This is a genomic window from Microbacterium sp. 10M-3C3 (genome assembly GCF_003931875.1).
In the GTDB taxonomy this organism is placed as follows: domain Bacteria; phylum Actinomycetota; class Actinomycetes; order Actinomycetales; family Microbacteriaceae; genus Microbacterium.
Map to the genome: position 1 here is coordinate 345,625 of NZ_CP034245.1, position 901,730 is coordinate 1,247,354.

Sequence of the window (901,730 nt, forward strand, 5' to 3'; positions counted from 1 at the left end):
CTCAACCGCGTCGACGACATCATCGTGTTCCCGCAGCTGAGCAAGGACGAGCTCGTGCAGATCGTGGATCTGTTCACCAAGCGCCTGTCCGAGCGTCTGCTCGACCGCGACATGACGATCGAGCTGTCGCAGGCGGCGAAGGAGCGTCTCATCGAGATCGGATTCGACCCGGCTCTCGGCGCCCGGCCGCTGCGTCGCGCGATGCAGCACGAGGTCGAGGACCGTCTCAGCGAGAAGATCCTGCACGGCGAGCTGGAGTCCGGCGACCACGTGAAGGTCGACGCCCAGAACGGCGAGTTCGTCTTCGAGCACGGTCCGCGCGGCGAGAAGGTCGCGATCGGCGTCGGCACCGGCGGGGAGATCTCCGCCACGCCCGACATCGTCGCGGGCAGCTGACACACCGCCACCGAGTTGCGCGAATCGGCGCCTATCCCACCCGGGGTAGGCGCCGATTCACGCAAGGGGGCGGTGGCCGGCGGCCTACGCTGGAGGGATGAGCACGTACACGGTCCGCCACGCACGCACGGCGGATGTCCGCGGCATCCACGAGCTCCTCGAGCCCTACGTACGCCGGCGGATCCTCCTGGGGAAGGATCTCGTGCTGCTGTACGAATCCGTGCAGGAGTTCGTCGTCGCGGAGGAGGACGCGACCGGGCGGCTCATCGGATGCGGCGCGCTCCACGTCATCTGGGAGGACCTGGCCGAAGTGCGCACGCTCATCGTCTCCGACGACTGGCTGCACCGCGGCGTCGGGCGGCGACTCGTCGAGGCGCTCGAGGAGCGCGCGCGGCGGATCGGCGTGAGTCGCCTGTTCTGCCTCACGTTCGAGGTCGAGTTCTTCACGCGGCGCGGTTTCGCGCCGATCGGGGAGCAGGTCGTCGATCCCGACGTCTACTCGCAGCTGGTGCGCAGCCCCGACGAGGGCGTCGCGGAGTTCCTCGACCTCGCTCACGTGAAGCCGAACACGCTCGGCAACACGCGCATGCTCAAGACGCTCTGACGCCCCCCAGGCGTGCCGCGCGGGGGAGCCGCCGGCCCGCGCCTACCCTGGTGGCATGAGCGGCAGCACCCCCCGTCGCCGGCATTCGCCGGCGGTCTACCGACGGCGGCGCCTCGCGGTGCTCCTGCTCGCCGTCCTCGTCATCGGCGCGCTCGTGTGGCTCTTCGTCGCCCAGCCGTGGCGCTCGGTCGCCGCGGTCGGCGACGGGCCGGCCTCGCCGTCGCCCTCGGCCTCCGCGACGGACCCGGCGCCCATACCGACGGACACGGCGGATGCGGCGGATGCGCCGCCGTCCGCGGAGCAGACACCGCCCCCGGACGACACCGCGGCCTCGCCCGAGATGACGCCGACGGCCGAGGGGTGCCTGCCGGCGGACATCGCCGTGGAGGCGCTCACCGACCACCAGGCGTACGCGAGCGGCCAGAATCCGCAGCTGTCGATCCGCCTGACGAACAAGGCCGACGCCGACTGCACGCTCAACGTCGGGACGAGCGCGCAGGCGTTCACGATCTCCAGCGGCTCGGACATCTGGTGGCGCTCGACCGACTGCCAGACCGAGCCGAGCGACATGATCGTGCTGGTGAAGGCGGGGCAGCAGGTCACGAGCGCGGCGCCGCTGACGTGGGATCGGACTCGTTCGTCGACCAGCACGTGCCAGGGCGACCGCCCGGCGGCCCCCGGCGGCGGCGCGACCTACCACCTGAGCGTGTCGATCGCCGGCATCCCGTCATCGACGACCGCCGCGTTCCAGCTCTACTGACCGCGTCTGTCCCCCGAATGGCCGACAGACGAATCGCCGACGAATCGTTATCGTGGGAGAGCTCCTGGTCCACCGGGTGGCAGAGGCTGTCCCCAGCAGCCGGTCTCGTGTTCCCCAAGCGCGAGACGCGCCGCCCGCAGGATGCCGAGGCCCTCTCGAATCCGTCAGCCCCCAACTGGGGGATTCGAGAGGGCCTCCCCCTTCCCGGGGAGCCCCGAACACACGGATGCCGCGATCGCCGAAGCGACCGCGGCATCCGTTTCGTCCGGACCGGTCAGGGTCTGCGCTCGGTCTCGCCGAACACCTCGCCCTCCATCGCGTCGTAGCCCTCCGCCTGCGGGTCGCCGTGCGTGCCGCCGGAGAGCGCGTACTCCTCCTCGGGCGAGAGCACGAGGCGGTGCCGGAAGTACACGCCGAACCCGACCAGCAGGATCGCGTACACGATCGCGATCGCGATGATCGCCGGGAGGAACGTCGGGTTGAGAAGGAAGCCGAGGAAGATGAGCGCCGCGATGACGATCGCGATCACCGCTCCGGGCACGCCCCACGGGCTGCGATAGGGGCGCGCGGCGTCGGGGAACTTCCGCCGAAGCAGGATGAAGGCGATCATCTGCAGCAGGTAGGCCACGACCGCGCCCCACACCGCGATGTTCAGCACGATCGCCCCGGCGAGCGCGCCGGCGCCCTCGTTGAGCGACGCGAGCAGATCGAGCACGACGAGGGCGACGAAGCCGATCACCGCGCCGACGACCAGCGCCACCCACGGCGTCTGACGCTTGCCGGTGAGCGAGAGGAAGCGCGGGTAGTAGCCGGCGCGCGAGAGCGAGTACATGTTCCGGCCGTAGGCGAACATGATGCCCTGCAGCGACGCGAGCAGGCCGATGAGCGCGAAGAGCGCGAGCACGGCGGCGGCCTGATCGCCCACCATGGCGCGGAAGCCGTTGAGCAGCGGCTCGCCCTGGTCGGCGGCTCCGGTGTCCTCCGCGCCGAGGAGGGCGGTGTTGAAGAACAGCACGAGCAGGCCCGTGACGATGAGGGTGCCGCGCGCCCAGAACCCGGCGCGCGGGATGTCGCGGACGGGGTTGTGCGACTCCTCCGCCGCGAGCGGCAGCTCCTCGATGCCGAGGAAGAACCACATCGCGAACGGGAGGGCGAACAGGATCGGCAGAACGCCGTGGGGGAGGAAGGCGTTCCAGCCCGGGTCGGGCGCGATGTTCCACAGCGACCCCCAGTCCAGCGCCGGGGAGAAGAGCGCCATGACCGTGAAGACGACGAGGATGCCGATCGAGATGATGGACACCACGATCGCGAAGCGGAACGAGATGTTCGCGCCGGCGGCGTTCAGGGCGATGAAGACGGCGTACAGGATGATGTACAGCAGCCAGCCGGGGAGGGTGATCCCCAGCAGCGGCTCGAGGATGCCGTTGACGTAGCTGGCGGAGAAGAACACGATGACGGCGGTGGTCGCGACGTACTCGATCGTCTCGGCGGCGCCGGTGACAAGGCCCCCCCACGGGCCCATCGCAGACCGCGCGAACGAGTACGCCCCGCCGGTGTGCGGCATCGCGGCGGCCATCTCGCCGATCGAGAAGATCATGCCGTAGTACATCGCCACGAGGATCGCGAAGGCGATGAGCATGCCGCCGAACCCGGCGAAGCCGATGCCGAAGTTCCAGCCGGAGAAGTCGCCCGAGATGACGGCCGCGACGGCGAGACCCCACAGGCCCCAGACGCCCGCCGACCGCTTGAGCGTGCGCTTCTCGAAGTAGCCCGCGCCGGCGCGGGTATAGGTGGCGCCGGCGACCTTTTGCGCGGCACTCTGTGACTCGGACATGCGACCTCCGCAGATTCGGGTAGCGCGCTCTCGCGCCTTGCGGATGATTGTGGCGGCGTAAAGGTCGACCTGTCTACCTTTGCGTGTAAGTTCCGTGTTACGAATGGAGGGGCCGCGCGCGCGGCGCCGCGAGGGAGGGACGACGGATGGCCGGCAATCTCACGGCGGGCGAACTGGATGCCGCGATCGAGGCGGGCGAGATCGACACCGTCATCGTCGGCTTCCCCGATGCGCAGGGGCGCCTCGTCGGCAAGCGCGTGTCGGCGCGCTTCTGGCGCGACGAAGTGCTGCCGCACGGCGCCGAGGCGTGCAACTACCTGCTATCGGTCGACGTGGACCTGAACACGGTCGACGGGTATGCGATGTCGAGCTGGGAGACCGGCTACGGCGACATGCTGCTGCGTCCCGATCTCTCGACGCTGCGGCGCCTGCCGTGGCAGCCGGGGACCGCGCTCGTGTTCGCCGACCTCGCGTGGGGACACGAGGGCGACGCCGTCGCGCCCTCGCCTCGCAGCATCCTGAACGCGCAGCGCGAGCGGCTGGCCACCGAGGGCCTGATCGCGTACGCCGGGACCGAGCTCGAGTTCATCGTGTTCGACGACTCCTACCGCGACGCGTGGGCCAAGCGCTACCAAGGGCTGACACCCTCGACCGACTACAACGTGGACTACAACCTCCTCGCCACGACGCGGCTCGAACCGCTGCTGCGCGACATCCGCGTCGGCATGGAGGGGGCGGGGCTGTACTGCGAGGGCGTGAAGGGCGAGTGCAACTTCGGGCAGCAGGAGATCGCGTTCCGCTACGCCGAGGTGCTCGAGACGGCCGACAACCACACGCTGTACAAGAACGGCGCGAAGGAGATCGCCGACCGGCACGGCAAGGCGCTCACGTTCATGGCGAAGTTCAACGAGCGCGAGGGCAACAGCTGCCACATCCACCTGTCGGTGCGGGGGCAGGACGGCGCCGCCGTCATGGCCGGCGACGGTCCGCACGGCTTCAGCCCGCTCATGGAGCACTGGATCGCCGGCGTGCTGGTGACCCTGCGCGAGTTCACGCTGCTGTACGCGCCCACGATCAACTCTTACAAGCGCTACGCGAAGGGCTCCTTCGCCCCGACCGGCGTCGCGTGGGGCATCGACAACCGCACGTGCGCGCTGCGGGTCGTCGGGCAAGGGTCGTCGCTGCGCGTGGAGAACCGCGTGCCCGGCGGCGACGTCAACCCCTACCTCGCGCTGTCGGCGATCATCGCCGGCGGACTGCACGGCGTGCGCAACGAGCTGCCGCTGCCGGCGCCCCTGACCGGCAACGCATACGACAACGACGTCGAGCACCTCCCGACCACCCTGCGCGAAGCGGCGGAGCTCTTCGCCGGCTCGACCGTCGCCCGTGAGGCGTTCGGAGACGAGGTCGTCGCGCACTATCTGAACCAGGCGCGCATCGAGGTCGAGGCCTTCGACGCCGCCGTGACCGACTGGGAGCGGATCCGTGGCTTCGAGCGGCTCTGACGCGACCGGGGTGCGCACGCCGGTCATCGGGCTCACGACCTACCTCGAGCGCGCGAAGCAGGGCGTGTGGGACGTGCGCGCGTCGTTCCTGCCCGAGCAGTACCTCGACGGCGTCACCTCGTCGGGCGGCGCCGCGGTGCTCCTGCCGCCGCAGGCGCGGCCGGATGCAGCCGCCCAGGTCGTGCTCGACGGTCTCGACGGGCTCGTGCTGACGGGCGGCCTTGACGTGCAGCCCGAGCTGTACGGCGCCGAGCGCCACCCGCTGACCGATCCGGCGCGCCCCGACCGCGACGCGTGGGAGCTGGCCCTCCTGCGCGGTGCGCGCGAGCGCGGGATGCCGGTCTTCGGCATCTGCCGCGGGCTGCAGCTCATCAACGTCGCCCTCGGCGGCACGCTGCACCAGCACCTTCCCGAAGCGCTCGGCACCGAGCGGTACCGCATCGGCGGCGGCGTCTTCGCCGAGAACACCGTGCGCGTCGAGGACGGCACGCGCCTGGCCGGGCTGGTGGGCGCGGGCGAGCTCGCCGTGCACAGCTACCACCACCAGGGCGTCGACCGCGTAGGTGACGGGCTCGTCGTCACGGCACGCACCGACGACGGACTCGTGCAGGCTTTCGAGACGCCCGACGCGTCGTACCTCGTCGCGGTGCAGTGGCACCCCGAGGAGAACTCCGCCGATCGCCGGCTGTTCGCGGGGCTCGTCGCCGCCGCATCCGCTTTCGCCGAGAGCCGTCAGGGGGTGCCGGCGTGAGCGCCTTCACGGTCGTGAACCCCGCCACCGGGCGGCCCATCCGCGACGTCGAGCTCGCGACCGAGGCGCAGGTCGACGACGCCGTGCGGCGTGCGCTCGCCGCGCAGCGCGCGTGGGCGGCCCTCGCCCCGGTCGCCCGCGCCGACGCGCTCCGCGCCTTCGCGGGGGTCGTCGAGGCGCACGTCGACGAGCTGGCCGCGCTCGAGGTCGCCAACTCCGGCCACCCGATCGGCTCGGCGCGCTGGGAGGCCGGTCACGTCGCGCAGGTGCTCAACTACTACGCCGGCGCGCCCGAGCGGCTGCTCGGCAGCCAGATCCCCGTCGCCGGCGGCATCGACGTCACCTTCCACGAGCCGTACGGGGTCGTGGGGATCATCGTGCCGTGGAACTTCCCCATGACGATCGCCGCATGGGGCTTCGCGCCGGCGCTCGCCGCGGGCAACGCGGTCGTGCTCAAGCCCGCCGAGCTGACGCCCCTCACCGCGCTGCGGCTCGGCGAGCTGGCCCGCGAAGCCGGCCTCCCCGACGACCTGTTCCAGGTGATCCCGGGCGCCGGGCCCGTCGTCGGCCGGCGCTTCACCACCCACCCCGACGTGCACATGGTCGTCTTCACGGGATCGACCGCGGTCGGCACGGAGGTCGCGGCCGAGTGCGCACGGATGCTGAAGCCGGTCACGCTCGAGCTCGGCGGCAAGAGCGCCAACATCGTCTTCGCCGACGCCGACCTCGAGGGCGCCGCCGCGAGCGCGCCCGCCGCGGTGTTCGACAACGCCGGGCAGGACTGTTGCGCGCGCAGCCGCATCCTCGTGCAGCGCAGCGTGTACGACCGGTTCCTCGAGCTCCTCGAGCCCGCCGTGCACGCGTGGCGCGTCGGCGATCCGGCGCTCGAGACGACCGAGATGGGCCCGCTCATCTCCGCCGGCCAGCGCGACCGCGTCGCCGGCTTCCTCGACGGCGTCGACGTCGCCTTCCGCGGCGCTGCGCCCGAGGGCGACGGCTTCTGGCTCGCCCCGACGGTCGTGCACGCGTCGCCGGGCGACCGCATCGCGCAGGAGGAGGTGTTCGGGCCGGTCGTCGCGGTCATGCCCTTCGAGGACGAGGCCGACGCCGTGCGCCTCGCGAACGACACGCGCTACGGGCTGGCCGGCTCCATCTGGACCGAGAACCTCGGGCGGGCCGTGCGCGTGTCGCGGGGCGTCCGCAGCGGCGTGCTGTCGGTGAACTCGCACTCTTCGGTGCGCTACGCCACGCCCTTCGGCGGCATGAAGGCCTCGGGACTCGGCCGGGAGCTCGGCCCCGACGCCGCCGAGCACTTCACTGAGACCAAGAACGTCTTCTACGCCACCGAAGGACAGGACACCGCATGACCATCGACCTCACTCAGCGCCTCGGCGGCCGCGTCGCCATCATCACCGGCGGGGCGAGCGGGATCGGGCTCGCCACGGCTCGCCGTTTCGCGGCCGAGGGTGCGCGCGTGGTGATCGCCGACCTCGACCCGGTCGCGGGCGAGCGTGCCGCCGCCGAGGTGGACGGCGTCTTCCGTCGCGTCGACGTCGCCGACGAGGCATCCGTGGATGCGCTGTTCGACGGCGTGGCCGCCGATCTCGGGTCCGTTGACATCGCGTTCAACAACGCCGGCATCTCCCCGGCCGACGACGACTCGATCGAGACGACCGAGCTGCCCGCGTGGGATCGCGTGCAGGACGTCAACCTCAAGAGCGTCTACCTGTGCTCCCGCGCGGCACTGCGCCACATGGTGCCCGTCGGCCGCGGGTCGATCATCAACACGGCGTCGTTCGTCGCGCTCCTGGGCTCGGCCACCTCGCAGATCAGCTACACCGCGTCGAAGGGCGGCGTGCTGGCGATGACCCGCGAGCTCGGCGTGCAGTTCGCCCGCCAGGGCATTCGCGTCAACGCGCTGTGCCCCGGGCCGGTCAACACCCCCCTGCTGCAAGAGCTGTTCGCGAAGGACCCCGAGCGCGCACAGCGCCGGCTCGTGCACGTGCCGATGGGGCGCTTCGCCGAGCCGGAGGAGCTCGCCGCGGCCGTCGCGTTCCTCGCCTCCGACGACGCGTCGTTCATCACGGCGACGGCGTTCGTCGTCGACGGCGGCATCACCAACGCGTACGTGACCCCGCTGTGAGCGGCGCGACGCGATGACCGAGGCGCCCCTCACCGACCTCCGCCGGGCCGTGTACCGGCCGGTGCGGCAGGGCAACGCGCTCGAGGACACCGTCGCGCGGCTGATCCAGACCGTGCGGCTCGGCGTCGTCGCGCCGGGGGAGTCGCTGCCCTCCGAGCGCGAGCTCGCCGCGCTGTACGGCGTCAGCCGCGATACCGTGCGCGAGGCGATCCGCGAGCTCGCCGACGCCGGCTACCTCGAGTCGCGCCGCGGCCGGTACGGCGGCACGTTCATCGCCGATCCGCCGCCCCGGCCCGCCGCGCCGCCGCGTGTGCCCGCCGCCGAGCTCGACGATGTGCTCGGGATGCGCCGGGTCATCGAGACCGGCGCAGCGCGCTTCGCCGCGGCGCGGACGCTGTCGCGCGCCGACCGCGACGCGCTCCGCGCGCGGTACGAGGCCGCCGCATCCGCCCCAGCCGACGACTATCGGCGCGCCGACACCCTCCTGCACCTCGCGATCGCCGAGCTCGCCGGCGTCCCGTCGCTCGTGCCGCTGGCGGTCGAGAACCGCGCGCGCATCAACGCGTGGCTCGACACGTTCCCGCTCCTGCCGCGCAACATCGAGCACTCCGACGCGCAGCACGAGCGGATCGTCGCGGCGATCCTGTCGGGTCGCGAGGATGCGGCGGCCGCGGCGGTCGCCGAGCACCTCGCCGGGTCGGAGGCGCTCCTGCGCGGGTTCCTCGGCTGAGGCGCGGGCGCGCACCGCGTTAGGGTCGAGGGATGGCCGGGAAGAAGGGGCGCAACGCGCCGGAGCTGGAGTTCCGCAACACCGCGCTGACGGATGCGCTGCAGACGCAGGACATGGCCGCCGTCGCGTTCGCCCTCCGCCACGGGCCCACCGTCGCGCCGCTCATGCGTCCGGCCGACCGCGACAATCCGCTCGACAAGGGCGAGATCTGGACGTACCGCGACCCGAACACCGGGGACGTGGCGCTGCTGCTGTTCAGCGACGCGGCCTTCAAGCCCGAGACGCTGCCGCCGCATGTCGCACTGCAGTCGCCGGCGTGGCTGCGCACGTTCGTGTCGGCGCACCGAGACGACATCACGACCGTGTTCTTCGACATCGCCGGACCGCACCCGATGCAGGCGTCGCCCGCCGATGTCCTCGCCGCACTCGAGGCCTGAGCCCCGGCGCGTGCGTTTGGCACGGGCGAAGCGCGGTGGCAGACTCGGCCGAATGGAGTACGCCATCACCGCGGCCGTGTGCGCCGCCGGACTGGTCCTTCCCGTCGTCCTCGGCCTCGCCGACTCGCGTCGCCGTCGCGCCGGAGCGCCTCGCCGCTGACCCGTCGCGTCCGCCCGGGGGCCGGTCAGAACTCGGGGATGTCGTCGCCGCGGCGCCGGCCCGCGCCGTGCACCTGCAGGTCGTCGAGCGCGTTGCGCAGCTTCTTCGACCGCGCGTCGAGCACAGTGTCGTAGCCGAGTCGCGTGGCCTCCGACAGTCGCTGCGCGGCCTGCGTCACGGGCCGGATCTCGCCCGTGAGCGTCAGCTCGCCGACGGCGGCCGTGCGGTGCGAGATCGTGCGGTGGTTCACGGCGTTGGCGACCGCGATCGCGATCGCGAGGTCGGCCGCGGGCTCGACCAGGCGCACGCCGCCGACGGTCGAGACGTAGACGTCCATCTCCGAGACCTTCACGCGCGCGCGCCGCTCCAGGATCGCCAGCACCATCGCGACGCGCGCGGCGTCGACGCCGTTGACCACGCGACGGGGGTTGGGCGCCTTCGTCTCGATCGTGAGCGCCTGCACCTCGACCGGGATCGCACGTCGGCCCTCGAGGGCGATCGTCACGCACGTGCCCGGCTCGGGGTCGCCGTGCCCGAGGAACAGGGCGCTCGGGTCGGGCACCTCGGCGATGCCCGACCCCGTCATGTCGAAGCATCCGACCTCGTCGGTGGGGCCGAACCGGTTCTTCAGCGCCCGCACGAACCGCAGCGACGTCTGCCGGTCGCCCTCGAAGTGGCACACGACGTCGACGAGGTGCTCGAGGATGCGGGGCCCCGCGATCGAGCCGTCCTTCGTGACGTGCCCCACGATGACGACGGGCAGGTCCCGCTCCTTCGCGACGCGGATGAGGGTCGAGGCGACCTCGCGCACCTGACTTGGATGACCCGCCACGCCGTCGCTGAGCGCGGAGGAGACCGTCTGCACCGAGTCGACGATGAGCAGCTCCGGCTGCACCTCGTCGATGTGCCCGAGGATCGTGGCGAGGTCGGTCTCGGCCGCGAGATACAGCTCGTCGTGCAGCGCCCCGGTGCGCTCGGCGCGCAGCCGCACCTGTGCGGTCGACTCCTCGCCGCTCGCGTACAGCACGCGTCGCCCGGCTCGCGCGCTCTGGGCGGCGACCTCGAGGAGCAGCGTCGACTTGCCGACGCCGGGTTCGCCGCTGAGGAGGATCGCCGCGCCGGGCACGATGCCGCCGCCGAGCACGCGGTCGAACTCGCCGACGCCGCTCGTGCGGCGCGGAGCATCCGCCGTGTCGATCTGCGTGATCGGGCGTGCCGAGCGTGACGCGGCGGGCGCGACCGGCGTGACGGTGCGCGTGATGCCGGTCTGCTCGCCGGCGTCGACGACCGTGCCCCACTGCTGGCACTCGCCGCAGCGGCCCACCCACTTCAGGGTCGTCCAGCCGCACTCGGTGCACCGGTAGGAGGTCGTGGCGGTGCGGCGGGCGGGCATGGTTCTCAGGCTACGCGCCGCCCCCGACATCGCCGCCGAGCGCGCCCGCTCAGCCGTCGATCGTGAGAATCGGGACGCCGCGGGAGTCCGGATGCGGAGCCCGCCCGAGCGCCGGCGCGAGCACCTCGTCGATCACGACCTCGACCACGTAGTGCGTCTCGCCGGCCAGCAGGTGACCGGCGACCGACGCGGCGCCGCGCGCCTTGTCTCCGAGCGCGACGTGCACGTGGGGGACGACCGTGCCGTCGGGGGAGGTCGTGACCGTGCCCGAGCCGATCCCCTCGGCGTAGGTCACCTCCACGGCGTCGACGAGCGGCGCTTCGGGATCGGCGACGGGACCCTCCGCGGCGATGAGGCGGGCGCGGCGGAACGCGCCGCTGAACGTTCCGATCACCGCCTGGACCACGCCGTGGTGGGCGCATGCCGTCGCGAGTGCGGCGAGCACGTCGTCGCCCGGCTCCAGCACGACGAGGAGCCGCCGACCCGTGGTGATCTCTGCGGTCCGCACGTTATACCTCCTACATGTTGACAAGATTCCGCATCCGGGCATGAGCGGCGATCCATCTTCGCCGGAGCTGCCCGGAAAAACGCCACCGTCGTGTTTCGATCCCGTAAAACGTGGCGACCGAAACCGTAACTTGTCGATATCCGCCCTCCCCGTCGCCGTAACGTGAAGAGGGGGCGAACCCGACGCCCCCTCTTCCCCCCTTTCACGAGGAGTCCCTGTGTCCGCGCGCCCCGCGTCCCTGTCCGGTCTCCCGCTGTGGGATGGCGACGCCGATCGCGGCCCGTCGACCATCGCGTGGCAGGCCGGACGGATCACAGACGTCGCGCCCGCGGCCGCCGCGTCCGCCGAGTACTCGATCGTGCCGGGGCTCATCGACACCCACGTGCACCTCGACTCGTCGGCCTCGTCGCGGCCCGGCGACTGGATGACGTGGCCGCTCATCACGCCCGCGTCTGAGCGCTCGCTGCACGTCGTCGCGCACGCCCGGCACGCGGCGGCGGCCGGCATCACGACCCTCCGCGACCTGTCGGGCAGCGACGTCCAGCTCTCCGCCGCCCGCGCGCTCGACGAGGGTCTCATCCCGGGCCCTCGCCTGCTGGTGCACGGCGCGGTGGGCATGACCGCGGGACACGGCGACCTGTTCGTGCCGCCGCACTACCCGCATCGCGCGCCGCTCGCGGACTCGCCCGACGAGTGCCGCAAGCTCGTCCGGCAGTGGGCGCGCTCGGGCGCCGACGGCATCAAGATCTTCACGAGCGGCGGCGTGCTCTCGATCGGCGACAAGGTCGGCTGGCGCAACCAGACGCCGCAGGAGATCGCCGCGACCGTCGACGAGGCGCACGCGCTCGGGATGCTCGTGGCGGCGCACACGCACACCGCCGAGGGCGTCGACATCGCTCTCGAGTTCGGGGTCGACTCGATCGAGCACGGCACGGGCATCGAGGAGCGCCACTGGGAGACGCTGCTGGAGCGCAACCTCCCCGTCGCGCCGACGCTCCTCATCAACGACGCAATCGCCGACCGCCGCATCCCGGTCAGCGACGACGCGGCCGAGAAGGCGCGCGCGGTCGTCGCCGAGCGCGACGCGAACTTCGCCGGCGCGGGTGCCGCCGGCATCCGCTTCGTCCTCGGCACCGACGCGAACGGCATCATGGTGCGCTTCGGCGACCAGCTCGAGGAGCTGCGCCTCATGAAGCGCGCGTTCGAGTGGACGAGCGAGCGCGCGATGCGCGCGGGCACCTCGGATGCGGCGGACGCGATCCGCCTCAGCGGCACCACCGGGCGGCTGCGTCCGGGCCTGGGTGCGGACTTCCTGGTCGTGCGCGGCCGGCCGTGGGAGGACATCGACGTCCTCGTTCCGGAGAACATCGTCGCCGTCGTGGCTCGTGGCGAGCTCATGGCCGGTGCCTTCCCCGACGACGTCACCCCCACAGCAGCCCACCCGGGCACGTAAGGAGATCCCGTGATCCACACCCGCTCCCGCGCCGCGCGCCGGGCCGCGGTGCCGGCCGTCGCCGGCGTCGCGCTGCTCGCGCTCGCCGGATGTGCCGCCGGCACCGCCGAGCAGTCGTCCACCCCTGCCGCCGACCAGCCGCAGGACATCGTCTTCGCGCTCAAGGAGGACCCGGCCTGCATCGACCCGCAGCAGACGTCGGTCACGACGTCGCTCATCGTCGGCCGGCAGCTCACCGACTCGCTCCTGGATCAGAACCCCGACACCGGTGAGATCGTGCCGTGGCTCGCGAGCGAGTGGGAGGTGAGCGACGACCTCACGTCGTACACCTTCACGCTGCGCGACGGCGTGACCTTCAGCGACGGCACGCCGCTGACCTCTGAGGTCGTCGCCGCGAACTTCGACGCCATCAAGGGGCTCGGCGCGGCCGCGTCGCTGGCCAACGGCTACCTCGCGGGCTACGCCGGCACCGAGGTGACCGACGACGCGCACTTCACCGTGAACTTCTCCGCGCCGAACGTGCAGTTCCAGCAGGGCGCCACGACCATGTCGCTGGGCATCCTGTCGGCCGACACCGTCGCGCAGCCCGCGGAGGCGCGCTGCGCCTCGATCGTGGGCACCGGTCCTTTCACACTCGACTCCTACACGCCCAACGACTCCGTCGAGATCGTGCGCCGCGACGGCTACGACTGGGCGTCCGAGCTCCGCGAGCACGAGGGCGAGGCCTACCTCGAGAAGGTGAGCTTCCCGATCATCACCGAGCCGAGCGTGCGCACCGGCGGCCTCGAGTCGGGCGAGTACGACGTCATCCAGGACCTGCCCTACGTCGACGAGCCGCGCTTCAGCACCCCCGACTACCGCCTGTACGCCAAGGCCAACCCGGGCGTTCCCAACTCGTTCGTCGTGAACACGAGCCGCGGCGTGCTCGCCGACGAGAAGGTGCGCCAGGCCGTGACCCAGGGCCTGGACCGCGACAAGATCAACGTGCTCGCCGGCTCGCAGAGCGGGAAGGCCCCCACGAGCGTGCTCACCTCGTCGACGCCCGGCTACACCGACCTCGGCGACGTGCTCGCGTACGACCCGGACGGCGCGAAGGACCTGCTCGAGGACGACGGCTGGACGCTCGGCTCCGACGGCATCTACGCCAAGGACGGGCAGCGGCTGAGCTTCACGGTCACCGCGTTCTACGCGCAGGACGTGCTCGAGGCCGCGCAGATCCAGCTGAAGGACGTCGGCATCGACCTGCAGCTGAAGATGGTCTCTTCGGGCGACTTCTTCGGTGCGATCGCCTCGGGCGACTACGACGCGCTCGGCGCGGGCCTCACGCGCACCGACCCCGACGCCCTCCGCACGCTCCTGTCGACGGCGTCGCCGTCGCGCTGGGGCATCGTCGACGACCCCGAGCTGGAGTCGCTCCTGCAGGAGCAGTCGCAGACGGCGGATGCGGCGGCGCGTCAGAAGCTCGTCGACGAGATCCAGAGCATCGTGGCCGAGAAGGCGTACGTCATCCCGACGCTCGAGACCGTACAGCTGCACGCCTCGCGCGTCGGCGTCGACGGCGTCACGTTCGATTCCGCCTCGCGTCTGCACCTCTACGACGCGCGGGTGGTCTCGGACTGATGGCCCAGCCGGAGCAGCGCGCGGCATCCGCGCGAACGGGAGGGGCGGCCGCGGTCGCCCGCTTCCTCCTCCCGAAGATCGCTCAGTGCGTCTTCGTGGTGTGGGCGACGTACACCGTCGCGTTCGTGCTGATCCACGCGCTGCCCGGCGACCCCGTCCTCGCCGCGCTGTCGCTGCGCGGTGGGGACGCCACCTCCACCGACCCGGCCGAGCTGCAGGCGCTGCGCGAGCGCTACGGCCTGGACGGCCCGCCGTGGCAGCAGTACCTGACTGGGCTCGTGGCCCTCGTGCGCGGCGACCTCGGCATCTCCATCGCGACCGGCCAGCCCGTCGTGGACATGGTCGGTCGCGCGTTCCCCAACACCGCCGCCGTCGCCGTCTTCGCCCTCATCCTCGGCTTCGTGGGCGCGCTGGCCTTCACGGTGTGGGCGTACGTCGCCCGCTTGGCATGGCTGCGCGGCGTCGTCACGCAGATTCCGCCGCTCGGCATCGCGACCCCCGCCTTCCTCACCGGGCTCGTGCTGATCAGCGTGTTCTCGTTCGGACTCGGCTGGTTCCCCGCATCCGGCAGCACCGGCTTCGCGAGCATCGTGCTGCCGGGCATCACGCTCGCCCTCCCGACCGGTGCGATCTTCTTCCAGGTGTTCTCCGCGGCCGTGTTCGACGCCGGCGCGAGCCCGTTCGTCTTCACCGCGAATGCGAAGGGCCTCGCGCAGCGCACGGTCGTCGTGCGGCACGTGCTGCGCAACGCCCTGCTCCCCTCGATCACGATCATCGGCCTGCAGATCGGCTACCTCGCTGGAGGCACCGCGGTCGTGGAGACCGTCTTCTCGCGCGACGGCATCGGCCGCCTCACGGTGGACGCCGTTCTCGCGCGCGACATCAACGTCGTCATGGGCGTCGTGGTCGTCGTCTCGGTCGTCTACGCCGTCGTCACGCTCGTGGTCGACGGCCTGTACGGCGTCATCGACCCGCGCACGCGCACACGCCTGACCGACGGCCGCCGCCGCCCGCGCGCGGCCGTCGCGGAGGTCGCCGGATGAGCCTCCTCCGCAAGCCCGGGCTCATCGTCTCGGCGCTGTTCCTCGCGCTCGTCGTCGCGGCGATCCTCGCGCCGCCGCTGCTGGCGCCGTACGACCCCTACGACTCGGTCGGCTCGGCGCGTCTCGCACCGCCGAGCGCCGAGCACCTCTTCGGCACCGACCACCTCGCCCGCGACGTCTTCTCGCGCGTCGTCTACGGCGCGCAGCTGTCGGTCTCGGCCGCCGTCCTCGCGGTCGTCGCCGGCGCGCTCATCGGCTCGATCGTGGGACTGGTCACGGGCTACGTCGGCGGCCCGGTCGACTTCGTCGTCATGCGCTTCGTCGATGTGCTCATCGCGATCCCCGGCATCCTGCTCGCCCTCATCGTCGTCGCCTCGCTCGGGTTCGGGCCGCTGTCGATCGCGCTCGGTGTGGGTCTCGGGGCCGCGGGGTCGTTCGCCCGCGTCATGCGTGCGCAGGTGCTGCGCGTGCGCGGCGAGGAGTACGTCGAAGCCGCGCGCACCCTGGGAGCGCGGGGGCCGGCCGTGCTGGTCCGACATGTCCTGCCCAACGCGGCGCGCCCGGTCGTCGCGATGGCCTCGCTCGAGCTGGCCCTCGCGATCCTGTCGGTGTCGGCGCTGAGCTTCCTCGGCTTCGGCGCGCAGCCGCCCGCGCCGGAGTGGGGTGCCCTCGTGTCGGCGGGCCGCGACTACGTCGCGATCGCGCCATGGCTGAGCATCCTTCCCGGCGCCGTGATCCTCGCGGTCGTGCTCGCCGTCAACCGCGTCGCCCGATCGGTGGGAGGGGAGCGATGAGCGCTCTGCTGGAGGTGCGCGGCCTGCGCGTCGACTACGGCCGCGGCGCGCGCGCCCACCCTGCCCTCCGCGGCGTCGACCTCGACGTCGCCCCCGGCGAGATCGTCGCGATCGTCGGCGAGTCCGGCTCGGGCAAGAGCACCCTCGCGCACGCGATCGTGCGGCTGCTGCCGGATGCGGCACGCCTGCGCGGCGGGGAGATCCGCTTCGGCGGCAGCGACCTGGTGCGCACCGCCACGGTCGCGCTCCGCCGCATCCGAGGCAAGCGGATCGGCTTCGTGCCGCAGGATCCCTCGCACAGCCTCAACCCGCTCATGCGGGTGGGCGAGCAGATCGCCGAGACCCTCCAGCGGCATCGGGGGCTCACGCGCGCCGACGCGCACGCGCGCGCGGTCGAGATCATCGACGAGGTCGGGGTGCCCGACGCCGCCGTGCGTGCCCGGCAGTACCCGCACGAGCTGTCGGGGGGTCTGCGTCAGCGCATCCTCATCGGCATCGCGTGGTCGTGCGAACCCGAGCTCGTGATCGCGGACGAGCCCACAAGCGCCCTCGACGCCACCGTCCAGCGTCACGTGCTCGACCGGATGCAGGCGCTCGCCGCCTCCCACGGCACGGCCGTGCTGCTGGTCACACACGACCTCGCGGTCGCGTCGGACCGCGCCGACCGCATCGTCGTGGTGAACCGCGGCGAGATCGTCGAGACCGGACGCGCCGCCGACGTGCTGGCCGCGCCGCAGCATCCGTACACGCAGCGCCTCGTCGCCGCCGCGCCCGGCCTGCACAGCGAGCGATTGCGCCCCCGTGCCGACGTCGTGGCGCGCGAGATCCCGGCGACCGACGCGCCGCTCCTCGAGGTGACCGGCCTGTCGAAGACATACCGCTCCGGCGGCGCGGAGATCGCCGCCGTCGACGCGGTCGAGTTCGCCGTGCCGCGCGGGTCGACGTTCTCCCTGGTCGGCGAGTCCGGGTCGGGCAAGAGCACCACCGCGCGAATGATCGCGCGCATCGTCGAGGCCGACGCGGGATCCGTCGTGTTCGACGGCCGCGACATCCTGCCCGTGCGCGGGGGAGCGCTGCGCGAGCTGCGCCGCCGCATCCAGGTCGTCTACCAGAATCCGTTCGGCTCGCTCGACCCGCGCATGAGCGTCGAGCGCATCATCGCCGAGCCGCTGCAGGCGTTCGGCGTGCCGCGGGCGCAGCGTCGCGCGAGCGCGCGCGAGCTGCTCGCGGACGTCGGGCTCGCCCCCGAGCTGCTGCGCCGCCGGCCGGCAGAGCTGTCGGGCGGTCAGCGGCAGCGCGTCGCGATCGCGCGGGCGATCGCCCTGCGACCCGAGCTCATCGTGCTGGACGAGCCGGTGTCGGCGCTCGACGTGTCTGTGCAGGAGCAGGTGCTCCAGCTGCTCGTCGACCTGCAGGCCGAGCACGGGCTGACGTACCTCTTCATCTCGCACGACCTCGGCGTCATCCGCCAGATCTCCGACCACGTCGCCGTCATGCGGCGCGGCCGGATCGTCGAGCAGGGCCCGGTCGCGCAGATCTTCGGCAGCCCCGCCCACGCCTACACGCAGGAGCTCCTGGGCGCGATCCCCGGCACGCGCGCCCGCTGACCCGGCGCACGAGACCGGGCTAGATCCGGGCTCCATCCGGGCTCGATCCAGGCTCGATCCAGGCTCGATCCAGGCTCCATCCGCGCTCGAGAGCGGGCGAATCGGCCGGAATCAGTACGAATCAGCGCCGAACGTACTGCATTCGGCCGATTCGCCTGTTTCTGCGCGCGGACCCGCGCGTCAGCGGAGGGCGGACAGGATGCGGCGGACGATCGCCGCGCTCTCGGCGGCGACGTGCGCCAGGATCCGCTCGCCCTTGTCCGCGGTCGCCGGCCGCGGGTCGCCGAACACGCCGCTGCGCGACAGCGGGGCGAGCGCCATCTGCCGCAGCCCGAAGTCGGCGGGCATCTCGGGATACTCGGGTGCCAGCCGGTCGCCGCGCACGAGGCCCGGCGCGATTGCGAGCACCATCGACGTCTCGATCTCGTCGGCGTGGCAGAGGCCCGGCGCCGCCCACGGCGTCTCCTTGACCTCGTCACCGATCTCGACGAGGCCCGGATAGTCGAGCACGACGACCGGCATGCCGCCCCGCGCCGCACTCGCCTCCGCCGCCCGCTGCAGGGGCACGCGATTGCCGAAGTCGCCGTTGACGACCACGAGCAGCGCGAAGCCCATGCGCTCGACGGATGCCGCCGCATCCGCGCACACGGACGCCACCGTGTCGGCGGCCAGCGACACCGTGCCGGGCAGCGCCTCGTTGCTCCACGTGTTGCCGAGTGGGATCGCCGGGAGCAGCGCGGCGTCGAGGTCGGCGGCGAGGCGTCGCGCGAGCTCGCCGGCCTGCAGGGTATCCGTCGACAGCGGCAGGTGCGGGCCGTGCTGCTCGAGCGCGCCGAACGGAAGCACCGCGACACGGGGGCCGGCCTCAAGGAACGCGGCGACGTCTGTCCAGGTCGCGTGGGCGAGTTCCAGCATCCCGGATCAGCCCCGCAGGCTCGCGGCGACCGTGCTCAGCGCGTCGGCGGAGCGGCGCAGCAGCATGAGCTCGTCGTCGGAGAACGTCGTGCCGCGGATCGGCACCGCCCCCGACGCGCTCACGAGCGACGGCACCGACAGCGCGACCCCCTCGATGCCGTGGAAGTCGTGGAGCACGGTCGACACCGGCATGACGGCGTGCTCGTCGCGCAGGATCGCCTCCACGATCCGGGCGCTCGACAGGCCGATCGCGTAGTTCGTGGCGCCCTTCCCGCGGATGACGCGGTACGCCGCGTTCCGCACCTCGACGGCGATCGCATCCAGCTCCTCGCGGGTCATCCGCGGGTGCCCAGGTGCCTCCCATTCCAGGATCGGGACGGTGCCGATCGTCGCGCGCGACCACAGCGGGAACTCGGTGTCACCGTGCTCGCCGACGATGTGCGCGTGCACGCTCGCCGTGGCGACGCCCGCCCGCCGGGCCAGCTGCCAGCGCAGCCGGGACGTGTCGAGGACCGTGCCGGAGGCGAAGATGCGCTCGACGGGCAGGTTCGTCGCCTCCTGCGCGAGCACCGTCAGCACGTCGCACGGGTTCGTCACGATGACGTAGATCGCGTCGGGGGCGACTTCGAGCAGTTCGGGCATCATCGTGCGGATGATGCGGGCATTGGTCTCGGCGAGCTCGATGCGCGTCTGGCCGGGGTTCTGCTTCGCGCCCGCCGTGATGACGACGACGTGCGACCCGGCGGCGACGGCGATGTCGCTCCCGCCGACGATATCGCTCGTGCCCGTGAACTGCGTGCCGTGCGCGAGGTCGAGCACTTCGGCCTCGACCTTCTCCGTCGCGATGTCGTACAGCGCGACGTGGCGCGCGGACCCGCGGATGAGTGCGGCGTAGGCCGTGCTCGATCCGACGCTCCCCGCACCCACGACGGTCACCTTCGAGTTCTCGATCACGCTCATGCCGTCATCCTCCCGCGTCGGCCCGTGCGTGCGCACCGCGGTGTCTCGACGCCGAAGCATCGCGGGCTGCGGTCGCCGGTTCGCGCGTGCGCGCGGCGTGTCGTAAACTGGTCGGCGGTGACGTGTCCGAGCGGCCGAAGGTGCAACTCTCGAAAAGTTGTGTAGGGTAACCCCCTACCGTGGGTTCAAATCCCACCGTCACCGCCAGCTGAGAAGCCCCGCGACCCCCTGGAAACACTGGGATCGCGGGGCTTCTGTTTTGGGTCGCGAAGAGCGCAGGCTGAACGTGGACAAGGCGCGCCTGCGCTCGGAGCGTCCGAGTTCCACTCGCGGTCGTCCGGCGCGTGCGAGAACAGGGACGGGACGGAGCGCCCTCGACGTGTCCCCCGAATGGGCGACAGCGGAGCCACGCGTCGCGGGTCCATAGTTGTCCACGTAAAGGTCGCGACCACCGGTAGCGCAGGGGGTGAGCATCGTGCGTTCGGGATCACGAGCCCTCGCGCGAGCCGGCGAGGACGCGGGGATCGAACGAGATCGATCGCTGCGTCGCGCACGTCCGCACCGGGGGCTGCGGGGTGACTCTCTCCCGCCCGGGGAGCAGGAGTGAGGATGCCCCATGCTCGCGGTGGAGACGACCTCGATAGGGATCCATCCGGCCCCGCACGTGTCGCTGCTGGACGGTCCGAGCGTCACGCAGGGCGGCCTGCGCATCGCCGTGCCCGAGGGGAGCAAGCGCCTCGTCGCGTTCCTCGCGCTGCATTCCGGGCCGGTCGATCGCATGTTCGTCGCCTGCAGCCTGTGGCCGGACGGTTCGGATGAGCGTGCGTCCGGCAATCTCCGCACGGCGCTGTGGCGGCTGCGCGGAGCCGGCATCACGGTGGTCGAATCCGAAGCGCACAGCGTCCGGCTGAGCGAGGATGCGGTGGTGGACGTCGCGGTGCTCTGTGCATGGGCCGACCGCGTGATCCTCGGGTCCTCGAGCCCGCCCGACCTCGCCGTGCCGCCGCAGCTCGTGACCGCGGTGGACCTGCTCCCGGGGTGGTACGAGGATTGGGTCGCGTTCGAGCGCGAGGCGATCCGTCAGCGCATGCTGCACGCCCTCGAGTCCCTCGCGGCGGGTCTCGCCGGCTACGGCCGGCCGGCCGATGCGATCGAGGCGGCCATGGCCGCGGTCCGCATCGAGCCGCTCCGCGAGAGTGCGCACCGGACGCTCGCTTCCGTACACCTGGAGGAGGGGAACGTGTTCGAGGCGGTCCGGGTGTTCCGCGACTACCGCGGCAGAGTGCGCCGCGAGCTCGGTGCCGAGCCGTCCGCTCGATTCGCCGACCTGCTGCGGCCGCACGTCGCGGGACGGGTGCTCGCCGCGAACTGACGGCGCGTCGTGCTCGCGCGCGCGGCCGGTGACGCCGCAGTGGCGTTTCGGTGACGCGGCCGGGTGCACGCTTCGCTCATGACGGGGGCCGTCGCATGAGATTCGTCGATCGCGCTGTGCTGCGCCTGCTCGGGGCCGAAGAGCTCGACGCGCTGCTCACCGACGCCGTCGGTCGCGCGCTGCTGGATGCCGCCTACGTCTTCGACAATCTCGCGGTGGGCGATGTCTCCGACGTCCAGGCCCGAGTGTCGATAGTGACGCCGGAGGTCGTCGGGGCGCGCCAGGTGTCGATCGTCGCGCGTGAGGCGACGAGCGCTCGGGAGTGGCAGTGGACGGGTGAGCTCGGCGAACGGACGGATGCCGGCGTCCACGCGCTGCTCGATGTCACGGTGACGGCGGCGTCACGCGGGGTGGTCACGGAGGTGACCGACGTCGAGGTCGAGGACCTCGCAGGACTTCGGTCGGCGCTCGCCGCGGCGGCCGACTTCGACGCCGCGCTCGCGGCCGTGAGCGCGCGCATGCCGCAGTCGGAATCCGCTGGACTGGCCGAAGCGCTGCGGCGCCGCGGAGTCACCGACCTCGACTCGCTGCGCGCGAGCTTCGCCTCGCCGCGCGAGCCCTCCCGGCTGGTCGTGACGCTCGTGAGCGACGCCACGACGGCCCCGAGTCCTCGCGCGTTCCGCATGACCGTGCTCGCCCGCGCCATCGACGAGCTCGCGACGGGACTCGTCGACGCCGTGGCCGCCTTCGCGCACGGTCGGCGCGGCGTCGGGCACCTCCTCGACCCGCCTCTGGAGCCCCGCGGCGCCCGGCTGCGCGTCGACTTCCCCGCGCTCTTGCTCTTCCCGGTCGCCGCCCTCGACGACGTCGACCTCCCGCTCGTCGCCGGGCAGAACCCAGCGAACGACACCCAGCGGCGCGCGAGCCGGCTCGCCGAGCTCACCACGCGCCTCCGCGCCGCCGGGATCGTCCCGCTGGCCGTCTGACTCGAGAGGAGTCCCATGTCCATCCCCGTGGCGGAGTACCCGTATATCAGGGTGACCATCGACACGCGCGGCCTCACGCCCGTGGCCACACGCGCGTTCGGCAACGTCGCGATCGTCGGAGACGCCGGCGGCTTCGGCACCGCGACCGCCGGCGAGCCGGAGATGATCGGCAGCGAGGCGGACGCGCGGCGTCTGTTCGCCGACGTCGACGCCTCCGGGGCGATCTCCAACGACGGCGCCGACGCCGGACCGCTCTACCACTCGCTGCGCGACATCCTCGCCCAGTCGCCCGGACCCTCGCGCATCTACGCGGTCGCCACCGGCGACACTGCGGGCGGCGACCCCGACTACGCCGGCGGCCTCGCCGCCGTCGCGGCCGCACCGGTGCAGTTCGTCTCGCTCGCTCGCGTCACCGCGCCCGACGCACTGGCGGCCCTCGCCACGCACGTCGCCGACGCCAGCTCGGCCGGCAACAAGCGCATGGGCGTCGCCATGGTCAACCCCGATCTCGCGGTGGCCGCGGGCGACACCTTCGCCGAGGCCGCGGACGACGCGTACGGCGACCTCGCCGACGACGAGGGGCGCATGATCCTCGTCGCGGCGCGTGTCGCCACGACCGCCGGGGATCCTTCCTCCGACCTCGCCGCGGCGACCATGGCGGCGATCGCGGGCTATCCGCCGCACGTGAGCGTGCTGCTCAAGCAGGTGCGCGGGGTGCGCGTGCCGCTCGCGCGGCAGTTCACCGGGTCGGAGGTCACGCAACTCGCGGAGGCGGCCATCATCCCGCTCATCGACCCCGAGCTGGTCGCCGGCGACGGCATCTTCATCGGGTCGGGCCGCAGCTACAACACTGCGGACCCCGGGCGTCTGTACGTCGACGTCGTGCGGGTTCTCGACGACATCGAGTACCGGCTGAAGGCCGGCTTGATCGGCGTCATCGGCAACGTCCGCATCGACCGGCTCGGCCTGCAGGGCCTCGTCGGGCGGATCGATGCGATCCTCGGTCCTCTCGTCGCCTCCCGCGTGCTCGACGGCTACACGGTGGACGTGCCGCTCCTCCCGATCCTGGAGACCGAAGAGGCCGACCGGTCGCCCGGGTCGGCTCAGACGCTCACGAACGCACGGACGAGCCGCATCGTCGAGATTCTGCTGACCGTGACCTACGCCGGCGCCATCCATTTCCTCGACATCAACCTGGCCCTGCGGGCCTGAGCCACGAAAGGCACAAGATGGCCACCTGGACCTCCACGAGGCTCGCGGTCGTGGTGAACAGCAACACCGCGAATCCGCTGACCCCCGTCGACTCGTTCTCACCGAACTTCGCGCTCAACACCGAGGTGATCCACTCGATCGAGGCGACCCACATCGGCTACATCGCGAACCCCTCGAGCTTCACCTTCTCGATCTCCGTCAAGGCGATCGGGGGCGCGGCCGCACAGCTCACGCGACTCGCGCTGGAGGGCACCGAGTTCGAGATCGCGCTGTACGAGCAGTCCGGCAGCACCGGCGAGTGGGACTTCGTCAACGTCGTGCTGCGCAAGTGCATCATCACCTCCGCCGCGCCGTCCAATGCGAGCCCGACGGGGGCGCCCGTGGCGACGTTCTCGGGCGTCAGCCGGGAGGCGCAGGCACAAGACGACCTCGGCGCCCTCGTGCGTCCGACCTTCACCACGTGACCGGGCGACGGTCATGGTGGAGTTCGGGCGGACCGATCCCGACGCCCTCGCGCGCGATGACGCCGCTGCCCGTCCGCTCGGCGGGCGTGTCGAGCGCACCGGTCTCGGGCTCGTGCGGCGCGGCGAGGTCGTGGTACCCGCCGGCGATGGCGGGGCGGACATCCGTCCGACTCCTGCGCAGGGCGCCGCGCTCACGCTCGAGTTCGCTGTGACGATCGAGGTGGGGCCCTCGACCGACGAGATCGCCGAGGCGGCGGCCGACGTGGCGCTGCGCCGGCTCCGCGAGGCACTGTCGGCGCGGGCGCTGGGGTGATCGCGGTGGCAGGGGAACGCGTCGGGATCGACCGCGTGCGGGTGCCGCTCCGGGTGCGCGTCACGCCTTCGGCCGGCGGACGCCTCCCCATCTCGACGGTGCGGAGATCGGTGGCGGATGCGGTGGAGCGCACGTGCCGCGCGCTGCCGTGGGATACGTGGGGAATGGATGCCGCGTCCCTCGCGTCGGCGACGTTCAACGACGGGGCGCGGATGACCCATCCCTCCGCGCTCGAGGAGGCGGCGCTGGCCGGCGTGCGCGAGGGCGCCGAGCGCGCGGGCATCCGGCCGGCTCCTGCTCCGCCGGCTGCGCAACCCCGGGGCGAGCCCGTCGAGGCGTTCGACCCGGGGCGTGTGCGCTGGCACCCGACGGGCATGACCTACGTGGTGCCGTTCTTCGACGGCGGCACGACCGAGGTGCCGCTGCGGGACGAGACGGTCCGCGTGCACCCCCGCATCCCCGGCCCCGACGAGGTGCTCACGGTGCAGGAGGCGCTGGATCTGGCCTGGCAATGGCATCTTCACCGGCGCCGCGGGCCCGACATCGACCGCGAGAAGCCCGGGTACTGGGGCTTCATCCGCACGACCGATCGCGTGCTCTGGGGGTACGTCGTGATCCTCGATGTGCGCGCGCTCGGCGGGAACGGTGAGCTCGTCCGGGGCGCCTTCACCTACCTGCTGGACGAGTATCTGGACACAGGCGACGACGCCATGACCATCGGCACGATCTACGCCCGCACCCCGACCTCCCCGGGGGCTGGGTGGGCTACGCCTACGGCTCGTGGGGCCATCCCGACGCCCAGGTCGGCATTGCGTTCGTCGTCCAGGCCGCCCCGTCTCGGGCGGGCGGCCACGGCGCCGGCGGACGCTCGGTCGCCGGACGCGGCGGGTCGATCGTCCCCCCGACTCCGCGGGGCGACGGCTCGGCGGGGCCCGCCGGCACGGGCGGCACCGGGGTCGCCGATCCGGTCTCGGAGGGAGCGGAGCGGGCTGCGGAGCGCCGCACCGAGGGCGCGCTGCCGCACGCGCGGTGGCCGTCCGCCCCGGGCGCCACGACCGCGCCCCTCGTGTGCGAGCCCTTCCTCATGGAGCCGACGTCCGATCGCCTTATCAACGGCCGCGGTTTGGAGTCGCGCATGCGCCACCTCGCGGCCGACCTCGACATCCCGGAGTGCGCGTATCTCGCCACCTTCGCACTGCACTGCGCGCGGGCCATCGCGGGGAGGGCGCGCGGACTCGCGGCGGTCGCGATCGCGTCCGACGAGCGCTCGCGGGTCACTGTCACTCCGGAGTGCTCCGGAAACCACGGGTATGTGGACGTGCAGCCGGGCGCCAGCCGTGCCATGGACGACCTGCTCCACCTCGCACGCCTCGCCGTCCAGGTGGGCGGGTTCGTGGACGACGTGGTGAGCGAATACGACCGACCCGGCAATCGCGCTCTCGTCGGCACGAGCGAGGACAGCGGGCCCAACTACGGGTTCTGGCTCATGTACTTCTCGCGCCAGTTCGAGCCGGCACTGCGCTACGGCTTCGAGACGGTCTTCTCCGAGGCCTGCCGCTGTCTGCTCTTGCAGCAGCTGCGGAGCTCGAGAGCCGCCATCGAAGCGCGTCAGAGTGCTCAGCACTTCGCAGCCACGGTCGACGACCTGCGCGACAAGCTCGAGACGATCGGGCGCGTCGTCCTGTGGCCGACGGTCCTCCTGCAGGCGATCGAGCACAGCGCGAGCGTCTTCGTCACCGGGACCGTCCGCGACGTGCTCTCGGAGCCCGAGAGCATCTCCGACCTGGAGGGTCACGTCACGACGTTCCCGCCGCCTCTCGGGTCCGTGCCCGAGCCGATCCTCGCGATCGTCGGCGACTCCCGCATCGAGCGACGCGACGGCAGACGTGTCGCGGTGCACAACGGCCGGGAGTGGACGGAGGAGCAGTTGAGGTCGACGATCAACGACCGGCGCCGGCTGCTCAACATGACCGATCCGCTGTTCCTGCAGATCGAGAACCTGTCCGCGGTCGCCGCCAACTCGGCGCGCGACCCCGGCTACCTGGAGAGATTCGTGCGCGACCTGCTCGCGGACATGCACTCGGCGAACCGGCGGATGCTCGAGGACACGGCGGACCTCGACGACGGCGCGCAGTTCGCGGTCGAGGCATCCCAGTACATCCGGCGCGAGGGCGGTCGCGACTGGCGCGGTCTGCGCTACGAGCTCCAGGGCATCCACGCGCTCGCCGATCGCGAGCTCTCTTCCGCGGTCGGGTCGGTGTGGCGCTACGCCAACGGCGTGAACGACGCGCTCGCACATCGGGAGAGCCGGGATGTGCTCCTCACCATCGCGTCGACGGCGGGGATCATCGTGCTGGGGCTCCTGTGCGCGCCGCTGGGCGCGGTGGCGGCCGCGGCGATCACCGGCGCCGCGGGTCTGGCCTTCACGATCCACGATGTTCTGGACGCGCGCACCCGCACGGACCTGTACCGCGCGCTCGATGACCCCGAGCTGCTGCAGAGCTGGCAGGACGTGCAGCTGGCCCAGCTCATGGCCGGCATCGGGATCGCCTTCTCGATCTTCGACGTGCTCGCTGTCGGCAGAGGGGCGCGCCTGATCGCGCGCGAGGCCGCCGCCGCGCTGCGCGTGGCGGAGCGCACCGGCCTTCGCGAGGCCGCCCGGCTGGCCGCCGCCGAGACGCGCGCCGCGGTGGCACGTCGGATGACGGAGGAGTTCCTGGCGAATGCGGCGAGACACGCGATGACCGAGGCCGTCGTCATGGCCGCGATCACCGCGGTGCTGCCGCGCGTCGTCGCGCCGGCGCTCGTGCCGTGGATCCGGCGGCAGGCGCAGGAGCACGGGACGCTGCCGCAGACGGATGCCGCTCTCGGCGCGCTGGCGACGGGTGCGGCGCGATGACGATGACGGTGACGTCGGAAGGGCTGCGGTCGGCTCTGCGGGCGGCGGCGCACGACGAGCCCGCCCAGATGCAATCGTTGCGGCGCGCGATCGAGCAGGCGGGCGGACTCCGTCTCGGGACAGACTCGCTCGACGACATCCTGGTGCGTGTGCTGATGACGGCCGCACGGGGTCATGGGCGCGAGATGGAGCGTGTGACCGACTCCCTTCGCGAGGCACTGATGCGCATCCTCGACGACCTCGAGCTCGCTCGCGGCAATCGACCCGGTGTCGCCCCGCGCGCGGAGGCGCTGCGGCACGCCGATCTCGAACGCATCGCGCAGACGATCGAGATGCTCGAGACGTTCGATGATTACGTTCGCCGGCAGGCGCAGAACGCCGATTCCGATCTCGCCCACGCCCTCGACGACCTCCTTCCGCCCGACCCGATCTCGGCGCGCAACCGCGCGCTCAGCCGAGGGGCCGACGCGCTCGAGCGCGCGGAGGCGATCGCACGGGCGTACGCCGAGGGCCGAACAGTCGAGGCAGCAGGTCTCGGCCTCCCGCTCACGAACCCGCGCGATCCGGCACTTACGCGCACGATGCAGCGACTCCGGGCGGCCATCGATCGCTATCGTGCGAATCCTGGGACGGATGCCGCCGCCGCCGAAGCCGCGGCATCCGAGCTCGCCCGCATGACGAACTACGCCGGCGAGCATCTGCGCGCCAACGCCAGCGGCTTCGAGGTCTCGTCACTCGACGATGTCCTCCCTCCTTCTCGCCCACCGCGTGCCGACGCGCCCGGCGCCGTGCACGAAGCGCACGAGGCGGCACAGGCCGCTCGCGAGACGCTCCGGGCCCGACCCGATCTCGTCACGTCGGCGCCCGCTGCCGAGCTGTTCGACGCGCTCCAGTCCGGGAGCCCCGAGTTCCGCGCGGAGGGGACGATGCGCGAGGGCCTCGCCCGCGGCGAGGTACCGGGGGTGGGCCTCGAGGGCTACATGATCAGCGCCGGGGAGGTCGGCCGGCTGCGCACCGAGCCCCCGGGCCTCGCCGCGCGGCTCGCGTCCTTCCTCTTCGGGTGGCAGCGCGCGCACCTGGTCGGCCCGGGCTTCGGATCGGAGCTCTTCGCGGGGCTCGCACTCGCCCCGGAGGGCGTCAACCAGATCGCGCAGCGTCAGGGCATCGAGCTTCTCATCCGGCATCTGCGTGACACGGGGGCGGACCCGCACGCCACGATCACCGCAAAGGTGCGCCGGCTCGCCGTACCGCTGGCCAGCGGCAGTCCCGAGGCCGTCGACGTCCTGTCGTCGATCCGCTACGAGGTGACGACGTCCGGCCGCCCCGCAAAGGTCACGTTCGAGATCACCGTGCACCCGGACGGATCGTGGAGCGTCACCCATGACATCCCTCCGGGGCTCCCCGGCGCCGACGTCGCTCTGGCAGGTGCGCGATGAGCGAGCGGTCGCACCTCGAGGAGTTCCTCCACCTCCCGTCCGCGGTGCTCGTGGATCTTCCGCTCGCGATCCCGCTCTTCGCGGTGAGCCGCATGACGGTGACCGAATCGTTCCCGCTGCCGCCCGTCGGCGCATCGGCCTTCCGCACTGCGGCGTCGCCGTCCGGGGAGTCAGTGTCGCTGTCCGCGCTCCTCGTCGGTCCTCAGCGGCTGCTCTGGAAGAAGGATCTCGAGCTCATCGCCGCCTCCAGCCGATCCGGCGGCTCGCTCGGCGCGTGGACGAGCGGCTACGTCAACGGCGTCACGCTCGTCAGCACGCTGATCACCCGCATCAACATGCAGATCAGCGAGCTCACGTTCGCCGCGTCCGCACAGCGACTCGACACGATCGAGGTGGGGATCACGATGCGCCACGTCCCGCGCCCGGGGCCCGTCGATGCGCTCGTGGATCTCGGGTCGACGGCGGCCCTGTCGACCCTGGAGTTCCTGACATGACCCTCCCGGACGGGTTCGCACCGGTCGCGCTCGACGCCGCCGCCGGCATCCCGCAGACGGCGACGCTCGGCCCGGGCCGCTCGGCGCCCCTGCGCCTGTCGGTCGTCGCGGCCGCGTCCGACCTCGCCGCGCTCCTGTCCAGCGAGCGCGATCGACGGCTGTGGGCCTCGGCGACAGCGCGTGAGCGCAGAACGGGCGTCCGGGCACCCGCGGACCCGTGGCGCGCCGCCGATGCGGCAGCGCGCGCGGCGCTCGCGGCGAACCCCGGCGACACGCTCGATCCCGAGCGCATCCTCGTGTCGCTCATCGTGCACGAGAGCCGCCGCGTGATCACCGTGTGGCCCGCGATCCCCGGGCGCCCGCTTCCGGTGCGGGATGCGGCGGGCCTGCGCGGGACCCTGTGGGTCGAGGACGTCGTCATCAGCGCCGGCTCGCTGGTCGCGACCGGCGCGACGGGTGCCCGGCTCGCGATCGCGTGGCAGTCGGGTTCCCCCGTCGTCGCCACTCCGCCCGCGCGTGAGGAGGATCCGTATGTCAGCCTCACCTAGCGTCGGGTTCGACGCGGGCTGGGCGGTCGAGTTCCGTACCGCTGCCCCGGGTGCGCTCGAGGCGCCGGCGGACTTCACGGCCGACCGTTCGGGGTACGACGCCGACATCCGCATCGAGTTCGACGCGGCGTTCCGCGCGCCCACCTTCAGCGTGACGATCGACGGCCTGCGCGACGCCGACGTGGCGAGGATCACGACCGGTCCGCTTCCCATCATGACCATCCGCCTGGGATGGCGCGATCATCCAGGCTCGTTCGGCGGCGGCTTCCTTCCCGCGCTGAACGCCGTGGGGCTCGGTCAGGTCGGAGGATCAGCGCTCGTCCCGGTCCTCACCGGGAGGGTACGCGGATACGAGCGGACGGTCGGCGACGACCGGTACCGCACGACGTTCACGGGTGTGGACCTCACGTGGGCGAAGCTCGCCGGCGCCGTCGTCGGCGAGACAACGCTCCCTGCGCGCGGCTCGGTGACCGACATGATCGCCGCCCTGTGCCGTGCCGCGGACCCCGGCATCCGCACCGAGCAGGAGGGCGACCCCGTCACCCTGTCGGCGACACCGGAGCCGTCGCGAACCTCGCACGTGATCGATGCGATCGACATGGTCGCACGCGCGGGTTACCCCGAGGCGACCGCTCGCTCACCGCTCCTCGTGCGCGACGGCGCGGTGCACGTGGGGACATGGGAGCGGGCGGTGCGCGGCGGAACGACGCATCGACTCACCGAGGCGACCGGGCTCGTCGAAGCGACGCCCGCCCCCTTCCACCACGAGACCACGCAGGCCGACAACCCGTACGCGCCGGCGCTCGCCGACTCGTACCGCCTCACGCTCATCGGTCGCGCCGACATCAAACCGGGCGACCTCGTGCAGGCATCTCTGCCTGCAACGGCGCCGGCGGCGGCCGACACCGCGGCATCGGTCCTCGGCGGCTTCGGGGCGCTCGGGGTCATGGCGGCTCCCATCGTGAGCGCCGTCATCGGAGCGACGACGACCCCGACCGACTTCCGGGTCACCGGAGTCGCGCATCAGCTCGCCCCCGCGACGGGCTTCATCACGCGGCTCACAGTGGTCGCGGTCGGGTCGGGCCCCGCGCGTCCCGGGTCCACGGGGGAGGCGCACCGCACCGCCCAGGAGATCGACGAGCGCATCCACGCGCTCGCCCGCAACCGCCGGGTGATCGATGTGGGGCGGGTATCCGGGCAGAGCGTGGATTCCGGCGGGTCGCGGCATGCGCAGCGCCTCGAGGTGCGCAGCGGACTGGCTCGCACCGAGCCGCCGAACCTCCCCGTGCGCGCCGCCGTCGGGCGCGACGCGACGATCCTGTCGGACAAGCCGTATCTGACTCCGTTCGCGTTCGGCGGCACGGGCCTGGTCATCCCGCACTATCCCGGAACCCGTGTCCTGCACCTCAACCACGAGGGGGACGTGCACAACGCCGTCGTGGCGGGGGCCCTGTGGTCGGAAGGGGAGGAGCCGCGCAGTCAGGCAGGAGACTGGTGGCTCACCCTCCCCATCGGCGTGTCGCCGACCGGCGAGGGCCGGGTCGATACGCCCCGCCCGAGCGGGAAGGTGACGAGCGACCTCACCGATGCGCAAGGCCACCGATCGATCCGCGTGCGCGGATTCGAGATCACGGTCGGGCAGTCGAACCTGCCCAACGTCGGCGAACGGCTCACGGGCGCCTCCGACGACGAGCTCACGATCCGCGGCGCCGGGGGCAACGCCGCCATCACGATCGCCGCCAACGGTGCGATCACGATCCGCACCGACCAGGATCTGCGCATCGAAGCGAAGAAGATCACCATGCAGACACAGCAGGGGGTGGATGTCACATGACCGACGGCGACACGGTCGCGGCTTCCGAGCGCGCGGCTCTGGGGTGGGGACTGGGCCTCGTGCCCGTCACCGAGTCGGGGCTCGGGTGGGATCTGTCGTGGGATGCCGCGGCCGGCGGCGCTCGCCGGCTCGCACTCGTCGAGGGCGTGAGCAACCTCGCCCAGGACCTCGCCGTGGCGCTCCTCACGCCGCTCGGGGCCGACCCGTTCGACACCGGCTTCGGGTTCGCCGGTCTCAGCGTTTTGACCCTCGATGTGCCCCCGGCCCTGGCGGAAGAGCTTCTCAGGTTGTCGATCCAGGCGACCCTCGTCGCCGACGCCCGCGTGCGAGAGGTCACGGATGTCGCGCTCGAGCGCGTGAAGGCTGACGACCCCTCGGATCGCCGACGCGTGGTCCGCGCCGGCGTCCGCACCGTGATCTCGCGGGACGCGAGCGTGTCCGTAGAAGGGATGTCGCTGACATGACCGATCGGGATCTCACCGCGCTGAGCCGCACGACCGCGTCGGGCGCCGAGTTCGGCGTCACCGCCGGGGGGTTCGTGCCGAAGCCGGTCGCGCGCCTGCTGTCCGAGAAGATCGCCCTCGCGCGCGAGCTGTTCGGCGCGGACGTCGACCTCACGAGCGGCAGCGTCTTGCGGACCCTTCTCGAGCTGCAATCCGTCGAGGATGCGCGGGTCTGGTCGCACCTCGGATTGCTCTACGAATCGAGCCATGTGGCGACCGCGCGCGGCGAGGCGCTGTCGCGGCTCGGGGCAGAGCTCGGCATCCCGCGTCCATTCCACCGCGCGACCGGCGCCGTGACGTTCACGCTCGCGGGCGACCTTCCTGCCTCGATGCCGCAGGTGCGGCTGTGGCGCGGCACACGGCTGCGGGCTCGTGGAGGCGTCGGGGTCTTCCTGCGAGACGGGGCTGTCGTTGACGCGGACCGCACGGAGGCGCAGGCCGCCGTGGTCGCCTTCGAGCCCGGGCCGGCCGGAGACCTCGACCCCACCGCGGAGGTGGCGGGCGACCGTCCGGGACTCATCGACGCGGTCGACCCGGACGACACGGCCGTCGCCGCGGAGGCGGAGCTCGTCGCCTCCGGCGTCGTCACCATCACCCACACCGCGCCGCTCACGGGGGGAACGCTGGCATGGTCGGACGAGGACTACCGCGATCTGCTCCTGTCGTACCCGCGCAACGTGTGGACGCCGGATGCTCTTCGCGTCGCGGTGTCGCTGGTGCCCGGCGTGCGGCAGGTGATCGTGAAGGACCTCTACGGCGGTCTCGACATCAACCACGCGATCTTCGGCAACTTCGCCTTCGCGGAGCGGCTGTTCACCGAGCAGCGGAGCATCGCGAACCCCTACTTCGTGACCGTGCTCGTCGCTGGCGAGGAAGCCGCCATCTGGGACGGTCCGGGGCAGCTCGCCGAACGAGTCCGCGCGGCGGTCGACCAGGTGCGACCCGTCGGCATCGCCCCTGCGATCGAACAGGCCGACCAGGTGGGGGTCGGGTACCGCGGCCGGATCGTCGTCGATGGGCTGCCGGTGACGCCCGACGGGCCGTCGCCCGGCGCTGTCGCGGCGCTCGTCGGTCGCATCGAGGATCGTGTTCGACGCTACGTCGGGCGCCTCCGCATCGGTGAACCGGTGCTGTTCAGCGAGATCATGTGGTCCGTCATGAACGAGCCCGGCATCGTCGACGTGAAGGACCTGCGCCTCGTCCGCTACCCGCCTCGGCTCGGCCGCGGGCACGTCGGCGGTAACGAGCAGTGGGTTGCGGAGGTCGTCGATCCCGGCGCCGACATCAGGATCGGCGCATCCGAAGTGCCGGTGCTGGTGGCCTCCACGACGGATCTGCGGGTGGTGTGATGCGCCGCGTCGAAGAGAGACCCGCGGGCGCCTCGGGGCTGACCGCCATGCTCGACCTGCTCAGCGGGCCCCTCGAGCCCACCTCGACGACCACCCCCCTGCCGCTCCTGGACGGCACGATCGACACGCTCCGGCCGACGCGGGCGCCGGCGATCTTCGTGCGCGTGCGGCGCGGGCTCGCTCGGGAGGCCGTGGTCGTGCGCGCCGCCGTGGGAGCCGTCGACCTGCGTCCGACGGTGTTCACCGCGTGGACCGAAGGCGGGTCGCTGCTGCCCCTGTATGTGCCGACGCCCGATCCCGCCGCTCCCGGGTTCGGGCGCATCCGGGTGACCGTGCGCGCGTGGCGCGTGAGCGATCGGGATGCGGCGAGCGACCCCGCGGTCGCGATCGCGCGCGCAACGGGGGCACCCCTCTCGGCGGTCGCGGCATCCGATCTCCTCGAAGGCGTGCTCGTCGACGGCGACCTGGCGAGGCTCGCGTACCTCCTGTCGTTCGAGGGGCAGCGCACCATGACGATGCTCCGCGAGATCGCGGTGAGCCGCCACGTCGGGCTCGCGCGCATGGCCGGCCTCGACGCGATCGGCGCCGATCACGGCGTGCCACGACTCGACGGCGAAGACGACGAGACGTACCGTTCTCGGCTCCGCATCTTCACGCAGTGGGCGCTCGCCACGCCGTCCGGCCTTGCGGCCGCGCTCAACGGCGCGCCCGAGAGCGCGGCGGACCCCGGCCGCAACGCCGGCCTGCCGTCCACCGCGGGCATCCGATCCCGCTTCCGGATCGTCGACGCCACGCCCGAGCTGGCCGTCGCCGCCCGGATCGTGCAGGTCGGCGGAGCCGCGGGGGAGTGGCGAGCGCGGTTCGCCGGACTCGCCGCGGGCGGGCTCCTCTTCGACCTCGATGCCGACCCTTCCGCGCGGCTTCCGCGCGCTGTGCGCGCACGGCGCATCGAGCTGCGCAAACGCCTCGACGAGGCGGTCGCGCGTGCCGAACCGCACGATGACCGGCGGTACTTGTCGATCCTCGCCGCCGTATCGCTCGACCGCGCGGTGCGCCTGCTCTCCGCGCTGACCGGATCGGGCGAGCTCACCCTCCTCTCCGCCATGACGGTGACGGCCGACCCGCGCCTGGACCTCGGCCTCGGCTTCACTCTCAAGCCGCTCACCGCCGCGAGGATCGATCGCGCGATCGCGCGGGCTCGCGACCTGCAGGACGACCCGGGCGGCGGAGCCGACCTCGACCCCGAGGTGCGAGCGGCGATCGCGGCGGCGCCCGTGCGCGACCGAGCATCCGACCCGATGGGGGCGTGGCTGTTCGAGTCGGCCGGTCTTCATGTCGCGCGGCTCTCGGGCGGCGAGCTGCACCTGACCCCGCTCTCCGCTGAGGGACTCGTGATCGAAGGGCCGGGCGAGAGCCCCGCAGCCGCCGACGTCCGCTTCGACGCGAAGCTGCGCGGCGCGCAGACCGGCGGCCGGCACATCCTCGTCGACGAGGCGTGGACGGCCGCCGGCGAACGCTTTCAGGCGGCCGGCGCCGCCGTTCCCGACCCCGTCTCGCCGGCGCAGCTGCGTACGACCCTCACCGCGCTGGGCGCCCGTCCGCCCGTGCCGCTCGACCCGGCGGTCGCGCCGCTCGCCGGCATCGGGCTCGCCCCCGCCGCTCCCGAGGAGTTCGCCGCGCGCGTCGCGTCGGAGTACGACCTCGACCTCCTGCTGCTCTACCGCTTCGATCCCGGCCTCGTCGGTCTCGCACCCGACAGCGCGGAGGCGCGCGACAGGCGCGACGCCGTCGTCGACCGCCTCGCCGACCTGACCGCCGCCGGCTTCCACTCGGTCCGGCTCCTGCCGGACCCGCAGGGGAGCGGGATGCTGGTGCTCGCCGCCGTCTCTTCTCTCCCCGGAGGCAGCAACCGCCCCGGGCAGCCGGCGCCGGCGATGTACAGGTGGGCGGTCATCGATCTGACCGAAGACCCGGAGCCCGTCGAGCTCGGAGCCACGGCACCCAATGTGACGGTCACGCGGGGGATCGGCGGTCAGCTGTCCTTCCGCACGCGTCGCCCCGGCATCCTGCTCGTCGTGTGCGTGGCGTACGTGCGACGCGGCGGCGCCGACCCGTACGAGGTGCGCATCGAGCTGCCCGGGGACGAGGTGCTCGACGTGGAGCAGTACGGGTACCTCATGAACCTCCTCGAGCAGCTGTGCCCGCTCGGCGTGGAGATCAACACGTTCGACATCCGGCGCGACCACGTGTCGGTCGACGGCGCCGCGCCGGGACTCCTCTCCGGGCGCGTCTCGCGCAGCTACACCCGCTACCGGCGCCGCCGGCCGCTCACCCGGGATGCCCGGGACGACGTGGCGGACCTCTCGTGACAAGGAGCACATCATGGGCATCTCGATGAGCGACGACGACATCCTCATCAACGGCACGTCGACGAAGCAGGTCGCGGGCGTGCTGAAGGGCTCGGGGCTGACCGAGGCCAAGATCGGCGAGATCCTCGGCTGGTGGTACGTCGGCGCGGTCGGCAACTCGCGACCGCTTCCGTTCGACATCGCCACCGACGTGCAGGCCACACGAACCGACGACGTCGTGACGTATCAGCGCGCGTTCGCGCATCAGGACTGGGTCGACGGGGAGGATCGGGTGCAGGCATCCGCGACTCCCGAAGAGCTGGGGTTCAATGCGCGCTTCCACGCGATCGAGAACGAGTTCGACGCCATCCGGGCGCAGTTCCTCCGCCTCGCCGCGGGTCTCGTCGATGTGCGCGCCGACCTCTTCGGTGTGGTGCGCGAGCTCGAGAGCAAGATCACCGCGATGCAGAACGACCTCTTCGACATCAAGGAGCAGCTGAAGCCGGCGACGTCGTCCCCCGGCAACCTGGGCGTGCTCGGCACGGTCAAGGTGGGCGAGAAGAACGCGTGGGTCGCGAAGCTCGGGGACGACTTCCAGCTGATCGAGTTCGCCGGCGCGACCATCGGCGGGTCTGGAATCGGACCCAAGGTCAACCCGTCCGGTCTCGCCTATCGCGCCGAGAACGTCCGTCCTGAGGAGGTCATCGAGGTCGTGCGCGACCTGGAGGACTTGGTGGCCATTCCCGAGGTCCGTACCGTTATCGAGCAGCCGGGAGCGACGGTGGCGGACTTGCGCACCGTCGTCGCGGGAGCGACGCTGTCGTCGGGCGTGAGCGCGGCGTCGGTCTTGGCGACCCTGCCCGCCGACGTCGAGCTCAAGGGGGCGGAAGGGACGATCGACGTGATCGCAAAGCATCTGGTGTCGGAGCTCCCCGACGCGACCGCCGCCGCGATGAAGGAGACCGTCATCGTCGACGACGCAGCGCGAGGAGCGACCGCGGTGAAGCTCGGCAGGTCGTCGGCGGAAGTGCTCGGCCTCAATCCCGCGATCCGCGGTGCGCTCGAGGGCGCGGGCATCGACGCGACGGTGGGCGGCCTCGCCAAGACGACGACCGCGCAGCTGGCCGTCGCGCTCGGCAGCGTCGGGGCCGACGTGAGCAACGACATTCTGCGCGACGTCGTCGCCAAGAGCCGGGTCGCCGGACTCCTCGTGGGTCGCTGATGGCGTCGGTCGCGCGTGCCGGCGACGTGTCTGCGACACCCGGCACCACCCCGGTGACCGGTTCCACGGGCGCCTGGTCGGCGGGCACGATCAGCGAGACGACGACATCGGTCTTCACGAGCGACAGGCGCGCCATCGTCGTCGAGGCCCGCTGCACGTTCTCCTACTCCGGGAACACGACAAGCACGCCGTCATCACCTGTCTCGCAGACATCGACCGTGACGCTGCGTCCGCAGACGCGCGCGCTGAAGGTGGGCGGATCGCCCCCGCTCGTCGACGGAGACCGCGAGCAGGACTCGTATGGGAACGCTCTGTCGGTGGGATCGGACGCCACGTGGTCGACGGCGTGAGCTCAGCGGCGGCGACTCAGCTCGGAGTCCAGATGTCGCGGTGGTCGAGGGCGAACTGATGGAAGGTGGTCGCGGGGCGACCGGTCAGGCGCCGAACCGTGCGGTTGGGAAGGGCCGACACGTTGGCGCGCACGATGCGATAGATCATCCGTTGCACGTCGATATAGTCCTGCGGCGCACCTTCTGCGCGAATCCGGTCGAGATAGGCCCCCTCCGACGGCCGGTTGTAGCGGATGGGGCGGCCGAGCACGTCGCTCAACGTCTCCGCGACCGCGCGGTAGGTGAGCGGCTGTTCGCCCGAGAGCGTGTACGCCTTGCCCACATGACCCGGTTCCGTGAAGACCCGAGCGGCGACTCGGCCGATGTCGCGGGCGTCGATGAGGGCCGTCAAGGAACGCCCCGCGGGTACGAAGACCTCATCACGATCGCGGATGTCCGCGGCGTGGACGCCGGTCAGGTTCTGCATGAAGAAGTTCGGGCGGAGCATCGTCGACGGTGCGCCGACAGCGCGGAGATACGCCTCGACCGCGTGGTGGGGCGTCCCGCGGTTGACCTGGACCCCCTGCAGGGACAGGAAGACCACCTGACGGACGCCCGCGTCGCGACACGCGTCGATGACGGGGAAGAGGAAGGCCGAGACATCCGCGATCTGCGGCGGTCGCAGGAGGAAGACCCGATCGACGTCCGCGAGCGTGGCCCGCGCGGTGGCGATCGAGCCGTCGAAGGAGAACTCCCGGAGCGGCACGCCGAGCGCTTCCGCGGCGGGGTCGTCGCGATCGCGGACCGCGGCGATCACTGGCGCTCCGCGGCCGCGCAGTTCAGCGACCACGGACCTGCCGACTGTGCCGGTCGCACCGGTGACCAGGACTGCGCCGATGGACTCACTCATCTTCCGCTCCCACCTTTGAGAGGAGCCGTCCGAGCTGGTCGAGCTCGTCGTCGGTCAGTCGTGAGACGTGTCGTCGCATGTCGGCCACGACCTCGGCCTCGAAGGCATCGACCTCTCGCCGGGCGGAATCACTCAAGCGGATGACCCTCGAGCGAGCGTCGTCGGGGTGTGGAGTCTGCTCGACGAGCCCAGCGCGCTTCAGCCCGTCGACGAGCTGTGTGATGGCACCCGCGGTCAGCCCGAGGCGGGAGGCGAGTGCCCCCGGGGTGACGGGCGCCGTCGCGTGCGAGACGACGAAGAGGGCCTCGAGCTGTGACGATGTGAGCGCCGCTGCCGCGAAGGGGCGGCGGCGGGCCTCGCCGAGAAGACGCCCGGCGGCGATCACGCCCTCGAGCACGCGCCGGAGCGCCTCGTCGCGCGCGGGCGCGGTCATGCGCTCACGAAGGGCATCGCGTGGAGGAATCGCCGATCGTCGACCTGCGTGAGGATGAAATCGGCGAGATCGTCGCGGCTGATCTGCGTGCTCGCGTTGACTCCCACCCATCCCACTCGATAGCCGCCGACTCCCGGCTTCTCGGTGAGACGAGGTCCACGCACGACGGTCCAGTCGGTGTGGGAGGAGCGGAGTACCTCGAGATGACCTTCGGCGTCTGCGAGAACCTGGCCGGACAGGGTTCTCAGAAGGAAACGGATGATCCGGTCCGCGGCCTTCGGGCGGTCGTGGGCGTCGTCTCGGAGCCCCCCGCCCGAGAGGGTGACGATCCGCCGGACACCGGCCGTGCGCATGGCGTCGACGATGACACGCGTGCCGTCGGTCTGGAGCGTCGGCGGTGATCCTTTCACCTGGCCGAAGAGGCTCAAGACGGCGTCCGTCCCCGCGACAGTGGCGGCGACGGTAGCGGGGTCCTGCACATCGCCGGTGATCACCGTGAGGTGATCGGACGAGACTCCGAGGCCGGCGGGATCGCGCACGAGCGCGCGGACGTGGTAGCCGGCGGCGAGGGCGCGATCCAGGACGCGGCGACCCGTCCTGCCGGTCGCGCCGAAGAGTGCGAGAGTCATGCCCTCACTTTAGCCGCTAAAGTTTATGACGTGGCAGGCGGACGTCGCACGGCGGGTGTGCGTCCGGCTGCGCCGCCGCGACGTCACATCCCACCTCGCCGCCAGCTGGCTCGGGCCCCAGTAGGCGCTGGAAGAGCATGTGGTCCTGTCGTCGCCCGGCGATCTCGAGGTACGGGCGCGCGACACCGATCTCCTCGAAGCCCAGCCGTCGGAGCAGCCGCTGAGAGGGCTCATTCTCGAGCAATGTCGCCGCTTCCATTCGTCGCAGCCTGTGGGTGTCACGGCCCTCGATGACGACCGCGCCGACTGCCCGAGTCGCCAACCCTCGACCCCGTTCGCCTTCGTCGATCCAATAGCCGAGCCGGCCGTTCTGGAAGGCTCCTCGTTCGACGGCGCCGATATTGATCAGGCCGGCGACGACGCCCGCACGGTCGATGAGATAGGGATACGCGGCATCCCGCTCGCGCGCTTGCAGCCGACGCACGAGCGCCTCCTGCGGCGCCGCGTCGGCGAAAAACTCCTCCGACCGCTCCGGTTCCCAGCGCGCGAGCGCGGTCCTATTGCGCCGACGGATCTGGGCGCAGCGGCCCCGTCCCACCGGGAGTTGAGCCGGCGAGCGAGAGCGCGACGCCCGATCACGAATCGACGGAGTTGGCGTTGCGGCGCCGGGAGAGATCGAGCATGGCCTCCATCGCTCCGGGCAGGTCGGCCTCGTGCCCACTGGTCTGTGTCGCTGCTAAGGGGATGGCCGCGCCGATGAGGATGCGGCACATCGCGGGGCGGCCCTCGTGGATGACGGGCACCGTCACGACGTCGACGCGATTGAGTCCGGCCAGTTGTGCGGCATATCCGAGCAGCGCATCAGCCACGGCATCGGTCGTCGTGATCGATGACGATGCGTACATCAGGTCGTGCATGCCACACGCCTGCACGCGCATGCGACACGCCCGGGCGCGCATCGGGGAGGGTCGGGAACGTGCTTCCCCCTTGCGGGCAGGCGGGAGGGGGAGGAGCGTCGGAGGTCACCAGCACGCGCGGTCCCCCCGGAGCCCTCGCCTTCCGACCCTTCGGACATTCCGGTGGCCCGCGCGCGCACGGGAGGAGCCCATCATGGGCAAGTTCACCTTCGAGAACACGATCAAAGCCGAGTTCGAGGATCGTCTGCTCGCGCACCTGCAGCAGGTCATCACGTCCAAGCTCCGGCGCGACGAGTGCTTCCTGTTCACGTGGAAGGAGGACATCAGCGTCGGCGGCAAGCGCACGTCGGTGTGGGTCCACCGTGGCGCGAACCTGGTGTTCAAGTTCCACGGCGGCCGCACGCCGGCGATCAGTCCGGCGTGGTTGCAGGCGTTGACCTACACCGCCAACGGCCCGCACGGCCTCTACGTCGTCCCTGAGCCCGACGCCCGCCAGGTGGAGCGCCTCCACGCCCCCCAGGAATCGATGAAGTTCGCCATCGCGGACGCCGACGGATGAGCGACACCCGACGAGCGGGTCGCACCGACGACGCGGCGCAGCTCAGTGGGTGTGGGCGCCGGCGAGCTTGAAGCCGAGGCGGCCGTGCGCGTAAGCTCCGCCCGCCTTCAACGCGGTCGTGACCCATGCCGCTTCCGCCAGTTCGGCCTCGGTCGCGCCGGCGGCGACCGCCTTCTGCGAATGCGTGTCGATGCAGTAGACGCACTGCGTCGAGATCGCCACGGCGAGCGCGATCAGCTCGCGGTACTTCAGCGGGATGGTGCGCCCCTCCGCGGCGAAGACCGCGCCGTCGAACGCCGCGAACGCGGCCAGCACATCCGCCGTGTGCTCCTTGTAGACACGGGTGTAGGCGCGGTCGGCGGGGTCGTAGAAGTGCTCGCTCATGTGTTCCTCTCCGGATGCAGCGGCGCGGTCCCGCGGCGCGAGCGAGCCTAACCGCGCGCCCGCACGCGTTACGCCGCGTGACGAGACCCGTCGGCGGATGACGCGCGCCCGACCCGCCCGGAGGGGGCTGCAGTACCGTGTGCAGGTATGCGCACTCCGCCGGCGACAGGAGAGGGATGAGCTCGATGCCCAGCGCGCACGGCGCCGTGTCGGCGCATCCGTTCGACCTCCGTGAGCGCGCGCGCCTCGACCGCCCCGAGAGCCGCAAGTGGAGTCTGCATCCCGGTGCGATCGGAGCCTGGGTGGCGGAGATGGACTTCGGCATCGCGCCGCCCGTGGCGGACGCGCTCCATCGCGCGATCGACGAGGAGACCCTCGGCTATCTCTCCCCGGCGCTGGCGGCCCGGCTCGGGGAGGCGACCGCGGAGTGGATGCGCGACGCGTACGGCTGGGGGATCGACCCCGAGCGGGTGCATCCCGTGTCGGACGTCATGGCGGCGCTCGGCGTCGCCGTCACCGAATACGCGCCGCCCGGCTCGCCCGTCATCGTCCCCACCCCGGCGTACATGCCGTTCCTGACCTACTTGCCGACGCTCGGCCACCCGGTCGTCGAAGTGCCGGGCATCGAGACGGACGGTCGCTGGCACCACGACCTCGAGCGCATCGACGACGCGTTCGCGGCCGGCGCGCGCGCGCTCGTGCTGTGCAATCCGCACAATCCGACCGGCACCGTGTTCGAGCGCGAGGAGCTCCTCGCCATCGCCGCCGTCGTGGAGCGCCACAGCGGGCGCGTGTTCGCCGACGAGATCCACGCGCCGCTGCGCTACGACGGGCGACCGCACGTGCCGTACGCGTCGCTCTCCGACGCGACGGCGGCGCACACCATCACGGGGACGAGCGCCTCGAAGGCGTGGAACCTTCCGGGACTGAAGACCGCGCAGCTCATCACCTCCAACGACGCCGACCAGCGCGTCTACCGCCGGTTCGGCTTCGCAGTGCAGCACGGTGCGTCGACCCTTGGCGTGGTCGCATCCACCGCCGCCTACCGCGAGGGCGGACCGTGGCTGGAGGAGGTGCTGCGCTACCTCGACGGGGAGCGCCACGATGTGGGCCGCCTCCTCGCCGAACACCTGCCGGCGGCCGGGTACCGGGTCCCGGACGCGACGTACATCGCGTGGATCGACACGTCGGCGCTCGGCATCCCCGGGTCGCCGGCGGAGTTCTTCCGCGAACGGGCGGGGGTCGTGCTGACCGACGGGCGCCTCCTCGGGCGGGGCTACGACCGCCACGTGCGGCTCGTGTTCGCCACGCCGCGGCCGATCCTGCGCGCCGCGATCGAGCGCCTCGGGGATGCCGTGCGTCAGAGGGGGACGTCATGAGCGACCAGCCGGACGAGCGCCACGGCTTCGAGACCCGGCAGATCCACGCCGGGGCATTCGTCGACGCCGAGGCGTTCGCACGGGTCACCCCGATCTATCAGACGGCCGGCTACGTCTTCGAGGACTTCGACGACGGCGTGGAGCGATTCGCGGGCCGCAGCGGCCGCCGGGCCTACTCGCGCAACGACAACCCGACGAACATCGTCGCCGGTCGACGTCTCGCCGACCTGGAGGGCGGCGTCGACGGCATCCTCGTCGCGAGCGGCCAGGCCGCGATCGCCGCGGCGCTCTTCGCCCTCGCGTCGGCGGGCGACCACATCCTCACGACGCGCAGCCTCTACGAGGGCACGCGGGAGATGTTCCGCGGCGCCCTGCGCCGGCAAGGGCTGGAGTTCGAGGCGGTCGACGCGGCCGCGCCGATCGCGGACTGGCTCGCGCGCGTGCGTCCGAACACGAAGGCCATCTACACCGAGTCGATCCCGAATCCGCTCGGCGACGTCGTCGACCTCGAGAAGCTCGGGCAGGTCGCCGACCGCGCCGGGATCCCGCTGGTCGTGGACAACACCGTCGCCACGCCCTACCTGTGCCGACCGTTCGAATGGGGCGCGCACGTCGTCATCCACTCGACCTCGAAGTGGCTGGCCGGCCACGGTGCCGTGATCGGCGGCGCCATCGTGGACGGCGGGCGATTCGACTGGACCGCCGCGGCCGCCCGGTACCCCCAGCTCACCGACCCGGGTGCGAACGGGCAGCCCTCGTTCGTCGAGCGCTTCGGCGCCCAGGCGTTCGGCGCGTACGTGCGGTCGGTGATCGTGCTGGAGTACGGTCCGACGGTGCCGCCCACGAGCACCTTCCTGCTGCTTCATGGCATGGAGACGCTCTCGCTGCGGATGGAGCGCCACGTCGCCAATGCGCAGCGCGTCGCCGAGGCGCTGCGCGCGCATCCGGCCGTCGCGGCCGTGCACTATCCGGGGCTGGCGGACAGCCCCTACCGCTCCCTCGCGCAGAAGTACCTGCCCGACGGCGCCGGATCGATCGTCGCGATCGATCTCGTCAGCGGGCGCGAGGCCGCACGCACCTTCCTCGACGGCCTGCGCCTGGTCAGCCAGATGACGCACATCGGCGACGTGCGCTCGCTCGCGATCCACACCGGCAGCACAATCCACGGCAAGCTGTCGGAGACCGAGCGACTGTCCCTCGGCATCACACCGGGCCTGGTCCGGCTCTCCATCGGACTCGAGCGCGCGGACGACATCGTGCGCGACCTGCGCCGGGCGCTCGACGCCGTCGCGCCCGCCCGCTGAGAGGGTCCGCGCGCCCGCGCCCTGCGGCATCCGCGTTCACATTTCGACGCATTCCGACGCTTCCCGCCATGCGAGCGAAGCGCGCCGGTGTCCTGCCGCATCGCGGGAAAACACCCGGCCGCGTCCCGATTTCGGCGCGTTGGCGAGCCCCTCTCGCTACGTGTGCGGAAGCCCGGATGCAACGTGCCGTCACATTCGGCCGCCACCGTCGTGGCGCCCTCCGGCGCGTCCCTACTGTGGGGGCCACCCCTCGCCCCGACCTCTGGGAGAACGATGCCCGGCCCCCTGATCTCCGCCGACGAGCTCGCCGAGCTCATCGCATCCGGCGCGCCCGTCCGGCTGCTGGACGTGCGCTGGCGCCTGGACCGCCCCGACGGGCTGCCCGCCTACCTCGACGGCCACATCCCCGGCGCCGTCTACGTCGACCTCGATCACGAGCTCGCCGACGACGGCGCCTCGCCGCTCGAGGGGCGCCACCCGCTGCCGGCCGGCGAGGCGCTGCAGCGCGCCGCGCGCCGGTGGGGCATCCATGACGGCGACACCGTCGTGGTCTACGACGACCTCAAGTCGCTCTCGGCGGCCCGGGCGTGGTGGCTGCTCACCGACGCCGGACTCGCCGACGTGCGCATCCTGGACGGCTCGCTGCGCGCGTGGACGGCGAGTGGACGGGAGCTCGCACAGGGCGAGGAGCACGTCGAGCCCGGGTCGGTGTCGCTGCATCCGGGCCATCTGCCCGTGCTCGACATCGACGACGCCGCTGAGCTCGCCGGGTCGGGCATCCTCCTGGACGTGCGCGCCGAGGAGCGCTACCGCGGCGACGCGGAGCCGATCGACCCGCGCGCGGGTCACATCCCCGGAGCCGTCAACCTGCCCACGACCGGCAACGTCGACGCCGACGGCCGCTTCCTCGATCCCGACGCCCTGCGCGCCCGCTTCGCCGCGGCGGGCGTGCAGCCCGACGCGACCGTGGGCGTCTACTGCGGGTCGGGTGTGACCGCGTCGCACGCTGCGCTCGCGCTCGTCCTCGCCGGCTACCGCCCGCACCTGTACCCCGGCTCGTGGAGCCAGTGGTCGAACCACCCCGACCGCCCCGTGGCGGTCGGATCGGAGCCCGGCGCGCCCGCCGCTCGAAAGGAGCACGCATCATGACCGTCGAATTCATCAGCGCCATCAACACCCGCCCGGGAGACGAACTCAACCCGGTCCGCGGCGGCCGGCCGCTCGATCCTGCCTACCTGCGACGCTACGCACGCGTGCTCGAGGACGCGGGTTTCGACTACACCCTCGTTCCCTACGGCAGTGCCGGCGCCGACTCGTTCGTCGTGGCTACGGCCGTCGCCACGCAGACCGAGCGCCTCACCCCGATCGTCGCGGTGCGACCGAACACGGTCTACCCGACGGTGGCGGCGCAGCAGCTGGCCACGCTCAGCCAGGTCTCCGACGGGCGCGCGGTCGTGCACATCATCTCGGGCGGCAGCGACGCCGAGCAGGCGCGGCAGGGCGACCACCTCTCGAAGGACGAGCGATACGACCGCTCGGAGGAGTGGATCCGCATCGTGCGCCGCGCATGGACGGAGCCCGAGCCCTTCAGCCACGCGGGTCGCTACTACCGCTTCGAGGACTTCGGGCCGGGGTTCCGGCCGTACGCCCCCATCCCCATCTCGGTGGGCGGATCGTCGGCCGCGGCCTATCGCGTCGGCGGTGCCGTCGGCGACATCTTCGGGCTGTGGGGCGAGCCCCTCGCCGACACGCGCGAGCAGATCGAGCGGGTGTACGCCGAGGCCCGCGCTGCGGGCCGCAGCGACCGACCGCGCATCTGGGTCACCTTCCGCCCCATCGTCGCCGAGACCGACGAGCTCGCATGGGAGAAGGCGCACCGGCACGTCGGGCGTGTCGCCGAGACGTACGCGAACGGCGGGCTGGTCCCGTTCCGGCACGACCGCGCACAGCCGCAGAACGTCGGCTCGCAGCGTCTGCTGGATGCGGCCGCCCGCGGCGAGGTGCACGATCGCGCGCTGTGGACCAAGCCCGCCGCGGTCACGAACGCCGCGGGCGCCTCGACCGCGCTCGTCGGCAGCTACGAGACCGTCGCGGCGGCGATCCTCGACTACGTCGACCTGGGCGCCGACCTCATCTCCATCCGGGGCTACGACAACCTCAACGACGCGATCGACTACGGCCGCTACATCCTGCCGCTCGTGCGCCAGGAGCTCGCCCACCGTGAGGCCACCGGCCAGCGCGGCCAGATCGTCGCCCAGCCTCCCATCGCGGAGGGCGTGCGCGCATGACCGGCCGAGCGTCGGCACTGGCCTTCCCCGGACGGCTCACCGCCGCGGAACTGACCGAGGTGACGGCCGCCCTCGCCGCGCACGCGGCTGAGCACGATCAGGACGGGTCCTTCCCGTGGCCGGGCGTGCGGGCGGCGCACGACGCGGGCCTGCTCACCGCGTCGGTCGGGCGCCGCTTCGGGGGCCGCGGCGTCACCGCGGAGGAGACCGTCGCGGTCTTCCTCGCCCTCGGCGAGGGCGACCCCTCGGTCGCGCTCCTGGTGGCCATGACCCAGCTCCAGCACGCCCTGCAGGATGCGGCGGACACCTGGCCGACCGAGCTCTACGAGCGGGTGCTGGCCGAGTCGCAGGAGCGTCCGGTGCTGCTGAACGCGGTGCGCGCCGAGCCGGAGCTGGGCGCTCCCGCGCGCGGCGGGCTGCCCGCCACGACGGCGCATCGCGTCGCGGACGGCTGGCACGTGGTGGGACGCAAGGCGTTCGCGACGGGCTCGGAAGGGCTCGCGTACCACCTCGTGTGGGTCGTCACCGACGAGCCGGAGCCGCGCGTCGGCCACGTCATCGTGCCCGGCGACGCGGACGGCGTCGAGGTGGTGCGCACGTGGGACCACCTCGGCATGCGGGCGAGCTCCACCCACGACGTCATCTACGACGTCGTCGTGCCGCTCGAGAACTTCGCCGGCGCGCCGATCGGCAGCGTGCGCAACAACCCGCCGCTGACCGGTCCGCTGTCCCTCGCGGTGCCGTCGCTGTACGTCGGGGTCGCGCGCGCCGCTGCGGCCGCGTTCGTCGCGTTCGCTCGCGAGCGCGTGCCGAGCTCGCTCGGCCGCCCGATCGCGACCCTCGAGCGCATCCAGACCGTCGCCGGTGAGGCGCACGCCCAGGTCCGCTCGGCCGAGCTGACCCTCGCGGCGCTCGCCGCCGACATCGACCACGGCCGGGTGCGCGCCGACGACCTCGCCGTGGCCAAGCTGCTCACCTCGCGCGCCGCGATCGCCGCGGTGCAGGGCATCGTCGCCGCGATCGGCAACCCCGGACTCACGCGCGCGCGTCCGTTCGAGCGGCACCTGCGCGACGTCCTGTGCGCGCGTCCGCATCCGCCCCAGGACGACGCGGCGCTCCTCGCCGCCGGCCGCGCCCTCCTTCTTCCCGCTCCTGCTTCCGCACAGCTCTCGAAAGGCCCCACACCGTGACCACCCTGCACCGACGAAAGCCCGCGATCGCGATCGCCGGCGCCCTGGCCCTCCTCGCCCTGAGCGGATGCGCCGGCACGGCGACCGGCGCGTCGCCGACCGGCGCGGCCGGAGATCCCGTCGCCGGCGGCGAGCTGACCGTGGAGTTCTGGCCCGACAACGCCGCGTTCGCGTGCGTCGACCCGTTCCAGACGTACTGGATCGAGAGCCGCCAGGTCATCCGCAACGTCGCCGACTCGCTCACCGATCAGGACCCCGAGACGGGCGAGATCGTGCCGTGGCTCGCGACGTCGTGGACGGTGAGCGACGACCAGCTCACCTATACGTTCGAGCTGCGCGACGACGTGACCTTCAGCGACGGCACGCCGCTGGACGCGGCCGCGGTCGTGCGCACGTTCGACAGCGCCCAGGAGACCCTCGCCGCAGTGCCCGGCGCGTACGGCGGCGTCTACATCGCCGGTCTGGACACCGCCACAGCGCTGGACGAGCACACCGTCCAGGTGCAGTTCGCCACGCCCAACTCGGCGTTCCTGCAGGGCACCTCCACGACCAACCTCGCCATCCTCTCCCCGGCCTCCTACGACGCCACGCCGGCCGACCGGTGCCTGGGGAAGTTCGTCGGGTCCGGCCCGTTCGTGCTCGACGACTACACGCCCGGCGAGGGCATCGACCTGTCGCGCCGCGACGGCTACGACTGGGCGAGCTCGCTCAACGCCCACGAGGGCGAGGCGTACCTCGACGCCGTGCACATCAACTACGTCGCCGAGGACAGCGTCCGGGTAGGCAACCTGACCAGCGGGGCGAGCGACGTGGCCTGGCCGCGGAACCCCTTCACGCCCGAGGACCAGGCGCTGCTCACCTCCAGCGGGGCCCAGCTGCACTCGCGGCCGCTGCCGGGCGTCTCCTACTCGCTCTTCCCGAACGTCGCGGACGGCAAGGTGCTCTCCGACCCGCTGGTGCGTCAGGCGCTGCAGAAGGCCATCGACCGGGAGACCTACGCCACGACCATCTACGGCGACGACTACCCCGTGGTCGCGGGGGCCTACGACTCCACGACCCCGTTCTTCGGCGCGCAGGACGACGCGCTCGCGTACGACCCGGAAGGCGCCGCAGAGCTCCTCGACGAGGCGGGCTGGACCCTCGCGGACGGCGCGACGTACCGCACGAAGAACGGGCAGCAGCTGACGATCGTGCAGCCGATCACCGCCGAGACGCCGGGCGACGTGCTGCTCCAGGACCAGCTCAAGCAGGTCGGCATCGACTTCGAGCTGAAGGTCTACCAGGCCTCAGATCGCGCCTCGATCATCTCCGGCGGCGACTACGACGTGCTCGCGACCTACTACACGCGTGCCGACCCGTCGGTGCTGCAGTGGATCATCGACGACCGCTACGCCTCGTCGAAGGCGTTCGCGCAGAACGCCGCCGACCCCGAGACGGCCGCGCAGATCCAGTCCCTGTTCGACGCCGGGATCACCGACATCGACCAGGAGGCCCGGACCGACGCCTATGCGCGCCTGCAGGCCCTGCTCGTCGACGACGGAGTGACGTTCCCCGTGTTCGAGCGCGTGCAGTACGCCGCCACCGCGCCGTCGGTGCAGGGCTTCCGCTTCACGAGCGAGTCGTTCCTGTCGTACTACGACATCTGGAAGACCGAGGGCTGAGCATGGCCTGGTACGTGCTGCGCCGAGTCGGCCAGGCCGCGGTCGTCCTCTGGGCGGCCTACACCGCGACCTTCGTGATCCTGCACGTGCTGCCGAGCGACCCCGTCGCGCTGCAGCTGGCGGCCAACAACGTCGAGATCGACTCGCTGACACCCGAGCAGCGCGAGGTCGCGGAGGCACGGCTGGGACTGGATCGACCCGTGTGGCAGCAGTACCTGGGCATGCTCGCGGGCGTGCTGCGCGGCGACTTCGGCACCTCGTACGCGAAGCAGGTGCCGGTCGCTCAGCTGCTCGGGGAGCGGCTGCCGGCGACGGCGACGCTGAGCGGCGTCGCGGTGCTCATCGCGCTCGTCGCCGGCGTGGGCCTGGCCCTCCTCGCCGTCCGCGTCCCGCGGGGGCCGCTGGCCGCCCTGCTGCGACGGCTCCCCGCGGTGGGGGTCAGCGTCCCGAACTTCTGGATCGGCCTGCTGCTGATCCAGGTGTTCGCGTTCACGCTCGGCTGGTTGCCGGCGATGGGCTCGATCGGTCCGCAGAGCTACGTGCTGCCCGCGATCACGATGGCCGTCCCGACCTCCGCGGTGCTCGCCCAGGTGCTCATCCGCAGTCTCGACGACACGCTCGGCGAGCCGTACATCGCCACCGCGCGTGCCAAAGGGCTCAGCCGCGGAGCGGTGCAGCTGCGGCACGCCTTCCGCAACGCCGCCCTTCCGACCCTCACGATCCTCGGGCTCCTCGTCGGCGCGACGGTGACCGGATCGATCGTCGTGGAGACGGTCTTCTCGCGGCAAGGGCTCGGCCGCTTGGCCCAGGAGAGCGTGCTCGCGCAGGACGTGCCGGTCGTGCAGGCGATCGTCGTGCTCGCGGCGAGCGCCTTCGTCCTGGTCAACCTCGTCGTCGATCTGCTGTATCCCCTGCTCGATCCCCGCATCGCCCGCACCCCGAGAGTGAGCCGCGCATGACCGAACTGCTCCTGGAGGCTCCCGCCCCGGCACGCGATCGCGTCGCCGTCGAACGGATCGCGCGCGGACGCCGGCCGTGGCACGCCGTCGTGCGCCCCGGCGTGGCGCTCACGCTCGCCGTCGTCGCGTTCGCGGTGCTCTCGGCGATCGCTCCACAGCTGTTCGCGGTGTACGACCCGACCGCGACCGCGCCCCTGGACCGCCTGCAGCCGCCGAGCCTCGCGCACCTGTTCGGCACCGACGAGCTCGGCCGCGACCTGTTCTCGCGCGTCGTGCACGGCTCGGGGCTCACGATCGCCGCGACCGCGCTCGCCGTCGGGCTCGCCCTCGTGGCGGGGCTCGCCCTGGGCGTCGTGTCGGGCTTCGTCGGCGGCGTCGTGGACGCCGTGATCATGCGGATCGTCGACGTCTTCCTCGCGATCCCGGGTCTCCTGCTCGCCCTCGCGATCGTGACCGCGCTCGGGTTCGGCACGATCCCGGTGGCCGTCGCCGTCGGCATCGGGATCATCCCCGGCTTCGCCCGCACCACGCGCGCCGAGGTGCTGCGCGTGCGTACCTTGCCGTACGTCGAGGCGGCGCGCGTCGGCGGCGCATCGTGGGGCCGGATCCTCCTCACCCACATCCTCCCCAACTCCTGGGGCCCGGTCGTCGTGCTCGCGGTCCTGGACGTCGGGGCCGCGATCCTCGCGGTCGCCTCGCTCAGCTTCCTCGGCTTCGGCGCGGCTCCGCCCGCCGCAGAATGGGGGACGCTCATCGCGGATGGCCGGGACTATCTGGTGACCGCGCCGTGGGTGTCGCTCATCCCCGGCCTGTTCGTCGCCGTCGTCGTGCTGTCCCTGAACCACCTCGCCAAGACGCTCGAGGAGGCGCAGCGATGACCGAGCCCGTGATCGACGTCGCCGACCTCGTCGTCGAGTACCGCCGCGGTGCGCGGACGACCCGCGCCCTCGACGGCGTCTCGTTCTCCGTCGCGCCGGGGGAGCGGCTCGCCATCGTCGGCGAGTCCGGATCGGGCAAGACCACCGCCGCCCTGACGCTGCTCGGGCTTCTTCCGCCGCAGGCGCGGGTCGTCGCCGGCCGCGCACGGGTGGGCGAGGCGGACCTCGCCACCGCGCCCGAGCGCGTGGCGCGTCGAATCCGCGGGCGGACCGTGGGGCTCGTGCCGCAGGACCCGACCGTGTCTCTGAACCCGACCCAGCGTGTCGGCCAGCAGGTGGCCGAGGCGGTGCGCCTGCGCGGCGTGCGCGGACCGCTCGTCGACGTCGCCGTGCTCGACGCGCTCTCCCAGGCGGGCATCGACGATCCGGCGGTGCGCGCGCGGCAGTACCCGCACGAGCTGTCGGGCGGCCTGCGTCAGCGCGTGCTCATCGCCATCGCGCTCGCGGGCGACCCGGAGATCCTCGTCGCCGACGAACCCACGAGCGCCCTCGACGTCACGGTGCAGAAGCGCATCCTCGACCACCTCGACCGCCTCGTGCGCGAGCGCGGCATCGCGCTCGTGATCATCACGCACGACCTCGGGGTCGCCGCCGACCGGGCCGATCGCATCGTCGTGATGTCGCAGGGCGAGGTCGTCGAGACCGGTCCGGCGCGCGACGTGCTCACCGCGCCGCGGCACCCGTACACGCGGCGTCTGCTGGCCGCGGCTCCAGCATGGCGATCGGCGCCGCCGCGTGCGGCACGCGCGCCGGCGCGTCCGGTGGTGGAGTGGATCGGAGCGACGAAGGACTTCGCCCTGCCCCGCGGCGGGAGCGCGCCCTCGATCCGCGCCGTGGACGACGTCACCCTGACCGCCCATGCCGGGCGCACGCTCGCCGTCGTGGGCGAGTCGGGCTCGGGGAAGACCACCCTGCTGCGGCTCGCCCTGGGCGTCGAGACGCCCTCGCGTGGCGAGGTCCGCTTCGACGGCACCTCGCTGACGGGCCTCGGCTGGCGTGAGGCCCGCCCGCTGCGCCGGCGGTTCCAGCTCGTGCAGCAGAACCCGTTCTCCTCGCTCGACCCGCGATTCACGGTCGGACGCAGCATCGCCGAGCCCCTCGTCGCGTTCGGGATCGGCGATGGTCGCACGCGTCGTGCGCGCGTGGCCGAGCTCGTCGATCTCGTCGGCCTGCCCTCGGACGCGGCCCGTCGCCGGCCCGCCGAGCTCTCGGGTGGGCAGCGTCAGCGCGTGGCCATCGCCCGGGCGCTCGCGATCGAGCCGGAGGTGATCTATCTGGATGAACCGGTGTCGGCGCTGGATGTGTCGGTGCAGGACCAGATCCTGCGCCTGCTCACGCGCCTGCAAGACGACCTCGGGGTGTCGTACGTCTTCGTGTCGCACGACCTGAGCGTCGTCGCCGAGATCGCGCACGAGGTCGCCGTCGTGCACCGAGGGCGCGTGGTCGAGCACGGGCCGGCCGCCGAGGTGCTCCAGCGGCCGCAGCATCCGCACACGGCCGCGCTGCTCGAGGCGGTTCCCGGCAGAGCGCTGGGGGAGGCCGCATGAGCCGGTACATCGTCATCGGGGCAGGCGCCGTCGGCGGCGTCCTCGCCGCGCAGTGGTCGCTCGCGGGCGTGCCGGTCGTCCTCGTCGCCCGTGGCGCGGCCTACGACGCGATCCGCGCGCGCGGACTGCGTGTGCGTCGTCCGACCGGCGACGACATCGTCCGGGTCCCCGTCGTGCCCGGCATCGCCCACGCGCAGCCGACGCCCGCCGACACGGTCGTACTGGCGGTCAAGGCGCAGGACGCGGAGGCCGCGATCGCGGCCTCCGCGTGGGTGCCGCTCGCCGACGGTCGCGGTGTCGTGGCCGATCTGCCCATCCTGACGCTGCAGAACGGGCTCTCGACGGAGGAGACGGCGCTCCGCCGCTTCCCGACGGTCGTCGGCGTGTCGATCGGGATCCCCGCGAGCCACCTCGAACCCGGCGTGGTCGTCTCGCCGGCGCATCCCGTCGTGGGAGCCGCGTGGCTCGGCGGCTACCCCGCGCCGCTTCCCGCGGAGGAGGAGCGGTATCGCGCCGCATTCGCGCAAGCCGGCTTCGCCGCCACGGTGGAGCCCGACATCGCTGCCGCCAAGCGCCGGAAGCTCCTCGCGAACCTCCGCAACGTGGTGGACGTGTTCGACGCCGACGCGGCGACGGCGGCCGTGATCGAGCGAGCACTGGCGGAGGAAGCGCGTGACATCTTCGACACCGCCGGCCTCCCTGTCGCACCGCCGTCGGACGGCGGGATTCGCCTGCAGATCGGAGACGTGGCGGGACATCAGCCGGGGCACCTGTCCACGTGGCAGAGCTTCGCTCGCGGCACGACGCACGAGGTGGATTTCCTCAGCGGCGAGATCGTCCTCATCGCGCGGAGCATCGGCGTCCCCGCGCCGCTCAACTCCGCCGTCGCACGCGCCCTCGGCGCGTGGGCCGCACGACAGGGTGCACCCGGCCGTGCGCCCCTCCCGCCCGAGCTGCGCAGAGTCGACGCCGACGCGCGGCGGCGGACCGTCGCATGAGCGGCACCATCGCGCACCCCCTCGTGCGTGCCGAACAGGAGCGGCTGCGCACGGCGGCCGCTGATCGTTCCGGGTGGCCGGGCGCCGTTCCTCCTGCGGGCGTCGCGGCCCCCACCTCCGTGGAGGAGGTCGTCTCGCTGATGCGGTGGGCGCACCGCACGGGCACCGCGGTGATCGCGCGGGGTGCGGGAACGGGGCTTGCCGGCGGCGCGTCGGGGATCGACGGCGCGCTCGTCCTGGACCTCTCCAGGATGAAGCGCATCCTCGAGATCGACGTCGAAGAGCAGCTCGCGCGGGTCGAGCCCGGCGTCATCACGGCGGACCTGGACGCCGCCGCATCCGCTCACGGCCTGCGCTACGCCCCCGACCCGGGCAGCGTCGGGATCTCCACGATCGGCGGCAACATCGCCACGAACGCCGGGGGCCTGCGCGGGGCGAAGTACGGCGTCACGCGCGACCACGTGCTGGCGCTCGACGTCGTCCTCGCCGACGGCACCCTCGTGCACGTGGGCCGGGACACGATCAAGGGCGTCGCCGGCTACGACCTCGTCGCCCTCGTCACGGGTTCGGAGGGCACGCTCGGCGTCGTCGTCGGTGCGACGCTCCGCCTCCTGCCGCGGCCCGTGCGCACGGCGACGATCTCGGCGACCTTCGTCGACATCGGCGCGGCGGCCGCCGCGGTGTCCGCCATCACCCGATCGGGCGCGCGGCCGGCGGTGCTCGAGATCATCGACCACGCGACGCTGGCAGCCATCGACGCCCTCGAGGGCACGGTGCTGAGCGCGCAGGGCGGTGCCCTGCTCGTCGCACAGACGGACGGGTTCGGCGCCGAGGAAGAGGCGCGCGTGGTCGTGGCGGCCATCTCCTCCCTCGCGGCGGCCGTGGAGTGGTCGATGGACGAGGCCGACGCCGACCGTCTGCTCTTCGCGCGACGTCGTGCCCTTCCGGCGCTCGAAGCCCTCGGTCGCCCGCTCATCGAGGACATCGCCGTGCCGCGCGGCCGCCTCGCCACGGCCGTGCAGGCGATCGAGCGCATCGCGTCGGAAGAGCAGGTGCGCATCTTCGTCTTCGGTCACGCCGGCGACGGCAACCTCCATCCGATCATCGTGACCGACACCGCCGCGCCGGATGCGCCGGTCCCCCCGGCGGCGCAGCGCGCCGCCGACCGCATCTTCGCGCTCGCGCTCGAACTGGGCGGGACGATCACCGCCGAGCACGGCGTCGGTCGGGCCAAGCGCCTGTGGGCCGAGCGCGAGCTCGGCGCGGAGGTCGTGGCGCTCCAGCGGCGCATCCGGGCCGCATTCGATCCGGTGGGAATCCTCAACCCCGGCTCGACGACCTGACCGGCACCCGGGAGGCACCGCGCGTGTGGGCGTCGCCCCCTGCCGTGTCCAGGATATCGGGGCACCGGGGGCTTGCGGCAAGGGCCCCTCGACGGGGCAGACTGGGCGGCCGTCCGGGCGTCGGCCCGGCGAGGGGAGACGCATGCACGACGTGATCATCAGCGGTGGCGGGCCGACGGGGATGATGCTGGCCGCGGAGCTGAGGCTGCACGGGGTGGACGTCCTCGTGCTCGAACGCGATCTCGAGCCGAGCCCCGTGGTCCGCTCGCTCGGCCTGCATCCCCGCAGCATCGAGATCCTGGATCAGCGGGGGATCCTCGATCGCTTCCTCGCAGAGGGGACGCCCTATCCGGGGGCGGGGCGATTCGCGGGGATCGAGGGTCCGCGCATCGATCTCGGCATCCCGCACGGCTACCTCCTCGGTATCGCGCAGCCGGTCACCGACCGCCTGCTGGCGGAGCGCGCGTCGGAGCTCGGTGCGGAGATCCGGCGCGGCGCCGAGCTCGCCGGATTCACGCAGGACGACGCCGGCGTGACCGTCGAGCTGACGCACGGCGATGCGCTCCGCGCCGCGTGGCTGGTCGGCGCGGACGGCGGCCGCAGCCTCGTGCGCAAGCTGCTGGGCGTCGCCTTTCCCGGCGAGCCGGCGCGCACGGAATGGCTGCTCGCGGAGGTGCGGATCACGGCCGACCCGACGGAGGTCGCCGCGGTCTCCGAGCGGGTACGGGCGACCCAGAAGGGCTTCGGGATCGGGCCCGCGGGCAACGGCTGGCACCGCGCCGTCGTTCCGGCGGCGACGGTCAGCGAGGATCGGAGCACGCCGCCCGACGTCGACGAGTTCCGCGCGCGCCTCCGGGCCGTGGGCGGCACCGACTTCGGCGCCCACTCCCCACGCTGGATCTCGCGTTTCACTGACGCCACCCGGCTCGCCGAGCGCTACCGTGTCGGCCGAGTGCTGCTGGCGGGCGACGCGGCGCACGTGCATCCGCCGCTGGGGGGCCAGGGTCTGAACCTCGGCATCCAGGACGCCGTCAACCTCGGGTTCAAGCTCGCAGCGGAGGCGGCCGGGTGGGCGCCCGAAGGGCTCCTCGACAGCTACGAGAGCGAACGCCGCCCCGTCGCCGACGATGTGCTGAACCTCACGCGCGCCCAGTCGGAGCTCATCGTCGACGAACCCGGTCCCCGCGCCGTGCGCCGACTTCTCACGGAGCTCCTCGACCTCGACGACGCCGCGCTGCATCTGGCGGAGAAGGTCGCCGGGCTCGACATCCGCTATGACGTCGGCGACGGCCCCGATCCGGTGGGCCGGCGGATGCCCGACCTCCCGCTCGCGTCGGGCACCCTCTACGCGCGCATGCACACGGGACGCGGCATCCTTCTCGACCGGACGGGCGCCCTCGCCATCACCGGGTGGAGCGACCGGGTCGACCGGCTCGCCGAGCCCGGCGCACCCTTCCCGCACCCGGCCGCGCTCATCCGCCCCGACGGGTACGTGGCGTGGGCGGGGGAGGACCAGGCGGACCTCGACGCGGCGCTGCACCGCTGGTTCGGAGCAGCGGCGCGCTGATCGACGTGACCGGATCACAGCCGCGCCGGGCGTCGGGCCCCCACGTGGGGCATGATGCAGGGGTGACCTCCTTCACGGAGCGGCTCGATGCGGAGCTGCCACGGCTGCGTTCCCTGTGGCGACGGATCTACGGCGACGCCGTGGCCGACGGGCCCGAGTTCGACGGGCTGGTCGACGATCTCGAGCGATCGTGGGGCGAGCGCTCGCGCGAGTTGCGCGCCCTCGACGACGCGCGCGAGGCCGACCCCGACTGGTTCACGGGCAACGACATGCTCGGCGGCGTCTGCTACGTCGACCTGTACGCGGGCGACCTGGCCGGCATCCGCGCGCGGATCCCGTACTTCCAGGAGCTCGGGCTCACCTACCTGCATCTCATGCCGCTGTTCCTCGCGCCGGAGGAGAACTCCGACGGCGGATACGCCGTGTCGAGCTATCGCGACATCGCGCCCGCGCTCGGCACGATGGCCGACTTCGAGCAGCTCGCCGGCGAGCTGCGCGAGGCGGGCATCGTGCTGGTCGTGGACTTCGTCTTCAACCACACCTCGAACGAGCACGCCTGGGCGCGGCGTGCGCTCGCCGGCGACCCGCAGTACGAGGACTTCTACCTGATCTTCCCCGACCGTGAGATGCCGGACGCGTACGAGCGGACGACGCGCGAGATCTTCCCCGACGACCATCCGGGCTCGTTCGTGCCGCTGCCCGACGGCCGCTGGGTGTGGGCGACCTTCCACTCGTTTCAGTGGGACCTCAACTACCGCAATCCCCGTGTCTTCCGCGCCATGGCGGGGGAGATGCTGCAGCTGGCCAATCGCGGCGTCGGCATTCTGCGCATGGACGCGGTCGCGTTCATCTGGAAGCAGCTCGGCACGTCGAGCGAGAACCTGCCCGAAGCGCACCTGCTGCTGCAGGCGTTCAACGCCGTGTGCCGTATCGCGGCGCCGTCGCTGCTGTTCAAGTCGGAGGCCATCGTCCACCCCGACGACGTCGTCGCCTACATCCGGCCCGACGAATGTCAGATCAGCTACAACCCGCTGCAGATGGCGCTGATCTGGAACTCCCTCGCGACGCGCGAGGTGAATCTGCTGTCGCAGGCGCTCGAGCGTCGGCACGCGCTGCCGCCGCACACGGCGTGGGTGAACTACGTGCGCAGTCACGACGACATCGGGTGGACGTTCTCGGACGAGGATGCGGCGGGGTGGGGCATCGACGGGTTCGACCACCGGCGGTTCCTCAACGCCTTCTTCGTCGACCGCTTCCCCGGGAGCTTCGCGCGCGGCGTGCCGTTCCAGGACAATCCGCGCACGGGCGACTGCCGCATCTCGGGCACGACGGCGTCGCTCGCCGGCCTTGAGGCGGATGACCCCGGCGCGGTGGACCGCATCGTGCTCGCCCACTCGATCGTGCTGAGCACCGGCGGCATCCCGCTGATCTACCTCGGCGACGAGGTCGGCCAGCTCAACGACTACGCGCAGCTGGACGTGCCCGGCCAGGGCGACGACACCCGATGGGTCGGGCGCCCGCGCTACCCCGCCGCGCTCTACGCCCGGCGCGACGACCTCGACACCGTGCCGGGGCAGCTGTACAGCCGGATGCAGCGGCTCATCCGGCTGCGGAAGGCGATGCCGGAACTCGGTGGAAATGCGCTGTCGATCTTCCACACGCACAACCCGCACGTCCTGGGCTATGCGCGCGGTTCCGTGCTCGCCCTCGCGAACTTCTCGGACTTCCCGCAGACGGTCGCCGCCGAGCGCTTCGCCGGGATGCCGGAGCTCGCGGTCGACGCCGTCACCGAACGGCACGTGGGCCTGACGCAGCCCGTCGTCCTTCCGCCGCACGGATTCGTGTGGCTCTCCCCGGCGCCCCGCTAGAAGGGTGGGTCGCCCGGTGGGGGGTCGGGGTCTTCGCGGAAGATGACGTACCGCTCGGGTGGGTCGGTGGACACTCTTCCGAGGGGGCTAGTCCAGCGGATGCTGCCGTCGCGGAGCTGCACCGGTTTCCATGGTTTCTCGGTCTTGAGCGTGTGGTGGCGTTTGCACAAGCACGCGAGGTTGCACGCGTCGGTCGTCCCGCCGAGCGCCCAGTCGCGGTTGTGGTCGCGGTCGCACTGCCGGGCGGGGCGACGGCACCCGGGGAATCGGCAGTGCACGTCTCTCGCGGCGAGGTAGCGGTCGAGGTTCGCGGGTCGCCGGTAGGTGTCGGTGGCGAGGACGTGCCCGTGGATGGGGTGGGTGAGGATCCGCTCCCACGACGGTGCCCCGGCGAGCAGGGATCGGGCGGTGTCGGCGTCGATCGGAACGGCGCCGTCGAGGGTGGCGCCGCGGTCGGCGAGCCCGGCTGCGGTCAGGGCGGGGATCACGATCGACGCGCGCGCCTGGATGGCGGCGAGCCCGCCGGCCGGTCCGGCGACCGCGCCGGTGGTGGGGTCGATGCTCGGTCCGCCCGTGAGGAGCAGGTCGATGGCGATGTCCGCGCGGATCTGGTCCAGGTTCCGCTGGTCGTAGACCGCGTCGTCATCCTCGGTGTCACCCTCGGGCGCGGCGACCTGCACGGTCTTGGTCTCGTGGGCTTGCTGGGTGAGCCGGTCCCAGATGCCTTCGGCGAGGACGGTGGGCGCGATCATGCCCAGTTCGGACATGCCCTCGCCCCGGCGCTGCATCCACACCGTCCGCCCCTTCACCGCCTCCCGGTGCCGTTCCGTGATCGACCGGGGATGCAGCTCTTCCACGACCTGTTCGGCGAACGCCCTCGTCCGCGGCGCGCGGTATCGCGCAGCGTCCGCTCCAACACCGTCGCCTCGTACAGCGCGCGGGCGTCCGGGTCCTGCAGCGCCCGTCCGGTCTCGACGATGACGGCGGCGTGGCGGGACGAGATGCGGCCGTCGGCGAGGGCGGAGTGGGCGGCGGGGTAGTTCCGGATGAGTTCGAGCGCGTCGTGCATCCGGTTCTGCACCGCCCGGTCGTTCACCCGGGTCGCCAGGCCGATCTCCGCGGCGATCGATCGTTCTTCGAGTTCCCGCATCTGGGAGGGGAGGGGCTGACGTGCGGTGCGCTCGTATGCGATCTGCTGGGTGGCCGCCATGCGCGTGGCGAGTTCGGCTTCGAGCGATGCGATCGCCGCATGGATGTCGACGATCTCGTCGATCAGGCACGCGAGAGCCGCATCATCGTCGTCACGATGACCGACACTCGCGGAGCTTTCCATGCGCTTACTCTCGCACCAACCTCCGACATCGCCCGGGCCCGACGCATGCCCTCGTCTCGGTCGCCGCGCTCCGTCGCTCGCGCCATAGGCCGCGGGTATCGCTGATGGGAGGACGCTAGCTGCCGGCAGTACGAACGCCGTACAAGTCGTCGGGATCGACGTCGACCGCGTAGGACGTGATCGTCGTCAGGCGATCGCCCTCGAACTCGTAGATGTCGCAGGACGACACCGTCGACACGCCCTCAGGGCCTTCATACCGTCCGATGGCGTCGACAGCGACCACGGGCCCGTCCTCGGTCGAGACGAACCGCAGCCAGTTCATCGCGACACCCTCGTTTTCTGTGGTGGAGGACTCGCACGCGTCGATCACCGCCTCGCGCCCCTCGAGGCGGAACCCGCCGACGTAGTTCCAGACGATGTCGTCCGCGAATGCGTCGTAGGTCTCGGCGATCCGATGACCGGAGAACGCCCGTGCGATGTCGGAGTTGGTCACGTCCGCTTCCCTCCAGAGCGCCGGCGGCGCCGCGCCACGCCGCTCACGGTACTCCCGGCGTGCTCTGCGTCAGGCGGAGTCGCGCACCACGATTCGCGACGGGAGCTCGACCTCGCGCGGCGCCGCGTCGCGCAGCAGCTGGTCGAGCACGAGCTGCGCTGCGACCTCGCCGAGTTCGCGAGCCGGCTGGTGCACGGTCGTGAGCGAGGGCAGCGCGCGCGTGGCCCACGTCGAGTCGTCGAAGCCCGCGACGGCGACGTCTTCGGGCACGCGCCGTCCGGCGAGGCGGAGAGCCTCGATCGCGCCGGCGGCGACCGCATCCGATGCCGCGAAGATCGCATCGACGTCGGGTCGACGCCGGAGCAGCGATGCCGCGGCGTCGCGCCCGCCCGCGTACGAGTAGAGCGTGATGCCCTCGACGAGATCGGGATCGAACAGGTCGCCGAGGGCTTCCGTGTAGCCGGCCAGTCGATCGGCGCCCGAGTCGCGGTCGAGGGCGGCGGCGATCATCGCGATCCGCGACCGGCCGGAGGAGCGCAGGTGCCCGGTGATGTCGGCCGCCGCGCGGTGGTTGTCGATGACCACGAACGATGCGGTGCGGGCGGCGCCGGGCGGATGGCCGACGTATGCCGAGGGCAGCTCGAGCCGCTCGATCGCGCGCGAGATCGGGTCGCGTGACCGCGCCGAGACGACGACAGCACCTTCGACGAAGCCACCCGCGAGGTAGCGCGCGACACGGTCGGTGTCGCGCTCGGAGTCGACGACCAGCACGGCCATCTGGTGGTCGGCGTCGGAGAGGACGGCATTCGCGCCGAGCAGGATCTCGCCGATGTTGGGATCGCCCACGAACAGGGCGCTCGGCTCATGGACGATGAAGCCGACCGACTGGCTGCGCTGCATCTTGAGGTTGCGTGCGGCGGTGTTCGGGACGTAGCCCACCGCCTCGATCGCTTCCTCGATAGCCTGCCGGGCCGCCGCTGACACGTAGCCCTCACCGTTGACGAAGCGGCTGACGGTCCCTCGCGACACACCGCTGCGCACGGCGACGTCGTGCACGGTGGCGCGCTTCTTGCGCGCGGGCGACGGGGACACGCCCCCACTGTAGCGGCGCCGAAGTTGACACCGTCGCGGGAGACGTGTCATTGTGTGTACGTTCACACATTTCCCGCGCGTGCTGCCTGCGGCGAATGTGTGAACGTGCACACAGCCCACTCCGCGGGTCACTGCAGACTTGCGCCATCAACGCCGATACGGAGAGCCTCCGCGCCATGACCCTGCCCTTCATGGACACTGCGCCCCATCCCCGCGGGGCACGCATCGCGCCCCGGTTCGCGCACGAGGGCATCGCGTTCGGGTGCGACTACAACCCCGAGCAGTGGTCGCGCGAGACCTGGCGCGAAGACATGGCACTCATGCGCGAGGCGGGCGTCGACCTCGTCGCGATCAACATCTTCGGCTGGGCCGAGATCCAGCGGCCGGATGGCTCGTTCGACTTCACGCGACTCGACGAGGTCGTGGCGCTACTGCACGAGTCGGGGATCCGCATCAACCTCGGCACGGGGACGTCGTCGCCGCCGCCCTGGCTCACGACGCGGCATCCCGAGATCCTCCCCGTCGTCGCCGACGGCACGACCCGCTACCCGGGTGGCCGCCAGGCCTGGTGCCCCAGCTCACCGGTCTTCCGAGCCGCCGCGCTCGAGGTCGTCGAGGCGGTCGCCCAGCGCTACGGTGACCACGACGCCGTCGAGCTGTGGCACGTGTCGAACGAGCTCGGGTGCCACAACGTGCACTGCCATTGCGATGTGTCGGCGGCCGCCTTCCGCGTCTGGCTGGAGCGTCGCTACGGCACGATCGACGGTCTGAACGCCGCGTGGGGCACCGCCTTCTGGAGCCAGCGCTACACGGACTGGAACGAGATCCTCACGCCGCGGCTCACGCTGTCGACGCGCAACCCCTCGCAGCTGCTGGACTACCGGCGGTTCTCGTCGGATGCGTTGCTGGAGTACTACCGCGCCGAGGCGGCCATCATCCGCCGCCACTCGGCCAAGCCCATCACCACCAATTTCATGGTGACGGCGCACATCGACGGCATGGACTACGCGACGTGGGCGTCCGACATGGACGTCATCGCGAACGATCACTACCTCGATCACCGTCTGCCCGACCCCCACGGCGAACTGTCGTTCGCGGCCGACCTCGTGCGCGGTCTCGCCGGCGGCGCTCCATGGCTGCTGATGGAGCACTCGACGGGCGCCGTCAACTGGCAACCCGTCAATCCCGCCAAGGCCCCCGGCCAGATGATGCGCGACACGCTCGTGCACGTCGCCCGCGGCGCCGACGCCGCGTGCTTCTTCCAGTGGCGAGCATCGCTCCAGGGCTCCGAGAAGTACCACTCCGCCCTCCTGCCGCACGCGGGCACCGACACGGCGCAGTGGCGCGAGGTGCGCGAGCTCGGCACGGTCATCGGCGCGCTCGGCGAAGTGCAGGGCAGCCGTGTCGTCGCTGATGCAGCCGTTCTGTTCAGCTGGCCATCCTGGTGGGCCACCGACGCCGAGAACTCGCCGTCGTCGGCGGTCGGCTATCTCGACCAGGTCCACGCCGCCCACCGTGCGCTCCGCGACGCCGGCATCACCGCCGACGTGGTCGATCCCGAGCGTGACCTCCGCGGATATCGCCTCATCGTCGTCCCGGGGCTGCACGTCGTCACGGATGCGGCGGCCGAGCGCCTGCGCGAGGCCGTGGCATCCGGCGCCCACACCCTCGTCACCTTCTTCAGCGGCATCGTGGACGAGCACGACCGCGTGCGCCCGGGCGGGTATCCCGCGCCCTGGCGCGAACTGCTGGGCGTCCGCGTCGTGGAGTTCACCCCCACGTTGCCCGACGCGGCACTCACCCTCGCCTCGGGTGCGGGCGCGCGACTGTGGGCCGAGCGCGTGGTCGCCGTCGACGCCGAGATCGTCGACCGCTTCGCCGACGGCCCCGCGCGCGGACTGCCCGCTCTCACGCGGCGCGCGGGTGAGGGCGGAGCCGGCGACGCGTGGTACCTCGCGACGCTGCTCGACGGCGGCGACTACACCCGGCTCGTCTCCCGCATCGCCGAGGCCGCCGGTCTCGCGCCCGAAGCGGGCGCCGGGCGCGACGTGGAGGTCGTGCGTCGCAAGGCCGACGACGGCACGACATGGCGCTTCGTCATCAACCACGGCACCGAGGGCGTCGACATCGTCGTGCGCGGCACCGACCTGGTCGCAGGCGTCTCGGTCGATGGCGCCACCACCATCCCCGGCGGCACGGTCGGGATCTTCCGGGAGGAGCGAGCATGACCGCGACCACGCCGGTCGACCCCGGCCGCCGTCACCGCGCGCGGGTGCACCACAAGGGCGCGATCGCGATCTTCGTCGCGCCGTTCGCCGTGCTGTTCATCGCCTTCTACCTCGTGCCGATCGGCTACGCGGTGTGGAAGTCGCTCCTCGTCGTGCAGCGCGACGGCACGTTCGGGCAGGCGCGCGAGGTGTTCGGCGGCGTCGCGCAGTACCTCCGCGTGTTCGAGAACGAGGCCTTCTGGTCGTCGGTCGGACGAGTGCTGCTGTTCGGGGTCGTCCAGGTGCCCGTCATGCTCGGCTTGGCCCTCCTGTTCGCGCTCCTGCTGGATTCGCCGCTGCTGCGCGGCAAGCGGTTCTTCCGCCTCGCGTTCTTCGTGCCGTATGCGGTGCCGGGCGTCATTGCGGCGATCATGTGGGGCTTCCTGTATTCCCCGCGGCTCTCGCCGTTCGAGGCGCTCACGTCGCAGGTCGACCTCCTGTCGGGCGACTTCGTGCTGTGGTCGATCGCGAATGTCGTCACGTGGGTGTTCGTCGGCTACAACATGCTCATCATCTACTCGACGCTGCTGTCGATTCCCGGCGACATCTACGAGGCGGCGCGTCTGGACGGCGCGGGGCAGTTCCGCATCGCGTGGTCGGTCAAGATCCCGCTGGTGCGGCCGTCGCTCGTGCTCACCGCCGTGCTCTCGATCATCGGCACGCTCCAGCTGCTCGCCGAGCCGCAGACCTTCCGGGCCTTCAGCTCGGCGGTGACGAGCACCTACACACCGAACATGACCATCTACGCAACGAGCTCGATCCCCAACGTGAACCTCGCGGCGGCGATGTCGGTCGTGCTGGCCCTGGCGACCTTCGTGCTGTCCTTCACGTTCCTGCGGCTGACGCGACGGAAGGCGGCGGCATGACCACCTCGACTCTCGACACGCGCGCCGTCACGACCGGCACGCCCGCCGGTGGCCGCGGAGAGCGTGCGCGCGGACCTCGTGAAGGCGTGCTCCCCCGCGCCGGCGCGTTCCTGGTCATGACGGTGTTCACGCTCTACTTCCTGACGCCGATCTGGTGGCTGGTGGTGGCATCGACGAAGTCGCGCGGAGATCTGTTCTCGACGAACCCGCTGTGGTTCGCCGACATGAGCTTCGGTGAGAACCTCGTCGGGCTTCTCACCTACCGCGACGGCGTCTACCTGCGCTGGCTGCTCAACAGCGCTGGGTACGCCGGCCTCGGCGCCCTCGTGGCGACCGTGCTCGCGGGGATGTGCGGCTACGCGCTCGCGAAGTACCGCTTCCCCGGCCGCGAGACGATCTTCAACGTCGTCCTGGGCGGCGTACTCGTGCCCGCGACCGCGCTCGCGCTGCCGCTCTTCCTCCTCTTCAGCCAGGTGCAGCTGACCGACACCTTCTGGGCGGTGTTCCTTCCGAGCGTCGTGAGCCCCTTCGGCGTCTACCTCACGCGCGTGTTCGCCGAGGCGTCCGTGCCCGAAGAGCTCCTGGAAGCCAGCCGCCTCGACGGCGCGGGCGAGGTCCGGACGTTCTTCACGGTGTCGATCCGCTTGATGTTCCCGGCCCTCGTGACGGTGTTCCTCTTCCAGTTCGTCTCCATCTGGAACAACTTCTTCCTCCCGCTGATCATGCTGCGCAGTGAGGAGCTCTTCCCCGTCACGTACGGCCTGTACGCGTGGAACTCCACGATCAACCAGTTCCCGGAGCTGCGCACGTACGTGCTCATCGGATCGCTCATCTCGATCGTTCCGCTAATCATCACGTTCCTGCTCCTGCAGCGGTACTGGCGCAACGGCCTCGGAGCCGGCGCGCTCAAATGACCCCGTCCAGGTCCATCGGACGGTCCACCCCCACCCATCACCAGAGGAACAACATGCGAAACAGCAAACGAGCGGTCACCGCAGCCCTGCTCGCGACCGCGGCACTGGCCATCGCCGGCTGTGCCGCGGGCTCGACCGGAGGCGACTCCGCGAGCGGTTCGTGCGAGCCGTCGGGCGAGAAGGTCACGCTCACCTTCACGTCGTGGATCCCCGGCATCGAAGACGCCGTCGACCTGTGGAACCAGGAGAATCCCGACATCCAGGTCGAGGTGCAGACCGGCCCCTCGGGCAACGCCGGCACCTACCAGAACTTCTTCAACCAGCTCGCGGCCGGCAACGCTCCCGACCTCGGCCAGATCGAGTACGACGCGCTGCCGAACTTCCGCGTGCAGGACGGCCTCGAAGACCTCGCCGCGTGCGAGGACGTCGTCGCCGCCAAGGACCAGTTCCTCGACTGGACGTGGAACCAGGTGTCGCTCGGCACGAGCGACCAGGTCTACGGCATCCCGCAGGACCAGGGCCCGATGGGTCTCTTCTACCGCTCGGACCTGTTCGCGCAGAACGGCATCGCCGTGCCGACGACATGGGAGGAGTACAAGGAGGCCGCCGTCAAGATCCGCGCTCTCGGCGGCTACATCACGAACTTCTCGCAGACCGACATCAACCAGTTCGCGGGCTTCGTGTGGCAAGCCGGCGGAGAGTGGTTCGCCAACGACGGCGACTCGTGGAAGGTCGAGCTGACCAGCGACGCGTCGGAGAAGGTCGCCGCCTACTGGCAGGACCTCATCGCGAACGACCTCGTGTCGACCTATCCCGCGTGGACCGACGAGTGGAACAACGCATACAACTCGGGTGAGGTCTGGACGTGGAACTCCGCCGTGTGGGGTGCCAACTCGATCCTGTCCGGCGCCCCGGACACGTCGGGCAAGTGGTCGGTCGCGCTCGCGCCCCAGTGGAACGCCGGCGACGATGTCGCGGGCAACTGGGGCGGATCGTCGGTCGCCGTCTTCAAGGGGACGGATCACCTGTACGAGGCGGCGAAGTTCGCGCTGTGGCTGAACACCTCCGAGGAGGCGCTGACGTCGCTGAACAAGACCGCGCAGATCTACCCGGCGACCACGGCAGGCCTCGAGCTGCCCGTGCTCAAGGAGGGCGTGGAGTTCTACGGCGGCCAGCCGATCTACGACGTGTTCGCACAGGCCGCGCAGCAGGTGAGCCCGAACTTCGTGTGGGGTCCGACCATGACGCAGACCTACGCCGACGTCTCGGACGGCTTCAAGGCCGCCGTGTCGGGCTCGGGGACCCTGGGCGACGCGCTGCAGAGCGGTCAGGATGCGACGATCAAGGCGATGGAGGCGGCCTCCATCCCCGTCGCCGAGTGACGATCGGAAAGGCATTCACCGCATGATCCACCACCTCCGGGCCGCAGGCGTGAGCCTCGTCGTCGACGCCCGCGGCCCGGGGGAACCCGCGATCCTGCACTGGGGCCGCGAGCTCGGCGACCTCGACGCCGCCGAACTCGACGCCCTCGCGCAGGCCCTCGCGCCGGCCGTCCCGCCCTCCTCGATCGACACGCCTTTCCGACTGTCCCTCGCCGCAGGGCTCGGAACCGGGTGGTCGGGGCGACCGGCGCTTCAGCTCGCTCGGCCCGGGGTCTCCGCCGTGGCGCAGGCCGCCCGCTCCCCGCGGTTCGCGCTCGTCGACGTCATGCGCACGGATGATGCCGAGGCTGCGCGCCTCGTGGTGGCCTTGCGCGACGACGATGCCGGGATCGGCCTCGACATCGAGCTCGAGCTCATACGCCAGGGCGTCCTCCGCTCCCGCGTGCACGTCGGCAACGGCGGCGACGACGCGCTGCTCGTGGCCGCCGCCGGCATCCTGCTCCCGATCCCCGCGCGGGCGAGCGAGCTCCTCGACTTCACCGGACTGTGGGCGCGTGAGCGCCGCCCGCTGCGCCGGCCGTTCCTGCACGGCGTGCACACGCGCGAATCGCGCCACGGACGCGGCGGTCACGACAACGCCTTCCTCCTGGCAGCCGGCACGCCGGGCTTCGCCTTCGAGTCGGGGGAGCTGTGGGCCGTGCACGCGGCCTGGAGCGGAGACACCGCCGTGTGGGCGGAGCGGTCGACCCTCGGCGTCGCCACGCTCGCGGCGGGCGAGCTCCTCGCCCCGGGCGAGGTCGCCCTTGCGCCGGGCGAGCGGCACACCGGCGCGTGGACGGTGGCCGTGTATTCGGACGCCGGACTGAACGGCGTGAGCGATCGTGTGCACCCGTGGGTGCGCTCGTGGGCATCCGCGCCGCCCCGGCCCCGGCCGCTCACGCTCAACACGTGGGAGGCGGTGTACTTCGACCACTCGCTCGACGCCCTCGTGCCGCTCGTCGAGGCCGCCGCCGAGACGGGCATGGAGCGCTTCGTGCTCGACGACGGCTGGTTCCACGGCCGTCGCGACGACCGCCGTGCGCTCGGCGACTGGATCGTGGACGAAAGCGTGTGGCCCGAGGGCCTCGGCCCGATCATCGAGCGCGTCCACGCCGCCGGCATGCAGTTCGGTCTGTGGGTCGAGCCCGAGATGATCAGTGTCGACTCGGATCTCGCCCGCGCGCACCCCGACTGGGTCCTGGGCCGCGCGGATGCGCCGGAGTGGCGGTTCCAGCGGGTGCTCGACCTGTCGGCACCCGGCGCCGCCGACCACGTCTTCGATCGCCTGGACGCGCTGCTGCGCGCCTACGACATCGCGTACCTCAAGTGGGATCACAACCGCGATCTCCTCGTCGCGGGGTCGCACGCCCAGACGAGGGCGTTCTACGCCTTGCTCGACCGGCTGCGCGCAGCGCACCCGGGCGTCGAGATCGAGTCGTGCGCGTCGGGCGGCGCGCGCCTGGACCTCGGGGTGCTCGAGCGCGTCGCGCGCGTGTGGCCGAGCGACACGAACGACCCGCTCGAGCGCCAGCGCATCCACGCGTACACGTCGCTGCTGCTGCCGCCGGAGTATCTCGGTGCGCACGTCGGCGCGGCTCGCGCCCACACGACCGGCCGCCACGCCGACGCCGGGTTCCGCCTCGGCACGGCGCTGTTCGGCAGCGCCGGCGTCGAGTGGAACATCGCGGCCGCGACAGCCGACGACCGCGCGGTCGTGCGGGCGTGGGCGGACGTGTACCGGCAGTGGCGGGGGCTCCTGCACAGCGGTCGCGTGGTGCGGATCGACACCGCCGACGCCGCGATCGCCGCCCACGGTGTCGTCGCGGCGTCCGGCGACCGGGCGCTCTACTCGATCGCGACGGTCGGCACGCCCGCCGATGCGCTGCCGCCGGCGCTGCGCCTCCCCGGACTCGACGCCGAGCGGCGCTACGCCGTGAGACCCGTGTCGCTCGGCCCCGCGCCCGTGACGATCGCCGACGCCCCGCCCGCGTGGTACCACGCGGGGGTGGCAGAGCAGCGCGGTCGGACGCTCGAGACGGTGGGGCTCGCCGTCCCGCTGATGGCGCCCGAACAGCTTCTCCTCCTCGAGGCCGTCGCGCTCTGAGACGTCGCGAGCCGACGCGTCATGTCTGCCGCTCGCGGCGGAACGCGAGCGGCGTCGTGCCGGTCGCCGCCGTGAAGGCGGCGTGGAAGGTCGAGCTGGATCCGAAGCCCGAGCGTTGTCCGACGGCGTCGACAGCGAGGTCGGTCTGCATGAGGAGGCGTTGCGCCTCGGCGATCCGGCACTGGCGCAGGTAGTCGGGGATCGACACGCCGACCGACTCACGGAACACCCGCGCCGCGGTCTGCGGATGCAGATGCACGACGTGCGCGACGTCGGCGACGCGCAGCGGCTCGCGGAACCGATCGGCGACGACGCGGGCCATCGTTCCCGCGCGGTCGGATGCGGCGCGCGCATCGGCGGGGGCGACCGCGTTCGACGGCTCCCGAGCGCCGAGAAGGCGGGTCACCAGCGCTTCCACCTCGAGCATCGCGGGACGCCGCACCGCCGCATCCGGATCGCGCAGTTCGCGCGCCCACGTGTGCCCACGGTGGCGCGTGACGGCGATGTCGGCGGCGCCGAGCACGACGTCGCCCGAGACGAGGTCGGCGACCGCGGCGCGGACGACCGGCCAGGCCATGGCCGTCTTCATCGGCACCGTGATCCACGTCGTCGTGACGCCTTCGCCCCCGACGAGCTGGTGCGGACGACCCGCCCAGAAGAGCGCGACCCGGTGGGCCGGGATCGTGACGGACCGGCCGCCCGTCACGTACGCGAGGTCGGCGTCGGCGAGGTTCAGCTCGAGGTCGTCGTGGCGATGGGCCGCGCTCATCGTGCGGGAACCGCCCGTCCAGCATGCGAATCCGAAGCTATCGGCGTCCGATTTCCGGACTTTCGCGTCATGATCCCGCACGAATGACGATCCTCCCACTTCTATCGTCGATCCGTCGAAAGGAACTCCATGATCCAGACCACCACCGCCGACGCGCTGCTCACGGACGAGCAGGTCGCAGCGTTCGATCGCGACGGCTATGTCGTGCTGCGCGACCGCGTGCCCGCCGATCTCGTCGAGCGGCTGCGCGCCGCGTCCGGCCGCTGGATCGCCGACGGTCGTTCGGGCACTGCGCTCGCCGACGGCGATCCCGACTACAACTTCGCCCGCCGCGGCGGCCACGACGTGCTCTTCCGCGTCAACTACCTGCACAGCAAGGGCGAGGAGGCGTCGCTCGAGCTGCTGGGGAGCCCCGCGATCCTCGGCATCGCCGAGAGTCTCGCCGGACCGAGCTTCGTACCCACGTACGAGTCGCTCGTCTTCAAGGCCGCGGGCGACGGCGCCCCGATCGAGTGGCATCAGGACGCCGTGCATCCGCGCACCCGCCGCATCTTCAACGTCGATGTCTATCTCGACGACTCGCGCATCGGCAACGGCGCGCTGCGCGTCGCGCCGGGCTCCCAGCGCCGGCCCGTCGACATCTGCGCGCTGCGCGACGAGTACGGCTGGGACGCTCCCGGAGTCGTGCAGGTCGAGATGTCGCCGGGCGACGTGCTCGTGCACGACGTCATGATCGTGCACGGCTCCGAGCCCACGAGCGGCGGTGACCTGCGGCGGACGATCTACTACGAGTTCCGCGCCGCGGAACAGATCATGGCCGAGGGTCCATGGGATGCGGAGTGGATCGATCGGCGGCTGCGCCTGCTGCCGGTGGCGCTGCGCGCGTGGCAGCGGGCGCACCCCGATGAGCAGCCGTACCCGTGGCGGCCGGACGCGCGCTTCGCACCGGTCGTCGGCCCCGACGACGCGGAAGAGCTGCGCATCGCCCACGGCGTGCACTCGCCCGGCTCGTACTGCTCGGCGGGCGACGTGCGGCCCGCCTGACCGGCGGGTAGCGCACGCCGGTCGGGGACGAACCGATCCGGCGCGATTGTCGAAACGGGGCCTCGACGCAGGTCTTCCTTGTGACGCCGACGTGGCGTCGGGAATGATCCGAACGGGAGGACACCATCATGCAGTACGCCATTCTGGCCCAGGAATCGCTCGAGGACTTCGCTGCGCGCCAAGACCCGGAGTTCGCGGAGCAGTACTGGGCGTCGTGGGCCGGTTATGTCGCGGCGCTGACGGACAGCGGCATCATGTCGGCGGCGGCGGGACTCCAGCCACCCCAGACCGCGACGACGCTCCGGCTCCGCGGGGGCTCGACGGAGGTGCAGGACGGGCCGTTCGCCGACGCCAAGGAATCGCTGGGCGGGATCTTCCTCATCGAGGTGCCCGATCTCGACGCGGCCCTGGCGTGGGCGGCGCGCTGCCCCGCCGCCGAGCATGGCAGCGTCGAGGTCCGGCCGCTGCTCCCACCCATGCGATGAGCTCCCCGTCCGCCGATCAGGTGCTCGCAGACGCGCATCGCGCGTTCTTCGGCCGCCTGGTGGGGTGGGTGTTCCGGATGTCGGGAGACCTGCAGCTCGCCGAGGACGCGGTCGCGGCGGCGTTCGCCGCGGCCGTGACCGCGTGGCGCGAGCGGGGGATCCCGGATGCGCCGGAGGCCTGGTTGCGTGTGGCTGCGCGCAACCAGGCCCGCACCCTGGTGTCGCGGCGAGCGAGGACGGTCAGCGTCCCGCTCGACGTGCTCGTCGACGAGCCGTCGGACCGGATGGCCGATGCGCCGTTCGACGACCGACTGGCGCTCATGTTCGTGTGCGCGCATCCCGCGATCGACCCGCGTCTTCACGCGCCTCTCATGCTGCAAGCGGTGCTCGGCGTCGATGCGGCGCGCATCGCCGGCGTCTACCTCGTGCCCCCGGCCACGATGGCACAGCGCCTCAGTCGTGCGAAGACCAAGATCCGCGACGCGGGAATCGGCTTCCGTCTGCCCGAGGTCGACGAGTTCGCGTTCCGGCTCGCGCCGGTGCTGCAGGCGGTGTACGCGGCGTACGGCGTCGGCGCGCCGGCGGCGGATGTCGCCGACGAGCGGGGAACCGCCCTCCGCGCCGAAGCCCTGCGGCTGAGCGCCGTCCTCACCGAGACCCTGCCCGGTCACGGCGAAGTATGGGGCCTGCGCGCCTTGCTCCTGCACGCGGAGAGCCGTCGTCCAGGGCGGGTCGTCGCGGGAGAGTTCGTTCCGCTGCCGCTGCAGGACACGGCGCTGTGGTCCGCGGCGCTGCGCGCCGAAGCGGACGACTGCCTGCGGTGGGCACGGCGGCGCGGATCGATCGGGCGCTTCCAGCTGGAGGCCGCCATCAGCGCGATCCACTCCGCCCGTGCGGACGGCGTGGCGGTCGACCCGCAGGATCTCCTCACGCTGTACGAGGGTCTCCTGCGCATCGCGCCGTCGGTCGGCGCCCTCGTGGCAGCCGCGGCGGCGCACGTCGCGGTCGGCGACCTCGACCGCGCCGACCAGCTGCTCGCGTCGGTCGCACCGGAAGCGGCCCGTGACCATCAGCCGTACTGGGTGTGCCGCAGCGAGCTGGCGGCGGCGCGCGGCGACGTCGACGACGCTCTCCGCTCGCTGGATCGGGCGATCGGCCTGACACAGGACCCGGCTGTGCGTCGTCATCTGATCGGGCGTCGGCGGCCGCATCCCGGATGAGGAATCGGGCCCTGCCCGGGGTCGTGCCCCCGGCAGCCGACGGGCTCAGCGGCCGGGCGTGGGCGGCGCAGCGCCGCCGAGGTGACGGCGACGAGAGTGCCCGCGGCAACGCCGATGATCGTCTCGAGCACGCGGTCACGCAGGAGGAGGTCCACGGGCGACGGTGCGGCGAGGGCGACCATCACGAGCGCGAGCGGTGTCACGAAGACCATCGCGATGCCGTAGTTGCGCCCGATGAACAGCTCCGCGGCCGCCTGGAGGACCACCGCGACGGCGATGATCGCGAGCGGTGGCAGGTGGAGGGCGAGGATGCCGGCGGCCACGAGCACACCGAGGAGGGTGCCGAGGAGGCGCTGCAGACCGCGGATGACGCGCGCGTTCATGTGCGCGCCGCCGGTTGCGGCGACCGCGCCCACCATCGCCCAGTACCAGTGCGATCCGATGAGGAGCGCCCCGAGGACACCCGCGAGCGCCGCGGCGACGCCGACCGTCACCGCCATCTCGCCCGCCAGCGCGCCGACCGGCTGCAGGGAGCGCCGTGGCGACGGCGCCGGCCGGCCCCGCGCGCCCACGAGCCCGGCGACCGCGGTCACGACGAGCGCGAAGACGGTGCTCGCGCCCCCGACGGCGACGACGAGCGGCACCGTCGCGAGCGACGCGGGGATCGTCGCGGTCGCGCCCGCGGCGAAGACGGCGAACAGGGCTCCGGGCGGATGCCAGCGCATGGCGTACGCGAGCAGCGTGATGCCGGCCGCCAGGAGCGCGACGACGGCGACGGCGGCCAGGGGGGCCACGGCCGCCACCGACATCGCCGTGCCCACGAGCATGCAGGCGAGGAGCACGGCGCCGGCGGACAGCTGCATCCTCAGGCGATCGCCGAACGCGTCGGCCCGGCCGTAGAGCGCGGCGAAGGCGCCGAAGCTCGCATAGATGCTGAGATCGAGCCGCCCGATCACCCACAGCACCACGAGGGGCACGCCGACGGCGATCGCGGCGCGGATCGCCACGCGGTGGTCTCCGGCACCGGGGCCGACGCGGACGACGCCGGTCCACACCCGGCCCTGAGACTCCCGCACCGATCCAGCCTAGGCGGGGGGTGAGGCGCGCAGCGCCGGCAGGATGACGCCGTCGATCAGGGCGTCGATCGCCTCGGGGTCGAGCGTGCGGCGCCGCAGCGAGACGCTGCCGAACGCGGCCGTCGGGATGATGCCGGCGATGACGTCTACGGGTGCGTCGCGGGAGACCTCGCCGCGCTCGATCCAGCGGCGGATCACCGCGACGAGCGCCGCGACGGGCGGCTCGCCGATCGCACGATAGGCCGCTTCCCGGAGGTCGGCGTCCTTGCCGAGCTCGCTGAGCAGGCTCGCGAGCACGCCCGCGCCGCGCGGGTCGGATGCGGCGTAGTGGCGGGCGGTCGCGCGCAGATCCTCGCGCAGCGACCCCGTGTCGGGGACGGGCGCGGTGCTGTGCAGCGCGCGCACGGCCGCCACGACGAGAGCGGTCTTGGTGTCCCAGCGGCGGTAGATGGCCGCCTTGCTGCAGTGGGCGCGGGCCGCGACCGCGGCGATCGTGGTCTCGGCGTACCCGCGCTCGACGAGAAGGTCCTGCGTCGCGGCGAGGATGGCGCGCTCGACCTCCGGGTCGCGCGGGCGCCCGCGGTTCATCCCCGGCACGACCGTGCCGGCGGTGATCGCGCTCATGGCGATGCACGTCGTCGTGGTCGCCGTCGCCGTTCCGTCGTACGTGCTCGCATCCCGCGGGCGCGACGCCCGCCGCGATGACGCCGCATGACCGCCCGCCTACCGGGCGCGGATGCGGCGCGCTAGCCTCGCACGGGTGTCCACACCGCCGTTCCGCGCCGACATCGTCGGCAGCTTCCTCCGACCCGCCGCCCTCGCCGACGCCCGCCGCCGCCATGCCGACGGGCTGATCGACGACGAGGCGCTCCGCGTCGCGGAGGACACCACGATCGCCGAGCTCGTCGTGCAGGAGGCCGACGCCGGGCTGCGCCTCGCGACCGACGGCGAGTTCCGCCGGTCGTGGTGGCACTTCGACTTCTTCGGCGAGCTCGACGGCGTCGACATCGTCGAGCTCGACCACGGCATCCAGTTCCAGGGCGTGCAGACCCGCCCGCGCGGCATCGAGATCTCCGGCCCGATCGGCTTCTCGCCGGCGCATCCGTTCCTCGAGCACTTCCGGTCGCTCAAGAGCATCGTGGAGCGCTCCACCGGCGCGGTCCCCAAGTTCACGATCCCCGCCCCCACGGTGCTCGACTTCCGACTCGAGCCCGGCCACATCGCCGGCCCGTACGCGGGGCGCGACGACATCGTCGACGACCTCGTCACGGCGTACCGCGACGCGCTCGCGGCGTTCTACGAGGCCGGCGCGCGCTACGTGCAGTTCGACGACACCGCGTGGGCGTACCTGTGCTCGGACGTCGAGCTCGAGAAGGCACGTGCCCGCGGCATCGAGACCGACGGCATCGCGGAGCGCTATGCGGCCCTGCTGAACCGCATCCTCGACGGCAAACCCGACGACCTGACCGTCACGACCCACGTGTGTCGCGGCAACTTCCGGTCGACGTGGATCTCGTCCGGCGGCTACGAGCCGGTGGCCGAGCAGCTGCTGGGTGCGACCGCGTACGACGGCTACTTCCTCGAGTACGACAACGAGCGCTCGGGCGGCTTCGAGCCGCTGCGCCACCTGCCGGCGGGTGACAAGACCGTCGTCCTGGGCCTGATCACGACGAAGACCGGCGACCTCGAGGACCCCGACGCCGTCAAGCGCCGCATCGACGAAGCCGCCGGCTTCGCGCCGCTCGAGCAGCTCGCGCTGAGCCCCCAGTGCGGCTTCGCCTCGACCGAGGAGGGCAACGTCCTCACCGAGGACGAGCAGTGGGCGAAGGTGCGCGAAGTGGTCGCGATCGCCGCCGACGTCTGGCGCTGACGCGCGTCACACCAGCGGCGTGCCGTGGGTGTGGAAGGTCTCGATCGTCTTCATGCCCCACGCCTGACCCTTCTTGCGCTCCGTCTCGCTCCACTCCACGACCGGCTGGTCGGGGTCCAGAATCAGGCGGGCGCCGGCCTGCGCGAACTCGATGCGGTTGCCGCCCGGCTCCCATACGTACAGGAAGAACGTCTGGTTGATGGCGTGCTTGTGCGGGCCCGACTCGATGTGGATGCCGTTCTCGAGGAAGATGTCGGCGGCCTTGAGGATGTCCTCGCGCGTGTCGGGCGCGAACGCGATGTGGTGCAGGCGGTTGCCGTGCTTCGTCCAGTCGTCGGAGTAGACGACGTCGTACGACTTCAGCGAGAAGTGGAACCACCACGCGGCGAAGCGGCCGTTGTCCAGCCGGATGCGCTCGGACTCCCGCATGCCCAGCGCCGTGGCCAGGAACTCGCCGTTGGCCTCGACGTCCTTCGCGAGGTAGTTGATGTGGTCGAGCCGCCGCGCGTTCACGCCGCGGCCCGGGAAGCGCGACGCCTGGTTCTTCAGCGCCGGCTTATCGTCGGTCGCGACGTAGCGCTCGGTGTCGTAGTAGATGCCCATCTCGTGGCCGTCGGGATCGTGGAAGACGAACGTACGGCCCGTTCCCACCTCGCCGTCGACCCACCCGTGGCCGAGCCCCGTGGCCTCGATCGCGGCCACCCGTCGCTCGAGCGCCTCCTCGGACGAGGCGCGGAACGACGTGCGGCCGACGCCCGCGGCATCCGAGGCGGTGAGCTTGATCGTGTAGAGCTCGTACTCGTCCCACGTGCGCAGGTAGACCGAGTCGCCGCCCTCGGCGACGACGCGCATCGCGAGCAGCTCCTCGAAGAACCATCGGCTCTCGGCGGGCTTCGCGGTGAGCAGCTCGACGTTGGCGAGGTGGGCGACGTCGAACGACGTGTACGCGGTCATGGGAGCGTCCTTCCTGACGGGGCGGGGGAGGCGGATGCGGCGGCCCGCGGGAACACGGTGCCGTCGAAGAGCTTGCGGGCCGTTCTGACGGACAGCGACGCGGCGTGCCACGCATCGGCGTCACGGCGCACGCGCACGCGCGAGATCAGGGAGCCGGTCGGGTGCTCGATCACGATCGGCTCTTCCGACTCGGGGTCGGCGGAGCCGTCGCGCGCGACACCCGCGGCCACTGTGCCGGGGATCCGGAGGGCCGCGGCGACCGACGCGGCCATGAGCACGCCGAGCGACGTGTGCACCCGGTGCGGGATGAAGGCGCGCGTGGCCACGTCGCCGCCGTCCGTGGGCGGGGCGAGGAGGATCACTTTTGGCACCGTCTGGTCGGACACGTCGCCGAGGCCCATGAGGGGCCCGGCGGCCAGGCGCAGCTCCTCGACCGCCCGGGCGACGGCCGCATCGGCCTCGAGCGCGGGCGGCGCCTCGGCGCCTGTCGCGCCCACGTCCTCAGCCCGCACGAGCACGACCGGCATGCCGTTGTCGATGAGGGTCACGGCGCGCCCGGCGACCTCGTCCCGCGCGCGCCCCGTCGGGAGCAGGGCCTTGCCCGCACCCGCCGAGACCTCCAGCTCGATCGGCGAGCCCGCGCCGGGCACGCCGTCGATCGCGGTGTCGCCGTCGTACCGCGGGCGTCCCTCCTCGACCGCGAAGGTCGCCGTGGCGATGTCGCCGGTGTTGACGAGCCGGATGCGCACGCGCGCGCTCGTGCCGCCCGCGGAGAGGAGGCCGCGCTCGAGCGCGAACGGGCCGATCCCGGCCAGGAGGTTCCCGCACGTCTGCGTGCGGGACACCCTCGGCTCGTCGATGCCGACCTGGAGGAAGAGGTAGTCGATGTCGACGCCCTCGGCCGTCGAGGGGCGGACGATCGCGACCTTGCTCGTGAGGGGGTGCGCCCCGCCGATGCCGTCGATCTGCCGCGGATCGGGGGAGCCCATGATGCGCAGGACGAGGTCGTCGACAGCGTCGTCCTCCGCGGGCAGGTCGTCGGCGAGGAAGTACGCGCCCTTCGAGGTGCCGCCGCGCAGGAGCATGCACGGCACGCCGTCGCGGTCGGGGTCACGCGGTGCCGGCATCGTATTCCGCCTGCGTCATGTATCGGATGCCGAGCTCGTCGACGAGCGGTCTGAGTCCCTTGCGGTCGAGGCTCAGCGCGCCGTCCGCGTAGGCGGTGCGGTCGGCCTCCTCCTTCGCGACGCGGGCGTCGGCGGCCGCGACGACCTCGGCCGCGCGCTGCCGGGGGACGACGACAACGCCGTCGTCATCGGCGACGACGACGTCGCCGGGTCGCACCAGGGCGCCGGCCACGACGACGGGCACGTTCACCGAGCCGGGCGTGGCCTTCACCGTGCCCTGCGCGAACACGGCTCCCGACCACGCCGCGAACCCGAGCGCGCGCAGCTCGGCGGTGTCGCGGATGCCGGTCGTCGTGACGATGCCGCGCACGCCACGCGCGTGCAGCGCCGTGGCGAAGAGCTCGCCGAACGCGCCGTCGACCGACGGGGATGTCGTCGTCACGACGAGCAGGTCGCCGGACCGGCACTGCTCCACCGCGACGTGGATCATGAGGTTGTCGCCCGGCGCGCACAGCACCGTGACCGCGGTCCCCGCCACGCGGCGGTCGGTCTGGATGGACCGGACGGCGGGGCCGACGAGACCCGTCCGTCCCATCGCCTCGTGAACCGTCGCGACGCCGTGTCGCCCCAGCGCCTCGACGTCCGCCGCATCCGCCCGTGCGATGTCGGTGACGACGACGGGACCGGCGGTCATGACAGGACGCTCGTGACCTGCGGCAGATGCCGCATGTACGCCTCGCCCATCGTCTCGTGCGGGAGACCCAGGTTCGGCCCGGCGTTGCGCTTGACCTGCACGCCCCGGCGGACGGCGAGGTCGGTGTAGTACGACCACATGTGCTTCTGCGCGGGCAGGCACTCCATCGCGGCGCGCTTGCGGGGGAAGGCCTCGGTGATGTCGAGCAGCACGTTCGGTGTGAAGTCGCACTGCTCCGGCTGGTGCGGCTCGAAGAAGAACACCGGCGGCGCGCCGATGATCTCGTCCTTCGTCGGGAAGCTCCCGTCCGAGTTCGCGACACCGATCGCCTGCGCGAGGATGCGCGCCTGCAGCGCCATTCTGGCGGCGGCCGGATGGTCGCCGTTGTACGGGTCGCGCAGCGTGTGGGTGAGGACGACGGCGGGCTGCACGCGCCGGTACAGGTCGACCAGGCGCGCGACCGCCTCGGGCGACTCGACGAGCGGGTAGTCGCCCAGGTCGAGGAACTCGATCTCCGCGCCGAGGGCGGATGCTGCGGCCTCGGCCTCCTCGCGACGAATGCCCTTGATCTCGTCGAGCGACTTGCCCGCGAGCCACTGGCTGGCCGACTCGCCCCGCTCGCCGTACGACAGGCAGGCGACGACGGCGCGCTCGCCGCGCATCGCGGTCGCCGCGATCGCACCGCCCGCTCGCCACACGAAGTCGCCCGCGTGCGCGCTGATGACCAGGAGCGTCTCTGCCATGCGGCCAGGCAATCACACCCCTGGTGGAATGGTCAACAAATTGTCTACAATCGTGGCGACGAATCCCTCTCCCCGTAGGGATCCCGTGCGCGGTCGGCGCTGACAAGGAAGTCGAGAGAGCCCATGGCGAAGAGCCTGCAGGACGTGATGGACGAGCGCGGAGACGTCGTGGAGATGCTGCGCAACTCGCAGCTCGGCACGTACATCTACCCCGTCGTCCCCGCCGAGTTCACCAACTGGCGCCGTGAGCAGAAGGCGTGGCGGGAGACCGCGGTCCTGTACGACCAGACGCACCACATGGTCAACTTCTTCATGACCGGGTCCGGCGCCCTCAAGCTCCTCTCCGACACCGGCATCAACTCGTTCGCGAACTTCCGCGTCGACACCGCCAAGCAGTTCGTGCCCACGTCCTCCACCGGCGGGGTCATCGGGGACGGCATCCTCTTTCGCCTGTCGGAGCTCGAGTTCGTATACGTCGGCCGTGCGCCGGGCGCGAACTGGCTGCAGTTCCACGCCGAGACGGGCGGCTACGACGTCGAGACGCGCTACGACGACCGGTCGCCCTCGCGGCCGTACGGGCAGGCCGTCACGCGCGAGTACTACCGCTTCCAGATCCAGGGCCCGGCCGCGTGGCAGATCATCGAGCGCCTCGCCGGGCACGAGGTCGAGCAGGTGCGCTTCTTCCACATGGGAGAGCTCGAGATCGCCGGGCAGCACGTGCGCACGCTCCGCCACGGCATGGCCGGGGCGCCGGGGCTCGAGCTGTGGGGACCGTACGAGGAGCACGGGCGCATCCGCGACGCGATCCTCAGCGCCGGAGCCGAGTTCGGCATCGAGCCCTGCGGGTCGCGCGCCTACTCCTCCAACACGCTCGAGTCGGGGTGGATCCCCTCGCCGCTGCCCGCGGTCTACACCGGTGGCGAGCTCGAGCGCCGGTACCGCGAGTGGCTTCCCGCCGACAGCTACGAGGCGATCAACGCGCTCGCGGGCTCGTTCGTGTCGAGCGACATCGAGGACTACTACCTCAACCCGTGGGAGCTCGGCTATGGCTCGTTCGTGAAGTTCGACCACGACTTCATCGGGCGCGACGCCCTCGAGAGGATCGACCCGGCCGCGCAGCGCAAGAAGGTCACCCTCGCATGGAACGACGAGGACCTCGCGAAGATCCTGACGTCGGTCATCGACCGCGAAGGACCCGGCTACCAGTTCTTCGATCTGCCCAACGCCAACTACGGCTCGAGCAACTACGACGCCGTCCTCGACGCCGACGGCACGACGGTCGGGCTGTCGCTGTTCACGGGGGTGACCGCGAACGAGAAGCGCGGGCTGTCGCTCGCGACCGTCGACGCCGACGTGCCGATCGGCGCCGAGGTGCGGGTCGTGTGGGGCGAGCCGGACGGCGGAACGCGCAAGACGACGGTCGAGCCGCACGAGCAGATCGCGGTGCGCGCCGTCGTCAGCCCCGTGCCCTACGCGGTCACGGCGCGCACCGAGTACCACGGGGGCTGGCGCACCGCGGGCGCGTCGGCAGGGGGCGGACGGTGACCGAATCGCTCGCCGACGCCATCGCCCGCGCGGGCGGCGCGCTGCCGCTGCTGCGCAACGCCCAGGCGCGGCCGACGATCTTCCCGGTGACCGCCGAGTTCAGCAACTGGCGGTCGGAGCAGCAGTCGTGGCGCGAGAGCGTCGCGCTGCTGGACCAGTCGCACCACATGACCGATCTGTTCGTGTCGGGTTCCGATGCGCTGCGGCTGCTGCGCGACGTGGGCGTCAACAGCTTCGCGAGCTTCCCCGTCGACCGTGCCAAGCAGTTCATCGCGGTGAACCACGAGGGATACCTGATCGGCGACGCGATCCTCTTCCACCTCGACGACGACGTGTTCGACCTCGTCGGGCATCAGATGGTCATCGACTGGCTGCAGTTCCACGGCGAGACCGGCGGCTTCGACGTGACGTTCGAGCGCGACGGCAACTCGATCGTGCGCGCCGGCGACCCGAAGCTGTACCGCTACGAGCTCCAGGGGCCGAACGCCCTCGCCCTCATGGAGAAGGTGACCGGCGCGCCGGTGCCCGACACGAAGTTCTTCCACATGGCGACGTTCGATCTCGACGGCGTCGTGGTCCGCTCGCTGCGGCACGGGATGGCGGGTCAGCCCGGCTTCGAACTGTTCGGGCCCTGGTCCGAGGGCGACCGCGTGCGCGACGCGCTGCTGCGCGCGGGGGAGGATTTCGACCTCGTGCGCGTGGGCGCGAAGGCGTACTCGTCGGCGAACCTGGAGTCGGCCTGGGTGCCCTCGCCGATGCCCGCGATCTTCAGCGGGCGCGACACCGAGCGCTACCGCGCGTGGCTGCCCGCGACGAGCGCCGGCTCCCTCGCCGGTTCGCTGGCATCCGATCGCCTCGAGGACTACTACGTCACGCCCTACGACCTCGGCTACGGGCGCAGTGTCGCCTTCGACCACGACTTCATCGGCCGCGCAGCTCTCGAGGAGCTCGCCGCCGATCCGCCGCGACAGAAGGTGACCCTCGTGTGGAACGCCGACGACGTCGCCGCGGCCCAGCGCTCGCTCCTCGAGCCCGGACTGCCGGCGAAGTACATCGACTTCCCGAAGGCGAGGTACGGGCTGTACCAGGTCGACCGCGTCCTCGTGGACGGCCGCGACGTGGGCATCTCGCACGACGCGGGCTACATCACGAACGAGCACGTCTTCGCGTCGCTCGCGAGCGTGGAGAGCGCGTCCGCGGCGCCGGGCACCGAGGTGGTCGTGGTGTGGGGCGAGGCGCCGAATTCGCGCAAGCCCGCCGTCGAGCCGCACCGGCAGGTCGAGATCCGCGCCACCGTCGAGCCCGCGCCCTACTCGCGGTTCGCGCGGGAGTCCTACCGGCGCTGACCCTCCGAGCCCGCGCGATGGGTGCGCTCCAGCCGCGCGAGCGTCGCGCGGGCCATGTCGGCGGGGGTTCCCGCCGCCTCGAGAGCGTCCACGACGGCCGCCATCTCGTCCGCGCGCCTTGCGGCGTGCCGGGCGGTCCCCGTGACGAGGCGGTCGAGGAGGGCCTCGCCGTCGGGGCCGAGCTCGCGCGCCATCTGCGTCCGCAGCCACGCCTCCGCTCCCGCGGGACGCGCCGCGTCGAGTCCTTCCATCACGAGCGCTGCGAGGCCCTTCATGAACGCGCTGCGCAGCAGCCGCAGCCGCGCCGCCTCGCCCGCAGGCGCGTCGAGCACGTCGACGGGCACCCCGAAGGGCGCGAGGCGCGCGGCGAAGGCGGCGGCACCCGTGCCGCTGGCGATCAGCGGCGTGCGGTGTCCCGCGCGAGGCACGGGTGCGAGCACACCCACGTCGGCCATCGCCACCCCGCGCCGCGCCGCGACGTCCGCCACCGCCGCCTTGACCTCGGCCGCGGCGGTGTTCAGATCGGCGTAGACGACACCGTTGTGCATGTGCGGCAAGGCGGCGGCGGCGACGTCGATCGCCACGCGCGCATGCACGAGGCTCAGGACGACGTCCGCGTCCGCCACCGCATCCGCGAGCGTCGCGCGCTCCGCGACCCCCGGGTGCTCGAGGCGGTGGGCCGGGTCGAACCCCCGCACCTCGGCGCCGGCCGCGGCGAGCCCGGTGGCGTAGCGCGATCCGGCTTCGCCGAGGCCGATGACCGCCACGCGCGTCACGGCCGCGACCCCGCCTCGGGGAGGCCCTCGAGGTACTCGAGCGACCGCCGCGACCTGGTGAGCAGCGCGCGCAGCGCGTGCTCGTGCGCATCGGGGCGATAGGCCTTGCGCAGGTCGCGGGCGATGCCCGCGGCCGCGCGCCGGAGCACCTCGACGTACGGCGCGGGCGGGCTGTCGTCGTTCGCGACCACGACGCCGATCGCCGCGTAGACCGTCGCATCCGGGCCTTCGACGGGCACCGCGACGCCGCGCGACTCGGGGTGGATGAAGCCGTCGGCCACGGCGTAGCCGTCGCGGCGCACGTGCGCGAGCGCCGTGTGCAGCTGCGCGGGGGTGCGGAGGCCGCGGTCGGTGACCGGCTCGAATCCTCCCGCGACGACGTCGTCGATGACCGCGGGCTCGGCCCACGCCAGGAGGACGAGCCCGCTCGAGGACAGCGGGAGCGGGATGCGGCCACCCAGCAGCGTCGCGTTCACGACCGCGTCGCGGGCCGAGAGCCGCTCGACGAACAGCACGTCGCGGGCGCTGCGCACGCCCAGCTGCACGTGCTGGCGCACCCGTTCGTGCACGGCTCCGAGCCACGGGCGGGCGACCTCGCGCAACCCGATCGCGCCGGGAGTGCGGCTCGCGAACTCCCACAGCCGCACGCCCAGCCGGTACGACCGGTCGGGGAGGCGCTCGATCAGGCCCTCGCGCTCGAGGTCGCGCAGCAGCCGGTGCGCGCTCGAGCGCGGCAGTCCGGTCGCGAGGGCGATCTCGGTGAGCGTGCGGTACGGATGCCACGCGTCGAAGCTCTCCAGGATGCGGATGTGGCGGCGCAGCACCGACTCCGGCTCGGCATGCGGCTGCGTCTGCGCGGGCATCGCGTCCTCCTCGACCCCGCCATGGTAGTCGCCGCGGTCAGCGGTCCGAGCGGTACACCGTCCGGGCGAAGTCGTGGAAGGGCGCGGGCGCGACGGTCGCGCGGATCGGCACCTGACGGTGCACGGCGTCGACCGACGCCTTGCGGGTGACGGGCTCCTCGCCCCACACGATCTGGACCTCGGTGCCGTCGGGCACGTCGACGTCGATCGTCGCGAGGGACATGTACAGCTGATCGAACGCGACGTAGCCCGCGTCGGTGGAGATGCCGACGAGGCGGTCGCCGAGGCGCACCTCGTCCATCTGATAGAAGCCGTAGCGGGCTTTCGGGAAGTCGAGGTACTTCGCCGGGATCCCGGGCTCCACCTGCGAGCGCACGACCGCGGCGACGTCCTCGGCGTGCCACAGGAGGGTGGCCTTCCGTCGGCGCGGGGCGGCGGCGTGGCGCTCGAGGGCGGCGCGTCCGTGGAAGTCGTGATCGAAGCGCACCGAGCGGCCGAGCCCGATGTCGAACGGCGTCATGTAGTACGCGTGGATGTCGGCGGGCGCGTAGGAGCCCGCGAGCGAGCCTGCGCGCGCGGCGGGGAGCCAGGCGCGGTACGCGTCGGCGTCCGCGTCGAAGATCGCCGGGAACGGCGTCGGCACCCAGCCGGATTCGAGCGGCGTCGACGAGTACGCCTTGGCGCCCACCCGTCGGATGCCGTGTTCGGCGCCCGCCGCCATGATGGCCTCGAGCACGGCCTCGTTGTCCTCCCACGCTCCGTAGAACTCGAAGCCCGGCTGCCCGGCCATGCCGTGACGCAGCGCGCGCAGACGCCGCCCCGCGATCTCGACCTCGCCGATGTGGAAGAACTTCAGCTCGGGCGGCGGGCCGCCGAAGAGGATCGTCATGACGACGTCCGCCTGAGGCCCCTGCAGCTCGTACCGGAAGAACGTCGGCGGTCCCTGGCGCATGTGCGAGTTGCCCTCGAGGCGCGCATGCACGTCGTGTCCGTCGGTCGCCGCGCGCTCGACGTGGAAGCGCACCCAGTCGATCAGCAGGTGGTGCCCGACGAGGACGAGCCCCTCGGGTCCCCGGGCGTTGTAGAAGAGGATCCCGTCGCCGATGAGGAAGCCGTCGTCGTTGACCGCGATGAGTTGCTTCGCGACGCCCGGGCGGAAGGTCGCGAACGTGTTCGGCGAGATCGAGGCCAGCAGCGGCAGCAGATCGTCCCCATGGAGGAACAGCTGCGTCATGTGGTGCGACTGGTCCATCAGGGCGACGCTGGTCATCCATGAGCGCTGCTCGTCGCGCCAGTTGGTGAATTCCGGCGCCACCGGGAAGGTGAAGGCCGGCCAGTCCTGGTTGCGCAGCAGCTCGACAGGGCCGCCCACTCGTGTGATCGCGTCCGCCAGTGTCTCGGTCATCGTCGACCCTCCTCGTCCGGCGCCAGCGTACGAGCGCGTTCGACCGGGTCGATGCGCCCGCTTCCGCTGAGCGGAAGTCACGATCGCACGACGACTCGGATGCTGACGCCAAAATCGTTGACAATCTCGGAGCGAATCCGTACCGTCCCAGCAGGACCACACGCGACGACGCGAAGGGAGCCGGCATGGGAGCACGTCTCGCGGTTCGCGACGTGAGCCTGCACTTCGGCGGGGTGAAAGTGCTCGAGGACGTCGGCTTCACCGTCGACGACGGACAGATCCTCGGCCTCGTGGGCCCCAACGGCGCCGGCAAGACGTCGCTGTTCAACTGCGTGAGCGGGCACTACCGGCCGAGCGCGGGCTCCATCACGATCGACGACGTCGAGATCATCGGATCCTCTCCCGCGCGCCTCGCGCGACACGGCCTGGCGCGCACGTTCCAGCATCCCGCGCTCCAGCTGCACGACACGGTGCTCGAGAACGTGCTCCTCGGCGCGCACGGCCGCCTGCCGGGCGGCCCGGTCGAGTGGGCGCTGCGCCTGCCGCGCACGACGCGCACCGAGAAGCAGCTGCGGGCCGAGGCCCTGGATCTGCTCGAGCGCAACGGCCTCGGCTGGGCCGCCCGCACCCGCGCCGACGAGCTCTCGCACGGCCTGCACAAGGGCATCGAGCTGTGCCGCGCGCTGCTCATGCGCCCGCGCCTGTTGCTTCTGGACGAACCCGCCGCGGGGCTTCCGCACGGCGAGGTCGAGCAGCTCATCGCCTCCGTCCGCCGCGTGCGCGACGAGGGCATCACCGTCGTGATCGTCGAGCACAACATGGGACTCATCTCGGCGGTCACCGACCGCGTCGTCGTCCTCGACCACGGCCGCAAGCTCATGGAGGGGACGGCCGCCGAGGCGCAGGCCGACCCGCGCGTCATCGAGGCCTACATCGGGAAGGACGCCGCCGATGACGCTGCTTGAGCTCGTCGACGTCCGGGCGTTCTACGGGCGCGTGCAGGTGCTCGACGGTGTGTCGCTGAGCGTCCCCGAGGGCGGCGCCGTCGGCATCCTCGGGGCGAACGGGGCCGGGAAGACCACGACGCTGCGCGCGGTGTCGGGCACCGTGCGCTCGGCCGGCACGATCCGCTTCGAGGGTCGCGAGCTGCGGGGGCTCCGGCCGGACCAGGTCGCAGGCCTGGGCATTGCGCACGTGCCGGAAGGGCGCGGCACGCTCGCCGACCTCACCGTGCGCGAGAACCTCCGCGTGGGCGCCTACAAGCGCAAGGACGGCAAGGCGGTGGCGCGCGACATCGACTACTGCCTCGACCTCTTCCCGCAGCTGAAGGACCGCATCCGCTCCGCCGGCTCCGCCCTCTCCGGCGGGGAGCAGCAGATGCTCGCCATCGCGCGCGCCATCATGTCGGCGCCACGCCTGCTGCTGCTGGACGAAGCCTCCCTCGGGCTCGCTCCGGGCACCGCGAAGACCGTCTACCAGGCCATCGGGCGCCTGCGGAAGGAGTCCGGCATCGCCATGGTCGTGGTCGAGCAGAACGCCAACCTCGCCTTCACCCTCGTCGACAGCGCGACCGTGCTCGAGACCGGCCGGAGCGTCCTGACGGGGAGCACCGCCGAGCTGCGCGGCATGGACGAGATCCGCCGCGCCTACCTGGGGGGCTGAGGATGGGGACGTTCATCCAGCTGATCGTCGACGGGCTGTCGACCGGCTCGGTCTACGCGGCGCTGGCCCTCGCCATCGTCCTGGTCAACCAGGCGACAGGGCTCATCAACTTCGCGCAGGGCGGCATGGCGGTGCTCTCGGCATACATCGCGTGGGCCCTGAACGGCGTCGGCCTGCCCCTCATCGTCGCGATCGTGGCCGCCGTCGCGATCTCCTTCGTCCTGGGGGCGGTGATAGAGCGCTTCCTCGTGCGGCGGTTCGAGCGCGGCGACCCCGACACCGCCGTCGTCGTGACCGTGGGCCTGCTGACCCTCATCACGGGCGTCTGCGCGTGGATCTGGACCTACAACAACCGGCAGTTCCCGTCGCTGTTCCCCCTCGACACCGTCTCGATCGCGGGGGCGGTCGTGAGCCTTCGCTCGCTCGGCACCATCGTGGTCATCGTCGTCATCATGCTGGTGCTTCAGGCGCTGTTCCTCGGCACGAAGCTCGGGCTCGCGCTACGCGCGGTCGCCGTGAACCCCGCATCCGCGGCGTTCTCGGGCATCCCGGTCGGCCGCCACCTCATGATCGGCTGGGGCCTGGCGGCGTCGCTGGGCGCCGTCGCCGGCGTGCTCGTCGCGCCGCAGCTCACGCTCACCCCCGGGATGATGGACTCGGCGCTCGTGTACGCGCTCGCGGCCGTCATCCTCGGGGGGCTCACGAGCCCGCTCGGCGTGGTCGTGGCCGCGTGGCTCATCGGGGTGCTCGAGAACCTCGCCGCGGTCTACGTGCCCTTCATCGGCCACGACCTGAAGATCGCGGTGCCCTTCATCCTCATCTTCGTCGTGCTCATCATCCGGCCGCAGGGCCTGTTCGGTCGCCGATCGGTGGTGCGCGTATGACCGCTCCCGCCGCCCCGGCCACGCCGCTCATGCAGCGGCGGTGGGTCGTGTGGGCCGTCGCCGCCATCGTCGTGGTGGTCCTCGCCGTGCTGCCCCTGGTCCTCCCCGAGTTCGCGAACCAGACCCTCGCGCGTGTCGGCGTGTTCGCCGTGGCGGTGCTGGGGCTCAACGTCGTCATGGGCTACACCGGCCAGGTCTCGCTCGGGCAGATCTTCTTCGTCGGGCTGGGCGCCTACGTCACCGCCTTCGGCGTCAACGCCGACTGGAACATCGTGCTCGTCTTCGCGCTCGCGTGCCTAATCCCGGCCGTGGCGGGTCTGCTCGTCGCGCTCGCCGCCGCGCGCCTCGGCGGTCTCGCGATCGCGATGGTGACGATCGCGCTGCCGATCGTGGGCGTGCCGCTGGCCAAGCGCCTCTCCGACCTCACCGGCGGCTCGCAGGGCACCTCGGCGCGCTTCTCGGATGCGCCGGAATGGTCGGGCCTGTACGACGACCAGTGGCAGCTGTACCTCGTGATCCTCATCGGCGGCATCACGTTCCTCCTCACGCGCAACCTCGTGCGCGGCAAGTACGGGCGCGCGTTCGCGATCGTCAAGGGCAACCAGGCCGTCGCCGCCTCGATGGGCGTCTCGCCCTACCGGTACAAGGTGCTCGCCTTCACGATCGCCTCGCTCATCGGCGGCGTGAGCGGATTCCTCTACATGGTCGTGATCCAGTACACCTCGCCCGAGACGCTCTCCTTCGGCCACTCGATCGAGCTGCTGGCGGCCATGGTCATCGGCGGCGCCGGCAGCATCGTCGGCTCGATCCTCGGCGGTGCGTGGTACGTGCTCGTGCCGCAGATCACCAACATCATCGACCCCAACATCACGGCGGTGCTGCAGGGCGCGATCCTCCTGATCGTGCTGTTCATCCTGCCGGGCGGCCTCGTGTCGCTGCCGCGGCTGTTCCGTCGTCGCCGAGCGGCCGCGCCGCGGGCGGGCGCCGCATCCGACGCGCCGGACGTTCCCATCGAGACACCGAGAGAGAGGCACCAATCATGAGCACGAATCGCAGGATGCGGCGCGCCGCGGCGGTCGTGGCCGGGATCGGCATCGTCGCCGTCCTCGCCGCCGGGTGTGCACGCGGAGGCGGCGGCGGAGACCGCAGCGACGACGGGGGAGCCGCCGCGAGCCCGGGCATCGACGACACATCGATCACGCTGGGCATCACGACGCCGCTGAGCGGTGCGACCGCCGGCCCCGGCACGTGCACGGTGGCGGGCATCACGGCCTACTTCGGCGCGAAGAACGCCGCGGGCGGGGTCGAGTTCGGCGACGGGAAGACCCGCGAGGTCAAGATCGAGGCGCTCGACGACGAGTACGACCCGCAGAAGGCCAAGTCCAACTACGACCAGCTCAAGAGCAGCGTCTTCGCCATGACGGCGGGCCTCGGCACCCCGACCAACCGCGCGTGGCGGGAGGCGGCGACCGCCGACGAGGTGCCGCAGGCACTCATCATGACCGGCGACCCGATCTTCTCGTCCGTCGAGGAGAGCCCGTGGTCGCTCGGCTTCGTGCCGATCTACCAGAACGAGGGTCAGGCGTTCGGCGAGCTGCTGGCATCGTCGGGCGATGAGCACAAGGTCGCGATCCTGTCGCAGAACGACGACTACGGCGAGGGCTACGTCGAGGGCTTCAAGAAGGGCATCGAGGGCGCCGACAACATCCAGATCGTCAAGGAGCTCACGTACGAGTCGACCGACACGTCCGTCGACGCCCAGCTGACCGAGCTCGCCGGCTCCGGCGCCGACGTGTTCTTCGACGCGATGTCGATCACGCCCCTCGTGATCTCGTCGCTGCAGAAGGCGCAGGAGCTCGGCTGGCTGCCGTCGTGGTTCCTGCCGTCCAACACGTCGAGCCCCACGGCGATCCTCGAGCCCGGCGGCGCCGCGGCCTTCCCCGGCGTCTACACGGTCGCCTTCGCGCAGTCCGCGTCGGCGCCGACCTTCGCCGAGAGCGAGGCCGGCTCGACCTTCCTGTCCGACCTCAAGCAGTACGGGAACTACCCCGACACCCCGGCCTTCCCGCACTGCGTGTGGTCGTACCAGGTCGGCGCGACGCTGGACCAGGTGTTCCAGAAGATGACCGAGCCCACGCGCGAGGACTTCATGAAGCAGCTGCGATCGGTCTCCGGCTACACCGCGCCGCTCATGCTCGACGGCTCGAGCGTCGACACGACGCAGGACGGGCAGCCGGCGGTCTCGACCGTGCAGGTGCAGAAGTACAACGGCAAGGGCTACGCGCCGGCCGAGAGCTGGGGCTGATCCCGCGCGGAATGGGGTGGCGCCCGCGGGGCGTCACCCCATTCCGCGCAGCACCTCGACGATGCCCGATAGGTGGTCGCGCGTCGCCCGCTCCGCCGCATCCGGATCTTGTGCGAGAACCGCGTCGATGATCGCGACGTGCTCGGGGGCCGACTGCGCAGCCCGCCCCGGCGCGAAGGCGAGGCGGAACTGGTGCCGCGCCGACTGGGCGTGGAGGCGCTCGAGGAGCGTCGACGCGGTGCCGTGCCCGCTGTACGCGCGCAGCAGCCGGTCGAGCTCCTGGTTGGCGCGCGAGTACGACACGAGGTCGCCGGCCGCCGCGGTCCGCTCGATCTCCGCCCGCAGGGCGGCGAGCGTCGCGGCGCCCTCGGGCGTGAGGTTCTCGGCGGCCTTCCGCGCCACGAGGGTCTCCAGTCCGATGCGCACCTCGACGATCTCCACGGCCTCCTCGACCGTGATGGCCCGCACACGCGCGCCGCGGTTGGGGAGTCGCTCGACGAGCCCCTCTCCGGCGAGGTTCATGAGGGCCGTCCGCACCGCCGCACGCGACGCGTCGTAGCGCTCGCTGAGGTCGGCCTCGATGAGGCGCTGATGCGGCGCGAACTCCGCCGCGAGGATCGCCTCCCGGATGCGCTGGGTGAGATCCGGTCGCGCGGTGTCGTCGATGTCGGCCACCGCCGTCGCATCCGTCATGGCTCGCTCCTCGCCGTCGTCGGTCCGACGATAGCGCCCGCCGGACATCTCCGCCGAAATCCGCGCGCAAATCGTCGACAATCTTGGCTCGCGATCTTGATCCGGGGACGACGGGGGAGGACCCTGGAGGCACTGTTCACAGAGAGGTGACCACATGACCGACACGATGCCCGGCGTCGCCGTGCGCACGGGACTGTTCATCGGGGGCGAGGAGCGCTTCACCGACCGCGTTCTGACGGTGGCCGACCCCGCTCGCCCCGGAGCCGTCGTAGGAGAGGCCGCATCCGCGTCGCCGGAGGATGTCGCGGACGCCGTCGCCGCCGCGAAGGCCGCCTACCCGGCCTGGGCCGCGCTGAGCGCGCAGGAGCGCGCGGCCCGAATGGCCGAGGCGATCGCGGGAATCGCCGACGAGCGCGACACGGATGCCGCGGTGCTCTCGCAGGAGAACGGCAAGGTGCGCTTCGAGGCGTGGGTCGACGCCCTCGTCTTCGAGCTGCGTTGGAACCTCGCGCTCATGCTCGCCGACCAGGTCGACGCCACCGCCACGCTGCCGCCGGTGCCCGGTGCGATCCCCGTGACGACGGAGGTGGCGTATCAGCCGCTCGGCGTCGTGACCGTCATCGTGCCCTTCAACTGGCCGATCGCGATCCTGGGCGCCGCCCTCCCGCACGCGCTGCTGGCGGGCAACACCGCGATCGTCAAGCCGCCGCCCTCGGCGCCCCTGGCGACCACCCGCGTCGTGCAGCGCGTCGCGGCGAAGCTGCCGCCGGGGGTCCTCAACGTCGTGACGGGCAAGGACGCGAACATGGCGGGCCTCATCCAGAACCCCGACGTGGCCAAGGTGTGCTTCACCGGCAGCGTCAACGGCGGCAAGCGCATCGCCGAGATGGCGGCGAAGACCCTCACGCGGGTGACGCTCGAGCTGGGCGGCAACGACGCGGCGGTGTTCCTCGAGGACGCCATGCTCGACGACGAGCACCTCGACCGCCTGTTCGCGGCGATCTACGACACGACCGGCCAGATCTGCATGAACGCCAAGCGCATCTTCGTGCACCGCTCGCGTCTGGACGAGCTCGTCGCGGGCCTCGCCGCCCGCCTCGAGCGGGCCAAGCTCGGCTACGGGCTCGACGAGGGGACGACGATGGGGCCGCTGCACCAGCCGCCGCAGAAGGCGTTCGTCGAGGAGATCATCCAGGAGGCCAAGGATGCCGGCGCCGACGTGCGTGAGTTCGGCGAGCTGCCCGGCGGTGAGCTGGCCGGCGGCAACTTCGTGCGCCCCGCGATCGTCGTGGACCCCGACCCGGGCCTGCGCGTCGTCACCCAGGAGCAGTTCGGTCCCGTGATCCCCGTCCTCCCGTTCGACACCGAGGAGGAGGCGGTGCGGCTCGCCAACGACACGTGGGGCGGACTCTGCGGCTCGGTGTGGACCGCCGACCCCGCCGCCGCCCAGCGCGTCGGATCTCAGCTCGTGTGCGGCTACGTGTGGGTCAACGACCACGGCGCCACGCGTCTGGACCTGCGCGCGCCCTTCGGCGGCATGAAGCAGTCGGGCTACGGCCGCGAGCAGGGCATCGAGGGGGTGCGCGCGTTCCAGGACACGCGTTCGATCGCGACGATCGATCCCGAGGCCCTGGCCGCGATGGCGCACTGACCCGCGCCGCAGCGGCGGCGCTGCGGGCTCAGCCCTCGAGCAGGTCGACGAGCTCGAGCCCGCGGCGCGCCCACGCGATCTCACCGCGCGCGCGTTCCACGAGGCCCTCGTACGCGAAGCGCTTGTAGGCGATCGTGCGCTCGCGGTCGGCGTCGGCGGTGTGCGCGAGGCGCCGCAGCAGCATCGGGTTGGCGACCGCGTCGATGCGCGCGATCTCGCCCTCCCACTGCGCGAGCTCCTCCTGCCACTGCGCGATGTGGCGTTCGAGGAAGTCGCGCGCGGCGTCCGGCGTCGTCGTCTCGAGATAGGCCGCGCGCAGGTGCGCGGGGTCGCGCACGCGCTGGTAGTCCAGCGGCGTCTGCATCCAGGCGAGATAGTCGGCCTCGCCCGCCTCGGTGACGTGGTAGATCCGACGGGTGCCGCGCTCACCGCGCTGCTGCTCCTCGCCGACGATGAGGCCGAGGCCCTCCATCTTGCGCAGCTCGGGATAGATCTGGGAGTCGGGCGCGTGCCACACGTGGCCGACCGACTGCGAGAACTGCTTCTGCAGGTCGTAGCCCGACAGCGGGCCGACGCGCAGCAGCGCGAGCAGCGCGTATCGCAGGCTCATGGCTCTCCTTCCTCTCCCGAGGGTACCGATGGCCGGATGCGGCGGAGGGGCTCGCCCGCGCGGTGCGGACGAGCCCCTCCGGGCGGCGTCACTCCGACTTCTGGTACCCGGTGCGCCAGCCGCCGTGGTAGGTCTGCCGCGCCACCGTGGAGTAGGGCACGGGGCTGACGACGACGCGGACCTCGGTCTGCTCGTGCGGCTCCACCGACGCCTTGCCGGTGCCGCCGTTCGGCTCGCCCCAGACGACTCGCAGCTCGGTGCCCTCGGGGACGTTCGGGTCCACGGTCGCCAGCGACAGCCCGCGGCGCTCGTTGGCGCTGTAGCCGGTGAACATCGAGAAGCCCACCACTGTGCCGTCGGCGTCGACGACGGAGTCGTAGTTCGCCGAGCCGTAGTTCGCCAGCGGCAGGTCGAAGAACTTGTAGTTCGGGCCGTCGACGTTCAGCAGCGACGTCCAGACCTTGCCGAGGTCCTCGGCGTTCCACGCGAGGGTGACCTTCTTGCGCTGCGTCGCGGGGTCGATCTTCTCGAGCGCGTCGCGGCCGATGAAGTCGTGGTCGAACTTGACGAAGTTGCCGTAGCCGAGCTCCCACGGCGTCAGGTAGTAGTCCTCGATGTCGTCGCTCACGAACGAGCCGGCGAGCGTGCCGGTCGCCTCGTAGCTGTCGACGCCGAGCCACTCGCGGTACGCGCGCTCGGCCCCGCCGGTGTAGATCGCCGGCAGCGGCGAGGGGATCCAGCCCGACTCGAGCGTGTTCGACGGGTAGGCGCGCGAGCCGACGGGCACGAGACCGAACTCGGCGCCCGCCTCGACGATCGCGTCGCGGATGGTGTCGTGGTCGGCGTACGGGCCCCAGATCTCCAGGCCCGGCGCGCCGGCCATGCCGTGACGGAGCGTGCGCACCTCGCGGCCGGCGATCGTCATCGTCGACATGTTGAAGAAGCCGAGCTTCTCGAGCGGCCCGCCGTTGAGCTTCTCGATGACGGCCCACGCCTGCGGGCCCTGGATCTGGAAGCGGTAGTACTGGCGCTGCACCGCGTGGCCGTACGGGCGCGAGGGCGAGCGGCGGTCGACGGAGATGTCGAGGTTCGAGTATCCGCCGGTCTCGCCGTGGAAGAGCAGCCAGTTCGACGCGGGCGCGCGGCCCACGTACACGTACTCGTCCTCCGCCTCCCGGAAGAGGATGCCGTCGCCGATCACGTGGCCGGCGGCCGTCGTGGGCACGTACTGCTTGGCCTTGTTGACGGGGAAGGTCGCCACGGAGTTGATCGCCGTGTCGGAGATCAGGCGGATCGCGTCGGAGCCCTTCAGGAACACGTTGTCCATGTGGTGCGACTGGTCGTACAGCACCGCGGTCTCCCGCCACGCGCGCTGCTCCTTGATCCAGTTCTGGAAGTCGGCCGGGACGACCGGGTAGATGTACGAGCCGATCTGCGAGTTGCGCAGGATGTCGACGGGGTTCTGCTGGTCGATGAGCTCCTGCAGATTCTTCGCTGCCATGGGGGAACCTCTCTGTTCGGGGTGTGGACGGTCAGGGGAAGACGATGGTGTGGTTGCCGTGCCGGATGACGCGGTCCTGGGCGTGCCACTGGACGGCGCGCGAGAGCACCGCCCGCTCGACGTAGGCTCCGCGGGCCTGCAGATCGGGGGCGGTCATCGCGTGGTCGACGCGGGCGACGTCCTGCTCGATGATGGGCCCCTCGTCGAGGTCCTTCGTGACGTAATGGCTCGTCGCGCCGATCAGCTTGACGCCCCGCTCCTTGGCCTTGCGGTACGGAGCCGCGCCGATGAAGGCGGGGAGGAACGAGTGGTGGATGTTGATGACGGGCACGCCGACGTCGGTGAGGAAGTCGTCGGAGAGGATCTGCATGTAGCGCGCGAGCACGACGAAGTCGACGTTGCCGGCCACCAGCTTCACGATCTCCGCCTCGGCGGCCGACTTGTCCGGGCCCTGCGAGGGCACGTGGAAGAAGGGGATGCCGAACGAGCGGACGTCCTCCGCCGTGTTCGTGTGGTTGGAGATCACCATCGGGATCGTCACCGGCAGCTCTCCCCGGCGGTGACGCCACAGGAGCTCGAGCAGGCAGTGGTCGCTCGTGGAGACGAGGATCGCCATGCGCTTGGGGATCGACAGGTCGGTCAGTCGCCAGTGCAGCTTCAGGGGGGTGAGCGTCGCCGCGAGATCCGCTTCGATGTCGGGCATCGCCGCCTGCAGGTCGGCGCGGTGGAACTCGACGCGCTGGAAGAACTCGCCGCCCTCCGGGTCGCTCGTGTACTGGTCGAGCGCCACGATGTTGCCGTCGTTGCGCGTGACGAGGGCGGCGACGGCCGCGACGATCCCGGGCTGGTCGGGGCCGTTGACGATGAGGCACGCGCGGTCGCGCAGGCTCTCCAGGTGCGTGGTCACGAGCGGGCCTCGCCGGCGGACGCCACGAAGTCGCGCGCCCACTCGGATGTCGCCTTCAGTCCGCCGAACGTGTAGAAGTGCAGCTTCACGTCGCCCGAGACGGGGTCGGCGGCGAGCAGCTCGGCGAGGTCGCTGACGAAGCGGTCGGGGCCGGCCGTGCCCATGAGGTTGGTGAGGGAGAACCCGTACTTCTTCACGATCATGGCGTTGGCGCCGATGCCGAAGCGGCGCGCGAAGTTCAGCAGCCGCTTGATGCCGGCAGGCCCCGGAGTGCCGATCCGGATCTGCGCGTCGATGCCGCGCGCACGCACGGCGTCGATCCACGTCACCACGGGGTCGGTGTCGAACGCGAACTGGGTGAGCACGACCGTCGCGAGACCCTGCTCCTTCAGCGCGTCCGCCTTGTCCTGCAGGTGCTGCCACAGCACGTCGCCCGGGATGTCGGGGTGTCCCTCGGGGTAGCCGGCGATCGACACCTCGCGCACGCCGTGTTTTTGGAGCACGCCCGAGCGGATGAGCGTGAGCGCGTCCGGGAAGGGGCCCTCCGGCTCCGCGGGGTCGCCTCCCACCGCGAACACGCTCTCGGCCGCGCCGACGTCCTGGAGGCGCGCGAGGAACTCGGCGAGCTGCTCCCGCGAGGCGAGGCGCCGCGCCGACAGGTGCGGGACGGGCACGAAGCCGGCTTCGACGACGGCCTTGGCCGCGGCGACGCGCATCTCGAGGTCTTCGTTGCCGAGGAACGTGACGTTGATCTTGGTGCCCGCCGGGATCGTGTCGCGGGCCTCTTGGAGTCCGGGGATGTCCTTGCCGGTCATCTCGAGTGAGAAGCCCTCGACGAGGGAGGCGGCGGCGGGGGTGGAGGCTTTCGCGTGGGCCACGGTGGATCCTTTCCGCATCGGTGCGGGTGCGTCGCGGCCGACATTACCTATGCGCGTAGGTAATGTCTATAGGCATCCGCTGAGATCCTCACCGATCCCCGACGGAGCGGTCGCGTCCGACGGCGACACCCGTCCCGGCGAGCAGCAGGACCGTCGCCAGGAGCAGCACGAGCGAGGCCGACCAGCCCCGAGTCGCCGCGTGCAACGAGCCGAAGGCCGCGGGGCCGGTCGCCGCCAGCAGGTATCCGACCGACTGGGCCATGCCCGACAGGGCCGTGGCCGATCCGGCGTCGCGCGCCCGCACCGCCACGAGCGTGAGCGCCATCCCGAGCGACGCGCCCGACGTGAGGCCGATCGCGCCTGCCCACAGCGGGATCGCGGCGCCGGGTGACACGAGCAGCCCCACGACGCCGACCACCGCGAACACGGGGATGACCGCGGGCACGACGCGCGCGAGACGCCCGCGGAAGACGAGCGGCACGAGCGGCGCGCCGACGAGGGCGCACAGCTGGAACAGCATCACGTCGTACCCCGCGACGACGGCGCCGCGCCCCGCCGACACCGAGATCGCCGCGAGCCACGTCAGCGTCATGTAGAACACCGCCGACTGCAACCCCATGTAGGCCGCGACCTGCCACGCGACCGCGTCGCGCCACATGCCGCGCCGCGCGCCGCCGCGGGGCGCCGGCGGCGCGGAGCCGGTAGGTCGCTGTGCGAGGACCCACACCCCGACGGCGACCGGCAGCAGGGCGAGCCCCGTCACGGCGAGGGACACGCGCCAGCCCGCTTCGCCGCCGGCGAGCTCGAGGTGCGACAGGGGGACGGCGACGCCCGACGCCACGGCGCCGACGCCGCCGAGCAGCGACGTGTAGACCGCCATCACGAGGGGCGTGCGGTGCGGGAAGTCGCGTTTGACGACGGCCGGCATGAGCACGTTCGCGACGGCGAGGGCGACGCCGATGATCGCCGTGCCGAGCCACAGACCGACGGTGGGGCCGGGCAGGGAGCGCACGATCGTGCCCAGCGCGAGCACGAGGAGCGACCACAGCACGACACGCGACAGGCCGAACCGAGCGCTCAGGCGGTGCGCGAACGGCGAGACCGCGGCCCACGTGAGCAGCGGCACCGCCGCGAGCACGCCGAGGGTCGCGGTGGCGAGTCCGGTGTCGGCCTGCACCTCGTCGAGCAGCGGGCCGAGCGCCGTGATGGTGGGGCGCATGTTGGCGGCCACGAGACATACGGCCGCGACGAGGAGCACAGTGGCGGGTGCCCGTCCGGGCAGCGGTGCGGAGGCGGACATGGCCCCCGGACTCTACCTCACGGGTAGCCTGGCCCGATGCCCCCGTCGCCCCGCCCGCCCCGCTCGCGGGCGACGCTGATCGGCGTCACGGCGACGATCCTCCTCACCGCGGCGGCGCTGCGCTCGCCGATCGTCGCCGTCGCGCCGGTGGCCCGCGACGCCGGAGCCGACCTCGGCGCGAGCGCGGCCGTCGTCGGGCTGCTCACGACCATCCCGGTGCTGGCGTTCGCCGTGTGCGCCCCGATCGCCGTGGTCGTCATCCGCCGATTCGGCGCGGATGCGGCGCTCTCGGTCGCGCTCGCCGGCTCGGTGCTCGGCTGCGTCGTGCGCTCGCTCGGCGGGCTGCCCGCCGCGATGGTCGGGACGGCGCTCATCGGCTTCTTCCTGACGATCGGCAATGTGGTCGTGCCGCTCATCATCCGCCGGGAGTACCCGCCCGAGCGCGTCGCGACGATGACCGGCGTCTACACGTCGGCGATCAACGTCGGCACGATGCTCGTGACCCTCGCGACCGCGCCGCTCGCGTCGTTCACCGACTGGCGGTTCGCTGTTGCGGTGTGGGGTGCCTTCGCGCTCGCGGGCCTGGCGACGTGGTTCGGCACCCACGGCCTCGCGGCCCTGCGCCCCTCGCCGGAGCCGGCGCCCGCCGCGGACGAGCCGCCCCGGCGCGGGGTCGCGCGCTCGCCGTGCACCTGGCTGCTCGCGGTCGCGTTCGCCGGCCAGTCGTTCTCGTTCTACGCCACCACCGCGTGGCTGCCGACGCTGCTCGTGGACGGCGGCATGCCGACGGCACAGGCCGGCGCCGTCGCGGCGATCTTCCAGGTCGCGGGCATCGCGGGGGCGCTGACCCTGCCCGTGATCGCGACGCGCACGTCCTTCGGCGTCGGCGCCGTGGTCACCGGCGTCGGCTGGCTCGCCATCCCGGTCGGGTTCCTCCTCGCGCCGTCGCTGTGGCTGGTGTGGTGCCTCATCGGCGGCGTCGCCCAGGGCGCGGGCATCACGTGGGTGTTCGTGATGTTCAACGCGCTCGGCGACGACGGCCGCGACGTCGCGACGCGCTCGGGCATCGTGCAGGGCGTCGGTTACGCCGTCGGCGCGACGGGCCCGCTCGCCCTCGGCGCCGTGCACGAGGCATCCGGATCCTGGTCGCCGCCGCTGCTGGTGCTGCTGGCGGCGATCCTCGTGCTGCTCGTGGCCGGGTGGGCGGCCGCGCGCGGAACACGGATTCGCGCTCGCGCGTGACGAATCGCCCGCTCGGTGCGTCTAGGTCTTGGTGGCGGCGGAGATCCCGCCGGCCCTGACGTGAAGGGACACACCATGAGCTTTCTCGGATTCCTCCTGCTCGGGCTCATCGCCGGCGCCCTCGCCAAGCTCATCCTGCCCGGCAAGCAGGGCGGCGGCTGGTTCGTGACGCTGCTGCTCGGCGTCGTCGGCGCGCTCCTGGGCGGCTGGCTCGGCGGCCTGCTGCTGGGCGCACCGCTGCAGGACTTCTTCTCGCTGCAGACGTGGCTGCTCGCGATCGGCGGATCGATCGTGGTGCTGCTGATCTGGGGGCTCATCACCGGGCGCCGCGCCCGCCGCTGACGGGCACCCGCACGCGTCTGCGCGCGACCGCGACGTTGGGGGGCGGTCGCGCGCAGACGACATCCGCGACGTGCGCCCTACGGGTACAGCACGGCGACCGCGGCGGCGTGCAGCCCGTCGTCGTGGAGGATGCGGCGGACATCGTCCGAGCCCGCCCGCTCGACGGCCGTCGCCACGGCGACGCGCACGTCGCTCCCGTCGGCGACCGCGAGCGCGCGCGGATGCACGTACGACGCCCGTGCGACGGCGGGGGTGTCGCCGAGGAGGAAAGCCGCGCCGTGGATCGGGCGAAGGTCGGGCCGGATGCGGCGACCCGCGAGCGCGGGCAGATCGGCGCCGGCGGCCAGGGCCATCGCGACGATCGTCGCACCCCATGTGCGGAACGCCTTCGCGGTCGCGCCCACGCCGGCGTGGGCGTGCAGGTAGGCGTTGACCGTCGCGCTGTCGACCCGGTGCACGTGGGGCGGGTCGGCGGCGACGAAGAGCGGGTCTTCGGGCGCTCCGGGCTCACCGAGCCGGCGACGCAGCACCCGCGCGACGACGGGGTCGGTGACGGTGATGCGGTGGCGGATGTGCTCCTTCCCGACGAAGTCGAACGCGACGTCGGCGCCGGCGACGGCGACGTGGGCGCGCGTGAGCGTCGTGAGCCCGAACGTGTGGTTGTCGCGCGCGTAGCGGTCGTTGCCCACGCGGAACAGGCCCCGCTCGAGCAGGCGTACCGCGGTCGCGGTGAGGACGCCCACGCGCGGCGCGCGGGTGCGCAGGTCGGCGTCGGCCTGCGCGCGGACGCGCGGGAGCGCCCGGGCGAAGTCGCCGAGGTGGGCGAACTTGTCGGCCGCCGCACGGGCGACGGCCTCCGCCGAGTACCGGTACTGCGTGCGGCCGCGCGCGTCGATGCCGGTCGCCTGCAGCGGCGCCTCGGCATCCGGGCTCGACCACACGTGCGTCCACGCCGGCGGGATGCGCAGCGCCGACAGCCGGGCCAGGTCGGCGCGGGAGCTCACGGGCGTGCCGTCGTCGGCGACCCAGCCGCCGCCGGCGAGCCGGTGCAGCCCCGGCGGGCGCGGCACGTGGCGCAGCGGCACGGGATCACTCACGCGTCCCACTCTGCCCCTTCGCCATCACCTCCGCGCGCTCGAGTCGGATCACGGCCACGTCGTCGACGACGACGGTGCCCCCCGAGGGCGAGTACCCGCGGCCTGAACTGGCCGGCCCGCGTCAGAAGGGTGGTGGGTCGGTGTCGGGGACGAACATCACGCGGGGTGGTGGGGGTTCTCGGTGGGTGCGGCCGAGGGGGCTGGTGAACTCGAGGATCCCGTCCGCGCGTTGGGTGACGGTCCATTCCGTCTCGGTTTTGAGGGTGTGGTGTCGGATGCAGAGGTGGGAGAGGTTGCCGATGTGGGTTCTGCCGCCGTGTTGGTGTTCGTGGTTGTGGTCGATGTGACACCGTACGGCGGGTTGCCGGCATCCGGGCATGCGGCAGTGCTGGTCGCGGGCGCGGAGGAACCGGACTTGTTCGGTGGTGGGGGTGTAGCGGTCGGTGGCGAGGACGGTGCCGGTGACGGGGTGGCACATGATGCGGTCCCATCCGGGGGCGTCGCCGGCGAGTTTCCTTGCGGTGGCGGGGTCGATGGGGGTGTGTCCGTTGAGCATGGCTCCGGCATCGGTGGTGTCGGTGAGGGTGGTGACGGGCACGACGATCTGGACGACGGCGCGGATCGCGCCGAGCCCGCCGGGGGATCGGTCGGTGGTGGGGTCGATGGTGGGGGTTGCGGTGAGGAGGAGGTCGGCGGCGATGTCGGCTTCGATCTGCCGCACCGTCCGCGCATCCTCCACGCCGCCGTTGCGAGCGTGGTCGTTCGCGGCGTTCTTCGTCTGTGTGGCCATGCGGCGGAGTCGGTCTTTGGCGCCGTGGGCGAGGGTCGCGGGCAGCAGCATCTGCAGCAGCGCCATGCCGTCGGCGAGGTCCTCCACGCTCACTTCCCGGTCGCCGTTCGCGGTGTCGAAGCGTTCGGTCATGCCGGTGGGGTCGAGTTTCTCCGCGAGCTGTCCGGCGTACGCTTTCGTGCGTCCCGGGGTGGTGGTGGCGGCGTAGTCGAGCACGACCGACTCCCACGCCCCCCGCACCTCGTCGGGCAGCCGGTGACCGGCATCGCGGATGACGCTCACGTGCCGCATCGAGATCGTGCCGTGCGCGAGCGCGTTCACGGTCGCGGCGAACCGGTGGACGAGGTCGTACGCGTCGGAGAGTTCCTTCTGCACGGTCATGTCGTGCTGGTGCGCGGCCGCGCCCAGTTCGGCCGCGACGGATCGCATCGGCATGTCCCGTTCCCGCGACGACCGTGACACGATCTGCGCGGTCTGCGCATACGCGAGTTCCGCGACCCGGGCGTGGTGACGGATCAGTTCCGCTTGCGCGCGTGCGAGCGCGACCCTGGCCGCGACCGCGGCATCGACCTCCTGCCGCATCCGGCCGTGCTCATCGCCCACGAAAACCACGCGCGCACCACCATCCGAAACTCGGGAGAGTGGGCACATCTCTCGCTGACAAGATCAGGCTAAACCCCACCTCCGACATCGACCGGGACGGCCCTCAGCGCGCGGTGCGGGTGGAGCCGCGCTCGACGAGCTCGGTCGGCATGACGATCGCGGTGGGGGCGACGTCCTCACCGGCGGCCGCTCGGGCGAGGAGGCTCACCGCGGTCGCGGCCATCTCGCGGATCGGCTGGCGAATCGTCGTGAGCGACGGATGCAGCCACCGCGCCCCGCGCACGTCGTCGAAGCCCACGACCAGGACGTCGCGTGGGATCGACAGCCCCGCGTCGGCGACGGCCCGGTAGGCGCCGGCCGCCATCTCGTCGGAGCACGCGAACACGCCGACGGGTCCGTCGCCGCCGAGCTCGGACAGCGCCCTCGTGCACGCGCGGCGGGCGTCCCACGCCGACCAGTCCGCGCTCGTGCGCACGAGCGGCGCATCCGGGACCGCCGTGGCGAGCACCGACGCGAAGCCCTCGACGCGCGCCCGCCCGTACCGGTACGACGGCGCGCCGCCGATGACGACGAAGCGGCGCGCGCCGCGCGCGATGAGGTGCTCGGCGGCGGCCGTGCCGCCGTCGCGGTCGGTGGTGCGGATGCTGGGGAGCGGCCGAGACGCCTCCGACGGCGGCTCCATCAGCACGAGCGGGATGCCCGCGCGCTGCATCGCGGCGATCTGCGTGCTCGTGGGCGTGATGAGCCCCGTCAGCACCCCGGCCGAGCCGCGGGAGCGGATGCGCTCGGGCCAGTCGTCGTCGGGGTCGTCGCGCTCGGCGGTGAGCACGAGGTCGTACCCGAGCGCCGACGCGGTGGTGCGGGCGCCGGCGGTGATCTCCTCGGTGTACGGGTCGTGGAAGTGACCGAGGACGAGGTCGAACATGAGCGCGGTGCCGCGCCGCGGCCGGCCGCGCGAGGAGCCGATCGGCGGGTAGCCGAGCTCGGTCGCGGCGCGCAGCACGCGGGCCCGCGTCTCGGCGGCCATCTCGCCGCGGCCGCGCAGCGCCCGCGACGCCGTCGCGACGCTCACCCCGGCCCGGGCTGCCACCGCGGTCAGCGTCGCCCTCGTCGCATCCGTCACCGCCCCAGTTTTGCGCAAAATCCATCCGGTTCGCGCGGGCGCGGTGGCACAGTGACGGCAGCACCCGTCGATGCGGAGGGATGAAGTCGATGACGACGACACCGGCGAGACGCCGCGCCCTGGTGGTGCGGGGCGGATGGGATGGGCACAAGCCCGTCGAGGCGACCGACATGTTCGTGCCGTTCCTCGAGGACAGCGGGTTCGACGTGCGCATCGAGGACAGCAATGCGGTCTACGCCGACCGCGAGGAGATGGACCGCACCGACCTCATCGTGCAGTGCGTGACGATGTCGGAGATCTCCCCCGAGGCGCTCGCCGGCCTCATCGGCGCCGTCGAGCGCGGCACCGGCCTCGCCGGCTGGCACGGCGGCATCGCCGATTCCTACCGCAACAGCTCCGACTACCTGCAGCTCATCGGCGGTCAGTTCGTCACGCACCCCGCGCGCCACCCCGACCAGCGCGAGGGCGGCGAGGCCGACAACTTCCTCTGCTACACGGTCGACGTCACCGACCTCGGCCGCACGCACGAGATCATGTCCGGCGTCGAGGACTTCACGCTGCGCACCGAGCAGTACTGGGTGCTCACCGACGACCTCAACGACGTCCTGGCCACCACGACGCATCCTGTGCAGCCGTACCACCCGTGGCACCGGCCCGTCACGACCCCCGCCGTGTGGACGCGCGCGTGGGGCAAGGGCCGCGTGTTCGTCGCGACGCCCGGCCACAGCCTGCCGGTGCTGCGCGACACGAGCGTCCGCACGATCATCGAGAGGGGCATGTTGTGGGCCAGCCGCACGGCATCGGAATAGTCGGACTCGGCGTCATCTCGGCGCAGTACCTGGAGACCCTCGGGGATCACCCGGCCGTGCGGATCGCCGCCGCGGCCGACCTCGACCCGGCCCGCGCGCGGGCGGTCGCCGACCGGTTCCCCGGATGCCGCGCCGTCACGGTCGACGAGCTCCTCGCCGATCCCGGCGTCGACACCGTGCTGAACCTCACGATCCCCGCCGCGCACGCCGAGATCGCGCTGGCCGCGCTCGCCGCGGGCCGCGACGTGTTCGGCGAGAAGCCGCTCGCCGCGACGTTCGCCGACGCGCGCGGGATCCTCGACGCGGCGGATGCGGCGTGGGTCGGCTGCGCGCCCGACACCGTGCTCGGCACCGGCGTGCAGACGGCGCGCGCGGCCGTGGACGGCGGGCTCATCGGGCGTCCGGTGGCAGCGGTGGCGACGTGGGTCTCGCCCGGCCACGAGGCGTGGCATTCGCACCCCGACTTCTACTACCGCGAGGGCGGCGGTCCGCTGCTGGACATGGGGCCGTACTACCTCACGACGCTGTTCCACCTGCTCGGACCCGTCGCGCGGGTGAGCGGCGCGTCGTCACGTCCGCGCGACACCCGCACCATCGCGTCGGGCTCCCGGGCGGGCGAAGTGATCCCTGTCGAGATCGACACCCACGTGACGGGCGTACTCGAGCACGTCGGCGGAGCGGTGTCGACCGTGACCTTCAGCTTCGACGGCGCGGCGACCGATGCGGCACCGATCGAGGTGCACGGTGAGACCGGCACACTCTCCGTGCCCGACCCGAACCTCTTCGAGGGCGACGTGCGCGTGCGCCGCCCCGGAGAGACCGAGTGGAGCGCCGTCACGGAGCGCGCCGGCTACCAGAACGCCGGCCGTGGCATCGGAATCCTCGACCGCGTCGCCACCGGCTCCGACCGTGTCGACGCCGGCATCGCGCTGCACATCCTCGAGGTCATGACCGCGCTGCAGGAGTCGGCCCGCACCGGCGCGCGCCTCGAGCTCACCACCCGTCCCGAGCGCCCCGCGGTCGTCCCGTTCGCCCCCGAGCACACCTGGAGGAGCCGGTGACCACGACCGCGCGCGCCGTCATCGACCTCGACCTCCCCGGAGCCCGCATCAGCCGGCACCTGTACGGTCACTTCGCCGAGCACCTCGGCCGCTGCATCTACGACGGGTTCTGGGTCGGCGAGGACTCGCCCATCCCCAACGTCCGCGGCATCCGCAGCGACATCGTCGAGGCGCTCCGGGCGCTCGACATCCCGAATCTGCGGTGGCCGGGCGGATGCTTCGCCGACACCTACCACTGGCGCGACGGCATCGGGCCGCGCGAGCAGCGTCCCCGCATCGCCAACACGAACTGGGGCGACGTCGTGGAGAACAACCACTTCGGCACGCACGAGTTCATGGACCTGTGCGACCTCCTCGGCGCCGACGCGTACGTCAACGGCAACATCGGCAGCGGCACGGTGCAGGAGATGGCTGAGTGGGTCGAGTACCTCACGCGCGGCGACGACAGCCCGATGGCGCGACTGCGGCGCGAGAACGGGCGCGACGAGCCGTGGCGCGTGCCGTTCTGGGGCCTCGGCAACGAGGCGTGGGGATGCGGCGGCAACATGTCGGCCGCGTACTACGCCGAGGAGGCCCGCCGCTACGCGACGTTCGCGCACGACCACGGGGGCAACCGCCTCACGCGCATCGCCGCCGGCGCGAACGAGGACGACCTCGAGTGGACGCGCGTGCTGATGAAGACGCTCATGGAGTGCCACGGCTGCACGCTCTACGGCAACCTGCCGTACCAGGCGATCTCGTTCCACTACTACACGCACTCCGGATCGGGCATCAACACTGAGGCCGCGACGGCGTTCGACGACCGGCAGTACTACGAGACGATGGCGCACGCCGCCGGCATCGAGAGGGTGATCCGCGGGCACATCGCGGTCATGGACTCGTACGACCCCGACGGGCGCGTCGACCTCGTGTGCGACGAATGGGGCACGTGGTGGAACGTCGAGGCGGGCACGAACCCGGGCTTCCTGTTCCAGCAGAACACGGTGCGCGACGCGCTCGTGGCGGGCATCCACTTCGACGTGTTCCACCGTCACGCGCGGCGCCTCACGATGGCGAACATCGCGCAGACGGTCAACGTGCTGCAGGCGATGGTGCTCACCGACGGCGACCGGCTCGTCCTCACCCCGACGTACCACGTGTTCGAGATGAACACGGGGCACCAAGACGCCGACTCCCTCGCGACGCACGTGCGCGACGTGCCGACCCGCACCGTCCGCGGCCAGGAGCTCGCGATGCTGTCGATGTCGGCCTCGGTGCGGTCCACGGACGCGGGCGACACCGCGCTCGTGTCGCTGTCGCACCTCGACGCCGACGAGGAGTGCACGGTGCGCGTCGACCTCCGCGGCCGCGCCGCGCGCGTGACGCGCGCCCGTGTGCTCACGGGAGACACCGCGGCCGCGTTCAACGACGCCGACGCCCCCGACCGGGTGGCGCCGCGCGCGCTGGACGCGCGCGTGGAGGACGGTGTGCTCGCACTGACGGTGCCGCCGCACGCGTTCGCGACGGTCGAGCTGCAGCTCGCGTGAGGGGTGCCAGACTGGGGCGGTGACCTCGGACACGGATGCGGCGACCGCCGCCCCGTCGTACCCCGCGCGGCGCGGCCGCCCCGGCTACGACCGCGCCGGGGTGCTCTCGGTGGCCGTGCAGCTGTTCAACGAGCAGGGCTATGACGCGACCTCCGTCTCCGACCTCGCGCAGCGCCTCGGCCTGACGAAGTCGGCCCTGTACCACCACTTCTCCTCGAAGGAGGAGCTCCTCGCGATCGCGCTGGATCAGGCGCTCGGGGGCCTGGAGGCCGTGCTCGACGAGCCGGCCGCGACGCAGGGCCGCGCATACGATCGGCTCCGCCACGTCATCCGGGGCGCCGCAGACGTTCTCGTCGCGGAGCTCCCGGCGGTGACGCTCCTCCTGCGCGTGCGCGGCAACAGCGCGGTCGAGCAGAACGCGCTCGAGCGCCGGCGCCTGTTCGACCAGCGCGTGACGCGGCTCGTCGCCGAGGCCCAGCGCGAGGGCGACCTGCGCACCGACGTCGACGCCGGCGTGGTCGCGCGCCTCATCTTCGGCATGATCAACTCCGTCGTGGAGTGGTACCGGCCCGGGGGCACGGTCGACGGCGGCCGCCTCGCGCACGACATCTTGACCGTCGCGCTCGAGGGGCTCGCCGCCGCCCGTCCGTGAGCCTCACGCGTGCAGGTCGACGCCCTTCGGATCCTTGATGAGCGACACCGCGCCGAGCGACACGAGCGCCGCGACGGCGATGTAGACGCCGATCGTCCACGACATCCCCGTGCCGCGCATGAGCGCCTCGGCGATCATCGGCGCGAACGCGCCGCCGAGGATCGCGCCGAGCGCGTAGCCGATCGAGACTCCCGAGTACCGCACGTTCGCGGGGAACAGCTCGGCGTACAGCGCCGCCTGCGGTCCGTACGACAGGCCGAGGCCGATCGTCATCACGAACAGCGCGACGAAGTACCAGAGGATGTTGGCGGTGTCGATGAGGAACCACATCGGCACGGCCCACAGTGCCAGCAGCACGTAGCCGAGCTGGAAGGTGCGGACGCGTCCGAGGCGATCCGACAGCCGCCCGCCGTAGAGGGTGAACGCGAGCCATCCGAACGAGGCCAGCGTCGTCGCGAGGAGCACCGTCGGCCGGTCCATGCCGAGGGCGGTCACGGCGTACGTCGCGAAGAACGCGATGAGGAGGTACCCGGCGGCGTTGTTGCCGATGAAGACGAGCGCCGTGAGCACGACCTCGCGCCAGTTCTTGCGGAACAGCGGCTTCAGCGGTGCGGAGGACTCCTTGCGGCGGCGCAGCAGGTCTTCGAAGACGGGGCTCTCCTCGACCGCGCGGCGGATGATGTACCCGACGACGATCAGCACGATCGACAGCAGGAACGGCACGCGCCAGCCCCAGGCGAGGAACGCCTCGGGCGACATCGTCGACGTGAGGATCCACAGGGTCGCCGTGGCCAGGATCATGCCGATCGGCACGCCGATCTGCGGGAACGCGCCGAAGAACCCGCGGCGGCCGATCGGGGCGTGCTCGACGGACATCAGGGCCGCCCCGCCCCACTCGCCGCCGGCCGAGAAGCCCTGCAGGATGCGGAGGAGGATCAGCAGGACGGGCGCGAGCACGCCGACCGTCTCGAAGGTGGGCAGCACGCCGATGAGCGACGTCGATGCGCCCATGAGGATGAGCGTGAGGACGAGCATGCGCTTGCGGCCGAGGCGGTCGCCGAGCCATCCGGCCACGACGGCGCCGAGCGGGCGGAAGAGGAACGAGATGCCGATCGTCGCGAAGGAGAGCACCTGCGCGAGCCCGGGGTTGGACTGGGCGAGCGGCGCGAGGAACAGCGGCGCGAGGACGAGGCCCGCCGCTTGCGCGTAGATGAAGAAGTCGTACCACTCGATCGAGGTGCCGACGAGGGTGCCGGCGAGGACCTTGCGCTCTTCGCGCGACATGGTCGCGGCGCGCGTGCGCTCCTGGGTGCTGGATGCCATGTGAACTCCGTCGTTCGGGGCGGGATCGGGCTGCCTAATTACTGACCGATCGGTGAGTAAACCACACCCTAGCGTCGATGCGCGCTCACGTCGAGCGGCCGCGGCGCCGAGGGGCCGCCGAGCGCGGGGGAAGTGCGCGCATGTGGTCACGCACGCGCCCGAGGATCGCGCCCAGCGTGCGCACGTCGGCATCGCTGAGCGGTGCGAGGAAGAGGTCGTGGACGACGGCGATGTGGCCGGGGAAGACGCGCGCGAGAATGTCGCGCCCCGCCTCGGTGAGCGTCACGGTGACGCTGCGCTCGTCGTCGGGTGACGGCGAGCGCGTGACGAGCCTCCGCTGCTCCAGCAGCTGCGCCTGATAGGTCAGGCCGCTGCGGCTGTAGACGACGCCATCGGCCAGGTCGGTCATGCGGCTGCTGCCCTCGGGGCGGTCACCGAGGGTCGCGAGCAGCTGGAACTGCACGTAGCTGAGGTCGCCGGCCTCTTTCAGCTGCTGTTCGACCGTGTGTCGCAGCAGGCTGCTCACTTCGATGAGCGCGAAGTACGCGCCGAGCTGGGCGGGGTCGAGGACGCGGGTGTCGGACATGCCACGAGCTTAGCAGTTGCTACGAACTCGAAGCAGTGCTACGGTCGGTACATCGCTTCGAATTCGAAGCACTAGTCCGAAGGAGACTGAAATGAAGAGCATCCGCTTCCACGAGACCGGTGACCCGAGCGTGCTGCACTGGGAGGACGTCGCTCTCCCCGAGCCTGGCCCGGGGCAGGTGCGCCTGGCCGTCGCAGGCGCCGCCGTCAACCCCGCCGACAATGGCCTGCGAGCCGGGACATTGCCCATCCCCGTCGCGCTCCCTCACGTCCCGGGATACGACGTGTCCGGCACGATCGACGCGATCGGCGAGGGAGTGACGGACTGGCGTGTGGGGGATGCCGTGATCGCCTTCCTGCCGATGGGTGAGGACGGCGGTGCAGCCGAGTTCGCGCTCGCGCCGGCCGCCGCGCTCGCGGCAGCACCGACGGGCGTTGCGCTCGTGGATGCCGCCGGCATGCCGTCGGTGGCGCTCACGGCGTGGCAGGCGCTTTTCGAGCACGCCGGGCTCCGCGCCGGACAGCGCATCCTCGTCGTTGGGGCGGGCGGGGTCGTCGGCAGCTACGCCGTGCAGCTCGCTCACCGGGCCGGCGCGCAGGTCGTCGCGACGGCGAGTCCGCGCAGCGCTGAGCGCGTGGGCGCCGACGGTGCCGACGAGGTGATCGACCACACGGTCGGCGACCTGGCCGACGCCGCGATCGCGCCCGTCGACGTGCTGCTGAACCTCGCACCGCTCGACCCCGCGGAGTTCACCGCGCTCGTCGGCCTCGTCCGCGACGGCGGCGTTGTCGTCAGCACGACGGCGTGGCTCGAGACGCCGGGCGACGCCGATCGCAATGTACGGGCGGAGACCGTCTTCGTCCGCAGCGACGCGGCGCAGCTTGCTCGGCTCGTCGACCTCGTCGACCGGAGCGAGCTGCGCGTCGACGCCGCTGAGCGCGTGACGCTGCGCGAGCTCCCCGCCGTGCACGAGCGCATCGCCGCCGGCGCTCTGCGCGGCAAGGTCGTGGTCGTCCCGGCGGCGTGAGGCGCACGCGTGCTCAGTCGCGGTCGACGAGGAGATTCGTGATGCGGGCGGTCGCCACCAGGCGACCGCCCGCATCGTCGATTCGGATGTCGTAGGTCGCCGTGCGGCGCCCGCGATGCAGCGCGGTCGCGGTCGCGGTGAGGACGCCGTCGCGCGCACCGCGGTGGTGGGTGATGTTCAGGTCGACGCCGACACACACCTTGCCGAGCGTGCTCGCGTGCACCATCGCCGCCCACGACCCCACGGCCTCCGCGAGCGCTGCGCTCGCCCCGCCGTGCAGGCGACCGAGCGACTGCGTGTTGCCGGCGACGGGCATGGTCGCGACGACCCGGTCGGGGGACTGCTCCCGGACCTCGATGCCGAGTTTGTCGTCGAGGGCTCCCGGGCTGATCCGCCACCATCCGTCGCTCATGCGCTCCTCCGTCGCTTGCCGTCTCCCGCGCCCTTTGACATTATTACTGAACGATCGTTCTGCAAAGATCGAGCTGCGACGCTGCAGGGAAGGATGCCGATGTCCGACGTGCTCCGGCTCGACCGCGCCGACGACCGTGTGGTCGCGACGCTCGACCGCCCCGAGGTGCGCAACGCGATCGATCAGGCGACGGTCGACGCGCTCCACGCGCTGTGCGGCGAGCTCGAGACGCGCCCGCGGATCCTCATCCTGCGTGGCGCCGGCGGCGTCTTCGCGTCGGGCGCCGACATCGCGCAGCTGCGGGAGCGCCGCGCCGTCGACGCCCGCCGCGGCATCAACTCCGAGGCCTTCCGCCGCATCCGGCGCCTGCCGATGCCCGTCATCGCCGCGATCGACGGCTATGCGCTGGGCGGCGGGGCGGAGCTCGCGTACGCCGCCGACATCCGCATCGGCACGCCGGGGATGCGCATCGGCAACCCTGAGACCGGTCTCGGCATCATCGCGGCGGCCGGCGCGACATGGCGGCTGCCGGCGATCGTGGGCGAGGCGCGCGCGAGCGAGCTGCTGCTCACCGGGCGCATCCTCGACGGCGCCGAAGCGCTCGCGTGGGGGCTCGTGTCGTCGCTGCACGAACCCGACGAGCTGGTCGGCGCCGCGCACGCCGTCGCCGACCGCATCGCACGGCACGACCCGCTCGCTACCCGGCACACCAAGTCGGCCCTGCTCGCCCCCGCCGACGCGCATCCCGCGATCGAGGCGGACCTGCAGGCCGAGCTGTTCGAGAGCCCCGAGAAGGAGCGCCGCATGACCGCCTTCCTCGAGAGGAAGCACCGATGAGCGCGCCGGCGCGCGTGGGCGTGCTCGGTGGCGGCCGCATGGGCGCCGGCATCGCGCACGCGTTCGCGCTCGCGGCGTCTCGCGTGACGATCGTCGAGCGTGACGACGCGTCGGCGGATGCGGCGAGCGCCCGCGTGTGGGAGAGCCTGCGTCGCTCGGTCGAGCGCGGAGCGACCGACCGCCCCCTCGACGCGCTCGCGGCGGCGGTGTCGGCGGGGACGGACGCGGCGGTCTTCGCCGACGCCGACCTCGTCGTCGAGGCGGTGCCCGAGGATCGCGACCTCAAGCTCGACGGCCTCCGCCGCGTCGAGGCGGTGCTGCCCGCGACCGCCGTGCTGGCCTCCAACACCTCCTCGATCTCCATCGATGCGCTCGCCGCGGCGCTCGAGCGTCCCGACCGCTTCCTCGGGCTGCACTTCTTCAACCCCGTGCCCGCATCGGCGCTCGTCGAGGTCGTGGTGGGGTCGGCCACCGCCCCCGACGTGCGGGCGGCGGCCGAGGGCTGGGTGGCGGCGCTCGGCAAGCGCGCGGTCGTCGTGCGCGATGCTCCGGGTTTCGCGTCGAGCCGCCTCGGCGTCGCGCTCGCGCTCGAGGCGATCCGCATGGTCGAGGAGGGTGTCGCCGAGCCGGCCGACATCGACGCCGCGATGGAGCTCGGGTACCGGCATCCGGTCGGCCCCCTGCACACGACCGACATCGTCGGGCTCGACGTGCGGCTCGGCATCGCCGAAGAGCTCGCCGCAACGCTCGGCGAGCGGTTCGCACCGCCGCAGCTGCTGCGCGACCTCGTCGCGGCGGGCCGCCTCGGACGCAAGAGCGGACGCGGCTTCTACGAATGGAGTGATCGATGACCGAGATCCTGCCCAGCTACGTCCGGGGCGCGTGGTGGACCCCGGACGGCGATGACCCCGATGCGACGCTCGTGCGCGACGCGTCGACGGGCGAGCCGGTGACGCGGGTCAGCACGCGCGGCCTCGACGTCGCGCGTGTGCTGGACTTCGCGCGCACCGTCGGGCAGCGGAGCCTCGGCGAGCTGACGTTCCATCAGCGCGCAGTGCTGCTCAAGCGCTTCGCGGTCGAGCTGAACGCGCACAAGGAGGAGCTGTACGCGCTGTCGCAGCGCAGCGGCTCCACCGTCCGCGACTCGCTCAGCGACATCGACGGCGGCATCGGCGTGCTCTTCACGTACTCGTCGAAGGGGCGGCGCGAGCTGCCCAACGCCCGCGTGTACGTCGATGGGCCGGTCGAGCCACTGTCGAAGGACGGCTCGTTCCTCGGCCGGCACGTCTACACGCGGCTCCCGGGCGTCGCCGTCCAGATCAACGCGTTCAACTTCCCGATGTGGGGGGCCCTGGAGAAGTTCGCCCCGGCTTTCCTCGCGGGCGTCCCCACGGTGGTCAAACCCGCCACCCCGACCGCATACATCGCCGAGGCGTGGGTGCGCATCCTCGTCGACTCCGGGCTCCTCCCCGACGGGTCGCTGCAGCTGGTCAGCGGCAGCGTGCCGGGGCTCTTCGACGCCTTGCAGCTCGGCGACCTCGTCGGCTTCACCGGGAGCGCCGTGACCGCCGACCGCCTCCGCCGGCACGAGAGCGTGCAGACCGGCGGCGTGCGCTTCACGAGCGAGACCGATTCGATCAACGCGTCGGTGCTCGGTCCCGACGCGCAGCCGGGCACCCCGGAGTTCGACGCCTACGTGAAGCAGCTGCTCGTCGAGCTGACGACGAAGGCCGGACAGAAGTGCACGGCGATCCGCCGGGCGATCGTGCCGGAGGCCGCGGTCGACGCCGTCGTGGAGGCGCTGCGCGCCAAGGTCGCCGAGCGCGTCGTGCTCGGCGACCCCCGTGCGGACGGCGTCACGATGGGTCCGGTCGTCTCGCTCGCGCAGCGTGACGAGGTGGTGCGGCAGGTGCGGCGCCTCCTCGACGCGGGCGGCGAGCTGGTGCTCGGCGACCTCGACGCGCCGGTCGTCCGCCGGGCGGACGGCAGCGACGGCACGCTCGCCGACGGCGCGTTCCTCGCACCGATGATCGTGCGGTTCGTGGATGCGGCGACCCCGGCCGTGCACGAGATCGAGGCGTTCGGCCCGGTCGCGAGCATCCTGCCCTACACCTCGGTCGCCGAGGCGGCCGACCTCGTCGCGCGCGGCGGCGGATCGCTCGTCACGAGCGTCGCGACCCACGACCCCGACGTCGCGGTCGAGCTCATGGGCCGCATCGGCGCCTACAACGGCCGTGTGCTCTTCCTCGACCGCGACGACGCGCGCACGTCGACGGGCCACGGCGCGCCCGTGCCGCATCTCGTGCATGGCGGACCCGGCCGCGCCGGCGGCGGCGAGGAGCTCGGCGGCATCCGCGCGGTGCTGCACCACATGCAGCGCACCGCCGTGCAGGGGACGCCCGCGTTCCTCACCGCGCTCACGGGTGTGTGGCACGAGGGCGCCGCGGCGTCGCCGGGCGGCCGCCACCCGTTCCGCAAGTCGCTCGCCGAGCTGCGGATAGGGGACCAGGTCGTGTCGCCCTCGCGCGAGGTCACACTCGCCGACATCGAGACGTTCGCGCACTTCACGGGCGACACCTTCTACGCGCACATGGACGAGCGCTCCGCCGCCGCGAACCCGTTCTTCCCGGGCCGTGTCGCGCACGGCTACCTCCTCGTCTCGTGGGCGGCGGGGCTCTTCGTCGACCCCGACCCGGGCCCCGTGCTCGCCAACTACGGCCTCGAGAACCTGCGGTTCGTCACCCCGGTCTCGCCCGGCGACGAGATCCGCGTCGTCCTCACGGCGAAGCAGATCACACCGCGCGAGACCGACGAATACGGCGAGGTGCGCTGGGACGCCGTCATCCGCAACCAGCGCGACGAGATCGTCGCGTCCTACGACGTGCTCACCCTCGTCGCGAAGGAGCAGGGCGCGGATGCGGCGACCGCCGCGGTCGAGGCCGAGCCGGCGGTGGCGTCGTGAGCACGCCCACCCTGCGCCCCATGATGCAGCGCGACCGCGCCTCGGCGGCGCTCGGCATGCGCGTCGAGCGGGACGAGCCGGGCCACGCCGTCGTGTCGATGACGGTGCGCGAGGACATGCTGAACGGCTTCGCGATCACTCACGGCGGGCTCGTGTTCGCCCTCGCCGACACCGCGTTCGCGATCGCGTGCAACGAGGACGAGCGCGTGACCGTCGCCGCCGGCGCCGACATCACGTTCCTGAAGTCCACGACGTCGGGGCAGACGCTGACCGCGACGGCTCTGCGACGCGTCCGGCGCGGTCGCAGCGGCCTGTACGACGTCACCGTCACCGACGACGCCGGCGATGTCGTCGCGGAGTTCCGCGGCCGCTCGCGCACGACCGATCGCCCCGCCTGACCCCGCCTCATCCTGACCCCGACCCAGAGCCCGACGAACGAGGGATGCCATGTCGAAGACGACCGCCCCGACCCGCCCCGCCCACGATGCGCCCGAGACGCTGACGCGCCCCGAGCTGGAGGCGCTGCAGCTCGAGCGGCTGCAGTGGACCGTGCGTCACGCGTATGAGAACGTTCCGCTGTATCGGCGCACCTTCGACGAGGCCGGTGTCGCGCCCGCCGACATCCGCTCGCTCGCCGATGTCGTGCGCCTGCCCTTCACCACGAAGGCCGACCTGCGCGAGACGTACCCGTTCGGCATGTTCGCCGTGCCGCAGGCCGAGGTGCGCCGCATCCACGCGTCGTCCGGCACGACCGGGCGTCCGACGGTCGTCGGCTACACCGCCGGCGACCTCGACCGCTGGGCAGACCTCGTCGCGCGGTCGCTGCGCGCGGCAGGCGTGCGGGCGGGCATGCGGGTGCACAACGCGTACGGCTACGGCCTGTTCACGGGCGGCCTCGGCGCTCACGCGGGCATCGAGCGGCTCGGCGCGACCGTCATCCCGATGTCGGGCGGGCAGACCGCGCGCCAGGTGCAGCTCATCCGCGACTTCGAGCCCGACGCCATCATGTGCACGCCCAGCTACCTGCTGACGATCGCCGATGCGATCGAGGAGGCGGGCATCGACCCGCGCTCGACGTCGCTGAAGGTGGGTATCCTCGGCGCCGAGCCGTGGACGAACCGGCTGCGCGCCGAGATCGAGCGGCGCCTCGGGATCGACGCCGTCGACATCTACGGGCTGAGCGAGGTCATGGGCCCGGGTGTAGCGAGCGAGAGCGCGCTGACGAAGGACGGCCCGCACGTGTGGGAGGATCACTTCCTCCCCGAGACGATCCACGGCGACACCGGTGCGCCCGTCGCCGACGGCGAGGTCGGCGAGCTCGTGTTCACCTCCCTCACGAAGGAGGCATTCCCCGTCATCCGGTATCGCACGCGCGACCTGACGCGTCTGCTGCCGGGCACCGCCTACCCCGCGATGCGGCGCATCGAGAAGATCACCGGCCGCAACGACGACATGATCATCCTGCGCGGCGTGAACCTCTTCCCGACGCAGATCGAGGAGCTCGTGCTCGGCATCGAGACGCTCACGCCGCACTTCATCCTCGAGCTCCGCCGCGAGGGGCGGCTGGACTGCATGGCCGTGCGCATCGAGCGGCACCCCGACCTCGAGCGCTCGGTGTGCGAAGCGGCGGCCGAGGTGCTGCAGCAGCGCATCAAGACGCACATCGGCACGTCGGTCGATGTGATCGTCGCCGAGCCGGGGGAGCTGCCCCGCAGCGAAGGCAAGTACAAGCGCGTCTACGACTACCGCTGAGCCTGCAGCCGCGCGTCGCTCGGGTGCACGACGCGCGCCCCCACCGCGTCGTGCCCCTCGTCGTCGGCGCCGCGCCCCTCCTCGTCTTCGGGCTCGCGCTCGTGGCGCTGGCCCCGTCCGCAGCGACCGTGTTCGTCAGCGCCGCGGCGATCGGCCTCGGCGTCGGCGTCCTCACGCCGCTCGGCTTCGCCCGCCTCGCCGCGACCGTCGCGCTCGCGGCGATGGCGATCGCGACGGCGGTCGTCGCCGGGCTGGGGGTGACCCTCGCGGCGCGCTCCGGCGCGGCGCCGAGCGAGCCGATCGAGCGCTGACGACTACCGTGGAGCCCGGTCCGCAGCATCCGCGGATCGGGAGGAGCGGCATGATCGAGGCGGACACGCGCATCTCGTACCCCGACGGAGACGTCACGAGCGAGAGCGCGATCGTGCACGTGCAGCCCGGTGGCGCGGCGACGAGCCTCGTCGTGCTCGCGGCGACCGCGGCGCATCCGGTCGACCCGACGTGGCCCGACCAGGGCCCCGACCGCGGCACCCTCACGGTCGGCGGCTCCGACCTGCCGCTCCAGGACGTTCGGATCGGCGCGTGGGACGGCACCGAGCTGCACGTCGGCGATCGGCTGCCGGCACGGCTGGGCACCGAGGGGTGGCGCTTCGTCGTCGTGCACGAGGTGCCCGCGGATGCGGCGCTCGAGGTCGGCGCGACGGCCGTCGTGCACGTGGACGAGCGGCACCGCCGCAGCCTGTCGCTCGGCCACACCGCGTGCCACGTCGCATCGCTCGCCCTGAACGCCGCGCTCGCCGACCGGTGGACGAAGGACGCGCGCCGCGACGCGCTCGGTGCGCCCGACTTCGACGGCATCGCGATCCAGCGGTCGGTCATCCGGCCGTGGGGGTCGACCGACACCTACCGGCTCGGCAAGTCGCTGCGCCGGAGCGGCTTCCGTACCGAGGGGCTGGGCGAGGAGCTCGACGAGATCGCGCGGCGGATCGATGAGCGTCTGGCCGGGTGGGTCGCCTCGGACGCCGCAGTGTGGATCGAACGGCCGTCGGATGCCCTGACGGCGCGCCGGTCCTGGCACTGCGCGTTGCCGGAGCAGACGGCGGTGATCCCGTGCGGCGGCACCCACGCCCGTCATCTTGGCGAGCTGGGGGCTGTGACTGTGCGGCTCGCCCTCGACGACAGCGGCACCGAGCTGACGATGGAGACCGACGCGCGGCCGGCGGGTACACCGTGAAGGCGGCCGTGCGTCTGATCCGCTCGGACGATCTCGCACCCGCACCATACGCCCACGGCGCGGCGGGTGCACGCCTCGCGGATGTCGTCAGCACGCGCAGCGCGCTGATCGGAGTCACCGTTTTCGGCTACGAGGATCAGTTGGTCGAGATTGAAGCGGTCGCGGCGCTCAGACCGGCGGGGAGCCTCCGGGAATGAGCATCTCGTTCGTCGATGTCGGGATGACCGCGTGATGTTCGCGCAGGACCTGCGCGGCTGACTCGCCTCAGAAGGGTGGGTCGCTGGGTGGTGGGTCGGGTTCGTCGCGGAAGATGACGTACCTCTCAGGAGGGTCGGTGGACACGCGCCCGAGGGGGCTGGTCCATCGGATGCTGCCGTCACGGAGTTGGACGGGTTTCCAGGGTTTCTCGGTCTTGAGCGTGTGGTGTCTCTTGCACAGGCAGGCGAGATTGCACGCGTCGGTGGTGCCGCCGAGGGCCCAGTCGTGGTTGTGGTCGCGGTCGCACACGCGGGCGGGCCTGCGGCATCCGGGGAACCGGCAGTGGATGTCGCGGGCGGCGAGGTACCGGTCGAGGTTGGCCGGTCGCCGGTAGGTGTCGGTGGCGAGGACGTGTCCGTGGATGGGGTGGGTGAAGATCCGCTCCCATGAGGGCGCGCCGGCGAGCAGGGCACGGGCGGTCTCGGCGTCGACGGGGGTGGCGCCGTCGAGCGTCGCGCCGCGGTCGGCGAACCCGGCGGCGGTGACGGCGGGGATCACGATCGATGCGCGGGCGTGGATGGCGGCGAGCCCGCCGGCCGGTCCGGTGATCGCGCCGGTGGTGGGGTCGACGCTCGGACCGCCGGTCAGGAGCAGGTCGATGGCGATGTCCGCGCGGATCTGGTCCAGGCTCCGCTCGTCGTACACGGCGTCGTCATCCGCGTCCGGCTCGTCGGCCGGCGGCGCGACCTGCACGGTCTTGGTCTCGTGGGCTTGCTGGGTGAGCCGGTCCCAGATGCCTTCGGCGAGGACGGTGGGCGTGATGATCCCGAGTTCGGACATGCTGTCGCCCCGATGCTGCATCCACACCGTCCGCGTCTTCACCGCCTCCCGGTGCCGTTCCGTGATCGACCGGGGATGCAGCTCTTCCACGACCTGCTCGGCGAACGCCTTCGTCCGCGGGGCCGTATCCCGCAGCGCCCGCTCCAACACCGTCGCCTCGTACAGCGCGCGGGCGTCCGGGTCCTGCAGCGCCCGTCCGGTCTCGACGATGACGGCGGCGTGGCGGGACGAGATGCGGCCGTCGGCGAGGGCGGCGTGGGCGGTGGGGTAGTCCCGGACGAGTTCGTGTGCGTCGTGCATCCGGTTCTGCACCGCCCGGTCATTCACCCGGGTAGCCAGCCCGATCTCCGCGGCGATCGAGCGCTCCTCGATCTCCCGCATCCGCGTCTCGGCCGACTGGTGAGCGGCACGCTGGTTCGCGATCTGCTGGGTGGCTGCCATGCGCGTGGCGAGTTCGGCTTCGAGCGATGCGATCGCCGCATGGATGTCGACGATCTCCTCGACCAGGCACGCGAGAGCCGCATCATCGTCGTCACGATGACCGAGACTCGCGGTGCCTTCCATACGCATACTCTCGCACCAACCTCCGACATCGCCGCGACCGTCGTCGTGCCCCTCGCCTGGCTCGCTGCGCTCCCTGGTTCCGGGTCCGGAAGATGACACTGACCGGCTCTTCCGCGGCCCAGCGCGAAACGCGGCGGTTGCGCGCACCGCCCCGCGCTCCTAGACTTACTGAACGAGCGTTCTGTAAAGGAGTCGAGGATGACGACGACAGCGACGCCGGCCGCATCCGCACCGGACATCGCCGCCGAGCAGGACGCGTTCGACGCGCTGATCGCCGCGGAGCAGCGCATCGAGCCGCGCGACTGGATGCCCGACGGCTACCGGCGCACGCTCATCCGGCAGATCTCGCAGCACGCGCACTCGGAGATCATCGGCATGCAGCCCGAGGGCGGCTGGATCACGCGCGCGCCGAGCCTCAAGCGCAAGGCGATCCTGCTCGCCAAGGTGCAGGACGAGGCCGGGCACGGCCTCTACCTCTACTCCGCCGCGCAGACCCTCGGCATCACGCGCGAGGAGATGACGCAGCAGCTCATCGACGGCACGGCGAAGTACTCCTCGATCTTCAACTACCCGGCGCCGACGTGGGCCGACATGGGCGCGATCGGCTGGCTCGTCGACGGCGCCGCGATCTGCAACCAGGTGCCGCTGTGCCGCGCGTCGTACGGACCGTACGGCCGCGCGATGGTGCGCATCTGCAAGGAGGAGTCGTTCCACCAGCGTCAGGGGTTCGAGATCCTCCTCACCCTCATGCGGGGCACCGACGCGCAGCGGAAGATGGCGCAGGATGCGGTGGACCGCTGGTACTGGCCGAGTCTCATGATGTTCGGTCCGCCCGATGACGCTTCGCCGAACTCGGCGCAGTCGACCGCCTGGAAGATCAAGCGCTTCTCCAACGACGACCTCCGGCAGCGCTTCATCGGCATGCTCGTGCCGCAGGCCGAGGTGCTCGGGGTGACCCTGCCCGACCCCGAGCTGCGCTGGGACGAGGATGCGCAGCGCTGGCACACCAGCCCCATCGACTGGACGGAGTTCCACGAGGTCATCGCCGGGCGCGGACCCCTCAACGCCGCGCGCCTGCAGCACCGCCGCGACGCGCACGAGGACGGCGCGTGGGTGCGAGAGGCGGCCGCCGAGTACGCGCGGAAGCAGCGCGAGCGCCGAACGAAGGTGGCGGCGTGACCAGTCCGGGAGCGTCCGCCGAGCAGTGGCCGCTCTGGGAGGTCTTCGTCCGGGCCAAGCGCGGCCTCAGTCACGTCCACGTCGGGTCGCTCCACGCGCCCGACGCCGAGCTTGCCGTGCGCAACGCGCGCGACCTCTACACGCGGCGCGGCGAAGGCGTGTCGCTGTGGGTCGTGCCCGCCGACGCCATCACCGCGAGCGACCCCGACGCCAAGGGCGCGTGGTTCGAGAGCCCCGCCGGCAAGAACTTCCGCCACGCGGTGTACTACACCGCGTCCGAGGGGGTGCCGCACCTGTGACCCTTCGACAGGCTCAGGGACCGGCCGACATCCATGGTGAGGTGACCGTCGACGAGGTCGAGCTGTCGGCGGAGCTCGCGGGCGAGGGCGGGGCCGTCGCATCCGCCGACGTCGCCGAATACACGCTGTGGCTCGGCGACGACGCCCTCGTGCTGTCGCAGCGGCTCATGGAATGGCTCGCCCGCGCGCCCGAGCTCGAGGAGGACGTCGCCCTCGCGAACATCGCGCTCGACCTCCTCGGCCACGCCCGGTCGCTGCTGCGCTACGCCGGCACCGCCGACGGCCGCAGCGAGGACGACCTCGCGTATTTCCGCGACGAGCCGGAGTTCCGCAGCGCGTGGCTGTTCGAGCAGCCGAACGGCGACTTCGCCCGCACGATCGCGCGCCAGCTCGTGGCCTCGACGTACCTGTTCGAGCTGTGGACGGCGCTGTCGGCGTCGACCGACACGACACTCGCCGCGATCGCCGCGAAAGCGGTCAAGGAGGTCGACTACCACCGCGACCACGCCGTGCAGTGGACGCTGCGCCTGGCCGGCGGCACCGACGAGTCGCGCCGGCGGATGCGGCGCGGGCTCGCCGACACGTGGCCCTACGTCGACGAGCTGTTCCGCGACACCGCGCTCACCGACCGCCTCGACGGCGTCGCCGCGCGGCCGTCGTCGCTGCGCGCGGGCTTCGACGGCGTGATCGCGGCCGTCCTCGCCGAGGCCGAGCTCGACATGCCGGATGCGGCCCCCTCGCGCGCCGGCGGACGTGCGGGCGTGCACAGCCCGGAGCTGGGCTTCCTCCTCGCCGAGATGCAGGTGCTCGCGCGGCAGCACCCGGGGGCGACGTGGTGACCGCGTGGGACGTCGCCGCGGCGGTCGTCGACCCCGAGGTGCCGGTGCTCACGATCGCCGACCTCGGCGTGCTCCGCGACGTGCGGGAGGACGGCGACGCGGTCGTCGTGACGATCACCCCGACCTACTCCGGATGCCCCGCGATGGACGTCATCCGCGACGACCTCGAGCTCGCCCTCGGCGCCGCCGGTTACCGGGACGTGCGCGTGAACCTCGTGCTGTCGCCCGCGTGGACCACCGACTGGATGAGCGCCGAGGGCAAGCGCAAGCTCGCGGAGTTCGGGATCGCTCCGCCGAGCGGCCGTGCCGCCGCATCCGGGCCGATCCGGCTGCAGCTGGGCGTCAAGTGCCCGCGCTGCGGCTCGCTCGACACGCGCGAGGTGACGCGCTTCGGCTCCACGTCGTGCAAGGCGCTCTACGAGTGCCGCGCGTGCCTCGAGCCCTTCGACTTCTTCAAGGTGCACTGATGGCCGCCCAGAACATCGCGACGCGACGCCGCGGCCGGTTCCACGCGCTCGAGGTCGCCGCCGTCCGCCCGCTCACCGCCGACGCGGTCGAGGTGACCTTCGCCGTGCCCGACGACCTCGCCGGCGAGTACGACTACGCACCCGGGCAGTACGTGGCGCTGCGGACGACGCTCGACGGGCACGAGGTGCGCCGCTCGTACTCGCTATGCCGCCCCCCGGCACGCGGATCGCTCAGCGTCGCGGTCAAGCGCGCCGAGGGCGGCCGGTTCTCCGAATGGGCGCAGACCCAGCTGCATCCGGGCGACCGTCTCGACGTCATGAGCCCGCAGGGCACGTTCACGAGCGGCCTCGCCGCCCTCGACGGTGCGCACGTCGCGGCCATCGCGGCGGGCTCGGGCATCACGCCCGTCATGGCGCTCGCGACGACCGTGCTCGCCGGATCGGACACGGCGCGGTTCACGCTCGTCTACACGAACCGCTCGAGCCTGGACGTCATGTTCCTCGACGAGCTCGCCGACCTGAAGGACCGCTACCCGACGCGCTTCGCGCTGCACCACGTGCTCTCACGGGAGCAGCGGGCGGCGCCCGTCCTGTCGGGCCGCATCGACGAGGAGCGGCTGCGGGTGCTGCTGCACGGGCTCATCCGCCCCGAGACGGTGGACGAGTGGTTCCTGTGCGGGCCGATCGAGCTCGTGCAGCTGTGCCGCACGACGCTCGCAGACGTCGGCGTCGACCCCGCGCACGTGCGGTTCGAGCTCTTCACGACCGGCGAGGACGACCGCGGCCCGCGCCCACCGGTCACCGTCCGCACCGACGAGCCGGTGACGACGATCGCCTTCACGCTCGACGGGCAGTCGTCGCAAGTGGAGTCGCCCGTCAGCGCGCGCGAGTCGATCCTCGACGCGGCGCTCCGGGTGCGCCCCGACACGCCCTTCGCGTGCGCGGGCGGCGTGTGCGGCACGTGCCGCGCGCGGCTGATCTCCGGCTCCGTCAGCATGACGGAGAACTACGCGCTCGAGCCCGACGAGATCGAGCGCGGCTACGTGCTCACGTGCCAGTCGCATCCGACCACCGACCGCGTGACGGTCGACTACGACAGCTGAGGACCGCATGATCCGCCTCGACCTCGCCGACGACGTCGCGACCGTGACCCTCGACGCGCCCCAGCGCCTCAACGCACTCGGCCCCGACGACCTGCGGGCGCTCGACGCGACGTACGTCGAGGCCGAGGCGGCGGGGGTGCGCGCCCTCGTGCTGCGGGGCGACGGGCGCGCGTTCTGCGCCGGCCGCGACATCGCGGGCGTGGATGCGGCGACCGACGACGTCGCCGGCTACCTCGACGGACTGCTGCTGCCGCTGCTGCAGCGCATGGCGGGATTTCCCGCCCCGACGTTCGCCGCCGCGCACGGCGCGTGCCTGGGTGTCGGGCTCGGGCTGCTCATCGCAACCGACGTCGTGTACGTCGCCGACGACGCGACGATCGGGTCGCCCTTCGCGCGCCTGGGCGCGACGCTCGACTCGGGCGGCCACGCCCTGTTCGTCGAGCGGCTGGGGGCACATCGCACGCTCGACCTCATCTACTCGGGCGGCCTGATGACGGGCGAGGAGGCCGTGCGGCTCGGGCTCTTCTCGCGCGCGATGCCGGCGGCCGAAGTACATGGCGCCGTCGATGCCGCGGCGCGGGCCGCTGCATCCGGTCCGACGCAGGCGTTCCTCGCGAGCAAGCGCCTCGTCGCACGGCTCCGCGACGAGCGTCTCGGTCTGTGGGACGCGGTCGTGGCCGAGAACGCCGCACAGGCCGCGCTGCGCGACACCGCCGACTACCGCGAGGGCTTCGCGGCGTTCCAGGCCAAGCGCGCTCCGGAGTTCCACGGCCGCTGAGCCTGCCCGGCGCGGGCGGCGGCGGGGCGGCGCGGCGGCGGCAGCGGCGGCGGGCCCGCCGGAGCGCGGCGGGGGCGGAATTCAGGCTGACACGCGTGTCGGCGGGCCCGCGGGTTCGTTCTCGCCGCTCCAGCCTGAATTCCGCGCAAGGTCGAGGGCGAACGCGCCGGCGCGGCGAGGGCGAACGCGCCGGCGCGGCGAGGGCGAACGCGCCGGCGCGTCAGGCGAGGGCGAGCTCGAGAGCGGCGCGGCAGTGCAGAGTCGTCGTGGGGAAGATCGGCGCTGCGACCTCAGCGGCGCCGATCGAGAGCTCGAGCTCCGTGCAGCCGAGGACGATGCCCTGCGCGCCGTGCGCGAGCAGGTCGGCGGCGATGCGCGCGAGCGTCGCGCGCGACGCATCCGTCACCTCGCCGATGCACAGCTCCTCGAAGATGATGCGCTGCACCTCGCGTCGATCCGACGCGTCGGGGACCATCGCCTCGACGCCGTGCGCGGCCAGGCGGTCGCGGTAGAAGTCCTGCTCCATCGTGTACGCCGTCGCCAGCAGCCCCACCCGCGACAGCCCTGCGGCGCGCACGGCGTCGGCCGTGACGTCAGCGAGGTGGAGCACGGGGATGCCGACGGCATCCTGGACGCGGTCGTAGACCTTGTGCATCGTGTTCGTCGCGATGAGGACGCTCTCCGCCCCCGCCGCCTCGAGTGCCGCCGCCTCCGTCGCGAGCACCGCACCCGCCGCGTCCCAGTCGCCCGCGCGCTGCAGCGACACGATGTCGTCGAAGTCGACCGTCGCGACGCGCAGCCGCGCCGAGTGCAGGCCGCCGAGCCGGGCGCGCACGCCTTCGTTGAGGAGGCGCAGGTACACCGCCGTCGATTCCCAGCTCATGCCGCCGAGGATGCCGATCGTTCGCATGCTCTCAGCGTCGCCGCATCCGGATGTAAGCGGAAGTGCACATTCGTTCGGTCATCCTGTAAGAACGGTTACATGTCCCATCCGCTCGACCTCGACCCGCGCAGCCTCGTCGTGCTGCATCACATCGCGCGGGCGGGGTCGCTCTCGGGCGCGGCGCGGGCGCTCGGCTGGAGTCATCCGGCCGTCGCGCAGCACGTGCGCCGCCTCGAGGCGCACATCGGGGCGCCGCTCGTCATCCGCGCGGGCCGCGGCGTGGAGCTGACCGAGGCGGGCCTCGTCGCGGCGGCCGCCGGCGCCGACATCGCGGCGACCCTCGCCCATGCGCGCGCCGGGTTCGCCGACGTCGCGGCGGCGGCTCCCCGCGTGCGCGTCGTCGCGTTCCCGACCGCGTGCGCGACACTCCTCGTCGACGCGCACGCGTCGCTCGCCGCACGCGGCGACGCCGTGCGGCTCGACATCGCCGAAGCCGAACCCGACGAGGCGCTCGCCGCGCTCGATGCAGGCGATGCCGACCTCGCGGTGACCTTCCACGACGAGTCGCCGCGCGACCCGCGCGCGACGGTGCTCGGCATCGACGCGATGGTCGTCGTGGTCGCCGGCTCCGACCGGCGGGCGGATGCGGCGGCCGTTGACGTGCGCGACCTCGAGGGCGACGCGGTGATCGCCGGATGCCCCGCGTGCCAGCGGCGCTTCACACGCCACGCCGACGCGCACGGGGTGCGGCCTGCGCTGCATCCGCAGGTCACCGACGACTACGTGCTGATGCAGGCGATGGCCGCCGTCGGGCAGGGCCCGGCGGTGCTGCCGCGCCTGTCGATGGCGGCGCACCGCCGTGCCGACGTCGCGGTGCGCGAGCTCACGCCGCGCCTCGTGCGGCACGTCGCGGTGTGGCGGACCGCCGGCCGGCGCACCGCCGGGGCCGACGCGCTCACGGCCGCACTCGCCGAGGCCGCCTCGCGCGCGTTCGAGCCGGCCTGAGTCCGCCCGAGCCCGCCCCGCCGCCGCGCAGAATTCAGGTGGACCGGGGCCCCGCGACGCTGCGAAGCGGCGGATTGTCGGTGCAGCCTGAAATTTGCGCCGCTTCCGCGCGTGGCGCGCCGTCGCCCGGGGAGGCATCGCCGCGGCAGCGGCCGGCAACTCCGCGCCCGGCCGCGCGCAGAATTCAGGTGGAAACGGGGTGTAGGCGCCGCCGGGCGGGGGGCAAGGGCCTCTCAGCCTGAATTCCGCGCCCGGCGGGGGCGGATGCACCGCCAAGCCGCCGCCGGCGCGGGCGTCAGAGCGGCCAGCCGGTGTACGCCTCGGCGAGGTAGGTCTGGCCGGCCTCGGACTCCACGACGCTGCGCAGCTCGCCGAGCTGGCGTCGACGGTCGAAGTCCGACGCATCCCGCGCGACGTGCAGCATGCTCGTCATCCACCACGAGAAGTGCTGCGCCTTCCAGATGCGCGACAGCGCGGTCGCGGGGAAGGCGTCGAGCAGGCGCTCGTCGCCGTCGAGCAGCAGCGCCCGCAGCGCCTTCTCGAGCACGATCACGTCGGCGACGGCGAGGTTCATGCCCTTCGCGCCGGTCGGCGGCACGGTGTGCGCCGCGTCGCCGATGAGCACGACGCGGCCGCGGCGCAGCTCGTGCGCGACGAAGCTGCGGAATCGCAGCACGTCGCGCTGGAAGATCGGGCCCTCCTTGAGCGTCGTGCCCGGCACGCGCTTCTGCAGCGCGTCCCACAGCTCGGCCTCGCTGTAGGCGGCGGTGTCGGTGTCGGGATCGCACTGGAAGTACATGCGCTGCACGGTCGCCGATCGCTGGCTGATGAGCGCGAAGCCCTCGGGGGAGTTGCTGTAGATGAGCTCGTCGGAGCTCGGCGGTGCCTCGCACAGGATGCCGAACCACGCGAACGGGTACTCGCGGAAGTACCCGCCGGTCGACGACCCGGTCACGGCCGCGCGGGCGACGCTGCGGGAGCCGTCGGCGCCGACGACGACGTCGGCCTCGATGACGAGCTCGGTGCCGTCCGCTTCGCGCGCGATGATCCGCGGATGCGCCGACTCGGCGTCATCGACGCGCTCGGCCGTCACGCCGAAGCGCAGGTCCTGCCCGCCGGCGAGGCGCGCGGCGACGAGGTCTTTCAGCACCTCGTGCTGCGGGTAGAGCCATACCGACCGGCCGACGAGGGACGGGAAGTCGATGCGGTGCCCTTCGCCCGCGAAACGCAGCTCGATGCCGTCGTGCCGGTGCCCGACGGTGAGCACGCGATCGGATGCGCCGGACGCGGTGAGGATCTCGACCGTGCCCTGCTCGAGGATGCCGGCGCGGATCGTCGTCTCGATCTCCTCGCGCGTGCGGGAGTCGATGACGATCGACTCGATGCCGGACGCGGCGAGCAGGTGCGACAGCAGGAGGCCGGCGGGGCCGGCGCCCACGATCGCGACGCGGGTGCGGGTGGTGGTCATGGCGTCTCCTTCGACGGAACGCTCCGAGCGTGCCCGCTCGAGGCCCACCCACGCCGACGGATTCCCGTTGATCGGGACCGATCAGCGCTGATAGCCCAGCGCGCGCTCGGTGTCGCGCGCGGCGCGGTGCAGCTCGACGAGGGCGAACTGCGTCTCGGCGTCGCGCGGCAGCACGACCGACAGGGCCGCGATCACCGCGCCGGTCTCGTCGCGCACCGGCACGGCGACGCCGGTCGACACCTCGTCGACGTATCCGGGGGCGATCGCGTGGCCGAGCGTGCGGATCTCGGCGAGCTTGCGCCGCAGGGCCGCGGGTTCGACGAGCGTCGCGGGCGTCACGCGCGGGAGGGCGCGCGCGAGCACGCGCTCCTGCAGGTCGCGCGGTCCGAACGCCAGCAGCACGAGTCCCGATGACGACGCGTGCACGGGCAGGCGACCCGCGACCCGCGTGACATTCGCGCCCGATTCGGGAGCGCTGAGGCGCTCGAGGAACAGTGCCTCGTCCTGCTCGAGGATCGCGAGCTGGGTGTGCTCGCGCACGCGCACCTGCACGCGCTCCATGTACGGCAGCGCGGCCTGCCGCAGCCGGAGGGCGTGCGACGAGCGGGTCGCGAGCTCCCACAGCCGCATCCCGATCCGCACGCGTCGTTCGTCGTCGCGCTCGAGCAGCCCCGCGTCGACGAGCTCGTTGACGATGCGGTGCGCGGTCGAGCGCGGCAGTCCCGCGCGCCGGCCGATGTCGGCGGTCGTCTGTGCGGTGCGCGTCGGTGTGAACGTCTCGAGGATGCGCACCAGCCGGTCGGTCACCGAGTCGCCGGTGGGGGAGTTGGCCACGCGCCCAGCTTGCCACGCGCGCGAGAGGAATCCCATTCAGCGGGACAAGCGGCGGAGAGGGCCGGATGCGGGCGCACGATGGTGTCACGTCCGGCGCGCCCGGGCGTCGTCCCGTGTCGAAGGAGACCCATGTCCGAGCCTCACGTCGCCCCCGAGGCGCTGCTGGCAGCGCCCGACCAGGCGTCGCAGAACGAGATCACCGCCGAGATCCGGGCCCGCCATGCCGAGCTCGAGGCCGAGGAGGCGGCGGGCGCATCCCTCCGCGCGTCGGTCTACGACTTCGCGCCGTACCGCTCGAGCATCCTGCGCCACCCGACGAAGAACCCCAAGCTCGTCGACCCCGAGACGATCGAGCTGCTCTCGCCGGCGTTCGGCCAGCGCGACGTCGCGGCGATCGAGTCCGATCTCACCCTCCAGCACGCCGGCGAGCCGCTCGGCGAGCGCATGACGGTGCGCGGGCGCCTCCTCGACTCATGGGGGCGGCCGGTCGCGAACCAGCTCATCGAGATCTGGCAGGCCAATGCCGCGGGGCGCTACATCCACCAGCGCGACCAGCACCCGGCTCCGCTGGACCCGAACTTCACCGGCGCCGGGCGCACGGTGACGAACGCGAACGGCGAGTACCTGTTCACGACGATCAAGCCGGGCCCGTACCCGTGGAAGAACCACGTCAACGCGTGGCGGCCCGCGCACATCCACTTCTCGATCTTCGGCTCGTCGTTCACACACCGGCTCGTCACGCAGATGTACTTCCCGGGCGACCCGCTGTTCGCGCTCGACCCGATCTACAACACGATCTGGCGGCAGAAGGACCGCGACAGCCTCGTCGGCGTGTACGACCACGACCTGACGTCGCCGGAATGGTCCACCGGCTACCGCTTCGACATCGTCGTCGACGGTCCCGACGCCACCTACTTCGAGCCCGAGGAGGCCTGATGGCTGCGAACGAGACCCCCGCGAAGACGCACGCCGCGACGCCCGGCCAGACGGTCGGACCGTTCTTCGCGTTCGGCCTGGCCTACCCGAAGATGCACGAGGTCGTCTTCCCCCACTCGCCCGGCGCGATCGTGCTCGGCGGCACCGTGTACGACGGCGCGGGAGCGCCGGTGCCGGACGCGGTCGTGGAGATCTTCGGCGCCGACGCCGACGGCACCGTGTCGCGCGCGCGGGGCGCGCGGCGCCGCGACGACCACACGTTCACGGGCTTCGGCCGCGCCTTCACCGACGACGACGGCCACTTCGAGTTCTGGACCCGCGAACCCGGCTCCGCCGGCGGCGCGGCGTTCTTCGCCGCGGTCGTCTTCGCCCGCGGCCTGCCCGACAAGCTGCACACGCGCATCTACGTGCCGGCCGCCGACGACGTGCTCGACGCCGACCCGCTGCTGTCCTCGCTCGATGCGGGGGAACGCGCTACTCTCGTCGCGACCCGCACGCCCGACGGTCACCTCCGTCACGACATCCACCTGCAGGGCGAGAAGGAGACCGTCTTCCTTGCCTTCTGAGCCGTTCGACGTCGGGGTCCTCTCGCCGGGATCGCGCGGCCACGACGCGACGGTCTCGGATGCGGCGGTCGTCGACGCGCTCGTGGCGGCCGAGGTCGCCCTCGTGCGCGCCTACGCCGCGGTCGGCGTCGCGCCCCGCGGTGTCGCGGAGGCCGTGTCGGACGCGCTCGGGTGGCAGGGACCGCGCGCGGGCTGCCGCGGCCACGGCATCGACGCCGACGCGCTCGCCGCGGCCGGGGTGGCCGGCGGCAACCCCGTCATCCCCCTCGTCGCACCCGTCCGCGACCGCGTGCCCGCCGACGCCCGGGCGTGGGTGCACCGTGGCGCGACGAGCCAGGACATCTCCGACACCGCGCTCGTGCTCGTCCTCGCGCGCGCGGCGGACGCCATCGTCGTCGACCTCGACGGCGCCGTCGACGGGCTGACCGCTTTCGCGCGCGCCCACCGCGACGTGCCGGCCGCCGCACGCACCCTCACGCAGCACGCCGTGCCGACGACGGTCGGCGCTCGCGCAGCAGGGTGGGTCCGCGGCATCCGGCGAGCAGCCTCCCGCGTCCGCGCCGCGCGCGACGCCCTGCCTGCGCAGCTGGGCGGCGCCGCCGGTACGCTCTCGGCGGTCGTCGCCGACGTCGGCGACGACACCGCCGCGGCGCTGCCCGGCGCGTACGCCGCGGAGCTGGGACTGCAGACCCCGGATGCGCCGTGGCACACGCAGCGCTGGCCGCTGACCGAGCTCGCCGACGCCTTCGTGCAGGCCCTCGATGCGCTCGGCGTCGTCGCCGCCGACGTCGCGACGCTCGGCCGCACCGAGATCGGCGAGCTCTCCGAGCCGTCCGCCGGCGGCTCGTCGGCGATGCCGCAGAAGGCCAACCCCGTCGCCTCCGTCGTCATCCGGGCGGCGGCGCTGCGCGCACCGTTCCTCGGCGCCACCGTCCACGCCGCCGCGGCGAACGCCGTCGACGAGCGCCCCGACGGCGCGTGGCACGCGGAGTGGCCCGCGCTGCGCGAGCTCGCCCGCCTGCTCCTGGGAGCCGCGCACGCGGCCGGCGATGTCGCGCGCGGACTGACGCTGCATCCCGACGCCGTCGCGCGCAACCTCGCGCTCACCGGCGGTCGCATCGTGAGCGAGCGGCTGCGGGGCGTGCTCGTGCCGCTCATCGGGGCGAGCCGCTTCACCGAGCTCGTCGCCGCCGACGGCGACCTCGCCGCGCACGTGCGCGCGCTCCCCGAGGCCGCCGGCCTCGACGTCGACGCACTCCTGGACCCGGCCGGCTACCTCGGCCTCGCGCCGCGGTTCGCCGACCTCGAGGAGGACCCCGCATGACCGTCCCGGCCCTCGCCCTGACCGCGCCCGTCGGGCCGGCCGACGCGCCGCTCGTGGTCCTCGGCCCGTCGCTGGGCACCTCGACGATCCTGTGGGACGACGTCGTCCCGCTCCTGGCCGACCGCTTCCGCGTCACCGCGTGGGACCTCCCCGGGCACGGCGCGTCGGCACCCGCCGAGGACGCGTTCACAGTGGGTGAGCTCGCCGACGCCGTCGCCGACGCCGCGCCCGACGCGGCCTTCCTCTATTCCGGGGTGTCGCTCGGGGGAGCGACCGGCCTCGAGCTCGCGCTCCGTCACGGCTCGCGGGTGCGGGCCGCCGCGATCCTCGCCTCGGGCGCGCAGCTCGGCGACCCCGCCGCGTGGGCCGACCGGGCCGCGCAGGCGCGCACGCAGAGCACGTCGAGCCTCATCATCGGGTCGGCGCAGCGCTGGTTCGCGCCCGACTCGATGGCGCGGCGGCCCGAGATCAGCGGGCGGCTCCTGCACGCGCTGCAGGACGCCGACGACGACAGCTACGCCCGCTGCTGCGAGGCGCTCGCCGCGTACGACGTGCGCGACCGCCTCGGCGAGATCGCGGTGCCGATCCTCGCGGTGTGGGGCGCGGCCGACGCCGTCGCCCCCGAGGCGAAGGCGGAGAAGATCGCGCGCGGCGTGCAGCACGGCGCATCCGCCCGCATCGACGACGCCGGGCACCTGCCCCCGGCCGAGCAGCCCGAGGAGACGGCCCGGATGCTGCGCGCGTTCTTCGACCGCGTCATCGAGGAGGAGGCGGCATGACCCGACCCGACGGACAGGGGCTCACCGACGAGGAGCGCTACGACCAGGGGATGGCGGTGCGTCGCGAGGTGCTCTCCGACGCGCACGTCGACCGCGCGACGGCTGCGGCGACGCCGCTCACCGCGGACTGGCAGGACTTCATCACGCGCGTCGCGTGGGGTGACGTGTGGTCTCGGCCGGGGCTCGACCGCCGCTCGCGGTCGGTCGCCGTGCTGAGCTCGCTCATCGCGCACGGGCACCACGAGGAGTTCGCGATGCACGTGCGCGCCGCGCGGCGCAACGGCCTGACGGTCGACGAGATCCGCGAGGTCATCCTCCAGTCCGCGATCTACTCCGGCGTCCCCGCCGCCAACACCGCGTACCGCATCGCGAACGACGTCCTCGCCGACGAGCTCTGACCCCCGCCGATAGGGTGAGCCGGTGAGCGAAGGCGAGAACGGTGCGGGCGAGTTCGTCCAGTCGCTCGCCCGCGGGCTCGCCGTCATCCGCGCCTTCGACGCCGAGAACCCCGCGCTGACCCTCAGCGACGTCGCCCGCCGCACGGGCCTTACCCGCGCCGCGGCCCGCCGGTTCCTCCACACGCTCGAGTCACTCGGCTACGTCCGCGCCGACGGACGCGCCTTCGCGCTCACCCCGCGCGTGCTCGAGCTCGGCTTCAGCTACCTGTCCGCGCTATCGCTCCCGGCGATCGTGCAGCCCCACCTCGAGCGGCTGTCGCGAGAGGTCGACGAGAGCGTGTCATCGGCCGTGCTCGACGGCGCCGACATCGTCTACATCGCACGCGTGCCGACGCGCCGCATCATGAGCGTCGGCATCACGATCGGCACGCGCTTCCCCGCGTATGCCACGAGCATGGGCCGCGTGCTCCTCGCGGCGCTGCCGCCCCAGGACTCCCGCGCGGTCATCGAGGCGTCGCATCCGGAGGCCCTGACCCCGCGCACACGCACCGACCTCGACGTGCTCGCGGCCGAGCTCGACGCCGTGCGCGCGCAGGGCTGGGCGCTCGTCGACGGCGAGCTCGAGCAGGGCCTGCGCTCCCTCGCCGCGCCGCTGCACGGCCGCGACGGGTCGGTCGTCGCCGCCCTGAACGTCTCGGCGAGCGCGCGCGGCGATGCCGCGGCGTGGCGCGACGCGTGCCTGCCCGCGCTCCGCGACGCGGCCGCGGCGGTCGACGCCGATATCCGCCTCGTCTGACGCACGCCCGCCGAGGGGTGGCGCGACGAACCCAGCGGACGTAGAATGTGCGTAAAGCGTACGAGCGTTCGCATAGCGAACATCGGACATAGCCTGCACGTGAAGGAGCGGCGGATGATCGACAAGACCGTGCCCGACGTCGCGACCGCGGTCGCGGGCATCGAGGACGGCGCGACCGTGCTCATCGGGGGCTTCGGCCGGGCCGGACAGCCGGTCGAGCTCATCGACGCCCTCATCGCGCACGGCGCACGCGACCTCACGGTGGTGAACAACAACGCGGGCAACGGCGACACCGGACTTGCCGCGCTCCTCGCCGCCGGGCAGGTGCGCAAGATGATCTGCTCGTTCCCGCGCCAGCACGACTCGTGGGTCTTCGACCGGCTCTACCGTGCCGGCGAGGTCGAGCTCGAGCTCGTGCCGCAGGGCAACCTCGCCGAGCGCATCCGCGCCGCCGGTGCCGGCATCGGTGCGTTCTTCACGCCCACCGGCTACGGCACGCAGCTGGCCGAGGGCAAGGAGACGCGGCGCATCGACGGGCGCGACTACGTCCTGGAGTACCCGATCCACGCGGATGCGGCGCTCATCAGCGCGTACCGCGCCGATCGGTGGGGCAACCTCGTCTTCCGCGAGACCGCACGCAACTTCGGCCCGATCATGGCGGCGGCCGCGCGCACGACGATCGCGCAGGTCGATGAGATCGTGCCGCTCGGCACCCTCGATCCCGAGGCCGTCGTCACCCCCGGACTGTACGTCGACCGCGTCGTCGCGGTGGGGGAGCGCGCGTGGCTGCACGACGGGGCGTTCGTCGGCGGCGTCGACATCGAGGGCCGGCCGCAGGCCGAGGACGGAGCATCCGCATGACCACCCGCGTGTCCCGCCGCGACCTCGCGGCCCGCGTCGCCGCCGACATCCCCGAGGGAGCCGTCGTGAACCTCGGCATCGGGGCGCCGACCCTCGTCGCCGACTACCTGCCCGAGGGGCTCGAGATCATCCTGCACACCGAGAACGGGATGCTCGGGATGGGGCCGGCGCCGGACGCCGACCGCATCGACCCCGACCTCATCAACGCGGGCAAGCAGCCCGTCACGGCCCTCGCCGGCGCCGCGTTCTTCCACCACGCCGACTCGTTCGCGATGATGCGCGGCGGCCACCTCGACGTGTGCGTGCTCGGCGCGTTCCAGGTGTCGAGCACGGGCGACCTCGCCAACTGGTCGACGGGCGAGCCGGGCGCGATCCCCGCCGTCGGCGGGGCGATGGATCTCGCGATCGGCGCGAAGGACGTGTACGTCATGACCGACCTGCTCACGAAGGACGGCTCGCCCAAGCTCGTCGCGACGTGCACGTACCCGCTCACGGGCGTCGGCTGCGTCTCCCGGGTCTACACCGACCACGGCGTCTTCGACGTCACGCCCGATGGCTTCCGCATCCGGGAGCTGTTCGGCGACAATTCGCGCGAGGAGATCGAGGCCCTGCTCGGCCTCGCGCTCCCGCCCGCTCCGGAAGGGAACTGACATGGTCGCCAGCTTCGTCTACGACGCCGTCCGCACGCCGTTCGCGCGGCACGGCAAGGCCTACGCCGACGTCCGGCCCGACGATCTCGCCGCCGTCGTGATGGCCGCCGCCGTCGAGCGCGCGGGCCTGGACCCCGCCCGCATCGACGACGTGATCTTCGGCGACGCCAACCAGGCCGGCGAGGACAACCGCGACGTGGCGCGCATGGCGCTGCTGCTCGCGGGCTTCCCGACGTCGGTGCCGGGCGTCACGGTCAACCGCCTGTGCGGCTCGTCGCTCGAGGCCGTCATCCAGGGCTCGCGCGCGATCGAGGCGGGCGACGCCGACATCGTCCTGGCGGGCGGCGTCGAGTCGATGACCCGTGCGCCCTTCGTGATCGAGAAGAGCCCGCGTCCCTTCCCGGCCGCGAACCAGACGATGTGGAACACGTCGATCGGCTGGCGCATGGTCAACCCGCGCCTGCCGAAGGAATGGACGATCTCCAACGGCGAGAGCGCGGAGAAGCTCGCCGACATCTACGGCATCACGCGCGAGGAGCAGGACGCATTCGCTGCCCGCAGCCACCGGCTCGCCGCGGCGGCGTGGGCCGACGGCCGCTTCGACGGCGAGATCGTGCAGGTCGAAGGGCACGAGCTCGCGCGCGACGAGGGCATCCGCGACGACACGAGCGTCGAGGTGCTCGCCGGGCTCAAGCCCGCGTTCCGCCGCGAGGGCGGCACGGTGACGGCGGGCAACTCCTCCCCGATCAACGACGGCGCCTCTGCGGTGCTCCTCGCGGGCGAGGGCGTGCTCGAGGGCGAGCCGCTCGCGCGGATCGCCGGGCGCGCGGCGTTCGGGAACGATCCGGATGTCTTCGGCGTCGCGCCGGTCGAAGCGGCCAACCGGGCTCTCGCCCGCGCCGGGCGCACGTGGGCCGACGTCGACTTCGTCGAGCTCAACGAGGCGTTCGCGGCGCAGTCGCTCGCATGCCAGAAGCTGTGGACCGAGCTCGACCCCGCGCACCTCAACGAGAACGGCGGTGCGATCGCGATCGGGCACCCGCTCGGTGCGTCGGGCGGCCGGGTCATCGGCCGCGCGGCGCACGAGCTCGCCCGGCGCGGCTCGGGCGTCGCGGTCGTCGCGATCTGCATCGGCGTCGGGCAGGGGCTCGCGGTCGTCCTCGAGCGCTGAACGCGTCGCGCATCGACCCCGTCGATGCGCGGATCAGCGATCCCGGCTTCCCCCGCCTCGCCGCGGAGAGTCCAATGGAGGCGTTCTCGCGATGGCGCGAGGCAGACCTGAGGGGGCCTGACGATGACGTCCGCATCCACCACCACCCACCGCACCCACGGCGCCGGCACGCTCCAGGGGATCCTGCTGCTCGCCGGCAGCTGCATGCCCGTGCTCGGCTCCGTGCTGATCACCCCCGTGCTGCCCCAGCTGTCCGAGCACTTCGCCGGCACCCCCGGAGCAGAGGTGCTCGTCCCGATGATCGTCGCGATCCCCGCGCTGTTCATCGCGCTCATGGCGCCGTTCGCGGGCCAGATCGTCGACCGCGTCGGGCGCAAGACGCTGGTGATCGTCGCGATGTTCGCGTACGCGCTGGTGGGCACCGCTCCCGCCTGGATGGAGGGGCTCACCGAGATCCTCGTGAGCCGTGTGCTGGTGGGCATCTGCGAGGCGGCCATCATGACGGTGTGCACGGCGCTGATCGTCGACTACTTCCAGGGACAGCGGCGCAACCGCTACCTCGCGGCGCAGACGGTGACGACGACGCTCGCGGCCACCGTGTTCATCGCCCTGGGCGGTGCGCTGGGTGCGGGTGGATGGCACACGCCGTTCTGGGTCTACGCGATCAGCGTGCTCATCGCGATCCCCATGATCTTCGTGCTGTGGGAGCCGCGGTCGGCGGCGGGGGCGCGCGCGGCCGAGTCGGCCGAACGCACTCCGATCCCGTGGCGTCGCATCGGCGTGCGCCTGCTCGTCGGCGTCTTCGCGGGCTTCACGTTCTACGTCATCATCATCGAGGTCAGCTATCTCGTGGTGGGCGCCGGCGTGGCCGCGACCGACACCGCCGTGATCGGGGCGGTCGCCGCGGTGGCGTCCCTGGCGACCGCGATCGGCGGCATCCTCTTCGCCCGTCTCGTGCGCCGCATCGACCTGCGCCTGATCCCCGTCGCCTTCGCCCTCCAGGCGGTCGGCATGATCGTCATCTGGATCGTCCCGGCGGTGCCGGGGGTCGTCGCCGGCGCGATCATCGCGTCCTTCGGCTCCGGTCTGCTCCTTCCCTCCATGTTGCGCTGGATCGTGGCGACGACCGTGTTCGCCGAGCGCGGGCGGGTCACGGGGCTGTGGACCGCGGCGTTCTTCCTCGGGCAGTTCCTCACCCCGATCCTCGTCGGCGCGGTCGCGGCCGCCGTGGGCGCCCTGCCCGCGGCGGTGGGCGTCATCGGGATCGCGGCCGCGATCGTCGCCGTGGCGACCGGCTTCGCGCTGGGCGGGGCCCGGGCGGATGCGGCGGCGCAGACGCCGGCGGACGTCGACGTCGTCCCGTCCTGAGCCGGGCTTGGCTGCCCATCCGCCGGAATGCGACGAGCTTCTGTCGCATTCCGGCGGATACGCTAGACTCGGGCGCGACGCGGCTCTCCGCCGCGCACCGCACCAGAGAGCGAGCGACGATGCTTCTCGAAAGAGACCTCATCCAGTCCGTCGGATTCCGCAACGTCCGCGAGGGCGGTGAGATCACCGGCTTCCAGTTCCGCGTGCGGATGCCGTCGTACCGCGGCATGGCAGCGTCCCTCATCGACGGCATCGGCGTGCGCATCCCGGGCCTCGTCGACGTCGCGCCCGACGTCCCGCGGTGGACGCTGCAGGGCGCGCAGTACACCCTGCAGCAGCTGTGGGACTCCGACGGCGTGCGCTGGCCGCTCGAGGACGCCGCGATCATCACCGTGCCGCTGCCCGGGGGCCTTCCCGACGGCATCCACGAGCTGTCCATCGACCTGCGGCTGCGGATGTCGTACATCCCGCAGGAGCACCAGCCGAGCCGCTACGAGGTCACCAAGCTCGTGACCCTCGCGCCCGAGGCCGAGGGCGCGCCCTTCCGCTACGGCGTGTCGCTCTACAGCTACATGACCGACTACGGCACCGTCATGGACCTCGAGACGGCGCTGCGCTCGATCGCCGACCTCGGCGCCACGGGTGTCGAGATCCTCGGCGAGGGCCACGTGCCCAACTACCCGAACCCGCCGCAGGAGTGGGTCGACGAGTGGTTCGCGCTGCTGGAGAAGTACGGTCTCGAGCCGACCAACTTCGGCTCATGGATCGACACCCGCCTGCACTCCAGCGGCGAGAACGCGCGCGACATGACCGTCGAGGAGGGCGCCGCGGCGCTCCAGCGCGACCTGCGTCTGGCCAAGCGCCTGGGCTTCCGCTTCGTGCGTCCGAAGATCGGCGTCGTCTCGAGCGACCTCATCCCGCACCCGATCTGGACCGAGGTCGTCGAGGCGTCCCTGCCGCTCGCTGAGGAGCTCGACGTCGTCATCTGCCCCGAGATCCACTCGCCCACGCCGATCAAGCACGAGGTCGTCGACGACTACATCGCGCTGATCACGCGCACCGGCACGAAGCACTTCGGGCTGCTGCTGGACACCGGCATCTTCCAGGACCGGCCCATCCCGCTCAAGCCCGGCGAGCTGCCCGGCCGTCGACCCGCCTTCCTCGACGGCATCCACGTCGACCCCGCCGACGTCTTCGACGTGATCGATCACGTCGTGTTCATCCAGGCGAAGTTCCACGACATCGACGACGAGCTGGTCGACCAGCAGATCCCGTGGGAGCCGGTGCTGAAGGCGCTCAAGGAGGCCGGCTACACCGGATACCTGTCGAGCGAATACGAGGGGGAGCGCATCCCGTGGCGCTCGATCGAGCAGGTGCGCCGCCAGCACTCGCTCATGAGGCAGATCGCCGACCGGATCTGAGGAGAGACGCGCATGTCCAACGGACTCCTCCACGACGACAGCCTCCGGCCCCACCCGGACGGGCTCGCGCTGCGGCTGACGATCCCGTGGTACCGCAGCCTGTGGCTGTCGTCGGTCACGAGCCTCGAGCTCACCCTCGACGGCGCCCCCGTGCCCGCCGACGACATCCGCTTCGAGCACCGCGGCAGCAGGTACCGCCTCGACGAGCTGCCCGCGCAGAGCGAGACGCTGTGGTTCCTGCAGGAGCATCCGCTGCTGATCGTCCGCCGTCCGGCCCCCGCGGTCCTCGGCGAGACGCACGACGTGGTGCTTCACGGCGTGCTGCGCCTGCCGTACATGCAGATCGCGCCCGGCGCCGACGGCGGCCCCGGGATGTACGTCCCGAACGTCGTGCACGACGTCCGCTCGCTGACGGTCGTCGACGCGGATGCGCCGGCGCCGGTGCTCGTCCGCGATGTGCCGCCGCCGCCCGCCGCCTCCGACGAGGATCCGTTCCGCCTCGGCCTGACGCTGTACTCGGCGAGCGCCGAGTTCCGCGCCGGCTGGTTCGACTTCGACGGCCTCCTCGACCGCGTCGCCGAGCTCGGCATCGGCCCCGGCATCGAGATCGTCGCCTCGCAGATGGTGCCCACCTACCCCGTGGTCACCGACGACTTCGTCCGCCTGTGGCGCGAGGCGTTCGACCGGCACGGCTTCGTCGCGAGCTCGTTCGGGGCGAACCTCGACATGGGTCGCCGCCGCGACCGCGACATGACGCCCGACGAGGAGTTCGCCTTCAGCGAGCTGATGTTCCGCGGCGCGAAGCAGCTCGGATTCCCGCTCGTGCGCATCCAGAGCGCCAAGCCCGACCTGCTGCGGCGGCTGCTGCCGATCGCCGAGGAGCTCGAGCTGAAGCTGGCGTACGAGATCCACGCCCCGCTCGGCCCCAACGCCGAGCCGATCCTGAAGGTGCGCGAGACCTACGCGGAGCTGGACTCGCCGCTCCTCGGCTTCGTTGCCGACTTCTCCTCGACGATGCACGCCATGTCGCCGACGCTGCTGCGCGCCGTGCGACGCGCGGGACTCGACGACGAGGCCGTCGACACGTTGCAGCGCATCTGGGCGACCGACGCGACGATGCAGGAGCGCCAGCAGGAGTTCCTCGGCTACCTGCGCGGCCGCGACTTCGACCCCGGCCGCCTGGGCGCGTTCGCGCACCTGTCCTTCAACATGCACGGCCACGTCGATTCGCGCGAGTGGGCCGACATCATGCCCCAGATCCTCCACGTGCACGCGAAGTTCTACGACATCGACGAGAACGGGCGGGAGCCGGCGATCGACTACCCCGAACTGGTGCGGGTGTTCGTCGACGGCGGCTACCGCGGATTCTGGTCGAGCGAGTGGGAGGGGCACGCCTTCGCCGAGCTCGGCGAGGTCGACCCGCTCCTGCTCGTGCGCCGGCAGCACGACCTCATCCGCGCCGCGATGCGCGGAATGCGCCGGCCCGCCTGACTCAGTCGGCGTGGAGCCCCTCGTCGACGATGCGCCCGGCCTCGGCGAAGAGGTCGCGCATCCACGCGTGCTCGGGATCCTGGCTGTGGACCGGATGCCACCACAGCGCATTGACGAGCGGTGTCGCCGCGAATGGGAGCGACACCGCTCGGATACCGCCGATCCTCAGCGCGGTGGGGAGCATCGCGCTCTGGATGAGCCCGATCCGGTCGGTGCCGGTGATGAAGTGCGGCATCGACAGGAAGCTCTCGACGACCACGTCGACGTGCGGTTCGATGCCGAGCTGCTGGATCTGCCGGCTCACCGAGGTGAACGCCGTCCGCGAGGCGTAGTTGGTCACGAACGGCAGGCGACCGAGGTCCTCCATCGTGAGCGTGTCGCCCACGGTCGCGTTGTCCTCGGCGACGAGCGCCACCCATTCGTCGGTCCACAGGTCCTGGTACGGCAGATCGGCGAGGAAGCCGTGGGGGATGATCATGCCGTCCACCGCCCGCAGGCGGTTCGCCGCGTCGTCGACGACGAGGGGGTTGTGCAGGAGGAAGCGGAACCGCACGCCCTCGGCGCGCTCTGCGGCCAGCTGCGCGACCACCTTGCCGACGGTCGCGAACCCGTAGTCGGAGCCGTAGACGGAGAACTCGCGCGTGGACTGCGTCGGCGTCCACGTCGCCTGACTCTCGAACACGCGGCGTGCGGCCTCCAGCGCCGTCGTGGTGTGCTCGGTCAGGCGGATGGCGAAGGGCGTGAGCTCGTACGTGTTGCCGCGACGCGCCAGGATCTGATCGCCGAAGTGCACGCGCAGACGCGCGAGCGACGCGCTCAGGGCCGGCTGGCTGAGGTGGAGGCGCTCGGCGGCGCGCGTGACGCTGCGCTCGGTGAGCAGGGCGTCAAGCGACACGAGGAGGTTCAGATCCAGCCGGGAGAGCAGGAGATGATCGGTCACGTCGGTGTGATCCTCCGGGAGCAGGCGTTCGGGTCGTGCCAGTTTATCGCTCCCGTGGATGCGGCGCCCAGGCAGCATCGCTGACGTCGATGCGCAGACCCCGCTGCCGAAGGCGCACCATCCGGGCTTATGTCGACTATCGCGAAAACTAATGTGTGATTTCGACACATCTCGGTCAGGATGTGTACACAGCACATCGCCACGAAGGCGATAGCGACGACGAAGTCAGAAAGGCTGGACATGGCACAGCACCGACACACGGCGCTCCGCCGGAGCGCGATCATCGCGCTGCCGCTCGCGGGCGCGATGATCTTCGCCGGATGCAGCGGCTCCGGGGGCGACTCCGGCGGCTCCGGCGACGGCGGCTCGAGCGAACTCACCTTCACGTTCGCGACCTCCAACAACCTCGAGAGCCCGTACCAGACGCTCGCCGACGAGTACATGAAGGCGAACCCCGACGTCAAGATCACGACCAACCCGACCCCGAACGACAAGTACGGCGAGACGATCCGCACGCAGCTGCAGGCCGGCAACGCCTCGGACGTCATCCAGACCACGCCCGGCTCGGGCGACGCGCGCGGCATCATCCCGCTCGCCGAGGCCGGCTTCCTCGAGCCGCTCGGCGACACCGCCACCGGCCTCATCATCCCCGGCAGCGAGTCGGTCTACACCGTCGACGACAAGGTCTACGGCCAGCCGCTGGACTTCACGATCGGCGCGATCGTCGCGAGCCTCGGCACCGCGAAGATGAACGGCATCGACACGTTCCCGACCACGATGGACGAGATGTACGACATCTGCGGCCAGCTCAAGGACCAGGGCAAGTCGCTGCTCGCGCTCGCCGGTGCCGCCGGGCCCAACGTGGGGCTGACGATCCAGGGCATCGCCGCGACGCGCGTCTACGCCGAGGACCCCGACTGGAACAAGAAGCGCGCCGACGGCGACACGACCTTCGCCGACAGCGACGGCTGGAAGGACGCGCTGCAGACGTTCAAGGACCTCAACGACAACGGCTGCTTCCAGGCCGGCGCCGAGGGCGGCGGGTTCGACGCCATCACGAACGGCCTCGCCCAGGGAACGTCCGTGGGCAGCTTCATCCCGTCGGGTGCCGCGGTGGAGATCTCCAAGGCCGCGCCGCCGGAGGCCGACTTCGCCGTCGAGCCGTTCCCGTCCGAGTCGGGCGACGAGGTCATCCTCGGCAGCTCGAACTACACCCTCTCGATCAACGCCAAGGCGAAGAACAAGGACGCAGCGAACGCGTTCCTGGAGTGGATGGCCGAGCCCGAGACGCAGCAGCGGTACTACGAGCTCTCCGGTGAGCTGCCCGTGTCGGCCTTCGAGACGCTCGATCTGACCGACACGATCTACGAGCCGGTCGCCGACCTGCTCAAGGAGAAGAAGTACACCCCGCTGCCGAACAACCTGTGGCCGAACCCCTCGGTGTACGAGGCGCTGCAGACCGGCGGTCAGGGCCTGCTGACGGGTCAGACCACGATCGACCAGGTGCTCCAGAGCATGGACGCGGCCTGGGATCAGTGATCCGCGCCGCCGCCCGGGGGCTCGCGCTCCCGGGCGGCGGTCTCCACCGACTCTCCGACGATGACGTGACGAGGACGACATGAGCACCACCTTCCGCGCCGGCTCCGTGGCCGCAACCGAGACCGAACGCGTCGTCCTGCCGGGGAGGAACGGCCGGCGCCGCGTGCCGAGCCCGCGGCGTCCCGGTCTGATGAAGTTCGGCTACTGGTGGTGGGCGCTGCCGGGCATCGTCTTCGTCATCGGCATCCACTACGTCGCGACCTCGATCGGCGGCTTTTTCGCCTTCACGAACTGGACTGGCATCGGCGCCTTCGAGATCATCGGTCTCGACAACTTCGTCCGCATCTTCCAGGACCCCACCAAGCTCGGCGCCCTCTACAACACCCTCTTCCTGGCCTTCGGCTCGGTCATCCTCAGCAACATCGCGGGTCTCGCGATCGCACTCGGCCTGAACCGCGGGCTCAAGACCCGCTACGCGCTGCGCGTCCTGTTCTTCATGCCGGTCGTGCTGAGCCCGCTGGCCACGTCGTACATCTGGAAGTTCATCTTCGACTTCAACGGCCCCCTGAACCTCGTTCTGCGCGCGGTCGGTCTCGGCGAGTTCGCCAAGCCCTGGGTCGCCGACCCGACGTGGGCGATCTGGACGGTCCTGGTCGTGCTCGTGTGGCAGAACACCGGCTTCGCGATGGTCATCTACATGGCCGGCCTCGCCGCGGTGCCCGTCGAGATCGAGGAGGCCGCCGCGATCGACGGCGCGAACCTGTGGCAGCGCTTCTGGCACGTGACCCTGCCGTCGATCCGCCCCGCCGTGGCGATCGCCACCACCCTCGGCCTCGTCAACGGCCTCCGCGTCTTCGACCAGATCATGGCCCTCACCGGCGGAGGACCCGCCGGGGCGACGGAGAACCTCGCCACGCAGGTGTACAAGCAGTCCTTCGCGCTCGGCAACTTCGGCTACGGCGCCGCTCTCGCGCTGCTGCTGACCGTCATCATCCTCGTCTTCGCCGTCATCCAGCAGCGCGTCTCCGGCGGCCGCGCACAGGAGTCCTGACATGTTCCGCTACACGAAGCTCACCGGGCTGCGCGAGTTCGGCTTCTGGCTCCTCGCACTCGTCTTCCTGCTGCCGTTCTACTTCCTCATCACGACGGCGCTGAAGTCCGATCGCGAGGTCATCACGTCATCGACGCTCGCGCCGCCCACGGCGCCCGACTTCAGCAACTTCCTGAAGGTGCTGACGGCGACGGGCAACTCGAACGTCGTGATGGGCCTGGTCAACAGCGTGCTGATCACGGCCGGCAGCATCCTGCTCATGGTGCTGCTCGGCTCCCTCACCGGATACGTCATCGCCCGCAGCACGCGCCGGTGGAGCCGCGCGGTGTACTACCTGTTCCTCATCGCGATCATCCTCCCCACGCAGCTGGGCACCGTGCCGCTGTACATCGGCTGGCGCTCGCTGGGGCTCACCGGGTCGGTGTGGGGCATGATCATCCTCTACACCGGGATGCTGCTGCCGCTGTCGATCTTCCTGTACGCCGGGTTCTTCCGGGGCCTGGGCACCGAGTACGAGGAGGCGGCGACGATCGACGGCGCGAGCCGCACGCAGATCTTCTTCCGCGTCGTGCTCCCGCTCATGTCTCCGGCCACCGGCACCGTGGCGATCCTCGCGGGACTGATCGTGTGGAACGACTTCTTCACGTCGCTGATCTTCCTCGGCGGCTCGGCCAACCAGACCCTTCCGGTCGCGATGTACTACTACATCGGCTCCCTGGTCTCGGCGTGGAACCAGATCTTCGCGATCGTCATCGTGTCGATGATCCCGATCCTCGCGTTCTACCTCTTCGCGCAGAAGCGCTTCATCCAGGGTTTCGCCGGCGGCCTGAAGGGCTGACGACTCCCGCTCCCCGACGCATCGCCACCGATGCGCCGACCGACGTGCCCCGAAAGGACACCATGTACCAGCTCGCTCCCAACATCGAACTGCTCTTCACCGAGGCCGGCGAGTACCACGACCGTGTGCGCGCGGCCGCCGCGGCGGGCTTCACAGCCGTCGAGATGTGGGGCCCGACGGGTGTCGACGCGCCCGCCCAGCCCAAGGACCTGCCGGCGCTCAAGGCCGCGCTGCAGGAGACCGGCACGCAGCTCACGGCGCAGCTGAGTGAGCCGCGGACGCAGTTCATGATCCCGCCGTGGGACCACTCGGAGTTCTTCCGTAAGCTCGACGAGGGCGTCGCGATCGCGCAGGACCTCGGCTGCCCGCGCATCGTCGTCGGCAGCGGCACGGGCTTCGGCGGCTGGAAGCGGCAGGTGCAGCTCGACAAGCTCGTCGAGATCTACCAGAAAGCCATCGCGCAGATCGACGGGTCGGGCATCACGCTCGTGCTCGAGCCCGTGAACGTCCGCGTCGACCACCCCGGGTCGCTGCTGGACCGCACGTCCGAGGCGGTCTACATCGCACGCGGCGTCGACTCGCCGTTCTTCGGCGTGCTCTACGACATCTACCACTCGGCCGTCGAGGGCGAGGACATGCGGGCCGAGCTCGAGAACGCCGGTGACCTGGTCAAGTACGTGCAGCTGGCCGACGCGCCCGGCCGTGGTGAGCCTGGAACGGGCGATCTCGACTGGAGCGAGCGCTTCGCGATCCTGCGCGCAAGCGGGTACGACGGCCCGATCGGCCTCGAGTACTACCCGACGACCGAGACGGTCGCCTCGGTGGCGCGCATCGTCGAGTTGGCGGCATCGGCATGACCGAGGTGCGCGAGTACTCCGCCGCGGTCGATGTCGCGATCGTCGGCAGCGGTCCCACCGGTGCGGCGTATGCGCGCATCCTCAGTGAGCGCGCGCCGGAGGCGACCGTCGCGATGTTCGAGGTGGGTCCGACCATCTCCGACCCGCCCGGAGCGCACGTCAAGAACATCGCCGACCCGGATGCCCGCGCACGCGCACAGGCGGCATCGGAGGGCCCGGGGGAGCGCGGCGCGAAGGTCGCCAACCCCGGCGCCGCGAAGGCGGGCGTGCGGGCCGCGCGTCCGGGCACGTTCCTCCTCGACGACGGCTTCGCCTTCCCCGGCGAGGACGGCCTGCCCGTCGCGGCGATGTCGAGCAACGTCGGCGGCATGTCGGCGCACTGGACGGGCGCGTGCCCGCGCCCCGGCGGCAGCGAGCGCATCGCCTTCCTCCCCGACCTCGACGAGCTGCTCGACGAGGGCGATCGGCTGCTGGGTGTGACGACGGACGCGTTCGACGCGGCGCCGTTCGGCGCCATCGTTCGCGAGCGGCTCGCCGCCGTCGTCGACGAGGGGCGGCCCCCCGCGGCCCGCGTGCAGCGGATGCCCCTGGCCGCGCATCGCCGCGAGGACGGCCGGCTGGTGTGGTCGGGATCGGATGTCGTGCTCGGCGACGTCACCCGCGCGAACCCGAACTTCGAGCTGCACGACGAGTCGCTGGTCACCTCGGTCCTCCTCGAGGGCGGCCGTGTCGCTGGCCTCGCCGTGCGCGACCTGCGCACCGGCGAGACGCACGAGGTGCGCGCGCGGTACGTCGTCGTCGCCGCCGACGCGCTGCGCACGCCGCAGCTGCTGTGGGCGTCGGGCATCCGCCCGGCCGCCCTCGGTCGCTACCTCAACGACCAGGCGCAGGTCGTCTTCGCCGCGCGGCTGCGCGACGTGGAGCCGCTCGGGGCGGATGCACCGACGACCGGTCTCGCGGAGCACAGCGGCGTGAGCTGGGTGCCCTTCACCGACGACATGCCGTTCCACGGCCAGGTGATGCAGCTCGACGCGTCGCCGATCCCACTCGCCGAGGACGACCCCGTCGTGCCGGGCTCGATCGTGGGCCTGGGCCTGTTCTGCGCAAAGGATCTGCAGGCCGACGACCGCGTCGTCTTCGACGACGAGCACGTCGACGGCTACGGGATGCCCGCGCCGCGCATCCATTACCGGCTCACCGACCACGACCACGCCCTGATCGAGCGCGCCCGCGCCGAGATCGTCCGCCTCGGTGAGGCCGTCGGCGATCTGCTCGACTCGCGCCCGTTCACGCTGCCGCTGGGGTCGTCCCTGCACTACCAGGGCTCGACGCGCATGGGCGTCGTCGACGACGGCACGAGCGTGTGCGACCCCGACAGCCGCGTGTGGGGCGTCGACGGCCTCTACGTCGCCGGCAACGGGGTCATCCCGACGGCGACCGCGTGCAACCCGACCGTGACGTCCGTCGCGCTCGCGGTGCGGGGAGCCCGACGGATCGCGCGCGATCTGACGCGCTGATCTTGCTTATGTAGTAATTCGACATTAGTGTGGAGAAATCATGACAAAGATGTCCGCGGCGGAAGCCGCCCCCTCGAGGAGGACCTCGTGATCCCGGATCGCATCATCGAGCAGGGAACGCTGACGACCGATGGCCGCCGCGCGAGCGTCGAGGTGCGGCTGCCCTGGTACCGCGCCCTCCCCGGCTCGTGCATCGGCGGCGCCACGCTGACGGTCGACGGCGTCGAGGCGCCGAAGGAGTCCCTCCGCTGGCGTATGAACGGCCGCGACTTCACGTTCGACGAGCTCGCCACCACCACCGACGAGTGGTGGTTCCCGGTCGACTCCGCGGTGCTCTCCGGCGATCTCGCCGTCGGCGCGGAGGCCGAGCACGAGGTCACCGTCGAGCTCGTCCTCTACATCCCCTACATCATCATCTCGGACAGCGAGGTGCTCCACATCGAGGAGCGCGACACCAAGACGATGACCGCGCGCACCCACGAGGAGGTCGGCGCATGACCGTTCAGCAGGCTGAGGGATCGGGCACGCCGATCCAGGGCGTCACGCTGTACAGCTTCACACGCGCCTTCCACGGCCGCGAGTACGACCTGGAGCAGCTGATCCGCAAGGTCGCCGACGAGGGCTACGGGCCGGGCCTCGAGATCATCGGGTTCTCGAGCTTCCGCGGCTTCCCCGACATCGACGACGCGTTCGCCGGCCGCTTCTCCGACCTCATCGACGAGGTCGGCCTCGTGCGCACGTCGCTCGCGGTCAACGCCGACATCGGCATCCACCGCGACCGCCTGCTGAACCAGGACGAGCTCATCGAGTACATGCGCCGGCAGATCGCCGCCGCCGCGAAGCTCGGATTCCCGATCGCGCGCGTGCAGATCTCGCTCACGCCCGACTCGATGGCGCAGCTCGCCCCGATCGCCGAGGACTACGGCGTGACCCTCGCTCTCGAGGTGCACGCCGACCAGTACGCCTCGCACCCGCGCATCCTCGCGCTGCGCGACCGGTACGAGGAGGTCGGCTCGCCCTTCCTCGGCTTCACGATGGACTGGGGGGCGACCGTCTCGGGCTTCGCGCCGTCGCTCATCGAGGCGTACCGCCGTCGCGGCGCCTCGGAGGAGCTGCTGGCAGCGGTCGTGCAGCTGTGGAACGACTTCTACGAGCAGGGCCCGCCGGCCGACCAGGCCGAGCACGGACAGCGCTTCGGCCGCTTCATCGGACTCGCCCACCAGCACGGGCGCCCCGACCTCGGCATCGACATGGGCATCAACGGCACGGGGCTGTTCGGACCGGCGCGCGTGGACGACTGGCTCGAGATCATGCCGTGGATCCGTCACGTGCACGGGAAGTTCTTCGGCATCGACGAGAACCACCAGGAGCCCTCCGTGCCGGTCGCCGACCTCGTCACGCTGCTCGTGGAGAACGGGTACAGCGGCGCGATCTCGAGTGAGTACGAGGGCTGGCACTGGAACCACTGGCAGAACCCCTTCGAGATCATCCGCGACGAGCAGGCGGTCCAGCGCGCGGCGGCCGAGGCCGCCGGGTCCCGCATGATCACGGATGCCGCGGAAGCGCGCCGCATCCTCGACACCCACCTCGCGCACGCCGTGCGCACCGGAAAGGACGCATGATGAGCGACGGCATCGCCGGCACCGGCATCAAGCTCGGTACGACCCTCTACTCCATGACGAGCGAATTCGCGGCAGGGCTCTACACGCCCGAGACCCTCATCAAGGCCGTCGCCGACGAGGGCATCGGCCCGGGCGTCGAGTTCAACATCGCGCAGCTGCTGCGCACGTACCCCGACGTCGACGACGCGTTCGTGAAGCTGTGGTTCGACTCGCTCGAGAAGTACGGCCTCGAGGCCAGCGCCGTGGGCACGAACCTCGACATGGGGCGTCGCAAGGATCGCGACATGACTCCCGACGAGGAGCACGACTTCTTCGCGCGCCAGCTGAAGACCGCGCACACGCTCGGTTTCACGAAAGTCGTCATCCGCTCGGCGGGCAAGGAGCTGCTGCGCAGCCTCTTGCCGCTCGCCGAGAAATACGACCAGTACCTGGGCTACGAGATCCACGCGCCGGTCGGCCCGAACGACCCGAAGATCGTCGAGATCCGCGAGGTCTACGACGAGCTGCAGAGCGAGCGGCTCGGCTTCACCGCCGACTTCTCCTCCACGATGCACAGCCTCTCGCCGACGCTGCTGCGCACGCTCGCGCAGATGGGCATGGACGAGAAGCACTTCCCCGTCATGGAGGAGATCTGGCACGAGCCGACGCCGATGCACGTGCGGAACCAGAAGTTCGAGGACTACCTCTCCGGCGAGGGCGTCGACTTCCTGCGGTTCGGGCCGTTCACGCGGCTCGCGTTCAACATGCATGGGCTCGTGCCGCCGGAGGAGTGGCTCGACATCATGCCGCAGATCTTCCACGTTCACGCCAAGTTCTACGACATCGACGCCGACGGTCAGGAGCCGGCGATGGACATCCCCCGCATCGTGCGCCAGTTCGTCGAGGGCGGCTATCAGGGCTACCTGTCGAGCGAGTGGGAGGGCCACGCGTTCGCCGACCTCGGCGAGGCCGACCCGATCGATCTCGTCAAGAAGCAGCACGCGCTCATGCGCAAGACCATCGAGGACGTCGTCGCCGAGCGTCAGCCGGCCTGACACCACCGAGAAGACAGGAAGAGAACGCATGTCCGACACCGTCGCCGAGACGTCGCTGGCCGAGATCACCGCGGAGCTCGCCCGCCTGCGCGAGGAGGTCGCCGATGCGCGACGCCTCGCCCAGCGTGCCGAGGACCGCGGCGAGGTGGAGAACCTGTTCAACCGCTACATGTACCTGCACAACGCCTTCGAGGACGAGCAGATCATCCCGCTGTGGGTGAAGGAAGGCACGGAGGGCATCCGCGCCCGCTACACCAACGCCGGCCAGTACACGACGTGGGAGAGCGTCACGCGCTACCACCGCGACCGGCCGCACCCCGTCGGCAAGCTCATCCTGCACGCGACGACGACCCCGGTCATCGAGGTCGCCGGCGACGGGCAGACCGCCAAGGGCGTGTGGATGATGGCCGGCACGGAGTCCGGCCTCACCGACCCGAAGGTCGCCGAGGCGTTCCCCGACATGTACTCGCCGCAGGAGGTGCTCGGCAAGAAGGTCTGGGCGCACTGGGTGTGGTGCAAGTACGCCATCGACTTCCTCAAGCAGGACGGCGAATGGAAGTTCTGGAAGTTCCGCTGCTACGAGCTCGCCCGCGCGCCGTTCGAGGAGAACTGGGTGAGCTTCGGCCTGAAGAACCAGGGCGCGTTCGACCTGGACCTCATGTACTTCGGCGACGACGGCAAGCCCGTGTTCATGCCGCCGGCCGACGAGCCCGTGCCCGACACCAACCACCCGTACAGCCCCGAGACCGTGCAGAAGCTCGAGCCGGTTCCGCCGGTCAAGCACGACCACTTCACCGACACGTTCGCCTAGGAGACGCCATGGCAACCCACAACTCCCTCTTCGCCGAGAAGGACGTCCGCCGCACCGACGACGGTCTCGCCGTCTCGCTGCAGCTGCCCTGGTACCGGAGCCTGTGGCTCTCGGCCGTCGACGACGTCGCGGCCACGGTCAACGGCGTGCCCGTGCCGAAGGCGGATCTCCGCTTCGCGCTCGAGGGCCGCGAGTACCGCATCGAGGAGCTGCCGGAGCAGTACGACACCCTGTGGTTCGTCGCCGATCGTCCCGACGTGCTCATCCACCTCGACGAGGTGCCCGCCGCCGGCGAGACCGTCACGGTCGAGATCGTCCTGACGATGCGCCTTCTCTACATGCAGATCATGCCCGGCGTCGACGGCGGCCCCGGCCGCTACGTCACCAACCGCGTGCCGGTCGAGCGCGAACTGGTCCTGGCATGACCGTCGCATCCGCCTCGACCGGCCGGCCGCTGCGCGTCGCCATGATCGGCTACGGCTTCATGGGCGCCGCCCACTCGGTGGGCTGGCGTCAGGCGCCCCACGTGTTCGATCTGCCGCGTGCGGTGGAGATGGCGGTGGTGGTCGGGCGCAATGCGCAGGCGGTGGCGGATGCGGCGGCGAAGTGGGGGTGGGCGGAGTCGGCGACGGATTGGCGTGCGGTGATCGCGCGGGACGACATCGATGTCGTGGACATCGTGACGCCGGGTGATTCGCACGCCGAGGTCGCGATCGCGGCGCTTCAGGCGGGCAAGCACGTGCTGTGCGAGAAGCCGCTGGCCAACACGGTCGCGGAGGCCGAGGCGATGGCCGAGGCCGCCGAGCGTGCCGCGGAGCGCGGCATCCGGAGCATGGTCGGCTTCACCTACCGCCGCGTTCCCGCGGTGACGCTCCTGCGCGATCTGATCGCGGAGGGCGTGATCGGCCGCGTGCAGCAGGTGCGCGCCGCCTACCGCCAGGACTGGCTCGTGGACCCCGAGATGCCGCTCGCGTGGCGCCTCCAGAAGGAGCACGCGGGCTCGGGCGCGCTCGGCGACATCGGCGCGCACATCATCGACATGGCGCAGTTCGTCACCGGCCAGACGGTCGATCGGGTGACGGGCGTCCTCGAGACGATCGTGAAGCAGCGTCCGCTGCAGGAGGCGGGCTCGGGCCTGTCCGGGACGGCCGGCGCCGGCGTCGGCGACGTCACGGTCGACGACCTCGCGATCTTCACGGGGCGCCTGTCGGGCGGTGCGCTCGCGTCGTTCGAGGCCACCCGCTTCGCGACCGGTCGCAAGAACGCCCTGACGATCGAGGTGTCCGGCGATCGCGGCGCGCTCGCGTTCGACCTCGAAGACCTCAACTCGCTGCGCTTCTACGACCGCACCGCTCCCGCCGATCGGCAGGGCTTCACGCAGATCCTCGTGACCGAGCCGGTGCATCCGTACGTCGCGGCATGGTGGCCGGCGGGCCACATGCTCGGGTACGAGCACGGCTTCACACACCAGGTCGTCGACCTGGTGACGGCGATCGCCGACGGCACGCAGCCGCATCCGTCGTTCGCCGAGGGCCTGTCGGTCCAGCGCGTGCTCGACGCCGTCGAGCGCAGCAGCGAGCACGACGGCGCGTGGACGCCGGTCGGTGCGCCCGTCCTCGTTTCCTGATTCCGCACGCATCCCTCGTCTCGAAGGAGAACCATGTCTCGTCCGATCACGTTGTTCACCGGTCAGTGGGCTGATCTGCCGTTCGAGGAGGTGGCTCGTCTTGCTGGTGAGTGGGGGTATGACGGGTTGGAGATCGCGTGCTGGGGGGATCATCTGGATGTGTCGCGGTGGGATGACGCGGCGTATGTGCAGTCCCGCAAGGACGTCCTGGAGCGCAACGGGTTGGGAGTGTTCGCGATCGCGAACCATCTGACGGGGCAGGCGGTGTGCGATGACCCGATCGATCAGCGTCACCGCGACATCCTCTCGGACCGGGTGTGGGGCGACGGCGACCCGGAGGGGGTGCGGGCGCGGGCGGCGGAGGATCTGAAGGACACCGCCCGGATGGCCGCAGCCTTGGGCGTGTCCACGGTGACCGGGTTCAGCGGGTCGAGCATCTGGAAGTACGTGGCGATGTTCCCGCCCGCTTCGCAGGAGATGATCGACGCCGGGTACGCGGACTTCGCGGAGCGGTGGAATCCGATCCTGGACGTGTTCGAACAGGTCGGGGTGCGGTTCGCGCTCGAGGTGCACCCCTCGGAGATCGCGTACGACTACTGGACCGCCAAGCGCACCCTGGAAGCGATCGGGCACCGGGGCAGTTTCGGGTTCAACTTCGACCCGTCGCACTTCGTGTGGCAGCAGCTGGACTCGGTGGCGTTCGTGCTGGATTTCGCGGAGCACATCTTCCACGTGCACTGCAAGGAGTCCGTCACCAACCTCGACGGCCGCAACGGTGTCCTCGGCTCGCACCTGTCCTGGGACAACCCGCGGCGGGGGTGGACGTTCGTGTCCACCGGGCACGGCGCGGTGCCGTGGGAGCCGATCTTCCGCGCCCTCAACGCGATCGGATACGACGGCCCCACCTCCGTCGAATGGGAGGACGCCGGCATGGACCGCCTTGTCGGCGGCCCCGAAGCCCTCGCCTTCGTCCGCACACTCGCCCAGATCACCCCACCCCACCAACTCTTCGACGCCGCCTTCAGCTCCAAGTGACGCGCGCACGCGCTCAGAAAGGTCCCACCGACGTGGCCGATGTCCTGAACGTCCTCATCCTCTCCGGTCACATGACCATCGAGCATGACAACGCCTTCCGCAGCTTCCGAAAGCACAACGAGTGGATCACCACGCTGCTCGAAGACACCGGGCGCTTCAAGGTCCGCGTGGTCGAAGACCCGCGCGGCCTCCCCGCGGCGGTCATCGACAAGTACGACGTGCTCATCGTCGTCTTCGAGGGGCGTGACGGCTTCTTCGAGAAGGCCGTCGGCTTCGGCGCCGAGACCGACGCCGCGATCCTGAAGTTCGTCCACGACGACGGCAAGGGAATCGTGTGGTTCCACGGGTCGGCCGCCCAGGAGGACCGCTGGGGCTACCCGGAGGAGTACAACGTCATGCGCGGCGCGAAGCTCAGCGCCTATGAGACGGGACTGCGGCCCCGGCCGTGGGGAGAGGCGCTGCTGCGCACCACCGAGCCGCGGCATCCGATCACCGAGGGGATCAGCGAGACCTGGACGGTCACCGGCGACGACATCCTCACGGGTGTCGATCTGTACGACGGCGCGCAGGTGCTCCTGACGACCTTCGACGACCTCGAGTCGTACGAGAAGGCGCCCGTGTGGCCCATGTCGCACTACCCGGTCGTCATCCCCGAGGGCGGGATCGCCGAGCTGAACGGCATGAACACCGACCAGCCGATCGCGTGGATCAACGAGTACGGCGCGGGCCGGTCGTTCACCATCACGATCGGGCACGACATCGACACCTTCCGGCGCATCGAGTTCATCCGGATGTTCCCGCGGGGGGTCGAGTGGGCCGCGACCGGCGAGGTGTCGCTCACCGGACCCGACCGGCGCGGCGAGCGGCGCTTCAACCCGTGGCCGTACTACAACGGCGAGGGGTGAGTACGGCGGTGCGCGTCGGCATCCTCGGCGCGGGCGGCATCGCCGAGCGCGCCATGGTGGAGCCGGCCCACGCGGTCGACGGCGTCGAGGTGCGCGCGATCGGCGCGCGCGATCCCGAGCGTGCGGCGGCGCTCGCGGCGCGTCTGTCCGTCCCCGTGTCCGGCGACTACGACACCGTGCTGTCCGATCCGGATGTCGACCTCGTCTACCTCGCACTGCCGCCGATCGTCCACGCGCGGTGGGCGGAGGCGGCGCTGCGCGCGGGCAAGCACGTCCTGTGCGAGAAGCCGCTGTCCGCGAACGGCGCGACGGCCGCGCGCATCGCCGCCGTCGCCGCCGAGACCGGCCGGCGCGCCTTCGTCGGCTTCCACTACCGGCTGCATCCGTTCACGCAGCGGCTGCTCGAGGTGATCGATTCGGGCGTGCTCGGAGAGATCCAGGCGGCCGAGATCGACTTCAGCATCCCGCACTTCGTCGTGAAGCCGGGGAACATCCGCTTGGACGGCGACCTCGCCGGCGGCGCCGTGATGGATGTCGGATGCTACGCGGTCGACCTGCTGCGCGCCGCCTTCGGCGAGCCGGTCGTCGAGTCGGCGTCCGCGGTGACGTACGACGCCGACCCCCGCATCGACCTGCAGACCGACGCCGTCCTGCGTCTGCCCGACGGTGCGACCGCGCGCGTGCGGTCGTCGTTCCTCGGCGACGACACGGGTGCGATGCGCCTGCACGTCTCGGGATCGGCGGCCGAGCTCGAGGCGACGAGCGTCATCGTGCCGCAGTGGGGAGCGACCCTCCGTGTCGCCTCGGGCGCGGACGAGCTCCTCTCGGAGGCCGTGGATCCGACCGAGAACAGCTACATCCGCCAGCTGGAGCACCTGCGCGACGCCCTGCGGGAGGGCGTCCCCAGCATCCTCGACGCCGACCGGGGCGTCGGCACGATGCGCGTCGTCGACGACATCTACCGCGCGGCCGGCCTGCAGCCCCGCTGACCGCCGGTCAGGCGGGGACGGCGGCACCCTCGAGGATCGGCCGCAGCACCTTCTGCACGTACCATCCGCTGACCATCGTGCTCTCGGCAGGATGGGGGCTCTGGTCGGACTCGACGACGATCCAGCCGCGGTAGCCGTGCTCGGCGAGCGCGCCCACGAAACCCTCGAAGTCCACGAGCGCACGCTCGTCGCTCGGCTCGTAGAACCAGCGGAGGATGCGGCGGGCCCCGCCCTCGGTCTTGATGAACTGCTCGGCGTGCGGGGTACTGGCCTCCGCGTCGTCGACCGTTTCGCGCGCGTCCTTCAGCTGTACGTGCACGACCCGGTCCGCGTGGGCACGGTAGAACGCCACGGGGTCGATGCCCGCGATCGCGTACTCGGCGGTGTCGATCGCGAGGCCCACCGTCGCGGCATCCGTCGCGGCGAGGAGACGCTCGATGCCGTCACCGAGACGCAGCGCCGAGAGGAAGTCGACATGCAGGCCGAGCTTCACGCCGTCGGCGGCGATCGCCGCGCCGACGGCGTTCCACAGGGTCGCGAGCACGCCGATCTGCTCGTCCGACAGCACACCCGTCTGCCACGCCGAGGGTGCGGCCCGCACGACCAGCACGTCACCGCCGAGACGGTGGACGGCGTCGGCGAACCAGCGGGCCGTGCGGACGATCTGGTCCACCGATGCCGCATCGAGCGGGTCGGGGCCGCGCCCCATCTCGACCTCGAACCCGACGGCGGGATCGTAGACATAGCTGCTGACGGCCTCGATGGCGCACGCGGCGAGCACGTCCCTGAACTCCTCCACCGAGCCGTAGAGGTCGGCGAGCTCCTTGGGGGAGCCGAGCGGCTCCCATGCGCCGAAGCTCACGGCGGTGAGTTCGATCCCCGCGAACCCGCTGATCGACGCCGTCTTGAACGCCCTCTCGTGCTCACGCTTGCGCACGAACGAGTCGATGTTGGTGTCCCACTGATTGATGGCGTAGGCCCAGCGCACGTCGCTCATCGAGCCGCCCCTTCGTTGTAGATGCCGTCGAGAACGTTCTTCGCGTACCAGCGGGCGATCGCGGTGCTCTCCGCATAATCGCCGCCGAGCTTGTCGGCCTTGTCGTGCTCGACGCTGATCCAGCCCGTGTAGCCGTGGTCGCGCACGGAGCGCACCATCGCCTCGAAGTCGACGAGGCCCTCGTCGGTGCCCATCTCGTAGAACCACTTCTCCGTGGTCTTGGCCGACACTTCGGCGTCGGGGAACATCCGGTAGTCCTCGTTCGTGTCCTTATACCGCGTGTCCTTGAAGTGGAACCCGGTGACCCGCTCGTGGTGCGCCTCGTACACGCCGACGGGGTCGACGTCGGCGATGCAGTGCTGCGCGGTGTCGACGAAGAACTTCACGTAGCGCGGATCGGCGTAGGAGTAGAACCGATCGATCTGATCGCGCGTGCGGATGCCGGCGTAGAACTCGTGATGGCACGTGAGGTTGACGCCGTACTGCTGGGTCAGCTCGCCCACCTTCCCCCAGATGTCGGCGGCGTGCTTCAGGCCGTCGTCGGGCACCCCCGCCTCGTCGAAGTACCGCGACCCCGGCATGACGATGATGTTGTCAAGCTGGATGCCCGACCACATGTCCATCGTGCGCTGGAAGTCCTCGAGGATCGTCGCGTGCGTCGCCGGCACCTCGGGGGCGTAGCGGTCGGGGGTGTAGTACACGCCGTGGAACGTGTTCACGATGCGCTCGAGGCCCTGCTCCTGCACGAACTCCTGGTAGTTCGCGACCGAGCCGTACTGCTCGAAAATCTGCCAGATGCGGAAGTCGAACGTGTCGATCGCGTCGAAGCCGACCGCGGCCACCTGCTGGAGGAAGCGCTTCATGGCCACGCGCGACTGCCACTGGTCGTAGGGGCCGGCCGGTCCCTGTGCGCGCCAGTGGTCCATGTAGCTCCACTTGATGGGGGGTCGTGCGACGTCCGTGGTCATCGTGCTCTCGCTTCGTCGGGATGGGGATGTGTGCTGAGGCCGTCTGCGAGGGCGTCGACCGCGAGCGCCAGGTGACGGCGCGTCATATCCCACGGGTCTTCCTCGAGCCACTCGTGCCCGCCCCACTCGCTGCACAGCGTGCCGGCGAACCCGGAGGCCCGCAGCGCGGGAGCGAGCTCGCGGATCGGGGCCGAGACGCGGTCGTCCGCGTCGTCGAGGTCCCAGAACTTCAGATGCACCGCGCCCACCCACGGCAGGACGTCGGCGATCTCCGCGACACGGGAGCGCCCGAAGCGCACCACGAGATCCATGAAGAGCGTGTGCACCGCCGGCGGCACGCGCCCCGCGCCGAGCTCGGCGAACACGGCACCCTGCGTGGCCGGGTCGGCCCAGTCGGTGCGCAGTCGACCGACGAGGTCCGCCGAGACGCCGCCGCGCTCGAGTTCGGCGAGATAGGTCTCGGGAAGCGCCGGCATGAGCATGCTGATATCCAGCAGCAGGCGGAGCCGCGGGTGATCGCGACGGATGATGTCGTCGTACGCCGCCGCGTGCGCCGCATCCGCCGGCGTCTGCCGACCCTGAACCTCCTCGAAGAGGATCAGGTCGAGTTCGTCGAGGACGGGAAGCAGCCGATCGACGAGCTCGGCGCCGGGCTGGCCGATCGGCACGCGGATGCCTGCGGCGCCGACCGCCGCGGCCGCGTGCAGCTGGGGGAGGAGGAACGCGTAGCGCTCCTCCTCGGTGCGACGGCGCGGGCCCGACGTCCATTCGTCGATGCTGCCGCCGACGATGCTGACGCGCCCTGCCCGCTTCTCGAGCGCGGCGCGGAAGTCGCCCGTCTCCGAGGGCGACGGCGCGGGGAAGCCGCGCCACATCTGGCCCGGCTCGATCTCGATCGTGTCGCTCACGCCGCGGTCGATGAGGGAGAGGGCCAGCTCGGGGGCCGCTCGCGCGGCCCGGATCACCTCCGGCGTGACGTTGAACGCGCTCGCGGCGAGCGTCCAGCCGGCGGGAAGGGTCGCGGTCATCGGGATCTCCCGGGGTCAGGCGACGTCGCGCGAGACCGAGGGCACCGCGGCATCGGGGACGAGGTCGGCGTCGGCGGAGAACGGCAGGCGCAGCGGCCCGGCGCCCCCGGCGTCGAGGTAGGGGATGAGCAGGGAGAACGACACCGAGATCCGGTGCGCGCCGCGTCCGAGCGGCGTGCGACCGCGTATGACGAGACGGTCCTGGAGGAACCACCAGCCCCGCTCGAACGCCAGCGCAGACGGCGTCAGCGTGCGGTCGCCGACGGCGACGAGGAGGGAGGACGGCGCAGCCCCGTCGATCGCGACGGCGAGATCGACGAGGCTCGCCAGCGGGAGGGAGCGGATCCACGGCAGCGACAGCCGCAGCGCGAATCCCTCGGGTGTCGTGCGCAGCGCATCCTCGCGCAGTGCGGTCAGGGTCATGGCGGCACACTTCCTCGTGGCGGAGCGGCCCGCGCCGCTTCTGCGGACAATCTAACGAGAAAGGTCGAAAAAAAGCAAAAGTGCGTCAGGCAACCAGATCGACCGCGGGAACGGACAGCGCGCGCGGGCGACCGTCGGCGAACCAGCGCGGGAAGGTGATGTCGAAGAGCTGCTCGCGCGCGAGGTCCGCGCCGCCGCGCAGGGGCTCGCGCTGGTCGTTCACCGACTGGACGATCGCGAGGTCGCGCGTCGCGAGCGGGAGCGAGAGCTCGTACACGCGCTGACGGACCTCGGCGAGGAAGAGCTCGCCCGCCGACGCGACCGCGCCGCCGACGACGATGACGCCCGGGTTGAACATGTTCACCAGCGCCGCGACCGACTCCCCGACCACGCGTGCGGCGCGCTGCATCAGCGAGATCGACAGCGGATCGCCGTTCTCGGCGGCCTTCGCGATCGCCTCCGGGTCGATCGTCGTGCCGCGCTCGCGCATGGCCGCGAGCGCGCCGGTCGCGCCTTCGTCCAGCGCGGCCTCGGCGTCGCGGACGAGCGCCCACCCGCCCGCCACCGCCTCGAGGCAGCCGATCTTGCCGCAGCGACAGGCCGCCTCGGAGCCCGGCACGCGCACGTGGCCGATGTCGCCCGCGGCGCCGTTCGCGCCGCGGTGCAGGCGTCCGCGCGAGAGGAGGCCCGCGCCGATGCCGGTGCCGACCTTGCAGTAGATGAGATCCGGATGCTCCGCGCCACGGCGCGCCCGCTCACTGCACGCGAGGAGGTTCACGTCGTTGTCGACCCAGACCGGGGCGCCGTATCGCTCCTCGAAGGCGCCGCGCACGTCGTAGCCGTTCCAGCCGGGCATGATCGGCGGGGCGACGGGGCGCCCGGTCTCGAAGTCGACCGGGCCGGGGAGGCCGATCACGACGGCCCACACCGGGGCGTCGTCGAGCCCGGCGAGAAGGCCGTCGACGAGCTCGGCCGCCGTGGCGAGCGTCTCCTGCGGACCGCGCGCGATGTCCCACCCCACGTGCTCGGCCGCCAGGATCGTCCCGTCGAGGTCGGTGACGCCGGCGTGGATGTGCAGCGCGCCCAGCGCGCACACGACGATGCGGCCGCGCTCCGAGCGGAAGCGCAGCGTCCGCGGCGCGCGTCCGCCCGAGGACGGACCGAGTTCGGCGTCTTCGAGGAAGCCCATCTCGACGGCGAGATCGACGCGCTGCGACACGACGCCGCGGCCGAGGCCCGTGACCCTGCCGATCTCCGGGCGCGTGGTCGCCTCTCCGAGGCGCACCAGGTTCACGATGCGCAGCAGGCTCGTGACCTCGTCGGTTTGCGCACCGAAGCGCAGGGTGGATCCGCTAGCCATGGTCGATTTTGACATGACATCCGTGCCCAAGTGGCGAAACGGCGCGATCTATGGTTGATTTCTACGAAACTTCAGCCGTTTTCGTGCTGAAGTGGATGAGCAACCGCGAGGAGGCGGCATGGCCTGGGGAGTCGGCCTCATCGGCGCGGGACCCGGAGTCGCCGCTCTGCACGCCCCCACGCTTGCACGGGTCGCCGATGACTTCCGGCTCGTCCACGTCGCCGACAGCGGCAGCGGGCGCGCGGCCGCCATCGCCGCCGCGCACGGCGCCCGCGCGTCGAGCGACGTCCAGACGCTGCTCGACGACGAGGACGTCGACGTCGTCGGCATCTGCAGTCCGCCCGAACTGCACGCCGCCCACATCCGGGCAGCCCTGCGCGCCGGTCGTCGCATCATCCTGTGCGAGAAGCCGATCGCCACCACCGCCGACGAGGCCTGGGACGTGCTGCGCGAATGCGCCGACGCGGGCGCGCTCGTCGTGGTGGGCACGAACCACCTCTTCGACCCGCTGTGGGCGCGGGTCAAGCGTCACATCGACGCGGCCGAGGAGCGCGTGCGGACCGTGTCCGTGACCATGGCCCTCGCCCCGAACGCCCGCTACCACGCTCTCGTCACGGGCGAGGAGTCCACGCCGACCACGGCCGCGCGCCCGCCGCTGGACTTCTCCGACCCCCAGCTGTGCGCGCGCGTGGTCCGCCAGCTCGTCGTCGGCCTCGCCGTCCACGATCTGCCGCTCGTCCGCGACCTCCTGCCCGGGTTCGAGGAGATCGTCCACGCGCGCGCGATCCCGCCGATCGGTCTCGACATCGGGCTGCGCACCGGCGGCGGGCTCGTGCGACTGAGCGCCGTCATGCTGCCCGACGGCGCCGACACGCTGTGGCGGGTCTCCGTGGGGATGGGGCGCGACCGCGTCGACCTCGACTTCCCGCCCCCGTTCGTCCACGCCGGCAGTGCGCGCGCGACGGTGCGCGACGGCTCCGGCCGGATCACGACCTTCCCGGTCGAAGACATCGACGGGTACGAGGCCGAGTGGCGCGCGCTCGCCGCCCTTGCGCGCGGCGACACCACGATGGAGTACGCCGAGCTGCTCGCCGATGCCGAGGAGGCGATCGCGATCGCGGATGCGGCGGCCGAGGCCGTGCGCGCGGGGATGACGTCGTGACGTCCCCGAGCGCCGTCCCCGTCGTCACGGGCCTTCCCCGCTACGCGGCGGCGGTCGCCGAGCTCGCCCCCCGGGTACGCCTCGTCCGCGAGCGGCGAGGCGCCGTGGTCGTGGTCGATGGCACGCGGCGCTGGTGGCTGGACGCCGCGGAAGCCGCATCCGCCGGCGCGGTCGGCGTCGTCGTGGCCCAGCCGCGCCTCGCGCCGCCCGCCGACGCCCTCGAGGATGTGCGGATCCCGCTCGTGATCGCGCGGCGGCTGCTGCGCGCCGATGTGGGCGCGGATGCCGGGCCCGACCGGGCGCCGCGACTGATCGTCGCCGATGCCGACGGGCCCGCCCACGGCCTCGCGACGTGGCTGCGCGACGTCGTCGGATGGTGCCGCGTCCTCGCCGGCGGCCCGGCGCGCATCGACCGCGCGGCGCGCTCGGCCGGTGCCCTCCTGGCCGCCGGGTCCACGCCCGCGGGGGTGCCGGTGTCGATCACCGTCACGACGCGGGACGTCGGCGCCGCAGCGGCGTGCGCGCTCGTCGGCATCGGCGCGGAGCGCACCGAGGTCTCGTGGGACGAGGCGGCCGGCAGCGTCGACGTCGCCCGCATCGACGTCGACGGTCGGCACACCGCCGTGCCGTCCCGCGAGGGCGCCGAGCGCCTCGCGCTGCGGCGCGCGCTCGGGGCCGTGGTGGCCGGATCGGCGCCGGACGACCTCCGCGACCTGCGCGACGACGCCCGCACGGTCGAGGACATGCTGCGCATCGCCGGTTCATAACCGACGTCGATGCTCGGCATCGACACATCCGGCTTCCTCGCCTCGGCACTTCCGTCGGATAGTGGAAGAAGAGTCGGAACGAGCCGTCTCACGGAAAGGATCGAAGATGATCAAGCTTCTCTCTCATCTCTCGTTCGTCGCGATCACGACTCCCGACGTCGAAGCGTCGGTGGACTTCTACGTCAACCGCGTGGGTCTGACGGTGGTCGCGCGCGAGGACGACCGCGTCTACCTCCGCTGCTGGGGCGACTACTACAGCTACTCGCTGGTCGTTGCGGAGGGCCCGGAGCCCGCGCTGGAGACCATGGCGTGGCGCACGTCGTCGGCCGAGGCCCTCGAGGAGGCGGCCGGCCGCATCGAGGCCGCCGGCATCCAGGGCGAGTGGTTCGAGGGCCGCGGCATCGGCCGCGCGTACCGCTTCGTCGGCCCTCAGGGGCACCCCATGACGCTGCACTGGGACGTCGAGCGCCACCGCGCCGAGCCGCACACCGCGTCGATCTTCCCCGACCGTCCCGAGAAGCGCAGCTCCGTCGCCGGCGCTCCCCGCCAGCTCGACCACGTCACGATCGCCGCGAGCGACGTCGACGCGTTCGTGAAGTGGTATGTCGACGTGCTCGGCTTCCGCTTCATGGCCCGCACGGTACTCGACGAGGCTCCGATCTCGGTGTTCTCGGTGCTCACGACCAACGAGAAGTCGCACGACCTCGGGGTCGTGCTCGACGGCTCCACGCGTGCCGGCCGCATCAACCACTACGCGTTCTGGGTCGACACGCGCGAAGAGCTCCTCATCGCCGCCGACACCCTGATGGAGAACGGCGTCCCGATCGAGTACGGCCCGAACATCCACGGCATCGGCGAGCAGACGTTCCTGTACTACCGTGAGCCCTCGAGCCTGCGCATCGAGCTCAACACCGGTGGCTACCGCAACTACGTCCCCGACTGGGAGGCGAACACGTGGAAGCCGTCGCTGGGCTCGAACAACATGTACCGCAACGGCGCGATGCCGATGTCCATGACCGAGTCGTTCCCGCCCGCCGACGGCCCGAGCGCCACGGAAGAGGGCGTCCCGGACGAGATCAAGGAAGCACTGTTCAACCCCTACGCCAAGCAGGGCCGGGGCTGACGCCGTGCGGGCGGCCCGCGAGGGCCGCCCGCACCGCCCGACCCCTGACACCGACTCGACGACGAGCCACGGAGACCCCGACGACATGACCATCGACCGCTTCACCGGCGACTTCGCGCTGGCCCGCTACCGCGACGGAGACGGGGTGCGCCTGGGCCTCGTCCGAGGCGAGCGCATCCGCCCGCTCGATGCGACGTCGCTCGGCGCCGCCTCGCTGAACGACTTCCTCGCGGCGCCCGACTGGGACCGCCTGGCCGCCCTCCCCGTCGACGGCGCGGACTCCCTCGCCCTGAGCGACGTCGTCCTGACCGCGCCCGTCGAGCCGCGCCAGGTGCTGCAGACGGGCGCCAACTACCGCCAGCACGTCATCGAGCTCGTCGCCGCGGGCCTCACGCAGAACTCCGAACGAACACCGGAGGAGGCGCGCGCCTTCGCCGCCGACCTCATGGACAAGCGCGCCCGCGACGGTGAGCCGTACTTCTTCATCGGCCTTCCCGCGTGCGTCGTCGGCGACGACGTGCCGCTCGTGCTGCCCGCGTACAGCGAGGTGCACGACTGGGAGCTCGAGCTCGCCGTCGTCATCGGCCGCGAGGCGTTCCGCGTCTCCCGCGAGGACGCGCTCGACCATGTCGCCGGTTACACGATCGTCAACGACATCACGACGCGCGACCTCGTGTTCCGCAAGGACATGAAGGAGATCGGCACCGACTGGTACCGGAGCAAGAACGCGCCGGGGTTCCTGCCCACCGGCCCGTTCCTCGTGCCCGCGGCCGCGGTCGATCCCGCCGACACCGCGGTGCGGCTCGAGCTCAACGGCGACGTGATGCAGGATGCATCGACGTCCGACCTCCTCTTCGACGTGCCGTCGCTCGTGTCGGGCGCGTCGCAGACCATGCCGCTGCTGCCCGGCGACCTGCTGCTCACCGGCAGTCCGGCCGGCAACGGCCAGCATTGGCGGCGGTTCCTGCGCGACGGCGACGTCATGACCGGCACGATCGCGGGCCTGGGCACGCAGGTCGTCCGCTGCGTCGCCGAGCCCGGCGCGAACGGCGCCGCATGAGCGGGCTCGCCGAAGACCCGGGCGCCCTCGACCGCACCAACCCCGAGGGCGAGATCGGTGCGCGCGCCGACGCCTACCGCAACTGGGGGCGCTGGGGCGAGGACGACGTCCTGGGCACCCTCAACTTCATCGAGCCCGCCATGCGGGCCGCGGCCGCAGCGCTCGTGCGCGACGGCCGCGCGATCTCCCTCGCGCAGGCGTTCGACACCGACGGGCCGCAGCGCGGCTGGCGCCGGCGCACGAACCCCGTGCACACGATGACCGACACCGGAACCGACGCCGAGCGCGGCAACCAGGGCTTCCCGCACGGCATCGGCGGGGCGGACGACGTCATCGCGATGCCGCTGCAGTGCTCCACCCAGTGGGACGGCCTCGGCCACATCTTCGATCACGGCAACGCGTGGAACGGCCGGCGGGCCGGCGACGTCGTCACGAGCGACGGCGATCTGGTGACCGGCATCGAGCACGCCGCCGCGGCGATCGTCGGGCGCGGCGTGCTGCTGGACGTCGGGCGGGCGCTCCGCCCCGACACCGGGGAGCTCGAGGACGGGCACGCGATCACCGTCGCCGACCTCGAGGCGACGATCGCCGCGCAGGGCGCGACCAGCCAGGTCGGCCGCGGCGACGTCGTGCTCGTGCGCACCGGCCAGTACACGCGCACGCGGCGCGAGGGCTGGGGCGAGTACGCCGGCGGCCCGGCCCCCGGCCTGTCGCTCACGACGGCCGGATGGCTGCACCGCACCGAGATCGCCGCGATCGCGACCGACACGTGGGGCTTCGAAGTGCGGCCGAACGAGTTCGACGTGCCGGCGTTCCAGCCGCTGCATCAGGTCGTCATCCCGAACATGGGCCTGATGATCGGCGAGATGTGGAACCTCGACGAGCTCGCCGAGACGTGCGCCGCCGCGGGACGCTGGGAGTTCCTGCTCTCGGCGGCGCCGCTGCCGATCACGGGGGCCGTGGGCTCGCCCATCAACCCGATCGCCCTCCTCTGACCTTCCCATCCACCCTCCCCGAACCGGAACAGTGAGGTTTCGTCCATGACCGCAGTGAACACCGTCGCGATCGTCGGAAGCGGAGTCGCGGGACTCGCGACCGGCATCCAGCTGGCCAAGGCCGGCGTCCAGGTCGACCTCTTCGAGGCCAAGCCCGAACTGGGCACGGGTGGCTCGGGCATCTCCCTGCAGGGCAACGCCCTGCGCGTGTTCGACCAGCTCGGCGCGTGGGACGACATCCGCGCGGCCGGCTACGCCTTCGAGGGGCTGAACCTGCGCGCTCCCGGCCCCGGCGCGCCGATCGTCGCGTCACTGCCCGACGTCAAGACCGGCGGCCCCGACTACCCCTCCGCGATGGGGATGCCGCGCGCCGAGCTCGCCCGCATCCTCTTCGAGCACGCGCAGCGCGCCGGCGTGCGCTTCCACTTCGGAAGCCGCGTCACCGCGATCACGCAGACCGACGAGGCCGTCGAGCTCGTCGTCGACGGAACACCGGCCGGCACGTTCGACCTCGTCGTGGGCGCCGACGGCATCAACAGCACGGTGCGCGAGCTCATCGGCATCACGACCAAGCCCGAGCCGACCGGCATGGGCATCTGGCGCACCTTCGTGTCCCGGCCCGCCGAGGTCGAGCGCAGCGAGCTCTACTACGGCGGCCCGGTCTACATCGCGGGCTACACCCCGACCGGCGCGAACAGCATGTACGCCTTCCTCGTCGAGAAGGCGCAGGATCGCACCGCGGTCGACGCCGACGAGGCGACGCGCATCATGGTGGAGGAGTCGCGCGCGTACGACGGGCCCTGGAACAGCATCCGGGCCGACCTCGAAGGCGGCGCCGCAGCGAACTACACGTGGTTCACGAAGCACATCGTGGATGCGCCGTGGAACCGTGGCCGGGTGGTCGTGATCGGCGACGCGGCGCACTCGTGCCCTCCCACGATCGCGCAGGGCGCTCCGCAGGGGCTCGAAGACGCCGCGGTGCTGAGCGAGCTCCTGGTCGAGCGGGACGCGCTCGACCAGGAGCTGTGGGACACCTTCCACGCGCGGCGGATCCCGCGCGCCACCGCGGTCGTGCAGGCGTCCGTGCAGCTCGGGCAGTGGCAGATCGACGGCGACCGCGACGCGGACGCGGGCGGACTCATCTTCGGCATCGCACAGCAGATGGCGGTGCCGGCATGAGCGTCACCGACGTGCACGCCCACGTGCTGCTTCCCGGCATGCACGCCGAGGTGGAGCGGCGCGCCCCCGAGCTCGTCGCCGAGGCCGCCGATCTGGAGCGTCGCCGCAACGGCGTCGCGAGTCTCCAGGCCTCGGGCGCGATGGTCGGCGCCCGGATCCCGCAGCTCACCGACGTCTCGGTGCGTCTGGCGGCGATGGACGCGCGGGGCGTCGACCGCCAGTGGGTGAGCGTGTCGCCCAACCACTTCTACCCGTGGGCGCCGGAGGGGCTCGCGGTGTGGGTGGCGAGCGAGACGAACCGGCTCGTCGCCGAGCACGTCGCGCAGGCGCCCGACCGGCTCACCGGCCTCGGCGTCGTGCCGCTGCAGCACCCCGACCGGATCGTGGAGTACCTCGACGACGCCGTGCTCGGCCGCGGCCTCGCGGGGGTGGAGATCTCCTCCTTCGCGGGCGACGTCGAGTTGTCCGACCCGCGGCTCGAGCCGTTCTGGGCGCGCGCCGCGGAGCTGAAGGCGGTCGTGTTCCTGCACCCCTTCGGATGCAGCCTCGACGAGCGGCTCGATCGCTTCTACCTGTCCAACACGGTCGGGCAGCCGGTCGAGAACGCCGTCGCGCTGTCGCACCTGATCTTCGCCGGCGTCCTCGACCGGCACCCCGAGCTGCGCCTCGTCGCGGCCCACGGCGGCGGCTACCTCCCCACCGCGATCGGGCGCAGCGACCGCGCATGGCACGTGCGCCCCGAGGCGCACGGGTGCGCGCACGCGCCGTCGACGTACCTGCGGCGGCTGTGGTTCGACACCGTCGTGCACGACGCCGGTGCGCTGCGCGCCCTCGTGGAGATCGCGGGTGCGTCGCAGGTCGTGCTCGGCAGCGACTTCCCCTTCGACATGGGACTGGACGACCCGGCGGCCTTCGTGCGCGATGCGGGCCTCGACGCCGACGTGGTCGCGGCGATCCTCGGTGGCAACGCCGACGCGCTGCTCGAGGCGAAGGTGCACGCATGAGGATCGCGCGCTGGCGCGACGGCGCCGACATCGGCGAGGGCTTCGTCATCGGCAACCGCGTCGTGCCGTTCCCCGACGGGCTGACCGTCGCGCACGTCCTGTCGCAGGGCCTGCCGGCCGTCGCGGGACTCGCCGCGCGCGTCGAGGGCGAGCCGGGCACCGCCCTCGCGGACGTCGAGCTGCTCGCGCCGGTCGTCCCCGCGGCCATCCGCGACTTCGTCGCGTTCGAGGAGCATGTCGAGGGCATCAGCGCCTCCGTCGACGGGCGCGGCGAAGTCGTGCCGGAGTGGTACCAGGCGCCGACGTTCTACTTCACGAACCCCCACACGGTCCTCGGCCCCGGGCAGAGCGTGACCCCTCCCGAGACGGAGCGGCTCGACTTCGAGCTCGAGGTGGCGGTCGTCCTCGGCGCGGTCGAGGGATCGGACGGCGTGAACCTCGCGCCCGAGGAGGCCGCCGGCCACATCTTCGGCTACACGATCATGAACGACTGGTCGGCGCGGGATCTGCAGGCGCGGGAGATGAAGGTGCGCCTCGGACCCGCGAAGGGCAAGGACTTCGGCACCGCGCTGGGCCCGTGGATCGTCACGGCCGACGAGATGGCGGAGTACCTCGACGCCGAGGGCTTCCTCGAAGTGCGCGCCGAGGCGCGGATCAACGGCGAGCTCGTCGGCGACGACCTCGTGTCGAACATGGGCTGGCCCTTCCCCGAGCTCGTCGCGTACGCGTCGCGCAACGCGCGCGTCGTACCCGGCGACGTGCTCGGCTCGGGCACCGTCGGAAACGGCGGGTGCCTCGGCGAACTGTGGGGACGCCGCGGCGCCCTCACACCCCCGCCGCTGCAGCCGGGTGACGTCGTCTCGTTCACGGTCGAAGGGCTCGGCGAGCTCTCCGGCACGGTCGGCGAGCCGGCGCCCGCGCCCCCGGTGCACGCGGCCCGGCCCCGCCCGCGCCGGCGACACCGCGACGACGCCGGAGCATGAGCGAGGGCCTGCGCGACCGCACGGTGGTGGTCACCGGGGGCGCGCGCGGCCAGGGTCTCGCCGTGGTGCAGCGCCTGACCGCGGCGGGAGCGCGCGTGGTCGCCGTCGACCTCGACGACGCGCCGGAGCTCGGCGTGCCCGGAGTGCGGTACCGCGCGCTCGACGTCGCCGACGAGGCCGCGTGGCGCGCGCTCGCCGACGAGCTGCGCGCCGACGGGCACGGCCCGGTGCGGGGCCTCGTGAACAACGCGGGCATCACGCATCGGGCGCGCGTCGGCGAGGTGGAGCGGGCGGCGTGGGAGCGGGTGCTCGCGGTGAACCTCACCGGGCCGCTGCTGGCGATCCAGGCGCTCGCGCCGCTCATGGCGGCGGGGTCGTCGATCGTCAACATCGGATCGGTCGCGGCGCTGAGCGGCCACTACCCCGTGGCGTACACGGCGTCGAAATGGGGTCTGCGCGGGCTCACCCACGCCGCCGCGGGCGAGCTCGGACCCCGTGGCATCCGGGTGTCCATCGTGCACCCCGGCTTCATCGAGACGGACATGACGGCGTCGGCGCCCGACGCGATGCGCACGGCGCAGCGGCTCATCACACCGCTCGAGCGGACGGGCGAGCCGGACGACGTCGCGGCGGCGGTGGAGTTCCTGCTCTCGGATGCCGCGCGCTTCGTCAGCGGCGCCGAGCTCACCGTCGACGGTGGTCAGGCCTCGTCGGCCGGAGCGAAGGTGCTGTCGGATCGCCTGCGGGATTCTTCCGACTGATTCCGACAGAAGTGATACGATGACACTGACGTCGGGGCCCGCTCAGGGTCCGATCGCCGGGGCGCAGGGGCCGCGGCGGCACACTCCGTCGCGTCGACGGCCCGATCGATCGGGCACCCTTCGCATGACTCTGTCACCGGTGCGCTTGCGCCTTCTCGTCGTCTCCCTCCTCACGGTGTCGTTCCTCGGCGCCCTCGACCACACCGTCGTCTCGACGTCACTCGCCACGATCGCGGGCGAACTCGGCGCCCTCGAGCACATGAGCTGGATCATGGTCGGCTACACGCTGTCGGCCACCGTGATGCTGCCCGTCCTCGGCAAGCTCGGCGACGTGCTGGGGCCCCGGCGCGTCTTCCTCGCGTCGCTCGCGCTGTTCCTGGCCGCCTCCCTCGTGTGCGGGCTCGCGCCCTCGCTCGGGTGGCTCATCGCCGCCCGCGTCGTGCAGGGCCTCAGCTCCGCCGGGCTGCAGCTGATGTCGCAGACGATCATCGCGCGCGTGACGAGCCCGCGGCAGCGCCCGCGCTACATGGCGATCATCGGCGCGGCGTTCCCCATCGCGATCGTGCTCGGACCCGTGCTGGGCGGTCTCATCACGGACTTCTGGGGCTGGCCGTGGGTGTTCTGGATCAACCTGCCGGTCGGCGTCGCCGCCCTCGCCCTGGCCCTCGTCGCCGTGCCGCATCTGCCCGGCGGCGCGCATCCGCGCTTCGACGTCGCCGGCGCCGTGCTGTTCAGCGGCGCCCTCCTCGCCCTCGTGCTGGGGGTCACCGCCGTCGGCGAGGGGCTCCTCGTCGCGTCGCTGCTGTGCTTCGCCGCAGCCGCGGCGTGCCTCGTGGCCTTCGCCTTCGTCGAGCGCCGTACGACCGCGCCGATCATCCCGCTGCCGCTCCTGGGCAACCGCACGATCGCGGCATGCCTCGCACTGTCGACGATCATCGGCACCGGGCTGTTCGCGATCACGAGCTTCCTGCCCACCTACTTCCAGATGGCCTACCGCACGAGCGCCACGGTCTCGGGCATCGTGCCGATTGCGACGGTGCTCGGCATGCTCGTGAGCAACCTCGTGACGGGGTCGCTCGTCTCGCGCACCGGTCGCTACCGGCCGTACCCCATCGCCGGCACCGCGCTGGCCGCCGGCGGTCTCCTCGTCATGGCGGTGCTTCCGGTCGGGCTGCCGCTGTGGGTGCCGGCCGCCGTCATGGCCGTCGTCGGCATCGGCACGGGCGCCTTCATGAACCTCATCTTCGCGCTGGTGCAGTCGTCGGCTCCCCGCGAAGACCTCGGCATCGTCACCGCGACCGCGAACCTCGTGCGCCAGGTCGGCTCGACGCTCGGCACCGCCGTCATCGGGGGCGTCGTCGGCTTCGGCGTGGCGCTGGCGCTGCCGGCGGGCCTGGATGCGGCGACCCTGACGCCGCAGAGCGTCCACACCGCCTCCGGCGCCGTGCAGGACGCGGTGGCCGGCGTCTACCACGACGTGTTCGCACCGATCTTCCTGGCCCTCGCGGTCGTGTACGCGCTGGGGATCGTCGCGGCCGTGCTGCTCCCTGGCGGCCGGCTCTCCGACGAGATGCCCGCCGCAGCTCCTGCCGACCCGCAGACCGCCACCGAACCCCAGACCCCCACCGAACCCCAGACCGCTGACGCGGCCCCCGTATCGAGGAGAAACCCATGACCGACACCCCGACCGTCGTCGTCGTCGGAAGCGGCCCGATCGGCGCCGCCTACGCGCGCGAGGTGCTGGAGAACCATCCGACGGCGCGCGTCGTCATGTTCGAGGCGGGGCCGCAGCTCACGCCCGTCCCCGGCCAGAGCGTGCGCAACATCGCCGACCCGGAGGAGAAGGAGCGCGCCCGCGAGATGTCGCAGGGCCCGCAGGCCGGCGCGCATCGCGAATCGCTGGGCCTGCCGGCCGGCGTCGTCGTGGAGGGCATGTTCACCGCCCGCGGCGGCACGCACCTGATCGACTTCGGCGGGGAGGGCAGCGGCCACGCTCCGAGCTTCCCCGCCGCTGCCGCATCCACCAACGTCGGCGGCATGGGCGCGCACTGGACGTGCGCGATCCCGCGCCCGCACCAGTCCGAGAAGATCTCGTTCATCCCGGACGACGAGTGGGAGACGCTCATCGGGCGGGCGGAGACCCTGCTGCACGCGCAGTCGGCCGCGTTCGCAGACTCCCCGATCGGCGGCGCGATCCGTGCGCTGCTCGACGAGGAGTTCGGCGCCGAGCTCCCCGAGGGCCGCGGCGTCGGCACGCTTCCGGTCGCCGGAGACCCGCAGCCCGACGGCTCGATGGTGTGGGCCGGCGCCGACGCCGTGTTCGGCCCGCTGCTGGACGCCGACTCGCCGCTGTCGCGTCGGTTCCAGCTGCACGACCTCTCGCTCGTGCGCGAGGTCGTGCGCGACGGCGACCGCGTGACGGGCGTCGTCGTGGAGGACCTGCGCACGCGCGAGACGCGCACCGTGGCGGCCGACGCGGTCGTCGTGGCCGCCGACGCCTTCCGCACGCCGCAGCTGCTGTGGGCCTCGGGCATCCGCCCCGCCGCCCTCGGCCGCTACCTCACCGAGCACCCGGTCGTCATCGGCACCGTCGCCCTCGACGCCGACCGCATGTCGCGCCACGCGACCGAGGAGCAGCTGGCCGAGGAGCTGGAGCGGCGCGCGCAGAACGCCGCCGACCCGGTGGCGGCGGTCAACCGCATCCCCTTCTCCGAGCCCGGCCACCCGTACTCGCTGCAGGTGATGTACGCCGAGCGCCCGCCGTTCGAGCTCGACCCGTCGAACCCGCACGCGGGCAACAAGTGGGGCTACGTCAACATGGGCTACGGCATGCGCAAGCGGCCGCGCGTGGAGGACGGCGTCACGTTCGACGACGACGAGCGGGACTACCGCGGCTTCCCGAACATGACGATCGAGTACGCGCTCACCGACGCCGAGCAGGCCGAGATCGACGAGGCGACCGAGCGGCTGCGCCGGGCCGGTGCGGCCCTGGGCGCGTTCGTCGCGGGCCCGCGCCTGCTCCCGGCGGGCTCGAGCCTGCACTACCAGGGCACGACGCGCATCGGGCAGGCCGACGACGGCACGTCGGTCGCCGACGCGTACTCGCGCGTGTGGGGCGTGGAGAACCTGTGGGTGGGCGGCAACGGCACGATCCCCACCGCCACGACCGTGAACCCGACGCTCATGAGCGTGGCGATCGCCGTCCGCGGCGCGCGCGCCCTCGCCGCGTCGCTCGCCTGACCCAGTTGCGTGAATCGGCGGCTACCCCTGCCCGGGTAGCCGCCGATTCACGCCAGATGCGGGGCTGCGCTCAGTCCTCGGGGCGGATGATCGGGATCGTCCGGGTCACCGGATGCGCGTCCGACTCGGGGTCGGGCGGCGTGAGCAGGAGGAACCGGCCCTCGTAGGGCGCGAGGTGCAGCGGGAAGCTCTGCAGGTCGTCGACGCGGCCGACGGCCTCGCCCGTCTCGCCGTCGACGACCTCGCTGCGCGGCTCGAGGCACTCCGACCGCACGGTGCCGTCGATCTCCTCGGGCGAGAAGTTCAGCACCGTGATCTGGATGGGCGCGTCCTCCTGCCGGCGGTCGCCGCCGTCGAGGCGGTGGACGAGCACGAGCATGCTCGGATGCGCCACGGGTGGCACGTCGACCTGCGACGCGACCGCGATGCCGTGCTCGCGCCGCACGTCCAGGAGCCCGCGCAGTCGGCGCGCGAACGAGCCGGGGTCGTCGAGCTGCGCGGGCAGCGAGCCGTACAGCGAACGCGCCCGGGGCATGCCCGCGACGGAGCGCGTCGCATCCGGGGCGACGTCGAGCAGATCGTGCGCACCGCGTTCGATCCACCGCGTGTCGCCCGACGCGATGAGCGAGCGCACGTCGTCGGCGGGCAGGGTCAGCGTGCCGGTGAGGTCCCACCCCGACAGCGCGAACACGCCCGGCTGCCACGCGTTGTACTTCGCCAGCAGCAGGTGCGCCTCGCGGATGCCGGCCACATCCGCGTCGACGATGTCCTCGAGCGTCGGGCGGCCCTGCGCGGCCGCGATGAGCGACGTCGTCGTGCACGCGATGCCGTTCTGCGTGAACGGCAGGTTGTAGTCCGCGTCGACGGTGAGCACCTGCGTGAGCTCGGCGCGGATGAGACGCGCGAGGTCGCCGCCGGTGATCTCGCCGTGCCGGAACGGGAAGACGTCGTCGCGGTGCGTGGTGGCCCAGTGCACGAGCTCGTACGTCAGCTCGTCGTGGTTCTGCAGCCCGTGGACGAGCTGCGCGGGCTCCACGCCGAGCTCGAGGGACGTGTTGAGCGTCAGCCGCAGGAACTCGGTGTCGCCGGTGGCGAGGGCGTGGTGGTAGGCCGGGCGCGTCACGAAGTCGTACGACAGGTCGGCGCCTACGGCGCCGGTGTCGCGGATGTCCTCCATCGTGAGGTTCAGCTCCTGGAACGTGAAGCCGCCGACCTTGCGCACCATTCCCGCGATGATGTGGTTCGCCGCCTGCGAGAGCGGGTGCCCCTCCGACCATGCCGGCAGGCCCTCCGCGCTCTTCTCGACGCCGAGGAAGCCGTTCGCGTCGAGCCGCAGCGCGCTCGATCCGAGGTCGCCGAGCGAATGCAGGGCGTCGCCGATCACGAGCCTCATGCCCGAGAAGGTCGGGTCGAGCCAGTTGATCGAGGGCTGACCCTCCTTGAAGTAGTGCAGGTACACCCAGCGCCGCTCCACGCCATCGGTGCCCGTCACGGGCGCCGTCGCGCTCCAGTTCGTCTCCTTCACGCCCGGCGTGTAGAAGATGACGCGCTGCAGCTCCCCGATGATGTAGCCGCGCTCGCTCAGCTCGCGCTCGCGCTCGGCGTCGAGGTTGACGGAGTCCCGGCCCTCGGGCACCTCGGGGAGCAGCCCCCAGTCCTCGGGCGGGATCTCGATCATGTGGTAGATGCCGGGGTAGTCCTTGTAGGCCATCTCGGCCAGGCGGAAGTCGGCGCCCTTGCCGGTGTGGCCGGGCACGATGTCGTCGATGACGCTGCCGCCGTGCGCATCGGCCACGTCCGCGAGGCGCCGGAAGGCGGCCTCGTCGCCGAACTCGGGGTCGATCTGCGTGCTGATGCGGTCGAAGTGGCCGTCGACGCTCGGGGTCTGCTGCCATCCGGTGATGCCGCCGGCGCGTTTGACGGGCCCGGTGTGGATGCCGGTGATGCCGATCGCCTCGAACGCCTCCCATAGCGCCTCGTCGCCGAGCGCGTCGAGGAAGGGGACGCCGGGCCGCGTGATGAGCGAGATCGGATAGGCCGTGAACCACACGTCGCTCGTCTCGATCGCGCGCCGGGCGTCGGGTCGGGCGTAGGGGTTCCGCCACATCGAGGGCTGGCCGGAGAGCTGGCGGCCGAGCACGTCGGCGTCCTTGAGCATCGACTGGCGCACGAGCCATTCGACGTACGCGGGGTTCGATCCGTTCGCGGTGCGCGGATCGGTCGCGAAGCGGCGGAGCGCCCCGCTGCGCAGCTGATCGCGGGGGCGCAGGCGGCGCGGACGCGCGGGGTAGCGCTGCTCGTCGTAGCTGATCTCGGGAGCGGCGCTCTCCTCGACCGCCTCGCCCGCGGTCTCCTCGGCCACGCCGCGTTCCACCACCTCGTGCTCGACCGGCTCCTCCACCGCGGTCCTCCCGTCCTCGTCCGACCCGGTGTGCCCGACGATACCGCCGCCGATCCGATGCCGGGCGATGCTTGACACCGACCGTCGCCGACGGGCGATGATGCCGCGCGGCCGGCGCAACCCCCGGCGCCCGGGTCGCGCGACGCGGCTAGCGTGAGCGTCCATGGAACCCGAGCTGCGCGACGTGCCCGTCGGCGATCTCGTCGTGCGTGTGCACTCGTCGGCGGGGCGCGACGGGCGTCGCCCGTGGGTGCTCGTGCACGGCATCGGCATGTCGCACCGCTACTTCCGGCGGCTGCACCGCACGCTCGCCGCGCGCGGCGAGACCGTCCACGCCGTCGACCTGCCCGGGTTCGGCGGGCTGCCGCGCCCGCGGCGCGACCTCGGCATCCCGGCGATGTCGGACGCACTGGCCGAGGCCCTGCGGACGCTCGGCGTGCCGCGCGCGCTCGTCGTCGGGCAGTCCATGGGCACCCAGTGGGTGACGGCGCTCGCGGCGCGTCACCCGCAGCTGGTCGCCGGTGCGGCGCTGATCGGACCGGTCGCCGACGAGCGTCACCGCACCGCCCGCGCCCAGGCCGCCGCGCTGTTCGTCGACACGCTGCGCGAAACCCCGGGGGCGAACCTCCTCGTCCTGACCGACTACGCACGGTGCGGCACGGGCTGGTACGCCGCCCAGCTCCGGCACATGCTCGCGTACGACGCCGCGGGCGCCATCGCCGAGGTGGCCGCGCCCATCCTCGTCGTGCGCGGGGGGCGGGACCCGATCGCCGGAGCGCGGTGGGCCCGGCGGATGCGGGATGCCGCCGCATCCGCGCGTCTGGTCGAAGTGCCCGGGCACGCGCACAACGTGCAGCACAGCGCGCCGCGCACCCTCGCCGCGGCGCTGTCGGCGTGGGCCGCGACGATCGCTCCCGACGCGGGGGAGCGGGGGTGAGCCGCCTCGCGCAGCGCGCGGCGTGGTGGGTGCGCGACTACGCCTACGCCGCCGTCTGGCAGCTGCGCGCGGCTGTCGACCGCACCGACCCCGTGCCGCTCGAGGCCGGCGCGGGCACGCCGATCGTGATCCTGCCGGGCGTCTACGAGACGTGGCGCTTCCTGCAGCCGCTCATCGTCGCCCTGCACGCGCGCGGGCATCCCGTGCACGTGGTCGCCCTCGCGCGACGCAACGGCGCCCCCGTCGCCGAGCTCGCGGGCCTCGTCGCCGAGGAGCTGCGCGAGCGCGACCTGCACGACGTCGTCCTCGTCGCCCACAGCAAGGGCGGACTCGTCGGGAAGGCCGCCATGCTGCGGCGCGACGCCGCCGGGCGCATCCGCGGCATGGTGGCGGTCGCGGCGCCGTTCGGCGGCTCGCGCTACGCGCGGCTCATGTGGGGCCGGACGCTGCGGAGCCTGTCGCCGACGGATGCGACGATCCGCGCCCTCTCGCACGAAACGGCCGTCAACGCGCGCATCGTGTCGGTCTACGGGCGCTTCGACCCGCACATCCCCGAGGGCAGCATGCTCCCCGGCGCCAAGAACGTCGAGCTCGACACCGGCGGGCACTTCCGCATCCTCGCGCACCCGCGCGTCATGGCGGAGGTCGCCGCGCTCGCGGAGTGAGCCGGGGTCACTCGGGCGCGATCGTCATGCGCGAGATCAGCCCGTCGCGCACCGCGAACGTGATGGGGCTCGTGCCGTTGTAGCCGTCGCCGCGCACCGTGACGGTGACCACGTACGTGTCGGGCTCGGGGCCGGGGTGCCAGTCGACGACGTCGAAGTGCGAGCGCCGGCCGATGTTGTCGCTCGCGTTCCACGCCGCCGCGCCGCCCCGCCCGTGGAACGTGCGGCCCCAGTCCTCGAGCACCGCGTCGTCGGTGAACGCGGCGACGAACCCCTCCGAGTCGCCGGCGTTGGTCGCGTCGATGAAGGCCGCGATGGGCGCCGGCAGCGGGGCGTTCGTCATCCGTCCATTCCAGACGGTGCCGCACGGGGGTGTCAATGCGGCGCGGACGGGCCACACTGGTGGACATGTCGAACGTCACGGCATACGGACACGATCTGCGGCACGACCCCGCGGCGCTGAACGCGTCGTTCGCCGACGCGCGCCCGGTGTCGTTCTGGCTCGACAGCCCGGACCGCCCGCAGGCTCGCCCCGCGCTCGCGCACGACCTCGACACCGATCTGCTCGTCGTCGGGGGTGGCTATTGCGGGCTGTGGACCGCGCTGATCGCGAAGGAGCGCGACCCCGGCCGCCGGGTCGTGCTCGTGGACGGCCACCGCATCGGCTGGGCGGCGTCGGGCCGCAACGGCGGATTCGTCGAGGCGAGCCTCACCCACGGCGCCGACAACGGGCGCCGCCACTTCGCCGACGAGCTGCCGATCCTCGACCGACTGGCCGAGGAGAACTTCGAGGCGCTCGCCGCGACGATCGAGCGCTACGGCATCGACGCCGAGTTCGAGCGCGCGGGAGAGCTCACCGTGGCGACAGAGCCGCATCAGGTGCCGTGGCTGCGCGAGGCCGCCGACGCCGGCGAGGGCGTCTTCCTCGAGGGCGAGGCGCTGCGTGCCGTGGGCGGCTCGCCGCTGTACCGCGCCGGGCTCATGGCCGAGCACGGCACCGCGTACGTGCACCCCGCGAAGCTCGCGTGGGGGCTCGCGCGGGTTGCCGAGGAGCTCGGTGTCGTCGTGCACGAGGGCACGCCGGCGCTGCGCCTGCGGCGGGACGGCGACCGCGTCGAGGTCGACACGCCCCGCGGCCGCATCCTCGCCGCCCGTGTGGCGCTGGCCACGAACGGCTTCCCGTCGCTGCTGCCGAGCCGCCGGCTGTTCACCGTGCCGATCTACGACTACGTGCTCATGACCGAGCCGCTGTCGGCGGCGCAGCTGCACGCGATCGGCTGGACGGGCCGCCACGGCATCACCGACTCCGGGCGCGAGTTCCACTACTACCGCAAGAGCGCCGACGACCGGATCCTGTTCGGCGGCTACGACGCGATCTACCACCGCGGCCGCCGCATCCGTCCGTCGCAGGACGAGCGCGCGGCATCGTTCGAGCGCCTCGCCGACCACTTCCTCTCGACCTTCCCGCAGCTCGACGGCATCCGCTTCACGCACCGCTGGGGCGGGATGATCGACATGTCCACGCAGCTCGTCGCTTTCCACGGCGCCGCGCACGGCGGGCGCGTCGCCTACAGCGCCGGCTACACGGGGCTCGGCGTCGCCGCCACGCGCTTCGGCGCCGAGACGATGCTCGACCTCCTGGAGGGTCGCGACACCGCGCGCACGCGACTGCGGATGGCGCGCCGGCTGCCGATCCCGATCCCGCCGGAGCCCGTGGCGTACCCGCTCATCCAGGCGATGCGGCGCGCGGTCGCCGCATCCGACCGAAACGGCGGCAAGGACGGACTGCTGCTGCGCGCCGCCGGGTGGCTCGGGGTCGGCTTCGACTCCTGACGCGGCTACGGCGCGGGCAGGGTGAACGTCACTCCGGCGCTGCTGCCCTCGGGGCCTTGGAACACGAGGGACGACGGCGGGCCCGCCGTCGAGGCGACGACCGCGCAGCCGCGCTGCTCGTATCCGAGTCCCGCCCCGTAGTCGTGAGCGGCGGGCGGATCGCACAGGGCGAGCTCCCGGGGCACCGATAGCGTCGTGGCGTCGGCAGGGGAGCCGGCGACCAGATCCTGCGCCGGGCTGAAGTCGGCGTCACCGCTGAGGGGGGCCCACACGTAGCTGACGTAGTAGGGCGTGGCCCTGTCGAGGTCGTGGACTCCGGGCGCCATGACATCGCCGAGCGCACCCGGCTCGCCCGCCGCGACCCCGGTCGGCTTCACGGCCACGATCGTGGCGTCGCCCTCGGTGGACGTGTAGCGCACGACTCCCCACTCGCCGGCGTCCACGACCGTCTCATCCGGCACCACGGCGTCGGCCGCCGGTGCGTCGGAGGCGCGAGGTGCGACTACGCGATCGACGTCACCGCTGTACTCCTCGACCTCCCCGTCGGTCAAGACGGCCCGTCCGGCGCTGTGCGAGGAGTAGAACGTTTCCCGGTGCGAGCGACGTATGCCCGCGCGGGAGGGAGCCTCGATGTCGTCGTCCGGGTTGCAGGTGAAGGAAGTGCGCTCGCTGGTGCCGGCGCGGATGGATCGGCTGCCGTGGGCCCGGTTCCACTGGATGATCGTCGTGGGCCTCGGCTTCTCGTGGATCCTCGACGGGCTCGAGGTCCAGATCGTCGCGGCCAACGGCTACGCGAAGACCCTGGGCATGGGCTCGTTCGAGGTCGGCCTCGCCGGCACCGCGTACCTGCTGGGCCAAGTGTGCGGTGCGCTCGTGTTCGGGCGTCTCACCGATCGGCTCGGACGCAAGAAGCTCTTCATCATCTCCCTCGCGGTCTACCTCATCGGCAGCGCCGTGGCGGGTCTCGCGTTCGCGCCGTGGTTCTTCTACATCTTCCGCTTCATCGCCGGCGCCGGCATCGGCGGCGAGTACGCCGCGATCAACTCCGCGATCGACGAGATCATCCCCTCGAAATACCGCGGGCGCGTCGACATCGCGATCAACGGGACCTACTGGGGTGGCGCGGCGCTCGGCGCCGTCGCGAACGTGTTCTTCCTGAACACCGACATCCTCCCGCAGGACCTCGGCTGGCGCCTCAGCTTCTTCCTCGGCCCGATCCTGGGTCTGCTGATCATCTGGCTGCGCCGGCACATCCCCGAGAGCCCGCGATGGCAGATGACCCACGGGCAGGAGGACGCCGCCGAGCGCAACGTCGACGAGATCGAGGAGCGGCTGCGGCGCGAGGGCAAGACGATCGAGCCCGTCGACGAGTCCAAGGCGATCACCGTGAAGGAGTACGGCCGGGTGCCGTTCCTCGTGATCGCGAAGGTGCTGTTCCAGAAGTACCCGCGGCGCACGCTCGTGGGCGTGACGATGATGGTGACGCAGTCGTTCCTGTACAACGCGATCTTCTTCACGTACGCACTCGTCCTGGAGAACTTCTACGACACCCCGCCGGCGTCGGCGTCGCAGTACTTCATCATCTTCGCGATCGGCAACCTCGCCGGGGCGCTCGTGCTCGGGCACTTCTTCGACACGTGGGGGCGCCGGCGGATGCTGTTCGGCACCTACGTGCTCGCGGGGCTCATCCTGCTCGTGAGCGCGTTCCTCTTCCAGGCGGGCGTGCTCAACGCGGCCACGCACACGGCCTTCTGGTGCGCGTCGTTCTTCTTCGCGTCGGCCGGCGCCTCGGCGGCGTACCTGACGGTGAGCGAGATCTTCCCGCTCGAGCTGCGCAGCCAGGTGATCTCGTACGTCTTCTCGATCGGTCAGCTCGTCGGCGCCGTCGCGCCGGCGCTGTACGGCGCCCTGATCGGCGACGGCACAGATCGCGAGCCGCTGTTCTGGGGGTACGTGCTCGGCTCGGTCGTCATGATCGTCGGCGGCGTGATCTCGGGCGTCTTCGGCGTGAGCGCCGCGGGCAAGTCGCTCGAGGACATCGCCGATCCGCTGTCGCTCGTGGACGGCCCGAAGACCGCGGTCACCCCCGACCGCTGAGCCCCACCCCTCGCGCACGAATTCAGGCTGCGCGTCGCCGGTCGGCTTCGCCGGGCCGGAATTCCGCGCCCGGTCGGTTGCCGCGACCGTGGCCAGCCTGAATTCGTGTTCGACCGGGGGAGTCGCCTCGGTCCGGAGCCACTTCTGGCCCGACGGCGGCCGCCGCCCGCCGCCCCTCCGCACGTATTCAGGCTGCGCCGTCGCCGGCGGGCTCGCCCGGGCCGGAATTCCGCGCCCGGTCAGTCGGTGCGACCGTGGCCAGCCTGAATTCGTGTCGGGGTGGGGTGGCTAGGCTCGGAGGATGCCCGCAGCGCTGCCGCCGATCGTCGTGATGGGGGTCTCGGCCGCCGGGAAGTCGAGCGTGTCGGCGGCGCTCGCGCTGCTGCTCGGGGTGCCGTGGCACGACGCCGACGACCTGCATCCGCCCGTCAACGTCGAGAAGATGGCGGCCGGCATCCCGCTCACCGACGACGACCGGTGGCCGTGGCTCGACGCGGTCGGCGCCGAGCTCGCCGCGGGGGAGGCGGACGGCGGCGTGATCGTCGCGTGCTCGGCGCTGCGCCGGGCGTACCGCGACCGCCTCCGCGCGGCCGCGCCGGGCACTGTGTTCGTGCACCTGACCGGCGCCGACGCGCTGCTCACGCAGCGGGCGGCGGCGCGGGTCGGTCACTTCATGCCCGCGACGCTGCTCGCATCGCAGCTCGCGACCCTCGAGCCGCTGCAGCCCGATGAGGCGGGTGCCGCGCTCGACGTGATCGCGCCGGTCGCCGACCTCGCCGACGCGGCCGCGCGGTGGATACGGGGCCGCGCGGCATGACCACACGGCTGCTCGTCGTCGCCGACACGCACGTGCCGGTGCGGGCGAAGGCGCTCCCCGAGGCGGTGCTGCGGGCGGCGGATGCGGCGGATCTCATCGTGCACGCGGGCGACTGGGTCACCGCGGCGGTCCTCGACGAGCTCGAGCGGCACGGCCAGGTGCTGGGGGTGTGGGGCAACAACGACGGCGCCGACCTGCACGCACGGCTGCCGGAGGTCGCCCGCCGCGACATCGAGGGCGTGCGGTTCGCGGTCGTGCACGAGACCGGAGCGGCCGCCGGGCGCGAGGCGCGCATGGATGCAGCGTTCCCCGACACGGATGTGCTCGTCTTCGGGCACAGCCACATCCCGTGGGACACCACGACCCCGCGGGGCCTCCGTCTCCTCAACCCCGGCTCGCCCACCGACCGCCGCCGCCAGCCGTACAAGACGTACCTGACCGCGACCGTCGAGGACGGCGCCCTCCGCGACGTCGACCTCGTGCGCCTCTGAGGTCAGCGGGTCAGGATGAGCGCGTCGCCCTGACCGCCGCCGCCGCACAGCGCCACCGCGGCCGTGCCCGAGCCGCGGCGCACGAGCTCGTGCACGGCGTGCACGACGAGCCGGTTGCCGGACGCGCCGATCGGATGGCCGATCGCGATGCCGCCGCCGTGGATGTTCACGACGTCGTCCGACAGCCCGAGTTCGGCCTGCGACCGGGCGACGACGGCGCCGAACGCTTCGTTGATCTCCACGAGGTCGAGGTCGGCGGTGGCGATGCCCTGCCGCTCGACGGCCTGCGCGATCGCGCGCGCGGGCTGCTCGTGCAGCGAGTTGTCGGGGCCGGCGACCTGGCCGACGGCGCCAAGGGTCGCGAGCACGTCCCAGCCGCGCTCCTCGGCCACGGCGCGCGTGGTGAGCACGACCGCGGATGCGCCGTCGGAGATCTGCGACGAGTTGCCGGCCGTGATCGACCCGCCCTCGGCGAACGCCGGGCGCAGGCCCGCGAGGGTCTCGACGGTCGTGTCGGGACGGATGCCCTCGTCGGCGGTGACGACGATCGGCGCGCCCTTGCGCTGCGGGATCTCGACCGGCACGATCTCGGCGTCGAAGACGCCCGCCTGCTGCGCCGCGGCGGCGCGCTGGTGCGAGCGGGCCGCGACGGCGTCCTGCGCCTCGCGTGTCACCTCGAAGCGCGCGTTCGCGCGCTCGGTGGATGCGCCCATGCTCTCGCGGTCGAACGCGTCGGTGAGGCCGTCGTACGCCATGTGGTCGAGCGCCTCGATCGAGCCGTAGTTCCAGCCGGTGCGCGAGTTCATGAGCAGGTGCGGGGCGCGGGTCATCGACTCCATGCCGGCCGCGACGACGACCGTCGCATCGCCGGAGCGCAGCATCCGGGCGCCGTCGATGACGGCCGTGAGGCCCGACAGGCACACCTTGTTGACCGCCGAGGCGTGCACGTTCCAGCCGAGTCCGCCCGCGATCGCGGCCTGGCGCGCGGGGTTCTGGCCGGCGCCGGCCTGCAGCACCTGGCCGACGAGCACGGCGTCGATCGCGTCGGCAGGGATACCGCCGCGCTCGAGCGCGCCGCGGATCGCGATGCCGCCGAGCTCGGTGGCGGTGAGGGCGGCCAGCTGCCCCTTCAGCCGGCCCTGCGGCGTGCGGGCGGCGGCCACGATGACGACGTCGTCGGTGCTCATGCGTTCTGCTCCTCGGGGATGCGGACGGTCAGGGACGGCTCGGTGGCCGCCATGACATCCTCCACCGACACGCCGGGGGCGGTCTCGACGAGGACGAGTCCGTCGGGGGTGACGTCGATGACGGCGAGGTCGGTGATGATGCGGTCGACGACGCCCTTGCCGGTCAGCGGCAGCGAGCAGGCGTGCACGATCTTGGGGGAGCCGTCCTTCGCGACGTGCTCCATGAGCACGATGACGCGAGCGGCGCCGTGGACGAGGTCCATCGCGCCGCCCGGGCCCTTCACCATCTTCCCCGGGATCATCCAGTTCGCGAGATCGCCGGATGCGGAGACCTGCATCGCGCCCAGGATCGCGGCGTCGATCTTGCCGCCGCGGATCATGCCGAAGCTCAGCGCCGAGTCGAAGAACGCCGCGCCGGGAAGGGTCGTGACGGTCTCCTTGCCGGCGTTGATGAGGTCGGGGTCGACGGCGTCCTCGGTCGGGTACGGACCGACGCCGAGGATGCCGTTCTCCGACTGCAGCACGACCGTCACGTCGTCGGGGACGTAGTTCGGGACGAGGGTCGGCAGGCCGATCCCCAGGTTCACGTACGCGCCGTCGGCGAGCTCGCGGGCCGCGCGCGCGGCCATCTCCTGTCGGGTGAGCGCCATGTCAGTTCCCCTCTGCGGCGGCGGCGCGCACGGTGCGTCGCTCGATGCGCTTCTCGATGCCGGTGCCCACCTCGACGATGCGGTGCACGTAGACGCCGGGGAGGTGGACCGTGTCGGGGTCGAGGTCGCCGGGCTCGACCAGCTCCTCCACCTCGGCGATGCACACACGCCCGGCCATCGCGGCGAGCGGGTTGAAGTTGCGGGCCGCCTTGTTGAAGACGAGGTTGCCGTGGCGGTCGCCGCGCAGGGCGTGGACGAGCGCGAAGTCGGTGACGATCGCCTCCTCGAGCACGTAGTCGCGCTCGCCCGCACCGAGGTCGAACGTGCGCACGTCCTTCTTCGGCGAGGCGACGGCGACGCCGCCCGAACCGTCGTAACGGCGAGGGAGACCGCCCTCGGCGACCTGCGTGCCGACGCCGGTCTGCGTGAAGAACGCGGCGATGCCGGCGCCCCCGGCGCGCAGCTTCTCGGCGAGCGTGCCCTGCGGCGTGAGCTCGAGCTCGAGCTCGCCGGAGAGGAACTGCCGCTCGAACTCCTTGTTCTCGCCGACGTACGACGATGTCATCTTGCGGATGCGGTGGGCGTTCAGCAGCACGCCGAGCCCCCAGTCGTCGACGCCGCAGTTGTTGGACACGGCCGACAGATCGGTCGTGCCCTGCGCGAGGAGCGCGTCGATGAGGGCGATGGGGTTGCCGGAGAGGCCGAAGCCGCCGACGGCGAGCGAGGCGCCGTCCGGGATGTCGGCGACGGCCTCGGCCGCCGAGGGCCAGGTCTTGTCGATCACGCGTACTCCTTCGTCGTGAGAGGCCGCGTCGGTGCGGCGGGCGCTCTCCCCATCGTGCGCGCGTGGCGGGCGCGTCGCCGCATCCGCGCTTGCCATATGGATACCCGCCGACGTAGCGTCCATATCGTGGACACGGATGCAGCGACGCGTACGGTGCCCGGCGCGCAGGCGATCGCGCGGGCAGCGCGGCTGCTGCGCCTCGTGACCGCCGCGGGAGCGGAGGGTGCCGCGGTGTCGGCGCTCGCCGAGCGCGCCGACCTCACGCGGCCGACCGCACACCGGCTGCTCGCCGCGCTCCAGCGCGAGGGCCTCGTCGACCGCGATGACGCCACCGGCCGCTGGGCGCCGGGACCCGAGCTGTACCTCATGGGCACCGTGGCCGCGGCGCGCTACGACATCACCGCGATCGCGCGCGACATCGTGCGCTCGCTCGCGGTGCGCACCGAGGAGAGCGCGTTCCTCTCCGTGCGACGGGGAGATGAGACCGTCTGCCTCGTGCGCGAGGAGGGGAGCTTCCCGATCCGTTCGTTCGTGCTCGCCGAAGGCGTGCGGTTCCCGCTCGGCGTCGCGTCCGCGGGGCTTGCGATCCTCGCGTTCCTCCCGTCCCACGATGTGGACGCGTACTTCGAGCGGCACCCCGACCTCGCGCGGCGGTGGGGCGCCGCCCACGGCGAGAAGCGACTGCGCGCGCGCCTGCGCGAGACGCACGAGCGCGGCTACGCGGTGAACCCCGGGCTGATCGTCGAGGGCAGCTGGGGGATGGGAGCCGCGGTGTTCACGCGCGAGGGGCATCCGCAGTGGGCGCTGAGCCTCACGGGCGTGGAGTTCCGCTTCGGCCCCGAGCGCATCGCCGAGCTCGGACGGGTGCTGCTCTCGCACGCGCACCAGCTGACGACCCGCATCGCCGCGCGCTGACCCCGCGCGGCTCAGTCGCCGGGAGCGGTGAGCACGAGCCGGCTGACGCGCACGCGCACGACCGGTGCGGCCGAGGTGTGCGCGGCGAGCACCGTCCGCACGCGCGCGGCGACCGCCTCGGCGACGCGGGCCGAGTCGCGGCCGAGCTCGACGCCGATGCTCACGGTCGCCTCGGCGGACGACGGCGACACCTGCACCGACGACAGGGCCGCCGTGCCGCGTGCGAGATGGTCTACCGCGCGGGCGACGATCGGGCGCGCGGCGTACACGGCGGCCACGCCGGGCACCGCTCGTGCCGCGGTGTCGACGTCGACCCCGATGCTGTCGGTCGTCGGTGCGGCGGCGGTCCCTCCGCCGGCCGCGGGCACGGTCTGCTCGCTCATCGCTCCCCCTCGTCCTCGTCCATGTGCACGTTGTCGACCGTCACGTCGACGCGCCCCACACGCAGCTCCCCCTGGCTCTGGATGGCCGCGGCCACCGCCGCGCGCGCGGCGGTGGCCACCTCTTCCACGCGCTCGCCGAAGCGCACGCTCACGGTGATCGTCACGTCGAACGCGCCCGTCTCGTCGTCACGGCGCAGCTTCGTGCGGCCGACGAGGATGCCGGGCACCTCGTCGCCTGCCGCGCGGACGAGCTCGTACAGCGCGCCCTCCGTGACGAACAGGCCCGCATCAGGGTCGTGCGGCAGGAGCGGGATGTCCGACCCCGCCCGGAACTCCCGCATCACCTCCTGCATGATGCCGTCGTACCACTTCTCGTCGAGCGGGCGCGTGCTCTCGTGCGCGACGAGGGCGCGCGAGAGCGCCCCCATCCGCTCCATCGAGGCGAGCACCGACTGGCACTCCGCATTCGTGTCGATCGCCGCGATGGCCGGGCGCCGACCGCGGTCGAGATAGGCCGACAGGTCTTCGAGCGTGTAGCCCGACCCGCCCACGCCGCGCGCGTCGGCGTCGTCCACGTCGTCCGTCATCCCCGTCACCTCCATTCCTGCATCCGCTCGATCACGGTCTTGCGGGCCCGCGCGAGGCGCCCCCGCACGGTGGCGGCGGAGACGCCCACCTGCTCCGCGATCTCGTCATAGCTGTATCCGCTCACTTCCTTGAGCACCCACACCACCCGCTGGTCTTCCGGCAGCTCGCCGAGCACGCGCGAGAGCGCCTCCATCTGCGAGGATCGCACGGCGCTGCGCTCGGGGTCGTCGAGCGCGATCACGGCGTCGTCCACGATCTGCTCCGTGGGCTTGCGGCGGCGCAGCCGGTCGGTCGCCTTCCGCGACACGATCGTCGTGAGCCAGCTGCGCACCTTGTCGGGCTCGGCGAGCTCGGGCAGGCGCTGCCACGCCGTGATCAGCGCCTCCTGCACGCAGTCGTCGGCGTCGGCGCGCGAGCCGGTGAGCCGCGTCGCGAACGCCACGAGGAACGGCGCGTGCCGGCGCACCAGCACGCCGAAGGCGAGCTGATCGCCGTCGGCGGCACGGGCGGCCAGGAGGCCGTCGGGTGCGGCCGTCAGAGCGGTCATGCGGGTGGCTCTCTGTCAGGTGACTCTCAGCATCCGCATCGTGACGATTCCCGATCCGGCGGCGTCTACGTAGCGAAACACTCACAGCGGTCCGAAGGCACCGCTTGACGAAAGGACGCAGACATGGCACAGCCCACCACGAACGCCCCCCTCGCCACGACCGAGGCGGGCAAGACCACGATCGTCGACCCGGTCGTCGCCAAGATCGCCGGCATCGCCGCGCGTGAGGTGCCCGGCGTCCACGCGCTCGGCGGCGGCGCCGCCCGCGTGCTCGGCAACATCCGCGAGGCCGTGGGCGCGAAGGACTTCGCCCAGGGCGTGCGCGTCGAGGTGGGCGAGAAGGAGGTCGCGGTCGACCTGCAGATCCAGGTGGACTACCCGGAGCCGCTGCAGCGCGTCGCCGCCGAGGTGCGCTCGGCCGTGGCCGAGGCGATCACCGAGCTCGTCGGCCTGAAGGTCGCCGAGATCAACGTGACCGTCGTCGACGTGTACATCCCGGGCGATGACGACGACGCCGAGGAGTCGCGAGTCCAGTGAACGGCATCCTCTACGGCACCCTCGCCGGGGTCGCGCTGGCGTTCGCCGCACTGGCGTTCGGATTCTGGGGTTTCCTCCTCGTCGCCCTCTTCGGCGGCATCGGGGCCCTCATCGGAGCGTCCGTGACCGGCCGGCTGGACCTGCGGGCGGCGCTGGACGCCGCCCGCGGGCGCCGGGTCGGATGAGCGCCGTCGAGGTCGTCGCCCCCACCAGCGGGGGCGCGACCGTCGCCCCCGCCCGCCCCGTGATCCCCGGTCACGTCACGATCGCCCCCCGCGCCTACGAGCGGCTGCTGGCCGCCGTCAGCGCGCGGTCGATGGGGGTGCGCCCGCGCGATGTCACCGTGCGCGCGGCCGACGAGGGCGGGCGCCTGATCGTCCACGTCACCGGAGCAGTCTCCGGCGACGGCGCCCCGGTGCTCGAACGCATCGAGCGCGTCCGCACCGACGTGACCGAAGGCGCGCAGCGCCTCACGGGAGCGGCGGTCACCCGGGTCACCGTCCATGTGACCCGCATCCACTTCGACGACAGGAGGGCATCATGAGCACGCAGAACGCCGACGGCGTGCTGCGCCGCAGCAGCCGTCGCCTGCGGTACCGCTCGCGGAGCGCGGCCGTGTCGACCGCGCTCGTGCTGGCGGCGCTCATCGGGCTCTACCTGGCCGTCGAGGCGGGGCTCGCGCTCGCCGGTCGCCCGGCGCTCGTGGCCACCCCCGCCCAGCTGTGGGACACGGCCCAGGCCCAGCCCGCGATCGCGTGGGTGGCGGCGGTCGTCCTCGCCGTCATCGGCGTCGTCTTCGTGCTGCTCGCGGTCCTGCCCGGGCGCCTCGCGCGCCGCGAGGTCTCGGAGGAGCGCTTCACCGTCGTCCTGGACGACGACGTGCTCGCCAGCGGCCTGTCGCGCAGCGCCGCGACCGCGGCCGGCGTCGGCCGCAGCCAGGTACGCACGGCCGTCGGACACCGGCGCGCCCGCGTGCAGCTGACCCCCACGACGGGCTTCCCGCCCGCCCGCGACGCGGCCCAGCAGGCGTCCGTCGCGACCGTCACCGCCCTGGGCCTGCGCCCGGGACTGACCCCGCGCGTCACCGTCGAACGAGAGGGCGTGATCGCATGACGCAGTCCAACCGGTTCCTCAACCGCGTGCTGCTGCTGCTCGTCGGACTCGGCTTCCTCGCCGTCGCCGCCGTGATCGCGTGGCCCCAGGTCACCGGCGCCCCGCTGCCGCTGGTCGTGGCCGCCGACGACCCGATCGTGTCGTGGGGCATCATCGCCGCCGCCGCCGTCGCGCTCGTCATCGCGGTGGCCTGGGTCGCCTCGCGCGGCCGCGGCCGGACCCGCTTCGCGATCGCGACCGACGACGTGCGCGTGGACGCCGCCGCCCTCGCCGACATCGTGCGCGACGCGCTCTCGTCGGCACCGGATGTGGCCGGCGTCAAGGTCGCCGGCTACACGGTGCGCCGCCGCCGGGTGCTCGCCGTGACCGTGCTCACGCGCCGTCACCCCGACCTCCCCGCGCTGATGCGCGACCTCCGTGCCGCGATGGACCGCATGGACGCCGTGCTCGGCACGCCGCTGCCGGCCGTGGTCCACATCACGACCGGTCTGCGCACCGCCCTCGCGGGCGAGCGCGCGACCCGCTGACCCGCACCACCACAACCCCGCGCCCACCCGGGCGCACCGAACAGAGAAAGGAGCCGATCATGGGACTCGGCGACGACATCAAGAACACCGCGCAGGACCTCGCCGGCAAGGCGAAGGAGGCCATCGGCAAGGCCACCGACAACGACAAGCTCGTTGCGGAGGGCAAGGCCGATCAGGTCAAGGCCGACGCGAAGAAGGCGGCCGGCGACGTGAAGGACGCCTTCACGAAGGACTGAGCCGCCCAGACGAACGCCCCGCCCGACTCACCCCCGGGCGGGGCGTTCCGTCGTGTCGGCGCACTAGCGTCGGTGTCATGACGGATGACCTCGGCGCCGCGCTGCGCGAGCGCGTCGTCGTGCTGGACGGCGGCCTCGGCACCCACCTCGAGGCGCGCGGCGCCGACGTCTCGGGTGAGCTGTGGTCGGCGCGCGTGCTCCGCGACGACCCCGAGCTCGTGCGCGCCGCGCACGCCGACTTCGTCGCCGCCGGCGCCGAGGTCGTCATCTCGGCCTCGTATCAGCTCGGCTACGGCGCCGCCCTCCCCGACGGCGAGGTCGACCGGCTCATCCGACTGTCGGTCGCCGTCGCGCGCGACAGCGGCGCGCGATGGGTCGCCGCATCCGTCGGTCCCTACGGTGCCGTGCGCGCCGACGGCAGCGAGTACACGGGCGACTACGGGCGGGATGCGGCGGAGCTGCGCGCGTGGCACCGCCGCCGCCTCGCGGCGCTCGCCGATGCCGGCGCCGACGTGCTCGCGGTCGAGACGGTGGCGTCGCCCCTCGAGGCGGAGGTGCTGGCCGCGGAGCTCGACGCTCTGGGCGTGCCGTCGTTCGTCAGCATGTCGGGCGACAGCACCGCGCTCGACGCGCGGGGGCTGCGCGCGGCGCTGCGGACCGCGGCCGGAGCGCGCGGCGTGCTCGCGGTGGGCGTCAACTGCTGCCGACCGGCCCGCACCGCGGCGCTGCTGGCGGCGGCGCCCGCCGGGGCTGCGCTCGTGGCCTACCCGAACGCCGGACGCACGTGGGACGCGTCGACGCGCACGTGGCGGGGCGAGGCGAGCGGGGTGGCCGACCTCGCGCCGGGCTGGGCGGCGGCGGGCGCGCGCCTCATCGGCGGATGCTGCGGCACGACGCCGGCGGACGTCGCCGCGATCGCCGCGCGCGTCAGCGCGACCACGCGTACGTGATCTCCGGACGGCCGGGCCCGCCGTAGCGCGGGACCCGTGACGCGCGTCCCGTCTCCACGAGGTGCTCGAGGTAGCGTCGCGCGGTCACGCGCGACATGCCCTCCCCCTCTGCGACCTCGGTGGACGACAGCGCGCCGTCGGCGGCGCGCAGCCGCGCCGCGACCGCCGCGAGGGTCTCCTCGCCGAGGCCCTTCGGCAGCGGCGGGGGCGCCGCGCGCAGCGCGCCGAGCAGCGCGTCCACCTCCGACTGGGTGGTCGCCTCGTCCGTGCGCGCGATGCCCTCGTGGTACGAGCGGTACGACTCGAGGCGCTCGCGGAACGCGGCGAAGGTGAACGGCTTGATGAGGTAGTGCATCATGCCGCGCGACACCGCGGCGCGCACGGTCGCGGCGTCGCGCACCGCCGTGACGGCGATGATGTCGACCGTCGACCCCTGCGCGCGCACGACCCGCGCGACGTCGAGCCCGCCGCCGTCGGGGAGGGTGAGATCGAGCAGGACGAGGTCGATCGCGCGCGTCGCGTCGGTGAGGGCCGTGAGGGCGGCGCGCGCGGAGGAGGCGAGCCCCGCGACCTCGAAGCCGTCGACCCGGCCGACGTACGCGGCGTGAAGCTCGAGTGCGAGCGGGTCGTCGTCGACGATGAGGACGCGGATCACGGCAGCGTCACCGTCACGGTGGTGGGGGCCGCCGCGACCGCCACTGATCCGTGGTGCGCGGCGACGATGTCGCGCACCAGGGCGAGCCCGACACCCCGCCCGCCCGCCGCGTCGGCGGGCTTCGTGGTCGCCCCGAACGCGAACGGGTCGGCGAGGTCGCGGTCGAAGCCCGGGCCGCTGTCGCTGACGGCGAGCACGACGCCGTCGCCGTCGGCGCGCACCCGCACGCGCACCCAGCGCGGCTCCTGGCCGGCCGCGGCGGCGTCGAGGGCGTTGTCGACGAGGTTGCCGAGGATCGTCACGGCGTCGGTGGCGGGGATCGGGAGCGCCGGTGCGTCGTCGGGCACGTCGAGCTCGAGCGAGACGCCGCGCTCGCCCGCGTCGTCGAGCTTGCCGAGCAGCAGCGCCGCGACCGCCGCATCCGACGCGCCGCCGACAAGTCGGTCGGTGAGCGGCTGGCGGTGCTCGGCGGTCTCGACGAGGAGCTCGCGCGCATCGTCGACGCGGTCGAGCTCGAGCAGCGCGAGCACCGTGTGGAGGCGGTTGCCGTGCTCGTGCGTCTGCGACCGCAGGGTCTCGGTGAGGCTGCGGACGCTCTCGAGCTCGCCGAGGAGGCTCTGCAGCTCGGACCGATCGCGCAGGGTCATGACGTGCCCGCGCTGCGGCGAGCGGCGGCCGGTGAGGTCGCGGGCCTCCTCCTGGTTGATCAGCAGCACGCGGTCTCCCGCGACGACGGTCTCCTCGACCATGCGGCGCCCCTCGCGCAGGGCGTCGCGCAGCGCCTCGCCGACCTCCAGCTCCGACGGGTCGATCGAGACGAGGCCGCTGCGGGCGGGCGGAAGCCCCAGCAGATCGGCGGCCTCGTCGTTGTAGAGGCGGATGCGACCGGATCCGTCGGTGACCACGAGCCCCTCGCGGATCGAGTGCAGCACCGTCTCGTAGTTCGCGACCATGCGGCTCAACTCGTCGGGCGTGAGTGCGCCGGCGACGCGCCGCGCCGAGCGTCGGACGAGCAGCGCGCCGAGGAGTCCGAGCCCCACCATGCCCGCCGTCGCCCCCACGATGAGCGGCACGCGCGGGGCGAGCTGCTCCTGCACGGAGTCGAGCGTCTCGCCGACCGACACCATGCCGACCATCGCGCCGTCCCCGCCGCCGCCGGCGTAGATGGGTGCGATCGTGCGCACCGACGGGCCGAGCGTGCCCTCGTAGACCTCGGTGAAGGTCGCGCCGGCGAGGGCGGGGGCGGTCGACCCGAGGTAGGGGCGCCCGATCTCGGCGGGGTCGCGATGGGTGAGGCGGATGCCGTCGAGGGTCATGACCGTCACGAACGACACGTCGGCGTCCGCCATCACGTCCTGCGCGATGGGCTGGAGCTCACCGCTGTCGCCCTGGGCCACGAGGCGGGCGATCGCCGGCTCGTGCGCGAGCGTCTCGGCGACCGAGCGGGTGACCGACTCGGCCTCGCGACGGCCGGAGTCGGCGAGCTGCACGGCGAGCACGATCGAGAGCACGGCGCCGGTCACGAGCGCCGTGGCCACGGCCACGAGCGCGAGGCGGGCTCCGACGCTGAGTCTCACCCGTTCATCCTGCACCGCCGCGGACGCCGGCGGCGTGAACACTACGACCACAACTGGCCGGGCGGCCGCGAGCGGGCCAGCATCGTCGCATCCCGGCACCGACGCCGGACCCCGTCGTTATCCAGAGAGGAATGACGCACATGGCACTCTCCCTTCGCACCACCCGGGACGGACGGCCGCGCAAGCGCATCGACCGCAACCACTGGCTCTACATCGCGGTGATCGCCGCCGTCGGGCTGGGCATCCTCGTGGGCCTGCTCTTCCCGACCGTCGGGCAGGCGCTCGAACCGATCGGCAAGGGCTTCGTCAACCTCATCAAGATGATGATCGCGCCGGTGATCTTCTGCACGATCGTGGTCGGCATCGGCTCGATCGCCAAGGCCGCGACGGTCGGCAAGATCGGCGGCCTCGCGCTCATCTACTTCCTCGTGATGTCGACCTTCGCGCTGGCGATCGGCCTCGTGGTGGGCAACATCATCCACCCCGGCGAGGGCCTGAACATCGCGGGTGCCACCTACCAGGTGGAGGGCGAGGCGTCCACGACCACCGAGTTCGTGATGGGCATCATCCCCACCACGTTCTTCTCCGCGTTCACCGGCGGCAGCATCCTGCAGGTGCTCTTCATCGCCCTGCTCGTCGGCTTCGCCCTGCAGCGCATGGGCGAGCGCGGCCAGCGCATGGTCGAGGCGGTGCGCAGCTTCCAGGTGCTCGTCTTCCGCATCCTCGGCATGATCCTGTGGCTCGCCCCGCTCGGTGCGTTCGGCGCGATCGCGGCGGTCGTCGGCAAGACCGGGTTCCAGGCCGTGATCAGCCTCGGCATCCTCATGGGCGCGTTCTACCTGACGTGCTTCCTGTTCATCGCGGTCGTGCTCGGCACGCTGCTGTACGCCGTCACCCGGGTCAACATCTTCTCGCTCATGAAGTACCTCGGCCGCGAGTACCTGCTGATCGTCGGCACCTCCTCCTCGGAGGCCGCCCTGCCCCGCCTCATCGCGAAGATGGAGCACCTCGGCGTCTCGAAGCCCGTCGTCGGCATCACGGTGCCCACCGGCTACTCCTTCAACCTCGACGGCACTGCGATCTACCTCACGATGGCCTCGCTGTTCATCGCCACGGCGCTGGGCAACCCGATGTCGATCGGCGAGCAGATCGGCCTCATGATCTTCATGATCATCGCCTCGAAGGGCGCCGCCGGTGTCACGGGTGCGGGCCTGGCGACCCTCGCCGGCGGCCTGCAGGCCTACCGCCCCGACCTCGTCGACGGCGTCGGCGTGATCGTCGGCATCGACCGGTTCATGTCGGAGGCCCGCGCGGTGACGAACTTCACCGGCAACGCCGTGGCGACGCTCCTCATCGGCTCGTGGACCAAGCAGTACGACGGCGCCCGCGTCCGTGAGGTGCTCGCCGGCCGGCTGCCCTTCGACGAGTCGATGCTCACCGGCGACCCGCACGGCGCCGCGGCCCGCGAGCAGGACCGCGTGGGCGGCGACGAGACCGGCGAGCCCGTCGCCACGGTCGACACCGCGTCGCTCGACAGCTTCCGCGCCCGCGCCGAGGCGGAGGCCGCCGCGCGGAGCCGCTCGTGAGCGCACATCCCACGGCGGCGGGGACGGCTTCGGCCGCCCCCGCCGCCGCGCGCGTACGTCATGCCCGCACGTGGCTCCTGCGCTCTCCGCTGGCGGGTGAGATCGCCCCGGACGCGCCGCGCGCCGACGTCGTCGTGCTCGACCTCGAAGACGGCCTGCCCGCGAGCCGGAAGGACGAGGGGCGGTCGCGCGCGCTGCGCGCGGCGGAGCTCGCGCCGGTGTGGCTGCGGATCAGCGCCGCCGGCACCGCCGACGGCGACGCCGACCTGGCCCTGGCCGCCGCCCTCGGCGACCGCCTCGGCGGCGTCGTGCTCGCGATGTGCGCATCGCCGGCCGACCTCGACCTCGTCGACCGGCGCCTGAACGCCTCGGTCCCCGTCGTCGCGATGATCGAGACGGCGACGGCGCTGCTGGCCGCCGCCGCCATCGCGGCGCACCCGCGCACGTCGCGTCTGGCCTTCGGCATCGGCGACTTCCGTCGCGACACCGGGATGTCGGCCGACCCGGTCGCGCTCGCGTGGCCGCGCGCCCAGCTCACCGTGGCCAGCGCGGCCGCGGGCATCGCGGGGCCGATCGACGGGCCGTGCGGACCGGTGTCGCACGCCCGGACGGCCGCTGCGCACGCCGCATCCGTCGGATTCACGGGCACGCTCGTGCTCGACGCCGCGGCGGTGTCGGGGGCGCATGCCGGCTTCACGCCCGCGCCCGCCGAGGTGACCGAGGCCCGCGCGCTGCTCGCCGCATCGCCGCCGGGGGACGTCGACGGGTCGTACGCGCCCGCCCTCGCGCGTGCTCGTGCCCTCGTGGCCCGGGCCGAGGCCCTGGCGAGCCTCTAGCTCGCGGCGGCCACGGCCGGCCCGAGCAGGAGCCCGCTCGCGGCCGTCGCGACACCGGTGCTCGACCCGGGTGAGCGCAGGAAGGTCTTCTCGGCGATCATCGACGACCTCAACCAGCCGCTGCACCGCGCGTACATCTCGCAGCCGGTGCAGCCGCTCGAGGAATGGATGACCGGCAGCCCGCCCATGCACGTCACCTTCGACGAGGACTGAACACCCCGGTCGGCGCGAGAGCCACCGACTCCGGTCAGACGCCCTTGAGCGCGCGCAGTCGCGCCAGGAGCGCGGGCGCGCGCGTGTCGAACGCGCGGCCGCCGACGGTGATGCCGAGCGCCGCGACGGCGGGGCCGATCACGACGCCGAGGGCGAGGGCGAGCCACGCGGCACCCGCCGATCCGGTCACGACCGACACGATCGCCGCGACGAGGGCCGGAGAGGACAGCGCCACGGCCGCGACCCAGCACGCCAGGAACGCCAGGAACATCCCGAACGTCGCCCCGGGCACGCGCTTGAACGGGTTGTCGCCGGAAGCGGGCGTCGGCACGATGAGCATCGCCGAGCTGACCGCGCTGACGCCGTAACCGGCGAGCAGCAGCGCGATGCCCGCGCCGAGTGCGGCGGGAAGGAGCGCCCAGCGCCCCGACAGCGCGACCGTGACGAGCGTCGCGACCACGAGCAGCGGAAGCCCCACGGATGCGGCGGCGAGCGAGCGCCCGGCTCGGTCGGCGCGCCCGCTGATCCCGGTCTGCACGACGGTCGCGAACGCCGTGCCGTCGAACGACACGTCGGTGTAGGGGAGGACGCCGAGGAAGAAGCCGACGAACACACCGGAGAGCGCGAACACGGGGGTCGTGAGGTCGAACCCGGTGTACAGCAGCACCGCGATCGGGAGGAACGGGACGATCAGCAGCTGCCGGGTGTAGCGCAGATCCTTCAGCCAGTACGTCAGCGAGCGCCCCCACGTCGCGCCGACGGGGCCGGTGGGGACGACGCCGAACCACCCGAGCGCCCCCGCCTTCCCGCCGCGGGCGGACGAGCGCGCGGGCGGCGCCACGAGCGACGACGCGAGGCTGCGGTGCCACAGCAGCCACAGCACGGCGAGCGTCGCCGCCGCGATGAGGAGCTTCAGGACGCCGGGCACGACGGCGCCGGCGGCGAGGTCGCCCGGCACGGCCCATGCCGCCCCGATCGGCGTCCACGACAGCGCCTCGACGATGCCGTCCAGCTGCACGCCCGAGCGGGCGGCGAGGCGCACGAGACTCAGGATGCCGAGGATCAACGGACTCGCGAAGATCACCACGACGAACGCGAGGAGGGCGATCAGCTCGCGCGTGCGGCGGCGGCCGCCCAGGCCCGCCGCGAACGACGCGACCGCGCGCGACGCGACGACGCACACGGCGACGCCGACCGGCACGCACACGATCGCGGCGAGGGCGGCGACCGGCCACCGCCACCACAAGGCGAACGTCGCGAGGGCGCCGAGGGTCGTCGCGATGCCGGGGATGCCGGTCGCCCCGCCCGCGGTGATCGCGACCATCATGCGCGTCGTGCTGAGCGGGAACGGGGCGAGCTTGGCCGGGTCCAGCGTGGTGTCCACGCCCGCCGCGAACACCGGCCCCACGACCCACCCGAGGGTCAGCACGGCCCCCGCGACCGTCACCGTCGCGCGCGCCGCATCCAGTCCGAGGTTGCCGAGGAAGAACAGGCCGACGCCCGCGAGCAGCAGCAGCCACAGCGCCGAGAGCGACCCGACGATGAACCCGACGAGCTGCCATGGGTTGCGGGCGAGCGTGTTTCCGAGGATCCGGAAGCGGATCCTCAGGACTGTCGCAACCACTCCGGCCCCTCCGATCGGTGACGGCCGCCGACGAGCTCGACGAAGCGGTCCTGCAGCGTCTGGTCGCCGCGCACCTCGTCGACGGTGCCCGCCGCGAGCAGGCGTCCTCGCGCGATGACGGCGACGTGGTCGCACATGCGCTGAACGAGGTCCATGGAATGGCTCGAGACGATGACCGTGCCCCCGCCGGCGGTGTAGTCGCGCAGGATGTCCTCGATGTTCGCGGCCGAGACCGGGTCGACCGACTCGAAGGGCTCGTCGAGCACCAGCAGGCGCGGCGCGTGCACGAGCGCGCACGCGAGCGCGATCTTCTTCGTCATGCCGGCGGAGTAGTCCACGACCGGCATCGCGGCGGCCTCGGCGAGGTCCATGAGACGCAGCAGGTCGGCGGTGCGGGCGGCGACCTCGTCGCGCGCGAGGCCGAACATCATGCCGGTGTACACGACGAGCTGCTCACCGGTCAGGCGGTCGAACAGCCGCACGCCGTCGGCGAGGTTGCCGATCATGCGCTTGGCTTCGACGGGCTGCCGCCACACGTCGACGCCGTGGATCTCGGCGGTGCCCGCGTCCGGGCGCAGGAGTCCGGTCGCCATCGACAGGGTCGTGGTCTTGCCCGCGCCGTTGGGTCCGACGAGCCCGTAGAAGGAACCCGCGGGCACCTCGAGATCGAGTCCGTCGACGGCGGTCTTCTCGCCGAAGCGTTTGACGAGGCCGCGCAGGGTCATCGCTGAGTCGGTCACGCTCCGAACCTAGCGGCGTCGTCGCCGCCACCGTCGGCGCGGCGGCGGCGGGGCGGATGCGGCGGGCGCCCGCTCGCGCTCGGCGCGGCGCTCGCGCCACGCGGCGACATCGGCCTCGACGTCGTGGAGGGGCGTCACGACCGGAGGTCCGCCGAGGAGCTGGCGCCGGGCCTCCACGACGCGGCGGTTGAAGTCCTCGACCGCGGCGCGCACGTCGTCCTCGCGCGCGAACGCGGCGAGGCGCTCGGCCATCTCCGCGTGCTCGACGCGCAGTGTGAGCGCCGGCGGGCCGAGCCCCGTGAGCTGCTCGGCCTGGATCTTGCGACGGATCCACCAGTCCGGATCGTGCGCCGCGCCGAGGTCGAGCGGCTTGCCGGCGCCGGGCAGGTCGTCGAAGTCGCCCCGACGGATCGCCTGCTGGATCGCCGTCTCGACGTACGCCGCGCGCTCGGCGGCCGTCGATCCGCGCGGCGGCTGCTCCGCAGCATCCGGCGTGGCCTCCCCGTCGCGCGCCAAACGGTAGCGGGCCGCGGCCTGCCGGGGATCCTCCGCGCTCATCGCGTGCCCTCCGCCGCCGCTTCACGCTCGAGGCGGCGCAGCCGTAGCCGTGCCATATCCTGCGCGCGCGGACCCGAGCCGAGCGCACGTGCGGAGATCCGCAGGATCACCCGCGTGGCGGTCACGACGGGGAGCGGGCTGCGGCGCAGGCCCAGCATCCGGCGGAACTCCCGCGGGAGGGTCGCGACGGCCGCCGCGAACAGCACGCGGTACGCCACGCCCATGGCGCCGGGGAACGGCGGGCGGCGCAGGAACCGGACGACCTCGCGCGTGCGGGCGTCGCCGCGCAGCTCGCCGTGGTCGAGGTAGCCGCGGATCCGTGCGCGCAGCTCGGCGGCCGTGGTCGGGGGAGCGGCCACACGCATGAGGCGGCCGGCCGTCGCCCACTCGGCGACGTACGCGTCGGGGCCGCCCGGAATCGGATCGCCCCACTGCTCATGACACGTGAGGAATGCGTCGGCGAACGCCGCATGCACCCAATCCGACAGACCGGGGTCGGCGGCGTCGTACGGCGCGCGCTCGCCGCCGCCCGCCGTGTACTCGCCGGTGACCCGCCGATGGAAGCGCGCGACGCGGGCGGTCTCGCGCTCGACCTGGGCCCTCGAGCCGTACGTGGTGCAGATGATCCACCGCACCGTGCCGGTCAGGCGGCCGATCGGGTCCTCGCGGTAGCGCGACCAGTCGTGCACGCCCGCGAGGGCGCCCGGATGCAGCGCCTGCACGAGGAGCGCGCGGATCCCCGCCACGAACGTGCCCGTTCCGGCATGGACGACCCACGCCGGACCGTCCTCGGCGAAGTACCCGGCGTCGTCCCCGTCGGCGAGGGCGCGCACCCACGGCGGCATGCCGTCGGGGTCGCCCGCGAGCGCGATGAGCAGTCGCGCCCGCAGCGGCTCGCGTCGCGTCGGGGAAGAGCTCACCCCTCCAGGGTGCCACCGTCGCGGCGGGCCGGGGCCGTGCGTGCCCTAGGGTGAGCGATCGGAGGACGCTATGGCGCCGGATGCAGCGGCGACGCCCCCGCGCGTGGGCGTGCGGGACGTCGCGCGCGCCGCCGGGGTCTCGCCGCAGACCGTGTCGCGGGTGCTCAACGGGTACGCCGGCATCCGCGACGACACACGCGCCCGCGTGCTCGAGGCCGTGGCGGCGCTCGGGTACCGCATGAACAACGCCGCGCGCGCCCTGGGCACGCGCACGACGCGCACGCTCGGCGTCGTCGCGACGAACGCCGCCCTGTACGGACCCTCCGCGGGCATCGCGGCGCTCGAGACCGCCGCGCGCGAGCGCGGACGGTGGATCGCGACGGCCTACGCCGACGCCGACGACACCGGCTCGGTGCAGGCGGCCGTGGAGCACGTCCTGTCGCAGGGGGTCGACGGCATCGTGCTCGTCGCCGCCCACACCCGCACGCGCGACGTCGTCGCCGCCGCGGCGTCGACGGTGCCGGTCGTCGTGCTGCACGAGGGGGTCGGGGCCGAACGGCAGGCCCAGGGAGCGGCGCTCGCCGTCCGGCACGTGCGCGCGCTCGGGCACGTCCGCATCGCGGAGCTCGCGGGGCCCGCCGACTGGACCGAGGCCGCCGCGCGCTCGCGCGGCGTCGCCGCGGCACTGTCCGAGGCGGGACTCGCACCCGCGGCGCGCTGGCACGGCGACTGGAGCGCCGCATCCGGGGCCGCCGTGGCGACGACCGCCGCCGCCGCACTCGCGACGGCCGGCGGCCCGACGGCGATCGTCGCGGCCAACGACCAGATGGCGCTCGGGTTGATCGCGGGCCTGCGGGGCGCGGGCGTCGACGTGCCGCGCGACGTCGGCATCACGGGCTTCGACGACAATCCGGACGCCGCGTACTACCGTCCCGCGCTCACGACCGTGCGGCTCGATCTCGTCGGCGAGGCCCGCCGCGCGGTCGCCGCGGTCGTCGGCGAGGACGCCCCCGACCCGGGCGCTCCGGAGCTCGTGGTGCGCGCCTCGACGATCTCCTCCTGAACTCCCTCGGGCCGGGGGTCGCGCCGTCGCGGTGTTACCGGTAACATTCCCACGATCCCGAGACCGATGGAGACCCCGTGACGACTTCCGCGCCGACGAGCGAGCCCTCTTCCGCCGACGGCGCCGCGGCGCTCCGCGCCGGCCGCACCGCCCTCGGCATCGAGCTCGGCTCGACGCGCATCAAGGCGTGCGTGATCGACCTCGACACCGCCGCGGTGCTCGGCACCGGCTCCTCCGACTGGGAGAACGCGTTCGTCGACCGCCTGTGGACGTACGCGCTCGACGACGTCGAGAGCGGGCTGCGCGCCGCGTACGCCGACCTCGTCGCCGACCTCGAGCGCCGATACGGCGTGACCCCCGACACCTTCGGCGCGCTCGGGGTGTCGGCGATGATGCACGGCTACCTCGCATTCGACGCCGACGGCGAGCTGCTCGTCCCCTTCCGCACGTGGCGCAACACCAACACCGGCGCCGCGGCGGCGGAGCTCACCGACCTGTTCGACGTGAACATCCCGCTGCGGTGGTCGATCGCCCACCTGCACCAGGCCGTGCGCGACGACGAGCCGCACGTGGCCCGCATCCGCTCGTTCACGACCCTCGCCGGCTACGTGCACCGCCGCCTCACCGGCCGGGACGTGCTCGGTGTCGGAGACGCCTCGGGCATGTTCCCGATCGACGCGGCGACGGGCGACTACGACGCCGACCTCATCGAGGCCTACGACGATGCGGTGCAGGGCACGGCGTTGTCTGTGCCGCTCGCCGGCCTCCTCCCCGAGGTCCTGCCCGCCGGCGCTGCCGCGGGCACGCTGACCGCCGAGGGGGCGGCGTGGCTCGACCCCACCGGCACGCTGCGCGCCGGCATTCCCGTCGCACCGCCCGAGGGCGACGCCGGCACGGGCATGGTCGCCACCAACTCCGTCGCGCCGCGCACGGGCAACGTCAGCGCCGGCACGAGCATCTTCGCGATGGTCGTGCTGGAGCGCCCGCTCGCGCGCGTCCACGAGGAGATCGACCTCGTCACGACGCCCGCCGGGGCCCCGGTCGCGATGGTGCACTGCAACAACGGCGCGAGCGAGCTCGGCGCGTGGGCGGGCGTCTTCGGCCGCTTCGCCGAGGCGGCCGGCAGCCCCCTCGACGCCGACGCGGTGTTCGCGACGCTGCTGCGCGAAGCGCTCGCGGGCGACCCCGACGCCGGCGGGATCGTAGCCTACAACCACCTCGCGGGCGAGCCCATCGCGGGCCTCAGCGAGGGACGCCCGATGATCGTGCGCACCCCCGGCAGCCGCCTGACCCTCGCCAATGTCATGCGCGCGCAGCTCTACGGCGTGTTCGGCACGCTGAGCCTGGGCATGAGCATCCTCGACGAGGAGGGCGTGGCGCTGGACCGGATGTACGCGCACGGCGGCGTCTTCCGCACCGCGGGCGTCGCGCAGCGCTTCCTCGCCGGCGCGCTGAACGCCCCCGTCACCGTCGCCGAGACGGCGTCGGAGGGCGGCGCGTGGGGCATGGCCGTGCTCGCCGCCTACGTCGTGCGCGGCGGCGGCGCCGACCTCGCCTCCTACCTCTCGGACGTCGTCTTCGCCGACGCCCCCGCCGAGACCGTCGCGCCCGATGAGGCCGACCTCGCCGGCTACGCCGAATTCCTCGACCGCTACCGCGCCGGTCTCGCCGCCGAGGCGGCGGCCGCCGACGCCCTCTGAAACCCCGACGAAGGACCCTCCCCATGACCCGCACGTCCCTGACCACGTCCCTCGCGCCCTACGAGGTGTGGTTCGTCACCGGAAGCCAGAACCTCTATGGCGAGGAGACGCTCCGCCAGGTCGCCGAGCAGTCGCAGGCCGTCGTGGCCGGCCTCGAGGGCCTCCCGGTGAAGGTCGTCTGGAAGCCCGTGCTGAAGGATTCGGACAGCATCCGCCGCCTCGCCCTCGAGGTGAACGGCCGTGACGACGTCATCGGCGTCATCGCGTGGATGCACACCTTCAGCCCCGCGAAGATGTGGATCTCCGGGCTGGACGCACTGCAGAAGCCGCTGCTGCACCTGCACACGCAGGCCAACGTCGAGCTGCCGTGGAACGACATCGACTTCGACTTCATGAACCTCAACCAGGCGGCGCACGGCGACCGCGAGTTCGGCTACATCCAGACCCGCCTGGGCGTCGCGCGCAAGACCGTGGTCGGGCACGTCTCCCACCCGGCCGTACTCGCCCAGATCGAGGACTGGCAGCGCGCCGCCGCCGGCTGGACCGCGGCCCGCACGCTCAAGCTGGCCCGCTTCGGCGACAACATGCGCTACGTCGCCGTCACCGAGGGCGACAAGACCGAGGCCGAGCTGCGCTTCGGCGTGCAGGTGAACACGTGGGGCGTGAACGAGCTCGCCGACGCGGTGGCCGCCGCATCCGAGCCCGACATCGACGCGCTCGTGCAGGTGTACCTCGACTCCTACGACGTCGTGCCCGAGCTGCTCCCCGGCGCCGAGCGTCACCAGTCGCTGCGCGACGGCGCCGCGATCGAGCTGGGGCTGCGCGCCTTCCTCGAAGAGGGCGGATTCGGCGCCTTCACGACGTCGTTCGAAGACCTCGGCGCTCTGAAGCAGCTGCCCGGTCTCGCGGTGCAGCGCCTCATGGCCGAGGGCTACGGCTTCGGCGCCGAGGGCGACTGGAAGACCGCGATCCTCGTGCGCGTCGCGAACGTCATGGGCGCGGGCCTTCCCGGGGGCGCGAGCCTCATGGAGGACTACACGTACGACCTCGTCGCCGGCGACGAGAAGATCCTCGGCGCCCACATGCTCGAGGTGTCGCCGTCGCTCACGACGCAGAAGCCGCGCCTGGAGCTGCACCCCCTCGGCATCGGCGGCAAGGACGACCCCGTGCGCCTGGTCTTCACGGCCGACCCGGGGCCGGCGCTCGTCGTCGCGATGAGCGACATGCGTGACCGCTTCCGTCTCGTCGCGAACGTCGTCGAGAACGTCGAGGCGCCCGACCTGCCGAACCTGCCCGTGGGACGTGCGGTGTGGAAGCCGCAGCCGGACTTCGCCACGTCGGCCGCCTGCTGGCTGGCCGCCGGCGCCGCACACCACACGGTGATGACGACGGCCGTGGGCATCGAGGTGTTCCGCGACTTCGCGGAGATCGCGAAGACCGAGCTCGTCGTCATCGACGAGGACACCACCGTGCGCGGGTTCCAGAAGGAGCTGCGCTGGAACCAGGCCTACTACCGGCTCGCGCAGGGGCTCTGATGGCGCGCACACCGCTGTCGGGCACGCAGCATCTGCTGCGCGCCGGTGACGCCGAGGCGGTCATCGCCGGCGTCGGCGCCTCGCTGCGCACCTACACGCACCGCGGACGCGACCTCGTCGTGCCGTTCGACGCCGACGAGGTGCGCCCGGGCTACCGGGGCGCCACCCTCGCGCCGTGGCCGAACCGCGTCGTCGACGGCGTCTACGTCTTCGACGGCGTCGAGCACGACCTCGCGCTGACCGAGCCGAAGCGCGGACACGCCCTCCACGGGCTGCTGCCGTGGACGGAGTACGCGGCGATCGACAAGGGCCCGAGCCACGTGACGCTCTCCGCGGTCGTCGAGCCGCAGACCGGCTACCCGTGGCGCGTCGCCGTCGAGACGACGTACGCGCTCACGGCCGAGGGCCTGCACCAGACCGTGACGGCGCGGAACGAATCCGAGACCGCCGCTCCGTGGGGAACCGGCCCGCACCCCTATCTGCGGGCGGGCGCGGGGCACGTCGACGACTGGACTCTCCACCTGCCGGCGGCGACCGTGCTCGAGGTCACGCCCGACCGGCTCGCACCGACCGGCCTCGCGTCGGTCGAGGTCGACGCCGCGCGGTTCGACTACCGCGCCGCGCGCCCGATCGGCTCGGCGGAGATCGACCACGCGTACACCGACCTCGCCCGCGACGCCGGCGGGCTCGTCACGGTGACGGTGACGGGTGCAGCGGGGCTCGGCGCGGCGATCTCGTGGGACGCGACGTGCGCATGGGTGCAGGTGCACACCGCCGATCGGCCCGACGGCGCGGCATCCCCCGCGCACCGGATCGGTCTGGCGGTCGAGCCGATGACGTGCGCGCCCGACGCGTTCAACGACGCCCGCTACCCGTTCGACACGGGTCTGCTCGTGCTCGAGCCGGGCGCCGCGCACACCGCGGGGTGGACGATCTCGCCGATCGGCTGACGTGGATCAGTGGCCCTCGTGGGTGACCACGGGGACGGTGCCGTCGTCGCGGATGAGGATCGCGTCCTGGGTCGCACCCAGCGCGGGGGTCACGACGACCGACATGACGGCCGCCGCGAGGATCAGCCCCCACACGCTGACCGCGCGGGGAGGGCTGGCCGGGCGGCGCGCGGCGGATGCGGCGAAGCACGCGAGAACGACGAGCAGGCCGATCGCGATCGCGACCGCGTAGACGCTCGTGTGCGCGGGCGCGGCCGCGAGGAGCGCGGCGAGGAGGACGACCCCCGCGACGGCCGCCGCGAGGACGGCGCGCGGGAGGAGCATGCGGGCGCGCACGAGCGCGACCGTTCCCCACGCGAGGATCGCGAGGGCGAGCGAGAAGACGAGGATGCCGGCCGCGCGCGCGGCGACCGCGCCGCCGGGCGCCGTCACGCCGCCCGCGCCGAGGGCGGCGAGGACGAGGCCCGCCGACCACGCCGTGAGCGCGGGCCACGAACCCGTGAAGGCCACGCGGGGCGCCCCCGCACGCGCGGGGCGTGCGGGGGCGGCCGGTGCGGTGACGCTCACGCGGTGCTCAGACCGCCGCGGTGCGACGGACGTTCTTGTCGGCGGCGAGGCCGACCCCCAGAAGCACGACCGCGCTGGCGAGGTGAAGGAAGTGGTCGGCGGCGTTCAGGGCGAGGAAGTTCGCCGGGCCGGCGAGGAAGAAGCCCACGATGCCGAGCAGCAGGTACACCGCGCCGACGAGGACGTTGACGCTCTTGGCCGCACGGACGCCCGCGATGCCGGCGATCAGCAGTGCCGCGCCGATCAGGAGGTGCGCGATGTTGTGGAGCGGGTTCACCTGGAAGATGCCCAGGAGGAGGCCGCCCTGTTCGCCGGCGAAGGCGACGCCGCCGGTGACGGTGAAGCCGAGGAGGCCGACGAGGAGGTAGACGGCGCCGAAGATGACGGCGACGATGCGGTTCGGTGACGAGCCCATGGCAGGACCTTTCTGTCGAGACGCGGCGGTACCGCGTCAGGGGGTCGTTCGATTCGGTGCGCGTTTCGGATTGGAATTCGCTGTGAGACCGACGGTAGGTTCGCTGAGCCGCGGGGGGGCACGGGCTTGCGCGTTCGCGCGCGAGCGCGGTATGCGCAGGCGTGCCACACTGGGCGCGTGGAGTACACGACCGTCCTGCGTCAGTTCGGCAACAACACCGGCATCGAGGTGCCCGCGGAGGTGCTGGAATCCCTCGGCGCCGGCAAGCGCCCGCCCGTCGTCGTCACGGTCGGCGACTTCACCTACCGGTCGACGGTCGGGGTCATGAACGGACTGTCGCTCATTCCGTTCAGCTCCGACAAGCGCGCCGCGACCGGGCTGCGCGGCGGCGAGGAGATCGTCGTGTCCGTCGAGCTCGACAGCGCGCCGCGCACCGTCGAGGTGCCCGCCGACCTCGCGGAGGCGCTCGCCGCCGCCGACGCTCGCGCCGCGTTCGACGCGCTGTCGCCGAGCGCCGCGAAGGCCCACGTCACGAACGTCGAGGGCGCGAAGACCCCTGAGACCCGCGAGCGCCGGATCGCGGCCGTCGTCGCCAAGCTGGCCGGCTGAGTCCCCGGGCGCGGCGCGGCCGCCGCATCCGAAACGCTAGCCTCGGAGGCGAGGAGGTGCGGCGTGGGACGGACGGCGGACGCGATCGCGGAGGGCGTGTCGATCGCCGCCGCGGCGGCGCGTCTCGCGGTGCGCAACCGCATCCTGGTGGAGACGATCGCCGAGGGGGCCGACTTCGACCGCGCCGCGGTCAGCCGATTCGCCCGCGAGACGATCCTCGACCTCGCCGACGAGCAGGAGCGCGCGGCGGCGCGCATGAAGGCGCTGCGGCGCCGCGCCTTCGGCAAGTACTCGACCTCGAGCGGCACGCATGACTACCGCGACCGCGACACGCGGAACCTCCGCCGCCGCGGCAAGCAGTACGCGGGGGTCGCGAAGGAGCTGCGCGCGTGGGCCGACGATCCCGACCGCATCGCCGACCTCGTGGATGCGGCGCGCAACGCCGCGTGGGGCGATGTGGAGGCGAACCTGCAGCGCCGACTGGCGGTCGAAGGCGCCAACTACGACGCCGATCCCGACTACGAGCGCATGCGCAAAGCCCGTATGGACGCGCTGCGCATGGTCGACCTCGCGCGCCTGGCGTCGCACGCCAAGCGCCGGCGCGAGGCTGCCGTGAACGACGACTGACGCGCGGGCCGCTAGCGTGGACGTGCCCGCGGCTGCGCGGGCATCCGCTGCATCCGAGGGGGATCGCACATGTCGGTCGGGCTGCTCGCCGTCGTCGATGACATCCTGACCGCCGCGGTGAAGGCGAGCGCGAAGACAGCCGGTGTCGTCATCGACGACGCCGCCGTGACCCCGCAGTACGTGCAGGGGATCACCCCGGCGCGCGAGCTGCCCGTGGTGTGGAAGATCGCGCTCGGCAGCCTCGTGAACAAGTTCGTGATCATCATTCCGATCGCGCTGCTTCTCACCGCGTTCGCGCCGTGGGTCCTGCCCTACCTCCTCATCATCGGCGGCTCGTTCCTCTGCTACGAGGGCGCCGAGAAGGTGCTCGAGTGGTTCGGCGTCTCCCACGAGCACGGCGAGGAGGAGGCGCGCGACGAGAAGCGGCTGGTGTGGGGCGCGGTGCGCACCGACCTGATCCTCAGCACCGAGATCATGCTCATCGCCCTCTCGAGCCTGGACCCCGGTCTGTCGATCTGGATGACGCTCGCCGTGCTCCTCGTCATCGGTCTCGTCATGACGGGACTCGTGTACGGCGCCGTCGCACTGTTGGTGAAGCTCGACGACGTCGGGCTGCGGCTCATGAAGAGCGAGTCCCGAGGCGTGCGCCGATTCGGGGCGCGCGTCGTCGCGGCGATGCCGGCGGTCTTCCGCGTCATCAGTGTCGTCGGCACCGTCGCGATGCTGTGGGTCGGCGGCCACCTCGTGATCGCGAACCTCGCCGAGACGTTCTGGCACGGCCCGGAAGACGTCGTGCACGTCGTGACGCACGCCATCGAGGCGGCGGGCCCGGTCGTCGTGTGGCTCGCCGACACCGCGATGTCGGCCGTCGGCGGGCTCGTCTACGGCCTGCTCATCGTCGCGGTCGTCGTGGGTGTGACGCGCGTCTTCCGCCGCACGCCGTCGGATGCGGCCCACTGACGTCCCTGCGCCACGGGCCCCGCCGACACAGAAAAGGCCCCGCCGAAGCGGAGCCTTCTCTTCACTGTCTCAACACAGTGCGCGCCTGCTGGGACGCTACTTGAACTTTGCTCCAGAGGTAGCAACGCTGCGCGACCTCTGTAGCCGTGCGGCTGGGGAACGGGTCGAGCGAACCTACTCGCCGCCAGACCGTGCTGTTCCGCGCCTGACGATGAGCCAGAACGAGGAGATCGTCAAGCTCTACGAGGGTGGGATGCGTGTGGCCGACATCGCCCGGGAGATCGGGACGACCGAATGGACGATCCATCACCGGTTAAAACGTCTGGGTGTCGAGCGGCGGCCGCGAGGTATGTCCGCGTGCGAGGTCGATGAGGCCAGACAGCTGTACGAATCAGGTGAATCACTTCGGAAGCTTTCACTGAAGTTCGGCTTCAACGACAAGACGATCAAGAAGGCGTTGCTCGCTGCCCAGGTCCAACTCCGAAAGCGATGACTTTGGCGACACCGCGGCCATTGCAAACTCAGTAGCCCCCGAACTGGAACGGGTAGCTGGCCAGCGGATGCGGCCGACGCGGAGCATGCCAATCGCCTCCAATACGATGACCACATGGTGAACTTTGACGCGACGACAGTTCCGCTCGAGAGCCTCCTGCTGGACCCGAACAACTTTCGGTTCACCGCGCCCGGGACCGTCGCTCTTGTAGCCGAGGCCCGCATCGCCGAAGAGAAGGTGCAGGCGGCTGCCCTGGAACGTGTCAAAGCGGATGGCGTTTCAGAGCTCAAGCTGTCGATTGCCGAGAACGGGTTTGTCCCGGTCGAGCGCATCGTCGTCCGCGCACTCGACGGCGATGAGGGCGGCTACGTCGTTGTTGAGGGCAACCGACGTACTGCCGCACTGAAGCTTCTCGAGCGCGACCACGCAGGCGGCGTCGACCTCGATGAGCGTGTAAAGGAGGTCTTCGAAGGCGTGCCTGTGCTCCTCGCAACGGAAGCTTCCGAAGACGATCTTCTTGCGATCATGGGTATTCGACATGTCGGCGGACCCAAGGAGTGGGGCGGGTACCAAAGCGCGCTTCTGGTGCATCGATTGATGAGCAAGCCCGATCTGACAGCGCGGGAGGTTGCCTCTCGACTCGGGCTCACCGTCAATGAGGTGAATCGGAGGAACCGAGCCTTCTCAGCGCTCACGCAGATGATGGAGGACGAAGAACACGGCGAGTTCGTTACGCCGGAGATGTATCCGATCTTCCACGAGACAGTCGGCCAGCCGCTCGTCCGCGAGTGGCTCGGGTGGTCACAGACAGACCGAAAGTTCAACAACGATGACACCAGGGAGTTGTTCTACGGCTGGCTCACTAGAGGCGATGACGGACCAAAGATCCGCAGCTACAGCGAGATCCGTGAGCTGAAGCTCATCCTGGAGAACGAAGACGCTCTCATCGCGCTCAAGGACGACGACCAAAGCTTTAGTGATGCGCTCGCGATCGTCCGGGCAGACGCTCGTTCCGCTCGGTGGCTGCCTAACGCGAAGTCTGCACTGTCCTCGCTGAACGAAATGGGCTCTGACACTATCGAGTCCCTGGATTCCGACTCCTTGGCTGTCCTCGAGAGCCTCCGGCGCAGAGCCGCATGGATCATCAAGGCTCACGCGGTCTCACAGGACGATGAAGCTAGTGACGAGGCCTAGTGCCCAGCGAGTCTTTGCGCTCATCACACAATCGGCGACACCAAACGACGCCCCTCGACTGCTCCATGACCTAATTGCAACAGAGTTGCTGCAAGCTGGACATGCTCCTGATCTGGACGGGGCTGCTGAGCTCGCCGAGACGCTCGTCGAACAAGTCCGCGTTCTGATCATCGACGCGCAGACGCTCGCTTCCAACGCGGGTGAGGCGTGGACGCTCGAGATCTACGGCAGCGAAGATGAGTATGTGCGCGGCTCGTCTGCAGTAGATCTCACTTTGTCCGCGGAAGAGCGGAGGATCCGATCAAATCGACTGCACATCTCCGCAATCCACTCGGCGCTGCGGGTGCTATCCCCAACGCAATTCGAGCATGCCTGCACAGCGATACTTCAGCTCATGGGATGTGTCGAGCCCCAGACATCGCCGAGGCGCGACGATGGCGGCATCGACTTCTACGGACGGCTTGAGCTGAAGGGTCGGCTCGACAATAGCTCGCCGTATGGCGGCATCGACAGCAGGGTCGGACTGTGGCTGGTCGGCCAAGCCAAGCACTATCCAGACCGTCCCATCCAGACGGCTCACATCCGCGAACTCGTTGGTTCCGTCGAACTCGCGCGAACGGGCGGCGCCATCCACATATGGCAGGGACTTCATCTACGCCCATTCGACGCGACGATCCAGCTGCTTTTCACGACTGGCACCTTCTCGAGTGGCGCCCTTCTGTTGCTCGACAAGACCGGGATCGTCGCTATGAATGGTCTGCAACTTGCCACGTTCTTGGCGGATGCCGGCGTGGGGATCGATCAGATTGCCTCCACGTTCGCCGAGGACGCGTTCCGCGCGGCTCTAAGCATCCCTGGCTGAGGGCTCAGGAAGCTTCCTACTACGCCGCTAGATTCCGTAGAGCTTGAGCGCTACGTGGTTCACGATCAACCGTCGTCCGTCCTTATCGAACGCGAAGTGGATTCGCCCGACCTCGTTCGGCTTGACTGCGTCGCGCACCTTGACGTGGGGCACCTGGTCGCGTCGCTTTCCGTCAAAGTCAAAGTAGCGCAGCGACTTGTTCTTCTCGATCGTGTCGTCGGCCGTCGAGACGTTGAGGCCGAAGTTCTGCTTGAACCAGTCGTCGATGTGTCCGATTGAGCCTGGATCATCGCTATAGAGCTTCTGCGCCGCCCGCGCCAAGGTGGTCAGCGCCTCAGTCATGTCGGTGGGATCGGGGTACGCGATCTTCTTCCAGGAGCGTTCTGCAGTCTCGGTGAACACGATGCAGGAGCCGCTTGCGTCGGTGAGCCCCAAGAACGTGTCGGTGGGGTCAGACGACTCCACCAAAGGAGGAATCTTTTCCCAGGGGTCTGTCTCGGCTTCCTCCACAGGCTCGTACTGCGCGAGGTACTGCCCCTTCCAGTAGTCCACCTGCGCCTGCAGGTCTTCAGCTATATCGGCTCGCGCTTTTAGGGTTTCGACGTCGTGAGCGTATGACTCCGCCAGCTCCTGGGCTTCGTTGAGATCGGCGTCCAAGACCGCCACCTGCGCGAGCAACGCATCTCGCTCAGCGCCAATATCGGCTGCTTCCTGAGCAAGACGAACGCGCGCATCCGCATCAGCACGCGCGGCTCGCTGGACCTTTTGACGAGCACGGCGCCAGCCCTCGTCAACGCCGCGGGTGAGCGCCGCGATGGGAGCGAGTCTCGGCATCAGACGGTTACGGAGCACCTCACGGTCCGCGGCAGCCTCTACCTGCGCCGCCGTCACGTCGATGCCGGGCGCCGCAAGATCGGACCATACGAGTCGGGCGCCACCGAAGGGAATCTGAAGTCCGGCGATGGCGGCTTGGAGTGTCTCGCGAGCCGAGTAGGTGAGCGTGACGACCCTTGCGAGGCCGATGAGCTTGCTGGCCGCAACGAAGGCGGCGTCTCGGATCTCGGTCGACCTACTGTGCACCAACAGGATCGGCAGGCGTGACGGCGACTTCAGCGCGGCCACCAGCGCTCCGACCTCGTCCGCATCCCGCACCATGTGGAAGCGTTCATCGACATGCTGCCCACCGATACTGAGACGTAGCGTCTCGTCCCGTGCAACTGACCCCACGATGCCCGGCTGGAAGACGCTCGTGCTTCGAACCGGTGTCAGCGCTCCACCGAGATACTCTCTGCTGATACCGACACGGAAGCTCACGCCACCAGAAACTTCGCTAGCGGTGACGCGGGTAGTGAGTTCGACTCCGGACTCGAGCGTCTGCTGTACCGACACCCTCAGCGCGCGATCTGCACCGACGGCGATCGACTCCCATACCGCGACGCGGTCCGATACGACCAAATCTCTCAACTCGATCGGGGGTAGCGTCGCCCTCCCCGACTCGAGCAGATCAGACGGGAGGACGACAACATCCGACCCTCGGTTCAGCCATTCCGCGACATGCTCAAGTAGCAGCTCGAAGGCGGACTCGCCCTCGCGTACTGATTCGACGTCGAAGTCGACAACGTAGAGGAGGTGCATCGGCGCTGCCTTTCACATACCCACAGACCAACGAGTGGAACCGCCCCGACCGCCAGCCGTTCTCCGCCTGAGCCTATCGAGCACGCTCGCGTCCGACAGGTTCCTACAGACGATCGATCCAGGTGTCTTCTTCGCGGTCGGCCCAGGCGTTGCCAGTGTTGACATGGCCCGACCGCGCCGCCCGACCGCGAAGCATCTGGATCAACACGTTTGCCTGACCGACTTCAAGCTGCGCGACGGAGGTGATGCGGACACCGGTCAGCTCAGCGACAATGTCGAACTGCGCGTGGGCATCAACGACGCCGACCTGCGCGAACAGCTCGCGGATCGTCTGCCGTTGAAGCGCGGTCATCGGCGTCGGTGCCGCTTGCTCTTCCGTGGGCACCACGTCATCGAGATCAAACAGTCCGCCATCCATGGCTTCCATACTGCCGGATCGACCGGTCGGCTCAGTCTGGGCGATGCGCACCAGCAGTCGTGGCTACTGCGCCGCGGACGCCTCCTTGGCTTCTGCGGCCCGACCAGTGACGGCCTGGAACCCCTCTGCGGTTGCGCACTGCTTGATGAGGTACTTCACCCAAGCCTCGGTGTACCCGTAGCCGCGACCCAGTGCGTCGTACATGCAGTACTTCTCATCCGTGCGCTCGGGCTTGTCGCTGCCGTTCACAGGGCGAATCTCCTTGATCTGCCAGGCACGGAGGAAGTGGTGGCTCGTAAAGCGGTACGGAATCGCAGCCGCGACCTTGAGTTCCGCCTCACGAGGACGAAGCAGCCCGTGCCCTACAACGGGACGGCTCTGCTCCCGGACGATGGTTTGTCCACGGCGACCCATCTCGGCTACGGCCGAACGCTCCTCTTCGGTCATGTCATCCCAGCGGGTGAACTGCATCGACATGGCATCGTCATCGCGAGAAGCCATTTCCAGGACGACTCGCAGACGAAGCTCGAATCGAGAATCCGCTGCCGTCGCTTCGGGTAGGCCGGAGTGGTACTGAGCGATGAATCTCTTCAGATCCGCGGGCAGGCGATTACGCAGCTTCAGCAACGCTTGCTCACCCTCGGTAGTGAACGTGCCGACGAACACCGGAAATCGCAGAATCTCCGCCAGCGAGTACTTGGCGCCGAAGGTGCTGACAAGCTCGTCCTCAAAGTTCAGCAAGAAGGCTTGGGCGTGACCGCTGACAGTGAGACCCAGGTCGCGATCCGTCGAGGCATGTCGATGCTCCACTCGATTGCGGAGCGCGATGAAGAACTCGAGATTTCGACGGACGGGATCGTCGGCGTTCGTCCACCGCTCCGCGACGCACTTGGCAAGCTCCCAACGCTTGTGCTCACCATCGATCACAACGAATCGACGCGGGTCGTCCTGCCGCCTGTAGCGATAGTCAATGCCGTCACGAGCGAAGCGCGCCTGCAGCAAGTACAGCCACGCAAGGTGCATGTGGACGACGAATCCCTCGAACGCTCTGCTCTGACCGGAGTCGTTGTAAAGACGCACCGCCAGCGTGGCTTCGTCGATCGATGCGCGAAGCGTGCCGATCCAGCGAGCGGGGCGAGGCATGTTGTTCGCGCTCAGGTGAGGAGCGACGCCTCCTGTTCTCGTCGCTCGATGGCAGAAGCTAGGGCCGCCAGCACATCCTCTACTGCGCTCTTCATGTCTGCTTCTCCAGCAGTGGGCGTAGCGTGGACGAAGCTAATCTTGGCGTCAGCCGCAGATGGGAGCTGGGGACGTGCCGCGCAGCTCACGATGTGCACGGAAGTGATAGCCGGCACTCGGTCGCTTCCCACTCGCCGGATCCCGTAGAGATACTTGGCGCTCTCGGAAAGCACGTCTTCTGGGAGCATCTTCGCCCACGCCTTGGCATCGAGCACGGCTACTTCCGTGAAGTCTCCGCGAGTGGCCGTGAGGACAACATCTGGAAGCAATGTGCTGGCGACCAGCGCTCGGAACGTGTCCTGGGCGATGTCTGTCGAACGCCCCACGGCAGGCTTTACACGAAGGTCGATCGTCATTGCGTCGGTCTCCCATGACGCGATCGCCCCCTCACTAACCGACGTCGCCAACTCCAGGCGCTCACTCACACGATCCCGCACGGTAACGGCGAGCCATGCCTCAAACAATTCGTCCGTGTCCAATAGCGGCACCGCCTGGTCACCGCGCTGCCGCGCGAGGAGCTCGGTGAGCACCCGCATGCACGCCGCCGCAAATCGCGTGAACGCAGGGGGCCAGGATGAAGGATCCGGATCCGCCTGATGCGGAGGGGCGGCCGCGAGTAGACCGACGTGATTGATCGGTCCCGTAATCCGGCTCAGTGCCTGCCGATCTGCGTCGCCCAGCGTGGTCTGCACGAGGTTCGTAACCTCAAGGGCCAACGAAGATACCGCCGAAAGCGTGATGCGCTCACCCCGACCAAACCAGCGGGCGGAGCGCGTCACCGCAGTGTTCCCCTCGTGCTGGGACAGGTAGCCAACGCGAGCGACCTCACGCTCTGTGTATCCCAGGTCTTCGAAACCGCCACCGATTCCTACGGGCACCCAGCGAAGCTCACGCCCGATTCTCATCGGCCAACTATTCAGCAGCCGCTTCGCCTCGAACGCGCACAACTCAAGCGCATGCCAATCGGCGAGGACCCGGGCGCGCCCGATCGCCTCTGGTTCTGCGTACGCGTCCTCAAGGCTTGTGAGCGCGAGGCGAGACCGCCAGCTCGCAAGGTCGCGGCCCGCCTCCCACAGCTTCTCGAGATCCAGCACGGTGAAGTTGCCGCTCGACGGCACATCGAGGTCGAACATTCGCAGTTCCCGTCCGGCGAGGAAAGGGAGAACCAAACGCCCCGCGAAAGATCGATCCGCCGGCTCAACGATCTGCAGGTCGTCGCCATATGCCTCAATTGCCAGCCCATAGGGAAGCGCGGGTGTCAGTGGGCGACCTTCGACCCGCGCACTGACGATCACGCGCCCATTTCGGAGGTAGTCGAGACGAGTCAGCTCAGCGCTCCCCAGAAATCAGGAGACGGGCCGAAAGTCTGCCCCTGTAGCGCAGTCTTCAGACGATCCACGCGACTCGCGAGGACGCTTGTCGGCGCGATGTCAGGGAGACCTTCGATAGCAGCGGCGAACTGGTGTGCTGACAATGTCGGAAGCACGAAGTGGAGGATCGCGTTGTCAACCGCCGTGGCCACGACGACGCTATCGGGCTGCGTCTCGTCCTCACCGGCGAGTTCCACGTACCAGGCGATGTAGAAGAGCGCCTTTTGATAGGAGCGGAAGTTCACCGCCTCAGTTCCGATGACCTCACTGAGCTGCCTGCCCCTACGAAGAAGCGCTTCTTCGTAGACGTCGGAGCCCGATTCGTTGTAGCGAGCGAATGCCGACGACGGTCTCCCGAGGATCGTGCTCGCCGGTCCGTCCGCTTCTTCGATTGACGGCTGCGACAAGATGTCTGCTGACACACGTGCCTCCTCGATGGAAGGTGTGTCGGTGAGGATCACACATGCACGACTCGCGACCTTGCGTGCGGGCGACGGCGAGTCGGCGTCCACATTGATCGTCGCAAAGAAGCGCGGATACGGTGCGAGCGTCAGCCTTGAGGGGACGGTGACGCCGTTGTCCATCGTTGATACGTCGTCGCTCCGCGAGTGCAGTCGGAAATCGAGAGTGCCGGCTTCCGTGCCACCCAGGCCATGCACGAGGGCAGACAGATAGCCCTCGATGGGAGACAGGTTCGCTTCCTCGATGATCACGACGGGCGCATCCTTGCGCTCATCGGTTGACCCGAGCGGAAGCAGATCCAGAAGGGGTGACTGCGCAATGAACTGCTGTCCAGCGAGATGCGAGTAGTAGCCGAGGAACTCTTCCTGCCGCGCCAGGAATCGACTGCCTTCAAGGCGTGTGCGCCGGTCCTTCTTCGCGAAGAAGGCGGCGAGCGCCGAGGCGATCAGCGACTTGCCACTCCCGCTTGGGCCGGCCATGAGCACGAACTGGCTGCCGAGCGTGGACGCCAGGAGGTCATGAATGTCAGCGTCACTCGCGGTGATCCCGTATGCCGTTGCGAACTTCTTGAACTCGTCGATCAACGATGTGATCTGCTCGATCGGAGCTTCCTCGTAGCCGTGCCCCTGGACGGCCGCAGTGCCCGGCTGTACGTCAGCAGGGGGTCCAAAGGAGGACCTCTCGAGGAGCGTGGACGACCACTCGGGAGCGCCGAGGATCGGGACTCCAAGCGGTGTCGGGGTGGTGAAGCGCTCGTACTCATCGAGCGACAGTCCGAGTTTCTCAGCTGCGGAGGTCTGGAGCTCAACGGTCGACGGCTCGGCTGTCCACTCGACATCGCGTGTGAGTAGCACGGCAAGCGCCGGTCCCGCCGGCCCAGTGACACCGAGGGCCTGGTACTGATCGAGCAGCACATCGATCGCGTCAGCGCGGATCCCGTTGCCGATGTGGCGGTCGCCGCCGGCCCCGTCGTCATTGAAGAGCAGCGTCTGTGTGTAGCCACGCGTCGCCTTGTTCCAGACCGTCGAGCGACCCGCCTGTTCGTTCTTGAGCCAACGCTGCGTTGAGTTCAGATTGATGAATGGGTTGAGCGTGCCCGTTCGTACGTTCGGAACGAGCGTGAACAGGTCGGCCACCGCTCGGTCGGCACCTCGCGTCGAAGAGTCATAGGGAGCGGCGGCGATGCGACGCCCGGCGAGGAACGCCTGAGTCCAGTTCGAGTCGGCCGTTCGACGGACATGCTCACTGAGCTGGTGCAGCGCGGTTTCGAGCGCCTCCTCGGAGACCCGTGTCATCGCGACGCCCACCTCTTCTTTCGCCCCTGACTCATGACACCAGATCCTATCGGCGCCCCTCGACATGGCCTGGAGGCCCGTGCTTCTAGGGTTGAGATGCGAGTGTCGGCGGCCCCAGGTTCAATAGGCCCGGCCCTGATTCCCGCCACACGGCGCCGGGTCCGTATCCCGGCAACAAGTAATGGCAAGGTGGACACCATGGCACCAGACCGACCTCGCGTTGTAGCGCTGAAGCAGGGGGTTCAACTCCCCGATATCAAGCCCCAGACCCCGGTCGCCGCCCTCGATCGTTCGGCGTGGTTGTCCAGCGCGGAGACGTTCAGCATCGCGGAGGTCGCACCGCTCGTCGGTATGGCCCCCACCTTCATCGCGAAGGTCCTCGGTCGTCGCGCTCACCTCACCGTCCAGGATGTGCTCACTCTGCTCGACCAGGATGCGTTCAGTGAGACCTTCCTGCCGCGTAGCAAGGTGCTCGACTTCCTCACGGCCGAGCGCGAAGAGCCGGGCAACGACTACCAACGCACAGACACGCATCTTCTGATCGAAGGCAACGTCACTGAGGCGCTGGACCTACTCGAGCCCGGCTCGGTGAACTGCGTCGTGACCTCCACGCCGTACTGGGGGCTTCGGATCTACAAGGACTCCAAACTCGTGCGCTGGGCCGACGGAGAGGAATGCGCCTACGGCCACGAGCAGACTCCTGAAGGTTTCATTCGGCACTCCGTCCAGATCCTGTTCCAGCTGCGCAACGTCCTCGCTGACGACGGTTCCATCTGGTGGAACATCATGGACTCGTACAACACCCGCACGCAGATCCGAGGAAATGCGGCCGAGGCGCTCCGCGCGATGCAGGGTAAGGACTCCAAGTCCTGGGCAGACCATGCCGCCCGCCGCTACAGCGCTGGACACTCCTACCTCAAGGATGGCGAGCTAAGCATGATCCCCGTTCAGATCGCGCAGCGGGCAAGCCGAATCGGACTCTTCGTGAAGAGTCTTATCACCTGGGCGAAGACGAGCAGCATGCCTGAGCCGCAGAACTCCCGTGTGAGTCGCGGCTCTGAATTCGTGATTCACATGACTAAGACCCGCACGCCAAAGTTCGATCGCGAGGCGTATCGCCGTATCGCTCCCGCACTCGGTGGTCGCAACGTCGGGTTCGAGTCGGACAAGCTCGCGGACGTGTGGGTGCTGCCGACTTCGAGCGGTAAGAATGGGCACGGCGCCCAGTTTCCAACAGCGCTCCCGGGTCGGTGTATAGCCCTCAGTACTGACACGGAAGACGTGGTGCTCGATCCGTTTGTCGGGAGCGGCAACTCAGGCGTTGCTGCCCGCGCACTAGGGCGTCGTTTCATCGGGATCGACGTCTCGCCGCAGTACATCGGTATCGCTGAGGCCGCGATCAGCAGTGTGCCTCGCAGCGGCTTCGCGGCCGCAACGGATGCGACCGCTCACCAGGACCTGCCGATGACCGGAGAGCTCTAGCTCAGCGCGACTGGGGGTGCGCTCTGCGACACGGCGACGACCGTGACTGTCGCCAGCATTATGAGCGCGGATATGCGGAAGCCAACTTTGGCCCCGCGCACGACAGCAGTGTCACCTACGGCCGGATTCATCAATGACGCGACGCGACGCATCGTCGCGATCGCCTCGTTGAAGTCGATATCTTGCATCTTCCAACTCCTCTCTAAAGTTGCCTCTTGTTGGAACCTACGCGGCAAGCATAGATCGTCGAGTACCTACCTGCAACATTAGACAACTATTCGAGTTGTTGGTACGATTTCACCATGAGCGACAGTGGCGCCATGAGCGACGATCGGCCCGAGCACGAGGATCCGCAATATGTTGATCTGGTCGTCGGGCCCAACCGCGAGCAGGACAACAAGAGCTTCGGCAGAATGCTCGCGGAGTTTCGCGAACTCGCCGGTCTATCTCGGAGCGAGGCAGCGGCAAGGCTAGACATCTCGGCCGAGTACCTGCGTCTTATCGAACTGGGACGCCGTAGTCCAGCCCTGGGCCAGATGCGCGCGTTCATTGACACCTACTCGATCCAAGGCGATGTGGGGCGCCTTCAGCCGGGGGGCGACCGTCCCGACCTAATCCTCATGCCACCACATGGTGACGAACCTATGAACGTGGAGTTTGTGAGCAGAGTCCGCGAAGCGCGCCGCCGAGGCATTGACTTGTCCCCCGAGGCCGAGAAGCGGCGCGAGACCGTACGCCGACGGGAAGCAGAGCTGCCCTCTGAGAGCCGCGCTGTCGAGCTTGGCTACATCGTCGCACTTCTCGCCAAGGCAGACGACCGAACGCTGGCGAAGATCTATGACATCTTGGAGACCGACTCCACTGCTTGACTTCGACGCCGGACATCGATCGACATGCCCGCCATGCGGCCCATTCCGTCATCACTGAAAATCGAGCACGCGTTCCTGGAGAAGGAGGTGGTCGTGTCGCGAACCGCATTGCCAACAGACTGGGCCGCTGGCGTCGCTGCGCAGGGGCTCGACGTCGAGGTGATCGACGACATAGTCGACCGCGCATACGTGGCGCCAGTCACAACCTGGCCCACAGAGACGGCTGTGTTCAGAGCCTTCGAGCTGACACCGCTCGACCGCGTCCGGGTCGTAGTCGTTGGCCAGGATCCATATCCCAGCGCAGCCGACGCGACCGGCGTTGCCTTCTCCACAGGACCGCGCGGCGCCGTTAGAGATGCGTTGAAGGCCGTTTACGCCAACCTGTCCTCTGACCCTGCCTTTGCTGCACCCAGCCACGGCGACCTCACGGAGTGGGCCGAGCGCGGAGCGCTGTTGCTCAACGCGGCGCTCACGCTCGGCGCCACGAGCTTGGATATGCGGTGCAGCCTTTGGCGGCCCCTGCTTCGCGCAGCGCTCGCGGCCGTGAGCGCGACGGGTAAGCCGATTCCGGTCGTGCTCCTCGGGGGACGGGCCGTTGCCCTTCGCGCTGCCGTCAAGGATCCTGCGGCGGTACAGGCAGCGGGGCACCCCACGCCGCGCAATAAGCGCGCGAATCAGTTCCCGCTCTTCGAGTATGCGCGTCCCTTCCGCGACGCCAACGCGTTCCTGATGAGCCGCGGTGAAGCTCCATTCGACTGGTCGCTCGCGCCGTAGCTGGTCAATTCCACGCTGGAGGCTGAATAGTCCCGGTCGTCAGCGCCGCTGCACTGCCCCGGCGTACACCCACGCGTGGTGCTCTTGTCTGTCGTCCTCGATCCATCGCACCAACACCGCGGCGTCCGTCCAGGCAATCGCCGCCACCTCGATGGCTCTCGGCTCGACATTTGCGACTTGGAATTGGAGCCGCGCTGTCACGGGGATGGGTTCGCGCGCATCACGGCGTCGGCCGGTAGCGCGCACCTCGTCGATCGAGAGCCCAAGCGGGGTGCCGCGTTCCGCGCGGGCACGGTCCGCGCGCTCGATGTCCCGCCCGACGAGGTCTTAGCGCCGGTTCTGCCCCACCGGCCGTTAGTCCCAGGCAGCAACGAGCAGCCAGCGTTCTCCCTCGCGCTCAACGTCGACGACGACGGTGCGATGATCTCGATCTGACCTTGCCGTGAAGCGCCACGCATCCCACAGGTCCCCGTCTGCTTGGAGACTGGGGGCGTCGATCACACGCCAGCGTTCCTGGCGCCAGACGAGCCGGCGGGGTACACCAGCCTCACACCAGAGTTGGACGTCCTCGCGTACCGGAACTCGCATCATCATCCCCATCGTCGTAGAGATGTTCGATGCTATCTCCCGTGTCAGACACCGCGGGGCTCACCTCGGGAGCGGTCGCCTCCCTGCAGGAAGGACACCACCAGCCGAAGGAGCGCGCCTCCAGCGGCGACAGGCAGCTGGGGCAGTTCCTGGTGGCGAACTCGAGCGGGTCGCCGGGGAACTGGATGAGCACGACATCACCGTACGCCGACTGGCATGTGGCGAAGGAGTTTATCCAGAGCGTCTTGGCGACACTCGTCCGTATGGACCTCGCAGAGAGTTCGATACCGACGATTGACCCCTCAATGCCAGGGTGCTGCGCGCCGATTACCTGCGGCGCGCGGCGGCACGACCACCAGGCACGTCAGTGAGCCGCATGGTGGTCTGGAAGGTGCAAAGGTGGCCCAATCACGGAGCCGCCCCGTGCCTACTTATGCCAAACGTGAAGCGATTGGTCATGGTTGCGTGCGCCGCCGCTCCTGCTTCAAATTGGCGAATGGGAGTCTGCCGTAGTGCGCGGTGAACTCGCGAGTCAGCTCGGCCTCGACTGCCCCGGGATCCTCCGCTTCGACGCGCCATGCCACGAGCAGCTCGTCCCTGTCCGCGAGGCACCAGATGTAGCGACCGCCCCAATGTCCGATCGGCTCCCCCGCGCCGTGGCGACGAAACTCGTCGAGGCGTTTGGCGATCCCACGTCGGCCGTTGGTGCCAGGCGTGGCCACGCCGATGTAGATGACCTCGGCACCGCGCACCCACTTGCTTTGCAGCTTCTCGAGCGGCACGGATGGGTCGCGGCGCTGGAACCACCCAGCGGGACTGATCTCCTGAAACTCCGGTGGCACGTCAGCTCGGGAACGCACGACGAGGTACACGCCACCTGCCTTGGGAACATCTGTTGCTGGCAGGTCAGCGAAGCGGACAAAGCCCTTAAAGCCGTCAGCGCGCAGTCCATCGATCGTCCAGCGGCTGAAGTCGGCAATCCACTGCCGCATGCGTCCCGTGAGTTCTGCGGTGGCGGCCTGACGCTGGGCGAAGAAGATGTTGACGAGCTGGTTGTCGGCCATCCAGTGCACATCGCTCGACTGATCGGGCACCGCGACGAGAAGCTCGGCGACGAACTCGTCGTAGTTCAGCGCACAATCGAAGGAGTCGAGGTGGTCGGCCGCTGCGGTGAGATCGAGAACGAGCTGCCTGTTGGAGGTCACTTCCGCACTGTAGCGGCCCGGACGGACACCGCGTTCGCGCGGCTGTGGCCTGTTTTGTCAATGGGACAGTGCGCCGTGGTGGCGGCGCACCGGACGTGAAAGAGGCGGCGACCGCGCCGGACCGAGTACTCGTGGTGCTCAAGGTCCGGGCAGTCGCCGCCGCGTGGTGGTTGCGCCTGAGTCCGTCAGGGGGCGGGCGGGTGTTCCAGGTCGGCCGGGTCGGTGGCGCGGACCGGCTGGATGGTGATGCCGCTGCCCACAGGAACGACGCGTACGTCTTCTGCGTGCCTCCATCGTTCAAGCGTGACCATTGCCCAGACGAGCGCTTCGAAGTAGTCGGTATAGGTGGCCGGGATCTGCATCCAGTCCGCCTCGCCCTTGACCTTCGCTTCGACGCGCCATCTGCCCGGTTCGGTGAGGAGCGGAGCGACGTCGGTCGGAATGCTCGTGCTATCGCCGTTTCCGTCGGGCAGCCCGACGATCAGCGCCGGGCCGACCAGCATCGCCTTCTGGCGGGTTTCGGGCACGAAGTACCACCAGAGGAAGGTGGTACGGGGGTTGAACGGCAACCCAAGCACCAAGCCTTCCTCGTGGACGTAGATCGTGATCCCGAGCTCTGGGATGTCCACCGGCTCGATCCAGCCGCCCACCGCGGCCTGGTAGTCCTCCAATTGGTGGACCTCGAGCCCAGAGATGGGCTCGTCCTGGTCGGCGGGGATGCGCAGCGCCCTCACCACAGCCGCTCACCTCCCGAAGCACTGAGGCTCGCGAGCAGGTCGGTGCCCGAGGCTTCTCCGACAATGCGGAAGCGGGATGCCGCGCCCATGGTCGCCCGAAACAGCGAGCACCAGACGGCGGCATCGAACACGTTGTCGAAGCGCGCCATGGTGTCGAGCCAGGTTCGCTGGTCGCCTCGTCTTGTGGCCTGCACGAGGATGCTGGTCGCGCCGAGGAACTGTTCCACGAACACCGGGACGTCACCGCCGTCTTCGTCGAAGTGCTGACCGTTGCCGGACAGCACGACGTCGCCGAGGATGAGCGGGTACTCGGTGGGCACTGCGCTGCAGTACCACCAGAGCGCCGACGCGCGGACGTTCAGCGGCTGGTGCTCCCGACGGGCGCCCTCATTCATGTAGACGGTGACGTCGAGGCTAGGAATCTCGAGCGGTTCCAGATTGCCGTCAACGGCGGTCTGGAACGCCCCTAGATCGGGCAGCTCGCACACGCGAGAGGGTCGCCGTATGTCATGCGGGATGACGATGCTTCGCACCACCTCCCACCTCCTTACTGTTGTCGCGACCGAGAACCCTCATGAGTTCCCTGACAAGTCGCGGGGCAGCAACGAGGTGGGATGCTTCGGGCGACCGGCCCGGAGGGAGCGCGCCTGCGCTCGACCTCCGGGACAGCCGCCCCTCTCCCGACCCCCAGTGGCGGGGAGGGAGTGCTGGCCGCTCAACCGAGCGCAGACGAATCTCGTCCTACGCGGGAGCGGCCTTGCCGCGACTCGGCGGAGCCTTTGCTCCGGAATCGGCGGCGCCGAAGATGGCCTCGATGGCGCTCTGCTTGGTTTTCGCTTCGCGCTCGATCTCGGCTCGCACCGTCTCGGCGCGCTGGAGCACCTTCGGATCGGACTTGGAAGCCTCGATCCAGGACTCCAGGGCAAGACGGATCTCTTCGGTGACGGTGCGGTCGTTGAGCTGGGCGATCACGTCCAGCTGGGCCCGCAAGCCGTCGGTGATGCGAACGGCGAGCGTCCGCAGTGGCCCGAGAGCCGTCGCCGGCACCTCGGGCAGTTCGTTCTCAGCCATGCTGAGCCTCCTCATCGGAAGCGACGGACGACCCCCGGATGGGGTCCTCTTGGACGTCGCAGCCCGACGAGGCGGATGAGCGATTATGAACGAACGGTCTCAAAAGTCAATGCCCGTTGTCCATTCCACAACGCGCGACCTCTGGTGAGCACGATGATGTCTTGACGGAACGGCGGCAGGCGCTCATAGTACGGAGCACATGAAGAAGAAGATCCTCAGTGTCGCACTTGGAATCGTCACGCTTGCGGCCGCGGCTCTGACTATCGTGTGCTTCGCGAATGGCGACACCGTCAATGGGGTGGCCATGGCCGGCGCTTCGATTTTCCTCGCGATCGCGACGCTCGCAGCAGCACGCGGCGGGATTGCCGCCGTGGTGAGATCAGTGCACGACGGGACACCTCCTGGCCTTCGCTGATTCCGAGCGGTTCCACGCCTTCGCCATCGGGGCTTCTTGCGACTGCCTTCTCGCCCGACGCTTCTACAAGGGGCCGATGTCCGGAGTCTGCGGCAGTCTTGGCGCATGACCGAACTCGCCTACATGGTGCGCGAAGACTGGGCGCAGCATGGCACCACGATGATCCCCCAGAGCGCTGTGATCCGCGGCTGGCTCGGCGATGCTCCGTATGTCTTCGCCACGTGGGATATGAAGAAGTACCAGTCGTCCAACAGTGCCGACCGCGAGTTCGTGCAGTACCTCACGCCGGCGAGTGCTGATCGGCGCATAGTCAACCTCAGCGAGCTGCGGGCGCTGACGGATGGGGACCGCCGCCTCACGGCGCCGCTCGTCGTGCTGCACCCGTACAAGGACGCGGACTGCGATCTCGTCCGAGTGGCCTTCGAAGCGAACGCCGTCGACCGCATGTTCGTGATCGTCTGGTCGCCCCGCGACACCATCCGCACCTGGCTCGACGGCGTTGGCGCGAGCAACCTGCACCCCACCGCGGCGGCCATCGCGCCGGATGCCGCGCAGGTCGAAGCGGCGCGCTGCTGGGTCTCAGAACAGTACAACGGGCTCGGGTCAGGCAACGGCAAGGCATCAGTCGTGCAGCTCCTGCGCGTCTTCACCGAAGCGGGGTATCCGCTTGACGTTGACACCTGGCTTGCGGCGTACTTTGCCGCGGGCGGAGAGTTCCGCCACGCCGAGGCCATTGAGAAGTTCATCAAGGAGATGCAGCGAGGCGTCCAACACCGCATCCAGGAGCGCTATCGCCCCGAAATCTTGAGCGTCCTGCGGGAGCGGGCAGTCGAGCGCGAATCGGCAGAGGATGAATAGCCGCACCTGGGAGCGAGCATCTCTGAACCTCGGCAAACCACGATGATGAACACATGGCACTGACGCTCGGCCCGCTCCTGATCGACGCAGGCATAGACCCCGCACAGGCACTTGTGATTCGTCACGCGTTCGCACAGGAATCCCAAGAGAGCGGCCTCATAGGTCTGCACGCCGACTCAACGCACGCGGAGATTCTGGAGTACACAGCGCGCCAGTCCACAGACACCCGCCGCTTTCCCGCCACGCCCCCAGCCACATGGGTCGTGTTCATCCGGGAGGGTGGCGACCAAGCCCGCCTGTGGGCGGTGGTAGAGAATCGCGGCGAGGTCGTCAACAACGGCATCATCCGCACGTTTGACATCGTCGAGAGCGAGCACATGGCCGACCTGCGCGGGCGTCTGGTCGTGGGCTGGCGGTCACCGCGCACGTGGAAAATGAACGCCACGACTGCGGCGAGCTACTCGGTGGTAGGGATCGCGGACGCCGAACCGATTCCGTTCCCCGGGTTCGACCGACTCGTGCTGAACTACCCCCAGCTCCAAGCCGTCATGCGCGAGCACCGCTACGCCTCATGGCGCACGGCGCTGTCCTCGGTCTTCGGGATCTACCTCATCACCGATACCCGAGACGGTCGGCACTACGTCGGGAAGGCAGACGGCGAGGAGAGCATCCGGCAGCGCTGGCACGCCTACGCGACCAACGGGCACGGCGGCAACGTGGAGCTGAAGACGGTTGATCCCCGCAGCTTCCGCTTCTCGCTACTTCGAGTCTTTGACCCCTCGACCCCCAAGGCAGATATCAACGCGGCGGAGGGGCACTTCAAGGTTGCGCTCGACTCGGTTCGACACGGGCTGAACCGGAACTGAACGCCGCCGCGCGATCAGTGCCTGCCGGAACTGCGCGGATGAATATCAGTTCAGAAGGGAAAAGTGCCCCTGGAGAGATTCGAACTCCCGACCCGCTCCTTAGGACGGAGTGGCTCTTCCACTGAGCTACAGAGGCACGCGCTACAAGCGTAGCGTGCCGGGCGGATGGCGCTCCGGGGCAGAGAAGCAGGACTCGAATCAACTCGGCGAGTAGCCGCGGTGCGTGTTCGTCGCGATGAAGCTCATCAGAGATTCGCGCTGGATGTACTTCCTCGAGCCCATCTTCGTGTACTCGATGTCGCCCCGGTTGGTCAGCTCATAGAGCGCTGAGTAGGGAATGCCCAGCGCCGCTGCCGCGTCCTTCAAGCTGAGCAGCATCGGGCCGGATTCGGAGAGCTTGCTGGGGTGGATCACCGTCGTCTGTTCCGCCTCGATGATCTCCACCTCCGATGCCTTCGTCTCCCAATTGCCGAAGTAGCTGTAGGGCTTGGCGAACTCCTCCTGGACTTTGCGGGCGGCGTCTTCCTCGTCGGTGGCGCGCACCCACTTCTCAGCGACCTGGACGCGCGTGACCACGACCTTGTATCTCATGTGCGTCTCCTGCTTGTTGACCTGCCTGACGGGGAACTTCTTGGGCGTCGGCTTCGGACGCGGCATTCGTTTGAGCGCTCGACCCAGCGCGCCCGCTTCCACGTTCGCGGAGCCTTGCTCGACGAGCACCTGCTGCGTGGGACGTGCCAGGCGCTCACGCTCCCGGCGGTCTTCGTCGGTGGCCTCGGGCCACACGCGGCCGCGCTCCGTCGGGACGGCACGCCACGACTTCCCGTGGCCGCTGATCTCGACCAGCCCGCGGTTCTTCAGGGCGCGGGCCGAGACGCGGTGACTGAACTCATCGTCCGGGTAGACACCAGGCGGACAGCCGTCGACGATCCACTGCAGGATTACCTGTTGACCGGGGTTGAGCTGGATGCGGCTGCGGTCCTGTGCGTCCGTCATTCCCGCGGCTCCATGAGTCCAGTGTCTCCTTGTTTGAACGACCCGCCCCGAGATCTCACGGAGTGTTCACTGGCCCCATACGCAGTGTTCGCGCACCGTGGAGAGATGAGCGCAAAGATGACCGACGACACCCCGCAGATCTTCGAACACGAAGGACTGCGCTGGAAGCGACTCCCGGGCGGCACCTCCACTTTCGAGGAGTTCGTCGCCGCAGGCGCCCAGTGGATGGAGATCTTCCACGAGACGCAGTGGAACCCGTGGCGAAAGAAGGAGCTCCAGCCCGCTGCCGACCGCGCCCGTACGGTGCGTGATGAGTGGACACGTGCCGAGCCCGGCCACCGGATGATGACGGAGGAAGAGGTCTCCGCCTGGATGGTGGAGATGGACCGCGAGCGAGACGCCCGACGCGCCGCCGACGAAACCCGCTGGGAGCGCGACAGGGCGCACTACTCGGAGCAGCGCGAGCATGCTCGCTACGCACTGCTCGAGCGGGAAGCGGCCCGCGCCCATCTCGAAGGTGAGCTTGAAGGGCTCCGCTCGGGCGCGGTCTTCCCGGGCATGCCGGCGGACGTGCGCGCCAAGCGCGTCGCTGGGCTCGAGACGGAGCGTGGTCGCAATGAAGCGGAGGTATCGAAGCTGGCGGAGGCAGTGGGCGACCCGGAGATGGTCGTTGACGTGCATGGCAGGCTCCCCCGCGACCGACGACCACTAAAGCTGGTCGGCTACGACTGCGACCGTCGATTCCGCGTCGAAGAGCTGCAGGCGTCCGTCGCCGAAGCACGCGACAGCCTCGCTGCCGAGAACGACCGCACGAAGAAGTCAGCGCTGCAGGCATCGCTGGCTGGCATGGAGCGCGAGCTCAAGGCGCTGCTCGCCGTACCACGGCTCACTGCCGACGACATGTGCGCGGACTGCGACACCCCACTGGCCCAACACCTCGGAAGCGGGAGTGAGGCGCGAGGGTGCCCGAACTGGCCGATGCGGGCCGCGCGGATGAAACAGGCTTGGGAGAATGTCCGGCGCATCCTCGAGCACGCGAAGCCCGCGGAGTCCACGCCACCGAAGCCCGAGCCGCTGGCGACGCTCCCGGGCAGCCTCGGGATCGGGGAGGTCATCGAGCGGCTCAAGGAGTTGCAGGAGAAGCACCCGGACGCGGTGGTGAAGCGGGGCCGCGCGAACCGATGGGAGCTTTGGCCTGCGGAGAAGGAGCAGGGCGGATCGGCTGAGCAGCCGTCGCCGTGACCGTTACGCGATGAGCTTGCTGAGACGTTCGCCGATCCGACTGCCGTCGCGGCGCTCTGGCGGACAGGCGGCGAACCAGCGCTCGAGCACGGCGATCTCTTTATCGCGTTGCCCGAGCTTGCGGTGGATGATCGCGGCCTGCTCGGTATACCAAGGAGCAGGTTCACGCCCCTCGCGGTTGGCTTCCGCGCCTTCGATCGCGGCGTAGCAGAGCACCAGTGCGTCATCCAAGCGTCCCTCGCGCTTGAGCTGCTTGATCGGCTCGACGAGCTGGAGGTAGTGGACGCCGTTCACCATGCCCTGCACGAACGAGTCTGCACGCGCACCGCCGCCGGCCAGCGCGTCTGCGACCATCTGGTCGATGCTCTGCTGGTGCGCGGCAACCTTTGCGCCCGAAGACAGCGGTGGCCGGTTTGTCTCGGACCACTGCCACTGCGCCGGTCCGTCCGCAAGCCAGGCCCACGCCTCGGCGCGCAGACCCTTCGGCAGCACCTCGGTGAAGATCTGCACCTGCACAGCGCGTGCGCCGCTCGTCGAGAGGTCGACGAGCATCGCGAGGTAGCCGGGGAGGTACCCGATCTTCTCCCCCTCGACGTGCACGGCAACCGCGTGTGGATCCGCTTGATTGTCGGGCTCGCGCTGCAAGGTGCCGGACGTCTCGATATAGCCACCCGCTCCAGCTCCGCTGCGCTCGGCGAGACGGGTGATGGCGTCCTTCGCAAAGGTCGTTGTGCCGGTGAGTTTCACCAGATCCTGCGCGCCGCCGAGTGAATAGGTCACCTCGACGCGCAGCTTTGGGCGAGCGGGCGCGCCTCGCTCTGATGGTTGTGTCGTGGCGACCGTGGTTGTCGTGACGTCCGGCTTGCCGAACAATCTGCTGAGGAACCCCATGGGCTGAATCTATCCAGCCCGGCAGCTGCGGCAGTGTCCGCGCCGCTGCGCACCAGCAGATTGTCGTCTGACTCCTCGCGGACGCTCCGCTGGCGCAGTGGCAAACGCCTCGCTTCATCTCGCTCACGAGCTTGGCGATGGCGACAAAGCGTTGTGATTTCTACTGCTTGTCAGGACGGGCGGGAGCGCGCATAGTGCGGGGTATATGGATGACACCGCCAGCCCCTCCCGCACTGCGCGCGACACCTCAGAGCCCACTCCCGAACCGCGCTTCGAAGCAACCATGAAGACTGAGATCCTCGGATTCAGTGAGCCTGTCGGTCCGGAAGTAGAGCCCGACACCCATGGCGGTACGGCGGAGGCGCGGCCCCGATCCACGCGCAGCATTGAGATCATTGGCTATCTGCTGGTGGCACTCGGCGTCTTCATCGCGGGAGCCGCGGGAATCTGGTTCGTCGCCGTGCAACCCTAGCGCTCCGTGCCGCTCGTCGCGTCCCCCGGCAAGCGGCCATCCCGAAGTTTTCCCCAGCCCGTGATGCGTTTTCTACAACGCCCTACGACTTGTCAGGATCGCGCTCGTGCTTCATAGTCAGGCGCGTAAACAGGAAACAAACACCATGAGCACGAGTTTTAGGGAGAGCATCGACCGACTTCTGAACACCGAGATGGACCGGATGGAGTTCCTCAAGGTCTGCGGCGTAGGTATCCTCGCCGCGATAGGCGTTAGCGGAGTACTCAAAGCACTCGCGGGCGCACAACCAAAGAAGCCGACGGCGCCCACGCAGGGGCCGGGCGCGTACGGGGGTAAACCCTTCGGTGGGTAACCTCCGGGGTACCGTCACCGCGTTCATCGCGGTCCTGACCGTCGCGGCTGCGACGCTGCTGGGGCCCCCTCCAGTCAGCGCGCAGTCCAGTTACGGCGGCGACTCGTACGGCGCCCAGACGTACAGCGCCGAAGACGACAGTCAGGGCGAACAGGTCTTGCCTCCCAACACCGGCTTCCAGCTCGTGGTGCAAGCCGCATCCACCCAGCCGTGGCTCTTCTGGGGTTCGACTGCCGCGGTTGTCGCCGCCTCGGGCGGAGTTGCCTGGATGATCATCAAGAAACGTAAGCAGGAGAACTAATGAATGGCACGACTACCTAAAGTCGGCGATGACAAGGGCACCTGGGGAGGGATCCTTAACGAGTACCTCAGCCAGTCCCTCAACGACGATGGAACGCTGAAGACCGACAGTGTTGGCGCACCGCAACTGAAACCGAACTCCGTCACGGGAGCCGCCATTGCGAACGGCTCGATCTCGAACGCGAAGATCGCCGACGGCGCCGTCGGCAACGCCCAGATCTCGGATGGCGCGATCGATGAGGACCACCTGACAAGTGTCGTCAAGGACAAGCTGAACGCTGGCATGGCGGACGGCTCGATCACCACGGCAAAGCTGGCAGACGACGCGGTTACCAACGCGAAGATCGCGGACGGCGCAGTCACGACTGCCGCACTCGCTACAGGTGCAGTCTCCGTCGCCAAGCTCCAGAACGCCGCTGCAGCCAACGGACCCGCCATCCTTGATGGAAGCGGAAAGCTTCCCCCGTCCACTATCCCGATGCAGGCCGCGGCCGACTCGGAGGAGGTGAAAGCGGCGATTGAGTCGGCGGAGGGTGTTGTCTCTCGTGTGCCAGACGAGTCGTGGACCCTTGGGTGGGAACAATCCGCCTTCATGCGGCCGGGACGAACTGACGACCCGACTATTGCGATTGCCCAGACAATGACGACCGGCCTTAGCTCCCCGGCCACAATCGCGCCCGCAATAGTGAACATCGGCTCCAACACGCAGAACTGGGACGGATCGTCTGACACCAAGTTCCGCTACTGGCCTGGCGTCTTCTCTACCGGCAATGGGGGATCAGGCGACCTCGCGTTGTACGGGAGTGAAAAGCCAGGCGGTGCGGCTCAGGCCGCTCGTTGGCCGCTCGTAGTCGAGTTCGTCACCGATACAGGAAATGCAGTGCTTGAACTCTTCGGATATGCACTCGGTGGTGGCGCCGCCATGAAACTTGAGGTGAACGGGCGTCTGACGGACGACGTATATTTTCGGGTTCGGTCAGGCGGCGGCCCGTGGATGGTGACCGTAACGTTCCCCGTAGCCGCGGCTCGACGCATCCGGGTTATGATGCCCGGAGACGGCGGATTCTCGGGCGTGCGAGTACCAACGGGCCAAACCATCACCAAAGCACCCGCTCCCACCCAGACAATCGCGTTTCTGGGAGATTCATGGGTGAATGGTTCGGGATCGGCCTACGGCTACCCCAACGGAGCGGGAGACCTCGACACCTTCGCGTGGCGCTACGCGCGACTGCTGGGCGGACCCTACGCAGCCATGATGCTCGCAGGGATCGGAGGCACAGGATGGACCGCCGGTACTAGTGGCGGACAGCCAGCGAACTACTCCGTTCGGGTGCCGGCGATCCTCTCCAGAAATCCTGACACGCTGGTCATCTACGGCTCGCAGAACGACTCCGACACGGACATAAGCGCTGCCGTCAGCTCGCTTCTCGCGTCGGTCACGTCGATACCGCGCGTCATCGTACTTTCAACCGCGCTCAGCGGCTACCAGAACCAGATTGCGTCGGTGCGCGCGGCGACACTCGCGGCCGGCAGACTGTTCGTCGATCTGAAGGACTACATGTACGGCACGGGTGGTGCCAACAGTGCGAAGTACGACGGCAACAAGGATGTTCTGCTCATGAATACAGGCGATCTTCACCCGACGCTCGACGGTCACCGGGCGCTGGCCAGTAGTGCATACCGCCGAACGATACGCCAACTGACGGGGAGGTTCTAAGTCCCCCCGGTCGTGCTTGGTAGCCTCAGTCAACGCGCGACGCAACCAGCACCCATGAAAATCGAAGAGCCCGCCGAGCGACGAAGTCGCCCGGCGGGCTCTTCGATTTCGCTCGAGGCGGGCTCGAGTGGTCGTGATCAGTTGACCGTCATGCCGCCGGAGAGGACTCCGCGGCTGATGTGGGCGAAGTGCTGCAGGAGCACTCCGCCGTTGACACGTGCGTCACCGTCAACGCGGGCGTGATGCGCCAGTGTGACCTGACCTCGAACGATGGCGTCGCCACCGACCGAGGCATCGTCACGCAGCGTACCCATGTCGGCCACGACGGCGGCTCCCTCGATAACGCTGCGGTCGAACAGCCGGACGGATCCGACGACGATCGCACGGTCCCTGACCATCGCGTGCGGCCCGACGTAAACGTTCGGTGCGACCGTTGCGCTTACGGCGACAAGTCCTCCACCATTCGGATGCTCTCGGTACTTCTCGCCGGCGACCTCGACGAATGTCTCGTCAAAGACGGGTTTTCGTAGTGAGCGATCCTGCGCCATCTCCGACAGCGAATCGTGCTCGGCGAGAAGACGTGCTTGATGCGTGCTTGGTGCTACACAGGTGTGCGACATGCTCTATTCCCCCAGATGTTCGGGTCCCCAGTTCCTGCGGTTGCAGGAGCGACAGCATCAGTTCCCATTGCGCCTGGCGGCGCAGCTGATGCCATCGCTCCCGCACCCGAGAGACGGGCGGGAGAGCTATCCCAAACGCATCAGCCGAGTGTCCGGCGAGCGTTCTGTTGAAGTATCGCGTATCAGATGCGTGCTTCAACTGAAATGCAGTATCGCATATTTGTTCGAATCTGTCAATAGAGAATAGTGGGTGAACGATCCGTCAACACGCTATGGATAGCGCTCATGGCAATAGCTCTGTGGCCGGGACGTCCTTCTCCCCCGCCTCCGCTCGAGAGGCGAGCGCAATGAGTCGGTCGCGCCAGAGAGGCAGTTCCCCGGCTTCACTCAGTGATCGCGCGACCGCACGCTCAAGATCGGGGGCGCTTGGGAGGAAGCTGCCGATGCGGTTTACCATCGCGACCGCATCGTCGTAGTCGAGCCCAAATAGTAGGTCACCGAAGTCGTCGAGTCGAAGCGGCTCCTGTTCGGCGAGCCATGCCAGCGTTTCAGCGGCAAGTTCGGAGTCACCCGGCCTCACGTGCCAGGGCTCCGGTATCGCCCACCAGTTCGTGACGTGACCGGCGGCTCGCAGTCGAAGGGCGGTTTGGGCGAGTTCGTTCTGGTCCTCGATCCCCGCCACCACCGCGCCAACCGCGGCCCGAACGAAGGCCCCGAGGTCGCGCGCGGAAAGTGCGTAGCGCGCACCCCACTCCCAGCCGATCGCGGGTCCGAGCCAATCGCGCAGGAGTACTAGTGCCTCGAACGCTGCCGGATCCTCTGTGCCGGAAAGCACGCGTATCGCTTCCACGAGCTGCTCGACGACGTCAACCTTCTCGAGGTCCGACCTAGAGAAGCCCCGCACCTGGGCGGTTGCCTCGGCGACGGTCATGGTGAGCGGTCGCGAGCGCGCCGGGCTCTCAACGTCCAGCCACGGCTCACCAAAGGCGGTGAAGAGGAACCCGAGCCGCGCTTGGGTACTGAGCTCGTCGAGGTGACGTGCCGCGAGATGAGGCTCCAGATGTGCGACCGTGAAGGCAGCCCACTCGCCCCACTCGCCGTTGAGCGCTTCGCGCAGGAGCTTCTTGCCGGCCCGTAGTCGCTTCGGCGCGGGGCGCAAGACGCCGGAGTTCAAGAGAGAATGCGCCCAGATGGCTAGACGCGTCTCGTCATCTTGCTCCTCTTGGTCGAGCAGGTAGTTGCCGAGCGCGAGTCCATACGGCAAGCAGTCCGGGAAGGACTGCTCCAGATACCCTCGCCAAAACTCTTCGAGACCTGGATCGTCCGCGGGTACCTCGGGATCCCACACGGACACGATCCGCAGGCCGCCCTCGGGCCGGTCGGCGAGTCGTTCGGCGAGAGCTACGGCGTACGCAGTCGCTGCCTCGTCGCGAATCGTTCGAAGTTCGTATCCGATCGTTTCCGCTGGCGCGTAGGCGAGATACGCACGCACTGCCGCGAGCCGATCCTCGTCGCTTCGAATGAACTCCAGGTCACTCGGGATGTTTACAGGATGAAGAAGCGCGTCACTTAGCGTCACTTCGGGATAGTCACTATCGTCACTGTTCTCGCCGAATAGGTCATCAGGGTTGTACTCGGCGAACGCTTCCGCGGCGCTCCAGCCCACAATGCCACCGGGGTCCCCCTCGCTGATAAACGAATCGACGCGAGACCTCACCTCCGAGAGTTCAGCGTCCCCAAGCTGGCTGGCAAAAAGACGCAGCGCGCCTAGCCACACGTCCGGGGTCTGGAGTGCGCGCTGGATCAGGTTCTCCAGTCGCGGATCGCCCGCCCGCCACATTCGCGCCAGACGGATCGAAACGAAGTAGTCCGCGAACGATCGGTGTAGCCAGAGCCACGGTGCGTCAATGCGCGCCTCGGTGCCGGTCGCGCCGTACTCGATGAGGACTTCGCCTGCACGAAGGGCCTCGACATCAATGCCCAGTTCGTGGAGTTCGCGGTAGCTCGTGACCGCGTCCCACACCACAGGACCTTCGACGTCTGCGCCACCCGATAACCCCCATGCGGCCTCCTCGTAGGCCTCAAGGAGCGTCATCACCTCGCGATCTGCGCGGGGCGGGTGATGCGGGTTCTTCCACTCGCGCTCGCAGAGGGTCGTGACGGCCCAGTCGTACAGACGCTTCAGATCTGAAATCTCGGACGCCCGCGGGTCCGCCGCTCGCGCCGCGATCAGGCCCGCGAGCACGGGACTCTTTGCGAGCTCCTTGAGGTCATCGTTGGCCTCAATGGTCGCGCGCCCGCGTTCCAAGGCCTCCTGGTCGCGACCGGCGTACCACCGCTCCAGCATCGAGTCGAAGTCTTCATCAAGCGGCAGGGTCCGCATCGTTGTCCAGCCAGGTCGGCGTCGATACCCCACCATCCGAGCGGTCATCAGCGCGCGCACGCGCAGACCTGTCAGCCCGTCGATAACCTCGTCGAGCATGCGACGGGCGTGGGGATCGAAGACCTCGTCGATGCCATCGAGCACGATCAGAGAGCTGGCGCTTCCCCTCAGTAGCCCAGCCAGCTCCATGACTTCGCCCTCGGCCGCCGGGCTCATCGGCGTCGAAAGCCCAGCCCGCGCAAGCACCTCAAGCCAGTCCTGTCCGCCCCGGAGGAGTTCGCGAACCAGCACCGGCGCCGAGACGAGTACGGCGACAGCCCGCTCCGAGGACGCCAGCGCCCTGAGTACGGCGGCCCGGGCGATTGTGCTCTTCCCGGAGCCTGGGTCGCCCAGGATGACCAGTCGGCGTTCGCGCTCCAAGACTGGCCAGACCGCTTCACGGACGCGGCGATTGCTGTAAGCGTAGTCATCGAAGTAGCCGATACCCGTGACGTAGTAGGCGCCCTCAGCATTGCCATGCCCTTCGGGCGAGTAGGGCGCGAGTTGACGACCTTCTGTGAGGTCGAGGATCGTCAGATGTGCCGGGTAATACGGAGGCACCCGGCCGAGCGTCTCGGCCGCGACCCGAAGGCGACGGCGCAGGGGTTCGGATACGAACGAGCCCGCGCGAAAACGCGCCTGCTGAAGTTCGAGCGGTACAACGTCGGTCACAAACTGCTCGACCGCTGCCTCGTCAGCAAAGAAGGCAGCGAGATCCGCCGTGAGACGGTCCGCATACTTCGGTCGATTGGCTAACCCATACTTGCGCAGGGTACTTCGCTTGTACTCCTTACCGAGGACGCGCCCCATCCTGAGCGCAGCCCAGCGCTGCCGCTGCATCACCTCATGCCGATCGACGCTGGACAAGCCATCGGCGACCACAACCACGTCGTCCGGATTGTCAGGCTCCCCGTCGAGCGCCAGATCACCATCCGGTTCTTCAGGTAACCACAGGTAGCCCCGCACTCCCTCGCGAAGTCCGCGCTCCGCCCTCGCTTGGGCCACCGGAGTCCGCACCTGTCCGTGCGCGAGCGCCGCGAGGAGGACCCGGTTACGCAGGTCCGCGGTGACACTCGCGCCCGCGTCGAGCATCACGTCGCGGATGAGGGCGGCGAAAGGACGCTTCATCGTCCAGTCGCGCTTGGGGTCGAGGATCAGCGCCGCCGCATCCTTTGCCCACGACTCCGGAGCGCCCGAAGGTTGCGGCTCGAGAGTCATTTGCCAACTGTATCGAGCTTCCCGAATCCATCCGATTCCAACCTTCCTTCCACTTCTCAAACCACATTCCATCGTTCGGTTTATCCCCGGTTAGACACGATTTTCGGCGCGCGGCATTCTCGACTTCACCACCGACAGGACGCCCGAAAGGACACCACATGTTTATGTGCCCCGACTGCCTGAAGCGCTTCGAGACGAAGCGCGCCTGGCTCGACCACATGTACCGCTGCACCGCGCAGAAGCGCTGACGCGCACCCTCACCCACATCAAGAAGGACACCCGTATGGCCGCCACTATCCCCAGTCCGCATCTCCAGGCGATCACGCGCCTCGAGCTCGGCGCGATCGCACTCGACAATGCGCTTCGCGCCGTGCAGCACCCGGACCTCGAGTTCGGGGGCAGCGTCCTCATCGCTCCATCCGGCCTCAAGTACCTGGACGCGATTCGTCAGACCCTGAACGCTCTCGAGTCAGCCATCCGCCGCTCTGGATCCGCCACGGCCGATGCAACGGTGACGGCTCCCCCGACGCCCGCGTCGGAGGTGGAGGCGAGCACGGTGCGCTCGTCGCTGAGCCCGCTCGGACGCCGAGTCGCCGACAGTGTCGACCTCGGGCTGGCGACCGATCTCCACGAGGCGCTGTCCCGTGCCCGTCAGCAGCTCGACCGCGTGCCGGAACTGCAGGCAGACCCCGAGCTGCGTGCCCGAGTACTCGGCTCAGCGCTCCGGGAGGGCAGCCGCCTCGGCCTCCGCATCCACCGTGCCCTGCAGGACGACCCCCAGATTCACCCGGCCGCCCACTAGAGCTGGGCGATCCAGCGCCAACTGGATCGCCCCCGTCACGAAGTACCCACCCCATCACCTCTGAAAGCTCAAGGAAGCAGGACATCCAATGACCCCTCAAGTCTCGCGCCACACTCGTCGCGCCGCCACACTCGCCACCGCCGTCGTGGCCGCCTCGGTCGCCCTGGCGGGCTGCGCAGGCCAGGCGCCAGGTGACCTCGGCCGTCTGCAGGCTGAGCTCGCGAGCTGCCCCGATCGCCCGGTCAACGTCTACGACGCGGTCGACGGCAGCGGTACGACGCAGAGCGACACCATCGCCCGCGAGTACGTCGCGGCCATCGAAGCCGACGTCGAGAAGACCGCCGTGTGCGGAGGCCATATCTCGATCGTCGCCTTCGGCACCAACTCCGTTACGGCACCCATCTTCGAGGGCGACCTCGAGGCCCCGGGGAGCACCGACATCGCGAAGCTCAGAAGGGTGCCGGGAATCGTCGACGAGGTCATGGCCGAAGTCACGAAGAACTACAAGCCGGCCATCGCGCTTCTTCCTTCGGGCGGCACCGACGTGACGGGACTGCTTCGGCTGCTCGATGAGGCGCAGGAACTTCGGCCGGACATGGCGCTGCAGGCGACGATCTACACCGACGGCCTCACCAACCAGGGCATCGTCATCGACCACACCCTCACGGAGGCCGAGGCGACTGCCCTGGCGGACACCGTGGCCGTCCCGGATCTCTCGGGAGCGAGCGTCTCCGTCATGGGGATCGGCCGGACGACCGGTGACCCGCTGCCGAGCGACTTCATCGCGGGCCTGAAGGCCTTCTACACGCGCCTTTGCACGAACACCGGCGCCGCGAAGTGCCTCGTCGTGACGGATGGTCGGTGACCCGATGAGCGCTCCCAACAAAGCGCCAACTGCGCCGACCAGTGACGTCGACCTCGAAGCCGAAAGTATCATGCTGCCGGTGGTCGACACCGTCAGCGCCACTTCGGCACCGACCACCCTCGCGCAGTTCTGGCACGAGCCGGAATATGTCAAGAAGCGCGAGGAGCAAGAGGCGCTGTGGGACGCCGAAGGCGAGCTCGCAGCCCGCGAAGCGCTCGTGTCGACCGCAGGCGGCGCCCTTGTTGCCGACACCGACGCATCCCTTGTGAAGAGCCACGCGGCTCTCCTGGCTGTCACGCTCACGCTCCTCACGAGCACCATGGAGTCGCTGGCTCCGTACCGTCGCCGTCCGGCGAAAGCAAAGCTCTGGCATCACCTGGCGAAGGCCGCCTTCCTTCTCGGTGACCTCGCGGGAATCGCGACCGCGGCGATCTGGATGGGTGAGATCCCAGCCATCGCGGTGGTGATGGCGATCTCGGCTGCCACCGCTACCGTCGCGGCTGGGTTGTCCGGCGGTGAGGTGCGCGACGTTCGGGATCGGATCCGTCGTTCTCGTCCGACCGAGGAGCTTCCCGAGACGCTGGTGCCGTTCGCGCATCACTTCGCGGCGCCGGACAAAGGCTGGCCTTTCGTGAAAGCGCTCGTCTACGTGTCGATCGGGATCGGGGCGGTCATCGCCTGCGCGATCTTCGGCCTGCGCACCAGCATCGAGGGCGCGTTGTCAGGGATCGTCTACGGCGGGATCGCGCTGGCCATCGCAGCGGCGAGCTGGCTCGAGCAGTACTGCTACACAGATGCCATCGCGGACCAGATCGACGCCGCTCGGGCGGACTACGTGCGCGAGCGCGACGAGCTTCGTGCGCTTGCGGCGTCGAGCCCATGGGAAGCACACGCGAAGTACGAGACGGAGGCGGAGTCGATCGCGCGTGAGCACGCGCTTCGTGGCGCTGCCGCCGCCCACCATCTCGACGCATTGTCGAGTGCGATCAAACGTCGCAACCCGGCCGTGGCTGGGCACGGGCCAGCTGCGGAGCCGACCGTGATCGGGCAGACCACGCGTCGCAGCGGGGGTGCGAAGTGACTCCTTTGATGCAGCCCAGCGGCATGCTGCCTGACGGCGTGATCAATCTGCGGAATGAGCGATTCGAGACTGAGCCATGGGTCGAGCTCGGCTTCGTCGGGTTCGACCCGCCCCGGCCCTTCCTGCTGATCGCCGTCTGCGATGACTCGTACTCGGTGAAGGCCTCGGGCGGCGCTGACCCGCTCGGGAACCGGTACGCGGAGATGGCCCACGCGATCCGGATGGTCGGGCAGTGGAGCTTCACGGATCGCTCGAAGGTCGCGGTCGTTCACTTCGACCATCCGCACGGGTACAGCGGGGTAGTGCCGCTCAACGACCGCGATCTCGAGCAGCGCCTGGCGCCATCGCTCCGGCCGCCCGTTGGCGGGAGGGGTACGAGTGATCTCGGCCCGAGCCTCGACCACGTCGAAGACCTCGCGCAGACGCATCCCGACCACGATCTCGTGCTCGGCGTGGCGTCGGACTTCGAGCTGACCGACGCCGATCCGCAGGCGGTGATGTCGAAGCTGATCGGTTTCCCGGGACGTGTGCACGCGCTCCTACTCGGAGGGAACACTCCGCTCGATCTTCACCAGGAGCACATCACGGTGACGAGGATCACGTCGAGCGATGCACCGGGCACCTTCGGCGCCGCCATCCACAGGAGCCTGACGGCAACGCGTCGAGGCGCCCGCTACTCGGTGCTTCACACGCCGCGTGGGCGGGAGGTGCTCTCGTGAACGAGTTCGCCGAGGTGGAGCTCGCCGGGGCGCGCACGACCCTGACGGAGTTCGTGTGGGAGCGGGCAGAGGCGACGCGGGCGCGCACCGGGGTCGCGTGGAGCTTCACGCCCGAAGCGCCGAACACCTACCCGGCGCTTTGTCGGGCGTGGTCGGAGTCACTGACGACGGGAGTCCCGCTGCCGATCTCCAATGCGGACTGCGAGTCGGTGATCTTCACCGAGCCGGAGGCCAATGCGGCGTACCGGTACTGGCACGACGTCACGCACCTCGAGCGGGAGCGGAACTTCTCGAACCCGCACGAGTTGGATATGGCGCACTTCCATCTCTGGGAGGCGGAGCAGCACGGGCTGACGCGCGGATCGCTTCCGTGGCAGCTCCTGCGGGCGGATGCCATCGGGAACGTCCTGCACTGGTCGGTCTACCGCGAATACGTGCTCAACCAGGAGGTGTTCATCCTGAACGCCGTGCAATACGGCCTCGATGCCGCGCTTGTCGCGGAGGCCGCGAGGCGGGGCATGTTCTCGCCGCAGGTGCTGCCGGCGGGGCTGGACTACCAGACCGGCTCCATCTGTCCGGCGCATCCGTCCCACGTCACACCGAGCCCGTAGGTGGGAGGCCTGGCCATGGGTGTCGTCGATTCCACAACACGCTCATCCACGGCCAGGCAGCTCGCAGCACGCGCTCAAGTCGGGACCGTCCACTCGGGCGTCTCGTCACTCCATAGCGGGAGCGATCGGACGGTTGACGTCCGCATCTGAATCCTTCACAACTATCCGTCCCTCCGGCCTGGGCCACGAAGCGCCTGGCGGACGGGAGGAAGGACCACCACATCATGACCACCACCACGAAAACCTCCCCCGGGGAGGTGAAGCCCCACGGCGAGGCCGCGTTCCGAAAGCAATGGGACGCCTGCCTGGCAGACCCACCGTGGCCCAAGCAGGGCGGCGAGAAGCACTACGACACCATGTCACTCGCCGACATCCAGGCGATGACTCCGGCCATCCAGTCGCTCATGAAGCCGGACTCCTGGATGTTCCTCTGGACAACCGTCGGGCTCGAGGAGATCGCCAAGCAGATCCTCGGCTCCTGGGGCTACCGGTACGAGAACCGCATTATTTGGTGCAAGCCCAACCGGTTCGGCTTCGGCGACCCTCGCATCGGCATCCGCCGCTCCACCGAAGTGCTGCTCGTCGGCACCCGCGGCAACGTCCGCAGCCACTTCCGGTCGCAACAGGACTGGTTCAGCTCGCCGGCCGGGCTGCACTCCGAGAAGCCGCTGGAGCAGTGGGCGATTCTGCGCCGGATGATCGGCCCGGACGCGACCGTGCTGGAAATGTTCGCACGTGAAAAGTTCGCGGATGCCCGCCACGGCTTCTGGGGAAACGAGCTGGAGACCTGTGATGTCTCGCTTCTGCCGTGGGGCTACCCCGTCCCTGCGGACTTCACCACCGCACTCACCCCGGGCGACCTGCCTACGACGACCGCCACCAAGGAGTGAGCCATGCCCACGAAAGACGACGACAAGGAACCGGTATCGATCATGACGCGCTTCTTCCGCGCCTGCGTGCTGATGCTGGCGGGAGTGTTCGTGCTCTGGCTGGCGCTGCACCTGCTTGCCCAGATCTGGGGCTGGCTGCTGCTGCTCGCGGCGATCGCGGGCCTGATCTACGGCGTCATCTGGTTCGTCCGGTGGCGTCGGGATCGGCGGTGGTGAGCATGAGCACGTTCACCCCTGACCGTTCGTTGTGGAATGAACAACGAGTATTGACTTCGAACCTATGTTCGAGCATAATCCGCCGTCCCCTCCGCGATCACAAGCGCTTTGAGAGTCCGTCGGCGGGAGCACATCAACAACTGAACAGAGAGGAGGTTTCGCCTTGAACACCCCCACCAATCGCGAAGGCCGCCGTCGCTACAAGAAGGCTCACGGCCGGAGCGTCTGGGTCTTCTCCGAACTGAACCGAGACCTCCGTCCGGAACAGATCGCGAAGATCATCACCAGCGCCGGCCTGGAGCAGGCCCGCCGAGAAGCCGAGGGCCGCGCCGAAGAAGAAGCTCGCCTCGCTCCCCGCGACGACGAGGAGGACGGCAATGCCTGAGCCCTTCGTCTTCACCCGTCTCTATCTGCGCCGCCCTATTGAACCGCGGACGGTCTCGAACCTGATCGCTCGGCTGGCTGGCTCCGACATCCCTCGGCCGCTCGCGCTGGAGGTGCGGATCGACGACACCGGCATCCAGTACCTGCTGGGCTGCACGCCGACCAGCGTCCGCAAGCTCCAGAACTTGCTGCGCGGATTCGTACCGGGGCTCAGCTTCGACAGAGCCACCCGAGCACCGCTCGTAAGCGCAGCCCGAGTCGAGGCCACGCGAAACGGGATGCCGCCGAGCACCGTCGCCCCGGAAGATCTCGTCGCCGCGCTCTACAGCGAACTCGTGACGAGGCGTAACGGCGAGACGATTGCGCTGCAGGTCGTCCTGGGTAAGGCCCACGGCCCGATGTCGATCCGCCCCGACGCCCCAGACCCGCTCCAGCCCATCGGGTCTCGGCTCTGGCACGGCGTCAAGAAGGCGGCACTCGACACCCGGCGCAAGCTTCAAGACCACGCGGCCGAACCCCGCCTGCAAGTAGCGGTGCGGATCGGGGTCGACGCGCCGACGCCGCAGCGGCGCGAGGCACTGGCCAGGGGCATCTTCGGCAGCCTGCAAGGGCTGGATGCCGTCGGCGTGCGGCTGAAGCTGATCCGCGAACCCGCAACGCGGCTTCACAAGGCATCTCCCACGCACCTGCGCCTTGAGCTGACCCCTACCGAGTTGACGCCCCTTCTGGGCTGGCCGCTCGGTGAGCGCGACCTCCCGGGCATCGACCCTCTGCACCCGAAGCGACTGCCCGTGCCGAAGGAGATCTCCGAGACGGAGAGCATCTTCGCCACCAGTGCCGGCCCCGGCCCCGAACGCCTCGTAGGATTCGAGACCTCCGGGCGACTGCAACACAGCGTCTGCATCGGCCCGACAGGATCGGGGAAGAGCGTGCTCCTGGAGCACCTCATCCTGAGCGACATCGCAGCTGGGCGGGCCTGCGCCGTGATCGAGCCGAAGCGCCAGCTGATCGACTCGATCCTCGACCGCGTGCCCGCTACGGCCGCAGGCAAGATCGTCGTCCTCGACGCAGCCGATCCCTTCCCGGTTGGGTTCAACCCACTGGAGCTCGGCCCTGGCGACGACCCGTATGTCGTCGCGGACAACCTGCTCGCCGCCTTCGCCGCTCTCTTCGAAGACGGGTGGGGCCCCCGCTCGGCCTACCTGCTCCAGGGTGCACTCGTGACGTTGCTCCTCGCGGGACACAGGCGAGGGATCCCGTACACGATCATCGATCTGCCGAACCTCCTGACCGACGCTCCGCTCCGTCTAGAAGCCGTCAAGGAGGTGCAGGACGATCCGGCGCTCGCCACCTTCTGGCGCGAGTACGAAGAAATGCCGGTGCGCCAGCGCGTCAACCAGATCGCCGCTCCACTCAACAAGCTCCGCAAGATCGTGATGCGGAAGAACCTCGTCGCGGTGCTCGGCCAGCCCTCCCCACGCTTCAAGCTCCGCAAGCTCTTCGAGGAAGGTCAGACCGTTCTGGTGCCGCTCAATGAGGCACTCATCGGGAAGGGTGCAGCGAACTTCCTCGGCAGTCTCGTGCTCGCCGAACTCTGGACCGCGACGCTCAAGCGCGCGACCGAGAAGGAGCCGTGGAAGCGTCCCGGGATGATCTTCGTCGACGAGGTGCAGAACTACCTCCACCTCCCTACCGACATCGGGGACGCGATGGCCACCAGCCGCTCCTACGGGGTCGCCTGGCACGTCGCCCACCAGTTCCGCGCCCAGCTGCCTCCCGCCATGCGCGAGGGCTTGGACACCAACGGCCGCTCGAAGTTCGCGTTCTCACTGGGCCCGAAGGACGCTGCCGATCTCGCCAAGCACGCACCAGACCTCACGACCGAAGACTTCCAGAGGCTCGGCAAGTACGAGATCTACTGCCGCCTCATCTCGGACGGCGCCCCCACCGACTGGTTCTCCGCCCGCACGTTGCCACCGGCACCCGCGACCGGGGCGCGCACGGAGATTCTGAAAGCCAGCCGCGACCAGTTCGGCCTCGTGGCGCCCCGTCCACTCACCGAACCACCCCCGCTAGTGCAGGCGACTCCAATCGCTTCGACCCCTGTGACGTCGAAGCTCCCCAGGGGTCAGAAGGCGAGGCGCGCATGATCCTCGTTTCGCTTCCCACCTACCTCTGGAGGAGAACGTCCGTTCGCGCGTCCGCTCGGCAGTCCACTCGCCTCCGGCTGGCGGCCTCGCACCCCGCCCAATTCAGGCCCTTGAGGCCCCTTTCGGGCGGGGACTCACCCTGCTTCGCAGGGCGTCTTCTGAAGGCTTCTAGTGCCCGGAGGCAGCCATGACGGACACCCCTGCCACCTGGAAGCCCAGCCGCATCCGCGAGCTCGAGCTGCACCTCACCACCCGCGACGAGCGGATCCTCGAAGACCTCGAGCGATTCCGTCTCCTCACGAGCGGACAGCTGCAGCGCCTGCACTTCGGCGTCGACCCCCTCGGACCCCACGCGTCGCAGCTCGGCGCAGTACGAGCCACCAACCGAGTACTCACCCGCGTCGAGAAGCTCGGCGTCATCGCCAGAGTGTCCCGGCGCATCGGCGGACCTCACCACGGCTCCAGCGCCACCATCTGGCAGCTGGCACCCGCTGGCGAGAGATTCCTACGCGCCCGGCGCGGCGACCCTGACCGACGCAAGTTCGGGAACCCTGGCGCGGTCTTCATCTCGCACACCCTTGCCATCGCCGAGGTCGCCGTCGGGGCACTCGAACAGAGCCGCCTCGGCGGCTACGAGGTGCTGGAACTCGAGACCGAACCGACCTGCTGGCGCACCTTACAGTCCGGCGGCGCTGCGCTGACGCTCAAGCCCGACCTCCTGCTGGTCACGGCAGACGCAGACACGGAGACGCACTCGTTCTGCGAGATCGACCTCGGAACCGAGCACCTCCCCGCCATCCGACGCAAGTGCGACGTCTACCAGCGCGCCTTCCGCGACGGCAGCGAGGAACGCGCTCGCGGGCTGTTCCCGGCCGTCGTCTGGATCGTGCCGGACGAGAAGCGCGCCGCAGCCCTTCACGCCGGCATCACCGCCGACAAGGGCCTCGACCCGGACCTGTTCACCGTCGTCACCCGCGACGCGGCGCTCGCCACCCTGGCTCCCTACGAGCCGTCCACCACAACAACTTCACCTCAGTAAGGAGGACACCACACCATGACTTCATCAACACAACTCGCTCTCGACATCGACAAGATCGTGCCGGCAAGCCTGGACCAAGCGGAGACCGCGCTGCGGATCCTCGAGGACTGGGCCGACGGCGACACCACCGACATCGACGAAGGCATCGCCCGACTCCTCGCCGCCACCATGCACGGCGGACCTGAAACCGCCCTGCACCAGTTCGCTGCGACGGGCGAGCTCATCGCCGACCAGGCACTCGAAGAACTCGGTGCCGTCGAAGTGCCGCTCGAACGCGAAGCCTGGGTCGACGCGCTCGGCAGATACATCATCAACGGAGGGCGCCGCTCATGAGCGAACGCGAACCGCACCATACCCCTGAAACGCGCGAGGCACGCACCTCTGAGGATCTCGACTTCCGGCGCCTCGAGGTCGCCTACCGCCGCTTCAACCAGATGATCACCGACGGCATCGCCCAAGCGTTCGCCGAACACACCGAGATCGACTTCGACACGGCCCGGTGCATCGCGCACGTGCTGGGACGCGCCCACGGGCGCGACAGCAGTCTCGCGTGCTACGCCCGCAGCGGTGAAGGCAACTACCTGTCGCTGCGCGACGAGTACCTCGCCATCTACACCGACGTGCGGGCCGACGCCGTGACCAAAGAACTCGTGGACTGGTTCGCCACCTATCTCGTCCAGGAGGAGAACACGGGCTCAGGAAGGCGTTTCATGAACGAGCACCAGCCGCCGAAGCTCGAGCAGCTCCTCGTCCGAACGAGCGTCCCCGTGAACCGCGAACGGTTCACTGTCAACGTCCCGGCCAGCTGGGACAGCGGCGAGGAAGACGCCCTGATCGAACTCCTCACTGACCTGCAACTCGACTCTGACGAAGCGCTCCAAGCGTTCCTCATGCTCCCCGACGTCAGCGTCGGTACCCCGGACATCATGGAGAGCTTCCACGAAGCATTCGCCGGGACGTACGGCAGCGAGGAAGCGGCCCTGCGCGCGCTCAGCCCGCTCGAGGACTGGGAGAACAGCCTCGCCGACTGGTGCATCGACAACGGCCTCGACCCGGACGCCCTCGAGTGGAACTACGCACCACTCATGGAGCGCCTACGCGACGTCTACGACGTGATCGAGAAGAACGGGGTGCTCCATGCATTCATCAAGTAGCGAACCCCCGGGCGCGACGCGCAGGAAGGGCAAGTTCGCCCACAGCAGACAGCCACCGTTGCCGATTCCACAACGGAAAAGTGCCGATAAGAAGGTAAAATTAGAGGGTAAACGGAGCACAACCCGCATGATCAGACAGCTGACAGCAGGCCCGCGCCCCGGCCCGAGAAACTCGGGGGCGCACACTCCACCACATCTCTCTCGAAAGCTGGCCGCAATCGCGGTCGCGGCCCTCACCCACACGGAAGGAGGGCAGCGATGAGCATGCCCGAACTCGATACCCCCTCCGCATTTCTGACCGCCCCGCCTCCGCTGCGGACGGCGCGCATCGAGATGACCGAGGATGAGGCCACCGCCAGCGTCGCGGCCGACCACCCTTTGACACCGGCCAACCTGCCGGTGGGCACGCGGGCGGTGCTCTATCTCCGGGTGTCGAGTAAGGGGCAGGTCGAGACTGATTACGACCCTGAAGGAATCTCTCTGCCTGCCCAGCGCCTCTCCTGCACCCGCAAAGCGGAGCAGCTGGGGCTCACCGTTGTTGGGGAGTACGTGGAACCGGGACGTACTGGCACCGAGATGACCAAGCGCGTCGAGTTCCAGCGGATGCTGGAACGCATCTCGCGGCAACGCGATGTCGACTATGTCATCGTCCACGACCTCTCGCGCTTCGCGCGCAACCGCATCGACGACGCCATCGTTATGGCTGACCTCAAGAAGCGTGGCGTCACCCTGATCTCGGCGACTGAGTCGATCGACGCCACGCCTGTCGGCCAGTTGATGCACGGCCTTCTCGCTGCGTTCAACGAATACCGGAGCGCAAAGGACGGCGCCGAGGTGGCAATGAAAATGGGCCAGAAGGCGAAGAGTGGCGGCACACTCGGACGCGCACCGATCGGCTACCTGAACGTCACCGACAACATCGAAGGACGCAAGGTCAACACCATCGCCATCGACCCGGAACGCGCACCATTCGTGAAGCTCGCCTTCGAGCTCTATGCCAAGGGCCAGATGAGCTTCCAGGACATCGCGGATGAACTCACCGACCGCGGACTGCTGACACGCGCGACAGCTCGGTGGCCCGCAGGACCTATCTCCGACTCAAAGATCCACAGCCTGCTGCGTGACCGCTACTACCTGGGCGAGGTTCGCTACAAGGGCGAATACTTCGAGGGGCGCCACGAGGCGATCGTCGATACGAAGCTCTTCGACCGCGTGCAGGAGCTGCTGGATACTCGCGGCTACGCCAACGAGCGACGCCGAAAGCACGACCACTACCTCAAGGGCACCATCTGGTGCGGACGCTGCTTCCTCGAGTCAGAGACGAACCGCCGCATGATCCTGATGCACGTCAACAAGGGCACGAGTACCTACTCGTACTTCTTCTGCCGCGGCACCCAGGACCACACCTGCGACACCCCGTACTCCAACATCGACCGCGTCGAGGAAGCGATCGAGCGGCACTACAAGTCGATCGCCTTCCGACCGGAGTTCATCCAGGCCGTCCGCGCACTGATGGAAGCCGCCGTCAACGACCAGATCGGCGCGCAGAAGATGCTCCAGGAGCAGACGAGGGCGCAACTGAAGCGACTCGCCACGCAGGAAGACAACCTGATCGACCTCGCGGCCGACGGAGGCATCGATACCTCACGCGTGCGCGCGAAGCTTCGTGACATCACGCGGCAAAGGAAGGAGCTGGAGGACGAGCTCGAAGCCATCACGGACGACATCGCCCCTGGCATGGACTACATCGATGCGCACCTCGAACTGCTCACGCAACCTCACGAGTTGTACCGCTACGCGAGCGACGCAACGCGGCGACTGCTCAATCAGGCGATCTTCACGCGCATCTACGTCGTGAATGAGGAAGTCGTCGGAGACGAACTCCACACGCCGATGCACGAGCTACTCGCCGCGCAACGCGGATGGAACGCCTTCCAGGACTCCGGCGACGAGACACTCGCGAGGGAGATTGCGGTCCGCGAGGCAGCTCGCCACTCGGGCATAGACAAAGAAAAGCAGGCCACCGTTGCCGGTGGCCTGCTTGATGATTTCATCTCGGCTCTGCTTTCCAACCGTGCGGAAACGGTGGGAAGTTGCAGTAAGCCTTACATGGTGCGCCCGAAGGGACTCGAACCCCTAACCTTCTGATCCGTAGTCAGATGCTCTATCCATTGAGCTACGGGCGCACGGTCTTCGCGCGAAACGGCGCGAAGACCGGAGATCAGCCTACCTCACGGATCGGCGCCCCGCGAATCGGCGCCGGCCGGGGGCACAATGGGGGGGCGACGAGGAGGTGCCATGCGGCTCGTACAGGTGGCGCAGCGCGCCGAGGATCTCGACCGGGCGACGGACTTCTACACCGTCCTTCTCGACAGCGAGCCGACGGCACGCTTCCCCGACGCCGGCCTGGTGTTCTTCGACCTGGACGGCACCCGACTGCTGCTGGAGGCCGGGGCGCCCGCGGCGCTGCTGTACCTGCACGTCGAGAACGTGCACGAGACCCTCGAGCGTCTCGACGGCCTCGTCGATGTCGTGACGGCGCCGCACGTGATCTTCTCCCACGACGACGACACGCTCGGGCCCGCCGGGCACGAGGAGTGGCACGCGTTCGTGCGCGACAGCGAGGGCAACCTCGTGGGTCTGGTCTCTTTCCAGCGGCCCTGAGCACACCGCTCCCGCGGCTCGGAGACACCGCCGCGTAGGCTGGGGGGATGAGCGCCTACGTCTCGGCGTTCGAGCTGTTCTCCATCGGTGTAGGACCCTCGAGCTCCCATACGGTCGGTCCGATGCGCGCCGCGCGGGACTTCGTGCAGCGACTGGATGCGGCGGCCGACCTCACCCGCGTCTCCCATGTCTCATGCGCGCTGTACGGCTCGCTCGGCGCCACGGGCCTCGGCCACGGCACCCCGGATGCGGTGGTCGCAGGGCTCGCGGGCCTCGCGCCCGAGACGGTCGACCCGGCCGAGGTCCGGGGGGCGTGGACCGCGTGGCCGGACGGACGCCCGCTGCTGCTCGCCGGGCGCCGCGCCGTCGTCTTCGCGAAGGACGACGTCGTCTTCGCGCCGCGGACGCGGCTGCCGGGGCATCCGAACGCCCTCACGCTCGTCGCACGCGACGCCGCCGGCGCCGTGGTCGCCGAGGAGACGTACTACTCGGTCGGCGGCGGCTTCATCCGCCGCGAGGGCGAGCCGTCGCGCGTGGCCGCGCAGCGGTTCCCGTTCGACTACGACGACGCGGCGGGCCTGCTCGCCCTGTGCGACGAGCACGGCATCACGATCGCGGAGGCGGCGCGGCGCAACGAGGAGGCGCTGCGCAGCGACGCCGACATCGCCGCGGGGCTCGACCGCCTGTGGGACACGATGGCCGCGTGCGTCGAAGAGGGCCTCCGCGCCGACGGCGTGCTGCCGGGGATGCTCCGGGTCACGCGGCGCGCGTCGCGGATCCGCGCCCAGCTGGAGGAGGCGGAGGCCGATGGCCGCCGCGAGCTGCCGGGGGAGTGGCTCGGCGCCTTCGCGCTCGCCGTCAACGAGCAGAACGCGGCCGGCGGGCGCGTCGTCACCGCGCCCACGAACGGCGCCGCCGGTATCCTGCCGGCCGTCGGCATGTACTGGTGGCGCTTCCTCGCCGACTCCGGGCTGGGGTCGGGCAACGCCGTGACGCCGTACGGCGAGCTCGTGGGAAGCGCGCTCCTCGGGTACGACGGCTCGACGGCCACGCGCGACGAGACGGCGCACTGGGACGACGAGCGGGTCGCCGAAGCCAACCGGCGGCGCGGCATCCGGCGATTCCTCCTGACGGCGACGGCGCTCGGCTCGCTCTTCAAGGCGAACGCGTCGATCTCGGGCGCCGAGGGCGGCTGCCAGGCGGAGGTCGGATCGGCGTGCGCGATGGCGGCGGGCGGACTGACGGCGGTCATGGGCGGCACCAACCGGCAGATCGAGAACGCCGCCGAGATCGCGATGGAACACCACCTCGGCCTCACGTGCGACCCGGTCGGCGGGCTGGTGCAGATCCCGTGCATCGAGCGCAACGCGATCGCCGCGTCCACCGCGGTGACGGCGGCTCGACTCGCGCTGCGCGGAGACGGCTCGCATTTCGTGTCGCTCGACACCGTGGTGGAGACGATGCGCCAGACGGGCATCGACATGTCCACGAAGTACAAGGAGACGAGCGAGGGCGGACTCGCCGTGAACGTCATCGAGTGCTGAGCGCGTGTCGCGGCGACGCTAGACGCCGTCGACGGCGCGGCCGCGCAGCTTCGCGGTGAGGTCGCGCAGTGCGACGAGCTCGTCGTGGGTGAGCGGCGACATCCGTTCGGCGATGGATGCGGCGTGCACGGCCGCGATGCGGCGGAACGCGGTGGCACCGGCCTCGGTGGCGCGCACGAGCGCGCCGCGACCGTCGTCGGGGTCGGGGCACTTCTCGATGAGGCCGCGAGCGACCATCCGATCGACCAGGCGCGACACGCTCGGCTGGCTGATGAGCATGTTCGCGGTGACCTCCCGCAGGCGCGCGGTCATGCCGGGCGCGCGCGTGACGGTGAGCAGGACGTCGTACTCGCCCTGGGCGAGATCGGTGCCGCTGAAGTCGCCGGCGATGTGCTCGAACACCTCGTGCTGGGCGCGGAAGAGGCTCTCCCACGCCTCCACGGCGAGGCGGCGATCGGTCATGGCATCCAGATTAGAGCCCCTCATAGGCTGAGGGCATGACGCTCGCGCGACGGATCCTCACGGCGGCGACCGGGATTCTCGTGCTGGGGCTCTCGGTGCTCGGCGGGGTGCCCGCCGCATCCGCCGACGTGGACGACTTCTCGTTCTCGAGCTTGACCGCCGACTACACGATCGCGCGCGCCGCCGACGGCACGAGCGAGCTGCGCGTCGTCGAGACCTTCGTCGCGGAGTTCCCCGAGGTCGACCAGAACCACGGGATGCGCCGGCGCGTGCCCGACGAGGCGTTCGGTCAGCCGCTCGATCCGCAGTTCGTCTCGGTGACCGACGAGGACGGCGCCCCGCGCGCGGCCGAGGTCGAGGACGAGGACGGCGAGGTCGTGATCACGTCGCGCGCCGACGACTTCGTGCACGGCTCGCAGACCTACGTCTTCACGTATACGCTGCGCAACGTCACGCCGATCTTCTCCCAGTCGGGCACGCAGGAGTTGTACTGGAACGTCAACGGCGTGGACTGGGCGCAGCCCTTCGGGCGCGTCACGGCGAGGCTGCACATACCCGCCGAGCTCGCCGGCACGCTCACGGACGATGTCGCGTGCTACCAGGGCGGCGCGGGCGAGACGACGCCGTGCGCATCCGTCGCGACCACTCCCGACGGCGACGGGGTCACGGTGACGGCGGAGGCGACCGATCTCGGGCCCGGGCAGACGCTGACCTTCGCGACCGGGTTCACGCCCGGCACGTTCGTGACGTTCGATCCGTCCTATGCGGCGTCGCCGTGGGGCTGGGCGCAGGCGGTGGCGAGCGCCGGGATCGTTGTGGCGCTGGTGTGGGGGATCGCGGTGCGGCGTCGGCATCTGCGGGACGGGCGGGGTCGCCCGACGATCATCGCCGAGTACACGCCGCCGGCCGACGTCGATGCGCTCGAGGCGGCGGTGCTCCTCGGCAGGCCGGCGAAGGCGATCCCCGCCGAGGTGCTCGAGCAGGCGGTGGCCGGGAGCATCCGCATCGTCGAAGGGGAGCGCGGCTGGTTCGGTCGCTCGCCGTTCGAGGCCCATCTGCAGGACCGGTCGCGCGCGGACGGCGACGGGCGGATGCTGCTCGACGGCCTGTTCGGCGAGGACGCCGCGCCGGGCGCCGTCTTCGTCTTCGGCCGGCAGGACACGCGCTTCTCGAAGGCGGCGCAGGCGATCCTCAAGGAAGCGGGTGCCGACCTCGTCGCCAAGGGCCTGCGTCGCACGGTGCCGGCGCGCTCCCGCGTCGGCCCGATCGTCCTGTCGGCGCTCGCCGCCGCTGGGGTGGCGGTGTTCGGGGCGCTCGCGCTCGATGCGAACGTGATCCCGTGGGTGCCGATCGTCGTCATCATCGCCGCCGCCCTCGTCTGTGTTCTCACCGTCGGTCTCGTCGCGCGTACACCCTTGAGCGATCGCGGCGCCGAGACGCGCGACCACCTCGCGGGCCTCCGGGAGTTCATCGCGTGGGCGGAGGAGGACCGCATCCGGATGCTGCAGTCGCCCACGACCGCGGAGCGCGAGCCGATCGACACGGGCGACCCCCGGCAGGTGCTGCGGATCTACGAGCGGCTGCTGCCGTACGCCGTCGTGTTCGGGCAGGAGAAGCAGTGGGCCGAGCGGCTGGCCGTGCTGTACGGCGACGGCGGTTCGCCGAGCTGGTACTCCGGGACGACGGCGTTCAGCGCGGCGTCGTTCGCGTCGAGCGTGGGGTCGCTGTCGGTGAGCGCGACGTCGTCGTCGGGGTCGGGCGGTTCGACGGGCGGCGGGTCCGCCGGCGGCGGCGGTGGCGGTGGCGGTGGCGGCGGCGTGTGAGCCCGTCATCGCGACGCACGCGGTGCGTCAGTCCCGCCCGGGCAGGAACGCATGCCGAACCGCCGTCCGCAGCGCACGGCGCCGGCGATCGTGTGCACTCCGGGCGTCATCGGGAGTGGCCGCGGAGGTGACGCTCGTCGGCGCCCACGCCAAAGAGAGCGCGACGACGAGGTCATGGACCTCCGCCGGCGAATAGTCGGCGCGGATATCGCCCCGCTCCTGCGCGGTGCGGATCGCGGCGCGCTTCGGTGCGTCCAGTTCCACCTGAAGCACGCCATCCACGCCGACCTGCGCGCCGTCGCGCGACCGGTGACCGACCGGCAGCGGCGGCAAGCGATCTTCGAGTACATCGTCGACGACTTCAATCAGCCCCACAATCCGGCGATCGTGCGACAGCCGCAGCGTGTCGAAGACTGGCTCGCCGGCAGTCCTCTCCTCGAGATCGTCTTTCCGGATCTGCCGGCTGATGCGACGGTCGAGGGGATGCGACGATGAGCCCTGACCCGCGCGTCGCGATCGTCACGGGCGCGTCCAGCGGCATCGGCCGTGCCGTGGCCCTCGCGCTCGCGCGCGACGGCCACCACGTGCTGGCGGTCGCTCGGCGGCAGGACCGGCTCGACGAGCTCGTGCGCGCGGGGGGTGCTGACGCGGCCGGCGGCGGCTCGATCTCGCCGTTCGTCGCGGACGTGACCGCCGAGGGCGCGGGCGGCGAGATGGTTGCACGAGCGCTCGAGCGCCACGGGCGGCTCGACGTCCTGGTCAACGCCGCCGGATACGGAGTCAACGCCGCGTCCGAGAGCGCGGGCTGATGGAGTCGTGGCGGAAGGAGTTCGCCGCGCGGGACGTGCGGTTCACGACCGTGCACCCGGGCGCGGTCGCGACGGAGTTCGGCGGCGATCAGGCGTTCATCCGCGACTGGTACGAGGACATGGAGCGGCGCGGCGCCGTCATCCGACCGGAGGACGTCGCCCGGGTCATCGCGCTCGCGCTCGACCTCCCGCGGGAGGCGTCGTTGTCCGAGATCACGGTCCGTCCGACGCGACAGGCCTGATCGCCGAGTCCGGTCGGCGGCGCGCGGCCGACGCCGGGGCGACGGGCGTTCAGAAGGGTGGGTCGCCGGGTGGGGGGTCGGGTTCGTCTCGGAAGATGACGTATCGCTCGGGTGGGTCGGTGGAGACTTTGCCGAGGGGGCTGGTCCAGCGGATGCTGCCGTCGCGGAGCTGCACCGGTTTCCAGGGTTTCTCGGTCTTGAGGGTGTGGTGCCTCTTGCACAAGCACGCGAGGTTGCACGCGTCGGTCGTCCCGCCGAGGGCCCAGTCGCGGTTGTGGTCGCGGTCGCAGTGCCGGGCGGGGCGTCGGCATCCGGGGAATCGGCAGTGGATGTCGCGGGCGGCGAGGTAGCGGTCGAGGTTCGCGGGTCGCCGGTAGGTGTCGGTGGCGAGCACGTGTCCGTGGATGGGGTGGGTGAGGATCCGCTCCCACGACGGCGCCTGAGCCAAGAGACAGCGGGCGGTGTCCGCATCCACCGGTGTCGCGCCGTCGAGGGCGGCACCGCGGTCAGCGAGCCCGGCCGCGGTCAGCGCGGGGATGACGATCGACGCGCGCGCCTGGATGGCGGCGAGCCCGCCGTGCGGGCCGCTGATCGCGCCGGTGGTGGGGTCGATGCTCGGTCCGCCGGTCAGGAGCAGGTCGATGGCGATGTCCGCGCGGATCTGGTCCAGGTTCCGCTGGTCGTAGACCGCGTCGTCATCCTCGGTGTCACCCTCGGGCGCGGCGACCTGCGCGGTCTTGGTCTCGTGGGCTTGCTGGGTGAGCCGGTCCCAGATGCCTTCGGCGAGGACGGTGGGCGCGATCATGCCCAGTTCGGACATGCCCTCGCCCCGGCGCTGCATCCACACCGTCCGCCCCTTCACCGCCTCCCGGTGCCGTTCCGTGATCGACCGGGGGTGGAGTTCCTGGGCGACCTGTTCGGCGAACGCCCTCGTCCGCGGCGCGGTATCCCGCAGCGCCCGCTCCAGCACGACCGTCTCGTACAGCGCGCGGGTATCGGGGTCGGTCAGCGCCCGTCCGGTCTCGACGATGACCATCGCGTGCCGCGCCGAGATTCGGCTTTCCGCGAGGGCATCGAGGGTCGCCGGATAGCCGTCCACCAACTCCAGGGCCGCGTGCATCCGGTTCTGCACCGCCCGGTCGTTGACCCGGGTCGCGAGTCCGATCTCAGTGGCGATCGATCGTTCTTCGAGTTCGCGCATCCGCCTCTCGGCCGACTGGTGAGCGGCACGCTTGTTCGCGATCCGCAGAGCGGCGGCGAGGTCGCAGATTTTCGCCGCTTCGATCTCGGCGATCGCTTCGTCGGCCGCGACGAGCCGGTCCACGATGCCCGCGAGCGCGGCGTCATCCTCGTCAGGATGAGCGATGCTCGCAGTGTCGATCATGTGCCTACTGTTGCACCAACCTCCGACATCGCTCCGGCCGTTGAGCCGGCCCTTCGACAAGCTCAGGGACCACCCTTCGACAAGCTCAGGGACCACCCTTCGACAAGCTCAGGGACCACCCTTCGACAAGCTCAGGGACCACCCTTCGACAGGCTCAGGGACCACCCTTCGACAAGCTCAGGGACCGCCCTTCGACAGGCTCAGGGACCACCCTTCGACAAGCTCGGGAGCGCCCTTCGACAGGCTCAGGGACCACCCTTCGACAGGCTCAGGGACCACCCTTCGACAAGCTCAGGGACCGCCCTTCGACAGGCTCAGGGACCACCCTTCGACAAGCTCAGGGACCACCCTTCGACAAGCTCAGGGTCCGGAGCTCTTCGTCTCGGTCGACCCACTCCTCGTTCAGGCTGCGAGCCCGCTACCCGGACCTGAGCGAGGGGAGCGAGACGAAGCGTCACCCCGCCGATCGCGAGCACGAGCCGGCGGGCTGCTGCGCGCTCCGCGGCTGACCCGCCCGTCATCCTCGCGACGGGTGCGGATGCATCGCCCGACGGACGCGGCGCCCCAGCGCGTCTTCGTACCGTCGGAGCATGAACACACGACGCACGGTCGGCGCCTCGGGCGCAGCGGTCGCGGGCCTCGGCATGATCCTCCTCACCGTCACGGGCTGCGCGCTCGTCAACGACGTCGCCTACGGGCGCGCCGAGAGCTCGTCGGCGAATCCGACCGAGCTCGCGCAGGTCCGCGGCGGCGAGCTCTCGTGGCTGCCCGCGGACGCGACCGACATCCAGAGGGTGGCGTCGACGCGCTCCGACGCCGAGTCGCTCGTGTTCGCGAGCGCCTCCGGACCCACGGGGTGCGAAGACGTCGAGCGCCGGTCCGCCCCGACCATGGTGGTGGCGGATGCGCCGGACGTCTACACGTTCTCGCGCGTGCAGCTGTGCGGCGCGTGGGCGGTCGTGTCGGCGGACGGTGTCTCCTACGCGTGGACCCCCGCGACCGAGGCCGACCCCGAAGGGTGACGCTCGAGAAAGACCGGGGCGGTCACGCCAGAGCGTCGTCGATGAGCGCGAAGACGTCGGGATCCCACGTGAGCGCGCGCTTACACGGGAGCCCGAACAGGTCGGCGAAGAAGATGCTGTGCACGTCGGGCACGCGGTGTACGCGCCGGCGCGGTGCGACGGCGATCTCGACCTCCTCGCCGAGGGCGCTGCGCAGCGCGACGAGACCGTCGTGCGGCCAGAGTCGTGCGGGCTCTGCCCGGGCGGCGAAGTGGTCGCCGCCGACGAGCGTCACCTCGACGTCGTCGGGAAGCCCGCGCTGCCGCGCGTTCCAGCCGTCCGCACCCGCGAGGAAGCGGTGGCTCACCTCGTCGGCCGCCCCTTGGGATACGCGGTCGGCGTAGTCGAGCGACTGCTGCAGGATCGCCGTGGTGGGCTCGTCGCCCTGGGCATCTTCCAGCGCGATCTCGCCCGCCCGGATGTCGCCCAGGAGCGACCCGGTTCACGGCGTGCCGAGGGTGATGAGCCGCGACACGGCCGGGCTCGCCGCATCCGCCCGCGCCAGCGCGGCACGGGAGAACAGTCCGCCCATCGAGTGCGCGACGACGTCGACGGTCTCGATCCCGTGCGTGGCGGCCACGTGCCGGAGGAACGACGCCAGGGCGATGCCGGCGTCCTCGATCGTGCCCGCGGCGTTGATCGTGAGCTCCGCGGGCAGCACCTCGGAGACGTCGGCGAAACCCTGCCAGCCGGCGTCCTCCGTGACCCTGCCGGGCCCGATGCGGGCCGGCGCGGTGAACACGGCACGGCCCCGGCTGAGCAGGTGCGCCCGGATCGCCGACATCGTGTTGCCCGCGGGCAGCCCCGTGCGGGCGGCGGCGTCCGGCGTCGTGAACGGCGTGACGGCAGCACCGCCGGAGACCAGGACGATCGCTCTCACGGCACCATCCTGCCCTGCCGTCCGACGAGCTTTCGACCGGCGCTCAGAGCGGGTACTGCCCGGGCTCGCGGCGCATCGTGATCCAGCGGGTCTCGGTGAACGCGTCGATGTTCGCCTGCGCCCCGCCGTGACGCGACCCCGTGCCCGAGGCGCCGACGCCGCCGAAGGGCGCATTCGCCTCGTCGTTGACGGTCTGGTCGTTCACGTGCACGATGCCCGACGGGATGCGCTGCGCCATCTCCCACCCCGCGAGCGCGTCGGCCGTGACGATGCCGAGCGAGAGCCCGTACTCGGTGTCGGCGGCGAGGGCGATCGCCTCCTCATCGGTGGCGAAGGACACGACCGAGGCGACGGGGCCGAACACCTCGTCGCCGTAGGCGGCGGCGTCGCGCGGCGGGTTCGCCAGCACCGTCGGGCGGTAGAAGAGGCCGTCGTACGTGCCGCCCGCGGCGAGCCTGGCGCCCTGCGCGACGGCGTCCTGCACGAGCGTGTGCACGCGGTCGCGCTGCACCTCGTCGATGAGCGGGCCGAGGTGCACCTGACCGGCTGCGGGGTCGCCGACCGCCATCGAGTCGGCTTTGGCGGCGAGCTTGTCGACGTACGCGTGGAAGAGCGACTCGTGCACGATGTGCCGGCCGACCGTCATGCAGATCTGTCCCTGGTGCAGGAACGCGCCCCAGGTGGCGAGGTTGACGGCCTTGTCGACGTCGGCGTCGTGGCGCACGACGAAGGCGGAATTGCCGCCGAGCTCGAGGTGCGCACGCGTGAGGTGCCGCCCGGCGAGCTCGCCGACCGCGCGCCCGGCGCGCGTCGATCCCGTGAACGCGACGACGCGCACGCGCGGGTCTGCGACCATCGCCTCACCGACGTCCGCCCCGCCCGGCACGAGCTGGAGGAGCCCCGCGGGAAGCCCCGCCTCCTCGAAGATCCGCACCATGCTGACGCCGCCCGTGACGACCGTGCGGGGGTCGGGCTTGAGCAGCACGGCGTTGCCGAGGGCGAGCGCCGGCGCCACGGCGCGGATGCCGAGGATGAGGGGCACGTTGAACGGGGAGATGACCCCGACCACGCCCACGGGCACCTGCTGCGCGAGCGAGAGACGCGGCTCCTCGCTCGCCAGGATGGACCCGAGCGGTGCCGAGGGAAGCGCGGCGGCCTCGTAGCACTCGGCGGCCGTGACGTGCAGCGCGAAGCCCGCGAGCGGCGGGATCGCCCCGACTTCGCGTACGTTCCAGCCCATGATCTCCTCGGCGTGCGCCTCCCACAGCTGGGCCGCCCGACGCAGAACGCCTGCGCGCACCGGATGCGGCGTGGCCGCCCACGCACGCTGCGCTCGCGCGGCGCCCTCCGCGGCGCGTGCGACGTCGTCGGACCCGGCGATCCCGACCATCGCGAGCGTCTCACCGGTGGCCGGTTCGACCGACGCGATCTCGCCGCCGGAGCCGGTCACCCACTCCCCGTCGATGTGGATGCGCCCGGCGAAGACGGCCGGGTCGAGGAGGGGAGCGGTGGTCGCGGGAGCGTCGGTGACGGTCGACATCGTGGTTCCTTCATCGTCGAGAGGAGTGTGATGGATGCGCGTGAATGCGTCTGCCGGAAGCGTACGTCTCCGCTGCCGCGAGCGCGAGGTTTTCCTGAGCGCCTCGCGGGCGCGCGCGTCAAGCCCCGGCCGCCCGCGGGCACGGGACTCCTAGAGTGCGCGGACCGCGGCATCCGCCGCCCGGCACCCGAGGAGCGCCATGAAGCAGCACGAGCGACGGCGCGCGAGCGCCGGTGTCGTGTGGGCGCGGGTCGAGGACGGCTTCCACGTGGGGAGCCGCTACGGCACGTACCTCGGTTCCATCGAGCGGTCCACGGACGGCTGGTACGACGCGTGCGACATGCGCTCGCGCCTCGTCGGTCGCTTCCCCACGCTCGTGTCGGCGATGTCGGCGCTGTCGGCGGAGCCCGCGATCCAGGCGCCGCGACGCTGACCCGCCGCGGCCCCCGCGCGGCCCAGCGCCCGCGGCGCTCGGCAGGGGTGGATCGGCGAGTCCTGGCGAGCGTGCACCGCGCGCGGTAGGAACAGAGGATGCGGAGCGCAGCGTGATCGATCGGGAGGCCCTCGCCGACTTCCTCCGGCGCCGTCGCGAGGCGCTCCAGCCCGAGGACGTCGGGCTGCCCCGCGGCCCTCGCCGCCGCACCGGAGGGCTCCGGAGAGAGGAGGTCGCCGCGCTCAGCCACATGTCGACGGACTACTACGCGCGGCTCGAGCGCGGCACCGGTCCGACCCCCTCCGAGCAGATGATGGCCGCGATCGCCCTCGGCCTGCATCTGAGCCTCGCGGAACGCGACCACGTCTTCCGGCTGGCCGGTCACCGGCCGCCGGAGCGCGGGACGGCGACGGATCACGTGAGCCCGGGGATGCTGCGGATCCTCGACCGTTTGGACGACACGCCCGCCGAGATCGTCACCGAGCTGGGCGAGACGCTGCGCCAGACCCGGCTCGCCGTCGCTCTCCTGGGCGACGCAGCACGGCGCACCGGCCCGGACCGCAGCATCGGGTACCGATGGTTCACCGATCCCGACGCGCGAGCCCCGTACCCCCACGACGAGCGCGTGGAGATGTCGCGCGTGTACGCCGCGGGGCTGCGCGAGCTGGTCGCCGCGCACGGCGCCGGCTCGCGCGCCGCGGCGCTCGCGGAGGGCCTGCGGGCGCGCAGCGACGAGTTCGCCCAGCTGTGGGAGCGCCACGAGGTGGGCGCGCGGCCGCCCGAGCTCAAGCACTTCCACCACCCCGACGTCGGCGACCTCGCACTGTCGTGCCAGACGCTGCTCGACCCCGAGCAGTCGCACCGGCTCCTCGTCTACACGGCCGCACCCGGCACCGACAGCGCCGAGAAGCTGCGGCTGCTCGCCGTGCTCGCCCCCGCCGCGCTGCGCTGAAGGGTGGATCGGCGATCAGCGGCTGAGCGGGCACTGGTCGCCGTCGCGGATGCGCGCGAGCATCGGTGCACGCTCCCGAAAGGACACCCATGACCCGCTCCAGCAGCACCCTCCGCCTCCCCGACCTCCGCCTTCCCGACCTGACCGATCGGCTCGCCGTCGTGACCGGCGCCAGCGACGGCATCGGGGTCGTCATCGCGGCATCCCTCGCCGCCGCCGGCGCCGAGGTCATCCTGCCGGTGCGCTCGGTCGACAAAGGCGCGGCCGCCGTCGCCCGCATCCGCGCCACGGTGCCGGATGCGGCGGTGTCCACGCGCCCGCTCGACCTCGCGTCGCTCGACTCGGTGGCGCGATTCGTCGCGTCGGTGCAGGGCGACGCGCGTCCCCTCCACCTCCTCGTGAACAACGCGGGCGTGATGACGCCGCCGCATCGCCAGGAGACGGCGGACGGTCATGAGCTGCAGTGGGGCACCAACCACCTCGGGCACGCGGCGCTCACGCTCGGACTCCTGCCGCTGCTGCGCGCGGGCGCCGCCCGCGTCGTGCATCAGACGAGCATCGCCGCGCGCGGCGGCAGGATCGTGTGGGACGACCTCGACGGCGAGCGCGACTACGGCGCGATGACCTCCTACGTGCAGTCCAAGCTCGCCGTGGCTCTTTTCGGCCGCGCCCTGGAGCAGCGCAGCCGCGCGGAGGGCTGGGGCATCAGCAGCGCCGTGTCGCATCCGGGTGTGTCCCCGACGAACCTGCTCGCCGCGCAGCCGGGGCTCGGGCGCCCGCGGGAGACCGGGGCGCGCGGCGTCATCCGCGTGCTCTCGCGCCTGGGCGTGGTCGGCACGGTCGCCTCGGCCGCCGAGCCGGCGCTCCTCGCGGCGACGGAGCCCGACGCGGGCGACGCGTTCTTCGGCCCATCGCGCACGGTCGCTGGTCACGCGCGCCGTATCGAACCGTGGGCGCCGCTTCGCGACACCGCCGAGGTGCGCCGCGTGTGGGAGGAGACCGCGCAGCTCGTCGGCCCGCGCTTCGCCGTCGCCTGACCCCGTCGAGTGCCACGATACGCCGCATCCGCCCGCGCACAACGGCGTGCCGCGGACACTCGACGCCCGGCTAGCATCGGGCGGGTGACGCACACACGATGGGCCATCCTCGGACCCGGGGCGATCAGCCGCGACTTCCTCGCCGGCCTGCAGGCGAGCCGCTTCGGCGTGCTCCAGGCGGTGGGCAGCTCCGACCCCGACCGGGCGGCGGCGTTCGCCGATGCGGCCGGTGCGCCGGCATCCGGCGACTACGCCGCGGTGCTCGCACGCGACGACGTCGACGCGGTGTACATCGGCACCGTCCACACGGGGCACGCCGACCTCGCCGTGCAGGCCCTGGAGGCCGGCAAGGCGGTGCTGTGCGAGAAGCCCGCGGGCGTCGGCGTCGCGGAGGTGGAGCGGATGCTGGATGCCGCGGCGCGCACGGGGCGTCCCTTCGTCGAGGCGTTCAAGAACCGGTTCGGGCCGTGGGCCGACGCGCTGCGCGACCTCCTCGCCGACGACGCGCTCGGACGCCCGCTGCACGTCGAGGCCGCGTTCGGATTCGACGCCCCGACGCGCGAGGGAAGGCTGTTCGACCCCGCGCTCGCGGGCGGCGCGATCCTCGACGTCGGCTGCTACACGGTCTCCCTCGCGGTGCAAGCCGGTGCGGCCGCCGGCGGGGCGCTGTCCGTCGACGTCGTGGATGCCGGCGGCACGCGCGTCGCGGGGGTGGACGGCGACGCGTGGGCGCGGGTGCGCCTCGGCGCCGTGGACGCTCTGCTGCGCACGGCCGTGGTCCGCGACCTGCCCTCGTCCGCGCGCATCGTGTGCGAGCGCGGCGTCATCGAGCTGCCCGACGCGTGGGGCGAGCGCGCCGAGAGCGCGAGCCGGATCGTCGTGGTCGCCGACGGCCAGGACGCCGATCTGCGCGAGCTGCCGACCGTCCAGCCCATGGCGGCCGAGGCCGATGCGGTCTCCCTCGCGCTGCGTGACGGCCGCCAGGAGGCGCCGGAGATGCCGTGGGAGCACTCGCGGCTCATCGCGCGTGTGCTGGAGGAGTGGCGGGCCCGCATCTGACGGCCACGGATGCGGCGTAGCACCGTCGTGCCGTTCGCGCCACCCTTCCGGCCGACTCAGGACCGCGGCCTACCGTGTGTGCTCCGGGATCTTCCCGGGATCATGACGGAGGGAGCGATCATGGGACTCGACGACAAGATCAAGAACGCCGCTGAGGAACTCGGCGGCAAGGCCAAGGAGGCCTTCGGCAAGGCCACCGACAACGAGCGCGTGGAGCGCGAGGGTCAGGCCGACCAGACGAAGGCCAACGTGAAGCAGGCCGGCGAGAACGTCAAGGACGCCTTCAAGTAAGCGGCCGCTTCTCGAACGCCCCGTGCTCGCGCGCGGGGCGTTCGTCTGTGTGCGGGGATCGCGCCGTCAGGCCGCGGCCGCGGCGCGATGCCGCGCGAGGAAATCGTCGAGCGCGTCCCGCGTGGCGGTGAGTTCGGCGATCCGCGCGGAGAGCTCGTCGCGCACCGGCGCGAGCGCCGCGGCGACATCGGCGTGCACCGCGGGCGCGACCTCGCCCGCGCACGACAGCACCGTGCGAACGGTGTCGCGCGCGAACCCCATGCCGAAGAGCGCCTGGATCGCCGACGCGCGCGCGACCGCGCCCTCGTCGTACGTGCGGTAGCCGTTGTCCTCGCGCCGCGCCGTGAGCAGGCCCGTCTTCTCGTAGTGGCGCAGCGACCGCTGGCTGACGCCGCTGCGCGCGCTGAGCTCACCGATGAGCATCCGCTCGCTCCTCCTTGACCTTGACATGATGTCAGAGCTTAGCGTCGTCCCCGACGAGAGGACGCACCCGTGAGCGACGACATCAGCACCCAGGAGATCGAGGTGGGAGACCGCATCCGTACCTTCCACGTGGTGGACCGCCGACCCGAGCGCGAGCCGCGCCCGCTCTTCCTGGTCTTCCACGGCTCGCGGCAGGACGGCAGGGCCCACCGCCGCTTCACGGGGGCCGCCCTGGACGCCCTCGCCGAGGACGATGGCGCGATCGTGGCGTACCTGGACGGCTTCCGCGGCAATTGGAACGACGCGCGTGCCGAGAGCGCGTTCCCGGCTCGCCGGGAGGGCGTCGACGACGTCGGTCTCGCCCGCGCCGTCGTGGACGAGCTCGTGCGCACCCGCGGCGCCGACCCGCGGCGCGTGGTCGGGATCGGATACTCCAACGGGGGCCAGATGGTGATGCGCCTGCTCCACGAGGCGCCGGACCTCCTTGCGGCGGCGATCATCGTCGCCGCGACGATGCCGGTACCGGGCAGCTTCCGTCTCCCCGGCCCGACGCCGTCCGCGCGTCCCGTGCCGGTCACGCTCGTGCACGGAACGGCCGATCCGATCGCCCCCTACGCCGGCGGCCGCATGAACGCGCTCGCGCGCGCGCTGTTCCGTGTGGACGGCACCGTCCTCTCGGCGCCCGAGACCGCCGCGTACTTCGCCGAGCGCAACGGCATCCGCGCGGCACCGGCTGTGACGGCGGCGACACGAGTGCCGCGGGAGCGCCGGGGTGTCGCGATCGTCCGCACGCGCTACCGCGACGGCGCCCGCCCGCCGGTCGACCTCGTCACGATCGACGGCGGGGGTCATACGGTGCCCGGACCGCACGCCGGACCCCGGGTCGTCGGACGCACCGCGCGCGGCGTCTCGATCGCCGACCTCGCGCGCGACGCGCTCGCCGCGATCCCGGCGCCACGTTAGTCGCGTCGGGAGCGGATCAGGGTCGAGGCCGCACCGAAGCCCGTCGGCGCAACGGCATCGGGATCCGGTGGACCGCCGCGTCGGTGCCGTCGCCGTCGGCGGCGAGCACGAGCTCGATGGCGCGCTCGCCGAGCTCGTAGTGCGGCAGCGCGAACGTCGTCAGGCCCGGACGCAGCCACGTCGCCAGCTGATGATCGTCGAAGGAAACGATCGACATGTCCTCCGGCACGCTCAGACCCGCTTCCTGCAGCGCTTGGTACGCGCCGAAGGCGAGCCGGTCGTTGAAGGCGATGATCGCTTCGCCGCGCGCTCCGGATGCGAGCAGCTCACGCGTCGCGCTCCAGCCGTCCTGCGGCAGCCAGTCGTGGGCGATGCGGCCGGATGCGGGGGACACGCCCGCGTCCGCGAGGGTGGCGAGGATTCCGGCGAGGCGCTCGCGGCCGGCGACCGTCTCGTTCGGCAGGTCGTCGGCCTCGGGCCCGGCGCCGATGAGGTGGATGCGGTCGTGCCCGGCGTCCAGGAGCAGCCGCGCGGCGTTCTCGCCCGCCGCGTACTCGTCGGGCACGACCGAGACGACCGGCGCCCCTGTCGCGGGCAGGGCGTTCAGCATCACGGTGGCCGCGCCGTCGAGTAGAGCGGGAACCGCCCGCTCGCGTGTGAACATCGACGCGATGACGAACCCGTCGACCTGGCGGTCGAGCATGGCCTCGATGAGGCGCTCCTCCTCGGCCGGGTCGCCCTCGGTCTCGCCGATGAACAGCATGTAGCCGTTGCGGTGGGCGTGGGTGAGCGCGCCCTTGATCATGTCGCCGGCCAGCTGCGAGGTCGCGACCGTGTCGGAGATGAAGGCCAGCGTGCGGCTCGAACCGCTGCGCAGGCCCGTCGACACGGCGTTGGGGCGATAGCCGAGCTCGGCGGCGACCTCGCGGACGCGCGCCTGCTTGGCGGGGGAGATGCGCAGCTCGTCGCCGCGCTCGGAGAGCACGAGCGACGCCGTCGTCCGTGACACGCCCGCGGCCGCGGCCACGTCGGCCAGCGTGACTCTCCTGCGCCCCACGACGCCTCCTGTCCTGTGCGCGGCGCCGTCGCCGCATCCGCCGTTGACATGCTCGCATCCACCAGCGATGATGATCGGGCTAACTCGATTTAGCATCGCACTAACTCGATTTAGCCCAGACTACGCATCCAGTCCTGTTTCACCAATGGAGGGAGACACCGGTGTCTCGTATTCAGGATGTCCGCGTCCGTGCCCTGGCCGCGAGCGGCCTGCTCGTCGTGGCCGCATTCGCGGTGACCGCGTGCGCGCCGCCCGGCGGCGGCGGCCAGGCCGCGCCCACCGGATCGTCGGGGCCGGTCTACGGCGGCGGCGAGCCCACGTGCGGCACCGAGGACGTGACGCTCAGCATGTACGCCGAGACCGGCTTCCCCCTGCCGACGAAGCTCGCCGACGAATTCACGAAGCAGTACCCGAACGTGACCTTCGACATCCGCGAAGACCAGTTCGCCGTGATCACCCAGAACGCGCCGCGCGTGCTGCGCGACTCGCCGCCCGACCTCATGCGCCTGCCGCAGATGTCCGAGCTCGCGAAGGGTGGCCTGCTGAAGGACCTCGATCCCTATGCGGAAGTGTTCGGCTGGAACGACTGGCCCGCCTCGCAGCTGCAGCAGCTGCGGGTCGGCGAGGACGGCATCCGCGGAGACGGCCCGCTGTACGCGCAGGGCCTGAACTTCTCGATGACCGGCGTCTTCTACAACAAGGACCTCGCGGCGCAGATCGGGATGACCGAGGCGCCGCAGACCCTCGACGAGTTCGACGGCTACCTGCAGAAGGCCAAGGACGCCGGCATCGTGCCGATCGCGCAGTTCAACGGCGGCGCGACCGGCGGGCTGCTGTTCCCGCTCCAGGGCCTCATGGCCTCGTACGGCGAGACGGCACCGATCAACGACTGGATCTTCAACAAGCCCGGTGCCACGATCGACACGCCCGACAATCTCAAGGCCGCCGAGCACCTGCAGAAGTGGATCGAGGCCGGCTACTTCGCCCCCGACATCAACTCGATGGACTACTCGCAGATGATGAGCCGGTTCATCGACGGGCAGAGCCTGTTCATCTTCAGCGGCGATTGGGAGTCGGGCAACCTCGACACCCAGATGCCGGGCAAGGTCGGCTTCTTCCTGACTCCGCCGCTCGAGGAGGGCGGCCCTCAGGGCGCGATGTCGGCGCCGCTGACGTACGGCATCTCGGCGTACGCCGAGCAACCCGACTGCGCGGCCTTCTTCCTCAACTGGGTCGCCACGGACGAGACGGCGCGGACGATCACGGTCGAAGTCGGCGGCTCGCACCCGATGGGGCCGGCGGACGCCTTCATGCCCGAGGTCGCGGCCGACTCGGTGACGGCGGCCACGCTCGCGGCGGGCACGACGGTGAACGAGAAGAACGGCGCGATGGACTTCATCGCCAACGCCACGGGCGCCATCTACGCGCAGAGCTGGACGCCCAACGTGCAGAAGATGGCCGCGGGCGACCAGGATGCCGCGGGCCTGCTGAAGGCCGTGCAGGCCGACTACGAGAAGGAACTCGCCGGCTGACGATGAGCTCCTCCCTTCGTGCTGCGGCGCCGGTGCCCGAGCCCGGCGTCGCAGCCGCCACCCCTGCCCGTCCCCGCCGGCGCGCAGCGGCGCGCCGGCGGGCGACACGGCGCAGCCTCGGCGCGTATCTCCTCGTGCTCCCCGCCGCGGCGTTCTACATCGCGTTCGTCTTGCGTCCGATCGTCCTCACCGGTCAGTACTCGCTCTACGACTGGGACGGCATCAACTCGGCGACCTGGGTGGGGCTCGCCAACTACGCCGAGGTGTTCGCCGACCCGACGCTCGTGGGGGCGATCCTCAACTCGTTCGAGCTGATCATCTACTTCAGCTTCATCCCCGTGCTGCTCGGCCTGTTCGCGGCGAACGTGATCCGCTCGATCGCCGCCAGCCGCCTCGCCGTCGTCGCACGCACGGTGCTGTTCCTGCCGCAGATCATCCCGCTCGTGGCGGCGGGCATCATGTGGACGTGGCAGCTGTCCACCAACGGGCTCGTGAACCAGATCCTCGGGCTCCTCGGGCTCGGCGGCGTCACGCGCGCGTGGCTCGGCGACACCGACACTGCCCTCCCCGCGGTCGGCGTGATCGGCGCGTGGGTGCAGCTGGGGCTGTGCCTGCTGCTGCTCCTGGCCGGCATGACGAAGATCGATCCGAGCCTGTACGAGGCCGCGCGCATCGATGGCGCCGGTCCGGTGCGGGAGTTCTTCTCCATCACGCTCCCGAGCCTCCGCCAGGAGATCGCGGTGTGCGTCACGATCACGGTCATCTCGGCGCTCGCGAGCTTCGACATCATCTACATCTCGACCCAGGGCGGCCCGGCCAGCAGCACACTCGTGCCCGGCCTGCAGATCTACTACCTCGCCTTCTTCGAGCGGCACATCGGCGTCGCCTCGGCGCTCGGCATCGTCCTGATGCTCCTCGTCCTGATCGTCGTGCTGCCCCTGCAGCGCATCCTGAGAGGGCGCGACGCGTGATCGTCTCCGCCCGCGAGACGTGGCTCGGCCGCGCGCTCCTCGTGCTCCTCATGCTCATCACGGTGCTGCCGTTCCTCAGCCTGTTCGTCACGGCGCTGCATCCGCAGGGCACCTACCCCGGCGGCCTGAGCTGGCCGGACGAGCCGCACTGGGAGAACTTCGCCCTCGCGTTCCAGTCGGCCGACATGCTCGCGCTGCTGTGGTCGAGCGTGCTCATCGAGCTCGGCGTCGTGCCGCTGGCGGTCCTCATCGCGACGCTCGCCGGGTTCGCCCTCGGCCACCTCCGCCCCGCGGGCGGCCGGGGTGTGTTCATCGCGTTCCTGCTGGGCCTCACGCTGCCCTTCGAGGGCATCATCGTGCCGCTGTACTACCAGATGCGCGAGATCGGGCTCCTCAACACCCGGTGGGCCATCATCCTGCCGCTGGTCGGGCTGTTCATGCCCTTCGCGGTGACGTGGATGCGGGCGCACTTCGTCAACATGCCGAGCGACCTGTCGGAGGCGGCGCGGATGGACGGCGCCACGACGTGGCAGCTGTTCTGGCGAATCCACGTTCCGCTGTCGCTGCCCGCCCTCTCGTCGCTGGCGATCCTGCTCTTCCTGTGGACGTGGAACCAGTTCCTGCTCGCGGTCGTGCTCGTCGACGATCCCGCGCAGCGGACCATGGCGGGCGCCCTGGGCGCGTTCCAGGGTCAGTGGGGCACCGACATCCCGCTGCTGTGCGCAGGCTCGCTCCTGATCCTCACCCCCACCCTCGTGGTGTTCCTCGTGTTCCAGCGCCAGTTCGTGTCCGCCCTGCTGCAGGGCTCGCTGAAGGGCTGACGTGACCGCGCGCCCGCCCCTGGACCCCGAGATCGCGGCGGCCCTCGCCCGCACGCCCGGCGTCGTCACGGCGCTGCACCCGGGCGAGATCGCGGGGCTCCGCGCCCGCGCGCAGCCGCCGACGGAGGCCGATGTGACCGCCCACGGCCGCCGCACCCTCGAGCGTCTGCGGATCGACGGCGCGGACGGCCACGGCATCGACGTCGCCGTCGCCCGCCCGGCCGACGCGCGCGGCGCGCTGCCCGTGCTCGTCCACGTGCACGGCGGCGGCCTCGTCGCCGGAACGCTCCTCGACGACCTCCCGGCCGCAGCGGAGCTCGCGGGCGACCTCGGCATGGCCGTCGTGTCGACGGACTACCGTCTCGCCCCCGAGCATCCGTTCCCCGCCGCGATCGACGACGTCGTGGCCACCGTCCGATGGGTCGCGGCGGACGGGCCGGCGCACGGGCTCGACCCCGATCGCGTCGTCATCGGCGGCGTGAGCGCGGGCGGCGGTCTCGCGGCGGCGGCGGCGCTGCGCCTGCGCGACGAAGACGGTCCGGCGGTCCTCGGCCAGCTCCTGGTGTGCCCGATGCTCGACGAGCACAACGACTCCTCCTCGGCCGCGCAGATGGCCGGCGCCGGCGCGTGGGACCGCACCGCCAACGAGACCGGATGGTCGGCGTACCTCGGCCGCGAGCGCCGCGACGTGAGCCCGTGGGCGTCCGCCGCCCGCGCGACCGACCTCTCGGGGCTGCCGCCGGCGTTCCTCGACGTCGGCTCGGCCGAGACGTTCCGCGACGAGGTGCAGCGGTACGCCGCGGGCCTGTGGGCCGCCGGCGGCGACGCGGAGCTGCACGTGTGGGCGGGCGGCGTGCACGGCTTCGACGCGCTCGCACCCGACGCGGCGGTCAGCCGCGCGGCGCGCGCCGCGCGAGCGTCGTGGCTGCGCCGCATCCTGGCCCGCGCCGAGGGCCTCGCCCTTCCGTCGGGCGAGGGCCGACGCCGCAGCGCTCCGGCCCCGATACGCTGACAGGGCGGCCGCCCCCCCCGGGTCGCGAGAGGAACTCCATGGCCGATCTCGCCCACCGGCGCACTCGCGCGCGCGTCCGGGTCACGGATGCGGCGGGACGGCCCCTCGCCGGCGTGCCGGTGACCGCCGAGCACGTGAGCCACGCCTTCGCCTTCGGCAACATCGGATTCGACCTCGTGCCGTGGATCGGCGGCCCGTCGCCGTTCGCCGGAAGCGCCGAGGAGCCGATCGATGCGGCAGCCGCCGAGACGATCGCCGCGCGCTTCCTCGACGTCTTCAACGCCGTGACGCTGCCGTTCTACTGGCGCTGGTACGAACCCGAGCCCGGCCGCGCCGACGACGCGCGCCTGCGGGCCACGGCCGAGTGGTTCGCCGCACGCGGCGTCACCGTCAAAGGACACCCGCTCGTGTGGCACACGCTCACCCCGCCGTGGCTGAGCGCGCTCGAGGACGCGGCGGGCGATGCCGCCGTCGAAGACGCGATCCGCGCGCGGATCCGCGCGGTGGCAGGCGGCTTCGCGGGCGTCGTGGACCAGTGGGACGCCATCAACGAGGTCGTGATCCTCCCGGTCTTCACGGCGGAGGACAACGCCGTGACCCACCTCGCGCGGAGCAGGGGGCGCGTGAAGATGGTGCGCATGGCCTTCGAGGAGGCGCGCGCCGCCGATCCGGCCGCTCGGCTCGTGCTCAACGACTTCGACCTGTCGCCCACGTACGAGCAGCTCATCGCCGAGTGCCTCGACGCCGGCATCGCGATCGACGCGATCGGACTTCAGACGCACATGCACCAGGGGTACCGGGGCGAGGAGCAGATCACCCGCATCCTCGACCGCTTCGCCCGGTTCGGACTGCCCCTGCAGCTCACCGAGACCACGCTGGTCTCGGGTGACCTCATGCCGCCCGACATCGTCGACCTCAACGACCACATCGTCGACGAGTGGCCCTCAACCCCCGAGGGGGAGGCGCGCCAGGCTGACGAGATCGCCCGCCACTACCGCACCGTCTTCGCCCACCCCGCGACCGAGTCCCTCACTTACTGGGGTATGACGGACGCGGGCGCGTGGCTCGGCGCCCCCGCCGGCCTGCTGCGCGCCGACGGCTCGCCGAAGCCCGCGTATGACGCGGTGCGTACGCTCGTGCGCGGCGAATGGGCGACGCCGCCGCAGCATGCCGTCACCGACGCCGACGGCATGCTCGTCGTCGAGGGCTTCGCGGGGCGGTACCGCCTCGTGACGCCGCGCGCGTCCGTCGAAATCGACCTGCCCGCGGGCCAGGTCGACGCCGCCATCCGAGAGGAGAACCCCGCATGATCGGCACGAACTGGTCCGGCAACATCGCGTACCGCGCCGCCGAGCTGCAGAGCCCGCGCTCGGTCGCCGAGGTCGTCGACCTCGTGCGCGCCGCCCCCGCCGTCAAGGCGCTCGGCAGCCGCCACTGCTTCAACGACATCGCGGATACCGCGGGCGTCGCGGTGTCGGTCGCCGAGCTGCCGCGGGAGATCCGGGTCGACGAGGAGCGCCGCGTCGTGCGTGCTCCGGCGGGCCTGCGTTACGGCGACATCAGCCCGGAGCTGGATGCGGCGGGGTGGGCGCTGCCGAACCTCGCGTCGCTCCCGCACATCTCCCTGGCGGGCGCCATCGCGACCGGCACGCACGGCTCGGGCGACGCGGTGCCCTCGCTCGCGGCGTCGGTCGCGGGAGTGGAGATCGTCACCGCGGACGGCGACGTGCGGATGCAGCGCCGCGGCGACGCGGACTTCGCCGGCACGGTGGTGTCCCTCGGCGCGCTCGGCGTCGTGACGGCGGTCGAGATCGACATCGTGCCGCGGTACGAGATCGCGCAGACGGTGTTCGACGGGCTGCCGCTGGCCTCGGCGCTCGAGCACTACGACGAGATCACCGCCGTCGGCTACAGCGTGTCGATGTTCACGACGTGGCGGGATCCCGACGTCATCGACCAGGTGTGGGTCAAGCGGCGCGCCGACGAGCCGGGCGCGCTGCCCGGCGACCTCTTCGGGGCGCGACCGGCGGCTGGGAAGCGGCATCCGCTGCCCGGCGTGGATCCGCTGTTCTGCACGGAGCAGGGCGGTGCGCGCGGCCCGTGGTACGCGCGCCTTCCCCACTTCAAGCTCGAGTTCACGCCGTCCAACGGCGACGAGCTGCAGTCCGAGTACCTGCTGCCGCGCGCGCACGCGGTCGCCGCGATCGAGCGCGTCCGCGCCCTCGCGCCCGACCTCGCGCCGCTCGTGCAGGTATGCGAGCTGCGCACGGTCGCCGCCGACGACCTGTGGCTCTCGCCCGCGGCCGGCGCGGCGACCACGGGCATCCACTTCACGTGGGTGCCCGACCAGCCCGCGGTCGAGGCGTTCCTGCCGCGGCTGGAAGCGGCGCTCGAGCCGTTCGGCGCGCGCCCGCACTGGGGCAAGCTGTTCGACGTGGCCGCGGCGCGCGAGCGCGTCCCCGACCTCTACCCGCGGTGGCGCGACTTCGCGGCACTCCGCGAGCGGTGGGACCCGCGTGGCGTCTTCCGCAACGATTTCCTCGCGCGCCTGGGGCTGTGACCGACGGCGCGGTCGACACCGCCGCGCTGACGAGCGACCTCGTCGCGCGGCTGGTGGCCGAGCAGTTCCCGGCGTGGGCGGAGCTGCCGGTGCGGCCGGTCGCGCTCTCGGGCAACGATCACCGCATGTTCCGTGTCGGCGACGCGCTGACCGCGCGGCTCCCGAGTCACTCCGGCTACATCCCGCAGGTGCCGAAGGAGCAGGACGCCCTCTCGCGCCTGGCCCCCCACGTGCCGCTGCCGATCCCGGTCCTGCACGGCCGCGGGCGCCCGAGCGCGCTGTTCCCAGCCCCGTGGTCGGTGCTCGGCTGGATCGACGGGACGCCCCTGAGCGCCGCATCCGTCGACGACGACGACGCCCTCGCCGGCGCGCTCGCCGACTTCCTGCGCGACCTGCGGGCGGCTCCGGCCGCCGGCGGACCCGCGCCCGGCCCGCACTCGGCGTTCCGCGGCGGGTCGGTGGCGCGCTGGGACGACGAGGTGCAGGCGCTCCTTCCGCAGCTGTCCGGGCGCGAGCTCGACGCCGCGGCGGGGATGTGGCGCGACGCGGTCGCCGCGCCGTACTCCGGCCCCGCGGTGTGGGTGCACGGCGACGTGGCGGCCGGCAACCTGCTCGTGCGCGAGGGCCGGCTCGCCGCGGTGCTGGACTTCGGATGCGCCGCGGTCGGCGATCCCGCGTGCGACGCCGTGCCCCGCTGGACGTTCCTGGCGGGCGGCGCGGCCCTCCGCTTCACGCGCGAGCTCGGCGTCGACGACGCCACGTGGGCGCGAGGCCGCGGGTGGGCGCTGTGGAAGGCGCTCATCATGCTCTCGCACACGGTGCCGGGCCAGGCGGAGTTCGCCCGCCGGGTGCTCGACGCGCTCATCGCCGACCGCTGAGCGCGCACCGCGCACCGGCGGATTGTTGCCGTCTGTGACGCCCCGGCCCGCCCGTGCGCGCCCTGTTCGCCACCACCGCCGCGCTCGCCCTGCTGCTCACCGGCTGCGCCGGCGCCGCCCCCGCCGCCCCGGCCGACGCCGCGGACAAGACCGAGATCACGATCGGCTTCAACCCCGGGCCGTACCTGCAGATGTTCCAGGAGGGGATCCAGCCGATCCTCGAGGAGGAGGGCTACTCGGTGAAGACCGTCGACTTCACCGACGGCATCGTCGTGAACGTCGCGGTGGACTCCGGCGAGATCGACGCCAACATCATGCAGCACCCCGTCTACCTCGAGTTCGTCAACGCGCAGGAGGGGCTCGACAACGCGCCGCTCGTGCAGATCCCGACGCCGCGCATGGGCCTGTTCGGCGGCAAGAAGTCCGACCTCGACGACGTCGCGGACGGTTCCACCGTGACGGTGCCGAACTCGCCGTCCAACCTGTACCGCGCGCTGCTGATCCTGCGCGACGTCGGCTGGGTGGACTTCGACGACATCGACGACCCCAACACCGCTGACCTGTCGATCATCACCGACAACCCGCACAACCTGAACATCACCGCGATCGAGAACGCGCAGCAGGTGCCGGCGCTGCAGGACGTGGACTACGCCGTCATCCAGGGGAACTTCATCATCGCGGGAGGACTCGACTACGGCGACGCGCTGGCCGTCGAGGACCAGCCGACGCAGTTCTCCAACGTGGTCACCGTGCGCGGCGCCGACGTCGACGCGGACTGGGCGCAGGCGATCAAGGCGGCGTACGAGTCGCCGGAGTTCGTCGACTACATCCGCTCGAACCCGCAGTACGACGGCTACAACCTCCCCGCCTGGTTCGAGTGACCGCCGACGCGACGGGCGCGATCGTCTTCGACGCCGTCTCCAAGCGGTTCCCGGGCCGCGGCGGCGGCACCGCCGCCCTCGAGGACGTGTCGCTCGAGATCGCGCCCGGGTCGGTGTTCGGCGTCATCGGCTACAGCGGCGCGGGCAAGTCGACCCTCATCCGGCTCGTCAACGGCCTCGAGCAGCCCACGACCGGTCGCGTGATCGTCGACGGGGTGGACATCGGGCGACTCCGCGGACGCGCCCTGCGTGCCGCCCAGAAGCACACCGGCATGATCTTCCAGCAGTTCAATCTGCTCGAGACCGTGCGCGTCCGCGACAACGTCGCCCTGCCGCTGCGCCTCGACGGCGTCGCGGCGGGAGCCGCGCGCGCCCGCGCCGAGGAGATGCTCGAGTTCGTCGGGCTCGCCGACAAGGCCGACTCCTACGCGGCGGAGCTCTCCGGCGGGCAGAAGCAGCGGGTCGGCATCGCCCGCGCACTCGTGCGCAATCCCCGCATCCTGCTCGCCGACGAGGCGACGAGCGCGCTCGACCCCACGACGACCGCGCAGATCATCGATCTGCTCCGCCGAGTGAACGCGCAGTACGGCACGACGATCCTCGTGGTCACGCACGAGATGGACGTGATCAAGGACCTCGCGCACGACGTCGCCGTCATGGCCGGCGGGCGCGTCGTCGAGCGGGGCAGCGTGCTCGAGACGTTCCTGCATCCGCGCGCCGACATCACCCGTGACTTCGTGACCACAGTGGTCCCGCAGGGCGTGCCGCGGCGCGTCGTCGAGCACCTCGGCGGCGGCGGCCTGTGGCGCCTGCTGCTGCTCGACGAGGAGGTCACCCAGCCGCTGGTCTCCACGCTCATCCGCGACCTCGACGTGTCGGTGAACATGCTCCACGCCGACATGACCGAGATCCAGGAGCACACGATCGGACAGATGATCGTGCACGTGACCGGCGACCCCGACAGGGTGAGCGCGGCGCGCCGGTACCTGTCCGAGCGCGTGGTGGACGTGCAGGACGTGGTCGCATGAGCGGCGACCGCTGGACCCTCATCACGCCCGACATCTACCTCCGGGCGCTGGGCGAGACGCTCCAGATGCTCGGGGTGTCGCTCGTCCTCGGATCGATCCTGGGCGTGATCATCGGCGCGGTCCTCGCCGTCACACGTCCGGGCGGGGTGCTGCCGAACCGCGGCGTCAACCTCATCCTCGGCGTCGTCGTGAACGTCGTGCGCTCGCTGCCCTTCATCATCCTGCTCGTCGCGATCCTTCCCTTCACGCGCTTCCTCGTCGGCACGAGCATCGGCGTCTGGGCGGCGATCGTGCCCCTGACGGTCATGGTGGCGCCCTACATCGGGCGGCTCGTGGAGAACTCGCTGCTGGAGGTGCCGCGCGGCGTCGTCGAGGCGGCGCGCTCGATGGGGGCGACCCCGCTGCAGGTCTTCGTGCGGTTCCTGCTGCCCGAGGCGCGCGGGTCGCTCATCCTCGCCGTGACGATCGCGACGGTGGGCCTGATCGACGCGACGGCCATGGCGGGCACGGTGGGGGCCGGCGGCATCGGCGACCTCGCGCTGTCGTACGGCTATCAGCGGTACGACGGCTTCGCGATGGTCATCACCGTGATCACGCTCATCGCGCTCGTGCAGGGGATCCAGATCGCCGGCTCCGCCATCGCGCGGCGGTTCCGACGGCGATGACGGCGGAAGTGCGCGCGGCTGCGCGGGTGGCGGGCCTTCCGGCGAACTTCTGGGGCGCGATGGACCGCGAGATCGTCCGACTCGCCGCGGAGCCCGGCCCGGCGATGATCGACGTGTCCAAGGGGAACCCCGACCTGCCGACGCCCGAGCACATCGTGGCAGCCATGCAGGCCGCCGTCGCCGACCCGCGCAACCACGGCTACCCCTCGTACGCGCCGCGTCCGGCGCTGCGTCGCGCGGTGGCGCTGCGCTACCGCGAGGACCACGGCGTCGACCTCGACCCCGACACCGAGGTGGCCGTCGCCCACGGCTCGCACGAGGCGATCCTCGGTGCGGTCATGGCGTTCGCCGACCCCGGCACCGCCGTGGTAGCCCCCGATCCCGGGTATCCGCTCTACACGTCGGCCGCGCACCTCGCCGGAGCGCACGTCGTCCCCCTGCCCCTCGCGCCACCCGCGTATCAGCCCGACCTCACGGCGACGCTGCCCGCGGCGGCCTCCGTCGTGCTCCTGAACTACCCGCACAACCCCACCGGCGCCCTGGCCACGGCGCAGACGTTCGCGGATGCCGCCGACTACGCCACCCGGGCCGGTGCCGTGATCGTGCACGACTTCGCCTACGCGTCGCTCGGGTTCGACGGCCGGCGGCCGCTGTCGGCGCTCGCCGTCCCCGCGGCGCGCGAGTGCACGATCGAGGCGCAGACCCTGTCGAAGACGTACAGCATGGCCGGCTGGCGCATCGGGTTCGCCGCGGGCCGCGCCGAGCTCGTCTCGGCGGTCTCGCGCTACCAGGCGCACGCGTTCAGCACCGTCGCGGGTGCGACGCAGGACGCGGCGGCCGCGGCGCTCTCGGGCGACCAGACCGCGGCCCGTGATCTCGTCGCGCTCTACCAGCGCCGCCGCGATGTCGTCGTCGCGGGACTGCGGCGCGCGGGATGGGACGTCACGGTGCCCGAGGGCTCGTTCTTCGTGTGGGCGCGCGTGCCCGGCGACGTCGATGCGTCCGAGACGGCCCGGCGCCTCCGCGAAGAGGCGCGCGTCGCCGTCGCCCCCGGCGACGGGTTCGGGCCGGGAGGGCGCGGTCACATCCGGATCGGGCTCGTCCGCGACGAGCGCGTGCTCGCCGAGCTCGTCGAACGACTCGTCGCGTTCACGCGGCACTGACGGCGGACGCCGACGTCAGCCGAGCGCGTCGCGCAGACTTCTCGCGTTCTGCACGGCGTGGCCGCCGATGTCGTTGTTGAAGTAGGCGTACACGTCGCGTCCCTGGGCGAGCCACTCGCGGATGCGGGCGGCCCACCACGTGATCGCCGCGTCGTCGTACGAGCCCTGGTACAGCGCGTCCGTCGGCCCGTGCAGGCGCACGTACACGAAGTCGGCGGTGGCGCGCAGCTCGCACGGCAGACCCGCGCCGCTCATGACGCAGTAGGCGGCGCCGTGCGCGGCGAGCGTCGCGAAGACCTCCTCGGCGACCCACGACGGATGCCGCAGCTCCACGACCGGACGCGCGCCGAGGGGGAGGTCCGCGAGGAACGCGGCCAGCCGGGCGTCGTCGCGGACGTCGCCCGGCGGGAGCTGGGCCAGCAGGGGCCCGCGCCGAAGCCCCAGGGCGTCCAGGCCGGCGGCGATCCGCTCGCGCCACTCCGGCGTCAGCACGAAGTGACGTGCGTGCGTGACTCCACGGGGGGCTTTGACGCTCATCTCGAACCCGTCGGGCAGGCGGTCCCGCCACGCAGCGAAGCGCTCGGGGCGCGGCCAGCGGTAGAAGCTCGCGTTGAGCTCCACGGTGTCGAACTCGGCGGTGTAGCGCGCGAGCCGGTCGCGCGTGCCCGGCTCGTAGAGGACCCCGCGCCAGTGGTCGTAGCTCCAGCCCGAGGTGCCGACCCGGGCGCGGGCGGTCATGCCGTGGGCGGAGCGGGGGCGGATGCCGTGGCGGTGGCCTCGGCCAGGTAGTGCTCCTCGGCGCGGTGCAGCTCCTCGAGGAAGTCGACGACCGTGCGGCGCTCGTGGGCGTTCAGGCGCGCCGCGGCGAAGGCGACGGCCACGCGCCGGACGGCGAGCAGGCGCCTCGCCGGCGATCCCGGAGGCACCGTCGCGCGCACGATGATGCTGCGCCGGTCCTGCGGGTGCGGCTCGCGTGCGACGAGCCCCGCCTCCGCGAGGCGGTCGATGAGCGCCGTGGTGGCGGCGGAGGAGATGCCCAGCAGCTCAGCGAGCTCGCGCGGGGTCACGTCGCGCGCCTCGAGATCCAGCAGGTGCCGCAGGACCGTGGCGTCCTTCGGTCCGATGCCCAGGGCCGACACGGTGGCGCGGTCGACCTGCGCCTCGACGCCCGTCAGGTCGTCGAGCGCTTTGACGACGTCATCCGCCGATGCGGTGTGCCTCACGCTCGTCTCGCGATCTTCCCTAGGCATCCGAGATAGTCCGATGCCGATCTTCTAGCCTACCGATCAATGCATCGTACTCCTGCACGCCGTGCGCCGCGGAGGGGGTTGCGCACGCGTGCCGCGGTCGGACGCGCGCCGGCGGGCCTGACATAGGATGCGGTCGTGGAAGAAACGCGGACCGACTCCTCGCGCTACTGGTACGGCGCGAGCGAGGAAGACCGTCGACGCCGCGCCGTGGAGGTGCTCGAGGCGTTCCGCCTGTACCGCGCCGCCGAGGTCGCGATGCGTCGGCGCACGCGCGAATCGATGTCGATGGGGGAGAACGAGCTTCTCGTCCTGCGGTATCTGCTGAAGGCCGACCGCGCGGGCCGTTCGGTGTCGCCGAGCGAGATCACGCGGTACCTGGGCGTCTCGACGGCCTCGACGACGGCGATCATCGACCGGCTCGAGAAGTCCGGCCACGTGACGCGGGTGCCGCATCCGTCCGACCGCCGCAGCATCCACATCGTCGCGACGGCCGCGTCCGACGCGGAGGTGCGCGCGACGCTGGGCAGGATGCACGAGCGGATGATGTCGGCGGTCCTGGACATGACGCCGGAGGAGAGCGCGATCGTCATCGCGTGCCTCACGCGGCTGCAGGAAGCCGTCGACGAGGTCGACCCGCACGCCGAGGCCGCCGCCCCCGCACGCGAGACCGTCGACGTCGAGATCTGAGCGACCGCGGTCGCTCGCTCGCCGTACTACCTGCGTCGTGAACATTCGCTTTACCGAAGCGCGCGTGAAACGATTGCGGCATGGCTGACGACGGGACCGGTGCGGGCAGTGCGCCGAGTGCGCACGACGCGTCGCTGTCGATCGACGACGTCGAGGTCGTGACCTTCTCCGCCGTCGTGGCCCGCCTCGTGGCCGCGTACCCGTCGCTCTCGGCCGCCCGCATCGAAGGGGTCCTGCTGCGCGAGTGGGAGGCCTTCAGTGCCGGCCGGCCGATCGTGGTGCCGGTGGCGGTCGAAGCGGGCGTCCGCGAGGTCCTCGACGCCGGCTGACTCAGTCGGCGCCCTCGCGCGGCTCGCCCACGAGCAGCAGTCCGCCCGACGAGTTCGCCGAGTTCGCGAGCTCCTCGATCCAGCGCCTGCTGAGCATCGCCGGCTCGGGGTCGTCGAAGACGAACCGCAGCGGGATCGACGGATGCAGCCACACGGTGCTGCGCCCGGGTTCCTGACCCTCGCCGTGCGTCCAGGACAGCGTGAAGCTCTCGCCGCGGCGCAGCTTGGTCGCGATGACGACCTTCAAGTGGGCCAGGGCCCGATCCTCGATCTCGATGGGGGTCGCCGAGTCGCCGTAGAAGATCGTTCCCACGTGCCCACGCTACGTCGCGCGATCACGGGTGCCCCGGGGGCTTGCACTCGCGCGGCCCGGTGGCGTACAGACGGCGGGAGGAATCGTCGGCGTGCGGATAGGCTCAGCGCATGGGCAGATTCATCTACGACACCATGGCGAACTCGGTCGACATCGACGACCGCACGCTCGCGCATCTCCGGATCGTCGTGATGAACAAGCTGCGCCGCTCCGAGTCGTTCATGTTCGACGTGGAGGTGGGTGACGGAAGCGGCCGGCGCAGCTACTGGATGCACCCCTCGGTGCCGATCCAGTTCCACTTCTTCGGCAGCCGCAGCCCGCGCATCAATCGCGTGTGGGTCGAGGAGCTCATGCTCGTCGCGAGCGGTCCGAATGGACTGATGATCACGCCCGAGCCCTCCGACGAAGGTCACGTCGAAGAGGGCTGACCCTCTTCCCGCGCGGGCGCGCCGCCGGTCTGCTCGGGCACGAGCATGATGCCGCCGGACGAGTTCGCCGAGGTCGCCAGGTCTTCGATCCACGCGCGGCTGAGCAGCGTGGGCTCCTCGTCGTCGAAGACGAAGCGGAGCGGGATCGACGGGTGCAGCCACAGCGTGCTGCGTCCGGCGGCCTCGCCCTCGCCGTGACGCCACGAGAGCGTGAAGCTCTCGCCGCGACGGAGCTTCGTCGCGATGACGACCTTGAGGTGGGCGAGGGCCCGGTCCTCGATCTGCACCGGAGTTCCGGAGCCGCCGTAGTAGATGGTGCCCATGTCCGCGAGCCTACCCGCGCCGCCGCATCGACCGTCACGACCCCCGGCTACGCCCACGGTCGGGGGCTGTCAAGGGGATGCGCCGGGGCCGCGCGACTGCGAACCTGAACAGGACCGGAAGGAGCACTCGTGAGCGTACGGCCGGAACAGCCCGCAGCCGGTGAGGGCGACCCCACCGAGGCCGCCGCCGATCCCGCCGACGCCTTCGCGGGCCTCACCGGCATCGAGGTCGTCGACGGCGAGCTGCTCCCGAGTCAGCGTCCGCGCCAGCGCGACTCCTGAGACGGCTCACGCGGCGGGTGACTCGCCGCGCGCGAGGGCCGCAGGATCCTCGAGCAGTGGTTCGAACGCGGCCTCCGCAGCGCCGATGAGCAGGCGATCGGCACCGAGCGAGGCGACGCGGATGTCGAGGCCCTCGGCGTTGGCGGGCATCGACTGCCGCGCGACCGCATTGTGCAGGGCGGGCATCTCCAGCTCGGCGAGGGTCGCGAGGAATCCGCCGAGCACGATCACCGACGGGTTGAGGACGTTCACGGCGTTGGCGAGGGCCGTCGCGAGGATGCGGCGCTGACGGTCCACCTCGGCCGCCACCGCCGTGTCGTCGGCCCGCGCCCGCAGCGCCGCGTCGAGGCCCGCCTCGTCGGCGCCGGGGAGCCCGACCGCCGCGAGCAGCCGCGCACGGCTCACCTCGTCCTCGAGCACGCCCCCGGGTGCGCGGCGGTCGGCGTCGGCGACGATGCCCGGGCGGTTCTGGCCGAACTCGCCCGCGTAGCCGCCCGCGCCCGAGACCGCGATCCCGCCGACGACGAGCCCGCCGCCGATGCCGCTCGCGCCACCGTTGAGGTAGACGACGTCGTCGATGCCCTGGGCGGCGCCGAACCGGTGCTCCGCGAGGATGCCGAGGCTCGCGTCGTTCGCCACGGTCGTGGCGATGCCGGTGGCGTCGGCGAGCAGGGTCCGCAGCGGCACGTCGGTCCACTCCAGGTGCGGCGCCGTGCGCACGACGCCGTCGGCGCCGCGCACGAGCCCGGGCACGGCGGCGCCCAGTCCGCAGATCGCCGCATCCGCCAGTTCCGCCTCGCGCCAGCTCTCGATCTGGCCGCGGACGAGCTCGGCGATCTCGGCGGGCGACACGAGGTGGTCGAGCTCATGTCGGGCGCGCGCGACGATGCGGCGATCCAGGCGCACCGCCGCGATCTCCCACGCGTCCACCTCGGGGTTGACCGCGATCGCGACGACCTCGGGGCGCGTCTCGACGGTGGGCGAGGGGCGTCCGACGCGCCGCTCGGGCGTGGGCGCGCCCTCGCGCACGAGGCCGAGGTCGACGAGCTCGGCGACCAGGTCGGCGATCGTCGAGCGGTTCAGGCCCAGCTCGGTGGTGAGGGTCGCGCGGGAGGCGGGGCCGCCGACGTGGACGCGTCGGAGCAGTCGGCCGAGATTGTGCGCGCGCACCTGCTCGACCCCGGTGCGGGGCAGGCTCATCGCCCCAGGGTAGCGAGTTGACCCCGATCCGTCCGCGCTATAGGTTGTCTCTGGCAACAATTTTCGACGAGGAAAGCGCGCACCCATGCCCACTCCCACTCCCGCGGACAAGTTCTCCTTCGGTCTCTGGACCGTCGGCTACAACGGCACCGACCCCTTCGGCGGCCCGACCCGGCCCGCTCTCGACGTCGTCCACGTCGTCGAGAAGCTCGCCGAGCTCGGCGCCTACGGCCTCACCTTCCACGACGACGACCTGTTCGCGTTCGGCTCGAGCGACGCCGAGCGGCAGACGCAGATCGACCGCCTGAAGGGCGCGCTCGAAGCGACCGGCCTCATCGTGCCGATGGTCACGACCAACCTGTTCTCCGCCCCCGTGTTCAAGGACGGCGGCTTCACCAACAACGACCGCGACGTGCGCCGCTTCGCGCTGCGGAAGGTCTTCCGCCAGCTCGACCTCGGCGCCCAGCTCGGCGCGAAGACGTTCGTCATGTGGGGCGGTCGCGAGGGCGCCGAGTACGACTCGGCCAAGGACATCCGCGCCGCGCTCGAGCGCTACCGCGAGGCCGTCAACATCCTCGGCCAGTACGTCGTCGACAAGGGCTACGACATCCGCTTCGCGATCGAGCCGAAGCCGAACGAGCCGCGCGGCGACATCCTGCTGCCCACGCTCGGACACGCGATCGCGTTCATCGACTCGCTCGAGCGTCCCGAGCTCGTGGGCCTGAACCCCGAGGTCGGCCACGAGCAGATGGCGGGCCTGAACTTCGCCGCCGGCATCGCGCAGGCGCTGTACCACGGCAAGCTCTTCCACATCGACCTCAACGGCCAGCGCGGCATCAAGTACGACCAGGACCTCGTGTTCGGCCACGGCGACCTGCACAACGCCTTCGCCCTCGTCGACCTGCTCGAGAACGGCGGCCCCGGCGGCGTGCCCGCGTACGACGGCCCCCGTCACTTCGACTACAAGCCGAGCCGCACCGAGGACGAGACCGGCGTGTGGGAGTCGGCCGCGGCCAACATGCGCACCTACCTGCTGCTCAAGGAGCGTGCGGCCGCGTTCCGCGCCGACCCCGAGGTGCAGGAGGCGCTCGCCGCCGCGAAGGTCGACGAGCTGTCGGTTCCGACGCTGAACGAGGGCGAGACGTACGAGGACTTCCTCGCCGACCGCTCGGCGTACGAGGACTTCGACGCGTCCGTGTACCTCGGCGGCAAGGGCGGCGGCTTCGTGCGGCTCCAGCAGCTCGCGACGGAGCACCTGCTCGGCGCTCGCTGACACCTGACCTCTCGAGTGTCCGCGACACGCCCTGTTCCTCCGGATGCAGCGGCGTGTCGTGGACACTCGACGTGACACCCGCAGAAAGGGGCGCACCGCGATGACGCTGGTGGCCGGAGTCGACTCGTCGACGCAATCGTGCAAGGTCGTGATCCTCGACGCCGACACGGGGCTGCTCGTGCGCGAGGGGCGCGCGTCACATCCCGACGGCACCGAGGTCGACCCCGAAGCGTGGTGGCACGCCCTCCAGGCGGCGATCGCCGACGCGGGCGGCCTCGACGACGTCGCGGCCGTCGCGATCGCCGGCCAGCAGCACGGCATGGTCGCGCTCGACGCGCAGGGTCGCGTCATCCGCCCGGCTCTCCTGTGGAACGACACGCGCTCGGCGCAGGCCGCCGCCGACCTCGTGCGCGAGGTGGGCGCCGAGGCGTACGCCGCACGCACGGGCGTCGTGCCGGTCGCGTCCTTCACCGCGAGCAAGCTGCGCTGGCTCCGCGACGCCGAACCTGAGAACGCCGCGCGTGTGGCCGCGGTCGCGCTGCCGCACGACTGGCTCACGTGGAGGCTGCGGGGCTTCGGGCCCGACCGGCCCGACCTCGACGAGCTCACGACCGACCGCTCCGACGCGTCGGGCACCGCGTACTGGGGCGCGGACGGCTACGACCGCGACCTGCTCGCCCGCGCCCTCGGGCACGACGCGATCCTGCCGCGCGTCATCGGGCCAGGGCAGAGCGCGGGCACGACCCCCGGCGGCGCGGTCGTCGGCGCCGGCGCGGGCGACAACGCGGGAGCGGCGCTCGGGCTGGATGCGGCGCCGGGCGACGTGGGCGTGTCGATCGGCACGTCCGGCACGGTCTTCGCGGTGACCGAGGCGCCCGTGGCCGACCCCACCGGGACGGTCGCCGGGTTCGCGGATGCGGCGGGCGCCTGGCTGCCGCTCGTGGCCACGCTCAACGCCGCACGGGTGCTCGACGCGACCGCGCGCCTGCTGGGCGTCTCGCACGACCAGTTCGCCGCGCTCGCGCTCGAGGCCGAGCCCGGCGCGGGCGGCGTCGTGCTGGTGCCGTGGTTCGAGGGCGAGCGCACCCCCAACCTGCCGACCGCGCGGGCCTCGCTCGCCGGCCTGTCGCTGGGCAACACGACGCGCGAGAATCTCGCGCGCGCCGCCGTCGAGGGCATGCTCGCGGGACTCGCGACCGGCATGGACGCGATCCGCACGCTCGGCGTGACGGCCGAGCGCGTGCTCCTCGTGGGGGGCGCGGCCCGCAGCGCCGCGGTATCGACCATCGCGGCGCAGGTCTTCGACGTGCCCGTCGCCGTCCCGGCGCCGGGGGAGTACGTCGCGCTCGGCGCCGCCCGGCAGGCGGCCTGGACGCTGCGCGGCGAACGGCCGGCATGGGGCATCGCGTGGGAGCGGGACGCCGCATCCGACCCGCGCCCGGAGATCCGCGAGGCGTACGACCGCGTGGCCGCGCAGCGCGCCGCCGAGCTGGCCTGACGCCCGCGACGACCCGGAGCTCCCTTCGCGGTCGGCGCTCATCCGCTCCACACCACGGCCACGTACATGTCCGTCCTCGACGGAGACACCGGGGCCCTCCTTCGCTCCGGCGGGGGAGGGCCCCGGCGCGTCCGGGTGCCGGCTACAGCGGAGCGGGCACGGCCGCCGCGACGGACGAGGTCGCGATGCGGGCGTCGGCGGGGGAGATCGGATGCACCGCCCCGACGAGCTCCACCGTCGCCGTCGCCTCGCGGTCGGCGCACGAGGGACCGACCCACAGCTCGATGCGGCCAGGCTCCACGATGCGGCGGCCGTCGCGCCCGGCGAACGCGAGCCGCGATGCCGGCACCGTGAACGTCACGCGCGCGGCCTCGCCCGCGGCGAGCTCGACCCGTCGATACGCGACGAGCTGCGCGACGGGGCGCGTCATGCTCCCCACGACGTCGTGCGCGTAGAGCTGCACGACGTCGGCGCCCGCGCGGTCGCCCGTATTGCGCACCGTCACGGCCGCCTCGAACGACTCGCCGGCGGTGACGCGGTCGGCGACGACGAGATCCTCGTGGGCGAACGTCGTGTAGCTCAGGCCGAAGCCGAACGGCGCGGCGGGCGTCGGGTCGGCGCTCGTGATCTCGCTCGGTCCGCCCAGCCGCGGATGCAGGTACGTGTACGGCTGCGCGCCGGCCGACCGGGGGAGCGAGACGGGCAGGCGCCCCGAGGGGACGATGCGCCCCGACACGACGCCCGCGATCGCGTCGGCACCCTCCTCGCCGGGGAAGAAGGTCTGCACGATCGCGGCGGGTGCCGCCGCTCCCGACAGCGCCCAGCCGATGGCGTAGGGCCGACCGGAGACGACGACGAGCGCGACGGGCGTGCCGGCGGCGACGACCTCCTCGACGAGGCGGCGCTGTGCGCCCGGCAGCTCGAGGTCGTCGACGTCGTTGCCCTCGCCCACGGTGCCGCGACCGAACAGCCCCGCGCGGTCGCCCACCACGACGACCGCGAGGTCGGCGCCGCGCGCCGCGGCGACCGCCTCGGCGATGCCGGCGGGGTCGTCGCCCTCGACCTCGCACCCGCGGGCGGTCGTGACCGCCGCATCCGGGAACTCGGCGCGCAGCGCGTCGAGCACCGTGGGGATGCGGATGCCCAGCTCCACCTCGGGGTGGTGCGCGAGCACGTGGTTGGCGAACGAGTAGCACCCCATGATCGACTCGGAGGAGTCCGCGTTCGGGCCGATCACGGCGAGCCGGCGGATCGTGGCGGGCGCGGCGGGGAGCGCGCCGTCGTTGCGCACGAGCACGACCGACTCGGCCGCCAGCCGGCGCGCGATCTCGCGGTGATGCGGCGCGTCGAGGTCGACGGCCGTGGGCGGCTCGGCGAACGTCTCGTCGAGCAGTCCGAGCTCCTCCTTCTGCGTCAGCACCCGCAGCACCGCGGCATCCAGCGCGCCCTCGTCGAGGCGACCGTCGCGGATGCGGTTGAGCAGCGGCTCCGCGAACGCGTCGCCGGTGGGCAGCTCGACGTCGATGCCCGCGGCGAGCGCCAGTTCGGCGGCCTCCCCGAGGTCGGCGGCCACGCCGTGCGTGGACTGCAGGAACGCCACCGAGAAGTAGTCCGACACGACCGGGCCGTCGAAGCCGAGCTGCTCGCGCAGCACGTCGCCGAGGTAGTGCGGGCTCGCCGCGACCGGCTCGCCGTCGATCTCGGCGTACGAGTTCATGACCGATCGCGCGCCGCCGTCGCGCAGCGCCATCTCGAAGGGCGGCAGCAGCACGTCGGCGAGCTCCCGTGGGCCGGCGTGCACCGGGGCGTGGTTGCGCGCCGCCTGCGACGCGGAGTATCCGACGAAGTGCTTGAGCGTCGCGTGCACGCCCGCCGACTGCAGCCCGCGCACGTACGCGGTGCCGATGGTGCCGACCACGTACGGATCCTCCGCGATGCACTCGTCGACCCGGCCCCACCGGGGGTCGCGGATGACGTCGAGGACCGGTGCAAGGCCCTGGTGGATGCCGAGCTCGCGCATCGAGGCCCCGATGGCCGCGGCCATCTCCTCGACGAGCTCCGGGTCGAACGACGCGCCCCACGCGAGCGGGGTCGGGAAGGTCGCCGCGCGCCACGCCGCGAGCCCCGTGAGGCACTCCTCGTGGACGATGGCGGGGATGCCCAGCCGCGTCTGCTCGCGCAGGCGCCGCTGCTCCGCCCACAGCCATGCCGCCCGCTCCGCCGGGTCGACGGGCCGCGTGCCGTACACGCGCGTGAGGTGGCCGAGACCGTGGGACGTGGCATCCGCGTACCGCGTCGTCGTCACCATCTCGTTCGCGAGGGGGGCGACGACCTCGCCGCCCTGATCGACCCAGTAGCCGACGAGCTGCGCGGCCTTCTCCTCGAGCGTCATGCTCTCGAACAGGGCGCGCACGCGCGCGGATGCAGCGGTCCGGGGGTCGTTCACGGTCAGCCCTTCACGGCGCCGGTCAGACCGCCGACGATGCGACGCTCGAACAGGCTGAAAAAGATCAACGCGGGCAGCATCGACAGCGACGTGAACGCGAGGACGCGCGCGGTGTCGACCGAGTACTGCGACGAGAAGGCCTGCACCCCCAGGGGGAGGGTGAAGGTCGCCTCGTTGTTGAGGATGAACAGGGGGAGGAGGTACGCGTTCCAGCTGCCGATGAAGGCCAGGATGCCCACGGTGATGACGCCGGGCACCGCCAGGCGCAGCACCATCCGGAAGAAGAACCCGAGCCGGCCGCAGCCGTCGATGTAGGCCGCCTCCTGGATTTCGTCGGGGATCGCCCGCAGGAACGGCACGAGGATGATGACGGTGGTCGGCAGCGCGAACGCGATCTGCGGGAGGATGACGCCCGGCAGCGAGTTCATGAGGCCGAGCGTGCGCACCACGATGTACAGCGGCGTGATCGCGACGGTGATCGGGAACATGAGCCCTGCGGCGAACAGCGCGTAGAGCACGCCGCGGCCGCGGAAGCTGTAGCGCGCGATCACGTAGCTGGCCATGAGGCCGAGGGCGACCGCGCCGACGGTCGTGGCGAGGGCGGCGATCGTGGAGTTGCCCACCTGTGTCCAGAACTGCCCGCTCGTGATGACGCTGGCGTAGTTCTCGAAGTTCCACGGGTCGGGGAAGCCCGCCGGGTCGACGGTGATCGCCGAGTTGGAGCGGAACCCGCCGATGATGATGTAGATCACCGGACCGAGCATGAGGGCGATGACGACGAGGGCGACGAAGTACACCAGCGGGGAGCCCCACGGCAGCTGGGCGCGGGCCGCTCGGCGCCCGCGCGACGCCGGCGCGGTCGTCGTGAGGGTCATGGTGCTCATTGCGCACCCTTCTCTGTGATGGCTCCGGCCGTGTCGCGGCGGAGCACGAAGCGCTGGTAGATCAGCGCGACGACGAGGGAGATGACGAAGATGACGACGGCGACGGCGTTGCCGTAGCCGAAGTTCCCGGCGTTGCGGCCGGTCGCGACCATGTAGATGGCCATCGTGTTCGTGCCCGCCACCGACGAGACGTACTGGCCCCAGACGATGTAGACGAGGTCGAACAGCTGCAGCGCGCCGATGATCGACAGGAACGCCCAGATGCGCAGCGTCGGGGCCAGCAGCGGCAGCGCGATGCGGCGCTGGATCTGCCAGTACGACGCGCCGTCGATGGCCGCGGCCTCGTACAGCTCCTCGGGGATGCCCTGCAGGCCCGCGAGGAAGAGGATGACGGCGAAGCCGACGTACTTCCACGTGAGGATCGCCATGAGGGTCCAGATCGCGATGCCGGGGTTGGAGAGCCAGTCCTGCTGCAGGCCGCCGAGCCCGATCTTCTCGAGGAGGCCGTTGGCGGCGCCGTTGGTCGACAGCAGCAGGCTGAAGCCCGTGCCGACGACGACCTCGGCGATGACGTAGGGCACGAAGATGAGGACGCGGATCAGCGACTGCCCGCGCATCTTGCGGTTCAGCAGCAGCGCCAGCAGGATCGCGATCGGGCCCTGCAGCACGAGCGACGTGACGACGATGAAGCCGTTGTGCAGCAGCGCCTGCTGGAAGTTCGGATCGCTGAAGATGACGAGGTAGTTCTTCAGCCCGACGAATTCGGTGGCCGGCCCGAAGCCCGACCAGCGGAAGAAGCCGTAGTAGGCGGCCATCGCCACCGGCAGGATCACGAAGCCGAGGAACATCAGGGTGGCGGGCCCCGCGAGCAGGAGCACCTCGAAGCGTCCCGCCCACGTCAGGCCGCGCCGCCGGCGCCCCGCCCGCGGCACCGACGGGGGCGGCGTGGTGCCGCCCCCGTCGTGGTGCGCGAGATCCGGAGCGTCCGTGGCGGACATCTCGCGTACGGTCATGATCAGCCCTGCGCGCCCGCCGCGTTGACGGTCTTGATGAGCTCGTCAGGCGAGCTGTTGCCGGCGAGGAGATCCACGACGGCCACGTTGAGCGCGTTGCCGACGTTCTGGCCGAGCACCGTGTCCAGCCACTGCGAGACGAACGGGGCGCTGTTGTAGGCCTCGAGGATCTGCTTGAGATACGGCTCGGTGACCGCCTCCTGGGCGACGGAGTTCACGGGCGGCGACTGGAAGGCGGCGTAGTACGCCTTCTGCTGGTCGGCGCTCGCGACGAAGTTCAGGAAGTCGGCGCACTCCTGGGGTGCCTGCGCGGCGCACGAGTAGCCGTCGACGCCGCCCATCATCGAGCCTGGCTCGCCCTGACCGCCGGAGACCTCCGGGAAGGGGAACCACGCCAGGTCGGGGAGGGGCTTCTCATCGGGGGTGAGGGAGGCGATCACGCCCGGGTCCCACGCGCCCATGAGCTCCATCGCGGCCTGACGGTTCGCGACGAGGCCGGCCGAGCTGCCTGCGCCCTGCTGGGCGGTCGTGGTCAGGAAGCCGTCGTTGAACGGCTCGATGGCGGCGAAGTCCTCGAGGTCTTCGGCGGCCTTGAGCCAGCAGTCGTCGCTGAAGTCCTTCGAGTCGCCGGTCTTCTCCAGCACCTCGGGGCTGCACTCGCGCAGCGCGAAGAAGTAGTACCAGTGGGCGGCGGGCCACGCGTCCTTGGCGCCGAGGGCGATGGGGGCGATGCCCGTGGTCTTGAGCTGCTCGACCGCGGTCTTCAGCTCGTCCACCGTGGTCGGGTTGGTCGTGATGCCCGCGTTGGTGAACGCGTCCTGGCTGTAGAAGAACCCGCCGGGCAGGACCGAGAGGGGCATGGCCCACACCTTGTCCTGATAGGTCTCGGCGGCGAACGAGCCTTCGGAGATCTGGTCGCGGATGTCATCGGAGATCTTGTCGCTCAGGTCCATGAGCTGGCCCGCGTTGGCCATCGCCGCGAGCTTGCCGCCGCCGCGCTGCAGGAAGATGTCCGGCGGGTCGCCGGCGTTCAGCGCCGTCTGCAGCTTGCCGTCGAGATCCTCGTTCTGCACCGACTGCATCGTGATCTTGACGTTGGGGTTCTCCTCCTGGAACGCCGCGATCGCGTCCTTCCAGAACTGCTGGCCGGGGCCCGTGGTCGAGTTCTGCCAGAGCGTCATCTCGACCGTGCCGTCGGCCGACCCCGAGCCGCCGCCCGAGCACGCGCTCAGCGCGAGCGCGCCGGCCGCGAGGGCCATCGCCCCCGCCGCGAACCGTGTGGTCCTCATGTGATCACCTATCTCCTCGTTGAGAGCCGCCTCGATCATCGAGGGGCCGATGTTGTCGCGGGCGTGTGCGGTGCCCGGCTCAGCCAGTGTGCAAACGGTCGCGTCTTTCGTCAAACGTTTTCGAAAATGTTTTCCGTGCCGCTACGATCCGTCCTATGCATCGTCGCGCCACCATCCACGACGTCGCGGCTGCGGCGGGTGTCTCGGTCGCGACCGTCTCCAAGGCCGTCAACGGGCGCTACGGCGTGTCCGCCGAGACCGTGCAGCGCGTGCTGGCCGCCGTGTCCCAGCTCGGGTACGAGTCGAGCCTCGTCGCCAGCAGCATGCGCGCGCGGCGGACGGGCGTGATCGGCGTCCTCGTCGCCGGTTTCGAGCCGTTCTCCGCCGAAGTGCTGAAGGGCGTGGGCGGTGCGCTCCGCGACTCGCGGCTCGACCTGCTCGCGTACAGCGGCTCGCAGGTCATGACCAACGAGGGGTGGGAGCGCCGCTCGCTCAGCCGTCTGAGCGGCACGCTCGTGGACGGCGTCATCATGGTCACGCCCTCTGTCGTCAACGTCAGCGCCGACGTGCCCGTCGTCGCGATCGACCCGCACACGGGCCCTGCCGACCTGCCGACGGTCGAATCCGACAGCTTCGCCGGTGCGCGCCAGGCCGTGTCGTACCTCATCTCCCTCGGCCACCGGCGCATCGGCTTCGTCGCCGGCCGGCCCGACCTGCGCTCCTCGATCGCGCGCGAGGCGGGCTACCGCCGTGCGCTGGAGGACGCCCGCATCCCGTTCGACCGCACGCTCGTGGGGGTCGGCCGCTACAACGAGGACATCGCCCGCGAGGCGGCGACGCGGCTGCTCGCACGCCACGATCGCCCGACGGCCGTGTTCGCCGCGAACGACGTGTCGGCGCTCACGGTCGTGCGCGTCGCGGGGGAGCGGGGCCTGTCCGTGCCGGATGACCTCTCCGTCATCGGCTTCGACGACATCCCGGATGCGTCGCAGTCGACGCCGGCGCTGTCCACCGTGCGGCAGCCGATGCAGCGCCTCGGCGCCGAGGCGCTGACGATGCTCCTCGAGCTCATGGGGGGCGGCGCGCCCGCGCAGACGCACCTGCGGCTGCCGACGCAGCTCGTCCCGCGCGCGACGACCGCACCGCCGCCGGTCTGACCGCCACCTGACCGCGCCCGCCCCGCCGCCCAGAACAGGCGAATCGGCCGGATGCAGTACGAATTCACGTGACACGTACTGATCTCGGCCGATTCGCCCGCTCCTCGGGTGCGGGAGATGTGGGTTTTCAGGGGGCTCCTAGCCCGGATGCGTAGCGTGCGGGGCATGCCCGACCCGCTCGCCGCGCCCGTGCCCATCTCGCCCGAGGACGAGGAGATCACCGTCTCGGGCGCCGCGCTGCGGGCGATGCGCGACGAGTTCCAGCGGTTCCTCATGGAGTACCGCTTCGGCCTCGCGGAGGTCGAGACGAAGATCTCGATCCTGCGCGAGGAGTTCCAGGAGATGCACGCCTACAACCCGATCGAGCACGTCTCCAGCCGCGTCAAGTCGCCCGACAGCCTCGTCGAGAAGGTGCGGCGCAAGGGCATCGACGCCGACTTCGCATCGGTGCGCGACGGGATCACCGACATCGCGGGCATCCGCATCACGTGCAGCTTCGTCGCCGACGCCTACCGCCTGTTCGACCTGCTCACGCAGCAGGACGACATCACGGTGCGCGAGGTGAAGGACTACATCGCGCACCCGAAGCCCAACGGCTACAAGAGCCTGCACGCGATCGTGGAGGTGCCTGTTTTCCTGTCGACGGGGCGGGTGGCGGTGCCCGTCGAGGTGCAGTTCCGCACGATCGCGATGGACTTCTGGGCGAGCCTCGAGCACAAGATCTACTACAAGTACGACCGTCAGGTGCCCGACGAGCTGCTCGCCGACCTGAAGTCGGCGGCCGACACCGCCGCCGAGCTCGACGCGCGGATGGAGCGCCTCCACCGCGAGATCCGCGGCGTCGGCGTCCTCCCCCTCTGACCCGCCGGGCCGCCCGCCCCCGGCAGCACGAATTCAGGCTGGACGCCGCCGGGCGGCCGGGATCGGCGGCGTGTCGGACCGATCGGCCATGCGCAGCCTGAGTTCGTGTACCGCCGAGGACGAGCCGTGCGGCAGGATGACGGCATGGCGGACGACCCGGATGCGGTGGCCGCGGCGCTGTACGCGCTGCCCCCCGCCGAGTTCACCGCCGCGCGCAACGCCCGCGCCGCGCTGCTGACCGGTGCCGCCGCGAAGGCCGTGCGCGAGCTGCGCAAGCCGTCGGTGGCCGCATGGGCGGTGAATCTGCTCGTGGCGGACGGCCAGCTGGCTGAGGCGGTCGAGCTGTCCCGCGCGCTCCACGAGGCGCAGGACGACCTCGACGCCGCCGAGCTCGCTCGGCTCGGGCGCGACCGCCGTGCGCTCGTCGCCGGCCTCGCCCGCCGGGCGACGGCACTCGCGAAGGACGCCGGCACGACGCTGAGCGCGACGGTCGTCGACGAGGTCTCCCGCACGATCAACGCCGCGATCGTCGACGAGACCGCGGCCGCCGCGGTGCTGACCGGGCGCCTCGTGCGCACGATCGGGCCCGACACCGACCCCGCCGACCTGCCCGCCGCCGTCGGCGGCACGCTGCCCGGTGTCACCCCGCGGCCCGCGCCCGCGCGCGACGACCTCGCGGCCCGTCGGGCCCGCAAGGCGGCCGAGGCCGCCGCCCGTCAGGCCGAACGCGCCGCATCCGAAGCGGAGCGCGAGCGCGTCCGCCTCGAAGCGCGCGCCCAGAAGGCCCGTGAACGCGCCGACCTGCTGCACGAGCGCGCCGACGAGCTGCGCGCAGAGCTCGCCAGGATCGAGCGCGACGCCGAGGCCGCCGACGCCGAGCGGGATGCGCGCGAGGCCGAGGCCTCGGCCGCCGCCGACCGGGCACGCGCCGCCACGCGCGATGCCGAGCGCGCGCGGAAGGCCGCCGAGGAGGCCTGACGACCGCGAGTCAGGACTCGACCAGCGACTGCGTGCCGAGCACGATCGCCAGCTGCAGCCTCTCCGCGTCGGCCGTGCCGGGCTCGGCGGTGTAGAGCATGATCCGCAGCCCGTCCTGGGCGACGACGAGGGTGTCGCAGTCCACCTGGATCGGTCCGACGAGCGGATGGTCGATGATCTTCCGCCGCCCTCCGCCCGAGCTCGGCGCATCCGCCACGGTGTCCCATAGCTCGGCGAACCGCTCGCTCGCGGCGCGCAGATCCGCGACGAGGTCGCGCAGCCGCGCGTCGGCGGGATGGCGGGCGGCGGTCGCCCGCAGATCGGCCACGAGGCTCGCCACCTGCGCGTCGTGCTCGTCGGCGCTCCGGCGGGCGCGAGAGGCGGGACCGAGGATGTTCCGCCACACGGCGTTGCGCTCCCGGCCGCGGAGCATCGAGGTCGCACCCATGAGGGCGTCGTACGGCGCGTTGGCGACGACGAGGTTCCACGCGGCGTCGTACACGACCATCGGGATGCCCTCGAACCGGTCGAGGAGCCGCTGCACGCTCGGTGGCACGTGTCCCGACACGACGCCGGCGCCCGGGTCGCGCCCGGCCAGCGCGAACAGATGGGCCCGCTCGTCGGCGTTCAGGCGCAGCGCCCGCGCGAGCGCCTCCACGACCTGTTCGGAGGGCGCCGTCGCGCGGCCCTGCTCGAGACGCGTGAGGTAGTCCACGGAGATCCCGGCGAGCGCGGCCAGCTCCTCGCGCCGCAGCCCCGGCGCACGCCGCCGCGGCCCGGTCGCGACCCCCGCTGCATCCGGGTCGACGCGGTCGCGCCACCGCCGGATCGCGCGTCCGAACTCCCCTGTCTGCACCCCACCAGTGTGCGCCCGGATGCGGCGGGCTGTCCTGGTACCGCCAGTCCTACGACGACCGGACGACTGCCTGACGGCGGCGGCGCGGCGCAGGGTGGGACGCATGACGACGACACTCATCACCGGGGCGAACAAGGGCCTCGGCAAGGAAACCGCCCGCCTCCTCGTGCACGCCGGCCACACCGTGTGGGTCGGCTCCCGCGACCCCGAGCGCGGGGAGGCGGCCGCCGCGGAGGTCGGCGGCCGCTTCGTGCAGCTCGACGTCACCGACGACGCCTCCGTCGCCGCGGCTTTCGCCACGATCGCGGCGGCGGGCGACGGGCTGGACGTGCTCGTGAACAACGCCGGCATCGCCAAGCGCCTGGGCGGCACGGCGGAGGCGCTGGACGGACCGAGCGTGCTCGAGGTGTACGACACCAACGTCGTGGGGATCGTGCGCGTCACCGAGGCGGCGCTGCCGCTGCTCGCTGCATCCGCGGATCCCGTCATCGTGAACGTCTCGAGCGCGCTCGGGTCGTTCTGGGCGACGCACGAGCCGAGCCGGCCGGCCTCGCGGTTCGTCTCGCTGGTCTACGGCTCGAGCAAGGCCGCGGTCTCGATGCTCACCGTGCAGTACGCCAAGGCGCACCCCGGGATCCGGGTCAACGCGGTCGAGCCCGGCATCACCGCCACCGAGCTCGGCGGCGGCGATCCCGGCAGCCACCCCGGTCGGCCCGCGATCGAGAGCGCCGCGGTCGTGGCGCGCTGGGCCTCGATCGGCCCCGACGGACCGACGGGGACGTTCCAGGAGGACGCCGGCGAGCTCGGCTGGTGAGGAGCGGGACGGCGCGCCCGCGCGAGCGGATGACGCCGCCCCGCCCCCGTGGCAGGATCGGAAGCCCGAGCGGAGGTGCGAATGGCGGATGCGGCGGCCGTCCATGACCTGCTCCAGCGGGCGCGCCACCGCCTCCGCGGGCATCCGACCGAAGCGCTCGGCGAGCTGCAGGTGCGGCCGCGGATCCTCGGCATCCCGCGGGCGCCGCGCATCGTGCCGGTGACCGAGGCGTGGCACCTCGGGATCCTGCTGCTCACGGAGGACGACGTCCGCGAGACCGGGCACGTCGTGCGCGCGCGGACCGAGGCGCGGCGGGGCTATGCCGCGCAGTCGCAGCGCGAGCGCGCGGCGCTCGCCGCGGCCGCGCGCCGCGGCGGGTTCGCCGAGGGACAGCCCGTGCACATCGACTGGGTCACGCTCGATCTCGACGAGCTCACTGCGCGCACGTCGCCGCTCGCGGTCCGTGACGGCGTGCCGCACATCCGGTGGAGCGCAGCCGGCGGCTACGTGCCCCTCGCGGCCTATCTCGACGAGCGCATCGACCTGCTGCTGCATCCGCCCGCGGGCGCATAACGTGCGCACCGGCGGCGGTCAACGGGCCACCGTGGATTCCCCGCTCGAATAGTGTGGCGGCGTGCAGACTTGGCCAGGATCCAGCTATCCCCTCGGGGCCACCTTCGACGGAAACGGCACCAACTTCGCCCTCTTCAGCGAGGGCGCCGAGCGCGTCGAGCTGTGCCTGTTCGGTGAGCGCGGTCGCGAGACGCGTGTCGAGATGCGCGACGTCGACGCCTACGTGTGGCACGCGTACCTCCCGAACATCCAGCCGGGGCAGCGCTACGGCTACCGGGTGCACGGGCCCTACGACCCCGCCAACGGGCAGCGCTTCAACCCGAACAAGCTCCTCCTCGACCCGTACGCGAAGGCGGTCGAGGGCCAGGTGAAGTGGGGCCAGTCGGTGTTCTCGTACACCTTCGGCGACCCGGACTCCCGCAACGACGACGACTCCGCCGCCGCCATGATGAAGGGCGTCGTCGTGAACCCCTTCTTCGACTGGACCGGCGACCGCCAGCCCAAGATCCCGTACTCGGAGACCTTCATCTACGAGGCGCACGTGAAGGGCCTCACGCAGCTGAACCCCCACGTGCCCGAGGAGCTGCGCGGCACGTACGCGGGCATCGCGCACCCCGCCGTCATCGACCACCTGCAGCGCCTGGGCGTCACCGCGATCGAGCTCATGCCCGTGCACCAGTTCGTGAACGACTCGACGCTCCAGGAGAAGGGGCTGTCGAACTACTGGGGCTACAACACGATCGCGTTCCTCGCGCCGCAGAACACCTACTCCTCGACCGGCCAGCACGGCCAGCAGGTGCAGGAGTTCAAGGCGATGGTCAAGGCGCTGCACGCCGCCGGCATCGAGGTCATCCTCGACGTCGTCTACAACCACACCGCCGAGGGCAACCACATGGGCCCGACGCTGTCGATGCGCGGCATCGACAACGAGGCGTACTACCGCCTCGAAGACGAGGACAAGCGGTACTACACCGACTACACCGGCACCGGCAACAGCCTGAACGTCGGCAACCCGCACGCGCTGCAGCTCATCATGGACTCGCTGCGGTACTGGGTGAACGACATGCACGTCGACGGCTTCCGCTTCGACCTCGCGTCGACCCTCGCGCGGGAGTTCTACGACGTCGACCGCCTCGCCACCTTCTTCGAGCTCGTGCAGCAGGACCCGGTGGTCTCGCAGGTCAAGCTCATCGCCGAGCCGTGGGACGTCGGGCCCGGCGGCTACCAGGTGGGCAACTTCCCGCCGCAGTGGACCGAATGGAACGGGAAGTACCGCGACACCGTGCGGGACTTCTGGCGGGGCGAGCCGCAGGCCCTCGGCGAGTTCGCGTCGCGCCTGACCGGATCGGCCGACCTGTACGAGCACTCGGGCCGTCGCCCCGTGGCCTCGATCAACTTCGTGACGGCGCACGACGGATTCACGCTTCGCGACCTCGTGTCGTACAACGAGAAGCACAATGACGCCAACGGCGAGGACAACAACGACGGCGAATCGCACAACCGCTCCGACAACATGGGCGTCGAGGGTCCGACCGATGACGCGGCGGTGCTCGCGGCGCGGGCGCGCCAGCAGCGGAACTTCATCGCGACGCTGCTGCTGAGCCAGGGCGTCCCGATGCTGCTGCACGGCGACGAGCTCGGTCGCACGCAGGGCGGCAACAACAACGGCTACGCGCAGGACAACGAGATCACGTGGGTCGACTGGGAGCACGCCGACCAGCCCCTCATCGAATTCACCGCGGCGCTGTCGCGCCTGCGCAAGGAGCACCCGAGCTTCCGTCGCAGCCGCTTCTTCAACGGCCGTCCTGTGAAGATGGAGGAGGGCGCGCCGGTCCCGGACGTGGTGTGGCTGCGACCCGACGGCTCGCTCATGCAGCCGGAGGACTGGGACTCGGGCTTCGGTCGCGCAATCGGGGTCTTCCTCAACGGCCAGGGCATCCGCGAGCGCGACCGCCGCGGCGAGCCGATCACCGACAAGCACTTCATCGTGCTCTTCAACGCCGGTGACGACGCGGTCGACTTCGTCATCCCCGACGTGAAGTACAGCCCCGAGTGGGACGTGCTCGTCGACACCGCCGGCGTGCTCGCCAACAGCGACCCCGTGCAGCCGGGCGCGACGCTGTCGCTCGAGGGCAAGTCGCTCGTCGTGCTGTGCGAGCATGCACTGCCCGAGCCGGAGATCGACCACTCGGTCGCGGCGTCGCTGACCTTCCAGGCCGGCACGATCTCGCCCGACGACGTCCCCGCGCCCGCCCCCAAGCCGGAGCTGTGACGTGACCGGTCGCCCCCTCTCGACCTACCGGCTGCAGATCCGGGAGTCGTTCGACCTCGGCGCCGCGGCATCCGTCGCCGACTACCTGCGCGACCTGGGCGTGTCATGGGCGTACCTCTCGCCGCTGCTGAAGGCGACGCCCGGCTCCGACCACGGCTACGACGTGGTCGATTCGTCGCTCGTCGACCCCGCGCGCGGCGGCGCCGCAGGGCTCGACCGCTTCGTCGCGGCGGTTCGCGCCGCCGGCCTCGGCGTGCTCGTGGACATCGTCCCCAACCACATGGGCGTGTCGATCCCGCGGGAGAACCCGTGGTGGTGGGACGTGCTGCGCCTCGGACGGGAGTCGGTGTACGCGGACGCGTTCGACATCGACTGGGAGGTCGGCGGCGGCCGCGTGCTCGTGCCGGTGCTCGGCGCCTCGCTCGAGGAGATCATCGCGGCCGGCGACATCGTCATCGACCCCGAGCCGGCGGATGACGCGCCCTCGGGGGTGCTGCGCTACTTCGACCACGCGCTGCCCCTCGCGCCCGGGTCGCTCGACGACGCCGGCCCGTCGGCGGGCGCCGCGACGTGGGCCGAGCCCGACACCGTGCGGGCGATCCTGGAACGGCAGCACTACGAGCTGCGATTCTGGCGCGACGAAGCGGCCCACCTGAACTACCGCCGCTTCTTCGCCGTGACCACCCTCGCGGGCCTCCGCGTCGAGCGGCCGGACGTGTTCGCCGCCTCTCACGCCGAGATCTTGCGGTGGGTGCGGGAGGGGCTCGCGGACGGGCTGCGCATCGACCACCCCGACGGACTCCTCGACCCCGGCGGCTACCTCGAGCAGCTCGCGGCGGCGATGCGCGAGGCCGGCGACGCCGAGCCGTACGTGCTCGTGGAGAAGATCCTCGAGCACGGCGAGGCGCTGCCGTCGTGGTGGGAGACCGCCGGCACGACCGGGTACGACGCGATGGCCGAGGTCGCGCGCGTGCTCGTCGACCCGGCGGGCGAGGCTCCGCTCGACGCCCTCGACGCGCGCCTGCGGACCGAGACGGGCCTGGATCCCTCGACGGGCTGGCACGACCTCATCCACGACACCAAGCGCATGATCGCCGACACGATCCAGGTCGCCGAGATCCGCCGGCTCGTGCGCGCCCTTCGACGAGCTCAGGGACCGGGTGCCGGGGCGGCTTCCGGAACGGGCGCGGGAGCGGCGGATGCGGCCACCCTGCAGGACGCGCTGGCCGAGTTGCTGACGTGCTTCCCGGTGTACCGCTCGTACCTGCCGGCCGGCGCCGAGCACCTCGTTGCCGCGGCGGCCGAGGCATCCGCGCGTCGTCCCGACCTCGCCGACACGATCGCCGCGCTCGTCCCGGTGCTCTCGGACCCCTCGCTCGAGGTCGCGCGCCGGTTCCAGCAGACGACGGGGCCGGTCATGGCCAAGGGCGTCGAAGACACCGCCTTCTATCGCTACTCGCGGCTCGGCCCGCTCACCGAGGTCGGCGGCGACCCGTCGGAGTTCGCGCTTCCCGTCGCGGGCTTCCACGCCGCGCAGATCGCGCGGCACGCCGCGTGGCCCCACGCGATGACGGCGCTCTCGACACACGACACCAAGCGCGGCGAAGACGTCCGCGCGCGACTGACCGTGCTCGCGGAGATCCCCGCCCGCTGGGCGGAGGTGCTCGAGCGCTTCCGCGCCGTCGCATCCACCGGCCACGGGCCGTTCGACAGCCTGCTGTGGCAGGCGATCGTGGGCGCGTGGCCGGGGCTCGATGAGGCGCGCGGCGAGGTGTTCCGCGATCGCCTGCACGCGTACGCCGAGAAGGCGGCACGCGAGGCGGCCGAGGCGACGGGGTGGTGGGACCCCGTCGAGGCGTTCGAAGCCCGGATGCACGCCGTCGTGGATGCGGCGACCGGCGCGGCAGCGGCCGACATCGACGCGTTCGTGTCCGAGATCGCCGCCGCGGGGTGGAGCAACGGGCTCGCGCAGAAGCTGCTGCAGCTGGCCGGACCGGGCGTGCCCGACGTGTACCAGGGCTCGGAGCTGTGGGAGATGTCGCTCGTCGACCCCGACAACCGCCGCGCCGTCGACTTCGACGCGCGGGCGCGGATGCTCGCCGAGCTCGACGCCGACGGCGACCTCCCCGCGGTCGACGCGGGCGGTGCTGCCAAGCTGCTCGTCACCTCCCGCACGCTGCGGCTCCGGCGCGAGCGGCCCGACCTGTTCACGCGGTACACGCCGCTCACGGTCGTCGGCTCGGCGGCCGATCACGCCGTGGCCTTCGACCGCGGCGGCGCGCTCGCCGTCGCCACCCGCCTGCCCGTCGGCCTCGCGCGCCGCGGCGGCTGGGGGGACACGCTGCTGCTGCGGACCCCGGCGCCGGTCGTCGACGCGTTCACGGGCCGCCGCTTCGCCGGCTCCGAGCTGCGACTGGCCGACGTGCTGTCTGTCTACCCCGTCGCGCTGCTCGTCCCCGAGGCGTGACGATCGTGACGCCTGTCGCGAGCGCGCACGATTCTCGCGATCGAGCATGGGATGCGCCGCATCTCGTGCGCGGTCGCGGCGAAGGTGCGGGCTCGCGGACCGAACGAGGAGAGGACCCCCGATGATCGAGGTGTGGGCGCCGAAGGCGCAGCGCGTGCGGATGCGACGGCTCGCGGACGACGGCGCGACGACGGTCGAGGACGTCGAGCTGCACGCCGCGGACGGCGGGTGGTGGCGCGCCGATGTCGCCCTGTCGGACGGGGAGCGCTACGGCTTCGTGCTGGGCGGCGACGACGGTGGGGGCGACCTCCGCCCCGACCCGCGCTCCCGGCGGCAGCCCGACGGCGTGCACGGTGCATCCGCGTGGTTCGACCCCTCGACGCACGAGTGGACGGATGTGGCGTGGACCGGCCGCCCGCTCGCCGGCGGCCTCATCTACGAGCTGCACATCGGCACGTTCACGCCCGAGGGGACCCTCGACGCCGCGATCGAGCGCCTCCCGCACCTCGTCGAGCTCGGTGTGACGCACGTCGAGCTGCTGCCGGTGAACGGCTTCAACGGCGTGTGGAACTGGGGGTACGACGGCGTGCTGTGGTACACCGTGCACGAGGCGTACGGTGGCCCGGCCGCGTATCAGCGCTTCGTGGATGCGGCGCACCGGGCGGGCCTCGCCGTCATCCAGGACGTCGTCTACAACCACCTCGGTCCGAGCGGCAACTACCTCCCGGAGTTCGGCGAGTACCTCCGCACCGGCAGCCGCAACACGTGGGGCGACTCGGTCAACCTCGACGAGGACGCCGTGCGCGCGTACATCGTCGAGAACGCGCTGATGTGGATGCGCGACTACCGCGTCGACGGGCTGCGCCTCGACGCCGTGCACGCGCTCCTCGACCACCGTGAGCCGCATCTCCTCCAGGAGCTCGCCGCGGCGACCGACGCGCTCGCCGCCCACCAGCAGCGGCCGCTCACCACGATCGCCGAGTCGGACATGAACGACCCGAAGCTCATCCTGCCGCGCGAGGCCGGCGGGTACGGGCTGACCGCGCAGTGGTCGGACGACTGGCATCACACCGCCCACGTCGCCGTCACCGGCGAGACGATCGGGTACTACGCCGACTTCGAGGCGCTCGAGGCGTACACGAAGGTGACCGAGGGCGGGTTCTTCCACGACGGCACGTACTCGTCGTTCCGAGGGCGCGACCACGGGCACCCCATCCCGGCCGACGTGCCGGCGTGGCGCCTCGTGACGTTTGCGCAGGACCACGACCAGATCGGCAACCGTGCGGCGGGCGACCGGCTGTCGCAGACGCTGTCGTTCGAGCGCCTGGCCGTGACGGCCGTGCTCACCCTCACCACCCCGGGCACGCCGATGCTCTTCATGGGCGAGGAGTGGGGCGCCTCGACGCCGTGGCAGTTCTTCACGTCGCATCCGGAGCCCGAGCTCGGCGAGGCGACCGCGAAGGGGCGCATCGCGGAGTTCGAGCAGATGGGGTGGGACGAGTCCGTCGTCCCCGACCCGCAGGACCCCGAGACCTTCCGCCGCTCGAAGCTCGACTGGGACGAGGTCGATCGCGACGACCACGCGCGGCTGCTGCAGCTGTACCGCGACCTCGCCCGGGTGCGCCGCGAGCGTCCGGAGCTCACCGACCCGGCCTTCTCCGTGCGCACGGCGTTCACGGAGGAGCTCGCGGGGGGCCGCGCGTACGGCTTCCGCTCGGGCGACCTGTCGGTGCTCGCGAACCTCTCCGACGAGCCGTTCCACGCGGAGGTCGCCGGCGACGCGGTCGTCCTGCTGGCGACGGATGCGGCGGTGTCGCTGGAGCCCGGGCGCGTCACCCTGCCGCCCGAGTCGGCCGTGATCGTCGCGCCCGCCGCCGCTTCCGCCCTCTGAGCCGCGCAGAATTCAGGCTGAGCGGTCGTTCACGGCCGATCACGGCCTGCCATCGCCCGTCGAGCCTGAATTCTGCGCAGCCGGCCGGCGAAGCGCGTGCGGTCAGTCCTCGTCATCGTCGAGGCGCACGGGGCGGTCGTCGTCGAGCGGCGGCGCGGGCGCCGCATCCGCCGGGTCGAGCGGCCGTTCGTCGTCGGGCAGCGCCGTCGAGACGTCCTCGTCCGGGTCGGCCGGGCGGTCCTCGTCGGTCGGCTCGTGCTCGAGAGGCAGATCGGATGGGGAGAACTCGGTGGACATGCGTGCTCCTTCCTCGCTGCGGACGACGCCAGCCTAGGCACGCCCAGCAACCGTCGCACGGGGTTGCGCGGCCGGCGCCGAGGTCGTAACCCGCACGAAACGCGCGCGGGCGTACCGTGGTGCCGACGCTCATGAAAGCGAGTCCCCCGCACCGCCGGGCGATGGGAAAGCGTGAAGCGGCTGCCTGCACGAGCCGCCGTCGGCGGCCTCCGAACAGAGGAGTTGCCATGACCTTCCACGTCCCCACCGTCGACATCGCCGCGTACGTCGACGACGGCGCCCCCGAGGCGCGCGCCCGAGTCGCTCAGCAGATCGACGACGCGTGCCGCACGGTCGGGTTCATCCAGATCACCGGGCACGGCATCCCGAACGCCGTCATCCGCGGGCTCACCGAGGCGATGGACGCGTTCTTCGCGCTCGACTTCGAGCGCAAGAAGACCTGGCGCACGCCGCCGGAGATCAACCGCGGGTACACACCGCCGAAGTCGGAGTCGCTGAGCCTGTCGCTCGGCGTGGAGTCGGCCAACCGGATGAACGACTTCTTCGAGGCCTTCAACATCGGCGCGGGGCAGTCCGCCTACCCGGATGCGCCGGGGCTTCCGCAGCCCGACTACGCCGAGAACGTGTGGCCCGACGTGGCCGGGTTCGAAGCCGGCGTGAGCGCGTACTTCGCCGAGGCGGCCCGCGTGGCCCGTACGATGACGCGCATCTTCGCCGACGCGCTCGGACTTGCGCCGGGCTTCTTCGCCGAGCGCACCGGGCACTCCCTCGACGTCATGCGCATGAACAACTACGCGCTGCCGCCCGGCACCGACGTCACGCTCGACGGCGACCTCATCGGCATGGGGGAGCACACCGACTACGGCATCGTGACGATCCTGTGGGCCGACCAGGTCGCAGGGCTCCAGGTGCTCGGCGCGGACGGGTCGTGGAACGACGTGCAGCCGGCCGACGGGGCGCTCCTCATCAATCTCGGCGACGTCACCGCCCGCTGGACCAACGAGCGCTGGTTGTCGACGCTGCACCGCGTCAAGCCGCCCGTGATCGACGGCACGATCCAGCGGCGCCGGTCGGCCGCGTTCTTCCACGACGGCGACGTGGATGCGGTCATCCGCACGCTGCCGTCGTGCGTCGACGCGCAGCATCCGGACCTCTACGAGCCTGTGACGATCGGCGAGCACATCCGCGCGAAGCTCGCCGGCTCGCGCCTGGCGTGCGCAACGCCGCCGCGGAGCGCGAGGGCGCGCGCGTGCTCGCGAGCCGCCGCTGAGCGCGCGGATACTCGCGAGCCGCCGCTGAGCGCGCGGAATTCAGGCTCGAGCGCCGCTCGCCGCCCGCTGCGGGCGACCAAGAGACGGTTCGGCCTGCATTTTGCGCGGGTGCGGGCGAGCGCGTCTCGGCGGGATGTCAAGAGGGGCAGGGTGGATCGCTAGATAAGCTAGGTTTCTGGCATGCGCGACACGTCACCCGCTCGTCCCTCGGACCTCGGCCGTCAGATCGGCGTGATCTCGGCCGTGGTGTTCATGCTCATCGCCGCGATGATCGGCACGGGCCTGTTCGGCGGCACCCCCGTGCAGGATCTGCAGAACGGCGCCCTCGACACGGACGGCTCGTACCTCGCCCCCGCGCGCCAGGCGTTCTCGATCTGGTCGGTGATCTACGCCGGCTTGATCGCGTACACCGTGTGGCAGGCGCTTCCGGGGCAGCGGGCCAACCCCCGCCAGCGCGCGATCGGATGGCTCGTCGCGGTGACCGCCGTCCTCAACGGCCTGTGGCTCATCACGGCGCAGTTCCTCACCCTGCCGCTGACGCTCGTCGCGATCGTGCTTCTGCTCGCCGCCCTCGGTCTCACGCTCCGTCGCGCCGTCGTCTCGCGCGAACGCGGCGACGGGATCATCGACGCGATCCTCATCGACGGCGTGACGGGCCTGCATCTCGGCTGGGTGACGATCGCGACCGCCGCCAACGCCGCGGCGCTGCTCACCCAGACTCTTCCCTCCTCGGCGGCGCAGTTCGCCACGCCCCTGGGCATCGCGGTGCTCGTGGCCGTGGTCGCCATCGCGCTGACGACGGCGTGGGCGAGCGGCTGGCGCGTCACGCCCGCGCTGGCGACGGCGTGGGGCGTCTCGTGGCTCGCGGTGGGGCGTCTCGCCGGTGACCCGGAAAACACCGGGATCGGCGTCACCGCGCTCATCGTCGCCGCCGTCATCGCGCTCGTGCCGCTCGTCGTCGCGGGTCTGCGGCTCCTGCGCCCGTCCGTCGACTGAGCTGCGCGCCCCGCTCAGGCGGTCGCGCGTGCGGCGAACGCGCGCAGGATCGCGTGCGGGTGCCGCACGTCGGCGGCGCGCACGCGTGCGGCCAGCACGTCATACTCCTCGGGATCGAAGTACCCGTCGTTGCGGTAGATGGCCATGCGCTCGGTGAACGCGACGGGATCGGGTTCGGGGTGGAACTGCGTCGCCCACAGCTGCGTTCCCACGCGGTAGGCCTGCACGGGGCATGCGTCGTTCTCGGCGAGCACGACCGCGCCGGGCGGGGCGGATGCGGCGCCCTCCTTGTGCGCGGTCAGCGCGGCGAACTCGGCCGGCAGCCCGCCGAACAGCGCATCCCCGGTCGCGGCAGGGGTGAGGCGGATCCGCGCCGGGCCGGTGTCCTCCGGGAACTCGCGCGACACCTCGCCCCCCAGCATCCGCGTGACGACGCCGATGCCGTAGCACGTGAACAGCGCGGTCGTGCGGGCCTCGGCGGCGGCAGCGGCGATGCGCTCGAGGTCGGCCTCCTGCCGACGTTGCGCGTCGGACTTGTCGCACTCCGGATCGGTGAGGTTGAAGGGGCTGCCGCCCACGACGAACCCGCCGTATCGCGTGAACGCGTCGTCGGGCAGCGGCTCGCGCACGAGGTCGTGACGCGCGAGCGCGTCGCCGAGACCGGTCGCCGCGCGGAACGACGCGTACTCGCCGTCCGCCGCCTGCCGCTGCGGCCGCACGCAGACGTACAGGAGCGGCAAGGGCATGGCGCGATTCTAGGCGGAGGCCGACAATGTGGTCATGACGGCTGACGCACGGCGATACGCACGGGGACATGTGCTGGCTGCGGATGCGGGGGCCGCGGCCGACGTCCGCGAGGTCGCCGACCGGCGGGGCTGGGACGTCGAGGTGGAGGCGCTCACGGGTGGCGCGGCGCCGGTGCGTGCCGAGATCGTCGAGGGGATCCGCTTCGCCGAGCCGCTGCGCGTGCGACTCATCGCCCGCGACGGCGGCCGGGCGCCCGACGCCGCCGAGGTGATCCGCGCCCTCGCGGGACGCTCGGACGTGTGGCTCGACGACGGGCGTGCGCTCGACGACGGCGCGCGGGGCCGCTGAGGTCAGCGCGACGAGCGGGCCGTCCGGCCGCGCACGATCCCCGCGAGCGTCTGCGTGCGCTCGTCGTCGGCGTCGCGTCGCCACGCGAGAGCGACGGTCGAGACCGGCCCGTCGCGCAGCGGCCGCGCCGCGACATCCTTCCGCGCGTGCAGCCGCGCGAGCGACATGGGCACCACGACCACGCCGACGCCTGCGGCGACGGTCGCGATCGCGTCCGCGGTCGTCTCGGGCGGAGCGAACGCGGGCGTCACGGTGTCGGGCAGCCGCGCGTCGAGGACGTCGTCGCGCGGCACGATGAGGACCTCGCCCGCGAGGTCGGCCGGCTGGAGCTCGTCGGCGGCCGTGAGGTGCGAATCGATCGCCGCGACAACGACGGGGACCTCGTCGTAGAGGCGCACGACGTGCAGGGCGTCGTCGGCGATGGGCAGGCGGACGAGCGCGGCATCGAGCCCGCCCGGCGCGAGTGCGTCGGCCTGCGCGGCCACGGCGATCTGCTCGAGGACGAGCGGCGTGCCGGGTATCTGCTCCTCCCACGCGGCGAGCCACTTGCCGGGCATCACGCCGGGCACGATCCCGAGGCGGAAGGGCGCGGCGGGAGCTGCGGACATCCCGGGCGCGATCGGCTTCGCATCGCGCCGCGACTTTCCCCCGGAGCGCCCGGATGCGGCAGAGCGCCCGGACGCAGCGGGGCGCCCGGATGCGGCGGAGCGCCGGGGTCCGCCGCGTCGAGCCATGCCGCCAGGGTATCCCGCCGGGAGGTGTCGCCATCGGCCCGCCCACCGCGTGGCCCGCTCGGGCGGGCACGACCCGGCGCTATCGTTCGAGCATGATCGCGATCCTGGGCTCGGTGTGCGCGGCGCTCGGCGCCCTGCTGCACGTCTACATCTTCGTGATGGAGAGTGTGCAGTGGACGACACCTCGTGTGTGGAAGGTGTTCGGCATCTCCGATCAGGACACCGCCGAGCGCACGCGCGGCATGGCGTACAACCAGGGCTTCTACAACCTGTTCCTCGCCATCGGGGCGGCGCTCGGCGTGATCCTGTTCTGGGTGGGCGGCCCGGGCTCGGTGCCCGAGGTGGCCGGGCGCACGCTCGCGCTCTTCGCGCTGGGCAGCATGGCGGCCGCGGCGCTCGTGCTCTTGACGTCGGGCCGGCGCTACGCGCGACCCGCGATCATTCAGGGCACCGTGCCGCTGATCGGCTTCGTCCTGTTCGTCTTCGCCTGAGCGGCGTCAGGCAGCCAGGCGAAGACCGCGACGGTCGGTCGCGACGGTCTCGCCGTCCGCGATCGTCTCGTCGTCGCCGATGAGCGAGCCGACCGCCACGCGCGCACCGGTTCCGATGTGCGCGCGCACGCCGATGGTGGCTCCCGCGCCGATCGCAGCACCGGTCCCCACGTGCGCGTGGGGAGCGATGTGCGCCTTGGGACCGATCAGGGCGTCGCTCTCGATCCAGGCACCGCGCCCGATCTCCGCGCCCTCCGCGACCTGGGCCCCAGGTTCGACATACGCCCCCGCTTCGACGACCGCGCTCGGGTGCACCTTGGCGCCGTGCGCGATGAAGCCGCGACCATTGACGTGCTTGCGATAGCGCAGGGTCTCGCCGCGGTCGTTCTCGATGTCGATGTAGTTCTTGCCCACGTTCTCCTCCGGCGGCGCCGTTCGACGCCGACACTTGCTCCAACAGCGAGGGACTCCTGTGCATTCCCTCGCATGCTGTTCGAGGCCGGTCGCGTCGCGGATTCCCCGCCGCACGACTCTCCCTCGCCGCGCGGACATGGCGCACCGGGTTGACAGCTCGCCCGCGGACGGAGCGCTTCACGCCCGCTGGCAGACGGGGCACCAGAACACGTTGCGCTCGCTCGTGGCGGAGGCGCCGAGCGAGCCTTCGCGGATGAGCGTGCCGCACCGGCGGCAGGGCTGGCCGGCGCGGCCGTACACCCACGTGCGCCGTCCCGGACGGCTGTCGCCCGTGAAGGTGCGTTCGCGGCGTGGCAGGTTGGCGCGGATCATGCGCACGCCCACGTCGATCAGCGCCGCCGCGTCGACCTCCGTCGCGGGTGTCGTCGGCGCGATGCCCCGGACGAACAGCATCTCGTTCGCGTACTCATTGCCGAAGCCGGCGACGTTGCGCTGGTCGAGCAGAGCCACGTGGGCCGGACGCGGGTCGGCGGCGAGCCGGCGCGTCGCCTCCGCCGCATCCCAGTCCGCGGCCAGCGGATCGGGCCCGAGATGCCCGACGACGCGCTCCTCCTCGGCTGTGGGCAGCACCTCGACCATCGCGAGGTCGAAGCCGACCGTCTCCGCGCGCGCGGTGCCGACCACGGCCCGCGCCGCGTACGCGGGGCGGCGCCACCGGGCGCCGGGGGCGTACACGTCCCACCGGCCCTCCATCTTCAGATGCGAATGCAGCGAGTACGCGCCGATCCGCTCGAGGAGATGCTTGCCCCGTGCGACGACGGATGTCACCGTTTCGCCGCGCAGGTCTGCGACGGCGCTGCGCGGCACCCGGATGTCGAACCGCGTCACCTCGCCGCCGACGAGCGCGGCCGCGAGGCGCTCGGCCGTGCGGTAGACGGTGTCGCCCTCAGGCACGCGCGGCCTCGCGGAGCTGATCCCCGGCCGTCGTCCGCCGGAGCGTGAGGCCGCGGGGCGATTCGACGAACCCGGCATCGCGCAGCGCCTGGCCCACCGGGGTGCCGTACACGAACGCGCCGTTGACCTGCTCGACGGTCAGGGTGTCGAGCCGGCGGCCGCGGGCAGTGCCGGCGAGGTCGCGCGCGGCGGCGGTGAGCCGCTCGATGTCGTCGGTGAAGGCGAGTGCCGTGCGCCCCCCGCGCTCGAGGTACAGCGTGAGCACGCCGTCGACGAGCACGACGAGGCCGCCGGCCTTGCGGCCTGGTCGGTGCGACACGCCCTCCAGCGCGGGCCAGCCGAGGGCCGCGCCGTACGGGTTCGCCGGGTCGGTGGCGGCGAGGGTCACCGTGCGCAGCGGCGGCGGGTCGGGGACTGCGGCGAATTCACGCAGACGGTCGACGGTCGTGGATGCGGCGAACTGGGCGGCGCCGAGCTTCTCGATCACGTACCCGCGGCGGCAGTGCCCCGCCTCTTCGAACCCGGACAGGATGCGGTAGACCTGCGCGAACCCCCCGGGCACGCCTTCGGACTGGACGGCGCCGCGCGTGACGACGCCGTAGCGATCGAGGAGCAGGCTCGCGGTCGCCGTCGCCCGCAGCGTCGGATCGCCCTCGGGCTGCGGCAGCAGCGACCAGCGCCCGCCGAGTGCCGGCGGTCGTGGCGGCGTCGACGTGCGCGGGAGCGCGGTGCCCCGGTACAGGCGTGCCCGCGGTGCGCGCCGGGCGACCCGGTGCGCCTGACCCCCGCCGCCGACGAGCGTGCGCACGGGCGCGAACGTGTCGTTGGTCACGCGCCCGGCCCATGTGAGGTTCCACAGCGCCTCGACGACGGACTGCTCGTTCTCGGCGCCGACGGCCTGCCGCAGCTGCGCGGCGAAGTATGCCCCGCCCGCGCCGAGCGCCTCGACGATGCGCGCTTCGAGGCCGTCGGCGGCGAGCTCGTCGTCCGGTGCCGCGAGGGTGAGGGGCGCCGTATCCGCGGGATGCAGGGCGATCCAGCCGTCGCGTCCGGGCAGCGTGCCCGCGCCCGACCACACGACTTCGCCCGACGCGGTGAGCTCGTCGAGCATCGCCGGTGTGTATCCGGAGACGCGGGCCGGGAGGATGAGCGACTCCCATGCGCTGGCCGGGATCGGCACCCCCGCGAGCTGCTCGACCACCGCGGCGACCCCGTCCACGCCCTCGAGCGGCCGCGTGACGTGCTGCCACAGCGGGAGGAACCGTGCGTAGGCCTCGGGCGGCACCGGCTCGACGCTGCCGCGGATCGCCGCGAGCGAGCGCATCCGCAGCCGTCGGAGCACTTCGCTGTCGCACCACTCGGTGTCATCGCCCGCGCCCGTGGGGGCGATCGACTCCGGCAGGAAGAAGCCGCTCGCGATGCGCCCGTGCGACTCCAGGCGCTGGAGCGTCAGGCGGGCGACGGCCACGCCGACGCCCAGCCGCTCGGCGACCGCGTCGGCGCGGAAGGGCGCATGGGTGCGCGCGTAGCGGGCGACGAGGTCGCCGAGCGGATCGGCGACCGGATCCAGGAAGGCGTTCGGGATGCCCACCGGCAGCGCCGCACCGAGCGCGTCGCGCAGCCGCCCGGCGTCTTCGATCGCGGCGACGCGCGACGTCCCGGCGATCGTGACGGTGATCGCCCGCCGGTCGGCCACGAGCCGCTCGAGCAGCTCCGCGGCTTCCGCGACGGTCGCCGCCGCGTCCGTTGCGTCTGCCGAAGGGCTCGTGGCGGTATCGGTCCCCGAGCTCGTCGAAGGGCCGGTCGAAGGGCCGGTCCCGGTTCCTGAGCTCGTCGAAGGGCTCGTCGAAGGGTCGAGCCGCCCAGCCACCTCGGCGGCGTCGAGGGGGCCGAGCATGCGGAGGAGGTCGGCGACCCCTTCGAGCCCGCGCGCCCGGCGCGAGGGGTCGAGCCGCTGCGCCTCGCGCTCGAACTGCGCGATCACGTCGGGGTCGAGGAGCTCGCGCATCTCGACCTTGCCGAGCAGCTCGCCCAGCAGGGCCGGGTCGACCGACAGCGCGGCGGCACGGCGCTCGGCCAGGGGCGAGTCGCCCTCGTACATGAACGCGCCGACGTACCCGAAGAGCAGGTCGCGCGCGTACGGCGACGGCTGCGACGTCGTGGTCTCGACGACGCGGATGCGGCGGTCGGCGATGCCGCGCGCGACCCGCAGCAGCGCCGGCAGGTCGTACACGTCCTGCAGCACCTCGCGGAGCGTCTCGAGGATGATCGGGAACGTCGGGTGGCGCCGGGCCACCTCGAGCAGCTGCGCCGAGCGCTGCCGCTGCTGCCACAGCGGTGAGCGTCGGTTGGGGTTCAGGCGGGGGAGCAGCAGCGCCCGGGCGGCGCACTCCCGGAAGCGCGAGGCGAACAGCGCCGACCCGCCGACCTCGTCCGTGACGATCTGCTCGAGCTCGTCGGGCTCGAAGACGAAGAGGTCGGCGCCCGGCGGCTCGGCCGTCGCATCCGGCACCCGCGCGATGATGCCGTCGTCGCTGGCGACCGCGGCCCCTTCGACGCCGAGGCGCTCGCGGATGCGGGCGTTGACGGCGAGCGCCCACGGCGCGTGCACGGGCATGCCGTACGGAGAATGCAGGATGACGCGCCAGTCGCCCACCTCGTCGCGGCTGCGTTCGACCGTGAACGAGCGGTCGGTGGGCAGTGTCCCGGTGGCCTCGCGCTGCTCGGCGAGGTAGGACAGCAGGTTCGACACCGCGTTGTCGTCGAGGCCCGAGTCCCGCAGCCGTGCGGTCGCCTTCTCGGGCGGCGCGGCCGACAGCTCGCGCGTGAACCCGCCGAGGGCCTCGCCGAGCTCGGCCGGGCGGCCGATGCCGTCGCCATGCCAGAACGGCACCTTGCCGGGCTGGCCGAAGGCGGGCACCACGTTGACGCGGTCGTGCGTGATCTCCACGATGCGCCAGCTCGTCGTGCCGAGCGTGAACACGTCGTTCACACGCGACTCGTACACCATCTCCTCGTCGAGCTCGCCGACGCGGGCGTTCTGCGACTCGCCGGAGACGAACACGCCGAACAGACCGCGGTCCGGGATCGTGCCGCCGCTGGTCACCGCGATGCGCTGGGCGCCCGGCCGACCCGTGAGCGTGCCCGCGTCACGATCCCACACCAGGCGCGGGCGCAGCTCGGCGAACTCGTCGGACGGGTAGCGTCCGGCGAGGAGGTCGAGCGTGGCCTCGTATGCCGAGCGCGGCAGCGAGCGGAATGGCGCGCTGCGCTTGACGGTCTCGTACCAGTCCTCCACATCGACCGCACCGCGCGCGCACGCCGCGACCGTCTGCTGCGCGAGGATGTCGAGCGGGTTCTGCGGCACGGCGATGGCCTCGATGCGTCCGGCGAGCATGCGCTCGGTGACGATCGCGGTGTGCAGCACGTCGCTGCGGTGCTTCGGGAAGAGCGCCGCGCGGCTGACCTCGCCGACCTGGTGCCCCGCGCGGCCCACGCGCTGCAGACCGGATGCGGCGCTCGGCGGCGCCTCGACCTGGATCACGAGGTCGACCGACCCCATGTCGATGCCGAGCTCTAGGCTGCTGGTGGCCACGACGCAGCGCAGCGCCCCGGACTTCAGCTCGTCCTCGACCTGCGCGCGCTGCTCCTTCGACACCGACCCGTGGTGGGCCTTGGCGAGGATCGCCGGGGCGCCGGCGGAGGAACCGGCCTGCGCCATGACGGATGCCGGCACCGTCGGCTCGGGCACGTCGATGCCCAGCCGCTCGGCGTAGATCTCGTTCAGCCGGCCGGTCAGCCGCTCCGCGAGCCGGCGCGAGTTGGAGAACACGATCGTCGAGCGGTGCTGCAGGATGCGGTCGACGATCGCCTCCTCCACGTGCGGCCACACCGACCCGGTCATCTCGGTGTTCTCGGGAGGCGTCGCGAACCAGTCGCCGTCGCCGTCGCCGTCGTCGTCCTCGCGCGGCGGGCGCGGCGCCGGCGCGGTCGCGCGGGGAGGCGGCGGCGGATTGAGCATGTCGTCGACGGGCACGACGACCGACAGGTCGAAGGCCTTGGTCGCCTTCGGGGCGACGATGTCGACCGGCTGCGCCCCACCGAGGAAGCGCGCGACCTCGTCGATGGGGCGGACGGTCGCCGACAGCCCGATGCGCTGCGCGGGCGCCGCATCCGGATCGAAGCTGCGGCGCAGCGCGTCGAGGCGCTCGAGGCTCACGGCGAGGTGCGCGCCGCGCTTGGTGGCGGCGACCGCGTGCACCTCGTCGACGATCACGGTGTGGACGTCGCGGAGGGTGTCGCCGGCCTGGCTCGTGAGCATGAGGTACAGCGACTCGGGCGTCGTGATGAGGATGTCGGGCGGCTCGACGACGAGCTTGCGGCGGTCGGCGGAGGTGGTGTCACCCGAGCGGACGCCGACCGTGACCGCGGGCACGTCGAGCCCGAGGCGCCGTGCCGACTGGCCGATTCCGACCAGGGGGGAGCGGAGGTTGCGCTCGACGTCGACGCCGAGGGCCTTCAGCGGCGAGATGTACAGGATGCGCGTGCGCGACGCGGGGGGCGCGTCGCGGCGGCGCTTTTCGGCGGGCGGGCGGTAGGGCTCCCGGAACACGCGGTCGATCGCCCACAGGAAGGCCGACAGCGTCTTGCCCGAGCCCGTGGGCGCCACCACGAGGGCATGGCGGCCGGCCGAGATGGCCTCCCACGCACCGATCTGCGCCGAGGTCGGCGCGGCGAAGGCGCCACGGAACCAGTCCTGCGTGGCAGGACCGAATCTCGCCAGCACCTTCTGTGCGGCCGCGTTGGACGCCATCCCTCCATCTTGGCCGGGGCCACCGACACGCGGGCGGGGTTGACGGATCTCCGTCCCGTGGGGGATCCGCCCGCCGCGAACGCCCGCCTCCCGTGGGGGCATGACGCCACCAGGAAGCGAGAACGGACGGGATCGGCCGCAGTGGGCGTGGGGCGTCGGGATCGCCCTCGGCGTCGCGATCGGCGTGGCCCTCGGCAGTCTCTTCCAGAACATCGGCACCGGCATCGCGATCGGGGCGGGCCTGGGCGTGGCGTTCGCGCTCGCCTTCGGCGCTGCATCCGCCGACCGGAAGCCGTCTGACCCGCCGCCCGCCGCCTCGGACGATCCGCCCGCGCCCTCCGACGACCCGCGCTGACGCTTCGGGAGGAGAACCCGCGTGGGGAGGACGGATCGGCGCGGATCGCCCTCCCGAGGCCGGATCTCCTTCCCCGGCGACCGCGCTACAGCTCCCGGATGCCGTCAGGGCCGAGCTCGAGCGTCAGGTCGACGCCGAGCCGCTCGAGGAAGACCTCGTCGTGGCTGACCGCGAGCACGGCGCCGCGATAGGCCGCGAGCGCCGCGACGACTTGGTCGACCGTGTCGAGGTCGAGGTTGTTCGTCGGCTCGTCCAGCACCAGCAGCTGCGCGGGCGGGTCGGCCAGGAGCTTCCGCGCCAGCGCGACGCGGAAGCGCTCGCCGCCCGACAGCGTCGACACCGGCCGATCGACGGCGTCGCCGCGCAACAGGAAGCGCGCGAGACGATTGCGCACTTCCGGCGTCGGGACATCGGGCGCCGCAGCGGCGACGTTCTCGAGCACGGATGCCGCGTCGTCGAGGTCATCGACGCGCTGCGGCAGGTACGCCACGCGGTCGGTGTGCGCCTCGATCCGCGCGGAATTCAGGTGGAACGGGGTGTCGGCGCCCGTTCCAGCGCCGTTTCGGTCGGTAGCGCCTGAATTCCGCGCGAGTCGCTCGAGCAGCGTCGTCTTGCCGACGCCGTTGCGGCCGACGAGGGCGACACGCTCGGGGCCTTGCACGATCCACGCGCGCGAGTCGTCGCGGACGGTCAGGATGCGGCGCCCCGCCGCGACACGCGGATCGGGGAGGTCGATGTGCACCGCGTCGTCGTCGCGCACGCGGCGCCCCGCCGCATCCCACGCCGCGCGGGCGGCGTCCTCCTTGCCCCGCACCTCGGTGCGCAGTCGCCCCGCCGACACCTGTGCCGCCGAGCGGCGGCCGTGCGCGATGATCTTCGGCACGCGCTTCTCGTGCTCGGCCTTCCGCGCCATCGCCGAGCGCGTCTGCAGCTTCTGGTCGGCCTCGATGCGCTCGCGCTTCTCGCGCTTGAACGCGTGTGCGGCGTCGCGCTCGGTCCGTCGCGCCGCATCCTGCTCCGCCTCCATCCACGTCCGCCACGCGGTGTAACCGCCGCCGTACACCGACAGGTCGTTGCCGTAGAGCTCGGCGGTCTCGTCCATGTCGTCCAGCAGCGCGACGTCGTGGCTGACGACGACGAGCGCGCCCCGCCAGCCACGGAGGAGGTCGCGCAGGCGCGCTCTCGCCTCGCGGTCGAGGTTGTTGGTCGGCTCGTCGAGCAGCGTGATCGCCGGGGAGGCGAGCCGGATGCCCGCGACCGCCGCGAGCACCGCTTCGCCGCCCGAGAGCGTGCCGACCGTGCGGTCGAGCGCGTCAGTCGGCAGGCCGGCGTCGGCGAGCGCCGCGTGGGCGCGCGCCTCGACGTCCCAGTCGTCGCCGACGGCGTCGAAGTGGCGCGGATCGGCGTCGCCCGCCGCGATGGCGCGCACCGCCGCGAGAGCGCGGTCGACGCGCAGCAGCTCCGCGACGGGACGGTCGACGTCGAGCGTCAGCCGCTGGGGCAGCATTGCGACGTCGCCCGCGCGGACGACCTGGCCGGAGGTCGGCGCGAGCTCACCGGCCGCGACGCGCAGCAGCGTCGACTTGCCGGATCCGTTCCGACCGACCAGGCCCGTACGGCGTGCGCCGAACGAGCCCGATACGGCGTCCAGGGCGGCGGTGCCGTCGGGCCACTCGACCGTGACGTGGTCGAAGACGAGGGAGGGGGAGGGTGATGACATGCGGAACTCCGGGTGTGCAGAGCACTGACACCGGACCGCGTCCCCGAGGGACGAAGGGTCTACCGAGAGACGGCGGGTCGACGGTTCAGCGCGCGGACAGGGGCGCGGAAGCGTAGACGTTCTTCACCGGAGGAATCCTCACACTCGGGACAGGACTCGCCACGATAGCGCATGCGCCGCGTCGCCGCATCCGCCGACCTGCGCAGGACTCCCGCGGCGGCGTCCCCGCGGCCGCCCGCCCTGGCGCCCGGCGGCGCCACGGGAGGAGATCCCGCCGCGGGAGGGTGGATTCGGCCGAATCGCCCTCCTCAAGGCGGATCCCCTCCCGGGGCGCGAAGCCCGTCAGCCCGCCAGCCGCTTCATGAGGAACGTGCGCACGTCGGCGAGCTCGTCCTGCGACACGCTGTGCGTGAGCCCCGCGTAGACCCGGCCGCTGAGGTCGGCGTGCGCGGGCAGCCATTCCGTCGTGTGCGCGACGAGGGCGGTCGGGATGACGTCGTCGTGGGTGCCGCGCCCCCAGAACACCGGCGGACGGCGCTCGGCGAGCTCCTCGTCGCGAGGGAGTGCGCCGGGCGCGGCATAGCCCGACAGATTCACGACGAAGCCGATGCGGTCGGGGTCGAGCCGCAGCGCTTGAAGTGCGACGGCCGCTCCCTGCGAGAAGCCGAGGAGGCCGACGGATGCAGCGGGCGCGGCCGCCGCGAGCCACGCGAGCAGTCCGTGCCCCGCCGCGGTCACCGCATCCGGATCGCGACCGTCGAGCCCCTCGATCGGGTACCACGAGAAGCCGGGGGCCGGCCACGGCGGCGTGAGCGGCGCCCGGACGGCGGCGAAGACGAAGTCGTCGGGCAGGTGGGCGCTCAGGCCGAACAGGTCGCGTTCGTCCGCTCCGTAGCCGTGCAGCAGCACGAGCAGGGGACGTCCCGCCCGCTCCTCCTCGGGCACGGACCACAGCACCAGATCGGGGTCGACGCGGGGCGCAGCATCCATCCCGCCATCCTCGCAGGACCCCGCGACGTGCCGCCGTGCGCATGGAGTTCGGCCGCCGGGTTGCTATACAGGGAGCATGCCGGTTCGCACCCCCGACCCCGATCCCGCCCAGGGCGGCGACGAGAACGAGCCCCGCGAGCCCTTCACGGGGCCCTTCGAGACGGCCGGGGCGGCCTCGGCCAATCCCGGGTGGCTCAGCGACGTCGAGCTCACCGAGGCGCGCCGCCGGCTGCCGATGCTCTACGTCGAGGCGGTGCCGGTGCGCACCGACGGCATGGGCGCGGTCGTGTCTGTCGGCATCCTGCTGCGCGCGACGCCCGTGGGAGAGATCACCCGCACGATCGTGTCGGGGCGCGTGCGCTACGGCGAGACCGTGCGCGACGCGCTCTTCCGCCATCTCGAGAACGACCTCGGCCCGATGGCCTTCCCGTCGCTGCCCCCGCAGCCGACGCCCTTCACGGTGGCCGAGTACTTCCCGATCCCGGGCGTGAGCGCTTTCCACGACGACCGCCAGCACGCCGTCTCGCTCGCGTTCGTCGTGCCCGTCACCGGCACGTGCGAGCCCCGGCAGGACGCGCTCGAGGTCACGTGGCTCTCGCCCGAGGAAGCCGCATCCGACGCCCTCGCGGCCGAGATGGAGGGCGGTCGCGGCACCCTCGTGCGCCTGGCCCTCGCGAGTGTCGGCGCCCTGCGCTGACGCGGGTTCGGCGGGGCGTCAGGCCCCGGTCGTCTCCCGGGCGATCGCAGCGACGAACGCGTCGATGTCGTCCTCGGTCGTGTCGAAGCTGCACATCCACCGCACCTCGCGGCGCGCGGCGTCCCAGTCGTAGAACCGGAAGCTCTCGCGCAGCCGGTCGGCGACGCCCTCGGGAAGCGTCGCGAACACGCCGTTGGCCTGGGTCGGCTGCGTGAAGGCGACGCCGCGGATCGAGCCGTCCGCCAGCCCCGCCTCGATGCCCGCCCGCAGCCGCTGAGCCATCGCGTTCGCGTGCCCCGCATTGCGCAGCCACAGGTCGCCCTCCAGCAGCGCGATCAGCTGCGCCGAGACGAACCGCATCTTGCTCGAGAGCTGCATGTCGAGCTTGCGGAGGTACGTGAGGCCCTCGGATGCCTCGGGGTTCAGCACGACGATGGCCTCGCCGAGCATCGCCCCGTTCTTCGTCCCGCCGAAGCTCAGCACGTCGACGCCGACGTCGCGCGTGAACGCGCGCAGCGGCACGCCCAGCGCCGCGGCCGCGTTGGAGATGCGGGCGCCGTCGAGGTGCAGGCGCATGCCGCGCGCGTGCACGTGGTCGGCGATCGCGCGCAGCTCCTCGATTGAGTACAGCGTGCCGAGCTCGGTCGACTGCGTGATCGAGACGACGAGCGGCTGGGCGCGGTGCTCGTCGCCCCAGCCCCACGCCTCCCGGTCGATGAGCTCGGGGGTCAGCTTGCCGTCGTCGGTCGGCACGTTCAGGATCTTGATCCCGGCGACCCGCTCGGGCGCGCCGCCCTCGTCGACGTTGATGTGCGCGGTGGACGCGGCGATCACCGCGCCCCAGCGCGGCAGCATCGACTGCAGGCCCACGACGTTCGCGCCGGTGCCGTTGAACACGGGAAAGGCCTGCACGCCGTCACCCAGATGGGCGGCGAAGACCTCTTGCAGCCGCTCGGTGTACGCGTCCTCGCCGTACGAGATCTGATGTCCGCCGTTGGCCTCTGCGATCGCGGCGAGCACCTCCGGGTGCACGCCGGAGTAGTTGTCGGAGGCGAAGCCGCGCACGGCCGGGTCATGCAGATAGGTCACGAGATCTCAGCCTACGGCGACGCCCGCGCGCGCAGGTCGCACCGGATGCGACCGCATGGACCGTCGCGCCGTGTCGGAGGCGGTGGCTACCCTGCCCGTATGACCGAGCCCACCACGTCGACCGTCGTCCCGCCCCCGCACGGCGTGCGCACGTTCGCCAACGTGCTCGTGAACACGGCGGTCGCGAATGTGACGACGAGCTTCCTGTGGTTCGCGCTGACGTTCTGGGTGTACCTGGAGACCGAGAGCGTGCTGGCCACCGGCATCATCGGCGGCGCGTACATGCTGCTGCTCGCGCTGTTCGCGATGGTGTTCGGGTCGATCGTCGACCGGCACCGCAAGCACCGCGTGAGGGTGTTCTCGAGCCTCGTGACGCTCGTGGCGTTCAGCGCCGCGGGCGGGCTGTACCTCGCGTCCCCCGAGGCCGCGCTCCTCGACCTCGGCGGTCCGTGGTTCTGGCTGTTTTCCGGGATCATCCTGTTCGGCGCCGTCATCGAGAACATGCGCAACATCGCGCTGTCGACCACCGTCACGCTCCTCGTGCCGGTCGAGAAGCACGCCAACGCCAACGGCTACGTCGGCACCGTGCAGGGCGTCGCCTTCGCCGTGACGAGCGTCTTCTCGGGGCTCGCGATCGGCCTCGGCGGCATGGGGTGGACGCTCGTGCTGGCGATCGGCCTCACGCTCGTCGCGTTCGTGCACCTGCTGACGGTGCGCATCCCGGAGGACAAGCCCGAGCCCGACGGCCCGCGCCAGCCCGCGGTGGATCTGCGCGGCGCCATCACGGCCGTCCGGGCCGCGCCGGGTCTGTTCGCCCTCATCATCTTCTCGACGTTCAACAACCTCATCGGCGGCGTCTACATGGCGCTCATGGACCCGTACGGCCTCGAGCTGTTCGACGTGCGCATCTGGGGCGTCATCCTCGGGGTGACCTCGACGGGCTTCATCATCGGTGGGTTGGCGATCGGCCGGTTCGGCCTCGGTAAGAACCCCATCCGCACCATGCTGTGGATCGTCGTCGGCATGGGCGTGCTCGGCGCCGTGTTCACGATCCGCGAGTGGTGGTGGCTGTACGCGCTCGGCATCTGGGTGTACATGGCGCTCATCCCGGCCGTCGAGGCGGCCGAGCAGACCGTGATCCAGAAGGTCGTCCCCTTCCGCACGCAGGGACGCGTCTTCGGCTTCGCCGCGGCGTTCGAGTCGGCCGCGGCGCCGATCACCGCGTTCCTCATCGCGCCGATCGCGGAGTTCGCGATCATCCCGTACATGAACAGCGACGCCGGGCGCGACGCGTGGGGGTGGCTCCTCGGTGACGGCCAGGCACGCGGCATCGCGATGGTGTTCCTGTTCGCCGGGCTGATCATGGTCGTGCTCGCGCTCCTGGCGTTCGCGACACGCTCGTACCGCATCCTGTCGCGCGAGTACGCGGCCGCTGTCCCGTCCGAGGCGGCTCCGGATGCGGCGGCTCCGGATGCGGCGGCTGTCCCGTCCGAGGCGGCTCCGGATGCGGCGGCTCCGGATGCGGCGCCCTCGGTGCCCGCCGCCCGGGCCGGCGTGCCCTCGATGCCGGACCCCGCCGACCCCCGCTGAGCCGTACGGCCATCCTGACCCGCTCGGGGCGCCGCGGCTTCCGCGCGGCGCGGACCCACGCATGGCCCCGGTTCGGGGCGCACTTCGCGCGTGCGGGGCGCACGTGTCGCGCCCCGACCGTCCGCGTCGCGCCCCGAACGCGGACCCGAAGCTGTGCGACGGACCGCGGGGTTACGGGGCGGCGAGCTCGATGACGGCGTCGTGCCACGAGGCGGCGTCGTCGTCCCACAGCGCGACGAACGCGTCGGCGAGGGCGTCCTCGAGGCCGGCCAGCGCCTTCACCCGGAAGACCACGGCGGCCGCACTCTGCTCGGCGCCGGCGTCGCGCGCCGCCTTCGCGAAGCCCTGCCCGACCGCGCGGGTCCACGCCTCGGCGGCCGCCTTGACGGCGGCGTAGTTGGCGCCCCCCGCCAGCGGCTTCGCGACCGCCGTCGACGACACGATCGCCTCGCGTCCCGCGCTCGAGGCGCGAAGGTCCTCGTCGAACGCCCGCGACACGTGCCGCAGCGCCGTCAGCGACGTCTCCAGCGCGCGGAAGTCGGCGTCGGTCTGGCCCGCCAGTCCGCCGCCGCCGCGCCAGCCGCCGACGAGGTGCAGCACCCCGTCGACCCGGCCGTGCCGGTCGCGGATGCGGCGGGCGAGGTCGCCGACCGCCTCCTCGTCGGTGAGGTCGGCCACTTCGGACGCGACGCCGTCGACCGCGGCGCACAGCGCGTCGAGCTTCGCCGCATCCCGACCGGCCACGACGACGCGCGCGCCGGCGGCGACGAGCGCCCGGGCCGCGGCGCGCCCCGCGTCGCTCGTGCCGCCCGCCAGGAGCACGAGCCGCCCGGCGACGCCTTCCCGCTCGTCCGCGCCCCGCTCGGCCGCGCCGGAACCCGCGCCCCGCTCGTCGTTCGCGGCAGAAGCGCCGCCCCGCTCGTCGGCCGGGCCGGTCGGATCCGCGGCACGCCGCGCGTCGTCGTCGCTCATGCGCTCAGTCTAGGAAGGGGCGGCTGCAGGTCCAGGTCGTTCCACCGGCCCGGACGGTCGAGCGTCCCGGAGACGAGCTCGACGCCGCCCGGGCCCACGGAGGCGGCGCACACGAGCAGCGACAGCGTCGGCACACCGTGGGGCCGGTTGTCGCGCACGATCGCCTCGTCGTCGGTCGGGTCCAGCCGCGCCGTGCCGGCGAGCACGCCGAGCCAGCCGCGCCACCACGGCACGGCGTCGGCCTCGCCGGCGGCGAACTCGCGCAGCCACCGCGCGATCCGCGGCGTCGCGGGGTCGTCCACGTCGTCGTGCGCGACCATGTGCACGCCCGGGGCGAGCGCCACCTCGCGCAGCGCGTCACCGTCCCACGACGTCACGCGGGTGCCGTCCGGGCCGGTCGAGACGAGATTGAAGCCGTTCGTCCGCGGGGCGACCGGCGCGCGGCCCTCCACCGCCTCGAGCACGACCGCCCCGCGCGACGCCGTCGCGCCGGGGACGTCGCGTCGATTCAGGATCACCGCGAGCCGGGCGGTCGCCGCATCCGCCGCCAGCCACGCGCCGCCCGCGCGCACGTCGCGCACCCCGATCACGCCCGGCCGCTGCGGCCACCACTCGCCCGGCGGGTCCCACGCGCGCTGCGGGTCCTCGTCGCGGATGGCCAGCACGCGGGTGGCAAGCGACGGATCCTCCGGCACCCGTACGATCACGGTGCACATCGGCGACCTCCTCGGCGCATCGGGGTCCTCCCTCGGCGCCCGTGGAAAGATGGGCGCGTGTTCATCGTCGTGGGCGTCACCGGGGGCATCGCCGCGTACAAGAGTGTGCACCTCGTCCGGCTGCTCGTGACCGCGGGCCATGACGTGCACGTCATCCCGACCCAGGACGCGCTGCGCTTCGTCGGGCTGACGACGTGGGAGGCGATCAGCCGCCACCCCGTCACGACCAGTGTGCACGACGACGTCGCCGAGGTGCGCCACGTCGCCCTCGGGCGCCGCGCCGAGCTCGTGATCGTCGCGCCGGCGACGGCCAACTCGCTCGCGAAGATGGCGGCCGGCCTCGCCGACGACCTCCTCGGCACGACGCTGCTGGCCACGAGCGCGCCGGTGGTGGTCGCGCCGGCGATGCACAGCGAGATGTGGGCGCACCCCGCGACGCAGGCGAACATCGCGACGCTGCGCGACCGCGGCGTGCACATCGTGGGTCCGGCCGACGGCCCGCTCACCGGTGGCGACAGCGGCCCCGGCCGCATGGCCGAGCCCGAACACATCGTGGCCGCGGCGCTCGCGGTCGTCCCCGAGCGCGACGACCTCACGGGGCTGCGCGTCGCGGTGTCGACGGGCGGCACGCGCGAGCCGATCGACCCGGTGCGCTTCCTCGGCAACCGCTCGAGCGGCCGGCAGGGCGCCGCCGTGGCCCTCGCCGCCGCCGACCGCGGCGCCGCGGTGACCCTCGTCGCGGCCCACGTGGACGACCGTGTGCTCGACGCCGCGTCGCGGCACCCGCGGGTCGACATCGTCCGCGTGTCGGATGTGGCGCAGCTGCAGCGGGCGATGGCGGATGCGGCGGCCGAGGCCGACGTCGTGATCATGGCCGCCGCCGTCTCCGACTTCCGTGTCGGCACCGTGAGCGACGAGAAGCTGCACAAGGCCGACCGCGACGGCCTCGTGCTCGAGCTCGTCGAGACGCCCGACATCGTGGCCGGGCTCGCCGCGGCCCGTCGCCCCGGGCAGACGATCGTGGCGTTCGCGGCCGAGACGGCGGACACCGACGAGGCCCTGCGCCGGCGCGCGCTCGACAAGCGCGCGCGCAAGGGCGTCGACCTGCTCGTGGCCAACCGCGTCGGCTGGCACGAGGGTTTCGGCGCCGCCGACAACGCGGTGCTCGTCGTCTCCGCCCGTGGCGTCATCGCCGAGGCATCCGGCGCCAAGCGCGAGGTCGCCGACGCGATCCTCGACGCCATGCTGGCCGCGCAGGCAGACGCCGAGCGTTGAGTGTCCACGACACGCCCTGCGTCCCCCACGGGCGCGGCGTGTCCCTGCCCTTCCGCAGGCGCGGGGGACACTCGACGGGGCTCAGTCGGTGCCGCGGATGCCCTCCGTCGACGCGATGACGGGGCGCATCTTCTTCTCGAGCGCCTCGAAGAACATCGACAGCGGGAACTCGTCGTCCAGGACCGCGTCGGTGTAGCCCTTCGGGGCCCCGGCGAGGATCTCATCCGGGAGACCGCGGTTCCACTGCGAGGCCGGATGCGGCGTCACGACGCCACGGACGAGGTCGTAGGCCGCGAGCCAGTGCGCGGTCTTCGGGCGGTCGATCGAGCGCCAGTACAGCTCGTCGATCGCGTCGGCGAGCGCGACGACGGCCGCCGGCACCTCGTCCCAGTCGAACGCGAGCGCGGTGTCGGTCCAGTGCAGCACGCCGCGCTGGTGCAGCCACGCGAACAGCAGCTGCCCGCCGAGGCCGTCGTAGTTGCGCACGCGGGAGCCGGTGATCGCGAAGCGGAAGATGCGGTCGAAGATCACGGCGTACTGCACGAGCTTCGCATGCTCGAGCATCGCCGCCTCCGCCGCATCCCGGTCGTCGCGGGCCGACAGGCGCTGCTGGATCGCGACGCACTCGCGGAACGCGGTCAGGTCGCAGCGCAGCTCCTCGAGGGAGTAGAGGAAGAACGGCATGCGCTGCTTGATCATGAACGGATCGAACGGCAGGTCGCCGCGCATGTGCGTGCGGTCGTGGATGAGGTCCCACATGACGAACGTCCGCTCGGTGAGCGCCTGGTCGTCGAGCATGCGGGCGGCCTCGGCGGGCAGGTCGAGCTTCGTGATCTCGGAGGCAGCGCGCACGACGCGGCGGTACCGGGCGGCCTCGCGGTCCTGGAAGATCGCGCCCCACGTGAAGGGGGGGATCTCGCGCATCGCGACGGTCTCGGGGAACAGGACGGCCGAGTTGGTGTCGTACCCCGGCGTGAAGTCGACCAGGCGCAGCGAGACGAACAGCCGGTTGGTGTACTCGGTCTCCAGGCGGGCGATGAACTCGGGCCAGATCGTCTCGACCAGGAGCGCCTCGACGTGCCGGTCGGGCGAGCCGTTCTGCGTGTACATCGGGAAGACGACGAGGTGGCGGATGCCGTCGATCCGCTGCTGCTGCGGCTGGAAGGCCACGAGCGAGTCGAGGAAGTCGGGCACCCCGAAGCCCTCCGAACGCCACCGCTCGAAGTCGGACACCGACGCGGTGAGGTACGCGGCGTCGTGGGGGAACAGGGGGGCGAGCGCGGTGATCGCGGCGACGATGTCCGCCACGAGCGCGGCGGCTGCGTCGTGCGCCGCGGCATCCGGAACCGAGCCGTCCTTCGCCTGTAGGGACTGCAGCGCGATGGTCGCGCGCTTGAGCTGCACCCACGCCGGGGAGCGCTCGGCGGATGCGGCGTCGCAGCCCGCGAGCAGGTCGCTGTCGAGGGCGGGGGTCGTGAGCGTCATGTCGCCTCCGTTCGTGCTCGCGGGTGTGCGCGTGCGGGAAAATCTACGGTGTGAGCGCCATGCTAACGGAAAACTTACGGTCTTTGCTACGCAGCGGACGGCCGGATCGAGACCCAGCTGCTAGCGTCGGCCGCATGTCCGATGCCGTCGACCGCCCCGCGCGCCTGGACGACGCCATCGACACGGCGATCGTCCGCGAGATCTCGCTCGATGCCCGCGCGACGCTCGCGCACGTGTCGGAGAAGGTGGGTCTGTCGGTGTCGGCCGTGCAGTCGCGACTGCGGCGGCTCGAGGCGCGCGGCGTCATCCGTGGCTACCGGCCCGTACTCGACGCCGAGGCGCTCGGCAAACCGCTGTCGGCGTTCGTGGAGATCACTCCGCTCGATCCCGCGCAGCCCGACAACGCGCCCGAGCTGCTCGCGCACCTGACCGCGATCGAGGCGTGCCATTCGATCGCCGGCGACGCCGCCTACATGCTGTTCGTGCGGGTGCCGACGCCACGCCACCTCGAAGAGCTCATCCGCGACATCCGCGCGGCCGCACAGGTGAACACCCGCACGACGATCGTGCTGCAGACCTTCTTCGAGCACCGCCCGATCGAGCCCGCCGACAGCTGACGCCCCCGGCTCCGCGGATGCGGGGAACCGGGGGCGTCGTGGCTGGTCCTACTTCCCGCCCTCCGTCAGGGTGACCTCGATCGGCGTATACGTGCCCGACACCTCGACGCCGTCCTCCTCCAGGGCGGCGAGGGCCTCCTCGATGTAGTCGTTCGAGTAGGCCGACTCGGCGGGCTCCTGCGTGATGAGCTCGAGACCGTCCTGGTTCTTCGCCTTCAAGGCGCCGGCGACGGTCTGGTCCCACGCATCCGCATCGACGACGCCGAAATCGCCGCCGGTCCAGATGAGCTTGTTGACCTCGTTCATCTGCCACAGCTGGTGCACCGGGCCGACCGGGAAGGCGGCCTCGGCGTTGATCGCGGCGTCATACGTGATCGACGCGGCCTCCTCCGGGTTGTCGCGCGCGAACACCCAGCCCTTGACGACGGCCTTGAGGAACCGGACGGCCGCATCGGCGTAGGCGGGGTCGTTCTCGAGCCGCTCGGTGTCGGCCCACAGCGCGTCCTGCAGCATCGCGCCGGAGGTGTCGGCGTACGAGATGACGTTGAAGTCGTCGGGCTGGTACAGCTGTCCGGTCTCCGGGTCGACCGTCTCCAGCAGCTGCGCCCACTCGTTGTAGGTCATCGCCTGTGCGGCATCGACGTCGCCGTCCAGCAGGGCGTTCATCGAGAAGTCCTGCGTCGTGATCGACACCGTGGAGGAGTCCAGGCCCTCGTCGGCCATCGCGGCGAAGATCTCCCACTCGTTGCCGAACCCCCACGACCCGATGCGCTTGCCCTCGAAGTCGGCGACCGACTCGATGCCCGAATCGGCCCATGCGACCTGCAGGGTTCCCGAGTCCTGGAACACCTGTGCGATGTCGGTGAGCTCCGCGCCGGTCGCCTCGAGGGTGCCGAGCACCTTCGGCACCCATGCGACCGCGAAGTCGACGTCGCCGCCGACCAGCGCGTCCTGCGGGATGATGTCGCCGCCGGAGGGCACGATCTCGACGTCGTCGAAGCCCTCCTCCTTGAAGTACCCCTGGTCGAGGGCGACGTAGTAGCCGGCGAACTGCGCCTGCGGGAGCCACTGCAGCTGCAGCCGGATGCTCGTGAGGGGATCGAAGTCGTCCGAGTCGCCGCCCGAGTCGGACGAGGAGCCCGACCCGGCGCACGCGGCGAGGGCGAGCGCGGTGGCGCTCACGAGGGACGCGGCGACGAGGCCGCGACGGATGCTGTGTCTCATGCTGTTCCTTTCGGGTGGTGCGTGGGTGGTGCAGGTCAGATCGGCGTGCGCCGCGTGGCGAGACGCTCGAGCAGGGAGGTGGCGAAGAAGAAGGCGAGGCCGATCACGATGCCGCCGCCCACGAACGCCCACGCGAGCGCGGCGCGGCCCGACTTCGCGTAGGTCGCGATCGCCGTGCCCACGCCGTCGGCCGGACCGCCGAAGTACTCGGCGACGAGAGCGGAGATGACCGCGAGCGATGCGGCGATCCGGATGCCGGTCAGGAGGTAGGGCAGGGCGGTCGGAAGGGTGAGGATGCGGAAGGTCTGCACGCGGCCGGCGGCGGTGGCCCGCAGCAGGTCGCGCTGCACCGGCCGGGTCTGGCGCAGGCCCCGCAGCACGTTCACGAACACCGGGACGAAGGCGGCGATGGCGGCGACCGCCTGCCGGCCGAACTGGCTCGACGCCCCGAACATCGTGTTGAGGATCGGCGTCAGGGCGACGATCGGGATGACCGCGAGCGCGGCGACGAGCGGAGCGAGCATGCCGTCGATCGGGCGCGCCGCGGCGGCGAGCGCGGCGGCGAGCACGGCGAGGACGGTGCCCGCCACGAGCCCCGCGAGCGCGTTGCCGCCCGTGATCGCCATGTCGGGGGCGATGATTCCCCAGCGCTTCACGAACTCCTCGGCGATCGCGAAGGGACTCGGCAGCATCCGCGGGGCGGCCTCGAGCACGTCGACGACGAGGATCCACGCGAGCAGGCCGACGAGGCCGACCGCCACGGGGGCTGCGACCCGCACCCATCCCGGCAGGGCGCGGCGTCCGGCGGCGCCCGTCACGGCGCTCATCGCTCGTTCGCCCTCTCCACCGGCGTGCCGTGCAGGGCTTCGCGCACCGCCGTGACGAGCGCGAAGTAGGCCGGTGACTCCCGCAGCGCCTCGTCGCGGGCGAGCCCGGTGCGGGTGTCGATGACCTCGGTGATGCGCCCGGGGCGCGGGCTCATGACGACCACGCGGTCGGAGAGGAAGACCGCCTCGGGGATCGAGTGGGTGACGAAGACGACGGCCGCCCCGCTCTCGGTCGCGATGCGCGAGAGCTCGGTCTGCAGTCGCTCGCGCGTCATCTCATCCAGGGCGCCGAACGGCTCGTCCATCAGGAGCAGCCGCGGGCGCGCGGCCAGGGCGCGCGCGATCGCGACGCGCTGCTGCATCCCGCCGGAGAGCTGGTCGGGGTAGCGGGAGACGAAGTCGGACAGACCGACGAGTTCGGCGAGCTCGGCGACCCGCGCCGTGCGCTCGGCCCGGCCGACCCGGTGCACTTCGAGCGGCAGCGCGATGTTGTCGGCGACGGTGCGCCACGGCAGGAGCCCGGCCTGCTGGAACGCCATGCCGTAGTCCTGATCGATGCGGGCGGTGCGCGCGGCCTTTCCGAAGATCCGTACCGTGCCGGACGTCGCGACGTCGAGGTCGGCGATCAGACGCAGCAGCGTCGACTTTCCGCATCCGGACGGCCCGATGAGCGACACGAACTCGCCCGCCGCGACCTGCAGATCGACGTCGCTCAGCGCGACGACGTCGCCCTCGCGCGTGGCGAACACCTTGCCGGCCGCGTGCGCCTCGACGGCGGGCGTCTGATCGGTCATGCGGTCTCCTCGCCTCGGCGGTAGTTCTTCAGTCCGACCCCCACGAGCGCGACCGTTCCGGCGGCGACGAGCCCGAGTGCGATCGTCCCGAAGGTGGGTCCCCACGGCGCGGCCGGGTCGGACGAGGCCTGACCGGCGAGCTGGATGAGCATGCGGCCGATGCCCCCCCGCATCCCGATGGACACCTCGGCCACGACCGCTCCGACGACGGCGGCCGCGGCGGCGAGCCGCAGCGCGGGCAAGAGGTACGGAACGGCCGCAGGCAGACGCACGCGCAGCAGCGTCGCCCCGTAGCCGGCGGCATACGTGCGCATGAGGTCGAGGTGGGCGCGCTCGGGCGCCTGGAGTCCGCGCAGCATCCCGATCGCGACGGGGAAGAACGACAGGTACGACGCGATCACGGCCACCGACAGCCACTGCGCCCACGGCACCCCGTCGCGCTCCAGCTGCTTGCCGAGGGCGTCGACGACCGGAGCGAACGCGATGAGGGGCACGGTCTGGCTGACGACGATCCAGGGCATCAGCCCCCACTCCGCCAGGCGCCAGCGCTGCATCACCAGGCCGAGGACCGCTCCCACCGCGACCCCGATCAGCCAGCCCACAGCGGCGATCCCGAGGGTGAGCGCCCCGGCCTGGACGACGGCCACCCACAGCGGCGGGGTGCTCCCGCCGCTCGTCGACGCGAACAGGCGCGCCACCATCTCCCACGTGTGCGGCATCGCGCGGTCCCCCGTGCGCGGGAGGATCATGACGCCGGATCCCGTGGTGCCGTCGCCGCCGACGCTGACGCCTTCCGCCGGCCCGACCGCCTTGTAGAGCTCCCACGCCGCCACGACCGCGAGCACGCCGACGACCCCCCAGGCCGCAGCGCGCCGGCGAGTCATGCCTTCGCCGTGACGTGGTCGCGGAGGGCCGGGATGACGCGCTCGCCGTAGACGCGGAGCGTCTCCTCCTTGTTGTCGTGCTGCAGGTACCCCGCGAACTGCGTCACGCCGAGCGCCCGGAGCCGCTCGAGCTTCGCGATGTGCTCGTCGGCGGTGCCGAGGATGCAGAAGCGCTCGACGATCTCGTCGGGAACGAAGTCGACGTGGTCGTTCTCGGTCCTGCCGTGCGTGTTGTAGTCGTATCCGGTGCGGCCGGCGATGTAGTCGGTGAGGGCGGCGGGCACCCCGGTCCGTGAACCTGTCGACGGGCCGTACTTGGCGACGATGTCGGCGACGTGGTTGCCCACCATGCCGCCGAACCAGCGGCACTGCTCGATCATGTGAGCACGGTCGGTGCCGATGTACATCGGGGCGGCGACGCAGAACGCGATGGTGTCGGGATCGCGCCCCGCTTCGGCGGCGGCCGCGCGGACCGTGCCGATCATCCATTCGGCGATGTCGAGATCGGCGAGCTGCAGGATGAATCCGTCGGCGACCTGTCCCGTCAGCGCGAGTGCCATGGGGCCGTACGCGGCCACCCACACGTCCAGCTGCGACCCCGTGCTCCACGGGAACCGCAGCGTCGCCCCCTTGTAGTCCACGGCGCGGGAGTTCGCGAGCTCGCGGATGACGTGGATCGACTCGCGCAGCTCGGCCATCGACGCCGGGCGACCGTTCGTGACCCGCACGGCGGAGTCGCCGCGGCCGATGCCGCAGATCGTGCGGTTGCCGTACATCTCGTTGAGCGTCGCGAACACGCTCGCCGTGACGGTCCAGTCGCGCGTGGCCGGATTGGTCACGAACGGTCCGACGGTCACGCGGCGCGTGGCCGCGAGGATCGCGGAGTAGATGACGTAGGGCTCTTCCCACAGCAGGTGCGAGTCGAACGTCCACACGTGGCTGAACCCGTGTGCCTCCGCCAGCTGTGCGAGCTGGATGACCCGCGAGGCGGGCGGATTGGTCTGCAGGACGACGCCGAAATCCATGGTCTTCTCCGGTTCCCGAGCTGGTCGAAGGGTCAGATCAGGTACTGGCTCAGGCCGCGGCGCAGGTATCGGCCGTCACCGGCGGCGCCGAGGTAGGCGCCGTCGTCGACGATGACCTTGCCGCGGGAGACGACGGTGTCGACGTGCCCGTCGACCTCGAACCCCTCCCACGCGGAGTAGTCCATGTTCATGTGGTGCGTGTCGACCGAGATCGTGGTGTGCCCGTTCGGGTCGTACACGACGACGTCGGCGTCGGCGCCCGGCTGGATGACGCCCTTCCGGCCGTACAGGCCGAACATGCGCGCGGGGGTCGTGCTCGTGATCTCCACCCACCGCTCGAGGGTCAGCTGTCCCGTGACGACGCCCTGGTAGAGCAGGTCCATCCGGTGCTCGACCGAGCCGATGCCGTTCGGGATGGCCCGGAAGTCGTCGCGGCCGAGCTCCTTCTGGCCCTTCATGCAGAACGGGCAGTGATCGGTGGAGACCATCTGGAGATCGTTGGTGCGCAGCGCCTGCCACATGTGGTGCTGGTGCCCTTCGGCGCGCGAGCGCAGCGGCGTCGAGCACACCCACTTGGCACCCTCGAACGCCCCCCATTCCTCGCTGAAGGCGCCGAGCTGGTCTTCGAGCGACTGGTACAGGTACTGCGGGCACGTCTCGCCGAAGACGTTCCACCCCTGGTCGCGCGCCCACGCGAGCTGGTCGACCGCCTGCTTGGCCGACACGTGCACGACGTACAGCGGCGCGCCGGTGAGGTTCGCGAGCATGATCGCGCGGTGCGTGGCCTCCTCCTCCATCTGCCACGCCCGCGCCATGCCGTGGTAGTACGGCGCGATCTTGCCGGCCTCGGCCAGCTGCGCGGCGAGCACGTCGATCGCGGGCCCGTTCTCGGCGTGCATCATCGTGAGCAGTCCGGTCTCGGCGGATTTCTGCATGGCCCGCAGGATCTGGCCGTCGTCGGAGTAGAACACCCCCGGGTACGCCATGAAGAGCTTGAACGAGGTGACGCCCTCGTCCACGAGGGTGTCCATCGCCCGCAGCGACGCGTCGTCCACACCGCCGATGATCTGGTGGAAGCCGTAGTCGATCGCGCACGTGCCGGCGGCCTTCTCGTGCCACGCGGCCAGTCCGTCCTCCACGCGTTCGCCCGTCCGCTGCACGGCGAAATCGATGATCGAGGTGGTGCCGCCCCACGCCGCCGCGCGCGTGCCGGTCTCGAACGTGTCGGATGCGCTCGTGCCGCCGAACGGCAGCTCCATGTGGGTGTGCGCGTCGATGCCGCCCGGGATGACGTACTTTCCGGTCGCGTCGATGACCGTGTCGACGTTCGCGGCGACATCGAATCCCAGAAGGGTCGAGCCGGGTGCGAGCACGGCCGCGATCGTCTCGCCGTCGATCAGGACGTCAGCTTTGGTGCGGCCCGTCGCCGAGACCACGGTCCCGCCGCGGATGAGGGTCTTCGCCATGTCACGGCCTCGCGATCTTCTCGTAGCTGTCGGGGCGCCGGTCGCGGTAGAACTGCCAGTCGTCTCGCATCTGCCGCACCATGTCGAGGTCGAGATCGCGCACCAGGATCTCCTCGTGCTCGCCCGACCCGCGCTCGCCGACGAAGTTGCCGCGGGGGTCGATCACCTGGCTCGTGCCGTAGAAGTCGACGGCCAGGTCGCCGTACTCGTTGTCCTCGCGCCCGACGCGATTGGGCTGGAGCACGAAGTAGCCGTTCGCGACGGCCGCCGCCGGTCCCTCCACCTCCCACAGGCGGTTGGACAGTCCGGGCTTGGTGGCGTTGGGGTTGAAGACCATGTGCGCGTCGTTCAAGCCCAGTTCGCGCCAGCCCTCCGGGAAGTGGCGGTCGTAGCAGATGTACATGCCGATGCGCCCGACGGCGGTGTCGAACACGGGGTAGCCGAGGTTGCCCGGCCGGAAGTAGAACTTCTCCCAGAAGCGGTCGAGGTGCGGCAGGTGGTGCTTGCGGTACTTGCCGAGGATCGTGCCGTCGGCGTCGACGAGCACGGCGGTGTTGTAATACACCCCGGTCTCAGCCTCCTCGTAGATCGGCAGGACCATGACGGTGCCGAGCTCGCGCGCGACGGCGGCGAAGCGCTGGACGATCGGCCCGTCGGCGGGCTCGGCGAGGCGGTAGTACTTCTGGTCTTGCGTGATGCCGAAGTACGGACCGTAGAAGAGCTCCTGGAAGCAGATCACCTGAGCGCCCTGCGCGGCGGCGTCGCGGGCGAACCCTTCGTGCTTGTCGAGCATCGAGGCGGTGTCGCCGGTCCACGTGGTCTGGGTGATGGCTGCGCGTACGGTGGTCATGCGGTGCCTTCCGTGTCGTCTCGGCGCGTCCCCCGTCGGATGTGCCGCGGCCCCTTCGTCGATCCTGTGATCGTGGTCGGTCGACGTTTCGCCGTCGTTTCCGCCCGTGTCGGGGTCGTAAAAGCATGCTCTCGGGGGGTCGGCTGGGCAATGCCGGCGTGGCGAGGATGCGGGGTAGGGTTCGGGGATGACGCCCGGAACCGAGCTGCCCGACGTCGGCGCGGACGGCGAGGGCGTCACGATCCTCGTGAACCCGGGCTCGGGCACCGCGGTGGTGCGCTCCGATCCGCTGCCGACGGTCCGTCGCCGACTCCCCGCCGCGCGGATCGTCGAGCTCGACGACGGCCAGCGCCTCGACGACGCGGTCGCGGACGCGTTCGCCTCGTCGCATCCGCCGCGCGTCCTCGGCATCCTCGGCGGTGACGGCTCGGTGTCGCGGGCCGCGCATCTCGCCCGCGCGCACGAGGTGCCGCTGCTCGCACTCGCGGGCGGAACGTTCAACCACTTCGCACGCGCGGCGGGGATCGGCGCGGTCGACGACGCGCTCGCCGCGTTCGCGGCGGGATCGCTCCGCTCGATCGCGGTCGCGGAGGTCGCCGTCGACGGCGGTGATCCCGTCACCGTGCTCAACGCGGTCTCGCTCGGGGCGTACCCCCAGTTCCTCGCCGAGCGCACCCGCCGCGGGAGCCTCGGCAAGTGGCTCGGCGGCGTCGTCGCGACCTGGCAGGAGCTGCGCAGTGCCCGACCGATCGACATCGCGCGCGACGGCCGGCGCGCACGGGTGTGGTCGGTGTTCGTGAGCGTCGGACGCAACGACCCCGACCGCCACGCGATGATGCAGCGCGCGGGCCTGGACGACGCCGTGCTCGACGTGCGCATCCACCACGCCCGCGGCTCCCGGCTGCGCGCGATGGCGTCGCTCGCGTTCGGACGCCGCACGCTCGCGGTGCTCCGCGCGCTGCGCGTCCTGCCGCCCGCGTCGGAGTTCGAGCGCGCGGTCGAGACCCGGTGGGAGGTGCGCGTCGGGCCGGATGCCGCACCCGACGTCTTCGTACACGACGGCGAGCTCGAAGAGGTCTCGCGCGATGGGTTCACGCTCGCGGTGCGCGCCGTTGCCGACGGGCTGCGCGTCTACGCACCCTGACGACCGGCGGCCTGACGACCGTCGGCCGATCAAGGTACATCTTCCGGCGGATGCTGCGCGGGTGAGCGCCGCGTAGCCTCGGAGGGATGTTCCGAGCCCTGCGTCCGTTCCAGATCGTCACCGATCTGGTGCTGGCAGGACTCTTCGCCCTCGTCGTGCTGCCGATCGAGTACAGCACCGGCGGGTTCACCGCGACGGCCGCCGTCGGTGCGCTCGCCGGCGCGATCGTGCTCACCGCCGCCCTCGCGGTGCGGCGCTGGTCGCCGGGCCTCGCGCTCGCGCTGGCGTGGCTGGCCGCGATCGTGCAGATGGCGACCCAGAATCAGCCGCGCGTGAGCGATGTCGCGATCTTCGCGGTGCTGTACGTCACCGCCGCGTACGGCTCGCGGTGGGTCTACTGGCTGGGGCTGGCGTCGGCGATCGTGGGCGCGGTGGTGGTCACCGTCTACATCTTCCTGGGGTTCACCGACGTCTCCTGGGCGAGCCTGCCTCTCGCCTTCGCGGTGCTCGTGGCGGCGACCTTCGCACTCGGCCTGTCGTGGGTGACCGGTGCCCTCGTGCGTGCGGCGGTGCGGGGTGCGCAGGCCCGCCGCGAGCGCGCCGTGGCGGAGGCCGAGGCGGCGATCGAGCAGGAGCGCGTGCGCATCGCGCGCGACATGCACGACGTCGTGGCCCACTCGCTGGCGGTCGTCATCGCACAGGCCGACGGCGCGCGCTACGCCGCCGCATCCGACCCGGATGCCGCGGCGGAGGCGCTCGCGACGATCTCGACCACCGCGCGGGCCGCCCTCGGCGACGTGCGCCTCCTGCTGACGCAGCTGCGCCACAGCGAGGGAGCCGGGCCGCAGCCGCAGCTGGCCGATGTCGAGGGGCTGTATGCGCAGGTGCGCGCGGCGGGCGTGGGTCTGCACGTCGAGGTCGATCCGATGCCGCGCGCCGAGCCGTCGGCGGCGGTGCAGCTCGCCGTGTACCGCATCCTCCAGGAGGCGCTGACGAACGCGCTGCGCCATGGGACCGTGCGCGAGGACGCCGGCGGCGTCGCGGTGCGGCTGGCGTGGCACGAGGATCGCGTCGAGCTGGATGTCTCGAATCCGTTCTCTCCGGCCTCCGCGCCGGCCGCGCCCGCGCCCGGACACGGGCTGATCGGCATGCGCGAGCGCGCGCAGCTGGCCGGCGGAACGCTGTGGGCCGGCCCCGAGGGGACGACCTGGCACGTGCGCTCGACACTCCCGCTCGCGACGACGCCCGAATTCGCAGGTCCGGGGGCTTCTCGCGACCGGACGGGGGAGGAGCGCGCATGATCCGGGTCGTGCTCGTGGACGATCAGGCGCTGTTCCGCGCCGGCATCCGCATGGTGATCGACTCGCAGCCCGACCTCGAGGTCGTAGGCGAGGCCGCCGACGGCGCCGAGGCCCTCGCGGTGTGCGTGACCACACGCCCCGACGTCGTGCTCATGGACATCCGCATGCCCGGCATGGACGGGCTGACGGCGACCGCCGAGCTGCTCGCGCGGCCCGACCCGCCGCACATCGTGATGCTCACGACGTTCGACCTCGACGAGGCGGCGGCGCGCGCCATCCGCCAGGGCGCGAGCGGGTTCCTCCTCAAAGACGCCGACCCCGAGTTCCTGCTCGCGGCGATCCGTACCGTGCACGCGGGCTCGGCCGTCATCGCGGCGAGCGCGACCCGCGAGCTGTTCGCCGCGGGCGCCGAGCGCCGCCCGGCCCCCGCGTCGTGGCGCACGCTCACCGACCGCGAGCGGGAGGTGTTCGCCCTGGCCGCGAAGGGGCTCAGCAACGCCGAGATCGCCGCGTCGGAGTTCCTCTCCGAGGCGACCGTGAAGACCCACATCAGCCGCATCCTCGCGAAGCTGGGCCTGCGCGACCGCGTGCAGCTCGTCGTGTTCGCCTACGACCACGGGTTGGTCTGACCCGGCGTCATCCTCGCGGCGGATGCAGGTGCATCCCGCGGCCGACGCGGCAAGACCGGCGCTCTTCCTAGCGTCGAGGGCATGGAGATCACATCGACCGACCTGGGCCTGGCCGCCCGGGTGCAGCAGCTCACGAAGACCTACGGCGCGGGCGATTCCGCCGTGCGCGCGCTCGACGGCGTCAGCGTCGGCATCCGTCGCGCGCAGTTCACCGCGATCATGGGACCGTCGGGTTCGGGGAAGTCGACCCTCATGCACGTGATGGCGGGGCTCGACGCGCCGACGACCGGTCGCGCATGGATCGGCGACACCGAGATCACGGGCCTTGGTGACCTCGACCTGACGATCCTGCGGCGGCGCCGGGTCGGTTTCGTGTTCCAGTCGTTCAACCTCGTCCCCACCCTCGACGTGATGGCCAACATCCTGCTGCCCTTCGACCTCGACGGCCGGCGTCCCTCGGCCCTCGAGCGGGCTCGGATCGACGGGCTCGTCGAGACCCTCGGGCTGCAGGCGCGGCTGCGTCACCGGCCGCACGAGCTCTCGGGCGGACAGCAGCAGCGTGTCGCGATCGCCCGCGCCCTCGCGACGGCGCCCGACCTGGTGTTCGCCGACGAGCCCACCGGCAACCTCGACTCGCGGTCGGGGCGCGACGTGCTGCGGCTCCTCGCGGAGGCCAGCGCGCAGCACGGGCAGTCGATCGCGATGGTCACGCACGACCCGGTCGCGGCCTCCTACGCCGATCGGGTGCTCTTCCTCGGCGACGGCCGGGTGGTCGCCGACAAGCCGCGGCAGACGCCCGAGCAGATCTCGGCGCACATGCTCGAGGCCGAGGCGGTGGCCCGATGACCGCCGTCGCCGCCGACACGCGGAGGCCGCGGCTCTCCGCACCCGCGCGCCTGTCGTGGCTTCACGATCGGGGGATGGGGGCGAGCGTCCTCGTCGCCGGGCTGTCGTCCGCGTTCGGCGTGGTGCTGCTTGCCGCGACCGGCTTCATCGGCGCGGTCCTGCGGGCCGATCCGTACATCGGCCAGAGCGAGACCCTGGCGTTCGTCGTCGGGTTCCTCTCGGTCATCCTCATCGGCGTCGCGGTGTACGTCGCCGCGATCGTCACGGCGAACACGTTCGCGACGGTCGTCGCCGGCCGCACGCGCCGCATCGCGCTGCTCCGCCTCATCGGCGCGTCGGCCCGTTCGCAGCGCGCCGAGATCGCGCGGCAGGGTCTCGTGGTCGGCGCGCTGGGAGCTGCGGCGGGCATGGTCGCGGGCGTCGCGCTCAGCGCGGCCGGGGCATCCGTCGGGCTCGGCCTGCTGGGGCTGCGCGGCGTCGAATACGCACCGGTGCAGCCGGCGCTGCTGGCCCCGGTCGTCATCGTGGCGCTCACGACGTGGGCGGCGGCGTGGGCGGGCTCGCGACGCGTGCTGGCGGTCACACCGCTGCAGGCCCTCGGTGGATCGGTGGAGCAGACGCACGAGACGCTGCGCGCGCGCACTGGGCGCAACCTCGCTGCCGTCGTGCTGTTCGCGATCGGCGCGGCGCTGCTCGCGCTCGGGATCCTCGCGGGCCTCGTCACCCCGCTCGGGGTGGCCGTGTCGTTCGTGGGCGGGTTGCTCTCGTTCACGGGCCTCGTGCTCGGGTCGACGCTCGTCATGCCGCCCGCGCTCCGTGTCGTCGGGCGACTGTTCGGTCGCTCGGCGCCGGCGCGGCTGGCGGCGGAGAACGCGCTGCGCTACCCCGAGCGCTCGAGCCGCATGTCGATCGGCGTCGTGATCGGCGTGACGCTCGTGATGATGTTCGCGACCGCCCTCGAGACGGTGAAGGCGGTCGCCGCGGCGTCGGCGGGTGGCGAGCTCGACCCGCAGTTCGGGGCCGTGATCGACTCGTTCTCGGCGATCATGATGGCGCTCGTCGCGGTCAGCGCGGTCATCGCGGCGGTCGGGCTCGTGAACCTGCTCACCCTCGGTGTGGTGCAGCGGCGGCGCGAACTGGGCCTGCTGCGCGCCCTCGGCGTCTCCAACGCGCAGGTGCGCCGCATGGTGCTCATCGAGGCGGCGCACGTCACGATCACGGCGCTCGCCGTCGGGCTCGTGCTCGGGATCGCGTACGGCTGGGCGGGCGCGCAGTCGGTGCTCGGCTCGGTGCGGGTGCCCCCGGCATGGGAGTCGCCCACCTTCGTGCTGCCCGCCGTGCCGCTCGTGCCGCTGCTCGTCGTCGTGGGGGCGACCGCGGCGCTCACGCTCGTGGCCGCGGTCGTGCCGACGCGGCTGGCCACGCGTGTCGCTCCTGTCGCCGCGCTCGCCGAATAGCCGGGGCACCCCGGCTTCTCGGCCTCAGGCGGGCTCGGAGTCGGTGGGCGGCTCGGGGTCGTGCGCCCAGGACGGCGCGAGCGCGCGGATGCGGGCGGCCCGCCACTGCCACGCGGTCCACAGCACGGGCCACAGCGCCGGAGCGGCCGCGCCGCCGATCACGAGCCGGTCGCGCCACAGCGTCTTGCCGGGCTCGCCCGGAGCGGCCGACACGGCCATCTGGTGATCCCACACGTCGAGCGCGGCGAGGGGTCCCGTCAGCGGGATGCCGCTGTCGCGGAAGATGCGCACCGGCCCGTTCGCGTCTTCGGTCTCGCGCTCGCTCACCGAGATGAGCTGGCGACCCGTGGGTACGAGCCCTCCCACCGACAGCTGCACCGGCAGGTCGGTCCCGGGGGCGAAGGTCGGCGGCGCGTCCACGAGCGGGTCCATCCCGAGCAGCGGCCCGTACAGCTCGGCGACGGCCGTGGGGGAGTGCAGGGCGCGCCACGCCGCATCCGGGTCGCAGTCGATGATGAGCTTCAGCAGGATCCGCATCGCCCCATCCTCGCCGGTCTCGCTCCGGATGCGGCGGGGTTGCGCCCCGCCCCCGTCACGTGTGCCGCGGGAAGCCGAGGTCGACGCCGCCGTGCTCGGCGGGGTCGAGCCACCGGCTCGTGACGGCCTTCTCCTGCGTGAAGAAGTCGAATCCGTGGGTGCCGTACGCCTTCGCGTCGCCGAACAGGCTCGCCTTCCAACCGCCGAACGAGTGGTAGGCGACGGGCACGGGGATCGGCACGTTGACGCCGATCATCCCCACCTGCACCTCGTTCTGGAACCGGCGGGCGGCGCCGCCGTCGTTCGTGAAGATCGCGGTGCCGTTGCCGAACTGGCCGGAGTTGATGAGCGCGAGGCCCTCGTCGTAGCCCGACACCCGCACGACCGACAGCACCGGGCCGAAGATCTCCTCGCGGTAGGCCGCCGATGACGTCGGCACGCGGTCCAGGAGCGTGGGCCCGAGCCAGAAGCCCTCGGGCTCGCCGTCGACCTCGATGCCGCGCCCGTCGACGACCACGTCGGCGCCGTCGGATGCGGCGATGTCGATGTAGCCGGCGACCTTGTCGCGGTGCACGTCGGTGACGAGCGGGCCCATGTCGGTGCCGCGGCGGCCGTCGCCCACGCGCAGGCGCAGCATCCGCTCGCGCACCTTCGCGATGAGCGCGTCGGCGACCGAGTCGACCGCGAGCACGACCGAGATCGCCATGCAGCGCTCGCCGGCCGAGCCGAAGCCCGCGTTGACGGCGGAGTCGGCGACGAGGTCGAGGTCGGCGTCGGGGAGCACGAGCATGTGGTTCTTCGCACCGCCCAGGGCCTGCACGCGCTTGCCGTTGCGCGTGCCCGTCTCGTACACGTACCGGGCGATGGGTGTCGAGCCCACGAACGAGATCGCGCGCACGTCGGGGTGCTCCAGCAGCCCGTCGACGGCCACCTTGTCGCCGTGGAGCACGGTGAAAACGCCGTCGGGAAGACCCGCCTCCTGCAGGCGCGCGGCCATCCAGTTCGCCGCCGACGGATCCTTCTCGCTGGGCTTGAGCACGACCGCGTTGCCGGCGGCCAGCGCGATCGAGAAGAACCACAGCGGCACCATCGCCGGGAAGTTGAACGGGCTGATGATGCCGACGACGCCGAGTGGCTGACGGAGCGAATACACGTCGATGCCCGTCGAGACGTTCTCCGAGTAGGCGCCCTTGGTCAGCTGCCCCACCGCGCACGCGAACTCGACCACCTCGAGCCCGCGCGCGATCTCGCCGTGCGCGTCGGCGAGCACCTTGCCGTGCTCCGAGGTCAGGATCGCCGCGAGCTCGTCCTTGCGGGCGTTGAGGATCTCGCGGAAGGCGAAGAGCACCTGCTGCCGGCGCGCGATGCTCGCGGTGCGCCACACCGCCGCGCCGCGCACGGCCGAGGCGACGGCGGTGTCGACGTCGGCGGCGGAGGCGAAGCGCACGTGACGCTGCACGCGCCCCACGGCGGGGTCGAAGACCGGGCCTGTGCGTTCGGTGGTGCCGGCCCACGGGCCGCCGTCGACCCAGTGCTCGACGACGGATGCGGCGGTGTCGGCGCCGGCGGGCGGCGCGTCGACGATCGTGGTCTCACTCATGGTGTTCCCTTCTGGATGTCGCAGGTGGCGAGCGGTGGCCCGCGTCAGCGGGACGCGGTGAACGCGGCGAAGACGTCGTCGTAGATCTCGCCGGCGCGGGCGACCTCCTCGACGGTGACGACGCACGGCGGGACGACGTGGATGCGGTTCTCCGCGACGAACGGGAGCAGGCCGCGTTCGACGAGGCCCTTCTTCAGGGCGGCGACGTCGGCGGCCGGGAGCGGCGCGCGCGTGTCGCGGTCGGCGACGAGCTCGAGCGCCCAGAAGACGCCCTCGCCGCGCACCTCCCCGATGATCTCGTGGCGTCCGGCGAGGTCGTGGAGCATCGGGCCGAGCGCGCTCAGCCCGATCTCGGCGGCGTGCTCGACGATCGCCTCCGACTCCATCGCGTCGATCGTCGCGATGATGGATGCGGCGGCCAGCGGGTGCCCGGAGTAGGTCAGGCCGCCCGGGAAGACGCGGTCGTCGAAGCCGCGGGCGATGTCGTCGGAGATGATGACCCCGCCCACGGGGACGTAGCCGGAGTTGACGCCCTTCGCGAACGTGATGAGGTCGGGGCGCACGCCATGGCCGTCGAACGCGAACCAGCGGCCGGTGCGGCCGAAGCCGGCCATCACCTCGTCGAGGATCAGCAGGATCCCGTAGCGGTCGGCGATCTCCCGGACGCCCGCGAGGTAGCCCGGGGGTGGCACGAGGATGCCGGCCGTGCCCGGCACAGACTCCAGCAGGATCGCGGCGATCGTGCCCGGGCCCTCGGCCTGCACGACCCGCTCGAGGTGGTGCAGCGCCCGCGCGCACTCCTCCTCGGGCGTGGTCGCCCAGAACTCGGTGCGGTACAGGTACGGGCCGAAGAAGTGCACGTGACCGCGCGCGTACTGGTTCGGCATCCGCCGCCAGTCGCCCGTCGCCACGATCGCCGCACCCGTGTTGCCGTGGTACGACCGATAGGTCGACAGGATCGTGTCGCGCCCGGTGTGCAGGCGCGCGAGGCGGACGGCGTTCTCGATCGCGTCGGCGCCGCCGTTGGTGAAGAACACCTTCGAGAAGCCGGCGGGGGCGTGCGCGACGATCCGCGACGCCGCTTCGGCGCGCGTCAGGTTCGCCGTCGCCGGCCCGATCGTGGCCAGCACGTCGGCCTGCGCGTGTATGGCGGCGATGACCGCGGGATGCTGGTGGCCGATGTTCACGTTGACCATCTGGCTGGAGAAGTCGAGCCAGCGGTTGCCGTCGTGGTCCCACACGACGGTGCCCGATCCGCCCGCGATGGGCAGCAGATCCAAGCCCTCCTGCGCCGACCACGAATGGAACACGTGGCGGCGGTCGAGTTCTCTCGCGCGCGCGTTCGTGCCGGTCGCGGTGTCGGGGTGGGACGTGGTCATGCGGGCTCCGTTTCACCAGGACGTCGTCGTCGGCGGACGCCCCGGCCGTCCGGGGATCCTGGTTCGAGTATGCGCCGTCCGGCGCTCGCTGCCGAGTCCCGGCGTCTGCCGTGGTGTGTTGCGGGGTGTTTCCCGGGCCGTCCGCGCACCCGGGCGGGGCGGCGCGCCGCCGGTACGCTCGACGGATGCCCGACGGATCGCCCTTCTCCCAGTCCGCGTATCAGGTGCGCCTCGAGTGGGGCGCCGAGGGGCTCGCGCGCCTCGCGCCGGCCGACATCGTGGCGGTCGTCGACGTGCTGCGGTTCTCCTCGACGGCGATCGCCGCGCTCGAGGAGGGCCGCCCGGTCGCCCTCGACGACACGGCGCGAGCGGCGTCGATCAACGGCGCCGAGGTCGCCGCATCCGTCGCGCACGGCGAGGTGGTGCTCGGCGGTCTCCGCAACGCCGCCGCCGTCGCCCGGCACGTGCTCGCGCGGCAGGCCGAGCGCGGCGAGCGTACGAGTGTGGCGATCGTCGCGGCGGGGGAGCGGGTCTCCCGCGACACGCCCACCGTGCGCTTCGCCGTCGAGGACCAGCTCGGCGCGGGTGCGATCATCGCCGCGCTGGGAGATCTCGGCATCGATCACTGCTCGCCCGAGGCGGCCGTCGCGGGTGAGGGCTTCCGCGCGCTGCGCGGCGCGACACGGCACCTGCTGACCGCGAGCGGATCGGGCCGCGAGCTCGAGGCCGCGGGCCGGCGCGACGCGGTGCTCGCGGCCGCGGCCGTCGACGCCGCATCCGTGGTCCCCGTCCTGCGCGACGGCGTCTTCGTCGCGGCGTAGACCCGTCCGCCTCCGCCGAGTCGCCATCCTCCCGCCCCGACACCACCGCAGCCGTGCGGCGGATGGGTGACCCGACGGCGCGATGGTGACTCGGCGGCGGATGCGGCGCGCTCGACGCCGCACGGCGGACGGCCGGTCAGCGGGGGGTCTGCGCGGCGAGCCGGGTCGCGGGCGTGATCTCGCGGCGGGTCCACGTGATCGCGTGCCGCGGGTCGAAGTGCGGCGCGCACTTCGCGCACGACGTCGGACGCGTCGCCCGCCGGTGCCGGTACGCGACGTGCCCCGCGGGGCACACGCCCACCCACGGGGCGAGCTCGGTCGCCGTCTCACCGGCGTGGGTCGTGCCGCCGACGTAGCCGAGGTCGCGCGCGACGCGCTTCCACGCCGGGCCGTGACCGGCCGCCGGGCCGGCGAGGGCGTGCGCGACCTCGTGGAGCAGCGTCTGGTGGTTCGTGTCGTCGTCGTAGCGCGCCGCGAGGTACCGGGAGACGCTGATGCGCTTGCGTGTGTAGTCGCACAGCCCGGCGCGCCGCTTGGCGTTGTCGAAGCCGAACGACCACGACGCGTCGAGGTGCGACGTGATGAGCGCCTCCGCCCACACGCGCACGCGCTGCAGTTCCGACATGCAGGAGACCGTAGTGCGGGGTGCCGACAGTCAGCTCGCGACGGTCGCGCGCGAGCGCCGGCGGTCGGCGGCGTCGATCGCCAGCAGCGTCGACTCGAGCTGATCGTCGGGGGCGCCGGACTCCTGGCGCAGGAACAGGGCCCGCTTGAAGTCGCGCCGCGCGTCGTCGAAGTCGCCCGCGTCGTACGCGACCTTGCCGCGGTGCTGGTACGCGAAGGCCGCGATGCCCGCCCACCCGTTGCCGTCGGCCTCCTCGGCGCACGTCGTGAGCTCCTGCGTCGCGGCGGCGTACGCGCCGCGGGCCTGCAGGATCGTCGCGTGGAGGATGCGCGCGCGCAGCAGGTCCTTGCGGGTGCCGGCCATGCGCGCGACGCGCACCGACTGCTCCGACACGGTGAGGGCCTCGTCGGCGCGGCCGAGGACCTTCAGCAGCCACACGCGCTCGAGGAGGGCCGGGAGGCTCCGCTGCACGCCGATCTCCGCGAGCCGCTCCTCGCACTCGCGCAGATCCACGATCTCGCGCAGGGTGTCGGGATCGTACCCGCGGATGTAGCTCACCGTTGTCTCCCCTCTGCGACGCTTCCGCTCGTGCGCCCCGCAGCGTCCGACGGGGGCTCCTCCAGTCTGCAATCCCCGTCGCCGGACCTCCGGCACGGCACGCCGGGGACCGTGCGGCGTCACCGATCGAACAGGCTCGCGGTGGGCTTGGGGGAGGGTGTCGCATCCGCATCCGTGGCGGGCAGCGCACCGCGCACGAACTCGTCGATCTCCGCCCCCTGCGCGACCTTCGCCGGGTGGGGGCCGGCGGCCATGAGCCGCGGCAGCCACTCCGTCGGCAGCGGAGCGGCGGATGCGGCGATGACGAGGTTCCCGAACCGGCGGCCCTTGAGCACCTGCACCTCGGCGAGCACGATCACGTGCTCGAGCACGGCGCGGACGGTCGCGACCTGCCGCCGCGCGAACGCGAGCCCGGCGCCGTCGGCGACGTTCACCAGGAGCACGCCGTCGGGCGCGAGGAGACGCGCCGCCTCCCGGTAGAACTCCACGGTCGTCACGTGCGCCGGGGTCTGCGCGCCGGCGTAGACGTCGCTCACGAGCACGTCGACGGACCCCTCGAGCGCGTGCGGCAGGCGGCCGAGCACCGCGCGGGCGTCGCCGATGCGCGTGCGGATCGCAGCGCCGCGCGGCAGCGGGAACTGCCCGCGCACGAGGTCGACGAGCGCCTGCTCGAGCTCGATCACCTGCTGGCGGGAGCCCGGCCGCGTCGCCTCGATGTACCGCGGGATCGTGAGGGCGCCCGCGCCGAGGTGCACGGCGGTCAGCGGCTGTCCGGGCATCCGCAGCCGGTCGATGACCGCGCCCATGCGTGCGACGTACTCGAAGTGCAGGTGCGTCGGGTCTTCGGGGTCGACGTGCGATTGCGGCGTGCCGTCGACCACGAGCTCGTACCCGGTCGTGTACGGCGACGGCACGAGGCGTGCGAAGGAGCCGTCCGACAGGCGGGCCGAGGCGATCTCGGCGGGTTCGACGCGCGCTCGGGCCATGCGCTCCACGCTAGTGCGCCGGATGCGGCGGTCGGCCGCGGGCGAAACACGATCGATACACAGGTGCAACCGAGGGCCCGTGCGCGACCGTATACGGTCGGAGGATCGGATGAACCGGGATGCGGCACGACGTCGTGCGTCGGCGTCGGCCCTTTCCCCTCCCCCAAGGAAGGTCCACAGCACATGGCAACCACCCTCCAGCGACGCCTGCTCACAGGCGCCGCGGCCGTCGCGATCGGCGCGATCGCCCTGTCGGCGTGCTCGAGCCAGCGCGGCGGCGGCGGCGAGACCGCGTCGGGCGACGTCGACTCGACGTTCGTGTTCGGCGCATCGGGCGACCCGGCGAGCCTCGACCCCGCGTTCGCGAACGACGGCGAGTCGTTCCGCATCACTCGTCAGATGTTCGAGGGCCTCGTCGGCACCGAGCCCGGCACGGCCGACCCGGCCCCGCTCCTGGCCGAGAGCTGGGAGCAGTCCGAGGACGGCCTGTCGTACACGTTCGCGCTCAAGACGGGCGTGAAGTTCCACGACGGCACCGACTTCAACGCCGAGGCCGTCTGCTTCAACTTCGACCGGCAGAACAACTTCACCGGGATCGCGCAGAGCGAGAGCCTGTCCTACTACTGGGGCAAGATCATGCGCGGCTACGCCGACACCGGCACCTCCATCTACGGCGGCTGCACCCCCGACGGCGACGATAAGGTCACGATCACGCTGACCCAGCCCTTCGCGGGCTTCATCCCCGCGCTGTCGCTGCCCTCGTTCGCGATCCAGAGCCCGAAGGCCCTGCAGGACTACGACGCCGACAACGTCGGCGGCACGTCCGAGGCGCCGACCCTCAGCAAGTACGCGACGGCGCACCCGACCGGCACGGGTCCGTTCATGTTCGACTCGTGGGAGCCGGGCTCGGAGGCGACGCTGAAGGCCTTTCCCGACTACTGGGGCGAGCAGGGCCAGGTGCAGGAGATCATCTTCCGCACGATCGGCGACACCACGGCCCGCCGTCAGGCGCTCGAGTCCGGCTCGATCGACGGGTACGACCTCGTCGCCCCCGCCGACCTGGGTGCCCTCAAGGACGCGGGCTTCACGCTGACCAACCGCGACCCGTTCAACATCCTCTACCTCGGCATGAACCAGGCCGACCCGGCGCTCGCGGACATCCGCGTGCGCCAGGCCATCGCCCACGCGATCGACAAGCAGCAGCTCGTCACGCAGGTGCTGCCGGAGGGCACGGAGCTGGCCGACCAGTTCATGCCCGACGCGGTCATCGGCTTCAACGACGCCGTCACGACGTACGACTATGACGCCGAGAAGGCCAAGTCGCTGCTCGCGGAGGCCGGCTACACCGAGGCCAACCCGCTCACGCTGACGTTCAACTACCCCGTGAACATCTCGCGCCCGTACATGCCCAACCCGGAGCAGATCTTCACGAACCTGTCGTCGCAGCTCGAGGCCGTGGGCATCAAGGTCAACCCCGTCTCCAACGAGTGGGGCGAGTACCTCGACCTCATCCAGGGTGGCTCGGACCACGGCATCCACCTGCTCGGCTGGACCGGCGACTACAACGACCCCGACAACTTCGTCGGAACGTTCTTCGGCGCCCCGTCCAACGAGTGGGGCTTCGACAACGCCGAGCTGTTCTCGGCGCTGACCTCGGCCCGCGGCCTCGCGACCGAGGACGAGCAGGAGAGCGCTTACCAGGACATCAACGAGGAGATCGCGCAGTTCCTGCCGGGTGTTCCGCTGGCCAGCCCCGTGCCGACGCTCGCGTTCGACGCGCGGGTGACCTCGTACCCGGCGAGCCCCGTGCAGGACGAGGTCTACAACATGATCACGCTGTCCGAGTAATCGGATGCGGCGACCCGGGCTGCCGCGCGGCGCCCGGGTCGCCGCATCCGCCCATCGTCCTGCGTGGATCGGCGGCCTCGACCGTCCGGATAAGCACCGATTCACGCAAGACGCGGACCCACTGCTTCGGAGATCCCGTGCTACGCACCATCGGCAGGCGCCTGCTCCTGCTCATCCCGACCCTGTTCGGCCTGTCCGTGCTGCTGTTCCTGTGGGTGCGCGCCCTGCCCGGCGGCCCCGCGGTCGCGCTGCTCGGCGAGCGCGCGACCCCCGAGGCGGTCGCGCGCATCAACGAGCTGTACGGCTTCGACCAGCCGCTGTACGTCCAGTACTTCACGTGGCTCGGCCGACTCCTCCAGGGCGACTTCGGTTCGTCGATCCAGACGGGGCGCCCGGTGCTCGAGGAGTTCTTCCGCCGCTTCCCGGCGACGCTCGAGCTGTCGATCGGCGCCCTCATCGTCGCCGTGGGGATCGGCATCCCGCTCGGCTACTGGGCGGCGCGCCGGCACGGGAAGGCGTGGGATCACATCGCGGTCGTGCTCAGCCTCATCGGCATCACGATCCCGGTGTTCTTCCTCGCGTTCATCCTGAAGTACATCTTCGCGGTGCAGCTGGGCTGGCTCCCCTCCGACGGCCGCCAGAACCCGCGGATCGACGCGACCCACTACACGAACCTGTACGTGCTCGACGGCCTGCTCACGGGCGAGCTCGACGCGGCGTGGGACGCGTTCCTCCACCTCATCCTCCCGGCGCTCGCCCTCGGCACCATCCCGCTCGCGATCATCGTGCGCATCACGCGCGCGTCGGTGCTCGAGGTGCAGAACGCCGACTACGTCCGCACCGGCCGCGCCAAGGGCATCGGGCAGTCGACGCTGCGCAACCGCTTCATCCTGCGCAACGCGATGCTGCCGGTGGTCACGACCGTGGGCCTGCAGGCGGGCCTGCTGATCGCGGGCGCCGTCCTCACCGAGACGGTGTTCGCCTTCCCCGGCATCGGCCAGTTCCTCGCGCGGGCGATCTTCACGCGCGACTTCCCCGTGCTGCAGGGCTTCATCATCTTCATCGCGATCCTGTACGCCCTCATCAACCTGCTCGTCGACGTGTCGTACAGCGTCATCGACCCGAGAGTGAGAGTGCAATGAGCTCCGGCGTCCTCCCTCCCGCCCCGAGCGGCGGCCCCGTCGACGACAACGCGATCGTCGACAAGGGGCTCCTGGCCGCGGAGACACGCGGCGGCTTCTGGCGCGACGTGTTCCGCCGCATCCGGCGCAACCCGACCGCATGGATCGGCGCCGTCATCGTCGCCCTGTTCCTGCTGGTCGCGCTGCTGGCCCCCGTCCTCGCGCCGTACGGGGCGGAGGCGCTCCCGGGACAGCGCTACATCACGCCGACGCACATCCCCGGGCCCGGCGAGCTCGCGCAGTTCCCGCTCGGACTCGACCGCTTCGGCGGCGACGTGCTGTCGAAGCTCATCTGGGGCGCGCAGGCATCGCTGGTCATCGGCATCGTGTCAACCGCGTTCGGCCTCGCCGGCGGCATGCTCCTGGGCCTTCTCGCCGGCACCTTCGGCGGCTGGGTCGACATCCTCGTGATGCGCTTCGTCGACATCCTGCTCTCGGTGCCGAACCTGCTCCTGGCCGTGTCGATCGCGGCGATCCTCGGGCAGAGCCAGCTCGCGGTCATGATCGCGATCGGCGCGTCGCAGGTGCCGGTGTTCGCGCGGCTGCTGCGGGCCTCACTGCTGCAGCAGCGCAACGCCGACTACGTGCTGTCGGCGCAGACGCTCGGGCTGTCGCGCCGCACGATCACGATGACGCACGTGCTGCCCAACGCGATCGGACCGGTCATCGTGCAGGGGACGCTCACGCTCGCCACCGCCGTCATCGACGCCGCCGCGCTGTCGTTCCTCGGCCTCGGCGGCGGCCTGCCGCAGACGGCGGAGTGGGGGCGCATGCTCACATACGCGCAGGCGGAGCTCGCCATCGCGCCAGGGCTCGCGTTCCTCCCCGGCATCTGCATCGCCGTGACCGCGCTCGGCTTCACGCTGCTCGGCGAGGCGCTGCGCGAGGCGATGGACCCGCGCACGCGCGCCCGCTGACCCCGACCGCCGGGGTTGCGGCACCGCGCACCGCGCCGGCGGCCGCGCAGAGGCGGGCCGCGGGGCGTCAGCCGGCGATGCCGAGCTCGTTGCCGGGGATCGAGGCGAGGAGGCGCCGCGTGTACGGGTCGCGCGGGTTGGTGAAGATCTCCTCGCTGGATGCGGCCTCCACCAGGCGGCCGTCCTTCATGACGCACACGTAGTCGCTGATGAGGCGCACGACGGCGAGGTCGTGGGAGATGAAGAGGTAGCTGAGGCCGTACTCGCGCTGGAGGTCGCGCAGGAGAGTGAGCACCTGGTCCTGCACGAGCACGTCGAGGGCCGACACCGGCTCGTCGCACACGATGAGGTCGGGGGAGAGGGCGAGCGCCCGCGCGATCGCCACGCGCTGGCGCTGGCCGCCCGACAGCTCGGACGGGTACCGGCGCAGCATCGTCTGCGGCAGCGCGACGTCGTCGAGGAGCTTGCGCACGCGTGCCGAGCGCTCCTTCGCCGAGCCGCGCTTGTAGAACGCCAGCGGCTCCTCGACGATGCGCTCGATCGTGAACATGGGATTCAGGCTCGAATACGGGTCCTGGAAGATCGGCTGCACCTTCTGGCGGAACTCCCGCAGCGCCGCGCCCTTGAGCGTCGCGACGTCGTGACCCTCGAAGCGGATGCTGCCGCTCGTGGGCTCGACGACCTTCAGCAGCATGCGGGCCGTCGTGGTCTTGCCCGAGCCCGATTCGCCGACGATCGCGACCGTCTCGCCGCGCGGGATCTTCAGCGACACGTCGTCGACGGCGCGGAAGTCCTCGCCCTTGCCGCGGCGCGGGTAGACCTTCGTGAGGTTCTCGATGACGACGATGTCGTCGGGGGCGCCCGCCTCGCCCGCGACGGTCAGCGGCGAGCGGAACTCCTCCGGACGCAGCCGCACGGCCGCGACCGACGGTGCCGCCGCGACGAGCGACTGCGTGTACGGATGCTGCGGCGCGTCGAGGATCTGCCGCGCCGGCCCCTGCTCGACCACGCGTCCGCGGTGCATGACGATCACGCGCGACGCGCGCTCCGCCGCGAGACCCAGGTCGTGGGTGATGAGGAGCACGGCGGTGCCGATCTCGGTGGTCATGCGGTCGATCTGGTCGAGGATCGTCCGCTGGACCGTGACGTCGAGCGCGCTCGTGGGCTCGTCGGCGATGAGCAGGCGCGGCTTGCACGCGAGCCCGATCGCGATGAGCGCCCGCTGGCGCATGCCGCCGGAGAACTCGTGCGGGTACTGCTTCGCGCGGGCCGCCGCATCCGGGAGCCCCGCCGCTTCGAGGGTCTCGACGACCTTCCCCTGCACGTCGGCGCGTGTGGCCAGGCCGTGCGCGAGGAGCGTCTCGGCGACCTGCGTGCCGATCTTCGCGACGGGGTTCAGGTTCGACATCGGATCCTGCGGCACGAGGCCGATCTGGCGCCCCCGCACCTCGCGCATGCGCGCTTCGGAGAAGCCCGTGAGGTCTTCGCCGTCGAGCAGGATGCTGCCGCGGGCCACGGGGCCGCCCGAGGCGAGCAGGCCGATGATGGCCATCGCGGTGGTGGACTTGCCCGAGCCGGACTCGCCGACGATCGCGACGGTCTCGCCGGGGGCGATGTCGAGGTCGACGCCGTCGACGGCGCGCACGGGTCCGTCGATCGTGGCGAAGTCGACCGCGAGGTCGCGGACCGACAGCAGGGGAGCGGGACCGACGGCAGCGGGGGTCATCCGTCCATCCTGCCCCGCCGGGCGGCGCCGCCGCATCCGGCTGTGCACATCTTCACGCATCCGTAACGCCCGCCGGCGTCGGTAGCGTGGGCGCATGCGCACGATCGACCTCAACGCCGACCTCGGCGAGACGGTGGACGGGGTGCCCACGGCCGACGACGAGGCCATGTTCGCGGTGATCTCGAGCGCGAATGTCGCGTGCGGCGGGCACGCGGGCGACGCCGCGTCGATGCGCGAGGCCGTCGAGCGGGCCGAGCGGCACGGCGTGGCGATCGGCGCGCATCCGTCGTACGCCGACCGCGCGAACGTCGGCCGCGTGCGGCACGATCCGCCGCCCGCGCAGCTGCGCGCGAGCGTGCGCGGTCAGCTGGAGGCGCTGCGGGCGGCCGGTGCCGACGTGCGCTACGTCAAGCCGCACGGCGCGCTGTACCACGCCGTCACGGTGTCGCCGGAGCAGGCGGATGCGGTGGCCGCCGCGGTCGCGGACGTGTCGGCGGCGCTCGGGCGGGCCCTGCCGGTCCTCGGCCTCGACGGCGAGATCGCCCGCGCCGTCGCGGCGGCCGGACTGCCGTTCCGCCGTGAGGCGTTCCTCGACCGGGGCTACACCCCGACGGGCGCGCTCGTGCCGCGCGGGCAGCCCGGCGACCTGCTCGAGGATCCCGATGCGGTCGCCGCGCGCGCGGTGCGGCTCGCCGTCGACGGCGTCGTGGACGCGGTCGACGGCACCGTGGTGGACGCCGACGCGGTGTCGCTGTGCGTCCACGGCGACACCCCGCAGGCCGTCGCGATGGCCGTCGCCGTGCGCCGCGCACTCGCCTCCGCCGGCGTCCGCGTCGCCGCGGCCTGGTGAGCGGCGGGGGACGACGGTGACGCGCGCGGAGCGGAAGATCGGGCCTTTCGGCGACCGCGCGCTGCTCGCGGAGACCGCGACGCTGGCAGACGCGCTCGCCCTGCACGCCGCCCTCGCGGCCACCCGCCCGCCGGGCCTGCGCGAGCTCGTCCCCGCCGCGCGCACCGTGCTCGCGGTCGTCGACCCGGCGCGGCTGAGCCTCGCGGCGGCGGCCGCCTGGATCGCGGACGTCGAGGTGACCGCGGATGCGGCGGCGCCGGGGCCGCTCGTGGAGGTGCCGATCCGCTACGACGGCGCCGACCTCGCCGACACCGCCGCGCTCCTGGGCGTGTCGGCGGACGAGCTCGTGCGGCGGCATGCCGGGGCGCGCTGGCGTGTCGCCTTCACGGGCTTCGCGCCCGGGTTCGCGTACCTCGTGAGCGAGGACTGGGCCTTCGACGTGCCGCGGCTCGCGTCGCCGCGCACGCGGGTCCCCGCCGGTGCCGTCGGCCTCGCCGGCGGCTTCTCGGGCGCCTACCCGCGCGAGACGCCCGGCGGCTGGCGCCTCATCGGAACGACCGACGCGCCGCTGTTCGACGCCGCATCCGCCGACCCGGTGCTGCTGCCGCCGGGCGCGCGCGTGCGCTTCGTCGCGCCGCGAGAGCCCATCCGCGGCGCGACACCCCCGCGCACCGCCGAGCTCTCGCGCCGCCATTGGGGTTTCGCGGAGGACGCCGCGGCGATCCGCGTCGTCGAGCCGGGGCCGCTCGCGACCGTGCAGGACCTCGGCCGCGCCGGCCGGGCGCACCTCGGCATCGCGCGCTCGGGTGCGCTCGACCGCGCGGCGCTGCGGCGCGCGAACCGCCTCGTGGGCAACCCCGAGGGGGAGGCGGGCGTCGAGATCCTCCTCGGCGGCTTCCGCGCCGTGGCGCTGCGCGACGCGTGGATCGCGGTCACCGGCGCGGTCGGACCCATCGAGGTCGACGGCGCCGCGGTCGGCCCGAACACGGCGGTGCGCTGGCCCGCGGGCGCCGAGCTCCACGTGGGTGCGTTCGCGGCGGGCCTCCGCGGCTATCTCGCCGTGCGGGGCGGGATCGCCGTCGCCCCGGTCGCCGGCAGCCGCGCGACCGACGTGCTCGCCGGGCTCGGTCCGGGCGTGCTGCGTGCCGGCGACGCCCTGCCGGTGGGCGCCGCGCCCGCCGACCCGGTGCCCGCGCTCGACGTCGCGCCGTGGCCGGCGCCGCCCCGCGATCTCGAGGTCGAGCTCGCTGCGGGGCCGCGCGCGGCATGGTTCGCGTCGTCCGCCCTCCCGGCGCTCTTCGAGACGGCCTGGACCGTGACGGGCGACGCCGACCGCGTCGGCATCCGGCTCGATGGCCCAGAGCTTCCGCGCGCGCGCCGGGAGGAGCTGCCGAGCGAGGGGATGGTGCCCGGCGCGATCCAGGTGCCGCCGTCGGGACGCCCGACGATCCTCCTCGCCGACGGCCCCGTCACGGGCGGCTACCCCGTGATCGCGGTCGTCGCCGACTCGTCGCTCGACGCGCTCGCGCACGCGCGTCCGGGCGCCCGCATCCGCTTCCGCCACGCGCGACCGGCGCCGGCCTGACGCCGGCGGGTCACCAGTGCGCGAGGAGCGGCGCGACCGCGGCCGCGTCCTCCGAGGGGAGGGCGAGCGCGACCGCCTCGGGCAGGCTCAGCGTCCCGCCGCGCGCCTCGCCGCGCGCCACCGCCGCGGGGTCGTGGGTGCGCGCCCGCTCGAGCTGCGGCGTGTGCACCGTGAAGGGCTCGACGTCGAACACGCCGATGCGACGGCGGATGGCCGTGGCGGCCGCCGACAGCATGCCCGCCCGCTCCCCGTCGCCGCGGGCGGCCGCGACCGCGCACAGCCCTTCGAGCCCGTAGGCGACGCCCTCGTCGTAGCGCAGTCGGAGCGAGACCTTGAGGGTCCGGATGCAGCGGCCCTCGGCCGCATCCACGTCGCCGCGGGTCAGCTGCAGACGCGCGAGGTGGTCGCCCGCGACCGACACCGTGAAGAGGTCCTGCCCCGCCTCGGCGACCGCGGTCGCGCGATCGAAGTGCGCGAGGGCGTCGTCGAGCGATCCGCGCAGCCACTCCAGTCGGCCCAGTGCGACCTGGGTGATCGCCTCGGCCCACCCGTTGCCGATCGCGCGCAGGCGCCCGACGGCGTCCTCCAGCTCGACCTCCGCCGTGTCGAGGTCGGGGAGGGGGAGCTGCAGGCGCGCCGTGGCCCGCGCGGCGAGCGCCATCGCCGCGGCGTCCTCGTCGCCCGAGTCGGTGAACAGCCGCAGGCACTCGCCGAGCCCCGCGACGGCTTCTTCGCTCGGGTGCTGCCACATCTCGCCCCACAGCGCGAAGAACCACGCGACCGCGCGCGTGTGCGGCGAGATCGGGCGGTCCTTGCCGAGGAGCTCGAGCATCCACACGCGCACCTCGGCGAAGAAGCCGGCGATCCACCAGTAGATCAGGAGCCGCCATGCGACGTCCCCCGCGTCATCGAGCCGGTCGACGTAGATGAGGTGGCGCACCGCGGCCCGGAGGTTCGGAAGGTCGAGCCCGAGGAGGGCGACCGACCGCGCCTGCTGCGCGCCGCGCAGCCCTGGAGCCAGCTCGGCGACGAGGCGCGCGTAGAAGTCGGCGTGGGCCGCGCGCACGGTCGCCGCTTCGCCCTGATCCTTCAGGCGCCCGAGCGCGTACTCGCGGACGACGGCGAGGAGCGAGAACACCGGCCGGTCCTCGCGCTCCTCCTGCGCCACGAGCGAGGCGTCCACGAGCGCCTCGAGGTTCTCCAGCGCGCGCTCGCCCCACACGCGCGTCGCGCCGATCGCCTCGACCGCGTCCAGGGTGAAGCGGGCCGCGAACACGCCGAGGTCGGCGAGCATCGCGCGCTGCTCGGGCGTGAGCAGGTCGACGCTCCAGTCGATCGCCGCCGTCATCGTGCGGTGCCGGTCGGGAAGGTCGCGCCCCGCGCCCGAGAGCAGCGGCAGGCTGTTCTCCAGGCGGCGGGCGATCGCGGCGGGGGTGAGCGTCCGCGACTTCGCGGCGGCCAGCTCGATCGCCAGCGGCAGTCCCTCCAGGTGGGCGCACAGCACCGCCACGTCGGCCGCGTTGCCGTCGGTGAGGGCGAAGTCGCCGCGGGCGGCCGTGGCGCGCTCGACGAACAGGCGCACGGCGGGCGAGCGCTCGGCCCGCTCGCGCGTCGCGGCGATCGAGGTGTCGGGCACCGCGAGGGCGCCGATGTCGCACACGCGCTCGCCCCGCACGCGCAGCAGCACACGGCTCGTCACGAGGAAGCGCGCCCCCGGGGCGACGTCGAACAGGCGCACGAGCACGGTCGCGGCATCCACGAGCTGCTCGAAGTTGTCGAGCACGATGAGCACGCGCCGGTCGGCGAGGGCGAGGCCGATGCGCTCCTCGAGCGGTGCCTCGCCGTTGTCGCGCACGCCCAGCACGAACGCGATCGTGGGGAGCACGAGCCCGGGCTCGAGCACCCCCTCGAGCGGCACGAAGTACACGCCGTCGGGGAAGAGGTCGCCGGCGCCGTGCGCGGCCTCGATCGCGAGCCGGCTCTTGCCGATGCCGCCCGGTCCGACGAGCGTCACGAGGCGGGCGTCGTCGGTCGTCAGCATCCGGCGCACGCGCGCGATCTCGGCGTCGCGCCCGACGATCGTGCTGTACGGCACGGGCAGGCGACGCGCGGCCGGCTCGGGCACGGGGGCGGTCGCGGCCGGCTGCGTCCGCGACGCGTCGAACCGCTCGGCCAGCAGGGTCGCGAGATCGGCCGCCACCTGCTCCTCGAGTTCGGCGGCGTCGCGGAAGGGCAGATATGCGGCCGTGTCGTCGTCGCGGATGCGGTCGATCAGCAGACGCAGGCGCTCCTCGCGCGTCTCGCTCTGGCGGATGTAGATGAGTTTGGGCATGTCGCGCGGGGCGAGGCGGTACTCGTCCTCGAGGCCGGAGATCTCCTCGTCGGGGGCGACCCAGCCGTAGCTGTCGCCGTAGATGCCGACGAAGACGTCGGACTGGGCGAGGTAGGCGCGGTAGAGCTCCCGGGGCGGATGCGGACGCGCGCCGAGCTCGAACATGACGGGGGCCAGGCGCATCCGCTCGATCGCGGCGCGAACGGCGGCGCGCTCGGCCGCGAGCTCGCGCAGCGTCGAGGACACGAAGATCCGCAGCCGCTGGTCGGGCGTGCGGATGAGCGCGTCGGTGCGTTCCCCCATCGACACAGTGTGCACCGGCCACGCGCCCGCGCGGGAGGGGGAAATCCCCGGAGACCGGCGGAATGGGGGAGGCGGATCCGCGGTTATACCGCACCGGGCAGGACGCGTCAAGAATCCCGCTTTACACGGCGCGTCATGGCCCGTATAGTAGTTCCTTGCGCTCCCCTTTCCCCCTGCCCTCATATGGTGGTCGGCTGTTCCTGCGCGTCCCCGCATCACGCGGTGCGGACACGTCAGGTTTCGGGGCCGGGAGCACTCCACCCTGACGACAAGGAAATCACGAGCCCTGCCCGGGCTCTGCGGAGGTTATTCCCTTGGCTGCTGCGCGCAACGCATCCACCACCACCACCCCCAAGAACGGACGCGGAGCATCCCGCCTCTCGTTCGCCAAGATCTCCGACACGCTGACGGTCCCCGACCTTCTCGCGCTGCAGACCGAGTCCTTCGACTGGCTCGTCGGCAACGAGGCGTGGAAGGCGCGCGTCGCCGAGGCGCAGGCCGCCGGCCGCACCGACGTGCCCGAGATCAGCGGCCTCGAGGAGATCTTCGAGGAGATCTCGCCGATCGAGGACCTGAGCGAGACGATGCAGCTCTCGTTCACGAACCCGTACCTCGAGCCGGAGAAGTACTCGATCGAGGAGTGCAAGGAGCGCGGCAAGACCTACGCCGCCCCGCTGTACGTCGAGGCCGAGTTCATGAACCACCAGACCGGTGAGATCAAGACGCAGACGGTCTTCATGGGCGACTTCCCGCTCCAGACCGACAAGGGCACGTTCATCATCAACGGCACCGAGCGCGTCGTCGTCTCGCAGCTCGTGCGCTCGCCCGGCGTGTACTTCGACAAGACGCCCGACAAGACCTCCGACAAGGACATCGTCTCGGCGCGCATCATCCCGAGCCGCGGCGCGTGGCTCGAGTTCGAGATCGACAAGCGCGACCAGGTCGGCGTGCGCATCGACCGCAAGCGCAAGCAGTCGGTCACGGTGTTCCTGAAGGCCCTGGGCCTGACGAGCGAGGAGATCCTGCAGGAGTTCGCCGGCTTCTCGTCGATCGAGGAGACGCTGGAGAAGGACACGATCCTCACCAAGGAGGACGCGCTCCGCGACATCTACCGCAAGCTCCGTCCGGGCGAGCAGGTCGCCGCCGAGGCCGCCCGCGCGCTGCTGGACAACTTCTACTTCAACGCCAAGCGCTACGACCTGGCGAAGGTCGGTCGCTACAAGATCAACCAGAAGCTCGGCCTCGAGCTCCCGCTCACCGACTCGGTGCTCACCGTCGACGACATCGTCGCGACGATCAAGTACCTCGTCCGCCTCCACCGCGGCGACACGACCTTCTCGGGCGTGCGCGGCGGCAAGCCGGCCGAGATCCGCCTGGACGTCGACGACATCGACAACTTCGGCAACCGCCGCATCCGCGCGGTCGGCGAGCTGATCCAGAACCAGGTGCGCACCGGTCTGTCGCGCATGGAGCGCGTCGTCCGCGAGCGCATGACCACGCAGGACATCGAGGCGATCACGCCGCAGACCCTGATCAACGTCCGCCCCGTCGTGGCGGCGATCAAGGAGTTCTTCGGCACGTCGCAGCTGTCGCAGTTCATGGACCAGAACAACCCGCTGGCGGGTCTGACGCACAAGCGCCGCCTGTCGGCGCTGGGCCCCGGCGGTCTGTCCCGTGAGCGCGCCGGCGTCGAGGTCCGCGACGTGCACCCGTCGCACTACGGCCGCATGTGCCCGATCGAGACGCCGGAAGGCCCGAACATCGGCCTCATCGGCTCGCTCGCGTCGTTCGCGCGCATCAACGCGTTCGGCTTCATCGAGACGCCGTACCGCAAGGTCGTGAACGGCCGCGTGACCGACCAGATCGACTACCTCACCGCGAGCGAGGAGGCCGATTTCATCGTCGCGCAGGCCAACGCTCCGCTGAAGGCCGACGGTCACTTCCAGGAGGACCGCGTCCTCGCCCGCAAGATCGGCGGCGAGGTGGACCTCATCCCCGCCGACGAGATCGGCTACATGGACGTCTCGCCGCGCCAGATGGTGTCGGTGGCGACCTCGCTCATCCCGTTCCTCGAGCACGACGACGCCAACCGCGCCCTCATGGGTGCGAACATGCAGCGCCAGGCCGTGCCGCTCGTGCGCAGCGACTCGCCCGTCGTCGGCACCGGTATGGAGGGCTACGCCGCGGTCGACGCCGGTGACGTCATCACCGCTGAGAAGCCGGGTGTCGTCGTCGAGGTCTCGGCCGACGTCGTGACCGTGCAGCTGGACGAGGGCGGCACGCAGGACTACTTCCTGCGCAAGTTCGACCGCTCCAACCAGGGCACGTCGTACAACCAGCGCGTGGTCGTCTCCGCCGGCGAGCGCGTGGAGGCCGGCGAGGTCATCGCCGACGGCCCCGCGACCGAGAACGGCGAGCTGGCCCTCGGCAAGAACCTCCTCGTCGCCTTCATGACGTGGGAGGGTCACAACTTCGAGGACGCCATCATCCTCAGCCAGGAGCTCGTGAAGAACGACACGCTCTCCTCGATCCACATCGAGGAGTACGAGGTCGACGCGCGCGACACCAAGCTGGGCAAGGAGGAGATCACCCGTGATCTCCCCAACGTCAGCCCCGACCTGCTGAAGGACCTCGACGAGCGCGGCATCGTCCGCATCGGCGCCGAGGTGCGCCCCGGCGACATCCTCGTCGGCAAGGTCACGCCCAAGGGCGAGACCGAGCTCAGCGCCGAGGAGCGTCTGCTCCGCGCGATCTTCAACGAGAAGAGCCGCGAGGTGCGCGACACGTCCCTGAAGGTGCCGCACGGCGAGCAGGGCACGATCATCGCGGTCAAGGAGTTCAACGCCGAGGACGGCGACGACGAGCTCGGCTCGGGCGTCAACCGCCGCGTCGTGGTCTACATCGCCCAGAAGCGCAAGATCACCGAGGGCGACAAGCTCGCCGGCCGTCACGGCAACAAGGGCGTCATCGCGAAGATCCTGCCCGTCGAGGACATGCCGTTCCTCGCGGACGGCACCCCGGTCGACGTCGTGCTCAACCCGCTCGGCATCCCCGGCCGCATGAACTTCGGCCAGGTCCTGGAGACCCACCTCGGGTGGATCGCCAAGCAGGGCTGGAAGGTCGAGGGCGAGCCGCAGTGGGCCGCGCGCCTGCCGAAGGAGGCCTACGAGGCCGCCCCCGGCACCAAGGTCGCGACCCCGGTGTTCGACGGCGCGAGCGAGGAGGAGATCGCGGGTCTGCTCGACTCGACGCTCCCCACGCGCGACGGCGAGCGCCTGATCGACTCGACGGGCAAGACGCTGCTGTTCGACGGTCGCTCCGGCGAGCCGTTCCCGGCACCGATCTCGGTCGGCTACATGTACATCCTGAAGCTGCACCACCTCGTCGACGACAAGATCCACGCCCGCTCGACCGGCCCGTACTCGATGATCACGCAGCAGCCGCTGGGTGGTAAGGCGCAGTTCGGCGGCCAGCGCTTCGGTGAGATGGAGGTGTGGGCGCTCGAGGCGTACGGCGCCGCCTACGCCCTCCAGGAGCTCCTCACGATCAAGTCCGACGACATCCTCGGCCGCGTCAAGGTGTACGAGGCCATCGTCAAGGGCGAGAACATCCAGGAGCCCGGCATCCCGGAGTCGTTCAAGGTGCTCATGAAGGAGATGCAGTCGCTCTGCCTGAACGTCGAGGTGCTCTCGGCCGACGGCACCGCGGTGAACCTCCGCGACACGGATGACGACGCCTTCCGCGCGGCGGAGGAGCTCGGCATCAACATCTCCACCCGGTTCGAGTCCTCGTCGATCGACGAGATCTGACCGGCCGGCAAACGCGACTGATTTCTAGGCACACAGGAGAATTCGTGCTCGACGCAACAACTTTCGATGAGCTTCGCATCGGTCTCGCCACCGCCGACGACATCCGTCGGTGGTCCTACGGCGAGGTCAAGAAGCCCGAGACCATCAACTACCGCACGCTGAAGCCGGAGAAGGACGGCCTCTTCGGCGAGCAGATCTTCGGTCCCTCGCGGGACTGGGAGTGCGCGTGCGGCAAGTACAAGCGCGTCCGCTTCAAGGGCATCGTCTGCGAGCGCTGCGGCGTGGAGGTCACCAAGTCCTCCGTCCGTCGCGAGCGGATGGGCCACATCGAGCTGGCCGCCCCGGTCACCCACATCTGGTACTTCAAGGGCGTGCCCTCGCGCCTGGGGTACCTGCTGGACATGGCGCCGAAGGACCTCGAGAAGGTCATCTACTTCGCCGCCTACATGGTGATCTCCGTCGACGAGGAGGCGCGCCACCGCGACCTGCCCACGCAGGAGAACAACATCCGTCTCGAGCTGAAGACCCTCGGTGACCGCCGCGACGCGCGCATCGCCGCGCGTCTGGCGAAGCTGGAGGAGGAGCTCGCGGCCCTCGAGGCCGAAGGCGCCAAGGCCGACCAGAAGAAGAAGGTCAAGGACGCCGCCGAGAAGGACATGGCGCAGATCCGCAAGGGCGCCGACGAGGCGATCGCCAAGCTCGAGCGCGTGTGGGAGGACTTCCGCACGCTCGAGGTCGGCGCGCTCAAGCCCGAGGACGACGTGTTCCACGAGCTGCAGGACCGCTTCGGTCAGTACTTCGAGGCCTACATGGGCGCCGAGTCGATCAAGCGCCGCCTGGAGAGCTTCGACCTGGCGGCCGAGGCCGAGAGCCTGCACCTGCAGATCTCCGAGGGCAAGGGCCAGCGCAAGATCCGCGCGATCAAGCGCCTCAAGGTCGTCAACTCGTTCCTGCAGACGGGCATGAGCCCGGCGGCGATGGTGCTCGACGTCGTCCCGGTGATCCCGCCGGAGCTGCGTCCCATGGTGCAGCTGGACGGTGGCCGCTTCGCAACCTCCGACCTCAACGACCTGTACCGTCGCGTGATCAACCGCAACAACCGCCTCCGTCGCCTGATCGACCTCGGCGCTCCCGAGATCATCGTCAACAACGAGAAGCGGATGCTGCAGGAGGCCGTCGACGCGCTGTTCGACAACGGCCGCCGCGGCCGCCCGGTCACCGGCACCGGCAACCGCGCGCTGAAGTCGCTGTCCGACATGCTCAAGGGCAAGCAGGGCCGGTTCCGTCAGAACCTGCTCGGCAAGCGCGTGGACTACTCGGGTCGTTCGGTCATCGTCGTCGGCCCGCAGCTCAAGCTCCACCAGTGCGGTCTGCCCAAGCAGATGGCGCTCGAGCTGTTCAAGCCGTTCGTCATCAAGCGCCTGATCGACCTCGGTCACTCGCAGAACATCAAGGCGGCCAAGCGCGCCGTCGAGCGCACGCGTCCCGAGGTGTGGGACGTGCTCGAGGAGATCATCCGCGAGCGCCCCGTGCTCCTGAACCGCGCGCCGACGCTGCACCGCCTGGGCATCCAGGCGTTCGAGCCGCAGCTCGTCGAGGGCAAGGCCATCCAGCTCCACCCGCTCGTGTGCGCGGCGTTCAACGCCGACTTCGACGGCGACCAGATGGCGGTGCACCTGCCGCTGTCGGTCGAGGCGCAGGCCGAGGCCCGCATCCTGATGCTCGCGTCGAACAACATCCTCAAGCCGTCGGACGGCCGCCCGGTGACCCTGCCCTCGCAGGACATGATCATCGGTCTGCACCACCTGACGACCGTCAAGGAGGGTGCGGCCGGCGAGGGCCGCGTGTTCGGCTCGGTCGGCGAGGCGATCCTCGCCAAGGACGAGGGCACGCTCGACCTGCAGGCGAAGGTCCGCATCCGTATCCCGGGGCTGACCTTCCTCGAGGGTCAGGGCCCCGAGGGCTACGAGCGTCACGGTCTCGTCGACACCTCGCTCGGCCAGGCGATCTTCAACGACACGCTCCCCAAGGGCTACCCGTTCGTGCGCGAGCAGGCCGACAAGGGCAAGCTGTCGCAGATCGTCAACAAGCTCGCCGAGGAGTACCCGAAGGTGGAGGTCGCCGCGACCCTCGACCGCATCAAGGACGCCGGCTTCTACTGGGCCACGCGTTCGGGTGTGACCGTGGCGCTCAGCGACATCCTCACGCCGCCGAACAAGGCCGAGATCGTCGCGGGCTACGAGAAGCAGGCCGCGAAGGTCCAGGCGCAGTACGAGAAGGGCCTCACCACCGACGCCGAGCGTCGGCAGGAGCTCATCAAGATCTGGACCGAGGCGACCGACGAGGTTCAGAAGGCGATGCGCGACCACTTCCCGGCCGACAACACCATCAACCGCATGGTCTCGTCGGGCGCCCGTGGTAACTGGCTGCAGATCCGCAACATCGCGGGCATGCGCGGTCTCGTGAACAACCCGAAGGGTGAGATCATCCCCCGTCCGATCATCTCCTCGTACCGCGAGGGGCTGTCGGTGGCGGAGTACTTCATCGCGACCCACGGTGCCCGCAAGGGTCTGGCCGACACGGCCCTCCGTACAGCCGACTCGGGCTACCTGACGCGTCGACTCGTCGACGTCTCGCAGGACGTCATCATCCGCGAGGAGGACTGCGGCACGTCCAAGGGCCTCGAGCTGCCGATCGCGTCCGCGGGTGCGGACGGCACGCTCACGCGCGACCCGAACGTCGAGAACTCGGTGTTCGCCCGCACGCTCGCCTCGGACGTCGTCGCCCCCGACGGCACCGTGGTGGCGCAGGCCGGCGACGACGTGGGCGACGTGCTCATCGACAAGCTCGTCGAGGCCGGTGTCGAGACCATCAAGGTCCGCTCGGTCCTGACGTGCGACTCGGCCGTCGGTGTGTGCGCGCAGTGCTACGGCCGCTCGCTCGCGACCGGCAAGACGGTCGACATCGGCGAGGCGGTCGGCATCATCGCGGCCCAGTCGATCGGTGAGCCCGGCACGCAGCTGACGATGCGCACGTTCCACACGGGTGGTTCGGCCTCGGCCGAGGACATCACGCAGGGTCTGCCCCGCGTGCAGGAGCTCTTCGAGGCCCGCACCCCCAAGGGTGCGTCGCCGATCGCGGAGGCCGACGGCCGCATCACGATCGACGAGACCGAGAAGGCCAAGAAGGTCATCCTCACGCCCGACAACGGCGACGAGCCGCACGTGTACCCCGTGCTCAAGCGCGCGACGCTGCTGGTCGAGGACGGCCAGCGCGTCACGGTCGGCCAGCCGCTGCAGGTCGGAACGCTCGACCCCAAGGAGGTCATGCGCGTGCAGGGTGCCCGCGAGGTGCAGAAGTACCTCGTCAACGGCGTCCAGGGCGTGTACCGCTCGCAGGGTGTGCCGATCCACGACAAGCACATCGAGGTCATCGTCCGTCAGATGCTGCGGAAGGTCACCGTGGTCGACCACGGCGACACCGAGCTGCTGCCGGGTGAGCTGGTCGACTTCAAGCGCTACCAGAACATCAACCGTGAGGCCGTGGCCGAGGGCAAGCGCCCCGCGTCGGGTCGTCCCGAGCTGATGGGTATCACGAAGGCGTCGCTCGCGACCGAGTCGTGGCTGTCGGCCGCGTCGTTCCAGGAGACCACCCGCGTCCTGACGCAGGCGGCCATGGAGGGCAAGAGCGACCCGCTCGTCGGCCTCAAGGAGAACGTCATCATCGGAAAGCTCATCCCCGCCGGAACGGGACTTGCGAAGTACCGCAACGTCGCCGTCGAGGCGACGGAGGAGGCCAAGAGCGAGCGGTACCCCAACCGCATCTTCGCCTCGGACGGCGCGTACAGCGACGCCGACCTGAGCTACGTCGACTTCGACAGCTTCTCGACCGACGACTTCACGCCCGGCACCTACAACTGAGCGTGGTCTGACACGACCGAAGGCCCCCGGCATCACGCCGGGGGCCTTCGTCGTTCCCGGGATGCGACTGCCCGGTGTGGCACGCGTGACGCGCCCGCAGTCCCGCTTACCGTGGCAGGGGAGGGGTGAGATGGCACGGGTGGGTGGACGCAGCCTCTGGCTGGCGTGGCCGATCGGCGTGATCTGCGCGGCGGTCGTCGCGGCACTGCTGTACCTGGCCGTGCCGGGCCTCCCCACGGCGGTGCGGTTCACCGGCGACCTCCTGCGCGGCGCGACGGCCGCCCCCGTCGCGGGCGGCGAGGGCTCGGCCGTCGGCGGCACGCCCGAGCCGGCCGCCACCGACTGCCGGAGCCTCTACCCCGACCGGCTGTGGTCGCAGCTGGTGTGGACGCCCGACGTGCTGCTGTCGCAGACGCTCGCCGCCCCGGCCGCCTCGTCGCCGCTCGCCGACGCGCTCGGCCCCGCGGTGCGGTTCACGTGCACGTGGCGGGTCAGCGACGCCCGCTGGATCAGCTCGACGGTCGCGGCCGTCGTGCCGGGATCGGCGACGATCGCCGCCGCCGCGCTCACCGCCGACGGCTTCTCGTGCTCCGTCGACGGTGACGCGGTGCACTGCGAGCGCACGCGCGACGGAGCGACGGAGATCCATGACGTGCGCGGGCAGACGTGGCTGTCGTCGGTACTGCACGGCTGGAGCGTCGACGACTACGCCGCGCTCACCGCATCCCGGGCGTTCTGACCCGTCTCACCCGCCGAACAGGTGCGACACGATGCTGTCGGTGTAGCCGATCGGCGCGAGGTTCGACCATCGCGTGTCGATCAGGATGTCGTCGCGCCAGAACAGTGTGCGCCCGTTCTTGACCGGGTACGTCGCGTCGTCCCACACCTTCTCGCAGCGCGTGCCGCCGTTCGGCGTGAAGCACGAGAAGCCGTCGGAGCTCGCGAGCCCGTTGAGCATGCCCAGGGCCGGACCCCGGCTCATGCGCGTGATCTCGGTGATGAGCCCGGTGGTGTCGGCGGCCGGATCGCGCCACGCGCACACGAGCGAGCCGTCCGGCTGCACACCGGTCGCGATGCCGAGACCGGGGTCGTTGAGCGGCGTCGGACCGAGCTGGGCCAGCACGGCCTGCGACAGGATCGCGCGGCAGTCCGTGGGGAGGGCGACGGCCGTCGCCGTCGGGCTGGGCGTCGGCGACCCGGATGCGGCGGGGGCGGACGGCGACGACGGGTTCTCCGGCGACGGCGGGACCTCGCCGGGCTCGGGCGCGCACGCGGCGAGGAGCAGCAGCCCGGCCACGAGGGCCGCGGCGACGGCGGGACGGGCGCTCATGCGCACACCCTATCCGCGAGCGGCGCTCCGACCAGTCCGACACACGACGGCGAGGCTCCGCGATGCGGGCCCGACCGGGCGTTAGCCTCGGTGCGCGGGGATCGGCCCCGCGTGAGGAGTGCGGGCGATGAGTGACCCCAAGTCGTCGTACGGCGATCCCGTCGACGAGCCGACGGAGTCGGCACGCGACACCGACGTGGTCGGCCGCGCGCACGAGGGCCTGGCAGAGGCCGAGGCCGCCCGCCGCGACGTCCCCGAGACCGACGACGCTGCGTCCCGCGTCGACGGGACGCACAGTGCAGAAAACCCCGTCGACACGCCCGCGGCGCACGCCGCGGAGCCGGTCGTCGTCGACCGCGATCCCGAGCGCCCCGTCGTCCACCGCGCCGACGACGCCGAGCCGGTCGACGCCGATGGCACGGTCGTGCACGAGCGCGTCACCACCGACGACGATGAGGACGAGCGCTGGGCGCGTTACGCCGCCTCGGCCGACCCCGAGCCGCGTGTCGACGACACCCCGACCGTGGCGGCCGCGACCGCCGGCGGCGCGGGTGCCGCCGCGGCCACGACCGCGCGCGACGACGCCGCATCCGCGCCCACCGCCGCCTACGGCGGCGCGCAGCCCATCTTCGTGCAGGCGCCCGAGGCGCCGCGCCCGCGCGGCAACCGTGGCACGGCCGGTGCGATCGGCCTGCTCGCGGCGGTCGTCTTCGCCGTGCTCTACCTCGCCGCGACGCTGGGCCTCGCGCTGCTCACGGGCGACGTGCAGGTGTCGGGTCTCGCCGACGCCGCCCTCGCGGCGCTGCAGACGTGGTCGCTGTGGGTGCCCGTGGTCGTGTTCTTCATCGGATTCTGGTTCCTCGGCGCGATCATCAACCGCGGCCGGTGGGGCCACTGGGTCGTGTGGGGCCTCCTCGTCGGCGTCGCCGCGTACGCGGGTCACCTGCTCGGGCAGCTGTTCCAGGCGCCGTTCTGGATGCTGACCGCCCGCGAGGGCTCGCAACTGCTGCAGGAGCAGGCGCTCGCGCCGCTCGCGATCGTCGCGTTCGTCCTCGGCCGGGAGCTGACGATCTGGTTCGGAGCGTGGGTCGCCGCGCGCGGCCGCCGGGTGACCGAGCTCAACGACGAAGCGCAGCGCGAGTACGAGCGCACGCTCGAGGCGGGCCCGCAGCTGCACCGCGCGTAGCGGACAGGCTGCGAGGCGCGACGTGATCCGATGACCGCTCCGGAACCTCCGGGCGGACCGGTCGCGCCGCGGCTGGCGGTCGTGTTCGCGACCGTGGGCTTCTTCGCCCTCGCGATCGCGGGGCTGGGGCTGGCGAGCCTGTTCCTGGACGCCGACATCATCGGCGTCCGCGGCCTCGGCCAGATCCCGGGCGTGGCCGGCATGATCCTCGCGGGCGCCGCCTTCGCGGCGACCCTGCTCGTGGGCGTTCGGGCGCCGCATCCGTCGCTGTGGATCGCGGCCATCGCCGCCGTCACGGCGTGGCTCGGCGAGGCGGTCGGCGTCGTCGTCGGCGGACTGGTGACCGGCGGCGATTCCGCGGCGGTGGTCGCGGCGGCCGGCGGGGTCGCGGTGGGCTGGCCGGGGCTCGTCATCGCGGCGGCGGCGCTCGTCGCCGGATGCGGCGGGGTCACCCTCGTGCGCACCCGCGCCGATCGGCCGCGGTGGCCGTGGGAGCGCGACGACGAGGAGTGAGCCCGCACGCCGCCGGGTCGGCGTCGCACGAATTCAGGCTGCGGGGCGGCGTCGGGCATTCCCGATCGGCGTGTCGCGGCGCCCGGCCCGCCCGTGCCTGAATTCGTGACGTGCCGAGGGAGGACACCAGGGCGGCGGGACGCGAGGAGGCGGGGCGGCTTGAGGAGGCGGGGCGACTTGAGGAAGCGGAGCGGGGCGCGACGGATCCGGCGCGGGGCATGGGATCGCGGCCCGTGTCGCCCTAGGGTGGACGCCGTGGAGCGCTCGCTCGAGACGCAGGTCAGCCAGGCGGTGGACGCCTGGCTGGCGTGGCTTCCCCGGTGGGAGCCCGCCACGCACCGCGGCCGCGTCGCCCCGTGCCGCCGCTGCTTCGGCTCGCCGGTGCTGTCGGCCGCGGGGCTCGGTGCCGACGTCCCCCACGGTGTGCAGCACGGCCTGTCCACGCGCATCAAGACGATCGTCGACCACGCCGTCGCCGAGTACACGGCGCGCAACCTCCCGATGCTCCAGGCCGAGCTCGACCAGCAGGCGGCGCGCAACCGCGCCCGCAGCTACCGGCCGGCCGAGGGGCTCGAGCCCGAGTTCGAGGGCCTGCCGCTGGATCCCGACCCCGTGCCCGGCGCACCGTTCCTCTTCACGGTCGCCGGACTCGCCGCCGCCGACGAGCAGGAGATCCCGGCCCTGCCGCCGCTGAGCGACGAGGCGAAGGCCGCGCTCCGGCAGGAGGTCGGGCTCGCCGACGATTACGCGAACATGATCGGGCGCGAGGTGTGCGCGATCCTGCTGCACCACCGGCTGCGCATCCAGGCGGCGATCGCGGAGTACGTCGAACCGCAGATCGCGGCGATGCTCGAGGAGCTCACGCGCTCGCTCGACGCCCCGTTCGATCCGCCCGCCGACCCCTCGCAGCCGCCGCTGTGAACCGGCGCGTCCGCCGTCAAGCATTGGGGACGGCGCGTCGGCTTTTGTTAGCATGACCGGGCTCGTATCGAGTGCGCGCCGCGACGCGGTGGCGCAGGGGACATCGAACCGGGGGAGGCGCGGTTGCCCACACGCCTGCCCGCCGCGCCTCCGATCCTCCCAGGCCTGGCGTACATCCGCCCGCTCGGATCCGGCGGATTCGCCGACGTCTTCCTCTACGAGCAGGACATGCCGCGCCGCAGCGTCGCGGTGAAGGTGCTCCCGAGCGACGTGCGCGACCCCGATCTCCTGCGCATGTTCAACGCCGAGGCCGACGTGCTCGCGCACCTCTCCGCCCACCCGTCGATCGTGACGGTGTACCAGGCCGGCATCTCCGCCGACGGCCGCCCCTACATCGTCATGGAGTACTGCCCCGGGTCGCTCGCCCAGCGCTACCGCGTCGAGCGGATGCCGGTGCCCGAAGTGCTCGCGATCGGCGTGAAGATGGCGAGCGCTCTGGAGTCTGCGCACCGCGCCGGGCTCGTCCACCGCGACGTGAAGCCCAGCAACATCCTCATCACGACCTTCGGGTCGCCCGTTCTCGCCGATTTCGGCATCTCCTCGTCGCTCGCGCGGCAGGGCGCCGACGAGGTGCTTGCGATGAGCGTCCCGTGGAGCGCGCCCGAGGTCGTCGCCGAGCAGACCGCGGGCACCGTCGCGACGGAGGTGTGGAGCCTCGGGGCGACGGTGTACTCGCTCCTAGCCGGCCAGAGCCCGTTCGAGCGTCGCGAGCGCGGGCAGAACACGCGCGATCATCTGCGGCGCCGCATCGCGCGGGCGGCGTACACCGACATCCCGCGCGCCGACGTGCCCGCGTCGCTGCAGTCCCTTCTCGCGCGCTCCATGAGCCGTGATCCGCGCGAGCGGCCCGCGAGCGCGCTCGAGGTGGGAGAGGCCCTGCGCGGCGTGCAGGCGGAGCTGGGTCTTCCCGTGACGCCCCTGGAGGTCGCGGTCGACGAGTGGACGCCCGCAGCGCGCGGCGTCGACTTCGCCGACACGTCGCTGCGCGGGCCGGTCCGCTCGCGCGTCGAGCACAGCGGACGACGCAAGACCCGCACCGCCTCCGGCGTCGCGGCCCTCGCCCGCGACGAGGACACCGACATCTCCGGCCGCGACCGCCGCGCGGCGGCGGCCGTCCCGTGGCTGCTCGGCGCGGCCGCTCTGGTGGCGGCGGGCGCGGTGGCGGTCTCGGCGCTGTTCGCCACGGGGATCCTCTGATGCGGCGCCGCACGATCGCCGGCATCGTCGCCGGTGGATGCGCCCTCGCGCTCGTGGTGGGAGTCAGCATCGTGTGGCCCGGGCTCGATGCGCAGGACACCCCCGAGGTCGACGCCTCGGTGTGGGCGCTGCAGACCGGCGACGGGCGTCGCTACGCCCGCGTGAACACCGCGATCGGCGAGTTGGACACCGTCCGCAGCGTGAGCAATCCGAGCGCGGTGGCGCAGTCGCCCGCGGGCGCGTTCCTCTTCTCCGACAGCTTCAGCAAGCTCACCCGCATCGACGAGGCGCTGCCGATCGACCTCGACGAGGAGCGGCTGCGGCAGTCGGACTCGACGCCGTCGGGCACGACCGATGTCGCCACGGCGGGCGATTACGTCGCCTACCGCACCGACGCCGGCGCCGTGTACGCGGGCCGTCTCTCGGCCGGGGATGCGGCGCAGGTGGCCCCGCCCGGATCCGACGACGAGGACGACGCGGCTTTCACCGCACAGGCCGTGGCCGTGAACGCCGACGGCGAGCTGTTCGCCTATTCGGCCGCGGACGCCGCTGTCGTCCGCTTCGACATCGCCTCGGGCCAGGAGCGCGGTCGCGACGGTGTGACGGGGGAGGTCGCCTCACCCGTGCTCACGGCCGCGGGCGACACGTGGGCGCTCGTCGACCGCGACGACGGCGAGGTGCGCGTGCGCGGACGCGACGACACCGCGACGGTCGAACTCACCGGCGACATCGTCGTGAGCGCGCCGGCGACCGCCGGCGACGCGGTGTACGTCGCGGGGGAGACGGGCCTCGTCCGCGTCGGGGTCGACGGCTCGGTGACCACCGAGGTCGACCGCGGCGCGACGGTGCTGGGCACGCCCGCCGTGCCGGTCGAGCGCGACGGCGACGTGTACGCGGCGTGGCTCGCGGGCGCGGATGCCGGCGGAACGCTGTGGAGCTCGCGCGACGGCGAGACGGCGCTGGACTACGGCCCCGACGGCGAGCTCGGCGACGACCGGCGGCCGGTGTTCGTCGCGACCGACGACGCGATCATCCTGAACGAGACCCGCAGCGGCTGGGTGTGGACGGTGCCCGACGGCCGTCTCGTGCCCTCGAGCCAGGACTGGAGCCTGGACGACCGCACCGATCCGGCCACGGTGCAGAGCGACGAGCAGGTGAGCGTCGTGATCGACCCGAAGCCCCCGATCGCCGAGCCGGATGCGTTCGGGGTGCGGGCGGGGCGCCTCGCGACCCTTCCCGTGCTGCTGAACGATCACGATCCGAACGAGGACGTGCTGAGCATCGATCCGACCTCGGTCACGGGTCTGGATCCCGGATTCGGCGCGGTCAGCGTGACCGACGACGGCCAGCGACTCGCTGTGCGGGTCGACCCCGCCGCATCCGGCAGCGCCACGTTCTCGTACGCGGTGACCGACGGCACCGCCGCCGACGGCCTGCGCTCGGAGGCGACGACCGTCACCCTCACGGCGTCCTCCGGTGAGGGCGCGCCGCAGTGGTGCGGCGTGGACCGCTGCCTGACGCCGTGGCCGGCCCCCGAGGTGGCACGTGGCGGCACCGTGACGGTTCCGGTGCTCTCCGGATGGGTCGACCCCGACGGCGACCCGCTGCTCCTGCTGTCGGTCGACAACCCGTCGGGCATCGGGACGGTCGCCTCCACGCCGTCGGGCGATGTCGTCTACCAGCATGCCGACGACGGATCGGGCGGCGAGCAGCTGATCGAGCTCGGGGTGACGGTGGCCGACACCGACGGGCAGACGGCGACGAAGTCCCTGGTCGTGCGGGTGCGTCCCGATCCCGCGCTCGCCGTGCAGTCGTTCGCCGTGGTCGACACGGTCGACGCGGGGCTCACCGTCGACGTCGCCCCCCACGTCACCGGCACCGCCGGCACGCTGTCGCTGTCGTCGGTGCGGGTGCTCGACGCCGCCGCCGCCACCGCGACGGTCGTCGGGGGTTCGACGTCGTTCGACTTCGCCGCGTCCGATCCCGGCACGTACCGCGTCGGATTCACGGTCACCGACGGCGCCACCGAGGCCACCGGCACGGCCAAGATCACGATGCTGCCGGCAGACGCACCCGCGCAGCTGGCCACGTCGCCGGTCGTGGCGTTCGTGCGCCCGCAGGAGGACGCGACGCTCGACGTGTTCGCCGCGGTGTCGAACCCCACGCGCCGCGTCCTCCTGCTCAGCGACGTCGTGGCGACCGCCGACGAGGGCGCGTCGCTGTCCGTCGACGCGGTGGGGCAGAACGACCTGCGGGTCTCGGGCACGACGGCGACGGGGGCGGCCGGACGTCTCGGCACCGTCACCTACACCGTCAGCGACGGCACCCAGGATGCGGGTGCGCGCGTCAGCGGCGAGGCGACGGTGTATCTGCTGCCGCCCGCGCCCGAGCTCGCGCCGATCGCCGTCGACGACGCCGTCACCGTGCGCGCCGGCGCCCAGGTGGACATCCCGGTGCTCGGCAACGACGTGTCGCCCGCCGGCGGACGACCGACGCTCGATCCGTCCTCGATCCGCTCATCGACCGCGGATGCGCTCGCCTTCTCGTCCGGCGACGTGCTGCGCTACCTCGCTCCCGCCGAGCCGGGGGAGTACGCCGTGGACTACTCCGTCTACACGACGGGCTCCCCCTCCCTCGTCAGCACCGCGACCGTGCGGATCGCGGTGCTGGCCGACGAGTCCAACCGCGCGCCCGTCCCCGATCGCCTCGAAGGTCGCGTGCTCAGCGGCGGCACGACGACGATCGAGTTCGACGGGTTCGGCATGGATCCCGACGGCGACGTCGTGACGCTCGACCGGATCGTGTCGCAGCCCGAGCGCGGCTCGGCGGCGATCTCCGCCGACGGTGCGTCGATCGTGTACTCCGCGCTGCCCGGCGACAGCGGGCAGGTCTCGTTCCGCTATCGCGTGGTCGACGCCGCCGGCGCCACCGGCGAGGGGACCGTGCGCATCGGGATCCTCGACGCCGAGGCCAATCCGAGCCCCATCACCTTCACCGACTATGTGCAGGTGCAGGCCGGCGCCGACAACACCATCCGTGTCAGCCCGCTCGCGAACGACATCGACCCCACCCAGGGGCGCCTGGAGCTCACCGACGTGCGGCCCGACCTGCCCGAGACGTTCGCGGACGACGGCAGCGCCAACCCCGAGTACGCGCGCCTGGCCGAGCAGATCCGCACCGTGTCGACGTCGGGCGTCGAGATCGCCGCCGGCACGGCGCCGGGAACGATGTCGTTCCTCTACGACGTCGCCTCCGACTCCGGCAACACCGGCCGCGGCCTCATCGTCGTGAAGGTCGTGCGCGAGAGTGTGCCGGACTACCCGATCGTCGCCGACACCGTGCTCACGGCGGAGAACCGCGACGAGTTCGCCCGGGGCGTCGACGTGCTGACCGGCAAGGCGACGTGGTCGCGCGGCGACGTGGGCGATCTCACCATCAGCCTGTGGGGAGAGCCGGACGGCGTGCGCCTGGACGGGCGGGAGCTGAGCGGCGAGCTGCCCGCGACCACCCGGATCATCCCGTTCGCGATCACGGGCGAGGTCGGCGACGAGGAGATCACCACCTACGCGTTCCTGCGCGTCCCCGGCGACGACGACCTCGCGCTGGCACTGCGGGCGGGCACGAGCGCGCGCGAGGTCGATGAGCTCGCGGCCACGACGTTCGACATGGCCTCCCTCGTGGCGCTGCCCCGCGGCGCCGCGCTCGAGGTCGGCGACGACCTCAAGGCGTCGGGCGCACGCGCCGAGGCGTCGTGCACGGTCGAGTCGGGCACCACGGTCCGCTACGACGCGGGCGCCGGCGCCCCGTGGACCGACGCGTGCGTCGTCCCGGTGCGCCTGGCCGGCAGCGAGGACTGGACGACGCTGTCGGTGCCGATCGCGGTGATCGCGCGCGACCCCCAGCCGGAGCTGCGCCCCGCCGCCCTCACGGTCGGTCCGGGTGAGACGGCGACGTACGACCTGCGCGACATGACGACGTGGCAGCTCGCGCGCGCCGACTGGGACGGCATCCAGTACTCGCTGGACTACGGCGGCGGCGCGTTCGACGTGTCGCTCGCGGGCACGGTCGTCACCGTCGTCGGCAAGGACCGTGCCGTGCCCGGCACCGAGACCGCCGCGGTCGTCGGCGTCACGAGCCACACCGCCGTGACCCCCGCGCGCCTCGTGCTGCGGGTGGGCGCGGCACCCTCGACGCTGCCGCAGGGTGGCTCGGTCGCCCAGCAGTGCTCGCAGGCCGTGGGCGGTGGGTGCGCGATCGGCGTCATCGGCGCGAGCGGCGAGGTCAACCCGCTGCCGCGCACGCCGCTCGAGGTCGTCGACGTGCGGCCCATGGGCGCGTGCGTGGGCGTGAGCTTCCGCGTCGCCTCGCCCACGAGCGTGGCTGCGTCGTGGACCGCGGATGCACCGGGCGCGACGTGCACCGCGAGCTTCTCGGTGCGCGACGCGCAGGGCCGGGTCACCGCATCCGAGCGCGACGGGCGCATCCTGCTCGACCTGCAGGGGTATCCGAAGGCACCCGCGAGCATCCGGCAGACCGCCTACGCGGATGGCGCCGTGACGCTGCGGATCGATCCGGGCGACGCGCGGCTGGCGTACCCGGGACTGTCGGGCTTCGTCGTGCGCTCGGGCGGTGCGGAGGTGGCCCGATGCGCGAGCGACGGCGTGTGCCCCGTGATCGCGGCGCCCAACGGCGAGCAGCGCGTGTACGAGGCGTGGGCGGTGAACGGGGTCGGCGAGTCGAGAGGAAGCGTCCGCACCACCGCGTGGGCGTACGACACCCCCGCCACACCGTCGTCCGTCACGTGGACGCCGAAGCCGAACGGCGACGAGGGCGGCGTCATCGCGCTCTCGATCGCGGGCATCGACAGCGCCGAGACCGGCTACATCCAGATCGCGAGCGCGACGGGTGAGACGCAGAACGTCACCATCCGCCCGGGCCAGGACCGCGTGGATGTCGATCGCTACCGCGTGGGCACGAACTCCCGCACCGACGTGACCGTCACGGCGTTCTCCCGGTTCACGCTTCCGCCGGGGCTCGGCGGACGCCCCGCGGGGGAGGCCGCGGTCGTGCAGGCCAACGGCGTCGGCGCGCCGCAGAACCTGTCGCTGGCCCTCACCTCGGTCCCCTCGGGCGACGGCACCGTGCGCATCGACGCCGTCGTGACGGCGCAGCCGAACGGCACGGGGTCGGACGTATGGTTCGACGTCGTCCCCGCCGACCGCGCCTGGCAGTGCGACCCGCGCGCCGGCGGCAGCACCGAGAGCTTCCCGGGGCAGCGCGACGGCGAGGAATACAGCTTCGTCGCGTGCGCCGAGTCGCACTTCGGCGGGAACGGCGGCTTCGGCGAGGCCCAGGTGCAGCAGGCGGTGCGCGCCGACCAGAACAGGGCGGCGCCCACCGGCTACACGTTCCACGTGGGCGCCCGCCCCGAGATCGACGAGCAGAACCGCGTCGCGCGGTGGCGCATCGACCGCATCGACGAGGGCAGCGCGCCGCCGCGCAACAATGACGTGCTCTACGAGAACTGGGGTCCGGGCACGGACGTGTTCGAGCGCGACCCGCAGATCAAGGTCTACTTCCAGCACCGCTTCTGGGGCACGCAGTCCGAGCGCGGGCAGGTGCAGCCGCAAGCCGGGAGCGCGCCCTATCAGGTGCAGGCGCGGTGGGCCGTGGCCGCGTGCCAGGGCGGCGGCCGCCTCTCGATCAGCCAGTCCTCGACGGACGGCGCCGCCACGATCACGCCGGACTGGTCGCGCGTGCGCTACTTCGACGCGCAGGGGAACGCCCTCCCCACCAACGCCGACGACCCGCGTGCCGTCCCGGCGCTCGCCGCCTCCGTCCGTGACATCGGCCTGACCGTCGCGTGGGGCAAGTGGGGCCTGAACGACGCCACCGGCATCAGCTTCGGCGGCGACTGCACCCCCGCCGTCTCCGCGCCCACGACCCCCTGACCGCCCGCACCGCCCCCGCACCATCGAGAAGGACACCGCACCCATGACGATCACCCCGGAGCAGGCCACGTGGTTCGCCCAGACCTTCTCGCAGATCGCCGACAACGTCGAGCGCGCCGTGCTCGGCAAGCGCCGCGTCGTCGAGCTCGTCCTCACCGCGATGCTCAGCGACGGTCACGTGCTCCTGGAGGACGTGCCGGGCACGGGCAAGACGTCCCTCGCGCGCGCGATCGCGCAGTCGGTGCAGGGGACCAACACGCGCATCCAGTTCACGCCCGACCTGCTCCCCGGCGACATCACCGGCATGACGGTCTACGACCAGAAGACCGGCCAGTTCGAGTTCCACGCCGGACCGGTGTTCGCCAACATCGTGCTCGCCGACGAGATCAACCGCGCGAGCCCCAAGACGCAGTCCGCGCTCCTGGAGGTCATGGAGGAGGGGCGCGTCACGATCGACGGCGTCACGCGGCCCGTGGGCGACCCCTTCCTCGTGCTCGCGACGCAGAACCCCGTCGAGCAGGCCGGCACGTACCGCCTGCCCGAGGCGCAGCTGGACCGCTTCATGATGCGCACGTCGCTCGGGTACCCCGACCACGCCGCGACGGTGCGGATCCTCGACGGCGCGCCGCTGGCGACCGCCGAGCTCTCCCCGATCATCACGCCGCAGGCGCTCGTGGGGATGGCCGACCTCGCCGCGGAGACCTACGTCGACGCCCTCGTGCTGGACTACATCGCGCGGCTCGTCGACGCGACGCGTTCGGCCGACGAGGTGCGACTGGGCGTCAGCATCCGCGGAGCGCTCGCGCTCACGCGCGCGACCCGCACGCGGGCGGCGTCGCTCGGCCGCACGTACGCGACGCCGGATGACGTCAAGGCGCTCGCCGTCGCGGTGCTCTCGCACCGGCTGATCCTGCACCCCGAGGCCGAGTTCGACGGCGTCATGCCGGAGGCGGTCATCGGCCAGGTGCTCCTCGACGTCGCCCCGCCCGCGCAGCGCGAGGCCGTATGACACCGCCCTCCGCCCCGTCCAGCCTCACCGAATCGCGCCTCACGCGCACGTCGGCGGCCACCGCGTCGCGCACGTCGCTGACCACGACGATGTCGTCGCGGCGCCCGAGCCCGCTCGTGCGCTCGGTGGTGTGGACGACGCTCGCGTGGCGCGCCGCGGTCCGCGCCATGGTCGCCGCGGCGACGTGGGCCGGGCGCACCGTGCGGCCGGCTGGGGCTCTCGTGGCCGCCGCGGCGAGCGCGGGACTGATCGCGGGCATCGCGTTCGGGTGGGTGGAGTGGATGGTCGCGGGCGCGATCGCCCTGCTGCTGATCGTCATGGCGGTGCCGTTCCTCTTCGGCGCGCGGGCCTACGAGGTCGACCTGACGCTCGCGCACGAGCGGATCATCGCGGGGCAGACGCTCGCGGGCGAGATCGTCGTGCGCAACGACGGGCGCCGCATCGCCCTGCCCGGGCGCCTGGACATCCCCGTCGGGCGCGGGCTCGTGGAGTTCGGCGTGCCGCTGCTGCGACCCCGGCACACCGTCGCGCAGCCCCTGGAGATCCCGGCCCTGCGTCGCGGCGTCGTACGCGTGGGCCCGGTGACGACCGTCCGCAGCGATCCCATCGGGCTGCTGCGGCGCGAGCACGCGTTCGCCGACGTGCACGACCTGTACGTGCACCCGCGCACCGTCGCGCTCCCGAGCACGAGTGCCGGCCTCATCCGCGACCTCGAGGGCGCGCCCTCGCGACGGATCGTCGACGCCGACATGTCGTTCCACGCGATCCGCGAGTACGCGCCCGGCGATGCGTGGCGGCAGGTGCACTGGAAGTCGACGGCCAAGACCGGGCAGCTCATGGTGCGCCAGTACGAGGAGTCGCGGCGCTCGCGCATGGCGGTCGTGCTGGGCGCCGCGCAACAGGAGTACCTCGACGACGACGAGTTCGAGCTCGCCGTGAGCACCGCCGCCTCCCTGGGTGTGCGCGCGGTCCGCGACGCCCGCGATCTCGATGTCGTGACCGGCTCGGAGATCCCGCGCGTCGTGCGCGGTCGTCTCCGCGCGATCCGGCACCTGCCGACGGTCACGCCCCGCACGCTCCTCGACGGCTTCAGCGCCGTCGACCGGTTCGAGAACACGATGCCGGTCGAGGACGTGTGCCGGCTGGCCGCCGAGACTCGCGACCGGCACTCGATCGCGTACGTCGTCACGGGCTCGCTCGTCGAGCTCGGTCGCCTGCGCCAGGCCGCCCTCGCCTTCCCGGCCGATACGACCGTCGTCGCGGTGCGCTGCGACGAGCGCGCTCACCCGCGGATGCAGACCGTCACGGGCCTCACGGTCCTCACCGTGGGCACGCTCGACGACCTGTCGGGGCTCCTGCTGCGCGGAGCGTCGACGTGAGCCCGCGCGGCGAGGACGGCGGCGCGCGACGCGTGCTCGGCGGATCCGTGTACGTCGCGGTCGGCGTGGCGCTCGCCGCCGTCGCGGCCTGGCCGATCTACGCGTCGGCGTCGTTCGCGCTCGCGGCGGGTGTCGGGGCGCTCGCCGGCGCGGCGGTCGTCGCCGTCGCGACGTGGCGCCGGTGGGGTGCGGGAGCGATCGCCGCCCTCCTCGCGGGCGTGTTCGTCCTGGCGAGCGTGCCCCTCGCCGTGCCGGCGCGCCTCGGCGGTCCGGCCGACCTCCTCCGCGGCCTCGGAGAGGCCTTCGCCGGTGTGCTGTTCGCGTGGAAGGACCTCGTCACCGTCGACCTGCCGGTCGGGGCGTACCGCAACCTCCTCATCCCCGCGCTCGTGGTGTTCCTCGTCGGCACGGCGGTCGCCCTGCGGCTGGCGTGGCGCGCCGACCGGTGGGCGACGGCGGCGGTGCCGGTGGTGCTCGCCATGCTCGGCTTCGGACTGTTCTTCGGGCGGACCGCCGTGAGTGCGCCGCTCGTGCTCGGCCCGCTCACGTGGTACGCGCCGGTGGAGACCGTGCTCGGCGCCGGTGGACTCGCGGCCGGGGTGCTGTGGCTCGCGTGGCGCAGTCGCGACGAGCGGCTGCAGGCCCTCGCACGCGCGACCGCGGCCAGCGGGGTGCGGATGTCGCGACGGCCCACGCGCACCGACCGGCGGCGCGTGGCGCTCGGGGCGGGGATGCTCGTGACCGCCCTCGTGGCCGCGGTCGCCGTCGTCCCGTGGGCCGCGCGCGGTGCCGACCGGGACGTGCTGCGCTCGGCGACCGGCCCGGATCGTCAGCTCGCCGCGGCGGTGAGCCCTCTCGCGCAGTACCGCACGCTGTTCGAGGACGAGCGGGCCGACGCCGTCATGTTCCGCGTGAGCGCGGAGCCCGGCGCGGCGCCCGAGCGCATCCGCGTCGCCGTGCTCGACGCGTACGACGGCGAGACCTTCCGTGCGGGCGCGGACGGCCCGTCGACGCCCTACGTGCGGGTGCCGTCGGTGCGGGATGCCGGCACCGGATCGGCGGTCGGCATCCGCGTCGAGATCGACGCGTGGGACACCATCTGGACGCCCACCGCCGGGCGGCTCGCCTCGGTCTCGTTCGACGGCGACCGTGCCGCCGCGCTCGCCGACCGCTTCTACTACAGCGCCGCCGACGACGCGGGGGTCGACGTCGCCGGCGGCGGCCTGCGCACCGGCGACGCCTACCGCCTGCGCGCCGTCGAGCCGGCCCTGCCCGACGTGTCGGGCCTCGCGGCCCCCGGCGGCGACCTCGGCGGCGTCGAGCCGCCCGAGAACCTCCGCGCATGGGTCGCGGAGCACGCCACCGGCAGCGGCGGCGCCGCCCTCTCCGGCCTCGTCGACCTGCTGCGCGAGCGCGGCTACCTGAGCCACGCGCTGAGCATCGACGCCGCCCAGCCGCCGTCGTGGGTCGCCGAGCGCCCCGGGTACGCGTTCCAGCCGAGCGCCGCCGGCCACTCGCTCGCCCGCGTCGACCAGCTGTTCGCGCGCCTCCTGGAGCGCGAGGGCGACCCGCGGGCCGCCGCATCCGGCAACTACGTGGCCGCCGTCGGCGACGACGAGCAGTTCGCCGTCGCCGTCGCCCTCATCGCGAAGGAGCTCGGCTTCCCCGCGCGGGTGGTGCTCGGCGCGCGGCTGAGCAGCTCCGACGCCGCCCTGCCGACGTGCGAGGACGGCGTGTGCCGCGGCCGCGACCTCGCCGCATGGACCGAGGTGCGCGACGATGACGGCACGTGGGTGCCGCTGGACGTGACGCCGCAGGCCGAGCAGTCGCCGAGCCTCGAGGTGACGCAGCAGCGCGATCCCGAGAACGTCACCGAGGTGCGTCCGGACGCGGTGGACGAGGTGGTTCCGCCGGAGCCGGTGCAGGAGGACTCCGCCCGCGACGACGACGGCCCGGACGCCGGCGGCTGGGATCTCGCGTGGCTGTGGCCGGTCGTCCGGATCGGCGGCATCGTGCTGCTCGTCCTGGCCGTCGTGCTCGGCCCCTTCCTCGCGATCCTCGCGGCGAAGGCCGCCCGCCGCCGGGCGCGGCGCCGCGCCGCGCCGGTGTCGGCGATCGCCGGCGGCTGGGACGAATACGTCGACGCGGGGGTCGACGCCGGGCGTCACTCGCCCCGCGCGGCCACGCGCGGAGAGATCGCCGCGGCCTTCGGCACGGCTTCGGGCGCCCTGCTCGCCGAGCGGGCCGATCGTGCGGTGTTCTCGCGCGAGAGCACGAGCGAGGCGGATGCGGCGGAGTTCTGGCGCATCGTCGAAGAGGAGCGACGCGCCATGGCGCGCGAGCGCGGAGTGTGGCGGCGCATCCGCGCGGCCGTATCGTTGAGGTCGTTCGTCCGGGTCGTGGCGCCGCAGGCGTCGCAGCGGGTGATGCGCATCGTCGAGAGGGGGAGGCGCCGGGCCGGCGGCCGCGGGCGCGAAACGTCATGAACTCGGATTCCGTCGGGCTCCTCCTGGGGCTGATGACCTTCGTCCTGATCGTCGTCCTGTACGTCTGGCAGTCCCTCGCGCTCGCGGCGCTCTTCCGCAAGGCGGGGGAGCAGTCCTGGAAGGGCTGGGTGCCGATCCTCAACCAGGCGACCGTGCTGCAGCTGGGCGGATTCTCGCCGTGGCTCATCCTCGTCGCGCTCATCCCCGGTGTCGGCGGCATCGTCGCGTGGGTGCTGCTGATCGTCGCCGCCCACCGCATCAACCGCGACTTCGGCTACGGCGCCGGCATGACGGTGCTCGCCGCTTTGCTCTTCATCATCTGGGCCAGCGTCCTGGGCTTCGGGTCGGCGCGGTGGATCGGCGCGGGCGCCGCGCCGACTCCCGGGCCCGCGCGGCGCGGTCCCGACGCCAGTCCGTTCGCGGCGCCCGCGCCCGCCGCCGTCGCGCCGCCGGCGGCTGCCCCGCACGCGCCCGAGACCGCGCGTGTGACGCTCCCTTCGCCCGCGGCGGGTGCGGCCGCGCCCGCGGCGTCGGCGTGGGCGCCCGCTGCCGCGCCGTCGTTCGGCCCGTCCGCGGGGCCGCCTCCGATCCCGCCCCGCCCGCTGCCGACCGTCGGCCCTGCCGCGGCGGATCCGGCCGACGACGATGCCGTCGACTCCGGCGACCGCGTCGCCGGACGAGCGCCATCCGCCGCGCCCGCCGCACCGGCGCCGATCGCGCCGATCGCCTCGGTGCCGGGCATCCGCCCGTCGCTGTCCGGGCCGAACGGAGCCGAGACGCCCGTCGCGCCCGTCCACGACGTGCCGGCGCCTGCTGAGGCCCCGGCGTCGCCGCAGCCGGATGCGGCGCCGGCTGCCGGTGCCGACGCGTCGCGCGAGCCCGAACCCGAGCCGTGGGCACCCCCGCCGCCCGCGCTGCGCTCGCCCGCGCCCGCCGCCGCGGACGACACGTTCCCGGAGCTGTCGGAGGCGATCTCGGCGGTGGCCGGCGCACCCGATGCCGGAGCGCCGCGCTCGGCGCGCGCGTCTGTTTCGGCGCTGTACGCGCAGCCGGAGATCCCCGCGGACGCGCCGGCCGCGGCCGCATCCGTGGACGACGACCGCGCCGACGACACGGACGATGACGACCTCGAGGCCCTCGATCGCACCGTCATCGCGCGACGCCGTCGCATCCCGTGGGCGCTGATCCCCCCGGGCGGGTCTCCGATCGAGCTCGCTTCAGACGTGGTGATCCTCGGCCGGCGGCCGGCGGCCGACCCGGCGCATCCGGGCGCGCAGCTCATCGCGATCCCCGACGAGACCCGTACCGTGTCCAAGACGCACGCGCGGCTCGAGCTGCGCGGCGACACATGGTACGTGACCGATCTCGACTCGACCAACGGCGTGCTCTTCGCGACGCTCATGGGCACCGAGGTGGAGGCGCAGCCCGGTCAGGAGATCGAGGCGGGCGACCGCTTCTTCCTCGGCGACGCGGAGGTGCGGCTCACCCGGAGCGACGGATGACCCGGCCGTGAGTGCCGGCGACGACGCCGACGACGTCACCCTGTGGGCCGGTCGGCTCCGGCCCTGGCCGGCGGCCGACGCCCCGGCCCCGGCGATCGTGCCCGCCGATCCGGCGACGCCCGACGAGGGGACGCGCCTCGTGCGCCGCCGACGGAGTGGCTCGGGGTCCGAGTCTGCGGAGGATCCGCGGCCGAAGACCGAGCCCGTCGCCCCGCCCCCCGACGACCCCGCTCCGGATGCCGCCGTATCCGACGAGGCCGCCGCATCCGAGGGGCCCGTCGAGGAGACCGTGCTCCGGCGCACCCAGCTGCGCGCCACGACCTCCCCGCCGACGACGCGCCGCGCCGCACGCCCCGCGACCGCTCGCGCCGCCGAGCCCGACGCGTACGTGCCGGACCCCGCGGCGCGCGAGGTGTACCGCCCCCGCGCGGCCGAGCCCGTCGTCGTCGAGCGTCGGGCGCCGGAGCCGCCGCGGGCTCTCGCTCCGGAGGACCCGCCTCCCGCGCCCGCGCGCGCATCGCGCCGACTCCCCGTCGTGCTCCTGGTCGCGGGCATCGCGGTGATCGTCGCCGGCGGAATCGTCGGAGCGCTCGTGCTCGCGCTCTTGCCGTGACGCCGCGCGCATAGGGCCCGCGAGGGCGCGTCGTCAAGCACGCGGTCAGCCCCCGGGCCTTTGCTACGGTCATGTCGGAAGCTCTCGAGGGGGATCGATGACCGCAGCCGCCGAGGCGCCCGTGCGTCCCGACGACGACCTCGGCGACCCCGCGTTCGCCGCACGACTGGGGGTCGTGTCCGCCCGGCCCGGCGTGCGGGTGTGGGCCTTCGTCATCGACGCGCTCGTGTGGCTGCTGCTGGCCGCCCCCGCGGTCCTCGGCGCGATGCTGCTGACCGGCGGCGACGTCTCGTGGGGCCCGGTGACCCTCCTCGCCGTCGGGGCCGCGGCGCCCAGCGTGTTCGCCCTGCTGCAGCTCGTGCTGCACGGCCGGCGGGGCGTCACCGTCGGCAAGGCGTCGATGCGCCTGCGCTCGGTCTCGGTGCGCGACCTCGGCCGTCCCGGGTTCTGGCGTGTCGTGCTGCGCGCCCTCGTCCTCGCGGCGAGCTCCCTCGTCCCCATGATCGGCCCCGTCATCCTCCTGTCCTCGGGCCTGTGGGACCGCGAAGGCCGGGGACGCAGCATCCTGGACCGGATCGGCGGATGCTGGCTGATCGACGCGCGCGCCGGACTCGACCCGTTCGACCAGCGTGCGCTGCGTCGCGCCGTCCGCGAGCTCGAGCTGCCCCTGCGCGAAGTCGCCGAGGCGCTGCCGTCCCTCGCATCAGGCGCCGCCCTGGAGACCGACCGACCTGCCGCCGCGGAACGGCGTTCGCGCGCCGCGGTCGTGGGCCTCGCGGGCGGTCCATGGAGCGAGCCGCCGCCGCCGGCGCCCGACGGACTCATCGCGGATGTCCCGCGCCACACGCACCACCTCGTCTTCGAGGACGGCTCGACTGTAGCCGTTCCCGAGTTCGGCCTGCTCGGTCGCGCGCCCGAGCCCCCCGTGGGCCGGACCGCCGACGTGCTGCTCACGCTGGAGGACCCGCAGAAGCTGCTGTCCAAGACGCATCTGGCCTTCGGCGCCGACCCGCGCGGTGTGTGGATCGCCGATCAGGGATCGAGCAACGGCACCGTCGTGATCGCGGCCGACGGCACCGAGACCACGCTGGTCCCCGGCGCGCAGGTGGGTCTGGAGCCCGGCAGCGTCGTGCGCGCGGGCGGCCGCATGTTCCAGGTCCGACAGGGGAGCCCCACGGCATGAAGCTCAAGCTCGCGCTGCGCCGCGAAGCCGCGCCCGAGGTCGACGTCATCGTCACCGCCGACGCCACGGCCACGGTCGAGGACGTCGCCCGTGCGCTCGTCGACTCGTCCCGCGTCTCGCCCAGCGTCACCCCGACGCTCCTGGTCGCCCCGGCCGGCGACGATCCCGTGCAGCTGGACCCCACCTCGCTCGTCGCCGACGCCCCCGTGGGCTCGGGCTTCGACGCCACGGTCGTCGCCGCCACGGCGGAGGCGTACGCGGCCAGTGGCGGCACGGCGGCCGTCATGCACATCCTCAACGGCCCCGAGGCGGGCCGGGTCGTGCCGCTGCCCTACGGCACGTCCATCATCGGCCGCGCGGAGCCCGCGCAGGTCGTGCTGCGCGACGCGATGGTGTCCAAGCGCCACGCCCGCGTCGAGATCGACCAGACGATCGAGCTCATCGACCTCAACTCCGCCAACGGGCTCGTCGTCGACGGCGGCGTCGTGCCGCGCGTGCGCACGCGCCCGGGTCAGGTCGTCACGATCGGCGGCACCGACGTCACGTTCGTCCTGACGCCGCGTGAGGACGACGGCGTCGCCGAGCGGGTGTTCGAACGTGGCGGCAGCCTGCTGTTCAACCGCTCGCCGCGCGTCGAGAAGCGCTATGCCGGTCACGAGCACCGGCATCCGGTCATCCCGACCGAGGCCGATCCGCGGCTGTTCCCGTGGCCGATGGTCGTCGCGCCGATCCTGCTCGGCCTCGCGCTCTTCGCGGTGATACAGCGACCGACCTCGCTGCTGATCGTCTTCATGGCCCCGATGATGATGCTCGGCAACTTCATCGGCCAGCGCACGCAGCAGGGCAAGAAGCTGCGACTGGAGATCGACACGTTCGAGCGGCAGCTCGACGAGCTCGAGGAGGCGCTCCTCGAGGAGGCGACGATCGAGCGCGAGCGCCGACGCCAGGAGGCGCCGCCCACCGCCACGATCTACGACGAGGCGATGCGGCTCGGCCCGCTCATGTGGACGCGGCGCCCCGAGCACTGGAACTTCCTGTCGCTGCGGCTGGGCACCGGCACCGCGCGCAGTCGCAACACCGTGCAGGAGGCGACCGACCAGCGCGGCATCGCCGAGTACGCCGACCGGGTGAACGCGCTGCGGACGCGCTTCGCGAACATCGCCGACGTACCGCTGGTCGAGCTGCTGCCCTCGGCGGGCGCCATCGGCGTCGCGGGCGGCAAGGCGGAGGTCGCCGACGTGCTGCGCGGGCTGGGCGTGCAGCTGTTCGGCCTGCACGCGCCGAACGAGGTCATCACCGCGGCGATCGTCGACCCGGCGTGGACCGACGACGTCGAGTGGATGAAGTGGCTGCCGCACACGACGAGCCCGCAGTCGCCGTTCGCCGAGATCGCGCTCGCCGACAGCCCGTCCGCGGGCACCGTGCTCCTCAACGCGCTCGAGGGCGCCGTGCTCGAGCGCCTGTCGGGCACGCCGACGCCGAAGGGGCCGCTCGCACCGCAGGACACGTCGATGGAGCTCGGTAAGTCGGTGGGCGACCGCCCCGTGGAGCGCGCGAAGGACACCGGCGACGTCTCCCTCGTGCTGTTCGTGACCAACGACGCGCCCGTCGACCGCGCGCGGCTCACGCAGCTGATCGAACGCGGCCCGGACGCCGGCGTGTACACGATCTTCGTCGCGCCCACCGTCGAGTCCCTCCCGGCGGCGTGCCGTACGTTCGTCGACGTGACCGGCGGGCTCGACGACGCGGTCGTCGGCTGGGTGCGCGCGGGCGAGCGGGCCGAGAACGTGCGGATCGAAGGGGTCTCACGCGAGTACGCGGAGCACTTCGCCAAGCGCATGGCGCCGGTCGTGGATTCCAGCTCGGTCGCGCCCGACTCGTCCGACCTCCCCTCCAGCGTGTCGCTCCTGCGGCTCATCGGCACCGAGCGCGCGGAGGACACCGGCGCCGTCATCGAGCGGTGGCGGCAGAACAACTCGATCATCGACCGCTCGCGCGGTCCCCGCCCCCGGCTCAAGCGCGCGGGCACCCTCAAGGCGTTCATCGGGCAGGGGAGCCCCGACGCGATGTCGCTCGACCTGCGCACACAGGGCCCCCACGCGCTCGTGGGCGGCACGACCGGCTCGGGCAAGAGCGAGTTCCTGCAGACGTGGGTGCTCGGGATGGCCGCGGAGTACAGTCCCGACCGCGTCACGTTCCTCTTCGTCGACTACAAGGGCGGCTCGGCCTTCGCCGACTGCGTCGACCTGCCCCACTGCGTCGGCCTCGTGACCGACCTCAGCCCGCACCTGGTGCGCCGGGCGCTCACGAGCCTGCGCGCGGAGCTGCATCACCGCGAGCACCTGTTCAACCGCAAGAAGGCCAAGGACCTGCTCGAGCTGGAGAAGCGCCAGGACCCCGAGACGCCGCCCGCGCTCGTGCTCGTGATCGACGAGTTCGCGGCCCTCGCGACCGAGGTGCCCGAGTTCGTCGACGGTGTCGTCGACATCGCCCAGCGCGGCCGCTCGCTCGGCATCCACCTCATCATGGCCACGCAGCGGCCCGCGGGCGTCATCAAAGACAACCTGCGCGCCAACACGAACCTGCGCGTCGCGCTGCGCATGGCGGATGCGGCGGACTCCACCGACGTGCTCGGCGACGACGTCGCCGCGGGCTTCGACCCGTCGATCCCCGGGCGCGGCGTCGCCAAGACAGGGCCCGGTCGTCTCGTCCCGTTCCAGGCCGCGTACGCCGGCGGATGGACCACCGACGAGCCCGACCGCGCCCAGATCCGGGTCGCCGAGCTGCGTTTCGGCTCCATCACGGTGTGGGAGAACGACGACGACCGCGAGGCCGCCTCGGACACGCACGACGCGGACCTCGGCCCGAACGACCAGAAGCGGCTCGTCGCCACCGCCGTGGCCGCCGCATCCGAAGCAGGCATCCCCGCGCCGCGCCGCCCGTGGCTCGACGACCTGGCCACGACGATCGACCTGCGCGACCTCCCGCTGGAAGGCGACGCCCGCATCCCGCTCGGCCTCGCCGACATCCCGCAGCGCCAGCGGCAGGAGGCGGTGTACTTCGAACCCGACACCGACGGTCACATGCTCGTCTACGGCACGAGCGGGTCGGGCAAGAGCGTCGCGCTGCGCAGCATCGGCATCGCCGCCGGTGCACGGCCCGACCTCGGCCGCGTGGCGGTCTACGGGCTCGACTTCGGCACCGGCGCGCTGCGCTCCCTCGAGACGATGCCGCACGTCGGCTCGGTCGTCTCCGGCGACGACGCCGAGCGCGTCCAGCGCCTGCTGCGCACCCTCCGCGGGGTGCTCGACGACCGGAGTCGCCGATTCTCCGAGGTCAACGCCTCCACGCTGTCGGAGTACCGGGAGCTCGCCGGACGCCCCGACGAACCGCGCATCGTGCTCCTCGTCGACGGCTTCGGCGTGTTCAAGCAGGACTGGGAGACGGTCTCGGCGCGCGCGCCCTACTACGCCGTGTTCATGCGGATCCTCGGCGAGGGCCGCCCGCTCGGCGTGCACATCGTCGCGACGGCGGACCGCTACGGCTCCGTCCCCACCGCCGTCAGCGCGAACGTGAGCAAGCGCATCGTGCTGCGGATGGCCGACGAGGGGTCGTACTCGATCCTCGGCGTGCCGAAGGACGTCCTGAACGAGCGCAGCGTGCCGGGCCGGGCCATCGTCGACGGGCTGGAGACGCAGATCGGCGTCGTCGGCGGCACGACCAACGTGGCCGAGCAGAACGCCGCGGCGCAGGAGTTCGCCGAGCGTCTGCGTGCCGCGGGCGCGCCCGAGGCCGAGAACATCGGATCGCTGCCGACCGATCTCGATCCCGTGCGCCTGCCCGACCGCGTCGACGACATGCCTGTGCTGGGCATCGCGGACGACACCCTGGGCCCGCGGGGCTTCGAGCCGATCGGCACGTTCGTCATCGCCGGTCCGCCGCAGAGCGGCAAGACGACGGCCATGCGGGGGCTGATCACGGCGATGGAGCGCTTCGACCCTGCGGTCCGGATGCTGCACATCGGCGGACGCCGTGCCGTCCTGCGCGGCTTCCGGCCATGGCAGCGCACCGCCTCGTCCCCCGAGGACGTGCGCGCCCTCGCGAAGGAGCTCAAGGACATCGTCGCCGACGAGACCCTCACGACGCGGCTGATGATCGTCGTGGAGAACCTCACCGAGTACGCCGACACCGACGCCGAGCGTCCGCTGAAGGAGCTCTTCCAGGCCGTCAACCGCAGCGACCACTTTCTCGTCGGCGACGGCGACGTGTCGCAGTTCACGAGCAGCTACGGCCTCGTGGGCGAACTGAAGGCGTCGCGGCACGGCATCGCCCTGCGTCCCGAGACCTATGACGGCGACGCGCTGTTCAAGGTGCCGTTCCCGAAGGTCCAGCGTCATGAGTTCCCGCCCGGTCGCGGCCTGTTCGTCGAGAACGGCCGATCGGTGCTCGTGCAGCTGCCGCTCGTCGGTGAGTGACCGCACTATCCCCATGTCGGCTGGTGCGGCCGGCCGGTGCACGGGACGTCCCGCACTATCCCCAGGTGTGCGCGCAAGCCCTGATTCGGACCGCCGGTCTTGATTAGGATCGGTGGCGGCCGGGGGAGAACTCTCCGGTATCCCCTGAGACGGAAGGATGTGCTGTGTCGGATTTCAAGGCCTCGTACGGCGAGATGGAGTCGATGGCGGGAAAGCTCGACTCGGGTCGTGAGGAGATCGGCGACGTGCTGCGTCGCCTGAAGGACGACGTGGACCGCCTCCTCGGCGACGACTTTAAGACGCAGCACGCGTCGGGCAAGTTCGGCGAGGGGTACACGGAGCTGACCACGGGTCTGGAGAAGGCCATCGAGGGCATCTCGGACATGGGCGAGTCGCTGCGCAAGATGATGCAGGCGATCAAGGACACCGACCAGGCACTCGCCGGCAACTGATCATCCGATGACCGTGGGCGCGCCGGAGGGTGCGCCCACGGTCTCGTCCGGCGAAAGGAGTGGCGCGTGTCTGATGCGGGGATCGACGTCGATCTCGAGGACCTCGGGACGATGCGGGACAACCTGGCGAAGTTCATGGCCGAGTTCGACGATCTCGGCGACAACACCGACAAGGTCGAGGACGCGGTCGGCCGCCCGGCCGGCGACGGTCGCCTGCGCTCGAAGGTGGGCGACTTCGAGTCGGGGTGGAACGGCAACCGCGAGACCATCCGCGACTCCCTCGAGAACGTGCACGATCACCTGAAAGAGTTCATCGAAGGCCTGCAGAAGCAGGATCAGGCATTGGCGAGCGACGGATGAGCTACACCGGAGGGGGACTGAGCTCCCCGAACAAGCACTACGTCCTGACCGAACTGGACGGCGATCCCGACGACATCGAGTCAGCGGGCAACAGCTACAAGACGATCGGCGAGCAGCTCGAGTGGACGGCCACCGAGCTCGACAAGCTGTCGTCGGAGGAGCGCTACACCGCGAAGGGTCTCGACGCGATCCGCGAGTCGGCCGGCGAGCTGGCCGGTGAGCTGCACAAGGTCGCCAAGCGGTACTCGGGCACCGGCCCCGTGCTCGTCACGTACTCCGCTGCGCTCCGCACGGCCCGCAGCCAGACCGTCGACCCCCTCGTCTCGAAGATTCAGCAAGCGCATCAGGCGCATCAGCAGGCGCAGGAGAAGCTCGACGACGCCCACGACAAGGCCGACGACCTCGATCACACGATGCCGTGGGAGGACGACCCCACCGACGCGCAGAAGGCGGCGGCGGCCAGCGCCGTCAGCGACGCGGAGACGGCCGAAGGCACGGCGGCCAGCGCGCTCGACGACCTGTGGGTGTCGTTCGAGAGCGGGTACGGCGCCTGGGAGAGCGCGTACGACGACGCCGTATCCGGCGTCGAGCATGCGCTCGATGCGTCCGGCATCAACGACTCGTGGTGGGAGGACCTGCTCGACGGCATCGCGACCGTGGCCACGATCCTCGGCACGATCCTCGTCATCGCCGCCCTCGCGATCACCGGTCCGATCGCGGCCGTTCTGCTCGCGGTCGCGGCCGCCTTGAGCGCCATCGCCCTGATCGCGCACCTCACGATGATGGCGTGCGGATCCAAACGCGTGAGCATGACCGACATCCTGTTCGACGCGATCGGCGTCGTGCCGTTCCTCGGCGCCTTCGGCAAGGGTCTGCGCGCGGGCCAGGGCTTCGCGGGCGCCTTCCGCGGGGCCCTCGGGATGGGTGGTGCGACGCGGGCCACGATCACCGCCGGCCGCAACGCCGTGGCATCCGACATCCGGAGCATCGCGGGGGCCGGCGGACGCTACGGCGGGCGCGCCGCCCGTGAGGCGCGCGCTCCCGGCATCGCCGACGACTTCCTGAACTCCGTGACGTCCAACTGGGGACGCAGCACGTGGAACGCGCTGCGCTACGGCGGCACGCGACTCGACGGACAAGCGGCCACGCTGGCGGAGCGCATGGCCAGCGCCTGGCCCGGCGGCCGGATCGGTCCTGCCAGTCGCAACTGGCTGGGAGATCTCGCCAACCCCGGACCGCTCCTGCAGGGCACCAACGTCTGGAACGCCGGCTACGGCGTCTACCAGTCCGCGCAGGGCCTCGGTGTACCTCTGCCGGACATGCCGGACTTCGTGCCGAACCCGTTCCGATGACCGCGATCAAGGGGAAGGCCTGACCCGTGCCTGCCGTGCCGTTCACCACGCCGTACGACCCGGACCGCTGGATCCACGTGCCGCTGGACTACGTCGACAGCCCCTGGGCGGACGCCGGTGAGTGGGCTGCGTGGGTCGCCGATGCCGCGCTGCGGGATCGGGAGGGGGGTGAGGCGGTCCGCGACGCCGTCCGCGAGGAGGCGCTCTCGGTCGCCCTCTTCCCCGCCGAACACGTCTCCTTCCGCTTCTGGCACTATCCGAACGACGCCGAGCCCAGCGGGTTCGCCGACATCTTCGTCCAGGCCCGTGAGGACGACGGCACGTCACCCGCCGACCTGCTGCCCGAACTCGCGATGACGGCGGTGACGCCGGCGCTGACCGACGTCGAGGCGGCCGGTCAGCGTGCGGCGGTGCGGCGCCTCTCGCTCGGGGTCGTCGCTCGGCCCGGCACCGACGGAGAGCCGATGCTCGTCCCGAAGGCGGAGTACCTGGGTGTCACTGCGGGCTGGGTGACGTACGTGCTCTCCGTGGACTTCGACGTCAACGCGCTCGAGGGACGCCTGGACGATCTGGACGCACTCTTCGCGGGCATCGAGTTCGCGTCGGCGACCGCTTCATGAGCGCGGTCGACGCGGCCGCGCGCGCCCGCATCGAGCGACTCGTCGACGCCGCCGACTACCGCGACGGCGAGAGCGCCCTCGCCGACGCATCCCGCGTCGCGTTCCTCGCCGCGGTTCCCGGAGCCGAGCGCGACCGCGAGGCCACGCGGCGCGCGGCGGTCGAGCAGTGCAACGCCCGGCGCGGCGCGACCGCCGCGGCCTCGCGGGACGCGAGGACCTGGCACCGCGTGCTCCTCATCGCCGCGATCGTGCTCGCGGCGCTCGCCGTGGCGCTGGTCGCCATCAGCCCGCGCACCGGCGGCCCCGCGCTCGAGCTTCAGGTCGGGATGCCGTTCGCGGGTGTCATCGCCCTGATCTCGGTGGGCATCCTGTGGTGGCTCGAGCCGCTGCGCGCCAGCGGCGCGCTGTGGGGCGCGGCAGCACCCGCCCGCATCCACCTGGTCGTGGGCATCCTGCTCCTGCTCTTCGCCGCGTCGGTGCCCGCCTTCCGCTGGTCCGAGGTCGACGACACCGACCCGTGGCCGGTCGTCCTCGGGCTGGCGGGATTCGTCGTCGCGGGCGTCGGCGCCATCGTGCTGTACGTGCGTGCCCGCCGCGCGGGGACAGCTCCGACCGCGCCCTCGATCGGGTCGGGGCTCGCCGACCCCGCCGACACCACGAGCGTGCTCGACGCCCTCGACCGGTGGTGGGCGCAGCAGGAGCCGGTCGCCGAGCGGCACCGCAACGACGTGATCGCGGTTCGCGCACTCGTCCTGGACTACCTCGTGCGCACGCGTCTCGCCGACGAGCGGCGTGCGCGTGCCGTCGGCGCCGATCCGACACTCGGCCCCTGGAAGGAGCGGCGACCGTGAGCACGCTGCGCGAAGAGCTGACCGGAGCCGTCCGGCCCACCCTCTATTCCATCCTCCTCCCGCCGGGATGGCGGAAGGTGGCGCCCGCCGAGCTCGCGAGCGAGGACGCCGCGGCGCCGTCCCTCGCGGCGATGCGCGCGGCAGGTCGCCCCGAGCTGATCCTGCAGGTGCGGGGCATGCTCTCGCGGTTCCGGGCCGCGCTGCGCGACTCGCGGGCGTTCGACGCCTACCTGCCGCCGGCCGTCGACGGCGTCATGCTGCCGGCGGGCCTCTTGGTGGCCCCGTTCGTGCTGCCGAGCGGTGTCGACTGGGACGCGGCCGCCTCGCGCATGGCGAAGGGCGCCGAGGTCGAGCGGCCCGAGGGCACCGAGACGTCGATGCTGGTGTGGCGCCGCGCCGAGAAGGTGGCCGATGACGCCGCGACGCTCGTCGGCCGTACCAGCCACTACCTCGTGCCGGTCGACGAGCCGGACACGCGTCGGGCGCTGCACTTCCAGTACACGGTCCTCGTGGCCGACTCCGCACAGATCGCGGATGCGGTCGACACGCTGGAAGGTCTCGGCGACCTGATGATGGCGACCATGCGGTGGCGCCCGACCCCTGCGTGACGCCGCCCGAGGATGCAGCCCGAGACGACGTGGAGCGCCGTCGCGGGTCTTCGTCGCGGAGGGGGTCATCCGGCCGGGCGTCGCGCGGCGCCTTCGACGCAAGGGGGCGCACGCCGTGTGGGCGGGCGACGCGAGCTGATCGCGCTGCATCCGCTCGTTTGCCCGCACCCCGAAAAGGCGCGTATCATTGAGCGGGTGTGCGTTCACGCGCGCCGTGCGTCATGCCTTCGGGCGTGCCGTCCGGGGTAACGTGCGCACCATCTCAGGGCACGGCCTGCGAACAGGCCACCCCCACGGCATATCCACCAGAATCCCGCGTCAGACATTCTGTCGCGCCGGTGGATCCGCGTGAGCCCGCCACGTCATGAATCGCAAGATCCGGATGCGGCGGGGGAGACCACGACGCTGTCACCGTGCAGCACTATCAAGGAGAGAACGTGCCAACCATTCAGCAGTTGGTTCGCAAGGGGCGCTCGCCGAAGGTCGCCAAGACCAAGGCGCCGGCGCTCAAGTCGAACCCGCAGCAGGCCGGTGTCTGCACCCGCGTGTACACGACCACCCCGAAGAAGCCCAACTCGGCGATGCGCAAGGTCGCCCGTGTCAAGCTCCGCAACGGCACCGAGGTCACCGCGTACATCCCGGGCGAGGGCCACAACCTGCAGGAGCACTCGCTCGTGCTGGTGCGCGGCGGCCGTGTGAAGGACCTTCCCGGCGTCCGCTACAAGATCGTCCGTGGCGCCCTGGACACCCAGGCCGTGAAGAACCGTAAGCAGGCTCGCAGCCGCTACGGCGCGAAGAAGGGCTGAGAACCATGCCTCGTAAGGGTCCCGCCCCGAAGCGTCCCGTCGTCAACGACCCGGTGTACGGCGCTCCCGTCGTCACGCAGCTCGTCAACAAGATCCTCATCGACGGTAAGAAGTCGCTGGCCGAGTCGATCGTCTACGACGCCCTCCGCGGTGTCGAGGCGAAGAACGGCCAGGACGCCGTCGCCACCCTCAAGAAGGCGCTGGACAACGTCCGGCCCACGCTCGAGGTCAAGTCGCGCCGCGTCGGCGGTTCGACCTACCAGGTGCCGGTGGAGGTCAAGCCCCACCGCGCCAACACGCTCGCCCTGCGCTGGCTCGTGAGCTACGCGAAGGGTCGTCGTGAGAAGACCATGACCGAGCGCCTCCAGAACGAGATCCTGGACGCCTCGAACGGCCTGGGTGCCGCGGTCAAGCGCCGCGAGGACACCCACAAGATGGCCGAGTCGAACCGCGCCTTCGCGCACTACCGCTGGTAACCCGCGTCGGGTCCGGGGCCGGTGACCGCCGGCTCCGGACCCGCGCGAGGCAGCACACCACCTCACAACAGGTAAGGAACAGACCCCGTGGCACAAGAAGTGCTCACCGACCTCAACAAGGTCCGCAACATCGGCATCATGGCGCACATCGATGCCGGCAAGACGACGACGACCGAGCGCATCCTCTTCTACACGGGCGTCAACCACAAGATCGGCGAGACGCACGACGGCGCTGCCACCACCGACTGGATGGAGCAGGAGCAGGAGCGCGGCATCACGATCACGTCGGCCGCTGTGACGTGCTTCTGGGAAGGCACCCAGATCAACATCATCGACACGCCCGGCCACGTCGACTTCACGGTCGAGGTCGAGCGGTCGCTGCGCGTCCTCGACGGCGCGGTCGCCGTCTTCGACGGCAAGGAGGGCGTCGAGCCCCAGTCCGAGACGGTGTGGCGTCAGGCCGACAAGTACAACGTCCCCCGCATCTGCTTCGTCAACAAGATGGACAAGCTCGGCGCGGACTTCTACTTCACCGTCGACACGATCGTGAACCGCCTCAAGGCCAAGCCGCTCGTCCTGCAGATCCCGATCGGCGCCGAGAACGACTTCGTCGGCGTCATCGACCTCGTCTACATGCGCGCCCTGGTGTGGCCCGGCGACGCCAAGGGCGACGTGACGATGGGCGCCAAGTACGAGATCCAGGAGATCCCGGCCGACCTCGCCGACAAGGCGGCGGAGTACCGCGAGAAGCTCCTCGAGACCGTCGCCGAGTCCGACGACGCGCTGCTGGAGAAGTACTTCGGCGGCGAGGAGCTCACCCCCGAGGAGATCAAGGCCGCCATCCGCAAGATGACGATCAACTCCGAGGTCTACCCGGTGCTGTGCGGCTCGGCGTTCAAGAACCGCGGCGTGCAGCCGATGCTCGACGCGGTCGTGGACTACCTGCCCTCGCCGCTGGACGTGCCCGCGATCGAGGCGCACGACCCGAAGAACGAAGAGACCATCATCGAGCGCCACCCCGACCGGGAGGAGCCGTTCGCGGCCCTGGCGTTCAAGATCGTCTCGCACCCGTTCTTCGGTCGCCTCACCTACATCCGCGTGTACTCCGGTCACCTGGACTCCGGCGCCCAGGTCGTGAACTCGACCAAGGGCAAGAAGGAGCGCATCGGGAAGATCTTCCAGATGCACGCCAACAAGGAGAACCCGGTCGACTCGGTCACCGCCGGTCACATCTACGCGGTCATCGGCTTGAAGGACACCACCACCGGTGACACCCTCTCGGACGCCGCCGCGCAGGTCGTGCTGGAGTCGATGACCTTCCCGGAGCCCGTGATCGAGGTCGCGATCGAGCCCAAGACCAAGGCCGACCAGGAGAAGCTGGGTGTCGCCATCCAGAAGCTCGCCGAGGAGGACCCGACGTTCCGCGTGGAGCAGAACGCCGAGACCGGCCAGACGGTCATCAAGGGCATGGGCGAGCTGCACCTCGACATCCTCGTGGACCGCATGAAGCGCGAGTTCAAGGTCGAGGCCAACGTCGGCAAGCCGCAGGTGGCGTACCGCGAGACGATCAAGAAGGCCGTCGAGCGTCACGACTACACGCACAAGAAGCAGACCGGTGGGTCGGGTCAGTTCGCGAAGATCCAGTTCGCGCTCGAGCCGCTCGAGGTCACGGCCGACAAGACGTACGAGTTCGAGAACAAGGTCACCGGTGGCCGCATCCCGCGCGAGTACATCGAGCCGACCAACCAGGGCTTCCAGGACGCGATGAACGTCGGCGTGCTCGCGGGCTACCCGATGGTCGGCGTCAAGGCGATCCTCATGGACGGCGCGTCGCACGACGTCGACTCGTCGGAGATGGCGTTCAAGATCGCCGGCTCGATGGGCTTCAAGGAGGCCGTGCGCAAGGCGAACCCGGTGATCCTCGAGCCGATCATGGCCGTCGAGGTGCGCACGCCCGAGGAGTACATGGGCGACGTCATCGGCGACCTGAACTCCCGCCGCGGCCAGATCCAGTCGATGGAGGACGCGGCCGGCGTGAAGGTCGTCCGCGCGAACGTCCCGCTGTCGGAGATGTTCGGCTACATCGGCGACCTGCGCTCGAAGACCTCGGGCCGTGCCGTCTACTCCATGGAGTTCGACAGCTACGCCGAGGTGCCGCGCGCCGTCGCGGACGAGATCGTCCAGAAGACCAAGGGCGAGTAACGCCGCCCTGGATGCCGGGGCTCCGCCCGCGGGCGGACTCCCGGCATCCACCCCAACTCAATACCGACTCTCTAGTAATCTGAGAACCATCCCCGTAGACGACCGGTCGCAATCCAGCGCCCGGAACCTCTACACGACGTCCTGAGGAGGACCCAGTGGCTAAGGCCAAGTTCGAGCGGACCAAGCCGCACGTGAACATCGGAACGATCGGTCACGTCGACCACGGCAAGACCACGCTCACCGCCGCGATCTCGAAGGTGCTCGCCGACAAGTACCCGTCGGCCACCAACGTGCAGCGCGACTTCGCGTCGATCGACTCCGCTCCCGAGGAGCGCCAGCGCGGCATCACGATCAACATCTCGCACGTCGAGTACGAGACCCCCAAGCGTCACTACGCCCACGTCGACGCCCCCGGTCACGCCGACTACATCAAGAACATGATCACGGGTGCCGCCCAGATGGACGGCGCGATCCTCGTGGTCGCGGCCACCGACGGCCCGATGGCGCAGACGCGCGAGCACGTGCTGCTCGCCAAGCAGGTCGGCGTGCCCTACCTGCTCGTCGCGCTGAACAAGGCCGACATGGTCGACGACGAGGAGATCCTGGAGCTCGTCGAGCTCGAGGTCCGCGAGCTGCTGTCGTCGCAGGACTTCGACGGCGACAACGCGCCGGTCGTGCGCGTCTCGGGCCTGAAGGCGCTCGAGGGCGACGAGAAGTGGACGCAGTCCATCCTCGACCTCATGGAGGCCGTCGACGAGTCCATCCCCGACCCGGTGCGTGACAAGGACAAGCCCTTCCTCATGCCCATCGAGGACGTCTTCACCATCACCGGCCGTGGCACGGTCGTCACGGGTCGCGCCGAGCGCGGCACGCTCGCGATCAACTCCGAGGTCGAGATCGTGGGTCTGCGCCCGACGCAGAAGACCACGGTCACGGGTATCGAGATGTTCCACAAGCAGCTCGACGAGGCCTGGGCCGGCGAGAACTGTGGTCTGCTCCTGCGCGGCACCAAGCGTGACGACGTCGAGCGCGGCCAGGTCGTCGTGAAGCCCGGTTCGGTCACCCCGCACACCGAGTTCGAGGGCACGGCGTACATCCTCTCCAAGGAGGAGGGTGGCCGTCACAACCCCTTCTACACGAACTACCGTCCGCAGTTCTACTTCCGTACCACGGACGTGACCGGCGTCATCACGCTGCCCGAGGGCACCGAGATGGTCATGCCCGGTGACACCACGGACATGAAGGTCGACCTCATCCAGCCCATCGCCATGGAGGAGGGCCTCGGCTTCGCGATCCGCGAGGGCGGCCGCACCGTCGGCGCCGGCACGGTGACGAAGATCATCAAGTAAGTCCTCGGACTTCCCGCGACGGGGTCGGGCCTTCGGGCCCGGCCCCGTCGTCGTTTGTTACGTCCCGATGAAGGTTTGGTGCTCGCGCTGGCCCTGAGTTGTGATTTCGCTGAGAACACCGCTAGCCTGGGTCGAGAAGCAGTGGGAGAGGTGCCACTTTCCACATCCGTCTCGACCGCGGATACATCCATGCTGCTTCGTTTCGTCCCCACCGTACGAACTTCCCAGCATCGGAGTACCGAATGAAGAACCTTCGCACCAAGCTTGCGGCGGTCGTCATCGCCGCCGCGGCTTTCACCGCCGCTCCCATCGCGGCCTTCGCCGACGGGTACCCGCCGGCCAGCGTCGTCTCGGGACCTGCGACCGTCACCGCCGGCGGCACCGCGACCTTCACGTTCGGCGGCTTCGACCCCAACGAGCAGGTCACCTTCACGCTCACGGGTGAGAACGCCGCCGGCGCGACCCTCGCGGTCGTCAAGGCCGCCGTCAACAGCAAGTCCATCACCAAGACGGCTTCGGCCCAGGGCACGGCGTCGGTCACCGTGACGCTCCCGGCCAACGCCTCGGGCACCTACACCCTGACCGCGGACAGCGCGTCCACCGACCCGGCCTCGACGACCTTCACGGTCGCCGGCTCGGGCGGCAGCGGCCTCCCCGCCACGGGTATCGACGCCGCGTCGATGACCGGTGTGTGGATCGGCGGCGGCGCGCTGCTGGCCGCCGGCATCGCGGTCACCTCGGTGGCGGTCATCCGCCGCCGCCAGGCCGAGCAGGCGTAAGCACCTCACCGAAGGCCCTCCACCCACGGGTGGGGGGCCTTCGTGCTGCGCGCAACCCCTTCTCCGTCCAGGTTCCGCCCGGCACAATGGCGGCGACACCCACCGAGGAGGACGACATGGGCGTGGACGACATCGTCAACAAGGGCAAGCAGCTGTTCGAGCAGAACCGCGACAAGATCGAGGATGCCCTCAAGAGCGAGAAGGCCGAAGAGGTGAGCGACAGGATCCTCGACGGCGCCGCGGACGCGATCAAGAAGGTCGTGCCCGAGGGGCAGCGCGCGAAGGTCGACCAGGTGCGCGAGAACGTCGACAAGCACGTCGGCAACCAGTAGCCCGATCTCTCGAAAGTGCATCGTCGCGGCGAGACCGCTCGCCCGACGGTGCACCTTCGCGTGAACGGTGCACTCTCGGCGAGGTTGGCGAGCGGTCCTCCCCAGGCGCACGCGTGAGGACGGTGTGCACGGGCCGCGTCCTTCGTGTCTTCCGTCGCCGGGCAGGGGAGAAGGCTCGCGGGCATGGATGCGCCGCGCCTTCTGCTGGCCCGTGATCACCTCCGCAGCGGCCGCGACGCGGCCTTCCGAGCGGCGATCCGCGAGCGCCGGCTCGTCGCGGTGTGCCGCGGGGTGTGGACGGAGCGCGCGCCGTGGGTCGCGGCGCGCCCGGAGGAGCGGATGCGGCTGCGCGCCCGCGCCCACGCGCACATGTGCCAGGACCGTCCGGTCTTCGCGTTCGAGACCGCGGCAGCGCTGCACGGCTTGCCGCTGTGGGGCGCAGAGGACTCCCGCGTGCACGTGCTCGACCCCGACGAGCGGCCCGCGCGCAGCCGCCCGGGTGTCTTCCGCCACAGCGGTCCGCTCGCACCCGAGGACGTGACCGTGCGGCGCGGCGTCCTCGTGACCTCGCTCGAGCGCACGGTCGCCGACGTCGTACGCACCGCGCGGAAGGAAGCGGCGATCTCCGTCCTCGACGCGGCTCTGCGCCAGGTCGCGTGGCGCGGCCACGACGAGTACGACCGCGATGCGGCGGAGGAGCTGCGCGGTCGGCTGATCGTCCGATGGTCGCGGATGCCGGGAGCCCGCGGCATCCGTCAAGCCCGCTTCCTCGCGCCGATCGGCGACGGGCGCGCGGACCGTCCAGGGGAGAGCGTCTCGCGGCTGTGGATGCGGATCCTCGGCGCTGAGGATCCGGAACTGCAGTACGAGGTCGGCCTCCCGAGCGGCCGACGCGCATTCCTCGACTTCGCCTGGCCACGGCTGCGCCGCTTCGGCGAGTTCGACGGCGATGCGAAGTACCTCGACCCGCTCCTGACCAGTGGTCAGGACATGCGCGGGGTGCTCCGTGCGCAGCGGGCGCGCGAGACGGACGTCATCGCCGCGACCGGGTTCACACCGGTGCGGTGGGGGAGCGAGCGGCTTGCGGGCATGTCGACGTTCGCTGCCTTCCTGCGCGCGCAGGGCCTCCTGCCCTGACCACGAGAGTGCACCATGATGGCGAGAGTGCATCGCCGGAGGTGCACTCTCGCCTCGACGATGCACTTTCGGCGGAGGTATGGCGAGGTCGTCGGCGGTACCAGGACGCGCGACACGCCCGGGTTTGCGACACGCCCGGAGTGCACGTAGACTGTTCCAGTTCCACATTCCGGGAGCCGCTTCGCGCGTGCTCCGGGATCACTGCCAGGGCAGTGCATAGGTCCGCGAGAGCGAAGAACCTAGGCCGCGGGCAGCAGAACATCACACCGAAACCCTCAGCTCCATCCGGAGACGCGCGCGTGCGCGCGGAGGGTTGGGCCGGATGCCTGCATCCGGTTTGACAGCTGAACAGCGGTGCAGCATCGCTCGCGAGAGCGGAAAGTGCCAGGCGCGCAAGCGCCACCGTGCGTCCGATGCCCGGGGTCGGGTAAGACGCGAGAAAGAGAGTGAGCAGACAATGGCGGGACAGAAGATCCGCATTCGCCTGAAGTCGTACGACCACGCGGGGCTCGATTCGTCGGCTCGCAAGATCGTCGACACCGTGACCCGCGCCGGCGCCACCGTCGTCGGCCCCGTGCCGCTGCCGACCGAGAAGAACGTCGTCGTCGTCATCCGGTCGCCCCACAAGTACAAGGACAGCCGCGAGCACTTCGAGATGCGCACCCACAAGCGCCTCATCGACATCATCGACCCGACGCCCAAGGCCGTCGACTCGCTGATGCGTCTCGACCTCCCGGCCGACGTCAACATCGAGATCAAGCTCTGAGGTCCGACATGGCTGACATCAACTCCAAGGTTTCGAAGGGCCTGCTGGGCACGAAGCTCGGCATGACCCAGGTCTGGGACGCGAACGGCAAGCTCGTGCCCGTCACCGTGATCGAGGTCGCCCCCAACGTGGTGACCCAGGTCCGCACGCCGGAGAAGGACGGCTACAACGCCGTCCAGATCGCCTACGGCCAGATCGACCCCCGCAAGGTCAACAAGCCGCTGACGGCCCACTTCGAGGCCGCCGGCGTCACCCCGCGCCGTCACCTCACCGAGGTCCGCACCGCGGATGCCGCTGACTACTCACTCGGTCAGGAGCTCACCGTGGACGGCCTGTTCGAGGCCGGCCAGCTCGTCGACGTCGTCGGCACGAGCAAGGGCAAGGGCACCGCGGGTGTCATGAAGCGCCACAACTTCAAGGGTGTCTCCGCCTCGCACGGTGCGCACCGCAACCACCGCAAGCCCGGTTCGATCGGCGCCTCGTCGACGCCGAGCCGCGTGTTCAAGGGCATGCGCATGGCCGGCCGTATGGGTGGCGAGCGCGTGACCGTCCTCAACCTCACGGTGCACGCCGTCGACGCCGAGAAGGGTCTGCTGCTCGTCAAGGGCGCCGTCCCCGGTGCGCGCGGCCGCATCGTCTACGTCCGCAACGCAGTGAAGGGTGCCTGAACTCATGGCTGACTCGACTCTCGCGCTCGACGTCGTCAAGGCGGACGGGAAGAAGGCCGGTTCGGTCGACCTTCCCGCGTCGCTGTTCGACGTCAAGACGAACATCCCGCTCATCCACCAGGTCGTCGTCGCCCAGCGCGCCGCCGCCCGCCAGGGCACGCACTCGACCAAGCGTCGTGGCGAGGTCTCCGGTGCCGGCCGCAAGCCCTTCAAGCAGAAGGGCACGGGTAACGCCCGTCAGGGCTCGATCCGCGCGCCGCACATGACCGGCGGTGGCATCGTCCACGGCCCGAAGCCGCGCGACTACGGCCAGCGCACGCCCAAGAAGATGATCGCCGCCGCGCTGCTGGGCGCCCTGAGCGACCGCGCCCGCGGCGAGCGTCTGCACGTCGTGGAGTCCTTCGGCATCGACGGCGCGCCGTCCACCAAGGCCGCCGCCGCCGTGCTGTCCGCCCTCGCGCCGACGAAGAACGTCCTCGTCGTCATCGAGCGCGACGACGAGCTGAGCATCAAGAGCGTCCGCAACCTTGAGTACGTGCACGTGCTCAGCTTCGACCAGCTCAACGCCTACGACGTGCTCGTCTCCGACGACATCGTCTTCACCAAGGCCGCCTACGACGCGTTCGTCGCGTCGAAGGCCGACGCCACCGAGGAGGTCTCGGCATGACCGCCGTGAACAAGGACCCGCGCGACATCATCCTGAAGCCGGTCGTCTCGGAGAAAAGCTACGGGCTCATCGACGAGGGCAAGTACACGTTCTACGTGGACAACCGCGCCTCCAAGACCGAGATCAAGCTCGCGATCGAGAAGATCTTCGGCGTCAAGGTCGCCGCGGTCAACACGCTGAACCGCCCGGGCAAGGCCCGTCGCACCCGCTTCGGCATGGGCAAGCGCAAGGACACCAAGCGCGCCATCGTCACGCTGAAGTCGGGCACCATCGACATCTTCACGGCAGTCGGCTGACGGTCGGGACAGGGACGAGAGAACAATGGCTATTCGCAAGTACAAGCCCACGACGCCCGGTCGCCGCGGCTCGTCGGTGGCGGACTTCGCCGAGATCACCCGATCGACGCCCGAGAAGTCGCTGCTGCGCCCGCTGGCCAAGACCGGCGGTCGCAACAACCAGGGTCGCATCACGACGCGTCACATCGGTGGCGGTCATAAGCGTCAGTACCGCGTCATCGACTTCCGTCGTGACGACAAGGACGGCATCGACGCCAAGGTCGCTCACATCGAGTACGACCCCAACCGCACCGCGCGCATCGCGCTCCTGCACTACAAGGACGGCGAGAAGCGCTACATCCTCGCGCCGAACAAGCTGAAGCAGGGCGACATCATCGAGTCCGGCGCATCCGCCGACATCAAGCCCGGCAACAACCTGCCGCTGCGCAACATCCCCACCGGTACCGTGATCCACGCGATCGAGCTCCGCCCCGGCGGCGGTGCCAAGATGGCGCGCTCGGCCGGTGCGTCCGTCCGCCTCGTGGCGAAGGACGGCCCGTACGCGCAGCTGCGTCTGCCCTCGGGCGAGATCCGCAACGTCGACGCGCGCTGCCGCGCGACGATCGGCGAGGTCGGCAACGCCGAGCAGTCCAACATCAACTGGGGCAAGGCCGGCCGCAAGCGCTGGAAGGGCGTGCGCCCGACCGTCCGCGGTGTCGCGATGAACCCGGTCGACCACCCGCACGGTGGTGGTGAGGGCAAGACCTCCGGTGGACGTCACCCCGTGACGCCGTGGGGTCAGCCGGAGGGCCGCACCCGCCACGCCAACAAGGAAAGCGACAAGCTCATCGTCCGCCGTCGCACGGCCGGCAAGAAGCGCAAGTAGGAGTAGAGGAAGATGCCACGCAGTCTCAAGAAGGGCCCCTTCGTCGACGAGCACCTGCTTCGCAAGGTCGTGTCGCAGAACGAGGCGGGTACCAAGAACGTCATCAAGACCTGGTCGCGTCGCTCGATGATCATCCCCGCCATGCTGGGGCACACGATCGCCGTGCACGACGGTCGCAAGCACATCCCCGTGTTTGTGACCGAGACCATGGTCGGCCACAAGCTGGGCGAGTTCGCGCCCACCCGCACCTTCCGCGGCCACGAGAAGGACGACAAGAAGGGCCGCCGCCGCTGACGCGGGGCGCTGAGAGGAGAGAGAAATGGTGGAGTCCATCGCCCGTGTGCGACACATCCGCGTGACCCCTCAGAAGGCTCGTCGTGTCGTCGCCCTCATCAAGGGCAAGCAGGCCGAGGAGGCCCTGGCCATCCTCAAGTTCGCGCCGCAGAGCGCGAGCGAGCCCATCTACAAGCTCGTCGCCTCGGCGATCGCGAACGCTCGCGTGAAGGCCGACTCGACGAACGAGTACCTGGACGACGCCGACCTGTACGTGAAGAACGCGTACGTCGACGAGGGCACGACGCTCAAGCGTTTCCAGCCCCGCGCGCAGGGTCGTGCGTTCCAGATCAAGAAGCGCACGAGCCACATCACGGTCGTGCTCTCGACGCCGGAGACGGCCGAGGCACCCGCCGCGACGGCCGGCACGAAGAAGAAGGCGAGCAAGTAATGGGCCAGAAGGTCAACCCGTACGGCTTCCGCCTCGGCATCACCACGGACCACGTGTCGCGGTGGTTCTCGGACTCGACCAAGCCGGGCCAGCGCTACGCCGACTACGTCGCCGAGGACATCAAGATCCGCAAGCTCCTGCAGACGCAGCTGGACCGCGCCGGCGTGAGCAACATCGAGATCGAGCGCACGCGTGACCGCGTCCGCGTCGACATCCACACCGCCCGCCCGGGCATCGTGATCGGTCGCCGCGGCGCCGAGGCCGAGCGCATCCGCGCCGACCTCGAGAAGCTCACCGGCAAGCAGATCCAGCTCAACATCCTCGAGGTGAAGAACCCCGAGGCCGACGCCCAGCTCGTCGCGCAGGGCATCGCCGAGCAGCTCTCCGCCCGCGTGGCCTTCCGCCGCGCGATGCGCAAGGGTCTGCAGGGCGCGCAGCGCGCCGGCGCCAAGGGCGTCCGCATCCAGGTCTCCGGCCGCCTCGGCGGCGCGGAGATGAGCCGCTCCGAGTTCTACCGCGAGGGCCGCGTGCCCCTGCACACGCTCCGTGCCAACATCGACTACGGCTTCTACGAGGCCAAGACGACGTTCGGCCGCATCGGCGTGAAGGTGTGGATCTACAAGGGCGACCTGACCAACAAGGAGCTCGCCCGCGAGCAGGCCAACGCGCCGAAGTCCCGCGGTCGTGACGACCGCGGCGGCGACCGTCGTCGTGGCCCCCGCGCCGAGGCCCCCGTCGCAGAAGGAGCGTCTGCCTGATGCTTATCCCCCGCAAGGTCAAGTACCGCAAGCAGCACCACCCCGGCCGCTCGGGCCAGGCCACCGGCGGCACGAAGGTCTCCTTCGGCGAGTTCGGCATCCAGGCCCTCACGCCCGCTTACGTGACCAACCGTCAGATCGAGTCCGCTCGTATCGCGATGACCCGTCACATCAAGCGTGGCGGCAAGGTGTGGATCAACATCTACCCCGACCGACCGCTCACCAAGAAGCCCGCCGAGACCCGCATGGGCTCGGGTAAGGGCTCGCCGGAGTGGTGGGTCGCCAACGTCAAGCCGGGTCGCGTCCTGTTCGAGGTCGCGGGCGTCAACGAGCAGCTCGCTCTCGAGGCGCTCACCCGTGCCATCCACAAGCTGCCGCTGAAGGCACGCATCATCAAGCGCGAGGAGGGCGACGCGTAATGGCGATCGGCACCAAGACGCTCGCGACGAGCGAGCTCGACACGTTCGAAGACCAGCGCCTGGTCGAGGAGCTGCGCAAGGCCAAGGAGGAGCTGTTCAACCTCCGCTTCCAGTCGGCCACCGGCCAGCTCGAGAGCCACGGCCGCATCCGCGCCGTCAAGCGCGACATCGCGCGGCTGTACACGGTGATCCGCGAGCGCGAGCTCGGCATCCGTGCCACGCCCGCTCCGGTCGCCGCGTCGACCAAGGCGAAGAAGACCAAGGCCTCGAAGGCGGATGCTGCGCCTGAGGCCGCGAAGGAAGAGGCCGAGTGATGGCTGAGACCACCGAGAAGAAGGCGCCGGCGCGCAAGCCGGCCGCCAAGAAGGCCGCCGCCGAGGTGGAGACCCCCCGGGTCGCGGGTCACGAGAGCGCCGCGCACGACGTGCGCGACGCTGACGCCCGTGGCTACCGCAAGTCGCGTCGTGGCTACGTCGTGAGCGACAAGATGGACAAGACGATCGTCGTCGAGGTCGAGGACCGCGTGAAGCACCCCCTCTACGGCAAGGTCATCCGTCGCACCTCCAAGGTGAAGGCGCACGACGAGGGCAACACCGCCGGCATCGGCGACCTGGTTGTCATCAACGAGACCCGTCCGCTCAGCGCCACCAAGCGCTGGCGCCTGGTCGAGATCGTGGAGAAGGCCAAGTGATCCAGAACGAATCGCGCCTCAAGGTCGCCGACAACACCGGCGCCAAGGAGCTGCTCACCATCCGCGTGCTCGGCGGCTCCAACCGCCGGTACGCGGGCCTGGGCGACGTCATCGTCGCCACGGTCAAGGACGCGATCCCCGGCGGCAACGTCAAGAAGGGCGACGTCGTCAAGGCCGTGGTCGTGCGCGTCGTCAAGCAGACCCGCCGTCCCGACGGCTCGTACATCAAGTTCGACGAGAACGCCGCCGTGATCCTGAAGAACGACGGGGAGCCCCGCGGCACCCGCATCTTCGGACCGGTCGGCCGTGAGCTTCGCGACAAGAAGTTCATGAAGATCGTCTCGCTCGCCCCGGAGGTCATCTGATCATGGCGAAGATCAAGAAGGGCGACCTGGTTCAGGTCATCTCGGGCGCCAAGCCCGAGCGCGGCGGCGACCGCGGCAAGCAGGGCAAGGTCCTCGAGGTCCTCGTCGAGCAGAACCGCGTCATCGTCGAGGGCGTGAACTACGTCACCAAGCACAACCGCGTGGGTCAGACCCAGCGCGGCACGAAGACGGGCGGCATCGAGACGTTCGAGGCCCCCATCCACATCTCCAACGTCGCCCTGGTCGACCCCTCGAGCAAGAAGCCGACGCGCGTCGGCCACCGCGTCGAGGAGAAGGTCAAGGACGGCGTGAAGCGCACGGTCCGCGTGCGCTACGCGAAGAAGAGCGGCAAGGACCTCTGAACATGAGCACCGCGACTGCCGCGGTGGCTGGCAAGACCCAGCCCCGCCTGAAGCAGAAGTACAACACCGAGATCAAGAGGGCCCTGCAGGACGAGTTCGGCTACGCCAACGTCATGCAGATTCCCGGCCTGGTCAAGGTCGTCGTGAACACGGGTGTCGGCGAGGCCGCGCGCGACAGCAAGGTGATCGATGGTGCGGTCGACGACCTCACCAAGATCACCGGCCAGAAGCCGGTCGTCACCAAGGCCCGCAAGTCGATCGCGCAGTTCAAGCTGCGCGAGGGCCAGCCCATCGGCGCGCACGTCACCCTCCGCGGCGACCGCGCGTGGGAGTTCATCGACCGTCTGGTGAACCTCGCCCTGCCCCGCATCCGCGACTTCCGTGGCCTGTCGGGCGCGCAGTTCGACGGCCACGGCAACTACACGTTCGGCCTGCAGGAGCAGTCGGTCTTCCACGAGATCGACCAGGACCGCATCGACCGCGTCCGCGGCTTCGACATCACGATCGTGACGACGGCGAAGACCGACGACGAGGGCCGCTCGCTGCTGCGTCAGCTGGGCTTCCCGTTCCGCACGGACGACCAGCAGGCCTGACACACCACCCCGCCGTGCCCGTCCGGGACACGGCACCCATGGAAGGTCGTCTGTCGTGTAACGGCAGCCGAAACCTCATGAACGAAAGAAGACATCCATGACGATGACAGACCCGGTCGCAGACATGCTGACCCGTCTGCGCAACGCGAACTCGGCTCACCACGACGCCGTGTCGCTGCCGAGCTCGAAGCTCAAGACCAACATCGCCGAGATCCTCAAGCAGGAGGGCTACATCTCGGAGTGGGCCGTCGAGGACGCCCGCGTCGGTCAGACGCTCACGCTCACCCTCAAGTACGGCCCGAACCGCGAGCGGTCGATCGCCGGCATCAAGCGCGTGTCGAAGCCCGGCCTGCGCGTGTACGCCAAGTCGACCGAGATCCCCAAGGTCCTCGGCGGCCTGGGCGTGGCCATCCTGTCCACCTCCTCTGGCCTCCTCACGGACCGCCAGGCCGAGCAGAAGGGCGTGGGCGGGGAAGTCCTCGCCTACGTGTGGTGATCTGACATGTCGCGAATCGGACGTCTCCCCATCGACATCCCCGCCGGCGTGACCGTGACGGTCGACGGCCAGGCGGTTGTGGTCAAGGGCCCGAAGGGCGAGCTCTCGCTCACCGTCGCGCGCCCCCTCGAGGTGAAGGTCGACGACAACCAGGTCGTCGTCACGCGCCCCGACGACGAGCGCGAGTCGCGGTCGCTCCACGGCCTGACCCGCACGCTCATCAACAACAACATCATCGGTGTCACCCAGGGCTACTCGAAGGGCCTCGAGGTCGTGGGCACGGGCTACCGTGTCGCGCAGCGCGGCTCCTCCGTCGAGTTCGCGCTCGGCTTCTCGCACCCCGTGCTCGTCGAGCCCCCCGCGGGCATCACGTTCACGGTCGAGGGCAACAACAAGCTCACCGTGAGCGGCATCGACAAGCAGGCCGTCGGCGAGGCGGCTGCGAACATCCGCAAGATCCGCAAGCCCGAGCCGTACAAGGGCAAGGGTGTGCGCTACGCGGGCGAGGTCGTCCGCCGCAAGGCCGGAAAGGCTGGTAAGTAAGCATGGCTGTGCAGTCGAAGTCGGTCGCACGCGCGCGTCGTCACGCGCGCCTGCGCAAGAAGGTCGTCGGCACCGAGGCGCGCCCGCGCCTGGTCGTGACCCGTTCCGCGCGCCACGTGTTCGTCCAGCTCGTCGACGACGCGAAGGGCCACACCGTGGCATCCGCATCCACCCTCGAAGCGGACCTGCGTTCGTTCGACGGTGACAAGACCGCCAAGGCCCGCAAGGTCGGCGAGCTCGTCGCCGAGCGTGCGAAGGCCGCCGGCGTCACCGACGTCGTGTTCGACCGCGGTGGCAACCGCTACGCCGGCCGCGTCGCCGCGATCGCCGACGGCGCCCGCGAAGGAGGGCTCAACCTGTGAGTGACGTGACCAACAACCAGGAGACCGAAGTGACCGAGACGCCGCAGGGTGCGCCCGAGGCGGCGGAGGGCCAGCGCGAGCAGCGCGAGGCCCGCCGCGGCGGTCGCGAGCGCAACCCCAACCGCGACCGCAACTCGCGCGACCGCAACGAGAGCCAGTTCCTCGAGCGCGTCGTGACGATCAACCGCGTGTCGAAGGTCGTCAAGGGCGGTCGTCGCTTCAGCTTCACGGCGCTCGTCGTCGTGGGCGATGGCAACGGCGTCGTGGGCGTCGGCTATGGCAAGGCCCGTGAGGTGCCTCTGGCGATCTCGAAGGGCGTCGAGGAGGCGAAGCGGAACTTCTTCCGCGTGCCGCGCTCGGGCTCGACCATCCCGCACCCGGTGCAGGGCGAGGCCGCTGCCGGTGTCGTGCTGCTGCGTCCGGCCGCCGCGGGTACCGGTGTCATCGCCGGTGGTCCCGTGCGCGCCGTGCTCGAGTGCGCCGGCATCCACGACGTCCTGTCGAAGTCGCTCGGCTCGTCGAACACGATCAACATCGTGCACGCGACCGTCGAGGCGCTGAAGCAGCTCGAGGAGCCCCGTGCCGTGGCCGCCCGTCGCGGCCTGGAGTTCGACCAGGTGGCGCCGGCCCGGCTCGTCCGCGCCGAGGCCGCCGCGTCGCAGAAGGTAGGTGCCTGATGGCCGCGCGCCTCAAGGTCACGCAGATCAAGTCCAAGGTGAGCGAGAAGCAGAACCAGCGCGACACGCTGCGTTCGCTGGGTCTCAAGCGGATCGGCGACTCGGTCGTCCGTCCCGACGACGCGCAGACGCGCGGCTACGTCAAGACCGTCGCGCACCTCGTGAAGGTTGAGGAGATCGACTGATGGCGGAGAACGAGAAGGTCGAGGCCGAGACGGCCGAGGCCCCCAAGAAGAAGGCGCCCGCGCGCAAGCCGGCCGCCGCCAAGGCGGACGCCAAGCCCGCCGCCAAGGCTGCCCCGAAGAAGGACGCTCCGGTCTCGCGCCCGGGCGTGCTCAAGGTGCACCACCTGCGCCCGGTCCCCGGTGCGCACACCGCCAAGACGCGCGTCGGCCGCGGTGAGGGCTCGAAGGGCAAGACCGCCGGTCGCGGCACCAAGGGCACGAAGGCCCGCTACCAGGTGCGCGCCGGCTTCGAGGGCGGCCAGATGCCGCTGCACATGCGTACGCCGAAGCTGCGCGGGTTCAAGAACCCGTTCCGCGTCGAGTACCAGGTCGTCAACCTCGACAAGCTCGCGGAGCTGTACCCCACCGGTGGCGACGTCACCGTGAGCGACCTCGTCGCCAAGGGCGCGGTGCGCAAGAACGAGAAGGTCAAGGTGCTCGGCACCGGCGACATCTCGGTGAAGCTGAACGTGACGGTGGACAAGGTCTCGGGTTCTGCCGAGCAGAAGATCGTCGCGGCGGGCGGCTCGGTCAACTGAGTCACCCGAACCCCGTAGAGGGCCGGAGGCCGTTCGCCTCCGGCCCTCTGCGTTAGGCTGGTCCTCTGTGCGCCCCCGGGGCGCCGGAACCGTTCTGGAGGAATCCACTTGTTCAGCGCAATCGCGCGGGTCTTCCGCACGCCCGACCTGCGGCGGAAGATCGGCTTCACCCTGGGGATCATCGCGATCTACCGTCTGGGTGCGCACATCCCCACGCCGTTCGTGAACTTCCCGAACGTGCAGTCCTGTCTGGACCAGTCCGGCGGGACCGAGGGCCTGCTCTCCCTCGTCAACCTCTTCTCGGGCGGCGCGCTGCTGCAGCTGTCGATCTTCGCGCTGGGCGTCCTGCCCTACATCACCTCGACGATCATCGTGCAGCTGCTGCGTGTGGTGATCCCGCACTTCGAGACCCTCTACAAGGAGGGGCAGGCGGGCCAGGCCAAGCTCACGCAGTACACGCGCTACCTCACGATCGCGCTCGCGCTGCTGCAGTCGACGACGCTCGTGACGGTCGCCCGCAGCGGGCAGCTGTTCGGCCAGACCGGCATCCCCGAGTGCGAGAACATCCTCACGAACGACGTGTGGTGGGCGCAGCTGCTCATGATCATCACGATGACCGCCGGCACCGGCCTCATCATGTGGTTCGCGGAGCTCGTGACCGAGCGCGGCGTCGGCAACGGCATGTCGATCCTCATCTTCACCTCGATCGCGGCGACCTTCCCGGCGGCGATGGGCGCGATCCTCGCCTCGCGCGGCTTCGAGGTCTTCCTCCTCGTGCTGGCCGTCGGCATCGTCGTGGTCGCGCTCGTGGTGTTCGTCGAGCAGTCGCAGCGCCGCATCCCGGTGCAGTACGCGAAGCGGATGGTGGGACGCCGCACGTACGGCGGCACGAACACGTACATCCCGATCAAGGTGAACATGGCCGGTGTCGTGCCCGTCATCTTCGCCTCGTCGCTGCTGTACATCCCGGCGCTGATCGCGCAGTTCAACCAGCCGCAGCCCGGCCAGGAGGTCCCCGGCTGGGTCGCGTGGATCTCGCAGTACCTCACGCGCGGCGACCACCCGCTGTACATGGCGATCTACTTCCTGCTGATCGTGGGCTTCACGTACTTCTACGTGGCCATCACGTTCAACCCCGTCGAGGTGGCCGACAACATGAAGCGCTACGGCGGCTTCATCCCCGGCATCCGCGCCGGCCGTCCGACCGCGGAGTACCTCGACTACGTGCTCACGCGCATCACGCTGCCGGGCTCGATCTACCTCGGCCTCATCGCGCTCCTGCCGCTCATCGCGCTCGCGACGGTCGGCGCCAACCAGAACTTCCCGTTCGGCGGTGCATCGATCCTCATCATCGTGGGCGTGGGCCTGGAGACGGTGAAGCAGATCGACGCGCAGCTGCAGCAGCGCCACTACGAAGGGCTTCTCCGCTGATGGCACGTCTCCTCATCGTCGGTCCGCAGGGCTCGGGCAAGGGCACGCAGGGCGTGCGCATCGCCGAGGCGTTCGGCGTCCCCGTCGTCTCGACGGGCGACGTGTTCCGCGCCAACGTCGCCGAAGGCACCGAGCTGGGAGTGCAGGTGAAGGAGATCATCGACGCGGGGCGCCTCGTCCCCGACGAGCTGACGAGCGCCGTCGTGCGCGACCGGCTCTCGAAGGCGGATGCGGCGGACGGTTTCCTCCTGGACGGCTACCCGCGCAACCTCGGCCAGGTCATGCACCTCGACGAGTTCCTCGGCGGCCGTGACGAGAGCCTCGACGCGGTCATCGCGCTCGTGGTGCCGCGTGAGGAGTCGATCGAGCGGCTGCGCAAGCGCGCGGTCGAGCAGGGCCGCGCGGACGACACCGAAGAGGTCATCGCCAACCGCCTGGCGATCTACGAGTCGGAGACGGCGCCGATCCTCGGCGTGTACGGCACGCGCGGGCTCGTCGACGAGATCGACGGCGTCGGCAGCCTCGACGAGGTGACCGAGCGCATCTTCGCGGCGCTCGAGGCCCGCGGACTCGGCCGCACGGCCGCCGCCTGACGTGGCGTTCCGGTCCTCGGTCTACAAGTCGCCCGCCCAGCTGCGGGCGATGGTGGAGCCCGGGCTCATCACCGCGGCGGCGCTCGACGCGGTGAGCGCGCTCATCCGTCCCGGTGTGACGACGCTCGAGCTCGACGCGGAGGCGTCGCGCGTCATCCGCTCGCGGGGGGCGCGCTCGAACTTCCAGCTGGTGCGCGGCTACCGCCACACGATCTGCGCATCGGTGAACGAGCAGGTGGTCCACGGCATCCCGGGCGACCGGGTGCTCCAGGCCGGCGACCTCGTGTCGATCGACGCCGGCGCGGAGCTGCGCGGATGGAACGGCGACTCGGCCATCAGCGTCATCGTGCCCGGCGATGCGCCGCGCGAGATCGTGACCGCGCGTCAGCGCCTGTCCGACGTGACCGAGGGATCCCTGTGGGCGGGGATCGCCGCTCTCGCGACGGCGCGGCGCCTCGGCGAAGTGGGCGCGGCGATCCAGGACTACATCGAGGCGAACGCGCCCGAGGGCGGCTACGGCATCCTGCGCGAGTACGTCGGCCATGGCATCGGGCGCAAGATGCACGAGTCGCCGAGCATCTTCAACTACCGCACGCCCGACCCCGGCGCCGAGGTGCGCCCGGGGCTCGCGGTGGCGATCGAGCCGATGGTCGTGGCGGGCGACGAGGCCACCTTCGTCGAGGACGACGACTGGACGGTGTCGACGCTCGACGGGTCGGACGGCTCACACTGGGAACACAGCGTGGCCGTGCACGATGGAGGAATCTGGGTGCTCACGGCACCGGACGGCGGTGCCGCCGGCCTGGCACCCTTCGGAATCGTTCCCCGGGAGATCGGACACTGATGGCTGCTGTCGCGCGCAAGACGAACTGGTTCGCGGTGTGGGTGAGCATCGCGGTGGTGGTCGTCCTCGTCGCCGTCGGGGTCGTCGTGTGGCTGGGCAACGTCGCGGCGACCTCGCCGGGGGAGCCCCCCAAGAGCGCGGTCGTGAACGCCGACACCGGTGCGATCGCGGTCGGCGACGGTCCGAAGACGGTCGACACGTACATCGACTTCATGTGCCCTATCTGCAACCAGTTCGAGCAGACCTACGGCGAGACGCTCCAGCAGCTCTCGAGCGATGGGACGATCACGCTGAACATCCACCCGATCTCGATCCTCGACCGCCAGTCGCAGGGCACCGAGTACTCGACGCGGTCGGCGAACGCCGCATACTGCGTCGCGGTCGACACGCCCGACGCCGTGCTCCCGTTCGTGCAGGCGCTCTACGCGAACCAGCCCCAGGAGGGGACCGCGGGCCTGACGGACGACCAGCTCGCCGCGTTCGCGGAGCAGGCCGGCGCATCCGGAGACGTCGCCTCGTGCATCAGCGACGGCACGTACCAGCGCTACGTCACGGCGAAGACGCGCGACACCCCTGTCCAGCCCGGCCAGGCCGGCATCGCGACGCCGACGATCGCCATCGACGGCACGGTGCTCAGCAACCAGACCGACCTCACCGGCGACCCGCAGAAGGACATCGTCGCCCGCGTGCAGTAGTTCGGCGCGGCGGGGTGTTCGCGGAGGGCGGAGGAGTGCGGGGTCGGGCGAGTTGCCGGAGGCGGTCCTAGCACGTACTATTGATCTTTGGTGCCTTGCGCCTTCGTTGGCGTGTCGAAGCACCGGAATCAACCCCACCCACCGCAGACCGGCCGGTCTGCAACGAGCGTTAGCGAGTATATGGCGAAGAAAGACGGTGTCATCGAGATCGAGGGCGTCATCTCCGAAGCGCTGCCCAACGCGATGTTCCGCGTCGAGCTGACCAACGGACACAAGGTGCTCGCCACGATCTCGGGCAAGATGCGGCAGAACTACATCCGCATCATTCCGGAAGACCGCGTGGTCGTGGAGCTCAGCCCCTACGACCTCACCCGCGGCCGGATCGTCTACCGCTACCGCTAGGCCGGCCGAGAAGTAACGCCCCAGGCGCAAGCGTGCCCGGCGAAGACAGCGAAACAGGAAATCATGAAGGTCAACCCCTCCGTCAAGCCCATCTGCGACCACTGCAAGGTCATCCGCCGCCACGGCCGCGTGATGGTCATCTGCAAGAGCAACCCGCGTCACAAGCAGCGCCAGGGCTGATCGGATGCTGCGCCCTGCGCAGCCTGCGAACCCCTAACTCAATACACACCACGGCAGGATCAGAACCGCCGCCGCCGGCCCGACGGGTCGACGGCGACGGGGACACCTCGGGGCGGAGGCCCGGGCACCGATCCTGCTCCACACCTCCACGACACTCCTAGGAGAGCCGCATGGCACGTCTCGCCGGCGTCGACATCCCGCGCGACAAGCGCGTGGTCATCGCCCTGACCTACATCTACGGCGTTGGCCGTACCCGCTCGAACGAGATCCTCGCCGCGACGGGGATCGACGAGAGCATCCGCGTCAAGGACCTCACGGACGACCAGCTCGTCGCGCTCCGTGACTACATCGAGGGCAACTACAAGGTGGAGGGTGACCTGCGCCGCGAGGTCGCCGCCGACATCCGCCGCAAGGTCGAGATCGGCTCCTACGAAGGCCTGCGCCACCGCCGCGGCCTCCCCGTGCGCGGTCAGCGCACCAAGACGAACGCCCGCACGCGCAAGGGTCCCAAGCGCACCGTCGCCGGCAAGAAGAAGGCCGGCCGCAAGTAAGCGGGCGCGCACAGGTTTAGGAGAGAACGCACATGGCACAGGCCAAGAGCGCCGCGCGCAAGCCGCGCCGCAAGGAGAAGAAGAACATCGCCGTGGGCCAGGCCCACATCAAGTCGACGTTCAACAACACGATCGTCTCGATCACCGACCCGTCGGGCGCCGTCATCAGCTGGGCGTCCTCGGGTGGCGTGGGCTTCAAGGGCTCGCGCAAGTCCACGCCGTACGCCGCGGGCATGGCGGCCGAGTCCGCCGCCCGTCAGGCGCAGGAGCACGGCGTGAAGAAGGTCGACGTGTTCGTGAAGGGCCCGGGCTCGGGCCGCGAGACCGCGATCCGCTCGCTGACGGCCGCCGGCCTCGAGGTGGGCTCGATCCAGGACGTGACGCCGCAGGCGCACAACGGCTGCCGCCCGCCCAAGCGTCGCCGCGTCTGACCCTCGACGTCTCAGGGACCGCACGCTTCGGATGCTGCGGCCCCGCCCTGTGCGGCGGCCGCAGCATCCTCGAACACAACTCAACACCTCACCCCAATTGCACGTGTCATATAGCGGGCACGTGATCGAAAGGAACCCATAGTGCTCATCGCACAGCGTCCCACTCTGACCGAGGAGAAAATCGGGGAGTTCCGCAGCCGCTTCGTCATCGAGCCGCTGGAGCCCGGCTTCGGTTACACGATCGGCAACGCGCTGCGTCGCAGCCTCCTCTCGTCGATCCCCGGCGCGGCCGTCACCAGCATCCGCATCGACGGCGTGCTGCACGAGTTCAGCACCATCCCGGGTGTCAAGGAGGATGTCACCGAGATCATCCTCAACATCAAGCAGCTCGTCGTCTCGAGCGAGCGCGACGAGCCCATCACGGCGTACCTGCGCAAGACGGGCGCCGGCGAGGTCACTGCGGCCGACATCTCCGCTCCCGCGGGCGTCGAGGTGCACAACCCCGACCTGGTCATCGCGACCCTCAACGACACCGCGAAGTTCGAGCTCGAGCTCACGATCGAGCGCGGTCGCGGCTACGTGTCGGCGACGCAGAACCGCAACGAGTACGCCGAGGCCGGCCAGATCCCGATCGACTCGATCTACTCGCCGGTCCTGAAGGTGTCGTACCGCGTCGACGCCACGCGTGCCGGTGAGCGCACCGACTTCGACAAGCTCGTCCTGGACGTCGAGACCAAGCCGTCGATCGCCCCGCGCGATGCCGTCGCGTCGGCCGGTCGCACGCTGACCGAGCTGTTCGGTCTGGCCCGCGAGCTGAACGTCGAGGCCGAGGGCATCGAGATCGGCCCCGCGCCCGTGGAGACGGTGCTCTCCAACGAGCTCGCGATGCCGATCGAGGACCTGGACCTGTCGGTGCGGTCGTACAACTGCCTCAAGCGCGAGGGCATCAACACCGTCTCGGAGCTCGTCGCCCTGTCGGAGACGCAGCTGATGAACATCCGCAACTTCGGTCAGAAGTCGGTCGACGAGGTGCGCGACAAGCTCACGTCGCTCGGTCTGTCGCTGAAGGACTCGGTGCCCGGCTTCGACGGCGCCCACTTCTACGGCGGCTACGACGACGAGACCGTCTGACGCCGACGCTTCCCGACACGATTTCTTCCAGGAGTAACTGAGAATGCCCAAGCCCACGAAGGGTCCCCGCCTCGGAGGCGGCCCCGCCCACGAGCGTCTGCTGCTGGCGAACCTGGCCGCGGCCCTGTTCACGCACAAGTCGATCCAGACGACCGAGACGAAGGCCAAGCGCCTGCGTCCGCTCGCCGAGCGCCTCATCACGTTCGCCAAGCGCGGCGACCTGCACGCGCGCCGTCGCGTGCTGAGCGTCATCGGTGACAAGGAGGTCGTGCACGTCCTCTTCACCGAGATCGCGCCGCTCGTGGCCGACCGTGAGGGCGGCTACACGCGCATCACCAAGGTCGGCAACCGCAAGGGCGACAACGCGCCCATGGCGGTCATCGAGCTCGTGCTCGAGCCGGTGACGCCGAAGGTGAAGTCGTCGAAGAAGGCCGCGCCCGCCGCCGCGACGCCCGCGCCCGCCGCGGAGGAGGCTCCCGCCGAGGAGAGCGCCGCCGACGAGACCGAGGCCGAGGCCACCGACGCGGTCGCCGAGGCCGATGCGACCGACGACGCGTCCGCCGACGCCGGCGCGGAGTCGCCCGCCGAGGGTGAGGCCGCCGAGGCCGCCGCCGAGGACGCCGCGAAGTAACGCATCCGCACCTGCACGAGGCCCCCGTCCGATGGACGGGGGCTTCGTCGTTCCGGGGGTCAGCCGCGGTCGGCGTCGGCGACGCGGGCGACCGCGTCGCGGAAGAGCGCGGCGCGCTGCTCGGCCTGCACGCGCTCGTTGCGCGCGGCCTCGATGGCGGATGCGACGGTGTCCGCGAAGATCCGTCCGCCCGCGTCGCCCGGGTGGATGCGGTCGCCCGCCAGCAGGTCCTCGTGGGGTGCGATCGCGGCGGCCCAGTCGGCGAGTTCGACGCCGGGGCGCTGCGCGAAGGCCGCGAGCTCGTCGTTGACGCCCGCGATCCACTCCCGCGGCGCGGAGGCCGTCACGAGGATGAGGTCGCGGTCCGGCCCGACGATCCGCTGCACGTCCTCGAGGGTCGAGGGATCGATCGCGCCGTTCGTGCCGAGACCGATCACGACGTCCTCCCGCAGGCGCCCCTCGTCCGCCAGGCGCTGGAGGATGCCCGGCGCGGCGTACATCGAGCGCGACACGGCGGCGTCGACGTCGATGCCCGGGAAGCGCTCGACGAGCGCCGGCGCCGACGCCAGCATCACGGAGTCGCCGACCGCGGTGATGTCGGCACCGGCCGGCTCGCTCGTCGTGGCGGCGGGGGAGGGCGCCGTCCCGCCCGTCGGTGCGATGGACGGAGTTACCGTGGGCGACGCATCCGGGGCCTCCGCCTGCTCGCGGAGCGCCTGGATGCCGGCGGCGACCGCGGACTCGGCGCTCGTGCGCGCGGGGGCGCTCGCGATGGCCGCCGTGGTGCCGCCGAGCACGAGGGCGCCGATCGCGACGGCGGCGATGCCCGCGAGCCGCTGCGTCGGACCTCCCGCGATCTGCGCACGCAGCGCCCGCGCGGCGCCGCGGAACCCGTCACGCCGGATGGGCGTCTCGATGAGCCGGTACGACAGCTCGGCGGCCCCGAGCGTGAGCACGAGTGCCCCCAGTGCGGCCTGGGGCGTGATCGCGCCGTCACGTGCGGTGACGAGCACGAGCAGCGGCCAGTGCCACAGGTAGATCCCGTACGACCGGTCGCCGAGCCAGCGCAGCGGCGGGACGTCGAGCGCGCGGCCGAACCACGAGCCCGGACGCACGGCCGCGGCGATCGCCCCGACCGTCAGCACGCTGGCTCCGGCCAGGGCGCCGGGGAACGTGCCGATGCCGTCGGTCGCGGGAAGCAGCGCGATCGCGATGACCCCCGCGAGGCCCAGCACGCCTCCCGCGAGCCCCAGGATCCGTGCCGGTGCGCGCGGAGGCACGGCGGGAGCGTCGGTCCGCCCGTGCAGCGCGAAGGCGAGCGCGATGCCCGCCAGCAGTCCGAAGGCGTGCGTGTCGGTGCCGACGTAGGCGCGCGTCGTGTCCGCGCCCGAGGCGACGAGCGCTCCCATCCAGACCGCGGATGCGGCGGCCGCCGCGGTGGCGACCGCGACCCGCAGCGCGCGGCGGCGCAGCAGCAGGACCAGCGGCAGCAGGAGCGGCCACAGCACGTAGAACTGCTCCTCGACGGCGAGCGACCAGAAGTTGCGGAAGAGCTCGGGGGTCGCGGCGGAGAAGTAGCCGTCGCCGATGCCGACGGACACCCAGTTGTAGGCGAACGTCGCCGCCCCCGCCACCTGGGCGCCGATGCGGCTGAGCACGTCGCCGCCGACGAGCCACGCCAGGCTCGTGCAGACCGTGATGACGACCGCCATCGCGGGAAGGAGCCGTCGCGCGCGGCGCGCCCAGAACCGTCGCAACGCGACGCGTCCGTGCGCGTCGCGCTCCCGCAGCAGGAGCGTCGTGATCAGGAAACCGCTCAGCACGAAGAACACGTCGACGCCGACGAAGCCCCCGGGCAGCGGCCCCTCGGGGAAGGCGTGATAGAGCACGACGAGCAGCACCGCGACGGCGCGGAGGCCGTCGAGGCCGGACAGGCGGGCGCGACGGACGTTCGGGTCGGAAGTCATAGGCGAGCGGTGGGGGAGATCAGTCGCGGGCGGGTATCGGGGATACGCGGACACGCCAGTCTAAGCGACGCCTCCGCCGGTGACGGAGGCGCGCCGGGAGGGCGGATTAGGCTGGCGAGGTGCGCCTGCGTCTCGACATCGCCTACGACGGGACGCACTTCCGCGGCTGGGCGGCGCAGCCTGGTCTGCGCACGGTGCAGGGGACGCTCGAGGATGCGCTGGAGCGCATCCTCGGCACGCGGCCGCGGCTGGTCGTCGCCGGGCGCACCGACGCCGGCGTGCACGCGAGCGGGCAGGTCGCCCACGTCGACCTGGACGAGGACCAGGTGCGGCGCCTGCCGCGACGTCGCGACGCCGGCGACCCGGTCGACGCGCTCGCCGGACGCATCCGTGGGCTCTTGGGCGCGTATCCGGAAGTGACCGTCGCGCGCACCGCACGCGCCCCCGAGGGATTCGACGCGCGGTTCTCCGCGGTGTGGCGCGCGTACGAGTACCGCCTCGCGGACGCGACCGTGCCGTACGACCCGCTCGAGCGCGCCCGCACGACGACGATCCGCGGGCGTCTCGACCTCGACGCGATGGATGCGGCGGCCCGCTCGCTCATCGGACTCCACGACTTCGCGGCCTACTGCAAGGCGCGCGAGGAGGCGACGACGATCCGCACGCTCCTGGACTTCCGGTGGCGGCGCGAGTCCGACGGCGTGCTCGTGGCCGACGTCCGGGCCGACGCCTTCTGCCACAGCATGGTGCGTGCCCTCGTCGGAGCATGCGCGGCGGTGGGCGAGGGGCGCCTGCGCGTCGAGGACGTCGTCCGCATCCGCGACGACGGCGCCCGGACCGCCGACACGAAGGTCCTCGCGGCGCGTGGTCTCACCCTCGTCGAGGTGGGCTACCCTGCGGACGATCTGCTCGCCGCCCGCGCGCAGCAGACCCGCAACCGGCGCGACGCCGGATAGCGCCACCCTGGGAAACGCTGGGTGTCGCTGTCAAGCGGGTCCCTCCGTGCGAGCCGTGTGCCAGGGTGGAACGGCCATGAGAGTCATCTCGTACAACCTGCGCAAGCACCGGGCGGCGGGGGAGCTGAGCACCCTCGTCGAACGCCACGGCGCCGACGTCCTGTGTCTGCAGGAATGCGACACGAAGGACATGCCCGACGAGATCGCCGGGCTGCGGCTGGCGGAGGCGACGCAGCGCAACCGGCTCGGCCTCGCGGTGTACTACCGTGCGAACACCTTCCGCGCGGTCGACGTCCGGGCGCTCGCACTGAAGAAATCGCTGCACGACTATGTGCTCAAGCCCGCCGAGGAGCGCCTGCTGGGCGTGCGCCTGCATGACATCGACCACGGGCGGGACATCATCGTGGCCTCCTTCCACGCCGCGCCCCTCACGGCGCTCAACTCGCTCCGCCGTCACCAGATCCGCACGGCTCTCAGTGAGCTCGAGGCGCTCGGCGCGGGTCTGCCGGCGCTCATGGTCGGCGACTACAACTACCCGGTCTTCAAGGAGAACCTCGGGCAGAAGGTGCGGGCGCAGGGCTACGAGCTCACGCTGAGCGACGCGCGGACGTACACGCGGTACCGCTTCTTCCGCGGTCACTACGACTTCGCGACGTCGCAGGGCTTCGACATCGAGCACATCCGGACGCTCCCGCAGGGCTCGAGCGACCACCTGCCGATCCTCGTCACCGCCGAGGTCACCGCGGGCCGGGCGGCGGCACCCCGCGACTCGGTCGCCTGAGCGGGCCGACCCTGCGGCTCAGAGCGCGTCGCGGCGACGACGGACGACGGCCGTGGCGACGGCGATCCCGCCGCCGGCGACCGCGAGGGCCGCGGCTCCGATCGTCACGCCGACGTACGGGCCGAAGTCCGCGCCGGTCGCGCTCAGACCGTTGACGGTCACGGTGACGGTGTCGCCGGGCGAGGACGACGTGAAGACCGCGAGCGTGTAGGCGCCGCGGGCATCCGCGGGGAAGGTCACGCGCACCGGGTCGAGGCCGCCGGCGGCGTTGGTGCGCGCATCGCGGTACGTCGCCGTCGACACCGCCGCGCGCACGATCGCGAAGGTCGCCCCGGCGCCGTTCTCACCCGTCACGGTGATCGTCGCCTGCTCCTCCGGGGCGAACGTGCCGTCCTGCACGGTCAGCGTGACGGTGCCACCGGGCTCGACGACCGCGTCGGACACGCGCGCCGAGTCGTCGGCGGGGTAGGCGGATGCAGCGGCGGGAACGCCGATCACCGCCGCGGCGGTGAGGGCCACGGTCGCGGTGACGCGGGGGAGCAGGGAGGTCATCGAGCCGATTTCACGGGGGGCTGGAGCGCAGGTCGGCTCATTCTCCCGTAGCGGAGCACGCCGGGGCAAATCCCGCGTCTTCGAGAGGTGTCGCGAGCGGCGTCACGACCGCTTCCAGGTGCGGTGTCTGGCTCGTGCGCACGCGCACGGTCGCGACAGCCTCCTCGCCGGGAGCCAGCACCGTGGACCACGTCAGCACGCGCCGGCCGTCGTGATAGCCGCCGCCGAAGCCGGTCGCACCGCCGGAGCCGTCGGCGACCGCGCCGACCACCTCCGCACCCGGTGGCAGATAGAGGTAGGCGAGCGTCTCGGTGGAGCCGGCAGGCGTCCCGAACGAGCCGTCACCGGTGATGTAGTCGGGCAGCGTCGCGGCATCGGCGGGGGCGTCGCTGCGCAGGCGCACGGTCAGCTCGGCCTCGGGAGCGCCCTCCGTGTCGGTGCACCAGCCGACCGAGGTCGCGGCCCGCATGTAGTAGTCCATCTTCGAGCCGGTGCTGTCGTTCAGGTACACGCCGAACCGCGTCGTCTCGTCGTCGCTCTCGGGCAGCCGCGCCTGCAGCGATGTCCCGTCCAGCACGGCCTGATCGACGGGATCGGCGTTCCACAGGGCGAGGCGGCGCTCCTGACCGGCGCGCGCGAGCGCCTCGACGAGCTTCTTCGGATCCGTGTCGCCCGAGGAGACGACGCCGAACACGGCGGCCGTGGCCGCGGCGAAGAAGGCGTCCTGGTCGCGTGGGTTCTCGTACCGCAGGTACACCTCGTTGAGGAGCAGGGGGACGGCGGTGTCGGCGGAGAGCACATCGCCCGTCGGCAGGGTCACCGGTCCGGTCGCCTCAAGGAAGTACGACAGCGCGACCGGGTCGACGGCGATGACCCCGTCGACGTCGAGGCCGAACACGTTCCGCCACATCTCGCGGGCGATGGGCGCGCCGACGGTGAAGTCCGGCACCTGCGTCACGTTCTGGATGAAGCGCGTCGGCCGCGTGCCGAAGATCTGCTGCAGCTCCGACGGCAGCGGAGTGATGGGGCCGATGTTGCGCTGGAAGTCACCCGTGTCTCCCTGCCCGGCGAGCGAGATGCGGCCGTCCTCGGTGTGCACGACCGCCATCGCTCCGGCGATGCCCCCGAGCGAGCGCCACTCGGCGTTGTTCTGGAACAGCACGAGGTAGTTGCGCGGGCCGTTCGCGCCGAGCATCTCTGGCATGAGCGTCGTGGCGCGCTCCAGCGCGTCGGCGCCGCCCGCCACCTCGTCGAGCAGATCCTGCACGTCGGACACCGGGGCGCGCAGCGGCGCGACCAGCTCCTCGGTGCGCACGGCGTCGATGTCGGCCGCGGCGGCGCGCAGGCGCTCCGCCGTCGTCGCCGCGGGCTCGCGCAGCGCCGCGAGGGTCGCCAGGTCGAAGCGCCCGTCGGTGGGACGGAGCGAATCCAGCGAGAAGGATGCGGCGGCATCCGTGAGCGGTCGCACCGCATCGCTCGCGACGTCGTCGACGGCGGCCGTGACCGTCGCGACCGCCGACAGCTGCGAACCGAGCCACGGCAGTCCCTCAGCCAGGCGCCAGACCGGGTCGCTGGTGAGCTCGCGCGCGGCGGAGGTGTCCGCGGAGACGCGGGCGACGACGTCGCCGGCCGAGGCCGGATCGGACAGCGCCGCCGTGACGTCGGCGGCCTGGGCGCGGGCATCCTGGAGGTGCGTGTACGCGAGGTAGCCGCGCACGCCGATCCACGCCGCGGCGAGGACGAAGACCGTGAGGACCGCTGCGAGGCTCCATGCGACCACCCGTCCGGCGACCCGTCGAGCGGGGGTCAGAGGGTATTCGGCCACGCGACCACCCTAACCAGCGCCCGCCGTCGAGATGGACGTCCCGACGGCGCCCGCACCCTAGACTGTCGGCGAGACGAGGGAAGGGGACGTCCATGGTCCGAACCAGCGGACGTCGCGTTTCCGGCGTCGCTCTGGCGCTCGCCGCCGCACTCGCGCTCGCCGCATGCGGTCCCGCCCCGTGGAATCTGCCGAACGCCGGCGGCGAGACGCCGACCCCCACGCCGTCGCGCTCCGCCAGCGCCGCGCCGCAGCCGGTGCCCAACGACCTCTCGAGCGGATCGACGCAGCGGAAGCTCCAGGCGGGCGCCGTGGCCGCCGACGTCAACTACTGGTCGACGCTGTCGATGGACCGCTGGACGGCGTCGGCGCTCAAACCCGTCAGCCTGTCGATGACGACGACGGTCACGCCGAACGACGGCCAGCAGGTCGGGCTCCAGCGCGTCTCGATGATCGCGGTCCCCGCCAACGCGACGACGACGTTCGCGCCGCTGGAGGCCCAGGTCGACCAGTCCAACCAGACCGCGGGATACCCGGTGCTGAACCCGTACAGCTACTCGCAGACGTTCAACATCGGCGAGGTCCCCGCCGAGGCGACGTTCGTGACGCTGCAGTTCACGTACGAGTTCCTCGTGCAGACCACGCCGACGTCGAACGAGTACGCCAAGCAGACGACGACCGACTCGCTGACGGTCGCGATCGCCGGTCAGGACTGACCGCGCGCCCCGATCCGCTCCCAGCGGTCACCGCCCTGCCGCGACGCCTCGTCGGCCGCGCGGTCGGCGGCGGCCAGGAGGGCGTCGAAGTCGTACCCGACGATGTCGGCCGGCGCCCACCCGACGCTCGCCGACAGCTGCACCGCGACGCTGGTCGTCGCCTCGAGCTCGGTGATCCGGCGCAGCGCGGCGCGCACATGCTCGCGCAGCACGGGGCCCGGACGCGCGACGAGGACCACGACGCGTCCGCGTCCTTCGCGGCCGATGTCGGCCTCCGCGGGGAAGGAGCGCGCCACGACGTCCTCGAACCCCGCGGCGAGCCGTGAGAAGACGGCGTCGCCGAGCGTCGCGCGGATGTCTTCGGGGTCGTCGATGCGGATGGCGAGCAGAGCCCACGAGGTCTCGGCGGCCGCCGAGGCACGGCGCAGGCGATCGACGGCCGTGACGGTGAACTGCGGCCACGAGGCGGCCGTGTGCACGCCGACCGGCGAGACGGACGTGAAGAAGAGGAGGGTGACGGTCGCGCACACGAGATAGACGAGCATGCCGAGGGCGTTGAGCATGCGCACGAGGGTGAGGTCGCTCTGCTGCACGGGGAGGACGACGGCAGCGAGGAGGATCAGGACGCCGAGCACCACGAACGCCCCCGACACGATGGCCAGGGGCAGGACGAGCCGGTCGTGACGGTCCGGTGAGCGCCGGATCTCCCACAGCGTGAGACCGGCGAACACGCCGGCTGCGAAGAACAGCGCGCGGAAGGTGAGGTTGTAGGCGATCGGGTCGGTCACCGCCACCAGGACGAGCGCGGTGACGACCGACTGCACGAGTGCCACCCACGGCAGCGCCTGCACGCCGCGCCGCGCGCGGAATCCCGACCAGATGAGGGCCGGCGCACCCAGCATGACGCCCAGGCCCGCGCGCCGGACCGATTCCATCCCGAGCGACTCGCCCGCCAGAGTGACCCACGTGCTCACCATGGCCAGGACGAAGGCCAGCGACCACAGCAGCGACGCCCGCGACGGACGCTGCAGGAAGCCGAGCCCGATGATCATGACCGTGCCGAGCGTGGCCACGGCGACCTGTGCGATGCCGAGGTTCGCGACGGCGAGTCCCCCCATGTCAGCTGTCGCTTCCGGCCGCGGGGAGCGTCATCGTGACGGTCGTGCCCGTGCCCTGCTCGCTCTGCACGTCGAGGCTGCCGCCGGACTCCTCGACGATCGAGCGGATGATGCCCATCCCCAGCCCGGTGCCGGTCGTCGTGCTCTCGCGCACGGACTGCGCGCGGAAATAGGGATCGAAGATGCGGGGCAGATCCTCCGGCGCGATGCCGATCCCGGTGTCGGCGATCGTCAGGCGCACGACGCCGTCGTCCTCGGAGCCGGTCACCGTGACCGACCCGCCGCCGGGCGTGTACTTGATCGCGTTGCTCAGCACGTTGTCGACGGCCTGGCGGAGGCGGAACGCGTCGCCGCGGGCGAGCAGCCGGGGCGGGAGGTCGACGGTGACCGACACCCGTCGACCGTCGGCCGCGGGGCGGAAGGACTCGAGCGAGGCCTCGAGCACGCGGCGGAGGTCTGCCGGCTCGGTGGGAGCGGGATCGAGGGCGTCCTTCCGCGACCCCGCGAGGATCTCGGAGATCAGCGTCTGCATCCGCAGCGCGGCGTTGTCGATCACCTCGAGCTGCTCGCGCGTCTTGTCGGGGATGTCGTCGTTGTCGAGGGCGAGGTCGGCGTGCCCGAGGATCGCCGTGAGGGGGTTGCGCAGCTCGTGCGACACGACCGCGGCGAGCCGCTCGCGCGCCCTCTCGGCCTCGATGAGGGCCGTGACGTCGTGCACGATCAGGAGGATGCTGTCGGGCTCGTCCGCCGCCGGGGTCAGCCGGCGCGTCGACACCGACAGCGCGTGCCACTGACCGGCCGTGTCGAAGAGCCACACCCGCTCGTCCTCGAAGATCTCGCCGCGCGCCGCGCGGGCGAACGGCCGGTCGGCCTCGGGGAGAGGCTCGCCGCGCAGCGACGCGTACTCGACGGCGCCTCCGGGGCGCTTGGGGTCATCGCGGTCGATCGCGTACAGCGAGACGTATGTGTCGTTCAGCGCGAGCACCTCGCCGCCGCGGGAGAGGCGCGCGATGCCGGTGTCCAGGCCGTTCAGCATCTGCGACACCCGCCGCTCCTGACCCTGCACGCGCTGGAGGGTGCCCTGCAGACGCGACGCCTGTCGACGCAGCAGATGCTTGAACGCCTTGTTCTGGCGCGCCGTGAGGTAGGTCGTCAGCCCGATGAAGGCGAGGGAGAGCACGACGACGATGAAGCGCAGCGCCGTCACCGAGCTGGGGCCGTTGACGGTCGCGTCGACGAGGATCACGACGGCGACGACGCCGAGCCCGCAGGCGAGCGCGGCGAGGGAGAAGTAGGTCGCGATCCACGTGATCGGGAACACCCAGAAGAAGCCGAACCGCAGATCGCTGTCGAAGGCGAGCAGGCTGATGCCGAGGAGATCGCCGAAGGGCAGCATCATGATCGCCCACCGCGGCACGCGCGGCCACGGGACCACGAGCGCCACTGCTGTCAGCGCGATGATGACCGCGACGCCCGCCGAGAAGCTCCAGATCCCGAACAGCCGCGGCTCGATGGCCTGCACCACGAGCACCGTGACGACGATGCTCGCCGCGAGGACCAGCTGCAGCAGCCAGATCGACCGCGTGCGGGAACGGGGGGAACCGTCGGCCTCGGTCGCACCGGACTCCGTCGCCGCGGGCGCCGAGAAGGGGTTCGCGGCTGCCATAGAGCGCAGTCTACCCACCATGGTGTAGTCTGCTTGCCGCCATCCTGTCTCTGCTCCGCCGTCGGTCCGATCCGGGCCGCCGACCGGCAGACTCCCCCTGAGGCCTGCATCCCGCAGCGCGGTGGTTCACAACCCGACCCCGCACACCTGCGTGACCCCGCCTCAGGAGACCCCGATGCCTTTCCCGACCCCGCGCCGCTCGGCGCGCACCGCGGCCTTGGCCGCTTCCCTCGCCCTCGCCGGCGTGCTGTCCCTCACGGGCTGCTCGCAGGTCGTCGACGCGTTCAACGCGATCCAGGGCACGAACCCCGCCGGCCAGACCTCGGTCCCCGCGACGGTCGCGACGCCCGCGCCGCAACCGTCGGCGTCGATGGCGTTCAACTCCCAGTTCACCTACGACGGGTCGGTGTCGCTCAAGACCGACGTCGCAGACGGGCTCGTCCTGACCCTCGACGTGTGGGCGGTCGACTCCAAGCGCACGATGGAGTGGACGACGGATGCGCCGAAGACCTTCGGCTTCGCGGTCAACGTGCAGGACACGCGCGTCGACGACAAGGCGACGCTCGATCAGAAGCGCCGAGTCTTCATCTCCAACATCAGCATCACGTCGCAGACGGCGCAGACCTCCGGGCAGACGCAGCAGCCGTTCCAGTTCAGCGCAGACCCCCGCACGCTCGTGCCCAGCGACACGATCCGCTCCGACAAGGGCCTGCTGCTGAACACGTTCCAGGGCGGCCTGCTGGTGCCCGAGACCACCATCCACCAGCTGCCCGCCGACGCGTACGGCGTCACGCTGGAGTTCTCGATGAACGTGTCGGTGGAGGGCACCGCGAACACCGACAGCTCCTTCGCGCAGCAGACCGTGTACCAGTACGTGCCGATCGCGATCTACCCGGCGGGCGCCGCCGGCTGAGGTCACCGACGCCGCGCCGCGAGGGTCTCGCCCCGCACGCGGCCGGCGCCGGGGCGGAAGAAGGCGTCCAGCTCTTCCGGCGTCGTGATCGTCGCGCGGGCCCACCGCACCTCGGGGTCGCCGATGTCGTCGTCGCGCAGCGCCTCCGTCAGGGTGCGGCGGAGCTCGCGCCAGTCGGCTTCGGCGAGCTCGGGGACGAGAGCGCCGACCGTGTCGCGCGACACCACCGCGGCGGTGCCGCCCGGAAGGTGGGCGCGCGCCGCATCCGTCACCTGCTCGAGGAGCGCGTCGGAGCGGGCGTGACCGTGCGCGGCGCGCACGAGGTCGAGGTCCGGCAGCCCGACGCGGACGGCGACGAGCGGATGCTGCGCGAGCCGGGCGATCGCGTCCTCACGGAACGAGCGGCGCGCGTGCGTGCGGGTGCCGGGCTCGGGGTCGTCGAGGAGGCGTCGTCCGAGCACCAGCGCGCCGACGCTGACCACGACGATGGTCACGGCGCTCACGAGCGACGTGATCTGCGCCGACGCGACCGTGTCCCACAGCGCCGAGTGCATGCCCGCCGCGGCCGCCACGATCAGCCGCGTCGCGTTGTAGGCCGCGAAGAGCGCGAGGGCGGCGGACATCGTCCGGGCGCCGGAGAGGGCGCCGAGAGGACGCCGGCGCAGCTCGACGGCGGCGAGGATGCCGAACACCGCGATCAGGGCGGTCTTGATGAGGGTGGCGGAATCCAGCGGCACCACGAACGTGATCGCGAGCATGAGGAGGGTCACGGCGGCGCCGGAGAGGGCGCCGATCGCGGGGCGGCGATTCACGCGCCGCGCGCCCGCCCATAGCGCGATCGGCGCCAGGACGTTCGTTGCGTTGCCGACGGCGGCGGCCACGGCGCCCCCGCCCAGCGCCTCGGCGATGTTCATCGCGGCGCACACCATCGCCGCGATCGCCCCCGCGCCGAAGTACAGCACGAAGTCCCCGCGGAGGCCGCGGTCCCGATGCAGGCGGCCGCCGACGATCAGCAGCGCGACCAGGGCGACCACGGTCGCTGCGATCGCCGCGATCAGATCGCCGAAAGGGCCCATGCCCGGCTCCGTTCCCCGAGGGGAGCGGGCCCGATGCGATCTTGAGCAAATCTTGCGGTCACGCTCACCGGAATCGGGCCTATTCCCTGCGGCGAGTGTACCAATGTGGGTCCTGCCGCCACCGACGGCACCCCCTCCGACCGAAGGACTCATCGTGACCGATCCGCGCACCGCCATCGCCCGTCCCGGGTTCGCGCCGACGTCGTATGCCCACGAGCCGGTCCAGGCGACCACGGAGGCCGGCTTCGCCGACGACTTCGCCTCGGTCCTGGAGAACGCCACCGGGCACCGCTCGACGATCGGCTGCGTCATCCCCGCGTACAACGAGGAGGAGTCGATCGCGGAGGTGATCGAGGCGCTGTTGAACCAGACCCGCGTGCCCGACGTCATCCATGTCGTCGTCAACAACACCTCCGACGCGACGGTGAAGATCGCCTCGGAGTACAGCGGCCCCCACGAGATCGTGAACGAGCTCGGCGAGCAGTTCACCGAGGTCTTCGTCCACGACATCGGCAAGAACCCCGACAAGAAGGTCGGCGCCCTGAACTACGGCTACTCGCTGGTCGAGGGCTACGACTATCTCCTCGGCGTCGACGGCGACACGATCGCCCACGAGAAGGCGGTCGAGTACCTCGAGACGGAGGCCGTCTCGGACTCCCGCATCGGCGGCATCTCCGCGATCTACTCGATCGACGACCGGCCCATCAAGGGTCTCATGGCCAAGTTCCTCATCGCCGGCCAGCGCACGCAGTTCGCGGCGTTCAACCTGCAGAACCTGCTCCGCGGTCGCAACATGGCGGTGCTCGGCGGCCAGTTCTCGATCTTCTCGACCAACGCGCTGCGCGACGCGATGAAGGCCAATCACCAGGTCACGCCGTGGGTGAAGGACTCCGAGGTGGAGGACTCCCTGCTGTCGCTGCAGATCAAGAGCGCCGGCTACCTCACCAAGATCAGCCCGTTCGCCCGCGCCAACGTCGGCGGCATGACGACGCTCTCGGGCTACGACGCCCAGCAGGTCAAGTGGACCTACGGCGCGATCGAGCTCATGTGGCCCGGCCAGCGCGGCGACACGAAGGGCCAGCCCTTCCACCCCAACCTGCGCCTTCGCTGGTTCGAGAACTTCGGCATGCTCACGAACCTGTTCGTGCGTGTCGCGTTCCTGACGCTGCTGGCCGGCTCGCTGTCGATCAACGCGTTCGTCTTCTCGCCGCTGTGGCTCATCCCGCCGGCCGTCGCGGTCCTCCTGAACCTCCGTATCGCCTACACGATGAAGTACCGCGACACGCGCGACGTGCTCTTCGCGCTGCTGGTCTTCCCCGCGGAGATGTTCATGTGGGTGCGCATCAGCCACTTCGTCCGCTCGTGGAGCCGGTTCCTGTCCCGCAAGAAGGTCGACAACTGGGCCATGCAGGCCAAGGCCGAGCGCGGCGGCGGGCTCGGGCACTGGGCGCCGTTCATCGTCCTCATCGCCGTGGGCATCGCCCTCGCCGTCGTGTGGAACCTCGTGGGTCCGGTCGTGCAGTCCTCGATCCTGTGGATCGGCTGGCCGATCGTCGGTGTCGTCACCGTCCTGCAGACGCTCCTCATGTTCACCAAGCTCGTCCGTCGTCACCACGGATACAAGGTCTGATAGCGCACCCGACGCATCGGAAACACGGATGCTCCGGCCCTGGGGAGGGCCGGAGCATCCGTACATTCACGCCCGGCGCGGGGCTAGGAGGCCATGAGCTCCGAAGTGAGGCGGTAGCCGACGCCGCGCACGGTCTCGATGTACCGCGGGTTGGCGGGGTTGTCGCCGAGCTTGCGGCGCAGGTTCGTCATGTGCGCTTCGATCGCGCGCTTGTCGGCCTCGCCGACGAAGTAGCTCGTCACGTATGACTCGCCGCGCAGCACCAGCGTGAGATCGGCCTTGCTGCGCACCCGGCGCTTGGACTCCAGGAGGGTCGCGAGCAGATCGAACTCTGTGCGCGTCAGCTCGAGCTCATGGCCGCCGACGAGCACGATGCGGGAGTCGGGGTCGAGCTGGAGGTCGCGGTGCACGAGCCAGTTGTCACCCGTCGTGACCAGCTCGGCCGGCCCGCGGGTGGCGATCTCCGTGCCCGCCACGCCGTGCGGCTCGGGGCCCTGCGTCGAGGGGACGATGACCGGCCCGGCGGGCATGGCCGCCGTCGGCGCGTGCTGGTCGAGCCCGTCGTCCACCGGGACGCCGGAGAGCCCGCCGTCGGGCTGGACGACCGGGATGCTCTGCGTCGCGCCGCGTGCGCCCGGGAACGACGGCCCGACCGGCCCTTGGCGGGGCGCGGCCGCGGCCGCGGTGCCGCCGGCGCGGGGACGGCGCAGCAGCGCCTCGATGCGGGCGCGCAGCTCGCGCGGGCGGAACGGCTTGACGACGTACTCGTCGGCGCCCGCCCCGAGGCCGAGCACCACGTCGGCCTCGTCCTCGAGGCCCGTGAGCATGATGATGTACGTGTCGGACTGGGCGCGGATGCGGCGCGCAGCCTCGAAGCCGTCGATGCCCGGCATGTTCACATCGAGCGTCGTGATCAGCGGCTGATAGGCGATGACGGCGCGCACGCCGTCGATGCCGTTGCCCACCGACACCGTGGAGAAGCCGGCCGACTCGAGGACCTCGACGAGAAGGTGGCGGATATCCGGATCGTCTTCGACGATCACCGCAGTCTTCTGCGCGTCGGCGGAGTCGCTCATGGTCAGGGCCTCACAGGTTCCGATCGGTCGTCGCCGCTGCCGCGGAATGGTGCGCTGGCCCGCGGCCGCGGGAGGTCTGCCACATCCTCCCACACTTCCCAGGTCGCCGACGGCGGCCGAGCACGGCGGCGCGTCAGCGTGCCTCGCGGGTGAGTTCGACGGCCGCCTCGGGCCACCACACGCCGGCCGCGGGCCCGCCGTTGCAGGCGCCGTCGCTCTCGCCGGGGGGCTTGATCCACAAGTTCGTGTCGACGACGTCGTCGCCGTACTCGCCGCCCGGCGTGCCGACGAGACGCCCCGGGGGATTGCACCACTCGGCCCCGGCCGGACCGGCGCCGTTGCGGGACGTGTCGACGACGGCGTGCGCACCACCGAGCAGCTCGGACACGCGGTGCGCGTAGTCGAACTCGGCGGAGGTCGTCTGATAGTTCGAGACGTTCGTGGCGAATCCGCGCACTCTGTCGAGCACGCCCACCTGCCGGATCAGGTCGGCCATCTGCTCAGCCGGCAGCCAGCTGGAGTGGCCGCCGTCGAGGTAGATCCACGTGTTCACGCCCGCGATCCGCTCGACGGCGCCCTGCAGCTGCGGCACGCGCTCGGCGAGGTTGCCGCACTCGGGGGCGAGGGCGAGGCTGTCGGGTTCGAGGATGACGATCTTCTGCACGTCCTGCGCGTTGCGCAGCGCCTGGCCGATGAGGTCGGTCCACTGCACGTAGGCGTCGGGGTCGAGGCCGCCGGCGGAGTGGTTGCCGCAGTCGCGTCCCGGGAGACCGTACACGACGACGGCGAGCGCGGCCTTCTGCTCGCGTGCCTCGGCGGCGAGGTGCGCGACGCGATCCCACACCTTGTCGATCGGATCGAGCTCGGGGGTCAGCCAGTACGCCGTCGGCTGCGCCGCGAGGTAGTCCGTCGCCGCACGCTCCTCGGCGCTCATGTCCGCGGCATCCGTCGCGAACTGCGCGGCCTTCGACTCGTCCGGGGCGACGATCGTGGTGCCGACGGCCGGCGGACGGGCGGCGAGCATCTGGAAGAAGTTCTGCGCGTTCACGCCGATCACCGCGACGCCCGCGACGAGGATGATCGCGCCGACGGCGACCGCACCGATCACAAGACCGGTCTTCACCCGGCGGCGCTGGGCCGGCGTCGACCGCGGTCTCCTCACGGATGGACTCTATCCGACGGATCTGCAGACCGGCGACGACGGTCCGGACAGCAGGAGCCCCCGGCGGCGGATCGGAGTGTACGTCGTCGAGGGCTCGGGCGGCCGGTGCCGGGCCGCGCACACCATGCTACTACGCATGTCCACCGAATGGAGGACAAACCGCGCGCAGCTCGTCCGACCGGAGATGCTTAGGCAGCCTAAGCTTCGATAGTTAGCCCGCACAGCGGTGTACGCTCGGAAAGTGGGCAAACTGGTTTACAACGCCCTCGGTCATTCATTCGACATCGAGGATCGCACTCTGTCCCACCTGCGGGTGGTCTTCATGAACAAGCTGCGCCGCGGCGAGCCGTTCATGTTCCACCACACGGTGGGCGACGGCAGCGGATCGCGCAGCCTGTGGATCCATCCCGCGATCCCGCTCGTGTTCCACTTCTACGGCAGTCGCCCGCCGGCGCTGAACCGCCACTGGATCGACGACCTCATGCGCGAGGCGAACAGTCCGAACGGACTCGCGGTGACCCCGGAGCCCGATCCGGATGCGATTCGCGAGCCCGAGCGCGCCTAGGCGCACTCGGCGTCGACGGCCTCGCGGACGCTCGCCAGGAACTCGGCGACGTGCTCGGCCTCGCGCGGGGTGAGCCGCGTCGCGAGGTCGCGGATCTGCGCCGTGAGCGGATCCACGTCGGTGAGATCGATCGAGCGATCGAAGGGCACGACGAGCTTGCTCCGCCGGTCGCGCGGATGCGGCTCGAAGGCGATGAGTCCGCCGCTGTGCAGCCGGTCGAGCATGCCGGTGACGGATGCGGCCGACACCCCGAGGTGCTGGGCGATCTCCGACGGCGTCACCGCCTCGCCGTCGTCGGCTCGGTCGAGGATGTAGCGCATCGCGGCGCGCGCGTTCTCGCTCGGGCCGCACGCGGTCTGCCGTCGGCGGGCGAGCCGGGCCTCCGACAGGCGCAGGCGTTCGACGGCGAGCGCGGCGGAGAGGGCGGCGTCGGGTGTCTCCGTTGTCGTCACGGTGCGGCTCCTCCCAGGGTCGGGGTGGCGGGCGGTGCGCCGCCCATCTTAGTTAGGCACGGTGATTACTAGCCAAGCGATTGATGTGTGCGCGTGCAGGCGCTCGGCTTTCGTTCTGTTGCCTGGTATCTCGATGGGTTAGTAATATGCCTGCATCGACGCACTGCTGGCGGAAAGGAACATGTGATGGGCTCCCTGTACTACGGCAACGCGACCGAACCCGTGCACGTGCCCGACCGTCTGCTGGCGCACGTGAAGGTCGTGATCGCGACGAAGCTGCGTCGCAACGAGAGCTTCACGCTGTCGTGGCGTCATCCGGGCGATGTCCCGGGCGGGCGGTCGACGCTGTGGATGCAGCCCGCGATCCCGCTGCGCTTCGTCTTCGAGACCGACGAGACAGAGATGCTCGACCCGCAGGTGCTGAAGGAGTTCGCGAACGCCGCGAACTCCTCGAGCGGGCTCGTGCTCGACCTCGAGCGGGCGATTCCGGGCGCGGCCGGCGAGCGCGTCCACGCTCGCGTCGCCTGAGGTCGGTCAGGGCGTCGAGGTCGGCGTCGCACGGGCGCCGAAGATGCCGTCTCCGTGCCGCTGGAGCGCGTCGTACGCCTCCTGATAGGTCTCGGGGATGGGCTCGCCCGGCGCGCCGTATTTCGCCACGAGCATCGCGACGAGCCCGACGCCCGGAGGGCTGAGCGGCCGATCCGCGGCGCCGGCGTCGAAGGGGCGCTTGCTCTCGGGGTTCGGTGGCACGTAGGCCGGCTGAGTCGACGGCCAGTCCCGGGGGTCGCGCGGCGTCGTGAGCGTCACCGCGTTGTCGATCGTCGGAGCGCCCCTGTCGCGTGCCGTCAGCGGGTCGAGGCCGTACTTCGTCGTGAGCGTGCTGATCACCGAGCCGTGGTGCATCGCGTCGTGGATGACATGGCCCTTCGCGGTGTACGCGGAGATGGCGATCGCCGGGACCCGCACGCCCAGGCGGTCGAACGCGAACCCCATCTCGGTGCGCGCGGGAAGCCCTTCCGGCACCGCCGCCGCGGGCGGCGGCACGTGGTCGAACGTGCCGCCGTGCTCGTCGAAGGTCACCAGCAGCATCGTGTTCATGGCATTCGAGCCCTCGGGCGACGCGCTCGAGCGCACCGCGGAGTAGATCTTGTGCAGGAGCGCCTCGCCCGCCCGCACGTCGGAGATCGCCGCGCCCGTGATGATGCGCCCGTCGTCGTCGGTCTCGGTCATGGGCCCGACGGGCGGGTGCATGTCGTTGTGGTCGTAGACCAGGCGCGGCTCGACGAACGCGTACGCCGGCAGCGTGCCCTTCTCCACGTCGTCCCAGAACCGCGACATCGCGCGGAAGTGATCGGTGGCGAAGTACGGCTCGAGGGCGGGGGCGTGGATGAAGCCGGTGAGCGGGACGACCGAGACGTCGTCGTAGTAGATCGCCCAGTCCAGCCCGGCGTCTTCGAGCCGGTTGAAGATCGTGGGGGAGTCGTTCTCCGCCCCGAACCACTTCTTGTATCCGCCGTGATGCCCGTTCGTGACATAGCCGTGCGATGTCGAGGCGTGGAAGAACGACCGGTTGCAGAAGGTCTGCGAGGGCACCGCGCAGTGCCACGCGTCGTAGACGGCGAAGTTGCGCGCGAGCGTCGAGATGACCGGCAGCATCGCCGGGTCGAACGCGCCCATGATGACCGAATACTCCTCGGCGGTGGGCTCGCGGTTGCGATCGGCGATGAAGCTGTCGATGTAGTCCTGGACGAAGCCGCTCATGGATGCGGCGGCGCCGGCCGGCGGCGCGTTGAACGGCGCCGTCATGTCCCGGATCTTCTTGTGGCGGTTTTCGTCCGGGTCCACGGTGCCGAACAGCTGCGTGTTGACGTGCGGGTACTCCTCGCCGGGATCCGGGCGCGGGCTCGACATCACCTCGTCGGTCGGCCCCGAGTAGCGGTGGGCGGCGATCGACTCGCCCGCGTGCGTCGCGTTCGCGATGTCGGCGCGCAGACCGTCGAAGCTCTGCCCGCGGGGCGGCTTCTCCTCGTCGTACAGCCATCCCAGCAGGTTGTCGAACGACCGGTTCTCGAACATGACGACAACCAGGTGGTCGAAACCGGGTCCGGCCGCCCGGGGCGCGACGCTCATCGACGGGGTGGGCGCGGACGTGTCGCCGGGCGCGGGGGCGCCGCCGGGCTGCGCCACGCGCGAGAGGCCGAACGCGGTGCCGGCGGCCGCCGCGAGGCCCGCGGCACCGATGCCCGCGAACTTCAGGAAGCTCCGGCGGCTCTGCGCACTCCGCGGATCGGGCTCCTGCTCGGGGCCGTGCTCGGGGGTGGGGGAGTCGGTCATGCGCGTCTTTCGCCGGGGCGGGTTCCCAGCATACGACCGGGCCTCGCGCGGGCAACCGCGCGGCCGGTTGTCAAGGGTGTCGGCGAAGCGGCAGGGGCGGGCTCACAGTGGAGCGCGAACCCCCGGAGTCATGATGAAGAGGTCGGACGAACCGTGGCGGCGGCCGATCGAGATCGCTCATCTGCCGCCCCTCACCGCACGCATCGTGCAGACGCGCATCACCGTGCGCGCGCCGGTCCCTGCGTCGGGACAGGACCGAGGGGCGCCGCGCCGCCGTCGGGATGGCACGCTGGAGTCGTGCTGACAGACGCCGGGCGGGCCTTCCTCGCCGACTATCACCTCGCCACGCTCTCCACGGTCGGACGGGACGGCCGTGTGCACGTCGTGCCGGTGGGGTTCACGCTCGAGGACGGCGTCGTGCGCGTCATCGGCTCGCGCGGAACGCAGAAGTTCGTCAACGCCGCCCGCTCGGGTCGTGCCGCCGTCTGCTCGGTCGACGGACCGCGCTGGCTGACGTTCGAGGGGCCCGCGGTCGTCACCGACGACGCGGATGCGGTCGCCCGCGCGGTGGCGCTGTATGCGGCGCGCTATCGGCAGCCGCGGGAGAACCCGAACCGGGTCGTCCTGGAGATGACGGTCGAGAAGGTGCTCGGGTCGGCCGAGTACCGCGTGCGCGCGTAGGCTGACGGGCATGCGGACGGCAGCGCGATGGCTCCTGGCAACGGCGATGATCTTCGCGGGCCTCAGCCACCTGTTCTGGGCTCGGAAGGACTTCCAGGCGCAGGTGCCCGACTGGGCGGTCGAGGATCTCCCGCTCGACAAGGACGCGGTCGTCGTCGCGTCCGGAGTCGTGGAGGCGGCGTTCGGTGTCGCGCTGCTGGCTCTGCCCAAGGAGCGGCGCCGGGTGGGCGCGGCGCTCGCCGCGTTCTTCATCGCGGTGTTCCCCGGGAACATCGACCAGTGGCGCAAGCGACGGTCGGCCTTCGGACTCGACACCGACGAGCGACGCTTCCAGCGTCTGTTCTTCCAGCCCGTGCTCGTCGCATGGGCGTGGTGGTCGACGCGCTAGCAGCGCTCGTACACGTAGCCGGGCTGGCCGGCGGCGACGAGGTCGCGGTCGCGCAGGATCGTCGAGCGCGGCGTTGCGGCGTCGGCGCACACGTCTGCGAAGGGTCGGGGGAGGGCGTCGACGTACTCGATCGCGAGCACGTGCGCGCCGTAGACGTCGGCGTACGCGTCGCATTCGTCGAATGCCGCGCATTCCTCGGCGACGGCGAAGTCGAACCCGGCGGCGTCGTGCAGCTCGTGGGTGTACTCGGCGGCGTTCTTCTGACCCGCCGCGAGTCCGGCGCGGTGGCTCGCCGCGACGAGCTCTCGGGCGACGGCGAGATTGTCCTCGAGCGTGAGCGCGCCGTCGGTCCGCGTGAAGGTGTCGAGATTGTCGAACTCGACGGCGGAGTAGCCGTCGTGGGCGCACTGCTCGATCCACCCCGAGACGATCCCGACGATCGTCGTGCGCGCCGTCTCGGTGGAGGTGTCGAGGATCACCTCGTCCGGCCAGTCCGGATCGATCACGGGCTCGCCGTCGGCGCGCAGCAGCGTGTTCTCCGGCCACACGTCGAGCTCGCCGGGCTGCGTCTGGAAGGCGTTCAGGTAGCAGACCGAATAGACCCCGTCGGCCGCGGGGGCGGTGCGATCGCGCGCGACGACGTCGACGCCGTCGGGCGGCGGGTACGCCGCACCGAGCTGGTAGTCGAAGGCCGCGCCGGCCGGCGGCGCAGTCACGGCGGACTCGGATGCGGCGGGCGCGGCGCATCCCGTCAGGGCGGCGAGGACGAGCGCGAGCACGGCGGAGGCCGGGACGCGCTGCCGCATCCCGGCCTCCGTGCGCATGTGCTCAGCCGCTGTAGTAGGCGCCCGAGTTGACGGCGGCGACCGCGATCACGATCGAGATGATCGCGAAGATGATGCCGAGCGCCAACAGGACGGCACCGATGATGATGCCGACGAGCGCGGGGGTGTTCTTGTATCCGGCCTTCTTCGACTGGTTGTAGGCCACCGCCGAGATGATGAGGCCGATCAGGTTGAAGAAGATCGCCAGGACGAGTCCGACGACGCCGAGGGTCTTGCCCGGGTAGTCCTGTCCCGGTGCGGGCTGCTGAGTCATTGAGGTCCTCTCGTGGAACGAAATGGGCGCCTCCACTGTGGCAGAAGTCTGAGCGTTTGCCGAGAACATGTTTCGGCGCGCTACGATGCCGCGCTCACTCGTCGGCGTTGATCACCGGCTCGCCCTCGACCTCCGCCCGGTCGGCTTTCGCCCGGTCGCCGCGCGTCTTCATGAGGCTCGCGACGGTGGCGACGGCGATCGTGGCGCCGATGAACAGCAGGGAGAACCAGATCGGGATCTCGGGCACCCACAGCAGCGGCTCCCCGCCGTTGATGAAGGGCAGCTCGTTGACGTGCAGCGCGTGGAAGACGAGCTTGACGCCGATGAAGGCCAGGATGACCGCGAGACCCTGCGAGAGGTACACGAGGCGCTCGAGCAGGCCGCCGATGAGGAAGTACAGCTGGCGCAGGCCCATGAGGGCGAACGCGTTCGCCGTGAAGACGATGTACGCCTCGTTGGTCAGTCCGTAGATGGCCGGGATCGAGTCGACGGCGAAGATGAGGTCGATGAAGCCGATCGCGATGATGACCAGCAGCATCGGCGTGACGAAGCGCTTGCCGTCCTTCTTCACCGTCAGCTTGTCTTCGTGGTACTCCTCCGAGACCGGGAGATGACGGCGGACGAACTGCATGAACTTGCCGTTGGCCGGGTCGCTCTCGCCGTGCGCGAAGGCCTGGCGGTAGGCCAGGAACAGCAGCAGCGCGCCGAAGATGTAGAAGACCCACGAGAAGTTCTCGATGAGGCCCGCGCCGATCGCGATGAAGGCGCCGCGCATGACCAGCGCGATCACGATGCCGATCATGAGCACCTTCTGCTGGTACTTCTTCGGCACGGCGAAGCCGGTCATGAGCAGCAGGAACACGAAGAGGTTGTCGATCGACAGCGCCTTCTCCGTGAGATAGCCGGCGAAGTACTCGCCGCCGAAGTTCCAGCCCGACACGACGCCGATGCCGACGCCGAACAGCAGCGCGAGGCCGATGTAGAAGGCCGACCACAGGGCCGACTCACGGATCGAGGGCTCGTGGGGCTTGCGGACGTGCGCGAAGAACTCGAAGACGAAGAAGGCGATCGTCACCGCGATGGTGATGAGCCAGATGAGGGGTGTCACCTGCATGGGGTACTCCAATGGTGGGTAGGCGTGTCGTTACGCCAAGGTCTCCTCCATCCCGGCTGACCGGGCCGACGGGCCGGGACATCGTCGTGATGTCCGTATTGACGGGGTCCGTCGCGTTGGGAGTACTCCCCTTGCCCGGGCAACGATACCGGATGCCGGTGCGCCGAAGCCGGGAGAGCGCTGGACGCAACCCCATCGGACCGTGGCATCCGGCCCCCTAGCCTGCCGCCATGGATGCGCGCGTGGTGATCATCGGCGGCGGCAACGCCGGGCTCTCGGTCGCGGGCCGGCTGCGTCGGGCGGGCCTGCGCGACGTGACGGTGATCGAGCCGCGTGGCACGCACGTGTTCGCGCCGCTGCAGTCGCACATCGCCGGCGGCGTCGCCCGGGCGAGCGAGGCGGCGCGGCCCCAGCAAGACGTGACGCCGCGGGGCGTGCGGTGGGTGCAGGACGCGGCGACCGCGGTGGATGCCGACGCGCGCACCGTGACGCTGGCATCGGGCGACGTCCTCCCGTACGACCAGCTCGTGCTGTGCCCCGGCATCCACATGGATTGGGACGCGGTGCCGGGCCTCGCCGAGGCGATGGACACGCCCGAGGGTGTGTCGAACTACGACTACGCCCTGGCCGCGAAGGCATCGCCCGTGCTCCGGGATGTCCGCGGCGGCACCGTGGTCTTCGTGCAGGCGGGCTCCGCCACGACCTGCCCGGGAGCCGCCCAGAAGCCGATGTATCTCGCGTGCGACTGGTGGCGCGCCACCGGCGTGCTCGCCGACATCCGCGTCGTCCTCGTGACACCCGAGCGCTCGCTCCACGGCATCGACGCGATCGACGCCGAGCTGCGCCGCAAGGTGGAGGAGTACGGCATCGAGGTGCGGCGGGGCGCCCACCTGCTCGCCGTGGACTCCGCGACACGCACGGTGACGATCGGCACCGCGGATGCGGCGGAGACGCTCGCGTATGACGTGCTGCACGCCGCGCCGCCGCAGTCGGCGCCCGCGTGGCTGGAGCCGACCGGGCTGACGGTGCCGCGCTCCTCGGGCGGCTGGATCGACATCGATCCCGAGACGCTGCGTCATCGGCGCCGCCCGGAGGTGTGGGCGCTCGGGGATGCGGCGGCGATCGACGCCTACCGCTCCGGCGGAGGCCTGCGGTCGCAGGCCAAGGTCCTGGCGGCGAACCTCGTGGCCGCGGTGCGCGGCCGGGAGATCCGGGCCCGCTTCGACGGGTACGGTGTGTGTCCCTACACGGTGAGCCGCCGCACCGTCGTGTTCGCGGAATTCGACCGCCGCGGCCGGCTCGAGCCGACAGTGCCGTTCTGGCGGACGCTCTACCGCGAGCGGCGCTTCTCGTGGGTGATGGACCGGCGCATCCTGCCCTGGGTGTACTGGCATCTCATCCTGTCGGGCCGCGCGTGAGCCTGACGGCGGCGGGGGAGGCGACGGTGTAGCCTCATGCCAGGGCGGGGCAGGGGGCATCCGTCCGATGCGGGGGATGAGCGCATGGTCACGACTTCGGGCGGACGCGCCGGCGTCTTCGTCGCCCCGCAACATGCCGCGGCCATCGCCGGTCTCGGCGCTCTCGTCGCGGCCGCCCGCACCGAGCGCGGCTTCTCGCCGCAGGAGTTCGCGGCGCTCGCCGCCATCTCCACGGCCGATCTCGCCGCGCTCGAAGCGGGCGACGCCGGCACGACCCTCGCGGTGCTGCACGCCGTCGCCGAAGCTCTCGACATGTCGGCCGGCGAGCTGCTGGCCGGTCCGCCGCCTCAGCCTCAGCCTCAGCCACGCACCACCGCCGCGCCCCGCACGCCGGAGCCCGCCCACGCGCCGCAGTACGTCTTCGTCACCGACGCCGCTGCCCGCCCCGAGCACGCCGTTGTGGAGCCCATCGTGCCGCAGCCCGTGCCCGTGGCGTCCGCGCCCGGGGCGCAGCCCGTGCGCACGGCATCCGCTCCGCACGCGGGCCGCAGCTACGTCACCCGCGTGCCCGACACCGCCGGCGCACCCGCGCCCCGCCGCACGCACGGCGTGCCCCGCACGTTCGCCGACCTTCGCGTCGGCGTGCTCGCCGAGCGCGCCTTCCCGACGCTGCCGCACTTCGCCGTGGCCGCGGTCACCGAGGCGGGGCACGCGATCTCGGTGGTCGCGCGCATCTTCCGCGTGCCGGCGTGGAAGCTCGAGGGGTGGGTGCGCGACGGCGTGTCCGAGCCGCCCGCGGCCCGCACCCGGCAGTGGACGTAGCGCCCGCGCACGTGCCCTCCGGTTCATCCGCCGTAACCCGCCCGTCATCGGCAGTGCGCTACCGTCGGGCGCATGCCGAGCCGCAGAGCACGTTCCCGAGCGCCGATCCGCCCGCCGTACCGGCAGCCGGTGTGGCTCGTCGTGGGCGTGTCGATCATCGCCGCCGGCACGCTCGTGCTCGTCGTCGCGGCGTTCCTCACCTTCGGGCGCTGACCGCCGGGGCGCTCCGGCCGCAGCCACCGCCTCACCGGGCGCGGGGTGTCACAGGGCGCGGAGCTTCTCCAGCAACGGCTCGGCGACCTCCGACACGAAGCGGTCCTGCTGCTCGTCGCCGACCTGCACGACAGCGATGTCGGTGAAGCCGGCGTCGATGTACGGGCGCACGCTCTCAGCGAGGGCGTCGAGATCCGGCCCGCATGCGATCGAAGAGGCGACGTCCTCCTCGCGCACGAACTGGGACGCGGCGGCGAAGCCCGCGGGCGTGGGCAGGTCGGCGTTGACGTACCAGCCGCCGCCGAACCACCGGAACTGCTCGTGCGCACGCGCGATCGCGGTCTTCTCGTCCGGGTCCCAGCTGATCGGGATCTGGCCGATCTTGCGGGAGGCAGCCGTGCCGGTGCCCGACTCCGAGCCGCCGGCCGGATGCGCCGCATCCCAGCTGTCCACGAGATCGGCGTCGGGCTCCACGGCGATCATGTGCTCGGCGAGTCCGGCGAAGCGGTCCACGCCGCTGTCACCCGATACGGCGACGCCGATCGGCACGCCGCCGTCCGGGCAGTCCCAGATGCGGGCGGAGTCGACGCGGAAGTACTGTCCGTCGTAGGTCACGAGGTCGCCGGTGTGCAGTTCCCGGATGATCTCGAGCGCCTCGACGAGCATGTCCTGGCGCGCGGCGACGGCCGGCCAGCCCTCGCCGACGACGTGCTCGTTGAGGTTCTCGCCCGACCCGACGCCGAGTGTGAAGCGCCCCTCGGACATCAGCTGGAGGGTTGCGGCCTTCTGCGCCACGACGGCGGGGTGATAGCGCACCGTCGGACACGTCACGTACGTCATGAGGTCGACGCGCGACGTCGCGTACGCGACGGCGCCGAGCACGCTCCACGCGTACGGCGCGTGGCCCTGGCTCACGAGCCACGGCGAGTAGTGGTCGCTCGAGACGAGGAAGTCGAAGCCGGCCTCCTCGGCCTTCACGGCATAGTCGACGAGCTGGCGGGGGCCGCTCTGCTCGGTCATGAGGGTGTATCCGAATCGCGTCATGGCGCCTCTCCTCCGGGGGTGTCCTGGCACGATACGACCGGGGCCGGCGCCCGATCCGGGGCTTGCACCCGGGCGCCGTGAGGGGTACTCCGCGCCGCTGTCAAGGGCGGGGTCCGCCGCCCGGCACGGGAGGACGATGATGCGGTGTTCGAACTTCCGCTGTCCCCGCGCGCCCAGCGCGTCGCGTGGCTGACCGCCTGGGCGTCGCTCGCGATCGCCGGCGCCGTGACCGCGATCGCGGGCGGCATGATCGCCATCGACGCCTCGGTCGATGCGGCGCTGTCGCGTCAGGCCGATCCCACCTCCGCGCCGGTCGTCGCGATGTCGCTCGGCGCGCTCGTCATGGTCGTGTGCGCGGCGCTGTTCGTGCGGCTGGTGGTGCGCGAGGTCGATCCCGCGCTCGTCGAGCTCGCCCCCGCCGACGAAACGCTGTGACGCGCCCACGCGTCGCATAGGCGAGGGGGGAAGACTGGGGTCGTGCCGATCATCGACAACGCGGTGTACGTCTCCGGACACCGCATCGAGAACCCGGACAGCCTCGACGACACGTTCGAGTACATGCGGGCCAAGCACGGCATGGCGTGGATCGGCCTGTTCCGGCCGACGCGCGAAGAGCTCGAGCGCGTCGCGGCGGAGTTCTCGCTGCATCCGCTCGCCGTCGAAGACGCCCTCGGCGGCCACCAGCGGCCGAAGCTCGAGCGCTACGGCGAGATCCTCTTCGCGGTGCTGCGCCCGGCGCGCTACCTCGATGCCACCGAGACGGTCGAATTCGGCGAGCTGCACGTCTTCGTCGGTCCCGACTTCGTCGTGACGGTGCGCCACGCCGAGGCGCCCGACCTCGCGCGGGTGCGACGGCGCATGGAGGACTCGCCCGATCTGCTCTCGCTCGGCCCCGAGGCGGTGCTCTACGCGATCCTCGACGAGGTGGTCGACGAATACGAGCCCGTGTGCGCGGGTCTGCAGAACGACGTCGACGAGATCGAGGACCAGCTGTTCTCGGACGCCGGCGCCGAGCTGTCGCGGCGGATCTACGACCTCTCGCGCGAGGTCATCATCTTCCAGCGCGCGACGGAGCCGCTGCGGGGCATGCTCGACGCGCTGCGCGGCGGCGCCGACAAGTACCACGTCGACCTCGAGCTGCAGCGGTCGCTGCGCGACGTGCACGACCACGTTCTGCGCATCACCGACAAGCTCGGCTCGATCCGCTCGATCCTCGAGAACGCGCTGACCGTGAACGCGACCCTGGTGACGCAGCGGCAGACCGAGACCGCGCTCAGCCAGAACGAGCAGGTGAAGAAGATCTCCGGCTGGGCGGCGATCCTCTTCGGCCCGACGCTCGTCGCCGGCATCTACGGCATGAACTTCGACAACATGCCCGAGCTGCACTGGACGTTCGGCTACCCGATGGCGCTCGCGCTCATGCTCGTGACCTCCGTCACGCTGTGGGGCGTGTTCAAGTGGAAGAAGTGGCTCTGACAAGCCCCGGCGGCGTCAGAGCGGCGCAGGTTAGCGTCGCGGGATGACCTCACAGCCGTGGGCCGCCGCCTCCGCCGCCCCGTTCGTCCTCCTCGGCACCACCAAGCGCAGCGGCGAGGAGGTGGGGGTGCCGGTGTGGATCGCGCCCGACGGCGACGAGCTCGTCGTGACGAGCGAGCGCACCACGGGGACGCCGCGGCGAACCGCGCGCTCGCGCGCAAGTACGGCTTCCAGTACCGCGCGATCCTCGGCTTCGAGCGACTGGTGCGACGGCTGCAGCGCCGCGACGGATCGCGCGTGATCCTGCGCATCCGCCCGATGCGGGATCAGGGCACGCGATGACCTGCGGCTCGTAACAGCGCGTACCACTCCGGCCGGCTCAGCTCCAGGGCGGAGCCGAGCGCGGCGTCGGCCACGCGCTGCGGGGTCGTGGTGCCGAGGACGACCTGCATGCCGGCCGGATGCCGCGTGATCCACGCCGTGGCGACCGCGATCGCCGGCACGTCGTGGCGCGCGGCGATCTCGTCGATGACGGCGTTCAGCTCCGGATAGCGCGGTGAGCCGAGGAACACGCCGTCCTCGCCCTGGAACGGCGACCAGGCCTGCACTGTGATCCCGTTCAGCCGGCAGTAGTCGAGCACGCCGCCGCCGTCGCGCGTGACGCCGCCGTCGTCATCCGTGTTGGCGACGAGGCCCTGGGCGATGATGTGCGCGTGCGGGATGGACAGCTGCAGCTGGTTGGCGACGATCGGCTGGCGGACGGCTGAGCGGAGCAGCTCGATCTGGCGGGGCGTGTGGTTGGACACTCCGAACGCCCGCACCTTGCCGGACTCCTCGAGCTCGTCGAACGCGCGTGCCACTTCGTCGGGCTCGACCAGCGCGTCGGGTCGGTGCAGGAGGAGCACGTCGATGCGGTCGGTGCGCAGCGCCGCGAGCGACCCGTCGACCGACGCGACGATGTGCTCGTAGGAGAAGTCGAAGGACGGACCGTCTTTGACGATGCCCGCCTTCGTCTGGATCGTGAGGGCGTCGCGCTCGCTCGGCGAGAGCCGGAGCGCCTCCGCGAACCGCCGCTCGCACTCGTGCAGCTCGCGGCCGTAGATGTCGGCGTGGTCGAAGAAGTCGATGCCTGCGTCCCGGGCGGTGGCGACGAGGGTGCGGATCTCCTCGTCGCTCTTGTCGGCGATGCGCATCATGCCGGCGACGACGTTGGGGGCGGTGGTGGAGCCGAGGGGGACGGAACGCATGGACCTCACGCTAGCCGCGCCCGCTCAGAAGGCGTAGCGGATGCGGCAGTAGGGGATCGTCCGCGCCATGAGGTCGCCGAGCGCCGCGACGCTCTGCGCCTTGAGCGGGTGGCGGTAGCGCACGTTCTCTGCGCCGTTCTGCGAGCGCTTCGTCTCCTGTACGGCCGGTGTCCACAGCAGCTTCTCGGCTTTCGGGTGCCAGCCGAGATTGACCTCGTGGAGCCCCTCGTTGTGCGTGAGGAAGATCACCTCGGCCGCGAGCTGCGCTTTGGCGCGCGGGTGCAGTGCGGCGTCGAGCTGCGCGAACAGGTCCTCCCAGTCGGCACGCCACGTCGGCGTGAGGATCACGGGCGAGAAGTTCACGTGCACCTCGTATCCCGCGTCGACGAAGTCGTTGATCGCCGCGATGCGCTCGGCGATCGGGGACGTGCGGATGTCGGTGACCCTCGCAGTCTCGACGGAGCAGTCGCCGTTCTCGCCGATGTCGTACACCCACGCATCGGGGTCGCACTGGTTCGCCTCGGTCTTCGCGCCCTGCGTGGCGATATGACGGGCGAGATGCCGCGTGATCTCGTCGATGTTCGTGAACACGGTGACCGGGTTGCTGTAGCCCTTCCGCCGCGGCACGTGGCAGTACGCTCGGGGATCCGCCAGTGCGACGCGACCGGCACGACCTCGGCGCCGGGCCAGCGGCCGAGGATCTCCTGCCCGCGCGGCAGCGCGAGCGCCGCTTCCTCCGCATAGATGCGGGAGATCTGCAGCAGGGTGCGCTCGGCCACCCTTCCTTCCTACGCCGGGCCTCCGACATCGGCGGATCGGCGCTTCAGGGCTGCTTCAGCATCCGCACGCCAGACTGGGCACATGCGGATCCTGGTCGTCGACGACGAAGTGCGTCTCGCCGACGGCGTGCGACGCGGGCTCGAGGCCGAGGGGTTCGCGGTCGACGTCGCGCACAACGGCGTCGACGGGCTGTGGCGGGCACGGGAGAACCGCTACGACGCGATCGTGCTCGATCTCATGATGCCGGGCATGAGCGGCTGGAAGGTGTGCGAGGCGCTGCGGGCGGACGACGACTGGACGCCCGTGCTCATGCTCACCGCGAAGGACGGCGACTGGGACCAGGTCGAGGCGTTCGAGGCGGGGGCGGATGACTTCGTCACGAAGCCGTTCTCGTCGGTCGTGCTCGTGGCGCGGCTGCGCGCGCTCATCCGGCGCGGCGCCGTGCCGCGGCCGCAGGTGCTCGAGGCGGGCGATCTGCGCGTCGACCCCGGCGCACGACGCGTGTGGCGCGGCGACACCGAGGTCGCCGTGACGAGTCGCGAGTTCGCGGTGCTCGAGCACCTCATGCGCCATCGCGGGCACGTCCTGTCCAAGCGCGACGTCATCGACGCGGTGTGGGACGACGACTTCGACGGCGACCCGAACATCGTGGAGGTGTACGTCGGGCACCTGCGCCGCAAGCTCGACCGGCCTTTCGGTCGCGCCGGCATCGAGACGGTGCGGGGCGCGGGGTACCGGCTGGCGGCCGACGGTGGCTGAGCCGCGGCGCCGGTTCCGGTCGCTGCGGGGTCGCACGACGATCCTCGCGACGGTCGTGGTCGGGCTCGCGCTCGCCGTGGGTGCGCTGGTGTTCTACGGGGCGCTGAGCGCGAGTCTCGACGCATCGGCGCTCGCGACCGCCCAGTCGCGCGTCGAGGGCATCGCCGCGCGTCTCGAAGGCGATGGTCCGGGACCGAGGCAGCGGCCAGGCGACGTGCTGGAGGGCATCGGCGACGACGAGATCGCCCAGGTGATCGACGGACGGACCGGCGCGGTGATCGCGACGACCGACGAGGCCGAGGGCGTGCGCCTGCCCGTGAGCGACGACCCGGTCATCACACGAGTGGACGGCGAGCGCGTGCTCGTCGTGAGCGAGGACGAGCGTGACACGCGTGTGGTCGCCGGCGTCTCGCTGCAGAGCAACGACGAGACCCTCCGCACCGTGGGCCTGCTGCTGCTGGCCGCGGTGCCCCTCCTCACGGTCGTCGTCGGCCTCACGACGTGGCTCGTGGTCGGCCGGGCGCTGCGACCGGTCGAGCGCATCCGGGCCGAGGTGGCTGCGATCCGCGGCGACCGCCTCGACCGGCGCGTCCCCGTGCCCGACTCGGGCGACGAGATCGCGGCGCTGGCGGGCACGATGAACGGCATGCTCGACCGCCTGGATGCGGCGGCCCGCGCGCAGCGGCGGTTCGTCTCGGATGCGTCGCACGAGCTGCGCTCGCCGCTGGCGACCATCCGCCAGCACGCCGAGACGGCGGCCGCGCACCCGGAGGCCGTCGACACCGCGGAGCTCGCGGCGGTCGTGCGCGACGAGGGCCTGCGCCTGCAGGACCTCGTCGAGTCGCTGCTGCTGCTCGCGCGGCTGGACGAGGGCGCGCCCCTGCGGCGGGAGGAGGTCGACCTCGACGATCTCGCGCTCGCCGAGGCAGCGCGGCTGCGCGCGGGCGGCGCCGACGTCGACACCGCGGGCGTCGGACCGGCGCGCGTCCACGGCGATCCGCGCCTGTTCGGCCAGGTCACGCGAAACCTCGCCGACAATGCCGCGCGTCACGCGCGCAGCCGCATCGCGATCGGCGTCGTGGAGCACGCCGGCGCGGCGGTGCTCACGGTCGAAGACGATGGCGACGGCATCCCCGAGAGCGAGCGCGAGCGCGTCTTCGACCGGTTCGTCCGGCTCGACGAGGCCCGCGCGCGCGATGCGGGCGGCAGCGGCCTGGGCCTGGCGATCGTGCGCGGCATCGTCGTCGCGGCCGGCGGCAGCATCCACGTCGACGCCTCGCGATGGGGCGGCGCCCGGTTCACGGTCGTGTTGCCGACTTCCTGAAGCCGCCTTCAGACTGCTTCAGGGTGGCTTCAGCGCCCCGCTCGCACGATGGGACCATGAGCCAGAACACGCCCTCCGACCACAACGACGAGACCCGCCCCTTCCCGACGCCCGCCGACACGGACACGCCGCAGCCCGCGGCCGCGCCCGCCGTATCCGAGCCGGCGAAGAAGCCCCTCCACAAGCGCGGATCGACGTGGGCGATCGCCGGCGGCGGCGTCCTCGCCGCGCTCGTGCTCGTCGGCGGGGGAGCGGCCCTCGGCGCCGCGCTGTCCGACGACGGCCCGGACGGCTTCGACGGCCCGCGGGTCTCCGACAGCCGCGAGCTCCCCGGCGGCCCCGGCGGCGACGAGCGCGGCCCCGGACGTGACGACGACCGCGGCCCGGCAGAGGGCCCCGGCGGCGGCACCGGTCCGGGAACCGGCCCGAGCGCCGAGGCCGGTGCGGCGGATGCGGCGACCCTGACGGGCATCGTCGCGAAGGCCAGCGCCGTCTCCGACGTGCAGGGCGTCGTGACGCGCATCGAGACCCGCCGCGGCGGCGACTGGGAGGTGCGCTTCGAGACCGGGACGAGCGAGACGGAGGTGCTCGTGCCCGCGAGCGGCGACGCGCGCGTCGTGCGCACCGAGACCGACGACGACGACTCGGCGCCCGCGAACGCGCTGGACGACGCGACGGTCGACGCGATCGTGCGCGCCGCGCTCGCCGAGGCCGACGGCACGATCCTCGAGGTCGAGGCGGACGACGACACGGCCTCGCCGTACGAGGCGACCCTGCGGCTCACCGACGGCGGCCGCATGGAGATCGAGCTCGGAGCAGACTTCTCGGTCGTGAGCACCGACACCCGCGCCTGAGCGCGGACGCCGCCCCCAGACAGGGAAGCGGGGCCCGGATCCTCTTCGGGGAGGTTCCGGGCCCCGCTGGCGACGCTCAGCCGCGCATGCGGCCCCCAATGATGAGCGTCGTGACTCATTCCGTTCCCCAGACGGTCTGATGTCGCTTTCCCCACAGATGAGACCCCGCCCCCCGCGATCTATTACGCGGGTGACGCGAATTCTTTCCGCTGCGATTCCAGCGTCCCCGTCGTGCCGCCAGGTCCCCCCTATCGAGGGGATCTTGTCAAGTGCACCTTTCCGTCCCCCAAATGGGGGACAATAAGACCACATGTCGCACGCAGCCGGGGGGCGCGTGTCAGTGGGGGTGTCGACATGGTGCATAGTGACGTCTGGCTCGAGACCGACGATGAGGTTCCGATGTCGGACGCGGAGCTCGTCTCGCGTGCGCGCGCGGGTGACGCCGACGCGTTCGGAGACCTGTGGCGCCGCCACTACGTGTCGGGCCTGACCGTCGCGCGCGCGGTCACCTCGTCCATCGACGCCGACGACCTCGTGCAGGAGGCGTTCGTGCGCATCTTCCACTCGCTCCAACGCGGCGGGGGGCCCACCGGCTCGTTCCGCGCCTACCTCTTCACCGCCATCCGCAACACCGCCGCCGGGTGGGGACGGCGCCGCCAGGACGTCGGCATCGAGCACCTCGAAGCCGTCCCCGACCCCGACGCCGAAGCGCACACGTCCGACGAGACGCTCGATCGGCGCTTCACGACCGAGGCGTTCGCCGCCCTTCCCGCCCGCTGGCAGGAGGTGCTCTGGTACACCGAGGTCGAGGGGCTCAAGCCCGCCGAGATCGCGCCGCTGCTGGGCATGAAGCCGACGGCGGTCGCGCAGCTCGCGTTCCGGGCGCGCGAGGGGCTCCGCGAGGCCTGGATCCAGCAGCACATCGTTGCCGACGGCGCTGACGGCGAGCACGCGTGGGCGCTCGAGCACATGGGCGCCTACGCCCGCGGCAACCTCCGCGCCCGCGACCGCGCGCGGATGACCGCGCACCTCGACGAGTGCGAGCGCTGCGCCGCCGTCGCCGCCGAGGCCACGCACGTGTCGAAGCGCCTCGCGTTCTCGCTCCTGCCGCTCGTCGTCGGCGGCGCCGCCGCGGGCGCGGTTTTCGGCGCCCTGCGCGACGGCTCCGCGTATGCGGCGGCCCTCGCGCCCGCGGCTCCCGCGGTCGGCGGCCTCTCGGCAGCGCCCGCGGCATCCGGTGCGGCCGCGGCGTCGAGCGGTGCCGCAGCGTCCGGCGCCGTCGGCGGTGTGACCGCGGCGATCACGGCGCTCGCGGCGAGCGTCTCGCTCGTCGCCGGCGCTTCGCTCCTCGCGCTGCAGCCCGACGCGCGCGCCGGCGCCGCCCCGGTCGCGCCGGCGCCGGTCACCGCCACCACCGCCGCGACCCCGGTCGCCCCCGCGACGCCGTCACCGACGGCTTCCGCGACGTCGCCCGCCACGGAGCCCCTTCCCGACCCGCCCGCACCGACCGCTGCGCCCGCGTCGCCCGCGCCGCGGCCGAGCACGCCGTCGTCGACCCCGGCCGCGACGCCCGCGCCGCAGCCGCCGACCGCGCTCCCGACGCCGACCGCGACGCCGGAGCCGCCGCCCGCGCCGCCGGAGCCGACGGCTACGCCGACCGCGACGCCCGATCCGACGCCGACTCCCGATCCGACGCCGACTCCCGATCCGACGCCGACTCCCGACCCGACGGTCACCCCGGATCCCACGCCGACTCCCGACCCGACGCCGGTGCTTCCCGAGGGAAGTCCGACGATCGCCTCGTCCGAGGTGGTGCTGCGGGACGACCTCATCACGGAGGTGCGCCTGAACGTCTCGGGCAGCCCCGGCGCGACGGTGCAGGCGCTCACCTGCGGCAGCGTCCGCGACTCGACCGTGCTCGACGAGAACGGCCGGGGGTCGCTCGTCGTCCGCCCGACGCTCGTGCAGCTGCTGCGCGACACGCGCATCGAGCTCCGCTACATCGCAGGGGACGAGGTCGGTGCCGCTGCCGGCCCGCGCATCAGCAGCCTCATCTGATCAGCCCTGAGTGCCTGGGCGTTCCGTGGGAACGCGTGCGGAGGCGTGAGGACGCGGCTCCTCGACGCGTCTTCGTTGTATGCGCAACAGACTGCTGATCTTCGCCGTCGTCGTGCTCGGCGCTTACGCCGTGGGCACGCGTGCTCGCACCCGCGAATCGGTCGCCCACCAGCTCGTGCGGCTGTGGAACGACCCCAAGGCGCGACGGCGCCGTGAGCGTGCGCGCCGACGCGTCGAGCGGCGGATCTCGCGCGTGATCAGCGACGTGCGATCATGACCCGGCCTCGTCCGCGGGGCGTGCTGATCGCCGCGGCCGTCGGAGCGCTGCTCGTCACGCTCGTCGCGGCCGCCCTGTATGCGCCGATCGTCGCGTTCCTCGCCGGCGTCGCCGCCACGACCGCGGGCGTCGTGCCGTTCCCGGCGCTCACGGTCGTGGGCGCGACGGCGCTCGGCGCGGTCGTCGTGCTCGTGCTCCTCGTGCTCGCGATCACCCGGCGTCGGACGCCTACGGCGTGGGTGCTCGCGGTGTGCGCGGTGCTCGTCGCACTCGCGGTGGCCGTCGTGCCGCCGGTGGTCGTCGTCACCGCGTCAGCCGAGCGTGCGAGCGAGGTCGGCCCGCTCATCGCCGACCTGTGGTCGCGATGGACGGGCTGACCGCATCAGGAGGCGCGACGCCGGCGACCGCGCACCGTGACGAGTACCGCTCCGAGGGCGACCAGTGCGAGCGCCGCGATACCGGCGGACGCCGCATCGCCTCCGCCGCTTGCCGCCAGGACGGGTCGGGGGGCCGGATTGTCGGGATCGGGCACCGGCAGCGCAGCCTCCACGGCATCGAGCATCGCGCGCGCATCGATGAGCCCGGCCCCGACCGACACCGCCGCCGGCAGCAGCGGGTACGGCGACGGCTGCGGCGCAGCGGTCGCCACGAGCAGCGACCGGATCTCGGCGGGGGACAGCTGCGGGTTCAGCTGCAGTGCGAGCGCGGCCACTGCTCCGGCCGACGGCGCGGCGGCCGATGTGCCGTAGAAGAGGAAGACGCCCGGGGTCGCCGTGGGCGCTCCCACCATGACGTTCTGGCGTGCGCCGTCGACTGAGAGCAGGTCGGGCTTGCCGACCGGCTGCGGCTGCGGCAGCGGACCGGCGGGCGTCGCGCCCTCGGGGGTCACGTAGTAGGTGACCGGGCCGAGCGAGCTGAAGTAGTCCAGGCGATCGTCGTCGAACGCTCCGGAGGCTGCGGTCGTGATCGCCGCCGGTGCGCCGTTGTGGCCGGCGATCGAGCGTCCGACCGTGTCGGGGCCCTGCGACTGCATGATGTCGGAGCTGACGATCCACTGCGGTCCGTCGGTTCCGAACACGAAGCCGAGGGGAGGCGTGATGTCGGTGGCGCTCGTGCCGTCGAGGTACCGCACGATCGAGATGTCCATCGTGACCTCGTCCGGGATGAGGTCGGTGGGATCGCGCTTGTCGGTGACGTCCACGGCGAAACTGCCCGCGCGCAGCGGGTCCGTGGCGCCGTCCGGGGGTACGACGAGCGGAGCCGCGCCGTCGAGGGAGATCAGCATCTCGAACTTGGCTTTGCTCTCGCCGAAGGGCTCCGCCCACTGCATGGCCACCGGCAGGCTCACGTAGTAGCGACCGTTCACCTCGACCGCGGCATTCGCGGCCGGGAGGGTGACGAACGACGTGATGGTGGGTGCCGCGAGGCCGGGGTCGAAGTCGAGGCAGTCGTAAGTCGTGTATCCGGCGACCGCGGGCACGACGAGGCCGGGGTCGCACGGCGCGGGGCGGTACGCCGTCGTCTCCCACGAGCCGACCGGCGTCACCTCGGTGGTGCCCGGATTCCGGGCGAGCAAGGTGTTGTTCCCCGCTGCCGTGACGTAGGTGATGCCGCTCGCGACGGCGTCGGCGATGGCCTGCGCCTCGAGCGACTCCTGGTAGAACGGCTCGGTGAGGGGGATGACGTCGTCGATGATGACGTCGACGCCGGCGTTCCTCATGAGCGTGATGGCCCCGGTGAGGTCGCCGAGGTCGGCGCCGGCCGTCGCGAAGTACAGCGCGGCGCCCGGGGCGACCCCGTGCACCTGCTGCAGCATCGCCCGTCCTTCGTCGTCGGGCGTCGGCGTGACGTTGTGCAGATCGGACAGCACGGCGACCGGCGTCTCGTATCCGCAGGGATTGCCGGGTCCGGGCAGCAGGCCCTGCTGCACGTTCTGCGCCGCGGTGCTGTAGGTGGCGTTGGCGTCGAACGAGTTGGAGATGACGCCGACCTTGATGCCGGTCCCATCGACTCCGAACTCCGCGCGCGCAGCATCGGAGTGCAAGACGGGGTCGACATCGACCGGCAGCAGACGGCAATTCTGCGGTGGCGCGGCGGATGCAGCGACGGGAGTGGCCGCGATGAGGGCCACGGTGACGGCGAAGACGGCGACGAGCGCACCCGGCTTGGGGATCACGCGGCACTCCAGAGACGGTCGGCGTGCTCAGGTGATCGAACACGGATGAGAGGCCGCGCACCGCGGATGCTCCCACGCTATGAGAAAGCTGTGCGCCACCGCTGTCGACCGTTCGGAGGACAGCGACGGTCGGTCAGACGTGCGTGAGGTGTCGCGCGGCCGCGCGGCGCGGCTCGTCGCGACGGTCGGCGAGCGTGATTCCCCTGCCGACGAGAAGACCGGCGCCGACCGAGACGATCAGCCAAGTGGCGAGCAGAACGACGATGAGTGTAGCCATCAGACTCTCCCTCGAGTCTTGGTGGAGCTCCCAGCAGGTTGCCCCACTGTACTGCCCCGCCACCCGCGGGATCGAGAACTTCCCACAGGCGCGCCGGGATGCGCTACAGCGGCCGTGCGTTCAGACGGCGTCGTCGGTCGCCGCTCGGCGGCGCCGGAGCTCCTCCTCGAGCTTGGCGATCTCGATCTCCCGCTCGAGATCGGCCAGCTGCTCCGTGGTGGAGCGGGGTTCCCGTGGGCGCGGCGCGGGGGCCGGAGCCGCTGCATCCGCCGACCAGCGCCGCGGGTCGCCGAAGCTCATCGCCTCGCGCGGTGCCGACCATTCGCGCCCGATCGTGAACCACAGCACCGAGCCGATGAACGGCAGGAGCACGATCAGGATGATCCACGCGAACTTCGGGAGGTGCTTCACCTGGTCTTCGCGCCGCGTGATCGCGTCGATCAGCGCCGTGATCATGATGGCGAGGGTCAGCAGCGCGAGGATCGGCACCGCCCCAGCATGCCCGAGCCGCCGATCGCCGACAAGAGTGGACTCGGCGTCTCATCGGATCGCCACGCTGTCGTAACACGGCCGCGCTACGGTTCGGACATGCAGACCAAACGTCGGATGCTGACGGCCGTCGCCGGTGGAGGCCTCGCGGCCATGCTCACCGGCTGCAGCGTGAACACGATGATCTGGTGACCTGAGGGGGCGGCCGTGATCGCGCGCACCGACGATCTCATCGCGACCGCCGCATCCGGTGACAGTGCGGCCTTCGCGTGCGCGGACGGGGTCGCCGACTTCGGCGTCGCGACGGACTGCGCGGGGCTGTCGGCGGGGGAGCCCGAGGCCTTCCAGGCGCACCATTGGCGCGATCAGATGCCGCTCGACCCGACGTGGAGCATCAACGTGCAGCGCACCGACGCACCGGCGGCGGGGACGAGCATCCCCAGCGACGTCTTCTACAAGCGGGTCGACGGCGAGCTGTGCGTCGTCGACGTCGCGTGGGCCACGGTCGGCTGATCGCGCAAGCCCTCGCTCTCGCACAGGGTCGCGAGGCACCATGTCGTTCTCGATTCGAAAGGACGATTCATGGCGCTCAAGCTCGGTACCCTCACGATCTCCAGCCCCGACTTCGACGAACTCGGCCGCATCCCCGACCGGTTCACCGCCGACGGCGGCAACGAGGTGCCCCGCATCCGCTTCTCGGGTGTGCCCGAGGACGCCGTCGAGCTCGCGCTGATCTGCCACGACCCGGATGCTCCGCTGCCGAACGGATTCACGCACTGGGTCGTGTATGGCATCGCGCCGGACACGACGGAGCTCGACGTCGACGCCGAGGGTGTGCGGCAGGCGCCGAACGGCGCGGGTGCCGCCCAGTGGTACGGCCCGCAGCCGCCCGAGGGCCACGGCGAGCACCACTACTACTTCTGGGTGTACGCCCTGTCGCGCCGGGTCGAGGGCGAGCCCTCGCGCGAGGAGTTCCTCGCGCAGTACGGCGACGACGTCATCCAGCAGGCCCGCACGGTGGGCACCTACTCCCGCTGACCCGAGCGCCCCTCAGTCCCGGCGCACCTTGATCACCGCGCCGGCGACGAGGAACACGATGGCGGCTATGGGCTGGGCGGCGATCCACGCGATGCGGACGCCGCCCTCCCACGGCCAGGGGTAGATGGGGTTCCACAGCACGACGATAACCGCGAACACCGCGACCCAGACCCACTGCTTCGCCTGGGCCGCGAACCACCCCACGATCGCGGCGAGGATCGCGACGATATAGAGCACCACCTGGCCCCAGCCTGCGGCGATGAGCGCTGGGGCGACGAAGAGCGTGATCGCGGCGAGGATGCCGGGCGCGAGCGCGTTGCGCTGCCAGCCTAGGCCGCGCATCCGGCCGCGGAGCGAGCCGACGGCGTCACGCGGACCTGCGTCAGAACGGTGGCGGCTCGGTATCGGGGACGAACATCACTCGGGGCGGTGGAGCTTCCCGGTAGTGCCGGCCGAGCGGTGTGGTGAAGTGCAGCACCCCTCCCGCGGTCTGCTCGACGGTCCACTCGGTCTCGGTCTTCAGGGTGTGATGTCGTTTGCAGAGGTGGCAGAGGTTGCACACGTCGGTGCGGCCGCCGTGCTGGTGTTCGTGGTTGTGGTCGATGTCGCACCGCACGGCGGGCTGGCGGCATCCGGGCATGCGGCAGTGCTGGTCGCGCGCGCGGAGGAATCGCACCTGGTCGGCGGTGGGGGTGTACCGGTCGGTGGCGAGGACACTGCCGGTGACGGGGTGGCACATGACCCGGTCCCATCCGGGGGCGTCGCCGGCGAGGCGCTTCGCGGTGGCCGGGTCGACGGGAATCTGTCCGTTCAGCATCGCCCCGGCGTCCGTCGTACCGGTCAGCGTGGTGACGGGCACGACGACCTGCACCACCGCGCGGATCGCACCGAGCCCGCCCGGAGACCGGTCGAGCGTCGGGTCGATCGCGGGGGCCGCGGTGAGCAGCAGGTCGGCGACGAGGTCGGCCTGGATCTGGTCGGCGTTGCGGGTGTCGGCGATGAAAGGCTCTGCTGCGCCTGAGACGGGGAGGTCGGGTGCGGCGCCGCCGAGCACGTCTTCGGCCATCCGTCGCGCCGCTTCGGCTTCGTCGACGGCGATGCGGGCGCGTTCGGCGTCGGCCTCCGCCTTGAGCTGCTTCGCCATGCGGCGGATGCGGTCTTTGATCCCGTAGGCGAGGGTCGCGGGAAGCCGCACCTGCAGCAGGGCCATGCCGTCGTCGAGCTCGATGACGCTCACGGCCCGCATGGCGTTGGCGGTCTCGAACCGGTCGGTCATTCCGCGCGGGTCGACCTTCTCGGCCAGTGCGGTGGCGAACGCATTCGTCCGGCCGGGAGTCGTGTCGGCGGCGAAATCGAGGACAACGGACTCCCACGCTTCGCGCACCTCCGCGGGGAGGCGGGTGCCGATCCGGTGGATGATGCCCACGTGCGGCATCTGGATACGGCCGGTCTCGAGTGCGCTCACCGTCGCCGGGAAGCACGTCACGAGCGAGTACGCGTCGGACAGCTGACGCTGCGTGGTGTGGTCGCTCTGATGAGTGGCGAGCGCCAGCTCGGCGGCCAGCGACCGCATCGCCATGTCGCGCTCCCGCGACGACCGCGATCCCGACTGGTCGCCCGCTGCGATCGCATCCTGCGCGAGCGTGGCGAGGTCGCGGATGTTCGCGGCTTCCAGCGCAGCGCGCGCCTTCGCGCGTGCCGTCACCGCATCGACCCGCGCGCTCGTCCAGGCGTGCGACTCACCCCCATGGGGTGCGCGTCGGGCGGTGTTCTCCATACCCCGAAAGCTACTCGGGGCCTCCGACATCGAACCCCCGAAATCCGCCGATCGCGCGAACTTTTTTCGCGAGAACACATCCGCGCGACGAGAACCCATCTTTCGGCCAACGCGCCGGTGTCCAGGAGGTCCCTGAGCTCGTCGAAGGGCGGTCCCTGAGCCTGTCGAAGGGCGGTCCCTGAGCCTGTCGAAGGGCGGTCCCTGAGCCTGTCGAAGGGCGGTCCCTGAGCCTGTCGAAGGGCGGTCCCTGAGCCTGTCGAAGGGCGGTCCCTGAGCCTGTCGAAGGGCGGTCCCTGAGCCTGTCGAAGGGTGCCACACCCGCGAAACCTCTGCCTCGATCGGCTGTCACACGTCGCTGACAGACTCGGTCGTATGCGCTACCTCCCCGACGACACCTACGCCCTTGTCGAGCAGTCGGTGCCGATCGCGTGCGTCGACTTCGTCCCCCGCCGCTGGGACTTCACCGGCGCGCAGCCCGAGCAACAGCTCGGGCTCATCCGTCGCACCTCGCCGTTCGGCGAAGTGTGGTGCCACCTCGGGGGACGGATCGGCCGCGGTGAGTCGATCCGCGAGGCGCTCCTGCGCCATGCCGCCGACACTCTCGCCGTCAAGCTGCAGCTGCCCGACGACCCGCAGCCCGCCTATGTCTATCAGTGGTTTCCGCCCGACGATCAGCCGGCGGATGCGGCGATCCTGCGTTTCGGCGACGACCCGCGCAAGCATGCAATCGGCCTGTCGTTCCTCGTGGAGATGTCGGGCGAGCCCGTCGCCCGGAACGAGGCGCTCGAGTTCGCGTGGTTCCCGGCGGAGGAGCTGCCCGAGCCGCTGTGGCCGGGTGCCCGCACCCTCATCCACGAACTTCTGTGGCACCACCACGACTGACGAGCACCGGCCCCCGAGCCCGTCGAAGGCTCGCCACGGTCCCTGAGCTTGATGGGGGGCCGGCCCCGAGCTCGTCGGAGGCCGCCCCGGTCCCTGAGCCTGTCGAAGGGCCGGCGCCAGCCCGCGAGCTGGTCGAAGGGACCGCCTACCAGATCGTGCCGCCGCCGATCGAGATGCCGCCCCACGTCAGCAGGATGAAGATGGCGGCGAACACGACCGGCGCGATGCCCGAGCCGCCGCGGGAGACGCCCTTCAGCAGCGCGATCACCGTCAGCACGGCAGCGACGAGCGACAGGCCGCCGCCCAGGATCAGGCCGATGAAGAGCGGGATGGGCATGAGGATCAGGCCGAGGAGGCCGAGCCAGAATCCCCACCACGCGGTCGGGTTGCGACGGGTCACCGAAGAAGACATGCGGCCATTATCCCGGCCGCGTGTCGATCACCGCACGACGGTGGCGGGCGGGCGCTCCATGCCGTAGTGCTCCCCGCCGCCGGTGCGCCACGCGGCGTCGGGCACACGTCGCGGAACGCTGCATCCGCCCGCATCGAGGTGCATCGCGTGCGCCTGTCTGCAGCGTCGCGATAGCCTCGACCGGTATGCGCCGGAGGGGCGCGCGTGGGCGGCTCTTCGTGGAGTCAGTCGAGGGGGAGCGGCGTGGGTGCAGTGGACCTCTCCCTCCTGCTCGTGCCGCTGGTTGCGGTGCTCGCGCCGATCGCCTCGCGGGTGGTGACGCGCTGGGTGCCGATCCACGTGGTGGTGTTCGAGCTGGCGCTCGGCATCGTCATCGGCCCCGCGGTGCTGGGGTGGGCGCAGCCGCAGGCGTACCTCGAGACGCTGTCGCAGTTCGGCCTGGCGATGCTGTTCTTCTCCGCCGGCACCGAGATCGACTTCGTCGGGCTCCGCGGCCGCACCGGGGCCGGTGCGGTGGGCGGCTGGTTGATCAGCATCGCGCTGGGTATCGGCGTGGGGTGGCTGGTGCTTCCCGGACCGGGCGCGGTGGTGGTGGGGATCGCGCTCGCATCGACCGCGCTCGGAGCGCTCATCCCGCTGCTCAGCGATGCGCGGGAGCTCAACACCCCGTTCGGCCGGAGTGTGGGCGCGCTCGGCGCCGTCGGCGAGTTCGGTCCGCTCATCGCGATCTCGATCTTCCTCGGCACCCGCGCTCCGGGCTACGCGACGATCGTGCTCGCGGTCTTCATCGTCGTCGCGGCGGGGGCGGTCTGGTATGCGATGCGCGCACCGCAAGCGCAGCTCCACGCCTTCGTCTCCTCCACGCTGCACACCTCCGGTCAGTTCGCGGTGCGGGTGGTGTTCCTGATCCTCGGGATCCTCGTCACCCTCAGCGTCGCACTCGGCATCGACATGCTGCTCGGCGCCTTCACGGCGGGGATCGTGTGGCGGCTGCTGATCCGCGGGGCCGCGCCGGAGCTGCGCGCATCGGTGGCGAGCAAGATCCAGGCTGTCGCCTTCGGATTCCTCGTGCCCGTCTTCTTCATCTATACCGGCGTCACGTTCGACCTGCAGTCGCTGCTCGCCGACCCGCGGTTGCTGCTGCTTGTGCCAGCCGCGCTGATCGCCCTGCTCGTCGTGCGGGGGCTGCCGTCGCTGCTCGCCGCACCCGCCGGCGCGAGTATGAGAACGCGCGCGTCGATCGTGCTCATGGGGGCGACGGGCCTGCCGATCATCGTCGCCGTCACCAATCAGGGTGTCGACGCGCAGCTCATCCCGTCGTGGCTCGCCTCGGTGCTGGTGGGAGCCGGGATGCTGTCGATCCTCCTGTTCCCGCTGGCGGCGATGGCCGTCCGGCGCGTCGCCGCATCCGGTCTCGCCGGACGCGGGTGATCGGTTGGGGCACGGGCTCCGGCGCCTTCTACATGCGGTGGTCGGTCTGGCCGAGGGTCGGCTACGGGCGCCCCATGCCGTAGTACTCCCACCCGGCGGCGCGCCACGCCGCGGCGTCGAGGCAGTTGCGGCCGTCGACGATGATCCGTCCGCTGGCGAGCGTCGACGCGTGCTCGGGAGAGAGCTCGCGGCGGTACTCGTCCCACTCCGTCACGACGATGACGGCGTCGGCGCCGCGCAGGGCTTCGTCGCGATCTTCGACGTAGTTCAGCTGCGGGTGGATGCGGCGGGCGTTCTCGATGGCCTCGGGGTCGGTGAGTGTGACCCACGCGCCGAGGCCGTGCAGGCGCACGGCGACGTCGAGGGCGGGGGAGTCGCGGATGTCGTCGGAATGCGGCTTGAAGGCGGCGCCGAGAACCGTGACGTTCTTCTTGAACACCGATCCGCCGAGGGCGGTGACGACGAGGTCGACGGCGCGGTCGCGTCGGCGAAGGTTGATCGCGTCGACCTCGCGCAGGAACACGACGGACTCGCCGCGGCCGAGCTCCTCCGCGCGGGCCGAGAACGCGCGGATGTCCTTCGGCAGGCAGCCGCCGCCGAACCCGATGCCGGCACCGAGGAAGCGGCGGCCGATGCGGGCGTCGTGTCCGATCGCGTCGGCGAGGGTCGTGACATCCGCTCCGGTGACCTCGGCGATCTCGGCCATCGCGTTGATGAAGGAGATCTTCGTCGCGAGGAACGCGTTGGCCGACACCTTGACGAGCTCGGCGGTGGCGTAGTCGGTGACGATGAACGGCGTGTTCTTCGCGATCGAGGGGTGGTAGACCTCGCGCAGGATGTCGGCCGCGCGCTCGCCCTCCTCGCCCGCGGGCACACCCGCGACGAGGCGGTCGGGGTCGATCGTGTCTTGCACTGCCCAGCCCTCGCGGAGGAACTCCGGGTTCCACACGAGCGTCGCGCCGGTCGGCGTGACCCGCTCGGCGAGCGTCGCCGCCGTGCCGACCGGCACTGTGGACTTGCCGGCGACGAGGTCGCCGGGGGAGAGGAAGGGGAGCAACCCTTGGACGGCCGCGTTCACGTACGTGAGGTCGGCGGCGTAGCCGTCCTTGACCTGGGGTGTGTTCACCGCGACAAAGTGGACGGCAGCCCCGCGCACGGCCTTGAGGTCGGTTGTGAACTGAAGACGCCCGGATGCGACTCCCTCTCCAATCAGTTCTTCGAGCCCTGGCTCGAAGAACGGCGGATGTCCTGCAGCAAGTGTTTCGATCCTCGCCGAGTCGACGTCGACCCCGACCACGTCATGCCCGATGGCGGCCATCGCCGCTGCGTGCACCGCGCCGAGGTATCCACATCCGATAACCGACAGCCGCATGTCGGGATCCTCCGGTGCGCAGGTGGCCGGTTTTGGTTACCTGCGCCAATCGTCGGTGACCATCCGCCGAGCAGGAGGTAACGAAGCTGCGCAGTCACGGACGCGCCGCAGGCTCGCGCGTTCCGCCCTGACCTTCTCGCGATATCGCGAGCGGAGCGGGTGTGCCCTAGGGGAGGTCTCGACTCATCGCCGGCGCGCGGTATGCGGCGAGGTAAGTGGCGATCGAGTCCATCGCCGGTGCTGGACGATATCCGCAGCATTCCAGGCGGACGGTGGACATTTTGCTGTTGCTCGGGCGTGGGGCAACGGGGGCGCTGACGCCGGTGTAGTAGTCAGGTGTCGATACTGGTGTGACGCGGTTGGGGTCGTGTCCGGTGAGGCGGAAGACATCGCGGGCGATGTCGTACCAGGTGGCAGGGTCGCCGCTGTTGGTGACGTTGTAGATGCCGGGTTCGGCGTGGGTGTGCAGGAGGTGGTGGATGGCTTGGGCGATGGTGGGGGTGAAGGTGAGGCGCCCGGTCTGGTCGTTGACGACTTTGGGGTTGATGCCTTTGGCGGCGAGGTTTGCCATGGTGCGGATGAAGTTGTTCCCGTCGCCGATGACCCAGCTGGTGCGGATGATGTAGTGGCGGGGGCAGGTGGCGGCGAGGGCGTCGCCGGCGGCTTTGGTCTGCCCGTAGACACCGAGCGGTGAGACGGGGTCGGTTTCGGTGTACTCGCCTTCTTTGGTGCCGTCGAAGACGTAGTCGCTGGAGATGTGGACGAGGGTGATGCCGTTGTCGGTCGCGATGCGGGCGAGGTGGCCTACGGCGGTGACGTTCGCGGCCCACGCGGCGGTGCGGCCTTCGGGGGTTTCGGCCTTGTCGACGGCGGTGTAGGCGGCGGAGTTGATGATGGTGCCGTAGTCCCGCCAGCGGCGCGCGCTCGCGAGTCCTGGGTCGGTGAGGTCGAGGGTGTCGCGGGTGGCGTACTCGATGTGTGGGTGGTCGCCGAACTCGTCGCGGAGGGCGCGCCCGAGTTGACCGTTCGCGCCGGTGATGAGGATCTTCCGGGGCGGCATGGGTACCACATCGGCCAGGCGGGGGTGGTTCTTGTCCTTGTCGCTGATCTCGACGGTGTCCAGCGGGATGGGCCAGTCGATCGCGACGGTTTCGTCGGCGAGGTTGAGGAAGGTGTAGGTCGCGGTGGGGGACCAGTGGTCGTTGACCAGGTATGTGTACGCGGTGTCGGGTTCGAGGGTTTGGTAGGAGTTCCCGACGCCGCGGGGCACGAAGATCGCCCGCGACGGGTCCAGTTCGGTGGTGTAGACGGCACCGAAAGTGGGTCCTTGCCGCAGGTCGACCCAGGCGCCGAAGATGCGGCCGGTGGCGACGGAGACGTATTTGTCCCACGGTTCCGCGTGGATCCCGCGGGTGGTGCCCACTTGGTCGTTGAAGGAGATGTTGTTCTGTACCGGACCGAAATCGGGCAGGTTTACCCCGGGGGCGGTCATCTTCTCTCGCTGCCAGTTCTCCTTGAACCAGCCGCGCGCGTCCCCGTGCACCGGCAGGTCCAGTACGACGAGCCCCGGGATCGGGGTGGTCGTCACCTGCAGGGTTTTACCGAACTGGATGCCGTCGGTCACGGTCACTGGCCCTTGGACGCGTAGAACGCTTCGACGCCGTCTTTCGCGCCCGCCCACCAGGCCTCGTTCTGGCGGTACCAGTCGATGGTCGCAGCTAGGCCCGCTTCGAAGTCCCGGTACTGGGGTGCCCAGCCGAGCTCGGTGCGGAGTTTGGTGGAGTCGATCGCGTACCGCAGGTCGTGCCCTGCCCGGTCGGTGACATGGTCGTACGCGTCCGCCGGCTCACCCATCAGTGTCAGGATCAGCTCGACGACGGTCTTGTTGTCCTTCTCGCCGTCCGCGCCGATCAGGTACGTCTCCCCGATCACCCCCTTGTCCAAGATGGTGAGCACGGCGGAGGAGTGATCGTCGGCGTGGATCCAGTCACGCACGTTCTGTCCGGCGCCGTACAGCTTGGGGCGGATACCGCGGATCACGTTCGTGATCTGCCGGGGGATGAACTTCTCCACATGCTGAAACGGCCCGTAGTTGTTGCTGCAGTTCGAGATCGTCGCTTGCACCCCGAACGACCGCACCCACGCCCGCACCAACAGGTCCGACCCCGCCTTCGTGGAGGAGTACGGGGAGGACGGGTTGTACGGGGTGGACTCGGTGAACCGCGCCGGGTCATCCAGCTCGAGGTCGCCGTAGACCTCGTCGGTAGAGATGTGATGGAACCGCCTCCCGTGCTTCCGTGCGGCTTCCAGCAGCGTGTAGGTGCCGACGATGTTCGTGTCCAGGAACGGGCGCGGATCATTCAAGCTGTTGTCGTTGTGGGACTCCGCGGCGTAATGCACCACCGCATCCACCCGGGCAAACAACTCATCCACCAATCCCGCGTCGGCGATGTCCCCAACGATCAGCTCCACCCGATCCGCCGGCAACCCCGCGAGAGACGCCTCGTTGCCCGCGTAGGTGAGCTTGTCGAGCACGACCACCCGGTCATCCGTGTGCTCGATGACGTAATGCACGAAGTTCGAACCGATGAACCCGGCACCACCGGTCACGAGAAGTGTGCGTGCCATGGGTCAGTGTCCTCGCTTCAGCAGGTCCAGCAGGTACGTCCCGTACCCGGATTTCGTCAGCTTCACCGCACGTTCCTCCAGGTCGGCGTCAGTGAGGAACCCCATCCGCCACGCGACCTCTTCCGGGACGCCGATCTTCATCCCGGTGCGGCGTTCCATCGTGCGCACATACTCCCCGGCGTCCATCATCTGATCGAACGTGCCCGTGTCCAGCCACGCCGTCCCCCGCGGCAACACCTCGACCTGCAGCTTCCCGCGGCGCAGGTACTCCGCGTTGATATCGGTGATCTCGTACTCACCCCGAGGGGACGGCGCCAACCCACGCGCGATCTCGACCACATCGTTGTCGTAGAAATACAGGCCCGGGATCGCGTAGTTGCTCTTCGGGTCGGCGGGCTTCTCCTCGAGCGAGATCGCACGCCCCGTGCCATCGAACTCCACCACCCCGTACGCGGACGGCTCGGCCACCCAGTACGCGAACACAGCGCCCCCGTCCACATCCGAGTAGCGCTGCAGCTGCGACCCGAGGCCCGGCCCGTAGAGAAGGTTGTCGCCCAGCACCAACGCGACCTTGTCGCCGCCGATGAAGTCCGCGCCGATCGTGAACGCTTGCGCCAACCCATCCGGCGACAGCTGCGCCTTGAACGACAACGACACCCCGAACTGGGACCCATCGCCCAGAAGCCGCTCAAAGTGCTCGGCGTCGTGCGGTGTCGTGATCACCAGAATCTCGTCGATCCCCGCCAGCATCAACGTCGACAGTGGGTAGTACACCATCGGCTTGTCATATACCGGCACCAACTGCTTCGAGACCCCAAGAGTGATCGGATGCAACCGCGTCCCCGAACCACCCGCCAAGACGATGCCCCTCATTTTGCAGCCATTCGCTTGACCTGCAGATGTTGCGCGCCTTCGGCGGTTGTCTCCAAGAACCACTTCCGATAGTCCTCTGCTACCGCGCGCCAGTCGCGATCGCACCACTCACGAGCATTTCTCTCGACCGCTGAACGATCGATTTGATCGACAGCGCGCAGCGCCTCCGCGAGCTGTTGAGGAGAATCTGGCGAGACGTACACGGCGGCGTCCAAACCGACTGCACGATGTTCAGGTATGTCGCTCAAGATTAGCGGCACGCCCAACGCGGCGGCTTCGATCACGGCCATCGGCTGAGCCTCTGTCCTAGACATCGAGACCGAAACAGTCGCGCGCGAAACGACCGCCAGTGTCTGGTGGCGTGGAAGCACTCCCAACCACTGGACGTGAGGGCCGCCTAGTTCACGAAGTTGTCGTTCGTAGTCAGCTGAGTAGGAAGCAGAACCGCCCCCCACCAAGAGAAGCGGCCCAATGACCTCTGCCAAATCCGGGCCATACGCGCGTAGCACGGCCTCGATGTTCTTCTCCGGCGTCAGCCGTGATACTACAACCGAATACTTGGATGGAAGACCGGGACGGGGCAAGGGCAGAACGGGGAGTGATATCCCATTAGAAATTACTCGAACCGGTTTTCCGACAATCTCGCCGAGCCGATCTGCGGTTGGAGCAGAAACCGCCGACAGCGCGTCTGCACGCCGGAGCGCTGCTACGGAGATCTTCCGGAAGAGCCAACCTGCGGCGCGGGGCCACTTGCGCCTCTCCCAATCGAGTCCATGAGCAGTGACAAACACTCGACTCTTGCGCTTCCGGAATGGCCAAATCAGCAACACGAATGCGGGCCCGACTCCATGAATATGGACAACATCGAAGTCACCGCGTATCACGTCCCGTAGGCCAAAGATCATCTGAGAGGCGGTATGAGAGTACTTACCGCGGAGCGATCTACTGACATGCACGTGCACGCCGTCCTGCGTTCGGTCGTGTCCCTCGCTCACGAAAACGGTCACATCGTTGTCGCGAGAGAGCTCTCGAGATAGTTCCTCGACGACGACTTCAAGGCCGCCGTGTGCTGCGGGATACGAGCGCGAGCCCAACACTGCAATTTTCAAGCCGTGACCCTTCCGTACACCTCGGTTACCAGTCGTAAATGGCGTGACCACGAGAGCGTCTCTCGCAACAAATCCATGTTTCCTGAGCGCGAATCCAACTCGCGCACAGCCGCCTGTAGCGAGGCGCCGGTGATCTCGTTCATAAAGGACACCCGCGCACCGATGTTGGCGAACTCGGGCAAACCACCACGAGGAGAAGCGATAAGGGGCACGCCATCGATCGCGGCCTCGAGGGCGGACAGTGGGGCGTTCTCCGGCCACTCGCTGGGCACGATCTGGGCTAGACATCGTTCCCTAAGTCGCGCAAGCTCGTCAGCGGGTAAATGACCCACAAAAGTCACGATCGTCGGATCCGAGCTCCGCTCCAAGTCGCCCCGAAGCGGCCCGTCACCCGCGACTGTGAGGGGAATCCGGGCTTCGATGGCTGCCTGGATCAATGGCTCGACGCCCTTCTCTCGCGACAAACGGCCAACGTAGAGAAGCGAGCCACCCCCTCGCCACCGAAGCCCAACCGACTCAGCTGGGTTTCGGATCATCGAGATCGGTATGGTCGCTACCCAGCTACTCGCGAGCGCGTCAGCCATATATTGGGAGGGCGCAATGATGTGATCCGGAGTCAATCGCTTTGAGCGGACCACCACAGCCTCCGCTGCAGCAAGCGCGGACCATGAAAGATCATCGTGATGGCATCGATCGAGAATCAACTTGGCGCTGACGTGATGCGAACAAGCGAAGCAATCCTGCCCTTTCCTGTTGGCAACGTACGCCGGGCAAATCAATTTGTAATCGTGAGCAGTTGCCACGACGGGCATCCCCTGCTCACGCATCAAGTCAATAATCGACGAACTCAACTGATGCGCGTAATTGTGTACGTGAACTACGTCGGGTCGAAAATCCTCGATCGCCTGCGATAGGGAGGTTGCTGCTCGCGTGGACCATAGGACCTCGCGCGCAGCGCGAAGGCGAGAGGTTGTGCTCGTCGCGGCGTGGAAGTCCTGCACCCTGAAGTCGAACAACCGGCGCGAAGTCGTGGTGGTGTTCACGTCACCCGCGCTGCCAAATATCGCGACCTCGTCGCCAGCCTCAGCTTGACGATCAGAGAGGCGAAACATGTACTCCTCGGCCCCACCTCGCGCGAAGGCAAACTTGTTTACATGAAGAACCCTCACAGCACAGCCGCCTCTACAAGCGCGCGCTGTCGCTTGGCTTTGCTCTCGATCTCCTCGGGCTCTACAGAGAGTGCACCCTCGAGATCTCCGCATAGACGCTCAAGGCCAGCGACAGTCATCACTCCTAGGTGTTTGGGCTCATAGCCAAGGATCAATGCTCTTGTTCCGCTGGTAGCCGCGGCTAGCGCGGCGTGGAGACGCTCACATACGGCGAACTCGCTCGCCGCCATGGCATCGCGTACTTCTGAGTATCGAGTGGGGCGGACTTGAATGACGCGAAGATCAGGGCGCATCTCCCTGATCGACGTCTCGAGCCGATCACAGGCTAGATCGTCACCTCCGTCGCCTAATGCGGCGCTCCATCGGTGCATCGGGACAAGGCGCACCGTGGATTGTGGATCCAACCGCTCGATTAGGTGTCGTGCTGCCTGCCAAGCGCGAAGCGGCTCACCCTTGTCCGCATAGAAGCTCGATCCGACCGGCGCAATGCAAATACCCTCGCGATTTTCCGCGTGCGTCTGAACGCCAGTATCCAACCAAGCGAGGTCTGGCACCAACTCTGGCTGAGCCCTCGAGCGGATCAGAATGTTCTGGGTGGTTGCGTCGCGAGCTCTCCATCGAACGCCCTTCGTGCTCAAAAGCGCAAGGCGCAGAAGGGGATGCCGGGCCGATGATATAGAAAGCGGCATGGTCTCTACCTGAGCGCCCAGCGCGATGCAGTATCGATAACTGAGCAAGGAAACCAGGGATTCCCTGAGATATCGATCGCCGAGATAGCCCCCGCCAACGGCTAGCGCGATTGAAGCGCTCGTCAATGCGCGCAGCCATGGGCTCTTCGATCTGCGAAGCACAGCACGGACCGCTCTATCGCGTAGTCGCTTGGGAATGAACGGAACAGCCGCGACGAACAGCAATCGGCTCGCTTCCTGCGACAGCCACCGAAGCTTGGGCAGCCCGCTTCGAGATCGCCAAATCTCGCGCGATAGCGGCTTATACACGAAGTCCGCATCGTCCTCGAAAGAGGATGGGTGAGTCGCCAACACCGTCGGTGTCGCACCGAAACGCACTATTGCGGCGTCGATTGTCAAACGCACTAGCTCCGCGTCGCCCACGTTGCTGGCACTGTAGGCATCTAGCACTATGACCGTCATGCCGGCACTCGCCAGTCGACCATGTTGTACGCGGCACGAAGTAGGAACACACCGGCCTTGGTGCTTCGGCGCTTAAGTGCGAATCGAACTCCCCGACTGAGGACTGCAATCGGCAGGACAGCCCGAGAAGAAGCGCTTCCATACTCGCGCACGAACGCCACCTTTGCGCGAGCCTGGCTTGCGGCGACACTCAGTGGATACTTGACCGCCGTCGATGCTCCGAGATGATCCGCTCGGTTCGGGAGGACCTCGAGCGTTGTAGGTGCACCCATTCGCGCTCGCCGTAGTACCCAGTCCGAAAACTCCAGCCAAAAGAATTCCGATCGAAGGGGTGCGCTTCGAAGTGCGTTAGCGTCAATGCTTATTACTGCTCCTGATGGAGCAAATGGCGGACAGGACACGTCTTGCCGGCGACCCGTTGATGTTATCGGGTAGCGTACTTTTGCCTCACCAAGCAGCAGATTTCTCACTTCGCGCCAGGGAGTAGTCGCGAGACGGACGTTCTCGATTCGGCCGTCGTGATCGATGGTCGGAATCGCGAGCAGCGCTTGGGACTCAAGCAGGGGTGGGAGCGAGTCGCCGACTGTCGCATCCGGATTGACGAGCACTAGGCGAGTAGCCTCTGGATACACGCTTTCGATCAAGAACTGAACAACGGCAGGGAATCCCATTCGTCTCGGAGTTGACAAGCAGGTTGCCTGAGAGAGTTGCGGCCCGCGGCCGCTCGAGTCGTCAATTACAACTACTTCAACGTCGTCTTCTCGTGCCGCCAACTCTAGCGCGGGAGCGAGGCTTCTTCGGACTTCATCCGCTTCATGACCGAATGTAATGCAGGCGACAATCTTCATCAGTCGAGTACCTTCTTGATTGTATCGGCAAAGGACAGGTTCAGGCGGGCGTCATGGCGGATTTGAACGTTTAGCGCGAGGAGTTGTGAGATATCGAGCCGTTCTGGCAACATTTCCATCCCCCCATCCCCTGTCGGCACATAGGACTTTCGTGTTAAGGCTGAGGTGACGAGTTGAGGAACCCCACAAGCAACATAGTCAAAAAACTGTGGGTTTAAGCCCGATTCAAATTGCGGGTGAAGGATGTTCAGTACGCCCGTCTCGTGTCGTCGAAGCCAGCGCAAAGTCTCCAGGCGCGCCATCGCGGGCGCATTCTCAACGCCATCGATATCTGGCCAGGCTCCGACCGTGACGATTGGCAGAGACTCACGCAGTTGGCGAACGATCTCGACCCGCTCCGGGTACGCGGTTCCGACGATCGCGAGCCGCTGCGGGCTATAAAGCGGAGCGGCGAGGAGGTCTCGCTCCCTGACCGTAGAGCCCCATGGGGCGGGGGCGATCCGAGTGCCCTTCGGTAGTGATTTGGACCAGCTGAGGTCCGCGAGGCCCACTACGTCGAAGTGAGCCGCTACTTGGTCTGGAATGCTTCGCGCTCCACTAGGGACATCACCCGCAAGAGCGACCAATTTGTTGGAGCGCTCGCGCAGGTACCGGGCCATCCACGGTGAGATTCTGTGTGGGGACACGACTACAGCTGCCTCCACATAGCGGTTTCCCCACTGCCTAACAAGGCGGTTACGCGCGACCGCGAACTGCACCGCTGAACGCATCAGAAATCGGTCGGTTCGGCGATTAAGATCCCACAGGCCAATGGAGGACGAGTTGTCGACCGCAGCCTCCATCTCGGCGACTCCGACACCCCACCAATTCAGACCTACGAAGCTGAGTGTCATCGGGGCCCTCCCAGGATGAGCAGCGCAACGGAAAGGCCAAGTGAGATTAGCGGGCCGACCAGGAACCTGGCCACGTCGCCCTTTTGATTCCCTGGGCTATAAAGCGCGGCAAAAATGAAGAAGCTGACCAATTCGCATATGGCGATTGCCGTGACGCCTCCGTTCACGCCCCACACCCAAATAAGTAGCGTCTTGATCGCGGCAGCGCTGAGTGCGCCGATGACGCTTCCTTTGAAGAGCAGGGCGGTACGCGGGTCAGAATAGACGATCGCGCTAGTCGGTAGATGCGCCGCGAACATCGGGATACCTGCGCACGCGAGCAGCAAGGCGAGCAGTTGACCTTGCCAGGCCGTGAGGAAAGGGGTGGCGAAGGCGAGAGCGCAGACGGCCGCGCCCGCGACTGCAAGAGCGAGCGCGCCGATCTCGATTCGCCCGCCGAGCATCAAGGCGGATCTAAATCGCTCGCGTTCGTCTAGGCGCGCGAGCTTCCTGATCTCAAGCTGCGCGATCGAGCCACGGATCAAGGACAGAGTGTCATACGCACGCAGGATGATCCCGTAGACCGCTACGGCTCTCAAATCGATTCCAACGACCGCGATCACGATCAGATCGAGCCGTGCATATACAACCGCCAAGGTTGCGCTAGCGCCGAAACCGATCGCCTCCGAGGTCACTTCAGCTAGGCGAAACGTCCCGGTGGTCCAAGAGCCAACCAGCCAGAGCAAAAGTGCCGCAGCCAGGTTGCCGCAGCTCGACAGGGCGAGCATCGCCTCGGCGCCCAGCGGAGCGCCGAAGTAAATGCCGGCTGCCGTGACGGCCCCGTTGACGATGAGAGCAACACCCAGCCCGCTTGTGCCCCGGTGAGAAGCAATCCACAGCGTTTCAAGATCGTTGTACACGAGGCGGCTAGTCGCGAAGAGGAGGCAAACGAACGGCAATAGCCACTCGGTCAGGACGAAGGCAGTGACCGCGGCGAGGATGCTCAAGACTGCGATCTCGACTAGCCGAAAGCGCAGCAGCGAATAGGGCAGGTCGATGCGTAGCTCACCCGAAGCGCGGCGCCGCGCGAGGGCCCTGTCAACGCCCAGGGGAATGATCGTTGCGATAGCTGCAGCGATGCCGGACTGTAACGTGTATTCGCCGACCGTGTCGATCAGCGCTGTGTTCAAGCTGACGGCGACCAGTGCCAGCCCGGTCAATATGGCATAGACAAGCCGGCCTGCAGAAAGCAGTGAACGATTCACGCTCCGGCCGTTCGTGATCCGGCGCGCGCGTACATGACCATCATGAGTGCGCTACTGGCGATGAATTGAGCGGAGACGAGATAGCTGCCGTACGACGAGAGCACGACCGCGAAGGCGATCCAAACCGTAATAAACGGAGCCTTTCGAGCCCAGGTCATTAGAAACGCCCCCAAGAGAGCAGCGAAGACCGCGGCTCCGGCCGGCCCGAAGTCGACCGTTGCGCCCGACCAGATCGGTGTTGCGATAGCCCCAACGGACACCACGTCGAATCCAAGCGCTTGGGTAAGCCATCGCTCTGGGTCGGAGCCCGACGCAACCGCGTTTGCAAGGCCACCGATGATGAATCCACCCGGCGGCGAGAAGCTGCCGGTTCGCATCAGCTCGTAGACCACGAGGCCGTTTCTCGATGCGAAGTACAAGCTTGGGCCGAGAATCTCAGTGACGAGGCCAGCGAAGCCGCCCACGGTGCTGGTGCGACCCGAAAAGATTCCAGAGGTGAGGTCCGACGTGCGAAGGGCGTACACACGGATGATCAGTAGAACGATCAGACCGATCCCAGCGGCGAAGATGTACCTTTGCGCCGCTGAACTGCCACGTCGAAGGAGCGGTGATCTGACCAAGAATCCGATCAAGACCGCCGCGAGCAACAGCCGGCTTGCGGTGGCAAAGACGAGAACGGCCAGAACAACCTTCAGCCAGATGGATGCTGCCGACGGGACATGAGGTAGGAACGCGACCGCGATAGGTAGCGCGCCGCTCGCCAACCCGATCACCGCCGATAGATTGGCAACGCCAGCTAGCCGGCCGGCGTCGCCGAGCAGGATCGGCACTCCGCTGACCGCGAATCGCGTCAGCAAGAGTGCGATCGCGGCGAACGCCAGCAACGTCCACGATCGACCTAGGTGCCGATCTCGCTGTGCTTGCGGGCTGCTGCCGCCAACAAGGAAAGCGCCTAGCGAAGCGAACAGGAAGAAGTTGAGCGCGAGTGCCAGGCTTCGATCTGGGATCGCGCTGACGCCCAGATATGGAACAACGCCCGACGCCCCGTACCAGGTGATCACTGCGGAGATGAACAGCGCCGTCACGAGCGTCCGGGAGGAACGGCGAGCGAGGAGCGCGGCAATCCCGAAGAGCGCCCACCACGGATCCGAGGGCAGCGCCCAATTTAGAACAGTGGCGACGGCCCAGAGTGGGATTCCCAACAGGGGAAATGCCGCCTGAAGCGTGATGAGTCGTGGTTTCGGTTTTACGGCCGCCGACGAAATGGTCCGCGCTGTGATCTCGTCGACCGCAGTTGCCTGAACAGATGGTTCGTTCAATGCGCCGTCTCGCCGGGGGCTAAGGCTGCTCGCGCTGTCTTCGCAAGGATCACGAAATCGCCCAGTAGGCTCCAATTTTCTACATACGAAAGGTCAAGTCGTACACTTTCTTCCCACGACAAAGACGAGCGCCCGCTGACCTGCCAAAGCCCGGTGATGCCTGGTTTAGCGAGGAAGCGTCGGTGGACGTGATGAGCGTATTGCGCTACTTCCGACGGGAGTGGCGGACGCGGGCCGACCAGAGACATTGATCCGCCAACGACATTCAATAGCTGGGGGATCTCGTCAAGGCTGAACTTTCGCATGACACGTCCGATCGGCGTGACGCGGGGGTCGTTCTTCATTTTGAAGAGCACCTCATTGCCAGCATCTCGCTGCTGCCGGACCAACTGTTCGCGCAAGTCCTCGGCATTCACGACCATCGAGCGGAACTTCAGCATCGTGAACTCCCGGCCGCGGAAGCCGACTCGCTTCTGTCGGAAGAGCACGGGCCCTTGGCTGCCAAGGCGCACCGCCATTGCGAGAAGGATCAGCAGTGGGCTAAGCACGATGATGCCTGCGATGCTCGCTGTCAGGTCGACAGTGCGTTTCAGGAATAGCTGGCCCTTGCTGAAGCGCGGCGTTTCCACGTGGATCAACGGCAATCCAGCGACCGGCCGCGTATGTACCCGCGGCCCGGCAATGTCCGTGATGCTTGGCGCGAGTACCAGGTGCTGCTTCCCTGCCTCCAGATTCCAGGAAATCTCTTTGACCTTGTCGGGCGGGAGTTCGTCTGTACTGGTCACCGCAACGGTGTCGGCCCCGGTGGCAGCGATTGCCCGCTGCACAGCTTCCACCGAGCCCATGATGGGAATGCCGGTGCCGGGGATCACGTCGGCGACCTTGCCGGACGGGATGCACGCGCCAACGACCTCGTACCCCGCCGCACGATTGCGTTGCAACTCGCGCGCGATCTGAGTGACGGACCCCAGTGAGCCGATCAGGAGAACTCTCGCCGAGTACTCGCCGCGGCCGCGCTTCATGATGAGCCACTGGCGCCAGACCCAGCGACCGAGAATCAAGGTGACGATGCCTAGGGGAAGGCTGATTAGGAGGTAGCCCCGGGCGACGTCGACTTTGGTGAGGAACGCGACGATAGCAATGACGCCAAACAGGCGGAAGCTAGACACCGCGACGCGGATGTACTCCTGCGAGCCGGTGCCGATAACGCGGTAGCTCCGGGAGTCCGTGAATGACAGCGCCCACATCCACGCCACGATCAGCATCGCCGAGAAGGCCCAGTACGACAGCTCGTTGATGCGACTGTCTTCCTCAGCCGCGACGGTCGCCCAACCCGCGCCGAACCAGGCGATCTGCGCGGCATACACAGCCCATACGAGGATGACGAAGTCGGTGACGACGAGCCGGCGCGCGTAAGAGCGCCGCCAGTTCTGGGAGTCGCGGCCAGGCTCTCCAATGGGGCGAGATGCCTGCCGCGACAGGCCCCGAGAAGGGGGCGATGCTGCGGTATCGATGATGCTTCTGTCGGTGCTCTGCGACGACGGTGTCGCGCCGACCCGGAGGTCAGACGTCACAGGTGGCACCCTCCCCTTCTCCCCCGAAAAAGGCTGATTCTGGGAGAGCTCCCAGGGCGTTCACAGTACCAGCGCCATGTAACGGGAACGTGTCGAGATGGGGGACACGTGGGGGACGATCGCGGCAGAGGCTGGTCTGCTCGGCAGACGGATCCTCGCTCAGGGGCCAGAAGAACGAAATGTGTCGCCTGACCAGGTCAGGACGTCGGCGCCGGACGTGGTCAGGGCGGTGGGTGCGAACGGATCGACGTCGGGGACGCAGGTCACCACTGAGGTACCTGCGGACGAGTTCATCCCTCTACATCCATCGGCGCGGGCCGCGACCAGGGGGTCGCCCTCGGTCAGCGCGACGGCAAGTACGTCCGTCGCGCCGAGCTCCTGCCATCTACCGGCTTGAGTGAGCCAGGCTTTGCCGCTGCACACGAGTGCGACCTTATCGCCCGCCGCGCGCACGCTGCGCGGGTCAGCGCAGGGAGCTTCCAGCGTGCCGCTCGGCGTTATGATCACCGACCGCGCCTTCGGGTCTTGGTAGCTCGACGCGGCGAGCACATCCGGGTACGGTGCCCAGAATTCACCCTCGGTGAAGGTCCGCAGCGCCTGCACTTCGCAATTCGGTCCCGTGGCGGCGACCATCTCCGCTTGGATGCCGGCGAAGGCGTCGAGAGAGATGACCTGCGCGATGCCGCGATACGTGGGGGTGACGTCGGTCCACGTTGCACCGGCATCCGTCGATCGCTCGACAACGGGCGCGGGGCCGCCGCACTGACCCGCTGTCGCCCGCCACAGCACCCCTGATCCAGCCGTGAGGAATCGCTCGTCGGCCGCCGGCCAGGCCGGCCCGCTCGGCGTGGCGGTGGGTGACGGAGTGGGCGAGGGCGACGCAGTTCCAGGGCCGAATGAGAACGTCGGGATCGGGCTTGCGTCGCTCGCGGCCGTCGACCGCACCCGCTCGACCGCCGCCACTGACAGGACGATCGCAGCCACAGCGACGACGGCGATCGCTGCGCCGGCCAGCCAAGGTATGGATCGAGAAACTCCGGGGGGCCGTCGGGCCATGGTGTTCCTTCGTCAGATGAGCGGATCCGTGGCGGAAGTCTCGACGGCGGGGCCGCGGCGCTCGCCACCGGACCGCTTGTCGCCGCGCTTCTTCGACGGCACGTAGGTGCCGTAGCCGCCGTACCCGTAGCCGTACCCATAGCCGTAGGCGTCGGGTCCGCGCGTCGGAACCATGCTCAGCACGACGCCCGCGACCTTTGCTCCCACGGTGTCGAGAGCATCCAACGCGCCGCTCAGCTGGCTGGTCGTCGTGCGGCCGGCGGAGGCGATCACGATGGCGCCGGCGGTCGAGCGCGCTAGGATCGCCGCGTCCGTCACCGGGAGCAGCGGGGGAGCGTCGCATAACACGACGTCGAACTCGTTGCTCAGCGCGTCGAGGAGCTGGCCCATCTGCTTCGAGCCGAGCAGCTCGCTCGGGTTTGGCGGCACCTTGCCCGCCGGCAGCACGTAGAGCGGGCGCTTGCCCCACGGAAGCATGACGTCGGCGACGCGCGCGCGACCGATGAGGACGTCCGTGAGACCGGCGCCGCCCTCGGTGCCGAGATATTCGGCGACCTTCGGCTTGCGAAGGTCGCAGTCGAGGAGCGCGACGCGTTTGCCCGCATCGGCAAGTGCGAGGGCGAGGTTCAGGGTCGTGGTCGACTTGCCCTCGCTGGGCAGGCTCGAGGTGATGACGAAGCTGTGCCCGCCGTCCATCTCGAGGAACTGCAGGTTGGTGCGCAGGGCGCGGAAAGCCTCGGACCGTGTGTTGTGCGGGTCGGCCTCGAGGATGAGCGGCCGCTCCTTGGCCTTCGGATCGAAGGGGATCGCCCCGATGACTGGGCGGTCGGTGAGGCCCTCGACGTCGCGTGCCGTCCGGACCTTGTTGTCGAGCACTGCGCGCAGCACCGCGATACCGATTCCGAGGGCGAGGCCCACGAGCCCGCCGAGGGCGAGGTTCAGCGGCACGTTCGGGCTCACCGGACGGGCCTCCGGCAGGGCGTCCTTCACGCGCGTCAGTTGCACGGGGCTCTGCTGCGAGTCACTGCGCAGCTCGATGCTCTCCACCGCCTCGGTGAGGCTTGCGGCGATCGCATTGGCGAGGTTCGCCGCCTGCACGGGATCGGCGTCCTGCACCGAGATGTCGATGAGGAAGGAGTTGAGGGGCGTCGACGACGACACGCGCTGGGCGAGGTCGTCCGCTGTGCCCTCGAGTCCGAGCTCGTTGATCACTGGGTTCAGGACGATCGGTGTTTCAACCAGCTGGACATAAGTGCCGACGCGCTGCAGGGCGAACGTGCCACCCTGCTGCAGGTCCTGCACCGTTCCGCCCGCTTGCGTCGAGACGAAGACGCGGCTGGAGGCGTCGTACATGGGAGTACGCGTGAGCGAGTAGCCGGCCGCCACGGCAATGCCGATGAGCGTGGTCGCGACAATCACCAGCCAGTTCTTGCGCAGAATGCGGATGTAGTCGCTGAGCTCCATGACGCCTCTCGGGGGTTCAGTACGCGGTTCATCCTCGCACACCCCATGTTTCCGCCTGGTGACGCGCGAGTAGCGAGCCAGAACGTGTGTCGACTGGTCGACTGAAGGACGCTCGATTCTCCTCAGGCCTCCTCCCAGAGCCGGGCGACAGCCTCGGCGCCACGACGCGCCCACCGGCCCACGCTCGGACGGGTCACGACATCGCGCGTGTCCGCGATGATCTGTGCGTAGCGCCCGAGCGTCAACCACACCGCCGCCCGCGCGAGTTGAAGGGCGTGAGCGTGCTCGAGGGCGGATGCGCGCTCCGCGCCCGACTCGGGCAGCAGGCGGCGAACCTGAGCACTCGTCCAGGCGTGCAGGCCGGCGACCAGGGCGCAGGTCGCTTCGTGCGGCAGGTCGACGAGCGGCCCGATCTGCGCGTACAGCGATGCGCTGCATCGCGAACAGGACGCCAGCCGCGCACCCTGCCAGCTCGTGCCCGGCCGGTACCGGGCGAGATCGCGGACGAAGGCGTCGAGGAGTGCGTCAGGACTCGGGACAGGTTCTGCGTACACGACACTTCCTTCGCGGCCGTCTCGATGGGGTGGGGAGAACCGCCGGGCGCGCGTCCCCACACGCGACGCCCGGACGGCCCGTCAGCGGGGTGGCTACGAGCAGCCGCCGTACCACTGGCAGTTGTGCTGGGCGGGCGGGCGACCCATCAGGACCGCCTCCCGGCACCACGCGCATTGGGGCTTCCCCTCCTTCACGCAGGCACAGGCCATGTCTTCACCTCCTCTCGATCTCGCTGACTCCCGCGCGTCACCGCTCGGGGGCGATCTCGACGACCACGCGGCGGTTGGCGGCGCGGTCCTCCTCGGACGTTCCCGCGGTGACGGGCTCGGCCTCTCCCTTCCCCACGGTCGAGATGCGCGAGGGGTCGATGCCGTTCGCGATGAGCCACGCGGCGACGGATGCGGCGCGACGCTCGGCGAGCGCGACGTTCTCCTCCGCGCTTCCCACGTCGTCGGTGTGGCCGATGACGGTCACGTGTCCCGGCGTGGTCGCGACCACCTCGAGCAGACGCGCGAGCGCCGGCGTCGCATCCGGGCGCAGAGCATGGCTGTCGAAGTCGAACAGCACGTCGCCGGCGAGGTCGGCGCGGACGCTGCCGCCCGTCGTCTGCACCGTGAAGGGCGCCGTCTCGGCCGGCGCGAGCAACCCGGTCGAGAAGGACGACGACGTGCTCTCGCCCCCGCGCGGCGTGGTGACGGCAACCGCCTTCGCGCCGCTCGCCGAGACGAGCGCGCTCCAGATATCCAGGATGTTCTCGCGCTGCCGCGGGGGAAGAGCGTCTTGCGGGGCGCTGACGTACCCGATGCCCGCCAGGTAGACCGTGGTGCCGGCCGGCATCGACCAGAGCTCATCGTGAGCCTGCGCGAACTCCACGACGGAGGCGGGCGTCGCCAACGACGCGCCGTCGGCGGTCATGTCGGGGAAGCCGCGGTCGCTGATGCCGTTGTCGACGACGACGATCGCCCCCGACGTGGCGCCGTCGGCGCGGAGCTGGTCGGCAGCGACGGCGAGCGCGGCCCCGAGGTCGTTGCCGTCGCTGTCGGGCGCCGCATCGCGGACCGCGGTGAGCAGACGCGACTCGATTCGACGGATGTCGACGTCGGTCGCATCCGGGTTCTCGTCGGAGATCTCGTACCCCGCGGCGCGGAAGGACACCTCCGGCGTGCCGTCGAGGCTCACGACGGTGACCGGCGCGGCGGCGGCGATCGACGCGGTGATCAGGTCGCGGAAGGCGACGGGGATGTCGGGCGCCGGTGCGTTCGCGTGCGCCACGGCGACGAACACGATGCCGTCGTGGGCGACGACGTCGAGCGGTCGCTTGTCGTCGTCCACGCACGCGGTGAGGACGACGAGGAGGAACGCGAGGGCGGCGGCGACGGCGCCGAAGCGCCGGCCGGTGGGAGCGGAACGGATCATGGGCAGGACCTCTCTCGGGTGGGGTTCAGACGGTCGGCTGCGGGGGCGGCCCTTCGACCGCCTCAGCGGCCGAGGAGAGCCACGGGTTCGGCCCGCTGGACCAGGCGGGCGGTGCGAAGGGCGCGCGCGCGTTGAGCGGGTGACGGTGCGCGTCAGGCGCCGGGGTACGCCGCAGGTAGGAGCGCACGAGCGTGCCCGCTCGGCGCTCATAGAGGTTCGCGAGCGCCCGGGCACGCGTGACGAGCCCGTCGAACAGCGTCGTCAGCCAGCCCTCGAGCTGCGCCCTCTCGCCTTCGAGCGCGCCGATGCGTGCCTCGAGCGCCGCGAGCTGCGCACGGGGTGCGGCCAGGCGTGCGGCCGCCTCGCGCTGGCGCCGTGCGCGCACGACGGCCGGCGCGAGATGCGCCTCCGTGGCCGACACGCGGTTCAACTCGGCGTCCGACGACGCCGACCCGGCCTCGATGCGAGCGCGCAGGGCGTCGACCTGGGCGCGCAGTGCCGGCAGCGCGTGCAGGATCTCGCCGCGGCGGTCGATCAGCGGGGCCGCCTGGGCGGTCGCCTGCCACAGCTCGCGCTCGCAGCGCTCGCCGAGCTCGGCGTCGAGGCGTCGCAGCGACGCCGAGGGCTGCCGGCCCGACACCGGCTCGTGCGCGAGGCTCGTGTCGGCGTCGCGGCGGCCGACGACGAACCCGTCGTAGAGGCGCAGGCGCAGGGGATAGGCGAGGGGTGCCGACAGCGGCGCGCGCAGCGCAGCGTGATGGGCGGACGGTGCGGTCATCGGACGTCTCCTTCTTCTTCTTCGGGTGCGGTGGTGCGGTCGAGGCGAATCGGGCGGTCGAGTCCGGATGTCGCGGCGGGGTCGCCCAAGTGACGCGCGACCTCGTAGCGGGCCAGCTCGACCAGTTCGAGCGCGAGCGCGTCGAGGGCGCGGAGAGCGTCGGCGAGATCGGGGTCGATGCGGCGCAGCTCGTACACCGCGGTCGCTCGATCCGCCTTCTCGCGCTCGACGACGCCCTCGAGCGCGGCCACCTGGCCGGCCTTGGCCTCGAGTGCCGTGTTGGTCTGCCGGAGCGCGCTCTCGTCGCGGCTCGGGGTGAGGTCTCGCCCGTCCAGCCACGCGAGGACCGCCGTCGCTCCCATCAGGACCGCGAGAACCGTCGCCATCACGAGCTCGCTCGCCATCTCGTCGCCCGCGGCGGTGCCGCCTTCGTACGCGACCGTGTCGGCGAGCTGCCCCGCGGCGAACAGCCGCAGCAGGAACAGGCCCGCGATGACCGCGATCGCCGCCGCGGCGGCCGCCACGCTGAGGCGCGCGTGGCCGCGGCGGTACTCCCGCCCGCTCGTGAAGGCGGCGAGCACCGTCACGAGCGAGAACGCGATCGCGCACACCACCGAGAAGCCCGTCCAGCTGCGCAGCGCGGCGTTGAACGCGGGCACGGCCAGAACGACGTCGGCGAGGGCGATGCCGACGAGCAGGGTCGTCCGCAAGACCGGGAAGCGGCGAGGATGCAGCACCGCGGCCCGCGCGTGGATGCCGTCGGCGCGTGCGACGACGTCGGCGGCATCGCCGGACGGGCCGCTCGATGCGGACTGCGGCGGCGTGCGATCGAGGGTGGTCATCGGATCCCTCCGTTCCGGCCGAGAGCGGATGCGGCGGCAGGCGCCGCAGGAGGGAGGTGTCCATCGAGGATCGAGCTCTCGTCGCTCACGAGTTCCTCGAGGGCTGCGGGGCGCGTCGCCGCAGCGGAGAAGCCCAGCCGCGCCAGCAGGTCGTTGCGCAGATCGACGAGGTCGTCGCGCTCGACCCGGAGACGTGCCAGCCGGGCCCGGGAGGTCGTGAGGTTCTGGCCGATCTGCGCGAGGAGCATCGCGGCGACCTTGCGCCGGCTCTCGGCCTGCTGGCGCTGGTGGTGCTCCCAGGTGGCGCGCCACGACCTGATCTGGTTCATGAGTGCGTCGAGCGTGTCCTGATCGAGAGCGCGCGCGGCTGCGAGGCCGCCGACCTTCTCGATCACGAGCGCCCGGAGCTCGTCGACGTGCGCGAACGGGTCCATGGCGAGCACGGGCTGCAACACCGGCGACAGGGCCTCCGGGTGCCGGATCTGCAGCGGCCCGGACGACGATCCGGGAGCGGGCTCGAGTGAGACCGTCGTCGCGTCCCTGGGTGGGGTGCGGCGGAAAGGCTTCATGTCGGTTCTCCTCCTTCGGCCGCTCGGGTGGCGGCGTGTCTGTCAGAAAACCGGATGCGAGCGCACCTTCCCGCGGCGGGAGGCCTATTCGCCGGAGTGACGAGAGAACCCGGTTCCGGGGCGGGGATTTGTCTCGGTTGTCGGCTCGGAAGGGGTCTGCGGTGGGGCGTCCGAACCTCGTCCGTCGAGCACCGCCGACAGGATCGCGTCGTACTCCGATTCGGTCAGAAGGCGGGCGTCGAAGAACGCCGCATCCACCGCGTCGAGACTGTCGGGCGAGCTCAGCACCCGCGGCGGCGCGAAGCGGCGGACGCGGGGGCCGTACGGCCAGCGGGCGAGCAGGTCGACCAGCGCGTCATGAGCGACGCGTCCTTCGGCGGCGAGCGAGACGACATCCATCGCCGTCATGTGACCGCACCCGTCGCCCAGCACCGGCCGCAGCAGCTCCGCGCGCGCCCCATCTTCGTCTCCGGCTGCGGGACCGGGCGCCACGGTCTGGACTCTATGTCTGCTGGCGCTCGTCATGGGTCGCCGCCGTAGGCCATGCTGACTCCATGGGGAACCGGTTCACGCGCGACGAGAAGCTCGCCCTCCTCGCGCAGCACGAGCAGGCGTCGGCGTCGGGGGAGCAGGATCGGCTGCTCGCGCTCATGGGCGTCTCGCAAGCCCGCTTCATCGAGTGGTGGCTCGACGCGCGCGACGGCACGCTCATCGACGACCCTGTCGACACAGACCACGGGGTGCGAGACGACAGCATCTATGAGCTCGCGCAGCTCTACCGCGGGGTGATCCTGCAGCGTCGCATCCCGCGGAACGGGATCGCGGTCGGAGCGGCGGCTCGCGCGATCGTGCACCACGACGACGGCAGCTGGCGCGCTGACTATCTCGCGCGGGCGCGGTCCGCCCTCCGTGCCGTCTACGACCAGGTCGCGACGCATCCCGACGATGTGCTGAATCCCCGCCTGGGGACGACGCCGGCGGAAGCTGTTGCGCAGGCGCGGGCATACGTCGGCGTCGACGCTGTGCCGACGGAGGTCGAGCCCGATCCGGCGATCGCGGATGCCGTGCAGCGCAGCAACGAACGGGAGGCCGAGCAGACCCGCCTCCGGGACTGGGTGCGTCGCATCGCGCGGCATCCCTCCGCTTTCGCAGCGCTCGATCAGTGGTTCGCCACCACCCCGTTTCGCCACTTGCACCCGAGCACGCGACACACGCGGCCCCAGGTGTGGCGGCAGAAGCCGGAGCTGTGGCCGCCGGGCGAGGAGCGGGGCGACATGCTCCAGATCGTGAAAGACCGTCTCGGCACTCTCGAGACGTCGCTCGGTTGGCTCACGGACGAACGCGAGAGACACCTCGAAGTGCTGCGTCGCCGGGTCGTCGCGCTCCATTCCGACTACATCCGCGGCGGTAAGGGCAACGTGGCGCTCAAGTGGCACTGGCAGCACGACGTCGTGCGCCCGTGGCTGAAGCTCTCGATGGAGGACTTCCGAACCCCGGCAGAGCGCAACGCTCCCCGGCCCGCAGTCGGCGATGAGGAGAGCCAATCCACTGCGGCTATCGCGGCCATGTGCTTCTACACCGCGCTCGCGGAGTGGGACAGCGCGAGCGTCGCCGAGACGATCGCGCAGATCGGCGGGTTGCGGCGCGTCTTCGAGGGGGAGTTGCCGGAGCAGCTCCACAGAGAGCGGGCGACGCTCCATCGCGCGCGCGCAGCGCGAACTCGGAGCGTCGAAAGACTCGAGAACGCGCCGAGCCCGTCGTACGTGCGCGACGCATCGCCCCGGGTGCAGGAGCTGTTCCACGCGGCCGAGACCGTGCGTGCGCACCCGAACGCCGACATCGTCGAGCGGTACCTGTCGCGTCGCGTCGGCATCAGGGCACACCTTCAACGCGACGTCGATGTGCACGTGCTGAAAATATGCGACTACACGGTCAACCTCGCCACTGCCACCCGGCGAGTGCGCGCCGAGCTGCGGGCCGACCAGCTGCCGCGCATCCGCACTGCGCTCCTGACCTCCGCCGGGGATCAGGGAGCGTACCGCTTCTCGACTCATCGCAACGATGCGCTCAGCAACCAGGGGAGCCGCACACCCGGGCTGGCGCTCGCCACCGCACGACATGGGCTCGCCGAGCTCGAGACCAAGGCCGCTCACGGCAGCGTCCGCCGCGAGCGCGAATACCTGGAGATGGTCGAGCAGATGCAGCTCAACATCGCGGGGTCGGCGGTGCAATGGCTCGAACATCTGCTGACCGGAGACGACGAGTGGCTCGCCGGTGTCGAGCGCAGCCAGTGGCGCAGGCTCGTCCACCAGGCGATGCACGCCGCGGGAGACGCCCTCGACCTGATCGGGGAGCTGTGGGACCACGGCGAGCTCGAGGGAGCGCGTTACAGCACCGGCTTCATCTCCGACCGCACGTTCGTGTTCCGAGCGTTCGAGATCTACTACCGCTGCGCGTGCGTGTCGGCGACCGTGGCCGCCACCTTCGGTTTCGACGACCCGCGAGAACTCGACTATCCCGCCGTGCTGCTCGACATCTACCGGCAGGTGACGACTCTGCCGTTCCCGATACCCGACGCCGTCCTGCCGCGTCTGGTGCACTCGATCCTGTGGCACGCCTTCCTCGCGCGCGCCGTGCTGCCCGCGCTCCATTACGACGTCAACGAGTCGCTCATCGATCTCGACGCTCTCACCCGCCCGCTCGCGCCGGAGGAGGAAGGCGACCCCAGTGCGACGACGACGATGACGCTCGCGCGATTGAAGAACCTGACCGACTGGCTCATCGGCCGCGAATGGAGCGCCGGCGCGCTCGGGCGCATCACGGCCGGCTCGGCGGTGTGGCGCCTGCTCGACGACCGCAGCGCCGGGTTGTACGGGCTATGGCGGGAGGCATTCGGAGACGACCTGCTCGCGCCGCACGAGCGCTGACCGTCATCCCCACCTGATACCGCAGACGGGGCACTTCACGAACCGAGACGGGTACGCGATCTCAGCGCCGCACGCGCGGCAGATGTACATGGCCCGCTGAAGCGCCGGCGTGGTGGACATGGTGGTTCCTTTCGGGAGACGGAGATCACGCGGCCGTGGCGGCGGTGTGCACGAGCCGGATGGCCGACAGTGCGCGAGCCTCCTGCGACCGCGCGACCGGACGGATGGTGGTGCGCGTCGACGCGAGCGCGGCCAGCTCGGACGAGACGCCGTTGCGGCCGTGGACCAGCTGCACCTTCATGCCGACCTCGCGCGCGTGGCGGGCGAGCGGCGCGAAGATGTGGTCGCCGCTGGCGATGACGAGACGGCGGTACTTGCCGGCGAACTGCGGCGCGTACAGCGCGGACAGGAGCGCGAGGTCGGCGCCGTCGGGGCCGGCGTGTCCGATCCGCCACATGACACGGTCGCCCTCGAAGGCCGGGCGCAGCTCGCGCGTGGTGTGGACGGAGACGCCCACGAAGACAAGGTCGTCGGGACCGACGCCGACGGCCTCGTCGCGGTATACCGCCCACCAGCGCGCAGCATCCGCCGTGGTCATCCGGCGGCCGCGTGTGACGAGCTGGTTCTCGAGGTCGATCGCGTGGACGGTGCGGACGCGCCGCGGGGCGGTCGTGCGGACGTCCGCATCGTCGATCGTGGACGTGGGGACGGTGTCGAGGTGGCGCATGGTGTCTCCTCCGATGTGTGCCGGCGGGATGCCGGTGGGATCAGTGAAGCGGCGGCGCGCGCCCGTGCCTCCGGCCGTCGACGGAAACGGCGAAGAGCCGAGACAAGCGCCGACGGTACGGCCGCGGTATCTCGGAAAGGGGGATCAGGCGCGCGTGACGGCGACGACGGCGTCCCTGCCGGGCCGGCGCCACTGCACGCCATTGTCGACCGTGAGCGCCGCCCCGCAGTGCGCGCAGGTCTCCGCGCGCTCCGACGTCTCGCCGCATACGCCGCACACCACGGCGAACGGCGGACGCTCGTTCGCCGACGGGCGGTGGCGGTGCGCCCACGCCGCGTACGCCTGGAGCACGGGCACGGCGTCGGCGCCGGCCTCGGTCGGCACGTACTCGTGGCGGGGGCGGGCGCCCTCGGAGTAGGGACGCGTCTCGAGGAGGCCCTGCTCGACCATCGTCGCGAGGCGCGCGGCCAGGACGTTGTCGGATGCGGCGATCCGCCGCTTGAAGTCGTCGAAGCGGCGCGCGCCCGACACGGCCTCACGCAGGATCAGCAGCGTCCAGGGGTCGCCGATGGCGTCGATGCCCCGTGCGATGGGGCATGCCTCCGCGCTCCAGTCGGATCTCAGCGGCATGTACGGCCTCCTCGGCATTCACTTGCTTGAAGAAAGTTTATGGTCTAGCGTTCGAGCGATCAACTTTTCTCAAGAAAGCGAGCGTGGCATGTCCCAAAGTGTTGCGGCCGCACCGGCTTCGCAGGTCACGCGGTGGACGCCACGGCAGCGGCTGGCGACGGCGCTGAACCTGACCGGCGCGCTCACGGTCGCCGGCGCGGCGGGGGCGGGGAGCCCGCTGTTCGTGTACGAGCAGGGCCGGTGGGGCTTCGGCGAGAGCACGCTCACGATCATGTTCTCGATCTACGCGCTCACCCTCCTGGTGACGCTCCTCGTCGCAGGCTCGCTCTCCGACCACCTCGGCCGCCGTCCGGTGCTCATCGGGGCGCTCCTGCTGCTCGCCGCTGCATCCGTGCTCTTCCTCCTCGCCGACGACGCGAGCTGGCTGATCCTCGCCCGCGCCGTGCAGGGCGTCGCGACCGGCGCCGCCACGAGCGCGTTCACAGCGATGGTGTCGGAGACGGTGCCGTCAGCAAGCCGCGATCGGATGACGCAGATCGCGGGCAGCTTCCCGATCGGCGGCCTCGCGCTCGGCGCGCTCGCCGGAGGGCTCGCGGTGCAGGGCACCGCACTGCCGGTCGTCGCGGTGTTCGTGCCCGTGATCGTGCTCATCGCGGTGGCGATCTCGGGGTCGCTCCTCACCCCGGCGTCGTCGTCGCGCATCCCCGGCGCATGGCGGTCGCTCGTGCCGCGTGTCGCGGTGCCCCGCCGCCTGCGCGGAGCCTTCGCGCGCGCGGCGGTGCTCGTGGCCGCGGCGTGGGCCACCTCCGGTCTGTTCCTCGGCCTCGTTCCGGCGTTCGCGCACGCCGTCGGGGTCGACGGTCTGCCGGCGGCGGTGCTCGTCTTCCTGCAGCCGGCCACCGCCGCCGCGGCCGGCATCGCCCTGACGCGGCTGCCGGCCGCCCGCGCCGGTCTCGTCGGCGCGACGGCGCTCCTCGCCGGCGGTGCGCTCGCGTTCGCCGCCGCGGTCGGCGGGTCTGCGCCGCTCATGGCTCTCGCCGCGATCGTCGGCGGTGTCGGCAACGGCCTGGGCTTCGCCGCCGCGCTGCGCCCGCTCGCCGCCGCGGCGGCCACGCACGAGCGCGGCGGCGTGATCTCGGCGATCTACGTCGTCGCGTACGTCGCCTACGGCCTGCCCGCCTTCGTCGCCGGGCAGCTCGCGGCCGACCTCGGCCTGGCGGGCGTCACGGCCGGCTACGCGCTGCTCATCGTCGCCGCCGCCGCGGCGGCGCTCCTCACTCGCGTGCCGCTGCGGGCCGACTCCCACCCGGTGCTCGCCGGAAAGGAAGGACGGTCATGACCGACATCGACGGAGCCACGATCCTCATCACCGGAGCGAACGGCGGCCTCGGCGCCGAGTTCGTCACCCAGGCGCTCGCGCGCGGCGCCCGCCGCGTCTACGCCGCGGCCCGCACCCCGCGGGAGTGGGGCGACGCGCGCGTCGTGCCGCTCAGCCTCGACGTGACCGACCGCGACGCGATCGCCCAGGCGGCGGATGCGGCGCCCGACGTCGACATCGTCATCAACAACGCGGGCATCCTCCGTCGCGGCGACCTGCTCACCGGCGACCTGGCCGACATCGAGGCGATGTGGGAGACGAACACGCTCGGACCGCTGCTCGTCGCGCGGGCCTTCGCGCCGCGGCTGGTCGCCGCATCCGGCGCGCTCGTGAACATCGGGTCGGTGCTCAGCTGGTACGCCGCGGGCAAGGGCTACAGCATGTCGAAGGCGGCGCTGTGGTCGCAGACCGAGGGCCTGCGCCTCGAGCTTGCGCCGCAGGGCGTGCACGTCATGGGCGTATACCTCGCCTACACCGACACCCCGATGAACGCCGGCATGGACCCGGCGGGCATGAACACGCCCGCCGACGTCGTCGCGCAGGTGTACGACGGGCTCGTCGCGGGCGCCGGCGAGCTGCTCGCCGACGACACCACGCGCGCGGTGCGGTCGCGGTTGTCGCAGGTCGGATGACCCGGTGTCACGCGAACGTCGCGCGGAGCACCCGCACGATCTCGCCGATCGCCGGCAGGAGCTGCGCGGCGGAGAGCTGATACGTCTCCCACGAGCGCCGGTAGGGGTCGATCACGTCGTCATCGAACGGATCGGCGGGCACCTCGAGCTGGCCGCGACGGCTCGCGAGCAGATCGAGCACCGCGCGCACCCGCGCGTGCGGGTTCGTACCCGCCGCCTCCGCCGTCGTGCGGATCTCGGCCTCGGGCACATCCCGCGCGAGGCGTTCGAACTCCCGGGCGGTGAACACCGAGCGGATCGCGGCGGGGGAGACCTCGACGATGTCGCGGCGGTGCTCGCGCGACATCGCGAGGACGAGGTCGGGCGTGCGCAGGTGCGACTCGTTCAGCCAGCGCGCCCGGTGCGCGGCGCTGTCGTCGGTCGCGACGCCGAGCTGCGCGGCCAGGTGCGCCGCATCCGGTTCCATCGGCTTGTCGATGAGCGCGCGCGTGCCGGCGCTCGAGACGGCGACATCGAGCGGGCGCAGGCGCGTGCGCAGCAGCTGCTCGGCCAAGGGGGAGCGGCACACGTTGCCGGTGCACACGGTGAGGATCTGGATCGTCGGCGCGACGGATCGCTCGTCGCGGTGATCGAACAGGCCGCTCAGATCGAGGTCGAGCATGAGTTCATTCTGTCGGGCCGGGGAGCGTGGTGCGCTTCGTCTCGGCTTCGCCTCGCTCAGCGTCCGGTGGCTCGGCTTCGCCTCGCTCAGCGTCCGGTGGCTCGGCTTCGCCTCGCTCAGCGTCCGGTGGCGCGGGTTCGGCGTCCGGTGCGACACGGCCACGAAACGCCCGCCCGGTAACCTGGGCTCGATGTCCGAGTCTATCGAGGCCGAACTGCGCACCCTCCGGCCGCCGGAGGAGTCTCCCGACGATGCGCCGCGCGATCCGGCGCCCACCTCGTCGAAGCCGCGCCGCCGCGGATCGCGCCGCCACCGCACGTGGCTCGAGGGCGGCACCTCGGTGCAGTTCTGGGGCTGGGAGCTGCTCGGCTGGGCGGTGCTCGGCCTGGGCGCGGGCCTCGTCGCCGCGGCCGCGCTCAACGAGTTCGCGCCGCAGCCGCTCGGGTCCACGCTTTCGCTGCTCGTCGTGTGGGTCGCGTTCCTCGCGCCCGTCGTCTTCGCGTTCGCGCGGTCGCGCCCCCGTGCGCTGCTGCGGTTCCGCCCGCTCGACCTGCTCTACGGCATCGCCCTGGGCCTGATCCTCCGCCTCGTGCAGGGCTGGCTCGAGATGGCCGCCGGCGGCAGCAGCGCGTGGCCGGCGTACTCGAGCGGCGGGGCACTGCCGTCGAACTGGTGGTTCGACCAGCTGCTCGCCGGAGTGATCGTCGCACCGGTGCTCGAGGAGCTTTTCTTCCGCGGGCTCGTGCTCGTCGCCGTCTACACCGCGGTCCGGCGTCTGGCCGGCGCGGGCATCGCCACCTTCGCGGCCGCGCTCGTCTCGACCGGCCTCTTCGTCGTCGCGCACGCGCTGCTCGCCCCGGTCACCTGGGATGCGGCGGTGTCGCTCGCACTCGTCGGCCTCATCAACAGCCTCATCGTGCTCCTCACCGGCCGCATCTGGGGCGCCGTGCTCGCGCACGCCGTCTACAACGGCATCTGGATCGCCCTCGCGACGGTCGGCACCCTGCTCGGCGGGACGTCGCCGGGGGGCACACCGACGCTCGGCTGAGCCGCCGCATCCGCACCGCCCCTTCACGAGGAAGACCCCCGCTCGTCGTAGAGCGGGGGTCTTCGCAAACCTCCGAGGTCGCGGTGCCGTGCGACCTGTGCATCGGGTTCGGTCCGATATTAGCGAGAAGTCAGCAGCGATCCGCAAGACGCGCGCATGAGAATGCGCTCCTATGACGCACGCGGCGCCCGGCGGGCCGACGCGTGCTCGGACGACGAGCGCCAGATGAGCGCGATGACGACGCCCGCGACCATGCCGAGGCTGTTCGCGATGACGTCCCACGCCGACGCCGTGCGCCCCGGCAGCAGCGTGCCCTGGATGAGCTCGATCGCGGCGCTCGACGCCACGCCGATCGCGATCACCCAGCCCCACGCGCGCACGAGCCCCGCCAGCAGGAACCCGAACGGCGCGAACAGCGCGATGTTGGCGCTGAACTCGATCCGCGCGTACGTCGCCCACGGGAAGCGCCGCGTGATCGCCGCAAGGACGTGCCCGGCGCCCTCGTCCACGTGCGTCGGCCAGAACGCGATGAACGCGAGCGTCAGCGCGTACACGACCAGCAGCGCCACGAGCACGCCGCGCGTGCGAGCGGTGACGGGCCGGAGCATCCGCCCAGCGTAGGCCGCGAATGTGAGCGACGCGTTTCGGGCGGATGCAGCGCCTGCGACGCCACCGCGCGGTGTGACGGCGTTCGCTCCGGGACGCCGCGACGACATCTGCGCGCCATGTATGCGTGGTATTTTCCGCTCGACCGGGGTGACGGGGGTTCCACCGGTTCGGGAGGTGGGTGTGGCCAGGCGCCGAGCCGACACGCGCGATCGTCGCATCGTGGAGTTCTACTCCTTCCGCGGCGGGTGGGAGCGGGTGCGCCGCCGCATCCGGCTCGACGAGCCGACCGCCGAGGGGCTGCGCGCCGAGGGCTTCACGATGGTGCGCGTGCGCGTGTCGCCGTGGCAGAGCCGCGAAGTGTCGCTGCTGCGCTTCCTCCAGGCCGACGGGTCGGACCCGGAGTAGGCGCTAGCGCGCGACGTCGTGCGGGAGGACCTCGGATGCGTCGACGCCGAGCACCCGCGCGAGCGACACGAGCGTCTGCAGCCGCGGATTGGCGGGCGTGCCGGGTTCGACTCGCCGTTCTCGAGCTTCTGATACGTGTACGTCGCGATGCCCGCGGCCCGCGCCACCTGCTCCTGCGTGAGGCCCGACCGCTCGCGCGCCTCGCGCAGCCGCTCGCCCAGGGCGGCCGCATACGCGTCCCATGCGCCTCCGTCGTTGGAAGTCACGGTTCTAGAGTGCCGCATCCCGGGGCGTTCGGGGGCGCCGGGTCGCGGCGGCGGTTCGGGTGTCAGCTGCGGTCGCTTGGCGGAGGTGCATGCGGCGTCACGTGCCACGCGGATGCGAGGGGCGCTCGTTCGGGTGGCGGGTGGGGTCGCTTCGAGGCCCTGGATGCGGCGAGAAGTGACACCCCGGTGCTGGCGAGGCGACCTGCGACAAGCACAGGGACGGGCGTCGGGCGGGGTGCGCTTCGTCTCGCTGCGCTCGCTCGGCGTCCGGGCGAGCGCACGTGGGACCGCGAGTCCAATGGGGAGCGCTAGGCTCGCAGCACGAGCGGAGGGGAGACTGCGTGCGTGAACTGCGCCTCGGGGTCATCGACGACCACCCCGCCCTGCTCCTCGGCGCCCGAGCCGCTCTCGAGACACAGCCCGACATGCACGTCGTCGTGACGGCGTCGAACGTCGACTCGCTGCTCGCCCACGGCGCCGCCCTCGACATCGTGCTGCTCGACCTGCTCCTCGGCGACGGGTCGAGCGTCACCGACAACGTCACGCGCCTGCGCGAGACGGGGGTGCCCGTGCTCGCCTACTCGGGCTCCGACCAGCCCGCGCTCCTGCGCGAGGCCGCGCGCGCGGGCGCCTCCGGGGTCGTCCGCAAGACCGAGCCGCCCGAGGCGATCGCGCTCGCCGTCCGCACCGTCGCGGACGGCGGCGTCGCGGCCGGCGCCGACTGGGCCGCGGCGCTCGAAGACGACCACCGGTTCGTCTCCGCGCGCCTGAGCGCCCGCGAGCGCGAAGTGCTCGGGCTGTACGCGGCGGGGGAGACGGCCGAGCGGGTCGCGGCGGCCCTGTTCGTCTCGCGCGAGACGGTGGTCGACCACATCCGCCGCATCCGCGCGAAGTACGCCGCCGCCGACCGGCCCGCGCCCACCAAGGTCGACCTGTACCGCCGGGCTGTCGAGGACGGCCTTGTCGACGAGCGCTGAGCCGCACCTCACGCGCGACGCGCAGGATCGGCTTGAACGGCGACTGACCGCGCTCGCCGCGCTCGCGGGGATGCTGTTCCTCCTCGGCACGGCGCCCGTGCTCGTCGTCTTCCCGCACGTGCAGTGGTGGTGGCCGGCGGTCGCCGTCGTCATGCTCGGGATGCAGGTGCTCCTCGTCGTCGCGCACCTGCGGATCTCGATCGGCTGCGTGCGCTTCCTGTGGCGCGCGATCGCGTTCTCGTGCTGGCTGCTCGAGGTGACGATGTTCGCGGCGTGGAGCCCGGCCGACGCCGACGCCCTGCAGCCGTGGATCTGGCCGCTGCTGCCGGCCGGCGTCATGCTGCTCGGACTCCTCATGGTCACGTGGAAGGCGATCATGTGGACGATCGGGATCGCCCTCGCCCCGATCGCCTCGGCGCTCGTCGTCACGGGCGGTGTGCCCGACGGCGTCATCCACAACACTCCGCTCGCGCTCACCGGCGTCACGCTCGTGCTCATCCTGACCTCCGTCCGCACGCGCCTGCGGCAGGCGTTCGCCGCGGAGGCGGCGGCGCGCAGCAGCGAGCGGCGCAGCGCCCTCGCCCGCGCCGAGGCCGAGCAGCAGCGGGCGCTCGCCCGCCTCGTACACGACGACGTGCTCGCGGTGCTCACCGCGGCGATGCAGCTGGGCGGCCGCATCCCCGAGGAGCTGCGCACCGAGGCGCGTGCGGCGCTCGCGGTGCTCGACCGTGAGACGCCCGACGCCGATCCGGATGCGGCGCTGCCCACCGAGACCGCGACGACGCAGCTGGCCGCGCACGTGCGCGAGCTCGCCCCCGCCGCGCTCGTCAGCGCGATCGCGGAGCCCGGCACGCTGCCCCGCCACGTCGTCGACGCGTTCGGCCGCGCGCTCGGGGAGGCGGTGCGCAACAGCGTCCGCCACGCCGGGCCGGCGGCGATCGAGGTGCGCATCACCGGCACGGCCGATCGACTCGAGGTGGTCGCGAGCGACGACGGTCAGGGCTTCGACCTCGGCCGCGTCGACCCCGAGCGGCTGGGGGTGCGCGAGAGCATCGTCGGGCGCATCGACGCCCTGCGCGGCGGCCGCGCCCGCCTGACGAGCGTGCCCGGCGAGGGCACCCGGGTGGTGATGACGTGGCAGCGCTGACGGGGGCCGAGACCGGTTCGGGCGGATTCGGCACGCAGGGCGCCCGGTGGGGCTTCGTCATCCTGTGGGCCGGCGGCGTCGTCTCGGCGATCCTCGCCGGCGGCTTCGGAGCCACGCCGGAGGCGCGCTGGCACTACGCCGCGGCGCTCGCCCTCGACCTGTGTGCCGTGGTGCTCGTCACCGAACGGGCCTCGCGCGGCCTCGCCCCCGCCCGCGCCGCCGCCACCGCGCTGGTGGCCACTCTCGCGGCGGCGATCGGGTTCATCGCCTACGCGAACGGCAGCGAGATCTGGGTCGTCGCGAACGCCACGACGATGGCGGCGATCCTCTTCGCGCGGGGCAACCCCCGCTGGGCGACGGTCGCCGTCCTCGCGTGCGTCGCGCCCACGACGATCGGCGCCGCGACCGGCCTGGTGTCATCCCCCGACGCGATCTACGTCCTCGGGGTCGCGGGGCTCATGGTGCCGTCGGCCATCCTGTGGCGCCCCGCCCTCGCGAGCATCCTCCGCCGCGAGCAGCGCCATCGCACGGTCGAGGCGCGCGCCGCGCTCGAGGCGGAGGCCTCCGCCATCGCGATGGCCGAGTACGGCCGCGAGATGCAGCGCATCCGCGACGACGCGGCACCGCTCCTCGAGCGCCTCGCCTCCGCCGACGCGCTCGACGACGCGGACCTCACCGAGCTCGCCGTCACCGAGGGGGCGATCCGCGATCGGATGCGCTCGCCCCTCGCGCGCGACGAGGAGCTCATCGCCGCGATCGCGCGCGCCCGCCGCCGCGGCATCCGCGTGCTGCTCCTGTGGGACGGCGACCCCGCCGGCACGCCCGACCCCGCCCTCGTGCACCGGCTCGGCGAGATCGTCGACGCCGCCGCATCCGGGTCGCTCGTCGTGCGCGGGGGGCAGGGTCGCGACGAGATGTGGGTCGTGCGCACCGACGGCGACGCCGTTTCGCGCATCGTGCTCGACGACCGCGGCCGCACGCGCGAAGTGCTGTAGCGCGCGGCGCCCGCCTGTGCGCACTCCCGGAGCGCGTTCACCGGATGTTTCCCCCCGTCCTGGGGGAGGACGGTGCCCGGTCGGCCGGAATACGCTTTTCGCGTCCGTCTCGGGGGAGGCGGACAGCGAGTGCGCCGCTCCCCGGGGGGAGCGAGCGGCGGGTTCGCGTCGGTGCCGCGCGGTCGTTCTCGTCCGGGCATGGGGGAACCCCGCGCACGATCCCCTCCACGGATCGACTTCGAGGTCCGCGGAGGGGATCGAACCGTTTCCGGGCCCGGGGCCGGGGCCGGTGCGCGGCGGCGTCTGCGGCTCACGCTCACGCTCGCGTGCGCGCAGAATTCAGGCCGAGCGCGCGTCAGGGTGGCAAACTCGCCCCGGGGTGCCGGTGCGCCTGAATTCTGCGCGCGACGGGGCGGCGTCAGCCGGTGGGCTCGGATGCGGCGGGCAGCTCGCCGTTCGCGATCGCATCCGCGAACCGGCGCAGGTCGGGGCCCGGCTCCCAGTCGATGAAGCGGTCCTTCAGCCGCGCGGTCAGCTGCCGGAAGGCTTCGTCCGACGTGATGCCGCCGCCCGTGCGGGCGATGTCGAGCACCGCCTCGCGCAGCACCCGATCGGCGTCGTCGAGGATCTTCGCGCGGGCCTGCTCGTTCCAGCGGATGTCGTCGATCTTCATGCGTGCCACCGTAGGCGGCGGCTCGCCGCATCCGTCGGGGGTTGCGTCGATCGCCGCAGGGCGCTGGGATGCGGTGGCCGGGCTCAGTCCGCGAGGGCGGCGCCGAGCCGCTCACGCAGGGCGGCCGGGTCGGCGATCACGTCGCGCAGCACGCCGCGCGCGGCGTCGCGCCCGTCCTCGTCATCTTCGGGCACGTTCCACAGCAGCACGCCGACAGGGCGGCCGTCGTCGAGGTACACCACCGCGCGCGTCGTCGGCGCCCTCCGCGGCGAGGTCGACGTCGACCGTCTCGAGCTGCGGGTCGAGCGTGCCGACGGCCTCCCACCGCACGCCGAACACGGCGGAGTAGAAGTACGGCGTGTGCGCGTACGGCTCGTCGGCGCCCGCGGCGGCACGGCCCGCGGCGGTGCCCGAGACCGTCGCGTGATCCACGTGCTCCACGCGCGAGCGGCCGAGGATCGCGTCGGGGTACGCGGCGATGTCGCCCGCGGCTCAGATCGCCGCATCCGACGTGCGCAGGCGTTCGTCCACGACGCCGCCGCCGTCGTCGTCGACCTCGAGCCCGGCCGCCACGGCGAGGTCGGCGACGGGGGAGACGCCGAGGCCGAGCACGACCGCGTCGCGCTCGAGCTCCGTGCCGTCGTCGAGCACCAGCACGACCGCCGCGTCGCCCGCGCGCACGGTGTCGGCCCGCCGATTCGCGATCAGATGCACGCCGGCGTCGGCGAACAGCTGCTCGTACCGGGCGGCGAGGTCGGGCGGGAAGGTGTCGGCGCCGAGCACCGCGCCGCGGAAGACGAGGTCGGTCTCGACGTCGTTCTGCACGAGCGCGGCCGCGATCTCGGTGCCGATGTAGCCGCCGCCGACCACGGCGATGCGCGCGCCGGCGCGGGCGAGCTGCCGCAGCCGGCGGTAGTCGGCGGCCGAGCGGAAGTACAGCACGCGCTCGTCGTCGGGCGCGTCGACCTCGTGCGGCCGCGATCCGGTGACGAGGATCAGGCGGCGGTAGCCCACCTCGCCGCCGTCGTCGGTCGACACGGTGCGGCGCGCGCGGTCGATCTCCGTCACGAGCGTGCGCAGACGGATCTCGGCGCCGGTGTCGTCGGCGGTGCCCAGCGGCACCTGGTCGTCGGTGAAGTCTGGGTCGGTCCACAGCTTCTTCGACAGTGCCGGCCGCGTGTACGGCTCGTCGACGTCGGCGCTGAGCACGACGATCGTGCCGTTCTCGTCGCGCTCCCGGATGCCGCGGGCCGCCGCATCCGCGCCCATGCCGCCGCCGACGATCACATAGTCGTACGTGTCCATCACCGCACCGATCTGCCACCCCTCCGACCTCCAGGGGTGCGGCCACGGTAGGCGCGCGGCGACGACGGCGGCCACCGGGGGAGCGCGGCGGGAGGCTGCGCGTATGATGCGCGCTCAGCCGCCCGACTGCACGCGCGCCCGGTGCCGGTCGGTGAGGTCGCGCATGTCGCGGAGGAGGTCGCGCATCGCGTCGAGCTGAGCGACCGTGAGATCGCGGAAGAGGTGCTGACCCTCCTCGACGAGGGGTCCGTACGCGCGCCACGTGAGCTCGTGGCCCGCGTCGGTCATCTCCACGAGCACCTTCCGGCGGTCGGTGTCGGATGCGACGCGCCGCACCAGCCCGCGCGCGGAGAGCCGGTCGATCATCGCGGTCGTGGCGGCGGGGCGGAGGCCCGTGGCGACCGCCAGCTCGCCCGCGGAGCGCGGACCCGCGTCATCGCATTCATGAGAATACGCTCATGTCCACCCTTTGGGGGACATCTTGCCACCGACGGCGCGCGTCCCCTACCATGCTTCGGCGCCGCTCGCTCGGCGCCGGCACCTGCGTGTTTTGGCCGTCGCATCCGGATGGCGTAGACTGTCTCTTTGGTGCGCGCCGCCTGCTGGCGCGCCACCGCGAACGTGAGCCCTCCACTGGCGTCTTCGACCGGCATCCGCCCGAGAAGCACCCCGGAGCGGGATTCACGAACACCTCCGTTCGAATCAGAAAGCAGCACTCCTGTGACGCGCACTTACACCCCCAAGGCTGGCGAAGTCCAGCGCGAGTGGCTCGTGATCGACGCGACCGACGTCGTCCTCGGCCGCCTCGCCTCGCACGCCGCCGCCCTCCTCCGCGGCAAGCACAAGCCGACCTTCGCGAACCACATCGACACCGGCGACTTCGTCATCGTCGTGAACGCCGACAAGGTCGCCCTCACCGGCCAGAAGCTCCAGAAGAAGATGGCCTACCGCCACTCCGGTTACCCGGGCGGCCTGAAGGCTGTCTCGTACTCCGAGCTCCTCGAGAAGAACCCCGTCCGCGCGGTCGAGAAGGCCATCCGCGGCATGCTGCCCAAGAACAGCCTCGGCCGTCAGCAGCTGTCGAAGCTGAAGGTGTACGCGGGTGCCGAGCACCCCCACGCCGCGCAGCAGCCCACGCCGTACACCTTCGACCAGGTCGCCCAGTAAGCGCCGTTTAGGACACAGACATGTCGAACATCGAGAACTACTCCACCGAGACGCCGGTCGACCAGACCGCCGTCGCCGCCGAGCGTCCCGTCCTGAGCGTCCCCGGCGCCGCTGTCGGCCGTCGCAAGCAGGCCATCGCGCGCGTCCGTCTCGTCCCGGGCTCGGGCACGATCACGGTCAACGGCCGCGCGATCGAGGACTACTTCCCCAACAAGCTGCACCAGCAGCTCATCAACGACCCGTTCACGGTGCTGAACCTCGCCGGCGCCTACGACGTGATCGCCCGCATCTCCGGCGGCGGTCCCTCGGGCCAGGCCGGTGCGCTGCGCCTGGGCATCGCGCGTGCGCTCAACGAGATCGACGTCGAGAACAACCGCCCGACCCTGAAGAAGGCCGGCTTCCTCTCGCGCGACGCGCGCGTGAAGGAGCGCAAGAAGGCCGGTCTCAAGAAGGCGCGCAAGGCGCCGCAGTACTCGAAGCGCTGAGTTCGGATCCGATGCCGCTTTTCGGCACGGACGGGGTGCGGGGGCTGGCCAACGGCCCCCTCACCGCCGACCTCGCGCTGCACCTGGCCCAGGCGACCGCCGTCGTTCTGGGCCAGGGCCGTTCGGCGGAGGCGCGACGCGCCGCCGGCCGACGGCCCACCGCCGTCGTCGCGCGCGACCCGCGCGTGTCGGGGGAGTTCCTCACGGCGGCCGTCGCCGCGGGCCTGGCCTCCTCGGGCGTCGACGTGCTCGACGCCGGCGTCATCCCGACGCCCGCCGCGGCGTTCCTCATCGGCGACATCGACGCCGACTTCGGCGTCATGGTGTCGGCCTCCCACAACCCCGCGCCCGACAACGGAATCAAGATCTTCGCCCGCGGCGGGGTGAAGCTGCCCGACATCGTCGAGCAGCGCATCGAGGCGGCCCTGGACGGGCAGATGCTTCAGCCGACGGGCGCGGGCGTCGGCCGCATCCGCCGCTTCGCCGACGCCGAGGACCGCTACGTCGTGCACCTCCTCGGGTCGCTCCCGCACCGGCTCGACGGCATCCACGTCGTGCTCGACTGCGCGCACGGCGCCGCGTCGGGCGTCTCGCCCGAGACGTTCAAGGACGCCGGCGCCCAGGTCACCGTCATCGGCGCCGACCCCGACGGGCTCAACATCAACGACGGCGTCGGCTCGACGCACCTCGACAACCTCGCCGAGGCGGTCGTGCGCCTGGGCGCCGACGTCGGGATCGCCCACGACGGCGACGCCGACCGCTGCCTCGCCGTCGATGCGCGCGGCAACGTCGTGGACGGCGACCAGATCATGGCGATCCTCGCCGTGTCGATGAAGGAGCGCGGCCACCTCGCCGACGACACGCTCGTCGCCACCGTCATGAGCAACCTCGGTCTTCATCGCGCCATGGCCGACCACGGCATCCGCGTCGTGCAGACCGCGGTCGGCGACCGGTACGTGCTCGAAGCCATGAACGAGCACGGCTACTCCCTCGGCGGCGAGCAGTCGGGGCACGTCATCATGAGCGAGTTCGCCACGACCGGCGACGGCCTGCTCACGGGGCTCCACCTCGTCGCCGAGATGGCGCGGCGCAAGGCCACGCTGGCCGAGCTCGCATCGGTGATGACCGTCTATCCGCAGGTGCTCGTGAACGTGCGCGACGTCGACCGTGCCCGCGTCGAGACCGACGAGGCGCTGCAGGCGGAGGTAGAGGCGGTGCGCGCGAAGCTGGGGGACACCGGCCGTGTGCTGCTGCGCGCATCCGGAACCGAGCCGCTCGTTCGCGTCATGGTCGAGGCGGCGGACGCCGCGTCGGCCGAGGGCTACGCGGAGCGCATCGCGGCGGTCGTGCGGGAGCGCCTGGCGATCTGAACGGCCGTGCCCCGGCGCCTCTTTGGACGTGAAGTGCACAGTCTTGAAACGCGCGCGCGCTTTCCGTAGTGTCGGAGCAGTCGGACCGCGCCGCGCACTGCGCGGCGGGTGCTTCGGGCTCCGACACCCCCGTGCGTCCGGCCCCGCCGTGGGGGGCTCGGCCGGTGGGCCGGACGCACGGCTTCGCCGTCGCGCGGCTCGCGTTTCGCCACGTGACGCGCGTGACCTCGCCGAAACACGACCCTCGTATGCTGGAGGGGCAACGTAAGCCGTTGTGGGCCGCCGAGACAAAAAACCTGGGTGGAAAAGAGAGACGTCGTCGTCGATCCTGCCCGTGGCGCCCCGGGCCGGGTCCCGCGCCGTCTCACCTCCTGACAACCGGTGAAGTGTGAGAACCTCCATGACCACGAAAGCCTGCGTCGTCGTCGGCAATCCCAAGCCGCGATCGCGCACCCTGACCGTCGCGACGACGCTCGTCGAGCACGTCCTGGACCCGGGCACGTACGACCTCACCGTGATCGACCTCGCCGATCACATCGACGAGATCTTCACGTGGCCCTCCGAGACGCTCGGCGAGCTCAACGCCCTCGTCGCCGACAGCGACCTCGTCGTGTTCGCGTCGCCTACGTACAAGGCGACCTACACCGGGCTGCTGAAGGCCTTCCTCGACCGGTACCCCGCCAACGGGCTCGCCGGCGTCGTCGCGATCCCAGTGCTCACGATCGCCGACGGCACCCACAGCATGGCGCCGACGCACAACGTCGCACCGCTGCTCGCCGAGCTCGGCGCCATCGTCCCCGGCCGCGGCTTCGCGTTCGTCTCGGCGCACATGGACCGTCTCGACGAGATCGTCGAGGCCGCCGCATCCGAGTACCGCGCGAACATCGCGCGCGTCGCGGCGCTCGCCCCGGCCACCGCGGCGGTGGCGTCGTGACCGCCCCGATCGACGCCCGCGCCTTCCGCGACGCGCTCGGCCACTTCGCCTCCGGCATCACGATCGTCAGCGGCATCGACGCCGACGGCCCGATCGGGTTCACATGCCAGTCGTTCTACTCCGTGTCGGTCGACCCGCCGCTCATCTCCTTCAGCGTCATGACGAACTCGACCACCTACCCGCGCATCCGCGAGACCGGCCGCTTCGCGGTCAACGTGCTCTCGCACCACCAGGATGCGGTGGCCTCGCAGTTCGCGCGCAAGGGCACCGACAAGTGGGCGGGCATCTCGTGGACGCCGACCGCGGCGGGCACGCCCGTCCTCCACGACACGCTGATGTGGCTGGACTGCGAGATCTGGGCCGAGCACGAGGCCGGCGACCACCTCATCGTCATCGGGCGCGTCGTGGAGATGAGCCCCGCCGAATGGCACCGGCACGAACCGCTGCTGTACTTCAAAGGCGCCTACCGGCACCTGCGCGACATCGCCAGCTGACGCCGGGTGGCTGGTCCCGCGCCGGGCGGGCTGTGCTGGCGCCGTGCGGGCCGTGCCGGCGTCAGGCGGGCTCGGTCATGCCGTCGACGAGGCCCAGGAAGGCGATCGCCGACAGGTGCCACTCGACGGGCTCGCCGTCGATGCCGGGGAGCTCCGCGGTCTCGTCGGCGAACGACTGCCCGAACGCCGAGCTCGTCGCCACGCCCTCGAGGACGGACGACGCCGTACGCACGAAGTGCCCCATGCCGAGGCCCGAGACGATGCGCCGGCCGAAGCGCGCGAACAGGCGCTCGTACGCGGCGGACATGATCTCGAGGTACTGGTTCTGGATCGTCTCCAGCCGGTCCAGCAGCACGGCGCGCTCGTCGTCGGGGAAGCTGTCCAGCGACATCGACAGCGCGCGGAACGTGCGCCACCGCGCCGAGCCGGCGAGCGTCGCGTGCATCGTCGTCAAGGCGCGGCGCACCGTTTCGAGCAGCGCGGCGCGGCGGCCCTCGGCGGTGTCGAGGCATCCGGGGTTCTCGGCGCCCACCGCGTCGGCGGCGTCGTCGAGCGTCTTCGCGAAGAACGCCGCCAGCGGGCTCTCCGGTGGCAGCAGGCGCATGGCGAGCTGGAAGACGAGGTTCTCCTTGCTGCCGAACGCGTGGAACGCCGAGCTGCGGGGCACGCCGACCTGACGGATCAGGTCCTCCATGTTCAAGGGGTAGGCGTTCACACCGAGGCCGCGGCCGCCGAGCAGCTCTTCGGCGGCCAGCAGCATCCGCTCGCGCAGCTCCTCCTGCTTGATGCGGGGGGCGCGCGCGCGGCGCCGCGCCGGCGCGGCGTCAGTCACGGGTCGGGCGAGGGTCGAGGGCGAGGACGGGCATGATTGTTCCTTCGGGCGACGCGGGCCCCGGGTCAGGCCGCGATGCGTTCGGCCCATAGTAGGCCGTCCGGACCCTCCGTCGTGTCGTCAATATGCGAGCGACTCGATGTAGCGCAGCAGAGCGCCCTCGCGCAGCGCCCACGGCGACACCTCGAGCTCCTCGACGTCCATCGCCTTCATGGCCTGATGCAGCACCACCGCGCCGGCCACGATCTGGAAGGTGCGGTCGGGGGTGATGCCCGGCAGCTCCTGCCGCGCCTCGGCCGGGATGCGCGCGAGGCGCGGGATCCACGCCTTCAGCTCGCGGCGCGGCAGCACCATCCGCTCGATGCCGGACCAGCCCGGCACCGGGTAGCCCGCGAGCTTCGCGAGCGAGCGGATCGCCTTCGACGACCCCACGACGTGGTCGGGACGCGGGAGGGTCGCGAACCGCTCGGCGACGGGGGCGAGCACGGATGCGGCGTGCGCGCGCAGCGCGTCGATCTCGGCGTCGGTCGGCGGATCGTCGGGGAGGAAGCGCACCGTCATGCGGCCGGCGCCCAGCGGCACGGATTCGGCCAGGTCGGGCAGCTCGTCCGCCCCGCCGGCGATCTCGAGCGACCCGCCGCCGATGTCGAACAGCAGGATGTGCCCGGCCGACCAGCCGAACCACCGCCGCACCGCGAGGAACGTGTACCGGGCCTCGGCGTCGCCGCCGAGCACCTGGAGCGGCTGCCCGAGCGCCTCCTCGATGCGTGCGATCACGGCCGCGCCGTTCGTCGCCTCGCGCACCGCCGAGGTCGCCGTGGCCAGCAGCGCGTCGACCCCCTCGGACTCGGCCGTGGCGCGGGCATCCGTCACCGCCGCCACGAGGGCCGCGACGCCGGCGTCGTCGATCGCGCCGTCGGGCGTGAGGTGGCGCATCAGCCGCAGCACGGTGCGGCGGCTCGTCGTGGCGGTGGGGCGCCCGCCCGCACGCGCGTCGGCGACGAGGAGGTGGACGGTGTTCGAGCCGATGTCGAGGACCCCGAGGCGCACGGATGAAGCGTATCCGGCCGGCGTGGGGTCGCGAGAACGCGCGCGTGCACGCTTTTCCGGCCCGAAACCGTGCAGGAGCGCGTTCTCGCGAGCTGCGGAAGGGCCGCGAGTAGGGTGGGGGCGTGCCCGACGTCGACACCGCCGCATCCGCGCCGCGGCTGACCCCGTACCGCGAGATCGGACGCGAGGAGTGGGCGCGGCTGGCCGCCGGCATGCCGCAGCCGCTCACCGAGACCGAGGTCGTGCAGCTGCGCGGACTCGGCGACCGGCTCGACGTGACCGAGGTGCGCGAGGTCTACCTCCCGCTCAGCCGCCTGCTGAGCCTGTACGCCCACGCCACCAAGCAGCTCGGCGCCGAGACGGCGTCGTTCCTCGGCGAGCCGGACACGACGACGCCGTTCGTCATCGGCGTGGCCGGCTCGGTCGCGGTCGGCAAGTCGACGATCGCGCGGCTCCTGCGCGAGCTCATGAGCCGCTGGGCCGACACGCCGCGGGTCGAGCTCGTCACGACCGACGGCTTCCTCTACCCCAATGCCGAGCTCGAGCGGCGCGGCCTGATGGACCGCAAGGGCTTCCCGGAGTCGTACGACCGCCGCGCGCTCGTCGAGTTCCTGAGCGAGGTCAAGAGCGGTGCATCCGAGGTGCGCGCGCCGTTCTATTCGCACATGCGGTACGACATCATGCCCGACGCGCACGTCACGGTGCGCCGACCCGACGTCGTGATCGTCGAGGGCCTGAACGTGCTGCAGCCGCCGGCGGCGCCGAACGACGTCGCCGTGAGCGACCTGTTCGATTTCTCGATCTACGTCGACGCCGACCCCGCGCACATCGAGCAGTGGTACGTCGACCGGTTCCTCGCCCTGCGCCAGGCCGCGTTCAGCAACCCGAACTCGTACTTCCGCGTCTTCGCCGACATCAGCGACGACGAGGCGGTGCAGCGCGCGCTCGGCTACTGGCGCGACATCAACCTGCCGAACCTCCTCGAGAACGTGCTGCCCACGCGTCACCGCGCGTCGCTCGTGCTGAAGAAGGGCGCCGACCACACCGTCGAGCGCGTGCAGCTGCGCAAGCTCTGACGCGCTGCCTGCGCGGCGCCGTCAGGCGAGCGGATGCAGCGTGCCGTCGGTCTCGCGGTAGCGCTCGCCGGTCGCCGGGCACACCCAGTCGTCGCCGTCGCGCTCGAGCGGGCGCCCGGCCCGGCCGACCCAGCCGATGCGCCGCGCCGGCACGCCGACCATGAGCGCATAGGCGGGCACGTCCTTGGCGACCACGGCGCCGGCCGCCACGAGCGCCCACGCGCCGATCCGCACCGGCGCGATGCACACGGCACGCGCGCCGATCGCCGCACCGTCCTCGATCTCGACCCCGACGGCGTGCCAGTCGTCCGCGGTCTTGACGGTGAGGTCGGGGTTCGCGGCGCGTGGGAACTCGTCGTTGGTGAGCACGGCGGCCGGGCCGATGAAGACGCCGCGGCCGAGCCGGGCCGGCTCGTACACGAGCGCGTAGTTCTGCAGCTTGGAGCTGTCGCCGATCTGCACCCCCGGCCCGACGTACGCGCCGCGCCCGACGACGCAGTCCGCGCCGAGGACGGCGTCCTCCCGCACCTGGGCGAGGTGCCACACCTTGGTGCGCGCCCCGATCGACGCGCGGTCGGACACGTCGGCGGTCGCGGCGACGAACGGCTCATCGGGCGGCGTGGTCATCGGTCCTCCTGCGGGCGAGGGTCGGGGAATCCGGTGGTGGCGGTTCCCTGCGAGAACGCTATACTGCCCGCGGGGAGATCTTCCGACGCGTCGCGAGACGCGGGGGGATCATCGTTATCCGCCTTCGGGCGGATCTGGGGACCGCCGGGGGGCGGGAAGTCCGGGAGGCCATCGGCCGAACGGGCGGTTTGGGGAAAAATGGGGAACTCGACGTCCGTCGTCCGACGGCCGATGCGTGCGCGCTGGGCCGCCGTCATCGCCCTCGCCGCGCTGATCGTGTCGCTCCTCGCCGCGCTTCCGCCGAGCACCGCGAACGCCGCATCCACCTCCTCGAGCCCGTGCGGCGCCACCGTCAACGCGATCGTGTGCGAGAACCAGAAGCCGGGCACGTCGCCCGACGTGTGGGACATCGACGGTGCCGGAGACCCCAGCATCCAGGGCTTCGCGACCGACATCAGCGTCAACGCCGGCCAGAGGATCGACTTCAAGATCGACACGGATGCGTCTGCCTACGCGATCGACATCTACCGCACCGGCTGGTACCAGGGCCTCGGCGCCCGCAAGATCACGAGCGTCGCCCCGTCGGCGCCGCTGCCGCAGCGGCAGCCCCAGTGCCTGACCGACGTCACGACCGAGCTGTACGACTGCGGCACGTGGGGCGTGTCGGCGTCGTGGACGGTGCCCGCAGACGCCGTCTCGGGTGTGTACATCGCCAAGCTCACGCGCAAGGACACCGGCGGCGCGAGCCACATCATCTTCATCGTCCGCCAGGACGGCAACACCTCCGACGTGCTGTTCCAGACCTCCGACCCCACGTGGCACGCCTACAACACCTACGGCGGCTCGAACTTCTACCGGGGCGCCGCGAACGGCCGCGCGTACAAGATCAGCTACAACCGCCCCTTCGCCACGCGCGGCGGCGTCGAGGCGCGCGACTTCTACTTCAGCGCGGAGTACGCCACGGTGCGCTTCCTCGAGCGCAACGGCTACGACATGACCTACATCGCGGGTCTCGACACCGATCGCCGCGGCGCGGAGCTGCTGAAGCACAAGGTGTTCCTCTCCGTAGGACACGACGAGTACTGGTCGGGCGCGCAGCGAAAGAGCATCGAGGCCGCGCGCGACGCGGGCGTCAACCTGCAGTTCCTCACCGGCAACGAGGGGTACTGGCGCACGCGCTATGAGGACTCGACGACCGGTGCGTCGGGAAACCAGCGCACGCTCGTGTCCTACAAGGAGACGTGGGGGCAGGGCGGCAGCGCCGGCACGGGCGCCAAGATCGATCCCTCCTCGCAGTGGACCGGCACCTGGCGCGACCCTCGCTTCGCGACCCCCGCGCAGGGCGGGGCGTCCCCCGAGAACGCGCTGACCGGCACGATGTACATGGTCAACGACGTCGCGCTCCCGGTCACGGTCAGCGCGGAAGAGGGCAAGACGCGGCTGTGGCGCAACACCACGCTCGCGAACCTCACGGCCGGCACGACGCGCGCGCTCGCGGAGAAGACCGTCGGATACGAGGCGAACGAGGACATCGACAACGGCATGCGCCCGCAGGGGCTCGTGCGCCTGTCGACGACCGTCGGCCCCACCCCGCAGTACCTCACCGACTACGGCAACACCGTCGTCTCGGGCACCACGACCCACCACGTGACGCTCTACCGGGCCGCGAGCGGAGCACTCGTGTTCTCGGCCGCGAGCGTGCAGTGGGGGTGGGGGCTCGACGCGACGCACGACGGCGACGGCCCCGCAGCCGACGTGCGGATGCAGCAGGCCGAGGTCAACCTGCTGGCCGACATGGGCGCACAGCCCGGCTCGCTCATGTCCGGACTCGTCCGGGCGACGAAGAGCACCGACACGACGGCGCCCGTCACCACGATCTCCTCGCCGACGCAGGGGCAGCAGATCGCCCACGGCACCACGGTGACGGTGACCGGCACGGCGAGCGACGTGGGCGGTCGCGTCGCCGGCGTCGAGGTGTCGACCGACGGCGGCACGACGTGGCATCCCGCCACCGGCACCACGTCCTGGAGCTATCGCTACGTGCAGCAGGGGAGCGGGTCGACCGCGATCATCGCGCGCGCCATCGACGACAGCGCGAACTTCTCCCGAGCGGGCGTCACGCGCACCGTGTCGGTCGTCGGCCCCTCCACGGTCTTCGGAACGGCGACGCCGACGCTCGCCTCGGCGAACGATCCCGACCCGGCGGAGCTGGGCCTGCGCTTCACACCGGATGCCGACGGCTTCGTCACGGGCGTGCGCTTCTACAAGGGCGCCGCGAACACGGGCACCCACGTGGGCTCGCTGTGGGACTCCAGCGGTCGGCGGCTCGCCCAGGTGACCTTCCCCACGGAGACGGCCACCGGGTGGCAGACCGCCACACTGTCGACGGCGGTACCCGTCATCGCGGGGCAGACGTACACCGTCTCCTACACCGCACCGCGTGGCGGGTACGCCATGGACGCCCGGTACTGGCCCTACACCGCGCGCCAGACGACGCCGCTGACGGTGTCGTCCGCCGTGGGCGCCGCGGCGGCGGGGGTGTTCGGCACGGCCGGCACATTCCCGACCGGGACGTGGAACGAGTCGAACTACTACGTCGACGTCGTCTTCAGCCGCGCCGACACCTCGCCGGTGCGGCTCGTGGCGCAGACTCCGGCCGCGGGCGTGTCGAGCGTCGACCCGGCTGCGGCGATCACCGCGACCTTCTTGCGCGATGTCGTCGCCTCGAGCGTCAAGCTCACCGTGACCGGGCCCGGCGGCACAGCCGTCGCCGGCACCCTGTCGTATGACGCGACGACGCGCACCGCACGCTTCGCGCCGGCATCCGCGCTCGCGGCCAGCACGGCGTACACCGTGACACCCGCGGCGACCGACGCGAGCGGCGTCACGCTCGCCGACGGCAGCGCGTGGACCTTCACGACCCGCGCCGCGGATCGCGCAGCCGGCGACTGCCCGTGCAGCCTGTGGAATGAGAGCCGCACGCCGACGATCGCATCGGACGCCGATGCCGACCTCGTGACGCTCGGCGTGGCGTTCACCCCCTCCGTCGACGGCACCGTCACCGCGCTGAAGTTCTACAAGGGCGCCGCGAACACCGGCACCCACGTCGGCGCGCTGTGGGATGCGGCGGGCAACCGTCTGGCGCGTGTCACCTTCCAGAACGAGAGCACGGCCGGATGGCAGACGGCGATGCTCGACACGCCGGTGACCGTCACCGCAGGCACGCGCTACGTCGCGTCGTACCTCGCGCCCAACGGCCGCTACGCGGTCACGGCCAACGCCTTCTCGGCCCCGTACCAGCGCGGACCGCTGAGCGTCGCGGCCGGCGGGTCGGTCTACACCTACGCCGACGCATTCCCGAACCAGTCATCGACGACCGACTACGGCGTGGACCTCGTGTTCCAGCAGTCGCAGCCGGCGCCGGCCGTCGTCTCGCGCACGCCCGACGCGGGTGCGACGGCGGCGACGGACACGCAGGTGTCGGCGACGTTCGATCGCGCCGTCGTGGCCGGCTACAGCGGAACGGTGACCGCCGACGGCGCCCCGGTCACGGGCTCGTGGACGACCTCGAGCGACGGCAAGACGGTGCGTTTCGCGCCGTCCCAGCCCTTCGCCGAGGGCGCCCAGGTGGCCGTCTCGCTGTCGGGGATCCGCGCGACGGCGGGCGGCACCGCCGCCACGGTGTCGTGGACGTTCCAGATCCGCCAGTCGACGCCGCCGGTGACGCTTCTCGGGACGACGACTCCCACGTCCACGCAGACGGCGGAGACGGCCTCGGTCGAGCTCGGCATGGCCTTCCGGTCGACGGTCGCCGGCACGGTGACCGCGATCCGCTTCTACAAGGCGGCAGGCGACACCGGCACGCACACGGGCTCGCTGTGGGACGCCACCGGCACGCGCCTGGCGCAGGTGACGTTCCCGTCCGAGAGCGCATCCGGCTGGCAGCGCGCCGTGCTGTCCACTCCGGTCACCCTCACCGCCGGCCAGACGTACACGGTGTCGTACCTGTCGCCGCGGGGCGCCTACACGTACACCAGCCGCGCGTTCGCGACAGCGGTCTCGAGCGGGCCGCTCACCACCGTCGCGCCCGACAACGGCCGTTACCGGTACGGATCGGGCGGCGCGGTGCCGACCGACACGTGGAACTCGACGAACTACTTCGTCGATGTGGAGTTCCGCCCGGCGGCCGACGGCAGCGCGGTCTCGATGACCGGGCACACGCCCGACGGCTCGAACGTGCCGACCAGCGCGGCGATCACCGCCACGTTGTCGGGAGATGCGCCGACGCCGACGCTCGGGTTGGCGACGAGCGCGGGCGCCATCGCCGGATCGTCGGCGTGGGCGACGTCGTCGCGGACGCTGACCTTCACGCCGAGCGCGGCGCTCACGGCCGGCACGACGTACACCGCCACCGTGCGGATCGCGGGCAATGTGCTCGACCAGTGGACCTTCACGACCGCGCCACCGGTGGTCACGGGTGACACCTACACCCTCTTCGGCACGACGACGCCGGCGACGCCCGCCGCGACGGACACGGCCGCGGTCGAGGTGGGCACCGCCTTCACCGTGGCGAAGGCCGGTCAGGTGACGGCGATCCGCTTCTACAAGTCGACCTCGAACACGGGCACGCATGTCGGGTCGCTGTGGGATGCGTCGGGCGCGCGCGTCGCCCGCGTGACCTTCCCCAACGAGACCGCATCCGGGTGGCAGCGGGGCGTGTTGTCGCAACCCGTGACGGTCTCGCCCGGGCAGACCTACGTCGTGTCCTACCTCGCGCCCAACGGGCGCTACGCGATCGCGCCGCAGTATTTCACCACGGCGAAGACGGCCGGGCCGATCACGGCGCCCGCCGGCGCAAACGGCCGCTTCCTGTACGGGGCGGCCGGCGGGATGCCGACCTCCTCCTGGAACTCCTCGGCGTACTTCGTCGACGCGGAGATCGTGTTCCCGACGGCCACCGCGGCTGCGCCGAGCCCATCCGCCTCGCCCTCACCGAGTCCGACCGGGTCGCCCTCGCCGAGCGCGTCGGCCTCGCCGAGCCCGAGCCCGAGCGCATCGAGCGCACCGAGCCCGAGCCCCGAGACGTCGGCCGCCCCGACGCCCGCGCCGACGCAGAGCGCGGCGCCCGCGCCGGTCGCCGTCAACGGGTCGGCGATCGCCCCGGCCTCCGGTGCGACGGACGTGGCGCCCACGACGACCGTCGCCGTGACGCTCGCGCCCGCGCCCGCCGAGGCGACCGTCGCGGTGGCCGGTCCGGGCGGGCCCGTTGCCGGAACCTCCCGCTACGACGTGGCGACCGGCGCGGTCGAGTTCACTCCCGCTCGGCCGCTGGACTGGTCGACGACGTACACCGCTTCGGTGGCGGCGCCCGGGGCGACCGTCACGCCCGCCTCGTGGAGCTTCTCGACCGCCGCGCAGCCGCAGGTCGCCGACGCGGCGACGATCTTCGGCGACGCCACGCCGCAGCATCCGTGGTGGGCCGACCCCGACCAGGTGCAGGTGGCGACGCGGTTCAGCGTCTCCGAGCCCGGCCGTGCCACCGGCATCCGCTTCTACAAGGGGTCGGAGAACACGGGCGCCCACACCGGATACCTGTGGCGCGCGAGCGACGGGGCGCGCCTGGCGGAGGTGTCGTTCGACACCGAGACCGCCGACGGGTGGCAGAGCGCGAAGCTGAGCACTCCGGTCACGCTCGAGACCGGGGTCGAGTACCGGGTGGGTCTGTTCAGCACGACGGGCCGGTACGCGGTGGACCTGAACACCCTGGCGCAGCCGACCACGGTCGGGCCGTTCCAGATACCGGCGAACGGCGGCGCCTACACGTACTCGCGCGACTTCCCGGACGGGAGCTCGCCGAACAACTACTGGGTGGACGTGCTGTTCGAACCGACCGGCTGAGCCGGTCGGCGCCGGGCGACCGGCAGCTGGGGAAGCGCTCGCTGGGGGCGCGCACTGCCCGTCAGGGCATAGGGGATTGGGGAATCCGTGACAGACAGAATGAACATCGCCGTCGTCGGGGCGGGCTACTGGGGGCCGAACCTCGCGAGGAACTTCCGTTCCAGCGATGCGTGGAACCTCGCCGCGATCTGCGACCTCGACATCGAGCGCGCGCGCCGTGTCGCCGAGGCCGTCGGCGGGGCGCCCGTCACGACGCAGCTCGCCGACGTGCTCGCCGACCCGCTGATCGACGCGATCGCGATCGCGACCCCGGCCGGCACGCACCAGCGCATCGCGCTCGCCGCCTTCGACGCCGGCAAGCACGTCATGGTCGAGAAGCCCCTCGCGTCCAGCCGCGCGGCGGGCAGCGAGATGGTGCGGCGCGCCGAGGAGCGCGGACTCGTGCTCATGGCCGACCACACCTACTGCTACACGCCGGCGGTGCTGAAGATCCGCGAGCTCATCGCCGACGGCTTCCTCGGCGACATCCTGTTCGTCGACAGCGTGCGCATCAACCTGGGCCTCATCCAGCCCGACGTGGACGTGTTCTGGGACCTCGCGCCGCACGACTTGTCGATCATGGACTTCGTCCTGCCCGGTGGCCTCGACGTCGAGAGCGTCGCCGCGCACGGCTCCGATCCGCTCCGGACGGGGAAGTCGTGCGTCGGCTACCTCGCGATGCCGCTCGCGCGCGGCGCCATGGCCCACGTCCACGTCAACTGGCTGAGCCCGACGAAGATCCGGCAGATGGTGATCGGCGGCACGCAGCGGACGCTCGTGTGGGACGACCTGAACCCGCAGCAGCGGGTGAGCGTCTACGACCGCGGCGTCGACATCGCCGAGGTCTCGAAGGCGACGACCACCGACGCGCGGTCCGCCCACATCTCGTATCGCCTCGGCGACACGTGGGCGCCGGCACTGCCCGAGGGCGAGGCCCTCGCAGGGGTCGCCGCCGAGTTCGCGGCCGCGATCCGCGACGGGCGCCCGGCGCGCACGAGCGGTGACGCGGGGCTCCGCGTGCTTTCCGTCCTCGAAGCCGCCGCCGCGAGCCTGCAGGGCTCCGGCGCACCGCAGTCCATGACCGCGCCGATCGCGGCGTGACCGACCAGACCACACAACGACACCGGCCACGGGGCCGGACGAATCACAGGGGAGATTCGACATGGTGAACATCGCAGGGGCGGATGTCTTCGTCACCGGGGGCGCGGGAACGATCGGCTCGACGCTCGTCGACCAGCTCGTGACCGCCGGCGCCGGGCGTATCCAGGTGCTCGACAACCTCGTGCGCGGCCGGCGCGCGAACCTCGACGACGCGCTCGCGAGCGGCCGCGTCGAGCTCGTCGACGGCGACATCCGCGACGCGGCTCTCGTCGACGAGCTGACGCGCGGCAAGGACCTCGTCTTCCACCAGGCGGCGATCCGCATCACGCAGTGCGCCGAAGAGCCGCGACTCGCCCTCGAGGTGCTGGTGGACGGCACCTTCAACGTCGTCGAGTCGGCGGCACGTCACAGGGTGGGCAAGCTCGTGGCCGCCTCCAGCGCGTCGGTCTACGGCATGGCGGAGGAGTTCCCGACGACCGAGCGCCACCACCACCACAACAACGACACCCTCTACGGCGCGGCCAAGTCGTTCAACGAGGGCCTCATCCGCAGCTTCCGCGCGATGCAGGGCCTGGACTACGTGCTGCTGCGCTACTTCAACGTCTACGGCCCGCGGATGGACGTCCACGGTCTCTACACCGAGGTGCTCGTGCGCTGGATGGAGCGGATCGCCGACGGCCGCCCGCCGCTCATCTTCGGCGACGGCACGCAGACGATGGACTTCGTGTGCGTGCCCGACATCGCCCGCGCGAACGTGCTGGCCGCCGAGAGCGACGTCGTCGAGGGCGTCTACAACATCGCCAGCGGCACCGAGACGAGCCTCCTCGGGCTCGCCGAGGCGCTGCTGCGCGCGATGGACTCCGACCTCGACGTCGAGCACGGTCCCGAGCGCGCGGTGAACGGTGTCGTGCGCCGGCTCGCCGACACCGAGGCCGCGCGCCGCGACCTCGGCTTCGAGGCATCCATCGGCCTGGAGGAGGGGCTGCGGATGCTCGTGGACTGGTGGCGCCCGCTGCGCGAGGAGATCGCGCTCGGCCGGACGGTGGTGGCGGCATGAGTCTCGTTCAGGAGTCGCGCATCAACGTCATGACGCCGTGGCTCGGCGCCGACGAAGTGGCCGCCGTCACGGCCGTCATCGAGTCGGGCTGGGTCGCGCAGGGGCCGAAGGTCGCCGAGTTCGAGCGTGCCTTCGCGCGCGCGATGCAGGCGCAGGAAGCGGTCGCGGTGTCGAACTGCACCACGGCGCTGCACCTCGCGCTCGTGGTGGCCGGGATCGGCGCGGGCGACGACGTCGTCGTGCCGTCGTTCTCGTTCATCGCGACGACGAACGCGCCGACGTACGTGGGCGCGCGACCGGTCTTCGCCGACGTGGACGCCGCCACTGGCAACGTCACCGCGGCGACGGTCGAGGCGGCGCTCACGCCCGCCACGCGGGCCGTGATCGTGGTCGACCAGGGCGGCATCCCGGTCGATCTCGACGCCGTGCGCGCGGTGTGCGATCCGCGCGACATCGTCGTCATCGAGGACGCCGCGTGCGGCGCCGGGTCGACGTACAAGGGGCGGCCGGTGGGCGCCGGCGCCGAGCTCGCGGCGTGGTCCTTCCACCCGCGAAAGATCCTCACGACCGGCGAGGGCGGCATGCTCACCACGAGCAACCCCGCGTGGGCGGCCCGCGCGCGGATGCTGCGCGAGCACGCGATGAGCGTCTCGGCCGCCGACCGCCACGCGAGCCTGGTCTCGCCGCCCGAGGAGTACGCCGAGGTCGGCTTCAACTTCCGCATGACCGATCTGCAAGCCGCTGTCGGGCTCGTGCAGCTGTCGAAGCTCCCCGAGGTCGTCGGTCGTCGCCGCGTCAACGCCGCCCGTTACCGCGGCGCGATCGCCGGCATCCGGGGACTTCGCCTCGTCGACGACCCCGCCTACGGCACCGCGAACTTCCAGTCGCTGTGGGTCGAGGTCGGCGACGAGTACCCGCTCGACCGTGAGGCGCTGCTTGTCGCCCTGGCGGATGCGGGGATCTCGGCGCGCCGCGGCATCATGGCCGCGCACCGGCAGCCGCCCTACCGCCACCTCGCGGCGGCGGGCTCGCTCCCGGTCACCGAGCGACTCACCGACCGCACGCTCATCCTGCCGCTGTTCCACACGCTCACCGCCGCGGACCAGGACAGGGTCGTGGCGGTGCTGCGCGATCCGCGACGGGATGCGGCATGACGGACGGTGTCCTGCTCGTGGGCGCGAGCGGTCTCGCCCGCGAGGTGATCGCGGCGGGGATGACCGGCATCGTCGGCATCCTCGACGACGCCGTCGAGCTCCGCGACGAGAGCATGGGCGGCGTGCCCGTGCTCGGGCCGGTCGCGTCCGCGGCCTCGCACACCGAGCAGCTGCTGCTGTGCATCGGCCCGAGCGCCGTCCGGCGGCGGGTCGCGCAGCGCCTCGGTCGCGCCGGCGTCACCGCGGATCGGTACGCGACGTTCGTCGCGCGCTCGGCGCGTCTCGGCCGCACCGTGGAGGTGGGCCCGGGGAGCATCGTGCTCGACGGGGTGGTCGCCACCGCGGACGCGGTGCTCGGGCGTCACGTCGTCGTGATGCCGAACTGCACGATCACGCACGACGACGTGATCGAGGACTTCGCCACGCTCACCTCCGGGGTGTCGCTGGCGGGCGGTGTCTCGGTGGGGGAAGCCGTGTACATCGGAATGAACGCGGCGGTGCGGCAGGGGCTTCGGCTCGGCGCCGGCGCGACCGTGGGAATGGGGGCCGTCGTGCTGGGCGACGTCCCGCCGGGGGAGACCTGGGCCGGGAATCCGGCCCGACGACTGGGGGAGTCGCTATGACCGAGAACGTTCCGTTCATCGACCTGTCCGCGCAGCAGGCGGAGATCATCGACGAGGTGCTGCCGCGCTGGCGGGATCAGTTCCGCGCGGCCGCCTTCATGGGCGGGCCGGAGGTGTCCGCCTTCGAAGAGGAGTACGCCCGGTACATCGGCGTCGGCCACGTCATCGGGGTGTCCAACGGCACTGACGCGCTCGAGCTCGCCTACCGCGCCGCGGGCGTCGGCCCGGGCGACGAGGTGGTCATGCCGGCCAACACGTTCATCGCGACCGCCGAGGCGGCCTCGCGCATCGGCGCGGTGCCCGTCTTCGTCGACGTCGACGACGAGCACCTGCTGATCGACCCGGATGCGGTGGCCGCCGGCGTGACCGAGCGCACCCGCGCGATCGTCCCGGTGCACCTGTTCGGCCAGACGGCCCCTGTCGAGGCGCTGCGGCCGATCGCCGAGCGCCACGGCATCCCGATCATCGAGGACGCGGCGCAGTCGCAGGGCGCGGCATCCGCCGCCGGTCGTGCCGGCGCGCTCGGCCGGATCGCGGCGACGAGCTTCTATCCGGGGAAGAACCTCGGCGCGGCCGGCGACGCCGGCGCCGTCATGACCGACGACGACGAGCTCGCCCGCATCGTGCGCGACACCGCCGCCCACGGCAGCGCGGTCAAGTACGTGCACCACCGCGTCGGGTTCAACGCGCGGCTGGACGCCGTGCAGGCGACCGTCCTGCGGGCGAAGCTGCGGCGCCTGGACGCGTGGAACGCCGCGCGCCGGGAGGCCGCGGCGTTCTACGGCGAGCTCCTCGGCCGCATCGAGGGCGTGCGCCTGCCCGCCGTCCGCCCCGGCAACGAGGACGTGTGGCACCTGTACGTGGTGCGTGTCGACGAGCGCGATCGCGTGCTCGCCGAGCTCACCGCCGACGGCATCGGCGCGGGCATCCACTATCCGACGCCCGTGCACCTCAGCGAGGCGTACGCGTCGCTCGGCTACCGCCGCGGCCAGTTCCCGGTCGCCGAGGCCGCGGCCGACCGCATCCTGTCGCTGCCGATGTTCCCGCATCTGCGCGAGGAGCAGCAGGAGCGCGTGGCCGCGTCCCTCGCCCGCGCCCTCGTACGCCAGCCCGTCGGGGTCTGACGTGTCCGCGTCCGTCAGCGCGCGTCCGCTGCGCGTGCTCGTGTGCCCGCACGAGCTCGTGCGCGGCGGGAGTCAGATCAATGCGATCGACCTCGCGGCACGGCTGCGCGACCGTGGTCACACCGTCGAGGTCTACGCACCACCCGGGCCTCTCGTGGAGCTCATTGAGGCCCGCGGCCTCGCGTACCGCGAGGCGCCCCGCACCGGGCCGACGCGTCCGCGGGCGCTGCGGGCGATGGCGCGGGAGATCGCACGGTTCTCGCCCGACATCGTGCACACGTACGAGTCGTGGCCGACGGTGTCGGCGGCGATCGTGGGCGTCGTGCGGCCGCACCGCGCGGTCACCACGGTGCTCTCGATGGACGTGCCCGACTACCTGCCCGAGGATGCGCCGCTCATCGTTGGGACCGCCGAGCTGGCGGATCGCGCCCGCGCCCGCCGCGACGCCGTCCATCTGCTCGAGCCGCCCATCGACGTCGACGCGGACGCGCCCGGCGACACGTTGGCCGCCCGGCGTCGGCTCGGGGTGCGCCCCGACGCGTTCGTCGTCTCGGTGGTCGGCCGGCTCTCCGCCGAGCACGAGAAGGCGCGTGGCGTGGCGGCGGCGATCGACGCGCTCGCCGCTGCATCCGACCTGCCTCCGACCACGTTGCTCGTCGCCGGAGACGGCGACGACGCCGAGGCCGTGCGGGCGGCCGCGCGTCGCGCACGCGAGAGTGTCGCGCTGGAGGTCGTCCTCCTCGGAGACGTACCCGACCCGCGCGACGTGTACGACGCGGCGGACGTCGTGTTCGGCATGGGCGGCTCGGCGCTGCGCGGCCTTGCACACGCGAAGCCGCTGATCGTCCAGGGCCGCGACGGGTTCTGGCTGCCTTTCGGGCCGGATACCGCCGATGTCTTCCTGTCGCAGGGGTTCTTCGGGTCGGGCGACACCGGCCAGCGGTTCGTGACCGCGCTCGCCGGCTTGCGCGATCCCGCGGTGCGCCGCGCGCTGGGGGAGTTCGGGCGGGGGTTCGTCACCGGCCGGTTCGGCCTCGACCGCGCTGCGCACGTGCTCGAGGACCTCTACACCGCCGAACTGACGCGGGATGCGCGACGACCCGTGCGAGAGGCGGGTCGCACGCTCGTCCGTTTCGCGCGGTACCGGCTCGCCCTGGCCGCACCCGGCGTCCAACGCGGGTGGAGGCGGCTCACGGGGAGAGCGGCATGAGCGCGCCCGTCCGTCTCGCCTCCCAGGCGACACGAGGTGTGGCCTGGAGCGGCATCAATACGATCGTGCTGCGCCTGGGAGGCGTCGTCGTCGGCATCGTGCTCGCGCGCCTGCTCACGCCCGAGCAGTTCGGCGTCTACGCGGTCGCCCTGACCGTGCAGGCGATCCTCATGACGGTCGCCGACCTCGGTCTGTCGGCCGACATCATCCGGTCGGACGAACCCGAGCGCATCGCGCCGACGGTCGCGACTCTCGGACTCGTCAGCGGCGGCGTGCTCACGCTGGTCGCGGTAGCGGGCGCGGCCCCGCTCGCGTCCGCGCTCGGCAGTCCCGCCGCCGCGCCGGCCATCGCGATCCTGTCGCTGACCCTGCTCCTGGGGGGTGCGACGGTCGTGCCGTATGGCCTCCTGCAGCGGCGTTTCCAGCAGCGCGAGCTGTTCCTCATGGGTGCCGTCGACTTCGTCGTTTCCACGGGCGTCACGCTCGCCCTCGTCGCGGTGGGTTGGGGGGTTCTTGGACTCGCCGTGGGTCGCGTCGTCGCGCAGACCGTATCCACGGTGCTGCTCTTCCTGCTGGCGCGCGTCCGTCCGCGCTACGGGATCGACCGGGCAGGCCTGCGCCCCGTGCTCGCCTTCGGCCTTCCGATCGCCGCCGCCAACCTGCTGTCGTGGGCGCTGCTGAACGTCGACAACATCGTGCTCGCGCGCGTCGCCGGCGCCACCGCGCTCGGCTTCTACGTGCTCGCCTTCAACATCTCGAACTGGCCGATGAGCGCCATGTCGCAGATGGTGCGCTCCATCGCGCTGCCGTACTTCTCGCGGCTCGAGCGTCCAGCCGATGGCCTGCCGACCGTCGTTTCGTTCGCCTGGGCCGGAGCGCTGCCGGCGGGCGTCGCGCTCGCCGTGCTGGCCGCGCCCGTGATCCACGTGCTCTACGGCGAGCGCTGGCTCCCCGCGGCGGCGGTGCTCGCCGCCCTCGGCCTGTACGGCGGCCTGCGCGTGCTCTTCGACGTCTTCGCCGGATATCTCTACGCGCAGGGTCGATCGCGGCCGGTGCTGTGGGTGCAGCTCGCGACGCTCGCCGTGCTCGTGGCCGCGATGGTCCCCGCCATTCTGCTGTGGGGGATCGTCGGAGCTGGATGGGCGCACCTCGTCGTCGGCCTCGCGGTCATCCTCCCCGGGTACCTCGTCGTGCTGCACGCGGCGGGCGCGCGCATCCGGAGTCTGCTGCGGGCGCTCGTGCGTCCGACCCTCGCAGCCGTGCCGGCGGCCGCCGTCGCGGTGGTCGTCCGGCTGTGGATCGCGGATGCCGCGGCGGCGCTGCTGATCGGCGGGTCGCTGTTCGTCGTGGTGTACCTGGCCGTCATGGGACCGTGGCTGCGCCGTCGCATCCAGGCCCTGCGCTCGTCGGGCGACTAACCGACCTGTCCGTCGCGGTGGAACACGCCGTAGCGGTGCCACCGCCGATAGCGGACGTCGCTGGCGACCCGCCGGTACGCCGCGCGGGCGACCTGCCACGGCAGGGGTCGCGCGTGCGGCCCGCGTCCTGCCGCCCGCTCGAGTGCGGCGGTGGTCGCGGGCGTGTCCGAGACGCTGTCGGCGAATGCGCGCAGGCGCTCGGCGACCTCCGGCTGGAAGCGACCGCGGTCGTACATGTGCACGATGCGGTCGATCGCCTCGGCCGCGAAAGCGCGCGCGGCCACGCGCTCGAGTGCGTCGGTCTCGGGAAGCACGTCGCGCGACCAGGCGAACAGGGTGCGGAACGCGTCCCATCGATCGACGATGTCACCGAGGTCGGCGTCCACGGTCTGCGACAGACTGCCGGCGTGCTCCCGGTGCCACGCCTGGTCGGCACCTTCGACGTAGCCGACATCGGAGACGGCGGCGATCCGCAGCCACATCTCCATGTCGTGGGTGTGTGCGAGCGGTCGCTGTCCGCCGACCGCGTCGACGACCTCCCGACGCATCACGACTTCGGGAGAGGTGATGACGTTGAGTCCGGTGGCGCATCGGGCGCGCAGCCATTCGCGACCGGGCCAGACCGTCCACCGGGTCGGTCGGGTGCGCGCGGGCGGTCTCGACCGGTCCGCGTCGAAGTGCAGCGGGTGCCCGTACACCAGCCCCACACTCGGGTGGGCTTCGGCGAGGGCGACCGCCCGCGCCAGCGACCCGGGGGTCAGCGCGTCGTCGGCGTCGAGGCGCACGACGTACGCGCCCGTCACCTCCGCCAGCCCCGTGTTGAAGGTCTCGACGGCGCCGCGGTTGACGGCGTTCTCGATGAGGCGCACACGGGCGTCGGTCGCGGCGATCTCGCGGACGACAGCGGCGCTGCGATCCGGCGAGGCGTCGTCGACGACGATGACCTCGACCTCCACATGATCCTGAGCGAGGGCACTGCCGACCGCCTCCGCGACGTATCGCTCGTACCGGAAGCACGGGATGACGACGCTGACACGCGGCCGCGTGGCCAGCGTGTGCGGGGCGTAGCGGGCGCGCTGCGTGGCCGCGTGCCTTGCCGTCACGCCGTCACCGCCGCCGGGACGCCGATCTCCGCGGTGAGGATGTCGGCGAAGAGCGCGCCGGTGTGCGCCCACGGGGGCGTGGTGACGGCTGCCGCGACCGCGCGGGCATGCGCGTCACGATCCCCGCGATCGACTGCCGACTGCAGCGCCTCGGCCAGCGCGATGGCCGTCGGGCGCGCCCACAGCACGTCCGGGTGCCTCAGGTCGGCCCGGGCGAGCGGTGAGTCGTTGACGACCGGCACGACGCCGGCGGCGAGCATCTCTTCGGCGACGAGGGAGATGTTGGTGAACGACAGCGCGAGGCCCGTGACGACCTGGTTGTACAGCAGGTTGAGCCGCTCGGGCGTCAGGCTGCCGTGGGACACGACCGGGAACGGGAGCCGGGTCGCGTCGCCGTACACGTGGATGGGCTCGTCGGGACGCGCGGCGTGGAAACGTCTCAGCGCGTCGACGGCCAGCCTGTATCCGCGCCGTTCGTTGCCGGGCTTGGCGTAGAACAGCACGCCCCGCCGGTGAGTCACCGCCCCATCCGTCAGCCGGTACGTGTCGGTGTCGCAGCCGAAGGGCACCTCGTGCACGTCGACGCCGACCTCGGCACGAACGGTGTCGGCCACCATGCGACCGAGCGCGACGATCGTCAACCCCAGCCGGTAGCTGTCTTCGGCGTACGCGTACTCGCTGCCGCGCGCGGAGAAGTAGGGTTCGAAGTCCTGCGCGAAGTACAGCACGGCCTGACCGGGCACGCGCCGGCGGGCGGCGACGTGCGCCGTCTGCCACGACGAGGCCACGATCGCGTCGAAGTCGCCGAGGTCCTCGCCCACCCGCGCGATGTCGCACGTGAGCCACGGCCAGGCGCGGCGCACCGTCGCGGCCTGAGCCGCGACGTCGCCGTCCCAGCGGTCGTAGAACAGCAGAGTGTTGCGCATGCCACGCGTGTGGGCGGCCGCCATCATGCGGAACAGGGTCGTGTGTCCGCCCGATCCGGCCCCCGGCGGCACGACGAGCCATCCGACGCGCGGAGCAGTCTCCGTGGTCCGTCGCGCCGGTGCGCCGCGGCGGGGGAGCGACGGATCCGCCGAATCGGCGACGTCGCCCGGCAGGAGCGGGAAACCGAGCGCAGCCGTGTCGAGGCGCTGCGCCGCGCGGCGCACCACGCGGCCGATCAGCTCCCGCGGCGGCAGGTGCGTGACGGCTCGCGCGAGGTTCCTGGCATTCATCCCGCGGCCCGTCAGCGCGTCGTCGACGAGGCGGCGATGGGCGCCGGCCGGTAGCGCCGGCGCGGGCGCGGGAGGACCGGTTCGGTGGTCTCCGCAGCGACGGCGTCCGGATCGTTCGTGCCCGACGTGCGCGCGATGCGCGTGGTGCGCCGGTTGTCGACCCACGTGCCGAGCGAGACGGCGCCGAACACGAGCACGAGACCGCACGCGCCGACGATCACGACGGTGCGCAGTCGGCTCGACAGCTTCTCGGTGGCGCGGTCGGGCTGAGAGACGACCAGCGGAGTGAACAGGTACCGGTCGTCGGCGCCGTTGATCTTCTGGATGTCGTACAGGTTCTGCTCGAACAGCACGCCCAGCTCCGCGAGGGTGTCCAAGGACTGCTGCGGCGTCGCGCCCGTCGCGGTGATGGCCACCTGGAGGCCCGACCCGCCGGCGGCGGGTGCCGCCTCGTATTCGGTGCTCAACCCCATCGCGTCGAGCTGGTCGCCGACGTCGGGAGAGTTCAGCCGTGTGATCGCGACGCTCGCAACCAGGTTCGGGTCGCTGGAGCGCAGGTACGGGTTGTTGTTGTTGAGGGCCTTCAGCGACGGATCCGCGCGCAGCTCGTCATCGGTCGGCACCTGCGGGTTCGCCACTGCGTACGACAGGGTCGCCTCGTACTCGCGCGGCCCCTCGGCGTACACGTACACCGACGCCGCGACGGCGATGATGATCGCCGGCAGGGCGAACCACTTCTGCCGCCAGATGGTTCGGATGACAGCCATCGGATCCATATCAGTCCCCAATTCCGATCGAGGGGCTCCCCAGGCCCCGGGCGAAGGCGTCCTCCTCGTCGCGCACCATGCGCCACACCGCGCCGCCGAGGCCGACGAGAAGCGGGTAGAGCAGAGCGAAGACGGGGAAGGACAGAGAGTCGAAGGTCGCCGAGCACACCGCGGCGACGCAGAGGCCCGCCGCGACGGCGCCGGCGAGGCACTTGAGGGCGGGTGAGATGGCGTGCCGGGCGGCGTGGATGCCCGCGATCCCCGGAAGCACCAGGTAGATGACGAGCCCGCTCAGCCCCACGAGGCCCAGCGTCACGACACCGTTGAGGTACTGGTTGTCCAGGATCTGGAGAGCGTTGGCCGGCTGGTAGTTGCCCGGGCCCAGACCGAAGAGCGGATGCGCGTCGATCAGGCGCGCGACGCGCGGGTAGTTGTTGACACGCGTGGCGATGGACGGATCGGACGTGTCGGCGGTGAGCGCGCCGGTGAGCGTCGTCACGAACCCGGGGATCGTCATGAAGAGCACGAGGAGCACGAACGGCAGCGCGACGAGCACGCGGCGTCGGGCCACGCGAGGGAGGAACGGGATCGAGACGGCCAGGGCCACGACGGCGGCGAGCATGCCCGATCGAGACACCGACGAGGCGACGCCGAAGCCCAGCAGCGCGGTCTGCGCCCAGTGCCACACCCGCGACCCGCGCGGGTCGTAGAGCGCACGCCAGATGGATACCGGCAGCAGCATGCCGCTGATCACTGCGAACTCGATGGAGTGGAACGTGCTTCCGGCCACGCGTACGAGGTTGCCCCGCGCCTGGAAGGGCGTCGCACCGCCGTTGTCGGTGAAGCCGGGCATCAAGAGGTGCACCCACTGCATCGGGTCGAGGCGGAAGGCGAACTGCACCACTCCAACGAGGCAGCTGAACGCGGCGCCGGCCAGGAGCCATCGGAGAAGCCGCATGACGTCGCCCATGCTGCGGATGCATTCGCTGGTGACCAGGACGAGTCCGGCACTGGCGGCGACGAGGATTAGCCAGCGGTCGGCGGCCGCGGTGCCCGTCGCGTCGACGTCTCCCGACCACCCGCCGTGCATCGCGGCGTAGGACGCGCCGACACCGAGGATCAGGAAGCCGAGCGCAAGGCGACCAGGGTGTCGGAGGGGGATCGGGTTGTGCAGGCCCCACATCCACGAGCACACCCACAGGGCCAAGAGCAGGCACGAGAGGATGATCGGCACGGTGCCGGCGGCCCCGATGGTCTTGATGACCATGTTGGAGGGGAAGAAGAAGAGGGCGAAGGCCGTGACGCACAGCAGCAGCGGCGTCGCCCCCGCCTGCCCGGCTCCGGGCACGAAACGGGAACGCGTGTCCGCGCTGGATATGCGCGCACGCGTAGAAAGAGCCCCCAGTGGCACCATCGTGATTCCCCAGTCAGCCGATAGTCCGATGTCGAGTATAGCTCCCTCGGGGGCAGGAGGGAACGGCCGGCCCTCAGGTGGATGGATCGGGCCGCAGCCGCGCGGAGATGCGCTCGACGAGTGCGCGGCGTTCGGAGAGCGTGAACCGCTCGGTGGACTGGATGGCGACGCCCACTGCACCGCCGGAGACCCCACCCACGAAGGCATCCACGCCCGTCGGCGAGGAGAGATCGTAGAACCAGCCCGCGTGGACGAGGTCGTCCGGGGTCGCCTCGTGCTCTGCGCCGTGAGCGACGTCCGCGACGTACACGCCGTACAGGATGTACTCCGACAGCTGCCGCTCGCCGAGCACGCCGATGTCCCAGCGGCGGCCCGTCACATCGGCGATGCGCCGCTGCATCCGACGCACCGTCCCGGCGTCCCACGTGATGAGGTTGCCAATGTAGTCGGCGCCGCTGTAGCCCGTGACGGGCAAGCCGAGCAGGCGCTGGGCGGTCTCGTGCCAGGCGGCGTGCATCGCGCTGTCGGAGGTCGCGCCCGGCACGGCGTACAGGCGCGTGAGCGCGCCGCCGGTCAGGCGCTCGGCGGGTGTCGGCCGGATGAGCACGATGTCGCTGTCGGCGAAGACGATCGTGTCGCTGCGGACGTATGCGGGGGCCGAGAGCTTCACGATCTGCTGGATGATCCAGCCCCGCGCGGGTCCGCGAGGCGTCCACCAGACCTCGCGCAGCCGCCGCTGGAACCGGCCGACGCCGATGCGCTGCGGCAGCGGGATTTTGCGATAGTCGCGGGGGAGCACGTCCTCGACGAGCACGATGCGCCGCCGCGCCGACCGCAGGGGCGCGAACAGCGCGGCATCCGAGCGCGGCACGACGAGCACGTGCTCCACGCGGTCGTCGAGGTGGGCGTCGACGCTCGCGCACAGGTCGTGGGCGAGCGCGAGATCCCCGCGGTAGCTGATCGTGACGAGCGAGGCGGCGATGTCGGGCGCGGTCGTCATGGCCGGCGCGGTCCTTCCCGCGGCGCGCGATTCACCTCAGCGCGACGCGATAGATGTGGTGGTCCTGCTCCGACGCGAAGGAATCGGTGAACGAACCGTTCTCGATCCGAAGTGTACGGCCCTCGCCGACCACCTCCACCGTCCCGGTCATGCCCGCCGGGAGCGTGAAGCTGCGCGCGCCCGTGCCTCCGTCGGTCATGGCGAGGATGTACGCAGCCCCGTCGTGCGCCTTGAGGGCGGTCTCCAGGCCCGCTCCGAAACTCCACGCATACGACGGCGAGTTGATCACCGGCGCCATCGCACGCACTGACGCGTTCACATCTGCCACGCTGCGCCGCAGCGCCTCGCCGCACTCGACGAGCGAGTACATGCCGCACGCGGGATCGTTGTTGTGCTGGAAGTACGCGATGCCGGCGGCCCCGTGGATGATCGCATTCCACACCGCACCCTCGATCTGGTCGCCCGTGATCCGCCGCGCGCCGTCTTCGGTGAGGAACGGCTTGGCCGTCTCGACGAAGACCCAATTGGGCTTGGACGCCGCCGGCGACATGAAGGACTCCATGCGGTCTTGCTGCCAGCCGTACGCTCCCGCCGATGCGGGATCGCGTCCGTCCGGCCAGAACGACGAGTCGCGCAGCAGGTCACCCACGTGCGGGCTCGTGTACGCGTACTTGTCGACGCTCGTGGCATCCACGAGGCCGACGTGGTCGTCCATCGTGGTCGGGGCCCACCACGTGCCGAGGACCCCGTTGCCGAAGTTCGCCTGCAGGAACCGCCCGTCGTTCAGGGCGCGGAACGAAGCCGCGTAGCCGCGCTGGACCTCGAGGCGACCCTGCTCGCCGTTGTCGCGCGACCAGTCCTCGGTGCAGCCGGAGTAGCCCATGTCGCACTCGTCGCTGATATGCCAACCGACCACGCGTGGATCGTCGCCGACTTCGGCCGCCGTCCACTCGCTCTGGGCGAGGACGGAGATTCCCTTCGATGTGATCGAGGACATCGGCGAACCGTCGTGCTCGGCGCCCATGTAGGTGTTGATGCCGATCGCTGCGAGCGAAGAGGCATGGGAGGGCTTGCCGAAGAACACGGCGATCGGGAAGAACGACGGATCGGTCCAACCCGCGCGCGTCGCCTTCGACCACTGGCCGTAGTACGCCGGTCCGCCCCACCACGCCTCGGTCGGAAGCCCGAGTACGGTGCCGGCCGTCGGGCGCGGGCTGGGCGTCGAGGTCGGGGCGGGGGTGGGGGCGAGTGTCGGCGCCGGCGTCGCGGTCGGCTGCGGCGTGGCGGTCGACGTGGGCGACGGCGACGGTGATCCGCTCGGCGACGGGCTGGAGGTGGGCGTCGGCTGGGCCGACGTGGGTGCGAAGCGCACGTCGACGTAGTAGTTCGAGTTGCGGAAGTTCTCCGTCGGATAGGCGCCCTCGCCGTATGCGTAGACGCCGGCGCCCGGCGGGACGGAGAACCACGCGTTCTCGATGCCGACGTCGAAGTAGTGCTCGTCCGCGCTGTAGCGGCCGGCGGCGGCGACGTAGGAGACGACGTACATGCTGCCCGGGGCGACGGCGACGGGCCGGTCGAGCTCCGCCGTCTGCCATCCGGTGCCCTCGTCGGGGAACCGAGCGGTCGCGAGGGCCGTTCCGCCCTCGCTCCACAGCGTGCCGGTGTGCGGACCGGTGTTGGCAGCCGTCCGGTAGAACCGCAGCGCGGTCACGGCCCCATCGACCTTCGGGACGAACCGCATGCCGAGCTCGACCGAACGGCGGTCGGGATCGACGGGCGTCGAGGGCGCGACCTCGGCGCCGAACACGCCGCCGGCCGTCGGGGTGGGTCGGGGGTCGGGCGCGGGAGCGCTCGGCCCGGGGTTCGGCGCTGTCGGCTCGGGCGCCGGGCCGGTCGGCTCCGGGCCGGGTGTCGAAGGTTCCGGCGACGGAGTGCTCGGCGTGGACGGTTCGGGAGACGGAGTGCTCGGCTCGGGCGCGGCGGGCGTCGGTTGAAAGGTCACGTCGACGAAGTAGTTGGAGTCGCCATACACCTGGGTGGGGAACCCGCCCGCACCGTAGGCATAGACCCCCGCGTGGGCGGGGACCGTCAGTTCGGCGGTCTCGGTCGCCTGCGTGAACCAGTACTCGTCGGCGGCGTAGCGGCCGCTGGGCGCGACATACGACGCCGTGTAGAGAACGCCGGCGTGCACGGGCACGGCAGGCTCGAGCGCCACGGTCTGCCAGCCGTCGGGCGACGCGGTGTCGTCGAACGTGGCGCGGGCAAGCACTTCTCCGTCCGGCCCCCACAGCGTGCCGACGTGCGGGCCGGTGTTGTCGGCGGTGCGGTAGAACCGCAAGGCCGACACCGTGCCGTCGGTCCTCGGCGCGAAGCGCAGGCCGAGCTCGACCGAGCGCTGGTCGGGGTCGACCGGCGTCACCGGCACCACATCGTCCGAGAAGACGCCGACGGGCGCGTCGGATGCGGCGGCGAGGGCCGCGGTGAACGACGGCGAGGGCCCAGGGTCGCGCGGGGCGGCAGCATCGCCGAAGACCGACACCGTGACGGCCGTGGCCACGGGCGGCGTAGCCGCCTCGCCGGACAGCCGCGCGAGCACGACCGAACTCACGAGGGCGAGGGATGTCGCGAGGCACACGCACGTCGCGACCAGGAGGGCCAGCACGAGGCGCGAGCCGGTGCGGAGCGGGTGCTCCTCGACAGTGGGGGGCAACATGGGCGGATCGGCTCCTCAGGCGCAGGCATGCGTCGGTCAGCCCCTCCGAGGAGGGTACCAGTGTCGGCGGGCCGCGTCACCGGGCGGGCGAGGATCCGGTCGCGCCGCGTCAGGACGGGCCGGGCTGCGCAGGCGTGTCGGAGCGATCGCGTCGCGCGGCGGGGAGCGAGGACCACGTCGACGCGCGCACGAGATGGCGCAGCGCCGCGCTATGTCCGGCCGAGCGCCCGGCCCGGAGGGCCGATCCCAGGATCGCCGCCGCGCGCACGGCACCCGCCGCGCGCGGCGCGTGCTTGCGCGCGTACCGGACGCGGTTGACCGCCAGCAGGGCGTCGAGCGCCGGCGAGCTCCCCGACCCGCCCTGGCTGTGGTGGACGACCGCGTCGGGGACGTACCGGATGCGGTAGCCGGCGTCGCGCACGCGACGGCAGTAGTCCGTCTCCTCCGAGTAGAGGAAGAAGCGCTCGTCCCACGCGCCGACCCGGGCGGCGACGTCGGCGCGCACGAGCAGCGCGGCGCCGCTGGCCCAGTCGGCGTCGCGCGGCGACGCGTACGCGCCCGCGTCGCGGATCCACTCCGTCAGGCGTGCCGGCCGCCGCCGCCACACCGGCCCGAGCGCGGCGTCCGCGAACGCCCGCAGCACCGTCGGCTCGTGATGCAGCGAGTCGGTCGTGGTGCCGTCGTCGTCGAGGATCCGCGGGGCGGTGACCCCGATCGAGCCGTCCGCGTGGGCCGCCTGGTGCAGGCGCATCACCGCTCCCCGCGTCACGCGCAGATCGGGATTGAGGACGAGCACGTCCTCGCCCGCGCGCACGCGCGCCATGCCGACGTTGATCCCTCCCGCGTACCCGAGGTTGCCGCCCGCGGCGACGGCGATCACATCGTCGTGAGCCGCCGCCACCGCGCGCGTGTCATCGGTCGAGGAGTTGTCCACGAGGATCACGCGCAGCCGGAGATCCGCCGTCTCCGGGCGCAGCGACGCGAGGAGGCCCGGCAGGTCGCGCGCGCTGTTGTAGGTGACGATCACGACGGCCACGTCGGCGCGCGCGGTGGTGTCGGTGTGGAACCGGCCGATCACGGGGTGCCTTCCTGTCGCGTGGCGCGGGCGCGGGCGGCTCGCACCGCGAGCGCCGCGATGACGGCGCCGATCGCGGCGCCGAGCGTGTTCGCGAGCACGTCGCGCGGCGAGGCCATGCGCCCGGGCAGCAGCTCCTGCACGAGCTCGGCGCCGGCCGACAGGGCGAGCGCCAGGACGACGCCGAGCCACACGCGCCGCGACACAAGGGTCACGAGCAGACCCACCGGCACGAACAGTGCGATGTTCGCGGCGAACTCGACCCAGCCCTGGCGCACCATGGCGAGCCCCAGGTCGTCCCGCAGCAGCGCGGTCGTCGCGGCGACCACCCGCTCGGGCGAGACCGGCGAGAGCAGCACCGCGCCGACGATCGCCACGTAGGCCGCGAGCGCCCACGCCGCCCCTCGGCGCAGGCGCCGGCCAGACGCGCCCACCTCGGCCACGGCGGTCATGACCCGCTCCGCACGACCGAGGGCGACCATGCGTGCTCGATGAAGACGACCGGCGCGCGGGAGCCGTCGGCCGCGAGCCGCCACACGTCGGAGTCGCCGACGGCGCCGTCGCGCGGCATGCCGTACAGGAGAGTGGCGTTGTCGAGCCACTCGATCTGGTCGTCGATGCTGCGGTCTTCGGGCAGCGTCGCGACGGCGCCGGTGGCGATGTCGTAGATCGCGGGCGTCCAGTGCACGCTCTCCCCGGCGGCGGACGTCACGCGCTTGAACGCGATGCGCGTGCCGTCGGGCGACAGCGACGGGCACTCGACGTTGGCGGCGAGGGTCGTCAGGGTGCGCGTGCGGAGGTCGCCGCGGACGAGCGCGGTTCCGCCGCTGACGGTGAATCCGACGGTCGCGTAGAAGGTGTCGTCGTCGACGAACGTGATGCCCCAGTAGTTGCGATCGGTCGGAGCGCTCGGAGCTCCGTCCACGAGCAGCGTCCAGTCCTCGAGGTTGCCGCGGTCCTCGCCGTCGGCGGTGTGGATGCTCGTCGCCGTCGAGAACCCGACGGTCGCGTACGAGTCGCCCGTGACGAAGGACGTCGTCGCGACGAGCGATCCGTCCGGCGACAGACGCGTGCGACTCGGGATGCCCGGAAGCGCCCACCGCGCGCGCACCTCCTCGTCGGCGCCGTAGAGCGTCGCCGAGTACGACGGCACGATGCCGCGCTCGATCCGCAGGCACGAGAACTGGTCGGCGCGCGCATCCACCCGGTCGCACGCGACGTCTCCCACGGTGCGGTCGCCGGACGGATCGTCGAGCGCGACGCTCGAGACGAGCCCGTAGGCACTGCCGGGCTCGGTGTTGCGGAACACGATGCGGTCGCCCGCGACGGCCACGCCGGTCGAGGTGCCCGCCGCCAGCGGGGTCGACCGCGTCTCCGTGAAGCGCTGCCAGGCGAGAACCCCGACGACGGCCGTCGCGCCCAGCGACACCGCCGCCACGCCGGCCACGATCGTCCACTTCCCCCGGTCGTTCATGCCTGCTCCGTCTCGCGCCGGCGAAGGAGCGGGCGAAGGATCACCGCGACCGTGGGCACCGCCACCACGAGCAGGGCGGCGACGATCAGGAGCGACACCTCGCGTCCGACCGCGAACCACAGCACGCCGAACGCGGCCGCCGACACGAAGCGGCTGATCGCGACGACCGTCTGGGCGGCGGCGATGCCCGTGCCGCGTGTCGCCGGGGTGGTCAGCTCCGATGCCAGCGCGGACAGCACGCCGTCTGTGGCCGCGTAGAACGCCCCGAGGAAGAGCAGGCACAGCAGCGTCGCGGCGATGTCGGCGACGGGGAGCACCGCCATGACGTACGCGGCGAGGAGCCCGAGGTGTCCCATGACGAACACGCGCGCGCGTCCGACCCGGTCGGCCAGCCGGCCGAGCGGGATGGCGAAGGCGAGGAATGCCACATTCGTGCCGACGTACAGCAGCGGGAACCACTGCGCCGCGAAGTCGCTCCGCGCCTGCAGCACGAGGTACACGAAGCCGTCGCCGATCGTCAGCAGACCCAGCATGCCGGCGGCGGCGAGCACGCGGCGCATCCGCCCCTGCGCGATCTCGCGCCACGAGAAGCGCGGCGCGCGCTGCGCCGCTGCCGCGCGCCGCGCGCGGACGTTGGGCACGATGAGCGCGAGGATCACCACGCCGATGACGGCGAAGGCGAAGGACGCCGCGAACACCGTCGTGTAGCCGTCTGGGATGACCAGGAGGATCACGAACGCGATGAGCGGTCCGAGGGCCGCGCCGATGTTGTCGAGCATGCGGTGCACGCCGAACGCGTGGCCCAGGCGCTCCGGGTCGCTCGTCGCCGTGATCAGGACGTCACGCGGAGCGGTGCGGATGCCCTTGCCGATGCGATCGGCCGTGATGACGGCGATGAGGGCGCCGAAGCCGGTCCACACGAGCAGGCCGGCGCGGGCGACCGCGGCGAGGGCGTACCCGGCGAACGCGACCCACTTCGGCCTGTCCGAGCGATCGGACGTGTATCCGGCCCCGACGCGGACGAGGGCGCTGACACCCTGGTAGAGACCGTCGAGGAAGCCGAAGGCGATCGTGGAGAGTCCGAGCATGCCGGTGATGTAGAGCGGCAGCACGGCCGACACCGACTCGGACGAGATGTCGGTGAGCATCGAGACCACGCCGAGCGTGATGACGGTCGACGAGACCGTGCGGCCCCCGGCGCGGCGGCCGGCCGCGGCGGGCGCCTCCTTGGGCGCGTTCTGCAGGGAGATGTACACGTCACCCCGCCTTCAGCACGCCGTAGACGGTGTAGACGGAGCCGGTGCCGGTCTCCTCGACGGCGACGGAGATGGACGAGTACGCGTCGCCGTAAGACAGGACCGCCGGGTCGTCCGCCGTGCCGCCGGCCATTCCCGCCGCGCTCCAGCGGGCGCCCAGCGCTGAGCGCAGATCGTCCGCGCCGGCGTCCGATCGCGCCCGGAGCGAGAACTGCAGCGTGTCACCGGCGCTCGAGACTGACGAGTCGATCACGGTCGAGCCGTCGGTCGGCCCCGCCAGATCGACCGGGTATCCGCTGACGAGCGACCCTTCGGCGGCGCCCGACGCCGGCAGGGGCGTCTGCACGCGTGGCGTCGCGGCCTCGCGCGCCGGCAGTCGCTCGGGCGCCTGCGTCGGCAGGCCCGCTTCGGGTGGCTGCACTTCGCTGCCTGACACGGGCGTGGCCCCCGGGGCCGGTCCGGAACCGTCCGCGGCCGCGCTCATCCCGGAAGACTCCGCGACCGGCGCGGCCGATCCTCCGCCCGGACCGAGCGCGAGCATGACGGCGAGCGTCAGACCGCCCACGACGACGACCGCCGTGGCGGCGACGACCGCCCACATGCGCGGTGTGAGTGTGCGTGATCCGGTCGAGCCGGACGTGCGCGAAAGCGCTGATTTCCCCATAGAGCCATTCCCCAATTCCTCGCCTCCGGCTCAGCTCGAGCGCCGAAGGTCCGTCCCCAGACGACCGGCCTTCCCAGGGACCGGTCGCTTCGTGAAGCATAACCGCTTGCTGCTCCGGTGTCAGCCCTTCCCGCGGGATGACTCGTCCCGCTCCCACCGCGTCGCGGCCGCGCGTCGCGCCCGGCGGCGGGCGGCGAGGGCGAACGCAGCGAACACGAGTGCGTCGCATGCCGATCGCGGGCCCCGGATGCTGCGGACGAGCTCCTGCACGCTCGATGCCGCCGAGTCGACACCCTGCTGCGCCGGTCCGCGTCGTGCGCGCGTGAGGACGCCGAGCAGCGCCTCCGTCGTGCGGGGAGATGCCACGGACACCGGCGCCGTGTCGGGGAACGTCTTCTCCGCCACGGTGAACAGCCGGTCGACGTACAGGTCGTCGGCGATGACGTCGGGGAAGCTGCCCAGGCGGGCATGCCCCTCGCGGCTCAGCGCGTACACGCCTGCGCCCCACAGTGCGCGCGACATCGACGGCATTCGCGCCCGCGCCCGCTGATAGGCGCGGACGAGAGGCGTCGCGTGTGCGACGTCGACCGAGAAGGTGGGGCGGCCGGCGAGCGCGACGCCGTCGGCGAGCGAACGGATGACGGGCGCGAGCGCCTCCGCAGGCACGCGGATGTCCGCGTCGAGGTACACGCGCGGCCACCGGGTGGCGTGCGCGTCGCCGAGGTTCAGCGCCGCGACCTTCGACGCCTCGTCGGTCTCGAGCACGGTGACGCCGGCGAAGGCGCGGGCGCGGGTGGCGGTGTCGTCGCTGCATCCGTTGCACACGACGATGACCTCCAGCGACCCGTCGGCGGCGAGCTGCGCCAGCGGTGCGAGCGTGCGGGCGATCACCGTCGCCTCGTCGTGGGCCGGCACGATGACCGAGGCCGGAGGCATCTCGACCGAGGTCGACGGTGCCCGGTGTGCGCGACGACGGGGCTCGGCGCCACGCGCGCGACGGGTGCCGGAGACGGCGCGGTACAGACCTGCGAACCGCGGCGCGTAAACCTCTTTATATAGCGACCGATCCACGCGGGCGTCCGCCGCGTGGAGCCGGGCGTCGGTGACGCCACCGGAGCGGCGTGTGGCGCCCGCTGCGGGATCGAACCAGACAGCTCCGCCTGCGTCGCGGATCCGCCGCTGCATGTCGAACAGCACGCCGCGCGGGCCGAAGCGGTCGTCGGAGACGCCCGCGGCGACGGCCGCCGCCCTCGAGAGGAGCAGCACGTCGGAGTCCACCAGGCGGGCGGGGTGCGCCCATGCGTAGGCGCGCGGATCGCGCACGTACTCGCTCAGCACCGCGGGTCGACGTCGCCAGGACGCGCCGAGCACGCGGTCCCCGAGGGCGCCGAGCACCGTCGGTTCGCGCCCGAGGGTGGAGTCGACGTCGCCGTCGGCCGTGCGCACCAGCGGGGCGACCGCTGCCACGTCCTGCCGTGTCCGCGCGCGGGCGAGCAGGCGGCCGACCGCACCCGGGTCGAGCGCCACGTCGGGGGACAGGAAGAGCACGTACTCGGCGTCGCCGGCGGACTCGATCGCGGCGTGCATCGCGCGCGCGGCAGACGTGCGGTGCGACAGCGTGATCAGGTCGACATCGGGGTGCTCGGAGAGCACCGCGGCGGTGCGGCGCGCGCCGGTGCGATCGACGACGACGGTGCGCAGCCGCACCGTCGTCGCGGCACGTCGCAGTTGGTGGACGGTGTCGGCGACCGATCCGACCTCGTCGTCGACGAGGACGATCGCCGCCACGGCGACGTCGCGCTCGGCGAATGCCGACGACGTGTCGGGCCAGGCGAGAGTCACGGGCACATCTCCTCGGATCGGTCGGATGCCCTCACGAAGTCCCGGGTGGGTGAGGGGCTCACCCACCCGGGACCGCTGGGCGCCCGGACGGGTGAGGGGCACACCCGTCCGGGACGTTCAAGTGGCGGCTCATGCTCTTTGGGGGAAAGGCGACCGCCTGACGGCGAGATACGCCGGAGGTCCCTCGATGAGGTACCGTCGCGCCAGCCGCCGTGGCTCGAGCATGAGCCGCCACAACCACTCGAGGCCGACGCGTGACACCCAGCGCGGCGCGCGCGAGACGCGGCCGGCGAGGAAGTCGACGACCGCCCCGAAAGCCAGCAGCGCCCCCGCGCCGGTGGCCAATCCATATGTGTCGATCCATTCCTCCTGCCTCGGCTTCCCGAGGCAGACGAGGAGGATGTCGGTGCCCGCGTCGCGCAGCTCGGCCGCAATGGCGGCCGAGCGTGCAGGATCGTCGAGCTCCTCGCGTGCGGGGGTCCAATGCCCCGCGAACCGGACGCCGGGCCACGAAGCGGCCATGCGGTCCTGGAGTGCTCCGGTCACCTCGGGCGATCCACCGAGCACGGCGACCGTCAGGCCACGCGTGTCGGCGTCGTCGAGGATGTGCGGGATCAGGTCGCTCCCGGCCAGTCGCGGCGCGTCGGCACCCGTGACGCGGTGGACCTGATGCGCGATCGGCGCGCCGTCGATGAGGTGCAGCCACTGCACGCCGCCGTCGCCGAGATGCCGCCGGCCCTCGCCGAAGTGGTGCACGTGATCGAGGTTGATCGACGACACCGCGAGCGGCGCCGGATGCGGCCGCCGGGCCGAGTCGGCGATGACCTGCAGCGCACCGGACTCGTCGGTGACGTGCACCGGGCACGCCGCGATGTCGACGGTCGCGATCGCGTCGAGCCGGTGCGCGGCGTCGCGCTCCTGCCGTGCGGCGGCGCGCGTGGCGGGTGCGACCGGCCCCGCTGCCGGTGCCGCCGCGATACCCGTGCGTGCGGTGGTGATGATGGGCTTCTCGAGTGTCATGGCTAGTACGCCCCCGTTCCGCGGACCATGACCTTCGCCGTGCGGGCGATGATCATGAGGTCGGACATGACCGACCAGTTCTCGACGTAGTGGAGGTCGAGCCGGACGCTCTCCTCCCAGGACAGGTCGCTGCGGCCGCTGATCTGCCACAGTCCCGTGATGCCGGGCCGGATGTACAGCCGGCGGAAGACCGGGCCGTCGTAGCCGCCGACCTCGCGCGGCAGCGGCGGACGCGGGCCCACGACGCTCATGTCGCCGCGCAGGACATTCCAGAACTGCGGCAGCTCATCGAGGGAGTACTTGCGCAGCACCGCGCCGACGCGGGTGACCCGGGGGTCGGAGCGCAGCTTGAACAGCAGCCCCGCGCCGTCGTTCGCCGCGGCGAGCGCCTCGACCTCCGCGTCGGCGCCCACGCGCATGGTGCGGAACTTGATCATGTCGAACTCGCGGCCGTTCAGTCCCACGCGACGCTGGCGGTAGAAGACCGGACCGGGCGAGTCGATCGCAATGGCGAGCGCGATCACCGGAGCGATCAGCGCGATCGGGACCAGGGCGGCGGCCGCGACGGCGATGTCGAGCGCACGCTTGTACGCGTGGCGCGGGCCGTCGAAGGTCGGGATGCGCACCTGCATGAGCGGCAGGCCGTCGAGGTGGCGCAGCGCGATCCGCGGACCCGCGACATCGGTCAGCCGGCTCGAGAGGACCAGGTCGGCGGCCGCGCCCTCGAGCTCCCATCCCAGGCGGCGGATGACGTCGGGATCGGCGAGGTCGCTCGCCACGACGATCGTGTCGGCGCCGACGTCGCGAGCAACTCGCGCGGCGGTCTCCGGCGTGCCGAGGGCCGGATAGCGTCGGGAGCGGACGACCAGCTCGGCCGCGGATTCGCCGTCCAACGTCGTCCCTACGACGTCGTAGCCGAGCCGGTCGTCCCGCTGGAGCGTCCCGATGACGCGCTCGACGTCGGCACGGCGGCCGACCACGAGGGCGCGGGACACGAATTCGCCGCGGCGGCGCTGCGTGTAGAGCCAGCGACGCCACATGCGGCGCGAGGCCAGCAGCGCGAGCATCCCGAGCGGCAGCCCGACGACGAGCTGACCGCGCAGGCCCGGCCACTGGAACGCGACGAAGGCGATGGCGACGAGCCCGAACGCGAGGCCCGTGGCGTGCGCCACGCGGACGTACTCGGTGCTGCCGGTGCCGGTCGTGCGGGGCTCGCGCGTCTGCATCGCCCACAGGGCGATCAGCCACGTGACGGCCGTCGCGAGCGGGATCCGCGCGAGGACCCACGGGTCTTCCACGGCCCAGTCCGGTGCGCTGATGGCCAGGTGGGCGAGCGAGGCGACGACGGTGGTGGCGAGCACCACGACACTGTCGGTGACCGCGAGACGCACGCGGTAGGCGCGCTCCCACGTGAGGCGCCGCTCGAGCGCGGCGGTGGAGCGTGGTCGCATGGCGCGCTCGAGTCCGCCGGCGGCAGTGAGCGTGGGCGAGGTGAAGGCCGGTGCCGTGAAGGCCGGTGCTGCGGCGACGGGCGTTGCCAGCGTGACCGGCCACGCCGCGCCCGCGGTCGCGATCTCGACGGAGCTCATGAGTGGGCTCCGGAGTGCGCGCTGAGGCGCTCGGTGCCGCTCGGGCACCGGTCTACGCGTGCCCGCGCACCGTCGATGATGCGCAGCCGCGCACCTCCGACGGTGCGCGGGTACGCCAAATAACGTCTCCCCATGGACGTCGTTCCCCAATTTTCCCCAGACAGCGGGCCCTATCCCGCTGAGCACCACCTGAGGCGACCATGCTTCCGACCCCAGACCGGAAGGTCTTCGCCGCTCCGACCCCTCGGAGTGGCGACCTCGGCATCTTGCGACGCCTGGTGGCGGGACCGAGCATACGCACACGTCCGCCGAAAAGGAAAGTCCGAATCTCGGCGAGTCTGTGGACGGCCGTTTCCGGCGTGCGGGGTTCCGGGGTATAGTCCTCGACCAGCAGGCACTCCACTGGGGAGTTGAGAGCCTGCGGGCTCATTTTGGGGGGAGCGAAAACCGCATGCGCACGATCGCAAGCGCGGTTCTCGTCGGGGTGCTCTTGGGTGCACCCGCGACGGTGAATGCCGCAGAAGGTAATTACACGCCGGTGAATCCATCGGCTCCGACGCTGGCCGGATCGGCCGTCGCCGCGGGCTGCAGCACGGGCGATCCGATCATCGACTATCGGGTGCAGGTCACCGATCCGCCGGACGGGGTCGTCGCCGATGCGACGCTCGTGCTCGGCACGGGATCCCGCGCGGTGACCGTGGCGCTCGGCACCGTGACGGCCGCCGGGATCTCCGGATCGGTGCCCTGGCCGAGCGACGCGATGGCCGATCCGTCGACGACGGCGACCATCCGGCTCGAGCCGCAGGTGGCCGACCCGCTGACGCTGCCGCTGTCGGCGACCACGTGCGCGCAGCCGGCTGCGCTCGGCGGTCTCGCCGCGACCGGCCTGCCGTCGTGGGTGCCGGCGCTCGGCATCGTCGGGGTCGCCCTCGTCGCGTTCGGAGCGGTCCTGCGGCCGTTCCGTCGTCGTCGCGAAGGCTGACGCCGTGGCATCCGCCGCCCGTCGGCGGATGCGGCGCAGCATCGCCCTCGCATGCGCGGTCGCGGGTGCGGCCGCCGTGGTCGCCGTCGTCTGGGTCGGACTCCAGGCGTGGCATGCGCGGGGCGAGCTGATCTCCGCATCCGCCGCAGGCTCCGACGTGGTGTCCGCTGTGCAGGCGGGCGACGACACCGCCGCGGCGGCCGCGCTCGAGCGGGTGCAGGAGCACACGCGAGCGGCTCGGGACGCGGCGGACGGGCCGGTGTGGCGCGCGCTGGAGGTCGTCCCGTGGGCGGGCGCGCAGCTCGCCGCCGTCCGGACCGTCGCGGATCACGTGGCGGCGGTGTCCGACGACGGGCTCGCGCCGGTGCTCGCCGCCGCGCGCAGCGCCGCGGGCGGGAGCATCGACACGGCGGCCCTCTCCGCGCAGCGCGACGACCTCGCCGCCGCGGCGCGGGTGTGGGCCGACGCCGACTCCGCGGTCGCCGGGATCGACGAGGGCGCGCTCGTTCCGCCGCTGGCCGGGGCCGTCTCGCAGGCGCGCGCGCTCCTCGACGGCGGTGCGGCGGTCGTGGACGGCGTCGCGCGGGCCGCCGTCGTGCTGCCGGGACTCCTCGGCTCCGACGGTCCGCGCTCGGTGCTCGTGATGCTGCAGAACCCCGCCGAGTCGCGGACCGGGGGCGGCATCACCGGCGCCTTCGTCGAGCTCCAGGTCGACCAGGGCGCGATCACGCTCGTGCGTCAGGCCGATTCGACGCAGTTCCCGTACCGCGACCAGCCGATCGGGCCCGTGCCCGCGTCGCAGACATCGCTGTACGGGGATGTCGTCGGACGGTTCGTGCAGAACGCGACGATGACGGCCGACTTCGCGCTGTCGGCGCAGCTGGCCTCGGCGTGGTGGGCCGCCGCCTATGGCGACCGGCCCGACGCCGTGCTGGCGATCGACCCGCTCGTGCTCAGCGCACTGCTGGAGGTCCACGGTCCGGTGGCGCTCGGCGACGGGACGTCGCTGACGGCCGACGAGCTGCCCCGGCGGCTGCTGATCGACCCGTACACGACTCTCGACCCCGAGGCGCAGACCGCGTTCCTCGAGGACGTGACGACGCGCGTGTTCGGGGCCCTCACCGCCGACATCCGGCCGGTCGACTGGGTGCGTGCGCTCGCGCCGGCCATCGCCGACGGGCGGGTGTCGCTGTGGAGCGCCGACGCGACCGAGCAGGCCGCGCTCTCGGGCTCGCCCGTGGGCGGCATGGCGGCGCGCGTGGCGGCGGCCGGCGCCGCGGGATTCGGCGTGTACCTCAACGACGCGACCGGCGGGAAGATGGACAGTTATCTGTCGGTGTCGGTCGATGCGGGGTTCGCGTCATGCCCGAGTGTCGACGGCACGACCGCCGTCATGCGCGTGACGCTGTCCAACACCGCGCCCGCCGATGCGCGCGCGTGGCCGCAGAGCATGACCGGCGGAGGACTGTTCGGCACCGCGGTCGGTGACATCGGCACCCTCGTCACGGCGTCGGCGCCGCCGGGAGCCGCGTTCGGCGGGGTGACGGGGGAGGAAGGCGCCCTCTTGTCCGCGAACGTCGTGGACGACGGTCGGCCCTCCAGCGCAGTGCGGGTGAATGTCTCACCGGGCGAGACGGAGACCGTCGAGCTGCGCTTCGTGCTCGCGGCGCGTCCGGCGGACGAGCCCGTCATCGTCCACACTCCGGCGCTCAACGACGTCGCCGTCGGCGGAATCGCCGACGACGCGTGCCCGTGAGCCGCACCCGGCGCACATGGGTATCGACCCTGCGCGCGTTTGTATCGGATCCGTGACACGCGCAGGGTCGATATCGCGATGCGTGCTCCCCAGCCGCCTCGCGTGTGCCGCGATGGTCGCGCCCTCGCCCCCCAGCGAAGCCCCCGAGCGTCCATCCGGCCGGATACACAGTACCTCCGCTCCCCGCATCGATCAAGGAAAATGTCCTCCGAATGGGGGACAGATCTCGGGCGCGCCGGACCGATGCGCCGCACCGCGCCTGCACTACACTGGGGGGCGCCTCCGGCGCGGCGCCCAGGCTGTCCCCAGCAGCCCATGCGGATCGTTCCCCAAGCGAGTCCTGCGGGCCCGCGGCGGAGTAGTGGGCCCTCTCGTGTCACCCAGTCCCTAATGGGCAACTCGAGAGGGCCCGCGTCTTTTCCGCGCCCGGTCTTCGTGGCGGGGAGTCTTCGCGGCGGGGAATAGCGGAGCCCCGTCGTCGGTTGCCCGTGATGTTTGAGACTTCACGTAAGGACCGACATGACCGACATCGCCGAGCCCCTCACCGCCGCCGCATCCGCTTCGGCGAGCATCCGGACCGCCGTGCAGGTTCCGCTGCGCTTCGCCGACGGCTTCACCACGGACGCCGACGTCCACACGTTCGACGGGCTCGCCGACTTCAAGGAGCACCTGCTGCTCGGGCTCGGCGACTGGCGGGGTGCGCTGGAGCGGATGCAGCGCGGCGGCGCCGCACCGCTCGTGCGCCCGCACAGCGAATGCCTGACGGGCGACGTCTTCGGGTCTCTGCGCTGCGACTGCGGGCCGCAGCTACGGGAGGCCGTCGAGCGCATCGCCGCCGACGGCGGGTTCCTCCTGTACCTGCGGCAGGAGGGCCGGGGCATCGGCCTGTACGCGAAGCTCGACGCGTACGCGCTCCAGGACGCCGGGCTCGACACCTACGAGGCGAACCGCGCGCTCGGCCACGCCGACGATGAGCGCGACTACACCGCGGCTGCGCAGATGCTGCGCGCCGTCGGCGCCGAGCGCATCCGCCTTCTCAGCAACAACGCCGACAAGGCGCTGCAGCTGGCCGCGCACGGCGTCGAGGTCGACGAGCGCGTGCGCACCGGCGTGCACGTGTCGCGCGCGAACGCGCGTTACCTCGCCGCCAAGCGCGATCACACGGCGCACACGATCGAGCTCCCGGCCGCATGACCGCGACCCCCGTCCGGCCGGCGCACCGCCTCGACGAGGACGAGATGGCGGTGTGGCTGCCCGTCATCCGCTTCGTGCAGCTGCTGCCGCAGGCGCTGGATCGCACACTCCGCGAGGAGACGGGGATCAACCACGCGCACTACGCGATCCTCGCGAGCCTGCTGCGTACGGACGCGCCCACGATGGGGGAGCTCGCCCGCATCGCGGGCCTCAGTCCGTCGCGACTGAGCCACGCGATCGACGCGCTCGCCGCGCGCGGCTGGGTCGAGCGCACGCTGTGCGCGGCCGATCGCCGCGCACAGCGCCCCGCGCTCACCGAGGCGGGCCGCGACGCGCTCCGCCGCGCGGCTCCGGCGCACGTCGCCCAGATCCGCGGGCTCGTGCTCGAGCGCCTCGACGACGAGCAGCGCGCGCAGCTCCGGGAGATCGCCGCGGTCCTCGCCGAGGGTGTCGAGGACGCGCTCCGCGTCGAGCGGTAGCACGCCGGGCGGTCGCTCAGCCGACGCCGCCTAGGATGAGTGCTCATGTGCGGAATCATCGGGTACGTCGGCCCGCGGCAGAGCCAGGACATCCTTCTCGCGGGGCTCGCCCGCCTGGAGTACCGCGGCTACGACTCGGCCGGCATCGCCGTCATCGACGGGGACGGCAACCTCGGGATGCGCAAGCGCGCCGGCAAGCTCGCGGTGCTGCGCGACGACCTCACGGCGACCCCGCTCGCCGACGGCACGACCGGCATCGGCCACACCCGGTGGGCGACCCACGGCGGGCCGACCGACGGCAACGCCCACCCGCACCTCGCGGACGACGACAAGCTCGCGGTCATCCACAACGGCATCATCGAGAACTTCGCCGAGCTCAAGTCGGAGCTCGTCGCCGAAGGCTTCACGTTCCGCAGTGACACCGACACCGAGGTCGCCGCCGTGCTCCTGGGTCGCGAGTACGGCCGCACGCACGATCTCGTCGCCGCCTTCCGCGCGGTCGTCTCGCGTCTGGAGGGCGCCTTCACCCTCCTCGCGATGCACGAGGACCACCCTGGCGTGGTCGTCGGCGCACGCCGCAACTCGCCGCTCGTGATCGGTCTGGGCGAGGGCGAGAACTTCCTCGGCTCCGACGTCGCGGCCTTCGTCGAGCACACGCGCAACGCGCTCGCGATCGGGCAGGACCAGATCGTCGTCATCACCCCCACGGGCGTCGAGGTGACCGACTTCACCGGCGGCGCCGTCGAGGTCGAGCCCTTCGAGGTCACGTGGGATGCGGCGGCCGCCGAGAAGGGCGGCTGGTCGTCGTTCATGGCCAAGGAGGTCTCGGAGGAGCCCGTGGCCGTCGCCGACACGCTGCGCGGCCGCATCCGCGACGGCGTCGTCGACATCCCCGAGCTCGACGGGATGGACGACCTCCTCACGGGCATCGACCGCATCCTGATCCTCGCGTGCGGCACGGCCGCCTACGCCGGCATGGTGGGCAAGTACGCGATCGAGAACTGGACGCGCGTGCCCGTCGACGTCGAGCTCGCCCACGAGTTCCGCTACCGCGACCCCGTGCTCTCGCCCTCGACGCTGGTCGTGTCGATCAGCCAGTCGGGCGAGACGATGGACACCCTCATGGCCGTGAAGTACGCCCGCGAGCAGGGCGCGCGGACGCTGTCGATCTGCAACACGCAGGGCGCGACCATCCCGCGCGAGTCGGACGCGATCGTCTACACGCACGCCGGCCCCGAGGTCGCCGTCGCCTCGACGAAGGCGTTCGTCGCCCAGATCACCGCGCTGTACCTGTTCGCGCTGCACACCGCGCGGCTGCGCGGATCGATGACGCCGGAGGCGATCGCGGCCGCGGCGCGGGAGCTCGAGGCGATCCCCGAGAAGATCTCGCGCGTGCTCGAGACAGAGCAGGCGCGCATCGAGCAGTTCGCGTACTGGATGGGCGACACCCGCTCCGTGCTTTTCCTCGGCCGTCACGTGGGCTACCCGATCGCCCTCGAGGGAGCGCTCAAGCTCAAGGAGCTCGCGTACATCCACGCCGAGGGCTTCGCCGCCGGCGAGCTCAAGCACGGGCCGATCGCGCTGATCGAGCCGGGCCAGCCGGTGTTCGTCATCGTCCCGTCGCCACGCGGCTCCGGCGACATGCACCGCAAGGTGATCTCGAGCATCGAGGAGATCCGCGCCCGCGGCGCCCGCGTCATCGCGATCGCGGAGGAAGGCGACGCCGCCGTGCTGCCCGTCGCCGACGAGGTGCTGCGGATCCCGCTGGCCGCCCCGTTCTTCGAGCCTCTGCTGGCCGTCGTGCCGCTGCACATCTTCGCGATGGGCCTCGCCGAGGCGAAGGGCCTCGACGTCGACCAGCCCCGCAATCTCGCCAAGTCGGTCACGGTCGAGTAGCCCACCACGCCGCTCGCGCGCACCGGGCGCGCCTTCCGTGCCGCGCCTCCCGTCGGTGGCGCGCAGAATTCAGGCTGAGCGGATGCAGCGGCTCGCGCCATCCGCGGAATTCCGGGGCTGCGGCCCGCGGCCGCTCGCGTGCAGCCTGAATTCGCGCGTGGTGAGCGTGCGGCCGCGCGGCGTGCCGGTGCGGCCGGGGCGGTCCGGGTTAGGGCTGCGGTCGGGCCCGTCGGGCTGCGGCCGAAGCCGGTGCGGCGTGGGCGGCGCGCAGAATTCAGGCTGGGCGGATGCGGCGGCTCGCGCCATCCGCGGAATTCCGGGGGTGCGGTCCGCGGCCGCTCGCGTGCAGCCTGAATTCCGCGCCGCCGGTTGGAATTATAAGGCGCAGCTTATATGCTGCGGGCGTGCACCCGTTCGCCGTTCTCGCCGATGACGTCCGCCGACGCCTCGTCGAGGTGCTCGCGACCGGCGAGCAGACCGCGGGCGTGCTGGTGGACCTCGCCCGGGCGGAATTCGGCATCAGTCAGCCGGCCGTGTCGCAGCATCTCAAGGTGCTGCGCGAGCAGGGGTTCGCGACGGTGCGCGCCGACGGCAGCCGTCGCCTGTACGCCCTCGACCCCGCGGGGCCACGCGCGGCCGAGGCGGCGCTCGCGCGGCTGCGGGCGCCGTTGACCCAGCGCCTCGAGGCGCTGCACACCGAAATCGCGCGCGGGCGCCGCGCCGCGGCCGCCGATCAGCTCAGAGAGGACGCGTCATGAGCCTGGACAGCCCCGAGATCGTCAAGGACGGCGATCGCTACCGGATGGTGTACGACGAGGTCTACGCGACGGATGCGGCGGACCTGTGGGCCGCGGTCACCACGCGGGAGCGCCTCGCGCGCTGGATGGCCGACTACACCGGTGAGCTGCGGCTCGGCGGGGCGTGGGAGGTGTCGTCGGAGGGCGAAGCTTGGGGCCGCGGCCGGATCACCGCGTGCGAGCCCGGGCGGTCGTTCACCACGACGTGGCACGCCACGGGAGAGGAGCCGACGATCCTTCACGTGCGCCTCGAGCCCGTCGAGGGCGGGACGCGTCTCGTGCTCGAGCACGACGGCGTGCAGTCGCTGTTCTACGGACCCGGCTGGCAGACCTACCTCGAGCGCCTGGTCGCCGTGACCGCCGACCCCGACGCCGACCTCGGCGGCGAGGACGCATGGCAGCGACGGTTCGCAGAGTTGAAGCCGGCCTACTCCGCCCGCTTCGCCGGCGCGTGACCCCCCGCCGGTAGGCTGGACGTGCGCCCCGCGAGGGGCGTGCAGTGTGCGGCGACAGCGACGGGGGAGGCCATGATCGTCGGAATCGGCGTCGACCTCGTTGATGTGCCGCGGTTCGAGCGCTCGCTCTCGCGCACCCCGCGTCTGCTGACGCGCCTGTTCTCGCCGGGCGAGCGGATGCTGAAGCCGCGCTCGCTCGCAGCCCGCTACGCGGCGAAGGAAGCCCTCATCAAGGCGCTCGGCGGCTCGGACGGCGTGCACTGGACCGAGATCGAGGTCGTGTCGGAGCCGTCGGGTCGCCCCGCGTTCGCTGTCCGCGGATCGACGGCCGATGTGCTCGCGGCCCGCGGCGTCACCGCGACCCACCTGTCGCTCAGCCACGACGCCGGACTCGCGACGGCGTACGTCGTGCTGGAGGCGGCATGAGCCTCCGCGCCGGCACGATGCGCGAGGCGGAGATCGACCTCGACGCGATCGCCGACAACGTCCGGCATATCCGCCGTCTCACCGGCGTCGAGGTGATGGCCGTCGTGAAGGCCGACGGCTACGGTCACGGCGCCCTGCGCGCCGCGGTCGCCGCCCTGCACGGCGGTGCGACGCGGCTCGGGGTCGCCGACGTCGGCGAGGCGCTCGCGCTGCGGCGCGCCGGTGTCTCGGCGCCCGTGCTCGCGTGGCTGCATCCGCCCCACCCCGACTTCGCCGAGGCCGTCGCCGCCGATGTCGCGCTCGGCATCTCCGGATCGGCGCAGCTCGACGCCGCCGTCGCGGCCGGGCGCGGCGACCGCGTGGCGACGGTGCACCTCAAGGTCGACACCGGGCTGTCGCGCAACGGCGCACCGCGCGACGAGTGGCGGCGGCTGTTCGCCGAGGCCGCGCGCCTCGAGCGGATCGGACGGCTACGGGTCGAAGGGCTCTTCTCGCACCTGTCCAACGCGTCGGAGGCCGACGACCGTGCCGCCCTCGCGGTGTTCGACGAGGCCACCGCGCTCGCCGCATCCGTGGGCTTGCGCCCGCGGGTACGACACCTCGCCGCGACCCACGCCGCGATCGCGCTGCCCGAGGCCCGTCTGGACTGCGTGCGGATCGGGATCGGCCTCTACGGGCTGTCGCCGTTCGCCGATCGCACGTCGGCCGACCTGGGGCTCCGGCCGGCGATGACGCTGCGCGCGGCCGTCGCGGCGGTGCGGCGCGTGCCGGCGGGCACCGGCGTGTCGTACGGCTACGACTTCCGCGCGGAGCGCGACACGACGCTCGCGCTCGTGCCGCTCGGCTACGCCGACGGCGTGCCCCGCCAGGCGTCGGGTGCCGGCACCGTGCGTATCAACGGGGTCCGCGCGCGCGTGGCCGGCCGCATCGCGATGGACCAGTTCGTCGTCGACATGGGCGACCACGACGTGTCGGTGGGCGACGAGGTCGTGGTCTTCGGCGACCCGACCCTGGGCGTGCCCTCGGCGAGCGACTGGGCGGATGCGGCGGGCACCATCAATTACGAGATCGTCACGCGCATCGGGGCGCGCGTGCCGCGGAGGCAGGTGGGATGAGCGTTCCGGACTCTTTCCTCGGACGGCGGGAGATCACGAGCCCGGCCGACATGGAGGAGCTCGGTCGTCAGCTCGGCGGCGTCCTCGAGGCGGGCGACGTCGTGGTGCTCACGGGGCCGCTCGGCGCCGGCAAGACGACTCTCACGCGCGGCATCGGGGAGGGCCTCGGGGTGCGCGGACCGATCCAGAGCCCGACCTTCGTGCTCGCCCGCACGCATCCGTCGCTCGTGGGCGGCGCTCCGCTCGTGCACGTCGACGCGTACCGGCTCGGCTCCGCGATGGAGCTCGACGATCTCGACCTCGACGCCGACCGCTCGGTCGTCATCGTCGAGTGGGGGCGCGAGAAGGCCGAGCATCTGGTCGACAGCTGGTGGGAGATCGAGATCGAGCCGCAGACCGGCGGGCGCGGCAACGACTCGGCGTGCGGCACGATTCTCCCGCATACGGCCGCGCTCGACGATGACGCCCCACGCGTCGTGACGATCTCCCGCCGTCCCTGAACGCGGCTGCGCGCCCGACCGCCGCGCGCTACACGACGGGAGACACGGTCCGCAGGCGGGAGAGCACCGCGAGCACGGCGTCGGGATCCTCGACGTGCGCGAAGTGGCCCGCGGTCGCGAGCACGGTCTCGTGCGCGTGCGGCACGACCGCGCGCAGCGCTGCCGCGTCATCGCGTCCGACGAATACGTCGCGACGGCCGCGCACCACGTGCACGGGGCAGCGGATGCGGCGCCAGCCCTCGATGTCGACCTCGCGCGCCGCGTCGACCGCGGCGAGGAACGAGGCGGGGCGGATCTCGTCGGCCAGCGCGTCCGTGACCGCCGGGTCCACGCGCGCCGGGTGGGCGAAGAGCGGCGCCGCGAGGACGCGGAGCAGCCCGATGCGCCGCATCCCGTGCAGGAGCGGCGCGCGCAGCGGTCCGAGTGCCGCGAGGATCCGCATCGCGAGGATCATGCCCGCGAACGCGGGGAGCCGGGGCGCCGCTTCGATCGGGTGGCGGGCGACCGCCTGCACGGTCGCGCCGCTCGGCGACACGAGCGTCGCCGAGAGCGTGTCGTCCGGGAACCGGGCCGCGATCTCGAGGGCGAGCGCGCCGCCGAGCGAGTGCCCGATCAGACGCCACCGCCGGTAGCCGAGCGCGTGGAGCGTCGCCGCGACGCGGTCGGCCAGCGCGCCGAGACCGCTCATCGCGCCGGGGCTCTCGCCCCAGCCGGGCAGGTCGGGGGCGACGGTGTCGCGCAGCGGGCATCCGCACGCCGCGGCCGCCGCCAGCAGCGGCGTCCACGTCGTCCACGATCCGGCGGCGCCGTGCAGCAACACGGTCGCGACATCGTCGCCGTGGGGGCCGTCGCGGTCGCCGTCACGCGCGCCCACGCGCACGACCAGCCCACCGGCGCTCCCGCCCACGACCGTGCGCGCGAGCCCGGATCCGGCTGCCGCCTGCCGCATGTGCCACCCCACGCTCGTTGTTCGCAGCACGACGCCGACCGGATGCCCGACCCTCGGCGCGATTACGCTGGAGGGGTGTTCCTCGGCATCGACACCTCCCTCGGCACGGCCGTCGCCGTCGTCGAGGCGGACGGCTACGTCGTCGCCGAAGCGGGCAGCGCCGACCCTCTCGCGCACGCGGAGGTCATCGGCGATCTGCTGCGCCAGGTCGACGGCGCCGGCATCACCCACGTCGTGGCCGGCATGGGTCCGGGGCCCTTCACGGGGCTGCGGGTGGGCATCGCCGCGGCGCGCGCCTTCGCCCGCGGGCGGGATCTCCCCGTCGTGCCCGTCCCGAGTCACGACGCGGTCGCCCTCGACGTGCTGCTGTCGGCCGCGCTCGCCGGCGCCGACGCGCCCGCGCCCTTCGCCGTTGTCACCGACGCGCGTCGCCGCGAGTTCGCGTACACCGTGTACGACGGGCTCGACGACGACGGGCTGCCGGTGCGGCGCACCGAGCCCGCGCTCGTGCCCCGCGCCGACCTCGACGCGCGCGTGGCCGAGCTCGGCGCCGAGCGCCGCGACGCCGCATCCGTGTCCGCCGCGATGCTCGCCCTCGTCGGTGCCCGTGCGGTCGCCGCCGGCCGCATCCTCGGCCCGAACGAGCCGCTCTACCTGCGCTCGCCCGACGTCACCGTCGGGCACGTCGCGAAGAAGGTGCGCGCATGAACATCCGCCCTGCCACACCCGACGATCTCGACGCGATCATGGCGCTCGAGCGCGCCTCGTTCCCGAGCGACGCGTGGAGCGACGCGATGATGCGCGAGGAGCTCTCCTCCCCGCACGGGTGGTACGTCGTCGCCGAGGAGGCCGGCCGCCTCGCCGGCTACGCCGGGCTTCGAGCCCCGAAGAGCGCGCGCGACGCCGACGTGCAGACCATCACGATCGCCGAGGCCTTCCGCGGTCGCGGGCGCGGACGGATGCTGCTGACCGCGCTGCTCGAGGAGGCCCGCGCGCGCGGCGTGCGCGACGTGTACCTCGAGGTGCGCGCCGACAACCCCGTCGCCCAGCGGCTCTACGCCTCCGAGGGGTTCGCCGAGGTGGGCCGGCGCCCGCACTACTACCAGCCCGACGACGTCGACGCGATCGTCATGCGCCTCGACCTGCCGGCGTGGCAGGCCGCGCGCCCGGCGCCCGCGCTGCAGTGGGTCGGCGGGGACGGCGCGACGTGCGACCCGCGGACGGGGTGGTGCACATGACGCGCGAGCCTCTCGTCCTCGGCATCGAGACGAGCTGCGACGAGACCGGCATCGGGATCGTCCGCGGCCGGACGCTGCTGAGCAACACGATCGCCTCGAGCATGGCCGAGCACGCCCGGTACGGCGGCGTCGTCCCCGAGGTCGCCGCGCGCGCCCACCTCGAGGCCCTCGGTCCGTCGCTGGACGCCGCGCTCGAGGAGGCGGGCGTGCGCCTGGACGACCTCGACGCCGTCGCGGTCACGAGCGGGCCGGGCCTCGCGGGCGCGCTCATGGTCGGGATCGGCGCGGCGAAGGCCCTCGCGGTCTCGCTCGGAAAGCCCCTGTACGCCGTCAACCACCTCGTCGGGCACATCGCCGCCGACATCCTCACCCCCGACGCCGAGCCCCTCGAGTACCCGACCGTGGCGCTGCTCGTGAGCGGCGGCCACACGTCGCTCCTCCTCGTCCGCGACCTCACCTCCGACGTCGAGCTGCTGGGGGAGACCGTCGACGACGCCGCCGGCGAGGCGTTCGACAAGGTCGCGCGCCTGCTCGGGCTGCCCTACCCCGGGGGTCCCGAGATCGATCGTGCCGCCGCCTCCGGCGACCCCGACGCCATCCGGTTCCCGCGGGGGCTCTCCCGCGCGTCCGACATGGCGCACCACCGGTACGACTTCTCGTTCTCGGGCCTGAAGACCTCCGTCGCGCGGTGGGTGGAGGCGCAGGAGGCGTCAGGCGGCGACGGTGTGCCGGTCGCCGACGTCGCCGCGTCGTTCCGCGAGGCGGTCGTGGACGTGCTCGTGACGAAGGCGCTCGACGCGTGCGAGCGCTACGGCGTGCCGCGGCTGCTCCTCGGCGGCGGTGTCATCGCCAACCGGCGCCTGCGCGACGTCGCGATCGAGCGCGCGGCGGCCGCGGGTGTCACGGTGCGGATCCCGCCGCTGTCGCTGTGCACCGACAACGGCGCGATGATCGCCGCGCTCGCCGCCGAGCTGATCGCCGCCGGGCGCGCGCCCTCGACGCTCGCGTTCGGCGCCGATTCGACGCTGCCGGTCACGGAGATCCAGGTCGCCCCTGCTGCGGACGACGAGGCGGCATGAGCGAGCGCGAGGCGCCGGAACCCGCGGGCACCAGTGCCGACACGGATGCGGCCGCCGCCGCCGTCCGCCCCGCGACCGCGCCCGACCTCGCGCACGTGGACGCTGCGCTCGCGACAGGTGCGCCGCCGGTGTCCGACGCGGTCCGCACCGCCCCCGCGGCATCGCGGCCGCGTACCGGAGTGGCCGCCGCCGCGCTCGTCCTCGCGATCGTCGCGCTCGCCGCATCCGTCTTCGTCGGCTGGGCGGCCCCCGTCGGACTCGTGGCGGTCGTCGTCGCGATCGTCGCCCTGCGCCGGCCCGTCGAGCCCCGCGGTGTCGCGTGGTGGGCGCTCGGGCTCGCCGTGCTCTCGCTCGTCTACAGCGCCGGGTGGCTGCTGTGGGCGATCCCGCAGCTCTGACCTGCGCGGCACCTCGCGAGAGCGCGCGGATGCACCGTTTCCGCGCCCGGAACCGTGCACGGGCGCGTTCTCGCGAGACGCGGAGCGGTCAGACCCGGTCGGCGAGAACCGCGAGCCGGCGCGCGCCGATGCGGGTGAGGAGCAGGGTCGCCGCCGCGTCGCCGCGCAGGCCGAGCTTCGTGCGCAGCGCGGCGGGATCGACGTCGACGCCGCGCTTCTTGATCTCGAGCGTGCCGATGCCGCGGGCGCGGAGCGCCTTCGCGAGCGCGCGCGTCTCGAACGGCAGCGTCTCGCGCACGCGGAACGACGACACGAACGGACTCGTGAGGGCCGCGTCGCCCGTGAGGTACGCGATGGCGGGGGCGAGCATCCCGGCCGACAGGGCACGGGCGACGTCGCCGATCAGCCGGGCCCGGATGACCGCGCCGTCGGGCTCGTGCACGAAGGCGCCGAGCTCCCGCACCGGCTCGTCCGCCGCGTCGGCGGCGGCGGTGAGCTCCCACGCGTCGTCGCCGCGCGTCACGAGTGCGGCGCGCCGGACGCCCGGCCGGGCGAGCGCGCCGCTCCACGCCACGAGCTCGATCGTCGATCCGTCGGCGCTCACCCATTGCGCCTCGACGTCGTGGGGCAGCTCGTCGCGGTCGAACGCCGGCCCGAGCTTCATCCCGCCCGGCCGTGCGCGCAGCTGCTCCCACGCCCACGGGAGCGGCGGGGAGTAGTCGGCCGCGCGCACCCGCACCGTCTCGCCGTGCCCCGCCGAGCGGCGGGCGGGGTCGAGCCACACCGCATCCGCCGCGCCGGGGTCCGCGTCCTCGGCGCGCCCGTGCGCGACCGTGACGCTCTCCCCGAAGGGCGCGAGGTTGAACGCCGCGATCGCGGCCGTGACCTCGTCGGCGTCGACGGCCGACACCTCGAGGCCGAGCGCCGCCATGCCCAGCGCATCGCCGCCGATGCCGCATCCGAGGTCGGCGACCCGGCGGATGCCCGCCGCGCGGAAGCGCCCGGCGTGCCGGGCGGCGACCGACAGGCGCGTCGCCTGCTCGAGCCCCGCGCGGGAGAAGAGCATGCGGTCGGCGAACTCGCCGAACTTCGCCCGGGCGCGCACGCGCAGGCTGGCCTGCGACACCACCGCCGACACGAGCTCGGGGGAGTGCCCCGCCGCCCGCAGCCGGGACACGGCGCGCGCGACCTCGGCCGTCGACGAGAGGGCGCCCACCTCGTCGACCAGCTGCAGGCCCGCGGGGGTGAGCAGGGTCGTGAGCTCGGCGATGTCCACCACCCCACCCTAGGCGGGGGCTGCGGTGCCCCCTGCCGATAGGGGGTTCCCGGACGGGGACCCCCTCCGGTCCGCCCGCAAACCCCGGAGGCATCCCCGATGCGGCGAGACGGCGCGCGTTCGTACCGTGAGGTCACCAACACGTCGGGGCGACTGTCCCGGGAAAGGGAAGGAATCATGGCCTTCGACGACAACACGTACAGTGCGAGCCTGAGCAACGTCATCCGCGACTCGTACAACGACGACGAGACGAACACGTCCACGACGACGTGGACGGTGTCCGACTCCGGCAACGAGGACAACTCCACCACCGACAGCGACAACACCGAGAACACGGCGACGGACTCGTTCCACTGGAACTCGTACAACACCGACAACTCGACGAACCACTCGGGCAACTCGTGGAGCTACTCCAGCACCGACGATCACTCCGACAACTCGCAGAACACCTACACCGACAGCTCCGACAACTCCGTGAACGCGGGCGTGCGCAGCTACTCGGTGGGAGCGGGGGGCGAGGGGGCGGCGGCGGCCGGCGCGGGCAGCGCCACGATCATCGACCAGTCGCTCAACGCCAACATCCTCGCCGACGGGCCCGTGCTCCAGCAGGTGGGCTCGACCGCGATCGTCGGCTCGGGCGAGGACTCGATGGTCGCGGGCGGCGACATCGACGTGTCGTACGACATCGACCAGTCCACGAACATCTCGGCGGGCGGCGACGTCCTCATCGACGGCAGCACCAAGACCGTCACCGAGACGATCGACTCGGGCAACACGTCGAACTTCTCGTGGTCGTACGAGGACAACTCGATGGATGTCGACATCGAGGACTCGTACAACACGTGGACCCACGACACCAGCGTGACCGACTCGTTCAACGAGGACTCGTCGCAGGTGTTCGACACGAGCATCACCGTCGACCTCGACGCGATCGTCGACTCCGACGGCGCGGCGATCGCCGACGACCTCGACATCACGCTGTGACGCGCGGCTGAGACCAGGGAGAGCAGGACATGTACGACAACAACGACGTCGACCTGAGCGAGGAGACCCGCATCCGCGACTCCTTCAACTCGTCGACCACCAACAACGCCAACCTGACGGTCGGTCTCGACAACGTCGGCAACACCGACAACTCCGTCGAGGGCAGTGGCAACGAGACGAACACGGCGGACGGGTCGTTCCACAACGGCTCCTACAACACCGACAACAGCTCGAACGGGTCGGACAACTCCTTCGACTGGAGCGAGACGGACGACAACTCCGACAACTCCGTGAACACGTGGACGGATGCCTCGGACCACTCGGTGAACGCGGGCAACCGCGACTACTCGGTGGGCTTCGGGGGCGGCGGCGCCGCGGGCGGCAGCGCCACCGTCGTCGACCAGTCCCTCAACGCGAACATCGCGGCCGGCGGCGGTGTCGCCCAGTGGGTGTCGCCGACGGCGATCGTCGGCAGCGGCGAGGGGGCGATGGTCGCCGGCGGCGACCTGACCTTCGACTACACGGTCGACGCGTCGACGAACATCTCCGCCGGCGGTGACGTCCTCATCGACGGCAGCACGAAGACCGTGACGGAGACGATCAACTCGGGCAACGAGTACAACGTCGACATCAGCTCGGTCGACAACTCACAGGAGTGGGACCTCGACAACGTGGGGAACGAGTACTCCCACACCCTGGCGATCAACGGATCCTTCAACGAGACGGTGGACACCGAGTCCACCGAGACGTGGGACGTCGACGCCAACGTCATCTGGGACAGCGATGTCGCCGCCGTGGTCGACGGCGCCGCCGACATCGACGTGGACCTGTGACGACCGGGTGAGTCCACCGAGCGCGATGACCCCGGGTCGGAACACGACCCGGGGCCATCGCATGGGTCCGTCCTCCGGCGGACCCGCTGCCTGACGAAGGAGTCATCGTGACCGCATCCGACACCCGCACCGTCGCCGAGCCGCCCGTCGTAGGGAAGGCGGACGAGACCGCTCCGGCGGAGCTCGTGAGACTCGTGGAGCGGACGCGGTCGTTCACCGGCGCGGTGGGGCGCGCTGATCTGGCCAGACGTCTCGACGACACGCGATCGCGACTGCTCGACCCGCACGTGCGCGTGATCGTGGTGGGGCAGTTCAAGCAGGGCAAGAGCAAGCTCGTGAACGCCCTCATCAACGCTCCCGCGTGCGCCGTCGACGACGATGTGGCCACCGCGGTGCCGACGGCCGTCGCGTGGGGCGACGAGCCGTCGGCAGCCGTGTTCGTGCGGCCCGAGGGCGGCGGCGATGCCACCGTCGAGCGTGTGCCCATTCCGTTCGACCAGCTCGACGCGCATGTGTCGGGGCAGGCGGATGCGGGGCTCGGGCGCGCGATCGTCGGGGCCGAGGTGCTCGTGCCGCGCGAGATCCTCCGCGGCGGTCTGCGCCTCGTCGACTCGCCGGGCGTCGGGGGCCTGGAGTCGACGCGATCGCTCGCGACGCTCGCGGCCCTGTCGACGGCGCACGCGGTCATCCTCGTGTCCGACGCGTCGCAGGAGTACACCGAGCCCGAGCTCACGTTCCTCCAGCACGCGATGCGCATGTCGCCGAACGTCGCGGCGGTCCTGAGCAAGACCGACATCTACCCGCAGTGGCGCGAGATCCAGGAGATCGACCGAGGTCGCCTCGACGGCATCGGCGACGTGCCGATCTTCGCGGTCTCCAGCGACCTGCGCCTGCTCGCCGCGGAGCACCAGGACCGCGAGCTCAACGACGAGTCCGGCTTCCCCGCACTCGTCGCGCACTTGCGCCGCGACGTGCTCGGCCGCGCCGAGCTGCTGCACCGCCGCGCCGCCGCACACGACCTGACCTCGGTGCTCGATCAGCTGGGAATGTCGATCCGCACCGAGCTGAACGCGCTGCTGCATCCGGAGGACACCCCCCGCATGCTCGCGCAGCTGGAGGACGCGAAGGCGCGCGCCGACGAGTTCCGCGGCCGCTCGGCTCGGTGGCAGGTGACCCTCAGCGACGGCATCGCCGACCTCATCGCCGACACCGAGCACGACCTGCGCGAGCGGCTGCGGCGTGTGCAGCGCGACGGGGAGACGGCGATCGAGGAGGGCGACCCCGGACCCATCTGGGACCAGATCGCCCAGTGGGTCGACGAGCGGGTGTCGGCGGCGATCTCCGAGACGTTCGTGTGGACCAACGAGCGGTCGCAGTGGCTGTCCGAGCGCGTCGCCGACGAGTTCCTCGCAGGTGAGGCCGGCATCCCGCTCATCGACGTGGGGGATGTCACGGGCGTGCTCGATCCCGTCGAGCAGCTGCAGTCGCTCGACGAAGGACGCATGGGGGCGGCGGAGAAGATCTACATCGGCGTCCGCGGCTCGTACGGCGGCGTGCTGATGGTGGGCCTCGCGACGAGCCTCGTCGGCCTGTCGCTCATCAACCCGCTCTCCCTCCTCGCCGGGGTGCTCGTCGGACGCCGCGCGTACCGCGAGGACATGAGCGGGCGGCTCACGCGGCGCCAGATTGAGGCGAAGAACCTCCTGCGCCGCCACATCGAGGATGTCGTGTTCCAGGTCGGCAAGCAGCTGAAGGACCGGCTCCGCCTCGTCCAGCGCGCCTCCCGCGATCACTTCGGCGCGATCGCCGACGAGCTGCACCGGTCGCTGGCCGAATCGGTGCTCGCCGCGAAGCAGGCGGCCGCCACGTACACCGCCGACCGCGACGGTCGCGTCAAGGAGCTCGAGGCGCGGATGCGTCAGATCGAGGCGCTGCGCTCGCAGATCCCCGCGATTGAGCCGGTCGCCGGGGCGCGCTGATGCGCACGTCGCTCGGCGATGTGGCCGACGTCATCGAGGCCGCGCACGTCCTGTACGCCGACGAGCCGGCGACCTCCGCGGTGCTCGACGGGTATGGCCGGCGCCTCCGCGAACCGCTGCGCGTGGCCGTCGCAGGCATCGTGAAGGCCGGCAAGTCGACGCTTCTGAACGCGCTGATCGGCGAGCGGATCGCGCCGACGGATGCGGGCGAGTGCACGCGCACGATCACGTGGTACCGCCATGCCGTCACGGCGCACATCACGATGCACCGCCACGACGGCACCACCGAGCGCCTCCCCGTGCGCCGCACCGACGGCCGCCTCGATCTCGATCTGGGGTCTGCGCGCGCCGAGGACGTCGCGTGGATCGACGTCGGCTGGCCTTCCGAGAGCCTGCGCTCGATGATCCTCATCGACACCCCGGGCATCGCGTCGGTCACGCGGGAGAACTCCGCGCGGTCGGTCGAGTTCCTCGTGCCGGAGAACTCGCCCTCCGCCGCCGACGCCATCATCTACCTTCTGCGTCATGTCCACTCCAGCGACGTGCGCTTCCTCGAGGCGTTCCGCGACACCGCGGCCGGCGCCTCGCAGACCGTCAACGCGGTCGCGGTGCTCTCACGCGCCGACGAGATCGGCTCGGGCCGCATCGACTCGCTCGTCTCGGCAGCCGGCATCGCCGATCGCTATCGACGCGACGGCGAGCTGCGGGCTCTGGCCCTGGGCGTGCTGCCGATCGCGGGGCTCCTCGCCGAGGGCGCGCGCACGCTGCGCGAGAGCGAGTTCATCGCCCTGCGCGAGCTCGCGCGGCTGGATCGTGCCGAGCGCGAGAAGCTGCTCGTCTCCGTCGACCGCTTCGTCCGTCCGACAGCGGCCACGTCGCTCAGCATCACCGCCCGGGAGAATCTGCTGCAGCGGTTCGGGCTGTTCGGCGTGCGGCTGGCGGCCGCGCTCATCCGGGGCGGCGCCACCACGTCGTCGGCACTCGCCGAGCGGCTCGTGCAGCAGTCCGGGATGGTCGCGCTGCAGGAGTTCGTCGTCGACCATTTCCGCCAGCGCGCCGTCGCTCTGAAGGCCCGCGGCGTGCTGCAGGGCGTCGAGCAGCTCGTGCGGGAGCGTCCGCGCCCCGGAGCGGACGCCGTCCTGGGCGGGATCGAGCGCATCATGGTGCGCAGCCACGAGCTGCGGGAGCTCGCGCTCCTCGCCCAGCTGCGGACTGCGCCGGTGGCGCTCTCCGTCGACGACGTCGCCGACGCCGAGCGGATCCTCGGCGGAGCGGGCACCGCTCCGGTGGTGCGCCTCGGCCTCGCCGACACGGCCGGTCGGCCGGAGCGGGACGCCCGCGTCCAGTCGCTCCTCACGCGCTGGCGTGCGCTCAGCGAGTCGCCGCTGTCGGACCGCTACACCGCGCACCTGTGCCGCATGGTGGTCCGCAGCGTCGAGGGCGTGGCGGCCGACCTCGCCGGCGCCGGAGCGCACGCCGCGGCACCGGGCGGATCAGTCTCGCGTGACGGACGGCGCGACGCCGGGGGAGCGTCCGACGTCGTGCTGGCGAGCGGTCCAGCGCAGGGCTCCCGGTAGCGCGGCGAACAGCAGTCCGACGACGGCGAGTCCGAGGGCGAGCAGCTGGATCTGCACGAGAGGCGCGCCACGCTGACCGAGCGCGACGAGCTCCCGGCACGCGAGGAAGGCGAGGCCCTGGAACAGCAGGGTGCCCAGGAGCCACCACCGCGTGTTCGGTCGGCGGTTGGAGAACGACACGAGCAGCGTCACCTGGACGAGCCACAGCGCGACGAACGCCCCGAACACGACCCAGAACACGATGTCGGCGGCCGTCTCGTACGTCTCGTCGGCCCGGCTGCCGTCGACGCCGCGGATGATCTCGACGATCTCCGGGAGCTGCGGCGTGCGGATCACGAACAGGTACACGACCGCAAATGCGCTCACCGCGAGCGAGAGCACCCACGAGAGCTGACTCATACGCACCGAGGCGGGCGCCGGCCGCTTCACGATGATCGGCGCGCCCTCCTTGCCGGAGAGGGGGGGCCGGGCGGGTGCGGCCCGACCCTCCCCCGTCTCAGGTGCCGTGGCCGGCTGCGGCGCCGGCGCGACCGGTCGCCGGGCGCCATTGCCCGGCGACCGCCGCTCGAGATCAGAAGTCGTCATCGGCTGGCATGTCCGAGATCGTCGTGTCGGACGAGTCGAACACCGTCGTGGCGTCCGTGTCGACCGTGGTCTCGGTGTAGGTCGACGCGCTGTCGTCGTACGAGTCCGTGACCGTCTCCGCCGTCGTGTCGGTGTTGCCCGAGCCGACGATCGTGGCGACCGTCGACGCATCCGTGGTGGTCGTCGTCTCCGTCTGGGTGTTGTTCGAGCCGGTCGTCGTGGTCTCGGCGATGTCGCTGTCGATCGCGACGTCGTCGCCGGCGTCGATGTTCGTCGACTGATCGATGTCGGTGTCCACCGTCGCGTCGTCGCCGGCCGCCATCGAGCCGTCGCCGGAGGCGACCACGGCCTCCTGGTCGAACACCTGCGTGACGTCGCCGGTCGCCCAGATGTTCTGGTTGACGGACTGGTCGATCACCGTGTCGCGGTCGTCGATGTACGAGAAGTTCGACGTGATCGTCTTGATCTCGCGTACGACCGGGTCGGGGGCCGGCGTCGGCGGGGCGGCCACCTTCACGACCTGCATCGGCACGACGTCGGGCCGTTCGGCGATGATCGGGGCGACCGCGCACACATCGGAGGCGCTCATGCCCGAGAGCCCGCGCTGGGCGAGGGTCCCTTCCGGATCCGCCTCGAACTCCGCCGCCGCCTCCGGGTCGCGCAGGAGGCTGAGGATGAACTCGATGAGGGCGTCGGCGATCGTGGCCAAGGTGACGCTCATGGTCGTCTCCTTCCTGAAAGGGTGTGTTCGACGGTATTGCGTGGCCGCCGCCGCCGCGTCGGGGGAGGACCCCCCACCCGGACGGGGTCACTAGGGGGTGCCGGGATGCGCGGCCCGGGGGTGTGGGGGATCGCGCTCATCGCGCGCGTCCCTCGTCCAGCACGAGCCGCAGCTTGGCGATGAGATCCGATCGGGACGTGGCCCCCAGGCGCCGGCGGATCCGCGCGATGTGGTGCTCGGCGGTGCGCGGCGAGATGAAGATCGACTCGCCGATCTCCGCGTAGGTCTTGCCCTGCACCACGAGCACCGCGACCTCGCGCTCGCGCGCGCTGAGCATGTCGGTCGCGCGCGTGGCCGGCCCGTCGGCGTCCACCTCGTCGGTGTCGACGGGCGCGATCGCCTCGCGCGGATGCAGCTGCCGGGCGCACGCGAGGAGGCGGCCGATGACGCGCCGGTCCTCAGTCCGCGACGCGCCGTGGCCGGCCAGACGTGCGCCGTCCCACGCGAGCCCGACGCCGGCGAGCTCGAGGGCGGCCCGCTCGATCGCGTCGGCGTCGACACGGCCGGTGAGCAGCTCCGTCCACACCTTGCCCGCCTGCGCCATCACGGCCGCGATGCGCGAGTGCGGGGCGGCGGCCGTGAGCGCCCGCGCGTGCGGCACGAGGTCGTCGGGGCGGTTGAGGGCGATGCTGCAGTGCACTCCGGCCCAGTGCAGGTGACTGGCCCACACCGGCGGCGAGCCGAGACGGGCGAGCCCCGCGAAGGCCTCGTCCAGGTGCGGCTGGACGGTGGCCAGGTCGCCCGTGCGCGCGGCGCTCACCGCGAGCTCGCTCAGCGGCAGCAGGGAGAAGAGGTCGAAGCGCGCGCGCAGCACGCTCTCCCGCGCACGACGCCAGACCGGGGCGAGCGCCGACGCGTCGGCGTACCGCCGCGTGAGGGCGACCGTGACCGCCGCGGCCATGACGGTCTCGCGCGCCGTCGTGACGTACGGGCGGGCACGCATCAGCGCGCTCTCGGCGTCGTGCGGTCGCTCGCGCTGAACGGCCACCCAGGCCTGCCACAGCTGCAGACGGGGCAGCGCCCACGCACCGCCGTGTCCGGCGGCGGCCGCACCGTCGAGCACCGAGGCGGCGAGGTCGGGCTCGCCCGTCGCGATCGCCGCGGTTGCGGCGATAACCGCGGGCAGCTCGGGGATCGGGTCGTCGGTGCCCGACGCGGAGTACATCTCCGTGGCACGGACGAGGTCGCCGAGGCTCGCCGTCGCCGTGGTGGTCAGGGTCGAGCGGACTCCGCGCACGAGCAGGTCGTGGGCGACGGCCACGGCCGAGGGCACCGTGCGGGCGGCCGGTATCCCGGCGAGGCGTGCGAGCTCGTCCGCGTCGGCTGCGCCGGCCGCGGCAATGGTCGCGTGCGCGAGCGCACGAGGGGTCTCCGAGCCGACGCGATGCACCGCCGAGGCCATGGCCATGTCGGCCCGCGCCGCCCACACGGCGGCCGCCAGCACGGCGGCGTGCTCGGCGTCGGGATGCGCTTCGTCGAGCCGCGCGGCATCGAGGAGCGCGCCCGCCCGGTCGACGTCGCGGGCGTTCCAGGCCGCCTGCGCCCGCCGCACCGCGATGCGGCCGGCGTCGGCGCCGGCTTCGGCCGCGGCGCGGAAGAGGTCGTCGGCGCGCCGCGGATCGCGCGCGATCTCGGCGTCGCCGTCGCGCACGAGGGCGGCGGCGAGCCGGTCGTCGTGCACACCTCCCAGGAGGACGCGCACCTCGTCGTCGTCGCGTCCCGCCTCGGGCAGCGCGTACAGGCGCACGAGACGGTCGATCGGCGTCGTCGCCCGTACCGCATCCCGAACGATCGGGGCGGGACGGCCGTTGCGCGCGAGAAGGCCGTGCGCGTGCCCTGCGGCCGCCCAGTCCTCGGCGCCGGTGGATCGGGCGGCGGCGGGGGCGAGGCACAGCGTCTCCACGACGTCGCGCAGGGCCGGATCGGCCGTGCGCAGCCGGTGGGCGACCAGATCGTGCAGCTCTTCGCGCAGGGCCGGATGCCCCGACTCGTCCGTGCACGGTGCGTCGTGCGCGGCGAGCGCCTCGCCGACGAGCCACGGCAGGTGGCCGGACAGCTCCAGGACGTCGTCGATGCAGTGGGCGGCGAGCGGAAGCCCGGCTCCGTCGCACGCGTCGACGACATCCGCGTGCGAGATGTGGCCGAGCACGACCGGCGGCTGAGCCGACTCGAGCGCGGCGAGCGTCGCCGCATCCGCGTCGGCGATGGGCCACGGCGCGGTCGCGACGACGAGCGCCGCGCGCGGCCGTGCCGCCCGGGTGGCGACGGCGGCGCGCTCGGCGTCGGTGCGGCGCGGCAGGTCGTCGACGAGCACGACCGTGTCGTCGTCGGCATCGACGATGTCGCCCACCCCCTCGGCCGTCACGACGGCGCGACCGCCGTCCGTCAGCCGAGCGGCGAGGTCGCGCAGCAGCCGCGTGCGGCCTGACCCCGCCGGGCCGATGACGAGCAGACGGGGCGGGCGCGGGTCGGACACGACCGCGTCGACGTGCGTCCGGGCGTGACGGGGCAGGAGCGCGGGGGCGGCAGCGAACAGACCGGCCGGAGCCGTGCCGAGCGTCGTCATGATCGCGGCGCGTCAGACGGCGACGGTGGGGCTCGGCGAGGGAGAGGGGTCGCCGCTGGGCGGCGGGTCGCTCGGCGCAGGGTCGGAGCCGCCGGTGCCGGGGTCGGTGGTGCCGCCGCCGGTGCCGGGGTCGGTGGTGCCGCCGCCGGTGCCGGGGTCGGTGGTGCCGCCGCCGGTGCCCGGGTCGGTGGTGCCGCCGCCGGTGCCCGGGTCGGTGGTGCCGCCGCCGGTGCCCGGGTCGGTCGTCCCGCCGCCCGTGCCCGGGTCGGTGGCTCCGCCGCCCGTGCCGGGGTCCGTGGTGCCCGGGTCGGTCGTGCCGCCGCCGGTCGGGGTCTGCGAGCCCGAGTCGGCGGGGGTCGGCGTGCCGCCGGACGGCGTCCCGCCGGACGCCGAGGGCGCCGTGCCCGTCGACGACGGCGCACCGCCGGTCGGCGCCGCGGTCCCGGTGCGCGCCGTCTGCCCGGCGGCCTGCGCGACGGGAGTCGCCCGCTTCTTGGCCTCGGTCCGCGGTGCGGACCGGGCACCCGACGACCCGTCCGCACGCGGGGCGTCCGCGGTCGGGGTGGTCGGCACGGCGGGGATCTCGACCGCGGGCACCGCAGCGCCCGGTTCGGTCGGAGCGGAGAAGTCGGGCAGTCCCGCGAGACCGCCGCCGACACCGTCCCCGGGCTCGGCGACGAGCGCCGTCCGCTCCGCCGCATCCACCATGCCGGCCCCCAGCGACGGCGCCAGCGCGAGCGCCGTGCCGCTGGCCACCACCGCGAGGCCCGCCGCGGCCAGGGCCGTGCGCGGGGCACGGCGCAGCCACCCGCGGCGCGGCGGCGCCGCATCCGCCACCCGCGGCGCCTCCCGCGCCTCGACCTCCGCGAACAGCGCGACGGCCGGGTCTGCCGCCTCCGCTGCGGCGGCGATCGCCGGCGCGGCGTCGGCGGCCGCGGCGTCGGCCGCGATCCGCGCCGCACCCAGGGCGATGATCGCCTTCGGGTCGGCGTCGACGGCGATGGGACGGTCGAACCGCTCCGAGAGCATCTGCGCGACACGCGGGATGCGCGAGGACCCGCCCGTGAGGAGAATCGCCTCGATGTCGGCGGCCGCCGTGCCGGCGGTCTCGAGCGCGTCCTCGAACGCGGCGAGCGTGCGTTCGAGGTCGTCGGCGATCATGAGCTCGAACTCGTCGCGACTCACCCGCACGGTGCGCTGGTCGTTCGAGACGAGCACCGGCACGACGGCCTCCGAGTCGAACGACAGCGACTCCTTCGCCTCGACGCACTCGCGGCGCAGCGCGGCGAGCGCCATCCGCCCGGCGACGTCGCCCGACAGTTGCACCGCGTCCACGTGCGCCGCGCGCACGACGTGGCGCACGAGCAGGTCGTCGAAGTCGGCCCCGCCGAGATCGGCGAGTCCGGAGGGCTGACCGACGAGATGGACCGAACCGTCGGCCTCCTTGCGCAGCACGACGGCGTCGAACGTGCCGCCGCCGAAGTCGTACACGGCGAGCGCGCGGCCCGCCGCGAGCGGGCTCGACGCCTCGTAGTGGCGGGCGGCCGCCTCCGGCTCGGTGACGATCAGGACATCGCGCCAGCCCCGCACCGCGATCGCGTCGCGGACGTGCTCGGCGCGATAGGCGCCCCACGCGGCGGGCACGGTCAGGGCGATCCCCGCCGGCGTCGCGCCCTCCCGCTCGATGACCGCGCGCGCGACCCAGTCCACCGCCTCCGCGTACAGCTCCTCGGGCGTGAAAGCCCGGTCGCCCGCGAGGATCGGCACGTCGTCGCCGACGCGCCGCTTGAACTCGCGGATGAGCCGGTCGGGCTGCGTCGCGCCGCGCCGCTCGGCGGCGTCCCCGAACAGCACGTCGCCGTCGGCCGCGAACGCGACCGTCGGCGTGTTGTCGGAGGAGCGGCCCAGCGCGAACGGCGCGGCGATCAGGCTGCCGTCCGGCGCCCACCTCGCTGTGGCCGCAGACGTGCGACTCGTCCCGATATCGATCGCCAGAAAATACGGAGCACTCATGTTTTCCCCCCGGAACACGCGCCCCGGGGGTGCGCGCGGTTCCGCCCATCGACATGGGGGATGCAGGACGCATCCCCACTGATGTCCTGCCGCCGGTTCGTGCCCCTAACGCCCGACGATGAGGGGATTGTGGCACACCGCGGACGCCAAGGGAACCCACTTTCGGACCGGATATCCAGACCCCTCGGCGCGTCGCACGATGCTGGCACTCGCGTTGCATGAGTGCCAGCAGTTCCCTACACTGGCGTTAGCACTCTCCGCGTGCGGGTGCTAACGAGTCTTCCGTACCGTTCAGAAAGAAGAGGTAGACCGTGTCGGTTTCCATCAAGCCGCTCGAGGACCGCATCGTCATCCAGCAGGTCGAGGCTGAGCAGACCACCTCCAGTGGGCTGGTCATCCCCGACACCGCGAAGGAGAAGCCGCAGGAGGGCGAGGTCATCGCCGTCGGCCCCGGCCGCATCGACGACAACGGCAATCGCGTGCCGCTCGACGTCGCCGTCGGCGACCGCGTGATCTACAGCAAGTACGGCGGCACCGAGGTGAAGTTCGGCGCCGACGAGTACCTCGTGCTCTCGGCCCGCGACGTGCTCGCGGTCGTCGTGCGCTGACGCGATTTTCCCCACACGAGCCCCGGATGCTTCGGCATCCGGGGCTCGTCGTCTTCTGTGGCGGCCGTCGATGAGGATTCGTGCGACCGCCGCCTAGGGTGGAACGGAGGGGAGACGCATGGCCGACAGGATGCGGGAGAGCACGCTCGGCGGGCTCTACGCGCTCGGCGCGTACCTCCTCTGGGGCACGCTGCCGCTGTACTTCCTCCTGCTGGTGCCGAGCGGCGGCTGGGAGATCGTCGCGTGGCGTATCGCGCTCTCGCTCGTCTTCTGCCTCGTGCTCCTCGCGGTCACGCGCACGTGGCGGCGCTTCGGCGCGATCCTCCGACAGCCGCGGCTGCTGGGATGGACGGCTCTGGCCGGCGCCCTCATCTACGTCAACTGGCAGGTCTACGTCTTGGCGACGCTGTCGGGGCACGTGGTCGAGGCGAGCCTCGGCTACTTCATCAACCCGCTCGTGACGGTCATCCTGGGCGTCGTCGTCCTGCGTGAGCGGCTCCGGGCGACCCGGTGGGTCGCGATCGGCATCGCCACCGCCGCGGTGATCGTGATCGTGATCGGCTACGGCGCGTTCCCCTGGATCGCCGTGACGCTCGCGATGTCCTTCGGTCTGTACGGCCTCGTGAAGAAGCGCATCGGGCCCGCGGTCGACGCCGTGAGCGGGCTCACCCTGGAGTCGGCGTGGCTGCTGCCGGTCGCCCTCGTCCAGCTCGGCGTGGTCGCTGCGACGTCGGGGCTGACACTGTTCACGGCGGGCGCGGGGCACGCGGCGCTGCTCCTGCTCGCGGGCGTCGTGACCGCCACACCGCTGCTCCTCTTCGCCTCGGGCGCGCGCCGGGTCCCGCTCACGGTGATCGGCATGCTGCAGTTCATCACGCCCGTCATGCAGTTCGTCATCGGGGTGTGGCTGCTGGGGGAGCCGATGCCCGTGGAGCGCTGGATCGGGTTCGCCCTCGTGTGGGTCGCCCTCGTCGTGCTCACCGTGGATTCGGTGCGAGCGGCGCGTCGCGGGCGTCTCGCCGCGGTCGCCGCATCCGATCTCGCGTGACCGCGGCGAAGCATCCGGCCCGGGAATCCGGGCGTGGGCGCGCTCCCGCATAACGATTCGGTCGCGTTACACATCGTTAACGAACGGCAATACCCGGGACTCGCGGTCGTCAGTAGTGTGAGGGCACTGGGTCGGCGCCCGAGTCGTCCCGAACGTTCATTCACAGCAAGGAGCACCATGAGCGTCTTCACACGTTCGCGTGCCGGCAAGGTCCTCGGCTCGATCGCCGCGGTCGGAGTCAGCGCGCTCATCCTGGCCGGGTGTGCCGGTGGCGGCGGCGCGGCCGCACCGTCCGGCGGATCCTCCGCCCAGCCCGGCGAGGACCTCTCGCTGAAGATCGGCACGGCACTGCCCCAGACGGGCAACCTCGCCTTCCTCGGCCCGCCCGAGGAGGCCGGTGTGGCGTACGCCGCGTCGCTCATCAACGACGCGACCGGCGACACGGGTCTCACGATCGACGTCGAGTACGGCGACTCGGGCGACACCGACAACAAGGCGTACGAGACGACCATCCCGCGTCTTCTCAACGACGACGTCAAGGCGATCATCGGCGCAGCGTCCTCGGGCACGTCGCTGCAGTTCATCGACCAGGTCGTCGGCGCGGGAGTCATCCAGTTCTCGCCGGCCAACACGTCCGACGCGTTCACCACGTACGACGACAAGGGCCTGTACTTCCGCACGGCGCCCTCCGACGTGCTGCAGGGCGAGGTGCTCGGCAACCTGATCGCCGAGGACGGCAACCAGACGCTCGGCCTCATCGTGCTGAACGACTCCTACGGCACCGGCCTGGCCAAGTACGTCTCCGAGGCGTTCGAGAAGGCCGGCGGCGAGGTCGTCGCCCAGTCGACGTACAACACCGGTGACACCACCTTCGACGCGCAGATCAGCGAGGTCCTCGCGGCCAACCCCGACGCGATCGCCCTGATCACGTTCGACGAGGTCTCGACGATCCTGCCGGGCCTGTTCGGCAAGTTCCCGTCCGACAAGCTGTACTTCGTCGACGGCAACCTGAAGAACTTCGGCGACGCGTTCCCGGCCGGCTCCCTCACGGGCGCCAAGGGCACGCTGCCGGGTCTGTCGATCGACTCGATCAAGGACTTCACCGACCAGCTCGACACGTTCCAGTCGGACAACGGCCGTCCCGCGCTCGAGGACTACAGCTACGCGGCGGAGTCGTTCGACGCCACCACGCTGCTGGCCCTCGCGTCGCTGGCTGCCGGCTCGACCGACAGCGAGGCGATCGCGGAGAAGCTCATCGAGGTCTCCGGTGGCTCGGGCGACGGCACCAAGTGCACGTCGTACGCCGAGTGCGCCGAGATCATCCTCGGTGGCGGCACGGCCGACTACGACGGCATCTCGGGTCCGATCACCTTCGACGAGGTCGGCGACCCGACCGAGGCGTCGATCGGCATCTACCAGTACGGCGAAGACAACAACTACGCCGCCTACGAGGGCTGATCGCAGCATCCACGCGGAAGGGCCCCGGTCTTCGGACCGGGGCCCTTCCCCTTTCTCCGCGCGCTCGGCGCGGGGGACGTGCGGTGGATAACATTCCGGACGAACCGCGCCGGAGGCAGCCAAACGCGGGGTTGCGGATGCGGCGGCCGTATTCGTCCGGAATGTTGTGCATCGCCTACCCCTCCTCCCCAGTCCGCACCGCGTTGGCCGAGCTCACACGGCGCGCGAGGGGCGGTCCGGCGGTGCCGGAGGCGCGGCAGCATGCCGGGGTGCTGCATCCAGACCATGCCTACTGCCACGCCGACCTGAAGGGGTTCGGCCTCTCCCAGCGCGAGATCACGGCGTCCGTGCGCTGGGGCGCCATCGTCCGAGCCCGCCAGGGCGTGTACCTCGCGCCGGCCTCCGCGCCCGGGGTGCACGTCGCAGCGCGCGTCGGCGGCCTCGTCGGTTGCGTCAGCGCGCTCGCCGCCCTGGGCGTCTTCGTGCGCGATGCGACGGCGACGCACGTGCAGGTGTCCGTCCATGCCACCCGCCTCAGGCTCGAGCCCGACGTCCGCGTGCACTGGGCGCCGTTGCGCGTGCCGGTGCCGGTCGGCGGGGTGAGTGTCGACCTCCTCGACGCGCTGATTTAGGCGGTGCAGTGCCAAGCGCCGCGGGACGCGATCGCCACCCTCGACAGCGCACTGCATCTGCGGCTCGTGACCGAGGCGGACCTGGATGCCGTGTTCGCACACCTGCCGAGGCGCTACCGTGTGCTCCGCCGTCTGGTCGACGGACGTGCAGAATCGGGCCCGGAGACCTTCGTCCGCCTGCTGCTGCGCTCCTTGGGCGTGCCCTTCGACTGTCAGGTGAGAATCGACGGGGTGGGGCGCGTGGACTTCCTCGTGGCCGGATGGCTCGTCATCGAGTGCGACAGCCGCGCGCACCATGCGGGCTGGGAGGCGCAGCGGGCGGACCGTGCGCGCGACCTGCGTCTCGCGGCGCGAGGCTACGCCTGCATCCGTCCTATCGCGGCGGACATCCTGACCGACGCGCCTTCACTGCGGCAGGCTGTGCTCGGCATCCTGGCTCGGCTTCGGCCGGTCAACATTCCGGACGCGGGTCGCACCGTCCGCCCCGCGCGTGCCTTCTGACGCCGAGCTCGCGGATGATCCGGAATGTTGTCCGAGCGGGTGCCCGGGGCTACTGGCCGAGGGTGCCGAGGTAGAGCTCGGTGACCTTGGGGTCCTTCAGCAGCTCGCGGCCGGTGCCGGTGTAGGCGTCGCGGCCCTGGTCGAGCACGTAGCCGCGGTCGCAGATCTGCAGGCACCGGCGCGCGTTCTGCTCGACCATGATGCACGTCACGCCGGCCTTGTTGATCTCCGAGACCCGGATGAACGCCTCGTCCTGGCGGACGGGGGAGAGGCCCGCGGACGGCTCGTCGAGCAGGAGCACCTTCGGGTCCATCATGAGCGCGCGGCTCATCGCGACCATCTGGCGCTCGCCGCCGGAGAGCGATCCGGCGCGCTGCTTGAGGCGCTTGCCGAGCTCCGCGAAGATGCCCGTGACGAACTCCAGGCGCTCCTTGTAGACCTTGGGGCGCTGGTACAGCCCCATCTGCAGGTTCTCCTCGATTGTGAGGCTCGGGAAGACGTTGTTCGTCTGCGGGATGAACCCGACCCCGCGCCCGACGAGCTTGTTCGCGCGCAGGCCCGTGATGTCCTCGCCCTCCAGCGAGATGGTGCCCGAGCGCACGTTCACCTGCCCGAAGATCGCCTTCAGCAGCGTCGACTTGCCCGCGCCGTTGGGCCCGATGATGCCGATGAGCTCGCCCTGGTACGCCGTGAGGGAGCATCCGTTGAGGATGTTCACGCCCGGCAGGTACCCGGCGTGCACGTCGTCGATGGCGACGACGGGCGTGGCGGTGGCGGTGGCGCTCATGCGCGGTTCCCCTCGTCTTCGGCGACACCCTCGTCCACGAGGACGGTCGCGTCGGCGGATTCGGATGCAGCGGCATCCGTCGTCGGGTCGGCGTCGACGACGGCGATCCGGCCCGTGACGACGCCGAGGTCGAGCTCCTGGTGGGCGCCCAGGTAGGCGTCCACCACGGCGGGGTCCTTCATGACCGACACGGGGTCGCCCTCGGCGACCACGCGGCCCTCGGCCATGACGACGACCCAGTCGGCGATGTGGCGGACCATGTGCATGTCGTGCTCGACGAACAGGACCGTCATGCCGAGGTCCTTGAGGTCGAGGATGTGGTCCAGGAGCGACTGCGTGAGCGCGGGGTTCACGCCGGCCATCGGCTCGTCGAGCATGACGAGCGTCGGCTGCGTCATGAGCGAGCGCGCCATCTCGAGGAGTTTGCGCTGGCCACCCGAGAGCGAGGCGGCGAAGTCGTCGGCCTTCGCGTCGAGCTTGAACTTCTCCAGCAGCCCGTGGGCGCGCTCCTCGATCTCGGCGTCCTGGCCGCGCCACGTCGCGGGGATGAGGCTCTGCCAGAACCGCTCGCCGCGCTGACCCGTGGCGCCGAGCTTCATGTTCTCCATGACGGTCAGCAGGCCGAGCGCCTTCGTGAGCTGGAACGTGCGCACCAGCCCCATGCGCGCGACCTTGTACGCCGGCACGCCCGAGAGGGATTTCCCGTCGAACGTCCACGATCCGCTGTTGGGCTTGTCGAAGCCGGTGAGCAGGTTGAACAGCGTCGTCTTGCCGGCACCGTTCGGACCGATGAGGGCGGTGATCGCGCCGCGCGGGATCTCGAGGTGGTCGACGTCGACGGCGTTGACGCCGCCGAACGAGCGGGTGATGCCGTCGGCCACGATGATCGGGTCGACCTTCTTCACGCCCGGAGCGGCCTCGCCGACGTGCAGGCCGGTGGCCTTCGCGCGGGCGACGGGGGCGGCGGGCATGTGCTCGGCGTTATCGGACAAAGGTCAGCTCCTTCTTGTTGCCGAGGAGGCCCTGCGGCATGAAGATCACGAGCAGCATGAGCGCGACGCCCACGAGGATGAATCGGACCGTGCCGGCCTGGATCGACGACATGAACGGCAGGACGCCGGCGTCCACGAGCGCAGGGAGGATGTTCGCGAGGAACGTCTGCAGCACCCAGAAGATGAGGGAGCCCAGGAGCGGCCCGAACACGGTCGCGGCACCGCCGAGCAGCAGCGCGGTCCATACGAAGAACGTCAGCGACGTCACGTAGACGCCCGGGCTCACGGCCGAGGGGAGCGCGTACACGATGCCGCCGGCCGCGGCGAGCACGCCGCCGAGGACGAGGGCCTGCAGCTTGTAGGAGAAGACGTTCTTGCCGAGCGAGCGCACGGCGTCCTCGTCCTCGCGGATGCCCTTGAGGACTCGGCCCCACGGGCTGCGCATGAGCATGAAGACCACGAGCACGGCGATGCCGAGCGTCACGAGCCCCATGATGCGCACCCACCAGTCGGTCTCGTTGTACGTCCACGGGCCGAATCCGTAGGAGCCGGCCGGGATCGGGTTCGCGGAGCGGAAGCTCTCGTGGTAGCCGCTGAGGCCGTCCGCGGAGCCGGTGACCGAGTCGAACGCGGTCGTGAGGAACAGCAGGCGCACGACCTCGGCGGCCGCGATCGTGACGATCGCGAGGTAGTCGCCGCGCAGGCGCAGCGTCGGGATGCCGAGGATGAGAGCGAACACGGCCGCGGCCGCGAGACCGATGAGGGCGCCGGCCCACCACGGGAGCCCGAAGGTGAGGATCGAGATCGCGTAGCCGTACGCACCGATGGCCATGAAGCCCGCGATGCCCATGTTGATCAGGCCGGCGTATCCGAAGTGCACCGCGAGGCCGAGGGCGGCGAGGGCGTACCCGATGGTCGCCGGGCTCAGGATCGACGAGGCGGTGTTGGAGAGGATCGGAAGGAAATCCATGCGCGCGCCTAACCTATTCTCTCGCGACGGCCGAGGATGCCCTGCGGTCGGAACAGCAGGATGACGATGAGGATCAGCAGGGCCACGGCGTACTTGAGGTCGGCCGGGATGCCGAAGAGGGTCGAGACCTCGACGAGGAGTCCCACGATGATCGAGCCGACGAGCGCGCCGTACGCGGTGCCGAGGCCGCCGAGGGTGACCGCGGCGAACATGAGCAGCAGCACCTGCGCGCCCATGTCCCACTTGATGCCGGGGCGGTAGTAGGCGTACAGGATGCCCGCGAGCGCGGCCATCGCGCCCGAGACCACCCACACGACGCGCACGACGAAGTCGACGTCGATGCCGGATGCGGCGGCCAGCGACGGGTTGTCGGAGATCGCTCGCGTCGCCTTGCCGAGCCGGGAGCGCGTGAGCCACAGCGCGAAGGCGACGATGACGACGATCGAGATCGCGATCGAGACGAGGTCGATGACGCTCAGCTGCACGACGCCGAAGAGCGGGATCGTGGGCGCGGTGGAGAACGGCAGCTGGCTCGTGCCGCCGCCGATGAAGTACTGGAAGAGGTAGCGCAGGGCGAGCGAGAGGCCGATGCTCACGATCATGAGCTGCACGACGCCGACGCGGCGGCGGCGCAGCGGTCGCCACAGCACCATGTCCATCACGAGACCGAACACCGCGCCGAGGATCACGGCAGCGGGGTAGCCGAGCCACCACGGCAGCGCGAGCGTCGTCGGACCCACCAGGAAGAGCCCGATCACGGCGCCGAAGGTCACCATCTCGCCGTGCGCGAAGTTGGAGATGCCGGTCGTGCCGAACACGAGCGAGAGGCCGACGGCCGCGAGGGCCAGCATCAGGCCGAAGCTCAGACCCTGGACGACGCGCTGCACGAGCTGGTCGAAGAAGCTCGTGGTGTTGCGCTGACCCTCGCCGATGAAGAAGTTGACGCTGACGCGGCCGCCCGGGCCGACCTCGACGTCCTTCTCGTTCGGGGTGTCGTCCTCGGGGTCGACCACGGCGATGCCGTCGGGCAGCGTGTTCTCGTCGAGCGTCACCGTGTAGGTCTCGTTGCGCTCGGGCACGCTCACGCGCCACTGGCCGTTCGCGTCGGTCTCGACCTCCTGCTTGCCGCCCGGGCCGTCCACCTCGAGGGCCACGCCCTCGAGAGGCTTCCCGTCGAGCTGGACGTTGCCGCTGATGCGGTAGGGGTCGCCTTCGGCCGCGACGGCCGGCGCGGATGCGGCGAACACGCCGATCAGCGTCAGAAGCAGCGCGAACAGGGCGGGGAGCGCTCCCGCACGTGCTCGACGCGCCGCAGTGGTCGTGGGACTCACAGATCCTCCAGTCGGCGGCGAAGCCGATGATCGTGTCGTATCGACGGTGATGACGACGGTACGAGCGTAATGTGTCGGTCGTGTTTCGCCCAGCGGGCGCAAACGACGCGTGACCGGATCGGAATACTACGCATATCGGCGGCCCGCTGCGGACGCCCGGGAACAATCAGCGCTCTCCGCGACTTAGAATCGTCATCGGCGAGGTCCCCTCATCGGGCGCCGATCACGACCTTCCGAGCACGCGCAGGAGAACCATGGAGAACCTCGACCCCTTCGGCTTCGTCGGACTCACGTACGACGACGTCATGCTCCTCCCCGGTCACACCGACGTCATCCCGAGCGAGGCCGACACGTCCTCGCGCGTGACCCGCCGTATCACGGTGGCGTCGCCGCTGCTCTCGAGCGCGATGGATACGGTGACGGAGTCGCGGATGGCGATCGCCATCGCGCGCGAAGGCGGTCTCGGCATCATCCACCGCAACCTCTCCATCGAGGATCAGGCCGCGATGGTCGACCAGGTCAAGCGCAGCGAGTCGGGCATGGTGACCGATCCCATCACGACGACGCCCGACGCCACGATCGCCGAGGTCGACGCGCTGTGCGCGCAGTACCGCATCTCGGGTCTGCCGGTCATCGACCCCGACGGGCACCTGCTCGGCATCATCACCAACCGCGACATGCGCTTCGTCTCGGGCTTCGAGCGCCAGACCACGCTCGTGAAGGACGTCATGACGAGCGAGGGCCTCATCACGGGCCCCGTCGGCATCAGCGCGAACGACGTCATCGCGACCTTCGCGAAGCACCGCGTCGAGAAGCTGCCGCTCGTCGACGACGACGGCAAGCTCGCCGGTCTCATCACGATCAAGGACTTCGACAAGAGCGAGAAGTACCCCCTCGCCACGAAGGACGACCAGGGCCGTCTGCGCGTCGGCGCCGCGATCGGCTTCTTCGGCGACGCGTGGCAGCGCGCCGAGGCGTTGCGCGACGCGGGTGTCGACGTCATCGTCGTCGACACCGCGAACGGCCAGTCCGCGGGTGTCATCGACATCGTGCAGCGGCTGAAGTCCGACCCGACGTTCGCCCACATCGACGTGATCGGCGGCAACGTCGCCACCCGCGAGGGTGCGCAGGCGCTCATCGACGCCGGCGTCGACGCCGTCAAGGTGGGCGTCGGCCCGGGCTCGATCTGCACGACGCGCGTCGTGGCGGGCGTCGGCGTGCCGCAAGTGACGGCGATCTACGAGGCGTCGCTCGCCGCTCGCGAAGCGGGCGTGCCGGTCATCGCCGACGGCGGCCTGCAGTACTCCGGCGACATCGCCAAGGCTCTCGTCGCCGGCGCCGACACCGTCATGCTCGGATCGCTCCTCGCCGGCACCGACGAGTCGCCGGGCGAGGTCGTCTTCCAGGGCGGCAAGCAGTTCAAGCAGTACCGCGGCATGGGCTCGCTGGGTGCGCTGCAGACGCGCGGCAAGAAGACCTCGTACTCGAAGGACCGCTACTTCCAGGCGGATGTGCCCCGCGACGACAAGCTCATCCCGGAGGGCATCGAGGGACAGGTGCCCTACCGCGGCCCGGTCTCGGCCGTCGCGTATCAGCTGGTCGGCGGCCTGCGGCAGTCGATGTTCTACGTCGGCGCGCGCACGATCGAGGAGCTGAAGGCCAAGGGCCGGTTCGTGCGCATCACCGCGGCGGGTCTGAAGGAGTCGCACCCGCACGACGTGCAGATCGTCGTCGAGGCGCCGAACTACAAGAAGTAGTCCGCACCGGGCGGGGCATCCCGCTACCGTGGGCGCATGCTCCGCGGCCGTGCCTTCCACCCCGAGTCGACGCTGTCGACGAGGCGGCTGGAGGCCTACACCGACGGGGTGTTCGCGATCGCGGCCACACTGCTCGTGCTGGATCTCACCGGGCGAACCTTCGGGAAGGTGACCTCCGACGCGCAGCTGTGGGTCGCGCTCGCCGGTCTCGCGAGCCCCGCGTTCACGTTCGTGCTCAGCTTCGCTCTGCTGAGCCTCATGTGGGTCACGCACGTCTCCCAGTTCGAGTACATCGCTCGGATCGACGCGGTGGGCGTGTGGATCAACAACGTGCGCCTGCTCTTCGTCGTGCTCGTGCCCTTCACCTCGACGCTCCTGACCGACTACTCCGACCAGGTGGCGGGGCGGATGCTGCTGCCGGTGAACTTCTTCCTCGTCATCTCGTGCTCGTGGCTGCAGTGGTCGTGGGCTGCGCGCCGGCGCGAGGTGACGATGCCGGGTCTGTCCGCCGATGACGCCCGGCGCTGGGCGCGCGGTGCGCTCAGCGCCGTGCTCATCTCGGCCGCCGTCGTCGCGCTCTCGCCGCTGATCGGGTCGATCGCGTTCTTCCTGTTCGCCCTGGACGGCCCGCTGACGAAGCTGCTCGGCGGCGGGGCCATGACGCACATGGAGCCCGCCGCCGAGCAGGACGAGTGAGCGAGGCTCAGCCGATCATCGCGGCCGCGCGCTCCTCCGCCGCGTCGACGGTCGAGACGCGGCGCCCGGCCGGCAGGGTCGTGGCCAGGAGCGCGGCGACGGCGAGCACCGCAGCGCCGACGAACACGGCCGGCCGCGCCGCATCCACGTAGCGGTCGGGCAGCAGCTCGCCGCCGGCGCCGAGGAAGATCGCGGTCATGACGGCGGTGCCCAGGGCCAGGCCGATCTCGCGCACGGTCGAGTTGACGCCCGACGCGGTCGCGTGGTCGGCGACGCCGAGCGTGGCCAGCAGCGCCGTCGCCAAGGGGGCGAAGACGAGACCCATGCCGACGCCCGCGAACACGAACGGGGCGATGAGTGCGGGGTAGTCCAGGTCAGGGGAGAGGAGCGCCGCGATCCACGCGAGCGCGACGCCCTGGAGGACGAGGCCCGCGATCAGCAGCGCACGAGTGCCGACGCGCGGGGCGAGCATGCCGGCCAGCGGTGCGACGATCATGGGCGCGAGCGTCCACGGCGTCGTCTGCAGCGCCGCCTCGAGGGGCGTCGAGCCGCCGACGACCTGCAGGTACTGGATGAGGAGGAACACCGCGCCGAAGGTGCCGAAGGTGAAGGCGAAGCCGACGGCGTTGGTGATGCTGAAGGAGCGGTCGCGGAACAGGCGCAGGGGTACGAGCGGCGACGTGGTGCGCGCCTGACGGACCACGAACCCGACCAGCAGCGCGACGCCGAGGGCGAGCTCGGCGATGACCCCGAACGATCCCCAGCCGTCGTCGTTGCCGCGCACGATCACGTGGACGAGCGCGAGGACGCCGATGCCGGCCAGTGCCGCACCGATGACATCGATCCGCGTAGCGCGGCCGCGGTCGTTCGCGAGGGCCCACAGGGCGAACGGGATCGCGATGACGGCGACCGGCACGTTGACCCAGAAGATCGTCTGCCACGACCAGCCCTCCATGATCGCGCCCCCGACCAGCGGTCCGACCGCGACGCCGAGCCCCGAGACGCCGCCCCAGATGCCGATCGCGAGCGGTCGCCGCTCGGGGGCGACGCCGCCGGAGATGAGCGCGAGCGACAGGGGCATGACTCCCGCGGCCCCGAAGCCCTGCACGGCCCGCGCCGCGATGAGCTGCGCCGGGTCGGCGCTCAGCGCCGCGAAGACCGACCCGAGCGCGAACACGGCGATGCCGGCGACGAACACCGTGCGGCGCCCGAACCGGTCGCCGAGGGCGGAGGCGACGAGGATGAAGCCCGCGAACGCGAGCGTGTAGGCGTTGACGAACCATTGCAGCTGCGCGACGGTCGCGCCGAGGTCGCGGTGCAGCACGGGCAGGGCGTTCGTCATGACGAGGTTGTCGAGTGTCGCCATGAACATCGGCACGGATGCGGCGGCCACGACGAGCCCGAAGGGCCGGCGGCGCGGGGGTGAGGTGGTCATGCGGACTCCTGTTGTAATCGACTGATAACAAGATGACGAGCGCCAATGTAGTAATCCGCTGATAACCTGTCAACCATGACTTCCGTCAGCGAGGACGCGCCACGACGGCTCAGCTCCGACGAGCGCCGCGCGCAGATCCTGTCCGCCGCACTCGCCGTCTTCGGCGCGAAGGGGTACGTCGGCACGACGACGGACGACGTCGCACGCGCCGCATCCGTGTCCCAGCCCTACGTCGTGCGCCTCTTCGGCACCAAGGAGAAGCTCTTCCTCGAGGTGCTCGACGATGCCGTCGAACAGCTGCTCGCCACCTTCCGCGACGTGCTCGCCGCCGGGGCCGACGACCTCGAGGAGCGCATGGGCGACGCCTACATCGACATGCTGCGCGTGCGCGGACTGCACCAGCTGCTCTCGCACGCGTTCCTGCTCGGCGCGCACCCCGTCATCGGCCCCGCCGCGCGCGCGTGCTTCCTCCGCGTGTGGCGCTTCCTCCGCGACGAGACGCATATGGACGCCGACGCGGCGCGCGCGTTCCTGGCCGAGGGCATGCTCCTGAACACGATGATCGGCCTGAGGCTCGTCGACGACGCCGACGACGCCGGTGTGGCCGAGCTCCTCCGGGCCTGCTTCCCGCCGGACACGCGCGCCGTGCTCGACGTCGTGCCGCGCGGCGACGAGCCCTGGTAGCGCCGGGGTCGCCTCCGGTCCGCCCCGGTAGGCTGGTGCGGTGACCATGGAGATCGACCTCGGCCGCGCCAAGCGCGCCCGCCGCGCCTACACGTTCGACGACATCGCCGTCGTGCCGTCCCGGCGCACGCGCAACCCCGAGGACGTCTCGACGGCGTGGACGATCGACGCCTTCCCGTTCTCGATTCCCGTGCTCGGCGCACCGATGGACTCCGTCGTGAGCCCGCGCACCGCGATCATGCTCGGGCAGCTCGGCGGCCTCGGCGTCCTCGACCTCGAGGGCCTGTGGACGCGCTACGACGACCCCGAGCCGCTGCTGGACGAGATCGCCTCGCTCGGCGACACCGAGGCGACCCGGCGGATGCAGGAGCTCTACGCCGAGCCGATCAAGCCCGAGCTCGTGCGCGACCGCCTCGCCGAGATCCGCGCGGCCGGCGTGACCGTCGCCGGTGCGCTCACCCCGCAGCGCACGCAGGAGCTGTACGAGACCGTCGTGGCGGCGGGCGTCGACCTCTTCGTCATCCGCGGCACCACGGTGTCGGCCGAGCACGTGTCGAGCGTTGCGGCGCCGCTGAATCTCAAGAAGTTCATCTACGACCTCGACGTGCCCGTCATCGTCGGCGGCGCGGGCACGTACACCGCCGCGCTGCACCTCATGCGCACGGGCGCCGCGGGTGTCCTCGTCGGCTTCGGCGGGGGAGCGGCCTCGACGACGCGTGCGACGCTCGGCATCCACGCTCCGATGGCCACGGCGGTCGCCGACGTCGCCGGTGCACGCCGCGACTACCTCGACGAGTCGGGCGGGCGCTACGTGCACGTCATCGCCGACGGAGGCGTGGGCACGTCGGGCGACATCGTGAAGGCGCTCGCGATGGGCGCCGACGCGGTGATGCTCGGCGTCGCGCTCGCGCGCGCGACCGATGCGCCGGGCCGCGGGTTCCACTGGGGTCCCGAGGCGCATCACCCGCAGCTGCCGCGCGGTCACCGGGTGCGCGTTCCGCAGATCGGTCCTCTCGAGGAGATCCTGTACGGCCCGGCGCCCGTCGCCGACGGCACGGCGAACCTCATCGGGGCCCTCCGCAAGTCGATGGCCACCACGGGCTACTCCGACCTCAAGGAGTTCCAGCGCGTCGACGTGGTCGTGGCGCCGTACGGACACTGACATGCCGGCCGCCGATCCAATCGCCGACGACATCGAGATCTTCCCGCCGACGCTGCGGGAGGTCATGCTGCGCCCGCGCTGGATCGCGATGCTGGTCCTGTGTCTCGTGGTCGCGGGCGTGTTCGCGTGGCTCGGGCAGTGGCAGCTGGGGCGCGCGATCGACACGTCGCCGCCCCCGCCCGGCATGACCGAGGAGGTGCGCCCGCTCGCCGACGTCGCCGGCCCGGGGGAGTACCTCCCCGAGCCGCTCGTCGGTCAGCGCGTCGAGACCTCGGGCTCGTGGGTGCCCGGCGACTTCATCGTCGTCTCGCAGCGCTACAACGACGGGGCTGAGGGCTACTGGGTCACCGGGCAGCTGCGCCTGGCCGACACGGCGACGCCGACCTCGCTCGCCGTCGCCGTCGGGTGGACGGCCGATCGCGCACGCGCGGACGCCGCCGCATCCGCCCTGTCCGACGCGGCCGCCGCCAACCCTGCCGCCGTCGTCGAGCTGACGGGCCGCCTCATCTCGGACGAGGGGGCGTCGCTGCCGCCGAGCGGCGCCGATCCGTTCGATATCACCCGGATGTCGCCCCCCGCGCTGCTCTCCCGCTGGCACGACATCGCCGGCCTGGACGTCTACCGTCCCTACCTGACGTCGACCGAGCCGCTCGGGGGCCTGGAGGCGATCTCGTCGCCCGCGCCGGCGGAGGGCTCCAACGTCAACTGGCTCAACATCTTCTACGCCGTCGAGTGGGCGGTGTTCGCGGGCTTCGCCTTCTACCTCTGGTACCGCCTGGCCAAGGACGCCTGGGAGAAGGAGGTCGAATCGCTCGAGGAGCAGCCCGACTAGACTGGGCGCATGCCCGCAGCCCCCAAACTCGCCTCGTTTCCGGCGATCCGCGGAGCGCTGAAGTTCTACCAGGTGTGCTCGATCATCACCGGTACCGGCCTGCTTCTGCTGCTGGCCGAGATGATCCTCAAGTACACCCCGCTGCACGTCGAGCTGTTCGCCGGCGGTTCGGGCGGTGCGCTGTGGTTCGCGCCCGTGCTCGCGAGCCCCGACTGCCAGTGGTGGTCGCTGTTCCTGCCGATGACGAACTCGTGCGAGATGACCTCGGTCGGCGACGGCTTCAACATCTCGCTCGCGATCCTGGTCGTGCACGGCTGGTTCTACGTCGTGTACCTCTTCTCGTGCTTCCGCATCTGGAGCCTCATGCGCTGGCCGTTCTCGCGCTTCCTCCTGCTCGCCCTCGGCGGCATCGTGCCGCTGCTGTCGTTCTTCCTCGAGGTGTCCACCGCCCGCGGCGTGCGCACCTACCTCGCCGAGCGCGAAGCCGCCGAGGCCCCCGCATCCGTCCCCGCCCCGGAAGGCACCCGTTGACCGAACAGACCGAGACGTCGCAGCGTCCCGTCCTCGTCGTCGACTTCGGCGCGCAGTACGCGCAGCTGATCGCACGACGCGTGCGCGAGGCCGGCGTGTACAGCGAGATCGTCCCCCACACCGCCACGGCGGAGGAGATCGCGGCCAAGAGCCCGGTCGGCATCATCCTCTCTGGCGGCCCGTCGTCGGTGTACGAGGAGGGGGCTCCCTCGCTCGACGCGGGCGTGTTCGACCTCGGCGTGCCCACCCTCGGCATCTGCTACGGCTTCCAGGTCATGGCGCAGGCGCTCGGCGGCGAGGTCGCCAACACCGGGCTCCGCGAGTACGGCGCAACGGATGCCACGGTCATCACCGAGGGCACCCTTCTGCAGGATCAGCCCGTCGAGCAGAACGTGTGGATGAGCCACGGCGACCAGGTCTCGCGCGCCCCCGAGGGATTCGAGGTGCTCGCGCGCACCGGCGCCACCGCCGTCGCGGCCTTCGCGAACGACACCCGCCGCTTTTACGGCGTGCAGTGGCATCCCGAGGTCAAGCACTCCGACTACGGTCAGCGCACGATCGAGAACTTCCTGCACAAGGCGGCGGGTCTGCCCGCCGACTGGAACAGCGGCAACGTCATCGCCGAGCAGGTCGCCCGCATCCGCGAGCAGGTCGGCACCGGCCGCGTGCTGTCGGCGCTGTCGGGCGGCGTGGACTCGGCGGTGTCGACGGCGCTCGTGCACGAGGCCGTCGGCGACCAGCTCGTCGCCGTCTTCGTCGACCACGGGCTCCTGCGCAAGGGCGAGCGCGAGCAGGTCGAGAACGACTACGTCGCGTCCACCGGTGTGCGTCTCATCACCGTCGACGCGCGCGAGACATTCCTGAACGCGCTCGCCGGAGTCAGCGACCCGGAGGAGAAGCGCAAGATCATCGGCCGGGAGTTCATTCGCGCGTTCGAGAAGGTGCAGGCCGACCTCGTCGCCGAGGCGAAGGCCGACGGCGAACCGATCCGCTTCCTCGTACAGGGCACGCTCTACCCCGACGTCGTCGAATCCGGCGGAGGCACCGGCACCGCCAACATCAAGAGCCATCACAACGTCGGCGGCCTTCCCGAAGACCTGCAGTTCGAGCTCGTCGAGCCGCTGCGCACCCTCTTCAAGGACGAGGTGCGCGCGATCGGCCGGGAGCTCGGGCTCCCCGAGGCGATCGTCGGCCGCCAGCCGTTTCCGGGGCCCGGCCTCGGCATTCGGATCGTGGGTGAGGTCACCGCTGACCGTCTCGAGATTCTGCGTGAGGCCGACGCCATCGCCCGCGCAGAGCTGACGAAGGCGGGCCTGGACGCCGAGATCTGGCAGTGCCCGGTCGTGCTCCTCGCCGATGTGCGCTCGGTGGGCGTGCAGGGCGACGGTCGCACATACGGGCACCCGATCGTGCTGCGCCCGGTGTCGTCGGAGGACGCCATGACCGCGGACTGGACGCGGCTGCCCTACGACGTGCTGTCGAAGATCAGCAACCGCATCACGAACGAGGTGCGCGAGGTCAACCGCGTCGTGCTCGACGTGACCTCCAAGCCTCCGGGGACCATCGAGTGGGAGTGAGCCCCGCGCTCTTCCCCGACGCGTGGTACCTGTCGCTGTCGAGCCGGCTCGTGCCCGACCTCGACGGCGGCTACACCGTCGCAACCCTCGCCCGCGCCGCGCAGATGGCCGATGCGGGTGTCGACGACGGACGCGGCCCGCTGCTGCTGACGTTCGACCCCGGCGTGCGCGCCGACCACGACGTCCACCGCGTCCAGTTCGTGCGTCGCGGGCTGCTCGCCGACCCGACACGGCTGCGGAACCTCTTCGACGAGGCCGCCACCGCGGACGGGCGGGCCGCGGCGTGGCTGCGCGCGGCCGCGCACGCCGGCGACGCCGACCCGGCGCTGGAGTACCGCGAGGTCGCGGACGGCGCGGTCGAGCTGCCGGTGATCGCCGGCGACCCCGACTGGCACATCTCGACCGCCCCCGTCGTCGTGCGTGATCGGCCGACCGCCGCACCGCGTGTCCTCGACGGGTTCGGCGCCTTGTACCGGGCGTGGCTCGCCCACGTCGTCGCCGAGCTTCGCGCGGAGATCGATCGGCCCGTCGTCGTCATCTGTGAGTCGCGCCAGCTCGGCGAGCTCCTCGTCGGGTGGGACGACCCCGGCGTGCGGCTCGTGCACGCGATCCACACCGTGCATCTCGAGCCGCCGCATACGCCGGATGCGGCGCTGAACCCGCTGTGGCGCCGCTGGTTCACCCACGCCGAGCGCTTCGACGCAGTCCTGTGGCCCACCGCGTCGCAGGCGTCCGACGTCGCCGCTCGCTTCGGCGCGTCGGACGTGCACGTGGTCGCACCGCACGGGGTCGCGCCCGCCGCATCCGTCGTGCCCGCCGCGCACCGCGTGCCCGGGCGCGTCGCCATGGTGGGACGCCTCGCGCCGGGCAAGCGCGTGGATGCGGCGATCCGGGCGTTCGCGCGCGTTGCCGCCGCGGTCCCCGGCGCGCACCTCGACGTGCACGGCGAGGGCGCCGAGCGGCCGCGGCTGCAGGCGCTCATCGACGAGCTCGGCCTCACCGCACGCGTCGTGCTGCGGGGCCGGAGCGAGGCCGTCGGCCGCGAGCTCGACGCTGCCGCGGTGTACCTGCAGACCTCGGCGTTCGAGGGGCAGGGGCTCGCGCTCGCCGAGGCGCTCAGCCACGGCTGCCCGGCCGTGGTGTGGGACATCCGGTACGGCCCGCGCGACCTCCTCCGGGACGGCGGGGGCATCCTCGTGCCCGACGGCGACGAGCAGGCGCTCGCAGCTGCGGTCATCCGCGTGCTGACGGACGCGGCGCTGCGCACGCGGCTCGCCGACGAAGCGGTCGCGGCGGCCCGCGCCGTCGATCCGGCCCACGCGATGGATGCCCTGGCCGCGGCGGTCCGCGACGTGCTCGCGCGTTCCTCGCGGCGGGCCCGACCGCTCTGAGCGGATCCGCTGCCGGCGGCGCGGGCTTTCGGGCGGCCGTTGCCGTGCGGATGCTGAGGGCATGACAGACGACGCCTCTCCCCGCGTGTTCGGCCCCGAGGCCCGACGCGACCTGTACGCGCAACGCGTGCTGATCCTCGACGGCCCGCTCGACGACGACAACGGCACGCTGCTGGCCACGCAGCTGCTCGCCCTCGCGTCGGACGACGACACCGCCGACATCGCGCTGTGGATCCACTCCCCCGGCGGCTCGGTGCCCGCGATGCTCGCGATCCGCGATGTCATGCGGCTGATTCCGAACGACGTCGCGACGCTCGCGCTCGGTCTCGCGTGCAGCGCCGGCCAGTTCCTCCTGTCCGCCGGAACGCCGGGCAAGCGCCGCGCGCTGCCGCACGCGCGCATCCTCATGCATCAGGGTTCGGCGGGCATCGGCGGATCGACCGTGGACGTCGAGGTGCAGGCGGGCGACCTTCGCCACATGCGCGACACGGTGCTCGGCCTCATCGCGGCCGACACCGGACAGAGCGTCGCGCGCATCTTCGAGGACTCGCTGCACGACCGGTGGTACACCGCGGAGGAGGCGCGCGCGTACGGATTCATCGACGCCGTCGTGGACGACTTCGGGCAGGTGAGCCCGCGCCGCCGCCGGGTGCCGGGCCTGGGGACGGAGGTGGCGGCGTGAGCGGCTACACCATCCCGAACGTCGTGGCGCAGCATCCGCGCGGCGACCGCATCATGGACGTGTACTCGCAGCTGCTGAGTGAGCGCGTCGTGTACCTCGGCACCGCGATCGACGCGGGCGTCGCGAACGCGCTCATCGCGCAGCTGCTGCACCTCGACGCCGAGAGCCCCGAGCGGGAGATCCAGCTCTACATCAACTGCGAGGGCGGCGACCCGGCCGCGATGCTCGCGATCTACGACACGATGCAGCATGTGCGCCCGGCGGTGGCGACGACGTGCGTCGGCCAGGCCGTCGGCGTCGGGGCGGTGCTCCTGGCGACGGGTGCAGCCGGCCGCCGCGCGGTGCTGCCGCACGCGCGCGTCGTCCTGCACCAGCCCGCGGGGCAGGCGCGCGGTGCGATCCCCGACCTCATCCTCCACGCCGACGAGCTCGTGCGCGTGCGCGGCGACGTGGAGGCGATCCTCGCTCGCCACACCGGGCAGGACGCGGGCCGGCTGCGCGTCGACACCGACCGCGACCGCATCTTCACGGCGGCGGATGCGGTGGCCTACGGGTTGGCGGACACGGTCCTCACGCGCTGAACGGCGTCGGCGGGAGAGCCGCGGAACGGCGCGCCGTGCCCGGGCAGCACCCACTCGGCGTCGATGCCCGCGATCCGCTCGAGCGATGCGAGCGCCTCGTCGGGGTCGTCCGTGAAGGGCGCCGGGGCCGGGCCGACTCGGCCGGTCAGAACGTGCCGAGTCGTCAGCGCGTCGCCGACGAACACCGCTCGCACGAGGTCAGAGTGCACCGCGATGCTTCCCGGCGAGTGCCCGGGCAGCGCCACGATGGTCGGGCTGCCGGGCAGGTCGAGCACGTCGCCGTCGGCGATGTCGCGCACGTCGGTGAGCCACTGGGCGCGCATGCCCTTGCGCGCGGCGTACGCGAAGAAGCCGAGCAGGGGACCGAGGCGCCACGGCCCCATCGCGGTCTTGGGCTTGGCGCCGCCCTGCGCCCGGGTGGCGTCACCGGCATGGATGAACACCGGCACGCCGGTCTCGCGGCGCAGGCGCTCGGCGAAGCCGACGTGGTCGCTGTCGCCGTGGGTCAGGACGACGCCGCGGATGTCGGCCGTCGTCCGGCCGAGCTCGGCCAGCTCGCGCTCGAGATCGCGATAGAGCCCGGGCAGTCCCGCGTCGACGAGCGTGATGCCCTCGGGCGTGACGATGAGATACGCGGCGACGATGTCGTTGCCGATTCGGTGCAGGCCGGGTGCCAGACGCATCGCGGCTCCTCTCAATGATGGCTATGAACATTAGCCATGATAGCTTATGTTCATAGCTGGAAGGAAGCCCATGCCGACACCCGATCGCACGTCGCTCGACGAGATCGTGACCGCGGCCGCCGACCTGCTCGACGCCGCCGGCCCCTCCGCCGTGACCATGCAGGCCGTCGCGAGCCGCGTCGGGGTGAAGGCGCCGTCGCTCTACAAGCGCGTCCGCGATCGCGACGCGCTCCTGCGCCTGGTCGCCGACGCGGCTGCCGACGACCTCGCCCGGCGACTCGCGGCGACTCCCGGCGACCTCTCGGCGCTCGCCCGGGCCTTCCGCGCCTTCGGCCAGACCCGCCCGGAAGCATTCCGGCTGCTGTTCGCCGGGGTCGCCGACCCCGCCGCGACAGCCCGCTCGAGCGAGCCCGTGCTGAGCGCGGCGGCGGCGGCCGTGGGCGCTGCGCACGCGCTGGATGCGGCGCGCCTCCTCACCGCATGGGCGACCGGGTTCGTCTCGATGGAGCTCGCGGGCGCCTTCCGGCTGGGCGGCGACCTCGAAGAAGCCTTCTCCTACGGGCTCGCCCGCTTGGTCGGCGCGCTCGAGTCCGACCATGACCGCCCGGCCCACGGGTCGTAGTCGGCCAGCAGCGCCTCCTGCGCCGGCCGCTCGCCCTCGGCGACGTGCTGCAGGTTGACGCGCACGCGATACCACAGCGAGCTCGACCCGCGCATGCCGTCCACGAGCACGTCGGCCGGATGCAGCTGCGCCGCCGCATCCGGATGCTCCGCCTTCCACCGCTCGAGCAGCTCGAGGGCCTCGGGCTTGGTCTTCGTGCGCGCGATCTCGATGAGCGGCATCGTCGACGCGCGACGGCCCGACCCGTCACCCGCGCGGGGCGGCTTCTCCGCGGGTCCGAGCTCCTTCGACAGGGCGAGCAGGCCGTCGAGCACGCCGACCGCCTCGTCGATGCCGCGGTGCGGGTCGCCGATCGCCGCGAAGCGCTCGATCACGCTCGCGACCGTGAACTCCTCGGGACGCCGCTCCCGCAGCTCGTCCCACGCGAGGGGCGTCGACACGCGGGCATCGGGCAGCGGTCGGATCGAGTACGCCGAGGCGACGGTGCGGTCCTTGGCGTTCTGGTTGAAGTCGACGAAGACGCTCTCGCCGCGCTCCTCCTTCCACCAGCGCGCGGTGGCGAGGCCCGGCGCGCGGTTCTCGACCTCGCGTGCGAGCGTCTCGGCGGCCAGGCGCACGTCGCGGAAGTCCCACTGCGGCGCGATGCGGACGAGGATGTGCAGGCCGCGGGAGCCGCTCGTTTTCGGCCAGCCGACGAGCCCGTGCTCCTCGAGCACCTCGCGCGCGACGAACGCGGTGTCGACGATCTGCGACCAGTCGACGCCGGGCATCGGGTCGAGGTCGACGCGCAGCTCGTCGGGGTGGTCGAGGTCCTCCGCGCGGACGGGATGCGGATTCAGGTCGAGGCAGCCGAGGTTCGCCACCCACGCCAGGCCCGCCGCATCCCGCACGACCGTCTCTTCGGCCGACGTGCCGCGGGCGTAGTGGAGCGTCGCGGTGTCGATGAAGTCGGGGTGGTTCTCGGGCACGCGCTTCTGGAAGAACGCCTCCTGGTCGATGCCCTTCACGAAGCGCTTGAGGACCATAGGCCGACCACCCGCGCCGCGCAGCGCCCCGTCGGCGACGGCGATGTAGTAACGCACGATGTCGAGCTTGGTGAGGCCCGGCTCGGGGAACACCACGCGGTCGGGGCTCGTGACGCGCACCTCATGGCCCCCGACGTCGAGGACCTCCGCGGGCGTCTTCGCGGGGCTCATGCCGCCAGCGCGTACACCGAGGCGCCCGCGGCGGCGGGTGCGGATGCGGCGCGCAGCTCGAGCGCGATCGTCGCCGTGAGATCGAGCAGCGTGACGCCGAGCGCTCCGGCGATGGCGGCGATCATCTCGCTCGAGGGCTCCTTGATGCCCCGCTCCACCTCGGAGAGGTACTGCGGCGAGACGCCGGCGCGGGCGGCGGTGTCGGCGAGGCGCTCACCGCGCGCCAGCCGCAGCCGGCGCAGCAGTGCGCCGAGAGACTCGCGCCACAGCGGCTCGGGATCGAGAGGTCTGGCCATGCGCTCACGATAGGGCGCCGCATCCCTGCGCGACCACCCCGTTCCGCCCACGGCGGAACCAAGCACCCCGGCAACGGCGGAGGGGCCGCCCTGTCGGACGGCCCCTCCGGGAAACGCGCTGCGTCAGTTGTTGCCGCGCAGGATCGCCAGCAGGCGCAGGATCTCGACGTACAGCCACACGACGGTCACCATGATGCCGAACGCGCCGACCCAGCCGTACACGCGCGGGGCGCCGTTGCGGACACCCTGCTGGACCTGGTCGAAGTCGAGCACGAGCGAGTACGCCGCCATGACGACGACGAGCACGCCGATGATGACGCCCAGCGGGATGCCGAACACCGTGTTGCTCAGGATGCCGAACGGGCCGCCCGCGATCGGGGCGTTGAACAGCATGAGGCCGACGTTGATGAGGCTGAAGACCGCGTAGCCGATCATCGCGATGAGGAAGATCTTCGTCGCGCGCTTGGAGGCGCGCACCTTACCGCTCGCGAAGAGCGCGAGGGTCACGCCCACGACGGTGAGCGTGGCGAGCGTCGCCTGGAAGACGATGCCGTTCCACGCCGTCTCGAAGAACGCCGAGATGCCGCCGACGAACAGACCCTCGAACGCCGCGTAGGCGATGATCAGGGGCACCGACGGCTTGCGCTTGAAGATGTTGACCATCGCCAGGACGAAGCCGCCCAGGGCACCGATGATCCACGGCAGCGGGTTGATCGCGCCGGTCGGGGCCAGGCCGCCGAGCGTCCACACCCAGCCGACCGCAGCGGTGACGAGGAGGACGCCGAACAGGCCGACGGTCTTCCACACCGTGTCTTCGACCGTCATGCGGTCGGTCTCGCGGGCACCGGCCGCCGGGGCGGTGTACATGCCCTCGAGGGTCGCGGCCTCGGCCGCGGGCGGCGGCGCGTACTGCGCCGGCCCGCCGAGGCGGGCGGCCTGCTGTCCGCCGGGATAGCTCTGAACTGCGCGGGGGTCCTGGAACGCCGGGGTATTGAATGCCGGGTTGTTGAGGGCCACTGCTCTCACACTCCAAAATCAGGAATCACAGCACCGTGCTGTAGAGCAACACTAGCCGACGGCGTGTCGCGGGCGGCGGACGTGCGCTGAGCGTTCGCCCTGAGCACGACTAGCCTGGAGCCGTGACCCGGTCCGCGCCCCTCGTCATCGGACACCGCGGGGCCCCCGGATACCGCCCCGAGCACAGTGCGTCGTCCTACGACCTCGCCCTTGCGATGGGCGTCGACGCGGTCGAGCCCGACATCGTGATCTCGCGCGACGGCGTGCTCGTCGTGCGGCACGAGAACGAGATCGGATCGACCACCGATGTGGCGGAGCATCCGGAGTTCGCCGATCGCCGCACGACCAAGACGATCGACGGCGCGTCGCTCACGGGGTGGTTCACCGAGGACTTCACCGCCGACGAGCTCGCGACGCTCCGCTGCCGCGAGCGGCTGCCCAAGGTGCGGCCCGCGAGTGCGTCGTTCGACGGCACGCAACCGGTGCTGCGCCTGCGCGACGTGCTCGACCTCGTGCGGCAGGCCTCGCTCGAGCAGGGACGCGAGATCGGCGTCGTGCTGGAGATCAAGCACGCCACGTACTTCGCCGAGCTGGGGTTCGACGTCACGGCGCTCGTCGCCGCCGAGCTCGCGGCGGCCGGATGGGCGCGCGGCGAGCTGCCACTCGTCGTCGAGTCCTTCGAGTCGACCGTGCTCGGACGGCTCCGGGCGACGGGGCTGCCTGCGACGTACGTGTACCTCCTCGAGGCCGCCGGGCGGCCGTACGACCTCGTGGCCGCGCAGGGCACGGCTGCCCCGACCTACGCCGCGACCGCCGCGCCGGAGGGACTCGATCGCCTTGTCGGCCGCGTCGACGGCATCAGCGTCGACAAGCGCATGATCCTCGCGCCCGACCGGCGGGGCCGCAGCGCCGGGCCGAGCCGGGTCGTCGTCGACGCGCACGCGCGCGGGCTGCGCGTGTTCACGTGGACATGCCGGCCCGAGAACGCCTTCCTCATCCCGCAGTTCCGCGGGCGCGGGGGGGCGGGCGCGTTCGGCGACTACGCGGGGGAGTGGGACGTCATCCGCCGCTCCGGCGTCGACGGCGTGTTCGTCGATCACGCCGATCTGGGTATGGAGTTCTTCCGGCGTTGACCGGCGGCGCCCATAGAGTGGACGGCATGTCCCAAAGCGGAATCGTCGTCGAGGGGGTGCGACGTTCCTTCGGCGGGGTGCAGGCGGTGCGGAACGTGACGCTTCACGCCCAGGCTGGGCGCGTGACCGGCCTCGTGGGCCCCAACGGAGCCGGCAAGACCACGCTGCTCCTCATGCTCGCCTCGCTGCTCGCGCCCGACGAGGGCAGCATCCGCCTCGAGGGTGTCGACCCCGTCGCCGACCCGGCGCCGGCACGCGCGCTGCTCGGCTGGATGCCCGACACTCTCGGCGCGTGGCCGTCGCTGACTGCGCGCGAGACGCTCGCGACGACCGCGCGGCTTTACGGCATGTCGGCGGCGGATGCGGCGACGCGCGCCGACGCGCTCCTCGCCGACGTCGGGCTCGCCGAGCTGGCGACGTCGCCGGCGCGTGTGCTGTCGCGCGGGCAGAAGCAGCGGCTCGCGCTCGCCCGCGCGCTCGTGCACGATCCGCGTGTGCTGCTGCTCGACGAGCCTGCCTCGGGCCTGGACCCGCAGGCGCGCATCGATCTGCGCGTCACGCTGCGACGGCTCGCGGCGGAGGGGCGCACGGTGCTCGTGTCCAGCCACGTGCTGAGCGAGCTCGAGGAGGTCGTCGACGACGCGGTGTTCCTCGTCGCGGGCGAGACGGTCGCGGCCGACCGGGTGGCGCAGGCGGCCGCGCAGGGGCGGTCGTGGCGCATCCGCACCATCGGCGACGCGGATGCCGCAGGCGTCGCGCGCGCCCTCGGGCGCACGACGGATGACGTCACCGCCGACCGTCGCGACGTGCTCGCCGTCTTCGCGTCGGAGACGGAGGCGGCGGCGGGCCTGCGCGCACTGGTGGCCGCCGGACTCGACGTGACGGAGTTCGCGCCCGCCACGGGCGATCTCGAGCACACGTTCCTCGACCTGCGGAAGGAGCCGGACGCATGAACGCCGGTCGCATCCGGACGATCGTCCGACTCGAGCTCACGCAGCGGCTGCGCTCGGTCGGCTGGTACGTACTGCTCGGGATCTTCGCCGTGATCCTGCTCGTGGTCACCGGGCTCGCGATCGCCGCGTCGGCGCTCACGGCCGGCAGCGGCGGGTGGCTGTTCTCCGCGCTGATCCTCCTCGTGCTGCTCCTGGTGCTGCTCGTCACGCCGACGCTCAGCGGCAACAGCGTCAACGGCGATCGCGAGGCTGCGACGCTCGCGCCACTGCAGGTGACGCTCGCGACGGCGGGCGACATCGTCATCGGGAAGCTGCTGGCCGCGTGGATCGCGGGCCTGGCGTTCCTCATCGTCGCGGCGCCCTTCCTCGTGGTCGCTACCCTCGCGGGCGGCCTCGGCGCGGGAGCGATCGCCACGTCCCTCGGGGTGCTCGTGCTCGAGGTGGGCATCGTGGCCGCGATCGGGGTGGGACTCAGTGCGATCGTCGCGCGCCCGCTGTTCTCCGTGGCAGCCACGTACCTGGTGATCGCCGCCCTCACCGTCGGCACGCTCATCGCGTTCGGCCTCGGCACGATCACGTCGCGCGCCGAGGTGACCGTCAGCGAACGGTCGTACGACGGCACGGCGTGCGGCGACTGGCAGACCTACACGTACGAGACGCCGCGCACCGACCACGTGTGGTGGCTGCTGTCGGCCAACCCGTTCGTGGTCCTGGCCGACGCGACGCCGATCACCTACAACCAGTACGGCTCGCCCGAGAACCTCTTCGGGCAGATCTCCTACGGCGTGCGGTCGGCGCAGATCCCGCCCGACACCGACGTGCGTTACGACTACTGCGACACGGCGTCATGGGAGACCACGCCCGAAGACCTGCAGGAGCGCGTCGCCGGCACGGCGCCGAGCTGGTTCGTGGGTCTGCTCCTGCAGCTGGTGCTGGCGGGCGGTCTGCTGGCGTGGGGATGGGCGCGCACGCGCACGCCCTCGCGCACGCTGCCGCCGGGCACGCGCATCGCCTGATGGGGCGGGCTCAGCCCAGCCAGTTCTCCGGCCGCGCCGCCGCGAGACCCGAGCGCGAGCTCAGCGCCCGCTCGGCCGCAGTGAGCACATCGGCCACGCGCGCATAGCGACGGGCGAGGCCGCGACCCTGCAGCCAGATCACGTCGACGTGGTCGAGCCCGCGGGCGCGCACGCACGCGACGAGGTGGCGCGCATCGTTCTCGGGGTAGGCGGTGTCGTGGATGAGCCAGTCCTCGTCACCGATGCGGATCATGGTGAAGCGGCGCGGGGAGGTGGAGCGGGAGTCCTCCGGAGTGTCGCCGGGGGCCACGACGTGTTCGGCGATCGTCATCGATCTCTCCTTTCCGGGGTGGGGGTGAGGCTACGGTACGTCCGACCCCGGACGCCCGGTCCGGGGCTTGACTTCCGGCGAAAGGTCGGGAAGCGCGCGCGTGCCGAACTCGTGGCGGAGGGCACTGCGGGCCGCATGCCAGCCGGCCAGTCCGTGCACGCCAGGACCGGGGCTCGTCGACGCCGAGCACAGGTACACGCCGCGCGCCGGGGTGCGCCACGGGTCCGAGGTCGGCACCGGTCGCGCGATCAGCTGGCGCAGTGACGGCGCGCCGGCGGCGATGTCTCCCGCGGGGTAGTTCGGGTTCTCCGCGGCGAGGTCGACCGCGGTGCGCGAGCTCGACGCGAGGATCACATCGCGGAATCCGGGGGCGAACCGCTCGATCTGGCGTGTGATCGCCTCCTCGCGGTCGGCCGTGCTGCCGGCCGGAACGTGCGTGTACGCCCACAGCGTGTGGGCACCCGCCGGGGCGCGGGTGCCGTCGAACAGCGACGGCTGCGCGACGAGCACGTACGGCCGGTCGGGAAGGCGCCCGCGCGTGACGGCGTTCTCGGCCGCCGCGATCTCGCCGCGCGTGCCACCGACATGCACCGTGCCGGCCGTTGCGACCCCGGGGTCGGCCCACGGCACCGGTGCCGAAAGGGCGTAGTCGACCTTGGCGACCGCGCCGCCGTAGCGGAAGCGCTCGAGGATCGTCCGGTACCAACCGGGCAGCGCGTCGCCGGCGAGGTGCAGCAGGGCCCGCGGCGTGACGTCGAGCAGCACGGCGCGCGCCGGCGGCAGTTCCGCGAGCGAGGCCACCTCGACGCCCGTGAGGACCTCGCCGCCGTGCGCGCGGAGGTCGTCGACGAGCGCGTCGACGATCGCCTGACTGCCGCCGACCGGGATCGGCCAGCCGCGCGCGTGCGCGTGCGTGCCCAGTGCGAGTCCCGCGGCGCCGGCGGCGATGCTCGGCTGCGACAGGATCGAGTGCGCGGCGACGCCCGTCAGCAGGGCCGGCACCGCTGCATCCGTGAACCGCGCGTTCCACAGCGGCGATCCCTGCTCGAGCGCGCGCGCGCCGAACAGGGCGGCGGTGAACGGATGCCGCGGCACCCCTACGAGCGCGTCACCGGTGAATTCGGCCACGCGGTCGGCCCGTTCCACGAGCGGGCGCATGAGGCGCGCGTAGGCCCGCCCGTCCGCGCCGAGCGCGTCGGCGGTGCGGTCGAGGTCGCGGAAGGCGACGGCCGCGGGGCGCCCGTCCAGGGGATGCGCGAACGATGCCTCCGGCACCGCGAAACGCAGGCGCTCGCCGAGGCCGAACTCCCGGAAGAAACGCGACGCGAAGGCGAGCGGATGCACCGCCGAGCACACGTCGTGCCGGAAGCCGGGGAGGGTCAGCTCGGCGGTCGACGCGCCGCCGCCGATACGGCCGGCGCGCTCGTATACGCGGACCGCAAGCCCCGCGCGCGCGAGCGTGACGGCTGCGGCGAGACCGTTGGGACCGGAGCCGACGACGACCGCATCGAGCGCCGTCACGCCCGCCCCTCGGCGACGAAGGCCAGACGCCGGAGGGTCTCCGTGTTGCGCGCGTGCAGGAAGACGTCGAGGAGCGCCTGCGGGATCCAGCTGCCGGGGCCCGAGACGCCCTCCTCCTGCAGCCGCACGACCGAGCCCGCGCCGCGGGGCTTCACGTGGATCGTGACCCGCGCCTCGCCGACCGGCCATCCGCGGGCGAGCAGCACGAGCCGGCGCGGCGGGTCGTACTCGACCGCGCTCGTCGTGTCGTCGAGAAGGAATGGCCACGCCCCGAAGGAATGGTGCAGCCGCGAGCCGGTGCGAGGCCAGTCGTCGGCGACCTCTCTCATGCGGGCCGCGCCCACGACCCACGTGGGGAACAGCCAGCCGTCCTCGAGGACGCGGAACACGGCCTCGGGGGTGCACCTCATCTCACGCACGTTGATCGACATGACGCCCACGCTACGGTCGCTGGCCCGCGGCCGCGATCGGGGTTGCGCGGCCGCTCGCCGCGCGCAACGTCACGCGCGCGGCGCGGGAGTGGGGGAGACCGTCGACGCCTCGGAGAGGTCGACCATGATGCCGGCCGTGCCGGCAGCTTCGTTCGCCAGATGCTTCATGAGCTCGGGATCGAGCATCTCCGGCTCGGGCGAGGCGAACACGAAGCGCAGCTCGATCGCCGGCTGCAGCCAGATCGTCGAGCGGCCGGTGCCGTCACGCCATGTGAGGGTGAAACTCTCGCCGCGGCGCAGCTTCGTCGCGATCACGACCTTGATGTGGGCGAGCAGACGGTCGGGGATACGGATGGGCTCAGCGCCGCCGCCGTAGTACAGATTTCCCAAGGCGGCCTCCTTTCGCTCGTGCCTCTTGCAAGTGTACCCGTTATTTCGGAAACTTAGATAAAATTCTTAATGATTAGAATTCGATAACCTGCGAAGAGTCGTGGCAAGCACGACGGATCGAGGCGGTGACATGAGCGAATTCCGGCGGCAGCCTTCGGCGCTGCGCCTCGCGCTCCTGCGCTACGTCGACGCCCGCCAGGCGTCGATCCTCCAGGCCCGCCGCGACCTGGGCGTCAACGAGCTCGACGCGCGGGCCCTGCTCTACATCTCGAGCAATCCCGGCACGCGGCCGACCGCCCTGCGCGAGTACCTGGGCATCACGTCGGCGGGGGTGACGACCCTCGTCGACCGGCTCGTGCAGCACCGCGCGGTACGCCGCGACGTCGACGAGAGCGACCGCCGCGTCAACCGGCTGACCCTCACCGTCGATCTTTCGGCGGAGCCGTGGTCGGCGCTCACGCGCTTCGACACGCAGTTCGACGCGGCGCTGGCGGAGACCTCGTGCGACGACGCCCAGCGGTTCGCGAACGCTCTCGACGCCCTGACCGCGGCCGCGTCGGCGACGCGCTGACCGGTCAGATGGCGTCGGGGGTGGCGTGCGCACGCGCGCGCGCCTCAAGGAAGGCGCACAGCGCCGAGATGACCATCAGCTCGGTCGCGATGCCCATGACGGTCGCGGCATTGGTCGCCGACGCCTCCGCCCGCGGCTCGAACGTGACACACCAGTCGAGCGAGCCGACCTCGACCGGCTGGATGTAGAGCTTCGTCGGCACGCTGTCGAGGGTCGCCACGACGAGCCCCGTGTCCGCGCCCTCCCCACCGTCCTGAGGCACGACGCGGACGTCGTCGGGGACGGCGTACCCCAGTGCGCGGAACTGGTCGATCCACTCCTCGAGAGTGGCGATGGTAAGAAAGGTCATCCTGGCCTCGGAGTCGCGCGCCGCGGGTCGACGCCATCGTTGACAGTATGCGGGGTGGCACCCCCGGTTCCCAACCGTCAACCCCCTTCGACACCAGCGGCCCGTCGCGGTGGAGTGTGCCGGCGGCGGACAACGGGTCCGCAGGGAAGGACGGGCGACATGAGCGATCCGACAGCCGACAAGCCGAGCCAAGCCGAGGGCGACATCGGCGACGATGACATCACGGCCGCCGAGCAGGACGGTGACGATCGGGACGACGACGACATCGACGACGGCGCGGCATGAGAGCGCTCGCCTACCGCGGCCCCTACCGCCTGAGGGTCGAGGACAAGCCCGACCCGCGGATCGAGCACCCCGAGGACGCGATCGTCCGCGTGGAGCTGGCGTCGATCTGCGGGTCGGACCTGCATCTGTACCACGGCCTCATCCCCGACACCCGCATCGGCCACACGTTCGGGCACGAGTTCATCGGCCGCGTCGAAGAGGTCGGCCCCGAGGTGCGGACGCTCTCCCCGGGCGACCGAGTGATGGTGCCGTTCCACATCTCGTGCGGGTCCTGCTATTTCTGTGCGCGCGGGCTGTACACCAACTGCCACAACGTGAACCCCAACGCCACCGCGGTGGGCGGCATCTTCGGCTACTCGCACACGGCGGGCGGCTACGACGGCGGACAGGCGGAGCTCGTCCGCGTGCCCTTCGCCGACGTGGGCCCGACGATCATCCCGGAGTGGCTCCACGACGAGGACGCCCTCATGCTCACGGACGCCTTCAGCACCGGGTACTTCGGCGCGCAGCTCGGCGACATCCGCACGGGCGACACCGTCGTGGTGTTCGGCGCGGGCCCCGTGGGGCTCGCGGCCGCGCGGTCTGCGTGGCTCATGGGTGCCGGTCGGGTGATCGTGATCGACCACCTCGACGACCGGCTCGAGAAGGCGCGCACGTTCGCCTTCGCGGAGACCCACAACTACACGCACCACCGCGACGTGGTCGTGCTGCTCAAGCGGCTCACCGACCACCTCGGCGCCGATGTCGCGATCGACGCGGTCGGCGCAGAGGCGGCGGGCAACCATCTGCAGCACGTGACGTCGTCGATGCTGAAGCTGCAGGGCGGTTCGCCGGTCGCGCTGAACTGGGCCATCGACGGGGTGCGCAAGGGCGGGACGGTGTCGGTCATGGGTGCCTACGGACCCATCTTCAGCGCCGTGAAGTTCGGCGATGCGATGAACAAGGGGCTCACGCTCCGTATGAACCAGGCGCCCGCGAAGCGTCAGTGGCCGCGGCTGTTCGAGCACATCCGCGCCGGCGTCATCTCGCCGCGCGAGCTCATCACGCACCACCTGCCGCTCGAAGACATCGTCGACGGCTACCGCATGTTCTCCGAGAAGCGCGACGGCTGCATCAAGACCGTCGTGCACATGGACGGGAAGGCCGGATGATGACTGACACCCCTGAAGAGCTCCGCGGCCGCATCCCGGGGTGGGGCGCCGACGCCGACCCGGCAGACCGCCCCGCGGTGCCCCGCGAGCGGACGGATCTGCCCGAGCAGCGTCCCGGCCCGCCGACGCGCCAGCACACGGCGGGCCATCGCGAGCGCTCGATCGAGCACGCGGACCTCACCGCCGTGTTCGGGACCGCCCAGCCGCTGCACGGCGTCTCGGGTCTCGTGCGGCGCTTCGCGTACGCACGCTACAGCGAAGCGCGCGCGGCGCACTGGCTGCTGCTGATGCTCGGTGACCGCATCGAGGCGCTGGGCGCGCGGCGGGCACGCGTCGCGCTCGTCGTCGCCGCGGTGGCGGCGATCCTCGGCGTCAGACGTAGCCTTCGAGCTGCATCCAGGTAGCCGTGTCCATCAGCTCGCCGTACGCGTCGGACAGACCGTCCGGCGCGATCGGCGCGACGGCGTCGATGTCGGCAGGGACGGTGCCGCGCGATCCGGTGAGCATTGGCACAATGTGCCACGTTCCGCGCCCCTGGGCAACACCTGTGCAAACGCCGACGCATGCGGAAGCAAGCATCCTCCTCCACGTAGTGTCGGGCCCACGGGCCCTTCCGTCCCGTATCCCCCCGAATGGAGCCCCATGACTCTCACGTCTCCTCCCGTCGCGACGCTCGGCCCTGTCCGCCAGACCTACGCGAGCGAGAAGACTTTCCCGCCGATCGCGCGTGCCTACACACAGGTGTCGCAGATCGCGAAGGAGACCGGGCTGCTGGGGCGGGCGCCGTGGTTCTACGCCTCGGTCGCCGCCGCGATCGCCGTGGGGTTCGGCGGTGCGATCACCGGCTTCATCCTGCTCGGCGACAGCTGGTTCCAGCTCCTCATCGCCGCCGCCCTCGGCATCCTCTTCACGCAGGTCGCGTTCCTCTCGCACGAGGCTGCCCACAAGCAGATCCTCTCGTCCGGCAAGGCCAACGAGCGGCTCTCGCGCCTCATCGGGCCGGGCCTGGTCGGCATGAGCTACGCGTGGTGGAACTCCAAGCACACGCGTCACCACGCCAACCCGAACCGCGTCGGCAAGGACCCCGACATCGAGGTCGACACGATCTCCTTCCTCGACGAGGATGCGGCGCGCTCGCGCGGCATCGTCCGCCTCATCACGCGCAAGCAGGGCTGGCTGTTCTTCCCGCTGCTCACGCTCGAGGGGCTGAACCTGCACTGGCTCGGCATCCGCCACCTCGTCTTCACACGCGGGCACGTGCCCGGTCGCTTTCAGGAACTCGCGCTGATCCTCCTGCGCCTGGCGGTCGTCATCGTGCCGGTCTTCCTTCTGCTGCCCCTCGGCATGGCCTTCGCCTTCATGGGCGTGCAACTCGCGGTCTTCGGCGTGTACATGGGAGCGTCGTTCGCCCCGAACCACAAGGGCATGCCGGTCATCGCGCCGGAGGCGAAGCTCGACTTCTTCAGCAAGCAGGTCCGCACGTCGCGCAACATCCGCGGCGGCTGGTGGGCCACGTGGCTGATGGGCGGGCTCAACTACCAGATCGAGCACCATCTCTTCCCGAGCATGGCGCGCCCGCACCTGTCCCAGGCGCGCGAGATCGTGCGCGACGCGTGCGCGACCCTCGACGTGCCATACACCGAGACCTCTCTGCTGCGGTCGTACGGCATCGTCATCGAGTACCTCAACCGCGTCGGGCTCGCCGCTCGTGATCCGTTCGATTGCCCGACCCGCGTGGGCCTTCGCGGCGTCTGACGACCGGCGGCACAACAGAGAACGCCCCCTCCCGGCTTCGTCCGGAGGGGGCGTTGGTCGTATGCGGAGCCTGCTAGAGCGGCTGGACCGAGGGGATCGCGATCGGCTTGCTGGCCGGGGCGTGCGGCGTGCCGTGCGGCTGAGGCTTGTCGTGCGCGTGGTCGTGATTCGGGGGGCGGGGAGATGTGGTGTCCATCACCCCACGCTAGGCGCGCAACCTGGCAGTGTCCACAGGGAAGCGTCTGCGGACAGGCGCATCAGCCCCGCAGCTGGCCGTCCAGGTCGGGGTCGTAGCCGTCGTTCGACACGGCGTCGTCCTCGACGACCGAGAGGCGGTCGCGGGGCTCCATCGTCGGGCGCAGGCGATGCAGGCGGTGACGCAGCGCCGCGAGCGCCTCGGAGACGTCCGGCTCTGCGCCTTCCCAGTCAGCCGGCACCGACAGCACGTCGTTGCCCACGCCGGCGACGAGCTCGGCGGTGCCGACGCTGCCGTCGGGGCGCACGATGGGGAACTCCACGGCATCGGCCAAGCCGATCTTCGCGAGCTCGGCGGTCAGGTCGATGATCACCGCGGCGACGTCGTTCGTCGTGAGCACGGTCTCGCCGGCGTATGTCAGGGAGCGCATGCCTCCACCGTGACGTGCGCGCGCACGGCACCGGCAGCGGTTGCGCCGCTCGGTGCGGTGCGGTAGGCACCATGCCGGCTTTCGCGCAAGCCCCCGTTTCCCGCAGGTCTGCGGCCTACCGTCGTGGCCATGACCGACGCACCCGCCCCCCTCGAGAACCCGCTCACGCGCTACCGGCGCGTCGAGCCGCCCGTGCAGCATCAGCCCGAGCCGGGCGTGCAGTCCGAGATGACGCCCGTGCCCGACCTCGGCGAGGACAGCTACCGGGGGAGCGGGCGCCTCACCGGACGCAAGGCGCTCATCACGGGCGGCGACTCGGGCATCGGCGGGGCCGTGGCGATCGCGTTCGCGCGAGAGGGTGCCGACGTGGCGATCGTGCATCTTCCCGACGAGCAGTCCGACGCCGACCACGTGCTCGAACACGTGCGCGCCGCCGGGCGCACGGGCGTGTCGATCGCGACGGACATCTCGGATGCTGCCGCGTGCCGCGCGCTCGTCGCCGAGGCGGTCGACGCCCTCGGGGGCCTGGACATCGTGGTGAACAACGCCGGCAAGCAGGTCGCCGTGCCGCGCCTGGAGGACCTGTCCGACGAGCAGTTCGAGCAGACGTTCCGCACCAATGTGTTCGCGACCTTCTGGATCACGAAGGCGGCCGTCGCGCACCTCCCGGCGGGGAGCAGCATCATCAACACGGCGTCGCTCGAGGCCTACAAGCCGGCGCCCGACCGGCTGGACTACGCCGCGACGAAGGCTGCGATCAACAATCTGTCGAAGGGGCTCGCGCTGCAGCTGGCCGAGCGCGGCATCCGCGTGAACGTGGTCGCGCCCGGTCCGACCTGGACGGCGCTGCAGGTCAGCGGGGGAGTCTCCGACGAGCAGATGGAGCATTTCGACGACGAGAGCACGTACCAGCGCGCCGGCCAGCCGGCTGAGATCGCGCCGGCGTACGTCTTCCTGGCCTCCGCCGACGCGTCGTATGTGTCGGGCGAGACGCTCAATGTCAACGGCGGCATGGTCACACCGTGACGGTCGCGCTCGTGTGGGCGGGGTCGCGTGCCCCGTACGTGCCCGATCTCGACCTGCGCACCGTGGCGCCCGAGGCCGCCGCGATCCTGGACGCCGCGTGTGCCCTCACCGGCACGCGCTGGCTCGTCGGCGGGACGGATGCAGCCGGCCCGGTCGTCGCGGCGTTCGTGGACGACGTCCTCTCCGGTCGTGCGCCCGTGTTCGGATTCGCCGGGGTCGCCCGCGACGCGAACGAGGCCGCGGTGCTCGCCGCGCGCGCGGCGGCCGCCCCGGTCGTCCCATCCAGCTGGGCGCGCCTGATCGCGTCGGACCGCGTCGACCCGGAGGTGCGGGGGCTGCTCGCACAGCGTGCCGTGCCCGACGACCCCGCGTACACGCCGGTCGTCGTCGACGCCGCCGACCTCGCGCTGCTGCGCGAGCTCGGCGACGTGCTCGTGCCGCAGCATCCGTCGCCGCCGATCGACCTGGCTGCCCGCCTGGACGCCCAGTACGCGCGCGGCGAGGGCGACGGCTGGCGGTTCGCGGAGTTGCCGCCCGACCCGGAGGCCCTCCGCACCGGCCTCGCGACGCTCCGTCCCCTCTGGCCCGCAGACCCGGCGCGCCAGAGGTCCCTCGTCGGCCGGCTCGTCGACGCCGCGGTGTCGGGCATGGCCCCGTTCGACGCCGGCGAGCTCGCGGCATGGCTCGAGGACGTGCGGGTCGACCTCGTCCGGCTGTGGCTGGCGCATCCGGCGTCGATGGCGCGCGTCGGCTACGACGGCTTCGCCACGGGCGGCGTCGTGATCCCGCTGCGCGGCTTCGACGCACCCGCGTCGCGTCGCGAGGAGTGGGAGCCGGACGACGTGGCGGCGTCGGCATGAACCTCGCCGGCATGCGCACCTATCGTCTGGACGAGGAGGTCGACGTCGTCGTGGTCGGCACGGGCGCCGGCGGAGCGCCGCTCCTGGCCGAGCTCGCCCGCCGCGGGATGCGGGTCGTGGCGCTCGAGGCCGGGCCGCATTTCGACGATGCCGACTTCACGCCGGACGAACCGGCGTCGGTGCGGATCAACTGGATGTCGGAGCGACTCAGCGGCGGCGAGCAGCCCACCGCGTTCGGCACGAACAACAGCGGCCGGGGTGTGGGCGGCTCGATGCTGCACTGGGGTGCCTTCACGCCACGTCCCGACCGCCGCGACCTGCGACTGCGGACCGAGACGGGCGAAGGGCGCGACTGGCCGATCGACGCGGACGAGCTGCTCCGCTACGTCGCGCGGGTCGAGGCCGACATCGGGGTCTCGGGTCCGACTCCGTATCCGTGGGACGACACCCGGGCGTACGCCTACCCGCCGGCGAAGCGCAACACCCCCGCCGAGCTCGTCGCGCGCGGATGCGACGCCGTGGGCATCCGCGCGACCGACGCGCCGGCCGCCGTGCTCACGCGGGCGCGGCTGCAGCCGGACGGACCCGAGCGCGCGGCGTGCATGGGCTGCGGGGCGTGTCATCAGGGCTGCCGGAACGGCGCGAAGGCGTCGACGGCGAACACGTATCTGCCGGCGGCGGTGGCCGCGGGGGCGGAGATCCGCGCCGAGGCCATGGTGCACGGCATCGAGCGGGACGCGTCGGGCCCCATCACCGCAGTGGTGTATCGCCAGGACGGCATCGACCGGCGTCAGCGGTGCCGTGCCCTCGTGCTCGCAGCGGGCGGCGTCGAGACGCCGAGACTCCTCCTGTGGACGGGGCTCGCGAACGGCAGCGGACAGGTGGGGCGCAATTTCCTCGCGCACGGCGCGACGCAGGTGTGGGGCCGGTTCGACGAGCCCGTGCGCGGCCACCGCGGCTATCCGTCGTCGCTCATCAGCGAGGACATGATGCGGCCCCACGGCGCCGACTTCGCCGGGGGCTACCTCATGCAGAGCCTCGGCGTCATGCCGCTCACGTTCGCCACGACCCTCGCGCGCGGCGGCGGGCTGTGGGGGCGGGAGCTCATGCAGCGCATCGATCAGGCCCGCTTCATGGCGGGCATCGGCATCAATGCCGAATGCCTGCCGTCCGACGACAACCGCCTCGAGCTGTCGGACGAGCTCGACGAGCACGGCATTCCGCGTGCGGTGGTCACGTTCACCGCCGGCGAGAACGAGCGGGCGATCGATCGACACGCCACCGGCACGATGGTGCGGATCATGACGGCGGCGCGCGCCCAGGAGACGATCGTGCTGGCCCGCACGGCGCACACGATCGGCACGTGCCGCATGTCGGAGCATCCGGATGACGGCGTCGTCGACGCATCCGGACGCTCGCACGAGATCCCCAACCTGTGGATCTGCGACAACTCGGTGTTCCCGAGCGCGCTGGCCGCGAATCCGGCGCTCACGATCATGGCGCTGTCGCTGCGCACCGCGGACGCCCTCGCGAGGGGGTAAGAAAGGATCCATGGGCAAGTTCCTTTTCGAGGGCCACCTCAGCGCCGACTTCGACGATCGGCTGCTCGCGCACCTCCAGGTCGTGATCGGCACGAAGCTGCGTCGCGGCGAATCGTTCCACTTCACGTGGAAGGACGACCGCTCGATCGGCGACGGACGCACCTCGGTGTACATCCATCCGAGCAGCGTCGTCTGGTACAAGTACTACGGCGGGCGTCCGGCGGCTCTGAACGGCGCGTGGATCGACGCCCTGATGTACACCGCGAATTCGAGCCGGGGGCTGTACGTCGTGCCCGAACCCGCGCCCGAGCCCCAGAAGCAGGTGACCGATGAAGCGTATTGACATCCGCTACGACGGCGAGCCGTACAGCATCGGCAACCGCAGCCTCGACGAGCTGATCGACGAGATCGAGCGGGGCATCGCGGGATCTCCCGGCGGGTTCTGGCTCGAGGTGAATCACGGCGAGGGGCAGCCGCGGCCGACCTTCCTGCGGCTGACGGCACAGTCCGACATCGCGCTGACGCCGATCCCCGAACCTGCATCGACCGACTGATGCCGCGCATGCTCGTCATCGGCGAAGCCCTCATCGACATCGTGAAGGGCGTCGAGATCGTCGGCGGCTCGCCCGCCAACGTGGCCCTCGGCCTCGGACGCTTCGGGCGCGCGCCGCAGCTGCTCACGGCGCTCGCGCCCGACGAGCGGGGCTGGCGGATCGCGGCACACCTCGAGGAGTCGGGTGTCGAGGTGCGCCCGGAGTCGTTCGTGCTCGACCGGACGTCGACCGCGCGCGCCGAGCTGCAGCCCGACGGCTCGGCGCACTACGACTTCGACATCGCGTGGCGCCTCGCCGAGATCGACATCGACGGGGTCGACGCCGTGCACGTGGGGTCGATCGCGTGCTTCCTCGAACCCGGCGCGGCCGTCGTGCTGCGGATGCTGCGCCGCGCCGCCGCCCGCGGCGTGCGGGTGACCTTCGACCCGAACATCCGGCCCGCCCTCGTCGGCGGCGTCGACGTGCGGGCCCGCGTCGAGGAGATCGCGGCCCTGTCGACCGCCGTGAAGCTCAGCGACGAGGACGCCGCGCACATCTACCCCGATCTGTCGCTCGACGACGCGCTCGCCGCGCTGCTGGCGACCGGCCCGGCGCTCGCCGTGGCCACGCGCGGCGGCGAGGGCGCCCTGCTACGCACCGCGCACGAGCGGGTGGACATCGCCGCGCGACGCACCGACGTCGTCGACACGGTCGGGGCGGGCGACACGTTCATGGCCGCGCTCATCCTGTGCCTCGGGGAGCCGGACCCGCTCACAGCCGAGCGCCTGCGCGAGATCGGCGAGTTCTGCGCGACCTCCGCCGCCATCACGGTCGGGCGCGCGGGCGCCGACCTGCCGACGCTCGCCGACGTCGAGCGCGCCCTGCTCTGAGCGCGGACGGCGCGACCGGAGTACGCCACTTACATTCGACATCCAGTCCAATGTATGTTCGGGCCTACTCGCTGCATCACGCGAGAAGGGCTCGGGGGAGCCTCGCAACGACGCGAATCCATGGGGGAATCAATGAGCGATTCAACGACGTCCGGCGCGCCCGCCGGATGGTATCCGGCCGGTGTCGGCGGCCAGGAACGCTACTGGGACGGGGCGATGTGGACGGATCACGTGCGGCCGACGGCGACGGTCGCATCACCCGTCGTCGAGGCGCACACGGTGCCCTCCGACGTCTCGACGGAGGTCGTGCCGGCTCCATCGGCCAGCAAGCCCTGGTACCGGCGTAAGGCGATCATCATTCCGGCGGCGGTCGTGGGCGGAGTGCTCGTGCTGTCGACCGTCATCACGGCGGTCGGGGTCGGCCGGGCCGCTCAGACGATCGCCGAGCGCGAACCTGTGGTCACGGAGGTCGAGGAGGCGGAGGATGACGAACCGGCGGAAGTCGACCCTGCGCCGTCGGCTGCGGACGTCACGGTGCCCGCGACCGAAGGTATGACCGCAAAAGAAGCGCAGGCCGTGCTGGAGAATGCCGGCCTCGAGGTCGAGTTCTCGGCGGACAAGGGCTTCGTGATCGATCGGGACAACTGGACGGTGCTCGGAACGGTTCCTGCCGCCGGTGCGGCGGCCAAGGTCGGTGACGCGGTGGTGGTCAACGTGAAGAAGACCGCCGAGATCGAGCAGGAGGCCGCGCAGCCTCCTGCCGAGCCGGCCGCGCCCGCCGCGCCGCCCGCGTCGGCCATGAGTCTCGGCCAGCAGAATGCCGTGGAGTCGGCGAAGTCCTACCTGCGCTTCACGGCCTTCAGCCGCATGGGCCTCACGCAGCAGCTCACGAGCGAGTACGGAGAGGGGTTCGAACCGGGAGACGCGGAGTTCGCGATCGCCTACCTCGAGCAGAACGGTCTCGTGGACTGGAACGCGGAGGCGGTCGAGTCCGCGAAGTCCTACCTGAACTTGTCGTCGTTCAGCCGCGATGGCCTCTACGAGCAGCTGACCAGCGAGTACGGCGAAGGCTTCACTCCAGATCAGGCGAACTACGCGCTCGGGCAGGTGGGGTACTGATGAGCGACGCGCAGGCCGGCTGGTACGACGACGGCACGGGCACGAAGCGGTGGTGGGACGGTCAGGCCTGGACCGATCGGGTGCAACCGCCCCCACCGCCGGAGCCCGGCCTCTCCGGCTTCATCGACCGCGCCCAGGCCGACGCGGTCGCCGGGGCGCAACCGCGACCCGCGCCCGCAGGCGCGAGTTACGTGGTGCTGCAGGTCGTGCTGAAGGAGAAGTTCTTCGGGACGGGATCGGGGAATCTCACCGAGCTGGAGAAGGTCATCAATCGCCAGGCATCGCTCGGCTACCGCCTGCATACGATCACGACTGCGTCATCGGGCAGCACGGGATTCGGTGGCGGCGATCGCATCCAGGCCACGATGGTCTTCGAGAAAGTCGGTTGATCCCGCGCGCGGCGCGACCGGGCGTGTCAACCCGGTCCGCCGCATCCCGAGCGTCGGCCTAGCCTCGCAGGCTCATCACCCCTGGAGGACGACATGGCCGACACCCCCACGCCGATCGAGCTGCAGAAGTACCTCGGCGGCGTCGAGTACCCCGCGAGCAAGGACGACCTCGTCACCGCGGCGCGCGGCAACGGCGCTCCCGACGACCTCGTCTCGGCGCTCGAGGGCGCCGGCGCCGACTCGTTCGATTCGCCGACCGACGTCAGCAGCGCGCTGTCGGGCTCCTGATCGGCGCCGGTCGCCGGCCGCCGCGCAGTAGCGTGTGACCGTGGCTGCCGCCGATCTCGCCGCCCACGTCACGCGCGTGTGGGACGTCGTCGTGGTGGGCGCGGGGCCGGCGGGTTCGACCGCGGCCCGGGTCGCTGCCGCGGCGGGGGCGAGCGTGCTCCTCCTGGATCGCGCGGAGTTCCCGCGGTACAAGACGTGCGGCGGCGGCCTCATCGGCGTCAGTCGCGCGCACGTGCCCTCGGCCGTGCTCGAGACGGTCGAGCAGCACATCTTCGAGGTCGAGTTCACCCACGACGGTCGCGACCCGGTGCGCCTGCACAGCGCGGACCCGCTCCTGGCGATGGTGCGGCGCGAGCGCTTCGACGCGGCGCTGGTCGCGGAGGCCGAGCGCGCGGGCGCGACGTTCGTGTCGGGCGTCACGGTGCGCACGGTTGCGCAGGAAGACGACGGTCCGGTGCGGCTCGAAACGACCGGCGGCGCTCTCGAAGCGCGCGCCGTGATCGGAGCCGACGGCGTCGGCGGGCGCATCGGACGCTACGTCGGGGTCGAGCCGGAGCGGGTCGACCTCGGGCTCGAGGAGGAGGTCGCCGCTCCCGGCGGTGCGGCGGGTCCGCGGCCCGTGCGGCTGGACTGGGGCCCCGGTCCCGGCAGCTACGCGTGGGTGTTCCCGAAGGCCGAGGTCGACACCGTCGGGGTGATCGAGCGCAAGGGCCCGGCGGACGGCACACGCGCCTACCTGCGGTCGTGGGTCGCGGCGCAGACCCCGGATGCGGCGGTCGAGCGATCGAGCGGACACCTCACGCAATGGCGCCGGCACATCTCGCCCCTGCGCCGCGGGGCGGTGCTCGTCGCCGGTGACGCCGCGGGACTCCTCGAGCCGTGGATGCGCGAGGGCATCTCGTTCGCGCTGCGCTCCGGCGAGCTCGCGGGCCGCGCGGCGGCGGGCTTCGCCATGGGTGACGACGCCGTTCTCGACGCATACGCGCACGACGTCGAGGCGACCCTCGGCGTCGAGATGCGCGTCGGGGAGCTGCTCCTCGCGGTGTTCGAGAAGCGGCCGGGACTGCTGCATCTGCTGATCAAGCGCACGCGGCAGGGACGCCGCTTCTTCGCGCGGTTCTGCACGGGCGAGGTGAGCCTGGCCGACCTCGCCGAGCGGCGCTGGGTCATGCGGGCCCTGCGCGCGCTCGGACAGCCCAGCGAGCGTGTCAAGGGCCTGCATCGGTAACGCCGCGGCTCGTAGCGTCGCGGGCCCCGGATGAAAGGAACGACATCATGGCCGTCGCACGCGACATCATGACCCCCGCCCCGCAGTGCGTGGGGGAGAAGCAGACCCTGGTGGAGGCCGCGCGGCTGCTCGCCGACCTCGACGTCGGCGCGCTGCCGATCTGCGGGGAGGACAACCGTCTCAAGGGCATGCTCACCGACCGGGACATCGTCGTGAAGTGCCTCGCGCAGGGCGGCGACCCGGCCTCGACGACGGCCGGCCAGCTGGCGGAGGGCAAGCCTGTCACGATCGGCGCCGACGACAGCCTCGAGGAGGCGCTGTCGGTCATGGCCGCGCACCAGGTGCGCCGGCTCCCCGTGATCGACGGGCACGACCTCGTCGGCATCATCGCGCAGGCAGACATCGCACGGGCGCTCCCGTCGGACGACACGGGCGAGACCGTCGAGGCGATCTCCGAGGAGTAGAACCGGCGTCAGAAGGGTGGCGCGCCGGGCGGCCCCGGATCGGATCCGGGATCGGGACGGAACACGACGTATCTCTCCGGCACATCGGTCGCCACCCGTCCGAGGGGTGTGCGCCAGCGGATGCTGCCATCCGGCAGCTGCTCGGCGCGCCACTCCGTCTCGGTCTTGAGCGTGTGGTGACGCTTGCACAGGCACGCGAGGTTGCACGCCGAGGTCGTGCCTCCCAGCGCCCAGTCGAGCGTGTGATCACGGTCGCATCGTCGGGCGGGCTGGCGGCACCCCGGAAAACGGCAGTGGATGTCGCGCACGGCAAGAAATCGATCGAGGGCCGCCGGCCGCCGGTAGGTGTCGGCCGCCATGACCGTTCCGGTGATCGGGTGCGTCAGCACCCGCTCCCACATCGGCGCGCCGGCCATGAGCGTGCGTGCGGTCGTCGCGTCGATGGGGTACGCGCCCTCGAGCGAGGCACCCCGGTCGTGGATGCCGGCGGCCGTGGTCGCGGGGATGACGACCGACACGTGCGCGCGCACGGCGCCGAGGCCGCCAGAGACGGTGTCGACCGTCGGGTCGAGCGACGGCCGCCCGGCGAGGAGGAGGTCGGTGACCAGGTCGGCGCGCACCTGATCGAGCGTGCGCTCGTCGTGGACCGTGACCGTCGGCGCCTGCGCGCCGCCCGACGGCGCTGCCTCATCGCCGCCGCATCCGCCCTCGGCCGGCGCCGTCACGGCGACGCTCAGGACCTGCTTCGCCATGCGCGTGAGCCGATCCATCGCGCCATGCATGAGCACCGACGACCCGATCGCCGTCAGCTGGCTCGTGCCGTCGCCGAGGTCATCCACCCACACGCGGCGGCGACGGACCGCCGCGGCGTGGCGCTCGGTGATCGACCGCGGGGCGAGTGCTTCGGCGGCGTCTTGGGCGAACTTCTGCGTGCGCGGCGGGTTCTCGCGCATCGCGTACTCGAGCACCGTCTCCTCGTACTCGGCGCGGGCGGCGGGATCGGAGAGGCCGCTGCCGGCGTCGGTGATGATGCGTGCATGACGCGCGCTGATGCGGCTGTCTGCAAGGGCGTCCAGCGTCGCCGGGAAGAGATCGACCAGGATCTGCGCCCGATGCATCTGGTTCTGCACGGCGCTGTCATGCACGTGCGTCGCGACCGCGATCTCGGCCGCGATCGAGCGCTCCTCCATCTGTCGCCGCTGCGTATCGACTGACTGACGGGATTCGCGCACCTGCGCGATCCGCCGAGCCGCGGCCAGGTGCAGGACCTTGTCCGCCTCCAGCGCCGCGATCGCCGCGTCGACCTCGACGAGCGCCTCGACGATGTCCGCCAGAGCCGCCTCGTCGTTGATAACTTCGACGGTGACCGCGTTCTCCATGCTAACAGTATCGCAGCTATCCCCGACATCGATCCTCGCTGCCCAGGGGGACGGCCGCCGATGCCATCGATCGGGCCGCTGAGGAGGAAGAGTCGTCGCCACACCGGCCGGGGGTTCGCCGCTTCCACCCGGCACAGTTAGTGTCCACACGGACACTAACTGTGATACTGTCCGCTAGGACGGTTTCCACGGTGGGGGTCGCATCGAACAAGAGATGGATCATGGACAAGAAGCTGGAGCAGAGCGAACTCCCCGAGGCCGCGCGCGCCTTCGTGGACGGGTGGCAGGGGCGCGACGCGGACAAGGTGGCGGCGCTGTTCGCCGACGACGCCGTCGTGTCGGATGAGGGTCGCACGCACCGCGGTGCAGCGGAGATCCGCGGATGGATCGACGGGTCGATCAACCTCTTCACCACGACGCTCACCTTCCTGGGCGCGCGCGAGGTCGAGGACATGGTCGGCGCCTCGTACCGCCTCGAGGGCGACTTCCCGGGCGGTGTCGTCGACCTCGAGTACCAGTTCCGCCTCGACGCGGACGGGCGCATCCGCCAGCTCGACTTCGACGCCGCTGCGTGAACACGTTCGCGCGACGAAGAGGCTGCCTCCCCAGGAGGCAGCCTCTTGCGTTTCCCGCGTCGATCGCGTCAGACCGTCCGAACGGTTCCACCGTCGATGACGACCTCGGCGCCCACGATCGCCGACACCCGGTCGGAGACGAGGAACCCGACGAGGTCGGCGACCTCCTCGGGCTCCGCGAATCGGCCGAGCGGCACGCCTCCGAGCGCGTCCATCACCCCCTGCGCTGCCTCGTCTCGGCTGATGCCGTTCGCGTCGGCGAGCCGGTCGTAGAACACCTCCGTCGCCTCGGTGCGGATGCCGCCGGGGCTGACCGCGTTCACGCGCACGCCCTTCGGCGCCAGCTCGGTCGCGAGGGCCTTGCTGTAGGTGCGAAGTGCCGCCTTCGCGGACGCGTACGGAATGGTCGACTCCCACAGCGGCATCTCGCGTTGGATCGACGTGAAGTGCAGCACGACCCCCGCTCGCTTCGAGATCATGTCCGGGATGAGCGCATGGTCGAGCCGCGCAGCGCCGAGGAAGTTGAGCTGGAGCTCGGTGATCCACTGCTCCTCGGGGATCGCCGCGAATCCGCCCGCAGGCGTGGAGGAGCCGCCGACGACGTGCACGATGATGTCGGCGCCGCCCGCGCCCGTGATCGCCGCGGAGACGAGGTCGGTGCCCTCCTTCGTGGAGGTGTCGGCCGCGATGAAGCGGTCGGGGTGCTCGTAGCCCTCCGGCATCGAGCGCGCCGACACCCAGACGTCGGCGCCGAGCTCGCGAAGGCGTGCGGCCACCGCGCGACCAGCTCCCTTCGTGCCGCCTGTGACCAGTGCGCGTCGACCGTCGAGACGGTCGCGGTCGTTCTCTGACATGATGCATCCCATCGCTCGTGAAACTGTCTCTTAGGACAGTAACACGAGTGGTGTCCTACAGGACACTAATCAGATGCGGTGCGGTTCTCCGCGGGCAGCAGGCCGCGCTCGAGCATCCGATCGGCGGAGGCGATCGCATCGGCTACGAAGCGCTTGGTGAGCGCGGTGTAGCGGCGTATGTCGGCGGCCGACCAGCCCTCGAGCACCTCGGCGATCATGCGGTCGCCGAGGGCGTAGACGCCGCGGGCGGCCTCCTCGCCGGCGTCCGTGAGGCGGATCAGGGTGGCGCGCCCATCGGTCGGATCGGTGGTGCGCTCCACGAGGCCGTCCCCCTCGAGTCGTCGCACGATCTTGCTGACGTGCGACGCGCCCGTGGCCAGCACCTCCGAGAGCACGGTCGGCCGCATCGGGCCCCACGCGAGCAGGTGCCGCAGCGTCTGGTGGGACTGCTGATCGATGCTCTCGCCGGTCTTGGCGAGGATCTCGCCCTGGAGCGCGGGAGAGTCCCACAGGAGGATCAGGGCGCTCAGGTTCGCCAGGAGCTCCGACCGGTAGGGGAAGTCGTCGGCGCTCAGGGAGCGCGAGCCGGTGGCCTTCCCGCTGTCGGTCATGGCGCGAGTCTACTGAGGCCGCCCCTGTGCGACGCGGAGGTGAGATCGTGTCGCAGCGGACAGCATCGGTTATACTGTCCGATAGGACATCAATACGGATGCAGCGCACGAAGCCGCCGCTGTCCGGAGGGAGGTGCGGCATGGGTGCGATGGACGAACTGATCGATCCTGGCGTGGTCACGCAGCTGCGCGACGCGCTGCGGTCGGCGGCGCCGTCGCTGGAGCTGCCGTCGCTCGCCGCGGCCGCACGCGGCGTTCCCGGCCGGCGGCTGCGCGACCGCGTGGATCTCGTGCGGGAGGCCCTGCTGGCCGACATCCCGGCCGGATGGGCCGTCGCCGAGCGGATCGTGGACGACGTGCTCGGCACGCCCCGGTTCGCCGGGTGGATGATCTGGCCGGTGACCGAGTTCGTCGCGACACGAGCGATCGGCAGCGGCTCGCGAGCGAAGGGTCGCGCGCCTACCTGCCGTGGGCGAAGCGCGTGCCGTGGCTGGTAGCGCATTCCTTTGCCACGCGGGCGATCATCGACGCGCTGTACCGAGACGAGGCGGAGTACGTGCGGCGATCCGTCGCGAACCACCTCAATGACCTCAGCCGCGTCGACCCAGACCTGGTCGGAGAGATCGCGCGGCGCTGGCAGGAGGCGCCCGACGCTCACACGGCGTGGGTGCTGCGCCATGGCCTGCGCTCGTCAAGAAGGCCGATCCGACGGCGCTGGCGCTGCTCGGCTACACCGGAGCAAGTCTGCGCGTCGAGCGGCCGGTCCTGTCGAGCGGGGCCATCCCGCCGGGCGGCATCGTCGAGTTCTCGGCCGTCGTCACCAACGACGGGGACAGCGACGCGGTCGTGGCGATCGACTACGCCATCGGCTTCCAGCGGGCGAACGGCACGGTGAGCCCGAAGACGTTCAAGCTCGCGACGCGGCGACTCGCACCGGGGGAGAGCGTCGTCGTGCGCAAGGCGCACTCGTTCCGCCCGATCACCACGCGCTCCTACTACCCCGGCCGCCACGTCGTGACCGTGCAGGCTAACGGCGCCCTCTCGCCACCCGCCGAGTTCGTTCTGGCGGCCGACGACGGAGGTGCCCCGCACCGAGGAGGATCTCGATGACCGAGCTCAGCGAGCGCGTCCTGGAGATCGTGCGATCCATCCCGGCGGGCCGCGTCACGACGTACGGAGACGTCGCGCGTGCGACGGGAACCGGTGCGCGCGTGGTGGGGCGGATGCTGCACGGCAGCGGGCACGACATCCCGTGGTGGCGCGTGGTCAGCGCCGACGGGCGGCCCTATCCCGGCGCAGCCGGAGACGCGGGCGACCGATTCATCGCTGAGCGCACACCGCTCGTTGATGACACGGAGGACGTCCGTGTCGATCTGCAGCGCGCGTCGTGGACGCTTCAGGACTGAGTGCTGGCGACGCCTCGGCATCCGACTTTACTGTCTTCGAGGACAGGACCTTGTGCGCGGATAGCTCGACTGTTACTGTCCTATAGGACACTAAACATGGTGTCCTTGGAGACAGTAAGGAAGGGAACTCCGATGTCTGAGATCAAGAATGTGGTGCTGGTGCACGGCGCCTTCGCCGACGGCTCCGGCTGGCGGGGCGTGTACGACGAGCTCACGGCCCGCGGGTACGCGGTGTCGATCGTGCAGAACCCGCTCACCTCCCTCGAGGCCGATGTCGCGGCGACCCGCCGGGTGCTCGACCGGCAGGACGGCCCGGCGATCCTCGTCGGTCACTCGTGGGGCGGCACGGTGATCACCGAGGCCGGGGTGCATCCGAAGGTCGCCGGCCTCGTGTACGTGTCGGCGCTCGCGCCCGACCGTGGCGAGACGACGGCGCAGCAGTACGACGGATTCGCGCCGACGCCGGATTTCGTGATCGACGTGGGCGACGACGGCTACGGGTTCATCGCCCCCGAGAAGTTCGCGATCGGGTTCGCGCACGACGCGAGCGAGGCGGATGCGGCGTTCCTGCGCGACTCGCAGGTGCCGATCGACATGTCCGTCTTCGCCACGGAGCTGACCGAGGCCGCGTGGCGCGACAAGCCGAGCTGGGCGGTGATCGCCACCGACGATCACGCGTTCGATCAGGCGATGCTGCAGCACATGGCGACGCGGATCGGGGCCCGGATCACGAACGTGGCGGCCAGCCATGCCGTGTTCGCCACGCAGCCGCACGTCGTGGCCGAGGTGATCGACGCGGCTGCGCGTGAAGCGCTCACCGCGCAGGGCGGCCTCGCCGCATCGTGACGCCGCGGAGCGGGCAGGGGAGGGCGGCGGACGACGACGCCGGCGTCCCCCTTGCCCGCGGCTACCCCTACCGCTCGCGACTCCTCTCGAGCCTGAGCGCGCTCATCCTGCTGTGGGACTCACCCGTGCTGCAGGGTGAGATCCTCGCCCGGTCGGGGGAGACGATCGATCAGCCGGCGCATGCGGCGCTGCGCCATCTTCTTGCGTGGGGGCCGACGCGGCCGAGCGCCCTGGCTGTCGTGCTCGGAACGGGCGCGTCGAACGTCAGCAAGATCGTCGGCCGCCTCGAGGCCGACGGGCTCGTCGCTCGGGTCGTCGCCGACGACGACCGGCGCGCGACCGTGATCCGACTGACCGAGCGCGGCGAGGGCGCGGCCCACGGTGTCTACGCACTCGGCGACCGCATGATCGCAGAGGTGCTCGAGCACTGGTCGCTCGACGACATACGTCGCTACACGGCGCTCACAGAGCGGTTCGTGAGCGATGCCATCACGTCCACCGCCCGTATGCGCGAGCGCGGACTCCGTCCTTGACTGCTCGCGTGGGGCGCGGTCTCGCTGGGGAGGAGATGTCGTCGCTAGGCGTTCGACGGCACCCCCTCGGCTCGCACCCACGGCTCGAAGAAGGCGCGCAGCTCGCGCACGTACAGCTCAGGCGTCTCGCGCGGCGCGAAGTGCCCGCCGCGCTCGGGACGGGTGACGCGCGCGACGTTCGCCACGCGGTCGAGCCACTCCGGCGGCGGGGTCAGCAGGTCGCCGGGGAAGAGCGAGAAGCCGGACGGCACCTCCACGCGACGTGCGTGCTCCCACGCCGGGATCGCGGCGTTCGCGCGATACATGCGCATGGCCGGCGTCGCGCTGTTGGTGAGCCAGGTCGTCGTGACGAGATCGAGCATGGCATCCGCGCTCAACGCCGAGGTCGTCGCCTCGCTCCGATCGCTCCACGCGTGGAGCTTCTCGACGATCCACGCCGCGAGGCCCACGGGGGAGTCGGCGAGCGCCGCGCCGAGCGTCACGGGCTTCGTGCGGTGCAGCGCGGCGTACGCGCCCTCCTGCGCGCTCCACTCGGCGGCCCGCCGCATCCACGCCCGCTCGGCGGCGGACAGCGCGGCGGGGTCTCCCGTGTAGACCGGGATGCCCGCGTCCATCCGGTGCACCGCGATGACATGCGCGGGGTGATTCAGCGCGATGAAGCGGCCCACGGCGCTGCCGATGTCGCCGCCCGCCACGACATACCGGTCGTAGCCGAGCCGGCGCATGAGAGCCGCCCACAGCTCCGCGACCTCCATCGAGTTCAGCGGCGATGCCTCGAGCGTGGAGTAACCGAACCCGGGCATCTCCGGCACCACGACGTCGAAGGCGACACCGTCCTCCCCGGCGGAGGTCAGGGCGTCGACGACCTCGAGATAGCGCCACGCCGAGTCGGGCCATCCGTGGCACAGCAGGAGCGCGGCGCGTGGCGAGGTCGCGCGCGCGTGGATGAACCGGATGCGCGCGACCGCGCCGCCGTCCGCGGCGCGCCGCGCCGCGACCTCGTGCCACGGATGCCGGGCGATCCGCTCCTCGCGCGCCGTCCAGTCGTAGGCACTGCCCCACCGCTCCGCCAGGTCGCGCAGCACGTCGGAATCGGTGCCCTCCGACCACCCCGGAGCGTCGGCGAGCGCGGGCCAGCGCGTGCGTCGCACCCGTGCGCGCAGGTCGGCGATGTCGTCGGGCGGCGTCGACGGCGTCCACGGATGCGGGTCGCCCAGGATGATCCGCGTGCTCGCCGTCATGAGGCGTCGGCGGTCTCGAACGGCTCGTAGCAGTCGAACGTCTCGTGGTGCACGATGCGGCCGTCCGTCACGGTGAGCACGGCCGCGACATGCGCGATGAGCTCCTGCCCTTCGCGGAACGGGCCGGCGGGCATCCCGACCACGCCGCGCCAGGTCGCACGGACGGCGGCGCGCTCGCCGTCCACGATGACGTCGTGCACGTCGAAGAGCTGTTCGCGCAGCAGCGCCTTGCCTCGGCGGAAGCCGTCGAGCGTCTCCGACAGGTCGCGCGCGGCGCCCCGCCGCGTGAGAGCGTTCGGATGCTCCACGACCGTCACGTCGGGCGCGAGGAGGGCGCCGAGGTCGCTCTCGGAGGAGGACAGGTCGGAGACGACGGCGTAGTAGCGGCGAACGAGGTCTGCGACGGCGGTGGCGGCGGGGGTGGGAGTGCTCGTGTTCATGCCGGCAGTATTGCACAACCAAAGTTGTGTAAACTAGCCGCATGGCCGAGACGCACGCTGCCGACCCCGCTCCCCGCTCCGCGATCGACCTGGACACCGCGACGCTCCTCTCGCTCGCCGGCGGGCTCGCCGATCGGATCGTGCTGCAGGCGATGCGGGCCCGAGGTCACCACGTGACGCGGGCGCACGGCTTCATCTTCCAGAGACTCCTCACCGGCGAGCAGTCGATCACGGCGCTCGCCGCCGACCTGCGCATCACGCAGCAGGGCGCGTCGAAGCACGTGCAGGAACTCGAACGCCTGGGGCTGGTCACCCGACGGACCGACGAGCGTGACAAGCGCGCACGCGTCGTCGCGCTGACCGACCGGGGGCGCGCCGCGATCGCGCTGGCGCGCGAGGCGCGCGCGGCGTTCGAATCCCACGTCGCCGCCCTCGTCGGCGTCGAGGAGCTCGCCGCCACGCGCCATGCGCTCGCAGCGGTGCTCGACGACGCCGGGATCACCGCCCACATCGCGGACCGCAGCATCCCGTGGCAGGACTGACCACCGCGGGCAGCAGCAGCGTCACAGCGGCTGCGACAGCGCGGCGAGCGTCTGCCCGATGAGACGCCCGGGTGCCGAGGGATCGGGCGGCCCGTCGGCGGACTGCTCCCACCGCGACAGCTGCAGCGACGTCTCCACGACGAGCCGCGCACGCTCGAACCGGCGGCTCTCGAGCTCGGTCGCCATCTGCTCGAACGGCAGACCGGCCGGGGCGAGCTCTCCCAGGACGACCGCGTCTTCGAGCGCGAGACCCGCTCCGTAGGAGATGTGCGGCGTCGTCGTGTGCACGGCATCGCCGATGAGCAGGACGTGCCCGGCGTGCCACGGCGGCGGCACGAGCACGTACGTGAGCGCGCGGAAGTCGATCTGCGCCGCATCCGTGAGCTGCTCGATGACCGCCGGCGCGAAACCGCCGAAGCGCGCCGGCTTCGCGCGGAACACGTCGAGGATCTCGTCGCGCGGCGGGCGCTCTCCGCCGCTCTCGGAGTCGAGCATCCACAGGTACAGGCGCCCGTCGGGCAGCGGCACGAGGCCGAGCCGGATGGGGCCGCCGAGCATCATCGTGTAGTGCTCGAGGCCGGGAGGGCAGATCGCCGCGGCGCGCCAGATGGACTGCCCGGCAGGGGAGAGGGGCGGCGCATCCGGCAACAGGCGGGCCCGCAGCGCCGAGTGCGCGCCGTCGGCACCGACGATCCAGTCGTACTCGCCCGTCGTGCCGTCGGTGAAGGTGACGGATGCGCCGCCGTCGCCGTCGTCCAGGTCGGCGATCGTCGTGCCGAGCCGCACCGGAACCCCCGCGCGCTCGACCGCGGCGACCATGACGTCGTGGATCGACTCCCGCGCCATGCCCAGCAGGGGTGCGTCGTCCGGCCCGTTGATGTTGATCTGCGGCATCTGCGCAACGAGCCGGCCGTCCGGGCCGCACATGTCGATGACGTCGTGCCGGCGACCCACGCGGCGCAGCTCGTCGTAGATCCCGAGCTGCATCGTCGCGCGCTGCGGCGCGCTCTGCAGGGCGAGCCCGATGCCGCCCGGCCGCCAGTCGTCGGACGCCTCCACGATCTCCGTCTCGACGTTCGCCTGCGACAGGGCCAGCGCCGCCGCCATGCCGGCGGGGCCGCCGCCGACGATCAACACCTTCGTCATAAGCCGCACCGTAGCCGGTGGGTGAGCGCGCTCGTAAGCGGGATCTCGCAGCGCTCCGCGTCGCGACGTCGTGCCCGACCATGTGCGGTTTCCGCACGCCGTGCACGTCCGCCATGATGAGCGCAGGGCCGGAGCACAGCGGGGGCCGGCCGGTGACGACGAGCACGCGTGCACCGATCGGGGGATCGGGGCCGCACCCGGCTCGCGCCGGTGATCCGCGGGAGAGGAGACTGCGGTGTCACAGACGCCCACTGCTTCGGGAGCGCCCGCGGGCTGGTATCCCGCGACATCGACGGCCACGAGCGCTGGTGGGACGGGGCCGCGTGGACCGAGCACCTACGCGCCGCTCCCGCGTCCACGACCGCGACGGAGTCGGGCGCGCTTCAGGGGCGCGGCATCCCGGTGTGGGCGGGGGTGCTCATCGGAGTCGTCGCGTTCGGTCTCGTGCTCGGGGGCGGCGGCATGGTCGCGTTCGCCGGCGCGATCTCGGGGCTGACGGCGGAGCGTGAGGGGTCCGGTGCATCCGGAGTCGGCGAAGCCGAGGCCGCCGAGGGGATGGCGATCGTGCCCGACGTCATCGGTCTCACGGTCGCGGATGCCCGCGTCGAGCTCGAGGCTGTCGGTCTCGCGATCAAGACCCCCTGGGCCGAGGACGACGACATCGTCGCGACGCAGCTGTACTCGCCCGGGCGCGAGCTGGAGCTGGGCACCGAGGTCTTCGTCACCATCGAGCAGCCATTGGAGGGTTCGATCGACAACCCGCTGCCCGCGGGCTACCCGTTCGGCATCTGGGACGTCGACCCGGACGACCCGTGGGCCACCATCACGATCGCCGTGAAAGACCCGAACGCGGATGCGGCGATCGCCGCGGCCAGCGGGCTCAACGACACCGCCCGGCCCGGCCACCACTTCGTCGCGGTGGAATATGTCGTGACCGCCGAGGCGGACGAGCCGGTGTGGGTGGAAGATCTCGTCGGCGACTGGACGCTGTCGCAGGCCGACGGCGTGCAGATCCCCGCGTCGGACAGCGTCATCGTGATGCCGGACGGCTGGACCGCGCCGGCGGACGTCAACGATCTGTACGAAGGGCAGACGGCGTCGGCGGTCGTGCTGTATCAGGTGTCCGACGCGTACACCGGACCGCTTCTGGCGAGCGCGTACGGCGCGTACGTGAAGGTGGCGCTGCCCGCCGCGTAGCGCAGACACTGTCGTGTGGCGATGGGTCTGCTCGCCGACGCTACGGCTGGCACTCACACGTACCGCTTTACGGCCTCTCGGATCGCGTCGGCGTGCAGGTAGATGTCATCCAAGCCGTCAATTGGGTGCCGCATCTCGAGTTTGTTCTCGTCCAGCAAACCGAGGTATTTCTGTCGACCGTTGAAGTGCAGACGAGCGATCGGCTTTCGGTTGTTGTCGTCGAGAAGCACAGCGAAGTAGCTCTTCGCATCGCGTTGCGTGATGCGTTGCGGCTTCGTGACCCCACAAGCGATCGCCTTGACGATCTGATAGCCCTCGAGTTCCTCCAGCGTTGTTTCGATCTCGGTATCCCGATCGAGATCTCCGACCGCCACAGGCTCGCTGGTGAGTTGTGCAGCATCTGTAGCTGGGACACTGATTCCCGCACCGAGTGCTGTCTTGAGTCGGTCATTGACGCTCTCAGTGAGGAACTGACGCGACGCTTTCGTCACGAGGCCCGTAAATTGCTCGCGAACACGCGAGGTGTACGCGCCGTCGTACACACGTTGCGCGAAGAACTTGATCCATTCATCACTTGGCTCGCGGAATTGAGTCGCGATCTCGCGCTTCAGGGCGCCAACATACTTCAGTTCCTCCGCGGCGCTGATGATCGACTCCAAATCGAAGTTCGCTTTGCTCAGCTTTTGCACTTCGGGCAGGAGCGTCTCATCGACATCAAGGAGGTCTAGCACCAAGAATGGCTTGGCGTCCATGCGGTTTGGGGCGTCGAGATCCGTAAAGAACTGCCATACCACGCCATTGGTTAGGGCGGCTATGCGGGCATTGGTCGTCGAGAAGTAGCGGAAGAGTTGCGACGCGTGTTCGATCTTCGGTGCGCCCGTTGACGCTTTGCATTCGATCAGGATCTGGACCTCGCCGTCGCGCATGATGGCGTAGTCGACCTTCTCACCCCTCTTTATCCCGACGTCTGCGGTGAACTCGGGCACCACCTCAAGCGGATCGAAAACGTCGTAACCCAGAATCGTCGAGATGAACGGCATGACGAACGCATTTTTCGTCGCCTCCTCGGTGCCGATCGCTGCTGCCTGATTGGTGACCTTTGTCGCGAGTGCCGCAACGCGATCATGAAACTCCATCGATTCCCCCCGCTGAGTTGCCTGGATGGAGAATACAAGCGGACGCAGCACGGAAGCGCAGATTTGGATTGCGTGTCCCACCGACGATGCGCGCTGCATGGCAGCCGCGGAGGGAGGTGAGCGCGAAGCTGGAGCCGTCGAACGATGACAGGCACTGGACGCGACGGCGGGAGTCGAACCCGCTGCACCACCGGATATGAGCCGGGGCCCGGGGCCACCCGGATCGCCGCGATATGCCGCCCACGGTAGCCCGCGATCGAGGACCATGGCGGCGATGTGACCGCGCGTTTCCGCGGATGACGCCGAGTGTTACGCCACTGCATCCGGAGCCGGAGAAGCCGGGCGTGTCGTCGGCATCGTCCCGGCACTACTAGCGTGGCTCTATGGCGACGACGGCTCGACGCAGCGCGGTGGCGCTGTCGACCCTCGCCGCGCTGCTCCTTCTCGGCGCGATCGTCGGTGCCGTCGCGGCGTCCGGCCCTCCGGCGCCGCCCCCCGCCCGCGCCGACCCGGCCATCGCGTGGGCGGCCGGCGGGCTGCTCGTGCTCGCGCTCGCGTGGGTCGTGATCGGTGCGCTCGCGGCGCGCACGCGCGTGGTCGGCAAGCCCGGCGCGGCTGCCGCACGGGCCACGTGGCTCGCCGCCACGCGGCCCTGGCGCGCCCGCGAGTCGACGCTCGGCATGCTGCCGCTCGATCGCTGGCTGCTCCTCCTCGTGCCCGGCGCTCTCCTCGTCGCGACGCGCGCACTGCAGACCCGGTTCGCCGGCCTGCTGCACATCGTCGTCGTGCTGAGCGCGTGGGTCGCGTTCGCGATCGTCGCGCGCGTGCTGCTCGGCCGCCGATCGCCGTTCCCGCTCCTGGCCGCGGTCGGCGGTGTGCTGGTGTTCCGCTGCATCCTCGTGCTTGCGGCCCTCGTGTTCGCGCCGGGCGGCGGGTGGTTCGCGTGGTGGGGGCGACCGCTCGGACGCGGTAGCTTCATCGCGGTCGCGGTCGCGCTGTTCCTGTGGATGATCGTGGCCGCGGGCTGGGCGCTCGCCGCGCAGCTCGGGGGAAGGCGGGCGATCGGGGTGGTCGCGGCCGGACTCGGCGCGGCCGTCGCCATCCCCGCCGCCGCGGTCGCGGTGCTCGGACCCGGCGACGTGCTCGCCGCCTGGAACGCGCATGTGGGGCTCATCCCGTGGGGCGTCGCGCGGATGCGGGATGCCGCCGCATCCGCGGGTGCGATCGAGGCGCTCGCCATCTCGACCGCGGTGGGCGGTGTGGTGCTCGCGGTGCTCGGCGCAACCCTCGCCCTTTCGAGGCGTACCGAAAGGGCGCCCGCAATACACTGACCTCGGGAGCGCGATCCCGCGCCCGGAAGGGTCGATCATGAGTGATGTCACGAACGCGGTGCCCGAGCGCCGCCTGCTGTCCAGCTTCACCGACTACCTCGGCGCACAGGCCGCGGTCGACCGGCTCTCGGACGCCGGATTCCCCGTCGAGCATGTGGCGATCGTCGGGCACAACGTGCAGATCGTCGAGCAGGTCACGGGCCGCATGACGAAGGGCCGCGCCGCCGCCTACGGCGCCGCGAGCGGGGCGTGGTTCGGCCTCTTCATCGGGCTGCTGTTCGGCATCCTCGCGCCCGGTCCGGTGTGGATCTGGCTGCTGCTGTGGGGCCTCGTGCTCGGTGCCGTGTGGGGTGCGGTGTTCGGCTTCGTCGGGCACGCACTGACGCGCGGGCAGCGCGACTTCAGCTCCACGCAGAAGCTCGAGGCCGAGCGGTGGGACGTGATGGTCGACGCCGATCAGCTGCTGCGCGCGCAGTCGCTGCTCAGTGGAGGAGCCGCAGCCCCCGCCACCCCGGCCGCCCCCGCCGCGCCGCCGGCCGAGCCGACGGCTCCGCCTGCGCCGCCCGCGGGGGTCTGAGCCGCCGCCGCTTCGCCTCGCCCGCACCGCGGCGCCCCTTCGAGCGCGGGAGAGGGCGCATCTGTGCGGGGGAGCGGAGGCGGGGTGGGAGTGCGGCGTCGCAGGGACCCGTGTCGGAGGGCGCGCCTACACTTGACGGGTTATGACCGACGCATCCACGCCTCTTATCGTCGGCGGTGATCGCGGTCCGCAGATCGGGTCTCCCACCGCGTCCTACGACGACCTGCTCGACGGGCTGAACCCGCCCCAGCGCGAAGCCGTCACCTACCGCGGACCGGCGCTGCTCATCGTCGCGGGCGCGGGCTCGGGCAAGACCCGCGTGCTCACCCACCGCATCGCGTCCCTCCTGCGCACGCGCGAGGCGTGGCCGAGCCAGATCCTCGCGATCACCTTCACCAACAAGGCGGCGGGCGAGATGCGCGAGCGCGTGCGCGCGCTCATCGGCGACCGTGCCGAGGGTATGTGGATCTCGACCTTCCACGCCGCGTGCGTGCGCATCCTGCGGCGCGAGGCGCAGCAGTTCGGCTTCACGAAGGCGTTCACGATCTACGACTCCGGCGACTCGCGCGCGCTCGTCAAGCGCCTCGTCAAGGAGCACGAGGGCGACGCGTTCGGTCTCACCCCGGCCGGCGTGCAGAGCCGCATCTCCAAGCTCAAGAACGAGCTCGCCGACGCCGAGTCGTACGCGCGCCAGGCGAACATGAGCGACCCCGTCGAGCGCATCTTCGTCGAGATCTTCGGCCAGTACCAGCGTGAGCTGCAGCGGGCGAACGCCTTCGACTTCGACGACCTCATCGCGCAGACGGTCTACCTCTTCCGCGCGTTCCCGCACGTCGCCGACGTCTACCGCCGCCGCTTCCGGCACATCCTGGTCGACGAGTACCAGGACACCAACCACGCACAGTACGCGCTCATCCACGAGCTCACGCGGCCGGTGGGCTCCGACGCCGCTCCGGTCGCCGAGTCGGGCGGCATGATGATCTTCGACGACCGCCCGGCCGCCGCATCCGAGGGCCCGGCGTCGCTGACGGTCGTCGGCGACTCCGACCAGTCGATCTACGCGTTCCGCGGGGCGGACATCCGCAACATCACCGAGTTCGAGCGTGACTACCCGGGCGCGAAGGTCGTGCTGCTCGAGCAGAACTACCGCTCGACGCAGAACATCCTCTCCGCCGCCAACGCCGTCATCAGCAACAACTTCGACCGCAAGGACAAGAAGCTGTGGACGGATGTCGGCGCCGGCGACCCGATCATCGGCTTCACCGGCTACTCCCAGCACGACGAGGCGCAGTTCGTCGCCGACGAGATCGAGGCGCTGCACCGCAAGGGCGTGCCGTACTCCCAGATCGCCGTCTTCTACCGCACCAACTCGCAGTCGCGCGCGCTGGAGGAGATCTTCATCCGCTCGGCGGTGCCGTACAAGATCATGGGCGGCACGAAGTTCTACGAGCGCGCCGAGATCAAGGACGCCCTCGCCTACCTCGTGGCGGTCGCGAACCCCGCCGACGAGCTCGCCGTGCGCCGCATCCTGAACAAGCCCCGACGCGGCATCGGCGATGTGACCGAGACGGCGATCGCGCGGTATGCGGCGGAGGAGGGCATCACCTTCCGCGACGCGCTGGCCAACGCGTCCGCGCTCGGCGTGGGGCCGAAGCTGCAGCAGGCGATCGCCCACCTCGACGCCGTGCTCGCCGAAGCGGCCGAGGTCATGCTGCCCGCGTCGGGCGAGCTCGCCCCTCCCACGGCCGTGGCCGAAGGGCTCACGCTGCTGCTGAACAAGAGCGGCTACTACGACGCCCTCCGCGCGAGCAAGGACCCGCAGGACGAAGCGCGTCTCGAGAACCTCGACGAGCTCGTCGCGGTCACGCGCGAGTTCGCGCGCAACAACCCCGAGGGCACGGTCATCGACTTCCTCACCGAGGTCGCGCTGGTCTCGGATGCCGACGACCTCGAAGACGCCTCGGGCTCGGTCTCGCTCATGACCCTGCACACCGCGAAGGGCCTCGAATACGACGCCGTGTTCCTCACGGGTGTCGAAGAAGACCTCATCCCGCACCGCATCTCGGCGGGCGAGCCGGGCGGGCCGCAGGAGGAGCGCCGGCTCTTCTACGTCGGCATCACGCGCGCCCGCAAGCGCCTCTACCTCTCGCTCGCGATGACCCGCGCGCAGTTCGGCGAGGTCTCGGTTGCGATGCCGAGCCGCTTCCTGCAGGAGATCCCCGCCGACCTCATCGACTGGCGCCAGTCGCCCGGCGACGTCAACTCGCGCGGCGGCGCGCAGTCGCGCGCGCTCAACGCGCGTCCCCGCCGCCCCGGCGAGAGCCGGTACGGCAGCGACCTCGTGCCGAAGTCCACCGCGATCGACAAGTTCCCGAACCGGGTGCCCGCCCGCGTGCGCGACAACGGCGACATGGAGCTCGCCGCGGGCGACCGCATCCGGCACGACGACTTCGGCGAGGGTCGCGTCGACGCCGTGACGGGCGAGGGCGCCAAGCGCGTCGCGCACGTGCGGTTCGAGAAGGTGGGCGCCAAGAAGCTGCTCATCAAGATCGCGCCGATCGAGAAGCTCTGACGTCCGCGCCTCCTCACGGCCGAGGGAAGCGTGCGTGGCCGCCGCGTGCTGTGCAGCGTCTGAGCAGTTGTGCACGCGGCGTGGCCGGCGGAGCCGCGGTGGTTAGGCTGGCGGGGATGGCTCTTTTCTCCCGCCGCAAGAAGTCCGACTCCGACGCCGCCGCCGCTTCGTCCGCGGCGGACGCCGTCTCCGCCGAGCCGGTCGCGCCCGACGCCGGAGCGCCCGAGGGCCGCGCGCCCGCACGCGGCGTCGTGCCGGGGGAGCAGCCCGTCGCCGAGAATCCGGATGCGGCGCAGCCGCCCGCTTCCGCCGAGCCGGCCGCACCCGCGCCCGACGTGTCGATCTCCGTCTCGGCGTTCCGGGGTGTCGGTGCCCCGGCCGCCCCGAGCGCGCCCTCGGCGGCGCCCGCCGCATCCGCCCCGCAGGCCGGCGCCGCGTTCGGCATGCCGGCCCAACCCGCCCCTCAACGCACCGCGCCCGCCGAGGCGCCCGCGCCGCGGGAGACCGTGCCGGGGCTGCGCGACAACGTGCTGCTCGTGGACGCGCTCGCGGCGCTCTCGAGCCCCGCGACGGGCATCGAGCTCATGAACGTCGCGCGCCAGATGCTGCAGGGGCACCTGTTCCTGCGCGTGCAGGGCGATGCGCGGGCGCTGCTGGCCGAGGGGAAGCCCCTGCCGCTGTCGGTCGCGTCGCACGGCGACGACCGGTACGTGCTCGTCTACAGCGGCGGGGCGGGCATCCAGGCGAGCGTGCAGGCCGACGGCGACACCAAGACGTCCGCGATGGGCCAGCCCGTACTCCCCGTGCTCCGCCACGTGCTCGAGGGCGAGTTCGCCGGCATCATCATCGACAACAACTCGGCGCCCAAGCGCGCTGTGATCCCGCGGGCCGTGCTCGAGCGCGCCGTCGCCGAGGCGGACGAGCGTTTCCGCATCAAGACGCTCCTCGCCGCGCCCCGCACCGATGCGACGGCGTCGGAGGTCGCGATGGCGCTCACCGAGGTGCCGGTGTGGGTCGCCGTGATGCGCACGGAGGAGGGCGGCCCGATCGGCGTCGCGGAGAGCCGCACCTCCGACGGGCTGCGTTACCTCGAGGTCTACTCGCATCCGCTCGAGTCGGTCGCACTCGGCCGCGGCGACCAGGCCGCGCCCATCACGGCCCCGCAGCTGGCGAACGCGCTCGCGCGCGACGAGAACCTCTCCGGGCTCATCGTGAATCCCGGCGGCCCCTGGATCCGGCTCTCCCGCGCCGACCTCGCCCCGCTCATCACACTCGCCGACTGACGCGCCGGGGCGACAGACCCCGACGAACGCCACGTGCGCTCGGAAACGCCGCATCTTGGCGATTCCGCGCGCGCATCCGTCCCTCGGGCGCCGGACACAGCGCAACGGGGTGTCGGATGCGGCGCCCGCGCCGCTAGCGTCGGGGCATGGCGTCACCGCGCATCACCCTGACCGTGCCCGGCCCGCACGGCGACCGCGAGGTCGGCATCTCGAACCCCGACCGCGTGCTCTGGCCGGAGGTGGGCATCACCAAGCGCGAACTCGCGGAGTACTTCATCGCCGTCGCCGAGCCGTTCCTCGCCGCCAACGGCGACCGGCCGGTGTCGCTCGAGCGCTTCCCCGACGGTGTCGACGGCGAGAGCTTCTTCTCGAAGAACCCGCCCAAGGGTGCGCCCGACTACGTCGAGGCGGTGACCGTGACGTACAACAGCGGCCGGCGGCATCCGCAGCTCGTGCTCACTGAGATCGCGAGCGCGGTATGGGCCGCGCAGATGAACACGGTCGTGTTCCACCCGTGGGCATCGCTCGCCGCCGACGCCGACAACCCCGTCGAGCTGCGCATCGACCTCGACCCGCAGCCGGGCACGGGCTTCGCGGAGGCCGTCGTCGCGGCGCACGCCCTCCGCGGAGTGCTGCGGGAGGCGCAGCTCGAACCGTGGATCAAGACGAGTGGCAACCGCGGCCTGCACGTGTTCTGCCCGATCGTTCCCGAGCACGAGTTCCTCGACGTGCGGCACGCGGTGATCGCCGCCGCCCGCGAACTCGAGCGGCGGATGCCCGACCGGGTGACCACGGCGTGGTGGAAGGAGGAGCGCGGGGAGCGCATCTTCGTCGACTTCAACCAGGCCAACCGCGACCGCACCATGGCCGGAGCGTACTCGCCGCGTGCGCTCCCGGATGCCACGGTGTCGACGCCCGTGACGTGGGACGAGCTGGACGGGGTCGACCCGCGGGCCTTCACGGTCCGCAGCATCCCTAACCGCCTCGCCGACGTGGGCGACCCGTGGGCAGGCATGCAGGACGCGCCGGGACGCATCGACACGCTGCTGCAGTGGTGGGAGCGCGACCGCGCCGACGGGCTCGGCGAGCTGCCGTTCCCGCCGGACTTCCCGAAGATGCCGGGCGAGCCGCCGCGCGTGCAGCCGTCCCGGAAGAACCCCGCGAACTGGTAGCGCGCGCGACCCGTTTTTCCCCGCGAACGCTGCCGAACGCGGCGCCGCCGGGCGCCGCGATGCCGAGTGCGGGCGAATCGGCCGGATGCAGTACGTGTGCGGCGAGTTCCTGCTGTTCCCGACCGATTCGCCTGAGCCGCCCGCGCGACCGGCCGCCGGCCGCCGGCCGCCGGCCGCGGAGGGGGTCAGTCGAGGACCGCGGCGAGGTCGTAGGCGGAGACCGTCTCGAGCTGGTCGTACGTGCACGAGGCGGGATCGCGGTCGGGGCGCCAGCGCTCGAACTGCGCCGTGTGGCGGAAGCGCCACCCCTCGAGCTGGTCGTACCGCACCTCGAGCACGCGCTCGGGGCGCAGCTTCACGAACGACATGTCCTTGCCGGCGCCGGTGAAGCGCGACTTCTCGCCGTCGCCGGTCACGGGGTCGCCGTTCTCGTCGCGCTCGACGAGCGGCGCGAGCTCGTCGATGAGCTCGAGCCGGCGCTTGTCGCTGAACGCCGACACCGCACCCACCGGCAGGAGCATGCCGTCGTCGCCGTACAGCCCCACGAGGAGCGACCCGAGGCCCGTGCCCGACTTGTGCACGCGATACGCCCACGCCACCACGTCGGCCGTGCGCGCGTGCTTGATCTTGAACATCGTGCGCTTGTTCGGCGCGTACGGCTGCGCGAGGGGCTTCGCCACGACGCCGTCCAGCCCCGCGCCCTCGAACTCCGCGAGCCAGCGACGGGCGACCCCCGGGTCGTCTGACGTGCGTGTGACGTGCACCGGATGCGGCACCCCGGTGAGGAGCTCGACGAGCTGCGCGCGGCGCACGGCGAAGGGCTCGCCCTGCAGGTCGCGCTCCCCGCGCGCGAGCAGGTCGAACGCGATGAACATCGCCGGTGTCTGCTCGGCGAGCATCGCGACCCGGGAGGCGGCGGGGTGGATGCGCTGCGTCAGCGAGTCCCAGTCCAGGCGCTGGTTCCCCGCCTCCCCGCGCGCCACGACGACCTCGCCGTCGAGCAGGCACGGCTCGGGGAGCAGCCGCGCGAACGCCTCCACGAGCTCTGGGAAGTAGCGGGTCAGCGGCTTCGCACCGCGGCTGCCGATCTCCACGTCCGCGCCGTCCCACGACACGAGCGCGCGGAATCCGTCCCACTTCGGCTCGTACGACAGGCCGCCCTCGACACGGTCGGGGTCGGGCACATCCGGCACCGACTTGGCGAGCATGGGCGCGGGGATCTCGTACGGCATTCCCTCATCCTGCCCGGCCCCTCCGACGGTGCCTAGGGGCTTCAGGCAGGCGGCGCGGGCGTGCAGCCGGGCGGCTCGGAGTTGCCGGAGATCGTGAAGTCCTCGCACGTGAGGAACCGCGCTTGATTCAGCCCCAGCACGAACGACACGACGGCGATGCCGACCACCACCGCCACCACGGCCGCCTTGGTGCGGCGGGGCGTGTCGTCGCCGAGGTCGGGCCACACGATCCGCACGAGCACCCACACCGTGAACGGGAAGCCGACGACCACTGCGACGAGCCCCGCGAGCGTGAGGAGGGCGGTCGCGAGGTCGGCGGAATCCTCGCCGACGACGAAGTTGAGCACGAGCCACAGCGAGGGGAGCAGGAGGAACAGCGCGCGGCGGATGCGGCCGGGCCACGGCCGGTGCTCGATGAGCACGAACGCGCATGCCGCCGTCGAAGCGGCCCACACGGCGAGCACATCGTCGAAGAACACCTCGTTCCACGCGCCGAGCGTGAACGCGGGCCACCACACCACTGCGGCCATGCCGACCATCACCACCCCGAGCGGCATCTGACGGCGGCGGGCGGATGCGGCGGCCTCGGTCATGCTTGGCACGCTAGCGGTCCGCGCGGCCCGCGCCGCTGCATCCGCCCCGCCGACGCGCGGGCGCGGCGACACGGGCGGGCAGTGCCGAGGTCACCCCACGGTGGGCTGGGCGGCCTCGATGCGCTCACGCCGCTTCGCGCGCGCCCACCTCGCGGGAAGGTCGGGGCCGTCCCACACCTGGATGACCCCCCAGGCCACGGCCGTGAGCGGCACGGCGAGGAGCGTGCCGAGGATGCCGCCGATGGCGGTGCCCGCGGCGAGGGCCACCAGCACGACGAACGAGTGGAGCTTGAGCGAGCGGCCCATGAGCACGGGCTGGAGGAAGTTGCCCTCGAGCTGGTTCACGAGCACGACGATGCCCACGACGATGAGCGCGATCACCGGGCCCTGCGCGACGAGCGCGACGAGGGCTGCGAGGGCCCCAGCCGTTACGGCGCCGACGATCGGGATGAACGCGAGCAGGAACACGAGCACCGCGAGCGGGATCGCGAGCGGCACCTGCAGGATGAGCAGTCCGATCAGGATGCCGACCGCGTCGACGAACGCGACCGACGCAGTGCCCCGGACGTACGAGCCGAGCACCTGGATGGACTTGCGCCCGACGCGCTGCGCACGGTCGTACTGGGCGCCGTGGAAGGGACGCAGGACGAACTCCCACATGCGCGGGCCGTCTTTGAGGAAGAAGAAGAGGATGACGACCAGCAGCACGAAGCCGGTGAGGAAGTTCGCGATCGCGCCGGCGCCGGCCAGCGCTCCGGAGCCGAACTGCGCACTTGTGACGAAGTCGCCCAGGGCCTTCGTCCACTCGTCGATCTGCTGCTGCGACGGGGCGAACGGCAGTTGCTGCACCCAGTCCACCGCTTGCTGGAAGCCCGTCTGCGCGCTCTCCGACAGCTCGTCCCACTGGTCGCGCACGGCGAGGTAGATCACCCAGCCGAGCCCCCCGAGGATGACGATCACCGCGAGGAGGGTGAGGAGCGTCGCGACGAGAGCGGGCACGCCGTGCCGCCGCATCCACGTCACCACCGGGGCGAACGCCGACGCGAAGATGAGCGCCAGGATCAGCGGGATCACGACGACGTTCACCTGCCGGATGCCCCAGATGGCACCGGCGAGCAGGATCACGACGACGATGATCTGGATCGCCCGGATCGACAGGCGCCCGAACCCGTCGCTCCACGGCGTCGCGACCTCGCGTACGGGGTCGGCGGGCAGGGGCGGCTCGTGCCGGCGGAACAGGCTCATGCTCCGACGGTACGGGAGGGCGCCGCCGGATGCGGCGGGGTTGCGGGCGCGTCGAGGGATGCCGTACCCCGCCCGCCGCCGGCGGGGTCGCAGTCCGCCCGCCGGCGGGGCTGCGGTTCACGGGATCTGATGACACGAACTCAGGCTGCGGCACCCCCGACCCGAGCGGCGGCCGCGGAATGCCGCGGGAGCGGCGACCGAAGCGGGTGAGCCAGCCTGAATTCGTGCAGAGGCGGTGGGACGATCCGGGTCAGGCGAATGCGCTCATGCCGGTGATGTCGCGGCCGAGCAGGAGCGCCTGCACGCTCTCGGTGCCCTCGTACGTGTGGATCGCCTCGATGTCGGCCATGTGCTGCATGACGCCGTTCTCGAGCAGGATGCCGTTGCCTCCGAGGAGGTCGCGCGCCGTCGCGGCGATCCGGCGGGCCGCCCGCGTGTTGTGGAACTTCGCGAGCGACGCCTGGGTCGGGCGCAGACCCCCGGATGCCTCGAGGTCGGCCAGGCGCCGGCAGTACAGCTGCATCGCGGTGAGCTCGTCGAGCATCTGCGCGAGCCGCTCCTGCACCATCTGGAACTTCGCGAGCGGCTTGCCGAACTGCACGCGCTCGGTCGCATACGCGAGCGCGGCCTCGTAGCAGGCCGTCGCGTGCCCGAGCGCCGACCACGCGACGCCCGACCGGGTCGCGTACAGCACGCGCGAGGCGTCCCTGAAGCTGTGCGTACCGGGGAGGACGGCGTCGGCGGGGAGGCGCACGTCGTCGAGCGCGATGTGGGCCTGGTGGATGCCGCGCAGCGACACCTTCCCGGTGATCACCGTGCCGGTGTAGCCCGGGGTGTCCTGCTCGACGAGGAAGCAGCGGACGGCGCCGTGTTCGGGCGCATCCGGATCGTCGACGCGGGCCCACACCAACGTGATGCCCCCCGACGCGCCGTTGCCGATCCACTTCTTCGCGCCGCGGAGCGTCCAGCCGTCGGCGGTGCGGGTCGCCGTGGTCTCCAGCGAGACCGAGTCGGAGCCGTGGTCGGGCTCGGTCAGCGCGAACGAGCCGAGCACCTCGCCGCTCGCGAGGGGGAGGAGCCACTTCTCCTGCTGGGCGGCGCTGCCGAAGTACGCGAGGGTGCGGAGGGCGAGGCCGCCCTGCACCGCGACCACCGTGCCGAGCGACCCGTCGCCGCGCGAGATCTCCATGTTCACCAGACCCGCCGCAAGCGGCGAGGTCGCCGGGAGCGCATCGTGCTCGATGCCGTCGGTGTAGAGCTCGAGCTCACCCATGCGGCGCACGAGCTCGAGCGGGTACTCCGCGCGATCCCAGGCCCCCTGCATCCGGTCGCCGACCTCGTCGATGAAGGCGCGGGCGCGGTCCCACGCCGCGCGGTCGTCGCCGTCGACGTCGGCGAACACGGCGTAGTAGTCGGTGTCGCGGCGGCCGGTGACGTCGTAGCGGGCGACGCGCTCGCCGGGCAGGCTCGTCTCGGTCATGTACTCAGTATCACCCATGGCGAGACTCGGTGCCACGGCCGCGGACGGTGCGACGAGCGCGCGCGTGCCTAACGCTGTGGTCATCGTCAAGGGTCTGTCGGACGATTCTCGCCGGGGCCTACACCGACCCCATGGACCACACCCGCGCCCCGATCCTCGAGGCGATCGACGACCACCGCCGCCGACGCCGCTACGGCTTCACGCCGCCCGCGCATCGCCAAGGCCGAGGCGCCGATCCCGACGCGCTGCGGATCCTCGGGGAGGGCGTGTACGCGTCCGACCTCGTCGCGACCGGCGGCCTGGATGACCGCGAGTCGTCGAACGGATACCTCTCCGACGCCCAGGAGCTCATGGCCGACGCCGTCGGCGCCGAGCAGGCGATCTTCTCCACGTGCGGCAGCTCCCTCGCGGTGAAGGCTGCGATCCTCGCCGTCACCCGCGGCGAGGGTGAGCTGCTCATCGGTCGCGACGCCCACAAGTCGGTCACCTCCGCGCTCGTGCTCTCGGGTCTGACGCCCCGGTGGATCCCGCCGCAGTGGGACGCGGAGCGCCACCTCGCCCACCCGCCGTCTCCGGACACCGTCGAGGAGTTGTGGCAGCGCCACCCCGACGCCTCAGCCGCTCTCGTCGTGTCGCCGACGCCATGGGGGTCCTGCGCCGACCTCACCGCGATCGCCGACATCTGCCATCGCCGCGGCAAGCCGCTCATCGTCGACGAGGCGTGGGGTGCGCATCTGCCCTTCCACGATGAGCTGCCCACGTGGGCGATGTCGGCGGGCGCGGACGTGTGCGTGGTCAGCGTTCACAAGATGGGGATGGGGCTCGAGCAGGGGTCGGTCGTCCACCGTCAGGGAGGGCTCGTGGATGCGGTGCGCCTCACGCAGTGCGTCGACGTCCTCGCCTCCACGAGCCCGAACGTGCTGCTGTACGCCGCGATCGACGCGTGGCGGCGGCAGATGGTGCGCGACGGGCGCGCGTGGATCGACCGGGCGCTGCTGTTCGTGCGCGACCTTCGGCGCCGTGTGGATGCGATCGAGGGGCTGCACGTGATGGATCGCGAGATCCGTGCGGTCGCCGCCTCTCCGGAGTACGACGAGTTCCACCTCGTGGTCGACCTCGACGAGCTCGGCGTCACAGGATTCTGGGCGGCCGACTGGCTGCGGCGCGAGAAGGGTATCGATCCGGGCGTGAGCGATCATCGGCGCGTCGAGTTCACGATCTCCCTGGCGGATGCCGAGGACACCGGCGATCGCCTGGTCGCGGCGCTCGACGCGCTCGCGGCCGCGGGGCGAGAGGCGGATGCGCCGCCGCGCATGTATCTGCCGACCCCCGGCGACCTCGTGCCGGAGATGGTCATGCGTCCGCGCCAGGCGTTCTTCGGCCCCGTCGAGGTCGTCGGCGCGAAGGAGGCGGTCGGCCGGGTGGCCGCGGAGCAGATCACCCCGTACCCACCGGGTGTGCCCGCGATCCTCCCCGGCGAGCGGATCACCGAGAAGGTGCTGCGGTACCTGCGCACCGGCATCGCGTGCGGCCTGGTCGTGCCCGACGCCGGTGACCCGCAGCTGGATTCGCTGCGGGTTGTGCGCGAAGCCGAGCCGGGCGACCCGAGGGCTTGACGGTGTGCGGCATCGCCGGCGAGCTCGCGTTCCGCGGACGCCGAGCGGACGAGCGGGTCGCGGGCGCGATGACGGCGGCTCAGGCGTGTCGCGGTCCCGACGGTGAAGGCGCGTGGCGTGGCGGGTGGGCGGCGCTCGGCCATCGCCGCCTGACGGTCATCGACCTCTCCGACGCGGGCGCCCAGCCGATGGTGGACGACGACAGCGGGGTCGCCCTCGTCTTCAACGGGTGCATCTACAACTATCGCGAGCTGCAGGCCGAGCTGCGCGACGGCGGACCGTTCCGTTCGCACAGTGACACGGAGGTCGTTCTGCGCGCCTACCTGCGGTGGGGCGAGGCGTTCGTGCACCGGCTCGTCGGCATGTTCGCGCTCGCGATCGTCGATCCCCGGCACGACAAGGCGCTGCTCGTGCGTGACCGCCTCGGCGTCAAGCCGCTGTACGTGGCGCGCACGTCCGAGCGCGTGCGGTTCGCCTCGACGCTGCCGGCGCTGCTGGCCGCGGGTGGTGTCGACACCGCGCTCGATCCGGTCGGGCTGCACCACTACCTGTCGTGGCACTCGATCGTGCCGGCGCCGCGCACCGTGCTGGCGGGCGTCGAGAAGCTGCCGCCGGCGACGATGCGCCGCATCCGGTCCGATGGCAGTGCGCTCGACATCATGTACTGGCAGCCGGCGTACACGCGCGACCCGGCCCACGCGGACTGGGGCGCCGACCGGTGGGAGCAGGAGATCGAGCAGGCGCTGCGCACCGCTGTGCGGCGGCGGATGGTCGCCGACGTACCGGTGGGGGTGCTGCTGTCGGGCGGGCTGGACTCGAGCCTCATCGTCGCCCTCGCCGCCGAGGAGCGCCCCGACGTGCGCACCTACAGCATCGGCTTCGATGGGGCAGACGCGGCCGGCGACGAGTTCGTCTACTCGGATGCCGTGGCCGCGGCGTTCGGGACAGACCATCGCCGGTGGCGGGCCGCCGACACCGACCTGGCTGCCGCCGTTCGGCGACGGTGGGTGCCATGACCGAGCCCATGGCCTCGCACGACGTCGTGGCGTTCTCTCTGCTGGCCGAGGCGGTCTCGGCGGATGTGAAGGTCGTGCAGTGCGGTCAGGGTGCCGACGAGGTCTTCGCGGGCTACGCGTACCACGCGCCGTTCGGTCTCGCCGGTGCCCGTGCCACGGGCGACGCACTGTCGAACGTGTTCGCCGATCGCCCCGAGCGGGCGTTGCGGCGCCTCGTCCGCTCCGGCGCCGTCGCCGACCACGACGTCAGCGGCGAGCTGCTCGCGGCGCACCTGTCACGCCCGGCCTGTGACAGCGGTCTGGACGCGGTGCTGCGCGCCGACACGCACTTGCTCATGAGCGAGGACCCGGTCAAGCGCGTCGACTGCATGACGATGGCGTGGGGGGTGGAGGCGCGCGTGCCCTTCCTCGATCAGGACCTCGTGGCCCTCGTCGCCGCGTGCCCGCCCGAGCTCAAGGCCTGCGACGACGGCAAGGGCGTGCTCAAGCGCATCGGGCGACGGCTCCTGCCGCCCCACGTCGTCGACCGGCCCAAGGGCTCGTTCCCCGTTCCGGCGCTCACCCACCTCGACGGCGACGTGCTCGCCCTCGCGCGCGACGCGCTGTCGCCCGCGCACAGTCGCGTGCGGCAGGTGATCCGCGACGCGGAACTCGACCGCATGCTCGCCGCGCCCAACGCCGCGCACACGCGCGTCGGTGGGAACGCGCTGTGGCCGCTGGTCGTCCTCGAGCTGTGGCTGCAGGAGCACGTGCCCGCGCGAGGCTGATCAACCGGCGGTCGAGAGCGCGGCGACGGGCGCGCCCGAGGCCGACAGGTCGGCCGCAGCGAGCACCATGCGCCCGAGCGTGGATGCGGCGGCCTCGCGCCGCTGCCACGACGCGCCGTTGCCCGTCGCGAGGATCCGCTCGACGCCCGCGGCGACCGTGGCCGCGTCGCCGTGCGCGGCAAGGCCGGGGTGCGCGAATCCCACGAGTGCCGCCGCGGCATCGGCCAGCGGCACGGGCACGGCGGAGCCCGGATGCAGCAGCTCGGCCTGTAGGCCCCGCAGCGACGCGTCCCACGCGGCGACGCGCAGCGTGTTGCCGGCGATCCGCGGTGCGCGCTCGCCGCGGGCCGCCGCATCCGCCGCCGCAGCGACCATTCCGCGCACCAGGCCGGCGAGGGTCGTGGTCGTATCGGCGGTGAGCGGCACGTCGGCCACGCGCACTTCGACCGTGGGATACCGCGTCGACAGCCGCGCGTCGGCATACAGCATGCCCTCGTCCAGCAGCGCGCCCGTCGAGAGCATTTCGGCGAGCGACGCGCGATACGCATCGACGTCGAGGAACAGCTCGGCGGGCCCGGCCGACGGCCACAGGTTCCACTGCTCGAAGCGGTAGCTGTCGTAGCCGGTGTCCACGCCGCCCGAGAATGGCGAGTTCGCAGCGAGCGCCCGCAGCACGGGCAGCCAGCCGCGGATGCGGTCGAGCACCGCCACTCCCTCGTCGGCCGACGCAATGGACACGTGCACGTGCAGTCCGCACGTCATGCACTGCAGCGGCGTGATGCCGTACCGCGCGATCATCTTCTGGTAGCGCCGCCCGCGGGAGGGCGTGGGAACCGCGGGAAGCGGCGACGTCGCCAGGGCCACCGCACGGGCGCCGACCCGCCGTGCCGCCCGATCGATGCCCGCGCGTGCCGCGGCGACGTCCGCCCCGAGGTCGGCGAGCGCGCGGTGAGGCGCACCGACGAGCTCGATCATCTCCTGATGCATCTCGGGCACGGACGTCGCCGGCAGCGCTTCCGCCGCTGCGGCGTCGATCGTTGCCGGCGCGGCCGGCACGGGCGCCCCCGTGTCGGCATCGACCAGGAGCAGCTCCTCCTCGACCCCCAAGGTTCGACGGATCCGTGTCTGCATGGCGTCCTCTCGACGGGCCGAGGGTCGCGGTGCGCACCGACCGGCGGTACGGGGTTGACACGACTCCGATCAGGCGAGCGCGTCGCGCAGGCGCCGGGCGACCTCGGCGGACGGCATCCGCCGCGGGAAGGCGGCGACCACGATGTCGTCGCCGGCGGCGTCGCCCTCGTCGGGCAGCACGCCGAACCGCCGCCGCACGTCGTCGAGCGCCCGACGCAGCACCGTCTGTGCGACGCGCTCGCCGCGCAGCAGGCGCCGCAGCACGTGGTTGTGCACAGCCGTCACGAGCGCGGCGAAGCCGACCGCGTCGACCGGGTCGAGGCCGGGGAGTGCCCGCCGAAGGTAGTCGTCGAAGATGCGCTCGTACCGGAACACGGTCACGATCTCACGTTCGCGCAGCACGGGCACCCCTCGCACGACCGCGTAGCGGCGCCGCGCGAGCTGGGGATCGGCGGCGAAGTGCCGGAAGACGTCGATGGATGCCTCGCACACGGCCGCCCACGGGTCGTCGTGATCGCGGGCGAGGTACGCCGCGAGGGCGCGCAGCAGCTCCTCGTGGTCGGCGAAGACGACATCCTCCTTGCCGCCGAACTGGCGGAAGAAGGTCGACCGCGACACCCCTGCGGCCTGGGCGATCTGCTCGACCGACGTCTGCTCGAACCCCTGCTCGGCGAACAGCTCGATCGCCGCGGCGGCCACGGCGGCGCGCGGGGGAGGGGCGGATGCGTCGGCCATGACCGGAAGCCTACGGCCCGTGCATCCGGTTCCGGGACCGGTCGCGCCGCCCCCCGTCGCCGCACGGGAGAGGCTGATCGCCCTCATCGCGGTGGCGGGATGGGCGCTGAACAGCGGCTTGCTCGGGGGCGGGGCCGCACGATTCTGACTCAGCTCTCGCGCACCACGGCAGTGAGCTCCGGGAGCACATCCCGCGCGAGGAAGCCGATGCCGACGCGCTCGGTGAGCCGGTCGCCGGCGCGGGCGTGCGTCCACCCGCCCCACACCGCGGCGCGCTCGCGCTCCATGCCGAGTGCGGCGAATCCCGTGATCGCCCCCGAGAGCACGTCGCCGCTGCCCGCGGTCCCGAGGCCCGAGCTGCCCGGCTCGGCCTGCCACGTGCGTCCGTCCGGATGCGCCACGGTGCCGTAGCAGTGCACCACCGCCTCGTACCGGCGGGCGATCTCCGCGATGTCGGCGGCGCGATCGTCGCCGAGGTCGCGTTCGAGCAGCAGCGCGGCCTCCTCCTCGTTGGCGTTGAGGAGCAGCTCCGCGGGCAGGATGCCGCGGTCGACCGACCCCAGGATGCCGAGGGCGAAGGCATCCAGCACGAGCCGGCCGATCCCGGCGTCGGCCACGGCGAGAAGCGCCGCCCGCGTGGCATCCGGATCGTCGAATCCGGGCCCGAGGAGCACCGCATCCGCGGACTCGAGGGCCGAGTGGAGTGCGTCGTCGAGGGGAGCGGAGCCGGGGGGAAGCAGATAGATACCCGCTTCGGGCATCGCGGGGCCGAGGTACGGCGCGATGTCCGAGGGGACGGCGAGGCCGACCCTCCCCGCCCCGACGCGGAGCGTCGCCTCGCCGGAGAGGAGCACGGCACCCGGCGAGCGCGTCGATCCCCCGACCACGACGACCTGACCGCGGGACTTCTTGTCGCCGGCGGCGTCGGGCAGGCCCCATTCCCGCAGCAGCGCGAGGTCTACCTGCTCAGTCGTGGGTGACATCGTCGCCTCCCGAGTGCACGGTGATCTCGGCTCCCTCGGCCGCGAGGTGCTCGACGGCGGAGAACGTGACGAGCGTCCATCCGTCCTCGGTGCGCACCAGCTCCGTGACCGAGGCGTTGCGCACCGTGTGAGCGGCGCTGAACGCGAGCAGTTCGGCTTCGGTCAGCCGCAGCAGGACGTACATCATGAGCATGATCACGGCGTCATGCGCGACGACCAGTACGGTGCCCGGCGACGTGTCGAGCCGCTCACCGAGGAACGACCGGAGCCGCAGGGTGACGTCGGCCCACGATTCCCCGCCCGGCGGCCGGTGGTAGAACCTGCCGAGATGACGCCGACGCGCCGCTTCGTCGGGATGCCGTTCCTGCACGCCGCGGGTCGTGAGGAGGTCCAGGATGCCGAGCTCCCGGTCCCGCAGCCGTTCGTCGATCACCGTGGGGAGCGGAGCGGGCAGATCCCCGAGCGCGAGCGACAGCGTCTGCCGCGCCCGCCGGTACGGCGAGACCCAGTACTCGTCGATCGGGTGCGCCAGCGTCGAGAGCCACGTGCGGAGCGCCGTGGCCTGCTCCACGCCGACCGGCGAGAGCTCCACGTCGCTGTCGCGTGCGTCGAGCGCGATCACGGGCGATCCCTCGCGCTCCGCCTTCGAGGCCGCGACGTTCCCTTCGCTCTCGCCGTGCCGGATCAGCCACAGTCGATTCACTGCCATAGGGGAACGCTAGGGCGGGGCGCGCGGTGGGCGCGCAGGCGTTGACAGCCTGCGGCCGTCGGCCCTTGGCCGAGGATGAAGCGCCCGCCGCTGCATCCGCACCGGCTGGTGTCAACCGGGCGAAAAACGTGGATGCGGCGGGGTTGACTGCCCCCATGATCCCCCTCTGGAAGACCGACGGCGTCGCCGTCTCCGCGACCCCGCTCGAGCCCGGCGCGCACTACGACGTCGTCGTGGTCGGCGCGGGCATCACGGGGGTCGCGACCGCTTACGAACTGGCCAGGGCGGGCGTGTCCGTCGCGATCGTCGAGGCGGGCGAGGTCGGCGAGCTCGCGTCGGGCGGCAACACGGGGAAGGTGTCGCTGCTGCAGGGGGCCGTGCTCTCGACGCTGCGCCGCGGGCACCCCGCCCGGCTCGTGCGCGCGTACGTCGAGGCGAACCGGGCCGGGCAGGAGTGGGTGGCGGCCACGGCCGAGACGGTCGGCGTGCCCACGGTGCGGCGGACGGCCTTCACCTATGCCCAGGGCGATGACGGGCTGTCGACGGTCGAGCACGAGAAGGACGCGGCACGGGAGGCAGGGCTGGCCGTGCGGCGGGCGACCTCCGACGAGGTGGACGTGCCGTTCCCGCTCGCCGCGGCGATCGCGCTCGACGATCAGCTCGCGATCGATCCCTACGCGTTCGCCACGGCCGTGGCCCGCGCGGCGGTCGCCGCCGGCGCCGTGCTGCACACGCACACGCGGGTGACCGGCGTGCGCGTGCTGCCGCGTCCGCACGTGCGGACGGAGGCGGGCGACCTGTACGCGGACCGCATCGTGCTCGCCACCGGCACGCCGATCGCCGACCGGGGGCTGTACTGGGCGAAGACGCACGGCATGCGCTCATACGCGGTCGCCTTCCGTACGGACGGCCCCGTGACGGCGGGCATGTTCCTCTCGGCCGATGAGCCGACGCGCTCGATCCGTCCGGTGGCAGCGGGCGACGGTCCGGACGGCTACGACGGCGTCGTGGTCGGCGGCGCGGGGCATCCGGTCGGCCGCGCTGAGTCGGAGCGCGAGGGCGTGGACACGCTCGTCGCGTGGGCGCGGGCCCACCTGCCCGTGACCGAGGAGACGCACCGCTGGAGCGCGCAGGACTATCAGTCGCACAACCTGATCCCCTTCGTCGGGGCGATGCCGCGCTCGCTCGGACGCATCCGCTTCGCCACCGGCTACGGCAAGTGGGGGCTCACGAACGGCCCGGCCGCCGCGCAGCGGATCGTCGCGGAGATCCGCGGAACGCGCCCCGGCATCCTCGCGGAGCCGTCGTACTGGATGACCGTGCTCGGCACGCGCATGACCGTGCCCGCCGACCTCGCGCGCGGCTCGAGCGAGAACGCGAAGGTCGGTGCCGCGGCGGTCGAGGGCTGGACCGCCGCCGAGCGCACCCCCGTGCCCGTTCCGCAGCCCGCGGAGGGCGAGGGCGTCGTCGCGCAGCGCGGCGGCCGGCCCGTCGGGGTCTCGACCGTGGACGGCCAGACGCGGGCCGTCGACGCCGTGTGCCCGCACCTGGGCGGCGTGCTGTCGTGGAACGACGCCGAGTGCACGTGGGACTGCCCGCTGCACGCGTCGCGCTTCCGCGCCGACGGCACGCGCATCGAGGGTCCCGCGCTCCGCGACCTCCGCCCGCTCTCCTGACCCCGCCCCGTCCGCTCCGTCGGCCTCTCGTGTTGCGGGGATCCGCCGCCGAAGCCCCGGCGGAAGGAGCCGATTCACGCACGTCGCGGGGATGGGAGGCCGTTCGGGGCGGACAGACGCGGGTAGTAGGGTGGACGACGGCCGTTTTTATCTTGACGTCAAGATGTTCCGGCCGCATCCCACCGACCATCCAGCGGAGGATTCCACGTGGATCTGTACGAGTACCAGGCACGCGATCTGTTCGAGAAGTACGAGGTGCCGGTGCTCGCCGGCATCGTCGCCGACAGCCCCGAAGAGGTGAAGGCGGCCGCGGAGAAGCTCGGCGGTGTCGTCGTCGTCAAGGCGCAGGTCAAGACCGGCGGGCGCGGCAAGGCCGGCGGCGTGAAGGTCGCCAAGACCCCCGACGAGGCGTACGAGGCGGCCAAGGCGATCTTCGGCCTCGACATCAAGGGCCACGTCGTCAAGCGCGTCATGGTGGCCGCCGGTGCCCGCATCGCGAAGGAGTTCTACTTCTCCGTGCTGCTGGACCGCGCCAACCGCTCGTACCTGAGCCTGTCGAGCGTCGAGGGCGGCATGGAGATCGAGGAGCTCGCCGTCGAGCGCCCCGAGGCCCTCGCTCGCGTCGAGGTCGACCCGCTCGAGGGCATCACGCCGGAGAAGGCGCTCGAGATCGCCAAGGCCGCGCGCTTCGACGACGAGCTCGCCCCGAAGGTCGCGGACGTCTTCGTCAAGCTCTACAACGTCTACACCGGCGAGGACGCCACGCTCGTCGAGGTGAACCCGCTCATCCAGTCGGAGGACGGCGACATCATCGCCCTCGACGGCAAGGTCTCGCTCGACGAGAACGCCTCGTTCCGCCACCCCGAGCACGAGGCGCTCGAGGACAAGGACGCCGCCGACCCGCTCGAGGCCAAGGCCAAGGAGCACGACCTCAACTACGTCAAGCTCGACGGCCAGGTCGGCATCATCGGCAACGGCGCGGGGCTGGTCATGTCGACCCTCGACGTCGTCGCGTACGCGGGTGAGAAGCACGGCGGCGTCAAGCCCGCCAACTTCCTCGACATCGGCGGCGGCGCCTCGGCCACGGTGATGGCCGCAGGCCTGGACGTGATCCTGGGCGACGCGCAGGTCAAGAGCGTGTTCGTCAACGTCTTCGGCGGCATCACGTCGTGCGTCGCGGTCGCGGAGGGCATCGTGAAGGCCCTCGAGATCCTCGGCGACACCGCCACCAAACCGCTCGTGGTGCGCCTCGACGGCAACCAGGTGGAGGAGGGCCGCGCGATCCTCGCGGCCGCCAACCACCCGCTCGTGACCCTGGCCGCCGGCATGGACGAGGGCGCCGACAAGGCCGCCGAGCTCGCCAACGCCTGACCCGACGCATCCGACAAAGGACTAGAGAGAATGTCGATCTACCTCAACAAGGACTCCAAGGTCATCGTCCAGGGCATCACCGGCGGCGAGGGCACCAAGCACACCGCGCTCATGCTGAAGGCCGGCACCAACGTCGTCGGCGGCGTGAACGCGCGCAAGGCCGGCACGACCGTCGCGCACAAGGACGCCGCGGGCAACGACATCGAGCTCCCGGTCTTCGGCTCGGTCGCCGAGGCCATCGAGGCCACCGGCGCCGACGTCTCGATCGCGTTCGTCCCGCCGGCGTTCACGAAGGACGCGATGATCGAGGCCATCGACACCGAGATCCCGCTGCTCGTGGTCATCACCGAGGGCGTGCCGGTCGGCGACACCGCCGAAGCGTGGGCGTACGCGCAGTCGAAGGGAAACAAGACGCGCATCATCGGCCCGAACTGCCCCGGCATCATCACGCCCGGCGAGGCGCTCGTGGGCATCACGCCGGCGAACATCACCGGGAAGGGCCCGATCGGCCTCGTGTCGAAGTCGGGCACGCTGACGTACCAGATGATGTTCGAGCTGCGCGACCTCGGCTTCTCCACCGCCATCGGCATCGGCGGCGACCCGATCATCGGCACGACGCACATCGACGCGCTCGCCGCGTTCGAGGCCGACCCCGAGACGAAGGCGATCGTCATGATCGGCGAGATCGGCGGCGACGCCGAGGAGCGCGCGGCCGACTTCATCAAGGCGAACGTCACGAAGCCCGTCGTGGGCTACGTCGCGGGCTTCACTGCGCCCGAGGGCAAGACGATGGGCCACGCCGGCGCGATCGTGTCGGGCTCGGCCGGCACCGCGCAGGCGAAGAAGGAGGCCCTCGAGGCCGCGGGCGTGAAGGTCGGGAAGACCCCGTCCGAGACCGCCGCGCTCATGCGCGAGATCATCGAGACGCTGTAACGCGCCTCACCCGACGAGGGCCCGGATGCCGCCGCATCCGGGCCCTCGTCGTTCCGGGACCCCGGTGACCGCGAGAACCCATGCGCAGCGCGAGAACGCCGCGGGCGGCCGGGTTCTCGCGCCGCCGTTGGGCTTTCGCGGTCGGGTGGACGGATGCGGCGGGGCGGACGTCAGGCGAAGAGCTGCTCGATCGGGCCGCGGGCGAAGAACACCACGAACCCGGCGGCGACCACCCACAGCAGCGGGCTGATCTCGCGCGCCTTGCCGGCGAGCGAGCGGATGACGACCCAGCTGATGAAGCCCGCGCCGATGCCGTTGGCGATCGAGTAGGTCAACGGCATGACGGTGATCGTGAGGAACACCGGGATCAGCACGGTCAGATCGCCGAGGTCGATCGAGCGGATCTGCGACATCATCAGGGCGCCGACGATCACGAGCGCAGCACCCGCGATCTCGGTGGGGACGATCGTCGTGAGCGGCGTGAAGAACGTCGCGAGGAGGAACAGCGCGCCCGTGACGACGTTCGCCAGCCCCGTGCGCGCGCCCTCGCCGATGCCCGAGCCCGACTCGATGAAGACGGTGTTCGACGACGAGGACGTCAGCCCGCCGGCGACGGCGCCCACGCCCTCGACGATGAGCGCCGAGCGCACGCGCGGGAAGTTGCCGCGGTCGTCGGCGAGTCCTGCCTCGCGCGAGAGCCCGGTCATCGTGCCCATCGCATCGAAGAAGTTCGTGAACACGAGCGTGAAGACGAGCATCGTCGCCGCGAGGCCGCCGATGCGGGCGAATGGGCCGAACAGGTCGACCTGGCCGACGAGCGAGAAGTCGGGGAGGCTCACCCATTGCGCCGGAAGCTCGGGCACCGACAGACCCCAGCCGCCGGGGTTGTCGGCGCTGCGCGGCCCGAGGTTCGCGACCGCCTCGACGACGAGCGCGAGCACGGTGCCGGTGAGGAGGCCGATGAGCAGCCCCGCCTTGATCTTGCGGGCGATGAGGACGCCGGTCAGGACGAGCGTCACCACGAACAGCACGGTGGGGATGGTCGCGATCGAGCCGGCCGTGCCGAGGCCCACGGGCGGCGACCCGAGACCCGTCGAGGTGACGAAGCCGCTGTCGACGAACCCGATGAACGCGATGAACAGGCCGATGCCGACCGTGATGGCCGTCTTGAGGGCGAGCGGCACCGCGTCGAAGATGAGGCGGCGCAGGCCCGTCGCGGCCTGGAGCACGATGATGAGGCCGTTGATCACCACGAGACCCATCGCCTCGGGCCACGTGACCTGGCCGACGACGCTCACGGCGAGGAACGAGTTGATGCCCAGGCCCGCCGCGAAGGCGAACGGCAGCCGTGTGACGAGGCCGAAGAGGATCGTCATGGCCCCGGCGGTGAGCGCCGTGACCGCCGCCACCGGCGCGAAGCCCAGTGAGTCGCCGGCGACGTCGACGCCGCCCGACAGGATGATCGGGTTCAGCACGACGATGTATGCCATCGTGACGAACGTGACGACGCCGCCGCGGACCTCCGTGCCGATCGTCGACCCCCGTGCGGAGATCTGGAAGAAGCGGTCGAAGCCGCCTCGGGCGGGGCGTGCGGGCGCGGAGGACGGGGTGGTGCTCATGAGACCTCGGGGTGGAACGGGCGCGGCGCCGTGGACGGAATCTAGGGTGGGGGAATGCCGCTTTCAGGAGAGTACCTTCCCAGCACGAGCGAATGGGCACGCCGCCAGGCCGAGCAGTTCGAGGCATCCGCCGGCCAGGACGCCAATGAGCTGCGGGGCAAGCCGATCATCGTGCTCACGACCGTCGGGGCGAAGACCGGCGGGCTGCGCAAGACCGCTCTCATGCGCGTCGAGCACGACGGCCGCTACGCCGTCGTCGCGTCCAAGGGCGGGGCGCCCGAGCCGCCCGCGTGGTACTGGAACATCGTGAAGAACCCGCACGTCGAGCTGCAGGACGGCGATGTGCGCCGCGACTACGTCGCGCGCGAGGCCGAGGGGGCCGAGCGCGAGGAGTGGTGGGAGCGTGCCGTGGCAGCATGGCCCGACTACGCCCAGTACCAGAAGAAGACCGAGCGCCGCATCGCCCTCTTCGTGCTCGAGCCCGCCCAGTGACGCGCACCGCGCGTCGGTGCCGCGAAGGTGTCGCACCCGCGGCATAGACTGCGCGCGACGAGGTCGGGCGGGGGCCCGGCGGGGGATCGACGGGGGTCGGGATGGCGCGAGCGCACGCACGCGGACGGTGGCGCACCGCCCTCGGGGTGGCTGCCGTGGTCGTCGTCGTCGCTGCCGGGCTCGCGGCGCTCGGGCTCTACCTTGCGCCGCGCGTCCTCCCCAACATCGGCGCCGAGGTGGCGGTGGGCGACACCGTCGAGACGTTGCGGGGGGACGGCGTGTCCGCGCGCATCACCGTGCCCGACGGCTGGGTCGCTCGCCGCGCGTGGCAGCGGGACGACGAGATCTCCGTCCGGTCGCCGGACGGCGGCGTCGAGGTCACCCTGCGCGCCGTCGCGGAGGACGCGGCCGCGGCGGCCGCCGGCGTGCGGGGCGCGGTGCCGGATTCCGCTGCGCTCGTGACGGAGCGCCTCGCGAGCGGGCTGAGCGCGGTGCACGCCGAAGCCGACGGCGACGGTGTCGTCGTGGCGGCGGTGGGCGCCGCATCCGGAGCCAGCGTCTCCGTCGTCGCCCGTGCCGATCCCGAGCGGCTGACGGCGTACCGGCCCGTCATCGCGCGCGTGCTCGAGGGCATCGAGGTCGGCGGATGACGCGGCGTCGCATGGTCGGAGCGGTCGCCGTCGCCGCGCTCGCGGTGCTGCTGGGCGGGTGCGCCGTGGCGGTCGACCCCGCGTGGACGCCGCCGTCGTGGCCCGACGCGGCCGTCGCGCTCGCGCGGGCGCCCGAGCCGCTCGATGCGGCCGCGCTCGAGCGCACGCAGGGTGGCCCCCTCACGGGCTGGCGGCTGCGTAACGACGCGGTCGGGGTGCAGGGCCGCGTGATGCTGTTCTCCGGCGCGACCGACATCGACGCGCGCCTGCTGCAGCCGCTCCGCGACGCCGTCGGGCGCCGCTCGGCCGCAGCGGGTGTCGCGTACACGCCTCAGGTCTTCCCGCGGGGCACGGGCCTCGGCGACCGCGCGTGCGCCCGTGGCTCCACGCTCGCGCCCGCCGCCGAGGTCCTGGCCGACGCCGCGCTCGGCCCGGCTAGCGGCACCGGCGCCGCCGTGGTGTGCGACGTGGTCGCCGCATCCGGCCCGTTCCTCGGTCAGCGCATCCGAGTGGTCGCGGGCGACGGGGTGTCGGCCGTCTCCGACACGAGCGAGATCGTCTACGCGAACCTCGCGACCGGCGAGAGCGCCAGCGCCGCCGAGCTGTGGACGGCGGATGCGCCGGTGACGCTGTACGACGCCCTCGTCGACGCGCTGCGGCGCGACGCCGGGTCGCTGAGCCTCGCGCCGGTCGCCGCGCCCGACGATGCGGCGCTGGCCGCCGTGCAGGCGGGCCTCGCGACCGCCGTGCCCGGCGACGGCGGTGCGTTCGTCGTGACGCTGCCGGCGGGATTCACCGCACCCGAGCTCCAGGCCCTGGGCGTGCCGGCCGATCCGGAGGCGGAGACCGTCGCGCTCTCGCCCGCCGTCGCGGCGACCGTGCTGACGCCGTTCGGCCAGGCGCTCGGCGCGGCGGTCGCACAGGCGGAGCCCTTCGCGCCGCCGACACCGGCGCCGGCGGGCAGCGTGCCGGTGGACTGCGCGCTCTTCCCGTGCCTCTCGCTGACGTACGACGACGGTCCGGGCCCGCTCACGGAGGGCATCCTGGACGCGTACGCGCGCTCCGGGGGAGCGGCCACGTTCTTCGCGATGGGCGAGAAGGCGGCGCCCTACGGCGGCACGCTCCGGCGCATGATCGCCGAGGGTCATCTCGTCGAGAACCACACGTGGAACCATCCGCACCTGCCGACGCTCGACACCCCGGCCGTGCAGCGCCAGATCGCGGACACCTCGCGTGCGCTCGAGGCGCAGACCGGGCAGCCGGTCACGATGTTCCGCCCGCCCTACGGCGACATCACGACGCGCGTGCTCGAGGCGGCGGGGCTGCCGGCCGTCGTGTGGGACGTCGACACGTTCGACTGGCAGGGGCCTTCCTCCGACACGCTCCTCGCGCGGGCGGTCGACCTTCCCCGGCCGGGCTCGATCGTGCTCCAGCACGACATCCAGCCGATCACCGGGCAGACGATCGACGCCGTCCTCGCGGGCGTGCGCGACCGCGGCTTCACACCCGTCACGGTGACCCAGCTGTTCGGCGGGCGCCCGCCGGGTCCGGGCATCTGGCGCAGCGCCCGCTGACGCGGCGGCCGCCCGCGCGCCTGCGGGCCGGGGCGGCGCCCGCGGGTAGGGTCGTTCGCGCATGAACCGCCTGCTCGTCGCCCTCCTCTCCGCCTTCGACGCCCTCCTCGCCGCCGCGGGCGGTCTCGCGGCAGCCCTGGCACCCCTCACCCTCCTGTGGGCAGTCGGGTTCGGGACGGGCGCCGACTGGGGCGCGCTGTGGCCGACGAGCGCGACCGTGTGGCAGTTCGGCCACCTCGTGCCCATCGGCGTCGAGCTGCCCGGCGAATACCTCGCCGCGGCCGGCATCGACCCCGCCGCGGGCACGTTCGCGCTGTCGCTCGCGCCGCTCGGGTTCGCCGTCTTCACGGCCCTGTTCGCCGCCCGCTCCGGGGCACGCGCCGCGCGCGCGGGCGAGCCGCTGACCGGGGCCGTCGCCGGGCCCGTCGTCTTCGCCGCGATCGCGGGCGTCGTCGCCGCATCCGGGTCGGCGCCGCTCGCGCGCGTCGAGGCGTGGCAGGCCGTGCTCTTCCCCGCGCTCGTCTACGCCGTGCCGGCGATCCTCGCCTCCGGCGCCACCGCCTGGATCGTGGGCGAGGGCCCCGCCGGCCGCCTCCGAGATCGCATCGGATCGGCCCACGGCGGCTGGGGCGACGTGCCGGGACTCGTCGTCCGCGGGAGCGCAGTCTCCGTCGTCGGGCTCGTCGCGGTCGGTGCGCTGGTCGTCGCCGTGGCGGTCCTCGCCCGCGGAGCCCAGATCGTCGGCCTCTTCCAGGCGGGCAACGTCGACGGCATCGGGGTCGTGGTCCTCGCCCTCGGACAGCTCGCCTACGTGCCGACGCTGATCGTGTGGGGGGTGTCCTTCGCCGCCGGGCCCGGGTTCGCGGTCGGCACCGGCACGGCCGTGTCGCCCGCGGGCACGCAGCTCGGCGTCGTGCCCGGGGTCCCGGTCCTCGGCGCTGTCCCCGACACGCTCTCCCCGTGGCTGCTGCTGCTCGCGCTCCTCCCCGTCGCCGTCGGCGCGGTCGCGGGCTGGGTCGCCCGCTCGCACGTCGCGGCGCGGCATCCGGATCACGAGGCGTACGGACCTCGGCTCGCCCTCGTCGGCGGGATCACGGTCGTCACCGCCGCCGTCACGGCCCTGCTCGCGCTGTGCGCGCGCGGCGGCATCGGTCCGGGACGCCTCGTCGATGTCGGCCCGGAGCCCGGGCCGGTCGCCTTCGCCGTCGGCATCGAGGTCGCGATCGGGGCGGCCATCCTGCTCCTCTCGCCCCGACGCGCGACCCGCCCCCGTGACGAAGACCGAGCCGAACCGCTCCCCGTTCCGTTCGACGACCGCGACGTCCACACCGCGGCGAGCCGGCCCCTCCGCGACCTGGCGCCGCTGCCGACGCTGCCGGTGCACGCCTTCGCGGGCGGGACGGATGCGGCGGCCGGCCGCGACGCCGACGGCCCCGACGCTCACGCCGACGCCGACGATCCTGCCGACTGGCCGGGTGCGATCGTCGGCGACCTCGACGAGACCGGGCCGCTGCCCTTCGGCGCGGGCTTCGCCGACACCTCGCCGACCGAGACCGACGGGGCCAGGACGGGGAAGCGCGGCGACCCGTCGCTAGACTGACCGGGTGCTCACGGTCGCGGTTCTCATCTCGGGCACCGGATCGAACCTGCGGGCGCTGCTGGACGCCGCCTCGCACCCCGATTTCCCCGCCCGCGTCGTCGTGGTCGGCGCCGACCGCGAGGCCGCGGGCTTCGCGCACGCCGAGACCTTCGGCATCCCGACGTTCCTGGTGCCGTGGTCGCACTTCGACTCGCGAGAGGAGTGGGGTGCCGAGCTCGCGGCGCAGCTGCGCGTGTGGACGCCCGACCTCGTCGTGCTGAGCGGCCTCATGCGGCTGCTGCCGGCGGATGTCGTGCACGAGTGGGCGCCGAACCTCATCAACACGCACCCGGCGTACCTCCCGGAGTTCCCCGGCGCGCACGGCGTGCGCGATGCGCTCGCGGCGGGCGTCGCCGAGACCGGGGCAAGCGTCATCGTCGTCGACGACGGCGTCGACACGGGTCCGATCCTCGCGCGCGAGCGCGTGCCCGTGCTGCCCGGCGACACCGAGCACACTCTGCACGAGCGCATCAAGCCCGTCGAGCGGCGCCTCCTGATCGACGTCGTCCGACGCGTCGCCACCGGCGAGCTCGACCTCGCCGCTGCCGCCGCCGTTCCCCCCGAACCGACCCGCTGACAAGGAGCATCCATGGCAGGGCCCTCCCACGACCCGTCCCTCTACCGCGACCGCGACGTCGTCCCGGTGCGCCGCGCGCTCGTGTCCGTCAGCGACAAGACCGACCTGCTGCGCCTGGCCGAGGCGCTCGTCGGCGCGGGCGTCGAGATCGTCTCGACCGGGTCGACCGCCGCCACCATCCGCGACGCCGGGCACCCTGTCACCGACGTGTCGGCCGTCACCGGCTTCCCGGAGTCGCTCGACGGGCGCGTCAAGACGCTGCATCCGGGTGTGCACGCCGGCCTCCTCGCCGACCTGCGCCTGGAGAGCCACGAGAGCCAGCTCGACGAGCTCGGCATCCTGCCGTTCGAGCTCGTCGTGGTGAACCTCTACCCGTTCGTGGAGACCGTCGCCTCCGGCGCGGTCGGCGACGACGTCGTCGAGCAGATCGACATCGGCGGCCCTGCGATGGTGCGCGCGTCAGCGAAGAACTTCGCGAACGTGGCGATCGTCGTCTCGCCCGAGTCGTACCCCGCGATCATCGAGGCGATCGGCGAGGGCGGCGGCACGAGCCTCGCGCAGCGCCGCGAACTCGCGGCGCGCGCCTTCGCGCACACCGCCGCGTACGACGCCGCCGTGGCGGCGTGGTTCGCCGAGGGCACGCTCGCGCACGACGTCGACCTGCCCGCGCACCTGACGATCAAGGCCGAGCGGCTCTCGACCCTCCGCTACGGCGAGAACTCGCACCAGCGCGCCGCGATCTATACACGCGTCGGCGGGCACGGCATCGCGCAGGCCACGCAGCTGCAGGGCAAGGAGATGTCGTACAACAACTACGTCGACGCGGATGCGGCGCTGCGGGCCGCGTTCGACATGGTGAAGCCGGCCGTCGCGATCATCAAGCACGCCAACCCGTGCGGCATCGCGGTGTCGGCGCCGAATGCGCTCGACGAGATCGCCAGCGCCCACCTGCGCGCGCACGAGTGCGATCCGGTGTCGGCCTTCGGCGGGGTGATCGCAGCCAACCGCACCGTGACGCTCAAGATGGCCGAGAACCTCCGGGACATCTTCACGGAGGTCATCGTCGCGCCCGACTTCGAGCCCGAGGCGCTCGAGGTGTTCAAGCTCAAGCAGAACCTGCGCGTGCTGCAGCTGCCGGTCGACTGGCAGCAGGAGCGCATGGACGTCCGCCTGGTGTCGGGTGGACTGCTGCTGCAGGACGCCGACCGGTTCCCCGACGACATCGAGTCGGTCGCGAAGGACTGGGAGCTCGTGTCGGGGGAGCGGCCCGCGGACGAGGACATGACGAACCTGATCTTCGCGTGGAAGGCGTGCCGCGCCGTCAAGTCCAACGCGATCGTGCTCGCGAAGAACTCCGCGACCGTGGGCATCGGCATGGGGCAGGTCAACCGCGTCGACTCGTGCCGGCTGGCCGTCGAACGGGCGGGCGACCGGGCGGCGGGCTCGATCGCCGCATCCGACGCGTTCTTCCCGTTCGCCGACGGGCCGCAGGTGCTCATCGACGCCGGCATCGCGGCGATCATCCAGCCCGGCGGATCGGTGCGCGACGCCGAGGTCATCGACGCCGCGCGCGCGGCGGGCGTGACGATGTTCTTCACGGGCGAGCGGCACTTCTTCCACTGACGCGCGCGATGGCTTCCTGCGCTCAGGCGGGGGAATGGGCGCTGTCGCGACCGTAGGTCTCGAGCAGGCGCAGCCACACCTCGCTGACCGTCGGGTACGAGGGCACCGCGTGCCACAGGCGGTGCAGCGGCACCTCGCCGACCACGGCGATCGTCGCCGAGTGCAGCAGCTCGGCGATGTCGGGGCCGACGAAGGTCGCCCCGACGATGACGCCGCGGTCCTCGTCGACGACCATGCGCGCCTGGCCGGTGTAGGCGTCGGACTGCTCGCTCGCGCCGGCGACCCATGAGATGTCGTAGTCGACCGCACGGGCACGGATGCCGGCCTTCTCCGCCGCGGCCGCCGTGAGACCGACCGACGCCACCTCCGGGTCGGTGAAGGTCACCTGCGGCACGGCCGCGTGGTCGGCGGTCGCGACGTGCGCGCCCCACGGGGCGTCGTCGACCGCCTCGCCCTTCGCGCGCGCGGCGATGACGTCGCCCGCGGCACGGGCCTGGTACTTCCCCTGGTGCGTGAGCAGCACGCGGTGGTTCACGTCGCCGACGGCGTACAGCCAGTCCGATCCGGGCACGCGCAGGGTGTCGTCGACCTCGATCCACGACCCCGGCGTGAGCCCCACGGTCTCCAGTCCCACATCCTGCGTGCGCGGGGTGCGCCCGATGGCCACGAGCACCTCGTCAGCCTCGATGCTCGCACCGTCCGAGAGCTCGAGCGTCGCCTTCCCGCCCTCCGGCCGCGCGGCGGAGACGACGTCCACGCCGAATCGGATGTCGACGCCCGCGTCGCGCAGCGCGTCCGCGACCATCCCGCCCGCGAAGGGCTCGAGCGTGCCGAGGAGGGTCGAGCGCACCAGCAGCGTGACGTGCGTGCCGAGCGTCGCGTACGCGGTCGCCATCTCGACCCCGACGGTGCCGCCGCCGACGATCGCGAGCGAGCCGGGGACGTGCTCGGCGGAGGTCGCCTCGCGGCTCGTCCACGGCTGGATGGCGGCGAGCCCGGGCGCATCCGGGAGGAGCGCGGCCGTCCCCGTGCAGACGGCGACGGCGTGCCGCGCGACGAGTTCCGTCGTGGTGCCGTCGTCCGCGGTGACGACCACGCGCTTCTCGCCCGCGAGGGCGCCGTGACCGCGCACGAGCTCGATGCCCGCGCCCTGGAGCCACTCGACTTGGCCGGCGTCGTTCCACGCGTGCGTCATGCGGTCGCGCCGCTTCAGCACGGCCGCGACGTCGAGGTCGCCGGTCACGGCCTGCTTCGCGCCGTCGACCGCGCGAGCCGCCCGCAGCGCGGCGCCGCTGCGCAGCAGAGCCTTCGACGGCATGCACGCCCAGTACGAGCACTCGCCGCCCACGAGCTCCGATTCGACGATGACCGCCGACAGGCCGCCCTGGACCGCGCGGTCCGCGACGTTCTCCCCGACGGGCCCGGCTCCGATGACGATGACGTCGTACTCGCGTGCGCTCATGGGCTCACGCTACCGGCGCACCGGCATGCCTGGGGCAGAGGGGCAGCGCTTGCGTCCGCCCGCGGCATCCGTTGCCGACCTGAACGTTTCCTGTCAATCGGTTGTCTCGTGAGCCTGAACCGGTTTAGAGTAACTGAACCGGTTTAGAACACCGGAGCACCCACCGCGTCGCTGCGCCGGATGCCGCGACGACGAGCACGAAGGAGTGAGCGTGACGCCCGCCGGACATCCCACGATCGCCGACGTCGCGCGCCGCGCGGGCGTCAGCAAGGGGCTCGTGTCCTTCGCGCTGAACGACAAGCCCGGCGTCGCGCCCGACACGCGCGCGCGCATCCTCGCCGCCGCGCACGACCTCGGCTGGTCGCCGAGCCTGCGCGCCCGTTCGCTGAGCGTCGGCCGCGCCTTCGCGTGCGGCATCGTCATCGGCCGCAGCCCCGACGTCATCGCGGCCGACCCGTTCTTCCCCTCCTTCATCGCGGGCGTCGAGGACGCGTTCTCGGTGTCGGGTCAAGTGCTCGTGCTCGCCGTGGCCACGCCCGGACGGCAGGAGGAGGAGACCTACCGGGGGCTCGCTGCCGACCGACGCGTCGACGGGGTGATCCTCATGGACCTCCGCGCCGGCGACCCGCGCATCGCGCTCGTGCAAGAGTTGGGCCTGGCCGCGGTGACCCTCGGCGCGCCGGACGTCGAGAGCCCGTTCCCCAGCGTCACGTCCGACGACGGCGCGGGCATCCGGCTCGCCGTCGAGCATCTCGCCGGCCTCGGCCACCGTCGCATCGCGCATGTCGCCGGCCCCGACGGGATGCTGCACGCCGAGCACCGACGCGCGGCGTTCGACGCGGCGGCCGCCGCCGCCGGCGCCGAGAGCATCGTCGTCACGACCGACTTCTCCGCCGCCGACGGCGCGCGGGCGACGGAGCACCTCCTCGACGCCGCGCAGCCGCCGACGGCGATCGTGTACTCCAACGACAGCATGGCCGTCGCCGGGCTGGGGGTCGCCCAGCGTCGCGGCCTCGTCGTGCCGCGCGATCTGTCGATCACAGGTTTCGACGACACCGAGATCGGCCGCCACGTGCACCCCGCCCTCACGAGTGTCGCGACGGACGCCCGCGGCTGGGGCTCCGTCGCGGCGCGCACCCTGCTCGAGACGATCGCCGGCTCCGCGCCGGGCGACGTCCGACTCGACGACCCGCGGCTCGCGGTCCGCGCATCCACCGCATCCCCTGCCGAAACCGCGGCCGAGCTCTGATCGAGCAGCCGCACCGTCCCAAGGAGAGTGACATGCGACGACGCATCCTCATCGCAGCAGTCGGCGCCGCCGGCGCCCTGGCCCTGACCGCCTGCAGCGGCGGCGGAGGCGGGGGAGGCGGCATGGACAGCCGCGGCGAGATCACCATCTGGTACTCCAACAACGAGGCCGAGATCGCGTGGGGCCAGCAGATGGTCGACGCGTGGAACGCCGACCACCCCGACGAGAAGATCACGGCGCAGGAGATCCCCGCGGGATCCTCGAGCGAGGAGGTCATCTCGGCCGCGATCACGGCGGGGAACGCCCCGTGCCTGATCTTCAACACGTCGCCCGCCGCCGTGCCCGGCTTCCAGCGCCAGGGCGGCCTCGTCGATCTGTCGGACTTCCCCGACGGCGACGACTACATCACCGCCCGCAGCGGCGATGTGGCCGACCAGTACCGGTCGGAGGACGGCGACTTCTACCAGCTGCCGTGGAAGTCGAACCCCGTGATGATCTTCTACAACAAGGACATGTTCGCGAAGGCCGGGCTCGACCCGGAGAACCCGTCGCTGTCGACGTACGACGAGTTCCTCCAGACCGCGCGCACCCTGAAATCGGCCGGCGTCGCCTCGTACGCCATCAACCCGGCGCCCACGAGCGAGTTCTTCCAGTCGTGGTTCGACTTCTACCCGCTGTACGCCGCGCAGACCGGCGGCACGCAGCTCGTCGAGGACGGCAAGGCCACCTTCGACGACGACAACGGCCAGGCGGTCGCCGAGTTCTGGCGGACGCTCTACGAGGAGCAGCTCGCCGGCAACGAGCAGTACCAGGGCGACGCGTTCGCCGACGGATACGCCGCCATGGCGATCGTGGGGCCGTGGGCCGTCGACGTGTACAAGGACAAGGTCAACTGGGGCGCCGTGCCGGTGCCGACCGAGAACGGCACGGATGCGGCGGACACGTACACGTTCAGCGACGCGAAGAACGTCGGTCTGTTCACCGCGTGCACGAACAAGGCCACCGCGTGGGACGTGCTGAAGTTCGCCACGAGTGAGGAGCAGGACGGGAAGTGGCTCGAGGAGACCGGCCAGATGCCGTTGCGACAGGACCTCACCGCCACCTACCCCGACTTCTTCTCGGCCAACCCCGCCTACGAGCAGTTCGGCGACCAGGCCGCGCGCACCGTCGAGGTTCCCAACGTGCAGAGCTCGATCGAGATCTGGCAGGCCTTCCGCGACGAGTACTCGAAGTCGGTCATCTTCGGCGAGGAGGACGTGCCCACGTTCCTGAAGACCGCGGCCGACCAGGTCGACCAGCTGGCGGGCGGGAACTGACATGAGCACCGACGTGGCGCCCGAGCGCACGGGCACCGCGACGAGCCCCCGCGGCGGCGAGGCTCCGGCCCGCCGCCGCGGGCGGCGCCTGCTCGGCGCGCAGCCGCTGGGCATCCTCTTCTCGGCGCCGTACGTCGCCTTCGTGCTGCTGGTGTTCGCCTACCCCGTGATCTTCGCGGTGTGGATGAGCTTCCAGGACTACTTCTTCGCCGCCCCCGGCGCCGTCGTCGACCGGCCCTTCGTCGGCTTCGACAACTACGCCGCCGTGCTGTCCGACCCCGCCGTGTGGCGCGCGTTCGGCAACGTCGGCATCTTCCTCGTCATCAACGTCCCCCTCACCGTCGCGCTCTCCATGCTGCTCGCGACCGCGCTGGACCGCGTCGTGCGGGCGCGGACGTTCTTCCGCGTCAGCTACTACGTGCCCTACGTCACGGCCTCCGTCGCGGTGGTCGCGGTGTGGCTGTTCCTCTTCTCCAAGGAGGGGCTCGTCAACAACGCGCTCGGCCCGCTCGCGCCCGACCCGTCGTGGCTCGTGAACTCCGCCCTGGCGATGCCGACGATCGCGTTCTTCGTGACGTGGAAGGGGCTCGGGTTCTACATCCTGCTCTACCTCGCGGCGCTGCAGAACGTGCCGCGGGAGCTCTACGAGTCGGTCTCGGTCGACGGCGGTGGCCGCATCCGGCAGTTCTTCTCGGTGACCGTGCCGAGCGTGCGCCCGGCGACGCTGCTGGTCGTGCTGCTGTCAACGATCACGGGCGCGAACCTCTTCACCGAGCCGTACCTGCTCACCGGCGGCGGCGGCCCCAACGGCGCGTCGACCTCGCCCGTGCTGCTGATCTACCAGAAGGGCATCGAGCAGCAGAACCCCGACCAGGCCGCCGCGATCGGCGTCATCCTCATGGTCTTCGTGCTGATCATCGCCGCGCTGCAGCGGCGGTTCGTGGGAGGGGAGGAGCGATGAGACGCGCCCTCGGATCGAAGATCGCCCTGTACATCGTGCTCGCGCTCGGCGCGCTGGCGTTCCTCTTCCCCTTCTACTACATGGTGGTCGGGTCGCTGCAGACGGATGTCGACAGCTCGCTGGCCGGCGCCTTCCCGCACCCCGGCAACCTCACGGTCGAGAACTACGTCGCGATCAACGGCCGCATCAACCTGCTGCAGGGGCTCGTGAACTCCGGCATCTTCACCGGCGGCGTGATCCTCGGCACGATCGTGTTCGGCGTGCTCGCCGGATACGCGCTGGCGGTGCTGCACTGGCGGGGCCGCGGCTTCACGTTCGGGCTCGCGCTTCTCGTGCAGGTCGTGCCGTTCCAGCTGCTCATGATCCCGCTGTACGTGATGATCGCGCGCGACTACGGCCTGTCCGACAGCTACCTCGGCATGATCCTGCCGTTCTTCATCAACTCGACGGCGGTCGTGATCTTCCGGCAGTACTTCCTGCAGCTGCCCCCGGAGCTGTTCGCCGCGGCGCGCATCGACGGCGCAGGGGAGTTCCGGCTGCTGTGGAACGTCGCGCTGCCGCTCGTGCGGCCGGCCCTCCTCACGGCGGTGCTGCTGACCTTCATCGGCCCGTGGAACGAGTTCCTGTGGCCGTTCCTCATCACGAAGGACGCGTCGATGCAGCCGCTCGCGGTGTCGCTCGCGAACTTCATCTCCAACATCGCCGCCTCCACGGCGAACCCGTTCGGCGCCATGATGGCCGGCGCCGTCGTGCTCGCCGCGCCCGCGGTGCTGCTGTTCGTGCTGTTCCAGCGCTACTTCACATCGAATGACCTCGGATCCGGAGTGAAAGGCTGATATGTCCGCATATCCCGAAGTCCCCTACCGCCTGACCCGCGTGGGCGTCGTCATGACGCCCGAGCCGGGCGACCCGCAGGAAGCGGAGGGCGTGCTGAACCCTGCATCCGGGCGCGGGCCCGACGGGCAGCTGTACCTGCTGCCGCGGCTGGTGGCCGACGGCAACGTGTCGCGCGTCGGCCTCGCACGGGTCGTCGTCGAAGACGGCGTGCCGGTGGGCGTCGAGCGGCAGGGCGTCGTCCTCGAGCCCGACCGTGGCTGGGAGCGCGGCGTCGGCAACGCCGGCGTGGAAGACCCCCGCACGACATGGATCGAGGCGCTCGGGATGCACGTCATGACGTACGTGGCCTACGGTCCGCTCGGCCCCCGCACGGCGGTCGCGGTGTCGGAGGACCTCCGGTCGTGGCGACGCCTGGGGCCGGCGCTGTTCCGGTACCAGGACGACCTCGACATGGACCTGAACCTCTTCCACAACAAGGACACCGTCTTCTTCCCCGAGCCGGTCACGGCGCCCGACGGGACGCGCGCGCTCGCCGTGCTGCACCGCCCCATGTGGGACCTCGGCGAGACCAAGCCCGGCCAGGGCGTACGGGTGCCGGCCGGCGTCGAAGACACCCGCCAGTCGATCTGGATCAGCTACGTGCCGCTCGCGGCGGTCGAGGACGACATCGCGAACCTCGCGCTGTGGGAGCAGCACCGGTTCGTCGCGGGACCGGAGTTCCCGTTCGAGGCGCTCAAGATCGGCGGCGGCCCGCCCCCGCGGCGCACCCCCGAGGGCTGGCTCGTGCTGCACCACGGCGTCACGGGCACGATCGACAGCGCCTTCGCGCAGCAGCAGAAGGTGAACTACGCCGCCGGTGCGCTGATCCTCGACGCCGACGACCCCTCGCGGGTCGTCGCGCGCACGTCCGAGCCGCTCCTGGCACCCGAGACCGACGACGAGCGCAGCGGCATCGTCCCCAACGTCGTCTTCCCCACGGCCATCGAGGAGATCGACGGGCGCCTGTTCGTCTTCTACGGCATGGCCGACTCGAAGATCGGCGTCGCGCTGCTCGAGCGCACGGCCTGAGGCGCCCGCCCCCGCCGTCGAGTGTCCATGACACGCCGCACCGTGCCGCGCGCAGCGGCGTGTCGTGGACACTCACCCACCCACCCCCCCCCGGATGAGAACGGAGACAACAGACATGCGTACCGACGCACGATGGAGTGCGCGATGGGTCCTCGCGGGCGCGCTCGCACTCGCGATGCCGCTGGGAGCGGTCGCCCCGGCGGCCGGAGCGGATGCGGCGTCGGCGGCCGCGCCCGCCGCTGCCGCCGCATCCGACGCCCCGCTGACGAACCTCGCCCACCTCGATTTCCTCCTGGACGAGGCGACGCCACCGGCCGACGTGCCGGGCCACACGACGTACCGGCTCGCAGAGGAGCCGACGCTCGTGCAGCCGTGGACGTACGCCGACGCGCGCGACGGCGGCACCTTCGAGCGCGTCGGCGGCGGCCCGCGCGACCCCGAGACCGGCGACTACGCGCAGGGCGCGTTCAACGCGGACGACACCGCGCGCGCCGCCGTGGTGTACCTGCGCCACTGGCAGCAGACCGGCTCGGACGACAGCCGCCAGAAGGCATACGAGCTGCTGCGCGCCCTCACCTACCTGCAGACCGCGGAGGGGCCGAACGCCGGCAACGTCGTGCTGTGGATGCAGCCCGACGGCGAGCTGAACCCGTCGGCCGAGCCCGTCGAGCTCCCCGATCCCTCCGACAGCGGGCCCAGCTACTGGCTCGCCCGCACGATCTGGGCCCTCGGCGAGGGCTACGCCGCGTTCGCCGACGCCGACCCCGACTTCGCCGCCTTCCTCGACGCGCGGCTGCAGCTGGCCGTCGGCGCGCTCGACCGGCAGGTGCTCGCCCGCTACGGAGAGTGGGCCGAGGCGGACGGCGTGCGCGTGCCGGCGTGGCTCATCGTCGACGGTGCGGACGCATCCGCCGAGGCCGTGCTCGGCCTCGCCGCGCGCGTGGAGGCCCGCCCCGACGACACGGCTTCGGCGACGGCACTGCGCCGCCTCGCCGAGGGCATCGGCGCGATGGCGGCCGGCAGCACGCGCGAATGGCCCTACCGCGCGATCCTCCCGTGGGCGCAGTCGCCGTCGATCTGGCACGCGTGGGCGTCGCAGATGCCCGCGGCGCTGGCCGCCGCATCCGAGGCGCTCGACGATCCGACCCTTGCGCAGCCGGCGATCGCGGATGCGGCGACCTTCACGCCGACCCTGCTCACCGCCGGCGGGCCCGACAACGGCTGGAACCCCACGCCGACCGATCGCGTGCAGATCGCGTACGGCGCCGACTCGCGCGTGCAGTCGCTGCTGCGGGTCGCCCAGGTGACGGGCTCGCAGGCGTTCGCCGACCTCGCCGCGATGCAAGCGGCGTGGTTCTTCGGGGCGAATCATGCCGGTGCGCGCATGTACGATCCTGCGACCGGTGTGACCTTCGACGGACTGCAGCCCGACGGCACCGTCAACCGCAACAGCGGCGCCGAGTCGACCATCCACGGTCTGCTCACGGCGCTCGCGCTCGACGCCCGGCCCGGGGTCGCCGCCCGCGCGACGGCGCTCACGAGCGTGGCCGAGCGTGAGGGGCTCGAGCTGGTCGAGGCCGAGGACGCGATCCGCACCGACGGCAGCGTCTCGACGCCCGAGGCGTGGACGGGCGAGTCGGGGTGGTCGGGCTCGGCGCTCACCCTCGCGCCGCGGCAATCGGCGACGTGGGAGCTGCCGGCCGCCGACCAGCGTCGGTGGGTCGAGCCCGTCGTGTTCGCCGAACCCGGCGCCCGCACGACGTCGGTGTGGCGCGGGAGCGGTGTGCTGCGGGTCGACGGCCCCGCGCAGGGCATCTCGCCCGCGCCCGGCCAGCTGGCGCCCCACGCCCTCACCGGGACGGTGGCGCCGAACCGCGCGACGCTCACGGCCTCCGCGCTGCAGGGCGACCTCGTCCTCGACGCGCTCCTCGTGCGGCCGTGGGTGTCGCGTCTCGTGCTGGCGGGCGACGGCGACGCGCGGGCAGAGCTCGTGCACTCGGCGGCCGACGTCCCGCAGCGGACGACCGTCGACGGCGGCGGCACCGTGCGCGTGTACGACGCGACCGGCGCCCTCTTGCGCGCCTCCGCCTACGAGGGGACCGCGACCGTCGTGCTGCCGCCGGGCGGCTTCGCGATCGCGACGCGGTAGGCCGCCGCATCCGAGACACCACGTCCGCGCCGAGACGACGCGCGCGGCGTGGTGTCTCGGCGCGCGCGGGGTTTGCCGCGCGTCAGCGCGTGGCGAGCACCGCGTCGGCGAGCGCGCGCACGTGCGGGCGGCGGAGGGCTCGCGCAGTGGCGGTGAGCGAGACGCGCCACGGCGGCAGGTCGTCCCGCAGCGCCAGCACGGCGCACCCGCCGGTGTCGACGATGTCGGGCACGACGGCGACGCCGAGCCCGGCGGCCACGCACGCCGGCACCGCGGGAAGCTCACCCACTTCGGCCGACACGCGGCGGGCGATACCGTGGCGGGCGAGCTCGGCATCCACCTGGACGCGGTTGCCGTAGCCGGGCAGCACGTCCACCCATTCTTCGTCGGCGAGCTCGGCGAGGCGCACGCCCGCGTGCGGCGAGCGCGACGCGAGCGGATGCGACGGGGGCACGAGCGCGACGAACGGGTACGCGCCGAGCTCCCACCCGCGCAGACCCGCGAGCGGGGGGAGGGCGGTGAGCGCGAGGTCGAGGCGATCGCGCTCGAGGTCGTCGAACAGTCCGCTCGAGCCCGTCGGCGACGCGCTCAGCCGCACGTCGACGAGCGGATGCGCGCGACGGAAGGCGCCGAGGATGCCGGGGAGGTCGACGACGCGGAGACCCGGGAACGTGCCGATCCGGATGCGGCCGCGCAGTCCGGCGTGCGCGGTCCCCGCCGCGTGGCGCAGCTCCGCCACGTCGTCGACGAGCGCGCGGGCGCGGGGGAGGAGGTCTTCGCCGGCCGGCGTCAGGGCGACGGCGGTCGTCGAGCGCTCGAACAGCCGGATCCCGAGGTCGCGCTCGAGGCTCTTCAGGCCCGCCGACACGGTGGACTGCGCGGCGAAGAGCCGGTGCGCGGCGGCGGTGACGCTCTGCTCCTCGGCCACCGTGACGAAGTACTCCAGCAGTCGCGTCTCCATGGCGTCATCATAGAGCAGGACGATCGAGCCGATCGAAACCGTTCGTTTGACTCGATCGCTCCGCTGGAGCATTCTCGAGGCATGACCGCTCCGCTCACCGCATCAGCTCCCACCGTCACGCGCGGCACCTCGGGCCACGGAGCCGCCGCGTCGGCTCCGACGTGGCGCCTCACGCACCGCACGGGCTTCTGGGTGACGGCGGCGACCTTCCTCGTGCTGATGGCGTTCAACACGGTGCCGACCCCGCTGTACGCGCTCTACCAGGAACGCGACAGATTCCCGACCTTCCTCATCACGGTGATCTTCGCGGCCTACTCCGTGGGCGTGATGGTGTCGCTCTTCCTCGCCGGGCACCTCAGCGACCGCCTCGGCCGACGCCCGCTCATCCTCGCCGCCACCGGCGTCGAGATCGCCGCTGCCGTCATGTTCACGCTGTGGCCGGATGTCACGGGCCTCATCGTGTCGCGGCTCGTCGCGGGCCTTGGCATCGGCATCCTCACCGCCTCCGCCACCGCCCACCTCGCCGACCTCCGCCGCGCGCACCGCCCCGACAGCCGCACGTTCGCGCCGACGGTGGCCGGCATCGCGAACATGGGGGGACTCGCCCTCGGCCCCCTCATCGGCGGGCTCTTCGCCGAGTTCGCGCCCGCGCCGCTGCTCGTGCCGTACATCGTCTTCCTCCTCGCCTTCCTCGGCCTCGGCTTCGCGTACGCCTTCGTGCCCGAGACCGTCGAGCGCCCCGCCGAGCCGTTCCACTACCGCCCGCAGCGCGTGCGCGTCCCCGACGAGGGCCGCCGCGCCTACTGGGCGGCCGGGATCGCCGCCTTCGCCGCCTTCGCTGTCACCGGCCTCTTCGGCTCGGTCGCCCCCACTTTCCTCGTGCGGATCCTCGGGCAGAGCGACCACCTCGTCGCGGGGGTCGTGACCTTCTCCGTCTTCGGCGCCGCAGCACTCGCCCAGGTCGTGTTCGCGCGCCTCACCATGCCGCAGCAGCTGCGTCTCGGCGTCGGCGCCATGATCGTCGGGCTCGTGCTCCTGGGCGCGGCCGACCTCTCGCACTCGGGCCTGCTCTTCGTGGGCGGCGGCGTCGTCGCCGGCGCCGGTGTCGGTCTCCTGTTCCGCGGGGCGCTCGCGATCGCCGGCGCGCTGTCTGATCCCCGGATGCGGAGCGAGATCACCTCCGGCATCTTCCTGCTCGCCTTCGCGGGCATGACCGTGCCGCCCCTCGCCGTTGGCGCCGCGCTGCTGATCGTGCCGATCGTGCCGGTGTTCCTCGGCTTCGTGGTCCTCGTGCTCGCGCTCACCGTGTGGGCGGGTGCGGTGATCCTGCGCGAGAGCCGTCGCCTCGCGGCCTGAGGCTGCATCCGTAGCTGTCCAGAAACCACGCGGCCGCTGAGAACACGCGCGACGCGTGGTTTCACAGCGCGCGCGTGGTTTCTCGGCTCGGTGCGGATGCGGCGCCACCGCCGTGTCCGAAAACCGCCAGCCCGTGTCGCCGGGCGGTGGCAGGGTAGAGGGGTGGGCATCACGGCGGGGGTCCTCGCACCCCAGGGCTTCGACGAGCGCTATCGCGCGATCCAGTCGCGCGACCGCCGGTTCGACGGCCAGTTCGTCACGGCCGTGCGCACGACAGGCATCTACTGCCGACCGAGCTGCCCCGCCCGCACGCCGCACGAGCGCAACGTCACGTTCTTCGCGACGTCCGCCGCCGCCCACGAGGCGGGATATCGCGCGTGCAAGCGCTGCCTCCCCGAAGCGGCCCCCGGCTCGCCCGCGTGGGACCAGCGCGGCGACGTCACGGCCCGCGCGATGCGCCTCATCGCCGACGGCGTCGTCGACCGCGAGGGCGTGCCCGGCCTCGCGCGGCGCCTCGGCTACTCGACGCGCCACCTGACGCGCCTGCTCACGGCCGAGCTCGGCGCCGGGCCGCTCGCCCTCAGCCGCGCGCAGCGCGCGCACACCGCGCGACTGCTCCTGGTCGCCACCGACCTCCCGTCGGCCGACGTCGCCTTCGCGGCGGGGTTCACGAGCGTGCGGCAGTTCACCGACACGATCGGCGAGGTGTTCGGGATGCCTCCCCTCGCCCTGCGTGCACGCCGGCGCACCGGGCACGACGCCCCCGCCGGCACGCTCGATCTCGTGCTGCCCTTCCGCGGGCCGCTCGATGCGCCGGGACTGTTCGGATGGATGCGCGCGCACGCCGTGCCGGGCGTCGAGGCCGGAGACGCGCGCACCTTCGCGCGCACGGTGCGCCTCGACGGCGGGCCCGCCTGGTTCGAGGTCCGGTGCGAGGGCGGGCCGCACGGCGACCGGCTGCGCCTGCGCACGCGCCTGACCGCGCTCGGCGACCTCGGTGCGCTGCTCGCCCGCGTCCGCCGGCTGTTCGACCTCGACGCCGACCCGATCGCCGTCGACGCCGCGCTGTCGCAGCACGACCAGCTCCGGCCGCTGGTGCGTGACATCCCCGGCGTGCGCGTGCCCGGGGCCGTCGACGCGCCCGAGATGCTGCTGCGCGCGATCATCGGTCAGCAGATCAGCGTGGCCGCGGCGCGCACCGCGATGGGGCGTCTCGCCGCGGCGCTCGGAGAGCCGTTCGCCGTCGATCGGCAGGCCCCCGCGAATGCGGGCGGTGCCGTGCTCACGCACCTGTTCCCCACGCCGAGGGCGATCGCCGAGCACGGCGGCGAGGTGCTGACCGGGCCCCGCGCACGCATCCGCGCCATCGTGGGCGCCGCATCCGCCCTCGCCGACGGCACCCTCGCACTCGGCCCCGGCGACGACGCCGCCGAACAGCGGCGCGCCCTGCTCGCGCTCCCCGGCGTCGGCCCGTGGACCGCCGACTACGTGCGCATGCGCGTGCTCGGCGACCCCGACGTCTTCCTGCCGGGTGACGTCGCCGCGCGCACCGGTGCCGCGGCGGCGGGCCTCCCGGGGGAGCCGCGCGGCCTCACCGCGTGGGCCGAGCGGACGGCGCCGTGGCGCAGCTACCTCATGGCCCACCTGTGGTTCGCCGCGCCCGTCACGCGCGCGTGGCGCGTCGCCGCATCCGACCCGATCCTCCAGGAGCCCCGATGACCGCCACGCTGCAGACGATCGACACCCCCGACGGGGCGTTCACCCTCCTCGCCGCCGAGGACGGCGCGGTGCTCGCGTCGGGCTGGACGGCCGACCCCTCCGCGGTGCTCGCGCGCCTCGCGCCCGCGCACCGCCCCACCGACGTGGTGACGGGGCAGACCGAAGCCGCGGACGCTGTCGCCGCCTACTACGAGGGTGAGCTCGACGCGATCGAGGCCGTCGCGGTGCGCCAGCCCGGCACGGCGCTGCAGGGCGACGGATGGCGCGCGCTCCGTCGCGTCCGTCCCGGGCAGCCGCTCACCTACACCGAGTTCGCGGCGGCGATGGGGCGTCCGGCCGCCGTGCGCGCCGCCGCATCCGTGTGCGCCCGCAACGCCGCGGCGCTGTTCGTGCCGTGCCACCGCGTGCTGCGCTCGGACGGCAGCATGGGCGGGTTCGCGTGGGGGACCGCGGTGAAGGAGCGTCTGCTGGCGCGCGAATCCGCGTGATCTCTTCCCGCGAATCCGCGTGATCTCTTCCACGGATTCCTTGCACTCAGCGAACTCCCAGGATATTCTGGAGGGCTGTCGCGCGTCCGTGCGGCGAGGCCCGCGTCCGTTCGACGCACCGGATCCGAGGAGGATGTCATGAAGACGACCGCTTACGCCGTGCAGCCGATCGTCGTCCGCCTCGCCGGATCCGGGCGTCTCGAGCGCCTCCCGTTCCCGGTCACGGGCCCCGCCGCGGCATAAGCCCGCCCCCCTTTCCGTTCCCCTCGGAGAGCGTGCGCGGCTCACGCCGCCGTCCGCCACCTTTCGCGCGCACTGCGCGCCCTCTTTCGACGCTTCAGGATCATGACTCGCGACTCTCACGCCTCCCTCTCCACCGTCCGCGCGCTCGGCAGGCTCCTGCCGTTCGCCCGTCCCGTCCTCGGCCGCCTCTCCCTCGGCGCCGTGAGCGCGCTGATCGCAAGCCTGCTCGCCCTCGGCATCCCGCTCGTCCTCGAGGTGATCGTGAGCGAGACCGGGCCGATCAGCTCGGGCGAGCCTCTTCTCGTCGCGGTCGGCGCCGGCGCCATCCTGCTCCTCGGCCTGCTCGAGGCACTCATGGTGTGGGCGCGGCGCTGGTTCGTGCTCGCCCCCGCGACCAAGGTCGAATACGACCTTCGGACGACGTTCTCCTCACGGCTGCAGCGCCTGCCCGTCGCCTTCCACGACCGGTGGCAGTCAGGTCAGCTCCTCAGCCGCATGATGCAGGACATCAGCCTCATCCGCCGGTGGCTCGCCTTCGGTCTCGTGCTGCTCGTCGTGAACCTGCTGACGATCCTCGTGGGCTCGGCGATCCTCTTCACGTGGCACTGGGTGCTCGGCGTCGTCTTCGTCGTGTGCTCCGCGCCGCTGTGGGTGGCCGGCTACCTCTTCGAGAAGCGCTACGGCATGCTCTCGCGCCAGAGCCAGGATCAGGCCGGCGACCTCGCCACGAGCGTCGAGGAGAGCGTGCACGGCATCCGGGTGCTGAAGGCGTTCGGACGCGGCAAGCATGCGCTGCAGAAGTTCTCGCGCCAGGCCGAGACGCTGCGCGAGACCGAGATCGCCAAGGCCCGCGCCGTCGGGTGGATCTGGTTCTGGCTCGTGCTCCTGCCCGACATCGCGTTCGCGCTGTGCCTGGGCGCGGGCATCCTGCTCGTGCAGGCCGGGCAGCTCGAGGTCGCCCAGCTCATCGCGTTCTTCGCGATGGCGACGATCTTGCGCTGGCCCGTCGAGTCGATCGGCTTCCTCTTCTCCTTCCTCGTCGACGCGCGCACCGCGACCGACCGCATCTTCGAGGTCTTCGACGAGCAGAACACGATCACCGACCCCGACGAGCCCGTGTCGCTCCCGCGCGTGCGCGGCGAGCTCGCGTTCGAGAACGCGCACTTCCGGTACCAGGATGCGCCGGCCGCCACGCGCGACCTCCTCGACGGCATCGACCTCGTGCTGCGCCCCGGCGAGACGATGGCGCTCGTGGGTCTCACCGGCTCGGGCAAGACGACGCTCACCACCCTTCCCGGGCGTCTGTACGACGTCACGGGCGGCCGCGTCACGCTCGACGGCGTGGACGTGCGCGACCTGCGGCTCACCGAGCTGCGCCGCCACGTCGGCATGGCCTTCGAGGACGCGACGCTGTTCTCGGCGACGGTCCGGGAGAACGTGCTGCTCGGCCGCGAAGACCTCGTCCCGGGCACGCCCGAGGCCGAGGAGGTGCTGCGCGAAGCGCTGCAGGTGGCGCAGGCCGGCTTCGTCTACGAGCTGCCCGACGGCCCCGACACGGTCATCGGCGAAGAGGGGCTGAGCCTGTCGGGCGGCCAGCGGCAGCGCCTCGCGCTCGCGCGCGCCGTCGCGGCGCGGCCCGCCGTCCTCGTGCTCGACGACCCGCTGTCGGCGCTCGATGTCGACACCGAGGCCCTCGTCGAGGAAGCGCTGCGCGAAGTGCTCGCCGACACGACGGCGCTCGTCGTCGCGCACCGCCCGTCGACGGTCATGCTCGCCGACCGCGTCGCGCTGCTCGAGGGCGGCCGCGTCACGGCCGTCGGCACCCACTCCGAGCTGCTGCGCACGAGCGAGCACTACCGTCATGTGATCTCGAGCCTCGAGGCGGAAGCCCTGCGCCAGGCGCAGGAGCCGGGCCTACGGGGAGAACGCTCCGCGAGCGAGAAGGAGGTGGCCCGATGAGCACCGCGACCGTCACCGGCACGGCGGGCGAAGACCGCAGCGACTACACGCGCGAGGAGAGCCGCGCCATCCGCCGTCGGTCCATGCGGCTGCTGGGATCGCTCGTGCGCCCCCTCACGTGGCAGCTCGTGCTCGCCGCCGTCGTGCTCGTCGTGTCGACCGCACTGCGCGTGGCCGGCCCCGCACTCGTCGGATGGGGCATCGCCAATGCGCTGCCGGCGGTCGTGGACCGCATGGACTGGATGCCGACGATCCTCGTCGTCGCCGCGTACCTGCTCACCGGGCTCGGCGGCGCCGCGCTCATCGGCTGGTACGCGGTCGTGGCCGCGCGGCTCACGCAGGCGATCATGCTCGACCTGCGCAAGCGCATCTTCCTGCACACGCAGCGGCTGAGCCTGGAGTTCCACGAGTCGTACACGTCGGGGCGCATCATCTCGCGGCAGACGAGCGACCTCGACACGATCCGGGAGCTCCTGGACGGCGGCCTCAACGAGCTCGTGTCGGGACTGCTGTACGGCGGTTTCACGCTCATCGCGCTGCTGCTCCTGGATTGGCAGTCGGGCCTCATCCTCTTCGCGATGGGCATCCCGCTGTTCTTCCTCATGCGCTGGTTCTACCTGCGCTCGCAGGTGGTCTACCGCGAGTCTCGCGTCGTCAGCGCCCAGGTGATCGTCAAGTTCGTCGAGACGATGACCGGCATCCGCGCCGTCAAGGCGTTCCGCAAGGAGCCCCGCAACGATGAGCAGTTCGGCGACCTGGCCAGTCAGTACCGCGACGTCAACATGCGCTCGATCCGCCTGTTCGGCACGTTCGAGCCCGGGCTCATGGCCGTCGCATCCGTGACCCTTGCGGTCGTGCTGCTGTGGGGCGGGCTCCGCGTGCTCGACGGCGCGCTGGCGCTCGGGTTCCTCCTGTCGGCCGTGCTGTACGTGCGGAACTTCTTCGCGCCGATGCAGGAGGTCGCGTTCTTCCTGAACTCGTACCAGTCGGCCACGGCCGCGCTCGAGAAGGTGTCGGGCGTGCTCGAGGAGCAGCCGACGGTGCCCGACCCCACGTCGCCGATCGACCTGTGGCGCGCCCGCGGGCACGTGCGGTTCGAGGACGTCGTGTTCGGCTACTCCGGCGACCGCACGATCCTGCCCGACTTCTCGCTCGACATCCCGGCCGGGCAGACGGTGGCCCTCGTGGGCACGACCGGTGCGGGCAAGTCGACGCTCGCGAAGCTCGTCGCGCGTTTCTACGACCCCACGTCGGGGCGCGTGACGCTCGACGGCGTCGACCTGCGGGCGCTGCATCCGAAGGACCTGCGCCGCGCGATCGTCATGGTGACGCAGGAGGCGTACCTGTTCAGCGGCACGGTGGCCGACAACATCGCGCTCGGCAAGCCCGACGCGACGTTCGACCAGATCAAGGCGGCGGCCCGCGCGGTCGGCGCGCACGAGTTCATCGAGGCACTGCCCGACGGATACGGCACTGACGTCAACAAGCGCGGCGGCCGGGTGTCGGCGGGGCAGCGGCAGCTCATCTCCTTCGCGCGTGCGTTCCTCGCCGACCCCGCGGTGCTGATCCTCGACGAGGCGACGGCGTCGCTCGACATCCCGAGCGAGCGCCTCATCCAGGACGCGCTGCAGACGCTGCTGGCCGACCGCACCGCGATCATCATCGCGCACCGCCTGTCCACGGTCGCGATCGCCGACCGCGTGCTGGTCATGGAGCACGGCCGGATCGTGGAGGACGACGACCCCGACACCCTCATCGCCGGCACGGGCCGCTTCGCGCAGCTCCATGCCGCCTGGCGGGAGTCGCTGGTCTGAGGCCGCGCGCATCGTCGGAGGATCGCGCCGTCGTCGGAGGTACGGCGGTCGATCCTCCGACGATCGCGCGTACCTCCGACGACGGTCACCGGGGCGCGAGGTGCGCACCCGTCGCGAGGGCGCGCGAAATCACGCGGGCGACCGCCGGCCAGTCGTGGAGCACCTGGGCGTAGCTGAAGCGGAGCACGGTGTACCCGCGCAGGCGCAGCTCCGCGTCATGGGCGAGGTCGCGCGTCCGGTCGGCCGAGGAGGAGTGGAACGCGTGGCCGTCGATCTGCACGACGAGCCAGTCTCCGATGAGCGCGTCCACCGGTCGCCCCGCGAGGACGACCTGCTGGCGGAGCGGGACACCCCACGCGGACAGCCGGAAGACGAAGATCGACTCGAGCCCGGAGTCGCTGAGGCCTGTCGCGCGGTCGGCGCACGCGCGGGCGGCCGGAGTCCGCCACGTGACGCGTCGAAGCGCGTCGGCGTCCAGCCGCTCACGGCGCATCGCCGAATCCCACACCGCCTGCGCGTCCTCGGGCGAAAGGCAGCCCGCGATGTGGTCCAGGGCGTCCTCCAAGGGCTCCACGGGGAGCTCCGGAGCGCTCGTCGTGATCGGAACCGACCAATGGGCTGTCCCGGCGAATCCGACCAGGCCGTCGGAGCGGCCGTGCGGTGGCAACGACACATGGAGCGCGGAATCCATACCCTCCGGCACCCACCAACCGCGCTCGCGCGCGACGGACACGCACGCGACGCGTCCGCCGACCTCCGCCGCACGCACGCGATCGTCGTCCTGTCCTCCGACCGCCAGCCACGTGCGCCGGATGCTGCGCACCACGCCGGAGGCGACCCACCGTCGGATCGCGGCAGGAGCGAAGCCGGCCTGCACGGCCGCCTGTCTGCGGACGACGCCGCCGCGCTGATGGAGCCGCTCGAGGAGATCGCGCATCCGCCCACCCTGACCTCGAGCGGCGGCCGCCCGGACCCTGGACCCGCGATCAGTGCACTCCCCACCGCATCCGCCCGCAGGGGAGGACCAGTCGCGGTCGTCCCCCGTCGGAGGATCGCACGGACGTCGGAGGATCGACGTGCCGGAGTCCGACGTCGACGCAAACCTCCGACGACGCGGCGGGCCGGGGAGGGTTAGAGGCGGATCTCTGCGATGACCTCGCCGTACTCGGTCTGGCCCTTCGGCGTGAAGCCGACCGCGAGGAAGAACGCCTCGGGGCCCTCTTCGCCCGGCTCGTAGATGACGTCGACGTGGTCCATGCCGCGCGAGCGCGCCTCGGCGAGCAGGCTCTCCAGCGCGAAGCGGCCGACGCCGCGGCCCTGGTCGTCGGCGTCGACGTTGATGCGCCACAGCACCGAGCGGAAGTGCTCCTGCGGGGCATCCGGATCGAAGTTGGCGCTCACGTAGCCCACGACCTCGTCGCCGTCGAGGATCACGCGCTGCCACGTGGTCTGCGGATTCATGACCGTCGCGGCGATGCCGTAGCTGGTCGGCGCGAGGAACTGCTCCTGCCCCGGCTTCAGCGACAGGGTGTTCACCGCCACGATCGTGGCGGCGGACAGTTCCTCGAGGCGAAGGTCGGCCATGAGCACAGGCTAGCGGCAAGCGGATGCGTCGGCACGCGTGTTGCCGATTCCTGCACAGATATCTCGACGTCAAGATATCTCGACCGCGTGCGATAGGCTGGGAACCGATCCCGCCACGCCTTTCGGAGAGTGCTCACGTGCCTGAATCGACCATCTTCTACACCTACACCGACGAGGCCCCGGCGCTCGCGACGGCGTCGTTCCTGCCGATGGTGCAGGCCGTCACGCGACAGGCCGACGTCGCCGTCGAGACGCGCGACATCTCGCTCGCCGGCCGCGTGCTCGCCGCGTTCCCGCAGCGGCTCACGCCCGAGCAGCAGGTCGGCGACGCCCTCGCCGAGCTCGGCGGACTCGCCACCACGCCCGAGGCGAACATCATCAAGCTGCCGAACATCTCGGCCTCGATCCCGCAGCTGAAGGCGGCCATCGCCGAGCTGCAGGGGCAGGGCTACGACGTGCCGGACTACCCCGACGAGCCGTCGACGCTCGAGGAGAAGGACATCCGCGCCCGCTACGACCGCATCAAGGGCTCGGCCGTGAACCCGGTGCTGCGCGAGGGCAACAGCGACCGCCGTGCGCCGCTGTCGGTGAAGAAGTACGCGCAGGCCCACCCCCACCGCAACAAGCCGTTCGCCGAGGGGTCGAAGACGCGCGTGGCCACGATGGGCCACGACGACTTCCGCTCGAACGAGAAGTCGGTCGTCATCGCCGACGACGACGTCCTGCGCATCCAGCACGTCGCCGACGACGGCACCGTCACGGTGCTGAAGGAGTCGGTCAAGGTGCTCCCGGGCGAGATCGTGGATGCGACGTTCCTGTCGGCCGCCGCGCTCGACGCCTTCCTCGCTCAGACGCTGAAGGATGCGGCGGAGCTCGACGTGCTCTACTCCGTGCATCTGAAGGCCACGATGATGAAGGTCAGCGACCCGATCATCTTCGGTCACGTGGTCAAGGCGTTCTTCGCCGACGTGTTCGCCCGTCACGGCGCCGCCATCCAGGCCGCCGGCCTCACCCCCAACGACGGCCTCGGCGGCATCCTCGCGGGCCTGCCGGCGGTCGAGGGCGGTCAGGCGATCGTCGACGAGATCCGCGAGGGCCTCGCCCGGGGGCCGCGCCTGTCGTACGTGAACTCCGACAAGGGCATCACGAACCTCCACGTGCCCTCCGACGTCATCGTCGACGCGTCGATGCCCGCCCTCATCCGCAACGGCGGCAAGCTGTGGGGTGCCGACGGCGGCGAGGACGACACGCTCGCCGTCATCCCCGACTCGTCGTACGCGGGCGTCTACCAGGCCGCGATCGACGACGTCATCGCGCACGGCCCGCTCGACCCCGCCACGATCGGCACCGTCCCCAACGTCGGCCTCATGGCGCAGGCTGCCGAGGAGTACGGCAGCCACGACAAGACGTTCGAGATCGCCGCGCCCGGTCGCGTCCAGGTCGTCGCGTCGGAGGGCGACGTGCTCCTCGAGCACACCGTCCGGACCGGCGACATCTGGCGCGCGACGCAGACGAAGGACGTCGCGGTCCGCGACTGGGTGAAGCTCGCCGTCACGCGCGCCCGCGCCACCGGCGCCCCGGCGGTGTTCTGGCTCGATGCCTCCCGTGCGCACGACGCGCAGCTCATCGAGAAGGTGAAGACCTACCTCGCCGACCACGACACCGACGGCCTCACGATCGAGATCCTTGCTCCCGTCGAGGCGACGACCTACTCGCTCGAGCGGATGCGGCGCGGTGAGGACACGATCTCCGTCACCGGCAACGTGCTCCGCGACTACCTCACCGACCTCTTCCCGATCCTCGAGGTCGGCACGAGCGCCAAGATGCTCTCGATCGTGCCGCTGCTCGCCGGCGGCGGTCTGTTCGAGACCGGCGCGGGCGGTTCGGCGCCCAAGCACGTGCAGCAGCTGCTGGCCGAGGACTACCTGCGGTGGGACTCGCTCGGCGAGTTCTTCGCGCTCGCGGCCTCGCTCGAGCACCTCGCGACGGCGACCGGCAACGCGCGCGCCCAGGTGCTCGCCGACACGCTGGATGCGGCGACCGGCACGTTCCTGGAGAACGACAAGTCGCCCGGCCGCGCGCTCGGGACGATCGACAACCGCGGCAGCCACTTCTACCTGTTCCTGTACTGGGCGCAGGAACTGGCGGGACAGACCGCCGACGCGGAGCTCGCCGCGGTCTTCGGGCCCGTCGCGCAGGAGCTCGCCGCGAAGGAGTCGCAGATCGTGGAGGAGCTCATCGCCGTGCAGGGCCACCCCGTCGACATCGGCGGCTACTACCACCCCGACGTCGCGAAGGTGGCGGAGGTCATGCGTCCCTCGGCGACCCTCAACGCGATCGTCGACGCGCTGTAACCAACGCCGAGCGCGCACGTCCCTTGCGAACGCGCACGATATCCGCCGGATGTCGTGCGCGTTCGCGCGTTCCGTGCGCGTTCGCGCAGCCGTAGGCGCGGGGGAGCGGGTCAGGAGAGGATCGCGGCCAGCCACTCGGCCTGACGTGTGAGCTGGTACGACTGCCCGCCCTCGTGATCGTTGTGCGGGTACACGTCGATCTCCGCGGGACCGCCGTACGCGTTGTAGGCCGCGTACACCGTCGACGGCGGGCACGTCATGTCCATGAGCGCGGTCGAGAAGAGCGCGGGCGCGTCGGCGCGCCGGGCGAAGTTCACGCCGTCGAGGTACGAGAGCGTCCGGAACACCGACTCCTCCGCCCCGCGGTGCACCGCGAGGTACCGGACGATCTCACCGTACGGATCGCGGTCGGTGAGGCCCACCGCGCGCGCGAAATGGCACAGGAACGGCACGTCGGGCATGACCGCGGCGAGGCCCGGGACGAGCCCCGACACCGCGAGGGAGATGCCGCCCCCCTGGCTGCCGCCGGTCACGACGATGCGGTCGGCGTCCGCTCCGGGAAGTGTGCGCGCGGCGTCGACGGCGCGCACGGCGTCGGTGAAGAGGCGCCGGTAGTAGTGGTCGACGGGGCTCTCGATGCCGCGCGTCATGACGCCGGGCACCGCGGGGCCGCTGCCGTGCGGATCGGGGGTGGCACCGCCCGAGCCCCACACCGAGCCCTGGCCGCGCGTGTCCATCACGAGGTGGCCGTAGCCCGCCGCCGACCACGCGAGCCGGTCGACGGGAAGGCCCCGCCCGCCGCCGTAGCCGAGGTACTCCACGATCACGGGGTGCCCCCCCTCGTGGCCGGCCGGGCGCAGGTACCAGGCCTTCACCGGGTCGCCCGCGAAACCCGGGAAGGTCACGTCCCACACGTCCACCGTCCGCAGGGCGGTGGTCACCGAGGCGACCTCCACCGACGTGCGCACAGCGCGCGCGTCGTGCAGCGTGCGCCGCCAGAAGTCGTCGAAGTCGTCGGGTTCGGCGACGTGCGGGCGGTAGTTCGCGAGCTCTTCGGGACTCAGGTCGAAGCGGGGCACCCGGTCACGATAGCGCGGCCGATCGGGTCAGTAGTGCACCCACACCTGCACGCCCTTGGGCGCCCAGTCGTAGAGGTACTTCGCCGCGCTCACCGGCAGGTTGACGCATCCGTGGCTCATCTGCTGGCCGAAGTTGTTGTGCCAGTACGCGCCGTGGAAGGCCTGGTCGCCGTTGAAGTACGACACCCACGGCACGTTCTCGGTGCAGTACGGCGCGCCGGGGAAGCAGCCCATGTCCTGCATCGGCGTCTTCCACCCGATGCGGAAGTTGCCCGGCAGCGTCGGCGAGCCCGGCAGGCCGGACGAGATCGCCCACGACTGCACGACCGCGTCGTTCTCGTACAGGTAGGCGTGCTGCGTGCTGAGGTTGACCTCGATGCGGCGCGCGAGGGTCGTCGTCGTGAACGGCGTCTCGGTGACCGTGAGCGGGAACGCGGCCTCGCCGTTGCCGAGCATCTCCGCGAAGCGGTTGGCGATGCCGTCGGTGCTCTCGAGCGCGCGGCCGGTCACGCCCGCAGTCTGCTCGCGGAGCACCGCGCCGGCCGTGTCGGTGATGACGGTCGCGTTGACCGGCGCGCGATCCACCGCGGCCGGCAGCCCGTCGACGACGGTCTGGATGGCGGCGGGGTCGGCGGAGATCGTGAAGGTTCCGGCGTCGTCCGTGACGGTGAGCCACGACGCGGCGGTCGCACGGTCGACCGGCACGGCCCGCTCGTCGCCGACGTAGAAGCCGATCGTGTCGAGCATGCCGTTGAGCGTCGCGGCGGTCTCGGTGGCCTCGGCGGTCGTGGCCGCGGCCTCCACGGGCACGGCGTCGGCGGTGAGCGTCGTCGAGGCGGCGCCGCTGTCGAACGCGTCCTGCAGTGCGCCGCGGACGGCGTCGAGGTCGATCCCCTGGCCGGGCACCGCGTCGGTCACGACGTACGTCGCCGAAGCGGCGTCGAACGCGATCGCGGCGTCGACGGGCTCGACGTACAGGTCTCCGGCGGCGGCGCGCAGCGTCTGCTCCGCCGCGGCGTCGTCGAGCGTGATCGGCGCGTCGATGCCCGCGGGGAACCAGGACGCGGGGTTCCACATCGGGTGGGCAGCGAACGCCTGCTTGGCAGCGGCGGCGGCGTCCACGCTCGCGCCGAGGTCGGCGCCGGTGACGGTGAACGTGCCCTCGGGAGTATCGACGAGCACCGTGGTCTCGGCCAGGCGCGTGGCGATCGCGTCGGCGGCCGCGCCGGCGGTCAGACCGCCGATGCCGACGCCGGCGACGGCGGTGCCGGGGGCGATGAGGACGACGGATGCGGCGGCGAGGGCCAGCGCGGTCACACCCGCAGGGATGCCGATCCACAGGGCCGTGCGGCGCTTGCGCGGGGCGGGCTCGGGCGTCGCCCACGCGTACGAGGCGCCGTCGTCACCGATCGTCGTTGCGTCGTCGGTCGCGCCGCCGACGGTCGTCGCGCCGTGCGCGTCGTCCGATCCGGCGTCGGGTCTCGTCGCGAGATCCGTCATGTCGTGGCACCCTTCTCGTCCTCTCATGGTAAAGGCGCACAGGTGCCGCATGGGCAACGTTCAGGTCACGGTGCGATCACCATGACGGCGCAGCCGCTGTGGACGCGCGGTCAGGGCGCCTGCGCACCGCACAGGTCGGCGTAGGCGCCGGCGGCCTCCTGGTACGACGCGCTGAGCTCGGCGAGCTCGTCCATCTTCGACACGTCGCCGCCGACGAGGTCGCCCATCACCTCCGACACCTTCGCGTACGTCTCCTGAAGCGGCGGCAGCACGGCCGCCACCTCGTCGTTCGTCACGTCCTTCGATGCCGCGACGAGTCGCTCGGACGCATCGGACATCGCCGACACGACGGCCTCGGCGTCTTCGGGGGACGCCGCCGCGAAGGCGGCGGTCGCGTCGTCGATCGACTGGCCGACGATCGCGCACGCGTCCGCCACGCTCTGCCCGCCGTCGCCCGGCGCATCGGGGGCGACGGAGGGCGCAGCGGACGGCGCGGCTGCGGTGCAGCCGGCGAGGGCGAGCGCGGCGGCGACGAGCAGCGAGGCGGGCAGAGGTCGGCGGGGCATCGGGGGCTCCTTCGTCCGGGGGTCTTCCAGCGTACGTCGGAGCGGGCCGTACGGCCGGCGCAGATCACAGGTTTGTAAACCTTCCGAGCAAATCTGAGCGAAAAGCTTGCGTGGGGTTTAGTTCGTAAGGTCTACTAACAAACATGACGCCGACCGGTACGCCCATGACCGCCCGCACCTTCGGCGCCGGTCGTGCCCTGCGGCCGTCCGCGAAGGTCCTGCCCGAGGAGGCCCGATTCCACAATCGCTCGCTCGTGCTGCAGACGCTCTACCGCGGCGGGGCGATGAGCCGCGCCGACCTCTCCCGCGAGACCGGGCTCACGCGCGTGACGATCTCCGACCTCGTCGGCGAGCTGATCACCGACGGCTACGTCGCCGAGCAGGGCGTGCGCGAGAGCTCCGGTCCCGGCAAGCCCGCGATCCTCGTCGACGTCGACCGCTCGGGGCACCGCATCGTGGGGCTCGACCTGTCGGGCAGCGACGTGTTCACGGGAGCCGTCATGACCCTCGACGGCGAGATCGTCGCGCGCCGCCAGGTCGCCGTGCCCGGCCGCGACGACGACGTCGTGGCTCGCGTCATCGAGCTCGCGCGCGAGCTGATCGCCGACGCGCACGCGCCCGTGCTGGGGCTCGGCGTCGGCAGCCCCGGCGTCGTCGACGACGACGGGGTGGTGCTCGCCGCGCCGAACTTCGGATGGGAGCGCCTCGACCTCGAAGGCGTGCTCACCGAGGCGCTCGCGCTCCCCGTCATGATCGCGAACGACGCCAACGCCGCCGTGCTCGCCGAGTACTCGTTCGGCGATGCCGGCGATGACGTGCTGCTGGTGAAGGTCGGCCGCGGTGTCGGCGCGGGTCTGCTCGCGGGCGGCCGGCCGCTGCGCGGCAGCCGCTTCGCCGCGGGCGAGATCGGACACGTCACGATCGGCACCGACGGCGGCCCGCGCTGCGTGTGCGGCAAGGACGGATGCCTCGAGGCGTGGATCTCCGTGCCCGCCCTCTCCGCCCGTGCCGACGCCGCCGCATCCGGCGACCGCGAGGGCGTGCTCCGCGACGCCGGCGAACGGCTCGGCATCGCGCTGGCCCCGATCGTCGGCGCGCTCGACCTGTCCGAGATCGTCCTCTCGGGCCCCTCCGAACTGCTCGACGGGCCGCTCGCCGCGGCCGCCGCCGACACCCTCCGCGCCCGCACGCTCGCCGAGTTCCACGACGACGTGCGGGTCCGCATGACCGGCCTCGGCCAGGACATCGTCCTGCGGGGCGCGGCGGTCATGGTCCTCGCCGGACGACTCGGGGTGTCGTGACACCCCGTTCCCCGCGCCCGACCGGGCGCACCACCCTTTCGCACCGGAACACCACAACACAGAGAGAAGGCACCATGAACAGGAAGCTCGCTGCGGTCGCCCTCGTGGGCGCGTCGGCGCTCGCGCTGGCCGGCTGCGCCGGCGGCAGTGCCGGCGGAGACGACGGCGACGGCGCCGAGATCCGCGTGTGGCTCGTCGGCACCGACACGCCACAGGACGCCCGCGACTACCTCGTGAAGACGTTCGAGGAGGAGAACCCCGGTTCCACCCTCACGATCGAGGAGCAGCAGTGGACGGGCCTGGTCGACAAGCTCACGACGAGCCTGTCGTCCAGCGACAGCCCCGACATCGTCGAGATGGGCAACACGCAGGCGGCCGCGTTCACCTCGAGCGGCGCGCTGCTGAGCCTCGACGACATCAAGGACCAGCTCGGCGGCGACGACCTCCTCCCGGGCTTCGTCGAGGCCGGCACGTCGGACGGCACGCTGTACGCCGCACCGTACTACTCGGGTGCGCGCGTGGTGTTCTACAACACCGCGATGTACCAGCAGGCCGGCGTGCAGGTGCCCACGACCCTCGACGCGTACGTGTCCAACGGCGAGGCGCTCGCCGCCGCGATGCCGGGCGTCTCGGGTGTCTACTTCCCGGGCAAGGACTGGTACAACGCGCTGCCCTTCATCTGGGAGAACGGCGGCGAGGTCGCGGTGCAGGACGACGACGGCACGTGGGACGCGCAGTTCTCCAGCGCCGAGTCGCTGAAGGGCCTCGAGCAGGTGCAGCAGCTCATGACGAAGGCGTCGCTCGCCCCGAAGGACGGCGACGAGACCGACGGCTGGGTGCCGTTCCGCACCGAGCAGGCCGCGACCTACTCCGCCCCCAGCTGGGCCTACTGGTCGATCGTCGCCGACGAGGACAAGAAGCCGACGGCCCTGGCCGACACGACCGGCTACTTCGCCCTGCCGGGCAAGGACGGCGGCGCGGCCCAGGTCTTCGCGGGCGGCTCCAACGTGGGCATCGCGGCGAAGTCGCAGCATCCGGACCTCGCGAAGAAGGCGCTGGAGATCATGCTCAGCGACGACTACCAGAAGATCCTCGCGGGCGCAGGCCTCGTGCCGGCGAAGACCTCGCTCGGCTCCGACGTCGCCGCGGCGACACCCGAGCTCGCGAAGGTCATCGCGGATGCGGCGGCGAACGCCAAGCTCACGCCGGCCTCGCCCAAGTGGGCCGACGTGGAGGCGAAGGGCATCATCCAGGACTTCTTCGTCAACGTCGCCGGTGGCGGCGATGTGAAGAGCCTGGCCGAGGACCTCGACACGCAGATCGAGTCGATCCTCAACGGCTGACCCCACCCGCTCCGGTGCCGTGCGCCGCCGTCCCCCGCGGACGCGCACGGCACCGGGGCGGCCCCGACCCGGAAGGGGAGTGGCCATGACGACCACCCTCACCCCGCCGCCGGTGGCGCTCGCCCCGGCCGCGGACGCGACCCCGCCGGCGCGCCGGCGCCCGCGGCGCACATTCACGCCGTTCGCCCTCCTCACCCCCGCGGTCATCATGCTCGCGGTCTTCATCGGCTGGCCGCTCGTGCAGACGGTCGTCATGTCGTTCCAGGAGTACGGCCGGCCGCAGATCTTCGGCGCCCCGGCGCCTTTCGTCGGCCTCGACAACTACATCGCGGTGCTCTCCGACGGCGAGTTCTGGCTCGTGCTCGCGCGCAGCCTCGGTCTGTGCGCGGTGTGCGTCGTGGCGACCATGGTGCTGGGCATCCTCATCGCGCTCATGCTCGAGCGACTGGGCCGCGTCATGCGCTTCGCCGTGTCGGTGGCGTTGCTGCTGGCGTGGGCGATGCCGGCCCTGACCGCCACGATCGTGTGGGGCTGGATCTTCGACACCCAGTACGGCCTCGTCAACTACGCGCTCACGGCCCTCACCGGCACCGACTGGTCGGGGCATTCGTGGCTCATCGATCCGCTGAGCTTCTTCGCCGTCGCGGCGATCGTCATCACGTGGGGCGCGATACCCTTCGTCGCCTTCACGGTCTACGCGGGGCTCACGCAGGTGCCCGGCGAGGTCATGGAGGCCGCCGCCCTCGACGGCGCGGGGGCATGGAAGCGCTTCCGCCTCATCACGGTGCCCTACCTGCGCTCGATCCTGTTCGTGCTGCTGATCCTGCAGATCATCTGGGACCTGCGCGTCTTCGCGCAGATCTACGCGCTGCAGACGGTCGGCGGCGTGCGCGCGGAGACCAACACGATCGGCGTCTACATCTACAGCGTGTCCATGGCGTCGGGCGACCTCGGCGCGGGCGGGGCGATCTCGGTCATCCTCGTCGTGATCATGCTGCTGATCTCCGGCTTCTACATCCGCTCGATGCTCCGGCAGGAGGAGACCGCATGAGTGCCGCCGTGGTGCGCCGCCGACTCGGACGGGTCGGCCTCAACCTCGCCGCCGTCGTCGTGATCGTGTGCGCGGTGTTCCCCGTGTACTGGATGGTCAACACGTCGTTCCAGCCCGGCTCGGCGGTGTCGTCGCCGACCCCGAGCTTCTGGCCGACCGTCTTCACGGTCGACAACTACGTCACGGCGTGGACCACCGGCGGGCTCCTCCCCGCCCTCGGCATCTCGCTCGCGGTCACCCTCACGACCGTGGTCGCCGCGCTCGTGTTCGCCTTCCTCGCCTCGCTCGCAGTCTCCCGCTACCGCTTCCGCAGCCGCACGTCGTTCATCGTCGCGGTGCTGATCATCCAGATGATCCCCGCCGAGGCGCTCATCATCTCGACGTTCCGGATCCTCGACGGATGGCAGCTGCTCAACAGCATCCTCGGCCTCGGCTTCGTGTACATCGCCCTCGTGCTGCCGTTCACCATCTGGACGCTGCGCGGCTTCGTCGCGGGCGTGCCGGCCGACCTCGAGGAGGCGGCGATGATCGACGGATGCAGCCGCACGGGGGCGTTCTGGCGCATCACGTTCCCGCTGCTGGCCCCGGGACTCGTGGCGACGGGCGTGTTCGCCTTCATCCAGGCGTGGAACGAGTTCATCTACGCGCTCGTCGTCATGACCCGGCCGGAGTCGCAGACGCTGCCGATCTGGCTGCGCAGCTTCGTGCAGGCGACCAAGGCGACCGACTGGGCCGTCGTCATGGCGGCCTCGACCGTCATGGCGATCCCGGTGATCGTGTTCTTCCTGCTCGTGCGCGGCCGCATGACCGGGGGACTGGTGTCGGGAGCGGTCAAGGGGTGAGCGCGACGATCGTGGCGGACGACCGCGTCCGCGTGGGGCTGGACGTCGGCGGCTCCAAGACCGACGCCGTCGCCATCGACGGCGACGACGGCGTGCTCGCGCGCGTGCGCGTCGCGACGGGCTGGGGTGTGGAGCCGGTGGTGCGGAGCATCCGCGATGCGGTGACGAGCCTCTTCGCACGCCCCGAGGTCGCCGGCCGCGCCGCCGTGTCGATCGGCATCGGCATCCCCGGCCAGGTCGAGCCCGGCGGCTCGCGCGTCGTGCACGCCGTGAACCTCGGCATCGACCGGCTGGATGTCGGCGCCGCACTCGAGCCCGTGTTCGGGGTGCCGGTGCGCGTGGAGAACGACGTCAAGGCGGCGGCGCTCGGCGCGGCGCTGCTGCATCCGGGCGCGGCCTCCATGGCGTACGTCAACCTCGGCACCGGCGTCGCCGCCGGCGTCGTGGTCGACGGGCGGCTGTGGCGCGGTGCGCGCGGCACGGCCGGCGAGGTCGGTCACATCGCGATCGATCCGGCCGGACCCCTGTGCCGCTGCGGCCAGCGCGGCTGCATCGAGGCGCTCGCCGGCGGCGGCGCCATCGCCGAGCGCTGGGGGCGCGGCGGACCCTTCCCCGTGCGCGACGTGTTCGACGCGGCCGATGCCGGCGACCCCCAGGCGCGGGGCCTGCGCGCCGACCTCGCGCGCGGTGTCGCGGCGGCCGTGCGCGTGCTCGTGCTCACCGCCGACGTCGACGAGGTCGTGCTCGGCGGGGGGCTCACGGCGCTCGCGCCGCGGCTGACCGCCGACGTGGCCGGCGCCCTGGACGACAGTGCCGCGTCCTCCCCGTTCCTGCGCTCGCTGCGGCTGGCCGAGCGCGTGCGCGTGCTGCCGTCGGGTTCGCCCGCCGCCGCCGTGGGCGCGGCGCTCGTGGGCGCCGCCGACGGCACGCCCGCCGGGGAGGTGCTCGTTGGCTGAGGTGGTCATCGTCCCGACGGCGGACGCGGCCGGGGCGCTCGTCGCGGCCGAGATCGCGCGCCTCGTGCGCGCCCGGCCGGACGCGGTGCTGGGCCTGGCGACGGGATCGACACCGCTGCCGGTGTACGCGGCGCTGCGGGAGGCGCTGACGGGCGTCGACGTGTCGCACGTGCGCGGGTTCGCGCTCGACGAGTACGTGGGCCTGGATCCGCGGCATCCGCAGAGCTACCGGTCCGTCATCCGCCGAGAGGTCGTCGAGCCGCTCGGGCTCGACCCCGACCGCATCCACGTGCCGGACGGACGGCTCGACGGCATCGAGGGCGCCGGCGACGCGTACGAGCGGGCCATCGCCGCCGCCGGCGGGGTCGACCTGCAGCTGCTCGGCATCGGCAGCGACGGGCACATCGGGTTCAACGAGCCCGGGTCGTCGTTCGCATCGCGCACGCGCGTGAAGACGCTCACGCGGCAGACGCGCGCGGACAACGCCCGCTTCTTCGACGCGCCCGACGATGTGCCGCGTCACTGCATCACGCAGGGGCTCGGGACGATCCTCGACGCGCGCCACCTCGTGCTCCTCGCGTTCGGCGCGGGCAAGGCCGCTGCGGTCGCGGGCGCCGTGGAGGGAGCGGTGACGGCGTCGCTGCCGGCCTCGGCGATTCAGCTGCATCCGCACGTCACGGTCGTCGTCGACGAGGCCGCGGCCGCCGAGCTGCGCTACGCCGACTACTACCGCGAGACGTGGGACGCGAAGCCCGCGTGGCAGGGGCTGTAGGGGCTCGGCCGCGCGGTCAGGGCGCGAAGACCTTGCCGGGGTTGAGGATGCCGGCGGGGTCGAACACGCGGGCGATGTCGCGCTGCAGGCGCCACTGGTCGTCGCCGAGCTCGTCGGCCAGCCAGCGGCGCTTGAGCACGCCGACGCCGTGCTCGCCGGTGAGCGTGCCGCCCAGGCGCAGCGCCGCGGCGAACAGCTCGCCGGCCGCCTCCCAGATCTCCGGCGGCACGTCGGGCCCGTCGAACACGAAGTTCGGATGCAGGTTGCCGTCGCCCGCGTGCGCGATGGTCGGGATCGCGATGCCGTAGCGGCGTTCGATGTCGGCGATCGCCTCGAACATGTCGGGGAGGGCGCTGCGCGGCACCGACACGTCCTCGATGAGGGTCGTGCCCGCCTGCTCCCACGCGGGGTGCATCGAACGGCGGATGAGGAGCAGGCGCTCGGCCTCGGCGTCGTCGCTGGCGAGCGTGACCGTGCCGCCCGCGTCGCGCAGCACGGCGGCGATCGCGTCGGCCTCGTCGCGCGATGCCGGGCCGTCGGTCTGGGCGAGCAGCAGCGCCGCACCGGGGGCGAGGGGCGGCAGCCCGAGGTAGGCGTGCGTACGGGCGAGGCTCGCCGCATCCATGAGCTCCTGGATCGCCGGCTGCACGCCCGACGCGGTGATCGTGGCGGACGCGGCGGCCGCCGCGCGCACGTCGGAGAACAGCGCCGAGAGCGTGCGCACCTCGCCCGCGACGAGGCGGCGGAGCTTCAGAGTCGCCGCGACCACGACGCCGAGCACGCCCTCGGAGCCGATGACGAGCGACGTCAGGTCGAGGCCCGTGACGCCCTTGACGCTGCGGTGCCCGAGGCGCAGCAGCCGACCGTCGGCGAGGACGAGGTCGACGCCGAGCACCGCATCGCGGACGACGCCGTACTTCGCGCACAGCAGGCCGCCGGCGCCCGTGCCGATGTTGCCGCCCACCGTCGAGATCGCGCGGCTCGCGGGGTCGGGCGCCCACCACACGCCGTGTGCGGCCAGCGCCGCGTTCAGGTCGGCGTTGATGATTCCCGGCTCGACGACCGCGAGGAGGTCGTCGGGGCGTACCTCGAGGATGCGGTCCATGCGCCGCAGCGACAGTGCGATCTCGCCCGCGCCGGTGTTCGCGGCGCCCGCGAGGCCGGTGCCGGCCCCGCGCGGCACCACGGGCGTGCCGGTCGCCGAAGCGATCCGCAGGGTCTCCTGCACATCCGCGACCGACTCGGCGTGCACGACCGCGAGCGGCGTGCCGGAGGCCGCATGACCGGACTTGTCGGCGCGCGCGGCCTGAAGCGCCGCATCCGTCGTGTCCACGCGTTCGCCCAGGGCCGCGCGCAGGAGCGCGACGACGTCGGCGCTCACGCGAGGCGGCGGCGGCCCGAGACGAGGCCGACCGCGACGGCGACGACGGCGTAGCCGAGGCCGATCCACGGCTGCCCCATGCTCCACCACGCGATCGTGGCCGACACGTACACCAGCAGCTCCACGACCGCGCGGATGAACGGATGCACGGCGAGCACGGCGCGCGGCGACACGAACAGCGCCCACACGAGGATCGCGGCGACGGGCGCGCCGATGCCGAACACGAGGTTCCACGGGAAGGTCCACGATGCGAAGCCCCACAGCGCGAGCGTCGCGAACGCGACGAGCCCGCACAGCACGCTCAGGACGTCGACCGCCGAGAGGGCCGGGCGCATCCCCGGCTGCGGGGGCGCTTCGGCACGGACACGGGGGCTGTCGACCATCCCGCCATTCTACGTCCGGCCCCGTGCCCGCTCCCGGCCGGTGTCTCGTCCTCGAGAGGCCGGTCGCCGCGCCCGCACGAACTCAGGCTCGTGAATGCCGCCGGTCGATGCGAGACGCGGAATGTCGGGGCGCGGCTATCCCGTGAGGCCGGCTCAGCCTGAATTCGTGATCGTGGGTGAAGGGTGGCGGGCGGCGGGTGGTGGGCCGGAGCAGACGCTCAGGCGACGCGGGCTCCGGCGGCCCGCACAACGCGCGTCCGCGGAGGCCGGCGCCGCGTCCGCACGAACTCAGGCTCGTGAATGCCGCCGGTCGATGCGAGACGCGGAATGTCGGGGCGCGGCTGTCCCGCGAGGCCGGCTCAGCCTGAATTCGTGATCGTGGGTGAAGGGTGGCGGGCGGCGGGCGGCGGGCAGCGGGCGGTGGTTCAGGCGACGCGGATGCCGGCGGCCCACACCGCGCGCACGTGGAGGCGCGCGTCGAGGAGCACGAGGTCGCCGCGCGCGCTCGGCGCGAGGTGCCCGCGGTCGGCGGCGCCCACGACGCGCGCGGGGGTCGCCGTCACCGCGCGCAGGGCCTCGACGGGATCGACGCCGGCCGCGACGGCGGTGCGCACCGCGCGGTCCTGCGTGAGCGTGGAGCCGGCGATCGTGCCGTCGGACAGACGGGCGACGCCGGCCGTCACGTCGACCTGCAGGCCGCCGAGCGCATAGGCGCCGTCGTCGGCGCCGGCCGCGGCCATGGCGTCGGTCACGAGCGCGATGCGCCCGGGCGCCACGGCGAAAGCGATGCGCACCACCTCGGGGGCCACGTGCACGCCGTCGGCGATGAGCTCGAGCACGACGCGTGGGTCGGATGCGGCGGCGCCGACGGGGCCCGGAGCGCGGTGATGCAGGCCCGGCATGGCGTTGAAAGCGTGCGTGAGAAGACGCGCGCCGGCGTCGAACGCGCGGCGGCTGAGCGCCGCATCCGCACCGGTGTGCCCGATCGCGGCGACGGCGCCGGCGGCGACGACGGCGGGGATCGCCTCGAGCGCCCCGGGGAGCTCGGGGGCGAGCGTGATCTGGCGCACGCCGCCCGCGGCCAGGAGGGCGGCGACGTCGACGGGAGAGCGCAGGACCGCCGGGTCGTGGGCGCCGCGGTGCGCCGGATCCAGGAACGGACCCTCGAGGTGCGCGCCGAGCACGTCGTCGTCGGCCGCCGCCACGTCGCGCACGGCGGCGAGGCGGGCGAGGAGGGCATCGACGGGCGCCGACACGAGCGACACGACGGCGCTCGTCGTGCCGTGGGCGCGGTGCACGACGCGCGCCGCGCGGATGGCCTCGGCGCCGTCGTCGTACGCGTGCCCGCCGCCGCCGTGGCCGTGCAGGTCGACGAACCCCGGCGAGAGCACGGCGTCCTGGCCCGCGACCTCGCGCGCGTCGACCACGTCGTCGGCCGTGACGTCGGGGGCGCCCGTGCCCCGCGCGGTCACGCGCCCGTCATGGACGAGCACCCACGCGTCTTCGTGCACGGCGCCGTCGTCGATGAGGCGCGCCCCCCGCACGAGCGTGCTCACGGCGTCGCCTTCGGCCACGGCACCGGCGCGAGCGGAGCGAAGCCGATGCCGAGCGCCGTCCACAGCCCGGCCTGCGCCGCGACCCGCTCGAGGAACGACTCCCACGACCGCGCGCCGGCGGGCGACCACGCGATCTCGGCCGCGGCGGCCAGGCGCGGGAACGCGAGCGCGTCGATGTCGGCGAGCGTGCGGACCGTCTCCGTCCACAGCGGCGCCTCGATTCCGAGGATGTCCTCCTCCGCGAGGCCCGGGACGACCGCCGCCGGCTCCCAGCCGTACGCATCGGCGAGCGGGGTCGGGCCGCCCGCCCACTCGAGGCCCACCGGGAAGCCCGGCTCGGGCTTCATGTCGAGGTACACCGCGTCGGCGGGGGAGAGGATGACCGATGCGGCCGAGCGGGCCGCGGCCGCCGCCGCCGCATCCACCGCTGCGCGCTCGGGATCGGTCGAGGGGTGCGCGAACGACCAGTACTGCGCCACGACGTCGCACGGAAGGTCGGCGACGCCCGCCGCCTCGTGCCACACGACGGGGGTCTTGCCGGTGGCGGCGACGATGTCGACGGCGCGGGCGATGAAGGCGGCGTAGTCGGCCGGGTCGGTCCCCAGCGACTCGTCGCCGCCGAGGTGCACGTACGGGCCGGGGGTGAGCGCGGCGAGCTCGCCGAACACGTCGGCGAGGAAGTCGTACGTGCGCTCGTCATCGGTGCGCAGCGACGAGAAGCCGACCGCGAGACCCGTGTACGGCCGCCCCGGCTCGGGCAGACCGCCGCCGAACCGCTCGGCGGTCTCGCGGACGTCGGCCGTGATGACCGGGGCGGCGGCGAGCTCCGGGTAGGCCAGGCCGACGGCGTGCGTGTGCCCCGGCACGTCGATCTCGGGAACGATCGTGACGTGCCGCGCGGCGGCGTACGCGACGATCTCGGCGTACTGCTCGCGCGTGTAGGCGCCGCCCGCGTCGCCGCCGATGGCCGTCTCCGAGGCCCGATCGGCGAGCTCCGGACGGGCGCGCAGGCCGAGGCGCCAGCCCTGGTCGTCGGTCAGGTGCAGGTGCAGGTGGTTGAGCTTCAGCAGCGCGATCCGGTCGATGACCGCCGTGACGGTCTCGACGGGATGGAAGTGGCGGGCGACGTCGAGCATCATGCCGCGGTACGCGAACCGCGGCGCGTCCGCGACGTCGACGGCTGGGACGACCCACGCGTCGCCGTCGAAACGGGCGAGCTGCACGAGCGACTGCACGCCGTAGAACACGCCGGCCGCATCCGCCCCGGCGACGTCGACGCCGCTCTCGTCCACGCGCAGCGCGTACGACTCCGGTGCGCCGCCCGCGACGATGCGCAGCCGGATGCCCGCGGCGCCGTCGCCGTCCGCAATGGGCGCCGCGCCCGTGCGCGCCGCGAGGAGGCGCCGCAGCTCGGCCGCTGCATCCGCGTGTCCAGAGACCGTCGCGGCGGCGAGCGGGAAGGGGGCGCCCGTCAGCGTCGCCGCACGGACGGGGACGGGCACCAGCGGCAGTGCGGGCACGCGGCCCTCCGTTCTGTAAGGAGGCTTTACAAATCCGTGACGCCCAGCCTAAGGCAGTACAGTGGTGGCGTCGCAACTGGCGTTCAGGTGGATTCCCACCGGGGAGCGACGCACGAGTATCCGAGTGGATGACGCATCCGACCGCACGCCTGGGCCGATGTCGATGCCGTCCGCTGCGTGCGGGCGGTCCCATTCGCAGGAAACCCGCCGACGTCCGAGGAGATCGCCCGTGACCGACACGACCTTCACCGCCCCGCTCGCCGAAGTCGACCCCGAGATCGCCCAGGTCCTCGAGCGCGAGCTCGAGCGCCAGCGCGGCTACCTCGAGATGATCGCGTCGGAGAACTTCGTCCCGGTCTCCGTGCTGCAGTCGCAGGGATCCGTGCTCACGAACAAGTACGCCGAGGGCTACCCCGGCCGGCGCTACTACGGCGGATGCGAAGAGGTCGACGTCGCGGAGGAGCTCGCGATCGAGCGGGCAAAGGCCCTGTTCGGCGCGGAGTTCGCCAACGTGCAGCCGCATTCGGGCGCCACCGCCAACGCCGCCGTGCTGCACGCCATCGCGCGCCCGGGCGACACGCTCCTGGGCCTCGCCCTCGACCAGGGCGGCCACCTCACGCACGGCATGAAGATCAACTTCTCCGGGCGCCTCTACGACATCGTCGCCTACGGCGTCGACCCCGAGACCTCGGTCATCGACATGGACGAGGTGCGCCGCCTCGCGCTCGAGCACAAACCGAAGGTGATCATCGCCGGCTGGTCTGCCTACCCGCGCCAGCTCGACTTCGCCCGGTTCCGCGAGATCGCCGACGAGGTCGGCGCGTACCTGTGGGTCGACATGGCGCACTTCGCGGGCCTCGTCGCCGCCGGCGTGCACCCGAGCCCCGTGCCGCACGCGCACGTCGTGTCCTCCACGGTGCACAAGACCATCGGCGGCCCCCGTTCGGGCATCATCCTCACCAACGACGCCGAGCTCGCCAAGAAGATCAACACCGCGGTCTTCCCCGGCCAGCAGGGCGGACCGCTCATGCACGTGATCGCGGCGAAGGCCACGGCGTTCAAGCTCGCCGCGACGCCGGAGTTCCGCGAGCGCCAGGAGCGCACGCTCCGCGGCGCGAAGATCCTCGCAGACCGCCTGTCGCAGCCCGACGTAGACGCCGCCGGCATCGCGGTGCGCTCGGGCGGAACCGACGTGCACCTCGTGCTCGTCGACCTCCGCGAGGCGGAGATCGACGGCAAGCAGGCCGAGGACCTCCTGCACGACATCCACATCACGGTCAACCGCAACGCCGTGCCCAACGACCCTCGCCCGCCGATGGTGACGTCGGGCCTGCGGATCGGCACGCCCGCGCTCGCGACGCGCGGCTTCGGGGACGCCGAGTTCACCGAGGTGGCCGACATCATCGCGCTCGCGCTCCTGCCCGGCGCCGACGTCGAGGCGCTGCGCACGCGCGTGGCCGCGCTCACGGCCGCCTTCCCGCTCTATCCCGGGCTGCAGCAGTAAGGCTGTCGCGCCCGTCAGGCCCTTGCGCCGGCAGGTCACTACGCACATAGTGATATGCGGGCGCAACACCGCCGGCCCCGGCCGGTGAGGCACGGCGCACCGCCGCGCTCCCACCGGCCCGGGCCCGCCCGCCGTCACGGAAGGACCCACGCATGACCGCGATCCGATTGGACGGCAAGGCCGCCGCATCCGCGATCAAGTCCGAGCTCGCCGAGCGCGTCGCCGCGCTGCGCGACCGGGGCATCGTCCCCGGCATCGCGACCGTCCTCGTCGGAGCCGACCCCGCCTCGCAGCTGTACGTCGGTATGAAGCACCGCGAGTCCGAGGCGATCGGCATGAACTCGATCCAGATCGAGCTGCCGGCCGAGTCGACCCAGGCCGAGGTCGAGGCCGTCATCGACGAGCTGAACGCGGATGACGCGTGCCACGGCTACATCGTCCAGCTGCCGCTGCCGAAGCACCTCGACACCGACGCGATCCTCGAGCGCATCGATCCCGCGAAGGACGCCGACGGCCTGCATCCGACCAACCTCGGCCGGCTCGTGCTCAACGTCAACGCGCCGATCACGACGCCGCTGCCGTGCACGCCGCGCGGGGTCATCGAGCTGCTCCTGCGCAACGACTACGACCTCGCGGGCAAGCACGTCGTCGTGGTCGGCCGCGGGGTGACGATCGGGCGCTCGATCGGGCTCCTCCTCACGCGCCGCGAGATCAACGCGACCGTCACCCTCGCGCACACCGGCACGCCCGACCTCGCGCCGTTCCTGCGGCAGGCCGACGTCATCGTCGCCGCCGCGGGGGTGAAGCACATCGTGCGGGCCGACGACGTCAAGCCCGGCGCCGCCGTGCTCGATGTCGGCGTCACGCGCGAGACCGACCCCGAGACCGGCAAGAGCCGCGTGTACGGCGACGTCGACCCGGCGGTCGCCCAGGTCGCCGGATGGCTCTCGCCCAACCCGGGCGGCGTCGGCCCCATGACCGTGGCCCTCCTCATGACGAACGTCGTCGAGGCCGCCGAACGCGCCGCCGGCTGACCCCGCGCGCCCGCTTCGCGCGCTCGAAAACGGGCGAATCGGTCGGATGCAGGACGAACGGCGCGAAATCGTCCTGTGTCCGGCCGATTCGCCTGTCGGCGGCGCGGTCCTAGCCGAGGAAGCGGGCGAGGAAGGCGCGTGTGCGCTCCTCGCGCGGGGCGCCGAAGACCTCGGCCGGGGTGCCCTGCTCGAGGATGCGGCCCTCGTCGAGGAACACCACGCGGTCGGCGACATCGCGCGCGAACGCCATCTCGTGGGTCGCCATGACGATCGTGCGGCCCTCGGCGGCGAGGTCGCGCACGAGGTCCAGCACCTCGGCGACGAGCTCGGGGTCCAGCGCCGAAGTGACCTCGTCGAGCAGCAGCAGATCCGGCGAGGTCGCCACGGCGCGGGCGATCGCGACGCGCTGCTGCTGACCACCGGAGAGCCGGTCGGGATGCACGGCCGCCTTGCCCGCGAGACCCACGCGCTCCAGCAGCGCCTCGGCGATCGCGTCGGCCTCGGCCCGCGGCATCCGGTGCACCGTCCGCAGCGCGAGGGTGATGTTGCGCCGCACCGACAGGTGCGGGAAGAGGTTGTACTGCTGGAAGACGACGCCGATGCGCGCCCGCACGGCGTCGGCGTCGACGCGCGGGTCGGTGATCTCGGCGCCCCCGAGGCGGATCTCGCCGTCGTCGACGGTCTCGAGCAGGTTCGTCACGCGCAGCAGCGTCGACTTGCCCGACCCGCTCGCGCCGATGAGGGCGACGACCTCGCCGGCGTGCACGTCGAGGTCGACGCCGCGCAGCACGTCGTGGTCGCCGTACGACTTCCACACGTCGCGCAGCTCGAGCAGGGCGCTCATACGATGCCGCCGATCTGCTCGCGCTCGCGCACGCGCGCGGTGTACCAGTCCGTCAGGCGCACGGTCGGGATCGCCAGGAGGACGAACAGCACGCCGGCGAGCACGTAGGGGGTGAAGTTGAAGTACTGCGCGGTCTCGATCTGCGCCGCGCGCACCGCATCCACCGCTCCGAGCACCGAGATGAGCCCGACGTCCTTCTGCAGCGCGACGAAGTCGTTCATGAGGGCGGGCGTGACCTTGCGCACCGCCTGCGGCACGACGACGAGCCGCATCGACTGGGCGTGGCTGAGACCGAGCGAGCGCGCCGCCTGCCGCTGCGACGGATGCACCGCCTCGATGCCCGACCGGAGCACCTCCGACACGTACGCGGAGTACGTGAGGGTGAGCGCGACCGTGCCCCAGAACTCGTACGGCAGGCGCACCGGGATGATGCCGAGGCCGGGGATGCCGAAGCCGACGAGGAACAGCACGATGATCAGCGGCGTGCCGCGGAACAGGTCGGTATACCCCGCCGCGAGGGCGCGCAGCGGCAGCCAGACGGGTCCGCGCAGGGTGCGCAGCGTCGCGAGCACCAGGCCGAACACGAGCACGAGCACGGCGGTCGTGACGAGCACGCGCAGGTTCAGCACGAAGCCGTCCCATACGCGCGGGAGCGAGGCGAGCGCGATCTGCGGGTCGAAGAACGTCTGCTGCACGCGCTCCCAGCCGGGCGTGCGGATCACGAAGATCCACACGAGCACCGCCAGCACGAGCGTCGAGGCGACGCTCGCGAGTACCGAGCGGATGCCGCGGCGGCGCCGGTACGCGCGGCGCTCGAGCTCGCGGCGGCTGGGCGTGCGCGTCGTGCCGGGGGAGGAGCTCACTTCAGCAGCGGCGCCTCGCCCTCGCCGCCGAGCCACTGCGTCGCGAGCTCGTCGAGCGTGCCGTCCGCGCGGAGGGCGTCGACCGCTTCGCTGACGCGGGCGGTCAGGGGCGAGTCCTTGGGCAGCACGAATCCGAACTGGTCGGCCTCGGCGCCGGGGAGGTCGGGGAGCTGGCCGACGATCTTGCCGTCGTCGAGCTCGGCGCCGGCGATGTAGAACGCGGTCGGCAGATCGACGACGATCGCATCGACCTGCCCGTTCTGCAGGGCGAGCTTGGCGTCGTCGTTCGTGTTGAACACCTGCGCGCCCTGCGTGGGCTGAATGATCTGCTCGACCGCCTGGAAGCTCGTGGTGCCGGTCTGGGCCCCGATCAGCAGATCCTTGAGGTCGGCGATCGACGTCGCGGATGCGGCGGGCGAGCCGCCGGTCGTCACGACGACCTGGGACGTCGTGTAGTACGGCGAGCTGAAGTCGACCGCCTGCTTGCGCTCGTCGGTGATCGAGAACTGCTGCAGGTTGACGTCGAAGTCCTTCGGGCCCGGCGCGATCGCCTGGTCGAAGGTCGTGCGCACCCACACGACGTCGTCCTCCGCGAACCCGAGCTGGTCGGCGACGGCGTACGCGACGGCGGCCTCGAAGCCCTCGCCGGTCTCAGGCGCGTCGTCGATGACCCACGGATAGTACGCGGGCTCCCCCGTGCCGACGGTGAACTTCCCCGCGGTCACGTAGCCGTCGGCGTCGCCGGATGCGGCGGAGGGATCTGCGCCGGTGGCGCCGCTGCATCCGGCCAGGAGCAGGGCGGTCGCGGCGGCGAGGGCGAGGACGGCGGAGCGGCGTCGTAGCACGGGAGCCTCCAGGGTGCGGTGCGGGTGCGCCGTGCTGTCGGCGCGGCGTCCATTGTGACGCAGCGGTGTGACGGCGCTGTTTCGCGCGTCGCCGTGTTACGCCACGGGAGTGGGGCGTCGGTCGGCGTCAGCTGTTGCCGAGCTCGTCGAGCATGCGGCGCTGCTCGTCGGTCAGGCCATCGTCCGGGCGCGTCGTGCCGGGACGGGCGGCGCCAGGGCGGGCGGCGGGAGCCGCGCCGGGGTAGCCCGCGGCCGGTGCGGGCGGGATCGGCGGGGCCGCCGCATCCGGGGTCCCGCCGCGGCGGAAGGCGCGGTCGTAGAGACGGCCGGTGCCCGCCTCGATGCGGTCGTCGACGAGGTCGTAGATCGCCCACGCGATGAGGAGGATCACCGGCGGCACGAACCAGCCGAAGACGAACCCGCGCACGTTCACGCCCGTGAACACCACGACCAGCACCCAGATGATCGCCGCCACCGCGAGCACGAGCAGGTACTGCACGAGCTTCTCGCCGAGCTTCGAGCGCTGCGCGGCGCCGCCGGCGGCCATCGAGCGGAACCACCGGTGCACGAGCGGCTTCAGCCACAGCGTCGCGGCGGTGAGGATGACCGCGGCCCACAGCGCGGCGAATCCGACGCGCACGCCCGGCACGAGCACGTCGATGAGCAGCAGCACGACGACGTCGAAAACGTACAGCGACACGAAGCGGATGATCCAGGCCCTCATGCCTCCAGCGTGGCAGACCCAGCTGGGTGTCAGGTCGGGGTCAGGCCAGCGACACGAGCGCCGTCACATCGTCGTCGGGCAGGACGTCGGCGACCGCCGAGACCTCGAGCGACACGAGATCGGCGCGCCCGGACGCGATCGTCAGGAACGCCGTGTCGGCGGCATCGCGGCCGGTCGCGATGCGCACGAGCGAGCCGCGCGGCGCGAGCGTCGTCGCGTCCACGACCCGCCACGCCCCGTCCACCCACGCCTCGGCGACGGCGTGGAAGTCCATCGGCGACAGCCCCGGCGCGTACACCGACACGACCCGCGCGGGCACGTCGAGCGCGCGCAGCAGCGCGACGCACAGGTGCGCGTAGTCGCGGCACACACCGCGGCGGTTCAACAGCGTGCGCACGGCGCCGTCGGTCGGCAGGCTCGAGCCCGACACGTACGCGAGCTCGGTCCCGACCCACGACGACACCGCCGCGAGCAATGCGACGGGGTGGTCGATGCCGCCGAACTCCGCCGCGGCGGTCGGTGCGAGGGCGTCCGACTCGGCGTAGCGGCTCGGCCGCGTCGCCACGAGCAGGTCGGTCGGGGAGGTGGTGAGCGGCTCGGCGGATGCGGCCACTCGCGCGCGGTACGCGAGCTCGAACCGGCCCCTCCCCGGCCGGACGCGGTGCAGCCGCGTGCCGTGCGCGTCGGGCAGCTCCTCGATGTCGACCGGAGCCCCGTCGAGCGTCGCGGCGCAGACCTCCTCGGCGGGTGCGTAGAGGGAGGACACCGCGACGGCGAAGACCAGGTCGGCCGGCTCGGTCACGTCGAGGACGACGGTGCTCGTGACATCGCGCTGCATCCGCCCAGCCTGGCATGCCGCGGGCCGGGACGGGCCGGCGTGGTATCAACGGAGCATGCTGACGATCTCGGGAGCCGCCCACGTGCTCGTCGACCCCGACACGGTGTGCGCCGGCGATGTGCACGTCGATGCGGAGGGGCGCATCGCGGATGCGGCGGTGCCGGGCGCCGAGCGTCTCGACGTCACGGGCGCGGTCGTCACCGCGGGCCTCGTGAACGCGCACCACCACCTGCTGCAGACCGCGTTCCGGACGCTTCCCGGCACGCGGGGCGTCGCCATGCGCGATTGGCTGCCGCGCATGGCGGCAGCGTATGCCGCGGCCGGCATCGACGCGTCGCTGTGCGGCGCGACCGCGGCGGCCGGGCTCGCGGAGGCCCTTCTCAGCGGCGTCACGACCGTCGCCGACCATCAGCTCAACTGGCCCGACCCGGCGGACGCCGCCGACGCGGTCGGCGACACGGTCGCGATCGCCCGCGCGGTGGCGGCGGCTGCCGACGAGCTCGGCGCCCGGCTCGTGTTCGTGCGCGGGACCGCGCGCGACGACCCGGCGCTCGCGGCCGACAGCGCCGAGGCGATCGTCGCCGCCCTCGTCGGCGGCCACGCGCGCGGCGGCGTCTCGGCCGACGGGATGCGGCAGGTCGCCGTGGGCCCCGCGGGCGTGCACTCCGACGGCGAGGCGACCTTCGCGGCCCTCCGCGGCGTCGCGGTGCGGCACGGGCTGCGGCGCCGCACGCAGGCCAACGAGCAGGTCGACACCGCGATCGCGCGCGAGCGCTACGCCCGCCGTCCGCTCGAGCTGCTGGACGCGTGGGGCTGGGTCGAGCCGGGCGTCACGATCGCGCACCTGTGCGACATCGAGCCGCACGAGATCGACCTCCTGGCCGCGCGCGGGGTCGCCGCGACGCACGCGCCCGGATGCGACGTGCCGATGGGGTGGGGGATCGCGCCGGTCGCGCGGCTGCGCGACGCGGGGGTGGCCGTCGGGCTCGGCACGTCGGGCGGCGGGTCGAACGACGCCGGTCACCTGCTCGCCGATGCGCGTCTCGCGATGCAGGTGTCGGCCCTCGTCGGCCGGCCGCTCACGGCGCTCGAGGTGCTCGCGATGGCGACGGCGGGCGGCGCGGCGGGGCTCGGACGCGACGACCTCGGGCACCTCCGGCCGGGCGCCCGCGCCGATGTGTGCGTGTGGGACGTGTCGGGCGTCGCGGATGCCGGCGTCGCCGACCCGGTCGCGGGCCTGCTGTGGGCCTCGCCCGGGCGACGCCCCCGGCACGTCGTGGTGAGCGGGCGCGTCGTGGTGCGCGACTACCGGCTCGTCACCGCGGACGAGGGCGGAATCGTCGACCGGCTGCGCGCACGCGTCTCCGCGTGATCCGGGCGTCGGGTCCGAGCCTGCCCGTCGCTGTCACAGATCGAGCACGAGCCGCGGTCCCGCCGCGCGCGACACGCAGATCATCATGACCGTGTCGCCCTCCTGCTCGAGCGGCGTCAGCACGCTGTCGCGGTGCTCGACGGCGCCCTCGACCACGGGCACCTCGCACGTGCCGCACGTGCCGCGGCGGCAGCTGGAGAGCACGGTCGCCTCCGGCGCCTGAGCGCGTACGGCGTCGAGCACCGAGACGTCCGGGGTCACCGTCACGGTCACGCCGGTCAGCTCGAGCTCGACCTCGAACGGGTCGGGCCACACCGGGTCGCCGAACTCCTTCGCCTCGAAGCGCTCGACGTGCAGCGCGTCGGGTCGATCGGCGAGGAGCACCTCGAGGTCGGCGAGGAGGCGCTGGGGCCCGCACGCGTAGACGACCTCGTCGGCGGCGAGCTCCCGGACCATCGCCGCGAGGTCCAGGCGCCCGCCCTCGTCGGCCGCGTGCACGTGCACCCGCGCGGGATCGGCGGCCTCGAGCTCCGCGGCGAACGCCATCGTCGCACGGCCGCGCCCGGCGTACTCGAGCGTCCACCGCGCACCCGCCGCGCGCGCGGCGGCGATCATGGGCCGCAGTGGTGTGATGCCGATGCCGCCCGCGACGAAGCGGTAGCTCCCGCCGGGGGAGGCCTCGAACGCGAAGTGGCTGCGCGGGCCCCGCACGCGCACGCGGTCGCCGACGGCGAGGGCGTGCACGCGCACCGAGCCGCCGCGTCCGTCCTCTTCCCGAAGCACGGCGAAGGACCAGTGGGAGCGATCGCCCGCGTCGCCGCACAGCGAGTACTGCCGCTCGAGCGGGTCGCCGTCGGCGGCCAGGATCACGTCGATGTGCGCGCCGGGGGTCCACGCCGGCAGGTCGCGTCCGTTCGGTGACGCCACATCGAAGCGCACGACGTCGCGCGCGATCTCCTCCCGCCCGATCACGACCAGGTCCCGCTCGATGTCGCTGAAGTAGCTCACGATCCTCCGTCCTTCCCCGACAGGTGTACCCCGTCGCAGCGCCTCCGCCGGCCCGCTCGTCGCATCCGTAACGAGGACGCAACATCGCCCTACCGTCGACGAAACACGCGGGGCGAACACTGGCGGTGTTGGCCACGCCAACAGAATGCCAGCTTCTTGAAAGGACCCCCGACGCGATGACCCTGCTGCACCCCGAGGAGCTGACGGCCGACGCGCGCGTCAGCCGGATCACGGGGGTGAGCCTGCCCGACGGCACGCGCCGCGACCTCGTCGTCGACGACGGACGGGTCGCACGCCCCGAGGGTGCACCGGTGTCGGGCATCACGGTGGACGCGAGCGGATGGATGCTGCTGCCGCCCGCGGCCGACATGCACGCGCACATCGACAAGGCCTACACGTGGCACGCCGCGGGGGAGCCCGAAGGCTCCCTCGTCGACGCGGTCGCTGCGTGGCAGCGCTTCGGGCACACGCTCGACGAGGACGCGATCGCCTCCCACGCGCGCCGGCAGCTGCAGGCGGCACTGCGCGCCGGCGTGCTCGCCGTCCGCACGCACGTGAACTACCACGAGGGCGCCGACCCGCTGCGGGGGCTGCGCGCCGTGCTGCGGGTGCGCGAGGAGTTCCGCGGCCTCGTCGACGTGCAGGTGGTGGCGATGCACTCGCACGTCCGCGACGACGGCATCGTGCGCGAGGGCATCGCGATGGGCGCCGACCTGCTCGGCGGCGCCCCGCACCTCGGCGACGATCCGGCCGCGGAGGTCGACCGCGCGGTGCGACTGGCGGAGGAGACCGGCGTCGGCATCGACCTGCACGCCGACGAGACCCTCGATCCCGCATCCCAGGACCTGCTGCGCATCGCCGAGCGCACCGCCGACTGGCCCGAGCACATGACGCGGTCGGCGGGTCACTGCGTGGCGCTGGCCGTGCAGCCGCCCGAACGGCTCGCGCGCATCCTCGACGCCGCGGCGGCGGCGCGCGTGAGCATCATCACGAACCCCCTCACGAACCTGTACCTCATGGGCTGGGAGCACCCGGTCGCGACGCCGCGCGCGGTGCCGCCGCTCGCGGCGATCGTGTCGGCGGGGGTGGTGCTCGCCGCCGGCGGCGACAACGTGCAGGACCCGTTCAATCCGCTCGGCAACGGCGACATGGTCGACGTCGCATCGGCCCTCGTGCTGGCCGGCCACGTGTCGCCGCGCGAAGCGTGGCGCATCGTCGCGGCGGGACGCGCGCTCGCGGATCTGCCGGCCGCCGACGCCGAGGCGGGATCGCCCGCCGACGGGATCCTGGTGCGCTCGGGCTCCGTTGCGCACGCGCTCGCCGAGCGCGCGCCCGACCGCGTCGTGCTCCGCGGCGGTCGCGTCGTCGCCACCCGCCGGCTGCGCGTGGAGAGCGTCGAGACCGCGACCGCCGCCCCCGCGGCGGCGTACGAAGAGAGCGAGGTGTGGGCATGACCACCACCACGACCGCGACCCTGCGCCTGCGTGAGGTCACGAAGCAGTTCCCGACCGGCACGCGCGCGCTCGAGGACGTGTCGCTCGAGGTCTCGCGCGGCGAGTTCGTCTCGATCGTCGGGCCGTCCGGATGCGGCAAGTCGACCCTCCTGCGTCTCGCGTCGGGTCTCGAGGACATCACGTCCGGGGAGCTCGACGTCGATGCGGCGGTCACGAGCTTCGTCTTCCAGGACGCGACGCTCCTCGAATGGCGCTCGGCGCAGAAGAACGTCGAGCTCGTCGGCGAGCTCGCCCACGTCCCCAGAGCCGAGCGCGCACGCCGCGCGACCGAGGCGCTCGACCTCGTCGGTCTGAGCGGCTTCGAGAAGCAGCATCCGCGTCAGCTCTCCGGCGGCATGCGGATGCGCGTGTCCATCGCCCGCGCACTCGTCGCCGAACCCCAGCTGGCCCTCTTCGACGAGCCCTTCGGCGCGCTCGACGAGATCACGCGCCTGAAGATGCAGACCGAGCTGCAGCGCATCTTCCAGCTCAAGCGCTTCGCGGGCGTGTTCATCACGCACTCGATCTCGGAGGCGGTCTACCTCTCGAGCCGGGTCCTCGTCATGAGCGGCCGGCCGGGCCGGATCGTCGAGGACATCGACCTGCCGTGGTCGTATCCGCGTCCACCGGAGTTGCGCTACGAGCCGGAGTTCGGGCGCATCGCCGGCCACCTCTCCCGCACGCTGGAGGCCCACTCATGACCCAGGAGCTCACCGCCGAGGCGCCGCGCGTCGCGGCCGTCGACGCCGCTCCCGCCGCACGTCCCGCCTCGGGCGCGTCTCTCTCGCGCGCCGCCCGCGGCGCCGGCGCCCGCGGTCTGCCGATCCTGCTCGCCCTGGTCGGCATCATCGCGCTCTGGTACCTCGTCTCCTACGTCTTCCTCTCGGAGAGCAGGCGCTTCCTGCTGCCGCCGCCGCACCAGGTCATCACCGAGACGATCGGCAACCCGCAGATCGTCGGTCCGATGCTGCAGGCCCTCGGCCAGACGACGTCGGTCGCGCTCGTGGGATTGGGCCTCGCCGTCGTCATCGGCATGGCGTGGGCGATCCTGATGTCGCAGTGGCGGCTGGCCGAGAGCATCCTCTACCCGTACGCCGTCATCCTCCAGACGATCCCGATCCTCGCGCTCACGCCGCTGATCGGCATCTGGATGGGCTACGGCATCCCCGCCCGCATCGTCGTGTGCGTCATCATCGCGGTCTTCCCGATGATCTCGAACACGCTCTTCGGGCTGCAGTCCGCCGAACCGAGCGCGCACGACCTGTTCACGCTCAACAAGGCCACGCGCTGGCAGCGCCTGACGAAGCTCCAGCTGCCCGCCGCGCTGCCGGCGATCTTCACGGGTCTGCGCAACGCCGCCGGCCTGTCGGTCATCGGCGCGATCGTCGGCGACTTCTTCTTCCAGCAGGGCTCGCAGGGCATCGGCGGGCTGCTGCGCACCTACACGCTGCGCCTGAACATGGAGGCGCTGTTCCTCGCGATCATCTTCACCGCCCTGTTCGGCGTGATCGTCTTCTCCGTCTTCGCAGCCCTGGACCGCGCCGTCGTCGGCCGGCTCTTCGGCTGGAAGGGCCGATGACCGGCCGCCGCAGTTCCGCACCATCCGTTCCGCACCATCCGTCCGCGCCCCCTGCCCCGACCCGAGGAGCCCCTGTGACACGCACTGCGACACCCACCCGCACCCGCCTGCGATCGACGACCCTCCGCCGGCTCCTCGCCGCCGGAGCGACGCTGTCGGTCGCCCTCACCGTCGCCGCGTGCGCCGGACCGACCACGAGCGGCTCCGGCGGCGGCGACGCGCCCCCCGCGAGCGCGGCACCCGCGGCCGAAGCGGGAAGCGCGCTCGACCTGTCCGACGTCTGCCCGGCGACGGTCGTGATGCAGCAGGACTGGCAGCCCGAGGCCGAGCACGGCGCGATGTACAACCTCGTCGGCGACGGCTACACCGTCGACACCGACGCGAAGACCGTCACCGGGCCGCTCGTCGCCCAGGGCGTCGACACCGGCGTGGACATCGAGGTGCGCCCCGGCGGACCCAACGTGAACTTCCAGCCGGTTCCCGCGCTCATGTACCTCGACGAGGACATCCTCCTCGGCGCGGTGAACACGGATGCGGCGATCGTCGCCGCGGCCGACCAGCCGACCGTCGCGGTGACCTCGCAGCTGACCAAGAGCCCGCAGATCCTGATGTGGGACCCCGAGAGCCACGCCGGCGCGAAGACGATCGAGGAGGCCACCGCCGATGGCGCGGTCGTCGTGACGTCGGGCGACGTGATCCCCGCGCTCCTGCAGTCGCAGGGCATCATCGGGCCTTCGCAGGTCGACACGAGCTACGAGGGCACCCCGCAGCGGTTCGTGTCCGACCCGACGATCCTGCAGCAGGGCTTCGCGACCGCCGAGCCGTACATCTACGAGAACGAGATCTCGGCATGGGGGAAGCCGGTGAGCTTCCAGCTGCTCTCGGACATCGGCTACTCGATCTACCCCGAGCCGCTCGCGGTGCGGCCCGACGCGCTCGAGGAGTACGGCGACTGCCTCAAGAAGCTCGTCCCGATCATGCAGCAGTCGCAGCTGGACTTCCTCGAGTCGCCCGACCACGGCATCCAGGTGATCCTCGACCTCGTCGAGAAGTACGACACCGGCTGGACCTACTCCGAGGGCGTCGCGACCTTCTCGGTCGAGCAGCAGAAGGAGCTCGGCATCGTCGAGAACGACCCGGCCTCCGGCACGTTCGGGGCCTTCGACCCCGCACGCATGGAGTCGATCGTCACGGACTTCGTGCCGATCCTCGTCGAGTCCGGCTCGATCTCGCAGGCCGACGCCGACACGCTCGACCCCGCGGCGCTCTATACGAACGAGTTCCTCGACACGTCGATCGCGATGAAGTGACCCGCCGCAGATGACGACGTCCTCCCCGGTGCCCGCTCGGCGACCGCGCCGCACCCCGGCGCCGGGGAGGGCGTCAGCGTCCCAGCCCGTCGAGCGCGACGGCGTCGGCAAGCGCGGCGTCGAGCCGGTCGTGCAGCGACGCCGGAGCGTCGGGCCACGACGCGAGGTTGCCGGCCGCGGTCGCGGTCGCGGCGCGCACGGCGCCGGCGGCGAGGTGGGCGGCCGCGGCGATGTCCGACGCGAGGCGCGGGTCGCCGTGCGCGGCGAGCCACGTCAGCAGGGGCGCGAGGGGCGCCGCGCTCTCGGCGACGGCGAGGCTCGCGTCGGTCGCCTCGTGCAGCGCCGCGGCGAGGTCGGCGCGCCGTTCTCGGTAGGCGGCGACGAGCCGGGCGGATGCCGCGGCATCGCGTCGCGCGGCCGCCAGCGCGTGGGCGCGCACCTCGTCGGCACCGGCGCGCGTCGCGTCGCGGTCGGGGCCGTCGGGCGCGTACCCCGCTACCATCGCCGTGACGGCCGCCGCCGTGGCGACGGTCACGGCCGCAGCGGCGCCGCCGCCGGGGGAGGGCACAGGCGCCGCGAGGGCGTCGAGCCACGCGGACACACCGTCGATCGGGTCGTTCACGGGGGCAGTCTATGAGCGGCGCCGAGTCCGCCGTCGTCTCGACGGGGTGGGACCCCGACGGGTTCGAGCGCGCGTTCCCGTCCACGCGCGCGGACGGATTGCGCCCCCGCTCCCGCATGCACGCCCCGCTGGCGGAGCTGGGCCCCCTCGGGCGCGTGTGGGACGAGGGCGGCGCCGTGACCGCCGAGCTGCCGGCCCGCGGGGCGTCGCTCGCCGACCTGGCCGCGCTCGCGCGGACGGTCTCGGGCCTCGTCGACGCCGTGGTGCTGCGCGAGCCCGCGCCCGTCTCGGGCGCCGAGCCCGCGCCGTCCTACGCCGCCGCGGTCCTCGCCGACATCGTGCCGGTCGTCGTCGTCGTGTCCGGGCGCGACCGCAACCGTGTCGCGCTCGAGGGCGAGGTCGCCGCGCTCGCCGACGGGGGCGCCACGGCGATCCTCGTCGATGTCGCCGGCGCATCCGGAGGCGGGGTGGGCGACATCGCCGAGGACCACCTCACCGCGCTCGCGCGCCGCGCCGGCGCGGTCGTCGCTGTCGCGGCCGACCCGCTGCGCCCACGTGAAGCACGGCGCGTGCGCCTCCTCGCCCGGGCCGGTGCGCACGTGTGCGTCGCGGCGCCCGTCGCCGCGGGCGAGCGTTCCGCGTTCGCCCGTGAGGTGGCCGAGGAGGGCGGTCCACGCCTCGTCGTGGACGCCTCGTCGCCGCATCCGGTCACCCTCGACACCGCTGCGCTCCCCGGCTTCGCGGGCTTCCACGTCCCCGCTCCCGCCGATCCGGCGATGCTCGTGACGGCCGCCCGCCGCGCCCGCGAGGTGCTGTCGTGACGATCATCGACACGCCCGCGCCCGCGCGCGCCCCCCGCTGCCCGAAGTCGATGACGTGGGGCCCGTGCGGCAGCGTGCACGCCGACGGGCGCTGCGAGGTCGCTGCGCATGCGTGCGTCTTCCTCTCGCGCACGCTGCCCGTGACGTGGCCCGGGCCCGACGCGCCGGATGACGCACGCAGCCTCGCCGCGCCGACCCCCGCCGCCGCCGAGGTCGCGGCGATCCTCGAGCGCCGCGCGCTCGTTCTCACGGCCTTTCCGGCTCCCGCCCTCGACACCGACGTCGTGTCGCGCCTCGCCGATCACCTGCGCGGAAGCGCCGACGCGGTGCTGTCGGGCGACGCCGGCCGCTCGCGCGTGCAGTACCCGCCGTCCTTCCGCGCCCACCTGCTCGCGCGGGCGGGCCTGCGGGCGTGGATCGGCGTCAACGCGCGTGACCGCTCGGCCGCGGCGATCCAGCGCGAGCTGACCTCGCTGCGCGACGCGGGCGCCGCGGGCGTCCACTGCGTCACGGGTGACCACCCGCTCAGCGGCGACCGGCCCGACGCCCGGCCCGTGTTCGAGCTCGAGTCGACGTCGATGATCCCGCTTGCGCGCGAGCGCGGGCTCGCCGTGTCGTTCGCCGAGTCGCCCGCGGCGCCGCCGGCGGACCGCCGCGGCGCCCGGGTGCGCGAGAAGGTGCGGGCGGGAGGTCAGCTGTGCTTCACGCAGTACGCGGGACAGCCGGAAGACCTCGCGGTGTTCGTCGAGCGCTGCCGCGCCGCGGGCGCCGACGTCCCGGTGATCGCCGGTGTGCCGCTGGTCGTCGATCGTTCCGGCGCCGAGCTGCTCGCGTCGTTCTCCGGCGCCGTGCTGCCGCACGGCTTCGTCGAGGGTCTGCTCGGCGCGCAGGACGTCCGGCGCGCGGGCATCCGGCAGGCCGTCGCCTACGGCCGCGCGCTGCTGGAGGTGCCGGGCGTGCACGGGGTCGTCATCGCCGGGGGAGCGGCGGCGGGTTCGGAGGGGTCGTACACGCGCGACCTCGCGGTCGTGGCCGCGGAGCTCGGAGGCGGATCGTGATCGTCGCCCCCGCCTCACGCGCGGTGGTCGCGCTCCTTCACGACGAGGACGCGGCACACCGCGTCGCCGACGCTGCGCCACCGATGCCGTGCGCCGCCCTCGTAGTAGACCGAGTCGCCCGCCGAGAGCGTGATCTCGGTGTCGTCGAGCACGACGACGAGCGTGCCCTCCAGGACGTAGGCGAACTCCTCCTCGTCGTGCTGCCACCACGGCCCGGTGTCGTCGAACGGGCCCGTGAAGATCATGGGCACGAACCGCCCGCCCGCCGCCCCCATGACGACCAGCGGCGACGAGCCCGAGTCGACGGGAGCGACCGTGTCGCGCCGGTGCACGTGGTAGCCGCCGTGGGTCATCGCGGGGCGGTCCTCGGTCAGCAGGGCCTGCTGGGTCGTGCCGAGCGCCTGCGCGACGCGGAACAGCGACGCCATGCTGAGCCGCTCGTGACCGCGCTCGACCTGGCTGAGGAACGAGTGCGACAGGCCCGCGCGGCGCGCCGCCTGCGTCAGCGTCATGCCGTGCTCGCGCCGCAGCATCCGGATGCGGGCACCCAGCGCGCGCGCCGACTCGTCGAGATCCGAGGTGTCGGCCGCATCCGTCATGCGTGCAGATTATCGGGCGCGCCGCCGGCGCCCCACGAGGAGAAGGAGAGACCATGACCAGACCCGACTACGCCGCCCTCGAAGCGGAGCTGTCCGGACTGCTCGGCGCGCGCGGCGTCAGCAGCGACATGCGCCAGCGCGAGAAGGCCTCGGTCGACGGCGCTCGCATGTCGCCGATCATCGCCGAGCTGCTGCCCCTCGGGATCGCGGACCTCGTGGCCTTCCCCACGACCGCCGACGAGATCGCCGCGGTCGTCGCCGCGGCCGTGCGCCACGGCGTGCCGATCACGCCGCGCGGTCGCGGCACGGGCAACTACGGCCAGGGGATCCCCATGAGCGGGGGCCTCGTGCTGGACATGTCGCGCGCCCGCACGATCCACGACGTGTCGGAGGGCGCGATCACCGCCGACGCGGGAGCCCCCATGGCCGCGCTCGAGCAGGCCGCGCGCGCGACCGGGCAGCAGCTGTGGATGTACCCCTCGACGGTGCACTCGAGCATCGGCGGTTTCCTCGCGGGCGGGTCGGGCGGCACCGGCACGATCGCCCACGGCAGCAACGACGGCGGCTTCGTCGCGGCGCTGGACGTCGTGACGCCCGCGACCGGCGCCGACATCGCGCACGTCGAGGGCGAGGCCGCCCTCGGATACGTCCACAACTACGGCACCGCGGGCATCATCGTCCGCGCGACGGTGCGGCTCGAGCCGTTGCAGGAGTGGCGGGGGCTCTACGCGTCGTTCCCGGACTTCAGCGGGGCGCTCGCCGTGCTGCGCACGCTCGGACGACTCCAGCCGCTGCCGCGCCTCGTGTCGGCCGACACGCCGCACGTCACCGCGCAGCTTCCGCCCGACCCCGCCTTCCCCGCCGAGCGCAGCTCGCTGCGCATGATCGTCGACGTCGCCGCGCTCGATGAGGCGATCGCGGTCATCGAGGGCGGCGGCGGGCGCATCGAAGACGTCCGCGAGGGCCCGTCGGTGTCGTCGGACATCTCCGTGCTCAGCTACAACCACCCGATCGAGTGGCTGCAGAAATCCGAGCCCGGCGTGTACTTCCACGTCGAGGTCTCGGGCGACGCCCTGGTCGAGCGCATCGACGAGGTGCACGCCGTCTACCCCGGCGGACAGCTCCACATCGAGGCCGGCCACCGCGCGCCGATCGGCATGCTCGCGGGCGTGTACGAGAGCCCCGAAGCCGTGCTCGCGGGCATCGAGCGCCTCGGCGAGCTCGGCGTCGGCGTGCACAACCCGCACCAGTGGAACGTCGACTTCCGCCTCGCCGAGACGGTGGAGCTGGCCGCCCTGACCGACCCCGACGGCCTGCTGAACCCCGGCAAGCTCAATCCCGCCTATGCGGGGCCGACGAAGGGCGCCGTGCGATGACGGCGTTCGTCCCCGCCACCCGGCGCTGGGCCGACCTGTCGGGCCCCGCGCTCGTCGAGGTCACCTCCGACCGCTCGATCGCCGTCATCCCGATCGGCGCGATCGAGCACCACGGCCCGCACCTGCCGCTGCGCACGGACGCGCTCGTCGCGCAGGCGGTGACGGCCGCAGCGGTCGAGCGGGTGGCGGCGGAGGGGATCGACGCGTGGGTGCTGCCGCCGATCGAGTACGCCAAGTCGGACGAGCACCACTGGGCGCCCGGCACGCTGTGGCTCGAGGGGACGACGCTCCTCGAGCAGCTCGTCGAGATCGGCCGGTCCATCTCGTTGACGCCCGTCCGCACGGTCGTCTTCGTCAACGGCCACGGCGGCAACGTCATGCTCCTCGGCTGGGCGAACCGCGAGCTGCGTCGCCGCTTCGGACTGCGCACCTTCAGCATGCCGTCGGGCCTCGGCGGCGCCGCCGACGGCACCGACGGGCGCCCCGACGAGCGCGGGCAGGGCATCCACGCCGGCTACGTCGAGACGAGCGTCGTGATGCACCTCGCGCCAGAGCTCGTCGCGCCCGAGCTGCCGCCGCGGAACGTGCCGGAGAAGATCGCCGCGATGCGGTACATCGGCTTCAACCGCATGCCGGTGATGTTCGGCTGGACGAGCGACGACTTCGGCCCGACGGGGGTCATCGGCGACCCGACGGGCGCCAATGCGGAGGACGGCGGCCGGTTCTTCGAGACGGGGGTCGACTTCGTCAGCGACGCCCTGCGGGAGATCGACCGGTTCGAGTTCGCATGAGCGTGCGTCGGCCGTCGCCCACGCGCACCGTCCAGGTGCAGGCGCCCGTCATCGATCATGCGACCGATCCCGTGCACGGCCCCGCACTCGCCGACGCGCCCGAGCCGCTCGCGCGCGACTGGCTGCCGGCGGAGGGGGAGGAGCGCATGCTCATGACCCTCGCCACCGTCGGGCGCGACGGCTTCCCGAGCACACGCACCGTGATGCTGTCGGACTTCGACGGCGGCCGGTTCCACTTCCATACCGACACGCGCAGTCGCAAGGTCGCCGACCTGCGGGCCGACCCGCGCGTCGCGCTGACGCTCCTGTGGCCGGCGTTCACCCGGCAGCTCGTCGTGCAGGGCACGGCGCTGCCGGTGACTCCCGACGAGGCGGCCGACGCCTATGCGCGCCGCTCGGCGTACCTCCGCCAGCTCGCGTGGGTGAACGACACCACGATGGCGCGGCGGCCGCTGCGCGCGAGGGAGGAGCGGTGGACCCAGTTCGCGGTGGAGCATCCGGAGCCCGAGCCGCCCGACACGTGGGTGGGGTATGCGGTCCGCCCGCACCGCTACGTCTTCTGGGTGTCGCATCCGGCCGCGCCCAGCCGCCGGCTCGAGTTCGTGCGCGCGCCCGGCGGGTGGCGCCGCAGCGTCCTGCCGGGCTGACGTCAGGCGGGGGACCAGCGGGCGGCGAGCACTTCGGAGCCGCGCGCGAGGAGGGTCACATCGGCGCCGACGAGCACGAACGACGCCCCCGCGTCGAGGTAGGCCTGCGCCGCGTCGGGGTCGAACGCGTTGACGCCGACCGGCGTGCCCGCGGCCCGCACGGCGTCGAACGCCCGCCGGACGGCCGCGACGACGTCCGGGTGCGTCTGCTGCCCGAGCAGGCCCATCGAGGCGGCGAGGTCGCTCGGGCCGACGAAGACGCCGTCGACGCCGTCGACCGCGGCGATCTCGCCGGCCGCCTCGACCGCGGCGGCGGTCTCGACCTGCACGAAGAGCGACACATGCTCGTCGGCGGTGGCGAGGTAGTCGTCGACGCGGTTCCATCGGCCCGAGCGCGCGAGCGCCGAGCCGACGCCGCGCACGCCGCGCGGCGGGTAGCGCACCGCCGCGACGAGCTCCCGCGCCTGCGCGGCCGAGTCGACCATCGGCACGAGCACGTTCTGCGCGCCGACGTCGAGCACCTGTTTGAGCGTCACGGTGTCGCCGATCGGCACGCGCACCATGGGCGTCGCGGAGGTGCCCGCCACCGCCTGCAGCTGGGCGAGCACCGACTCGAGGCCGTTCGGCGAGTGCTCCATGTCGATGAGCACCCAGTCGGTGCCGGAGCCGGCCACGATCTCCGCGACGAGGGGGCTGCCCGAGCACACCCACAGGCCCGCGAGCGGGCGGGATGCGGCGGCGAGGCGCTCGCGGAAGGTGGGGGTCAGACGAAGCGGCATGTGATCACTCCCATGGGTCCGTAGTCGCAGCGCACCTCGTCGCCGGCGTGCACCCACATCGGTCGGGTGAACGACCCGGCGAGGATGATCTCCCCCGCCTCCAGGCGCGCGCCGTGCTGGGCGACCTTGTTCGCCAACCATGCCACGCCGGTCGCCGGATGCCCGAGCACCCCCGCCGCGACGCCGGTCTCCTCGATCTCGCCGTTGCGGGAGAGCACGCCCGGCACCCAGCGCAGGTCGATCTCGTCGGGGCGCTTGTGCACGTCGCCGAGGATCATCGCGCCGTAGGCGGCGTTGTCGCTGATCGTGTCGACGATCGTGCGGCCCTCCAGCTCGATGTGCGAGTTGAGCACCTCGAGCGCCGGCACGGCGTAGTCGATCGCGGCGAGGGCGTCCTCGAGCGTGCAGCCGGGGCCGGTGAGGGGCTCCTTCAGCACGAAGGCGAGCTCGACCTCGATGCGCACGTTCGAGAACTGCGACGCGTCGATGTCGTCGCCCGAGCGGTACACGGTGTCATCGAACATGACGCCGTAGTCGGGCTCGGTGATGCCGGTGGCCTGCTGCATCGCCTTGGACGTGAGCCCGATCTTCCGCCCGACGAGCCGGCGCCCCGCGGCGATGCTCTTGTCGCGCCAGACGCCCTGGATCGCGTACGAGTCCTCGACCGTCGCATCCGGGTGGCGTGCGGTGATGCGCGGGATGATCCCCTTCGTGCGATCGGCCTCGGCGAGCTCGTCGGCGATCCCGGCGATGACCTCGGGTGGCAGCATCCGTTCCTCCTAGAGCTGGTGGCCGAGCTTGTACTCGCCCTGCTTGTACTCGGGCATCGGGGCCTCGTCGTCCGGGCGCGTGTACGAGAACCCGTCGGCGCCGATCGTGACGGCCATCTCCGAGTCGTCGGTGCGCGCGCGGACGGGTTGCGGCTGCCCGTCGAGGTCGAGCACGAGCGAGCCCTCGGTGTACCACGACGGCACGACAGGGTTGCCCCACCAGTCCCGGCGCTGGTTGTCGTGCACGTCCCACGTGATGACGGGGTTGTCGGGATCGCCGGTGTAGTAGTCCTGCGTGTACACCTCGACGCGGTGCCCGTCGGGGTCGCGCAGGTAGAGGTAGAAGGCGTTGCTGACGCCGTGGCGACCGGGACCGCGCTCGATCGCATCCGACCGGCGGAGCGCGCCGAGCTTGTCGCAGATGGCGAGGATGTTGTGCTTCTCGTGCGTCGCGAAGCACACGTGGTGCATGCGGGGGCCGTCGCCGCCGGTCATCGCGGTGTCGTGGACGGTGGGTTTGCGCCGCATCCACGCGGCGTAGACGGTGCCCTCCTCGTCCTGGATGTCCTCGGTGACGCGGAAGCCGAGCGACTGCATGAAGTTCACCGCGCGCGGCACGTCGGGCGTGATCTGGTTGAAGTGGTCCAGACGCACGAGCTCGCCGGGGCTGTGGAGGTCGTAGCGCCACGAGAGCCGCTCCTGGTGCGCGGTGGCGTGGAAGAACTCGATCGGGAAGCCGAGCGGATCGACGACGCGCACCGCGTCGCCGACGCCCTTCACGAAGCCGTCGGGGTTGCGGCGGACATCGCAGCCGAGCTCGGTGTAGAACGCGACCGCCGTGTCGAGATCGTCCGCCGAGCGCACGCGGTAGGAGAACGCGGCGACCGCGGCGACCGGGCCCTTCCGCAGGACGAGGTTGTGGTGGATGAACTCCTCGGTCGAGCGGAGGTAGATCGCCTCGTCGTCCTCCTCGGTGACGTGCAGCCCCAGGATGTCGACGTAGAACTGCCGCGACGCGACGAGGTCGGTGACGACGAGCTCCATGTAGGCGCAGCGCAGGATATCGGGCGCGGGGACGGACGGCGTGGGGATCGGGTCGCCGGTGCGGATCGGCGACTCCTGCGACACGAAGAAGCCGGAGGAGGTGCGGGTCATCTCACTGCGAGCGGTCATGCGTCAGGCCTCCTTGCCGAACGTGGGGTTGTGGACCTTGCCGAGCGTGATGTGCACGGCCTGCTGGTCGGTGTAGAAGTCGATCGAGCGGTACCCGCCCTCGTGGCCGAGGCCCGACGCCTTCACCCCGCCGAAGGGCGTGCGGAGGTCCCGCACGTTATTGGAGTTCAGCCACACCATGCCCGCCTCGACGGCCTGGGCGAAGTTGTGTGCGCGCGTGAGGTCGTTCGTCCACACGTACGCCGCGAGGCCGTACTTCGTGTCGTTGGCGAGGGTGAGCGCCTCGTCCTCGGTGTCGAACGGCGTGATCGCGACCACCGGGCCGAAGATCTCCTCCTGGAAGATCCGCGCGTCGGGGGCGACGTCGGCGAAGACGGTGGGCGCGACGTAGTTGCCGGTCGGGAAGCCGTCGGGGCGGCCGCCGCCGGCGACCAGACGCCCCTCGGACTTGCCGATCTCGATGTACGACATCACCTTGTCGTAGTGCTCGGGGTGCACGAGGGCGCCGACCTCGGTCGCCGGGTCCTGCGGGTCGCCGACGACGACGCGCTTGGCCTGCGCCGCATAGCGCTCGACGAACTCGTCGTACACGGAGCGCTCGACGAGGATGCGGCTGCCCGCCGTGCAGCGCTCGCCGTTGAGGGAGAAGACGCCGAAGATCGTCGCGTCGATCGCCGCGTCGAGATCGGCGTCGGCGAACACGATCGCGGGCGACTTGCCGCCCAGCTCCATCGACAGGCCCTTCAGGTGCGGCGCGGCGTTGGCGAAGATGATCTGCCCGGTGCGGCTCTCGCCCGTGAACGAGATGAGCGGCACGTCGGGATGCTTCACGAGCGCGTCGCCCGCCTCCTCGCCGAGTCCGTTCACGAGGTTGAACACGCCTTGCGGCAGTCCCGCCTCCTCGAAGATGCCCGCCCACAGCGATGCCGACAGCGGCGTGAACTCGGCGGGCTTGAGCACGACGGTGTTGCCGGTCGCGAGGGCCGGGCCCAGCTTCCACGACTCGAGCATGAACGGCGTGTTCCACGGCGTGATGAGGCCCGCGACGCCGATCGGCTTGCGGTTGACGTAGTTGATCTGGCGTCCGGGCACCTTGAAGGTGTCGTCAGACTGCGCCACGATCAGGTCGGCGAAGAAGCGGAAGTTCTCCGCGGCGCGCCGCGCCTGTCCGAGCGCCTGGGTGATGGGCAAGCCCGAGTCGAAGCTCTCCAGCTCGGCCAGGCGCGCGTCGCGGGACTCGACGATGTCCGCGATGCGGTGCAGGATCCGGGAGCGCTCGCGCGGCAGCATCCGCGGCCACGGCCCGTCGGTGAACGCCCGGCGCGCGGCGGCGACGGCTCGGTCGATGTCGGCCGCGGTGCCGGCGGCGGCCTGCAGGTACGTCTCGTTCGTGACGGGATCGAGCACGTCGAACGTGCCGCCGTCGACCGAATCGACGAACGCGCCGTCGATGTAGTGCTGGATGCGCGTGGGCAGATCGGCCGGCACGTGCCGGGCCGACGTCGTCGCTGTCGTGCTCATGGAGTGCTCCTTCGGAAGCGGATCAGAACGCGGGGAGGCCGAGCGCCTCGTCGGGGTGCTCGTGGATCATGTAGGCGTCGAGGGTGGCGGAGCGGTGCCGGCGGGAGGCCTTCTCGATCTCGCCGAGGGGCGCGCCGGTCTCGATCAGCCGCAGGATGTTCTCGTGCTCGCGGACGGACTCGGCGGCTCGGCCCGGCACGAAGCTGAAGGTCGAGTCGCGCAAGTGGCCGAGCCGCGCCCACTCGGCGCGGACGAGCTCGAGCATGCGCGGATTCGCGCACCGCTCGAAGAGGATCGCGTGAAACTCCTGGTTCAGCGCGGTGAAGGCGCGGGGGTCGAAGTGGTCGAGCGTCTCGACCATGAGGTCGTTCACGGCGCGGGCGCGACGGATGTCGTCGGCCGTGAGCGCGCGCGCCGACAGCGCGGTCGCGGCGCCCTCGAGGATGCTCAGGCTCTGCATGCTGAAGCGGTACTGCGAGTCGTCGACCATCGACACGCGCGCGCCGACATTGCGCTCGAACATGACGAGCCCCTCGGCCTCGAGCTGCCGGATCGCCTCGCGCACGGGTACGACGCTCATGTCGAGCTCGCCGGCGATCGTGCCGAGCACCAGGCGGTACCCGGGGGTGAACTCCTGGCTCGCGATGCGCTCCTTGATCCACCGGTAGGCGCGCTGCGACTTGCTCAGCGTCGTGTCGCCCGGTCCCTGAGCCTGTCGATGGGGTCCCTGAGCCTGTCGAAGGGTCATCGCGCACCCCGCTCCGCCGCGTACCGCGCGCGCCACGCGGCGTTCATCGGGAACAGGCCGTCCACCGGGTGCCCCTCCCGCACGCGGTCGGCGATCCACGCGTCCTCGTCCTCCTGGGCGAGGGCGGCGTCGACGACCTCGTCGACGATGCCGCGCGGCACGACGATCACGCCGTCGCCGTCGCCCACGATGACATCGCCCGGCTCGACGGTCGTGCCGCCGCATCCGATCGCGACATCGGTCTCCCACGGCACGTGCCGGCGTCCGAGGACCGCCGGGTGCGGGCCGGCCGTGAACACGGGAATGCCGACGGCCGCCACGGCGTCGGCGTCGCGGACGCCGCCGTCGGTCACGATGCCGGCCGCGCCGCGTGCGTGCGCCCGCAGCGCGAGGATGTCGCCGAGGGTGCCCGATCCGGTCTCGCCGCGCGCCTCGATCACGATGACCTCGCCCTCGCCGACGGCGTCGAACGCGCGCTTCTGCGCGTTGAACCCGCCGCCGCGGGCGGCGAACAGGTCTTCGCGGTGGGGCACGAAGCGCAGCGTCCGGGCGGTGCCGGCGAGCCTCGCGCCCGGATGCAGCGGGCGCACGCCATCGATCGTGACGTCGTTCAGGCCCCGTTTGCGCAGCTGGGCCGAGAGGGCGGCGACGGGCACACGCTCCAGGCGCGCGCGCAAGTCGGGGGAGAGGCCCGTGCCACCGGTGCCGATGCCCGCGAGCTCGCGCGACCCGTACGCCTCGATGCGCTGCGTGTCGTCGGCGGCCGGGAGCGATCCGAGCGCGGGATCGAACGGGACGGACCCCTGCGTCACGTGCGTGCGCAGCCGGCCGGTCGAGCGGCCGCCCGCGTCGACCTGCACCTCCACCACGTCGCCCGGCTGCACGACGGTCGAGCCGGCGGGGGTGCCGGTGAGGATCACGTCGCCCGTCTCGAGCGTGAAGTGCTGCGACAGGTCGGCGACGATCCGCGCGAGCGGGAAGAGGAGTCCGGCCGTCGTGTCGTCCTGCGCGATGTCGCCGTTGACCCACGTGCGCAGGCGGATGGCCGCGGGATCGACGTCGTCGGCGGCGATGAGCGCGGGGCCGATCGGCGTGTAGCCGTCGCCGCCCTTCGAGCGCACGTTGGAGCCCTTGTCGTTCGCGCGGAGGTCGTACAGGCCGAAATCGTTGGAGGCCGTGACGGCGGCGACGTGCGACCACGCCGCATCCGGGCTCACGCGTCGCGCCGGCTCGCCGATCACGAGAGCGATCTCGCCCTCGAAGGCGAGCAGCTCCGTGCCGGCGGGACGCTCGATGTCGGCTCCGGAGGGGGCGAGCGAGCTCGAGGGCTTGAAGAAGTACGACGGTGCCGCGGGCCGGCGGCCGCGCTGGTCGGCGCGCGAGCCGTACGACAGGTGGACGGCGACGATCTTGCCCGGGCGCGCGCCGAGGACGGCGAACCGCGGGTCGGTCGTGTCGGTCGAGGTCATCCGAGCTCCTTCGCTCTTGCGTCGTATCCGAAATCATATATGATCCTGAACCGCGGAGGCAACGCACCTCCGGATCCCGCCGGCAGCGATGCCGAGCGAGAGACGACGTCGTCACGAGGAGCACCCACGGTCGAGTGGTACGACTTCTTCCTGTACGCCTGGGCGGCCGGCCTCGTCTTCGGGCAGCTGTTCTTCGCGCCCGCCGGCCCCGGCTTCGCGCAGCTGCTGGCTTTCCTCACGGTCGGCATCAGCTTCCTCTTCCGCCCGCTCGGCGCGTTCCTCGCCGGGCACCTGGGCGACAAGCACGGCCGCCGGGTCGTGCTCATGCTGACCCTCGTCCTCATGGGCGCCGCGACGACGCTCGTGGGCCTGCTGCCCACGTTCGACGTGATCGGCGTCGCGGCGCCGATCCTGCTGATCGTGCTGCGCATCCTGCAGGGGATCTCCGCCGGCGGCGAGTGGGGCGGCGCCGTGCTCATGGCCGTCGAGCACGCCCCCAAGACCAAGCGCAGCCTCTTCGGCGCGTCGCCGCAGCTGGGCGTGCCGCTCGGGCTGCTGCTGGCCAGCGGCATGCTCGCGCTCATGGCCGTGATCGCGCCGGGCGACGCGTTCCTCGCGTGGGGCTGGCGCATCCCGTTCCTGCTGTCGTTCGTGCTGATCCTCATCGGCTACTACGTGCGCCGCCGGGTCGAGGAGAGCCCCGTCTTCGTCGAGCTCGCCGAGCGCAAGGAGCGCTCGCGCATGCCGATCGTGCAGCTGTTCCGCACGCACCTGCTGCTCGTGATCGTGGCCGCGCTCGTCTTCGCCGGCAACAACGCCGTCGGCTACATGACGACGGGCGGCTACATCCAGCGCTACGCGACCGACCCGGCCGGGCCTGTGGCCCTGCCGACCGCCGACGTGCTCGGCGCCGTGACGATCTCGGCCGTGTCGTGGCTCGTGTTCACCTGGCTCGCGGGATGGATCGGTGACCCGATCGGACGCCGCCGCATCCGCTCCACCGGGGCGGATGCGGCGGCTACTGCCGCGCGATCTCCTCCCAGTACGGTGCCACGACCGCGCCGCTGACCCGCAGGTCGAGGAGGAGGAACGGTCGCGCGTCGGCGGGCCGGGCCATCCACGCCGCGAGGGCGTGCAGGTCGGCGACCTCGCGCACCACGACGCCCTCCGCACCGAGGCCCGACGCCAGCGCCGCGAAGTCGATCTCGGGGATGAGCATGGGCTCGCGCGCGAGCCCCTTCGCGCCGTAGTTGAGCACCTCGGCCCCGTACTGCGCGTCGTTCCACACCACCGCGATGCCGCGGCCGCCGGAGACGCGGGTCGCCGTCTCGAGGTCGGCGAGCGCCATGAGACCGCCGCCGTCGCCCGTCGTGAGCACGATCGTCGCGTCGGGGCGGGCCACGGCCGCGCCGGGCATGCTCGGCAGGCCCAGGCCGATCGACTGGTAGGCCGTTCCGACCATGATCATGCGGTCGGGGGAGGCGACGGGCCAGTACATGTTCGCCCAGCCGAGGAAGTGCCCGCCGTCCGAGACGACCACGCGGTCGTCGGGGAGGAGCTCGGCGATGCGCTCGGCGGCGCTGCGCGGGTCCATGCGGCCGTCGGGGCCGACGCCGTGCCCGGGCTCCTGCCGCCGCGCGGCGGGGACGTCGACCGAGGCGGCCCAGCCCGACGGCGCGGCGCCGCGCTCGACGAGGCGCCGCACGAGCCCGACGGCCGCCTCGGCGGCGTCGGCGCGGACGTACCCGCCGACGTTCGGATGCGTCGCGGTGGGCGCGAGATCGACCTGGAACACGCGCGTGCCCGGCGCGAACAGCTCGCCGAAGCGCATCGTGAACTGGTTCAGCGACGCCCCGAAGACGACGGCGACATCGGCCTCGCGCACGAGCGCCATCGCGCCCGGCGCGCCGAACCCGCCGGCCACGCCGAGGTCGCTCGCGGGGTCGGGGAAGAGGCCGCGACCGAGCGCGGAGGTCGCGGTGAGCGCGCCGGTGAGCGCGGCGAGCTCGCCGAGGGCGGGGCCGGCGCCGGCGAGCCACGCCCCCCGGCCGCCCAGCAGCAGCGGGCGCCGCGCGGCGGCGAGCGCGTCGGCGATCTCGTCGAGTCGCGCGTCGGCGAAGGAGGAGAGGGCCGGATGCTCCGGCACCGACACGGGCTCGAACAGCGCCGGGAGGGGACCCGCCTCCCGCGTCGCGACGTCGTACGGGATGCCGAGCACGACGGGGAGGCGGTAGGTGCGCGCGTGCTCGACGGCGATGACGACGGTGGCCGCCGCATCCCGGTGCCCGACGGTGTAGGTGCGTGCGCCGACCGCGGAGGCGAGCGCGATCTGGTCGACGCCCCATGGGCGCGGGCCCGATGTCGGCTCGTCGCCGACGATGAGGACGAGCGGCGTGCGCGCCTGCACGGCCTCGGCGAGCGCTGTCAGCGTGTTCGTGAACCCCGCTCCGTACGTCGCGGTGGCCCCGGCGATGCGCCCGGACGCGCGGTAGTGGGCGTCGGCGGCGGCCACTCCGGCGGCCTCGTGGCGCACGGCGACGAAGCCGGCGTCGGTGTCGCGGTCGAGGGCGTCGAGGAAGTAGGCGTTGCCGTTGCCCATGACGCCGAACACGGTGTCGAGGTGGCGGGCGAGGGTCGCGGCGACGTGGGCGGAGACGGTGGGCATGGCGACGCCTTTCGAGACGGGACGGAGGGATGCCGTATGTGTCTCGCGCTGTCCGCGCTCCGTGCCCATTTTTCGAGCAGCGACGCACGACCCCGTGCGCCTGACGCATCGAGTATAGGGGCGGCGTCGACGTCTCGCGCGACGCGGGGCGTCCGCGGCGCGGGCGGTCGGTCGGGGCCGGGCACGAACCGGGCGCGGCCGGTCTAGGGGCGCGCGCGGGGGGACAAGCGTCGACGGCGCGGCGGGCGGAGGCTGACGGAACGGGCCCCGCGAGACGGCCCGGGACACGAACCGAAGGAGCAACGATGTCCGACCCCACCCCCGCCCTCGCCGATCCCGGGATCGACGCTGAGGTGTCGACCGCCGCGGCCGACGCCGACGACAGCGCCCTGCTCGCCCGCGTGCAGGCACCGGAGGGGGAGGGCCGCGAGATCCCAGATGCCGCGACCCGCGAGGTGATCGGACGCGCGCCCGTGCACACCGCCGCCGATGTCGACGACGCCGTCGCGCGTGCCCGTGCCGCGCAGCCGGCGTGGGATGCGCGCGGACACGACGAACGCAGCGGTCTGCTGATGGCCGCGGCCGACCGCATCGAGGCGCACGCCGAAGCGCTCGCGCGCCTGCTTTCGCGCGAGCAGGGCAAGCCCCTCGACGGCCCCAACGCCCGCTTCGAGGTGGGCGCGTGCGCCGCGTGGCTCCGCGCCACGGCGGCCACCGCGCTGAACCCCGAGGTCGTCGTGGACGACGGCGAGGTGCACGCCGAGCTCCACTACCGGGCGCTCGGCGTCGTCGCCGCGGTGGGCCCCTGGAACTGGCCCATGATGATCACCGTGTGGCAGGTCGCCCCCGCGCTGCGGATGGGCAACACCGTCGTGGTCAAGCCCAGCGAATACACCCCGCTCAGCGTGCTGGCCCTCGTCGACGTCATCAACGAGGTGCTGCCCGACGATGTGCTCATCGCCGTCTCCGGCGACCGCGATGCCGGCGCCCGCCTGACCGCCCACCCCGATGTCGACAAGGTCATGTTCACCGGCTCCACGGCCACGGGGCGGAAGATCATCGAGAGCTCCGCCGGCAACCTCGCCCGCCTGACGCTCGAGCTCGGCGGCAACGACGCCGGCATCGTGCTGCCCGACGTCGACCCCGCGGCCATCGCCGAGGGGCTGTTCTGGGGCGCGTTCCTCAACACCGGCCAGACGTGCGCCGCGCTCAAGCGCCTGTATGTGCACGACGACGTCTACGACGCCGTGGTCGAGGCGCTGGCGGGGTACGCCGCGCACGTCCCGATGGGACGCGGCCTCGACGAGGGCACGGTGCTCGGACCGCTGCAGAACAAGCAGCAGTTCGACATCGTCGACCGTCTCGTCCAGGATGCCAAGGCCGCCGGCGGACGCGTCGTGCTCGGCGGCGAGCCGGCCGCCGACCTCGGCGAGCTGTTCTACCGCACGACGATCGTCGCCGACGTCACCGACGGCGTCGCCCTCGTCGATGAGGAGCAGTTCGGCCCGGCGCTCCCCGTCATCCGATACAGCGACGTCGAGGATGCCATCGCCCGGGCGAACGGCCTCGACGTCGGCCTTGGCGCCTCGGTGTGGTCGCGCGACCGCGAGGCCGCGCGCAAAGTGGCGTCGCGCCTGCAGGCCGGCACGGTGTGGATCAACTCGCACGGCGGTGTGCACCCGCTCATTCCGTTCGGGGGCGTGAAGGGCTCGGGCTACGGCCTCGAGTTCGGCGTCGAGGGGCTGAAGGCCCTCGGCGTCCCCCAGGTGATCAACGGCTGAGCGCCAGGAGCGTTCACACGCGGGGTGACGGCGGGGCCGGCAGCGGTGACGGCGGCAGACGCCGGGTCGTGCGTCGACCGTCAACGTGGGGGCATCCCTGGTCAAGCCGCGGCCGGCGGATGCGCGAAGGATGTTCTCACCCGCCCTCAGAGCCCCCGGCCACCCGGCACACCCGCCTCCGCACCGCCGCTCCACCGCACGCACCCGGATGAGACAACCCCGCACCCGCCCGCACCGGAGTCCTTCCCGACTCCGCCCGACCCCCGGGAGACCCCATGACCGTCGCCGACCTCATCCTGAAGGGCGCCGTCGTGCACACAGCCGATCGTTCCCGGCCCCGCGCGACCGCGCTCGCCGTGGCCGACGGTCGCCTCCTCGCCGTCGGCACCGAGGAGGAGGTGCTGGCCACCGCCGGACCCGCGACCCAGGTGCGCGACCTCGACGGCGCGACTGTCATCCCCGGCCTCGTCGACGTGCACAACCACCACCTGATGGCGGGCGAGGCCGACCTCTTCCAGCTCGCCTTCTCGCCCACGGCCGGTCTCGACGAGGTCCTCGAGGCCGTCCGCGCCTGGGCCGCCGGGCTCGGCCCCGACGAGTGGGTGGTCGGCGAGGCCTTCGGCAGCGTCCTGCTCGACGACTTCGCCCGCGCCGAGACCCGCGCGCGCTTCGATGAGGCCGCCGGCGGGCGCCCGGTCGTACTCACCGACGACAGCCACCACAACCGCTTCGCCAACTCGGCCGCGCTGGCGGCAGCCGGCATCCGGTCGGACACCCCCGATCCCGCCCAGGGCCGTATCGTCCGCGACCCCGAGACGGGCGAGCCGACGGGCCTGCTCATGGAGTCGGCGACCCTGCCGGTCACCGAGGCCCTCGACCGGAACCTCGCCCGCACCCCCGAGCGCTACCGCCGCGCGAGCGCGCGCGCCATCGACATCCTGCACTCGTTCGGGATCACCGCGTTCCAGGATGCCGCCGCCACCGTCGACATCATGCGCGCGCTGCGTGATCTCGACGTCGACGGCGACCTGCACGCCTGGGTGGTCACTTCGCTGCTGTCCAGCGAGTTCCTCTTCGCGAACACCCCCGTGGGCGACGACCTCGTCGCCCAGCGCGAGGCGTTCCGCACCGAGCGCCACCGCCCCGACTTCGTGAAGGTCGCGCTCGACGGCGTGCCGCCCACGCACACCGGCGCCTTCCTCACCCCGTATCTGCCGACTCCCGAGCACGGCCACGCGCACTGCGGCGTCACCACCATGGCCCCGGGCGAGCTGACCGACTGGCTCACGCGCACCGCCGCCCAGGGCCTGGGCGCGAAGATCCACTGCACCGGCGACGCGGCCGTGCGCGTCGCGCTCGACGCGATCGCGGTGGTCCGCGCCGGCGGCGACTCGAGCACCCGCTACCAGATCGCGCACGGACAGTTCGTGCACCCCGACGACCGGCACCGCTTCGTCGACCTCGACGTGTCGGCCGACATCTCGCCGTTCCTGTGGTTCCCGGGCGTGATCCCGGATGCCATCGCCCAGGTGCGCCCCGAGCCCGAGGCCACGCACTTCCAGCCCAACCGCGATCTCATGGACCGGGGCGTGCTCGTCGCGGGCGGCTCGGACTGGCCGGTGAGCGTCTCGCCGAACCCGTGGGAGGGCATCCAGGGACTCGTCACGCGCGCCGACCCGCTCGGCCGCGCCCCCGGGACCCTGTGGCCCGAGCAGGCGTTGACGCTCGAGGAGGCGTTCGAGGTCTTCACCGTCAACGCGGCCACCGCGATGGGACTCGGCGAGGTGACGGGATCGCTCGCCGCGGGCAAGTCCGCCGATTTCGTCGTGCTCGACCAGGACCCCTTCGCGGTCGACATCGAGCGCGTCGTGCACACGCACGCGGTCGAGACGTGGTTCGCCGGCCGACGCGTCTTCGGCGGCTGAACACCGACCTCCGGCATCCTCTTGCCGGACCCCGCTTCCCCCCACCACTCCCTTCCCGCACCACCCGACACCGCACCACTTCACCGCAAGGAGCATCATGAAGCGCAGTCTCCGCCTGACCGCCCTGGCCTCGATCGCCATCGCCGGTCTCGCTCTCTCGGCGTGCAGCACCACAGCCGCCGACGACGCTGGCTCGGGCGCCTCCGCCCCCGCCGAACGCGGGCCGGTCAAGAAGATCCTGTTCGACTACCCCTTCACGGCCCTGCCCGTCTACGGCGCCATCGTCAACATCGTCGAGGCCCGCGCCGCCGAGAAAGGCGTCGAGGTCACCTTCACGAACGACGAGATGGACCTGCAGAAGCAGGTCAGCCAGCTCACGTCGAACCTCAGCAGCGACGTCGACGCGGTCGTGTCGTTCCCTGTCGACCCGGCGAGCCTCGAGTCGATCGCCCAGCAGTACCGCGACGCCGGCAAATACTGGGTCACCTACGGCGGCGACATGACGAACCAGGATGCCACCCTGCAGTTCAGCTTCTACCAGTCGGGCTACGACCTCGGGAAGAACGCCGCGGAGTGGGCGCTCCAGAACGTCGGATCGGATGCCGAGGTCATCGTGCTGAGCGAGACCGAGCGGCAGATCGGCCAGGAGCGCACGCAGGGCCTGCTCGACGGCCTGAAGGAGACGGGCCCCGACCTGCAGATCGTCGGTGAGCAGCAGGCCGTGACCCCCGACGACGGGCTGTCGGTCACCACGACCCTGCTCGCGCAGCACCCAAACGCCAACGTGGTCGTCTCGGCCGTGGGCGACGCCGCGCAGGGCGCGTACCAGGCGCTCGTCGCCGCGGGCCGCCCCGAGAACGACGCGAAGACCTACGTCGGCGGCCTCGACCCCAACCTGTTCCTGCTGCAGAAGATGAAGGACGGCAACTTCTTCCGCGCCGCGACGTACTTCTCGCTCAAGGATCTCGTCGACAACGTGATCGACATCCCTGTCGCCCTCGGCGAGGGGAAGACGGATGCCAGCGTCGATCTCCCCGTCACCGTCGTCACGGTCGACGACCCCAACCTGTCGAGCTACATCACCGAGCTCGGCGGCTGACCGCCCGGCGGGGGCGGGGTGACCCGCCCCCGCCGCCGATCCGACAGAACGGACACGACATGTCTGTCACCGTGCGCGGTCTGACGAAGAGGTACGGGGCGACCCTCGCCCTCGACGACGTCACCCTCGACATCCCCGGCGGGCGCATCCACGCCCTGCTCGGACACAACGGCGCCGGGAAGTCGACTCTCATCGCGTGCCTCGGCGGCGGGGTCGCGCCCACCGACGGCACGATCGAAATCGACGGCACCAGCCACGACTCCCTCACCCCGCGCACCTCCATCGCGGCCGGAGTCGCGGTGATCTATCAGCACCTCAGCCTGCTGGAGAGCATGACCGTCGCCGAGAACATCTTCATCGGCCAGGAGATGACCGCCGGCGGGCTCATCCGCCGCGGCGAGCAGCGCCGCCTCGCGCGGGAGGCGCTCGACGCCGTCGGCGCCACCGGCATCGATCCCGACGTCAAGGTCGCGACCCTGCCGATCGGGCAGCGGCAGCTGGTCGAGATCGCGAAGGTGGTGCGCCGCGACGCGCGCCTCATCGTGTTCGACGAGCCCACCGCCGCCCTCTCCCGCGCCGAAGCCGCGCGCCTCGGTGAGCTCGTGCGCGACCTCGCCGGACGGGGGATCGCGATCCTTTACGTCACGCACCTGCTCGGCGAGGTGCTCGCGCTCGCCGACGCCGCGACCGTCATGCGCAACGGCCGGGCCGTGTGGTCGGCGGAGGGCGCGCAGATCACCCGCGCGTCCCTCGTCGCCGCGATCAGCGACGGGCACGGCGCGACCAACGACCGCCCCGCCCCGCCGCGTCGCGACCGGACGCCGGTGCTCGAGGTCCGCGGGCTCACCGCCCCGGGCCTCGGCCCGATCGACCTCGCGGTCGCGCCGGGCGAGATCGTCGCGTGCTACGGCCTCGTCGGGTCGGGGCGCACGCGGTTCCTCCGCACCGTCTTCGGGCGCATCGCCCGCACCGGCGGCACGCTCCTCATCGACGGCGCGTCCCGCGAGACGCGCACGCCCGCCCAAGGGCTGCGCGCCGGCATCGCCCTCGTCCCGGCGGATCGAGCGCGGGAGGGGCTGTTCGCCGCCCTCCCCGCCCAGGACAACACCGTCATCGACGCGATGCGCCGGCTCGGTTCGTGGGGGCTGCGGTCGTTGAGAGCGGAGCGAGGCGTGTTCGACCGGGTCGCCGAGACCTTCGTCCTCCGACCACGCGCGGCCGACCTTCCCGCCGGACGCTTCAGCGGCGGCAACCAGCAGAAGATCCTGCTCGGACGGTGGGTCAACGACGCCGCCCGCACGCGGGTGATCCTGCTCGACGATCCGACGCAGGGCGTCGACGTGGGCGCCCGCAAAGACATCTACGACGCGATCAAGGTCCTCGCCGCCGAGAAGGGGATGGGCGTGATCGTCGCGACCAACGAACCCGAAGAGGTCGTCGACCTCGCCCACCGCTGCCTCATCTTCGCGCAGGGTGCCGTGCTCGACGAGGTCGACGTCGCTCAGACCACGGCCGACGGTCTTCTCTCGGCCGTGCACGCCGCCCCCGCCGAACTCACCGCCCCCATCGAAGGAACCCGACCGTGACCGACAACCGCTTCCTCCGCGCCGCCGTCGAGGGCGTCGTGCGCACCCCGCTCCTCGTCGTGCTGATCGTCCTGGTGGTCGGCGTGCAGCTGGCCACCGACTCCTTCTTCGGCTGGCAGAACATCCGCGGCATCCTCCAGGACAGCGCAGTGATCGCGATCGTCGCGATCCCCGTCGCGATGCTGCTCATCGCGGGGTACATCGACCTCTCGGTGGGCTCGAGTCTCGCGCTCGGCGGGGTCGTGGCATCTCTCGTCATGGACAAGGGTGCGGGGCAGCCCGCGGTCGCCATCGTGCTGGCGATCGTCGCCGGGGCGGTGGTCGGCCTCGTGAACGCCGTCATCATCACGGTGCTGGGTCTGAACTCCTTCATCACGACCCTCGGCACCCTCACTGCGGTGCGCGGCGTCGCGCAGCTGATCAGCCCCACGCCGCGCAACAACTTCGGCGACCAGTTCGGCATGCTCGGCGTCGGCACCGTCGCGGGGATCCCCCTCTCGGTGTGGATCGCCGCGCTGCTGCTCATCGCGGCCGGGATCTTCCTCGCGTTGACGCCGACGGGCCGTCACGTGTACGCCGTCGGCGTGAACCGGCAGGCCGCGTACCTCTCGGGCGTTCCCGTGCGCCGGCTGCCGTTCGCGCTGTTCGTGCTCTCGGGCGCGATGTCGGGCTTCGCCGGCACGATCGTCGCGGCTCGCCTGAACAGCGCTCCGGCCGGACAGCTGGGCGCCGGATTCGAACTCGTCGTGCTGACCGCGGTGCTCCTCGGCGGGGTCGCGCTGACCGGCGGCGAGGGCACGATCTTCGGCGTCGTGGTCGGGGTGCTCTTCTACGGCGCGCTGAACAACTCGCTCGTGCTCCTGGGCGTCACGACATTCTGGCAGGCCGTGGCCAGCGGACTCGCCCTGGTCGCGGCGATCGGTCTCAGCGCTCTCACGCACGTTGTCCGCGTGCGCCTGGCGACGGCCCGCGCGCGGAAGCTGGTGGCGCTTGCCGCCTGACCCGTGCCGCGGAATCGGAGGAATGCCGCCGGCAGCATCCGATGTCCCGCTCGTCCGATTCCGGTGAGCGCCCTCACACGGCGCGGGGTCGTGGCGGGCGAGTCGCGGTTGCCGCCCCCGTACGCGAAAGAGCCGCGCCCCCGAGGGACGCGGCTCTCGCGCGGACGCGCCTCAGCGCTCCAGCGGACGCGCCGGGTCGTACTCGACCGGGTGCACGGTGTTCGACAGCAGGCGGCCGTGTGCGCCGAAGGTGAAGTGCGTCGCGCCCGAGCCCGACTCGTCGGTGCCGAACAGCACCCCATGGGCGCGCAGGGCCTTCTGATCGCGGTGGTCCGCGATCGTGACCGAGCCGCACGGGATGACCTTCTCGCGCCACGTGAACACGTAGATGCCGGGGCGCACACGCCAGACCGTGTTCTCGTCGGTGTCGGCGAGGCCCTGCTCGGGGCCGGCGAGGCAGTGCCACGAGTACCAGTGCGGCGAGAGGTACACGTGCTCGTACGCGTGCACGGTCGAGTACACCCACAGCACACGGCGGCCGATCAGCTCCTCGGTGGGTGCCGGGGCCTCCCCGTGCTGGTCGAGCTCCTCGATGCGCGCGGGCGCGAAGCTCATCTGCACCGCGGTGCGCCCGGGTGCGGCGGCGCCGAGGGTGCTGACCACGGTCAGCGCGTACCCGCGGCGCAGGTCGAGGATCAGCGTCACGGCTTCGTCGGGGCGCGCGGAGGGGGTGTACTGGGCGTAGTAGAGATCCTCGTCCACCTCGATGACCTCGACGTCGTCGCGGCCGCTCCGGGCGTCGGCGGCCCACTCCACGGCGTCGGCATCGAAGCGATACGCCGTGCGCGCGCCTTCGTCGTCGACGGTGGTGAAGGTGCGCCCGGCGAGTGCATCGGTCAGGTCGGCTTTGGCGGCGTCGAAGCCGGGCGCGAGCCCGTCGAGCGGAAGCCACGTGCGCGTGTCGGAAAGGTTCAGGGTGTCGGTCGTCATGCGATCTCTTTCTGTGGAGGGAGGGGAGGAGCGAGACGGATGCCACGGCTCCACGCCACGCGGGCGTCGGGCGAGCGCGGAGGGGTCATCCGTGGTCAGAGTCCGGGAACGGGGTCTTTGCCCTTCTCGGCCGAGGCCACGTTGAAGGCCTCGAGGTCATCGGAGAGTCCGGCGTACACGGCGGGCTTGCGGCGACGCAGGTAGGCGGCGTAGCCGAGGCCGCCGATGACCGCGAGGACGAGCAGCAGCGGCATCAGGCGGATCGCGGGTTCGCTCGAGCCCGCGACGATGTCGAAGTTGGCGACGGCCAGGACCACGATCACCGACAGGGCGAGGAAGCCGATGCCCGGCGCGACCAGGGTGCTCCACCAGCGACGGTCGCCGCCGCGGCGGAAGAACACCACGATCGACAGCGCCGCGAGCGCCTGCAGCACGATCACGGCGAGGGTGCCGAAGCCGAGCATCGCGGGCACGAGGTTGAGGATCGGGTCGAGACCGGCCAGGGCGAAGATCCCCGCGACGATCGCGGCGAAACCGGCCTGGACGATGCCCGCGAGCTGCGGGGCGCCCGACGAGCGGGTGCGGGCGAGGGCGAAGGGCAGCACGCGCGCGCGACCGAGGGCGTAGAGGTATCGGGTCGCCGAGTTGTGGAAGGCGAGCATCGCCGCGAACAGGCTCACGAGCAGGAGGACCTCCATCACGACGGTCAGCTGCGGACCCAGGTAGGTCGCCGCGAGGCTGAAGATCAGGTCGCCGGTCGCGAGGTGCTCCTGGGCGGTGCCCTGGGCCTGGGCGACACCGGTCGCGCTGACGACGGCCCAGGTGGTGACCCCGAGGATCACGCCGATGGCGACGATCGCGGTGTAGGTCGCGCGCGGGATGGTCTTGAGCGGGTTGCGCGCCTCCTCGCCGAACAGCGCGGTCGCCTCGAACCCGAGGAAGCCCGTCGCCGCGAGCAGCAGGCCGATCGGGAGCGAGCCCGAGAAGACGGCCTCGGGTGAGAAGGCGCCGAGATCGAAGCCCGTCTGCACGAGCACCGACACGTCGAACACCACGAGCATCAGCACCTCGAGCACGAGGGCGACCCCGAGCACCCTCGACGAGAAGTCGACGCCCGTCCGGGCCATGACGAAGCACACGATGATCGAGAGCAGGCCCCACACGTACCAGTGCAGGTCGAAGCCCGTGAGCCCCGCGATGATCGACTGCATGAAGAAGCCGCTCGTCCCGATCGTGCCGACGACGAAGAAGTTGTAGCCGAGCGCGGCGATGAGTCCCGCGATGAGGCCCCCGGTGCGCCCGAGGCCCTTGACGACGAAGGCGTAGAACCCGCCCGCGTTCACCAGCTGCTTCGACATCTGCGCGTAGCCGACGGCGAACAGCAGCAGGATCAACGCGATGATGAGGAACGACGCGGGTGTGCCCCCGCCGTTGCCGAGCGCGATCGCGAGCGACGCGACGACGACGATGCCGGTCAGCGGCGCGACCGCGGCGAGAACGAGGAAGACGATGCCGGCGACGCCCAGCGCGCCGCGCCGCAACGCGGTGGAGGAGCCGGCGGGTGTCGGGTCGGTCATGGCGAGTCCTTCGGTTCGGGTTCCAGGCGGGCCTCGTCGCCCGCTGCAGCGATCTTGCTCCGCTCGGGACCCGGGGACTTGACCGCGGGTGAGGGGGCCTGTTGCGTCCGTGCAGGGACGGATGCCGAGCCCCGGGCAGGCACAGAGGATGGGCGGCATGGACCTTCAGCTGACCTCCCGCCGTGCCCTCGTCACCGGTGCCGCCGGGGGAATCGGGCGCGCCGCCGTCGAGGCGCTCGCCGCCGTCGGCGCGCGCGTGGGCGCGATCGACGTCGATCCGCGGGTGCGTGAGCTGATCCCGCCGACGGCCGTCGCCGACCTCACGGATGCCGAGGCGGCGGCCGCCGCGGTCGAGGCGTGCGCGCGCGATCTCGGCGGGATCGATGTGGTGGTCCTGGCCGCCGGCGTCTCCGGCCCCGTCGGCACCCCGCTCGATCGCACAGCGCTCACGGACTGGGAGCGCGTCTTCGCGGTCAACGTCACCGGAGCGTTCCTCACCCTCCGCTCGGCGATCCCGTGGCTGCGACGATCGGACGCGCCCGCGGTCGTCGTCGTCGCGAGCGATTCGGCCCTCGTCGCGACCGCCGGGATGGCGCCCTACGCCGCGTCGAAGGCCGCGCTGCTGCAGCTGGCCCGCGCCGCCGCGGTTGAGCTCGCGCCCGAGGGGATCCGCGTCAACGCGGTGTGTCCCTCGATCGTCGACACCCCGATGAGTCGCCGAGATCTCGGGATGCCGAACGGCTTCACCGCCGCGGCGTACCCGGTGCAGACGCCGGCGGAGGTGGCGGATCAGATCGTGCTCCTGGCATCGCCCCGTCTCCGACCGGTGTCGGCGGCGACCTGGGTGTCGGATTTCGGTGTGAGCGCGCGATCGGGATTCCCGGCGTGAGCGGAGAAGCATGAACGGAGAAGGAGGAACGATGAATGACGAGCTTCACGGCCAGGTGGCTCTGATCACGGGCGGTGGGACGGGGATCGGCGAGGCGGTCGCCCGCCGGCTCGCCCGCGCGGGGGTGCACGTCGTCGTGACGGGCCGACGCCTCCCACCGCTCGCGCGCGTGGCGGACGAGATCGGGGGGACCGCGATCGCTGCGGACGCTGCGCGCTCCGCCGACGCCGCGGCGCTGATCGCCCGCATCCTCAAGGAGCGCGGGCGGCTCGACATCGTCGTCGCCAACGCCGGCGGGCATGGCTTCGCCACCGTCGCCGACACCGACGACGAGGCGTGGGAGGCGGCCCTGCGCGCCAACGTCACGACGGCGTTCGTGATAGTCCGCGCGGCTCTGCCCGCCCTGGTCGCGGCGCGCGGCCGGGTGGTCGTGATGTCGTCGATCGCGGGCCTCGCGGCCGGTCCCTCGGTCGCGGGCTACACCGTCGGGAAGCACGCTCTGATCGGGCTGACCCGCTCGCTCGCCCGTGATTACGGCCGGGACGGCGTGCGGGTCAACACCGTCTGCCCGGGCTGGGTGGCGACGCCCATGGCCGACGAGGAGATGGACGCCTTCGCCGCGGCGGCGGGGCTGACCGACCGCGAGGAGGCCTACGCGACCGTGACGCGTGACGTGCCCCTCTCCCGCCCCGCCGAGCCGGACGAGATCGCCGCGGTCGTGCGCTTCCTCGTGTCGGGTGAGTCGTCCTACATCACCGGCGCGACGATCGTCGCGGACGGCGGCGCGCACATCGTCGACGTCCCCACGATCGCGTTCGATCACGCGGGAATGTGAGAGCGGGTTGCGCCCGCTCGAGCGGGACCCCCTGACCTATGTCCCACTCCTGGTCGGCGACCTCCCCGCCGACCATTCGAGGGACACGATCCGTCCGAAGGGGGACAGGGGAGAGGGGAGGGCCCGCGTCACCGCCCCGTGCGGCACTCGCTCGGCGAGAAGCCGAACGCCGACTTGAACGTGCGGCTGAAGTGCGCCGCATCCGGGAATCCCCATCGCGCGCCGATCGCCGACACCGACTGATCGGCGAGCAGCGGATCCGTCAGATCGCGGCGGCAGCGCTCGAGGCGACGTGAGCGGATCAGCGCGGCGACCGTGGTGCCCTGCCCCTGGAAGAGCGTGTGCAGGTGCCGCGTCGAGATGTAGTGCGCGGCGGCGATGGTTCCCGGCCCCAGGTCGGGGGAGGCGAGGTGCGTGTCGATGTGCTCCTCGACGCGCCGACGCAGGGCGGCGTGCGGATCGTTCGCGGCGACGTCGCTGCCGAGCTCGTGCGCGTAGACCGTCGTGAGCAGGTCGAGCGCGGTGTGCACCAGCCGCGACCCGGACGGACTCGCCACCTGATCGAGGTGGGTCCCGAGCTGCGCGAGGAAGGGGGCGGCGACGGCGCCGAGTCCGCCGTCGCCGGGGACGCGCACGGCCGTGAGCTGCGCAAGGGCCGACGACGGCAGGGGGAGGGCGCTCGGGGCGAACATCGTGACGATCGTGCGGAATTCGCCGCTGAAGCACAGCGTGTAGGGGCGCGAGGTGTCGTACACCGCGAAATCTCCGGGTCGCAGGAGCGCTTCGCGCCCGTCCTGGATCAGCAGCCCCGTACCGGCGAGCATGAGGCTCATCTTCACGGCGGGACCGTCGGCGCGGGCGATGAGGTCGGGAGTGCGCTCCACCACGTGCGGCGAGGCGGCGACGGTACTGACATGGATGCCATCGGCACAGGCCGCGCGAATGGAGCCGCGGAACCGGTCGGGGTCGGCCGCCGTGACATGCAGCGGCACGAAGCTGTCGTCGACCGCCGCGCGGAACGCGGTCAGGTCGGCGGCGTGGATGGCGGTGACACCCGATCCAGGTCGGGTCATGACGATCGGCATGGGAGACCTCCTCGTTTCCCTCGGCACTCGGCTCCCGCGTCAGTTTTATCCGACGCTTGTAGAGCCAAAGTTTCCCGAATATTACCTCTCTGTATCGGCGGCCGCGAGTGCTTCTCAGCGCAACATATCGACGAGCGCGTCGACGGTGGCGCGCATCCGCTGCTCGCGCGCGGTCTCGGGCAGCAGGATGCCGTTCGCCTGCATCCCGTTGACCGCGTGCAGGATCGCGTCGCTCACCGCCTGCACGTCGAGGCCGTCACGCACCTCGCCCTGAGCCTGCGCCTCGGCAACCATCTCGCCGAACGCCTGCTGCCATTCGCGCATGAGATCGCGGAACATCTGGGCAAGAGCGGGGTCGGCCGCCGCGTACTCGAGGAACGCGATCACGATGCGCGCCTCCAGAGCGCGTTCCTCGTCGATCGGCGCGGCCTCGAGCAGGAAGGCCCGGAGCGCGGCGAGCCCCGTCGCGCCCGACGTGGCTCGGTGCGCGGCGACGCGCGCATTCGTCGCGGCGAAGACGTGCGCGAAGGCGGCCGTGAGGATCGCGCTCTTGTCCGGGAAGTAGTGCGTGACGCTGCCGTTGGCCAGCCCCAGTTCGCGCGCGAGCTCCCGCATCGTCGTCGCCTCGATGCCGCGCTGGGCGATCAGACGCCAGGTGGCCAGCACGATCTCGTGTCGGCGCGCTTCGTGATCGACCAGTCGGGGCATGTGCGTCCTCCTCCTTCGTGTCCGGATGCCGCGGGGGAGCGCCCGGACCGGCTCACCCTATCCGGCGGGTCGAGATCGGTCGGTCAGCGCCATCGCGCATCCTTCGCGGCATCCGTCATCGTCGAGCCGGCGGAGGCGCCGCGACGCCCGGGCGCCGCTCAGTGCGCGCAGCTGCAGGTCGCCCCGCCGCCGCAGCATCCTTCGCCGCGCCGCGCGTGCGCCGGGGACCACTCGGGCAGGTCGAGCGCGGGATTGCGGTCGAGGAAGCCGTAGGGCTTGAGCCAGAACCCGGCGTAATCGACCGGCATGATCGGCCAGTCCTCGGGGCGCGGCACGTGCGTCAGGCCGAAGGTGTGCCACAGCACGAGGTCGGCGCCGTCGATCGAGCGGTCGTCAGCTGTGTAGGCCGGCAGGCCCGCCCCGCCCGCGTGGGCGTTGGGGTAGCGGCCGGCGGGCCACCGCTCTTCGGGGTCGTACGCCGTGCCCCACAGGTGCTTGGTCGCGAAGGCGGCGCGCGCGGCGACGGTGGACGCGGGGTCGGCCATCAGCAGCGCCGTCGGCTCGGGGATGAGGTGGTACGCCGTGGGCGTGCCGACGTAGTTGGTGCGGGACGTCGATTGCACCTCCCACACGCGCGCGACTGAGGTGTCGGCCTCGCGCTGAGCCTCCTGCTCGGTGCGCAGCGGCGTGTGCGACCACGTGAACGCGTTGCCGAAGGGGTTGTCGTCGCCCAACGGGATGCGCACGGCGTCCACCTCGAACAGGCGGTTCTCGTCGCCGTCGATCGCCATGTCGAGCCGCGCCGAGAAGAGGTGCTGATGCACCGGGGCGAAGACGCCGGGGGCGATCTCGGGGGCGTGGCGGTTCGTCGAGCCCGGAACGCCGCCGCCGACGAACACGATGCCGGTGGCCTTGGCCTCGACCTGGATCGAGCCGTCGAGGTAGAAGTACCAGAAGAAGCCGTAGTCGTAGTTGCCGATCGTGGCGAAGTACGACACCACGAGGCGCCGCGAGCGCCGCACGTGCGAACCGACCGGACCGGGTTCGGTGTGCTTCCACAGCACGCCGTAGTCCTCCTCGTGCATGCACACGGCGTTCGGGATCCTCATGGCGTGCCCGTGATCGTCGGCGACGTGCCCGTCGAAGTAGTGGATGACGCCGAGGCAGTCGCATCCGAGTTCGAGGTGGTTGGCGTTCTTGCCGAGCAGGTACTCCCCGGCGTCGAAGTAGCTGATCCAGAAGCGCGTGTTGCTCGTGTCGCCGTAGGGCACGACCATCTCGGGCACGCTCGCGCGCGACAGCACCGGGCGATCGTCGAAGCGCACGTCGTGCAGCACGAGCCCTTCGCGGGCATTGAAATCGACGCGCAGGGTCCAGTTCTCCCACTGCACGTGGGAGCCCGAGACGCGGAAGCTGGGACCCTCGGGCTGCGTGATCTCGATCGGCTTCAGCGTGGCGCGCGCGGGGCCGGTGGTCGCGGGGTCGTATCGTCCGCTGCCCGCGGGCACGGGGACGTCGCCCTTGTCCTCGATGCCGATCACCCGGTTCGCGGTGAGGTCGATGTGCACGATGAGTCCCTCGACGGGGTGCGCCCAGGCGATGTCATCCTCGCTCTCGCGCAGGAACGTCAGCGAGCGGATGACGCGGCGCCCGACCTCGTTCTCGCGCCCGACGAACCCGGGGGCCAGGGGCGTGCAGAACGCGAGGTCGATGCTGTCCTCGAGGCCCCGGCGGCGCATGGCGGCGCGCCACTCGGGGCACGCCTTCACCAACTCGGCGGCGCGCTCGTACTCCTCGAACAGATACTGCGGCTGGCCGTACGGCGAGACATCGGCGGGGTGCCGGCGGGAGTCGCGCACCTCGCCCGAGGTGATCGAGACGATCACCTCGGTGACCTCGCCGGTCGCCGTGTCGAGCAGGGTGACGTCGGCGCGCCGGTCGACGGGATCTCCCGGGTGCCACGACGCCACGGCCCTCTTGTCGGGCTCGGCGGGCAGCAGCATGGGCACGCGGACTGTCTCGCCCAGCAGTCCGGCCGCGACGAGGACGTCGCGGGTGCGCTCGATCTCCTCGGCGGTGAGCGGGTCGAGCGGGTGCGCGGTCGGCAGGGTGCCGGCCGCCCGTTCGAGGTCGGGGTTGACCATGGCCTGGTCGGGGACGGGATGCGCGTGATCGTGCATGGGGGAGCCTCCGGCATCTACTCTCACCCGGTGTCCGGACGCCGCGTTTGTCTGCCCGTGCACAGCGGATGCCTGCGCGCGCCGCCCTGACCTCGCGCGCGGGAGCCGACCTGCGTGCTCAGAGCGCCTGGCGGATAGCCGCGGCAGCGGCCGTCAGCCGGGCGGCGATTGCAGCGTCGTCAAGCTGCGTGGCGACGTGCACCGCCGCGACCGAGGCCGGCTCGCGGCCCTGCACGGCCAGTGGTACGGCCACGGCCCGCAGCGACGGGACGACCTCGTCGTGGCTCGTCGCCCAGCCGCGCTCGGCGACCTCGGCCACCTCGGCGGCGAGGCGGGCGTCGACGTCGTCGGGCCAGCGGCGCGGCGGCAGTTGCGCGAGGACCGCGCGTCCGGGAGCGCCTCGCGTGACGGCGTGCCGGGCGCCGGGGCGCTGCGCGACGGTGGTCACGGCATGCCGCGGCTCGATGCTCGTGAGCGTCACGCACTCGTCGTGGTCGAGCACCACTAGGAAGCAGGTCATGCCGAGGTCGTTCGCCGCGGAGGTGAGCTCGGGCAGGGCCTCGGCCTGCAGGTCGGCGGCGACGCCCGCGGCGAGTGCGGCGAGACCCGTTCCCAGGCGCACCGCGCCCGCGGCATCACGCGACACGAGTCCGTGGTCTTCAAGCGTGCGGAGGAGCCGGTAGGCGACCGAACGGTGCAGATCGACGCGGGCGGCGAGGTCGTCGATCGAGAGCGGCGTGCGCGCGTCGGCGAGCTCTTCGAGCAGGCGGATGCCGCGGCTCAGCGTCTGTGAAGCGGGCGGCGCATCTTGCCGAGGGGGCATGGGTCCACTAGCCTCTCGTTCGATAGCGGAACGATGCGTTCGAATATAGAACATGCCCCGCGAAGAGGCAAACCTCGACATCGACGTCAGGAGAAACGATGCAGTTCCACCACCACGGATACGTCTCGGCCGACCCGCGCGTGCAGCCCGCCGCCGGCACCGGCATCGACCGGCCCGCGGAGCTGCCGGACGAGGTCGACGTCCTCATCGTCGGCTCGGGGCCGGCCGGCATGCTGCTCGCGGCGCAGATGGCGCAGTTCCCCGGCGTCACGACGCGGCTCATCGAGAAGCGCGACGGGCGGCTGCCGCTCGGCCAGGCCGACGGCATCCAGCCCCGCAGCGTCGAGACCTTTCAGGCCTTCGGCTTCGCCGAACGCATCGTCGCCGAGGCGTACAACATCGCCTGGATGAACTTCTGGGGCCCCGACCCCGCCGACCCGAGCCGCATCGTGCGCACCGCCCGCACCGAGGACTACGCGCTGAAGATCAGCGAGTTCCCGCACCTCATCGTCAACCAGGCCCGCGTGCTCGACTACTTCGCGGAGGCCGCCGCCCTCGCCCCCGGGCGCATCGTGCCCGACTACGGAGTGGAGTTCCTCGGGCTCACCGTGGACGGGGCCGGCGACCGCCCGGTCGCGGTGCGCGTGCGCGACGCGTCGGGGGAGCGGACGATCCGCGCCGCCTACGTCGTCGGATGCGACGGGGCGCGCAGCCGCGTACGCGAAGCCATCGGCCGCACCCACGTCGGCGAGAGCGCCGCGCACGCGTGGGGCGTGATGGACGTGCTCGTGGAAACCGACTTCCCCGACTGGCGCACCAAGTGCGCGATCAACGCCGAGGCGGGGAACATCCTGCACATCCCGCGCGAGGGCGGGTACCTCTCGCGCATGTACATCGACCTCGGCGAGGTCGCCGCGGACGACGACCACCGCGTGCGGCAGACGCCGATCGAGGAGATCGTGCGGCGCGCGAACGCGATCCTGCACCCCTACTCGATCGATGTGAAGCAGGTCGCGTGGCACAGCGTGTACGAGGTCGGCCACCGCGTGACCGACCGGTTCGACGACGATCCCGAGCATCCGCACATCTTCCTCGCGGGCGACGCGTGCCACACCCACAGCGCCAAGGCCGGGCAGGGCATGAACGTGTCGATGCAGGACGGCTTCAACCTCGGCTGGAAGCTCGGGCACGTGCTCACGGGGCTCGCGCCGGACAGCCTGCTGACGACCTACTCCGCCGAGCGGCAGCCCGTCGCACAGCAGCTCATCGACTTCGACAAGGAGTGGTCCTCACTCATGGCGCGCAAGCCCGAGGACATCACCGACCCGAACGACCTCGCCACCTACTACCTCGCGACGGCCGAGTTCCCCTCCGGATTCATGACGCAGTATGCGCCCTCGGCGATCGTCGGCGACGCCGCGCACCAGGATCTCGCGGCGGGGTTCCCCGTCGGCAAGCGCTTCCACTCGGTCGAGGTGACGCGCGTGAGCGACGGCAACCCCGTCCACCTCGGTCACCACGCGCGCGCCGACGGGCGCTGGCGCGTCTACGCGTTCGCGGACGCCGCGCCGGGCTCGCCCGCACTGCAGGCGTGGGGGGTGTGGATGGCGTCGCCCGAGTCGCCGGTGCGCCGGCACACCCCGGACGGCGCCGACCTCGACGCGGTGTTCGACGTGAAGGTCGTCTTCCCGCGCCCGTTCGAGGAGGTCGACTTCTTCGCGACCCCCCCGATCTTCCGCCCCCGCAGCGGCGCGCTCGGGCTCACGGATTGGGAGAAGGTGTACGCCGGGCGCCCCTCGGCCTGGGTGTCCGCCGACATCTTCGCCGAGCGGGAGATCTCCGACGCGGGCGCGGTCATCGTCGTCCGCCCCGACCAGTACGTCGCGCACGTGCTGCCGCTGACCGCGACCGACGAGCTCGCCGCGTTCTTCGCGGGCGCCCTTGCGACGCCCGCCGCCGCGTCGGTGTGACCGCCGCGCTGTACGCCACGGTGCCGCATCCGTCCGACATGTACATCGCGTCTATCGGCGGTCGCGTGCCGGCCCCGCAGAATGAGGGCGAGAACCGCTGCGCCCTCGCCGACCCCAGGAGGACCCATGACCGACCCTCGTGAAGCCGAGCTGCTCGCCACCGTTCCCGACGGGCTGTTCGTCGGAGGCCAGTGGCGCCCCGCCGAGGGCGGTAAGACCCTCGACGTGCGCGACCCCTCGACGGGCGAGGTCATCCGCACCATCGCCGATGCGTCGGTGTCCGACGGCGTCGCCGCGATGGATGCGGCGGCCGAGGCGTTCCCGTCCTGGGCGGCGACGCCCGCCCGCGAGCGCGCGGAGATCCTCCGTCGCGCGTTCGACCTGCTGCAGGCGCGCAAGGAGGACGTCGCCCTGCTCATGACGCTCGAGATGGGCAAGCCCCTCGCCGAGGCTCGCGGCGAAGTCGTCTACGGCGGCGAATTCCTGCGCTGGTTCAGCGAGGAGGCCGCGCACGTGCAGGGTCGCTACGGTGCGAACCCGGAGGGCACCGGCCGCATGATCGTGACGCAGCATCCGGTGGGGCCCTGCTACCTCATCACACCGTGGAACTTCCCGCTCGCGATGGCCACGCGCAAGATCGCGCCGGCCCTCGCCGCCGGATGCACCGTGGTGGTCAAGCCCGCATCGCTCACGCCGCTCACGACCCTGTACTTCGCGAAGCTCCTCGAGGAGGCCGGCGTGCCGGCCGGCGTCGTCAACGTCGTCACGACGAACTCGACCGCCGCCGTGTCCGAGCGGATCATCGGCGACCCGCGACTGCGCAAGCTCTCCTTCACGGGTTCGACGCCGGTCGGGCAGAAGCTCCTGCAGCAGGCGGCGCCGGGCGTGCTCCGCACGTCGATGGAGCTCGGCGGCAACGCCCCGTTCGTCGTGTTCGACGACGCCGACCTCGACAAGGTCGTGGAGGGCGCGATGGCGGCGAAGTTCCGCAACATCGGCCAGGCCTGCACCGCCGCGAACCGCTTCATCGTGCAGCGCTCGGTCGTGGGCGAGTTCACGCGCCGTGTCACCGAGCGAGTGAAGACGATGCGCATCGGGCGCGGCACCGACGACGGCGTGCAGATCGGCCCCCTCATCGACGACCGCGCCGTGGCGAAGGCCGAGGCGCTCGTGGCCGATGCCGTGCAGCGCGGCGCGTCGGTCACGACGGGCGGCTCGCCCGTCGACGGCCCTGGCACCTTCTACGAGCCCACGGTGGTCGCCGACGTGCAGGCGGGAAGCGACATCCTGCGCGAGGAGATCTTCGGGCCGGTGCTCGCGATCGTGCCGTTCGACACCGAGGACGACGCGGTGCGCCTCGCGAACGACACCGAGTACGGGCTCGTGTCGTACGTCTACACCGAGAGCCTCGCCCGCGGGCAGCGCATGATCGAGCGGCTCGAGACGGGGATGATGGGCCTGAACGTGGGCGTGGTCTCGAACGCCGCGGCGCCCTTCGGCGGCTGGAAGATGTCGGGCCTGGGCCGTGAAGGTGGCGCGGAGGGCATCCACGAGTACCTGCAGACGAAGTACACGCTGACGCCGAACCCCTTCGCCTGAGCAGCGTCGGACGCGGCGGGCAGGATGGGGGCGTGCACGCAAACGCGATCCTCGAACGCCGGCTCAGGTCGCATCGCCTGACCGCCCCCGCGCCGACGCCGGCGGATGCGGCGGCACACCTGCTCGCGGTGCAGGCGCAGGACTTCGCCGGCGGGCGCTGGGCGCTCGGCGTGCGCACGCGAGGGACGCCGACGCTGGCCGACGTCGATGCCGCGTTCGACCGCGGCACGCTCGTGCGGTCGTGGACGATGCGCGGGACGCTGCACATCGTGCCCGCGCGCGACCTTCCGTGGCTCCTCGCGGTCACGCGCGAGCGGCAGCTCCGCGGCGCGGCCGGCGTCCACCGCCGCGAGGGCGTCGACGCCGCGGAGCTCGCCCGGGCCGAGCGGCTCGGGCTCGCCGCGCTCGCCGGCGGGGAGCGCCTCACCCGCGCCGAGCTGTTCGCGGCGCTCGACCGCGGCGGCGTGACGACGTCCGGCCAGCGCGGCTACCACGTGCTCGTCGCCCTCGCGCTCCGCGGCGCGGTGTGCCTCGGACCGGTCGTCCCGCGCCCCGGTGCGATCACGCGCGAGCAGTACATCGTGCGCTCCGACGAGTGGCTGCCCTCCCCGCACGAGCCGGCCGACGTCTCGGCCGACATGTTCGTCCGCTACCTCGACGGGCATGCGCCGGCGAGCGTGCGGGACTTCGCGTGGTGGTCGGGCCTGCCGGTGACGCTCGCGCGCGAGGCGGCGGATGCGGCGGGCGAGCGCGTGCGGGTCGTGGCGGAGCATCCGGAGCCGCAGTACGCCCCTGCCGCGTCGGGTCCGCGACGCTCGCCGGCTGCCGCGGACGTCGTCGTGCTGCCGCCCTTCGACGAGTATTACCTCTCCTATGCCGACCGCACCCTCGCGTGCGCGCCCGACGATGCCGCGCGCGTAGGACCGGGCGCGAACGGCATGGTGCGCGCGACCGTGCTCGATCGGGGACGCGTCGCGGGCGCCTGGACGCCGGGCAGGGCGACGTCCGGACCATCCGCCGTCGAGCTCTTCTCGCCGGTGGACGAGGAGGCGCTCGCGCGTGCCCTCGCGCGGTACGCGTCGTTCGTGTCGGCTGAGCGTCAGCCCTCGGCGTGGCGGTCGAGGAACTCGAAGACCTCGGTGTCGTCGACCCCGGGGAAGTCGCCGCGGGGCAGCGGCGAGAACATGTGCCGATGCACGCGCGCGCTCGGCCACGCCTTGCCCGCCCAGCGCTGGGCGGCGTCGGCCGGCGGGCGCCGACAGCACGACTCGTCGGGGCAGCGCGACTCGGCGCGCTCGGCGGTCTCGCGACCGCGGAACCACTTCGCGTCGTCGAAGGGCACGCCGACGGTGATGGAGAAGTCGCCCTCCGACGTCGTGCCGGTCTGGGTGGAGCACCAGAACGTCCCGGCGGGCGTGTCGGTGTACTGGTAGTGCTCGGTGGTGCGGTTGTGCTCGGAGAACGCCCGCCGTGCGGAGAACCGGCGGCACGCCACCTGGCCCTCGACCGATCCGGTCACATCCACCGGCAGGGGCAGGTCGTCGTTCTCGTACACGCGCGAGATCGCCCCCGAGCCGTCGACGCGGAGGAAGTGCAGGCGGATGCCGAGGTGCTGCGTCAGCAGGTTCGTCATGCGCATGCCCGCGGCCTCGTGCGTCACTCCGAACGCGTCGCGGAAGTCCTCCACCGCGAGGTTGCGGTCCTTCTTGGCCTGCTGGAGGAACGCGACCGAGCTCGTCTCGGGCATGAGGCAGCACGCCGCGTAGTAGTTGATCTCGAGGCGCTGCTGCAGGAAGTCGGCGTAGTCGTGAGGTCGCTCGTGCCCGAGCAGGCGGTGCGCCATCGCCTGCAGGGCCATCGACCGCAGGCCGTGTCCGCCGGGGATCGACGCCGGCGGAAGGTAGATGCGCCCGTTCTCGAGATCGGTGACCGAGCGCGCGGAGTGGGGCAGGTCGTTGACGTAGATGAGCTCGAAGCCGAGCTGCTCGGCCATGATGCTCACCGTGCGGTGCGTGAGCGCGCCGGTGACGTGGCCGGCCGCCTTCAGCTGCTTCTCCGCGAGCCGCTCGATCTCGGGGAGGTAGTTGTTCTGCGCCCGCATCTGCAGTCGCTGCTCGGTGTTGGCCCGGCGCGCCTCCTCGGGGGTCGCGATGGCCTCCCGCTCGCGTCGCTGCAGCTCGCGGTGCAGCCCGAGGATCGACTCGATGGTGTCGTCGGCCATGCCCTTGGTGACCTTGACCGGCGGGATGCCGAGCTGGCGGAACACCGGGCTCGCCTGCGCGCGCTCGAGCTCGATCTCGAGCGCGGCGCGGCGGTTGGGAGGCTCCGCGGAAAGCAGGTCGGACAGCTCGGTGCCGGTGGCGCGGGCGATCTCCTGCAGGAGGGAGAGCTTCGGCTCCCGCTTGCCGTTCTCGATGAGGCTCAGCTGGCTCCCGGCCACGCCGACCTCCGCGCCCAGCTCGTCGAGCGTGAGGCCCGCCGCCACCCGGTGGTGCCGGATGCGGTGGCCGAGGGTTGCGAGTTCGAGGGCGGGCGAGGTCATTCCTTGATGCTAGCGAAAGAATCGCGATTCTTGAACGCGGATTCGTCGGCAAACTGCGCGCGATGTCGCGGAAAGTGGAGGAAGACCGAGCTTCTGACGCCGACCGAGGAGTGCTCATGGCCATCGCCGACATCCCCACCACCCCGCGTGCGACCGTTCGCGTCGCTCGCCAGCCCGCCCCGCGCTTCGGCGCGCGTCCCCAGGTCTCCGGCCCCGGGATGGCGGCGCTGACCGCGTGGGTCGACGAGATCGCGGCGCTCACGCGGCCCGACCGGGTCCACTGGGTCGATGGGTCGCGCGCCGAGAACGACGCGCTGCTGCGGGAGCAGGTCGCGGAGGGGAAGCTGCTCAAGCTCAACCCCGAGTGGCGTCCGGGTTCGTACCTGGCGCGCAGCCACCCCGGTGACGTCGCCCGCCTCGAATCGCGCACCTACATCGCCAGCGAGCGCGAGGATGACGCCGGCCCGACGAACAACTGGATCGCGCCCGACGAGATCCGCGCGACGCTGACGCCGCTGTTCGAGGGCTCGATGCGCGGGCGCACGATGTACGTCGTGCCGTTCTCGATGGGAGCCGTCGGCGGCCCCCTGTCGCACATCGGCGTGCAGGTCACCGACAGCGCCTACGCCGTCACCTCGATCGGCGTCATGACGCGCGTGGGCACCGAGGTGCTGCAGCGCATCGCCGACGGCGACGACTGGGTCAAGACGGTGCACTCGGTGGGCGCGCCGCTCGCCCCCGGCCAGGCCGACACCGCGTGGCCGTGCAACGACGAGAAGTACATCGTCCACTTCCCCGACACGCTCGAGGTGTGGTCGTTCGGCTCGGGCTACGGCGGCAACGCGATCCTCGCGAAGAAGTGCTTCGCGCTGCGCATCGCCTCGGTCATCGGCCGCAACGAGGGCTGGCTCGCCGAGCACATGCTCCTCATCCGCGTCATCGACCCAGCCGGTCGCGCCTACCACGTCGCCGCGGCGTTCCCGTCGGCGTGCGGCAAGACGAACCTCGCGATGCTGCGTCCGACGATCCCCGGATGGCGCGTCGAGACGCTCGGCGACGACATCGCATGGCTGCGCCCGGGCGAGGACGGGCGCCTGTGGGCGATCAACCCCGAGGCCGGCTTCTTCGGCGTCGCGCCGGGCACGGGCGAGTCGACGAACGTCACGGCCGTCGAGACCCTGTGGGGCAACACGATCTTCACGAACGTCGCGCTGCGCCCCGACGGCGACGTCTGGTGGGAGGGCCTCACCGACGAGGCCCCGCCGCACCTGACCGACTGGGAGGGCAACCCCTGGACGCCCGACTCCGGCCGTCCCGCCGCTCACCCGAACTCTCGCTTCACGGTGAGCGCCGCGCAGTGCCCGCAGATCGCCGCCGACTGGGATGCCCCCGAGGGGGTGCCGCTGGACGCGATCCTGTTCGGCGGCCGCCGGGCCACGAACGTGCCGCTGGTCGTGGAGGCGACGGACTGGACGCACGGCGTGTTCCTCGGGTCGACGATCTCGTCGGAGAAGACGGCCGCCGCCGAGGGCACCGTGGGGGAGCTGCGCCGCGACCCGTTCGCGATGCTGCCCTTCTGCGGCTACAACATGGCCGACTACTTCGGCCACTGGCTCAAGATCGGTCACGAGCTGCGGTTCGACCGCGCGCCGCGGATCTTCCAGGTCAACTGGTTCCGCAAGGGCGCCGACGGCCGCTTCCTGTGGCCCGGCTTCGGCGAGAACTCGCGGGTGATCGATTGGATCATCCGCCGCATCGACGGCGAGGTGCCGGCGGTGGACACCCCCATCGGGCGCCTGCCGCGCATCGACGACCTCGACCTCGACGGCATCGAGGTGCCGGAGGCCGACCTCGACGAGCTGTTCGCGATCGATCGCGACTCGTGGCTCGCCGAGGCCGACCTCACGGAGGAGTTCTACGCGAGCTTCGGCGCCCGGCTGCCGGCCGCGCTTCACGCGGAGCTCGCGTCGCTGCGCTACCGCCTGAAGACCACGGCCTGAGCCGGGCGCCCGAGGGCGTCACACGAGGAGCTGGTGCTTCGCGAGATCGCGGTACAGCGGCGTCGATGCGACGAGCTCCGAGTGGGTGCCCTGCCCGACGACCCGGCCGTGGTCGAGCACCACGATGAGGTCGCTGTCCACCACCGTGGACAGGCGGTGCGCGATCACAAGCAGCGTCCGACCGGTGGCGACCGCGTCGATCGCCTCGCGCATGCGCTGCTCGTTCACGCCGTCGAGCGACGACGTCGACTCGTCGAGGAGGAGGATCGGCGGCGCGGCGAGGAGGGCACGCGCGATCGCGAGACGCTGACGCTCGCCGCCCGAGAGCATGACGCCGTCCTCGCCGACGGGCGCGTCGATCCCGAGCGGGCTGCGCTCGAGCACCTCGCTGAGGTTGACGGCGCGCAGGACGCGCTCGCATTCGGCGTCGCTCGCGTCGGGGGAGGCGAGGCGCAGGTTGTCGGCGATCGAGCCCGCGAGGGTCGGTGCATCCTGCTCCACATAGCCGAACCGGGCACGCAGCGCCGCGCGGTCCCACGCGCGGACGTCGGCGCCCTCGACGAGGATCCGACCGTCGGTCGGGTCGTAGAAGCGCTCGACGAGCGAGAGGATCGTGCTCTTGCCCGCGCCCGACGGCCCGACGAGCGCGACGCGGGCGCCGTGCGGCACCGTGAACGAGACGCCGCGCAGCACGTCGTGGTCGGTCTCCGCCGCAGCGGTCGTCGCCCGGTCGGCGGCGCGTTCGAGGTGCGCCTGCTCGAGCACCGTGCGCGCCTCCTCGGCGGCCGCCTCGCGCGCCTTCACGACGTGCGCCGGGTAGCGGAACCGCACATCCTCGAACACGATCGCCGGGGCGTCCGCGCGAGGCGGTGCCGCCGCATCCGGGGGGTCGGCGGCCGTTTCCTCGGGGAGCTCGAGGATCTCCTGGATGCGCCCGAGCGCGCCGAGAGCCTGGTTGACCGACGTGATCGCTCCGATCGCGGAGGCGAGGGGCTGGATGAGGAGGAACAGGAAGATCACGAACGTCACGAGGCTCGCGACGTCGATCGCGCCCGCGGCCACGCGCAACCCGCCGACCCCGAGCACGACGAGAAGCGAGACCTGCAGGGCGATGCCTGCGACCGGGACGATGAGGGCCGACACGCGCGCGATGCGCACTCCCGCACGGTAGGCGTCGGTCGCGGTCCCTTCGAGCGCGGCGCCCTCGCGCTCCGTGGCGCCGGCGGCCCGGATCGTGCGGATTGATCCGACCGCGCGCTCGACGCCCGATGCGAGCTCGCCGACCTTCTCCTGCTGCTGCGTCGAGGCCGCGCGGATGCGGGTGCTGAGGACGACGACCGTGGCGATCGAGGCGCCCACGACGAGCACGATGAGCCCGAGCAGCACGGGATCGATGAGCGCCATCGCGACGACCGCGCCCACGAGGATGAGCGCGTTGCCGACCGCGTCGGCGAGGCCCTGCGTGAGCACCGCGTACAGGAGGGTGGTGTCGGTGCCGACGCGGGAGACGAGGTCGCCCGTACGGCGGGCGTCGAACTCGCTGATCGGCAGACGCAGGATGCGGGCGATCAGGCGCCGGCGGCTGGAGAAGACGACCGCGGTGCCGGTGCGCTGGAGGAGGTAGTGCTGGTAGCCGGAGATCACCGACGACACGATGACGAAGGCCACGAGCAGCCACACGAGAATGCCGAGCGGCACGCCCTCCTGCACGCGCGAGATGATCTGCCCGACCAGCGCCGGCTGCACGAGCGTCGCGCCGGCGCCAAGGACGCTGAGGACGGCGACGACGACGAGCACGCCACGGTGCTCGAGGAGGAAGGGCAGCAGCTGCCGGAACGACGCGCGCGGGCCGTCGTCGTTGCTGCGGCGGCCGCGCCGGCCGCGCGGGGGTGGGGGAGTGGACATGCGGATTCCTTGCTCATCACGCTCGGGGTCATCCACGACAGTACGTCGCGCGGCGGGGCACCCGATGCATCCGTCACGCCGTCGAGAAACCAGGCACGGCTCGAGATGGTCCGGGCGGCGGTCAGCGCCGGCCGAACCGCTTGTTCGCGGCCTGCTTGCTCACACCGAGCGCACCGGCGATGGCCTGCCACGAGAAGCCGAGGTTGCGCGCGCGGCGCACCTGCACCTCCTCGGCGCGGGCGATCTCGCGCCGCAGCTCTGCGAGCCGCCGCAGCTCGGGCAGGGGCTCGCCCCCATCAGCGCCGATGATTGTTGCGATGTCGCTCATGCCGCCTCCTGTTCGGCGGCAACGCTAGTTGACGCTGGACGGGTCGTCAACTGCTGTTGACGTCCAGACGAGGCGGAGGCGCGGCCCGCGCCGATTCAGAAGGGTGGGTCGCCGGGTGGGGGGTCGGGTTCGTCGCGGAAGATGACGTATCGCTCGGGTGGGTCGGTGGAGACCCTGCCGAGGGGGCTGGTCCAGCGGATGCTGCCGTCGCGGAGCTGCACCGGTTTCCAGGGTTTCTCGGTCTTGAGGGTGTGGTGCCTCTTGCACAAGCACGCGAGGTTGCACGCTTCGGTGGTGCCGCCGAGCGCCCAGTCGCGGTTGTGGTCGCGGTCGCAGTGTCGGGCGGGGCGTCGGCATCCGGGGAAGCGGCAGTGGATGTCGCGGGCGGCGAGGTAGCGGTCGAGGTTCGCGGGTCGCCGGTAGGTGTCGGTGGCGAGGACGTGTCCGTGGATGGGGTGGGTGCGGATCCGCTCCCACGATGGCGCTTGCGCGAGCAGGCATCGGGCGGTGTCGGCGTCGATCGGGATGGCGCCGTCGGGGGTGGCGCCGCGGTCGGCGAGCCCGGCGGCGGTGAGCGCGGGGATGACGATCGACGCGCGCGCCTGGATGGCGGCGAGCCCGCCGAGTGCGCCGGTGATGGCGCCGGTGGTCGGGTCGACGCTTGGGCCGCCGGTGAGGAGGATGTCGGTGGCGAGATCGGCGCGGATCTGGTCGATGTTGCGCTGGTCGTAGACCGCGTCCGGGTTCTCATCCCCGTGGACCGGTTCCTTCACCGCGACCGCTTTGATGTGATTCGCGCCCTGCGTGAGCCGGTCCATGGTCCCGTGGACGAGGACCGCGGACGCGACGATGCCGAGTTCGGCCATGCCGTCGCCGAGGTCCTGCACCCACACTCTCCGCTTCTGCACCGCCTCGGCATGCCGTTCGGTGATCGAGCGGGGGTGCAGCTCTTGCGCGACCTGCATCGCGAAGGTGCGTGCCGCCGGCGCGGTCACGAGGAACGCCCGCTCGAGCACGGTGCGTTCGTACAGCGCCCGGGTGTCCGGGTCGACGAGGTCGCGACCTTCCTCGACGATGACCATCGCGTGCCGCGCCGAGATCCGGCTCTCGGCCAAAGCGTCGAGGGTGGCGGGGTAGTCCTCGACCAGTTCGAGGGCGGCGTGCATGCGGTTCTGGATCGCCCGGTCATGCACCCGGAGCGCGGCGCCGATCTCCGACGCGATCGAACGCTCTTCGACCTCCCGCATCCGCGTCTCCACCGACTGCGTGGCCGCACGCTTCTTCGCGATGCGCAGCGCCGCGGCCAGCCGGACGATCTTGTCGGCTTCGATCTCCGCGATCGCCTCGTCGTCGGCGATCAGCCCATCGATCAGTTCCGCGAGCGCGACGTCATCCTCGTCGGGATGAACGATGCTCGGGGTCCTGGTTATGTGCTTACTCTCGCATCAACCTCCGACATCGATCCGCGTGCGGGGTGCCCTTCGTCTCGGTCGCTGCGCTCCCGCGCTCCCGGCCCTGCGCCCGCACTCGATCGCTGAGCGCGCGCAGCGAGACGGCGCGCGGCCCCGCACGCAAGCGGCCGCGCGAACTACGCTGGAGGGGTGCCCGAGGCCAACGACACGCAGCTGCCCGACCTGACCGCCTACGACGCCGTGCTGTTCGACCTGGACGGGGTGCTCACGCCCACCGCCGAGGTGCACATGCGCGCGTGGCAGACGATGTTCGACCGCCTGTTCGCCGACTGGCACATCGAGCCGCCGTACTCCGAGCGCGACTACTTCGAGCACCTCGACGGCAAGAAGCGCTACGACGGCGTCGCGAGCCTGCTGCGCAGCCGCGACATCGAGGTGCCGTGGGGCGACCCGTCCGACCCGTCGACGGCCGACACGGTCTGCGGCATCGGCAACCGCAAGAACGACGTCTTCTCGAGCCTGCTGCGCACCGAGGGGATCGCCCCCTACCCGGGCTCCGTGCGCCTGGTCGACCGGCTGCGCGCCGCAGGCGTGCCCATCGCCGTCGTCTCCAGCTCCAAGAACGCCGAAGAGGTGCTGCAGGCCGCGGGCATCCGCGACCGCTTCCCCGTCGTCATGGACGGCGTGATCGCCGAGCGCGACCACCTGCGCTCGAAGCCCGCGCCCGACGTGTTCGTCGAGGCGGCCCGGATGCTGGGCGTCGAGCCGGCGCGCTCGGTCGCCGTCGAAGACGCCATCAGCGGCGTCGAATCCGCCGCCGCGGGCGGCTTCGCGGTCGTCGTGGGCGTCGATCGCGGTGCGGGCGCGGACGCGCTGCGCGAAGCCGGTGCGACGGTCGTCGTGGACGACCTCGCCGCGCTCGTAGACTGACCCCTCGAACCACCCGAACGTTCCCCTCTCAGCAGAAGGCTGTCCATGATCGACCGCGGCCGATTCCCCGTCGACGAGTGGCGTCTCGTCGAGACCGAGGGCTCCCTCGACGACGCCGGCGTGACCGAGACCCTGTTCTCCGTCGGCAACGGCTACCTGGGCCTGCGCGGCAACTATCCCGAGGGCCGCTTCGCGCAGGAGCAGGGCACCTTCATCAACGGGTTCCACGAGATCTTCCCCATCCGCCACGCCGAGCAGGCGTACGGCTTCGCCGAGGTCGGACAGACGATCATCAACGCGCCCGACGCGAAGGTCATGCGCGTCTACGTCGACGACGAGCCGCTGTCGTTCGACGTCGCCGACGTGCGCGAGTACGAGCGCGTCCTCGACATGCAGGAGGGCGTGCTGCGCCGGCGCATCCTGTGGGTCACGCCCTCGGGCAAGCACGTCGAGATCGAAGACGAGCGCATGGTGTCGTTCGAGGAGAAGCACCTCGCGATCATGCGGCTGACCGTCACGGTGCTGAACGCGGATGCACCGGTCACGATCAGCTCGCAGCTGATCAACCGCCAGGATGGCGAGGGCATCTACGGCGGCAAGCCCTACGGTGGCGCGGCGTCGTCGCGCCCGGGCGCGTCCGGCTTCGACCCGCGCAAGACCGACAAGCTCGCCGATCGCGTGCTCGAGCCGCAGGAGTACTGGCAGGACGGCGACCGCTCGACCCTCAGCTACCGCGTGGCGGAGTCGGGGATGACCCTCGCCGTCATCGCCGACCACACCGTCGGCACCGCGAACGAGTACACCGCGCGCCGGCTCATCGAGCCGGACATCGCCAAGAACGTCTTCCGCGTGCAGGCGCGCGCGGGCGTCCCGACCACGCTGACGAAGACCGTCGCGTACCACACGTCGCGCGGCGTCCCCACGAGAGAGCTCATCGACCGCTGCCGCCGCACGCTCGACCGCGCCGAGACGATCGGGATCGACGAGCTGTTCGCGCGGCAGCGCCGGTGGCTCGACGCCTTCTGGGAGCGCTCGGACGTGCGCATCGAGGGCCACCCCGACCTGCAGCAGGCCACGCGCTGGTGCCTGTTTCAGCTCGCGCAGGCGGCGGCCCGGGCCGACGGTCAGGGCGTTCCCGCCAAGGGCGTGACCGGTTCCGGCTACTCCGGCCACTACTTCTGGGACACCGAGATCTACGTGCTGCCGTTCCTGGCGTACACGTCGCCGCTGTGGGCGCGCAACGCGCTGCGGATGCGCTACCTGATGCTGCCGGCGGCCCGCAAGCGCGCGCACCAGCTGAACGAGGCGGGCGCGCTGTTCCCGTGGCGGACGATCAACGGCGAAGAGGCATCCGCCTACTACGCCGCCGGTACCGCGCAGTACCACATCAACGCCGACGTGAGCTTCGCGGTCGCGAAGTACGTCCGCGCGACCGGCGACGTCGACTTCCTCGATTCCGAGGGCGTCGACATCGCCGTCGACACGGCGCGGCTGTGGGCGACGCTGGGCTTCTGGCGCTCGAGCGACAACGTCATCGACGGCGAGGGCGAGTCGTTCCACATCCACGGCGTGACCGGGCCCGACGAGTACACGACCGTCGTCAACGACAACCTGTTCACGAACGTGATGGCACGTTTCAACCTGCGCTTCGCGGCCCGCACGGTGCGCGAGATGGAGGAAGCCGACCACGACGCGTACGAGCGCATGGTCGAGCGGATGAACCTCGACCCGTCGGAGCCGGAGATGTGGGAGCGCGCCGCCGAGGCGATGCACATTCCCTACAGCGAGGCGCTGGGCATCCACCCGCAGGACTCGGTGTTCCTCGAGCGCGAGATCTGGGACCTCGAGCACACGCCGGCCGACCAGCGCCCCCTGCTGCTGCACTTCCACCCGCTCGTCATCTACCGCTACCAGGTGCTCAAGCAGGCCGACGTCGTGCTCGCGCTGTTCCTGCAGGGCAACCACTTCACGGCCGAGGAGAAGCTCGCCGACTTCGAGTACTACGACCCGCTGACCACGGGAGACTCGACGCTGTCGGCGGTGGTGCAGGCGATCCTCGCCGCCGAGGTGGGCTATCAGGACCTTGCGCTGGAGTACTTCCGCAACTCGCTCTTCGTCGACCTCGGCGACCTGCACCACAACGCGGCCGACGGCGTGCACGTGGCGTCGGCCGGCGGCGTGTGGACCGCGCTCGTGTGCGGCTTCGGCGGCATGCGCGACCACTTCGGCGAGCTCACGTTCGACCCGCGTCTGCCCGCCGAGTGGCCGTCGATGTCGTTCCCGCTGCAGTGGCACGGCACGCGCCTGGACGTCACCCTGCGCCGCGACCTGCTCACCATCGAGGCGGGGGAGGGCGACCCGGTGTCGTTCTCGGTGCGCGGCGTCGGCTACACGGTGCACGGCGGCTCTCGCGTCGAGGTGCCGCTCGAGGGTCAGGGGCCCGTCATCCCCGGCAAGCCGTCGCTGCGGCAGTTCGCCGACGCGCGGCGCGAGGACGGCACGTTCCTGTCCGCTTCCGTGCCGACGGTGACGGCGGCGATCCCGGTCATCACCGACGGCGTGCACGCCGATGAGACGGGCGCCGCGCTGCCGCTGGACACGTGACACGCCGCACGTCGCGGGCGGCGTCGGGCGCACCCGGCGCCGTGTCGGCGGCACGCCGTAGGCTGGTCGGGTGACCACCGCTCTGTACCGCCGCTACCGCCCCGAGGCGTTCGGCGAGATGATTGGGCAGTCGCAGGTCACCGATCCGCTCATGACCGCGCTGCGCAGCGACCGGGTCGGTCACGCCTACCTGTTCTCGGGGCCCCGCGGATGCGGCAAGACGACGTCGGCGCGCATCCTGGCCCGGTGCCTGAACTGCGCGCAGGGGCCGACCGACACGCCGTGCGGCACGTGCGACAGCTGCGTCGAGCTGGGCCGCGGGGGCGGCGGGTCGCTCGACGTCGTCGAGATCGACGCGGCGAGCCACAACGGGGTCGACGACGCGCGCGACCTGCGCGAGCGGGCGATCTTCGCGCCGGCCCGCGACCGCTTCAAAATCTTCATCCTCGACGAGGCGCACATGGTGACGCAGCAGGGCTTCAACGCCCTGCTCAAGCTCGTCGAGGAGCCGCCCGACCACGTGAAGTTCATCTTCGCGACGACCGAGCCCGAGAAGGTGCTCGGCACGATCCGCTCGCGCACCCACCACTACCCGTTCCGCCTCGTGCCGCCCGCCGCGATGCTCGAGTACGTCCAGGGCCTGTGCGACACGGAGGGCGTCGCGGTCGAGCCGGGCGTGCTGCCGCTCGTCGTGCGTGCCGGCGGCGGCTCGCCCCGCGACACCCTGTCGCTGCTCGACCAGCTCATCGCCGGGTCGGAGGCGTCGACGGACGCGGGTACCGAGAACGCAGGGCAGGTCGTCGTGCGCTACGAGCGCGCGGTCGCCCTGCTCGGCTACACGCACGCCGAACTGCTCGACGAGGTCGTCGACGCGTTCGCGGCGTCGGATGCGGCGGCCGCTTTCACGGCGGTCGACCGCGTCGTGCAGACCGGGCAGGACCCGCGGCGCTTCGTCGACGACCTGCTGGAGCGGCTGCGCGACCTCATCGTGATCGCGGCGGCCGGGTCCGCCGCATCCGCCGTCCTGCGCGGCGTGCCCGCCGAGGAGCTCGAGCGCATGTCGCGGCAGGCGTCGCTGTTCGGCGCGACGCGACTGTCGCGCACCGCCGATCTGGTCGTCGCCGCGCTCGACGAGATGACCGGCGCGACCTCGCCGCGGCTGCAGCTCGAGCTGCTCGTCGCTCGCGTGCTCGCGCACACCGGCGGCACGTCGGCCGAGCCCGCTCCGGCCCCTGCCGCTCCCGTGCCCGCGCCCGCCGCGTCCGCCCCCGCGCCCGCACCCGCGCCATCAGCGCCCGCCGCCGCGCCCGCGCCCGCCGCAGAACCCGCGCCCGCCGCATCGGAGCCGGCGAGAGTGCCCGCTCCCGCCGAGAGTGCACCGTCGGAGGAGCAGACTCGCGACGAGGATGCATTCTCGGCGCCCGCGCCCGCGGGCCCGCTCACCACGCAGCGCATGCGCGACGCGTGGCCGGAGGTGCTCGCACGACTCGAGACGCTCAGCCGCACGTCGTGGCTCGTCGCCTCCGGCGCACGGGTGCTCTCGCTCGACGATGACGTGCTCGCGCTCGGCTTCGCCGGCCCGAACGACCTCGCGGCCTTCAAGAAGCGCTCCGCCGGCTCCGGCCCGAGCGAAGACCTGCGTCAGGCGATCATGGGCGTCCTCGGCATCCGCGTGAAGTTCATCGCGCGCCTCGACGGCGACGGTCCCGACGGCCGCGGGCCCGCCGCACCGCCGCCCGCACCGGCGCCCGCGCCCGAGCATCGCCCTGCAGCCGCCGCCGCGGCGCCCGTCACGGAGTGGGCGGTCGCGCCCATCCCGGTCTCCGCGCCGGAGCCCGACGGCGGGGGCGGACTGCCCGGTCCCGCCGCCGCGACGCCGGCGGTCGCGCAGTTCGCGGTCGACGACGAGCCCGAGGATGCGGCGCCCGACGCGGCGCGCGTGGCCACCCTCGCGCCCGCTCGCGAGGGTGACGTGCTCCCCGCCGACGTCGTCGAGCCCTCGGCGGATCCCGATGAGCCTGAGGACGAGCTGCCCCCCGATGAGCCGGTCGACGCGCCGGTCCCGCCCGTCGTCGCGCCGCCCATCGCCCCCGCACGCGGGGGCGTGCAGCGGTACGGCGAGGCCGTCGTACGGCAGGTCCTGGGGGCGCGCTTCGTGCGGGAAGAGCCGCACCAGAGTCCCACGAGGTTCAGCTAGCCCATGTACGACGGCATCGTCCAAGACCTCATCGACGAGTTCGGCCGGCTCCCCGGCATCGGCCCGAAATCGGCGCAGCGCATCGCGTTCCACATCCTGCAGACGCCGTCGTTCGACGTCGCGCGCCTCGCGACGATCCTCGGCGAGATCCGCGAGAAGGTGCGCTTCTGCGAGATCTGCGGGAACGTCTCCGAGCAGGATCGGTGCGCGATCTGCCGCGACCCGCGCCGCGACGAGACCCTCATCTGCGTCGTGGAGGACGCGAAAGACGTCGCCGCGATCGAGCGCACGCGCGAGTTCCGCGGCCGCTATCACGTGCTCGGCGGAGCGATCAGCCCCATCGCGGGCGTCGGCCCCGACGACCTGCGCATCGCGCAGCTCATGCAGCGACTGGCCGACGGCACGGTGCAGGAGGTGATCCTCGCCACAAACCCCAACCTGGAGGGCGAGGCGACCGCGACCTACCTCAGCCGACTCCTCCACACGCTCGAGATCCGGGTGACGCGCCTCGCGTCGGGCCTCCCGGTCGGCGGCGACCTCGAGTACGCCGACGAGGTCACGCTCGGGCGCGCCTTCGAGGGTCGTCGCACGCTGTGAACGCCGCCCTGGGCAGTCGCTTCACTCCGCGGGCGTGGCTGCTGTTCGCCGTCATGGCCCTCGTGTGGGGCATGCCGTACCTCTTCATCAAGGAGGCCGTCGCGTCGCTGTCGCCGCCGGCCGTCGTATGCATCCGCACGCTCGGCGCGGCTCTCCTGCTGCTGCCCTTCGCGTGGCGCTCCGGCGCCCTCCGCCCGGCCCTGCGCGTGTGGCCGTGGGTGCTCGTTTTCGGGCTCATCGAGATGGCGGGACCGTTCCTGCTTCTCGGCCACGCGGAGCAGACGCTGCCGTCGGGCCTCACCGGGCTGCTGGTCGCCACGGTGCCGCTGTTCGCCGCGGTCATCGGCTTCTTCACCGGCGACCGCGGCGCACTCGGGCTCGTCCGTGTCCTCGGACTCGCCGTCGGCTTCGCCGGCGTCGCGGTGGTCGTCACGGGCCCGGGCCTGGCCGCGGGCGACGGACTAGCGGGCCTCGGCGCGATCGGCGAGGTGCTCGCGGTCGCCGTCCTGTACGCGATCGCGCCGTTCGTCGTGGCGACGAAGCTGCGCGGCATCCCCTCTCTCGGCACGATCAGCCTGTCGCTGCTGTTCATCGGCGTCGGCTACCTCCCGTTCGCGATCCTCACGCAGCATTCCCTTCCCACCACCCGCAGCCTGCTCGCGGTCATCGCGCTGACCGTCGTGTGCACGGCCGTGGCGTTCCTGGCGTTCTTCGCGCTGATCGCCGAGGTGGGCCCGGCCCGCGCGCCGCTGTTCACGTACGTCAACCCGATCGTGGCGATCGCCCTCGGGGTGCTCCTGGTCGGCGAGGAGCTGAGCCCCGGCCTGGTCCTGGGCTTCCCCCTCGTGATCGTCGGATGCTGGCTCGCGGCCACCGGCGGCCGACTGCGCGCGCGCCCCCGGCCCGGCGAGCCGCCGGCGGTCGCGGCGGGCTGACGGCCGGCGACCCGACGGGAGACGACCGACGGCCACGCGTCGTATACCGCGCGGACACCTCGCGCTCGTGTGCCGGCCACCCGTCGCCGTCATCTTCATTCCTCGGATGACCGCAAAGTAGCCTCACCGGAAGCTCGCGCGCCCGGTCATCCGATGGGGAACCCGTGAGCGCTCCGCTCCCGGCACGTCCGGCTCACCCGGCCCGGATCGTGCTCGACACCTTCCGCTCGGCCTACGACCCGATGCTGCACTCCTGGCTGCGCTTCCGCGCGCACATCGTGCCCGAGGCGGGCGCCTCGGCGGTCACGGCCGTCGTGCCCGACGACGTGAGCGCGCCGCGCAGCCAGTACGGCGTGTGGCGTCTGCTCGCGACGAACAACCGCGAACTGGCGCGCGGTGTCGCGCTCCACGCGTCGCCGGGGCTGGCGCTCGTCGACGCCGAGGTGCTGCAGCAGGGAAGCGCCGCGCTGACGACGCACATCGTGCGCGGTGCGTCGTCGACGGCGCATGGCTGGCTCCTGCGGCGCGAGGGCGTCGCGGCGGTCATGTGCGCGCGCTGGTACGAATCGGCGGCGGACGCCGCCGCGGCGGCGCGCGGCGTGCGCGCGGTTCTCTCGGACGCGGTCATCGTCCGCAGCGTCAACATCGGCACGCGCTCGGGGCGGCGTCATCGCCACGCCGTGGTGCCGATGGATGCCGTTGGCTGACGCGCCGCCGGGGGGCGAGTCGCCGCTCGTCGGCGGCAGGTTCCGCATCGTCGGGCTGCTCGGCGCCGGCGCGACGGCCTCGGTGTACGAGGTGTGGGACGTCGCCGCCGGTCGCCCCGCGGCGCTGAAGGTGCTGCATCCGCACCTGGCGGGCGATCAGGCCGCCGTCGCGGCGTTCCATCGCGAGGCCCAGGTGATCGCGCGCGTGCGGCACCCGGCGCTGTGCGGCGTGATCGCCTGGGGGCCGCGGTCGGCCGAACCCGTCGCCGAGGCGTGGACGGCGTGGGACCTCGCGCCGGGCCGCACCCTCTCCGAGATCGTCCGGACGGAGGGACCGCTCGACGCGGTGTCCGCGGTCGCCGTCGCCGCGCGCGTGCTCGACGGGCTCGCGGAACTGCACGCGCACGGACTCGTGCACCGCGACGTGTCCCCGGCGAACATCGTCGTCGATCGCGCGCCCGACGGCACGGTGCGCGGCGCCCGGCTCGTGGACTTCGGGCTGACGGATGCCGCGGGCGAGCACACGCGCGGTGCCGACGTGCTGCGCACCGCCGCCGGCGACGGTGTCGTCGGCAACGCGTTCTACGCCGCGCCCGAGCAGCTGCGCGGGCTGCCCGTGGGTGCCGCGGGTGATCTGTACGCCGTCGCGGGCGTCGTGTACTTCGCGCTCGTCGGGGCGGCGCCTTTCGCTCGCGATACGACCGAGGCGACCGTGGCGGCGGCGCTGGACGCGCTGCCGCCGACGGCGTCGGTGCACGCGCCGGGCGTGCCGCCGGCGATCGACCGGGCCCTCGTCCGCGGCCTCCTGAAGGAGCCGCACGCGCGATTCACGGATGCGGCGGAGATGCGTGCGGCGCTGGAAGCCGCCGTCGCCGCCCGCCCGGCGGCCGAGGGCCGCGAGGGGCGCACCCGCGTCCTCGCCCCGACGGCGCCGCTTCGGTCGCACCTCTCCGACACGTCGCCCGCGGCCGAGCCGGCATCCGCGCCCGCACCGCCCGCCACCCGATCGACGTCGCCGTGGCTGTGGGTGCTGGCCGCCGCCGCGGTCGCGGTGGTCGTCGCCGTGGCGGCGTCGACCCTCCGTCCTCCCGCGGTGCCCGCCGACGCCGCCGACGGGCCGGCGCCGCTGGTCTCGGCGCCGACGCCGACGCCGGCCGCTCCGTCGCCCACCGCGGCGCCGACCGTCAGCGCACCGTCCGCGGTTCCCGCCGACACGCCGGTGCCCGAGCTCGCGGGACTCACGCTCGAGGCCGCGTCGGCGGTGCTTCGCGAGGCCGGGCTCGCGCCCGGCGCCGTGGCGTCTGCCGACGGGACCGACCCCGCCGGCACGGTCCTGTCGTCGACGCCCGGTGCCGCGGTCGCCGTGCCGCTCGGCTCGGGCGTCGATCTCGTCGTGGCGACGGGCGCCAACGCCGTTCCCGCCGCCGTCGGGGCGTCCGAGGGCGATGCGGTGGCCGCGATCCGGGATGCCGGGTTCGTTCCGCTCGTCGTGCGTGCGCAGCGGGCGGGGGCACCCGGCGCGGTCGCCGCCGTCCGCCCGGCGGAGGGATCCCGGCTGCCGCTGGGCAGTTCGGTGGAACTCGTCGTCGTCGACGCGGGCCCCTCGCCGTCTTCGACGCCGCGCGCCTCCGCCACGCCGACGCCCGACCCGACCCCGTGACGCCCCTCGCTCAGCCCCGCGCAAGGCGTCCTTCGCACGCTCGTCGCCCGTTGTTCATCTGGCGCCCGGACGATGTGCGGGACCGGATGGAACCCGCCGCCGGTCGCTCTGCTCAGGAAGCCCGATGAGTCGACACCCGCGCGTCGCCGCGCGCCGCACGCCCGGCGCGCCCGCATGACCGGAGCCGGAGCCGGCGCCGACGAGCTCACCGCGCTGCTCGAGCCGCCCGAGCCGCCTCCTGTGACCGCGGGCGCCCGCGCACGGGCGCTCGTGTCACGGCCGTCCGCCGGCGATGCCGTCTTCCGCACGCTTGCGTACTCGGCAGGCGGGATCACCGTGGCCATCATGCTCGCGGTGGGCTTCTTCCTGACGATCCGCGGCGCCGACGCCCTCTCGGTCGCGGGCCTGTCGTTCTTCACGACGCAGGAGTGGTCCCCCGAGACCCGCACGTTCGGCATCGCGGCGGTCCTCGCCGGCACCGTCACGATCGCGCTCGTCGCGATGTGCTTCTCGGTGCCGCTGGCGACCGGCACGGCCCTCCTCATCTCCGAGATCGTGCCGCCGCGCTTCCGCTCGGTGCTGATCTCGCTCGTCGATCTCATGGCCGCGGTGCCGAGCGTCGTCTACGGGCTGTGGGGCCTGTTCTTCCTTCAGGAGAACGTCATCCCGGTCGCCGAGTGGATCTCGTACTACTTCGGCTGGATCCCCGTCTTCGCCGTGACGGGCGCCGACGGCCAGCGGCTGACGGACGCGAGCCAGTTCACATCGTCCGCCTTCATCGCGGGCATCGTCGTCGCACTGATGGTGGCGCCGACGCAGACCTCCGTGATGCGCGAAGCGTTCTCCCAGGCGCCGGTCGGCGAGCGAGAAGGCGCGCTCGCCCTCGGGTCCACGCGCTGGGGGATGATCCGCACGGTGGTCATCCCGTTCGGCCGCGGCGGCATGATCGGCGGCACGATGCTCGGTCTCGGGCGCGCCCTGGGCGAGACGATCGCGGTCTATCTCATCATCTCGCCGATCTTCACGATCAACTGGCAGGTCCTGAAGACGGGCAGCAATTCCGTCTCGGCGCTCATCGCACTGCGCTACGGCGAATCGAGCGATTTCGGCCTGTCCGCGCTCATGGCCGCGGGCCTCGCACTGTTCATCATCACGCTCGTCATCAACTTCACCGCATCCACGATCGTGGCGCGCTCGCGCTCCGGCGCGCAGAGCGAGGGCTGACATGACCCCCGACGAAACGCTCACAACCGTGCTCGCCGCCGACGCGGTCGCCCCGGATGCGCCGACCCGACCGGCGCTCGACGGGTGGAGCCGCCCCGTCGCGCCCCGCACCTTCCGCCCGCAGCCCGGTGACGATCCCATCGGGCCGCCTCGGCGGATCCGCGGTGCCGCGGCCGAGGACGCCTTCAACGTCGTGGGCGCGCTGGGCGCGGCTGCGGCAGTGGCCACGCTGCTGTTCGGTTGGTTCACGCCCATGACGGGCGCGGTCGGGTGGGCCGTGGTCACGTACCTGTCGTTCGTGGTGATCTATGCGCTGCTGGTCGCCCTGCGCGCCGACGCCCAGGAGGTCGCCGACCGGGTCATGACGGCGCTGCTGTACAGCGCGGGCGCGATCCTGATCGCGGCCCTCGTCTTCGTCGTGTGCTTCGCGGTGTTCCGCGGGTTCCCGGCGCTCGTGAACCTCAACTCCTTCGTGCAGACCATGGCCTCGGCCGGCCCGCTCGACCCGCTCAGCGTCGGCGGCATCGCGCACGCGATCGTCGGCACGCTCATCCAGATCTCGATCGCCCTCGCCATCACGGTGCCGCTGGGCATCGCGACCGCCGTGTTCATGAACGAGATCGGCGGCCGTTTCGCCCGTTTCGTGCGCACGATCTCGGACGCGATGACGGCGCTGCCCTCGATCGTCGCGGGACTGTTCGTGTACTCCGCGGTCATCCAGCTGATCACGCACGAGCGCTCGGGGTTCGCCGCGTCGCTCGCGATCACCGTCATGATGCTGCCGATCGTGATCCGCGCGGCGGACGTCGTGCTGCGGCTCGTGCCGGCGAACCTGCGCGAAGCCTCCTATGCGCTCGGCTCTTCGCGCTGGCGCACGGTGTGGCACGTCGTCCTGCCCACGTCCCGCTCGGGCCTGGTGACGGCGGTCATCCTCGGTACCGCGCGCGGCATCGGCGAGACCTCGCCCGTGCTGCTGACTTCCGGCGTCACGGCGTACTTGAACGTCAATCCCTTCTCGGGGCCGATGATCTCGCTGCCGCTGCAGGTCTTCGACTTCGTCAAGTCGCCCGAGCCCACGATGATCGCCCGCGGGTTCGGCGCCGCCGCCACGCTGATCCTCCTCGTCCTGCTGCTGTTCATCGTCGCGCGCATCATCGGCGGCAAGGGGCCGGGGCAGCTGAGCGACCGTCAGCGCCGGGCTCGGGTGGCGCGCTCGCACGACGATCTGCGCCGCATCGAAGCGAGGCACCGCGTGCCCGCCCCCGCCGACGACTCCGCGCCCGCATCCGCCTCCGCCGCCCCCTCCGCACCGAAGGACCCGCAGTGATCCGCCGCATCCGCCCGCTCCTCGCGGCCACCGTCGTCGCCCTCCTCCTCGCGACGGGCCTCACCGCCACCGCTCCGGCACCCGCGCAGGCGGCCGACGGCTGGGCGTCGATCACGGGCACGGGCTCGACGTGGTCGCAGAACGCGCTCGACCAGTGGCGCCGGAACGTCGACACCAACTACGGCATGAAGGTGAACTACACCGGTGTCGGCTCGTCCGCCGGCCGCCGCGACTTCATCAACGGCTCGGTCGACTTCGCGATCAGCGAGATCCCGTTCCAGTCGCGCCCGGAGGACGGCTCGCAGCCCGAGGTGCCGCGGTCGGGGTACGCCTACATGCCCATCGTCGCGGGTGGCACGGCGTTCATGTACAACCTCAAGATCGGCGGCAAGCGCGTGACGAACCTGCGCCTGTCGGGCGCGGTCGTCACGCGGATCTTCACCGGCGGCATCACCACGTGGAACGACCCGGCCATCCAGGCCGACAACCCGGGCCTGGCGATGCCCGACCGGCCCATCACGCCGGTGGTCCGCTCCGACGGCTCCGGCTCGTCCGCGCAGTTCACGCTGTGGATGTCGAAGCAGCACGGCGACATCTGGACGCGGGGGATGACCTCGCAGTTCCCGACCCCGCCCAACGGCAAGGCCCAGAACGGCTCGCTCGGCGTCGCCGGATACGTCAGCCAGGACTACGGCGAGGGCGCGATCACGTACGTGGAGTACTCGTACGCGGTGAAGTCGGGGTTTCCGGTCGCGAAGATCCTCAACTCCGCGGGGTACTACATCGAGCCGACGGCCCCGTCGGTCGCGGTCGCGCTGCTGCGCGCCCAGATCAACACCGACCCGAACTCGCCGGACTACCTCACGCAGATCCTCGACGGCGTATACAACAACGCCGACCCGCGCACGTACCCGCTCTCGAGCTACTCCTACCTGATCGTCCCGACCCAGGTGGCGGGCATCTTCACGCAGGACAAGGGCCGCACCCTCGGCGCGTTCGCCGAGTACGTGCTGTGCGAGGGGCAGCAATCCGCGACCGTGCTGGGGTACTCGCCGCTGCCGATGAACCTCGTGCTGGCCGGCTCCGACCAGATCAAGCGCATCCCCGGCGCCAACACGGGCGGCATCGACATCAACAAGTGCAACAACCCGACGTTCAAGCCCGGCGACTCGCCGTCGAACAATCAGCTCGCCGTCTCCGCACCGCAGCCCGCCGCATGCGACAAGCAGGGGCCGGACCAGTGCACGTCGGGGACGGCCGGCTCGGCGGGCACCGACACGCCCGTGACGGGCTCCGGGTCGGGCGGCTCGTCGGCCGAGGCCGGGGGCGGTGCATCCGGCGCCTCGGGAGGCACGGCCGCGGCGGGCGATCCCGCGGCGGCGCCGGCGGCGGGAGACGCCGTGTACGACGCAGACGGCAACCTCGTCTCGGGTGGCGTCGGCGGCACCGCTGCGGTCGCCGCGTCCGTGCCCTTCACCGTCGCCGACGACGGCTCATGGAAGGCGCCGCAGTACCTCATGCTGGCGGCGGGGCTCCTCCTACTGGGCGCGATCCTCGTTCCTCCGCTGACCTCTCGGCGCTTGCGGAAGGGCTCGACGAGGAGCTGACGACGATTCGGGGAGGCGGCCGTCCGGCCGCTTCCTCGGCATGCAAAAAATACCGGATCAGACTGTCTTTCCTATCACTGCGCCGAAGGCCATGAGCACGCGGTCCGTCGTTGGCGGATCGTTCATCCCGATTTCACGACCCGCCCCTAATTTCATCGCTGGCGGCACGATCTGCCGCCCCAATCTGGAGAATCCCGTGCGTACTGCTCTACCCGAAGGGCGCGCCGCGCGAGGCGTGCTGTCCGGTGTCGCCGGCGCCCTCGTCGGCGGTCTCGTGTTCGCCGCGCTGTCGATCGGCGGCGTCGCCGCGGCAGCCCCCGCGGCCGCCGACGACAGCACGGCCGCGACCGTCACCGCGAAGGGATACGACAGCGACTGGGAGGACTCGCCGTTCCCCGACCTGTCGGTCACGGTGTCGCAGACCAAGGGCCTGGTCGCGCAGGGGGTGGAGATCAGCTGGAGCGGCGGCAAGGAGTCCACGCCGCCGACGCAGCAGGCGGGAGGGCAGAACTTCCTGCAGTTCGCGCAGTGCTGGGGCGACGATCCGCAGCATCCCGGGCAGCCCGATCGCACGACGTGCCAGTACGGCGCGTTTCTCACGCCCGGCGCCACGCGCGACGGCACGCGGTCGGAGGGGAGCGTCGCCGACGAGGACGCCGGCGACACCGTACCGGCCGCCGGCTTCCTCGAGCCCGCCTACACCGCGATCCCGTTCCGCTCGGCGACCGGCGACACCGTCGACGCCGTCGTCGACGGCAGGCGCGTGCCCGGCGTCGACGTGAACACCAACCCGTTCTTCACGCAGTACACCTCGAACGAGATCCCGTGGGCCGGCACCGGCGCCGACGGCACGGGCAGTGCGAAGTTCGAGGTGCAGACGGTCGTGCAGTCCCGAGGTCTCGGATGCGGCGCCCGCACGAGCGACGACCCGAGCGCCACGAGCGGCAAGCCGTGCTGGCTCGTGGTGATCCCGCGCGGTGTCTCGGACGCGGGCGAATCGTCCAATGTCAGCTCGGGCCTGTTCTGGGACAACTGGAAGCACCACCTCGCGATCAAGCTCGACTTCCGCCCGGTCGGCCTGAACTGCGCCATCGGCGCCAGCGAGCGCCAGATCGTCGGCAGCGAGCTCATCGCGGGCGCTGTGGCCTCATGGCAGCCCGTGCTGTGCGGCTCGTCGGGGGGCAGCATCTACACGCTCCTGACGAGCACCGAGAGTGACGCCGTGGCCGCCGCCAACGCCGCCGGCGCCGACACGCCGCTCGCCCTCACGTCGCTGCCGCTGGCGGGGGAGGAGGACGATCGGCTCGTCTACGCACCGATCGGCCTCACCTCCGTCGTGGTCAGCTTCGCGATCGACCGATTCCCGAAACAGGACGGGACGGTGCCCGCCGACGAGCTCGCCCGGGCTGGCCTGCCCCTGACCGACATGAGGCTCACGCCGCGTCTCATCGCGAAGCTGCTGACCTCGTCGTATCTCGACGCGCTGCCCTACGCCGCCGACCGCACGCATCTCGGCAAGAATCCGCGCAACCTGCTGTACGACCCCGACTTCCTGGCCATCAACGACCCGGCGTGGGCGCAGCAGGCGATCGCCGGCGTCGGCGTGTCGGACATGCTGCTGCCCCAGGGGCGGTCGGACGTGGCGCAGCTGCTGTGGCGGTACGTCATGGCCGACGCCGACGCGCGCGCGTTCCTCGCCGGCACGCCCGATCGGTGGGGCATGGTCGTCAACCCCTACGCGAACACGGACGCCGCGAAGAACCCGACGCAGACCGGGTTCACGCTGCCCCGCGACAGCTTCCCCAAGCCCGACCCGGTCGAAGTGCCCGCGGTGCCGGGCGGGCCGGCCGCGATCAACGCGGTGACGTGGCGGCCCTACATGAACGACCTCGACAGTGCGGCCTATGCGACGCTGCGCGGCGACGGCCAGGCGCTCAGCGCGTGGGATCCGTTCGGCAATCCGCCGCGCTACACCCGCAGCCCGCGCAACCTGCCCGGCTCGCAGGCGGTTATCGCGCTGACCGATGGCGCCGCCGCGGAGAAGTACCAGCTCGTGACGGCGGCGCTGCGCAACCCCGCCGGGCAGTTCGTCGCGCCGTCGGACGACGCCCTGGCCGCCGCCGCCGCCGCGATGACCGCGTCGCCGTCGCAGCCGCAGGTGCGCTCGTTCGACGCGACGTCGGCGGAGGCCGCCGGCGCGCGGGACGCCTATCCGCTCGCCGTTCCGGTGTACGCGGCGGCGAGCCCGTACCTCACGGACGCCGCCGCGCGCCGCAGCTATGCCGGCTTCATCCGGTACGCCGCCGGCGACGGCCAGGCGCCCGGCGTGCAGGCGGGCCAGCTGCCCGCCGGCTACGCGCCGCTCCCGGACGGCTGGCGCATCCAGTCCCGCGCGGCGGCTACGGCGCTCGAGAACGGGCTCACCGCGTCGACCGCGAGCCCGAGCCCCGCTCCCGCGGCGGGATCCCTCTCGCCGGCGACCGGTTCGCTCCCCGCGGGCTCGTCCGCCGGGGGCGCTCCGGCCGCCGCGGCGGCTCCATCCTCCGCCGGCGGGAATGCCAACCCGACGGCCGACGGCGCGGTCGCCGGGGCGCTCGCGGGAGCCAAGACCGACTCCGATCCGGATGCCGGCGGCCTGCCGTTCGCTCTGCCCCTCAGCCTCCTCGCCGCCCTGGCCGCGGCGGGCGTGGCCGTGTTCATCCCACGCCTGCCTCGGCGGTCGTAGGGCCTTCCGACTTTCCTTCCCGAATCACCCGCAGTTCCACCCACATCACACAACAGATAGGTCATCAGTGAAGATCAAGAAGATCGCCGCACTCGGTGCGGTCGTCGGCGTCGTCCTCGCGGGCGCCGGCCTGGCATCGTCGGCCTCGGCCGAGCCGGTGTCGAACAGCTACGCGATCGTCGGGTCCGACACGCTCCAGGACTCGATGAACGCGCTGAGCAACGGCACCACGGTGTCGGGCGCGAGCGTGCGCATCCTCGCCGCCGGTCAGACCGTCGGCAACTTCGACGCATTCGGGTCGGCCGCGATCCAGACCAAGCCCGGCGGCGTGTACTTCGCGCGGCCGAACGGCTCGGGCTCGGGCCGCGACGCCCTCCGCGCGTCGGTGAGCGGCGCCAACTGGTCGGTGGCGAACAATGCCACGCCGGCGCGTGTCATCACCAACCAGGTCGACGTCGCGCGCAGCTCGAGCGGCCCGGGCACCAACGCCAACGCCGACGGTCGCCTTCTCTATGTGCCGTACGCGCGCGACGCCGTCGCGTACGCCTACAAGGGCGGCACCGCCGCGTGGGCGAACCTCACCCAGGCTCAGCTCAAGCAGATCTACGACGGCACGATCACCTCGATCGACGGCGTCCCCGTCACGCCGCGACTGCCGCAGGCGGGCTCGGGCACCCGCACGTTCTTCCTGAACGCCCTCGGCTACTCCGGCAGCGCGCCCACGGCGCCGGCCGTCAACGACACCGGCAACACCACGCCGGAGAACGACGCGACCGTGCTCGGAGACAACCAGATCATCCCGTTCTCGGTGGCGAACTGGGTCGCTCAGGCCAACAACGTCTCCGGCGTCAACACGGTCGCCGCGGCTCCCGCGGTGCAGCTCGGCTCGCCCGTCGCGGGCCAGGTGCCCTTCACCGGCACGGCGCCGAACCTCGTGCCGAGCTCTGGCTTCTACTCCAACACGACCTTCGGGCGCGACACCTACCTGATCGTCGAGCGCGCGAAGGTGCAGTCGAGCTTCACCTACACCGGCGCGCCGGCCTTCGACCCGGTGCTCGCGGGTCTCGTCGACTCGTCGAAGACCACCTCGTTCACCAACTTCTCCACCGCTCCCTTCGCCCCGGGCGCCGTCAAGCGCAAGTTCGGCTTCCTGGCGCCCCTGTCCACCGCTCCGATCTCCGCGTACGCCGCGGGCTGATCCACCACCTCGAAGGAACACACTCATGAAGATCTCCCGCAAGGTGAAGGCCGGCCTCGCCGGTGCCCTCGCCGTCGCCATCGTCGCCGGAGGCGCAGTCTCCAGCGCCTCGGCGGCCGACACCTCCGCTCCGCCCTCGCTCGAGGCCATGTACCTGTGGAACAACGACGAGACGTTCCTCACCAACACCTCGGTGATCGGCTGGGGTCAGCAGGTCCTCGGCTACCCGAAGGACACGAACTTCACCGACTACGACGCGTACTTCACGGGAACCCCGAACGCGCAGGCGGTGTACGTCTTCCTGTCGCCGCGCGGTGACGAGCTCGACCCGACGAAGTGGGTGTCGAAGGCCATCAACGGCTTCGCCGACCCGGCCGCCAAGACGGTGCTGACGCCGAACCTGGCGCCGGAGAACACCGCCGGCGTCAACCTCGCCGCGGCGAAGGCGAACGGCGGTCAGTTCTCGCTCGGCCTCGCCTACACCGACGGCAACGCCGCGGCCGTGTACGGCGTGACGTTCGTCCACATCACGGTGCAGCCCGGCGGCAACTACACGTACGAGCCGACCGTCCCCGCCGCGACTCCGCCCGCCGGTGGTCAGTCGAAGGACATCGACATCTCCGCGACCGTGCAGGAAGCACCCGGTTCCCTCACCTTCACCGTGCCGACGACCTCGGTGACCCTCGCCACCGCGATCAACGCGACGACCCAGCTCTCGGAGTCCACCGGCTCGATCTCGGGTATCGAGGTGTCGGACACGCGCCGCACCGCCGACCGCAAGGGCTGGGACCTGACCCAGTCCGTCGCGAACTTCACGTCGGGTGGCAACACCATCGACAAGAAGAACTTCGGTGTCGCGGTCACCAAGACCGGTGGCGCGGCGGCGGCCTCGGCCGCCGCTCCGCAGGTGGCCGGCTCGGCGACCTATCCGTCGCCGTTCGCCTCGTCGACGGCGGGCGTCTCCACGGAGCCCACCACGCAGCTGAAGGCCGACCTGAAGCTCGTCGCCCCCGCCGGCACCCCCGCCGGTACCTACACCTCGAAGCTGACGCTCACGCTCGTCTCGAAGTGACCCCAGGGAGGGGCGGCGCCGACCGGCGCCGCCCCTCTCCTCGTACGACCCTCGTTCACACCTCGTTCAGCACGGCGCAGTCCCGCCGTAAGCCCTTCCTGCGGAGATGTATCGTGCAGTTCTTCCGGACCGCGGCGCGCCCGAACGCCCGCCTCCTCCCCGCCCTGGCCGCGCTCGCCGCAGCCCTCGCCGGCGTGCTCGCCCTCGTGTCTCCGGCGGTCGCCGACGAGCAGGCCCCCACCGATGAGATCGGCATCTCGGCGCAGCCGCAGGCAGGGGACGGCCCGCTCCGCACACGATTCGACTACACGGTCGCGCCGGGCCAGAGCCTCGACGACGCCTACGTCGTGCGCAACGAGGGTTCGGCCGCGCAGACCTTCACGGTGTACGCGACCGACGCCTTCAACACCGACGACGGCGCCTTCGCCCTGCTCGAGGGTGGTGTCGCGCCCTCGGATGCCGGGTCATGGGTGGCGTTCTCGGGCCAGCCGTCGGTGCAGGTCGACCTGCAGCCCGGCGAGACGGCGACGATCCCCTTCACCGTCCGCGCGCCCGACGACGCCTCCCCCGGCGACCACGCCGCGGGCGTCGTCGTCTCGGTGCAGTCGCCCGACGGGCAGGTGCTCGTTGACCGCCGCCTGGGCACGCGGCTGTACGTGCGGGTGCCGGGCGAGCTGCAGCCCAACCTCACGATCGCGGGCCTGTCGTCGTCGTACACCCCGAGCCTGAATCCGTTCGCGGGGGAGACGACCGTCACCTTCACGGTGCGCAACGCCGGGAACGTCGCCCTGTCCGGTCAGCTGAAGACCGACGTGCGGGGCCTGTTCGGCATCGCCCTGGCCGCCCCGGTCGCACAAGAGGTGTCGGAGATGCTGCCCGGCAGCACGCGCACGATCACGACGACCGTGCCGGGCGTCGGCCAGTGGGTGTTCCTCAACCCGGTCGTGACGCTGTATCCGGCGGTCGACGCCACGGCGCAGAACCCCGGCCCGCTCGTGAGCGTCACACGCGACGCCGTGCTGTTCGTCGTGCCGTGGGCGCTCCTGCTCCTCGTGGTGATCGGGCTTGCGGTGTGGGCGCTCGTGTGGGCGAGCCGCCGGCGCAACGACCGTCGCGCGCAGGCGTGGCTCGCCCACACCGAGGCCGAGGCCCGCCGCAAGGCCGAGGCCGAGCGCGAGCCGGTCGGCGCCGAGCCGAAGGCGTGAGCGCACCGTGACCCGTCCCGTGCTCCGGATGCGGCGCCCCATCGCCGCACTGGCCGTCGCGGCCGCGCTCGTGCTCGCCCTCGCCGCACCGGCGACGGCGGCCGGCGGCGTGCAGTGCCCCACTCCGGCGCCGAGCGCGTCGTCCGCGGGGGAGGGCATCGGCCTGTCCGCCGTCGTGTGCGGCCCTGCGGCCTCCGGCTCGACCGGCGGGACGAGTGGCGGCGCCCCTTCCGGAACGGGCTCTTCCGGCACCAGCGGCGGCTCCCGCGGCGCCACCGGATCGACCGGCGGCGCACCCTCGTCCGTGTCGCCTTCGCCGTCGACCCCCGCGGTGTCGCTGGACGACGTCGACCTCGGCGGCATCCTGTCGATCGGCGGTCTGTCGACCGGCAGCTCGCCGTCGGCGAACCCCTTCAGCGGCGAGGTCCAGGTGTGGTTCACGGTGCGGAACATGTCGCATTCGACGATCGACCTGACGGCGGATTTCTGGATGGAGAACGTCTTCGGCGTGCGGATCGCGACCATCGACGGCGTGGACGTGTCGAGCCTCAAGCCCGGTGAGACGCGCACCGTGAGCGCCGACCTGCCCGGTGCGGGACAGTGGACGGTGCTCACGACGCACGCGCGCGTGAACCCGCCGGCCGAGGTCGACGGCACCGAGCTGTCGTCGCTCACGCGTGACGCGACGGTGTTCGTGCTGCCGTGGCTGCTGGTGCTGCTCGCCGCACTCGCCGCGCTCGCCGGGATCTGCGTCCCGCTCGTCCGTCGCGAGCTGATCGCCGCCCGCCCCGTGGCGGCGACGCCGTGACGCTCACGGAGGAGCCGCGCACCGACGCCGGCGACGCGGGCATCCGGCGCTCGCGTCCGCCCCGCGTGCCGCGCCCGCCGCGCGCGCCCAAGCCGCCCAGCCGGCCGCCGCGACCGCCGAAGACGGTCGTGCCGCTCACCGCGACCGAATCCCTCGTCCGCGCGATCGTCGCGATGATCTCCGCGCTCGGGCTCCTGTTCGTGCTCAACGTCGTCGCTTTCAGCCACGTTCAGCACCTCGTGGCCCAGCAGCGGCTGGGGGACGAGTTCCGCGCCCAGCTCGAGGCGGGCACGGCGCCGGTGAGCGAGGGCACCTTCGACGACAAGCTGCTGCGTGACGGCGCACCCGTCGGCATCCTCGAGATCCCGCGTCTCGGTCTGTACGAGATCGTCGTCGAGGGATCCTCATCGGCCGAGACGGCTCAGGGTGTGGGGCACGAGCGCGACAGCGTGCTGCCCGGCCAGAGCGGCGTGAGCAAGCTCCTCGGACGCTCCGCCGCGTTCGGCGGCCCGTTCTCGGGCATCCAGAGCCTCAGCCCCGGCGACGCCATCACGGTGCGCACCGGCCAGGGACTGCAGGAGTTCCAGGTGATGGGCGTGCGCTACGCGGGCGACCCCAAGCCGCCCGACCTGAAGCCGGGCGAGAGCCGGCTCATGCTCATGACCGCGCGCGGCGCGCCGTACATCCCGACGGGCATCGCCTACGTCGACGCGCGGCGCGTCGACCAGGGTGAGCCTCGCGGTCCGAGGCTCACGGTGCCGGCGACGCTGCCCGACGCCGACAAGCCGATGGCGACCGACACCACGACGCTATGGGCGCTCGTCTTCGCGCTGCAGTTCCTCATCGCAATCGAGATCGCCGCGGTGTGGGCGTTCCGCCGCTTCGGCGCCCAGCGCACGTGGATCGTGTTCGTCCCCGTCCTGTTGCTCGCCGGGTTCCTGGTCGCGAACCAGGTCACCCTGCTCCTGCCCAATCTGCTCTGATTCCCGAAGAGGCTCTTCATGTCGGACGACATCACCACCGTCATCGGTTCGACGCCGGCTCCGGCCGGCGATACGACCCAGATCATCCCGCCGGTGTCCGAGAGCAGCGCCCGACGCCGCCGGGACCGGGAGGGGTACGCCGCGGCACCCTCGACGCCGGAGTACCCGGCGGCCCCGCTCCCGACGACCGAGATCTACTCGTCGCCGCATCCGCTGGCCACCCTCGAGGCGCGCAAAATCACCGCGTGGTTCGGCGACCACCAGGTGCTCGATCGCGTGTCGCTCACGATGCCCGCTGGGCAGGTGACCGCCCTCATCGGGCCGTCCGGATGCGGCAAGTCGACGTTCCTGCGCATCCTCAACCGCATGCACGAGCTCGTGCCGTCGGCCTCCCTCGCCGGCGAAGTGCTCCTGGACGGCGACGACATCTACGACGCGAAGCGGCGCCTCACCGACGCGCGCAAGGACATCGGCATGGTGTTCCAGAAGCCCAATCCGTTCCCGGCGATGTCGATCTACGACAACGTCATCGCGGGTCTCAAGCTCACCGGCGTCCGTGCGAGCCGCGACGAGAAGGACCATCTGGTCGAGCGGTCGCTGACCTCGGCCGGCCTGTGGAAGGAGGTCAAAGACCGCCTCCGGGCGCCCGGAGGCGGTCTGTCGGGCGGCCAGCAGCAGCGTCTGTGCATCGCGCGCTCGCTCGCGGTCAAGCCCAAGGTGCTGCTCATGGACGAGCCATGCTCCGCGCTGGATCCGACCTCGACCCGCGTGATCGAGGAGACCATGGGCGAGCTGCAGCACGAGGTGACGATCGTCATCGTCACGCACAACATGCAGCAGGCGCAGCGCGTGTCGCAGCAGTGCGCCTTCTTCCTCGCGTCGCAGGGTCAGCCCGGGCACATCGTCGAGCACGGCGACACCGCCGCGATGTTCGAGTCGCCGAGCGACCCGCGCACGTTCGACTACGTCAACGGCCGGTTCGGATGACCCTCCTCGACACGCGCACCGAGGTGCTGCCGCCGCGTCCCCTCCTCGAGGCGGAGCAACGACAACGCGGCCCTCTCCGCCTCGTCGTGACGATCGTGGCGAGCGTGCTCGTCCTCGTCGTCCTCGTCGCAGCGCTGGCGGAGTGGATCGTCCGCTCCGACGTCGAACGACGAATCGCCGACGCCTTCCGCACCGGTCTCGGGACGCCGACGAGCCAGCACGTCGACGTCGCCATCGCCGGCCTCGTGCTGCCGCAGCTCCTCACGGGACGGATCGGCGAGGTCACGCTGTCGTCCCCCGACCTCAACATCGGACCGATGGCCGCGGATGTCGCCGTCACCGTCGTCGACGTGGCGCCGCTCGGCCCGGCCGACGACGCCGAGCTGCGCATCGTCGCGGGAGAGGTGCGCGTCGGCTCCGATCAGGCGTCCGCCATGTTCGTGCCCGACGGCGGCACCGGAGCCGTGCGCATCGCCTTCCGCGGCGCTGACATGGTCCTCGACGCCGACATGACCGTGGCCGGGCAGAGCGTCCCGTTCCAGGCCGCGGTCACCCCGTCGCTCGAGGGAGGCCGCGTGATGTGGACGCCCGCGTCGGTGACCATCGGCGGAACGATGATCACCCCCGCCGACCTGACCGCCCGTCTGGGCGCCGACGCCGCGGCCGCGCTGGCCCCCACCTCGGTGTGCGTGGCGGACGTCCTTCCCGCAGGAATCCGCCTGCGCGACCTGGCCGTCCGCGACCAGCATCTCGTGTTCGGCATCGACGGCTCGTCCCGCCTGAACGCGCGGGGAGTCCGCGCGGTCGGCGGGTGCGGCTGAACCACACCGCAGCCGGGACAGCGGGCCGCGCATGCCGTAACACCCATGAGCGGCTGAATAAGATGGGCCGTCGGGCGCCGCATCCGGTCGCCCCCGCCGCCCGCCCGGGGCGGCTCGTCCCAGGAGATCCATCGTGGCGTTGATCGTCCAGAAGTACGGCGGTTCGTCGGTCGCCGACGCCGAGAGCATCAAGCGCGTCGCCAAGCGCATCGTCGACACGCGCCGCGCGGGCCACGAAGTGGTCGTCGCGGTCAGCGCGATGGGCGACACCACCGACGAGCTGCTCGACCTCGCCGGCCAGGTCGCGCCGATCCCCGCCCCGCGCGAGCTCGACATGCTCCTCTCGAGCGGAGAGCGCATCTCGATGGCGCTGCTGGCGATGGCGATCCACTCGATGGGCTTCGAGGCGCGCTCGTTCACCGGCAGCCAGGCCGGCATGATCACGGACGCCACGCACGGCGCCGCGCGCATCGTCGATGTCACGCCGGTACGGCTGCGCGAAGCGCTCGACGAGGGCGCGATCGTCATCGTCGCCGGGTTCCAGGGCTTCAATCGCGACACGCGCGACATCACCACCCTCGGCCGCGGCGGATCCGACACGACCGCCGTCGCCCTCGCCGCGGCGCTGAACGCCGACGTGTGCGAGATCTACAGCGACGTCGACGGCATCTTCACCGCCGACCCGCGCGTCGTGCCCAAGGCGCGCAAGCTCGGCCGCATCTCGAGCGAGGAGATGCTCGAGCTCGCCGCCAACGGCGCCAAGGTCCTCTACATCCGCGCGGTCGAGTACGCGCGGCGTCACGGCGTGCTCATCCACGCCCGCTCCACCTTCAGCTCGAGCGAGGGCACGTGGGTGCTCGACCGCTCCCGCACCTCCGACCTCATCCCCGAGGGAGATCCCATGGAAGAGCCGATCGTCGCCGGGGTCGCCACCGACCTCAGCCAGGCCAAGATCACCGTCATCGGCGTGCCCGACGTGCCGGGAAAGGCCGCGCAGATCTTCACGATCGTCGCGAAGTCCGGTGCCAACGTCGACATGATCGTGCAGAACGTGTCGGCCGCGGCCACGAGCCGCACGGACATCTCGTTCACGCTGCCGAAGACGGATGCGGCGACCGCCCTCAAGGCGCTGGCCGCCGAGCAGGCGGCCGTGGGCTTCGAGAGCCTCGTGCACGACGACCAGATCGGCAAGCTGTCGGTCGTGGGCGCCGGCATGCGCACTCACTCGGGCGTGTCGGCGACCCTCTTCGAGGCGCTGAGCGTCGCGGGGATCAACATCGAGATGATCTCGACGTCGGAGATCCGCATCTCCGTCGTGCTCCGCGGCGACGACCTGGCCGCCGCCGCCCGCGTCGTGCACACCGCCTACGGCCTGGACGGCGACGTCGAGGCCACGGTCTACGCCGGCACCGGCCGCTGACCGGCACATCCGCCCGGCGCTTCGCGCGTCGATAGAATCGCGGGACACCCGCCCCGCCGCATCCCGAGGTACCGCCATGACCCGCATCTCCGATTCCGGAATCTCCCTCGCCGTCGTCGGCGCCACCGGCCAGGTCGGCAGCGTCATGCGCGAAATCCTCATCGAGCGCGACTTCCCGGTGCGCGAGATCCGCTTCTTCGCCACCGCCCGCTCGGCCGGCACCGCGATCGAGTTCGCCGGGCACGACGTGGTGGTCGAGGACGTCGCGACGGCCGACCCGTCCGGCATCGACATCGCGCTGTTCTCCGCCGGCGCGACCGGAAGCCGCGCGCACGCGCCCCGGTTCGCCGAGGCCGGGGCGCTCGTCATCGACAACTCCAGCGCGTGGCGCATGGACCCCGACGTGCCGCTCGTGGTGAGCGAGGTCAATTCCCATGCGATCGACGAGGCGCGCAAGGGCATCGTCGCGAACCCCAACTGCACGACGATGGCCGCGATGCCCGTTCTGAAGGTGCTCGACGCCGAGGCCGGTCTCGAGCGCCTCATCGTCAGCACATACCAGGCGGTCAGCGGCTCCGGTCTCGCCGGCGCCCAGGAGCTGCTCGGCCAGGTCGAGGGCGTCCTCGCACAGGGCGATGTCGAGCGTCTCGTGCGCGACGGCTCCGCGCTGGACTTCCCCCAGCCCGAGAAGTACGTCGCGCCGATCGCGTTCGACGTCATCCCCTTCGCCGGCAACCTCGTCGACGACGGCCTCAACGAGACCGATGAGGAGAAGAAGCTCCGCAACGAGAGCCGCAAGATTCTCGAGCTGCCCGACCTGCGCGTCGCGGGCACGTGCGTGCGCGTCCCCGTCTTCACCGGTCACTCGCTCAGCATCAACGCGGAGTTCGCACGCGAGATCACCCCCGAGCGCGCGCGCGAGGTGCTGTCGGATGCGCCGGGCGTGACGCTCGAGGAGATCCCCACGCCGCTGCAGGCCGCCGGCAAGGACCCGAGCTTCGTCGGCCGCATCCGCGCCGACCAGTCCGCCCCCGAGGGCAAGGGACTCGTGCTGTTCATCAGCAACGACAACCTGCGCAAGGGCGCGGCGCTCAACGCCGTGCAGATCGCCGAGATCGTCGCGGCGCGCCAGAGCGCGCGCGCGTAGGGGAGTCGCCCGCGCGCGATCTCTCGACGTCGAGCGAGCGGGTCTCTCGATGTCGAGAGAGAAGTCGGCGCACACCTAGAATCGTCGGGTGAGCGAAAACGTCGACGTCCTGCTCATCGGCGGCGGGATCATGAGCGCGACCCTCGGGACGCTGCTGAAGGACCTCAACCCCGACTGGAAGATCGCGGTGTTCGAGCGCCTGAGCGCCGTCGCGCAGGAGAGCTCCAACGCGTGGAACAACGCGGGCACGGGGCACGCCGCGCTGTGCGAGCTGAACTACATGCCCGAAGCGCCCGACGGCTCCGTCGACCCGGCGAAGGCCATCGCGATCAACGAGCAGTTCCAGCAGAGCCGCGAGCTGTGGGCGAGCCTTGTCGAAGAGGGCGTCCTCGACGCGCCGTCGACCTTCATCAACGCCACTCCCCACATGACCTTCGTGCGCGGCGAGAAGGACGTGAACTACCTCCGCAAGCGCTATGAGGCGCTCAAAGACCAGCCGCTGTTCGCCGGCATCGAATACAGCGAGGACTCCCGCGTCATCCATCAGTGGGCGCCGCTGCTCATGAAGGGCCGGCTCAAGAGCGACGCTCCCTTCGCGGCGACCCGCGTCCCCTCGGGCACCGACGTCGACTTCGGCTCGCTCACGCGACAGCTGTTCGACCACCTGCAGGACCGCGGCGTCGACGTCGTGACCAACCGCGAGGTACGCACCCTCGACCGGCAGCAGGACGGCACGTGGGAGGTCGGCTTCCGCAACACCGTCGGCCGCACGCCCGGCAGCGTCAATGCGCGCTTCGTCTTCGTCGGCGCCGGCGGCTGGGCGCTGAAGCTCCTGCAGCGCTCGGGCATCCCCGAGATCAAGGGCTACGGCGTCTTCCCGGTCGGCGGCCAGTGGCTGAAGACCTCCAACCCGGCCCTCGTCGCCCAGCACAAGGCGAAGGTCTACTCGCAGGCGTCGGTCGGCGCCCCGCCGATGTCGGTGCCGCACCTGGACACCCGTGTCGTCGACGGCGAGACCTCGCTGCTGTTCGGCCCGTTCGCGACGTTCAGCCCCAAGTTCCTCAAGCACGGCTCGCCGCTGGACCTCGTGACCCAGGTGCGCTGGCACAACCTGCTGCCGATGCTCAAGGTCGCCGTCGACAACCCCGGGCTCATCAAGTACCTCGTCGGCGAGCTGCTGAAGAACCACGCGCAGAAGGTCGAGAGCCTCCGCGAGTTCATGCCGACCGCCCAGGCGAAGGACTGGGAGCTGCTCAACGCCGGTCAGCGCGCACAGGTCATGAAGAAGGATCCGAAGAAGATCGGCGTGCTGCAGTTCGGCACCGAGGTCGTCCACTCCGCCGACGGCTCGATCGCCGGCCTGCTGGGTGCCTCTCCCGGTGCGTCTACGGCGGTGTCGATCATGCTCGGGCTGCTCAAGGAATGCTTCCCCGATCGCATGGCCGAGTGGGAGCCGCGTCTGAAGACGCTCATCCCCAGCTACGGGCAGACCCTCAACCCGCGCCCCGACGTCGCCCGCGAGGTGACGGCGGAGACCGCACGCGCGCTCGCGCTGACGGCCTAGGGCGACGTGGCCAAGCTCTACTTCCGCTACGGAGCGATGAACTCCGGGAAGTCGACGGGACTGCTGCAGGCGGCGTTCAACTACGAGGAGCGCGGCCAGCTCGTGCTCCTGGCCAAGCCCGAGATCGACACGAAGGGCGCCGACCAGATCGAGAGCCGGCTGGGCGTCTCGCGCACCGTCGACTTCCTCATCGGGCCGGCGGATGACGCGCGCGCGGCCGTCCACGCCGCGGCGGGCGGACGCGACATCGCGTGCCTGCTCGTCGATGAGGCCCAGTTCCTCACCCCCGCGCAGGTCGACGACCTGCTGCGGATCGCCGTCCTCGATGACATCCCCGTGATCGCCTACGGCATCCGCACCGACTTCCGCACCGAGGCCTTCCCCGGGTCGGCGCGCCTGCTCGAGCTCGCCCACAGCCTCGAGGAGCTCAAGACGATCTGCCGGTGCGGGCGCAAGGCGATCTTCAACGCGCGCCTGGTCGACGGGCGATTCGTCTTCGACGGCGACCAGGTCGCGATCGACGCCGGCCTGCACGGCGAGGTCACGTACGAGTCGATGTGCGCCGCGTGCTACCTGCGCGAATCGGGCGGTCGTCTGGACGGGCGCTGAGGCGCCGCATCCGCGGGGGAGCCCTGACCCGGCCGATAGGCTGAAGCCATGCGAGTACTCCTGGCCGGCGGGGCCGGCTACATCGGCGCGCACACCGCGGTCTCCCTGCTCGAGGCCGGCCACGAGGTCGTGCTGCTCGACGATCTGTCCGGCACGCACGCGATCGCCGCCGACCGCGTGGCCGAGATCACCGGCAAGCCCGCGCCGCTCGTGGTGGGGGACGCCGCCGATCGCGACGTCGTGGAGGGCGTGTTCGCCGAGCACGGGCCGATCGACGCGATCATCCATCTCGCGGCCTTCAAAGCGGTGGGGGAGTCGACGCAGATCCCGCTGGAGTACTACCGCAACAACCTCGACACGACGTTCGCGCTCGCGGAGGTGGGCGTGCGTCACGGCATCCGCTCGTTCGTGTTCTCCAGCACGGGCACCGTCTACTCCGACCCGGCCGACCTGCCGTTCACGGAGGAGTCGACCACCAGCGTCGACCTCTCCAACGCCTACAGCAAGTCGAAGCGGATGAACGAGGTCGTCCTCGCCGATCTCGCGCGCGTGAACCCCGAGCTCAACGTCACCGTGCTGCGGTACTTCAACCCGGTCGGCGCGCACCCGAGCGGCCTCATCGGTGAGGACCCGGCGGGCATCCCGAACAACCTCATGCCGTACGTCTCCCGCGTCGCGATCGGCGCGCTCGAGGAGATCGGCGTCTTCGGCGACGACTACGACACCCCCGACGGCACCGGTCTGCGCGACTACATCCACGTCGTCGACCTCGCCGAAGGGCACGTCGTGGCGCTCGAGCACGCGACGCCGGGCTACGTCGTCTTCAACCTCGGCACGGGCCGCCCGGTGAGCGTGCTCGAGCTCATCGCCGCCTTCGAGAAGGCCGTCGGGCACCCGCTACCGCGCCGCATCCTGCCGCGTCGTCCAGGCGACGTGGCCGCGACCTTCTGCGACCCGTCGAAGGCCGCGCGTGAGCTCGGCTGGCGCACGCGCCTGGAGATCGACGACGCGTGCCGCGACTACTGGAACTGGCAGACGCGCAACCCCGCGGGATACGCCGGGGCGTGAGGCGCGGCGCCGAGGCGCCTGCGGCGTGACGATCCCGGCCGCGCGCCCGGACGGGGTCTAGCCTGAGCGCGTGGACTCCCTCGCGCTCGTCCTGATCGTCGCTGCCGTCGTCAGTGCGGTGTGCTGGGTGCTGTCCCTCCTCACGAAGGACACGTCGTGGGTTGACCGCGCGTGGTCGATCGTCCCGGTCGTGTACACGTGGATCTTCGCGGCGGGAGCCTTGGGCTCAAGAGTGGACGCGGCGCGCCCGCTGCTCATGGCCGTCCTCGTCACCGTGTGGGGCGTGCGGCTGACCTTCAACTTCGCCCGCAAGGGCGGGTACTCCGGGGTGGAGGACTACCGCTGGGCGATCTTCCGCGGCCGAGAGCCCGGTCGCCTTCGGGCTGTTCAACGTGTTCTTCATCGTCGTGTATCAGAACGCGCTGCTCGTGCTCATCACGCTGCCCGCCGCGGTCGCCGCGGCGGCGGGCGCGCCGCTCACGCCGTGGGACGCGGTCTGGGCGGTGCTCTTCCTCGGAGCGCTCGCGGGGGAGACCGTCGCCGACCAGCAGCAGTGGGAGTTCCACCGCGCCAAAGCGCGCGCCGGCGGCGCCCTCGCGCCGGGTTTCGTCACGACCGGCCTCTGGCGCTTCAGCCGCCATCCGAACTTCTTCTTCGAGCAGATGCAGTGGTGGCTGGTCTACGCGTTCGGCGCGACCGCCGCGGTCGCGGGCGGCGCCGGCTGGTGGGGCGGGGTGCTCAACCCCTCGCTCGTCGGCGCGGCGCTGCTGACGGTGCTCTTCATCGGCTCGACGATCTTCACGGAGTCGATCAGCGCGGGGAAGTACCCCGCGTATGCGCAGTACCGCGGGCAGACCTCCATGCTCCTGCCGCTGCCGCCGCGGGCGCGGCGCGACGCATCCGTCACCCGATGACGGACGCGGGTTGTGTGGTCTGACCACACACGCTAACGTGGCCTGGCCGTCCCAGGAGGTCCCGTGTCCACAGCCCGCGCCGATATGCGCGATTCCGCCGCCGCCGCGCTGCGCGCGTGGGAGGTCGTCATCGACCGGATCGAGTCCGATCTCCGCGATGGCCGGCTCTCGCCCGGTGACCGCCTGCCCGGTGAGCGGGAGCTCGCGACGCAGCTGGGGGTCGGGCGGTCGAGCGTCCGCGAGGCGCTGCGCGTGCTCGAGGTGCTGGGGCTCATCCGCACCTCCACCGGGTCGGGCCCGCAGTCCGGCGCGATGATCGTGGCGGCACCCCGGGGCGGGCTCGCGGCCCTGCTGCGGCTGCAGGTCGCCGCGCACGGGTTCCCCGTCGACGATGTGGTGCGCACGCGCGTCGTGCTCGAGACCGCCGCGGTCGAGGCCCTCGCGGTCGCGCCGGCTCGCGACACGCGCCGGGCGCGCGAGATCCTCGACGCGATGGATGCGGCGGACCTCGCGCCCGCGGACTTCCTCGCCCTCGACGCCGAGCTGCACCTCTCCCTCACCGAGGCGTCGGGCAACGTCGTGGCCGCCGCCATGATGGCGGGCCTGCGCACCGCGATCGAGGGGTACGTCGCCGCCGGCGCCGGCGCCCTGCCGGACTGGAACACGACCGCCGAGCGGCTCCGGCGCGAGCACCGGGCGATCCTCGACGCCGTCGACGGCGGCGACCCCGGCCGCGCAGGCCGGCTCGTGCGCGAGCACATCGCCCACTACTACGCCGAGGCGGGCCTGTCCGCATCAGCCGAGGGAAGGAGCCCTGATGGTCGATCGACAGCTCCCCAAGCCCGCTGAGCTCCTGGAGCTGATGCAGTTCAAGAAGCCGCAGCTGAACGGCAAGAAGCGTCGGCTCGATAGTGCGTTGACGATCGCGGATCTGCGGCGGATCGCGAAGCGGCGTACGCCGAGGGCGGCGTTCGATTACACCGACGGTGCGGCGGAGGGGGAGGTGTCGATCGCGCGGGCGCGGCAGGCGTTCGAGGATGTGGAGTTCCACCCGGATGTGCTGCGTCCGGCGGATCAGGTCGACACGTCGACGACGATCCTCGGCGGCCCGTCGGCGCTGCCGTTCGGGATCGCGCCGACCGGGTTCACGCGGCTGATGCAGACCGAGGGCGAGACGGCGGGGGCGGGTGCGGCGGCGGCCGCGGGCATCCCGTTCACCCTGTCCACGTTGGGGACGACCTCGATCGAGGGGGTGAAGGCGGCCAACCCGCACGGGCGGAACTGGTTTCAGCTGTACGTGATGCGGGACCGGGAGATCTCGTACGAGCTGGCGCGGCGCGCCGCATCCGCGGGGTTCGACACGCTGATGTTCACCGTGGACACACCGATCGCCGGCGCCCGGCTGCGGGACAAGCGCAACGGGTTCTCGATCCCGCCGCAGCTGACGGTGCGCACCATCGTCGACGCGATCCCGCGGCCGTGGTGGTGGATCGATTTTCTCACCACCCCGAAGCTGGAGTTCGCCTCGCTCACCGACACCGGCGGCACCGTCGGCGACCTGCTGAACGCGGCGATGGACCCGACGATCAGCTATGACGACCTTGCGGTGATCCGCGACCTCTGGCCGGGGAGCATCGTGGTCAAGGGCGTGCAGAACGTCGACGACGCGGTGCGGCTGCTCGATCACGGCGTGGACGGCATCGCGCTGTCCAATCACGGCGGCCGGCAGCTGGATCGCGCGCCCATCCCGTTCCACCTTCTCCCGCACGTGCGCCGCGCCGTGGGCGAGGAGGCGACCGTCATGGTCGACACCGGGATCATGAACGGCGCCGACATCGTCGCATCCATCGCGATGGGGGCCAGTTTCACGCTGGTCGGACGCGCGTACCTGTACGGCCTCATGGCCGGCGGCCGCGCCGGCGTGGACCGGGCGATCCACATCCTCCGCACCGAGATCGAACGCACCATGACCCTCCTCGGTGTCTCGAGGCTGGAAGAGCTGGAGCCGCGTCACGTCACCCAGCTCACACGGCTCGTGCCGGTCGCCGCGGAATCGCAGCGCACCGACAGACCACGCGTGCCCTGAGAGACGCCGCGCCGCGCGACGCCTCGGCGGCGGCCCGGGTTCCGCGTCAGCGCGGGGGCAGCGTCGGGATGAGCTCGTCGAGGTAGTCGGCGGTGTCGTGCCAGCCCTCGACCGCGTGGCACGCCACACCCATCGCGAGCACGGGGTAGTCGTTGCCGTCCGGGTCGAGGCGGTCGCCGACGAAGAGCATGTCGTCAAGCGGGATGCCCGTCACCTCGGCGAGCTGGCGCATGCCGTAGGCCTTGTCGATGCCGCGGTGGGTGATGTCGACCGAGGTGGAGCCGCCCGAGCGCACCTCGAGATCCGGGATGCGTGCGGCGACGGCCTCGCGCAGGCGGTTCTTCTTCTCGCCCGTCGGGTCCCACGCGGTCTTGGCCTCGAGCGGCGCCTGCTGACCGAGAGCCGAGAACGTGATCTGCGAGCCGCGGTCCTCGAGAATCGGGCCCCAGGTCTCGGACTCCCATAGGCCCAGCCGCCGTGCCTCCTCCTGGACGGCGGCGAGGGCGCGGCTCTTCTCGTCGTCGGTGAGCGAGTGCGCGTAGACCGTGCGGATGCCGCCATCCTCCAGGCGGTAGTACTGCGTGCCGCACGTCGGCATGAGGTGGATGCGGGCCAGGACGTCGGCGGATGCGGCGGGCAGACGATCGACGACCTGCTTCTCGAACTGCGTCAGCTGCCCGCCGGAGATGATCGCGACCTCGACGCGCTCGGCCAGCGCGATCAGCAGGTCGCCGATGCGCGGGTCGATGGCGCTCTTGGAAGGGGCGAGGGTGTCGTCGAGGTCGAAGGCGACGAGGCGGGGCGAGAAGTCGGGCACGGTGCTCCTGTCCGAGACGTCGGGAAATGCAAGAGGCTCCGTCGGCGACGGAGCCTCTTGCGCTGATCCTACTGAGTCGGGGTGACAGGATTTGAACCTGCGGCCTCTTCGTCCCGAACGAAGCGCGCTACCAAGCTGCGCCACACCCCGGAGCAACCCCCCGAGTCTACCTGACGCGCGGCCGTGCTCCGAACCGTCACGTCGTCCGGCGACGTCGGGCGAGGTGCGCGAGGAGACCTGCGCCGAGGATCGCGGCCGCGCATCCGGCCGCCGCGACACGGGGCGCCAGGTCGCCGGACAGTCCCGTGGCGGCCAGGGCGCGCGGCGTCTCGGGGACGGTGGGCGTCGGCGGCGCGGGCGGCGCAGGGACGCGGACGATCTGGCTGGGCGTGGCGAACTCCTCCGCCCACACGTAGTCGCGCTCGAGGTGCACCGCGACGGCCGGGTCCTGCTCGGTGGCGGCGATGCGCCACACGGCCGTGTAATAGCCGGGTCCGGGCAGCTCCCAGTCCGACGTCACGCGATAGGTGCCGGCGCCGCGGGCCGGATCGGCGGTGAGCGCGAGCTCGCCCACGGGCTCCGCGTCGGCCGGCACGGCGGGGCCGGCCGGCGCGGCCTCGGTGCGGTAGACGACAGCGGTCGCGCGGATCGGCACGAAGGAGCCGTCGCCGCGCCGCGGCCAGACCCCTTCGACCGGTGCGAGCGTGACGTCGTCGACGAAGGGGCCCTGCTCGACCTCGGGGGCGGGGACCTGGGTCGTGATGCCGGGGGAGAAGACGACGGGGCGGGGCGCCGCATCCGTCGCCTCGACGGTGTAGGACACACCGCCTCCCGGTCCCGCGGTGCTCTGCTGCCCATCGGTCGTGACGTACCGCACGGCGGGGGCGAACTGCGCGGTGTACGTCGCGCGCGCGATCACGGCGTAGGGAGCGCCGTCCTCGGTCGGCGGAGCGGCGACGATGTCGAGGCTCGTTCCTGGGGCGACGCCGTCCCGGGTGGTGCCGCCGCCCTCGACGAAGGTCGCGTTGACGAGACTCACTGCGGCGACGGTCCCGGCACCGCCGCTCAGCTGCACTGTGCCGCGACGTGGGTCACCCGCATCCGTCGTGAGCGCGATGCCGCCGTCGGCGCCGGGGACGGGTGTGGCGAGCGCCTCGGTGTAGTACGCCTCGGCCCGCTGCGCCACGGCGCCGGCATGCTCGGGCGCAAAGCGCGAGAAGACCCACTCGATGGCCCCGGTGAGTGAGTCTCCGGTGTAGCCCCAGCCGTGCAGCGTCGTCGTGCGGTCGGCGACCGCCTTGACGGCCCACCCGACGGCGGCGGCCTGCACGGGGTCGCCCGTTTGCCCGTACGCCGTCACGATGCGGTTGATGCCCACGAGCTGCTGCGGCGACAGTCCGCCGGCATCGGGTCGGACGCCGTGATCGGTGCTCGGCCCGGTGGGTGCCGGGAGGCCCGGCAGGATGCAGTACGTGTGCACGCCGTCGACGAGCATCGACCCGTGCCAGCCGTACGCCGACAGCGGCGCCCACGTGCCGAAGCCGGTGCCCTGCGATGCGGCCTGGGCGCGGGTCGGTGCGCCGACGACGATGAGCGTCGTCATCGCCACGACCGCGATCGCGAGCGTGACGAGCAGGCGTCGGAGGGGGAGGAGGGGCACGGCGGGCATCGGTCATCCTTCGGTCGCGGGTGGATGACCCGATCCTGCGGTCGATGCGGTGTGCGCGACGGTCGCCGTCGTCTCGCATGTGGACGGCGGCGTTCACCGTCTCGCTGGGGAGGAGAGCCCGGCCCGCGACGCTCCCGTGTGAGGCGAGCGCCGGTCAGGCGGGGAGCAGCGTGAGGAGGGTCACCTCGGGGCGGCACGCGAAACGCACCGGCGCGTAGATCGAGTGACCGATGCCGGCGCTGACGTTCAGCGGCACCGTGCGCCCGCTGTGCGACCATGCGCTCAGGCCCCGCGCCTGATCGAGCGGGATGTCGCAGTTGGCCACGAGCGCCTCGCGGCTGCCCGGGATGCGCACCTGCCCGCCGTGCGTGTGACCGCCGAGGAGCACGTCCGCGCCGTCGTCCACGAACGCGTCGAGCACGCGCCGATACGGGGCATGCGTCACACCCATCGTCACGTCACCCTCGGGCAGGTCGCGCAGGGTGGCGGATGCCGCGGGCAGGTCGTCCCAATCGCGGTGCGCGTCGTCCACGCCGAAGGCGCGGACCCGTACGCCGGCCGCCTGGACGAGGGCCGCGGCGTTGTCGACGTCGCTCCAGCCGAGCTCATCCGTCAAGAAGCGGTCGAGGGCGTCGACATCGAGCTTCTCCGCCGTGTGCGTGCGCTGCGACGGGCCCGCGAAGTACAGGAGTGGATTGCGCGGCGAGGGCGCCTGCGTGTCGTTCGAGCCATGCACGAAGACGCCCGGGATGCCGGCGAACGGCGCGAACGCCTCGCGGATGCCAGCGAGCCCGTCGACGTGGCCGAGGTTGTCGCCCGTATTGACGATGAAGTCCGGGCGGAGCTCGGCGAGACCGGCGATCCAGCGCTGCTTGCGGTACTGCCACGGCGCCATGTGCGCGTCGGAGACGTGCAGCACCCGCAGGGCCGCCGCATCCGGAGGCAGGATGCGCAGCGCGTGATAGCGCACCGTGAACAGGTAGCGCTCGATGCCCACGCCCCACACCGCCGCGGCGGCGCCGACCGCCCCCGCGGCCCCGAGGGTCGCGAGGGCGGTGCGGGCCACAGGTCCGCTCAGCACTTCTTGGCGGTGTAGTTGACGGTGATCTGCGTGCTCGGGCCCGCGAGGGTCCCGGCGGGCGGGTTCGTGCCGGTCGCCGTCGGCGGGCCGTCGGGGGCATCGGCGCTCTCCGAGCAGGACTCGGCGAGGTTCGTGAACCCGGCAGCCGCCAACGCGGCACGGGCCTCGTTGACCTTCAGGCTCTGCACGTTCGGGATGCCCTTGGCCTGCCCGTTGCTCGGGTTGATCGTGATCGTCGTGCCGCCGGGAGCCTGACCCGACGGGTTCTGCGCGGCCACGATGTCCGTCGGCTGGTCGGAGTCCACGGGCGGGCCGACGACGACGTCCCAGCCCTCGTTCTGGAGGGTCTGCTGCGCCTGGTCGACCGTCTGACCGATCACGTTGGGCACGTTCTTCGTCACGCGGCGCGTGAGGTTGTTGTCGGGCTGCGGGAACGCGTCGCCGCCGTATACGTCGTCCGCCACCCGCTGGACGGCCCGCGCCACCTGGTAGCGGATGTCCATGAGCCGGCGGCCCTGATAGTAGTTCTTCGAGATGTCGCCGAAGCCGTCGACGTTCCCGGCCCACACCGCCGTCGTGACGTTCGTCGAGGACTCGATCATCCACGACTGCAGCGCCTCGTGCGTTCCGGTCTTGCCCAGGATGGGGGTGCCGTCGCCCGGGTTGCCGCCCTGGCCGGAGCCGCCGCTGGTCATGACGCCCTGCAGCGCATACGCGGCTGTCGCCGCCACGGCCGGGTCGAGAACGGGCGTGCAGCTTCGCGCGGGCACGAGCTCCGGGCGCTCCGCGCCGTCACTGTCCACGACCTTGTCGATGACCTTGGGCTGGCAGTAGTTCCCACCGTTCGCCACCGTCGCGTAGGCCCCCGCCATCGCCAGCGGCGAGACGTTGTCGCTGCCGATGACGTTGTTGCCGTACTTCATCTCGATGTCGGTGCCGTCGCCGCGCGTCACACCCATCTTCTTGGCGACCTTCGCGATGTCGCACAGGTCGAGCTCCGCCGCCATGCCGAGGAACCCGGTGTTCAGCGACACCTTCGTGAACTGCATCGGCGTGCCGTTGAATCCGGCCTGGTTGTTGAAGTTGCGGATGCGGTCCTTCGCGACGTTGACCCAGTCGCCATAGCACGAGTTCTTCATGTTCGGAACGGGCCGGTCACGACCGTTGACGACCTCGTTGACCGAATGTCCCGTCTCGAGCCAGTCGATGAGGGTGAACAGCTTGAACGTCGATCCGGCGTTGAAGCCCTTCGAACCGCCGATCTGCGAGTTGCCCGCGAAGACCAGCGACGTCGCCCCGGGGCCGGGATTCGGCTCCTCGGAGAAGCGCGTGTTCTGGGCGATGGCCAGCACGCGGCCGGTCTTGGCATCGATGCTCACCGACGTCGAGCCGAAGTTCATGTTGTTGACCGACTCGGGGGCGTAGTCCTTCATCGCCTGGTTGGCGGCGTACTGCACGTTCCAGTCGAGCGTCGTGTAGATGTTGAGCCCGTCCTGGCGCAGCGCGCTCTGACGGTCCTCCGCGGTCTCGCCGAAGGCGGGGTCGTTGCGGATCGTGGAGACCACGTACTGGCAGAAGAACGGCGCGGCCGACGCGCCGCATCCCTGCAGGGTCGGAGTGATCGCCGGAGTGATCGGCTCGATCGCCGCGGCGACGTACTGGTCCTCGGTGATCTTGCCGTCGTCGAGCATGCGGCTGAGCACGTAGAGCTGACGGCCCTTCGTGGCGCTGTAGCCGTCGGCGGCCGCGACCACCTGCTCCTGCGTGATCTTGCCCTCGTCGCGGAGTGTGAGGAGCGCCTGGATGCTGCCGGGCGACACGTCGTCGATCGAGCCGTCGGGCGCCTTGTTGTATGACTGGTCGCCGTCGAAGATCGAGCCGCCGGTGCGGTCGATGCGGTAGCTGTTGGGGTTCTGCACGATGCCGGCGAGGGTCGCGGCCTGCGCGACCGACAGCTGCGACGCCGACACGTTGAAGTAGTAGCGGGCGGCGGCCTCGATGCCGTAGGTGGTGCCGCCGAAGTTCGCGATGTTGAGGTAGCCGAGGAGGATGTCGTTCTTCGAGTACTCCTTCTCCAGCTGGATCGCGTAGCGCATCTCCTGGAGCTTGCGCTCGTAGCCGTCGACGCCCTTCGCGTTGGTCGCTTCGGTCCAGCAGCTCTGCAGCACCTCGTCGCGGGTCTTCACGACGTTGCCCTGGTCGTCGGTCTCGGCCTGCGCGTCGCGCTCGCACTTCTGGATGAGCACGTTCTTGACGTACTGCTGGCTGATCGACGAGCCACCCTGGGTGGCGCCCGAGCCGGAGGCGTTGCTCAGGAGGGCGCGCGTCGTGCCGATGAGATCGACACCGCCGTGCTGGTAGTAGCGCGGGTCCTCCGAGGAGAGGATCGCGTCGTACATGACGGGCGAGATCTGGTCGAACTGCACGGGCTGGCGGTTCTGGTCGTAGAACTTCGCGAGCACCTGGTCGCCGGCCCAGATGGTGGTCGGCTGCATCGTCTTGTCGATCTTCAGGATGCTCGGCATGTTGTCGAAGATCGAGATCGCGCTCTTGGCCGCGACACCCGAGACGGCGATGGCCGGGGTGACGGTGGCGGCGATGAGCACACCGGCGACGGCGCTCAGACCCACGAGGCCGAGCAGACCTCCGAGCACGCCGGACGTCGTCCGTTTCAGATTCGGCATAGGCTGATGCTAAGCCAGAACCCTGGGCGAAGCCTCGACAGGCCTGCGTGCGCCGCCGGCGGAGCCTTCGGCCACCGACCTCCGGGAGTCGCGATGACCACGTGGGAATACCTGACCGCGCCGCTGCTGATCCACAACACTGCCGCGATCCTCAACAACTGGGGCAAGCAGGGCTGGGAGCTCGTGCAGGTGGTGACCGGGCCCGAGGGCGGGCTCGTCGGCTACTTCAAGCGTCCGGCCGGCGGCGGAGCAGCCAACGCCGGCGTCGGCGCGGCCAACGAGGCCGCCAAGCAGTTCGGAGAGAACGTATGAGCACCGTCGCCGCCCGCCTCGCCGAGCTCGGCATCGACCTCCCCGACGTGCCGCACCCCGCGGGCGCCTACATCCCCGCCAAGGTGCACGGCGACCTGGTCTTCACCGCGGGCCAGCTACCGCTCGTCTCCGGCACCCTGCCTGCCACCGGCAAGGTCGGGGAAGGCCGCGGCCTCGTGGCGCCGGCCGACGCGAAGGAGTACGCGCGACTGAGCGCACTCAACGCGATCGCCGCCGCCGCCGATGCTGCGGGCGGCATCGAGCGCCTCGGCAGCGTGCTGAAGGTCACCGGCTTCGTCGCCTCCGTACCGGAGTTCACGGGGCAGCCGGGCGTCATCAACGGCGCCAGCGAACTGCTCGGCGACGTCTTCGGCGATGCCGGGCGCCACGCCCGCTCGGCCGTCGGCGTGGCGGTGCTCCCGCTGGACAGCCCCGTCGAGGTCGAGGTCGTCTTCACCCTCGTCTGACGGCGCCCGCGCCGCATCCTCCCTCTCCATACAGGCGAATCGGCCGAGATCAGCAGGAAATCACCTCGAAGGTACTGATCTCGGCCGATTCGCCCGTTTCGGGCCGCTCGAGGAGCGAACGGGGGGGCGGGGAGCGGCGGCGGATGCGGCTACTTCAGCTGCGCGCTGATGACGCTCATGACCGCGGTGTCGGCGAGGGTGGTGGTGTCGCCGACCTCCCGACCCTCGGCGACGTCGCGGAGCAGCCGCCGCATGATCTTGCCCGAGCGCGTCTTGGGGAGCTCGCCGACGATGTAGACGTCGCGCGGCCGCGCGATCGGCCCGATCTGCTCGCCCACCCAGCCGCGCAGCGTCCCGGCGAGGCCCTCGGGGGAGTGCTGCTTGAGGAAGCTCTGCTTGATGATGACGAACGCCACGACCGCCTGACCGGTCGTCTCGTCCGACGCCCCGACCACCGCCGCCTCGGCGACGGCCTCGTTCGCCACGAGCGCCGACTCGATCTCCGCGGTCGAGAGCCGGTGCCCCGACACGTTCATGACGTCGTCCACGCGGCCGAGGAGCCACACGTCGCCGTCCTCGTCGAGCCGTGCGCCGTCGCCGGCGAAGTAGTAGCCCTTGTCGGCGAACTTCTCCCAGTACGTCTCGACGAACCTTTCGGGGTCGCCCCAGATGCCGCGCAGCATGCTCGGCCAAGGCTCCGTGACCACGAGCAGGCCGCCGTTGCCGTTGCCCACCGGCTCGCCCGCGTCGTCGACGACGGCCACCGAGATCCCCGGGAGCGGCACTTGCGCCGAGCCGGGCTTGGTCTCGGTGATGCCGGGGAGGGCGGAGATCATGATCGCCCCCGTCTCCGTCTGCCACCACGTGTCGACGATGGGCGTCTTCTCGGCGCCGATGACGGTGCGGTACCAGACCCACGCTTCGGGGTTGATCGGCTCGCCGACCGATCCGAGCAGGCGCAGCGACGACAGGTCGAAGCGCTGCGGCACCTCGCGTCCGATCTTCATGAACGAGCGGATCGCCGTCGGCGCGGTGTAGAAGACGGTGACGCCGTACTTCTCCACGATCTCCCACCAGCGGCCCGGATGCGGTGCATCCGGCGTTCCTTCGTACAGCACCTGCGTCGCGCCGTTGGCGAGCGGGCCGTACGTCACGTACGTGTGCCCGGTGATCCAGCCCACGTCCGCAGTGCACCAGTACACGTCGGACTCGGGGTGGATGTCGTGCACGACCTGGTTGGTGAACGCCGCCTGCGTCAGGTAGCCGCCGGACGTGTGCAGGATGCCCTTGGGCTTCCCGGTCGTCCCCGAGGTGTAGAGAATGAACAGCGGGTTCTCCGCGGGGAAGGGCTGCGCCTCGTGATCGGCGGATGCGGCGGGCACGGCGTCGTGCCACCAGATGTCGCGGTCGGGGTTCCAGTCGACGTCGTTGCCGCCGCGACGGACGACGATCACGTGCTCGACCGTCTCCTGCACCCCCGAGCCGTTGCGGTCGGCGAGCGCCATGTCCACCGCCGGCTTCAGCGGGGACACCTTTCCCTTGCGGTAGCCGCCGTCGGCGGTGATGACGACCTTCGCGCCGGCGTCGTCGATGCGGGCGCGCAGGCTGTCGGCGGAGAACCCGCCGAAGACCACCGAGTGCACCGCGCCGATGCGCGCGACGGCGAGCATCGAGGCCACCGCCTCGGGGATCATCGGGAGATAGATCGCGACGCGATCGCCGGCGCCGACGCCGAGCTCCGTCAGGACGTTCGCGACGCGCTTGACCTCCTCGGTGAGCTCGGCGTACGTGACGCGGCGCTCGTCGCCCGGCTCGCCCTCCCACAGCAGCGCGAGGCGGTCGCCGTTTCCCGCCTCGACGTGACGGTCCAGGCAGTTGTACGCGACGTTGAGCTGGCCGTCGGCGAACCACGTCGCGAAGGGCGGGTTCGACCAGTCCAGGCCCTGCGTGAACGGCGTGTGCCAGTGCACGAGCTCACGCGCCTGATCCGCCCAGAACCTCTCCCGATCCGCGGCGGCGCGCTCGTACAGCTCGGCGGTCGCGACGGCTTCGGCCGCGAACCCCTCGGGCGGCGCGAAGCGGCGGTTCTCGGAGAGGAGGTGGTCGATCTGGCTGCTCATGTGCGCGCTCCTTCGCGGGACAGGATCGCGCCGCCGGGGCGGCGCGCCGTGGCCAGGGTAACGCCGCCCCCGCACGGCGAATACCTCCGATAGTTGGGGCCCGTGCGCCCTGGGAATCTGCTCATCCGTGAGCGAACGCGATTTGCCGCTCCGGCGCGGGCGGTTACGCTAGAAGAGCCCGGACATCGATTCGGTATCCGCGTCGGGCGAGACCCCCCAACATTCGCCCGGCCGCGGCGGCGGCATCCCGTTTCCCCCAGATGGGATGCCGCCCTCTCCTTCTTCCCGGCGTCCGGCCGCGTTCTTCCCGGCGTTCGGCGGCGCCGTCCGCGAGGCTCCTCCTCCCCAGACCGCTCCCGCGCGCGGTCGTCCACGGCCCCTCGCGTCGCGGAGTTCGACGTCTGCCGTCGGCGCTTAGCGTCACGGCATGTCCGAAGCGTTCGTCGTGGTCCCGCGTCGCCCCGCCGCGATCGCCGTCGCCGCGGCCCGCCCCGAACCGGCGACGAGCGCGACCCTGGACGACGTCCTCGCGCCGTTCGCGCGGTACCTCGCCGACGACCGTGTCACCGACCTGTTCGTCAACGGCGCCGACGGGCTCTTCGTGGATCGCGGCGCCGGCACCGAGCGCGTCCGGGAGTGGCGCGCGGGCGAGGCCGATGTGCGCGCGCTCGCCGTCGCCCTGATCGGTGCGGGCGGTCGGCACCTCGACGACGCGACGCCGTGCGTCGACGTGCGCCTTCAGGGCGGCGTGCGCGTGCACGCCGTGCTGCCGCCGATCGCCCTCGCGGGCACGACGCTCTCGGTGCGCGTCCCGCGGGTGCTCGCGCCCGATCTCGACACGCTCGCCGCCCGTGGCCTCACGGATGCGGCGGGCGCGAACGCCCTGCGGCGTCTCGTCGCCGACCGCGTCAACTTCCTCATCACGGGGGCCGCCGGATCGGGTAAGACGACCCTGCTGGCCGCCCTCCTCTCGGAGGCGGCGCCCACCGAGCGCATCGTCACGATCGAGGACGTGGCGGAGCTGCATCCGCGCCACCCCCACCACGTCGCCCTCGAAGCGCGGCAGCCCAACCTCGAAGGAGCGGGCGGCGTCGACCTCGCACGGCTCGTGCGCGAGGCGCTCCGGATGCGTCCCGACCGGCTCGTGGTGGGGGAGTGTCGTGGCGCCGAGGTGCGGGAGCTGCTCGGCGCGCTCAACACCGGGCACGACGGCGGCGCCGGGACCCTGCACGCGGGAGGGCTGGACGACGTGCCCGCGCGGCTGGAGGCGCTCGGGGCGCTCGTGGGGTGGGACGATCTCGCGCTGGCGCGGCAGGCGGTGAGTGCGTTCGGTGCGATCGTCCACCTCGCGCGCGGCGCCGACGGCGTGCGTCGCCTCGTCGGCATGGGGACGCCTGTGCTCGACTCCCGGGGGCGACTGGCCGTGCGCCACGCGGGAACGGGGGCGGCATGACCCCGGACGGCCCCCCGGCCCGGCGGCGTCGCCGGGGCCGCCGGCCGGCATCCGGGCGGCGCGTCGCTCACAAGCGCTCCGCGACACGGCCGGGCGCGGATGCGGCGGCCACGGCCGAGACGGTGCTGCGGCTGTCCGTGCTCGTGCGGGCGGGGCTCGCGCCCGGCCGCGCGTGGGCCGTGCTCGACGATCAGGGGGACCCGGTTGCGGCGGCCGTCCGCGCCGGTGCCGCCCGAGGCGAGGACATCGCCGACGTGCTGCGCGGATGCGGACCCGCGTGGCGGGCGGTGGCCGCGGCGTGGCACATCGCGACGGTCGTGGGCGCGCCTCTGTCCGAGACGCTCCGCGACGTGGCGTCGGCGCTCCGCGACGGCCAGGAAGCCGCCGACGACGTGCGGGTGACGCTCGCCGAGCCGGCGGCGACGGCGAAGCTGATGGGCTGGCTGCCCCTCGTCGCGGTCGTGCTCGGCATCGCCCTCGGCTTCGACACCGCGGTCGTGCTGACGACGCAGCCCGCCGGCTGGGCATGCCTGGTCGCCGGCGTCGGGCTCGTGCTCGTCGCGAGACGATGGAGCTCCGCCCTCGTGCGCCGGGCGGCGCCCGGCGCGGAAATCCCCGGGATGACCCCGGAGCTGTTCGCGATCGCGCTGTCGGGCGGCGCCTCGATCGACCGCGCCCGCGCGCTCGTGGCGGCGGAGGCCCCTGGCACCGAGCGCGACGTCGACGCCGTGCTCGAGCTGTCCAGATCCGCGGGGGCGCCGGCCGTCGACCTCCTGCGGTCCTCGGCGTGGCTCGAGCGACAGCGGGCGCGCACGGATGCGCGCGTGCGGGCGGCGCGTCTCGGGTCGCGCCTGCTCCTGCCGCTCGGGGTCTGCACCCTGCCCGCGTTCCTGCTGCTCGGCGTCGCCCCGATGCTGCTGAGCATCCTCGCTTCCGGCGTCCTGACGCCGTGACCGGTCGTGCCCGATTCGAACGAAGGAGAATCCCGATGTCCCGACACCCCTCGACCACACTCCACGGCGGCGCGGCGCCGCCGATGCCCGAGCTGACCCGCGCGCGAGCGGGCGCCCTGTTCCTCGACGAGACGGGGGCGGCGACCGCCGAGTATGCGATCGCGACGATGGCGGCCGTCGCCTTCGCGGGGCTGCTCGTCGTCATCATGCGCTCGGACGAGGTCCGCGGCATCCTCACCGACCTCATCCGTCGCGCGCTGACGGTCGCCTGATGCGCCGCCCGCGTCGAGGACTCGGCGAGCGCGGCGCGGTGTCGGCCGAGTTCGCGGTCGCCACTCCCGCGCTGCTGCTGGTCGTGCTCCTCGGCGTGGGCGCGCTCGGCGTCGGCGCGCGTCAGGTGCGCCTGCAGGACGCGACGGCGGATGCGGCGCGCCTCGTCGCCCGCGGCGAAGACCTCGGTCGCGCGGAGGCCGTCGTCGCGGCCGTCGGCGGGCGGCTCGAGGTCGTCGAACGCGGCGATCTCGTGTGCGCCGTGGCGCGCGCCCCCGCCCCGATCGGGTTCCTGCCCGCACCGTCGGCGGAGTCGTGCGCCCTCGCGGGAGGCCGCTGATGCCCGGGACGGTCGCCGCCGTCGGCGGCGCGGGGCTTCTGGCCGCGACCGTCGTCGCGCTGTGCGCGGTGGCCGGTGCATCCGCGCACGCGCAGAAGGTGGCGGCGGCCGCGGATGCGGCGGCGCTGGCCGCGGCCGACGCCGCGAGCGGGGCCGTTCCCGGCGTGCCGTGCGAGCGCGCCGCGGAGGTCGCCGACGCCGCCGGCGCGAGCGTCGTCCGCTGCGACGTGGACGGCCTCATCGCCACCGTCGCGGTGTCGGCGCCGTGGGGCGCGCTCCCCGCCGAGGCGATCGCGCGCGCCGGCCCGCCGCCGTGATCCGCGACCTTCCGCGGGCCGGCACCCAGCAACCCGTGTGTATGGTGTGCATCGAAGAAAGGACGGCCCCCGTGCCCCAGGCCAAGTCATCCGGCAGCAAAGCACAGCCTCACGGCAAGAAGCTCGTCATCGTGGAGTCCCCGACCAAGATGCGGTCGATCCAGGGCTACCTCGGCGACGGCTACGAGGTGCTGAGCTCGGTCGGGCACATCCGCGACCTCGCGAGCAAGAAGGACATCCCCGCGGACAAGAAGGCCGCCTACGGCAAGTACTCGATCGACGTCGAGAACGACTTCGACCCCTTCTACGTCGTCAACGATCGCAAGACGAAGACCGTCACCGAGCTCAAGCGCGCACTGAAGGATGCCGACGAGGTCCTGCTCGCCACCGATGGCGACCGCGAGGGAGAGGCCATCGCGTGGCACCTGCTCGAGGTGCTCAAGCCCAAGGTGCCGGTGCGGCGCATGGTGTTCCACGAGATCACGAAGGACGCCATCCGCGAGGCCGTCGACCACACGCGCGAGCTCGACACGTCGCTCGTCGACGCGCAGGAGACCCGCCGCGTGCTCGACCGCCTGTACGGCTGGGACGTCTCGCCCGTGCTGTGGCGCAAGGTCGGGTCGGGCCGCGAGGGGCAGGCGCTCAGCGCCGGCCGCGTGCAGTCGGCGGCCACCCGTCTCGTCGTCGACCGGGAGCGCGAGCGCATCGCGTTCGTCTCGGCGTCGTACTGGGACGTCGAGGCGACGGCGGTGCAGTCCGACAGCGCGTTCACGACCCGCCTCGTGCGGGTGGACGGTGCCGCGCTCGCCCGCGGCACCGATTTCGACGACCGCGGACAGCTGAAGAAGGCCGTCGTCGCGCTCGACGAGGGCGCCGCGCGCCTGCTCGCCGAGGCGATCGCTGCCGCCGGCGAGGCATCCGTGACCGCCGTGGAGGCCAAGCCCGGCACGCGCAGCCCCAAGCCCCCGTTCACGACGTCGACCCTGCAGCAGGAGGCCGGACGCAAGCTCTCGATGAGCGCCAAGCACGCGATGAGCGTCGCGCAGCGCCTCTACGAGAAGGGGTACATCACCTATATGCGCACCGACTCGACCGCCCTGTCGTCGCAGGCGGTCACGGCGGCGCGCGAGCAGGCGGTCGCCCTGTACGGCGACAAGGCCGTGCCGCCGAACCCGCGCGTGTACCGCAACAACGCCAAGAACGCCCAGGAGGCGCACGAGGCGATCCGCCCCTCCGGCGAGGTGTTCCGCACGCCGGCGTCCGTCGCGAGCGCGCTCGACCGCGACGAGCAGCGGCTGTATGACCTGGTGTGGAAGCGCACGGTCGCCAGCCAGATGTCCGACGCGAAGTACGAGACCACGACCGTGACCCTGCGCGTGCAGGCGGGGGAGCAGGTGGCCGAGTTCACCGCATCCGGCACCGTCTACACCTTCAAGGGCTTCCTCGAGGCCTATGAGGAAGGACGCGACGAGAAGCGCGGCGACGCCGACAAGAGCGAGGACCAGTCGCTCCCGGCCCTGGCCGTGGGCGACGTGCTGCGCGTGCGCGACGTCGAGCCGAAGGGTCACGCGACCTCCCCGAAGCCGCGGTACACCGAGGCCAGCCTCGTGAAAGCGCTCGAGGAGAAGGGCATCGGGCGTCCCTCGACGTTCGCGAGCATCATCGACGTGATCCTCGACCGCGGGTACGTCACCAAGCGCGGGCAGGCGCTCGTGCCCAGCTGGCTCGCGTTCAGCGTCGTGCGCCTGCTCGAGCAGCACTTCGCCGACCTCGTCGACTACGACTTCACCGCCGCGCTCGAGGACGACCTCGATCGCATCGCCCGCGGCGAGCAGAAGCGCAGCGAATGGCTCCGCTCCTTCTACTTCGGCTCCGACGACCAGGTGGGCCTGCGCAACATCGTCGACAATCTCGGCGAGATCGACGCCCGCGAGCTCAACTCCACGCGCATCACCGACACCGCGACGCTCCGCTTCGGCAAGTACGGCCCCTACCTCGAGGTCGTCGACCCCGCACAGCCCGACGCGAAGCCGCGCATCGTCAACATCCCGGACGACCTCGCTCCCGACGAGCTCACGCCCGCGAAGGCGCAGGAGCTCATCGACGCCCCCGTCGCCGGCGACCGCGTGCTCGGCGAGAACCCCGAGAACGGCAAGCTCGTCGTGGTGAAGGACGGCCGTTACGGTCCGTACGTGCAGGAGGTCGACCCCGACGAGCCGGACGACGTCGACGAGGCGACCGGCGAGGTCGCGACCAAGAAGAAGACGGCGAAGAAGGACGCGCCGAAGCCGCGCACCGCGTCGCTGTTCCGCTCCATGTCGCCCGAGACGATCGACCTCGACACCGCCCTGCAGCTGCTCACGCTGCCGCGCATCGTGGGCGCCGACCCCGAGTCGGGGGAGGAGATCACGGCGCAGAACGGCCGGTTCGGTCCGTACCTGAAGAAGGGCACCGATTCCCGATCGCTGGACTCCGAGCAGCAGATCTTCGACATCACGCTCGAGGAGGCGCTCGTGAAGTACGCCGAGCCGAAGTACGGCGCGCGTCGCGCGTCGAGCGCCCTCAAGGAGTTCGACAACGATCCGACCAGCGGCAAGCCGATCCGCCTGCGCGACGGCCGCTTCGGACCGTACGTCACCGACGGCGAGACGAACGCGACGATCCCGCGCGGCGAGAACGCGATGGACGTGACCTTCGAGCGGGCCGTGCAGCTGCTCGCCGACAAGCGCGCGAAGGGGCCCGCCCCCAAGCGCACGGCGCGCAAGACCACGACGACCCGCAAGACGCCGGCCAAGAAGTCGTGAGCGCGGGCCTGTTCGTCACGCTCGAGGGCGGCGACGGCGCGGGCAAGACGACCCAGGCGCGGATGCTGGAGGACTGGCTCGTCGCGTCCGGCCGCACCGTCGTGCGCACGCGCGAGCCGGGCGGCACCGACGTCGGCGTGCTGATCCGCGACATCGTCCTGCACCATCGCGGCGACATCGCGCCGCGGGCCGAAGCGCTCCTGTACGCCGCCGATCGCGCCCACCACGTGGCATCCATCGTGCGTCCCGCACTCGAGCGCGGCGACGTCGTGGTGCAGGACCGCTACCTCGACTCCTCGGTCGCCTACCAGGGTGCGGGCCGCGTGCTCGACGGCGACGAGGTCCGTCAGCTGTCGCTGTGGGCGACGGGCGGCCTTCTGCCCGATCTGACGGTGCTGCTCGACCTCGACCCCGCGCGGGCGCGGGCGCGACTGGACGCCGACGACAAGCCGTTCGATCGGCTCGAGTCCGAGCGCGACGACTTCCACGCGCGCGTGCGGGAGGCGTTCCTCGCGCTCGCCGCCGCCGAGCCCGAGCGCTTCCTCGTGCTCGACGCCGCCCGCGCGCCCGAGGAGCTCGGCGCCGACATCCGCGCGCGCGTGTCCGCTCTGCTCGCGTGAGTCTGCGAGAACGCGCCCGTGCACGCTTTTCGGCCGCGGCACCGTGCATGCGCGCGTTCTCGCGGGCCGGCCGGGCGGGTCGGAGGGCGAGATTAGGGTGGGAGGCATGACCAGCCTCGCCGCGCCCGCGCCGTGGGACGCGGTGTGGGGGCAGGACGAGGCCGTTCGCGTGCTGCGGAATGCCGCCGAGGATCCGGCGGCGCTCACGCACGCGTGGCTGATCGTCGGGCCGCCCGGATCGGGTCGGTCGACGCTCGCGCGCGCGTTCGCCGCCGCGCTCATCGCCGAGCCGGGCGACACCGCCGCGCAGAACCAGGTGCTCGCCGGCACGCACCCCGACCTGACAGCGCTGCGCACCGAGCAGGTCGTCATCCGCATCGACGAGGCGCGGCGGCTCGTCGAGCGGGCGTACTTCGCGCCGTCGATCGGGCGCTACCGGGTGATCGTCGTGGAGGACGCCGACCGCATGACCGAGCGCACGTCCAACGTGCTGCTCAAGGCGCTCGAGGAGCCGCCCGAGCACACCATCTGGGTGCTGTGCGCGCCGAGCGACGCCGACCTGCTCCCGACCATCCGCTCGCGCGTGCGCGTGCTGCGGCTGCGCGAGCCCGAGGTCGACGACGTCGCGGCGCTCATCGTGCAGCGGACGGGGGTGGATGCGGCGACCGCGGAGCAGTCCGCGCGCCACGCGCAGCGCCACATCGGCATGGCGCAGCGCCTCGCGACCGACGCCGACGCGCGCGCCCGCCGCGACGCGACCCTCAGCGCGGTGCTGCGCGTGCGGGGGATCGGCGACGCGGTCGAGGTGGCCGGCGAGATCGTCCGCGTCGCGACCGAAGACGCCAAGGCCCTGACCGCCGAGCGCGACCGCGAGGAGCGCGAGGCGCTGCTGCGCATGCTGGGGGTCGCCGAGGGTGCGGCGGTGCCGCCCGCCGTGCGCAGTCAGGTGTCGGCGCTCGAGGACGACCAGAAGCGGCGCGCCACCCGCAGCCTGCGCGACGGCATCGACCGTGTGCTCACCGATCTGCAGGCTCTGTACCGCGACGTGATCGTGCTGCAGTTCGGCCGCGACGGAGACCTCATCAACCGCGAGTACGCCGAGGCGCTGCGCGCGCTCGCCGCCGACTGGTCGCCGCAGCGCACGCTCATCGTGCTCGATCGCATCGCCGAGACGCGCGCGAACCTCGAGCAGAACGTCGCGCCCCTCCTCGCCCTCGAGAGCCTGCTCATCACCGTCGCGATCGGCCTCGTGCCGTGAGCGCGGTCCGCGCGCGCGCTCTCGCGGCGCTCGGCCTCGTCGCCGTGCTCGCGACCACGCTGTCGGCGTGCTTCTTCGCGCCGGCGCCGATGCCGAGCAGCTCCCCGGATGTCAGCGGCGTCTCCGCCGAGCTGCTGCCCTACTACGGCCAGCAGCTCGACTGGCAGCGCTGCGAGAACGACCGCTTCGACTGTGCGACGGTCACGGCGCCGCGCGACTGGGCGGACCCGTCCGCCGGCGCCCTCGACGTCGCCATCATCCGGCAGCGGGCGACCGCCGGCGAGCGCGTCGGGTCGCTGCTGGTCAACCCCGGTGGCCCGGGGGTCAGCGGGTACGACTTCGTGCGCGATGCATCCGCGCAGCTCGTGCCGCCCGACGTCGCACAGCACTACGACGTCATCGGGTTCGACCCGCGCGGTGTGGGCCGCTCGTCGGCGGTGTCGTGCACGGATGCGGCGGGGCTGGACGCGTTCCTGTACGGCATCCCGGACGGCACGCGCGGGTCGGCGCAGTGGGATGAATCGGCCTCGCAGGAGGCGGAGCGCTTCGCCGATGCGTGCGAGGCCAACAGCGACGGACTGCTGCCCTACATCTCCACGGCCGACGCTGCGCGCGACATGGACCTCATCCGCGCCGTGCTCGGCGACACGACGCTGAACTACCTGGGCTACTCGTGGGGGACGGCGCTCGGCGCCCGCTACGCCGACCTGTTCCCGCAGCGCGTGGGGCGCATGGTGCTCGATGGTGCGATGGACCCGTCGGTGCCGGGTTCGCTCGTCGGCGCGGAGCAGGCGATCGGCTTCGAGAAGAGCCTGCGCGCGTTCTTCGCCGACTGCGGCGACCGCGAGGACTGCCCGTACGCGGGCAGCGTCGACGACAAGCTCGCCGACCTCGGCGCCCTGCTCTCCCGCGTCGACCGGCGGCCGGTGCCGGCGGAGGACGGCCGCCGTGTGGGGGCCGACACGCTCCTGACCGGGATCGTCTCGACGCTGTACTCGCCCGGGTCGTGGGTGCTCCTGCGACAGGCGCTGGCCGATGTCGAGAACGGCGACCCGACGACGATCCTCGCCTCGGCCGACGCCTACAACGAGCGGATCGACGGGGTCTACGTGTCGAATTCGACGGAGGCGTTCACGGCCTACAACTGCATGGACTATCCCCAGGACTCCGCCGAGCTGCAGCAGCAGGCGCAGGACCGCGTCGCTGCCGAAGCGCCGGTGACGGCGCCGTACTGGTTCGGCGTCGACGTCTGCGCGTCGTGGCCGGTACCGCCCACCGGCGTGCGCGCGCCCGTGAGCGCCCCCGGCGCGGCGCCGATCCTCGTGATCGGCACGACGGGCGACCCGGCCACACCCTACGTGTGGGCGCAGTCGCTGGCGGCGCAGCTGGAATCGGGCGTGCTGATCACGCGCGTGGGCGAGGGGCACACCGGCTACAACCAGGGCAACACGTGCGTCGACGACGCCGTGGACGCGTACCTCGTCGACGGCACGGCACCGACCTCCGACCTCCGGTGCGGATGACGCCCGGGCCACGACACCCGTGCGTGTTCGCGGCGGCCTCCGCGACCAGGTAAGATCGTTGATCGTGCATCGCGCAAGCGACGCGCGCCACCTTAGCTCAGTCGGCAGAGCGATTCACTCGTAATGAATAGGTCAAGGGTTCGATTCCCTTAGGTGGCTCCAGTTCTCCCGAACCGGAGCGGACATGACGAACGCACTCGAAGCGGTCGTCGAGATCTTCTCGTGGGTCGGTCTCGGCGTCGGCTCGCTCGTCGGGATCATCGCTCTGGTGGCGCTTCTCGCCGACGGCTCGTGGGTGCGCGTGCGCGGATTCGTCGAGCACGAGGCCGACGGCGCAGTCATCCGCTGGTTCGACGAAGACGGCCTCGCCAACGCCTGCCCGCTCTCCGATGCGCAGGTGGCGCACCTGGCAGGGGCGGATGCGGCGGACATCTGGGTGCGGCGCGGAGTCACCGGGCGCATGCGGTTCACGCGTCATTCGCCGGCGGTTCGCGCGTGGACGCTGCTCGCCGCCATCCTTCTCGCCGTCGGCGCGGTCGCCGTCGTGGTCTCGATCGTGCTCCTGTTCGTGAGCTGAGTCCGTCCCGCACTGGCGAGAAAAGCAGGTTGCTAGATAAGCTAGCTATATGTCCGCGACCGATGCCCCCACGCGCCGCGCGCGGCGCGCCGACGACAGCCGCCCCGAGCGCCCCAGCGGCCGCGTCCCGCGGTGGCTGCGCATCCTGCTGCCCACCGTCCTGATCCTCGTCTGGTTCGCCGGCGGGTCGATCGGCGGGCCGTACTTCGGCAAGGTCGAGGAGGTCTCCACCAACGACCAGTCGTCGTTCCTGCCGCAGTCGGCCGACGCCACGACGGTCAACGAGCGCCTCGCCGACTTCCTGGGCGAGGGAAGCATCCCGGCGGTCGTCCTCGTGGAAGCGGACGCAGCGCTCACCGACGCGCAGCTGACGCAGCTGCAGACACTCGCCGACGATCTCGCGCAGGAGCCCGATGTCGTCGACGAGGTGTCGCCGCCGGTCGTGAGCGAGGACGGCCGTGCCGTGCAGATCTTCGTGCCGTTGGACAGCGGGGGAGAGGTGCGCGACGCCGTGGAGGCGCTCCGCTCCACCGTCGCCTCCGACGTCCCCGACGGGCTGCGCGCGTGGGTGACCGGGCCGGCGGGGTTCACCGCCGACCTGGCAGAGGGCTTCCTCGGCATCGACGGGCTGCTGCTCCTCGTCGCCCTCGCCGCGGTGTTCGTGATCCTGATCGTCGTCTACCGCTCACCTCTGCTGCCGATCCTCGTCCTCCTCACCTCGGTGTTCGCGCTGTGTGTCGCGCTCCTGACGGTGTGGTGGCTCGCGTACGCCGGCATCGTCGTGCTCAACGGACAGGTGCAGGGCATCCTGTTCATCCTCGTGATCGGGGCGGCGACCGACTACGCGCTGCTGTACGTCGCGCGCTTCCGCGAGGCCGTCGCCGACGGGCTCGCCCGCTGGGACGCGACGCTGCGTGCGTGGCGCGGCGCGTTCGAGCCGATCCTCGCCTCCGGCGGCACGGTCATCGCGGGCCTGCTGTGCCTGCTGCTCTCCGACCTCGCCAGCAACCGCGCCCTCGGTCCGATCGCGTCGATCGGCATCGTCTTCGCGATGCTCGCCGCGCTGACCTTCCTTCCCGCCCTGCTCCTCGCGGTGGGCCGCGGCGCCTTCTGGCCGTTCATCCCGAAGCAGCCGGTCACGCCGCTCGCCGACGACCTCTCGGGCCCGGTCCGCGGGGTGTGGGCGCGGCTCGCCCGATTCGTCACCCGGCACGCGCGGCCGGTGTGGATCGTCAGCACGATCGTGCTGCTCATCGGATGCGTCGGTCTCACGCAGCTGCGCGCCGAGGGTGTGCCCGCGAGCGACCTCGTGCTGGGCGCATCCGAGGCCCGCGACGGTCAGGCCGCGCTCGCCGAGCACTTCCCGGCAGGGTCGGGGAGCCCCGTGTACGTCCTCCTCGACGAGGACCGTGCCGCCGACGCCGTGACGGTGCTCGAGGACGCGAGCGGCATCGACAGCGTCGCGATCGTGGCGGCCGACTCGCCCACCGGGCAGGCGCCCGTGTCGGTCGAGGGCGGTGCGCTGGCGGTGAGCGCGTTCGGCCCGCCCGGAACGCCGGCGCCCGCGCCGACGGTGTCGGACGGGCAGGTGCTGCTTGCCGCCACGCTCGCCGATGCCGCCGACTCGGATGCGGCGGAGACGACGGTGCGCGACCTGCGGGAGGCGCTCGATGCCGACCTCGGTGCCGGTACCGCGCTCGTGGGCGGCGAGACGGCGATCGACGTCGACACGAACGACACGTCGATCCGCGACCGCACGCTCATCATCCCCGTGATCCTCGGCGTCGTGCTCGTCATCCTCATGCTGCTGCTCCGCGCGATCGTCGCCCCCGTGCTGCTGATCCTCAGCACCGTGCTGTCGTTCGGCACGGCCCTCGGGGTCAGCGCGCTCGTCTTCGACTACGGCTTCGGGTTCCCGGGCGCCGACCCCTCGGTGCCGCTGTACGGGTTCGTCTTCCTCGTCGCGCTCGGCATCGACTACAACATCTTCCTGATGTCGCGCGTGCGGGAGGAGTCGCTCGCGCACGGCACGCGGCCGGGCATCCGGCGGGGGCTCGTGTCCACGGGCGGCGTCATCACATCGGCCGGTCTCGTCCTCGCCTCGACGTTCGCGGCGCTCGGGGTCATCCCGATCCTCTTCCTCGCGCAGATCGCGTTCATCGTCGCGTTCGGCGTGCTGCTGGACACGTTCGTCGTCCGGTCGCTCCTCGTGCCCGCGCTCGCGCTCGACATCGGGCGTGCGATCTGGTGGCCGTCCACGCTCGCCCGTCGTCCTGAGCCGGCCGCAGCGACCGCGGCACGCGGCGCCGTGGACCCGGCGCATCCGCGGCGTGCAGCTCGACGCACGCGCGGATCGTGACGCCTCCGCGGCGTAGGGTCGAGGCATGACGCGAGCCCTGTTCATCGTCGATGTGCAGAACGACTTCACCGAGCGCGGCGCCCTGGGCGTCGAGGGCGGTGACGCGGTCGCCGAGCGCATCACGCGCTTCCTGCACGCCCACGCCGGCGATTACGCGATGATCGTCGCCTCGCGGGACTGGCACCACGGCGACGACGACAACGGCGGCCATTTCTCCGATCATCCCGATTTCATCGACACGTGGCCGGTGCACTGCGTGGGCGGTACGTTCGGCGCCGACTACGACGAGGTGTTCGACACGTCCGCCGTCACGCACCACCTGAAGAAGGGGCAGGGCAAGCCCGCCTACTCGCTGTTCGAGGGCGTGGACGGCGAGGGCCGCACGGCGACCGACCTGCTCGAGCACGCTGGCATCCGCGACATCGACGTCGTCGGGCTGGCGACCGACTACTGCGTGCGCGCGTCGGCGCTCGACGCGCTGAAGGCCGGGCGCGGCGTGCGCGTCTTCCGCGACCTCGTCGCGGGCGTCCACGCGGATCGCAGCGCCGCGGCGCTCGACGAGATCCGCGCGGCAGGCGGCGTCGTCGCCGACTCCGGCGTGTGACCGCCGCGCGTCGATGGCCCGCCGAGCTGGCGGGCTGGGCGGCGGCACTCGCGCTGTCCGTCGGCGTCGTCGGTGTGGTGGCGACGGTGAGCGCCGACCTCCTGTTCACCGACGGCGATTCGCTCATCGTCGCGATGGTCGTGCGCTCGCTCGGCCTCGGTCAGCCGCAGGCCTGGGCCATGTCGCCCGTGCTGTTCCTTCCCGAGATCGTCGTCTTCGGGCTCCTATCGCTCATGGGGCTCGGGTTGCGGGCGACGATCGTGCTCAACGCGGTCGTGAACCTCCTCGCCCTCTACGGTGCGCTGCGGGTCGTCTCCGGCCGACGCAGTCCGGGCCGCGCGCCCGTGGCGGCCGCGCTGGCCGCATTCGGGGCGGTCGCGATCCTCGCGCTCCTCGAGGGCACGGCGACCCGCGACGGCGCCGCGTTCGTGACCCTGTTCACCACCACGACGTACTACTCCGCGACCGTCGTGGCGATGCTCGTGACCGTCGGGCTCATCCGTCGCCTGCTCGAGCGGCCGGATGCGGCGTCCTGGCCGACGCTCGCCGTGGTGGCCGTGATCGCCGCCGTCTCGATGCTCTCGAACCCGCTCTTCGTCCTGTGGGCCGTGGCGCCGGCCGGCGTCGTGCTCGCGGCGCTGGCGGTGGCGCGCCGCGCGCCGTGGCGCACCGTGATCGTCGTCGGCGCCACCCTCGTGGTAGGCGCGGCGCTCGGATACGCCGCGCGCGGGTTCTTCGCCGGCACGATCGTCGCGCAGAGCGACAACTACTTCCGCCTCGGCCAGGTGGGCCGGTCGGCCGATGCGTACGGCGCCGTCCTGACGCAGACGGCCTCGACGTGGCACGGCGCGCTGTGGCTCATGCTCGTCCTGGCGCTGTGGGCCGGTGCTCTCGGTATCGCCGTCGCCGCGTGGCGCGCCCGGCGCGCCGGGGTCGCGTTCGCGGCAGGGATCGCCGCGCTCGGCCCCGTGCTCGTGACCGTCGGCGCGTTCGCGCTCGGCACCGACGCCGTGCGCTATCTGCAGCCGTGGCTGTTCCTGCCCGCCGGGGCCCTCGCGTGCGTGCGGCCCGCCGCGGTCTCGAGAGCGCGCCGACGCATCGCCCTCGGGGCGACCACGGTCGTCGCGGTCGCCGCGGCGCTGATCGGTGCGCCCGCCGCGGCGGCCGCCGCATCCGGCACCGACCGCGACGTGCAGTGCGTCGTCGATTGGGTCGCGGCGTCGGGGCGCACCGGCGCGGGGCAGTTCTGGACCGTGCGCGCGCCCAAGGCGGCGCTCCCCGATCCCACGCGACTCGTGCAGGTCGACCACACCCTCCGCGTCTACACGTGGCTGACCAATCGCACCGACGCCGACGGTGCGCGCGTGACATTCCTTGTTCAGGATGCGCAGTCGCCGGCGTTCGAGCTGCCCGGGGGAGCGTCCCCCGCGGATGCGGCGCCCGTCGCGTGCGGGCGCTACACGATCTACGACTTCGGCGACCGCGTCCTGCCGCTCGGCCCGCCCCGCGACTGAGCGACGGAGGAGCGGTCAGCTGTTGACGAGGCTCGAGACGAGGTTGATCGTGGCCGCGAGCACCACCACGCCGAACAGGAACGACAGCAGCGCGTGCCGCAGCGCCTCGCGCCGCATGAGACTGCTCGTGAGTGTCGTGTCCGACACCTGGTAGGTCATCCCGAGCGTGAACGCGAGATACGCGAAGTCGCGGTAGTCCGGCGGCTCGGACTGGTTGAAGTCGATGCCGCCGCCGTGCAGGAAGTAGGCCTTGGCGTAGCGGAGCGTGAAGAGCACGTGGATGAGGAACCACGACGCGGCGACCGTCACGAGCGCGACCGCGGCGAGCTGGAAACGCGCGGCTTCGCTGGAGACGTTCCCCGACTCCGCCAGCACGAGGCCGATCGCGCCGAAGCTCGCGAGACTCGCGACGACGAGGAGGGTCTGGGCGACCCGCCGGGTCGGATCCTCGCGGCTCGCGTGCCGCGCCGTCTGCGTCGCATCCAGCCGCAGGATCGTCAGCCACGTGACCAGCGAGTAGGTCGCCGCGCCGGCGATCCACCCGATCGCGGGCGCATACGCCCACGATCCGACCGCCCCGACGACGATCGTGACGACGGCGGTGATCGCGAAGAGCGCGCCGACCCGCCACCCCGCCCGGTGGCGTCGGTCGGTGAAGTCGCGCTCGGGGGTGTGTCCCTGCGCGCCCGGGGGTGGAGTCGGATGATCCACGGCGGTCCTTCGATCGACGGAGTCGGTGTTCGAAGGCTAATCCGCGCGCGGCCCCACGCTGCGGTCCCGGCGCGCGAATCGCCGCATCCCGGTGCATCGGGTTCAGCGCGCGGCGATGCGGCACTGCTCTGTCGCCTGGGCCGCCGGTATCGATGGCCGTCCTTCACCTCTCGGCGCTCAGTTGGCTCCGGGGCGCTCGCGAGGGGTGGGATCTGCCGCGTCGAGTTCCACCCGCATGACGGGGCGCGTGCGGCAGGTGCGCCCGATCTCGTGGAAGCCGGCCTCGACGAACATCGACACCGTGCCGGTGAACAGCGCCGAGGCGGCCGGGCGTGAAGTCGAGAGTGCGGTGTCGACGGGGTGGCCGTCGAGCACGGATGCACCGTGTTCGCGGGCGTGCGCGATGGCGCGGAGGAGGAGCGCTGCGCCCACCCCCTGTCCGCGCGCCTCGCGCCGGTCGTTCACCCACGCGACCCAACAGGCGTGCGGGTCGTCGCTCAGGAGCCGGCGCAGCGCTGCGTTCTCCGTGATGCCGGGCAGCGACGCGCGCGGCACGACACGGCTCCAGCCCACCGGGCCTCCGTCAAGGTAGGCGATCACGCCGATGGGGACGACTGCTCTTTCCACCTCGTGATGCAGGGCGACCTCGTTCGACGGCCCGTCGTGCCGTCGGAACCGCTGGCACCAGCACGAGTCCGCCCTCGACGCGACGGGGCCGAAAGCGGCGCGGACGTCGGCCCACCGGTCGCTCGTCGCCGGTTCGACACGAATGGTCATCCCGCCATGATCGCGGCTGCGCGACGAGAGCCGCCAGTATCGACGTCGTCGGCCCGCTCAGCGGAAGGTGAGCACGCCCGTCGCCAGCTGGAACGGCGCGGGCACGGGAGGACGCTGGAGACGCCGGATTCGCTGGCACGCGAGTCGCGTCCAGGGCTCGTGCCGGCGCGTGCCCGTGACGAACACGACGAGGCTGCCGTCGTCGGCGATGCGCAGCGCCGGGTCGCACACGCCCGCACCCATCCACTCCGGCGTGTCCGGACCATCCGTGTCGAGGATCCGCACCGGCGCGCTCCAGGCGGACCGCTGCGGCGAGGCGCTGGCAGCGGTCATGAGCCACAGTCCCTGCGGGGGGAATGGACGGGTTCCGTGCAGATTCGTGCCCGCGGCGAGGACCATCGTCCACCCGGCGGGCGCCCGCGCGAGAGCGATGTCGAAGAACCCTTCGGCGGGGGCGGCGAACCGCGTCGGGGCGCTCCACCCGTCGAGGCCGTTCGGACTCGTGACGCACCGCAGTTCGTAGTCGGGCTGCTCGCCCGGCGCGACCTCGTGCGGCGTCGCGAGGTACCACATGACGTAGGTGCCGTCTTCGTGCACGACGCGCGGCTCGAGCACACTCGGGCGTTCGGCGTCGCCGGTGATGAGCGGCGCCCCCGTGCGCCGCCACACGCCGTCGACCTGCTCGAGCACGCCGATCGCGTAGCGACTGCCTCGGCCGACATGACGCCGGCTTTCGCGCCCCGCGTAGTAGATGCGCGCCGGTGCGCCGCGGGAGGCGGGCACGTAGGACGGCGTGTGCATCCCGCCGCCGTCCCATGCGCCGCGCGGCGGATCGGCGACGAGCGCGCGCACTCTTCGGCCGCGCCGCTTCACGGGCGACCACCGAGCCGCCGGCAGCGCCTCCGAGCGCGGCGCCGTCGCGGCGTACAGGCGATTGCGGAAGCTCGTTGAGTAGCCGCCGAGGTAGAGCGTCCAGGTGTCGCCGTTCAGCGCGAGGTCGCCGCATCCGACACCCAGCAGTCCACGCGGCATCGGTCCGTGGAGCATGTCCCACAGGACCCGGGCGGATGCGAGCCGCATCACCGCGTCCGCGGAACGCCGACGGCCGAATGCGCGATCACGCGCCCACGGTACTGCGTCGACGCCGCGAGGGCTGCCTGAGTGGAGGCATTGGCGGGACGGTGGGCCCCGTGGGGCTCGAACCCACGACCCGCGGATTAAAAGTCCGATGCTCTACCGACTGAGCTAGAGGCCCGTGGCTCCAGCCTAGTCGTCGTGGACGGCACGGAATCCGGGACGGGAGGTGCCCGAACATCCTCCCGCGCGGATTCCCCAACCATCGTGGTCCCGGATTCCGTGCCCGACTCCCCGACGCGGCCGCCGGATCCTCCTCGCCCGAGGCTCACGGCGGCCGCGCGGCCCGACCAGGGAGCGGTGAACGCTCGCGCGACGTCGGGTGTCCGGGGACGTCATCGCCTGTTCGGAGCCCTCCGCGAATCGGATGGGGCAATCCGTTCGTGTCCGCGCCACGAACACGCACACAGGGTGGCCTGCCAGGAAGCGGGGGAGGAGTTTGGCATGCTGGTGGATGTGGTGATCGACGGCGTGGAAGTGTCCGAGCACGCCGACGAGCCCGTCGACCACATCGCGGGACTCCTTGCCCGCATCGCCGCCGGTGACCAGCAGGCCTTCGCCGAGCTCTACGACCTCATGTCGTCGCGCGTGTTCGGGCTCATCCGTCGCGTCCTCGTGGATCCGTCCCATAGCGAGGAAGTGCTGCAGGAGGTCTTCCTGGAGGTGTGGCAATCCGCGGGGAAGTTCGCTCCGAACAGAGGGCAAGGACGTTCGTGGCTTCTGACCATCGCCCACCGGCGAGCGGTCGACCGAGTGCGGTCGTCACAAGCGAGCACCGACCGCGACGTGCGGGTGGGCTTCCGCGACATCGAGGCACCGCGCGATGATGTAGCGGAGAACGTGGAGCTGCGCATCGAGGGGCGGCGCGTGGTGGAAGCGCTCGCGACGCTGCCCGAAGCGCAGCGCGAAGCGCTCACGCTGGCCTACTACGGCGGGTACAGCCAGAGCGAGATCGCGGCCCTCGTGGGAGCGCCGCTGGGAACGATCAAGACGAGAATGCGAGACGGCTTGAGCCGGTTGAGGAACGAGATGGGGGTGAGCGTGTGAACATCGACGAGTTCGGCGAGCTGTCGGCCGCTGCGGCGCTGGGCGCGCTCACGCCCGACGAGCAGCGCGCGTACGACGCCGCGCTGCGCGAGCACCCCGAGTGGGTGCACATCGTCCGCGCCGACGTCGAGACGGCCGTGCTCCTCGCCTCCGCCACCGACCCGGTCGACCCGCCCGCCCACATCCGCGGGGCTCTGCTCGCGCGGATCGGCGCGGCCGCCGTGTCGCCCGCCGCATCGGAGACCGACCCCGCCGAGGAGGACTACGCCGCAGCGGGTGCGACCCCCGTCGAGCCCGTGCACGCCGAGCCGCAGACGGCCGTCGCGGCGGGCGGATCCGGCTGGGGCCCGCGGTCGTGGTTCGCCCTCGCCGCATCCCTGGTCCTGCTCCTCGCGCTCGGCTTCGGCGCCGTCTCGCTCGGCCAGTACCTCAACCGCCCGGCGGCCGTCGTCGCGCTCGAGCAGATCGAGCAGGCGCCGGATGCGGCGTCGGCGAGCGTCGACCTCGGAGACGGGGGCGTGGCGACCGCGCACTGGTCCGAGCAGCTCGGGCGGGCGGTGCTGGTGTCGGATGACATGCCGCAGCTGGCGAGCGACAAGTCGTACGAGCTGTGGCTCATCCGCGACGGCCAGCCGCTCGCGGCCGGCCTCATGGACGTGTCGGGCGGCGCCAGCTCCGCCGTCATCGAGGGCACCTACGAGGCGGGCGATGTGATCGCCGTGACGATCGAGCAGGCGGGCGGCTCGCCCGACGGCACCCCGTCCGGCGCCCCGATCGTCGCGATCCCGACGGCTTGAGCGCCGCGGCCCGCTCGCAACGGTGCCGCGGGTAGCCTGGAGCGATGACCGATCCGTCGCGCGAATTCCACAAGCCCGTGCGCCGGCCCGCGGAGCTCTTCGACCGACTGTTCGCCGCCGACGATCCGGCCGAGGTCTCGCGCGCCGCGCACAGCACCGCGCAGGCACTCCTGTCGCGCGTGCGCGAGGACCCGTCGGCCGAGGTCGTCGACCGCCTCGTCGCGTTCACCGACGAGAACGGCATCGACGACATCGCCGAGCTGTGGTCGCGCTCGCCCGCCCGCTCGCTGCCCGGCGCGCTGTGGCGGCTGTACCTCCTGCAGCTCATGATCCACGACGACCCGCAGACGGCCGCGCTGCTCTACGAGCGCGGGCGCACCATGATCCCGTCCTCCGACCCCGTCGTGGCAGGAGCGCCGTCACCGGCGAGCCCCGAGGAGCTCGTGCAGCTCATCGACACGATCCTCCGCGGACTGTTCACGGGCGACTTCGCCGTCGCCCTCGACCGCGCCGCGGCGTTCTGCCGGGTGCAGGCGGCGGGCGCGACGTACCTCGCCGACGACTACGAGGCGACCGAGCCCGAACGCGCATCGACGTTCACGTCCCGCGCCCTGCGCCTGTCGACGTACGCGAACGACCTCGCCGCGTGCGCCGCGCTGTGGCGCCGCGAATCGCTCACCTGACCTCGCGGATGCGGCGCCCCGCGGCGCGCGCAGGGGAAACCACGCGCGAGCCGGAACAACACGTCGCGCATGATTTCTCGCCAGCTCCGTGGTTTCTCGCGTCGGGACGCGCCCCGGCAAAGAAAGTGCCGGGCCGCAGAACGCCCGGTGCCGGTGGCCGCTGCGCGGGAGAGGCGTTCCGCGCCCCGGCAAAGAAAGTGCCGGGCCGCAGAACGCCCGGTGCCGGTGGCCGCTGCGCGGGAGAGGCGTTCCGCGCCCCGGCAAAGAAAGTGCCGGGCCGCAGAACGCCTCTCGGCGCAAGGCCGCTCATAGCGGCAGAAGATGGAGCCCGGGGTTACTGCGGCCCGGCTACAGGAGTCTAACAAGCGCACGGCGGTGCTATTCCCGGCCTAGTCTCGGAGCATGGCTTGGCGCTACGCTCTCGTCCTCGACCCGGCGGCCGCGGACGACACCCGTACGGAATTCCGTGACACCTTCACGCCGATCGACCCGGCTGCGCCGGCGCTCAGCGTCGGGGAGCTGTCCACGCAGCGCGGCGACGGGATCTTCGAGTCGATCGGCGTCGTCGACGGGCACGCGCAGGAGACCCAGGCGCACCTGGAGCGCCTGGCTCACTCCGCGCAGCTGTGCGACCTGCCGGCGCCGCACCTTCAGCAGTGGCGGCAGGCCGTCGACGCAGTCGCCGCGGAGGCCGATGCGGGGGAGAGCGTCATCAAGCTCATCCTCAGCCGCGGCGTCGAGCACGGCCCGGCTCCGACGGCCTGGGTGACTCTGGCGCCCGCTCCCGACAACTCGCGTGCGCGCGAGGACGGTATCCGGGTCGTGGTGCTCGATCGCGGCCTCGACAGCGGCGCGCCGGCGCGCGCACCGTGGCTGCTGCTGGGAGCGAAGACCCTCTCGTATGCGGTGAACATGGCCGCCATCCGCGAGGCGAAGCGCCGCGGGGCGTCCGACGCGATCTTCGTCTCGAGCGACGGGTACGTGCTGGAGGGCCCGACGTCCTCGGTGCTGCTGCGCTTCGGCGACCGGTTCGTCACCCCCGAGCCGGGCGCGGGAATCCTGCACGGCACGACGCAGCTGAGCATCTTCGCGTGGCTGGCCGCGCAGGGCTTCGAGACCGCCTACGAGGCGGTGCCCGCATCCGCCCTCGCCGACGCGGATGCGGCGTGGCTGGTCTCGAGCGTCCGCCTCGCCGCGCCCGTCACGGCCATCGACGACCGCGAGCTCGCGGTGGACCGGGCCTTCACGGCGGAGCTGAACGCGTACCTCCTGTCGCCGCGCGACTGAGCACCCGCCCGCCGCGCGCACAAACGCGGCCTGCGCCGAGGAACGCCGCATCGCAGCGTTTCCCGGCGCAGATCGCGTTCATCGACGCCACCGCGCGGCGCAGGGCCGGCTCAGCCGAAGCGGCCGGAGACGTAGTCCTCGGTCGCCTGCACCGACGGCGTGGTGAAGATCGTCGCGGTGTCGTTGTACTCGATGAGCTTGCCGGGCTTGCCGGTGCCGGCGATGTTGAAGAACGCCGTCTTGTCGGACACGCGCGAGGCCTGCTGCATGTTGTGCGTGACGATCACGACGGTGTAGTCGTTCTTGAGCTCGCCGATCAGCTCCTCGATCGCGTACGTGGAGATCGGGTCGAGCGCGGAGCACGGCTCGTCCATGAGAATGACCTCGGGCGACACAGCGATCGCGCGCGCGATGCACAGACGCTGCTGCTGGCCGCCCGACAGGCCCGAGCCGGGACGGTCGAGGCGGTCCTTGACCTCGTTCCACAGGTTGGCGCCCTGCAGCGACTTCTCCACGAGCGCGTCCGCGTCGCTCTTGGAGATGCGCTTGTTGTTCAGGCGCACCCCGGCCAGGACGTTCTCGCGGATCGACATCGTCGGGAAGGGGTTCGGCCGCTGGAAGACCATGCCCACCTGCCGACGCACGAGCACGGGGTCGACACCCGGGCCGTACAGGTCGTCGCCGTCGAGCAGCACCTCGCCCTCGACGCGCGCGCCGGGGATGACCTCGTGCATGCGGTTGAGGGTGCGCAGGAATGTGGATTTGCCGCATCCGGACGGACCGATGAAGGCGGTCACGGTGCGCGGCTCGATGTCGAGCGAGACTCCCTCGACCGCCAGGAAGTCGCCGTAGTAGACGTTCAGGTCGTTGACTTCGATGCTCTTGGACACGATTCCTCGGGTTTCGCTTTCGGGTAGGGCTCAGCGGCCCAGCTTGGGGGAGAAGATGCGTGCGACGACCCGCGCGATGAGGTTCAGCACCATCACGATCACGATGAGCACGAGCGCCGCCGCCCACGCGCGGTCGATGTACGCGGAGGCGGGGATGCCCTGGTTCATGTACTGCGAGTAGGCGAACACCGGGAGGGTCGCCATGCGACCGTCGAACAGGTCGTAGTTCATCGATGTCGCGACGCCGGCGGTGAGAAGGAGCGGGGCCGTCTCGCCGATCACTCGGGAGATCGACAGCATGACACCCGTCGTGATACCCGCCACCGCGGTCGGCAGCACGACCTTGCTGATCGTGAGCCACTTCGGCACCCCGAGCGCATACGACGCCTCGCGAAGCTCGTTGGGGACGAGACGCAGCATCTCCTCGCTCGAGCGCACGACGACCGGGATCATGAGCACCGAAAGCGCGACGGCGCCCATGATGCCCATGCGCACGCCGGGTCCGAGGAACAGCGCGAACAGCGCGTACGCGAACAGGCCCGCCACGATCGAAGGGATGCCCGTCATGACGTCGACGAGGAACGTGATGCCCCGCGCGAGGCGCTTTCCGGCGCCGTACTCGACGAGATAGATCGAGGTGAAGATGCCGATCGGGATCGAGATGACGGCCGCGGCCAGTGTGATCAGCAGCGTGCCGACGATCGCGTGCAGCGCGCCACCGCCTTCGCCCACGACGTTGCGCATGGAGCTGGTGAAGAAGGTTCCGCTCAGACCCGCCACGCCGTTGGCGACGACGGTCACGGCGACCGACACGAGCGGGACCATCGCGATGCCGAACGCCGTGACGACGACACCCGTCACGAGTCGGTCGACGGCCTTGCGGTTGCCCTCCACGAGCGTGGACACGATCGTGATGAGCACGAGGTACACCAGCGCGGTGAGCACCACCCATCCAGCGATGTTGAAGCCCGTGCCCTCGGCCGCGGCCATGATGCCGAAGAGGATGCCGACGATCGCGGCGCTCCCGGCCAGCAGCGCCCACGGCGCCCACGCCGGAAGGCGACCTGAGGTGAGGGAGACCTGACCGCGGACGGGACCGGGTGCGTGACGGGTCGCGGCGGCGGCGGTGGTGGCGGTCATGTCAGTTGGCTCCCGAGAAATCCTTGCGCCGGCTCACGATGTAGCGAGCCAGCGCGTTCACGGCGAAGGTGACGACGAACAGGATGAGACCGGTCGCGATCAGCACGTTGATGTTCGTGCCGTACGCCTCCGGGAACGTCAGCGCGATGTTCGCAGGGATCGTGCTGGGGTTCTGCGAGGTGAACAGCTGGATCGTCACGACGCCCGTCGCCGAGAGCACGAGGGCCACGGCCATCGTCTCGCCCAGTGCGCGACCCAGGCCGAGCATCGACGCGGAGACGATGCCGCTGCGCCCGAACGGGAACACCGCCATGCGCACCATCTCCCACCGGGTGGCGCCGAGGGCGAGCGCGGCCTCCTCATGCAGGACGGGGGTCTGGAGGAAGATCTCGCGGCAGATGGCGGTGATGATCGGGGTGACCATGACGGCCAGCACGATCGCTGCGGTGAAGATCGTGCGGCCGGTCGCGGACGCATCGCCTGAGAACAGCGGGAACCAGCCCGCATTGGTCGTGAGCCACGAGTACACCGGCTGCGCGGCCGGAGCGAGCGTCAGAATCCCCCAGAGGCCGAAGACGACAGAGGGCACGGCTGCGAGCAGATCGACGATGTAGCCGAGGCCCTGAGCCAGCCGGCGCGGCGCGTAGTGGGAGATGAAGAGGGCGACCGCCACGGACAGCGGGACCGCCATGATGAGCGCGAGGACGGAGGCCCAGACGGTTCCGAACGCGAGCGGCCACACATACGACCAGAAGTTCCCCGGAAGGATCGAGGCGTTCTCACTGGTCGCCGTGAGCCCGGGCACGGACTGGACGACGAGGAAGATCGTGACCGCGGCGAGGGTCACGAGGATCATGCTGCCGGCGAACAAAGCGGTTCCGCTGAACCACCGGTCGCCGGGACGCTGCTTCGGCTTCTCTCGGGTCGGAGCCGTGGTCGAGGTCATGATGTCCTGTCTCGGGTTCGGGATCAAGGCGATACCCGGCCCGGCGCGAACGCCGGGCCGGGTATCACGGTATTACTCCGCGGCGATCAGATCGATCGCGGCGTTCACCTTCTCGCGCAGGGCGTCGCTGATGGGCGCGCTGCCGGCGGCGTCGGCCGCGGCGGTCTGGCCCTCTTCGCTGGCGACGTACTGCAGGAAGCCCTTGACCACCGGGGCGACCGACGCGTCGGCGTACTCCTGGCACGCGATCATGTAGCTGATCAGGACGATCGGGTACACACCGGCCGTGGTCGAGGTGCGCTCGAGGGCGATGGCGAGGTCACCGTCCGCGCGGCCCTCCTCGAAGGGCGACTCGTCCGCGATCTTGGCGGCAGCCTCGGGGGAGTACTCGACGAACTCGTCGCCGACCTTGATGGCGGCCGTGGCGAGGCCCTCCTCCTTGGCACGGGACGCGTCGGCGTAGCCGATCGTGCCGTTTCCGCCGGCGACCGCCGACACGACGCCGGAGGTGCCGTTCGCACCCTCACCGCTGTCCAGCGGCCAGACGCCGTCGGGCTCGGACGTCCACACGTCGGGAGCAGTCTGGAAGAGGTAGTCGGTGAAGTTCTCGGTCGTACCCGAGTCGTCCTGACGGTGGACCGGGGTCACGGCGAGGTCGGGGAGCGTCACGCCCTCGTTCAGCGCGGCGATCGCGGGGTCGTTCCACTTGGCGATCTTGCCCGAGAAGAGCCCGGCGACCGTCGCGGCGTCGAGGTTGAGCTTGTCGACGCCCTCGAGGTTGAAGATCACCGCGATCGGCGAGATGTAGGTCGGCAGCTCGATGATGCCCGAGCCCTCCGCGCAGCCGCTGAACGGGCCGGCTTCGATCTCATCGGACTTGAAGGCACGGTCCGAGCCGGCGAACGCGAAGGCGCCGGCCTGGAACGACTCACGACCGGCGCCGGAGCCGGCGGCATCGTACGAGATGGTCACGTCGGGGTTGGCGGTCTGGAAGCCTGCGGTCCACGCCTGGACCGCCACCTCCTGCGACGTAGCACCGCCGCCGGCGATCTCGCCGGAGAGGTCGGACGCAGCCGACGACGAGTCGCCGTTCGGGGTGCTGCCTTCGTTCGCGGCGCAGCCGGCGAGGGCGAGGGCCGCGACGGCGGCGACCGCGCCGAGCTTGGCGAAACGGGTGATCTTCACGATGGTGATCCTTTGCGGGATGTCGGGAACTGTGCGAACCCGGTGCAGGGCTCGTCCTGAAAGGTAGACACCGGCGCTTAATCGGAAGCGCTGTGCGGGTGAACGCGAGGTGAACGGCGCCAGGCCCTTCCCCACTCTTCCCGTGACCTCTGTGGCACGAAGCGTTCACCCGGACTCCGTACGGTGGCGGGCATGCCGCACCCCGAATCCGGCTCCGGACCCGCGGAGGCGTTCGCATGACCGCGTCCGACCAGAGGGTCCTCGACCGTTCCGCCGATGTCGCCGCTGCGCGCACGCTCGTCGACGTGCTCGTGCAGACCACAACCGCGCACCCGGAGGCGTCCGCGATCGACGACGGATCGGGGGCTCTCAGCTACGCCGAGCTTCTCGCACGGGTGCGGCGCACCGCGGCGCGCCTGCGCGCGGCCGGCGTGGACAGCGGCGATCGCGTCGGCATCCGGATGCCGTCGGGGTCGAAGGAGCTGTACATCAGCATCCTCGGCGTGCTGTTCGCCGGCGCGGCGTACGTCCCGGTGGACGCGGACGACCCCGACGAGCGCGCGCGGCTCGTGTTCGGCGAGGCCGGGGTGCGTGGCATCATCGGCGGCGAGGGGGTCTTCGTCGCGGCGACGGATGCGGCGACCGCGGATGCTGCGGACGATCCCGCACCCGCCGAGCTCTTCGCGGGGGACACGCCCCATCCGGGGACGGCGTCGGTCGCCACCGCGGCGCCGCCGACGCCCGACGACGACGCGTGGATCATCTTCACGTCGGGCTCCACCGGGGTGCCCAAGGGAGTGGCGGTCACCCACCGTTCCGCCGCCGCCTTCGTCGACGCCGAGGCCCGCCTGTTCCTCCGGGACGCGCCGCTGGGGCCGGGCGATCGCGTGCTCGCGGGCCTGTCCGTCGCCTTCGATGCGTCGTGCGAGGAGATGTGGCTCGCGTGGCGGCACGGGGCATGTCTCGTACCCGCGCCGCGCTCGCTTGTGCGATCGGGGGAAGACCTCGCGCCGTGGCTGCTGCGCCAGACGATCTCCGTCGTGTCGACCGTGCCCACCCTCGCCGCGATGTGGCCGAGCGACGCGATCGAGAATGTGCGGCTGCTGATCTTCGGCGGCGAGGCCTGCCCGCCGGAGCTGGCGGCGCGGCTGGTGGATGAGGGCCGAGAGGTGTGGAACACGTACGGACCCACCGAGGCCACGGTCGTGGCGTGCGCCGCCCTCCTCGATGGGACGACGCCGGTGCGCATCGGACTGCCGCTGGACGGCTGGGAGCTCGCCGTCGTCGACAGAGACGGACAGAGGGTGGCCGAGGGCGGCGTCGGCGAGCTCATCATCGGCGGGGTAGGCCTCGCGCGCTATCTGGACCCTGCGAAGGATGCCGAGAAGTACGCGCCTCTGCCCACGCTCGGCTGGCAGCGCGCGTACCGCTCCGGCGATCTCGTGCGCTTCGAGCACGCGGGGCTGGTCTTCCAAGGCCGTGCGGACGACCAGGTCAAGGTCGGCGGCCGCCGCGTCGAGCTCGGTGAGATCGAGGCCGCGCTGCACGACCTGCCGGGCGTGACGGCCGCGGCGGCCGCGGTGCGCACGAGCGAGGCCGGCGTGCCGCTGCTCGTCGGCTATCTCGTCGCCGACGACCCGGATGCGTTCGATCGTGCTGCCGCGCGCGCGGCGCTCGCCGAGCGGCTGCCCGCGGGCATCGCGCCGCTGCTGGCGGTCGTCCCGGACCTTCCCGTCCGCACGTCCGGGAAAGTAGACCGTGCCGCGTTGCCCTGGCCGCTTCCCGGGGTGGAGGCTCCGCCCGCGTCTGATCTCACCCCCGCCGAAAGCTGGTTGGCGGAGCAGTGGCAGGCGGTGCTCGGCATGCCCGTGCCCGGACGGGACGCCGACTTCTTCGACCTCGGCGGCGGCTCGCTCGCGGCGGCACAGCTCGTCTCGCGCATCCGCCAGCGCGTGCCGGAGTTCTCCGTCGCGGACATCTACGACGTGCCGCGCCTGGCCGCGATGGCCACGGCGTTGGGTGCCCTTCCGGATGATGATGCCGACCGCGACTACCGACGCCCGGCGCCGACCCCGCGGCGCACGCAGTGGGCGCAGACGCTGCTGGGGGCACCCCTGTTCGTCCTCTCCGGAATCCGATGGGTCCTATACCTCCTGACCGCCGCGGCCGTGCTGCGGCTCGTACCCGGTTTCGAGGTGCTGCCGTCGGTGCCGTGGCCGGTTCTCGTGGTGGGGCTCCTGGTCTTCGCGACGCCGTTCGGACGGATGGCGATCGCGGTCGTCGCAGCACGGCTTCTGCTGGCCGGCGTCGAGCCCGGCGACTATCCGCGCGGGGGCGGCGTGCACCTGCGGCTGTGGCTCGCCGAGCAGATCGCCGACCAGGTCGACGCCGCGGGGCTCGCAGGCGCGCCGTGGGTCGTGTATTACGCGCGCGCCCTCGGTGCGCGCATCGGCAGGAACGTCGACCTGCACACGCTGCCGCCGGTCACGGGGATGCTGGAGATCGGCGACGGCGCATCGATCGAGCCCGAGGTCGACCTCGCCGGGTACTGGATCGATGGTGACCTCCTGCGCCTGGGCGCTGTCCGCATCGGTGCGGATGCGGCGGTCGGTGCACGCTCGACGCTCGCGCCGGGGACGAGGATCGGGCAGCGCGCGGTGATCGCGCCGGGGTCGGCGGTGTTCGGCCGCGTGAAGGCTGATCAGGCGTGGGCGGGCTCGCCGGCCGTCCGCGTGGGCGGCGCGGGCGAGGGGTGGCCCTCAGAGCGCCCGCCGGCGCCGCGACGCTGGCTGTGGGCGTACGCCGCGTCGGCGGTCGTGCTCGCGGTCCTTCCGCTGATCGCCTTCGCAGCCGGTGGGCTCGTGCTCGCAGCGGGACTTCGCGGCGCGGCCGACCTGCTCTCTGCCGCGCTGGCCGCCTTCGCGTGGCTCGTGCCCGCGGTCGTCGTGGTCGGCATCGTGTTCGCCGCGTCGGTCGTCGCGCTCGTGCGCCTGTTGTCCGTGAGGCTTGACGAGGGCACCCATCCCGTGCGCAGCCGCGTCGCGTGGCAGGCATGGACGATCGAGCGCCTGCTCGACCTGGCTCGCACGGTGCTGTTCCCGCTGTACTCATCGCTGTTCACGCCCGTGTGGCTGCGGATGCTGGGTGCCGAGGTCGGCCGCGACGTCGAGGCGTCGACCGTGCTGCTGCTGCCGTCGCTCACACGCGTCGAAGACGGCGCTTTCCTCGCCGACGACACGATGGTCGCGTCGTACGAGCTGCATGCCGGGTGGCTGCGCCTGGGCGCCGTGCGCATCGGTAAGCGCGCCTTCCTCGGGAACTCGGGCATGGCTGCGCCGGGTCACCGCGTGCCGCGCGACGGACTCGTCGCCGTGCTCTCATCCGCGCCCGCGAAGGCGAAGGCGGGTTCGTCCTGGCTCGGCTCACCGGCGGTGCGCCTGCGCCGCCAGCCCGCCGCGGGTGACCAGAGCCGCACGTACCGTCCGTCTGCGGCGCTGCGCGCCGCGCGCGCCGCGTGGGAGCTCGGCCGCTTCGTTCCGGTGGTCGTCACGTGCGGCATCGGCCTGGGCGTCCTGTTCGGCCTCGCCGCGCTGTGGGAGGCGGTCGGACCGATCGCCACGGTCCTCGCATCCGGTCCGGTGCTGCTGGCGGCAGGAGCCGCAGCGGCCGCCGTCACGACCCTGGCGAAGTGGACGATCGTCGGCCCGATCGGTGCGGGGGAGCAGCCGCTGTGGTCGAGCTTCGTGTGGCGCACGGAGGTGTCGGACACCTTCACCGAGATGGTCGCCGCGCCGTGGTTCGCGCGGGGCGCGGCGGGCACGCCCGCGCTCGCGGTGTGGCTGCGCACTCTGGGCGCCCGGATCGGTCGTGGAGTGTGGTGCGACAGCTACTGGCTGCCCGAGCCCGACCTCGTCACCCTGGGAGACGCGTCCACCGTCAACCGCGGGTGCGTCGTGCAGACGCACCTGTTCCATGATCGAATCATGAGCATGGACACCGTGGAGCTCGAGCCGGGGGCGACCCTCGGTCCGCACAGCGTCATCCTGCCCGCCGCGGCCATCGGCGCGGATGCGACCGTCGGGCCGGCATCGCTGGTCATGCGCGGAGAACACGTGCCGGTCGGTTCGCGGTGGAGCGGCAACCCGATCGGGCCGTGGCGCGCTGTGCGGGTGCGTCCGTACCAGTCGGCCTCGTGAGCGCGGTCATCGCACCGGACCCGTATCTGCCGCAGAGCGGCGAGACGTCGTTCGGGGTCGCGTCATACGATCTCGAGCTGTCCTACCGGGTGCGCACGAACCGTCTCGAGGGCGTCGCGCGCCTGGTAGCCGTCGCCTTCGAGCCGCTGCGCGCGTTCAACCTCGACCTCGTCGGCCTGCGCGCGACACGCGTCCGCGTCGGGGCGAACGTGCGGGCGCGCTTCTCGCAGGGTCCGCGCAAGCTGCGGATCACCCCGGACGATCCGATCCCGGCGGGGGAGAGCTTCGCCGTCGAGGTGGCGTACGCGGGCGTACCGGCGCCCCGATCGTCGCGCTGGGGGGCGATCGGCTGGGAGGAGCTCGCCGACGGCGCCCTTGTGGCCGGCCAGCCCTCCGGCGCGCCGACGTGGTTCCCGTGCAACGACCGGCTGTCCGACCGCGCGACGTACCGCATCGCGATCACGACGGACGGGGAGTACGCCGCGATCGGGACCGGGCGCCCCGGCCCCGTCACCCGCTCCGGCGGCCGCGTGCGCGCCGAGTTCTCGACCGACGTCCCGACGGCCACGTACCTGGCCGCCGTGCAGATCGGGCGGTACCGCACACGCGAGATCGCCGCGCCGGCGGCTACGGTGACGGTGTCGGCCCCGCGCTCGCGCGACACCGAGGTCGCGCGGGCGTTCGCAGCGGTACCCGCGATGCTCGGCGCCTTCACGGCCGCGTTCGGGCCCTACCCGCAGGATGCCTGCGCGCTCGTCGTGACCGAGGACGAGCTGGAGATCCCGCTGGAAGCGCAGGGGATGGCCGTGTTCGGGGTCAACCACCTCGCACCGGCCGCGCAGCGCCTCGTCGCGCACGAGATCGCCCACCAGTGGTTCGGCAACAGCGTCGGGCTCGCGCGCTGGAGCGACATCTGGCTCAACGAGGGATTCGCCTGCTACGCCGAATGGCTGTGGTCGGAGGCCTCGGGGGGTCCGGATGCGGCGGAACTCGCCGCGCACCATCACGCGCGCCTCGCGGCCTCTCCGCAGGATCTCGTCATCGCCGACCCCGGTGCCGACCGGATGTTCGACGATCGGGTCTACAAGCGGGGTGCGCTCGCCCTGCAGGCTTTGCGCGGACGGCTCGGTGACGGCGCCTTCTTCGCGCTCGTGCGCGACTGGGCCACGACCCATCGCCACCGCCTCGTCACGACTGACGACTTCCGCGCCGCGGCGGCTGCCGCCGGTGCAGGACCGCTGCTCGCGGAGTGGATCGACCGCCCCGCACTGCCCTCACTCGCGAGGTGACCGCGGGATCACCGCGACCGAGACGAGCATGCCCGGCGGGCCCGCCGCGTCCCACCCCGTGATCGAACCAGCACGCCGGGGGAAACGCGCGCACCAACGATCCTCCTCCTCGGTGATCCGCACGGCACCGGGGTCGATGCGCAGTGCACGCCCGTCGGCCTTGAGCACCGCCTCGACGCGGACCCAATCGCGCAGGCCGGCGCCGGCACGCAGCACGCGGTCGAGGTTCAGGTCGTCCGAGCGCTCCGGCTCGGCGTCGATGCCGACAGCCGACGCCTCGGCAGCGACCGCGACGACGGCGTATCCTCCGGCGTACGCGATGCTCAGCGCCGGTCCGCCGCCGCGAAGGACTGGTCGGCCATGATCACCACCGCATCGGGAGCAGACCGACACGACCTCGGCGCCGGGCAGCATGCGTGCGATGAGCGCGCGTGAGACTTCGCGCGGCGCGGCAGCCCCCACCGCTGCCCATCCCAGCCGCACATCGGCGGGCCCGCACACGTCAGACCCGCGGTTCGTGCGTCTCGATCGACACGATGCCCGATCCCGGGTGGTCGACCGAGAGGTGCGCGACGGAGAAGGCAGCCGTCTCGAGCGCGGAGGCGCTGCCGAGGTACGAGCCGGGAAGGGTGCCGGTCGCCATCGCGAGTTCGCTGAGGATGTCGGGCAGCACGGGGCCGTGGCTGCAGAGGACGACGGGGCGCCGCGCGCGCACCCGTTCGCCGACGACGGCGCGCGCGTCGGAGGCGCCGTCCTCCCATGCATCCTGGCTGATGAGCGCGGTCTGGTCGATGCGCCGGCCGAGTGCCGCCGACAGCGGCGTGACGGTGCGGATGCAGCGCTCCGCGGGACTGGACACGATCCGCCGCACGCCGAAGGCGAGGAGCGGTCCGACGATCGCCTGGGACTGCTTCTTGCCGCGCGGCGCCAGCGGGCGCTGGGCGTCGGGCCCCCCCCAGTCGTCGCGCGAGACGGCCTTCGCGTGGCGCAGGACGATCAGCGGGAAGGTGCGCAGCACACCCTGGTCCAGCAGCGCCGCGAACGCGTCGAGGATCTCGACGTCGACCGGGTAGCTCAGGCGCTTGCGCGCCTTCTTGACGCTCGCCCACTCCAGCCCCGCGATCTCGCGGTTGGGCACGAAGGATGACGCCCGCACCGCCGCATCCGTCGCCTCGGCCGCCCAGTAGTGGACGATCTTCTCGCGCGACTTCGGGAGGTGGTACCGGGAGACACCGACCGGGGCGCCGAGGGCGACGCGGATGCCCGTCTCCTCGCGGATCTCGCGCACGGCGGTCTCGGCGAGCGTCTCACCCGGATCGACCTTGCCCTTGGGCAGCGTGATGTCGCGGTACTTCGTGCGGTGCACCATCAGCACGCGCACCTTGCCCTCGACCAGTCGCCACACCACTCCGCCGGCTGCGTAGACGGCGGTCGCGGTCATCGCACCGCCCGCGCGCGGCGCTTGCGCTGCACTGTCGCCATCGTCTTGTCCTGCAGGTCGACCAGCGGCTGGCCGTCGGCGTCGACGCTGCGGCGCACCCATTCGCCGTCGCCCTGCAGGTGCCACGAGCTCGTGCCGTCGCTCATCGCGAGGTCGAACAGGTGCGACAGCTCGTCGATCTCGTCGGGCGCGACGACCCGCACGAGCGCCTCGACGCGGCGGTCGAGGTTGCGGTGCATCATGTCGGCGCTGCCGATGTAGACCTGCGGGTTGCCGTCGTTCTCGAACGCGAAGATGCGCGAGTGCTCGAGGTAGCGGCCCAGGATGCTGCGGACCGTGATGTTCTCGCTCAGGCCGGGCACGCCGGGCTTGAGCGAGCAGATGCCGCGCACCCACACGTCGATCGGCACGCCCGCCTGGCTCGCACGGTACAGCGCGTCGATGATCTGCTCGTCGACCATCGAGTTGACCTTGATGCGCACGCGCGCGGGCTTGCCCGCCTCGGCGTTGCGGCGCTCCTTGTCGATGAGGCGGATGAGGCCCTTGCGCAGGTGGAGGGGCGCGACGAGGAGGCGCTTGAACTTCTTCTCGATCGCGTAGCCGCTCAGCTCGTTGAACAGGCGCGTGAGGTCGCGACCGACCTCGTTGTCGACGGTGAACAGGCCGAAGTCCTCGTACAGCCGGCTCGTCTTGGGGTTGTAGTTGCCGGTGCCGACGTGGCTGTAGTGCCGCAGCACGCCGTCTTCCTCGCGGATGACGAGCGCGAGCTTGCAGTGCGTCTTCAGTCCGACGAGCCCGTACACGACGTGCACGCCGGCCTTCTCGAGCTTGCGCGCCCACACGATGTTGTTCGCCTCGTCGAAGCGGGCCTTCACCTCGACGAGCGCGAGCACCTGCTTGCCCGCCTCGGCCGCGTCGATGAGGGCCTGCACGATCGGGCTGTCGCCCGACGTGCGGTACAGGGTCTGCTTGATGGCGAGCACGTGCGGGTCTTTCGCCGCCTGCTCCAGGAACGCCTGCACGCTCGTCGCGAACGACTCGTACGGGTGGTGCACGAGCACGTCGCCCTTGCGGATGGCCGCGAACACGTCGGCGCGGCCGTTCTGCTCGGGCGGCTGGAAGGCGACCGCCGTCTTCGGCACGTACGGGGGGTAGTGCAGGTCGGGCCGGTCGATGCGCGACAGGTCGAACAGGCCGCGGAGATCCAGCGGGCCGGGGAGACGGTAGACCTCCTGCTCGGTGATGTCGAGCTCGTTCAGCAGCAGGTCGAGCGTGAGATCGTCCATGTCGTCGGTGATCTCGAGACGGATCGGGGGACCGAACCGGCGTCGCAGGAGCTCGGCCTCGAGGGCCTGGATGAGGTTCTCGGTCTCGTCCTCCTCGATCGTCACGTCCTCGTTGCGGGTGAGGCGGAAGGCGTGGTGGTCGAGCACCTCCATCCCCGGGAACAGGTCGCCGAGGTGGTTGGCGATGAGGTCTTCGAGCGGCAGGTAGCGCACCGCATCCGTGTCGCCCGGGATCTGCACGAACCGGGGGAGCATCGGCGGCACCTTCAGCCGGGCGAACTCCTGCCGGCCGGTGCGGGCGTTGCGCACGCGGATCGCGAGGTTCAGCGACAGGCCCGAGATGTACGGGAAAGGGTGGGCGGGGTCGACCGCGAGCGGCATGAGCACGGGGAAGACCTGCGCCTGGAAGTAGTCCGACAACCGCTCGCGCGCGTCTTCGTCGAGCGTGTCCCACGACACGACCTCGATGCCGGCGGCGGCCAGGGCGGGGCGCACCTCGCCGGTCCACACGGCCGCGTGCCGCAGCTGCAGGCGGTGAGCCTCGGCGGAGATGTCGCCGAGCACGTCCTGCGGCGAGCGGCCGACGTTCGTGGGCACGGCCAGGCCCGTCAGGATGCGGCGCTTCAGGCCCGCGACGCGCACCATGAAGAACTCGTCGAGGTTGCTCGCGAAGATCGCGAGGAAGTTCGCGCGCTCGAGCGTCGGCAGGGTGGGGTCTTCGGCCAGCTCGAGCACGCGCTGATTGAAGGCGAGCCAGCTGATCTCGCGGTCGAGGTAGCGGTTCTCGGGGAGGGTGGCGTCGGCCGCCTCGACGGCCTCGTCGAAATCGTCGTCGTCGGCGTCACCGAGACCGGCGTCGAGAACGTCGTGTTCGATCATCCCCACATCATTGCAGGGGAAGGTGTCGTCCGCGTGAAGGGTTGCCGTCGGTCAGGACGACGACCTGGACGGTGCGGGCAGCTGGTCGTCCTCGTAGACGTTGAAGCGGTAGCCGACGTTGCGCACCGTGCCGATGAGCTGCTCGAGGTCGCCGAGCTTCGCGCGCAGGCGTCGCACGTGCACGTCGACCGTGCGCGTGCCGCCGAAGTAGTCGTAACCCCACACCTCGCTGAGCAGCTGCTCGCGCGTGAAGACGCGGGAGGGGTGCGTGGCGAAGAAGTGCAGGAGCTGGAACTCCTTGTAGGTCAGGTCGAGCGGCTTGCCGTGCACCTTCGCGGAGTACGACGACTCGTCGATCGAGATGCCCGAGGTCTGGATGCGGGTGGAGACCTGCTCCTTCGTCATCCGCCCGATCGCGAGCCGCACGCGGGCATCCACCTCGGCGGGGCCGGCGGTGACGAGGATCACGTCGTCGACACCCCAGTCGGTCGAGACGGCCGTCAGGCCGCCCTCGGTGACGATGAGCACGAGCGGAGCGTCGAGGCCTGTCGTGTTGAGGATCTTGCACAGCGACTTCGCGCCGACGAGGTCGATCCGCGCGTCGATGAAGATGACGTCGGCGCTGGGCGCGTTGACCAGCTGCGCCGGCTCGGCGGGGATCTGCCGCACGCGGTGGCTCAGCAGCTCGAGGGCAGGCAGGGGTGAGCCGCCGCCGTGGGCGGAGCTCAAGACGAGAAGCTGTGCCAACCGGACCTCCCCGACGCGCCGCGGCGCATCACCCCCACATCTTACGGTCCGCTGGGAGCGCGCCCGACGCGCGGATGCGGCGGCCCCCTCGTGTGCGCGAGAATGACGGCATGTCCGTTCCGGAGCTGGCGCCGCGGCGCACGGTGTGGGGGATCGTTGCGGTGTGGCTCGTCGCCGCCGTCGCGGGGACGGCCGTCGGCATCTTCGTCCCCGAGGCGTGGCGCGCGGCATGGCTCGTGGTCGCCCTCAGCGGCAGCGTCATCCTCTCCTTCGGGGTGCAGCTGTGGTACGGCCGGTCGCAGGAGTTCATCGTGCGCGTCGCCGCGAGCTCGCTCGGGGCGCTGCTGGTCCTCGCCGTCATCAGCGCGGGGTTCGGGCTGGCCGCGATCGTTCCGGGATAGAGTGGGCGCATGGATCTGCTCGCGCTCGAAGTGTTCTTCGTGGGACTTCTCGGCCTCGCCTCCCTCGCGATCGTGTTCGTGTCGGCCGTCGTCGTGAAGAACCTGTACCGCGGCCAGCGCTGACGGCGGGTCGCATCGTGCGCGAACTGCCGACCGACCTGCCGGCCGACCTCGTTCCGCTCTCGTGGCTGGTCGGCGTGTGGGAGGGCACCGGGGTGCTCGACTACGAGGCCGCCGGCACGCACTTCTCCGGTGAGTTCGCCCACCGCGTGAGCTTCAGCCACGACGGCGGCGACTACCTGAACTACACCGCCGGCGCGTGGCTGCTCGACGGCGAGGAGCGTCGTCCGCTCGTCGCCGAGATGGGCTACTGGCGCCTGAGCCGCGCCGCCGCCGACACCGACGCCGGGCCGGGTCTCCTCCCCGCCGTCGCGACGGGCGCCGCGCGAACGGTCGACGACGTCGAGGCGCTCCGCAACGACGACGGCGGCTTCGACATCGAGGTGTCCCTCGTGCACGCCGACGGCGTCAGCGAGCTCTACCTCGGGCAGGTGCGCGGCCCGCGCATCGACATCGCGACCGACGCCGTGGTGCGCACCGCGAGCGCGAAGACCTACGCCGCCGCCACCCGCATGTACGGCCTCGTCGAGAACCACCTGCTGTGGGCGTGGGACATCGCCGCGCTCGGCGGCGAGCTCGCCTCGCACGCGTCCGCACGACTCGCACGGGTGGAGTGACCATGGCCGAGCTGCGCGAGATCCCCGGCGCCGTCGTCGACGAGCGCGGACTGCGTCATCTCGGCTCGCCGCTGAGCGAGCAGCGCGCGCTCGCCGCGGGTCGCGCGGCGGTCCCGCTCGGCGACCGCCTGGTCGTCACCGTCGGCGGCGAAGACCGGCTCACGTGGCTCGACTCGCTGTCGTCGCAGGCGCTCGCGGCCCTTCCGGCCGGCGTCAGCACCGAGCTGCTGATCCTCGACCCGCAGGGGCACGTCGAGCACGCCGCATCCGTCGTCGACGACGGCGCGACGACATGGCTCATCGCGGATGCTCCGGATGCCCCCGGCCTGCTCGCGTGGCTGCAGAAGATGCGCTTCCGGCTGCGCGTGGAGATCGCCCTCCGCGACGACCTCGCGGTGGTCGGCGGCACGGCCGAAGCCGTCGACGCGGCCGTGGCCGCCGACGAGCGGCTCGCACTGTGGCGCGACCCGTGGCCCGCGGTCTCGCCGGGCGGCTGGGCGTACGGCGTCGTCGCCGAGCACCCCGGCGTCGATCGCGACTGGGCCGAGGCGATCGTGCCCGCCGACGCCGTCGCGCGGCTCGCGGACGAGGCGATCGCGGGCACGCGCTCGCTCGCGGGGCTCGACGCCGCCGAGGCGCTGCGGATCGCGGCGTGGCGGCCGCGGATCTCCGTCGACGCCGACGAGCGCGTGCTGCCGCACGAGCTGGACTGGCTGCGCACCGCGGTGCATCTGAGCAAGGGCTGCTACCGCGGCCAGGAGACCGTCGCGAAGGTGCACAACCTCGGGCGCCCGCCGCGGCGGCTCGTCGCCCTCCACCTGGACGGCAGCGACAGCGTGCTGCCCGCCCGCGGCGACGCTGTGCGGGTGGGCGATGACGTCGTCGGCGCGGTGACCTCGGCGGCGTGGCACCACGAGGACGGCCCGATCGCGCTCGCCGTCGTCAAGCGCACCGCCCCGCAGGACGCCGACCTCGTCGTCGACACGGCCGAGGGGCCCGTCGCCGCCGCACAGCAGGTCGTCGTCCCCTCCGATGCCGGCGCGACCGCGTCGGTGCCGCGTCTGCCGCGGCTCGGCCGGCGCACCACGGCGGGATGACCGAGGCCGAGCCGCCGACCACCACGACGGCCGTCGACGCGCGATGGCGCTCGCGCGTGCATCCGCGCAACGGCTGGCGCCGCATCCGGGAGTCGTGGGTCGCGATCGTCCAGATCGTCGTTGCCGCCACGGCCGCGTACGCGATCGCGCACTTCGGGCTCGGCCACGCGATGCCGCTCCTCGCGGCGACGGTGACGCTCTCGAGCCTCGGGCTCGTGCGCGACGCGCGGCCGCGCCAGGTCGCCGAGACGGTGGCGGGGATGCTGCTGGGCATTCTCCTCGCCGAGGTCATCGTGCTCGTCCTCGGCGGCGGGTGGTGGCAGCTGGCCGTCGCGCTCGCGGTCACCCTCGTCGTCGCGCGTGGGGTGTCGCCGCAGCCGGGCTTCGCGATCGCCGCCGCGATCCAGGCGCTCATCGTGCTCATCCTCCCCGGGGGCGCGCCGTTCTCCCGGCTGCTGGACGGGGTCGTCGGGGGAGTGATGGCGCTCGCCGTCACCGCCCTCCTCCCGCGCAGCGCGGTGCGCGCCGAGCTCCGCGACGGGGCGGCGCTGTTCGCGGCCTACGACGACGCGGCCGCGGCCGTGGTCCAGGGCCTCCGCCGCGGCGACCGACGCCGTGCCGAGCGAGGGCTGGAGAAGGCGCGGGCGCTCGACATGCCGCTCGAGCAGTGGCAGTCCTCGCTCGAGTCGGGACTGTCCGTCGCGCGCATCTCGCCGGTGCTGCGGCGCCAGCGCGCCGAGCTCGAGCGCCACGAGCGCGTGCGGCGGGCGATGGATCTCGCGGTGCGGAACCTCCGCGTCATCGCGCGCAGCGCCGCCTACGCGACCGAGGACGGCGCGCCCCGCCCGGTCGCCGCAGAGCTCCTCGCCGACCTCGCGCGGGGGGCGCGGGTGATCGGCGACGGGCTCGCCGACATCAGCGCCGAGCCGGCCGCGCGCGAGACGCTGCGGGCGGTCGCGGCACGCCTGGACCCGGCCGCCGTGCTTCCCGGCGCCGGCGTCACCGATCAGAACATCGTGACGGCGATGCGGCCGCTCGCCGTGGACCTGCTCACCGCGACCGGGATGCCGTTCGAGCAGGCCCGCCGGATGGTGCCGCGGGTCTGACCGGCCGCCGGCCCTGCGCCGCGACTCAGCCTGGGGCGACGGCCGACCACGGCACGCCGACCTCGCCGAGCCGCCAGCGGGCGCGGCCGAGCAGCGGCCAGCCCCGCGCCGTCATCGCCTCGAGCGTCGTGCGCCACCGGTGCACGGGCCCGAACGGCGCGACCGAGGCGGCTCGGCGCCACTCCGCGTCGAGGTCGGCGAGCATCTCGTGCACGCGCTCGCCCGGAACGTTGCGGTGGATGAGCGCCTTCGGAAGTCGCTCCGCGGCGATGGACGGGGCCTCCAGGCCCGCGAGGCGCAACGAGATCGTGAGCGTGCGGGGCGCCGCATCCGCCCCCACGGCGACCCACGTCGCGATCCGGCCGAGTTCGTCGCACGTGCCCTCGACGAGCAGGCCGTCGGGCGAGAGCCGCGCGCACAGCCGCTCCCACGCGGGCGCGACGTCGGCCTCCTCGTACTGGCGGAGGACGTTCATCGCGCGGATGACGTCCGCGCGGACGGGAACGTCGCCGCCCGGGGGAAGGGGCAGCTCGAACCCGCCGCGCACGAACGCGACCGACGCGCGCACCGCCGCATCCTGCCGCTCGAGCTGGGCGCGCGCCCGCGCGACTCGGTCGGGGTCGATCTCGACGCCGACCACGCGCACGTCGGGGCGGACCGCCGCCAGCCGCGCCCGCAGCTCGAGGGTCGTCACGGCGCTCGCCCCGAAGCCGAGGTCGGCCACGAGCGGATGGGCGGCGCGGCGCAGGACGGGCAGGCGCGCGATCCACCGGTCGACGCGGCGCAGCCGGTTGGTGCCCGTCGTGCCGCGCGTGACCTGTCCCACCGGCGTCCGCATGCCCCCATGATGCCCCAGGCGGGGCCGGAGCCGACGGCCCGCGATCGATAGGATGGCGGCATGACCGCGCCCTACACGTTGATCCTCCTGCGCCACGGCCAGAGCGAGTGGAATGAGCTGAACCTCTTCACCGGATGGGTCGACGTCCGGCTCACCGACCAGGGCAAGGCCGAGGCCCAGCGCGGCGGCGAGCTGCTCGCCGAGTCGGGGCTCCTGCCCGACGTGCTGCACACCTCGGTGCTCTCGCGGGCGATCCAGACCGCGAACATCGCCCTCGACGCCGCCGACCGGCTGTGGATCCCGGTCAAGCGCTCGTGGCGCCTCAACGAGCGTCACTACGGCGCGCTGCAGGGGAAGGACAAGGCGCAGACCCTCGAGGAGTTCGGACCCGAGCAGTTCCAGCTGTGGCGCCGCTCGTTCGACGTGCCGCCGCCGCCCCTCCCCGCCGACGACGAGTACAGCCAGGTGGGCGACGCCCGCTACGCCGGCATCGACGGCGAGGTGCCGCACACCGAGTCGCTCAAGCTCGTGATCGACCGCCTCCTGCCGTACTGGGACTCGCACATCGTGCCCGATCTCACCGCGGGGAAGACCGTGCTCGTCACGGCGCACGGCAACTCGCTGCGCGGGCTGGTCAAGCACCTGGAGGGCATCAGCGACGAAGACATCGCGGCGCTGAACATCCCCACCGGCATCCCGCTCGTCTACAAGCTCGACGGCAACCTCAAGCCGCTCGGCCCGGGCGCCTACCTCGACCCCGAGGCCGCTGCGGCCGGTGTCGCCGCGGTCGCTGCGCAGGGCCGCAAGTAACAGCGGTCCCGCCTTCGTCCAAAGGCTGCTCGCCGCGGCGGCACGCCGGACGACTCCGGTGTGCCCGAAACACCGCTCGGACGGCGGGCACGCCGGCATCTCCGGACCCGGCCCCGGCGATTCGGCCGAACGGGCAGTCTTTCGGCTCGGGTCGGGTCGGGGCCGGGACGGACGGGGCGACCACGCCGGGAACGACGAAGGGGCGGATGCTGCAGCATCCGCCCCTTCGTCGTGTCGAGATCTACTCGGCGTGGGCGGCGACGACGGTCGGGTCGGCGGCCCAGTCGCCCGTCGCGAGGTAGACGACCTTCTTGGCGACCGAGACGGCGTGGTCGGCGAAGCGCTCGTGGTAGCGGCTGGCGAGCGTCGCGTCGACCGTGGCCATCGCCTCGCCCTTCCAGTTCTCGCCGAGCACCTTCTCGAACACGCTGATGTGCAGCTCGTCGATCGCGTCGTCGTCGTTGCGGATCTCCTCCGCAAGGGCGAGGTTCTCGGTGCGCAGCAGCTCCGACAGCTTCTGCGAGACCGACACGTCGAGCTGGCCCATCCGCAGGAACGTGTGCTTGAGGCCCTTGGGGATCGCGCGCTCGGGGAAGCGCGAGCGCGCGAGCTGCGCGATGTGCTCCGCCATGTCGCCCATCCGCTCGAGCGAGGCGCTCACGCGCAGGGCGGTGACGACGATGCGCAGGTCGCGTGCGACGGGCTGCTGGCGCGCGAGGATCTCGATCGCGAGCTCGTCCAGCGCGACGGCCTTCTCGTCGATGATGCGGTCGGCCTCGATCACCTCTTCGGCGAGCCCGACGTCGCTCGACGAGAACGCGCGGGTCGCACGGTCGATGGCGACGGTGACGAGATCGGCGATCTCGACGAGACGCCCCTGCACGTCCTCGAGCGACTGGTGGAAGACTTCGCGCATCCGGTGTGACCTCCTGGGTGAGCGCGCGGCGCACCTGCCGCGACCCTGGCGATTGTTTACCTCGCCGGTGAACGGACGGTGCCTCGGAAGTGAATAGTAGCCTCCCGCTGGCCCCGGCAGCCCTGTCGTGGCCAGAGCCGCCGGGCGCGTGACCGTACGCTGGAGGCATGGGTCAGACGCAGCTCGCGCTGCTGGCGCTCCTGCTCGGAGTCGCCATCGGGGGCTCCGTCGTCCTCCTCGTGTTCGTCGCGCTCCGCGCGCGCGACCGGCAGCGCGCCGAGGTGTCGACCGACCTGCCGGACGGTGTCGCGGACGTGCTCGAGGCGATGGACGACCCCGCCTTCGTGTGCGACACGTCGGGCACGGTGCTCGCCGCATCCGCCCCCGCCGAGATCTTCGCGATGCGCGTCGGCGACACGATCCCCGACGACGACCTGCGTCGTGTGGTGCGGGCCGCGCGCGAGCGCCGGGGGAGCGTCGTCGAGAATCTGCGCCTGCGACGCGGCGCCGCACCGGCGGAGCCCCGCCTGGTCGCGGTGCGTGCGACGAGCATGACCCCGCGGCTCACGCTCGTGGTGCTGCGCGACATCACCGAGCGCGAGCGCGTCGAGGAGATGCGCCGGGACTTCGTCGCGAACACGAGCCACGAGCTGAAGACGCCCGTCGGCGCGGTCAGCCTGCTCGCCGAGGCGATCGAGATGGCCGCGGACGATCCGGCGCAGGTGCGCGCGTTCGCGTCGCGCCTGACGGCTGAGGCGAGCCGGCTCGGCGCCCTCACGTCGCGCATCATGAGCCTGTCGCGGCTGCAGGCCTCGGACGAGCTCAAGGAGGTGCGCGACGTGTCGATCGACGAGGTCGTCACCTCCGCCGTCGAGGCGCACGCGCTGCAGGCCGACTCGGCCGCCGTCACGGTGGTGCGCGGCGGCACGCGCGGGCTGTACGTGCGGGGTGATGCGCAGGTGCTCACCGAGGCGGTGGGCAACCTCGTCGCCAATGCGATCGCGTATTCGCCGGCCGGCTCGAGCGTCGGGATCGGCGTGAAGGCGACCGACGGGGTGTTGGAGATCGCCGTGACCGACCGCGGCATCGGCATCCCCGAGAGCGACCAGCAGCGCGTGTTCGAGCGCTTCTACCGCGCCGACCAGGCCCGTTCGCGCAGCACCGGCGGCACCGGCCTCGGGCTGTCGATCGTCAAGCACGCGGTGCAGCGTCATGGCGGCGAGGTGCGACTGTGGTCGCGCGTCGGACGTGGCTCGACCTTCACCATCCGCCTGCCGCTGTCGACTCCGCCCGATCACGAGCCCGTCAAGCCCAAGAACCGTCGCAAGGCCCGCAAGAAGGCGGATGCCGCGACCCGCTCCGAACCCGTGAAGGGGGACACCATATGACCCGTGTGCTGATCGTGGAGGACGAGCCCGATCTCGCCGAGCCGCTGGCCTACCTTCTGCGTCGCGAGGGCTACGAGGCCGAGATCGCGCCCGACGGCCCGTCGGCCCTGGCGGCGTTCCGCGAGCGCGGTGCGGACATCGTGCTGCTGGATCTGATGCTCCCCGGCATGAACGGCACCGAGGTGTGCCGCGAGCTGCGTGCGACGTCGTCGGTGCCGGTGATCATGCTCACCGCCAAGGACTCCGAGGTCGACATCGTGGTGGGTCTCGAGCTGGGCGCCGACGACTACGTCACGAAGCCCTACTCGGCGCGGGAGCTGCTCGCGCGGATGCGGGCGGTGCTGCGCCGGTACGCGCAGGCGGACGCGGATCTCGACGAGCGGATCCTCACCGGCGGTCGTGTGACGCTCGACATCGACCGGCACACCGTCGCGGTCGACGGCGGCGAGATCAACATGCCGCTGAAGGAGTTCGAGCTCCTCGAGGTGCTGATGCGCAACGCGGGCCGCGTGCTCACGCGCGGGCAGCTCATCGATCGCGTATGGGGCACCGACTACTTCGGCGACACCAAGACGCTCGACGTGCACATCAAGCGCATCCGCTCTCGCATCGAGCAGAACCCGAGCGAGCCGGCGATGCTCGTCACCGTCCGGGGCCTCGGCTACCGCTTCGAGGGCTGACGGCCATGCCGTCGTCCGGTGCGCGTATCACGTATTCAGGCTGACGGCGGACGGGGTCCTACCGTGCGCCCGTCACGTATTCAGGCTGCCGGCGATGCCGTCATTCGGTGTGTCCGGCACGAATTCAGGCTGAGCGCCGAGTCCACCCGTCGACACGCCGTGTATCCCGCCGTCGGCGGCATCTCTGCCTGAGTTCGTGTCGGGTGCGCGGATGCGGCGCCGCGGGCGGGCCGCGCCGCAGCCTGAGTTCGTGTCGGGTGCGCGGATGCGGCGCCCGCGGGGAAGCCGCGCCGCTGCCTGAGTTCGTACGCGCGGGGCCCGTCCAGGGCGCGGCCGCCGGTCGGCTCGACGCGGGCGGGGACGTGTCAGCCGGAGCGGTGTCGGGCCGCGGTCAGTTCGAGGCGGACGGCGACGGCGTGGACGAGGGCGTCGGCGAGCTCGTGGATGCGGCGGGCGTGGGCAGCAGCTCGCCGTAGTAGGGGAGCGCGCCATCGAGCACCGGCACCTGGTACAGCACGCCCTCGGCGTCGCCGGACTGGAAGTAGACGGGCACGTTCGCGCCGGGCGCGACGGGCACGGCGTCGACGGTGAGCGCCGGGGTCTCCTCCTCGGGATCGCCGAGGCTGACGGACGAGTTCGCGGGCACGCGGATCGTCGCCTTCTGCGCGTCGGCGCCCTCGCCGATCTCGAGGTTGAGCGTGTGGTCCTCGCCGGTCTCGTTGACGACGGCGGCGATGAGCGCGCCCGGGCCGCCCTCCTCCTCCGACACGATGAGCACGTTGCGGACCTTGAGCGGCCCGGAGTTCGGGATGTTCACACCGTCGCTCGCGGAGTACTGGATCTCCGTCGACTGGGGGGTGATGAAGGCGCAACCGGTCGCCCCGAGAAGGACGGCGGCGCCCAGAGCGACGGACGCGACGAGACGCGAGTTCACGGATCCTCCCGGTGGGCTGTGCTTCCCCAGCATTCTATGGGGTCGGGAGGCTCTTCCCGGGACCGCCGAGCCGGCTGCCGGGGGCGGCGGAGAACCTTAGCGCATCGCGGGCTGTGGTATCCTAGACGTTGCCGAAAGGACATAACTGCATGCTTTTTGAGGTTGGCGAGACCGTCGTCTATCCGCACCACGGAGCGGCCACGATCATCGAGGTCAAGGATCGCATCATCAAGGGCGAGACCAAGAAGTACCTGAAGCTCAACGTCACCCAGGGCGACCTCATCATCGAGGTTCCCGCCGAGAACGTCGACCTCGTCGGCGTCCGTGACGTGATCGGCAAGGAAGGTCTCGACCGGGTGTTCGAGGTGCTGCGCGCGCCGTTCACGGAGGAGCCGACCAACTGGTCGCGTCGCTACAAGGCGAACCTCGAGAAGCTCGCGTCCGGCGATGTGATCAAGGTCAGCGAGGTCGTGCGCGACCTATGGCGTCGCGATCAGGACCGCGGTCTGTCCGCCGGCGAGAAGCGGATGCTCGCGAAGGCCCGCCAGATCCTCGTCTCCGAGCTGGCGCTGGCCGAGAAGACCGACGAGGAGCGCGCGAGCGTCGTCCTCGACGAGGTCCTCGCGTCCTGAGCTCGCGCGCGACTCGCTAGCGTGGGGGCGTGAGCATCACGCCCGTTCCGCGCACCGCTGTCATCGTCGTCGCCGCCGGGTCCGGCACCCGCTTGGGAGCGGGCGGGCCGAAGGCGTTCGTCGGCATCGATGAGCACACCGTGCTGCGGCACGCGCTCGACGGCGTGTTCGCCGGACCGCTCGCGCAGGTCGTCGTCGTCGCGCCTGCGGGCCGCGAGGGCGACGCGCTCACCGAGGCCTATGCCGCCGCCGGCGACGCGCGCGACCTCGTGTCGGTCGTCGTGGGCGGCGACACGCGGCAGGCCTCGGTCGCGGCGGGATTGGCCGCGGTGTGGGCGGATGTGCGTTACGTGCTCGTCCACGACGCCGCGCGCGCCCTCACCCCGCCGGCCGTGTTCGCGCGGGTCATCGAGGCGCTCGAGGCGGACAACCCGGCGGTCGTGCCGGTCGTGCCGGTCGTCGACACCCTCAAGCGCGTCGACGGGCATGTCGCACTCGCGGCCGTCGACCGCTCCGAGCTCGCGGCGGCCCAGACGCCGCAGGGGTTCTCGCGCGTCGACCTCGAGGCCGCGTACGCCGCGGCGTCGGAGGAGTTCACCGACGACGCCGCGCTGATGGCCGACGCGGGGCATGCGGTCGTGGTCGTACCCGGCGACCGCGCGGCGTTCAAGATCACGACGCCCGACGACCTCGAGCGCGCGCGTGCCCTCCTGGCGCCGGAGGCGCACACGCGGGTCGCGATCGAGCAGCCGCATCCGCTGCCGCGCGTCGGCGTCGGCACCGACGTGCACGCGTTCGGCGGAGAGGGCGACCTGTGGCTCGCGGGTCTGTCGTGGCCCGGGGAGCCCGCGCTGTCGGGCCATTCCGACGGCGACGCGGTCTCGCACGCGATCGTGGATGCGCTGCTCGCCGCCGCGGGCCTCGGCGACATCGGCACGCATTTCGGCACCGACCGGCCCGAGTACGCCGGCGCGCACGCGGACCGCTTCCTCGAGCGCACTCTCGCGCTGCTCGGCGAAGCCGGCTGGCGGGTCGGCAATGTCTCGGTGCAGGTGCAGGCCGTGCGCCCGCGCTTCGCCGCACGGCGCGCGGAAGCCGAGGCGGCGCTCTCGGACGCGCTCGGTGGCGCCCCGGTGTCGGTGAGCGCGACCACGACCGACGGCCTCGGGTTCACCGGGCGCGGGGAGGGCGTCGCGGCGTACGCCGTCGCCCTCGTCGTCCCGGCCTGACGCCGACGCGCTACGCCGACGGCTGCAGGCCCAGCGTCATGAAGGTCGAGTTCGGGTCGGGGCGGTAGGAGCCGAACGGGGGGCACTCGACGAAGCCCTCGCTCGCGTATAGGCGCCGCGCCGCGACGAAGTCGTCGCCGCTGCCGGTCTCCAGCCACAACGCGGCGACACCGCGCTCGCGCGCGTCCGCGACGATCCGGCGCACGAGCGCGCGGCCGACCCCGCGGCCGAGGAACGCGTCGTCGACGCGCATCGACTTCAGCTCCGCGTTCGCGTCGTCCAGGCGCGCGGTGGCCGCGATCCCCGCGAGGCGGCCGCCGACGCGCGCGGTCCAGAACGCGACATCCGGATGCTGCAGCGCCGACAGGTCGAGGGCGTGCACGCTTTCGGCCGGGGTGTTCTCGTGCATGCCGGCGAGATGCCGGGCGATGAGAGCCGTGACGTCGGCGCGTGTCGGGTCCTCCCGGGCGATCGCGAGCATCAGCCCTCCACCGCGAACGGCTGCGGGTCGCGCGGCGCCCGTGACCCCCACGCGAGGACGAGCAGGCCGGCGCCGAGCACGACAAGTCCGCCGATCTCGGCGGGCGACAGGCGTTCGCCCAGCACGGCGATGCCGAGCACGGCCGCGGTCAGGGGCTCGGCGAGCGTCAGCGTCGCGGCGGTCGCCGCCGTCAGGCGCTGGAGCCCCCACGTGAAGAGCGTGTACGCGAGGGTGATCGTCGCGAGCCCGAGCCACAACGACATGGCGAGCCCCGACAGCGCCGAGTCCGATGCGGCGACGACCCACGACAGGTCCACGAACGGGACGAAGGCGAGCGCGACGATCGCCGAGCCCGCGCCCATGGCGCCCGCCACCGAGAACGGATCCCAGCCGCCCGTCAGGAGGCGCCGCTGCGCATTCGCGAACACGGCGAAGCTCGCGCCGGCGCCGACCGAGCCGACGAACCCGAGCGGATCGGCGCCCGCCGGACCGCCGGCGGCGAACGCGAGCACCGCCACACCCACCAGGGCCAGTGCGGTCGCAGCCATCCACGTCGCGTGCGGGCGCCGACGCGTGAGGGCCCATTCGATGACGCCGGCGATCACCGGCGCCGAGCCGAGGGCGGCGACCGTCCCGACGGCGACGCCGTTGCGCGCGGTGCCGAGGAAGAACAGCGGCTGGTACACCGCGAGTGCGACACCCGTCACCGTCATCAGCGCGATGGCGCGTGCGTCGGCGCGCGGTGCTCCCATCCTCCGCCGTGCGCGCCGGCCCAGCGCCCAGCCGACGATGCCCAGGGCGGTGCCGCCGATGAGGAGGCGCATCGCGCCCACCGCGAGCGGCGTCGTGTCGCCGGGGCCGAGCGCCTGCGACGTGCCGGTCGTCCCGAAGAGCACGGCCGCCGCGACGACGGCGAGCAGCGGCAGCATGTCTCTTTTCTAGCGTGCCTGCGGCCCCGGTCATGACCGCGGCTTCCCGGGGCGTCGCGGCACGGCGCCGGTAGGCTGGAGCGGTGACCGTCCGGATCTACGACACGAAGGCGCAGGCGCTGCGCGACTTCGTCCCCGCCGACCCCGGCAACGTGACGGTCTACGTGTGCGGCCCGACCGTGCAGTCGGGCCCGCACATCGGCCACGTCCGTGCCGCACTCAGCTTCGACCTCCTCCGCCGCTGGCTCGCGTACCGGTTCGGTCGGGTCACGTTCGTGCGCAACGTGACCGACATCGACGACAAAGTGCTCGCGTATGCGACCGCCGACGAGCCGTGGTGGGCGCTCGCGTATCGCATGGAGCAGGAGTTCGCGCGGGCGTATGCCGCTGTCGGCATCCTGCCGCCGACGTACGAGCCGCGCGCGACCGCGTCCATCCCGCAGATGCAGGAGCTCATCGGCCGGCTCATCGACGCCGGGCACGCGTATGCGGCCGACAGCCCGGATGCGGCGGGCGACGTGTACTTCGACGTGCGCTCGTGGCCCTCGTACGGCGCCCTCACGCGCCAGTCGCTGGACGCGATGGAGCCGGCGGCCGACGCCGACCCGCGCGGCAAGCGCGACCCGCACGATTTCGCACTGTGGAAGGGTACGAAGCCCGGCGAGCCGGCGGATGCGACGTGGGAGTCGCCGTGGGGCGCCGGACGCCCGGGCTGGCACATCGAATGCTCCGCGATGTCGCGGCGCTACCTCGGGCCCTCCTTCGACATCCACGGCGGGGGCCTCGACCTGCGCTTCCCGCACCACGAGAACGAGCTCGCCCAGTCCACCGCGGCGGGCGACGCGTTCGCGCAGTACTGGGTGCACAACGGCCTCGTGACCGTCGGCGGGCAGAAGATGTCGAAGTCCCTCGGCAACTTCGTGCTCGCCGCAGACGTGCTCGCCGAGCACGACCCGCTGGTCGTGCGCTACGCGCTCGCCGCGGCCCACTACCGATCGACGCTCGACCTGACGCCCGAGTCCTACGCCGAGGCGAAGGCCGCGCTCGAGCGCATCGCGACCTTCCGTCAGCGCGTGCTGCGGGCGACCGGGGCCGATCCCGCCGCTCTGGCGCCCTCCCGCCTTCCCGACGCCTTCGTCGCCGCGATGGACGACGACCTCGGCGTCCCGCAGGCGCTCGCCGTGCTGCACGACACCGTGCGGGCGGGGAACGCCGCGGTCGACGCGGCAGACCGTGCCGGTGCCGTCGAGGCCTCCCGTGCGGTGGCGGCGATGCTCGAGCTCCTGGGCCTCGACGGGTCGGTGCCCGCGACGGCGGCCGGCGCGGATGCAGCCGGAACGGCGCTCGACGGCCTGCTGCGCGAGCTGATCGACCAGCGTGCACGGGCGCGCGCCGAGAAGGACTGGGCTGCGGCCGACCGCATCCGCGACGCGATCGCGGCGGCCGGCGTCGCCCTCGAAGACACCCCCGACGGAACGCATTGGAGTCTGAACGATGGCTAAGCCAGGAAACCCCTCGGCCGGTCGCGGCAAGAAGGGGCCGACGAAGGGCTCCGGCGGCAAGAACCGACGCGCGCTGGAAGGCAAGGGCCCGACCCCGAAGGCGGAGGATCGCGCGTGGCACCCCGCGGGCAAGCGCAAGGCCGCGGCCGAGCGGTATGCGGCCGCGGGCGGCAAGGGACGCCTCGGCCAGCGCCCGTCGGCGCCCGCCAACCGCGGCGGACGCCCGAAGCAGAGCGATGACACCGAGATCGTCACGGGGCGCAACTCCGTGCTCGAGGCGCTGCGCGCCCGCATCCCCGCCACCGCGATGTACGTCGCGCAGCGTGTCGAGATGGACGACCGCGTCAAGGAGATGCTCTCGATCGCGACTCACCGCGAGATCCCGGTGCTCGAGGTGACGCGGCCCGAGCTCGACCGTATGGCCGGGTTCGACGGCGTGCATCAGGGCGTGGCGCTCAAGGTTCCGCCGTACGAGTACGCGCACCCCCAGGACCTGCTCGAGAACGTCACGGCGACCGGCGAGCTGCCGCTGCTCGTCGCCCTCGACGGCATCACCGACCCGCGGAACCTCGGTGCGATCATCCGGTCGGCCGCCGCCTTCGGCGGCCAGGGCGTGATCATCCCGCAGCGCCGGTCGGCCGGGGTCAACGCCGCCGCGTGGAAGACGAGCGCCGGCGCTGCCGCGCGCACGCCCGTGGCGATCGCGGCGAACCTCACCTCGACGCTCAAGGAGTTCAAGAAGCAGGGCGTGTTCGTCCTCGGTCTCGACGGCGGCGGTGACGTGCCGCTGCCGGCGCTCGAGCTCGCGGATCGCCCGGTGGTCATCGTGGTCGGCTCCGAGGGCAAGGGTCTCTCGCGCCTGGTCACCGAGACGTGCGACCAGATCGTGTCGATCCCGATCTCCGCGGCGACCGAGTCGCTGAACGCCGGCATCGCCGCGTCCGTGGCGCTGTACCAGGTCGCGACACTGCGCGCGACGCGCGAATAGCACGCATCCCTCGACGAAAGGAAAGCGCATGACCCGCATCGCCGTCATCGGAGGAACCGGCTACGCCGGCAGCCACATCGTCCGGGAGGCCGTCGACCGCGGTCACACCGTCGTCTCGGTCGCGCGCTCCGTGCCCGCCGAGCGCCTGGCCGGCGCGACATACCTCGAGGGCAGCATCCTCGACACGGTCGACCTCGTGCAGAAGCTCGAGGGGGTCGAGGTCGTCGTGTCGGCGGTCGCGCCGCGCGGCGACATGCTCGGCAAGGTGCGGCCGGCGCTCGCCGAGCTCTTCGCCGCGCTTCCCGAGAACGTCCGCGTCGGCGTGATCGGCGGCGCCGGGGGGAGCCTCGTCGCGCCCGGCGGTCCGCGCCTGATCGACACCGACGGCTTCGCGGATGAGTACAAGCCCGAGGCGCTCGAGGCGATCGGCGTGCTCGAGGACCTCCAGTCGGGCACCGGTGGTCGCGAGTGGTTCTACGTCCACCCCGCGGGCGGCTTCGGCGCGTGGGCGCCGGGGGAGCGCACCGGCGAGTACCGCGACGGCGGCGAGGTGCTCGTCGTCGACCAGTCGGGCGAGTCGTTCATCTCCGGCCCCGACCTCGCGGTGGCCGTCGTCGACGAGATCGAAGACCCGAAGCACACGGGTCGCCGGTTCACCGTCGGCTACTGAGCCTCAGACGAGGTCGCGCCAGTCGACCGTCTCGTCCTCGTCCTCGTCGTCCGCGACCGAGATCGCGCCGGTGAGGACGGGGACGGCCATCGTGTCGGTGGGCGGTCCCATCACGGTCGCCTCGTCGCGGCGATGCCGCAGCACGTCGTCGATGTAGGACGTGAGCACTTCGGCGATCGGCACCGACCGGCCGCGCGCCTGCGACATGTACCACCGGTGCTCGAGCACCTGGTGGAACACCTCGGCCGGTTCGAGCTTCGCGCGCAGGTCGAACGGGATCGCCATGACGATCGGCTCGAACACGCGCGTCAGCCATTCGTGGGCGACCATCTCCTCGTCCGAGCCGAGGCGGGAGACGCGCGCGCGGAACTCGTCGAGGTCGTTGAGGAGGCGACGGGCCTGGTTCTCCTCGACGTCGAGACCGGTCAGGCGCAGGAGTCGTCGCTGGTGGTGTCCGGCGTCGACGACCTTCGGCTGGATCGAGACCCGCGTGCCATCGGGCGTCGTCTGCATCGACATCTCGCCGATGTCGAAGCCGAGCGCGTTCAAGCGCTGCACGCGCTCGGTGATGCGCCACGACTCGTCGACCGCGAAGGTCTCGCGGTCGGTGAGGGCACCCCACAGCGAGTGGTAGGACGACATGATGCCGTCGGCGATCTGGACGGCGTCGAGGCCGCCCTCCAGCCGCCCGCCCGCTTCGAGGTCCATGATCTCGCCCGCGATGTTGGTGCGGGCGATGTCGAGGTCGTGGGCCCGCTGGCCGTCGGTCAGTCCGCCCTCGTGCAGCTCGCCGGTCTCGGCGTCGACGAGGTAGGCCGCGAACTCGCCCGCGTCGCGTCGGAACAGCGTGTTCGACAGCGACACGTCGCCCCAGAAGAAGCCGACGTTGTGCAGGCGCACGAGCAGCACCGCGAGGGCGTCCACGAGCCGGGTCGCCGTGTGCGGCCGCAGCATCTGCGTGAAGAGGGCCCGGTAGGGGAGCGAGAACTTCAGATGCGCCGTGACCAGGGCCGCGGGCAGCGGCTCGCCGGCGGCATCCGTGCGACCGGCGATCACGGCCACGCGCTCGACGCAGGGCGCCTGCAGCCGGTGCAGGTTGCCCAGCATGTCGTACTCGCGGCGCGCCATCTGCTCGGTCGTCTCCTTGATCGCCACGACCCGCCCCGACAGGTTCGCGAAGCGGACGAGATGACGCGAGATGCCCTTCGGCAGGTAGACGATCGCGCTGCTCGGCCAGTCGGCGAGGGTCGTCGACCACGGCAGCGACAGCAGCCCGGGATCGACGGAGCTGGCGGTGATGCTGAGGGACTCGGCCACGGAAACCTCCCGGGAATGACGAACGCGGCGCGGGCGCCGGCCCTTCGATGATCTCAGGAACCGGAGCCCGCGCCGCGCGCGGTGGGATCAGGCGGAGGCGATCGCCTTGTCGGTCAGGCGCTCGCCGGACTCGGCGTCGAACACGTGCACGTGTCCGGGGACCGGGGCCAGCACGACGGTCTCACCCGCGTTGGGGTGACGGCGGCCGTCGACGCGCGCGACCAGGTCGGTGCGCTTGCCGTTGATCTCCGTGTGGCCGTACAGGTAGCCGTCGGCGCCGAGCTCCTCGACGAGATCGACGACGACCGACAGGCCGCGGCCGTCGGCAGGGGCGACCTGGATGTCCTCGGGACGGACGCCGATCGTGACGACCGAGCCGTGCGCCTTGCCGATGACGTCGGCCTCGACCGGCGCGACGAGGTCGCCGAAGCGCACGCCCCCCTCGGCCAGGTCGACCTGGAACAGGTTCATCGCGGGCGAGCCGATGAAGCCGGCGACGAACACGTTCTGCGGCTTCTCGTACAGGTCGCGGGGCGTGCCGACCTGCTGCAGCAGGCCGTCCTTGAGCACCGCGATGCGGTCGCCCATCGTGAGCGCCTCGGTCTGGTCGTGCGTGACGTACACCGTGGTGACGCCCAGGCGGCGCTGCAGCGACGCGATCTGCGTGCGCGTCTGCACGCGCAGCTTCGCGTCGAGGTTCGACAGCGGCTCGTCCATGAGGAACACCTGGGGCTGACGCACGATGGCGCGGCCCATCGCGACGCGCTGACGCTGACCGCCCGAGAGCGCCTTCGGCTTGCGCGTGAGGTACTGCTCGAGGTCGAGGAGCTTCGCGGCCTCGAGGACGCGCGCGGCACGCTCCTCCTTGCCGACGCCCGCGATCTTCAGGGCGAAGCCCATGTTCTCGGCGACGGTCATGTGCGGGTACAGCGCGTAGTTCTGGAAGACCATCGCGATGTCGCGGTCCTTCGGCGGCACGTCGGTGACGTCGCGGTCGCCGATGAGGATGCGGCCCGAGTTGACCTCTTCGAGGCCGGCGAGCATGCGCAGCGACGTGGACTTGCCGCAGCCGGAGGGGCCGACCAGGACGAGGAACTCGCCGTCGCCCACTTCGAGGTTGAGCTTGTCGACCGCGGGGCGCGTGCCCCCCGGGTACAGGCGCGTTGCGTTGTCAAACGTGACGGATGCCATGTTCTTTCTCCTTCACCGGCAGGTACGTGCCGGACGATCCGTAGTGATGGATGGCGGGGGCTATCCCGCACGCCCTCCTTCGGGCGCGTCCTCAGTATGGCATGCGGCCCCTGCGTCTGGGTTTTTCTCAGCCTGCCTGGCTAGCATCGACTCTCGGTCGCCCACCCGCGCGACCCCGCCGGATTCCCGGCCGCTGTCATCCGTTTCAGAGGTTTCATGTCGAACGACGAGACACCGCACGTGCCTGCTCCGCGCGACCGACGCAAGGCGGTGCGCGAGAAGGCGCAGCAGGTGCACGTGAAGCAGTCCCGGCTGCGGGTGCTGCGCCGGATCCTCGTCGGAGTCGCGGGTCTCGCCGTCGTCGGCGTCGCCACCGCGGCCGTCGTCTACGCCCTCACCGAGATGGGTCCGAAGCCCCTCGTCCAGCCCGCCAACGCGAACGACGACGGGTTCCTGGTGTCCGATGTCAGCGGCATCCCCGAGGCGCAGGACCCGACGGTCGACGACAGCACCGCACAGCTGCAGGCCGAGACCCCGACCCCGACCCCCACGCCTTCGACCACCGCGTCGCGCACGGTCGACATCCGCGTGTACGTCGACTACCTCTCGACGCAGGCCCGCGAGTTCCAGGTCGCCAACGCCGAGCAGCTGGGCAAGTGGGTGTCGCAGGATGCGGCGACCCTCACCTACTACCCGGTCGCGATGCTCACCTCGAAGTCCAACGGCACGAAGTACTCGCTGCGCGCCGCCGGCGCGGCCGCGTGCGTGGCCACGTACTCGCCTGGCACCTTCTTCGCGTTCAACGACGAGCTGCTGCGCCAGCAGCCGGCCGCCGACTCTGACGGGCTGACGGACGATCAGCTGGCCGACCTTGCGCAGGCCAAGGGCGTGTCCTCGCCGAAGGTCGTGCGCTCGTGCATCGAGGACGGCGAGTACGCGTCGTGGGCGCGCGCGGCGACCGACCGTGCCCTCGAGGGCATCCCGGGCACCGATGTCGCGCTGACGGGCACGCCGATGATCCTCGTCAACGGTACGCAGTACGTGGGGGCGCTCGACGACCCGAAGGAGTTCGCGCAGTTCGTGCTCACGGTCGCGAGCGATGCGTACTACCGCACCCCCTCGCCCACCCCCTCTGCGAGCACCGCGACGCCCACTCCCGCCCCGTGACGGCATCGACGCCCCGATAGACTGGGCGCTCCGCCGGCTTGGCGCAATTGGTAGCGCACCGTACTTGTAATACGGGGGTTGCAGGTTCAAGTCCTGTAGCCGGCACACGCACGCCGGATCGGCATGAGGAACGGCCCCGCACGTCAACGCGCTTCGGCGTACTGCTCTTCGACGATCGCGAACTTCATCGCCGGCTGCTGCCGCATCGTCCGATCGACAGCGTGCGCGTCCGGCTCGGGAACGACGTAGAGCCCGTGCGGCCCAGCAGCGGTGTACGCGAGGGCGTGCAGCCATGCGGGATTCAGTGTCGGCGTGCGGCCGCCGTGGAACTTGTAGACCAGGTTCGCGTTCGGGTGGATCCAGACCGAGGTGCGGCCGCCGCCCACGCTGAGGTCTTCCTTCCAGGTGAAGAGGAAGGCCTCATTGCGTCGGAGCTTGGCGGTGATGACGTGCTGCAGGTGCGCGAGCAGCCGGTCCTCGAAGTCGACCTTGATGCCGTTGTCCATGATCAGCTTGCCCATGTTGATCTCGGTCCTGCTCCACCACGCCAGGCGTTGTCCGGGGGTCGGAAGGCGAGTAGCGCACTGGCACGGCAGAACCGGCTATTCGCCGATTCTGTGGGCAGTGCGGTGATGCTCACCGCGACCCCGGCGGTGATGAGAATCCGGTTGGGCGCGAGTGTTCCGTGCTCGTCGACGACATCGAGCCACCCGGCCGTGCGTCGCAGGAGGATGTCGTCGATCTCCTGCTGCACCTCGGTGACGGATTTCCCCATGACGCGGTAGGGCGTCCCGGCATATGTCAGTTCCGTGATCACCGGGATGCCGTTGTTTCCGTCCACTCGCTGAGGCTAACGGGCCGCTGCCGGAGCCGGACGCGGCGTCGGGTCATGTGGACAGGGGTCGTGCGTGATTCGGATCGAGGAGTAGCTTCATTCAACGGCGATGTCGAAGGAGCGTGGATATGCCCACGATGAAGACCGGCGCGGACAATGCTGACGCCGCGGTCGCCGCACTAGACGCGTACTTCCCCGGGGTTCGCGTCGGCCCCGACCGTGGCACGCGCCTGCACTTCTCGCTCTCCGTGACCGGCATCGGAGGAGGGGCGACTTTCCTCGATTTCACGATCGGCGGTCGCCCACTCGTGACGCAGGTCGAGGACACGGCGGGTTTCTTGTTCGCGCGAGCCGTCCGAATGGACGGGGACATGGCTGTGAAGCGCACGACGGTCGACGCGGCGCATCCCTACGTGGTGCAGCCCGGCCTGCGCAGCGAATACACCTTCGCGCATGCGCAGACGCTCACACTCGACGCGAGCGCGTTCCTCGCCCGACTCGGCGAACGCATCAACCCGCGATCGGTCGGGTTCTCCTTCACCTCGGCCGCACCACGCACGCCCGAGCACGGCAGTTACTGGGATGCCGTCATGCTGACCGTGGCGCGTGCGGTCAGCACGGGTGTCGTCGACGAGCCCTACGTCGCGAGCGGACTGCTGGATCTCGCGGTCTCCGCGAGCGCGGCCTGCTTCCCCAACACGTGGGACGACCTTCCTGTGGAACGTGTCCCACTCCCGCCGGCAGCCGCTCAACGCGCGCGCACCTACATCGACGACCACGCCCACCTTCCGATCATGTTGGCCGACATCGCCGGCGCGGCGCGGATGAGCGTGCGCGGCGTGCAACTCGCGTTCCAGCGCGCGTTTCAGATGTCGCCGACGGATTATCTGCGGCGCGTCCGGGTCGCCCGGGCCCGCGCGGCTCTGCTCAGCGCCCATCCCGAAGCGGGCGACTCGGTGTCGGGGATCGCTCGGTCGGCCGGCTTCACACACCCATCGCGGTTCGCTGCCACCTATCGCGCAGAGTACGGCGAGAACCCGTCCGATACCCTCCACGCGTCGCGTCACACCGACAGGTCGTAGCGCGGGGGCGATTCGCACTCGAGAACTCGATCAGGGGTGATTTCGAGGACCGCCTGCTCGCTCACCACGCGCGGCTGAACACTCAGGCCCGAGAATCCTTTCTCCGGCCGGGGGTGTCGGCCTCCCTGCGTCTGCTGACACCTCGCGAGACGACTGTGCAAGATGGGCGACTCGCGGTGATGAGGTCGTAACGGCGCCGCAACCGGGCCCCGCTATCCGTTGATCGGGTGTCCCCAGCACCCAGGGTCGCGAGTGCCCCCCACACTTGCGTCCCGTGCCGCCCGAGGCGTTCTGGCCGGGGCGGGCGGGCTCCGGGCGTGGGTGCCGCCGCCCCGGAGCCCGCACCTTGGCCCACACGCCGACGACGACGTTCTTGCACGTCGGGCACCCGTAGCCATGTGCCGCGGGGTGCAATACGGTCATGCACCGCTTACAGGGGAGCGCCGCGACCTCGAACCCGCGCGGCTCCAAGACCGTTGAGCGTCAGGTCGGAGAGTCCGCGCCGAGGGCGGCGCGCCGGATGGCGCGCGTCGCCTCGCTGGAACCCTCGAGGATGAAGGGGATGTTGGGGTCGTCGGGGATGTGCACCGCCGTGATCGGTGCGTCGTAGCCCGACGTCGCGGAGGCGAACGCGGGCTGCCCGCCGGCCAGGACGGGGAACTCGATGATCGCCGAGCGACCGAGCGAGGTGAGGGTGCGGGAATGGGCGAGGACGGCAGCGCCGACGTCGTCGGTGGTGACCAGCCGGCTGCCGTTCATGTAGAGCTCGAACATGAGTGCCTTCGGTGAGCGGACGCTCCACGGTAGGCGGGGACGATTCGGGTGCGGAAGGGGTTGACGCCCCCGCGCGCGCCCGAACGCCGGCGTCCGCGCTCGCCTGCGGGGTCTCGAAAATGTTCCATTCAGGTGCATCCGGATCGCGCCCTTCCCGGGAAGACATCTGCGACGGCGGTCGACCGGCCGCCCCGACCAGAGGAGAACTCTCGTGCGCAAGATCCTGACCGTCGGCGTCGTCGCCGGCGCTGTCGCCGCCCTCGGCCTCGCCCTGCCGGCATCCGCCGCGACGGGCAACGCCCAGCTGTCGGTGCTCCACGCCATCCCCGACACCCCGGTGGACGTCTACGTCAACGGCGAGCTCACGCTCGACGACTTCCAGCCGGGCACGCTCGCCGGTCCGCTGAGCCTGCCGGCGGGCAGCTACCAGGTCGCCCTCACCGCCCCGGATGCGGCGGACGCCAGCGCCCCGATCCTGGGACCCGCCGCCGTGACGCTCGAGGCGGGCGCCAACTACACCGCGGTCGCCCACTTGAGCGAGAGCGGGTCGCCGACCCTCACGCCGTTCGTCAACGACACGTCGTCGACGGCGGCAGGTGAAGGCCGACTGACCGTGCGCCACACCGCTGCCGCGCCCGCCGTGGACGTCCTGGCCGGCGGCACTCCCGTCATCGAGGATCTGACCAACCCCAACGAGCGCACGCTCAACCTGCCCGCCGGGACCATCTCGGCGAGTGTGGCCGCGGCCGGGACCACCGACCCGGTGATCGGCCCCGCCGACGTCGCCGTGCAGGAGGGCACGCTGACGATCGTGTACGCGTGGGGCAGCCTCGAAGACGGCAACCTCGCCCTCGCGACGCAGACCATCTCGGGCCTGCACTCGGCCCCCGGCGGCGTGCCGTCGGGCACCGGCGGTCAGCTCGCCCAGCAGGACGCGATCGCGCAGACCCTGCTCGTCGGCGGTGGCGCGCTGGTGGCGGCGCTTGTCGCCGTCGGCACCGTCCGCGCGGTCCGCGCCCACGGCGCGCGTCGATGATCCGCACCCCCGCTCGGGCGATCGCGGCGGCCGGCGCCGCCGCGATCGCCCTCGGGCTCGCCGCGTGCGCTCCGGCGCCCGCGGCGATGCCATCCGCGCCGGCGGCGACGGCGACCCCCACGCCGCCGCCGCCGGCGCCCACCCCGTCCGTCTCCGTACCGGTCGCCCCCGCCACGGCCGCACCCGTTCGCACGGCCGTTCCGCCCGTGACGGTCACGGTGGCCGCCGCCGGCATCGAGGTGCCGGTCGTGGAGGTCGGCGTCGACGGCCAGGACTTCATGGAGCTGCCCGAGGACCCGGCGGTCGCGGGCTGGTACAAGTACGGCTCCGACCCGTCGAGCTCGGAAGGACGCACGGTGATCTCCGCACACGTGGACGCCCCGGCGTACCCGATCGGCCCGTTCAGTCGCCTGCGCGACGTGGCAGCCGGCACCGAGGTGGTGGTCGCCGACGCGCAGGGCGCGACGCACCGCTACGCGGTGCAGTCGGTCACGAACTACCGCAAGACCGCGCTGCCCGTACAGGAGATCTTCGCGCGCACCGGACCGGCGGAGCTGGTCCTCATCACGTGCGGCGGACCGTTCGACCCCACGATCGGGCGGTACGAGGATAACGTGGTCGTCGTGGCGACGCCGATCCGGTGACGCCATGTTCCGGCTCGAGACGAGGGCGTGCGTGACGGACGACGACACCGACCTCCTGGCGCGGTTCGGCGCGGGAGAGGAGCGGGCGCTGGAGGCGCTGTACCGGCGGTGGTCGCCGCTGGTGTTCACGATGGCGCTGCGGGCGCTGGGCGACCGGGCCGACGCCGAGGACGTCACGCAGCGCACGTTCGTCTCGGCGTGGAGTTCGCGCGAGTCGTACGATCCCGAGCGTGCTGCGATCTCCACGTGGCTGGTCGCGATCGCCCGACGGCGCATCGCCGACGTGCGCGAGGCGCGGGCGAAGGTCGCGGCGGTGCACGAGCAGCTGCAGCGGCTGCTCGATCCGCACGCGCTCGTGACGGGCGAGGTCGATCTGGGCGATCGCCTGCTGCTCGCCGATGAGCTCGCGCGTCTCGAACCCGACGCGCAACGGGTCATCCGGCTCGCGTTCTACGATGACCTGACGCATGACCAGATCGCCCGACGTCTGGACATGCCGCTCGGCACCGTCAAGAGCCACATCCGCCGAAGTCTCACCCGCATGCGTCGCCGATTGGAGGTCGATGATCGTGTCGCATCCTGACCCCGACCGGCTCGCCCTCTTCGCGCTCGGCGAGCAGATAGAGTCGGATGAGCGCGCGCACATCGCCGCGTGTCCGACGTGCACCGACGATGTCGCCGCGCTGTCCGCCGCGGTGCTGGTCGGGCGCGCGACGCTCGACGTGGGCGAGCTCGAGACACCGCCGGAGAGCGTATGGGAGCGGATTCGTGCCGAGGTCGCCGCACCCGCGTCGGTGCCGCGCGCCGATCCGCCGTCGACGCCGCGCACCGCATCCCGCCGCCCCGCGCGCCGGTCGCTGTTCACCCTCGTCGCGAGCGTGGCCGTGCTGCTCGTCCTCGTCGGCATCGGTCTGCTGGTGCGTCCCGGCACACCGGTCGTCCTCGCGGCCGCCGCGCTCGACGCGTTCCCCGAGCATCCCGGCGCGCGCGGCACCGCGGAGGTGGAGGAGGTCGACGGACACCGCACCCTCACGGTGTCGCTGGCCGACGACGCGCAGGCCGGCGAGCGGCGCGAGGTCTGGCTCATCACGGCGGATGCGACCGATCTGGTCAGCCTCGGCACGCTCGACGGTGATCGGGGCGACTTCCGCGTGCCCGACGATGTCGACCTCGACCGATTCGTCCTGGTGGACGTGTCGGTCGAGCCCGACGACGGCGACCCGGGTCACTCCGGCGATTCCATCGTGCGCGGCGAGTTGCGCCGCGCCTGAGGCCGCGGACATCCGGGCGCCGGGGCGATCGTAGGATCGTCAGGTTGCCCGAGGGGAGGCGTCGATGTCCGCACGTCCGGTGCCGCTGCGACTCGCCCTCGCCGGCGCCGTGCTGGTGGGCGCCCTGACGGCCGTGCAGGCGCGGCTGAACGGTTCGCTCGGCACGGCGATCGGCGACGGCTGGATCGCCGGGCTCATCTCGTTCGCGTCGGGCCTGGTCGTCGTCGCGTTCATCGCGCCGTTCGTGCCGGCGACACGGGCCGCGCTCCGGCGCCTCGCCGAGCTCGCCCGCGCGCGCGACCTCGCGCCGTGGCTGCTGGCGGGCGGTGCGGCGGGGGCGTTCACCGTCGTCGCCCAAGGCGTCACGATCGGCACGACCGGCGTTGCGCTGTTCACCGTCGGCGTCGTCGCGGGGCAGACGCTCGGCGGACTCGTGCTCGACCGCGTCGGCTACGGACCGGCCGGCGTCGTCGCGGTCACGATTCCCCGCGTGGTGGGCGCGGCCCTCGCCCTCGGCGGCGCGGCGCTGTGCGCGGCGGGCGCCGCCACGGGTGTCTGGGCGCTGCTCGTCCTCCCCGTGCTGGCGGGCGCGGGCATCTCGTGGCAGCAGGCCACGAACGGGCGCCTGCGCGGCCGCATCGGCGATCCGCTCGCGGCCACGCTCGTGAACTTCGCCGGCGGCACGCTCGTGCTCGCGATCGTCGGGGCGGCGCACATCGCGGTCGCCGGTGCGCCCGCGACGCTGCGCGCCGACCCGTGGCTGTACCTGGGTGGTGCGGTCGGGGTCGCCTACATCGCGCTGTCGGCGGCGATCGTGCGCGTCACCGGCGTGCTGCTGCTCGGACTGGGGTCGGTCGTCGGGCTGCTGGCGACCTCGATCGTGCTCGACGCGATCCGGCCCACCCCGTCGGCGCCCGTGCTGCCGATCGCGGTCGCGGCGGCGGCGATCGCCCTCGCCGGAGTCGCGGTCGTCGTCGTGCCGTGGCGGCGGCGCTGAGCGGATGCGGCGCTCAGAGCGCGCGCGTCGCCGTGGCCTTCGCCGCCTTCTTCCGCGCCTTGGCGGTGGCGCGGTCGGCGGGGAGGGGGGAGAGGTGACGCCGCGCGTCGATCGGCTTCCGGTGCCCGCCGCGCGAGCCCTGCGGCTTGCCGCCGACGTAGAGCCAGCCGAGGAGCTCCTCGTTCTTGCCGAGACCGTGGAGCTTGGCGACCGGCTTGCTGCGCGTGTAGTGGCCGGTGCGCCAGATGACGCCCCATCCGGCCTCGTCCAGCAGCAGGCTCAGCGCGTGGGCGACACCGGAGGCCACGGCCTCCTGCTCCCACCGCGGCACCTTGTCGCCCTTGTCGCGATACGTGGCGACGACCGCGATGAGCAGCGGCGCCCGTAGCGGCTTGGACGAGGTGCCCTTGTCGCCCAGCGCCTTGTTGATCGCGCGGCCCAGACGCACCCGGTCGTCTCCGCGCAGCTCGATGAGCCGCCACGGCCTCAGCGACGAGTGGTCGGCCACGCGGCCGGCCGCGGCGACAAGTTCCTCGAGCTCGGCGGTCGTCGGGGCGTCGTCGGTCACGCGCGACCACGACCGGCGCGCGAGCATCGCCTCGCGCGCGGTCACGCCTCGGACTCGGGCGAGAAGTTAAGCGACAGCGAGTTCATGCAGTAGCGGTCGCCGGTGGGCGTGCCGAACCCGTCGGGGAAGACGTGGCCGAGGTGCGATCCGCACGTCGCGCAGCGCACCTCGGTGCGCACCATGCCGTGCGAGCGGTCCTCGATGAGCTCGACGGCCTCGGGGCGCACCGACTCGTAGAAGCTCGGCCACCCGCAGTGCGAGTCGAACTTCGTGCCGCTCTGGAAGAGCTCGGCGCCGCACGCCGCGCACGTGTACAGGCCGGCGCGGCTCTCGTCCAGCAGCTCACCGGTCCACGCGCGCTCGGTGCCCGCCTGGCGCAGCACCGCGTACTGCTCGGCCGTGAGCTGCTCGCGCCACTCGTCCTCGGACTTGTTCACCGCATACGTCATCTGGCGTCCTTTCCGCCCTCCATTCAACCCGAATCCGGCGGCGCCGAGGCCGCCGCGATAATCGAGGTCATGGACGCCGACGCGGTGCGCGAACGCTACGCCCGATTCGCCCGCGACGAGGCGCCGTCGCGCTCGCCGCTGTATGCGGAGTGGGCGCAGGGCGTCGCCGACGACCCCGACGTCGCCGGCGTGCTCGCCCGCATCCCCGAGACGCACCGGCAGCCGCCGCTCGTCTTCGCGGTGTCCCGGATGCTGGGTGCCCCCGAGCGCGCGTATCCGCTGTGGGCGGCGTGGGTCCGGACGAACGGCGCCGCGCTCGTCGCGGAGAGCTCGCGCCGCAGCATCCAGACGAACGAGCCGCTGCGGTGCGCGGCGCTGCTGCCGGCGCTCGCGCGCATCGACGGTCCGATCGCGCTGCTGGAGGTGGGCGCGAGTGCGGGCCTGTGCCTCTACCCCGATCGCTACTCGTATCGGTACGAGACCTCGGCGGGGGAGCGGAGGCTCGATCCGCACGACGGCCCCAGCGCCGTCGTACTGCACAGCCGGCTCGAGGGGGATCCGCCGCTGCGGATGCCGGAGATCGTGTGGCGCGCGGGCATCGACCTCGAGCCGCGCGACGCGCGCGACCCCGGCGATCGGGCGTGGATCACGGGTCTCGTGTGGCCGGGCGAGTCCGGGCGCGTCGAGCGGGTGTCGGCCGCCCTCGACATCGCCGCGGCCGACCCGCCCGTCCTCGTCGCCGGTGATGGCGCCGATGCGCTCCCCGCGCTCGCGGCCCGCGCGCCCCGCGGCGCGACGCTCGTCGTCACGACACCGGGCGTCCTCGCCCACGTGCCGCGGGCGCGGCGGGCGGCGGTCATCGCGGCCGCCCGCGCCGCCGGGACCTGGATCACGATCGACGCTCCCGGGCTGCACGACGCGTGGCGCGCGCTTCCCGACCCGTGGCCGGGCGGCTTCGTCCTCGCGAGCGACGGCGTGGCGCTCGCGGCCGTCGATCCGCTCGGCGCATCCGTGGCGTGGCTCCCCGACGACGGCCGGTCGCGCGCGTAACGTCGCGGACGTGCCCCTCTCCGACCGCGACCGCGCGATCCTCGCCTTCGAGGCCGAGTGGCGTCGTCACGGCGGCGCGAAGGAGGAGGCGATCCGCGCCGAGTTCGACATGCCGCCCGCGCGGTACTACCAGCTGCTCGGCCGGCTGATCGACACCGCCGACGCCCTCGCGCACGACCCGCTGCTGGTGCGGCGCCTGCGTCGCCTGCGCGACGCGCGTGCCGTCGAGCGCGCCGCGCGCACCGGCGCGCGCTGACCCGGCTCCCGGCGCTTCCGGGCCCGACCGATAACATCGGTCGGGTGGCACGAACGACGTACCCGCGCGACCGCTTCGACGAGATCCCGCACGACGTGGCCCGGGTCGGCGCCCATCGTGCCGAGAACCCCCGCATCCGGGGCGGCGTCGTGTTCCTGTGGGCGGCGGCCGCCGCCGTCGTCCTGACGGTGGCCGGCATCTTCGGCGCGCTCGTCGTGTCGGGCCGCGTGTCGTTCGGCCCGCCGGAGGCGGCACCCACCGCGGCGCCCGAACCCGAGGTCACGCCCGTGGTCGACACGTCGTACCCCGTGCTCGTCCTCAATGCCACGCCGCAGGAGGGGCTGGCGACCCAGGTGCGCGAGACCATCATCAATGCGGGCTGGGCCGCCGATCAGGTCAACGCGGGCGGCGCGGGCAGCACCGATTTCCCCACGACGACGATCTTCTACGTCGCCGAGGCCGACGAGGCGGCCGCGCGCGGCCTCGCCGACGTGATCGGCGGCGCGCAGGTCGCCCAGAGCGACCAGTACCTGCCGCCCGACTCGAACGGCGACAGCAAGCAGCTCACCGCCGTGCTGGGCCTCGACCGCACCGAAGGCGGCGCGCCCGACCCCACCTCCACTCCCTGAGCGGGCTCTCCGGGGCCGCTTCGGGGCGGCGTGTTTCCGCGCGGTAAACAGTTCGATGCGGCCGTGCAACAGTTGCCGCAGACGCGCGGATCGGCCTGTTGCGCGTGGGTACGATGACGAACGTCCCACCGCAACAGCAGGAGAACAGCATGGCCCAGGGCACCGTCAAATGGTTCAACGCCGAGAAGGGTTACGGCTTCATCACCTCGGGCGACGGGCAGGACGTCTTCGTCCACTACTCGAACATCGACATGACCGGCTTCCGCGTCCTGGAAGAGGGCCAGCTCGTGGAGTTCACCGTCGGCACCGGCCAGAAGGGCCCGCAGGCCGAGTCGGTCCGCGTCGTCTGACGCCCGCGATCTTCGTCCCCGCATCCCGTGTCGGATGCGGGGACGACGCATGTCCGGGCGGCTTGCACTCCCCAGGGGCGAGTGCCAGAATGGCTTAGCACTCACGATTGTTGAGTGCTAAAGACTGACAGCCACCGTCCGGGAGGGACGACACACTTATGGCAAAGATCATCGCTTTCGACGAAGAGGCCCGCCGTGGCCTCGAGCGTGGCCTGAACACGCTGGCCGACGCCGTCAAGGTGACCCTGGGCCCCCGCGGTCGCAACGTCGTTCTGGAGAAGAAGTGGGGCGCCCCCACGATCACCAACGACGGTGTCTCGATCGCCAAGGAGATCGAGCTCGACGACCCCTACGAGAAGATCGGCGCCGAGCTGGTCAAGGAGGTCGCGAAGAAGACCGACGACGTCGCCGGTGACGGAACCACCACGGCGACCGTGCTCGCCCAGGCGCTCGTGCGCGAGGGCCTGCGCAACGTCGCGGCCGGCGCCGACCCCATCTCGCTCAAGCGCGGCATCGAGAAGGCCGTGAAGGCCATCACCGACGAGCTGCTCTCGGGCGCCAAGGAGGTCGAGTCCAAGGAGCAGATCGCCGCGACCGCGTCGATCTCCGCCGCCGACCCGGCCATCGGCGAGCTCATCGCCGAGGCGATCGACAAGGTCGGCAAGGAGGGCGTCGTCACCGTCGAGGAGTCGAACACGTTCGGCACCGAGCTCGAGCTCACCGAGGGCATGCGCTTCGACAAGGGCTACATCAACCCCTACTTCGTGACCGACCCGGAGCGTCAGGAGGCGGTCTTCGAGGACCCCTACATCCTGATCGCCAACCAGAAGATCTCGAACATCAAGGACCTGCTGCCGATCGTCGACAAGGTGATCCAGGACGGCAAGGAGCTCCTGATCATCGCCGAGGACGTCGAGGGCGAGGCGCTCGCGACCCTGGTGCTGAACAAGATCCGCGGCATCTTCAAGTCGGCCGCCGTCAAGGCGCCCGGCTTCGGCGACCGCCGCAAGGCGCAGCTGCAGGACATCGCGATCCTCACCGGCGGCCAGGTCATCACCGAAGAGGTGGGCCTCAAGCTCGAGAACGCGACGCTCGACCTGCTCGGCCGCGCCCGCAAGGTCATCATCACCAAGGACGAGACGACGATCGTCGAGGGTGCCGGCGACTCCGCGCAGATCGAGGGTCGCGTGACCCAGATCCGTCGCGAGATCGAGAACACCGACTCCGACTACGACCGCGAGAAGCTCCAGGAGCGCCTCGCCAAGCTCGCCGGCGGTGTCGCCGTCATCAAGGCGGGCGCGGCCACCGAGGTCGAGCTCAAGGAGCGCAAGCACCGCATCGAGGACGCCGTCCGCAACGCGAAGGCGGCCGTCGAGGAGGGCATCGTCCCCGGTGGTGGCGTCGCGCTCATCCAGGCCGGCAAGAGCGCGTTCGAGGGCCTGTCGCTCACGGGCGACGAGGCCACCGGTGCCAACATCGTCAAGGTCGCCATCGAGGCGCCGCTGAAGCAGATCGCCCTCAACGCGGGCCTCGAGCCCGGCGTCGTGGCGAACAAGGTCGCGGAGCTTCCGGCCGGCCACGGTCTGAACGCCGCGTCCGGCGAGTACGGCGACCTCTTCGCGCAGGGCATCATCGACCCGGCGAAGGTGACGCGCTCGGCGCTGCAGAACGCCGCGTCGATCGCGGGTCTGTTCCTCACCACGGAGGCCGTCGTCGCCGACAAGCCCGAGAAGGCTGCGGCGGCTCCGGCCGACCCGACCGGCGGCATGGACTTCTGATCCACCGCTGACACGCAAGAAGGGCCCCTTCCCTCGGGAGGGGGCCCTTCTCGTGCGTGCAGCGTGCAGCGTGCTTCGGTGCGAGGCGGGCTTCAGGTGGGAGGTGCGGCCGCCCGGAGCGTGCCCAAGAGGCCACAACTGACACCCGAACCCCGGCGCGGGAGCGCAGCGGGTCAGCGGAACAGGCTCGTGCTGGCCTGCTCGACCTCGGCGTACTGGCGCGCGGCGAGCGTGAGGGCGCGATCGATCTCGGCGAGCGCCGCCGCGACCTGCCGCTGCGTGCCGCGCCACTGCTCGACGACGCCTGAGAACGCGGCGGACGCCGCGCCGGTCCACGACCCCTGCAGGGCGGTGAGCTGCGACAGCAGCGACGCCGATTCGGTCTCGAGTCGATCGACGGTCGAGCGGATCGTGCCGGAGGCGGCGAGGACGGCGTCGCTGTCGACGGAGAAGACGGCCATGGGATGCTCCTGTTCTCGAGGGATGGCCGTCACGCTACGTCCGGGCCGGCCGCGCCCGCGGCGAGGGGCCCGGAGCCCGTGCGCTGTCGCGGGGAACGTGCGGGTGGGGAGGACGGGTCCTCAGTCGCGCAGGCGCGGCAGGGGGCGCGTGTCGGCCGCGGCGTCGATCTCGGCGGGCGGGGCGAGCGGAATGGACACGCGGAACGTCGCCCCGCCGCCCGGGGTGTCGTCCACGCGCACCGTGCCGTGCAGGGCCTCGACGATCGAGGCCACGATCGACAGGCCGAGCCCCGAACCGCCCGTCTCGCGCGCACGCGACGTGTCCGCGCGCCAGAAGCGCTGGAAGATCTGCTCACGGATCTGCGGCGGGATGCCCTCGCCGTGGTCGATGACCTCGATCCAGCCGAAGCCCGTGCCGCCGTCGGCGGCGGGTTCCACGCCGACCCGGAGCCCGATGGGGGAGTCCTCGGCCGTGAACCGGCGAGCGTTGCCGAGCAGGTTGGCGATCACCTGGCGGATGCGGTTCTCATCGCCCAGGACGATCGGCTCCGAGCGCGCGGGCCGCAGCGGCTCCACCGCATCCGTCGTCGGCTCCCCCACGCCGCGTGGGCGGCGCCGCAGCCGTGACAGGCGCGCGCCGGCGAGCGCGATCGCCGAGGTCGCCCCGGGCCGCCGCCGCGGCTCGTCGCCGGCGCTCTCGGCGCCCGGCGCCGGGGTCAGCGGGGGGTCGACCACGATCGACATGGTCACGTGCGGTCCGTTCGGGAGCGTCGTGTCTTCGACGGTGATCTCGCGTGCGGGGGAGGCGGCCCGCAGGTCCATCGCCGCGTCGCGCGCGAGTGGCCGGAGGTCCACCGGCTCGAAGACGACGTCGCGGCGCTCGTCGAGGCGTGCGAGCGCGAGGAGGTCCTCCACGAGCACGCCCATGCGCTTCGCCTCCTTCTCGATGCGCTCCATCGCCTGGGCGATGTCGGCCTCGTCGCGGATCGCGCCCATGCGGTACAGCTCGGCGTACCCGCGGACGGTGACCAGGGGTGTGCGCAGCTCGTGGCTCGCGTCGCCGATGAACCGGCGCATCTGGCCGACCGTCGCGTCGCGCTGACGGATCGCCGCATCCACGCGGCTGAGCATCGCGTTGATCGCCGCCTTCAGCCGCCCGACCTCGGTGCCGGGGATCACGTCGGTCATGCGCTGGCTGAAGTCGCCCGTCGCGATCGAGATGGCCGTCGCCTCGACCTGGCCGAGACCGCGGAACGTCAGGGTCACGATGTAGCGCGTGAGCAGCGCGCTCGCGACGAGGATGAGCAGCGCGAGCACCCCGTAGATGCCGATGTAGGTCGCGACGACCCGCTCGGTCGGGGCCAGCGGCACCGCGACGAGCTGCGTGTAGAACTCGCCCGACCCGGTGGACCCGGGGATCTCGGCCGGCGCGACGCTCGCGCGGAACACCGCGCCGGTGCGCGGGTCGACGAGGTCGAAGGGGGCGGTGCCGTCCTGGTACGCCTTCTGCACGCTGTAGCTCGAGGGCACCTGCGGCGTCGCGGCCGGGTCGTCGGGCCCGACGAGGATGCGCAGCCCGTCGTCGGGCGGCCCGTACAGCGCCACGAAGTAGTCGGGCTTGCTGCCGGACTCGTTGGGGCGGAAGGTCTGCGTTCCGCCGTCGTCGACGACGCGGATGAGCTGATTGGCGATGTCGCTCCCCGCGAGCTGCTCGACGGTCGCGTCGACGCTGCCCACGAGCGTCGTGCGCAGGAACGCCATCGTGCCGAAGCCCGCGACGGCCAATCCGATCGCGAGCAGGCCGACGGTGACGCCCGTGACCTTCGCGCGCAGGCTGAGCCCGCGCCACCAGCGGGTCACCGCATCGTGTTTATCGGCCAGGGGAGTCTCCGGAGGGGTACGGCGGCCGCGTCAGGCGGACTTGCCGGCCTTCAGCATGTAGCCGAACCCGCGCTTGGTCTGGATGAGCGGCTCGCTCGAGTGCGGGTCGATCTTGCGGCGCAGGTACGAGATGTAGCTCTCGACGATGCCCGCATCGCCGTTGAAGTCGTACTCCCACACGTGGTCGAGGATCTGCGCCTTGCTGAGCACGCGGTTGGGGTTGAGCATCAGGTAGCGCAGCAGCTTGAACTCGGTGGGGCTGAGGTCGATCGAGACGTCGCCGACGGTGACGTCGTGCGTGTCCTGGTCCATCGTGAGCTCGCCGGCGCGGATGACCGACTCCTCGTCGGCCTGCATCGTGCGGCGCAGGATCGCCTGGATGCGCGCGACGATCTCGTCGAGGCTGAAGGGCTTCGTGACGTAGTCGTCGCCGCCGGCGTTCAGGCCCGTGATCTTGTCCTCGGTGTCGTCCTTGGCGGTGAGGAAGAGGATCGGGGCGGTGTACCCGGCGCCGCGCAGGCGCTTGGTGACGCTGAAGCCGTTCATGTCGGGGAGCATCACGTCGAGCACGATCAGGTCGGGCTCCTCCTCGAGCACGGCGGAGATCGTCTGCGCGCCGTTGCCCACGGCCCGCACCTGGAACCCGGCGAAGCGGAGGCTCGTGATCAGCAGATCGCGGATGTTCGGTTCATCGTCGACGACGAGGATGCGTGCGGCGGTCATGGGGTCATTATCCCGACTGGATCGAGGGAAGTGCTGGATGTCGGCCGTTTCGGGCGCGCCACCGGCCGTTTCCGGCTCCGTGTTCGCGATGGGCGGACTCCGGATGCCGCGGCGCGGCGCCGTTACGCGGCGATCAGCTCGTCCGCGTCGAGGATCGTGTAGGCGTAGCCCTGCTCGGCGAGGAAGCGCTGACGGTTCTGCGCGAAGTCCTGGTCGACCGTGTCGCGGGAGATGAGCGTGTAGAAGCTCGCGGTGTGGCCGGATTGCTTGGGGCGCAGCAGGCGTCCGAGGCGCTGGGCCTCCTCCTGGCGCGAACCGAACGACCCCGACACCTGGATGGCGACGGAGGCCTCGGGCAGGTCGACCGAGAAGTTCGCGACCTTCGACACCACGAGCAGCGAGATCTCGCCCTCGCGGAACGCCTGGAACAGCTCTTCGCGCTCGGCGACGGGAGTCGAGCCCGTGATCTGCGGCGCATCCAGAGCCTCGGCGAGCACGTCGATCTGGTCGAGGTACTGCCCGATGACGAGGATGCGCTCGCCGGCGTGACGGCGCACGAGCCCGCGCACGACGTCGATCTTCGCCGGCGCGGTGGCGGCGAGGCGGTAGCGCTCGTCGTCCGCCGCGGCGGCGTACTCGAGGCGGTCGCCGGCGGGGAGGTCGATGCGCACCTCGTAGCACGCGGCGGGGGAGATGAAGCCCTGCGCCTCGATCTCCTTCCACGGCGCGTCGAAGCGCTTGGGGCCGATGAGGCTGAACACGTCGCCCTCGCGGCCGTCTTCGCGCACGAGCGTCGCGGTGAGGCCGAGGCGGCGGCGCGCCTGCAGGTCGGCGGTGAGCTTGAACACGGGCGCGGGCAGCAGGTGGACCTCGTCGTAGACGATGAGGCCCCAGTCCAGCGCATCAAGCAGCGCGAGGTGCGCGTACTGCCCCCCGCGCTTGGCGGTGAGGATCTGGTAGGTCGCGATCGTGACGGGCTTGATCTCCTTGACCTGGCCGGAGTACTCGCCGATCTCCTCGGGCGTCAGCGACGTGCGCCGCAGCAGCTCGTCGCGCCACTGCCGCGCGCTCACGGTGTTGGTCACGAGGATGAGCGTCGTCGTCTTCGTGCCGGCCATGGCGCCCGCCCCGACCAGCGTCTTGCCGGCGCCGCACGGCAGCACGACGACGCCCGAACCGCCCTCGGCGAAGGCCTCGACCGCCTGCTCCTGGTACGGGCGCAGGTGCCAGCCGTCTTCGGCGAGGTCGATCGGATGCGGCGTGCCCGGTGTGTAGCCGGCGAGGTCTTCGGCCGGCCAGCCGATCTTCAGCAGCTCCTGCTTGATGTGCCCGCGCGCCCACGCGTCGACGACGTACGCGTCGGGGGAGGGGTGGCCGATCAGCAGCGGCTGGATGCGCTTGTTGCGGGCGACCTCGGCGAGCACGGCCGGGTCGGTCGAGCGCAGCACGAGCGCACCCTCGTCGTCGCGCTCGATGACGAGCCGGCCGTAGCGGCCGACCGTCTCGCGGATGTCGATCGACACCGACGCGGGCACGGGGAAGCGCGACCAGCGGTCGAGGGTCGCGAGCATGTCCTCGGCGTCGTGGCCTGCGGCGCGCGCGTTCCACAGGCCGAGCCGCGTGATCCGGTAAGTGTGGATGTGCTCGGGTGCGCGCTCGAGCTCGGCGAAGACTGCGAGCTCGTGGCGCGCGCTCTCCGCATCCGGGTGCGCGACCTCGAGCAGCACGGTGCGATCGCTCTGCACGATGAGGGGGCCGTCAGACATAGCCTCCCATTCTACCGCCGCGCCGGAGCCCCGAGCGTGCACGGTCGCGGCGAGACCGCTCCGCCGGGCGTGCACTCTCGCCGCGCGGGTGCACTCTCGCGGATCACGCGACGGGGTGCACGCTCGCGATGCTCGCGAGCGGCAGCGTCCGCTCGACGTCGGCGCCGCGGTCGCGCCCGCGCAGCCGCCCGCCGCCGAGACCGCTCGCCTCGAGTCGGAACGTGCGGGAGCTGCCGTCGGGGAGGCGGACGACGACGTCGATGACGGCGCGGGCCCGCACGGCCTGGTCGAGCTCGCGCTCGAGCCACGCCGCATCCGTGTCGTCGCCGGCGCTGCCCGCGCGCAGGCGCGCGAGCAGGTCGGCGTAGCGGTCGGCGGCGCGCACGGGCTCGACGTCGGCGGCGACGCGCAGGCGGTCGACCGGCTGCGGCGCGCCGTCCTCGTCGACGGCCACGACCGGGTAGCGCGCGTCGGCCAGGGCCCACAGCACGGTGCCGGCCGATACGCGCGTGGCAAGCGACGCGCCGTCGCGCACGAGGCCGAGCGGGCGCAGCGCCTGGTCGACGGCGACCGTCTCGAGGGTCGCGGGGTCGTCGCTCAGCACGCGCGTGCGGCCGTCGTCGTCAGCGCCGACGCGCAGCAGGCCGTGCCGGTCGGCGTTGCGCGCGATGAGGTATTCGAGCGGCTGCGGGATGCCCGTGAGCGAGATCTCCCGCAGGAACGCGCGCACCGAGTCCGCCGTCTCGCCGGCGGTGATCGCGGCCGCGAGCGATTCCGCGCTGAAGCGGTACGTCGAGGCCTGCGCGCGCGACTCCCGGACGGCCATCGACCGCAGCCGCACATCCAGCGCCGGCGGCAGCGGCCCCGGCGCGATCGCCGTGAGGTCGTTCTGCAGATAGATGCGGTCGACCTCCGACGGGAGGTAGGCGCCGAGCGCGGCGAGGTCGGGATCGCCGCCAGCCGCCATCGGCCGCGCCCACGGCGGCTCGCCGCCTCCCGGCGCGAGGAGCCCCCACGCCACGCCGTACGCGCGCCACAGCCCCGCGACGCTCGGCCAGGCCGTGTCGTACGGGTACGCGGCGTGCCACGTCGTCGGCGCGATCCAGCCGCCGTCGGCGGTGCGCAGCGCCGCGGGCATGGCGTCGCGGAGCCGCCGCGCGGCCAGCGCCCACCGCTCCGACGTCGGGCTCGAGACCCACGCGCGTCCCGACTCCGTCACGAGCCACGCGCGCTCGTCGGCGCGCAGCAGCCCGGTGCGCTCGGCAAGGCTCACGAGCAGGTCGGCCGCGTCGGCGTCGGCGGCCGCCCCGGCGTCGACGAGGCCGCGCCGGTCGGCGGCGCCGAGGGCGCCCGAGCCGATCCGCGTGAGCGGGTGCCGCAGGGCGTGGAGCAGGATGTCGGCGAGCGATGCGGCCGACGTGAAGGCGCGCTCGGCCGCGGCGGCATCCTCGTCCGCGCTCGCCGTGCGTGCGCCCGCGGTCACACGCGCGGGGGACTCGCGATCGCCGACGGCGACGGCGACCGCGCTGAAGGGCCGGCCCGCCGCATCCGTCAGTCCGGCGCTCGCGAGCCGGGGACGCGATTCCGGTGCGACCGTGCCCTCGGCGCGCACGGCCTCGTCGAGCGCGACGGCGTCGTCGAGGGGCAGGACGGCGAGGCCCCGCGCGATCGACGCCGGATCGAGCAGCGCCTCGGCCGCGTCGAAGAAGTCGCGCCACGCGGCGGATGCCGACACCGCGCGCGCGGCGAGGAGGTCGGCCAGGTCCGCGTCGTCGCGTTCGGCCAGTGCGAGGGCGAGCGCGCGCTCGTCGGAGGTCGCCGGCACGTCACTCGCCCCGGTTGGCCCGAGCCCTCCGCACGAAGCTCATGATGAGCACCGTGATCAGCATCGCGAAGGCGAGGATCGGCGCGATGTAGACGACGACGCCGACCGTGGGCCACAGCCCCGACGCGAAGTCGACCTTCGCCGCCGAGCCGAGGATGATCGCGAAGAAGCACGCGATCGACAGCACCAGCAGGCCCAGCGACATGAACGCCAGGATCCGATCGATGCGGCGGACCGGAAGGTCGCCGCCGGGCGTTCGCGTGCTCATCCGCCTCAGCCTAGCGGTTCGGGGTGTGGCGTACGCTAGACGGGCGGCCGGTCGGCCGTTCATCATGTCCGTCCGTCCGCGGACTCGGTTTCAGCGAGGTTTTGTCATGCCCACCGGCAAGGTCAGGTTCTACGACGAGGAGAAGGGGTTCGGCTTCATCACCACCGATGACGGCCAGGACGTCTTCCTGCACGCCACGGCCCTGCCCGCCGGCACGCCCGCGCCCAAGGCCGGCACGCGGCTGGAGTTCGGGGTGGCCGACGGCAAGCGCGGCCTCCAGGCGCTCTCGGTGCGCGTGCTGCAGGCGCCGCCGAGCCTCGCGAAGCGCTCGCGCAAGTCGGCCGACGACATGGCGATCATCGTCGAGGACCTCGTGAAGCTCCTCGACGGCATCGGCGCGGACCTCCGCCGCGGTCGATACCCCAGCGGCTCGCACGGCAAGAAGGTCGCCGCGGTCCTCCGCAAGGTCGCCGATGACCTCGAAGCCTGACGCCGTCGACGAGCGCCTGCTCGCCGCGCACGATCTCGCCCGCGCGGCGCTGCACGAGGTGACCCCCGCGGCCACCGTCGGTGACCCCGCGGGCTACACGCTCGAGGATGAGGGCGTCGTGTCGCTGCGCTTCGCGAACCGCCTCGCTGGATACCCCGGATGGTTCTGGACGGTGAGCGTCGCGGTCGTCGAGGGCTCCGAGCCGACGGTGCTCGAGGTCGAGCTGCTGCCCGGCGACGACGCGCTGCTCGCACCCGAGTGGGTGCCGTGGGCGACGCGGCTGGCGGAGTACCAGGCGGCGCAGGCGGCGGCGCAGGCCGAAGCCGCGATCGCCGAGGATGAGTCCGACGACGCGGACGACGACGATCTGGACGGTGACGAGCTCGAGGACGACGAGCTCGACGACGAGGACGACCTCGACGAGGACGACGACGAGCTCGACTCGGACGGCTCGCCGATCCTCCACGCGGGCGACCTCGACGGCGTCGACATCGACGAGCTCGACCCCGACGAGCCCGACGACGACGACGAGGACGCGGACGCGGACGACGATTCGGACGACTCCGACGACTCCGACGACGACGAGCCGGACGACGACTCCGACGAGTCCGACGACGCGGACGACTCCGACGAGGACGAGTCCGACGACTCCGACGACGAGCCGGACGACGACTCCGACGAGGACGAGTCCGACGACGACGTGGTCAGGGCGCGCCGTGCCTGAGCAGCGCACCATCCGCACCTCGACGAGACCGTCGATGCCGGGCTCGGCGAACTCCGTGCCGTCGGCGCGGAAGCCGTTGCGCTAGACATAGATCGTGTACAGGTGCAGCGGCCGCGCGGGCGGGAAGCCCTTCTCGGCGTCTGGCCCCGCGGCCGCGCCGGCCTGCGCGAAGCCGACGATGCTGCGCCCGCGCTCGGCGACGGCGACGCGCTCAGGCGCGGGATCACGCGACAGGATGCTGCGCCACATCCGCTGCCGCGCCGTGAGGGCCTCGTCGCCGAAGAAGCGCTCGGGCAGTAGGGCGCCGTACGTCTCGCGCCAGCTCTCGACGTGCACGCGCGCGATCGCGTCGGCGTCGTCCGCCGACGGCGTGCGGATGACGACGGGGGCGTGCGCGGCGGGCGTCACCTCCGGAGTCAGAGGCGCTCGAGGGTGTAGTCGATGCAGCGGATGAGCTGACGCACGTCGTCGGGCTCGATCGAGACGAACGTCGCGATGCGCAGCTGGTTGCGTCCGAGCTTGCGGTACGGCTCGGTGTCGACGATGCCGTTGGCGCGCAGGCTCGCAGCGACCGCCGCCGCATCCACCGTCTCTGCGAAGTCGATCGTCACGACCACGGGCGACCGGTCGGCCGGGTCGGCGACGAAGGGCGTCACGAGTTCGGACGCCTCCGCCCACGCGTACAGCTCGCCGGACGACTCGCTCGTGCGCGCGTGCGCCCACGACAGCCCGCCGTTGTCGAGGATCCACTCGAGCTGGTCGTCGAGCAGCAGCAGCGTCGCGAGGGCCGGGGTGTTGAGCGTCTGCTCCAGGCGCGAGTTGTCCAGCGCGTTCTTCAGGCTCAGGAATTCGGGGATGTACCGGCCGGATGCGGCGATCCGCTCGATCCGCTCGATCGCCGCGGGCGACACGGCCGCGAACCACAGGCCGCCGTCGGAGCCGAGGTTCTTCTGCGGCGCGAAGTAGTAGACGTCGGCCTGGGACATGTCGAAGTCGATGCCGCCGGCCGCGCTCGTGCCGTCGATGACGGTCAGCGCGCCCTCGTCGCCGTGCACGCGCTCGATGGGGGTCGCCACACCCGTGGAGGTCTCGTTGTGCGGCCACGCGTAGACGTCGACGCCCGCCACGGGCTCCGCGACGGCGCGCGTGCCGGGATCGGCCTTGCGCACGTCGGGCGCCTCGAGCCATGGCGCGCCTGCGGCGGCGGCGAACTTGCCGCCGAACTCGCCGAAGACGAGGTTCTGCGCGCGGGAGTCGATGAGGCCGAAGGCCGCGGCGTCCCAGAACGCCGTCGATCCGCCGTCGCCGGCGATGATCTCGTAGCCGTCGGGGAGGCGCAGCAGCGCGCCGAGACGCTCGCGCACGCTTCCCACGAGCGCCTTCACGGGCTTCTGCCGGTGCGAGGTGCCGAGGATCGTGGCCCCGCGTGTGACGAGTGCCTCCAGCTGCGCTCCGCGCACCTTCGAGGGTCCGCATCCGAAGCGTCCGTCGGCGGGCAGCAGGTCGCGAGGCAGGTCCACGTGCGGCATGCGACGAGTCTAGGGCGCGGCCCACGGCCGCCCCGGCCGTGTGACGACGGCCCTCGGCGCCGATCCCCGTGTCCGCGGCGTTGGATAGGCTGGAGGTCTACCCGAACGAGCGCTGAGGAAGCCCCCATGACCGATCTCATCGACACCACGGAGATGTATCTGCGGACGATCCTCGAACTCGAGGAGGAGAACATCGTGCCGCTGCGCGCACGCATCTCCGAGCGTCTCGGGCACTCCGGTCCCACGGTGTCGCAGACGGTCGGGCGGATGGAGCGCGACGGCCTCGTCGTCGTCTCGGACGACCGCCGGCTCGAGCTGACCGACGCCGGGCGGCAGAAGGCCGTCGACGTCATGCGCAAGCACCGTCTCGCCGAGCGCCTGCTCAGCGACGTCATCGGCCTGGACTGGGCGTTCGTCCACGAAGAGGCGTGCCGCTGGGAGCACGTCATGAGCGAGCAGGTCGAGCGCCGCCTCGTCGAGCTCCTCGGCCACCCCACCGAGTCGCCCTACGGCAACCCGATCCCGGGCCTCGACCAGCTGGGTGACGTCCCCTCGAACACGTTCGAGCAGGGCGTGGTGGGGCTCGTGCGCAAGCTCAACGACGTCGGCGGCCCGATCACCGGCACGGTCCGGCGCCTGGCCGAGCCGGCGCAGGTCGATCCCGAGCTCCTGCAGCAGCTGAAGGCGGCCGGTGTGGTCCCCGGCGCGCGCGGCGACTATCGCTTCAACGAGGGCTACGTGCTCGTCCAGATGGACGGCGATGAGGAGGGGCTCGAGCTTCCCGTCGAGGTCGCGTCGCACATCTTCCTCGTCGACGAGCGCTGATCCTCCCCACCCCGATCCGCCGCACGGCTGTCCACAGCCCGCGGGCTGAACGTGACTTATTCGTTACCTTCGGGTAGCCTCGGTCTGTCCACAGGCGAGAAGCCCGCCGTCGGACCCCACGCAGATTGCCTCTCCGGCTCGTCGTCTGCGGTGGGTGAAGCCCGCACACCGTGCCACACACCGAGTGCCGACGAGCCAGCGCCCGCCCGGGGCGCAGAGGCGCCGGAGGAAATTTGGCTGAGAACACCCCGTCGGTCGGCGACGCACCCGAGCAGGAGCCGACCGGAATGACGCGGCGCTCCCGAGCGCGCGTCGCCCGACCCTCGTCCCGACCCGTCACCCCCCGCAACACCGCGGTCGCCACGCGTCCGCCGCGCGCCGACCGCCCGAAGCGCGGCGTCGCCAAGCCCGTTCGCAGCGTCGCGATCCTCTCGATCGTCGCGGGGCTCGTCGCGACCGTCGCCATCCCGGCGTATGCGGCGTGGCAGCCCACGGCCGAGGCCAAGACGCTGCAGCAGGCGTCGGCCGGCGATGCGCAGTCGATGGTCGTCGCGTCCGAGGCATCCGCCGCCCAGCTCGACCGCAGCAGCTACTCGGCCACGACGTCCGAGGAGATCGCGAAGAAGAAGGCCGCGGAGGCCGCCGCCGAGCGCGCCCGCCAGCGCGCCGCGCAGTCGGTCTCGCTGTCGTCCGTCGACCTGTCGATGGTCTCGCCCGGCTCGGGCGAGGTCCGCTGGCCGGTCGTCGGCTTCAAGAAGGGCCGCGGCCTCGGCGACTCCGGCTACCACCAGGGCGTCGACCTGCTCCTCGCGTGCGGCCAGCCCGTCTACGCCGCCGCCGCGGGCGTCGTGCGTGTCTCGCAGGAGAGCTTCGGCGGCTACGGCGTCGCCATCACGATCGACCACGTCATCAACGGTCAGCGCGTCAGCACGCTGTACGGCCACATGACCTACGGCAGCCGCGTCGTGCAGTCGGGCGAGACGGTCGCCGCGGGCCAGCTCATCGGCCTCATCGGCAGCACGGGCAGCTCGACGGCGTGCCACACCCACTTCGAGGTGCGCATCAACGGGTCGGTCGTCGACCCGTGGGCGTGGCTGGAGCAGAACGCCGGCTGATCCTCTCGTCCGTGCCGAAGGGGCGTGTCAGGGAGTGTTCTCCGACACGCCCCTTCGCGTTCGCCCGCGCCGACCCCCGGGCGTGTCGCGGTGGGTTAGCCTTTCCTCGACGCTGAGAGAAGCGGGGGAAGCCGATGGACCGCACACCACGCATCCGCACCATGGATGCGCTCGGGCTGCTCGTCCTTCGGCATCATGTGCACGGATGCCACGGCCTCACCGTGGCGCCCGAGGCGCTGTCCATGTGACAGCGCCTTTTTTCATGCCCTGCGCCGACCGATCCGTCGCGAGTCGAATATCCGAGAAGCCGTCCCGGCCATTCGAGAGGAAGCGGAATGCGCACTCTGGTGCTGAATGCGGGCTACGAACCGCTCGCCGTCGTGTCGTTCAAGCGGGCCATCGTGCTCGTGATGAACGAGAAGGCCACCGTCGTCGAACGCGTCGAGGGTGATCCGGTGTGGGGGACCGGCGGCAGCGTCGATCGCCCCGCGGTGATCATCCTCACCCGGTATGTGCGGGTGCCCGGCGGCAGACGCGTGCCGGTCACGCGCCGGGGTGTGCTCCGCCGCGACGGCCACCGCTGCGCGTACTGCGGCAAGGCCGCCGCCACGATCGACCACGTGCTGCCGCGTTCGCGCGGCGGCAAGGACACGTGGGAGAACCTCGTGGCGTGCTGCCTGCGCTGCAACAACGTCAAGGGCGACCGCACGCCGCAGGAGATGTCGTGGGAGCTGCGGCTGGTGCCCGGCGCACCGCGCGGCTCGCAATGGACGGTGCGCGGCACCGACCGCGCCGACCCGCGGTGGGAGCCCTACCTCGCCCTCGCCGCCTGAGCCGCGGCCGATCGGCGCCTCGCCGTCCGATCCGGCCGAGGCCGCCGTGCCGTGCGCGCGCGCAGAATTCAGGCTGAGCCGGCGTCTGGCCGGGCTCCGCGCCCCGAGCGGTCGGCTGAGCCTGAATTCTGAACGGTGTCGGAGGTCGGCCGCGCGACCGATCGGCGCCTCGGCCGTCCGATCCGGCCGAGGCCGCCGTGCCGTGCCGCGCGCGCAGAATTCAGGCTGAGCCGGCGTCTGGCCGGGCTCCGCGCCCCGAGCGGTCGGCTGAGCCTGAATTCTGAACGGTGTCGGAGGTCGCCGCGCGGCCGATCGGCGCCTCGCCGTCCGATCCGGCCGAGGCCGCCGTGCCGTGCGCGCGCGCAGAATTCAGGCTGAGCCGGCGTCTGGCCGGGCTCCGCGCCCCGAGCGGTCGGCTGAGCCTGAATTCTGAACGGTGTCAGAGGTCGTCTCTATCTTCGAACCACGGGATTGAAGGTGTAGAACGCATGTTCTAACCTGTGGGAGTGAGGGCGATCATGCGGGACCAGGCGCACGCGGTGCCGGACATCCACGCCCTGCGCGCCCAGCTCGAGCGTATGCAGGGGCGCCGACTCGGCGCCCCGGTCCTGCCCACCCACCCCGCCTTCGCGGGGCTGCTGCCCGGTGGCGGCCTCAAGCCCGGCGCGGCGTATTCGCTCGCGCCGTCGGCGTCGCTGCTGCTCGCGCTCATGGCGCGCCCCTCCCAGGACGGTACGTGGTGCGGCGTCGTGGGCATGCCCGATCTCGGCGCCGAGGCCGCCGAGCGCTACGGTCTCGACCTCGACCGGCTCGTGTTCGTGCCCGACCCGGGCTCGCGGTGGCTCGCGGTCACCGCGACGATCGCCGAGGTGCTGCCGGTCGTGGCGGTGCGTCCGCCCACGCGCGTGTCCGACGGGGAGGTGGCGCGACTGGCCTCGCGGCTGCGCGACCGCGGCGCGGTGCTGCTCGTGCAGGGGGCGTGGCCGCAGGCCGAGGCCGTCATCGAGGTCGCCGACCCGCGGTGGTCGGGGCTCGGCGCCGGCCACGGGTACCTGGCCGGGCGCGAGCTGACGGTGTCGGTCACGAGCAAGCGCTCGCCGGGGGCGCGGCGCGTGCGGATGCTGCTTCCCGCCGCCGACGGCGGGGTCACCGTCGTGGGCGCTCCTGCCGAGCGCCTCCAGCCGCGCGAGCGTCCGGCGTTCGCGCGGGAACCGGTGCGGGCGGTGGGGTGACGTGCCCGCGCCGGTGCGCAGCCTCGTGCTGTGGTTCCCCGACTGGCCCGTGACCGCCCTCGTGCGCGAGGCGGTGAGCCCGCCGCGCGCCGGCACGCCCGTCGCGGTGTTCGAGCGGAACCTCGTGGTCGCGTGCAACGGCGCGGCCCGCGCGCAGGGCGTGCGCCGCGGCCAGCGCCGGCGCGACGCGCAGGCGCGATGCCCCGGGCTGCAGGTGGTCGCCGCCGACCTCGCGCGCGACCACCGCGAGTTCGCGCCCGTCGTCGCGCGCATCGAGGAGCAGGCGCCGGGGGTGCAGATCGTGCGGGCGGGACTGTGCGTGCTGCGCGCCCGCGGGCCCGCGCGCTACTACGGCGGCGAGGCCGAGGCGGCGCGGGCGCTGTGCGACGCGCTCGCCGCCGACGGCGTGCCCGACGTGCGCGCCGGCGTCGCCGACGGCCCGTTCACGGCCGAGCAGGCCGCGCGCGCGGGCACGCGCCCCGACGCGCCGGTGCGGATCGTCGAGCCGGGGGAGTCGGCGGCGTTCCTCGCGCCGCTGCCGGTGACCGCGCTCGAGGACGACGAGCTGGCGGGCATCCTCGCACGCCTGGGCGTGCACACCCTCGGCCAGTTCGCCGCGATGCCCGTCGAACGCGTGCGCGAGCGGTTCGGCGGCCCCGGCGAGCGCCGGCACGCGCTGGCCGCCGGCGCCGACTCGCGCCCCGTCGAGCCGCGCGTGCCGCCGCCCGAGCTGCACCGCGACGTGGCGTTCGAGCCGCCCCTCGAGCTCGCCGACCAGGTCGCGTTCGGCGTGCGCGTGGCCGCGGAGGAGTTCATCGCGCGGCTCGGCGCGCACGACCTCGTGTGCACCGAGCTGCGCGTCGTGCTGACGGGGGAGCGGGGCGAGCGCAGCGAGCGGGTGTGGCTGCATCCGGGATCGTTCGACGCGGCCGCGGTGGTCGACCGCGTGCGATGGCAGCTGGCGGCGCTGCACGAGTCGCAGGCGCCCGGGTCGAAGGTGTTCGGCAGCGGGGTCGCGGCGGTGCACATCGCGCCGGAGGCGGTGGATGCGGCGGCCCACCACGCGATCGGACTGTTCGGCGCCGGGTCGGACGAGCGCGTGCACCACGCGCTGTCGCGCGTGCAGGCGATGCTCGGGCACCGCGGTGTCGTGACGCCCGTGATCGGCGGCGGGCGCTGGCTCGCCGAGCGGCAGGTGAACGTGCCGTGGGGCGACCGGGCGGTCGTGACGAAGGATCGCGCACGGCCGTGGCCGGGGAGCCTGCCTGACCCGCTGCCGGCGACGGTGTACCCCGAGCCGCGCCTGGTGGAGGTGACCGACGCCGCCGGGCGCGCGGTCGCCGTCGGCGAGCGGGAGGCGCTCAGCGGCGCGCCCGCGATGCTCGAGGCGGGCGGGTACCGCCGGGCGATCACGGCGTGGGCGGGGCCGTGGCCGATCAGCGAGCGCGGCTGGGATGCGCTCCGCCGCCGTCGGGCGCACCGCTTCCAGGTCGTCGACGCCGACGGCATCGCGTGGCTGCTCGTGTGGGAAGAGGGCGAGTGGCGGGCGGAGGGGCGCTATGACTGAGGCCACTTCGATGAAGCCGCGTCGGGGCGGAGGGCGCTGATGGGCTTCCACAACCCGCCCGTGAAGTGGTCGGAGCTCGAGCGCACGCTCAGCGACACCCGACGCCCGCGCGACGTGCCCGCCAACGGCGACGGCGGCGACAGCCCTGCGTGGTCGCGCAAGCGCGGCAAGTACGTCGCGCCCTCGATCGAGCGGCCCGCCGACGCGGTGCCGTACGCCGAGCTGCACGCCCACTCGTCGTACTCGTTCCTCGACGGCGCCTCCTCGCCCGAGGAGCTCGCCGAAGAGGCCGAGCGCCTCGGGCTGCACGCGCTGGCCGTGACCGACCACGACGGCTTCTACGGCATCGTCCGCTTCGCCGAGGCGGCGGAGGCGCTGAACGTGAAGACCGTGTTCGGCGCCGAGCTGTCACTGCAGCTGCCGAAGCCGCAGAACGGCGAGCCCGACCCCGTCGGAGCGCACCTTCTCGTGCTCGCGCGCGGCGAGGAGGGCTACCACCGCCTCGCCGCCGCCATCACGCAGGCCCAGCTCGCCGGCGCCGAGAAGGGGCGGCCGCGCTACGACCTGGCGGCGCTCGCCGAGCACGCCGGCGGGCCGCGCGACCCGCACTGGGCGGTGCTGACCGGATGCCGCAAGGGCACCGTGCGTCGCGCGCTCGCCGCGGGCGGGCCGGCGGCCGCCGCATCCGCCCTCGAGGACCTCGTCGCGCTGTTCGGCCGCGACGCGGTCAACGTCGAGCTGATCGACCACGGCAACCCCACCGACACGCGCGACAACGACGTGCTGGCCGCGCTCGCCGCCGAGCGCGGGCTCCCGGTGCTCGCGACGAACAACGTGCACTACGCGGTGCCCGAGCGCGAGCTGCTGGCCGCCGCGGTCGCGGCCGTGCGCGCGAACCGCGGCCTCGACGAGCTCGACGGCTGGCTGCCCGCGCACGCCGGCGCCCACCTGCGGTCGGGGGCGGAGATGGCGCGGCGCTTCGCGCGCTACCCGGGCGCGGTCGCGCGGACGGTGACCCTCGCCGACGAGCTGGCCTTCCCGCTGCGCAAGGCCAAGCCGGCGCTGCCCAAGCAGCACGTGCCCGACGGGCACACGCCGATGTCGTACCTGCGCACGCTGGTGTGGGATGCGGTGCCCCGCAAGTATCCGCGGCTCACCGAAGAGCAGCGCCGCCGCATCGAGGGCGAGCTCGACGTCATCGAGTCGAAGGACTTCCCCGGCTACTTCCTCATCGTGTGGAGCATCGTGCAGGAGGCGCGCCGCCGCGGCATCCTGTGCCAGGGCCGCGGATCGGCCGCGTCGAGTGCGGTGTGCTACCTGCTGGACATCACCGCCGTCGACGCGATCCACTACAACCTGCCGTTCGAGCGGTTCCTCTCGCACCTGCGCGACGAGGAGCCCGACATCGACGTCGACTTCGACTCCGACCGGCGCGAGGAAATCATCCAGTGGGTCTACGGCAAGTACGGCCGCGAGCGGGCCGCGCAGGTGGCCAACGTCATCCAGTACCGGCCGAAGAACGCCGTGCGCGACATGGCCAAGGCGCTCGGGCACTCGCCCGGGCAGCAGGACGCGTGGTCGAAGCAGGTCGAGCGCTGGGGGGCGACGCTCGAGTCGGCCGACCACGACATCCCCGACCAGGTCATCGAGTTCGCCTCGGAGCTGCTGCGTGCCCCGCGGCACCTCGGCATCCACTCCGGCGGCATGGTGCTCACCGATCGGCCGGTGGGCGAGGTCGTGCCCATCGAGCACGCGCGCATGGACAACCGCACCGTCATCCAGTGGGACAAGGACGACGCGGCGTGGATGGGACTGGTGAAGTTCGACCTGCTGGGGCTCGGGATGCTCGCGGCGCTGCAGTACTGCTTCGACCTCATCCGGGAGGCGACGGGGGAGGAGTGGCGCCTGGAGACCCTGCCCAAGGACGAGAAGGCCGTGTACGACATGCTGTGCCGGGCGGATTCGATCGGCGTGTTCCAGGTGGAGTCGCGCGCGCAGATGGGGCTCCTCCCGCGTCTGCAGCCGCGGGAGTTCTACGACCTCGTCATCCAGATCGCGCTCGTGCGTCCCGGCCCGATCCAGGGCGGCGCGGTGCATCCGTTCGTCCGCCGCAAGCTCGGGCAGGAGGAGGTGACGTACGTGCACGAGAAGCTGCGACCCGTGCTCGAGCGCACCAAGGGCGTGCCGGTGTTCCAGGAGCAGCTCATGGGCATGGCCGTCGCGATCGGCGAGTGCTCGGCGGCGGATGCGGACGTCCTCCGCCGCGCGATGGGCTCCAAGCGGGGTATCGAGCGGATCGAGTCGATCCGCGAGCAGCTGTTCCGCGGCATGATCGAGGTCAACGGGCTCTCGCAGCAGGAGGCCGACGCGATCTACGCCAAGATCCAGGCGTTCGCGAACTTCGGGTTCGCCGAGTCGCACGCGCTGTCGTTCGGGCTGCTCGTGTACGCGAGCTCGTGGATCAAGCTGCACTATCCGGCGGCGTTCCTCGCGGGGCTGCTGCGCGCGCAGCCGATGGGCTTCTACTCCCCGGCGACGCTCACCGCCGACGCCCGGCGGCACGGCGTGGAGGTGCGCCGGCCCGACCTGCACCGCTCCGGCGTGCAGGCGACGCTCGAGCCGGTCGCCGACGCCGCGCGAGCGCAGGGCCCGACCGGGCTCGACACGTGCACGCATCAGGATCAGCCGCCGGTCGGCGAGTTCGACCCCGCCGCACCCGACGAGACGGCGGCGCACCGGCGCGACGGCGCCTTCGCGGTGCGGCTGGGGCTCGCCGCGGTCACGGGCATCGGCGTGAAGGCGGCCGAGCGCATCGTGGCCGAGCGCGAGGCATCCGGGCCCTACCGCGATCTGCGCGATCTCGTGCGGCGCACCGGGCTCACCGCCGCGCAGCTGGAGGCGCTCTCGACGGCGGGCGCGTTCGAGAGCCTCGGCATCAGCCGCCGCGCGGGCATCTGGCTCGCCGGATCGGCCGCCCAGGACCGGGCGGAGTTCCTGCCCGACTCGATGCTGTCGGTGCAGCCGCCGCTGTTCGCCGACCAGACCAGCTACGACATCCTCGCCGCCGACCTGTGGGCGACGGGGGTCTCCACCGACGACCATCCGATGACGCACTACCGGTCGGCGCTGGATGCCCGCGGCGTGCTCACCTCGAGCGAGCTTCGTCGACACGAGAACGGCCGGCGCGTGGAGGTGGCGGGGCTCGTGACCCACCGGCAGCGTCCGGCGACCGCATCCGGCATCACGTTCCTCAACCTCGAGGACGAGCACGGGCTCGTCAACGTCATCTGCTCCGTCGGCGTGTGGAACAGGTATCGCCGCATCGTGCGGGATTCGCCCGCGCTCATCGTGCGCGGCATCCTGGAGCGGTCGGTGGAGGGCGTGACGAACCTCGTCGCCGACGCGTTCGAGGATCTGCGTGTGGGTGTCTCGCACTCGTCGCGCGACTTCCGCTGAACCGGATGCCCGCGACCGCCGTCGATAGACTGCGGCTGGACGCCCGCGACCCAAGGACGGTTATGACCTCTCCCTCCTCGACCCCGCCCGGCTGGTACCCCGACACGGAGCGCCCCGGCGGGGAGCGCTGGTGGAACGGCCTCGCGTGGACCGACGATCGCCGCGGTGGCGCGGCATCCGGATTCGCGGCGCCGACGGCGCCTGCCGCAACGCCCGCATACCCCGGGTACCCGGCCTACCCCGCATACCCGAGCGCCCCGGCCGCATCGGGGGAGCAGGTCGCGCGGCGCGACATCCCGACGGGCACGGTGTGGATCTGGCTCGTCATCTTCGCCCCGGTCGTCACCGTGCTGCCGCTGTTCTTCTTCGACTGGGAGGGGTACCTGCGCGACGTGATCGTGCAGGCGGCGCAGGATCCGCAGGGCGTCAGCCCGTTCGCCGCCACCCCCTTCGAGGCCGGACTGCTCGGGTTCAGCGTCTTCCAGTACGTCGTGGCGGGGCTGCAGGTGCTGTTCGCGTGGCTCGACTGGCGGGCGCTGAAGGCGCGCGGCATCGTGAAGCCGTTCCACTGGGCGTGGAGCTTCTTCACGTTCGTCGTCAGCAACGGCGTGTACGTCATCGGGCGCGGCATCGTGCTGCGCCGTCAGACCGGCAGCGGTCTCGGCCCGGTGTGGGCGTGGATCGCCCTCACGGTCGCGAGCGTCATCGCGGGCGTGGTGTTCGCGGCGTACCTGATGAACTTCGTCTTCACGGTGATGGTGCCCTACATCGAGCAGTACTCCACGACGCTCTGACCCCCGGAGGAGAACCCGACATGGACACCGAGCAGATCGACACGAGCGCGAAGCCGTGGGCGAGCGGATGCACCGACTGCGACGCGCTCGGCGGGTGGTGGGTGCACCTCCGCCGCTGCGCCGCGTGCGGGCACATCGGATGCTGCGACGACTCCCTCGCCCGACACGCCACCGCGCACTGGCAGGAGACGGGGCACCGCTACATCCAGAGCTTCGAGCCGGGTGAGGACTGGTGGTGGGACTACCAGGAGCAGGCGATGGTCGAGGGCCCCGAGCTCGCGCCGCCGACGAGCCGCCCCGAGTCTCAGCCGTCGCCCGGCCCCGAGGGACGCGTGCCCGGCGACTGGCGCCGCGTGCTCCTGGCCCGCGCGCGCGACGAGCGGGCCTGACCCGGTCGCGCCTCCTCGCGGATCAGTCTCCGAGCACGAGTTCGGCGGCCCCGACGAGGGGGCTCTCGTCGCCGAGCGCCGCGGGCACGATGCGCGCACGGGCGAGGAACGGGAACGGCGCGGCGGCGTCGCGGGCCGCGGCCACGCGCGCGACGTAGTCGTCGGTCACCCGCGAGAACCCGCCGCCGATCACGACGACGTCGAGGTCGAGGAGCGCCGCCGCGGAGACGAGCGCCGCTCCCACCGCCGCGGCACTGCGCTCGACGGCCGCGATGGCGAGCGCGTCACCGGTGGCGCATCCGCGGGCCAGCTCCTCGCCTGTGTCTCCCGACCAGCCCTGGTCGCGCGCCCAGCGCACGGCGTTGGGGCCGCTCGCGACGCGTTCGACGGTCGCGGCGAGTCCGCCCTCCGCCGTGAAGCCCGCGACCGCGACCTGGCCGATGTGGCCGGCGTTGCCGCTCGCGCCGCGCACGGGTCGGCCGTCGATCACGACGCCGCCGCCGATGCCGGTGGACACGACCATGCCCAGGACGACCCGGCCGCCGCGTCCGGCGCCGCGGCGCGTCTCAGAGAGCGCGATGCACTGTCCGTCGAGGGCGAGGCGCACCGGCCCGTCCGTCCAGGCTGTGGGCAGGGCCGCGCGCACGGCGTCGACGATGTCGAAGCGGGCGGCGCCGGGGAGGTTCAGCGGTGAGATCGTGCCCGCGTCGGCGTCGACCGGGCCGGCGCTGCCGATGCCCGCGCCGCGCACCGTCGCTCCGCCCGGCAGCGCGGCCGTGGCGCGTGTGACGACCTCGGCCACCGCGGCGCGCAGGCCCGCGGCGTCGGCTTCCGCTCCGGTGGCGGCCCGCGAGCGCGACCCCGGGAGCACCGTGCCGGAGGCGTCGACCAGCGCGGCTTCGACCTTCGTTCCGCCCAGATCGACGGCGAGTGCGACATCCACGGTGATCCCCTTCCCGACCCGTCCACGCTAGCGCGCTCGCCGTCGGCGAACGCGCCGCACAACGCTGGCACTCTCGGGTGGAGAGTGCTAATCTGACATCACTTGAGTCGAGTCAACTCAAGTCCAGAACATGGGATGCCGGAGCATCCGCTTCGGCGAGTCGAAGGAGGAGACATGGCAGGCTACGACCCTTTCCGTGAGTTCGACCGGCTCGCTTCGGCGCTGGTCGAGGGCCGGCGCGGACCTCGGCGGATGCCGATGGACCTGTACCGCGACGGCGACCACTATGTGCTGACCGCCGACCTCCCGGGCATCGACCCGGGCTCGGTCGACATCGACGTCGACGGCCAGCTGCTGACGATCCGCGCCGAGCGCACGCTCACGACGGGCGAGGGCGTCAAGTGGATCACCCGCGAGCGCGAGGCGGCGTCGTTCGTGCGGCAGCTGAACCTCGGCCAGGGCATCGACACCGACCGCATCAGCGCGTCGTACGGCAACGGCGTGCTGTCGGTGACGATCCCGGTGAGCGAGAAGGCCAAGCCGCGGCGTATCGAGGTGACGACGGAGTCGGACGCCTCGACGATCCGCGCGCACGAGACCGACGCGCCGACGCCGATCGAGCAGTGACGCACTGACAAGAGCGGGGCGGTTCCTCCGGGAGCCGCCCCGCTCGTTCGTCTCCGCTTCGGCACGGGTAGCGTGGGGGAGTGAGCACGGGCATCGACATCGCGACGCTCGGCCCGCTCTCCTGGACCCTCCTCGCGGTCGCGGCCCTCATCGTCGGGGTGTCGAAGACCGCGGTCCCGGGCGCCGGCACGCTCGCCGTCGCGATGTTCGCCGCCGTGCTCCCGGCGAAGGAGTCCACGGCCACGCTCCTGCTGCTCCTGATCGTCGGCGACATGTTCGCGCTGTGGGCGTATCGCCGCCACGCGGTGTGGTCGGCGCTGCTGCGCCTCGTACCCGCGGTTCTCGCCGGCATCGTGCTCGGCGTGCTGTTCCTCGCGTTCGCGAGCGACGCGTGGGTGCGGCGCGGCATCGGCGTGCTGCTGCTCCTCGTCGTCGCCGTCACGCTGTGGCGACGGTGGCGCGCCCGGCACCGCGAGGCGGATGTGCCGAGCGGACCGGTCGCCGCCGCCGTCTACGGCACGCTCGGCGGGTTCACGACGATGGTCGCGAACGCGGCGGGCCCCGTCATGTCGATGTACTTCCTCGCCGCGCGCTTCCCGGTGCACGCGTTCCTCGGCACCGCGGCGTGGTTCTTCGCCGTCGTGAACGTCAGCAAGATCCCGTTCGCCGCCGGTCTCGGCCTCTTCTCCGTGTCGGGCCTGTGGATCGACCTGCTCCTGCTGCCGGCGGTGCTCGTCGGTGCGTTCACCGGCCGGTTCCTCGCGTCGCGCATGTCGCAGCGCGTGTTCGAGCGGATCGTCATCGTGCTCACCGTCGTCGGCGCGCTCTACCTGCTGTGGTGAGCGGTCAGGCCGCCAGCGCGCCGGCGCGCACGCACGCCTCGATCGCCACGCGGTAGTCCGCGATCATCCGATCGCGACCCAGGCGCGGGCGGGCGTGGATCGCCGCGCGGCGCAGGGCCGGTCGCTCCCGCAGCACCTCGTCCCACGTACGCGCGATGTCGGAGGCGTCGTGCCGGGTGACGCGACCGATGCCGGCGACGGATGCCGCGGCATCCCCGACCGCCGTCGTCACCGGCGTGGCACCGCTCGCGGCGCCTTCGAGCAGGCACAGCGGCGACGCCTCGCCGAACGCGCTCGTGAGGGCGACGATGTCGGCGATGCGGTGGAGCATCGGCATGTCGTCGCGGAGCCCGAGAAGGTGCACGCGGGCGTCGAGATGGAGTCCGGCGTCGCGTGCCATGTCGCGCAGGAGCGGGTTGTCGGCGGTCATGCCCGCGCCGCACAGGACGTAGTGCGCGCGTCCGCCGGCGGCGCGGTGCGCCGCGACCGCCGCGAGCAGCAGACCCGGGTCTTTCATCGCGTCGAAGCGTGCGGCGTAGAGCACGACCGGCGCGTCCTCGGGGATGCCGAGAGCGTGCTTGCCGTCGGCGATCTCCGCGGCGGTGCCCGGCCGGAACCGGTCGAGGTCGACGCCGTTGGGCACCACGTCCCGCATGACGCCGTCGATTCCGGCGCGCGCGTAGGCGTCGCTCGTCGACGCGGCGCACGAGATCGTCGCCGTCACGAGTCCCGACCGCGCCGCATCCGCGAGCCAGCCGAGCGCGGGGCCGGCGTGGGTCGGGTCGGAGCGGTGCAGGCATGTGGCCACGGGCACACGCGGCATCATGCCGGCGCGCTCGAGAGCGAGGAGGAGGCCGAGCGGCTGCTCCTTGAGCGTGAGGACGACGTCGGCATCGGCGATCGCGCTCGCCGCCGCCCACAGGTCGGCCGGCGTGAAGACCGACGGGTCGAGCGGGTCGGCTCCTGCCTCGCGGCCGAGCGTCATCACCTCGACGCCCGCATCGATGAGCCGGCGGTAGCGGGCGTCGTCGGTCATCGACTGCACCGTGCCCTCGCGCCGGGCGTGCGACGCGAGTGAGAGCACGCGGTGATGCTGGTCGGCACCGTGGAGGCCCGCGACCACGTCGGTATGCAGGATGCGGGCGCCGCCCGCGAAGAAGCCTTCGTACAGGGAGAGCACTCGGAGCGGGTGTGACATTGCGCACCTCTCGACGGGGGAAAGGCCATGCTGAACGACGCGGCCCGCGGAATCGATGACGCGCACGTGTAGATCGCGTGAACGTCGCGTGCGCGCTACGGTGCCGTCATGGCGTACGCGTGGCCGATCGTCGGACCCTCCTGCGCGATCGCGGGACTCGTCGAGCCGATGCCGTGGGGCAAGGCGACCTACACCGTGCTCCGCGTGCCCGAGGAGCTCGTGTCGGCGGCCGCGGAGGGCGGCACGCGGCGCGTGGCCGGTCGCCTGGAAGACGTCGAGGTCAACCTCGCGCTGAACCGCGCGCCGGTCCTTCCCGACGTGTTCGTGTGGGCAGGGGCGTCGCTCCTGCGCCGCCTGCGGCTGGATGTCGGCGACCCCGTGAGCGGCGAGCTCGCGCCCGTCGACGATGCGGCGGTCCTCGTTCCTGCCGACGTCACGCAGTTGCTGGCTGACGCGGGTGCGACCGAGCGCTGGGAGATGCTGACACCCGCCGACCGCCGTCGACGCCTCGCGACGATCGACGCCGCCGCGACCGCCGCGACGCGCGCCCGCCGCATCCACGCCCTCATCGCCGCTCTCTGACATGGAAGGGTTCACATGTGCGCCACGATCGCCAGCCACCACGTGCGCCCCGCGCACGCCGACGCCTTCCGCGCGTTCTTGGGCCGCATCGAAGACGGCATGGCGGGAACGCCGGGGCTCGTCTCGCTCGAGTCCTACGAAGACCCGCGCACGGGAGACCTCGTCGCCGTCGGACGGTGGGAGAGCGCCGAGGCCGCGCAGGCGGGCGTGCCGCGACTCCTGGCGATCGGCGGTCGCGACCCCGAGTGGTCGAGCGCGCCCGACGACGTGCAGTTCCTGCCGTCGCTGCGCTGACGCGTCAGCGGCGCTCGAGCTCCAGCACCGGAATGGTCCGCGTCGTGCGCTGCTCGTAATCGGCGAAGCCGGGCGCCTCGGCGACGATGCGCTGCCACGCGGCGGCGCGCTCGTCAGGCGACAGCTCGCGCGCCGTCACCTCCACCGTGCCGTCGTCGGGCGTCTCGATCGTGACCTCCGGGTGTGCGCGCAGGTTGTGGTACCACGCCGGATGCTGCGGCGCGCCGCCCTTCGATGCGACGATCAGCCACCCGGCGTCTGTCGGGAACGCGCGGACCGGGGCGATGCGCTCGGTGCCCGTACGCGCGCCGATGTGATGCAGCAGCACGAGGTGTCGCCCGAACTGCGGCACGTGTCCGTTGTTCGAGCGGAACGTCTCGATGATGTTGCGTGTCCACGCGTCGTATCCAGCGTCCACCGCGCCACCTCCTGTTGCACCGAGCCTACGGCCCGCAGACCGGCGAGCGGCCGGGGCGCGGAACGCCTCCGGCCGCTGCGGTCCGTCACGCGTGCGGTGCGACCACGCTGAAGGTCCACGTCACGCCGAACCGGTCGGTCAGCATGCCGAAGCCCGGCGACCATGCCGACGCCGCGAGCGGCTCCACGACGGTGGCGTCCGCCGCGAGGGCGTCCCACCACGTCTGCACCTCCTCGAGACTGGCGCCCGACAGCGCGAGGAAGAACGACTGGTCGGTGACGGTCGTACCGTTCTCGCGATGGGTCGCGCCGGGGAGCCGCGGGGCGTCGGCGCCGGGGATGTCGTACGCCATCACCGTGAAGCCGTCGACGCCGAAGACCTGCCCGTAGACGACGCGGTCGGCGCCGGGGAGCTCGGCCGGCATGCCGAACTCGGCGTAGGTGCGGATGATCGCGGAGCCGGAGAACGCGGCCGCGTAGAACTCGAGCGCGGCCCGCGCGGTGCCGGCGAAGTTGAGGTGGGCGGTGGGGGTGGCGGACATGATGTCTCCTTCGTGACGCCGTCGATCGGCGTGCAACCAGGCTCTCGCATGATCCGGTCAGGGAATGTCCGCTATCCGTGGCAGTGTCAGGAGCATGCCCGCTTCGACCGCCCCGGGCGCGTCCCGGCGCCTGCTCGCGCTGCTCACCCTGCTGCAGACGCCGCGCGAGTGGCCGGCGCCCGCGCTCGCCGAGCGCCTGGGCGTCAGCGAACGCACGATCCGGCGCGACGTCGAGCGCCTGCGCGAACTCGACTACGCGATCGAGTCCACGCGCGGCCCGATCGGCGGGTACCGGCTCACGGCCGGCGCCGACCTGCCGCCGCTGCTCTTCGACGACGGCCAGGCCGTCGCGGTCGCCCTGGCCCTGCGCACCGCCGCGGCGCGCGGCGCGCAGCTCGAAGACGACGCGGCCCGCGCGCTCGTCACCGTCGAGCGGATGCTGCCCTCGCGGCTGGCGCACCGCGTCGATGCCCTGCGTGCGGTGACGGCCGCAGCATCCGAGGTCGCCGTCGACCCGGCCGTGCTGGTGCGGATCGGCGAGGCCGTGCGCGCGCGGCGCGAGCTGCGGTTCGGCTACCTCCCGGCGGGACGCGACGACGAGCCGCCCGGCGCGCCGCTGCGCACGCAGCCGCACCACGTGCTGCTGCACGACGGACGGTGGTACGTGATCGGCTGGACGCCCGAGCGCGAGGCGTGGCGCACGTATCGCGTCGACCGGATGGTGCTGCGCTCGCACGACGGCGCGGAGTTCACCCCGCGCGTCGTTCCGGGCGGCGATCCGGCCGCGTTCCTGGCGGCGCAGTTCAAGGGGTCGGAGGGCGGCGTCGACGCGTGGCCCGTGCGGCACGGCGACGATCCACGCGCCGGTGCGCGCGGTCGCACCCTACATCGACGACGGCGCGCTCGAGCAGGTCGCGCCCGATCGTCAGCGCGTGACGCTCGGCGCGTGGTCGTGGGTCGCGCTCGCCGTCCTGTTCGCGCGCTTCGACGCGCCCCTGTCCGACATCGAGCCGACCGAGCTGCGCGACGGCTTCGCCACCGTCGCGCAACGCCTCTCCGCTGCGAGGGGGTGAGCGGGGAGAATGGACGAATGCCTTCCGACATCCTGACCCAGCTGGTGCGCCGTCTCTCGTCCCACGACCTGCTCACCGACCTCGCCGTCGACGGCGACGTCGTCCGTGGGCGCGCGTGGCTCGAGGGTCTCGACACCGAGGTGGCCTTGACCGTCGACCCGGAGATCGAGGATGTCGACGACCCCGACGTCGACGCGCTCGTCGCCGCGACCGAGGCGGTGCTGAATGCCGGGGCGCAGCGGTGGGTCGAGATCGTCGACGACGTCGCGACCGAGATCGAGGAGGCCGTCGAGCAGCAGGGCGGCGCGAAGGAGACGACCGACCTGCGCACGGAGCTGACGCTCACGTCGCTCACCGTGTTCGCCGAGGCGAGCCTCGTGCGCTTCACCGCCGCGCGGCAGTTCCCGTCGGCGCAGATCCTCGTCCAGCTCGACGAGGAGCTCGAGATCAGCGACCTCTCCGTCGTCGAGGACGACTGAGCCTCACGCGCCGCCGTCGGGCCACGCCGCGATGTCGACGCCGTGGTTCTCGGGGGAGGCCAGCGACCAGAACGCCGGCGCGTTCGTGTCGTCGACGAGCCGTCCGCCGGCCGCGAGGGCGGCGTCGACACGCGCCTGCGCCTGATCGGCCGGCACGTACACATCGACGTGCGTGCGCCCGCGGCCGGCCGCGTCACCGGTGATGGGGTTGAACGCGAGCCCCGGCCCGCGCCGCAGCGGGTCGACCGCGTCGCCCTCGCCGAGCGGGTCGTAGCCGAGCGCGGCGAGGAAGAACGGCCGCACGTCGGCGCCCGACTGCTGCGCGACGTAGATGCCGATCGACTGCACGGCCGCGGGATTCTCGGTCAGCCCGCGCTCGGAGGCCGCCCGCGACACCTCCGCGGCGAACCCGGATGCAGCGGCCGGCACACCCTCGCCGCCGAGCCACGGGATCGACACGCGGATCGCGTCGGGCCGCACGTCGATGTCGACGGTTAGCCTCGCTGCATCCGCAGCCGTGACCACGGCGTCGACGAGCGACGCCGCGTGCGCGAGCGAGCGTGCGCGGTAGACCGCATCCGTTCCGTGGCCGGTGATGCGCCACGCCGACACTCCGGGAGCGTTGTGGAACTCCGCGGCGGTGATCGAGTCGTCCGTAGGGCTGTCGCTCATCCGTGCCTCCTCGTCGTCGCCTCACCGTACGCCGACGGAGGCGCGCACCGATACGCTTCGAACGATCCCGTGTGCGGGGGAGGGGGACGAACATGGTGGCACCGTGGCTCGGCGGCCGTCGAAGCACAACGAAGCCCAGGAGTGGGCGGTGCTGGGCCTGTTCGCGGTGTACTTCGCCGTCGCGACAGCCGTCGCCTTCGTCGTGGTCTACAGCGACGAGTGGCTGAGGGGCTGCCCCTTCTTCGCGTGCGGAGATCAGCGCGCGATGCTCGCGATGGCGGTGTTCGTCATCTTCGACGCGCTCGTCTTCCTCGCCGCCGTCGGCGGCACCGCAGTGATGGCTTCGCGCGGGTGGTGGCGTCTGCTGCCGCCCATCGCCGGGATCAACGTATGCGTCGTCGGCGCTGCGATCGTTCTCATCCTGATGCTCGGGGTCGAGGTCCCGGTCGTCTTCTGGCATCCCGCCGAGCTGACCTGAATCCCGGCTCCTCATGACCGTGGTGCTCGTGGAGGGGGAGAGCGACCGGGTCGCGCTCGAGGTGCTCGCGGAGCGCCGCGGCATCCGGCTCCCGACGGTGGTGGTGACCGGGGGAGCGGGCGGAGCGCGACGTGCCGTCGCGTCACTCGGTGGCGAGCCGACCGTAGGGCTCGTGGACGCAGCCGAACGCGAGCAGATGTCCGGCTTCGTCACGCGCCTGTTCGTCTGCACGCCCGATCTGGAGGGCGAGCTTGTCCGGGCACTCGGCATCGACGCGGTCATCGGGATCATCGAGGCGGAGGGCGAGGGCGCATCGTTCCGCCGGCTCCAGCATCAGCCGGCGCAGCGCGGGCGGCCCGTCGAGGCTCACCTGCCCAAATTCTTCGGCGGCCGCGGCGGCAACAAGCCTCGCTACGCGAGGCTCCTTGCGGCTACCGTCCCGCTCGACCGAATCCCTGCTCCCTTGGACGGCGTGCTGCAAGCTGCCGCCGTCTGAGCTGGCGGTCCTGCTCAAGGCCCCTGGAGGGACTCGAACCCCCAACCCTCTCCTTAGGACGGAGCTGCTCTTCCATTGAGCTACAGAGGCCGGCGGTCCCGAGTTTATCGGAGGCCGGCAGGCTGACCGTCCGGCCGTCACGTGTTCTCGATGTCGACCTGCACCTCGTTGTGCCGCAGGAACCACGGCGTGAAGGGCGGATCGAAGCGCGCAAACCGCGGCTCGCCGACGGCGCTCAAACCGGCCCCGCGAAGAGCGGACAGCAGCTCTTCACGGTGCTTCTCCCACGACGCCTGCGCCCACCGGCCGGAGAAGCGCGTCGCGGCGACGAGACGCTCGGGAACCGTGCGCAGGCGTACGTCGGGGCGGTTCGGGATCGGCGCATCCGCCTCGGTCATGCCCGACGGGAGCACGAAGGCGACGACGAAGCCGTCACCCGCGCCGGACTGGACGACGGGCGCGGTCATGGCGATCTTCTGCGACTGCTGAACGACGGGCGCCGTCATCGCGATCTTCTCGCGCCGTCGGTTCTCGCCCCCGATGTACCCGGCGAGGGCGCGGAAGGCGCGGTTGCCGGCAACCTCGAAAGACGCGTCACGGACGTCGGTTTCGACGACGACGTGCGCCGGATAGCGGCGCACCTCCCACCCGTCGCGCTCGCGCACGACGTCGTACGGCTGCTGCTCCGTCATGGCGGAAGGCTACGCCGGTCGGCTCGCGCGCCTCAGCGGCTGGCGGCGAAGAATACGCGCCGCGCGACAGCGGCGCCAACCCCCGGCTGCTGCCGCCGAGGGTCAGGGTGCAATGGGCGCATGGCCCCGCCGATGCCCTACCACGACGCGCTCGCCGGCGCGGGGATCGCGGCGTGGGTCGTCGGCATGGGACTGACACTCGGGGCCGACGATGCGGTGTGGCAGGTGGTGGGCGGCGTGCTCTGGGGCGGCGGCTTCCTCGTCGCCTCGGCCGCCGCGGTGCACGCCTACATCACGCGCGTGCGCTCGGGCGACGACGTCACCAAGTGACGTACAGCACGTCCACGCCGTCGACGGGCTGCGGCGCCGCGCCCACGGCGTGCTCGGCCGAGGTCGGCTCGTCGCCGCCCTTCCACCAGATGAGCGGCCCGTAGTCGTCGGACTGCTGGTACCCCGCCTCATCGAGCGCGGCGCCGAGCGCCGTGAGCACGCCCTGCGGATCCTCGGCCCAGAAGGCGGCGTAGCGCACCGCGCCCGTGTCCTCGTCGGTGAGGTAGCACGTGGGACCCTGAGCGAACGTGACGTCGGGGATCTCGAGCGACGCCGGATCGAGCGGCTTCGCGGCGGGGTAGCCGTATTGCTGGGCGTAGGCGAGCAGCTCGGGGGTGCAGCCGTACGTCTCCGCCGGCTCGTCCGGTGCGGCGGCCTCGGGTGCGCTCGCCGACGGTGCTGCGCCGCCGTCGTCCGCCGGTGCGGGGGTGCTGCCGCCGGAGCACGCGCTGAGGGGGAGAAGCACGATGAGGGCGGCGGTCGCGGCGACGAGCGACGAGCGAGACGTCATGCGACGAGTGTGGCGGCTCGGCCATGCCGCGGGCAAGAGAAACGGCGATGCCCCGGGCCCTCGGCCGCGGGACATCGCCGTGTCTGAAGCTCTGCGGTTACGCCGCGCTGACGGCGAACTGCACGCCGCCCTGCCCGTCCTCCTGTGCGTCGAGCACGCGGTCGTCGAGGACGACGGCGGCTTCGAGATCGAGGAAGACGCGGGCTCCGTCCTTCTCGACGACGGCGTCGGTCGGCTGGGGCGCCGGCACGACGATGAGCTGAAACTGCGACTCGGGCGACCCGGCGCCCTGGATGCGGATGCCGCCGGTGGTCACCTCGGGGAACTGCGCGGTGATGGTCTTGACGGCGGTCGTGGCCTGCTCGGTGAGCGTGAGCATCGGATGCTCTCCTTCCGTTGCGGACTGGAGCCAGCCACGATTCCGAGAATGCGGGCGCGACTCAACCTCTGGCGGCCATTGCCAGGGGATTCCCACGGAGGGAGGCGTCAGTGCGCGGCTTCGTACGCCTCGAGCACCGAGGCGGGCACGCGCCCGCGCTCCGACACGGTGTAGCCGTTGTCTTTCGCCCAGGCGCGGATGGCGGTGTAGTCCTGCTGGCCGGTGCGGCGACGCGGGCGGCTGGAGGACCCCGAGCTCGCGGCGGACGACCGCGACACCGGACGGGCGGCGTCGATCCACGGCGCGAGAGCCTCGCGGAGCGCCGCGGCGTTCGCGTCGGTCAGGTCGATCTCGTACGCGACGCCGTCGAGGGAGAACAGCACCGTCTCGCCCTCACCGACCTCCAGGACGCTGCCATCCAGATCATCGACGAGCTGATGCACGATTCTGCGGGCCATGGTCACACCATATCCGTCGGATCCGCGCGATCACGGGAGAATGCCGAGGCGACGCGCCCGCGTGACCGCGGCGTGTCGCGTGGAGGCGTCGAGCTTCGACATCGCCGCGGCGAGGTACGACTTCACGGTCGTCTCGCGCAGGTCGAGCTGGGCGGCGATCTCGGCGTTGGTCGCGCCGAGCGCCGCGCACGCGAGCACGTCGTGCTCCCGCGGCGAAAGGCGCACCTCCGGCTCGCCGGCGTGCTCGCCGGGGCCCGACAGGGCGGCCAGGCGCCGCTCGATCCGCTCCAGACGCGTGCGGATGGCGGCGTCCTGCACGCCGGCGGCGAGGCTCCGCAGCTCGGCGTAGCTCTCGCGCAGCTCCTCCCGAGCCGTGGTGGGCAGCCCGTCGGACGGCGCCGGGTCGGGCATCGCGGCCAGGCGCCGCTGCACCTCGTCGCGCACGCGCAGCTCGACGGCGAGCTCCTCGGCGACGCGGAACGCGGGTCGTGCGGCGCCGTCGCCGATGGGGGACTGGCCCCACGATCCGCAGTACAGCACGCCCCGCGGGGTGCCGGTGACGACGACCGGTACCGCGAACAGCGTCGCGATGCCCTCGCCGAGGATCACGCGGTCGTAGTCGTGCGTGATGGTGCGCGACGTGCGGTAGTCGAGCGTGACGCGAGGCCGCCCCTCGACGAGCGCGCGGCCGCCGAGTCCCCGATGGCGCTGCACGACGAGCCCTTCGAGGTGGCGCGTCCGGGCTCCCGCGATCGCCGACACGTGGATCGCGCCGTCGTGCTCCAGGCCGCCGAAGGCGACGGGGAAGCGGGTGCGCCGGACGAGCTCGCCGACCGCGTGAGACACCGGATCGGCGGCCGGAGTCGTCATCGCTGCAGTGCCCACGAACTACCTACTTCCGGGGGTGGACGGCCTCTTCGCCGTCTTCGTAGCGTCGACCTTATCACCGGGGCATCTCGCCGCCCCGGCCCCCCGGGAGCACGGATGCTCCGCACCCATGAGGCAAGGAGGCCACATGTCGGATCAGCGCACCGATGCCGCGCCCGGCGGCATCGACTACATCCAGGTCGAGGAGTCGCCACCGTTCCGCGAGCTGAAACGGCGGCAGCGGAGCTTCGTCTTCCCGCTCGCGGTCGCGTTCCTGCTCTGGTACTTCGTCTACGTGCTGCTGTCGTCGTTCGCGCCGGCGTTCATGTCGCAGCGGCTGTGGGGCGACGTCACGGTGGGTCTCGTGTTCGGGCTCGGACAGTTCGTGACGACCTTCGTCATCACGATGACCTACGTGGCCTATGCGAACCGCCGGCTCGACCCGCTCGCCGAAGAGCTGCGCGACGACCTCGAGGCCCGTGACGGAGGTGCGCGATGAACGACGTACTCGCAGCGGTGCACGCCACCGTGCAGTCCGCGGTGCAGACCGTGGAGAACAATCCCGTCCTCAACATCTCGATCTTCGGCGCGTTCGTCGCGGTGACGCTGTTCATCGTCATCCGCGCGAGCCGCAACAACAAGACCGCCGCCGACTACTACGCGGCGGGGCGCTCGTTCACCGGCCCGCAGAACGGCTTCGCGATCTCGGGCGACTACCTGTCCGCTGCATCCTTCCTCGGCATCTGCGGCGCCATCGCGATCAACGGCTACGACGGGTTCCTCTACTCGATCGGCTTCCTCGTGGCGTGGCTCGTCGCGCTGCTGCTGGTGGCCGAGCTCATGCGCAACACGGGCAAGTTCACGATGGCCGACGTGCTGTCGTTCCGCCTGAAGGAGCGGCCGGTGCGGATGGCCGCGGCCATCACGACGCTCGCGGTGTGCTTCTTCTATCTGCTCGCCCAGATGGCCGGGGCGGGCGGTCTCGTGTCGCTGCTGCTGGGCATCGGCGACGCCGTCGGGCAGTCGATCGTCGTCGCCGTCGTCGGCGTACTGATGATCGTGTACGTGCTGATCGGCGGCATGAAGGGCACCACGTGGGTGCAGATCGTGAAGGCGTTCCTCCTCATCGGCGGCGCGCTCGTCATGACGATCTGGGTGCTCGCGATCAACGGGTTCAACCTCAACACGCTGCTCGAGTCGGCGGTGGCGGCCTCTCCCAAGGGCGAGGCCATCCTCGGACCGGGCCTGCAGTACGGCGCGAACCCGTGGGACTTCGTCTCGCTCGCTCTCGCGCTCGTGCTCGGCACGGCGGGCCTGCCGCACGTGCTGATGCGCTTCTACACGGTGCCCACCGCGAAGGAGGCGCGCCGTTCGGTCGTGTGGGCGATCTGGCTGATCGGCCTGTTCTACCTGCTGACCCTCGTGCTCGGCTACGGCGCGGGAGCGCTCGTCGGGCCGGAGACGATCGCCGCGGCCCCCGGTGGCGTGAACGCGGCGGCGCCGCTCCTCGCCCTCGAGCTCGGCGGCCCGATCCTGCTCGGCTTCATCTCCGCCGTCGCCTTCGCGACGATCCTCGCGGTCGTCGCGGGCCTCACGATCACCGCGGCGGCGTCGTTCGCGCACGACATCTACGCGAACGTGGTGAAGAAGGGGAACGTGCCGCCCGACGGCGAGGTGAAGGTCGCCCGGCGCACCGTCATCGTGATCGGCGTGCTGGCGATCATCGGCGGCATCGGGGTGCAGGGGCAGAACGTCGCGTTCCTCGTCGCGCTCGCCTTCGCGGTCGCCGCATCCGCGAACCTGCCGACGATCCTCTACTCGCTGTTCTGGCGACGGTTCACCACGCGTGGCGCGGTGTGGAGCATGTACGGCGGTCTTGCCGCCGCGGTGATCCTCATCTTCCTGTCGCCGGTGTTCTGGGGCACGCCCACGAGCGTGTTCAAGGGGACGGGCGCGGCGATCTGGCCGTTCAACAACCCCGGCATCGTGTCGATCCCGCTCGGGTTCTTCCTCGGGTGGCTCGGCTCGGTGACCTCGCCCAAGGGTGGAGAGGACAAGCGGAAGGCGGCCGAGATGGACGTGCGCTCGCTCACCGGCTTCGGTGCCGAGAAGGCGACGTCGCACTAAGCGCGTACCCGACCGCGGCCCCGGGGGATCTCCTCCGGGGCCGCGGTCGTGCCGGGCGGCCTACACGCCCGGCACGTCCTCCAGCTCCAGCAGGAATCGCTTGACCTCCGGATGCCCGCCGTACGGGCCGATCGAGCCGTCGGCGCGGATCACGCGGTGCACCGGCACGATGAGCGAGATCGGCGTCGTCGCGCACGCGGTGCCCACCGCACGCGACGCACGCGGCGAGCCGGCCATTGCCGCCACCTCGCCGTACGCGGCGGTCTCGCCGTACGGGATCCTGCGCACGGCCTCGAGCGCTGTGCGCGTGAACCCGCGCACGAGGGAGAGGTCGACCGGCACCGTGAACTCCCGCAGGTCGCCGGCGAAGTAGGCGTCGAGCTCGGCGGTGACGGATGCGGCGGCCGCGGCGTCGTCGTCGGGCACGACGCCGAGCTGCCGAACGAGAGCCTCCCAGCCGCGCGGATCGTCGGGCCGGTCGAGCACGCCGAGGGCGAGGAGCCGGTCGTCGGCGAGGACGATGCGCACCGGCCCGATGGGTGTCGGGTGGACGGTCATGCGGTAGCGGGTCATGCGCTCATCCTCACGACGTCGTGCGATCCGGAGGTGCCCGGCTGCCTAAGCTGGGGGTGGATCGGTCCCGAGCCGCGCGGGGGAGGAGGGGTCGACCCCCTCGGCGTGTCGCCGAATCCGCGAAAACCCGCGCGGGATGCCGAAGGCGGCGTGTACGCGCGCCTATCGTTCATCGTGTGTGGCGAGGAGAAGGCAGCGCCGTGGCCGGCGACGAAGAGATGGCTGCCGCATCCGTGAGCCCCGGCGATCTGTCGCTGTCGGAGCCGGGTGTGAGCATCGGGCACGTCGCCGACCCCGAACGCGACCGGCTGCGGGCCGAGGCCGCGACCCTCGGCGGCCGCTCGACGCTGCTGCGCTTCGACGACGCCGTCGACGCCGGGATCGACATCACGAAGGCGCATCCCGGCAGTCTGCCGCAGTTCATCACCGGCCGCTCGACGCTGCTGTCGAACCTGTTCCGCGACGAGGTCGCACTGCGCTCCGCCCGTATCGCGGCCGAGCGCATCACCGCGAAGAACGTCGAGCTGCGCACCGCGCGCGGCATCGAGCCCGTGCACCTCGCCGTCGGGCTCGCGGAGTGGAAGATCGGCGGCGTCACGTGGTCGGCGCCCGTACTGCTGCGTCCGCTCGCCATCCGCCGCCACCACGGCGACTTCGAGCTGAAGCTGCACGGCACGTTCTTCGTGAACCCCGAGCTCGCGCGCGCCTTCCGCGGCCACTTCGGCATCCCGATCGACAGCACCGCGCTCGCCGGTCTCGCGTACGACCAGGGCGTGTTCAAGCCGCAGCCCGTCATCGACCACCTGCGCGCCCTCACGCGTCACCTGCCCACGTTCGTCGTGCACCCGCGGCTGGTCATCTCGTCGTTCGCCGACGTCGGCTCGGCGATGGTGCGCGACGCCGTCGACCTCGACCACCCCGTCCTGAACGCGCTCGCCGGTCACCCCGACGACCGCGCGCGCGTCGCTGTGCGCCCCGCCGCACCCGAGGTCGCGAGCCCCGACGAGCGACCGCCCGCCGCCGACACGCTCCTCCTCGACGCCGACGCCGAGCAGGAGGCGGTGCTCGCCCGCATCTCGGCCGGCCACTCGCTCGCCGTGCACACCCTCCCCGGCACCGGCGGAACGCAGACCGTCATCAACGCGGTCGGCCAGCTCGTGCAGGCCGGCAAGCGCGTGCTCGTCGTCTCCGCCCGCCGGTCGACCCTCGACGGCATCCGCCACCGCCTCGCCGGCATCGGGCTGCCCGGCCTCGCCGTCTCGCCCTCGCACGTGCGCCGCGACCTCATCCGCGCGATCGGCCGCAACGAGAAGGCCGAGCAGCCCAAGGTCAGCGACATCGACGACGCGCTCGTGCGGCTACGGGGCGTGCTGCGCGACTATCGGGCATCGGTCACGGCGCCGCATCCGTCGCTCGGGGTCTCGGTGCTGCAGACGCTCCGCCGGCTCACGACGCTCGCGGCGGTCTCGCCCGCCCCGTCGACGTCGGCGCGCTTCGACGTCGCGACCCTCGAGCGCCTCGCCGACCGCCGTCGCGAGGCGGCCGCGTCGCTCGCCGCCGCCGCGCGGCTGGGGGAGTTCCGCTTCGGGCCCGACGACTCGCCGTGGTACGGCGTCTCGTTCACGCGCACCGAAGACGCCCGCGCCGCCCACGCGCTCGCCGCCAAGCTCCACCGGCAAGACGTCGCGAGCCTGCTCGAACGCGGCTACGAGCTCATCGCGCAGACGCGGATGCGGCCGTTCCAGACGATCTCGGAGCTCGGCGGCTACCTGCGCCTGCTGCAGGGCATCCGCGACTCGCTCGACCGGTTCAGCCCGACGGTGTTCGAGCGGCCGCTCCTCGAGCTCATTCAGGCGCACGCGCCGCGCCGCGACGCCCCCGACATGAGCGGCCCGAACCGCCGGCGGCTCAAGCGCCTCTCGCGCGAGTACGTGCGCCCCGGCGTGCACGTCGCCGACATGTACGAGGCGCTCGTGCGCATCCAGCAGCAGCGCACCGAATGGCAGCGCATCGTCGACGCCGGCGTCACTCCCGAGGTGCCGCTCGGCCTCGCCGACGTGCACGTGCTGTGGCAGCGCGTCGACGCCGAGCTCGCCGAGCTCGACGCGATCCTCGGGCGCGACGGGTCGGAGCGCCTCGCCGCCATGCCCGTCAAGCGGCTCGTGCGGACCCTCGCGGGCCTCGCGGCGGAGTCGGAGTTCTTCGACAACCTCGTCGAGCGCGCAAAGCTGCGCTCCGAGCTCGCGCAGCTCGGCCTCGAGCCGCTGCTCGTCGAGCTGTCGGTGCGGCACGTGCCGGAGGAGCGCGTCGGCGCCGAGCTCGAATTCGCGTGGTGGCAGTCGGCGCTCGAGCACTTCCTGCGCACCGACCGGGCCCTCCTCGGGGCGAACACGTCGGTCGTCGACCGGCTGGAGCGCGACTTCCGGCTCGTCGACGAAGCCCACGCCGCCGCATCCGGGCCCCTGCTCGCAGCCCGCTTGGCGCAGCAGTGGCGCATCCGTCTCGTCGACGAGGCCGGTGAGGCCGCGGCTCTGAAAGACGCGCTGAAGCGCGGCGTCGACTCTGCGGAGGACCTGTACCGCGCCGCGCCGCGGCTACTGAACACGCTCGCGCCGGTGTGGCTCACGTCGCCGTACGAGGTGCCCGAGATCCCCGATCGCGAGCCGTTCGACGTCGTGATCATCGCGGATGCGGCGGCGCTGTGCCTCGCCGAAGCCGTGCCCGCCCTGCGGCGCGGCCGGCAGATCGTGGTGTTCGGCGACCCGGTCACCCAGCGCCCGACGCCGTTCCGTGTGAGCGCGACCCTCGTCCCCGACGAGGACGAGCCCGAGGTGCCGTACGACACCGTGTCGGTGTTCGAGCGGCTGTCGGAGCTCCTGCCGGTGACGACGCTCACGCGCAGCTACCGCGCGGGCGGCGAAGACCTCGCCGAGCTCGTGAACGACGCGTTCTACGGCGGCGAGATCGTGTCGCTCCCGTGGGCGGGGTCGTACCTCGGGCGCGGCAGCCTGTCAGTCGACTACGTTGAGGGCGGCACGGGCACGCCCGACCCCGTGACGGGGGCGGTCGAGAGCCCCGACGCCGAGGTCGCGCGCGTCGTGACGCTCGTCGTGGAGCACGCCGTCAACCGCGGCTCCGAGTCGCTCATGGTCGTGACCGCGAGCGCCCGTCACGCCGAGCGCGTGCGGGCGGCGGTCGAGGCGGCCTTCGCCGGACGCTCGGACGTCGCCGACTTCGTCTCGCGCGACACCGCCGAGCCGTTCGCCGTGCTCACGCTCGAGGAATCGGTGGCCGAGAGCCGCGACCGCGTCATCTTCTCGCTCGGGTTCGGTCTCACCAAGCACGGCCGGGTGCTCAGCGACTTCGGCGACCTGTCGCAGCCCGACGGCGAGCGGCTCCTCACGGTCGGCATGACGCGCGCGCGTCGATCGATGGTGATCGTGTCGTCGATCCGTCCGTCCGCGTTCGACGACGGCCGGCTCGAGTACGGCGCCGCGACGCTCATGTCGATCCTCGGCGGCCTCGCCGCCCGTGCCCGCGAGGCGCGGCTCGAAGACCTCGCCGACCCGCTCACGCTCGCCCTCGCGCGCGAGCTCCGGCGCCTCGGGCTCGCCGTGGATGTGCACTATCGCGGGCGTCTGCCGCTCGTCGCGCAGCACGGCGGCAAGGCGGTCGTCGCCGAGAGCGACCCCGAGACGGTGGGGGAGTCGCTGCGCGAGGCGCTGCGGCTGCGCCCGCAGACGCTCCGGCGCCTCGGCTGGCACTACGTGCGCGTGCACGCGTTCGACCTCTACAGCGACCCCGCGTCGGTCGCGGCACGCATCGCGGCGCTCCTCGGCGTGCAGCCGGACGGCCCGACGGCCGACACGGCGACGCAGCCCATCGATGTCGTCGAATGACCGCCAGCGCGTCCAGCGCGTCCCGGGTGCGCGGCGCGCGAAGCTGACGCCGGCGCCGGGCACCTCGGCCGAGCCCGTTCCCGCCGACGACGACGCCGAGACCGCCGCATCCGGGCCGTCCGGTGACGCGGGGCCCAACGACGAGCGCCTGCGCCGGGACGTCCCGCCGCACTACTGAGCGCCGCCGGGTCGCCGGGTTCGACGTGTCGAGCGTGCAGAACTCAGGAGAAACCGACGTTCGCGTTGCACGGAGGGGCCGAAACGCCGGCGGAGCCTGAATTCTGAACGGCGGAGCGGGCGGCTACGCGCGCGGCTGCTTGTCCAGCAGGTCGCGGATCTGCACGAGCAGCTCCTGCTCGGTGGGGAGCTTCGGCTCCTCCGCGGCGGGGGTGATGCCTGCGCGCGCGGCTGCGCGCTCCTTGATGCGGTTCATCGGGTAGACGAAGACGAAGTACACCACGATCGCGACCGCGAGGAACGCGATGACGGCGTTGATGAGGTCGCTGATCGGGAAGGTGACCGGGCCCCACAGGCCCTGGACGGTGAAGCCGATCTTGCCGTCGGGGTCGGCCTTCCAGAAGATCTCGATCAGCGGGTTGATGATGCTGGCGACGATCGCGTTCACGACCGCGGTGAAGGCGGCGCCGATGACGACGGCGACGGCGAGGTCGATGACGTTGCCGCGGAGGATGAACTCCTTGAAACCCTTGATCATGACGCACTCCTCACCGGCAGCGCGCCGGTCGGGTCAGGAACCCGAAGTCGCCGGGGAAGTCGCGCCGCTCGACGTCGATGATGCCGAAGACCCGGATGCGGCGCCACTCGACGCGCTGGAGCCCGACGACGCCGCATCCGACGAGCCCTTGTCGCCGGAGGCGCCGCCGCTGCGGGAATCGGTGCGGTAGAAGCCGGAGCCGTTGAACGTCACGCCGATCGAGCCGTACTCCTTGCGCAGGGCGCCGCCGCACTCGGGGCACACGGTGAGCGCGGGCTCGGAGAAGGACTGCACGGCGTCGAAACGGTGACCGCACTGCTTGCAGGCATAGGCGTAGGTGGGCATGGGTTCCTCGGGTTCAGCGATGCGCGGGGGAGAAGGTGACGGTGCGCGTCGGGGTCACGACGCCGGTCACCGGCTGGTCGTGCACGTCGCGCGGCACGTCGTCGACGAGTTCGGAGTCGAAGATCACGGCGTAGACCGGCGGGCAGTGCTCCATCGAGCCGATCGTCTTGTCGAAGTATCCGCGGCCCCACCCCAGCCGCATCCCGCCGGCGTCGACCGCGGCGGCCGGGATGACGAGCAGGTCGACGTCGTTGACGGCGATCGGCCCGAGCACCTCGCCGACGGGCTCGGGCATGCCGAGCAGCCCCTCGGTGATGTCGAGGTCGGGGCTCGCCTCGGTCCAGTCGAGCAGGCCGTCGGCGCGCGTGATGGGAAGGAGCACCCGGATGCCGCGGGCCACGGCCGCTTCGACGAACTCCCGCGTGCCCGGCTCGGTGGAGGTGGAGAGGAAGCACGAGATCGATCGCGCGCCGAGGCGGTCCAGCAGCGCGTCGAGCTGCTGACGGATGCCCTCCTCGGCCCGCGCGCGTGCCGCATCCGACAGGATCGAGCGTCGCTCGCGGAGGTCGGCGCGCAGCGCGCGCTTCGCCTGGTCGATGGGGTCGGGCACGCCTCGATTGTAGGCGGCGACGCGCAACATACCGCGCGGTTGGACGTCACGTACCGTTCACATCCTTACCGCTACCCTGTCCTCATGTCTCACAAGCCGTTCAAGGCCGTCATCCCTGCCGCCGGACTCGGCACGCGCTTCCTGCCCGCCACCAAGGCGATGCCGAAGGAGATGCTGCCGGTCGTCGACAAGCCCGCGATCCAGTACGTGGTCGAGGAGGCGGTGCAGTCGGGTATCGAGGACGTCCTGATCATCGTGGGACGCAACAAGAACAACATCGCCAACCACTTCGACTCGGTTCCCGAGCTCGAGGAGAAGCTGCGCGCCAAGGGCGACCACGACAAGCTCGCGAAGGTGGAGTACTCCTCCGACCTCGCCGACGTGCACATGGTGCGCCAGGGCGAGCCGAAGGGCCTCGGCCACGCGGTGCTGCGTGCGCGCGGCCACGTCGGCGACCACCCCTTCGCGGTGCTGCTGGGCGACGACCTCATCGACGAGCGCGACCCGCTGCTGACGAAGATGCTCGAGGAGTACGACCAGCGCGGCGCGACCGTGATCGCGCTCATGGAGGTCGACCCCGAGCACATCCACATGTACGGCGTCGCCGCCGTGGAGCCGACCGACGAGGACGACGTGGTCAAGGTCACGCAGCTCGTCGAGAAGCCCAAGAAGGAGGACGCCCCCTCCAACCTCGCCATCATCGGCCGCTACGTGCTCGGCCCCGACGTGTTCGACATCCTCGAGCACACCGAGCCCGGCAAGGGCGGCGAGATCCAGCTCACCGACGCGCTGCAGGAGCTCGCGTCCGGCGGCGGCGGAGGCGGCGGCGTGTACGGCGTGGTGTTCCGCGGACGCCGATACGACACCGGGGATAGGCTGGACTACATCAAGGCCATCGTGCAGCTGGCCTCGGACCGCGACGACCTCGGGCCCCAGCTGCGACCCTGGTTGAAGGACTTCGCGGCGACCATCTGACGCCGTCTCGACAAGGGGGTGGCGTGGACCTCTCGATCCCGCGGCACCATGGGCCCATCGCCATTCGGCTCGTGCGGGCCCGCGACGCGCGCGCCCTGCAGAACGAGCTGCTGACCAACCGCTCGTGGCTGAAGCCGTGGGAGGCGACGAGCCCCGACGGACCGGTCTCGTTCGACATGCGCCTGGGCATCCGCCGGCTGCTCCAGCAGCACCGCGACGGCCAGGGCGTGCCGTTCGTGATGGAGTACGACGGCGAGATCGCCGGGCAGCTGAACGTGTGGGGCATCGCGCGGGGCTCGCTCGCGTCGGCCACGATCGGCTACTGGGTGAGCGAGCGCTTCGCCGGCCGCGGCATCACGCCGACGTCGGTGGCGCTCGCGACCGACGCGTGCTTCGACGAGATGCGCCTGCACCGCATGGAGATCTGCATCCGGCCCGAGAACGCGGCCAGCCTCCGTGTCGTGCAGAAGCTCGGCTTCCGGTACGAGGGTCTGCGCCGCCGCTACATCCACATCGACGGCGACTGGCGCGACCACTACGCGTTCGCGCTCGTGCGCGAAGAGGTTCCCGGCGGCGTGCTCAACCGCTGGCTCGAGGGGCGCGTGCCCCCGGATGCGGCGTTCGTGCCGCCGTCCGACCGGCTCAACGCCTAGGCGTGGGGGATTCGCCCGCGAACGACCCGCGGCCGGTTCGGGCGGGCCTAGCCTGACGGTATGCAGGCAGGCTTCCACTTCTGGAACTTCTCCGTCCCCGGGGCTCCCGAGTCCCTCCCCACCGTCCTCGCCGACACCGCCCGCGCGGCCGAGGCCGGCGGCTTCACGCAGTTCACCGTCATGGACCACTGGTTCCAGATGGACCGCGTCGCCCCCGCGACCGAGCCCATGCTCGAAGCGTTCACGACCCTCGGCTTCCTCGCCGCACACACGTCGTCGATGCGCATCGGCCCGCTCGTCACCGGCGTCACCTATCGCTACCCCGGACTGCTCGCCAAGATCGTCACCACGCTCGACGTGCTGAGCTCGGGCCGGGCGATGCTCGGCATCGGCGCCGCCTGGTACGAGCGCGAGCACCATGCGCTGGGCGTGCCCTATCCCGCTCTCGCCGAGCGCTTCGAGCGGCTCGAGGAGGCGCTCCAGATCGCGCTGCAGATGTGGAGCGACGACGACGGGCCCTACGAGGGCACGCACTACCGGCTGGCGGAGACGCTCAACAGCCCGCCCGCGATCCAGCGGCCGCATCCGCCCATCATGATCGGCGGCAAGGGCGAGAAGAAGACGCTGCGCCTGGCCGCGCAGTACGCGCAGATCATCAACCTCACGACCTCCGACCCCGCCGAGGTCGCGCACCTCCTCGACGTGCTGCGCGGCCACTGCGACCGCCTCGGCACGGACTACGACGCGATCGAGAAGACCGTGATCGCGAGCGCGGCCGATCCGTTCGACGCCGACTTCCTGCCGCAGATGCAGCGTCTCGCCGACCTCGGGATCACGCAGGTCGTGCTCGGCACACGTCCGGCCGACCCGGTCGGCTGGGTCGAGCGGCTCTCTGAGGGGATCGTGCCGAAGCTCGCGGAGCTGTGACCGCCGCCGTGTCGGCGGTGTGATCTACGATCCGCGCGCGACACGCGCTCCGGATGCAGCGGCGCAGCCGCCCGCGTCGCATACCGTATGTGGCATGGGCGGGCAGGTGTTGGGCGGTGGTGTGATCGTCGCCGTCGCCGTCGCGCTGTGGCTCATCTACCTGCTGCCGTCGCTGCACAGCCGGCACCAGTACACGTCGGCGGAGCGCAACGCCGTGCGCCTCAACCAGGCGCTGCGCGTCCTCGCCGAGACGAGTGAGACGCCGGGCGAGGTGCGCCTCGAGCTCACGGCGCGCACCGCGCTCGCACAGCAGAAGCTGGCCAAGCGCGCGCAGGCGGAGAAGGAGCAGGCCGAGCTCGCCGTCGCGCGCGCCCGCCTCGAGATCGCCAAGGAGCAGGCCGCCGCCGAGCGCGAGCTCGCGAAGGCGCAGCGCGCCGAGGCGATCGCCACCGCCCGCGCCGAGCGCGCTGCCGCTCACGCCGCCCCCGCTGCGCGGCGCGCGCGGGTGCGCCGCCGCATCCGTCTCGCGACCACGATCGTCGCCGTGGTCGCCCTCGCGACCGCGGGGGTCGGCGCATGGCAGATCGTGCAGGCCGGCGCGGCGACCCTCGCGTGGGTCGGCGGATCGACGTTCGTGGCCGCCGCTCTGCTGCTGCAGCGCATGTCGCGCGTCGCCGTCCGCGCCGAGCGACGTGAGAGCGCGGCCCCGGCCGTGCGCGTCGCGCAGGTCGTCCCCGACGTCGCGCTTCCCGCCGACCGCGCGGCGACGTGGACGCCGCGCGAGCTGCCCAAGCCCCTCGCCTCCTCCGTCGGCTCCCGCGCGGCCGCCGTGCTCGACGAGCGGGACGCCCGCGAGGCACTCCACGCCGCGGCGCGCGAAGAGGCTGCGCGCGAGCTCGCCGCGCAGCAGCAGCCGCCCTCGATCGACACCGCGCGAGTCGCCCGCGCGTCGGAATTCGGCCGCATGGGCGACGTCGACGACGCCGAGATCGAGGCGCACGTGCGCCGGCTCCTGGCACGTCGCGCCGTCGGTGCGTGAGCCCGCCCGCGTCGGGGGACCGGCCGCGAGCGTGATAATGTAGACGGGTTGTTCAGGGGCCTGTGGCGCAGTTGGTAGCGCGCTTCGTTCGCAATGAAGAGGTCAGGGGTTCGAATCCCCTCAGGTCCACCGATGTGAAAAGGGCTCACCCGCAGGGTGGGCCCTTTTCCCTTCCATGCGCGCCGTGTCCGCAGGAGCGGTGGCGCGCCGCCCGGTGGCGATCAGGTGGCGTCGTCGCGCCGCTTCACGATCACCGTCCGCTGGGTGATGACGGGCAGCTGGGCGAACACCGACTCGTCGACACCGAAGACGGCGGCCAGCACGTGCGGCGGCATCGACGAGATCGACTGGGCGAGCGGCACGTCGTCGAGGGGCTCGGCGGAGTCGGCATTGAAGACGATGAGGACGAGGAGGTCTTCGGTGTCGCTCGCGTTCTCGAAGTAGTGGAAGTGCCCCTGCGGAGCGAAGATGACGTCTCCGGCGCCGCCCTCGAACACGTCCTGCGTCGAGTTGGGGCCGACGAAGCTCCACCGAACCCGCCCCGAAAGCACGACGTTCATCTCCCACGCGCTCGGGTGCCAGTGCGGCTCGCGAACGCCGCCGGGGTGCAGACGGGCGAGGTAGACCGCGCCCTTCTGCTGGGTCAGGATCGGCCAGACGCCGGAATGGGCACCCTGAAGGCTGCCGCCGTCGAAGTTGTCGGCAGGCGCTGCCTGGAGGTGGAACAGGTGCGGGTGGTCGGGATCGACACCGCCGGCCGGCCGGTAGTCGCTGGGGGAGAGCCCCAGCCACGGTGTTCCGATGCCCTCCGTCTGGGGCGCGGGCGTGGGAGCGGGGAAGCCGGTCTGCGAGAGTTCCGGTGCCGCAACGTTGCGTGAATCGATGTCGGGCTGAAGGTCGCTCATGGTGATTCCTCTCTCCGGGCGTCGCAGGCCCGATCCGCTTGTCATCGTCGCAGGCCCGACGCGCGCATGACCAGGGTTCGTCGAGGCCCCCCTTCGACAAGCTCAGGGACCCCTTCGACAAGCGCAGCGACTGCCTCCGACACGTTCAGGGACCGCCTTCGACAAGCTCCGGGATCGGTTCCGACAGCGCCCACTTCGCGTCGGGGACGCCCGATGTCAAGGCCCCGGCGCGGTTGTTGAGAGCTTCCTGTGAGCGCGGATAGTGTCGAAAGCGAGCTCGTCACCGACTGAAGGGGCCACGTTGGAAGGTGCGCACTCGCGGTTCCGTCGCGTCTTGGCGGCCGTCGCGCGCCTGCTCCTCGGGGTGGCCCTCGGCGCCGCGCTGGTCGCCGGCGCGACCGTGCCGACCCACGCGGCGGCGGACCCGAAGTCGTCCACGGCACAGGATCTGGTGCCGTCCGAGGGCGCCTACTTCGGCTCCATCCTCGACTGGAGCAGCGACTCCGTCGCCGACCAGGCCGACCGGCTCGGCTCGCCCGCTGCCGTGTACCAGCACGAGGCGGGGTACCCCCTCACCGCCCCCGAGAAGGACTATGTGCGGCAATTCTTCTCGCAGACCGCGTCGGCCGGTGCCGTCCCCCTCCTGGCCATCCGCCCGTCCGTCGCCCTCGGCGACCTGACGGAGGCCGACGCCGAGCGCCTCGTCGACGACCTGGAGGAGATCGCGGCGCCCGCGCGCGCAGGCTTCTGGCTGAGCTTCGCACCCGACATGAACGTCCCGTGGGTCGAGTGGGGGCAGCGGCCCGACGACTACCGCGCCGCCTTCTCGCAACTCGCCGACGTCGTGCACGAACGGCTTCCCGGTGTCGGCATGCTGTGGTCGCCGTTCTGGGGCGGCGACTATCCGTTCAGCGGCGCGCGCGCCGCATCCGGAGCCCTGGCCGCCGCCGACACCGACGGCGACGGCGATGTCGACGGCTCCGACGACTCGTACGCGCCGTACTACCCCGGCGACGACGTCGTCGACGGCGTGGGGCTGTCGGTGTACCACGACAGCTCGGGCGGCGGCAGCCCCGTCAACACCGTGCCGGCCGACGGCGAGTTCGTGGCGCGGCTGACGGGGTCGGACGGCGCGGCTCCGGACTTCTACGGCACCTACACGAGCGCCACCCGACCGCTGCTCGTCGAGACGGCGGCCTTCTCGAGCCCTGCCGCGGGCGGCCCCGGTGAGCTCGCGATCAAGCAGGCGTGGTGGCAGCAGATCGAGGCGGCCATCGCGCCGGGACAGCTCGAGCGGCTGCGCTCGGTGGTGTGGCGCGACACCGGCACGACCCGCGGCGCCGTCGGCGAGACCGTCATCGACTGGTCGATCACGCTCGGAGCACCGGCGGTGCGCGAAGCCTTCCGCGCGAGCCTCGCCGATGCGGCGTTCGTGCTCGGCCCCGTGCGGGAGCCCGTCGAGGCGAGCGCGGCGGGATCGCGCGAGGGGCTCCGGCTCGACGGCGTGCTCGCGTGGGTCGTCGTCGCCGTCGTGGCCGCGGGCATCGTCGTCCTCACGGTCGCGGCGCTGCGTCGCCGCTCACCCGGCCGCCTCGCGTACTCCGGTTCGCCGTCGCGCGACGCGCGCATCGACCTGCTGCGCGGCATGGCGATCGTCTTCGTCGTCATCAACCACGTCGGTCTCGTCTCGCTGCTCCAGGACGTCACGCAGGAGTTCCTCGGCGTCGTGTCGGGCGCCGAACTGTTCGTGCTGCTCTCGGGCGCGGTGCTCGGCCTCGTCTACCGGCCGAAGCTCGTCTCGGGGGGCATCGGCGAGGTCATCATCCGCACCGGCCAGCGCGCGTGGAAGCTGTACTACACGGCGCTCGCGGTGGTCGTGCTCATCTTCTTCCTCGCGCTCATCCCGATCCTGAACGGAACGGTCGTGACGACGTTCACCGACCAGGGCACGGGTGCTGCGGGGCAGAGCGCCACCGGTCGCGTCTACGACCTGTACGCGAGCGCCGACGCGCTGCTGCGCTACCCCGTCGACCCGCACGCCGTCGTCGACTTCCTCCTGCTGCGGATGGGCCCGTGGCAGTTCAACGTCATGGGCCTGTACGTGGCCCTGCTCGTCGTCTCGCCGCTCGTGCTGTGGGCCCTCGGGCGCCGCTGGTGGCCGTGGGTGCTCGGCATCAGCCTGGCGCTCTACGTCGTGGGCCTGACGACCCGGTTCCGCCTGCTGCCGTCGCAGTTCGAGGACTCCTTCCCGCTTCTGGTGTGGCAGCTGCTGTTCGTCGGCGGGATGACGGCGGGCTTCTACCGGCGGGAGATCATCGCGTGGTTCTCATCGCGCGCCGGCAAGGTCGTGCTGTGCGCGCTCATCGTGGTGGCGGCGGTGCTCATGGTGTTCTCGTGGAACAACCCGTACACGTCGAGCTCGCTCGACGTGCGGCTCGCCATCGTCCCCGACAACGTGTTCCGCGCCGTGTACGGCCTGCTCTTCGAGCGGACATACCTCGAGCCGGGGCGCCTGCTGAACGTGATCGTGCTGCTCGTCGCGCTGTACGCGCTCCTGACGGCGTACTGGCGTCCGATCGAGCGGACGCTCGGATGGTTCCTCATCCCGCTCGGACAGGCCACCCTCTACGTGTTCATCATGCACGTGTTCTTCGTGCTCATCGCCGCCAGCATCCCGAGCCTCCGGGAGGGGAACGTATGGATCAACACGCTCGCGAACCTGGTCATCCTGGCGCTGCTGTGGGTCATGGTGCGCACCCGGTTCCTGTTCCGGCTGGTGCCGCGATGACGAGGAGCGACACGGTCGAGACCGCACCCGTGGACACGCGCATCAGCGTCACGCGCCTGCGGGTCATGCGCCTCGTGGTCGTCCTGACGATCGCACTCGGCCTCAACTACGTGATCTGGCGCTGGGGGTTCTCGCTCAACTGGGACGCGTGGTGGATCGCGGTGCCGCTCATCGTCGCGGAGACCTACAGCCTCATCGACGTGTGCCTGTTCGGCATGATGATGTGGCGCGCGCGCGGACGCCCGGCGCCGCCGCCGGCGCCCGCCGGCCTCACCGCGGACGTGTTCATCGCCACGTACAACGAGCCGATCGACCTCGTCATGACGACGGCGGAGGCGGCCCGCCGCATCCGCTACCCGCACAAGACGTGGATCCTCGACGACGGCAGCCGTGACGAGCTGCGCCGGCGCGCCGAGGCCGCCGGCATCGGCTACGTCGCCCGCGGGTCGGAGTGGGCCGACCGGCCGCGGCACGCGAAGGCCGGCAACATCAACAACGCGCTGCAGCAGACCGACGGCGAGTTCATCCTCATCCTCGACGCCGACATGATCCCGCGTCCCGAGATCCTCGACCGCACGCTCGGGTACTTCACCGACCCGGTTGTGGCGCTCGTGCAGACGCCCCAGATCTTCAGCAACGTCGCCACCGGCGACCCATTGGGCAGCCAGGCGCCGCTGTTCTACGGTCCGATCCAGCAGGGCAAGGACGGCTGGAACGCCGCGTTCTTCTGCGGCTCCAACGCGGTGCTGCGCCGCGAGGCACTCATGCAGCTCGGCATCGTCGGGTACGTGCGCGAGCTCGATCGCTCGGTCGCCGCGGCGCTGCGCACCGCCACCCGCGTCATCGCGAAGGCGCGCTCGCATCCCGCCGCGGCCGACCCGGCCGTCGCCGCGGCGCTCGACGAGGTCGCCGATGCGGTCGCCGAGGCCCGCGCCGGCGTGCGCGAGAACGCGTCGCTCGGCGAGGTGACCTACCGCCTGCACGAACGCGTGGATGCAGCGACCCGGTCGATCGTCGCCTCCGACGTCGCCGGCATCGAGAGCGACCTGCGGGAGATCGCGGCGCTCGCCACCCCCGCGGGCGGCGACCCGGCCGACGGCTTCGAGGTGGAGGCGGCGGTGGCCGCCCTCGCCACGCGCGAGCTGTCGCCGCTCAACGCCCTTGAGGCCGTGCAGGCGGTCATCCGCACGATCGGCGTCGAGCGCGCCGACGAGGCGCAGCCGGTCATGCCGCTCGCGACGATCTCAGTGACCGAGGACATGGCGACCTCGATGCGCATGCACGGCATGGGGTGGAAGAGCGTCTATCACCACGAGCTCCTCGCCGACGGCCTCGCCCCCGAAGACCTCGGCACGATGCTCACCCAGCGGCTGCGCTGGGCGCAGGGCACGATGCAGGTGTTCCTGCGCGAGAACCCGCTCGTGCAGTGGGGCATGTCGCTGCCGCAGCGGCTGATGTACTTCGCGACGATGTGGAGCTACCTGTCGGGCTACGCCGCCGTGGTCTACTTCGCCGCGCCGATCATCTTCCTCGTCCTCGGGATCCTCCCCGTCCACGCGTACGCGTTCGAGTTCTTCGTGCGCTTCATCCCGTTCATGATCGCCAACCAGCTGCTGTTCCTCATCGCGGCGCGGGGAGCGTCGACGTGGCGCGGCCAGCAGTACAGCCTCGCCCTCTTCCCGGTGTGGCTGAAGGCGTGCTCGACGGCGTTCACGAACGTGGTGCTGCGGATCCCGCTCGGCTTCGCCGTCACCCCGAAGACGCGGCCGGTCACGACCGGACCGCAGTGGCACCTGATCAAGCCGCAACTGACGGTCATGGTGCTGCTCGTCATCGCGATCGCCTTCGGCTTCTACCGCCTCTTCGTCGACGGTGCCGAGCTCGTCGGCACGGCCGTCAACATCGCGTGGGCGGTCTACGATCTCGTCGTGCTCAGCGTGCTCTTCGGCGCGGCGACCTATCGCGGCTTCGACGACAGCGCGGTGGCGGAACGATGAACCCCCGCACCGCTCCGCCCGCCCAGGAAGGAACCATGCCCCCCTCACCCCGCGACTCCGCCCCCTCGACCCCGTACGACCAGGACGCCAGCCAGCGTGCGATCGAGCGCCTCGGCGTCCTCGACACGCCGCGCGACGAGCGCATCGACCGCGTCACGCGCATCGCGCAGGAGATGTTCGACGTGCCGATGGTGAGCGTGACGCTCCTGGACCGCGACCGGCAGTGGCGGAAGTCGGAGATCGGCCTCGGCGGCCGCGAGGCACCCCGTGAGGACGCCTTCTGCGACTTCACCGTGCGCGAAGGCCGCACGGTCGTCATCTCCGACGCGAGCCAGGACGAGCGCTGGTCCTCCAACCCGTTCGTGCAGGGCGACCCGCACCTGCGCTTCTACGCCGGCCATCCGCTCGCCGCGCGCGGTGGCGAGCGCATCGGCACCCTTTGCATCCTCGACACCAAGCCCCGCGAGCTCGACGAGCGCCAGCGGCGCATGCTGCAGGACCTCGCCGGCTGGGTGCAGTCGGAGATCGTGGCCGACAGCGAGCTCGGCGACGCCGCGACAGTGCAGCGGACGCTCCTGCCCTCGTCGGTGCCGCACCTTCCCGGCTACGAGATGGCCGCGACGGCAATCCCCGCGGGCCACGTGATGGGCGATCTCTACGACTGGTATCCCACGGCGGCCGGGCTCCGCCTCACGGTCGCCGACGTCATGGGGAAGGGCCTCGGCGCCGCGCTCCTCGCCGCCGGCCTCCGATCGTCGCTGCGTACCCTGCCCGACCGCGACCTGCTGTCGGCGGTGGGGGAGGCGGAGCGGCTCCTGGAAGCGGATGCCCGCGACCTCGGCACGTTCGCGACGCTCTTCCACGCCGAGGTCGACGCCGCGTCGGGCGTCGTGCATTTCGTCGACGCCGGCCACAGCCTCGCGTACATCCTGCGCGCCGACGACACGTGGGAGCACTTGCGGTCGACCGGAATGCCGCTGGGCATGGGCTTCGCCGACGGACGCGCGGTGGACGAGGCGCGCCTGGGCGACGGCGACATCTTCATGGTGTGCAGCGACGGGCTCCTCGACGTCCTGGACGAAGGCGACCCGCTCGGCCACGTGCGTCGAGCGCTGCGCGACGGCGGCGTCGACGGCGCGGTCGCCGAGGCCGCGCGGCTCGCGCGCGAGCGGTCCGCTCCCGACGATCTGACCGTGCTCGCCATCCGCCGAGCCGGCTGACCCCGCCACGAGAGGAACACCATGGAAATCGCACAGCGTGATCACGACGGCGTCGTCATCCTCGACGTCGAGGACCGCCTCACCGCCGCCGTCGCCCCGCGGCTGCGCAGCGCCGTCGCCGACCTGGTCGCCGCGGGGAGGACGCGCGTCGTGGTGAACCTCGCCGGCGTGACCTTCATCGACTCCTCCGGCCTCGGCGCCCTCGTCGGAGCGTTGAAGGCGACCCGCACGGCGGGCGGTGATCTGCGCATCGCCGCCGCGCCCGAGCAGGTCAAGCAGGTGCTGCGCCTGACGAACCTCGACCGCGTCCTGCACGTGCACGCGACGGCGGAGGAGGCGTTCGATGGCGACTGAGGCGGTCGTGCGCCGGGAGGGCCGCGCCGACCTCGCCTTCGTCGAAGAGCTGCACGAGGCGTTCGAGGAGCTGTGGGCGCTCGCGCCCGCGGTGCCCGAAAACGACCGCACGATGTTCGCGCTGGCCGTCATCGAGATCGCGACGAACATCGCCACGCACACGGCCGGCGAGGCCGCGCCCGTGACCGTCGAGGTGGAGCTGTCGGCCGACGACGCGCTGCGGGCGCTGCTGCGCGACGACGGCGTGCCGGCCGACATCGACCTCGACGCCGTGTCAATGGGCGACGCGATGTCGGAGTCGGGCCGCGGCCTCGCGATCGCCGCGGCCGTGTGCGATGAGCTGTCCCTCGAGCGGCGGCACGGCGGGGGCCGGCGCTACGGCAACGTGTGGCGCCTGAGGCGCACTCTCGTCCCGGAGTCCTGAGCCGGCGCCGGGATCAGAAGTCCTCGCGGCGCTCCTGCTCGGCGTCGGCGATCGGCTCGACCTCCGCGAGCTCCTCGAGCGCCGCGCGGAGCTGGCGCTCGAGCCACTCCGCCGGCAGGGCGCCCTCGGCGCGCAGCGCCTCGAAGCGCTCGAGTCGGGCAGCCGCCGGCCCGGTCAGGTCGTCCATGGTCTTCCTCCGCTCCCGCGGCGGGCGCCGCATCCGCTCGCCACGCTAGCGAATCACGCGGCGCGCTCGCGCGCCCGGAGGTCCTTCCGCAGGATCTTGCCCGACGTGGACTTCGGGATCGCGTCGATGAACTCCACGCGGCGCACCTTCTTGTGCGGCGCCACCTGACCGGCGACGAAGTCCATCACCGCGTCGGCGGTCAGCTCCGCGTCGGGCGCCTTCACGACGAACGCCTTCGGGATCTCCTGACCCTCGTCGTCGAGCACGCCGATCACGGCGGCGTCCATGACGGCCGGATGCGACAGCAGCAGCGCCTCGAGCTCGGCAGGGGCGATCTGGTAGCCGTGGTACTTGATGAGCTCCTTGAGCCGGTCGACGATGACGACGTAGCCGTCGCGGTGCGCGACGGCGATGTCGCCGGTGTGGAGGAACCCGTCCGCGTCGATCGTGTCGGCGGTCGCGTCGGGCCGGCCGAGGTACCCGATCATCACGTTCGGACCCCGCAGCCACAGCTCGCCCGGGGCGGTGAGACCGTCGTCGCCGAACTCCTCGATCTCCACGCCGGTGTCGACGTCGACGAGCTTGGCCGTCATGTTCGGCAGCAGCACGCCGACCGAGCTCGACGGGAAGTCGTCGCGCTCGGGCGGCGCGGCGTGCGACACGGGACTCAGCTCGCTCATGCCGTAGCCCTGCAGCACGCGGGCATGGATGCGGCGCCCCGCCGTCTCGGCCGTCTCGCCGTCGAGCGGCGCGGCGCCGGAGAACACCGTGTGGACGCTCGAGATGTCGAACTGGTCGACGATCGGGTGCTTCGCGAGCGCCACTGCGATGGGAGGCGCGATGAACAGGAACGTGCACCGGTGCTCCTGGATGAGCCGCAGGAACTCGGGAAGGTCGAAGCGCGGCATCGTCACGAGGCTCGCGCGTTGGCGCAGCGCGAGGTTCAGCAGCACCGTCATGCCGTAGATGTGGAAGAACGGCAGCACGGCGAGCACGCGGTCGTCCTGGTTCAGTCGGATGCTGATGCGGCACTGCTGCACGTTCGCGACCAGGTTGCGGTGGGAGAGCATGACGCCCTTGGGCACGCCGGTGGTGCCCGACGAGTAGGGGAGCACCGCCACGTGCGTCGCGGGGTCGAAGGAGACCTCGGGCGGCGTGCGCCCCTCGCCGAGCAGCCCGGCCAGATCGGGGTGGTCCTCGGCGCCGTCCAGGACGATGACGCGGTCGGCGGGAATCCCGACGGCCACCGCCGCCTGCTCGGCCTGCGCGAGAAGCGGCGACACCGTGATCACCCACGTCGCCGCCGCATCCGAGAGCTGCTGCTGGATCTCGTGCGCCGTGTAGAGCGAGTTCACGGTCGTGACGGCGGCCCCGAGGCGCAGCAGTCCGTGGAACGCGACGGCGAAGGCCGGCGAGTTGGGGCACAGGAGAGCGACGACCGTGTCGGTGCCGACGCCCCGGGAGGCCATCGCCCCCGCGAACGCGTCGACCCGCGCACGCAGCTGACCGTACGTCGTCTCGGCGCCGGTGGCCGGATCGATCATCGCGACGCGCGGCAGGTCGTCGCCGGTCAGCGAGCCGAAGAGGAACTCGTAGACGCCGACATCCGGGATCTCGACGTCGGGGAACGGGCTGGAGAACATCGGGCGACTCCTTCGGGCCACGACGGGCGACCGCGGCGTCGCCCGCGCCCATCCTGGCACACGCGGCACCCGGTGTCGCCCGACGCGAGACCGAATGCCGCGTGCCCGCGTCAGACGAGCTGAACGGAGCGCGCGCCGCGGCTGAGACGCTCGGCGGCGAGGGCCTCGGCGGCCACGAGCGGGGTCACCCCGCGCGCCTCGGCCTCGTCGAACACGCGGCGGATCGTGTCGCCGATCCCCGCGATGCGCGCCGTGACGTCGGCGGGGGAGCCGAGGTGCTTGTCGGTCGCGTCGAGGTAGATGACACCGCCGGCGTTCGCGACGAAGTCGGGGGCGTAGAGGATGCCGCGCGCGGCCAGACGGTCGGCGCCGGAGCGATCGGCGAGCGGGTTGTTCGCCGGGCCGCACACCGCGCGCGCATCCAGCGCGTCGATGACCTCGTCGGTGAGCACACCGCCGATGCCGGCGGGCACGAACACGTCGGCCGCGATCAGGTGCTCCTCGCCGGGCGACACCCACGTCGCGCCGAGCTCGGCGGCGAGGTCGCGCTTGGCGGGGTTGACGTCGGTGACGTGGAGCACCGCGCCCTCCGCCGACAGGCGCACGGCCAGGCGGCTGCCGACCTGCCCCAGGCCGGAGATCGTGATACGGCGGCCGGCGACGTCGGCCGACCCGGTCGCGCGCTCGAGCGTCGCGCGGAGGGCCTCGTACACGCCGAGGCTCGTCGGCCCGGCGGGCTCGCCCGAGCCGCCCGCGGCGTCGGGAAGCCCCACGACGTGCGCGGTGCGCTCGCTCACGACGAGCATGTCCTCCGCGGTCGACCCCACGTCCTCCGCCGTGCGGTACGCGCCGCCGAGGGCCTCGACCGCGTCGCCCAGGTCGAGGAATGCAGCCCGACGCCGCTCGACGTCGAGGGTCGTGCCCTCGGGCAGACCGACCACCGACTTGCCGCCGCCCGCGTCGAGCCCGGCCGCGGCGTTCTTGAGCGTCATCGCCGCCGAGAGCCGCAGGGCGTCGCCGAGCGCGGCGCTCCAGCCCGGATACGTCCACATGCGCGCGCCGCCGAGGGCGGGGCCGAGCGCCGAGGAATGCAGGGCCACGGCGATGAACAGTCCGCTCCGCTCGCCGGTCCTCACCTCCACGCGCTCGTGGGTGAACTCGGGCAGGGGCAGAGCAGGGGTCATCGGTGATCCTCTTCCGGCGGGCCTCGTGGGCCGTGCGTGGCGGATGCGGCGGGTGTGCCGCATCCGCCCCCATTGTGCCTCGCCACCCGGGTCGGCGGGAGGGGGACGCGCGTACGCTGACGGAATGGCCGAGGACTATATGCACGGGCACCATTCGAGCGTCGTGAGCTCCCACGCGCGGCGCACCGCGGAGAACTCCGTCGCCTACCTCCTGCCGCATCTGCGTGCGGGCATGTCGCTGCTCGACGTCGGGTGCGGGCCGGGCACGATCACGGTCGACCTCGCCGAGCGCGTCGCGCCCGGACGGGTGGTCGGCGTCGACACGTCCGACGTCGCGTTGCAGCTCGCGCGGGAGGTCGCGCAGCGCCGAGGGGTGGAGGTGTCGTTCCGGATCGGCGACGCGTACGCGCTCAGCGCCGAGGCGGGGGAGTTCGACGTCGTGCAGGCGCACCAGGTGCTGCATCACCTCGCGCGTCCGGTCGACGCGATCCGCGAGTTCGGACGCGTCGCCGGGCCCGAGGGCCTGGTCGCCCTCCGCGAGGTGGACTACGGCGGGATCGTGTGGTGGCCGGAGGTGCCCGCCCTGGCGGAGTGGCTCGACCTCTTCGTGCGCATCGGGCGCGCGCTCGGCGGGGAGCCGTCGGCGGGCCGGCGGCTGCTCGCGTGGGCGCACGCGGCGGGGCTCGGCGTGCAGGAGGCGGGCGCATCGGTGTGGTCGTACGCCACACCGGAGGACCGGGCGTGGTTCGCCGACTCGTGGGCCCAGCGCGCGACCGAGTCCGACTTCGCGCGCCACGCGCAGGAGTTCGGCTTCGCCGATCGGGCGGCGCTCGACCGCATCGCCGACGGCTGGCGGGAGTGGGCGGCCGCGCCGGACGGCTGGCTCGCGATGCCGCACGGCGAGGTGCTCGCGCGCGGGGCGTGAGCGTCGCGGGCGGGAGCGGCGCGGGGGTGAGCGGCGCGGGCGTGAGCCGCTCGGGCGTGAGCCGCGCGGCTACCAGGCGAGGAGCGTCTCCGGGCGGAAGACGATCGTCGTGGCGAACGTGCGCATGATGTCGTCGATCGGCTGGCCGTAGTCGGCGATCGCGTCGGCGTACTTCGCGATGTACGTGTCGCGGAACTCCGTCAGCCACGACGCCGAGTCGCGCTCGGAGATCTCCGCCGCGCCCGACAGGATCAAAACCTCGTTGCCGAACCGCCCGGTCTCCAGATGCACGAGCACGGGGGAGCCCGCGCGGACGTGGCGCACCTTCGCGGTCGCGTCTTCGCTGAAGACCAGCACGGCGCCGTCATGCCAGAAGAACCACACCGGCACGGCGTGCGGGGCGCCGCCCCGATCGACCGTCGTGAACCACGCGATGGTGCGCGTGCGCAAGAGCTCGAGCGCGGCCTGCTGCGCCGCATCCGAAGGGTCGAATCGCTGGGCCATGAGCGTCCTTCCGTCGATGCGCCCGACGCTACCGCGCGGCACCGACACGCGACAGCGCCGGCCGTAGGCTGGCGGCATGACCGACGCGCTGCCCGCCCGGAGCCGCCTCGTCGCCGAGCGCCTCGCCGCCGCCGGCATCGAGCCCCGCATCGTCGTGCTGCCGGATGCGGCGCACACCGCCGCGCTCGCCGCGCAGGCCCTCGGGGTCGAGGTGGGGGCGATCGCCAACAGCCTCGTCTTCCGGTGCGACGACGCGCCGCTGCTCGTCATGACGAGCGGCGCCCACCGCGTCGACACCGCCGCGCTCGCCGAGCGGCTCGGCCGCGGCCGCATCACGCGGGCCACGCCCGAGCAGGTGCGCGAGGCCACCGGCCAGGCCATCGGCGGCGTCGCCCCGACCGGCCACCCCGCGCCGATCGACACGATCGTCGACGAGGCGCTCGCCGCCTACCCGGAGCTGTGGGCGGCCGGCGGCACACCGCATACGGTGTTCCCGCTCACGTTCGACCAGCTCGTGCGGCTCACGGCCGGCACCGTCGCGAAGGTCGACTGACCCCCGTCGACCCTCACCCGCCGGCGGGCTGCGGCACCGGGAATCGCAGCAGCGCGGCCGCCGGTGCGCCATCCGTGAGCTCGTCGCGGGGCACGGCGTGCACCGACCCTCCCGAGCGCAGCACCTGCGCGGCGAGATCCTGCAGCAGGAAGTCCCCATCGCCGCCGCCGTGCAATCTGCCGAACTCGTCGACCGTGCCCGAGCGCTCCGCGTCCCGGTCGATGCGCAGCTCCTCGATCGCCGCGGCGGCGGCTGCGGCGGCCACGTCGCTCAGCCGCGACGTCGCGAGGCCCTGCGCGCGCAGCGTGCCGAAACGCTCCTTCCACGCCGACACCGCCACGCCGTGGAGGCCGTGGAGGATCGCGAGGGAGCGCGCCGCGATGTCGCCGTCGCCGAGCGACTCCGGGTGCGCCGTGATCTCCTCGTCGAGGAGCGGAGCGTGAGTGTTCTGCGCGCGGTAGGCGGCACGGAAATCGTCGGCCGCGGCCAGGACGAGCGGAGCGCCGCGGGGGATCACGGCCACGACCGCCTGATCGACGGCCTTGGCGAACCGCTCCCGCTCCGGCTGATCGCCGTCCGACCCGCGCGCGCGGTCGCGGTCCATCCGGCCGTCGTTGTCCGCGTGGTCCAGCACGCTGTCGTGATCGTCGGGAAGTGCCAGCGGTCGCGGCGTGACGCCCGCCGCCGACACCTCGGTCAGACGCACGAGGCCGCGCGAGAGCTGCAGCACGAACACGCGCGCGTCCGGCTCGGCGGCGCGCAGCAGCATCCGCAGGTCGAAGCGGTCGGCGACGATCGACTCCGCGCCCGGGTCGAAGGGGAGCCGGTACCAGCGCGCCCCGGATGGATCGGCCAGAACGAGGAGACCTCGGTCTTGCGCGGCCCAGAACTCCGCGTCGTCCAGCGGGGCGCGCAGTGCCGCGAGCAGGGCGTCCCGCTCGCCGTGCCCGAGCGGAACGTCGGCCAGGCGATGCTCGACCTCCTCGACGGCGTCCTTGAGGGCGATACGCGAGCGCTCCCGGTCGGACGGAGAAGCCGAGGTGGCGATCGTGATGGTGACGCTCGCGGGATGGCGCGCATCGACGAGCTCGAGGAACGGGGCAGCGTCTCGGATGTCTTGGGCGATCATCCGCGCGACGTTAGGGGGCTCGCGGCGGCCGCTCGAGGGGCTTGCGTCGCGCGGCGTCCCGTGCCGGGTCGTCGGCGCGCAGAATTCAGGTTCGCCGGTCTTGTGGGGCGCGAACGCGGGTGTCGGATGCGGTTGAGCCTGAGTTCTGAACGGCTGCGACCTGTCCTCCCCAGCCGGGCGCGCCGACGCTGTGTCCGCAGGTGCAGCCGGACGGCGCTGCGGCGATGGGACGCACGGAGCACCCTGGCGCGCATGCTCGACCCCGCGCCGCTTGCGCCGCCACCGCCCCCGACCGTGCTCGCATGGAGTCGCGGCGACCTCCTGTCCGCCGGGTGGTCGGGGCGCGGAATCACCGCAGCCGTGCGCAGCGGGCAGCTGCATCGCGCACGCAACGGCGTCTACTTCGCGCCCTCCGACGACGCACGGGTGCAGGATGCGGCCCGTCATGGCGGGCTTCTCACGTGCGTGAGCGAACTGGAGCGTCGTGGCGTGTTCGTGATGGAGCGGCCGCGGACGCATGTGCACGTGAAGGTGAACGCGTCGCGGCAGCGGGAGGTGGAGGGCGTGACCACCCGGCACTGGGGGAGCCTGCTGCGCACGCCGCATCCGCGCGCGGCCACCGTCGAGGGAGTCGATGCCGTCCGGCACGCCGTGCTGTGTCAGGAACCCCGCGCGAGCGTGGCGACACTCGACTCCGCTCTCCGGTGCGGCGTCATCCGCGACGACGACCTCGACGACCTCTTCGCCAGCCTGCCGCGGCGGTACCGAGTCCTGCGACGTCTCGTCGACCCGCGGGCGGAGTCGGGTGCCGAGTCGATGATGAGGCTCCTCCTAAGGCGAGTCGGTGCTCGATTCGATGTGCAAGTGGAGCTCCGCGGCGTGGGACGGGTGGATTTCCTCGTCGCCGGCTGGCTCATCGTCGAGTGCGACAGCGAGGCCCATCACGGCGGCTGGGAGGCGCGTCGGCGCGACCTCCGGCGCGACCAGGCGGCCGCCGCGCTCGGCTTCGCCACCTACCGCCCGATCGCCGAGGACATCTTCTGGCACCCCGAGCGTGTGCTCGACGCGCTGCGCGGTCTGCTCGGGGCGCGCAGAACTCAGGCTCGCCGGTAGATTCGCGCGCGCCCGCAGCCGCGGACAGCCGCTGAGCCTGAATTCTGCACGGCCTCCGGCAGGGCGCGGCGAGCCGATCGATCGCCGGTCGTCGCCGGTTCGCGCCCGCCGGGTGCGCAGAATTCAGGCTCCGCTGCACGTCGCGCCCCGTCGACGCGGGTGCGAGGCGGCTGAGCCTGAATTCTGCACGCGAGCGCCCGCAGCACGTGAGGGCGGTGGCCGGATGCGGCGTCAGCGCGCGAGCGCCTGCAGGCACGTGACGGCGGCCGCCGCCGACCACGCCTGCGGCCGGCACGCCGCCGGGTACGGCGTGGGCACGGTCGTCTCGGTCGCCGGGTCGCCGGCGTGCAGCTCGGGCACGCGGTAGCCGAAGCCCTCCGCCGCATCCAGCAGGCCCGCCACGACCTCGCGGGCGGGGTCGACGAGACCCGCTCGCAGCATCCCGTGCAGCGCGATCGCAGTGTCGTGCACCCACACGCTGCCCCCGTGGTACGACAGCGGCCAGTACCCGGCCGCGCCCGTCGACATCGTGCGGATGCCGAAACCGCTCGACATCGAGTCGCCGAGCAGCAGCTCCGCGACGTGCGCCTCGTCGCCGGGGGAGAGGATGCCCGTGCCGATCAGGTGCCCGATGTTGCTCGTGAGGGTGTCGACCGGGCGCTTGTGCCGGTCCAGCGCGATCGCGGGGTAGCGGCCCTCGGGGGTCTCGACCCAGTAGGCGTCGGCGAACCGCGCCTTGAGGTCGGCGGCCCATGCGCGCAGCCCCGAGGTGTCGTCGCCGTCGTCGCCGAACGCGTCGAGCAGGTCGGCGCCCGCGCGTACCGCCTCGTACGCGTACGCCTGCACCTCGCACAGCGCGATCGGCCCCTCCGCAAGGCGGCCGTCGCGCCACTGGATCGAGTCGCCGGAGTCCTTCCACCCCTGGTTCGCGAGGCCCGTGCCGAGGCGGTCGACGTAGTCGAGGAAGCCGTCGCCGTCGCTGTCGCCCTCCTCGAGCACCCACCGCAGCGCCCGGCGCAGCGCCGGCACGAGCGCGCGTACCTCGTCCTCGGGCATGCCCGCGCGCCACGCGTCGGCGAGCAGGCACACCCACAGCGGCGTGGAGTCGACGCTGCCGTAATACCGCGGCGGCAGCACGATGCCCTCGCCGGGCATCTCGATCGCCGACGCGCGCAGCTCGTGCAGGATCTTCCCCGGCTCCTGCGCGGTCGCCGGATCGTCGACGTCGCCCTGCAGGCGCGCGAGCACACGGAGCGTGGATGCGGCGATGCCGACGTCGACCGGGAGGGCGAGCCGCGCGGCCCACAGCGAGTCGCGCCCGAAGAGCGTGAAGAACCACGGCGCGCCCGCCGCGAAGAACGCGTCGCCCGGAGCATCCGGGAGCGCCAGCCGCAGCGCGTCGAGGTCGCCGAGCGCGGTCTCGAGCCAGCGCGCGAGCCGCGGGTCGGGGGCGGATGCGGCGACCTCCCGCGGGTCCCACGCCGCCGCGCCGGCGGGCGCGCGCACGACCAGGCCGTCGTCGCGAAGGTCGACGGACCACTCCACCTCCACGCGCGAGAAGGGGGCGACGTCGATGCGCCACACCGCGATGACACGACCGTCCGCCGCCTCGACGCTCGCGCCCGGCGCGGACAGCGCGAACGCCGCCCCGCCCTCGCCCTCGACGCGGGCCGTGCCCTCGCCGACCGTCGTCGCCCCGCCCCGGGCGGTCGCGATCCCCGCCTTCACGTCGTGCAGCGACGAGAAGTCCGGCTCGAGCTCGACGCGCAGCACGAGACTCACCGGGGTGCTCAGGTGCGAGCGCACGCTCAGCCGCTCGGCGAGCCGGCCCGCCGCCACGGTGCGCTCGCGCACGAGGCGCACCTTGGGGTCGGGCCACGCGTCGTCCACGCCCCGCAGGAGTCCGCCGAAGCGCACGCGCGACGGGCCGTCGGGGGCCGTGGAGATCCACTCGATCGGCGACTGGTCGCATGTGAGCGCGACCGTGCGGATGTGCCGTACGTCGCCGTGGTACACGCCGTCGATCGGGGCGCCGCCGGCGTCGCCCGTGGTGCGCGACCACACCTGGGTGGGCGCGCGCAGCGCGATGACCGCGTCGGACAGGAGCGGTTGCAGGGGAAGCGCCCCGGGATCGTCGTCGCCCGGCAGGGTGGCGGTGTTCTCGAGGGTCATTCTTTGACGGCTCCTTCGCTGGCGTTCATGATGCGGCGCTGGAAGATGAAGAACATCACGGCGACGGGGATCGTCATGATGGCGGCGGCCGCGAGCTTGAGCGGATACTGCGTGCCCTGGCTGAGCTGTCCGCTCGCCAGCGACGCGACGCCCTTGGTGAGGGTCGTGAGCTCGGGCGACTGCGTCGACACGACGAAGTGGCTGAGCTCGTTCCACGATCCCTGGAAGGACAGGATGACGATCGTGATGAGCGCGGGTCGCGCCATCGGCAGCACGACCGACCAGAAGATGCGGAACGTGCCGGCCCCGTCGATGCGCGCCTGCTCCTCGACGGAGGGCGGGATCGACTCGAAGAAGTTCTTCATGATGAACACGCCCGCGGCATCCACGAGGAGCGGCAGGATCATGCCGGCGTACGAGTCGTACATGCCGAGCGTGTTGATGACCAGGAACTTGGGGATGAGGAGCACGACCGCCGGCACCGCCATCACGGCGACGAGGCCCGCGAACACGATGCCGCGCCCGCGGAAGCGCAGCCGCGCGAGCGCGTAGCCGGCGAGCGAGTCGAAGAAGACGCGCCCGGCGGTGACGAAGATCGTCACGATCGCGGAGTTGGCGAACCATGTCGGGAAGTTCGAGCGCAGGAACAGCTGCTCGTAGGCCGCCCACGACACCGGGCTCGGCAGCAGCGAGATCGGGTCGGCCGCCGCATCCGCGTCGGTCTTGAACGAGGTCGCCACCTGCACGAGGAACGGGTAGATGTAGATGAGCGCCAGCACGATCAGCACGACGTACAGGCCGATCTGGAACCCGAGCGCCCGGCCCGACAGCCGGTGCCGCGCCGGCCTCGGCGCGGGGGCGGATGCGGCGGGGTTCAGCTGCTGCGCGACGGCGACGTCGGTCTCGATGCTCTGCGGTACGGACGTCATCGTCGCGCTCCCTTCGGCTCGTAGGCCCGGGCTCGGCGGCGCGAGACGGGGCGGTCGCGGAGGATCCAGCGCTGCAGGATCGTGAACGCGACGATGATGACGAACAGGACGAAGGCGATCGCCGCGCCCTGGCCCCAGTCCTGCGAGATGAACGCGGAGTCGTAGCTGAGGTACGCCGGCGTCAGCGTCGTCTTGCCGGGGGCGCCCTGCGTGCCGGTGTAGATCTGGTCGAACACCTGCCAGCATCCGATGAGGCCCAGCGTCAGCACGGTGAACAGCGTCGGACGCAGCTGGGGGAGGGTCACGCGCCAGAAGCGCTGCCACCCGTTCGCGCCGTCGACCATCGCCGCCTCGTCGACGTCGTGCGAGAGGTTCTGCAGCGCCGCGATGAACAGCAGCATGAACGTGCCCGACGTCGTGAAGACCGCCATGAGGACGAACGCGCTCATGGCCACCGAGGGCCCGGCCAGCCAGTCCCACCACGTCACGCCGAGGAACCCCGACTGTGTGAGGGACGCGGGGCCGGACTGCACGCCGAACACGCCGAGGAGATTGTGCACGATGCCCCGCGGGTCGTTGAACCAGTTCGGCCCGTTGATGCCCACCCACGAAAGCACCTCGTTGATGGCGCCGGACGTGGAGAAGAGGAACAGCCACAGCACGGTGATCGCGACCGAGCTCGTGACCGAGGGGAAGTAGAACGCGGTGCGGAAGAAGCCGCGCCCGCGCAGCACGGCGCGGTTCACGAGCACCGCGAGGAACAGCGACAGCGCGGTCTGCAGCGGCACGACCAGCAGCACGTACCACGCATTGTTGCGCAGCGCGGTGCCGAAGTCGCGTTCGGCCAGACCGCCGCCGGTGGTCACGGCGGCGTAGTTGTCCAGCCCCACGAACCCCACGTTCCCGGAGAAGGGGCTGCCGCGCCCCGACCAGTCCGAGAAGCTCACCCACAGCGCCATGAGCACCGGGACGAGCAGGAACACGCCCAGGATGATGAGCACCGGGAGGGTGAAGATCCACCCGGCGGCGGCCTCGCCGCGCCGGATCCCCCCGTGGGAGGATCCGGCGCGCCGCGGCGCCGCAGTCGTCGCCGTCATGCGATGTCTCCGCCGTCGCTTACTGGGCGATGGCCTCGAGGTTCGACTGCACCGAGTCGAGGATCGCCTTCGGGTCGCCCGACTTCAGCGACTCCAGCTGAGCGTTGAAGTCGGAGATGACGTCCGCGGCACCGTCGATGTTCGGCGGGAACTGCGCGTACTCGGCGCCGGCGAGGAAGGCCGACAGCGTCGGGTTGTCGCTCGTCCACGCGTCGGCGGCCGACTGGATCGAGGGCATCGGGCCGAACGCCTTCGAGAACGCCAGCTGCTGGTCGGTGCCGGTCAGGTACTCGACGAGCTCCTTCGCGGCGTCCTTGTTGCCGCTGTCGGCGGCGAGGCCCCAGCAGTTGGTGAACTGCAGCGTGCCCTTGCCGCCGGGTCCGGCGGGCAGCTCGGCGACGGTGTACTTCACGTCGGGGTAGTCGTTCGTCAGCGCGCCGGTGATCCAGTTGCCCTCGATCACCATGGCGGCCTTTCCGGTGCCGAACGCCTCGCCGCCCCAGCCGGCGCCCACATCCGCCGCGAAGGCGAACGAGCCGTCGTTCAGGTGCTGCTTGATGTAGTCGAGCGCCTGGACGTTCGCGTCGCTGTTGGCGATCGGGGTGCCGTCGTCGAGGAGCCCGCCGCCGGCCTGCGCCATGAACGTGCCGATGCGCTGGTACTCCGCGCCGAACGCGAGACCCACGTGGCCGTCGGCGGTCAGCTTCTGCGCGACGGATGCGAGCTGGTCCCAGTCCTGCGGGATGTCGGCGTCGGTGAGCCCGGCCGCCGCCCACATGTCGGTGTTGATGACGAGCGCGAGCGTGGAGAAGTCCTTCGGCGCGCAGTAGAACTGGCCGTCGAGCGTGAAGTTCTCTACGAGGGACGGGTAGAAGTCGTCCTTGTTGGCGAGATCGTCGCCGTACGCCTCGATCGAGCCGTTGCCGGCGTAGCCGGCGAGCGCCTCGGGGGCGAGGTAGAACAGGTCCGGCGGCGAGCCGGCCGCGAAGCCCTGCGACAGCTGCTGGGGGAGGTCGTTGGCCACCTGCACCGTCGCGTCGACGCCGGACTGCTCCGACCACGCCTTCACCGCCGACTCGACGGCGTTGGTCTCGGCGTCGCCCGACGAGCCGATGAGGAGGGTGAGGGCGCCGCTGCCGGAGGCGTCGCCGCCGCCGCTGCCGCCCTGGTCGTCGAATCCCGAGCCGCAGCCGGTGAGGGCGAGCGAGCCGCCGATCACGAGCGCTCCGGCGCCGAGGAGCGCCCGCGTTGTCTGCCGTGTCATGTGTCTCTTCTCCTTCGATGAGGCATGTGTGCGCGTCGTCGCGTGCTCCGACCGTCCTGAATTTGAACGATCAAACTACAACGCCCCCTCACGGTACGAAACGCCTCCCGCCACTGTCAAGGGCTGGCCGTCCCGCCCCTAGGATGTGTGCGCGGAACGTTGCGGGAGGTGCGATGACGAAGGCCCCGACGGTCGACGACGTCGCGCGCGCGGCCGGGGTGTCGCGCCAGACGGTGTCGAACGTGCTCAACGCGCCCGACATCGTGCGCGCGGCGACCCGCGAGCGCGTACAGGCCGTGATCGACGACCTCGGCTATCGGCCGCACACCGCCGCGCGTCAGCTGCGCACGCGCCGGAGCTCCACGATCGGCGTACATCTGGACCCTTATGCGGGCGGCATCTCCGGC

At 71.7% G+C, this 901,730-nt stretch carries 881 protein-coding genes, 10 tRNA genes, 4 pseudogenes and 1 riboswitch (2 of these 896 only partly in view); of the genes and pseudogenes, 564 read left to right on the top strand and 331 right to left on the bottom strand.

Translation table 11 applies throughout. The features are described 5' to 3' along the window. The 3 genes from EI169_RS01535 to EI169_RS01545 all read left to right on the top strand — a co-directional run. A protein-coding gene (locus EI169_RS01535) for an ATP-dependent Clp protease ATP-binding subunit (protein ID WP_125130351.1) crosses the window boundary here: on the top strand, positions 1-396 show its end. It extends 2,130 nt beyond the left edge of the window; only the last 396 of its 2,526 coding nucleotides appear in the window; its start codon lies off the left edge, out of view; the stop codon is at positions 394-396. Between the two features lie 97 nt (positions 397-493). After that, entirely contained in the window at positions 494-1,000 is a 507-nt protein-coding gene (locus tag EI169_RS01540) for an amino-acid N-acetyltransferase (protein WP_125130353.1), read from the top strand. A gap of 55 nt (positions 1,001-1,055) precedes the next feature. After that, positions 1,056-1,760: a hypothetical protein gene (locus EI169_RS01545; protein WP_205783858.1), complete on the top strand. Its 705-nt coding sequence runs from the start codon at positions 1,056-1,058 to the stop codon at positions 1,758-1,760. A 274-nt stretch (positions 1,761-2,034) separates the two neighbouring features. On the opposite strand, the gene EI169_RS01550 is transcribed toward EI169_RS01545, so the two are convergent. Next, positions 2,035-3,594 (bottom strand): amino acid permease, encoded by a 1,560-nt coding sequence (locus EI169_RS01550; RefSeq protein ID WP_125130355.1) that lies wholly within the window; start codon positions 3,592-3,594, stop codon positions 2,035-2,037. 146 nt (positions 3,595-3,740) lie between these two features. Here EI169_RS01550 and EI169_RS01555 point away from each other — a divergent pair, with 146 nt between their 5' ends. The 6 genes from EI169_RS01555 to EI169_RS01580 are packed head-to-tail and all read left to right on the top strand — an operon-like array spanning position 3,741 to position 9,160. Then, a complete protein-coding gene (locus EI169_RS01555) occupies positions 3,741-5,099 on the top strand; it encodes a glutamine synthetase family protein (RefSeq protein WP_125130356.1) in 1,359 nt (452 codons plus the stop codon). Then, positions 5,080-5,850, top strand: a complete 771-nt coding sequence (locus tag EI169_RS01560) for a gamma-glutamyl-gamma-aminobutyrate hydrolase family protein (protein ID WP_125130358.1) — start codon at positions 5,080-5,082, stop codon at positions 5,848-5,850. The genes EI169_RS01555 and EI169_RS01560 overlap by 20 nt, the downstream gene beginning before the upstream one ends. After that, positions 5,847-7,217 carry an aldehyde dehydrogenase family protein gene (locus EI169_RS01565; RefSeq protein WP_125130360.1) on the top strand — a complete coding sequence of 457 codons (1,371 nt, stop codon included), beginning with the start codon at positions 5,847-5,849 and terminating at the stop codon, positions 7,215-7,217. The genes EI169_RS01560 and EI169_RS01565 overlap by 4 nt, the downstream gene beginning before the upstream one ends. After that, positions 7,214-7,993: a 3-oxoacyl-ACP reductase gene (locus EI169_RS01570; RefSeq protein WP_125130362.1), complete on the top strand. Its 780-nt coding sequence runs from the start codon at positions 7,214-7,216 to the stop codon at positions 7,991-7,993. The genes EI169_RS01565 and EI169_RS01570 overlap by 4 nt, the downstream gene beginning before the upstream one ends. Before the next feature lie 13 nt (positions 7,994-8,006). Next, a complete protein-coding gene (locus EI169_RS01575) occupies positions 8,007-8,723 on the top strand; it encodes a GntR family transcriptional regulator (RefSeq protein WP_125130364.1) in 717 nt (238 codons plus the stop codon). A gap of 32 nt (positions 8,724-8,755) precedes the next feature. Then, positions 8,756-9,160 (top strand): dehydrogenase, encoded by a 405-nt coding sequence (locus tag EI169_RS01580; RefSeq protein WP_125130366.1) that lies wholly within the window; start codon positions 8,756-8,758, stop codon positions 9,158-9,160. Positions 9,161-9,345: 185 nt separating this feature from the next. On the opposite strand, the gene radA is transcribed toward EI169_RS01580, so the two are convergent. Next, the gene (gene radA / locus EI169_RS01585; protein WP_125130368.1) at positions 9,346-10,713 is read right to left on the bottom strand and encodes a DNA repair protein RadA; all 1,368 of its coding nucleotides are present in this window, start codon (positions 10,711-10,713) and stop codon (positions 9,346-9,348) included. A 49-nt stretch (positions 10,714-10,762) separates the two neighbouring features. Further along, a complete protein-coding gene (locus EI169_RS16485) occupies positions 10,763-11,221 on the bottom strand; it encodes a DUF296 domain-containing protein (protein ID WP_164515400.1) in 459 nt (152 codons plus the stop codon). A gap of 217 nt (positions 11,222-11,438) precedes the next feature. Here EI169_RS16485 and EI169_RS01595 point away from each other — a divergent pair, with 217 nt between their 5' ends. The 5 genes from EI169_RS01595 to EI169_RS01615 are packed head-to-tail and all read left to right on the top strand — an operon-like array spanning position 11,439 to position 17,738. Next, positions 11,439-12,674, top strand: a complete 1,236-nt coding sequence (locus tag EI169_RS01595) for an amidohydrolase family protein (protein ID WP_125130372.1) — start codon at positions 11,439-11,441, stop codon at positions 12,672-12,674. A 9-nt stretch (positions 12,675-12,683) separates the two neighbouring features. After that, on the top strand, positions 12,684-14,294 hold the full coding sequence (locus EI169_RS01600; RefSeq protein WP_125130374.1) for an ABC transporter substrate-binding protein: 1,611 nt from the start codon (positions 12,684-12,686) through the stop codon (positions 14,292-14,294). Next, on the top strand, positions 14,294-15,337 hold the full coding sequence (locus tag EI169_RS01605; RefSeq protein ID WP_125130375.1) for an ABC transporter permease: 1,044 nt from the start codon (positions 14,294-14,296) through the stop codon (positions 15,335-15,337). Before EI169_RS01600 ends, EI169_RS01605 begins: the two co-directional genes overlap by 1 nt. Further along, positions 15,334-16,131, top strand: coding sequence for an ABC transporter permease (locus tag EI169_RS01610; RefSeq protein ID WP_125130377.1), 798 nt, complete (start codon positions 15,334-15,336; stop codon positions 16,129-16,131). Before EI169_RS01605 ends, EI169_RS01610 begins: the two co-directional genes overlap by 4 nt. Next, on the top strand, positions 16,128-17,738 hold the full coding sequence (locus EI169_RS01615) for an ABC transporter ATP-binding protein (RefSeq protein WP_125130379.1): 1,611 nt from the start codon (positions 16,128-16,130) through the stop codon (positions 17,736-17,738). The genes EI169_RS01610 and EI169_RS01615 overlap by 4 nt, the downstream gene beginning before the upstream one ends. A 180-nt stretch (positions 17,739-17,918) precedes the next feature. On the opposite strand, the gene EI169_RS01620 is transcribed toward EI169_RS01615, so the two are convergent. Both EI169_RS01620 and EI169_RS01625 read right to left on the bottom strand, forming a co-directional pair. Then, positions 17,919-18,653 carry a creatininase family protein gene (locus tag EI169_RS01620; RefSeq protein ID WP_125130381.1) on the bottom strand — a complete coding sequence of 245 codons (735 nt, stop codon included), beginning with the start codon at positions 18,651-18,653 and terminating at the stop codon, positions 17,919-17,921. Positions 18,654-18,659: 6 nt separating this feature from the next. Continuing rightward, positions 18,660-19,613: an L-lactate dehydrogenase gene (locus tag EI169_RS01625; protein ID WP_125130384.1), complete on the bottom strand. Its 954-nt coding sequence runs from the start codon at positions 19,611-19,613 to the stop codon at positions 18,660-18,662. Positions 19,614-19,729: 116 nt separating this feature from the next. Between EI169_RS01625 and EI169_RS01630 the strand changes: the two genes are divergently transcribed. The 16 genes from EI169_RS01630 (at position 19,730) to EI169_RS01705 (ending at position 36,943) form a co-directional block, all read left to right on the top strand. Beyond that, positions 19,730-19,820, top strand: a tRNA-Ser gene (locus tag EI169_RS01630). A gap of 409 nt (positions 19,821-20,229) precedes the next feature. Next, a complete protein-coding gene (locus EI169_RS01635) occupies positions 20,230-20,985 on the top strand; it encodes a BTAD domain-containing putative transcriptional regulator (RefSeq protein ID WP_125130386.1) in 756 nt (251 codons plus the stop codon). A 95-nt stretch (positions 20,986-21,080) separates the two neighbouring features. Further along, positions 21,081-21,971, top strand: a complete 891-nt coding sequence (locus EI169_RS01640; RefSeq protein WP_125130387.1) for a hypothetical protein — start codon at positions 21,081-21,083, stop codon at positions 21,969-21,971. Positions 21,972-21,986: 15 nt separating this feature from the next. After that, complete coding sequence (locus tag EI169_RS01645) at positions 21,987-23,183, top strand: hypothetical protein (RefSeq protein ID WP_125130389.1); 1,197 nt, start codon at positions 21,987-21,989, stop codon at positions 23,181-23,183. Between the two features lie 17 nt (positions 23,184-23,200). Next, positions 23,201-23,647, top strand: a complete 447-nt coding sequence (locus EI169_RS01650) for a hypothetical protein (protein WP_125130391.1) — start codon at positions 23,201-23,203, stop codon at positions 23,645-23,647. Positions 23,648-23,660: 13 nt separating this feature from the next. Next, a complete protein-coding gene (locus EI169_RS01655; protein WP_125130393.1) occupies positions 23,661-23,960 on the top strand; it encodes a hypothetical protein in 300 nt (99 codons plus the stop codon). A gap of 760 nt (positions 23,961-24,720) precedes the next feature. Beyond that, on the top strand, positions 24,721-26,859 hold the full coding sequence (locus EI169_RS01660) for a hypothetical protein (RefSeq protein WP_125130395.1): 2,139 nt from the start codon (positions 24,721-24,723) through the stop codon (positions 26,857-26,859). Next, positions 26,856-28,295: a polymorphic toxin type 4 domain-containing protein gene (locus EI169_RS01665; protein WP_125130397.1), complete on the top strand. Its 1,440-nt coding sequence runs from the start codon at positions 26,856-26,858 to the stop codon at positions 28,293-28,295. Before EI169_RS01660 ends, EI169_RS01665 begins: the two co-directional genes overlap by 4 nt. Next, positions 28,292-28,789: a hypothetical protein gene (locus EI169_RS01670; protein WP_125130399.1), complete on the top strand. Its 498-nt coding sequence runs from the start codon at positions 28,292-28,294 to the stop codon at positions 28,787-28,789. The genes EI169_RS01665 and EI169_RS01670 overlap by 4 nt, the downstream gene beginning before the upstream one ends. After that, complete coding sequence (locus EI169_RS01675) at positions 28,786-29,337, top strand: hypothetical protein (RefSeq protein WP_125130401.1); 552 nt, start codon at positions 28,786-28,788, stop codon at positions 29,335-29,337. The genes EI169_RS01670 and EI169_RS01675 overlap by 4 nt, the downstream gene beginning before the upstream one ends. Next, the gene (locus EI169_RS01680) at positions 29,321-31,171 is read left to right on the top strand and encodes a hypothetical protein (protein ID WP_125130403.1); all 1,851 of its coding nucleotides are present in this window, start codon (positions 29,321-29,323) and stop codon (positions 31,169-31,171) included. The genes EI169_RS01675 and EI169_RS01680 overlap by 17 nt, the downstream gene beginning before the upstream one ends. After that, positions 31,168-31,635 (top strand): hypothetical protein, encoded by a 468-nt coding sequence (locus tag EI169_RS01685; RefSeq protein WP_125130405.1) that lies wholly within the window; start codon positions 31,168-31,170, stop codon positions 31,633-31,635. The genes EI169_RS01680 and EI169_RS01685 overlap by 4 nt, the downstream gene beginning before the upstream one ends. Further along, on the top strand, positions 31,632-33,023 hold the full coding sequence (locus EI169_RS01690; RefSeq protein ID WP_125130406.1) for a hypothetical protein: 1,392 nt from the start codon (positions 31,632-31,634) through the stop codon (positions 33,021-33,023). Before EI169_RS01685 ends, EI169_RS01690 begins: the two co-directional genes overlap by 4 nt. After that, positions 33,023-35,392: a hypothetical protein gene (locus tag EI169_RS01695; protein WP_125130408.1), complete on the top strand. Its 2,370-nt coding sequence runs from the start codon at positions 33,023-33,025 to the stop codon at positions 35,390-35,392. Before EI169_RS01690 ends, EI169_RS01695 begins: the two co-directional genes overlap by 1 nt. 13 nt (positions 35,393-35,405) lie before the next feature. After that, positions 35,406-36,593: a hypothetical protein gene (locus EI169_RS01700; protein WP_125130410.1), complete on the top strand. Its 1,188-nt coding sequence runs from the start codon at positions 35,406-35,408 to the stop codon at positions 36,591-36,593. Continuing rightward, positions 36,593-36,943: a hypothetical protein gene (locus tag EI169_RS01705; RefSeq protein WP_125130412.1), complete on the top strand. Its 351-nt coding sequence runs from the start codon at positions 36,593-36,595 to the stop codon at positions 36,941-36,943. Before EI169_RS01700 ends, EI169_RS01705 begins: the two co-directional genes overlap by 1 nt. Before the next feature lie 16 nt (positions 36,944-36,959). Here the strand turns inward: EI169_RS01705 and EI169_RS01710 are convergent, their stop codons facing one another. Genes EI169_RS01710 through EI169_RS01730 form a run of 5 tightly spaced genes read right to left on the bottom strand, consistent with a single transcriptional unit; the run spans position 36,960 to position 39,811 of the window. Next, positions 36,960-37,832, bottom strand: a complete 873-nt coding sequence (locus EI169_RS01710) for an NmrA family NAD(P)-binding protein (protein ID WP_125130414.1) — start codon at positions 37,830-37,832, stop codon at positions 36,960-36,962. Continuing rightward, on the bottom strand, positions 37,825-38,265 hold the full coding sequence (locus tag EI169_RS01715) for a MarR family transcriptional regulator (RefSeq protein ID WP_125130415.1): 441 nt from the start codon (positions 38,263-38,265) through the stop codon (positions 37,825-37,827). Before EI169_RS01715 ends, EI169_RS01710 begins: the two co-directional genes overlap by 8 nt. Then, positions 38,262-38,894, bottom strand: a complete 633-nt coding sequence (locus EI169_RS01720) for an NAD(P)H-binding protein (RefSeq protein ID WP_125130417.1) — start codon at positions 38,892-38,894, stop codon at positions 38,262-38,264. The genes EI169_RS01715 and EI169_RS01720 overlap by 4 nt, the downstream gene beginning before the upstream one ends. 16 nt (positions 38,895-38,910) lie before the next feature. Continuing rightward, positions 38,911-39,492 carry a GNAT family protein gene (locus tag EI169_RS01725; protein ID WP_164515401.1) on the bottom strand — a complete coding sequence of 194 codons (582 nt, stop codon included), beginning with the start codon at positions 39,490-39,492 and terminating at the stop codon, positions 38,911-38,913. A gap of 37 nt (positions 39,493-39,529) precedes the next feature. Beyond that, entirely contained in the window at positions 39,530-39,811 is a 282-nt protein-coding gene (locus EI169_RS01730) for a hypothetical protein (protein WP_125130421.1), read from the bottom strand. Positions 39,812-40,004: 193 nt separating this feature from the next. Between EI169_RS01730 and EI169_RS01735 the strand changes: the two genes are divergently transcribed. Next, positions 40,005-40,370: an ATP-dependent DNA ligase gene (locus tag EI169_RS01735; protein WP_240640545.1), complete on the top strand. Its 366-nt coding sequence runs from the start codon at positions 40,005-40,007 to the stop codon at positions 40,368-40,370. Between the two features lie 42 nt (positions 40,371-40,412). Here EI169_RS01735 and EI169_RS01740 read toward each other — a convergent pair whose 3' ends face one another. After that, a complete protein-coding gene (locus tag EI169_RS01740; protein WP_125130423.1) occupies positions 40,413-40,754 on the bottom strand; it encodes a carboxymuconolactone decarboxylase family protein in 342 nt (113 codons plus the stop codon). A gap of 176 nt (positions 40,755-40,930) precedes the next feature. Between EI169_RS01740 and EI169_RS01745 the strand changes: the two genes are divergently transcribed. From EI169_RS01745 to EI169_RS01805, 13 genes are all read left to right on the top strand, one after another. After that, a complete protein-coding gene (locus EI169_RS01745) occupies positions 40,931-42,133 on the top strand; it encodes an aminotransferase class I/II-fold pyridoxal phosphate-dependent enzyme (RefSeq protein ID WP_240640546.1) in 1,203 nt (400 codons plus the stop codon). Next, positions 42,130-43,437 (top strand): aminotransferase class I/II-fold pyridoxal phosphate-dependent enzyme, encoded by a 1,308-nt coding sequence (locus EI169_RS01750; RefSeq protein ID WP_125130425.1) that lies wholly within the window; start codon positions 42,130-42,132, stop codon positions 43,435-43,437. Before EI169_RS01745 ends, EI169_RS01750 begins: the two co-directional genes overlap by 4 nt. A 273-nt stretch (positions 43,438-43,710) precedes the next feature. Continuing rightward, complete coding sequence (locus EI169_RS01755; protein ID WP_125130427.1) at positions 43,711-44,586, top strand: sulfurtransferase; 876 nt, start codon at positions 43,711-43,713, stop codon at positions 44,584-44,586. After that, positions 44,583-45,725, top strand: coding sequence for an LLM class flavin-dependent oxidoreductase (locus EI169_RS01760; RefSeq protein WP_125130429.1), 1,143 nt, complete (start codon positions 44,583-44,585; stop codon positions 45,723-45,725). Before EI169_RS01755 ends, EI169_RS01760 begins: the two co-directional genes overlap by 4 nt. Then, positions 45,722-46,915: an acyl-CoA dehydrogenase family protein gene (locus EI169_RS01765; RefSeq protein WP_125130431.1), complete on the top strand. Its 1,194-nt coding sequence runs from the start codon at positions 45,722-45,724 to the stop codon at positions 46,913-46,915. The genes EI169_RS01760 and EI169_RS01765 overlap by 4 nt, the downstream gene beginning before the upstream one ends. Next, on the top strand, positions 46,912-48,576 hold the full coding sequence (locus EI169_RS01770) for an ABC transporter substrate-binding protein (protein ID WP_205783859.1): 1,665 nt from the start codon (positions 46,912-46,914) through the stop codon (positions 48,574-48,576). Before EI169_RS01765 ends, EI169_RS01770 begins: the two co-directional genes overlap by 4 nt. 2 nt (positions 48,577-48,578) lie before the next feature. Next, positions 48,579-49,535 carry an ABC transporter permease gene (locus EI169_RS01775; RefSeq protein ID WP_125130433.1) on the top strand — a complete coding sequence of 319 codons (957 nt, stop codon included), beginning with the start codon at positions 48,579-48,581 and terminating at the stop codon, positions 49,533-49,535. Then, entirely contained in the window at positions 49,532-50,413 is an 882-nt protein-coding gene (locus tag EI169_RS01780) for an ABC transporter permease (protein ID WP_125130435.1), read from the top strand. The genes EI169_RS01775 and EI169_RS01780 overlap by 4 nt, the downstream gene beginning before the upstream one ends. Further along, the gene (locus EI169_RS01785) at positions 50,410-52,020 is read left to right on the top strand and encodes an ABC transporter ATP-binding protein (RefSeq protein WP_125130437.1); all 1,611 of its coding nucleotides are present in this window, start codon (positions 50,410-50,412) and stop codon (positions 52,018-52,020) included. The genes EI169_RS01780 and EI169_RS01785 overlap by 4 nt, the downstream gene beginning before the upstream one ends. Further along, positions 52,017-53,018, top strand: a complete 1,002-nt coding sequence (locus EI169_RS01790; protein WP_125130439.1) for a 2-dehydropantoate 2-reductase N-terminal domain-containing protein — start codon at positions 52,017-52,019, stop codon at positions 53,016-53,018. Before EI169_RS01785 ends, EI169_RS01790 begins: the two co-directional genes overlap by 4 nt. Next, positions 53,015-54,361: an FAD-linked oxidase C-terminal domain-containing protein gene (locus EI169_RS01795; protein WP_125130440.1), complete on the top strand. Its 1,347-nt coding sequence runs from the start codon at positions 53,015-53,017 to the stop codon at positions 54,359-54,361. Before EI169_RS01790 ends, EI169_RS01795 begins: the two co-directional genes overlap by 4 nt. 142 nt (positions 54,362-54,503) lie before the next feature. Further along, a complete protein-coding gene (locus tag EI169_RS01800; RefSeq protein ID WP_125130442.1) occupies positions 54,504-55,928 on the top strand; it encodes an FAD-dependent monooxygenase in 1,425 nt (474 codons plus the stop codon). 62 nt (positions 55,929-55,990) lie between these two features. Then, entirely contained in the window at positions 55,991-57,796 is a 1,806-nt protein-coding gene (locus tag EI169_RS01805) for an amylosucrase (RefSeq protein ID WP_240640553.1), read from the top strand. On the opposite strand, the gene EI169_RS01810 is transcribed toward EI169_RS01805, so the two are convergent. The 4 genes from EI169_RS01810 to EI169_RS01825 all read right to left on the bottom strand — a co-directional run bounded on the left by EI169_RS01810 (position 57,793) and on the right by EI169_RS01825 (position 60,714). Next, on the bottom strand, positions 57,793-58,590 hold the full coding sequence (locus EI169_RS01810) for an HNH endonuclease signature motif containing protein (RefSeq protein ID WP_125130444.1): 798 nt from the start codon (positions 58,588-58,590) through the stop codon (positions 57,793-57,795). The two genes, EI169_RS01805 and EI169_RS01810, sit on opposite strands and share 4 nt — an antisense overlap. Before the next feature lie 11 nt (positions 58,591-58,601). Next, positions 58,602-59,129, bottom strand: coding sequence for a hypothetical protein (locus tag EI169_RS01815; RefSeq protein ID WP_125130446.1), 528 nt, complete (start codon positions 59,127-59,129; stop codon positions 58,602-58,604). A 115-nt stretch (positions 59,130-59,244) separates the two neighbouring features. Beyond that, positions 59,245-59,622, bottom strand: a complete 378-nt coding sequence (locus tag EI169_RS01820; RefSeq protein WP_125130449.1) for a nuclear transport factor 2 family protein — start codon at positions 59,620-59,622, stop codon at positions 59,245-59,247. A gap of 69 nt (positions 59,623-59,691) precedes the next feature. Then, entirely contained in the window at positions 59,692-60,714 is a 1,023-nt protein-coding gene (locus EI169_RS01825) for a LacI family DNA-binding transcriptional regulator (RefSeq protein ID WP_240640556.1), read from the bottom strand. A gap of 176 nt (positions 60,715-60,890) precedes the next feature. Here EI169_RS01825 and EI169_RS01830 point away from each other — a divergent pair, with 176 nt between their 5' ends. Genes EI169_RS01830 through EI169_RS01850 form a run of 5 tightly spaced genes read left to right on the top strand, consistent with a single transcriptional unit; the run spans position 60,891 to position 68,286 of the window. Then, complete coding sequence (locus EI169_RS01830) at positions 60,891-62,942, top strand: beta-galactosidase (protein WP_240640557.1); 2,052 nt, start codon at positions 60,891-60,893, stop codon at positions 62,940-62,942. Continuing rightward, on the top strand, positions 62,939-63,847 hold the full coding sequence (locus EI169_RS01835) for a sugar ABC transporter permease (protein ID WP_125130453.1): 909 nt from the start codon (positions 62,939-62,941) through the stop codon (positions 63,845-63,847). The genes EI169_RS01830 and EI169_RS01835 overlap by 4 nt, the downstream gene beginning before the upstream one ends. Beyond that, entirely contained in the window at positions 63,844-64,761 is a 918-nt protein-coding gene (locus EI169_RS01840; RefSeq protein ID WP_125130454.1) for a carbohydrate ABC transporter permease, read from the top strand. The genes EI169_RS01835 and EI169_RS01840 overlap by 4 nt, the downstream gene beginning before the upstream one ends. Positions 64,762-64,814: 53 nt before the next feature. After that, a complete protein-coding gene (locus tag EI169_RS01845) occupies positions 64,815-66,143 on the top strand; it encodes an extracellular solute-binding protein (RefSeq protein WP_125130456.1) in 1,329 nt (442 codons plus the stop codon). A gap of 22 nt (positions 66,144-66,165) precedes the next feature. Continuing rightward, complete coding sequence (locus EI169_RS01850) at positions 66,166-68,286, top strand: alpha-galactosidase (RefSeq protein ID WP_125130458.1); 2,121 nt, start codon at positions 66,166-66,168, stop codon at positions 68,284-68,286. A gap of 19 nt (positions 68,287-68,305) precedes the next feature. Here EI169_RS01850 and EI169_RS01855 read toward each other — a convergent pair whose 3' ends face one another. Further along, the gene (locus EI169_RS01855) at positions 68,306-69,055 is read right to left on the bottom strand and encodes a helix-turn-helix domain-containing protein (protein ID WP_125130460.1); all 750 of its coding nucleotides are present in this window, start codon (positions 69,053-69,055) and stop codon (positions 68,306-68,308) included. 129 nt (positions 69,056-69,184) lie between these two features. Between EI169_RS01855 and EI169_RS01860 the strand changes: the two genes are divergently transcribed. The 3 genes from EI169_RS01860 to EI169_RS01870 all read left to right on the top strand — a co-directional run bounded on the left by EI169_RS01860 (position 69,185) and on the right by EI169_RS01870 (position 71,804). After that, the gene (locus EI169_RS01860; protein ID WP_125130462.1) at positions 69,185-70,099 is read left to right on the top strand and encodes a phytanoyl-CoA dioxygenase family protein; all 915 of its coding nucleotides are present in this window, start codon (positions 69,185-69,187) and stop codon (positions 70,097-70,099) included. A gap of 128 nt (positions 70,100-70,227) precedes the next feature. Continuing rightward, the gene (locus EI169_RS01865) at positions 70,228-70,584 is read left to right on the top strand and encodes a YciI family protein (protein WP_125130464.1); all 357 of its coding nucleotides are present in this window, start codon (positions 70,228-70,230) and stop codon (positions 70,582-70,584) included. Further along, positions 70,581-71,804 (top strand): DUF6596 domain-containing protein, encoded by a 1,224-nt coding sequence (locus EI169_RS01870; RefSeq protein ID WP_125130466.1) that lies wholly within the window; start codon positions 70,581-70,583, stop codon positions 71,802-71,804. The genes EI169_RS01865 and EI169_RS01870 overlap by 4 nt, the downstream gene beginning before the upstream one ends. On the opposite strand, the gene EI169_RS01875 is transcribed toward EI169_RS01870, so the two are convergent. Both EI169_RS01875 and EI169_RS01880 read right to left on the bottom strand, forming a co-directional pair. Beyond that, a complete protein-coding gene (locus tag EI169_RS01875) occupies positions 71,768-72,880 on the bottom strand; it encodes an FUSC family protein (protein ID WP_125130468.1) in 1,113 nt (370 codons plus the stop codon). The two genes, EI169_RS01870 and EI169_RS01875, sit on opposite strands and share 37 nt — an antisense overlap. A 9-nt stretch (positions 72,881-72,889) precedes the next feature. After that, a complete protein-coding gene (locus EI169_RS01880) occupies positions 72,890-73,504 on the bottom strand; it encodes a TetR/AcrR family transcriptional regulator (protein ID WP_240640558.1) in 615 nt (204 codons plus the stop codon). A 136-nt stretch (positions 73,505-73,640) separates the two neighbouring features. Between EI169_RS01880 and EI169_RS01885 the strand changes: the two genes are divergently transcribed. Beyond that, complete coding sequence (locus EI169_RS01885) at positions 73,641-74,750, top strand: 5-methyltetrahydropteroyltriglutamate--homocysteine S-methyltransferase (RefSeq protein ID WP_125130470.1); 1,110 nt, start codon at positions 73,641-73,643, stop codon at positions 74,748-74,750. A 6-nt stretch (positions 74,751-74,756) separates the two neighbouring features. Here the strand turns inward: EI169_RS01885 and EI169_RS01890 are convergent, their stop codons facing one another. Genes EI169_RS01890 through EI169_RS01905 form a run of 4 tightly spaced genes read right to left on the bottom strand, consistent with a single transcriptional unit; the run spans position 74,757 to position 78,268 of the window. Further along, complete coding sequence (locus EI169_RS01890) at positions 74,757-75,704, bottom strand: VOC family protein (protein WP_125130472.1); 948 nt, start codon at positions 75,702-75,704, stop codon at positions 74,757-74,759. Further along, on the bottom strand, positions 75,701-76,831 hold the full coding sequence (locus tag EI169_RS01895) for a 4-oxalomesaconate tautomerase (RefSeq protein ID WP_125130474.1): 1,131 nt from the start codon (positions 76,829-76,831) through the stop codon (positions 75,701-75,703). Before EI169_RS01895 ends, EI169_RS01890 begins: the two co-directional genes overlap by 4 nt. Next, the gene (locus tag EI169_RS01900; RefSeq protein ID WP_125130475.1) at positions 76,815-77,525 is read right to left on the bottom strand and encodes a 4-carboxy-4-hydroxy-2-oxoadipate aldolase/oxaloacetate decarboxylase; all 711 of its coding nucleotides are present in this window, start codon (positions 77,523-77,525) and stop codon (positions 76,815-76,817) included. Before EI169_RS01900 ends, EI169_RS01895 begins: the two co-directional genes overlap by 17 nt. Continuing rightward, positions 77,522-78,268: a PIG-L deacetylase family protein gene (locus tag EI169_RS01905; RefSeq protein ID WP_125130477.1), complete on the bottom strand. Its 747-nt coding sequence runs from the start codon at positions 78,266-78,268 to the stop codon at positions 77,522-77,524. The genes EI169_RS01900 and EI169_RS01905 overlap by 4 nt, the downstream gene beginning before the upstream one ends. Positions 78,269-78,391: 123 nt before the next feature. Here EI169_RS01905 and EI169_RS01910 point away from each other — a divergent pair, with 123 nt between their 5' ends. Both EI169_RS01910 and EI169_RS01915 read left to right on the top strand, forming a co-directional pair. Continuing rightward, positions 78,392-79,813 (top strand): aminomethyl transferase family protein, encoded by a 1,422-nt coding sequence (locus EI169_RS01910; RefSeq protein WP_125130479.1) that lies wholly within the window; start codon positions 78,392-78,394, stop codon positions 79,811-79,813. Beyond that, on the top strand, positions 79,810-81,159 hold the full coding sequence (locus tag EI169_RS01915) for an aminomethyltransferase family protein (RefSeq protein ID WP_125130481.1): 1,350 nt from the start codon (positions 79,810-79,812) through the stop codon (positions 81,157-81,159). Before EI169_RS01910 ends, EI169_RS01915 begins: the two co-directional genes overlap by 4 nt. Here the strand turns inward: EI169_RS01915 and EI169_RS01920 are convergent. From EI169_RS01920 to EI169_RS01930, 3 genes are read right to left on the bottom strand one after another with little or no spacing between them, the layout of a single operon-like run. Then, the gene (locus tag EI169_RS01920; RefSeq protein ID WP_125130483.1) at positions 81,147-81,935 is read right to left on the bottom strand and encodes an NAD(P)-dependent oxidoreductase; all 789 of its coding nucleotides are present in this window, start codon (positions 81,933-81,935) and stop codon (positions 81,147-81,149) included. The two genes, EI169_RS01915 and EI169_RS01920, sit on opposite strands and share 13 nt — an antisense overlap. Continuing rightward, the gene (locus EI169_RS01925; RefSeq protein WP_125130485.1) at positions 81,932-82,798 is read right to left on the bottom strand and encodes an IclR family transcriptional regulator; all 867 of its coding nucleotides are present in this window, start codon (positions 82,796-82,798) and stop codon (positions 81,932-81,934) included. The genes EI169_RS01920 and EI169_RS01925 overlap by 4 nt, the downstream gene beginning before the upstream one ends. A gap of 37 nt (positions 82,799-82,835) precedes the next feature. Further along, positions 82,836-84,203: an aminomethyltransferase family protein gene (locus EI169_RS01930; protein WP_125130487.1), complete on the bottom strand. Its 1,368-nt coding sequence runs from the start codon at positions 84,201-84,203 to the stop codon at positions 82,836-82,838. A 185-nt stretch (positions 84,204-84,388) separates the two neighbouring features. On the opposite strand from EI169_RS01930, the gene EI169_RS01935 reads away from it, so the two are divergent. The 5 genes from EI169_RS01935 to EI169_RS01955 are packed head-to-tail and all read left to right on the top strand — an operon-like array spanning position 84,389 to position 89,054. Then, entirely contained in the window at positions 84,389-85,168 is a 780-nt protein-coding gene (locus EI169_RS01935; protein WP_125130489.1) for an ABC transporter ATP-binding protein, read from the top strand. Beyond that, entirely contained in the window at positions 85,155-85,865 is a 711-nt protein-coding gene (locus tag EI169_RS01940; RefSeq protein ID WP_125130491.1) for an ABC transporter ATP-binding protein, read from the top strand. The genes EI169_RS01935 and EI169_RS01940 overlap by 14 nt, the downstream gene beginning before the upstream one ends. A gap of 2 nt (positions 85,866-85,867) precedes the next feature. Beyond that, positions 85,868-86,749 carry a branched-chain amino acid ABC transporter permease gene (locus tag EI169_RS01945; RefSeq protein ID WP_125130493.1) on the top strand — a complete coding sequence of 294 codons (882 nt, stop codon included), beginning with the start codon at positions 85,868-85,870 and terminating at the stop codon, positions 86,747-86,749. Further along, positions 86,746-87,792, top strand: a complete 1,047-nt coding sequence (locus EI169_RS01950; RefSeq protein ID WP_125130495.1) for a branched-chain amino acid ABC transporter permease — start codon at positions 86,746-86,748, stop codon at positions 87,790-87,792. The genes EI169_RS01945 and EI169_RS01950 overlap by 4 nt, the downstream gene beginning before the upstream one ends. Further along, entirely contained in the window at positions 87,789-89,054 is a 1,266-nt protein-coding gene (locus EI169_RS01955; protein WP_125130497.1) for an ABC transporter substrate-binding protein, read from the top strand. The genes EI169_RS01950 and EI169_RS01955 overlap by 4 nt, the downstream gene beginning before the upstream one ends. Positions 89,055-89,087: 33 nt before the next feature. On the opposite strand, the gene EI169_RS01960 is transcribed toward EI169_RS01955, so the two are convergent. After that, complete coding sequence (locus tag EI169_RS01960; protein ID WP_125130499.1) at positions 89,088-89,747, bottom strand: GntR family transcriptional regulator; 660 nt, start codon at positions 89,745-89,747, stop codon at positions 89,088-89,090. A 154-nt stretch (positions 89,748-89,901) separates the two neighbouring features. Here EI169_RS01960 and EI169_RS01965 point away from each other — a divergent pair, with 154 nt between their 5' ends. Beyond that, positions 89,902-91,398, top strand: a complete 1,497-nt coding sequence (locus EI169_RS01965; protein WP_125130501.1) for an aldehyde dehydrogenase family protein — start codon at positions 89,902-89,904, stop codon at positions 91,396-91,398. Between the two features lie 28 nt (positions 91,399-91,426). On the opposite strand, the gene EI169_RS01970 is transcribed toward EI169_RS01965, so the two are convergent. The 5 genes from EI169_RS01970 to EI169_RS01990 form a co-directional block, all read right to left on the bottom strand. Further along, complete coding sequence (locus EI169_RS01970; RefSeq protein WP_125130503.1) at positions 91,427-92,008, bottom strand: PadR family transcriptional regulator; 582 nt, start codon at positions 92,006-92,008, stop codon at positions 91,427-91,429. A gap of 88 nt (positions 92,009-92,096) precedes the next feature. Beyond that, positions 92,097-93,509 (bottom strand): aminomethyltransferase family protein, encoded by a 1,413-nt coding sequence (locus EI169_RS01975; protein ID WP_125130505.1) that lies wholly within the window; start codon positions 93,507-93,509, stop codon positions 92,097-92,099. Between the two features lie 31 nt (positions 93,510-93,540). Continuing rightward, entirely contained in the window at positions 93,541-94,416 is an 876-nt protein-coding gene (purU, locus tag EI169_RS01980; RefSeq protein WP_125130507.1) for a formyltetrahydrofolate deformylase, read from the bottom strand. Continuing rightward, complete coding sequence (locus EI169_RS01985; protein ID WP_240640750.1) at positions 94,413-95,231, bottom strand: methylenetetrahydrofolate reductase; 819 nt, start codon at positions 95,229-95,231, stop codon at positions 94,413-94,415. Before EI169_RS01985 ends, purU begins: the two co-directional genes overlap by 4 nt. A gap of 151 nt (positions 95,232-95,382) precedes the next feature. After that, on the bottom strand, positions 95,383-96,594 hold the full coding sequence (locus tag EI169_RS01990) for an MFS transporter (RefSeq protein WP_125130511.1): 1,212 nt from the start codon (positions 96,592-96,594) through the stop codon (positions 95,383-95,385). Between the two features lie 36 nt (positions 96,595-96,630). Here EI169_RS01990 and EI169_RS01995 point away from each other — a divergent pair, with 36 nt between their 5' ends. Both EI169_RS01995 and EI169_RS02000 read left to right on the top strand, forming a co-directional pair. Then, positions 96,631-97,836 carry an MFS transporter gene (locus tag EI169_RS01995; RefSeq protein ID WP_125130513.1) on the top strand — a complete coding sequence of 402 codons (1,206 nt, stop codon included), beginning with the start codon at positions 96,631-96,633 and terminating at the stop codon, positions 97,834-97,836. A 75-nt stretch (positions 97,837-97,911) separates the two neighbouring features. Then, positions 97,912-98,178 (top strand): GlsB/YeaQ/YmgE family stress response membrane protein, encoded by a 267-nt coding sequence (locus tag EI169_RS02000; protein ID WP_125130515.1) that lies wholly within the window; start codon positions 97,912-97,914, stop codon positions 98,176-98,178. 77 nt (positions 98,179-98,255) lie between these two features. Here the strand turns inward: EI169_RS02000 and EI169_RS02005 are convergent, their stop codons facing one another. From EI169_RS02005 to EI169_RS02015, 3 genes are all read right to left on the bottom strand, one after another. Continuing rightward, positions 98,256-99,275 (bottom strand): DNA topoisomerase IB, encoded by a 1,020-nt coding sequence (locus tag EI169_RS02005; RefSeq protein ID WP_164515402.1) that lies wholly within the window; start codon positions 99,273-99,275, stop codon positions 98,256-98,258. Between the two features lie 121 nt (positions 99,276-99,396). Beyond that, on the bottom strand, positions 99,397-100,716 hold the full coding sequence (locus EI169_RS02010; RefSeq protein WP_125130519.1) for an HNH endonuclease signature motif containing protein: 1,320 nt from the start codon (positions 100,714-100,716) through the stop codon (positions 99,397-99,399). Between the two features lie 55 nt (positions 100,717-100,771). Next, positions 100,772-101,791 carry a LacI family DNA-binding transcriptional regulator gene (locus EI169_RS02015; protein ID WP_240640564.1) on the bottom strand — a complete coding sequence of 340 codons (1,020 nt, stop codon included), beginning with the start codon at positions 101,789-101,791 and terminating at the stop codon, positions 100,772-100,774. Between the two features lie 89 nt (positions 101,792-101,880). Here EI169_RS02015 and EI169_RS02020 point away from each other — a divergent pair, with 89 nt between their 5' ends. Genes EI169_RS02020 through EI169_RS02035 form a run of 4 tightly spaced genes read left to right on the top strand, consistent with a single transcriptional unit; the run spans position 101,881 to position 105,839 of the window. Further along, positions 101,881-102,600 carry a ThuA domain-containing protein gene (locus tag EI169_RS02020; protein WP_125130521.1) on the top strand — a complete coding sequence of 240 codons (720 nt, stop codon included), beginning with the start codon at positions 101,881-101,883 and terminating at the stop codon, positions 102,598-102,600. After that, the gene (locus EI169_RS02025) at positions 102,573-103,661 is read left to right on the top strand and encodes a Gfo/Idh/MocA family oxidoreductase (protein ID WP_125130523.1); all 1,089 of its coding nucleotides are present in this window, start codon (positions 102,573-102,575) and stop codon (positions 103,659-103,661) included. Before EI169_RS02020 ends, EI169_RS02025 begins: the two co-directional genes overlap by 28 nt. After that, positions 103,658-105,187, top strand: coding sequence for an alpha-L-arabinofuranosidase C-terminal domain-containing protein (locus EI169_RS02030; protein WP_125130525.1), 1,530 nt, complete (start codon positions 103,658-103,660; stop codon positions 105,185-105,187). Before EI169_RS02025 ends, EI169_RS02030 begins: the two co-directional genes overlap by 4 nt. A gap of 19 nt (positions 105,188-105,206) precedes the next feature. Further along, entirely contained in the window at positions 105,207-105,839 is a 633-nt protein-coding gene (locus EI169_RS02035; protein WP_125130527.1) for a TetR/AcrR family transcriptional regulator, read from the top strand. Positions 105,840-105,842: 3 nt separating this feature from the next. Here the strand turns inward: EI169_RS02035 and EI169_RS02040 are convergent, their stop codons facing one another. Next, positions 105,843-107,162 (bottom strand): MFS transporter, encoded by a 1,320-nt coding sequence (locus EI169_RS02040; RefSeq protein ID WP_125130529.1) that lies wholly within the window; start codon positions 107,160-107,162, stop codon positions 105,843-105,845. An 85-nt stretch (positions 107,163-107,247) separates the two neighbouring features. After that, the gene (locus EI169_RS02045; protein WP_125130531.1) at positions 107,248-107,748 is read right to left on the bottom strand and encodes a MarR family transcriptional regulator; all 501 of its coding nucleotides are present in this window, start codon (positions 107,746-107,748) and stop codon (positions 107,248-107,250) included. A gap of 91 nt (positions 107,749-107,839) precedes the next feature. Here EI169_RS02045 and EI169_RS02050 point away from each other — a divergent pair, with 91 nt between their 5' ends. Continuing rightward, complete coding sequence (locus tag EI169_RS02050) at positions 107,840-108,775, top strand: NADP-dependent oxidoreductase (protein ID WP_125130533.1); 936 nt, start codon at positions 107,840-107,842, stop codon at positions 108,773-108,775. 13 nt (positions 108,776-108,788) lie between these two features. Here EI169_RS02050 and EI169_RS02055 read toward each other — a convergent pair whose 3' ends face one another. Beyond that, positions 108,789-109,187, bottom strand: coding sequence for a PaaI family thioesterase (locus EI169_RS02055; RefSeq protein WP_125130535.1), 399 nt, complete (start codon positions 109,185-109,187; stop codon positions 108,789-108,791). 99 nt (positions 109,188-109,286) lie between these two features. Here EI169_RS02055 and EI169_RS02060 point away from each other — a divergent pair, with 99 nt between their 5' ends. The 8 genes from EI169_RS02060 to EI169_RS02095 are packed head-to-tail and all read left to right on the top strand — an operon-like array spanning position 109,287 to position 116,169. Next, positions 109,287-110,024, top strand: a complete 738-nt coding sequence (locus EI169_RS02060; RefSeq protein ID WP_125130537.1) for an enoyl-CoA hydratase/isomerase family protein — start codon at positions 109,287-109,289, stop codon at positions 110,022-110,024. Beyond that, the gene (locus EI169_RS02065; protein ID WP_125130539.1) at positions 110,021-110,875 is read left to right on the top strand and encodes a 3-hydroxyacyl-CoA dehydrogenase family protein; all 855 of its coding nucleotides are present in this window, start codon (positions 110,021-110,023) and stop codon (positions 110,873-110,875) included. Before EI169_RS02060 ends, EI169_RS02065 begins: the two co-directional genes overlap by 4 nt. Continuing rightward, on the top strand, positions 110,872-112,986 hold the full coding sequence (gene paaZ, locus EI169_RS02070) for a phenylacetic acid degradation bifunctional protein PaaZ (RefSeq protein WP_125130541.1): 2,115 nt from the start codon (positions 110,872-110,874) through the stop codon (positions 112,984-112,986). Before EI169_RS02065 ends, paaZ begins: the two co-directional genes overlap by 4 nt. Before the next feature lie 20 nt (positions 112,987-113,006). Further along, complete coding sequence (gene paaI / locus EI169_RS02075; protein WP_125133281.1) at positions 113,007-113,384, top strand: hydroxyphenylacetyl-CoA thioesterase PaaI; 378 nt, start codon at positions 113,007-113,009, stop codon at positions 113,382-113,384. A 49-nt stretch (positions 113,385-113,433) separates the two neighbouring features. Beyond that, positions 113,434-114,738: a phenylacetate--CoA ligase PaaK gene (gene paaK / locus EI169_RS02080; protein WP_125130543.1), complete on the top strand. Its 1,305-nt coding sequence runs from the start codon at positions 113,434-113,436 to the stop codon at positions 114,736-114,738. Between the two features lie 23 nt (positions 114,739-114,761). After that, entirely contained in the window at positions 114,762-115,049 is a 288-nt protein-coding gene (locus EI169_RS02085; protein ID WP_125130545.1) for a hypothetical protein, read from the top strand. 50 nt (positions 115,050-115,099) lie between these two features. Next, the gene (locus EI169_RS02090) at positions 115,100-115,972 is read left to right on the top strand and encodes a metal-dependent hydrolase (protein ID WP_125130547.1); all 873 of its coding nucleotides are present in this window, start codon (positions 115,100-115,102) and stop codon (positions 115,970-115,972) included. Further along, positions 115,969-116,169 (top strand): hypothetical protein, encoded by a 201-nt coding sequence (locus EI169_RS02095; protein WP_125130549.1) that lies wholly within the window; start codon positions 115,969-115,971, stop codon positions 116,167-116,169. Before EI169_RS02090 ends, EI169_RS02095 begins: the two co-directional genes overlap by 4 nt. 67 nt (positions 116,170-116,236) lie before the next feature. Here EI169_RS02095 and EI169_RS02100 read toward each other — a convergent pair whose 3' ends face one another. Continuing rightward, positions 116,237-117,574 (bottom strand): HNH endonuclease signature motif containing protein, encoded by a 1,338-nt coding sequence (locus tag EI169_RS02100; RefSeq protein ID WP_164515404.1) that lies wholly within the window; start codon positions 117,572-117,574, stop codon positions 116,237-116,239. 198 nt (positions 117,575-117,772) lie between these two features. On the opposite strand from EI169_RS02100, the gene paaA reads away from it, so the two are divergent. Genes paaA through EI169_RS02130 form a run of 6 tightly spaced genes read left to right on the top strand, consistent with a single transcriptional unit; the run spans position 117,773 to position 122,239 of the window. After that, complete coding sequence (gene paaA / locus EI169_RS02105; RefSeq protein ID WP_125130553.1) at positions 117,773-118,753, top strand: 1,2-phenylacetyl-CoA epoxidase subunit PaaA; 981 nt, start codon at positions 117,773-117,775, stop codon at positions 118,751-118,753. Beyond that, positions 118,750-119,052, top strand: a complete 303-nt coding sequence (gene paaB, locus EI169_RS02110; protein WP_125130555.1) for a 1,2-phenylacetyl-CoA epoxidase subunit PaaB — start codon at positions 118,750-118,752, stop codon at positions 119,050-119,052. Before paaA ends, paaB begins: the two co-directional genes overlap by 4 nt. Continuing rightward, positions 119,049-119,891: a 1,2-phenylacetyl-CoA epoxidase subunit PaaC gene (paaC, locus tag EI169_RS02115; RefSeq protein WP_125130557.1), complete on the top strand. Its 843-nt coding sequence runs from the start codon at positions 119,049-119,051 to the stop codon at positions 119,889-119,891. The genes paaB and paaC overlap by 4 nt, the downstream gene beginning before the upstream one ends. Continuing rightward, positions 119,888-120,358 carry a 1,2-phenylacetyl-CoA epoxidase subunit PaaD gene (gene paaD, locus EI169_RS02120; protein ID WP_240640566.1) on the top strand — a complete coding sequence of 157 codons (471 nt, stop codon included), beginning with the start codon at positions 119,888-119,890 and terminating at the stop codon, positions 120,356-120,358. Before paaC ends, paaD begins: the two co-directional genes overlap by 4 nt. Continuing rightward, positions 120,358-121,461 carry a 1,2-phenylacetyl-CoA epoxidase subunit PaaE gene (paaE, locus tag EI169_RS02125; protein WP_125130561.1) on the top strand — a complete coding sequence of 368 codons (1,104 nt, stop codon included), beginning with the start codon at positions 120,358-120,360 and terminating at the stop codon, positions 121,459-121,461. The genes paaD and paaE overlap by 1 nt, the downstream gene beginning before the upstream one ends. A 7-nt stretch (positions 121,462-121,468) precedes the next feature. Next, positions 121,469-122,239 carry an enoyl-CoA hydratase-related protein gene (locus tag EI169_RS02130; protein ID WP_125130563.1) on the top strand — a complete coding sequence of 257 codons (771 nt, stop codon included), beginning with the start codon at positions 121,469-121,471 and terminating at the stop codon, positions 122,237-122,239. Between the two features lie 220 nt (positions 122,240-122,459). Here the strand turns inward: EI169_RS02130 and EI169_RS02135 are convergent, their stop codons facing one another. Continuing rightward, positions 122,460-123,149, bottom strand: a complete 690-nt coding sequence (locus EI169_RS02135; protein WP_125130565.1) for an aspartate/glutamate racemase family protein — start codon at positions 123,147-123,149, stop codon at positions 122,460-122,462. Between the two features lie 72 nt (positions 123,150-123,221). On the opposite strand from EI169_RS02135, the gene EI169_RS02140 reads away from it, so the two are divergent. Continuing rightward, positions 123,222-124,127, top strand: a complete 906-nt coding sequence (locus EI169_RS02140) for a LysR family transcriptional regulator (protein ID WP_125130567.1) — start codon at positions 123,222-123,224, stop codon at positions 124,125-124,127. A 295-nt stretch (positions 124,128-124,422) separates the two neighbouring features. Here the strand turns inward: EI169_RS02140 and EI169_RS02145 are convergent, their stop codons facing one another. Both EI169_RS02145 and EI169_RS02150 read right to left on the bottom strand, forming a co-directional pair. Continuing rightward, complete coding sequence (locus tag EI169_RS02145) at positions 124,423-125,595, bottom strand: 4-hydroxybenzoate 3-monooxygenase (protein ID WP_125130568.1); 1,173 nt, start codon at positions 125,593-125,595, stop codon at positions 124,423-124,425. 81 nt (positions 125,596-125,676) lie between these two features. Further along, the gene (locus tag EI169_RS02150; protein ID WP_125130570.1) at positions 125,677-126,429 is read right to left on the bottom strand and encodes an IclR family transcriptional regulator; all 753 of its coding nucleotides are present in this window, start codon (positions 126,427-126,429) and stop codon (positions 125,677-125,679) included. Positions 126,430-126,558: 129 nt separating this feature from the next. On the opposite strand from EI169_RS02150, the gene pcaH reads away from it, so the two are divergent. The 12 genes from pcaH (at position 126,559) to EI169_RS02210 (ending at position 138,190) form a co-directional block, all read left to right on the top strand. Further along, on the top strand, positions 126,559-127,365 hold the full coding sequence (gene pcaH, locus EI169_RS02155; RefSeq protein WP_205783860.1) for a protocatechuate 3,4-dioxygenase subunit beta: 807 nt from the start codon (positions 126,559-126,561) through the stop codon (positions 127,363-127,365). Further along, positions 127,365-127,931, top strand: coding sequence for a protocatechuate 3,4-dioxygenase subunit alpha (gene pcaG, locus EI169_RS02160; RefSeq protein ID WP_125130572.1), 567 nt, complete (start codon positions 127,365-127,367; stop codon positions 127,929-127,931). Before pcaH ends, pcaG begins: the two co-directional genes overlap by 1 nt. Then, entirely contained in the window at positions 127,921-129,255 is a 1,335-nt protein-coding gene (locus tag EI169_RS02165) for a lyase family protein (protein ID WP_240640567.1), read from the top strand. The genes pcaG and EI169_RS02165 overlap by 11 nt, the downstream gene beginning before the upstream one ends. Next, on the top strand, positions 129,252-130,034 hold the full coding sequence (locus EI169_RS02170; RefSeq protein ID WP_125130576.1) for an alpha/beta fold hydrolase: 783 nt from the start codon (positions 129,252-129,254) through the stop codon (positions 130,032-130,034). Before EI169_RS02165 ends, EI169_RS02170 begins: the two co-directional genes overlap by 4 nt. Beyond that, positions 130,031-130,432, top strand: coding sequence for a 4-carboxymuconolactone decarboxylase (gene pcaC, locus EI169_RS02175; protein WP_125130577.1), 402 nt, complete (start codon positions 130,031-130,033; stop codon positions 130,430-130,432). The genes EI169_RS02170 and pcaC overlap by 4 nt, the downstream gene beginning before the upstream one ends. A 22-nt stretch (positions 130,433-130,454) precedes the next feature. Next, positions 130,455-131,228, top strand: a complete 774-nt coding sequence (locus tag EI169_RS02180) for an IclR family transcriptional regulator C-terminal domain-containing protein (RefSeq protein ID WP_125130579.1) — start codon at positions 130,455-130,457, stop codon at positions 131,226-131,228. Positions 131,229-131,342: 114 nt separating this feature from the next. Further along, positions 131,343-132,089 carry a 3-oxoacid CoA-transferase subunit A gene (locus EI169_RS02185; protein WP_125130581.1) on the top strand — a complete coding sequence of 249 codons (747 nt, stop codon included), beginning with the start codon at positions 131,343-131,345 and terminating at the stop codon, positions 132,087-132,089. Continuing rightward, positions 132,086-132,739 (top strand): 3-oxoacid CoA-transferase subunit B, encoded by a 654-nt coding sequence (locus EI169_RS02190; RefSeq protein WP_125130583.1) that lies wholly within the window; start codon positions 132,086-132,088, stop codon positions 132,737-132,739. The genes EI169_RS02185 and EI169_RS02190 overlap by 4 nt, the downstream gene beginning before the upstream one ends. A gap of 1 nt (position 132,740) precedes the next feature. Beyond that, entirely contained in the window at positions 132,741-133,910 is a 1,170-nt protein-coding gene (locus tag EI169_RS02195; protein ID WP_125130585.1) for a thiolase family protein, read from the top strand. Positions 133,911-134,033: 123 nt separating this feature from the next. Further along, positions 134,034-135,278, top strand: coding sequence for an MFS transporter (locus EI169_RS02200; protein WP_125130587.1), 1,245 nt, complete (start codon positions 134,034-134,036; stop codon positions 135,276-135,278). Between the two features lie 119 nt (positions 135,279-135,397). Beyond that, positions 135,398-136,699, top strand: a complete 1,302-nt coding sequence (locus EI169_RS02205) for a DUF6379 domain-containing protein (protein WP_125130589.1) — start codon at positions 135,398-135,400, stop codon at positions 136,697-136,699. A 12-nt stretch (positions 136,700-136,711) separates the two neighbouring features. Beyond that, a complete protein-coding gene (locus EI169_RS02210; protein WP_125130591.1) occupies positions 136,712-138,190 on the top strand; it encodes a DUF6379 domain-containing protein in 1,479 nt (492 codons plus the stop codon). 1 nt (position 138,191) lies between these two features. On the opposite strand, the gene EI169_RS02215 is transcribed toward EI169_RS02210, so the two are convergent. After that, positions 138,192-139,130: a LysR family transcriptional regulator gene (locus EI169_RS02215; RefSeq protein WP_125130593.1), complete on the bottom strand. Its 939-nt coding sequence runs from the start codon at positions 139,128-139,130 to the stop codon at positions 138,192-138,194. A 240-nt stretch (positions 139,131-139,370) separates the two neighbouring features. On the opposite strand from EI169_RS02215, the gene EI169_RS02220 reads away from it, so the two are divergent. From EI169_RS02220 to EI169_RS02285, 14 genes are all read left to right on the top strand, one after another. Continuing rightward, the gene (locus EI169_RS02220; RefSeq protein WP_125130595.1) at positions 139,371-140,669 is read left to right on the top strand and encodes an extracellular solute-binding protein; all 1,299 of its coding nucleotides are present in this window, start codon (positions 139,371-139,373) and stop codon (positions 140,667-140,669) included. Positions 140,670-140,748: 79 nt separating this feature from the next. Then, positions 140,749-141,720 carry a sugar ABC transporter permease gene (locus EI169_RS02225; protein ID WP_125130597.1) on the top strand — a complete coding sequence of 324 codons (972 nt, stop codon included), beginning with the start codon at positions 140,749-140,751 and terminating at the stop codon, positions 141,718-141,720. Between the two features lies 1 nt (position 141,721). Beyond that, positions 141,722-142,558, top strand: coding sequence for a carbohydrate ABC transporter permease (locus EI169_RS02230; RefSeq protein WP_125130599.1), 837 nt, complete (start codon positions 141,722-141,724; stop codon positions 142,556-142,558). Positions 142,559-142,620: 62 nt separating this feature from the next. Beyond that, positions 142,621-143,415 carry a TIM barrel protein gene (locus EI169_RS02235; RefSeq protein ID WP_125133283.1) on the top strand — a complete coding sequence of 265 codons (795 nt, stop codon included), beginning with the start codon at positions 142,621-142,623 and terminating at the stop codon, positions 143,413-143,415. Continuing rightward, positions 143,412-144,932 (top strand): GMC oxidoreductase, encoded by a 1,521-nt coding sequence (locus EI169_RS02240; RefSeq protein WP_125130601.1) that lies wholly within the window; start codon positions 143,412-143,414, stop codon positions 144,930-144,932. Before EI169_RS02235 ends, EI169_RS02240 begins: the two co-directional genes overlap by 4 nt. An 87-nt stretch (positions 144,933-145,019) precedes the next feature. Beyond that, positions 145,020-145,430 (top strand): DUF6379 domain-containing protein, encoded by a 411-nt coding sequence (locus EI169_RS02245; protein ID WP_125130603.1) that lies wholly within the window; start codon positions 145,020-145,022, stop codon positions 145,428-145,430. Then, positions 145,427-146,554: a sugar phosphate isomerase/epimerase gene (locus EI169_RS02250; protein WP_125130605.1), complete on the top strand. Its 1,128-nt coding sequence runs from the start codon at positions 145,427-145,429 to the stop codon at positions 146,552-146,554. Before EI169_RS02245 ends, EI169_RS02250 begins: the two co-directional genes overlap by 4 nt. Then, positions 146,554-147,588, top strand: coding sequence for a sugar phosphate isomerase (locus tag EI169_RS02255; RefSeq protein ID WP_125130607.1), 1,035 nt, complete (start codon positions 146,554-146,556; stop codon positions 147,586-147,588). Before EI169_RS02250 ends, EI169_RS02255 begins: the two co-directional genes overlap by 1 nt. Before the next feature lie 28 nt (positions 147,589-147,616). Further along, positions 147,617-148,399 (top strand): nuclear transport factor 2 family protein, encoded by a 783-nt coding sequence (locus EI169_RS02260; protein WP_125130609.1) that lies wholly within the window; start codon positions 147,617-147,619, stop codon positions 148,397-148,399. An 8-nt stretch (positions 148,400-148,407) separates the two neighbouring features. Continuing rightward, a complete protein-coding gene (locus EI169_RS02265; RefSeq protein WP_125130611.1) occupies positions 148,408-148,824 on the top strand; it encodes a DUF6379 domain-containing protein in 417 nt (138 codons plus the stop codon). Between the two features lie 41 nt (positions 148,825-148,865). Beyond that, entirely contained in the window at positions 148,866-150,026 is a 1,161-nt protein-coding gene (locus EI169_RS02270) for a Gfo/Idh/MocA family oxidoreductase (protein ID WP_125133284.1), read from the top strand. Between the two features lie 33 nt (positions 150,027-150,059). Further along, positions 150,060-151,061, top strand: coding sequence for a sugar phosphate isomerase/epimerase family protein (locus EI169_RS02275; protein ID WP_125130613.1), 1,002 nt, complete (start codon positions 150,060-150,062; stop codon positions 151,059-151,061). Positions 151,062-151,093: 32 nt separating this feature from the next. Next, positions 151,094-151,966 (top strand): ThuA domain-containing protein, encoded by an 873-nt coding sequence (locus tag EI169_RS02280; RefSeq protein ID WP_125130615.1) that lies wholly within the window; start codon positions 151,094-151,096, stop codon positions 151,964-151,966. Further along, positions 151,963-152,955, top strand: a complete 993-nt coding sequence (locus EI169_RS02285; RefSeq protein WP_240640568.1) for a Gfo/Idh/MocA family oxidoreductase — start codon at positions 151,963-151,965, stop codon at positions 152,953-152,955. The genes EI169_RS02280 and EI169_RS02285 overlap by 4 nt, the downstream gene beginning before the upstream one ends. 7 nt (positions 152,956-152,962) lie before the next feature. Here EI169_RS02285 and EI169_RS02290 read toward each other — a convergent pair whose 3' ends face one another. The 5 genes from EI169_RS02290 to EI169_RS02310 all read right to left on the bottom strand — a co-directional run bounded on the left by EI169_RS02290 (position 152,963) and on the right by EI169_RS02310 (position 157,731). Continuing rightward, entirely contained in the window at positions 152,963-153,952 is a 990-nt protein-coding gene (locus EI169_RS02290; protein WP_125130617.1) for a sugar phosphate isomerase/epimerase, read from the bottom strand. Further along, positions 153,949-154,920 (bottom strand): sugar phosphate isomerase/epimerase family protein, encoded by a 972-nt coding sequence (locus tag EI169_RS02295; RefSeq protein ID WP_125130619.1) that lies wholly within the window; start codon positions 154,918-154,920, stop codon positions 153,949-153,951. The genes EI169_RS02290 and EI169_RS02295 overlap by 4 nt, the downstream gene beginning before the upstream one ends. Then, positions 154,917-155,948: a restriction endonuclease subunit R gene (locus EI169_RS02300; RefSeq protein WP_125130620.1), complete on the bottom strand. Its 1,032-nt coding sequence runs from the start codon at positions 155,946-155,948 to the stop codon at positions 154,917-154,919. The genes EI169_RS02295 and EI169_RS02300 overlap by 4 nt, the downstream gene beginning before the upstream one ends. 15 nt (positions 155,949-155,963) lie before the next feature. Continuing rightward, complete coding sequence (locus tag EI169_RS02305) at positions 155,964-156,371, bottom strand: hypothetical protein (RefSeq protein WP_125130622.1); 408 nt, start codon at positions 156,369-156,371, stop codon at positions 155,964-155,966. A gap of 85 nt (positions 156,372-156,456) precedes the next feature. After that, a complete protein-coding gene (locus tag EI169_RS02310) occupies positions 156,457-157,731 on the bottom strand; it encodes an ROK family protein (RefSeq protein WP_125130624.1) in 1,275 nt (424 codons plus the stop codon). A 118-nt stretch (positions 157,732-157,849) separates the two neighbouring features. Here EI169_RS02310 and EI169_RS02315 point away from each other — a divergent pair, with 118 nt between their 5' ends. The 11 genes from EI169_RS02315 to EI169_RS02365 all read left to right on the top strand — a co-directional run bounded on the left by EI169_RS02315 (position 157,850) and on the right by EI169_RS02365 (position 170,005). Further along, positions 157,850-158,893 (top strand): Gfo/Idh/MocA family oxidoreductase, encoded by a 1,044-nt coding sequence (locus EI169_RS02315; protein ID WP_125130626.1) that lies wholly within the window; start codon positions 157,850-157,852, stop codon positions 158,891-158,893. Further along, positions 158,890-159,660, top strand: a complete 771-nt coding sequence (locus EI169_RS02320) for a hypothetical protein (RefSeq protein ID WP_125130628.1) — start codon at positions 158,890-158,892, stop codon at positions 159,658-159,660. Before EI169_RS02315 ends, EI169_RS02320 begins: the two co-directional genes overlap by 4 nt. A gap of 106 nt (positions 159,661-159,766) precedes the next feature. Next, the gene (locus EI169_RS02325; RefSeq protein WP_125130629.1) at positions 159,767-160,783 is read left to right on the top strand and encodes a VOC family protein; all 1,017 of its coding nucleotides are present in this window, start codon (positions 159,767-159,769) and stop codon (positions 160,781-160,783) included. An 85-nt stretch (positions 160,784-160,868) separates the two neighbouring features. Next, positions 160,869-161,843 carry a fumarylacetoacetate hydrolase family protein gene (locus EI169_RS02330; RefSeq protein WP_125130631.1) on the top strand — a complete coding sequence of 325 codons (975 nt, stop codon included), beginning with the start codon at positions 160,869-160,871 and terminating at the stop codon, positions 161,841-161,843. Beyond that, positions 161,840-162,838, top strand: a complete 999-nt coding sequence (locus EI169_RS02335; protein WP_125130633.1) for a cyclase family protein — start codon at positions 161,840-161,842, stop codon at positions 162,836-162,838. The genes EI169_RS02330 and EI169_RS02335 overlap by 4 nt, the downstream gene beginning before the upstream one ends. Before the next feature lie 45 nt (positions 162,839-162,883). Further along, positions 162,884-164,017, top strand: a complete 1,134-nt coding sequence (locus tag EI169_RS02340; RefSeq protein WP_125130635.1) for an FAD-dependent oxidoreductase — start codon at positions 162,884-162,886, stop codon at positions 164,015-164,017. Then, positions 164,014-165,021 carry an amidohydrolase family protein gene (locus EI169_RS02345; RefSeq protein WP_125130637.1) on the top strand — a complete coding sequence of 336 codons (1,008 nt, stop codon included), beginning with the start codon at positions 164,014-164,016 and terminating at the stop codon, positions 165,019-165,021. Before EI169_RS02340 ends, EI169_RS02345 begins: the two co-directional genes overlap by 4 nt. Next, positions 165,018-166,004: a fumarylacetoacetate hydrolase family protein gene (locus EI169_RS02350; protein ID WP_125130638.1), complete on the top strand. Its 987-nt coding sequence runs from the start codon at positions 165,018-165,020 to the stop codon at positions 166,002-166,004. Before EI169_RS02345 ends, EI169_RS02350 begins: the two co-directional genes overlap by 4 nt. Continuing rightward, entirely contained in the window at positions 166,001-166,765 is a 765-nt protein-coding gene (locus tag EI169_RS02355; RefSeq protein WP_125130641.1) for an SDR family NAD(P)-dependent oxidoreductase, read from the top strand. The genes EI169_RS02350 and EI169_RS02355 overlap by 4 nt, the downstream gene beginning before the upstream one ends. Before the next feature lie 124 nt (positions 166,766-166,889). Then, complete coding sequence (locus EI169_RS02360; RefSeq protein WP_125130643.1) at positions 166,890-168,440, top strand: MFS transporter; 1,551 nt, start codon at positions 166,890-166,892, stop codon at positions 168,438-168,440. Next, positions 168,437-170,005 carry a GMC oxidoreductase gene (locus tag EI169_RS02365; protein ID WP_125130645.1) on the top strand — a complete coding sequence of 523 codons (1,569 nt, stop codon included), beginning with the start codon at positions 168,437-168,439 and terminating at the stop codon, positions 170,003-170,005. The genes EI169_RS02360 and EI169_RS02365 overlap by 4 nt, the downstream gene beginning before the upstream one ends. Positions 170,006-170,075: 70 nt before the next feature. Here the strand turns inward: EI169_RS02365 and treS are convergent, their stop codons facing one another. Then, positions 170,076-172,382, bottom strand: a complete 2,307-nt coding sequence (gene treS / locus EI169_RS02370) for a maltose alpha-D-glucosyltransferase (protein ID WP_125133286.1) — start codon at positions 172,380-172,382, stop codon at positions 170,076-170,078. Positions 172,383-172,569: 187 nt separating this feature from the next. On the opposite strand from treS, the gene EI169_RS02375 reads away from it, so the two are divergent. Continuing rightward, complete coding sequence (locus EI169_RS02375; RefSeq protein WP_125130647.1) at positions 172,570-173,343, top strand: alpha/beta fold hydrolase; 774 nt, start codon at positions 172,570-172,572, stop codon at positions 173,341-173,343. Then, positions 173,340-174,008: an alpha/beta hydrolase gene (locus EI169_RS02380; RefSeq protein WP_125130649.1), complete on the top strand. Its 669-nt coding sequence runs from the start codon at positions 173,340-173,342 to the stop codon at positions 174,006-174,008. The genes EI169_RS02375 and EI169_RS02380 overlap by 4 nt, the downstream gene beginning before the upstream one ends. A gap of 7 nt (positions 174,009-174,015) precedes the next feature. Here the strand turns inward: EI169_RS02380 and EI169_RS02385 are convergent, their stop codons facing one another. Then, complete coding sequence (locus EI169_RS02385) at positions 174,016-174,351, bottom strand: nuclear transport factor 2 family protein (RefSeq protein ID WP_125130651.1); 336 nt, start codon at positions 174,349-174,351, stop codon at positions 174,016-174,018. 65 nt (positions 174,352-174,416) lie between these two features. Between EI169_RS02385 and EI169_RS02390 the strand changes: the two genes are divergently transcribed. Beyond that, the gene (locus EI169_RS02390) at positions 174,417-175,841 is read left to right on the top strand and encodes an FAD-dependent oxidoreductase (RefSeq protein WP_125130653.1); all 1,425 of its coding nucleotides are present in this window, start codon (positions 174,417-174,419) and stop codon (positions 175,839-175,841) included. Positions 175,842-175,846: 5 nt separating this feature from the next. Here EI169_RS02390 and EI169_RS02395 read toward each other — a convergent pair whose 3' ends face one another. Next, positions 175,847-176,392 (bottom strand): hypothetical protein, encoded by a 546-nt coding sequence (locus tag EI169_RS02395; RefSeq protein ID WP_125130655.1) that lies wholly within the window; start codon positions 176,390-176,392, stop codon positions 175,847-175,849. Between the two features lie 79 nt (positions 176,393-176,471). Here EI169_RS02395 and EI169_RS02400 point away from each other — a divergent pair, with 79 nt between their 5' ends. The 3 genes from EI169_RS02400 (at position 176,472) to EI169_RS02410 (ending at position 179,246) form a co-directional block, all read left to right on the top strand. After that, positions 176,472-177,938 (top strand): MFS transporter, encoded by a 1,467-nt coding sequence (locus EI169_RS02400; RefSeq protein ID WP_125130656.1) that lies wholly within the window; start codon positions 176,472-176,474, stop codon positions 177,936-177,938. A 301-nt stretch (positions 177,939-178,239) separates the two neighbouring features. Further along, entirely contained in the window at positions 178,240-178,755 is a 516-nt protein-coding gene (locus tag EI169_RS02405; protein WP_125130659.1) for a gluconokinase, read from the top strand. After that, positions 178,752-179,246, top strand: coding sequence for a metallophosphoesterase family protein (locus EI169_RS02410; protein WP_125130661.1), 495 nt, complete (start codon positions 178,752-178,754; stop codon positions 179,244-179,246). The genes EI169_RS02405 and EI169_RS02410 overlap by 4 nt, the downstream gene beginning before the upstream one ends. 2 nt (positions 179,247-179,248) lie before the next feature. Here the strand turns inward: EI169_RS02410 and EI169_RS02415 are convergent, their stop codons facing one another. The 3 genes from EI169_RS02415 to EI169_RS02425 are packed head-to-tail and all read right to left on the bottom strand — an operon-like array spanning position 179,249 to position 181,867. Beyond that, positions 179,249-180,433, bottom strand: coding sequence for an acetyl-CoA C-acetyltransferase (locus EI169_RS02415; RefSeq protein WP_125130663.1), 1,185 nt, complete (start codon positions 180,431-180,433; stop codon positions 179,249-179,251). Next, the gene (locus tag EI169_RS02420; protein WP_205783861.1) at positions 180,430-181,083 is read right to left on the bottom strand and encodes a CoA transferase subunit B; all 654 of its coding nucleotides are present in this window, start codon (positions 181,081-181,083) and stop codon (positions 180,430-180,432) included. Before EI169_RS02420 ends, EI169_RS02415 begins: the two co-directional genes overlap by 4 nt. 1 nt (position 181,084) lies before the next feature. Further along, positions 181,085-181,867 carry a CoA transferase subunit A gene (locus EI169_RS02425; protein WP_125130665.1) on the bottom strand — a complete coding sequence of 261 codons (783 nt, stop codon included), beginning with the start codon at positions 181,865-181,867 and terminating at the stop codon, positions 181,085-181,087. Between the two features lie 96 nt (positions 181,868-181,963). On the opposite strand from EI169_RS02425, the gene EI169_RS02430 reads away from it, so the two are divergent. Then, positions 181,964-182,782, top strand: coding sequence for an IclR family transcriptional regulator (locus EI169_RS02430; RefSeq protein ID WP_125130667.1), 819 nt, complete (start codon positions 181,964-181,966; stop codon positions 182,780-182,782). 11 nt (positions 182,783-182,793) lie between these two features. Here EI169_RS02430 and EI169_RS02435 read toward each other — a convergent pair whose 3' ends face one another. The 3 genes from EI169_RS02435 to EI169_RS02445 are packed head-to-tail and all read right to left on the bottom strand — an operon-like array spanning position 182,794 to position 184,300. Then, complete coding sequence (locus tag EI169_RS02435) at positions 182,794-183,165, bottom strand: hypothetical protein (RefSeq protein ID WP_125130669.1); 372 nt, start codon at positions 183,163-183,165, stop codon at positions 182,794-182,796. Then, entirely contained in the window at positions 183,162-183,752 is a 591-nt protein-coding gene (locus EI169_RS02440) for an Asp23/Gls24 family envelope stress response protein (RefSeq protein ID WP_164515405.1), read from the bottom strand. The genes EI169_RS02435 and EI169_RS02440 overlap by 4 nt, the downstream gene beginning before the upstream one ends. 5 nt (positions 183,753-183,757) lie before the next feature. After that, on the bottom strand, positions 183,758-184,300 hold the full coding sequence (locus tag EI169_RS02445) for a sigma-70 family RNA polymerase sigma factor (RefSeq protein WP_125130673.1): 543 nt from the start codon (positions 184,298-184,300) through the stop codon (positions 183,758-183,760). A gap of 123 nt (positions 184,301-184,423) precedes the next feature. Between EI169_RS02445 and EI169_RS02450 the strand changes: the two genes are divergently transcribed. From EI169_RS02450 to mmuM, 7 genes are all read left to right on the top strand, one after another. Next, entirely contained in the window at positions 184,424-184,837 is a 414-nt protein-coding gene (locus EI169_RS02450; RefSeq protein WP_125130675.1) for an Asp23/Gls24 family envelope stress response protein, read from the top strand. Beyond that, complete coding sequence (locus EI169_RS02455) at positions 184,834-185,022, top strand: DUF2273 domain-containing protein (RefSeq protein WP_125130677.1); 189 nt, start codon at positions 184,834-184,836, stop codon at positions 185,020-185,022. The genes EI169_RS02450 and EI169_RS02455 overlap by 4 nt, the downstream gene beginning before the upstream one ends. After that, a complete protein-coding gene (locus EI169_RS02460) occupies positions 185,019-185,381 on the top strand; it encodes a hypothetical protein (RefSeq protein WP_125130679.1) in 363 nt (120 codons plus the stop codon). Before EI169_RS02455 ends, EI169_RS02460 begins: the two co-directional genes overlap by 4 nt. Next, a complete protein-coding gene (locus EI169_RS02465; RefSeq protein ID WP_125130681.1) occupies positions 185,378-185,950 on the top strand; it encodes a DUF6286 domain-containing protein in 573 nt (190 codons plus the stop codon). The genes EI169_RS02460 and EI169_RS02465 overlap by 4 nt, the downstream gene beginning before the upstream one ends. Beyond that, positions 185,947-186,477, top strand: a complete 531-nt coding sequence (locus EI169_RS02470; protein ID WP_125130683.1) for a hypothetical protein — start codon at positions 185,947-185,949, stop codon at positions 186,475-186,477. The genes EI169_RS02465 and EI169_RS02470 overlap by 4 nt, the downstream gene beginning before the upstream one ends. Positions 186,478-186,536: 59 nt before the next feature. Then, entirely contained in the window at positions 186,537-186,713 is a 177-nt protein-coding gene (locus EI169_RS02475; protein WP_125130685.1) for a CsbD family protein, read from the top strand. A gap of 77 nt (positions 186,714-186,790) precedes the next feature. After that, on the top strand, positions 186,791-187,663 hold the full coding sequence (gene mmuM / locus EI169_RS02480) for a homocysteine S-methyltransferase (protein ID WP_125130687.1): 873 nt from the start codon (positions 186,791-186,793) through the stop codon (positions 187,661-187,663). Here the strand turns inward: mmuM and EI169_RS02485 are convergent. Together EI169_RS02485 and EI169_RS02490 are read right to left on the bottom strand one after the other, a co-directional pair. After that, the gene (locus EI169_RS02485) at positions 187,641-188,318 is read right to left on the bottom strand and encodes a response regulator (protein ID WP_125130689.1); all 678 of its coding nucleotides are present in this window, start codon (positions 188,316-188,318) and stop codon (positions 187,641-187,643) included. The two genes, mmuM and EI169_RS02485, sit on opposite strands and share 23 nt — an antisense overlap. After that, complete coding sequence (locus tag EI169_RS02490) at positions 188,315-189,895, bottom strand: ATP-binding protein (protein ID WP_164515406.1); 1,581 nt, start codon at positions 189,893-189,895, stop codon at positions 188,315-188,317. The genes EI169_RS02485 and EI169_RS02490 overlap by 4 nt, the downstream gene beginning before the upstream one ends. 140 nt (positions 189,896-190,035) lie before the next feature. Here EI169_RS02490 and EI169_RS02495 point away from each other — a divergent pair, with 140 nt between their 5' ends. From EI169_RS02495 to EI169_RS16490, 3 genes are read left to right on the top strand one after another with little or no spacing between them, the layout of a single operon-like run. Then, the gene (locus EI169_RS02495) at positions 190,036-191,481 is read left to right on the top strand and encodes a cation:dicarboxylase symporter family transporter (RefSeq protein WP_125130692.1); all 1,446 of its coding nucleotides are present in this window, start codon (positions 190,036-190,038) and stop codon (positions 191,479-191,481) included. After that, on the top strand, positions 191,478-192,317 hold the full coding sequence (locus EI169_RS02500) for an aldolase/citrate lyase family protein (RefSeq protein ID WP_125130694.1): 840 nt from the start codon (positions 191,478-191,480) through the stop codon (positions 192,315-192,317). The genes EI169_RS02495 and EI169_RS02500 overlap by 4 nt, the downstream gene beginning before the upstream one ends. 57 nt (positions 192,318-192,374) lie before the next feature. After that, positions 192,375-192,530 carry a hypothetical protein gene (locus EI169_RS16490; RefSeq protein ID WP_164515407.1) on the top strand — a complete coding sequence of 52 codons (156 nt, stop codon included), beginning with the start codon at positions 192,375-192,377 and terminating at the stop codon, positions 192,528-192,530. Between the two features lie 34 nt (positions 192,531-192,564). Here the strand turns inward: EI169_RS16490 and EI169_RS02505 are convergent, their stop codons facing one another. Genes EI169_RS02505 through EI169_RS02520 form a run of 4 tightly spaced genes read right to left on the bottom strand, consistent with a single transcriptional unit; the run spans position 192,565 to position 196,297 of the window. Next, positions 192,565-194,154: a hypothetical protein gene (locus EI169_RS02505; RefSeq protein WP_125130696.1), complete on the bottom strand. Its 1,590-nt coding sequence runs from the start codon at positions 194,152-194,154 to the stop codon at positions 192,565-192,567. Continuing rightward, on the bottom strand, positions 194,136-194,879 hold the full coding sequence (locus tag EI169_RS02510) for an ABC transporter ATP-binding protein (protein WP_125133288.1): 744 nt from the start codon (positions 194,877-194,879) through the stop codon (positions 194,136-194,138). The genes EI169_RS02505 and EI169_RS02510 overlap by 19 nt, the downstream gene beginning before the upstream one ends. 24 nt (positions 194,880-194,903) lie before the next feature. Beyond that, positions 194,904-195,452, bottom strand: a complete 549-nt coding sequence (locus EI169_RS02515; protein ID WP_125130698.1) for a DUF1992 domain-containing protein — start codon at positions 195,450-195,452, stop codon at positions 194,904-194,906. Next, positions 195,449-196,297: an oxygenase MpaB family protein gene (locus tag EI169_RS02520; RefSeq protein ID WP_125133289.1), complete on the bottom strand. Its 849-nt coding sequence runs from the start codon at positions 196,295-196,297 to the stop codon at positions 195,449-195,451. Before EI169_RS02520 ends, EI169_RS02515 begins: the two co-directional genes overlap by 4 nt. A 145-nt stretch (positions 196,298-196,442) precedes the next feature. On the opposite strand from EI169_RS02520, the gene EI169_RS02525 reads away from it, so the two are divergent. The 4 genes from EI169_RS02525 (at position 196,443) to EI169_RS02540 (ending at position 201,620) form a co-directional block, all read left to right on the top strand. Further along, positions 196,443-197,435, top strand: a complete 993-nt coding sequence (locus tag EI169_RS02525) for a LacI family DNA-binding transcriptional regulator (RefSeq protein WP_125130700.1) — start codon at positions 196,443-196,445, stop codon at positions 197,433-197,435. 77 nt (positions 197,436-197,512) lie between these two features. Further along, a complete protein-coding gene (locus tag EI169_RS02530; protein ID WP_125130702.1) occupies positions 197,513-199,135 on the top strand; it encodes an FGGY-family carbohydrate kinase in 1,623 nt (540 codons plus the stop codon). A 23-nt stretch (positions 199,136-199,158) separates the two neighbouring features. Then, entirely contained in the window at positions 199,159-200,670 is a 1,512-nt protein-coding gene (gene araA, locus EI169_RS02535; protein ID WP_125130704.1) for an L-arabinose isomerase, read from the top strand. After that, positions 200,670-201,620 carry an aldose 1-epimerase family protein gene (locus EI169_RS02540; RefSeq protein WP_125130706.1) on the top strand — a complete coding sequence of 317 codons (951 nt, stop codon included), beginning with the start codon at positions 200,670-200,672 and terminating at the stop codon, positions 201,618-201,620. The genes araA and EI169_RS02540 overlap by 1 nt, the downstream gene beginning before the upstream one ends. A gap of 6 nt (positions 201,621-201,626) precedes the next feature. Here the strand turns inward: EI169_RS02540 and EI169_RS02545 are convergent, their stop codons facing one another. Beyond that, positions 201,627-202,187 carry a hypothetical protein gene (locus EI169_RS02545; RefSeq protein ID WP_125130708.1) on the bottom strand — a complete coding sequence of 187 codons (561 nt, stop codon included), beginning with the start codon at positions 202,185-202,187 and terminating at the stop codon, positions 201,627-201,629. 7 nt (positions 202,188-202,194) lie between these two features. Further along, positions 202,195-202,602: a DUF4383 domain-containing protein gene (locus EI169_RS02550; protein ID WP_125130710.1), complete on the bottom strand. Its 408-nt coding sequence runs from the start codon at positions 202,600-202,602 to the stop codon at positions 202,195-202,197. Positions 202,603-202,779: 177 nt separating this feature from the next. Here EI169_RS02550 and EI169_RS02555 point away from each other — a divergent pair, with 177 nt between their 5' ends. From EI169_RS02555 to EI169_RS02580, 6 genes are all read left to right on the top strand, one after another. Then, positions 202,780-203,211: a YdeI/OmpD-associated family protein gene (locus tag EI169_RS02555; RefSeq protein WP_125130712.1), complete on the top strand. Its 432-nt coding sequence runs from the start codon at positions 202,780-202,782 to the stop codon at positions 203,209-203,211. Between the two features lie 63 nt (positions 203,212-203,274). After that, positions 203,275-203,838 (top strand): asparagine synthase, encoded by a 564-nt coding sequence (locus EI169_RS02560; RefSeq protein WP_125130714.1) that lies wholly within the window; start codon positions 203,275-203,277, stop codon positions 203,836-203,838. Positions 203,839-203,907: 69 nt separating this feature from the next. After that, positions 203,908-204,798 carry a DUF808 domain-containing protein gene (locus EI169_RS02565; RefSeq protein ID WP_125130716.1) on the top strand — a complete coding sequence of 297 codons (891 nt, stop codon included), beginning with the start codon at positions 203,908-203,910 and terminating at the stop codon, positions 204,796-204,798. 211 nt (positions 204,799-205,009) lie between these two features. Beyond that, positions 205,010-205,291 (top strand): hypothetical protein, encoded by a 282-nt coding sequence (locus EI169_RS16495; protein WP_164515408.1) that lies wholly within the window; start codon positions 205,010-205,012, stop codon positions 205,289-205,291. A 114-nt stretch (positions 205,292-205,405) separates the two neighbouring features. Further along, entirely contained in the window at positions 205,406-206,485 is a 1,080-nt protein-coding gene (locus EI169_RS02575) for a ParB/RepB/Spo0J family partition protein (RefSeq protein WP_125130720.1), read from the top strand. An 85-nt stretch (positions 206,486-206,570) separates the two neighbouring features. Beyond that, a complete protein-coding gene (locus EI169_RS02580; protein ID WP_164515409.1) occupies positions 206,571-207,347 on the top strand; it encodes a restriction endonuclease in 777 nt (258 codons plus the stop codon). 27 nt (positions 207,348-207,374) lie between these two features. On the opposite strand, the gene EI169_RS02585 is transcribed toward EI169_RS02580, so the two are convergent. The 5 genes from EI169_RS02585 to EI169_RS02605 form a co-directional block, all read right to left on the bottom strand. Next, a complete protein-coding gene (locus EI169_RS02585) occupies positions 207,375-208,982 on the bottom strand; it encodes a hypothetical protein (protein WP_125130724.1) in 1,608 nt (535 codons plus the stop codon). A gap of 103 nt (positions 208,983-209,085) precedes the next feature. Further along, positions 209,086-209,451 carry a hypothetical protein gene (locus tag EI169_RS02590; protein WP_125130726.1) on the bottom strand — a complete coding sequence of 122 codons (366 nt, stop codon included), beginning with the start codon at positions 209,449-209,451 and terminating at the stop codon, positions 209,086-209,088. A gap of 12 nt (positions 209,452-209,463) precedes the next feature. After that, entirely contained in the window at positions 209,464-210,543 is a 1,080-nt protein-coding gene (locus tag EI169_RS02595) for a DUF3644 domain-containing protein (RefSeq protein ID WP_125130728.1), read from the bottom strand. 11 nt (positions 210,544-210,554) lie between these two features. Beyond that, on the bottom strand, positions 210,555-211,934 hold the full coding sequence (locus EI169_RS02600; protein ID WP_125130730.1) for a hypothetical protein: 1,380 nt from the start codon (positions 211,932-211,934) through the stop codon (positions 210,555-210,557). 29 nt (positions 211,935-211,963) lie between these two features. Then, a complete protein-coding gene (locus tag EI169_RS02605) occupies positions 211,964-213,778 on the bottom strand; it encodes an ATP-binding protein (protein WP_125130732.1) in 1,815 nt (604 codons plus the stop codon). Positions 213,779-213,964: 186 nt separating this feature from the next. Between EI169_RS02605 and EI169_RS02610 the strand changes: the two genes are divergently transcribed. Further along, positions 213,965-215,248 (top strand): site-specific DNA-methyltransferase, encoded by a 1,284-nt coding sequence (locus EI169_RS02610; RefSeq protein WP_125130734.1) that lies wholly within the window; start codon positions 213,965-213,967, stop codon positions 215,246-215,248. Here the strand turns inward: EI169_RS02610 and EI169_RS02615 are convergent. Then, the gene (locus EI169_RS02615; RefSeq protein ID WP_125130736.1) at positions 215,245-215,436 is read right to left on the bottom strand and encodes a hypothetical protein; all 192 of its coding nucleotides are present in this window, start codon (positions 215,434-215,436) and stop codon (positions 215,245-215,247) included. The two genes, EI169_RS02610 and EI169_RS02615, sit on opposite strands and share 4 nt — an antisense overlap. Positions 215,437-215,550: 114 nt before the next feature. Here EI169_RS02615 and EI169_RS02620 point away from each other — a divergent pair, with 114 nt between their 5' ends. From EI169_RS02620 to EI169_RS02630, 3 genes are all read left to right on the top strand, one after another. Beyond that, positions 215,551-216,117 (top strand): helix-turn-helix transcriptional regulator, encoded by a 567-nt coding sequence (locus tag EI169_RS02620; protein ID WP_125130738.1) that lies wholly within the window; start codon positions 215,551-215,553, stop codon positions 216,115-216,117. A gap of 24 nt (positions 216,118-216,141) precedes the next feature. Continuing rightward, positions 216,142-216,891 carry a uracil-DNA glycosylase family protein gene (locus tag EI169_RS02625; protein ID WP_125130739.1) on the top strand — a complete coding sequence of 250 codons (750 nt, stop codon included), beginning with the start codon at positions 216,142-216,144 and terminating at the stop codon, positions 216,889-216,891. 177 nt (positions 216,892-217,068) lie between these two features. Next, a complete protein-coding gene (locus EI169_RS02630) occupies positions 217,069-217,326 on the top strand; it encodes a hypothetical protein (protein WP_125130741.1) in 258 nt (85 codons plus the stop codon). 608 nt (positions 217,327-217,934) lie between these two features. Here the strand turns inward: EI169_RS02630 and EI169_RS02635 are convergent. From EI169_RS02635 to EI169_RS02650, 4 genes are all read right to left on the bottom strand, one after another. Next, complete coding sequence (locus tag EI169_RS02635; RefSeq protein WP_240640570.1) at positions 217,935-218,684, bottom strand: hypothetical protein; 750 nt, start codon at positions 218,682-218,684, stop codon at positions 217,935-217,937. Positions 218,685-218,869: 185 nt separating this feature from the next. Further along, positions 218,870-219,421, bottom strand: coding sequence for a DUF3846 domain-containing protein (locus tag EI169_RS02640; RefSeq protein WP_125130743.1), 552 nt, complete (start codon positions 219,419-219,421; stop codon positions 218,870-218,872). Further along, positions 219,415-219,957, bottom strand: a complete 543-nt coding sequence (locus EI169_RS02645) for a hypothetical protein (protein WP_125130745.1) — start codon at positions 219,955-219,957, stop codon at positions 219,415-219,417. Before EI169_RS02645 ends, EI169_RS02640 begins: the two co-directional genes overlap by 7 nt. A gap of 205 nt (positions 219,958-220,162) precedes the next feature. Continuing rightward, on the bottom strand, positions 220,163-220,492 hold the full coding sequence (locus tag EI169_RS02650) for a hypothetical protein (protein ID WP_125130746.1): 330 nt from the start codon (positions 220,490-220,492) through the stop codon (positions 220,163-220,165). 199 nt (positions 220,493-220,691) lie between these two features. Between EI169_RS02650 and EI169_RS02655 the strand changes: the two genes are divergently transcribed. The 3 genes from EI169_RS02655 (at position 220,692) to EI169_RS02665 (ending at position 222,631) form a co-directional block, all read left to right on the top strand. Further along, complete coding sequence (locus tag EI169_RS02655) at positions 220,692-220,907, top strand: hypothetical protein (RefSeq protein WP_125130748.1); 216 nt, start codon at positions 220,692-220,694, stop codon at positions 220,905-220,907. Positions 220,908-221,012: 105 nt separating this feature from the next. Next, positions 221,013-221,765, top strand: a complete 753-nt coding sequence (locus EI169_RS02660; protein ID WP_125130750.1) for a hypothetical protein — start codon at positions 221,013-221,015, stop codon at positions 221,763-221,765. A 53-nt stretch (positions 221,766-221,818) separates the two neighbouring features. Next, on the top strand, positions 221,819-222,631 hold the full coding sequence (locus tag EI169_RS02665; protein ID WP_125130752.1) for a GIY-YIG nuclease family protein: 813 nt from the start codon (positions 221,819-221,821) through the stop codon (positions 222,629-222,631). Between the two features lie 64 nt (positions 222,632-222,695). Here EI169_RS02665 and EI169_RS02670 read toward each other — a convergent pair. Both EI169_RS02670 and EI169_RS02675 read right to left on the bottom strand, forming a co-directional pair. Further along, positions 222,696-222,767: transfer RNA gene (locus tag EI169_RS02670), tRNA-Arg, on the bottom strand. A 62-nt stretch (positions 222,768-222,829) separates the two neighbouring features. Further along, positions 222,830-223,627 (bottom strand): helix-turn-helix domain-containing protein, encoded by a 798-nt coding sequence (locus EI169_RS02675; protein WP_125130754.1) that lies wholly within the window; start codon positions 223,625-223,627, stop codon positions 222,830-222,832. 117 nt (positions 223,628-223,744) lie between these two features. Between EI169_RS02675 and EI169_RS02680 the strand changes: the two genes are divergently transcribed. Then, the gene (locus tag EI169_RS02680; protein ID WP_125130756.1) at positions 223,745-224,869 is read left to right on the top strand and encodes a hypothetical protein; all 1,125 of its coding nucleotides are present in this window, start codon (positions 223,745-223,747) and stop codon (positions 224,867-224,869) included. A 3-nt stretch (positions 224,870-224,872) separates the two neighbouring features. Here the strand turns inward: EI169_RS02680 and EI169_RS02685 are convergent, their stop codons facing one another. Beyond that, positions 224,873-225,760, bottom strand: a complete 888-nt coding sequence (locus tag EI169_RS02685) for an HIRAN domain-containing protein (RefSeq protein WP_125130758.1) — start codon at positions 225,758-225,760, stop codon at positions 224,873-224,875. A 205-nt stretch (positions 225,761-225,965) separates the two neighbouring features. Here EI169_RS02685 and EI169_RS02690 point away from each other — a divergent pair, with 205 nt between their 5' ends. The 3 genes from EI169_RS02690 to EI169_RS02700 all read left to right on the top strand — a co-directional run bounded on the left by EI169_RS02690 (position 225,966) and on the right by EI169_RS02700 (position 228,601). After that, complete coding sequence (locus EI169_RS02690; RefSeq protein ID WP_125130760.1) at positions 225,966-226,232, top strand: hypothetical protein; 267 nt, start codon at positions 225,966-225,968, stop codon at positions 226,230-226,232. 344 nt (positions 226,233-226,576) lie between these two features. Continuing rightward, positions 226,577-226,885 carry a hypothetical protein gene (locus EI169_RS02695; RefSeq protein WP_125130762.1) on the top strand — a complete coding sequence of 103 codons (309 nt, stop codon included), beginning with the start codon at positions 226,577-226,579 and terminating at the stop codon, positions 226,883-226,885. A 3-nt stretch (positions 226,886-226,888) separates the two neighbouring features. Next, on the top strand, positions 226,889-228,601 hold the full coding sequence (locus EI169_RS02700; protein WP_125130764.1) for an SGNH/GDSL hydrolase family protein: 1,713 nt from the start codon (positions 226,889-226,891) through the stop codon (positions 228,599-228,601). Positions 228,602-228,738: 137 nt separating this feature from the next. On the opposite strand, the gene EI169_RS02705 is transcribed toward EI169_RS02700, so the two are convergent. Then, positions 228,739-229,221, bottom strand: a complete 483-nt coding sequence (locus EI169_RS02705; RefSeq protein WP_125130766.1) for a hypothetical protein — start codon at positions 229,219-229,221, stop codon at positions 228,739-228,741. A 283-nt stretch (positions 229,222-229,504) separates the two neighbouring features. After that, positions 229,505-232,861 (bottom strand): hypothetical protein, encoded by a 3,357-nt coding sequence (locus EI169_RS02710; protein ID WP_125130768.1) that lies wholly within the window; start codon positions 232,859-232,861, stop codon positions 229,505-229,507. Positions 232,862-233,144: 283 nt separating this feature from the next. Here EI169_RS02710 and EI169_RS02715 point away from each other — a divergent pair, with 283 nt between their 5' ends. From EI169_RS02715 to EI169_RS02770, 12 genes are all read left to right on the top strand, one after another. Continuing rightward, positions 233,145-233,663 carry a hypothetical protein gene (locus EI169_RS02715; RefSeq protein ID WP_125130769.1) on the top strand — a complete coding sequence of 173 codons (519 nt, stop codon included), beginning with the start codon at positions 233,145-233,147 and terminating at the stop codon, positions 233,661-233,663. A gap of 145 nt (positions 233,664-233,808) precedes the next feature. Next, positions 233,809-234,528 carry a hypothetical protein gene (locus EI169_RS02720; protein ID WP_125130771.1) on the top strand — a complete coding sequence of 240 codons (720 nt, stop codon included), beginning with the start codon at positions 233,809-233,811 and terminating at the stop codon, positions 234,526-234,528. Positions 234,529-234,532: 4 nt separating this feature from the next. Next, the gene (locus EI169_RS02725) at positions 234,533-235,609 is read left to right on the top strand and encodes a hypothetical protein (protein ID WP_125130773.1); all 1,077 of its coding nucleotides are present in this window, start codon (positions 234,533-234,535) and stop codon (positions 235,607-235,609) included. 8 nt (positions 235,610-235,617) lie between these two features. Next, positions 235,618-236,328 carry a hypothetical protein gene (locus tag EI169_RS02730; protein ID WP_125130775.1) on the top strand — a complete coding sequence of 237 codons (711 nt, stop codon included), beginning with the start codon at positions 235,618-235,620 and terminating at the stop codon, positions 236,326-236,328. Beyond that, positions 236,325-236,939, top strand: coding sequence for a hypothetical protein (locus EI169_RS02735; RefSeq protein WP_125130777.1), 615 nt, complete (start codon positions 236,325-236,327; stop codon positions 236,937-236,939). The genes EI169_RS02730 and EI169_RS02735 overlap by 4 nt, the downstream gene beginning before the upstream one ends. Before the next feature lie 224 nt (positions 236,940-237,163). Then, entirely contained in the window at positions 237,164-237,829 is a 666-nt protein-coding gene (locus EI169_RS02740) for an MT-A70 family methyltransferase (RefSeq protein WP_125130779.1), read from the top strand. 3 nt (positions 237,830-237,832) lie between these two features. Then, complete coding sequence (locus EI169_RS02745) at positions 237,833-238,045, top strand: hypothetical protein (protein WP_125130781.1); 213 nt, start codon at positions 237,833-237,835, stop codon at positions 238,043-238,045. 163 nt (positions 238,046-238,208) lie between these two features. Beyond that, positions 238,209-238,430 (top strand): hypothetical protein, encoded by a 222-nt coding sequence (locus EI169_RS02750; protein WP_125130783.1) that lies wholly within the window; start codon positions 238,209-238,211, stop codon positions 238,428-238,430. Continuing rightward, complete coding sequence (locus tag EI169_RS02755) at positions 238,423-240,579, top strand: type IV secretory system conjugative DNA transfer family protein (RefSeq protein WP_125130785.1); 2,157 nt, start codon at positions 238,423-238,425, stop codon at positions 240,577-240,579. Before EI169_RS02750 ends, EI169_RS02755 begins: the two co-directional genes overlap by 8 nt. A 187-nt stretch (positions 240,580-240,766) precedes the next feature. Then, a complete protein-coding gene (locus tag EI169_RS02760) occupies positions 240,767-241,618 on the top strand; it encodes a replication-relaxation family protein (protein ID WP_125130787.1) in 852 nt (283 codons plus the stop codon). A gap of 15 nt (positions 241,619-241,633) precedes the next feature. Further along, a complete protein-coding gene (locus EI169_RS02765) occupies positions 241,634-241,951 on the top strand; it encodes a hypothetical protein (protein ID WP_125130789.1) in 318 nt (105 codons plus the stop codon). After that, positions 241,948-242,772 carry a hypothetical protein gene (locus tag EI169_RS02770; protein WP_125130791.1) on the top strand — a complete coding sequence of 275 codons (825 nt, stop codon included), beginning with the start codon at positions 241,948-241,950 and terminating at the stop codon, positions 242,770-242,772. The genes EI169_RS02765 and EI169_RS02770 overlap by 4 nt, the downstream gene beginning before the upstream one ends. Positions 242,773-244,416: 1,644 nt before the next feature. On the opposite strand, the gene EI169_RS02780 is transcribed toward EI169_RS02770, so the two are convergent. Together EI169_RS02780 and EI169_RS02785 are read right to left on the bottom strand one after the other, a co-directional pair. After that, a complete protein-coding gene (locus EI169_RS02780) occupies positions 244,417-244,659 on the bottom strand; it encodes a hypothetical protein (RefSeq protein ID WP_125130793.1) in 243 nt (80 codons plus the stop codon). A 223-nt stretch (positions 244,660-244,882) separates the two neighbouring features. After that, positions 244,883-244,958 (bottom strand) — tRNA-Arg (locus EI169_RS02785). Positions 244,959-245,070: 112 nt separating this feature from the next. Here EI169_RS02785 and EI169_RS02790 point away from each other — a divergent pair. Together EI169_RS02790 and EI169_RS02795 are read left to right on the top strand one after the other, a co-directional pair. Then, complete coding sequence (locus EI169_RS02790) at positions 245,071-245,436, top strand: methylmalonyl-CoA epimerase (RefSeq protein WP_125130795.1); 366 nt, start codon at positions 245,071-245,073, stop codon at positions 245,434-245,436. A 47-nt stretch (positions 245,437-245,483) separates the two neighbouring features. Then, entirely contained in the window at positions 245,484-246,980 is a 1,497-nt protein-coding gene (locus EI169_RS02795) for an L-serine ammonia-lyase, iron-sulfur-dependent, subunit alpha (RefSeq protein ID WP_125130797.1), read from the top strand. 18 nt (positions 246,981-246,998) lie between these two features. Here the strand turns inward: EI169_RS02795 and EI169_RS02800 are convergent, their stop codons facing one another. Beyond that, on the bottom strand, positions 246,999-247,442 hold the full coding sequence (locus EI169_RS02800; protein WP_125130799.1) for a MarR family transcriptional regulator: 444 nt from the start codon (positions 247,440-247,442) through the stop codon (positions 246,999-247,001). A gap of 35 nt (positions 247,443-247,477) precedes the next feature. Between EI169_RS02800 and EI169_RS02805 the strand changes: the two genes are divergently transcribed. From EI169_RS02805 to EI169_RS02820, 4 genes are all read left to right on the top strand, one after another. Continuing rightward, positions 247,478-249,265 carry a DUF2207 domain-containing protein gene (locus EI169_RS02805; protein ID WP_125130801.1) on the top strand — a complete coding sequence of 596 codons (1,788 nt, stop codon included), beginning with the start codon at positions 247,478-247,480 and terminating at the stop codon, positions 249,263-249,265. A gap of 174 nt (positions 249,266-249,439) precedes the next feature. Further along, positions 249,440-249,760, top strand: coding sequence for a hypothetical protein (locus EI169_RS16740; protein WP_125130804.1), 321 nt, complete (start codon positions 249,440-249,442; stop codon positions 249,758-249,760). Then, entirely contained in the window at positions 249,757-250,074 is a 318-nt protein-coding gene (locus EI169_RS02815; RefSeq protein WP_125130806.1) for an SDR family NAD(P)-dependent oxidoreductase, read from the top strand. The genes EI169_RS16740 and EI169_RS02815 overlap by 4 nt, the downstream gene beginning before the upstream one ends. Beyond that, positions 250,074-250,316 (top strand): hypothetical protein, encoded by a 243-nt coding sequence (locus EI169_RS02820; RefSeq protein ID WP_125130808.1) that lies wholly within the window; start codon positions 250,074-250,076, stop codon positions 250,314-250,316. Before EI169_RS02815 ends, EI169_RS02820 begins: the two co-directional genes overlap by 1 nt. A 49-nt stretch (positions 250,317-250,365) precedes the next feature. Here EI169_RS02820 and EI169_RS02825 read toward each other — a convergent pair whose 3' ends face one another. After that, complete coding sequence (locus EI169_RS02825; protein ID WP_125130810.1) at positions 250,366-251,700, bottom strand: HNH endonuclease signature motif containing protein; 1,335 nt, start codon at positions 251,698-251,700, stop codon at positions 250,366-250,368. A gap of 590 nt (positions 251,701-252,290) precedes the next feature. Between EI169_RS02825 and EI169_RS02830 the strand changes: the two genes are divergently transcribed. Then, positions 252,291-252,722 (top strand): hypothetical protein, encoded by a 432-nt coding sequence (locus tag EI169_RS02830; RefSeq protein WP_125130812.1) that lies wholly within the window; start codon positions 252,291-252,293, stop codon positions 252,720-252,722. Between the two features lie 22 nt (positions 252,723-252,744). Here the strand turns inward: EI169_RS02830 and EI169_RS16745 are convergent, their stop codons facing one another. From EI169_RS16745 to EI169_RS02840, 3 genes are all read right to left on the bottom strand, one after another. Continuing rightward, complete coding sequence (locus tag EI169_RS16745; protein ID WP_240640572.1) at positions 252,745-253,068, bottom strand: hypothetical protein; 324 nt, start codon at positions 253,066-253,068, stop codon at positions 252,745-252,747. Positions 253,069-253,203: 135 nt separating this feature from the next. Beyond that, a complete protein-coding gene (locus EI169_RS16750; RefSeq protein WP_240640574.1) occupies positions 253,204-253,641 on the bottom strand; it encodes a GPI inositol-deacylase in 438 nt (145 codons plus the stop codon). A gap of 43 nt (positions 253,642-253,684) precedes the next feature. Then, the gene (locus tag EI169_RS02840; RefSeq protein WP_125130814.1) at positions 253,685-255,181 is read right to left on the bottom strand and encodes an aldehyde dehydrogenase family protein; all 1,497 of its coding nucleotides are present in this window, start codon (positions 255,179-255,181) and stop codon (positions 253,685-253,687) included. 199 nt (positions 255,182-255,380) lie between these two features. Here EI169_RS02840 and EI169_RS02845 point away from each other — a divergent pair, with 199 nt between their 5' ends. The 5 genes from EI169_RS02845 to EI169_RS02865 all read left to right on the top strand — a co-directional run bounded on the left by EI169_RS02845 (position 255,381) and on the right by EI169_RS02865 (position 258,953). Beyond that, positions 255,381-255,614: a hypothetical protein gene (locus tag EI169_RS02845; RefSeq protein ID WP_125130816.1), complete on the top strand. Its 234-nt coding sequence runs from the start codon at positions 255,381-255,383 to the stop codon at positions 255,612-255,614. A 112-nt stretch (positions 255,615-255,726) separates the two neighbouring features. Beyond that, entirely contained in the window at positions 255,727-256,566 is an 840-nt protein-coding gene (locus tag EI169_RS02850) for a helix-turn-helix transcriptional regulator (RefSeq protein ID WP_125130818.1), read from the top strand. Positions 256,567-256,655: 89 nt separating this feature from the next. After that, positions 256,656-257,603 (top strand): SDR family oxidoreductase, encoded by a 948-nt coding sequence (locus tag EI169_RS02855; protein WP_125130819.1) that lies wholly within the window; start codon positions 256,656-256,658, stop codon positions 257,601-257,603. Positions 257,604-257,687: 84 nt separating this feature from the next. After that, positions 257,688-258,662 (top strand): Gfo/Idh/MocA family oxidoreductase, encoded by a 975-nt coding sequence (locus tag EI169_RS02860; protein ID WP_125130821.1) that lies wholly within the window; start codon positions 257,688-257,690, stop codon positions 258,660-258,662. A 120-nt stretch (positions 258,663-258,782) separates the two neighbouring features. After that, the gene (locus EI169_RS02865; protein ID WP_125130823.1) at positions 258,783-258,953 is read left to right on the top strand and encodes a CsbD family protein; all 171 of its coding nucleotides are present in this window, start codon (positions 258,783-258,785) and stop codon (positions 258,951-258,953) included. 66 nt (positions 258,954-259,019) lie between these two features. Here the strand turns inward: EI169_RS02865 and EI169_RS02870 are convergent, their stop codons facing one another. After that, the gene (locus tag EI169_RS02870; RefSeq protein ID WP_125130825.1) at positions 259,020-259,376 is read right to left on the bottom strand and encodes a MerR family transcriptional regulator; all 357 of its coding nucleotides are present in this window, start codon (positions 259,374-259,376) and stop codon (positions 259,020-259,022) included. A 69-nt stretch (positions 259,377-259,445) separates the two neighbouring features. Here EI169_RS02870 and EI169_RS02875 point away from each other — a divergent pair, with 69 nt between their 5' ends. Continuing rightward, positions 259,446-260,339 (top strand): prolyl oligopeptidase family serine peptidase, encoded by an 894-nt coding sequence (locus EI169_RS02875; protein WP_125130827.1) that lies wholly within the window; start codon positions 259,446-259,448, stop codon positions 260,337-260,339. Between the two features lie 16 nt (positions 260,340-260,355). Here EI169_RS02875 and EI169_RS02880 read toward each other — a convergent pair whose 3' ends face one another. Further along, on the bottom strand, positions 260,356-261,396 hold the full coding sequence (locus EI169_RS02880; protein ID WP_240640575.1) for a LacI family DNA-binding transcriptional regulator: 1,041 nt from the start codon (positions 261,394-261,396) through the stop codon (positions 260,356-260,358). 161 nt (positions 261,397-261,557) lie between these two features. On the opposite strand from EI169_RS02880, the gene EI169_RS02885 reads away from it, so the two are divergent. From EI169_RS02885 to EI169_RS02935, 11 genes are read left to right on the top strand one after another with little or no spacing between them, the layout of a single operon-like run. Next, positions 261,558-262,928 carry an extracellular solute-binding protein gene (locus EI169_RS02885; protein ID WP_125130830.1) on the top strand — a complete coding sequence of 457 codons (1,371 nt, stop codon included), beginning with the start codon at positions 261,558-261,560 and terminating at the stop codon, positions 262,926-262,928. Between the two features lie 2 nt (positions 262,929-262,930). After that, positions 262,931-263,899, top strand: a complete 969-nt coding sequence (locus EI169_RS02890; protein ID WP_125130832.1) for a sugar ABC transporter permease — start codon at positions 262,931-262,933, stop codon at positions 263,897-263,899. Next, the gene (locus EI169_RS02895) at positions 263,896-264,720 is read left to right on the top strand and encodes a carbohydrate ABC transporter permease (RefSeq protein ID WP_125130834.1); all 825 of its coding nucleotides are present in this window, start codon (positions 263,896-263,898) and stop codon (positions 264,718-264,720) included. The genes EI169_RS02890 and EI169_RS02895 overlap by 4 nt, the downstream gene beginning before the upstream one ends. Position 264,721: 1 nt before the next feature. After that, the gene (locus EI169_RS02900; protein ID WP_125130836.1) at positions 264,722-265,732 is read left to right on the top strand and encodes an alpha/beta hydrolase; all 1,011 of its coding nucleotides are present in this window, start codon (positions 264,722-264,724) and stop codon (positions 265,730-265,732) included. Between the two features lie 38 nt (positions 265,733-265,770). After that, positions 265,771-267,042, top strand: a complete 1,272-nt coding sequence (locus EI169_RS02905; protein WP_125130838.1) for an endo-1,4-beta-xylanase — start codon at positions 265,771-265,773, stop codon at positions 267,040-267,042. Next, entirely contained in the window at positions 267,039-268,292 is a 1,254-nt protein-coding gene (locus EI169_RS02910; protein ID WP_125130840.1) for a D-arabinono-1,4-lactone oxidase, read from the top strand. Before EI169_RS02905 ends, EI169_RS02910 begins: the two co-directional genes overlap by 4 nt. After that, a complete protein-coding gene (locus tag EI169_RS02915) occupies positions 268,289-269,170 on the top strand; it encodes an aminoglycoside phosphotransferase family protein (RefSeq protein WP_125130842.1) in 882 nt (293 codons plus the stop codon). Before EI169_RS02910 ends, EI169_RS02915 begins: the two co-directional genes overlap by 4 nt. Positions 269,171-269,223: 53 nt before the next feature. Beyond that, complete coding sequence (locus EI169_RS02920; protein ID WP_205783862.1) at positions 269,224-270,051, top strand: MetQ/NlpA family ABC transporter substrate-binding protein; 828 nt, start codon at positions 269,224-269,226, stop codon at positions 270,049-270,051. Then, positions 270,048-271,079 carry an ATP-binding cassette domain-containing protein gene (locus EI169_RS02925; RefSeq protein ID WP_205783865.1) on the top strand — a complete coding sequence of 344 codons (1,032 nt, stop codon included), beginning with the start codon at positions 270,048-270,050 and terminating at the stop codon, positions 271,077-271,079. The genes EI169_RS02920 and EI169_RS02925 overlap by 4 nt, the downstream gene beginning before the upstream one ends. Next, complete coding sequence (locus EI169_RS02930; protein WP_125130844.1) at positions 271,076-271,744, top strand: methionine ABC transporter permease; 669 nt, start codon at positions 271,076-271,078, stop codon at positions 271,742-271,744. The genes EI169_RS02925 and EI169_RS02930 overlap by 4 nt, the downstream gene beginning before the upstream one ends. A 26-nt stretch (positions 271,745-271,770) precedes the next feature. Beyond that, positions 271,771-272,907, top strand: coding sequence for an aminotransferase class I/II-fold pyridoxal phosphate-dependent enzyme (locus tag EI169_RS02935; RefSeq protein ID WP_164515411.1), 1,137 nt, complete (start codon positions 271,771-271,773; stop codon positions 272,905-272,907). A gap of 15 nt (positions 272,908-272,922) precedes the next feature. Here the strand turns inward: EI169_RS02935 and EI169_RS02940 are convergent, their stop codons facing one another. After that, on the bottom strand, positions 272,923-273,645 hold the full coding sequence (locus EI169_RS02940; protein WP_125130848.1) for a DUF72 domain-containing protein: 723 nt from the start codon (positions 273,643-273,645) through the stop codon (positions 272,923-272,925). After that, a complete protein-coding gene (locus EI169_RS02945; protein ID WP_164515412.1) occupies positions 273,642-274,130 on the bottom strand; it encodes a MarR family transcriptional regulator in 489 nt (162 codons plus the stop codon). The genes EI169_RS02940 and EI169_RS02945 overlap by 4 nt, the downstream gene beginning before the upstream one ends. A 162-nt stretch (positions 274,131-274,292) precedes the next feature. Here EI169_RS02945 and EI169_RS02950 point away from each other — a divergent pair, with 162 nt between their 5' ends. Both EI169_RS02950 and EI169_RS02955 read left to right on the top strand, forming a co-directional pair. Further along, positions 274,293-274,844 carry a MarR family transcriptional regulator gene (locus tag EI169_RS02950; protein ID WP_125130852.1) on the top strand — a complete coding sequence of 184 codons (552 nt, stop codon included), beginning with the start codon at positions 274,293-274,295 and terminating at the stop codon, positions 274,842-274,844. Positions 274,845-274,924: 80 nt separating this feature from the next. Then, on the top strand, positions 274,925-275,173 hold the full coding sequence (locus EI169_RS02955) for a hypothetical protein (RefSeq protein WP_125130854.1): 249 nt from the start codon (positions 274,925-274,927) through the stop codon (positions 275,171-275,173). 1 nt (position 275,174) lies between these two features. Here the strand turns inward: EI169_RS02955 and EI169_RS02960 are convergent, their stop codons facing one another. Next, positions 275,175-275,486, bottom strand: coding sequence for a hypothetical protein (locus EI169_RS02960; RefSeq protein ID WP_125130856.1), 312 nt, complete (start codon positions 275,484-275,486; stop codon positions 275,175-275,177). A 110-nt stretch (positions 275,487-275,596) separates the two neighbouring features. Between EI169_RS02960 and EI169_RS02965 the strand changes: the two genes are divergently transcribed. Beyond that, positions 275,597-275,914 (top strand): ATP-dependent DNA ligase, encoded by a 318-nt coding sequence (locus tag EI169_RS02965; protein ID WP_125130858.1) that lies wholly within the window; start codon positions 275,597-275,599, stop codon positions 275,912-275,914. Here the strand turns inward: EI169_RS02965 and EI169_RS02970 are convergent. Next, entirely contained in the window at positions 275,896-276,237 is a 342-nt protein-coding gene (locus tag EI169_RS02970; RefSeq protein WP_125130860.1) for a hypothetical protein, read from the bottom strand. The genes EI169_RS02965 and EI169_RS02970 overlap by 19 nt on opposite strands. Positions 276,238-276,366: 129 nt before the next feature. Between EI169_RS02970 and EI169_RS16505 the strand changes: the two genes are divergently transcribed. Continuing rightward, the gene (locus EI169_RS16505; protein ID WP_164515413.1) at positions 276,367-276,519 is read left to right on the top strand and encodes a hypothetical protein; all 153 of its coding nucleotides are present in this window, start codon (positions 276,367-276,369) and stop codon (positions 276,517-276,519) included. Positions 276,520-276,525: 6 nt separating this feature from the next. Here the strand turns inward: EI169_RS16505 and EI169_RS02975 are convergent, their stop codons facing one another. Further along, positions 276,526-277,719, bottom strand: coding sequence for an ROK family transcriptional regulator (locus EI169_RS02975; RefSeq protein WP_125130862.1), 1,194 nt, complete (start codon positions 277,717-277,719; stop codon positions 276,526-276,528). A gap of 85 nt (positions 277,720-277,804) precedes the next feature. On the opposite strand from EI169_RS02975, the gene xylA reads away from it, so the two are divergent. Next, a complete protein-coding gene (gene xylA, locus EI169_RS02980; protein WP_125130864.1) occupies positions 277,805-278,992 on the top strand; it encodes a xylose isomerase in 1,188 nt (395 codons plus the stop codon). A gap of 100 nt (positions 278,993-279,092) precedes the next feature. Beyond that, positions 279,093-280,490, top strand: a complete 1,398-nt coding sequence (gene xylB / locus EI169_RS02985) for a xylulokinase (RefSeq protein ID WP_125130866.1) — start codon at positions 279,093-279,095, stop codon at positions 280,488-280,490. A 142-nt stretch (positions 280,491-280,632) separates the two neighbouring features. Here xylB and EI169_RS02990 read toward each other — a convergent pair whose 3' ends face one another. The 4 genes from EI169_RS02990 to EI169_RS03005 are packed head-to-tail and all read right to left on the bottom strand — an operon-like array spanning position 280,633 to position 286,122. Continuing rightward, on the bottom strand, positions 280,633-282,882 hold the full coding sequence (locus EI169_RS02990; protein ID WP_125133293.1) for a glycoside hydrolase family 3 N-terminal domain-containing protein: 2,250 nt from the start codon (positions 282,880-282,882) through the stop codon (positions 280,633-280,635). 56 nt (positions 282,883-282,938) lie between these two features. Then, entirely contained in the window at positions 282,939-283,811 is an 873-nt protein-coding gene (locus EI169_RS02995) for a carbohydrate ABC transporter permease (RefSeq protein WP_240640752.1), read from the bottom strand. Positions 283,812-283,816: 5 nt separating this feature from the next. Beyond that, positions 283,817-284,818 (bottom strand): sugar ABC transporter permease, encoded by a 1,002-nt coding sequence (locus tag EI169_RS03000; protein ID WP_240640577.1) that lies wholly within the window; start codon positions 284,816-284,818, stop codon positions 283,817-283,819. Positions 284,819-284,835: 17 nt separating this feature from the next. Further along, on the bottom strand, positions 284,836-286,122 hold the full coding sequence (locus tag EI169_RS03005) for an extracellular solute-binding protein (protein ID WP_125130872.1): 1,287 nt from the start codon (positions 286,120-286,122) through the stop codon (positions 284,836-284,838). A 155-nt stretch (positions 286,123-286,277) separates the two neighbouring features. Between EI169_RS03005 and EI169_RS03010 the strand changes: the two genes are divergently transcribed. The 3 genes from EI169_RS03010 (at position 286,278) to EI169_RS03020 (ending at position 289,118) form a co-directional block, all read left to right on the top strand. Next, positions 286,278-287,279, top strand: coding sequence for a LacI family DNA-binding transcriptional regulator (locus EI169_RS03010; protein WP_125130874.1), 1,002 nt, complete (start codon positions 286,278-286,280; stop codon positions 287,277-287,279). A gap of 165 nt (positions 287,280-287,444) precedes the next feature. After that, entirely contained in the window at positions 287,445-288,140 is a 696-nt protein-coding gene (locus tag EI169_RS03015) for a GTP pyrophosphokinase family protein (RefSeq protein WP_125130876.1), read from the top strand. 126 nt (positions 288,141-288,266) lie between these two features. Then, entirely contained in the window at positions 288,267-289,118 is an 852-nt protein-coding gene (locus EI169_RS03020) for a transposase (protein WP_125130878.1), read from the top strand. 10 nt (positions 289,119-289,128) lie between these two features. Here the strand turns inward: EI169_RS03020 and EI169_RS03025 are convergent, their stop codons facing one another. Next, positions 289,129-289,974, bottom strand: a complete 846-nt coding sequence (locus EI169_RS03025) for a helix-turn-helix transcriptional regulator (RefSeq protein WP_205783867.1) — start codon at positions 289,972-289,974, stop codon at positions 289,129-289,131. Positions 289,975-290,077: 103 nt separating this feature from the next. Between EI169_RS03025 and EI169_RS03030 the strand changes: the two genes are divergently transcribed. The 5 genes from EI169_RS03030 (at position 290,078) to treZ (ending at position 297,991) form a co-directional block, all read left to right on the top strand. Then, positions 290,078-290,788, top strand: a complete 711-nt coding sequence (locus tag EI169_RS03030) for an SDR family NAD(P)-dependent oxidoreductase (protein ID WP_125130882.1) — start codon at positions 290,078-290,080, stop codon at positions 290,786-290,788. Between the two features lie 81 nt (positions 290,789-290,869). Beyond that, complete coding sequence (locus EI169_RS03035) at positions 290,870-291,361, top strand: glutaminase (protein ID WP_125130884.1); 492 nt, start codon at positions 290,870-290,872, stop codon at positions 291,359-291,361. A 61-nt stretch (positions 291,362-291,422) separates the two neighbouring features. Next, the gene (gene glgX / locus EI169_RS03040; protein WP_125130886.1) at positions 291,423-293,633 is read left to right on the top strand and encodes a glycogen debranching protein GlgX; all 2,211 of its coding nucleotides are present in this window, start codon (positions 291,423-291,425) and stop codon (positions 293,631-293,633) included. Between the two features lies 1 nt (position 293,634). Further along, a complete protein-coding gene (treY, locus tag EI169_RS03045) occupies positions 293,635-296,100 on the top strand; it encodes a malto-oligosyltrehalose synthase (RefSeq protein WP_125130888.1) in 2,466 nt (821 codons plus the stop codon). Positions 296,101-296,221: 121 nt separating this feature from the next. Continuing rightward, a complete protein-coding gene (gene treZ / locus EI169_RS03050) occupies positions 296,222-297,991 on the top strand; it encodes a malto-oligosyltrehalose trehalohydrolase (protein WP_125130890.1) in 1,770 nt (589 codons plus the stop codon). 102 nt (positions 297,992-298,093) lie between these two features. Here the strand turns inward: treZ and EI169_RS03055 are convergent, their stop codons facing one another. After that, entirely contained in the window at positions 298,094-298,288 is a 195-nt protein-coding gene (locus EI169_RS03055; RefSeq protein ID WP_125130892.1) for a hypothetical protein, read from the bottom strand. 227 nt (positions 298,289-298,515) lie between these two features. Between EI169_RS03055 and EI169_RS03060 the strand changes: the two genes are divergently transcribed. Then, positions 298,516-299,721, top strand: coding sequence for a 2-oxoglutarate and iron-dependent oxygenase domain-containing protein (locus EI169_RS03060; RefSeq protein ID WP_125130894.1), 1,206 nt, complete (start codon positions 298,516-298,518; stop codon positions 299,719-299,721). Positions 299,722-299,739: 18 nt separating this feature from the next. After that, on the top strand, positions 299,740-300,555 hold the full coding sequence (locus EI169_RS03065; RefSeq protein ID WP_125130896.1) for a tryptophan-rich sensory protein: 816 nt from the start codon (positions 299,740-299,742) through the stop codon (positions 300,553-300,555). Positions 300,556-300,569: 14 nt separating this feature from the next. Here the strand turns inward: EI169_RS03065 and EI169_RS03070 are convergent, their stop codons facing one another. Further along, the gene (locus tag EI169_RS03070) at positions 300,570-301,301 is read right to left on the bottom strand and encodes a GMP synthase (RefSeq protein ID WP_125130898.1); all 732 of its coding nucleotides are present in this window, start codon (positions 301,299-301,301) and stop codon (positions 300,570-300,572) included. A gap of 34 nt (positions 301,302-301,335) precedes the next feature. Here EI169_RS03070 and EI169_RS03075 point away from each other — a divergent pair, with 34 nt between their 5' ends. Beyond that, positions 301,336-301,650 (top strand): hypothetical protein, encoded by a 315-nt coding sequence (locus EI169_RS03075; protein ID WP_125130900.1) that lies wholly within the window; start codon positions 301,336-301,338, stop codon positions 301,648-301,650. 2 nt (positions 301,651-301,652) lie between these two features. Here EI169_RS03075 and EI169_RS03080 read toward each other — a convergent pair whose 3' ends face one another. Continuing rightward, positions 301,653-302,258 (bottom strand): LysR substrate-binding domain-containing protein, encoded by a 606-nt coding sequence (locus EI169_RS03080; RefSeq protein WP_125130902.1) that lies wholly within the window; start codon positions 302,256-302,258, stop codon positions 301,653-301,655. A gap of 218 nt (positions 302,259-302,476) precedes the next feature. Here EI169_RS03080 and EI169_RS03085 point away from each other — a divergent pair, with 218 nt between their 5' ends. Then, positions 302,477-302,875, top strand: coding sequence for a DUF1304 domain-containing protein (locus tag EI169_RS03085; RefSeq protein WP_125130904.1), 399 nt, complete (start codon positions 302,477-302,479; stop codon positions 302,873-302,875). Positions 302,876-302,881: 6 nt separating this feature from the next. On the opposite strand, the gene EI169_RS03090 is transcribed toward EI169_RS03085, so the two are convergent. The 3 genes from EI169_RS03090 to EI169_RS03100 form a co-directional block, all read right to left on the bottom strand. Next, entirely contained in the window at positions 302,882-303,289 is a 408-nt protein-coding gene (locus tag EI169_RS03090) for a transferase (protein ID WP_125130906.1), read from the bottom strand. A gap of 177 nt (positions 303,290-303,466) precedes the next feature. Then, complete coding sequence (locus EI169_RS03095; RefSeq protein ID WP_125130908.1) at positions 303,467-304,243, bottom strand: DNA-formamidopyrimidine glycosylase family protein; 777 nt, start codon at positions 304,241-304,243, stop codon at positions 303,467-303,469. Then, positions 304,236-309,056: a DEAD/DEAH box helicase gene (locus EI169_RS03100; RefSeq protein WP_125130910.1), complete on the bottom strand. Its 4,821-nt coding sequence runs from the start codon at positions 309,054-309,056 to the stop codon at positions 304,236-304,238. The genes EI169_RS03095 and EI169_RS03100 overlap by 8 nt, the downstream gene beginning before the upstream one ends. A gap of 100 nt (positions 309,057-309,156) precedes the next feature. Here EI169_RS03100 and EI169_RS03105 point away from each other — a divergent pair, with 100 nt between their 5' ends. After that, entirely contained in the window at positions 309,157-309,411 is a 255-nt protein-coding gene (locus EI169_RS03105; RefSeq protein WP_125130912.1) for a hypothetical protein, read from the top strand. Positions 309,412-309,496: 85 nt separating this feature from the next. Here EI169_RS03105 and EI169_RS03110 read toward each other — a convergent pair whose 3' ends face one another. Beyond that, positions 309,497-311,131, bottom strand: a complete 1,635-nt coding sequence (locus EI169_RS03110) for an ATP-binding cassette domain-containing protein (RefSeq protein WP_125130914.1) — start codon at positions 311,129-311,131, stop codon at positions 309,497-309,499. Between the two features lie 342 nt (positions 311,132-311,473). After that, a complete protein-coding gene (locus EI169_RS03115) occupies positions 311,474-312,121 on the bottom strand; it encodes an alpha/beta hydrolase-fold protein (protein WP_125130916.1) in 648 nt (215 codons plus the stop codon). A gap of 76 nt (positions 312,122-312,197) precedes the next feature. On the opposite strand from EI169_RS03115, the gene EI169_RS03120 reads away from it, so the two are divergent. Then, positions 312,198-312,818 (top strand): NUDIX hydrolase family protein, encoded by a 621-nt coding sequence (locus EI169_RS03120; RefSeq protein ID WP_125130918.1) that lies wholly within the window; start codon positions 312,198-312,200, stop codon positions 312,816-312,818. An 18-nt stretch (positions 312,819-312,836) separates the two neighbouring features. On the opposite strand, the gene EI169_RS03125 is transcribed toward EI169_RS03120, so the two are convergent. Beyond that, positions 312,837-313,907, bottom strand: a complete 1,071-nt coding sequence (locus EI169_RS03125) for a low specificity L-threonine aldolase (RefSeq protein ID WP_125130920.1) — start codon at positions 313,905-313,907, stop codon at positions 312,837-312,839. Between the two features lie 99 nt (positions 313,908-314,006). Here EI169_RS03125 and EI169_RS03130 point away from each other — a divergent pair, with 99 nt between their 5' ends. Further along, a complete protein-coding gene (locus EI169_RS03130) occupies positions 314,007-315,497 on the top strand; it encodes an MFS transporter (RefSeq protein ID WP_125130922.1) in 1,491 nt (496 codons plus the stop codon). 171 nt (positions 315,498-315,668) lie between these two features. On the opposite strand, the gene EI169_RS03135 is transcribed toward EI169_RS03130, so the two are convergent. Then, positions 315,669-316,469 (bottom strand): SDR family NAD(P)-dependent oxidoreductase, encoded by an 801-nt coding sequence (locus EI169_RS03135; protein ID WP_125130924.1) that lies wholly within the window; start codon positions 316,467-316,469, stop codon positions 315,669-315,671. Further along, a complete protein-coding gene (locus tag EI169_RS03140) occupies positions 316,466-317,185 on the bottom strand; it encodes an NRDE family protein (RefSeq protein ID WP_125130926.1) in 720 nt (239 codons plus the stop codon). The genes EI169_RS03135 and EI169_RS03140 overlap by 4 nt, the downstream gene beginning before the upstream one ends. A 57-nt stretch (positions 317,186-317,242) precedes the next feature. Here EI169_RS03140 and coaBC point away from each other — a divergent pair, with 57 nt between their 5' ends. After that, positions 317,243-318,460: a bifunctional phosphopantothenoylcysteine decarboxylase/phosphopantothenate--cysteine ligase CoaBC gene (gene coaBC, locus EI169_RS03145; RefSeq protein ID WP_125130928.1), complete on the top strand. Its 1,218-nt coding sequence runs from the start codon at positions 317,243-317,245 to the stop codon at positions 318,458-318,460. An 81-nt stretch (positions 318,461-318,541) separates the two neighbouring features. Here coaBC and EI169_RS03150 read toward each other — a convergent pair whose 3' ends face one another. Next, positions 318,542-319,945 carry a DUF6421 family protein gene (locus EI169_RS03150; protein WP_125130930.1) on the bottom strand — a complete coding sequence of 468 codons (1,404 nt, stop codon included), beginning with the start codon at positions 319,943-319,945 and terminating at the stop codon, positions 318,542-318,544. Between the two features lie 164 nt (positions 319,946-320,109). Between EI169_RS03150 and EI169_RS03155 the strand changes: the two genes are divergently transcribed. After that, complete coding sequence (locus tag EI169_RS03155; protein ID WP_125133294.1) at positions 320,110-320,562, top strand: Lrp/AsnC family transcriptional regulator; 453 nt, start codon at positions 320,110-320,112, stop codon at positions 320,560-320,562. Between the two features lie 48 nt (positions 320,563-320,610). On the opposite strand, the gene EI169_RS03160 is transcribed toward EI169_RS03155, so the two are convergent. From EI169_RS03160 to EI169_RS03190, 7 genes are read right to left on the bottom strand one after another with little or no spacing between them, the layout of a single operon-like run. Continuing rightward, positions 320,611-321,786: an ABC transporter substrate-binding protein gene (locus EI169_RS03160; protein WP_125130932.1), complete on the bottom strand. Its 1,176-nt coding sequence runs from the start codon at positions 321,784-321,786 to the stop codon at positions 320,611-320,613. A gap of 35 nt (positions 321,787-321,821) precedes the next feature. Continuing rightward, on the bottom strand, positions 321,822-322,613 hold the full coding sequence (locus EI169_RS03165) for an ABC transporter permease subunit (protein ID WP_125130934.1): 792 nt from the start codon (positions 322,611-322,613) through the stop codon (positions 321,822-321,824). Further along, positions 322,610-323,407 (bottom strand): ABC transporter ATP-binding protein, encoded by a 798-nt coding sequence (locus tag EI169_RS03170; protein ID WP_125130936.1) that lies wholly within the window; start codon positions 323,405-323,407, stop codon positions 322,610-322,612. The genes EI169_RS03165 and EI169_RS03170 overlap by 4 nt, the downstream gene beginning before the upstream one ends. Next, on the bottom strand, positions 323,404-324,291 hold the full coding sequence (locus EI169_RS03175) for an ABC transporter permease subunit (RefSeq protein WP_125130938.1): 888 nt from the start codon (positions 324,289-324,291) through the stop codon (positions 323,404-323,406). Before EI169_RS03175 ends, EI169_RS03170 begins: the two co-directional genes overlap by 4 nt. Further along, positions 324,288-325,316 carry a TIGR03842 family LLM class F420-dependent oxidoreductase gene (locus EI169_RS03180; protein ID WP_125130940.1) on the bottom strand — a complete coding sequence of 343 codons (1,029 nt, stop codon included), beginning with the start codon at positions 325,314-325,316 and terminating at the stop codon, positions 324,288-324,290. The genes EI169_RS03175 and EI169_RS03180 overlap by 4 nt, the downstream gene beginning before the upstream one ends. 32 nt (positions 325,317-325,348) lie before the next feature. Further along, positions 325,349-326,782: a dihydropyrimidinase gene (hydA, locus tag EI169_RS03185; RefSeq protein WP_125130942.1), complete on the bottom strand. Its 1,434-nt coding sequence runs from the start codon at positions 326,780-326,782 to the stop codon at positions 325,349-325,351. 1 nt (position 326,783) lies between these two features. Next, entirely contained in the window at positions 326,784-327,632 is an 849-nt protein-coding gene (locus EI169_RS03190) for a nitrilase-related carbon-nitrogen hydrolase (RefSeq protein WP_125130944.1), read from the bottom strand. Positions 327,633-327,819: 187 nt separating this feature from the next. On the opposite strand from EI169_RS03190, the gene EI169_RS03195 reads away from it, so the two are divergent. From EI169_RS03195 to EI169_RS03215, 5 genes are all read left to right on the top strand, one after another. Then, positions 327,820-328,776 carry a diacylglycerol kinase family protein gene (locus EI169_RS03195; RefSeq protein WP_125130946.1) on the top strand — a complete coding sequence of 319 codons (957 nt, stop codon included), beginning with the start codon at positions 327,820-327,822 and terminating at the stop codon, positions 328,774-328,776. An 86-nt stretch (positions 328,777-328,862) separates the two neighbouring features. Next, positions 328,863-330,077, top strand: coding sequence for a histidine kinase (locus EI169_RS03200; RefSeq protein ID WP_125130948.1), 1,215 nt, complete (start codon positions 328,863-328,865; stop codon positions 330,075-330,077). Beyond that, entirely contained in the window at positions 330,074-330,706 is a 633-nt protein-coding gene (locus EI169_RS03205; protein ID WP_125130950.1) for a response regulator transcription factor, read from the top strand. Before EI169_RS03200 ends, EI169_RS03205 begins: the two co-directional genes overlap by 4 nt. 81 nt (positions 330,707-330,787) lie before the next feature. Continuing rightward, on the top strand, positions 330,788-331,552 hold the full coding sequence (locus tag EI169_RS03210) for an ABC transporter ATP-binding protein (RefSeq protein WP_125130952.1): 765 nt from the start codon (positions 330,788-330,790) through the stop codon (positions 331,550-331,552). Next, positions 331,549-333,009: an ABC transporter permease gene (locus EI169_RS03215; RefSeq protein WP_125130953.1), complete on the top strand. Its 1,461-nt coding sequence runs from the start codon at positions 331,549-331,551 to the stop codon at positions 333,007-333,009. Before EI169_RS03210 ends, EI169_RS03215 begins: the two co-directional genes overlap by 4 nt. Positions 333,010-333,033: 24 nt before the next feature. Here the strand turns inward: EI169_RS03215 and EI169_RS03220 are convergent, their stop codons facing one another. The 3 genes from EI169_RS03220 to EI169_RS03230 are packed head-to-tail and all read right to left on the bottom strand — an operon-like array spanning position 333,034 to position 336,525. Beyond that, on the bottom strand, positions 333,034-333,546 hold the full coding sequence (locus EI169_RS03220; protein ID WP_125130955.1) for a hypothetical protein: 513 nt from the start codon (positions 333,544-333,546) through the stop codon (positions 333,034-333,036). A gap of 55 nt (positions 333,547-333,601) precedes the next feature. Next, positions 333,602-335,146, bottom strand: coding sequence for a CoA-acylating methylmalonate-semialdehyde dehydrogenase (locus tag EI169_RS03225; protein WP_125130957.1), 1,545 nt, complete (start codon positions 335,144-335,146; stop codon positions 333,602-333,604). A 44-nt stretch (positions 335,147-335,190) separates the two neighbouring features. Then, positions 335,191-336,525 carry an aspartate aminotransferase family protein gene (locus EI169_RS03230; RefSeq protein ID WP_125130959.1) on the bottom strand — a complete coding sequence of 445 codons (1,335 nt, stop codon included), beginning with the start codon at positions 336,523-336,525 and terminating at the stop codon, positions 335,191-335,193. Between the two features lie 185 nt (positions 336,526-336,710). Here EI169_RS03230 and EI169_RS03235 point away from each other — a divergent pair, with 185 nt between their 5' ends. Next, a complete protein-coding gene (locus EI169_RS03235) occupies positions 336,711-337,346 on the top strand; it encodes a 2-phosphosulfolactate phosphatase (RefSeq protein ID WP_125130961.1) in 636 nt (211 codons plus the stop codon). Between the two features lie 136 nt (positions 337,347-337,482). On the opposite strand, the gene EI169_RS03240 is transcribed toward EI169_RS03235, so the two are convergent. The 3 genes from EI169_RS03240 to EI169_RS03250 form a co-directional block, all read right to left on the bottom strand. Further along, positions 337,483-337,971 (bottom strand): SprT-like domain-containing protein, encoded by a 489-nt coding sequence (locus EI169_RS03240; RefSeq protein WP_125130963.1) that lies wholly within the window; start codon positions 337,969-337,971, stop codon positions 337,483-337,485. A gap of 30 nt (positions 337,972-338,001) precedes the next feature. Further along, the gene (locus EI169_RS03245) at positions 338,002-338,529 is read right to left on the bottom strand and encodes a hypothetical protein (protein WP_125130965.1); all 528 of its coding nucleotides are present in this window, start codon (positions 338,527-338,529) and stop codon (positions 338,002-338,004) included. Positions 338,530-338,648: 119 nt separating this feature from the next. Further along, complete coding sequence (locus tag EI169_RS03250) at positions 338,649-339,515, bottom strand: fused MFS/spermidine synthase (protein WP_125130967.1); 867 nt, start codon at positions 339,513-339,515, stop codon at positions 338,649-338,651. Between the two features lie 183 nt (positions 339,516-339,698). On the opposite strand from EI169_RS03250, the gene EI169_RS03255 reads away from it, so the two are divergent. The 3 genes from EI169_RS03255 to EI169_RS03265 all read left to right on the top strand — a co-directional run bounded on the left by EI169_RS03255 (position 339,699) and on the right by EI169_RS03265 (position 343,461). Beyond that, entirely contained in the window at positions 339,699-341,363 is a 1,665-nt protein-coding gene (locus tag EI169_RS03255) for an ABC transporter substrate-binding protein (protein WP_125130969.1), read from the top strand. A 137-nt stretch (positions 341,364-341,500) separates the two neighbouring features. Further along, positions 341,501-342,505: an ABC transporter permease gene (locus tag EI169_RS03260; protein ID WP_125130971.1), complete on the top strand. Its 1,005-nt coding sequence runs from the start codon at positions 341,501-341,503 to the stop codon at positions 342,503-342,505. Next, a complete protein-coding gene (locus EI169_RS03265) occupies positions 342,502-343,461 on the top strand; it encodes an ABC transporter permease (protein WP_125130973.1) in 960 nt (319 codons plus the stop codon). Before EI169_RS03260 ends, EI169_RS03265 begins: the two co-directional genes overlap by 4 nt. 67 nt (positions 343,462-343,528) lie before the next feature. Here EI169_RS03265 and EI169_RS03270 read toward each other — a convergent pair whose 3' ends face one another. Further along, complete coding sequence (locus EI169_RS03270) at positions 343,529-345,187, bottom strand: ABC transporter ATP-binding protein (RefSeq protein WP_205783868.1); 1,659 nt, start codon at positions 345,185-345,187, stop codon at positions 343,529-343,531. A 94-nt stretch (positions 345,188-345,281) separates the two neighbouring features. Here EI169_RS03270 and EI169_RS03275 point away from each other — a divergent pair, with 94 nt between their 5' ends. Then, a complete protein-coding gene (locus EI169_RS03275) occupies positions 345,282-346,037 on the top strand; it encodes a 5-oxoprolinase subunit PxpA (protein ID WP_125130975.1) in 756 nt (251 codons plus the stop codon). A gap of 16 nt (positions 346,038-346,053) precedes the next feature. Then, positions 346,054-347,622, top strand: a complete 1,569-nt coding sequence (locus EI169_RS03280; RefSeq protein ID WP_205783869.1) for a 5-oxoprolinase/urea amidolyase family protein — start codon at positions 346,054-346,056, stop codon at positions 347,620-347,622. A 10-nt stretch (positions 347,623-347,632) separates the two neighbouring features. Here the strand turns inward: EI169_RS03280 and EI169_RS03285 are convergent, their stop codons facing one another. Next, positions 347,633-350,257: a DUF4062 domain-containing protein gene (locus EI169_RS03285; RefSeq protein ID WP_164515415.1), complete on the bottom strand. Its 2,625-nt coding sequence runs from the start codon at positions 350,255-350,257 to the stop codon at positions 347,633-347,635. A 314-nt stretch (positions 350,258-350,571) separates the two neighbouring features. Between EI169_RS03285 and EI169_RS03290 the strand changes: the two genes are divergently transcribed. The 3 genes from EI169_RS03290 to EI169_RS03300 all read left to right on the top strand — a co-directional run bounded on the left by EI169_RS03290 (position 350,572) and on the right by EI169_RS03300 (position 358,725). After that, positions 350,572-354,066 (top strand): DNA-directed RNA polymerase subunit beta, encoded by a 3,495-nt coding sequence (locus EI169_RS03290; RefSeq protein ID WP_125130979.1) that lies wholly within the window; start codon positions 350,572-350,574, stop codon positions 354,064-354,066. 44 nt (positions 354,067-354,110) lie between these two features. After that, on the top strand, positions 354,111-357,986 hold the full coding sequence (gene rpoC, locus EI169_RS03295) for a DNA-directed RNA polymerase subunit beta' (RefSeq protein WP_125130981.1): 3,876 nt from the start codon (positions 354,111-354,113) through the stop codon (positions 357,984-357,986). A gap of 139 nt (positions 357,987-358,125) precedes the next feature. Further along, entirely contained in the window at positions 358,126-358,725 is a 600-nt protein-coding gene (locus tag EI169_RS03300; protein ID WP_125130983.1) for a hypothetical protein, read from the top strand. 6 nt (positions 358,726-358,731) lie between these two features. On the opposite strand, the gene EI169_RS03305 is transcribed toward EI169_RS03300, so the two are convergent. Further along, entirely contained in the window at positions 358,732-359,316 is a 585-nt protein-coding gene (locus tag EI169_RS03305) for a hypothetical protein (protein ID WP_125130985.1), read from the bottom strand. Positions 359,317-359,443: 127 nt separating this feature from the next. Between EI169_RS03305 and EI169_RS03310 the strand changes: the two genes are divergently transcribed. From EI169_RS03310 to rplQ, 55 genes are all read left to right on the top strand, one after another. Continuing rightward, positions 359,444-360,502, top strand: coding sequence for an ABC transporter (locus EI169_RS03310; protein ID WP_125130987.1), 1,059 nt, complete (start codon positions 359,444-359,446; stop codon positions 360,500-360,502). A gap of 30 nt (positions 360,503-360,532) precedes the next feature. Continuing rightward, a complete protein-coding gene (locus tag EI169_RS03315; RefSeq protein ID WP_125130989.1) occupies positions 360,533-361,015 on the top strand; it encodes a hypothetical protein in 483 nt (160 codons plus the stop codon). Between the two features lie 255 nt (positions 361,016-361,270). Next, the gene (locus EI169_RS03320; protein WP_125130991.1) at positions 361,271-361,936 is read left to right on the top strand and encodes a spermidine/putrescine ABC transporter substrate-binding protein; all 666 of its coding nucleotides are present in this window, start codon (positions 361,271-361,273) and stop codon (positions 361,934-361,936) included. A gap of 123 nt (positions 361,937-362,059) precedes the next feature. After that, positions 362,060-363,193 (top strand): serine/threonine-protein kinase, encoded by a 1,134-nt coding sequence (locus EI169_RS03325; protein ID WP_125130993.1) that lies wholly within the window; start codon positions 362,060-362,062, stop codon positions 363,191-363,193. Further along, on the top strand, positions 363,193-369,144 hold the full coding sequence (locus tag EI169_RS03330; protein WP_125130995.1) for an Ig-like domain-containing protein: 5,952 nt from the start codon (positions 363,193-363,195) through the stop codon (positions 369,142-369,144). Before EI169_RS03325 ends, EI169_RS03330 begins: the two co-directional genes overlap by 1 nt. A gap of 43 nt (positions 369,145-369,187) precedes the next feature. Next, positions 369,188-370,153: a MoxR family ATPase gene (locus tag EI169_RS03335; protein WP_125130997.1), complete on the top strand. Its 966-nt coding sequence runs from the start codon at positions 369,188-369,190 to the stop codon at positions 370,151-370,153. Next, a complete protein-coding gene (locus EI169_RS03340) occupies positions 370,150-371,532 on the top strand; it encodes a DUF58 domain-containing protein (protein ID WP_125130999.1) in 1,383 nt (460 codons plus the stop codon). Before EI169_RS03335 ends, EI169_RS03340 begins: the two co-directional genes overlap by 4 nt. Further along, complete coding sequence (locus tag EI169_RS03345; RefSeq protein ID WP_240640582.1) at positions 371,529-374,018, top strand: transglutaminase domain-containing protein; 2,490 nt, start codon at positions 371,529-371,531, stop codon at positions 374,016-374,018. The genes EI169_RS03340 and EI169_RS03345 overlap by 4 nt, the downstream gene beginning before the upstream one ends. Beyond that, positions 374,015-375,520, top strand: a complete 1,506-nt coding sequence (locus EI169_RS03350) for a DUF5684 domain-containing protein (protein WP_125131001.1) — start codon at positions 374,015-374,017, stop codon at positions 375,518-375,520. The genes EI169_RS03345 and EI169_RS03350 overlap by 4 nt, the downstream gene beginning before the upstream one ends. Positions 375,521-375,527: 7 nt before the next feature. Further along, positions 375,528-376,133: a hypothetical protein gene (locus EI169_RS03355; RefSeq protein ID WP_125131003.1), complete on the top strand. Its 606-nt coding sequence runs from the start codon at positions 375,528-375,530 to the stop codon at positions 376,131-376,133. 97 nt (positions 376,134-376,230) lie between these two features. Beyond that, positions 376,231-377,316, top strand: coding sequence for an RDD family protein (locus tag EI169_RS03360; protein ID WP_125131005.1), 1,086 nt, complete (start codon positions 376,231-376,233; stop codon positions 377,314-377,316). Further along, positions 377,313-381,791, top strand: coding sequence for an FtsK/SpoIIIE domain-containing protein (locus EI169_RS03365; protein WP_125131007.1), 4,479 nt, complete (start codon positions 377,313-377,315; stop codon positions 381,789-381,791). Before EI169_RS03360 ends, EI169_RS03365 begins: the two co-directional genes overlap by 4 nt. 164 nt (positions 381,792-381,955) lie before the next feature. Beyond that, the gene (locus tag EI169_RS03370; protein ID WP_125131009.1) at positions 381,956-382,243 is read left to right on the top strand and encodes a WXG100 family type VII secretion target; all 288 of its coding nucleotides are present in this window, start codon (positions 381,956-381,958) and stop codon (positions 382,241-382,243) included. Positions 382,244-382,309: 66 nt separating this feature from the next. Further along, positions 382,310-382,603 (top strand): hypothetical protein, encoded by a 294-nt coding sequence (locus EI169_RS03375; RefSeq protein ID WP_125131011.1) that lies wholly within the window; start codon positions 382,310-382,312, stop codon positions 382,601-382,603. After that, positions 382,600-383,955 carry a hypothetical protein gene (locus EI169_RS03380; RefSeq protein ID WP_125131013.1) on the top strand — a complete coding sequence of 452 codons (1,356 nt, stop codon included), beginning with the start codon at positions 382,600-382,602 and terminating at the stop codon, positions 383,953-383,955. The genes EI169_RS03375 and EI169_RS03380 overlap by 4 nt, the downstream gene beginning before the upstream one ends. 26 nt (positions 383,956-383,981) lie before the next feature. After that, positions 383,982-384,575 carry a hypothetical protein gene (locus EI169_RS03385; RefSeq protein ID WP_125131015.1) on the top strand — a complete coding sequence of 198 codons (594 nt, stop codon included), beginning with the start codon at positions 383,982-383,984 and terminating at the stop codon, positions 384,573-384,575. Further along, the gene (locus EI169_RS03390; protein WP_125131017.1) at positions 384,572-385,426 is read left to right on the top strand and encodes a hypothetical protein; all 855 of its coding nucleotides are present in this window, start codon (positions 384,572-384,574) and stop codon (positions 385,424-385,426) included. Before EI169_RS03385 ends, EI169_RS03390 begins: the two co-directional genes overlap by 4 nt. Further along, entirely contained in the window at positions 385,423-386,034 is a 612-nt protein-coding gene (locus EI169_RS03395) for a hypothetical protein (RefSeq protein WP_125131019.1), read from the top strand. The genes EI169_RS03390 and EI169_RS03395 overlap by 4 nt, the downstream gene beginning before the upstream one ends. A gap of 437 nt (positions 386,035-386,471) precedes the next feature. Then, on the top strand, positions 386,472-386,840 hold the full coding sequence (rpsL, locus tag EI169_RS03400; protein ID WP_091703622.1) for a 30S ribosomal protein S12: 369 nt from the start codon (positions 386,472-386,474) through the stop codon (positions 386,838-386,840). A gap of 5 nt (positions 386,841-386,845) precedes the next feature. Then, positions 386,846-387,316: a 30S ribosomal protein S7 gene (gene rpsG / locus EI169_RS03405; RefSeq protein WP_125131021.1), complete on the top strand. Its 471-nt coding sequence runs from the start codon at positions 386,846-386,848 to the stop codon at positions 387,314-387,316. Positions 387,317-387,403: 87 nt separating this feature from the next. Further along, complete coding sequence (gene fusA, locus EI169_RS03410) at positions 387,404-389,518, top strand: elongation factor G (RefSeq protein ID WP_125131023.1); 2,115 nt, start codon at positions 387,404-387,406, stop codon at positions 389,516-389,518. A gap of 155 nt (positions 389,519-389,673) precedes the next feature. Beyond that, entirely contained in the window at positions 389,674-390,867 is a 1,194-nt protein-coding gene (gene tuf, locus EI169_RS03415; protein ID WP_125131025.1) for an elongation factor Tu, read from the top strand. Between the two features lie 242 nt (positions 390,868-391,109). Beyond that, positions 391,110-391,646, top strand: coding sequence for a hypothetical protein (locus tag EI169_RS03420; RefSeq protein WP_125131027.1), 537 nt, complete (start codon positions 391,110-391,112; stop codon positions 391,644-391,646). Positions 391,647-391,762: 116 nt separating this feature from the next. Next, the gene (locus EI169_RS03425; protein ID WP_125131029.1) at positions 391,763-391,978 is read left to right on the top strand and encodes an Rv0909 family putative TA system antitoxin; all 216 of its coding nucleotides are present in this window, start codon (positions 391,763-391,765) and stop codon (positions 391,976-391,978) included. A 183-nt stretch (positions 391,979-392,161) separates the two neighbouring features. Next, positions 392,162-393,115 carry a hypothetical protein gene (locus EI169_RS03430; protein WP_125131030.1) on the top strand — a complete coding sequence of 318 codons (954 nt, stop codon included), beginning with the start codon at positions 392,162-392,164 and terminating at the stop codon, positions 393,113-393,115. Between the two features lie 457 nt (positions 393,116-393,572). Then, the gene (gene rpsJ / locus EI169_RS03435) at positions 393,573-393,881 is read left to right on the top strand and encodes a 30S ribosomal protein S10 (RefSeq protein ID WP_045246810.1); all 309 of its coding nucleotides are present in this window, start codon (positions 393,573-393,575) and stop codon (positions 393,879-393,881) included. A gap of 8 nt (positions 393,882-393,889) precedes the next feature. Further along, positions 393,890-394,549: a 50S ribosomal protein L3 gene (gene rplC, locus EI169_RS03440; protein ID WP_125131032.1), complete on the top strand. Its 660-nt coding sequence runs from the start codon at positions 393,890-393,892 to the stop codon at positions 394,547-394,549. 4 nt (positions 394,550-394,553) lie between these two features. Next, positions 394,554-395,216 carry a 50S ribosomal protein L4 gene (gene rplD / locus EI169_RS03445; protein WP_125131034.1) on the top strand — a complete coding sequence of 221 codons (663 nt, stop codon included), beginning with the start codon at positions 394,554-394,556 and terminating at the stop codon, positions 395,214-395,216. Then, positions 395,213-395,512 (top strand): 50S ribosomal protein L23, encoded by a 300-nt coding sequence (gene rplW, locus EI169_RS03450; protein ID WP_125131036.1) that lies wholly within the window; start codon positions 395,213-395,215, stop codon positions 395,510-395,512. Before rplD ends, rplW begins: the two co-directional genes overlap by 4 nt. Before the next feature lie 25 nt (positions 395,513-395,537). After that, on the top strand, positions 395,538-396,377 hold the full coding sequence (rplB, locus tag EI169_RS03455; protein WP_125131038.1) for a 50S ribosomal protein L2: 840 nt from the start codon (positions 395,538-395,540) through the stop codon (positions 396,375-396,377). A 12-nt stretch (positions 396,378-396,389) separates the two neighbouring features. Then, positions 396,390-396,671, top strand: coding sequence for a 30S ribosomal protein S19 (rpsS, locus tag EI169_RS03460; protein ID WP_125131040.1), 282 nt, complete (start codon positions 396,390-396,392; stop codon positions 396,669-396,671). 25 nt (positions 396,672-396,696) lie between these two features. Then, positions 396,697-397,101 carry a 50S ribosomal protein L22 gene (gene rplV / locus EI169_RS03465; RefSeq protein ID WP_125131042.1) on the top strand — a complete coding sequence of 135 codons (405 nt, stop codon included), beginning with the start codon at positions 396,697-396,699 and terminating at the stop codon, positions 397,099-397,101. Continuing rightward, a complete protein-coding gene (gene rpsC / locus EI169_RS03470) occupies positions 397,101-397,859 on the top strand; it encodes a 30S ribosomal protein S3 (protein WP_125131044.1) in 759 nt (252 codons plus the stop codon). Before rplV ends, rpsC begins: the two co-directional genes overlap by 1 nt. Next, on the top strand, positions 397,859-398,278 hold the full coding sequence (rplP, locus tag EI169_RS03475; protein ID WP_125131046.1) for a 50S ribosomal protein L16: 420 nt from the start codon (positions 397,859-397,861) through the stop codon (positions 398,276-398,278). The genes rpsC and rplP overlap by 1 nt, the downstream gene beginning before the upstream one ends. After that, positions 398,278-398,592, top strand: a complete 315-nt coding sequence (gene rpmC, locus EI169_RS03480; RefSeq protein ID WP_125131048.1) for a 50S ribosomal protein L29 — start codon at positions 398,278-398,280, stop codon at positions 398,590-398,592. The genes rplP and rpmC overlap by 1 nt, the downstream gene beginning before the upstream one ends. 110 nt (positions 398,593-398,702) lie before the next feature. Further along, positions 398,703-398,969, top strand: a complete 267-nt coding sequence (gene rpsQ, locus EI169_RS03485) for a 30S ribosomal protein S17 (protein ID WP_276312954.1) — start codon at positions 398,703-398,705, stop codon at positions 398,967-398,969. Then, the gene (gene rplN, locus EI169_RS03490; protein ID WP_013584005.1) at positions 398,966-399,334 is read left to right on the top strand and encodes a 50S ribosomal protein L14; all 369 of its coding nucleotides are present in this window, start codon (positions 398,966-398,968) and stop codon (positions 399,332-399,334) included. The genes rpsQ and rplN overlap by 4 nt, the downstream gene beginning before the upstream one ends. A gap of 2 nt (positions 399,335-399,336) precedes the next feature. Then, the gene (rplX, locus tag EI169_RS03495) at positions 399,337-399,696 is read left to right on the top strand and encodes a 50S ribosomal protein L24 (RefSeq protein ID WP_125131050.1); all 360 of its coding nucleotides are present in this window, start codon (positions 399,337-399,339) and stop codon (positions 399,694-399,696) included. Between the two features lie 2 nt (positions 399,697-399,698). Then, on the top strand, positions 399,699-400,289 hold the full coding sequence (rplE, locus tag EI169_RS03500) for a 50S ribosomal protein L5 (protein ID WP_125131052.1): 591 nt from the start codon (positions 399,699-399,701) through the stop codon (positions 400,287-400,289). A 97-nt stretch (positions 400,290-400,386) separates the two neighbouring features. Further along, a complete protein-coding gene (rpsH, locus tag EI169_RS03505; RefSeq protein WP_125131054.1) occupies positions 400,387-400,785 on the top strand; it encodes a 30S ribosomal protein S8 in 399 nt (132 codons plus the stop codon). 6 nt (positions 400,786-400,791) lie between these two features. Further along, entirely contained in the window at positions 400,792-401,328 is a 537-nt protein-coding gene (gene rplF, locus EI169_RS03510; RefSeq protein ID WP_125131055.1) for a 50S ribosomal protein L6, read from the top strand. Positions 401,329-401,330: 2 nt separating this feature from the next. Then, entirely contained in the window at positions 401,331-401,690 is a 360-nt protein-coding gene (gene rplR / locus EI169_RS03515; protein ID WP_125131057.1) for a 50S ribosomal protein L18, read from the top strand. Further along, the gene (gene rpsE / locus EI169_RS03520) at positions 401,687-402,367 is read left to right on the top strand and encodes a 30S ribosomal protein S5 (protein ID WP_125131059.1); all 681 of its coding nucleotides are present in this window, start codon (positions 401,687-401,689) and stop codon (positions 402,365-402,367) included. Before rplR ends, rpsE begins: the two co-directional genes overlap by 4 nt. After that, the gene (gene rpmD / locus EI169_RS03525) at positions 402,367-402,552 is read left to right on the top strand and encodes a 50S ribosomal protein L30 (protein WP_060960260.1); all 186 of its coding nucleotides are present in this window, start codon (positions 402,367-402,369) and stop codon (positions 402,550-402,552) included. Before rpsE ends, rpmD begins: the two co-directional genes overlap by 1 nt. Beyond that, a complete protein-coding gene (gene rplO, locus EI169_RS03530) occupies positions 402,552-403,130 on the top strand; it encodes a 50S ribosomal protein L15 (RefSeq protein WP_125131061.1) in 579 nt (192 codons plus the stop codon). Before rpmD ends, rplO begins: the two co-directional genes overlap by 1 nt. A 108-nt stretch (positions 403,131-403,238) precedes the next feature. Next, positions 403,239-404,561 (top strand): preprotein translocase subunit SecY, encoded by a 1,323-nt coding sequence (secY, locus tag EI169_RS03535; protein WP_125131063.1) that lies wholly within the window; start codon positions 403,239-403,241, stop codon positions 404,559-404,561. Beyond that, positions 404,561-405,154, top strand: a complete 594-nt coding sequence (locus EI169_RS03540) for an adenylate kinase (RefSeq protein WP_125131064.1) — start codon at positions 404,561-404,563, stop codon at positions 405,152-405,154. The genes secY and EI169_RS03540 overlap by 1 nt, the downstream gene beginning before the upstream one ends. Before the next feature lies 1 nt (position 405,155). Beyond that, positions 405,156-405,998: a type I methionyl aminopeptidase gene (gene map / locus EI169_RS03545; protein ID WP_125131066.1), complete on the top strand. Its 843-nt coding sequence runs from the start codon at positions 405,156-405,158 to the stop codon at positions 405,996-405,998. Then, complete coding sequence (locus tag EI169_RS03550; protein ID WP_125131068.1) at positions 405,998-406,693, top strand: thioredoxin domain-containing protein; 696 nt, start codon at positions 405,998-406,000, stop codon at positions 406,691-406,693. The genes map and EI169_RS03550 overlap by 1 nt, the downstream gene beginning before the upstream one ends. A gap of 180 nt (positions 406,694-406,873) precedes the next feature. After that, positions 406,874-407,095 carry a translation initiation factor IF-1 gene (infA, locus tag EI169_RS03555; RefSeq protein ID WP_028496510.1) on the top strand — a complete coding sequence of 74 codons (222 nt, stop codon included), beginning with the start codon at positions 406,874-406,876 and terminating at the stop codon, positions 407,093-407,095. Positions 407,096-407,158: 63 nt separating this feature from the next. Beyond that, on the top strand, positions 407,159-407,275 hold the full coding sequence (rpmJ, locus tag EI169_RS03560) for a 50S ribosomal protein L36 (protein ID WP_005050492.1): 117 nt from the start codon (positions 407,159-407,161) through the stop codon (positions 407,273-407,275). A gap of 170 nt (positions 407,276-407,445) precedes the next feature. Next, complete coding sequence (gene rpsM / locus EI169_RS03565) at positions 407,446-407,826, top strand: 30S ribosomal protein S13 (RefSeq protein WP_125131070.1); 381 nt, start codon at positions 407,446-407,448, stop codon at positions 407,824-407,826. A gap of 32 nt (positions 407,827-407,858) precedes the next feature. Continuing rightward, a complete protein-coding gene (rpsK, locus tag EI169_RS03570) occupies positions 407,859-408,257 on the top strand; it encodes a 30S ribosomal protein S11 (protein ID WP_013583990.1) in 399 nt (132 codons plus the stop codon). A 141-nt stretch (positions 408,258-408,398) separates the two neighbouring features. Next, a complete protein-coding gene (locus tag EI169_RS03575; protein WP_125131072.1) occupies positions 408,399-409,388 on the top strand; it encodes a DNA-directed RNA polymerase subunit alpha in 990 nt (329 codons plus the stop codon). Between the two features lie 43 nt (positions 409,389-409,431). Further along, positions 409,432-410,019, top strand: a complete 588-nt coding sequence (gene rplQ, locus EI169_RS03580) for a 50S ribosomal protein L17 (RefSeq protein WP_125131074.1) — start codon at positions 409,432-409,434, stop codon at positions 410,017-410,019. 59 nt (positions 410,020-410,078) lie between these two features. Here rplQ and EI169_RS03585 read toward each other — a convergent pair whose 3' ends face one another. After that, complete coding sequence (locus EI169_RS03585; RefSeq protein WP_125131075.1) at positions 410,079-411,986, bottom strand: acyltransferase family protein; 1,908 nt, start codon at positions 411,984-411,986, stop codon at positions 410,079-410,081. A gap of 119 nt (positions 411,987-412,105) precedes the next feature. Here EI169_RS03585 and truA point away from each other — a divergent pair, with 119 nt between their 5' ends. Continuing rightward, on the top strand, positions 412,106-412,942 hold the full coding sequence (gene truA, locus EI169_RS03590; protein ID WP_125131077.1) for a tRNA pseudouridine(38-40) synthase TruA: 837 nt from the start codon (positions 412,106-412,108) through the stop codon (positions 412,940-412,942). Between the two features lie 76 nt (positions 412,943-413,018). Next, entirely contained in the window at positions 413,019-413,723 is a 705-nt protein-coding gene (locus tag EI169_RS03595; protein WP_125131079.1) for an endonuclease/exonuclease/phosphatase family protein, read from the top strand. An 18-nt stretch (positions 413,724-413,741) separates the two neighbouring features. Here EI169_RS03595 and EI169_RS03600 read toward each other — a convergent pair whose 3' ends face one another. Both EI169_RS03600 and EI169_RS03605 read right to left on the bottom strand, forming a co-directional pair. Further along, complete coding sequence (locus tag EI169_RS03600; RefSeq protein WP_125131081.1) at positions 413,742-414,275, bottom strand: cell wall protein; 534 nt, start codon at positions 414,273-414,275, stop codon at positions 413,742-413,744. Positions 414,276-414,312: 37 nt separating this feature from the next. Further along, complete coding sequence (locus tag EI169_RS03605; RefSeq protein ID WP_125131083.1) at positions 414,313-416,100, bottom strand: DUF4012 domain-containing protein; 1,788 nt, start codon at positions 416,098-416,100, stop codon at positions 414,313-414,315. Positions 416,101-416,192: 92 nt separating this feature from the next. Between EI169_RS03605 and EI169_RS03610 the strand changes: the two genes are divergently transcribed. Further along, entirely contained in the window at positions 416,193-416,813 is a 621-nt protein-coding gene (locus EI169_RS03610) for a hypothetical protein (RefSeq protein WP_125131085.1), read from the top strand. Here the strand turns inward: EI169_RS03610 and EI169_RS03615 are convergent. Continuing rightward, positions 416,804-417,931, bottom strand: a complete 1,128-nt coding sequence (locus EI169_RS03615; protein WP_125131088.1) for a diguanylate cyclase — start codon at positions 417,929-417,931, stop codon at positions 416,804-416,806. The two genes, EI169_RS03610 and EI169_RS03615, sit on opposite strands and share 10 nt — an antisense overlap. Position 417,932: 1 nt before the next feature. Further along, positions 417,933-419,597 (bottom strand): PAS domain-containing sensor histidine kinase, encoded by a 1,665-nt coding sequence (locus EI169_RS03620; protein ID WP_164515416.1) that lies wholly within the window; start codon positions 419,595-419,597, stop codon positions 417,933-417,935. A 175-nt stretch (positions 419,598-419,772) separates the two neighbouring features. Here EI169_RS03620 and EI169_RS03625 point away from each other — a divergent pair, with 175 nt between their 5' ends. Beyond that, positions 419,773-420,510, top strand: a complete 738-nt coding sequence (locus EI169_RS03625) for a fructose 1,6-bisphosphatase (protein ID WP_125131092.1) — start codon at positions 419,773-419,775, stop codon at positions 420,508-420,510. A 2-nt stretch (positions 420,511-420,512) separates the two neighbouring features. Here the strand turns inward: EI169_RS03625 and EI169_RS03630 are convergent, their stop codons facing one another. Then, positions 420,513-421,586 (bottom strand): hypothetical protein, encoded by a 1,074-nt coding sequence (locus EI169_RS03630; protein WP_125131094.1) that lies wholly within the window; start codon positions 421,584-421,586, stop codon positions 420,513-420,515. Between the two features lie 154 nt (positions 421,587-421,740). Between EI169_RS03630 and EI169_RS03635 the strand changes: the two genes are divergently transcribed. After that, a complete protein-coding gene (locus tag EI169_RS03635) occupies positions 421,741-423,216 on the top strand; it encodes a glycosyltransferase (protein WP_240640588.1) in 1,476 nt (491 codons plus the stop codon). A gap of 83 nt (positions 423,217-423,299) precedes the next feature. Here the strand turns inward: EI169_RS03635 and EI169_RS03640 are convergent, their stop codons facing one another. Continuing rightward, complete coding sequence (locus EI169_RS03640) at positions 423,300-424,292, bottom strand: response regulator transcription factor (RefSeq protein WP_125131098.1); 993 nt, start codon at positions 424,290-424,292, stop codon at positions 423,300-423,302. A gap of 133 nt (positions 424,293-424,425) precedes the next feature. Next, entirely contained in the window at positions 424,426-425,454 is a 1,029-nt protein-coding gene (locus EI169_RS03645) for a glycoside hydrolase family 6 protein (protein WP_240640590.1), read from the bottom strand. Positions 425,455-425,695: 241 nt separating this feature from the next. Between EI169_RS03645 and EI169_RS03650 the strand changes: the two genes are divergently transcribed. Next, positions 425,696-426,019, top strand: coding sequence for an ATP-dependent DNA ligase (locus EI169_RS03650; RefSeq protein ID WP_125131100.1), 324 nt, complete (start codon positions 425,696-425,698; stop codon positions 426,017-426,019). On the opposite strand, the gene EI169_RS03655 is transcribed toward EI169_RS03650, so the two are convergent. Then, on the bottom strand, positions 426,016-426,471 hold the full coding sequence (locus EI169_RS03655; RefSeq protein ID WP_125131101.1) for a MarR family transcriptional regulator: 456 nt from the start codon (positions 426,469-426,471) through the stop codon (positions 426,016-426,018). The two genes, EI169_RS03650 and EI169_RS03655, sit on opposite strands and share 4 nt — an antisense overlap. A gap of 186 nt (positions 426,472-426,657) precedes the next feature. On the opposite strand from EI169_RS03655, the gene EI169_RS03660 reads away from it, so the two are divergent. Next, complete coding sequence (locus EI169_RS03660; protein ID WP_125131103.1) at positions 426,658-426,999, top strand: hypothetical protein; 342 nt, start codon at positions 426,658-426,660, stop codon at positions 426,997-426,999. A 6-nt stretch (positions 427,000-427,005) separates the two neighbouring features. Here the strand turns inward: EI169_RS03660 and EI169_RS03665 are convergent, their stop codons facing one another. Continuing rightward, entirely contained in the window at positions 427,006-428,805 is a 1,800-nt protein-coding gene (locus tag EI169_RS03665; RefSeq protein ID WP_125131105.1) for an alkaline phosphatase family protein, read from the bottom strand. Positions 428,806-429,102: 297 nt separating this feature from the next. Between EI169_RS03665 and EI169_RS03670 the strand changes: the two genes are divergently transcribed. Both EI169_RS03670 and EI169_RS03675 read left to right on the top strand, forming a co-directional pair. After that, a complete protein-coding gene (locus EI169_RS03670; RefSeq protein WP_125131107.1) occupies positions 429,103-429,486 on the top strand; it encodes a TIGR03618 family F420-dependent PPOX class oxidoreductase in 384 nt (127 codons plus the stop codon). 10 nt (positions 429,487-429,496) lie between these two features. Continuing rightward, complete coding sequence (locus tag EI169_RS03675; RefSeq protein WP_125131109.1) at positions 429,497-429,874, top strand: hypothetical protein; 378 nt, start codon at positions 429,497-429,499, stop codon at positions 429,872-429,874. Here EI169_RS03675 and EI169_RS03680 read toward each other — a convergent pair. From EI169_RS03680 to EI169_RS03690, 3 genes are all read right to left on the bottom strand, one after another. Further along, positions 429,871-430,680 carry an endo alpha-1,4 polygalactosaminidase gene (locus EI169_RS03680; RefSeq protein ID WP_125133300.1) on the bottom strand — a complete coding sequence of 270 codons (810 nt, stop codon included), beginning with the start codon at positions 430,678-430,680 and terminating at the stop codon, positions 429,871-429,873. The genes EI169_RS03675 and EI169_RS03680 overlap by 4 nt on opposite strands. A 22-nt stretch (positions 430,681-430,702) precedes the next feature. Continuing rightward, positions 430,703-430,972 carry a hypothetical protein gene (locus EI169_RS03685; protein WP_125131111.1) on the bottom strand — a complete coding sequence of 90 codons (270 nt, stop codon included), beginning with the start codon at positions 430,970-430,972 and terminating at the stop codon, positions 430,703-430,705. A gap of 94 nt (positions 430,973-431,066) precedes the next feature. Next, positions 431,067-432,086: a TerC family protein gene (locus EI169_RS03690; protein WP_125131113.1), complete on the bottom strand. Its 1,020-nt coding sequence runs from the start codon at positions 432,084-432,086 to the stop codon at positions 431,067-431,069. Positions 432,087-432,316: 230 nt separating this feature from the next. On the opposite strand from EI169_RS03690, the gene EI169_RS03695 reads away from it, so the two are divergent. From EI169_RS03695 to EI169_RS16510, 3 genes are all read left to right on the top strand, one after another. Beyond that, positions 432,317-433,504, top strand: coding sequence for an FAD-dependent oxidoreductase (locus EI169_RS03695; protein ID WP_125131115.1), 1,188 nt, complete (start codon positions 432,317-432,319; stop codon positions 433,502-433,504). 84 nt (positions 433,505-433,588) lie between these two features. After that, positions 433,589-434,326, top strand: coding sequence for a helix-turn-helix transcriptional regulator (locus tag EI169_RS03700; protein ID WP_164515417.1), 738 nt, complete (start codon positions 433,589-433,591; stop codon positions 434,324-434,326). Between the two features lie 72 nt (positions 434,327-434,398). Next, positions 434,399-434,539, top strand: coding sequence for a hypothetical protein (locus EI169_RS16510; protein ID WP_164515418.1), 141 nt, complete (start codon positions 434,399-434,401; stop codon positions 434,537-434,539). Positions 434,540-434,587: 48 nt separating this feature from the next. On the opposite strand, the gene EI169_RS03705 is transcribed toward EI169_RS16510, so the two are convergent. After that, on the bottom strand, positions 434,588-435,583 hold the full coding sequence (locus tag EI169_RS03705) for an LLM class F420-dependent oxidoreductase (RefSeq protein ID WP_125131119.1): 996 nt from the start codon (positions 435,581-435,583) through the stop codon (positions 434,588-434,590). Between the two features lie 144 nt (positions 435,584-435,727). On the opposite strand from EI169_RS03705, the gene EI169_RS03710 reads away from it, so the two are divergent. The 3 genes from EI169_RS03710 to EI169_RS03720 are packed head-to-tail and all read left to right on the top strand — an operon-like array spanning position 435,728 to position 437,360. Beyond that, entirely contained in the window at positions 435,728-436,018 is a 291-nt protein-coding gene (locus EI169_RS03710) for a hypothetical protein (RefSeq protein ID WP_125131121.1), read from the top strand. A 42-nt stretch (positions 436,019-436,060) separates the two neighbouring features. Continuing rightward, positions 436,061-437,059 carry a magnesium and cobalt transport protein CorA gene (locus EI169_RS03715; protein WP_125131123.1) on the top strand — a complete coding sequence of 333 codons (999 nt, stop codon included), beginning with the start codon at positions 436,061-436,063 and terminating at the stop codon, positions 437,057-437,059. A gap of 43 nt (positions 437,060-437,102) precedes the next feature. Beyond that, positions 437,103-437,360, top strand: a complete 258-nt coding sequence (locus EI169_RS03720) for a hypothetical protein (RefSeq protein ID WP_125131125.1) — start codon at positions 437,103-437,105, stop codon at positions 437,358-437,360. A 25-nt stretch (positions 437,361-437,385) separates the two neighbouring features. Here the strand turns inward: EI169_RS03720 and EI169_RS03725 are convergent, their stop codons facing one another. Together EI169_RS03725 and EI169_RS03730 are read right to left on the bottom strand one after the other, a co-directional pair. Further along, the gene (locus EI169_RS03725) at positions 437,386-438,306 is read right to left on the bottom strand and encodes an aldo/keto reductase (protein ID WP_125131127.1); all 921 of its coding nucleotides are present in this window, start codon (positions 438,304-438,306) and stop codon (positions 437,386-437,388) included. Positions 438,307-438,330: 24 nt separating this feature from the next. Continuing rightward, positions 438,331-438,933, bottom strand: coding sequence for a spore photoproduct lyase family protein (locus tag EI169_RS03730; RefSeq protein WP_240640593.1), 603 nt, complete (start codon positions 438,931-438,933; stop codon positions 438,331-438,333). Positions 438,934-439,167: 234 nt separating this feature from the next. Here EI169_RS03730 and EI169_RS03735 point away from each other — a divergent pair, with 234 nt between their 5' ends. From EI169_RS03735 to EI169_RS03760, 6 genes are all read left to right on the top strand, one after another. Next, positions 439,168-439,845, top strand: a complete 678-nt coding sequence (locus tag EI169_RS03735) for a response regulator transcription factor (protein WP_125131128.1) — start codon at positions 439,168-439,170, stop codon at positions 439,843-439,845. Then, positions 439,838-441,169 (top strand): HAMP domain-containing sensor histidine kinase, encoded by a 1,332-nt coding sequence (locus EI169_RS03740; RefSeq protein ID WP_164515419.1) that lies wholly within the window; start codon positions 439,838-439,840, stop codon positions 441,167-441,169. The genes EI169_RS03735 and EI169_RS03740 overlap by 8 nt, the downstream gene beginning before the upstream one ends. 56 nt (positions 441,170-441,225) lie before the next feature. Then, complete coding sequence (locus tag EI169_RS03745) at positions 441,226-442,023, top strand: hypothetical protein (protein ID WP_125131129.1); 798 nt, start codon at positions 441,226-441,228, stop codon at positions 442,021-442,023. A 354-nt stretch (positions 442,024-442,377) separates the two neighbouring features. Beyond that, complete coding sequence (locus EI169_RS03750; protein ID WP_125131130.1) at positions 442,378-444,081, top strand: sigma-70 family RNA polymerase sigma factor; 1,704 nt, start codon at positions 442,378-442,380, stop codon at positions 444,079-444,081. Positions 444,082-444,160: 79 nt separating this feature from the next. Continuing rightward, positions 444,161-444,358: a hypothetical protein gene (locus tag EI169_RS03755; protein ID WP_125131131.1), complete on the top strand. Its 198-nt coding sequence runs from the start codon at positions 444,161-444,163 to the stop codon at positions 444,356-444,358. Beyond that, positions 444,355-444,735 (top strand): MFS transporter permease, encoded by a 381-nt coding sequence (locus tag EI169_RS03760; protein WP_125131132.1) that lies wholly within the window; start codon positions 444,355-444,357, stop codon positions 444,733-444,735. Before EI169_RS03755 ends, EI169_RS03760 begins: the two co-directional genes overlap by 4 nt. Positions 444,736-444,740: 5 nt before the next feature. On the opposite strand, the gene EI169_RS03765 is transcribed toward EI169_RS03760, so the two are convergent. The 3 genes from EI169_RS03765 to EI169_RS03770 all read right to left on the bottom strand — a co-directional run bounded on the left by EI169_RS03765 (position 444,741) and on the right by EI169_RS03770 (position 447,300). Next, a complete protein-coding gene (locus EI169_RS03765) occupies positions 444,741-446,534 on the bottom strand; it encodes a S8 family serine peptidase (RefSeq protein WP_125131133.1) in 1,794 nt (597 codons plus the stop codon). Positions 446,535-446,667: 133 nt separating this feature from the next. Continuing rightward, on the bottom strand, positions 446,668-446,811 hold the full coding sequence (locus EI169_RS16515; protein ID WP_164515420.1) for a hypothetical protein: 144 nt from the start codon (positions 446,809-446,811) through the stop codon (positions 446,668-446,670). 120 nt (positions 446,812-446,931) lie between these two features. After that, entirely contained in the window at positions 446,932-447,300 is a 369-nt protein-coding gene (locus EI169_RS03770; protein WP_125131134.1) for a PLD nuclease N-terminal domain-containing protein, read from the bottom strand. Between the two features lie 207 nt (positions 447,301-447,507). On the opposite strand from EI169_RS03770, the gene EI169_RS03775 reads away from it, so the two are divergent. Both EI169_RS03775 and EI169_RS03780 read left to right on the top strand, forming a co-directional pair. Continuing rightward, positions 447,508-447,813 (top strand): hypothetical protein, encoded by a 306-nt coding sequence (locus tag EI169_RS03775; protein WP_125131135.1) that lies wholly within the window; start codon positions 447,508-447,510, stop codon positions 447,811-447,813. A 69-nt stretch (positions 447,814-447,882) separates the two neighbouring features. After that, positions 447,883-448,338, top strand: coding sequence for a YbhB/YbcL family Raf kinase inhibitor-like protein (locus EI169_RS03780; RefSeq protein ID WP_125131136.1), 456 nt, complete (start codon positions 447,883-447,885; stop codon positions 448,336-448,338). Between the two features lie 12 nt (positions 448,339-448,350). Here the strand turns inward: EI169_RS03780 and EI169_RS03785 are convergent, their stop codons facing one another. After that, entirely contained in the window at positions 448,351-448,680 is a 330-nt protein-coding gene (locus EI169_RS03785) for a DUF6804 family protein (protein ID WP_125131137.1), read from the bottom strand. A gap of 40 nt (positions 448,681-448,720) precedes the next feature. Continuing rightward, positions 448,721-450,115, bottom strand: a complete 1,395-nt coding sequence (locus tag EI169_RS03790) for an HNH endonuclease signature motif containing protein (protein WP_164515421.1) — start codon at positions 450,113-450,115, stop codon at positions 448,721-448,723. A gap of 372 nt (positions 450,116-450,487) precedes the next feature. Here EI169_RS03790 and EI169_RS03795 point away from each other — a divergent pair, with 372 nt between their 5' ends. After that, positions 450,488-450,997 (top strand): DUF4916 domain-containing protein, encoded by a 510-nt coding sequence (locus tag EI169_RS03795; RefSeq protein ID WP_125131141.1) that lies wholly within the window; start codon positions 450,488-450,490, stop codon positions 450,995-450,997. 145 nt (positions 450,998-451,142) lie between these two features. On the opposite strand, the gene EI169_RS03800 is transcribed toward EI169_RS03795, so the two are convergent. Next, on the bottom strand, positions 451,143-451,409 hold the full coding sequence (locus EI169_RS03800) for a hypothetical protein (protein WP_125131143.1): 267 nt from the start codon (positions 451,407-451,409) through the stop codon (positions 451,143-451,145). Positions 451,410-451,652: 243 nt separating this feature from the next. On the opposite strand from EI169_RS03800, the gene EI169_RS03805 reads away from it, so the two are divergent. Beyond that, on the top strand, positions 451,653-452,840 hold the full coding sequence (locus EI169_RS03805; RefSeq protein ID WP_125131144.1) for a cation:proton antiporter: 1,188 nt from the start codon (positions 451,653-451,655) through the stop codon (positions 452,838-452,840). 61 nt (positions 452,841-452,901) lie between these two features. Here EI169_RS03805 and EI169_RS03810 read toward each other — a convergent pair whose 3' ends face one another. From EI169_RS03810 to EI169_RS03900, 19 genes are all read right to left on the bottom strand, one after another. After that, positions 452,902-454,212 (bottom strand): UDP-glucose/GDP-mannose dehydrogenase family protein, encoded by a 1,311-nt coding sequence (locus EI169_RS03810; protein WP_125131146.1) that lies wholly within the window; start codon positions 454,210-454,212, stop codon positions 452,902-452,904. A gap of 166 nt (positions 454,213-454,378) precedes the next feature. Beyond that, positions 454,379-455,842: a bifunctional dTDP-4-dehydrorhamnose 3,5-epimerase family protein/NAD(P)-dependent oxidoreductase gene (locus tag EI169_RS03815; protein WP_125131148.1), complete on the bottom strand. Its 1,464-nt coding sequence runs from the start codon at positions 455,840-455,842 to the stop codon at positions 454,379-454,381. After that, positions 455,839-456,840 carry a dTDP-glucose 4,6-dehydratase gene (gene rfbB, locus EI169_RS03820; protein ID WP_125131150.1) on the bottom strand — a complete coding sequence of 334 codons (1,002 nt, stop codon included), beginning with the start codon at positions 456,838-456,840 and terminating at the stop codon, positions 455,839-455,841. The genes EI169_RS03815 and rfbB overlap by 4 nt, the downstream gene beginning before the upstream one ends. Positions 456,841-456,843: 3 nt before the next feature. Continuing rightward, a complete protein-coding gene (gene rfbA, locus EI169_RS03825) occupies positions 456,844-457,713 on the bottom strand; it encodes a glucose-1-phosphate thymidylyltransferase RfbA (protein ID WP_125131151.1) in 870 nt (289 codons plus the stop codon). Beyond that, positions 457,710-458,618 (bottom strand): glycosyltransferase family 4 protein, encoded by a 909-nt coding sequence (locus EI169_RS03830; protein WP_240640753.1) that lies wholly within the window; start codon positions 458,616-458,618, stop codon positions 457,710-457,712. Before EI169_RS03830 ends, rfbA begins: the two co-directional genes overlap by 4 nt. A gap of 200 nt (positions 458,619-458,818) precedes the next feature. After that, positions 458,819-460,084 (bottom strand): glycosyltransferase, encoded by a 1,266-nt coding sequence (locus EI169_RS03835; protein WP_125131153.1) that lies wholly within the window; start codon positions 460,082-460,084, stop codon positions 458,819-458,821. Beyond that, the gene (locus tag EI169_RS03840) at positions 459,988-461,103 is read right to left on the bottom strand and encodes a polysaccharide pyruvyl transferase family protein (protein ID WP_164515424.1); all 1,116 of its coding nucleotides are present in this window, start codon (positions 461,101-461,103) and stop codon (positions 459,988-459,990) included. Before EI169_RS03840 ends, EI169_RS03835 begins: the two co-directional genes overlap by 97 nt. Before the next feature lie 886 nt (positions 461,104-461,989). Beyond that, positions 461,990-462,883 carry a hypothetical protein gene (locus EI169_RS03845; protein WP_125131155.1) on the bottom strand — a complete coding sequence of 298 codons (894 nt, stop codon included), beginning with the start codon at positions 462,881-462,883 and terminating at the stop codon, positions 461,990-461,992. After that, on the bottom strand, positions 462,880-464,127 hold the full coding sequence (locus tag EI169_RS03850; RefSeq protein WP_125131156.1) for a hypothetical protein: 1,248 nt from the start codon (positions 464,125-464,127) through the stop codon (positions 462,880-462,882). The genes EI169_RS03845 and EI169_RS03850 overlap by 4 nt, the downstream gene beginning before the upstream one ends. Further along, complete coding sequence (locus EI169_RS03855) at positions 464,124-465,446, bottom strand: hypothetical protein (protein ID WP_125131157.1); 1,323 nt, start codon at positions 465,444-465,446, stop codon at positions 464,124-464,126. Before EI169_RS03855 ends, EI169_RS03850 begins: the two co-directional genes overlap by 4 nt. After that, positions 465,443-467,020: a sugar transferase gene (locus EI169_RS03860; RefSeq protein WP_125131158.1), complete on the bottom strand. Its 1,578-nt coding sequence runs from the start codon at positions 467,018-467,020 to the stop codon at positions 465,443-465,445. The genes EI169_RS03855 and EI169_RS03860 overlap by 4 nt, the downstream gene beginning before the upstream one ends. A gap of 159 nt (positions 467,021-467,179) precedes the next feature. Next, positions 467,180-468,004, bottom strand: a complete 825-nt coding sequence (locus EI169_RS03865; RefSeq protein ID WP_125131159.1) for a hypothetical protein — start codon at positions 468,002-468,004, stop codon at positions 467,180-467,182. A gap of 84 nt (positions 468,005-468,088) precedes the next feature. Further along, positions 468,089-469,540, bottom strand: a complete 1,452-nt coding sequence (locus EI169_RS03870) for a polysaccharide biosynthesis tyrosine autokinase (RefSeq protein ID WP_125131160.1) — start codon at positions 469,538-469,540, stop codon at positions 468,089-468,091. Positions 469,541-469,662: 122 nt separating this feature from the next. Then, a complete protein-coding gene (locus EI169_RS03875) occupies positions 469,663-470,094 on the bottom strand; it encodes a hypothetical protein (protein ID WP_125131161.1) in 432 nt (143 codons plus the stop codon). 247 nt (positions 470,095-470,341) lie between these two features. Next, a complete protein-coding gene (locus tag EI169_RS03880; RefSeq protein ID WP_125131162.1) occupies positions 470,342-471,511 on the bottom strand; it encodes an OmpA family protein in 1,170 nt (389 codons plus the stop codon). A 25-nt stretch (positions 471,512-471,536) separates the two neighbouring features. Further along, positions 471,537-472,289, bottom strand: coding sequence for a hypothetical protein (locus tag EI169_RS03885; RefSeq protein ID WP_125131163.1), 753 nt, complete (start codon positions 472,287-472,289; stop codon positions 471,537-471,539). Next, entirely contained in the window at positions 472,286-473,131 is an 846-nt protein-coding gene (locus tag EI169_RS03890; RefSeq protein WP_125131164.1) for a hypothetical protein, read from the bottom strand. The genes EI169_RS03885 and EI169_RS03890 overlap by 4 nt, the downstream gene beginning before the upstream one ends. After that, positions 473,128-473,700: a hypothetical protein gene (locus EI169_RS03895; RefSeq protein WP_125131165.1), complete on the bottom strand. Its 573-nt coding sequence runs from the start codon at positions 473,698-473,700 to the stop codon at positions 473,128-473,130. Before EI169_RS03895 ends, EI169_RS03890 begins: the two co-directional genes overlap by 4 nt. An 84-nt stretch (positions 473,701-473,784) precedes the next feature. Beyond that, the gene (locus EI169_RS03900) at positions 473,785-474,192 is read right to left on the bottom strand and encodes a hypothetical protein (protein ID WP_125131166.1); all 408 of its coding nucleotides are present in this window, start codon (positions 474,190-474,192) and stop codon (positions 473,785-473,787) included. 62 nt (positions 474,193-474,254) lie between these two features. On the opposite strand from EI169_RS03900, the gene EI169_RS03905 reads away from it, so the two are divergent. Further along, the gene (locus tag EI169_RS03905; protein ID WP_125131167.1) at positions 474,255-476,627 is read left to right on the top strand and encodes a hypothetical protein; all 2,373 of its coding nucleotides are present in this window, start codon (positions 474,255-474,257) and stop codon (positions 476,625-476,627) included. 145 nt (positions 476,628-476,772) lie between these two features. Here the strand turns inward: EI169_RS03905 and EI169_RS03910 are convergent, their stop codons facing one another. Together EI169_RS03910 and EI169_RS03915 are read right to left on the bottom strand one after the other, a co-directional pair. Next, the gene (locus tag EI169_RS03910; RefSeq protein ID WP_125131168.1) at positions 476,773-477,354 is read right to left on the bottom strand and encodes an NYN domain-containing protein; all 582 of its coding nucleotides are present in this window, start codon (positions 477,352-477,354) and stop codon (positions 476,773-476,775) included. A 144-nt stretch (positions 477,355-477,498) separates the two neighbouring features. Beyond that, positions 477,499-477,984 (bottom strand): helix-turn-helix domain-containing protein, encoded by a 486-nt coding sequence (locus EI169_RS03915; RefSeq protein WP_125131169.1) that lies wholly within the window; start codon positions 477,982-477,984, stop codon positions 477,499-477,501. 88 nt (positions 477,985-478,072) lie between these two features. On the opposite strand from EI169_RS03915, the gene EI169_RS03920 reads away from it, so the two are divergent. Further along, on the top strand, positions 478,073-479,323 hold the full coding sequence (locus EI169_RS03920; RefSeq protein WP_164515425.1) for an MFS transporter: 1,251 nt from the start codon (positions 478,073-478,075) through the stop codon (positions 479,321-479,323). Beyond that, positions 479,320-479,994, top strand: a complete 675-nt coding sequence (locus tag EI169_RS03925; protein WP_125131171.1) for an SDR family oxidoreductase — start codon at positions 479,320-479,322, stop codon at positions 479,992-479,994. The genes EI169_RS03920 and EI169_RS03925 overlap by 4 nt, the downstream gene beginning before the upstream one ends. A 7-nt stretch (positions 479,995-480,001) precedes the next feature. On the opposite strand, the gene EI169_RS03930 is transcribed toward EI169_RS03925, so the two are convergent. After that, positions 480,002-480,655 (bottom strand): low molecular weight phosphatase family protein, encoded by a 654-nt coding sequence (locus EI169_RS03930; RefSeq protein ID WP_125131172.1) that lies wholly within the window; start codon positions 480,653-480,655, stop codon positions 480,002-480,004. A 190-nt stretch (positions 480,656-480,845) separates the two neighbouring features. Between EI169_RS03930 and EI169_RS03935 the strand changes: the two genes are divergently transcribed. Further along, entirely contained in the window at positions 480,846-481,703 is an 858-nt protein-coding gene (locus EI169_RS03935; protein ID WP_164515426.1) for a CPBP family intramembrane glutamic endopeptidase, read from the top strand. 170 nt (positions 481,704-481,873) lie between these two features. On the opposite strand, the gene EI169_RS03940 is transcribed toward EI169_RS03935, so the two are convergent. Further along, positions 481,874-482,311 (bottom strand): VanZ family protein, encoded by a 438-nt coding sequence (locus EI169_RS03940; RefSeq protein ID WP_164515427.1) that lies wholly within the window; start codon positions 482,309-482,311, stop codon positions 481,874-481,876. 220 nt (positions 482,312-482,531) lie between these two features. On the opposite strand from EI169_RS03940, the gene EI169_RS16755 reads away from it, so the two are divergent. From EI169_RS16755 to EI169_RS03965, 4 genes are all read left to right on the top strand, one after another. Next, positions 482,532-482,717 carry an alternative tryptophan synthase beta-subunit gene (locus EI169_RS16755; RefSeq protein ID WP_125131175.1) on the top strand — a complete coding sequence of 62 codons (186 nt, stop codon included), beginning with the start codon at positions 482,532-482,534 and terminating at the stop codon, positions 482,715-482,717. A gap of 607 nt (positions 482,718-483,324) precedes the next feature. After that, complete coding sequence (locus tag EI169_RS03955; protein ID WP_205783871.1) at positions 483,325-483,960, top strand: response regulator transcription factor; 636 nt, start codon at positions 483,325-483,327, stop codon at positions 483,958-483,960. Further along, complete coding sequence (locus EI169_RS03960) at positions 483,944-485,107, top strand: ATP-binding protein (RefSeq protein WP_125131176.1); 1,164 nt, start codon at positions 483,944-483,946, stop codon at positions 485,105-485,107. Before EI169_RS03955 ends, EI169_RS03960 begins: the two co-directional genes overlap by 17 nt. Then, a complete protein-coding gene (locus EI169_RS03965) occupies positions 485,095-486,102 on the top strand; it encodes a hypothetical protein (protein WP_125131177.1) in 1,008 nt (335 codons plus the stop codon). The genes EI169_RS03960 and EI169_RS03965 overlap by 13 nt, the downstream gene beginning before the upstream one ends. A gap of 418 nt (positions 486,103-486,520) precedes the next feature. Here the strand turns inward: EI169_RS03965 and EI169_RS03970 are convergent, their stop codons facing one another. The 4 genes and pseudogenes from EI169_RS03970 to EI169_RS03980 all read right to left on the bottom strand — a co-directional run. Next, positions 486,521-486,775 (bottom strand): hypothetical protein, encoded by a 255-nt coding sequence (locus EI169_RS03970; protein WP_125131178.1) that lies wholly within the window; start codon positions 486,773-486,775, stop codon positions 486,521-486,523. Between the two features lie 180 nt (positions 486,776-486,955). Beyond that, on the bottom strand, positions 486,956-487,207 hold the full coding sequence (locus EI169_RS16760; protein WP_240640600.1) for a hypothetical protein: 252 nt from the start codon (positions 487,205-487,207) through the stop codon (positions 486,956-486,958). Between the two features lie 60 nt (positions 487,208-487,267). After that, positions 487,268-488,080 (bottom strand): NAD(P)/FAD-dependent oxidoreductase, encoded by an 813-nt coding sequence (locus tag EI169_RS03975; protein WP_240640601.1) that lies wholly within the window; start codon positions 488,078-488,080, stop codon positions 487,268-487,270. Between the two features lie 114 nt (positions 488,081-488,194). Next, positions 488,195-488,509, bottom strand: a pseudogene (locus EI169_RS03980) (MarR family transcriptional regulator); the annotation flags it as partial. Between the two features lie 291 nt (positions 488,510-488,800). Between EI169_RS03980 and rplM the strand changes: the two are divergent. From rplM to EI169_RS04005, 5 genes are all read left to right on the top strand, one after another. Beyond that, positions 488,801-489,247, top strand: a complete 447-nt coding sequence (gene rplM / locus EI169_RS03985; protein WP_125131180.1) for a 50S ribosomal protein L13 — start codon at positions 488,801-488,803, stop codon at positions 489,245-489,247. 20 nt (positions 489,248-489,267) lie between these two features. Continuing rightward, positions 489,268-489,732, top strand: a complete 465-nt coding sequence (rpsI, locus tag EI169_RS03990; protein ID WP_125131181.1) for a 30S ribosomal protein S9 — start codon at positions 489,268-489,270, stop codon at positions 489,730-489,732. Between the two features lie 11 nt (positions 489,733-489,743). Continuing rightward, the gene (gene glmM, locus EI169_RS03995) at positions 489,744-491,102 is read left to right on the top strand and encodes a phosphoglucosamine mutase (protein WP_125131182.1); all 1,359 of its coding nucleotides are present in this window, start codon (positions 489,744-489,746) and stop codon (positions 491,100-491,102) included. Between the two features lie 400 nt (positions 491,103-491,502). After that, positions 491,503-492,036, top strand: coding sequence for an NAD(P)H-dependent oxidoreductase (locus tag EI169_RS04000; RefSeq protein WP_125131183.1), 534 nt, complete (start codon positions 491,503-491,505; stop codon positions 492,034-492,036). Next, complete coding sequence (locus EI169_RS04005) at positions 492,033-492,530, top strand: flavin reductase family protein (RefSeq protein ID WP_125131184.1); 498 nt, start codon at positions 492,033-492,035, stop codon at positions 492,528-492,530. Before EI169_RS04000 ends, EI169_RS04005 begins: the two co-directional genes overlap by 4 nt. A gap of 61 nt (positions 492,531-492,591) precedes the next feature. Here the strand turns inward: EI169_RS04005 and EI169_RS04010 are convergent, their stop codons facing one another. Both EI169_RS04010 and EI169_RS04015 read right to left on the bottom strand, forming a co-directional pair. Further along, positions 492,592-493,362 (bottom strand): TetR family transcriptional regulator, encoded by a 771-nt coding sequence (locus EI169_RS04010; protein ID WP_164515428.1) that lies wholly within the window; start codon positions 493,360-493,362, stop codon positions 492,592-492,594. Positions 493,363-493,482: 120 nt separating this feature from the next. Beyond that, positions 493,483-494,412 carry a Ppx/GppA phosphatase family protein gene (locus tag EI169_RS04015; RefSeq protein WP_125131186.1) on the bottom strand — a complete coding sequence of 310 codons (930 nt, stop codon included), beginning with the start codon at positions 494,410-494,412 and terminating at the stop codon, positions 493,483-493,485. Between the two features lie 122 nt (positions 494,413-494,534). On the opposite strand from EI169_RS04015, the gene coaA reads away from it, so the two are divergent. Continuing rightward, positions 494,535-495,488: a type I pantothenate kinase gene (coaA, locus tag EI169_RS04020; RefSeq protein ID WP_125131187.1), complete on the top strand. Its 954-nt coding sequence runs from the start codon at positions 494,535-494,537 to the stop codon at positions 495,486-495,488. A gap of 21 nt (positions 495,489-495,509) precedes the next feature. On the opposite strand, the gene EI169_RS04025 is transcribed toward coaA, so the two are convergent. Beyond that, positions 495,510-496,115 (bottom strand): acyltransferase, encoded by a 606-nt coding sequence (locus EI169_RS04025; RefSeq protein WP_125131188.1) that lies wholly within the window; start codon positions 496,113-496,115, stop codon positions 495,510-495,512. A 231-nt stretch (positions 496,116-496,346) separates the two neighbouring features. On the opposite strand from EI169_RS04025, the gene EI169_RS04030 reads away from it, so the two are divergent. The 8 genes from EI169_RS04030 to EI169_RS04070 all read left to right on the top strand — a co-directional run bounded on the left by EI169_RS04030 (position 496,347) and on the right by EI169_RS04070 (position 509,739). Next, complete coding sequence (locus tag EI169_RS04030) at positions 496,347-502,013, top strand: DUF4082 domain-containing protein (RefSeq protein ID WP_164515429.1); 5,667 nt, start codon at positions 496,347-496,349, stop codon at positions 502,011-502,013. A 99-nt stretch (positions 502,014-502,112) separates the two neighbouring features. Then, positions 502,113-503,153 carry a Gfo/Idh/MocA family oxidoreductase gene (locus EI169_RS04040; protein WP_125133303.1) on the top strand — a complete coding sequence of 347 codons (1,041 nt, stop codon included), beginning with the start codon at positions 502,113-502,115 and terminating at the stop codon, positions 503,151-503,153. A 61-nt stretch (positions 503,154-503,214) separates the two neighbouring features. Beyond that, complete coding sequence (locus tag EI169_RS04045) at positions 503,215-504,210, top strand: NAD-dependent epimerase/dehydratase family protein (protein ID WP_125131189.1); 996 nt, start codon at positions 503,215-503,217, stop codon at positions 504,208-504,210. Continuing rightward, entirely contained in the window at positions 504,207-505,364 is a 1,158-nt protein-coding gene (locus EI169_RS04050) for a DegT/DnrJ/EryC1/StrS family aminotransferase (protein WP_125131190.1), read from the top strand. The genes EI169_RS04045 and EI169_RS04050 overlap by 4 nt, the downstream gene beginning before the upstream one ends. Further along, complete coding sequence (locus EI169_RS04055) at positions 505,361-505,987, top strand: NeuD/PglB/VioB family sugar acetyltransferase (protein ID WP_125131191.1); 627 nt, start codon at positions 505,361-505,363, stop codon at positions 505,985-505,987. Before EI169_RS04050 ends, EI169_RS04055 begins: the two co-directional genes overlap by 4 nt. Continuing rightward, positions 505,984-507,111, top strand: a complete 1,128-nt coding sequence (locus tag EI169_RS04060; protein ID WP_125131192.1) for a DegT/DnrJ/EryC1/StrS family aminotransferase — start codon at positions 505,984-505,986, stop codon at positions 507,109-507,111. Before EI169_RS04055 ends, EI169_RS04060 begins: the two co-directional genes overlap by 4 nt. 1 nt (position 507,112) lies before the next feature. Next, positions 507,113-508,321, top strand: coding sequence for a glycosyltransferase (locus EI169_RS04065; protein ID WP_164515430.1), 1,209 nt, complete (start codon positions 507,113-507,115; stop codon positions 508,319-508,321). Continuing rightward, positions 508,318-509,739 (top strand): oligosaccharide flippase family protein, encoded by a 1,422-nt coding sequence (locus tag EI169_RS04070; RefSeq protein ID WP_125131194.1) that lies wholly within the window; start codon positions 508,318-508,320, stop codon positions 509,737-509,739. Before EI169_RS04065 ends, EI169_RS04070 begins: the two co-directional genes overlap by 4 nt. On the opposite strand, the gene EI169_RS04075 is transcribed toward EI169_RS04070, so the two are convergent. From EI169_RS04075 to EI169_RS04135, 14 genes are all read right to left on the bottom strand, one after another. Continuing rightward, positions 509,736-510,842, bottom strand: a complete 1,107-nt coding sequence (locus EI169_RS04075; protein ID WP_125131195.1) for a glycosyltransferase family 2 protein — start codon at positions 510,840-510,842, stop codon at positions 509,736-509,738. The genes EI169_RS04070 and EI169_RS04075 overlap by 4 nt on opposite strands. Beyond that, positions 510,839-512,059, bottom strand: a complete 1,221-nt coding sequence (locus EI169_RS04080; protein ID WP_125131196.1) for a glycosyltransferase family 1 protein — start codon at positions 512,057-512,059, stop codon at positions 510,839-510,841. The genes EI169_RS04075 and EI169_RS04080 overlap by 4 nt, the downstream gene beginning before the upstream one ends. A gap of 11 nt (positions 512,060-512,070) precedes the next feature. After that, complete coding sequence (locus EI169_RS04085; protein WP_125131197.1) at positions 512,071-512,826, bottom strand: chain-length determining protein; 756 nt, start codon at positions 512,824-512,826, stop codon at positions 512,071-512,073. Between the two features lie 10 nt (positions 512,827-512,836). After that, the gene (locus tag EI169_RS04090; protein ID WP_164515431.1) at positions 512,837-514,174 is read right to left on the bottom strand and encodes an O-antigen ligase family protein; all 1,338 of its coding nucleotides are present in this window, start codon (positions 514,172-514,174) and stop codon (positions 512,837-512,839) included. Positions 514,175-514,313: 139 nt separating this feature from the next. Further along, positions 514,314-515,240 (bottom strand): DUF6492 family protein, encoded by a 927-nt coding sequence (locus EI169_RS16520; protein ID WP_164515432.1) that lies wholly within the window; start codon positions 515,238-515,240, stop codon positions 514,314-514,316. Positions 515,241-515,271: 31 nt separating this feature from the next. Then, entirely contained in the window at positions 515,272-517,953 is a 2,682-nt protein-coding gene (locus tag EI169_RS04095; RefSeq protein WP_125131199.1) for a DUF4082 domain-containing protein, read from the bottom strand. Positions 517,954-518,062: 109 nt separating this feature from the next. Next, positions 518,063-519,031: a glycosyltransferase family 2 protein gene (locus tag EI169_RS04100; protein ID WP_125131200.1), complete on the bottom strand. Its 969-nt coding sequence runs from the start codon at positions 519,029-519,031 to the stop codon at positions 518,063-518,065. Continuing rightward, the gene (locus EI169_RS04105) at positions 519,028-519,480 is read right to left on the bottom strand and encodes a VanZ family protein (protein WP_164515433.1); all 453 of its coding nucleotides are present in this window, start codon (positions 519,478-519,480) and stop codon (positions 519,028-519,030) included. Before EI169_RS04105 ends, EI169_RS04100 begins: the two co-directional genes overlap by 4 nt. Then, complete coding sequence (locus tag EI169_RS04110; protein ID WP_125131202.1) at positions 519,477-520,502, bottom strand: PD40 domain-containing protein; 1,026 nt, start codon at positions 520,500-520,502, stop codon at positions 519,477-519,479. Before EI169_RS04110 ends, EI169_RS04105 begins: the two co-directional genes overlap by 4 nt. Then, entirely contained in the window at positions 520,499-521,758 is a 1,260-nt protein-coding gene (locus EI169_RS04115) for an MFS transporter (protein ID WP_240640625.1), read from the bottom strand. Before EI169_RS04115 ends, EI169_RS04110 begins: the two co-directional genes overlap by 4 nt. Before the next feature lies 1 nt (position 521,759). Beyond that, positions 521,760-522,359, bottom strand: a complete 600-nt coding sequence (locus EI169_RS04120) for a hypothetical protein (RefSeq protein WP_125131203.1) — start codon at positions 522,357-522,359, stop codon at positions 521,760-521,762. A 183-nt stretch (positions 522,360-522,542) separates the two neighbouring features. Continuing rightward, the gene (locus EI169_RS04125) at positions 522,543-524,264 is read right to left on the bottom strand and encodes a glycosyltransferase (RefSeq protein WP_164515434.1); all 1,722 of its coding nucleotides are present in this window, start codon (positions 524,262-524,264) and stop codon (positions 522,543-522,545) included. Positions 524,265-524,393: 129 nt separating this feature from the next. Beyond that, on the bottom strand, positions 524,394-525,284 hold the full coding sequence (locus tag EI169_RS04130; protein ID WP_125131205.1) for a WecB/TagA/CpsF family glycosyltransferase: 891 nt from the start codon (positions 525,282-525,284) through the stop codon (positions 524,394-524,396). A gap of 2 nt (positions 525,285-525,286) precedes the next feature. Continuing rightward, complete coding sequence (locus tag EI169_RS04135) at positions 525,287-526,873, bottom strand: sugar transferase (RefSeq protein WP_240640626.1); 1,587 nt, start codon at positions 526,871-526,873, stop codon at positions 525,287-525,289. A 451-nt stretch (positions 526,874-527,324) separates the two neighbouring features. Between EI169_RS04135 and EI169_RS04140 the strand changes: the two genes are divergently transcribed. From EI169_RS04140 to tsaE, 10 genes are all read left to right on the top strand, one after another. Next, on the top strand, positions 527,325-527,855 hold the full coding sequence (locus EI169_RS04140) for a hypothetical protein (RefSeq protein WP_125131206.1): 531 nt from the start codon (positions 527,325-527,327) through the stop codon (positions 527,853-527,855). Between the two features lie 4 nt (positions 527,856-527,859). After that, on the top strand, positions 527,860-529,611 hold the full coding sequence (locus EI169_RS04145) for a DUF4012 domain-containing protein (protein WP_125131207.1): 1,752 nt from the start codon (positions 527,860-527,862) through the stop codon (positions 529,609-529,611). Between the two features lie 519 nt (positions 529,612-530,130). After that, positions 530,131-530,805 (top strand): GTP cyclohydrolase II, encoded by a 675-nt coding sequence (gene ribA, locus EI169_RS04150; RefSeq protein ID WP_125131208.1) that lies wholly within the window; start codon positions 530,131-530,133, stop codon positions 530,803-530,805. Beyond that, entirely contained in the window at positions 530,802-531,284 is a 483-nt protein-coding gene (locus EI169_RS04155) for a MarR family transcriptional regulator (protein WP_125131209.1), read from the top strand. Before ribA ends, EI169_RS04155 begins: the two co-directional genes overlap by 4 nt. A gap of 45 nt (positions 531,285-531,329) precedes the next feature. Further along, positions 531,330-533,180: a glutamine--fructose-6-phosphate transaminase (isomerizing) gene (glmS, locus tag EI169_RS04160; RefSeq protein ID WP_125131210.1), complete on the top strand. Its 1,851-nt coding sequence runs from the start codon at positions 531,330-531,332 to the stop codon at positions 533,178-533,180. Positions 533,181-533,584: 404 nt separating this feature from the next. Beyond that, positions 533,585-533,938 (top strand): metalloregulator ArsR/SmtB family transcription factor, encoded by a 354-nt coding sequence (locus tag EI169_RS04165; RefSeq protein ID WP_125131211.1) that lies wholly within the window; start codon positions 533,585-533,587, stop codon positions 533,936-533,938. Continuing rightward, positions 533,935-534,432, top strand: a complete 498-nt coding sequence (locus tag EI169_RS04170) for an SRPBCC domain-containing protein (protein ID WP_125131212.1) — start codon at positions 533,935-533,937, stop codon at positions 534,430-534,432. The genes EI169_RS04165 and EI169_RS04170 overlap by 4 nt, the downstream gene beginning before the upstream one ends. A 72-nt stretch (positions 534,433-534,504) precedes the next feature. Beyond that, entirely contained in the window at positions 534,505-534,858 is a 354-nt protein-coding gene (locus tag EI169_RS04175; protein WP_125131213.1) for a holo-ACP synthase, read from the top strand. Beyond that, a complete protein-coding gene (gene alr / locus EI169_RS04180) occupies positions 534,855-535,973 on the top strand; it encodes an alanine racemase (RefSeq protein WP_125131214.1) in 1,119 nt (372 codons plus the stop codon). The genes EI169_RS04175 and alr overlap by 4 nt, the downstream gene beginning before the upstream one ends. Then, a complete protein-coding gene (gene tsaE / locus EI169_RS04185) occupies positions 535,970-536,473 on the top strand; it encodes a tRNA (adenosine(37)-N6)-threonylcarbamoyltransferase complex ATPase subunit type 1 TsaE (RefSeq protein WP_125131215.1) in 504 nt (167 codons plus the stop codon). Before alr ends, tsaE begins: the two co-directional genes overlap by 4 nt. A 28-nt stretch (positions 536,474-536,501) precedes the next feature. Here tsaE and EI169_RS04190 read toward each other — a convergent pair whose 3' ends face one another. Next, positions 536,502-537,422 carry an alpha/beta hydrolase gene (locus EI169_RS04190; protein ID WP_125131216.1) on the bottom strand — a complete coding sequence of 307 codons (921 nt, stop codon included), beginning with the start codon at positions 537,420-537,422 and terminating at the stop codon, positions 536,502-536,504. Positions 537,423-537,497: 75 nt separating this feature from the next. On the opposite strand from EI169_RS04190, the gene tsaB reads away from it, so the two are divergent. The 4 genes from tsaB to EI169_RS04210 are packed head-to-tail and all read left to right on the top strand — an operon-like array spanning position 537,498 to position 540,137. Next, the gene (gene tsaB / locus EI169_RS04195) at positions 537,498-538,130 is read left to right on the top strand and encodes a tRNA (adenosine(37)-N6)-threonylcarbamoyltransferase complex dimerization subunit type 1 TsaB (RefSeq protein WP_125131217.1); all 633 of its coding nucleotides are present in this window, start codon (positions 537,498-537,500) and stop codon (positions 538,128-538,130) included. Further along, positions 538,127-538,660 carry a ribosomal protein S18-alanine N-acetyltransferase gene (rimI, locus tag EI169_RS04200; RefSeq protein WP_125131218.1) on the top strand — a complete coding sequence of 178 codons (534 nt, stop codon included), beginning with the start codon at positions 538,127-538,129 and terminating at the stop codon, positions 538,658-538,660. Before tsaB ends, rimI begins: the two co-directional genes overlap by 4 nt. Further along, on the top strand, positions 538,657-539,739 hold the full coding sequence (gene tsaD / locus EI169_RS04205) for a tRNA (adenosine(37)-N6)-threonylcarbamoyltransferase complex transferase subunit TsaD (protein WP_125131219.1): 1,083 nt from the start codon (positions 538,657-538,659) through the stop codon (positions 539,737-539,739). Before rimI ends, tsaD begins: the two co-directional genes overlap by 4 nt. Further along, positions 539,736-540,137, top strand: coding sequence for a hypothetical protein (locus EI169_RS04210; RefSeq protein WP_125131220.1), 402 nt, complete (start codon positions 539,736-539,738; stop codon positions 540,135-540,137). Before tsaD ends, EI169_RS04210 begins: the two co-directional genes overlap by 4 nt. A gap of 88 nt (positions 540,138-540,225) precedes the next feature. Here the strand turns inward: EI169_RS04210 and EI169_RS04215 are convergent, their stop codons facing one another. Next, positions 540,226-541,413, bottom strand: a complete 1,188-nt coding sequence (locus EI169_RS04215; protein WP_125131221.1) for a class I SAM-dependent methyltransferase — start codon at positions 541,411-541,413, stop codon at positions 540,226-540,228. A 177-nt stretch (positions 541,414-541,590) separates the two neighbouring features. Here EI169_RS04215 and EI169_RS04220 point away from each other — a divergent pair, with 177 nt between their 5' ends. From EI169_RS04220 to EI169_RS04235, 4 genes are all read left to right on the top strand, one after another. Further along, positions 541,591-542,397, top strand: a complete 807-nt coding sequence (locus tag EI169_RS04220) for a hypothetical protein (protein ID WP_125131222.1) — start codon at positions 541,591-541,593, stop codon at positions 542,395-542,397. A 29-nt stretch (positions 542,398-542,426) separates the two neighbouring features. Next, positions 542,427-543,230 (top strand): hypothetical protein, encoded by an 804-nt coding sequence (locus EI169_RS04225; RefSeq protein WP_125131223.1) that lies wholly within the window; start codon positions 542,427-542,429, stop codon positions 543,228-543,230. A gap of 107 nt (positions 543,231-543,337) precedes the next feature. Beyond that, positions 543,338-545,209, top strand: a complete 1,872-nt coding sequence (locus tag EI169_RS04230; protein ID WP_164515435.1) for a dynamin family protein — start codon at positions 543,338-543,340, stop codon at positions 545,207-545,209. Then, a complete protein-coding gene (locus EI169_RS04235) occupies positions 545,209-546,786 on the top strand; it encodes a dynamin family protein (RefSeq protein ID WP_125131224.1) in 1,578 nt (525 codons plus the stop codon). The genes EI169_RS04230 and EI169_RS04235 overlap by 1 nt, the downstream gene beginning before the upstream one ends. On the opposite strand, the gene EI169_RS04240 is transcribed toward EI169_RS04235, so the two are convergent. The 4 genes from EI169_RS04240 to EI169_RS04255 all read right to left on the bottom strand — a co-directional run bounded on the left by EI169_RS04240 (position 546,703) and on the right by EI169_RS04255 (position 552,731). Beyond that, a complete protein-coding gene (locus EI169_RS04240) occupies positions 546,703-547,371 on the bottom strand; it encodes a hypothetical protein (RefSeq protein WP_125131225.1) in 669 nt (222 codons plus the stop codon). The genes EI169_RS04235 and EI169_RS04240 overlap by 84 nt on opposite strands. Next, entirely contained in the window at positions 547,358-548,092 is a 735-nt protein-coding gene (locus EI169_RS04245; protein WP_125131226.1) for an IniB N-terminal domain-containing protein, read from the bottom strand. Before EI169_RS04245 ends, EI169_RS04240 begins: the two co-directional genes overlap by 14 nt. Positions 548,093-548,228: 136 nt before the next feature. Then, a complete protein-coding gene (locus tag EI169_RS04250; protein ID WP_125131227.1) occupies positions 548,229-550,718 on the bottom strand; it encodes a helix-turn-helix transcriptional regulator in 2,490 nt (829 codons plus the stop codon). Positions 550,719-550,730: 12 nt separating this feature from the next. After that, positions 550,731-552,731: an Hsp70 family protein gene (locus EI169_RS04255; protein WP_125131228.1), complete on the bottom strand. Its 2,001-nt coding sequence runs from the start codon at positions 552,729-552,731 to the stop codon at positions 550,731-550,733. A 311-nt stretch (positions 552,732-553,042) separates the two neighbouring features. Between EI169_RS04255 and groES the strand changes: the two genes are divergently transcribed. The 5 genes from groES to EI169_RS04280 all read left to right on the top strand — a co-directional run bounded on the left by groES (position 553,043) and on the right by EI169_RS04280 (position 556,978). Continuing rightward, positions 553,043-553,339, top strand: a complete 297-nt coding sequence (gene groES, locus EI169_RS04260; RefSeq protein WP_125131229.1) for a co-chaperone GroES — start codon at positions 553,043-553,045, stop codon at positions 553,337-553,339. Positions 553,340-553,457: 118 nt separating this feature from the next. Then, positions 553,458-554,387 carry an EamA family transporter RarD gene (gene rarD, locus EI169_RS04265; protein WP_125131230.1) on the top strand — a complete coding sequence of 310 codons (930 nt, stop codon included), beginning with the start codon at positions 553,458-553,460 and terminating at the stop codon, positions 554,385-554,387. 177 nt (positions 554,388-554,564) lie between these two features. Further along, positions 554,565-555,845 carry an ABC transporter substrate-binding protein gene (locus EI169_RS04270; protein ID WP_125131231.1) on the top strand — a complete coding sequence of 427 codons (1,281 nt, stop codon included), beginning with the start codon at positions 554,565-554,567 and terminating at the stop codon, positions 555,843-555,845. A gap of 269 nt (positions 555,846-556,114) precedes the next feature. Continuing rightward, positions 556,115-556,477: a hypothetical protein gene (locus EI169_RS04275; protein WP_125131232.1), complete on the top strand. Its 363-nt coding sequence runs from the start codon at positions 556,115-556,117 to the stop codon at positions 556,475-556,477. 66 nt (positions 556,478-556,543) lie between these two features. Continuing rightward, complete coding sequence (locus tag EI169_RS04280; RefSeq protein ID WP_125131233.1) at positions 556,544-556,978, top strand: hypothetical protein; 435 nt, start codon at positions 556,544-556,546, stop codon at positions 556,976-556,978. A gap of 49 nt (positions 556,979-557,027) precedes the next feature. On the opposite strand, the gene EI169_RS04285 is transcribed toward EI169_RS04280, so the two are convergent. From EI169_RS04285 to EI169_RS04300, 4 genes are read right to left on the bottom strand one after another with little or no spacing between them, the layout of a single operon-like run. Then, the gene (locus EI169_RS04285) at positions 557,028-557,765 is read right to left on the bottom strand and encodes an ABC transporter ATP-binding protein (protein WP_125131234.1); all 738 of its coding nucleotides are present in this window, start codon (positions 557,763-557,765) and stop codon (positions 557,028-557,030) included. Continuing rightward, the gene (locus EI169_RS04290) at positions 557,762-558,736 is read right to left on the bottom strand and encodes an ABC transporter ATP-binding protein (RefSeq protein WP_125133307.1); all 975 of its coding nucleotides are present in this window, start codon (positions 558,734-558,736) and stop codon (positions 557,762-557,764) included. Before EI169_RS04290 ends, EI169_RS04285 begins: the two co-directional genes overlap by 4 nt. A gap of 10 nt (positions 558,737-558,746) precedes the next feature. Then, a complete protein-coding gene (locus tag EI169_RS04295) occupies positions 558,747-559,727 on the bottom strand; it encodes a branched-chain amino acid ABC transporter permease (RefSeq protein ID WP_125131235.1) in 981 nt (326 codons plus the stop codon). A gap of 8 nt (positions 559,728-559,735) precedes the next feature. Beyond that, positions 559,736-561,058, bottom strand: a complete 1,323-nt coding sequence (locus EI169_RS04300) for a branched-chain amino acid ABC transporter permease (RefSeq protein ID WP_240640627.1) — start codon at positions 561,056-561,058, stop codon at positions 559,736-559,738. Between the two features lie 254 nt (positions 561,059-561,312). Here EI169_RS04300 and guaB point away from each other — a divergent pair, with 254 nt between their 5' ends. Beyond that, a complete protein-coding gene (gene guaB, locus EI169_RS04305; protein ID WP_125131236.1) occupies positions 561,313-562,815 on the top strand; it encodes an IMP dehydrogenase in 1,503 nt (500 codons plus the stop codon). 36 nt (positions 562,816-562,851) lie between these two features. After that, positions 562,852-563,511 carry a TMEM175 family protein gene (locus EI169_RS04310; protein ID WP_125131237.1) on the top strand — a complete coding sequence of 220 codons (660 nt, stop codon included), beginning with the start codon at positions 562,852-562,854 and terminating at the stop codon, positions 563,509-563,511. 7 nt (positions 563,512-563,518) lie between these two features. Here EI169_RS04310 and EI169_RS04315 read toward each other — a convergent pair whose 3' ends face one another. Continuing rightward, complete coding sequence (locus EI169_RS04315; protein ID WP_125131238.1) at positions 563,519-564,946, bottom strand: DHA2 family efflux MFS transporter permease subunit; 1,428 nt, start codon at positions 564,944-564,946, stop codon at positions 563,519-563,521. 75 nt (positions 564,947-565,021) lie between these two features. Between EI169_RS04315 and EI169_RS04320 the strand changes: the two genes are divergently transcribed. The 8 genes from EI169_RS04320 (at position 565,022) to EI169_RS04355 (ending at position 572,386) form a co-directional block, all read left to right on the top strand. After that, positions 565,022-565,630, top strand: coding sequence for a TetR/AcrR family transcriptional regulator (locus tag EI169_RS04320; RefSeq protein WP_125131239.1), 609 nt, complete (start codon positions 565,022-565,024; stop codon positions 565,628-565,630). Between the two features lie 46 nt (positions 565,631-565,676). Further along, a complete protein-coding gene (locus EI169_RS04325) occupies positions 565,677-566,792 on the top strand; it encodes a GuaB3 family IMP dehydrogenase-related protein (protein ID WP_125133309.1) in 1,116 nt (371 codons plus the stop codon). Position 566,793: 1 nt separating this feature from the next. Further along, positions 566,794-567,624, top strand: a complete 831-nt coding sequence (locus EI169_RS04330; RefSeq protein ID WP_240640628.1) for an SURF1 family cytochrome oxidase biogenesis protein — start codon at positions 566,794-566,796, stop codon at positions 567,622-567,624. 9 nt (positions 567,625-567,633) lie between these two features. Continuing rightward, positions 567,634-568,155, top strand: a complete 522-nt coding sequence (locus tag EI169_RS04335; RefSeq protein WP_125131240.1) for a DUF3817 domain-containing protein — start codon at positions 567,634-567,636, stop codon at positions 568,153-568,155. Then, positions 568,152-569,732, top strand: a complete 1,581-nt coding sequence (gene guaA / locus EI169_RS04340; RefSeq protein ID WP_125131241.1) for a glutamine-hydrolyzing GMP synthase — start codon at positions 568,152-568,154, stop codon at positions 569,730-569,732. Before EI169_RS04335 ends, guaA begins: the two co-directional genes overlap by 4 nt. Next, positions 569,729-571,123 (top strand): glycosyltransferase, encoded by a 1,395-nt coding sequence (locus EI169_RS04345; protein ID WP_125131242.1) that lies wholly within the window; start codon positions 569,729-569,731, stop codon positions 571,121-571,123. The genes guaA and EI169_RS04345 overlap by 4 nt, the downstream gene beginning before the upstream one ends. Positions 571,124-571,184: 61 nt before the next feature. Beyond that, a complete protein-coding gene (locus tag EI169_RS04350; protein ID WP_125131243.1) occupies positions 571,185-571,805 on the top strand; it encodes an ATP-dependent Clp protease proteolytic subunit in 621 nt (206 codons plus the stop codon). Continuing rightward, positions 571,802-572,386, top strand: a complete 585-nt coding sequence (locus EI169_RS04355; protein WP_125131244.1) for an ATP-dependent Clp protease proteolytic subunit — start codon at positions 571,802-571,804, stop codon at positions 572,384-572,386. The genes EI169_RS04350 and EI169_RS04355 overlap by 4 nt, the downstream gene beginning before the upstream one ends. Here the strand turns inward: EI169_RS04355 and EI169_RS04360 are convergent. Then, the gene (locus EI169_RS04360; RefSeq protein WP_125131245.1) at positions 572,353-573,069 is read right to left on the bottom strand and encodes an MBL fold metallo-hydrolase; all 717 of its coding nucleotides are present in this window, start codon (positions 573,067-573,069) and stop codon (positions 572,353-572,355) included. The two genes, EI169_RS04355 and EI169_RS04360, sit on opposite strands and share 34 nt — an antisense overlap. 70 nt (positions 573,070-573,139) lie before the next feature. Here EI169_RS04360 and EI169_RS04365 point away from each other — a divergent pair, with 70 nt between their 5' ends. Continuing rightward, the gene (locus EI169_RS04365) at positions 573,140-573,691 is read left to right on the top strand and encodes a TetR/AcrR family transcriptional regulator (protein WP_125131246.1); all 552 of its coding nucleotides are present in this window, start codon (positions 573,140-573,142) and stop codon (positions 573,689-573,691) included. Here the strand turns inward: EI169_RS04365 and ligD (EI169_RS04370) are convergent. The 3 genes from ligD (EI169_RS04370) to EI169_RS04380 all read right to left on the bottom strand — a co-directional run bounded on the left by ligD (EI169_RS04370) (position 573,625) and on the right by EI169_RS04380 (position 576,200). Next, the gene (ligD, locus tag EI169_RS04370) at positions 573,625-574,887 is read right to left on the bottom strand and encodes a non-homologous end-joining DNA ligase (protein WP_125131247.1); all 1,263 of its coding nucleotides are present in this window, start codon (positions 574,885-574,887) and stop codon (positions 573,625-573,627) included. The genes EI169_RS04365 and ligD (EI169_RS04370) overlap by 67 nt on opposite strands. Further along, entirely contained in the window at positions 574,884-575,183 is a 300-nt protein-coding gene (locus tag EI169_RS04375; RefSeq protein ID WP_125131248.1) for a helix-turn-helix transcriptional regulator, read from the bottom strand. Before EI169_RS04375 ends, ligD (EI169_RS04370) begins: the two co-directional genes overlap by 4 nt. 123 nt (positions 575,184-575,306) lie before the next feature. After that, positions 575,307-576,200: a Bax inhibitor-1/YccA family protein gene (locus tag EI169_RS04380; RefSeq protein ID WP_125133311.1), complete on the bottom strand. Its 894-nt coding sequence runs from the start codon at positions 576,198-576,200 to the stop codon at positions 575,307-575,309. Positions 576,201-576,322: 122 nt separating this feature from the next. Here EI169_RS04380 and EI169_RS04385 point away from each other — a divergent pair, with 122 nt between their 5' ends. Genes EI169_RS04385 through EI169_RS04395 form a run of 3 tightly spaced genes read left to right on the top strand, consistent with a single transcriptional unit; the run spans position 576,323 to position 579,302 of the window. Further along, a complete protein-coding gene (locus EI169_RS04385) occupies positions 576,323-577,333 on the top strand; it encodes a glycerophosphodiester phosphodiesterase family protein (RefSeq protein WP_125131249.1) in 1,011 nt (336 codons plus the stop codon). Between the two features lie 26 nt (positions 577,334-577,359). Then, positions 577,360-578,286, top strand: a complete 927-nt coding sequence (locus tag EI169_RS04390) for an ABC transporter ATP-binding protein (protein ID WP_125131250.1) — start codon at positions 577,360-577,362, stop codon at positions 578,284-578,286. Then, the gene (locus tag EI169_RS04395) at positions 578,283-579,302 is read left to right on the top strand and encodes an ABC transporter permease (RefSeq protein ID WP_125131251.1); all 1,020 of its coding nucleotides are present in this window, start codon (positions 578,283-578,285) and stop codon (positions 579,300-579,302) included. Before EI169_RS04390 ends, EI169_RS04395 begins: the two co-directional genes overlap by 4 nt. A 10-nt stretch (positions 579,303-579,312) precedes the next feature. On the opposite strand, the gene EI169_RS04400 is transcribed toward EI169_RS04395, so the two are convergent. The 4 genes from EI169_RS04400 to EI169_RS04415 all read right to left on the bottom strand — a co-directional run bounded on the left by EI169_RS04400 (position 579,313) and on the right by EI169_RS04415 (position 581,975). After that, positions 579,313-579,633: a hypothetical protein gene (locus EI169_RS04400; protein ID WP_125131252.1), complete on the bottom strand. Its 321-nt coding sequence runs from the start codon at positions 579,631-579,633 to the stop codon at positions 579,313-579,315. Positions 579,634-579,663: 30 nt separating this feature from the next. Beyond that, entirely contained in the window at positions 579,664-581,154 is a 1,491-nt protein-coding gene (locus EI169_RS04405; RefSeq protein WP_125131253.1) for an NAD(P)/FAD-dependent oxidoreductase, read from the bottom strand. After that, the gene (locus EI169_RS16765) at positions 581,151-581,585 is read right to left on the bottom strand and encodes an SRPBCC family protein (RefSeq protein WP_125131254.1); all 435 of its coding nucleotides are present in this window, start codon (positions 581,583-581,585) and stop codon (positions 581,151-581,153) included. The genes EI169_RS04405 and EI169_RS16765 overlap by 4 nt, the downstream gene beginning before the upstream one ends. Before the next feature lie 69 nt (positions 581,586-581,654). Continuing rightward, positions 581,655-581,975, bottom strand: coding sequence for a hypothetical protein (locus EI169_RS04415; RefSeq protein WP_125131255.1), 321 nt, complete (start codon positions 581,973-581,975; stop codon positions 581,655-581,657). A gap of 130 nt (positions 581,976-582,105) precedes the next feature. Between EI169_RS04415 and EI169_RS04420 the strand changes: the two genes are divergently transcribed. Further along, complete coding sequence (locus EI169_RS04420; protein WP_125131256.1) at positions 582,106-582,546, top strand: MarR family transcriptional regulator; 441 nt, start codon at positions 582,106-582,108, stop codon at positions 582,544-582,546. A 4-nt stretch (positions 582,547-582,550) separates the two neighbouring features. Here the strand turns inward: EI169_RS04420 and EI169_RS04425 are convergent, their stop codons facing one another. Further along, positions 582,551-582,895, bottom strand: coding sequence for a hypothetical protein (locus EI169_RS04425; protein ID WP_125131257.1), 345 nt, complete (start codon positions 582,893-582,895; stop codon positions 582,551-582,553). 159 nt (positions 582,896-583,054) lie between these two features. Here EI169_RS04425 and EI169_RS16885 point away from each other — a divergent pair, with 159 nt between their 5' ends. Genes EI169_RS16885 through EI169_RS04435 form a run of 3 tightly spaced genes read left to right on the top strand, consistent with a single transcriptional unit; the run spans position 583,055 to position 584,735 of the window. Further along, positions 583,055-583,180 carry a hypothetical protein gene (locus EI169_RS16885; RefSeq protein ID WP_276312915.1) on the top strand — a complete coding sequence of 42 codons (126 nt, stop codon included), beginning with the start codon at positions 583,055-583,057 and terminating at the stop codon, positions 583,178-583,180. Beyond that, positions 583,177-584,331, top strand: coding sequence for a zinc-dependent alcohol dehydrogenase (locus tag EI169_RS04430; RefSeq protein ID WP_125131258.1), 1,155 nt, complete (start codon positions 583,177-583,179; stop codon positions 584,329-584,331). Before EI169_RS16885 ends, EI169_RS04430 begins: the two co-directional genes overlap by 4 nt. Next, on the top strand, positions 584,331-584,735 hold the full coding sequence (locus EI169_RS04435) for a hypothetical protein (RefSeq protein WP_346427091.1): 405 nt from the start codon (positions 584,331-584,333) through the stop codon (positions 584,733-584,735). Before EI169_RS04430 ends, EI169_RS04435 begins: the two co-directional genes overlap by 1 nt. On the opposite strand, the gene EI169_RS16890 is transcribed toward EI169_RS04435, so the two are convergent. Further along, the gene (locus EI169_RS16890; RefSeq protein ID WP_276312917.1) at positions 584,704-584,838 is read right to left on the bottom strand and encodes a hypothetical protein; all 135 of its coding nucleotides are present in this window, start codon (positions 584,836-584,838) and stop codon (positions 584,704-584,706) included. The genes EI169_RS04435 and EI169_RS16890 overlap by 32 nt on opposite strands. Before the next feature lie 135 nt (positions 584,839-584,973). Between EI169_RS16890 and EI169_RS04440 the strand changes: the two genes are divergently transcribed. Further along, positions 584,974-586,086, top strand: coding sequence for an acyl-CoA desaturase (locus EI169_RS04440; protein ID WP_125131259.1), 1,113 nt, complete (start codon positions 584,974-584,976; stop codon positions 586,084-586,086). Between the two features lie 73 nt (positions 586,087-586,159). Here EI169_RS04440 and EI169_RS16895 read toward each other — a convergent pair whose 3' ends face one another. Both EI169_RS16895 and EI169_RS04445 read right to left on the bottom strand, forming a co-directional pair. Beyond that, positions 586,160-586,282, bottom strand: a complete 123-nt coding sequence (locus EI169_RS16895; RefSeq protein ID WP_276312918.1) for a hypothetical protein — start codon at positions 586,280-586,282, stop codon at positions 586,160-586,162. A gap of 61 nt (positions 586,283-586,343) precedes the next feature. Beyond that, positions 586,344-586,712 (bottom strand): hypothetical protein, encoded by a 369-nt coding sequence (locus tag EI169_RS04445; protein ID WP_240640629.1) that lies wholly within the window; start codon positions 586,710-586,712, stop codon positions 586,344-586,346. Positions 586,713-586,841: 129 nt separating this feature from the next. On the opposite strand from EI169_RS04445, the gene EI169_RS04450 reads away from it, so the two are divergent. From EI169_RS04450 to EI169_RS04500, 11 genes are all read left to right on the top strand, one after another. Beyond that, positions 586,842-587,738, top strand: coding sequence for an SDR family oxidoreductase (locus EI169_RS04450; protein ID WP_125131260.1), 897 nt, complete (start codon positions 586,842-586,844; stop codon positions 587,736-587,738). Then, positions 587,735-588,598 (top strand): hypothetical protein, encoded by an 864-nt coding sequence (locus tag EI169_RS04455; RefSeq protein WP_125131261.1) that lies wholly within the window; start codon positions 587,735-587,737, stop codon positions 588,596-588,598. Before EI169_RS04450 ends, EI169_RS04455 begins: the two co-directional genes overlap by 4 nt. An 11-nt stretch (positions 588,599-588,609) precedes the next feature. Continuing rightward, entirely contained in the window at positions 588,610-590,139 is a 1,530-nt protein-coding gene (locus EI169_RS04460; RefSeq protein WP_240640630.1) for a GMC family oxidoreductase, read from the top strand. Between the two features lie 10 nt (positions 590,140-590,149). Beyond that, a complete protein-coding gene (locus tag EI169_RS04465; RefSeq protein WP_125131262.1) occupies positions 590,150-590,482 on the top strand; it encodes an ATP-dependent DNA ligase in 333 nt (110 codons plus the stop codon). Continuing rightward, positions 590,469-590,693, top strand: a complete 225-nt coding sequence (locus tag EI169_RS04470) for a hypothetical protein (RefSeq protein WP_125131263.1) — start codon at positions 590,469-590,471, stop codon at positions 590,691-590,693. Before EI169_RS04465 ends, EI169_RS04470 begins: the two co-directional genes overlap by 14 nt. Further along, positions 590,693-591,562, top strand: coding sequence for a carbohydrate kinase (locus tag EI169_RS04475; protein ID WP_125131264.1), 870 nt, complete (start codon positions 590,693-590,695; stop codon positions 591,560-591,562). Before EI169_RS04470 ends, EI169_RS04475 begins: the two co-directional genes overlap by 1 nt. A 132-nt stretch (positions 591,563-591,694) precedes the next feature. Then, positions 591,695-592,681, top strand: a complete 987-nt coding sequence (locus EI169_RS04480) for an Ltp family lipoprotein (protein ID WP_164515436.1) — start codon at positions 591,695-591,697, stop codon at positions 592,679-592,681. Beyond that, positions 592,681-593,070: a DUF2510 domain-containing protein gene (locus EI169_RS04485; RefSeq protein ID WP_125131266.1), complete on the top strand. Its 390-nt coding sequence runs from the start codon at positions 592,681-592,683 to the stop codon at positions 593,068-593,070. Before EI169_RS04480 ends, EI169_RS04485 begins: the two co-directional genes overlap by 1 nt. Before the next feature lie 93 nt (positions 593,071-593,163). Beyond that, positions 593,164-593,358 (top strand): DUF2795 domain-containing protein, encoded by a 195-nt coding sequence (locus EI169_RS04490; RefSeq protein ID WP_125131267.1) that lies wholly within the window; start codon positions 593,164-593,166, stop codon positions 593,356-593,358. 40 nt (positions 593,359-593,398) lie between these two features. Continuing rightward, a complete protein-coding gene (locus EI169_RS04495; RefSeq protein WP_205783875.1) occupies positions 593,399-594,586 on the top strand; it encodes a geranylgeranyl reductase family protein in 1,188 nt (395 codons plus the stop codon). A gap of 47 nt (positions 594,587-594,633) precedes the next feature. Continuing rightward, entirely contained in the window at positions 594,634-595,050 is a 417-nt protein-coding gene (locus EI169_RS04500; protein ID WP_125131268.1) for a CBS domain-containing protein, read from the top strand. A gap of 8 nt (positions 595,051-595,058) precedes the next feature. Here EI169_RS04500 and EI169_RS04505 read toward each other — a convergent pair whose 3' ends face one another. Beyond that, positions 595,059-596,531 carry an HNH endonuclease signature motif containing protein gene (locus tag EI169_RS04505; RefSeq protein ID WP_125131269.1) on the bottom strand — a complete coding sequence of 491 codons (1,473 nt, stop codon included), beginning with the start codon at positions 596,529-596,531 and terminating at the stop codon, positions 595,059-595,061. A 119-nt stretch (positions 596,532-596,650) separates the two neighbouring features. Here EI169_RS04505 and EI169_RS04510 point away from each other — a divergent pair, with 119 nt between their 5' ends. Further along, positions 596,651-597,004: a nuclear transport factor 2 family protein gene (locus EI169_RS04510; RefSeq protein WP_125131270.1), complete on the top strand. Its 354-nt coding sequence runs from the start codon at positions 596,651-596,653 to the stop codon at positions 597,002-597,004. Between the two features lie 68 nt (positions 597,005-597,072). Here the strand turns inward: EI169_RS04510 and EI169_RS04515 are convergent, their stop codons facing one another. Beyond that, entirely contained in the window at positions 597,073-597,858 is a 786-nt protein-coding gene (locus EI169_RS04515; RefSeq protein ID WP_125131271.1) for an SDR family oxidoreductase, read from the bottom strand. Between the two features lie 65 nt (positions 597,859-597,923). After that, positions 597,924-598,469: a winged helix DNA-binding protein gene (locus EI169_RS04520; RefSeq protein ID WP_125131272.1), complete on the bottom strand. Its 546-nt coding sequence runs from the start codon at positions 598,467-598,469 to the stop codon at positions 597,924-597,926. A 140-nt stretch (positions 598,470-598,609) separates the two neighbouring features. Here EI169_RS04520 and EI169_RS16770 point away from each other — a divergent pair, with 140 nt between their 5' ends. The 5 genes from EI169_RS16770 to EI169_RS04540 all read left to right on the top strand — a co-directional run bounded on the left by EI169_RS16770 (position 598,610) and on the right by EI169_RS04540 (position 601,254). Continuing rightward, positions 598,610-598,966 (top strand): hypothetical protein, encoded by a 357-nt coding sequence (locus EI169_RS16770; RefSeq protein WP_240640631.1) that lies wholly within the window; start codon positions 598,610-598,612, stop codon positions 598,964-598,966. Positions 598,967-599,132: 166 nt separating this feature from the next. Continuing rightward, positions 599,133-599,579 carry a DUF11 domain-containing protein gene (locus EI169_RS16775; RefSeq protein ID WP_240640632.1) on the top strand — a complete coding sequence of 149 codons (447 nt, stop codon included), beginning with the start codon at positions 599,133-599,135 and terminating at the stop codon, positions 599,577-599,579. Continuing rightward, positions 599,576-599,875: an MGMT family protein gene (locus EI169_RS04530; protein WP_125131273.1), complete on the top strand. Its 300-nt coding sequence runs from the start codon at positions 599,576-599,578 to the stop codon at positions 599,873-599,875. Before EI169_RS16775 ends, EI169_RS04530 begins: the two co-directional genes overlap by 4 nt. A 132-nt stretch (positions 599,876-600,007) precedes the next feature. Further along, on the top strand, positions 600,008-600,721 hold the full coding sequence (locus tag EI169_RS04535; protein ID WP_240640633.1) for an alpha/beta hydrolase: 714 nt from the start codon (positions 600,008-600,010) through the stop codon (positions 600,719-600,721). Continuing rightward, complete coding sequence (locus tag EI169_RS04540; protein WP_164515437.1) at positions 600,718-601,254, top strand: MarR family transcriptional regulator; 537 nt, start codon at positions 600,718-600,720, stop codon at positions 601,252-601,254. The genes EI169_RS04535 and EI169_RS04540 overlap by 4 nt, the downstream gene beginning before the upstream one ends. Before the next feature lie 44 nt (positions 601,255-601,298). On the opposite strand, the gene EI169_RS04545 is transcribed toward EI169_RS04540, so the two are convergent. After that, the gene (locus tag EI169_RS04545) at positions 601,299-602,495 is read right to left on the bottom strand and encodes an epoxide hydrolase family protein (protein WP_125131276.1); all 1,197 of its coding nucleotides are present in this window, start codon (positions 602,493-602,495) and stop codon (positions 601,299-601,301) included. Further along, positions 602,492-602,935 (bottom strand): nuclear transport factor 2 family protein, encoded by a 444-nt coding sequence (locus EI169_RS04550; protein WP_125131277.1) that lies wholly within the window; start codon positions 602,933-602,935, stop codon positions 602,492-602,494. Before EI169_RS04550 ends, EI169_RS04545 begins: the two co-directional genes overlap by 4 nt. Positions 602,936-602,976: 41 nt before the next feature. On the opposite strand from EI169_RS04550, the gene EI169_RS04555 reads away from it, so the two are divergent. Further along, entirely contained in the window at positions 602,977-603,477 is a 501-nt protein-coding gene (locus EI169_RS04555; protein WP_125131278.1) for a MarR family transcriptional regulator, read from the top strand. 21 nt (positions 603,478-603,498) lie between these two features. On the opposite strand, the gene EI169_RS04560 is transcribed toward EI169_RS04555, so the two are convergent. After that, on the bottom strand, positions 603,499-604,623 hold the full coding sequence (locus EI169_RS04560; RefSeq protein ID WP_125131279.1) for an FAD-dependent monooxygenase: 1,125 nt from the start codon (positions 604,621-604,623) through the stop codon (positions 603,499-603,501). Positions 604,624-604,833: 210 nt separating this feature from the next. On the opposite strand from EI169_RS04560, the gene EI169_RS04565 reads away from it, so the two are divergent. Next, positions 604,834-605,820 carry a DUF2510 domain-containing protein gene (locus EI169_RS04565; protein ID WP_125131280.1) on the top strand — a complete coding sequence of 329 codons (987 nt, stop codon included), beginning with the start codon at positions 604,834-604,836 and terminating at the stop codon, positions 605,818-605,820. A gap of 53 nt (positions 605,821-605,873) precedes the next feature. On the opposite strand, the gene EI169_RS04570 is transcribed toward EI169_RS04565, so the two are convergent. Beyond that, a complete protein-coding gene (locus tag EI169_RS04570; RefSeq protein ID WP_125133315.1) occupies positions 605,874-606,956 on the bottom strand; it encodes a type I restriction endonuclease in 1,083 nt (360 codons plus the stop codon). Positions 606,957-607,111: 155 nt separating this feature from the next. Beyond that, positions 607,112-607,187, bottom strand: a tRNA-Met gene (locus tag EI169_RS16525). A gap of 152 nt (positions 607,188-607,339) precedes the next feature. Here EI169_RS16525 and EI169_RS04575 point away from each other — a divergent pair. The 5 genes from EI169_RS04575 to ligD (EI169_RS04595) all read left to right on the top strand — a co-directional run bounded on the left by EI169_RS04575 (position 607,340) and on the right by ligD (EI169_RS04595) (position 613,891). Beyond that, a complete protein-coding gene (locus EI169_RS04575; RefSeq protein WP_125131281.1) occupies positions 607,340-608,287 on the top strand; it encodes a hypothetical protein in 948 nt (315 codons plus the stop codon). A gap of 37 nt (positions 608,288-608,324) precedes the next feature. Continuing rightward, complete coding sequence (locus EI169_RS04580; protein WP_240640634.1) at positions 608,325-608,864, top strand: general stress protein; 540 nt, start codon at positions 608,325-608,327, stop codon at positions 608,862-608,864. Between the two features lie 142 nt (positions 608,865-609,006). Next, on the top strand, positions 609,007-611,436 hold the full coding sequence (locus EI169_RS04585; protein ID WP_125131282.1) for a UvrD-helicase domain-containing protein: 2,430 nt from the start codon (positions 609,007-609,009) through the stop codon (positions 611,434-611,436). A gap of 116 nt (positions 611,437-611,552) precedes the next feature. Continuing rightward, on the top strand, positions 611,553-612,719 hold the full coding sequence (locus EI169_RS04590) for an SseB family protein (protein ID WP_125131283.1): 1,167 nt from the start codon (positions 611,553-611,555) through the stop codon (positions 612,717-612,719). A 146-nt stretch (positions 612,720-612,865) separates the two neighbouring features. Next, positions 612,866-613,891, top strand: a complete 1,026-nt coding sequence (gene ligD, locus EI169_RS04595; RefSeq protein ID WP_125131284.1) for a non-homologous end-joining DNA ligase — start codon at positions 612,866-612,868, stop codon at positions 613,889-613,891. A 185-nt stretch (positions 613,892-614,076) separates the two neighbouring features. On the opposite strand, the gene EI169_RS04600 is transcribed toward ligD (EI169_RS04595), so the two are convergent. From EI169_RS04600 to EI169_RS04615, 4 genes are all read right to left on the bottom strand, one after another. Beyond that, complete coding sequence (locus EI169_RS04600; protein ID WP_125131285.1) at positions 614,077-615,123, bottom strand: ATP-dependent DNA ligase; 1,047 nt, start codon at positions 615,121-615,123, stop codon at positions 614,077-614,079. Positions 615,124-615,164: 41 nt separating this feature from the next. Further along, a complete protein-coding gene (locus tag EI169_RS04605) occupies positions 615,165-615,716 on the bottom strand; it encodes a hypothetical protein (protein WP_125131286.1) in 552 nt (183 codons plus the stop codon). Between the two features lie 90 nt (positions 615,717-615,806). Next, positions 615,807-616,961 carry an AI-2E family transporter gene (locus EI169_RS04610; protein ID WP_125131287.1) on the bottom strand — a complete coding sequence of 385 codons (1,155 nt, stop codon included), beginning with the start codon at positions 616,959-616,961 and terminating at the stop codon, positions 615,807-615,809. Positions 616,962-617,211: 250 nt separating this feature from the next. Next, entirely contained in the window at positions 617,212-618,441 is a 1,230-nt protein-coding gene (locus EI169_RS04615; protein WP_125131288.1) for an acyl-CoA dehydrogenase family protein, read from the bottom strand. 131 nt (positions 618,442-618,572) lie between these two features. On the opposite strand from EI169_RS04615, the gene EI169_RS04620 reads away from it, so the two are divergent. From EI169_RS04620 to EI169_RS16905, 3 genes are read left to right on the top strand one after another with little or no spacing between them, the layout of a single operon-like run. Continuing rightward, the gene (locus EI169_RS04620) at positions 618,573-620,057 is read left to right on the top strand and encodes an ornithine decarboxylase (protein WP_125131289.1); all 1,485 of its coding nucleotides are present in this window, start codon (positions 618,573-618,575) and stop codon (positions 620,055-620,057) included. A 2-nt stretch (positions 620,058-620,059) separates the two neighbouring features. Continuing rightward, positions 620,060-621,073: an asparagine synthase (glutamine-hydrolyzing) gene (asnB, locus tag EI169_RS16900; protein WP_276312919.1), complete on the top strand. Its 1,014-nt coding sequence runs from the start codon at positions 620,060-620,062 to the stop codon at positions 621,071-621,073. After that, entirely contained in the window at positions 621,070-621,840 is a 771-nt protein-coding gene (locus EI169_RS16905) for an asparagine synthase-related protein (RefSeq protein ID WP_276312920.1), read from the top strand. The genes asnB and EI169_RS16905 overlap by 4 nt, the downstream gene beginning before the upstream one ends. Here EI169_RS16905 and EI169_RS04630 read toward each other — a convergent pair whose 3' ends face one another. The 4 genes from EI169_RS04630 to EI169_RS04645 form a co-directional block, all read right to left on the bottom strand. Beyond that, positions 621,841-622,971, bottom strand: coding sequence for a glutamate--cysteine ligase (locus tag EI169_RS04630; RefSeq protein ID WP_125131290.1), 1,131 nt, complete (start codon positions 622,969-622,971; stop codon positions 621,841-621,843). A gap of 69 nt (positions 622,972-623,040) precedes the next feature. Continuing rightward, positions 623,041-623,706, bottom strand: a complete 666-nt coding sequence (locus tag EI169_RS04635; RefSeq protein WP_125131291.1) for a TetR/AcrR family transcriptional regulator — start codon at positions 623,704-623,706, stop codon at positions 623,041-623,043. Between the two features lie 149 nt (positions 623,707-623,855). Beyond that, the gene (locus EI169_RS04640; RefSeq protein WP_125131292.1) at positions 623,856-624,689 is read right to left on the bottom strand and encodes an ADP/ATP-dependent (S)-NAD(P)H-hydrate dehydratase; all 834 of its coding nucleotides are present in this window, start codon (positions 624,687-624,689) and stop codon (positions 623,856-623,858) included. Beyond that, positions 624,673-625,398 carry a histidine phosphatase family protein gene (locus EI169_RS04645; RefSeq protein WP_125131293.1) on the bottom strand — a complete coding sequence of 242 codons (726 nt, stop codon included), beginning with the start codon at positions 625,396-625,398 and terminating at the stop codon, positions 624,673-624,675. Before EI169_RS04645 ends, EI169_RS04640 begins: the two co-directional genes overlap by 17 nt. Before the next feature lie 155 nt (positions 625,399-625,553). Here EI169_RS04645 and EI169_RS04650 point away from each other — a divergent pair, with 155 nt between their 5' ends. From EI169_RS04650 to sucD, 3 genes are all read left to right on the top strand, one after another. Then, the gene (locus EI169_RS04650) at positions 625,554-627,074 is read left to right on the top strand and encodes an FAD-dependent oxidoreductase (protein ID WP_125131294.1); all 1,521 of its coding nucleotides are present in this window, start codon (positions 625,554-625,556) and stop codon (positions 627,072-627,074) included. A gap of 207 nt (positions 627,075-627,281) precedes the next feature. Further along, entirely contained in the window at positions 627,282-628,445 is a 1,164-nt protein-coding gene (gene sucC, locus EI169_RS04655) for an ADP-forming succinate--CoA ligase subunit beta (protein WP_125131295.1), read from the top strand. A gap of 30 nt (positions 628,446-628,475) precedes the next feature. Continuing rightward, complete coding sequence (sucD, locus tag EI169_RS04660) at positions 628,476-629,378, top strand: succinate--CoA ligase subunit alpha (RefSeq protein WP_125131296.1); 903 nt, start codon at positions 628,476-628,478, stop codon at positions 629,376-629,378. A gap of 170 nt (positions 629,379-629,548) precedes the next feature. On the opposite strand, the gene EI169_RS04665 is transcribed toward sucD, so the two are convergent. Next, positions 629,549-630,997 carry an NCS2 family permease gene (locus tag EI169_RS04665; protein ID WP_125131297.1) on the bottom strand — a complete coding sequence of 483 codons (1,449 nt, stop codon included), beginning with the start codon at positions 630,995-630,997 and terminating at the stop codon, positions 629,549-629,551. Positions 630,998-631,051: 54 nt separating this feature from the next. Between EI169_RS04665 and EI169_RS04670 the strand changes: the two genes are divergently transcribed. The 6 genes from EI169_RS04670 to purH all read left to right on the top strand — a co-directional run bounded on the left by EI169_RS04670 (position 631,052) and on the right by purH (position 637,552). Next, the gene (locus tag EI169_RS04670) at positions 631,052-631,489 is read left to right on the top strand and encodes a nitroreductase family deazaflavin-dependent oxidoreductase (protein ID WP_125131298.1); all 438 of its coding nucleotides are present in this window, start codon (positions 631,052-631,054) and stop codon (positions 631,487-631,489) included. A gap of 101 nt (positions 631,490-631,590) precedes the next feature. After that, a complete protein-coding gene (locus EI169_RS04675; RefSeq protein ID WP_125131299.1) occupies positions 631,591-632,139 on the top strand; it encodes a hypothetical protein in 549 nt (182 codons plus the stop codon). Continuing rightward, the gene (locus tag EI169_RS04680; protein ID WP_125131300.1) at positions 632,136-633,713 is read left to right on the top strand and encodes a polysaccharide deacetylase family protein; all 1,578 of its coding nucleotides are present in this window, start codon (positions 632,136-632,138) and stop codon (positions 633,711-633,713) included. Before EI169_RS04675 ends, EI169_RS04680 begins: the two co-directional genes overlap by 4 nt. Before the next feature lie 61 nt (positions 633,714-633,774). After that, entirely contained in the window at positions 633,775-635,313 is a 1,539-nt protein-coding gene (locus EI169_RS04685) for a DUF6350 family protein (protein ID WP_205783876.1), read from the top strand. Between the two features lie 4 nt (positions 635,314-635,317). Then, entirely contained in the window at positions 635,318-635,929 is a 612-nt protein-coding gene (gene purN / locus EI169_RS04690; RefSeq protein WP_125131301.1) for a phosphoribosylglycinamide formyltransferase, read from the top strand. A gap of 12 nt (positions 635,930-635,941) precedes the next feature. Further along, positions 635,942-637,552, top strand: a complete 1,611-nt coding sequence (purH, locus tag EI169_RS04695) for a bifunctional phosphoribosylaminoimidazolecarboxamide formyltransferase/IMP cyclohydrolase (RefSeq protein WP_125131302.1) — start codon at positions 635,942-635,944, stop codon at positions 637,550-637,552. Between the two features lie 22 nt (positions 637,553-637,574). Here the strand turns inward: purH and EI169_RS04700 are convergent, their stop codons facing one another. Further along, a complete protein-coding gene (locus EI169_RS04700; RefSeq protein WP_125131303.1) occupies positions 637,575-639,014 on the bottom strand; it encodes an NAD(P)/FAD-dependent oxidoreductase in 1,440 nt (479 codons plus the stop codon). Between the two features lie 211 nt (positions 639,015-639,225). On the opposite strand from EI169_RS04700, the gene EI169_RS04705 reads away from it, so the two are divergent. From EI169_RS04705 to EI169_RS04730, 6 genes are all read left to right on the top strand, one after another. Then, a complete protein-coding gene (locus EI169_RS04705; protein WP_125131304.1) occupies positions 639,226-640,263 on the top strand; it encodes a LacI family DNA-binding transcriptional regulator in 1,038 nt (345 codons plus the stop codon). A 32-nt stretch (positions 640,264-640,295) separates the two neighbouring features. After that, a complete protein-coding gene (locus EI169_RS04710) occupies positions 640,296-641,579 on the top strand; it encodes an extracellular solute-binding protein (RefSeq protein WP_125131305.1) in 1,284 nt (427 codons plus the stop codon). Between the two features lies 1 nt (position 641,580). Further along, a complete protein-coding gene (locus EI169_RS04715; protein ID WP_125131306.1) occupies positions 641,581-642,540 on the top strand; it encodes a sugar ABC transporter permease in 960 nt (319 codons plus the stop codon). Beyond that, complete coding sequence (locus tag EI169_RS04720) at positions 642,537-643,376, top strand: carbohydrate ABC transporter permease (RefSeq protein WP_125131307.1); 840 nt, start codon at positions 642,537-642,539, stop codon at positions 643,374-643,376. The genes EI169_RS04715 and EI169_RS04720 overlap by 4 nt, the downstream gene beginning before the upstream one ends. A gap of 1 nt (position 643,377) precedes the next feature. Then, positions 643,378-644,445 carry a glycosidase gene (locus EI169_RS04725; protein WP_125131308.1) on the top strand — a complete coding sequence of 356 codons (1,068 nt, stop codon included), beginning with the start codon at positions 643,378-643,380 and terminating at the stop codon, positions 644,443-644,445. A gap of 115 nt (positions 644,446-644,560) precedes the next feature. Further along, positions 644,561-646,594 carry a hypothetical protein gene (locus EI169_RS04730; RefSeq protein WP_125131309.1) on the top strand — a complete coding sequence of 678 codons (2,034 nt, stop codon included), beginning with the start codon at positions 644,561-644,563 and terminating at the stop codon, positions 646,592-646,594. Positions 646,595-646,676: 82 nt separating this feature from the next. On the opposite strand, the gene EI169_RS04735 is transcribed toward EI169_RS04730, so the two are convergent. Beyond that, on the bottom strand, positions 646,677-647,555 hold the full coding sequence (locus tag EI169_RS04735; RefSeq protein WP_125131310.1) for a LysR family transcriptional regulator: 879 nt from the start codon (positions 647,553-647,555) through the stop codon (positions 646,677-646,679). A gap of 81 nt (positions 647,556-647,636) precedes the next feature. Between EI169_RS04735 and EI169_RS04740 the strand changes: the two genes are divergently transcribed. The 5 genes from EI169_RS04740 to EI169_RS04760 all read left to right on the top strand — a co-directional run bounded on the left by EI169_RS04740 (position 647,637) and on the right by EI169_RS04760 (position 655,134). Continuing rightward, positions 647,637-648,911, top strand: coding sequence for an MFS transporter (locus tag EI169_RS04740; RefSeq protein ID WP_125131311.1), 1,275 nt, complete (start codon positions 647,637-647,639; stop codon positions 648,909-648,911). A 162-nt stretch (positions 648,912-649,073) separates the two neighbouring features. Beyond that, the gene (locus EI169_RS04745; RefSeq protein ID WP_240640635.1) at positions 649,074-650,630 is read left to right on the top strand and encodes an AlkA N-terminal domain-containing protein; all 1,557 of its coding nucleotides are present in this window, start codon (positions 649,074-649,076) and stop codon (positions 650,628-650,630) included. After that, on the top strand, positions 650,627-651,118 hold the full coding sequence (locus tag EI169_RS04750; RefSeq protein ID WP_125131313.1) for a methylated-DNA--[protein]-cysteine S-methyltransferase: 492 nt from the start codon (positions 650,627-650,629) through the stop codon (positions 651,116-651,118). The genes EI169_RS04745 and EI169_RS04750 overlap by 4 nt, the downstream gene beginning before the upstream one ends. Before the next feature lie 345 nt (positions 651,119-651,463). After that, positions 651,464-653,320 carry an ABC transporter ATP-binding protein gene (locus EI169_RS04755; RefSeq protein WP_125131314.1) on the top strand — a complete coding sequence of 619 codons (1,857 nt, stop codon included), beginning with the start codon at positions 651,464-651,466 and terminating at the stop codon, positions 653,318-653,320. Beyond that, positions 653,317-655,134 carry an ABC transporter ATP-binding protein gene (locus EI169_RS04760; RefSeq protein WP_125131315.1) on the top strand — a complete coding sequence of 606 codons (1,818 nt, stop codon included), beginning with the start codon at positions 653,317-653,319 and terminating at the stop codon, positions 655,132-655,134. The genes EI169_RS04755 and EI169_RS04760 overlap by 4 nt, the downstream gene beginning before the upstream one ends. Positions 655,135-655,219: 85 nt before the next feature. Here the strand turns inward: EI169_RS04760 and EI169_RS04765 are convergent, their stop codons facing one another. Further along, entirely contained in the window at positions 655,220-656,071 is an 852-nt protein-coding gene (locus EI169_RS04765; RefSeq protein WP_125131316.1) for a type IV toxin-antitoxin system AbiEi family antitoxin domain-containing protein, read from the bottom strand. 194 nt (positions 656,072-656,265) lie between these two features. After that, positions 656,266-656,718: a GNAT family N-acetyltransferase gene (locus tag EI169_RS04770; RefSeq protein WP_125131317.1), complete on the bottom strand. Its 453-nt coding sequence runs from the start codon at positions 656,716-656,718 to the stop codon at positions 656,266-656,268. Between the two features lie 137 nt (positions 656,719-656,855). Here EI169_RS04770 and EI169_RS04775 point away from each other — a divergent pair, with 137 nt between their 5' ends. Then, the gene (locus EI169_RS04775; RefSeq protein WP_125131318.1) at positions 656,856-659,072 is read left to right on the top strand and encodes an NADP-dependent isocitrate dehydrogenase; all 2,217 of its coding nucleotides are present in this window, start codon (positions 656,856-656,858) and stop codon (positions 659,070-659,072) included. Positions 659,073-659,182: 110 nt separating this feature from the next. On the opposite strand, the gene EI169_RS04780 is transcribed toward EI169_RS04775, so the two are convergent. From EI169_RS04780 to EI169_RS04790, 3 genes are all read right to left on the bottom strand, one after another. Beyond that, a complete protein-coding gene (locus EI169_RS04780) occupies positions 659,183-660,151 on the bottom strand; it encodes an acetylxylan esterase (protein ID WP_125131319.1) in 969 nt (322 codons plus the stop codon). 27 nt (positions 660,152-660,178) lie between these two features. Further along, positions 660,179-661,651, bottom strand: a complete 1,473-nt coding sequence (locus tag EI169_RS04785; RefSeq protein ID WP_125131320.1) for a L,D-transpeptidase — start codon at positions 661,649-661,651, stop codon at positions 660,179-660,181. Positions 661,652-661,761: 110 nt separating this feature from the next. Continuing rightward, positions 661,762-662,217 (bottom strand): hypothetical protein, encoded by a 456-nt coding sequence (locus EI169_RS04790; RefSeq protein WP_125131321.1) that lies wholly within the window; start codon positions 662,215-662,217, stop codon positions 661,762-661,764. A 143-nt stretch (positions 662,218-662,360) separates the two neighbouring features. On the opposite strand from EI169_RS04790, the gene EI169_RS04795 reads away from it, so the two are divergent. The 6 genes from EI169_RS04795 to nagB all read left to right on the top strand — a co-directional run bounded on the left by EI169_RS04795 (position 662,361) and on the right by nagB (position 668,482). Further along, positions 662,361-663,518 (top strand): ROK family transcriptional regulator, encoded by a 1,158-nt coding sequence (locus tag EI169_RS04795; protein WP_125131322.1) that lies wholly within the window; start codon positions 662,361-662,363, stop codon positions 663,516-663,518. A gap of 74 nt (positions 663,519-663,592) precedes the next feature. Beyond that, entirely contained in the window at positions 663,593-664,861 is a 1,269-nt protein-coding gene (locus EI169_RS04800; protein ID WP_125131323.1) for an extracellular solute-binding protein, read from the top strand. Positions 664,862-664,946: 85 nt separating this feature from the next. Next, positions 664,947-665,912 carry a sugar ABC transporter permease gene (locus tag EI169_RS04805; RefSeq protein WP_125131324.1) on the top strand — a complete coding sequence of 322 codons (966 nt, stop codon included), beginning with the start codon at positions 664,947-664,949 and terminating at the stop codon, positions 665,910-665,912. Continuing rightward, the gene (locus EI169_RS04810) at positions 665,909-666,754 is read left to right on the top strand and encodes a carbohydrate ABC transporter permease (protein ID WP_125131325.1); all 846 of its coding nucleotides are present in this window, start codon (positions 665,909-665,911) and stop codon (positions 666,752-666,754) included. Before EI169_RS04805 ends, EI169_RS04810 begins: the two co-directional genes overlap by 4 nt. Beyond that, positions 666,751-667,710: an ROK family protein gene (locus EI169_RS04815; RefSeq protein ID WP_240640636.1), complete on the top strand. Its 960-nt coding sequence runs from the start codon at positions 666,751-666,753 to the stop codon at positions 667,708-667,710. Before EI169_RS04810 ends, EI169_RS04815 begins: the two co-directional genes overlap by 4 nt. Beyond that, a complete protein-coding gene (gene nagB, locus EI169_RS04820; protein WP_125131326.1) occupies positions 667,703-668,482 on the top strand; it encodes a glucosamine-6-phosphate deaminase in 780 nt (259 codons plus the stop codon). The genes EI169_RS04815 and nagB overlap by 8 nt, the downstream gene beginning before the upstream one ends. Before the next feature lie 16 nt (positions 668,483-668,498). Here nagB and EI169_RS04825 read toward each other — a convergent pair whose 3' ends face one another. From EI169_RS04825 to EI169_RS04840, 4 genes are all read right to left on the bottom strand, one after another. Further along, complete coding sequence (locus EI169_RS04825) at positions 668,499-669,863, bottom strand: FAD-linked oxidase C-terminal domain-containing protein (RefSeq protein ID WP_125131327.1); 1,365 nt, start codon at positions 669,861-669,863, stop codon at positions 668,499-668,501. Continuing rightward, positions 669,860-670,246, bottom strand: coding sequence for a YrdB family protein (locus EI169_RS04830; RefSeq protein WP_125131328.1), 387 nt, complete (start codon positions 670,244-670,246; stop codon positions 669,860-669,862). The genes EI169_RS04825 and EI169_RS04830 overlap by 4 nt, the downstream gene beginning before the upstream one ends. Positions 670,247-670,671: 425 nt before the next feature. Then, positions 670,672-671,802: an amidohydrolase family protein gene (locus EI169_RS04835; protein ID WP_125131329.1), complete on the bottom strand. Its 1,131-nt coding sequence runs from the start codon at positions 671,800-671,802 to the stop codon at positions 670,672-670,674. Beyond that, positions 671,799-673,322, bottom strand: coding sequence for a family 20 glycosylhydrolase (locus EI169_RS04840; protein ID WP_125131330.1), 1,524 nt, complete (start codon positions 673,320-673,322; stop codon positions 671,799-671,801). Before EI169_RS04840 ends, EI169_RS04835 begins: the two co-directional genes overlap by 4 nt. Positions 673,323-673,384: 62 nt before the next feature. Then, a riboswitch (ZMP/ZTP riboswitch) is annotated at positions 673,385-673,484 on the top strand. Positions 673,485-673,551: 67 nt separating this feature from the next. On the opposite strand from EI169_RS04840, the gene glyA reads away from it, so the two are divergent. After that, positions 673,552-674,826 carry a serine hydroxymethyltransferase gene (glyA, locus tag EI169_RS04845; RefSeq protein WP_125131331.1) on the top strand — a complete coding sequence of 425 codons (1,275 nt, stop codon included), beginning with the start codon at positions 673,552-673,554 and terminating at the stop codon, positions 674,824-674,826. Positions 674,827-674,978: 152 nt separating this feature from the next. Next, positions 674,979-675,860: a bifunctional methylenetetrahydrofolate dehydrogenase/methenyltetrahydrofolate cyclohydrolase gene (locus EI169_RS04850; protein WP_125131332.1), complete on the top strand. Its 882-nt coding sequence runs from the start codon at positions 674,979-674,981 to the stop codon at positions 675,858-675,860. A gap of 109 nt (positions 675,861-675,969) precedes the next feature. Here the strand turns inward: EI169_RS04850 and EI169_RS04855 are convergent, their stop codons facing one another. The 5 genes from EI169_RS04855 to EI169_RS04875 form a co-directional block, all read right to left on the bottom strand. Continuing rightward, on the bottom strand, positions 675,970-676,704 hold the full coding sequence (locus EI169_RS04855) for an amino acid ABC transporter ATP-binding protein (RefSeq protein ID WP_125131333.1): 735 nt from the start codon (positions 676,702-676,704) through the stop codon (positions 675,970-675,972). Further along, complete coding sequence (locus EI169_RS04860) at positions 676,701-677,567, bottom strand: amino acid ABC transporter permease (RefSeq protein WP_125131334.1); 867 nt, start codon at positions 677,565-677,567, stop codon at positions 676,701-676,703. The genes EI169_RS04855 and EI169_RS04860 overlap by 4 nt, the downstream gene beginning before the upstream one ends. After that, positions 677,564-678,412 carry an ABC transporter substrate-binding protein gene (locus EI169_RS04865; protein ID WP_240640637.1) on the bottom strand — a complete coding sequence of 283 codons (849 nt, stop codon included), beginning with the start codon at positions 678,410-678,412 and terminating at the stop codon, positions 677,564-677,566. Before EI169_RS04865 ends, EI169_RS04860 begins: the two co-directional genes overlap by 4 nt. Positions 678,413-678,539: 127 nt before the next feature. Then, positions 678,540-679,136: a hypothetical protein gene (locus EI169_RS04870; RefSeq protein ID WP_125131336.1), complete on the bottom strand. Its 597-nt coding sequence runs from the start codon at positions 679,134-679,136 to the stop codon at positions 678,540-678,542. 40 nt (positions 679,137-679,176) lie between these two features. Further along, the gene (locus tag EI169_RS04875; RefSeq protein WP_125131337.1) at positions 679,177-679,974 is read right to left on the bottom strand and encodes a transglutaminase family protein; all 798 of its coding nucleotides are present in this window, start codon (positions 679,972-679,974) and stop codon (positions 679,177-679,179) included. Positions 679,975-680,029: 55 nt separating this feature from the next. Between EI169_RS04875 and EI169_RS04880 the strand changes: the two genes are divergently transcribed. Next, positions 680,030-681,346: an amidohydrolase family protein gene (locus tag EI169_RS04880; protein ID WP_125131338.1), complete on the top strand. Its 1,317-nt coding sequence runs from the start codon at positions 680,030-680,032 to the stop codon at positions 681,344-681,346. 33 nt (positions 681,347-681,379) lie between these two features. Here EI169_RS04880 and EI169_RS04885 read toward each other — a convergent pair whose 3' ends face one another. Further along, positions 681,380-682,354 carry a PDR/VanB family oxidoreductase gene (locus EI169_RS04885; RefSeq protein ID WP_125131339.1) on the bottom strand — a complete coding sequence of 325 codons (975 nt, stop codon included), beginning with the start codon at positions 682,352-682,354 and terminating at the stop codon, positions 681,380-681,382. Positions 682,355-682,530: 176 nt separating this feature from the next. Here EI169_RS04885 and EI169_RS04890 point away from each other — a divergent pair, with 176 nt between their 5' ends. The 4 genes from EI169_RS04890 to EI169_RS04905 all read left to right on the top strand — a co-directional run bounded on the left by EI169_RS04890 (position 682,531) and on the right by EI169_RS04905 (position 686,736). Then, positions 682,531-683,808: an amidohydrolase family protein gene (locus tag EI169_RS04890; protein WP_125131340.1), complete on the top strand. Its 1,278-nt coding sequence runs from the start codon at positions 682,531-682,533 to the stop codon at positions 683,806-683,808. Continuing rightward, entirely contained in the window at positions 683,805-684,548 is a 744-nt protein-coding gene (locus EI169_RS04895; protein ID WP_125131341.1) for an ABC transporter ATP-binding protein, read from the top strand. The genes EI169_RS04890 and EI169_RS04895 overlap by 4 nt, the downstream gene beginning before the upstream one ends. Continuing rightward, positions 684,545-685,426, top strand: a complete 882-nt coding sequence (locus tag EI169_RS04900; RefSeq protein ID WP_125131342.1) for an ABC transporter permease — start codon at positions 684,545-684,547, stop codon at positions 685,424-685,426. The genes EI169_RS04895 and EI169_RS04900 overlap by 4 nt, the downstream gene beginning before the upstream one ends. Positions 685,427-685,500: 74 nt before the next feature. Further along, complete coding sequence (locus EI169_RS04905) at positions 685,501-686,736, top strand: hypothetical protein (protein WP_240640638.1); 1,236 nt, start codon at positions 685,501-685,503, stop codon at positions 686,734-686,736. 73 nt (positions 686,737-686,809) lie between these two features. Here EI169_RS04905 and EI169_RS04910 read toward each other — a convergent pair whose 3' ends face one another. Next, positions 686,810-687,358: a cyclodeaminase/cyclohydrolase family protein gene (locus tag EI169_RS04910; RefSeq protein WP_125131343.1), complete on the bottom strand. Its 549-nt coding sequence runs from the start codon at positions 687,356-687,358 to the stop codon at positions 686,810-686,812. An 11-nt stretch (positions 687,359-687,369) separates the two neighbouring features. Here EI169_RS04910 and EI169_RS04915 point away from each other — a divergent pair, with 11 nt between their 5' ends. Next, positions 687,370-688,179, top strand: a complete 810-nt coding sequence (locus EI169_RS04915) for a hypothetical protein (RefSeq protein ID WP_125131344.1) — start codon at positions 687,370-687,372, stop codon at positions 688,177-688,179. Next, the gene (locus EI169_RS04920; RefSeq protein WP_240640639.1) at positions 688,176-689,237 is read left to right on the top strand and encodes a methylenetetrahydrofolate reductase; all 1,062 of its coding nucleotides are present in this window, start codon (positions 688,176-688,178) and stop codon (positions 689,235-689,237) included. The genes EI169_RS04915 and EI169_RS04920 overlap by 4 nt, the downstream gene beginning before the upstream one ends. Positions 689,238-689,251: 14 nt before the next feature. On the opposite strand, the gene EI169_RS04925 is transcribed toward EI169_RS04920, so the two are convergent. After that, positions 689,252-689,836 carry an XRE family transcriptional regulator gene (locus EI169_RS04925; RefSeq protein ID WP_125131345.1) on the bottom strand — a complete coding sequence of 195 codons (585 nt, stop codon included), beginning with the start codon at positions 689,834-689,836 and terminating at the stop codon, positions 689,252-689,254. Between the two features lie 53 nt (positions 689,837-689,889). Between EI169_RS04925 and EI169_RS04930 the strand changes: the two genes are divergently transcribed. The 3 genes from EI169_RS04930 to EI169_RS04940 are packed head-to-tail and all read left to right on the top strand — an operon-like array spanning position 689,890 to position 692,650. After that, complete coding sequence (locus EI169_RS04930; RefSeq protein WP_125131346.1) at positions 689,890-691,212, top strand: FAD-binding oxidoreductase; 1,323 nt, start codon at positions 689,890-689,892, stop codon at positions 691,210-691,212. Next, positions 691,209-692,003 carry a creatininase family protein gene (locus EI169_RS04935; RefSeq protein ID WP_125131347.1) on the top strand — a complete coding sequence of 265 codons (795 nt, stop codon included), beginning with the start codon at positions 691,209-691,211 and terminating at the stop codon, positions 692,001-692,003. Before EI169_RS04930 ends, EI169_RS04935 begins: the two co-directional genes overlap by 4 nt. Continuing rightward, positions 692,000-692,650, top strand: a complete 651-nt coding sequence (locus EI169_RS04940; RefSeq protein WP_125131348.1) for a pyridoxamine 5'-phosphate oxidase family protein — start codon at positions 692,000-692,002, stop codon at positions 692,648-692,650. The genes EI169_RS04935 and EI169_RS04940 overlap by 4 nt, the downstream gene beginning before the upstream one ends. 2 nt (positions 692,651-692,652) lie before the next feature. Here the strand turns inward: EI169_RS04940 and EI169_RS04945 are convergent, their stop codons facing one another. The 6 genes from EI169_RS04945 to EI169_RS04970 are packed head-to-tail and all read right to left on the bottom strand — an operon-like array spanning position 692,653 to position 699,110. Next, the gene (locus EI169_RS04945; RefSeq protein ID WP_125131349.1) at positions 692,653-693,429 is read right to left on the bottom strand and encodes an HpcH/HpaI aldolase/citrate lyase family protein; all 777 of its coding nucleotides are present in this window, start codon (positions 693,427-693,429) and stop codon (positions 692,653-692,655) included. Continuing rightward, the gene (locus tag EI169_RS04950) at positions 693,414-694,199 is read right to left on the bottom strand and encodes a fumarylacetoacetate hydrolase family protein (protein WP_125131350.1); all 786 of its coding nucleotides are present in this window, start codon (positions 694,197-694,199) and stop codon (positions 693,414-693,416) included. Before EI169_RS04950 ends, EI169_RS04945 begins: the two co-directional genes overlap by 16 nt. Positions 694,200-694,208: 9 nt before the next feature. Next, entirely contained in the window at positions 694,209-695,372 is a 1,164-nt protein-coding gene (gene hpaD / locus EI169_RS04955; RefSeq protein ID WP_125131351.1) for a 3,4-dihydroxyphenylacetate 2,3-dioxygenase, read from the bottom strand. Between the two features lie 3 nt (positions 695,373-695,375). After that, the gene (gene hpaE, locus EI169_RS04960) at positions 695,376-696,893 is read right to left on the bottom strand and encodes a 5-carboxymethyl-2-hydroxymuconate semialdehyde dehydrogenase (RefSeq protein WP_125131352.1); all 1,518 of its coding nucleotides are present in this window, start codon (positions 696,891-696,893) and stop codon (positions 695,376-695,378) included. A 22-nt stretch (positions 696,894-696,915) separates the two neighbouring features. After that, a complete protein-coding gene (locus tag EI169_RS04965; protein ID WP_240640640.1) occupies positions 696,916-697,641 on the bottom strand; it encodes a GntR family transcriptional regulator in 726 nt (241 codons plus the stop codon). Continuing rightward, on the bottom strand, positions 697,638-699,110 hold the full coding sequence (locus EI169_RS04970; protein WP_125131353.1) for a fumarylacetoacetate hydrolase family protein: 1,473 nt from the start codon (positions 699,108-699,110) through the stop codon (positions 697,638-697,640). The genes EI169_RS04965 and EI169_RS04970 overlap by 4 nt, the downstream gene beginning before the upstream one ends. A 126-nt stretch (positions 699,111-699,236) precedes the next feature. On the opposite strand from EI169_RS04970, the pseudogene EI169_RS04975 reads away from it, so the two are divergent. Beyond that, positions 699,237-700,112 (top strand): annotated as a pseudogene (locus tag EI169_RS04975) (MFS transporter); the annotation flags it as partial. Positions 700,113-700,128: 16 nt separating this feature from the next. On the opposite strand, the gene EI169_RS04980 reads toward EI169_RS04975, so the two are convergent. After that, positions 700,129-701,775 (bottom strand): thiamine pyrophosphate-binding protein, encoded by a 1,647-nt coding sequence (locus tag EI169_RS04980; RefSeq protein WP_125131354.1) that lies wholly within the window; start codon positions 701,773-701,775, stop codon positions 700,129-700,131. A 305-nt stretch (positions 701,776-702,080) separates the two neighbouring features. Between EI169_RS04980 and EI169_RS04985 the strand changes: the two genes are divergently transcribed. The 5 genes from EI169_RS04985 (at position 702,081) to EI169_RS05005 (ending at position 709,167) form a co-directional block, all read left to right on the top strand. Then, positions 702,081-703,556: an aldehyde dehydrogenase family protein gene (locus EI169_RS04985; protein WP_240640641.1), complete on the top strand. Its 1,476-nt coding sequence runs from the start codon at positions 702,081-702,083 to the stop codon at positions 703,554-703,556. A 275-nt stretch (positions 703,557-703,831) separates the two neighbouring features. Next, positions 703,832-705,481: an amidohydrolase gene (locus EI169_RS04990; RefSeq protein WP_125131355.1), complete on the top strand. Its 1,650-nt coding sequence runs from the start codon at positions 703,832-703,834 to the stop codon at positions 705,479-705,481. 97 nt (positions 705,482-705,578) lie between these two features. Next, positions 705,579-706,580, top strand: a complete 1,002-nt coding sequence (locus tag EI169_RS04995) for a sugar ABC transporter substrate-binding protein (RefSeq protein WP_125131356.1) — start codon at positions 705,579-705,581, stop codon at positions 706,578-706,580. A gap of 59 nt (positions 706,581-706,639) precedes the next feature. Then, complete coding sequence (locus EI169_RS05000; protein ID WP_125131357.1) at positions 706,640-708,166, top strand: sugar ABC transporter ATP-binding protein; 1,527 nt, start codon at positions 706,640-706,642, stop codon at positions 708,164-708,166. After that, positions 708,163-709,167: an ABC transporter permease gene (locus EI169_RS05005; RefSeq protein WP_125131358.1), complete on the top strand. Its 1,005-nt coding sequence runs from the start codon at positions 708,163-708,165 to the stop codon at positions 709,165-709,167. The genes EI169_RS05000 and EI169_RS05005 overlap by 4 nt, the downstream gene beginning before the upstream one ends. A gap of 171 nt (positions 709,168-709,338) precedes the next feature. Here EI169_RS05005 and EI169_RS05010 read toward each other — a convergent pair whose 3' ends face one another. Then, a complete protein-coding gene (locus EI169_RS05010) occupies positions 709,339-710,157 on the bottom strand; it encodes a molybdenum cofactor biosynthesis F family protein (RefSeq protein ID WP_125131359.1) in 819 nt (272 codons plus the stop codon). 95 nt (positions 710,158-710,252) lie between these two features. After that, positions 710,253-711,734 (bottom strand): APC family permease, encoded by a 1,482-nt coding sequence (locus EI169_RS05015; protein WP_125131360.1) that lies wholly within the window; start codon positions 711,732-711,734, stop codon positions 710,253-710,255. Positions 711,735-711,891: 157 nt separating this feature from the next. Here EI169_RS05015 and EI169_RS05020 point away from each other — a divergent pair, with 157 nt between their 5' ends. Beyond that, positions 711,892-712,623: an SDR family oxidoreductase gene (locus EI169_RS05020; protein WP_125131361.1), complete on the top strand. Its 732-nt coding sequence runs from the start codon at positions 711,892-711,894 to the stop codon at positions 712,621-712,623. Positions 712,624-712,654: 31 nt separating this feature from the next. Next, positions 712,655-713,458, top strand: coding sequence for an SDR family oxidoreductase (locus tag EI169_RS05025; protein WP_125131362.1), 804 nt, complete (start codon positions 712,655-712,657; stop codon positions 713,456-713,458). 128 nt (positions 713,459-713,586) lie between these two features. On the opposite strand, the gene EI169_RS05030 is transcribed toward EI169_RS05025, so the two are convergent. The 4 genes from EI169_RS05030 to EI169_RS05045 form a co-directional block, all read right to left on the bottom strand. Next, entirely contained in the window at positions 713,587-714,543 is a 957-nt protein-coding gene (locus EI169_RS05030; RefSeq protein WP_125131363.1) for a helix-turn-helix domain-containing protein, read from the bottom strand. 114 nt (positions 714,544-714,657) lie between these two features. Beyond that, positions 714,658-715,251 (bottom strand): TetR family transcriptional regulator C-terminal domain-containing protein, encoded by a 594-nt coding sequence (locus tag EI169_RS05035; RefSeq protein WP_125131364.1) that lies wholly within the window; start codon positions 715,249-715,251, stop codon positions 714,658-714,660. Positions 715,252-715,409: 158 nt separating this feature from the next. Continuing rightward, positions 715,410-717,431: a primary-amine oxidase gene (locus EI169_RS05040; protein WP_240640642.1), complete on the bottom strand. Its 2,022-nt coding sequence runs from the start codon at positions 717,429-717,431 to the stop codon at positions 715,410-715,412. 118 nt (positions 717,432-717,549) lie between these two features. Beyond that, positions 717,550-718,254 (bottom strand): helix-turn-helix domain-containing protein, encoded by a 705-nt coding sequence (locus EI169_RS05045; protein ID WP_125131365.1) that lies wholly within the window; start codon positions 718,252-718,254, stop codon positions 717,550-717,552. Between the two features lie 98 nt (positions 718,255-718,352). Here EI169_RS05045 and EI169_RS05050 point away from each other — a divergent pair, with 98 nt between their 5' ends. The 3 genes and pseudogenes from EI169_RS05050 to EI169_RS05060 all read left to right on the top strand — a co-directional run. Next, the gene (locus tag EI169_RS05050) at positions 718,353-720,224 is read left to right on the top strand and encodes an FAD-dependent monooxygenase (protein ID WP_125131366.1); all 1,872 of its coding nucleotides are present in this window, start codon (positions 718,353-718,355) and stop codon (positions 720,222-720,224) included. 126 nt (positions 720,225-720,350) lie between these two features. Then, positions 720,351-721,823 (top strand): NAD-dependent succinate-semialdehyde dehydrogenase, encoded by a 1,473-nt coding sequence (locus tag EI169_RS05055; RefSeq protein WP_125131367.1) that lies wholly within the window; start codon positions 720,351-720,353, stop codon positions 721,821-721,823. A gap of 32 nt (positions 721,824-721,855) precedes the next feature. Further along, positions 721,856-722,896: pseudogene (locus EI169_RS05060) on the top strand (winged helix DNA-binding domain-containing protein); the annotation flags it as partial. A 26-nt stretch (positions 722,897-722,922) separates the two neighbouring features. Here EI169_RS05060 and EI169_RS05065 read toward each other — a convergent pair. Then, positions 722,923-724,365, bottom strand: coding sequence for an XRE family transcriptional regulator (locus EI169_RS05065; protein ID WP_125131368.1), 1,443 nt, complete (start codon positions 724,363-724,365; stop codon positions 722,923-722,925). A gap of 116 nt (positions 724,366-724,481) precedes the next feature. On the opposite strand from EI169_RS05065, the gene EI169_RS05070 reads away from it, so the two are divergent. Continuing rightward, positions 724,482-726,365: a phosphoenolpyruvate carboxykinase (GTP) gene (locus EI169_RS05070; RefSeq protein WP_125131369.1), complete on the top strand. Its 1,884-nt coding sequence runs from the start codon at positions 724,482-724,484 to the stop codon at positions 726,363-726,365. Between the two features lie 18 nt (positions 726,366-726,383). Here EI169_RS05070 and EI169_RS05075 read toward each other — a convergent pair whose 3' ends face one another. The 3 genes from EI169_RS05075 to EI169_RS05085 form a co-directional block, all read right to left on the bottom strand. Continuing rightward, complete coding sequence (locus EI169_RS05075) at positions 726,384-728,270, bottom strand: ABC transporter ATP-binding protein (protein ID WP_125131370.1); 1,887 nt, start codon at positions 728,268-728,270, stop codon at positions 726,384-726,386. Between the two features lie 121 nt (positions 728,271-728,391). Beyond that, the gene (locus tag EI169_RS05080) at positions 728,392-728,598 is read right to left on the bottom strand and encodes an AsnC family protein (protein WP_125131371.1); all 207 of its coding nucleotides are present in this window, start codon (positions 728,596-728,598) and stop codon (positions 728,392-728,394) included. A gap of 95 nt (positions 728,599-728,693) precedes the next feature. Beyond that, the gene (locus EI169_RS05085) at positions 728,694-729,845 is read right to left on the bottom strand and encodes an HNH endonuclease signature motif containing protein (protein ID WP_125131372.1); all 1,152 of its coding nucleotides are present in this window, start codon (positions 729,843-729,845) and stop codon (positions 728,694-728,696) included. On the opposite strand from EI169_RS05085, the gene EI169_RS16530 reads away from it, so the two are divergent. The 28 genes and pseudogenes from EI169_RS16530 (at position 729,763) to EI169_RS05210 (ending at position 762,405) form a co-directional block, all read left to right on the top strand. After that, complete coding sequence (locus EI169_RS16530) at positions 729,763-730,005, top strand: hypothetical protein (protein WP_164515385.1); 243 nt, start codon at positions 729,763-729,765, stop codon at positions 730,003-730,005. The two genes, EI169_RS05085 and EI169_RS16530, sit on opposite strands and share 83 nt — an antisense overlap. 194 nt (positions 730,006-730,199) lie before the next feature. Continuing rightward, positions 730,200-730,940, top strand: a complete 741-nt coding sequence (locus EI169_RS05090) for a beta-phosphoglucomutase family hydrolase (protein WP_125131373.1) — start codon at positions 730,200-730,202, stop codon at positions 730,938-730,940. 45 nt (positions 730,941-730,985) lie between these two features. Further along, on the top strand, positions 730,986-733,544 hold the full coding sequence (locus EI169_RS05095) for a glycosyl hydrolase family 65 protein (RefSeq protein WP_125131374.1): 2,559 nt from the start codon (positions 730,986-730,988) through the stop codon (positions 733,542-733,544). Between the two features lie 70 nt (positions 733,545-733,614). After that, entirely contained in the window at positions 733,615-735,741 is a 2,127-nt protein-coding gene (locus EI169_RS05100) for a DNA polymerase III subunit gamma and tau (RefSeq protein ID WP_125131375.1), read from the top strand. A 3-nt stretch (positions 735,742-735,744) separates the two neighbouring features. Beyond that, the gene (gene recR, locus EI169_RS05105) at positions 735,745-736,338 is read left to right on the top strand and encodes a recombination mediator RecR (RefSeq protein WP_125131376.1); all 594 of its coding nucleotides are present in this window, start codon (positions 735,745-735,747) and stop codon (positions 736,336-736,338) included. Continuing rightward, entirely contained in the window at positions 736,335-737,273 is a 939-nt protein-coding gene (locus tag EI169_RS05110; RefSeq protein WP_240640643.1) for a DMT family transporter, read from the top strand. The genes recR and EI169_RS05110 overlap by 4 nt, the downstream gene beginning before the upstream one ends. A gap of 164 nt (positions 737,274-737,437) precedes the next feature. Further along, positions 737,438-737,980, top strand: coding sequence for a hypothetical protein (locus EI169_RS16535; protein ID WP_164515438.1), 543 nt, complete (start codon positions 737,438-737,440; stop codon positions 737,978-737,980). Further along, positions 737,973-739,640: a serine/threonine-protein kinase gene (locus EI169_RS05115; protein WP_164515439.1), complete on the top strand. Its 1,668-nt coding sequence runs from the start codon at positions 737,973-737,975 to the stop codon at positions 739,638-739,640. The genes EI169_RS16535 and EI169_RS05115 overlap by 8 nt, the downstream gene beginning before the upstream one ends. 174 nt (positions 739,641-739,814) lie before the next feature. Beyond that, a complete protein-coding gene (gene pstC, locus EI169_RS05120; RefSeq protein ID WP_125131378.1) occupies positions 739,815-740,864 on the top strand; it encodes a phosphate ABC transporter permease subunit PstC in 1,050 nt (349 codons plus the stop codon). A 1-nt stretch (position 740,865) separates the two neighbouring features. Further along, entirely contained in the window at positions 740,866-742,191 is a 1,326-nt protein-coding gene (pstA, locus tag EI169_RS05125; RefSeq protein ID WP_125131379.1) for a phosphate ABC transporter permease PstA, read from the top strand. Next, entirely contained in the window at positions 742,188-743,798 is a 1,611-nt protein-coding gene (pstS, locus tag EI169_RS05130) for a phosphate ABC transporter substrate-binding protein PstS (RefSeq protein WP_205783877.1), read from the top strand. Before pstA (EI169_RS05125) ends, pstS (EI169_RS05130) begins: the two co-directional genes overlap by 4 nt. A gap of 196 nt (positions 743,799-743,994) precedes the next feature. Further along, on the top strand, positions 743,995-746,523 hold the full coding sequence (locus EI169_RS05135; protein ID WP_125131380.1) for a hypothetical protein: 2,529 nt from the start codon (positions 743,995-743,997) through the stop codon (positions 746,521-746,523). Between the two features lie 67 nt (positions 746,524-746,590). Continuing rightward, entirely contained in the window at positions 746,591-747,721 is a 1,131-nt protein-coding gene (locus EI169_RS05140) for a substrate-binding domain-containing protein (RefSeq protein ID WP_125131381.1), read from the top strand. A gap of 25 nt (positions 747,722-747,746) precedes the next feature. Next, positions 747,747-748,793 (top strand): hypothetical protein, encoded by a 1,047-nt coding sequence (locus EI169_RS05145; protein ID WP_125131382.1) that lies wholly within the window; start codon positions 747,747-747,749, stop codon positions 748,791-748,793. 113 nt (positions 748,794-748,906) lie between these two features. Then, on the top strand, positions 748,907-749,998 hold the full coding sequence (locus tag EI169_RS05150; RefSeq protein WP_164515440.1) for a DUF916 domain-containing protein: 1,092 nt from the start codon (positions 748,907-748,909) through the stop codon (positions 749,996-749,998). A gap of 28 nt (positions 749,999-750,026) precedes the next feature. Next, positions 750,027-750,806: a hypothetical protein gene (locus EI169_RS05155; RefSeq protein WP_164515441.1), complete on the top strand. Its 780-nt coding sequence runs from the start codon at positions 750,027-750,029 to the stop codon at positions 750,804-750,806. Continuing rightward, the gene (locus tag EI169_RS05160) at positions 750,803-751,789 is read left to right on the top strand and encodes a sortase (protein WP_240640644.1); all 987 of its coding nucleotides are present in this window, start codon (positions 750,803-750,805) and stop codon (positions 751,787-751,789) included. Before EI169_RS05155 ends, EI169_RS05160 begins: the two co-directional genes overlap by 4 nt. 18 nt (positions 751,790-751,807) lie before the next feature. Next, complete coding sequence (locus EI169_RS05165) at positions 751,808-752,776, top strand: phosphate ABC transporter ATP-binding protein (RefSeq protein ID WP_240640645.1); 969 nt, start codon at positions 751,808-751,810, stop codon at positions 752,774-752,776. Continuing rightward, on the top strand, positions 752,773-753,597 hold the full coding sequence (locus tag EI169_RS05170; protein WP_125131385.1) for an LmeA family phospholipid-binding protein: 825 nt from the start codon (positions 752,773-752,775) through the stop codon (positions 753,595-753,597). The genes EI169_RS05165 and EI169_RS05170 overlap by 4 nt, the downstream gene beginning before the upstream one ends. A gap of 133 nt (positions 753,598-753,730) precedes the next feature. Further along, positions 753,731-755,017, top strand: coding sequence for an aspartate kinase (locus EI169_RS05175; RefSeq protein WP_125131386.1), 1,287 nt, complete (start codon positions 753,731-753,733; stop codon positions 755,015-755,017). A 76-nt stretch (positions 755,018-755,093) separates the two neighbouring features. Further along, on the top strand, positions 755,094-756,164 hold the full coding sequence (locus tag EI169_RS05180; RefSeq protein ID WP_125131387.1) for an aspartate-semialdehyde dehydrogenase: 1,071 nt from the start codon (positions 755,094-755,096) through the stop codon (positions 756,162-756,164). 88 nt (positions 756,165-756,252) lie between these two features. Further along, a complete protein-coding gene (locus EI169_RS05185) occupies positions 756,253-757,728 on the top strand; it encodes a malate:quinone oxidoreductase (protein WP_125131388.1) in 1,476 nt (491 codons plus the stop codon). 6 nt (positions 757,729-757,734) lie between these two features. Continuing rightward, on the top strand, positions 757,735-758,337 hold the full coding sequence (locus EI169_RS05190) for a thymidine kinase (protein WP_125131389.1): 603 nt from the start codon (positions 757,735-757,737) through the stop codon (positions 758,335-758,337). A 48-nt stretch (positions 758,338-758,385) separates the two neighbouring features. Continuing rightward, positions 758,386-759,405 carry a UDP-glucose 4-epimerase GalE gene (galE, locus tag EI169_RS05195; RefSeq protein WP_125131390.1) on the top strand — a complete coding sequence of 340 codons (1,020 nt, stop codon included), beginning with the start codon at positions 758,386-758,388 and terminating at the stop codon, positions 759,403-759,405. A gap of 127 nt (positions 759,406-759,532) precedes the next feature. Further along, positions 759,533-759,709 (top strand): annotated as a pseudogene (locus EI169_RS16910) (DUF1295 domain-containing protein); the annotation flags it as partial. A gap of 88 nt (positions 759,710-759,797) precedes the next feature. Further along, positions 759,798-760,319 carry a DUF1295 domain-containing protein gene (locus EI169_RS05200; RefSeq protein ID WP_276312924.1) on the top strand — a complete coding sequence of 174 codons (522 nt, stop codon included), beginning with the start codon at positions 759,798-759,800 and terminating at the stop codon, positions 760,317-760,319. A gap of 84 nt (positions 760,320-760,403) precedes the next feature. After that, entirely contained in the window at positions 760,404-761,168 is a 765-nt protein-coding gene (locus EI169_RS05205; protein ID WP_125133326.1) for a GntR family transcriptional regulator, read from the top strand. Next, the gene (locus EI169_RS05210; protein ID WP_125131391.1) at positions 761,137-762,405 is read left to right on the top strand and encodes an alpha-hydroxy acid oxidase; all 1,269 of its coding nucleotides are present in this window, start codon (positions 761,137-761,139) and stop codon (positions 762,403-762,405) included. Before EI169_RS05205 ends, EI169_RS05210 begins: the two co-directional genes overlap by 32 nt. 46 nt (positions 762,406-762,451) lie before the next feature. Here EI169_RS05210 and EI169_RS05215 read toward each other — a convergent pair whose 3' ends face one another. The 5 genes from EI169_RS05215 to EI169_RS05235 form a co-directional block, all read right to left on the bottom strand. Beyond that, positions 762,452-763,222, bottom strand: coding sequence for an HAD-IIB family hydrolase (locus tag EI169_RS05215; protein WP_125131392.1), 771 nt, complete (start codon positions 763,220-763,222; stop codon positions 762,452-762,454). Positions 763,223-763,298: 76 nt separating this feature from the next. Beyond that, a tRNA-Pro gene (locus tag EI169_RS05220) sits at positions 763,299-763,372 on the bottom strand. Positions 763,373-763,418: 46 nt separating this feature from the next. Beyond that, positions 763,419-764,891, bottom strand: a complete 1,473-nt coding sequence (locus tag EI169_RS05225; protein ID WP_125131393.1) for a hypothetical protein — start codon at positions 764,889-764,891, stop codon at positions 763,419-763,421. A 154-nt stretch (positions 764,892-765,045) separates the two neighbouring features. Beyond that, positions 765,046-765,957 (bottom strand): metallophosphoesterase, encoded by a 912-nt coding sequence (locus EI169_RS05230; RefSeq protein WP_240640646.1) that lies wholly within the window; start codon positions 765,955-765,957, stop codon positions 765,046-765,048. Positions 765,958-765,965: 8 nt separating this feature from the next. Beyond that, positions 765,966-768,656, bottom strand: a complete 2,691-nt coding sequence (locus EI169_RS05235; RefSeq protein WP_125131394.1) for a transglycosylase domain-containing protein — start codon at positions 768,654-768,656, stop codon at positions 765,966-765,968. A 93-nt stretch (positions 768,657-768,749) separates the two neighbouring features. Between EI169_RS05235 and EI169_RS05240 the strand changes: the two genes are divergently transcribed. Together EI169_RS05240 and EI169_RS05245 are read left to right on the top strand one after the other, a co-directional pair. Continuing rightward, complete coding sequence (locus EI169_RS05240) at positions 768,750-768,968, top strand: DUF4177 domain-containing protein (RefSeq protein ID WP_125131395.1); 219 nt, start codon at positions 768,750-768,752, stop codon at positions 768,966-768,968. Continuing rightward, positions 768,965-769,435 carry a RidA family protein gene (locus EI169_RS05245; protein WP_125131396.1) on the top strand — a complete coding sequence of 157 codons (471 nt, stop codon included), beginning with the start codon at positions 768,965-768,967 and terminating at the stop codon, positions 769,433-769,435. The genes EI169_RS05240 and EI169_RS05245 overlap by 4 nt, the downstream gene beginning before the upstream one ends. 149 nt (positions 769,436-769,584) lie before the next feature. Here EI169_RS05245 and acs read toward each other — a convergent pair whose 3' ends face one another. Further along, a complete protein-coding gene (acs, locus tag EI169_RS05250; protein ID WP_125131397.1) occupies positions 769,585-771,555 on the bottom strand; it encodes an acetate--CoA ligase in 1,971 nt (656 codons plus the stop codon). Between the two features lie 427 nt (positions 771,556-771,982). Here acs and EI169_RS05255 point away from each other — a divergent pair, with 427 nt between their 5' ends. From EI169_RS05255 to EI169_RS05320, 14 genes are all read left to right on the top strand, one after another. Beyond that, entirely contained in the window at positions 771,983-773,008 is a 1,026-nt protein-coding gene (locus EI169_RS05255; protein WP_125131398.1) for a TadA family conjugal transfer-associated ATPase, read from the top strand. Beyond that, a complete protein-coding gene (locus EI169_RS05260; protein ID WP_125131399.1) occupies positions 773,005-773,961 on the top strand; it encodes a type II secretion system F family protein in 957 nt (318 codons plus the stop codon). Before EI169_RS05255 ends, EI169_RS05260 begins: the two co-directional genes overlap by 4 nt. Positions 773,962-773,996: 35 nt before the next feature. Continuing rightward, on the top strand, positions 773,997-774,233 hold the full coding sequence (locus EI169_RS05265; RefSeq protein ID WP_164515442.1) for a DUF4244 domain-containing protein: 237 nt from the start codon (positions 773,997-773,999) through the stop codon (positions 774,231-774,233). Further along, the gene (locus tag EI169_RS05270; protein WP_125131400.1) at positions 774,233-774,571 is read left to right on the top strand and encodes a TadE family type IV pilus minor pilin; all 339 of its coding nucleotides are present in this window, start codon (positions 774,233-774,235) and stop codon (positions 774,569-774,571) included. The genes EI169_RS05265 and EI169_RS05270 overlap by 1 nt, the downstream gene beginning before the upstream one ends. Then, a complete protein-coding gene (locus EI169_RS05275) occupies positions 774,571-774,888 on the top strand; it encodes an Rv3654c family TadE-like protein (protein WP_125131401.1) in 318 nt (105 codons plus the stop codon). The genes EI169_RS05270 and EI169_RS05275 overlap by 1 nt, the downstream gene beginning before the upstream one ends. A 71-nt stretch (positions 774,889-774,959) precedes the next feature. Beyond that, positions 774,960-777,692: a type I DNA topoisomerase gene (gene topA, locus EI169_RS05280; RefSeq protein WP_276312925.1), complete on the top strand. Its 2,733-nt coding sequence runs from the start codon at positions 774,960-774,962 to the stop codon at positions 777,690-777,692. Next, positions 777,689-778,312: a dTMP kinase gene (gene tmk, locus EI169_RS05285; RefSeq protein ID WP_125131403.1), complete on the top strand. Its 624-nt coding sequence runs from the start codon at positions 777,689-777,691 to the stop codon at positions 778,310-778,312. The genes topA and tmk overlap by 4 nt, the downstream gene beginning before the upstream one ends. A 106-nt stretch (positions 778,313-778,418) precedes the next feature. Then, the gene (locus EI169_RS05290; RefSeq protein WP_125131404.1) at positions 778,419-779,570 is read left to right on the top strand and encodes a DNA polymerase III subunit delta'; all 1,152 of its coding nucleotides are present in this window, start codon (positions 778,419-778,421) and stop codon (positions 779,568-779,570) included. After that, the gene (locus EI169_RS05295) at positions 779,567-781,093 is read left to right on the top strand and encodes an alpha/beta hydrolase (RefSeq protein WP_125131405.1); all 1,527 of its coding nucleotides are present in this window, start codon (positions 779,567-779,569) and stop codon (positions 781,091-781,093) included. Before EI169_RS05290 ends, EI169_RS05295 begins: the two co-directional genes overlap by 4 nt. A gap of 86 nt (positions 781,094-781,179) precedes the next feature. Then, a tRNA-Thr gene (locus EI169_RS05300) sits at positions 781,180-781,255 on the top strand. A 22-nt stretch (positions 781,256-781,277) separates the two neighbouring features. Continuing rightward, entirely contained in the window at positions 781,278-781,670 is a 393-nt protein-coding gene (locus EI169_RS05305; RefSeq protein ID WP_125131406.1) for a hypothetical protein, read from the top strand. 49 nt (positions 781,671-781,719) lie between these two features. Further along, positions 781,720-784,029: an efflux RND transporter permease subunit gene (locus EI169_RS05310; protein ID WP_125131407.1), complete on the top strand. Its 2,310-nt coding sequence runs from the start codon at positions 781,720-781,722 to the stop codon at positions 784,027-784,029. A 25-nt stretch (positions 784,030-784,054) separates the two neighbouring features. Then, positions 784,055-784,633 (top strand): isochorismatase family protein, encoded by a 579-nt coding sequence (locus EI169_RS05315; RefSeq protein WP_125131408.1) that lies wholly within the window; start codon positions 784,055-784,057, stop codon positions 784,631-784,633. Continuing rightward, on the top strand, positions 784,630-786,147 hold the full coding sequence (locus EI169_RS05320; protein ID WP_125131409.1) for a hypothetical protein: 1,518 nt from the start codon (positions 784,630-784,632) through the stop codon (positions 786,145-786,147). Before EI169_RS05315 ends, EI169_RS05320 begins: the two co-directional genes overlap by 4 nt. 15 nt (positions 786,148-786,162) lie before the next feature. Here EI169_RS05320 and EI169_RS05325 read toward each other — a convergent pair whose 3' ends face one another. The 4 genes from EI169_RS05325 to EI169_RS05340 all read right to left on the bottom strand — a co-directional run bounded on the left by EI169_RS05325 (position 786,163) and on the right by EI169_RS05340 (position 788,890). Further along, positions 786,163-786,858 (bottom strand): DUF1345 domain-containing protein, encoded by a 696-nt coding sequence (locus EI169_RS05325; RefSeq protein ID WP_240640647.1) that lies wholly within the window; start codon positions 786,856-786,858, stop codon positions 786,163-786,165. A 177-nt stretch (positions 786,859-787,035) separates the two neighbouring features. Continuing rightward, a complete protein-coding gene (locus EI169_RS05330; protein ID WP_125131410.1) occupies positions 787,036-787,635 on the bottom strand; it encodes a GNAT family N-acetyltransferase in 600 nt (199 codons plus the stop codon). Between the two features lie 57 nt (positions 787,636-787,692). Further along, positions 787,693-788,715, bottom strand: a complete 1,023-nt coding sequence (locus tag EI169_RS05335; protein WP_205783879.1) for a hypothetical protein — start codon at positions 788,713-788,715, stop codon at positions 787,693-787,695. 102 nt (positions 788,716-788,817) lie between these two features. Continuing rightward, positions 788,818-788,890: transfer RNA gene (locus EI169_RS05340), tRNA-Lys, on the bottom strand. A 323-nt stretch (positions 788,891-789,213) separates the two neighbouring features. On the opposite strand from EI169_RS05340, the gene sigK reads away from it, so the two are divergent. The 4 genes from sigK (at position 789,214) to EI169_RS05360 (ending at position 792,583) form a co-directional block, all read left to right on the top strand. Beyond that, the gene (sigK, locus tag EI169_RS05345) at positions 789,214-789,816 is read left to right on the top strand and encodes an ECF RNA polymerase sigma factor SigK (protein WP_164515526.1); all 603 of its coding nucleotides are present in this window, start codon (positions 789,214-789,216) and stop codon (positions 789,814-789,816) included. Beyond that, a complete protein-coding gene (locus tag EI169_RS05350; protein ID WP_125131411.1) occupies positions 789,813-790,613 on the top strand; it encodes an anti-sigma factor in 801 nt (266 codons plus the stop codon). Before sigK ends, EI169_RS05350 begins: the two co-directional genes overlap by 4 nt. A gap of 44 nt (positions 790,614-790,657) precedes the next feature. Continuing rightward, complete coding sequence (locus EI169_RS05355; protein WP_125131412.1) at positions 790,658-791,296, top strand: response regulator transcription factor; 639 nt, start codon at positions 790,658-790,660, stop codon at positions 791,294-791,296. Positions 791,297-791,698: 402 nt separating this feature from the next. Further along, a complete protein-coding gene (locus EI169_RS05360; protein ID WP_125131413.1) occupies positions 791,699-792,583 on the top strand; it encodes an aminotransferase class IV in 885 nt (294 codons plus the stop codon). Positions 792,584-792,693: 110 nt separating this feature from the next. Here the strand turns inward: EI169_RS05360 and pstB are convergent, their stop codons facing one another. From pstB to pstS (EI169_RS05380), 4 genes are all read right to left on the bottom strand, one after another. Continuing rightward, positions 792,694-793,473, bottom strand: a complete 780-nt coding sequence (gene pstB, locus EI169_RS05365; RefSeq protein ID WP_125131414.1) for a phosphate ABC transporter ATP-binding protein PstB — start codon at positions 793,471-793,473, stop codon at positions 792,694-792,696. Positions 793,474-793,503: 30 nt separating this feature from the next. After that, entirely contained in the window at positions 793,504-794,613 is a 1,110-nt protein-coding gene (gene pstA / locus EI169_RS05370) for a phosphate ABC transporter permease PstA (RefSeq protein ID WP_125131415.1), read from the bottom strand. Position 794,614: 1 nt separating this feature from the next. Continuing rightward, entirely contained in the window at positions 794,615-795,559 is a 945-nt protein-coding gene (gene pstC, locus EI169_RS05375; protein ID WP_125131416.1) for a phosphate ABC transporter permease subunit PstC, read from the bottom strand. A 72-nt stretch (positions 795,560-795,631) separates the two neighbouring features. Then, on the bottom strand, positions 795,632-796,744 hold the full coding sequence (gene pstS / locus EI169_RS05380) for a phosphate ABC transporter substrate-binding protein PstS (protein ID WP_125131417.1): 1,113 nt from the start codon (positions 796,742-796,744) through the stop codon (positions 795,632-795,634). A gap of 236 nt (positions 796,745-796,980) precedes the next feature. On the opposite strand from pstS (EI169_RS05380), the gene EI169_RS05385 reads away from it, so the two are divergent. Beyond that, on the top strand, positions 796,981-800,940 hold the full coding sequence (locus tag EI169_RS05385) for a Pls/PosA family non-ribosomal peptide synthetase (RefSeq protein WP_125131418.1): 3,960 nt from the start codon (positions 796,981-796,983) through the stop codon (positions 800,938-800,940). Continuing rightward, positions 800,937-802,229, top strand: a complete 1,293-nt coding sequence (locus EI169_RS05390) for a M1 family metallopeptidase (RefSeq protein ID WP_240640648.1) — start codon at positions 800,937-800,939, stop codon at positions 802,227-802,229. Before EI169_RS05385 ends, EI169_RS05390 begins: the two co-directional genes overlap by 4 nt. On the opposite strand, the gene EI169_RS05395 is transcribed toward EI169_RS05390, so the two are convergent. The 4 genes from EI169_RS05395 to EI169_RS05410 all read right to left on the bottom strand — a co-directional run bounded on the left by EI169_RS05395 (position 802,215) and on the right by EI169_RS05410 (position 806,582). Beyond that, on the bottom strand, positions 802,215-802,643 hold the full coding sequence (locus EI169_RS05395; protein ID WP_125131419.1) for a chemotaxis protein CheY: 429 nt from the start codon (positions 802,641-802,643) through the stop codon (positions 802,215-802,217). The two genes, EI169_RS05390 and EI169_RS05395, sit on opposite strands and share 15 nt — an antisense overlap. Positions 802,644-802,731: 88 nt before the next feature. After that, positions 802,732-803,670 (bottom strand): NUDIX domain-containing protein, encoded by a 939-nt coding sequence (locus EI169_RS05400; protein ID WP_125131420.1) that lies wholly within the window; start codon positions 803,668-803,670, stop codon positions 802,732-802,734. Next, positions 803,667-805,835 carry an RNA degradosome polyphosphate kinase gene (locus EI169_RS05405; protein ID WP_125131421.1) on the bottom strand — a complete coding sequence of 723 codons (2,169 nt, stop codon included), beginning with the start codon at positions 805,833-805,835 and terminating at the stop codon, positions 803,667-803,669. The genes EI169_RS05400 and EI169_RS05405 overlap by 4 nt, the downstream gene beginning before the upstream one ends. Before the next feature lie 51 nt (positions 805,836-805,886). Then, positions 805,887-806,582, bottom strand: a complete 696-nt coding sequence (locus EI169_RS05410; protein WP_125131422.1) for a response regulator transcription factor — start codon at positions 806,580-806,582, stop codon at positions 805,887-805,889. A gap of 110 nt (positions 806,583-806,692) precedes the next feature. On the opposite strand from EI169_RS05410, the gene EI169_RS05415 reads away from it, so the two are divergent. From EI169_RS05415 to EI169_RS05430, 4 genes are all read left to right on the top strand, one after another. After that, positions 806,693-806,983, top strand: coding sequence for a hypothetical protein (locus tag EI169_RS05415; protein ID WP_125131423.1), 291 nt, complete (start codon positions 806,693-806,695; stop codon positions 806,981-806,983). Between the two features lie 137 nt (positions 806,984-807,120). After that, positions 807,121-807,720 (top strand): FABP family protein, encoded by a 600-nt coding sequence (locus tag EI169_RS05420; protein ID WP_125131424.1) that lies wholly within the window; start codon positions 807,121-807,123, stop codon positions 807,718-807,720. A gap of 2 nt (positions 807,721-807,722) precedes the next feature. Beyond that, entirely contained in the window at positions 807,723-808,817 is a 1,095-nt protein-coding gene (locus tag EI169_RS05425) for a glycine cleavage T C-terminal barrel domain-containing protein (protein ID WP_125131425.1), read from the top strand. Continuing rightward, positions 808,814-809,923 carry an FUSC family protein gene (locus EI169_RS05430; RefSeq protein WP_125131426.1) on the top strand — a complete coding sequence of 370 codons (1,110 nt, stop codon included), beginning with the start codon at positions 808,814-808,816 and terminating at the stop codon, positions 809,921-809,923. The genes EI169_RS05425 and EI169_RS05430 overlap by 4 nt, the downstream gene beginning before the upstream one ends. 25 nt (positions 809,924-809,948) lie before the next feature. Here the strand turns inward: EI169_RS05430 and EI169_RS05435 are convergent, their stop codons facing one another. Further along, a complete protein-coding gene (locus EI169_RS05435; RefSeq protein WP_125131427.1) occupies positions 809,949-810,761 on the bottom strand; it encodes a class I SAM-dependent methyltransferase in 813 nt (270 codons plus the stop codon). Between the two features lie 60 nt (positions 810,762-810,821). Between EI169_RS05435 and EI169_RS05440 the strand changes: the two genes are divergently transcribed. Then, positions 810,822-811,571: a phosphoglyceromutase gene (locus EI169_RS05440; RefSeq protein ID WP_125131428.1), complete on the top strand. Its 750-nt coding sequence runs from the start codon at positions 810,822-810,824 to the stop codon at positions 811,569-811,571. Positions 811,572-811,812: 241 nt separating this feature from the next. Here EI169_RS05440 and phoU read toward each other — a convergent pair whose 3' ends face one another. Then, positions 811,813-812,487, bottom strand: coding sequence for a phosphate signaling complex protein PhoU (phoU, locus tag EI169_RS05445; protein ID WP_125131429.1), 675 nt, complete (start codon positions 812,485-812,487; stop codon positions 811,813-811,815). Positions 812,488-812,654: 167 nt separating this feature from the next. On the opposite strand from phoU, the gene EI169_RS05450 reads away from it, so the two are divergent. Both EI169_RS05450 and EI169_RS05455 read left to right on the top strand, forming a co-directional pair. Then, positions 812,655-813,875 (top strand): ATP-binding protein, encoded by a 1,221-nt coding sequence (locus EI169_RS05450; RefSeq protein WP_125131430.1) that lies wholly within the window; start codon positions 812,655-812,657, stop codon positions 813,873-813,875. Beyond that, positions 813,872-814,555 carry a response regulator transcription factor gene (locus EI169_RS05455; protein ID WP_125131431.1) on the top strand — a complete coding sequence of 228 codons (684 nt, stop codon included), beginning with the start codon at positions 813,872-813,874 and terminating at the stop codon, positions 814,553-814,555. The genes EI169_RS05450 and EI169_RS05455 overlap by 4 nt, the downstream gene beginning before the upstream one ends. Positions 814,556-814,946: 391 nt before the next feature. On the opposite strand, the gene EI169_RS05460 is transcribed toward EI169_RS05455, so the two are convergent. Then, positions 814,947-815,489: a DNA modification methylase gene (locus EI169_RS05460; RefSeq protein WP_125131432.1), complete on the bottom strand. Its 543-nt coding sequence runs from the start codon at positions 815,487-815,489 to the stop codon at positions 814,947-814,949. A gap of 149 nt (positions 815,490-815,638) precedes the next feature. On the opposite strand from EI169_RS05460, the gene EI169_RS05465 reads away from it, so the two are divergent. Together EI169_RS05465 and ispD are read left to right on the top strand one after the other, a co-directional pair. Beyond that, complete coding sequence (locus EI169_RS05465) at positions 815,639-816,121, top strand: CarD family transcriptional regulator (RefSeq protein ID WP_125131433.1); 483 nt, start codon at positions 815,639-815,641, stop codon at positions 816,119-816,121. A 29-nt stretch (positions 816,122-816,150) separates the two neighbouring features. Beyond that, positions 816,151-817,350 (top strand): 2-C-methyl-D-erythritol 4-phosphate cytidylyltransferase, encoded by a 1,200-nt coding sequence (ispD, locus tag EI169_RS05470; protein WP_125131434.1) that lies wholly within the window; start codon positions 816,151-816,153, stop codon positions 817,348-817,350. Between the two features lie 10 nt (positions 817,351-817,360). On the opposite strand, the gene EI169_RS05475 is transcribed toward ispD, so the two are convergent. Continuing rightward, the gene (locus EI169_RS05475) at positions 817,361-817,831 is read right to left on the bottom strand and encodes a GNAT family N-acetyltransferase (protein ID WP_125131435.1); all 471 of its coding nucleotides are present in this window, start codon (positions 817,829-817,831) and stop codon (positions 817,361-817,363) included. After that, positions 817,831-818,760, bottom strand: a complete 930-nt coding sequence (locus tag EI169_RS05480; RefSeq protein ID WP_125131436.1) for an EamA family transporter — start codon at positions 818,758-818,760, stop codon at positions 817,831-817,833. Before EI169_RS05480 ends, EI169_RS05475 begins: the two co-directional genes overlap by 1 nt. An 83-nt stretch (positions 818,761-818,843) precedes the next feature. On the opposite strand from EI169_RS05480, the gene cysS reads away from it, so the two are divergent. From cysS to EI169_RS05495, 3 genes are read left to right on the top strand one after another with little or no spacing between them, the layout of a single operon-like run. Next, complete coding sequence (gene cysS / locus EI169_RS05485) at positions 818,844-820,262, top strand: cysteine--tRNA ligase (protein WP_125131437.1); 1,419 nt, start codon at positions 818,844-818,846, stop codon at positions 820,260-820,262. Next, a complete protein-coding gene (gene rlmB, locus EI169_RS05490; RefSeq protein ID WP_125131438.1) occupies positions 820,255-821,250 on the top strand; it encodes a 23S rRNA (guanosine(2251)-2'-O)-methyltransferase RlmB in 996 nt (331 codons plus the stop codon). Before cysS ends, rlmB begins: the two co-directional genes overlap by 8 nt. Before the next feature lie 28 nt (positions 821,251-821,278). Beyond that, a complete protein-coding gene (locus EI169_RS05495; protein ID WP_125131439.1) occupies positions 821,279-821,920 on the top strand; it encodes an NAD(P)H-binding protein in 642 nt (213 codons plus the stop codon). Positions 821,921-821,923: 3 nt separating this feature from the next. Here EI169_RS05495 and EI169_RS05500 read toward each other — a convergent pair whose 3' ends face one another. Next, positions 821,924-823,237 (bottom strand): DUF4032 domain-containing protein, encoded by a 1,314-nt coding sequence (locus EI169_RS05500; protein WP_125131440.1) that lies wholly within the window; start codon positions 823,235-823,237, stop codon positions 821,924-821,926. Between the two features lie 87 nt (positions 823,238-823,324). After that, positions 823,325-824,428 (bottom strand): sn-glycerol-3-phosphate ABC transporter ATP-binding protein UgpC, encoded by a 1,104-nt coding sequence (gene ugpC, locus EI169_RS05505; RefSeq protein ID WP_125131441.1) that lies wholly within the window; start codon positions 824,426-824,428, stop codon positions 823,325-823,327. 240 nt (positions 824,429-824,668) lie between these two features. On the opposite strand from ugpC, the gene EI169_RS05510 reads away from it, so the two are divergent. Beyond that, on the top strand, positions 824,669-825,595 hold the full coding sequence (locus EI169_RS05510; RefSeq protein ID WP_346427092.1) for a thioredoxin domain-containing protein: 927 nt from the start codon (positions 824,669-824,671) through the stop codon (positions 825,593-825,595). A 32-nt stretch (positions 825,596-825,627) separates the two neighbouring features. Continuing rightward, a tRNA-Thr gene (locus EI169_RS05515) sits at positions 825,628-825,700 on the top strand. Positions 825,701-825,738: 38 nt separating this feature from the next. Here EI169_RS05515 and EI169_RS05520 read toward each other — a convergent pair. Then, complete coding sequence (locus EI169_RS05520) at positions 825,739-826,116, bottom strand: ATP-dependent DNA ligase (protein ID WP_240640649.1); 378 nt, start codon at positions 826,114-826,116, stop codon at positions 825,739-825,741. Continuing rightward, the gene (locus EI169_RS05525) at positions 826,104-826,436 is read right to left on the bottom strand and encodes a hypothetical protein (RefSeq protein ID WP_125131443.1); all 333 of its coding nucleotides are present in this window, start codon (positions 826,434-826,436) and stop codon (positions 826,104-826,106) included. Before EI169_RS05525 ends, EI169_RS05520 begins: the two co-directional genes overlap by 13 nt. A gap of 242 nt (positions 826,437-826,678) precedes the next feature. On the opposite strand from EI169_RS05525, the gene EI169_RS05530 reads away from it, so the two are divergent. Next, complete coding sequence (locus EI169_RS05530; RefSeq protein ID WP_164515443.1) at positions 826,679-827,512, top strand: AraC family transcriptional regulator; 834 nt, start codon at positions 826,679-826,681, stop codon at positions 827,510-827,512. Positions 827,513-827,995: 483 nt separating this feature from the next. Here the strand turns inward: EI169_RS05530 and EI169_RS05535 are convergent, their stop codons facing one another. Beyond that, on the bottom strand, positions 827,996-828,286 hold the full coding sequence (locus EI169_RS05535; protein ID WP_125131445.1) for a hypothetical protein: 291 nt from the start codon (positions 828,284-828,286) through the stop codon (positions 827,996-827,998). A 211-nt stretch (positions 828,287-828,497) separates the two neighbouring features. Between EI169_RS05535 and EI169_RS05540 the strand changes: the two genes are divergently transcribed. From EI169_RS05540 to EI169_RS05560, 5 genes are all read left to right on the top strand, one after another. Beyond that, on the top strand, positions 828,498-829,322 hold the full coding sequence (locus EI169_RS05540) for a DUF4397 domain-containing protein (RefSeq protein WP_125131446.1): 825 nt from the start codon (positions 828,498-828,500) through the stop codon (positions 829,320-829,322). Then, complete coding sequence (locus tag EI169_RS05545) at positions 829,319-829,966, top strand: class F sortase (protein WP_240640650.1); 648 nt, start codon at positions 829,319-829,321, stop codon at positions 829,964-829,966. The genes EI169_RS05540 and EI169_RS05545 overlap by 4 nt, the downstream gene beginning before the upstream one ends. A gap of 4 nt (positions 829,967-829,970) precedes the next feature. Next, a complete protein-coding gene (locus tag EI169_RS05550) occupies positions 829,971-830,549 on the top strand; it encodes a sigma-70 family RNA polymerase sigma factor (RefSeq protein WP_125131447.1) in 579 nt (192 codons plus the stop codon). Beyond that, entirely contained in the window at positions 830,530-831,237 is a 708-nt protein-coding gene (locus tag EI169_RS05555) for an anti-sigma factor (RefSeq protein ID WP_240640651.1), read from the top strand. Before EI169_RS05550 ends, EI169_RS05555 begins: the two co-directional genes overlap by 20 nt. Positions 831,238-831,301: 64 nt before the next feature. Further along, the gene (locus tag EI169_RS05560) at positions 831,302-832,234 is read left to right on the top strand and encodes a DMT family transporter (protein ID WP_125131449.1); all 933 of its coding nucleotides are present in this window, start codon (positions 831,302-831,304) and stop codon (positions 832,232-832,234) included. Positions 832,235-832,247: 13 nt separating this feature from the next. Here the strand turns inward: EI169_RS05560 and EI169_RS05565 are convergent, their stop codons facing one another. Together EI169_RS05565 and msrB are read right to left on the bottom strand one after the other, a co-directional pair. After that, entirely contained in the window at positions 832,248-832,829 is a 582-nt protein-coding gene (locus EI169_RS05565) for a nitroreductase family protein (RefSeq protein ID WP_125133334.1), read from the bottom strand. Between the two features lie 14 nt (positions 832,830-832,843). After that, positions 832,844-833,251, bottom strand: a complete 408-nt coding sequence (gene msrB / locus EI169_RS05570) for a peptide-methionine (R)-S-oxide reductase MsrB (RefSeq protein ID WP_125131450.1) — start codon at positions 833,249-833,251, stop codon at positions 832,844-832,846. A gap of 69 nt (positions 833,252-833,320) precedes the next feature. Here msrB and EI169_RS05575 point away from each other — a divergent pair, with 69 nt between their 5' ends. The 5 genes from EI169_RS05575 (at position 833,321) to groL (ending at position 837,314) form a co-directional block, all read left to right on the top strand. Then, entirely contained in the window at positions 833,321-834,301 is a 981-nt protein-coding gene (locus EI169_RS05575) for a DUF2332 domain-containing protein (RefSeq protein WP_125131451.1), read from the top strand. A 10-nt stretch (positions 834,302-834,311) separates the two neighbouring features. Then, entirely contained in the window at positions 834,312-834,557 is a 246-nt protein-coding gene (locus EI169_RS05580) for a DUF3263 domain-containing protein (protein ID WP_125131452.1), read from the top strand. Positions 834,558-834,601: 44 nt separating this feature from the next. After that, a complete protein-coding gene (locus EI169_RS05585; protein ID WP_125131453.1) occupies positions 834,602-835,186 on the top strand; it encodes a LytR C-terminal domain-containing protein in 585 nt (194 codons plus the stop codon). Between the two features lie 149 nt (positions 835,187-835,335). Continuing rightward, positions 835,336-835,536: a cold-shock protein gene (locus tag EI169_RS05590; RefSeq protein ID WP_125131454.1), complete on the top strand. Its 201-nt coding sequence runs from the start codon at positions 835,336-835,338 to the stop codon at positions 835,534-835,536. A 158-nt stretch (positions 835,537-835,694) separates the two neighbouring features. After that, positions 835,695-837,314 carry a chaperonin GroEL gene (gene groL / locus EI169_RS05595; RefSeq protein ID WP_125131455.1) on the top strand — a complete coding sequence of 540 codons (1,620 nt, stop codon included), beginning with the start codon at positions 835,695-835,697 and terminating at the stop codon, positions 837,312-837,314. Between the two features lie 173 nt (positions 837,315-837,487). Here groL and EI169_RS05600 read toward each other — a convergent pair whose 3' ends face one another. The 6 genes from EI169_RS05600 to EI169_RS05625 form a co-directional block, all read right to left on the bottom strand. Further along, the gene (locus EI169_RS05600; RefSeq protein ID WP_125131456.1) at positions 837,488-837,775 is read right to left on the bottom strand and encodes a WXG100 family type VII secretion target; all 288 of its coding nucleotides are present in this window, start codon (positions 837,773-837,775) and stop codon (positions 837,488-837,490) included. A gap of 120 nt (positions 837,776-837,895) precedes the next feature. Further along, positions 837,896-839,536 carry a HAMP domain-containing sensor histidine kinase gene (locus EI169_RS05605; protein ID WP_125133335.1) on the bottom strand — a complete coding sequence of 547 codons (1,641 nt, stop codon included), beginning with the start codon at positions 839,534-839,536 and terminating at the stop codon, positions 837,896-837,898. 150 nt (positions 839,537-839,686) lie between these two features. Then, positions 839,687-840,379 (bottom strand): response regulator transcription factor, encoded by a 693-nt coding sequence (locus EI169_RS05610; protein ID WP_125131457.1) that lies wholly within the window; start codon positions 840,377-840,379, stop codon positions 839,687-839,689. A 122-nt stretch (positions 840,380-840,501) separates the two neighbouring features. Next, complete coding sequence (locus EI169_RS05615; RefSeq protein ID WP_125131458.1) at positions 840,502-842,145, bottom strand: DNA repair helicase XPB; 1,644 nt, start codon at positions 842,143-842,145, stop codon at positions 840,502-840,504. A gap of 103 nt (positions 842,146-842,248) precedes the next feature. Further along, entirely contained in the window at positions 842,249-843,970 is a 1,722-nt protein-coding gene (locus tag EI169_RS05620) for a helicase-associated domain-containing protein (protein WP_125131459.1), read from the bottom strand. 1 nt (position 843,971) lies between these two features. Continuing rightward, the gene (locus tag EI169_RS05625; protein WP_125131460.1) at positions 843,972-844,238 is read right to left on the bottom strand and encodes a multidrug ABC transporter ATPase; all 267 of its coding nucleotides are present in this window, start codon (positions 844,236-844,238) and stop codon (positions 843,972-843,974) included. A 106-nt stretch (positions 844,239-844,344) separates the two neighbouring features. Between EI169_RS05625 and EI169_RS05630 the strand changes: the two genes are divergently transcribed. Beyond that, positions 844,345-844,728 carry a cold shock domain-containing protein gene (locus EI169_RS05630; protein ID WP_125131461.1) on the top strand — a complete coding sequence of 128 codons (384 nt, stop codon included), beginning with the start codon at positions 844,345-844,347 and terminating at the stop codon, positions 844,726-844,728. Further along, positions 844,712-845,452, top strand: a complete 741-nt coding sequence (locus EI169_RS05635; protein WP_125131462.1) for a DUF3027 domain-containing protein — start codon at positions 844,712-844,714, stop codon at positions 845,450-845,452. Before EI169_RS05630 ends, EI169_RS05635 begins: the two co-directional genes overlap by 17 nt. Before the next feature lie 81 nt (positions 845,453-845,533). Here the strand turns inward: EI169_RS05635 and EI169_RS05640 are convergent, their stop codons facing one another. Both EI169_RS05640 and serC read right to left on the bottom strand, forming a co-directional pair. Next, positions 845,534-845,860, bottom strand: coding sequence for a hypothetical protein (locus tag EI169_RS05640; RefSeq protein WP_205783880.1), 327 nt, complete (start codon positions 845,858-845,860; stop codon positions 845,534-845,536). An 8-nt stretch (positions 845,861-845,868) separates the two neighbouring features. After that, entirely contained in the window at positions 845,869-846,981 is a 1,113-nt protein-coding gene (gene serC / locus EI169_RS05645) for a phosphoserine transaminase (RefSeq protein ID WP_125131463.1), read from the bottom strand. A gap of 126 nt (positions 846,982-847,107) precedes the next feature. On the opposite strand from serC, the gene EI169_RS05650 reads away from it, so the two are divergent. The 8 genes from EI169_RS05650 (at position 847,108) to EI169_RS05685 (ending at position 857,192) form a co-directional block, all read left to right on the top strand. Then, entirely contained in the window at positions 847,108-847,806 is a 699-nt protein-coding gene (locus tag EI169_RS05650; RefSeq protein ID WP_125131464.1) for a metal-dependent transcriptional regulator, read from the top strand. A gap of 233 nt (positions 847,807-848,039) precedes the next feature. Continuing rightward, positions 848,040-848,921 carry a M23 family metallopeptidase gene (locus EI169_RS05655; RefSeq protein WP_240640652.1) on the top strand — a complete coding sequence of 294 codons (882 nt, stop codon included), beginning with the start codon at positions 848,040-848,042 and terminating at the stop codon, positions 848,919-848,921. A 335-nt stretch (positions 848,922-849,256) separates the two neighbouring features. Next, positions 849,257-849,754 carry an HNH endonuclease gene (locus tag EI169_RS05660; RefSeq protein WP_125131465.1) on the top strand — a complete coding sequence of 166 codons (498 nt, stop codon included), beginning with the start codon at positions 849,257-849,259 and terminating at the stop codon, positions 849,752-849,754. Positions 849,755-850,260: 506 nt separating this feature from the next. After that, complete coding sequence (locus tag EI169_RS05665; RefSeq protein WP_240640654.1) at positions 850,261-850,986, top strand: hypothetical protein; 726 nt, start codon at positions 850,261-850,263, stop codon at positions 850,984-850,986. A 1-nt stretch (position 850,987) separates the two neighbouring features. Continuing rightward, positions 850,988-852,553, top strand: a complete 1,566-nt coding sequence (locus tag EI169_RS05670; protein ID WP_125131466.1) for a DNA polymerase Y family protein — start codon at positions 850,988-850,990, stop codon at positions 852,551-852,553. A gap of 39 nt (positions 852,554-852,592) precedes the next feature. Continuing rightward, positions 852,593-856,009, top strand: coding sequence for an error-prone DNA polymerase (locus tag EI169_RS05675; RefSeq protein WP_125131467.1), 3,417 nt, complete (start codon positions 852,593-852,595; stop codon positions 856,007-856,009). 62 nt (positions 856,010-856,071) lie between these two features. Next, a complete protein-coding gene (locus EI169_RS05680; RefSeq protein ID WP_164515444.1) occupies positions 856,072-856,803 on the top strand; it encodes a DUF2510 domain-containing protein in 732 nt (243 codons plus the stop codon). Positions 856,804-856,823: 20 nt separating this feature from the next. Beyond that, positions 856,824-857,192 (top strand): UBP-type zinc finger domain-containing protein, encoded by a 369-nt coding sequence (locus EI169_RS05685; RefSeq protein WP_125131469.1) that lies wholly within the window; start codon positions 856,824-856,826, stop codon positions 857,190-857,192. A 22-nt stretch (positions 857,193-857,214) separates the two neighbouring features. Here EI169_RS05685 and EI169_RS05690 read toward each other — a convergent pair whose 3' ends face one another. Continuing rightward, complete coding sequence (locus EI169_RS05690; protein WP_125131470.1) at positions 857,215-858,135, bottom strand: ROK family protein; 921 nt, start codon at positions 858,133-858,135, stop codon at positions 857,215-857,217. A gap of 174 nt (positions 858,136-858,309) precedes the next feature. Here EI169_RS05690 and EI169_RS05695 point away from each other — a divergent pair, with 174 nt between their 5' ends. Continuing rightward, positions 858,310-858,762 (top strand): Hsp20/alpha crystallin family protein, encoded by a 453-nt coding sequence (locus EI169_RS05695; RefSeq protein ID WP_125131471.1) that lies wholly within the window; start codon positions 858,310-858,312, stop codon positions 858,760-858,762. Between the two features lie 80 nt (positions 858,763-858,842). Beyond that, positions 858,843-859,604, top strand: coding sequence for a sulfite exporter TauE/SafE family protein (locus tag EI169_RS05700; RefSeq protein ID WP_240640658.1), 762 nt, complete (start codon positions 858,843-858,845; stop codon positions 859,602-859,604). 4 nt (positions 859,605-859,608) lie between these two features. On the opposite strand, the gene EI169_RS05705 is transcribed toward EI169_RS05700, so the two are convergent. Continuing rightward, positions 859,609-860,802, bottom strand: coding sequence for a glycosyltransferase (locus EI169_RS05705; protein WP_125131472.1), 1,194 nt, complete (start codon positions 860,800-860,802; stop codon positions 859,609-859,611). Positions 860,803-860,910: 108 nt separating this feature from the next. On the opposite strand from EI169_RS05705, the gene EI169_RS05710 reads away from it, so the two are divergent. Together EI169_RS05710 and EI169_RS05715 are read left to right on the top strand one after the other, a co-directional pair. After that, positions 860,911-861,384, top strand: coding sequence for a YdeI/OmpD-associated family protein (locus EI169_RS05710; protein ID WP_125131473.1), 474 nt, complete (start codon positions 860,911-860,913; stop codon positions 861,382-861,384). Between the two features lie 15 nt (positions 861,385-861,399). Then, on the top strand, positions 861,400-861,678 hold the full coding sequence (locus tag EI169_RS05715; protein ID WP_125131474.1) for an antibiotic biosynthesis monooxygenase: 279 nt from the start codon (positions 861,400-861,402) through the stop codon (positions 861,676-861,678). A 4-nt stretch (positions 861,679-861,682) separates the two neighbouring features. On the opposite strand, the gene EI169_RS05720 is transcribed toward EI169_RS05715, so the two are convergent. Together EI169_RS05720 and EI169_RS05725 are read right to left on the bottom strand one after the other, a co-directional pair. After that, positions 861,683-862,096, bottom strand: coding sequence for a nitroreductase family deazaflavin-dependent oxidoreductase (locus tag EI169_RS05720; protein ID WP_125131475.1), 414 nt, complete (start codon positions 862,094-862,096; stop codon positions 861,683-861,685). Positions 862,097-862,181: 85 nt separating this feature from the next. Then, positions 862,182-862,637: a VOC family protein gene (locus tag EI169_RS05725; RefSeq protein WP_125131476.1), complete on the bottom strand. Its 456-nt coding sequence runs from the start codon at positions 862,635-862,637 to the stop codon at positions 862,182-862,184. Between the two features lie 94 nt (positions 862,638-862,731). Between EI169_RS05725 and EI169_RS05730 the strand changes: the two genes are divergently transcribed. After that, on the top strand, positions 862,732-864,189 hold the full coding sequence (locus EI169_RS05730; RefSeq protein WP_346427093.1) for a WYL domain-containing protein: 1,458 nt from the start codon (positions 862,732-862,734) through the stop codon (positions 864,187-864,189). A gap of 3 nt (positions 864,190-864,192) precedes the next feature. On the opposite strand, the gene EI169_RS05740 is transcribed toward EI169_RS05730, so the two are convergent. Next, on the bottom strand, positions 864,193-864,861 hold the full coding sequence (locus tag EI169_RS05740; protein ID WP_125131478.1) for a VOC family protein: 669 nt from the start codon (positions 864,859-864,861) through the stop codon (positions 864,193-864,195). Between the two features lie 103 nt (positions 864,862-864,964). Here EI169_RS05740 and EI169_RS05745 point away from each other — a divergent pair, with 103 nt between their 5' ends. Together EI169_RS05745 and EI169_RS05750 are read left to right on the top strand one after the other, a co-directional pair. After that, complete coding sequence (locus EI169_RS05745; protein WP_125131479.1) at positions 864,965-865,339, top strand: hypothetical protein; 375 nt, start codon at positions 864,965-864,967, stop codon at positions 865,337-865,339. Between the two features lie 13 nt (positions 865,340-865,352). Further along, entirely contained in the window at positions 865,353-865,835 is a 483-nt protein-coding gene (locus tag EI169_RS05750) for an ATP-dependent endonuclease (protein WP_125131480.1), read from the top strand. Positions 865,836-865,853: 18 nt separating this feature from the next. Here EI169_RS05750 and EI169_RS05755 read toward each other — a convergent pair. Together EI169_RS05755 and EI169_RS05760 are read right to left on the bottom strand one after the other, a co-directional pair. Next, positions 865,854-865,925: transfer RNA gene (locus EI169_RS05755), tRNA-Arg, on the bottom strand. A gap of 47 nt (positions 865,926-865,972) precedes the next feature. Beyond that, entirely contained in the window at positions 865,973-866,527 is a 555-nt protein-coding gene (locus EI169_RS05760) for a heme-binding protein (RefSeq protein ID WP_125131481.1), read from the bottom strand. Positions 866,528-866,647: 120 nt separating this feature from the next. Here EI169_RS05760 and EI169_RS05765 point away from each other — a divergent pair, with 120 nt between their 5' ends. Continuing rightward, a complete protein-coding gene (locus tag EI169_RS05765) occupies positions 866,648-866,857 on the top strand; it encodes a hypothetical protein (protein ID WP_125131482.1) in 210 nt (69 codons plus the stop codon). Here EI169_RS05765 and EI169_RS05770 read toward each other — a convergent pair. From EI169_RS05770 to EI169_RS05785, 4 genes are all read right to left on the bottom strand, one after another. Further along, complete coding sequence (locus EI169_RS05770) at positions 866,847-867,368, bottom strand: hypothetical protein (protein ID WP_125131483.1); 522 nt, start codon at positions 867,366-867,368, stop codon at positions 866,847-866,849. The two genes, EI169_RS05765 and EI169_RS05770, sit on opposite strands and share 11 nt — an antisense overlap. A 97-nt stretch (positions 867,369-867,465) precedes the next feature. Continuing rightward, a complete protein-coding gene (locus tag EI169_RS05775) occupies positions 867,466-867,747 on the bottom strand; it encodes an iron-sulfur cluster biosynthesis family protein (RefSeq protein ID WP_125131484.1) in 282 nt (93 codons plus the stop codon). 107 nt (positions 867,748-867,854) lie between these two features. Further along, positions 867,855-868,205, bottom strand: coding sequence for an Lsr2 family protein (locus EI169_RS05780; protein WP_125131485.1), 351 nt, complete (start codon positions 868,203-868,205; stop codon positions 867,855-867,857). A gap of 30 nt (positions 868,206-868,235) precedes the next feature. Then, a complete protein-coding gene (locus EI169_RS05785; protein ID WP_125133339.1) occupies positions 868,236-869,075 on the bottom strand; it encodes a LuxR C-terminal-related transcriptional regulator in 840 nt (279 codons plus the stop codon). Positions 869,076-869,220: 145 nt separating this feature from the next. Between EI169_RS05785 and EI169_RS05790 the strand changes: the two genes are divergently transcribed. Together EI169_RS05790 and EI169_RS05795 are read left to right on the top strand one after the other, a co-directional pair. Then, entirely contained in the window at positions 869,221-869,571 is a 351-nt protein-coding gene (locus EI169_RS05790) for a DUF485 domain-containing protein (protein WP_125131486.1), read from the top strand. After that, a complete protein-coding gene (locus tag EI169_RS05795) occupies positions 869,568-871,199 on the top strand; it encodes a sodium/solute symporter (RefSeq protein ID WP_125131487.1) in 1,632 nt (543 codons plus the stop codon). Before EI169_RS05790 ends, EI169_RS05795 begins: the two co-directional genes overlap by 4 nt. A gap of 60 nt (positions 871,200-871,259) precedes the next feature. Here EI169_RS05795 and EI169_RS05800 read toward each other — a convergent pair whose 3' ends face one another. Further along, positions 871,260-871,772, bottom strand: a complete 513-nt coding sequence (locus tag EI169_RS05800) for a methylated-DNA--[protein]-cysteine S-methyltransferase (RefSeq protein ID WP_125131488.1) — start codon at positions 871,770-871,772, stop codon at positions 871,260-871,262. A gap of 218 nt (positions 871,773-871,990) precedes the next feature. Between EI169_RS05800 and EI169_RS05805 the strand changes: the two genes are divergently transcribed. Both EI169_RS05805 and EI169_RS05810 read left to right on the top strand, forming a co-directional pair. Further along, the gene (locus tag EI169_RS05805; protein ID WP_125133340.1) at positions 871,991-875,671 is read left to right on the top strand and encodes an ATP-binding protein; all 3,681 of its coding nucleotides are present in this window, start codon (positions 871,991-871,993) and stop codon (positions 875,669-875,671) included. Further along, positions 875,658-875,849 carry a hypothetical protein gene (locus EI169_RS05810; protein WP_125131489.1) on the top strand — a complete coding sequence of 64 codons (192 nt, stop codon included), beginning with the start codon at positions 875,658-875,660 and terminating at the stop codon, positions 875,847-875,849. The genes EI169_RS05805 and EI169_RS05810 overlap by 14 nt, the downstream gene beginning before the upstream one ends. 123 nt (positions 875,850-875,972) lie before the next feature. Here EI169_RS05810 and mscL read toward each other — a convergent pair whose 3' ends face one another. The 3 genes from mscL to EI169_RS05825 are packed head-to-tail and all read right to left on the bottom strand — an operon-like array spanning position 875,973 to position 877,341. Continuing rightward, on the bottom strand, positions 875,973-876,386 hold the full coding sequence (gene mscL, locus EI169_RS05815; RefSeq protein WP_125131490.1) for a large conductance mechanosensitive channel protein MscL: 414 nt from the start codon (positions 876,384-876,386) through the stop codon (positions 875,973-875,975). Positions 876,387-876,419: 33 nt separating this feature from the next. Then, positions 876,420-876,731 (bottom strand): FmdB family zinc ribbon protein, encoded by a 312-nt coding sequence (locus EI169_RS05820; protein ID WP_125131491.1) that lies wholly within the window; start codon positions 876,729-876,731, stop codon positions 876,420-876,422. Positions 876,732-876,744: 13 nt separating this feature from the next. Then, the gene (locus EI169_RS05825; protein ID WP_125131492.1) at positions 876,745-877,341 is read right to left on the bottom strand and encodes a 5-formyltetrahydrofolate cyclo-ligase; all 597 of its coding nucleotides are present in this window, start codon (positions 877,339-877,341) and stop codon (positions 876,745-876,747) included. 84 nt (positions 877,342-877,425) lie between these two features. Here EI169_RS05825 and galU point away from each other — a divergent pair, with 84 nt between their 5' ends. The 5 genes from galU (at position 877,426) to EI169_RS05850 (ending at position 881,064) form a co-directional block, all read left to right on the top strand. Beyond that, the gene (gene galU / locus EI169_RS05830) at positions 877,426-878,316 is read left to right on the top strand and encodes a UTP--glucose-1-phosphate uridylyltransferase GalU (RefSeq protein ID WP_125131493.1); all 891 of its coding nucleotides are present in this window, start codon (positions 877,426-877,428) and stop codon (positions 878,314-878,316) included. A gap of 23 nt (positions 878,317-878,339) precedes the next feature. Then, positions 878,340-878,969 (top strand): GNAT family protein, encoded by a 630-nt coding sequence (locus EI169_RS05835; protein ID WP_125131494.1) that lies wholly within the window; start codon positions 878,340-878,342, stop codon positions 878,967-878,969. Positions 878,970-879,029: 60 nt separating this feature from the next. After that, complete coding sequence (locus EI169_RS05840; RefSeq protein WP_125131495.1) at positions 879,030-879,896, top strand: LLM class F420-dependent oxidoreductase; 867 nt, start codon at positions 879,030-879,032, stop codon at positions 879,894-879,896. A gap of 94 nt (positions 879,897-879,990) precedes the next feature. Further along, positions 879,991-880,935 (top strand): large exoprotein, encoded by a 945-nt coding sequence (locus tag EI169_RS05845; RefSeq protein ID WP_125131496.1) that lies wholly within the window; start codon positions 879,991-879,993, stop codon positions 880,933-880,935. A 56-nt stretch (positions 880,936-880,991) separates the two neighbouring features. Next, positions 880,992-881,064 (top strand) — tRNA-Ala (locus EI169_RS05850). 92 nt (positions 881,065-881,156) lie between these two features. Here the strand turns inward: EI169_RS05850 and EI169_RS05855 are convergent. Beyond that, entirely contained in the window at positions 881,157-881,840 is a 684-nt protein-coding gene (locus EI169_RS05855; protein ID WP_164515445.1) for a cupin domain-containing protein, read from the bottom strand. A 334-nt stretch (positions 881,841-882,174) separates the two neighbouring features. On the opposite strand from EI169_RS05855, the gene opgC reads away from it, so the two are divergent. The 5 genes from opgC (at position 882,175) to EI169_RS05880 (ending at position 888,623) form a co-directional block, all read left to right on the top strand. Continuing rightward, the gene (gene opgC, locus EI169_RS05860; protein ID WP_240640667.1) at positions 882,175-884,628 is read left to right on the top strand and encodes an OpgC domain-containing protein; all 2,454 of its coding nucleotides are present in this window, start codon (positions 882,175-882,177) and stop codon (positions 884,626-884,628) included. A 65-nt stretch (positions 884,629-884,693) separates the two neighbouring features. After that, complete coding sequence (locus EI169_RS05865; RefSeq protein ID WP_125133341.1) at positions 884,694-886,625, top strand: glycosyltransferase; 1,932 nt, start codon at positions 884,694-884,696, stop codon at positions 886,623-886,625. Between the two features lie 35 nt (positions 886,626-886,660). After that, the gene (locus EI169_RS05870) at positions 886,661-887,845 is read left to right on the top strand and encodes a GAF domain-containing SpoIIE family protein phosphatase (protein WP_164515446.1); all 1,185 of its coding nucleotides are present in this window, start codon (positions 886,661-886,663) and stop codon (positions 887,843-887,845) included. 21 nt (positions 887,846-887,866) lie between these two features. Then, the gene (locus EI169_RS05875) at positions 887,867-888,199 is read left to right on the top strand and encodes an STAS domain-containing protein (RefSeq protein ID WP_125131500.1); all 333 of its coding nucleotides are present in this window, start codon (positions 887,867-887,869) and stop codon (positions 888,197-888,199) included. Continuing rightward, on the top strand, positions 888,189-888,623 hold the full coding sequence (locus EI169_RS05880) for an ATP-binding protein (protein ID WP_125131501.1): 435 nt from the start codon (positions 888,189-888,191) through the stop codon (positions 888,621-888,623). The genes EI169_RS05875 and EI169_RS05880 overlap by 11 nt, the downstream gene beginning before the upstream one ends. A gap of 13 nt (positions 888,624-888,636) precedes the next feature. Here EI169_RS05880 and EI169_RS16540 read toward each other — a convergent pair whose 3' ends face one another. The 3 genes from EI169_RS16540 to EI169_RS05890 form a co-directional block, all read right to left on the bottom strand. Then, positions 888,637-888,810 (bottom strand): hypothetical protein, encoded by a 174-nt coding sequence (locus tag EI169_RS16540; RefSeq protein ID WP_164515447.1) that lies wholly within the window; start codon positions 888,808-888,810, stop codon positions 888,637-888,639. A gap of 53 nt (positions 888,811-888,863) precedes the next feature. Further along, entirely contained in the window at positions 888,864-890,453 is a 1,590-nt protein-coding gene (locus tag EI169_RS05885; protein WP_125131502.1) for an AMP-binding protein, read from the bottom strand. 110 nt (positions 890,454-890,563) lie between these two features. Beyond that, positions 890,564-891,637 (bottom strand): Glu/Leu/Phe/Val dehydrogenase family protein, encoded by a 1,074-nt coding sequence (locus EI169_RS05890; RefSeq protein ID WP_125131503.1) that lies wholly within the window; start codon positions 891,635-891,637, stop codon positions 890,564-890,566. A 124-nt stretch (positions 891,638-891,761) separates the two neighbouring features. Between EI169_RS05890 and EI169_RS05895 the strand changes: the two genes are divergently transcribed. Then, complete coding sequence (locus EI169_RS05895; RefSeq protein WP_125131504.1) at positions 891,762-892,562, top strand: class I SAM-dependent methyltransferase; 801 nt, start codon at positions 891,762-891,764, stop codon at positions 892,560-892,562. A gap of 69 nt (positions 892,563-892,631) precedes the next feature. Here EI169_RS05895 and EI169_RS05900 read toward each other — a convergent pair whose 3' ends face one another. Further along, positions 892,632-893,066: a pyridoxamine 5'-phosphate oxidase family protein gene (locus tag EI169_RS05900; RefSeq protein ID WP_164515448.1), complete on the bottom strand. Its 435-nt coding sequence runs from the start codon at positions 893,064-893,066 to the stop codon at positions 892,632-892,634. Between the two features lie 76 nt (positions 893,067-893,142). On the opposite strand from EI169_RS05900, the gene EI169_RS05905 reads away from it, so the two are divergent. Beyond that, the gene (locus EI169_RS05905; protein WP_125131506.1) at positions 893,143-893,619 is read left to right on the top strand and encodes a YbaK/EbsC family protein; all 477 of its coding nucleotides are present in this window, start codon (positions 893,143-893,145) and stop codon (positions 893,617-893,619) included. A gap of 13 nt (positions 893,620-893,632) precedes the next feature. On the opposite strand, the gene EI169_RS05910 is transcribed toward EI169_RS05905, so the two are convergent. Then, positions 893,633-894,748 (bottom strand): hypothetical protein, encoded by a 1,116-nt coding sequence (locus EI169_RS05910; RefSeq protein WP_125131507.1) that lies wholly within the window; start codon positions 894,746-894,748, stop codon positions 893,633-893,635. A 252-nt stretch (positions 894,749-895,000) separates the two neighbouring features. Between EI169_RS05910 and EI169_RS05915 the strand changes: the two genes are divergently transcribed. Further along, entirely contained in the window at positions 895,001-895,861 is an 861-nt protein-coding gene (locus EI169_RS05915; RefSeq protein ID WP_125131508.1) for a DUF559 domain-containing protein, read from the top strand. A 231-nt stretch (positions 895,862-896,092) separates the two neighbouring features. Here EI169_RS05915 and EI169_RS05920 read toward each other — a convergent pair whose 3' ends face one another. Genes EI169_RS05920 through EI169_RS05935 form a run of 4 tightly spaced genes read right to left on the bottom strand, consistent with a single transcriptional unit; the run spans position 896,093 to position 901,323 of the window. Continuing rightward, complete coding sequence (locus EI169_RS05920) at positions 896,093-898,033, bottom strand: glycogen debranching N-terminal domain-containing protein (RefSeq protein ID WP_125131509.1); 1,941 nt, start codon at positions 898,031-898,033, stop codon at positions 896,093-896,095. Then, on the bottom strand, positions 898,030-898,962 hold the full coding sequence (locus EI169_RS05925; RefSeq protein WP_240640675.1) for a carbohydrate ABC transporter permease: 933 nt from the start codon (positions 898,960-898,962) through the stop codon (positions 898,030-898,032). Before EI169_RS05925 ends, EI169_RS05920 begins: the two co-directional genes overlap by 4 nt. Continuing rightward, complete coding sequence (locus EI169_RS05930) at positions 898,959-900,059, bottom strand: sugar ABC transporter permease (protein ID WP_125131510.1); 1,101 nt, start codon at positions 900,057-900,059, stop codon at positions 898,959-898,961. The genes EI169_RS05925 and EI169_RS05930 overlap by 4 nt, the downstream gene beginning before the upstream one ends. A 19-nt stretch (positions 900,060-900,078) precedes the next feature. Next, positions 900,079-901,323: an extracellular solute-binding protein gene (locus EI169_RS05935; RefSeq protein ID WP_125131511.1), complete on the bottom strand. Its 1,245-nt coding sequence runs from the start codon at positions 901,321-901,323 to the stop codon at positions 900,079-900,081. Positions 901,324-901,496: 173 nt separating this feature from the next. Between EI169_RS05935 and EI169_RS05940 the strand changes: the two genes are divergently transcribed. Then, positions 901,497-901,730 carry the 5' portion of a LacI family DNA-binding transcriptional regulator gene (locus EI169_RS05940; protein ID WP_125131512.1) on the top strand. The gene runs 777 nt beyond the window's last position, so 234 of the gene's 1,011 nt are visible here — the first part of the coding sequence; the start codon lies at positions 901,497-901,499; the stop codon falls past the right edge of the window.

Bases quoted from the DNA above. Each gene is read 5' to 3' on its own strand.
- alr (WP_125131214.1), top strand. From the start codon at position 534,855: ATGAGCCTCCGCGCCGGCACGATGCGCGAGGCGGAGATCGACCTCGAC.
- EI169_RS04435 (WP_346427091.1), top strand. From the start codon at position 584,331: ATGACTGACACCCCTGAAGAGCTCCGCGGCCGCATCCCGGGGTGGGGC.
- EI169_RS03380 (WP_125131013.1), top strand. From the start codon at position 382,600: ATGAGCTACACCGGAGGGGGACTGAGCTCCCCGAACAAGCACTACGTC.
- EI169_RS02255 (WP_125130607.1), top strand. From the start codon at position 146,554: ATGAGCGACGGCATCGCCGGCACCGGCATCAAGCTCGGTACGACCCTC.
- EI169_RS02265 (WP_125130611.1), top strand. From the start codon at position 148,408: ATGGCAACCCACAACTCCCTCTTCGCCGAGAAGGACGTCCGCCGCACC.
- EI169_RS04085 (WP_125131197.1), bottom strand. From the start codon at position 512,826: ATGGCTGTCATCCGAACCATCTGGCGGCAGAAGTGGTTCGCCCTGCCG.
- EI169_RS01705 (WP_125130412.1), top strand. From the start codon at position 36,593: ATGGCGTCGGTCGCGCGTGCCGGCGACGTGTCTGCGACACCCGGCACC.
- pstA (WP_125131415.1), bottom strand. From the start codon at position 794,613: ATGACCGCCACCACCGCCGCCGCCGCGACCCGTCACGCACCCGGTCCC.
- EI169_RS02400 (WP_125130656.1), top strand. From the start codon at position 176,472: ATGTCGTCGTCCGGGTTGCAGGTGAAGGAAGTGCGCTCGCTGGTGCCG.
- EI169_RS02445 (WP_125130673.1), bottom strand. From the start codon at position 184,300: ATGACCGCTCTGACGGCCGCACCCGACGGCCTCCTGGCCGCCCGTGCC.
- EI169_RS02680 (WP_125130756.1), top strand. From the start codon at position 223,745: ATGACCGACGACACCCCGCAGATCTTCGAACACGAAGGACTGCGCTGG.
- EI169_RS04445 (WP_240640629.1), bottom strand. From the start codon at position 586,712: ATGCGCTCCCTGACATACGCCGGCGAGACCGTGCTCACGACGAACGAC.
- EI169_RS04485 (WP_125131266.1), top strand. From the start codon at position 592,681: ATGAGCGACGCGCAGGCCGGCTGGTACGACGACGGCACGGGCACGAAG.
- rplP (WP_125131046.1), top strand. From the start codon at position 397,859: ATGCTTATCCCCCGCAAGGTCAAGTACCGCAAGCAGCACCACCCCGGC.
- EI169_RS05155 (WP_164515441.1), top strand. From the start codon at position 750,027: ATGCGGCGCCCCATCGCCGCACTGGCCGTCGCGGCCGCGCTCGTGCTC.
- EI169_RS01790 (WP_125130439.1), top strand. From the start codon at position 52,017: ATGAGCCGGTACATCGTCATCGGGGCAGGCGCCGTCGGCGGCGTCCTC.
- EI169_RS02700 (WP_125130764.1), top strand. From the start codon at position 226,889: ATGGCACGACTACCTAAAGTCGGCGATGACAAGGGCACCTGGGGAGGG.
- EI169_RS02515 (WP_125130698.1), bottom strand. From the start codon at position 195,452: ATGAGCGCGGAGGATCCCCGGCAGGCCGCGGCCCGCTACCGTTTGGCG.
- rpmC (WP_125131048.1), top strand. From the start codon at position 398,278: ATGGCGATCGGCACCAAGACGCTCGCGACGAGCGAGCTCGACACGTTC.
- EI169_RS05080 (WP_125131371.1), bottom strand. From the start codon at position 728,598: ATGAGCGACATCGCAACAATCATCGGCGCTGATGGGGGCGAGCCCCTG.
- rplW (WP_125131036.1), top strand. From the start codon at position 395,213: ATGACCGCCGTGAACAAGGACCCGCGCGACATCATCCTGAAGCCGGTC.
- EI169_RS03890 (WP_125131164.1), bottom strand. From the start codon at position 473,131: ATGACCACCCTCGATCGCACGCCGCCGCAGTCCGCATCGAGCGGCCCG.
- EI169_RS02100 (WP_164515404.1), bottom strand. From the start codon at position 117,574: ATGGAAGGCACCGCGAGTCTCGGTCATCGTGACGACGATGATGCGGCT.
- EI169_RS03265 (WP_125130973.1), top strand. From the start codon at position 342,502: ATGAGCTCCGGCGTCCTCCCTCCCGCCCCGAGCGGCGGCCCCGTCGAC.
- EI169_RS01940 (WP_125130491.1), top strand. From the start codon at position 85,155: ATGACGCTGCTTGAGCTCGTCGACGTCCGGGCGTTCTACGGGCGCGTG.
- pcaC (WP_125130577.1), top strand. From the start codon at position 130,031: ATGACCCGACCCGACGGACAGGGGCTCACCGACGAGGAGCGCTACGAC.
- rlmB (WP_125131438.1), top strand. From the start codon at position 820,255: ATGGCTAAGCCAGGAAACCCCTCGGCCGGTCGCGGCAAGAAGGGGCCG.
- EI169_RS05905 (WP_125131506.1), top strand. From the start codon at position 893,143: ATGACCGACGCGCTGCCCGCCCGGAGCCGCCTCGTCGCCGAGCGCCTC.
- EI169_RS01910 (WP_125130479.1), top strand. From the start codon at position 78,392: ATGGCGAAGAGCCTGCAGGACGTGATGGACGAGCGCGGAGACGTCGTG.
- EI169_RS04685 (WP_205783876.1), top strand. From the start codon at position 633,775: ATGAACCGCCTGCTCGTCGCCCTCCTCTCCGCCTTCGACGCCCTCCTC.
- rfbB (WP_125131150.1), bottom strand. From the start codon at position 456,840: ATGGCACGCACACTTCTCGTGACCGGTGGTGCCGGGTTCATCGGTTCG.
- EI169_RS03220 (WP_125130955.1), bottom strand. From the start codon at position 333,546: ATGCGGATCCTGCTGAAGCTCATCATCGACTGCGACCCGGATGCGGCG.
- pcaH (WP_205783860.1), top strand. From the start codon at position 126,559: ATGTCCGAGCCTCACGTCGCCCCCGAGGCGCTGCTGGCAGCGCCCGAC.
- EI169_RS05930 (WP_125131510.1), bottom strand. From the start codon at position 900,059: ATGACGGCGACGACTGCGGCGCCGCGGCGCGCCGGATCCTCCCACGGG.
- EI169_RS04045 (WP_125131189.1), top strand. From the start codon at position 503,215: ATGGTGAACATCGCAGGGGCGGATGTCTTCGTCACCGGGGGCGCGGGA.
- EI169_RS03365 (WP_125131007.1), top strand. From the start codon at position 377,313: ATGAAGCTCAAGCTCGCGCTGCGCCGCGAAGCCGCGCCCGAGGTCGAC.
- paaK (WP_125130543.1), top strand. From the start codon at position 113,434: ATGTCGAAGACGACCGCCCCGACCCGCCCCGCCCACGATGCGCCCGAG.
- EI169_RS03830 (WP_240640753.1), bottom strand. From the start codon at position 458,618: ATGATCTTTGGCCTACGGGACGTGATACGCGGTGACTTCGATGTTGTC.
- EI169_RS05535 (WP_125131445.1), bottom strand. From the start codon at position 828,286: ATGTTCGAGCTCTACATGAACGGCAGCCGGCTGGTCACCACCGACGAC.
- rpsC (WP_125131044.1), top strand. From the start codon at position 397,101: ATGGGCCAGAAGGTCAACCCGTACGGCTTCCGCCTCGGCATCACCACG.
- EI169_RS01690 (WP_125130406.1), top strand. From the start codon at position 31,632: ATGACCGATCGGGATCTCACCGCGCTGAGCCGCACGACCGCGTCGGGC.
- EI169_RS04665 (WP_125131297.1), bottom strand. From the start codon at position 630,997: ATGAGCACCACCCCGTCCTCCGCGCCCGCACGCCCCGCCCGAGGCGGC.
- EI169_RS02625 (WP_125130739.1), top strand. From the start codon at position 216,142: ATGCCCGCCATGCGGCCCATTCCGTCATCACTGAAAATCGAGCACGCG.
- EI169_RS03135 (WP_125130924.1), bottom strand. From the start codon at position 316,469: ATGAGCGACGACGACGCGCGGCGTGCCGCGGATCCGACCGGCCCGGCC.
- EI169_RS05495 (WP_125131439.1), top strand. From the start codon at position 821,279: ATGACCCGCATCGCCGTCATCGGAGGAACCGGCTACGCCGGCAGCCAC.
- EI169_RS04600 (WP_125131285.1), bottom strand. From the start codon at position 615,123: ATGCCGTACGAGATCCCCGCGCCCATGCTCGCCAAGTCGGTGCCGGAT.
- EI169_RS05650 (WP_125131464.1), top strand. From the start codon at position 847,108: ATGACCGATCTCATCGACACCACGGAGATGTATCTGCGGACGATCCTC.
- EI169_RS04440 (WP_125131259.1), top strand. From the start codon at position 584,974: ATGACTCTCACGTCTCCTCCCGTCGCGACGCTCGGCCCTGTCCGCCAG.
- EI169_RS05225 (WP_125131393.1), bottom strand. From the start codon at position 764,891: ATGCCCGCCGTGCCCCTCCTCCCCCTCCGACGCCTGCTCGTCACGCTC.
- EI169_RS04870 (WP_125131336.1), bottom strand. From the start codon at position 679,136: ATGAGGGCCTGGATCATCCGCTTCGTGTCGCTGTACGTTTTCGACGTC.
- EI169_RS03835 (WP_125131153.1), bottom strand. From the start codon at position 460,084: ATGCGGAGATCTCGAGGGTGCACTCTCTGTAGAGCCCGAGGAGATCGA.
- EI169_RS03340 (WP_125130999.1), top strand. From the start codon at position 370,150: ATGACACCGCCCTCCGCCCCGTCCAGCCTCACCGAATCGCGCCTCACG.
- EI169_RS04610 (WP_125131287.1), bottom strand. From the start codon at position 616,961: ATGAGCCTGTTCCGCCGGCACGAGCCGCCCCTGCCCGCCGACCCCGTA.
- EI169_RS04755 (WP_125131314.1), top strand. From the start codon at position 651,464: ATGACTCGCGACTCTCACGCCTCCCTCTCCACCGTCCGCGCGCTCGGC.
- EI169_RS01785 (WP_125130437.1), top strand. From the start codon at position 50,410: ATGACCGAGCCCGTGATCGACGTCGCCGACCTCGTCGTCGAGTACCGC.
- EI169_RS01905 (WP_125130477.1), bottom strand. From the start codon at position 78,268: ATGGCAGAGACGCTCCTGGTCATCAGCGCGCACGCGGGCGACTTCGTG.
- EI169_RS04270 (WP_125131231.1), top strand. From the start codon at position 554,565: ATGAGCGTCTTCACACGTTCGCGTGCCGGCAAGGTCCTCGGCTCGATC.
- EI169_RS02715 (WP_125130769.1), top strand. From the start codon at position 233,145: ATGGCCGCCACTATCCCCAGTCCGCATCTCCAGGCGATCACGCGCCTC.
- EI169_RS02045 (WP_125130531.1), bottom strand. From the start codon at position 107,748: ATGTCCGACACCCGCGTCCTCGACCCCGCCCAGCTCGGCGCGTACTTC.
- EI169_RS02185 (WP_125130581.1), top strand. From the start codon at position 131,343: ATGATCGACAAGACCGTGCCCGACGTCGCGACCGCGGTCGCGGGCATC.
- EI169_RS03725 (WP_125131127.1), bottom strand. From the start codon at position 438,306: ATGCGTTCCGTCCCCCTCGGCTCCACCACCGCCCCCAACGTCGTCGCC.
- EI169_RS01605 (WP_125130375.1), top strand. From the start codon at position 14,294: ATGGCCCAGCCGGAGCAGCGCGCGGCATCCGCGCGAACGGGAGGGGCG.
- EI169_RS05810 (WP_125131489.1), top strand. From the start codon at position 875,658: ATGTCGTCGAATGACCGCCAGCGCGTCCAGCGCGTCCCGGGTGCGCGG.
- EI169_RS02365 (WP_125130645.1), top strand. From the start codon at position 168,437: ATGACCGACACCCCGACCGTCGTCGTCGTCGGAAGCGGCCCGATCGGC.
- mmuM (WP_125130687.1), top strand. From the start codon at position 186,791: ATGACGGATGACCTCGGCGCCGCGCTGCGCGAGCGCGTCGTCGTGCTG.
- EI169_RS02205 (WP_125130589.1), top strand. From the start codon at position 135,398: ATGCTTCTCGAAAGAGACCTCATCCAGTCCGTCGGATTCCGCAACGTC.
- EI169_RS03205 (WP_125130950.1), top strand. From the start codon at position 330,074: ATGATCCGGGTCGTGCTCGTGGACGATCAGGCGCTGTTCCGCGCCGGC.
- hydA (WP_125130942.1), bottom strand. From the start codon at position 326,782: ATGGCGAAGACCCTCATCCGCGGCGGGACCGTGGTCTCGGCGACGGGC.
- EI169_RS05870 (WP_164515446.1), top strand. From the start codon at position 886,661: ATGCCCCCCTCACCCCGCGACTCCGCCCCCTCGACCCCGTACGACCAG.
- EI169_RS05865 (WP_125133341.1), top strand. From the start codon at position 884,694: ATGCGCCTCGTGGTCGTCCTGACGATCGCACTCGGCCTCAACTACGTG.
- EI169_RS03600 (WP_125131081.1), bottom strand. From the start codon at position 414,275: ATGACCTCCCTGCTCCCCCGCGTCACCGCGACCGTGGCCCTCACCGCC.
- EI169_RS02090 (WP_125130547.1), top strand. From the start codon at position 115,100: ATGATCGAGGCGGACACGCGCATCTCGTACCCCGACGGAGACGTCACG.
- EI169_RS05630 (WP_125131461.1), top strand. From the start codon at position 844,345: ATGCCCACCGGCAAGGTCAGGTTCTACGACGAGGAGAAGGGGTTCGGC.
- EI169_RS05890 (WP_125131503.1), bottom strand. From the start codon at position 891,637: ATGACCCCTGCTCTGCCCCTGCCCGAGTTCACCCACGAGCGCGTGGAG.
- EI169_RS16905 (WP_276312920.1), top strand. From the start codon at position 621,070: ATGACCGAGCCCATGGCCTCGCACGACGTCGTGGCGTTCTCTCTGCTG.
- EI169_RS05085 (WP_125131372.1), bottom strand. From the start codon at position 729,845: ATGCGGGAGGTCGAAGAGCGTTCGATCGCGTCGGAGATCGGCGCCGCG.
- EI169_RS01570 (WP_125130362.1), top strand. From the start codon at position 7,214: ATGACCATCGACCTCACTCAGCGCCTCGGCGGCCGCGTCGCCATCATC.
- EI169_RS05290 (WP_125131404.1), top strand. From the start codon at position 778,419: ATGACCAGCCTCGCCGCGCCCGCGCCGTGGGACGCGGTGTGGGGGCAG.
- EI169_RS05920 (WP_125131509.1), bottom strand. From the start codon at position 898,033: ATGACCCTCGAGAACACCGCCACCCTGCCGGGCGACGACGATCCCGGG.
- EI169_RS02955 (WP_125130854.1), top strand. From the start codon at position 274,925: ATGGCTGACGACGGGACCGGTGCGGGCAGTGCGCCGAGTGCGCACGAC.
- EI169_RS05600 (WP_125131456.1), bottom strand. From the start codon at position 837,775: ATGGCCGTCTTCTCCGTCGACAGCGACGCCGTCCTCGCCGCCTCCGGC.
- EI169_RS02210 (WP_125130591.1), top strand. From the start codon at position 136,712: ATGTCCAACGGACTCCTCCACGACGACAGCCTCCGGCCCCACCCGGAC.
- EI169_RS01930 (WP_125130487.1), bottom strand. From the start codon at position 84,203: ATGACCGAGACACTGGCGGACGCGATCACACGAGTGGGCGGCCCTGTC.
- EI169_RS02685 (WP_125130758.1), bottom strand. From the start codon at position 225,760: ATGGGGTTCCTCAGCAGATTGTTCGGCAAGCCGGACGTCACGACAACC.
- EI169_RS02385 (WP_125130651.1), bottom strand. From the start codon at position 174,351: ATGACGAACGCCCCGCTGCCGGCGCCCATCGCGGCCTTCATCGACGCG.
- EI169_RS02375 (WP_125130647.1), top strand. From the start codon at position 172,570: ATGGAACCCGAGCTGCGCGACGTGCCCGTCGGCGATCTCGTCGTGCGT.
- EI169_RS04040 (WP_125133303.1), top strand. From the start codon at position 502,113: ATGAACATCGCCGTCGTCGGGGCGGGCTACTGGGGGCCGAACCTCGCG.
- EI169_RS01965 (WP_125130501.1), top strand. From the start codon at position 89,902: ATGACCGACACGATGCCCGGCGTCGCCGTGCGCACGGGACTGTTCATC.
- EI169_RS03705 (WP_125131119.1), bottom strand. From the start codon at position 435,583: ATGACGCGATTCGGATACACCCTCATGACCGAGCAGAGCGGCCCCCGC.
- EI169_RS01970 (WP_125130503.1), bottom strand. From the start codon at position 92,008: ATGAGCCTGCGATACGCGCTGCTCGCGCTGCTGCGCGTCGGCCCGCTG.
- EI169_RS03080 (WP_125130902.1), bottom strand. From the start codon at position 302,258: ATGTCCGCAGCTCCCGCCGCGCCCTTCCGCCTCGGGATCGTGCCCGGC.
- EI169_RS03845 (WP_125131155.1), bottom strand. From the start codon at position 462,883: ATGACACTCAGCTTCGTAGGTCTGAATTGGTGGGGTGTCGGAGTCGCC.
- EI169_RS01730 (WP_125130421.1), bottom strand. From the start codon at position 39,811: ATGCACGACCTGATGTACGCATCGTCATCGATCACGACGACCGATGCC.
- EI169_RS02000 (WP_125130515.1), top strand. From the start codon at position 97,912: ATGAGCTTTCTCGGATTCCTCCTGCTCGGGCTCATCGCCGGCGCCCTC.
- EI169_RS04700 (WP_125131303.1), bottom strand. From the start codon at position 639,014: ATGAGCGCACGCGAGTACGACGTCATCGTCATCGGAGCCGGGCCCGTC.
- EI169_RS02475 (WP_125130685.1), top strand. From the start codon at position 186,537: ATGGGACTCGGCGACGACATCAAGAACACCGCGCAGGACCTCGCCGGC.
- rpmD (WP_060960260.1), top strand. From the start codon at position 402,367: ATGGCCGCGCGCCTCAAGGTCACGCAGATCAAGTCCAAGGTGAGCGAG.
- EI169_RS04880 (WP_125131338.1), top strand. From the start codon at position 680,030: ATGCTGACGATCTCGGGAGCCGCCCACGTGCTCGTCGACCCCGACACG.
- EI169_RS01880 (WP_240640558.1), bottom strand. From the start codon at position 73,504: ATGAGCGCGATCACCGCCGGCACGGTCGTGCCGGGGATGAACCGCGGG.
- EI169_RS02660 (WP_125130750.1), top strand. From the start codon at position 221,013: ATGACCGAACTCGCCTACATGGTGCGCGAAGACTGGGCGCAGCATGGC.
- hpaE (WP_125131352.1), bottom strand. From the start codon at position 696,893: ATGAGCACGACAGCGACGACGTCGGCCCGGCACGTGCCGGCCGATCTG.
- rpmJ (WP_005050492.1), top strand. From the start codon at position 407,159: ATGAAGGTCAACCCCTCCGTCAAGCCCATCTGCGACCACTGCAAGGTC.
- tsaE (WP_125131215.1), top strand. From the start codon at position 535,970: ATGAGCGTTCCGGACTCTTTCCTCGGACGGCGGGAGATCACGAGCCCG.
- EI169_RS04510 (WP_125131270.1), top strand. From the start codon at position 596,651: ATGGACAAGAAGCTGGAGCAGAGCGAACTCCCCGAGGCCGCGCGCGCC.
- rpsM (WP_125131070.1), top strand. From the start codon at position 407,446: ATGGCACGTCTCGCCGGCGTCGACATCCCGCGCGACAAGCGCGTGGTC.
- EI169_RS01580 (WP_125130366.1), top strand. From the start codon at position 8,756: ATGGCCGGGAAGAAGGGGCGCAACGCGCCGGAGCTGGAGTTCCGCAAC.
- EI169_RS05000 (WP_125131357.1), top strand. From the start codon at position 706,640: ATGTCTGTCACCGTGCGCGGTCTGACGAAGAGGTACGGGGCGACCCTC.
- rplQ (WP_125131074.1), top strand. From the start codon at position 409,432: ATGCCCAAGCCCACGAAGGGTCCCCGCCTCGGAGGCGGCCCCGCCCAC.
- EI169_RS04560 (WP_125131279.1), bottom strand. From the start codon at position 604,623: ATGACGAAGGTGTTGATCGTCGGCGGCGGCCCCGCCGGCATGGCGGCG.
- rplO (WP_125131061.1), top strand. From the start codon at position 402,552: ATGGCGGAGAACGAGAAGGTCGAGGCCGAGACGGCCGAGGCCCCCAAG.
- EI169_RS04480 (WP_164515436.1), top strand. From the start codon at position 591,695: ATGAGCGATTCAACGACGTCCGGCGCGCCCGCCGGATGGTATCCGGCC.
- glmS (WP_125131210.1), top strand. From the start codon at position 531,330: ATGTGCGGAATCATCGGGTACGTCGGCCCGCGGCAGAGCCAGGACATC.
- EI169_RS02905 (WP_125130838.1), top strand. From the start codon at position 265,771: ATGGCCGATCTCGCCCACCGGCGCACTCGCGCGCGCGTCCGGGTCACG.
- EI169_RS02525 (WP_125130700.1), top strand. From the start codon at position 196,443: ATGGCGCCGGATGCAGCGGCGACGCCCCCGCGCGTGGGCGTGCGGGAC.
- EI169_RS04135 (WP_240640626.1), bottom strand. From the start codon at position 526,873: ATGAGCTCCGTCGAGATCGCGACCGCGGGCGCGGCGTGGCCGGTCACG.
- EI169_RS01625 (WP_125130384.1), bottom strand. From the start codon at position 19,613: ATGAGCGTGATCGAGAACTCGAAGGTGACCGTCGTGGGTGCGGGGAGC.
- EI169_RS02870 (WP_125130825.1), bottom strand. From the start codon at position 259,376: ATGCTCATCGGTGAGCTCAGCGCGCGCAGCGGCGTCAGCCAGCGGTCG.
- EI169_RS04890 (WP_125131340.1), top strand. From the start codon at position 682,531: ATGACCCTGCTGCACCCCGAGGAGCTGACGGCCGACGCGCGCGTCAGC.
- EI169_RS16510 (WP_164515418.1), top strand. From the start codon at position 434,399: ATGCCGAGCCGCAGAGCACGTTCCCGAGCGCCGATCCGCCCGCCGTAC.
- EI169_RS02725 (WP_125130773.1), top strand. From the start codon at position 234,533: ATGAGCGCTCCCAACAAAGCGCCAACTGCGCCGACCAGTGACGTCGAC.
- EI169_RS05415 (WP_125131423.1), top strand. From the start codon at position 806,693: ATGTCCGTTCCGGAGCTGGCGCCGCGGCGCACGGTGTGGGGGATCGTT.
- EI169_RS04935 (WP_125131347.1), top strand. From the start codon at position 691,209: ATGACGGCGTTCGTCCCCGCCACCCGGCGCTGGGCCGACCTGTCGGGC.
- EI169_RS02465 (WP_125130681.1), top strand. From the start codon at position 185,378: ATGAGCACGCAGAACGCCGACGGCGTGCTGCGCCGCAGCAGCCGTCGC.
- EI169_RS03305 (WP_125130985.1), bottom strand. From the start codon at position 359,316: ATGAGCGCCCGTCCCGCCGTCGCCGCGGCCCTCGTGGCCGGGCTGCTG.
- EI169_RS02675 (WP_125130754.1), bottom strand. From the start codon at position 223,627: ATGACGGACGCACAGGACCGCAGCCGCATCCAGCTCAACCCCGGTCAA.
- EI169_RS02235 (WP_125133283.1), top strand. From the start codon at position 142,621: ATGTACCAGCTCGCTCCCAACATCGAACTGCTCTTCACCGAGGCCGGC.
- EI169_RS02020 (WP_125130521.1), top strand. From the start codon at position 101,881: ATGACGACGACACCGGCGAGACGCCGCGCCCTGGTGGTGCGGGGCGGA.
- EI169_RS01985 (WP_240640750.1), bottom strand. From the start codon at position 95,231: ATGACCGGCAAGGACATCCCCGGACTCCAAGAGGCCCGCGACACGATC.
- EI169_RS02230 (WP_125130599.1), top strand. From the start codon at position 141,722: ATGTTCCGCTACACGAAGCTCACCGGGCTGCGCGAGTTCGGCTTCTGG.
- EI169_RS04390 (WP_125131250.1), top strand. From the start codon at position 577,360: ATGTCCCAAAGCGGAATCGTCGTCGAGGGGGTGCGACGTTCCTTCGGC.
- EI169_RS01955 (WP_125130497.1), top strand. From the start codon at position 87,789: ATGAGCACGAATCGCAGGATGCGGCGCGCCGCGGCGGTCGTGGCCGGG.
- EI169_RS04900 (WP_125131342.1), top strand. From the start codon at position 684,545: ATGACCCAGGAGCTCACCGCCGAGGCGCCGCGCGTCGCGGCCGTCGAC.
- EI169_RS03680 (WP_125133300.1), bottom strand. From the start codon at position 430,680: ATGCGGCAGCGCGTCCCGGCCTCCGCCGTGCTCGCGCTCGTCCTCGCC.
- rpsG (WP_125131021.1), top strand. From the start codon at position 386,846: ATGCCTCGTAAGGGTCCCGCCCCGAAGCGTCCCGTCGTCAACGACCCG.
- EI169_RS04365 (WP_125131246.1), top strand. From the start codon at position 573,140: ATGCCGACACCCGATCGCACGTCGCTCGACGAGATCGTGACCGCGGCC.
- EI169_RS02330 (WP_125130631.1), top strand. From the start codon at position 160,869: ATGACCATCGACCGCTTCACCGGCGACTTCGCGCTGGCCCGCTACCGC.
- EI169_RS03060 (WP_125130894.1), top strand. From the start codon at position 298,516: ATGACCTTCCACGTCCCCACCGTCGACATCGCCGCGTACGTCGACGAC.
- EI169_RS05900 (WP_164515448.1), bottom strand. From the start codon at position 893,066: ATGGCCCAGCGATTCGACCCTTCGGATGCGGCGCAGCAGGCCGCGCTC.
- EI169_RS05045 (WP_125131365.1), bottom strand. From the start codon at position 718,254: ATGCCCCCTCGGCAAGATGCGCCGCCCGCTTCACAGACGCTGAGCCGC.
- EI169_RS03550 (WP_125131068.1), top strand. From the start codon at position 405,998: ATGGCTGCTGTCGCGCGCAAGACGAACTGGTTCGCGGTGTGGGTGAGC.
- EI169_RS01700 (WP_125130410.1), top strand. From the start codon at position 35,406: ATGGGCATCTCGATGAGCGACGACGACATCCTCATCAACGGCACGTCG.
- EI169_RS04330 (WP_240640628.1), top strand. From the start codon at position 566,794: ATGCCGGCCGCCGATCCAATCGCCGACGACATCGAGATCTTCCCGCCG.
- EI169_RS03585 (WP_125131075.1), bottom strand. From the start codon at position 411,986: ATGACTTCCGACCCGAACGTCCGTCGCGCCCGCCTGTCCGGCCTCGAC.
- EI169_RS03105 (WP_125130912.1), top strand. From the start codon at position 309,157: ATGACGCCACCAGGAAGCGAGAACGGACGGGATCGGCCGCAGTGGGCG.
- EI169_RS03390 (WP_125131017.1), top strand. From the start codon at position 384,572: ATGAGCGCGGTCGACGCGGCCGCGCGCGCCCGCATCGAGCGACTCGTC.
- EI169_RS01735 (WP_240640545.1), top strand. From the start codon at position 40,005: ATGGGCAAGTTCACCTTCGAGAACACGATCAAAGCCGAGTTCGAGGAT.
- EI169_RS03170 (WP_125130936.1), bottom strand. From the start codon at position 323,407: ATGACCGATCAGACGCCCGCCGTCGAGGCGCACGCGGCCGGCAAGGTG.
- EI169_RS02930 (WP_125130844.1), top strand. From the start codon at position 271,076: ATGAGCGGCGACCGCTGGACCCTCATCACGCCCGACATCTACCTCCGG.
- EI169_RS04030 (WP_164515429.1), top strand. From the start codon at position 496,347: ATGCGTGCGCGCTGGGCCGCCGTCATCGCCCTCGCCGCGCTGATCGTG.
- EI169_RS03620 (WP_164515416.1), bottom strand. From the start codon at position 419,597: ATGGCAGCCGCGAACCCCTTCTCGGCGCCCGCGGCGACGGAGTCCGGT.
- EI169_RS04425 (WP_125131257.1), bottom strand. From the start codon at position 582,895: ATGACCTTTCTTACCATCGCCACTCTCGAGGAGTGGATCGACCAGTTC.
- EI169_RS02315 (WP_125130626.1), top strand. From the start codon at position 157,850: ATGGCCTGGGGAGTCGGCCTCATCGGCGCGGGACCCGGAGTCGCCGCT.
- EI169_RS03215 (WP_125130953.1), top strand. From the start codon at position 331,549: ATGACCGCCGTCGCCGCCGACACGCGGAGGCCGCGGCTCTCCGCACCC.
- EI169_RS05765 (WP_125131482.1), top strand. From the start codon at position 866,648: ATGGCCCCGCCGATGCCCTACCACGACGCGCTCGCCGGCGCGGGGATC.
- EI169_RS01745 (WP_240640546.1), top strand. From the start codon at position 40,931: ATGAGCTCGATGCCCAGCGCGCACGGCGCCGTGTCGGCGCATCCGTTC.
- EI169_RS05035 (WP_125131364.1), bottom strand. From the start codon at position 715,251: ATGCCCCGACTGGTCGATCACGAAGCGCGCCGACACGAGATCGTGCTG.
- EI169_RS16765 (WP_125131254.1), bottom strand. From the start codon at position 581,585: ATGTCGATCAACGTGCGTGAGATGAGGTGCACCCCCGAGGCCGTGTTC.
- EI169_RS04605 (WP_125131286.1), bottom strand. From the start codon at position 615,716: ATGACCGAGGCCGCCGCATCCGCCCGCCGCCGTCAGATGCCGCTCGGG.
- EI169_RS02335 (WP_125130633.1), top strand. From the start codon at position 161,840: ATGAGCGGGCTCGCCGAAGACCCGGGCGCCCTCGACCGCACCAACCCC.
- xylB (WP_125130866.1), top strand. From the start codon at position 279,093: ATGACGCTGGTGGCCGGAGTCGACTCGTCGACGCAATCGTGCAAGGTC.
- EI169_RS01900 (WP_125130475.1), bottom strand. From the start codon at position 77,525: ATGACCGCCGGTCCCGTCGTCGTCACCGACATCGCACGGGCGGATGCG.
- EI169_RS03915 (WP_125131169.1), bottom strand. From the start codon at position 477,984: ATGCCGCTGAGATCCGACTGGAGCGCGGAGGCATGCCCCATCGCACGG.
- EI169_RS04475 (WP_125131264.1), top strand. From the start codon at position 590,693: ATGCCGCGCATGCTCGTCATCGGCGAAGCCCTCATCGACATCGTGAAG.
- EI169_RS05020 (WP_125131361.1), top strand. From the start codon at position 711,892: ATGGACCTTCAGCTGACCTCCCGCCGTGCCCTCGTCACCGGTGCCGCC.
- rpsJ (WP_045246810.1), top strand. From the start codon at position 393,573: ATGGCGGGACAGAAGATCCGCATTCGCCTGAAGTCGTACGACCACGCG.
- EI169_RS02970 (WP_125130860.1), bottom strand. From the start codon at position 276,237: ATGGGCACCATCTACTACGGCGGCTCCGGAACTCCGGTGCAGATCGAG.
- EI169_RS02855 (WP_125130819.1), top strand. From the start codon at position 256,656: ATGACCCGCTCCAGCAGCACCCTCCGCCTCCCCGACCTCCGCCTTCCC.
- EI169_RS01995 (WP_125130513.1), top strand. From the start codon at position 96,631: ATGCCCCCGTCGCCCCGCCCGCCCCGCTCGCGGGCGACGCTGATCGGC.
- EI169_RS03595 (WP_125131079.1), top strand. From the start codon at position 413,019: ATGAGAGTCATCTCGTACAACCTGCGCAAGCACCGGGCGGCGGGGGAG.
- EI169_RS03615 (WP_125131088.1), bottom strand. From the start codon at position 417,931: ATGGGGGGACTCGCCGTCGCGAACCTCGGCATCGCACAGGTCGCCGTG.
- EI169_RS05030 (WP_125131363.1), bottom strand. From the start codon at position 714,543: ATGCCGATCGTCATGACCCGACCTGGATCGGGTGTCACCGCCATCCAC.
- EI169_RS03975 (WP_240640601.1), bottom strand. From the start codon at position 488,080: ATGGACACGTACGACTATGTGATCGTCGGCGGCGGCATGGGCGCGGAT.
- EI169_RS05705 (WP_125131472.1), bottom strand. From the start codon at position 860,802: ATGTCACACCCGCTCCGAGTGCTCTCCCTGTACGAAGGCTTCTTCGCG.
- EI169_RS05820 (WP_125131491.1), bottom strand. From the start codon at position 876,731: ATGCCCACCTACGCCTATGCCTGCAAGCAGTGCGGTCACCGTTTCGAC.
- EI169_RS04110 (WP_125131202.1), bottom strand. From the start codon at position 520,502: ATGAACGACCGGGGGAAGTGGACGATCGTGGCCGGCGTGGCGGCGGTG.
- EI169_RS02390 (WP_125130653.1), top strand. From the start codon at position 174,417: ATGTCGAACGTCACGGCATACGGACACGATCTGCGGCACGACCCCGCG.
- EI169_RS05480 (WP_125131436.1), bottom strand. From the start codon at position 818,760: ATGCTGCCGCTGCTCGCCGTCGTCGCGGCGGCCGTGCTCTTCGGGACG.
- EI169_RS04790 (WP_125131321.1), bottom strand. From the start codon at position 662,217: ATGCCCCGCCGACCTCTGCCCGCCTCGCTGCTCGTCGCCGCCGCGCTC.
- EI169_RS04760 (WP_125131315.1), top strand. From the start codon at position 653,317: ATGAGCACCGCGACCGTCACCGGCACGGCGGGCGAAGACCGCAGCGAC.
- EI169_RS04255 (WP_125131228.1), bottom strand. From the start codon at position 552,731: ATGAGTGCTCCGTATTTTCTGGCGATCGATATCGGGACGAGTCGCACG.
- pstC (WP_125131378.1), top strand. From the start codon at position 739,815: ATGACCGGAGCCGGAGCCGGCGCCGACGAGCTCACCGCGCTGCTCGAG.
- EI169_RS02830 (WP_125130812.1), top strand. From the start codon at position 252,291: ATGAACACACGACGCACGGTCGGCGCCTCGGGCGCAGCGGTCGCGGGC.
- EI169_RS05775 (WP_125131484.1), bottom strand. From the start codon at position 867,747: ATGCTCACGCTCACCGAGCAGGCCACGACCGCCGTCAAGACCATCACC.
- EI169_RS04650 (WP_125131294.1), top strand. From the start codon at position 625,554: ATGATCCCCCTCTGGAAGACCGACGGCGTCGCCGTCTCCGCGACCCCG.
- sucD (WP_125131296.1), top strand. From the start codon at position 628,476: ATGTCGATCTACCTCAACAAGGACTCCAAGGTCATCGTCCAGGGCATC.
- EI169_RS05050 (WP_125131366.1), top strand. From the start codon at position 718,353: ATGCAGTTCCACCACCACGGATACGTCTCGGCCGACCCGCGCGTGCAG.
- EI169_RS02990 (WP_125133293.1), bottom strand. From the start codon at position 282,882: ATGACGCTCGAGGAGAAGGCCGCGCAGCTCGTCGGCTACTGGGTCGAT.
- EI169_RS02760 (WP_125130787.1), top strand. From the start codon at position 240,767: ATGACGGACACCCCTGCCACCTGGAAGCCCAGCCGCATCCGCGAGCTC.
- paaZ (WP_125130541.1), top strand. From the start codon at position 110,872: ATGACCGAGATCCTGCCCAGCTACGTCCGGGGCGCGTGGTGGACCCCG.
- EI169_RS04635 (WP_125131291.1), bottom strand. From the start codon at position 623,706: ATGGCCGACGCATCCGCCCCTCCCCCGCGCGCCGCCGTGGCCGCCGCG.
- EI169_RS03750 (WP_125131130.1), top strand. From the start codon at position 442,378: ATGGTGCATAGTGACGTCTGGCTCGAGACCGACGATGAGGTTCCGATG.
- EI169_RS03250 (WP_125130967.1), bottom strand. From the start codon at position 339,515: ATGGCCCGAGCGCGCGTCGAACCCGCCGAGATCGCCTCGGCCCGCCTG.
- EI169_RS05740 (WP_125131478.1), bottom strand. From the start codon at position 864,861: ATGAGCGACAGCCCTACGGACGACTCGATCACCGCCGCGGAGTTCCAC.
- EI169_RS02405 (WP_125130659.1), top strand. From the start codon at position 178,240: ATGCCCGCAGCGCTGCCGCCGATCGTCGTGATGGGGGTCTCGGCCGCC.
- EI169_RS03930 (WP_125131172.1), bottom strand. From the start codon at position 480,655: ATGCTCGACCTCGATCTGAGCGGCCTGTTCGATCACCGCGACGAGCGA.
- EI169_RS02890 (WP_125130832.1), top strand. From the start codon at position 262,931: ATGAGCTCCTCCCTTCGTGCTGCGGCGCCGGTGCCCGAGCCCGGCGTC.
- EI169_RS04105 (WP_164515433.1), bottom strand. From the start codon at position 519,480: ATGACCGCCGTGGCCGAGGTGGGCGCGTCTGGCCGGCGCCTGCGCCGA.
- EI169_RS05180 (WP_125131387.1), top strand. From the start codon at position 755,094: ATGACCCGCATCTCCGATTCCGGAATCTCCCTCGCCGTCGTCGGCGCC.
- EI169_RS05210 (WP_125131391.1), top strand. From the start codon at position 761,137: ATGGTCGATCGACAGCTCCCCAAGCCCGCTGAGCTCCTGGAGCTGATG.
- EI169_RS05040 (WP_240640642.1), bottom strand. From the start codon at position 717,431: ATGCACGATCACGCGCATCCCGTCCCCGACCAGGCCATGGTCAACCCC.
- tsaD (WP_125131219.1), top strand. From the start codon at position 538,657: ATGACGCGCGAGCCTCTCGTCCTCGGCATCGAGACGAGCTGCGACGAG.
- EI169_RS02565 (WP_125130716.1), top strand. From the start codon at position 203,908: ATGTCGGTCGGGCTGCTCGCCGTCGTCGATGACATCCTGACCGCCGCG.
- EI169_RS04140 (WP_125131206.1), top strand. From the start codon at position 527,325: ATGCGCACGATCGCAAGCGCGGTTCTCGTCGGGGTGCTCTTGGGTGCA.
- groL (WP_125131455.1), top strand. From the start codon at position 835,695: ATGGCAAAGATCATCGCTTTCGACGAAGAGGCCCGCCGTGGCCTCGAG.
- EI169_RS05760 (WP_125131481.1), bottom strand. From the start codon at position 866,527: ATGACGGAGCAGCAGCCGTACGACGTCGTGCGCGAGCGCGACGGGTGG.
- EI169_RS02710 (WP_125130768.1), bottom strand. From the start codon at position 232,861: ATGACTCTCGAGCCGCAACCTTCGGGCGCTCCGGAGTCGTGGGCAAAG.
- EI169_RS03255 (WP_125130969.1), top strand. From the start codon at position 339,699: ATGGCAACCACCCTCCAGCGACGCCTGCTCACAGGCGCCGCGGCCGTC.
- EI169_RS01895 (WP_125130474.1), bottom strand. From the start codon at position 76,831: ATGCCGGCACCGCGTGACCCCGACCGCGACGGCGTGCCGTGCATGCTC.
- EI169_RS05400 (WP_125131420.1), bottom strand. From the start codon at position 803,670: ATGACCGCGACCGCCGTCTACGCAGCCGGCGGAGTGGTGTGGCGACTG.
- EI169_RS03160 (WP_125130932.1), bottom strand. From the start codon at position 321,786: ATGAGACACAGCATCCGTCGCGGCCTCGTCGCCGCGTCCCTCGTGAGC.
- rplV (WP_125131042.1), top strand. From the start codon at position 396,697: ATGGTGGAGTCCATCGCCCGTGTGCGACACATCCGCGTGACCCCTCAG.
- EI169_RS02470 (WP_125130683.1), top strand. From the start codon at position 185,947: ATGACGCAGTCCAACCGGTTCCTCAACCGCGTGCTGCTGCTGCTCGTC.
- EI169_RS01765 (WP_125130431.1), top strand. From the start codon at position 45,722: ATGACCGGCCGAGCGTCGGCACTGGCCTTCCCCGGACGGCTCACCGCC.
- EI169_RS03755 (WP_125131131.1), top strand. From the start codon at position 444,161: ATGCGCAACAGACTGCTGATCTTCGCCGTCGTCGTGCTCGGCGCTTAC.
- EI169_RS03695 (WP_125131115.1), top strand. From the start codon at position 432,317: ATGGATGCGCGCGTGGTGATCATCGGCGGCGGCAACGCCGGGCTCTCG.
- EI169_RS03175 (WP_125130938.1), bottom strand. From the start codon at position 324,291: ATGACTCGCCGGCGCGCTGCGGCCTGGGGGGTCGTCGGCGTGCTCGCG.
- rplC (WP_125131032.1), top strand. From the start codon at position 393,890: ATGGCTGACATCAACTCCAAGGTTTCGAAGGGCCTGCTGGGCACGAAG.
- EI169_RS04235 (WP_125131224.1), top strand. From the start codon at position 545,209: ATGCGCACGTCGCTCGGCGATGTGGCCGACGTCATCGAGGCCGCGCAC.
- EI169_RS03315 (WP_125130989.1), top strand. From the start codon at position 360,533: ATGACCGCTCCGGAACCTCCGGGCGGACCGGTCGCGCCGCGGCTGGCG.
- EI169_RS02610 (WP_125130734.1), top strand. From the start codon at position 213,965: ATGGCACCAGACCGACCTCGCGTTGTAGCGCTGAAGCAGGGGGTTCAA.
- EI169_RS02130 (WP_125130563.1), top strand. From the start codon at position 121,469: ATGATCCGCCTCGACCTCGCCGACGACGTCGCGACCGTGACCCTCGAC.
- EI169_RS03630 (WP_125131094.1), bottom strand. From the start codon at position 421,586: ATGGGCCCTTTCGGCGATCTGATCGCGGCGATCGCAGCGACCGTGGTC.
- EI169_RS04285 (WP_125131234.1), bottom strand. From the start codon at position 557,765: ATGAGCGCCACCGCCACCGCCACGCCCGTCGTCGCCATCGACGACGTG.
- EI169_RS03085 (WP_125130904.1), top strand. From the start codon at position 302,477: ATGATCGCGATCCTGGGCTCGGTGTGCGCGGCGCTCGGCGCCCTGCTG.
- EI169_RS01740 (WP_125130423.1), bottom strand. From the start codon at position 40,754: ATGAGCGAGCACTTCTACGACCCCGCCGACCGCGCCTACACCCGTGTC.
- EI169_RS03285 (WP_164515415.1), bottom strand. From the start codon at position 350,257: ATGGGGGAACGCACCGACGCGCTCATCCGCACGCCCGACCAGCGGCTG.
- EI169_RS05615 (WP_125131458.1), bottom strand. From the start codon at position 842,145: ATGTCTGACGGCCCCCTCATCGTGCAGAGCGATCGCACCGTGCTGCTC.
- EI169_RS05330 (WP_125131410.1), bottom strand. From the start codon at position 787,635: ATGACCATTCGTGTCGAACCGGCGACGAGCGACCGGTGGGCCGACGTC.
- EI169_RS04980 (WP_125131354.1), bottom strand. From the start codon at position 701,775: ATGCCCACCGTCTCCGCCCACGTCGCCGCGACCCTCGCCCGCCACCTC.
- EI169_RS04430 (WP_125131258.1), top strand. From the start codon at position 583,177: ATGAGAGCGCTCGCCTACCGCGGCCCCTACCGCCTGAGGGTCGAGGAC.
- EI169_RS05450 (WP_125131430.1), top strand. From the start codon at position 812,655: ATGGGTCAGACGCAGCTCGCGCTGCTGGCGCTCCTGCTCGGAGTCGCC.
- EI169_RS05245 (WP_125131396.1), top strand. From the start codon at position 768,965: ATGAGCACCGTCGCCGCCCGCCTCGCCGAGCTCGGCATCGACCTCCCC.
- EI169_RS16885 (WP_276312915.1), top strand. From the start codon at position 583,055: ATGAGCGATCCGACAGCCGACAAGCCGAGCCAAGCCGAGGGCGACATC.
- EI169_RS04725 (WP_125131308.1), top strand. From the start codon at position 643,378: ATGTCCGCATATCCCGAAGTCCCCTACCGCCTGACCCGCGTGGGCGTC.
- EI169_RS03330 (WP_125130995.1), top strand. From the start codon at position 363,193: ATGCGGCGCCGCACGATCGCCGGCATCGTCGCCGGTGGATGCGCCCTC.
- EI169_RS04295 (WP_125131235.1), bottom strand. From the start codon at position 559,727: ATGGATTTCCTTCCGATCCTCTCCAACACCGCCTCGTCGATCCTGAGC.
- EI169_RS03685 (WP_125131111.1), bottom strand. From the start codon at position 430,972: ATGACTCAGCAGCCCGCACCGGGACAGGACTACCCGGGCAAGACCCTC.
- EI169_RS03970 (WP_125131178.1), bottom strand. From the start codon at position 486,775: ATGAAGATCGACGACATCCGCTGGAACGAGCAGGCCCGCGCGAAGATC.
- infA (WP_028496510.1), top strand. From the start codon at position 406,874: ATGGCGAAGAAAGACGGTGTCATCGAGATCGAGGGCGTCATCTCCGAA.
- rplE (WP_125131052.1), top strand. From the start codon at position 399,699: ATGAGCACCGCGACTGCCGCGGTGGCTGGCAAGACCCAGCCCCGCCTG.
- EI169_RS04720 (WP_125131307.1), top strand. From the start codon at position 642,537: ATGAGACGCGCCCTCGGATCGAAGATCGCCCTGTACATCGTGCTCGCG.
- EI169_RS04740 (WP_125131311.1), top strand. From the start codon at position 647,637: ATGACCGCTCCGCTCACCGCATCAGCTCCCACCGTCACGCGCGGCACC.
- EI169_RS03240 (WP_125130963.1), bottom strand. From the start codon at position 337,971: ATGTCGGAACTGCAGCGCGTGCGCGTGTGGGCGGAGGCGCTCATCACG.
- EI169_RS02290 (WP_125130617.1), bottom strand. From the start codon at position 153,952: ATGAGCGACGTGCGCTGGGCCTACGCCATCAATCAGTGGGACACCAAC.
- EI169_RS04785 (WP_125131320.1), bottom strand. From the start codon at position 661,651: ATGACGGATCTCGCGACGAGACCCGACGCCGGATCGGACGACGCGCAC.
- EI169_RS05800 (WP_125131488.1), bottom strand. From the start codon at position 871,772: ATGACCCGCTACCGCATGACCGTCCACCCGACACCCATCGGGCCGGTG.
- hpaD (WP_125131351.1), bottom strand. From the start codon at position 695,372: ATGACCGCTCGCAGTGAGATGACCCGCACCTCCTCCGGCTTCTTCGTG.
- EI169_RS05855 (WP_164515445.1), bottom strand. From the start codon at position 881,840: ATGAGCGACCTTCAGCCCGACATCGATTCACGCAACGTTGCGGCACCG.
- EI169_RS05170 (WP_125131385.1), top strand. From the start codon at position 752,773: ATGACCCTCCTCGACACGCGCACCGAGGTGCTGCCGCCGCGTCCCCTC.
- EI169_RS02435 (WP_125130669.1), bottom strand. From the start codon at position 183,165: ATGAGCGAGCAGACCGTGCCCGCGGCCGGCGGAGGGACCGCCGCCGCA.
- EI169_RS03810 (WP_125131146.1), bottom strand. From the start codon at position 454,212: ATGCGGCTGTCGGTTATCGGATGTGGATACCTCGGCGCGGTGCACGCA.
- EI169_RS03030 (WP_125130882.1), top strand. From the start codon at position 290,078: ATGACGACGACACTCATCACCGGGGCGAACAAGGGCCTCGGCAAGGAA.
- EI169_RS03425 (WP_125131029.1), top strand. From the start codon at position 391,763: ATGGGCGTGGACGACATCGTCAACAAGGGCAAGCAGCTGTTCGAGCAG.
- EI169_RS05935 (WP_125131511.1), bottom strand. From the start codon at position 901,323: ATGACACGGCAGACAACGCGGGCGCTCCTCGGCGCCGGAGCGCTCGTG.
- EI169_RS04930 (WP_125131346.1), top strand. From the start codon at position 689,890: ATGACCAGACCCGACTACGCCGCCCTCGAAGCGGAGCTGTCCGGACTG.
- EI169_RS01615 (WP_125130379.1), top strand. From the start codon at position 16,128: ATGAGCGCTCTGCTGGAGGTGCGCGGCCTGCGCGTCGACTACGGCCGC.
- EI169_RS02805 (WP_125130801.1), top strand. From the start codon at position 247,478: ATGACGCTCGCGCGACGGATCCTCACGGCGGCGACCGGGATTCTCGTG.
- EI169_RS02295 (WP_125130619.1), bottom strand. From the start codon at position 154,920: ATGACCACGGACGTCGCACGACCCCCCATCAAGTGGAGCTACATGGAC.
- EI169_RS02795 (WP_125130797.1), top strand. From the start codon at position 245,484: ATGAGCGCCTACGTCTCGGCGTTCGAGCTGTTCTCCATCGGTGTAGGA.
- pstA (WP_125131379.1), top strand. From the start codon at position 740,866: ATGACCCCCGACGAAACGCTCACAACCGTGCTCGCCGCCGACGCGGTC.
- EI169_RS01935 (WP_125130489.1), top strand. From the start codon at position 84,389: ATGGGAGCACGTCTCGCGGTTCGCGACGTGAGCCTGCACTTCGGCGGG.
- EI169_RS04290 (WP_125133307.1), bottom strand. From the start codon at position 558,736: ATGCCCGCCGCCCCCGTCGCCCGCGCGAAGGCCACCGGCCTGCACGTC.
- EI169_RS03000 (WP_240640577.1), bottom strand. From the start codon at position 284,818: ATGTCCGCCACGGACGCTCCGGATCTCGCGCACCACGACGGGGGCGGC.
- EI169_RS04190 (WP_125131216.1), bottom strand. From the start codon at position 537,422: ATGCGGCAGGCGGCAGCCGGATCCGGGCTCGCGCGCACGGTCGTGGGC.
- guaB (WP_125131236.1), top strand. From the start codon at position 561,313: ATGGAGAACCTCGACCCCTTCGGCTTCGTCGGACTCACGTACGACGAC.
- EI169_RS02690 (WP_125130760.1), top strand. From the start codon at position 225,966: ATGGATGACACCGCCAGCCCCTCCCGCACTGCGCGCGACACCTCAGAG.
- EI169_RS04580 (WP_240640634.1), top strand. From the start codon at position 608,325: ATGAGTGATGTCACGAACGCGGTGCCCGAGCGCCGCCTGCTGTCCAGC.
- EI169_RS02940 (WP_125130848.1), bottom strand. From the start codon at position 273,645: ATGACCGCCCGCGCCCGGGTCGGCACCTCGGGCTGGAGCTACGACCAC.
- purH (WP_125131302.1), top strand. From the start codon at position 635,942: ATGGCAGGGCCCTCCCACGACCCGTCCCTCTACCGCGACCGCGACGTC.
- EI169_RS01650 (WP_125130391.1), top strand. From the start codon at position 23,201: ATGGCCACCTGGACCTCCACGAGGCTCGCGGTCGTGGTGAACAGCAAC.
- EI169_RS05430 (WP_125131426.1), top strand. From the start codon at position 808,814: ATGACCGAGGCCGAGCCGCCGACCACCACGACGGCCGTCGACGCGCGA.
- EI169_RS02190 (WP_125130583.1), top strand. From the start codon at position 132,086: ATGACCACCCGCGTGTCCCGCCGCGACCTCGCGGCCCGCGTCGCCGCC.
- EI169_RS05625 (WP_125131460.1), bottom strand. From the start codon at position 844,238: ATGAGCACGCGAACGCCCGGCGGCGACCTTCCGGTCCGCCGCATCGAT.
- EI169_RS05545 (WP_240640650.1), top strand. From the start codon at position 829,319: ATGATCCGCACCCCCGCTCGGGCGATCGCGGCGGCCGGCGCCGCCGCG.
- EI169_RS05395 (WP_125131419.1), bottom strand. From the start codon at position 802,643: ATGCTGCCCGGCGCCGAGGTCGTGTCGGTCTGCTCCCGATGCGGTGGT.
- EI169_RS04555 (WP_125131278.1), top strand. From the start codon at position 602,977: ATGGCCGAGACGCACGCTGCCGACCCCGCTCCCCGCTCCGCGATCGAC.
- EI169_RS05560 (WP_125131449.1), top strand. From the start codon at position 831,302: ATGTCCGCACGTCCGGTGCCGCTGCGACTCGCCCTCGCCGGCGCCGTG.
- EI169_RS04620 (WP_125131289.1), top strand. From the start codon at position 618,573: ATGGACCACACCCGCGCCCCGATCCTCGAGGCGATCGACGACCACCGC.
- EI169_RS05475 (WP_125131435.1), bottom strand. From the start codon at position 817,831: ATGCTCGCGATCGCCCGGGAGGACCCGACACGCGCCGACGTCACGGCT.
- EI169_RS03880 (WP_125131162.1), bottom strand. From the start codon at position 471,511: ATGATCCGTTCCGCTCCCACCGGCCGGCGCTTCGGCGCCGTCGCCGCC.
- EI169_RS03895 (WP_125131165.1), bottom strand. From the start codon at position 473,700: ATGAAGCCTTTCCGCCGCACCCCACCCAGGGACGCGACGACGGTCTCA.
- EI169_RS03675 (WP_125131109.1), top strand. From the start codon at position 429,497: ATGCGGACGGCAGCGCGATGGCTCCTGGCAACGGCGATGATCTTCGCG.
- EI169_RS03920 (WP_164515425.1), top strand. From the start codon at position 478,073: ATGTCCCAAAGTGTTGCGGCCGCACCGGCTTCGCAGGTCACGCGGTGG.
- EI169_RS01665 (WP_125130397.1), top strand. From the start codon at position 26,856: ATGACGATGACGGTGACGTCGGAAGGGCTGCGGTCGGCTCTGCGGGCG.
- EI169_RS04450 (WP_125131260.1), top strand. From the start codon at position 586,842: ATGACCGACGCACCCGCCCCCCTCGAGAACCCGCTCACGCGCTACCGG.
- EI169_RS03625 (WP_125131092.1), top strand. From the start codon at position 419,773: ATGCCTTTCCCGACCCCGCGCCGCTCGGCGCGCACCGCGGCCTTGGCC.
- EI169_RS04070 (WP_125131194.1), top strand. From the start codon at position 508,318: ATGAGCGCGCCCGTCCGTCTCGCCTCCCAGGCGACACGAGGTGTGGCC.
- EI169_RS04470 (WP_125131263.1), top strand. From the start codon at position 590,469: ATGAAGCGTATTGACATCCGCTACGACGGCGAGCCGTACAGCATCGGC.
- EI169_RS05750 (WP_125131480.1), top strand. From the start codon at position 865,353: ATGACCGTGGTGCTCGTGGAGGGGGAGAGCGACCGGGTCGCGCTCGAG.
- msrB (WP_125131450.1), bottom strand. From the start codon at position 833,251: ATGACGTATGCGGTGAACAAGTCCGAGGACGAGTGGCGCGAGCAGCTC.
- EI169_RS02055 (WP_125130535.1), bottom strand. From the start codon at position 109,187: ATGAGCGACGGATGGTGGCGGATCAGCCCGGGAGCCCTCGACGACAAA.
- EI169_RS04460 (WP_240640630.1), top strand. From the start codon at position 588,610: ATGCGCACCTATCGTCTGGACGAGGAGGTCGACGTCGTCGTGGTCGGC.
- EI169_RS01685 (WP_125130405.1), top strand. From the start codon at position 31,168: ATGACCGACGGCGACACGGTCGCGGCTTCCGAGCGCGCGGCTCTGGGG.
- EI169_RS16495 (WP_164515408.1), top strand. From the start codon at position 205,010: ATGAGCCAGAACGAGGAGATCGTCAAGCTCTACGAGGGTGGGATGCGT.
- EI169_RS02840 (WP_125130814.1), bottom strand. From the start codon at position 255,181: ATGTCGACCGTCACCGACGCTCCCGCGACCACCGCTCCCCTCCTCGAC.
- EI169_RS01680 (WP_125130403.1), top strand. From the start codon at position 29,321: ATGTCAGCCTCACCTAGCGTCGGGTTCGACGCGGGCTGGGCGGTCGAG.
- EI169_RS02620 (WP_125130738.1), top strand. From the start codon at position 215,551: ATGAGCGACAGTGGCGCCATGAGCGACGATCGGCCCGAGCACGAGGAT.
- EI169_RS01610 (WP_125130377.1), top strand. From the start codon at position 15,334: ATGAGCCTCCTCCGCAAGCCCGGGCTCATCGTCTCGGCGCTGTTCCTC.
- EI169_RS05405 (WP_125131421.1), bottom strand. From the start codon at position 805,835: ATGATCGAACACGACGTTCTCGACGCCGGTCTCGGTGACGCCGACGAC.
- EI169_RS02170 (WP_125130576.1), top strand. From the start codon at position 129,252: ATGACCGTCCCGGCCCTCGCCCTGACCGCGCCCGTCGGGCCGGCCGAC.
- araA (WP_125130704.1), top strand. From the start codon at position 199,159: ATGACCCGCACGTCCCTGACCACGTCCCTCGCGCCCTACGAGGTGTGG.
- EI169_RS03110 (WP_125130914.1), bottom strand. From the start codon at position 311,131: ATGTCATCACCCTCCCCCTCCCTCGTCTTCGACCACGTCACGGTCGAG.
- EI169_RS01715 (WP_125130415.1), bottom strand. From the start codon at position 38,265: ATGACCGCGCCCGCGCGCGACGAGGCGCTCCGGCGCGTGCTCGAGGGC.
- EI169_RS03785 (WP_125131137.1), bottom strand. From the start codon at position 448,680: ATGCGCGGCCTAGGCTGGCAGCGCAACGCGCTCGCGCCCGGCATCCTC.
- EI169_RS16770 (WP_240640631.1), top strand. From the start codon at position 598,610: ATGGGTGCGATGGACGAACTGATCGATCCTGGCGTGGTCACGCAGCTG.
- EI169_RS04680 (WP_125131300.1), top strand. From the start codon at position 632,136: ATGACGCGGCGTCGCATGGTCGGAGCGGTCGCCGTCGCCGCGCTCGCG.
- EI169_RS04055 (WP_125131191.1), top strand. From the start codon at position 505,361: ATGACGGACGGTGTCCTGCTCGTGGGCGCGAGCGGTCTCGCCCGCGAG.
- EI169_RS04915 (WP_125131344.1), top strand. From the start codon at position 687,370: ATGAGCGGCGCCGAGTCCGCCGTCGTCTCGACGGGGTGGGACCCCGAC.
- EI169_RS03870 (WP_125131160.1), bottom strand. From the start codon at position 469,540: ATGGAGCTCAGCGACTACATCCGCATTCTGCGCAAGAACTGGCTGGTG.
- EI169_RS02520 (WP_125133289.1), bottom strand. From the start codon at position 196,297: ATGCCGCCGTGGGTGCGCGCCCTCGCCGACGGGGACGACGCCGGGTAC.
- EI169_RS03190 (WP_125130944.1), bottom strand. From the start codon at position 327,632: ATGACCACCGTACGCGCAGCCATCACCCAGACCACGTGGACCGGCGAC.
- EI169_RS05555 (WP_240640651.1), top strand. From the start codon at position 830,530: ATGATCGTGTCGCATCCTGACCCCGACCGGCTCGCCCTCTTCGCGCTC.
- rpsS (WP_125131040.1), top strand. From the start codon at position 396,390: ATGCCACGCAGTCTCAAGAAGGGCCCCTTCGTCGACGAGCACCTGCTT.
- EI169_RS01620 (WP_125130381.1), bottom strand. From the start codon at position 18,653: ATGCTGGAACTCGCCCACGCGACCTGGACAGACGTCGCCGCGTTCCTT.
- EI169_RS05270 (WP_125131400.1), top strand. From the start codon at position 774,233: ATGCGCCGCCCGCGTCGAGGACTCGGCGAGCGCGGCGCGGTGTCGGCC.
- EI169_RS05565 (WP_125133334.1), bottom strand. From the start codon at position 832,829: ATGCTCGCGCGCCGGTCGTGGTCGCGCGTGACCGACGACGCCCCGACG.
- EI169_RS04375 (WP_125131248.1), bottom strand. From the start codon at position 575,183: ATGGCCAGACCTCTCGATCCCGAGCCGCTGTGGCGCGAGTCTCTCGGC.
- EI169_RS02730 (WP_125130775.1), top strand. From the start codon at position 235,618: ATGCAGCCCAGCGGCATGCTGCCTGACGGCGTGATCAATCTGCGGAAT.
- EI169_RS05660 (WP_125131465.1), top strand. From the start codon at position 849,257: ATGCGCACTCTGGTGCTGAATGCGGGCTACGAACCGCTCGCCGTCGTG.
- galU (WP_125131493.1), top strand. From the start codon at position 877,426: ATGTCTCACAAGCCGTTCAAGGCCGTCATCCCTGCCGCCGGACTCGGC.
- glmM (WP_125131182.1), top strand. From the start codon at position 489,744: ATGCCGCTTTTCGGCACGGACGGGGTGCGGGGGCTGGCCAACGGCCCC.
- EI169_RS01795 (WP_125130440.1), top strand. From the start codon at position 53,015: ATGAGCGGCACCATCGCGCACCCCCTCGTGCGTGCCGAACAGGAGCGG.
- EI169_RS02300 (WP_125130620.1), bottom strand. From the start codon at position 155,948: ATGACCGCGACCCTTCCCGCCGGCTGGACGCTCGCCGCGAGCGCGTTC.
- EI169_RS02340 (WP_125130635.1), top strand. From the start codon at position 162,884: ATGACCGCAGTGAACACCGTCGCGATCGTCGGAAGCGGAGTCGCGGGA.
- EI169_RS03210 (WP_125130952.1), top strand. From the start codon at position 330,788: ATGGAGATCACATCGACCGACCTGGGCCTGGCCGCCCGGGTGCAGCAG.
- EI169_RS04545 (WP_125131276.1), bottom strand. From the start codon at position 602,495: ATGACGGCGAGCACGCGGATCATCCTGGGCGACCCGCATCCGTGGACG.
- EI169_RS05440 (WP_125131428.1), top strand. From the start codon at position 810,822: ATGACCGCGCCCTACACGTTGATCCTCCTGCGCCACGGCCAGAGCGAG.
- EI169_RS05235 (WP_125131394.1), bottom strand. From the start codon at position 768,656: ATGCCGAATCTGAAACGGACGACGTCCGGCGTGCTCGGAGGTCTGCTC.
- EI169_RS05785 (WP_125133339.1), bottom strand. From the start codon at position 869,075: ATGACGACTCCGGCCGCCGATCCGGTGTCTCACGCGGTCGGCGAGCTC.
- EI169_RS04120 (WP_125131203.1), bottom strand. From the start codon at position 522,359: ATGTGGGCGGTCGTCGCCGCCACGGCGGTCGTCGTCGTGGGCGGTCTG.
- EI169_RS02415 (WP_125130663.1), bottom strand. From the start codon at position 180,433: ATGAGCACCGACGACGTCGTCATCGTGGCCGCCGCCCGCACGCCGCAG.
- EI169_RS01815 (WP_125130446.1), bottom strand. From the start codon at position 59,129: ATGGAAAGCTCCGCGAGTGTCGGTCATCGTGACGACGATGATGCGGCT.
- EI169_RS05695 (WP_125131471.1), top strand. From the start codon at position 858,310: ATGGCAGGCTACGACCCTTTCCGTGAGTTCGACCGGCTCGCTTCGGCG.
- EI169_RS04155 (WP_125131209.1), top strand. From the start codon at position 530,802: ATGACCGCGACCCCCGTCCGGCCGGCGCACCGCCTCGACGAGGACGAG.
- EI169_RS03310 (WP_125130987.1), top strand. From the start codon at position 359,444: ATGAGTGACCCCAAGTCGTCGTACGGCGATCCCGTCGACGAGCCGACG.
- EI169_RS04630 (WP_125131290.1), bottom strand. From the start codon at position 622,971: ATGCAGACACGGATCCGTCGAACCTTGGGGGTCGAGGAGGAGCTGCTC.
- EI169_RS02345 (WP_125130637.1), top strand. From the start codon at position 164,014: ATGAGCGTCACCGACGTGCACGCCCACGTGCTGCTTCCCGGCATGCAC.
- EI169_RS16540 (WP_164515447.1), bottom strand. From the start codon at position 888,810: ATGGACGACCTGACCGGGCCGGCGGCTGCCCGACTCGAGCGCTTCGAG.
- EI169_RS04875 (WP_125131337.1), bottom strand. From the start codon at position 679,974: ATGCAGCGCGATGTCACGAGCACCGTCGTCCTCGACGTGACCGAGCCG.
- rplF (WP_125131055.1), top strand. From the start codon at position 400,792: ATGTCGCGAATCGGACGTCTCCCCATCGACATCCCCGCCGGCGTGACC.
- EI169_RS01850 (WP_125130458.1), top strand. From the start codon at position 66,166: ATGATCCACCACCTCCGGGCCGCAGGCGTGAGCCTCGTCGTCGACGCC.
- EI169_RS01860 (WP_125130462.1), top strand. From the start codon at position 69,185: ATGATCCAGACCACCACCGCCGACGCGCTGCTCACGGACGAGCAGGTC.
- EI169_RS04805 (WP_125131324.1), top strand. From the start codon at position 664,947: ATGACGACCACCCTCACCCCGCCGCCGGTGGCGCTCGCCCCGGCCGCG.
- EI169_RS05360 (WP_125131413.1), top strand. From the start codon at position 791,699: ATGGCTTGGCGCTACGCTCTCGTCCTCGACCCGGCGGCCGCGGACGAC.
- EI169_RS05925 (WP_240640675.1), bottom strand. From the start codon at position 898,962: ATGACGTCCGTACCGCAGAGCATCGAGACCGACGTCGCCGTCGCGCAG.
- EI169_RS01675 (WP_125130401.1), top strand. From the start codon at position 28,786: ATGACCCTCCCGGACGGGTTCGCACCGGTCGCGCTCGACGCCGCCGCC.
- EI169_RS02655 (WP_125130748.1), top strand. From the start codon at position 220,692: ATGAAGAAGAAGATCCTCAGTGTCGCACTTGGAATCGTCACGCTTGCG.
- EI169_RS03065 (WP_125130896.1), top strand. From the start codon at position 299,740: ATGCGCGACACGTCACCCGCTCGTCCCTCGGACCTCGGCCGTCAGATC.
- EI169_RS04335 (WP_125131240.1), top strand. From the start codon at position 567,634: ATGCCCGCAGCCCCCAAACTCGCCTCGTTTCCGGCGATCCGCGGAGCG.
- EI169_RS01750 (WP_125130425.1), top strand. From the start codon at position 42,130: ATGAGCGACCAGCCGGACGAGCGCCACGGCTTCGAGACCCGGCAGATC.
- EI169_RS02550 (WP_125130710.1), bottom strand. From the start codon at position 202,602: ATGGGCTCGTCACCGAACCGCATCGTCGCCGTCATCTTCGGCGCCGTC.
- EI169_RS03200 (WP_125130948.1), top strand. From the start codon at position 328,863: ATGTTCCGAGCCCTGCGTCCGTTCCAGATCGTCACCGATCTGGTGCTG.
- EI169_RS04850 (WP_125131332.1), top strand. From the start codon at position 674,979: ATGACCGCGATCCGATTGGACGGCAAGGCCGCCGCATCCGCGATCAAG.
- sigK (WP_164515526.1), top strand. From the start codon at position 789,214: ATGCTGGTGGATGTGGTGATCGACGGCGTGGAAGTGTCCGAGCACGCC.
- mscL (WP_125131490.1), bottom strand. From the start codon at position 876,386: ATGATCAAGGGTTTCAAGGAGTTCATCCTCCGCGGCAACGTCATCGAC.
- rplB (WP_125131038.1), top strand. From the start codon at position 395,538: ATGGCTATTCGCAAGTACAAGCCCACGACGCCCGGTCGCCGCGGCTCG.
- EI169_RS02865 (WP_125130823.1), top strand. From the start codon at position 258,783: ATGGGACTCGACGACAAGATCAAGAACGCCGCTGAGGAACTCGGCGGC.
- EI169_RS03165 (WP_125130934.1), bottom strand. From the start codon at position 322,613: ATGAGCGCCGTGACGGGCGCCGCCGGACGCCGCGCCCTGCCGGGATGG.
- EI169_RS04710 (WP_125131305.1), top strand. From the start codon at position 640,296: ATGCGACGACGCATCCTCATCGCAGCAGTCGGCGCCGCCGGCGCCCTG.
- EI169_RS05260 (WP_125131399.1), top strand. From the start codon at position 773,005: ATGACCCCGGACGGCCCCCCGGCCCGGCGGCGTCGCCGGGGCCGCCGG.
- EI169_RS02615 (WP_125130736.1), bottom strand. From the start codon at position 215,436: ATGCAAGATATCGACTTCAACGAGGCGATCGCGACGATGCGTCGCGTC.
- EI169_RS05635 (WP_125131462.1), top strand. From the start codon at position 844,712: ATGACCTCGAAGCCTGACGCCGTCGACGAGCGCCTGCTCGCCGCGCAC.
- EI169_RS03115 (WP_125130916.1), bottom strand. From the start codon at position 312,121: ATGGATGCTGCGCCCCGCGTCGACCCCGATCTGGTGCTGTGGTCCGTG.
- EI169_RS04945 (WP_125131349.1), bottom strand. From the start codon at position 693,429: ATGCCGCTTCGTCTGACCCCCACCTTCCGCGAGCGCCTCGCCGCCGCA.
- EI169_RS05790 (WP_125131486.1), top strand. From the start codon at position 869,221: ATGTCGGATCAGCGCACCGATGCCGCGCCCGGCGGCATCGACTACATC.
- EI169_RS04465 (WP_125131262.1), top strand. From the start codon at position 590,150: ATGGGCAAGTTCCTTTTCGAGGGCCACCTCAGCGCCGACTTCGACGAT.
- EI169_RS05065 (WP_125131368.1), bottom strand. From the start codon at position 724,365: ATGACCTCGCCCGCCCTCGAACTCGCAACCCTCGGCCACCGCATCCGG.
- EI169_RS01870 (WP_125130466.1), top strand. From the start codon at position 70,581: ATGAGCTCCCCGTCCGCCGATCAGGTGCTCGCAGACGCGCATCGCGCG.
- EI169_RS04750 (WP_125131313.1), top strand. From the start codon at position 650,627: ATGACCGCCACGCTGCAGACGATCGACACCCCCGACGGGGCGTTCACC.
- rplX (WP_125131050.1), top strand. From the start codon at position 399,337: ATGGCGAAGATCAAGAAGGGCGACCTGGTTCAGGTCATCTCGGGCGCC.
- EI169_RS02595 (WP_125130728.1), bottom strand. From the start codon at position 210,543: ATGCCTCGCCCCGCTCGCTGGATCGGCACGCTTCGCGCATCGATCGAC.
- EI169_RS04050 (WP_125131190.1), top strand. From the start codon at position 504,207: ATGAGTCTCGTTCAGGAGTCGCGCATCAACGTCATGACGCCGTGGCTC.
- EI169_RS03795 (WP_125131141.1), top strand. From the start codon at position 450,488: ATGCGCTACCTCCCCGACGACACCTACGCCCTTGTCGAGCAGTCGGTG.
- EI169_RS04080 (WP_125131196.1), bottom strand. From the start codon at position 512,059: ATGAATGCCAGGAACCTCGCGCGAGCCGTCACGCACCTGCCGCCGCGG.
- EI169_RS04995 (WP_125131356.1), top strand. From the start codon at position 705,579: ATGAAGCGCAGTCTCCGCCTGACCGCCCTGGCCTCGATCGCCATCGCC.
- EI169_RS03905 (WP_125131167.1), top strand. From the start codon at position 474,255: ATGGGGAACCGGTTCACGCGCGACGAGAAGCTCGCCCTCCTCGCGCAG.
- EI169_RS05715 (WP_125131474.1), top strand. From the start codon at position 861,400: ATGTGCGCCACGATCGCCAGCCACCACGTGCGCCCCGCGCACGCCGAC.
- EI169_RS03420 (WP_125131027.1), top strand. From the start codon at position 391,110: ATGAAGAACCTTCGCACCAAGCTTGCGGCGGTCGTCATCGCCGCCGCG.
- EI169_RS02975 (WP_125130862.1), bottom strand. From the start codon at position 277,719: ATGAGCCTGCCCCGCACCGGGGTCGAGCAGGTGCGCGCGCACAATCTC.
- EI169_RS03130 (WP_125130922.1), top strand. From the start codon at position 314,007: ATGACCGAGCCCACCACGTCGACCGTCGTCCCGCCCCCGCACGGCGTG.
- EI169_RS05895 (WP_125131504.1), top strand. From the start codon at position 891,762: ATGGCCGAGGACTATATGCACGGGCACCATTCGAGCGTCGTGAGCTCC.
- EI169_RS02995 (WP_240640752.1), bottom strand. From the start codon at position 283,811: ATGACCCTCACGACGACCGCGCCGGCGTCGCGCGGGCGCCGAGCGGCC.
- EI169_RS04350 (WP_125131243.1), top strand. From the start codon at position 571,185: ATGACAGACGACGCCTCTCCCCGCGTGTTCGGCCCCGAGGCCCGACGC.
- EI169_RS05310 (WP_125131407.1), top strand. From the start codon at position 781,720: ATGTCCGCGACCGATGCCCCCACGCGCCGCGCGCGGCGCGCCGACGAC.
- EI169_RS03230 (WP_125130959.1), bottom strand. From the start codon at position 336,525: ATGACCACGTCCCACCCCGACACCGCGACCGGCACGAACGCGCGCGCG.
- EI169_RS04245 (WP_125131226.1), bottom strand. From the start codon at position 548,092: ATGAGCGTCACCTTGGCCACGATCGCCGACGCCCTCATCGAGTTCATC.
- EI169_RS05845 (WP_125131496.1), top strand. From the start codon at position 879,991: ATGGGCGGGCAGGTGTTGGGCGGTGGTGTGATCGTCGCCGTCGCCGTC.
- EI169_RS03055 (WP_125130892.1), bottom strand. From the start codon at position 298,288: ATGTCCACCGAGTTCTCCCCATCCGATCTGCCTCTCGAGCACGAGCCG.
- EI169_RS02430 (WP_125130667.1), top strand. From the start codon at position 181,964: ATGGATACCCGCCGACGTAGCGTCCATATCGTGGACACGGATGCAGCG.
- EI169_RS05590 (WP_125131454.1), top strand. From the start codon at position 835,336: ATGGCCCAGGGCACCGTCAAATGGTTCAACGCCGAGAAGGGTTACGGC.
- EI169_RS05465 (WP_125131433.1), top strand. From the start codon at position 815,639: ATGCTTTTTGAGGTTGGCGAGACCGTCGTCTATCCGCACCACGGAGCG.
- EI169_RS04990 (WP_125131355.1), top strand. From the start codon at position 703,832: ATGACCGTCGCCGACCTCATCCTGAAGGGCGCCGTCGTGCACACAGCC.
- EI169_RS02050 (WP_125130533.1), top strand. From the start codon at position 107,840: ATGAAGAGCATCCGCTTCCACGAGACCGGTGACCCGAGCGTGCTGCAC.
- EI169_RS01760 (WP_125130429.1), top strand. From the start codon at position 44,583: ATGACCGTCGAATTCATCAGCGCCATCAACACCCGCCCGGGAGACGAA.
- EI169_RS03780 (WP_125131136.1), top strand. From the start codon at position 447,883: ATGGCGCTCAAGCTCGGTACCCTCACGATCTCCAGCCCCGACTTCGAC.
- EI169_RS01775 (WP_125130433.1), top strand. From the start codon at position 48,579: ATGGCCTGGTACGTGCTGCGCCGAGTCGGCCAGGCCGCGGTCGTCCTC.
- EI169_RS02510 (WP_125133288.1), bottom strand. From the start codon at position 194,879: ATGACCCTGCGCGGCCTCGTCAAACGCTTCGGCGAGAAGACCGCCGTC.
- EI169_RS02135 (WP_125130565.1), bottom strand. From the start codon at position 123,149: ATGCGAACGATCGGCATCCTCGGCGGCATGAGCTGGGAATCGACGGCG.
- EI169_RS05880 (WP_125131501.1), top strand. From the start codon at position 888,189: ATGGCGACTGAGGCGGTCGTGCGCCGGGAGGGCCGCGCCGACCTCGCC.
- EI169_RS02770 (WP_125130791.1), top strand. From the start codon at position 241,948: ATGAGCGAACGCGAACCGCACCATACCCCTGAAACGCGCGAGGCACGC.
- EI169_RS04240 (WP_125131225.1), bottom strand. From the start codon at position 547,371: ATGACGACTTCTGATCTCGAGCGGCGGTCGCCGGGCAATGGCGCCCGG.
- EI169_RS01695 (WP_125130408.1), top strand. From the start codon at position 33,023: ATGCGCCGCGTCGAAGAGAGACCCGCGGGCGCCTCGGGGCTGACCGCC.
- EI169_RS05795 (WP_125131487.1), top strand. From the start codon at position 869,568: ATGAACGACGTACTCGCAGCGGTGCACGCCACCGTGCAGTCCGCGGTG.
- rfbA (WP_125131151.1), bottom strand. From the start codon at position 457,713: ATGAGGGGCATCGTCTTGGCGGGTGGTTCGGGGACGCGGTTGCATCCG.
- rpsH (WP_125131054.1), top strand. From the start codon at position 400,387: ATGACGATGACAGACCCGGTCGCAGACATGCTGACCCGTCTGCGCAAC.
- EI169_RS02195 (WP_125130585.1), top strand. From the start codon at position 132,741: ATGGTCGCCAGCTTCGTCTACGACGCCGTCCGCACGCCGTTCGCGCGG.
- EI169_RS04130 (WP_125131205.1), bottom strand. From the start codon at position 525,284: ATGACACTCGAGAAGCCCATCATCACCACCGCACGCACGGGTATCGCG.
- EI169_RS04735 (WP_125131310.1), bottom strand. From the start codon at position 647,555: ATGGAGACGCGACTGCTGGAGTACTTCGTCACGGTGGCCGAGGAGCAG.
- EI169_RS05385 (WP_125131418.1), top strand. From the start codon at position 796,981: ATGACCGCGTCCGACCAGAGGGTCCTCGACCGTTCCGCCGATGTCGCC.
- EI169_RS03745 (WP_125131129.1), top strand. From the start codon at position 441,226: ATGAGCCAGAACACGCCCTCCGACCACAACGACGAGACCCGCCCCTTC.
- EI169_RS04670 (WP_125131298.1), top strand. From the start codon at position 631,052: ATGCCGCTTTCAGGAGAGTACCTTCCCAGCACGAGCGAATGGGCACGC.
- EI169_RS02420 (WP_205783861.1), bottom strand. From the start codon at position 181,083: ATGGCGCTCACCCGACAGGAGATGGCCGCGCGCGCGGCCCGCGAGCTC.
- EI169_RS03335 (WP_125130997.1), top strand. From the start codon at position 369,188: ATGACGATCACCCCGGAGCAGGCCACGTGGTTCGCCCAGACCTTCTCG.
- EI169_RS02410 (WP_125130661.1), top strand. From the start codon at position 178,752: ATGACCACACGGCTGCTCGTCGTCGCCGACACGCACGTGCCGGTGCGG.
- EI169_RS04395 (WP_125131251.1), top strand. From the start codon at position 578,283: ATGAACGCCGGTCGCATCCGGACGATCGTCCGACTCGAGCTCACGCAG.
- EI169_RS03640 (WP_125131098.1), bottom strand. From the start codon at position 424,292: ATGAGCGACTCCGCCGACGCGCAGAAGACTGCGGTGATCGTCGAAGAC.
- EI169_RS05010 (WP_125131359.1), bottom strand. From the start codon at position 710,157: ATGACGACCGACACCCTGAACCTTTCCGACACGCGCACGTGGCTTCCG.
- EI169_RS02575 (WP_125130720.1), top strand. From the start codon at position 205,406: ATGGTGAACTTTGACGCGACGACAGTTCCGCTCGAGAGCCTCCTGCTG.
- EI169_RS05575 (WP_125131451.1), top strand. From the start codon at position 833,321: ATGGACGCCGACGCGGTGCGCGAACGCTACGCCCGATTCGCCCGCGAC.
- EI169_RS05240 (WP_125131395.1), top strand. From the start codon at position 768,750: ATGACCACGTGGGAATACCTGACCGCGCCGCTGCTGATCCACAACACT.
- EI169_RS04970 (WP_125131353.1), bottom strand. From the start codon at position 699,110: ATGACCTCGACCGACACGACCGACCCGCGGTTCGCCGTCCTCGGCGCG.
- EI169_RS16890 (WP_276312917.1), bottom strand. From the start codon at position 584,838: ATGCTCACCGGATCGCGCGGCACCGTCCCTGCCGACATCGACGCCGTC.
- EI169_RS02800 (WP_125130799.1), bottom strand. From the start codon at position 247,442: ATGACCGATCGCCGCCTCGCCGTGGAGGCGTGGGAGAGCCTCTTCCGC.
- EI169_RS04310 (WP_125131237.1), top strand. From the start codon at position 562,852: ATGCTCCGCGGCCGTGCCTTCCACCCCGAGTCGACGCTGTCGACGAGG.
- EI169_RS01780 (WP_125130435.1), top strand. From the start codon at position 49,532: ATGACCGAACTGCTCCTGGAGGCTCCCGCCCCGGCACGCGATCGCGTC.
- EI169_RS01855 (WP_125130460.1), bottom strand. From the start codon at position 69,055: ATGAGCGCGGCCCATCGCCACGACGACCTCGAGCTGAACCTCGCCGAC.
- EI169_RS02010 (WP_125130519.1), bottom strand. From the start codon at position 100,716: ATGTGCCCACTCTCCCGAGTTTCGGATGGTGGTGCGCGCGTGGTTTTC.
- EI169_RS04640 (WP_125131292.1), bottom strand. From the start codon at position 624,689: ATGTCACCCACGACTGAGCAGGTAGACCTCGCGCTGCTGCGGGAATGG.
- EI169_RS03735 (WP_125131128.1), top strand. From the start codon at position 439,168: ATGCGGATCCTGGTCGTCGACGACGAAGTGCGTCTCGCCGACGGCGTG.
- EI169_RS02270 (WP_125133284.1), top strand. From the start codon at position 148,866: ATGATCGGCTACGGCTTCATGGGCGCCGCCCACTCGGTGGGCTGGCGT.
- EI169_RS03910 (WP_125131168.1), bottom strand. From the start codon at position 477,354: ATGCGCCACCTCGACACCGTCCCCACGTCCACGATCGACGATGCGGAC.
- EI169_RS01960 (WP_125130499.1), bottom strand. From the start codon at position 89,747: ATGACGGATGCGACGGCGGTGGCCGACATCGACGACACCGCGCGACCG.
- EI169_RS05875 (WP_125131500.1), top strand. From the start codon at position 887,867: ATGGAAATCGCACAGCGTGATCACGACGGCGTCGTCATCCTCGACGTC.
- EI169_RS02460 (WP_125130679.1), top strand. From the start codon at position 185,019: ATGAGCGCCGTCGAGGTCGTCGCCCCCACCAGCGGGGGCGCGACCGTC.
- EI169_RS01550 (WP_125130355.1), bottom strand. From the start codon at position 3,594: ATGTCCGAGTCACAGAGTGCCGCGCAAAAGGTCGCCGGCGCCACCTAT.
- EI169_RS02250 (WP_125130605.1), top strand. From the start codon at position 145,427: ATGACCGTTCAGCAGGCTGAGGGATCGGGCACGCCGATCCAGGGCGTC.
- EI169_RS03225 (WP_125130957.1), bottom strand. From the start codon at position 335,146: ATGAGTGAGACCACGATCGTCGACGCGCCGCCCGCCGGCGCCGACACC.
- EI169_RS02065 (WP_125130539.1), top strand. From the start codon at position 110,021: ATGAGCGCGCCGGCGCGCGTGGGCGTGCTCGGTGGCGGCCGCATGGGC.
- EI169_RS02440 (WP_164515405.1), bottom strand. From the start codon at position 183,752: ATGACGGACGACGTGGACGACGCCGACGCGCGCGGCGTGGGCGGGTCG.
- EI169_RS05435 (WP_125131427.1), bottom strand. From the start codon at position 810,761: ATGCGGACGCCGGTGGGACAGGTCACGCGCGGCACGACGGGCACCAAC.
- ribA (WP_125131208.1), top strand. From the start codon at position 530,131: ATGACCGACATCGCCGAGCCCCTCACCGCCGCCGCATCCGCTTCGGCG.
- EI169_RS04985 (WP_240640641.1), top strand. From the start codon at position 702,081: ATGTCCGACCCCACCCCCGCCCTCGCCGATCCCGGGATCGACGCTGAG.
- EI169_RS02650 (WP_125130746.1), bottom strand. From the start codon at position 220,492: ATGGCTGAGAACGAACTGCCCGAGGTGCCGGCGACGGCTCTCGGGCCA.
- EI169_RS02260 (WP_125130609.1), top strand. From the start codon at position 147,617: ATGTCCGACACCGTCGCCGAGACGTCGCTGGCCGAGATCACCGCGGAG.
- EI169_RS03235 (WP_125130961.1), top strand. From the start codon at position 336,711: ATGCCCGACGGATCGCCCTTCTCCCAGTCCGCGTATCAGGTGCGCCTC.
- EI169_RS02225 (WP_125130597.1), top strand. From the start codon at position 140,749: ATGAGCACCACCTTCCGCGCCGGCTCCGTGGCCGCAACCGAGACCGAA.
- EI169_RS01800 (WP_125130442.1), top strand. From the start codon at position 54,504: ATGCACGACGTGATCATCAGCGGTGGCGGGCCGACGGGGATGATGCTG.
- EI169_RS02275 (WP_125130613.1), top strand. From the start codon at position 150,060: ATGTCTCGTCCGATCACGTTGTTCACCGGTCAGTGGGCTGATCTGCCG.
- xylA (WP_125130864.1), top strand. From the start codon at position 277,805: ATGCCCACTCCCACTCCCGCGGACAAGTTCTCCTTCGGTCTCTGGACC.
- EI169_RS02200 (WP_125130587.1), top strand. From the start codon at position 134,034: ATGACGTCCGCATCCACCACCACCCACCGCACCCACGGCGCCGGCACG.
- EI169_RS04795 (WP_125131322.1), top strand. From the start codon at position 662,361: ATGACGCCGACCGGTACGCCCATGACCGCCCGCACCTTCGGCGCCGGT.
- EI169_RS03790 (WP_164515421.1), bottom strand. From the start codon at position 450,115: ATGGAGAACACCGCCCGACGCGCACCCCATGGGGGTGAGTCGCACGCC.
- EI169_RS05305 (WP_125131406.1), top strand. From the start codon at position 781,278: ATGACGAACGCACTCGAAGCGGTCGTCGAGATCTTCTCGTGGGTCGGT.
- EI169_RS04025 (WP_125131188.1), bottom strand. From the start codon at position 496,115: ATGACCACGCCGCCCGATGAGCCGTTCGTCGCCGCGACCGCCGACGTG.
- EI169_RS05425 (WP_125131425.1), top strand. From the start codon at position 807,723: ATGGCCGAGCTGCGCGAGATCCCCGGCGCCGTCGTCGACGAGCGCGGA.
- EI169_RS03195 (WP_125130946.1), top strand. From the start codon at position 327,820: ATGACGCCCGGAACCGAGCTGCCCGACGTCGGCGCGGACGGCGAGGGC.
- EI169_RS03360 (WP_125131005.1), top strand. From the start codon at position 376,231: ATGACCGCAGCCGCCGAGGCGCCCGTGCGTCCCGACGACGACCTCGGC.
- EI169_RS05520 (WP_240640649.1), bottom strand. From the start codon at position 826,116: ATGGGCAAGCTGATCATGGACAACGGCATCAAGGTCGACTTCGAGGAC.
- EI169_RS04765 (WP_125131316.1), bottom strand. From the start codon at position 656,071: ATGCGCGATCTCCTCGAGCGGCTCCATCAGCGCGGCGGCGTCGTCCGC.
- EI169_RS04490 (WP_125131267.1), top strand. From the start codon at position 593,164: ATGGCCGACACCCCCACGCCGATCGAGCTGCAGAAGTACCTCGGCGGC.
- recR (WP_125131376.1), top strand. From the start codon at position 735,745: ATGTACGACGGCATCGTCCAAGACCTCATCGACGAGTTCGGCCGGCTC.
- EI169_RS03800 (WP_125131143.1), bottom strand. From the start codon at position 451,409: ATGTCTTCTTCGGTGACCCGTCGCAACCCGACCGCGTGGTGGGGATTC.
- ligD (WP_125131247.1), bottom strand. From the start codon at position 574,887: ATGAGCCCCGCGAAGACGCCCGCGGAGGTCCTCGACGTCGGGGGCCAT.
- EI169_RS04895 (WP_125131341.1), top strand. From the start codon at position 683,805: ATGACCACCACCACGACCGCGACCCTGCGCCTGCGTGAGGTCACGAAG.
- EI169_RS01865 (WP_125130464.1), top strand. From the start codon at position 70,228: ATGCAGTACGCCATTCTGGCCCAGGAATCGCTCGAGGACTTCGCTGCG.
- pstC (WP_125131416.1), bottom strand. From the start codon at position 795,559: ATGACCTCGACCACGGCTCCGACCCGAGAGAAGCCGAAGCAGCGTCCC.
- EI169_RS02910 (WP_125130840.1), top strand. From the start codon at position 267,039: ATGATCGGCACGAACTGGTCCGGCAACATCGCGTACCGCGCCGCCGAG.
- EI169_RS02360 (WP_125130643.1), top strand. From the start codon at position 166,890: ATGACTCTGTCACCGGTGCGCTTGCGCCTTCTCGTCGTCTCCCTCCTC.
- EI169_RS01990 (WP_125130511.1), bottom strand. From the start codon at position 96,594: ATGTCCGCCTCCGCACCGCTGCCCGGACGGGCACCCGCCACTGTGCTC.
- EI169_RS01575 (WP_125130364.1), top strand. From the start codon at position 8,007: ATGACCGAGGCGCCCCTCACCGACCTCCGCCGGGCCGTGTACCGGCCG.
- EI169_RS02140 (WP_125130567.1), top strand. From the start codon at position 123,222: ATGTCCCATCCGCTCGACCTCGACCCGCGCAGCCTCGTCGTGCTGCAT.
- EI169_RS05275 (WP_125131401.1), top strand. From the start codon at position 774,571: ATGCCCGGGACGGTCGCCGCCGTCGGCGGCGCGGGGCTTCTGGCCGCG.
- EI169_RS04500 (WP_125131268.1), top strand. From the start codon at position 594,634: ATGGCCGTCGCACGCGACATCATGACCCCCGCCCCGCAGTGCGTGGGG.
- EI169_RS02355 (WP_125130641.1), top strand. From the start codon at position 166,001: ATGAGCGAGGGCCTGCGCGACCGCACGGTGGTGGTCACCGGGGGCGCG.
- EI169_RS04095 (WP_125131199.1), bottom strand. From the start codon at position 517,953: ATGTTGCCCCCCACTGTCGAGGAGCACCCGCTCCGCACCGGCTCGCGC.
- EI169_RS02305 (WP_125130622.1), bottom strand. From the start codon at position 156,371: ATGACCCTGACCGCACTGCGCGAGGATGCGCTGCGCACGACACCCGAG.
- EI169_RS03005 (WP_125130872.1), bottom strand. From the start codon at position 286,122: ATGAGGACCACACGGTTCGCGGCGGGGGCGATGGCCCTCGCGGCCGGC.
- EI169_RS05550 (WP_125131447.1), top strand. From the start codon at position 829,971: ATGTTCCGGCTCGAGACGAGGGCGTGCGTGACGGACGACGACACCGAC.
- EI169_RS04320 (WP_125131239.1), top strand. From the start codon at position 565,022: ATGACTTCCGTCAGCGAGGACGCGCCACGACGGCTCAGCTCCGACGAG.
- EI169_RS01670 (WP_125130399.1), top strand. From the start codon at position 28,292: ATGAGCGAGCGGTCGCACCTCGAGGAGTTCCTCCACCTCCCGTCCGCG.
- EI169_RS04855 (WP_125131333.1), bottom strand. From the start codon at position 676,704: ATGAGCGCCCTGCTCGAGCTGCGCGACGTGTGGAAGTCGTACGGCGAC.
- EI169_RS02450 (WP_125130675.1), top strand. From the start codon at position 184,424: ATGGCACAGCCCACCACGAACGCCCCCCTCGCCACGACCGAGGCGGGC.
- EI169_RS03275 (WP_125130975.1), top strand. From the start codon at position 345,282: ATGCGCACGATCGACCTCAACGCCGACCTCGGCGAGACGGTGGACGGG.
- EI169_RS01945 (WP_125130493.1), top strand. From the start codon at position 85,868: ATGGGGACGTTCATCCAGCTGATCGTCGACGGGCTGTCGACCGGCTCG.
- rplD (WP_125131034.1), top strand. From the start codon at position 394,554: ATGGCTGACTCGACTCTCGCGCTCGACGTCGTCAAGGCGGACGGGAAG.
- EI169_RS02040 (WP_125130529.1), bottom strand. From the start codon at position 107,162: ATGGCATCCAGCACCCAGGAGCGCACGCGCGCCGCGACCATGTCGCGC.
- EI169_RS02745 (WP_125130781.1), top strand. From the start codon at position 237,833: ATGCCCACGAAAGACGACGACAAGGAACCGGTATCGATCATGACGCGC.
- EI169_RS01645 (WP_125130389.1), top strand. From the start codon at position 21,987: ATGTCCATCCCCGTGGCGGAGTACCCGTATATCAGGGTGACCATCGAC.
- EI169_RS04175 (WP_125131213.1), top strand. From the start codon at position 534,505: ATGATCGTCGGAATCGGCGTCGACCTCGTTGATGTGCCGCGGTTCGAG.
- EI169_RS03885 (WP_125131163.1), bottom strand. From the start codon at position 472,289: ATGACCGCACCGTCCGCCCATCACGCTGCGCTGCGCGCGCCGCTGTCG.
- EI169_RS02825 (WP_125130810.1), bottom strand. From the start codon at position 251,700: ATGATCGACACTGCGAGCATCGCTCATCCTGACGAGGATGACGCCGCG.
- EI169_RS03070 (WP_125130898.1), bottom strand. From the start codon at position 301,301: ATGCCCTTGCCGCTCCTGTACGTCTGCGTGCGGCCGCAGCGGCAGGCG.
- EI169_RS02815 (WP_125130806.1), top strand. From the start codon at position 249,757: ATGAGCCCTGACCCGCGCGTCGCGATCGTCACGGGCGCGTCCAGCGGC.
- EI169_RS05725 (WP_125131476.1), bottom strand. From the start codon at position 862,637: ATGTCCGCCACCCCCACCGCCCACCTCAACTTCGCCGGCACCGCGCGG.
- EI169_RS03010 (WP_125130874.1), top strand. From the start codon at position 286,278: ATGCATCGTCGCGCCACCATCCACGACGTCGCGGCTGCGGCGGGTGTC.
- EI169_RS02755 (WP_125130785.1), top strand. From the start codon at position 238,423: ATGCCTGAGCCCTTCGTCTTCACCCGTCTCTATCTGCGCCGCCCTATT.
- EI169_RS01755 (WP_125130427.1), top strand. From the start codon at position 43,711: ATGCCCGGCCCCCTGATCTCCGCCGACGAGCTCGCCGAGCTCATCGCA.
- EI169_RS04925 (WP_125131345.1), bottom strand. From the start codon at position 689,836: ATGACGGATGCGGCCGACACCTCGGATCTCGACGAGTCGGCGCGCGCG.
- EI169_RS02665 (WP_125130752.1), top strand. From the start codon at position 221,819: ATGGCACTGACGCTCGGCCCGCTCCTGATCGACGCAGGCATAGACCCC.
- EI169_RS05355 (WP_125131412.1), top strand. From the start codon at position 790,658: ATGACCGATCCGTCGCGCGAATTCCACAAGCCCGTGCGCCGGCCCGCG.
- EI169_RS05805 (WP_125133340.1), top strand. From the start codon at position 871,991: ATGGCTGCCGCATCCGTGAGCCCCGGCGATCTGTCGCTGTCGGAGCCG.
- EI169_RS02585 (WP_125130724.1), bottom strand. From the start codon at position 208,982: ATGCACCTCCTCTACGTTGTCGACTTCGACGTCGAATCAGTACGCGAG.
- EI169_RS16520 (WP_164515432.1), bottom strand. From the start codon at position 515,240: ATGACGACCGCGCCCGACATCGCCGCCTCGCTCGTCACGATCAGCTAC.
- EI169_RS04965 (WP_240640640.1), bottom strand. From the start codon at position 697,641: ATGACCCTTCGACAGGCTCAGGGACCCCATCGACAGGCTCAGGGACCG.
- EI169_RS04520 (WP_125131272.1), bottom strand. From the start codon at position 598,469: ATGACCGACAGCGGGAAGGCCACCGGCTCGCGCTCCCTGAGCGCCGAC.
- EI169_RS05455 (WP_125131431.1), top strand. From the start codon at position 813,872: ATGACCCGTGTGCTGATCGTGGAGGACGAGCCCGATCTCGCCGAGCCG.
- paaA (WP_125130553.1), top strand. From the start codon at position 117,773: ATGACGACGACAGCGACGCCGGCCGCATCCGCACCGGACATCGCCGCC.
- EI169_RS04645 (WP_125131293.1), bottom strand. From the start codon at position 625,398: ATGGCAGTGAATCGACTGTGGCTGATCCGGCACGGCGAGAGCGAAGGG.
- EI169_RS04325 (WP_125133309.1), top strand. From the start codon at position 565,677: ATGGAGATCGACCTCGGCCGCGCCAAGCGCGCCCGCCGCGCCTACACG.
- EI169_RS04060 (WP_125131192.1), top strand. From the start codon at position 505,984: ATGACCGAGAACGTTCCGTTCATCGACCTGTCCGCGCAGCAGGCGGAG.
- EI169_RS01635 (WP_125130386.1), top strand. From the start codon at position 20,230: ATGCTCGCGGTGGAGACGACCTCGATAGGGATCCATCCGGCCCCGCAC.
- EI169_RS02060 (WP_125130537.1), top strand. From the start codon at position 109,287: ATGTCCGACGTGCTCCGGCTCGACCGCGCCGACGACCGTGTGGTCGCG.
- EI169_RS03690 (WP_125131113.1), bottom strand. From the start codon at position 432,086: ATGCAGGTGACACCCCTCATCTGGCTCATCACCATCGCGGTGACGATC.
- EI169_RS04530 (WP_125131273.1), top strand. From the start codon at position 599,576: ATGACCGAGCTCAGCGAGCGCGTCCTGGAGATCGTGCGATCCATCCCG.
- EI169_RS01720 (WP_125130417.1), bottom strand. From the start codon at position 38,894: ATGACTCTCGCACTCTTCGGCGCGACCGGCAGGACGGGTCGCCGCGTC.
- EI169_RS04550 (WP_125131277.1), bottom strand. From the start codon at position 602,935: ATGAACACGAGCACTCCCACCCCCGCCGCCACCGCCGTCGCAGACCTC.
- EI169_RS04800 (WP_125131323.1), top strand. From the start codon at position 663,593: ATGAACAGGAAGCTCGCTGCGGTCGCCCTCGTGGGCGCGTCGGCGCTC.
- EI169_RS03700 (WP_164515417.1), top strand. From the start codon at position 433,589: ATGGTCACGACTTCGGGCGGACGCGCCGGCGTCTTCGTCGCCCCGCAA.
- EI169_RS01840 (WP_125130454.1), top strand. From the start codon at position 63,844: ATGACCACCTCGACTCTCGACACGCGCGCCGTCACGACCGGCACGCCC.
- EI169_RS04830 (WP_125131328.1), bottom strand. From the start codon at position 670,246: ATGGTCGACAGCCCCCGTGTCCGTGCCGAAGCGCCCCCGCAGCCGGGG.
- EI169_RS04575 (WP_125131281.1), top strand. From the start codon at position 607,340: ATGGCGACGACGGCTCGACGCAGCGCGGTGGCGCTGTCGACCCTCGCC.
- EI169_RS03120 (WP_125130918.1), top strand. From the start codon at position 312,198: ATGCCGGTTCGCACCCCCGACCCCGATCCCGCCCAGGGCGGCGACGAG.
- EI169_RS01555 (WP_125130356.1), top strand. From the start codon at position 3,741: ATGGCCGGCAATCTCACGGCGGGCGAACTGGATGCCGCGATCGAGGCG.
- EI169_RS02845 (WP_125130816.1), top strand. From the start codon at position 255,381: ATGAAGCAGCACGAGCGACGGCGCGCGAGCGCCGGTGTCGTGTGGGCG.
- EI169_RS01890 (WP_125130472.1), bottom strand. From the start codon at position 75,704: ATGACCGCGTACACGTCGTTCGACGTCGCCCACCTCGCCAACGTCGAG.
- EI169_RS04250 (WP_125131227.1), bottom strand. From the start codon at position 550,718: ATGACGACGCTCGGCACGGCTCCGGCCGGTCTGTTCGCTGCCGCCCCC.
- EI169_RS05255 (WP_125131398.1), top strand. From the start codon at position 771,983: ATGTCCGAAGCGTTCGTCGTGGTCCCGCGTCGCCCCGCCGCGATCGCC.
- EI169_RS03760 (WP_125131132.1), top strand. From the start codon at position 444,355: ATGACCCGGCCTCGTCCGCGGGGCGTGCTGATCGCCGCGGCCGTCGGA.
- EI169_RS05710 (WP_125131473.1), top strand. From the start codon at position 860,911: ATGGCGTACGCGTGGCCGATCGTCGGACCCTCCTGCGCGATCGCGGGA.
- EI169_RS02310 (WP_125130624.1), bottom strand. From the start codon at position 157,731: ATGGCTAGCGGATCCACCCTGCGCTTCGGTGCGCAAACCGACGAGGTC.
- EI169_RS04810 (WP_125131325.1), top strand. From the start codon at position 665,909: ATGAGTGCCGCCGTGGTGCGCCGCCGACTCGGACGGGTCGGCCTCAAC.
- EI169_RS05070 (WP_125131369.1), top strand. From the start codon at position 724,482: ATGGCCATCGCCGACATCCCCACCACCCCGCGTGCGACCGTTCGCGTC.
- EI169_RS02740 (WP_125130779.1), top strand. From the start codon at position 237,164: ATGACCACCACCACGAAAACCTCCCCCGGGGAGGTGAAGCCCCACGGC.
- EI169_RS04585 (WP_125131282.1), top strand. From the start codon at position 609,007: ATGACCGACGCATCCACGCCTCTTATCGTCGGCGGTGATCGCGGTCCG.
- EI169_RS04675 (WP_125131299.1), top strand. From the start codon at position 631,591: ATGGCGCGAGCGCACGCACGCGGACGGTGGCGCACCGCCCTCGGGGTG.
- EI169_RS05840 (WP_125131495.1), top strand. From the start codon at position 879,030: ATGCAGGCAGGCTTCCACTTCTGGAACTTCTCCGTCCCCGGGGCTCCC.
- paaE (WP_125130561.1), top strand. From the start codon at position 120,358: ATGGCCGCCCAGAACATCGCGACGCGACGCCGCGGCCGGTTCCACGCG.
- EI169_RS04770 (WP_125131317.1), bottom strand. From the start codon at position 656,718: ATGGCCGACCTTCGCCTCGAGGAACTGTCCGCCGCCACGATCGTGGCG.
- EI169_RS05915 (WP_125131508.1), top strand. From the start codon at position 895,001: ATGCTCGACCCCGCGCCGCTTGCGCCGCCACCGCCCCCGACCGTGCTC.
- rpsK (WP_013583990.1), top strand. From the start codon at position 407,859: ATGGCACAGGCCAAGAGCGCCGCGCGCAAGCCGCGCCGCAAGGAGAAG.
- EI169_RS04535 (WP_240640633.1), top strand. From the start codon at position 600,008: ATGTCTGAGATCAAGAATGTGGTGCTGGTGCACGGCGCCTTCGCCGAC.
- EI169_RS01540 (WP_125130353.1), top strand. From the start codon at position 494: ATGAGCACGTACACGGTCCGCCACGCACGCACGGCGGATGTCCGCGGC.
- EI169_RS04515 (WP_125131271.1), bottom strand. From the start codon at position 597,858: ATGTCAGAGAACGACCGCGACCGTCTCGACGGTCGACGCGCACTGGTC.
- EI169_RS02350 (WP_125130638.1), top strand. From the start codon at position 165,018: ATGAGGATCGCGCGCTGGCGCGACGGCGCCGACATCGGCGAGGGCTTC.
- EI169_RS02495 (WP_125130692.1), top strand. From the start codon at position 190,036: ATGGCACTCTCCCTTCGCACCACCCGGGACGGACGGCCGCGCAAGCGC.
- EI169_RS05315 (WP_125131408.1), top strand. From the start codon at position 784,055: ATGACGCGAGCCCTGTTCATCGTCGATGTGCAGAACGACTTCACCGAG.
- EI169_RS03180 (WP_125130940.1), bottom strand. From the start codon at position 325,316: ATGGATTTCGGCGTCGTCCTGCAGACCAATCCGCCCGCCTCGCGGGTC.
- EI169_RS03035 (WP_125130884.1), top strand. From the start codon at position 290,870: ATGGCGGATGCGGCGGCCGTCCATGACCTGCTCCAGCGGGCGCGCCAC.
- rarD (WP_125131230.1), top strand. From the start codon at position 553,458: ATGGCCGACAGGATGCGGGAGAGCACGCTCGGCGGGCTCTACGCGCTC.
- EI169_RS01710 (WP_125130414.1), bottom strand. From the start codon at position 37,832: ATGAGTGAGTCCATCGGCGCAGTCCTGGTCACCGGTGCGACCGGCACA.
- rpsI (WP_125131181.1), top strand. From the start codon at position 489,268: ATGTCGAACATCGAGAACTACTCCACCGAGACGCCGGTCGACCAGACC.
- EI169_RS03925 (WP_125131171.1), top strand. From the start codon at position 479,320: ATGACCGACATCGACGGAGCCACGATCCTCATCACCGGAGCGAACGGC.
- EI169_RS04315 (WP_125131238.1), bottom strand. From the start codon at position 564,946: ATGACCACCTCACCCCCGCGCCGCCGGCCCTTCGGGCTCGTCGTGGCC.
- EI169_RS16740 (WP_125130804.1), top strand. From the start codon at position 249,440: ATGGACCTCCGCCGGCGAATAGTCGGCGCGGATATCGCCCCGCTCCTG.
- EI169_RS02325 (WP_125130629.1), top strand. From the start codon at position 159,767: ATGATCAAGCTTCTCTCTCATCTCTCGTTCGTCGCGATCACGACTCCC.
- EI169_RS03610 (WP_125131085.1), top strand. From the start codon at position 416,193: ATGGTCCGAACCAGCGGACGTCGCGTTTCCGGCGTCGCTCTGGCGCTC.
- EI169_RS04950 (WP_125131350.1), bottom strand. From the start codon at position 694,199: ATGCTGCCACCCGAGGTCATCGCCGGGATCGCCGACGAGCTCGCCGAG.
- EI169_RS04210 (WP_125131220.1), top strand. From the start codon at position 539,736: ATGAGCGAGCGCGAGGCGCCGGAACCCGCGGGCACCAGTGCCGACACG.
- EI169_RS02820 (WP_125130808.1), top strand. From the start codon at position 250,074: ATGGAGTCGTGGCGGAAGGAGTTCGCCGCGCGGGACGTGCGGTTCACG.
- EI169_RS05095 (WP_125131374.1), top strand. From the start codon at position 730,986: ATGATCGACCGCGGCCGATTCCCCGTCGACGAGTGGCGTCTCGTCGAG.
- EI169_RS05055 (WP_125131367.1), top strand. From the start codon at position 720,351: ATGACCGACCCTCGTGAAGCCGAGCTGCTCGCCACCGTTCCCGACGGG.
- EI169_RS05910 (WP_125131507.1), bottom strand. From the start codon at position 894,748: ATGATCGCCCAAGACATCCGAGACGCTGCCCCGTTCCTCGAGCTCGTC.
- EI169_RS01950 (WP_125130495.1), top strand. From the start codon at position 86,746: ATGACCGCTCCCGCCGCCCCGGCCACGCCGCTCATGCAGCGGCGGTGG.
- EI169_RS16895 (WP_276312918.1), bottom strand. From the start codon at position 586,282: ATGGACACCACATCTCCCCGCCCCCCGAATCACGACCACGCGCACGAC.
- EI169_RS03140 (WP_125130926.1), bottom strand. From the start codon at position 317,185: ATGTGCACCGTGATCGTACGGGTGCCGGAGGATCCGTCGCTTGCCACC.
- EI169_RS05680 (WP_164515444.1), top strand. From the start codon at position 856,072: ATGACCTCTCCCTCCTCGACCCCGCCCGGCTGGTACCCCGACACGGAG.
- EI169_RS05605 (WP_125133335.1), bottom strand. From the start codon at position 839,536: ATGGCGTTCCTGCGCACGACGCTCGTGGGCAGCGTCGACGCGACCGTC.
- EI169_RS04940 (WP_125131348.1), top strand. From the start codon at position 692,000: ATGAGCGTGCGTCGGCCGTCGCCCACGCGCACCGTCCAGGTGCAGGCG.
- EI169_RS02540 (WP_125130706.1), top strand. From the start codon at position 200,670: ATGGCGCGCACACCGCTGTCGGGCACGCAGCATCTGCTGCGCGCCGGT.
- EI169_RS04715 (WP_125131306.1), top strand. From the start codon at position 641,581: ATGAGCACCGACGTGGCGCCCGAGCGCACGGGCACCGCGACGAGCCCC.
- EI169_RS03430 (WP_125131030.1), top strand. From the start codon at position 392,162: ATGGATGCGCCGCGCCTTCTGCTGGCCCGTGATCACCTCCGCAGCGGC.
- treZ (WP_125130890.1), top strand. From the start codon at position 296,222: ATGATCGAGGTGTGGGCGCCGAAGGCGCAGCGCGTGCGGATGCGACGG.
- EI169_RS04400 (WP_125131252.1), bottom strand. From the start codon at position 579,633: ATGACGATCGCCGAACACGTCGTGGCCCCCGGCGACACTCCGGAGGAC.
- EI169_RS04170 (WP_125131212.1), top strand. From the start codon at position 533,935: ATGAGCCTGGACAGCCCCGAGATCGTCAAGGACGGCGATCGCTACCGG.
- EI169_RS02220 (WP_125130595.1), top strand. From the start codon at position 139,371: ATGGCACAGCACCGACACACGGCGCTCCGCCGGAGCGCGATCATCGCG.
- EI169_RS03075 (WP_125130900.1), top strand. From the start codon at position 301,336: ATGACGGCTGACGCACGGCGATACGCACGGGGACATGTGCTGGCTGCG.
- EI169_RS05610 (WP_125131457.1), bottom strand. From the start codon at position 840,379: ATGACCGCCGCACGCATCCTCGTCGTCGACGATGAACCGAACATCCGC.
- EI169_RS03015 (WP_125130876.1), top strand. From the start codon at position 287,445: ATGCCCGACCCGCTCGCCGCGCCCGTGCCCATCTCGCCCGAGGACGAG.
- EI169_RS05335 (WP_205783879.1), bottom strand. From the start codon at position 788,715: ATGCGGCTCGCATCCGCCCGGGTCCTGTGGGACATGCTCCACGGACCG.
- EI169_RS03665 (WP_125131105.1), bottom strand. From the start codon at position 428,805: ATGACCGACTCCCCCACCCCCGAGCACGGCCCCGAGCAGGAGCCCGAT.
- EI169_RS03350 (WP_125131001.1), top strand. From the start codon at position 374,015: ATGAACTCGGATTCCGTCGGGCTCCTCCTGGGGCTGATGACCTTCGTC.
- EI169_RS05015 (WP_125131360.1), bottom strand. From the start codon at position 711,734: ATGACCGACCCGACACCCGCCGGCTCCTCCACCGCGTTGCGGCGCGGC.
- EI169_RS05165 (WP_240640645.1), top strand. From the start codon at position 751,808: ATGTCGGACGACATCACCACCGTCATCGGTTCGACGCCGGCTCCGGCC.
- EI169_RS05685 (WP_125131469.1), top strand. From the start codon at position 856,824: ATGGACACCGAGCAGATCGACACGAGCGCGAAGCCGTGGGCGAGCGGA.
- EI169_RS04730 (WP_125131309.1), top strand. From the start codon at position 644,561: ATGCGTACCGACGCACGATGGAGTGCGCGATGGGTCCTCGCGGGCGCG.
- EI169_RS03540 (WP_125131064.1), top strand. From the start codon at position 404,561: ATGGCACGTCTCCTCATCGTCGGTCCGCAGGGCTCGGGCAAGGGCACG.
- EI169_RS03100 (WP_125130910.1), bottom strand. From the start codon at position 309,056: ATGGCGTCCAACGCGGCCGCACAGAAGGTGCTGGCGAGATTCGGTCCT.
- EI169_RS04420 (WP_125131256.1), top strand. From the start codon at position 582,106: ATGAGCGAATTCCGGCGGCAGCCTTCGGCGCTGCGCCTCGCGCTCCTG.
- EI169_RS02705 (WP_125130766.1), bottom strand. From the start codon at position 229,221: ATGTCGCACACCTGTGTAGCACCAAGCACGCATCAAGCACGTCTTCTC.
- EI169_RS01845 (WP_125130456.1), top strand. From the start codon at position 64,815: ATGCGAAACAGCAAACGAGCGGTCACCGCAGCCCTGCTCGCGACCGCG.
- EI169_RS03720 (WP_125131125.1), top strand. From the start codon at position 437,103: ATGACCTCACAGCCGTGGGCCGCCGCCTCCGCCGCCCCGTTCGTCCTC.
- EI169_RS05730 (WP_346427093.1), top strand. From the start codon at position 862,732: ATGCCCGCTTCGACCGCCCCGGGCGCGTCCCGGCGCCTGCTCGCGCTG.
- EI169_RS04220 (WP_125131222.1), top strand. From the start codon at position 541,591: ATGGCCTTCGACGACAACACGTACAGTGCGAGCCTGAGCAACGTCATC.
- EI169_RS04000 (WP_125131183.1), top strand. From the start codon at position 491,503: ATGACCACGAAAGCCTGCGTCGTCGTCGGCAATCCCAAGCCGCGATCG.
- EI169_RS04590 (WP_125131283.1), top strand. From the start codon at position 611,553: ATGGCTCTTTTCTCCCGCCGCAAGAAGTCCGACTCCGACGCCGCCGCC.
- EI169_RS04360 (WP_125131245.1), bottom strand. From the start codon at position 573,069: ATGCGTCTGGCACCCGGCCTGCACCGAATCGGCAACGACATCGTCGCC.
- EI169_RS05205 (WP_125133326.1), top strand. From the start codon at position 760,404: ATGCGCGATTCCGCCGCCGCCGCGCTGCGCGCGTGGGAGGTCGTCATC.
- EI169_RS05885 (WP_125131502.1), bottom strand. From the start codon at position 890,453: ATGTTCTCCAGCCCGTTCCCCGACGTCGAGATCCCGGATGTCGGCGTC.
- EI169_RS05145 (WP_125131382.1), top strand. From the start codon at position 747,747: ATGAAGATCTCCCGCAAGGTGAAGGCCGGCCTCGCCGGTGCCCTCGCC.
- EI169_RS01925 (WP_125130485.1), bottom strand. From the start codon at position 82,798: ATGCCCGCGCAGACGCAGCCGCATGCCGAGCCGGAGTCGGTGCTGCGC.
- EI169_RS04615 (WP_125131288.1), bottom strand. From the start codon at position 618,441: ATGACCGAGACGAGCCTGCCCGGCGAGCGCGTCGCCCGCTACGACGTC.
- EI169_RS16515 (WP_164515420.1), bottom strand. From the start codon at position 446,811: ATGGCTACACTCATCGTCGTTCTGCTCGCCACTTGGCTGATCGTCTCG.
- paaI (WP_125133281.1), top strand. From the start codon at position 113,007: ATGATGCAGCGCGACCGCGCCTCGGCGGCGCTCGGCATGCGCGTCGAG.
- EI169_RS05780 (WP_125131485.1), bottom strand. From the start codon at position 868,205: ATGGCCCGCAGAATCGTGCATCAGCTCGTCGATGATCTGGATGGCAGC.
- EI169_RS05770 (WP_125131483.1), bottom strand. From the start codon at position 867,368: ATGACGTCTCGCTCGTCGCTCGTCGCCGCGACCGCCGCCCTCATCGTG.
- pcaG (WP_125130572.1), top strand. From the start codon at position 127,365: ATGGCTGCGAACGAGACCCCCGCGAAGACGCACGCCGCGACGCCCGGC.
- EI169_RS04570 (WP_125133315.1), bottom strand. From the start codon at position 606,956: ATGGAGTTTCATGATCGCGTTGCGGCACTCGCGACAAAGGTCACCAAT.
- EI169_RS02145 (WP_125130568.1), bottom strand. From the start codon at position 125,595: ATGACCACCACCCGCACCCGCGTCGCGATCGTGGGCGCCGGCCCCGCC.
- serC (WP_125131463.1), bottom strand. From the start codon at position 846,981: ATGCCGCACGTGGACCTGCCTCGCGACCTGCTGCCCGCCGACGGACGC.
- galE (WP_125131390.1), top strand. From the start codon at position 758,386: ATGCGAGTACTCCTGGCCGGCGGGGCCGGCTACATCGGCGCGCACACC.
- rimI (WP_125131218.1), top strand. From the start codon at position 538,127: ATGAACATCCGCCCTGCCACACCCGACGATCTCGACGCGATCATGGCG.
- acs (WP_125131397.1), bottom strand. From the start codon at position 771,555: ATGAGCAGCCAGATCGACCACCTCCTCTCCGAGAACCGCCGCTTCGCG.
- EI169_RS02965 (WP_125130858.1), top strand. From the start codon at position 275,597: ATGGGCAGATTCATCTACGACACCATGGCGAACTCGGTCGACATCGAC.
- rplR (WP_125131057.1), top strand. From the start codon at position 401,331: ATGGCTGTGCAGTCGAAGTCGGTCGCACGCGCGCGTCGTCACGCGCGC.
- EI169_RS02765 (WP_125130789.1), top strand. From the start codon at position 241,634: ATGACTTCATCAACACAACTCGCTCTCGACATCGACAAGATCGTGCCG.
- EI169_RS01545 (WP_205783858.1), top strand. From the start codon at position 1,056: ATGAGCGGCAGCACCCCCCGTCGCCGGCATTCGCCGGCGGTCTACCGA.
- EI169_RS02790 (WP_125130795.1), top strand. From the start codon at position 245,071: ATGCGGCTCGTACAGGTGGCGCAGCGCGCCGAGGATCTCGACCGGGCG.
- ligD (WP_125131284.1), top strand. From the start codon at position 612,866: ATGGCGTCACCGCGCATCACCCTGACCGTGCCCGGCCCGCACGGCGAC.
- EI169_RS02240 (WP_125130601.1), top strand. From the start codon at position 143,412: ATGACCGAGGTGCGCGAGTACTCCGCCGCGGTCGATGTCGCGATCGTC.
- EI169_RS16530 (WP_164515385.1), top strand. From the start codon at position 729,763: ATGCGGTTCTGGATCGCCCGGTCATGCACCCGGAGCGCGGCGCCGATC.
- EI169_RS01975 (WP_125130505.1), bottom strand. From the start codon at position 93,509: ATGGCAGCGAAGAATCTGCAGGAGCTCATCGACCAGCAGAACCCCGTC.
- ugpC (WP_125131441.1), bottom strand. From the start codon at position 824,428: ATGGCATCCGTCACGTTTGACAACGCAACGCGCCTGTACCCGGGGGGC.
- EI169_RS03150 (WP_125130930.1), bottom strand. From the start codon at position 319,945: ATGACGCTCACGACCCCCGCCCTCGACAGCGACCTGCTCGCGGGCTGC.
- phoU (WP_125131429.1), bottom strand. From the start codon at position 812,487: ATGCGCGAAGTCTTCCACCAGTCGCTCGAGGACGTGCAGGGGCGTCTC.
- EI169_RS03270 (WP_205783868.1), bottom strand. From the start codon at position 345,187: ATGACCCCCGCTGCCGTCGGTCCCGCTCCCCTGCTGTCGGTCCGCGAC.
- EI169_RS05075 (WP_125131370.1), bottom strand. From the start codon at position 728,270: ATGTCCACTCCCCCACCCCCGCGCGGCCGGCGCGGCCGCCGCAGCAAC.
- EI169_RS03940 (WP_164515427.1), bottom strand. From the start codon at position 482,311: ATGCTCCGGCCCGTCACCGCTCGCACGCGCGGCGTGCTCGTGGCGCTG.
- EI169_RS01830 (WP_240640557.1), top strand. From the start codon at position 60,891: ATGACCCTGCCCTTCATGGACACTGCGCCCCATCCCCGCGGGGCACGC.
- EI169_RS04225 (WP_125131223.1), top strand. From the start codon at position 542,427: ATGTACGACAACAACGACGTCGACCTGAGCGAGGAGACCCGCATCCGC.
- EI169_RS03935 (WP_164515426.1), top strand. From the start codon at position 480,846: ATGTCCGAGTCTATCGAGGCCGAACTGCGCACCCTCCGGCCGCCGGAG.
- EI169_RS05025 (WP_125131362.1), top strand. From the start codon at position 712,655: ATGAATGACGAGCTTCACGGCCAGGTGGCTCTGATCACGGGCGGTGGG.
- EI169_RS01640 (WP_125130387.1), top strand. From the start codon at position 21,081: ATGAGATTCGTCGATCGCGCTGTGCTGCGCCTGCTCGGGGCCGAAGAG.
- EI169_RS01835 (WP_125130453.1), top strand. From the start codon at position 62,939: ATGACCGCGACCACGCCGGTCGACCCCGGCCGCCGTCACCGCGCGCGG.
- EI169_RS01655 (WP_125130393.1), top strand. From the start codon at position 23,661: ATGGTGGAGTTCGGGCGGACCGATCCCGACGCCCTCGCGCGCGATGAC.
- EI169_RS05265 (WP_164515442.1), top strand. From the start codon at position 773,997: ATGTCCCGACACCCCTCGACCACACTCCACGGCGGCGCGGCGCCGCCG.
- EI169_RS03660 (WP_125131103.1), top strand. From the start codon at position 426,658: ATGGGCTCCCTGTACTACGGCAACGCGACCGAACCCGTGCACGTGCCC.
- radA (WP_125130368.1), bottom strand. From the start codon at position 10,713: ATGCCCGCCCGCCGCACCGCCACGACCTCCTACCGGTGCACCGAGTGC.
- EI169_RS05675 (WP_125131467.1), top strand. From the start codon at position 852,593: ATGGGCTTCCACAACCCGCCCGTGAAGTGGTCGGAGCTCGAGCGCACG.